At 70.8% G+C, this 690,901-nt stretch carries 612 protein-coding genes, 13 tRNA genes and 2 pseudogenes (1 of these 627 only partly in view); 361 read left to right on the forward strand and 266 right to left on the reverse strand.

Going from position 1 to position 690,901, the window contains the following annotated elements:
- The 3 genes from JIG36_RS07025 to JIG36_RS07035 form a co-directional block, all read right to left on the reverse strand.
- On the reverse strand, positions 1-26 hold the start of the coding sequence (locus JIG36_RS07025) for an ABC transporter permease (protein WP_203375227.1). 712 nt of this gene lie to the left of the window's left edge; 26 of the gene's 738 nt are visible here — the first part of the coding sequence; its start codon is at positions 24-26; its stop codon lies beyond the left edge, outside the window.
- Positions 23-745: an ABC transporter ATP-binding protein gene (locus tag JIG36_RS07030; protein WP_203375228.1), complete on the reverse strand. Its 723-nt coding sequence runs from the start codon at positions 743-745 to the stop codon at positions 23-25. Before JIG36_RS07030 ends, JIG36_RS07025 begins: the two co-directional genes overlap by 4 nt.
- Positions 746-843: 98 nt before the next feature.
- Positions 844-3,453 carry a hypothetical protein gene (locus tag JIG36_RS07035; protein ID WP_203375229.1) on the reverse strand — a complete coding sequence of 870 codons (2,610 nt, stop codon included), beginning with the start codon at positions 3,451-3,453 and terminating at the stop codon, positions 844-846.
- Between the two features lie 222 nt (positions 3,454-3,675).
- On the opposite strand from JIG36_RS07035, the gene hisI reads away from it, so the two are divergent.
- From hisI to JIG36_RS07050, 3 genes are read left to right on the forward strand one after another with little or no spacing between them, the layout of a single operon-like run.
- The gene (gene hisI / locus JIG36_RS07040; RefSeq protein WP_203375230.1) at positions 3,676-4,080 is read left to right on the forward strand and encodes a phosphoribosyl-AMP cyclohydrolase; all 405 of its coding nucleotides are present in this window, start codon (positions 3,676-3,678) and stop codon (positions 4,078-4,080) included.
- Positions 4,077-5,609, forward strand: coding sequence for an anthranilate synthase component I (locus JIG36_RS07045; RefSeq protein WP_203375231.1), 1,533 nt, complete (start codon positions 4,077-4,079; stop codon positions 5,607-5,609). The genes hisI and JIG36_RS07045 overlap by 4 nt, the downstream gene beginning before the upstream one ends.
- Complete coding sequence (locus JIG36_RS07050) at positions 5,606-6,142, forward strand: Trp biosynthesis-associated membrane protein (RefSeq protein WP_203375232.1); 537 nt, start codon at positions 5,606-5,608, stop codon at positions 6,140-6,142. Before JIG36_RS07045 ends, JIG36_RS07050 begins: the two co-directional genes overlap by 4 nt.
- 30 nt (positions 6,143-6,172) lie before the next feature.
- Here the strand turns inward: JIG36_RS07050 and JIG36_RS07055 are convergent, their stop codons facing one another.
- Entirely contained in the window at positions 6,173-6,445 is a 273-nt protein-coding gene (locus tag JIG36_RS07055; protein WP_307872597.1) for a hypothetical protein, read from the reverse strand.
- A 386-nt stretch (positions 6,446-6,831) separates the two neighbouring features.
- On the opposite strand from JIG36_RS07055, the gene trpC reads away from it, so the two are divergent.
- The 6 genes from trpC (at position 6,832) to JIG36_RS07085 (ending at position 13,365) form a co-directional block, all read left to right on the forward strand.
- Positions 6,832-7,635 carry an indole-3-glycerol phosphate synthase TrpC gene (gene trpC, locus JIG36_RS07060; RefSeq protein WP_203375779.1) on the forward strand — a complete coding sequence of 268 codons (804 nt, stop codon included), beginning with the start codon at positions 6,832-6,834 and terminating at the stop codon, positions 7,633-7,635.
- Positions 7,632-8,873: a tryptophan synthase subunit beta gene (gene trpB, locus JIG36_RS07065; protein WP_203375233.1), complete on the forward strand. Its 1,242-nt coding sequence runs from the start codon at positions 7,632-7,634 to the stop codon at positions 8,871-8,873. Before trpC ends, trpB begins: the two co-directional genes overlap by 4 nt.
- A gap of 64 nt (positions 8,874-8,937) precedes the next feature.
- Entirely contained in the window at positions 8,938-9,741 is an 804-nt protein-coding gene (gene trpA / locus JIG36_RS07070) for a tryptophan synthase subunit alpha (protein WP_203375234.1), read from the forward strand.
- A 50-nt stretch (positions 9,742-9,791) separates the two neighbouring features.
- A complete protein-coding gene (gene lgt / locus JIG36_RS07075; protein WP_203375235.1) occupies positions 9,792-10,976 on the forward strand; it encodes a prolipoprotein diacylglyceryl transferase in 1,185 nt (394 codons plus the stop codon).
- A 6-nt stretch (positions 10,977-10,982) separates the two neighbouring features.
- Positions 10,983-12,161 (forward strand): FAD-dependent oxidoreductase, encoded by a 1,179-nt coding sequence (locus JIG36_RS07080; RefSeq protein WP_203375236.1) that lies wholly within the window; start codon positions 10,983-10,985, stop codon positions 12,159-12,161.
- Between the two features lie 52 nt (positions 12,162-12,213).
- On the forward strand, positions 12,214-13,365 hold the full coding sequence (locus tag JIG36_RS07085; protein WP_203375237.1) for an LPXTG cell wall anchor domain-containing protein: 1,152 nt from the start codon (positions 12,214-12,216) through the stop codon (positions 13,363-13,365).
- Here JIG36_RS07085 and JIG36_RS07090 read toward each other — a convergent pair.
- On the reverse strand, positions 13,362-14,228 hold the full coding sequence (locus JIG36_RS07090; RefSeq protein ID WP_203375238.1) for a GNAT family N-acetyltransferase: 867 nt from the start codon (positions 14,226-14,228) through the stop codon (positions 13,362-13,364). The genes JIG36_RS07085 and JIG36_RS07090 overlap by 4 nt on opposite strands.
- Positions 14,229-14,419: 191 nt before the next feature.
- Here JIG36_RS07090 and gltB point away from each other — a divergent pair, with 191 nt between their 5' ends.
- The 4 genes from gltB to JIG36_RS07110 all read left to right on the forward strand — a co-directional run bounded on the left by gltB (position 14,420) and on the right by JIG36_RS07110 (position 23,001).
- Positions 14,420-18,973: a glutamate synthase large subunit gene (gene gltB, locus JIG36_RS07095; RefSeq protein ID WP_438870703.1), complete on the forward strand. Its 4,554-nt coding sequence runs from the start codon at positions 14,420-14,422 to the stop codon at positions 18,971-18,973.
- The gene (locus tag JIG36_RS07100; protein WP_203375240.1) at positions 18,966-20,438 is read left to right on the forward strand and encodes a glutamate synthase subunit beta; all 1,473 of its coding nucleotides are present in this window, start codon (positions 18,966-18,968) and stop codon (positions 20,436-20,438) included. The genes gltB and JIG36_RS07100 overlap by 8 nt, the downstream gene beginning before the upstream one ends.
- Positions 20,439-20,677: 239 nt before the next feature.
- The gene (gene pyk / locus JIG36_RS07105; protein ID WP_203375241.1) at positions 20,678-22,117 is read left to right on the forward strand and encodes a pyruvate kinase; all 1,440 of its coding nucleotides are present in this window, start codon (positions 20,678-20,680) and stop codon (positions 22,115-22,117) included.
- Entirely contained in the window at positions 22,114-23,001 is an 888-nt protein-coding gene (locus JIG36_RS07110) for an acyl-CoA thioesterase (RefSeq protein WP_203375242.1), read from the forward strand. The genes pyk and JIG36_RS07110 overlap by 4 nt, the downstream gene beginning before the upstream one ends.
- Before the next feature lie 96 nt (positions 23,002-23,097).
- On the opposite strand, the gene JIG36_RS07115 is transcribed toward JIG36_RS07110, so the two are convergent.
- On the reverse strand, positions 23,098-23,913 hold the full coding sequence (locus JIG36_RS07115) for an HdeD family acid-resistance protein (RefSeq protein ID WP_236046077.1): 816 nt from the start codon (positions 23,911-23,913) through the stop codon (positions 23,098-23,100).
- 116 nt (positions 23,914-24,029) lie between these two features.
- Here JIG36_RS07115 and JIG36_RS07120 point away from each other — a divergent pair, with 116 nt between their 5' ends.
- Both JIG36_RS07120 and JIG36_RS07125 read left to right on the forward strand, forming a co-directional pair.
- Positions 24,030-24,572, forward strand: a complete 543-nt coding sequence (locus JIG36_RS07120; RefSeq protein ID WP_203375243.1) for an RNA polymerase sigma factor — start codon at positions 24,030-24,032, stop codon at positions 24,570-24,572.
- A 4-nt stretch (positions 24,573-24,576) separates the two neighbouring features.
- A complete protein-coding gene (locus tag JIG36_RS07125; RefSeq protein ID WP_203375244.1) occupies positions 24,577-25,353 on the forward strand; it encodes a hypothetical protein in 777 nt (258 codons plus the stop codon).
- Between the two features lie 324 nt (positions 25,354-25,677).
- Here the strand turns inward: JIG36_RS07125 and JIG36_RS07130 are convergent.
- Positions 25,678-25,763: transfer RNA gene (locus JIG36_RS07130), tRNA-Leu, on the reverse strand.
- Positions 25,764-25,890: 127 nt separating this feature from the next.
- Here JIG36_RS07130 and JIG36_RS07135 point away from each other — a divergent pair.
- The 10 genes from JIG36_RS07135 (at position 25,891) to polA (ending at position 37,069) form a co-directional block, all read left to right on the forward strand.
- Positions 25,891-26,514 carry an ANTAR domain-containing response regulator gene (locus JIG36_RS07135; protein ID WP_203375245.1) on the forward strand — a complete coding sequence of 208 codons (624 nt, stop codon included), beginning with the start codon at positions 25,891-25,893 and terminating at the stop codon, positions 26,512-26,514.
- A gap of 207 nt (positions 26,515-26,721) precedes the next feature.
- Positions 26,722-27,888, forward strand: coding sequence for a branched-chain amino acid ABC transporter substrate-binding protein (locus tag JIG36_RS07140; protein WP_203375246.1), 1,167 nt, complete (start codon positions 26,722-26,724; stop codon positions 27,886-27,888).
- Positions 27,889-27,970: 82 nt separating this feature from the next.
- The gene (locus JIG36_RS07145; RefSeq protein ID WP_203375247.1) at positions 27,971-28,921 is read left to right on the forward strand and encodes a branched-chain amino acid ABC transporter permease; all 951 of its coding nucleotides are present in this window, start codon (positions 27,971-27,973) and stop codon (positions 28,919-28,921) included.
- On the forward strand, positions 28,918-30,024 hold the full coding sequence (locus JIG36_RS07150) for a branched-chain amino acid ABC transporter permease (RefSeq protein WP_203375248.1): 1,107 nt from the start codon (positions 28,918-28,920) through the stop codon (positions 30,022-30,024). Before JIG36_RS07145 ends, JIG36_RS07150 begins: the two co-directional genes overlap by 4 nt.
- 53 nt (positions 30,025-30,077) lie before the next feature.
- Complete coding sequence (locus JIG36_RS07155; RefSeq protein ID WP_438870708.1) at positions 30,078-30,914, forward strand: ABC transporter ATP-binding protein; 837 nt, start codon at positions 30,078-30,080, stop codon at positions 30,912-30,914.
- Positions 30,904-31,614: an ABC transporter ATP-binding protein gene (locus tag JIG36_RS07160; RefSeq protein ID WP_203375249.1), complete on the forward strand. Its 711-nt coding sequence runs from the start codon at positions 30,904-30,906 to the stop codon at positions 31,612-31,614. The genes JIG36_RS07155 and JIG36_RS07160 overlap by 11 nt, the downstream gene beginning before the upstream one ends.
- A 29-nt stretch (positions 31,615-31,643) precedes the next feature.
- Entirely contained in the window at positions 31,644-32,549 is a 906-nt protein-coding gene (locus JIG36_RS07165) for an ABC transporter substrate-binding protein (protein WP_203375250.1), read from the forward strand.
- 7 nt (positions 32,550-32,556) lie between these two features.
- Complete coding sequence (locus tag JIG36_RS07170; RefSeq protein ID WP_203375251.1) at positions 32,557-33,555, forward strand: amino acid ABC transporter permease; 999 nt, start codon at positions 32,557-32,559, stop codon at positions 33,553-33,555.
- Positions 33,552-34,316, forward strand: a complete 765-nt coding sequence (locus JIG36_RS07175; RefSeq protein WP_307872598.1) for an amino acid ABC transporter ATP-binding protein — start codon at positions 33,552-33,554, stop codon at positions 34,314-34,316. Before JIG36_RS07170 ends, JIG36_RS07175 begins: the two co-directional genes overlap by 4 nt.
- Positions 34,317-34,369: 53 nt before the next feature.
- Entirely contained in the window at positions 34,370-37,069 is a 2,700-nt protein-coding gene (polA, locus tag JIG36_RS07180; RefSeq protein WP_203375252.1) for a DNA polymerase I, read from the forward strand.
- Positions 37,070-37,194: 125 nt separating this feature from the next.
- On the opposite strand, the gene JIG36_RS07185 is transcribed toward polA, so the two are convergent.
- Positions 37,195-37,371, reverse strand: coding sequence for a hypothetical protein (locus tag JIG36_RS07185; protein ID WP_203375253.1), 177 nt, complete (start codon positions 37,369-37,371; stop codon positions 37,195-37,197).
- 236 nt (positions 37,372-37,607) lie between these two features.
- On the opposite strand from JIG36_RS07185, the gene JIG36_RS07190 reads away from it, so the two are divergent.
- On the forward strand, positions 37,608-37,958 hold the full coding sequence (locus JIG36_RS07190) for an ArsR/SmtB family transcription factor (RefSeq protein ID WP_236046079.1): 351 nt from the start codon (positions 37,608-37,610) through the stop codon (positions 37,956-37,958).
- Positions 37,959-37,964: 6 nt separating this feature from the next.
- Here the strand turns inward: JIG36_RS07190 and JIG36_RS07195 are convergent, their stop codons facing one another.
- Genes JIG36_RS07195 through JIG36_RS07205 form a run of 3 tightly spaced genes read right to left on the reverse strand, consistent with a single transcriptional unit; the run spans position 37,965 to position 39,373 of the window.
- Positions 37,965-38,294, reverse strand: coding sequence for a DUF3140 domain-containing protein (locus tag JIG36_RS07195; protein ID WP_203375254.1), 330 nt, complete (start codon positions 38,292-38,294; stop codon positions 37,965-37,967).
- Entirely contained in the window at positions 38,287-38,508 is a 222-nt protein-coding gene (locus JIG36_RS07200) for a hypervirulence associated TUDOR domain-containing protein (RefSeq protein WP_203375255.1), read from the reverse strand. The genes JIG36_RS07195 and JIG36_RS07200 overlap by 8 nt, the downstream gene beginning before the upstream one ends.
- Before the next feature lie 49 nt (positions 38,509-38,557).
- The gene (locus tag JIG36_RS07205; protein ID WP_307872599.1) at positions 38,558-39,373 is read right to left on the reverse strand and encodes a class I SAM-dependent methyltransferase; all 816 of its coding nucleotides are present in this window, start codon (positions 39,371-39,373) and stop codon (positions 38,558-38,560) included.
- A gap of 196 nt (positions 39,374-39,569) precedes the next feature.
- Here JIG36_RS07205 and rpsA point away from each other — a divergent pair, with 196 nt between their 5' ends.
- Both rpsA and coaE read left to right on the forward strand, forming a co-directional pair.
- On the forward strand, positions 39,570-41,192 hold the full coding sequence (rpsA, locus tag JIG36_RS07210; RefSeq protein ID WP_438870709.1) for a 30S ribosomal protein S1: 1,623 nt from the start codon (positions 39,570-39,572) through the stop codon (positions 41,190-41,192).
- 209 nt (positions 41,193-41,401) lie between these two features.
- On the forward strand, positions 41,402-42,586 hold the full coding sequence (gene coaE / locus JIG36_RS07215; protein ID WP_203375257.1) for a dephospho-CoA kinase: 1,185 nt from the start codon (positions 41,402-41,404) through the stop codon (positions 42,584-42,586).
- Between the two features lie 78 nt (positions 42,587-42,664).
- Here coaE and JIG36_RS07220 read toward each other — a convergent pair whose 3' ends face one another.
- From JIG36_RS07220 to JIG36_RS07235, 4 genes are all read right to left on the reverse strand, one after another.
- A complete protein-coding gene (locus JIG36_RS07220) occupies positions 42,665-43,387 on the reverse strand; it encodes a VOC family protein (RefSeq protein WP_203375258.1) in 723 nt (240 codons plus the stop codon).
- A 76-nt stretch (positions 43,388-43,463) separates the two neighbouring features.
- On the reverse strand, positions 43,464-44,309 hold the full coding sequence (locus tag JIG36_RS07225) for a GNAT family N-acetyltransferase (protein WP_236046088.1): 846 nt from the start codon (positions 44,307-44,309) through the stop codon (positions 43,464-43,466).
- A gap of 204 nt (positions 44,310-44,513) precedes the next feature.
- Positions 44,514-46,631 (reverse strand): excinuclease ABC subunit UvrB, encoded by a 2,118-nt coding sequence (gene uvrB, locus JIG36_RS07230; RefSeq protein WP_203375260.1) that lies wholly within the window; start codon positions 46,629-46,631, stop codon positions 44,514-44,516.
- 410 nt (positions 46,632-47,041) lie between these two features.
- A complete protein-coding gene (locus JIG36_RS07235) occupies positions 47,042-47,341 on the reverse strand; it encodes an antibiotic biosynthesis monooxygenase family protein (RefSeq protein ID WP_203375261.1) in 300 nt (99 codons plus the stop codon).
- Positions 47,342-47,826: 485 nt separating this feature from the next.
- On the opposite strand from JIG36_RS07235, the gene JIG36_RS07240 reads away from it, so the two are divergent.
- Complete coding sequence (locus JIG36_RS07240) at positions 47,827-48,828, forward strand: TerC family protein (RefSeq protein ID WP_203375262.1); 1,002 nt, start codon at positions 47,827-47,829, stop codon at positions 48,826-48,828.
- 49 nt (positions 48,829-48,877) lie between these two features.
- Here JIG36_RS07240 and typA read toward each other — a convergent pair whose 3' ends face one another.
- The gene (gene typA / locus JIG36_RS07245) at positions 48,878-50,743 is read right to left on the reverse strand and encodes a translational GTPase TypA (protein WP_203375263.1); all 1,866 of its coding nucleotides are present in this window, start codon (positions 50,741-50,743) and stop codon (positions 48,878-48,880) included.
- A 144-nt stretch (positions 50,744-50,887) separates the two neighbouring features.
- On the opposite strand from typA, the gene JIG36_RS07250 reads away from it, so the two are divergent.
- Both JIG36_RS07250 and JIG36_RS07255 read left to right on the forward strand, forming a co-directional pair.
- Entirely contained in the window at positions 50,888-51,688 is an 801-nt protein-coding gene (locus JIG36_RS07250; protein ID WP_203375264.1) for a lytic transglycosylase domain-containing protein, read from the forward strand.
- Between the two features lie 159 nt (positions 51,689-51,847).
- Positions 51,848-52,273 (forward strand): uL11 family ribosomal protein, encoded by a 426-nt coding sequence (locus JIG36_RS07255; RefSeq protein WP_202993174.1) that lies wholly within the window; start codon positions 51,848-51,850, stop codon positions 52,271-52,273.
- A 44-nt stretch (positions 52,274-52,317) separates the two neighbouring features.
- Here the strand turns inward: JIG36_RS07255 and JIG36_RS07260 are convergent, their stop codons facing one another.
- Positions 52,318-52,908, reverse strand: coding sequence for an ATP-dependent Clp protease proteolytic subunit (locus JIG36_RS07260; RefSeq protein WP_236046362.1), 591 nt, complete (start codon positions 52,906-52,908; stop codon positions 52,318-52,320).
- A 203-nt stretch (positions 52,909-53,111) separates the two neighbouring features.
- Here JIG36_RS07260 and JIG36_RS07265 point away from each other — a divergent pair, with 203 nt between their 5' ends.
- The 3 genes from JIG36_RS07265 to JIG36_RS07275 are packed head-to-tail and all read left to right on the forward strand — an operon-like array spanning position 53,112 to position 56,087.
- A complete protein-coding gene (locus tag JIG36_RS07265; protein ID WP_203375266.1) occupies positions 53,112-53,840 on the forward strand; it encodes a GntR family transcriptional regulator in 729 nt (242 codons plus the stop codon).
- Between the two features lie 25 nt (positions 53,841-53,865).
- A complete protein-coding gene (locus tag JIG36_RS07270) occupies positions 53,866-55,365 on the forward strand; it encodes an NCS1 family nucleobase:cation symporter-1 (protein WP_203375267.1) in 1,500 nt (499 codons plus the stop codon).
- Positions 55,362-56,087, forward strand: coding sequence for an aspartate/glutamate racemase family protein (locus JIG36_RS07275; protein ID WP_203375268.1), 726 nt, complete (start codon positions 55,362-55,364; stop codon positions 56,085-56,087). Before JIG36_RS07270 ends, JIG36_RS07275 begins: the two co-directional genes overlap by 4 nt.
- A 23-nt stretch (positions 56,088-56,110) precedes the next feature.
- Here JIG36_RS07275 and JIG36_RS07280 read toward each other — a convergent pair whose 3' ends face one another.
- From JIG36_RS07280 to JIG36_RS07295, 4 genes are all read right to left on the reverse strand, one after another.
- Positions 56,111-56,536: a PIN domain nuclease gene (locus tag JIG36_RS07280; protein WP_203375269.1), complete on the reverse strand. Its 426-nt coding sequence runs from the start codon at positions 56,534-56,536 to the stop codon at positions 56,111-56,113.
- The gene (locus tag JIG36_RS07285) at positions 56,533-56,742 is read right to left on the reverse strand and encodes a type II toxin-antitoxin system VapB family antitoxin (protein WP_203375270.1); all 210 of its coding nucleotides are present in this window, start codon (positions 56,740-56,742) and stop codon (positions 56,533-56,535) included. The genes JIG36_RS07280 and JIG36_RS07285 overlap by 4 nt, the downstream gene beginning before the upstream one ends.
- Before the next feature lie 68 nt (positions 56,743-56,810).
- The gene (locus JIG36_RS07290) at positions 56,811-57,458 is read right to left on the reverse strand and encodes an MBL fold metallo-hydrolase (protein ID WP_203375271.1); all 648 of its coding nucleotides are present in this window, start codon (positions 57,456-57,458) and stop codon (positions 56,811-56,813) included.
- Positions 57,459-57,460: 2 nt separating this feature from the next.
- Positions 57,461-58,165 carry a maleylpyruvate isomerase family mycothiol-dependent enzyme gene (locus JIG36_RS07295; protein WP_203375272.1) on the reverse strand — a complete coding sequence of 235 codons (705 nt, stop codon included), beginning with the start codon at positions 58,163-58,165 and terminating at the stop codon, positions 57,461-57,463.
- 229 nt (positions 58,166-58,394) lie between these two features.
- Here JIG36_RS07295 and rsgA point away from each other — a divergent pair, with 229 nt between their 5' ends.
- From rsgA to JIG36_RS07360, 13 genes are all read left to right on the forward strand, one after another.
- On the forward strand, positions 58,395-59,432 hold the full coding sequence (gene rsgA / locus JIG36_RS07300; RefSeq protein WP_203375273.1) for a ribosome small subunit-dependent GTPase A: 1,038 nt from the start codon (positions 58,395-58,397) through the stop codon (positions 59,430-59,432).
- A gap of 25 nt (positions 59,433-59,457) precedes the next feature.
- Entirely contained in the window at positions 59,458-61,251 is a 1,794-nt protein-coding gene (locus JIG36_RS07305; RefSeq protein ID WP_203375274.1) for a DUF6311 domain-containing protein, read from the forward strand.
- A 182-nt stretch (positions 61,252-61,433) separates the two neighbouring features.
- Positions 61,434-64,457 (forward strand): excinuclease ABC subunit UvrA, encoded by a 3,024-nt coding sequence (uvrA, locus tag JIG36_RS07310; protein WP_203375275.1) that lies wholly within the window; start codon positions 61,434-61,436, stop codon positions 64,455-64,457.
- 261 nt (positions 64,458-64,718) lie between these two features.
- Complete coding sequence (locus JIG36_RS07315) at positions 64,719-65,258, forward strand: Rieske (2Fe-2S) protein (RefSeq protein WP_203375276.1); 540 nt, start codon at positions 64,719-64,721, stop codon at positions 65,256-65,258.
- Between the two features lie 110 nt (positions 65,259-65,368).
- Positions 65,369-67,567, forward strand: a complete 2,199-nt coding sequence (gene uvrC, locus JIG36_RS07320; protein WP_203375277.1) for an excinuclease ABC subunit UvrC — start codon at positions 65,369-65,371, stop codon at positions 67,565-67,567.
- 455 nt (positions 67,568-68,022) lie between these two features.
- Entirely contained in the window at positions 68,023-68,922 is a 900-nt protein-coding gene (gene rapZ, locus JIG36_RS07325) for an RNase adapter RapZ (protein ID WP_203375785.1), read from the forward strand.
- Between the two features lie 2 nt (positions 68,923-68,924).
- The gene (locus tag JIG36_RS07330) at positions 68,925-69,908 is read left to right on the forward strand and encodes a gluconeogenesis factor YvcK family protein (protein WP_203375278.1); all 984 of its coding nucleotides are present in this window, start codon (positions 68,925-68,927) and stop codon (positions 69,906-69,908) included.
- Positions 69,909-69,962: 54 nt separating this feature from the next.
- On the forward strand, positions 69,963-70,943 hold the full coding sequence (gene whiA, locus JIG36_RS07335; protein WP_097322458.1) for a DNA-binding protein WhiA: 981 nt from the start codon (positions 69,963-69,965) through the stop codon (positions 70,941-70,943).
- A gap of 362 nt (positions 70,944-71,305) precedes the next feature.
- The gene (gene gap / locus JIG36_RS07340; RefSeq protein ID WP_203375279.1) at positions 71,306-72,307 is read left to right on the forward strand and encodes a type I glyceraldehyde-3-phosphate dehydrogenase; all 1,002 of its coding nucleotides are present in this window, start codon (positions 71,306-71,308) and stop codon (positions 72,305-72,307) included.
- Positions 72,304-73,506, forward strand: a complete 1,203-nt coding sequence (locus JIG36_RS07345; RefSeq protein WP_203375786.1) for a phosphoglycerate kinase — start codon at positions 72,304-72,306, stop codon at positions 73,504-73,506. Before gap ends, JIG36_RS07345 begins: the two co-directional genes overlap by 4 nt.
- A complete protein-coding gene (tpiA, locus tag JIG36_RS07350) occupies positions 73,506-74,294 on the forward strand; it encodes a triose-phosphate isomerase (RefSeq protein ID WP_203375280.1) in 789 nt (262 codons plus the stop codon). The genes JIG36_RS07345 and tpiA overlap by 1 nt, the downstream gene beginning before the upstream one ends.
- Positions 74,295-74,444: 150 nt before the next feature.
- Positions 74,445-74,702 (forward strand): preprotein translocase subunit SecG, encoded by a 258-nt coding sequence (gene secG, locus JIG36_RS07355; RefSeq protein ID WP_203375281.1) that lies wholly within the window; start codon positions 74,445-74,447, stop codon positions 74,700-74,702.
- A 152-nt stretch (positions 74,703-74,854) separates the two neighbouring features.
- On the forward strand, positions 74,855-75,202 hold the full coding sequence (locus JIG36_RS07360; protein ID WP_203375282.1) for an RNA polymerase-binding protein RbpA: 348 nt from the start codon (positions 74,855-74,857) through the stop codon (positions 75,200-75,202).
- Positions 75,203-75,208: 6 nt separating this feature from the next.
- Here the strand turns inward: JIG36_RS07360 and JIG36_RS07365 are convergent, their stop codons facing one another.
- Positions 75,209-75,808, reverse strand: coding sequence for a GNAT family N-acetyltransferase (locus tag JIG36_RS07365; RefSeq protein WP_203375283.1), 600 nt, complete (start codon positions 75,806-75,808; stop codon positions 75,209-75,211).
- A gap of 63 nt (positions 75,809-75,871) precedes the next feature.
- Between JIG36_RS07365 and JIG36_RS07370 the strand changes: the two genes are divergently transcribed.
- Positions 75,872-76,318, forward strand: coding sequence for a VOC family protein (locus JIG36_RS07370; protein WP_203375284.1), 447 nt, complete (start codon positions 75,872-75,874; stop codon positions 76,316-76,318).
- Here JIG36_RS07370 and pgl read toward each other — a convergent pair.
- From pgl to tkt, 5 genes are all read right to left on the reverse strand, one after another.
- Entirely contained in the window at positions 76,276-77,010 is a 735-nt protein-coding gene (gene pgl / locus JIG36_RS07375; protein ID WP_203375285.1) for a 6-phosphogluconolactonase, read from the reverse strand. The genes JIG36_RS07370 and pgl overlap by 43 nt on opposite strands.
- A gap of 68 nt (positions 77,011-77,078) precedes the next feature.
- Positions 77,079-78,092 carry a glucose-6-phosphate dehydrogenase assembly protein OpcA gene (locus tag JIG36_RS07380; protein ID WP_203375286.1) on the reverse strand — a complete coding sequence of 338 codons (1,014 nt, stop codon included), beginning with the start codon at positions 78,090-78,092 and terminating at the stop codon, positions 77,079-77,081.
- Positions 78,089-79,606 carry a glucose-6-phosphate dehydrogenase gene (zwf, locus tag JIG36_RS07385; protein WP_203375287.1) on the reverse strand — a complete coding sequence of 506 codons (1,518 nt, stop codon included), beginning with the start codon at positions 79,604-79,606 and terminating at the stop codon, positions 78,089-78,091. The genes JIG36_RS07380 and zwf overlap by 4 nt, the downstream gene beginning before the upstream one ends.
- Positions 79,607-79,699: 93 nt before the next feature.
- Entirely contained in the window at positions 79,700-80,836 is a 1,137-nt protein-coding gene (tal, locus tag JIG36_RS07390) for a transaldolase (RefSeq protein ID WP_203375288.1), read from the reverse strand.
- 10 nt (positions 80,837-80,846) lie between these two features.
- Positions 80,847-82,979 (reverse strand): transketolase, encoded by a 2,133-nt coding sequence (gene tkt / locus JIG36_RS07395; protein WP_203375289.1) that lies wholly within the window; start codon positions 82,977-82,979, stop codon positions 80,847-80,849.
- Positions 82,980-83,235: 256 nt separating this feature from the next.
- On the opposite strand from tkt, the gene JIG36_RS07400 reads away from it, so the two are divergent.
- The 3 genes from JIG36_RS07400 (at position 83,236) to JIG36_RS07410 (ending at position 85,834) form a co-directional block, all read left to right on the forward strand.
- Positions 83,236-84,195, forward strand: a complete 960-nt coding sequence (locus JIG36_RS07400; RefSeq protein ID WP_307872600.1) for a heme o synthase — start codon at positions 83,236-83,238, stop codon at positions 84,193-84,195.
- A 441-nt stretch (positions 84,196-84,636) separates the two neighbouring features.
- Positions 84,637-84,930, forward strand: a complete 294-nt coding sequence (locus tag JIG36_RS07405) for a hypothetical protein (protein WP_203375290.1) — start codon at positions 84,637-84,639, stop codon at positions 84,928-84,930.
- Between the two features lies 1 nt (position 84,931).
- Positions 84,932-85,834, forward strand: coding sequence for an ATP-grasp domain-containing protein (locus JIG36_RS07410; protein ID WP_203375291.1), 903 nt, complete (start codon positions 84,932-84,934; stop codon positions 85,832-85,834).
- Between the two features lie 749 nt (positions 85,835-86,583).
- Here JIG36_RS07410 and JIG36_RS07415 read toward each other — a convergent pair.
- Complete coding sequence (locus JIG36_RS07415) at positions 86,584-87,522, reverse strand: COX15/CtaA family protein (RefSeq protein ID WP_307872601.1); 939 nt, start codon at positions 87,520-87,522, stop codon at positions 86,584-86,586.
- A gap of 98 nt (positions 87,523-87,620) precedes the next feature.
- Here JIG36_RS07415 and JIG36_RS07420 point away from each other — a divergent pair, with 98 nt between their 5' ends.
- Genes JIG36_RS07420 through JIG36_RS07460 form a run of 9 tightly spaced genes read left to right on the forward strand, consistent with a single transcriptional unit; the run spans position 87,621 to position 94,916 of the window.
- Positions 87,621-88,388, forward strand: a complete 768-nt coding sequence (locus tag JIG36_RS07420; RefSeq protein WP_438870710.1) for a helix-turn-helix transcriptional regulator — start codon at positions 87,621-87,623, stop codon at positions 88,386-88,388.
- Entirely contained in the window at positions 88,385-89,806 is a 1,422-nt protein-coding gene (sufB, locus tag JIG36_RS07425) for a Fe-S cluster assembly protein SufB (protein WP_203375294.1), read from the forward strand. The genes JIG36_RS07420 and sufB overlap by 4 nt, the downstream gene beginning before the upstream one ends.
- Positions 89,807-89,809: 3 nt before the next feature.
- Positions 89,810-90,940 carry a Fe-S cluster assembly protein SufD gene (gene sufD / locus JIG36_RS07430; RefSeq protein ID WP_203375295.1) on the forward strand — a complete coding sequence of 377 codons (1,131 nt, stop codon included), beginning with the start codon at positions 89,810-89,812 and terminating at the stop codon, positions 90,938-90,940.
- On the forward strand, positions 90,937-91,269 hold the full coding sequence (locus tag JIG36_RS07435; RefSeq protein ID WP_203375296.1) for a Rieske (2Fe-2S) protein: 333 nt from the start codon (positions 90,937-90,939) through the stop codon (positions 91,267-91,269). Before sufD ends, JIG36_RS07435 begins: the two co-directional genes overlap by 4 nt.
- Positions 91,266-92,027 (forward strand): Fe-S cluster assembly ATPase SufC, encoded by a 762-nt coding sequence (sufC, locus tag JIG36_RS07440; protein ID WP_203375297.1) that lies wholly within the window; start codon positions 91,266-91,268, stop codon positions 92,025-92,027. Before JIG36_RS07435 ends, sufC begins: the two co-directional genes overlap by 4 nt.
- Before the next feature lie 16 nt (positions 92,028-92,043).
- Complete coding sequence (locus tag JIG36_RS07445) at positions 92,044-93,267, forward strand: cysteine desulfurase (RefSeq protein WP_203375298.1); 1,224 nt, start codon at positions 92,044-92,046, stop codon at positions 93,265-93,267.
- Positions 93,264-93,728 carry a Fe-S cluster assembly sulfur transfer protein SufU gene (sufU, locus tag JIG36_RS07450; RefSeq protein ID WP_203375299.1) on the forward strand — a complete coding sequence of 155 codons (465 nt, stop codon included), beginning with the start codon at positions 93,264-93,266 and terminating at the stop codon, positions 93,726-93,728. The genes JIG36_RS07445 and sufU overlap by 4 nt, the downstream gene beginning before the upstream one ends.
- Positions 93,725-94,129, forward strand: coding sequence for a metal-sulfur cluster assembly factor (locus tag JIG36_RS07455; RefSeq protein ID WP_203375300.1), 405 nt, complete (start codon positions 93,725-93,727; stop codon positions 94,127-94,129). The genes sufU and JIG36_RS07455 overlap by 4 nt, the downstream gene beginning before the upstream one ends.
- 40 nt (positions 94,130-94,169) lie before the next feature.
- Positions 94,170-94,916: a maleylpyruvate isomerase family mycothiol-dependent enzyme gene (locus JIG36_RS07460; protein ID WP_203375301.1), complete on the forward strand. Its 747-nt coding sequence runs from the start codon at positions 94,170-94,172 to the stop codon at positions 94,914-94,916.
- A 4-nt stretch (positions 94,917-94,920) separates the two neighbouring features.
- Here the strand turns inward: JIG36_RS07460 and JIG36_RS07465 are convergent, their stop codons facing one another.
- From JIG36_RS07465 to JIG36_RS07485, 5 genes are all read right to left on the reverse strand, one after another.
- On the reverse strand, positions 94,921-97,167 hold the full coding sequence (locus JIG36_RS07465) for a CHAT domain-containing protein (RefSeq protein WP_203375302.1): 2,247 nt from the start codon (positions 97,165-97,167) through the stop codon (positions 94,921-94,923).
- Positions 97,164-98,279, reverse strand: a complete 1,116-nt coding sequence (locus JIG36_RS07470; protein WP_203375303.1) for a KAP family P-loop NTPase fold protein — start codon at positions 98,277-98,279, stop codon at positions 97,164-97,166. The genes JIG36_RS07465 and JIG36_RS07470 overlap by 4 nt, the downstream gene beginning before the upstream one ends.
- Positions 98,276-99,037, reverse strand: coding sequence for a hypothetical protein (locus tag JIG36_RS07475; protein ID WP_203375304.1), 762 nt, complete (start codon positions 99,035-99,037; stop codon positions 98,276-98,278). Before JIG36_RS07475 ends, JIG36_RS07470 begins: the two co-directional genes overlap by 4 nt.
- 98 nt (positions 99,038-99,135) lie before the next feature.
- Positions 99,136-99,831 carry a histidine phosphatase family protein gene (locus JIG36_RS07480; protein ID WP_203375305.1) on the reverse strand — a complete coding sequence of 232 codons (696 nt, stop codon included), beginning with the start codon at positions 99,829-99,831 and terminating at the stop codon, positions 99,136-99,138.
- A 9-nt stretch (positions 99,832-99,840) separates the two neighbouring features.
- On the reverse strand, positions 99,841-100,821 hold the full coding sequence (locus JIG36_RS07485; RefSeq protein WP_203375306.1) for a GlxA family transcriptional regulator: 981 nt from the start codon (positions 100,819-100,821) through the stop codon (positions 99,841-99,843).
- Between the two features lie 70 nt (positions 100,822-100,891).
- Between JIG36_RS07485 and JIG36_RS07490 the strand changes: the two genes are divergently transcribed.
- Together JIG36_RS07490 and JIG36_RS07495 are read left to right on the forward strand one after the other, a co-directional pair.
- Positions 100,892-101,620, forward strand: a complete 729-nt coding sequence (locus JIG36_RS07490) for an MBL fold metallo-hydrolase (protein ID WP_203375307.1) — start codon at positions 100,892-100,894, stop codon at positions 101,618-101,620.
- 147 nt (positions 101,621-101,767) lie between these two features.
- Complete coding sequence (locus JIG36_RS07495) at positions 101,768-102,370, forward strand: LysE family transporter (RefSeq protein WP_203375308.1); 603 nt, start codon at positions 101,768-101,770, stop codon at positions 102,368-102,370.
- Between the two features lie 21 nt (positions 102,371-102,391).
- Here the strand turns inward: JIG36_RS07495 and JIG36_RS07500 are convergent, their stop codons facing one another.
- Together JIG36_RS07500 and JIG36_RS07505 are read right to left on the reverse strand one after the other, a co-directional pair.
- Positions 102,392-103,291, reverse strand: coding sequence for a Vgb family protein (locus tag JIG36_RS07500; RefSeq protein ID WP_203375309.1), 900 nt, complete (start codon positions 103,289-103,291; stop codon positions 102,392-102,394).
- 175 nt (positions 103,292-103,466) lie between these two features.
- Positions 103,467-104,144, reverse strand: a complete 678-nt coding sequence (locus tag JIG36_RS07505) for a DNA alkylation repair protein (RefSeq protein ID WP_236046113.1) — start codon at positions 104,142-104,144, stop codon at positions 103,467-103,469.
- A 23-nt stretch (positions 104,145-104,167) separates the two neighbouring features.
- Between JIG36_RS07505 and JIG36_RS07510 the strand changes: the two genes are divergently transcribed.
- Positions 104,168-104,803 carry an acVLRF1 family peptidyl-tRNA hydrolase gene (locus tag JIG36_RS07510; protein ID WP_203375310.1) on the forward strand — a complete coding sequence of 212 codons (636 nt, stop codon included), beginning with the start codon at positions 104,168-104,170 and terminating at the stop codon, positions 104,801-104,803.
- Positions 104,804-104,840: 37 nt separating this feature from the next.
- Here the strand turns inward: JIG36_RS07510 and ypfJ are convergent, their stop codons facing one another.
- Positions 104,841-105,737: a KPN_02809 family neutral zinc metallopeptidase gene (gene ypfJ / locus JIG36_RS07515; protein ID WP_203375311.1), complete on the reverse strand. Its 897-nt coding sequence runs from the start codon at positions 105,735-105,737 to the stop codon at positions 104,841-104,843.
- 215 nt (positions 105,738-105,952) lie between these two features.
- Between ypfJ and JIG36_RS07520 the strand changes: the two genes are divergently transcribed.
- The 4 genes from JIG36_RS07520 to JIG36_RS07535 all read left to right on the forward strand — a co-directional run bounded on the left by JIG36_RS07520 (position 105,953) and on the right by JIG36_RS07535 (position 111,040).
- Positions 105,953-107,557: an ABC-F family ATP-binding cassette domain-containing protein gene (locus JIG36_RS07520; RefSeq protein ID WP_203375312.1), complete on the forward strand. Its 1,605-nt coding sequence runs from the start codon at positions 105,953-105,955 to the stop codon at positions 107,555-107,557.
- Between the two features lie 459 nt (positions 107,558-108,016).
- On the forward strand, positions 108,017-108,244 hold the full coding sequence (locus JIG36_RS07525) for a helix-turn-helix domain-containing protein (protein WP_133872162.1): 228 nt from the start codon (positions 108,017-108,019) through the stop codon (positions 108,242-108,244).
- Complete coding sequence (locus JIG36_RS07530) at positions 108,241-109,026, forward strand: enoyl-CoA hydratase/isomerase family protein (RefSeq protein WP_203375313.1); 786 nt, start codon at positions 108,241-108,243, stop codon at positions 109,024-109,026. The genes JIG36_RS07525 and JIG36_RS07530 overlap by 4 nt, the downstream gene beginning before the upstream one ends.
- An 88-nt stretch (positions 109,027-109,114) precedes the next feature.
- Positions 109,115-111,040, forward strand: a complete 1,926-nt coding sequence (locus JIG36_RS07535; RefSeq protein WP_203375314.1) for an ABC transporter ATP-binding protein — start codon at positions 109,115-109,117, stop codon at positions 111,038-111,040.
- Here the strand turns inward: JIG36_RS07535 and JIG36_RS07540 are convergent.
- Entirely contained in the window at positions 111,037-111,591 is a 555-nt protein-coding gene (locus JIG36_RS07540; RefSeq protein WP_203375315.1) for a TIGR03086 family metal-binding protein, read from the reverse strand. The genes JIG36_RS07535 and JIG36_RS07540 overlap by 4 nt on opposite strands.
- 64 nt (positions 111,592-111,655) lie before the next feature.
- On the opposite strand from JIG36_RS07540, the gene JIG36_RS07545 reads away from it, so the two are divergent.
- Positions 111,656-112,087 (forward strand): hypothetical protein, encoded by a 432-nt coding sequence (locus tag JIG36_RS07545; RefSeq protein WP_203375316.1) that lies wholly within the window; start codon positions 111,656-111,658, stop codon positions 112,085-112,087.
- On the opposite strand, the gene mug is transcribed toward JIG36_RS07545, so the two are convergent.
- Genes mug through JIG36_RS07560 form a run of 3 tightly spaced genes read right to left on the reverse strand, consistent with a single transcriptional unit; the run spans position 112,064 to position 114,142 of the window.
- Complete coding sequence (gene mug, locus JIG36_RS07550; RefSeq protein WP_307872602.1) at positions 112,064-112,609, reverse strand: G/U mismatch-specific DNA glycosylase; 546 nt, start codon at positions 112,607-112,609, stop codon at positions 112,064-112,066. The genes JIG36_RS07545 and mug overlap by 24 nt on opposite strands.
- On the reverse strand, positions 112,606-113,367 hold the full coding sequence (locus JIG36_RS07555) for an SDR family oxidoreductase (RefSeq protein ID WP_203375317.1): 762 nt from the start codon (positions 113,365-113,367) through the stop codon (positions 112,606-112,608). Before JIG36_RS07555 ends, mug begins: the two co-directional genes overlap by 4 nt.
- Positions 113,368-113,377: 10 nt before the next feature.
- Entirely contained in the window at positions 113,378-114,142 is a 765-nt protein-coding gene (locus tag JIG36_RS07560; protein WP_307872603.1) for a helix-turn-helix domain-containing protein, read from the reverse strand.
- 216 nt (positions 114,143-114,358) lie between these two features.
- Between JIG36_RS07560 and JIG36_RS07565 the strand changes: the two genes are divergently transcribed.
- Positions 114,359-114,721: a nuclear transport factor 2 family protein gene (locus JIG36_RS07565; RefSeq protein WP_203375319.1), complete on the forward strand. Its 363-nt coding sequence runs from the start codon at positions 114,359-114,361 to the stop codon at positions 114,719-114,721.
- Between the two features lie 105 nt (positions 114,722-114,826).
- Here the strand turns inward: JIG36_RS07565 and JIG36_RS07570 are convergent, their stop codons facing one another.
- The 5 genes from JIG36_RS07570 to JIG36_RS07590 all read right to left on the reverse strand — a co-directional run bounded on the left by JIG36_RS07570 (position 114,827) and on the right by JIG36_RS07590 (position 117,816).
- Entirely contained in the window at positions 114,827-114,937 is a 111-nt protein-coding gene (locus tag JIG36_RS07570; protein ID WP_203375320.1) for an SDR family oxidoreductase, read from the reverse strand.
- Between the two features lie 3 nt (positions 114,938-114,940).
- Positions 114,941-115,435, reverse strand: coding sequence for an SCO6045 C-terminal-like domain-containing protein (locus JIG36_RS07575; RefSeq protein WP_203375321.1), 495 nt, complete (start codon positions 115,433-115,435; stop codon positions 114,941-114,943).
- A complete protein-coding gene (locus JIG36_RS07580; RefSeq protein ID WP_203375322.1) occupies positions 115,432-116,274 on the reverse strand; it encodes an MbnB/TglH/ChrH family RiPP precursor modification enzyme in 843 nt (280 codons plus the stop codon). The genes JIG36_RS07575 and JIG36_RS07580 overlap by 4 nt, the downstream gene beginning before the upstream one ends.
- A complete protein-coding gene (locus JIG36_RS07585) occupies positions 116,267-117,169 on the reverse strand; it encodes a TIGR04222 domain-containing membrane protein (protein ID WP_203375323.1) in 903 nt (300 codons plus the stop codon). Before JIG36_RS07585 ends, JIG36_RS07580 begins: the two co-directional genes overlap by 8 nt.
- A gap of 68 nt (positions 117,170-117,237) precedes the next feature.
- Positions 117,238-117,816 carry a TetR/AcrR family transcriptional regulator gene (locus tag JIG36_RS07590; protein ID WP_203375324.1) on the reverse strand — a complete coding sequence of 193 codons (579 nt, stop codon included), beginning with the start codon at positions 117,814-117,816 and terminating at the stop codon, positions 117,238-117,240.
- Between the two features lie 164 nt (positions 117,817-117,980).
- Between JIG36_RS07590 and JIG36_RS07595 the strand changes: the two genes are divergently transcribed.
- Positions 117,981-118,631 (forward strand): HAD family hydrolase, encoded by a 651-nt coding sequence (locus JIG36_RS07595; protein ID WP_203375325.1) that lies wholly within the window; start codon positions 117,981-117,983, stop codon positions 118,629-118,631.
- Positions 118,632-118,837: 206 nt separating this feature from the next.
- Complete coding sequence (locus JIG36_RS07600; RefSeq protein WP_438870704.1) at positions 118,838-119,755, forward strand: serine protein kinase RIO; 918 nt, start codon at positions 118,838-118,840, stop codon at positions 119,753-119,755.
- 61 nt (positions 119,756-119,816) lie between these two features.
- Here the strand turns inward: JIG36_RS07600 and JIG36_RS07605 are convergent, their stop codons facing one another.
- On the reverse strand, positions 119,817-120,062 hold the full coding sequence (locus tag JIG36_RS07605; RefSeq protein WP_203375326.1) for a DUF2630 family protein: 246 nt from the start codon (positions 120,060-120,062) through the stop codon (positions 119,817-119,819).
- 45 nt (positions 120,063-120,107) lie between these two features.
- On the opposite strand from JIG36_RS07605, the gene JIG36_RS07610 reads away from it, so the two are divergent.
- The 4 genes and pseudogenes from JIG36_RS07610 to JIG36_RS07625 all read left to right on the forward strand — a co-directional run.
- A complete protein-coding gene (locus JIG36_RS07610) occupies positions 120,108-120,809 on the forward strand; it encodes a response regulator transcription factor (protein WP_438870711.1) in 702 nt (233 codons plus the stop codon).
- The gene (locus JIG36_RS53925) at positions 120,806-122,143 is read left to right on the forward strand and encodes a sensor histidine kinase (protein ID WP_203375328.1); all 1,338 of its coding nucleotides are present in this window, start codon (positions 120,806-120,808) and stop codon (positions 122,141-122,143) included. Before JIG36_RS07610 ends, JIG36_RS53925 begins: the two co-directional genes overlap by 4 nt.
- 89 nt (positions 122,144-122,232) lie before the next feature.
- Complete coding sequence (locus JIG36_RS07620; RefSeq protein WP_203375329.1) at positions 122,233-123,153, forward strand: LmeA family phospholipid-binding protein; 921 nt, start codon at positions 122,233-122,235, stop codon at positions 123,151-123,153.
- Between the two features lie 106 nt (positions 123,154-123,259).
- A pseudogene (locus JIG36_RS07625) lies at positions 123,260-125,281 on the forward strand (MMPL family transporter); the annotation flags it as partial.
- 210 nt (positions 125,282-125,491) lie between these two features.
- Here JIG36_RS07625 and JIG36_RS54620 read toward each other — a convergent pair.
- A complete protein-coding gene (locus JIG36_RS54620; protein WP_236046115.1) occupies positions 125,492-126,322 on the reverse strand; it encodes an EamA family transporter in 831 nt (276 codons plus the stop codon).
- Positions 126,323-126,373: 51 nt separating this feature from the next.
- On the opposite strand from JIG36_RS54620, the gene JIG36_RS07630 reads away from it, so the two are divergent.
- A complete protein-coding gene (locus JIG36_RS07630) occupies positions 126,374-126,973 on the forward strand; it encodes a TetR/AcrR family transcriptional regulator (RefSeq protein ID WP_236046117.1) in 600 nt (199 codons plus the stop codon).
- A gap of 12 nt (positions 126,974-126,985) precedes the next feature.
- Here JIG36_RS07630 and JIG36_RS07635 read toward each other — a convergent pair whose 3' ends face one another.
- From JIG36_RS07635 to JIG36_RS07650, 4 genes are read right to left on the reverse strand one after another with little or no spacing between them, the layout of a single operon-like run.
- Entirely contained in the window at positions 126,986-127,828 is an 843-nt protein-coding gene (locus tag JIG36_RS07635; RefSeq protein ID WP_203375332.1) for an ABC transporter permease, read from the reverse strand.
- On the reverse strand, positions 127,825-128,697 hold the full coding sequence (locus JIG36_RS07640; protein ID WP_203375333.1) for an ABC transporter ATP-binding protein: 873 nt from the start codon (positions 128,695-128,697) through the stop codon (positions 127,825-127,827). Before JIG36_RS07640 ends, JIG36_RS07635 begins: the two co-directional genes overlap by 4 nt.
- On the reverse strand, positions 128,694-129,734 hold the full coding sequence (locus JIG36_RS07645; protein WP_203375334.1) for a hypothetical protein: 1,041 nt from the start codon (positions 129,732-129,734) through the stop codon (positions 128,694-128,696). Before JIG36_RS07645 ends, JIG36_RS07640 begins: the two co-directional genes overlap by 4 nt.
- Entirely contained in the window at positions 129,718-130,230 is a 513-nt protein-coding gene (locus JIG36_RS07650) for a sigma-70 family RNA polymerase sigma factor (protein WP_307872604.1), read from the reverse strand. Before JIG36_RS07650 ends, JIG36_RS07645 begins: the two co-directional genes overlap by 17 nt.
- 112 nt (positions 130,231-130,342) lie before the next feature.
- Between JIG36_RS07650 and JIG36_RS07655 the strand changes: the two genes are divergently transcribed.
- Positions 130,343-130,882 (forward strand): sigma-70 family RNA polymerase sigma factor, encoded by a 540-nt coding sequence (locus tag JIG36_RS07655; RefSeq protein ID WP_203375336.1) that lies wholly within the window; start codon positions 130,343-130,345, stop codon positions 130,880-130,882.
- Entirely contained in the window at positions 130,866-131,546 is a 681-nt protein-coding gene (locus tag JIG36_RS07660; protein WP_203375337.1) for a hypothetical protein, read from the forward strand. Before JIG36_RS07655 ends, JIG36_RS07660 begins: the two co-directional genes overlap by 17 nt.
- On the opposite strand, the gene coaD is transcribed toward JIG36_RS07660, so the two are convergent.
- Both coaD and acnA read right to left on the reverse strand, forming a co-directional pair.
- The gene (gene coaD / locus JIG36_RS07665; protein ID WP_203375338.1) at positions 131,543-131,950 is read right to left on the reverse strand and encodes a pantetheine-phosphate adenylyltransferase; all 408 of its coding nucleotides are present in this window, start codon (positions 131,948-131,950) and stop codon (positions 131,543-131,545) included. The two genes, JIG36_RS07660 and coaD, sit on opposite strands and share 4 nt — an antisense overlap.
- Before the next feature lie 67 nt (positions 131,951-132,017).
- Positions 132,018-134,789: an aconitate hydratase AcnA gene (acnA, locus tag JIG36_RS07670; RefSeq protein WP_203375339.1), complete on the reverse strand. Its 2,772-nt coding sequence runs from the start codon at positions 134,787-134,789 to the stop codon at positions 132,018-132,020.
- Positions 134,790-134,981: 192 nt separating this feature from the next.
- On the opposite strand from acnA, the gene JIG36_RS07675 reads away from it, so the two are divergent.
- From JIG36_RS07675 to JIG36_RS07685, 3 genes are all read left to right on the forward strand, one after another.
- Positions 134,982-135,371, forward strand: coding sequence for a DUF6841 family protein (locus JIG36_RS07675; protein WP_203375340.1), 390 nt, complete (start codon positions 134,982-134,984; stop codon positions 135,369-135,371).
- A gap of 31 nt (positions 135,372-135,402) precedes the next feature.
- On the forward strand, positions 135,403-138,240 hold the full coding sequence (gene pulA, locus JIG36_RS07680) for a pullulanase-type alpha-1,6-glucosidase (protein WP_307872605.1): 2,838 nt from the start codon (positions 135,403-135,405) through the stop codon (positions 138,238-138,240).
- An 89-nt stretch (positions 138,241-138,329) separates the two neighbouring features.
- Positions 138,330-139,091 carry a class I SAM-dependent methyltransferase gene (locus tag JIG36_RS07685; RefSeq protein WP_307872606.1) on the forward strand — a complete coding sequence of 254 codons (762 nt, stop codon included), beginning with the start codon at positions 138,330-138,332 and terminating at the stop codon, positions 139,089-139,091.
- Here the strand turns inward: JIG36_RS07685 and JIG36_RS07690 are convergent.
- Both JIG36_RS07690 and JIG36_RS07695 read right to left on the reverse strand, forming a co-directional pair.
- On the reverse strand, positions 139,065-140,291 hold the full coding sequence (locus JIG36_RS07690) for an RNA polymerase sigma factor (RefSeq protein WP_307872607.1): 1,227 nt from the start codon (positions 140,289-140,291) through the stop codon (positions 139,065-139,067). The genes JIG36_RS07685 and JIG36_RS07690 overlap by 27 nt on opposite strands.
- Positions 140,288-140,707: a YciI family protein gene (locus tag JIG36_RS07695; RefSeq protein ID WP_203375342.1), complete on the reverse strand. Its 420-nt coding sequence runs from the start codon at positions 140,705-140,707 to the stop codon at positions 140,288-140,290. The genes JIG36_RS07690 and JIG36_RS07695 overlap by 4 nt, the downstream gene beginning before the upstream one ends.
- Before the next feature lie 98 nt (positions 140,708-140,805).
- Here JIG36_RS07695 and JIG36_RS07700 point away from each other — a divergent pair, with 98 nt between their 5' ends.
- Genes JIG36_RS07700 through JIG36_RS07715 form a run of 4 tightly spaced genes read left to right on the forward strand, consistent with a single transcriptional unit; the run spans position 140,806 to position 145,067 of the window.
- Positions 140,806-141,294: a DUF6174 domain-containing protein gene (locus JIG36_RS07700; RefSeq protein ID WP_307872608.1), complete on the forward strand. Its 489-nt coding sequence runs from the start codon at positions 140,806-140,808 to the stop codon at positions 141,292-141,294.
- Positions 141,295-141,344: 50 nt separating this feature from the next.
- Positions 141,345-141,923 (forward strand): hypothetical protein, encoded by a 579-nt coding sequence (locus JIG36_RS07705; RefSeq protein ID WP_203375343.1) that lies wholly within the window; start codon positions 141,345-141,347, stop codon positions 141,921-141,923.
- Entirely contained in the window at positions 141,923-144,139 is a 2,217-nt protein-coding gene (locus JIG36_RS07710) for an RCC1 domain-containing protein (protein ID WP_203375344.1), read from the forward strand. The genes JIG36_RS07705 and JIG36_RS07710 overlap by 1 nt, the downstream gene beginning before the upstream one ends.
- 46 nt (positions 144,140-144,185) lie before the next feature.
- Positions 144,186-145,067 (forward strand): SDR family NAD(P)-dependent oxidoreductase, encoded by an 882-nt coding sequence (locus JIG36_RS07715; protein WP_203375345.1) that lies wholly within the window; start codon positions 144,186-144,188, stop codon positions 145,065-145,067.
- On the opposite strand, the gene JIG36_RS07720 is transcribed toward JIG36_RS07715, so the two are convergent.
- Genes JIG36_RS07720 through JIG36_RS07740 form a run of 5 tightly spaced genes read right to left on the reverse strand, consistent with a single transcriptional unit; the run spans position 145,018 to position 148,748 of the window.
- Entirely contained in the window at positions 145,018-145,401 is a 384-nt protein-coding gene (locus JIG36_RS07720; RefSeq protein WP_203375794.1) for an MmcQ/YjbR family DNA-binding protein, read from the reverse strand. The genes JIG36_RS07715 and JIG36_RS07720 overlap by 50 nt on opposite strands.
- A 22-nt stretch (positions 145,402-145,423) precedes the next feature.
- On the reverse strand, positions 145,424-146,257 hold the full coding sequence (locus JIG36_RS07725) for an HAD-IIA family hydrolase (protein ID WP_438870712.1): 834 nt from the start codon (positions 146,255-146,257) through the stop codon (positions 145,424-145,426).
- On the reverse strand, positions 146,203-147,228 hold the full coding sequence (locus JIG36_RS07730) for a ferrochelatase (protein WP_203375347.1): 1,026 nt from the start codon (positions 147,226-147,228) through the stop codon (positions 146,203-146,205). Before JIG36_RS07730 ends, JIG36_RS07725 begins: the two co-directional genes overlap by 55 nt.
- A 20-nt stretch (positions 147,229-147,248) precedes the next feature.
- Positions 147,249-148,016, reverse strand: a complete 768-nt coding sequence (fabI, locus tag JIG36_RS07735; protein WP_203375348.1) for an enoyl-ACP reductase FabI — start codon at positions 148,014-148,016, stop codon at positions 147,249-147,251.
- A gap of 27 nt (positions 148,017-148,043) precedes the next feature.
- Positions 148,044-148,748, reverse strand: a complete 705-nt coding sequence (locus JIG36_RS07740) for a beta-ketoacyl-ACP reductase (protein WP_203375349.1) — start codon at positions 148,746-148,748, stop codon at positions 148,044-148,046.
- Between the two features lie 87 nt (positions 148,749-148,835).
- Between JIG36_RS07740 and JIG36_RS51635 the strand changes: the two genes are divergently transcribed.
- The 4 genes from JIG36_RS51635 to JIG36_RS07760 all read left to right on the forward strand — a co-directional run bounded on the left by JIG36_RS51635 (position 148,836) and on the right by JIG36_RS07760 (position 153,513).
- On the forward strand, positions 148,836-150,209 hold the full coding sequence (locus tag JIG36_RS51635; RefSeq protein ID WP_307872609.1) for a sensor histidine kinase: 1,374 nt from the start codon (positions 148,836-148,838) through the stop codon (positions 150,207-150,209).
- On the forward strand, positions 150,206-150,862 hold the full coding sequence (locus JIG36_RS07750) for a response regulator (RefSeq protein WP_203375350.1): 657 nt from the start codon (positions 150,206-150,208) through the stop codon (positions 150,860-150,862). Before JIG36_RS51635 ends, JIG36_RS07750 begins: the two co-directional genes overlap by 4 nt.
- An 86-nt stretch (positions 150,863-150,948) precedes the next feature.
- On the forward strand, positions 150,949-152,229 hold the full coding sequence (locus tag JIG36_RS07755) for an HNH endonuclease signature motif containing protein (RefSeq protein ID WP_203375351.1): 1,281 nt from the start codon (positions 150,949-150,951) through the stop codon (positions 152,227-152,229).
- A gap of 267 nt (positions 152,230-152,496) precedes the next feature.
- Positions 152,497-153,513: an alpha/beta hydrolase gene (locus tag JIG36_RS07760; protein ID WP_236046119.1), complete on the forward strand. Its 1,017-nt coding sequence runs from the start codon at positions 152,497-152,499 to the stop codon at positions 153,511-153,513.
- A gap of 546 nt (positions 153,514-154,059) precedes the next feature.
- Here the strand turns inward: JIG36_RS07760 and JIG36_RS07765 are convergent.
- Genes JIG36_RS07765 through JIG36_RS07775 form a run of 3 tightly spaced genes read right to left on the reverse strand, consistent with a single transcriptional unit; the run spans position 154,060 to position 157,105 of the window.
- Positions 154,060-155,010, reverse strand: a complete 951-nt coding sequence (locus tag JIG36_RS07765) for a 26S proteasome regulatory subunit RPN10 (protein WP_203375352.1) — start codon at positions 155,008-155,010, stop codon at positions 154,060-154,062.
- Complete coding sequence (locus tag JIG36_RS07770) at positions 155,007-156,005, reverse strand: DUF58 domain-containing protein (RefSeq protein ID WP_203375353.1); 999 nt, start codon at positions 156,003-156,005, stop codon at positions 155,007-155,009. The genes JIG36_RS07765 and JIG36_RS07770 overlap by 4 nt, the downstream gene beginning before the upstream one ends.
- A complete protein-coding gene (locus JIG36_RS07775; protein ID WP_203375354.1) occupies positions 155,987-157,105 on the reverse strand; it encodes an AAA family ATPase in 1,119 nt (372 codons plus the stop codon). Before JIG36_RS07775 ends, JIG36_RS07770 begins: the two co-directional genes overlap by 19 nt.
- A 256-nt stretch (positions 157,106-157,361) precedes the next feature.
- On the opposite strand from JIG36_RS07775, the gene JIG36_RS07780 reads away from it, so the two are divergent.
- Genes JIG36_RS07780 through JIG36_RS07795 form a run of 4 tightly spaced genes read left to right on the forward strand, consistent with a single transcriptional unit; the run spans position 157,362 to position 159,884 of the window.
- Positions 157,362-157,601, forward strand: a complete 240-nt coding sequence (locus JIG36_RS07780) for a hypothetical protein (RefSeq protein WP_203375355.1) — start codon at positions 157,362-157,364, stop codon at positions 157,599-157,601.
- A gap of 9 nt (positions 157,602-157,610) precedes the next feature.
- On the forward strand, positions 157,611-158,105 hold the full coding sequence (locus JIG36_RS07785; protein ID WP_203375356.1) for a PH domain-containing protein: 495 nt from the start codon (positions 157,611-157,613) through the stop codon (positions 158,103-158,105).
- Positions 158,102-159,481, forward strand: coding sequence for a PH domain-containing protein (locus JIG36_RS07790; RefSeq protein WP_203375357.1), 1,380 nt, complete (start codon positions 158,102-158,104; stop codon positions 159,479-159,481). Before JIG36_RS07785 ends, JIG36_RS07790 begins: the two co-directional genes overlap by 4 nt.
- A gap of 10 nt (positions 159,482-159,491) precedes the next feature.
- Positions 159,492-159,884 carry a thioesterase family protein gene (locus JIG36_RS07795; protein WP_203375358.1) on the forward strand — a complete coding sequence of 131 codons (393 nt, stop codon included), beginning with the start codon at positions 159,492-159,494 and terminating at the stop codon, positions 159,882-159,884.
- Here the strand turns inward: JIG36_RS07795 and JIG36_RS07800 are convergent.
- A complete protein-coding gene (locus JIG36_RS07800; protein WP_203375359.1) occupies positions 159,859-160,794 on the reverse strand; it encodes a carbohydrate kinase family protein in 936 nt (311 codons plus the stop codon). The genes JIG36_RS07795 and JIG36_RS07800 overlap by 26 nt on opposite strands.
- Before the next feature lie 119 nt (positions 160,795-160,913).
- On the opposite strand from JIG36_RS07800, the gene JIG36_RS51640 reads away from it, so the two are divergent.
- From JIG36_RS51640 to JIG36_RS07830, 6 genes are all read left to right on the forward strand, one after another.
- The gene (locus tag JIG36_RS51640) at positions 160,914-161,561 is read left to right on the forward strand and encodes a superoxide dismutase family protein (RefSeq protein ID WP_236046121.1); all 648 of its coding nucleotides are present in this window, start codon (positions 160,914-160,916) and stop codon (positions 161,559-161,561) included.
- Between the two features lie 81 nt (positions 161,562-161,642).
- A complete protein-coding gene (locus JIG36_RS07810) occupies positions 161,643-163,112 on the forward strand; it encodes an aminopeptidase P family protein (protein WP_203375360.1) in 1,470 nt (489 codons plus the stop codon).
- A gap of 435 nt (positions 163,113-163,547) precedes the next feature.
- On the forward strand, positions 163,548-164,075 hold the full coding sequence (locus tag JIG36_RS07815; RefSeq protein WP_203375361.1) for a sigma-70 family RNA polymerase sigma factor: 528 nt from the start codon (positions 163,548-163,550) through the stop codon (positions 164,073-164,075).
- A complete protein-coding gene (locus tag JIG36_RS07820; RefSeq protein ID WP_203375362.1) occupies positions 164,068-165,294 on the forward strand; it encodes a sialidase family protein in 1,227 nt (408 codons plus the stop codon). Before JIG36_RS07815 ends, JIG36_RS07820 begins: the two co-directional genes overlap by 8 nt.
- Before the next feature lie 56 nt (positions 165,295-165,350).
- Positions 165,351-166,457, forward strand: coding sequence for an acyltransferase family protein (locus JIG36_RS07825; protein WP_203375363.1), 1,107 nt, complete (start codon positions 165,351-165,353; stop codon positions 166,455-166,457).
- A gap of 9 nt (positions 166,458-166,466) precedes the next feature.
- Entirely contained in the window at positions 166,467-167,306 is an 840-nt protein-coding gene (locus JIG36_RS07830) for a L,D-transpeptidase (protein WP_203375364.1), read from the forward strand.
- Here the strand turns inward: JIG36_RS07830 and JIG36_RS07835 are convergent.
- Positions 167,283-167,591, reverse strand: a complete 309-nt coding sequence (locus tag JIG36_RS07835) for a hypothetical protein (protein WP_203375365.1) — start codon at positions 167,589-167,591, stop codon at positions 167,283-167,285. The genes JIG36_RS07830 and JIG36_RS07835 overlap by 24 nt on opposite strands.
- Positions 167,592-167,740: 149 nt before the next feature.
- Complete coding sequence (locus tag JIG36_RS07840) at positions 167,741-168,562, reverse strand: helix-turn-helix transcriptional regulator (protein ID WP_203375366.1); 822 nt, start codon at positions 168,560-168,562, stop codon at positions 167,741-167,743.
- A 125-nt stretch (positions 168,563-168,687) separates the two neighbouring features.
- Here JIG36_RS07840 and JIG36_RS07845 point away from each other — a divergent pair, with 125 nt between their 5' ends.
- Positions 168,688-169,512 carry an SDR family NAD(P)-dependent oxidoreductase gene (locus JIG36_RS07845; RefSeq protein WP_236046128.1) on the forward strand — a complete coding sequence of 275 codons (825 nt, stop codon included), beginning with the start codon at positions 168,688-168,690 and terminating at the stop codon, positions 169,510-169,512.
- The gene (locus JIG36_RS07850) at positions 169,509-169,913 is read left to right on the forward strand and encodes an NUDIX hydrolase (protein ID WP_203375367.1); all 405 of its coding nucleotides are present in this window, start codon (positions 169,509-169,511) and stop codon (positions 169,911-169,913) included. The genes JIG36_RS07845 and JIG36_RS07850 overlap by 4 nt, the downstream gene beginning before the upstream one ends.
- On the opposite strand, the gene JIG36_RS07855 is transcribed toward JIG36_RS07850, so the two are convergent.
- A complete protein-coding gene (locus JIG36_RS07855) occupies positions 169,891-170,391 on the reverse strand; it encodes an NUDIX domain-containing protein (RefSeq protein ID WP_203375368.1) in 501 nt (166 codons plus the stop codon). The two genes, JIG36_RS07850 and JIG36_RS07855, sit on opposite strands and share 23 nt — an antisense overlap.
- 8 nt (positions 170,392-170,399) lie before the next feature.
- Entirely contained in the window at positions 170,400-171,182 is a 783-nt protein-coding gene (locus JIG36_RS07860; RefSeq protein WP_203375369.1) for an Rv1486c family protein, read from the reverse strand.
- Between the two features lie 89 nt (positions 171,183-171,271).
- On the opposite strand from JIG36_RS07860, the gene JIG36_RS07865 reads away from it, so the two are divergent.
- Positions 171,272-172,078: a DUF3097 domain-containing protein gene (locus JIG36_RS07865; RefSeq protein WP_203375370.1), complete on the forward strand. Its 807-nt coding sequence runs from the start codon at positions 171,272-171,274 to the stop codon at positions 172,076-172,078.
- Here the strand turns inward: JIG36_RS07865 and pdxR are convergent.
- Positions 172,059-173,510 carry a MocR-like pyridoxine biosynthesis transcription factor PdxR gene (gene pdxR / locus JIG36_RS07870; RefSeq protein WP_203375371.1) on the reverse strand — a complete coding sequence of 484 codons (1,452 nt, stop codon included), beginning with the start codon at positions 173,508-173,510 and terminating at the stop codon, positions 172,059-172,061. The genes JIG36_RS07865 and pdxR overlap by 20 nt on opposite strands.
- A 20-nt stretch (positions 173,511-173,530) precedes the next feature.
- Between pdxR and JIG36_RS07875 the strand changes: the two genes are divergently transcribed.
- A complete protein-coding gene (locus tag JIG36_RS07875; protein WP_307872610.1) occupies positions 173,531-174,439 on the forward strand; it encodes a DMT family transporter in 909 nt (302 codons plus the stop codon).
- Between the two features lie 94 nt (positions 174,440-174,533).
- Here the strand turns inward: JIG36_RS07875 and JIG36_RS07880 are convergent, their stop codons facing one another.
- Positions 174,534-175,838: a serine hydrolase domain-containing protein gene (locus tag JIG36_RS07880; protein ID WP_203375372.1), complete on the reverse strand. Its 1,305-nt coding sequence runs from the start codon at positions 175,836-175,838 to the stop codon at positions 174,534-174,536.
- Between the two features lie 156 nt (positions 175,839-175,994).
- On the opposite strand from JIG36_RS07880, the gene JIG36_RS07885 reads away from it, so the two are divergent.
- Together JIG36_RS07885 and JIG36_RS07890 are read left to right on the forward strand one after the other, a co-directional pair.
- Positions 175,995-176,444 carry an NfeD family protein gene (locus JIG36_RS07885; protein WP_203375373.1) on the forward strand — a complete coding sequence of 150 codons (450 nt, stop codon included), beginning with the start codon at positions 175,995-175,997 and terminating at the stop codon, positions 176,442-176,444.
- A gap of 33 nt (positions 176,445-176,477) precedes the next feature.
- Positions 176,478-177,596, forward strand: a complete 1,119-nt coding sequence (locus JIG36_RS07890; protein ID WP_203375374.1) for an SPFH domain-containing protein — start codon at positions 176,478-176,480, stop codon at positions 177,594-177,596.
- Between the two features lie 41 nt (positions 177,597-177,637).
- Here the strand turns inward: JIG36_RS07890 and JIG36_RS07895 are convergent, their stop codons facing one another.
- From JIG36_RS07895 to JIG36_RS07905, 3 genes are all read right to left on the reverse strand, one after another.
- On the reverse strand, positions 177,638-178,435 hold the full coding sequence (locus JIG36_RS07895; RefSeq protein WP_203375799.1) for a TrmH family RNA methyltransferase: 798 nt from the start codon (positions 178,433-178,435) through the stop codon (positions 177,638-177,640).
- A 14-nt stretch (positions 178,436-178,449) separates the two neighbouring features.
- Positions 178,450-179,037, reverse strand: coding sequence for a dihydrofolate reductase family protein (locus JIG36_RS07900; RefSeq protein ID WP_203375375.1), 588 nt, complete (start codon positions 179,035-179,037; stop codon positions 178,450-178,452).
- Positions 179,038-179,106: 69 nt separating this feature from the next.
- A complete protein-coding gene (locus JIG36_RS07905) occupies positions 179,107-179,772 on the reverse strand; it encodes a hypothetical protein (protein ID WP_203375376.1) in 666 nt (221 codons plus the stop codon).
- A 159-nt stretch (positions 179,773-179,931) separates the two neighbouring features.
- On the opposite strand from JIG36_RS07905, the gene JIG36_RS07910 reads away from it, so the two are divergent.
- Positions 179,932-181,068, forward strand: a complete 1,137-nt coding sequence (locus tag JIG36_RS07910; RefSeq protein ID WP_203375377.1) for a MalY/PatB family protein — start codon at positions 179,932-179,934, stop codon at positions 181,066-181,068.
- Positions 181,069-182,653: 1,585 nt separating this feature from the next.
- The gene (locus JIG36_RS07915; RefSeq protein WP_236046137.1) at positions 182,654-183,907 is read left to right on the forward strand and encodes a globin; all 1,254 of its coding nucleotides are present in this window, start codon (positions 182,654-182,656) and stop codon (positions 183,905-183,907) included.
- A 30-nt stretch (positions 183,908-183,937) separates the two neighbouring features.
- Here the strand turns inward: JIG36_RS07915 and JIG36_RS07920 are convergent, their stop codons facing one another.
- Positions 183,938-185,221, reverse strand: a complete 1,284-nt coding sequence (locus JIG36_RS07920) for a MurL-like N-terminal domain-containing (protein ID WP_203375801.1) — start codon at positions 185,219-185,221, stop codon at positions 183,938-183,940.
- A gap of 79 nt (positions 185,222-185,300) precedes the next feature.
- On the opposite strand from JIG36_RS07920, the gene murD reads away from it, so the two are divergent.
- The 8 genes from murD (at position 185,301) to JIG36_RS07960 (ending at position 194,715) form a co-directional block, all read left to right on the forward strand.
- On the forward strand, positions 185,301-186,653 hold the full coding sequence (gene murD, locus JIG36_RS07925; RefSeq protein ID WP_203375378.1) for a UDP-N-acetylmuramoyl-L-alanine--D-glutamate ligase: 1,353 nt from the start codon (positions 185,301-185,303) through the stop codon (positions 186,651-186,653).
- Positions 186,654-187,033: 380 nt separating this feature from the next.
- Complete coding sequence (locus JIG36_RS07930; RefSeq protein ID WP_203375379.1) at positions 187,034-188,008, forward strand: MurR/RpiR family transcriptional regulator; 975 nt, start codon at positions 187,034-187,036, stop codon at positions 188,006-188,008.
- A 44-nt stretch (positions 188,009-188,052) separates the two neighbouring features.
- Positions 188,053-189,366 (forward strand): extracellular solute-binding protein, encoded by a 1,314-nt coding sequence (locus JIG36_RS07935; RefSeq protein WP_203375380.1) that lies wholly within the window; start codon positions 188,053-188,055, stop codon positions 189,364-189,366.
- Positions 189,367-189,436: 70 nt separating this feature from the next.
- A complete protein-coding gene (locus JIG36_RS07940; protein WP_203375381.1) occupies positions 189,437-190,426 on the forward strand; it encodes a carbohydrate ABC transporter permease in 990 nt (329 codons plus the stop codon).
- Positions 190,426-191,364: a carbohydrate ABC transporter permease gene (locus JIG36_RS07945; protein WP_203375382.1), complete on the forward strand. Its 939-nt coding sequence runs from the start codon at positions 190,426-190,428 to the stop codon at positions 191,362-191,364. The genes JIG36_RS07940 and JIG36_RS07945 overlap by 1 nt, the downstream gene beginning before the upstream one ends.
- A 46-nt stretch (positions 191,365-191,410) precedes the next feature.
- Positions 191,411-192,847, forward strand: a complete 1,437-nt coding sequence (gene ngcE / locus JIG36_RS07950) for an N-acetylglucosamine/diacetylchitobiose ABC transporter substrate-binding protein (protein ID WP_203375383.1) — start codon at positions 191,411-191,413, stop codon at positions 192,845-192,847.
- Between the two features lie 35 nt (positions 192,848-192,882).
- Positions 192,883-193,791, forward strand: coding sequence for a carbohydrate ABC transporter permease (locus JIG36_RS07955; RefSeq protein WP_203375384.1), 909 nt, complete (start codon positions 192,883-192,885; stop codon positions 193,789-193,791).
- A gap of 18 nt (positions 193,792-193,809) precedes the next feature.
- Complete coding sequence (locus JIG36_RS07960; protein ID WP_203375385.1) at positions 193,810-194,715, forward strand: carbohydrate ABC transporter permease; 906 nt, start codon at positions 193,810-193,812, stop codon at positions 194,713-194,715.
- A 113-nt stretch (positions 194,716-194,828) separates the two neighbouring features.
- On the opposite strand, the gene JIG36_RS07965 is transcribed toward JIG36_RS07960, so the two are convergent.
- The gene (locus JIG36_RS07965; RefSeq protein ID WP_203375386.1) at positions 194,829-195,764 is read right to left on the reverse strand and encodes an AraC family transcriptional regulator; all 936 of its coding nucleotides are present in this window, start codon (positions 195,762-195,764) and stop codon (positions 194,829-194,831) included.
- Positions 195,765-195,802: 38 nt separating this feature from the next.
- On the opposite strand from JIG36_RS07965, the gene JIG36_RS07970 reads away from it, so the two are divergent.
- The 4 genes from JIG36_RS07970 to JIG36_RS07985 are packed head-to-tail and all read left to right on the forward strand — an operon-like array spanning position 195,803 to position 198,538.
- Entirely contained in the window at positions 195,803-196,552 is a 750-nt protein-coding gene (locus tag JIG36_RS07970) for a Rossmann-fold NAD(P)-binding domain-containing protein (protein WP_203375387.1), read from the forward strand.
- 36 nt (positions 196,553-196,588) lie between these two features.
- On the forward strand, positions 196,589-196,801 hold the full coding sequence (locus JIG36_RS07975; protein ID WP_203375388.1) for a hypothetical protein: 213 nt from the start codon (positions 196,589-196,591) through the stop codon (positions 196,799-196,801).
- A complete protein-coding gene (locus JIG36_RS07980; RefSeq protein WP_203375389.1) occupies positions 196,794-197,324 on the forward strand; it encodes an RNA polymerase sigma factor in 531 nt (176 codons plus the stop codon). The genes JIG36_RS07975 and JIG36_RS07980 overlap by 8 nt, the downstream gene beginning before the upstream one ends.
- Positions 197,321-198,538: a hypothetical protein gene (locus JIG36_RS07985; protein ID WP_203375390.1), complete on the forward strand. Its 1,218-nt coding sequence runs from the start codon at positions 197,321-197,323 to the stop codon at positions 198,536-198,538. Before JIG36_RS07980 ends, JIG36_RS07985 begins: the two co-directional genes overlap by 4 nt.
- Before the next feature lie 24 nt (positions 198,539-198,562).
- Here JIG36_RS07985 and JIG36_RS07990 read toward each other — a convergent pair whose 3' ends face one another.
- The 3 genes from JIG36_RS07990 to JIG36_RS08000 all read right to left on the reverse strand — a co-directional run bounded on the left by JIG36_RS07990 (position 198,563) and on the right by JIG36_RS08000 (position 201,710).
- On the reverse strand, positions 198,563-199,672 hold the full coding sequence (locus JIG36_RS07990) for a 5-methyltetrahydropteroyltriglutamate--homocysteine S-methyltransferase (protein ID WP_203375391.1): 1,110 nt from the start codon (positions 199,670-199,672) through the stop codon (positions 198,563-198,565).
- Positions 199,673-199,676: 4 nt separating this feature from the next.
- The gene (locus JIG36_RS07995; RefSeq protein ID WP_203375392.1) at positions 199,677-200,354 is read right to left on the reverse strand and encodes a hypothetical protein; all 678 of its coding nucleotides are present in this window, start codon (positions 200,352-200,354) and stop codon (positions 199,677-199,679) included.
- 93 nt (positions 200,355-200,447) lie between these two features.
- Positions 200,448-201,710: a hemopexin repeat-containing protein gene (locus JIG36_RS08000; protein WP_203375393.1), complete on the reverse strand. Its 1,263-nt coding sequence runs from the start codon at positions 201,708-201,710 to the stop codon at positions 200,448-200,450.
- A gap of 214 nt (positions 201,711-201,924) precedes the next feature.
- Between JIG36_RS08000 and mgrA the strand changes: the two genes are divergently transcribed.
- On the forward strand, positions 201,925-202,914 hold the full coding sequence (gene mgrA, locus JIG36_RS08005; RefSeq protein WP_203375802.1) for an L-glyceraldehyde 3-phosphate reductase: 990 nt from the start codon (positions 201,925-201,927) through the stop codon (positions 202,912-202,914).
- A gap of 115 nt (positions 202,915-203,029) precedes the next feature.
- Here mgrA and JIG36_RS08010 read toward each other — a convergent pair whose 3' ends face one another.
- Both JIG36_RS08010 and JIG36_RS08015 read right to left on the reverse strand, forming a co-directional pair.
- Positions 203,030-203,764: a hypothetical protein gene (locus tag JIG36_RS08010; RefSeq protein WP_236046139.1), complete on the reverse strand. Its 735-nt coding sequence runs from the start codon at positions 203,762-203,764 to the stop codon at positions 203,030-203,032.
- A 57-nt stretch (positions 203,765-203,821) separates the two neighbouring features.
- Complete coding sequence (locus JIG36_RS08015) at positions 203,822-204,727, reverse strand: NAD(P)-dependent oxidoreductase (RefSeq protein WP_307872612.1); 906 nt, start codon at positions 204,725-204,727, stop codon at positions 203,822-203,824.
- Between the two features lie 113 nt (positions 204,728-204,840).
- On the opposite strand from JIG36_RS08015, the gene JIG36_RS08020 reads away from it, so the two are divergent.
- From JIG36_RS08020 to JIG36_RS08035, 4 genes are all read left to right on the forward strand, one after another.
- Positions 204,841-206,529: a bifunctional 3'-5' exonuclease/DNA polymerase gene (locus JIG36_RS08020; protein WP_307872613.1), complete on the forward strand. Its 1,689-nt coding sequence runs from the start codon at positions 204,841-204,843 to the stop codon at positions 206,527-206,529.
- A gap of 243 nt (positions 206,530-206,772) precedes the next feature.
- Positions 206,773-210,453 (forward strand): methionine synthase, encoded by a 3,681-nt coding sequence (gene metH, locus JIG36_RS08025; RefSeq protein ID WP_203375397.1) that lies wholly within the window; start codon positions 206,773-206,775, stop codon positions 210,451-210,453.
- Between the two features lie 79 nt (positions 210,454-210,532).
- On the forward strand, positions 210,533-210,889 hold the full coding sequence (locus JIG36_RS08030) for a rhodanese-like domain-containing protein (RefSeq protein ID WP_438870713.1): 357 nt from the start codon (positions 210,533-210,535) through the stop codon (positions 210,887-210,889).
- Complete coding sequence (locus tag JIG36_RS08035) at positions 210,889-211,221, forward strand: gamma-glutamylcyclotransferase family protein (protein ID WP_203375399.1); 333 nt, start codon at positions 210,889-210,891, stop codon at positions 211,219-211,221. The genes JIG36_RS08030 and JIG36_RS08035 overlap by 1 nt, the downstream gene beginning before the upstream one ends.
- A gap of 149 nt (positions 211,222-211,370) precedes the next feature.
- On the opposite strand, the gene JIG36_RS08040 is transcribed toward JIG36_RS08035, so the two are convergent.
- The 4 genes from JIG36_RS08040 to JIG36_RS08055 all read right to left on the reverse strand — a co-directional run bounded on the left by JIG36_RS08040 (position 211,371) and on the right by JIG36_RS08055 (position 215,396).
- Entirely contained in the window at positions 211,371-212,198 is an 828-nt protein-coding gene (locus JIG36_RS08040) for a DUF4142 domain-containing protein (protein ID WP_307872614.1), read from the reverse strand.
- Between the two features lie 287 nt (positions 212,199-212,485).
- Positions 212,486-213,919 (reverse strand): beta-1,3-glucanase family protein, encoded by a 1,434-nt coding sequence (locus JIG36_RS08045; RefSeq protein WP_236046147.1) that lies wholly within the window; start codon positions 213,917-213,919, stop codon positions 212,486-212,488.
- Between the two features lie 88 nt (positions 213,920-214,007).
- Positions 214,008-215,063, reverse strand: coding sequence for a glycoside hydrolase family 43 protein (locus JIG36_RS08050; RefSeq protein ID WP_203375400.1), 1,056 nt, complete (start codon positions 215,061-215,063; stop codon positions 214,008-214,010).
- A 150-nt stretch (positions 215,064-215,213) separates the two neighbouring features.
- Positions 215,214-215,396 (reverse strand): hypothetical protein, encoded by a 183-nt coding sequence (locus tag JIG36_RS08055; protein WP_203375401.1) that lies wholly within the window; start codon positions 215,394-215,396, stop codon positions 215,214-215,216.
- A gap of 124 nt (positions 215,397-215,520) precedes the next feature.
- On the opposite strand from JIG36_RS08055, the gene JIG36_RS08060 reads away from it, so the two are divergent.
- Complete coding sequence (locus tag JIG36_RS08060) at positions 215,521-216,402, forward strand: S66 peptidase family protein (protein ID WP_203375402.1); 882 nt, start codon at positions 215,521-215,523, stop codon at positions 216,400-216,402.
- Entirely contained in the window at positions 216,399-217,007 is a 609-nt protein-coding gene (locus JIG36_RS08065) for a S66 peptidase family protein (protein WP_203375403.1), read from the forward strand. The genes JIG36_RS08060 and JIG36_RS08065 overlap by 4 nt, the downstream gene beginning before the upstream one ends.
- On the opposite strand, the gene JIG36_RS08070 is transcribed toward JIG36_RS08065, so the two are convergent.
- Positions 216,988-218,070, reverse strand: a complete 1,083-nt coding sequence (locus JIG36_RS08070; RefSeq protein WP_307872646.1) for a protein kinase domain-containing protein — start codon at positions 218,068-218,070, stop codon at positions 216,988-216,990. The two genes, JIG36_RS08065 and JIG36_RS08070, sit on opposite strands and share 20 nt — an antisense overlap.
- A gap of 1 nt (position 218,071) precedes the next feature.
- Complete coding sequence (locus JIG36_RS08075; protein ID WP_203375405.1) at positions 218,072-221,440, reverse strand: WD40 repeat domain-containing serine/threonine protein kinase; 3,369 nt, start codon at positions 221,438-221,440, stop codon at positions 218,072-218,074.
- A 116-nt stretch (positions 221,441-221,556) separates the two neighbouring features.
- Between JIG36_RS08075 and JIG36_RS08080 the strand changes: the two genes are divergently transcribed.
- A complete protein-coding gene (locus JIG36_RS08080; protein WP_203375406.1) occupies positions 221,557-223,128 on the forward strand; it encodes an acyl-CoA synthetase in 1,572 nt (523 codons plus the stop codon).
- Here JIG36_RS08080 and JIG36_RS08085 read toward each other — a convergent pair.
- Entirely contained in the window at positions 223,125-223,898 is a 774-nt protein-coding gene (locus JIG36_RS08085) for a hypothetical protein (protein ID WP_203375407.1), read from the reverse strand. The two genes, JIG36_RS08080 and JIG36_RS08085, sit on opposite strands and share 4 nt — an antisense overlap.
- A gap of 318 nt (positions 223,899-224,216) precedes the next feature.
- Here JIG36_RS08085 and JIG36_RS08090 point away from each other — a divergent pair, with 318 nt between their 5' ends.
- Positions 224,217-224,897 (forward strand): hypothetical protein, encoded by a 681-nt coding sequence (locus tag JIG36_RS08090; RefSeq protein ID WP_203375408.1) that lies wholly within the window; start codon positions 224,217-224,219, stop codon positions 224,895-224,897.
- A 20-nt stretch (positions 224,898-224,917) separates the two neighbouring features.
- Here JIG36_RS08090 and JIG36_RS08095 read toward each other — a convergent pair whose 3' ends face one another.
- Entirely contained in the window at positions 224,918-225,724 is an 807-nt protein-coding gene (locus JIG36_RS08095; RefSeq protein ID WP_203375409.1) for a metal-dependent hydrolase, read from the reverse strand.
- Positions 225,725-225,781: 57 nt separating this feature from the next.
- Positions 225,782-226,279 carry a DUF1707 SHOCT-like domain-containing protein gene (locus tag JIG36_RS08100; protein WP_203375410.1) on the reverse strand — a complete coding sequence of 166 codons (498 nt, stop codon included), beginning with the start codon at positions 226,277-226,279 and terminating at the stop codon, positions 225,782-225,784.
- 233 nt (positions 226,280-226,512) lie between these two features.
- Here JIG36_RS08100 and JIG36_RS08105 point away from each other — a divergent pair, with 233 nt between their 5' ends.
- The gene (locus JIG36_RS08105; RefSeq protein ID WP_203375804.1) at positions 226,513-227,760 is read left to right on the forward strand and encodes a sensor histidine kinase; all 1,248 of its coding nucleotides are present in this window, start codon (positions 226,513-226,515) and stop codon (positions 227,758-227,760) included.
- Positions 227,757-228,428, forward strand: a complete 672-nt coding sequence (locus tag JIG36_RS08110; protein WP_203375411.1) for a response regulator — start codon at positions 227,757-227,759, stop codon at positions 228,426-228,428. Before JIG36_RS08105 ends, JIG36_RS08110 begins: the two co-directional genes overlap by 4 nt.
- Position 228,429: 1 nt before the next feature.
- Here JIG36_RS08110 and JIG36_RS08115 read toward each other — a convergent pair whose 3' ends face one another.
- Positions 228,430-229,581, reverse strand: coding sequence for a Fic family protein (locus JIG36_RS08115; RefSeq protein WP_236046153.1), 1,152 nt, complete (start codon positions 229,579-229,581; stop codon positions 228,430-228,432).
- A gap of 212 nt (positions 229,582-229,793) precedes the next feature.
- Here JIG36_RS08115 and JIG36_RS08120 point away from each other — a divergent pair, with 212 nt between their 5' ends.
- The 4 genes from JIG36_RS08120 to JIG36_RS08135 are packed head-to-tail and all read left to right on the forward strand — an operon-like array spanning position 229,794 to position 233,544.
- A complete protein-coding gene (locus tag JIG36_RS08120; protein WP_203375412.1) occupies positions 229,794-230,915 on the forward strand; it encodes a polyamine ABC transporter substrate-binding protein in 1,122 nt (373 codons plus the stop codon).
- Between the two features lies 1 nt (position 230,916).
- The gene (locus JIG36_RS08125) at positions 230,917-231,768 is read left to right on the forward strand and encodes an ABC transporter permease (RefSeq protein ID WP_203375413.1); all 852 of its coding nucleotides are present in this window, start codon (positions 230,917-230,919) and stop codon (positions 231,766-231,768) included.
- The gene (locus JIG36_RS08130) at positions 231,761-232,516 is read left to right on the forward strand and encodes an ABC transporter permease (protein ID WP_203375414.1); all 756 of its coding nucleotides are present in this window, start codon (positions 231,761-231,763) and stop codon (positions 232,514-232,516) included. Before JIG36_RS08125 ends, JIG36_RS08130 begins: the two co-directional genes overlap by 8 nt.
- On the forward strand, positions 232,513-233,544 hold the full coding sequence (locus JIG36_RS08135; RefSeq protein ID WP_203375415.1) for an ABC transporter ATP-binding protein: 1,032 nt from the start codon (positions 232,513-232,515) through the stop codon (positions 233,542-233,544). Before JIG36_RS08130 ends, JIG36_RS08135 begins: the two co-directional genes overlap by 4 nt.
- 43 nt (positions 233,545-233,587) lie before the next feature.
- On the opposite strand, the gene JIG36_RS08140 is transcribed toward JIG36_RS08135, so the two are convergent.
- The gene (locus JIG36_RS08140) at positions 233,588-234,202 is read right to left on the reverse strand and encodes a TetR/AcrR family transcriptional regulator (protein ID WP_307872615.1); all 615 of its coding nucleotides are present in this window, start codon (positions 234,200-234,202) and stop codon (positions 233,588-233,590) included.
- A gap of 92 nt (positions 234,203-234,294) precedes the next feature.
- Between JIG36_RS08140 and JIG36_RS08145 the strand changes: the two genes are divergently transcribed.
- From JIG36_RS08145 to JIG36_RS08155, 3 genes are all read left to right on the forward strand, one after another.
- The gene (locus JIG36_RS08145; RefSeq protein WP_203375416.1) at positions 234,295-235,767 is read left to right on the forward strand and encodes an NAD(P)/FAD-dependent oxidoreductase; all 1,473 of its coding nucleotides are present in this window, start codon (positions 234,295-234,297) and stop codon (positions 235,765-235,767) included.
- Positions 235,768-235,966: 199 nt separating this feature from the next.
- On the forward strand, positions 235,967-236,362 hold the full coding sequence (locus tag JIG36_RS08150; protein ID WP_203375417.1) for a hypothetical protein: 396 nt from the start codon (positions 235,967-235,969) through the stop codon (positions 236,360-236,362).
- A gap of 262 nt (positions 236,363-236,624) precedes the next feature.
- Positions 236,625-239,582 carry a sensor histidine kinase gene (locus tag JIG36_RS08155; protein ID WP_203375418.1) on the forward strand — a complete coding sequence of 986 codons (2,958 nt, stop codon included), beginning with the start codon at positions 236,625-236,627 and terminating at the stop codon, positions 239,580-239,582.
- Positions 239,583-239,877: 295 nt separating this feature from the next.
- Here JIG36_RS08155 and JIG36_RS08160 read toward each other — a convergent pair whose 3' ends face one another.
- Complete coding sequence (locus JIG36_RS08160) at positions 239,878-241,683, reverse strand: amylo-alpha-1,6-glucosidase (RefSeq protein WP_203375419.1); 1,806 nt, start codon at positions 241,681-241,683, stop codon at positions 239,878-239,880.
- A 93-nt stretch (positions 241,684-241,776) separates the two neighbouring features.
- Here JIG36_RS08160 and JIG36_RS08165 point away from each other — a divergent pair, with 93 nt between their 5' ends.
- The 5 genes from JIG36_RS08165 to JIG36_RS51650 all read left to right on the forward strand — a co-directional run bounded on the left by JIG36_RS08165 (position 241,777) and on the right by JIG36_RS51650 (position 247,343).
- Positions 241,777-244,398 carry an MGH1-like glycoside hydrolase domain-containing protein gene (locus JIG36_RS08165; RefSeq protein WP_307872616.1) on the forward strand — a complete coding sequence of 874 codons (2,622 nt, stop codon included), beginning with the start codon at positions 241,777-241,779 and terminating at the stop codon, positions 244,396-244,398.
- A 96-nt stretch (positions 244,399-244,494) separates the two neighbouring features.
- Complete coding sequence (locus tag JIG36_RS08170; protein ID WP_203375420.1) at positions 244,495-245,688, forward strand: glycoside hydrolase family protein; 1,194 nt, start codon at positions 244,495-244,497, stop codon at positions 245,686-245,688.
- 76 nt (positions 245,689-245,764) lie between these two features.
- Positions 245,765-246,016, forward strand: a complete 252-nt coding sequence (locus tag JIG36_RS08175; protein ID WP_203375421.1) for a hypothetical protein — start codon at positions 245,765-245,767, stop codon at positions 246,014-246,016.
- 248 nt (positions 246,017-246,264) lie between these two features.
- The gene (locus JIG36_RS51645; protein ID WP_307872647.1) at positions 246,265-247,029 is read left to right on the forward strand and encodes an NAD(P)/FAD-dependent oxidoreductase; all 765 of its coding nucleotides are present in this window, start codon (positions 246,265-246,267) and stop codon (positions 247,027-247,029) included.
- The gene (locus JIG36_RS51650) at positions 247,029-247,343 is read left to right on the forward strand and encodes a sigma-70 family RNA polymerase sigma factor family protein (protein ID WP_236046155.1); all 315 of its coding nucleotides are present in this window, start codon (positions 247,029-247,031) and stop codon (positions 247,341-247,343) included. Before JIG36_RS51645 ends, JIG36_RS51650 begins: the two co-directional genes overlap by 1 nt.
- On the opposite strand, the gene JIG36_RS08190 is transcribed toward JIG36_RS51650, so the two are convergent.
- Both JIG36_RS08190 and JIG36_RS08195 read right to left on the reverse strand, forming a co-directional pair.
- Entirely contained in the window at positions 247,330-247,725 is a 396-nt protein-coding gene (locus tag JIG36_RS08190; RefSeq protein ID WP_203375422.1) for a TIGR03668 family PPOX class F420-dependent oxidoreductase, read from the reverse strand. The two genes, JIG36_RS51650 and JIG36_RS08190, sit on opposite strands and share 14 nt — an antisense overlap.
- Complete coding sequence (locus JIG36_RS08195) at positions 247,722-248,552, reverse strand: LLM class F420-dependent oxidoreductase (RefSeq protein WP_203375423.1); 831 nt, start codon at positions 248,550-248,552, stop codon at positions 247,722-247,724. Before JIG36_RS08195 ends, JIG36_RS08190 begins: the two co-directional genes overlap by 4 nt.
- A 66-nt stretch (positions 248,553-248,618) precedes the next feature.
- On the opposite strand from JIG36_RS08195, the gene JIG36_RS08200 reads away from it, so the two are divergent.
- Complete coding sequence (locus tag JIG36_RS08200; protein WP_203375424.1) at positions 248,619-248,819, forward strand: hypothetical protein; 201 nt, start codon at positions 248,619-248,621, stop codon at positions 248,817-248,819.
- A 16-nt stretch (positions 248,820-248,835) separates the two neighbouring features.
- On the opposite strand, the gene JIG36_RS08205 is transcribed toward JIG36_RS08200, so the two are convergent.
- Both JIG36_RS08205 and JIG36_RS08210 read right to left on the reverse strand, forming a co-directional pair.
- Entirely contained in the window at positions 248,836-249,438 is a 603-nt protein-coding gene (locus JIG36_RS08205) for a hypothetical protein (RefSeq protein WP_203375425.1), read from the reverse strand.
- The gene (locus tag JIG36_RS08210; protein ID WP_203375426.1) at positions 249,435-250,298 is read right to left on the reverse strand and encodes an ABC transporter ATP-binding protein; all 864 of its coding nucleotides are present in this window, start codon (positions 250,296-250,298) and stop codon (positions 249,435-249,437) included. The genes JIG36_RS08205 and JIG36_RS08210 overlap by 4 nt, the downstream gene beginning before the upstream one ends.
- Positions 250,299-250,392: 94 nt before the next feature.
- Here JIG36_RS08210 and JIG36_RS08215 point away from each other — a divergent pair, with 94 nt between their 5' ends.
- From JIG36_RS08215 to JIG36_RS08235, 5 genes are all read left to right on the forward strand, one after another.
- A complete protein-coding gene (locus JIG36_RS08215; protein WP_203375427.1) occupies positions 250,393-252,726 on the forward strand; it encodes a zinc ribbon domain-containing protein in 2,334 nt (777 codons plus the stop codon).
- Between the two features lie 79 nt (positions 252,727-252,805).
- A complete protein-coding gene (locus JIG36_RS08220) occupies positions 252,806-255,862 on the forward strand; it encodes a putative bifunctional diguanylate cyclase/phosphodiesterase (protein WP_203375428.1) in 3,057 nt (1,018 codons plus the stop codon).
- A 12-nt stretch (positions 255,863-255,874) separates the two neighbouring features.
- Positions 255,875-257,137: an aminotransferase class I/II-fold pyridoxal phosphate-dependent enzyme gene (locus JIG36_RS08225; protein WP_203375429.1), complete on the forward strand. Its 1,263-nt coding sequence runs from the start codon at positions 255,875-255,877 to the stop codon at positions 257,135-257,137.
- Complete coding sequence (locus JIG36_RS08230) at positions 257,134-258,555, forward strand: MFS transporter (RefSeq protein WP_203375430.1); 1,422 nt, start codon at positions 257,134-257,136, stop codon at positions 258,553-258,555. The genes JIG36_RS08225 and JIG36_RS08230 overlap by 4 nt, the downstream gene beginning before the upstream one ends.
- Complete coding sequence (locus JIG36_RS08235; protein ID WP_203375431.1) at positions 258,552-258,938, forward strand: YybH family protein; 387 nt, start codon at positions 258,552-258,554, stop codon at positions 258,936-258,938. Before JIG36_RS08230 ends, JIG36_RS08235 begins: the two co-directional genes overlap by 4 nt.
- A 104-nt stretch (positions 258,939-259,042) precedes the next feature.
- On the opposite strand, the gene JIG36_RS08240 is transcribed toward JIG36_RS08235, so the two are convergent.
- Positions 259,043-260,212 carry a macrolide family glycosyltransferase gene (locus JIG36_RS08240; RefSeq protein ID WP_203375432.1) on the reverse strand — a complete coding sequence of 390 codons (1,170 nt, stop codon included), beginning with the start codon at positions 260,210-260,212 and terminating at the stop codon, positions 259,043-259,045.
- Between the two features lie 74 nt (positions 260,213-260,286).
- On the opposite strand from JIG36_RS08240, the gene JIG36_RS08245 reads away from it, so the two are divergent.
- Together JIG36_RS08245 and JIG36_RS08250 are read left to right on the forward strand one after the other, a co-directional pair.
- A complete protein-coding gene (locus JIG36_RS08245; RefSeq protein ID WP_203375433.1) occupies positions 260,287-260,856 on the forward strand; it encodes a TetR/AcrR family transcriptional regulator in 570 nt (189 codons plus the stop codon).
- Positions 260,857-260,905: 49 nt separating this feature from the next.
- Complete coding sequence (locus tag JIG36_RS08250; RefSeq protein WP_203375434.1) at positions 260,906-261,787, forward strand: TIGR03560 family F420-dependent LLM class oxidoreductase; 882 nt, start codon at positions 260,906-260,908, stop codon at positions 261,785-261,787.
- A 22-nt stretch (positions 261,788-261,809) separates the two neighbouring features.
- Here JIG36_RS08250 and JIG36_RS08255 read toward each other — a convergent pair whose 3' ends face one another.
- The gene (locus JIG36_RS08255) at positions 261,810-262,079 is read right to left on the reverse strand and encodes a hypothetical protein (protein ID WP_203375435.1); all 270 of its coding nucleotides are present in this window, start codon (positions 262,077-262,079) and stop codon (positions 261,810-261,812) included.
- Positions 262,080-262,312: 233 nt separating this feature from the next.
- Between JIG36_RS08255 and JIG36_RS08260 the strand changes: the two genes are divergently transcribed.
- From JIG36_RS08260 to JIG36_RS08275, 4 genes are read left to right on the forward strand one after another with little or no spacing between them, the layout of a single operon-like run.
- Positions 262,313-263,596: an ABC transporter substrate-binding protein gene (locus tag JIG36_RS08260; RefSeq protein ID WP_203375436.1), complete on the forward strand. Its 1,284-nt coding sequence runs from the start codon at positions 262,313-262,315 to the stop codon at positions 263,594-263,596.
- Entirely contained in the window at positions 263,593-264,558 is a 966-nt protein-coding gene (locus JIG36_RS08265; RefSeq protein ID WP_307872617.1) for a carbohydrate ABC transporter permease, read from the forward strand. Before JIG36_RS08260 ends, JIG36_RS08265 begins: the two co-directional genes overlap by 4 nt.
- The gene (locus JIG36_RS08270; RefSeq protein WP_203375437.1) at positions 264,558-265,391 is read left to right on the forward strand and encodes a carbohydrate ABC transporter permease; all 834 of its coding nucleotides are present in this window, start codon (positions 264,558-264,560) and stop codon (positions 265,389-265,391) included. The genes JIG36_RS08265 and JIG36_RS08270 overlap by 1 nt, the downstream gene beginning before the upstream one ends.
- Positions 265,392-265,397: 6 nt before the next feature.
- Positions 265,398-266,603 carry an ABC transporter ATP-binding protein gene (locus JIG36_RS08275; protein ID WP_203375438.1) on the forward strand — a complete coding sequence of 402 codons (1,206 nt, stop codon included), beginning with the start codon at positions 265,398-265,400 and terminating at the stop codon, positions 266,601-266,603.
- A gap of 153 nt (positions 266,604-266,756) precedes the next feature.
- Here the strand turns inward: JIG36_RS08275 and JIG36_RS08280 are convergent, their stop codons facing one another.
- On the reverse strand, positions 266,757-267,506 hold the full coding sequence (locus tag JIG36_RS08280) for a response regulator (RefSeq protein WP_438870714.1): 750 nt from the start codon (positions 267,504-267,506) through the stop codon (positions 266,757-266,759).
- 17 nt (positions 267,507-267,523) lie between these two features.
- A complete protein-coding gene (locus JIG36_RS51655) occupies positions 267,524-268,963 on the reverse strand; it encodes a sensor histidine kinase (RefSeq protein WP_236046157.1) in 1,440 nt (479 codons plus the stop codon).
- A 109-nt stretch (positions 268,964-269,072) separates the two neighbouring features.
- Between JIG36_RS51655 and JIG36_RS08290 the strand changes: the two genes are divergently transcribed.
- Positions 269,073-270,416 carry an alpha/beta fold hydrolase gene (locus tag JIG36_RS08290; protein WP_203375439.1) on the forward strand — a complete coding sequence of 448 codons (1,344 nt, stop codon included), beginning with the start codon at positions 269,073-269,075 and terminating at the stop codon, positions 270,414-270,416.
- A 187-nt stretch (positions 270,417-270,603) separates the two neighbouring features.
- Here the strand turns inward: JIG36_RS08290 and JIG36_RS08295 are convergent, their stop codons facing one another.
- Both JIG36_RS08295 and JIG36_RS08300 read right to left on the reverse strand, forming a co-directional pair.
- Entirely contained in the window at positions 270,604-272,409 is a 1,806-nt protein-coding gene (locus JIG36_RS08295) for an anthranilate synthase family protein (protein WP_203375440.1), read from the reverse strand.
- Positions 272,410-272,738: 329 nt separating this feature from the next.
- Positions 272,739-272,972, reverse strand: a complete 234-nt coding sequence (locus JIG36_RS08300) for a hypothetical protein (protein WP_203375441.1) — start codon at positions 272,970-272,972, stop codon at positions 272,739-272,741.
- A gap of 202 nt (positions 272,973-273,174) precedes the next feature.
- Here JIG36_RS08300 and JIG36_RS08305 point away from each other — a divergent pair, with 202 nt between their 5' ends.
- The 5 genes from JIG36_RS08305 (at position 273,175) to JIG36_RS08325 (ending at position 279,165) form a co-directional block, all read left to right on the forward strand.
- Entirely contained in the window at positions 273,175-273,549 is a 375-nt protein-coding gene (locus JIG36_RS08305) for a response regulator transcription factor (RefSeq protein WP_203375442.1), read from the forward strand.
- Positions 273,550-273,579: 30 nt separating this feature from the next.
- Positions 273,580-275,073, forward strand: a complete 1,494-nt coding sequence (locus JIG36_RS08310) for an ATP-binding protein (RefSeq protein ID WP_203375443.1) — start codon at positions 273,580-273,582, stop codon at positions 275,071-275,073.
- A gap of 53 nt (positions 275,074-275,126) precedes the next feature.
- On the forward strand, positions 275,127-276,167 hold the full coding sequence (locus JIG36_RS08315; RefSeq protein WP_203375444.1) for a HEAT repeat domain-containing protein: 1,041 nt from the start codon (positions 275,127-275,129) through the stop codon (positions 276,165-276,167).
- Positions 276,168-276,294: 127 nt separating this feature from the next.
- The gene (locus JIG36_RS08320; RefSeq protein WP_203375445.1) at positions 276,295-277,797 is read left to right on the forward strand and encodes a glycosyltransferase family 2 protein; all 1,503 of its coding nucleotides are present in this window, start codon (positions 276,295-276,297) and stop codon (positions 277,795-277,797) included.
- Between the two features lie 219 nt (positions 277,798-278,016).
- Positions 278,017-279,165: an SGNH/GDSL hydrolase family protein gene (locus JIG36_RS08325; RefSeq protein ID WP_203375446.1), complete on the forward strand. Its 1,149-nt coding sequence runs from the start codon at positions 278,017-278,019 to the stop codon at positions 279,163-279,165.
- 1 nt (position 279,166) lies between these two features.
- On the opposite strand, the gene JIG36_RS08330 is transcribed toward JIG36_RS08325, so the two are convergent.
- From JIG36_RS08330 to JIG36_RS08340, 3 genes are read right to left on the reverse strand one after another with little or no spacing between them, the layout of a single operon-like run.
- Positions 279,167-279,835 (reverse strand): response regulator, encoded by a 669-nt coding sequence (locus tag JIG36_RS08330; RefSeq protein WP_203375447.1) that lies wholly within the window; start codon positions 279,833-279,835, stop codon positions 279,167-279,169.
- A complete protein-coding gene (locus tag JIG36_RS08335) occupies positions 279,832-281,136 on the reverse strand; it encodes a sensor histidine kinase (RefSeq protein ID WP_307872619.1) in 1,305 nt (434 codons plus the stop codon). The genes JIG36_RS08330 and JIG36_RS08335 overlap by 4 nt, the downstream gene beginning before the upstream one ends.
- A 23-nt stretch (positions 281,137-281,159) precedes the next feature.
- On the reverse strand, positions 281,160-281,996 hold the full coding sequence (locus JIG36_RS08340) for a CPBP family intramembrane glutamic endopeptidase (RefSeq protein WP_203375448.1): 837 nt from the start codon (positions 281,994-281,996) through the stop codon (positions 281,160-281,162).
- A gap of 166 nt (positions 281,997-282,162) precedes the next feature.
- Here JIG36_RS08340 and JIG36_RS08345 point away from each other — a divergent pair, with 166 nt between their 5' ends.
- The 4 genes from JIG36_RS08345 (at position 282,163) to JIG36_RS08360 (ending at position 285,348) form a co-directional block, all read left to right on the forward strand.
- Positions 282,163-283,068, forward strand: coding sequence for a serine hydrolase (locus JIG36_RS08345; protein WP_307872620.1), 906 nt, complete (start codon positions 282,163-282,165; stop codon positions 283,066-283,068).
- A gap of 133 nt (positions 283,069-283,201) precedes the next feature.
- A complete protein-coding gene (locus JIG36_RS08350) occupies positions 283,202-283,696 on the forward strand; it encodes a phospholipase (protein WP_203375449.1) in 495 nt (164 codons plus the stop codon).
- Between the two features lie 68 nt (positions 283,697-283,764).
- A complete protein-coding gene (locus tag JIG36_RS08355) occupies positions 283,765-283,947 on the forward strand; it encodes a hypothetical protein (RefSeq protein WP_203375450.1) in 183 nt (60 codons plus the stop codon).
- Between the two features lie 93 nt (positions 283,948-284,040).
- A complete protein-coding gene (locus JIG36_RS08360) occupies positions 284,041-285,348 on the forward strand; it encodes a tetratricopeptide repeat protein (protein ID WP_203375451.1) in 1,308 nt (435 codons plus the stop codon).
- Between the two features lie 13 nt (positions 285,349-285,361).
- Here JIG36_RS08360 and JIG36_RS08365 read toward each other — a convergent pair whose 3' ends face one another.
- The 4 genes from JIG36_RS08365 to JIG36_RS08380 form a co-directional block, all read right to left on the reverse strand.
- Positions 285,362-285,958 carry a hypothetical protein gene (locus tag JIG36_RS08365; RefSeq protein WP_203375452.1) on the reverse strand — a complete coding sequence of 199 codons (597 nt, stop codon included), beginning with the start codon at positions 285,956-285,958 and terminating at the stop codon, positions 285,362-285,364.
- A gap of 82 nt (positions 285,959-286,040) precedes the next feature.
- On the reverse strand, positions 286,041-286,676 hold the full coding sequence (locus JIG36_RS08370; protein WP_203375453.1) for a DUF6199 family natural product biosynthesis protein: 636 nt from the start codon (positions 286,674-286,676) through the stop codon (positions 286,041-286,043).
- 42 nt (positions 286,677-286,718) lie between these two features.
- On the reverse strand, positions 286,719-287,393 hold the full coding sequence (locus tag JIG36_RS08375) for a response regulator (protein ID WP_203375454.1): 675 nt from the start codon (positions 287,391-287,393) through the stop codon (positions 286,719-286,721).
- Entirely contained in the window at positions 287,390-288,613 is a 1,224-nt protein-coding gene (locus tag JIG36_RS08380; protein ID WP_203375455.1) for a sensor histidine kinase, read from the reverse strand. Before JIG36_RS08380 ends, JIG36_RS08375 begins: the two co-directional genes overlap by 4 nt.
- A gap of 196 nt (positions 288,614-288,809) precedes the next feature.
- Here JIG36_RS08380 and JIG36_RS08385 point away from each other — a divergent pair, with 196 nt between their 5' ends.
- Together JIG36_RS08385 and JIG36_RS08390 are read left to right on the forward strand one after the other, a co-directional pair.
- Positions 288,810-289,484, forward strand: coding sequence for an ABC transporter ATP-binding protein (locus JIG36_RS08385; protein ID WP_203375456.1), 675 nt, complete (start codon positions 288,810-288,812; stop codon positions 289,482-289,484).
- A complete protein-coding gene (locus tag JIG36_RS08390; protein ID WP_203375457.1) occupies positions 289,481-291,757 on the forward strand; it encodes an FtsX-like permease family protein in 2,277 nt (758 codons plus the stop codon). The genes JIG36_RS08385 and JIG36_RS08390 overlap by 4 nt, the downstream gene beginning before the upstream one ends.
- Before the next feature lie 75 nt (positions 291,758-291,832).
- On the opposite strand, the gene JIG36_RS08395 is transcribed toward JIG36_RS08390, so the two are convergent.
- Complete coding sequence (locus JIG36_RS08395) at positions 291,833-293,320, reverse strand: MFS transporter (protein WP_203375458.1); 1,488 nt, start codon at positions 293,318-293,320, stop codon at positions 291,833-291,835.
- 59 nt (positions 293,321-293,379) lie between these two features.
- Positions 293,380-293,943: a helix-turn-helix domain-containing protein gene (locus JIG36_RS08400; RefSeq protein ID WP_307872621.1), complete on the reverse strand. Its 564-nt coding sequence runs from the start codon at positions 293,941-293,943 to the stop codon at positions 293,380-293,382.
- Between the two features lie 66 nt (positions 293,944-294,009).
- Here JIG36_RS08400 and JIG36_RS08405 point away from each other — a divergent pair, with 66 nt between their 5' ends.
- From JIG36_RS08405 to JIG36_RS53930, 6 genes are all read left to right on the forward strand, one after another.
- On the forward strand, positions 294,010-294,342 hold the full coding sequence (locus JIG36_RS08405; protein WP_203375460.1) for a carbohydrate-binding protein: 333 nt from the start codon (positions 294,010-294,012) through the stop codon (positions 294,340-294,342).
- A 152-nt stretch (positions 294,343-294,494) separates the two neighbouring features.
- Positions 294,495-296,744 carry a putative bifunctional diguanylate cyclase/phosphodiesterase gene (locus tag JIG36_RS08410; RefSeq protein WP_236046164.1) on the forward strand — a complete coding sequence of 750 codons (2,250 nt, stop codon included), beginning with the start codon at positions 294,495-294,497 and terminating at the stop codon, positions 296,742-296,744.
- Positions 296,745-296,771: 27 nt separating this feature from the next.
- Positions 296,772-298,694 carry a Xaa-Pro dipeptidyl-peptidase gene (locus JIG36_RS08415; RefSeq protein WP_236046166.1) on the forward strand — a complete coding sequence of 641 codons (1,923 nt, stop codon included), beginning with the start codon at positions 296,772-296,774 and terminating at the stop codon, positions 298,692-298,694.
- A 58-nt stretch (positions 298,695-298,752) separates the two neighbouring features.
- A complete protein-coding gene (locus JIG36_RS08420) occupies positions 298,753-299,553 on the forward strand; it encodes an MBL fold metallo-hydrolase (protein ID WP_203375462.1) in 801 nt (266 codons plus the stop codon).
- A gap of 118 nt (positions 299,554-299,671) precedes the next feature.
- Entirely contained in the window at positions 299,672-300,454 is a 783-nt protein-coding gene (locus tag JIG36_RS08425) for a substrate-binding domain-containing protein (RefSeq protein WP_203375463.1), read from the forward strand.
- Between the two features lie 223 nt (positions 300,455-300,677).
- Positions 300,678-301,544 (forward strand): pentapeptide repeat-containing protein, encoded by an 867-nt coding sequence (locus tag JIG36_RS53930; protein WP_307872622.1) that lies wholly within the window; start codon positions 300,678-300,680, stop codon positions 301,542-301,544.
- 261 nt (positions 301,545-301,805) lie between these two features.
- Here JIG36_RS53930 and JIG36_RS08435 read toward each other — a convergent pair whose 3' ends face one another.
- A complete protein-coding gene (locus JIG36_RS08435) occupies positions 301,806-302,510 on the reverse strand; it encodes an SDR family oxidoreductase (protein ID WP_203375465.1) in 705 nt (234 codons plus the stop codon).
- Positions 302,511-302,611: 101 nt separating this feature from the next.
- Here JIG36_RS08435 and JIG36_RS08440 point away from each other — a divergent pair, with 101 nt between their 5' ends.
- Positions 302,612-303,412, forward strand: coding sequence for a helix-turn-helix domain-containing protein (locus JIG36_RS08440; protein WP_203375466.1), 801 nt, complete (start codon positions 302,612-302,614; stop codon positions 303,410-303,412).
- On the opposite strand, the gene JIG36_RS08445 is transcribed toward JIG36_RS08440, so the two are convergent.
- Positions 303,393-305,423, reverse strand: a complete 2,031-nt coding sequence (locus JIG36_RS08445) for a phosphocholine-specific phospholipase C (protein WP_203375467.1) — start codon at positions 305,421-305,423, stop codon at positions 303,393-303,395. The two genes, JIG36_RS08440 and JIG36_RS08445, sit on opposite strands and share 20 nt — an antisense overlap.
- Positions 305,424-305,548: 125 nt before the next feature.
- On the opposite strand from JIG36_RS08445, the gene JIG36_RS08450 reads away from it, so the two are divergent.
- Positions 305,549-307,042, forward strand: coding sequence for a copper resistance CopC family protein (locus JIG36_RS08450; RefSeq protein WP_203375468.1), 1,494 nt, complete (start codon positions 305,549-305,551; stop codon positions 307,040-307,042).
- A gap of 121 nt (positions 307,043-307,163) precedes the next feature.
- Here JIG36_RS08450 and JIG36_RS08455 read toward each other — a convergent pair whose 3' ends face one another.
- Entirely contained in the window at positions 307,164-307,589 is a 426-nt protein-coding gene (locus tag JIG36_RS08455; RefSeq protein WP_236046180.1) for a hypothetical protein, read from the reverse strand.
- 218 nt (positions 307,590-307,807) lie between these two features.
- Here JIG36_RS08455 and JIG36_RS08460 point away from each other — a divergent pair, with 218 nt between their 5' ends.
- On the forward strand, positions 307,808-308,440 hold the full coding sequence (locus JIG36_RS08460; RefSeq protein WP_203375470.1) for a TetR family transcriptional regulator: 633 nt from the start codon (positions 307,808-307,810) through the stop codon (positions 308,438-308,440).
- A gap of 15 nt (positions 308,441-308,455) precedes the next feature.
- On the opposite strand, the gene JIG36_RS08465 is transcribed toward JIG36_RS08460, so the two are convergent.
- The 13 genes from JIG36_RS08465 to JIG36_RS08525 all read right to left on the reverse strand — a co-directional run bounded on the left by JIG36_RS08465 (position 308,456) and on the right by JIG36_RS08525 (position 324,416).
- The gene (locus tag JIG36_RS08465; RefSeq protein WP_203375471.1) at positions 308,456-309,526 is read right to left on the reverse strand and encodes a polyprenyl synthetase family protein; all 1,071 of its coding nucleotides are present in this window, start codon (positions 309,524-309,526) and stop codon (positions 308,456-308,458) included.
- Positions 309,523-310,881, reverse strand: coding sequence for an alkaline phosphatase family protein (locus JIG36_RS08470; RefSeq protein ID WP_203375472.1), 1,359 nt, complete (start codon positions 310,879-310,881; stop codon positions 309,523-309,525). The genes JIG36_RS08465 and JIG36_RS08470 overlap by 4 nt, the downstream gene beginning before the upstream one ends.
- Positions 310,878-312,017 (reverse strand): metabolite traffic protein EboE, encoded by a 1,140-nt coding sequence (eboE, locus tag JIG36_RS08475; protein WP_203375473.1) that lies wholly within the window; start codon positions 312,015-312,017, stop codon positions 310,878-310,880. Before eboE ends, JIG36_RS08470 begins: the two co-directional genes overlap by 4 nt.
- A complete protein-coding gene (locus tag JIG36_RS08480) occupies positions 312,017-312,868 on the reverse strand; it encodes a TatD family hydrolase (protein ID WP_203375474.1) in 852 nt (283 codons plus the stop codon). The genes eboE and JIG36_RS08480 overlap by 1 nt, the downstream gene beginning before the upstream one ends.
- A complete protein-coding gene (locus JIG36_RS08485) occupies positions 312,868-313,440 on the reverse strand; it encodes an EboA domain-containing protein (RefSeq protein WP_203375475.1) in 573 nt (190 codons plus the stop codon). Before JIG36_RS08485 ends, JIG36_RS08480 begins: the two co-directional genes overlap by 1 nt.
- Positions 313,437-314,261: a sugar phosphate isomerase/epimerase family protein gene (locus tag JIG36_RS08490; RefSeq protein ID WP_203375476.1), complete on the reverse strand. Its 825-nt coding sequence runs from the start codon at positions 314,259-314,261 to the stop codon at positions 313,437-313,439. The genes JIG36_RS08485 and JIG36_RS08490 overlap by 4 nt, the downstream gene beginning before the upstream one ends.
- The gene (locus tag JIG36_RS08495) at positions 314,258-315,175 is read right to left on the reverse strand and encodes an SCO3242 family prenyltransferase (RefSeq protein WP_203375477.1); all 918 of its coding nucleotides are present in this window, start codon (positions 315,173-315,175) and stop codon (positions 314,258-314,260) included. Before JIG36_RS08495 ends, JIG36_RS08490 begins: the two co-directional genes overlap by 4 nt.
- A complete protein-coding gene (locus tag JIG36_RS08500) occupies positions 315,168-316,307 on the reverse strand; it encodes an inositol-3-phosphate synthase (RefSeq protein WP_203375478.1) in 1,140 nt (379 codons plus the stop codon). The genes JIG36_RS08495 and JIG36_RS08500 overlap by 8 nt, the downstream gene beginning before the upstream one ends.
- Before the next feature lie 22 nt (positions 316,308-316,329).
- On the reverse strand, positions 316,330-318,033 hold the full coding sequence (locus JIG36_RS08505) for a ThuA domain-containing protein (protein ID WP_203375479.1): 1,704 nt from the start codon (positions 318,031-318,033) through the stop codon (positions 316,330-316,332).
- A 73-nt stretch (positions 318,034-318,106) separates the two neighbouring features.
- A complete protein-coding gene (locus tag JIG36_RS08510) occupies positions 318,107-320,905 on the reverse strand; it encodes a PQQ-dependent sugar dehydrogenase (RefSeq protein WP_236046187.1) in 2,799 nt (932 codons plus the stop codon).
- A gap of 220 nt (positions 320,906-321,125) precedes the next feature.
- The gene (locus JIG36_RS08515) at positions 321,126-321,941 is read right to left on the reverse strand and encodes a CE1 family esterase (protein WP_203375480.1); all 816 of its coding nucleotides are present in this window, start codon (positions 321,939-321,941) and stop codon (positions 321,126-321,128) included.
- Between the two features lie 34 nt (positions 321,942-321,975).
- Positions 321,976-323,727 carry a sensor histidine kinase gene (locus JIG36_RS08520; protein WP_203375481.1) on the reverse strand — a complete coding sequence of 584 codons (1,752 nt, stop codon included), beginning with the start codon at positions 323,725-323,727 and terminating at the stop codon, positions 321,976-321,978.
- Entirely contained in the window at positions 323,724-324,416 is a 693-nt protein-coding gene (locus tag JIG36_RS08525) for a response regulator transcription factor (RefSeq protein WP_203375814.1), read from the reverse strand. Before JIG36_RS08525 ends, JIG36_RS08520 begins: the two co-directional genes overlap by 4 nt.
- Before the next feature lie 135 nt (positions 324,417-324,551).
- Here JIG36_RS08525 and asnB point away from each other — a divergent pair, with 135 nt between their 5' ends.
- Both asnB and JIG36_RS08535 read left to right on the forward strand, forming a co-directional pair.
- Positions 324,552-326,489: an asparagine synthase (glutamine-hydrolyzing) gene (asnB, locus tag JIG36_RS08530; protein WP_203375482.1), complete on the forward strand. Its 1,938-nt coding sequence runs from the start codon at positions 324,552-324,554 to the stop codon at positions 326,487-326,489.
- A gap of 129 nt (positions 326,490-326,618) precedes the next feature.
- A complete protein-coding gene (locus tag JIG36_RS08535; protein WP_203375483.1) occupies positions 326,619-328,097 on the forward strand; it encodes a Dyp-type peroxidase in 1,479 nt (492 codons plus the stop codon).
- Here the strand turns inward: JIG36_RS08535 and JIG36_RS08540 are convergent.
- Positions 328,094-331,981, reverse strand: coding sequence for a tetratricopeptide repeat protein (locus tag JIG36_RS08540; protein ID WP_203375484.1), 3,888 nt, complete (start codon positions 331,979-331,981; stop codon positions 328,094-328,096). The two genes, JIG36_RS08535 and JIG36_RS08540, sit on opposite strands and share 4 nt — an antisense overlap.
- A 212-nt stretch (positions 331,982-332,193) precedes the next feature.
- On the opposite strand from JIG36_RS08540, the gene JIG36_RS08545 reads away from it, so the two are divergent.
- From JIG36_RS08545 to JIG36_RS08560, 4 genes are all read left to right on the forward strand, one after another.
- Entirely contained in the window at positions 332,194-332,805 is a 612-nt protein-coding gene (locus JIG36_RS08545; protein ID WP_203375485.1) for a hypothetical protein, read from the forward strand.
- Positions 332,806-332,890: 85 nt separating this feature from the next.
- Positions 332,891-334,072 carry a cellulose-binding domain-containing protein gene (locus JIG36_RS08550; protein WP_307872623.1) on the forward strand — a complete coding sequence of 394 codons (1,182 nt, stop codon included), beginning with the start codon at positions 332,891-332,893 and terminating at the stop codon, positions 334,070-334,072.
- A gap of 120 nt (positions 334,073-334,192) precedes the next feature.
- Positions 334,193-334,840 (forward strand): ThuA domain-containing protein, encoded by a 648-nt coding sequence (locus tag JIG36_RS08555; protein ID WP_203375486.1) that lies wholly within the window; start codon positions 334,193-334,195, stop codon positions 334,838-334,840.
- Positions 334,841-335,085: 245 nt separating this feature from the next.
- Positions 335,086-336,105 carry a GGDEF domain-containing protein gene (locus tag JIG36_RS08560; RefSeq protein WP_307872624.1) on the forward strand — a complete coding sequence of 340 codons (1,020 nt, stop codon included), beginning with the start codon at positions 335,086-335,088 and terminating at the stop codon, positions 336,103-336,105.
- 212 nt (positions 336,106-336,317) lie between these two features.
- Here JIG36_RS08560 and JIG36_RS08565 read toward each other — a convergent pair whose 3' ends face one another.
- The 4 genes from JIG36_RS08565 to JIG36_RS08580 form a co-directional block, all read right to left on the reverse strand.
- The gene (locus JIG36_RS08565; protein WP_203375488.1) at positions 336,318-337,649 is read right to left on the reverse strand and encodes an MATE family efflux transporter; all 1,332 of its coding nucleotides are present in this window, start codon (positions 337,647-337,649) and stop codon (positions 336,318-336,320) included.
- Positions 337,646-338,644, reverse strand: a complete 999-nt coding sequence (locus tag JIG36_RS08570) for a phosphotransferase family protein (protein WP_203375489.1) — start codon at positions 338,642-338,644, stop codon at positions 337,646-337,648. The genes JIG36_RS08565 and JIG36_RS08570 overlap by 4 nt, the downstream gene beginning before the upstream one ends.
- 6 nt (positions 338,645-338,650) lie before the next feature.
- A complete protein-coding gene (locus tag JIG36_RS08575; RefSeq protein WP_203375490.1) occupies positions 338,651-341,002 on the reverse strand; it encodes an ATP-binding cassette domain-containing protein in 2,352 nt (783 codons plus the stop codon).
- A 119-nt stretch (positions 341,003-341,121) separates the two neighbouring features.
- On the reverse strand, positions 341,122-342,213 hold the full coding sequence (locus tag JIG36_RS08580; RefSeq protein WP_203375491.1) for an FAD-dependent oxidoreductase: 1,092 nt from the start codon (positions 342,211-342,213) through the stop codon (positions 341,122-341,124).
- A 31-nt stretch (positions 342,214-342,244) separates the two neighbouring features.
- On the opposite strand from JIG36_RS08580, the gene JIG36_RS53935 reads away from it, so the two are divergent.
- From JIG36_RS53935 to JIG36_RS08595, 3 genes are all read left to right on the forward strand, one after another.
- Positions 342,245-342,799 carry a TetR/AcrR family transcriptional regulator gene (locus tag JIG36_RS53935; RefSeq protein ID WP_203375492.1) on the forward strand — a complete coding sequence of 185 codons (555 nt, stop codon included), beginning with the start codon at positions 342,245-342,247 and terminating at the stop codon, positions 342,797-342,799.
- Positions 342,771-343,169, forward strand: a complete 399-nt coding sequence (locus tag JIG36_RS08590; protein WP_203375493.1) for a DUF6582 domain-containing protein — start codon at positions 342,771-342,773, stop codon at positions 343,167-343,169. The genes JIG36_RS53935 and JIG36_RS08590 overlap by 29 nt, the downstream gene beginning before the upstream one ends.
- A gap of 151 nt (positions 343,170-343,320) precedes the next feature.
- Complete coding sequence (locus tag JIG36_RS08595; RefSeq protein ID WP_203375494.1) at positions 343,321-343,800, forward strand: DUF2270 domain-containing protein; 480 nt, start codon at positions 343,321-343,323, stop codon at positions 343,798-343,800.
- Positions 343,801-343,814: 14 nt separating this feature from the next.
- On the opposite strand, the gene JIG36_RS08600 is transcribed toward JIG36_RS08595, so the two are convergent.
- Genes JIG36_RS08600 through JIG36_RS08610 form a run of 3 tightly spaced genes read right to left on the reverse strand, consistent with a single transcriptional unit; the run spans position 343,815 to position 346,165 of the window.
- Positions 343,815-344,423: a DUF6308 family protein gene (locus JIG36_RS08600; protein WP_203375495.1), complete on the reverse strand. Its 609-nt coding sequence runs from the start codon at positions 344,421-344,423 to the stop codon at positions 343,815-343,817.
- Positions 344,424-344,450: 27 nt separating this feature from the next.
- Entirely contained in the window at positions 344,451-345,101 is a 651-nt protein-coding gene (locus JIG36_RS08605; RefSeq protein WP_203375496.1) for a response regulator, read from the reverse strand.
- On the reverse strand, positions 345,098-346,165 hold the full coding sequence (locus tag JIG36_RS08610; protein WP_203375497.1) for a sensor histidine kinase: 1,068 nt from the start codon (positions 346,163-346,165) through the stop codon (positions 345,098-345,100). The genes JIG36_RS08605 and JIG36_RS08610 overlap by 4 nt, the downstream gene beginning before the upstream one ends.
- Positions 346,166-346,296: 131 nt before the next feature.
- On the opposite strand from JIG36_RS08610, the gene JIG36_RS08615 reads away from it, so the two are divergent.
- Entirely contained in the window at positions 346,297-346,851 is a 555-nt protein-coding gene (locus JIG36_RS08615) for a hypothetical protein (RefSeq protein ID WP_203375498.1), read from the forward strand.
- A 31-nt stretch (positions 346,852-346,882) separates the two neighbouring features.
- Here JIG36_RS08615 and JIG36_RS51670 read toward each other — a convergent pair whose 3' ends face one another.
- From JIG36_RS51670 to JIG36_RS53185, 5 genes are all read right to left on the reverse strand, one after another.
- Positions 346,883-348,037 (reverse strand): EamA family transporter, encoded by a 1,155-nt coding sequence (locus JIG36_RS51670; protein ID WP_236046189.1) that lies wholly within the window; start codon positions 348,035-348,037, stop codon positions 346,883-346,885.
- Between the two features lie 255 nt (positions 348,038-348,292).
- The gene (locus JIG36_RS08630; RefSeq protein ID WP_203375499.1) at positions 348,293-349,669 is read right to left on the reverse strand and encodes a glycosyl hydrolase family 18 protein; all 1,377 of its coding nucleotides are present in this window, start codon (positions 349,667-349,669) and stop codon (positions 348,293-348,295) included.
- A gap of 115 nt (positions 349,670-349,784) precedes the next feature.
- Entirely contained in the window at positions 349,785-350,555 is a 771-nt protein-coding gene (locus tag JIG36_RS08635; RefSeq protein ID WP_203375500.1) for an enoyl-CoA hydratase-related protein, read from the reverse strand.
- An 11-nt stretch (positions 350,556-350,566) separates the two neighbouring features.
- Positions 350,567-351,217: a response regulator gene (locus JIG36_RS08640; RefSeq protein WP_203375501.1), complete on the reverse strand. Its 651-nt coding sequence runs from the start codon at positions 351,215-351,217 to the stop codon at positions 350,567-350,569.
- Positions 351,214-352,353, reverse strand: coding sequence for a sensor histidine kinase (locus tag JIG36_RS53185; protein ID WP_203375502.1), 1,140 nt, complete (start codon positions 352,351-352,353; stop codon positions 351,214-351,216). The genes JIG36_RS08640 and JIG36_RS53185 overlap by 4 nt, the downstream gene beginning before the upstream one ends.
- 393 nt (positions 352,354-352,746) lie before the next feature.
- Here JIG36_RS53185 and JIG36_RS08650 point away from each other — a divergent pair, with 393 nt between their 5' ends.
- Positions 352,747-353,427, forward strand: a complete 681-nt coding sequence (locus JIG36_RS08650) for a hypothetical protein (protein WP_203375503.1) — start codon at positions 352,747-352,749, stop codon at positions 353,425-353,427.
- A 116-nt stretch (positions 353,428-353,543) separates the two neighbouring features.
- Here JIG36_RS08650 and JIG36_RS08655 read toward each other — a convergent pair whose 3' ends face one another.
- Both JIG36_RS08655 and JIG36_RS08660 read right to left on the reverse strand, forming a co-directional pair.
- Positions 353,544-353,984 carry a DUF4345 family protein gene (locus JIG36_RS08655; protein ID WP_203375816.1) on the reverse strand — a complete coding sequence of 147 codons (441 nt, stop codon included), beginning with the start codon at positions 353,982-353,984 and terminating at the stop codon, positions 353,544-353,546.
- The gene (locus JIG36_RS08660; RefSeq protein ID WP_203375504.1) at positions 353,981-354,694 is read right to left on the reverse strand and encodes an SDR family oxidoreductase; all 714 of its coding nucleotides are present in this window, start codon (positions 354,692-354,694) and stop codon (positions 353,981-353,983) included. The genes JIG36_RS08655 and JIG36_RS08660 overlap by 4 nt, the downstream gene beginning before the upstream one ends.
- A gap of 104 nt (positions 354,695-354,798) precedes the next feature.
- Here JIG36_RS08660 and JIG36_RS08665 point away from each other — a divergent pair, with 104 nt between their 5' ends.
- Entirely contained in the window at positions 354,799-355,953 is a 1,155-nt protein-coding gene (locus JIG36_RS08665) for an NAD(P)/FAD-dependent oxidoreductase (protein WP_307872625.1), read from the forward strand.
- Positions 355,954-356,009: 56 nt separating this feature from the next.
- Here JIG36_RS08665 and JIG36_RS08670 read toward each other — a convergent pair whose 3' ends face one another.
- Positions 356,010-357,419, reverse strand: a complete 1,410-nt coding sequence (locus JIG36_RS08670) for an FAD-dependent oxidoreductase (protein WP_203375505.1) — start codon at positions 357,417-357,419, stop codon at positions 356,010-356,012.
- A gap of 833 nt (positions 357,420-358,252) precedes the next feature.
- Between JIG36_RS08670 and JIG36_RS08675 the strand changes: the two genes are divergently transcribed.
- From JIG36_RS08675 to JIG36_RS08735, 13 genes are all read left to right on the forward strand, one after another.
- Positions 358,253-358,325, forward strand: a tRNA-Ala gene (locus JIG36_RS08675).
- A 163-nt stretch (positions 358,326-358,488) separates the two neighbouring features.
- Positions 358,489-358,562: transfer RNA gene (locus tag JIG36_RS08680), tRNA-Gly, on the forward strand.
- Positions 358,563-358,566: 4 nt separating this feature from the next.
- Positions 358,567-358,639: transfer RNA gene (locus tag JIG36_RS08685), tRNA-Leu, on the forward strand.
- Between the two features lie 18 nt (positions 358,640-358,657).
- A tRNA-Thr gene (locus JIG36_RS08690) sits at positions 358,658-358,730 on the forward strand.
- 22 nt (positions 358,731-358,752) lie between these two features.
- A tRNA-Leu gene (locus JIG36_RS08695) sits at positions 358,753-358,825 on the forward strand.
- Positions 358,826-358,966: 141 nt separating this feature from the next.
- Positions 358,967-359,039, forward strand: a tRNA-Ala gene (locus JIG36_RS08700).
- 12 nt (positions 359,040-359,051) lie between these two features.
- A tRNA-Ser gene (locus JIG36_RS08705) sits at positions 359,052-359,138 on the forward strand.
- A 95-nt stretch (positions 359,139-359,233) separates the two neighbouring features.
- Positions 359,234-359,306 (forward strand) — tRNA-Lys (locus JIG36_RS08710).
- A gap of 5 nt (positions 359,307-359,311) precedes the next feature.
- Positions 359,312-359,383: transfer RNA gene (locus tag JIG36_RS08715), tRNA-Val, on the forward strand.
- Positions 359,384-359,385: 2 nt separating this feature from the next.
- Positions 359,386-359,457, forward strand: a tRNA-His gene (locus JIG36_RS08720).
- A gap of 162 nt (positions 359,458-359,619) precedes the next feature.
- Positions 359,620-359,692: transfer RNA gene (locus JIG36_RS08725), tRNA-Arg, on the forward strand.
- A gap of 6 nt (positions 359,693-359,698) precedes the next feature.
- Positions 359,699-359,775: transfer RNA gene (locus JIG36_RS08730), tRNA-Cys, on the forward strand.
- Positions 359,776-359,815: 40 nt separating this feature from the next.
- Positions 359,816-360,742, forward strand: a complete 927-nt coding sequence (locus JIG36_RS08735; RefSeq protein WP_236046190.1) for an NAD(+)/NADH kinase — start codon at positions 359,816-359,818, stop codon at positions 360,740-360,742.
- On the opposite strand, the gene JIG36_RS08740 is transcribed toward JIG36_RS08735, so the two are convergent.
- A complete protein-coding gene (locus JIG36_RS08740) occupies positions 360,682-360,969 on the reverse strand; it encodes a DUF6223 family protein (RefSeq protein WP_203375506.1) in 288 nt (95 codons plus the stop codon). The two genes, JIG36_RS08735 and JIG36_RS08740, sit on opposite strands and share 61 nt — an antisense overlap.
- A gap of 159 nt (positions 360,970-361,128) precedes the next feature.
- Between JIG36_RS08740 and JIG36_RS08745 the strand changes: the two genes are divergently transcribed.
- From JIG36_RS08745 to JIG36_RS08760, 4 genes are all read left to right on the forward strand, one after another.
- Positions 361,129-362,232 carry a sensor histidine kinase gene (locus tag JIG36_RS08745; protein ID WP_203375507.1) on the forward strand — a complete coding sequence of 368 codons (1,104 nt, stop codon included), beginning with the start codon at positions 361,129-361,131 and terminating at the stop codon, positions 362,230-362,232.
- 43 nt (positions 362,233-362,275) lie between these two features.
- A complete protein-coding gene (locus JIG36_RS08750; RefSeq protein WP_203375508.1) occupies positions 362,276-362,932 on the forward strand; it encodes a response regulator in 657 nt (218 codons plus the stop codon).
- Between the two features lie 63 nt (positions 362,933-362,995).
- A complete protein-coding gene (locus tag JIG36_RS08755) occupies positions 362,996-364,885 on the forward strand; it encodes a hypothetical protein (RefSeq protein WP_203375509.1) in 1,890 nt (629 codons plus the stop codon).
- A gap of 13 nt (positions 364,886-364,898) precedes the next feature.
- Positions 364,899-365,273 (forward strand): hypothetical protein, encoded by a 375-nt coding sequence (locus JIG36_RS08760; RefSeq protein ID WP_203375510.1) that lies wholly within the window; start codon positions 364,899-364,901, stop codon positions 365,271-365,273.
- Positions 365,274-365,327: 54 nt separating this feature from the next.
- Here the strand turns inward: JIG36_RS08760 and JIG36_RS08765 are convergent, their stop codons facing one another.
- The 3 genes from JIG36_RS08765 to JIG36_RS08775 are packed head-to-tail and all read right to left on the reverse strand — an operon-like array spanning position 365,328 to position 370,260.
- Positions 365,328-366,524 (reverse strand): metal-dependent hydrolase family protein, encoded by a 1,197-nt coding sequence (locus tag JIG36_RS08765; RefSeq protein ID WP_203375511.1) that lies wholly within the window; start codon positions 366,522-366,524, stop codon positions 365,328-365,330.
- Positions 366,521-368,212: a hydantoinase B/oxoprolinase family protein gene (locus JIG36_RS08770; RefSeq protein ID WP_203375512.1), complete on the reverse strand. Its 1,692-nt coding sequence runs from the start codon at positions 368,210-368,212 to the stop codon at positions 366,521-366,523. The genes JIG36_RS08765 and JIG36_RS08770 overlap by 4 nt, the downstream gene beginning before the upstream one ends.
- 5 nt (positions 368,213-368,217) lie before the next feature.
- The gene (locus JIG36_RS08775) at positions 368,218-370,260 is read right to left on the reverse strand and encodes a hydantoinase/oxoprolinase family protein (protein WP_203375513.1); all 2,043 of its coding nucleotides are present in this window, start codon (positions 370,258-370,260) and stop codon (positions 368,218-368,220) included.
- Positions 370,261-370,588: 328 nt separating this feature from the next.
- On the opposite strand from JIG36_RS08775, the gene JIG36_RS08780 reads away from it, so the two are divergent.
- From JIG36_RS08780 to JIG36_RS08810, 7 genes are all read left to right on the forward strand, one after another.
- Positions 370,589-370,900 carry an antibiotic biosynthesis monooxygenase family protein gene (locus JIG36_RS08780; RefSeq protein WP_203375514.1) on the forward strand — a complete coding sequence of 104 codons (312 nt, stop codon included), beginning with the start codon at positions 370,589-370,591 and terminating at the stop codon, positions 370,898-370,900.
- Between the two features lie 54 nt (positions 370,901-370,954).
- Positions 370,955-371,977 (forward strand): sugar ABC transporter substrate-binding protein, encoded by a 1,023-nt coding sequence (locus JIG36_RS08785; RefSeq protein ID WP_307872626.1) that lies wholly within the window; start codon positions 370,955-370,957, stop codon positions 371,975-371,977.
- A gap of 55 nt (positions 371,978-372,032) precedes the next feature.
- The gene (locus JIG36_RS08790) at positions 372,033-373,544 is read left to right on the forward strand and encodes a sugar ABC transporter ATP-binding protein (RefSeq protein ID WP_203375515.1); all 1,512 of its coding nucleotides are present in this window, start codon (positions 372,033-372,035) and stop codon (positions 373,542-373,544) included.
- Complete coding sequence (locus tag JIG36_RS08795; protein WP_203375516.1) at positions 373,541-374,545, forward strand: ABC transporter permease; 1,005 nt, start codon at positions 373,541-373,543, stop codon at positions 374,543-374,545. The genes JIG36_RS08790 and JIG36_RS08795 overlap by 4 nt, the downstream gene beginning before the upstream one ends.
- Before the next feature lie 19 nt (positions 374,546-374,564).
- On the forward strand, positions 374,565-375,827 hold the full coding sequence (locus tag JIG36_RS08800) for a hydantoinase/oxoprolinase N-terminal domain-containing protein (RefSeq protein ID WP_203375517.1): 1,263 nt from the start codon (positions 374,565-374,567) through the stop codon (positions 375,825-375,827).
- Positions 375,824-376,930 (forward strand): S-methyl thiohydantoin desulfurase family protein, encoded by a 1,107-nt coding sequence (locus tag JIG36_RS08805; protein ID WP_203375518.1) that lies wholly within the window; start codon positions 375,824-375,826, stop codon positions 376,928-376,930. The genes JIG36_RS08800 and JIG36_RS08805 overlap by 4 nt, the downstream gene beginning before the upstream one ends.
- 136 nt (positions 376,931-377,066) lie before the next feature.
- On the forward strand, positions 377,067-378,590 hold the full coding sequence (locus tag JIG36_RS08810; protein WP_203375519.1) for a PucR family transcriptional regulator: 1,524 nt from the start codon (positions 377,067-377,069) through the stop codon (positions 378,588-378,590).
- 207 nt (positions 378,591-378,797) lie between these two features.
- Here JIG36_RS08810 and JIG36_RS08815 read toward each other — a convergent pair whose 3' ends face one another.
- The 4 genes from JIG36_RS08815 to JIG36_RS08830 all read right to left on the reverse strand — a co-directional run bounded on the left by JIG36_RS08815 (position 378,798) and on the right by JIG36_RS08830 (position 382,957).
- Entirely contained in the window at positions 378,798-379,361 is a 564-nt protein-coding gene (locus JIG36_RS08815; RefSeq protein ID WP_203375520.1) for a TetR/AcrR family transcriptional regulator, read from the reverse strand.
- Between the two features lie 210 nt (positions 379,362-379,571).
- The gene (locus JIG36_RS08820) at positions 379,572-380,249 is read right to left on the reverse strand and encodes a hemerythrin domain-containing protein (RefSeq protein ID WP_203375521.1); all 678 of its coding nucleotides are present in this window, start codon (positions 380,247-380,249) and stop codon (positions 379,572-379,574) included.
- A 209-nt stretch (positions 380,250-380,458) separates the two neighbouring features.
- Complete coding sequence (locus tag JIG36_RS53940; RefSeq protein WP_307872627.1) at positions 380,459-381,376, reverse strand: DUF4352 domain-containing protein; 918 nt, start codon at positions 381,374-381,376, stop codon at positions 380,459-380,461.
- Between the two features lie 246 nt (positions 381,377-381,622).
- Positions 381,623-382,957, reverse strand: coding sequence for a M17 family metallopeptidase (locus tag JIG36_RS08830; protein ID WP_203375522.1), 1,335 nt, complete (start codon positions 382,955-382,957; stop codon positions 381,623-381,625).
- A gap of 172 nt (positions 382,958-383,129) precedes the next feature.
- On the opposite strand from JIG36_RS08830, the gene JIG36_RS08835 reads away from it, so the two are divergent.
- Together JIG36_RS08835 and JIG36_RS08840 are read left to right on the forward strand one after the other, a co-directional pair.
- On the forward strand, positions 383,130-385,175 hold the full coding sequence (locus JIG36_RS08835) for a hydantoinase/oxoprolinase family protein (protein WP_236046191.1): 2,046 nt from the start codon (positions 383,130-383,132) through the stop codon (positions 385,173-385,175).
- Positions 385,172-386,836 (forward strand): hydantoinase B/oxoprolinase family protein, encoded by a 1,665-nt coding sequence (locus JIG36_RS08840; protein WP_203375523.1) that lies wholly within the window; start codon positions 385,172-385,174, stop codon positions 386,834-386,836. The genes JIG36_RS08835 and JIG36_RS08840 overlap by 4 nt, the downstream gene beginning before the upstream one ends.
- Here the strand turns inward: JIG36_RS08840 and JIG36_RS08845 are convergent.
- Positions 386,818-387,216 (reverse strand): hypothetical protein, encoded by a 399-nt coding sequence (locus JIG36_RS08845; RefSeq protein ID WP_236046192.1) that lies wholly within the window; start codon positions 387,214-387,216, stop codon positions 386,818-386,820. The two genes, JIG36_RS08840 and JIG36_RS08845, sit on opposite strands and share 19 nt — an antisense overlap.
- Positions 387,217-387,290: 74 nt before the next feature.
- Between JIG36_RS08845 and JIG36_RS08850 the strand changes: the two genes are divergently transcribed.
- The gene (locus JIG36_RS08850; protein WP_203375525.1) at positions 387,291-387,854 is read left to right on the forward strand and encodes a pyridoxamine 5'-phosphate oxidase family protein; all 564 of its coding nucleotides are present in this window, start codon (positions 387,291-387,293) and stop codon (positions 387,852-387,854) included.
- Between the two features lie 72 nt (positions 387,855-387,926).
- On the opposite strand, the gene JIG36_RS08855 is transcribed toward JIG36_RS08850, so the two are convergent.
- The 7 genes from JIG36_RS08855 to JIG36_RS08885 form a co-directional block, all read right to left on the reverse strand.
- Positions 387,927-389,405 (reverse strand): aldehyde dehydrogenase family protein, encoded by a 1,479-nt coding sequence (locus JIG36_RS08855; protein ID WP_203375526.1) that lies wholly within the window; start codon positions 389,403-389,405, stop codon positions 387,927-387,929.
- Positions 389,406-389,447: 42 nt separating this feature from the next.
- A complete protein-coding gene (locus JIG36_RS08860; protein WP_203375527.1) occupies positions 389,448-390,449 on the reverse strand; it encodes a proline racemase family protein in 1,002 nt (333 codons plus the stop codon).
- A 1-nt stretch (position 390,450) separates the two neighbouring features.
- A complete protein-coding gene (locus tag JIG36_RS08865) occupies positions 390,451-391,371 on the reverse strand; it encodes a dihydrodipicolinate synthase family protein (RefSeq protein ID WP_203375528.1) in 921 nt (306 codons plus the stop codon).
- Positions 391,368-392,813, reverse strand: coding sequence for an FAD/NAD(P)-dependent oxidoreductase (locus JIG36_RS53190; RefSeq protein ID WP_203375529.1), 1,446 nt, complete (start codon positions 392,811-392,813; stop codon positions 391,368-391,370). The genes JIG36_RS08865 and JIG36_RS53190 overlap by 4 nt, the downstream gene beginning before the upstream one ends.
- Positions 392,814-392,871: 58 nt before the next feature.
- Complete coding sequence (locus JIG36_RS08875; RefSeq protein ID WP_307872628.1) at positions 392,872-393,183, reverse strand: (2Fe-2S)-binding protein; 312 nt, start codon at positions 393,181-393,183, stop codon at positions 392,872-392,874.
- Between the two features lie 89 nt (positions 393,184-393,272).
- A complete protein-coding gene (locus tag JIG36_RS08880) occupies positions 393,273-394,424 on the reverse strand; it encodes an NAD(P)/FAD-dependent oxidoreductase (RefSeq protein WP_203375530.1) in 1,152 nt (383 codons plus the stop codon).
- Between the two features lie 63 nt (positions 394,425-394,487).
- Positions 394,488-395,156, reverse strand: a complete 669-nt coding sequence (locus JIG36_RS08885) for a GntR family transcriptional regulator (RefSeq protein ID WP_203375531.1) — start codon at positions 395,154-395,156, stop codon at positions 394,488-394,490.
- 41 nt (positions 395,157-395,197) lie between these two features.
- Here JIG36_RS08885 and JIG36_RS51690 point away from each other — a divergent pair, with 41 nt between their 5' ends.
- The 6 genes from JIG36_RS51690 to JIG36_RS08915 all read left to right on the forward strand — a co-directional run bounded on the left by JIG36_RS51690 (position 395,198) and on the right by JIG36_RS08915 (position 399,537).
- A complete protein-coding gene (locus JIG36_RS51690; protein ID WP_307872629.1) occupies positions 395,198-396,217 on the forward strand; it encodes an ornithine cyclodeaminase family protein in 1,020 nt (339 codons plus the stop codon).
- The gene (locus tag JIG36_RS08895; RefSeq protein WP_203375532.1) at positions 396,214-397,074 is read left to right on the forward strand and encodes an LLM class flavin-dependent oxidoreductase; all 861 of its coding nucleotides are present in this window, start codon (positions 396,214-396,216) and stop codon (positions 397,072-397,074) included. The genes JIG36_RS51690 and JIG36_RS08895 overlap by 4 nt, the downstream gene beginning before the upstream one ends.
- A gap of 129 nt (positions 397,075-397,203) precedes the next feature.
- Positions 397,204-397,626, forward strand: coding sequence for a hypothetical protein (locus JIG36_RS08900; RefSeq protein WP_203375533.1), 423 nt, complete (start codon positions 397,204-397,206; stop codon positions 397,624-397,626).
- Positions 397,623-398,840 (forward strand): NRAMP family divalent metal transporter, encoded by a 1,218-nt coding sequence (locus JIG36_RS08905; RefSeq protein WP_203375534.1) that lies wholly within the window; start codon positions 397,623-397,625, stop codon positions 398,838-398,840. The genes JIG36_RS08900 and JIG36_RS08905 overlap by 4 nt, the downstream gene beginning before the upstream one ends.
- Positions 398,841-398,903: 63 nt before the next feature.
- Entirely contained in the window at positions 398,904-399,257 is a 354-nt protein-coding gene (locus JIG36_RS08910) for a PRC-barrel domain-containing protein (protein ID WP_203375535.1), read from the forward strand.
- Positions 399,244-399,537 (forward strand): PRC-barrel domain-containing protein, encoded by a 294-nt coding sequence (locus JIG36_RS08915; protein ID WP_203375536.1) that lies wholly within the window; start codon positions 399,244-399,246, stop codon positions 399,535-399,537. Before JIG36_RS08910 ends, JIG36_RS08915 begins: the two co-directional genes overlap by 14 nt.
- Positions 399,538-399,555: 18 nt before the next feature.
- Here JIG36_RS08915 and JIG36_RS08920 read toward each other — a convergent pair whose 3' ends face one another.
- From JIG36_RS08920 to JIG36_RS08935, 4 genes are all read right to left on the reverse strand, one after another.
- A complete protein-coding gene (locus JIG36_RS08920) occupies positions 399,556-400,152 on the reverse strand; it encodes a class I SAM-dependent methyltransferase (protein WP_203375537.1) in 597 nt (198 codons plus the stop codon).
- A complete protein-coding gene (locus tag JIG36_RS08925) occupies positions 400,149-400,955 on the reverse strand; it encodes a PIG-L deacetylase family protein (protein WP_307872630.1) in 807 nt (268 codons plus the stop codon). Before JIG36_RS08925 ends, JIG36_RS08920 begins: the two co-directional genes overlap by 4 nt.
- 124 nt (positions 400,956-401,079) lie before the next feature.
- Positions 401,080-401,958, reverse strand: a complete 879-nt coding sequence (locus JIG36_RS08930) for an acyl-CoA dehydrogenase family protein (RefSeq protein ID WP_203375825.1) — start codon at positions 401,956-401,958, stop codon at positions 401,080-401,082.
- A 16-nt stretch (positions 401,959-401,974) separates the two neighbouring features.
- Positions 401,975-402,910, reverse strand: coding sequence for an SDR family NAD(P)-dependent oxidoreductase (locus tag JIG36_RS08935; protein WP_203375538.1), 936 nt, complete (start codon positions 402,908-402,910; stop codon positions 401,975-401,977).
- Between JIG36_RS08935 and JIG36_RS08940 the strand changes: the two genes are divergently transcribed.
- Genes JIG36_RS08940 through JIG36_RS08955 form a run of 4 tightly spaced genes read left to right on the forward strand, consistent with a single transcriptional unit; the run spans position 402,909 to position 407,285 of the window.
- A complete protein-coding gene (locus JIG36_RS08940) occupies positions 402,909-403,409 on the forward strand; it encodes an SRPBCC family protein (RefSeq protein ID WP_203375539.1) in 501 nt (166 codons plus the stop codon). The two genes, JIG36_RS08935 and JIG36_RS08940, sit on opposite strands and share 2 nt — an antisense overlap.
- 14 nt (positions 403,410-403,423) lie before the next feature.
- Positions 403,424-404,608, forward strand: coding sequence for a zinc-dependent alcohol dehydrogenase (locus tag JIG36_RS08945; RefSeq protein WP_203375540.1), 1,185 nt, complete (start codon positions 403,424-403,426; stop codon positions 404,606-404,608).
- The gene (locus JIG36_RS08950) at positions 404,605-406,827 is read left to right on the forward strand and encodes a molybdopterin oxidoreductase family protein (RefSeq protein ID WP_203375541.1); all 2,223 of its coding nucleotides are present in this window, start codon (positions 404,605-404,607) and stop codon (positions 406,825-406,827) included. The genes JIG36_RS08945 and JIG36_RS08950 overlap by 4 nt, the downstream gene beginning before the upstream one ends.
- A gap of 2 nt (positions 406,828-406,829) precedes the next feature.
- Positions 406,830-407,285 carry a hypothetical protein gene (locus JIG36_RS08955; RefSeq protein ID WP_203375826.1) on the forward strand — a complete coding sequence of 152 codons (456 nt, stop codon included), beginning with the start codon at positions 406,830-406,832 and terminating at the stop codon, positions 407,283-407,285.
- On the opposite strand, the gene JIG36_RS08960 is transcribed toward JIG36_RS08955, so the two are convergent.
- Together JIG36_RS08960 and JIG36_RS08965 are read right to left on the reverse strand one after the other, a co-directional pair.
- Entirely contained in the window at positions 407,282-408,094 is an 813-nt protein-coding gene (locus JIG36_RS08960) for an SDR family NAD(P)-dependent oxidoreductase (RefSeq protein ID WP_203375542.1), read from the reverse strand. The two genes, JIG36_RS08955 and JIG36_RS08960, sit on opposite strands and share 4 nt — an antisense overlap.
- The gene (locus JIG36_RS08965; RefSeq protein ID WP_203375543.1) at positions 408,091-409,068 is read right to left on the reverse strand and encodes a proline racemase family protein; all 978 of its coding nucleotides are present in this window, start codon (positions 409,066-409,068) and stop codon (positions 408,091-408,093) included. Before JIG36_RS08965 ends, JIG36_RS08960 begins: the two co-directional genes overlap by 4 nt.
- Before the next feature lie 128 nt (positions 409,069-409,196).
- Between JIG36_RS08965 and JIG36_RS08970 the strand changes: the two genes are divergently transcribed.
- From JIG36_RS08970 to JIG36_RS09020, 11 genes are all read left to right on the forward strand, one after another.
- Positions 409,197-409,844, forward strand: coding sequence for a GntR family transcriptional regulator (locus JIG36_RS08970; protein ID WP_203375544.1), 648 nt, complete (start codon positions 409,197-409,199; stop codon positions 409,842-409,844).
- Positions 409,845-409,948: 104 nt separating this feature from the next.
- Positions 409,949-410,812, forward strand: a complete 864-nt coding sequence (gene proC, locus JIG36_RS08975; RefSeq protein WP_307872631.1) for a pyrroline-5-carboxylate reductase — start codon at positions 409,949-409,951, stop codon at positions 410,810-410,812.
- A 176-nt stretch (positions 410,813-410,988) separates the two neighbouring features.
- Entirely contained in the window at positions 410,989-413,004 is a 2,016-nt protein-coding gene (locus tag JIG36_RS08980; protein ID WP_203375545.1) for a hydantoinase/oxoprolinase family protein, read from the forward strand.
- Positions 413,001-414,668, forward strand: a complete 1,668-nt coding sequence (locus JIG36_RS08985) for a hydantoinase B/oxoprolinase family protein (RefSeq protein ID WP_203375546.1) — start codon at positions 413,001-413,003, stop codon at positions 414,666-414,668. The genes JIG36_RS08980 and JIG36_RS08985 overlap by 4 nt, the downstream gene beginning before the upstream one ends.
- Complete coding sequence (locus tag JIG36_RS08990; protein WP_203375547.1) at positions 414,665-415,645, forward strand: ABC transporter permease; 981 nt, start codon at positions 414,665-414,667, stop codon at positions 415,643-415,645. The genes JIG36_RS08985 and JIG36_RS08990 overlap by 4 nt, the downstream gene beginning before the upstream one ends.
- Positions 415,646-415,660: 15 nt before the next feature.
- Positions 415,661-416,638 (forward strand): sugar ABC transporter substrate-binding protein, encoded by a 978-nt coding sequence (locus tag JIG36_RS08995; RefSeq protein ID WP_203375548.1) that lies wholly within the window; start codon positions 415,661-415,663, stop codon positions 416,636-416,638.
- On the forward strand, positions 416,635-417,879 hold the full coding sequence (locus JIG36_RS09000; RefSeq protein WP_203375549.1) for a metal-dependent hydrolase family protein: 1,245 nt from the start codon (positions 416,635-416,637) through the stop codon (positions 417,877-417,879). Before JIG36_RS08995 ends, JIG36_RS09000 begins: the two co-directional genes overlap by 4 nt.
- On the forward strand, positions 417,863-418,630 hold the full coding sequence (locus tag JIG36_RS09005; protein ID WP_203375550.1) for an ATP-binding cassette domain-containing protein: 768 nt from the start codon (positions 417,863-417,865) through the stop codon (positions 418,628-418,630). Before JIG36_RS09000 ends, JIG36_RS09005 begins: the two co-directional genes overlap by 17 nt.
- Positions 418,627-419,379: an SDR family NAD(P)-dependent oxidoreductase gene (locus JIG36_RS09010; RefSeq protein ID WP_203375551.1), complete on the forward strand. Its 753-nt coding sequence runs from the start codon at positions 418,627-418,629 to the stop codon at positions 419,377-419,379. Before JIG36_RS09005 ends, JIG36_RS09010 begins: the two co-directional genes overlap by 4 nt.
- Before the next feature lie 22 nt (positions 419,380-419,401).
- The gene (locus JIG36_RS09015) at positions 419,402-420,097 is read left to right on the forward strand and encodes a GntR family transcriptional regulator (RefSeq protein ID WP_203375552.1); all 696 of its coding nucleotides are present in this window, start codon (positions 419,402-419,404) and stop codon (positions 420,095-420,097) included.
- Between the two features lie 70 nt (positions 420,098-420,167).
- Positions 420,168-420,950: an SAM-dependent methyltransferase gene (locus JIG36_RS09020; RefSeq protein ID WP_203375553.1), complete on the forward strand. Its 783-nt coding sequence runs from the start codon at positions 420,168-420,170 to the stop codon at positions 420,948-420,950.
- 3 nt (positions 420,951-420,953) lie between these two features.
- Here the strand turns inward: JIG36_RS09020 and JIG36_RS09025 are convergent, their stop codons facing one another.
- Both JIG36_RS09025 and JIG36_RS09030 read right to left on the reverse strand, forming a co-directional pair.
- Entirely contained in the window at positions 420,954-421,913 is a 960-nt protein-coding gene (locus tag JIG36_RS09025) for an MBL fold metallo-hydrolase (protein WP_203375554.1), read from the reverse strand.
- Positions 421,910-422,494 carry a TetR/AcrR family transcriptional regulator gene (locus JIG36_RS09030; RefSeq protein ID WP_203375555.1) on the reverse strand — a complete coding sequence of 195 codons (585 nt, stop codon included), beginning with the start codon at positions 422,492-422,494 and terminating at the stop codon, positions 421,910-421,912. Before JIG36_RS09030 ends, JIG36_RS09025 begins: the two co-directional genes overlap by 4 nt.
- Before the next feature lie 96 nt (positions 422,495-422,590).
- On the opposite strand from JIG36_RS09030, the gene JIG36_RS09035 reads away from it, so the two are divergent.
- A complete protein-coding gene (locus JIG36_RS09035; RefSeq protein ID WP_203375556.1) occupies positions 422,591-423,025 on the forward strand; it encodes a universal stress protein in 435 nt (144 codons plus the stop codon).
- Here JIG36_RS09035 and JIG36_RS09040 read toward each other — a convergent pair.
- Positions 422,969-423,550 (reverse strand): hypothetical protein, encoded by a 582-nt coding sequence (locus JIG36_RS09040; RefSeq protein ID WP_203375557.1) that lies wholly within the window; start codon positions 423,548-423,550, stop codon positions 422,969-422,971. The genes JIG36_RS09035 and JIG36_RS09040 overlap by 57 nt on opposite strands.
- A 63-nt stretch (positions 423,551-423,613) precedes the next feature.
- Positions 423,614-426,316: an ATP-binding protein gene (locus JIG36_RS09045; RefSeq protein WP_203375558.1), complete on the reverse strand. Its 2,703-nt coding sequence runs from the start codon at positions 426,314-426,316 to the stop codon at positions 423,614-423,616.
- Positions 426,317-426,336: 20 nt separating this feature from the next.
- On the opposite strand from JIG36_RS09045, the gene JIG36_RS09050 reads away from it, so the two are divergent.
- From JIG36_RS09050 to JIG36_RS09080, 7 genes are all read left to right on the forward strand, one after another.
- Positions 426,337-426,615, forward strand: a complete 279-nt coding sequence (locus tag JIG36_RS09050) for a hypothetical protein (protein WP_236046193.1) — start codon at positions 426,337-426,339, stop codon at positions 426,613-426,615.
- Positions 426,616-426,625: 10 nt separating this feature from the next.
- Positions 426,626-427,084, forward strand: coding sequence for a hypothetical protein (locus tag JIG36_RS09055; protein WP_203375560.1), 459 nt, complete (start codon positions 426,626-426,628; stop codon positions 427,082-427,084).
- Positions 427,081-428,229 carry an FAD-dependent monooxygenase gene (locus JIG36_RS09060; RefSeq protein ID WP_307872632.1) on the forward strand — a complete coding sequence of 383 codons (1,149 nt, stop codon included), beginning with the start codon at positions 427,081-427,083 and terminating at the stop codon, positions 428,227-428,229. The genes JIG36_RS09055 and JIG36_RS09060 overlap by 4 nt, the downstream gene beginning before the upstream one ends.
- Positions 428,226-428,966 carry a CPBP family intramembrane glutamic endopeptidase gene (locus tag JIG36_RS53945; protein WP_203375561.1) on the forward strand — a complete coding sequence of 247 codons (741 nt, stop codon included), beginning with the start codon at positions 428,226-428,228 and terminating at the stop codon, positions 428,964-428,966. Before JIG36_RS09060 ends, JIG36_RS53945 begins: the two co-directional genes overlap by 4 nt.
- A 100-nt stretch (positions 428,967-429,066) precedes the next feature.
- The gene (locus tag JIG36_RS09070) at positions 429,067-429,372 is read left to right on the forward strand and encodes a putative quinol monooxygenase (protein WP_203375562.1); all 306 of its coding nucleotides are present in this window, start codon (positions 429,067-429,069) and stop codon (positions 429,370-429,372) included.
- Position 429,373: 1 nt separating this feature from the next.
- Positions 429,374-430,288, forward strand: coding sequence for an alpha/beta hydrolase (locus JIG36_RS09075; protein ID WP_203375563.1), 915 nt, complete (start codon positions 429,374-429,376; stop codon positions 430,286-430,288).
- Positions 430,289-430,298: 10 nt separating this feature from the next.
- A complete protein-coding gene (locus JIG36_RS09080; RefSeq protein ID WP_203375564.1) occupies positions 430,299-431,543 on the forward strand; it encodes a hypothetical protein in 1,245 nt (414 codons plus the stop codon).
- Here the strand turns inward: JIG36_RS09080 and JIG36_RS09085 are convergent.
- A complete protein-coding gene (locus tag JIG36_RS09085; RefSeq protein ID WP_203375565.1) occupies positions 431,540-433,219 on the reverse strand; it encodes a hypothetical protein in 1,680 nt (559 codons plus the stop codon). The two genes, JIG36_RS09080 and JIG36_RS09085, sit on opposite strands and share 4 nt — an antisense overlap.
- 91 nt (positions 433,220-433,310) lie before the next feature.
- Positions 433,311-433,571, reverse strand: coding sequence for a hypothetical protein (locus JIG36_RS09090; protein ID WP_203375566.1), 261 nt, complete (start codon positions 433,569-433,571; stop codon positions 433,311-433,313).
- Between the two features lie 192 nt (positions 433,572-433,763).
- Between JIG36_RS09090 and JIG36_RS53950 the strand changes: the two genes are divergently transcribed.
- Positions 433,764-436,163, forward strand: coding sequence for an FG-GAP-like repeat-containing protein (locus JIG36_RS53950; protein ID WP_203375567.1), 2,400 nt, complete (start codon positions 433,764-433,766; stop codon positions 436,161-436,163).
- A 295-nt stretch (positions 436,164-436,458) separates the two neighbouring features.
- On the opposite strand, the gene JIG36_RS09100 is transcribed toward JIG36_RS53950, so the two are convergent.
- A complete protein-coding gene (locus JIG36_RS09100; protein ID WP_203375568.1) occupies positions 436,459-437,361 on the reverse strand; it encodes an SDR family NAD(P)-dependent oxidoreductase in 903 nt (300 codons plus the stop codon).
- Positions 437,362-437,605: 244 nt separating this feature from the next.
- Between JIG36_RS09100 and JIG36_RS09105 the strand changes: the two genes are divergently transcribed.
- The 4 genes from JIG36_RS09105 (at position 437,606) to JIG36_RS09120 (ending at position 444,339) form a co-directional block, all read left to right on the forward strand.
- Positions 437,606-439,054 (forward strand): aldehyde dehydrogenase family protein, encoded by a 1,449-nt coding sequence (locus tag JIG36_RS09105; protein WP_307872633.1) that lies wholly within the window; start codon positions 437,606-437,608, stop codon positions 439,052-439,054.
- Between the two features lie 308 nt (positions 439,055-439,362).
- A complete protein-coding gene (locus JIG36_RS09110) occupies positions 439,363-441,117 on the forward strand; it encodes a class I adenylate-forming enzyme family protein (RefSeq protein ID WP_203375570.1) in 1,755 nt (584 codons plus the stop codon).
- Positions 441,117-443,567 (forward strand): CaiB/BaiF CoA-transferase family protein, encoded by a 2,451-nt coding sequence (locus tag JIG36_RS09115; RefSeq protein ID WP_203375571.1) that lies wholly within the window; start codon positions 441,117-441,119, stop codon positions 443,565-443,567. The genes JIG36_RS09110 and JIG36_RS09115 overlap by 1 nt, the downstream gene beginning before the upstream one ends.
- A 4-nt stretch (positions 443,568-443,571) precedes the next feature.
- Complete coding sequence (locus tag JIG36_RS09120; protein ID WP_203375572.1) at positions 443,572-444,339, forward strand: enoyl-CoA hydratase/isomerase family protein; 768 nt, start codon at positions 443,572-443,574, stop codon at positions 444,337-444,339.
- A gap of 6 nt (positions 444,340-444,345) precedes the next feature.
- Here JIG36_RS09120 and JIG36_RS09125 read toward each other — a convergent pair whose 3' ends face one another.
- Genes JIG36_RS09125 through JIG36_RS09140 form a run of 4 tightly spaced genes read right to left on the reverse strand, consistent with a single transcriptional unit; the run spans position 444,346 to position 446,540 of the window.
- Positions 444,346-444,693 carry a nuclear transport factor 2 family protein gene (locus JIG36_RS09125; RefSeq protein ID WP_203375573.1) on the reverse strand — a complete coding sequence of 116 codons (348 nt, stop codon included), beginning with the start codon at positions 444,691-444,693 and terminating at the stop codon, positions 444,346-444,348.
- The gene (locus JIG36_RS09130; protein WP_203375574.1) at positions 444,690-445,139 is read right to left on the reverse strand and encodes an SRPBCC family protein; all 450 of its coding nucleotides are present in this window, start codon (positions 445,137-445,139) and stop codon (positions 444,690-444,692) included. Before JIG36_RS09130 ends, JIG36_RS09125 begins: the two co-directional genes overlap by 4 nt.
- A gap of 58 nt (positions 445,140-445,197) precedes the next feature.
- A complete protein-coding gene (locus JIG36_RS09135) occupies positions 445,198-445,512 on the reverse strand; it encodes an ArsR/SmtB family transcription factor (RefSeq protein WP_307872634.1) in 315 nt (104 codons plus the stop codon).
- A gap of 20 nt (positions 445,513-445,532) precedes the next feature.
- Positions 445,533-446,540, reverse strand: a complete 1,008-nt coding sequence (locus tag JIG36_RS09140) for a hypothetical protein (RefSeq protein ID WP_203375575.1) — start codon at positions 446,538-446,540, stop codon at positions 445,533-445,535.
- Between the two features lie 73 nt (positions 446,541-446,613).
- Here JIG36_RS09140 and JIG36_RS09145 point away from each other — a divergent pair, with 73 nt between their 5' ends.
- Positions 446,614-447,198 (forward strand): TetR/AcrR family transcriptional regulator, encoded by a 585-nt coding sequence (locus tag JIG36_RS09145; RefSeq protein WP_203375576.1) that lies wholly within the window; start codon positions 446,614-446,616, stop codon positions 447,196-447,198.
- Here JIG36_RS09145 and JIG36_RS09150 read toward each other — a convergent pair.
- Together JIG36_RS09150 and JIG36_RS09155 are read right to left on the reverse strand one after the other, a co-directional pair.
- Positions 447,186-447,527, reverse strand: coding sequence for a ferredoxin family protein (locus JIG36_RS09150; protein ID WP_203375577.1), 342 nt, complete (start codon positions 447,525-447,527; stop codon positions 447,186-447,188). The two genes, JIG36_RS09145 and JIG36_RS09150, sit on opposite strands and share 13 nt — an antisense overlap.
- A 1-nt stretch (position 447,528) precedes the next feature.
- Positions 447,529-448,497: an NAD(P)/FAD-dependent oxidoreductase gene (locus JIG36_RS09155; RefSeq protein WP_236046194.1), complete on the reverse strand. Its 969-nt coding sequence runs from the start codon at positions 448,495-448,497 to the stop codon at positions 447,529-447,531.
- A 168-nt stretch (positions 448,498-448,665) separates the two neighbouring features.
- Between JIG36_RS09155 and JIG36_RS09160 the strand changes: the two genes are divergently transcribed.
- From JIG36_RS09160 to JIG36_RS09190, 7 genes are all read left to right on the forward strand, one after another.
- Positions 448,666-449,919 carry a Rieske 2Fe-2S domain-containing protein gene (locus JIG36_RS09160; protein ID WP_203375578.1) on the forward strand — a complete coding sequence of 418 codons (1,254 nt, stop codon included), beginning with the start codon at positions 448,666-448,668 and terminating at the stop codon, positions 449,917-449,919.
- A complete protein-coding gene (locus tag JIG36_RS09165) occupies positions 449,919-450,842 on the forward strand; it encodes a DODA-type extradiol aromatic ring-opening family dioxygenase (protein WP_203375579.1) in 924 nt (307 codons plus the stop codon). The genes JIG36_RS09160 and JIG36_RS09165 overlap by 1 nt, the downstream gene beginning before the upstream one ends.
- Positions 450,839-452,089 (forward strand): M20 family metallopeptidase, encoded by a 1,251-nt coding sequence (locus JIG36_RS53955; RefSeq protein ID WP_203375580.1) that lies wholly within the window; start codon positions 450,839-450,841, stop codon positions 452,087-452,089. The genes JIG36_RS09165 and JIG36_RS53955 overlap by 4 nt, the downstream gene beginning before the upstream one ends.
- Positions 452,086-452,943 (forward strand): alpha/beta fold hydrolase, encoded by an 858-nt coding sequence (locus tag JIG36_RS09175; RefSeq protein WP_203375581.1) that lies wholly within the window; start codon positions 452,086-452,088, stop codon positions 452,941-452,943. The genes JIG36_RS53955 and JIG36_RS09175 overlap by 4 nt, the downstream gene beginning before the upstream one ends.
- 108 nt (positions 452,944-453,051) lie before the next feature.
- Positions 453,052-453,903 (forward strand): alpha/beta fold hydrolase, encoded by an 852-nt coding sequence (locus tag JIG36_RS09180; protein WP_203375582.1) that lies wholly within the window; start codon positions 453,052-453,054, stop codon positions 453,901-453,903.
- The gene (locus JIG36_RS09185) at positions 453,903-454,826 is read left to right on the forward strand and encodes a quinone oxidoreductase family protein (protein WP_203375583.1); all 924 of its coding nucleotides are present in this window, start codon (positions 453,903-453,905) and stop codon (positions 454,824-454,826) included. The genes JIG36_RS09180 and JIG36_RS09185 overlap by 1 nt, the downstream gene beginning before the upstream one ends.
- Before the next feature lie 84 nt (positions 454,827-454,910).
- Positions 454,911-455,717, forward strand: coding sequence for an IclR family transcriptional regulator (locus JIG36_RS09190; RefSeq protein ID WP_203375584.1), 807 nt, complete (start codon positions 454,911-454,913; stop codon positions 455,715-455,717).
- Here JIG36_RS09190 and JIG36_RS09195 read toward each other — a convergent pair.
- Positions 455,698-457,635: a GMC family oxidoreductase N-terminal domain-containing protein gene (locus JIG36_RS09195; RefSeq protein WP_203375585.1), complete on the reverse strand. Its 1,938-nt coding sequence runs from the start codon at positions 457,633-457,635 to the stop codon at positions 455,698-455,700. The two genes, JIG36_RS09190 and JIG36_RS09195, sit on opposite strands and share 20 nt — an antisense overlap.
- On the reverse strand, positions 457,632-458,429 hold the full coding sequence (locus JIG36_RS09200; RefSeq protein ID WP_203375586.1) for an alpha/beta fold hydrolase: 798 nt from the start codon (positions 458,427-458,429) through the stop codon (positions 457,632-457,634). The genes JIG36_RS09195 and JIG36_RS09200 overlap by 4 nt, the downstream gene beginning before the upstream one ends.
- A 234-nt stretch (positions 458,430-458,663) precedes the next feature.
- On the opposite strand from JIG36_RS09200, the gene JIG36_RS09205 reads away from it, so the two are divergent.
- From JIG36_RS09205 to JIG36_RS09235, 7 genes are all read left to right on the forward strand, one after another.
- A complete protein-coding gene (locus tag JIG36_RS09205) occupies positions 458,664-460,178 on the forward strand; it encodes a sugar ABC transporter ATP-binding protein (protein WP_203375587.1) in 1,515 nt (504 codons plus the stop codon).
- Positions 460,175-461,224 (forward strand): ABC transporter permease, encoded by a 1,050-nt coding sequence (locus JIG36_RS09210; RefSeq protein ID WP_203375588.1) that lies wholly within the window; start codon positions 460,175-460,177, stop codon positions 461,222-461,224. Before JIG36_RS09205 ends, JIG36_RS09210 begins: the two co-directional genes overlap by 4 nt.
- 177 nt (positions 461,225-461,401) lie before the next feature.
- Positions 461,402-463,330, forward strand: a complete 1,929-nt coding sequence (locus JIG36_RS09215; RefSeq protein ID WP_203375589.1) for a GMC family oxidoreductase — start codon at positions 461,402-461,404, stop codon at positions 463,328-463,330.
- A gap of 125 nt (positions 463,331-463,455) precedes the next feature.
- Entirely contained in the window at positions 463,456-464,481 is a 1,026-nt protein-coding gene (locus JIG36_RS09220) for a sugar ABC transporter substrate-binding protein (RefSeq protein ID WP_203375590.1), read from the forward strand.
- 69 nt (positions 464,482-464,550) lie between these two features.
- Positions 464,551-465,960: an amidase gene (locus JIG36_RS09225; protein ID WP_203375591.1), complete on the forward strand. Its 1,410-nt coding sequence runs from the start codon at positions 464,551-464,553 to the stop codon at positions 465,958-465,960.
- Positions 465,957-467,489: an amidase gene (locus JIG36_RS09230; RefSeq protein WP_203375592.1), complete on the forward strand. Its 1,533-nt coding sequence runs from the start codon at positions 465,957-465,959 to the stop codon at positions 467,487-467,489. Before JIG36_RS09225 ends, JIG36_RS09230 begins: the two co-directional genes overlap by 4 nt.
- A 90-nt stretch (positions 467,490-467,579) precedes the next feature.
- Entirely contained in the window at positions 467,580-468,728 is a 1,149-nt protein-coding gene (locus JIG36_RS09235) for a sensor histidine kinase (RefSeq protein WP_203375593.1), read from the forward strand.
- 101 nt (positions 468,729-468,829) lie between these two features.
- Here the strand turns inward: JIG36_RS09235 and fxsT (JIG36_RS09240) are convergent, their stop codons facing one another.
- Complete coding sequence (gene fxsT, locus JIG36_RS09240; protein WP_236046196.1) at positions 468,830-471,670, reverse strand: FxSxx-COOH system tetratricopeptide repeat protein; 2,841 nt, start codon at positions 471,668-471,670, stop codon at positions 468,830-468,832.
- A gap of 234 nt (positions 471,671-471,904) precedes the next feature.
- On the opposite strand from fxsT (JIG36_RS09240), the gene JIG36_RS09245 reads away from it, so the two are divergent.
- Entirely contained in the window at positions 471,905-472,201 is a 297-nt protein-coding gene (locus JIG36_RS09245; RefSeq protein ID WP_203375595.1) for a hypothetical protein, read from the forward strand.
- Positions 472,202-472,630: 429 nt separating this feature from the next.
- Positions 472,631-476,827 carry an FxSxx-COOH system tetratricopeptide repeat protein gene (gene fxsT / locus JIG36_RS09250; protein WP_203375596.1) on the forward strand — a complete coding sequence of 1,399 codons (4,197 nt, stop codon included), beginning with the start codon at positions 472,631-472,633 and terminating at the stop codon, positions 476,825-476,827.
- 29 nt (positions 476,828-476,856) lie between these two features.
- Here fxsT (JIG36_RS09250) and JIG36_RS09255 read toward each other — a convergent pair whose 3' ends face one another.
- Genes JIG36_RS09255 through fxsA form a run of 3 tightly spaced genes read right to left on the reverse strand, consistent with a single transcriptional unit; the run spans position 476,857 to position 479,524 of the window.
- On the reverse strand, positions 476,857-478,119 hold the full coding sequence (locus JIG36_RS09255) for an aKG-HExxH-type peptide beta-hydroxylase (RefSeq protein WP_203375597.1): 1,263 nt from the start codon (positions 478,117-478,119) through the stop codon (positions 476,857-476,859).
- Positions 478,120-478,136: 17 nt separating this feature from the next.
- Complete coding sequence (locus JIG36_RS09260; protein ID WP_203375598.1) at positions 478,137-479,339, reverse strand: FxsB family cyclophane-forming radical SAM/SPASM peptide maturase; 1,203 nt, start codon at positions 479,337-479,339, stop codon at positions 478,137-478,139.
- Positions 479,336-479,524: an FxSxx-COOH cyclophane-containing RiPP peptide gene (gene fxsA, locus JIG36_RS09265; RefSeq protein ID WP_203375599.1), complete on the reverse strand. Its 189-nt coding sequence runs from the start codon at positions 479,522-479,524 to the stop codon at positions 479,336-479,338. Before fxsA ends, JIG36_RS09260 begins: the two co-directional genes overlap by 4 nt.
- A gap of 301 nt (positions 479,525-479,825) precedes the next feature.
- Between fxsA and JIG36_RS09270 the strand changes: the two genes are divergently transcribed.
- The gene (locus tag JIG36_RS09270) at positions 479,826-481,289 is read left to right on the forward strand and encodes an aldehyde dehydrogenase (protein WP_203375600.1); all 1,464 of its coding nucleotides are present in this window, start codon (positions 479,826-479,828) and stop codon (positions 481,287-481,289) included.
- Here the strand turns inward: JIG36_RS09270 and JIG36_RS09275 are convergent, their stop codons facing one another.
- Entirely contained in the window at positions 481,290-482,768 is a 1,479-nt protein-coding gene (locus JIG36_RS09275) for an aldehyde dehydrogenase family protein (RefSeq protein ID WP_203375601.1), read from the reverse strand.
- A 186-nt stretch (positions 482,769-482,954) separates the two neighbouring features.
- On the opposite strand from JIG36_RS09275, the gene JIG36_RS09280 reads away from it, so the two are divergent.
- Positions 482,955-483,761, forward strand: coding sequence for an IclR family transcriptional regulator (locus JIG36_RS09280; protein ID WP_203375602.1), 807 nt, complete (start codon positions 482,955-482,957; stop codon positions 483,759-483,761).
- A gap of 472 nt (positions 483,762-484,233) precedes the next feature.
- Here the strand turns inward: JIG36_RS09280 and JIG36_RS09285 are convergent, their stop codons facing one another.
- From JIG36_RS09285 to JIG36_RS09295, 3 genes are read right to left on the reverse strand one after another with little or no spacing between them, the layout of a single operon-like run.
- On the reverse strand, positions 484,234-485,352 hold the full coding sequence (locus JIG36_RS09285; protein ID WP_203375603.1) for a protein kinase domain-containing protein: 1,119 nt from the start codon (positions 485,350-485,352) through the stop codon (positions 484,234-484,236).
- Positions 485,339-486,103 (reverse strand): hypothetical protein, encoded by a 765-nt coding sequence (locus tag JIG36_RS09290; RefSeq protein WP_203375604.1) that lies wholly within the window; start codon positions 486,101-486,103, stop codon positions 485,339-485,341. The genes JIG36_RS09285 and JIG36_RS09290 overlap by 14 nt, the downstream gene beginning before the upstream one ends.
- Before the next feature lie 4 nt (positions 486,104-486,107).
- Complete coding sequence (locus JIG36_RS09295; RefSeq protein ID WP_203375605.1) at positions 486,108-486,566, reverse strand: peptidase inhibitor family I36 protein; 459 nt, start codon at positions 486,564-486,566, stop codon at positions 486,108-486,110.
- A 134-nt stretch (positions 486,567-486,700) separates the two neighbouring features.
- Here JIG36_RS09295 and JIG36_RS09300 point away from each other — a divergent pair, with 134 nt between their 5' ends.
- Entirely contained in the window at positions 486,701-487,153 is a 453-nt protein-coding gene (locus JIG36_RS09300) for a hypothetical protein (protein ID WP_203375606.1), read from the forward strand.
- Here JIG36_RS09300 and JIG36_RS09305 read toward each other — a convergent pair.
- The 3 genes from JIG36_RS09305 to JIG36_RS09315 all read right to left on the reverse strand — a co-directional run bounded on the left by JIG36_RS09305 (position 487,138) and on the right by JIG36_RS09315 (position 491,228).
- Positions 487,138-489,234: a N,N-dimethylformamidase beta subunit family domain-containing protein gene (locus tag JIG36_RS09305; protein ID WP_203375607.1), complete on the reverse strand. Its 2,097-nt coding sequence runs from the start codon at positions 489,232-489,234 to the stop codon at positions 487,138-487,140. The two genes, JIG36_RS09300 and JIG36_RS09305, sit on opposite strands and share 16 nt — an antisense overlap.
- A gap of 146 nt (positions 489,235-489,380) precedes the next feature.
- Positions 489,381-490,295, reverse strand: coding sequence for an endonuclease/exonuclease/phosphatase family protein (locus JIG36_RS09310; protein ID WP_203375608.1), 915 nt, complete (start codon positions 490,293-490,295; stop codon positions 489,381-489,383).
- A gap of 93 nt (positions 490,296-490,388) precedes the next feature.
- On the reverse strand, positions 490,389-491,228 hold the full coding sequence (locus JIG36_RS09315; protein WP_203375609.1) for an SCO6745 family protein: 840 nt from the start codon (positions 491,226-491,228) through the stop codon (positions 490,389-490,391).
- Positions 491,229-491,527: 299 nt separating this feature from the next.
- Between JIG36_RS09315 and JIG36_RS09320 the strand changes: the two genes are divergently transcribed.
- On the forward strand, positions 491,528-492,529 hold the full coding sequence (locus JIG36_RS09320) for an NAD(P)H-dependent glycerol-3-phosphate dehydrogenase (protein WP_203375610.1): 1,002 nt from the start codon (positions 491,528-491,530) through the stop codon (positions 492,527-492,529).
- Positions 492,530-492,551: 22 nt separating this feature from the next.
- On the opposite strand, the gene JIG36_RS09325 is transcribed toward JIG36_RS09320, so the two are convergent.
- The 5 genes from JIG36_RS09325 to JIG36_RS09345 form a co-directional block, all read right to left on the reverse strand.
- Positions 492,552-493,355, reverse strand: a complete 804-nt coding sequence (locus tag JIG36_RS09325; RefSeq protein WP_203375611.1) for an ABC transporter ATP-binding protein — start codon at positions 493,353-493,355, stop codon at positions 492,552-492,554.
- Positions 493,352-494,386 carry a FecCD family ABC transporter permease gene (locus JIG36_RS09330; RefSeq protein WP_203375612.1) on the reverse strand — a complete coding sequence of 345 codons (1,035 nt, stop codon included), beginning with the start codon at positions 494,384-494,386 and terminating at the stop codon, positions 493,352-493,354. Before JIG36_RS09330 ends, JIG36_RS09325 begins: the two co-directional genes overlap by 4 nt.
- Complete coding sequence (locus JIG36_RS09335) at positions 494,383-495,426, reverse strand: FecCD family ABC transporter permease (RefSeq protein ID WP_203375613.1); 1,044 nt, start codon at positions 495,424-495,426, stop codon at positions 494,383-494,385. The genes JIG36_RS09330 and JIG36_RS09335 overlap by 4 nt, the downstream gene beginning before the upstream one ends.
- The gene (locus JIG36_RS09340) at positions 495,423-496,463 is read right to left on the reverse strand and encodes an iron-siderophore ABC transporter substrate-binding protein (RefSeq protein ID WP_203375614.1); all 1,041 of its coding nucleotides are present in this window, start codon (positions 496,461-496,463) and stop codon (positions 495,423-495,425) included. Before JIG36_RS09340 ends, JIG36_RS09335 begins: the two co-directional genes overlap by 4 nt.
- Positions 496,464-496,729: 266 nt before the next feature.
- Complete coding sequence (locus JIG36_RS09345; protein WP_203375615.1) at positions 496,730-497,431, reverse strand: TetR/AcrR family transcriptional regulator C-terminal domain-containing protein; 702 nt, start codon at positions 497,429-497,431, stop codon at positions 496,730-496,732.
- An 80-nt stretch (positions 497,432-497,511) separates the two neighbouring features.
- Here JIG36_RS09345 and JIG36_RS09350 point away from each other — a divergent pair, with 80 nt between their 5' ends.
- The 3 genes from JIG36_RS09350 (at position 497,512) to JIG36_RS09360 (ending at position 499,923) form a co-directional block, all read left to right on the forward strand.
- Entirely contained in the window at positions 497,512-498,873 is a 1,362-nt protein-coding gene (locus tag JIG36_RS09350) for an MDR family MFS transporter (protein WP_203375616.1), read from the forward strand.
- Between the two features lie 64 nt (positions 498,874-498,937).
- Positions 498,938-499,282, forward strand: coding sequence for a hypothetical protein (locus tag JIG36_RS09355; protein WP_203375617.1), 345 nt, complete (start codon positions 498,938-498,940; stop codon positions 499,280-499,282).
- A gap of 56 nt (positions 499,283-499,338) precedes the next feature.
- Positions 499,339-499,923, forward strand: a complete 585-nt coding sequence (locus JIG36_RS09360; protein ID WP_203375618.1) for a cadmium resistance transporter — start codon at positions 499,339-499,341, stop codon at positions 499,921-499,923.
- A 75-nt stretch (positions 499,924-499,998) separates the two neighbouring features.
- Here the strand turns inward: JIG36_RS09360 and JIG36_RS09365 are convergent, their stop codons facing one another.
- Positions 499,999-501,603 carry a methyl-accepting chemotaxis protein gene (locus tag JIG36_RS09365; protein ID WP_438870705.1) on the reverse strand — a complete coding sequence of 535 codons (1,605 nt, stop codon included), beginning with the start codon at positions 501,601-501,603 and terminating at the stop codon, positions 499,999-500,001.
- A 193-nt stretch (positions 501,604-501,796) separates the two neighbouring features.
- Here JIG36_RS09365 and JIG36_RS09370 point away from each other — a divergent pair, with 193 nt between their 5' ends.
- From JIG36_RS09370 to JIG36_RS09380, 3 genes are all read left to right on the forward strand, one after another.
- Positions 501,797-502,807, forward strand: coding sequence for a LacI family DNA-binding transcriptional regulator (locus JIG36_RS09370; protein WP_203375620.1), 1,011 nt, complete (start codon positions 501,797-501,799; stop codon positions 502,805-502,807).
- A gap of 181 nt (positions 502,808-502,988) precedes the next feature.
- On the forward strand, positions 502,989-504,956 hold the full coding sequence (locus JIG36_RS09375; protein ID WP_203375621.1) for a right-handed parallel beta-helix repeat-containing protein: 1,968 nt from the start codon (positions 502,989-502,991) through the stop codon (positions 504,954-504,956).
- 243 nt (positions 504,957-505,199) lie between these two features.
- Positions 505,200-506,549: a CHAP domain-containing protein gene (locus JIG36_RS09380; RefSeq protein ID WP_203375622.1), complete on the forward strand. Its 1,350-nt coding sequence runs from the start codon at positions 505,200-505,202 to the stop codon at positions 506,547-506,549.
- A gap of 7 nt (positions 506,550-506,556) precedes the next feature.
- Here JIG36_RS09380 and JIG36_RS09385 read toward each other — a convergent pair whose 3' ends face one another.
- Complete coding sequence (locus tag JIG36_RS09385; protein ID WP_203375623.1) at positions 506,557-506,982, reverse strand: hypothetical protein; 426 nt, start codon at positions 506,980-506,982, stop codon at positions 506,557-506,559.
- A gap of 3 nt (positions 506,983-506,985) precedes the next feature.
- Positions 506,986-508,296 carry a serine hydrolase domain-containing protein gene (locus tag JIG36_RS09390; RefSeq protein WP_203375624.1) on the reverse strand — a complete coding sequence of 437 codons (1,311 nt, stop codon included), beginning with the start codon at positions 508,294-508,296 and terminating at the stop codon, positions 506,986-506,988.
- Positions 508,297-508,364: 68 nt separating this feature from the next.
- Here JIG36_RS09390 and JIG36_RS09395 point away from each other — a divergent pair, with 68 nt between their 5' ends.
- Positions 508,365-509,000: a TetR/AcrR family transcriptional regulator gene (locus JIG36_RS09395; RefSeq protein WP_203375625.1), complete on the forward strand. Its 636-nt coding sequence runs from the start codon at positions 508,365-508,367 to the stop codon at positions 508,998-509,000.
- Here JIG36_RS09395 and JIG36_RS09400 read toward each other — a convergent pair.
- From JIG36_RS09400 to JIG36_RS09415, 4 genes are read right to left on the reverse strand one after another with little or no spacing between them, the layout of a single operon-like run.
- Positions 508,963-510,033, reverse strand: coding sequence for an alpha/beta hydrolase (locus JIG36_RS09400; RefSeq protein ID WP_203375626.1), 1,071 nt, complete (start codon positions 510,031-510,033; stop codon positions 508,963-508,965). The two genes, JIG36_RS09395 and JIG36_RS09400, sit on opposite strands and share 38 nt — an antisense overlap.
- Before the next feature lie 28 nt (positions 510,034-510,061).
- A complete protein-coding gene (locus JIG36_RS09405) occupies positions 510,062-511,639 on the reverse strand; it encodes a Na+/H+ antiporter (RefSeq protein ID WP_203375627.1) in 1,578 nt (525 codons plus the stop codon).
- A gap of 23 nt (positions 511,640-511,662) precedes the next feature.
- Positions 511,663-513,015: an FAD-binding oxidoreductase gene (locus JIG36_RS09410; RefSeq protein ID WP_203375831.1), complete on the reverse strand. Its 1,353-nt coding sequence runs from the start codon at positions 513,013-513,015 to the stop codon at positions 511,663-511,665.
- A 5-nt stretch (positions 513,016-513,020) separates the two neighbouring features.
- Positions 513,021-513,863 (reverse strand): aminoglycoside phosphotransferase family protein, encoded by an 843-nt coding sequence (locus JIG36_RS09415; protein WP_203375628.1) that lies wholly within the window; start codon positions 513,861-513,863, stop codon positions 513,021-513,023.
- Between the two features lie 76 nt (positions 513,864-513,939).
- Here JIG36_RS09415 and JIG36_RS09420 point away from each other — a divergent pair, with 76 nt between their 5' ends.
- From JIG36_RS09420 to JIG36_RS09440, 5 genes are all read left to right on the forward strand, one after another.
- Positions 513,940-514,371 (forward strand): SRPBCC family protein, encoded by a 432-nt coding sequence (locus JIG36_RS09420; RefSeq protein ID WP_203375629.1) that lies wholly within the window; start codon positions 513,940-513,942, stop codon positions 514,369-514,371.
- On the forward strand, positions 514,364-514,681 hold the full coding sequence (locus JIG36_RS09425; protein WP_203375630.1) for an ArsR/SmtB family transcription factor: 318 nt from the start codon (positions 514,364-514,366) through the stop codon (positions 514,679-514,681). The genes JIG36_RS09420 and JIG36_RS09425 overlap by 8 nt, the downstream gene beginning before the upstream one ends.
- Positions 514,682-514,798: 117 nt before the next feature.
- Positions 514,799-515,797 carry an alpha/beta hydrolase gene (locus tag JIG36_RS09430; protein ID WP_307872635.1) on the forward strand — a complete coding sequence of 333 codons (999 nt, stop codon included), beginning with the start codon at positions 514,799-514,801 and terminating at the stop codon, positions 515,795-515,797.
- The gene (locus tag JIG36_RS09435) at positions 515,797-516,771 is read left to right on the forward strand and encodes a helix-turn-helix domain-containing protein (protein WP_307872636.1); all 975 of its coding nucleotides are present in this window, start codon (positions 515,797-515,799) and stop codon (positions 516,769-516,771) included. The genes JIG36_RS09430 and JIG36_RS09435 overlap by 1 nt, the downstream gene beginning before the upstream one ends.
- Before the next feature lie 34 nt (positions 516,772-516,805).
- Complete coding sequence (locus JIG36_RS09440) at positions 516,806-517,444, forward strand: hemerythrin domain-containing protein (RefSeq protein ID WP_203375632.1); 639 nt, start codon at positions 516,806-516,808, stop codon at positions 517,442-517,444.
- Here JIG36_RS09440 and JIG36_RS09445 read toward each other — a convergent pair.
- Positions 517,404-520,796, reverse strand: coding sequence for an ATP-binding protein (locus tag JIG36_RS09445; RefSeq protein ID WP_307872637.1), 3,393 nt, complete (start codon positions 520,794-520,796; stop codon positions 517,404-517,406). The genes JIG36_RS09440 and JIG36_RS09445 overlap by 41 nt on opposite strands.
- A 403-nt stretch (positions 520,797-521,199) precedes the next feature.
- On the opposite strand from JIG36_RS09445, the gene JIG36_RS09450 reads away from it, so the two are divergent.
- The 3 genes from JIG36_RS09450 to JIG36_RS09460 are packed head-to-tail and all read left to right on the forward strand — an operon-like array spanning position 521,200 to position 522,769.
- Positions 521,200-522,489, forward strand: a complete 1,290-nt coding sequence (locus JIG36_RS09450; RefSeq protein WP_203375634.1) for a hypothetical protein — start codon at positions 521,200-521,202, stop codon at positions 522,487-522,489.
- Positions 522,396-522,626 (forward strand): FRG domain-containing protein, encoded by a 231-nt coding sequence (locus JIG36_RS09455; protein ID WP_236046197.1) that lies wholly within the window; start codon positions 522,396-522,398, stop codon positions 522,624-522,626. The genes JIG36_RS09450 and JIG36_RS09455 overlap by 94 nt, the downstream gene beginning before the upstream one ends.
- A 5-nt stretch (positions 522,627-522,631) precedes the next feature.
- Positions 522,632-522,769: a hypothetical protein gene (locus JIG36_RS09460; protein ID WP_203375636.1), complete on the forward strand. Its 138-nt coding sequence runs from the start codon at positions 522,632-522,634 to the stop codon at positions 522,767-522,769.
- A 34-nt stretch (positions 522,770-522,803) separates the two neighbouring features.
- On the opposite strand, the gene JIG36_RS09465 is transcribed toward JIG36_RS09460, so the two are convergent.
- Both JIG36_RS09465 and JIG36_RS09470 read right to left on the reverse strand, forming a co-directional pair.
- Positions 522,804-524,369 (reverse strand): serine/threonine-protein kinase, encoded by a 1,566-nt coding sequence (locus tag JIG36_RS09465; RefSeq protein WP_203375637.1) that lies wholly within the window; start codon positions 524,367-524,369, stop codon positions 522,804-522,806.
- Between the two features lie 9 nt (positions 524,370-524,378).
- On the reverse strand, positions 524,379-526,202 hold the full coding sequence (locus JIG36_RS09470; RefSeq protein ID WP_203375638.1) for a sensor domain-containing diguanylate cyclase: 1,824 nt from the start codon (positions 526,200-526,202) through the stop codon (positions 524,379-524,381).
- Positions 526,203-526,428: 226 nt separating this feature from the next.
- Here JIG36_RS09470 and JIG36_RS09475 point away from each other — a divergent pair, with 226 nt between their 5' ends.
- The 4 genes from JIG36_RS09475 to JIG36_RS09490 all read left to right on the forward strand — a co-directional run bounded on the left by JIG36_RS09475 (position 526,429) and on the right by JIG36_RS09490 (position 532,401).
- On the forward strand, positions 526,429-528,723 hold the full coding sequence (locus JIG36_RS09475) for a putative bifunctional diguanylate cyclase/phosphodiesterase (protein WP_236046198.1): 2,295 nt from the start codon (positions 526,429-526,431) through the stop codon (positions 528,721-528,723).
- 207 nt (positions 528,724-528,930) lie between these two features.
- On the forward strand, positions 528,931-530,211 hold the full coding sequence (locus JIG36_RS09480) for an aminotransferase class I/II-fold pyridoxal phosphate-dependent enzyme (RefSeq protein ID WP_203375639.1): 1,281 nt from the start codon (positions 528,931-528,933) through the stop codon (positions 530,209-530,211).
- Positions 530,212-530,297: 86 nt separating this feature from the next.
- Positions 530,298-530,963, forward strand: a complete 666-nt coding sequence (locus JIG36_RS09485) for a CBS domain-containing protein (RefSeq protein WP_203375640.1) — start codon at positions 530,298-530,300, stop codon at positions 530,961-530,963.
- Between the two features lie 208 nt (positions 530,964-531,171).
- Complete coding sequence (locus JIG36_RS09490) at positions 531,172-532,401, forward strand: L,D-transpeptidase (protein WP_203375641.1); 1,230 nt, start codon at positions 531,172-531,174, stop codon at positions 532,399-532,401.
- Positions 532,402-532,459: 58 nt separating this feature from the next.
- Here JIG36_RS09490 and JIG36_RS51715 read toward each other — a convergent pair whose 3' ends face one another.
- A complete protein-coding gene (locus JIG36_RS51715; protein ID WP_236046199.1) occupies positions 532,460-534,541 on the reverse strand; it encodes a DUF6055 domain-containing protein in 2,082 nt (693 codons plus the stop codon).
- Between the two features lie 361 nt (positions 534,542-534,902).
- Here JIG36_RS51715 and JIG36_RS09500 point away from each other — a divergent pair, with 361 nt between their 5' ends.
- Entirely contained in the window at positions 534,903-535,334 is a 432-nt protein-coding gene (locus JIG36_RS09500) for a DoxX family protein (RefSeq protein ID WP_203375642.1), read from the forward strand.
- Here the strand turns inward: JIG36_RS09500 and JIG36_RS09505 are convergent.
- Positions 535,307-536,080 carry an SAM-dependent methyltransferase gene (locus JIG36_RS09505; protein WP_203375643.1) on the reverse strand — a complete coding sequence of 258 codons (774 nt, stop codon included), beginning with the start codon at positions 536,078-536,080 and terminating at the stop codon, positions 535,307-535,309. The two genes, JIG36_RS09500 and JIG36_RS09505, sit on opposite strands and share 28 nt — an antisense overlap.
- 105 nt (positions 536,081-536,185) lie before the next feature.
- Here JIG36_RS09505 and JIG36_RS09510 point away from each other — a divergent pair, with 105 nt between their 5' ends.
- The 4 genes from JIG36_RS09510 (at position 536,186) to JIG36_RS09525 (ending at position 548,635) form a co-directional block, all read left to right on the forward strand.
- The gene (locus JIG36_RS09510; protein ID WP_203375644.1) at positions 536,186-537,451 is read left to right on the forward strand and encodes a putative bifunctional diguanylate cyclase/phosphodiesterase; all 1,266 of its coding nucleotides are present in this window, start codon (positions 536,186-536,188) and stop codon (positions 537,449-537,451) included.
- A gap of 194 nt (positions 537,452-537,645) precedes the next feature.
- A complete protein-coding gene (locus tag JIG36_RS53960; protein ID WP_203375645.1) occupies positions 537,646-541,215 on the forward strand; it encodes a LamG domain-containing protein in 3,570 nt (1,189 codons plus the stop codon).
- A 17-nt stretch (positions 541,216-541,232) separates the two neighbouring features.
- Positions 541,233-548,114, forward strand: a complete 6,882-nt coding sequence (locus JIG36_RS53965; RefSeq protein WP_203375646.1) for a polymorphic toxin-type HINT domain-containing protein — start codon at positions 541,233-541,235, stop codon at positions 548,112-548,114.
- Positions 548,115-548,134: 20 nt separating this feature from the next.
- Positions 548,135-548,635: a DUF4265 domain-containing protein gene (locus tag JIG36_RS09525; protein ID WP_236046200.1), complete on the forward strand. Its 501-nt coding sequence runs from the start codon at positions 548,135-548,137 to the stop codon at positions 548,633-548,635.
- Between the two features lie 25 nt (positions 548,636-548,660).
- On the opposite strand, the gene JIG36_RS09530 is transcribed toward JIG36_RS09525, so the two are convergent.
- Entirely contained in the window at positions 548,661-549,401 is a 741-nt protein-coding gene (locus JIG36_RS09530) for an SDR family NAD(P)-dependent oxidoreductase (RefSeq protein ID WP_203375648.1), read from the reverse strand.
- A 92-nt stretch (positions 549,402-549,493) separates the two neighbouring features.
- Between JIG36_RS09530 and JIG36_RS09535 the strand changes: the two genes are divergently transcribed.
- Complete coding sequence (locus JIG36_RS09535) at positions 549,494-550,021, forward strand: TetR/AcrR family transcriptional regulator (protein WP_203375649.1); 528 nt, start codon at positions 549,494-549,496, stop codon at positions 550,019-550,021.
- Here JIG36_RS09535 and JIG36_RS09540 read toward each other — a convergent pair.
- On the reverse strand, positions 549,992-553,297 hold the full coding sequence (locus tag JIG36_RS09540; protein ID WP_203375650.1) for a helix-turn-helix transcriptional regulator: 3,306 nt from the start codon (positions 553,295-553,297) through the stop codon (positions 549,992-549,994). The genes JIG36_RS09535 and JIG36_RS09540 overlap by 30 nt on opposite strands.
- Positions 553,298-553,391: 94 nt before the next feature.
- Here JIG36_RS09540 and JIG36_RS09545 point away from each other — a divergent pair, with 94 nt between their 5' ends.
- Positions 553,392-554,174: a class I SAM-dependent methyltransferase gene (locus JIG36_RS09545; protein ID WP_203375651.1), complete on the forward strand. Its 783-nt coding sequence runs from the start codon at positions 553,392-553,394 to the stop codon at positions 554,172-554,174.
- On the opposite strand, the gene JIG36_RS09550 is transcribed toward JIG36_RS09545, so the two are convergent.
- Positions 554,161-555,177, reverse strand: coding sequence for a LacI family DNA-binding transcriptional regulator (locus JIG36_RS09550; RefSeq protein WP_203375652.1), 1,017 nt, complete (start codon positions 555,175-555,177; stop codon positions 554,161-554,163). The two genes, JIG36_RS09545 and JIG36_RS09550, sit on opposite strands and share 14 nt — an antisense overlap.
- 213 nt (positions 555,178-555,390) lie before the next feature.
- On the opposite strand from JIG36_RS09550, the gene JIG36_RS09555 reads away from it, so the two are divergent.
- The 6 genes from JIG36_RS09555 to JIG36_RS09580 all read left to right on the forward strand — a co-directional run bounded on the left by JIG36_RS09555 (position 555,391) and on the right by JIG36_RS09580 (position 564,682).
- A complete protein-coding gene (locus JIG36_RS09555) occupies positions 555,391-556,740 on the forward strand; it encodes an extracellular solute-binding protein (protein WP_236046201.1) in 1,350 nt (449 codons plus the stop codon).
- A complete protein-coding gene (locus JIG36_RS09560; protein WP_203375653.1) occupies positions 556,737-557,666 on the forward strand; it encodes a carbohydrate ABC transporter permease in 930 nt (309 codons plus the stop codon). The genes JIG36_RS09555 and JIG36_RS09560 overlap by 4 nt, the downstream gene beginning before the upstream one ends.
- Complete coding sequence (locus JIG36_RS09565) at positions 557,663-558,508, forward strand: carbohydrate ABC transporter permease (protein ID WP_203375654.1); 846 nt, start codon at positions 557,663-557,665, stop codon at positions 558,506-558,508. The genes JIG36_RS09560 and JIG36_RS09565 overlap by 4 nt, the downstream gene beginning before the upstream one ends.
- Positions 558,505-560,001 (forward strand): arabinosylfuranosidase ArfA, encoded by a 1,497-nt coding sequence (gene arfA / locus JIG36_RS09570; RefSeq protein WP_203375655.1) that lies wholly within the window; start codon positions 558,505-558,507, stop codon positions 559,999-560,001. Before JIG36_RS09565 ends, arfA begins: the two co-directional genes overlap by 4 nt.
- Before the next feature lie 9 nt (positions 560,002-560,010).
- A complete protein-coding gene (locus JIG36_RS09575) occupies positions 560,011-561,021 on the forward strand; it encodes a molybdopterin-dependent oxidoreductase (protein WP_203375656.1) in 1,011 nt (336 codons plus the stop codon).
- Positions 561,022-561,157: 136 nt separating this feature from the next.
- The gene (locus JIG36_RS09580; RefSeq protein WP_203375657.1) at positions 561,158-564,682 is read left to right on the forward strand and encodes an NB-ARC domain-containing protein; all 3,525 of its coding nucleotides are present in this window, start codon (positions 561,158-561,160) and stop codon (positions 564,680-564,682) included.
- Here the strand turns inward: JIG36_RS09580 and JIG36_RS09585 are convergent.
- The 8 genes from JIG36_RS09585 to JIG36_RS09620 all read right to left on the reverse strand — a co-directional run bounded on the left by JIG36_RS09585 (position 564,653) and on the right by JIG36_RS09620 (position 577,455).
- Entirely contained in the window at positions 564,653-565,780 is a 1,128-nt protein-coding gene (locus JIG36_RS09585; RefSeq protein WP_203375658.1) for a TIR domain-containing protein, read from the reverse strand. The genes JIG36_RS09580 and JIG36_RS09585 overlap by 30 nt on opposite strands.
- A gap of 3 nt (positions 565,781-565,783) precedes the next feature.
- The gene (locus JIG36_RS09590; RefSeq protein WP_203375659.1) at positions 565,784-566,386 is read right to left on the reverse strand and encodes a hypothetical protein; all 603 of its coding nucleotides are present in this window, start codon (positions 566,384-566,386) and stop codon (positions 565,784-565,786) included.
- An 11-nt stretch (positions 566,387-566,397) separates the two neighbouring features.
- Positions 566,398-568,812, reverse strand: coding sequence for an nSTAND1 domain-containing NTPase (locus tag JIG36_RS09595; RefSeq protein ID WP_203375660.1), 2,415 nt, complete (start codon positions 568,810-568,812; stop codon positions 566,398-566,400).
- Positions 568,813-569,171: 359 nt separating this feature from the next.
- The gene (locus JIG36_RS09600) at positions 569,172-572,123 is read right to left on the reverse strand and encodes an MGH1-like glycoside hydrolase domain-containing protein (protein ID WP_203375661.1); all 2,952 of its coding nucleotides are present in this window, start codon (positions 572,121-572,123) and stop codon (positions 569,172-569,174) included.
- Positions 572,124-572,215: 92 nt separating this feature from the next.
- Positions 572,216-572,674 carry a hypothetical protein gene (locus JIG36_RS51730; protein WP_236046202.1) on the reverse strand — a complete coding sequence of 153 codons (459 nt, stop codon included), beginning with the start codon at positions 572,672-572,674 and terminating at the stop codon, positions 572,216-572,218.
- Between the two features lie 121 nt (positions 572,675-572,795).
- Entirely contained in the window at positions 572,796-575,030 is a 2,235-nt protein-coding gene (locus JIG36_RS09610; RefSeq protein ID WP_203375663.1) for an NACHT domain-containing protein, read from the reverse strand.
- A gap of 102 nt (positions 575,031-575,132) precedes the next feature.
- The gene (locus JIG36_RS09615) at positions 575,133-576,368 is read right to left on the reverse strand and encodes an RICIN domain-containing protein (protein WP_203375664.1); all 1,236 of its coding nucleotides are present in this window, start codon (positions 576,366-576,368) and stop codon (positions 575,133-575,135) included.
- A 67-nt stretch (positions 576,369-576,435) separates the two neighbouring features.
- A complete protein-coding gene (locus JIG36_RS09620) occupies positions 576,436-577,455 on the reverse strand; it encodes a LacI family DNA-binding transcriptional regulator (RefSeq protein ID WP_203375665.1) in 1,020 nt (339 codons plus the stop codon).
- A gap of 146 nt (positions 577,456-577,601) precedes the next feature.
- Between JIG36_RS09620 and JIG36_RS09625 the strand changes: the two genes are divergently transcribed.
- From JIG36_RS09625 to JIG36_RS09645, 5 genes are read left to right on the forward strand one after another with little or no spacing between them, the layout of a single operon-like run.
- Positions 577,602-578,945 (forward strand): ABC transporter substrate-binding protein, encoded by a 1,344-nt coding sequence (locus JIG36_RS09625; RefSeq protein ID WP_203375666.1) that lies wholly within the window; start codon positions 577,602-577,604, stop codon positions 578,943-578,945.
- Positions 578,945-579,814, forward strand: a complete 870-nt coding sequence (locus tag JIG36_RS09630; protein ID WP_203375667.1) for a carbohydrate ABC transporter permease — start codon at positions 578,945-578,947, stop codon at positions 579,812-579,814. Before JIG36_RS09625 ends, JIG36_RS09630 begins: the two co-directional genes overlap by 1 nt.
- Positions 579,807-580,655: a carbohydrate ABC transporter permease gene (locus tag JIG36_RS09635; protein WP_203375668.1), complete on the forward strand. Its 849-nt coding sequence runs from the start codon at positions 579,807-579,809 to the stop codon at positions 580,653-580,655. The genes JIG36_RS09630 and JIG36_RS09635 overlap by 8 nt, the downstream gene beginning before the upstream one ends.
- Positions 580,656-580,677: 22 nt before the next feature.
- Positions 580,678-582,690, forward strand: coding sequence for a glycoside hydrolase family 2 protein (locus JIG36_RS09640; RefSeq protein ID WP_203375669.1), 2,013 nt, complete (start codon positions 580,678-580,680; stop codon positions 582,688-582,690).
- Positions 582,691-582,727: 37 nt separating this feature from the next.
- Complete coding sequence (locus JIG36_RS09645) at positions 582,728-582,937, forward strand: hypothetical protein (RefSeq protein ID WP_203375670.1); 210 nt, start codon at positions 582,728-582,730, stop codon at positions 582,935-582,937.
- A gap of 174 nt (positions 582,938-583,111) precedes the next feature.
- Here the strand turns inward: JIG36_RS09645 and JIG36_RS09650 are convergent, their stop codons facing one another.
- Complete coding sequence (locus tag JIG36_RS09650; protein WP_268919550.1) at positions 583,112-584,125, reverse strand: helix-turn-helix transcriptional regulator; 1,014 nt, start codon at positions 584,123-584,125, stop codon at positions 583,112-583,114.
- Between JIG36_RS09650 and JIG36_RS09655 the strand changes: the two genes are divergently transcribed.
- Positions 584,124-585,053, forward strand: a complete 930-nt coding sequence (locus JIG36_RS09655; RefSeq protein WP_203375671.1) for an alpha/beta fold hydrolase — start codon at positions 584,124-584,126, stop codon at positions 585,051-585,053. The two genes, JIG36_RS09650 and JIG36_RS09655, sit on opposite strands and share 2 nt — an antisense overlap.
- Here JIG36_RS09655 and JIG36_RS09660 read toward each other — a convergent pair.
- From JIG36_RS09660 to JIG36_RS09670, 3 genes are all read right to left on the reverse strand, one after another.
- Positions 585,037-586,344 carry an MFS transporter gene (locus JIG36_RS09660; protein ID WP_203375672.1) on the reverse strand — a complete coding sequence of 436 codons (1,308 nt, stop codon included), beginning with the start codon at positions 586,342-586,344 and terminating at the stop codon, positions 585,037-585,039. The two genes, JIG36_RS09655 and JIG36_RS09660, sit on opposite strands and share 17 nt — an antisense overlap.
- Positions 586,345-586,352: 8 nt before the next feature.
- Positions 586,353-587,297: an SDR family oxidoreductase gene (locus JIG36_RS09665; RefSeq protein WP_203375673.1), complete on the reverse strand. Its 945-nt coding sequence runs from the start codon at positions 587,295-587,297 to the stop codon at positions 586,353-586,355.
- Between the two features lie 104 nt (positions 587,298-587,401).
- Positions 587,402-587,644, reverse strand: a complete 243-nt coding sequence (locus JIG36_RS09670) for a sigma factor-like helix-turn-helix DNA-binding protein (RefSeq protein WP_203375674.1) — start codon at positions 587,642-587,644, stop codon at positions 587,402-587,404.
- A 111-nt stretch (positions 587,645-587,755) separates the two neighbouring features.
- Here JIG36_RS09670 and JIG36_RS09675 point away from each other — a divergent pair, with 111 nt between their 5' ends.
- The 3 genes from JIG36_RS09675 (at position 587,756) to JIG36_RS09685 (ending at position 589,897) form a co-directional block, all read left to right on the forward strand.
- Positions 587,756-588,247, forward strand: coding sequence for a GNAT family N-acetyltransferase (locus JIG36_RS09675; protein ID WP_307872638.1), 492 nt, complete (start codon positions 587,756-587,758; stop codon positions 588,245-588,247).
- Entirely contained in the window at positions 588,219-588,728 is a 510-nt protein-coding gene (locus JIG36_RS09680; RefSeq protein ID WP_203375675.1) for a methyltransferase family protein, read from the forward strand. The genes JIG36_RS09675 and JIG36_RS09680 overlap by 29 nt, the downstream gene beginning before the upstream one ends.
- Before the next feature lie 341 nt (positions 588,729-589,069).
- Positions 589,070-589,897 carry a glycoside hydrolase family 16 protein gene (locus JIG36_RS09685; protein WP_236046204.1) on the forward strand — a complete coding sequence of 276 codons (828 nt, stop codon included), beginning with the start codon at positions 589,070-589,072 and terminating at the stop codon, positions 589,895-589,897.
- 58 nt (positions 589,898-589,955) lie between these two features.
- Here JIG36_RS09685 and JIG36_RS09690 read toward each other — a convergent pair whose 3' ends face one another.
- The 10 genes from JIG36_RS09690 to JIG36_RS09735 form a co-directional block, all read right to left on the reverse strand.
- A complete protein-coding gene (locus JIG36_RS09690) occupies positions 589,956-591,860 on the reverse strand; it encodes a putative bifunctional diguanylate cyclase/phosphodiesterase (RefSeq protein ID WP_203375676.1) in 1,905 nt (634 codons plus the stop codon).
- A 108-nt stretch (positions 591,861-591,968) separates the two neighbouring features.
- Complete coding sequence (locus tag JIG36_RS09695) at positions 591,969-593,261, reverse strand: Nramp family divalent metal transporter (protein ID WP_203375677.1); 1,293 nt, start codon at positions 593,259-593,261, stop codon at positions 591,969-591,971.
- Positions 593,262-593,277: 16 nt separating this feature from the next.
- The gene (gene groL, locus JIG36_RS09700) at positions 593,278-594,972 is read right to left on the reverse strand and encodes a chaperonin GroEL (protein WP_203375678.1); all 1,695 of its coding nucleotides are present in this window, start codon (positions 594,970-594,972) and stop codon (positions 593,278-593,280) included.
- Positions 594,973-594,985: 13 nt separating this feature from the next.
- The gene (locus JIG36_RS09705) at positions 594,986-595,672 is read right to left on the reverse strand and encodes an iron-sulfur cluster assembly protein (RefSeq protein ID WP_203375679.1); all 687 of its coding nucleotides are present in this window, start codon (positions 595,670-595,672) and stop codon (positions 594,986-594,988) included.
- Complete coding sequence (locus JIG36_RS09710; RefSeq protein ID WP_203375680.1) at positions 595,672-596,739, reverse strand: amidohydrolase family protein; 1,068 nt, start codon at positions 596,737-596,739, stop codon at positions 595,672-595,674. Before JIG36_RS09710 ends, JIG36_RS09705 begins: the two co-directional genes overlap by 1 nt.
- Before the next feature lie 3 nt (positions 596,740-596,742).
- The gene (gene mimD, locus JIG36_RS09715) at positions 596,743-597,123 is read right to left on the reverse strand and encodes a propane 2-monooxygenase effector subunit MimD (protein ID WP_203375681.1); all 381 of its coding nucleotides are present in this window, start codon (positions 597,121-597,123) and stop codon (positions 596,743-596,745) included.
- Positions 597,120-598,289, reverse strand: a complete 1,170-nt coding sequence (locus JIG36_RS09720) for a ferritin family protein (protein WP_203375682.1) — start codon at positions 598,287-598,289, stop codon at positions 597,120-597,122. The genes mimD and JIG36_RS09720 overlap by 4 nt, the downstream gene beginning before the upstream one ends.
- A complete protein-coding gene (locus JIG36_RS09725; protein WP_307872639.1) occupies positions 598,289-599,314 on the reverse strand; it encodes an FAD-binding oxidoreductase in 1,026 nt (341 codons plus the stop codon). The genes JIG36_RS09720 and JIG36_RS09725 overlap by 1 nt, the downstream gene beginning before the upstream one ends.
- A gap of 30 nt (positions 599,315-599,344) precedes the next feature.
- Positions 599,345-600,997 carry a ferritin family protein gene (locus JIG36_RS09730; protein WP_236046205.1) on the reverse strand — a complete coding sequence of 551 codons (1,653 nt, stop codon included), beginning with the start codon at positions 600,995-600,997 and terminating at the stop codon, positions 599,345-599,347.
- Positions 600,998-601,065: 68 nt separating this feature from the next.
- Entirely contained in the window at positions 601,066-601,311 is a 246-nt protein-coding gene (locus tag JIG36_RS09735) for a hypothetical protein (RefSeq protein ID WP_203375684.1), read from the reverse strand.
- 115 nt (positions 601,312-601,426) lie between these two features.
- Between JIG36_RS09735 and JIG36_RS09740 the strand changes: the two genes are divergently transcribed.
- Both JIG36_RS09740 and JIG36_RS09745 read left to right on the forward strand, forming a co-directional pair.
- Positions 601,427-603,199 (forward strand): sigma-54-dependent Fis family transcriptional regulator, encoded by a 1,773-nt coding sequence (locus tag JIG36_RS09740; protein ID WP_203375685.1) that lies wholly within the window; start codon positions 601,427-601,429, stop codon positions 603,197-603,199.
- Positions 603,200-603,326: 127 nt separating this feature from the next.
- A complete protein-coding gene (locus JIG36_RS09745; RefSeq protein ID WP_203375686.1) occupies positions 603,327-603,947 on the forward strand; it encodes a hypothetical protein in 621 nt (206 codons plus the stop codon).
- A gap of 5 nt (positions 603,948-603,952) precedes the next feature.
- On the opposite strand, the gene JIG36_RS51745 is transcribed toward JIG36_RS09745, so the two are convergent.
- A complete protein-coding gene (locus JIG36_RS51745; protein ID WP_236046206.1) occupies positions 603,953-604,513 on the reverse strand; it encodes a hypothetical protein in 561 nt (186 codons plus the stop codon).
- On the opposite strand from JIG36_RS51745, the gene JIG36_RS09750 reads away from it, so the two are divergent.
- The 5 genes from JIG36_RS09750 to JIG36_RS09770 are packed head-to-tail and all read left to right on the forward strand — an operon-like array spanning position 604,490 to position 608,449.
- Complete coding sequence (locus tag JIG36_RS09750) at positions 604,490-607,087, forward strand: helicase HerA domain-containing protein (RefSeq protein ID WP_236046207.1); 2,598 nt, start codon at positions 604,490-604,492, stop codon at positions 607,085-607,087. The two genes, JIG36_RS51745 and JIG36_RS09750, sit on opposite strands and share 24 nt — an antisense overlap.
- 16 nt (positions 607,088-607,103) lie before the next feature.
- Positions 607,104-607,244 (forward strand): hypothetical protein, encoded by a 141-nt coding sequence (locus tag JIG36_RS09755; protein ID WP_203375688.1) that lies wholly within the window; start codon positions 607,104-607,106, stop codon positions 607,242-607,244.
- Positions 607,244-607,498: a hypothetical protein gene (locus tag JIG36_RS09760; RefSeq protein WP_203375689.1), complete on the forward strand. Its 255-nt coding sequence runs from the start codon at positions 607,244-607,246 to the stop codon at positions 607,496-607,498. Before JIG36_RS09755 ends, JIG36_RS09760 begins: the two co-directional genes overlap by 1 nt.
- A gap of 39 nt (positions 607,499-607,537) precedes the next feature.
- Positions 607,538-607,834, forward strand: coding sequence for a hypothetical protein (locus tag JIG36_RS09765; RefSeq protein ID WP_203375690.1), 297 nt, complete (start codon positions 607,538-607,540; stop codon positions 607,832-607,834).
- Positions 607,835-607,837: 3 nt separating this feature from the next.
- Positions 607,838-608,449 carry a hypothetical protein gene (locus JIG36_RS09770; protein ID WP_203375691.1) on the forward strand — a complete coding sequence of 204 codons (612 nt, stop codon included), beginning with the start codon at positions 607,838-607,840 and terminating at the stop codon, positions 608,447-608,449.
- Here JIG36_RS09770 and JIG36_RS09775 read toward each other — a convergent pair.
- The gene (locus JIG36_RS09775) at positions 608,446-609,444 is read right to left on the reverse strand and encodes an aldo/keto reductase (RefSeq protein WP_203375692.1); all 999 of its coding nucleotides are present in this window, start codon (positions 609,442-609,444) and stop codon (positions 608,446-608,448) included. The two genes, JIG36_RS09770 and JIG36_RS09775, sit on opposite strands and share 4 nt — an antisense overlap.
- Before the next feature lie 103 nt (positions 609,445-609,547).
- On the opposite strand from JIG36_RS09775, the gene JIG36_RS09780 reads away from it, so the two are divergent.
- Together JIG36_RS09780 and JIG36_RS09785 are read left to right on the forward strand one after the other, a co-directional pair.
- Positions 609,548-610,396: a helix-turn-helix transcriptional regulator gene (locus JIG36_RS09780; protein ID WP_203375693.1), complete on the forward strand. Its 849-nt coding sequence runs from the start codon at positions 609,548-609,550 to the stop codon at positions 610,394-610,396.
- A 13-nt stretch (positions 610,397-610,409) separates the two neighbouring features.
- Complete coding sequence (locus tag JIG36_RS09785; protein ID WP_203375694.1) at positions 610,410-611,144, forward strand: CPBP family intramembrane glutamic endopeptidase; 735 nt, start codon at positions 610,410-610,412, stop codon at positions 611,142-611,144.
- Positions 611,145-611,187: 43 nt separating this feature from the next.
- Here the strand turns inward: JIG36_RS09785 and JIG36_RS09790 are convergent, their stop codons facing one another.
- Together JIG36_RS09790 and JIG36_RS09795 are read right to left on the reverse strand one after the other, a co-directional pair.
- Positions 611,188-612,636, reverse strand: a complete 1,449-nt coding sequence (locus JIG36_RS09790) for a GGDEF domain-containing protein (protein ID WP_203375695.1) — start codon at positions 612,634-612,636, stop codon at positions 611,188-611,190.
- A 71-nt stretch (positions 612,637-612,707) separates the two neighbouring features.
- Entirely contained in the window at positions 612,708-614,075 is a 1,368-nt protein-coding gene (locus JIG36_RS09795) for a DUF1996 domain-containing protein (RefSeq protein WP_203375696.1), read from the reverse strand.
- Positions 614,076-614,396: 321 nt separating this feature from the next.
- Here JIG36_RS09795 and JIG36_RS09800 point away from each other — a divergent pair, with 321 nt between their 5' ends.
- From JIG36_RS09800 to lexA, 4 genes are all read left to right on the forward strand, one after another.
- A complete protein-coding gene (locus JIG36_RS09800) occupies positions 614,397-615,089 on the forward strand; it encodes a GAF and ANTAR domain-containing protein (protein WP_203375697.1) in 693 nt (230 codons plus the stop codon).
- A 167-nt stretch (positions 615,090-615,256) separates the two neighbouring features.
- On the forward strand, positions 615,257-616,039 hold the full coding sequence (locus JIG36_RS09805) for a SigB/SigF/SigG family RNA polymerase sigma factor (protein ID WP_203375698.1): 783 nt from the start codon (positions 615,257-615,259) through the stop codon (positions 616,037-616,039).
- 22 nt (positions 616,040-616,061) lie between these two features.
- Positions 616,062-616,757 carry a GAF and ANTAR domain-containing protein gene (locus JIG36_RS09810; protein WP_203375699.1) on the forward strand — a complete coding sequence of 232 codons (696 nt, stop codon included), beginning with the start codon at positions 616,062-616,064 and terminating at the stop codon, positions 616,755-616,757.
- 53 nt (positions 616,758-616,810) lie between these two features.
- Positions 616,811-617,452: a transcriptional repressor LexA gene (gene lexA / locus JIG36_RS09815; RefSeq protein ID WP_203375700.1), complete on the forward strand. Its 642-nt coding sequence runs from the start codon at positions 616,811-616,813 to the stop codon at positions 617,450-617,452.
- On the opposite strand, the gene JIG36_RS53970 is transcribed toward lexA, so the two are convergent.
- The 3 genes from JIG36_RS53970 to JIG36_RS09830 form a co-directional block, all read right to left on the reverse strand.
- Entirely contained in the window at positions 617,432-618,892 is a 1,461-nt protein-coding gene (locus JIG36_RS53970; protein WP_203375701.1) for a GGDEF domain-containing protein, read from the reverse strand. The genes lexA and JIG36_RS53970 overlap by 21 nt on opposite strands.
- The gene (locus JIG36_RS09825; protein WP_203375702.1) at positions 618,889-619,329 is read right to left on the reverse strand and encodes a hypothetical protein; all 441 of its coding nucleotides are present in this window, start codon (positions 619,327-619,329) and stop codon (positions 618,889-618,891) included. Before JIG36_RS09825 ends, JIG36_RS53970 begins: the two co-directional genes overlap by 4 nt.
- A gap of 126 nt (positions 619,330-619,455) precedes the next feature.
- The gene (locus JIG36_RS09830; protein ID WP_203375703.1) at positions 619,456-621,903 is read right to left on the reverse strand and encodes a transglycosylase domain-containing protein; all 2,448 of its coding nucleotides are present in this window, start codon (positions 621,901-621,903) and stop codon (positions 619,456-619,458) included.
- 1,182 nt (positions 621,904-623,085) lie between these two features.
- Between JIG36_RS09830 and JIG36_RS09835 the strand changes: the two genes are divergently transcribed.
- From JIG36_RS09835 to JIG36_RS53200, 7 genes are all read left to right on the forward strand, one after another.
- Positions 623,086-624,057, forward strand: coding sequence for an L-histidine N(alpha)-methyltransferase (locus tag JIG36_RS09835; protein WP_203375704.1), 972 nt, complete (start codon positions 623,086-623,088; stop codon positions 624,055-624,057).
- Between the two features lie 143 nt (positions 624,058-624,200).
- Positions 624,201-625,595: a class I SAM-dependent methyltransferase gene (locus JIG36_RS53975; RefSeq protein WP_307872640.1), complete on the forward strand. Its 1,395-nt coding sequence runs from the start codon at positions 624,201-624,203 to the stop codon at positions 625,593-625,595.
- Between the two features lie 50 nt (positions 625,596-625,645).
- Positions 625,646-628,408, forward strand: a complete 2,763-nt coding sequence (locus JIG36_RS09845) for a prenyltransferase/squalene oxidase repeat-containing protein (RefSeq protein ID WP_203375706.1) — start codon at positions 625,646-625,648, stop codon at positions 628,406-628,408.
- The gene (locus tag JIG36_RS09850) at positions 628,405-628,785 is read left to right on the forward strand and encodes a hypothetical protein (protein ID WP_203375707.1); all 381 of its coding nucleotides are present in this window, start codon (positions 628,405-628,407) and stop codon (positions 628,783-628,785) included. Before JIG36_RS09845 ends, JIG36_RS09850 begins: the two co-directional genes overlap by 4 nt.
- A gap of 66 nt (positions 628,786-628,851) precedes the next feature.
- Positions 628,852-629,460 carry an RBBP9/YdeN family alpha/beta hydrolase gene (locus JIG36_RS09855; protein ID WP_203375708.1) on the forward strand — a complete coding sequence of 203 codons (609 nt, stop codon included), beginning with the start codon at positions 628,852-628,854 and terminating at the stop codon, positions 629,458-629,460.
- A 28-nt stretch (positions 629,461-629,488) separates the two neighbouring features.
- Positions 629,489-631,291: a glycosyltransferase family 4 protein gene (locus tag JIG36_RS09860; RefSeq protein WP_203375709.1), complete on the forward strand. Its 1,803-nt coding sequence runs from the start codon at positions 629,489-629,491 to the stop codon at positions 631,289-631,291.
- A gap of 58 nt (positions 631,292-631,349) precedes the next feature.
- Positions 631,350-631,481 carry a hypothetical protein gene (locus tag JIG36_RS53200; RefSeq protein ID WP_268919551.1) on the forward strand — a complete coding sequence of 44 codons (132 nt, stop codon included), beginning with the start codon at positions 631,350-631,352 and terminating at the stop codon, positions 631,479-631,481.
- A gap of 69 nt (positions 631,482-631,550) precedes the next feature.
- On the opposite strand, the gene JIG36_RS09865 is transcribed toward JIG36_RS53200, so the two are convergent.
- The 7 genes from JIG36_RS09865 to JIG36_RS53980 all read right to left on the reverse strand — a co-directional run bounded on the left by JIG36_RS09865 (position 631,551) and on the right by JIG36_RS53980 (position 637,748).
- Complete coding sequence (locus JIG36_RS09865) at positions 631,551-632,270, reverse strand: ABC transporter ATP-binding protein (protein WP_369076874.1); 720 nt, start codon at positions 632,268-632,270, stop codon at positions 631,551-631,553.
- A gap of 17 nt (positions 632,271-632,287) precedes the next feature.
- The gene (locus tag JIG36_RS09870; RefSeq protein ID WP_307872641.1) at positions 632,288-633,439 is read right to left on the reverse strand and encodes a FecCD family ABC transporter permease; all 1,152 of its coding nucleotides are present in this window, start codon (positions 633,437-633,439) and stop codon (positions 632,288-632,290) included.
- A complete protein-coding gene (locus JIG36_RS09875) occupies positions 633,436-634,182 on the reverse strand; it encodes a class I SAM-dependent methyltransferase (RefSeq protein WP_203375711.1) in 747 nt (248 codons plus the stop codon). Before JIG36_RS09875 ends, JIG36_RS09870 begins: the two co-directional genes overlap by 4 nt.
- Positions 634,179-635,105 (reverse strand): ABC transporter substrate-binding protein, encoded by a 927-nt coding sequence (locus JIG36_RS09880; protein ID WP_203375712.1) that lies wholly within the window; start codon positions 635,103-635,105, stop codon positions 634,179-634,181. The genes JIG36_RS09875 and JIG36_RS09880 overlap by 4 nt, the downstream gene beginning before the upstream one ends.
- Positions 635,106-635,175: 70 nt before the next feature.
- Positions 635,176-635,787, reverse strand: coding sequence for a VOC family protein (locus JIG36_RS09885; protein WP_236046209.1), 612 nt, complete (start codon positions 635,785-635,787; stop codon positions 635,176-635,178).
- A gap of 213 nt (positions 635,788-636,000) precedes the next feature.
- Positions 636,001-636,381 carry an SRPBCC family protein gene (locus JIG36_RS09890; RefSeq protein ID WP_203375714.1) on the reverse strand — a complete coding sequence of 127 codons (381 nt, stop codon included), beginning with the start codon at positions 636,379-636,381 and terminating at the stop codon, positions 636,001-636,003.
- Positions 636,381-637,748 (reverse strand): ATP-binding protein, encoded by a 1,368-nt coding sequence (locus JIG36_RS53980; RefSeq protein WP_203375715.1) that lies wholly within the window; start codon positions 637,746-637,748, stop codon positions 636,381-636,383. The genes JIG36_RS09890 and JIG36_RS53980 overlap by 1 nt, the downstream gene beginning before the upstream one ends.
- A gap of 130 nt (positions 637,749-637,878) precedes the next feature.
- Between JIG36_RS53980 and JIG36_RS09900 the strand changes: the two genes are divergently transcribed.
- Positions 637,879-638,448, forward strand: a complete 570-nt coding sequence (locus JIG36_RS09900; RefSeq protein ID WP_203375716.1) for a dihydrofolate reductase family protein — start codon at positions 637,879-637,881, stop codon at positions 638,446-638,448.
- Between the two features lie 63 nt (positions 638,449-638,511).
- Complete coding sequence (locus JIG36_RS09905) at positions 638,512-639,825, forward strand: dihydrolipoyl dehydrogenase family protein (protein WP_203375717.1); 1,314 nt, start codon at positions 638,512-638,514, stop codon at positions 639,823-639,825.
- Here the strand turns inward: JIG36_RS09905 and JIG36_RS09910 are convergent.
- Together JIG36_RS09910 and JIG36_RS09915 are read right to left on the reverse strand one after the other, a co-directional pair.
- Positions 639,812-640,174 (reverse strand): hypothetical protein, encoded by a 363-nt coding sequence (locus JIG36_RS09910; protein WP_203375718.1) that lies wholly within the window; start codon positions 640,172-640,174, stop codon positions 639,812-639,814. The genes JIG36_RS09905 and JIG36_RS09910 overlap by 14 nt on opposite strands.
- 43 nt (positions 640,175-640,217) lie before the next feature.
- A complete protein-coding gene (locus JIG36_RS09915; RefSeq protein ID WP_203375719.1) occupies positions 640,218-640,712 on the reverse strand; it encodes a YbhB/YbcL family Raf kinase inhibitor-like protein in 495 nt (164 codons plus the stop codon).
- Between the two features lie 90 nt (positions 640,713-640,802).
- Between JIG36_RS09915 and JIG36_RS09920 the strand changes: the two genes are divergently transcribed.
- From JIG36_RS09920 to JIG36_RS09935, 4 genes are all read left to right on the forward strand, one after another.
- On the forward strand, positions 640,803-641,444 hold the full coding sequence (locus JIG36_RS09920) for a GntR family transcriptional regulator (protein WP_307872642.1): 642 nt from the start codon (positions 640,803-640,805) through the stop codon (positions 641,442-641,444).
- 1,219 nt (positions 641,445-642,663) lie between these two features.
- Positions 642,664-643,761, forward strand: a complete 1,098-nt coding sequence (locus JIG36_RS09925) for a GAF domain-containing sensor histidine kinase (RefSeq protein WP_203375720.1) — start codon at positions 642,664-642,666, stop codon at positions 643,759-643,761.
- A gap of 39 nt (positions 643,762-643,800) precedes the next feature.
- Positions 643,801-644,157, forward strand: coding sequence for a PRC-barrel domain-containing protein (locus JIG36_RS09930; RefSeq protein WP_203375721.1), 357 nt, complete (start codon positions 643,801-643,803; stop codon positions 644,155-644,157).
- 358 nt (positions 644,158-644,515) lie between these two features.
- A complete protein-coding gene (locus tag JIG36_RS09935; protein WP_203375722.1) occupies positions 644,516-644,791 on the forward strand; it encodes an SCO0607 family lipoprotein in 276 nt (91 codons plus the stop codon).
- Between the two features lie 733 nt (positions 644,792-645,524).
- Here JIG36_RS09935 and JIG36_RS51765 read toward each other — a convergent pair.
- From JIG36_RS51765 to JIG36_RS53985, 4 genes and pseudogenes are all read right to left on the reverse strand, one after another.
- The gene (locus tag JIG36_RS51765; RefSeq protein WP_236046210.1) at positions 645,525-647,078 is read right to left on the reverse strand and encodes a PEP/pyruvate-binding domain-containing protein; all 1,554 of its coding nucleotides are present in this window, start codon (positions 647,076-647,078) and stop codon (positions 645,525-645,527) included.
- Positions 647,075-647,620: a PCI domain-containing protein gene (locus JIG36_RS09945; RefSeq protein ID WP_203375723.1), complete on the reverse strand. Its 546-nt coding sequence runs from the start codon at positions 647,618-647,620 to the stop codon at positions 647,075-647,077. Before JIG36_RS09945 ends, JIG36_RS51765 begins: the two co-directional genes overlap by 4 nt.
- Positions 647,617-648,405, reverse strand: a complete 789-nt coding sequence (locus JIG36_RS09950; protein ID WP_307872648.1) for a TetR/AcrR family transcriptional regulator — start codon at positions 648,403-648,405, stop codon at positions 647,617-647,619. Before JIG36_RS09950 ends, JIG36_RS09945 begins: the two co-directional genes overlap by 4 nt.
- 192 nt (positions 648,406-648,597) lie before the next feature.
- Positions 648,598-648,771: pseudogene (locus tag JIG36_RS53985) on the reverse strand (TetR family transcriptional regulator); the annotation flags it as partial.
- A 95-nt stretch (positions 648,772-648,866) separates the two neighbouring features.
- On the opposite strand from JIG36_RS53985, the gene JIG36_RS09955 reads away from it, so the two are divergent.
- Positions 648,867-651,053: a putative bifunctional diguanylate cyclase/phosphodiesterase gene (locus tag JIG36_RS09955; RefSeq protein WP_203375725.1), complete on the forward strand. Its 2,187-nt coding sequence runs from the start codon at positions 648,867-648,869 to the stop codon at positions 651,051-651,053.
- Positions 651,054-651,055: 2 nt separating this feature from the next.
- Here JIG36_RS09955 and JIG36_RS09960 read toward each other — a convergent pair whose 3' ends face one another.
- A complete protein-coding gene (locus JIG36_RS09960; RefSeq protein ID WP_203375726.1) occupies positions 651,056-651,883 on the reverse strand; it encodes a LysR family transcriptional regulator in 828 nt (275 codons plus the stop codon).
- A 69-nt stretch (positions 651,884-651,952) separates the two neighbouring features.
- On the opposite strand from JIG36_RS09960, the gene JIG36_RS09965 reads away from it, so the two are divergent.
- Positions 651,953-652,672, forward strand: a complete 720-nt coding sequence (locus JIG36_RS09965) for an SDR family oxidoreductase (RefSeq protein ID WP_203375727.1) — start codon at positions 651,953-651,955, stop codon at positions 652,670-652,672.
- Positions 652,673-652,726: 54 nt separating this feature from the next.
- Here JIG36_RS09965 and JIG36_RS09970 read toward each other — a convergent pair whose 3' ends face one another.
- Positions 652,727-653,536 (reverse strand): SAM-dependent methyltransferase, encoded by an 810-nt coding sequence (locus JIG36_RS09970; protein WP_203375728.1) that lies wholly within the window; start codon positions 653,534-653,536, stop codon positions 652,727-652,729.
- Between the two features lie 55 nt (positions 653,537-653,591).
- Here JIG36_RS09970 and JIG36_RS09975 point away from each other — a divergent pair, with 55 nt between their 5' ends.
- From JIG36_RS09975 to JIG36_RS09995, 5 genes are read left to right on the forward strand one after another with little or no spacing between them, the layout of a single operon-like run.
- On the forward strand, positions 653,592-654,341 hold the full coding sequence (locus tag JIG36_RS09975; RefSeq protein ID WP_203375729.1) for an SAM-dependent methyltransferase: 750 nt from the start codon (positions 653,592-653,594) through the stop codon (positions 654,339-654,341).
- A 3-nt stretch (positions 654,342-654,344) separates the two neighbouring features.
- The gene (locus JIG36_RS09980; RefSeq protein ID WP_203375730.1) at positions 654,345-655,187 is read left to right on the forward strand and encodes an SDR family NAD(P)-dependent oxidoreductase; all 843 of its coding nucleotides are present in this window, start codon (positions 654,345-654,347) and stop codon (positions 655,185-655,187) included.
- 55 nt (positions 655,188-655,242) lie between these two features.
- Entirely contained in the window at positions 655,243-656,289 is a 1,047-nt protein-coding gene (locus tag JIG36_RS09985) for a PQQ-dependent sugar dehydrogenase (protein ID WP_203375731.1), read from the forward strand.
- Positions 656,286-657,110 carry an MmyB family transcriptional regulator gene (locus JIG36_RS09990; RefSeq protein WP_203375732.1) on the forward strand — a complete coding sequence of 275 codons (825 nt, stop codon included), beginning with the start codon at positions 656,286-656,288 and terminating at the stop codon, positions 657,108-657,110. The genes JIG36_RS09985 and JIG36_RS09990 overlap by 4 nt, the downstream gene beginning before the upstream one ends.
- A gap of 8 nt (positions 657,111-657,118) precedes the next feature.
- Positions 657,119-657,871: an SDR family oxidoreductase gene (locus tag JIG36_RS09995; protein WP_203375733.1), complete on the forward strand. Its 753-nt coding sequence runs from the start codon at positions 657,119-657,121 to the stop codon at positions 657,869-657,871.
- Here the strand turns inward: JIG36_RS09995 and JIG36_RS10000 are convergent, their stop codons facing one another.
- A complete protein-coding gene (locus JIG36_RS10000; RefSeq protein ID WP_203375734.1) occupies positions 657,872-658,717 on the reverse strand; it encodes a phosphatidylinositol-specific phospholipase C/glycerophosphodiester phosphodiesterase family protein in 846 nt (281 codons plus the stop codon). It abuts the gene before it with no gap.
- 67 nt (positions 658,718-658,784) lie between these two features.
- On the opposite strand from JIG36_RS10000, the gene JIG36_RS10005 reads away from it, so the two are divergent.
- Positions 658,785-659,342, forward strand: a complete 558-nt coding sequence (locus tag JIG36_RS10005) for a hypothetical protein (RefSeq protein WP_203375735.1) — start codon at positions 658,785-658,787, stop codon at positions 659,340-659,342.
- Position 659,343: 1 nt separating this feature from the next.
- On the opposite strand, the gene JIG36_RS10010 is transcribed toward JIG36_RS10005, so the two are convergent.
- A complete protein-coding gene (locus JIG36_RS10010; protein WP_203375736.1) occupies positions 659,344-660,147 on the reverse strand; it encodes a helix-turn-helix transcriptional regulator in 804 nt (267 codons plus the stop codon).
- A 123-nt stretch (positions 660,148-660,270) separates the two neighbouring features.
- Here JIG36_RS10010 and JIG36_RS10015 point away from each other — a divergent pair, with 123 nt between their 5' ends.
- Entirely contained in the window at positions 660,271-661,311 is a 1,041-nt protein-coding gene (locus JIG36_RS10015) for a zinc-dependent alcohol dehydrogenase family protein (RefSeq protein WP_203375737.1), read from the forward strand.
- On the opposite strand, the gene JIG36_RS10020 is transcribed toward JIG36_RS10015, so the two are convergent.
- The 3 genes from JIG36_RS10020 to JIG36_RS10030 form a co-directional block, all read right to left on the reverse strand.
- Positions 661,289-661,936 carry an alpha/beta hydrolase gene (locus JIG36_RS10020; RefSeq protein WP_203375738.1) on the reverse strand — a complete coding sequence of 216 codons (648 nt, stop codon included), beginning with the start codon at positions 661,934-661,936 and terminating at the stop codon, positions 661,289-661,291. The genes JIG36_RS10015 and JIG36_RS10020 overlap by 23 nt on opposite strands.
- Positions 661,903-662,397, reverse strand: coding sequence for a VOC family protein (locus JIG36_RS10025; protein ID WP_236046212.1), 495 nt, complete (start codon positions 662,395-662,397; stop codon positions 661,903-661,905). Before JIG36_RS10025 ends, JIG36_RS10020 begins: the two co-directional genes overlap by 34 nt.
- A gap of 80 nt (positions 662,398-662,477) precedes the next feature.
- Positions 662,478-663,221, reverse strand: coding sequence for a hypothetical protein (locus JIG36_RS10030; RefSeq protein WP_203375739.1), 744 nt, complete (start codon positions 663,219-663,221; stop codon positions 662,478-662,480).
- Between the two features lie 283 nt (positions 663,222-663,504).
- Here JIG36_RS10030 and JIG36_RS10035 point away from each other — a divergent pair, with 283 nt between their 5' ends.
- The 7 genes from JIG36_RS10035 to JIG36_RS10065 all read left to right on the forward strand — a co-directional run bounded on the left by JIG36_RS10035 (position 663,505) and on the right by JIG36_RS10065 (position 671,910).
- Entirely contained in the window at positions 663,505-664,125 is a 621-nt protein-coding gene (locus JIG36_RS10035) for a TetR/AcrR family transcriptional regulator (RefSeq protein WP_203375740.1), read from the forward strand.
- Between the two features lie 30 nt (positions 664,126-664,155).
- On the forward strand, positions 664,156-666,489 hold the full coding sequence (locus JIG36_RS10040) for an MMPL family transporter (RefSeq protein WP_203375741.1): 2,334 nt from the start codon (positions 664,156-664,158) through the stop codon (positions 666,487-666,489).
- Positions 666,486-667,382: a DUF5996 family protein gene (locus JIG36_RS10045; protein ID WP_203375742.1), complete on the forward strand. Its 897-nt coding sequence runs from the start codon at positions 666,486-666,488 to the stop codon at positions 667,380-667,382. Before JIG36_RS10040 ends, JIG36_RS10045 begins: the two co-directional genes overlap by 4 nt.
- Before the next feature lie 270 nt (positions 667,383-667,652).
- A complete protein-coding gene (locus tag JIG36_RS10050) occupies positions 667,653-668,834 on the forward strand; it encodes an aldose epimerase family protein (RefSeq protein WP_203375743.1) in 1,182 nt (393 codons plus the stop codon).
- 74 nt (positions 668,835-668,908) lie between these two features.
- Positions 668,909-670,039 (forward strand): sugar ABC transporter substrate-binding protein, encoded by a 1,131-nt coding sequence (locus JIG36_RS10055; protein ID WP_203375744.1) that lies wholly within the window; start codon positions 668,909-668,911, stop codon positions 670,037-670,039.
- Positions 670,032-671,042 (forward strand): ABC transporter permease, encoded by a 1,011-nt coding sequence (locus tag JIG36_RS10060; protein WP_203375745.1) that lies wholly within the window; start codon positions 670,032-670,034, stop codon positions 671,040-671,042. The genes JIG36_RS10055 and JIG36_RS10060 overlap by 8 nt, the downstream gene beginning before the upstream one ends.
- Positions 671,043-671,169: 127 nt before the next feature.
- Positions 671,170-671,910 carry an ATP-binding cassette domain-containing protein gene (locus JIG36_RS10065; protein ID WP_203375746.1) on the forward strand — a complete coding sequence of 247 codons (741 nt, stop codon included), beginning with the start codon at positions 671,170-671,172 and terminating at the stop codon, positions 671,908-671,910.
- A gap of 269 nt (positions 671,911-672,179) precedes the next feature.
- Here the strand turns inward: JIG36_RS10065 and JIG36_RS10070 are convergent, their stop codons facing one another.
- Together JIG36_RS10070 and JIG36_RS10075 are read right to left on the reverse strand one after the other, a co-directional pair.
- Positions 672,180-672,950: an SAM-dependent methyltransferase gene (locus JIG36_RS10070; protein ID WP_203375747.1), complete on the reverse strand. Its 771-nt coding sequence runs from the start codon at positions 672,948-672,950 to the stop codon at positions 672,180-672,182.
- A gap of 76 nt (positions 672,951-673,026) precedes the next feature.
- Entirely contained in the window at positions 673,027-673,377 is a 351-nt protein-coding gene (locus tag JIG36_RS10075) for a hypothetical protein (RefSeq protein WP_236046214.1), read from the reverse strand.
- 284 nt (positions 673,378-673,661) lie between these two features.
- Here JIG36_RS10075 and JIG36_RS10080 point away from each other — a divergent pair, with 284 nt between their 5' ends.
- A complete protein-coding gene (locus JIG36_RS10080; protein ID WP_203375748.1) occupies positions 673,662-674,291 on the forward strand; it encodes a VC0807 family protein in 630 nt (209 codons plus the stop codon).
- 241 nt (positions 674,292-674,532) lie between these two features.
- Positions 674,533-677,685: an NACHT domain-containing protein gene (locus tag JIG36_RS10085; RefSeq protein ID WP_203375749.1), complete on the forward strand. Its 3,153-nt coding sequence runs from the start codon at positions 674,533-674,535 to the stop codon at positions 677,683-677,685.
- A gap of 114 nt (positions 677,686-677,799) precedes the next feature.
- On the opposite strand, the gene JIG36_RS10090 is transcribed toward JIG36_RS10085, so the two are convergent.
- Together JIG36_RS10090 and JIG36_RS10095 are read right to left on the reverse strand one after the other, a co-directional pair.
- Positions 677,800-679,974, reverse strand: coding sequence for an MFS transporter (locus JIG36_RS10090; protein WP_203375750.1), 2,175 nt, complete (start codon positions 679,972-679,974; stop codon positions 677,800-677,802).
- A 54-nt stretch (positions 679,975-680,028) separates the two neighbouring features.
- A complete protein-coding gene (locus JIG36_RS10095) occupies positions 680,029-680,673 on the reverse strand; it encodes a DUF3632 domain-containing protein (RefSeq protein WP_203375751.1) in 645 nt (214 codons plus the stop codon).
- A 62-nt stretch (positions 680,674-680,735) separates the two neighbouring features.
- Between JIG36_RS10095 and JIG36_RS10100 the strand changes: the two genes are divergently transcribed.
- Positions 680,736-682,532 carry an immune inhibitor A domain-containing protein gene (locus tag JIG36_RS10100; RefSeq protein ID WP_203375752.1) on the forward strand — a complete coding sequence of 599 codons (1,797 nt, stop codon included), beginning with the start codon at positions 680,736-680,738 and terminating at the stop codon, positions 682,530-682,532.
- Between the two features lie 70 nt (positions 682,533-682,602).
- Positions 682,603-683,070, forward strand: a complete 468-nt coding sequence (locus JIG36_RS10105; RefSeq protein WP_203375753.1) for an HIT family protein — start codon at positions 682,603-682,605, stop codon at positions 683,068-683,070.
- On the opposite strand, the gene JIG36_RS10110 is transcribed toward JIG36_RS10105, so the two are convergent.
- The gene (locus JIG36_RS10110) at positions 683,056-683,985 is read right to left on the reverse strand and encodes a hypothetical protein (protein ID WP_203375754.1); all 930 of its coding nucleotides are present in this window, start codon (positions 683,983-683,985) and stop codon (positions 683,056-683,058) included. The two genes, JIG36_RS10105 and JIG36_RS10110, sit on opposite strands and share 15 nt — an antisense overlap.
- Positions 683,986-684,062: 77 nt before the next feature.
- Here JIG36_RS10110 and JIG36_RS10115 point away from each other — a divergent pair, with 77 nt between their 5' ends.
- The 3 genes from JIG36_RS10115 to JIG36_RS10125 all read left to right on the forward strand — a co-directional run bounded on the left by JIG36_RS10115 (position 684,063) and on the right by JIG36_RS10125 (position 685,896).
- A complete protein-coding gene (locus tag JIG36_RS10115; protein WP_203375755.1) occupies positions 684,063-684,527 on the forward strand; it encodes a DUF4279 domain-containing protein in 465 nt (154 codons plus the stop codon).
- Positions 684,528-684,649: 122 nt separating this feature from the next.
- Positions 684,650-685,174, forward strand: coding sequence for a GNAT family N-acetyltransferase (locus JIG36_RS10120; protein WP_203375756.1), 525 nt, complete (start codon positions 684,650-684,652; stop codon positions 685,172-685,174).
- A gap of 20 nt (positions 685,175-685,194) precedes the next feature.
- The gene (locus JIG36_RS10125; protein ID WP_236046216.1) at positions 685,195-685,896 is read left to right on the forward strand and encodes a hypothetical protein; all 702 of its coding nucleotides are present in this window, start codon (positions 685,195-685,197) and stop codon (positions 685,894-685,896) included.
- Between the two features lie 70 nt (positions 685,897-685,966).
- On the opposite strand, the gene JIG36_RS10130 is transcribed toward JIG36_RS10125, so the two are convergent.
- A complete protein-coding gene (locus JIG36_RS10130; protein ID WP_203375758.1) occupies positions 685,967-687,265 on the reverse strand; it encodes a hypothetical protein in 1,299 nt (432 codons plus the stop codon).
- 70 nt (positions 687,266-687,335) lie between these two features.
- Here JIG36_RS10130 and JIG36_RS10135 point away from each other — a divergent pair, with 70 nt between their 5' ends.
- Both JIG36_RS10135 and JIG36_RS10140 read left to right on the forward strand, forming a co-directional pair.
- Entirely contained in the window at positions 687,336-688,841 is a 1,506-nt protein-coding gene (locus JIG36_RS10135; protein ID WP_203375759.1) for a beta-N-acetylhexosaminidase, read from the forward strand.
- A 187-nt stretch (positions 688,842-689,028) separates the two neighbouring features.
- On the forward strand, positions 689,029-689,559 hold the full coding sequence (locus tag JIG36_RS10140) for a YrhB domain-containing protein (RefSeq protein WP_307872643.1): 531 nt from the start codon (positions 689,029-689,031) through the stop codon (positions 689,557-689,559).
- The last annotated feature ends 1,342 nt before the right edge of the window (positions 689,560-690,901 follow it).

Here is a 690,901-nt window from a genome sequence, read left to right on the forward strand (position 1 = left end):
GTGGCGAACGTGATGCCCAGGCTCATGCCGTCACCTGCTCCCGCTCGCGGATAAGCCTCAGGAACGCTTCTTCGAGGTCGTCCGTCCCGGCCGCCGTACGGATCGCCGCCGGTGTGTCGTCGCCGATCAGCCGGCCCTCCCGGATCAGCAGCAGGCGGTCGCAGCGGCCCGCCTCGTCCATCACGTGGCTCGAGACGAGCAGGGTCGTGCCGGCGTCGGCCAGCTCGTGGAACCGGGCCCACAGATCGGCCCGCAGCACCGGGTCCTGTCCGACGGTCGGCTCGTCGAGCACCAGCAGCTTCGGCTCGCCGATCATGGCGCAGGCGAGCGAGGCCCGGCTGCGCTGGCCGCCGGAGAGGTTGCCGACGAGCTGACCACGCGCGTCGGCCAGCCCGACGTCGGCGATCGCGCGGTCGGCCTCGGCCGCACCCAGCCCGAGCAGGGCGGCGAAGTAGCGCGCGTTCTCGCGTACGGAAAGGTCGGCGTAGACGCTCGGCGCCTGCGTGACATAGCCCACCTGGCTGCGCAGGGGCGCGCTGCCCGCGGGCCGGCCGAGCACGGTGACCTCGCCCGACTTGACGATCTGGACCCCGACGACCGCGCGGATGAGCGTGGTCTTGCCGCTGCCGCTGGGGCCGAGCAGCCCGGTCACCGAACCGCTCGGGATGGTGCAGGTGATGCCGTGCAGGACCTCTCGTCGGCCGCGCTCCACGACGAGGTCGCGCACCTCGATGGCGGTGCCCATGTCGCCCTCCCTGAAATTCAACGCCTGATGAACTCAACAGTAAATGAATTCCACGGGCAGAAAAAGACCCCCATCGCTGTGGGGGTCGTTTTCCGTGCTCAGAGCGCCAGGATGCGCTCCAGGAACTCGCGGTAGCCGCGCATCGCCATCCGCATGCTCTCGGTATCGGGCTTGCCGTTGCCGCGCAGCGGGTCGAGCTCGTCACGCTCGGCCAGCAGGGCCTCCGTGAGCTCGTTGACCGCGTCGGTGAGCAGGTCGTGGGCCCGGGTCAGAGCCGTCTCGGGGTCGTCGACGAACTCGGCCTTCACCTCGTGCCAGGCGGCCCGGAAGTGGCGGATGGCGTCGTCGTCCCAGAACGCGATGTGTCCCGGCACGACATCTCCCGGGCGGCGCGGGGCCTCGGCGGGTGCCGGCTCCTCCTCGGGCTCCTCCGGGGCGGCGCGGCGGCCACGGCGGGCCGGTTCGGCATCTTCGAGGCTGGCCGAGCGACGCGGAGCGGCCGTGAGTTCGTCATCGCTCTCGGGCCGGGGTGCGGGGTTTTCCGTACGGGGTTCCGCCCCGAACGTGGTGCTCGCCTGCTCCACGGGCGCCGGCTTCGCCACCGGGACCGGGATGCTGGTGGCACCGCGCGGCGCCGGGACACCCGAGACCGGGCCGGCTTCGGGGTCGGGCAACGCCGGGGTGTAGGCCGGAGGCTGACCGTAGGACGCGCCGAACACCGGGCCGGGCGAGACCGGCGCGGCCGACACCGGGGCGCCCGACGTGGGCTGGGCGCCGGTCGCGGCGGGCGGGCCCGACACCGGAGGCGCCGAGGTCGGGCCGACGATCGGGTGCGTCGAGGTGGGCACCGAGGCCCAGCCGGCCGCGGCCCGGCGCGCGTCGACATCGTCGGGGGCGGCGCGGCGTCCGGTGGTCTCGTCGGTGTCCGCCGCCGGCCCCGGGAGCGGCCCGGCCGGTCCCGCTCCGGAGGTCGGGATGCCCGGAATGCCGGCCCGTCCGTTCATGTCATCACGCCCGTTCTCGTCTTTCGCTTCCCCGTGCCCGGGCGTCGCCGGCCGCCCGTTGGCCTCGCCGTGCTCGTGGCCGTTGACACCCGGCCGCGCCTGGTTCGGACTGCGGCCGCCGAACAGGAACCGGTTGTTGCGCCCGCCCAGCCCGAGGCCGTTGAGGTCGCGGTCCCAGGGGTTCCCTCGCCGCGACTCTACGGCCGGGGTGCCCGCGCGCCCGTCCTCCGAACCTTGTGAGTGATCCTGCTTACCGACCTGATCATCGCTCTCGGCCGGAGGACCGCTGACCGGTGCACCGGCCGCGGAGTGCAGCCCGTTACGGCCGATCGGGTCGTCCAGGCCGTCGAGGCTGCCGCCGCTGACCGTACGGCTTCCGGCGTCGGCGCCGTTCAGGCCGCGGGTGCCGAGGGGTGCATGACCGTTGACCGTTCCGCTCCCCGTGCCCGGGCTGCCGGCCGGTCGGTGCGACGACGCCGTCAGGCCGAACCCGCCGTCGCCGGTGCCGTTCTCGCTTCCACCGGCGGGGGCGGCGCTGCCGCTGACCGGGCGGGTGGCGCCGAACGATCCGGCACCGCTGACCGGCGTGGTGTTGCCGAACGATCCGCCGCCGCTGACGGGCGTGGTGTTGCTGAACGATCCACTGCCGCTGACCGGGCTCGTGCCGCTGAACGAACCGCCACCGCTCACCGGGCTGACGCCGCCGCTGACCGGGGTGAGGCCGCCGCGTGAACCGTCCACATCGTCCGGGCGGGCCTGGTTCCCGTCGAGCGCGCTGTTCGACCCGAGCGGGCTGTTCGGGCTCGCCGGCTCGGCGGAGCCGCGGGACGCCTCCGCGCCGCCGGACCGGTTGGAGCCGGGCGGGCTGGTGGTGTCGAGCGGATCGTTGGCGCTGTGGGCGCCGCTCGCCCCAAGTGATGCACCGCCGGTCCCGAGCGGGTTGCTGCTCGCTCCGAGCGGGTTGTTGCCGGCCCCGAGCGGGTCGCCGGCGCCGCGCGGCCCGTCGGCGTCGCGGCCGGAACCGAGCGCACCATGAACGCTGTCCGGGCCCGACTGGCTCTGGGCGTCGCCCGAACCGTGGGCGCCGCCTGGCCGCGGGACGCCGGTGGGCTTCGGACTGTCGGATGCCGGACCACCCGGCCCGGGAACCGCCGAGGCGGACGGCGCCATCGGGTCTCCGGCGCGGCCGAGGCCCGGCTGGGCGAGCGGCATCGGGGCCATCGGCGACTGTCCCGCCGGCCGGCCCAGGTGCGGGTCGCTGCCGGTCTGGCCGAGGTAGGACGGGCGGCCGGGCTCGGCGCTCCGTCCCAGAGGCATGCCGCTGACGGGCCGCCCCGGCTGGGAGGGGCCGAACGCCGGCGACGGGCCGGCCGGGCCGGCGTAGGACGGGCCGAACGGGGCGGAGCCGCCGTACGGCGTGCCGCTGGACGGGGCAACGTGCGGAGGAGCGCTGGCCGGGCCGATGTCCGGCGGGCCGCTGAACTGTCCGACATAGGGCGGACCGCTGACGGCGCCCTCGTTGGCCGTGCTGTCGGGGGTCCGACGCGAACCTAACGCCACCATCTCGGTTTCACCCGAAAGAGTGCCCGACATCCCGGGCGAATCGGGCGCGCCGGCCTCGCCCTCGGTTTCGCGGTTGGCCGGCCAGAATCGGGCCAGCCCCCGCGTCGACCGAGCGTTGTCGGGGTTGGACGTCGGCTCCATCGGTTTGAGACTCCCGTCGCTCCGGCTCCGCCACCCGCGGACTTGAGCTGCGGTAACCCTCTCGGGAGGCGGCTGAGAACACCCCTGGCTGGGTGCAGCGCACGACGACGGTACCGTCCCGCGCTTCTGGTGGCATCCCCCGTGCCCGGATCGTGGGCCGCGTCGAAGGCCCCGGAACACCCGCCGGAGGGGTGGACGGGCGGGCGGTGGGCAACGCCGTGGATGGGGGAGAATCGTCGCGTGGCAGTCAAGACCGACCTGGATCCGGCGATCGCGGCCCGGCTCAAACGCACCCCCGACGGACTCGTGGCGGCGATCGTGCGGGAGCACGGCAGCGGTGACGTGCTCATGCTCGCCTGGATGGACGATGAGGCGCTGCATCGCACGCTGACCAGCGGGCGCGCCACCTACTGGTCGCGCAGCCGCCAGGAATACTGGGTGAAGGGCGCCACCTCCGGCCACCATCAATATGTGCGCAACGTCGCCCTCGACTGCGACGGTGACGCCCTGCTGGTGACCGTCGAGCAGATCGGCGCCGCCTGCCACACCGGCGAGCACACGTGCTTCTTCGAGGAACTGCCCGTCACCGGGCAGGGCGCCGAGACCGGAGAGGCGGCGGAGCGATGACCAGCGGAGCCGTCGCGCCCGACGAGGCCACCTTCCTGCGGCAGCGCCGACGGGTCGTACCGGTCGTGCGGCGCCTGCTGGCCGACGGGGAGACCCCGGTCGGTGTCTATACGAAGCTGGCCGGCGGCCCCGGCACCTTCCTGCTGGAATCGGCCGAGCAGGGCGCGGGGCCCTCGGGTGCGGCCTGGTCGCGCTATTCGTTCGTCGGCGTGCGCAGCGCCGCCACGCTGGTCGAGCGCGACGGCGAGGCCCACTGGCTCGGCACGCCGCCGGCCGGGGTGCCGCTCGACGGCGACCCGGTCGTCGCGTTGCGCGAGACGGTGGCCGCCCTGGCCGACGGGCCGGCCCCCGACGATCTGCCCCCGCTGACCGGCGGCATGGTGGGCTATCTGAGCTACGACCTCGTACGCCGGTTCGAGCGCCTGCCGTCGGAGGCCGGTGACGACCTGGCCCTGCCCGAGCTGGGCATGATGCTCGCCACCGACCTCGTGGTGCTCGACCACTTCGACGGCTCGGCCATCCTGGTCGCCAACGCGGTGCTGGCCGAGGACGCCGACGACAAGGCCCGGCTCGCGGCCTATCACAACGCCGTCGGCCGGCTCGACGCGATGACCACCGCGCTGTCCCGGCCCACGCCGCCGATGATCTCCACCGTGGAGCGCCGGCCGGCCGGTGAGCCGGTCAGCCGCACCGCCCCGGGCGAATATCAGAAGGCGGTCGAGGAGGCCAAGGAGGCGATCCGGGCCGGCGAGTGCTTCCAGATCGTGGTCGCCCAGCGTTTCGAGCGGCCGACCGACGCCGACCCGCTCGACGTCTACCGCGTGCTGCGCGCGACCAACCCCAGCCCGTACATGTATCTCCTGCGCTTCGACGACTTCGACATCGTCGGTTCCTCGCCCGAGGCGCACCTGAAGGTCAGCGCCGACGAGGAGGGGACGCGCCGGGCTCTGCTGCACCCGATCGCCGGCACCCGGTGGCGCGGCGCGACCCCCGAGCAGGACAACGCGCTGGCGGCCGAACTGCTGGCCGACCCCAAGGAGCGCTCCGAGCACGTGATGCTGGTCGACCTGGGCCGCAACGACCTGGGCCGGGTGTGCCGGGCGGGTTCGGTCGAGGTGCCGGAGTTCGCGCGCATCGAGCGGTACAGCCACGTCATGCACATCGTGTCGACGGTCATCGGCGAGCTGCGCGAGGACCGGTCGGCGTTCGACGCGCTCGCGGCGACCTTCCCGGCCGGCACGCTGTCGGGCGCGCCCAAGGTGCGGGCCATGGAGATCATCGAGTCGCTGGAGCCGACGCGACGCGGGCTCTACGGCGGCACCGTGGGCTATTTCGGGTTCGCGGGCGACATGGACATGGCGATCGCGATCCGGACGGCGTTGCTCAAGGACGGCGTCGCCTATGTCGGGGCCGGCGCCGGCATCGTGGCCGACTCCGATCCGGCGTCCGAGGAGCAGGAGACCCGCAACAAGGCGGCGGCGGTGCTGGCCGCGATCGCCTCGGCCGAGACGCTGCGCGCGGCCCGATGAGCGAGAGCCGGCGTCCCTACCTGCTCTCGCTGCTGGCCTGCCTGGCCGGGGCCGGGCTGGCGGTCTACGGCGCCACCCGCACCTGGTCGGTGCAGGTGACCGAGCGGCCGGAGATGTCGGACCTGCGCACCGTGCAGACCGGCGCCGACGTCGCCCCCTGGGTGATGGGGCTGGCCCTGGTCGGTCTGGCCGGCACCGGCGCGCTGCTGGCCACCCACGGCTGGTTGCGGCGGGCCCTGGGCGGCCTGCTCGTGCTGGTCGGCGGGGGCATCGCGGTCAGCGCGATCGTGGGCCGGGCCGGCCTGGACGCCACCGAGGTCAACACCCTGTGGCCGGTCGCCTGTGCCCTCGGAGGAGTGATCGTTCTGCTCGGCGGCCTGACCGCGGCCCGCCTGGGACACCAGTGGCCGCGGATGTCGGCGCGCTACGAACGGCGTCCCGCCGCCGAACCGGCCCCCGCCGGAGTGAACCGTCCGGTCGACAGTCGCGCGGCCTGGGACTCGCTGGATCGGGGCGACGACCCGACCGCGTAGGGCGCCGGGACACCGTACGCGGGAAGGCTCTTATCGGGTCTTGGCCAGGCGACGGCGGCTCGAGCGACGGGCCACCAGGGCGGCCACTTCGCGGGTGAGCTCGGCCCGGGCCTCGTTGCGAGCCCGGTCTTCCAGGGTGGCGGCCCACGCGTTGTCACGGGCGCTGCGCATGTTGGCGGGCCCCACGAAGCGGCGCTGCACGCCGGTCACGAGGTCGGCCGCGGCGGCGACGAAGGCACGGGAAGCGTTGACGAAGCCGGCGGGAAGGGCCGGCTCGATCGGAGCGGTCCGGATGGCGGCCACGGGAAACTCCACATCGCTCGGGCGGGCGAGGTCTGCCAGAGGTCTGACAGGGCGCGCGAGGCGCCCGGACCAGTTTGCCTCGGACCCATCATGACCGGACCCTATTTCCGGTGCGTGACGGTCGTGTCAACGCGCCGTGGTATCCACCGATCAGATGAGGTGTCCCAGCCCAGCGGGCCGCAGCGGGCGTGGCCCCTGTGACCGAAGTGACAGATCGCGGGCGAGCAGGCGCATTATGCCCCAGCCCGATTCGTGAGGCGCGCCATACCCCGGGGGGCCTTGCGCGACCGCGACCTCCTAGCATCGGGCGGAGGACACCCGGAGAGGGGAGTCGTTTCGTGACATCCGATCAGCAGGCGGAAGCGGGTTCTGGCGGACCGCAGAACGTGCTGGAGGAGATCCTCGCCGGAGTGCGCGAGGACGTGGCGGCCCGGCAGGAGCAGGTGCCGCTCGAGCAGGTTCGGGAGGCGGCCGCGGCGGCGCCGCCGGCCATCGACGCCTACGCGGCGTTACGCAAGCCCGGCGTGGCGGTGATCGCGGAGGTGAAGCGGTCGTCGCCGTCCAAGGGCGCGCTGGCCGACATCCCCGACCCGGCCGAGCTGGCGGGGGAGTACGCGGCGGGCGGCGCCCGGTGCATCAGCGTGCTCACCGAGGGCCGGTGGTTCGGCGGGTCGCTCGACGACCTGAAGGCCGTCCGCGCCTCGGTGCAGATCCCGGTGCTCCGCAAGGACTTCGTGGTCTCCAGCTACCAGGTGCACGAGGCCCGCGCCCACGGCGCCGACCTCGTGCTGCTCATCGTGGCCGCCCTCGAGCAGAACGTGCTCGTCGGTCTCCTCGAGCGCATCGAGTCGCTGGGCATGACCGCCCTCGTCGAGGTGCACAACGAGGAGGAGGCCGACCGCGCTCTCGAGGCGAACGCCAAGGTCATCGGGGTCAACGCCCGTGACCTGCGCACGCTCGAGGTCGACCGGGCGGTCTTCGAGCGCATCGCGCCCGGCCTGCCCAACAACGTCGTGAAGATCGCCGAGTCGGGGGTGCGCGGGCCGCACGACCTGATCCGGTACGCCTCGGCGGGCGCCGACGCGGTGCTGGTGGGTGAGGGCCTGGTGACCCAGAAGTCGCCGCGGGACGCGGTGGCCGAACTGGTCAACGCCGGGAACCACCCCGCGACCCCGCGGCCGGTGCGATGAGCGCGCCGACACTGCCCGATCTGTCCGGGCATTTCGGTCGGTACGGCGGCCGGTTCGTTCCCGAGGCCCTGGTCCGGGCCTTGGACGAGCTCGACGCCGCCTACCGCACGGCCAAGACCGACCCGGAGTTCCAGGCGCAGTTCAAGGACCTGCTCCTGAACTACGCGGGCACGCCTTCGCTGCTCTACCGGGCGGAGCGGCTGTCGGCCCGGCTCGGCGCCGAGATCCTGCTCAAGCGGGAGGACCTCAACCACACGGGCGCCCACAAGGTGCGCAACGTGCTGGGGCAGGCCCTGCTCGCCAAGCGGATGGGCAAGCCGCGGGTGATCGCCGAGACCGGCGCCGGCCAGCACGGCGTGGCCAGCGCGACCGCGGCCGCCCTGCTCGACCTCGAGTGCGTCGTCTACATGGGTGAGACCGACACCGAGCGGCAGGCGCTGAACGTGGCCCGCATGCGCATGCTCGGCGCCACCGTCGTGCCGGTCACCAACGGCTCGCGCACCCTCAAGGACGCGCTCAACGAGGCCCTGCGCGACTGGGTGGCCAGCGTCGACACCACGCACTACCTGCTCGGCACGGCCGCCGGGCCGCACCCGTTCCCCGAGATCGTGCGCGACTTCGTGGGCGGCATCGGCATCGAGGCCCGCCAGCAGTGCCTGGACCAGCTCGGGCGGCTGCCCGACGCGGTCGCGGCCTGCGTGGGCGGCGGCTCCAACGCGATCGGCATCTTCCACGCGTTCGTCCCCGACGAGTCGGTGCAGCTCTACGGCTTCGAGGCGGGCGGCGACGGGGTGGCGACCGGCCGGCACGCGGCGTCCATCACCGGCGGCTCCTCCGGGGTGCTGCACGGCGCCCGGACGTACGTGCTGCAGGACGAGGACGGCCAGACGGTGGAATCACACTCCATCTCGGCCGGTCTCGACTACCCCGGTGTGGGTCCCGAGCACGCCTGGCTGCACGACACCGGCCGGGCCGAGTACGAGCCGGTGACCGACGCCGAGGCGATGGCCGCGTTCCAGCTGCTGTGCCGCACCGAGGGCATCATCCCGGCCATCGAGAGCGCCCACGCGCTGGCCGGCGCCGCCCGGATCGTGCCGGCCCTGCGCGAGGAGCTCGGCCGCACGCCGACGATCGTGGTCAACCTGTCCGGCCGCGGCGACAAGGACGTGCACACCGCGGGCGCGTACTTCGGGATTCTCGACCCCGTCGAGACCTTGGTGCCGGGGGAGAACTCGTGATGGCCTGCACCGGAGTGAGTGGAGCGGTCGTAGGGCCGGGCCGGCACGAGAAAGGCGTTCCAGCGTGAGCATCGCCGAGATCTTCGCCAAGGCCCGCGCCGAGGAGCGGGCCCTGCTGATCGGCTGCATGCCGGCCGGCTTCCCGACGGTCGACGACAGCATCGAATCGATGATCGCGATGCACGAGGCCGGCTGCGACGTCATCGAGGTCGAGCTGCCCTACTCCGACCCGGTCATGGACGGCCCGGTCATCCAGAAGGCCAGCGACATCGCGCTCGGCCGGGGCGTGCGCACCCGCGACACGCTGCGGATCATCGAGGCGGTGGCCGGGGCCGGCGCCACGGTCGTGCTGATGACCTACTGGAACCCCATCGAGAAGTACGGGGTCAACGCGTTCGCCCGCGACCTGGCGGCGGCCGGCGCGACCGGCATGATCACGCCTGACCTGATCCCGGACGAGGCCGCCGAGTGGATCGCGGCCTCCGACGAGCACCGCATCGACCGTACGTTCCTGGTGTCGCCGTCCTCGACCGACGAGCGCATCGCCATGACCGTCGCCCAGTGCCGGGGTTTCGTCTATGCCACCGCGCTGATGGGTGTCACCGGCGCCCGCACCTCGGTGTCGTCGCAGGCCCCCGACCTGGTCGAGCGCGTTCGGCACGCCAACCCCGACATGCCGGTCGGCGTGGGCCTGGGCGTCGGCAACGGCGCGCAGGCGGCCGAGGTGGCCGGGTTCGCCGACGGCGTGATCGTCGGCAGCGCGCTCATCCGCTGCGTGCTCGACGCCCCCGACCGGGCCACCGGGCTGTCCCGGCTCCGTGCGCTGAGCGCGGAACTGGCCGAGGGCGTGCGAAACCCCGCGAAGTAACGCAGAGGGCGTGCGTAACCCACTCGTGTGACGCGGTAGCGTGTGCACCCGTGAACCTCGCCGCGATCCCGAGTCCGACAACGTCTGTCTGGCACGTGCTCGGCCTGCCCGTCCGGGCGTATGCGATCTGCATCGTCCTGGGCATCGTCGCGTCCTGCCTGATCATGGAATATCGGCTGCGCAGCCGGGGTGTGGCCCGCTGGGCCTCACTCGACATCGCGGTGTGGGCGGTGCCGTTCGGCATCCTCGGCGCGCGCGTCTACCACCTGATCACCTCGCCCCAGGACTACTTCGGCGCCGGCGGTGACCCGATCCGCGCCTTCTACATCTGGGAGGGCGGCCTCGGCATCTGGGGCGCGGTGCTCGGCGGCGCGCTCGGCGCGTGGCTCGGCGCCCGTCAGCTCGGCCTGCCGCTGGGCGTGGTGGCCGACTCGCTCGCGCCCGGCCTGCCGGTCGGTCAGGCGGTCGGCCGCATCGGCAACTGGTTCAACAACGAGCTCTACGGCAAGGAGACCACGCTGCCGTGGGGTCTCGAGGTCCACGACATGGACCGTTCGAACCCCGGGCACGCCACGGTGATCGACGGGCAGCCGGTCACGCTGCCCGACCTCTACCACCCGACGTTCCTCTACGAGTTCCTGTGGAACCTGGGCGTCGCCGGGCTGGTCTTCCTGGCCGACCGCAAGTTCAAGTTCGGCCGGGGCCGGGCCTTCGCGCTCTACGTGATGGCGTACACGCTGGGCCGGGTCTGGATCGAGATGCTGCGGGTCGACGAGGCCAACCACCTGTTCGGCATCCGGCTCAACGTGTTCACGTCGATCATCGTGTTCCTCGGTGCGCTGATCTACTTCCTGATGGTGCGCGGCCCCCGGGCCTACGTGGTGCCCGACGACGCCCCCGAGACGGCGCCCGAGCCCTCCGGCGGCAGCGACATCTCGCAGGTCGACGTGACCGGCGGTGACGCGGCGGCGGACAAGACACCCAAGGGCTACCAGGTGGTCAGCGAGGCGAGGTTCGAGGCCTACCGCCGTACGGCAATCCTGCCGCCCGACACCCCCGCGGACATGGCCGAGGAGATCGCCGCCGGCGGGCACCCGGTCGAACGGGATCCGGCCGGACCGGCCGGGGTCGGCGAGGCCGTGCTGGCCACGGGAGCAGCGGCCGGGTCGGGCCCCGACGGCGCTTCCGGGGGCGACGTCGAACCGGAGTCCCGCCCCAAGAGCGACGAACGCTGACCTGACGTGCGCTCAGCCGTGGTGGTGGGCGCGGGCATGGCCGGACTGGCCACCGCCGGCGCCCTCGCCCGCTGCGGCTGGCAGGTGGTGCTGCTGGAACGCGGCGAGCGGGTCGCCGCTCCGCCCACCGCCCTGGTGCTCTGGCCCAACGGCCGGCGCGCGCTGGAGTCGATCGACCCCGAGGGCGGCTGGTCGGCGATCGCGAACCCGCTGCCCGACGGCGGGGTGCGCCGGCCCGACGGTCAGTGGCTGGTCGCCCCGCGCGGCACCGGCACGGGTCCGGCCCCGGCCGCCGTGCACCTCGAGGACCTCTACGACGCGCTGGTGGCCGGGCTGGGCGACCTGGTCCAGGTCCGCACCGGCTTCGCGGTCACCTCGATCCGTACGGGAACCCGGCAGCGCCCGGTGATCAGCGACGGCGGCACCGAGATCGAGGCCGACCTGGTCGTCGCGGCCGACGGCATCGACAGCCGCATCCGGCAGGCGCTCGCCCCCGAGTCGGCCGCGGTCGGCTCCGGTTTCGCCGCGTGGCAGGCCGTCATCCCGGCCTACCGGCTGCCCCGGCTCACGGCCGAGCATGCCGCCGGCGGCGAGACCCTGGGCGCCGGTTACCGCTTCGTCTCCCTCCCGCTCGGCGATCGGGCGGGCGGGCAGGGTGGCGTCTACTGGGTCGCCACGGCCGCCGGCGCGCCCCGGCCCGAGCCGCCCGCCACCCAGCTGGCCCTGCTGCGGCGCTGGTTCGCCGACTGGCACCCGCCGGTCGGTGAGCTGCTGGCCGCGACCCACGCCGACGACCTCGTACCGCAGGAGGTCCGCGAACTGCGACCCCTTCCCCGCGCGTACGGCTTCCCGTCCGGCCCGGGCGGCGTGGTGCTGCTCGGCGACGCCGCCCACGCCATGCCGCACCACCTGGGCCAGGGCGCCTGTCTCGCCTTCGAGGACGCCGCGACCCTGGCTTCCCTGGTCGCCGAGGCGGCGCCGGGCGCGGCCCTGACCGGCGCGATCGACGAGTACGGACGCCTGCGCCGCCCCCGCACGACCACCGTCGTACGCCAGACCCGGCGCATGTCGGCCGTCGTGCAGGCCCGCGGCCGCCTGGCCCTGCGCGCCCGCGACGCCGCCCTGAGCCACATGCGCCCGCGCATGCTGGGAGCGCCCGCCCCGGAGTGGACCCCACCCGACTGATCCATCGACGGACGGGGTCGCGACGGAGCCGTGACGTCGTTACGATCCCGGCGTGCTCACCCCACTCGCGGCCGCCCTGGCCCTCATCACCACCCCGCTCGCGCTCGCGCCCACCGAGCCCGCGCCGACCGACGTGACGCTCGCGTGGACCTCCGAGGCGCACACCGAGGCGGTCATCACCTGGAACGAGACCGGTGATGTGCGCAACCGGATCGACATCGTGTTCGCCGACGGCCGGACGACGAACATCGCGAGCAAGTTCGCCGAGGCCGGGCAGCCCAACCGGGTGCCGCTGTCCGGTGGGCTGTTCGACCAGGACTACCGCGTCCTGGTCCGGGTGGTCGACGCCGACGGCGCCGAGCTCAGCGAGCCGGCCAGTTCGCCCGAGTTCGACACCGACCGGGAGCCGCCGGCCGTCATCACCTCGGTGGCGCCGCAGGAGGACGGCACGGTCGTGATGAAGTGGAAGGCGGGCGCCTACACCGACCCGAACCCCGGTGACCCGCTCGACGTCGCGCCGGCGCTGCCCTACCGGTACGTCCCGATCGCGTCGCAGCCCTTCTTCAACGAGTACGACCAGCTGGGCCCGGCGACGGCCGAGACCACCTTCGTGGTGCCGGCCCGCCAGAGCCCGATGCGCGTCGGTCTGCGCAACGTTCCCAACGAGTGGTACGGCTACAACGGCATCTCGGCCGGCGTGGACGGTGCCCAGCTGACCGCGAAGATCCCGTCGACCGTGGCCACGGGCGGCACGCTGCGGGTCACCGGCAAGGCGATCCGTACGGCCCGGGCCTGCGACCCCGGGCCGTGCTGGTCCGAGGAGACCCCCGACACCGGCCGCGCTCTCCTCGTCCAGTCCCGCTCGTCCGAGGGCACGCCGTGGCGGAACGTCGCCACCGGCAAGGCGGGCTCGGACGGCGCCTTCAGCATCCCGGTCAAGTTCGACGGGGCCGCCGACTTCCGGGTGGTCGCCACGGCCATTCCCTCGGCCGGCGGCGACGCGCGGGCCCGCACGTTCGCGGCTACCGACGTCACCCACGTGACCGCCGGCACCGGCAGCGGGAACGGCGGCGAGGGTGACGGCGGCGAGGGCGGCGGTCTGCCGATCACCGGCACGCCCGTGGTCTGGATCGCGGTGGCCGGCGGCCTGCTCGTCGTGCTGGGTGCGCTCTTCGCCGTCTTCGGGCGTCGCCGCCGCGGCTAGAGAGGCGCCGCGGCCGGCTCGCCGATGCAGGCCGTGCCGATCCGGCGGAATCCCACCTTCGTGTAGAGGCGGGCGACGTCGTCGTCGCCCGCTGACAGGAACACCAGCCGGACCCCGTCGGCCAGCGCGCGCCGGGCCAGCGCGGCGGTGATCTGCGAGGCGTAGCCCCGGCGGCGGGCCGCCGGCAGGGTGGCGACCCCGGCGATCTCGGCCACGTCGCCCGAGCGCATGACGGCGCCGGTGGCGAGCAGGCCGTCGGGGGAGTCGATCACGGCCGTGTGGTAGTCGCCGGTCGAGCTGCGTTCCTGCTGGCTGGCGACCAGGGCCTTGCTCAGCGCCCCGGTGGCGGCGTCACGCTCGGCCGGGCCGGCGGGCGCGACGATCAGGGCACCGGACAGCGGCGACGGCTTGTCGGCGGGCGCGCCGAACCCGAGCTGGGCCACGGCGCGCGAGGAGGCCAGCTCGTCGGCGAAAGCGGGCCCGTCGGGGTCGAGGAAACGCAGCGTGCCGCCCTCGACCGGCAGGTCGGGCACCAGCGCGGCCGGATCGAGCACGAGCAGCGGCGCGAGCAGCACGTCGAGGCCGGCCGAGCGGGCCACCGCGAGCAGGTCGGGGGTCGTCTCGTGCACCCATTCGAACGCCTCGGGCAGGCCCAGCTCTCGTTGCCTCTGCCGGACGGCAGTAATATCAGCGGCAGAGGGGGTGCCGGCCCCGATGCGGGGGCGGGCATAGTAGGGCCAGCCTTCGCCCTCGCGGACGAAGAGCACAAGCCCGCCGAAATCCTCGGCTCGTGCGTAGGGTCGGGGTAAGGCGTCGTAAAAACGCTCGAGCCTGACGAAGACGTCGGTATCCTGTTGCGCCACCGCGCGAGACTACCCAACCACCACGGATGTTCGGCTACTCGATTGTGCCGCAACGGGGGTTTTGACCCCCGCCAAGTGTGATCCATCCGAACTGGCGGAGATCGGCACCCCTTAACGTAGACTCTAGAGACTTTGCAGGGCCGACGTCGTCCCGACCTTGATACGTAACACCAGTGACGACAGGAGGCCCGGTGGCATTTCCGCACCCCCAGGGGCTTTATGACCCCACTCAGGAGCGCGACGCCTGCGGTGTGGCCTTCGTAGCCGACCTCCACGGACGCCGTTCCCACGATGTGGTCGCCAAGGGTCTGTCGGCGCTGATCCGCCTCGACCACCGGGGCGCGCGTGGCGCCGAGTACAACACCGGCGACGGCGCCGGAATCATGATCCAGGTTCCGGACGAGTACTACCGCGCGGTCGCCGGCTTCGAGCTGCCCGCCGCCGGTCATTACGCCACCGGTCTGGCCTTCGTGCCGACCGGCGCCGGCGAGCGCGCCCGGGCGGTCAAGGTCTTCGAGAAGTACGCCCTGGTCGAGGGTGGCGAGATCCTCGGCTGGCGTGAGGTCCCGGTGCAGCCCGAGGGCCTGGGTCAGACCGCCGAGGACGCCCGCCCCGCGATCATCCAGGTGTTCCTGGCCGCGCACCGGCTCACCGACACCCCCGCCGGTCCGGCCGGCGAGCAGCTCAGCGGCATCGAGCTCGACCGGGTCGCGTTCACCATCCGCAAGCAGGCCGAGCGCGAGTCCTCGCAGCGGGGCGTCGGGATGTACTTCCCGTCGCTGTCGTCGCGGACCATCACGTTCAAGGGCATGCTCACACCCGACCAGCTGCCGGCGTTCTTCCCCGACCTCACCGACGAGCGGGTCTCCAGCGCCATCGCCCTCGTGCACTCGCGCTTCGCCACGAACACGTTCCCGGCGTGGGAGCTGGCCCACCCGTACCGCTTCATCGCGCACAACGGCGAGATCAACACCATCCGCGGCAACAAGAACTGGATGGCCGCCCGCGAGGCACTGCTGCAGTCGAAGGTGCTGCCCGGCAGCATCAAGCGGCTCTTCCCGATCAACACGCCCGAGGCGTCCGACTCGGCCAGCTTCGACGAGGTGCTCGAGCTCCTGCACCTGTCCGGCCGCAGCCTGCCGCACGCCATGCTGATGATGATTCCCGAGGCGTGGGAGAACGACCCGGGCATGGAGCCGAAGCGGCGCGCGTTCTACCGCTTCCACGCCAGCCTGATGGAGCCGTGGGACGGCCCGGCCAGCGTCGCGTTCACCGACGGCGAGATCATCGGCGCCGTGCTCGACCGCAACGGCCTGCGTCCCGGCCGGTGGTGGCACACCGACGACGGCCTGGTCGTGCTCGGCTCCGAGGCCGGCGTGCTCGACCTCGACCCGGCCACGGTCGTCGCCAAGGGCCGTCTCCAGCCCGGCAAGATGTTCCTGGTCGACACGGTCGCCGGGCGCATCGTCCACGACGACGAGATCAAGGCCGGTCTGGCCGCGGCCCAGCCGTACGACGAGTGGCTGCACGCCGGTCTGATCCACCTGGACGACCTGCCGCCCCGCGAGCACGTCATCTACACGCACGACTCGGTCACCCGCCGCCAGCAGGTCTTCGGCTACACCGAGGAAGAGCTCAAGATCCTCATCGGACCGATGGCCCGTACGGGCGCGGAACCGCTGGGCTCGATGGGCACCGACACGCCGATCTCGCCGCTGTCGAGCCGTCCCCGGCTGCTCTTCGACTATTTCCACCAGCTGTTCGCCCAGGTCACCAACCCGCCGCTGGACGCCATCCGCGAGGAGCTGGTCACCAGCCTGCAGGCGACCATCGGGCCCGAGGGCAACCTGCTCGACCCCGGCCCGGCCTCGTGCCGCCAGATCGTCCTGCCCTACCCGGTGATCGACAACGACGAGCTGGCCAAGCTGCTCTCCATCGACGAGGACGGCGACCTGCCCGGCTTCAAGGCCGTCCGGGTTTCGGGTCTCTACCCGCTGCGGGACGGCGCGGCCGGCATCAAGGCCCGCCTGACCCAGATCTGCCGGCACGTGTCCGAGGCGATCGAGGACGGCGTCCGCATCCTCGTGCTCAGCGACCGCGACTCCAACGCCCAGCTCGCGCCGATCCCGTCGCTGCTGCTCACCGCCGCGGTCCACCAGCACTTGGTGCGTGAGCAGACCCGTACGCAGGTCGCTCTGGTCGTCGAGTCGGGCGACTGCCGCGAGGTGCACCACGCCGCGGTGCTGATCGGCTACGGCGCCGCCGCGGTGAACCCCTACCTCGCCTTCGAGTCGGTCGACGACCTGATCGCGACCGGCCCGCTGGCCGGGCTCGACCCCAAGGCGGCGGTCCGCAACTACGTCAAGGCGCTCGGCAAGGGCGTCCTGAAGATCATGTCCAAGATGGGCATCTCGACGGTGTCGTCCTACTGCGGCGCGCAGGTGTTCGAGGCCGTCGGTCTCGACAACCGGCTGCTGCAGCGCTATTTCGCCGGCACCAACGGGCGGATCGGCGGCTCCGGCCTGGCCGACATCCACGCCGAGGTCAAGGCGCGGCACGAGAAGGCGTACCCGGCCAACCCGGCCGAGCGCAGCCACCGCCGCCTCGAGGTCGGAGGCGAATACCAGTGGCGCCGCGAGGGGGAGGTCCACCTCTTCAACCCCGAGACGGTCTTCCTGCTGCAGCACGCCACCCGCTCCAAGCAGTACGACGTCTTCCGCAAATACACCGAGAAGGTCGACGGCCTGGCCGCCGAGGCCGGCTCGCTGCGTGGGCTGTTCGAGTTCAGGAACGACCGGGAGCCCGTTCCGATCGACGAGGTCGAACCGGCGTCGGAGATTGTGAAGCGCTTCGCGACCGGTGCCATGTCGTACGGGTCGATCTCCGCCGAGTCGCACGAGACCCTGGCCATCGCGATGAACCGCCTCGGCGGCAAGTCCAACACCGGCGAGGGCGGCGAGGACGTCGAGCGTCTGTACGACCCCGAGCGCCGCTCCTCGGTCAAGCAGATCGCGTCCGGCCGTTTCGGCGTGACCAGCGAATATCTGGTCAACGCGGACGACCTGCAGATCAAGATGGCCCAGGGCGCCAAGCCCGGCGAGGGTGGCCAGCTGCCCGGCAACAAGGTGTGGCCGTGGATCGCCAAGACCCGGCACGCCACGCCGGGCGTCGGCCTGATCTCGCCGCCGCCGCACCACGACATCTACTCGATCGAAGACCTGGCCCAGCTGGTCCACGACCTGAAGAACGTCAACCCGATGTCGCGGGTGCACGTGAAGCTGGTCAGCGAGATCGGCGTCGGCACGGTCGCGGCGGGTGTCGCCAAGCTCAAGGCCGACGTCATCCTGATCTCGGGTCACGACGGCGGCACCGGCGCCTCGCCGCTCAACTCGCTCAAGCACGCCGGCTCCCCGTGGGAGCTGGGCCTGGCCGAGGCGCAGCAGACGCTGCTGCTCAACAAGCTGCGCGACCGCGTCACGGTGCAGGTCGACGGCCAGCTCAAGACCGGCCGTGACGTGGTGGTGGCGGCCCTGCTGGGCGCCGAGGAGTTCGGTTTCGCCACCGCACCGCTGATCGTCAGCGGCTGCATCATGATGCGCGTCTGCCACCTCGACACCTGCCCGGTCGGCATCGCCACCCAGAACCCGGTGCTGCGCGAGCGCTTCACCGGCAAGCCCGAGTTCGTCGAGAACTTCTTCCTGTTCCTGGCCGAGGAGGTCCGCGAATACCTCGCGGAGCTGGGCTTCCGCAGCATCGACGAGGCGATCGGCCATGCCGAGGTGCTCGACCTGCGACCGGCCCTCGACCACTGGAAGGCCAAGGGTCTCGACCTGTCGCCGATCCTGTTCGTGCCCGAGCTGCCCGAGGGGGCGGCCCGGCGCGGCATCGTGGCCCAGGACCATGAGCTCGACAAGGCGCTCGACAACAAGCTGATCGAGCTGGCCGGTCCGGCCCTGACCGACGGCACCCCGGTGCACGCCGAGGTCGCGATCCGCAACGACAACCGCAGCGTGGGCGCGATGCTCGGCGGCGAGGTGACCCGCCGCTACGGCGGCGCCGGCCTGCCCGAGGACACGATCGCGTTCACCCTGCGCGGCACCGGCGGGCAGTCGTTCGGCGCCTTCCTGCCGACCGGCGTCACGCTGCGGCTGATCGGCGACACCAACGACTACGTCGCCAAGGGCCTGTCCGGCGGCCGGGTCGTCGTGCGGCCCGACGAGGGCGCGCCGTTCGTCGCCGAGGACAACATCATCGCGGGCAACACCATCCTCTACGGCGCCACCGCGGGCGAGGTTTTCCTGCGCGGCCGCGCGGGTGAGCGGTTCGCCGTGCGCAACTCGGGCGGCCAGGCCGTCGTCGAGGGCGTCGGCGACCACGGCTGCGAATACATGACCGGTGGCACGGTCGTGGTGCTCGGCCCGACCGGCCGCAACTTCGCCGCGGGCATGAGCGGCGGCAAGGCGTTCGTGCTCGACCTGGCGCCGACCCGGGTCAACCCGGAGCTGGTCGACCTGGCCCCGCTGACCGGCGAGGAGCAGGAGACCCTGCACAGCCTCGTCGAGAAGCACGCGGCCGAGACCGGGTCGGGGGTCGCCGAGCGGCTGCTGAAGGACTGGCCCGCGGCCGTCGAGCGGTTCACCGCCGTGGTGCCGCGCGACTACAAGCGCGTGATGGAACTGATCAGGACCGCCGAAGCCGCCGGTCGCAACGTCGCCGAGGCGGTCATGGGGGTCAAGGGTGCCTGATCCGAACGGTTTCCTTCGCTACGAGCGGCAGCTGCCCAAGCGCCGCCCGGTGCCGGTCCGCATCCAGGACTGGCGGGAGGTCTACCCGCCCGCCGGTGAGGAGCTCATCCGCGACCAGGCCACCCGCTGCATGGACTGCGGCATCCCGTTCTGTCACGAGGGGTGCCCGCTGGGCAACCGCATCCCGGACTGGAACGACCTGGTGCGTACGGGGGCATGGGAGGCGGCCGCCGAGTCGCTGCACGCCACCAACAACTTCCCCGAGTTCACCGGGCGGCTCTGCCCCGCGCCCTGCGAGGCGGCCTGCGTGCTCGGCATCGCCGACGACCCGGTCACCATCAAGCAGGTCGAGGTCGAGATCGCCAACCACGCGTTCGACCTGGGTTTCGTACGCCCGCAGCCCGCGCCCGCGGCCACCGGCAAGAAGGTCGCCGTGGTCGGATCGGGTCCGGCCGGTCTGGCCGCGGCCCAGCAGCTGGCCCGGGCCGGTCACGCGGTGACGGTCTATGAGCGCGACGACCGGATCGGCGGTCTGCTCCGCTACGGCATTCCCGACTTCAAGATCGAGAAGGACGTGGTGGACGCGCGGCTGGCCCAGATGGCGGCCGAGGGCGTCGTCTTCGAGACCGGCGTGGAGGTCGGCGTCGACGTGACGGCCGACGACCTGCGCGAGCGGTTCGACGCGGTGCTGCTGGCGGCCGGGGCGCTCGCCGGGCGGGACGCCCCCGAGACCCCGGGCCGCGACCTCAACGGCGTACACCTGGCCATGGAGCACCTCGTGCCGGCCAACCGGATGGTCGCCGGCCTGCAGGAATCCACCCCGGTCGACGCCGCCGGCAAGCACGTGGTGATCATCGGTGGCGGCGACACCGGCGCCGACTCGCTGGGCGTGGCCCACCGTCAGGGCGCGGCCAACGTGATCCAGCTCGACCAATATCCGCTGCCCCCGTCGATCCGGGCCGCCGAGCAGCACCCGTGGCCGACGTGGCCGGTCATCCTGCGCAACTACCCGGCCCACGAGGAGGGCGGCGAGCGCGTCTTCGGCGTGGCCGTGCAGGAGTTCGTCGACGACGGCACCGGCCAGGTCAAGGCCGTGCGGGTCGCCGACGTGACCGTGGAGCGGGTCAACGGCGTACGCACCGTGACGGTGGCCGAGGGCTCGGAGCGTGACCTGCCGGCCGACCTGGTGCTGCTGGCGATCGGCTTCGAGGGCACCGAGCAGCAGCCGCTGCTGGAGCAGTTCGGCATCGAGCGCAACCGCCGCGGCGTCCTCGACGCCGACCACACCTGGCAGACGTCGGCCCCCGGCGTCTTCGTGGCGGGCGACATGCACCGCGGCGCCAGCCTGATCGTCTGGGCGATCGCCGAGGGCCGCTCGGCCGCGTCCGCGATCCACGAGTACCTGGGTTCGGCCGGCGAACTGCCCGCCCCCGTCCACGCGAGCGCCCAGCCGATCGGCGTCTGACCGCGTTCTGACGGATTGTGTTCGAACGGGCTCACCCCTGGGGTGAGCCCGTTCGTCATTGTGGTGCGGGCATGCCGATAAGCTGAGACCGCGGTCGTTGAAGCCCGCCAGGTTCGCACGGTGCCGCGCGCCGGGTTCATGAGGAGAGACCCAGGCTGCCCCGCCGTCGCCCGTCATACGCAGTTCACCCCGGGGACGGGGGTCGGCCGCCAGGCCGATGAGGAAGAGAGATTAGCCTGATGGCCGTGACACGCCGCGTAAAGATCGTCTGCACCATGGGGCCCGCGACCGCTTCGCCCGAGCGCATGCTCGGTCTTGTCGAGGCCGGCATGGACGTGGCCCGTATGAACTTCAGCCACGGAAGCCACGAGGACCACCAGAAGGTGTACGACCTCGTGCGCAGCTCCAGTGAGCAGGCCGACCGGGCCGTCGCGGTCCTCGCCGACCTCCAGGGCCCGAAGATCCGCCTCGGCAAGTTCGCCGACGGCCCGCACGTGTGGAACACGGGCGACCTGGTCACCATCACCAGCGAGGACATCCTCGGCACCAGGGACCGGGTCTCCTGCACCTACACCAAGCTGCCGCAGGAGGTGAAGCCCGGCGACCGCCTCCTGATCGACGACGGCAAGGTCGCCGTCGAGGTCACCGCGGTCGACCACCACACCGACATCCGCTGCCTGGTCGTCGAGGGCGGCCCGGTCAGCAACAACAAGGGCGTCTCGCTGCCCAACGTCGCCGTCAGCGTCCCGGCGCTCAGCGACAAGGACGCGGAAGACCTGCGCTTCGCCCTCGGCCTGGGCGTCGACCTGGTCGCGCTGTCGTTCGTGCGCTCGCCCGACGACATCAAGCTCGTCCACGAGATCATGGCCGAGGAGGGTCGCACCGTCCCGGTCATCGCCAAGGTCGAGAAGCCCGAGGCGGTCGAGCACCTCGAGGCCATCGTCCTCGCGTTCGACGGTGTGATGGTGGCCCGTGGCGACCTCGGCGTCGAGCTCCCGCTCGACCAGGTGCCGCTGGTGCAGAAGCGCGCCGTGCAGCTCTGCCGTGAGAACGCGAAGCCGGTCATCGTGGCCACCCAGATGCTCGACTCGATGATCGAGAACTCGCGCCCGACCCGCGCCGAGGCCTCCGACGTCGCCAACGCCGTTCTCGACGGCACCGACGCCGTGATGCTCTCGGGCGAGACCTCGGTCGGCAAATACCCGGTCCTCACCGTCAGCACGATGGCGAAGATCGTCAGCACCACCGAGGCCGGCTCGATCCCGGTCCCGCGCCTGCAGCACGACCCGCGCACCCACGGTGGCGCGCTCACCGTCGCCGCGTCGCAGATCGCCCGCAACATCGGCGCCAAGGCGCTGGTCGCGTTCTCGCAGACCGGTGACACCGTGCGCCGTCTCGCGCGTCTGCACTGCGAGCTCCCGCTGTTCGCCTTCACCCCGACCCCCGAGGTGCGCGACCAGCTGGCGCTGAGCTGGGGTGTCGAGACGTTCCTGACCGACATGGTGCAGCACACCGACGACATGTTCCGGCAGGTCGACGCGAAGATGCTCGGTCTCGGCCTGGCCAAGCCGGGTGACTACGTGGTCGTCGTGGCCGGCTCCCCGCCGAACGCGCCCGGCTCCACCAACACGCTGCGCGTGCACCGGCTCGGCGACCTCGTCGACCCGACCACGCTGTGACCGAACCCCTCAGCGGGCAGGCCGCCGTCGACCAGCTGCTCGAGGTTCTCGACCTCAAGCAGCTGGACGCGGCGACCTTCGTCGGGGAGAGCCCGCAGACCGGCGCCCAGCGCGTGTTCGGCGGCCAGGTCGCCGGCCAGGCCCTGGTCGCGGCCGGGCGCACGGTCGACCCGGACCGGTTCGTCCACTCCCTGCACGGCTATTTCGTGCGCCCGGGCGATCCGACCGAGCCGATCCAGTTCGGCGTCGAGACCATCCGCGACGGGCGCTCGTTCTCGGTGCGGCGCTCCACCGCCCAGCAGCACGGCAAGACGATCTTCTTCATGTCGGCCTCGTTCCAGGTGATCGAGGAGGGCCTCGACCACCACACCCCGGCGCCGACCGGGGTGCCCGGGCCCGACGAGGTGCAGACCATGGCCGACTGGGTGCGCAAATATCCCAGCCGGCGGGCCGCCTTCAACGCCGCGCCCCGGGCCGTCGACGTGCGCTACGTCAACGACCCCGGCTGGGTGCCGCCGGGCGACCGCAACGCCAGCGAGCAGCAGCGCGTCTGGATGCGGGTCAACGGCGTGCTGCCCGACGACCCGCTGATCCACGCCTGCGCGCTGACGTACGCGTCTGACCTGTCGCTGCTCGACTCGGTGCTCTCCGTCCACGGCGAGGTGTGGGGCCCGGGCGGGGTGATCGGCGCCAGCCTCGACCACGCGCTCTGGTTCCACCGGCCGTTCCGGGCCGACGAGTGGTTCCTCTACGACTGCACGAGCCCGTCCGCGAGCGGCAGCCGCGGCCTGGCCAGCGGCCGCATGTTCACCACGGACGGCGTGCACATCGCCAGCGCCGTCCAGGAGGGCCTGCTGCGCCGGGTCGGCGAACGCCGCACATAGCCTCGCGCACAGAGGGCGCCCCGCCGAGGGGATCCCGGCCCGGCGACTGGCCGACTGCGGATCCCGTCCCGGCGGGGCGGGGGAGACCAAAGCCCTCTATCGGCGCTTCTCGGCGCCCTCCACCATCGCCTCCGGCGAGTCCGGCACCCGCGGAGTCTCCTCCGGACGCCGGTGCGCGGCGCCCGGCTTCGCGGTCACGCCGGCCTCGGCGATCTTCGCGTCCAGCTCGCCGGTGCTCTTCACGACCTGCTCGTGGAACGCCTCGGCCCGGTGCCGGGCCGCCGGCTGGTTCTCGAAGTCGTCGATCCCGGCCGCATATCCGGCCACCCCGGCCTCACGCTCGGGCGAGAGCCGCAGCACGTCGTGCCGGGCCGCCGCCACCTCGCGCAGGCGCAGCGCCGTGACCAGGTCGGCCACCGCCCGCAGCACGGCCAGCGCGCCGAGGGTCACGATCACCGGATCGGCCGTACGGGCCATCGGGCTCGCCGCATAGAAACCGAGCCCGGCCTGCAGCACGCCGAGGCAGATCATCAGGCCCCACGTGCGGTCGGTGCCCCGGTTCATGGTGGCCACGGCGATGTCGACCGCGCCCCGCACCAGCAGGAACCACCCGATCAGCGAGGCCGGGGTGGTGTAGGTCGAGTCGCGGTCCAGCAGCACCACGACGCCGGTGCCGACGAACAGCACGGCCATCGCCAGGTTGACCCACCACGTCCTGGTCCCGGCCAGCGCGCGCACGATCTCGCACAGCGCCCCGAAGAAAATCACCGGACCCGCCACGCCCACGACGTCGGCCGGTTCCAGCCGCAGCACGCTCCACCCGATCGCGAGCCAGGCCACCCCCGCGAACAGCAGAAACCCCCACATGCTCTCCCGCATCACGGACAGGGGCGAGGAACCGGACCACAACATGAAGCCTCCAGCGAAGGTGTCCCGACCATGACAACATCCAGCCGACCGGCGGACGGGAGGTTCGCTCAGATTCACAGCGGGGTACAAGACGGCCGCCCCCACCCCTCGGAGAGGCCGTGCCCGAAGAAGAACTCGCTGCCGCCCTGCGCGCCGCCCAAGACGGTGACGCCGCCGGGTTCGCCACGCTCTGGCGTGGGCTGCACCCCAACGTGCTGCGCTATCTGCGGGTGCTGGCCGGCGAGCACGCGGAGGACGCCGCCAGCGAGACCTGGCTGCACGTGATCCGGGACCTGCACCGGTTCTCCGGCGACCTGGGCTCGTTCCGGGGCTGGCTGTTCCGCATCGCCCGGCACCGCGGCATCGACGAGAAGAGGCGCTCGTCCCGTACGCGGGAAACCGCCGAACCCCCCACCGCGGCCGCACCGGACGCGGAAGCCGAGGCCGCCGAAGGCGCCTCCACCGCCTGGGCCGTCTCGGTGATCGCCGGACTCCCGGTCGACCAGGCGGAAGCGGTCATGCTCCGGGTCGTGGCCGGGCTCGACGTCGCCACCACGGCCGACATCCTCGGCAAGAGGCCCGGCGCGGTCCGCATCGCCACCATGCGGGGTCTGCGCCGCCTGGCCGCGCATCCGCAGATCAGCACCCGGCAGGGGGTGTAACGGAATGCGTGACCTGAACGCTCTCCTCCGTGCACTGCGTACGCGGCGAGGACGGCGCATCGACCGCGACCAGGCCGACATGATCGCCGCCGCCCACCCGCCCGGCGACGATCATCGTTGTCTGGCCGCCCTTCTCGAAGCGGCCCGCGCCCCCGGGACACCGGAGGAGCTGGCCGGCGAGAAGGAGATGGTGGCCGCCTTCACCGCGCACCGCAAGCGCGCTGCCCGCAGCGTCCGGCGTCAGCGAACGGCGAGGATCCGGGCCGCTCTCGTGCCCGCCACGATCGGCCTGGCTCTCCTGATCCTCACCGGGACGGCCGTCGCCGCCCGCACCGGCAACCTGCCCCAGGAGGCCCAGCAGCACGCGCACCGCCTGTTCTCGGCGCTGGGCGTACCTGCGCCGGGAACAGGCACCCCCGACCCGTCCCCCTCCACCCGGCCGGGGCCCCGCCCGTCGCTCGACGTCACCGCGCTCACCTGGTGTGAGGCGTGGGGCGGGGCCCCGAACCGCTCGCTGAGCCGGGACGACCGGCGCCGGCTGGCCGCGGCCGCCGGGGGCGAGGAGGACATCGCGAAGTACTGCCGTGACCTGCACGCCGCGGCGTCGAAGTCCCCGAGCGCGCCGCCGTCGTCCCCGTCGTCCCCGTCTCCCTCACCCACGGGTTCCCCGTCCCCGTCGACGTCCCCGTCCTCGTCGGCGCCGTCGCCCATCCCCTCGCCCACCTCTTCGCCCACTCCCTCGTTCACCCTGGAGGACGACCAGCCACGGCACGGGTCGTGACGGATCTCCGGGTTGGAAGATCCATGTCACGGAGCGCGTTTGCCGTCTCCTGCCCGTTCGCTCCGCCCCGATGTGGGTCCCCGGTCACGGAAATCCGCTCGTTGAGATCAAGTGTGGCCGTCGGAACGAAACCGTTTATCGAGGGCTCACCTTCGATTGATCTGCCACGACTCGCCTGTCGCCTAATAAACGAATGCGACGGTTCGGCATTGATCGATCGGAGGGGCCACGGATTTCGCTGGCGGAAACAATCCGGGCACGCGGCGGAAATGCGGCGTCAGGAAGGTGAGACGATCCCCGGACGGGGAGAAGAGATGTTTCGTGTGGTGCCGGGGACGGGAGTCGAACCCGCATGCCCTCTCGAGCAAATCATTTTGAGTGACCCGTGTATGCCATTCCACCACCCCGGCATGCTGGGACCGGGGCGAGACAAGGTCACGCTGATCCAAGCAGGGGACAGCGTACCCACTAGGCTTAGGGCGGCGACACCCGCATACCGGGGTGTCGCGACTGGAGAACGTTGGGGGTAGTGGTTCCGTGGCCGACTCGCAGGCTGGTGCCGAGCGCAAGCGGGTGTTGATCGCCGAGGATGAGGCGCTCATCCGCCTGGACCTGGCAGAGATGCTCGTCGAGGAGGGCTACGACGTCGTCGGTGAGGCAGGTGACGGCGAGACCGCCGTGCGCCTGGCCGAGGAGTTGCGCCCTGACCTCGTCATTCTCGACATCAAGATGCCGATCATGGACGGCCTGGCGGCCGCCGAGCGGATCGCGGGCGGCCGGATCGCCCCGGTCGTCATTCTGACCGCGTTCAGCCAGCGCGACCTGGTCGAGCGGGCCCGGGCCGCAGGCGCGATGGCCTACCTGGTCAAGCCGTTCCAGAAGTCCGACCTCGTGCCGGCGATCGAGATCGCCCTGTCGAGGTACTCCGAGATCGCCGTCCTCGAGTCCGAGGTCGCCGGTCTGACCGACCGTCTCGAGACCCGCAAGTCGGTCGAGCGGGCCAAGGGCGAACTGATGACCAAGTACCAGATGACCGAGCCGCAGGCGTTCAAGTGGATTCAGCGCACGGCGATGGATCACCGCATGACTATGCGTGAGGTCGCCGATCGCATTCTGGCGGAGGGTCAGGAAGCGGGCGGCGCGCAACCCGCAAACAGTTGATCAAGAACTCGCCCGGTTGTAACACCTCCTCCGGCCTGCGGCTCCTCGGACGTAACGGTTCGGTGAAAGCCCGAGGGAACTCTTTCAGCAGGCCATGAACCTGGGATAACGTCCCGCCCCATAACGGGGCACGGATGGTCTCTGGCGCGCGCAAGTGCCAATCGGCCGGCAGTGGCTCGGTGGGTCTTATGGAGGAGGGTTCCAACCTTGAGGCAGGTTCTCGCACGAGCCATCGGCGGGGTGGCCATCATCGGGCTCATCGCCGGTGCTGCTGCTTGCAATAGCGGATCGAGCAGCGACGACACCGCGAGCGAGGGGAACTGCGGCTACAAGCTCGCGTTCTTCGGCGCTCTGACCGGCTCGGCCGCCAACCTCGGTGTGAACATCGAGCAGGGCTTCGAGCTGGCTATCGAGCAGTACAACAAGTCCAAGGGTTCGACGTGCATCGAGGTCGCGAAGTTCGACTCCCAGGGTGAGGCTTCGGTCGCCCCCGGTGTCGCTCGCAGCCTGGTCGCCGACAAGAAGATCCTCGGCATCGTCGGCCCGCCCTTCTCGGGCGAGTCCGAGGCGGCCGACCCGATCTTCGAATCGGCCGGCATCCCGACCATCACGCCGTCGGCGACCCGCGTGTCGCTGGCGTCGAAGGGCTGGAAGGTCTTCCACCGCGCGGTGGCCAACGATGACGCGCAGGGTCCCGCGGCCGCCGCGTACATCAAGGACAACCTGAAGGCGCAGAAGGTCTTCGTCGCGGACGACCAGTCGGCGTACGGCGCCGGTCTGGCCGACGTCGTCAAGTCCACGCTGGGCTCGCTCGTCGTGGCTTCGGACAAGACCGAGGGCGACGGCAAGCAGGCCGACTTCTCGGCCCTGGTGCAGAAGGTCACCTCGAGCGGCGCGACCGCGCTGTTCTACGGCGGCTACTACACGAACGCCGGCATCATCCGCAAGCAGCTCACCGCTGCGGGCTGGAAGGGCACGCTGGTCGGCGGCGACGGCATGAAGGACCCGGGCCTGTCCAAGGCGTCGGGCACCGCGGCTGCGGTCGGCACCGTCGTGACCTGCCCCTGCTCGCCGCCCGAGGCGGCGACCGGCACCTTCGTCAACGACTACAAGGCGAAGTGGAACCAGGACGCCGGCACGTACTCCGACGTCGCGTTCGACGCCGCCAACATCTTCCTTCAGGGCATCGACGCGGGTAACAACACCCCGCAGAAGCTCAACGACTACCTGAAGACCGTCAACTACAAGGGCATCGCGAACACCTACAAGTTCACCGACGTCGGTGAGCTCGACCCGGCCTTCATCAAGGTGTGGGCGTTCAAGTTCGACAGCTCTGGCGACGCCAAGTCCGACGTGGAGATCAAGACCTCCTGATCGGGTAGCAGTAACTCTCTGTAGGGCCGGTGCGGCCGGATGATCTCCGGCCGCACCGACCTCGTCGTTTTGGAGCCCCTCTGTGGATTTTTCCGGTCTGATCGATAATTTCGGGCCGCTCACCGTCACGGGTCTGGCCCAGGGCGCGATCATCGCGTTGTTCGCCCTGGGATACACGCTGGTCTACGGTGTGCTGCGGCTCATCAACTTCGCGCACTCCGAGGTCTTCCTCCTCGGCACGTACGCTTGTCTCTTCGCCTGGGGCCTGTTCGGCCTCGATCAGAACTCGGCCACCCCCGCGGTCGGTCCGATGCTGCTCTACATGGTCGTCGGCCTGATCGCCGCGATCGTCGTCTCGGGCGCAGCGGCCCTGACCGTCGAGTTCGTCGCCTACCGGCCGCTGCGCCGGCGCAACGCCCCGCCGCTGGCCTTCCTGATCACCGCCATCGGCGCCTCGCTGTTCATCTCCGAGGTCGCCGGCGTGCTGACGCACCGGAACCAGACCGGCGTGCCGCCGATCATCCAGGCGCGCCCGGTGTTCACCATCGGTGACACCACGGTCACGAACCTGCAGCTCCTCATCATCGTGCTGGCGCTGGTGATGATGTTCGTGCTGGATCGTTTCATCAACGGCTCGCGTCTGGGTCGTGGTGTCCGCGCCGTGGCGCAGAACCCGGACAGCGCGGCGCTCATGGGCGTCAACAAGTCCCGCGTCATCGCCCTGGTCTTCCTCCTGGGTGGTCTGATGGCGGGTATCGCGGCGGTCATGTACGACCTCAAGATCGGTGTGACGCGCTACGACGCGGGCTTCCTGCTCGGCATCGACGCGTTCACGGCCGCCGTTCTGGGCGGTATCGGCAACCTGCGCGGCGCCCTGCTGGGCGGCCTGCTGCTGGGTGTGCTGCAGAACTACGCGGCGGGCCTGTTCGGTTCGCAGTGGCTGCACGCGGCGTCGTTCGTGCTGCTCGTGGTCATCCTGCTGTTCCGTCCGACCGGCTTGCTGGGTGAGTCGCTGGGAAGGGCAAGAGCATGAGCGAGAAGGCGTCTTTCCGCTCGAACGGCGGTGTGCGGGGCTGGCTCGGCCGGCAGCCCGTCTGGGTTCGCTGGCTGGTGATCCTGGTCGCGGCGGTGGCGGCGTACATGTTGCCGTACATCGGCGACGTGCCGGTGATCGGACCGCAGATCGTCACCGAGGGCATCGACTGGCCGTCGGCGCTGTTCAACATGAGCTACTACGTGTTGCTGGCGCTCGGCCTGAACGTGGTGGTCGGTTACGCCGGCCTGCTCGACCTGGGTTACGTCGGCTTCTTCGCCGTCGGCGCCTACGGCACGGCCCTGCTGACCTCGCCCGACTCGATCCTCTATGAGGACACGGGCTGGAAGTGGCTGATGGCGGTGCCGGCGGCACTGATCCTCACCATGATCGCCGGGGTCATCCTGGGCTGGCCGACGCTGCGGTTGCGCGGTGACTACCTGGCCATCGTGACGCTGGGCTTCGCCGAGATCATCCGCATCGTGGCGACCAGCACCGACGTGCTGCGCGGTGACCGCGGTTTCGCGAGCATCCCGCACCCGCCCGGCAGCTGGGGCGGCGAGCCGATCTTCGGCGTGACCGACGCGATCCCGTACTTCTGGCTCGGCCTGACCGTCATCATCCTGGTCATCCTGGGTGTGCGGAACCTCGACCGCAGCCGGGTCGGCCGCTCGTGGCTGGCCATCCGTGAGGACGAAGAGGCCGCCGAGGTCATGGGCGTGCGCACGTTCAAGTACAAGCTGTGGGCGTTCGCCATCGGCGCGTTCATCGGTGGTCTGGGCGGCGTGCTGTTCGCCGGCGAGCAGAGCTTCATCAACTCGCAGACGTTCGTGCTCCAGTTCTCGATCCTGGTGCTGGCGGGTGTGGTCATGGGTGGTTCCGGCAACATGGCCGGCGCGATCCTGGGTGGCGTGCTGATCTCGTACATTCCCGACCGCCTGCGGGGCCTGTCGGTGGGCGACACTGACCTGTACGAGTACCGCTTCGCGCTGTTCGGCGCCGTGATCATCATCATCATGGTGCTGCGGCCCCAGGGTCTGATCCCGAGCCGCCGCCGCGCGATGGAGCTCAAGGACCGGGAGAAGGAGGTGGCTCCCCAGTGAGCGAGCCGCACAAGGAGACTCCGGAGGAGCTCGACCGCGAAAATGCGCGTCCCGTGGCTGACCCCGCTCCCACAGGTGGTCCGCAGGCCGAGCCCACCCCTTCGCCCGTACGGGATGAGGGTGTGCTCCTGGAAGTCGACCACGTGACGCTGCGCTTCGGCGGTGTCGTCGCGCTCAACGACGTCAGCTTCTCGCTGCGCAAGGGTGAGATCTTCGGGCTGATCGGGCCGAACGGCGCCGGCAAGACGACCTGCTTCAATGCGATGACGGGTGTCTACCGGCCGACCGAGGGCCAGATCCGCTTCCAGGGCGAGTCGATCGTCGGCAAGAAGAAGCACCAGATCACCCGGGGCGGCATCGCGCGTACGTTCCAGAACGTGCGGTTGTTCCCGGAGATGACGGCGCTGGAGAACGTCATGGTGGGCGCGGACGCGCACCACAAGACGAGCGTGATCAGCGCGCTGTTCCGCCTGCCCCGGTTCTGGCGCGAGGAGAAGTCGGGCCGGGCCCGCTCCCTCGAGCTGCTGCGCTTCGTCGGCATCGCGCACCGTGCGGGCGACGTGAGCCGTAACCTCTCGTACGGTGAGCAGCGCCGCCTGGAGATCGCCCGGGCCCTGGCCACCAATCCCACCCTGCTCTGCCTGGACGAGCCGGCCGCCGGCTTCAACCCGGCCGAGAAGGAGGATCTGCTCCAGCTCATCCGCAAGATCCGTGACACCGGGGTGACGGTGCTGCTGATCGAGCACGACATGCGCCTGGTCATGGGCGTCACCGACCGGATCGTCGTGCTGGAGTTCGGCAAGAAGATCGCCGAGGGAACGCCCGCCGAGGTGCGGGACAACCCGTCTGTCATCGCCGCCTATCTGGGGGTGCCCACCGATGCTGCTTGAGATCGACAACGTGACGCTGGCGTACGGGCGCATCCAGGCTCTGCACGGCATCAGCCTCACCGTCGGCGAGGGCGAGGTCGTGGCGCTGATCGGCGCGAACGGCGCCGGCAAGTCGACCACCATGCGCGCCATCTCCGGTCTGCGGCCGGTGTCCCAGGGCACGATCAGGTTCGACGGCGAGGACATCACCAAGCTGCGCGCCGACCTGCGGGTGATCCGCGGTGTCTCGCAGTCGCCCGAGGGCCGGGGCATCTTCCCGGGCATGACGGTGCGCGAGAACCTCGAGATGGGCGCCTACACCCGCAAGGTCCGCTCCGAGATCGACGAGGACCTGCAGCGTGCGTTCACCCTCTTCCCGCGGCTCAAGGAGCGCGAGAAGCAGGCCGGGGGCACCCTCTCGGGCGGTGAGCAGCAGATGCTGGCGGTGGGCCGGGCGCTCATGAGCCGGCCCAAGCTGCTGCTGCTCGACGAGCCGTCCATGGGTCTGGCCCCGATGCTGATCCAGCAGATCTTCGACATCATCGTCGAGATCAACCAGCAGGGAACGACCGTGCTGCTGGTGGAACAGAACGCTCAACAGGCCCTGTCCCGGGCGCACCGCGCGTACGTTCTGGAGACCGGGCGGATCGTCAAGGAAGGCACCGGCGCCGACCTCCTGAACGATCCCGCGGTCAAGGACGCCTACCTGGGCGTCGCGTAAACCGGAATTTTCTTCCTGAGGGAGTCATCATGTTCCGCACCACCCCCGGCCGCCGGGCGATCCTCGGCCTGGCCGCCGCGGCGGCGCTGACGTTGTCGTTGACCGCCTGCGGCTCGGAGTCGGAGGACCCGGGCACGGGTTCCGGCCCCGCGCCCAGCGCGTCCGCCGACACCGCCCTCGCCGACAAGGTCCCGGCCGACATCAAGGCCGCGGGCAAGCTGACGATCGGCACCGACTCGTCGTACGCGCCGAGTGAGTTCCTCGACACCGACGGCAAGACCGTCGTCGGCTTCGACGTCGACCTGTTCAACGCGGTGGCGCAGAAGCTCAACCTGACCACCGAGTGGACGTCGGCCACGTTCGACAGCATCATCCCGGGCGTGACCAGCAAGAAGTATGCGGTCGGGGTCTCCTCCTTCACGATCAACGCGGACCGGATGAAGGAGGTCAACATGGTCTCCTACTTCTCGGCGGGCACCCAGTGGGCCGCCAAGACCGGCGCGACGATCAACCCGGACGACGTCTGCGGCAAGAAGATCGCCGTGCAGACCGCGACCGTGCAGGTGGACGACCTGAACGCGCGCTCCAAGAAGTGCACCGACGCCGGCAAGGCCAAGATCACGATCGACCAGTACCAGAAGCAGTCGGACGCGACCAACGCCGTCAACACCGGCAAGGACGAGGCCATGCTGGCCGACTCGCCCGTGGTGGCGTACGCGGTGAAGCAGACCAGCGGCTCGCTCGCGCTGGTCGGCGACATCTACGACTCGGCCCCGTACGGCTATGCGGTCGCCAAGGACCAGACCGAGTTCGCGAACGTCCTCGGCGAGGCGGTGCAGGCCCTGATCGCCGACGGCACCTACAAGCAGATCCTCGACAAGTGGGGCGTCACCGCCGGCGCGATCACCACGCCCGAAGTGAACCCGTCGGTCTGACCCTCGCATGAGCGACGACACGACAACCGAACGGGCACGGCCTGAAGCGATCAAGGCCGTGCCCGTGCGGCACCCCGGCCGGTGGATAGCCCTGGCCGTCATCGCGGTGCTGGCCGCGATGTTCCTGCACCTGCTTCTCACCAACGACCGGTTCCGCTGGTCGTTCATCTTCCTGGAGTACCAGGAAGGCAAGCGCGGTGTGATGTTCACCGAGCCGGTCCTCGAGGGCCTGCGCGGAACGATCATGCTGACCATCTCGTCGATGGCGATCGGCATCGCGCTCGGCATCGTCATCGCGATCATGCGGTTGTCGCCGAACAAGATCCTGTCGTCGGTCGCGTTCCTCTACACCTGGTTCTTCCGGGCCGTCCCCCGGCTCGTGCTCGCGCTGCTCTTCGGCAACCTGAACATCCTGTGGGAGCGCATCGGCTTCGGCCTGCCGTTCGGCACCCAGATCGGCAAGCTGTTCGGCCTCGACAACTTCGACGGGCAGTTCTACAGCATCAAGGCCAGCGACCTGATCGCCGGCTTCGTCGCCGGCATGCTGGCGCTGGCGCTCTCCGAGGCCGCCTACATGGCCGAGATCGTGCGGGCCGGCATCCAGTCGATCGACACCGGCCAGGCCGAGGCCGCGGTCGCGCTCGGCATGTCCCGCGGGCAGGTGCTGCGCCGCATCGTCCTGCCCCAGGCCATGCGGGTGATCGTGCCGCCCACCGGCAACGAGATCATCGCGATGGTCAAGGACACCTCGCTGGTGGCCTACGTGCCGGTCACCTTCGAGCTGTGGTTCCAGCTCACCCAGGTCTCCGCGCGTACCTTCGTCGTGCTGCCGGTGATCGTCGCGGCCCTGATCTGGTACCTGATCCTGTGCACCGTGCTGATGATCGCCCAGTACTTCGTGGAGCGGCACTTCAGCAAGGGCTACGGCGCCACGGCCAAGGCGAAACAGCGGCTGCGCGACATCCAGGTCGAGCAGGGCGGACGGATCACCGGGGAGGTGCCATGACCGGCGAAATGGTGCGCGCCGACAACGTGCACAAGTCGTTCGGCTCCCTCGAGGTGCTCAAGGGCATCGACCTCGTGGTCAAGCCGGGTGAGGTGTGCTGCGTGCTCGGCCCGTCGGGCTCCGGCAAGTCGACGTTCCTGCGCTGCATCAACCACCTCGAGAAGATCAACGCTGGTCGGATCTTCGTCGACGGCGAGCTGGTCGGCTACCGCGAACGTGGCGGCAAGCTGCACGAGATGGGCGAGAAGGACGTCGCCAAGCAACGCCGCTCGATCGGCATGGTCTTCCAGCGGTTCAACCTGTTCCCGCACATGACGGTGCTCGACAACGTCATGGAGGCGCCCTGCCGGGTCAAGCGGGAGAGCAAGGCCGAGGTCCGTGACCGGGCCGTCGGCCTGCTCGAACGGGTGGGTCTGGGCAGCAAGGTCGGCAACTACCCGGGGCAGCTCTCCGGCGGCCAGCAGCAGCGGGTCGCCATCGCCCGGGCCCTGGCCATGCGGCCCAAGCTGATGCTGTTCGACGAGCCGACCAGCGCGCTCGACCCCGAGCTGGTGGGCGAGGTCCTCGACACGATGAAGGACCTGGCCGCCGACGGCATGACCATGGTCGTGGTGACCCACGAGATCGGCTTCGCCCGCGAGGTGGGCGACAACCTGATCTTCATGGACGGCGGCGTCGTGGTCGAACAGGGGCCGCCGCGCGACGTCATCACGAACCCGCAGCATGAGCGAACCAGGGCATTCCTCAGCAAGGTGCTCTAACCAGGCGGGGCGGTCCGGCTTTGTGTCGGACCCCCCGACTAGAGTTCACCGACGTGAGCGACGACGCCCAGACTCCCCGATTGCTGCTGCTCGACGGCCACTCCTTGGCCTACCGCGCGTTCCACGCGCTGCCCAAGGACAACTTCAGCACGCAGACCGGTCAGCACACGAATGCCGTCTTCGGCTTCACCTCGATGTTGATCAACATGCTGCGCGACGAGAAGCCCACGCACATCGTGGTCGCGTTCGACGTCTCCCGCGTCTCCTTCCGCACCGAGAAATACCCGGAGTACAAGGCCGGCCGCTCGGCGACGCCGCCCGAGTTCCAGGGCCAGGTCAGCCTGGTCAAGGAGATCCTCGACGCGCTCCGCATCACCTATGTCGAGAAGCCCGGCTTCGAGGCCGACGACGTCATCGCCACCCTGGCCACCCAGGGCCGCGAGGCCGGCATGGAGGTGCTGATCTCCTCCGGCGACCGCGACGCCCTGCAGCTGGTCGACGAGCACACCACCGTCCTCTACCCGAGCCGCGGCGTCTCCGAGGTCTGGCGGATGACCCCGGCGCTGGTCGAGGAGAAGCAGCTCGTCCCGCCCCATCTCTACCGTGACAAGGCCGCCCTGGTCGGCGAGACCAGCGACAACCTGATCGGCGTGCCCGGCGTCGGCCCCAAGACGGCGGCCAAGTGGATCACCGAATACGGCGGCATCGAGGGCGTCGTCGCCAACGCCGACAAGGTCAAGGGCAAGGCCGGCGACAACCTGCGGGCCAACCTGTCGTCGGTGATGCTCAACTACGAGCTCAACGCCCTGCGCAAAGACCTCGAGCTTCCCGTACGCCCCGAGGACGTGCGCTGGCACGGCTGGGATCGCGAAGCCGTCCACCAGGTGTTCGACGCGCTCGAGTTCCGGGTGCTGCGCGAGCGGCTCTATTCGTACCTAGACGCCGTCGAGCCCGAGGCCGAGTCCGGCTTCGACCTCGAAGGTCAGGTGCTCGGCGCCGGTCAGGTCGCGGGGTGGCTGACCGAGCACGCCGCCGCGGCCCCGGTCGGCGTCGCCGTCACCGGCAGCTTCGGCCGTGGCACGGGCGCGCTCACCGGTGTCGCGGTGGCCACCGGCGACGGTCCGGCCGCCTGGTTCGACCCCACGGCCCTCGACGAGGCCGACGAGCGGGCGGTGGCCGGGTGGCTGGCCGACGCCGGGCGGCCCAAGGTGCTGCACGACGCGAAGCCGGCCACGCTGGCGATGCGGGCCCACGGCTGGGCTCTGGCCGGCGTCCGTGTCGACACCGCCCTGGCGGCCTATCTGGCCAAGCCCGACCAGCGGGCCTACGACCTGACCGACCTCGCCCTGCGCTACCTCAAGCGCGAGCTACGCGTCGAGGAGCCCGAGACCGGCCAGCTCGACCTGCTCTCCGGCCTGGGCGGCGAGACCGACGGCGCCGCCGAGCAGAACGTGATGCTGCGCGCCCGGGCCACGCTCGACCTGGCCGACGTGCTCACCGAGGAGCTGTCACGCGACGGCGGCGAGTCGCAGAAGCTGCTGATGGAGGTCGAGCAGCCGCTCTCCGAGGTGCTGGGCGAGATGGAACACCTGGGCATCGCCGCCGACACCGGATACCTCTCCGAGCTCGAGGCCCACTTCGCCGCCGAGGTGAAGTCGGCCCAGCAGGCGGCCCACGAGGTGGTCGGCCGCGAGTTCAACCTCGGCTCGCCCAAGCAGCTCCAGCAGATCCTGTTCGACGAGCGGGGCCTGCCCAAGACCAAGAAGATCAAGTCGGGCTACACGACCGACGCCGACGCGCTGCAGAGCCTGTTCGCCCAGACCGGCGACCCGGTTCTGGAACACCTGCTGCGCCACCGCGACGTGGCCAAGCTCAAGTCCACGGTCGACGGCCTGCTCAAGTCGGTCTCCGACGACGGGCGCATCCACACCACGTTCAACCAGACCGTCGCCGCCACCGGCCGGCTCTCGTCGACCGATCCCAACCTGCAGAACATCCCCATCCGCACGGAGGAGGGCCGCCGGATCCGGCGTGCGTTCGTCGTCGGCGAGGGCTTCGAGCAGCTGATGACCGCCGACTACAGCCAGATCGAGATGCGCATCATGGCGCACCTGTCCGGCGACGAGGCGCTGATCGCGGCGTTCAACTCGGCGTTCGACTTCCACGCGGCCACCGCCTCGTCGGTCTTCCACGTGCCGGTCGAAGAGGTCGTCCCCGACCAGCGCCGCAAGATCAAGGCGATGAACTACGGCCTGGCGTACGGCCTGAGCGCGTTCGGCCTGTCCAACCAGCTGAACATCCCGACCGAAGAGGCCCGGGGGCTGATGGACGAATACTTCGAGCGCTTCGGGGGCGTCCGCGACTACCTGCAGGCCGTCGTGCGGCGGGCCGTGCAGGACGGCTACACCGCCACGATCCTGGGCCGCCGGCGCTACCTGCCCGACCTCTCCAGCGACAACCGCCAGCGCCGCGAGATGGCCGAACGCATGGCCCTCAACGCCCCCATCCAGGGCTCAGCGGCCGACATCATCAAGATCGCGATGCTGCGGGTCGACAAGGCTCTGAAGGAAGCCGGCCTCAAGTCCCGCATGCTGCTGCAGGTCCACGACGAGTTGGTCTTCGACGTGGCCCCCGGCGAGCGCGAGCCCCTCGAGGCCTTGGTGCGCCGCGAGATGGGCGAGGCTTACCCGCTGTCGGTGCCGCTGGAGGTCTCGGTGGGCCACGGCCAGGACTGGAACGGCGCCGACCACTAGCCGTATCCAGACCGCCGCGGCCAACGGGATCGGAGCGGCGGCCGGAACGCGGGCGACGGCGATCGCGAGCGGGATGACCAGCAGCAGGTAGGGGATCGGCCAGGTGGTGGACACCGGGCCGTCCCTCAGTGCGGCGTAGATGCCCCGCCCAGGGCGGCCAGGGCGATCGCGGCCATGGTTTGCACCAGGAGGAAAGCGGGCCCGGTGCGGGGTGCCGGGTCTGCCTCGGTGTCCGGTTCGCCGAAGCCCAGCCACATGCCGGTCACCTGGACGAGTTCCCGGATTCCCTGCCGCGCCCCCATGGCGGCATCCTAACGGGACAGCTCTGATTCGACAGTTCTCTATAAATTCGTGACCGATGTCATGGGAGATGCTGAGGGGCATCGATCAGAGTGACGACACGGCATCATTCCGCGTCACCGTGGGCTGGGCCGGAGGCGTACGCTCACCGCGGTCGTGCTGTCGCGGCCGCGGGGCTGCGTACGGTAATCGGCTCTGGACCGGGCCGTGGTTGCGGGGCTTTGCAAAGGTGTGGGCCATGGGGAGCCAGACGATGGGTAATTCCGCCGGAGAGAGTGGGTCGCTCACCCGTGAGCCGCTCGACGCGGCGCGGGCTGATGCGTTCGCGCCGATGTTCAAGGCCCTGGGCGACCCGGTGCGCCTGCGGCTGCTGTCGATGATCGCCTCGGCCCGCGGCGGCGAGGTGTGTGTCTGTGACCTGACCGGCGAGTTCCATCTCACCGGCCCGACCATCTCGCACCACCTCAAGGTGCTGCGCGAGGCCGGCCTGGTCGACAGCGACCGCCGCGGCACCTGGGTCTACTACCGCATGATCCCGGCGGCGCTGGCCGTCATGGGCACGCTGCTGGAGACCGGCATCCCCGTCTGAGGGGCGTCACTTCTTCAGCGGGTCGTGCCCCCAGTTCATCAGCGAATAACGCCACGCGGTCTCCTCGACGTCTCCCTTGGGGCGCTGCGCCAGGTGCCGGTGCACGTAGCCGACCACCTTGCGCATGTGCTTCTCGTCGGCGTCGGTCAGGTCGGCCTTCTTCGTGCCCAGGATCTTGACGATCTTGCGGCCGGAGTCATGGCCGACCGATTCGCCGTTCGGCTTCGACTTCTGGCCGACCTCCTTGGCCTCGTCGGTCTTCAGCCATTTCTCGATCTCGCTAGCGGTCATGTTCACCGCGTCCTGGAATTCCGCGTACGTGTCCTGATCAGCCATTCTTCTTCAAGGCCCCCGGCTTGTGGACGGCCTCGCGCCCGGTCTTGTCGCTCTTGACCTTGTACTGCGGGTCGTCCGGGGAGGCGTCGACCGTGCGGCCGGCGGTCTCGGTGCGGCGGGTGATCTTCTGCTCGACCTCGCCGTGCACGGTCTCGCCGTGGCTCTTCCAGGTCACGTCGTCGCCCTTTTTGAGGCTTTTCTTCGCATCAGCCATGAGAAGCGGATACCCGGCGGCCCGCGTCGGAAACGAAACCGGGCCGAGGTCAGCGCAGGTCGGAGACGAAGATCGCGGTGCCGGGGAACAGTCGCCCCCGCAGCGGGCTCCACTGACCCCAGGTCTCCTCGTGCCCGGCCGGCCAATCCGGCTCGATCAGGTCGCGGAGCACGAACCCGGCGGCCACCAGCTCGCGCACCCGGTCGCCCAGGGTGCGGTGCTGTTCCACGTACGTGGGAACGCCTGTGTCGTCTCTCTCCACGTAGGGCGTGCGATCGAAGTAGGAGTTGCGCGCGACCAGGCCGGTCTCGTCCGGCTCGTCCCAGAAGATCCAGCGCATCGGGTGGGTGATCGAGAAGACCCAGGTCCCTCCCGTACGCAGGACACGTGCGACCTCCCGCATGGCGGCGCCCGAGTCGGCCACGAACGGGATCGCCCCGAAGGCGGTGCAGACGATGTCGAATACGCTGTCCGCGAACGGCAGAGCCAGAGCGTCGGCTTGCACCAGAGGCACCCGTACGCCCGTACGGGCCCCGGCCTCGCGGGCGTGCCGCAGCATTCCGGCCGAGAGATCGAGGGCCGTCACCTCGGCCCCCTGCCCGTCGAGCCACCGGGCGCCGGCCGCCGCGCCCGCGCCGAGCTCCAGCACCCGCTTGCCGCGCACGTCGCCGAGCAGCCGGGCATCGGCCTCCCGCAGCCCCTCGGGGCACCAGACGAAGTCGAGATCGCCCAGGAAGGCGCCGTGTTCGGCCTGGTAGTCGTCGGCGTCGGAGTCCCACCAGCCCCGGCTGGCGACCCGGCTCTCGTCGTCGGTGATCGCTCGCCGGGGTGACGTGCCGGGCGCCGCTGGGTTGATCTCGGTCACCCGGACAAGGTACGTCAGGGCAGAGTCGCGTCCCGATTCGGCACATTACGGGCATGCTGCGGGGTTTCGGCCGAACATTGTGCCTGGGTCGTCAGGAGGGCTTGCAACCTGTGGTAATGCGCACGGTAAGCTAGTCGATGCGCTCGCGGATCGTGTGCCTCGGCAGGGAGCAGGTTCCGTGGTCGTCGGTCTCGACATGATCGAAGCAGGGGATCCCGGTCCTTTTTCATCTCGTTCGTGCCGTGCCCGCCGGCAGTTCCGCGGAGCGCGAGAGACACCACGAATCCATCCGTTCGGAGCAACAGTCCACATGACGAGCAGCATCGAGGCCACCTCGAGCGCCAACAAGGTCACCGTCGACGATCTCGGATCCGAGGAAGCATTCCTCGCCGCCATCGACGAGACCATCAAGTACTTCAACGACGGCGACATTGTCGAAGGCACCGTCGTCAAGGTCGATCGGGACGAGGTCCTGCTCGACATCGGCTACAAGACCGAGGGTGTCATCCCCTCGCGCGAGTTGTCGATCAAGCATGACGTGGACCCCGCGGAAGTGGTGTCGGTCGGTGACCACATCGAAGCCCTCGTCCTCACCAAGGAGGACAAGGAAGGCCGTCTGATCCTCTCGAAGAAGCGCGCTCAGTACGAGCGTGCCTGGGGCACCATCGAGAAGATCAAGGAGGACGACGGCGTCGTTCGCGGCTCCGTCATCGAGGTCGTCAAGGGTGGTCTCATCCTCGACATCGGCCTCCGCGGCTTCCTGCCGGCCTCCCTGGTCGAGATGCGTCGTGTCCGCGACCTCCAGCCCTACGTGGGCCGTGAGCTCGAGGCCAAGATCATCGAGCTGGACAAGAACCGCAACAACGTGGTCCTGTCCCGCCGTGCCTGGCTCGAGCAGACGCAGTCCGAGGTTCGCACCGAGTTCCTCAACAAGCTCCAGAAGGGCCAGGTCCGCAAGGGCGTCGTGTCCTCGATCGTCAACTTCGGCGCGTTCGTCGACCTCGGCGGCGTCGACGGTCTGGTGCACGTCTCGGAGCTCTCCTGGAAGCACATCGACCACCCGTCCGAGGTTGTCGAGGTCGGCCAGGAGGTCGAGGTCGAGGTTCTCGACGTCGACCTGGACCGCGAGCGCGTCTCGCTGTCGCTGAAGGCGACCCAGGAAGACCCGTGGCGCCAGTTCGCCCGCACCCACGCGATCAACCAGATCGTGCCGGGCAAGGTCACCAAGCTGGTTCCGTTCGGCGCCTTCGTCCGCGTGGACGATGGCATCGAGGGTCTGGTGCACATCTCCGAGCTGGCCGAGCGGCACGTCGAGCTGCCCGAGCAGGTCGTCCAGGTGGGCTCCGACGTTCTGGTCAAGGTCATCGACATCGACCTCGAGCGTCGCCGGATCTCGCTGTCGCTCAAGCAGGCCAACGAGGGCTTCGTCGAGGGCGAGGAGCACTTCGACCCGACCCTCTACGGCATGGCCGCGACGTACGACGCCGAGGGCAACTACATCTACCCCGAGGGCTTCGACCCCGAGACGGGCGAGTGGCTCGAAGGCTTCGACAAGCAGCGCGAGGCCTGGGAGAAGCAGTACGCCGACGCTCGCGAGCGTTGGGAGGCCCACACCAAGCAGGTGCAGGCGTCCCGCGACGCCGACGCCGAGGCCGCGCTCAACCCGGCTCCGGCCGGCGGCGCGACCACCTCGACGTCGTCCAGCACCTCGTCGAGCTCGCCGGCCCCGGCGCGCGCGTCCGAGGAGCCGTCCGGCACCCTGGCCACCGACGAGGCGCTCGCCGCTCTGCGCGAGAAGCTCGCCGGCGGCAAGGGCTGACCCGTCCCGCGGGCTGACCCGAAAGCTCCAAACGGCGAAGGCCGCTCCGACTCCGGTCGGGGCGGCCTTCGCCGTTCCCGCCGCCTGCTTGCGGTTGCGGCACACGCGGGCCTGGGGACCCACGCCGGCTCGGGCCCCCGGCTGTGTTCGTTTTGGCTTCGGGGCGGGCGGGCTGTTCCGTTTGCCGGGCGGCGCGGAATACTGAGCGGGTGTTGAAGGTGGGGCTCACGGGCGGGATCGGGGCGGGTAAGAGCGCCGTGGCGCGGCGGCTCGCGCAGAGCGGTGCGGTGATCGCCGATGCCGATGTGCTGTCCCGCGAGGTGGTGGCCCGGGGCACCGACGGGCTGGGCGAGATCGTGGCGGCGTTCGGGTCGGGCGTGCTCACGGCCGACGGTGACCTCGACCGTCCGGCGCTCGCGGCCAAGGTCTTCGGCGACGAGTCGGCCCGCCGCACCCTCGAGAAGATCATTCATCCCCGCGTACGGGCCCGGACCGCCGAACTGACCCACGGCGCGCCCGCCGACGCGATCGTCGTCAACGACGTGCCGCTGCTCGTGGAGACGGGCCTCGCCCCCTCGTACCACCTGGTGATCGTCGTCGAGGCCGACCGGGAGCAGCGCCTGCGGCGGCTCGTCGAGAACCGGGGCATGACTACCGAACAGGCCGAGGCCCGCATCGCCGCGCAGGCCGCCGACGCCGACCGCCGCCGCGCGGCCGACGTGGTGCTGACCAACGACGACACCCTCGACGACCTGCACGCGCGCGTTGACCGGCTGTTCAAGCGAAGGCTCCGGCCGTACGAGGAAAATCTCCGCACCCGTGTCTCGGCCCGCCCCGACCGCCGGCTGCACATCGCCGGCTCCGACCCGTCGTGGCCCGAGCAGGCCGGCCGTCTGATCGCCCGGATCCGGCATGCGCTGCCCGACGGGCAGACGGTGTCGCACATCGGCTCGACCGCCGTTCCCGGGTTGCCCGCCAAAGACATCGTCGACCTGATGCTCGGTGTGCGGACGCTCGACGAGGCCGACGCGCTGGCCGATCGGCTGGGCGCGGCCGGCTTCCCGCGGCGTCAGGGGGAGTGGTACGACAACGCGCGCGGCCTGCCCGGCCAGACGTGGCCCAAGCGCCTGCACGGCGGCGCCGACCCCGGCCGTACGGTCAATCTGCACGTCCGCGTGACCGGCTCACCCGGCTGGCGTTTCGCGCTGCTGATGCGCGACCACCTGCGCGCGGTCCCCGAGGCGCGCGACGGTTACGCCGAGGCCAAGGCGCGCTGGGCGACGGAACACCACGACCGCTACACGTACGCCGACGCCAAGGAACCGTGGTTCGACGAGGAGGCCTTGGCCGCCGACGAGTGGGCCGCGGCCACCGGCTGGCAGCCTCACCCCTGAGCCGCGCGTGTCGGGCCGGCCGTCGTGCCCCTGAGCCGCGCGTGTCGAGCTCGCCGTCTTGTCCCTGAGCCGCGCGGTTCAGTCGGTGGCGGGGTCGCCTTTGGTAAGGCAGTAGAGGCCGCCGGCCGGGTCGCGGAACGTCGACCAGTTGGGCCACTCGCCCAGGAACGTCGCCCCCAGGGACTCGTGCCAGGCTCGCGCGGCCCGGATGTCGGAGCAGGACACGTCCAGGTGCGCCGAGGCGGGGCGTTCCTCACCCAGGCGCTGCAGCAGGAACCGTACGGGAACAGGCGGCGCCGGCTGGAGGCGGAGGAACTCGTCGGCCTGCACGCCCTCGTCCAGCGACCAGCCCGTCAGCTCCGACCAGAACCGCACCTCGTCGTCGTAGACCGACGGCGCCAGGTCGAAGCAGAGCTGGTGCGGACGCAGGCTCACACCGTCGGGCCCGGTCGACGGTCCGGGCCGCACGTGCTGCCCAGGCCAGGCGGCGACGTGGAAGGGCAACCCGGCCGGGGAGACGTTGGCGCCGGGGAAGGCGGCCGGACCGTCGACCCACAATCGGGGAAGGTGGCCGCCGCTCCCGTGCCGCACACCCCGGATCTCGAGCCAGTCGTCCCCGTCCGCGGTCCGTAGCCGGACCGAGCCGGCCGTGCCAGGTTCCCCGGAGCGACGGTCGCCGTCGTGCCGCGCGGTGACCGTGCCGGAATCCGGCACCGGCACCGGTTCCGATCCGGTGACCTCGGACCAGAACGCGACCGCGGCATCAAACCGGTCGGCCGGACGCTCGAGAACAGCATCCACCCACCGGACCATCGTCTGCCCCTCCGCCATGAGCCGGCGCATACCCCCCAGGCTCGGGTTGATGCCTGCTCCGGGGCTAGCGCTGGTACCGGGCCCGCCGTCCGCGCTGCGCGAAGCCCAGCCGGCGGTAGAGTGCGGCCGCGCCCGGGTTGTTCACGTTGACGGTCAGCCAGCAGTGGTCGGCGCCGTCGGCTCGCATGCGGGTCAGCGACTCGGTGATCAGGGCGGCCGCAAGGCCCCGGCGCCGGGCGAACGGCACAACACCGGCCTGGACGATCCAGCCCTGGGCCGCGACCACAAAACCGGCGTCGCCCAGATCGGGCAGGGTCACCAGCAGCGAGCACGACGGCAGGAAGTCGTCGTCCTCCTCGTTCTCGGCGATCCACACGTCGGCCGGGTCGGCCGGGAAGCCGGGCCGGTCGCGGAACGACGCGTGATAGGTCGTGTGGAACCGCCGTGACACCGGCTCGTCCCAGGTCGAGAGCGTCACCCCGTCCGGCCAGACCGGCGCCGGAAGGTCGAGGTCGTCGATGCGCATGACGTCTTCGGCGAACGACTGCCGCAACCCGCGCGACTCGAAGAGCTCCACCGCGTCGTCGGTCAGGGTCTCGGTCTCGACGGTGACATCGCCCTCGCCCGCAAGCGCCAGCCCACGGTCGAGCAACGCCGCGCCCAGCCCCCGCCCCCGAGCCGACGGATCAACGAGCCCCGTGAAGACCGCCGCGGAGCCCACCCCGGCCAATGCCCCGCCGGAGCCCGACCCGCCCGAGCCCGACCCAGCAGCGGCCCCGCCGACCGAGGTCGCCCCGCGGACGGCGCCCGCCGCAAGCAGCGAGCCGTCCTCACCCCGTACGCCGAAAGCCACAACCCCCGCCCCCGTCCATCGCCGCCCGAGAAACCCCGGGTCGGTCGCGAGCGGCATGCCACCGTCGGCCTCGAAACACCGCTCGGCCAGGGCAAGAAGCTCCGCCGGCAGGCCAGAGCCCGAGCTGGCCCCAGAGCCTGAGCCGGCCCCAGAGCCGACACCTGAGCCGATCTCAGAGCCGGTCCCACTCAGCTCGGTCCACAAGGTCTCGCCGGTCGAAGTCATCCGGCCACACTAGCCAGGGCGGGGGAACGGGCCGAACTATTTCACCCCCGCCGCGTCCATCCCGCGCAGCTCCTTCTTGAGTTCCGACATCTCGTCACGGATGCGGGCCGCCAGCTCGAACTGGAGCTCCCGCGCCGCCCCCAGCATCTGCTCGTTGAGGTCTTGGATGAGCTGCGCCAGCTCGGTGCGGGCCATCCCCTTGGCGGCCGTGGCCCCGGACGCGGCGCGCCCCTTCGACCTGGTCTCGGGCACCGGCGCCTTGCCGCGCGAGATCTGCCGCCCACCGCCGCCGACCATCGGGTTGACCGCGGCGTCGGTGTCTTCGGCCTCGCGGTAGATGTCGTCGAGGATGTCGTGGATCCGCTTGCGCAGGGCCTGCGGCGTGATGCCGTTGGCCTCGTTGTGCGCGATCTGCTTGGCCCGGCGCCGGTCGGTCTCCTCGATCGCGTCGCGCATCGACGGCGTCATCTTGTCGGCGTACATATGGACCTGGCCCGACACGTTACGGGCGGCCCGGCCGATCGTCTGGATCAGCGACCGCCCCGACCGCAGGAAGCCCTCCTTGTCGGCGTCGAGGATCGCGACCAGCGACACCTCGGGCAGGTCGAGACCCTCGCGCAGCAGGTTGATGCCGACCAGAACGTCGTAGTCGCCCTTGCGCAGCTCTTTCAGCAGCTCGACGCGGCGCAGCGTGTCGACCTCGGAGTGCAGGTAGCGCACCCGGATGCCGTTCTCGAGCAGGTAGTCGGTGAGGTCTTCGGCCATCTTCTTGGTCAGCGTCGTGACCAGGACCCGCTCGTCGCGTTCGGTGCGCAGCTTGATCTCGTGCATGAGGTCGTCGATCTGGCCCTTGGTCGGCTTCACGACCACCTCGGGGTCGACCAGGCCGGTCGGGCGGATCACCTGCTCGACGAACTCGCCCTGGGCCTGCTGCATCTCCCACGGCCCCGGGGTCGCCGACAGGAACACCATCTGGCCGACCCGCTCGAGGAACTCGTCGAACCTCAGCGGCCGGTTGTCGGCCGCGCTGGGCAGCCGGAACCCGTGCTCGATGAGGATGCGCTTGCGGGACGCGTCACCCTCGTACATGCCGCCGATCTGCGGGATCGTCACGTGGGACTCGTCGATGACCGTGATGTAGTCGTCGGGGAAATAGTCGAGCAGGGTGAACGACGGCTCGCCGGGCGAGCGGCCGTCCATGTGCATCGAATAGTTCTCGATGCCGTTGCAGAAGCCGACCTGCCGCATCATCTCGACGTCGTACTGCGTGCGCATGCGCAGCCGCTGGGCCTCGAGCAGCTTGCCCTGCCGCTCGAACTCGGCCAGCCGCTCCTCGAGCTCGGCCTCGATCTGGCGGATCGCCCGCTCCATCCGCTCGGGACCGGCCACATAGTGTGACGCCGGGAAGATGACCAGCTGGTCGACCTCGCGGACGATCTCGCCGGTGAGCGGGTGCAGGTAATACAGCTTCTCGATCTCGTCGCCGAACAGTTCGATGCGGACCGCGAGTTCCTCGTAGGCCGGGATGATCTCGAGGGTGTCGCCACGCACCCGGAACGTGCCCCGCTGGAAGGCCATGTCGTTGCGCGAGTATTGAATGTCGACCAGGCGGCGCAGCACCTGGTCGCGGTCGACCACGTCGCCCACCTTGACCGCGACCGAACGATCCAGGTATTCCTGCGGGGTGCCCAGGCCGTAGATCGCGCTCACCGTGGCCACCACGATCGTGTCGCGCCGGGTGAGCAGCGACATCGTGGCCGAGTGACGCAGCCGCTCGACCTCCTCGTTGACCGACGAGTCCTTCTCGATGTAGGTGTCGGTCTGGGCGATGTAAGCCTCGGGCTGGTAGTAGTCGTAGTAGCTGACGAAGTATTCGACGGCGTTGTTGGGCAGCAGCTCGCGGAACTCCTTGGCGAGCTGGGCGCACAGCGTCTTGTTGGGGGCCAGCACGAGCGCGGGCCGCTGCAGCTTCTCGATCAGCCACGCGGTCGTCGCGCTCTTGCCGGTGCCGGTGGCGCCGAGCAGCACCGAGTGACGATCACCGGCCCGCACCCGCCGGTCGAGCTCGGCGATGGCCGTGGGCTGGTCGCCGGCCGGCTGAAATTCGCTGATGACCTCGAAGTTGCCGTCGAGGCGTGGGATGTCGAGCGCCATGGAAACCACCGTACGTCTAGGGTCTGACAAGTTCTGGCCGCCGCTGTCCGGCCCGCGTGCGGTGGGTGCACATTCGGCCCGTTGGCAGCGGTTGCGGGGCACGCCTAACCTGTTCGGGTAGGCCGCTCGCGGCGGCCGCCCGGCACCGGGCGGGGTCACTCAACGATCCCCTCGGCCGGCCCGTGGTTTGATGCGCCCCGGTCTCCGGCGAGCGCACCCACAGGTGGTCGCGCGCTGCGCAGACCGGCCGCCGCGAGCGCCCTTCTTTCAACCCACCGACCAGACCCGTCATTCCGTACGGAGGCAGAGCCGTCCTTCCGCACAAGGGCGGCCCCGTCATTCCGTACGGGGGGCTGAGTCGTCCTTCCGCGCGGGGCGGCCCCGTCATTCCGTACGGGAAATGGCCTCTCTCAGACCTCAGGCGGGACGTCGGTGTAGTGCTCGACGAGCGGCGGCTGGGCGAAGTAGGGGCCGATCGCCGCGCGCCACCGGGTGAACCGCTCGGTGCCCCGGAAGTTCTTCTCGTGCGCCTCGACGTCGTCCCACTCGACCAGCAGCACGAACCGCGACGGCGACTCGACACCGCGGGTCATCCGCACCGACCGGCAGCCCGGCGTGGTCGCCAGGATCGGGTGGGCGGACTGATAGGCGGCGGCAAAGGCATCTTCCGAGCCGGGCGTGATGTCGATCAAAGCGACTTCGAGAACCATGCGCGGAGCCTGCCACAGACCCGACCGAACTAGCCTCCTAGGAAGCCGAGGAAGATAGAGGGGAGGCACACCAGATGTAGAGGGGAGGCGCGCCGGACGTGGAGTGGAGGCGCACTTCGCGGACGTGACGGCGGCAGATCGTCGGGAACGGCGTACGAAGGAAAGAGGAGTGAAGGTCGTGAATGGGATTGGCCGGCGGGGCGCGGGGTAGCGTTGAGGTCGGCAGCCGGGGAGAGGCTCGACACGCTTTCCCGGGGTGCTCTGCCGTTGTGCCGTTCGATGAGACACAATGGCTGCCGTAGGAGGGGAGTATTCCCTCGTGTCGGTCTCGTCAACACGGTGTGCCCACCCCCTGAGGGCAGACCCGGGGCCGGCGGTCGCTCGCAGGAGCGGCGGAAGAGACCTCCGACAGTCGCACGACGCTGTTCCCGCCGAAGACCCCCGGTGCGGGCGCAGCGCCGGACCGTGTCTGCCGGAGGCTCTAGTTGAACATTTCCGCCTGGGTGTGGATCGTCACCCTGGTTGCCGTCGTCGTCGTGCTCGCCATTGATCTTCTGATCATCGGCCGGCGACCGCACGAGCCCTCGATGAAAGAGTCGGGCGGCTGGGTGGCCTTCTACGTCGCGCTGGCGCTGGCCTTCGGTGGTGGTCTCTGGTTCTTCGCCGGAGCGCAACCGGCCGCCGAGTTCTACACCGGCTGGCTCACCGAATACTCGCTGAGCGTCGACAACCTCTTCATCTTCATGATCATCATGGCGCGGTTCGCCGTGCCCCGGCAGTTCCAGCAGAAGGTGCTGCTCATCGGCATCGTGCTGGCCCTGGTGATGCGCGGCCTGTTCATCGCCGCCGGCGCCGCCCTGATCTCGCAGTTCTCCTGGGTCTTCTACATCTTCGGCGCGTTCCTCGTCTACACGGCGATCACCCTGCTCAAGGAGGGTGAGAACGACGAGGACGACTTCAAGGAGAACATCCTGATCCGCTGGGCCAAGCGCGCCCTGCCGGTGTCGTCGTCGTTCGACAGCGGCCGCATGACGGTGCTCTCCGAGACCGGCCGGCGCCTGTTCACGCCCATGCTCATCGTGATGATCGCGATCGGCACGACGGACCTGCTGTTCGCCCTCGACTCGATCCCCGCGATCTTCGGCATCACCAAGGAGCCCTACCTGGTCTTCACCGCGAACGTCTTCGCCCTGATGGGCCTGCGCCAGCTGTTCTTCCTGCTGGGTGGCCTGCTCGAGCGCCTGGTCTTCCTCAACTACGGCCTGGCCGCGGTGCTGGCGTTCATCGGCGTGAAGCTGTTCCTGGAGGCCCTGCACACCAACAGCATCCCGTTCATCAACGGCGGCGACGGCGTGCACTGGGCCCCGGAGATCCCGATCTGGCTGTCCCTGCTGGTCATCATCGGCACGCTGGGCATCGCCACGGTCGCCAGCCTGATCAAGAGCTCCCGTGACCGCCGACGGGAACTGGCGGACTCCAAGATCTGAGGGCGTGAAAAGGCGGCCGCAGCGCGAAGCTGCGGCCGCCGGGAAAGAACTACTGCTGGTGCTTGCGGCGGGCGGCCTGGCGGCCCCGCGTCTGCTGGTCGAGGATGACCTTGCGGATGCGCACCGCGGCCGGGGTGACCTCGACGCACTCGTCCTCGCGGCAGAACTCGAGGGCCTGCTCCAGGGAGAGCTTGCGCGGCGGGATCACCTTCTCGGTGTTGTCGGCGCTGGCCGCGCGCATGTTGGTGAGCTTCTTCTCCTTGGTGATGTTGACGTCCATGTCGTCCTCGCGCGAGTTCTCGCCGACGATCATGCCCTCGTACACCTCGGTGGTCGGCTCGACGAACAGCTGACCGCGCTCCTGGATGTTGATCATCGCGAACGGGGTGACGGCGCCGGCCCGGTCGGCCACCAGCGAGCCGTTGTTGCGGGTGCGCAGCTCGCCGAACCACGGCTCGTAGTCCTCGAACAGGTGGTGCATGATGCCGGTGCCGCGGGTCTCGGTGAGGAACTCGGTGCGGAAGCCGATCAGGCCGCGCGCCGGGACCAGCCACTCCATGCGCAGCCAGCCGGTGCCGTGGTTGATCAGCTCTTCCATCCGGCCCTTGCGGGTGGACAGCAGCGTGGTGATCGCGCCCATGTATTCGTCGGGGGCGTCGATCGTCAGGCGCTCGACCGGCTCGTACGTCTTGCCGTCGATGGTCTTGGTGACCACCTGGGGCTTGCCCACCGTGAGCTCGTAGTTCTCGCGGCGCATCTGCTCGACCAGGATGGCCAGCGCCAGCTCGCCGCGGCCCTGCACCTCCCACGCGTCGGGCCGCTCGGTCGGCAGGACCCGCAGCGAGACGTTGCCGATCAGCTCGCGGTCGAGGCGGTCCTTGACCATGCGGGCCGTGACCTTGGCCCCCTTGACCTTGCCGACCAGCGGCGACGTGTTGGTGCCGAGGACCATCGAGATGGCCGGCTCGTCGACGGTGATCAGCGGGAGCGGGACCGGGTTCTCGGCGTCGGCCAGCGTCTCACCGATCATGATCTCGGCGATGCCGGCCACGGCCATGATGTCGCCCGGGCCCGCGCTCTCGGCGGGCTTGCGGTCGAGACCCTCGGTGATCAGCAGCTCGGAGATGCGGACGTTGCTGATCGTGCCGTCGGTCTTGCACCAGGCGACGGTCTGGCCCTTGCGGATCGTGCCCTCGTGCACCCGGCACAGCGCGAGGCGGCCGAGGAAGTTCGAGGCGTCGAGGTTGACGACGTGCGCCTGCAGCGGCGCGCCCTCGGTGTAGGTGGGTGCGGGGATGGTCTCGAGGATCGTGCTGAACAGCACCTCGAGGTCGGTCGAGTCTTCCGGGACGGTGCCGTCCTTGGGCTGGGTCAGCGAGGCGATGCCGTCGCGGGCGCAGGCGTAGACGATCGGGAACTCGATCTGGTGCTCGTCGGCGTCGAGGTCGAGGAACAGTTCGTACGTCTCGTCGACGACCTCTTTGATGCGCGCGTCGGGCCGGTCGACCTTGTTGATGATCAGAATGATCGGGAGCTTGGCCGCGAGCGCCTTGCGCAGCACGAAGCGGGTCTGCGGGAGCGGGCCCTCGGAGGCGTCGACGAGCAGGGCGACGCCGTCGACCATGGTGAGGCCGCGCTCGACCTCACCGCCGAAGTCGGCGTGGCCGGGGGTGTCGATGATGTTGATGGTGACGGGGTCACCCTCGGCGGGCTGGTAGCTGATCGCCGTGTTCTTGGCGAGAATGGTGATGCCCTTTTCCCGCTCCAGGTCCATGGAGTCCATGACGCGGTCGGCCATCTCGCCCCGCGCGTGGGACTGGCTCCCCTGGCGCAGCATGGCGTCGACCAGGGTGGTTTTGCCATGGTCGACGTGGGCGATGATGGCGACGTTGCGTAGGTCGGTGCGGGTCTGCATGCCTCCATTGTCCCTGGAGAAAGTTGCGGTCGCGGGTCGGGGTCGATCGACGTTTCAGTCCTGGTTTAAGGGTGCAGCGGTGCGCGGGAGAACGGAGCTAGCCTGCGCCGGCAGCAACCGCGAACGGGGAGGAAGGGCCGGTTGATGACACGAGGACTGAAACTGGGCGCGGCGCTGGCCGCATTGATGATCACGGCCGGGTGCGGCCTGATCGGCGGGGACGACAAAGAGGTGGCCGCCCCGCCGGTGACGGAGACCACGGCGGTGTCGGACGAGCCGGAGTTCGAGCCGGTCACCGAGTCGCCCACGCCGGAGCCGACGACCGAGAAGCCGGCGCCGAAACCGTCGAGGACGACAAAGGAGCCGAAGAGCGTGGAACCCACCCAGCCCGCGTTCTGGAGTGAGCTGCCGGCGTGCGCGCACTACGACAAAACGAAGCCGGTCGCCAAGAAGACGGTCAAGAAGGCGCTCAAGGCCGCCTCGGCGCGGGTCTACTGGCGTACCGAAGCTCCGACCTTGAAGTTGAACTATCCGCTGGTCAAGGCGATCGCCTGGCAGGAGAGCGGCTGGCAGACCAACATCCACAACTGTGACGGCGGGGCCGGGGTCATGCAGCTGATGCCCGACACGGTGGATTTTGTGAACAACCGCTTCGGGCTCGACTACGACGCCTCCGACTACAAGCAGAACGCCTTCGCCGGCGCCAACTACATCGCCTGGTTCACGCGGTGGGCGGGGCAGAACTACTTCGGCGAGAACTACAACCTGAACACCAGCAAGTGCAAGTCGCACACGTCGTGGTGCCTGCTCAACGTGGTGATCTCGGGCTACAACGCGGGCCAGGGCGGGATCGAGGCGGCGGCCGCGAGCAAGACCCTGCCCAACCCGCAGTACGTGGCGGCGGTCCGCTCGCTGATGAGCCGGTGCGAGTGCGACCAGTTCTGAGGCGCGAGATACACTGGTCGTGAACCTGGGACCCCCGCGCGTCGGGTCGTTTTGACCCGTTCACAGGCGCGGTAGTAAGGTCTCGGGGTTGTCGTGTGTTGATAAGAAGCTGGCGAGCTGCGACTAGAGCTTGCAGCTCACCCAAAGGAGCCCTACGCAATGCCGCCCAAGAAAAAGACTCATGAGGTAACCCTCGCGCTTGAGGCGGGTAACGCCGCGATGGTCGACCTCGGCAAGATGCTTGGTCCGACCGGGGCCAACATGCGTGCCGTGAAGGTGGAGTACGACGAGGCGACGTCGAAGAACCGTGGCGAGATCATTCCGGTCATCGTCTCGGTCTACGAGGACCGCAGCCACACGCTGGCCTACAAGACCCCGCCGACCAGCTTCCTGATCCGCAAGGCTCTGGGCATCCAGTCGGGCGCGTCGAACCCGCTGACCCAGACCGTGGGCACGCTGAGCGCGACCCAGGTCAAGGAGATCGCCGAGCGCAAGCTCCCCGACCTCAACGCGAACGACATCGACGCCGCGATCCAGATCGTCTCCGGCACCGCCCGTTCCATGGGTGTGAAGGTCAACGTCTGAGTCAGGCTTGGAAAAAGGCCCCGGGGTTTTCCCGGGGCCTTTTTTCATGCCTTGCCGAGAATCTCGGTGATCAGCCCGTATTCCAGGGCTTCCTGAGCGGTCAGGTTGCGCCCGGCCGACATGTCGTCCTCGACGCGGCTGCGGGACTGGCCGGTCACCTCGACCAGCCGCAGGGTGATCTCTTCGAGTTCGCGCAGGTGCTGGCCGGCGGCCCGGGCCACCTCGTCGGCGGTGCCGGTCACGCCGGACGAGCGGGGCTCGTTGAGCTTGAACCGGGCGTGCCGGTAGGCGGCGCGGCGCTCGGCGGCGGCCAGCACGGCGACCACGGCCCCGGCCGCCTGCGACGTCACCACCGCGTGCACGGGCGCCGCCATCGAGTCGATCACGTCGATGACCGAGAGGGCCGCCCCCAGTTCGCCGCCGGGGCTGGCCATGTGCAGCTGGACCGGCGCCGGGCCGTGCGCGTCGAGGGTCATCAGGGCCGCGGCGATCCCCGAGGCGGCCTCCGAGCTGAGCTGGCCGCGGATCATGACGATCCGCTGGTCGAACAGCTTCTCCTCGAGCCAGCCGGGGAGGCCCGGGCCGGGGTCGGACGACGGCGGCGGCTGACCCCACCGCATCGGATCGTGGCGCATCTCCACCGCATACCTCCCAGGCCGAGTGTCCTTCAGCCTAATCAGACCCACCGGCCACGACTTTCCCTTCCGCTGAGGGCAGACAGGAGGGAGGGTGAGGGGAGTGATGCGGGCCACAGGTGAGGGGATGGGGCATGAGCGGTGCCGAGGGAATCGACCGAAGTGGTAAAGGCCCCGTAACGGGCCGCGACTAGATTCCGATCATGCCAGGTCCCCGCCGCCGATCGATCCTGATCTCGCTGCTGACCGACCGTCCCCGCGCGCCGGGCGGCCCGCAGCACGAACTGCGCCGGATCATCCTGGACGGGCAGGTCCCGCCCGGTTCCGCCATTCCCGTCGACGCGGTGGCGGCCGCGTTCGGGGTGAGCCGGATCCCCGTACGGGAAGCTCTCATGACCTTGATCGGGGAGGGGCTGGTCGATCACCGGCCCAACGGCGGCTACCGCGTGGCCATGATGACCGCGCACGAGTTCGCGGAGATCTATCTGGTGCGCGAGGCCCTGGAGACGGCCGGGCTGCGGGCGGCCGTCGATCGGGCGTGCGGGGACGACGACGACCAGGCGAAAGAGGCGTTGCGGGCCCTCGACGAGGCGATCCACGCGTACGACGGAAGGCTTTACCACCGCGAGAGCCGGCGCTTCCACCTGGCCCTGATCCGGCCGTGCCGCATGCGCCGCCTGCTGCACATGCTCGACCTGGCCTGGAACCAGACCGAGCCGTTGCAGCCGATGTCGCACCTGGACAGTTCCGAGCGGGAGCAGCTGCACGCCGACCACGCGGGCATGCTGGAGGCCTTCTGTGCCCGCGACGCCGAGGCGCTGACCGCCGTCTTCGCCACCCACCACCACCGCCTGCAGACCGCGATCGGGGCGTTGCCGCAGGACACCGGGCTGTTCGAACCGGAAGATATACAGTTCCGCTCATCTATGTGAAACAGCCGATACCTAGCGTCACGCTATGGCCGACATCACCACCAGCAAGCCCGAGGACATGGTCGAAGCCGCCGGCATGCCGGTCGGCAGCGGCGTCATCAAACCGGGGTACGACCCCCGGCTCACCAACGAGGACCTGGCCCCGCTGAAGAACCAGCACTGGGGTTCGTACAACATCTTCGCGTTCTGGATGTCCGATGTGCACAGCGTCGGCGGCTACGTGACCGCGGGCAGCCTGTTCGCGCTGGGCCTGTCGAGCTGGCAGGTGCTGGTCTCGCTGGTCGTCGGCATCACGATCGTCTACTTCTTCTGCAACCTGGTCGCCAAGCCCAGCCAGGTCACCGGTGTGCCCTACCCGGTGATCAACCGGGCCGCGTTCGGGGTGCTCGGCGCGAACGTGCCGGCCATCATCCGCGGCGCGATCGCGGTCGCCTGGTACGGCATCCAGACCTACCTGGCCTCGGCCGCGCTCGACATCGTGGTCCTCAAGTTCTGGCCCGGGCTGACCCCGTACGCCGACGTCGACCAGTACGGCTTCCTCGGCCTGCCGCTGCTCGGGTGGTGCACGTACGCGCTGCTCTGGGTTCTGCAGGCGGCCGTGTTCTGGACCGGCATGGAGACCATCCGCAAGTTCATCGACTTCTGCGGCCCGGCCGTCTACGTCGTGATGATCCTGCTGTGCGGTTACCTGATCTACAAGGCGGGCTGGAGCGAGATCGACCTGAACCTGGGTGACGTGCAGTATCACGGCTGGGACGCGCTGCCGGTCATGCTGGGCGCGATCGCGCTGGTGGTGTCGTACTTCTCCGGCCCGATGCTCAACTTCGGCGACTTCTCGCGCTACGGCAAGTCGTTCAGCGCCGTGAAGAAAGGCAACCTGCTCGGCCTGCCGCTGAACTTCTTGTTCTTCGCGATCCTGGTGGTCGTCACCGCCTCGCTGACCCTGCCCGTCTTCGGCGAGCTGATCACCGACCCGGTCGAGACCGTGTCGCGCATCGACAGCACGTTCGCGATCGCCCTGGGCGCGCTGACCTTCACCATCGCCACCATCGGCATCAACATCGTCGCCAACTTCATCTCGCCGGCGTTCGACTTCTCCAACGTCAGCCCGCAGAAGATCAGCTGGCGGGCCGGCGGCATGATCGCCGCGGTCGGGTCGGTGCTGCTGACGCCGTGGAACCTCTACAACAACCCGGACGTCATCCACTACACGCTGGAGACGCTGGGCGCCTTCATCGGGCCGCTGTTCGGGGTGCTGATCGCCGACTACTACCTGATCCGCAAGCAGCAGGTCGACGTCGACGCGATGTTCACGATGTCGCCCGAGGGCCGCTACCACTACAAGAAGGGCTACAACCCGCCCGCGATCATCGCGACGGCGACCGGCGCCGTGATCGCCATGATCCCGGTGCTGTGGACCGGCGGCCCGGGCATGCACACCACCGCCCAGTACAGCTGGTTCATCGGGATGGGCCTCGGTTTCCTGACCTACATGGTGCTGGCCCGCCGGAGTCGCGTCGCATGAGGATCCGGGTCATCAACCCCAACACGACGGAGTCGATGACCGCGCTGATCGAGGCGAGTGCCCGGGCCGCAGCCGGTCCGGGCACCGTCGTCGAGGCGGTCACCCCGATCATGGGCCCGGCGTCGATCGAGAGCCACTACGACGAGGCGCTGGCCGTGCCCGGCATCCTGCGGGCGATCATCGACGACTCCGGGGCGGACGGTTATGTGCTGGCCTGCTTCGGCGACCCGGGTCTCGACGCCGCCCGCGAGCTGGCCTCCGGTCCGGTGGCCGGCATCGCCGAGGCCGCGATGCACGCGGCGGCGATGGTCGGTCGCGGTTTCAGCGTGGTCACGACCCTTTCCCGTACGCGGGGACGAGCGCACGACCTGGCTGCACGTTACGTGGCCCCGGGCGTCTGCCGGGGCGTGCACGCCTGCGACATTCCCGTGCTGGAGCTCGAGCACGACCCGGCCGCCCGCAAGGAGGTGATCGCGCTGGCCCGGCACGCCCTGGAGCGCGACGGCTCCGACGCGATCGTGCTGGGCTGCGCCGGGATGGCCGGCTTCGCCGCCGCGGCGAGCGCCGAACTGGGCGTACCGGTCATCGACGGGGTCGCCGCGGCCACGGTCATGGTGCAGTCGCTGGTCACGCTCGGCCTGCGAACCTCCACGCGCGAGGAGTACGCGCCGCCGCCGGCCAAGTCGTACACGGGCCTGCTGCGCGAATTCACACGGAGCTGACGCAGGCCTGACGGGCGATCTGCTCACGGAATCGATCCGGGCGGAGCGATCCATGTCGTGGGCTGGTCGGTTGCCTTGGCCACCTCGTCGAAGTCGCGGTCGTAGTGGACCAAAGTGAGGTCGTTCAGCTCGGCCGTCGCCGCGAGAATCAGATCGACGGCGCCGGCCGAGCGGTGCGTGCCGCGAGCGGTCATGGCCGCCTGTATCTCGGCGGCCCGGCCGAAGACCTGGTCGGGCATCACTATCCACGCGAAGGTCGCGTTGAGCAGCTCCAGCCATTCCTCGCGGTCGGCTTTGGAACGGGCGCTGTGCAGAAGTTCCAGTTCGGTGATCGGGCAGATGCCCATCACGCCCGCGGTGATCTGCGGCTGCCAGCGGGCGCGGACGTCAGGATTTCGGAGCAGCCGGACCACCGCGCTCGTGTCGATGAGGAAGCGGGCGAGGTTCATGCCCGGTAGGCGTCCTTGTTCAGCAGCTCGTCGAAGGCTCCGGTTTCACCGATCTCGGCCAGCCGGGCCAGGGCCTTGGCGCGGCGCAGCTGGTTGGCGGTCTCGCGCAGGGCGGTGTTGACAGTGTCTTTCTTCGTCGTGGTGCCGAGCAGCGCGGCCGCCTCGGCGAGCGCGTCGTCGTCGACGTCAATGAGTACCTTTGCCATCGGCCACACTTCCTCAGACTAGATATATACGAAAGGCAGTCGCAGTATATATCGATCCGCGGGGTGGTTCACCAGCCGCGGGAGCGCCACTCGGGGAGGTGGGGGCGTTCGGCGCCGAGGGTCGAGTCCTTGCCGTGGCCCGGGTAGAACCAGGTGTCGTCGGGGAGGCGGTCGAACAGCTTGGTCTCGACGTCGGTGATCAGGGACTCGAAGTGGGCCTTGTTCTTGTGCGTGTTGCCGACGCCGCCGGGGAAGAGGCTGTCGCCCGTCCACAGGTGGGCCGGGCCCGCCGGGTCCTGGTAGAGCAGGGCGATCGACCCGGGAGTGTGGCCGACGAGGTGGATCACCTCGAGGGTGGCCTCGCCCACGGTGATGTGTTCGCCGCCGCGCAGGTCGCGGTTGACCAGCGGGATGTCGGCGGCGTCCTCGATGTGGGCCAGCGACTCGGCGCCGGTCGCCGCCACCACCTCCTCGAGGGCCTGCCAGTGGTCGCCGTGGCCGTGGGTGGTGACGATCGTGGCCAGGCCCGTGTCGCCGGCCAGGCCGATCAGGGTGGGGGCGTCGTTGGCGGCGTCGATCAGCAGCTGCTGGTCGCCGCTGCGCAGCAGGTAGGCGTTGTTGTCCATGGGGCCGACCGACACCTTGGTGATGGTCAGGCCGCCCAGGTCACGCACGTCGGGCGTGCCGCCTCGGGTGACTTCTCCGGTGTACGACATGTCTACTTCCACCTCGCGGGTGTCGGGAGCTCGCCGTCGGGCGAGACGGTCAGGTCGGCGCCGTCGGCGCGGCCGGTGAGCCACGCGGCGATCGACTTGGTCGGGCCACCGACCACCGGCAGGTTCTCGCCGGCGCCGATGGTCAGCGCGTGCTCGATGCCGTAGGGCCGCAGCACCATGGCCGGCGTGGTCTCGCCGGCGCCGGCGACGACCTCGCGCAGCAGGCGCAACGAGAACGCGTCGGACCAGTCGGCCGGGGTGTAACCGAGCCCCAGGTCGACGTGGTGCACGGTCACTTCGCGCAGCCGGGCCCACGGCACCGCCGCGGCCGATTGCCCCAGCCACGGCACGGGAAACGCCCACGCCTCGGCCGGCATGGCCGCCCCGGCGTCGGCGAACCTCTCGTGCGCGGCCCGGATGTCTTCCAGCTGCTCGCGCAGGGGACGGCCGGCGCCCTCCTCGATGCCCGCCTCACGAGCTTGCGCAGACGCGTACGGGGGTGTCTCGACCCCGGTGCGGGCCCAGGTCAGCAGGTTGGTCAGGGCGTCGGCGTTGCGCGCCACGTGGGTCAGCACGTGCCCGACCGTCCAGCCGGGCAGCGCGGACAGGTTGCCGACCGTGGCCGGTTCGAGGTCGGCCACCGTGCGCAGGAACTCGTCGGTGGCCCGGTCGACGTCGGTCAGCATCACGAGCGGATCCATAGTCACGCCAGAACCCTAGGCCCTGAACCCGCTCGCACGCCCGGGACATCCGCGACGGATCCCGGGCGGAAATCGCTTTCGCCGGCGTAGCGGCGACCGTACCGTCGGTGCAGACGCGCCGATCAGATCCCGCGAAGGAGGTGGGGAGCGTGCTGTTCGTCTTGGCGTCCCTTCACCCGGAGGCCCGCGCCTGACCACGCGGTCCGGCGGTCTCCCTTTCCCGAATCGGGTTCTCATGGCACACGAGCTGTCCCAGCTGGGCTGGGACGATTCCTTGGCATCCGCCTACCGTCCCTTCGACCGTTCCGACGCCACCCCGGGGCGGGTGCTGCGCGCCGACCGTGGCGTCTGCACCGTGCTCGACGTGAACGGCGTCACCCGGGCCAGCCTCTCCGGCAGCGTGCTGCTCGGCGCCGCCCGCGACCCGTCCCGGCTGCCCTGCGCCGGCGACTGGGTGGTGCTGCGTCGCTGGCCCGACCGCCGGGTCACCGCCGAGGCCGTGCTGCCCCGGCGCACCTGTCTGATCCGCCGCACCTCCGACAAGGACAGCACCGGGCAGGTGCTGGCCGCGAACATGGACACGGTGGCCGTCGTCGAACCGATCCACCCGGAACCCGACGACGCCCGCATCGAACGCCTCCTCGCCCTGGCCTGGGAGTCCGGCGCCGGCCCGCTGCTCGTGCTCACCAAGGCCGACACCTCGGCCGACCCCGACGCGGTCAAACGGCAGATCGCCGAGATCGCGCCGGGTGTGCCGGTGGTCGCGGTGAGCGCGCGGCGCGGGCCCGGCGTCGAGCAACTTCGCCCGTACGTGGAAGGGGGTCGCACCCTGGCCCTGCTCGGGCGCTCCGGGGCGGGCAAGTCGACCCTGGTCAACGCCCTGGCCGGCACACCGGTCATGCCCGTGCAGCAGATCCGCGACGTCGACGGCAAGGGGCGGCACACCACCACGTACCGAAATCTGGTCCTTCTCCCCGGCGGCGGCGCGATTCTCGACACACCGGGCATCCGCGGCGTGGGTCTGCTCGACACCGCCGAGGGCCTGGACCGGGCGTTCGCCGACATCGCCGGGCTCGCCGCCCGATGCCAGTTCGGCGACTGCCGGCACGAGACCGAACCCGGCTGCGCGGTCACGCTCGCCGTCGCCGACGGCACGCTGCCGCCGCGCCGGCTGGCCAGCTGGCGCAAGTTACGCCACGAGATCGAGGTCGAATCGGCCCGTCAGTCGGCCCGCCTGGCCGGGGCGGCCGGACACCGCCGCAAGCGTTCCTGACACACCCCTCTGACACAATGCACCGGTGCGCGCGGTGGAAGACGTTGTCTCAGACGAGGCCGGGGCCCGGTCCGAGACCCCGGCGCCGCGGCGATCCCGGGCCGACCTCTGGGCCCTGCTGAACTACGGCGTGCTCGCCGTCCTGGTCACGATCCAGCTCTGGCGTGACCCGAACGGCCGGGTGCTGGCCAGCAACGACGACGACCACGGCGTCTTCCTGTTCATGCTGGCCCACGGCGAGCGGGTGCTGTTCCACGGCGACAACCCGTTCTTCACCGACCGGCTCAACGTGCCCGACGGCGTCAACATGATGGCCAACACCTCGGTGCTGGCGCTGAGCCTGCCGCTGGCCCCGCTCACCCACTGGCTGGGCGCGGGCGTCTCGGTGGCGTTCCTGATCACGCTCGGCCTGGCCGGCACGGCCGCCGCCTGGTACTGGGTTCTCTCCCGCCACCTCGTGCAGAGCCGGGTCGCGGCCTGGGTCGGCGGCCTGTGGTGCGGCTTCGCGCCGACGATGGTGTCGCACGCCAACGGCCACGTGAACTTCGTCAGCCAGTGGGTGCTGCCGTTCATCGTCTGGCAGGTGCTGCGCCTGCGCGAACCGGGCCGGGCCGTCCGCAGCGGCGTCATCCTGGGCCTGCTGATCGTGGTGCAGGTCTTCATCAACGAGGAGAGCCTGCTCTTCACCGCGCTCGGGCTGGGCATCTTCGTCATCGCGTACGCGGTCATGGCCCCGGCCCGGGCGAAGCGGGACGCGCGGCAGATGATCGCCGGGCTCGGGGTCGCGGCCCTGGTCTCGCTGACCCTGCTCGCCTACCCGCTCCATTTCCAGTTCGCGGGCCGGGGCAACTACCACGGCCAGCCGTTCGCCCCCGACGAGTACGCGACCGACCTGGCCTCGATCGTCGGGTTCGCCCGGCAGTCGCTGGCCGGCAACGCCGAGCTGACCCGCACGATGAGCGTCAGCGGCACCGAGGACAACATGTTCTTCGGCCCGGTCGGCTTCGCGATGATCGTCGCCTCGGTCGTCGTGCTGTGGCGCTCGGTGGCCGCCCGCGCCACCGCGATCGCCGCGCTCGTGCTGCTGGTCGTGTCGATGGGCCCGACGCTGAAGGTGTTCGGCGCCGACACCGGAATCCCGCTGCCGTTCGGCCTGGTCAGCCACGTACCGATCATCGACCTGGTCAGCGTCACCCGGTTTGCGATGGTGCCCGCCACGCTCGCCGGTGTGCTGCTCGCCCTGGCCACCGACCGGCTGCGCGAGTTCACCCCGCGCGGGCGGCGGCTGTGGCAGGTGGGTCTCGTTCTCGCCCTGGTGCCGCTGGCACCCAAGCCGCTGCCGGTGGTTGACGCCGGCCCGCTGCCGCCGTTCATCGCCCAGGGCACCTGGCGGCAATACGTCCCCGACGACCGCAGCCTGGTCACCGTGCCGCTGCCCGAGGTCACGACCGGCCGGACCGGCATGCGCTGGGCCGCGCTGACCCACCTGGAATACCGGTCACCCCGCGGCTATTTCATGGGCCCGGTCAACCCGCCGCTCGACGACACCGGCTCGTGGAACGCTCCGCGCCGCTTCACCTCCGACCTGCTCTGGCGCGTGCGGGAGTTCGGCGAGCGGCCCCAGCTCAGCGAGAGTGACAAAGCTCGCATCACCCAAGACCTGATCTTCTGGCGGGCCGCCGTGGTGGTGCTGGTGCCCGGCAGCCGCAACGAGGGCCCGCTGCTCGACACCCTGACCGCGGCCCTGGGGCGCCCGCAGGAGGTCGGCGGGGTGCGGCTCTGGGACGTACGCTCGCTGCCGGTTCCCCCGTCGGAGTGACCTGCCCGGCCACGCCGTAGGCGGAATCGAGATCCGGTTTTCCCGGCCTGAACTGCGGGAATGTGCGCCATGTGCCAGGCGCTACACCTTCCTGGCGCCTGCGGTGACCAAACTTGTCGTACCCCATGGCTAGAGTGGCCGCGGCTCGACTCGACTCATACACCTGTACGGAGAGGCTGGCTGTGGCCGACCGTTTGACTATTAGAGGCGCACGCGAACACAACCTCCGTGACGTCAACCTTGACCTGCCCCGCGACGCGATGATCGTGTTCACCGGTCTGTCCGGGTCCGGCAAGTCCAGCCTCGCGTTCGACACGATCTTCGCCGAGGGGCAGCGGCGCTACGTCGAGTCCCTGTCGTCGTACGCGAGGCAGTTCCTCGGGCAGATGGACAAGCCCGACGTCGACTTCATCGAGGGTCTGTCCCCGGCGGTGTCGATCGACCAGAAGTCGACCTCGCGCAACCCGCGCTCGACGGTCGGCACCATCACCGAGGTCTACGACTACCTGCGCCTGCTCTTCGCCCGCACGGGAATTCCGCATTGCCCGGTCTGTGGCGAGCGGATCAGCAAGCAGACGCCGCAGCAGATCGTCGACCGCGTGCTGGCCATGGACGAGGGCACCCGGTTCATGGTGCTGGCCCCGGTGATCCGCGGCCGCAAGGGGGAATACGTCGACCTGTTCGCCGAGCTGCAGGCCAAGGGCTACGCCCGGGCCCGGGTCGACGGCGTGGTCCACCCGCTGACCGAGCCGCCCAAGCTCAAGAAGCAGGAGAAGCACACCATCGAGGTGGTGGTCGACCGGCTCAGCGTCAAGGCGAGCAGCAAGCAGCGCCTCACCGACTCCATCGAGTCGGCGCTCGGCCTGGCCGGCGGCATCGTGCTGCTCGAGTTCGTCGACCTGCCCGAAGACGACCCGGGCCGCGAGCGGCGCTTCTCGGAACACCTGGCCTGCCCCAACGACCACCCGCTGGCCATCGAGGACCTCGAACCCCGCGTCTTCTCGTTCAACGCCCCCTACGGCGCCTGCCCCGAGTGCGCCGGCCTGGGCACCAAGAAAGAGGTCGACCCCGAGCTGATCATCCCGGACGAGGAGCGCAGCATCCGCGAGGGTGCGATCCAGCCCTGGTCCGGCGGCCAGACCCAGGAATACTTCCTGCGGCTGCTCGAGGCCCTGGCCGACGCCGAGAAGTTCAGCGTCGACACCCCGTGGCGCCAGCTTCCGTCCCGCGCGCAGAAGACGATCCTGCACGGCTCGGAAGACCAGGTCCACGTGCGCTACCGCAACAAGTACGGCCGCGAACGCTCCTACTACACCGGCTTCGAAGGCGTGGTGCAGTGGATCGAGCGCCGCCACAACGACACCGAGAGCGACTGGTCGCGCGACAAGTACGAGGGCTACATGCGCGACGTGCCCTGCCCGACCTGTGGCGGTGCCCGGCTCAAGCCCGAGGTGCTGGCCGTGACGATCGACGGCCGGAGCATCGCCGAGGTCTGCAACCTGTCCATCGGCGACTGCGCCGAGATGCTGTCGAGCATCGAGCTCGACGACCGGCAGAAGATGATCGCCGAGCGGGTGCTCAAAGAGATCAACGCCCGTCTGCAGTTCCTGGTCGACGTGGGCCTCGACTACCTCTCGCTCGACCGCGGCGCCGGCACGCTCTCGGGCGGCGAGGCGCAGCGCATCCGGCTCGCCACCCAGATCGGCTCCGGCCTGGTCGGCGTGCTCTACGTGCTCGACGAGCCGTCGATCGGCCTGCACCAGCGCGACAACCACCGGCTCATCGAGACCCTGGTGCGGCTGAAGAACCTCGGCAACACGCTGATCGTGGTCGAGCACGACGAAGACACCATCCGTACGGCCGACTGGATCGTCGACATCGGACCCGGCGCGGGTGAGCACGGCGGTCACATCGTGCACAGCGGCTCGGTCGCGGGCCTGCTCAAGAACCAGAAGTCGCCGACCGGGGCCTACCTGTCGGGCCGCAAGTCGATCCCGACCCCGGCCGGTCGCCGCCCGCAGATGCCGGGCCGGGAACTGGTCGTGCAGGGCGCCCGCGAGCACAACCTGCGGGGCCTGACCGTCCCGTTCCCGCTCGGGCAGTTCATCGCCGTCACCGGGGTCAGCGGCTCCGGCAAGTCCACGCTGGTCAACGACATCCTCTACACCGTGCTGGCCAACCAGATCAACGGCGCCCGCATGGTGCCGGGCCGGCACACCCGCATCACCGGTCTGGAAGAGGTCGACAAGGTCGTCGGCGTCGACCAGTCGCCGATCGGCCGCACGCCGCGGTCCAACCCCGCGACGTACACGGGCGTCTTCGACAACATCCGCAAGCTGTTCGCCGAGACCACCGAGGCCAAGGTGCGCGGCTACGGCCCGGGCCGGTTCTCGTTCAACGTCAAGGGTGGCCGCTGCGAGAACTGCGCGGGCGACGGCACGATCAAGATCGAGATGAACTTCCTGCCCGACGTCTATGTCCCGTGCGAGGTCTGCAAGGGCGCGCGCTACAACCGCGAGACGCTCGAGGTGCACTACAAGGGCAAGACGATCTCCGAGGTGCTGGAGATGCCGATCGAGGAGGCGGCCGGCTTCTTCGAGCCGATCTCGTCGATCCACCGTCACCTGAAGACACTGGTCGACGTGGGTCTGGGCTATGTGCGGCTCGGCCAGCCGGCGCCGACGCTGTCCGGCGGTGAGGCGCAGCGCGTCAAGCTGGCGTCCGAGCTGCAGAAGCGGTCGACCGGCAAGACGGTCTACGTGCTCGACGAGCCGACCACCGGTCTGCACTTCGAAGACATCCGCAAGCTGCTGCTGGTGCTCAACGGCCTGGTCGACAAGGGCAACACGGTGATCACCATCGAGCACAACCTCGACGTGATCAAGAACGCCGACTGGCTGATCGACATGGGTCCCGAGGGCGGCAGCAAGGGCGGTCTGGTGCTGGCCACCGGCACACCCGAAGAGCTGGCCGAGGTTCCGGAGAGCCACACCGGGCAGTTCCTGCGGCACATGCTCGGCCTCGAGGGCGAGGGCAAGGGGTCACCGGCCGCGACCGGCCGGGCGGCCAAGGCGAACGGTGCCCCGGTCAAGAGCGCGCCGGCCAAGAAGGCGGTGGCGCCGGCGAAGCGCGCGCCGGCCAAGAAAGCGGTGGCGGCGGCGAAGAGCACGCCGGCCAAGCCACGGGCCACCCGGTCGCGCGCCTAGGCCGTTCGCTGGGCGTGTCTTCAGCAACATCACAGGTGACTCAAAGCTACGACGCCCGGTCGGGGACATAGCCTCGACCGGGCGCTGCTGTCCGGGTGAACAGCCGACGACGGCGCCGGGCGAAAGCACGCAAACCCGGATGGACCGCCGCGGCAACGGCGGACAATTTCGCGGCGAGCCTGAACCCGGTGAGCCGCGGCAGCGTATGTAGAGGCGACGCCGCGTGACCATCTACGCGGACCAGGCACTGGAGGACACACGATGACAGACGTGCAGACCAAGACCGACGCCGAGATCTCCCCCGAGGAGCCGCGTCGTTCCGGTGCGGCCTCGACACGCCGTGTGGTCCTGCTTGGCGCCGGCGCGGCGGGTGCCACCGCTGTCCTGGCCGCCTGCGGCACGAGCTCGACGAGCACCAACAGCAACGGCAGCGACTTCTCCGACAACCCGGGCCCGGCCGGCAGCGCGGCCCCCGGCGGCGGCAACGACAGCGGTTCGGGCAGCAACGGCGGCTCCGGTGGGGCGACCCTGGCCGCCGTGGGTGACGTGCCCGAGGGCGGCGGCATCATCCAGGGTGACTACGTGATCACCCAGCCCACCGCGGGCCAGTTCAAGGCGTTCAGCAAGGTCTGCACCCACGCCGGCTGCGACGTCAACAAGATCGACGGCGGGCAGATCGCGTGCCCCTGCCACAACAGCAAGTTCTCGATCGACACCGGCGAGCCGACCTCGGGCCCGGCCACCAAGGCGCTGCCCGAGACGAAGGTCAAGGTGGACGGCGACAACATCGTCGCCGCCTGATATTCCGGTTCGTTCCAGCCCGTTTCCGGGCCGGAGGTCCGGCGCCGTGGCGGCGGCGACGGACCTCCGGTCGGGTAATCATGTCAGTCCCTCGCACTACTGTTGAGCCTGTGCCAGACCCCTCCAGCTACCGCCCCGCGCCCGGCACCATTCCCGAGGCTCCGGGCGTCTACCGTTTCCGCGACCCGGCCGGCCGCGTCATCTACGTGGGCAAGGCCAAAAACCTGCGGAACCGGCTGAATTCCTACTTCGCCGACACGTGGTCGCTGCACGCGCGCACGCAGCAGATGGTCACCACGGCGGCCGGTGTGGACTGGGTGACCGTCGGCACCGAGGTCGAGGCGCTGCAGCTGGAGTTCTCCTGGATCAAGGAGTTCGACCCGCGGTTCAACGTGAAGTACCGGGACGACAAGTCCTACCCGTTCCTGGCGGTGACGCTGAACGAGGAGTTCCCCCGGTTGCAGGTGATGCGCGGCGCCAAGCGCAAGGGCGTCCGCTATTTCGGCCCCTATTCGCACGCCTGGGCCATCCGCGAGACGCTCGACCTGCTGCTGCGGGTCTTCCCGGCCCGCACGTGCTCGTCCGGCGTCTTCAAGCGCTCGGGCCAGATCGGCCGCCCCTGCCTGCTGGGCTACATCGGCAAGTGCTCGGCCCCGTGCGTCGGCTCGGTCACGGCCGAGGAGCACCGCGCGATCGTCGACGACTTCTGCGACTTCATGGGCGGCAAGACCGACACGTTCGTCAAGCGGCTCGAACGCGAGATGATGGCCGCCTCCGAAGAGCTCGAGTTCGAGCGGGCGGCGCGGCTGCGTGACGACATCGCGGCCCTGCGCCGCGCCATGGAGAAGCAGACGGTGGTGCTCGGCGACGGCACCGACGCCGACGTGGTCGCCTTCTCCGAAGACCCGCTCGAGGCCGCGGTGCAGGTTTTCCACGTGCGCGACGGCCGCGTCCGCGGTCAGCGGGGCTGGGTCGTGGAAAAGGTGGAAGATCTCACCACCGGCGACCTCGTCCACCACTTCTGCACCCAGATGTACGGCGAGTCCGAGGGCGAGAGCGACGTGCCGCGCGAGCTGCTCGTGCCCGCCCTGCCCGACGACGCCCCGGCCCTGGCCGACTGGCTCTCCGAGCGCCGGGGCAGCCGGGTCGCCCTGCGGGTGCCGCAGCGCGGCGACAAGCGCTCCCTGATGGAGACGGTGGCCCGCAACGCCGGCGAGTCCCTGCAGCGGCACAAGCTGCGCCGCGCGGGCGACCTGACGACCCGCAGCAAGGCCCTCGACGAGATCGCCGAGGCGCTCGGCCTCGACTCGGCGCCGCTGCGCATCGAGTGTTTCGACGTGTCCCAGATCCAGGGCACCGACGTGGTCGCCTCGATGGTCGTCTTCGAGGACGGTCTGGCCCGCAAGAGCGAATACCGTCGTTTCGCCGTCCGCGGCAACGCCGACGGCAGCGGCATGGACGACCTGTCCGCGATGAGCGAGGTGATGCGGCGGCGGTTCGCGCGTTTCCGGGCCCAGCCCGGCGCCGACGCCCCGCGCGACCAGCCCGGCTCCGACGAGCCCGACGACGCGGCCGTCGCAGCCGGTCCGGACGGCGCGACGTGGACGGACGCGCCCGCGGAGCCGGAGCCCGCCGGTTCGGTGGCCGGTTCGGTGGGGGCGGATGCCGCCGCCGAGGTCGCCACCAACGACCTGCCCGGCATCGACCCGCTCACCGGCAAGCCCCGCCGCTTCGCCTACCCGCCGCAGCTGGTCGTCGTCGACGGCGGCCAGCCCCAGGTCAACGCGGTCGCGGCCGTGCTGTCCGACCTCGGCATCACCGATGTGGCGCTGTGCGGCCTGGCCAAGCGGCTGGAGGAGGTCTGGTTGCCCGGCGACGACTTCCCGGTCATCCTGCCCCGCACGTCCGAGGCGCTCTACCTGCTGCAGCGCGTCCGCGACGAGGCCCACCGCTTCGCGATCACGTTCCACCGGCAGCGGCGCTCGAAGCGCATGACGGCCTCGGCCCTCGACAACGTGCCCGGCCTGGGCGAGACCCGCCGCAAGGCGTTGCTACGCCACTTCGGCTCCCTGAAGCGGCTCTCCGCCGCCACGCCCGAAGAGATCACCGAGGTCCCCGGCATCGGCCGCCGCACCGCCGAGGCTTTGCTGGCTGCCCTGAACCCCGACGCCGCCAAGAAGCCGGCCGCCTCCGAGCCGGTCGCGGAGTCCCCGGGGCAGTCCGCCGTCCCGCTGGGTGGTGCGGGCCGGACCAAGGCGGGCGCCAACCGTTCCCAGGGCCCGCGCCCAGTCTCCGGCACACCCGGCTGAACACAGTCACCGGCTGCCGGCTGGTACGGATCCCACCGCATTACCCGCCCTACCAGGGGGACCCCCACCCACACCTTCATTGTTCCGGAGTGGGCCGATCTTTGCGGGGTGCCCTGTGGACAACCGGGAATTGTGGACAACTCCGCGCGCCCGTCCTGGCCGGGTAGGGTCGGCAGCGCCCGGAGGGGTGTGGGGCACCCGCACGATGAAGGCCGGCTGCGATGTGGCCCGTCATCCAAGGCTCAGGAATGGGCGGCGGGGGAGTGCGGTTGTGGCAGTCGCCGCGGTGCGGAACCTGCGGTGATGGAACTCGGTTGTAACGACCGGGGCCAGGACACCGATCGGATGGACGACAGGCGTCCGGCGGGATCGGGGTCGGGGCTTCGGCCTAGGATGTTGTGTCCGCCAGGGGGCGCGGGCGAAGCGACGCTGGGAGGCGTGCGTTGACGGAGTCGATGCCGGAGTTCGTGTCCGACGCGACCGATCCCGACGAGGTGACCACCGATCTGGTGGTCGTGACAGGTGTCTCCGGCGGTGGGCGCAGCACGGTCGCCCGCGCGCTGGAAAATGTCGGCTTCTACGTGGTCGACAACCTTCCGCAGGCGCTGATGCTCGACATGGCCCAGCTCGCCTTCCAGGCCGGGGGAGCCGCCCGCCGTACGGCCATGGTGCTCGACGTGCGCAGCCGGGCGTTCTCGACCGACCTGGCCGCCGCCATCCACGCGCTGCGGGAGCGCGGCTTCTCGCCCCGGGTCGTGTTCGTCGACGCCGAGGACGACGTGCTGATCCGCCGCTTCGAGTCGGTGCGCCGCTCGCACCCGCTGCAGGGCGACGGCCGCCTCTCCGACGGCATCGCGGCCGAGCGCAAGCTGCTGGCCGAGGCCCGCGAGCAGGCCGATGTGATCATCGACACCAGCCACCTGAACGTGAACCAGCTGCGCCGCCGGGTCGAGGAGCTGTTCGGCGGTGAGGACGTGCGCCGGCTGCGCATCACCGTGCTCTCGTTCGGTTTCAAGTACGGCCTTCCGCCCGACGCCGACTACGTGATGGACGCGCGGTTCCTGCCCAACCCGTTCTGGGTGCCCGATCTGCGCGACCACACCGGCCTCGAGGAGGCCGTCAGCACCTACGTGCTCGACCAGGAGGGCGCGAGCGACTTCGTGAAGACGTACGCGAGCCTGATCGCGGCCACCGCCCCGGGCTTCGAACGTGAGGGCAAGCGCTACCTGACCGTCGCAGTCGGCTGCACGGGCGGCAAGCACCGCAGTGTCGCGATCTCCGAGGAGCTCACGGCCCAGCTGCGCGACATGCGGCTCTCCGCCCATTCCTCCCATCGCGATCTGGGGCGGGAGTGACCATGCCCGCCGTACGGGTGGTCGCCTTCGGCGGCGGCCACGGGCTGAGCGCCTCGCTGCGTGCCCTGCGCAGCCGCGCCGCCGCCGGCCTCGACCTCGACATCACGGCCGTGGTGACGGTCGGTGACGACGGTGGCTCCAGCGGCCGCCTCCTGGCCGAGCGTGACGCGCTGCTGCCGCCGGGCGACCTGCGCCAGGCCCTGGCCGCGCTGGCCGACGACCAGGCGATCACCCAGCAGACGGCGAAGCTCCTGCAATACCGTTTCGCCGAGATCCCGGCCGGCGGCGAGGGCCCCGATCCGCTGGTCGGGCACGCCGTGGGCAACCTGCTGCTGCTCGGCCTGATGGAGATGCTGGGCGACCCGGTGGAAGCGCTGGATCACGCGGCGGCGATGGTAGGGGCGCGCGGCCGGGTGCTGCCGATGGCCCGCCACGCGATCGGCATCGAGGCCGACATGCGCGGCGCCGACCCGGCCCGCCCGCACGAGGTCGTCACCGTCCGCGGTCAGCATGCGGTCGCCGTCGCGCACGGTCACGTCGAGGCGGTCCGCATCGACCCGGCCGACCCGCCGGTGTGCGCGCAGGCCATCGCCGCGATCGACGCCGCCGACTGGCTGATCTTCGGGCCGGGCAGCTGGTTCACCAGCGTGCTGCCCCACCTGATGGTGCCGCAGCTGGCCGAGGCGATCATGAAGAGCCCGGCCCGGCGGCTGGTGACGCTCAACCTGTCCACCGACAACGAGACGGCCGGCCTCTCGGACGCCGACCACCTGGCCGCCCTGCACCGCTATCTGCCCGGCCTGCGGGTCGACGTGGTGCTGGCCGACGGCCGGTGGGTGGGGGAGCCCGAACCGGTGCGGCGGGCCGCCGAGGGTCTGGGGGCCCGTCTCGTGCTGGCATCCGTGGCCGTTGCGGACGGCAGTCCGAAGCATGATCCTGAGTCGTTGGGCGTTGCCCTGGTTCCCGTACTGGGCGCCGCTCGTTAAGCACGCGTAATCGGTACAAAATGGTCAAGATCCGGCGCATGAGGTGACATCACGATGGCGATGACGGCAGCGGTCAAGGACGAGCTGAGCCGGGTCGACGTGCCCAAGCCCTGCTGCCGGCGCGCCGAGATGGCGGCGCTGCTGCGGTTCGCGGGCGGTCTGCACATCGTCTCCGGCCGGGTGGTGGTCGAGGCGGAGCTGGACACCGGGGCGGTCGCCCGGCGCCTGCGGCGCGAGATCGCCGACGTCTACGGCTACCCGAGCGAGGTGCACGTTCTCGCCTCGGGCGGGCTGCGTAAGGGCAGCCACTACATCGTGCGCATCGTCAAGGACGGCGAGGCCCTCGCGCGCCAGACCGGCCTGCTCGACGTGCGGGGCCGTCCCGTCCGGGGCCTGCCGCCGCATGTGGTCTCGGCCAACGTCTGCTGCGCGGTGGCCGCGTGGCGGGGCGCGTTCATGGCGCACGGCTCGCTCACCGAGCCCGGCCGGTCCAGCGCCCTCGAGATCACCTGCCCCGGCCCCGAGGCGGCCCTGGCGCTGCGCGGGGCGGCCCGGCGCATCGGCATCACGGCCAAGGAGCGCGAGGTCCGCGGGGTCGACCGGGTCGTGATCAAGGACGGCGACGCGATCGCCGCGCTGCTCACCCGCATCGGCGCCCACGCCAGCGTGCTGGCCTGGGAGGAGCGCCGGGTCCGCCGCGAGGTGCGGGCCACGGCCAACCGCCTGGCCAACTTCGACGACGCCAACCTGCGCCGCTCGGCCCGCGCCGCGGTCGCCGCCGCGGCCCGGGTCACCCGTGCGCTCGAGATCCTGGCCGACGAGGCCCCCAACCACCTCACGTCGGCCGGCCAGCTGCGCCTCGAGCACCGCCAGGCCTCCCTCGAGGAGCTGGGCGCCCTGGCCGACCCGCCGCTGACGAAGGATGCGATCGCCGGCCGTATAAGGCGTCTGCTCGCCCTCGCCGACAAGCGCGCCCGCGACCTGGGCATCCCCGACACCGAGGCGGCCGTCACCCCCGAGATGATGGCCTGCTGAGACTCACGAGCTCACGAGCAACGCGGGGTGAGCCGATCCGGCGCCGTTGCTGTTGGTGACGGCGGGGTCGCGTACGGGAAATGGGTTTTCCGTCAGAAGAAGCGCAGGTTAACGGCGGGGCATCGTCACGGTTAGGTTGCGACCCCTGGGAAAAAGTCTCAGGGGCCTCGGATAGGGTCTTACCGACGGCGACGGTGCCGGCAGCTCGGCCGACCGCGCTGGGCGCCGCCAGTCTTTTCGCGACGCCTCCCTCAGCTCAGGCGCGGCGACCGGACGCCCTTCTGCCGGCCCTCGACATGGTCGGCAACGCAGACCCTCCGCCGGTCGCATAATCCGGCGGACCGAAACGAGGAGATCCACCTGTGACCATCCGGGTTGGCATCAACGGCTTCGGCCGTATCGGCCGCAACTTCTTCCGGGCGGCTGCCGCCTCCGGTGCGGACATCGAGATCGTCGGCGTGAACGACCTGACCGACAACGCGACGCTCGCCCACCTGCTCAAGTACGACTCGATCCTCGGCCGCCTGCCGCACGAGGTGAAGGCCACCGCCGACGAGATCACCGTCGGTGGCAAGACCTTCAAGGCGTTCGCCGAGCGTGACCCGAACAACCTGCCCTGGGGCGACCTGGGCGCCGACGTCGTCATCGAGTCGACCGGCTTCTTCACCGACGCCACCAAGGCCAAGGCCCACATCGACAAGGGCGCCAAGAAGGTCATCATCTCGGCTCCGGCCAAGAACGAGGACATCACGGTCGTCATGGGCGTCAACGACGGCCTGTACGACGCCGCGCAGCACAACATCATCTCCAACGCTTCCTGCACCACCAACTGCCTCGCCCCGATGGCGAAGGTCCTCAACGACGCGATCGGGATCGAGAAGGGTCTGATGACCACGATCCACGCGTACACCCAGGACCAGAACCTGCAGGACGGCCCGCACAAGGACCTGCGTCGCGCCCGCGCCGCCGCCCTGAACATCGTGCCGACCTCGACCGGTGCCGCGAAGGCGGTCAGCCTGGTGCTGCCGGAGCTCAAGGGCAAGCTCGACGGCTTCGCGCTGCGGGTGCCGATCCCCACCGGCTCGGCCACCGACCTCACCTTCACCGCCGCCCGTGACACCTCGGTCGAAGAGGTCAACGCGGCGATCAAGGCGGCCGCCGAGGGCGCGCTGCGCGGCATCCTGGTCTACACCGAGGACGAGATCGTCTCCTCCGACATCGTCACCGACCCGGCCTCCTGCATCTTCGACGCCGGCCTGACCAAGGTCATCGGCGGCAACCAGGTCAAGGTCGTCGGCTGGTACGACAACGAGTGGGGCTACTCGAACCGCCTCGTCGACCTGGTCAAGCTCGTCGGAGCCTGATCTTGAAGACTCTCGACGACCTGCTCGGCGAGGGTGTCTCGGGTCGGCGCGTCATCGTGCGCGCCGACCTGAACGTCCCGTTCGACAAGGCGAACCCGGGCGTCATCAGCGACGACGGCCGCGCCCGTGCGGTGCTGCCGACGCTGATCGCGCTGCGTGACGCGGGTGCCCGCGTCATCGTGATGTCGCACCTCGGCCGCCCCAAGGGCGCGCCCGACCCCAAGTACACCCTGCAGCCGGTCGCCACGCGGCTCGGTGAGCTGCTGGGCTCGCCGGTGGTCTTCGCGACCGACACCGTCGGCTCCGACGCGGCCGCCAAGGTCGAGGCGCTGACCGACGGCCAGGTGCTGCTCCTCGAGAACCTGCGGTTCAACGAGGGCGAGACCTCCAAGGACGACGCCGTACGGGCGGCGTTCGCGGCCGAGCTGGCGGCGTTCGCCGATTTCTACGTCGACGACGCGTTCGGCGCCGTGCACCGCAAGCACGCTTCGGTGTACGACGTTCCGGCCGTGCTGCCGCACTACGCCGGCGGCCTCGTCATCAAAGAGGTCGACGTCCTCAAGAAGGTCACCGAGAACCCCGAGCAGCCGTACGTGGTCGTGCTCGGTGGCTCGAAGGTGTCCGACAAGCTCGCGGTGATCAAGGCGCTGCTGCCCAAGGTCGACAAGCTCCTGGTCGGCGGCGGCATGTGCTTCACCTTCCTCAAGGCCCAGGGCCACGAGGTCGGCAAGTCGCTGCTCGAGGACGAGATGGTCGCCACCTGCCGCGACCTGCTTTCCGAGGCGCAGGGCCGGATCGTGCTGCCGGTCGACGTCGTCGCCGCGACCGAGTTCTCGGCCGACGCCGACCACGTCACCGTGCCCGCCTCCGAGATCCCGGCCGACCGGCTGGGCCTCGACATCGGGCCCGAGTCGGTCGCGCTGTTCGCCGAGGCCATCGGCGGGGCGAAGACCGTGTTCTGGAACGGCCCGATGGGCGTGTTCGAGCTGGCCCCGTTCGCGGCCGGCACCCGGGGCGTGGCCGAGGCCATCACCAAGATCGACGGCTTCTCGGTCGTCGGTGGCGGTGACTCGGCGGCGGCCGTGCGCACGCTCGGCCTCGACGAGAGCGCCTTCGGGCACATCTCGACGGGTGGCGGCGCCTCCCTGGAGTACCTCGAGGGCAAGACCCTCCCCGGCATCGAAGCACTGGAGAAGTAATGGCGGACGTTCGCCGGCCCCTGATGGCCGGGAACTGGAAGATGAACCTCAACCACTTCGAGGCCAACCTTCTGGTGCAGAAGCTCGCCGCCAGCCTGAGCGAGCAGCAGCTGACCGACGTCGAGGTGGCCGTGCTGCCGCCGTTCACCGACCTGCGCACCGTGCAGACCGCGGTCGACGGCGACAAGCTGAACATCGTCTACGGCGCGCAGGACATCTCGCAGCACAAGTCCGGCGCCTACACCGGTGAGATCGCCGGCTCGATGCTGGAGAAGCTGGGCTGCACCTTCGTGCTGGCCGGCCACTCCGAGCGCCGCGAGTACCACAACGAGGACGACGCCCTGGTGAACGCGAAGGTCAAGCAGATCTTCGCGAACAACATGACGCCGATCCTCTGCGTGGGCGAGGGCCTGTCCGTCCGCGAGGAGAACGGCCACGTCGCGCACTGCACCTCGCAGGTCGACGCCGGCCTGGCCGGGCTCAAGCCCGAGCAGGTCAAGCAGATCGTCATCGCGTACGAGCCGGTCTGGGCGATCGGCACCGGCAAGACCGCGACCCCCGAGGACGCCCAGGAGGTGTGCGGGGAGATCCGGGCCCAGCTCGCCAAGGTGTACGGGGCCGAGGTCGCCGACGCCGTGCGGGTGCTCTACGGCGGCTCGGTCAAGGCGGCGAACATCGCGCAGATCATGGCCAAGCCCGACGTGGACGGCGCCCTGATCGGCGGCGCGAGCCTGGACGCCGAGGAGTTCGCGTCCATCGCCCGGTTCAAGGAGCACGTCGCCCGCTGACGGGAGCACGTCGCCCGCTGACGGGAGCACGCCGCTCCTGAACAGCACGCTGACACGGGATGCACGCAGCGCGTGCCCGGGCGCACCACGCGCCCGGGCACAAGCTATTGTTGGACGGCTCCTGTGCCCTTCGAGAGGAATGACCCGACCATGCCGATGTGGTTCGCGTACACGTTGATCAGTCTGCTGGTCCTGACCAGCGTGCTGCTGACCCTGCTGATCCTGCTGCACCGCGGCAAGGGCGGCGGCATGTCCAGCATGTTCGGCGGCGGCGTCACCTCCAGCCTGGCCGGTTCGTCGGTCGCGGAGAAGAACCTCGACCGCTACACGGTGCTGGTGGGCATCGTCTGGTTCGCCTGCATCATCGGCCTCGGCCTGTGGATGCGGGTGTCCGTTCCGGGTTCCTGACTTTCCTTACGTCCCGTTCTTCCTTACGGAGCGTAATAGTCGTAGACTCTGCCGCGCGTCCGGTTATGCCGGGCGCGCGGCGTTTTTATGTTCTGTTTCGGCCTGATTTCCGGCCGTCGACAACCAGCGCCCTCGAGACAGGAGTCACGTCCGTGTCCAGTGGCAGTGCGATCCGTGGCAGCCGAGTCGGCTCGTCCCCGGTACGCCCCGACGAGCGCAGTGAGCCCGCCCCTCGGCGGGAGGTGACCTACTTCTGCGCGGCCGGGCACGCGAGCCAGATCTTGTTCTCCGCCGAGGCCTCCCCGCCCGACTCGTGGGACTGCCCGCGGTGCGGCCAGCCCGCGGGCCTCGACCGGCAGAACCCGCCGGGCCGGTCACGCGCCGAGCCGTACAAGTCGCATCTGGCGTACGTCAAGGAGCGGCGCACCGACGAGGACGGCGCCAAGATTCTGGAGGAGGCGCTGGCCAAGCTCCGCCAGCGGCGCGGTCGCGGCGACTGACCGCTCTCAGACGGCCGTGTCGCGCCCCAGGTAGAGCGCCCCGGGGTCGGACGGCACCGGCACGTGTTCGAAGCCCAGCCGGTCGTAGAAGGCGCGCGCCGCGGTGTTCCGCGGGGCCATTCCCAGGTGCACCCGGGGCGCGCCGGCCGCGTGCAGCCCGGCCAGGAACGACCACATCAGCCCGCGCCCGAAACCGCGGCCCTGCCACTCCGGCAGCAGGTCGATGTGCAGGTGCGCGGGATAGGCGGCCAGCTCGGGCATGAGCATGCGCTCGGGATAGTGGTGCAGCTCCAGCCACATCTCGTCGCGCGGGTCGTTGCCGTAGCGTCCGGCCGTGACCGGCAGCCACTCCTCGCGGTACCGCTTGACGAAGGCGGCCGTGTCGACGGTGCCCACCACGTAACCCACCGCGTTGCCGTGCCCGTCGTCGAGGATGCGGGCCACGCCGGGCTCCAGAACCACGTACGGCGCCGCGAAGATGTCGCCGACGAGCCGGTCGGAGCTGTTCTGGCCGCGGGCGTCACCGCCCGCGTCGGCGGTGCGGACGCAGATGTCGTAGACGGCGTCGAGGTCGGTGGGACGGTAACCGCGGATCTCTGGTTGCACTCCGGAAGTCTATGATCCGCGGAGGGTGTGGCCGGGGTCACCGTCCGATGACAGGATGTGCGGATGCAGTGGACCCTCGAAGTGATCGTCGTCCCGGTGACCGATGTGGACCGGGCCAAACAGTTCTACGCCGACCGGCTCGGCTTCACCGTCGACCACGACACGGTGGTCTCCGACGACATCCGCATCGTGCAGCTCACCCCGCCCGGCAGCGGCTGCTCGGTCGTGATCGGCAAGGGCGCCGTGCCCAACATGGCCCCCGGCTCGCTCAAGGGCCTTCAGCTCGTGGTGCCCGACATCGAGGCGGCGCACAAGGAGCTCGTCGCCAACGGGGTCGAGGTCAGCGACGTCCAGGTGGTGGGCGAGAACCCGCGGCCCACGCCGCACCCCCTGGACAACGTCGGTTTCGTCTTCTTCGACGACCCGGACGGCAACAGCTGGGCCGTCCAGCAGATCTCGTCGCGAGGTCAGGCGACGGAGGCCGCGGCCGCCGAATCCAGCAGCCAGTAGGTCTTCGAGACGCCGGTGGCGTGTGCCGCGGGCAGAGCCTTGTCGCCACCCACGGCCCGGCCCACCGAGTCGGTCTTGTCGGGGCCGGCGGCGATCAGCCACACCTCGTCGGCCGACTGGATCGCCGGCAGGGTCAGCGTGACCCGGGTCGGCGGCGGCTTCGGGCTGTCGTGGACGGCCGAGGTGGTGCCCGCGGTCAGGTCGAACACCGGGTGGCCGGGGAAGAGCGACGCCACGTGCCCGTCCTCACCCACGCCCAGCATCAGCACGTCGAACGCCGGCAGATCGGTGCCACCGGCCCGCAGTTCGGCGGCGTAGCGGGCGGCGGCCGCCTCGGCGTCGTCACCGTCCGGGCCGTCCGAGGCGGGCATGGCGTGCACCCGGGCCGGGTCGAGGGCCAGCGTGTCCAGCACGGCCTCGCGGGCCTGGGTCTCGTTGCGTTCCGGGTCGCCGGCCGGCAGGAACCGCTCGTCACCCCACCACAGGTCCACCCGCGACCAGTTGATCGCGGCCGCCTCGGGCAGGTCACCGAGGGCGGCCAGCACCCGCTTGGCGATGCGGCCGCCGGTCAGCACGACGCTCGCCGAGCCGCGCTCGGCCTGCGCATCCACGATCTTGGCGATCAGGCGGGACGCCACCGTCGCGGCCAGGGTGTCGGCGTCCGGCACCACCACGACCAGGGTCTTGCTCACTCTGCATCTCCTTGAAAGCCGTCGGGCCGCCCACCAGGTGGCGGACGGCCCTTACAAAAACTTCGACGCTAGGCGGCCGAGCCACCCGGGCCGGCCATCGCGCCGGCCTCGTCCGCCTTGGCGGCCAGGGCCGGGTCCTTCCAGACGTGCACGCGCATCGGGGGCTTGTCGTCGAGCCCGCTGACCCCGGCCATCGCGCCCAGCGCGTCGGCGTAGATCTGGTCGGCGTCCAGACGTCGCAGCTCCTCGGCCAGCTCGTCGCCGACCGGCCGCTTGGGCAGCGGCATGTAGCGGTCCTCCTGGCCGGTGCGGCTGAACAGGGCCGTGTTCTCCTCGCGGGTCACGGTCACCGTGTCGCCGTTCTCGCACATCAGCTGCACCGAATGCATGCGCGGGGCGCGGTCGGAGGGCTGCAGCTCGGGCACGATGCCGAGCCGGGACTGCAGCCATCCCTTCATCAGCCAGGCCGTCGGGTCCTTGGCCGGGGCCACGATGGTCGCCCCGGTCACCCGGGCCTCGGTGGTGTCGAACGCGCCGGCCACCAGCGTGCGCCACAGGGTGATGCGGGTCCAGGTGAGGTCGGTGTCGCCCGGCGCGTAGTCCTTGGCCCGCTGCCGCAGCGCGGCCACCGGGTCGTACGCCTGCGCGCTGTCGGTGATGCGGCGGTCGGCCACCACACCCAGGAAGTCGTTGGCGATCATGTCGGGCGGCTCCTGGTGCCACCAGGTGACGACCGGGACGTCGGGCGCCAGCAGCGGCATGACCACCGACTCGGCGTGCAGCGCGAGACGGCCGTACATGCGCATCACGACCGCCTCGGCCGGGCCCAGACGGCCGCCGACGACGATCTCGGCGTCGAGACGGCTGCGACCCTCCAGGTCGGAGCGCACCACGATGAGCAGTCGGCACGGGTGCGCGGCGGCGGCGATGGTGGCGGCCGCCTCGGCCTCGCGGACCTTCTTCTCCTCGACCACGGCGACCAGGGTCAGGGCGAGGCCCGAGGCCACACCGCCGGCGCTGCGACGCTCGGCCGCCAGTGCCTTGACCACCTCGTTGCCGGTGGTGTCCCACAAGCCGATCATGCTCGCCTCCAGGCCCGGCCCTCACGGGCCAGCATCTCGTCCGAAGCGCGCGGGCCCCACTCGCCGGACCGGTAGGGCTCGGGCTTGGTGCCCGCCCACGCGGCCTCCAGCGGGTCGATGACCTGCCAGCTCTGCTCGATCTCGGCGGCGTCCGGGAACAGGGTCCGGTCACCGACCAGCACGTCCAGGACCAGACGCTCGTACGCCTCGGGGCTGGACTCGGTGAACGCCTCGCCGTACTGGAAGTCCATCGCGATGTCGCGGACCTCCATCGTGGTGCCCGGCACCTTGGAGCCGTACTTCAGCACCACGCCCTCGTCGGGCTGCACGCGGATGACCAGCTGATTGTGACCCAGCATCTCGACGTCGGCCGGGTCGAACGGCAGGTGCGGCGCCTTCTTGAACAGGATCGCGATCTCGGTCACCCGGCGCGGCATGCGCTTGCCGACCCGTACGTAGAAGGGAACCTCGGCCCAGCGGCGGTTCTGGATGCCCAGGCGGACCGCGGCGTACGTCTCCGTGGTGGAGTCGGCCGGGATGTTCTTCTCCTCGAGGTAGCCCACGGCGCGTTCGCCCGCGACCCAGCCCGGGAGGTACTGCCCGCGCACCGAACCCTTGGAGATGTCCTTCGGGATGGCGATCGCCTTCAGAACCTTCAACTTCTCGGCCCGTACGTCATCAGGGTCGAAGCTTGTGGGTTCCTCCATCGCCACCAGGGCCAGCAGCTGGAGCAGGTGGTTCTGCAGCACGTCGCGCGCGGCGCCGGACGCGTCGTAGAACGCGGCGCGCGTGCCGATGCCGACATCTTCGGCCATCGTGATCTGCACCGAGTCGACGTACTTGGAGTTCCACACCGGCTCGAACAGGCTGTTGGCGAAGCGCAGGGCCAGGATGTTCTGGACCGTCTCCTTGCCCAGGTAGTGGTCGATCCGGTAGACGTCGCCGGGCGTGAAGACCTCGTCGACGAGCTGGTTCAGCGCGATGGCGGTCTGCAGGTCGTTGCCGAACGGCTTCTCGACGACCACGCGGCGCCAGCCCCCGGACTTGGCGTTGTCGGCCATTCCCGTACGGGCGAGCTGGTTGAGCACCAGCGGGAAGGCGGCGGGCGGGATGGAGAAGTAGAAGGCGGCGTTGCCCGGGATGCCGTTGCGCTCGCGCAGGTCGTCGAGCGTCTCGGCCAGGTGGTCGAACGCGGCGTCGTCGTCGAACGAGCCCGGGACGAACTGGAACTGGCTGGCCAGACGCTGCCAGACGTCTTCGCGCCACGGGGTCCGGGCGCCCTTCTTCGCCGCTTCGTACGCCAGCGACTCGAAGTCGCCGTCACCCCAGTCGCGGCGGGCGAAGCCCAGAACCACGAATCCGGGCGGCAGCAGACCTCGGTTGGCCAGGTCGTAGACGGCCGGGATGAGCTTCTTTCGGGACAGGTCACCGGTGACTCCGAAGATCACCAGAGCACAGGGCTCCGGGATCCGGGGAAGCCTGCGGTCCTGTGCGGTACGCAGCGGATTGCCCACGTGGTCCATCCTGCCAGTTTTCGGTGTCGCGTACGTGTCTAAGCAGGGACAGAGCGAAGGGGACTCGCGTTCGCGAGTCCCCTTCGTCAGATGTCAGGCCGCGTCGCTCGGGTGGCTCGAGCCCTTGGCCGCCGCCTTCAGCGACTTGTCGACGCCTTCGAGCAGCTCCTTCCAGCTGGCCTCGAACTTGTCGACGCCCTCGTCCTCGAGAACCTTGAAGACGTCGGGCAGGTCGACGCCGACCGTGCCGAGGTCGGCGAAGACCTTGCGGGCGGCCTCGTACGAGCCGGTCACCACGCCGGTGCGGGTCTCACCGTGGTCGGCGAACGCGTGGATCACGGACTCCGGCATGGTGTTGACCGTGCCCGGAGCCACCAGCTCCTCGACGTAGATGGTGTCCTTGTACTCCGGGTTCTTGGTGGAGGTGGACGCCCACAGCGGACGCTGCGGGTGCGCACCGGCCGACTCGAGGGCCTTCCACCGGTCGCTCGAGAAGACTTCCTCGTACGCCTCGTACGCCAGCTGGGCGTTGGCGATGGCCGCCTTGCCCCGGAGCGCCTTGGCCTCGTCGCTGCCGATCTTCTCGAGCCGCTTGTCGATCTCGCTGTCCACGCGGGAGACGAAGAACGACGCCACCGAGCCGATCTTGGTGATGTCGTGGCCGTTGGCCTTGGCCTGCTCGATGCCGGCCAGGAACGCGTCCATGACCTGGCGGTAGCGCTCGTTCGAGAAGATCAGGGTCACGTTGACGCTGATGCCCTCGGCCAGCACGGCGGTGATCGCCGGCAGGCCGGCCAGGGTGGCCGGGATCTTGATGTAGAGGTTCTCGCGGTCGACCAGCCACCAGAGCGTCTTGGCCTCGGCCACGGTGCTCTCGGTCTCGTGGGCCTTGCGCGGGTCGACCTCGATGGACACGCGGCCGTCGACACCGTTGGAGGCGTCGTAGGCCGGGCGCTCCACGTCACACGCGTCACGCACGTCGCGGCCGGTCATCAGGCGTACGGCCTCTTCGACCGTCACGCCCTGCAGAGCGAGGTCCTTGAGCTGCGCGTCGTACGCGTCGGCGTCGGACAGCGCCTTCTGGAAGATGCTCGGGTTGGTCGTCACACCGACCACGTGCTGCTCTTCCAGCATCTTCTTGAGCCCGCCGGACGTCAGCCGGGGGCGCGAGAGGTCGTCGAGCCAAACCGCCACACCAGCAGCGGAGAGCTCACCAAGCCTGTCGGTCATGGGTAACTCCTCAGTTTCCGGTCTTGTGACCGGTGATCTCGCCGACCTTGGCCAGGGCGGCGTTGGCCTTGGCCACCACGTTGTCCGCGGTGAACCCGAACTGCTCGAAGAGGATCTTGGCGGGCGCGCTGGCGCCGTAGTGCTCGATGCTCACCGGCTCGCCGGCCTCGCCGAGGATGCGGTCCCAGCTCTGGCGGATGCCGGCCTCGACCGTGACCCGGGCCTTGACGCCCCGGGGCAGAACCTCCTGCTGGTAGGCGGTGTCCTGCTCGTAGAACCACTCGAGGCAGGGCATCGAGACCACGCGGGTGGGCGTGCCCTCGGCCTCGAGGCGCTCCTGGGCGGTGAGGCAGTACTGCACCTCGGAGCCGGTGCCGATGAGGATCACCTTGGGCTCGCCGCCGGACGCCTCGGAGAGGACGTAGCCGCCCTTGAGGGTGCCCTCGGCCGACGCGTACTTGCTGCGGTCGATCGTGGGCAGGTTCTGCCGGGACAGCGCGAGACCGGTCGGACGGTCCTTGTGCTCGAGGGCGCCGCGCCAGGCGTACGCGGTCTCGTTGGCGTCGGCCGGGCGCACCACGTCGAGACCGACGATGGCCCGCAGCGCGGACAGGGTCTCGATCGGCTGGTGGGTCGGGCCGTCCTCGCCGAGACCGATCGAGTCGTGCGTCCACACGTAGATGACCGGCAGCTTCATCAGCGCGCTGAGCCGGACGGCGCCGCGCATGTAGTCACTGAAGACCAGGAACGTACCCCCGTACGGGCGGGTCTTCCCGTTCGCGGTGATGCCGTTGAGGACCGAGCCCATGCCGTGCTCACGGATGCCGAAGTGCAGCGTGCGGCCGTACTCGTTGCCGGGGAACGCCTTGGTCGCGTATTCGGCTGGGATGAAGGACGGCTCGCCCTTCATGGTGGTGTTGTTGCTCTCGGCGAGGTCGGCCGAACCGCCCCACAGCTCGGGCAGCACCGGCGCCAGCGCCTCGAGGATCTTGCCGGAGGCGGCGCGGGTGGCCAGGCCCTTGGGGTCGGCCGGGAACTCGGGGAGCGACTTCTCCCAGCCCACGGGCAGCTCGCCCTTGGAGAGCCGGTCGAACAGCCCCCGGCGCTCCGGGTTGGCCTTGGCCCAGGTGTCGAACTTGGCGGTCCACTCGGCGTGGGCGGCCTGGCCACGCTCGACCACCGAGCGGGTGTGCGCCAGCACCTCGTCGGCGACCGCGAACGTCTCGTTCGGGTCGAAGCCGAGGACCTCCTTGGTCGCGGCCACCTCGTCAGCGCCCAGCGCGGAGCCGTGGATCTTGCCGGTGTTCTGCTTGTTCGGCGCGGGCCAGCCGATGATCGTCCGCAGCACGATGAAGGTCGGCTTGTCGGTGACCTTGTGGCCGTCGAGGATCGCCTTGTGCAGCGCCTCGACGTCCTCGTTGTAGTCACTGCCCTTGGACGGGTCGCCCTTGCGCCAGTCGACGTGCCGGACGTCCCAGCCGTACGCCGCGTAGCGCGCGCCGACGTCCTCGTTCTTGGCGATGCGGGTGTCGTCCTCGATGGAGATCTCGTTGTCGTCGTAGATCACCGTGAGGTTGCCGAGCTTCTGCACGCCGGCGATGGCACTCGACTCGTGGCTGACGCCCTCTTCGATGTCGCCGTCCGAACACAGTGCGTAAACCTTGTGGTCGAACAGAGAGTCACCGGGCTTGGGCTCCGGGTCGAACAGGCCACGCTCGCGGCGGGCGGCCATCGCCATGCCCACCGCGTTGCCGATGCCCTGGCCGAGCGGGCCGGTCGTCACCTCGACGCCGGGGGTGTGGCCGTACTCCGGGTGACCCGGGGTCAGCGAGTCCCACTGGCGCAGCGAGGCCAGGTCGTCCAGCGCCAGGCCGAAGCCGTTGAGATAGAGCTGAATGTAGAGCGTGAGGCTGGAGTGCCCACAGGAGAGCACGAAGCGGTCGCGGCCGGCCCAGTGCGGGTCGGTCGGGTCGTGCTTCATGACCCGGTTGAACAGCAGGTAGGCGGCGGGCGCGAGGCTCATCGCGGTACCGGGATGGCCGTTGCCGGATTTCTCGACGGCATCCATGGCCAGGACCCGGACAGTGTCCACCGCTTTGCGGTCTAGGTCGGACCAGTTGAGAGCAGGATCTGTGGCAGCCACGTCGGTTGTGCTCCTCGGGGCATGGATTCGGTAAATCTCTTTTGAGGTTGACCCTATCCACTTGCCTTAAACCCGCGCCCACGGAACGCCCGAGGCCCATACGCTGAGAGCGGACACGCACTGTGTGACGCCGTGCTCTTGTTGTGGGTCGCCGGAGCAGCGCAGATGGCTGAGCGTAGGCTGTCCGGGCGTGCCGCCGGCTGGCGCCGGTCATGGTCGTGAATTGGCTAGTGCCGAAGCCGGAAGGTGGCAGTCCGTGAGCATGATCACCGAGCGTTCCGTCCCTGGACGGCCGCCGGGCGACACGGAGGAGACCGCCGTCGCGGCGCTCCCCGAGACGCGTCGCGATCCCGTAGCCCTGTTCCGCGCGTACCTGGCCCTGTGCAAGCCGCAGATCGTCGAGTTGCTCCTGGTGACCACGGTGCCGACCATGATGGTCGCCGCCGGTGGGTGGCCTGACCTGCGCACTCTCGCGGTCGTGCTGATCGGCGGGGCGATGGCGGGCGGCGCCGCGAGCGCGCTCAACTGCTACATCGACCGCGACATCGACCAGGTCATGCGACGGACCAAGCGCCGCCCGCTCCCGGCCAACACGGTCACCCCGCGGTCGGTGCTCATCTTCGGCCTGACGATGGCCGTGATCTCGGTCGCGCTGATGGCGGTGTTCACCAACTGGCTGGCCACGGCTCTGACGGCCGGCGCGATCTTCTACTACGACGTCGTCTACACGCTGTGGCTCAAGCGCCGCACCCCCGCCAACACGTTCTGGGGCGGCATCTGCGGCTCGGCCCCCGTGATCATCGGCTGGGCCGCCGTCACCGGCACCGTGACCCCGCTGGCGTGGGCGCTTTTTGCGATTGTCTTCTTTTGGCAGATGCCGCACTTCTATGCGCTCGCCATCAAGTACAAGGACGACTACGCGCGGGCCGGCGTGCCGATGCTGCCGGTGGTCCGGTCGGTCGGGCGGGTCAACTTCGAGATCGTGCTCTACACCGTCCTCACCCTGGCCGCCTCGCTGGTGGCGTGGCCGCTGGGTCTGGGCTGGATCTACGGCGCCGCGGCCATCGTGACCGGTGCCGCCTTCCTGGCCGAGGCGCTGCTGCTGGTGCGGCGCACGCGGGCGGGGGAGCCGGCCAAGCCGATGCGGCTGTTCCACTGGTCCATCACGTACCTGACGATCCTGTTCATCGCGGTCGCGGTGGATGCCCTGATCTGACGTTCCACCGGCTCACGCGCCCGCCCGCTTCCCGCGGTGCCGGGCGCGTCGTCGTTTCCGGCTTCTCCCGCGGTTCCTGGCTTCCCTGTGCGGGTCTCGGGGCGGCATCGACCGTGCCAATCTCCGGACGCGTCGAGTGGGGTCCCGGGGGCGCTTCCGATCAGCTCGGTCGGGCCCGGAACGGTTCGCGGGTGCTGACTTGCGTTCGGTCCGGTGTGCCGTAGCGTCGGCCGAGGGTTACGGGTGTCGCACAACGCGACCGGAAATGCCCGATTACTGGTTACTGTCCGTCACTCGATCGATGGAACTCGGTTGATGCGGACAATTCGGGCTAATTGGTCTATACCAATGTGTCAAACAGTTAAACCCGCAGGTAATTCCTCTCACAAAAGGCGGGCGAGGGTGCTTGCCTCGCGCCACCAGGTGCTTACTCTTCCCGTCATGGCTCAAGGTTCCGATACGACACTGACCGCGGGGATCAAGTCCTTCGCCGCCGGCCACGGTGGTGCGACAGCGGTCATCGAGTACGTCGGCAAGCGTGGTGCCCGCATCGTCCTCGTCGGCCAGGACGGCGAGTGGTCCGACCAGTTCGCCGACGACACCATGGTCGCCCGCAAGGCGTGTGAGAGCGCCGGCGTCGAGGTGCAGAACGAGTGGGAGCGCGAGCTCATGGAGCAGATGCGCCCCAGCAACGACCTGTGGCGCTCCATGTCGCGCCGGAGCATGGCCCGCTGATTTGACTTCCCCTGTCCACCACGCGACCCGGGAGTTCTCCCGGGTCGCTCTCGTTACCTGCGACCTCTTCCCCGACCTGTGGGAGGACGACCACCCGCTGCGCGACGACCTCCGCGCCCGCGGCATCGAGGTGGACGCCGTCCGCTGGGACGACCCCGCGGCCGACTGGCCCTCGTACGACCTCGCGGTGATCCGCACCCCCTGGGACTACGTCCCCCGCCACACCGAGTTCATGGCCTGGGCCCGCCGGGTGCCCCGCCTGCTCAACCCGGCCGACATCCTGGAATGGAACACCGACAAGCGCTACCTGGGCGAGCTCGCCCGGGCCGGCCTGCCGGTGACCCCGACCGGCTTCGTGGCCCCCGGCGCGACCTGGACCCCGCCTGCTGAGGGCGAGTGGGTCGTCAAGCCCACGGTCAGCGCCGGCAGCCAGGACACCGGCCGCTATCAGCTGCCCGCCCAGACCGCCCTGGCCGAGGCCCATGTGGCCCGCCTGACCGGCGCCGGTCGCACCGCGATGATCCAGCCCTACCTGCCCGCGGTGGCCGAGCTGGGCGAGACCGCGCTCATCTTCCTGCCCGACGAGACCGGCGACCTGTCATACAGCCACGCGATCCGCAAGGGCCCGATGCTGCGCGGCCCCGGCGAGGGCGCCCGCGACCCGGGCGACGAGCAGATCGACCCGCGCACCCCGACCGACGCCGAGCGCCGCGTGGCCGACCAGGTCCTCACGGCCGTCCCCGGCGGCACGAAGCGCCTCCTCTACGCCCGCGTCGACCTGATCCCCGGCCCCGACGGCGAACCGCTGCTGGTGGAGCTCGAACTGGCCGAGCCCAGCCTGTTCCTGAGCTCGTCCCCGGCGGCCACCACCCGCCTGGCCGACGCCATCGCAGCCCGCCTCTGACCCCTCCGGGGCCCCGCCCCGCCCCCGCCTCCGCCTTTGGTTTGTGGCCGTGCGCCTTTGAACCGTGCGCCGTTGAACCGTCGCCTCTGAACCGCCCGCCGCGGCGCTCAGGGCGGGTGGTGACCGGAGAGAGTGAGCCACCACCCGCGCCTGGTTGGTGGGCGGCCGCGGCAGGGACACCGATCGACGGCCGCCCGCATCGTGGCGTGATCCTTAGGCCCACCTTCCTTCTCGGGTGTGCTTCTCGGGATCCCGGCGACGCGACGGGAGGAGACGCGCCGCCGGGCGACACGGGGCGCGGCGCCGCGCGTTCGGTGCCGGGAGGGTGGATGGCGCCCACCGAGCCGTAGAGGGACTGCCGGTGCCCTCGGCTCGAGGTGGACGCCACCCGTCGGCAGGGCTCGCGGGTGCCGATCCGGCTGACGGGACCCGGATCGGCCGCCCTGCCGAGTCTGGGGGAGCGCCGTCGGTCAGCCGGGCGGTCGGCACTCCAGGAACCGCCGGGCGCGCGAGAGGAAACGGCGGGCGTGCGGGAGATCTGTCGTGTGTCCGGTGTGGCTCGTGTTCGTCATGGGGACAGCGTGCCCAACCGCGACGATCGACGAAGGAGCAATCCGCCGGCCTGTGGACGACACGCGGTTATCCACAGGCGGCCGAGACGAAGGTCCAGGTCAGACTGTTTCGTCGCTTCTGGAGAAGGCGAAAAGGCGAGAAGAGGACGCGGGGCGAACGCTCGGGAAGACGAACGCTCAGCGGGGAGCGGGGACCGGCTCCTCGGCGGGGGCCGGCAGAGGCTCGACCGGAGCCGCCACGGGCACGGTGTCGGGGCGGTCGCGCAGGGACCACACCACCGAGAGGGTGCCCGTCCAGACCAGGGCCGCCCCCAACATGTGCGCCCCGACGAGCAGCACCGGCAGGTGGGTGAAGTACTGCACGAAGCCGATCAGCCCCTGGGCCAGTTCGATCACCAGGAGCACGACCGCCGCCCGTACGGTGGCCCGGGGTGCCTTGACCGCGCGCAACGCGAAGATCAGGGCCAGCGTCAGGCCCAGCAGGAGGAAGACCACGTCGGCGTGGGCCTGCGAGACCGTGGCCGGGTCGAGGCCGTTGCGCTTGGCGTCCACGTCGCCCGCGTGGGGACCGCTGCCGGTGACGACCACGCCCAGGGCGATGACCGCCGCGCTCACCACGGACAGGATCCACACCAGGTGGTTGATCGGGCGCGGCACCAGCGCAACCGGCCGGCCGTCGCCCTCGGCGCTGCGCCTCCACAGCGCGTACGCGAAAGCAATGATCACGATGGAGACCAGGAAGTGCAGCCCGACCACCCACGGGTTGAGGTTGGTCAGCACCGTGATGCCGCCGATCACCGCCTGCAGCGGGATGTAGAGCAGCACCGCGATGGCCAGCAGCACCCGGGCCCGGCGGCGGGGGCGTTCCAGGAGGGCCGCGATGACGCAGGCGACGGCGATGAAACCGAGCGCGAACGTGAGCAGACGGTTGCCGAATTCGATCACGCCGTGCACGCCCATCTCGGACGTCGTCGTGTACGACTCGTCGGTGCACCGGGGCCAGGTCGGGCAGCCGAGGCCGGAGCCGGTGAGACGAACCGCGGCACCGGTGACGACCAACGCAACGTTGGCGACAAGGGACGCCAAGGCCAGAGGGCGCAGCGGGAGGAATCTCACCTCTGGCATCGTACGCAGGCAATGGAGGCTCGAAATCACGAGTCCCTGACCTCGGTGGTATGGATCACCGGGGGGTCGGTTTGCAGGCTTCCGACGAAATACGTAACGTTGCCGTAGTGAAAAACGAGGTGCTGATCCGGACCGGAGCGGTGGCGTCTGCCAGCGCGACGGACGGCCGCACCCGTGACCGGGTCGCCCAGCTGCTTCTGGAGCGTGGTTCGGCCACCGCGGCCGAGCTCGGCGTGTGCCTGGGTCTGAGCCCGGCGGCGATCCGCAAGCACCTCGACGCCATGCTCGCCGAGAGCCTGGTCGAGGCGCGCGAAAGCCGGCGGAAGGGCCCGCGGGGCCGCGGACGCCCGGCCAAGACGTTCGTGCTCACCGCGGCCGCCCGCGAGTCGTTCCCGCACTTCTACGACGGCATCGCCACCGCCGCGCTGCGCTGGATCGCGCAGCACCACGGTCCCGAGGGGGTCACCGCCTTCGCCTCGGCCCAGGTGGTGGCGCTCGAGGAACGTTGCCGGGCCGCGCTCGAAGAGGCCGGCGACGACCCGATGGCCCGGGCGGAGGCGCTCGCCGAGGCGCTGACCGCCGAGGGCTACGCTGCCAACGCGTCGACGATCGCGTCCGGCGGGCAGCTGTGCCAGCACCACTGCCCGGTGGCACACGTGGCCGCCGAGTTCCCTCAGCTTTGCGACGCCGAGACCGAGGTCATCTCCAGGCTCATCGGCACGCACGTTCAGCGTCTCGCCACCATCGCGCACGGAGATGGGGTGTGCACCACGCACATCCCTGCTATCCCCCGTCCAACCACCCCGCCGCCGCTCAAAAACGGACTAAAGACAGCCACTCTAAGGACAGATACATGACCGACCAGATCGCTACTCAGGAAGAGCACCTCGCCGCCCTGGGCAAGTACGAGTACGGCTGGGCCGACGCCGACGTCGCGGGCTCCGCGGCTCAGCGCGGTCTGTCCGAGGCCGTGGTGCGTGACATCTCCGCCAAGAAGAACGAACCCGAATGGATGCTCAACCTCCGGCTCAAGGGCCTGCGGCTGTTCGACCGCAAGCCGATGCCGTCGTGGGGCGCCGACCTGACGGGCATCGACTTCCAGAACATCAAGTACTTCGTGCGCTCGACCGAGAAGCAGGCCGCGAGCTGGGAAGACCTGCCCGAGGACATCAAGGCGACGTACGACAAGCTGGGCATCCCCGAGGCCGAGAAGCAGCGCCTCGTGGCCGGCGTCGCGGCGCAGTACGAGTCCGAGGTCGTCTACCACAAGATCCGTGAGGACCTGGAGGAGCAGGGTGTCGTCTTCCTCGACACCGACACCGCCCTCAAGGAGCACGAGGACATCTTCAAGGAGTACTTCGGCACCGTCATCCCGGTCGGCGACAACAAGTTCGCCGCGCTGAACACGTCGGTGTGGTCGGGTGGCTCCTTCATCTACGTGCCGAAGGGCGTGCACGTCGAGATCCCGCTGCAGGCCTACTTCCGGATCAACACCGAGAACATGGGCCAGTTCGAGCGGACGCTGATCATCGCCGACGAGGGCAGCTACGTGCACTACGTCGAGGGCTGCACCGCGCCGATCTACTCGTCCGACTCGCTGCACTCCGCGGTCGTCGAGATCATCGTCAAGAAGAACGCCCGGGTGCGTTACACGACCATCCAGAACTGGTCGAACAACGTCTACAACCTGGTCACCAAGCGCGCCACCTGCGAAGAGGGCGCGACCATGGAGTGGATCGACGGCAACATCGGCTCCAAGGTGACCATGAAGTACCCGGCCGTCTACATGACCGGCCCGCACGCCAAGGGCGAGGTGCTCAGCGTCGCCATGGCGGGCGAGGGCCAGCACCAGGACGCCGGCGCCAAGATGGTGCACGCCGCGCCGCACACCTCCTCCACGATCGTCTCGAAGTCGATCGCCCGGGGCGGCGGCCGCACGTCGTACCGCGGTCTGGTGCAGGTGCTCGAGGGCTCCTCCAGCTCGCGCAGCACGGTCAAGTGCGACGCACTCCTGGTCGACACCATCAGCCGGTCGGACACCTACCCTTACGTCGACATCCGCGAGGACGACGTGGCGATGGGGCACGAGGCGACCGTCTCCAAGGTCAGCGAGGACCAGCTCTTCTACCTGATGAGCCGGGGCCTGACCGAGGACGAGGCGATGGCGATGATCGTGCGCGGCTTCATCGAGCCGATCGCGAAGGAGCTGCCCATGGAGTACGCCCTCGAACTGAACCGTCTCATTGAGCTCCAGATGGAAGGCGCGGTCGGCTAACCCATGACCACGGAAACAACGATTGCCCCGCCCAGCACCAAGTCGCAGGTGCTGCGGTCGTTCGACGTCACCGAGTTCCCGGCCGTCAACGGCCTGGAGGAGGAGTGGCGCTTCACCCCGATCAAGCGGCTGCGCGAGCTGGTCACCGCCACGGCGCTGACCGGCACCGCGCCGCAGCTCGAGACGGGTGACCTGCCCGCCGGTGTCACGGTGACCAGCGGGGCGACGGTCGAGCCGGTGCTCACCCCGTTCGACCGGATCAGCGCTCTGGCGTACGGGTCGGCCGCCGGTGTCACCCTCATCGAGGTGGCGCCCGAGACCGAGCCCGAGCAGGCGGTCGTGATCCGGCTGGTCGGCAAGGGCGGCGAGGCCGCGGCGGCCCGCACGTTCGTCCAGGTCGGCGCGTTCGCCAAGGTCACGCTCGTGCTCGAGCAGACCGGCACCGCCACCCTGGCCGACAACATCGAGGTCGTGGTCGGCGACAGCGCGCAGCTGACGTTCGTGACGATCGCCGACTGGGACGCGGGCGCGGTGCAGGCCCAGCACGTCAAGATCCGCCTCGGCCGCGACGCCCGCGCCAGCCACGTGCAGGTGGCGCTCGGCGGCGACCTGGTCCGCCAGTTCACCAGCGTGGAATACGCGGGCCGCGGTGGCGACGCCGAGCTGTGGGGCCTCTACTTCGCCGACGCCGGCCAGCACTTCGAGCACCGCCAGCTGGTCGACCACTCGGTGCCGGACTGCCGCAGCTACGTCGGTTACCGGGGCGCCCTGCAAGGCTCGTCGGCGCAGACCGTCTGGGTCGGCGACGTGCTCATCCGTGCGGCGGCGACGGGCACCGAGACGTACGAAATCAATCGGAACTTGATTCTGACCGATGGCGCGGTGGCCCACTCGGTGCCGAACCTCGAGATCGAGACCGGTGAGATCGTCGGGGCCGGGCACGCGAGCGCGACCGGCCGTTTCGACGACGAGCAGCTGTTCTACCTGATGGCGCGGGGCATTCCCGAGGCCGAGGCGCGCAAGCTGGTGGTCCGCGGCTTCTTCATCGAGCTGATCAACAAGATCCCGGTCGAGGAGCTGCGCGAGAAGCTGGGCGACGCCATCGAGACCCGGCTGGCGGAGTACTCGTCGTGACCTTCGAGCTCGTCGGCGCGGCCACGGACGTCGCCAAGGGCACCGCGATCTCGGTCGAGCTCGCGGGTGTCGACGTCGCGGTGGTGCACGCCGACGACGACAACTTCTATGCCGTACGCGATGAGTGCTCCCACGCCGCGGTTCCGCTCTCCGAGGGCGAGATCGAGGGGTGCACGCTCGAGTGCTGGCTGCACGGCTCCCGGTTCGACCTGCGCACCGGGGAGCCGAGCGGTCCGCCCGCGTTCTCCCCGGTGGCGACCTTCCCCGTCGAGATCCGCGACGGCGACATCTATGTTTCGACGACCCCGAGTAATGGAGTAAACCCGTGAGCACCCTCGAGATCCGCGACCTGCAGGTGTCGGTCAAGTTGCCCGAGGGCGACCTGAAGCCGATCCTGGCCGGGGTCGACCTCACCGTGAAGTCGGGTGAGACCCACGCCATCATGGGTCCGAACGGCTCGGGCAAGTCGACGCTGGCCTACTCCATCGCGGGCCACCCGAAGTACGAGATCACCGGCGGCAGCGTCACCCTCGACGGCAACAACGTCCTCGACATGACCGTCGACGAGCGGGCCCGCGCCGGGCTGTTCCTGGCCATGCAGTACCCGGTCGAGGTTCCCGGTGTGTCCGTGGCGAACTTCCTGCGTACGGCGAAGACCGCGATCGACGGCGAGGCGCCCAAGCTCCGCACGTGGGCCGGCGAGCTGCGCGGCGCCATGGAGAAGCTGCAGATGGACCCGGCGTTCGCCCAGCGCAACGTCAACGAGGGCTTCTCCGGCGGTGAGAAGAAGCGCCACGAGATCATGCAGCTCGAGCTGCTCAAGCCGAAGATGGCGATCCTCGACGAGACCGACTCGGGCCTCGACATCGACGCGCTGCGCATCGTCAGCGAGGGCGTCAACCGGGTCCGCGAGACCGGCGAGACCGGCCTGCTGCTGATCACCCACTACACCCGCATCCTGCGCTACATCAAGCCGGACTTCGTGCACGTCTTCGTCGCCGGCAAGATCGTGCAGGAGGGCGGCCCGGAACTCGCCGAGCAGCTCGAGGCCGAGGGTTACGAGCGCTACGTCGGCGCCCGGGTCTGACGGGGGTTACTGGACAATGACGTTCGACGTGGCCCGGGTCCGAGCCGATTTCCCGATCCTCTCGCGGGAGGTCAACGGCCACCCGCTGGTGTATCTGGACAGCGCGAACACCTCGCAGAAACCGGCGCAGGTGATCAAGGCGATGCGCCTGCACAACGAGCGGCACAACGGCAACGTGTCCCGCTCGGTGCACACGCTCGGCACTGAGGCCACGTCGGCGTACGAGGATGCGCGCGGCAAGGTCGCGGCGTTCGTCGGCGCGACCAACCCCGACGAGATCGTCTTCACCAAGAACTCGACCGAGGCCATCAACCTGGTCGCGCACTCGCTCGGGCAGCACCTCGCGCTGAAGCCGGGCGACGAGATCGTGATCTCCGAGATGGAGCACCACTCGAACATCGTGCCGTGGCAGCTGCTGTGTGAGCGCACCGGCGCCACGCTGCGCTGGTTCGGGGTGACCGACGAGGGCCGGCTGGCCCCGGACGACACCCTGATCAACGAGCGCACGAAGATCGTGTCGGTCGTGCACATGTCGAACGTGCTGGGCACGATCAACGACGTCTCCGGCATCGTGGCGCGCGCGCACGAGGTCGGCGCGCTGGTGATGCTGGACTGCTCGCAGTCGGTGCCGCACCTGCCGGTCGACGTGCAGACGCTCGGGGCCGACTTCATCGCGTTCACCGGCCACAAGATGCTCGGCCCGACCGGCATCGGCGTGCTCTGGGGCCGCTATGGCCTGCTGTCGGTGATGCCGCCGTTCCTGGCCGGCGGGTCGATGATCGAGACGGTCACGATGAACGGCACCACGTACGCCCCGCCGCCGGCCCGTTTCGAGGCCGGCACCCCGCCGATCGCCGAGGCGGTGGGTCTCGGTGCGGCCGTCGACTACCTGAACGCGCTGGGCATGGAGGCCATCCACCAGCACGAGCAGGACATCACCGCGTACGCGCTCAAGACCCTGGCCGACGTGCCCGGGGTGCGCATCTTCGGGCCGTCCACCCCGGAAGGCCGCGGCGGCACGCTGTCGTTCGGGGTCGACGGGGTACACCCCCATGACGTCGGCCAGATCCTCGACGCGCTCGGTGTCGAGGTGCGGGTCGGGCACCACTGCGCCAAGCCGACCTGCGTGCGCTTCGGGGTGCCGGCGATGACCCGCGCGTCGTTCTACCTCTACACGACCACGGACGAGATCGACGCCCTCGCCCGCGGCCTCGACCAGGTCCGGAAGGTGTTCGGATGATGCTCGACGGGCTCTACCAGGAGATCATCCTGGACCACTACAAGCACCCGCACGGGCGTGGTCTGCGCGACCCGTTCGACGGTGAGGCGCACCACGTGAATCCGACCTGTGGTGACGAGATCACGGTCCGGGTCGCCGCCGCCTCCGGGGAGTTCTCCGACATCTCGTACGACGGTCTGGGGTGCTCGATCAGCCAGGCGTCCGCGTCGGTGCTGTACGAACTGCTTTCCGGCCGTACGGCGTCGGAAGCGGCGGGAATCCACGACGCGTTCGTGGCGCTGATGCAGGGGCGCGGACAGGTCGAACCGGACGAGGACGTGCTCGGCGACGGGATCGCGTTCGCCGGCGTGGCGAAGTTTCCGGCCCGCGTGAAGTGCGCGCTGCTGCCGTGGATGGCTTTCCAGGACGCGGCGGCCCGCGCGGGCGTCGACGTCAGTGTTGCACCGGAGGTTAAGGCATGAGTGACGAGACCATTACCCCTGACGCGACCCCTTCGGAGCAGGCCGCGCCGGCGGCCACCGCTGAGGCGTCGCTCTCCAAGGCGTCCATCGACGACATCGAAGAGGCGATGAAGGACGTCGTCGACCCCGAGCTCGGGATCAACGTCGTCGACCTCGGTCTCGTCTACGGCACGCACGTGGACGACGACAACGTGGCCACCCTCGACATGACGCTCACCTCGGCGGCCTGCCCGCTGACCGACGTCATCGAGGACCAGACCCGGACGGCGCTGACCACCGGCCCCGGCGGCGGCCTGGTCAAGGACTTCCGGATCAACTGGGTGTGGCTCCCGCCGTGGGGCCCCGACAAGATCACCGACGACGGTCGCGAGCAGTTGCGGGCGCTCGGCTTCAACGTCTGAGTTCCTGATTTTTGTCGGACCCTGTTGCTAGAACAGGGTCATGGATTTCCCGGGTCTCATCACCCTCATCGATGAACGGTCGGCGGCCCTGCGCGATGCAGTGGCCGCCGCTGCTGTCTCCTCCGACGCCCGTGTGCCCGGGTGTCCCGAGTGGAGTCTCGGCGACCTCGTGGCCCACCTGGGCGCCGTGCAGCGGTTCTGGTCCGTCGTGGTCCGCGCCGGCGACCCCACCGGCCCACCGTCCGCGTCGTCCCTGGGCGACCGCGAGCCGCGCGGTGACCTGCTCGAGTGGTCCGCCGAGTCGACCCGGATGCTGCTCACGGCCCTGCGGTCGTCGCCGGCCGACGCGCCGGCGTGGGCCTGGTGGGGTGCGTCGTCGGCGCCGCTCACCGTGGGGGCCATCGCGCGTCACCAGGTGCAGGAGGCGGCCGTCCACGCGTACGACGCGCAGGAGACGATCGGCAAACCCGAACCGTTGCCGTCCGCCGTCGCGGCCGACGGCGTCGCCGAGTTCGTCCAGGTCGGCGTGGGGTCACTGGGGGAGTGGCCGCACCGGCCCGCCCGCATCGCCTTCGACGCCGTGGACGGGCCGTCGCACGTTCTCGACCTCACACCCGCCGGTGGGCGGCTCGATCCGGCCGCGTCGGGGGAGCCCGTGGTCACCGTGCGGGGTAGCGGTAGCGATCTGGTGCTGGCGCTCTACGGTCGAGTCCCGTTCGACGACCTGCGGGTCGACGGAGACCGGGAGGTGCTGACCCGGCTGCGGGCGTGGTCCAACCCCGACTGAGCGGTCAGCCGGCGACGGGGAAGTTGAAGGAGCCCAGCCGGGTGGGGTCGGCGCTGTAGAACGCGTAGGCCGACCAGTCCCACTTCTTGATGCGCAGCGCCTTGCGGGCCTCGGCGACGCCAGCCTCGAGCGGGTATCCGTCCATCAGCGCCCGGTAGAGCTCCCGGCTGAACCAGAGGGCGCTGGTGTCGAGGACGAGCCGGGTCGTCGCGACCGCGGCGGGCACCCCGGCCCGGATGATCTCCTGGCAGATCCCGTGGGTGATGCCGACCCGTTCGACGCCGGTCTCGCAGCCGTTCAACACGGCCAGCACGAAGTTGAAGTCCTGCAGCACCTCGCCCAGGCTGGTCGCCCCGAAGATCGTCGGGCCGCCGTTCTCGTCGCACAGGACGAGGCCCGCCTCACCGGACTGCGGGGCGGTGGCGTGGCCGATGAAGTGCAGGATCTGCGGCCGGAAGGTCCGGACCTCCTGCTGGAGCGTCACCGCGGTCGCGTTGCGCAGCGTCCGCAGACGGACCTCGCCGCGCTGCTCGGCGCGGGCGAAGAGGCGTTCCAGGGTCGCGATCTCCTGCTCGGCGCCCGGCAGCGGCTGGCCGAGCGGCTCGGCGTGCACGATCAACATGCGGACCGGTGCGGCCAGGGAACGCTCGCCTTCGACCCCCGCGTCCGGGACGTGCCGCACCACCGACATCTTGATGGTGTGCCCGGCCATACGGCGCAGGCTGGGCAGGTAGAGGCACTCCCAGGGCAGATCGGTGATCCACGGCGAGTCGGCCGAGACGGTCAGCCGGACCGGTTCGGTGCGGGTGAGGGCGGTTGTCAGCCGCTCGTCCAGCTCCCGGTGCTCGCCGAAGGTCTGCTGCCACAGCCGTCGCCCGATGTCGAGCGCCGCGTCCTCGGCCGGTGCGTTGACAGCGATACTGATGTCCCGGCTCGGGGGGCGGGCGGCGCGCACGTCGGGCGGGGGATTGATGAACCGGACCAGCCCCCAGGCCGCCCGCAACAGTTCGGCGATCGGGAACCGCAACCGGGCCGTCAGGTCGGGACCCAGCCCGGTGAGGGTCACAGTGCAGGCGATCTCGTCGGGCGGCGCGTCACCCGGCTGGACGTTCCGGGCACTCTGGTCGTCCTCGTCGGTGACGAAGTCGAGCCGCAAGTCGGCGTACGGCGGGAGCGGAGCGATCGCGGCGCCCGAAGCCTCACCCGCGCCGCCGGCCGACGCGGCGGTTCCGGCCGCCGCCACCAGCTTCGAGAACTCGTCGGCGAAGATGTCGCTGATGTGCGGCCGGATCCGCAGGAAGTCGACCAGCCGTTCGTCGTCCTTGTACTTCTGCCAGGACTCGGCCAGGTCGGCCTCGTCCGACCCGAACAGGACGGCCTTCTCGAGCAGATCGAGGCGGCGCTTGCCGTCGGGCGCACGCACCCGGGCCATCAGGTCGGGCCAGCCGAACTCGAGCATGTGCACCTTCGCGAACTGCCGCCGCGCGAGCACGTCCCGGGCGACCTCGAGGCGGGCCCCGACGGCGGCTCCGAACGACGCGTCGGCCGAGCGGGCTGCCTCCAGCATCAGCTGGCTCGCCTGGGCGAACCGATTGGGGTTGCGCAGGCGGTCGGCGCGGTCCAGGAACCGGCCCGGGAGAACGGACGGGTCGGTCCGGACATATTCGACGGGGATCTGCGAGAGCAGGGGCGTGCGGCCCAGCAATCTCCGCCAGTCGGCCTCCTCCTGTTCCCCGTCGGGATCGGCCTCGGCCAGCAGCGCGGGTGTCTCGGGACCGGCGTCCTTCGGTCGGTTGAACAGCCACGTCTCCACCTCGCCGACGCGGGTTCCGTAGTCGTCCGTGCCGGCGGCCCGCCGCAGCGCCTTGCCGAACTCCGCGTTGTCGGTGTAGATCTCCAGCAGCCGCCGGAAGAACAGCTGGTGCAACCAGTCCACGGTGGTGTCCTGGCCGCGGTCGGCGATCTCGGCCGCGATGTATGTGAAGCACCCGTCGTCGCTGACCACCGTGCCGTCGCCGGTCGGATGCAGGTCGATGAACCCGTGGACGGAGAGCAGCAGCGCCGGCCGGACCGAGGCGAAGGACGGCTCGCGCCGGAGGATCGGTTCGTCGGTGTCGTTCTCGAGTCGGCTCAGGGCGGCCGCCGGGTCGGAGCTGCGGGCCGCCTCGACCACCGCCCGCACCAGCTTGTCGTCGGCGGCCTTCAGCTGCACCAGCTTGAGCCAGAGCTGAACGTGGTCGACCTCGCTCATCGGGGAACCCCCACGTCGTAGCCGTAGGACAACAGATAGCACTGCTGCTTGAGGCGGCGCGGGTTGCCGCCGGCGCCCGCGGCCAGCAGGTCCATGGCGCCGCTCCACTCCGGGAAGCTCTTGCCGATCAGGCGGTCGAGCGGCTCGGAGCGCACCTTGGCGATGGGCACGCCCAGCTGGATCACCTTCTCCAGGTAGGCGCGTGCCTCGGCGTCCCGGGCCGGCGCCTCCTCGTCCGAACCCAGGCGTTGCCGCAGCCCGCGGCTCAGAATCTCCTCGTCGGCGGCGACCAGGAACAGGCATTCGGCCTTGGCGGCGTCGCCCTCCGAGAAGACGATCTTGATCGTTTCCAGGACGTCGAGGGCGACCTCGGGCAGGCACCGGTCGAGGTCGTCGACGAGCACGATGGTCTTGCGGCCCTGGGCCCGGGCGAACAGGTGCTTGATGCCGTCGCGGGTCTCCTCCATCGACGCCGCGGCGGGCGCCGTCTGCGGGGCGAGGCCCGGCGTGCCGAACGAGTCGGAGCCCAGACCGACGAGGCGGCGGATCGAGCCCATCGGGCCGGCGAACATGCTCAGCAGGTCACCGACAAAGCCGGCCAGCAGCGAGACCTGGCGTGCCGTCTGCGCGTCCCCGGCGGCCCGGTTCGCGATGCGGGAGTGCCGGCCGACGCGGCGCATGAGGTTTTCGAACGCGTCCTTGTCGGACGTCGCCGTGGTGGTCGAGGGCCCGGCGAACACCTCACCCAGCAGCAGGCCGCGCAGCCGGGCCCGTACGGATTCGGGCGGCTCGACCAGCGCGGTGTGGTCCTCCGAGACGTAGATCTTGCGCGCGATCTCCTCCAGCAGCGCCCGCCAGATCGCGTCGGCGGTGACGTAGGGCCACGCCGAGAACGTCACGAATCGCGCGTCCGACCAGCCTTCCTGTTCGAGCAGGTAGTGCTTCAGGAAATGGGCGAAAGTGGTTTTGCCCTCGCCCCAGCTGCCGTAGATGCCAACCGTCAACGGCAGCCGGTGCTGACGGAGCTGGCGCGCCAGCCATCCGGCGTACGGGCGCATGCCGAGCAGATCGTCCTCGGGTCTGGTCAGCGCCAGATCGTGCAGATCGGTCATGTCCTCACCTGGCTCGTCACGTCTTCACCCGGCTCGGCCCGCCTCACCTGGCTGGTCGTCTCCTCGCCGGCTCGCAGGATCAGCAGCAGCGTGACGGCGACGGCTGTCCCGGCGACGGGCATCCAGCCGATCAGCGGCACGGCGGCCACCGCGGTGATGCCGAGAGCCGACAACGCCGTCACCGTGCGGGGGTGGAGGCTGGGGGAACGTCTCGCGCGGCGGCGGCCGGTGAGATAGGCGATGATCAGCACCGCCCAGACCGCGATGATCCACAGTGCTCGGTCGATGGCCTTGGCTCGCCGGTCGCTGCTTTCGGCTTCCGTACGGCTTTTCTGCTCCTTCTCGGTAGCCGCGGCCAGTTCCGTGGTCACCTTCAACTCGTCGCCGACAGACTGCCGCAAGTCGAACTCGAGCGCCTCGACGAGCTCGGTGCGGTCGTCGAGGCTCACGCGCAGCTTGTCGGCCGCCTCGCCAGTGGCGCGAGTGAGGCGGCTACGGTCGACGAGAAGGTCGCGCCGCGCCTCCGCCACCTGGGTGATGACTTTGGTGCGGGTCTGCCGCAGGATCTCGTCCCGCTGTTTGGCCGCCGCGAGCCGCTCCCGTGCCGCCTGGTCGGCCTGGACCGGCCGGCCGTCGGCCCACGGCAGATCGACCCGGCTCGCGAGCGCCGAGCCACCCGGGACGGCGCCGGCTACGAACACAGCGGCGACCAGAACGTCCGCCCAGCTGGTGTGACGCGGTCGTTCATGGACAGGCACCCGGCGACTGTAACGGCCACCGGAACCCGGATCCATCCGTCGACAGAGGGGTGGCGGCGGGGCGGTCAGGGCGGTAACGGCCCGTCAGCCGCCTGTGCTCAGTTCGGGGGCAGGTGGTCGACCGAGTTGTAGTAGGCCAGCTCGAGACGGCCGTCGACCTCGACGAAACGGCTCAGCGACGCGTTGCGGACCGTGCCGGCCTCGCGTTCGGCGGCCAGCACCCGCTCCCAGTCGAGCTTCTCGATGACGGCCCGCATCATCAGGACGACCGCGTCGTGGGCGACCACGATGACGCGCTCGCCGGCGTGGTCGCGGTTGAGGTCGTCGAGGAACGAGCCGAGGCGCACCTCGATGTCGGCGAACGCCTCACCGCCGGGCGGGGCGTAGCGGTATTCGCCCGCGTCGGCGCGCCGCTGGGCCTCGCCCGGGAAGCGCTGGGTCACGGCGGCCCGGGTCAGCATCTCAAGGTCGCCGAGCAGGCGGTCGACGAGGCGGTCGTCCGTGGAGGGTTCGGGCAGGTCGACCCCGGACGCCTCGGCCGCGAGCCGCCACGTCTCACGCGCCCTCAGGTAGGGCGAGGTGATCACGACCTGGGGGCGATCATTTTCGGGCAGCGTGCCGATCCACTCGCCGAGGGCGGCGGCCTGTTTCTCGCCGAACTCGGTCAGCGGAACCTCGGCGTCGCGGCCGCTGAACTCCACCTGGAGCAGGCCCTCGGCGTCGGCGGCGGGAAACGCCACGTTGGCCAGGCTCTGCCCGTGCCGGACAAGGACAAGTTCGGCGACTACACCCATGATCCGACCCTATCCCGCCTCGCGGACCGCGCTGAAGCTCGCGCGGTATGTCTGCGGGGGCACCCCGACCAGCCGCCGGAAATGCGGGCGCAGCGCCACACCGTCGCTGAAACCGCAGGCCCGGGCCACGGTGTCGATGGGCAGAGCGGTCGTCGACAGGATGTGCTGAGCCCGCAGCACCCGCTGGTGCAGCAGCCATTGCAGCGGTGAGCAGCCCGCCGTGTCGCGGAACCGGCGGTCGAAGCTGCGGCGGCTCAGGCTCGCCTCCGCGGCCAGCCGGGCGACGTCGAGGCCGGGGTCGTCGAGGTGTTCCAGCGCGAACCGCATGGCCGTGGTCACCGGATCGCCGGCGTCGAGCGGCGGAACCGGCTGCTCGACGAACTGGGCCTGGCCGCCGGGACGTTGCGGGGCCACGACCAGGGCGCGGGCGGTGGTGTTGGCGACCTCGGGCCCGTGCTCGCGGCGCAGCAGATGCAGGCACGCGTCGAGCCCGGCGGCACTGCCGGCACTGGTGACGATGCGGCCCTCGTCGACGAAGAGCGCGTCGCCGACCACGTCGACATCGGGGAACCGGCCGGCGAACTCGGCCAGGCACAGCCAGTGGGTGGTGGCGCGGCGGCCGTCGAGCAGACCGGCCTCGGCCAGCACGAACGCGCCCAGGCAGAGGCCGACGACGGTGGCGCCCTCGTCGTGGGCGCGGCGGACGGCGTCGAGCACCTCGGGCGCGGTCGGGCGGCCGCCGGGCAGGCGCCAGCCCGGGATGACCACGACGCCGGCCCCGTCGAGCGCGGACAGCGGATGCGGGGCGTGCAGGGCGATGCCGGCGGACGTGCCGAGCCGGCTCGGATGTTCACCCGCCGCGCGTACGTCGAACCGGGGTCCGCCACGCCGTGAGTGATCAATTTCGAACACGCGGGGTGCGACGGCCACCTCCAGGATCGGCGCGCCGTCGCCGACGATGATGCCCACGGTGGTTGCCTCACGCGTCATGGCTCGAACCTATCGCAGGATGGCTTTCCAGCCACTCCCGGTCGATCGGGGTGCGGCCGAGACTGCTCGCATGACGCTTGATTTCCGCAGTTTCGGCGGCCCCACGGTGACGTTCACGCTGGGTGGCCTGAGGTTCGTGACCGACCCGACGTTCGACGAGCCGGGCCGCTACCCGATCGGCGACCGTGCTCTGACCAAGACAAAGGCGGCTTCCGGTACGGCGGAGGACGCCGCCCCGGTCGACGTCGTGCTGCTCTCGCACGACGAGCACCCCGACAACCTGGACCGTTCCGGACGAGCGTTCGCGCTGGCGGCGCCGCTCGTGCTGACCACCGTCGACGGCGCCGCACGTCTCGGGGCGCCGGCGCGGGGGCTGAAGCCGTGGGAGAGTGTGACCCTGCCCGGCGGTGCGGTGGTCGTCACGGCGGTGCCGGCTCAGCACGGTCCGCCCGAGGTCGAGCACCTGACCGGCCCGGTGATCGGGTTCGTCCTCCAGGGCCAGAGCCTTCCCACCGTGTACGTGAGTGGCGACAACGCTTCGCTGGACGTGGTGCGCGAGATCGCCGCCCGCTTCCCGTCGGTCGACGTCGCGGTGCTGTTCGGCGGCGCGGCCCGCACACCCCTGGTCGGCGACGTGAACCTGACCCTGTCCGCCGCCGAGATGGCCGAGGCGGCGCAGATCCTGGACGCCTCGGTGGTGGTGCCGGCCCATGTGGACAGTTGGGAACACTTCACCGAGGGGATCGACGACGTGCAGGCCGCCTTCACCGAGGCCGGCCTGGCCGACCGCCTCGCGTAATTCGGTCGCGGGCGGTGCGGCGGGGCGGCACGATGTGGCCGTGACCAAGCCGATGCTGTATCCCGCTGTCTCTGTCGCTGTGGCCGAACGGGCCGCGCGACAGCAGAAGCGTGCCCTCAGCGGATCGGCGGTCCCTCAGCCGCGGTCATGAGCGCGGCGTTTCTGGCCGGTGTCACCGCCGGCTACGGAGTCGCGCTGCCCATGGGTGCCATCGGGGTGCTCATCGCCGGGCTCAGCGCCCGCACCTCACTGCGTGTCGGTGCGGCGGCCGGTCTCGGCGCGGCCACCGCCGACGGCGTGTTCGCCGCGATCGCCGTGGCCGGTGGCGCCGCCGTGGCGGGCGTGATCGCACCGATCTCCACACCGCTGCGCTGGGTGGCGGCGTTCGTGCTGCTGGGCATCGCCGCCATGACCGCCCGGGCCGCTTTCCGCGCGCCCGGAACGGCCGCTGTCGACCAGCGTCCCGCGACGCCGTGGCGGGCCTACTTGGGCGTGCTCGGTCTGACCCTGCTCAACCCGGCGACGGTCGTCTACTTCGCCGCCCTGGTGCTGGGCCGGGGCGGCGAGGGCGGCGGCGCGCTCTTCGTGCTCGGGGTCCTGCTGGCCTCGGCGAGCTGGCAGCTGGTCATCGCCGGCGGGGGATCGCTGGTCGGACGCTGGCTGACCGGACCGCGTGGTCGCTTGTGGACGGCCCTGGTGTCGAGCGCGGTGATCGCCTACCTGGCCGTGCGCCTGCTGCTCCCGGCCTGACCCGCCTGACCCGCCCGGCGCCTAGTCAGTCGGTGGGCGAAGGATCGCGCACGGGATGGGGCCGGCGTAGTGCTGGGCGACCGCGCCGGTCTCCAGGGCCACCCACACGATGCCGTCGGCCGTGGCGGCCAGGCCGTGCGGCTCCGAGGACGGCGTGGGCAGGTCGTACTGGGTGATCACGCCGTCGGGGAAGATGTGGGTCAGGCGGTTGGCGCCCCACTCGGTGAGCCAGCAACCGGTGTCGTGGGCGGCCACGATGGCGTGCGGTCGGGCCTCGCGGTCGGGCAGCGGGAACTCGGTGATCTCACCGCTGGTGGTGATGCGCCCGACCTGGCCCGCGCCGATCTCGACGAACCACAGCGCGCCCTCGGCCCGGGTGATGCCGACCGGGCCCGCGCCCTCGGTGGGGAGCGGGAAGAGGGTGACCTCGCCGTCGAGGGTGATGCGGCCGACGGCGTTGGCCTGGTTGAGGGTGAACCACATGGCCTCGTCGGGACCCGCCACGATCATGGACGGGAAGCCACCGGGGGCCGGGATCTCGAACTCGGTGACCTTGCCGTCGGTGGTGATGCGGCCGATGGCGTCGGCGTTCATCTCGGTGAACCAGAGCGCGCCGTCGGGGCCGGGGGCAATACCGAAAGGCGCTCCCCGTACGGCGAAAGCGTCGATCTCGCCGTCCACCGTGATCCGCCCGATGTGGTCGTCCCGGTTGCGCGTGAACCAGAGCGCGCCGTCGCCGCCGACCGTGATGATCGAGGGCCCGGCGGCCGGAGCGTCGAGCGGAAACGTCTCCACCACGCCCTCGGTGGTCATGCGGGCGATCGCGCCGGCGTGCACCAGCGTGATCCACAGATTGCCGTCGGGCCCGGCGACGATGCCGTACGGGCCGGCCGCGGCATCGGAAACGGGGAACTCACGCATGTGGGGCCTCCTTCGTCGGGCCACGCTACCTGCGACCACGCACGCCGGCACGCGCATAGGCACCCGGCCTTGCGCCGCGGCGAACGGCACTACGCGGCGAACGGCACTACGCGGTGAATGGCGCCGCCCCAACCGCCGCGTGGTGGCAGGCGTGGTGCGCAATGCGTACGGGAGGCTAGAGGTGTTTGGTCGCCTCCCGGATGGACAGGCCGGAAAGCGCCGACCGCTGTTTCTCGACAAAGGCCCGCACCGCGTCGGGGTCGGTGCGGGCGTAATGGCGCAGCGCCCAGCCGATCGCCTTGCGCACGAAGAAATCGCGATGACCGGCCTGGGCCGTGCAGTAGCCGAACAGCCGGTCGGTGTCGGTGTCGGCGCCGTAGTGCAGTTGGTGGAGGATCGCCACGCGGACCAGCCACATGTTGTCGTCGGCCGACCAGGCGTCCATGACCTCGGACAACGCCGGATGGCGGCGCACCAGCCCGCCGGTGAACCGGGTGGCCAACGGGTCGATCGTGTCCCACCAGGACTTCGTGGTGACCAGGTCGCGCACGACCTCGATGAAGCCGGGGCCGGGCACATCCATATGGCGTATGAGATAGGCGCACGCCACGTATTGGTATTCGCGCTGCGGCCGATCCCACAACGCGCGCGCGGCCGCTTCCAGTTCGTCTTCCGACGGGTGGGGGAGGCCGGTCAGCGCCGCCTTTTCAAGTTTCTGCAGAACGGGCGCGGGCAGGCCGAGGAACGGGAACTGGTTTTTCATGTATTTCGCCATGCCGGCCGCGCGCACCGGGTCAGCCGCCGGGAGCAGCCGCTCGTCGAGCCGTTCGAGCAGGTCGTTCATGGCCCGCATCCTGCCACCGTAGTGTGACAGGAATGGGTGAACGGGCGGCCGCGGGCGGCGGGAAATGGGTGGATGTCGCACCGGAGCGGCTGGCCCGGTGGCTCGAGAACTTCGAGCGCCGTCACGGACCGTACGGGGAAACGGGTTTGACCTTGATCGCGGAGGACGGCGCCACGGCGACCTGGCAGACACCCCCGGGCGCGGGTGAGGCCACCACGATGGCCGAGCTGATCGAGCGGGCGCAGCAGCCCCGCAAGATCGGTCTGCTGCTCGCGCGCAAGGGGGCGGTCGCGGCCGGCATCGCCGACGGCCCCGAGCTGACCAGCTCCAAGGTGGACCGCAACTATGTGCAGGGGCGGACGGCGGCGGGTGGCTGGTCGCAGCAGCGCTTCGCGCGCCGGCGGGACAATCAGGCCAAAGCGGCCGCGTCCGACGGCGCCGGCATCGTGGGGCGCGTGCTTCTTCCCGCCGTACGGGATATCTCCGCGCTCGTCACCGGCGGCGATCGCGCCGCGGTCGAAGCCATCCTGTCGGCACCACAACTCGCCCCGCTGGCCGCCGTCCGGGCCGAACGGTTCCTGGACGTGCCCGAGCCCCGGCACGCGGTTCTGGTGTCCGCGGTCGCCGGGGCCCGGGCCGTGTCGGTGCTGGTGAGGGAACCCGCGTAAAGCGTGCAGGAACCCGCGTAAAGCGTGGCGGAGCCGATCAGAAGGACGTTGAGCAGCTCTTCGGCGAACCCGACTCGTACCCGGTGCTGAAGGCCTGCTGCCGCTGCGCCGCCGTGCCGTGCGTGAACTCGGCCGGGTTGACCGGGTTGCCGCTGCGCTTCTGCAGCACGTCGTCGCCGATCTGGCCGGCCGTCTGGATGCCCTCCTGGATGTCCTGCTGGGTGAGGCTCTTGAAGATCTTGTCGCCGTCCTTGTCGGTGGTGGCCGTGGCCGACTTGGCCCACGCGCCCGCGTAGCAGTCGGCCTGCAGTTCCAGCTTCACCGACAGCGCGTTCTGCTCCGACTCGGAGGCGCCCTGCTGGGCCCGGCGCATCTTGGCCTCGGTGCCGGTGATGTCCTGGATGTGGTGGCCGTACTCGTGGGCCAGCACGTACGGCTGGGCGAACTCGCCCGGCGCGCCCAGCTGCTTGGCCAGCACCTGATAGAAGGTCAGGTCGATGTACACGTTGTTGTCGCCGGGGCAGTAGAACGGCCCGACCCCCGAGTCGGCGGCGCCGCAGGCCGTGTTCACCCGCTGCGAGAAGATCACCGTCTTGGCCGGCTGGTAGTCGATGTTGAAGTTCTCCGGCGTGGCCGTCTTCCAGTACGCCTGGATCGAGTTGATGTAGAGCACGTTGCGGCATTCGAGCTTGTCGAGGGCGCCCTGCTGCGAGCACTCCTGATTGATGTTCGTGTTGTCCCCGGTGTCGCTGCCGCCGCCGATCTGGTTGATGCCGAAGTAGCCACCGACCACCGCGACCACGATCGTGATGATGATGCCGACCAGGCCGCCGCCACCGATCGGCAGGCCGCCCAGGCCTCCGCCTCCGCCACCGGACCCACGCCGGTCCTCGACCTGACTGGTATCGATGTCGGCGTTCTCGTTGAGTTCCATCTCATCCTCACTGAGCCGTACGGCGAAGGGTGTGCGCTGCGTACCCGATGATCTTGATCGTTAATCGAGTGGGAGGTACTGCGGCACGCCCGGTAGTATGGCCGGGTGCTGCTCTGCGAAGACTGACCTGTCCCGCGCCGACATCAGAATTTGATAGTCGGCGTTTTCGTGTGCCCGGAGTCAGCCTTTCTTTCCTCGAGAGCGAGCCTTTACCGATGATCACCGCCACCGGACTTGAACTGCGCGCGGGCGCCCGCATCCTGCTGTCCCCGGTCACCCTGCGGGTGCAGCCGGGCGACCGGATCGGCCTGGTCGGTCGCAACGGCGCGGGCAAGACCACCACCCTCAAGGTCCTGGCCGGCGAGGGCCAGCCCTACACCGGCGCCGTCGAGCGCACCAGCGAGGTCGGCTACCTGCCGCAGGACCCGCGCACCGGCGACCTCAACGTGACCGGCCGTGACCGGGTGCTCAGCGCCCGCGGTCTCGACTCGATCATCGCCGAGATGCAGAAGCTCGAGATCGAGCTCGAGGAGAGCGCCGACGACAAGCTGGTCCGGCGCTACGGCAACCTGGAGGACCGGTTCGCCGCCCTGGGTGGTTACGCCGCCGAGGCCGAGGCCGCCCGCATCTGCTCCAACCTCGGGCTGCCCGACCGCGCGCTGGCCCAGACCATCGGCACCCTCTCGGGTGGTCAGCGCCGCCGCATCGAACTGGCCCGCATCCTGTTCGCCGACTCCGGGCAGAACGGCAAGGGCATCCTGCTGCTCGACGAGCCGACCAACCACCTGGACCAGGACTCGATCGCCTGGCTGCGCGGATACATGGCACAGCACAAGGGCGGCCTGGTGGTGATCAGCCACGACGTCGAGCTGCTCGAGGCCGCGGTGAACAAGGTCTGGTACCTCGACGCCAACCGTTCGGTCGTCGACATCTACAACGTGGGCTGGAAGAAGTACCTGGAGTCGCGCGAGACCGACGAGCGCCGCCGCCGTCGCGAGCGGGCCAACGCCGAGAAGAAGGCCGGCGCCCTGATGGCCCAGGCCGACAAGATGCGGGCCAAGGCCACCAAGACGGTCGCCGCGCAGAACATGGCCCGCCGGGCCGAGAAGCTGCTGGGTGGCCTGGAAGAGGTACGCACCTCCGACAAGGTCGCCAAGGTGCGCTTCCCCAACCCGGTGCCCTGTGGCAAGACGCCGCTCACGGCGAGCGGCCTCTCCAAGTCGTACGGATCGCTCGAGATCTTCACCGACGTCAGCGTGGCGGTCGACCGTGGCTCGCGCGTGGCCATCCTCGGCCTCAACGGCGCCGGCAAGACCACGCTGCTGCGCATGCTGGGCGGCCTGCTCAAGCCCGACACCGGCGAGGTGCGGCCGGGTCACGGGCTGCGGCTGGGCTACTACGCGCAGGAGCACGAGACGCTCGACGTCGACCGCACGATCCTCGAGCACATGCGCAGCGCCGGTTCCGAGCAGACCGACACCGAGCTGCGGAAGATCCTGGGCGCGTTCCTCTTCTCGGGTGACGACGTCGACAAGCCGGCCGGGGTGCTCTCCGGTGGCGAGAAGACCCGTCTGGCGCTGGCCACGCTGGTCTGCTCGGGCGCGAACGTGCTGCTGCTCGACGAGCCGACCAACAACCTCGACCCGGTCAGCCGTGAGCAGGTGCTGGACGCCATCGCCAACTACCCGGGCGCGATCGTGCTGGTCACGCACGATGCCGGGGCCGTGCAGGCGCTCAAGCCGGACCGCGCCATCCTGCTGCCCGACGGCGACGAGGACGCGTGGAGCGACGACCTGCTGGAGCTCGTCGAGCTGGCGTGAGCCGGGCCGGCGGGTCCCGCGCGTGTGCGTGATCCGCGAATCATCACCATCGTTTGTTGTCAACCAGTGCCCACACAGACAGTGCGACGTTCGGGCGTTTGCGGTCAGGCCGGACACAGGCGCGGGCACGGCGAAGTTGGCACACGCGTGTCCGCAGCGCAGGGTAGGCAACGCATCGACGCTGCGTCATGTCTGGCCGGGCGTGGTCCTCGATCGAGAGTTTCCGCAGGTGATCGATGGTCTTGGAGAAACGGAACGGGGTTTCCACCGTTCGCGTTGAAACGTTGTCGCCCTAACGACTGTTAACTGTCTGACATTGATGGCCGTGGTCATCGTCAAGTTCCTGACAGTGATAAATGGGCACGTTGGCTACGCCTGGATACCTAGCGCATGATCGTTGGAGGCGGTCTAATAGGTGAGACCGTATGAACCGCACTGTCTGGGACGTGAGGATTCAAGATGCCAGCCACGGGCACAGCCACCAGCACTGAGAAGGGTCGCCGAATCGTCGGCAGCGAGCGCCAGTCGTTAGCGAAGGATCTGGTCAAGCGTTACACCGGCGGAGAGAGCATTCGCGCACTCGCCGCTTCGACCGGGCGCTCCTACGGATTCGTGCACCGGGTACTCACCGAGTCCGGCGTGCAGCTCCGCCAGCGCGGTGGCGCGCGTCGCCGCAAGAAGGCGTGACGACCGGCGACGCCGCACCCGGCCTCCCCGCCGACGAGTCGGGCGTTCGCTTCGACCTGGACGGGCCGGTGGCAACGGTGACGTTGTCCCGGCCCGAGGTGCTGAATGCGCAGACCCCGGCCATGTGGGCGGAGCTGTCGAACATTTCCCGGAAATTACCGGGGGACGTGCGAGTAGTCATTGTCCGGGGCGCGGGACGTTCCTTTTCCGCCGGCCTGGATCTGTCGGCCGCGCGAGGTGAAGGCGATTCTTCACTTGCGAAGCTCGCGCAGTTGTCGCCGGAAGAGTGCGCGGATCGGATTGCCGGCTTCCAGTCGGCGTTCACCTGGCTGCGGGAACCCTCCATCGTGACGATCGCGGCCGTACAGGGTCATGCCATCGGCGCCGGTTTTCAACTGGCGCTCAACTGCGACATGCGCGTGCTGGCCGATGACGCCCGCTTCTCGATGGCCGAAGTGACGCTCGGGCTCGTTCCCGATCTGGGCGGCACCAAACGGCTCACCGAACTCGTGGGCCCGTCGCGGGCGCTCGAGATCTGCCTGACCGGCCGGCGCATCCCCGCCGACGAGGCGCTTTCCCTCGGGCTTGCCACCACGGTGGTGCCGGTCGCCGACCTGCCGGCCACCGTCGCCGATCTCACCGCGGCGATCCTGTCCGCCGACCGGGGTGCGGTCGCCGAGATCAAGGCCCTGCTCGCCGGGGCGCTGCTGCGTTCCTACCCCGACCAGGACCGCGCCGAGCGTGAGGCGCAGACCCGCCGGCTGCGTGATTTGACGGAATAGTCTCCTCGCCACCCGGAGTTGTCATACCCGCCGGGCAGACTTCTGACTGCCCCGCTCCTGACGACACCCGGGAGGTGACGAGATGAGCATGTCCAGCTGGAGCATGCTGCGCTCGATCCAGAACTCAGACCGGGTGGCCGAACACAGCCTCCGCCGGGGGACGACCCGGCGGATCCTGCGTTACGCCCGGCCCTACCGCCGGGACATCCTGGTCTTCCTCATCACCGTGGTGATCGCGGCCGGCATCGGCGTCGCGACACCCCTGCTCGCCGGTCACGTGGTCAACGCCATCACCGGCGGCGGCTCCGACGCGGCCGCCACGATCCTCCGCCTCGCCGTCGCCATCGCCGTGCTGGCCGTGGCCGACGCGTTCCTCTCCCTCGCCCAGCGGTGGTATTCCGCCCGCATCGGCGAGGGCATCATCCTCGACCTGCGCACCCGGGTCTACGACCACGTGCAGCGCATGCCGTTGCAGTTCTTCACCCGCACCCAGACCGGCGCGCTCGTGAGCCGGCTCAACAACGACGTGACCGGGGCCCAGCGCGCCTTCACGTCCACGCTCTCGGGCGTGGTCAGCAACGTCATCCAGCTCGTCCTGACCGCCGCCGTCATGTTCAGCCTGTCCTGGCAGATCACCGCGCTGTCGCTGGTCATGCTGCCGCTGTTCATCATCCCGGCCCGCCGCGTGGGCAAACGCCTGGCCGAGATCACGCGCGAGTCCTACAACCTCGACGCCAAGATGAACGCGACGATGACCGAACGGTTCAACGTCGCCGGGGCGATGCTGGTCAAACTGTTCGGCCGGCCCGGCTCCGAGGCGTCCCGTTTCGGCGAGCGGGCTTCCCGCGTACGGGACATCGGTGTGCAGCAGGCGATGTATTCGCGCACCTTCTTCGTGGCGATGCTGCTGGTCGCGTCGCTGGCCCAGGCCCTCACGTACGGGCTGGGCGGCTGGCTCGCGGTCACCGGCAGCGTCACCGCCGGCACCGTGGTCACGCTGGCGCTGCTGCTCACCCGGCTCTACGGCCCGCTCACCGCGCTCAGCAACGTGCGGGTCGACGTCATGAGCGCCCTGGTGTCGTTCGACCGCGTCTTCGAGGTGCTCGACCTCGAACCCGGCATCGAGGAGCGGCCCGATGCCGTCACGCTGCCCGCCGGGGCGGGGCGGGTCGAGTTCCGCGACGTGCACTTCCGCTACCCGAGCGCCGACGAGGTGTCGCTGGCGACGCTGGAAGACGTGGCGACCCTCGACCGTACGGAAAATGCCCCGGTCCTGCGCGGCGTCGACTTCACCGTCGAACCGGGCCAGATGGTGGCGCTCGTCGGGCCGTCCGGCGCGGGCAAGTCGACGACGTCGATGCTGCTCCCGAGGATCTACGACGTCACTTCGGGTTCCGTACGCGTCGACGGGGTCGACGTGCGTGACGTGACGCTCGACTCGCTGCGCGACACCATCGGCGTCGTCACGCAGGACGCGCACCTCTTCCACGAGACCATCGCTGAGAATCTGCGCTACGCCCGTCCCGAGGCGACCGACGACGAGATGTGGGAGGCGCTGCGCGGCGCTCAGGTGGCCGACCTGGTGTCGGCGCTGCCCGACGGCCTCGAGACGGTCGTGGGCGAGCGGGGCTACCGCTTCTCGGGCGGCGAGAAACAGCGCCTGGCGATCGCCCGCCTGCTACTGAAACGGCCGTCGATCGTGGTGCTCGACGAGGCCACGGCCCATCTCGACAGCGAGTCCGAGGCCGCGGTGCAGCGTGCCCTGACGGCGGCTCTGCGCGGGCGCACGGCGCTGGTCATCGCGCACCGCCTCTCCACGGTCCGCGAGGCCGACCAGATCCTGGTGCTCGACCGGGGCCGCATCGTCGAACGCGGCCGCCACGACGAGCTGGTGGCGGCCGGCGGTCTCTACGCCGAGCTCTACCGAACCCAGTTCGCCGCGGCGTCGCCGGAGGTCGGCCTCGCCGACGAGGTCGAGGTAGTGACGGTGCCCGCCGGTCAGGTGGAGCCTTAGGCCTGGCGGCCGCTCAGGGCGAGCAGGCGCTCGAAGTCGCCGGCGTCGGCGCGGGCCTGCACCTCCTCGCCGAAGGCGCCCATCTGGCGGCCGGTCGGGGCCATCTGCTCGACGAAGGGCACCAGCGCCTGCACGGCGCCGGCGTCCGGGCGGTAGGGCTGCTTGGTCGCGGTCGCCAGGTCCCAGCCGTGCACGGTGAGGTCGGCCAGGGCCAGGTTGCCGATCATGGCCTGGGGCATGCCCATGCCGGGGGAGACGCCCTCGAGCGCGGCCGGGTCCGACCAGGCGGCGATCATGCGCTCGGTCTCCTCGGCGAAGCGGTCGCGCCACCCCTCGGTGAGCGAGTCGGGGGTGGAGCTCATGTCGAGAGGTTCCTTCTTCGCGGCGCCCTGGAAGGCGACCACCACCTGGAAGAGGTGGTTGAGCAGGTCGCGCACCTGATATTCGGTGCACGGCGTCGCGTCGCCCAGCTGGTCGTCCCGGATGCCCCGCACCACGGCGACCGTGGGCTCAGCCGCCGCCGCCATCAACGTGCTGATCTCGGTAGTCATGCGCCCGACCGTAGCGTGCGTTCTCCGTTGCCGGGCGTCGCACGTATGTGTGACCCTTCCGGCGATGAAACACGTGAGCATCCGGTTCACCGGCATGGGCAACGGGGTCGACCCCCGCCCGTACGTGGAAGCCCTTCCGTCTTTCGCCGACGAGCTGCCGCACGGCGCGCGGGACTTCGCGACCGATCCCGGCCACTACGACTTTCATGGCAAGAGGTGCGTCAAAGACCTCGAGCTGCGGGAGGTCCGCTTCGACGAGAACGACGTCATCGTGGAGTTCCGGCACAACTGCTTCAAGCACGAGGAAGACCTGACGATCCGGTACGTGGAGGTCAGCGAGTTCACGGCCGACTTTCCGCGATACGGGGTGATCCTCGACGAGATCCTGCCCGCGCCCGAGGGGTGCAGCCACGAGATCGTCTGCCTGTCGGGGTCGGTGCGCATCGTCGCCCGCGACCTGGTCGCGACGTGGTCACCGGCCGGCGGCTGCTCGTAACTCGTGGAACGCCTCGGCCAGGTCGGCGATCTGGTAGTGCGCGTTCAGGCCGCTCGGGTTGGGCAGCACCCACACCGGCGCGCCGCCGACCTCGTCCGGCTGCGGGCCGATCGCGGCCCTGGGGCGGGCGAACGCGGCCCGGTAGGCGGTGACGCCGAGAACGGCCAGGTAGCGGGGCTTGAACTCGGCGACCCGGGCGGCCAGGCTCGCACCGCCCTCGACCAGTTCGGCCGGGGAGAGCTCGTCGGCCCGGGCGGTCGCGCGGGCCACCACGTTGGTGATGCCGAGGCCCGACGAGAGCAGTTCCAGCTGCTCGGACGGGTGGAGCTGACGCTCGGTGAAACCGGACCGGTGCAGGGCCGGCCAGAACCGGTTGCCCGGCCGGGCGAAGTGGTGGCCGGTCGCGGCCGAGTACAGGCTCGGGTTGATGCCGGAGAACAACACCCGCAGTCCGGGGCCGATCACGTCGGGGATCGTGCGCCCGGCGGCGGTCTCGAGGTCGGCCCGCGTCGGTGGCTTCACAGGGTCCGCAACACGCCGCCGTCGACCGCCACCGTCACGCCCGTGACGTAGCTGGCGGCGGGGGACAGCAGGAAGGCGGCGACCCGGCCGAACTCGGCGGGCTCGCCCAGCCGGCGCATCGGGATGTTTCCCGCCGCCTCGGACGCGGCCTCGGCGGCGTCGCCCGAAGCCTCGAACAGTTCCCGGTTGCGGTCGGTGAGGATGCGGCCCGGGAGCAGGCTCACGATGCGGATGCCCCGGGGTGCGTACTGGTCGGCCATGTCCTTCGCGGCCATCGCGAGGCCCGGGCGCAAACCGTTGGAGAGACCCAGGCCGGGCATCGGGGACTTGACCGTGGTGGAGAGCACCAGGCCGATCGCGCCGCTCTCGGGCAGGGCTTCGGCGAAGACACGGGCGGCCCGTACGGCACCCAGGAACACCGTCTCGAACGCGGTCCGCCACTGCTCGTCGGTCAGGGACGCGGCCGTGCCCAGCGCCGGCCCGCCGACCGAGATCAGCGCACCGTCGAACCGGCCGAACCGTTCCACCGCCGTGTCGATCAGGAGCCGCGGCGCGGTCGGCTCGGCCAGGTCGGCCACCACGCCGGCCGCGTTCCCGGCACCGCCGAGCCGGTCGACGGCCTGAGCGATCCGCCCCTGGTCGCGCGACGAGATCACCGCCTTGGCGCCGTCGGCGACCAGTGCCTCGGCCGTGGCGAACCCGAGCCCGCGCGAGGCTCCGGTGAGGACATACACGCGGTCGGCCAGCCCGAGATCCATGCCGACGATCCTATTTCCCGCGCTCCCACCCGTGCAGGGCGGCCGCGGTGGCGGCGTCGGCGGGCAGGAACGACTCGATCGCCAGCTCGGACAGGGTGACGTCGAGCGGGGTGCCCAGCACCGACGTGATGCTGAAGAAGGTCAGGTCGTCGAACCGCAGCGGCACGACCAGCCCGTCCGGCCGGAACGTCGCCTCCCGGGTGCCGCCCGGATATCCCGCCAGCTCGGCCCGCAGTTCCCGCAGCACCGGGTCGGCGGTCGCCGCGGCCTGCTGGTCGAGCCGGTGCAGCACGTGCGCGCGCCACTCGGCCAGATTCCGGATGCGGGGCGCCATGCCGTCCGGATGCAGCGACAGCCGCAGCACGTTCACCGGCGGTTCGAGCAGCCACGCCGCGCACCCGCCGGTGAACCGCGCGACCGCGTCGTTGGCATCCACCATCGTCCAGTGCCGATCGATCAGGATCGCCGGGTAGGGCGCATGCCCCGCCAGCACGTCGCGCAACGACGAGAGCACGGTCGCCAGCGGTGGCCCGTCAAGAGCGGTTTCCCCGTACGCCGGAGCGAAGCCCCCGGCCAGCAGCAACTCGTTGCGTGACCGCAGCGGCACCGCCAGTTCCTCGGCCAGGCGCAGGATCATGTCGCGCGTCGGCCGCGAACGCCCGGTCTCGAGAAACGACAGGTGCCGCGCCGAGACCCCCGCCCGCACCGACAGTTCCAGCTGACTGAGCCGCCGCCCGGTCCGCCACTCCCGCAGCAGCTCCCCGACCCCACTCACGCCCACACCCCCCACCGTGATCCCGCGCGCCCGATCCGACCGCGCCCGACCCGCCCGCCGAGCGAACCCGCTGCTCCGCGCCGTCGGCTCGCCGTGCGCCACCGACCCTAAGCCGGGGGCGGGAAGCGCAGCCATTACCTCGCGGGTAATCGACGCAGCTACCGCCGCCGGGTGAGGGTTCTTCCCGTCAGACGAGAGCGACGGAAGGACAGAACAATGAGCGACTTCGACGCCGTGGTGGACCGCTACCTGGCCGTCTGGAACGAGCCCGACGCCGCCGCCCGCCGCGCCGCCATCGACGACGTGTTCGCGGCAGGCATCCGCTACGTCGACCCGTTGGCCGCGGTCGAGGGGCGGGACGCACTCGACGCGCTGATCGGCGCCGCGCGACAGCAGTTCCCGGGCCTCACCTTCGCCCCCGGCGGCCCGGTCGACGGCCACCACGACCAGGTCCGTTTCACCTGGACCCTCGGCCCCGCCGGCACCGACCCGCTGGTGGTCGGCTTCGACGTGGCCGAGCTCGACGCCGACGGCCGGATCCGCCAGGTCCTCGGCTTCATCGACAAAGCCCCCGCCTAGGACGGCCCGTCCAGGTGATTGGTGGGCTCGTCCAGCAGCAACACATCCGGCTCGTCCAGCAGCGCCGACAACCGGGCCGAGAACCGAAGGCGCAGCCCGGACGGTTCAGTCCATGACGTGGCCTCCGTTCACGGTGATGCGCTCGCCGTTGATGAAGCGGGCGCCGTCGGAGGCCAGGAACGACACGACGTCGGCGACCTCGGCCGGGGTCCCCATGCGTCAGGGGCGGCGGAGGACCCAGACCCGGCCGGCCAGTTGGAGCGTGGTGGCACCGGCCGTGGAGTGGAGGGCGGGGGTGCGGCGGGAGCGTGGGGGCTCGGTGCCGTTGTAGTGCCAGGCGGCCTCGCGCTCGGCCAGCTCCACGGCGGCCGCGGCGGGTAGGGCGTTGCGGGCGGCCAGGGAGCGGGCCATGTCCCAGCCGTCGCGCAGGGAGCCCTGGGTCGGGCGGGTCGCGGCCCAGGTGGCGAACTCGTGCTTCCAGCGGTCGCCGAACGCCGCGGCGAGCATGGGCCACTGGCGGGCCACCTCGCCGGCCCGTTTGCGCAGCAGGGCGACCCGGGCGGCCTCGAACTTGAACGGGTCGATGCCCTCGGGCATGGGGCTTCCGGCGGTCAGCGCATCGACCAGGGCCGCCTGCCGAGCGGCCAGGCCCGGCGCAACGGCGGGATCGACCGGGCCACGGTCAGCCGGGCCCGATTCGGAAGGGGTGGTCATGTGACTGCGGGGTAGCCGGAGGCCTTGGCGATCGCGTCCAGTTCGGCGGCCAAGGTGGCGGCGGGCGGGTAGTCGCCGTCGCGTTCCAGCATCAACGCCGGTGGGCGGTGGCGGTTGCACAGCTCGGTCACCAGGTCGAGCACGGGCTGGGGAACCTCGTCGGTGTGGGTGTCGTGGTAGAGGCCCTGATGTTCGGCGCCTCCGGCCACGTGGACGTAGGCGACCCGGTCGAGCGGCAGGTTGTCCAGCAGGTCGAGCGGGTCGGTGCCGCGGTTGCGGGCGTTCGCATAGACGTTGGCGATGTCCAGCAGCAGCAGCGCCCCGGACTTCTCCAGGATCTCGCTGATGAACTGGGCCTCGGTCAGTTCCTCGTCGGGCCAGTCGAACAGCGCGGCGATCGGCTCCAACGCGATCGGCACCGACAACGACCCCTGCACGCGCCGCACGTTGGCGACCACGGCGTCAACCGCTTCCCGCGTACGGGGCAGTGGCAGCAGATGCCCGGCTTCGACACCCCCGGCCCGTACGAAGGCGATGTGCTCGCTGACCAACGGGGCGTGGAGCCGCTCGGCCACGGCCGCGAAATGCTCGACACGATCGGGGTCGACCGGCTCGGCGCCGCCCAGCGAGAGGCGGACGCCGTGCGGGACGACCGTGACACCGCGGTCGAGCAGGATCTGGAGCCCGGGCGGCAGCTCGCCGTGCGCGTGCACCGACTCGGCGACCACCTCGGCGAAGCGCAGCCCGGGCAACCCCTCGACAAAGCCGCCGATCTCGGGCCGCCACCCGATCCCGACCCCGTACGAGGGAAAGACGGGCGGGGAAAGGCGGTCAGCCACCGCAACCGCCTCCACCGCCGCAGCTGCTGCCACCCCCGCAGGACGAGGAACTGCTGCACGAGCTGCTGCTTCCGCCGTCGCTGCCGCCGGAGCTGCCGGTCGCGCCGCCGGTGGCCGCGATGCGCTGGACCTCGGCCTCGGCCGCGAACGCCGGGTCCATCGAGTAGAGGGCCGCCCCACCGTAGAGCGCCACGCCCATCGCCGCGCCGGTCGCCCCGTACGTGGCGTACGAGGGGCTGTTGCTCGGGGCCAGGTAGTTGTGCTTGTAACGCAGGTCGCGCATCGACTTCATCGCCGAGTCGGTCGCGTAGCGGCGGCTGCGCAGCAGGGTCAGCGTGAGGACGAAGGCGCCGATCGTCGCGAACACCATGAACAGCACCGGCTTGTTGTTGTCGATGCCGGCCAGGATGCGGGCGATGCCGACCACCACCAGGGCCAGACCGCCGATCACCCAGAGCCGGGCCTCGCGCATCTGACCGGCGCCGACCGCCAGGCCGTTGCGTTCCAGGTTGTCGCGCAGCTGCTCGAGGGCCGAGGCGACCCACTGGTCGTTCGGCAGGTCACGGGTGCGCACACCGCGGGCGGCGGCGTTGTAGATCGCACTGTCGAGCGGGGTCACCCCACCGGGCAGCGGACCGGTCTGGACGAGGGTGCGGCCGGGACCGGTGCCCAGGGCGTTGGCCGCGCGCAGGCCGCCCATCGAGGCGTAGATCGCGAGGCGGTCACCACCGTTGAGATAGGCGACCTGCTGCGGGCCGAGGTTGTCGACCCGGGCGCCGCGGTCGCCCCGGAACAGCGACCGGCGGTGGAACGCGGCGATGATCGCGATCGCCACGCCGGCGGCGATGAACCAGGTGAGAAAGGTCGGGCCGGAGATTCCCCAGGTGTCGTTCATCGGGCTGGACCTCCCTGCGCGTATGTCTTCTGTGAGCCTCATTGTGCAGGCGCGCGCAACGTCCGTGATCAGGCCCTTCGGACGGCGTCCTCAACCAGATCGAGGACCCGGCTCAACTCGCCCGGCGGGCGCCCGGTGGCCAGGTGGAGCACCAGACCGTCGTACGCGAGCTCGAGGAACTGGGTGAGCACCTCGACCGGCACGTCATCGCGCAGCACACCGGCCTCCCGCTGGCGTTGCAGGCGCTCACGGGTGGCGTCGGCGATGGCGGCCGACCGCTCGGTCCAGCGCTTGGCGAAGGCGGGGTCGGTGCGCAGCCGGCGCGACACCTCGAGCTGGGTGCCGAGCCAGCCGGCGGTGTCGCCCTCGCTGCCGCCGGCCCGTTCCAGCAGGTCGCGCATCACCTGAACGAGGCCGTTGCGGGCGACCGTCTCGACCATGGCGGCCGCGTCGTCCTCGGCCACGGCCAGGAAGAGCGATTCCTTGTCACGAAAATGGTGGAAAATCGCACCGCGGGACAGCCCGGTTGCGTCCTCGAGGCGCCGCACTGTCGCACCCTCGTAGCCGAACCGCGCGAAACAGTCACGCGCCGCCGCGAGAATCTCGTGGCGGCGGGCGTCCAGCTGGTCCTGACTTACTCGGGGCACGTACTGGATCGTGTCACGTGCTCCCTTTCGCATGCAATCCGTACGTACGTCTTGTCAGATGGGTGCACCCCACGGGCGGATGGCGCGAATTCCCCCATCCCGGCCGTAAGTTGTTAACAAGCCTGGACTACTCGTTGCCCCTTCCGCTCACGTAAAGTGCCCGGGTGCCCCTCGTCCTGATCGCCCTAGACGACACCCTGCTTGACCGCAGCGGTGCGTTCAGGCTGTGGGCCAAGGGTTTCCTCGATGAGATCGGGGCCGCACAGGACGATCTCGACTGGTTACTCTCGGTCGATGCCGACGGCCTGACCTCCCGCTGGGACCTGGCCGACCTGATCCGCGACCGCTACCAGCTCGCCGTCCCGTCGATCGACCTCGTCGAGGAACTGCACGAGGGCCCGCTGGCGTTCGAGAAGCTCGACCCGATGGTCGGGTGCGCGCTGCAGATCGCCGGCGACGCGGGACTGGTTCCGGTGGTGGTCACCAACGGGCAGGCCGACATTCAGGACAGCCGCATTCGCCGTACGGGCCTGGACCGTTATGTCGCCGACTGGGTGATCTCGGAACGCGCCGGGGTGAGCAAGCCGAACCCGCGCATCTTCGCGCTCGCCGCGCAGCGGGTGCGGATGCGGCTGGGCGGCGCCTGGGTGGTCGGCGACAGTCCCGAGGCCGACATCGGCGGCGCCGCGGCCATGGGGCTGCCCAGTGTGTGGCTGCACCGCGGGCGCGAGTGGGTGGACAACCGCTTCGCCCCGACCAAGGTGGTCGGCAACGTGATCCAGGGGATCTCGGCCATCATGGCCGCCGCGCGATAAGAGCCGGCGAGCAACGCTGGTCATCGAGGCCGAATAAATCAGTTGCGCCCGCCCGGGCGGCTCCGGGAGAGTGTGCCCGTTGCCCGCACAGGGCTCCGGTGAGGCCCGCGGGGTCTCGCGAGAGAGAAGGAGGTCGAGTCCATGGCTGTCGTTGCGATGTCCGCTGCCCGGATTCCCCGTTTTTCTCTCTCCAAGGAGACCCTCCAGTGCGCGAGCACGACTCTTTCGGCCCGGCCACCATGCGCCGCGGCCGCCGCAAGTTCGACGACGACGAACCCGACTTCCTGAAGCGCGGGCGGCTCGAGCCGCAGCTGAAGGAAGACCCCGACCTGCCCGAGACCGGTGACCGCTGGTCGACCTGGGACGGTTCCCTCAAGGGCCCCAAGCCGTGGCCCGAGTGGGTCCGCACCGAATACGGCGCGGTCGACACCGAGCTCGGCATGCTCAAGACCGGCAAAGAGGCCGACGTCTACCTCGTACGCCGGGCCGTTCCCGACACCGACAAGGTGAGCATGCTCGCCGCCAAGCGCTACCGCGACGGCGACCACAAACTGTTCCACCGCGACGCCGGCTATCTCGAGGGCCGCCGCGTGCGCCGGTCCCGGGAGAACCGGGCCATGGCCAACCGCAGCTCGTTCGGCAAGGAGATGATCGCCGGGCAGTGGGCGGTGGCCGAGTTCGGCGCGCTCAGCCACCTCTGGCAGGTGGGCCAGGAGAGCGGCCTGGTGCGGGTGCCCTACCCGGTGCAGCTGATCGGCACCGAGCTCATGCTCGAGTTCATCGGCGACTGGGAGACCGGCGAGGCGGCGCCCCGGCTCGCGCAGGTGCGGGCCGGCCGCGACCAACTGGCCGACCTGTGGCGGCAGATGACCGACGCGCTGTCGGTGCTGGCCCGCGCGCAGGTGGCGCACGGCGACCTGTCCCCGTACAACACCCTGGTGCACGACGGGCAGCTGGTGCTCATCGACCTGCCCCAGATCGTGGACGTGGTCGCCAACCCGCAGGGCGCCGATTTCATCGCCCGGGACGTCCGCAACGTCGCCGCCTGGTTCACCCAGCGCGGCCTCGAGGTGGACGCGGACGAACTGCTGGAAAGGTTGCTCTATGAAGCGGGCCTGAGATGACCCGCCGGACGAAGCCCGGACCGCGGCCGCCGAAGACCCGGCGGCCGCGGCCGAGGCCGTTTCACTGCAGGTAGCCCTCGACCTCGCCGACGCTGTGCGCCTGCTCGGCGTTGGGGTCGTTGCCCACCTCGCGGGCGGCACGCCGGCGCCGGAGCAGGTCCCAGCACTGGTCCAGGGCCTCTTCCAACTCCTTCAGCCGGGCGTGTTCCTCGTCCGAGGAGATTTCGCCCTTGCCCAGCTGCGTGCGCAGCTTGTGCTCCTCGTCGACCAGGCCGTGGATCCGGCTCAGCACAGTCTTGTCATCCATGCCCGAAGACTAATGCTTCTCATCGTGCTCTCATGCGGGCGTGGTCTGATGGGTCGCGAGATGAGCGCCCGGATCCTGGTGGTCGACGACCAGCCCAACATCGTGGACATGCTGAGCACCGTGCTGTCGTTCCACGGGTTCGCGGTCGACACGGCCGGCACGGGTGCGCAGGCGATGGCCCGGGCCGGCGATCAGCGCCCCGACCTGGTGCTTCTCGACGTGATGCTGCCCGACGGCGACGGGCGTGACCTCTGCCGGCGGCTGCGCGACGACGGCTACGACTTCGGAGTGATCTTCCTGACGGCCCGGGACGCGCGGGAGGACCTGATCGCCGGCCTCGCGTACGGCGGGGACGACTGGATCACCAAGCCGTTCGACGTCGATGTGCTCCTCGCGCGGGTGCGGGCGGTCCTCCGGCGTACGGGAAGCCCGGTCGAACCGGACCGGGTGCTGCGCTACGCCGACCTCGAGTTCGATCAGGACACGCTTGCCGTACGCCGTTCCGGCCACCCGGTCCAGCTGTCGCCCACCGAGCTCAAGCTGCTGCGCTACTTCCTCGAGAACCCGAACCGCGTGCTGTCGAGGGCCGAGATCCTGCGCGCCGTCTGGGAGTACGACCTGGAGGCCGCGTCCAACGTCGTCGACACGTACGTCGGCTACGTGCGCCGCAAACTCGACCGGCTGGGCCCGCCACTGTTCGTGACGCATCGCGGGTTCGGTTACGCGCTGCGCGCCGGTCGGCCGTGACGCTCCGCCGTTCCCTGCTGCTCGCCGTCGCCGGGCTGACCACGGCCGCGTTGCTCGCGGTGAGCGTGACGGCGGTGCTCGCGATGCGCGCCTACCTGCTGCGCCAGACCGACGACCAGCTCGCGGGCGCGGCCCGGCTCGGTCAGTCGCGCGCGGCGTTGCTGGTGGTCGACCCGTCCGTCCGGGGTGAAACCGTCCGCGAGGTCATCTCGGTGACCGAATACGTGATCGAGATCCGGAGGGGCGACAGCGGCACCGTACGCATCGTGGCCGGCGCCCCGCTCCCGCCGCGCCCCCTGCTCGAGACCGCCCGCCTCGACGACCCCGATCCGCAGGACGTCAACGGATACCGCGCGGTCGTCGTCCGGCACGAGAACGTCACCCTGCTGGTGGCGCTGCCGCTGAAGCCGCTGGACGACACCGTGCGGCAGCTCGCTCTGGTCGCCGGGCTGGCCTCCCTCGGCGTCCTGGCGCTGCTCATGCTCCTCGCCCGCCTGCTGGTGACCCGTCGGCTGCGGCCGCTCAACGCGATCGCCGCGGCCGCCACCGACCTGGCCGACGGGCAGCTCGACCGGCGCGTGCCCGAACCCGCCGGCGCCAGCCGCACCGAGGTGGGACGGCTGACCCTCGCGATCAACGGGATGCTGGCCCGGATCCAGGCCGCGCTGGCCGCCCGCGCCCGTTCCGAGCAGCGGATGCGCGACTTCGTGGCGGACGCCTCGCACGAGCTGCGCACGCCGGTGACCTCGATCCAGGGCTACCTGCAGCTGATCCGTACGGGCGTGATCGACCTGCGCGAACGTCCGGACGTGCTGCGCCGGCTCGAGGAGGAGTCGTCGCGGATGGGGTCGCTGGTGACGTCGCTGCTCTACCTGGCCCGCCTCGACGCCTCGCCGGTGACCGCCCGCGCGCCCGTCGACCTGGCGGCCCTGGTGCGTGACGCGGTGGCCGACGCGCAGGCGGTGGAGCCGGACCGGCCACTCAGCGTCGTCGGGCCCGCGGAGCTCACGGTGACCGGCGACGCCGACTCGTTGCGCCAGGTGATGGCAAACCTGCTTTCCAACGTACGGGCGCACACCCCGCCCGGCACCGCGGCGCTCGTCCGGGTAGTGGCCGGGGAGTCCGGTGTGCGGGTCGAGGTCACGGACGAGGGCCCCGGGCTGGACGCCGACGCCGCCGCGCACGCCTTCGACCGTTTCTGGCGGGCCGACACCGCCCGCTCGGCGGCCGGGGGAGCCGGGCTGGGGCTGGCGATCGTGGCCGAGGTGGTGCACGCCCACGGCGGCGAGGCCGGGATAGCCGGGTCGACCGTCTGGTTCACCCTGCCCGGCTGATCCACCTCCTCACCCGGCCCGGCTGATTCACCTCGAACTCTCATCCGGCTCGCATCGGGCCGTCGTGCCGGGGCGGTTGGCTCTCCCGGGTGATCAGAAAACGTAAGGTGATCCTCGGGGCGGTGGCGGCCGCCGCGGTCGTGGTGCCGCTGGTGGCCGACCGGGTGGCCGCCGAAGTGGTCGAACGGCAGGTGGCGTCCCGGCTGAAGTGCGCGGCCGGGCTGTCCGACGTTCCGGAGGTGACGCTGGGCGGGTTCCCGGCCGTCACCCAGCTCGTTTCCCGGAGCCTCGACGACGTGCGCGTGACCGCCGACGACGTGACGGCCGGTAAGGCGACGCTCAGCCACGTCGCCGTCGCCGCCCAGGACCTGAAACTGGCGGACGGCGGGCTGAGCGCCCGCTCGATCTCGGCCGAGGCGACGGTGGCATGGAGCGCGCTGGCCGGCCTGGGCGTAGCGGGCGCCGGGGACAAATCGGACAGCGATGCCGGCGGCGGTTCCGATTCCGAACCCGAGCCTGGTTCCAGCTCTGAGCCCGGGTCCGGCTCCGGAGCCGGTGGCCTCCTCGGTGGGGGCCTCTTCGGCGGGGGTGGGCTCTCGGGGGGAGGCGCCGCCGGGCCGTCGGTCGGCCAGGCCCGGATCGCCGGTGGTGACGCCGCGGGCCGCTTGGTGGTGGAGGCCGACGTCAGCATGGGTGGCCTCAGCCTGCCGGCGACGGTGTACGCCGACCTCGCGCTGCGCGGAAACGCCCTGGTTGTCACCCCGGCCGAGGTCGAACTGCGCGGACTCGGGCTGCGGGTGCCCGCCACGCGACTTCCCGAGGCCGCCCGGGCGGGCCGCAGCGTCGACCTGCCCACGCTGCCGGCCGGGCTCGCGTACCGGGAGATCAGCGCAACCCCCGACGGCCTGAAGGTGGCCGTCGCCGGCACCGACCTGAAAGCCGCCGGTGATCTGGCGTCATCCGGCCGGCCCGCCACGACCGGCATCAAGCGTTGCGGGGGTGGGTCGTGAGAGCGGGCCCGGTGGTGGGCGGCACCGCCTCTATGTGGTTCTGCCGGTCCGAGGGTTACGGGGGTGGGATGTGAGCACGATCGAGGACGGGCCGTTGCACGCGGTGATGGCGCGGCTGGCCGGGTTCGTCACGCGGCGTCCCTGGGTGGTGCTCGGGGCCTGGCTCCTCGTCGCGATCACCGTGGGTGGGCTGGTCGCCGGTTTCGGGCGGCCGACCGAGGAGGACACCACGCTGCCCGGAAGCACTGCCCAGCACGGGCGTGACCTGCTCGAGGCGCACTTCTCCGGCTCGGGCAACGCCAACGGGCAGGTGATCTACCGGACTTTCCCCGCCACCGGGAGCGCCCCCGCTTCGGCCGGCGATCTGCCGGACCTGGCCGCCCCCGCCCGCCGGATCGCCGAGGTCGACCACGTCGCCTCGGTGGGCAAGCCGGTGGTCAGCGGCGACGGTCGTACGGCGTACCTGGAAATCTCCTTTGATCTGGGCCCGCGCGACGTGACCCAGCGTCTGACCGAGGACGTGCTGACCGCCGCCGACGTCGAGGGCGCGGAGGTGCTGCCCGCCGGCGCTCTGGCCCGCCCCGAGGCCGACACGCGCCGCAGCGAGGCGATCGGCATCGTGGTCGCCCTGGTCGTGCTCGTGATCGCTTTCGGCGGCCTGCTGGCGGCCACGTTGCCGCTGCTCACCGCGCTGATCACGCTGGTCTGCGGCGTCGGCGCGATCGGTCTGGCCGGCCATCTCACCGGCATCCCCGGCGTCGCCACCACGCTCGGCACGATGATCGGTCTGGGCGTCGGCATCGACTACGCGCTGTTCCTGGTCACCCGCTACCGCGCGTTGCTGACAACGTCGACATCCCCGGTTGCCGCGATCGTCGCCACGGTGGCGTCATCAGGCAGCGCGGTCGTGTTCGCCGGCGGCACGGTCGTGGTCGCCCTGGGCGGCTTGGCGGTCGCGGGCGTACCCATCCTGGCCACGCTGGGCTGGACCGCCGGCCTGGTCGTGATCGTCGCCGTAGCCACCGCCACAACCCTGTTGCCGGCGCTGCTCACCCTGCTGGGCCCCCGAATCCGCGCACCCCGCACCGCCGCGCGGCCCGCCGGCTCGTTCTGGGGGCGGCTCGCCGATCGGGTGACGCGCAAGCCCTGGCCGTACGCGGTGACGAGCGTCGTCGTGCTTCTGGCGCTCGCGGCCCCGGTTGTCGGCATGGAACTCGGGCAGACCGACCCCGGCGACGACCCGGCCGGCTCCGACACCCGCGCCGGCTACGAGGCGATGGCGTCCGCCTTCGGGCCCGGCGTGAACGGTCCGCTCACCGTCGTGCTGCCGCTGGAACCGCCCGCGACCGGAGCCACCGACCCGCGGCTCGCGTCGCTGACCGAAGCGGTCTCGGGCGTGGACGGTGTGGCGAGCGCCCAGCCCGCACACCTCTCGACGGACGGCGAAGTTGCTTCGGTGCGGGTGCTGCCGACCACCGCGCCCAGCGACCCGGCCACCCTCGGCACCGTGGACCGGCTCGACGCGCTGGCGGTGGGCGGGGCCGACGTGGCGGTGACCGGCCAGACCGCCGTCCGGGGTGCGTTGGCCGAGCAGGTCGGCAAGCGGATGCCGTACGTGATCGGGCTGGTCGTTCTGCTCAGCGCCCTGCTCGTGTTCGTGGCTTTCCGCGCGCCGGTCGTGGCGGTGAAGGCGGCGCTGATGAACCTCCTGTCGGTCGGGGCGGCCTACGGCGTGCTGACCGCGGTCTTCCAGTGGGGCTGGGGCGTGGAGCTCACCGGGCTGGACGGGCCGGTGCCGATCGAGGCGTACGTGCCGATGATGCTGTTCGCGCTGCTCTTCGGGCTGTCGATGGACTACGAGGTGTTCCTGCTGACCGCCGTGCGGGAGTCGTGGCAGCGCCGCCGGGACAACCGGGCCTCGGTGCGCGACGGGCTGGCCGGCACCGGCGTCGTGATCACGTCGGCCGCGCTGATCATGGTGTGTGTCTTCGCGAGCTTCGTGCTCAGCTCGGACCCGGTGATCAAGATGATGGGGCTCGGGTTGGCGGTGGCGATCGCCGTCGACGCGACGATCATCCGGGGGCTGCTGGTGCCGGCCACGATGGCCCTCCTCGGTGGAGCGAACTGGTGGACCCCGAGGTTAGGCCTTTTCGCCAGGGGCGCGGGCGTTGTCCACAATCCTCGGTTGTCCACAGGCGGGTCTCCGAAGATCGCCGAAAACGGGAAGAATGAGAAGTGGCGGGGGAACCCCCTGGGAGGGCGGGTTATGCCTGCGTGGGCCCAGTTCTGGTGGGCGCGACCAGACTGGACGCCCGAGGCCGACGAGAACGACTGCGGGTCACGTCAGCATGGCCAGGACGGCGAAAGCGGCCAGCAAGGTAGCCAGGAAGCGGCGCGGGCCGAAGGGCTCCCGCAGCACGACCCAGGCGATCAAACCGGCCCAGAGCAGGCTCGAGCTGCGCAGGGCGGCCACCAATGAGAGCGGCGCGTGCTGGGTGGCGAACAGGCCCAGCAAATAGGACAGCGGGATCAGCACCGCCAGCACCGCGATCGCGCCGGGGTGGCGGCGGAACTGGACGGCGGCCTCGGGCAGGCGGTGGCGCAGCAGGAACGTGAGCAGCAGCAGCTGGAGCAGGGCGCCGAAACCGTAGAAGAAGACCGGATCGGCGCCCAGGGCCACCACGGCGAAGCCGTCGAACGTGGTGTAGGCGGCGATGGTCACGGCGATCGCGGCTGACCACAGGACGGCCCGGCCCGACGAGGGGTGTTCGCCCAGCAGCAGCGCTACAGCGGCGGCCAGCAGCAGGACGGCGATCCACTGCGGGGCGCGCAGCCACTGGCCCAGCACGGCCGCGCCGGCGAACGCGACCAGCACCGGCGCCAAGCCGCGGGACAGGGGATAGATCTGGCCCACGTCGAAGTGCTTGTACGCGCGCTGGAGGCAGAACGCGTAACTCGTGTGCAGCAGCGTGCTGATCGGCGTGAGCAGCATGAGCCGGCCCGAGGCGGCGCCCGCGTGGGCGATCGAGAACGGCGCCACCAGCACGAACGCGGCCAGGCTGGAGGCCCACAGTGCGGGCAGGCCCTCGGCCGCGGTGCGTTTGGCCGTCGTGTTCCAACCCGCGTGCGCGATCGCCGAGCCGAGCGCCAAAGCCACACCCAGAAACATGGTTCCCCCGTACGCGTAGACACTGTCTATCTGGTAGACAATGTCTACGTGATGGCGGGTGAGGATGTAAAGGCCGCTCTCGTGCGGCATGCGGCGCTGCTGCTCGACGAGCAGGGGCTGGCGGGCTTCACCGGTCGCGAGGTCGCGCGGCGGGCCGGCGTCTCACACGGCGCGCCGCGGCGCTATTTCCCGACGCTCGCGGCCCTGCTGTCGGCGGTCGCCGCCACGGGCTTCGCCGACCTCCGCTCCCGCATGCCCGCCCCGACGGCAAGCATGCCCGCCCCGACGGCCAGAGGCGGCGACGAAGCCGAACACCACCGCGTCGACCCGCGGGCCGCACTTCTCGCGCTGGCCCAGGCCTACGTGGCCTTCGCGCAGGAGCGGCCGGCCATGTTCGAGCTGATGTTCCGCCACGACCTGCTCGAAGGGTCGGGGGAGCGGCTGCGCGAGCACAGCACCCCGATCTTCGGGGCGGCCGTGGAGCTGGTGGCGCTCACCGGCGTACGGGAACCGGGGTTGACCGCTCTTGATCTGTGGGCCGGCGTGCATGGCCTGGCCGTGCTCGCGAGCCGCCGGGCCCTCGCGCTGATGACCGACGAGGAGCCCGGCGCCCTCCTGGAACGGCAGATCCAGGCCCACCTGCCGACTTGAAGCCGGCCGCCGCTAGAGGTCCCGCCGCTGGAAGGCCAGACCGGCCAGCGCGAGAACCAGAACCGTCCACACCACCGCCCACACCAGATAGGCGCCGGTCAGCGGGGCCTTGCTCAAGAACGGGTGCCCCTTGACCGCCTCGCCGAACTGGGACAGCAACGCCGGGTCCTGGAAGGCGCGCATCGCACCCCGCCACAGGCCGTCGGTGGGCAGCAGCATCTGCGAGACCGTGCCGACCTGGCGGACGCTGTCGTTGCCGAGCGCGGCGCCCACCCCGCCGACCACGCCCGCGATCCACGTCGCCCCGAACAGGCCGACCGCCACGATCCCGGACGCCATCGGCGAGATCGCCGTGGACAGCAGCAGGCCCAGCGTGAGCAACGCGACCGCCTGACCGGCGAGCAGGACCAGGCCGGTCAGCGGGTCGGGCGGCCAGTAGCCGGTGGTCACCTTGACGATCACCAGCTGCGCCGTGCCCGCGACGGCCACGAAACCGCTGCCGAAGGCGGCCAGGCCGAGCCATTTGCCGAGCAGGATCTGCGCGCGACGCACCGGGCGGGCCAGCATGGCCAGCGCGATCCCGGACTCGGCCTCGCCGGCCAGTGTCGGCCCGGCCAGGAACGCCGTGCCCAGCGCCGCGATCAGGCTGAGCCCGAACATCACCAGGTTGAGCACGATGGATGCCGCCAGCCGGGACTCGCCGCTGGTCAGGCCCTCGTACTCGGCGTTGATGCGGGAGAAGCCCCAAGCGCTGAGCGACAACAGCAGGACGGTCAGGACGGCCAGGGAGCGCAGAACCCGGCGGCGGGCGGACTCGCGCAGGGTGAGGCCGGCGACGGTCAGGACGATGCTCATGCGGACTCCCCGCGGATGATGCCGAGGAGCCGGTCCTCGAGACTGACCCGGCTGGGCTCGACGGCGTGGATCTCGACGCCGAGCTTCACGAGGTCGGCGACAAGATCAGGAACGCTCGGAGGCGCGGGCAGGACCAGCATTTCGCCATCTCTAGTGAAATGTCCGATCCGAGACGCTGCCGCCGCGGTCACGTTGCCGAGCCGTAGACGCACCGTGTGCTCGCCGAGCAACTCGGTCAGGGTGCCGGAAGCGGCCACCTGACCGTGATCGAGGATGACGACCCGGTCGCACACCCGCTCCACCTCACCGATCAGATGCGAGTTGAGCAGCACGGCCACGCCGCGCTCGCGCAGGGACAGGAGCAGATCCCGTACGTCGGCCCGGCCGATCGGATCCAGGGCGCTGGTCGGCTCGTCGAGCACCACGAGCTCCGGGCGGGCGACCAGCGCGACCGCCAGCCCGAGGCGCTGCTGCATGCCCTTGGAGAAGCCGCCCACCCGGTCCCCGGCCCGGTCGGCCAGCCCGACCAGCCCCAGGCATTCCTCGTCGGGGGCGACCCCGGCCAGCCGCGCGTGCAGCCGCAGCACCTCGGCCGCGGTCAGCCACGGCTGGTAGCGGAACAGTTCGGGCAGGTAGCCGACCCGGGCCCGCGACCTGGGGTCCGTGCCCGGCCGGCCCAGCAGCATCACCTCACCGGCGTCCGGGCGTACGAGGCCCAGCAGCGTCTTGATGACGGTGGTCTTGCCCGCGCCGTTCGGCCCGAGCAGGCCGACCACCTCGCCCCGGTCCACCGTGAACGAGACGCCGTCGACCGCCTGCCGTTTCCGGTAGCGCTTGCGCAGCCCGGACGCCCAGACCGCGGCGCTCATCGCAGACCCCGCGCGACGGTCAGCACCTCGTCGGCGCTCAGCGAACCGGCGACCAGCGTGACCACGCCGTCGTCGACCCAGAGCACGGTCGCCAGCACCTCGTCGGTCGAGGTGAGCAGCGTCGCCGGGTTGCCGCCCACGTCGGCCGGCTTGCTGGTCAGCTCCTCGGGCATGACGTGCAGGGGGAGCGTGCGGCCGTCGGCCGAGAAGCTCCGCAGCTGACCGGCGACGTCGGCGGGCAGGCCGGAGAGCGACAGCAGATAGTCGCGGGCGGTCGCGAAGGGCACCCCGGTCGAGTACGCCGTGGGGGCCACCACCCGGGCGACGATCAGCGCCGGGACGCCCTGGTTGCTGTCCCACACGGCGGCGGCACCGGGCCCCGCGGTCAGGCGGAACCGGCTGCCGTCCAGTCCCGGCGGCATCGGGGGCGCCGAGCTGGTGAACGCCCGGATCTTCGCGGCCCGGAAGGTGAACGTCGCGGTGATCCGGCGGCCCGCCTGGTATTGCGGGTTCCCGGTGACACCGCGGGGGAGGTGGGTCACGTCGGGCAGGTCGAGGCCGGTCTCCTTCTCGGCGGCGGCCTGGCCGGTGACGGCGTGGATGCGGGGGCGTTCGGTGATTTCGACGTCGCCCCACGAGGTGAGGTCGGGCATCGCCATCAGGTCGGCCTGGTGGACGGTGACGGGGGCGATCTTCTCGGTGCGGAAGATCTGGAGCCAGTCGGCGGCCGCGGCCGTGCTCGCTCCGGCCAGGACGGCGACCGCGGCTAATCCGGCGATGATCGGCGTCCGTTTTGTCCGCCGAAGCCACGGTCGCGGGCGGGGCGATTTGTCCATATCCAATCGCCCCCACGCCGCATCGACGTCAGGGTCGACCTCGATGTGCAACGTGTCCGCAGCGAAGGCGGCGTCCCGCCGTACGGAAGCCAGCCTTCCCTGACAAATAGGACAATCGGCAACGTGGGAGCGGTCGGCGTCGGCCACGCCGGCGGGCTCGTCCACGAGCCGGCGCAGCACCCCCTCACTCGGATGACGCATGGCGGTTCAACTCCTCGCGCAGGGCGGACTCGGCGCGCCGCACGGTGGTGCCGACGCTGCCGGGGGAGAGGCCGAGGGCGGCGGCCACCTCGGCGTAGTTCAGGCCGCTGTGCCGCAGCACCAACGCGACCGCCTGCCGTCGAGGCAACCGGGCGAGCGCGGCCCGGACCCGGCGCCGTTCCTCGCGGGCGACCACCGCGTCGGCGACGTCGGGCTCGGTGGCGTCCCGGGGGTGGGCGGCTTCCTCGCGTCCGGCGCGGCGTTTCCCCGTACGGATGTGGTTGAGCGCGGTGTGGGCGGCCGCGACCGACAGCCACGGCAACGCCTCACCGGCCGGCACGTCGGAGCGGCCGAAGGTCAGGAAGACCTCCTGCGCCACGTCCTCGGCCTCGTCCCGCGAACCCAGCACCCGGGCCGCGACGGCCACGACCCGCGGGTACGAGGTGCGGAACACCTGTTCCAGGTCGGGCCGGACGACCCCGGGTGAGCGCGCCACGCTTTCCTTCCTGTCCCACGACAGTGCAACGTCCATGCCTGGTCAGCACCGCAGCATCCGCTCATGTGACAGCGGATGCCACAGAATCGGGTGGAGGTTGTGTAGAGGAAGTGTGAAGGTGCCGCTGTTCCCGTCGGGCAGTTCCGGTTTCGAGGCGTTCCTGCGTGAGAGCGGGCCCGCCCTGCTGCGGCTGGGCCACCTGCTGACGCTCGACCGCGCGGCCGCCGAGGACCTGGCCCAGGAGACGTACATCCGCCTGGGTCTGGCCTGGTCCCGGGTGCGGCGCGACGGCAACCCGGTCGGCTACGCCCGGCGCACGATGCTCAACCTGTTCCTCAACTCGAGGCGCCGCCCGCCGCCGACACCCGTGCCGGTCGTGCCGGAGCCCGCCCGCGACGATCCCGCGCTGGCCGCCGTCGACTCGGCCGCGGTGATCGGGCAGATCCTGGCCGGCCTGCCCCCGCAGCAGCGGGCCGCGCTGGCGTTGCGCTATCTCGACGACCTGCCCGACGCCGAGATCGGGGCGCTGCTCGGCTGCTCACCGGCGACCGTGCGTTCCCACCTGTCCCGGGGCCTGTCCACGCTGCGCTCCCGCCGATCGCCCCTGGAGACGACACAGATGGAAGGAGAGCCCGATGCCCGACGACCTTGACGTCCTGTCCACGGTCGACGCCGAGTTCCCGGTGACCGACGAGTTCGTTTCCCGCGTACGCCGTGGGATGCGCCGCCGCCGGGCCGCGCGCGCCGCCTACGCCGCCGGGGCCGCCGCCACCGTGATCGCGGTGCTGGCGCTGGTGATCCCGCAGCTCCGCGAGCCCGCCCCGCCGGCGCCACCGGCCGCCCCGGCGGCGCCGCTGCTGGACGGCTTCCGCATCGGCTACATCCCCGCCGGCCTGCACGCGTCCGACCGCGACGACTCTTCGACCCGTTATGTCGGCGAGAACTTCCTGCGCGAGCTCGGCTCGATGGCCCCGTACCTCGGCGAGCCCACCGCCACCGTGTCCACGCGCTACTACCTGCGCGACGACGGCGGCAAGTGGCTCTGGATCACGGTGTTGCGCCCGCTGGAGCCCTCGAACCGAGCCGACCGCGCGACAACCACCCGGTGGCTGGCCGGCTCCCAGACCGCGGGCGCCGAAATCACCGAGTCCTTCACCGTCCCGGCCGGCGCGGCCGTGCTGACCACCATGGCCGGCACCGAGGTCACCACCCACGACATCGTCATCACCACCCCCGACGGCGTGGTCCTCACCGTCGGCGCCAACGGCGGCCTGCCCATCGAGGAGCTGAGGGCCGTCGCGAACGGCTTGAGCTAGGCCGGGAGGGCGCGCATCGCGGTGGAGGAGACGGTGGCCAGGGACGGGCGGGTGGGCAGGAGCAGGGTGGGGATGCCGAGGGAGTCGTTCATGGCGGCCAGCTCCTGCTCGTGGCGGGCGTCGCGGGCGTTGCGCACGCCCCGGACGATCACGTCGATGCCGTGGCGGTGGCAGAAGTCGGCGGTCAGGCCGCGCCACGCGGTGACGGTCACGTTGTGCCAGGTGGGCGGCAGCGCGTCCCGTACGGCGGAAGCCCTGATCCCGCCCGCACGGGTGGGCTGCTTGTCGCCGTTGACCGCCACCAGGACGACCAGCTCGTCGAAGAGGTGGCGGGCGCGGTCGGCGATGTCGAGGTGGCCGGGGGTCATCGGATCGAACGTGCCGGGGAACACCGCGCGCGACATGGCCCGAGCGTAAAACGCAACGCCCCGCCTCCCGCAACCGGGGAGACGGGGCGTGACGCGGAACGGCTCAGCTGTTGAGCATCTTGCGCAGGACGTACTGCAGGATGCCGCCGTGCCGGTAGTAGTCGGCCTCGCCGGGGGTGTCGATGCGCACGTCGGCGTCGAACTCGACCCCGGTGTCCGTGCGGACCTTGACCGTCGACGGGGTGTCGCCGTCGTTGAGGGCCGTCACGCCGGTGATCGTGAACGTCTCGGTGCCGGACAGGCCCAGCGACTCGGCGTTGGTCTTAGGCGGGAACTGCAGCGGCAGCACGCCCATGCCGATCAGGTTGGAGCGGTGGATGCGCTCGTAGCTCTCGGCGATGACCGCGCGCACACCCAGGAGCATGGTGCCCTTGGCCGCCCAGTCGCGCGAGGAGCCCGAGCCGTACTCCTTGCCGGCCAGGATGACCAGCGGAACACCGGCTTCCTGGTACGCGACCGAGGCGTCGTAGATCGTGGTCTGGTCACCGGTCAGGTGGTTGACCGTGAAGCCGCCCTCGACGCCCGGCACCAGCTGGTTGCGCAGCCGGATGTTGGCGAACGTGCCCCGGATCATGACCTCGTGGTTGCCGCGGCGGGAGCCGTACGAGTTGAACTCGTGACGCGGCACGCCGTGCTCGGCCAGGTACTTGCCGGCGGGCGAGTCGGCCTTGATCGAGCTGGCGGGCGAGATGTGGTCGGTCGTGACCGAGTCGCCCAGCTTGGCCAGCACCCGGGCGCCGTTGATGTCGTTGACCGGCTTCGGCGAGTGCTCCATGCCCTCGAAGTAGGGGGGCTTGCGCACGTACGTCGATTCGTCGGCCCACTCGAAGGTCTTGCCCTCGGGCGTGGGCAGCGACTGCCACTGCTCGTCACCGGCGAACACGTCGGAGTAGGCGGTGCTGAAGCCCTCGGCCCCGATCGCGGAGGCGATGACGTCGTCGATCTCCTTGGCGCTGGGCCAGATGTCGTCGAGGTAGACCGGCTGGCCGTCGGAGCCGGTGCCGAGCGGCTCGGTGGTGATGTCGATGTCCATCGAGCCGGCCAGCGCGTACGCCACCACCAGGGGCGGGGACGCCAGGTAGTTCATCTTGATGTCGGGGTTGATCCGGCCCTCGAAGTTGCGGTTGCCGCTCAGCACGCTGACCGCGGTCAGGTCGGCCTCGTTGACGGCGGCCGAGATCTCCTCGGGCAGCGGGCCCGAGTTGCCGATGCAGGTCGTGCAGCCGTACCCGACCAGGTTGAACCCGATCTTGTCGAGGTAGGGCGTGAGACCGGCCCGGTCGTAGTAGTCCGAGACGACCTTGGAACCGGGGGCGAGGGTGGTCTTGACCCACGGCTTGCGGGTCAGGCCCCGCTCGACGGCCTTCTTGGCGAGCAGCGCGGCGCCGATCATGACCTGCGGGTTCGAGGTGTTGGTGCAGGAGGTGATGGCGGCGATGCCGACGAAGCCGTGGTCGAGCTCGAACTCGGTGCCGTCCTCGCCGACCACGCGGGTCGGCTTGGAGGGGCGGCCGTTCGAGCCGGTGGCCGCGCTGAACACGTGGGGCTTGTCCGCGTCGGAGTCCGCGTGGTTGGCCGGGGGGTCGCTTGCCGGGAACGACTCCTCGCTGGCCTCGTCGGCCGGGCCCTGGTCGGACACGTAGTTGGTGAGCGCGTCGCGGAACATCGTCTTGGCGGCGTTCAGCGGCACGCGGTCCTGCGGGCGCTTCGGGCCGGCCAGTGACGGCACGATCGTCGACAGGTCGAGCTCGAGCTTCTCGGAGTAGTCGGGCTCGGCGTCCGGGTCGAGCCACAGGCCCTGCCGCTTCGCGTACGCCTCGACCAGCGCCACCTGCTCGTCGCTGCGGCCGGTCAGCTTGAGGTACTTGATGGTCTCGTCGTCGATCGGGAAGATCGCCGCGGTCGAGCCGTACTCGGGCGACATGTTGCCGATCGTGGCCCGGTTGGCCAGTGGCACCGCGGTCACGCCGGGGCCGTAGAACTCGACGAACTTGCTGACCACGCCGTGCTCGCGGAGCATCTCGGTGATCGTCAGCACGAGGTCGGTGGCGGTGGTGCCGGCCGGCATCTCGCCGCTCAGCTTGAAGCCGACGACCCGCGGGATCAGCATGCTCACCGGCTGGCCCAGCATGGCCGCCTCGGCCTCGATGCCGCCGACGCCCCAGCCCAGCACGCCGAGGCCGTTGACCATGGTGGTGTGCGAGTCGGTGCCCACGACGGTGTCGGGGTAGGCCTGCCCGTTGCGTTCCATGATCGTGCGGGCCAGGTATTCGATGTTGACCTGGTGCACGATGCCGGTGCCGGGCGGCACGACCTTGAACTCGTTGAACGCGGTCTGGCCCCAGCGCAGGAACTGGTAGCGCTCGCGGTTGCGCTGGTACTCCAGCTCGACGTTGCGGGCGAAGGCGTCCTCGCGGCCGAACAGGTCGGCGATGACCGAGTGGTCGATGACCAGCTCGGCCGGGGCGAGCGGGTTGACCTTGGTGGGGTCGCCGCCCAGGTCCTTCACGGCCTCACGCATGGTGGCCAGGTCGACCACGCAGGGCACGCCGGTGAAGTCCTGCATCAGCACCCGGGCCGGGGTGAACTGGATCTCCACGCTCGGGTCGGCGGTCTGGTCCCAGCCGCCGAGCGCGCGGATGTGGTCGGCGGTGATGTTCGCGCCGTCCTCCGTGCGGAGCAGGTTCTCCAGCAGGATCTTCAAGGAGTAGGGCAGGCGCTCGTGCCCCTCGACCTTGTCGATCGTGAAAATCTCGTAGCTCGCGTCTCCGACGCGCAGCTCGCTCTTCGCACCAAAGGTGTCGAGGCTGGCCACGTCATCTCCTTCACACCCAGCGACTGTCGTGGAAAGTCTTTCGCACCGAAAGGGCGGCCTTCGGGTTAGGCATACCTAACTCTCGGTTGACGATTTCCCGTAAACCGTACGTCCGTCTTGTAAGGCGGCGCAAGGCGGGGTGTCCCCGCCTCCCACGTTTACTCCGTCGTCGCGCCGGGCACACCTCGAACCGTGAAGGCGCCCACCGATCTGGCCGAGCTCACCGATTTCTTCGATCGCTACGGAACGGCGCTGACCAGCGGCGACGTCACGGCGATCAGCCGCTGTTACGCCGTACCGGGCATGGTGGTGGCCGATGCGTACAGCTTCACCTTCACCTCGCCGGCCGCGGTCGCGCTCTCGTTCCTGGGTGCCGCCCCCGCCTATGAGGAGCAGCAGATCGTCGCCGCGCACGCCCAGCTGCTGGACGTGCAGCGGCTCTCGCCGGCGCTGAGCATGGTCGCGGTGGAGTGGGAATATCTCGATTCGCGGGGCAACGCTGTCCCGGGTGAAAAGTATTCGTACCTTTTGCGCGTCGACGCGGATGGGCCAAAGATCACGACCGTGGTTGCCACGCGCTGAAACCGTCTCACCTAGCTGCGACTATGGCCGGGTGAGCAGCGTGTTGATCCACTACCAGCGTCCGGACAGTGACTACGACGGATGGGGTGTGCACGCCTGGGAGGGCACGCTCGCCAAGCCCGACTGGGACAAGCCGCTCACCCCCTCGTCGTTCGACGACTTCGGTGCGGTTTTCGAGATTCCCGTACGCGATGACGCGATCGGCCTGCGCTACGTGCTGCACCGCGGCGCCGAGAAGGACCTCCCCGACGACCAGCGCCTCGACCTGTCGGCGGCCCGCGAGATCTGGCTGCTCGCCGGCACGACCGCGCCCGTGAAGCCGGAACTCGGCTCGCTCGGCCCCGAGATCGACCCGGCCCGCTCCCTGGCCGTCTTCGTCGACCGCACCACGATCGCCCTGCCCGGCTGGATCGTCGACCGGGCCGAGACCTTCCACCTGGGCGACCACCCGCTCACTCCACGGCCGGGCGGCCTGTTCCAGGCCCAGAGCCGGCGCTTCCCCCATCTGCGGGCCTACAAGGCTTTTTCCGTACGGGAAATGGGCGACGCCGCCCTGAGCGACCTCCTGCGCGATCGGCTGCTGGTGACCGGGCGCGACACCGGCGGCGAGCGCACCGTGCTGACCGGCGTGCAGATCCCCGGCGTGCTCGACGACCTCTACGCCGACGCCGCCGACGCCTATCTGGGCCTGGTCATCGACGACGACCGCTACCGCCTGTCGGTGTGGGCGCCGACCGCCCGCACGGTCGAGCTCGAACTGTTCCGCACTCCGTCCGACGAGCCCAAACTGCTGCCGATGGAACGGGACGCGCTCACCGGCGTCTGGACGATCCCGCTCAAACCCAAGTGGATGGGCCGCTACTACCGCTACCGCGTCGAGGTGTGGCACCCGGCGGCCCAGCGGGTCATCACCACCAGCGTCACCGACCCCTATTCGCTGGCCCTGGCCACCGACTCCACCCACAGCCTGCTGGTCGACCTCGACGACCCCGAGCTGGCCCCGCCGGGCTGGGCCGCCGCGCCCAAGCCACCCGCGGTCGCGCCCGCCCGCATGCAGATCAGCGAGGTGTCGATCCGCGACTTCTCGATCTTCGACCACTCCCTGCCGCCGGCCGAACGGGGCACGTACGCCGCGTTCACCCGGCCCGGCTCGGCCTCGATGCGCCACCTCAGCTCGCTCGCCGAGGCCGGCCTCACCCACGTGCACCTGCTGCCCGCGTTCGACTTCGCGAGCGTGCCCGACCGCCGCTCCGACCAGCTCACCCCCGCCTGCGACCTGGCCGGCTTCCCGCCCGACTCCCACGAGCAGCAGCGCGCGGTCACCGAGATCGCCGACCGCGACGGGTTCAACTGGGGCTACGACCCGTGGCACTGGACGACCCCCGAGGGCAGCTACGCCGTCGACCCGGCCGGCCCGTCCCGCATCATCGAGTTCCGCCAGATGGTGGCCGCCCTCAACGAGGCCGGGCTGCGGGTCGTGATGGACGTGGTCTACAACCACACCATGGCCGACGGCACCGGCCGGTTCAGCGTCCTCGACCGGCTCGTCCCCGGCTATTACCACCGGCAGCTGGCCGACGGCTCGACCGCCGAGTCGACCTGCTGCCCCAACACCGCCCCCGAACACATGATGATGAGCAAGCTCGTCGTCGACTCGGTGGTCACCTGGGCCCGGCAGTACCGCATCGACGGCTTCCGCTTCGACCTCATGGGTCACCACCCGCGGGCCAACATCCTCGAGGTCCGGGTCAACCTCGACCACCTCACGCGCGCGGTCGAGGGGGTCGAGGGCAAAGAGATCTACCTGTACGGCGAGGGCTGGAACTTCGGTGAGGTGGCCGACGACGCCCGGTTCGCCCAGGCCACGCAGATCAACATGGCCGGCACCGGGATCGGCACGTTCAACGACCGGCTGCGCGACGCGGCCCGCGGCGGCGGCGCGTTCGGCGACCCCACCGTGCCCGGCTTCGCCACCGGGCTGGGCTCGCTGACCCCGCTGATCGTCCACGACCAGATCAAGGTGGGGCTGGCCGGCGGTCTCGCGGCATACCGGTTCGTCAACCACCTCGGGGCCGAGCAGAGCGGCGCCCAGGTCGACTACAACGGCGCCCCCAGCGGCTATGCGACCGCCCCGGGCGAGACGGTCAACTATGTCGACGCCCACGACAACGAGATCCTCTACGACGCGATGGCGTACAAGCTGCCCATCACCACCCCGCCCCTCGACCGCGCCCGTCTGCAGGTGCTGGCCCTGGCCCTGGTGGTGCTGAGCCAGGGCGCCGGGTTCGTCGCCCTGGGCAGCGAGCGGCTGCGGTCCAAGTCGCTCGACCGCAACTCGTTCGACTCCGGCGACTGGTTCAACCAGATCCGCTGGGACCCGGCCCTCGGCAACGGCTTCGGGCTGGGCCTGCCCGTGGCCGCCCAGAACGAGGAGCACTGGCCGCTGGCCCGCCCGCTGCTGGCCGACCCGGCCCTGGTGCCGCCGGCCGACGTGATCGAACTGACCGCCGAGCGCTACCGCGAACTGCTGCGGATCCGCCGCTCGTCGCCGGTCTTCGGGCTGCCCACGGCCGACGAGGTGCAGCGCCGGGTCACGTTCCCGCTCGGCGGGCCCGGCGAGACCCCGGGCGTCATCGTCATGTGTCTCGACGGCACCGGCCTCGACCCGCGGTTCAGCCAGATCGTGGTCGTCTTCAACGCCACCGCGGCGGAAACCGTGCAGACCGTTCCCGGGCTTCCGGCCGGCGTCCGACTGCATCCCGAGCTGACCACCTCGGCCGACCCGCTGCTGCAGGCGGCCACCGCGGCCGGCGGCGACCTGACCGTCCCGGCTCGCTCGGTTGCGGTATATGTGGTCGATGCGAGCTGAGCTTCTGCTGTGAAACCGGTCGCGACCCGGTTTCCGGGGCTGTCAAGAGCGGCCTCGACAGCGAAGAATGAGGCGGGGAGGCGGGGACTGTGCGTGAGGTGAACTACGACGAACGTCAGCATCGGGTCTATGCGCGTGCCCGCGCGCTGCCACCCGGGACGCTGACCGAATGGGTGCACGTGTTCGCGCGGCACGCCCCCGAGCGCCGGCCGCTCGCGGTGCTCGACCTCGGCTCGGGCACGGGCCGGTTCACCCCCGCGCTGGCCGGCGAGTTCGGCGGCCCGGTCTGGGGTGTCGAGCCGTTCGACCGCATGCGGGCCGTCGCCGAAGCTCACGAGCATCCCGGGGTGACCTACCTCGACGGCTCGGCCACCGGGATCCCGCTGCCCGACGACAGCTGCGACCTCGTGCTCGTCTTCCTCGTGCTGCACCACGTGCGTGACCACGCCGCCGCGGCCGCCGAGATCGCCCGGGTGCTGCGCCCCGGCGGGCGGGTGCTGATCCGCAGCCTGTTCCCCGACCGCATGCCCGAGCTGCCGTGGTACAGCTACTTCCCCGGCATCCGCCTGATCGACGAGCAGGTGTTCCCCCGGCTCGACCCGCTGCTCGAGACGTTCGCCGGGGCCGGGCTGCGCTTCGTCACCGTCGAGCGGGTGCAGGAACGCATCGCCACCAGCCTCGCCGAATACTCCGACCGGCTGAAGCTGCGGGGCTCGTCCACGTTCGAACGCCTCACCGAGGAAGAGATCGTCGAAGGCTTCACCGCCCTCGACGCCGCGGTCCGGGCCGAGCGGCAGCCGCGCCCGGTCGAGGAGGAGAGCGACCTACTGGTCCTCGAGCTTGCGGAGTAGCACCCGGCGTTCCCGCTCGTTGCCGCACAGCCGCGCGGCCAGTTCCAGCTCGCCCCGCGCCTCGTCGCGCCGGCCCAGCCGCAGCAGCAGCTCGCCGCGCACGCTCGGCAGAAGGTACGACCCGGGCAGCCGGTCCGTCGCCACCAGCTCGTCGACCAGCGCCAGCGCCTCGGCCGGGCCGCTCGCCATGGCCACCGCGACGGCCCGGTTCAGCTCGACGACCGGTGACGGCGCGACCCGGCCCAGAGCCTCGTAGAGCAGCACGATCCGCTCCCAGTCGGTCGCGGCGACCGAGGCGGCGGTGGCGTGGCACGCGGCGATCGCGGCCTGCAACCCGTACGGGCCGAGGCCGCGACCGGCCGCCGTGGCCTGACCCAACGCGGCCAGACCCCGGCGGATGGCCGTGCGGTCCCAGCGGCGCCGGTCCTGCTGCTCGAGCAGGATCGCCTCGCCATCGGGGCCGGTGCGGGCCGGGAACCGTGACGCCGTGAGCTCGCCGAGCGCGATCAGCCCGAACACCTCCGGCTCGCCCGGCAGCAACGCGGCCAGCGTCCGGGCCAGCCGCAGAGCCTCGTACGCCAGATCCTTGCGCACCAGGACGTCGCCGCTGGTGGCCGTCGAGCCCTCGGTGAAGATCACGTAGAGGACGCTGAGGACGCCGCCGAGCCGTTCCTTCCGGTCGGCCGGCGGCGGCACCTCGAACGGCACCCGGGCCGCCGCGATCGTCTTCTTGGCCCGGGTGATGCGGGCCTGGACGGTCGGCACCGGGACCAGGAACGCGCGGGCGATCTCCTCGCTGGACAGGCCACCCACCGTCCGCAGGGTCAGCGCCACCCGGGCCTCGGGGGAGAGGACCGGATGACAGGCGACGAACATCAGCGCCAGCACGTCGTCGTCGATCCGGTCCGGGTCCCACAGGTGCCCGTCGCCGCCGTCCGTGTCCTCCTCGGCCAGCAGCGCGTACTTCTCGTCCCGGACCGACCGGCGGCGGAACGTGTCGATCGCCCGCCGCCGGGCCGTGGCCAGCAGCCACCCCACCGGGTTGTCCGGCTCGCCGTCGCGCGGCCACTTCTCCAGCGCCTCGGCCAGCGCCTCCTGCGCGACGTCCTCGGCCAGTTCGAGATCACCCCCGGCGTACCGGGTCAGCGCGCCGACGATGCGCGCCGACTCGATCCGCCAGATCGCCCCGACCGAGCTCACAGCTGGCCGGTCTGCTCGCGCCAGGCCCGCTCCTTCTTGACCCACTCGTTGTCCTGCGGGAACTCGTCGATGCCGGGGACCCGGCGGATCTCGCACTTCGCACCGGGGAAGGCGGGCATCCGCTTGGCCCACTCGACGGCCTCCTCCTTGGTCGACACGTCGATGATGTAGAAGCCGCCGAACAGCTCCTTCGTCTCCCCGTAGGGCCCGTCGGTGACCACCGGGGTCTCGCCCGAGTAGTCGACCACCACGCCCTGGGCGGCGTCGTCGAGGCCCTCGGCGGCCACCAGCACACCCGCCTTGATCAGCTCGTCGTTGAAGCGGCCGACCGTCTCCAGCATCTCGTCGAACGAGGCCTTCGCCATCTGGGCCTGCGTGTCGTCGGTGCCCCGCATGATCAGCATGTACTTCGCCATGGTGTCTTCCCTTCGATGTCCGGTCGCCTGCCGACCTTCTCATCCCCAGGTCGAACGGGCCCGGCCGCGGATCGACAGGGTGCGCTAAATTTTTCCGCGTGCTGCTCCGAAAGCTTCCCTGGGCCCTGGCTGTGACGTCGGCGCTGGTGGCACTGGCTGCCGGATGCACGTCGTCCGACCCGTCGCCGGCCCCGACCGCGTCCGCTGCTGGTTCGCCGCCGGCGTGGACCGAGCCCGGGTCGTACTCGTACGTGCTCACCCGGGGCTGTGACGACGCCAAGCCGCTCGGCCGTTACCAGGTGACGGTCGCCGCCGGAGCGGTCTCGGCGACCGACCGGCTCGACGCCTCCTCGGTGACCCCGTCCGCGAACTCCGACGAAGACCTGGGGCCGGTCACCGGCGACACCGGCGAGGAGATCGAGGCGTTCACGCTGAAGGAGCTGATCGAGATGGCGCAGACCGCCACCGACGACGGCGCCGAGGTCTCCACCACGTACGACACCTCCGACGGCCACCCGACCAGGGTGAGCATCGACGTCGGCGACGGACCCGAGTGCTGGAACGTCGCCGACTACAAGGTGTCGTAATTAGGGCGTTTTCGCCTAAAATCGTGGGCTGAGGTGCCGATCGGTCAGATGTGGGAAGCCGCCGCGTCAAGGCCTGTCTTGTCGTCGGCACCATGCTCGGCGGACTGGTCGCCGGCGGCGCCGCCTGGTCCGCCTTCGCCGGAAGCACCAGCAACCCCGGCAACCAGTACGCCGCCGGGTCGGTGATCCTCAAGGACAACGCCGCCGGTCAGAGCATGTTCAGCGTGTCGGCGCTGCGGCCCGGCACCGCGCCCAGCCGGTGCGTGCGGGTCACCTACGAGGGCACCCTGAGCGCCGGCGTCAAGCTGTTCGGCGCCACCACCGGCGGCACCGGCCTCGAGAACTACCTCATGCTGTCGGTGACCCGGGGCAGCGGAGTGACCGGCGCCTTTCCTGCCTGCACCGGCTTCACCCCGGACGCCACCGACTACAACCTGCTCGGACCGGGCGTTCTCTACAGCGGGACGCTGTCCGGCTACCCGACCACCTTGGCCACCGGTCTCACCGACCCCACCAGCAGCTGGAGCACCAATGAGGCGCACTGGTACCAGCTGACCATCGACGTGCTGGACCCGCCGGCGGCGCTCGGCACGACGGTGACGCAGACCTTCAGCTGGGATGCGCGCTGATGGAGTCCCGCCCGCGGCGGGCGCTGGCGGCCGCCGTCGCCGTGGTGGTGGTCCTGGCCTGGTTCGTCGCGCCCGCCCAGGCCGTCTTCACCTCGACCATCTCCAATACCGGGAACACGGCCGCCGCCGACACCGACTTCACGATCAACGGCGGCCTCTACATCTGGGGTGACAACGGCGGCATCCAGGTCACCCCGACCCAGATCGGCACCGACACCACCTGGACGTCGGTCACGGTCGGCGACCGCATGGCCTGCGGCATCTCGGCCGGCAAGCTCTACTGCCTGGGCGGCGGCAACAGCAGCGGGCAGCAGGGCGTCAACGACACCTCGGCCCACTACACACCCCAGCCGGTCGGCACGGCCGATTGGCTCAGCGTCGCCGCCGGCTCCAACCACACCTGCGGCATCCAGGCGGACAACAGCCTGTGGTGCTGGGGCGCCAACGGCTCCGGGCAGCTCGCGCAGCCCACGACCACCACCTCGTCCCGCGTGCCGCTGCCGGTGACCTTCCCCGGAACCACCGGCTGGGCTTCGGTGTCGGCCGGAACCAACTTCACCTGCGCGACCCGTACGGACGGAAGCCTCTATTGCTGGGGAGCGAACTCGGCCGGTCAGCTCGGCATCGGCCTCACCGTGCCCACCTCGTCCGCCGTCCCGTTGCCGGTCGCGGGCAGCGGGTGGACCTCGGTCGCGCTGGGCTGGCAGCACGCCTGCGGCCTGCAGGGCACAGCCCTGTCCTGCTGGGGTGACGGCGGCGCCAACCGGCTCGGGCAGTCCGACAGCACCTCGTACCCCTCGCCGAAATCGGTCACCGGCACCTGGGCGAGCGTCACGCTCGGGGCCGACCACACCTGCGGCATCAACACTGGCGGCCAGCTCTACTGCTGGGGAGCCGGAGGATCGGGACGACTGGGACGCGGCAACGCCAACAGCAGCACCAACGGGCCCGTGCTCATCGGCGCGGCCACCACCTGGCGGTCGGTCTCGGCCGGCCAGTACCACTCGTGCGGCACGCAGACCGACAACTCGCTCTACTGCTGGGGCGCCAACACGTACGGGCAGGTCGGCGATGGCACCGTCACCGACCAGGTCTCGCCGGTCAAGGTCGGCGCCTCGGCCTGGTCGGCCGGGGCGCCCGGCGAACTGGCCAGCCTCTCGTGCGCGATCCGCACCGACGGGACGCTGTGGTGCTGGGGCAACACCGGGCTGCCCTATTTCACGCCCTCGCGGGTCGACGCCGGCACCACGTGGCACCAGGCCGCGGTCGGTGACCAGTTCGTCTGCGGCATCAAGGACGCGGGCGCCCTGTACTGCTTCGGCCAGCAGAACGCCGGGCGGCTCGGCGCCGGCGACAACACCAACCACTTCCTGCCCACCCCGGTCACCACCAGCGCCGGCACGGCGTTCCGCCAGGTGACCGTGGGCAGCTACCACGGCTGCGCGGTCGGCACCGACACCACGCTGTGGTGCTGGGGGTCGGCCACCTACGGGCAGACCGGGCAGGGCGACAACACCCAGCGGAACAGCCCGGTGCAGATCATGAACCCGGCCACCGGCTGGACCGGCGTGTCGGCCGGTTCCCTGTTCACCTGCGGCGTCCGGTCCGACACCACCATGTACTGCTGGGGCCAGAACGCCTTCAGCCAGATCGGCCTGGGCGCGTCGAGCACCCCGGTGACCACCCCGACCGCGGTGACCACGACCGGATGGGTCCAGGTCAGTGCCGGCTTCCAGCACGCCTGCGCGCTGCGCACGGACACGAAGGTCTACTGCTGGGGCAGCGACGGCAGCGGCCGGCTCGGCGGGGGCGGCGGCGCGCCGCAGGCCCTCTCACCGACCGCGGTGCAGGGCACCGGCGGCTACATGTCGGTCGGTCTGGGCGCCGACCACAGCTGCGCCCTCAAGAGCAACGGCACCCTGTGGTGCTGGGGGACAGGCTGGAACGGCCGCCTCGGCAACGGCCTCACCACCGACAAATACGTGCCCACGCAGGCGCTCGGTTCCAGCGCGTGGCGCAAGGTGAGCGGCGGCAAACCGTCCACCTGCGGGGTCCGCAACGACAACTCCGTGTGGTGCTGGGGCTCGAACGCCCTGGGCCAGCTCGGCCTCGGCACCGCCTACGGCGACCAGACGACACCCGTACGGCTCAGCCTCACCGGTCGCCCGGTGACCGGCGGACCGGCCTCGAACATGGGCGCCCTGATCGCCTACTGATCACGGCTTGACTTCGAGCGCGCTCGAAGCCCTACCGTGCGGTGCCATGACCGCTCCTACCGCCGGTGACGTGCTCTCCGGAATCGACCTGACCGGCAAGACCGCCGTGGTGACCGGCGGCGCCTCGGGCATCGGACGGGCCGCCGCCCGGGCCCTCGCCGCCGCCGGTGCCCACGTGATCGTGCCCGCGCGCCGCCCCGATCCCGGCGGCGAGTTCGACACCCGCCCGATGGACCTCACCGACCTCGGTTCGGTCCGCGACTTCGCCGCCACCGTCGGCCGGGCCGACATCGTGATCGGCGGGGCCGGCGTGATGGCCTGCCCCGAGACGCGCGTCGGGCCGGGCTGGGAGGCGCAGTTCGCGACCAACCATCTGGGCCACTACGCGCTGGTCATGCACCTGTGGCCCGCGCTGCGGGCGGCCGGGGACGCGCGGGTCGTGATGATCGGTTCGGGTCGGGCGCCCGGGGACCGGATGCGCTGGGACGACGTGCACTTCACCCGCGGCTATGACAAGTGGGCCGCCTACGGGCAGTCGAAGCTGGCCAACGTGCTCTTCGCCTACCAGCTGGACCGGCTGGGCGCGCCCTTCGGCGTACGGGCGTTCTCGGCCAGTCCCGGCTGGGTGCTGACCCCGCTGCAACGCCACCTCACCACCGCCGAGATGGTCGACGCGGGCTGGATCGACGAGACCGGCAACCCCGTCCCCGGCCTCTTCCAGACCCCCGAACAGGGCGCCGCGACCCCGGTGTGGGCTGCGGTGACGCCGGTGACCCGGGGCGGCGCCTACTGCCGGGACTGCGAGCTGACCGAGGAATATCCGACCGACGCGCCCGAGGCGGCCCGGCTGTGGGACCTCTCGGCCGAGCTGACCGGCCTCACGCTTCCCGGGCGTCCAGACGCGCCACCCGCCGCGGACCGGCCGTGAGGCGGTAACTGGCGTCGAGCAGCTCGGTGATCTCGGCCCAGTCGGTGCCGGCGGTCAGCTGGATGCCGAGCCAGCCCGACGGCGCGAGATAGGCCGGCCGGTAGCAGCGCGGGTCGCCGGCCATCGCGTCGCGTTCGTCGGGCTCGAGCAGCACCACCAGCGAGTCGTCGTGGCGCACGTACTCCCCGTCGACCTTGATGCTGCCGCCGTAATAGGCGAACACCTTGGTCGTGAAGAACGCGGGATGCCCGTGCGAGATCTTCTCCGCCGCGTCGGGAAAGGCCAGGGCGATTTCCCGTACGCGGTGAAGAAGCGGATTCGCCTCGTCGAACATGACGGGGTGCCCCACGGCAGGCTCAGATCTCGTCGATCAGGTCGGCCACCGAGTTGACGATGCGGGACGGGCGGAACGGGTAGCGGTCCGCCTCCTCGCGCGTGCTGATGCCGGTCAGCACCAGGATCGTCTCGAGGCCGGCCTCCAGCCCGCACAGCACGTCGGTGTCCATCCGGTCGCCGATCATGGCGGTGGACTCGCTGTGGGCCTCGATCGTGTTCAGCGCCGAGCGCATCATCATCGGGTTCGGCTTGCCCACGAAGTACGGGTCGACGCCGGTCGCCTTGGAGATCATGGCGGCGACCGACCCCGCGGCCGGCAGCGCGCCCTCGTTGGACGGGCCGGTCGCGTCGGGGTTCGTACAGATGAACTTGGCGCCGCCGTCGATCAGCCGGATCGCCTTGGTTATCGCCTCGAAGCTGTAGGTGCGGGTCTCGCCCAGCACCACGTAGTCGGGGTCGAACTCGGTCAGCACATAACCCGCCGCGTGCATGGCGGTGGTCAGGCCGGCCTCGCCGATCACGTACGCCGTGCCGCCGGGCCGCTGGTCGGCCAGGAACTGGGCGGTGGCCAGGGCCGCCGTCCAGATCGACTGCTCGGGCACGTCGAAACCCATGCGGTTGAGCCGGGCCTGCAGGTCGCGCGGCGTGTAGATCGAGTTGTTGGTCAGGATCAGGAAGGGCTTGCCGGACGTCTTCATCCGGTTCACGAACTCGGGCGCGCCCGGAACCGGCACACCCTCGTGGACGAGCACGCCGTCCATGTCGGTGAGCCAGCTCTCGATGGCCTTGCGCTCAGTCATCAGGCTCCTCGTCGCTGTGGGGGTGGGCAGCAGTTGACCGGGCAGTCGTCCCAGACCGGGAGCGTACCGAGCCGCTGCTGCGGGACGCTGTCGGTCCGCTCACGTACGAGGTCCTTGATCATGGAGACGAAGCGCGGGTCGGTGCCCGGGGTCGCGGCGCGGGCGTATCCCAGGCCCAGTCGTTTGGCCGTGTCAGCAGCCTCGTTGTCGAGATCCCAGATCACCTCGAGGTGGTCGGAGACGAACCCGATCGGGCTCACTACGACGTCGGTCACTCCTTGCTCGGCCAAGGCCTCGAGGTGGTCGTTGACGTCGGGTTCCAGCCACGGCACCTGCGGCGGGCCGGACCGGCTCTGCCACACCAGGTCCCAGCTCAGGCCGGGCGCGGCGGCGGCGTGCACCAGACGAGCCGTCTCGAGGAGCTGGGCTTCGTAGCGGCCGCCGTCCGGGCCCGCGGTCTTCGCCATCGACACCGGGATGGAGTGGGCGGTGAACACCAGGCGCGTGGTGGCGCGACGGCCCTTGTCGAGGGTCGCGAGCGACGACCGTACGGCCTCGGCATGGGGTTCGACAAAACCGGGATGGTCCCAGAACTGGCGCAGCTTGGAGATCACCGGCGCACCCGGGCCGACCTTGGCCCGGGCGGCCGCGATGTCCTCCCAGTACTGCTTGCACGACGAATATCCGCCGTACGCGCTGGTGGCGAACCCCAGCGCATGCTTGATGCCGTCGTCGCGCATCTGCGCCACGGTGTCGGCCAGCATCGGATGCCAGTTCCGGTTACCCCAGTACGCCGGCAGGCCGATCCCGGCCCCCGCGAACTCGGTGCGGACGGCGGCGAGGAGGTCCCGGCACTGCTGGTTGATCGGCGAGACCCCACCGAAGTGGTAGTAGTGCTCGGCCACCTCGGCCAGGCGCTCGTCCGGAACTCCCCGCCCCCGCACCACGTTGCGCAGGAACGGCATCACGTCATCGGGCTTCTCGGGCCCGCCGAAGGACAGCAGGACGAAGGCGTCGTAAACCACCCGTCCACTATTCCACCGGGTCAGGCACCCAGCGCGTGGTAGCCCCCGTCGACGTGCACAACCTCACCCGTAGTAGCCGGGAACCAGTCCGACAGCAGGGCGCAGATGGCCTTGCCGGCGGCCGACGTGTCGTGCAGGTCCCAGCCCAGCGGCGCCCGGTTCGCCCACGCGTCCTCGAACTGCTCGAAACCGGGGATCGACTTGGCCGCCATCGTGCGCAGCGGGCCGGCCGACACCAGGTTGCTGCGGATGCCCTGCTGGCCCAGGTGCAGCGCCAGGTAGCGGTTGGCCGACTCCAGGCCCGCCTTGGCCACGCCCATCCAGTCGTAGACCGGCCACGCCTTGGTCGCGTCGAACGTGAGGCCGACCACGCTGCCACCCGACTGCATCAGCGGCAGGCAGGCCACGGCGAGCGACTTGTACGAATACGTGGAGACGTGCAGCGCCTTGGCCACGTCCTCCCACTGCGCGTTGAGGAACTCGCCGCCCAGCACACTCTGCGGCCCGAAGGCGATCGAGTGCAGCACCCCGTCGAGCCCGTCCACGTGCTCCCGCACCTTGTCCGGCAGCGCGGCCAGGTGCTCCGCGTCGGTCACGTCGAGCTCGATCACCGGCGGCGGCTCGGGCAGCCGCTTCGCGATCCGCTCGACCAGCGACATCCGGCCGAAACCGGTCAGCACCACGGTCGCCCCGTTCTCCTGGGCGATCTTGGCCGCCGAGAACGCGATCGAGGCGTCGGTGATCACGCCGGTGATGAGCAGCCGTTTGCCGGCCAGCAATCCAGACACAGTGGTTTTGCTCCTCTTATCGGAAATTCAGTGGCCCATGCCGAGGCCGCCGTCGACCGGGATGACCGCGCCGTTGATGTACGCCGCGGCGTCGCTCGCCACGAACGTCACCACGGCCGCCACCTCGTCCGCACTGGCGAGCCGGCCCGCCGGAACCGCCTTGATGATCTCCGCCTGACGGGCCTCGGACAAGACCGCTGTCATCTCCGTCTCGATGAACCCGGGCGCCACCACGTTCGCCGTGATGTTGCGGCTGCCCAGCTCACGGGTAATGCTGCGGGCCATGCCGACCAGACCCGCCTTGCTCGCCGCGTAGTTCACCTGACCGGGGCCGCCATAGAGCCCGACCACCGACGAGATGTAGATGATCCGGCCCCACTTGGCCCGCAGCATCTTCGAACTGGCCCGCTTGGAGACCCGGAACGAGCCCTTCAGGTTCGTGTCGACGACCCGCTCGAACTGCTCCTCGCTCATCCGCAGCAGCAGCGTGTCGTCGGTGATGCCGGCGTTCGCGACCAGCACCTCGACCGGCCCGAGCTCCTTCTCGATCTCGGTGAACGCGGCGTCGACCTGCGCCGGGTCGGTGATGTCGCACTGCACCCCGAACAGGCCCTCGGGGGCGCCGCTGCCCCGGTGCGTGACCGCGACCCGGTCGCCCTGCTCGGCGAACGCCCGCGCGATGGCGAGGCCGATGCCCCGGTTGCCGCCTGTCACCAGTACCGTGCGCGCCACGACCTTCGCTCCTCATACCCAGGTAGGGGGTGCCGGCTGGCACCACGGGGGCACGACGGCGGCGCAATACCGCCGTAACCTGCCGGGGTGGAGACTATCGGCCCGGTGACCCGGCGCAATGCCACGGGGCCGCTCCGACGCCTGTTGTGGTCACGCGAGAAGGCCCGGCCCGCACCGCAGGGGCGTTTCTGGACATACGCGCTGCCCCTCGGCCTGCTCGCGCTGACCGGTCTGGGGTTCGCGGCCGGCGCCGCCCTGGAGGACCGCAAGCTCGACCAGCTCTGGGTCGTGATCATCGCGGTCGGTTCGGTGCTGCCGGTCGTGATCACCCTCCGCATGCCGATCGTCGCGTGGCGGGTCGGGTTCCTGATGCTCTTCCTCGGCTCGATCCAGGCCGACCCCCTGGAGTCCTGGCCGTGGAACACCGTCCAGCTCCTCGGCTTCCTCGTCGTGATCGGCCGGCTGGCGATCGCCGAGTACTCGGCCCTGACGATCTGGGCCGTCGCGCTCAGCCTGGTCCCGGTGTTCGTCTACTCCCCGTACGCGAACGCCTGGGGTGCCGCCGTCCTGCTGGTGGCCATCGCCGCGCTCGGCGACATCCTTTCGAGACGACGCCGTACGCGCGACCTGCTCGCCGAGAAGGAGGAGCTGACCGAGCTCGAGCGGGCCAAACGGGCCGTACTGGAGGAAAGGACCCGGATCGCCCGCGAGATGCACGACGTGGTCGCCCACCACATGTCGATGATCGCCGTACGGGCCGAGACCGCGCCCTACCGGGTGGGCGAGCTGTCCGACCCGGCCAAGGAGGAGCTGGCGTCGATCGCCGGCTCGGCCCGCGAAGCCCTGACCGAGATGCGGCGGCTGCTCGGGGTGCTGCGCTCCGAGAGTGAGGCGGAGGCGCCGCTCGCCCCACAGCCCGGCCTGGCCGAGATCGACGACCTGGTCGCCGGTGCGAGGGCGGCCGGCGTGGACGTCACATACACCAGAACGGGCGCTCCGGCCGACCCTGTGGACAACTTCGCCGCCGACGCCGACCCTGTGGACAACCCAAATCAAGATCAGCCCAAAACCGATAGGGTCCCCACCCTGGGTGGGGGCGCTTCTTCGGGTGCTGGTGCTTCTTCGGGGGCGGGCGCTTCTTCGGGTGCTGGTGCTTCTTCGGGGGCGGGCGCTTCTTCGGGGGCGCAGCTGGCGGCGTACCGGATCGTGCAGGAAGCGCTGGCCAACGCGGCCCGTCACGCGCCCGGCGGCCCGGTGACCGTCGAAGCTCGCGGCTTCACCGACCGGCTGGAGCTCACCGTGCGCAACAAACTGACCGCCGCTCCCACGCCACCCAGCCCCGGTCACGGCCTGGCGGGCATGCGCGAGCGGGCCGAACTGCTCGGCGGCACGCTCTCCGCGGCGGCCGAGGACGACCATTTTGTCGTACGGGCAATTCTGCCTCTGGGGGAGCAGCAGTGATCAAAGTGCTGATCGCGGACGACCAGGCGATGGTGCGCGAGGGGTTCGGCGCCCTGCTCGCCGCGCAGCCCGACATGCTGGTCGTCGGCGACGCGGCCGACGGCGCCGCAGCCGTGGCCCAGGCCCGCGAGCTGCGCCCCGACGTGGTGCTGATGGACGTGCGCATGCCGGTCATGGACGGCCTGGAGGCCACCCGACGCCTCCAGGACTCCCCGGCCGGCGGGCCCAAGGTCCTCATCCTGACCACGTTCGACCTGGACGACTACGTCTACGCGGCGCTGCGGGCGGGTGCCAGCGGCTTCCTCCTCAAGGACGCTCCCGCCGCCGACCTGATCAACGCCGTACGGGTCGTGGCCGCCGGCGAAGCCCTACTCGCCCCCAAGGTCACCCGTCGCCTGATCGCCGAGTTCGCCGCCCGCCCGGTCAACGACCGTCCCAAACCGGCCGCGCTCAACGCCCTGACCTCGCGCGAGACCGACGTGCTGCTGCTGATTGCCCGCGGCCGCTCCAACCAGGAGATCGCCGAGGAACTGATCGTGGCCGAGCAGACGGTGAAGACCCACATCGGACGCATCCTGGCCAAGCTGAACCTGCGCGACCGGGCCCAGGCGGTCGTCTTCGCCTACGAGACCGGTCTCGTCATACCGTCCTGACGGCGGTTTGCAGATGGTGGAAGTCGATCTCCGGGCGTCTCTTGCCGGTTGGATTTCTGTCGTACGTATGTACGAAGATGCTGCGCATGTTGGCGGATCTGGTGCAGCTCGGGCAGGACGCGGCGAAGCTCGCCGCGGCCCCGCTGTGGCCGTTGGCCGACGACGAGATCACCGCCTGCCTGGGCGCGGCGCATCGGTTGGAGCAGACCGCGGCCGCGTTGCAGATGAGGCTGGTGCGGCACGCCGAGCTGCGGGGCGTGCCCGCCGCGGAAGGCCATCGCGACACCATCAGCTGGCTGCGAGCCCGCCTGCTGTCCGACCGGGGCCCAGCCCGTGAGCTGGCTGACCGCGCCACTGCCCTCGCCCGCCGGCCCGACGTCGAACAGGCCCTGATCGAGGGCCGCGCCGACGCCCGTCAGGCGATCGCGATCACGGACGCCCTCGACAACGTCGCGGAGGGCCTGGCCGAGCTCGACCAGACGACGACCGCCGAAGCCGCCGAAATCACCGAGCAGGCCACGGCCACGCTGATCGAGATGGCGGGCCGGCTGCCCGCCGTCCAACTGCGCCGGGTCGGCGAACGCATCCTCGACCACGTCGCCCCGCACCTTGCCGAGCGAGCCGAAGAGATCGCCCTGGCCCAGCAGGAAGCCCGCGCACACCGGGTCCGCGGATTCACACTGTCCGCGCCGGCCGCCGGCATCGTCCGCCTGTCCGGGTCGCTCGGCCTGGAAGACGCGGCCACCGTCCAAGCCGCTCTGCACGCGCTGTGCAGCCCGATCCCGGGCGACGAACAGCGACCCGCCCAGCGCCGAGCCGACGCGCTGGTCGAGGTGTGCAGGCTGGCGTTGCGCACCGGCGAGCTACCCGAGTCGGCCGGTGAGCCCGCGCAGGTGGCGGTGACGGTCGGGTTCGACCCGCTCACCCAGGCTTTGGGTGCGGCCACCACCGAGACCGGCGCGAGACTGTCGGCCGAGACGGCCCGCCGCCTGGCGTGCGACGCCCGGATCCTGCCGGCCGTGCTCGGCGGGGCCGGGCAGGTGCTCGACCTGGGCCGCAGCCAGCGCCTGGCCACCACTTCGCTGCGCCAGGCACTGACCCTGCGCGACCGCGGATGCGCCTTCCCCGACTGCGACCGCCCGCCCCGCTGGACCGACGCCCACCATGTCGTCTCGTGGACCGCCGGCGGCCCGACCAGCCTGGACAACCTCGTGCTGCTCTGCCGCCAGCACCACCGGCTGATGCACCACCCCACATCCGGCTGGCAGATCCACTCCGCGGCCGACGGTCGCCCCGTTTTCATCCCACCGCCGGCTGTCGACCCAACCCGCCGCCCACGCCGCAACCTGTTCCACCCGCGCAAGTAATTCTGACGGCAGCCAAAGGCGAATCATGCGTCTGCGCTCGCCCAGACTTTGTTGCTCACGACTGCGTTTGCCTACTCGGGCATGCGCGGCCGAACAACCGTCGCTCCTGCAACCGTCGCTCCTGCAACCGTCGCTCCTGCAACCGTCGCTCCTGCAACTGCCGCTTCGTTGCTCCTGCCGACCGAGCGGCTCATACCGGGGTAGCACTTGCTGGTTCGGTCTGTGGTGTGACGATTTGAGCGCCACCTCGGCCGGACGCTCCGGGGCATGCGAATCCTGCCGCTCGCCCTCGCCCTGACCAGTCTCATCGTTCTGACCGTGGCCGCCCCGGCCGCCGCTGGTCGGCCGTCCGAAGTGGGGGCTCGGCCGGCTGTCGTGCCTGCGCTGTCAAAGGGGGCGATCGCGCGCTCCACGTTGTCTGCAGGGCCGTTTCCGCGCTCCACGTTGTCCTCCGGCGGGCCGGTGCAGGCCACGGCCGTTTTCGGAGCGGCCTACCGAGACACGGCCGTGCGGATGCTGGCCGCCGGGTGCCCCTATGCCAACTGGGCCGCCCAGGGCCGCCACTTCCTGCAGTTCGACCCGGCCGGCGACGGGCGCGCGGTCGAGGTGCTCGGTGATCTCGGGTCGGCGGAGCGGGTCGCGATTCTGGTGCCGGGTGTGGACACCACGCTGGCCGACTTCGATCGGGGGCTCGGCGGAGTGCCGCGTCGCGCGCCGGGAGTGCAGGCGCGCAGCCTGTACGCGGCCGTGAGCAAGCGCGACCCGCACACGGCGGTTGTCGCGTGGCTCGGCTACGACCCGCCGGAGGGTGTCGGGGTGGCCGCCGCGACCGAGGGCCGGGCCCGGGACGGCGCGGCTGCGCTCACCGCTTTCGTGCGCGGCGTGCTGCGGCAGCGTCCGGGTGCGACGGTGACGTTGATCGGGCACAGCTACGGCTCGATCGTCGTCGGGCTGGCCGCGCAACGGCTGCCCGAGGTGGGCGACGTCGTGACGCTGGGCGCGCCCGGCATCGGGGTGGACCATGCCGGCGATCTCGGCGGGGCGCGGGTGTGGTCGGCGCTGGCGGCTACGGACTGGATCCGGCGGATCCCGCAGGTGCGGGTGTTCGGACTGGGGCTGGGCAAGCGGCCTACATCGCCCGGATTCGGGGCGACCGAGCTGCCCACCGAGGGGGTGGCGGGGCACGACTACTACCTCGTACCGGGAAGTGTGACCCTGAAGGCGGTAGGCGACATCGTCCTCTCGGGTGGTCCTGGCCACGGGGCGCCGGGGCGCGTTTCTTAAGCGGCGCTTAAGGGGTACAGTCCTCAGCGGTCCTGACGCCGATTCGACTTGCTGGAGGTGATCGCTGTGCGAGATAGCGATCCTCCTAGTCGTGGCCGGGCCGTCCGTCAGCGCGCCTGACCGCTGACACAGGACCTTTCTGCTCCGCATCCCCAAGGCACGCCTCTTGAAGGCGGGCCGGGCCAGTCGTGTGCGCCGCGACGCCGGATGCGTGGGTGCCGGCCGCGACGTGACGTGCGCTGACAACGCCAGTCACCGACCGGAAGAAGTCCCCCCCGATGAAGAAGATGATCGCGCCCCTGACGTTCACGTTCGCCGCCGTATACGTGGTCGTGCTTTTTGTGCTGGCCCACAGCACGCCGTGAGTGACCCGAGCTCGCAGCGCGCCGTGAGAGGCCCGAGCTCGCAGCACGTCGCGAAAGCCGAGCCCGCAGAGCGCCGTGGGGCCGAGTCCACAGCACGCCTTGGGGGCTGGCCCACCATGATGCCGGGAGCGTCGAAGCCCACAGCATGCGTACGGCTTACTCAGAACACCCCGTGAGGCGGCTAGGGCAGGCGTGACGTCCACAGCAGTGACAGACCGGCCGCCACCAGTCCCAGCAGCAACGCCAGCCCCGCATACCACTGCGTGACCTCGCGGGGCTCCACCCGGTGGCCGATCGAGCTGCCCATGTCCTCGTACACCTGCTTGAGCTCGCTCACCGAGGCCGCTTCGTAGAAGTAGCCCTTGGTGTTCTCGGCCAGCTGCTGCAGCGACAACCGGTCGACCGGCACCCGCTGCAGGGCGCCCCGGATGTCGACCACGCCGGTGTCGGTGCCGAACGCGATCGTCGAGACCGGCACGTTGGCCTGTGACGCCGCGGTGGCCGCGTCCTCGATCGAGCGGCCCGATGTGCGGTAGCCGTCGGAGAGCAGCACGATGCGGGCCGGGGGAGCGCCGTCGGCGCCGTCGGCCGGCACCGCCCGGATGGCGTCGAGCGACGTGAACACGGCCTCGCCGGTCGCGGTCGCCTCGGCCAGGGTCAGCCCGTCGATCGCCGAGTTGACCTGGGAGCGGTCCTTGGTCGGCGGCACCAGCACGTTGGCCGCCTTCGCGAACGACACCAGGCCCAGGTTGTACGTCGGTGGCAGCTCGTTGACGAACGCCTTGGCCGCTTCCTGGGCGGCCTCGATGCGGTTGGGGGCGACGTCGTCGGCCTCCATCGAGAGCGACACGTCGATGGCCAGCATCACCGTGGCCCGTTCGAGCGGCTCCTCCTTGTCGACCGAGGGCCGGGCCAGCGCCGTGCCCAGGGTCAGCAGCGACAGCAGGAACGCGGCCGCCGAGACGTGCCGGCGCCAGCCCAGGCCCTTGGGCGCGAGCGTGCGCAGCAGGTCGACGTTGGTGAAGCGCATCGCGTACTGCCGTTTGCGGAACTGCCGCCACGTGTACAGGCCGGCGAAGACCAGTACCGGGAGCACGGCGAGGAGCCACCACGGCTCCAGGAAACGGATCATCGGGTCGTCCCCCGGGTGCGTGCGTGTCGCTGGGCGGCCACGAAGCGGACCACGTCCAGCAGCCAGTCGGTGTCGGTGCGCAGGCGCAGGTGGGCGGCGCCGGCCGCGCGCAGGGCGCCGGCGATCGCGCCGCGCTGTTCGGCCGCCGCCTCGGCGTAGCGGCGGCGCAGCGCGGGGTCGGCGGTCTGCACCTCGTGCAGCGCGCCGGTCTCGGGGTCGGCCAGGGTGAGCACGCCGACGTCGGGCAGTTCCAGCTCGCGGGGGTCGACGACCTCGATCGCGAGCACGTCGTGCCGGACGGCGAGCTTGCGGACCGGGCGGGCCCAGCCGTCGACCGGGGCCATGAAGTCGGAGATGACGACGGCCACGCCACGGCGGCGCGGGGGCCGGTTGAGCATGTCGATCAGCGCGCCCAGGTCGGTGCGGCCGGGCCGGATGTGGGTGCCGGCGATCGCGCGGAGCAGGCCCTGCGCCTCCTTGCGGCCGGGGCGGGCGGGCATCCGTACGACGGACGGGGTGGCCGGTGTTTCCGGGGCGGGTTTGCGGCGGAAGCGGCCGGGGGAGCCGGCGGGAGCGGAGGACCCGGTGCCCACCACGGCGCCGATGCGGTTGCCGCCCCGTACGGTCAGGTGCGCCATCGCCGTGGCCGCGGCGAGCACCAGGTCGCGCTTGAGCATCGCCGCCGTGCCGAAGTCGAGGCTGGCGCTCAGGTCGATCGCCATCCAGGTCTCGAGTTCGCGGTCGGCGACCGTGCGGCGCACGTGCGGCAGCGTGGTGCGCGCGGTGACCGGCCAGTCCATGCGGCGCACGTCGTCGCCCGGCCGGTATTCGCGGGACTCGCCGGCTTCGCTGCCGGGGCCGGGCAGCAGGCCGACGTAGTCGCCCTGGAGCAGGCCGTCGAGTTTCCGGGTGACCAGAAGCTGCAGCCGGGAGAGGACGGCCTCGGCCCGGGTCGTGCCGGAGTCCGAGTCCGCGCTCAGTGCTGGGCCGGCCACGGGGCACCGTTCTGGAGCTGCGGCCCGCCGCTGACCGGCGCGGCCGGGTGGGTGCCGTTGGGCGAGGTGCCCTGCCGGGCCGCGACCGAGGGCAGCGGCACGCTCTGCATGATGCGGGCCACGATGTGGTCGGCCGGGATGTCGTCGGCCAGCGCGTCGTAGCTGAGCACCAGGCGGTGGCGCAGGATGTCGGGCGCGATGTCCTGCACGTCCTGCGGCAGCGCGTAGTCACGGCCGCGCAGCAGCGCCAGGGCCCGGGTCGCGCGGACGATGCCGAGCGAGGCGCGGGGGCTGGCGCCGTACTGGATGAGCTGGGCGACGTCGGGCATGCCGTGCTGGGCCGGGGCGCGGGTCGCGAGCACCAGCCGTACGGTGTAATCGACCAGCGCGTTGTGCACGAACACCTGGTCGGCCCGCCGCTGCAGGCCCAGCAGGTCTTCGGTGGTGAAGACCGTCTTGGGCTCGGGCGCGCTGACGCCCATCCGGTAGACGATCTCGCGCTCCTCGGCGTCGGTCGGGTAGCCGACCAGGATCTTCATGAGGAAGCGGTCGCGCTGGGCCTCGGGCAGCGGGTAGACGCCCTCCTGCTCGATCGGGTTCTGCGTCGCCATGACCAGGAACGGCGTGGGCACCTCGTGGCTCTGCCCGCCGATCGACACCTGGTGCTCGGCCATCACCTCGAGCAGCGCCGACTGCACCTTGGCCGGCGCCCGGTTGATCTCGTCGGCGAGCAGGAAGTTGACGAAGACCGGGCCCAGTTCGACGTCGAACTTCTCGCTCGACTGGCGGTAGATGCGGGTGCCGACGATGTCGGCCGGCACCAGGTCGGGCGTGAACTGCACGCGGGAGAAGCTGCCGCCGACGACCCGGGCCAGGGTCTCGACGGCGAGGGTCTTGGCCACGCCGGGGACGCCCTCGAGCAGGCAGTGCCCGCGCGCGAGCAGCGCCACGAACATGCGCTCGACCATCCTGTCCTGGCCGACGATCACCCGCTTGACCTCGAACATCGCGCGCTCGAGCTGCGAGGCGTCCTGGGCGGGCGGAACGGGCGCACCGCTACCGGACATCGTCTCGTTCTCGGGCGTGAGCGGCTGAGCCACCGGTCCTCCACAGCGGTCGAAAAGCAGTCTGCCGACGCTCAAGACTTACACGACCGACCTGAGAGCGTGTTCCTGGTGTCGCATTACGCGCCGGGGGGTGGCCTCGCCATGGCCCGGAGGTGTCGATCTTTCTGCGCGATGCGCCGGAACGGGCACCCACGCCGGGAGGATGCGCCACGCCTCGAAGCGTGTAACATTCTCCACGTCGCCGGGCGGCTTCCCCCGTGGTCGCCCGGCGCTCAATACTCTTGAGGGCATGGACGGCCCTTCTTACGCGCAGAGCTCCTTGGAACCCCAGTGCTCCTCCAAGGGATGCCGCGCGGAAGCCACTTGGCAGCTTCTGTGGAACAACCCCAAGCTGCACACCCCGGAATATCGGAAAACGTGGCTGGCCTGCGACGACCACCGTCCCACGCTCGGCCAGTTCCTCGACGTCCGCGGATTCCTGCGCGAAGTGACGCCCTTCGGTGCAGCGTCCGATGCGCCGATCTCGTAGGGTCGAAGCGTGACCGTCGACGCCCTGACTCCCTGGCCCGACACCGTGGATTGGCGCCCGGTCTCGCCCAAGCTGATCACTGTGGAACTCATCGTCCGCTGGAGCTGGGCGCTGATCCTGGTCGCCGGCCTGTGCGTCGGTCTCGTGCTGCAGGGCCACTGGCTGTGGCAGCTCGGCATCGCGCTGGTCGTGCTCAACTCGATCTGGCGCTCGTTCGTCACCGTGCGGGCCGTGCGCGCGTGGGGTTACGCCGAGCGCGATCAGGACCTTCTCGTCCGCCATGGTCTTCTCGTGCGGCGGCTCTCCATCGTCCCGTACGCGCGGATGCAGTTCGTCGATGTCACGGCGGGCCCCCTCGAACGGGCGTTCGGGCTGGCCACCGTGCAGCTGCACACCGCCGCGGCGGCCAGCGACGCGAGCATCCCCGGCCTGCCGCCGGCCGAGGCCTCTCGGCTGCGTGACCGGCTCACCGCTCTCGGCGAGGACCGGGCCGAGGGACTGTGACCGCCACCGAGCCCCCATCGACGGCCGTCGCGGAGCCGGAGCCCCGTCGCCGCCTGCATCCGCTGAGCCCGCTGCTGCACGGCGCCAAGAGCATCGCGGTGATCGTGGCGGCGCTGTCCTGGCAGACGCTGTCACAGGTCGGGCTGGAGCGGTTCGCGATCGTGGTGGCGATCATCGCGGTCGGGGTCGTGGTCTTCTCGATCGTCGGCTGGCTGACCACGGGCTACCAGGTGGTCGGGCGTGAGCTGCGCATCTCCGACGGCGTGATCTGGCGGCGCAACCGGGCCATCCCGCTCGAACGGCTGCAGGCGGTGGAGCTGCGGCGGCCCCTGCTGGCCCAGCTGACCGGGCTGGCCGAGCTGCGCCTCGAGGTGATCGGCGGGGGCAAGACCGAGGCGCCGCTGGCCTTCCTGACGGTCCGGGAGGCGGCCGCGCTTCGGGAGAGGCTGCTGCGGCTCGCCGGCCGTACGCGGGCCATGGAGGCGCAACCCACCGACCAGCCGGCGGCCGAGGCACCCGCCGTGCCCGCCCTCGAACGTCCGCTCCTGCGGGTCGACAACCGCGATCTGGTGGTCAGCCAGCTGCTCACCCCGCAGGCGTTCTTCCTGCCGGTCGGCGTGGCGTTCGTGGTGCTGCAGTTCGTGCTCGAGGGGTCGTGGACGTTCATCGGCATCGCCAGCACCGTGACCGCGATGGCCGGTGTGCTGCTGCAGCCGGTGCGGCGTGTGCTGCAGGACTGGGACTTCCGCCTGGCCCGTGACCCGGAGGGCCGGCTCGCCGTGCGCTACGGGCTGCTCGAGACGCGCAGCCAGGTCGTGCCGCTCAACCGGGTGCAGGCCGTCGGGGCCACCTGGCCGCTGCTGTGGCGCGGGCAGGGCTGGCTGCATCTGCGCCTCGACATCGCCGGATATGCGGGGGAGCCCGGCGACGCCAAACGCTCGGACCGCCTGCTGCCGGTGGGGGAGTTCGCCACCGCGCGGACGCTGGTCTGGGAGGTGCTGCCCGGCGTCGACCTGGCCGCGCTGGCCACCTCGCCGCCGCCGTCGCGGGCGCGGTGGCTCAACCCGGTCTCGCTGCGCTCGATGGGCGTGGGCCTGACTCCCGAGGTCTTCGTGACCCGGTGGGGCGTGCTCACCCGCGAGATGCATCTGGTCCCGTACGCGAGGTTGCAGAGCGTACGGGTCGTGCAGGGTCCCCTGCAGAGGCTGTTCGGGCTCGCCACCGTCTATGCCGACACCGCGCGCGGACGGGCCGGGCAGGCCAAGGACAGGGATCTCGCCGAGGCGTACGCGCTGGCGGCCGAGCTGGCTGTGCGGGCCCGCAACGCGCGGGGTCCCTCGGTTCAGCCCGTGTGGCAGACCCCTCAGCAGCTCTAAGCTCAGGGGCATGGAGCTTCCGGAGTTCTCACCCGGTCTCAGCGCGCGGGTGGAATTGACCGTCACCGACGCCGACACGGCTCAGGCCGTCGGCTCGGGCGATGTGCCCGTGCTGGGCACCCCGCGGGTGCTGGCGCTGGCCGAGGCCGCCACCGTCGCCGCCACCGCCCGCCTGATCCCCGGCGGGCTCACCACGGTCGGTGTGCGCGCCGAGATCTCACACCTGGCGCCGACGCCGGTCGGGCGCCAGGTGCACGCGCTGGCCACGCTGGCCAAGGTGGACGGCCGCAAGCTGCATTTCGAGGTCGTGGTGCGCGAGGGCGAGACGCTGGTGGCCGAGGTGCTGGTCGAGCGGGCCCTGCTCGACCGTCAGCGGTTCATTCAGAAGGCCAACGGGAGCTGACCTCGTCGAGCGTCGGCATGGCGGTGGCGCCGCCCCGGCGCTCGCAGACCAGCCCGGCCACGTTGAGGGCGAACTGGACGTTGCGCTGCCAGCCCTCGAGATCCTTGGGCAGGCCGTCGGCGAGCAGCCGGCGGACGAGGGCCCCCATCACCGAGTCGCCGGCGCCGGTCGCGTCGACCGCGTCGACCTTGGGTGCGGCCAGCATCGTGGCCCCGTCGGCGGCGTTGATGTAGGCGCCCTTGGACCCGGCGGTGACGACGACGGCCTTGGCCCCCAGCGCGCGGATGCGCTCGGCGGCCTGCTCGGGGCCCGCGCCGTCGTAGAGCACCTCGGCGTCGGCCGCGCTCAGCTTGACCAGGTCGGCCGTGGCGAAGAACTCCTCGGACAGCTCGCGCAGGTGGGTCACCGCGGCGCCGTCGGGCAGCAGGGTGGGCCGCGCGTTGGGGTCGAAGACCTTCAGCGGGCCCGGCACCGACCAGGCGGCGCGCGCGGCGGCCCGGAACGGCTCCCGCAGCAGGCAGATCGAGCCGGCGTAGACGACGTCGGCGCCGGAGACCATCGCGGTGTCGAGGTCGGCCGGGCCGAGCAGCGCGTACGAGGGAGGTTCGCCGTAGAAGGTGAAGGTCGGCTCGGCGCCCACGAACGTCGTGACGGCCAGCGTGGTCGGCACCGCGACCCGTTTCACCCCGGCCGTGCCGACGCCCTTCTCGGTCAGGAACACCGCGATCCGGTTGCCGAGCACGTCGTCGCTGAGCGAGCCGACGTACTGCACCTGACCGCCGAGCCGGGTCGCGCCCACGGCGACGTTCAGCGGCGCGCCCCCGATCGCCTGGCGGTAGACCACCTGGCCGTCCTGCTCGGCCTCCTGCAGGTCGATCAGCGCCTCGCCGAGCACCACCGCGTAGCCCATGCCTCTTGCCTCCTGTTGTAACGCCCCGGTAAATCTGTAACGCCCCGGTAAATCCTTGCGGTCGGGAACGCGCGGCGCCAGTGCTCGCCCTATTTGTCCGTTTTTGGGATGATCGGACGATGTTGCTGCGCGCGCTGGCCCTAGCCGTTCCCCTGACCATGATCGCTGGCTGCACGAACTCGGTGGACGTCGGTCCCACCACCCGGGTCTCGGTGACCACCTCGGCCTCGGCCTGGACCGTCTTCCAGGGCGCGGTCAGCCCGTCCCCGGCCGGCTCGTGGTCGCCCGACACGGTCGCCTCGGGAACGTTCCTGCCCTACAAGCCCGGTTCGACGGCCATCACGTACGACCCGGCGGTGGTGCCGCCGGGCGCGACCGCCTCGGTCGCGATCGCGCAGAACACCCAGAGCATGGAGGTACGGGTCCAGGCCACCGGGCTGATTCCCCGTCGCGCGTACGGCGCCCACCTGCACACGATGCCGTGCACCGCCACGCCCGACGACGCCGGTCCGCACTACCAGCACCAGGCCGACCCGTCGAAGCCGTCGGTCGACCCGTCCTACGCCAACCCGCAGAACGAGGTGTGGCTCGACTTCACGGCCGACGGCTACGGCGAGGCGGACGCGGCGGCGCTGCAGAAGTGGACGTTCCCGGCCGGCCAGTCGGCGCGGTCGCTGATCCTGCACGCGCAGCCGACCAGGACCGCCGCCGGGGTGGCCGGCACCGCCGGGCCGCGTGTGGCGTGCCTGACCCTGCCGGAGCGGTGACCGGTCCGCCAGGCGGTAACGTCGGGGGCGGATCGGCGACCCAGCGTCGTCCACGGCTGAAGATCATCGGAGGCGCCCACCATGGCCGAGCAGAAGGCCGCGCAACCCGCGGCCAAGACGGAGACCCACGACCCCGGCTTCCCCGAGGCTTTCCTGCAGTTCATGCGGGGCGGGTGGCGTGAGGACCCGCTGGCCGTCAGCCCGCTGCCCGAGGTGCCGAACTACGAGAAGCGGCGCAACGCGCTCTCCGAGGCCTTCCCGGGCGAGACGCTGATCATTCCGTCCGGCGGCGAGAAGGTCCGGGCCAACGACACCGACTACCCGTTCCGCCCGGGCAGCGACTTCGTCTACCTGACCGGCGACCGCGACCCCGACAGCGTGCTCGTGCTGCGGCCCAGCGGCTCCGGTCACGACGCGGTGCTCTACACCCGGCAGCGCAACTCCAAGGACACCGACGCCTTCTTCCGCAGCCGCAACGGCGAGCTGTGGATCGGGCGCACCCACACCCTGGCCGAGAAGTCGACCGAGCTCGGCGTCCAGACGGCCGCGCTGGCCGAGCTCGGGCCGGCGCTCGCGGGCTCGGCGCCGGGGCGCACCCGGGTGCTGCGCGGGCTCGACGCCGCGGTCGACCGGGCCGTGCTGGCCTACGAGCCCGACCGTGACCACCCGCGCGACCGCGAGCTGGCCTGGGTGCTCAGCGAGCTCAAGCTGATCAAGGACGAGTGGGAGATCGCCCAGCTCCAGGCCGCGATCGACGCCACCGTCCGCGGCTTCGAAGACGTCGCCCGGGTGCTGCCGGCCGACCGTGGGGTCAAGGAGCGGCTGCTCGAGGGCGTGTTCGGGCTGCGGGCCCGCCACGACGGCAACGACGTCGGCTACGGCTCGATCGTCGGCGCCGGCGCACACGCGACGATCCTGCACTGGGTGCGCAACACGGGCGTCACCAAGCCGGGTGAGCTGCTGCTCATGGACATGGGCGTCGAGGGCGACAACTTCTACACGGCCGACGTGACCCGCACCGTGCCCGTGTCGGGGCAGTTCACGCCGTTGCAGCGCCAGGTCTACGACATCGTCCACGCGTCGCAGCAGGCGGGCATGGACGCCATCAAGCCGGGCGTGCTGTTCAAGGACGTGCACAAGGTCTGCATGCGGGTGCTGGCCGAGGGGCTCGACGACCTCGGGCTGCTGCCGGTGAGCGTCGACGAGGCGATGACCGAGGAGAGCACGGTCTACCGCCGCTGGACGCTGCACGGGTTCGGGCACATGCTCGGCATCGACGTGCACGACTGCAACAACGCGCGCAACGAGGCCTACCGCGACGGGCCGCTGCAGGAGGGTTACGTGCTGACGGTCGAGCCCGGGCTCTACTTCCAGCCCGAGGACGACCTGGTGCCCGAGGAGCTGCGCGGCGTCGGCGTCCGCATCGAGGACGACGTGCTGGTGACCTCCGACGGGTGCCGGAACCTGTCGGCCGGGCTGCCCCGCTCGTCGGCCGACGTCGAGGCGTGGATGGCGTCGCAGCGCGAGGCCGGCCCCCGCCTGCCGGGCTAGCCGGAGCCAGGCGATCAGGCGGTCGACCAGGGGGAACTCGTCGTACACCTGGTTGTAGTCGCCGAAGTGGCCATCGTCGCGGACGATCTGGGTGCCGCCCAGCCGTTCGAACATCGCTCGCCCCTGGTGCTCGTCGCAGCCGTACGGGTCCAGGCGCGAGTTGATGAAGCAGGCGTCCCGGACGTTGGCGCGCATGGTGTCCCAGTCGTAGCTCGCCCGCAGCACCGGCTCCTCCGAGTCGTTCGGCCGGGTGCAGTAGCCCGCGACGAGGACCGCCTGGTCGACCCGTACGTGTTCGAGCAGCGCCAGCAGCAGGGCGGCTCTGGCAGCCGCCCGGTTCTTGCAGCCGCCCGGTAGAAATCACGGGAGCCGATGCAACCGCGCGGCCGTCCTGTTGGTCCTTCCCTGGACAGCCGGTGAAACGGGGGAGGGTGCGTGGATGCCGAGGGATCGGTACGGCAGGCGTACGAGGCCTACTACCGGCGTCTGGTGATCCAGGTGTCCGGGCTGGTGGGTGACCTGGCCGAGGCGGAGGACGCCGTGCACGAGGCGTTCGCCCGGGTGCTGGCCTCGCCGCGCTCCTTCCTGCGGGCCGACGACGCCGAACGCTGGCTGCGGGTCGCGGCCCTCAACGTCGCGCGGAGCCGCTACCGGCGGCGGTGGCTGTTCGACCGGCTGGTGCGGTCGGGGCGCGTCGAGGTTGCCCCGGCCGCGGTGCCCGGCCTCTCCGGCGACCGGGTGGCTCTGCTGACCGCGCTGCGCCGGCTGGCCCCGCCGACCCGGGAGGCGGTGGTGCTGCACCACCTGGCCGACCTGTCGGTGGCCGAGGTCGCCGTCACCCTGGGCGTGCCCGAGGGCACGGTCAAGGCCCGGCTGACCCGGGGGCGGGCCGCGCTGGCCCGTTATCTCTCGGACGAGGAACCCGCACCCGTCGTGCTGGCCGAGGGGGTCCGTCATGCGTGAGGCGGACTTCGACCGGCTGCGGTCCGAGGTGGGCGACGCGGTGCGTCAGCCCGGGTTTCCCACCGTACGGCGCAGGGCCGGCCGGCTGCGCCGTCGTCGCGTCGTCACCTCGGGCGCCGTGTTTCTCGCGACCGTGCTCGCCGCGACCAGCCTCGGCTACGCCGTGCGGGGCGGCCCGTCCGCTCCGGTGGCCGGCGGCCCCCGCGACGACAGCTGGCCCGGGATGACCACGGTGGCCGCGGTCGGCACCGACCTCTACGGCGTCGTCGTGAGCTGCCAGGAATGTGCCGCGGAGCTGTACGCCTCGTCCGACGGCGGCGAGTCCTGGCAGCTCCGCACCGTGCCTCCCGAGACCGGGGACCGCCACGAGCCGCGCGCGGCCGCGCTCGTGCCGCTCGGGGAGGGCCTGCTCGCCTGGCGTGAGTTCCGTACCGTCAGCATCGACGAAGCGCTCGGCGCGACCGGTCCGGCCGCCCTCGACCCGCTGTGGATCACCACGAACGGCGGCGGGGCCTGGTTCCCGGCCGAGACCGGCACCCAACCGGTGGACGCTGTTCCGGAGGGCACCGCGCTGGTCGACTGCGAGGCCATGCGGATCGCGGACTGCACGGTCGGCGCGGTCGACCCGGCCACCGGCCGCCTCGCGCCCCTGGCCGCCCAGCCCACCGGGATCACCGTCCAGCCGTTGTGGCCGGCCATGGTCAGCGCGCCGCCCGGGGACCGCCTGTGGGTGTCGGGGCTGGACCCGGTCACCCGCAAACCCGCCGTGGCGACCAGTTCCGACGCCGGCCGGAGCTGGCGCACGCACGTCTTCGCCGACGGGGTGGCGGCGCCGGACAATGACACCCTCGGCGCCCTTCCCCAGGTGTCGGCCGGGTCCGGCGCGACGGCGTACGCGCTGACCGCCCGCGGCGCGGACGAGGTCGACGTGCACTACTCCGACGACGGCGGGAAGACCTGGCGGACCGGCGACCGGATCCGCGACGCCCGGCCCTCCGGTGCCTTCGTCGCCGCCGACGGTTCGCTCATCCTCCGGGCCGGCAGCGGGTTCGCGGCCGGTCGCGGCGCCGGTCTGTTCACGCCGGTCACCCTGCCCGGCTATCCGCTGGATTCCGTGGCCCTTCCGCAGGTGACCTCGGGACGGTACGTGCTGCCCGGGGAGACCGGTCCCTACCTCTCCGAGGACGGCCGCACCTGGCGGAAGGTCCGCCTCCCCTAGCTCTTCCCCCGATGCACCGGACCGGCCCCGCGCCGGCCCGGTGACTGGAGTGCGCCTTGACAACCCTTCCCCCGTACGCGCGTGTGGCCGGCCTCGACGAGATCCGCGGCCTGACGGCCCTGTACGTCGTGGTCCACCACTGCTGGCTGCTGTCGTTCCCGGGCTACCCGGCCAACACCGGCCCGGGCTGGCTCGGCTGGCTGGTCCACGGCCGGTTCGCGGTGGTCGTGTTCATCGTCCTGTCGGGCTTCTCCCTGGCCCTCGCGCCGGCCCGCAACGGGTGGCGGCTGGGCGACCCGCTCGGCTACGCGCGGCGGCGGGCCCGGCGGATCCTGCCCGCCTACTGGGCCGCCCTGGCCGCCAGCGCCCTGATCGCGACCTTGGTGCCCGCGCTGCCGCTGAGCGAACCTCAGACCGCCCGTTCGCTCGTCGTCCACGGCCTGCTGCTCCAGGACTTCATGGCGGCGCCCACACCCAACGGCGCGTTCTGGTCGATCGCGGTCGAGGCCGCCCTGTACGTGGCGTTCCCAGTGATCGTGTGGGCCCGGCGGCGGATCGGTGCCCTGGCCACGCTCGCCGTGGTCACCGGGCCGGTGGTGGCGGCGGGCCTGCTCTGGCCGGGGCTGGCCACCGGCGCCCGGGCGACGGGGTACACGTTCGAGCTGGCGCCGTTGTTCACGGTGGGTGTGCTGGCCGCGGGCGTCGTCTCCGCCCGGGACCGGATCCGGCGCCGGCCGTGGCTCGGGATGTCGGCGGTGGCCGGCTTGCCGGTGCTGGCGCTGGTCGCGTTCCGCGGCCCGGTCTGGACGGCCGGCCACTACTACTGGCTGGATCTTGCTGCCGGCCCGGCGATCGCCCTGCTCCTGGCGGCCGTGGCCACGCGGGAACGGTTCCCGGGATGGGGGCCGCTGCGGGCGCTGGGCGGCTTCTCCTACAGCCTCTACCTGATCCACATGCCGATCGTGGCCCTGATCACCACCCTGATCGTGGCGCCGTACGTCGCGTCGCGTCCGGCCGCGTTCGGCGTGACCCTGGTTCTGGTGATTCCGCTGGTCCTGGTCGCGGCCTGGTTGTTCGCGGCCCTGTTCGAGGCGCCGTTCCGGAGCGCGCCGAGGCGTCGTGATGACCGAAACATGGCTTTATTTCGTATTTGGGCGAAGTAGTCTGGTGGCATGGCTTGGCTCCGCGGCACCCGACTGGCTGTGCTGAGCGGGGTGTTGGTGGTGGCCGCGGCGGCGGGGTCGGCGGCGGCCGCGAAGAAAGACGGCCCGGGATTGTTCGCGGTACGGCAGGTGCCGGCAGCCGCACCCACGGCCGAGCCGGTGCCGGTGGCGGCGCCGGCCCCGAAAACGCTGCCGGTCATGGACTACTGGGACTCGCCGCGAGGGTTCCCGCGCGATCCCGACCCGATGTCGACCCGGGCCGTGACGGAAGGGCTGCGACCACGGCATCGGCTCGCCGTGTACGACACTCCGGGCGGGAAACCACGGGCGTTCCTGGGCCGGTCGATCAGCGGGATGCCGGTCACCGTGCCGATCGTGGAGCGGCGTCAGGGCTGGGCCGGGGTGTTGCTGCCCTCGGTCAACCGGCGCGTCGGATGGGTGCCGCCCGGCGGGTGGGAGACGCGGCGGCTCGGCGACCAGCTGTTCGTCGACCTGAGCGAGCGGCGGTTGACCTGGCTGCGCGACGGCCGGGAACACGGCTCGTGGGAGGTGGCAGTGGGATCGAGGCGGACTCCTACGCCACAGGGGAGGACCTACGTGATGGGGCGGACGATCACAAGCGGTTCCGTGTACGGGGGACTGGACGCCCTCGTGCTGGGCGCGGTGCCCGACGACCGGGACGCCCTGGCGGCCTCGCTGCGGGACGGGCACACGGCGATCCACGGGTGGCGGGACCGGTCGGCGTTCGGGCGCAGCATCTCCAACGGGTGCGTCCGGATGCCGCTGAAGGCCCAGCAGGCGCTGCTCGACGGGATCCCCGAGGGGTCAGTGGTCCACGTCGTCGAGTGAGGTGCGCCGCCACTGGGCCTTGGCCGCGGCCCGTTCCTCGTCGGCGCCGGCCGCCCGCAGCAGCTCCAGCACGGGCCAGTAGGAGATCGTCTCGGCCTGGCCGCCGGTGACCACCCGGTGCAGGTAGTCGCCCAGCACGTCACCCAGGACCAGACCGTCGCGGGTGACGGCCCGCACGGCGGGCAACGCGCCGGAGTGGTCGTCGGCCGGCCCCAGCCCCTCGATCAGCGCGGTGATGCGGTCGGCCTCGGAGCGCTGCTGCTCGGTCAGTCCCGGCTTCTGCATGTCGTCACCGTAAGCGGCCCCGCCAAGGTTTTGGGGGCGCAACCATTTACGCAGGCCGCCCGGGTGGGTTTCGCGTTCTGGACGCGTCAGCGGCCAGCGAAGCCCGCCCGGGCCCTCGGCGTGAGCGACGGTCCGTACCCCTCACCCCGCTACGACATCGTTTTGAAGCTTGTTCCCATGACCGCGAGCAGATCGAGTTTGCCGTGGCTCTCGCTGCCGGGGGTTGCGGTGAAGACCAGCAGCGCCTGGGCCTGATCGGGGTCCTGCAGGCTCTGGCAGAACAGGTCGAGCCGGCCGACCTGCGGGTGCACGAAGCGTTTGGTGTCGCTCCAGCGCAGGCCGACCTCGTGCCGGTTCCAGAGGGTGGCGAACTCGGAGCTCTCGCGCATCAGGACGTCGACCAGTTCCTGGCCCAGGGGACCGGCCGTGCGCAGCGCCGAAGCCAGGAAGCGGCCCTGCTTGTCGTGGTCCTCGGGGAGATAGAGCGAACGGTCGCCGGTGAACCAGCGGTAGACGGCGCTGCGGGCGTGCCCCTGAAAGGCGGTCTCGTCACCGAACAGCGCGACCGCGGGCGGGGTTTGCCGCAGCGTCTCGCCGAGCGGGCTGATGACCTGGGCCGGAGTGTCGGTGAGGCGGTCCAGGATGCGCATCAGGCCGGGGCTGACATGGTCGCCGGCGCCGCGCTGGGCCGGGCTGTAGCCGCACAGCCCGAACAGGTGGTCCCGCTCGTCGGGGGTCAGCCGCAGGCCCCGCGCGACGGCGGCCAGCATCGGCGGGGAGGGCTGCGGGCCGTCCCCGCGTTCCAGGCGGGCGAAGTAGTCGGCGGACATGTCGCACAGCTCGGCCACCTCCTCGCGGCGCAGACCCCGGGCCCGGCGGCGGGCACCGCGGCGCAGACCCACGTCCTCGGGTTGCAGGGCTTCGCGGCGGGCCCGCAGGAAGGCGCCGAGCGAGGCGCGGTCGAACGTCATGTCCCGATCGTCGCGGAAACCGGCGGGCTCATCCACGACCTGGCATTCAGTGGTTGAGCCGTGCCTTCATCCGCCGCGCGGCGGGGCCTGTGATGGGAGGACCAACCCCGATCGAGGAGTACGCAATGAGCAAGTGGACCACCGCATCGATGCGTGACATGTCCGGCCGGACCGTGGTGGTGACCGGGGCCGGCCGCGGGATCGGCCTGATCACGGCGACCGAGCTGGCGCGGGCCGGGGCCCGGGTCGTGGTGGCGGGGCGCAAGCCGGTGCCGGGGCCGTTCGAGTACCGGCACCTCGACGTGTCGGACCTCGGGTCGGTGCGGGCGTTCGCCGGCCAGTGGACGGGCGGGCTCGACGTGCTGGTCAACAACGCCGGCGTGATGGACGTGCCGGCGTCGCGGACCCGGGACGGGCTCGACCTGCAGACCGCGACCAACTACTTCGGGCTGTGGGCGCTGACCAACCTGATGCTGCCGCACGTCACGGACCGGGTCGTGCACGTCTCCAGCCAGCTGCACCGGCGGGCCAAGCTCGACCTGGACGACCTGGACTGGCAGTCCCGCCCGTACCACCCGTTGCAGGCGTACCAGGACTCCAAACTGGCCGTGGTGCTGTTCTCGCTGGCCCTGCAACGGCGTCTGGGCAACGGGGTGCGCTCGATCGTGGCCCATCCCGGGATCGCGCGGACGGGGCTGGTCGGCCACTCGTGGATGGACGTCATCAACCGGGTGCCGTTCCTCACCCAGGACGCCGAGCACGGCGCGCTGCCCCTGCTCTATGCGGCCACCGAGGACGTGCCGGGCAACGCCTACGTCGGGCCCGACGGTTTCGCCAGCATCAAAGGCTTTCCCGCCGTACGGCTTCCCTCCCGCGCCGGCCGCGACGAGGCGACCGCCGAGCGGCTGTGGACGGCGACCGAGGCCCTGGTGGGTAGTCTCGTGCCGTGACGTCTGAAGTGATCGCGGCGGCCTGGGTCCACGTCCGCGAGCGCCGGGTCCTGGTGGTGCGGGCCGCCAATTCCGACGCGTTCTATCTGCCCGGCGGCAAACCGGAACCCGACGAGACGTACGCCGAGGCGGCCGCGCGCGAGGTCTCCGAGGAGGTCGGGCTTGTCGTCGACCCGGCCGACCTGAGCCTGTTCACCGAGATCGTGGCGCCCGCCCACAACCGGCCGCCCGGCACCACCGTGCGGCTGATCTGCTTCGTCGGCGGCAAGACCGAGGACGAGCCCCGGGCCCGCAACGAGATCGCCGAACTGGACTGGTTCACCTCGGCGTCGTCCGGCCGGTGCGCCCCGGCGATCCGCCTGCTGGTGGCCGAACTGGTCAGGGCCGGTCTGATCGACTGAACCAGCGGGCGGCCACCGCGGTGTGGATGCTGAAGCCGAGCTCGGCCGGGCCCGGGAGAATTTCCCAGCCGTGGGTCTCGTCGTTCGGGACGTCATCGGGCAGGTCGGCCTCGGACGCGAGCGGCGGGAAGAGGGCGAAGACGAGCAGCGTGCCGTCGGGGGCGCTCACCGTGTCGTACAGGGTGGCCGTGGCCGGGTCGACGACCAGAGCCGTCTCCTCCCGCAGTTCCCGGGCCGCGGCGTCCGGCCAGGACTCGCCGAAGTCGATGAAACCGCCCGGCAGCGCAAGCCGGTCGGCCGCGGGCGGGATGGCCCGGCGCACCACCAGCAGGCCGTCGGCGACCGGCTGCACGGCGACCGCGACCGGCGTGGGGTTGCGGTAGGAGGTCTCGCCACAGGCGGCGCAGCGGCGCGGCCAGGGCTGGCCAGGGGTGAAACGGGCGCCGCAGAACGTGCAGTGCTTGACCTTGTCCGGCATGGACCTGCTCAGGCGTGGAGCGGCGAGTTGCAGGCCGCCACCAGCGCCTGACGGCACGCGTTGAGCAGCGGGCGCAGGGCCGCATCGCGTTGCTGGGCCTCGTAACCGTTGAGGGCGCCGCCGGGCGCGTTGGTCTCGGCCAGCGCGAGCACCTGGTCGAGGATCGACGCCCGCGCGAACAGGCGGCGGGAGCGCGGGTCGAACCCGGCCGGCAGCGTGGCCGTGCTCTCGGGGCGGCGCAACTGTTGCAGGGCCCCGGCCAGCTCCGGCTTCCACTGGGCCACGTCGAGCTTGGTCAGCTGGGTGGTCGCCTCGCCCAGGGCCAGGGTCAGCTCGCCCTCGGCCTCGGCCGCGCCCATCTGGAAGACCGGCTTGTATTCCTCGACCGGGAAATAGCGCCACAGCACCGTCTCGAACTCGGTGCCCGAGCCGGAGACGTGGCGCCGCACCTCGGGCACGATGCCGAAGGTGGGCGTCATCACGGCCTCGCCGGCCAGCATGGCGGCGCCGGTCAGCGGGCCCGGGCCGGGCAGGCCGCGCGGGTCGCCGGGGGCGGGCAGCACCAGACGGATGTCGTCGGGGTGGACCTTGGCGAACACCGGCAGGCCCTGCGGCAGCGGCACATCGGTCCACGTGCCGGGCGCGTCGGCGACGAGGTGCTCCTCGTCGCGGGCGATCTCGTCGGGCAGCTCGTCGAAGGGCACCAGGCCGGCGCGCCAGGCGCGCACCCAGGCCACGAACCGGGTCGAGCGCCGCGCAACGCGGGTGGCCGCATCAGCAGCGGGGGACATGCGAGCAAGGGTACGTGGCACCAGGGAAGTCTGTCTCGGCCGGAGAGTCAGAAAGGTCGTGTCCCAACGCACGGGTTACCGTGCCTTGCATGTATGGGGAGGACGTGCTCAAGGGGGACTGGCGGCGCCGCAAGGTGGTGCCCGAGGTGGACGCCGAACGCGATCTGGTCGTCGAGGACGTCGACTCCGGGTTCTGCGGGGCGGTGGTCGGATTCGAGCTGGGCGCGGTCGTGCTGGAGGACCGGCACGGCAAGCGGCGCAACTTCCCGCTCGAACCGGCGGCGTTCCTGCTCGACGGCAAGCCGGTGACGCTGCGGCGGCCCGCAGCCGGGCCGGCCGTGCAGCAGAGGCGGGTCACGGCTTCGGGGTCGATCGCCGTCGCGGGCGTCCAGGCCCAGGTCGCCAAGGCCAGCCGCATCTGGGTCGAGGGCATCCACGACGCCGCCCTGGTCGAGCGCATCTGGGGTGACGACCTGCGGATCGAGGGCATCGTGGTCGAGCCGCTGGACGGTATCGACGACCTGGCGGGCGCGGTGCGCGGATTCCAGCCGGGGCCGACGAGGAAGCTCGGGGTGCTGGTCGACCACCTCGTGCCCGGGAGCAAGGAGAGCCGCATCGTGGCCGCCGTGACCGATCCGAACGTGCTGGTCACCGGTCATCCGTACGTGGACATCTGGCAGGCCGTGAAACCGTCACGCGTGGGCTTGTCGAAGTGGCCGGTCATCCCGCCCGGGCGGCCCTGGAAAGAGGGCATCTGCCAGGCCGTGGGGGTGCGCGAGCCGGCCGACATGTGGCGGCGGATCCTCAAGTCGGTGAACAGCTACAAGGACGTCGAGACGCCGTTGATCAACTCGATGGAACGGCTGATCGACTTCGTCACCGTGCTCGACGACTGAGCGCTCGGCCGAGACGTTCCGCGGCCTCGGTGAGGCGGTCGGGTGGGTGGGCGGCGTAGCCCAGGATCAGGCCCGGTGGGCCGTCCACGTGGCGGTGCCAGCTGAGCGGGTGGACGAGGACCCTTTTTTCGGCGGCTTGTCTGGCTAGCGTTTCGTCCGATTCGTCGCTTTCTAGCATGATCAGCAGATGCAGGCCGGCGGCGACACCGGTGACCTGGGCGTCGGGCAGGTGCGTGCGGAGGGCGGCCAGCAACGCGTCCCGGCGGCGGCGCTGACGGGTGCGGACGTTGCGCAGGTGCCGCTCGTAGTCGCCGGTCGCGAGCAGCCGGGCCAGCACCAGCTGCGGCAACGCCGGGTTGCCGAGGTCGCTGTCGTGCTTGGCGGTCAGCAGGTCGGGCTGCAGGCGGCGCGGGGCGATCAGCCAGCCGAGCCGCATCCCCGGGGCCAGAGACTTCGAGACACTTCCCGCGTACGCGACGTGGTCGGGCCCCGAACCCTGCAGAGCGGCCACCGGAGCGCGGTCGTAGCGGTGCTCGGCGTCGTAGTCGTCCTCGATGACCAGGCCTCCCCGGGCGGCCCAGGCCAGCAGCGCGCGCCGCCGGGCCGGGCTGAGCACGACGCCGGTCGGGAACTGGTGGGCCGGCGTGAGGACGGCCGCGTCCTGGGTCAGCGCCCCGACCACGAGCCCCTCGGCATCGACCGGGACGGGCTCCGGCCGTACACCCCAATGGGCCAGCTGGTCCCGCGCCCCGCGTGACCCCGGATCCTCGACGGCCACGCGGACCTTTCCCGCGGCGTGCAGCGTCTGGGCCAGTAGCGCCAGGGCCTGCGCGACGCCGCCGACCACGATCACGTCGTCGGGCTCGGCGTGGATGCCCCGGGTGCGGGCCAGCCAGCCCGCCAGTTCGGCGCGCAGCCACGGGGTGCCGCCCGGATCCCCGTACCCCAGGTCGGCCGCCGTGATCCCGTCGAGCACGGCCCGTTCGGCGCGCAACCACGCCGTACGGGGAAAGGCCGACAGGTCCGGGATCCCCGGGGACAGGTCGATGTCGATGCCCTCGGCCGGCGGGAGCGGCAACCGCAGGGTGTCCAGCGAACGACGGCGGTCCGAGGGGGCATCCCGGACGCCGGGCCGGGCGATGATCGTCGTGCCGGCGCCGGTGCGGGCGGCGGCCAGCCCCTCGTCGATGAGCCGCTGGTAGGCGTCGACCACCACACCCCGCGAGACCCGCAGTTCCGCCGCGAGCAACCGGGTGGCCGGCAGCCGCGTGCCGGTGGTGAGCCGTCCGTTGGCCACGGCGGCCCGCAGCCCGTCGGTCAGCCAGGTGGTCAGCCCCTTGGCGGGCGCATCCCCGGGCCGCAGCTGGAGGAAGTCCGAGCCGGAAATTGGTCCCCCTGAGTGCGGACGGATTGGTCCTTCAAACCGGACCATACCGCGACCAGCATCGGTCTGTGAGATTGAGTGCCCTGGCCGGCGCGACCGGCATGACCTTCGTCGGCGGCAGCGTGGCCGTCTCCGCCTTCCTGGCCGACGCGCCTTCGCTGACCGTGCAGTCCCTGCGTTACGCCGTGGCCTGCCTGCTCCTTCTGCTGTACGTGTTTCTGTACGCCCGGGGCCGTGTGCTGCGCCCCCGCGGCACCGAGTGGCTGTGGCTGGGCGGCGTCGTGCTGACCGGCATGGTCGTCTTCAACGTGGCCCTGGTGCAGGGTTCCCGCCACGCCGAGCCGGCCGTCCTGGGGGTGGCCGTGGCGTGTGTCCCGTTGCTGCTGGCCGTGGCCGGACCGCTGCTGGAGGGCCGCGCCCCCGCCGCCCACCTGGTCGTGGCCGCCCTGGTCGTCACCGTGGGCGCCGCGCTGGTGCAGGGCCTGGGCCGCACCGACGGCATCGGTCTGCTGTGGGCGCTGGTCACGTTCGCCTGCGAGGCCGGTTTCACGCTGCTGGCCGTCCCCGTGCTGGGCCGTCACGGCCCGTTGGGCGTCTCGGTGCACGCCACGTGGATGGCCGCGGTCGCTTTCGGGGCCGGTGGCTTGTTCTGGGAGGGCCCCCGAGCCATCCTGCGGCTGCACCTGGACGACGTACTGGCCGGCGCCTATCTGGCCGTTCTGGTGACCGCCGTGGCGTTCGTCCTCTGGTACACGTGCGTGCAGCGGCTGGGTTCGGCCCGGACCGGCCTGCTGACGGGGATCGCTCCCGTTTCGGCCGCCGTGGTGGGGGTGGCGCTGGGCGGCCCGGTGCCCGGGCTGGCCGTGTGGGTCGGTGTGGCCGTGGTCGCCGCCGGGCTGGCGCTCGGTTTCCGCTCCGAGCCCGCCGTGCCCGCCCCTGCTCCTGGTCCCGCCGCCGAACAATCGATCTTGCGGTGAGTAGGGAGTTCCGCCACCGCCTCCCCCACCCTCCCCGGGAAGTGCCAGGGACGCTACGCGCCTGTCAAGGGGGTGGGGCCGGCTGTCCACAGGGTTATGCGAGATGTTTCGGATCGCGCTTGAAGACGAACGTCGCGATGTCGAGCGCCGCCACCGACACGTCGTCGTGGCGCAGGATCTGCAGCAGCTCGCCCTCGTTCTCGCCCTCCACGCCGCGCCACCGGTCCGGCCCCTCGCGGGTGAAGCGCGTCCAGTGGTTCGGCCCGGTCATCACCAGCGAATCCCCGTCACACGTGATCTCGAACTCGCGCCCCATCCACCACCAGCGCCCCACGACCGCGGCCGCCTCGCCGGTCGGCGGCACCGGCGGCTGCCAGGGCGCGGTGAGCACCGGCTCCCCGTCCACGACCGTCGAGAGCGCGGACAGCGCCACCTTCTTGATCGAGGTGCCGGCCAGCCCGTACGAGTTGGCGAAGACGATCACCCCGAGGCGGCTGCGCCGGTGCACGGCGAAGTGGGCCACGTATCCCGGCATCGAACCGCCGTGGCCCACGAACACCCGCTCGCCGGCCCGGTAGAGCTGCGGTCCGAGCCCGTGCCCGCCGGTCCACGACTCGAGGTCGCTGATCACCACCGGGGCGCACATCTCGTCGACGGTCTCGCGGGCCAGCACCGTGGGGGCGGGGTCGGTCCAGAACGCGGCCCACTTCGCCATGTCGGTGACGGTCGACCAGAGCTGCCCGGCCGGGGCCATCGCGCCCGCGTCGAGGCGCGGCTCCTCGTGCAGCGACCGATCGAGGGAGTGCACGACGTAGCCGCGGGCGAACGGCTCGACCGGAGCGTAGGTCGTGCGCTTCATGCCGAGCGGGTCGAGCACCCGCTTGCCGGCCAGCGTCTGCCACGTCTCCCCGGTGACCTTCTCGAGGACGGCGCCGAGCAGCCCGTACGCCAGATTGGAGTAGCGGTAGCGGCGGAACGGGGGCCCGACGACCTTGTCGTAGCCCAGCTCGGCCAGCAACGTGTCGACGTCGCCGCCCACGGTTCGCTCCCACCACGCGCCGTCCGGCTCGCGGGTCAGGCCCGAGATGTGGCCCAGCAGCTGGCGCAGCGTGACCCCGCCGATCGGCGTGCCGGGCAGGTGCCGGTAGAGCAGGTCGTCGAGCGCGAAGGCGCCCTCGTCGCGCAGCTGCATGACCAGCGTGGCGGTGATCGTCTTGGTGATCGACCCGAGCCGGTACTGCGTCTTGGCGTCGGGCCGGGGTTGCTCGCCCGCGAACACCTGGTGCAGCACCGCCCGGTCCCGCACGATCGCCAGAGCGAGGGACGGCGTACGCCCCTCGGCCTGCGCGCGGACGGCGATCTCGTCGACCCGTCGGCCGGTCTCCGGCAGCAGTGACACGGTGGACCCTCTCGATATACGACTGGTGGGTATAACTGTGCGCGGCCGATATGGCTACGCGGCCCAGGGTCCCGGCTTGGATGGCAGTTCGATGACATTTTCCGCGTAGGAGCACGCAGCGTCGCCGGACGTGCGCGGGCATGTCACGATCGATACGTGGAAGCGGTTCTGTGGATCGTGCTCGGCATCGCGTTGGCGATCGCCGAGGCCTTCACGGCTACGTTCTTGATCATTTTCTTCGGCATCGGGGCTTTCGCGGCGGCCGGAGCGGCCGCTCTCGGCGCGCCCCTGCTGCTCCAGGTCATCGTGTTCGCGCTGGTCTCCGGCCTGTCGGTGACGGCGCTGCGCCCGATCGTCCTCAAGCACGCGCGGCCGGCGCTCGAGTCGGGCGAGACCCCGATGGGTGTCGAGGCGCTGCCGGGCAACCACGGCACCGTGCTCGAAGAGGTCGACGGCGGCCACGGGATGATCAAGATCGACGGCGAGCACTGGCAGGCGCGGTCGTTCGACGGCCAGGAGAAATACCTGCCCGGCGAACGGGTCCGCATCGTCAAGGTCGACGGCGCCACCGCCATCGTGTGGCGCGATGATCTTCCTAACTTCTAGCGCGACTCGCATCAACCCATAGAGAGGAGTGCCATGGAAGCTGTGATCGGCGTCCTCATCATCGTGATCGTGGTGTTCGCCATCGTCACGCTGCTCCGGTCCGTTCGCATCGTCCCCCAGCAGCGGATGGACGTGGTCGAGCGTCTCGGCAAGTACAAGCGGACGCTCAGCCCCGGCCTCAACCTGCTGGTGCCGTTCGTCGACTCGGTGCGCAGCAAGGTCGACATGCGCGAGCAGGTGGTCTCGTTCCCGCCGCAGCCCGTGATCACGTCGGACAACCTGGTCGTCTCGATCGACACGGTCCTGTACTTCAAGGTTGTCGACCCGGTGCGGGCCACGTACGAGATCTCCAACTTCCTCCAGGCGATCGAGCAGCTGACGGTCACCACCCTGCGCAACGTGATCGGCTCGCTCGACCTCGAGCGTGCCCTGACCAGCCGCGAGGAGATCAACCGGCACCTCTCCACGGTGCTCGACGAGACCACCGGCCGCTGGGGCATCAAGGTCACCCGCGTCGAGATCAAGGCGATCGAGCCGCCGCCGAGCATCCGCGACTCGATGGAGAAGCAGATGCGCGCCGAGCGGGAACGCCGCGCGACGATCCTCAACGCCGAGGGCCACAAGCAGGCCCAGATCCTCACGGCCGAGGGTGAGAAGCAGGCCGCGGTGCTGCGCGCCGACGGTGACCGGCAGTCGCGGATCCTGCAGGCCGAGGGTCAGGCCAAGGCCATCCGTACGGTGTTCGACGCCATCCACACGGCCAACCCGTCGCAGAAGGTGCTGGCCTACCAGTACCTCCAGGCTCTGCCGCAGATCGCCAACGGCACGGCCAACAAGGTCTGGATCGTGCCGACCGAGCTGACCAAGGCCCTCGAGGGCATGGGCGGCGCGCTCGGCGGCCTGGCCAACATGGCCGGCGACGTGCCGAAGTCGAATGTCAACTCGGCTGCGGTCGAGGAGGAGGCCGTGGCGGCCGCCGAGGCTGCCGCCGCCGAGGCCGAGAAGATCAACGACCAGGTACGGGCCGCGGAGGCCCAGGTCAGCGGCGACCCCGACAAGACCGCCGCGTTGCCGGCGCCCGAGCCGATCCCGCCGTCGGCGGCGCTCGGTGGCGCCGACTACAACGGCGTCGTGGACCGCGAACGGGCGTAACCACGCAGGGAAGGGCCGGCCTCGAGGGGCCGGCCCTTTTTCTATGTCTCGGGGTCGTCGCGGCCCAGTTCCCAGAAGGCGACGGCGGCCGCGGCGGCCACGTTGAGCGAGTCGACCCCGCGCCGCATCGGGATCTTGACCGGGATGTCGCTGGCGGCGAGGGCGTTGCGGGACAGGCCAGGCCCCTCGGCGCCGAGCAGCAGGGCGGTCTTCGCGCGCTCGGTGACCTTCTGCAACGGCACCGCGGCCGGGTCGGGGGTCAGCGCCAGCACGGTGAAACCGGCGTCGCGAAGCAGTTGCAGGCCGTCGGGCCAGGGCTCCAGACGTGCGTACGGCACCGCGAACACCTCGCCCATGCTGACCCGCACGCTGCGCCGGTAGAGCGGGTCGGCGCACGTGGGCGAGAGCAGCACCGCGTCGATGCCGAGGGCGGCCGCGCCCCGGAACACCGCCCCGATGTTCGTGTGGTTGTTGACGTCTTCGAGCACGGCGACACGCCTCGCCGTGGCGATCACTTCTTCCGCCTCCCGCAGGGGAGCGCGGTGGAACGAAGCGAGGACTCCCCGGTGCACGTGGAAGCCGGTGGCCTTCTCGAGCACGGCGGGCGTGGCGGCATAGATCGGGGCGTCGTCCGGCAGGTCGGCGATCTGATCGGTGCGTTTCTCGTCGATCAGGTAGGACCGGGGACGGTAGCCCGCCCGCAGCGCACGGCGCAGCACGAGCTCGCCCTCGGCGATGAACAGCCCGTTGGGCGGCTCCCACTTCGTGCGCAGTTCGAGATCGGTCAGGGCGCGGTAGTCACCGAGGCGGTCGTCGGCCGGATCGGTGATCAGATGAATCTCGGGCACGGTGGTCAGTCGACCCGGTAGGTCAGGTGGGTGACGTGACCGGAGGGACGCACGTGGATCTGGCGCAGGTTGCGCGGCGTGGCGCCCTCGAACAGCGGGACGCCGCTGCCCAGCAGCACCGGCGCGAGGTGGAGGCGCAGCTCGTCGACCAGACCGGCCTCGATGGCGCCGCGCACGGTGGCGCCGCCACCCATGACGACCACGTCACGGTCGTCGGCCAGGGCCCGGGCCTTCTCGATCGCGCTGGCCAGACCGTCGACCACGAAGGTGAACCGGTCGGCCAGCCGCACCTTGCCGGGCGGCGTGCGGGTGACGACCAGGACCGGGGGCGCGGCGGCCAGACCGGCGCCATAACCCACCTCGTCGTTCCAGCCGCCGGGGCCGTCGACGACGTCGAACAGGGCGCGGCCCATGACGACGGCACCGGTCGCCACGGTGGATTCCTCGAGCACCCGTTTGTCGATCGCGTCGCCCGCGAACGCCCACGTGTGCAGGGCTTCGCCACCCTGGCCCAGACCCTGGTCGGGACCGGGGTCGGGGCCCGTCACGAACCCGTCGAGCGACACCGAGATGTCGGCGACCACCTTGGACATGGCTGCTCCCTTCGCCGCGCCCGGGGATGACCCGGACCTGTCAGGAGCATGCCACCCACCTCCGGCAGTTCAGTGCCGGGGGATGAGCCGACCGGCCGTCCAGGCCAGGCCGGTGCCCGCGGCCAGCAGCAGCAACGCCCCCACGGTGGGCAGCGGGCGCTGGGCGTGCGCGCCGGCCCCGATCGCGGCCGCGGCCAGCATCAGCAGCACCCCGTCGGCCGGGTTGACCAGCCGGGACCGGAAGACGGCCCAGCCCAGCAGCACCCAGCCCGCCCCGACGGCGGCCGACGCCGCGACCTCGACCAGCCGCAGCTGATCGACGGTCAGCGGAGAGCCGGCGGCGGCCGTGTCGGCCGGGAGCGCGGCCAGGGGGAGGGTGAGGACGTAGCCGGCCAGACCGATGAGCAGGCCGGTGACGGCGGAACGGCGGGTGCGGGTGCCGGCCAGCAGACCGGCGAGGGCGATCATCGCGATGGCGGACAGCCAGTTGGCGGCCAGGGTCACCACGAGCGGGCCGGGCGGGGTGTTGATGCCCAGGGTGGTCCAGCCGTAGAGCAGGGCGGCGGCGGGCAGTGCCCACAGAGCCGTCCGCGCGTACCGCCGCACACTCCAGACCCAGACGGCCTCCCGTACGGGAAGAAGGTGTTCGTGCTGGGCCGACCCGGCGCCACCGACCCAGGCCGGAGAGACCCGCAGCGGTCGGCCGCTGGCCGTCTGATGGTGGCTGATGCTCATGGCTCCGCCTCGCGTGGGCTCAAGCCGAGCGGCCCGGGGGAACCGTCGGGGTTCTGGATGCAGCCTTCCAGAGCCGCCCCGCATTCGCAGCCGATTCACAGATTCCCGGCCGTCCACCGGCGGCCGGAAAATGTCGGTGGGGCGGGGCAGGATGTCGGCATGAGCACGGAACTGGTCGTCCCCCCACTGGCCGAGCTGCGACGGCGGCGCAGCGTGAAATGGCGTGCGTTCCCCGATGACGTGCTGCCCTTGTTCGTCGCCGAGATGGACTACGAGCTGGCCCCGCCGGTGGCCGAGGTGCTGCGCGAGGCGGTCACCCGGGGTGACCTGGGCTATCACGCGCCCGGGCCCGATCTGGGCAAGGCGTTCGCCGGGTTCGCGGGCCGCCGCTGGGGGTGGGATCCCGACCCCGCCCTCGTCGCGCCGGTGACCGACGTCGGGGTGGGCGTGGTCGAGGTCCTGCGGCAGCTCGTCCGGCACGGCGAACCGGTGGTGATCAGCCCGCCGGTCTATCCGCCGTTCTTCGACTGGGTGCCCGAGGCCGGGGGCCGGGTGCTCGAGGTGCCGCTCGCCGAGGGCCGGCTCGACCTGCCCGCGCTCGAGGCCGCGTTCGCCACCCACCCGGCGGCCTATGTGCTGTGCAACCCGCAAAATCCGGTCGGGCGCGTCCACACCGCCGACGAGCTGGCCGAGCTGGCCCGGCTGGCCACGCTCTACCGCGTGCCGATCATCAGCGACGAGATCCACGCCGCGCTGGTGCTGCCCGGGGCCACGTTCACGCCGATGCTCACGGTGCCGGGTGCGGCCGCGGTCACGATCGCCGTGGTGTCCGCGAGCAAGGCGTTCAACCTGGCCGGGCTCAAGTGCGCGGCCCTGGTGACGGCCGCGCCGGCGATGACCCGGGTGGTCGAGGGCCTGGTGGTCGAGGTCTCCGAGCGTACGGGGCATCTGGGCGCCCTCGCGTCGATCGCGGCGTACACCGACGGCGACCCCTGGCTCGAGTCGCTGATCGGCACGTTGGCGGCGCGGCGTGAGCAGCTGGGTTCGCTGCTGGCCACCGAGCTGCCGTCGCTGCGGTGGCGGCCGCCCGAGGCGACGTACCTGGCCTGGCTCGACGCCTCGGTCCTCGGGCGTGACGCACAACCACGAGAGCGTTTCCTGTACGAGGGGAAGGTCGCGCTCGAGCCCGGCCCGAGGTTCGGCGCCGCCGGTTCCGGATACGTCCGGCTGAACTACGCCACCAGCCCCGAGATCCTGGCCGAGGCGGTGAGTCGCATGGCGGCTGTGCTGGGGTGAGGCGCGTCTGCCGGTAGCGCGGCGGGGCGGGGGCTCCGGCAGTACGGTTGTACTGTCGAGTGATCCGCGAAGCGGGGGTGTTCCAGTGTCGTCCGGATCGGGCTCGGGTTCCGGAGCGGACCAGCATCTGCTGGCCCTGCTGCGGGCGATCCGGCTGCGGCAGGCCGCCCCCGACGCGGTGGCCGCGGGCATCGCCGACACGGTTGAGGGTCTGCACGAGCAACAGCAGGCCGGGCATCCCGCGCTGCCGCCAGCCGAGCCCCACGAGGCCCTGCCGCCGGGTGCCGCACGCCCTGGATTGACCGGTGGACCACCCCACGGCGATGCTCCCTACGCCGCGTCACCGCACGGCGATGCTCCCCACGCAGGGTTGCCGCACGTCGATCCTCCCTATGCCGAGCCGCCGCGTGCCGCCTCGCCGCATGTCGCGGATGAGGGCGGGCAACCGATGCGTCCACGATGGGCCTCCGCCATGCCTCGGCGCGGTGGTCCGGCCGTGCCAGGCGAGGGGCTTGAGCCTGGAGTTCCGAGCGAGGGTGCGCCAAGCCCGTCCACTCCGGGTGGTGGCACACCGGGTGCGGGTGTGTCGGGTGGCGGCGCCGCGCGTTCGGGCGTGGCCGATTCGGCGGTTCCGGGCGACGTTGCGTCGAGTGCGGGTGCGGGCGTGTCGGGTAGCGGCGCGGCGCGCTCGGGTGTGTCGGGGGCTGACGAAGCCGAGGAAAGTGCCGGACGGACGACTCCGGGGCGCTCGTTCTGGGAGCGGAGTCCGGTGCGGCCCGTGCCGCCGTCGGTCAAGAAGGCCGTAAGCGCGAATGAGGCCGGCCGCGAGGTCGAGGTCCACGAGCCGCCCGTTGTGGAGCGCCGGGGGAACGCGCGGCCGGTGATCGCGCGCGAGGACGCTCTGCGAGCAGTCGATGTTCCCGACCACGGTCCGCTGTTGCGGCCGGCCCAACTACCGCCGATCGATGTGTCCCGGCGTTCGGGCAGCGAGCCCCGACGTCCCGTGTGGACGCCGCTGATCGATCCGAACCGGCCGGCTCCAGCGCCCGAAGTCTGGTCGCCCAGCGACTACGCCGGCGGCGAGCCCGCGCAGCCCGGCTCTGGCCCGTACTTCGCGCGCGAAAGCCGCAGCGCCCCGGGACGTGCCGCGTCCGGCAGCACATCGTCCGGTCCGGCGACAACCGGCAGCGTGCCACTCGGCGGGACCGCTCGCGGTGGTCCGTCCGACGACGCGGCCTCCGGTCCGGTGCTCGGCGAAAACACGCGTGGCGGTGCTCGGGCCGACGGCTCGGGCGCGTCCGGCGGTGAAAACCGGGAGCATGCGCTGGGCGGTGAGGTGGAGCGGGAGCTGGGTAAGGGTCTTCCGACGCCCGACGAAGAGGGGCGGTTCGCGGACGTCGAGGCGGTGGGGCGGCCCAACCGGAACCAGTTCGCCGGGCTTCCGGTTCGGCGGCCACCGGCGGGCTTGGCTCCGTTTGCTGATCCGCATCGGGCGGAACGGCCGGAACTGGAGGGCGGCGCTCGGCCCGAGTGGGCTCTGGGCGGCGGGGCGGGGGCTCACCGCGTACGGGAAGAGGGTGGGTTCTTGCACGGAGAGTCGCAGACCGATCGGGGCGCGCGGACGCCGGCTCCCCGGCTGCCGGGGTTCGACATGCCGCACGTCATGCCGCCGATGGTGGCGCGCGGGCAGGCGGGCTCGGCCGACGGGATGGACCCGGCCGACGACGCGCTGCTGCTGCAGACGCAACGGCTGCTGAGCACCTCGCTGACGTTCGCGGGCGGGACCGACGAGGTGGCCGAGCGGCTGCGGGCGGCGCTTCTGCAGGCGCATCCGTCGCTGCTCACGGTGATTCCGGGCGGCGCCGACACGCAGGTGGCGCAGCTCGCGCGGGCGCTGACCTGGCTCGTCCACCATCTCGACCGGCCGCCGCTGCTGGTCGAGGGGACCGGGCGGCTCGGGGCGGCGCTGGCCGCGTGCGGGGTCGAGCCGGGGCACCTGCAGCTCGTGGGGGCGGCGCTGGCCGAGGCGATGCGGGCCGGTATGGCGCCGGGCCAGTGGCGGCAGGACTTCGACCTGGCTTGGCGGTCGACGTGGCAGCACGCGTACGAGTGGATCGCGCACGGCGCCGCCCGCTCGGCCTACGAACCCCCGGTGTGGGACGCGACCGTCGTCTCGCATGAGCTGCGGCGCCCCGACCTGGCCGTGATCCGGCTGCGGCCCTCGCTGCCGATGCCGTACCGCGCGGGGCAGTACGCGAGGATCCAGGTGCCGGCCCTGCCCGCGATCTGGCGGCCCTATTCGCTGTCCGGCGCGCCCCGCCGCGACGACCTGGTCGAGCTGCACGTGCGGGCCAAGACGACCACGGGGGTGAGCGGCACGCTGGTCCACGGCACCCAGGTCGGTGACCCCGTGCGCCTGAGCCGGGCCGAGGGCGCGATGACCCTGCCGGCCGACCCGTCCCGCAACCTGCTGATGATCGCCGGTGACACCGGTGTGGCCCCGCTCAAGGCCCTCCTGATCGAGCTGGCCGACACCCGCGACGCCCGGTCGGCGGTCCTCTTCTGGGGCGTCCGCACCCTGGACGAGCTCTACGACATCGACGAGATCGCGGCGATCGCCGGTGCCGCCCGCCGGGCCACCGTGGTGCCGGTCGTCTCCGAGGGCGACCCCGGCCCGTACGCGTCGGGTCTGGTCACCGACGCCGTCGCCGCCTACGGCGAGTGGTCGGACGCCGAGGTCTTCCTGGCCGGGCCGCCGCTGATGCTGGCCGCGACCAGCCTGGCCCTGCAGGAACTGGGCGTGGCCGCGGAGCGCATCCACCACGACCCACCCGAGTAGACAGCACGACCCACCGGAGTAGACGGCCGGTCAGAGGGCGTCGGTCAGGACCTTGGCGTAGGCGGGCGGGACGAACGTGGGCCCGCCGGGGGCGAGGACGTCGTCGCGGGAAGCGGCTGCCCACGCCTCGGCCGGGACGGCTTCGCGCAGCGCGGCCAGGACGGGCGCGTCGTCGGTCAGCATGGACAGGGCCACCAGCGACTCCTCGACCTCGCCGACGCACTCGAACGGCTTGTGCGCGTCGATGCCCAGCAGCTCGAGGAAGCCGGGCAGCTGGGACAGGTCGGCGAACAGGTCGTGACCGAAGATGTGGTTGAGGCGGTCCCGGTCCATCGCCGGGGCCATCGCCAGGTAGACGAAACGGCACTTCGGGCAGTCGCCGCACCAGCGGGCCGTCGGGTCGTGCAGCTTGAACGCCTTGTTACAGCTGGTCACCACGTCGTCGTACTGGGTGTGACGGGCGAACAGCTGCGCGATGTGCAGTTCGGAGAGTGAGCGCAGCAGCGAGAAGTACGGCTCGGTGAGGCCGGCGTGGGCGGTCACGGCGGCCCGCAGCAGACCCTCGGCCTCGACCCCCTTGGACCACTGGTGGTTGACCTCGTGACCGTTCCAGATCAGGTTGGGGTCGGAGGCCGAGCGCTCGTTGGACATCACCACCGGGCCCAGGCCGTGCCAGACGGCGGTGGCGATCGCGATCAGCGAGTTGATCGCGGTGACCGGGATGTGCCCGTTGAGCGCGCCCGCCTTGTTCAGCTCGAACAGGCTCGGGTCGAGCTTGCGGCGGGCGGCCAGGGCGGGCAGGCCGGAGGCGGCGTTCACGTTCTGGATCACCGGGTTGGGGTTGACCGAGAACGGCACCGGGTCGAGGCCGGCCGCGCGCAGGATCTCCAGCGTGACGATCGAGTCTTTCCCGCCGCCGACCGCCGACAGCGGCCGTCCCTGGCTGTTGTCGACCACCGGCGCCGGGGCCGGCGAACCCGGCACCTCCACCGACAGTTCGAGGACGTGCGGCAGCTGGTTGCGGTAGGCGTATTCGGCCATGCCCTTGGTGTAGACGGCCGTGAAGAACGCGGCCACCTCGGGCGCGACCGGCTTGGGCGCGATCACGCGGGCGGGCGCGCCCACCTTGTAGTAGCTGACCCCGGCCACCACGTGCAGCAGGTCGAGCACGCGGCCGAGGGCTTCCGGCACCGGGCCGTTGAAGACCGGCAGGGTGATCGTCTCGGTGAAGTGCAGCGGTGCGGGGCCGTCGAGCACGTAGTCGAACGTCGCCACCCCGGTCGAGGGGTCGAACGCGTACGAGGGGAAGCGCATGACGTCGAACTGCACCCGGAAACTCCTGTCATAGGGCCGACGGGCAATACTAGTGCGACTCGACGAGGAGGAGACGACTGTGCGCCTGGCAGACCTGAAGGGCCGGTCCGTGGCGGTCTGGGGCACGGGCCGCGAGGGGCGGGCCGCGGTGACGGCCATTTCCCCGTACGGGCCGTCGCGGTTGATCGCCGTCGATGACAGCGCGAATTTCCTCTCCGTCACCTGGGAGGGCGAGCTGGCCGCCCAGGCCCCCCTCGCGGGCGGTGATCACGCGTTCCCGGCCCTGGTCACGGCCGATGTCGTGGTGCGCTCGCCCGGTGTTCCGCAGACCCACCCGTGGATGAAGGAGCTGCGCGAGCGCGGCGTTCCCGTCACCGGCGGTAGCGCCCTCTGGATGGCCGACCACGCCGCACGCACGATCGGCGTCACCGGCAGCAAGGGCAAGAGCACGACGTCGAGCCTGATCAGCCATCTGCTGGCGGCGGTCGACCGGCCCAACGTGTTCGGCGGCAACATCGGCGTCCCGCTGCTCGACCTGCCCGACGCGCCCCTCTACGTGCTGGAGCTGTCGAGCTATCAGTGCTCCGACCTCACCGACTCGCCCCGGGTGGCGGTGGTGACGTCGCTGTTCCCGGAACATCTCGACGCGCACGGCGGCGAGAAGGAGTACTACCGCGACAAGCTCAACCTGCTGCGCCACGGACCGGAAATGATCGTGGTGAACGGCACCGACGAGCGTCTGCGCGACGAGATCCGGGGCGTCACCGACGCCAACGGTTTCCCGCCGATCCCGGCCGCGGCCGACGACTCCCGGTTCCGGGTCGAGGACGAGATGGTCTTCTGCTCCGACGAGCCGCTGTTCCCGCGGTCGGCGCTGCGGCTCAAGGGTGCGCACAACGGCCGCAACCTGTGTGTCGCGCTGGCCGTGCTCGACGGCCTGGGTGTCGACGTGCCGGGGGAGAAGGACCGGCTGGCGGCCGCGGTGGCGTCCTTCGAGGGGCTGCCGCACCGGCTGACCGAGATCGCCGACCCGTCCGGGCTCACGTTCGTCGACGACACGCTCTCCACGTCGCCGTACGCGACCATGCACGCCATCGACGCGTACGCGGGAAAGCCTCTGACCGTGCTCGTCGGCGGCACCGACCGGGGGCTCGACTACACGGTGTTGCGGGACTTCCTGGCCGACCGTGAACTCACCGTGATCGGCATGCCCGACAGCGGCCCCCGGATCCTCGGCGCGCTGGCCGGGCTCGACGGGGTCACGACCGTGCCGGCGGAAGACCTGGCCGACGCCGTACGCCTCTCGCGGGAGCTGACCCCGGAGGGCGGAGTGGTCCTGCTGTCGCCGGCCGCGCCGAGCTACGGCCAGTTCCGCAACTACGAGCACCGTTCGGAGGCGTTCGTGGAAGCGGTCCGCGCCACCGCCGGGTAGGCGTTCGGGCAGCTCGGCGGGGAACAACGGGCCCGCGACGGCGTACCCGGAAATCTTTTTGATCTTGTTTCCCCGGTAAAAACCGTGTTTCAAACCCGCCAGGAGATGGCCCGGCGGGTCGATGCCGCGTGGGCCGATCGAGGTGTGCCCTTCCACCTAACGGCCCATGTCAAACTCGGGCAAATCCTCCCACGTGATGGCGGTCACGTCGTAAAGAACATTTCCGGATTGATGGCCGTCAAGCGGTGACGGCGTAACACGCGTTCATCGGCGCAGGTCAGGTAACGGTTTGAAAACTTCGCCCAACTCCTTGACACGGAGGGGCGGTTAGTAAGAACTTTTACCGCGACAGTAAACACTCCTTCCTGAAAGGGTGGCCAATGAACGAGCCGGAGATGGACGGCGCCGCGGTGACCGCGGTGGTCGACTCCCTGGTTCGTGGCGACCAGGCCACCTCGGACCTGCACGTCGCGAGCCAGCAGGGAGTTCTCGTCCGCGTGCGCTCACTGCTCCCGGAGTTCACGGGCGCGCTGCGGCGGGTCGCCGAGCAGGTTCTGACCGATCCGGCCGCCGCCTCGCGGGCCACCATCGTCGAGCTCGCCGAGCGCAGCGGTACCTCGCCGGCGACCATCACCCGGTTCTGCCGGGCGCTGGGCTTCGACGGCTACGCGGATCTGCGGCTGGGCATCGCGGCGGAGACCGGGCGGGCGCGTTCCGCCGGGTGGACCGTCGACATCGGCCGCGAGATCCAGCCGAGCGACCCGCTCGAACGGGTTCTCGGCCAGATCATGGCGGCCGACACCCAGGCCATGCACGACACGGCCGAGCTGCTCGACCTCGCCGAGGTGGAGCGGGCGGCGGGCGCGATCGCGACGGCCACCCGGGTGAACATCTTCGGCGCCAGCGGAAGCGCGCTGGTCGGCGAGGAGATGCAGTTCAGCCTGCACCGCATCGGCGTGGCGGCCTGGGCCTGGACCGACGTGCACAACGGCCTGGCCAGTGCCGCGCTCTCCCGGCCGGGCGACGTCGCGCTCGGCATCTCGCACAGCGGCGAGACCGGCGAGACGATCGAGCTGCTGGCCGAGGCGAGCAGCCGGGGCGCCACCACCATCGCCCTCACCAGCTTCCCGCGTTCCCCGTTGGCCGAGCTGGCCGACATCACTCTGGTCACCGCGACCCAGGCGACCACTTTCCGTCCGGACGCGCTCAGCGCCCGGCACCCGCAACTGGTCGTCCTCGACCTTCTCTACGTCGCCGTAGCGCAGCGGACCCACGAACGTTCGCACGCCGCGTTCCAGCGAACCGCCCAGGCCGTACACGGTCACAAAGCGGCCAAGGACGGCAGCACCACCTGAAAACGCATCATCCCCAAATAAAGAAAATCTCCCCAGGAGGAAGCGTGAAGCGCAAGATTGCCGCCGTCGCGGCCATCGCGGCGACACTGCTCGGCGCCGCGGCCTGCGGCTCCAACAGCGACGAAGACGCCCCCACTACCTCGGCTTCCGGCAAGGTCGACGGCACCGGCAAGACCCTCAAGGTCTGGCTGATGGTCGACGCGCAGAGCGCCTGGAAGAACGTTGTCGACGACGCCAGCAAGCGGTTCACCGACGCCACCGGCGCCACGGTCAACGTCGAGTACCAGCAGTGGGCCAACCACCTCACCAAGCTCGACGCCACCCTGGCCGGCAGCGACGTGCCCGACGTGGTCGAGCTGGGCAACACCGAGTTCCCCAAGTACGTCTTCTCGGGCGCGTTCGGCGCGGTCAACCCGGCCGACTACGAGAACTCGGACTCGTGGCTGCAGGGCCTCAAGGGCGCCTGTGACTTCGAGGGCAAGACCTACTGCGTGCCCTACTACGCCGGTGCCCGCGTGCTGATCTACCGCACCGACCTGCTGAAGAAGGTCGGCGCCGAGGCTCCCAAGTCGTACGACGAGTTCCTGGCCACCGCCGAGAAGGTGCAGAACGCCGAGAAGGCGAACAGCAAGTTCGGCGCCGTCTACATGCCGGGCCAGTACTGGTACGCCGCGATGAGCTGGGTCAAGTCGACCGGTGGCGACATCGCGAAGCAGGAGGGCGACAAGTGGGTCGGCCAGCTCTCGCAGCCGCAGTCGATCGAGGGCCTGCAGCGCTGGGTCGACATGGTCAAGAAGTACTCGAAGGCTGACCCCACCAAGAACGAGAACGACCAGGCCAACACGTTCGCCCAGGGCACCGCGGCGATGTTCTACGGCAACGCCTGGGAGCAGGGTGCGGCCGAGGAGACCAAGAAGGACCCCAACAACCCGGACTCCCCGCTGGTCCCGACCAAGGTCAAGGGCAAGCTGGCCGCCGCGCCGATGCCCGAGGTCCCGTCGTTCCTCGGTGGCTCGAACCTCGGCATCACCGAGAAGAGCCAGCAGAAGGAGCTGGCCGCGCAGTGGATCAAGGCGTTCACCGACAGCACCTCGATGGCCGGGCTGGTCAAGGCCAACGCGCTGCCGAACGCGACCGCGCTGCTCGACAAGGCCGCCGCGGACAACAAGACGATCGCGCCGGCCGCGCTCGCCGCTAAGAACAGCTGGTTCCCGCCGAACGCCGAGAAGTGGGCCGACGTGGAGAAGGGCGCCGTGCTGCAGACCATGCTGACCGACGTCCTGACCGGCAAGAAGTCGGTGGCCGACGGCGCCAAGTGGGCCGACGACCAGATCAACACGACGCTCAACGAGAGCTGACATCCGCCGGACTGCCCGCCTCCGCGAGGGGGCGGGCAGCCCGCCCGCCCCCTTAGAGAGGGAAACGCCGATGTCCGTCGTCGACTCCCCGGCGACCCGACGGCCCCGCGATCCCGGCGGCCCGCGGCAGAACCGGGTCCCCGGTCACGTCGCCCCCCGACGCCGCAAGCGCAACAGCGGCCTGGTCCCGTGGGCGCTCGCCGTGCCCGCGCTCGTTCTCATCGCCGCCCTGCTGGGCTACCCGCTGGTCCGCATGCTGGTCCTGTCCTTCCAGAACATGCGCCTGCGCGAGCTGATCAGCGGGCGCACGCCCCCGTGGGTCGGCTTCGACCAGTACACCCGGGTGCTCACGGACGAAGTCTTCTGGGCGGTGGTCGGCCGCACGGTCGCCTTCACCGTCGTCTCCGTCCTCATCTCCGTGATCGGCGGCCTGAGCATCGCGCTGCTGATGCGCCGGGTCACCCGGGGCGTCCGGCTGTTCATGGTCATCGCGATGATGTTCGTGTGGGCCCTGCCCCAGCTCGTCGCGGCCCAGATCTTCCGCTGGATGACCGACTCCGACTTCGGCGTCGTGAACTACCTGATCGACAAGCTGCCCGGGGTGAACTACCAGAACCACAGCTGGTTCGTGAACCCGTGGCAGGGCTGGAGCGTCATCACCGCGCTGGTGGTGTGGGCGGGCATCCCGTTCCTGGCCATCACGCTCAACGCCGGCCTGACCCAGGTTCCCAAGGAGCTGCTCGAGGCGGCCACGGTCGACGGCGCCACGCCCTGGCAGTCGCTGCGCAACATCATCCTGCCGATCCTGAAGCCGCTGATCACGATCGTCACGACGCTCTCCGTCATCTGGAACTTCGGTCTCTTCACACAGGCCTGGGTGCTGCGCGACGGTCACCCCGAGCCCCAGTTCCAGACGCTCGCGACGTACTCCTACACGCAGGCCTTCGGCCAGGCCCGGTACAGCCTGGGCTCGGCCATCGCGGTGATCACGGTGCTGCTCATGCTCGGCGTGATGATCTTCTATATCCGGCAGATGTTCAGGATCGGAGAGGTGGACTGATGGTCGCCCCCGCAGCGACGCCCACGCCGGCGTCCACCGTCCCGCTCAAGCGCCGCAAGTCCAAGGCCGTCGACGACGGCGTGATCACGGTCGGGCGCAGCCGCAGCGGCACCATCCTGGCCAACACGGCCGGCGTCCTGTTCTCGGTGGTCATGCTGTTCCCGGTCTACTGGGTGCTGAACACCGCGTTCAAGCCGGCCGACGAGGTGCTGGCCCTGGAACCCGGGTTCTGGCCCTCCAACCCGACGTTCGACAACTTCATCTCGGCGTTCAAGGCCCCGCTGTTCCTCCAGGACATGCTCAACGGCGTCATCATCACCCTGCTGGCGGTGGCCGGCGCCCTGGTGGTGGGCTTCCTCGGCGCGCTGGCGATCGCCCGGTTCTCGTTCTACGGCCGCAAGGCGATCATCCTGGTCGTCCTGGTGGTGCAGCTGGTGCCGTTCCTGGCCCTGCTCATCCCGCTGTTCCTGATGCTGCAGAATGTCAACCTTGGTTTCAAGAAGTTCGATTTGACCGACAGTTTGATCGGTGTGAGCATCACCTACCTCGTGCTGATCTTGCCCTACACCATCTGGACTCTTCGCGGCTTCATCTCGGGCATCCCCCGGGAGCTCGACGAGGCCGCGATGATCGACGGCTGCACGCGGGCCCAGGTGTTCTGGCGCATCATCCTGCCGCTGACCGGCCCCGGTCTGGTCGCCACGAGCGTCTACGGCTTCATCCAGGCCTGGAACGAGTTCATCATCATCAACACGCTGAACAGTCCGGAGAAGCAGAACCTGATGGCCTGGCTGCTCCAGAACCAGACAACGCGCGGTACCGCCTGGGGGCCCCTCATGGCCGGTGCGATCATCACCTCGATTCCGGTGGTGGTCTTCTTCCTGATCATCCAGCGCAACATCGCAACCGGCCTCACAGCCGGCGCGGTCAAGGGATGATTCGGACTCAACACCAGTAACAAACAGCAAGCACTGAGGAGATGCTGTGACCGACATATTCACCAAGCCCGAGTTGGACCGCCGTACGCTGCTGCGTCGCGCGGCCGCCGTCGGTCTGCTGGCCACCCCCGCCGTGAGCATGCTCAGCGCGTGCGTCGGCAGCTCCGACGACGACACCCAGGAGCAGGCGACCGGCACGAAGTCCGCGGACAACCCGCTGGGCATCGACCCCAAGGCCGGCGTCGAGATCGTGATCTTCAACGGTGGTCTCGGCACCAAGTACGCGACCGACGTCGACACCCCGCTCTTCAACAAGAAGTGGCCGGACGCCAAGGTCACCTACTCGCAGACCGAAGAGATCTCGACGATCATCCAGCCTCGGATCAACGCCGGTAACCCGCCGGACATGATCAACAACTCGGGCTCGAAGCTGATGGACTTCGGCGCGATCGTCAAGGCGGGCCAGGCGGCCGACCTGACCGACCTGTTCGCTGCGCCGTCGCTCGACATCGCGGGCAAGACCGTGGCCGACACCCTGGTGCCGGGCGCGGTCGAGCAGGGCAGCTACGACGGCAAGCCGTTCGCCGTGAACTACTCGTACACGGTCTTCGGTCTCTGGTACAACGCGGCCCTGTTCAAGAAGAACAACTGGACCCCGCCGACCACCTGGGCCGAGTTCACCGCCCTGTGCGACAAGATCAAGGCGGCCGGCATCACGCCGTTCGGCTTCGCGGGCGCCAACGCGTCGTACTACATGGTCCGGGCCCTGCTCACCAGCGCCGGCAAGATCGGCACCGAGCAGGTCCTCAAGGACATCGACAACCTGAAGGCCGGCGCCTGGACCAACGACGCCGTCAAGAAGGCCGCCGAGGCGTGGGCCGGGATCGGCAAGAACTACATCAACAAGACGTTCCTCGGCCTGCGTCACACCGAGGTCCAGCTGCAGCAGAACCAGGACAAGGTCGCGTTCTACCCCTGCGGCTCCTGGCTCGAGAACGAGCAGGCCAAGGACACCCCGTCCGGCTTCGAGTACGCCATCGCGCCGTACCCGAGCGTCACCACGTCGGACCAGCTCCCGGCCACGGCGATCAACGCGGCCGCGGGCGAGATCTACTTCGCGGCGGCCAAGGGCAAGAACCCGCAGGGCGGCAAGGAGTACCTGCGGACCATGCTCAGCAAGGAAGCGGCGCTGGAGTTCACGAAGCTCACGAAGTCGCTTACGGTGGTGGCGGGTGCCTCCGACGGCGTCACCATCTCGCCCGGACTGACCAGCGCCAACGACGCGGTCACGAAGGCCGGCAAGGACGTCTTCATGGGCTACCTGTTCGACACCTGGTACAAGAAGCTCGACGACGAGTCCCGCGCGGCCGCCAACGACCTGATGTTCAAGGACTACGACGCCGCCAAGTTCTGCGACCGCATGGAGAAGGCTTCCCAGGCCGTGGCCAAGGACTCCTCCATCACCAAGTTCACGCGCAGCTGATCATTTAGCAATAAAAGGGTAGGACGGTAAGCGCCATGCGGCACGGCAAGTATCCCTTCATCATCGGTTTCCTTGTCGTGCCGGTGGCGATCTACGCGGTCTTTGTGGTCTGGGCCTACATCCAGGCCTTCTACCTGTCCGTCTACGAATGGTCGGGGCTCGGGCCGGTCGAGAACTTCGTCGGCCTGGGCAACTTCCGCAAGATGTTCGACGACACGCTGTTCTGGCAGTCGATCAAACACAACGTCTTCCTGCTGATCTTCCTGCCGATCATCACGGTCGTCCTGGCCCTGGTCTTCGCGTTCCTGCTGAACGTCGGCGGCGGGCAGAAGGGCGGCGTGACCCGGGGCGTCTGGGGCTCCAAGGTCTACCGGATCATCTTCTTCTTCCCGCAGCTGCTGGCCCTGGCCATCGTCGCGGTGATCTTCGGCCGGGTGTTCGGGCCGGACAAGAGCGGCATGATCAACGGCCTGTTCCCCGAGTCGTGGCAGCCGTGGCTGTTCCTGGCCGACGAGCGCTACGCCATGGGCTGCATCCTGGTCGTGCTGGTCTGGCAGGCGGTCGGGTTCTACGTCGTGCTCTTCTCGGCCGGCATGGGCAACATCCCGACCGAGGTGTACGAGGCGGCCGCGATCGACGGCGCCACCCGCGTCACCCTGTTCTTCCGGATCACCATCCCGCTGCTCTGGAACACGGTCCAGGTCGCCTGGGTCTACCTCGGCATCGCCGCCTTCGACGCGTTCGCGCTGGTCAACATCATGACCGTCGACCGCGGCGGCCCCGACGGCGCGACCTCGGTGCTCAGCCTCATGATCTACCGCAACGCCTTCGAGTTCTCGCAGGCCGGTTACGCATCCGCGCTCGGCGTGGTGCTCTTCTTCCTGACCCTTACCTTCGCCTGGGTGACCCTCTCGGCCACGCGGCGCGAATCCGTCGAAGCCTGATCGGCGAGAGGCGAGACGATGACCACCATCACCAAACCCCCGGCCACCAAGACCTCCTCGGCCGGTCGGCGGCCGGACGAGAAGCGCGACCTCAAGATCGCCACCGGCATGTCGCACGTGGCCCTGGTCGCCTGGGCCGTGATCACGGCCGGCCCGCTGCTGTGGGTGCTGCTCGCGTCGTTCAAGAGCAACACGGAGATCTTCCTGGGCAAGCCGTTCGCGCTGCCCAACCAGTTCTCGTTCGACACCTACATCAACGCCTGGAGTGACGCGCACATCGGGCGCTACTTCCTCAACAGCGTCTTCGTCGTGCTGATCAGCACGGCCGGCACCATGCTGTTCGGCGCGATGGCGGCGTACGTGCTGGCCCGCTACAAGTTCCCCGGCAACCGGGCCATCTACTACCTGTTCGTCTCGGGTCTGGCGTTCCCGACGTTCATGGCGCTGGCGCCGCTGTTCTACATCCTCAAGGGCCTCGGCCTGCTCGGATCGTTCACCGGCCTGATCCTCGTCTACATCGCGTACTCGCTGCCCTTCACGATCTTCTTCCTGGCCGCCTTCTTCAAATCTCTCCCGTACGAGATCGAGGAAGCCGCCACGGTCGACGGGGCGTCGCACGTCCGCAAGTTCTTCCAGATCATGATGCCGATGGCCCGTTCCGGCCTGGTCAGCATCACGATCTTCAACATCGTCGGCCAGTGGAACCAGTACCTGCTGCCGGTGGTCATCATGAGCGGCCCCGGCGCCGACCAGAAACTGCTGCTCACCCAGGGCATCGCCCAGATCAGCGTGTCGGCCGGCTATCAGGCCGAGTGGTCGACGCTGTTCGCGGCCCTGGTCCTCACGATCCTGCCGATGATCATCGTGTACGCCATCTTCCAGCGCCAGATCCAGGCGGGCCTCACCGCGGGCGCCGTCAAGTAGGGGAACCGCTCAGGCTCCTCTCCGCTCACCGTCCGAGCGGAGAGGAGCTTTTGCGTGCACGGGGTGAGAGCCGCGCGCCGGCGTTCTTCACCGGCCGCCGTTCACGGCTTTGTTCACCGGACTTCGCTTGCCGCGGCGCGGCGCCACTCGGCGGGTGGCACCCCGACGACGCGGCGGAAGGTGGCGGCGAAGGCCACGTCGGAGCGGTAACCGACCCGCGCGGCCACCGCGGCCACGGTCAGCCGCTCGTCGCGCAGCAGGCGGCGCGCGTGGTGCAGGCGCAGCGACTGCAGGTAGCGCATCGGTGGCTCGCCCACCGCCGCGCTGAAGCGGGCCGCGAACGCTGTGCGGGACAGGCCCGCCGTCGCGGCCAGCGTGACCAGGCTCCACGGGTGGGCCGGATCGGCGTGCACGGCACCCAGCGCGGCGGCCAGATGCGGGTCACGCAACCCGGCCAGCCAGCCCGGATGGTCGGTCACGGTGCCCGACTCGCGCAGCGCCCGGGCGATCAGCGCGTCGGACAGCCGGGCCATCACCACGTCACTGCCGGGCCCGGCGTCGAAAGCCTCCTGCCGGAGCACCTCCACGTACGGCGCCAGCCAACCCGGCGGCCGCCCGTCGCGCCCCGGCACGTGGATCACCCGCGGCAGCCCTCCCAGCGCCGGATGCCCCGGGTCGCCGGCGATGAACGCGCCACAGACGATCGCGGTGCTCTCGCCGTCCGGGTGACCACCCTTCAGCCGTACGCCGGGAAACCGCGACGCCAGCTCGAAGCCGGACGTGGCGGGGGCCCGCCCCTGGCGCAGCTCATGGTCGTCGCCGCGCGGCAGGATCACGGTGTCGCCGGCCGCGAGCGGTGTCACGGATCCGTCGGCCAGCACCAGATCGCACCGGCCGCTCGCGACGAGATGCACGCCGCGCAGCCCCGGCCGGTCGAAGACCAGGCGGAACGGCGCGCCCATCTCGATCCACCGGTAGGCCGCGCTGGCGAAGCTGACCTCGCGCAGCACCGCCGCCAGGACGTCCGGTGTGCTCTGCGGGACGGACACACATGGATTGTCCCGCCGCCCGTTCCTAGCGTCGAGGCATGAATGATGTGCTGGTAACGGGTTCGACGGGAATCGGCGGCGCGGTGGCGGCCGCCCTGGGCGAGCGGGCGCTCACGATCGGGCGGGGCGGCATGATCCGCGCCGACCTGCGACTGATGAGCGAGACCGCCCGGGCCTGCGACGAGGTGACGACGCCGCTGACGGCCATAGTCTGCTGTGCCGGAATGTTCACCTTGCGCGCGGCGCACACGGCCGAGGGCTTCGAAAGAGCTTTCGCGCTCAACTATTTGTCGCGCTATCTGCTCGTACGGCGTCTCGCCGCCCAGCTGAAACCGGGCGCCCGCGTCGTGCTGGTGGCGAACGCGGGCCGTTATCGCGACACGCTCGGCCCGATGGACGACCTGAACCTGCGCGCCGGCGGCCGCGGCCTGCGGATCGCGGGCCGCACCCAGTTCGCCAACGACCTCTTCGCCGTGGAACTGGCCGCGCGGTCGCCGGAGCTCGAGGTGAGCTGCGTCGACCCCGGCCTGGTGGCCACCCGCGTCTTCCGCGACGCGCCCGGCGTCCCGGGGCTGCTGCGCCGGGTGCTGGACGCGGTGCAGCAACGCGCCGGGGCCGCACCCGCCGTCGCCGCCGCGACCCCGGTGGCGTTGGCCGTCGAGGACCGGGAGCCGGGCTTCTACGGCCCCGGAACCGCGGTGCGGCCCGTGCCCGAGCGCGTCATGACCGGCCGGCGCCGCGAGTTGTGGGAGGCCACCGAGGATCTGCTGAAGCTCTGGCTGCCCTGAGTTCACGGTGGACCGTCCGGGGCCCTCTAGGTAGGTATGGACATCGAACTGTGGATAGTGGTGCTGGCCCACATCGGGGCCGCCGTGAGTTTGTGCGTTCGCCTAGGCTGGCGGCTGCGCGCCGAGCGGGTGCGCGCCCGGTTGCTGGTCGATCTCGCGCACCGGCTCTCGCGAAGCGGGGGCGGCGAGTTCGAAGACGGGCGGACGAGACTGACCGTGACCCCGGCGAAAAGGCGCGAGCATGGATGACCCGGAGGCGTACCGGGTCGCGCCGGCCACGCCGCACTCGGCGCCGCCCGACGAGCCCGATCGGGCCGAGTTCGACGACTTCTACCGCTCGTACATGCCGAGGCTGGTCGCCTTCCTGCGCTACCAGGGCGCGCAACTCGCCGAGGCGTCCGACCTCGCCCAGGACGCCATGATCAAGGCGTACGCGAAGTGGCCGGACATCACGTCCCCGAAGGCGTGGACGAAGCGGGTCGCCTCCCGTGAGTGGGGGCGCCGCCTGGCCAGCGTGGACGACGAGCCGGTGACAGAGGCGCACGGGTCGCTGCTGACCGTGCCGGACGTCGTGGCGTGGGAGCAGCAGTTCGACCTCGTACGGCTGCTCGACCAACTGCCGCTGCGCCAACGGCAGGTGCTGGCGTGGACCCTCGACGGCTACACGCCGGCCGAGATCGCGGTGGAGTTGCAGCTGACGCCGGAGACCGTACGGTCCAATCTCTACAAGGCCCGGCGTGCCGTGGAGAAGCACCTGGAGGAGGGGTCATGACCGATCCCGACCGTTGGCTCGCCGACCGCCACGAGGAGTTCGCGGGCGCGCTGTCCGACGCCCTCGACCTCGACGCCGGTCTGCGCGACGCCACGCTGACGCGCCGGCACGACGAGTTCGTGGCCGGGGTGGCCGGTTCGCTCGACCTCGACCGTGGTCTCGCCGCCATCACCTCGGCACGTCGTTCCCCGCGCGGAAGCGGAGGCGCCGTGTCGCTTGCTGAGCTGCCGGACCATCTGGCGCTCGTCGAGCCCGCTGTCCGCCTGCGCTCCCGGCCCGTGCTGCACCAGTTCGCGGCCGACCTGACCGACCTGGTGGCGGCCACCGATCCGTCGGCGACGGTGAACGACTGGTTCAGTAGGCGGTGGAGCCGGGTCCTCTGGCATCTTGACGAGGCCGCTCGGCTGGTCGATTGGATGGCCGGGGAACTGCCCGTGGCGAGCGCCCATGTCGAAGATCTCCGTCTGTTCCCCGCCCTCGGCACGATGATGGCGGCGGCCGGCCCGGCGCGGGTGGCCGTCGAGCGTGCGCTGGAGACCGCGGGGCTCAAGCCGGCTGAACCCGGGGTCGTGGAACTCGATGCACTCCTGCGCGCGGCCGGGAACTCGGCGATGGAGATCTGCCAGGCCGTCCGGGCTCAGGTCTACGAGATGGTGGCTGAGGCCTACGCCGGTGAGGAGGATCCGCCCGGCGCTGTCCCCTTGCGCGACCTCCGCACGGCCGCTGTCGGCGGGATGGGAACCCTGGCCGAGATGGCCTTGCGTCGTGGCCCGGCCGGCTCCCCGATGGCCGTCCTGGGGCGGGTGCTGAGTGTGATGGTCGAGCTCGTCAGCATGCTGCACGTGGCCCTGACCGAGACCGGTCACCTGGTCATGCTGCTGGGGAACGCGCCGGACCCGGGTGAGCCGCGGGACCGGGTCGCCTGGAGCGCCCGGAGTGTGGCTGCTGCTTTCTTGATCGGGCAGCTCGTCGGGTTGTCCAAGGTCAGGGAGCCGGAAGTTCTACGGCTGCGCGCGCAGATCGACGACTTCCGCGGCGCCGACCTGGGCGCGCTCGACCTCGGCGATCTGGAACTCGTCGGCATCCGCTGGTCGGAGGGCACGCGGTGGCCGCCCGGCTGGGAGGAACGGGTGCGGCTCAGCTCGGTCCCGATCGGCGAGGGCGAGTACGAGATCCGCGACCGCCCGGCCAGCCGCGACCGGTCGGCACTCTGACCCCGGGTGTGGCGCGGCCGTCGCCTAGCCCCACACCTCGGCGGCGGTCTCGACGATGAGGGACAGCTTGGCGACCTCCTCGTCGTAGGTCAGGACGTTGCCCTCGACGGTGGAGGAGAAACCGCACTGAGGGGAGAGGCAGAGCTGTTCCAGCGGCACGTAGTGGGCGGCCTCGTCGATGCGGCGCTTCAGGTCGTCCTTCGACTCGAGGGCGCCGCGCTTCGTGGTGACCAGGCCCAGCACGACCATCTTGCCCGGCGGCACGAAGCGCAGCGGGGCGAAGTTGCCGGACCGGGAGTCGTCGTACTCCAGGAAGAAGCCGTCGACGGCCAGCTCGCTGAACAGGGCCTCGGCCACGAAGTCGTAGCCGCCCTCGGCCGTCCACGAGGAGCGGAAGTTGCCGCGGCACATGTGGGTGGTGACGGCCAGGCCGGCGGGGCGGTCGGCGATCGCCGCGTTGATCTGGCGGATGTAGCGCAGGTGCTGGTGTTCGGCGTCGTCGCCCCGCTCGGCCAGCAGATGACGCTGCCGGGGGTCGTTGAGGTAGGCCAGGCTGGTGTCGTCGAGTTGCAGGTAGCGGCAGCCCAGCCCGGCCACCCGGCGCACCTGCTCGGCGTACGCGCCGCTCAGGTCGGCCCAGAACTGGTCCTCGTCGGGATAGACCCGCGGATCGATGGCGGCCCGCCCGCCGCGGTAGTGGACCATGCTGGGCGACGGGATCGTCAGTTTCGCCGTGACCGACGGGTCGACGACGGACTCGAGGAAGCTGAAGTCGTCGCCGAAGATGGTGTCGGTCAGGCGGATCGGCTCGTCGATGGCGAGCGCCGCCGACTCGAAGTCGATCTCGCCCTCGGCGTTGCGGAAGTGCACCTGGATCTTCTCGTCGGTCGGGTGCACGCCGCCCAGGCGGTAGATGAAGTCCATGTGCCACGACGTGCGGCGGAACTCGCCGTCGGTGGCCGAGCGCAGGCCCACGTCGCGTTGCATGCGCACGACGTCACGGATCGCCTCGTCTTCGGCGGCGCGCAACTCCTCGGCGTCGATCTCGCCGGTGGCGTGCCGCTCACGCATCTCGAGCAGGCGGGCGGGGCGGAGCAGGCTGCCGACGTGGTCGGCCCGGAACGGTGCCGTCATCGCCTCACCGTAACCCCGGGAACGCGCCGCCACCGTTCAGGTGATCGATGAGGCCCAATACGGCATTTCGTCCGCCGTTCGCGTCGAGCCACCGCTGGACCCGGCACCCCGCCCGCGAATACACCTGAGGGTCGGTGCCCGCCGCGTCGAGCCAGGCGGGCAGCGTCTCGGGCAGCGGACCCTCGTACGGCGTGTCACACCGCGCACCCAGATAGCGCGGATCGGCCGACACCACGACGGCGAGCCCCTCGTCGAACCACTGCGGTACCTCGCCATCGAGGCGCTCGTGCAGCTCAACGTGGGCCATCTCGTGCGAGGCGATCACGGAGTCGAGCCCGCGCGGCGAGAGCATGACGGCTCGGTTGAGTACCGCGATGCCCTTCTCCCCGCCGCCGCCGATGCGGTCGTAGCAGCCGTCGGTGAAACAGGCGACCAGACGCGGGTCGGACCGCCGGTCGCCGTAGAACGCCTCGACCCGTCGGCGGGCGTCGGCCGCCAGATCCGTCAGCTGCTGTTTCTGGGCCGCGGTGAGGTCGCGTTCGCTGTAGAGGCCGTCGGTCACGCGGGTCAGCCCGTAGCAGCCGGGACACGTCGTCGCCGCGACCGACGGATAGGCGAACACCAACCCGCCGACCACCGCGAGAAGGAGGGCGGCAACGCCAAGAAGAACCCGAAATCTCACCCGGCCAGTGTGCCGACCCCGGCGAGCCTCGTCGTCAAACCACGGTTTGATTTTCAGCGGCTCAGGCGGTCGACAGCATTCCCCAGCGGACGGTCACGGCCTGCGGCTGTCCCTCCCGAGCGAAAGGTGGCGCGCGAACGCAGCGTACGCCGAAGGGTTGTGCAGCGCACGCGCGGTGGAGGAGTGGTCGTAACGCACGGTCCAGCGTGGATCGTCGCGGACCCGGGGCAGACCCAGCCGGTCGGCCTCGGGGTCGGAGACGTACCACTCCGGAACGTGGGCCGACACGGTCGCGGCGGACGGGTCGACGGCCCGTACGGTCTCCCGCAGCACCGACGCGGCCCGCGCGGACGGATCGCAGGCGGGGAAGCGGGGCGTGAAGTTGATCCGGGTGTCCCAGAAGTAGACGCTCGGGGCCTCGCCGTTGTGGTCGAGCCGCATCGACTCCTCGGCGGTGCGGAACCGGAACCGGATCGAGCTCTCGGCCAGCGCCGTCACGACCCGCTGGAACTGCGCCTGCACCAGGGCGATGGCGGTCGCCTTCTCGAGCGCGCTGGCCGTCGGCGCCACGTGGAAGTGGGTGGCCAGCGCCGTCGCGAACAGCGGGTCGAACGGCACCGCGAGATGCCGGGTCGCGTCGGTCGTCCAGACCAGGGCCTGCGCCTTCGCCTTGCCCGCGAGCAGCAGTTCGACCAGGCCGGTCCACCCCTGCTGGATGCTGCGGGCCGGCCCCTCGACCCGCGGTTCGCCCTGGCCGCGGGGCGGATCCCAGTTCACGCGCAGATAGTCGCCGCCTTTGAAGAGATAACCCGCTTTCGCGTACGCCCCCTCGCCGTCGACGGCCGCGTCGAGGCTCTCGGTGAACGGCGCGAGCATGCCCGGCACCGCCGAGATCGGGCGCGGGTACTCCGGATCGGGCTTCTCCAGCTTCCAGTCGTAGCGGGTGTACTGGTCGCCCCGGAAGAAGTAGGCCTTGCCGTCGCGCGTCGGCCCCCGCCCGTTGAACGCGGCGTCGACCCCGTGGCCGTTCGTCCCCGGCAGCGCCCACGCCGTCAGCTCACCCAGCCCGGAATCGCCGAGCCCGCTGGTCAGGTCGACCCGGGCGTATCGCGAGCCACGGAACTGGTACCCCGTACGGGAATGGGCTCCTCGGCCTTTGAGGGCCGCGTCGAGGCTCTGGTCGGGCCCGACGGGGGAGAAGGGCAGCCCGAAGCCCAGGCCGGCGACCGCATGCACCCCGTCGTTGACCCGGTTGCGGTCGTAGTCGAAGACCACATAGTGATCGGCCAGGAAGAATGTCGCCTCGTGCGAGCCGTCCGCGTTGCTGCGGGCGGCGTCGATGTAGCGCTCCACCATCAGTTGCCTCCGCGCACCTGAAGCCCCGCTGCGCAGCGTAGTGGTGTGGCTACCGCTCGAAGCTCGGCTGAACTGACGGACAACCGTGGCCGATCATCGCATTGGCGGGCCCGGTCGGGCGGGATATGGAGTCGTGCTCAACAACGGCCGGTTGGACTTCGCAACTTTCCCGTACGAGGGTGGGAACGTGACCAACAACGACCGCTACGCATCCATGGAATATCGCCGCACCGGGCGCTCCGGCCTCAAGCTGCCGGCCGTGTCGCTCGGCCTGTGGCACAACTTCGGCGACGACCGGCCGCTGGAGACGCAGCGGGCCATCCTGCGCCGCGCGTTCGATCTCGGCATCACCCACTTCGACCTGGCCAACAACTACGGCCCGCCCTACGGCTCGGCCGAGTCCAACTTCGGCCGCATCCTGGCCTCCGACTTCGCCGGCTACCGGGACGAGCTGGTCATCTCGACCAAGGCCGGCTACGACATGTGGCCCGGCCCGTACGGCGACTGGGGCTCGCGCAAATACCTGACCGCCTCGCTCGACCAGTCGCTGAAGCGGATGGGCCTCGACTACGTCGACATCTTCTATTCGCACCGGCACGACCCCGAGACGCCCCTGGAAGAGACGATGGGCGCGCTCGACGCCGCCGTGCGGGCGGGCAAGGCCCTGTACGTGGGCATCTCGTCCTACTCGCCCGAGAAGACCGCGGAGGCGGCCGCCATCCTCCGCGATCTCGGCACGCCCCTGCTGATCTCGCAGCCGTCGTACTCGATGCTGAACCGCTGGATCGAGGGCGGACTGCTGGACGAGCTCGACCGCGCCGGTGCCGGGTGCATCGCGTTCTCGCCGCTGGCCCAGGGCATGCTCACCGACCGCTACCTCAACGGCGTCCCCTCGGGGTCGCGGGCCACCGAGGACAAGTCGCTGACGCCGGACTGGCTCAACGACGAGAACCTGGCCAAGATCCGGGCCCTGAACGAGATCGCCCAGCGGCGGGGTCAGTCGCTGGCCCAGATGGCGATCGCGTGGGCGCTGCGTGACCCGCGCATGACGTCGGTGGTGCTGGGCGCGAGCAGCGTGGCGCAGCTGGAGAACAACGTGGCGGCCCTCGGCAACACCAAGTTCACCCCCGACGAGCTGGCCGAGATCGACAAGCACGCCACCGAGTCGAACATCAACCTGTGGGCCCGCTCCAGCAACTCATGATCGCCGCCAACTAGGCCCACCCCGCCGCTCCCAGGGGGCTGGCCAAAAATACGCCGTCGGGGAGCGCGGAACCGGGGTTGTCCACAGGCTCGCGGGCGTGATTTGCCAGACAATCTCAGGCGAGCAGTGCTTCGCGCATCTCTTTGCCCGGGTTGAAATAGCCGACCACGTGGGGGCCCTGAGGGTCGTACACGTCGATGGTGTTGTTGCGGCGCATCAGCTCGCGGACGGGGTCGGGCAGCGGGGGCTCGTCGCTCATCGCTGCCCGCACCTCGCGCGTCGTCGTGATCAGGCGCTGGGCGAGGCCGGCCATGTCGGTGTCGGGACGCACCCGGGCGAACTCCCAGCCCGCCACCGTCAGGTCGAGGATCTCGAAGAGGTGGGCGAGCAGCGGCAGGTGGTCGGGACGGCCCGCGGCCGCCTTGGCCTGCGTGCCGATCACCGCGACGGCCGCGCTGACCTGGACGTACGGGTGGAGGTGGCCCGGCTGTGCGAACAGGTTCCAGCGCAGGCCCCGCTGGGCCGCGCGCCAGAGGGGGCGGTAGTTGCGGCGGTCGACCGGCAGGCCGTGCGGGGCGGCCTGGTGATAGAGGTCCGCGTACGCCGTCTCGGCGAACTCGTGCACGATGGCGGCCGCGGCGGCCAGGCCCTCCTCGTCGCCGTTGAGCTGGGCCGCGCACGCCTCGGCCTGCTGCTGGAACGTGGCCTGGACGTGCCCGCCGTATCGGGCCCGCACGTCGTCGACGAGCGCCCGGGTCAGGGCGGGGTCACTCTCCTGCTTGCCGGCCCCGCGTCGGAACCATCGCATAACGCCCGCCCTCGCGCCGCCGTCGATCGAGTCGCGCGCCATCGTAACCTCGTTGCCGTCCGTGACCCGCCCGGCGTCGGCTCGATCCGCCGGGCCGGGCTATTTGTCGAAGCTGGCGTAGTACGAGGCGGCCATGTCCTTGTCGCCGTGGCCCTGCTCGGTGGCCCGGCGGAACCGTTCGGCGCCGGCCTCGGCCAGGTCGAGCCGCACCCCGTGCCGGCGGCCGGCCTCGGCGATGAGACGGGCGTCCTTCTCGGCCGTGTTCACCGCGAAACTGGCCGGCGAGAGCTGGTCGCCCCGGACGAGCCCGACCTTGGTGCGCAGGTACGCGTTGTCGAGCGGCCCGCCCGCGATCAGCTCGAGGAACTTGTCGGGGTCGACGCCGAGCGCTTCGGCCAGCGACAAGGTCTCGGCGCCGGCGTGGGTCAGGGCCAGCACCCAGCTGTTGGCGACGAGCTTGAGGCGGGTCGCCTCGCCAGGGTTCCGCAGCCAGACGGTCTTGGCACCGACCGCGTCGAAGACCGGTGCGATCGCGTCGCGCTGCTCCGGCGGCCCGGCCGCGAGCACGGTGAGCTGTCCCGCCTCAGCCGGTTGGCGCGTCCCGAGCACGGGCGCGTCGAAGAACACCAGCCCGTGCCGGCCCGCGTCCTCGGCGAGCCGGTCGACGTCTTCGAGGCTGACGGTGGTCGACTGCATCCAGAGTGCCCCGCTGCGGGCCGCCGGGTAGGCCTCGTCCATGACCTGCCGCACGGCCTCGCCGTCGTAGAGCATCGTGATCACCACGTCGGCGTCGCGGACCGCGTCCGCGGGTGTGCCGGCCACCTCGGCACCGTCCTCCGCGAGCGGCGCCGCCTTGTCGGCGCTGCGGTTCCACACCCGTACGGCATGCCCGGCCTTGAGCAGGTTGCGGGCCATGGCGGCCCCCATGATCCCGGTCCCCAGCAGGCCCACAGTCAGTTTCTCGCTCATGTGCCCATCCTTCCCCGCCCGCTGCGCACCTGCCACGACGTTCCCGCATGCCCGGCCCCCGACTCCGGCATGACGACCGGATCGCGGAGCGTGAGGGGGCCGATACCGGGCGACGGGAAAATGTCGTACCCGGGGGACAGAATGGTGGGGTGCTGACAGCGGTAGCGGGAGATCCGGGCGGTCGAGGGGGCCGTCTGCAGGATCTGCATGCCGACGGCACGCCGGCGGGGGCCGTCCGGCCCGTGACCGACCTGGCGGGGGCCATCGGCGAACGGGAAGCCGCCGATCACCCCCGCTGGGTCTGGCCGGCCACCAGCGAGGTCTATCCGGCGCTGCTCAAGGCCGGCGTCCGGGTCGCCCGCGGCCACGATCTGGAGCTCACCGAGGCCCTGCTCATGGGGCACGCGGGGTGGTGGGGGTCGCCCAAGGCGCTGCCCGCCGCCCGCGCCCGGCTGCACGGGTTGCCGGTGCCGGCCGATCCGCCCCCGCGTCCGGCCGAGCCGCCGGGCTACGCGCAGGGCGCGCTCTTCGACACCGGGGCGGCGCCCGCGGCCGGCCACGGGTTCGACGTGCTCGAGGCCGTCCGCGAGGTGTATGCCGACCAGCTGCGGCGCATCGGCGCCACCGAGTTCCCGGGGCGGTTCCGGCTGCTGGTCGCGGCCGAGTCGGCGGGGGCACTGGTCGGGGCCGAGATGGGGTTCGCGGGGCTGCCCTGGCGGGCCGATCTGCACGACGAACTGCTTCGCGAGCTGCTCGGGCCGCCGCAGCCGGTGGGGCCGCCCCGGCGGCTGGCCGAGCTGTCGGCCGAGATCAACGCCGCCTTCGGCACGTGGGGGCTCCACCCGGATTCACCGGCCGAGGTGGTCCGGGCGTTCGCGCGGTCGGGGGTCGACGTGCCGAACACGCGGGCCTGGGTGCTGCGCAAGGTCGACCACCCGGCCGTACGCCCGTTGCTCGAATACAAGGAGCTCTACCGCATCTGGACGGCGCACGGGTGGTCATGGTGCGACGCCTGGGTGAGCCACGGCCGTTTCCGGCCCGAATACGTTCCGGGTGGGGTCGTCTCGGGCCGCTGGGCCACCCGGGGCGGTGGAGCGCTGCAGGTCCCCAAGGCCGTCCGCCGGGCCGTGGTCGCCGACCCGGGCTGGACGTTCGTGGTGGCCGACGCCGGCCAGCTCGAGCCCCGCGTCCTGGCCGCGATCTCGTCCGACGAGCGGTTCGCGGCCGCGGCCGCCGCCGGTGACCTCTATGCCGCGCTGGCCGCCGACTCGTTCGACGGCGACCGCGCCAAGGCCAAGCTCGCCCTGCTCGGCGCCATGTACGGGCAGACCGGCGGCGCCGCGATCCCGGCCCTCGCCGTGCTCCGCAAGAGTTATCCGACCGCCTTCGAGTTCGTCGAGCAGGCCGCCCGCGTCGGCGAGGCCGGTGGGCTGGTCCGTTCGTGGCTGGGCCGCACCTGCCCGCCCTCGTCCGGGGCCTGGCGTGACGCCGGCCTCGACCCGCCGGAGGAGGCCGGTTCGGCCGAGGCGCCGCAGGGCGGAGCGTCCGGACGGGCCCGGGGGCGCTTCACCCGCAACTTCGTCGTCCAGGCGACGGCCGCCGAGTGGGCGCTCGTGCTGCTCGCCACCCTGCGGACGGCCCTCGACGGCACCAAGGCCGAGATGGTGCTCTTCGTCCACGACGAGGTGGTGGTGCATTGTCCCGTCGAACAGGCCGACGAGGTGGTCGCGGCCGTTCACGAGAGCGCCGCCCAGGCCGGTCGCCTGCTCTTCGGCGACACGACCGTCCGTTTCCCGCTCGACGTGTCCGTCGTCGCCGCCTACGCCGACGCCAAGTGACGCCCGGGGTGACGTCGCAGTGAGCGGAGCGCGCTGGGGACCCGGAGTGAGGTCGCAGTGGGTGAAGCACGCTTGGGAGCCCGGGGGTGACGTCCCAATGGGTGGAGCGCGCCGGGGGCGGCGGTGGGAAATCGGGTACCTTTGTGGGTCCGAAGCGAGAGGCGCTGCAACGGGGTGACACCCGCCACGCTCGCTCGGTGGAAACCGACCAAGGGCGCCTCCGTTGAACCGGAGGTGGTCGGTATGGACAGAAGCGCCCCAACCCTGGGCGAAAACACCCTGGACAGAAGCGCCCCAACCCTGGGCAAAAACCCCCTGGACCGAAGTGCACGCACCCGGGAACTGAAGCGTCTGCTCGATGAGCGCATCCTCGTGCTCGACGGCGCGTGGGGCACCATGCTGCAGGGCGCCAAGCTGCAGCCCGAGGACTACCGCGGCGACCTCATCGGCCCCGACCACGAGCAGGACGTCACCGGCGACCCCGACCTGCTGATCCTGACCCGGCCCGACGTCATCCTCGACGTCCACCGGCAATACCTGGCGGCCGGCGCCGACATCACGACCACCAACACGTTCACCGCGACGAGCATCGCCCAGGCCGATTACGGCCTGGAGGCGTACGTGCGGGAAATGAACGTCCGCGGAGCGCAACTGGCCCGCCAGGCCGCCGACGAGGCCGGCGGCAAGTTCGTGGCGGGCTCGGTCGGCCCGCTCAACGTGACGCTGTCGCTGTCGCCCAAGGTCGACGAGCCGGCGTACCGGGCCGTCACGTTCGACCAGGTCAAGGCGTCGTACGCGGAACAGATCGCGGGCCTGGTCGAGGGCGGCGTCGACCTGCTGCTGATCGAGACGATCTTCGACACGCTCAACGCCAAGGCCGCCATCGCCGCCGCCCGCGAGGTCGCCCCCGACCTGCCGCTCTGGATCTCGGTGACGATCGTCGACCTGTCCGGGCGCACGCTCAGCGGTCAGACCGTCGAGGCGTTCTGGCGGTCGATCGAGCGGGCCGAGCCGATGGTCGTGGGCGTGAACTGCGCGCTCGGTGCGACCGAGGCCCGCCCGCACGTGGCCGAGCTGGCCCGCCTGTCGAACACGTACGTCGCCGCCCACCCGAACGCGGGCCTGCCCAACGCGTTCGGCGGCTACGACGAGACCCCCGACCAGACCGCGGCCCTGATCAAGGGGTTCGCCGAGGACGGTCTGGTCAACATCGTCGGCGGCTGCTGCGGCACCAGCCCGGCCCACATCGCGCGGATCGCCGAGGAGGTGCGCGGCACCGCGAAGCGGACCATCGCGCCGCCCGCCGAGACCACGCGGTTCAGCGGCCTCGAGCCGTTCGAGATCGGCCCCGACACCGGCTTCGTCATGATCGGCGAGCGGACCAACGTCACCGGCTCGGCCAAGTTCCGCCGCCTCATCGAGGCCGACGACTATCAGGCCGCCGTCGACGTGGCGCTCGACCAGGTGCGCGGCGGCGCCAACCTGCTCGACGTGAACATGGACGCCGACCTGCTCGACAGCGAGCACGCGATGACCACGTTCCTCAACCTCATCGCCACCGAGCCCGAGGTCGCCCGCATCCCGGTCATGATCGACAGTTCCAAGTGGAGCGTGCTCGAGGCCGGCCTCAAGTGTGTGCAGGGCAAGGGCGTGGTCAACTCGATCAGCCTCAAGGAGGGCGAGGAGCAGTTCCTCGAACACGCCCGCCGCATCCGTGACTTCGGCGCCGGCGTCGTGGTCATGGCCTTCGACGAGCAGGGCCAGGCCGACACCCGCGACCGCAAGGTCGAGATCTGCGGGCGGGCGTACGACCTGCTGGTGAACGTGGCCGGGTTCGCGCCCGACGACATCATCTTCGACCCGAACGTGCTCGCCGTGGCCACCGGCATCAGCGAGCACAACGGGTACGCGAAGGCCTTCATCGAGGCCCTGCCGCTGATCAAGGAGCGCTGCCCGGGCGCCCGCACCAGCGGCGGCATCTCGAACCTGTCGTTCTCGTTCCGCGGCAACGACGTGGTCCGTGAGGCCATGCACTCGGCCTTCCTGTTCTACGCGGTCAAGGCCGGCCTCGACATGGGCATCGTCAACGCCGGCCAGCTCGCGGTCTATCAGGACATCCCGGCCGAGCTGCTGGAACTCGTCGAGGACGTGCTCTTCGACCGCCGCGAGGACGCCACCGACCGTCTGGTCAGCTACGCCTCGACGGTCAAGGGTGAGAGCAAGCAGCGCACGGTCGACCTGTCGTGGCGCGAGGCCCCGGTCGGCGAGCGCCTGTCGTACGCGCTGGTCCACGGCATCGTCGACTTCATCGAGGCCGACACCGAGGAGGCCCGCCAGGAACTGCCGCGGCCGCTCGACGTGATCGAGGGCCCGCTGATGGACGGCATGAAGGTGGTCGGCGACCTCTTCGGCTCGGGCAAGATGTTCCTGCCCCAGGTCGTCAAGAGCGCCCGCGTCATGAAGCGCTCGGTGGCCTACCTCGAGCCGTTCATGGAGGACGAGAAGAAGGCCGGCGGCGCCACCCGCGGGCAGGGCAAGGTCGTGCTGGCCACGGTCAAGGGCGACGTCCACGACATCGGCAAGAACATCGTCGGGGTGGTGCTGGGCTGCAACAACTACGAGGTGATCGACCTCGGCGTGATGGTGCCGGCCGCCAAGATCCTCGACACCGCGATCAGCGAGGGCGCCGACGTCATCGGGCTCAGCGGCCTGATCACCCCGTCGCTCGACGAGATGGTCGCGGTCGGCGCCGAGATGCAGCGCCGCGGGTTCAAGCTGCCGCTGCTGATCGGCGGGGCGACCACGTCCAAGCAGCACACGGCGGTGCGCATCGCTCCCGCGTACGAGGGCTCGACCGTGCACGTCCTCGACGCGTCGCGGGTGGTCGGCGTCGTCAGCGACCTGCTGCAGCCCGACCGCGCCGAGCGCCTCGACACCGCGAACCGCGCCGACCAGGAACGCCTGCGCGAGCAGCACGCCAACCGTCACGCGCAGCCGCTGCTCACCGTCGAGCAGGCCCGGGCCAACCGCGAGGAGGTCGACTTCACCGAGATTCCCACGCCCGCCTTCACCGGCGTACGGGAGGTCCGGCCGACGATCGCCGAACTGCGCGAGATGATCGACTGGCAGTTCCTGTTCCTGGCCTGGGAGCTCAAGGGCAAGTACCCGGCGATCCTCGAGCAGCCGGTCGCGCGCGAGCTCTTCGACGACGCCAACGTGCTGCTCGACAAGATCATCGCGGACGGTTCGTTCGAGGCGCGCGGCAAGTACGCGTTCTGGCCCGCGCACGCCGACGGCGACGACATCGTGCTCGGCAACGGCGTGACGTTCCCGATGCTGCGGCAGCAGACCGAGAAGCCGGCCGGGCGGGCCAACCGCAGCCTCGCCGACTACATCGCCCCCGCCGGCCACGGCGACCACCTGGGCGGTTTCGCGGTGGCCATCCACGGCGCCGAGGAGTTGGCCGCGAAGTACGAGGCCGACAACGACGACTACCGCGCGATCATGGTGAAGGCGCTGGCCGACCGGCTGGCCGAGGCGTTCGCCGAACACCTGCACCTGCAGGCCCGGCGCGAGTGGTTCGAGCCCGGCTCGCAGCCCGAACTGGCCGACCTGCACGCCGAGCGGTTCCGCGGCATCCGCCCGGCCCTCGGCTACCCGGCGAGCCCCGACCACAGCGAGAAGAAGGAACTGTTCGAGCTGCTGGGCTCGGCCGAGATCGGCATCGGCCTGACCGAGTCGTACGCGATGACGCCGGCCGCCGCCGTGAGCGGTCTGATCTTCGCCCACCCGCAGTCGCGCTACTTCACGGTCGGCCGGCTCGGCAAGGACCAGATCACCGACTACGCGGCCCGTCGCGGCATGCCGGTCGAGGAGGTCGAGCGCTGGCTGCGCCCCAACCTGGCGTACGAGATCGAGGCGTAACCCCGTACGTGATCAAGGCATGGGGCAAGATCGTCGGGTGACCACACTCGACGCTCTGCTGGCCCAGGCCCGTGCCGGCATGCGACGGCTCGACCCGGAGGAGACCCGGGCGGCCGTCGCCGCCGGGGCGTTGCTGATCGACACGCGTACGGACGTCCAGCGCCGCACCCAGGGTTCGCTGCCCGGGGCGATCGTCATCGACCGTACGGTGCTCGAATGGCGCCTCGACCCGCTGTCGCCGCACCGCATTCCCGAGGCCACCGGCCACGACCGGGTCGTGATCGTCCTGTGCCGGCAGGGCTACAGTTCCAGCCTGGCGGCGGCCAGCCTGCGCGCGATCGGCCTGACCAACGCGACCGACCTGGCCGGCGGAGTCGAGGCGTGGCTCGCGGCCGGTTTGCCGACCACCACCGACCCCGAGGATGTGCGTTACTGATGCCGCTGCTCTTCTCCTACGGCACGCTCCGCGACCCCGCGGTGCAAAGAGCCAATTTCGGCCGTACGCTCCCCACCCGCCCCGACCGCATCACCGGCTACCGCCTCGACTTGCTGGAGATCGCCGACGCCGAGGTGGTGGCCCTCAGTGGCGAGTCGCACCACCCCATCCTGGTCGCGACCGGTTCCCCCGAAGACACAGTGGACGGCGCGGTCCTCGACCTCACCGACGACGACCTGCTGCGCGCCGACGACTACGAGGTCTCCGACTACCACCGAGTCGAGGTCCCGCTCGCCTCGGGCGGCACAGCCTGGGTCTACGTGGCCCGATAGCCGCCGACTGCGCTGAGCAGGTAGCGGGCCGCGCGGCGGCGGGTTCGGAACAGCCCTCTCGCATAGCTGCCGAGGCTGAGGCCGAGCAGTACCGCCAGGCGTCGACTACCCGGGAACCGCGGCGTCCAGGCGGTCAGAGCTGCGAAGCGTCAGTAGTAGGAGCGGTAGCGGCGACGGCGACGGCGGTGCGGGTCGCTCCACAGGCGGCGGCTCAGGAACAGCGCTATGCCCGCGATCGCCACCGCGATGACGCCGACCACCGGCAGGCTCAGGGACGACGCCGGGTCGTTCTGGTCGGCCGACGACAGAACCGCGCCGCCGGCGCCGGCGGCGCTGCCGCCCGCGGGGGCCGCGGTGGTCGGCGGGGGAGCGGTGGGCAGGGCCGCGAAGTCGACCAGGGTGCTGCTCTCGAGCAGCGTCAGGTGGGTCATCACGAACTGGTTCGCGCGCTGCGCCAGCTTGCGGATCGTGTCGTTGCGGGTGCTCGTGCGGATCGTCGCGATGGCCGGGAAGATCTTGCCGTGGGCGGCCCGCAACCGGTCGATGTAGATCTGGTCGAACTCCTCGCCCTCGGCGTTCGCCATCTCGTCGAGCCAGCCCTGCTGGTCCTCGTTGGGCTCGTCGGGCAGGTCGATCTTCAGCTTGGTCGCCGCGTTGCGCACCATCTCGTCGAGCACGACGTGCTGGCTCGCGATGTCCTGGCCGATCTTCTTGATCTTCGGGTTGTTCGAGCGTTCCTGGGCCATCTCGCCGGCCGGGATCTCCCACAGGCCGGCCAGGCGCACCTTGACCGCGAAGTCACGGTCGGCCTCGGCCACCTTGCCCTTGCCGGTGTCGGTGATCAGCTGGTTCGGCGGCAGCGGCACACCCGGTTCGGCCAGAGCCGCGCTGGGTTCGATCAACGTCAACGCCGCGGTGGCGACGGCCACCCCGACCAGCCGATGGCGCCAGCGGAACACACGAGCGACGGCGGACACGTCAACCTCCCTAGCGACGAGAACTGCGTTTTCCCAGGCCCCTGACGAGAACAGGTACGCAGCCGCGCGCCGGTCGGATCAAAGAAATCTCACAGAAACACGACCGTGCTTCCAAAAGCGTGAAAGCAAAGCGGACAAACAGGTCCGACCCGGACGAAGAAGACCGTCTAATCAGGTCATCGCGGCGCACCGGGCGGGCGGCGTGGAGAGGGCTGTTCCCCGATGGGCAAAAAGCGAGGCCGACCGGCTCCGGGCGGGAACCGATCGGCCTCGATGCAACGCGGGCTCTACAGGGGCAGCCAGAGCGCCAGCACGTTCGGCGGCTCCCAGCCGGGCAGCGAGGTGTGCGCCTGCCGGCACTGGTAGCGCTTGCCGTTGTAGGTGACGATCTGACCCACCGCGTACGGCGTGTTGGCCGCCCACGTGGTGGTCCCGGCCGGCGGCGTGGTCGGCTGGGTTGTCGGCGGCCGCGTGGTCGGCGGTGCCGTCGTGGGCTGGGTGGTCGGCGGCGTGGTCACCGGCGGGTTCCCGCCGGCCCCGAACGGGCTCATGATGATGCCGGCCCGCTGCGGGTCACCGTCGTTGACCAGCGACTCGAAACCGCCGACGTCGTCGTACGCGAACCCGTACGCCTTCCCGTCGGCCATGTTCGCGTGGATGATCCGCGAGTAGTGGTTGGCCGCGCTGTTCTTGTAGAACGCGTTCGCGTCCAGCACCGGCTCCTGCGTCGAGGTGCCGAGCGTGCCCCGCACCAGCGCCGTGCAGATGGTGCGCCGCACCTCGCTCTGGATGAACGGCGCCACGTTGGGCGCATTGAACACGCCGTCGCAGCCCCACACGTTCGACGTCGAGGGCTTGTCGACCGTGGCGACCTCGGCCCCCGAGCTGTCCGTGAAGCGCATCGTGTTACCGACCGTACGGCCGAAGAACTTGCGGTTCGGCTCGGCCGAGCGCGGCACCACGGTCAGCGTGCGGCTGGTGTAGGCGGCGAAGGCCGAATTGATGTACGAGTCCAGGTAGTTCGCGTTGAACAGACCGGCGTCGGTGGCCTTGCCCGGCGCGAGCACCCGCAGCACCGTGCCGTCGGAGCGGGTGATGACCGACCGCTCCCAGCCCGGCTGCGCCTTGATCGCGTTGATCACCTTGTTGCGGCCGTCGTTGACCACATCGCCCGTACGCTTCGTCTGGCCGGCGCCGTTGGTGACGGTGACCGCGTGCGGGATGCCGAAGAAGTCGACCTGCGAGCTGTTCAGCCACAGCCCGGAGTCGTTGAACGTGAACTCGCTGGTGTCGAACAGGGTGTTGAAGTTGGGGTCGCCGGGGGCCCAGGGTGCGGGCTGCACGAAGCCGTCCGGCGTGATGAAGAACTTGATCTTGTCGCGCAGCGCCATGTAGACGCGGCCGGACAGGCCCTTGGGGATGCGGATCGTGGTGCTGCCGCCGTTGCCGGGGCCGGGGATCGACACGTCGGGGGCCGGGGTCGGGGGGAGGCCGCCGGCGGGCCACGGCGAGAACGCGCCGGCGCTGTTCACCGAGCCCCAGCGGCCGTTCATGATGCCGATGACGTAGAGGTGGACCGCGTCGCCGCGGCCGGTGTTGTTGGTGACGGTGACGGGGAGGATGGCGGGGGATGCCGCCGAGGCGGGCAGTGTGACCGCCGCAATGGGCGCGGCGACGGCCAGGGCCGCCACCGCGCTCAGCCATGCGGTGCGCTTACGCAAGTCGGCTCCTCAAGTGTTCGGGTGAGGAGCAGAATGTTTTGGAAAGTTAACAGTTGTCAATGCATCGCTGCCAACCCTGCCCGAACGATCACTCGAAGAACTTGAGCCCGAACCCGGTGTTCGAGTTCGCGCCGGGCACGTTGGCGCGGGTGTAGGTGGTGTTGCCCCACCAGACGAACGTGCCGGTGTACCAGTAGCGGTTGGCCCATGAGTAGGGCGTGCCCTTCGGAACCGCGTGATACATCATCGGGAACCGCGGACCGGCCGGCGGGCTCGTCGCGATGTCGCCGTTGAGCAGCACGAACGTGTGGTGGCCGGGCCCGTTGGCGTACAGCGTGGGGTCCCAGCCGGCCATCATGGTGGCGCGGTTCGAGCCGAAGACGCAGCCGTTGCTCTTGTACCAGTCCCACACGTAGGTGGGGTCGCCGCCGGCCCGCAGCCGCAGGTCGGCCAGGCAGTACTGGTCGCTCCAGCTGCCGTTGGCCGAGTACACGATGTGCAGCTGCCCGTTCGGGTCGCGGATCGGTTCCGGGCCCTCGTTGATGAACGGGTTGCCGACAACACGCTCCCAGCTCTCCCGCGGCTGCGAGATGACGTAGCGGGCGCCGGTGGTCGTGGTGGGGCTGCTCATCCGGGCGATGTAGAGGTTCTGCTCGACGTTGGTGTCGCCGGCCCAGCCCGACCACACGAACCAGCGCTGGCCGTTGAAGGTGAACATCGAGCCGTCGATGGCCCACTTGTCGTCGGGCAGGGCCATCCGGGTCTCGGCCGTGTACCCGCTGGCGGGCGAGGCCGAGCTGATCGCGTACATGCGGTGGGCGGCGCCCCGGCCGGCCGAGAAGTGGATCCAGTAGCGGCCGCCGTCGACGGCGATCTCGGGCGCCCACACCTCGCCCAGGTTGCGGGTGTCGGTCCAGACCTGCCGCTGGGCGGCCGCGGCCAGCCCGTCGGTCGAGGACGCCTGCCGGACGGCGATGCCGCCGCCGGTCGACTGCACCGAGATGTACGTGCTGCCGACCCGCAGGACGCTCGGGTCGGCGGCACGCAGGGGAGTCTGCCCGGCCTCGGCCGGGGTTGCCGTCTGCACGAGGGCGGCCGTCAGCACGACGGTGGCCGCCAGCGCGACGCGGCGAACGATCTTCATGGCGAAACCCCTCGGGGATGGGGGAATGGGGATTCTCCCGAGGATCGGCCGCCGTTTACATCGTTGTCAACGCGCCGAAAGGGCACCGAGGGGTGAAAAAGGGCAAGCGCCGCCCCGGCGCCGGCACGCCGTCGAAGATCCGCGCCGGGATCAGACGGGTTCGGGCGTCGCCTCGGGCAGCAGCACACCGTTCTCGCGCGACCGGCTGAGCGCGATGTTCGCGGCGTGCAGGTACGCCCGATTCCCGCTCGCTACGTACTCGGCACGGAGAAGGGCGGCGATCTCGTTCGCGGTGGTGACGGAACGGGCCTCGGCGTCGACAGTTCGGAACATGGCTCACGCTTTCTCGATCAGGAACTGAAACATGATGCGCCGTAATGAGCCCGAAATCATCAACCGAAACGGTGTTGACGGCACCGCCCCCCGGATGATCACGCAAACACCTACGATCACCGATGTGACAGGTGGTGCGTACGGGCCGTTGCGGTGGCCCCGGCTCCGGCTTGGAGACCGGGTGCGGATGGTGTCCCCGGCCAGTTTTCCGGAGGAGGAGGGCTGGCGGGAGTGGGCCGCCGGCGAGCTCGCGGCCTGGGGCCTCGAGGTCGACTTCGGGCGACACGCCGACGACCGTTTCGGATACATGGCCGGGCGGGACGACGACCGGCTGGCCGACCTCGAAGACGCGTTCCGCGACCCCGGCGTACGGGCGATCATCACGACCCGGGGCGGGGCCGGCGCCTACCGGATAGCGCCGCGCGTCGACCCCGCGCTCGTGCGGGCCGACCCCAAGCCGATCGTCGGGTTCAGCGACATCACCTACCTGCATCTGGCCCTGCTCGACACGACCGGGCTGGTCGGCGTCCACGGCTGGATGGGCGCCACCGGCTGCCGGGAACTGCTGTTCACCGCCGAGCCGGCCGTGCTGCGGGCCGACCCCGGGGCGCCCTCGGCGGCGGTGACCATTCCCGGCCGGGCCACCGGACGGCTGATCGGCGGCAACACCAACGCCGTGGCCGGGATGATCGCCGCCGGTCTGCCGTCGTTGTCCGGGGCCATCCTCTGCCTGGAGGCGTCGCACCGGCCCGGCTTCGACCAGTTCCTCTGGCAGATGGCCCGCTCGGGGTCGCTCGACGGCCTGCGCGGCGCGGCGATCGGCGACCTGCAGGGGCAGGAGGAGGCGTACGGAGAAATCCGCACCCGGCTCGGGGCGCTGGGAATTCCCGTGCTCGGCGGCCTCCCGTTCGGGCACATCGACGACATGATCTGCATGCCGCTCGGCACACCGGCCACGATCGACACCGAGGCCGGCACGCTGACCGTGGAATCGGGGGCCCGGTGAACCTGAACGAGGCGTTCCTCGACGCCGATCACCACGCGCTCGACGACCTCGACCTCGAGCACGACCCACGACCGGTCCTCGGCATCGGCGACACGACCCTGGTGCAGCTCGAGGTGTGGCGCCGCTACGGCCGGCCCGGCGTCCACGGCCTGTCGCGCCCCACCGGAGACGTCGTGCGGCGCGAGACCGACGACGCCGTCACCGTGCCCGGCCGGGCCGAGGGCGTGCTGCTCGGCGGCAGCCTGACCGCGTTGCGCGCGATGGTCGGGGCAGGCCTGCCCCGCCTCGACGGCGCGATCGTGCTGATCGACGACGTGCGCGTGAAGGGCCTCGGCCAGGTCGACCGTCAACTGACCCACCTGCGGGTGGCGGGCGCCCTGGACGCCGTACGGGGAATCGCGGTCGGTCGTTTTCCCGGCTACGAGGGATATGCGGACCGAGGTTGGACACTGCTCGACGTGCTGCGTGACCAGCTGTCGCCGCTCGGCGTGCCGGTGCTCGGCGGCCTGCCCCTCGGTCCGGGCGAGGGCGCGCAACCGGTGTGGCTGGGTTGCCCGACGGTGCTGGACGCGACGGCCGGAACGCTCAGGCAAGCCAGTCCATGAAAGCGGCGGCCGAGGCCGGATCTTCGCCCAGGGCGGCGTCGACGACGGAGGCCGCCGGCTCGGGCAGCGTGGGGAGCCTCTTCCGGATCGGGACCGGCGGCTCGCGGAGAACGACGGCGACCGGGTCGGCTCCGGGCGGAAAGTCGCGCGGGGTGGCGCCGGTCAGCATCCAGTACAGACAGGCGGCCAGGGCCTGCACGTCGACCTCGGGCCGGGCGTACTTGTAGTCGATCACCTGCCGCCGGGGCATGAAGGCCACGCTGCCCGCGATCGCCCCGGAGGGCGTCCGGCCGCTGAGTCCCGCCTGGTCGTAGGCCTTGGCCAGACCGAAGTCGCCCACCTTGAGCCGGCCGTCGGCGGTCAGCAACAGGTTCTCGGGCTTGATGTCGCGGTGCACCAGCCCGCGTCCGACCGCCGTCGAGCCGTCGGCGTGCACGACCGGGATCGCGGCGGTGTGCGCGTACCGCAGAGCGGCGGCGGCCTGGCGGACGAGCGGAACAGCGACTTCGATCCCGTACGGGCCGTGGTCGGCCACGCTGCCGCCGGCGCAGTATTCGGCCACGAAGCCCAGCGGGTCGGCCAGGCTGCGGTGGAAGCGCACGATGTTCGGGTGGCGCAGCGCGGCGGTGCAGTCCAGCTCGCGGCGGAACAGGGCGGTCGCGCCGGGAGCGGTCAGGGTCTTCACCGCCACCAGGCGCCCGTCGGTCTCGCGGGCCAGGTGGACGACGCCCTGCGCGCCCCGGCCGAGTTCCCGCAGCACCGTCAGGCCGTTGTGCGAGACCGTACGGATGGCCACCCGCACCACGGCGTCGCCCAGCCCCAGCTCGTCGCCGTCGCGCAGGTCCCGCTCGCCGTCGATGCGGGTGCCGTTCACGTACGTCCCGTTGTGGCTGCCCAGATCGCGGACCACGACCCGGGGCGGCCGGATCACCACCCGGCAGTGGCGGCGCGACACCCGGCGGCGGTCGTCGGTCACCCGGACGTCGCACTCCGGGTCACGCCCGAGCAGCACGTCCGCCTCGCCGGTGAAGGTGTGTTCCGTGCCCCCGGCCGTGAGCACCACGTCAGCCAAGGTCGGCTTCCCAGGCCAGCTCCCACGCCCGCAACCCGCCTCCGATGTCGACGGTGACCATGAGCGTGCCGTCCCCGCTGAGCCGCGCCACGTGCAGGTCGGTGCGGTGGCCCTCCATCGTCCGCAGGCACGCTCCGGTGGTCAGGTCCCAGATCCCGACCGTGTCGGTGCGCCCGGCCACGACCGCGAACGTCCCGTCCGGCCCCAGCGCGAAGATCCGCGGGTCTTCCGGCAGGGCCAGCTCGTGGCGGACCCGGCCGGTGCCGGTCTCCCACACGACCAGCCGGCCCCGGTCGGGTGTGGCGGCCAGCCGCCGATCGGGGGTCAGGGCCAGGTTGGTCAGGCCGCTCATGCCGCCCCGCAGGCTTTCGAACGAGTAGCGCCGGCGGCCGCTCGCCGCGTCCAGCCCGGTCAGCGTCATGTGCTCGTCGAGCAGCACGGTGCGGTCGTCCGGGCCGAAGTGCAGCCGGGCGTCGTTCCACAGCCGGGCCCGCATCGTCCACTCCGGGCGCCGGGCGTCCGGCCGCCACATGCGCACCTCGTTGCCCTTGTCGAGGCTGACCAGACGGGTGCCGTCGGAGCTGACCGCGACCGCCGCGACCGGGGCGTCGTGACCCTGGACCGTGACTGGCGTTCCACCGGTCTCCAGTCCCTGCAGGCGCAGCCGGCCGGACTCGTCGCCGAACAGGATGCGTTCGCCGGCCGGGTCGAGGTCGAACGCCGTGATCCGCCTGGTCCCGCCGATGACCTCGCTCCGGCCGTCGCGGATGTCGAGCAGCCGCAGGGTGCCGTCCCAGGTGAGCACCACCAGCCGGTGGCCGTCCGCGACCCACCGGATCTCGCGGGCCTTGCCGCCCGGGCCGGGTTCGAAGGTGCCCGCGATCCGGGCCCCGGGGAAGTCCCACAGGTCGATGTGACCGGTCCACCGCCCGGTCGCCATGGCCAGACCGTCGCCGCGCAGCGCGACCGTCGGCGGCTGGGTGAACAGGTTGCGGCCGTCCGCGTTGTACAGCTCCCAGGCCGCGATCAGCGCCGCCCGGCGGCCGTGCGGGAGCAGCGAACGCCACGCGGTCAGCAGCTCGGGGTGCCGGTTGTAGCCGGGCACGTCGCGGGCCGACCGCAACAGCGTGGCGACCTCGGCGAACCGGTCCTCCTCGAACAGGGTGCGGGCCCGCGCGAGCAGCTCGTCGAACGACTCCTCGGCCCGGTGCAGCTCGGGCGCCGGGCGGGGACGCGCGTAACACCAGGGCGCCTGATAGCCGGAGCCCGGCATCGCCCGGACCACCACCTGGTAGGGCCCGCCGAGCGCCACCACGCCACCGTCGGGACTGACCGCGCCGGCCTCCACCCCGAGCATGAGTTCCGGCAGGTCGTCGTCGAAGGCGCGCAGGCTGCGGCCGTCGCGCGGGTTCAGGATCTGGACCGACCGGGACGGCCCGCCGGCGAGCAGATGCCGGGCGCCCGGCGCGAGGGCCAGCACGATCTCGTAGCGCAGCCGGTGGGGTGCCTCGCTGACCGTCTCGCCGCGGCGCGCGTCCCAGACGACGAGCGGACCGTCCTGCCAGGCGGCCACGGCGTAGCGGGCGTCGGCCGACACCACGGCCTTGTCGCCGGTGAAGTGGACCCAGGGCGCGCCCGAGGCCAGGGTGCCGCGCCGCGGACCGGTCCACGTGGACACACATCGCCGGGTGGGCAGGGCCCAATGCCGTACGGTGCCGTCGCCGTTGTCGCCCTCGAACGACGCCGACAGCGCGCGTTGCCCGGTGTGGCTCAGGGCCAGCGACGTGACCTGGCCGGTGTGACCGGTCAGAACGACGGGACCGCCGGACGCGCCGGTCGCCCAGATCTGGATGCGGCCGTTCCGGTGCCCGGCCGCCACGTGCCGGCCGTCGCCGCTGACCGCCACCGAGATCGCGCCGGGCTCGTGCCTCTTCCACCCGCGCGGCGTGCCGCCGGCCACGTCGAGCAGGGTGATCGAGCCGTCCTCGCGCAGCACCGCGGCGAGCCGGCCGCTCCCGTCGAGCGCGATCGCGGTGACCTGGGCGCCCTCCGACAGCTTCCGCGGCTCGCCGTCCTCCGATGCCCAGAGATACAGCGCGCCGCCCTGGATTCCGTAGAGCACCTGCCGGCCGCCCGGCGTGACGGCCATCGTACGGACCTCGCCGGTGTTGACCTCGGCACTGATCCCCGGGGCCCGGCTCGCCCGCTCGCGCAGCGCGGCCACCGCCTCGGCCGAGGCCGGGTCGGCCGCGGCCGCCTCGCGCAACAGCTCGCCGGCCCGGTCGTCCTCGTGCCGCTCGAGCTCGACGCTGCCCAGAAGAAGAGCGCCCAGGCCGCGCTCGCCGGCGCCGGCCGCTTCTACCGCCGACACGACCTCCTCGCCGGTCATCCGGCCGGTGCGCCAGCGGTGCAGGCCGAAGTTGTAGACCGTGGGGAGGTGGTGGGGGTCGGCGCGGACCGCTTCCCGCCACACGCTCTCGGCCTCCTCGACCCGCCCCAGGTCGAGAAGGGACAGTGCCTGGTTCGAGAGGCCGTCCGCCCGGAGCAGCGCCGGGCGCGGAACCGGCCGTGGATAGGGTTCGCCGGTCAGGTCGGCGTAGATCGTGGTCAGGCGCTCGACCACCTCGCCGAAACCCTCCGGCCGCCGGGCGAAACAGTCGGCCAGCAGCTCGGCGATCTCGGCCGGAAGCTCGGCCCGCACGGTTTCCAGGGCCTCGGCCGCGGCCTGACCGAAGCGGGTGATCCGGCGCCCGGCGACCATCTCGGCCACCGTGACCGCCCACGACCAGACGTCGGTGGCGGCGGTCAGCCGGGCGCCGCGGTCACCGGCCGCGGCGGCCGCCTGTTCGGGGGAGCAGTAGGCCGGGGTGCCGCCGCTGACGGTGCCCTCGCTCGCGGCCACGGCCAGGCCGAAGTCGGTCACCTTGGCCGTGCCGTCGGGCTCCAGCATCACGTTGGCCGGCTTCATGTCCTGGTGCACCAGGCCGTTGTCGTGGGCGTGGCGCAGACCCCAGGCGGTCTGGATCGCGACGTCGAGCATCGCGGCCCGGTCGAGCCGGCCGTCCCGGATCGCCTCGGCCAGACTGCCGCCGGCGACCCACTCGGCGAAGACCCGGGGAGTTCCCTCGACCGTACGGACGTAGACGCAGTTGACCGTGTGCGGATGCAGGCCGAGCCCGACCCAGGTGCCGGCCTCGGTCTCGAACCGGGTGAACGAGGCGGTGGCCCGGGGCGTCTTCACGGCCAGGTCGACCTCCCAGCCGAGGTGGCGCACCCGGTGCACGACACCCATGCCGCCGCCCAGGGGCTCGCCGAGAACCTGGTATTGCCCGAGCACGATCTCGCCGGTCGTCCACGCCATGGTCCGTCCATGATGGCCCTGCGTGTCTCTCCCTTGCCGTGACCCATGTCACTCCCTTACCGTCACGGGATCCCGCTCGTTTCGTCCCTTCGTCCCTGCGAACAAGGGCTCCGACCATGATCGAGCACGTACGCGCCGTCCTGCGCATGCACCAGATCGGCATCGTCAACCTGTTGAGCCCGCGCCGCCTGCTGCGGGCGGCGGGTCAGAACGCCCGGCTCGGCCCGCAGGCCGCCCTCATCATGAAGGCGGCCGCCGAGCACCCGGACGCCCCGGCGGTGACCGACGAAAGCGGCACCCTCACCTACCGCGAGCTCGACGAACAGTCCAACGCCCTGGCCCACGCCCTCAAGGGGCTCGGCCTGCCCGACCGGTCGGTGGTCGGGGTGCTGGCCCGTGACCACCGCGGCCTGGTGCTGGCGATCAGCGGCACGGCCCGGGCCACGCTGCGCCTGGCGCTGATGAACACCGGCCTCGCGAAGAAACAGTTCGCCGAGGTGGTGGCCCGCGAGAAGGTCCGCGCGGTGCTGTACGACAGCGAGTTCGCCGACCTGGTCGACGGCCTGCCCGACGACATCCCCCGCTATCTCACCTGGGGTTCCGGCTCGCCCTCGATCTTCGAGCTGATCGCCGCGCACCCGGTCACGCCGCTGCCGCTGCCCGACCGGCCGGGCGGTTTCATCATCCTCACCAGCGGCACCACCGGCCTGCCCAAGGGCGCACCCCGCACGAAGGTGTCGCCGCTGGCCAGCGCCCTGATCGCCGACCGCATCCCGTTCCCCCGGCAGGGCGCGGCGGTGTTCGCGTCGCCGCTGTTCCACAGCACCGGGTTCGGCGCCTGGACCGTCGGGTTGTCACTGGCCAACCACGCCGTGCTGCTGCGCCGCTTCGACCCCGAGGACATCCTGCGGGCGATGGCCGAGCACCGGGCGCAGATGCTGGTCGCGGTGCCGACCATGCTCACCCGCATCCTCGCCCTCGGGCCCGAGATCATCAGCAAGTACGACACGTCGTCGCTGAGGTCGGTGTTCGTCGCCGGGGCCGCCCTCGCGCCCGAGCTGACGAAACGGTTCCACGAGACGTTCGGCGAGGTCATCTACAACGTGTACGGATCCACCGAGGTCGCCGTGGCGTCGGTGGCCCAGCCGGACGAGTCACGGCGGGCCCCCGGCACGGTCGGCCGCCCGCCGGTGACCGTGCACGTCGCCCTCTACGACTCCGACGACCGCCGCATCACCGAGGCCGGCGTGCCTGGACGCGTGTTCGTGCGTACCGGAATTCCGTTCGAGGGTTACACCGACGGCCGGCACAAGCAGGTCATCGACGGGCACATGGCCACCGGCGACCTGGGCCACTTCGACGCCGAGGGCCTGCTGTTCATCGACGGCCGCGACGACGACATGGTCATCTCCGGCGGCGAGAACGTGTATCCGGTCGAGGTCGAGAACCTGCTGGCCGAACGCGACGACGTGCTCGAGGTCGCGGTGATCGGCGTGGACGACCCCGAGTTCGGCCAGCGGTTGCGCGCCTACGTCGTGCCGACCGAGGCCTCCACCCGCGACCCGCAGGTGATCAAGGACTACGTGAAGGCGAGCCTGTCCCGCTTCAAGGTGCCGCGCGACGTCGTCTTCCTGGACGCGCTGCCCCGCAACCCCACCGGCAAGGTGCTGCGGCGGGAACTGCCCTAGCTACCAGTCACCTTGAGAGCCGCCCCCAGGCCCGGCGCCGCCGACCGGGCCAGCTCGGTGGCCGCGGCCAGATCGGCGTCCGGGCTCACGACGATGCTGACCAGCGACCCGGCCGTCCGGTCGGCCCGCACCGAGGCGCGGACCACCTCGTACTCGGCGCGCACGGCCTCGTACGCCGCGAGGGCCGGCTCGGGCACCCGGCCCTCGTGGTCGGTCTGCAGGGAGAGATAGGGGGTCGCCCGCGGGCCGGTCATCACGGTCAGCGACCGCACCCGCGTCAGCGGCTCGTGCCGCCCGCCGTCGGCGACCATGTCGCGGAACACGTCCAGCACTGCCTCCGGGCCGGCCGCGGTGACCATGATCCGCCGCCCGGAGGTCGTCTCGGCCAGGTCGCCCTCGCTCACCCGGTCGTCCGTGGTCAGCGACAGCCACAGGCCCAGCGACTCGGTGTTGCGTTCCTCCTCGGCGACCACGGTGACCGTGATGCCGCCGGCGGTGATCCGGCCCGTCACGTGGTCGTTGTCGGCGACGTATCTGCGCAGCTCACCGGCGAGCTGGGTCACCCGATCGGCGCCCGTGCCGTCGGCCACGACCAGTTCGCCGACCGCCGACCCGGAGAACGGCAGTGGGTTGTCGCCGCTGGTGCGGACCTCGCTGACGTCCGGTGTGCCGGCCCAGACCTCGTCGAACTCGGCGGCCAGCGCCGTGCCCTGGTTGACCGCGCAGCCACTGACCAGCGCCAGACTCAGAATGACCAGCACTTTCCGCACGGCCGAAGGCTACCGGCCCTGATCAACCCGGTTCACTTTGATCCGGCGGCGCGCGGTTCCCGTACTACCCGGCGGAAGCCCAGGTCTTGCGGAAGGGGAGTCGCGTTCGTGGCGCCGCCGTACTCGGGGTTCGATCGAAGAACTGACGCAGGGTATTCGACCGGGCCCGCCCAGTATCCGGCTCCGCGGCAGCGGGTCGCATACGGCTTCGACGAGCCCTCGCCGTCTCCCCGGCCTTCTTTTGACGGGCGGCCGGACATCTACGCGACGGATTGGGCGCCCCGGAGGCGTCGCCGACGCCGGCGGTCGGGTCGCACGATGCCCGTCCTGATCGCGTTCGCCGTGGTCGCGGCCGCGGCGGGCGGAGCGGTCGCTTACGGCGGCGCCGGCGATCCCACCACCGAGCCGGCCGCGATCGACGCCGCGGTCCAGCAGAGAACACAGGCGGCGTCGCGCGGCGGCGTCCGGGTCCTCTCCGAGCCGGTCACACCCACGAAGTCGGCTCCGGCCCCGACCCCGGCCTCCACGCCCTCGCCGAAAGCGAAATCCGCCAGTCCCCGGCCGCCGAAGCCAGTGAAGGGCCTCAACCAGGCCCAGATGAACAACGCGGCGGTGATAGTCCAGGTCGCCGAGGACCGCGACCTCCCCCGCCGGGCGATGCTGGTCGCCATGATGACCGGCCTGCAGGAGTCCAGCCTGCGCAACCTGGCCAACCCGACCGTCCCCGATTCCCTGGACCACCCGAACGAGGGCAGCGGCGACAACTTCGACTCGCTCGGCATCTTCCAGCAGCGCCCGAGCCAGGGCTGGGGCAGCGTGGAGGAGTTGATGGACCCGCGCTACGCGGCCGACGCCTTCTACCGCCGTCTGCTCAAGGTCGACGACTGGGAGTCCAAGTCCTTGGGCGAGGCGGCCCAGGCCGTCCAGCGCTCAGCGGTCCCCGACGCCTACGCCGACCACGAGACGAGAGCAACCAAAATCCTCGACTCGCTGCTCTGACCTCGGTCCGGGGCGGCGGGCTAGTCGATCTCGAAGCGTTGAAGCAGGCCCGGGGCGAAGATGCCGGCTATCGCGATCAGCGAGACGGTGACCATCCCCGTACGGAGAACGACCGTTTCGACCTTGCCTCCGACCTTGATGGCCATGCCGTTGGGGACGCCGACCATGCGCCACAGGCGGCGGCCCGTCGGGATCGGCCACAGGATGGGGACGCCGGCCGAGGTGATCATGTCGCCGAACAGGTGGACCACGCAGCCGACCGCGACCGCGAACCCCAGCATCGGGTAGCCGCGGTCGCCGGGCAGGTTGGCCGCCGTGAACCAGGCGATCACGGCCGAACATATGGTCACGATGACCCAGCCGGCCCGTTCGGCCCACTTGTCGAACAGGCCGCGCAGGGCCAGGCCGGCCGTGAAGAAGACGACCCCGACCACCGCCCACTTGCCGTAGTGGCCGCACACCCACGTCGTCAGCCAGCCGAGCAGCGCGGCGAACGGCAGGGTGTGGGTGAACGTACGGTGGCCGTTGGTCCGCCGGGGGTCGCGGGACAGGCGCGTCGCCGTGTAGATGCCCAGCGACACCTTCTCGATGACCTCGGCGACGAAGAGCGAGAACACCCCGAACGTGCGGGCGACGGTCGCGCCGCCCTGGTTGCGGGTGACCTTGCCGGACAGGTCGAGGTCGGGGAGCAGGGCACCGCCCGCGCAGACCAGCGCCCCGACGGCCACCGCGAGCGGCGACTGCTCATACCCGGCGAAGTGGTCCAGCGCCCAGGTGCCGGCCAGCCAGACGGTCGCCCCCGAGAGGGCGTGCGACGGACCCATCATGAACTTGTGTTTCCTCCCCGCTTGACCAGATGACTCTGGCAAAGCGGGGAGTGTCGATCAACAACCCCGGCGTCCACTGTGGAATTGGCGGGGGTCGCCCCAGCCGGGGCCGTTCCACGGCGCGACCCCGTGACCGAGGCTGTACTCGTAGCGGTATCGACGGTAACGAGCGTGCCGGAAGAAGCCCATCACCAGGAAGATGAGCGGGATCGCGGGCCAGAAGAAGTGCGCCCCCGAGATGATCCAGAGACCGGTCAGGATCATGCCGATCGAGACGATGATCCAGGCGTGCCGGCGGAGCGCCCGGCGTGTCGCGATCTTGGCGTCGGGCGTCTCGGCGAGCGCGCGCAGACCCCCGTACGGAAGATCGGCGGTCAGCGGCGCCAGCTCGTCGCGGAACTTCGACGCGTACACCTTGGCGAGCCGCTCCTCACCCTCGGTCATGTCGAGCCGCCCCTCGGCCATCGCGGCCCGCAGGATCTCGGCGACGTGCTCGCGTTCCTGGTCGGACGTCCGCAGCCTCTTCGTGCTGGTGGAAAAGTCGTTGGGTTGCACCGGGTCCTCCTCGGTGGGGCGTTGTGCATACCAGCGTCGGCTTTTCGCCGACGGGAAACGTCGGCCCGGCGGAGCATCTTGCGGGCGGCCTCCGGGAGGGTTTCGCTTGCTTCCCGTACGCCGTGAGGAGCACAACCCGATTGCGGCGTACGACCGGGGGAGTAGACGGGTCCGCCACCGCGCACCGATGCCCAGGCGGGAGGGGGTGCCGTAACTTCGGCAGGGTGAGACACATGCACGGGCCGCCACTGCCGCCCTGGGCGCGCGAGAACCGGACCGGCCGCTTCAGCGGGCCCCCGGTTCCCGGGACGTTCCGTGGCCGCCGCGACCCCGGCATCGGCGCGGCGATCGGCGCCCTGCTGTTCCAACTGATCGGCGCCAACAAGCAGGCCGACGACGGCTATGTGGTCGTCACGCTGGGCCCGGCCGTGTGGGCGCTGCTGATCGTCGGCCCGGTCGCGCTGCTGTTCCGGCGGCGCTACCCGGTCACCGCGTTCGCGGTCACGTCGGCCGCCTCGATGGGGTTCGCGACGATGGCCGAGCCGCACTGGTTCTGGGCGGTCGCGCCGATGCTCGCGCTGTTCCACCTCGGCACCACGGGCCGGCGCACCGCTGCGTGGGTGAGCGCCGGGGTGGCGTACGGGACCTATCTTCTGATCTTCTGGGTTTTCGCCGGGCCGATCGGGCTGGACCAGCGGGTGCTTCCCGGGCTGCGCGAGATCCTGCTGATCGGCATCGCGATGGTGGTCGCGATCTTCCTGGGCGGCATCGCCAAGATCAAGGGCGAGCAGATGGCGCAGATGGTGAAGGTGCGCGCCGAACGCGAACGCGCCGAACAGGAGCAGCAGCGGCGGCAGGCCTCGGAGGAGAGGTTGCGGATCGCCCGCGAGCTGCACGACGTGATCGGCCACCACCTGTCGCTGATCAACGTGCAGGCCGGCGTCGGGCTCCACCTCATGGACAGCCGCCCCGAGCAGGCCCGCGAGGCGCTGTCGGCGATCAAGACGGCCAGTTCGGAGGCGTTGCGCGAGGTGCGTTCGGTGCTGGGCGCCCTGCGTACGGAGGACGAGGCCGCGCCCCGCCAGCCCGCGCTGGGCCTCAGCCGCCTCGACAGCCTGACCGCCGACGCCGGGCTGCCGGTCGAGACCAAGGTGACCGGTGACGAGCGCGTCCTGCCGGCCGAGGTCGACCGGGCCGCGTACCGGATCGTGCAGGAGGCCCTGACCAACGTGCGCCGCCACGCCGGTCCCGGCGCGACGGCCTCGGTCGGCGTCGACTACCTGCCGACCGCCCTGCACCTGGCGATCCGCAACGACACGGTCTCGTCAGCTGCTCTCGTAGCCGACGGCGGCGGCACGCCCGGCACCGGGATCGCGGGGATGCGCGCGCGGGCGCAGAGTCTGGGCGGCACGCTCGAGGCGGGCCCGGTCGACGGTGGTTTCCTGGTCTCGGTCCTACTACCCACGGGGGCGAACGAATGATCTCGGTGCTGCTGGCGGACGACCAGCTTCTCGTCCGGGCGGGCTTCCGCGCGCTGCTCAACGCCGAGCCCGACATCGAGGTCGTGGCCGAGGCCGGCGACGGTCTGGAAGCGGTGACCAAGGCTCAGCAGACCAGGCCGGACGTCGTGCTGATGGACATCCGCATGCCCGGCGTCGACGGCCTGGAAGCCACCCGCCGCATCGCCGCCGACCCCGCCCTGTCCGACACCCGGGTGGTCATCCTGACCACGTTCGAGCTGGACGAATACGTGTTCGAGGCGTTGCGTACGGGCGCCTCGGGTTTCCTGGTCAAGGACACCGAGCCGGTCGAGCTGATCCGCGGCGTCCGAGCCGTAGCCGCCGGCGACGGCCTGCTCTCCCCGAGCGTGACGCGCCGCGTGATCGGCGAGTTCGCGGGCGGCGGCACGGGTCGTTCCGCGACCCCGCCGGCCACCCTCGACCAGCTGACCGACCGCGAGCGCGAGGTCCTGGTGCTGGTGGCCGAGGGCTTGTCCAACGACGAGATCGCCGCCCGCCTGGTGATCAGCCCCGCCACAGCCAAAACCCACGTCAGCCGAACAATGATCAAGCTGGGCGCCCGGGACCGCGCCCAGCTGGTCGTCTTCGCCTACGAGGCAGGCCTGATCCGCCCCGGCTGGCTGGCCTGACTCACACTCCGGCCCCGGCCAGCCGCGCCCGCATCCAGGGATACGGATCGACCAGGGGGCGGCGGCGCCGGCGGCACTCCTCGCGGAGCTCACGCAGCCGCTCGCCGGCCAGATAGTGCCGTCCCCGGGTCTCACCTCGTGCGAGCAGGATCTCCAGTTCGACGAGACGACTGAGATCCCGGGTGGCGGTGTGCTTCTCCACGCCGGTCATCTTCATGTAACCCGGACGGCGAACGCGGTAGCCGAGCACTGCCTCGTAGAGAGCGCCAGTTGTTCGCTCCGGCAGATTGTTGGCCGCGACGAGGTCGTCGAGTTCCTTCCAGATCTCGGACGCCTCGTTCACCCGCTGGGCGACCGTCTGTGCCTGCATGTGGTGGGCCCGGATGTTGAAGGCGACCCACATGTGTGCGTCCGGACGCGGCCGCCAGGAGCCCTGACCGGTGATGGCGAGCACCCGGTAGTAGTCGTCAGTGTTGTGCCCCAGCCATTCCTCGACGCTCGAGAACGCGGGCTCGACGATGGTCTGCCGGGAGATCGTGAGGGTCTGCAGCGCCCGGGCCATCCGGCCGTTGCCGTCTCGGTAGGGATGGATCATCACCAGGTTGAGATGGGCCATGGCGCCCCGGACGAGGGGATCGACGTCCAGATCCGCTCGTAGGCTCGCGCCCAGCTCCTCCATCAGCATGGGGACGCGCCCGGCTTCGGGGCCCTCGTAAACGACAAGATCCTGCTTCTCGTCGTGGACATAGATCGGTCCGGTCCGGTATTGGCCGGGGCTCTTGCTCAGGTCGTGCGCGAGCATCATGTAGTGCATGCCACGCATGGCCGAGGTGTCGATCGAGAAGTGCGGATCGCCGGCCATCTGGAGCACGTAGCCGAGAGCCTGGCGGTATCCGCGGATCTCGGCCCACGTGCGTTCGTCGGCGCTCAACGGCTCCTCGTCGTCGAGTGCGGCGGCGGCGTCGTCCTCGTCCACCACGTAGCCCTCGATGCTGTTGGAACCGCGGATGGCGCGCGCGAGCATGGTCCGGCGAAGCCCGCCCTGCCAGCGCCGGGGGGCGCGTAGCACGCTGGCGAGCTGACGTCGCATCTCGTGGACCTCGGCCAGGACGGATCGGTCCTCGCTCGTCAGGGGCGGGCAGTCGTAGATCATGCGCGCGCCAATGTTGTAAACATAGCGACATTCTGCTCGGATGGTCGCTTGTTTAGCAACATTAAGACACCCTGGCGAGACTCATGTTTCTGAATCAGAATTCAAGTAAATTGCAAATTACCTGTTCAGGAGCGTGAGATCGCTCTTGTGTGAGCTGATGCGTGATGGAACACTCGGCCGCCAGGCCGGAACTGGTGACTGGAGGAGAACACGTGTCACGCAACTCTTCGATCCGTCGCGCTCTTGCCGGTGTCGCGGTCACCGCGCTCGCTCTGGCGGCGGCTGCCTGCGGCGGCGGCGACTCGGGTGAGACGTCGGCGGCCACGCCCGACGCGCTGAACCCGAGCGCCGACCTCAAGACCCAGACACTCACCGTCTCGAACTGGGACGCCTATATGCCGGAGGACCTCCCGGCCAAGTTCGAGCAGAAGTTCGGCTCGAAGGTGACCGTCACCAAGCACGCCACCAACGAGGAGGTCATGGCCAAGCTGACCGCCGGCGGCGACAGCGGCATCGACGTCGCGTTCGTCTCCGGGCCGTTCGCGCAGGCCCTCGCCGAGCAGGGGCTGACCGAGCCGATCCATCCCGAGCTCATCCCGAACCTCGGCAACCTCTACCCGGAGGCGTCGCAGCTCGCCTACGACGTCGGCAACAAGTTCTCGGTCCCCTACACCTGGGGCACGACCGGGCTCTGCTACCGCAGCGACGTCACCGGCTATGACCCGGACAGCTGGAACGACCTGCTCACGCCCCGGCCCGAGCTGGCCAAGAAGATCACCATGCTGCAGACCGACCGCTGGCTGATGCTGCCCGCGCAGAAGGCCCTCGGCTACTCGGCCAACACCAAGAACGCCGACGAGATGGCCAAGGTCAAGGAGAAGCTGCTCGCGGCCAAGCCCAACCTGCTCGCGTTTGACGACACCACGTTCTACGAGCGTCTGGTCTCGGGGGAGGCGGCGCTGGTCGAGGCGTGGGACGGCTGGTGCAACTACGGCATCACCGACAACGCGAAGATCAAGTTCGCGGTGCCGAAGGAGGGCAGCGACCTCTTCGTGGACACGATGGTGATCCTGAAGACCTCGAAGAACAAGGAGGCCGCGCACGCGTTCATCAACTACATCCTCGACCCCGGGATCCACACCTGGACGGTCGAGAACATCCTCTACAAGGTCCCCAACAAGGCCGCCATGGAGGCGCTCGACCCGGCGCTGGCCAAGAAGTACCCGAACCTGGCCATGATCCCGGCCGAGCTGATGAAGCAGGAGACCCTGGTCGACCTGGGCGAGGCCGCCACCGACTACAGCCGCATCGTCACGGAAGTCGCGGCCAGCTGAGATGCGCCGGATCGGGGAGCGGTTCACGCTGCTGGGGCCCGGCCTCGGCTACCTGACCGTGCTGATGGTCGTGCCGCTGGCGCTGGTCCTGTCGTACTCGATCTTCCAGCGGGGCCGCTTCGGCGGGCTGGTCTACGAGCCGACCGGCGAGAACTTCAGCCGGCTGTTCGACCCGCTCTACCTCGACGTGGTGGTCACCTCGGTCAAGCTGGCCGGGGTGACCACGCTCCTCGCGCTCCTGCTCGGCTACCCCACCGCGTACGCGATAACGAAGTTGCCGCCGAAGTGGAAGACCGTGGCCCTGATCGCCCTGGTGCTGCCGTTCTGGACCAACTTCCTGATCCGTACGTACGCCTGGATCGTCCTGCTCTCCCCGGCCGGCCTGGTCAACGACGCCCTGACCGGCTGGGGCCTGATCGACGAACCGCTCCAGCTGCTCTACCGTCAGCCCGCGATCGTCGCCGGCTTGCTCTACGCGTACCTGCCGCTGATGGTCCTGCCGCTCTACGCCGCGCTGGAACGCATGGACGACGAGCTGCTGGAGGCCGCGGCCAACCTGGGCGCCCGCCCGGCCCGCGCCTTCCTCAGCGTCACGTTCCCGCTGAGCCTGCCTGCCGTCATCACCGGCTGTGTCTTCGTCTTCGTGCCCAGCATCGGCAACTTCGTCGTGCCCGAACTGCTCGGCGGCGGGCAGACCGCGATGGTCGGCAACCTGGTGCGCGACCAGTTCCTCAAGGCCCGCGACTGGCCGTTCGGCGCCACCCTGGCGCTGGCCGTGGTGGCGATGCTCGTCGTGCTGCTGATGATCCAGGCCTGGTCGGCGCGGCGGCTGGCGGGAGAGAAAAATGCGTAGGATCCCGTTCTGGATCACGTACGTGTTCCTCTGGGTGCCGATCGTGGTCGTCGTCGCCATGTCGTTCAACGCCGGCGACTCGCCGTTCAACTGGAACGGCTTCAGCTTCAAGTGGTACGGGGAACTGGCCGCCGACGAGCAGATCCGCACCGGCCTGGGCAACACCCTGATCGTCGCGGCCGGCGCCACCGCCCTGTCCACTGTGCTCGGCACCCTGCTCGCCGTCGGCCTGGCCCGGCACACCCGCTCCAAGCTGCTCGACGCGGTCGCCACGCTGCCGGTGATCCTGCCCGACATCGTGCTCGCCATCGGGCTGCTCGCGTTCTACGCGCTGGTCCAGCTCACGCTCGGCCTCTACTCCGTCCTGCTGGCGCATGCGGTCTTCGGCACCGCGGCCGTCGCCGCCGTCGTACGCACCCGGCTGTCCACCACCGACCCGTCGCTCGAGGAGGCGTCGCGTGACCTGGGCGCCAACGGCTTCACCACGTTCTGGCGGGTGACGCTGCCCAGCCTCGCGCCCGGGGTGGTGGCCGGCGCCCTGCTCGCCTTCACCCTGAGCGTCGACGAGTTCGTGATCGCCTTCTTCACCGCCGGGCCCCAGTCGCCCACCCTGCCGATCGTCATCTATTCGATGGTCCGCTTCGGCGTCACCCCCGAGATCAACGCGCTCGCCACGGTCCTGCTCGCGGTCACGTTCACCGCGATCCTGGCCGCGCAGCGCCTGACCCGTTTGGCAGGCTCGAAATGACTCTGTTGAGCATCAGCCAGGTGCGCCGGCGTTTCGGCGACGTCGTCGCGCTCGACGGCGTCTCGCTGGACATCGAGGAGGGTGAGTTCTTCGCGCTGCTCGGGCCCAGCGGCTGCGGCAAGACCACGCTGCTGCGCATTCTCGCCGGGTTCGAGACGGCCGACGAGGGGACGGTGCTGCTGTCCGGAAACGATCTCACGCGGGTGCCGGCCCACCAACGTCCGATCAACCTCATGTTCCAGTCGTACGCCCTCTTCCCGCACCTCAGCGTGGCCGGCAACATCGCGTACGGGCTGCAGCGCGAACGCCTGGCCAAGCCCGAGATCAGGCAGCGCGTCGCCGAGGTGCTGGAGCGGGTCGGCCTCGCGCACGCCGCGAAACGCCGCCCCCAGCAGCTCTCCGGCGGTCAGCGGCAGCGGGTCGCGCTGGCCCGCGCGATCGTCAAACGCCCCCGGTTGCTGCTGCTCGACGAGCCGCACTCGGCCCTGGACCGCAAGGTGCGGGCCGAGATGCAGCTGTGGCTCAAGGAGCTGCAGCACGAGGTGGGTATCACCTTCGTCGTGGTCACGCACGACCAGGAGGAGGCGATGTCGATGGCCGACCGGATCGCCGTGCTCAACCACGGCGCCGTCGAGCAGGTCGCCGACCCGGTCACCCTCTATGGCTCGCCCACCACGCACTTCGTGGCCGACTTCATCGGCGCCAACAACTTCTTCGAGGGCAAGGCGACCGCCAGCGGCCTCAACACGTCCGATTTTGGTCAGCTTCCCGCGCGCGCCGGTGCGGTCGCCGAGGGATCAAAGGCGTTCCTTGCCGTACGGCCGGAGCAGGTCACCCTGAACGGCGGCGCCCTGAGCGGCCGCGTGCTCGACGTCAGCTTCTACGGCGGGTTGTCGCGCGTCGCCGTCTCGGTCGACCAGCGCGACACGCCCGTGCTCGTGCACCAGCACGGCGCGCCGCGGGTCGCCCCGGGTGACACGGTCGGACTGGGCTGGGCAGCCGAGGACGCGGTCCTTGTCAGGCCGTGACGTCCGGAGCGCCCTGTCACGCCGTGACGTCCAGGGGGTCTTGTCAGGCCGTGACGTCCAGGGGGTTGCCGGTCACGCCCCGCGCGTAGCTCAGGATCAGCTCGATCGCCTCGGCCACCCCGATCGTGGGATGCCGGGCGACGATCCGATAGCCGTACGCGTCCTCCAGCGCGACCAGGTTGCGGGCGATCGGCAACGTGCCGTCGGCCAGCGTGAACACGCCCTGCGCCGCGCCCTGCTCGAGGATCGTCTGATACATCGAGACCTGCCGGTCGTACAGGGTCGTCAGCAGGGCCGCGTAGACCCGGTTGCGCCCGGCCGCGCCGCCCAGCTCGCAGAGCAGCCGCACGTCGGTGTCGTCGGGCCCGTCGGGCAGCCCCGACCGCACGGTGACCACCAGTTTCTCGGCCGGGTCGGCGACCTCGGAGATCCGCTTCACCCGGTGCTCGTAGAAGCGCTCCATGCCCGCGTGGTGCGCGTCGAGCAGCAGGTCCTGCAGGTCGGAGTAGTGGTAGAGCACCGCCCCCGAGGTCAGGCCGGCCTCGGCCGCCACCTGCTTGATCTGCACACCGTCGGTGCCGTGCAGCACCATGGCCCGCCGCGCGGCCTCGATGAGATCGCCCCGCCGTTCGGCCCGGCGCTTGCGAGGAGTCGTCACCCGCAAACAGTATCCGCGCCGGTGGGGGCCGCGTCACAGACAGTCGCGCCGTTGCCGGGGGCCGTGTCGTCGCCGGGGAGGATGAGCCGTCCATGATCGAAAAAAGCCTGGCCGACGCCGAACCCGCCGTCTTCTGGACGACGCGGGGCGGCGCGCCCGACCCGGAACCACCGGTGCGCGACGGCGACTCGGCCGACCTGGTGATCATCGGCGGCGGATTCACCGGCCTGTGGGCGGCCGTGCAGGCGCTGCAGGACGACCCCGGCGCCGACGTGCTGATCCTCGAGGCGGAACAGGTCGGTTACGGCGCGAGCGGGCGCAACGGCGGCTTCGTCAGCGAGTCGCTGACCCACGGCATCGGGCACGGGCAGGCCCGCTGGCCGGCCGAGCAGGCCCGGCTGATCGAGCTCGGACGCCGCAACGTCGCCGAGATCGCCAAGACCCTGCTGGACGCCGCCATCGACGCTGACCTGCGGCTGGTCGGCAAGACCACGTGGGCGACCGCACCGCACCACGTGGGCGAGCTGGCGGCGCTGGCCCGGCTCTATGCGGAAGCAGGGGACCGGGTCACGCTGCTCTCGGCCGAGGAGGGCCGGGCCGACGTGCACTCGCCGACCTACCTGGGCGGGCTGCGCATCCACGAGTCGGGAGGGTTGGTCGACCCGGCGGCGCTCACGTTCGGCCTGGCGCGTCTGGCCGGGTCACTGGGTGCCCGTCGCCACGACAACTCGCCTATCATAGCGATAAAGAACGATAAATCGTGCGTGTCGGTAGAAGTGGAGCCCGGCGGCCGTGGCGTTGCTGACGGCCGTGACGCTGTCGGCGGTGACGCTGGTATGCATCGCGCTTCCGGGGGCCGCAACGTGGCACGGGTTCGGGCGCGGCGGGTGCTGATCGCCACGAACGCGTTCCCGTCGCCGCTCAAGCGGGTCCGGCCGTACGTGCTGCCGGTTTATGACCACGTGCTGGTCACCGAGCCGCTCAGTGCCGCCCAGTGGGAGTCGGTCGGGTGGGCCGAGCGGCAGGGGCTGACGGACAACGGCAACCAGTTCCACTACTACCGGCCCACCGCGGACGGGCGGATCCTCTGGGGCGGATACGACGCGATCTACCACTTCGGCGGGCGGTTGCGGGCGGCGTACGAGCAGCGCGCGGCCACCCACCGGCTGCTCGCGCGGCACTTCTTCGAGACGTTTCCGCAGCTCGCGGGCTTGCGATTCACGCACCGGTGGGGTGGGGTGATCGATTCGACGAGCCGTTTCACCCCGATTTTCGGTACGGCGCATCGCGGCCGGGTGGCGTACGCGGTGGGCTACACCGGCCTCGGCGTGGCGTCCTCCCGTTTCGGGGCCCGGGTGGCGCTCGACCTGCTCGGCGGCCGGCCCACCGAGCTGACCGGTCTGGCCATGGTGCGCCGCCGGGGTGTGCCGTTCCCGCCCGAGCCGGTGCGCTGGCCGGTGGTGGCACTGACCCGGCGGCAGATGGTGCGGGCCGACGCGAACGGGGGCCGGCGCGGCGCCTGGCTCCGGCTGCTCGACCGGTTCGGCGTCGGTTTCGACAGCTGACCCACCCGGCCCTGCCTGTTCCCGGCCCGCGACGGAAGAAAGGGCGGCTCAACGATTTCGATTAATTGCAAGATCCATTCTTTGCGGGTGGAAATGGTTCACCCTAACGTGGCGTGTTTTCGGGCCCGGTAAATGCGACGGCATCCCTAATATCTGCTGCATCGGGCAAAGCCCGGTGAACAGAGAGAAAGGCGTTGTCATGAACAAGGTCACGCGCATGCTGACGATGACCGGCATCGCAGTCGGTGTCGGGCTCACGATGGGCGTCGGCCCGGCGTCGGCCGCCCCGGCGGCTCCGGCCGGCACCGGCCACGCCACACAGGTCCAGGCCAAGGCTCCGAAGTTCAAGACCAAGGAGCGGGTCGTGGGCTACTACCGCTCCGCGCGGGACTGCAACCGCGTCGGCAAGATGGGCGAGTTCCGCAAGAAGTGGGACGACTTCGACTGCGACCGGGTGCAGCGCGGCCCGAAGCGCGGCTGGATCGCCCTGAAGGCGCAGTGGGAGGTCCGCGGCCACGGTCACGGCCCGTGGGGCCAGCCGCAGGGCCCGAAGGGTCACGGCCACGGCCCGCAGGGCCCGCGGGGTCACCGCTGAGCTGACCGGCTCTGATTGAGCGAAGGCCGCACCCGGCACCGGGTGCGGCCTTCGCTCTTTTCTTTTCTTTTGCATATTCACAGTGAATTCACAGAAAAATGGTCGAGCCCGGCCGATGCGAAGTGGCAGTGAATAGCGACGGCTCTTTCCACAAATCAACCGGCAAGTTCTGCCGCTAGTACTTTCGTCTGATCTTTACGCCCGGTCGGGCCGTCGCCGAGTTTTGCTCAAGTAAGCGGGGGCCGGGCCGATCACATGCTTCGTGCTGTCCTCTCCGAGTCTGTCGCCGCAGAGCCCCGCGCGCCTCCGTGTGCTGCGGGCCACAGGTCTGCTCGAAGCCGAACGTGTCGAGGCGCTCGACCGGCTGACCAAGCTCGCCGCCCGCATCCTCGCCGCGCCGACCGCGCTGGTGTCGCTCGTCGACGCCGACCGGCAGCGCTTCGCGAGCGCGTACGGGCTGTCGGGCGAACTCGAGAAGACCCGGCAGACACCCCTGTCCCACTCGTACTGCAAGTACGTGGTGGAGGACCGGGCCGCCCTCGTGGTCGACGACGCCCGCGTCGACGCCCGCCTGCACAACAGCCCCGCCATCGGCGACTACCAGGCCATCGCGTACGCCGGTGTGCCGTTGCGCTCACCCGACGGTCACGTCCTCGGGTCGTTCTGCGTGCTCGACTCCGAGCCGCGGGTCTGGACCAAGGACGACCTGGCGCTGCTGCGTGACCTGGGCGAGGCCGCCGAGTCCGAGGTCGCGCTGCGCCTGTCGCACGCCGAGCAGCGGATCTCGTCGGCCCGCATGCAGGCCGTCGTCAACGGCACCCACGACGCCTACATCTCCACCGACCTCGACGGCACCGTCCTCGACTGGAACGCCGCCGCCGAGCGCATGTTCGGCTACCCCGCCCGCGCGGCGGCCGGCCGCAACATCGCCGACCTGATCATCCCGGAGCGTCACCGCGCCCAGCACCTGGCCGGGCTGCGACGCGTACGGGAAACCGGGGTCTCCGACCTCTCCGGGCAGCACATGCAGATCTCCGCGCTCACCAGCTCGGGCAGGGAGTTCCCGGCCGAGATGACCTTGCAGGTCGTCGCCGAGCCCGGTGGCACCGTCTGCCACGCCTTCATCCACGACATCACCGGCCGGCTCATCGCGGCGGCCGAGATGGAGAAGCAGCGGCAGAAGGCCGACGACGAGCACGCCTTCCTCGAGGCCGTGCTCGACAGCGTCGACGTCGGCATCGTGGCCTGCGACGCCGACGGCAAGCTCACGTTCCTCAACCGGGCCGCGCGCGAGGTGACCGGCCGCGGGGCCAACCCGGACACGCCGATCGACGAGTGGAACGCCCCCTATCGCGTCTTCGAACCCGACGGCCGTACGGTCATGGCCGACCTGCCGCTCAACCAGGCGTACGAGGGCGAGACCGTCCGCGGCCGGCACATGCTGGTCAAGACCGAGGACTCGTGGCGGCGCTTCATCACCAACGGCAGCCCCATCGAGACCCGCGACCACCGCAAACTGGGCGCCGTGATCGCGTTCCACGACATCACCGAGGCGCACCGGGCCGAGGAGCTGCGCCGTGCCCGCCACGCCGTCGCCCAGGTGCTCTCCGACGCCACCAACGCCAAGGACGCCAGCATCGACGCCGTCGCCGCCATCACCAAGGCGCTGGGCTGGACCGTCGGCGAGTACTGGCAGCTCACCGACGACCGGCAGACCATCGTGCGGCACAGCTCGTACGCACACGGCGACCGCGACCTGTCCACGTTCAGCAACGACCGGCCGCTCACCTTCGAGCGCGGCGAGGGCCTGCCCGGCCTGGTGTGGGCCCGCAACGGCGAGGTCTGGTGGAACACCGGCGAGATGCCGTCCGACATGAAGGACCTGGGCCGCGCCGCGCTGCACGAGGTCGGCATGCGCGTGGCCGTCGGCGTCCCCGTGCACTCGGGCCGCCGCGTGCTGGGCGTGCTCGCTTTCTACAGCGACCAGGACCTCCCGTACGACCAGGACCTGGTCGGCATGCTCGACGCGGTCGGCGCCCACCTGGGCCGTTTCGTCGAGCGCCGCTGGGCCGAGGACATGTCGCTGATGCTGGCCGACGCGCGCCGCAACTTCGACCGGATCGTCGCCCAGGTCAACGACTACGTCTGGACCGTCGAGGCGGTCCCGGGCGAGGAGGCCCGGCTCGTCTACGGCAGCCCCAACGGTCGCGCGGTCTTCGGCCGGGAGGTCACGGTCGAGGACCCGACGACGCTCGGCGAACGCGTCCACCCGGACGACGCCGGGATCCTGGACGACTTCCGGGCCAAGCTCGGCGCCGGCGAGCACGCCGAGGTGGAGTGCCGGGTCATCGGGTTCGACGGTGTGGTCCGGTGGATCTGGACCCGTGCCGCGGCCCGGAAAGAGGGCGAGAAGCTGTTCGTCGACGGCCTCTCCACGGACGTCACCGACCGCCACGAACTCTCCGACCAGCGCGAGCGCCTCCTCGACCAGGAACGCGAACAGGTGGAGAAGCTGCGCGAGCTCGACCGCATGAAGGACGAGCTGTCCGCAGTAGTCATCCACGAGCTCCGCAACCCGGTGGGCGTCATCAAGGCGTACACGGAAATCCTGTTGGAAAGCCCCGCCTTGGAGGGACCAGAACGCAAGCAGGCCACGGTCGTCGACCGCACGACCCGGCACCTGCAGGAGCTGGTGGACGACCTGCTCGACCTGGCCCGCCTGGACGCCGGCCACATCAGCATCGACCCCAGCCCCATGCTCGCCGAGACGATGCTCCACGAAATCGTGGACAGCCACCAGCCAAGCGCGGCCGCGAAGAACCTGACCGTGAACGCCACGATCAAGCCGGAGCTGGCCGTCTACGCCGACGCCCAGCGCTTGCGCCAGGCCCTGGACAACCTGCTGTCGAACGCCATCAAATACACCCCCGAGGGCGGCACAGTAACCCTGAGCGCCAACCACTCCGGCGACGAGGTAGCCATCACCATCAGCGACAACGGCATAGGCATCCCCGCCGAGCAGTACCCCCACCTGTTCAGCCGCTTCTTCCGAGCCAGCAACGCCACAAAAGCAGGAATCAAGGGCACAGGCCTGGGCCTGGCCGTAACCAAGGCCATCATCGACGCCCACAAAGGCACCCTCGCCGCCCGCCCATCACCCGAGGGCGGAACCGAGTTCACCCTGACCCTGCCGGCCCCCGTGGTCGATTTCCAGCGGTAACCAGCCTGGTTTGGGTGATCTCCTCGCGACGGCAGCCCCCGCTCATCGTGAGGAAGGGCAGGGCGCAACCGGGGTTTGGTTGCGCCCTGCCCTTCCTCACGATTCGCTTGAGGCCGCCGCCGCGAGGAGACCACCCAAACCCCACGCCCCGCCCCTCGTCTTTGCCCTGGCTTTTCACCGATCTCCGAGCGATGGCCGGGGTCTGGGGCAGAGCCCCAGGGTTTTGGGTTAGGTGGCTGTTGACGGCAGCGAGGTTCTGGTCGCGCTGCCGAGCACTACGCCCCGCCCCGTCTGCTCACAACCGACTAGCCCGCAAAACCTCCGCCACCGACCAAGCCTGGAACGGGCACCCGGTAGCCACATGCGGGGCGTCCCCCTCCGCCGTCTCCGAGATCGAGCCCACCCCGTACTCATTGAGGTGGGCGTCGATGTCCACCACCACCTCCACACCCAACCGGTGCCAGGCAGTCGCATACGGGCCCAGCAACCACGGCCAAACCGTACCCGTGTGATAGGCCGTATCCCGCGAAGCCGGCGTTCCCCGATGTGCTCCCTGATAGCCCGGCGACCCCGGTGCCTGACTGCGCAACCCCAACGGCGTCAACAACGCCGCCCCGATGCGGGAGAGCACCTCCGGGTCCGGGGTCAGCGGCGCATGCGGCAACGACCACGCCAGCAGCTGATTAGGCCGCAGCGTGGCATCGTCCGGGTCCACCACGTCGTAGAGCCACCCCGAGGGCGCGGGAAACCGTGACGCGAAGGCGGCCCGGGCGGTGTCATGCAGCGGGTGCCCAACCGTGGCCAGCGCATTCACCCACAACGCGTTGATATCAACGGCCTTACCAGCGCGCGGCGTAACCGGCACCCCGTCGGCACGGGCGTCCATCCACGTGAGCGCCTGCCCCGGCGACCCCTGACAGAGCAGCCCATCAGCCGGATCGACCCGAATCCCGTAACGCGTCCCCCGCACGTGATGGGAGATCACCTCGAGCAGGTCCGGCCGCAACGAAGCGGCCAGATCCGTGTCACCGGTCAACGCCACATGCCGATCCACCGCGTGCAGAAACCACAGCGTCCCATCCGCCGTGTTGTACTCCACCCCGCCGGTGTCGGCCGTGTTCGCCAGCATGCCTTCCGACAGCGTCTCCCCGTACGCGGAAAGAAGCTCCCGCCCCTCCTCAGCGCGCCCGGTCGACAGGAACAACCCTTCGTAGCTCAGCATCGTGTCGCGCCCCCACGCCCCGAACCACGGGTAGCCCGCCACCACATCAGGACCGGCCGGGGTGCGTACGACAAAGGCATCGGCCGCCAGAGCGAGCGCCGATGAAAACTTTCGATTGCGCGCCCGCGCCGCCCCGACGACCTCAACCGCCGGGGGCGGAGGCTCGCCGGCCGCCCACGCGTCGACCGAAACCGTGTCACCCGGCGAACGGAGCGAAGCGTGGAAGCTCCCCGCGTACCAGAGATCCTCGGTCGGAGTAAGCCCCCGCGCCGCCTCCTCGCGATGCCGCACCCCGCGCCACCACTCACCGCCCCGGCGGAACCCCGGCCCCCGCACCCGGTACGCGCGGTCAACCGTGAACCCGCCGTCGACCGCCTCCACCGAGGGCGGCGGGCCCCCGGCCGTACGCTCGCCGTGCACGTCCCGCCACGTGCACAGCGCCTCCAGCGACAACTCCACCGGCCCGCCGCTGAGCAACCGGTGGACCACCGCGACCGCCGGCTGCCCGTGCACCGTCGCGATCTCGCGTTCGAGCACCACGTCGCCGATCCGCCACCGCCAGCGGGGCAGACCGTCGACCAGTTCGAAGCCGGCCAGCAGTTCGTGCCCGCGTGGGGCGATCGTCCCGTCCGCCCATTCGTGCGTGGCCAGCCGCACCGACACACCCGAGGGCAGTGTGAGCACCGGGTCGAGCGAGGCCAGCCCGAGGTGCCGCCGCGCGGGTGTGCCACCGGCCACGACCAGCAAGCCGTGGTAGCGGCGGGTGCGCAGGCCGCTGACGGTGCCCATCGCATAACCGCCGAGGCCGTCCGGCACCAGCCACTCCCGGGTGGCGCCCTCGTCGAGACGCCCGCACGTCTGGGAGCCGAACGTAGCCATTCGATGACCTCTCGTTGTCGTGCAGAATCATGCGGTGTCAACACATGTAACACCGGGCAGTGAGACTCTGAGAGTCGAGCGGATTATCTAGGGGTGAGGCACGGCGTGGGGGAGCGCTTCCGGCTGGCGCAGGCGGACTCGGGTGAGCAGCCGTGGCGGGCCTGGGGGCCCTACCTGGCCGAACGCGCGTGGGGCACGGTCCGCGAGGACTACAGCGAACACGGCACGGCCTGGGACTATTTTCCCCACGACCACGCGCGTTCGCGGGCCTACCGCTGGAACGACGACGGCATGGCCGGGATCTGCGACGAACGGCAGACGTTCTGTTTCGGGCTGGCCCTCTGGAACGGCCGTGACCCGATTCTCAAGGAGCGCATGTTCGGGCTCGGCGGCGACGGCGGCAACCACGGCGAGGACGCCAAGGAGTACTGGTGGTATCAGGACTCCACACCCACCCACTCGTGGATGAGCTGGCGTTATCACTATCCCCAGGAGCCTTTCCCGTACGACGATCTGGTGCGCGTCAACGGCCGCCGGTCCCGTGAGGAGAGCGAGTACGAGCTGCTCGACACCGGGGTCTTCGACGACGACCGGTTCTGGGCCGTCACGGTCGACTACGCCAAGGCGTCCCCCCGCGACATGTGCATCGCCGTCACAGTGTCGAACCGCGGTCCCGAGGCCGCGACGCTGCACGTGCTGCCTACGCTCTGGTTCCGCAACACGTGGTCGTGGGGCCTGCCCAACCGTCCCGTGCCGAGCATCCAGGGCAGCCCCGGACGGCTGGCCGGCCGGCACCGCACCCTGGGCCACATCGTGCTCGAGGGCGAGCAGGAAGCGCCGCCGCTGCTGTGCGACAACGAGACCAACGCGCAGCGGCTGTGGGGCCTGCCCGGCAAGAGCCTGTTCCCCAAGGACGGCATCAACGACCATCTGGTGGCCGGCGCGCCCACGGTGAACCCGGCCCACGAGGGCACCAAGGGTTCGCTGCACTACGAGCTGACGCTCGGGCCGGGGAAGAGCCGCACGATCCGGCTGCGCCTGACCCAGGACGACGACACGATCGACGGTCTCGACCTGGGTGACGACTGGTCCTCGGTGATGCGCGACCGGCGGGCCGAGGCCGACGAGTTCTTCACCGACCTCATCCCGGCGGCGGCCTCCCCCGATGAGGCGGCCGTGGCCCGGCAGGGCATCGCCGGGCTGATGTGGGGCAAGCAGTTCTACCACTTCGACGTGAAGCAGTGGCTCACCGGCGACCCCGGCTCGGCGCCCCCGCCACCCGGGCGGCGTTACGGCCGCAACAACGGCTGGTGGCACATGAACAGCTTCGACGTGGTCTCGATGCCCGACCCGTGGGAGTACCCGTGGTACGCGGCGTGGGACCTGGCGTTCCACACGGTCTCGATCGCCCGGGTCGACCCGGCGTTCGCCAAGAGCCAGCTGCTGTTGCTGCTGCGTGAGTGGTACATGCACCCCAACGGCCAGATCCCCGCGTACGAGTGGTCGTTCGCCGACGTGAATCCGCCCGTGCACGCCTGGGCCGCGCTGCGGGTCTTCGAGATCGACGGCGGGCGCGACTTCGACTTCCTGGCCCGCATCATGCACAAGCTGCTGCTCAACTTCACCTGGTGGGTCAACCGCAAGGACGTGGGCGGCAACAACGTGTTCGAGGGCGGCTTCCTCGGGCTCGACAACGTGGGCCCGTTCGACCGGTCGGCCGCGCTGCCGGTGGCCGGGGTGCTGGAGCAGTCCGACGGCACGGGCTGGATGGCCATGTACGCGCTGAACCTGCTCGACATGGCGATCCGGCTGGCGCTGCACGACCGTACGTACGAGGACATGGCGACCAAGTTCTTCGAGCACTTCGCGTACATCGCCGAGGCCGCGTACCGGCAGGGTCTGTGGGACGACGAGGACTGTTTCTTCTACGACCAGCTGCGCCTGCCCGACGGTCACAAGCTGCCGCTCAAGGTGCGCTCGATCGTCGGGCTGCTGCCGCTGGCGGCCACCACCCGGCTGTCGGCCGGCACGCTCAACCGGCTGCCCGAGCTGAACGCCCGTCTGCGGTGGCTGCAGGCGTCGCAGGGCGAGTACGCCGACATCATCAGCGCGCGCCGCATCTCGCCCGAGGGACGCCAGCAGCGGCTGCTCACCATGGTCGGCCAGGACCAGCTGCTGCGGGTTCTGGCGCGCATGCTCGACCCGGAGGAGTTCCTTTCCTCGTACGGGATCCGGACCTTGTCCCGTAGTCACCTGGAGAAGCCGTTCACCGTTTCGCTCGGCGGCTCGGACTTCACCGTCGGCTACGAGCCGGCCGAGTCGACCAGCGGGCTCTTCGGCGGCAACTCGAACTGGCGGGGCCCGGTCTGGATGCCGGTCAACTATCTGCTGCTCGAGGCGTTGCGCGAGTACGCGGATTTCTTCGGCGACGACATGAAGGCGGAGTATCCGACCGGGTCGCAGAAGAAGGTGCCGCTGGCCGAGGTGGCCGACGACATCTCCCGGCGGCTGATCTCGCTGTTCCTGCCCGACGCCGACGGCCGGCGACCCATCTACGGCGCCAACCACACCCTGCAGACCCATCCCGACTGGAAAGACCTGATCGTCTTCCCGGAGTACTTCCACGGCGACAACGGCGCGGGTCTCGGGGCGTGGCATCAGACCGGGTGGACCGCGCTGGTGGTCGACCTGATCCTGACGCTGCGCCGGCCATAACGCTTTTCCGTCAGGTCTGCCCGTAGTGCTCGTCTTTGGTTAGCGGGGCTTTAAGGAGCTTCAGACCGGGTCCCGTACGGCGTTAGCGTCGCCGGCATGTCTCGGAAAACGCTCGCGGTACTCGTCTCCGGTGTGGTCGTCGGTGGGCTCGGCGTCCTCGGTGTCACCATGGCCTCGGCGGCCGCGGCCGGGCCGATCACCGGCGCCGGCGGAAAGTGCGTCGACGTGGCCGGCGCCAACTCGGCCAACGGCACCGCCGTGCAGCTGTGGGACTGCAACGGCACGGCCGCTCAGCAGTGGACGGTCGACGGCCGTGCGGTGAAGGCCCTCGGCAAGTGCCTCGACGTGGCGGCGGCGTCACGGGCCGACGGCGCGCGCGTGCAGATCTACGACTGCAACGGCACGGGTGCGCAGCAGTGGACGGTCTCGGGCGGCCGCCTGATCAACAGCGGCTCGGGCAAATGCCTGGACTCGGACGGCGTACGGCTGCAGATCTGGACCTGCCACGGCGGGACGAACCAGCAGTGGACGGTTTCGTCGTCGGCGCCTCCCCCGGTGTTTGAAACGGACAAAAAGGGTGTCAGTACCTGGCAGTTCACCGGGCTGTCGGGGGCCATGAAGGACGTCGGCGCCAACTGGTACTACAACTGGGGCACCAACAACGACGCGATGCCGGCCGACGCCGAGTTCGTACCGATGATCTGGGACGAGAACGTGGTGACCGCGGCCAACCTGGCCAAGGTGAAGACCGAGGGCAGCACCCTGCTCGGCTTCAACGAGCCCGACCTGGCCGGCCAGGCCGAGATGACCGTCGAGCAGGCCCTCGACCTGTGGCCCCAGCTGCAGGCCACCGGCATGCGCCTGGGCGCTCCGGCGGTGGCGTTCGGCGGCAACACCCCCGGCGGCTGGCTCGACCGTTTCATGACCGGCGCCAAGGCCCGCGGCCTGCGCGTCGACTTCATCCCGCTGCACTGGTACGGCTCCGACTTCAGCGCGGCCGCCGCGGGCCAGTTCATGGGCTACGTCAAGGCGGTGCACGACCGCTACAACCTGCCGATCTGGGTCACCGAGTACGGCCTGATGAACTTCACCGGCACCCCGCGCTACCCGAACACGGCGCAGATCACGTCGTTCATCACCGAGTCGACCCGCCAGCTGGAGGCGGCCCCCTACGTCGAGCGTTACGCCTGGTTCTCCCTGCCCGCGGTCGGCGACTCGGTCGACTACGGCCTCTACCGCGACGCCACCACCCCGACCGAGGCCGGAAAGGCGTACCGCGCAGCGGGTTAGTCCTCCGGAGGTCGTGGGTACACAAAGGACAGCGACAGACCCACGACATACTCACGACGGGGAAAGGACAATCTCGATGACTCAGGTGACGACCCGCCGCAGCGGCTCCATCACCGGCGCCCGCGTCTGCACGATTCTCGCCTTCGTGTTCGCCGCAGTGGCAGTGCTGTTCATCCCGGTGGTCTTCGGCCTGGCCGCGGTTGTGCTGGGCCTGGTCGGCGGCTTCCTCGGCGATCGTCCGCTCGGGTGGTACGCCGCCGCGGCCGGCGCTGCCGGAGGCATCCTCGGCGTTGTCCTCGGTGCTCTGGTCATGAACGCCGCAGCCTAGTTCCTCCTTCTCGCGAACGCCCGGCTTCCCGGAAGGGGCCGGGCGTTCGCCTTGTCCGCCCAGCACATCTCCGCGTTGATCGCCGGTTGTCCACAATTCGCGGTCGTCCACAGGCTGGGCGGCCGGGGGCCGTGAAGATCGGTCGAGCCGACGATAATGGTCGGTGGAGGAGGCCCCCGTGGAGGGCGGGCCGCTGAGCTGTGTTGATCTGTGACGTGGGCCACTGAGCGTCACAGCCACACACGCGGATCCCGTCCCGCGGGCATGACTCACATTTCGACACGCTGGTCTGGGCTCTGGGGAGTACCGCCGACACCTCCGAAGTGCCGGGGGCGGCCGAGAACGCGTACACCCTCGACAGCCTGACCGACGCCCGGGCGCTGGCCGACCGCCTCGAACACCTCGACCACGGCGACGTCATGGTCTGCGGCACGGGACTGACCGGGGTCGAGACGGCCGCGGAGATCGCCGAGCGCCACCCCGCCCTGACGGTGCGCCTCGTGGGGCGGGACGAGCCGGGGGCGACCCTTACGCCCAAGGCCCGCGCCTACCTACAGGCCGCGTTGACCCGCTTGCGCGTACGGGTGGAGACCGGCACCGAGATCCGCAAGGTGCTGCCGGGCACCGCCGACGTGGTGGTCTGGACGGCCGGCACCCGCGTCTCACCCCTGGCCGCCGCGGCGGGGCTCGAAGTCGACGACCGCGGACGGATCGTCACCGATCCCGGTCCGCGATCGGTCAACCACCCCCACGTGTACGCGGTGGGGGATGCGGCCGCGGTCCGGCTGGGGTACGGCGTCATGCACGGCACCTGCCAGGGCGGGATGCCGACCGGCGTGCACGCGGCCGTCTCGATCACCCGCCGGCTGGACGGCAAGTACGCCAGGCCGCCCACCGGGCCCGGGAACACGTGCGCGCCCGGCGGCCCCGGTTCAGCGCCGACCGCCGGCACCAGCGCGACGTCACCGACCGTTTCCTGGCCGCGGCGGCCGGCGGCGACATCAACGGGCTGATGGCCCTGCTGGCGCCGGACGTCACCCTGTGGACCGACGGCGGGGGCAAGGTCCGTCAGGCGCGCAAGCCGGTCTCGGGCGCTGACCGGGTGGCGGCGTGGATGGCCGGGGTGGCCAGGATCCCGTACGAGGGCGTCGATCCGGCCGACATGCGGGCCGAGGTGGTCGAGATCAACGGCACCGCCGGCGTGGTCTTCTCGGGGGCCGGCCGCGTGATCGCCACCCTGACGTTCGACCTCGGCCCGGACGGCCTGATCCGCGAGATCTACAACGTCGCCAACCCCGGCAAGCTGCGCGCCGTCACTCGTGGCTGACCCATTCCGACCAGCGCTCGACGGTGATCTCGACGAACGGCCCGGCCGGTGGCGCCTCCCGATACTGCGGATAGCGCGTCTGCAGGGCTTCCAAGCCTTTCCCGTACGTATCCAGCACGCGCGCCACCCCGTCGGCGCGCACCCACCACAGCCGTGACCAGTCCGGCTCGTAATGGTCGGCGAGCACGGTCACCCGGGGTTCGGCCGCGATGTTGGCCAGCCGTCGCAGGGCCCGCGAGCGTTTCGGCTTGCCGTCCACGGCGGACACGATCCGCTCGCCGACCAGCGCGAACACGATCGGTACGAGATGCGGAGCCCCGTCCGGCCCGACCGTTGCCAGCCGGGCCACGGGGACCGAGGCGAACCGTTCGGCGGGTGTCACCGGCCGGTCAGCTCGCCGATGGCCGCCTCCCACTTCTCCAGGGCCGGCTCGACCGTGCTCCACGGCCCCGACGGCAGCCACACCGACACCCGGTCGACGCCGGCCTGCTCGCAGGCTTCGAGCGCCTTGGGGTCGGGCGGGACGCTGAGCATCTGCACCTGCAGGTAGCGGTCGGCGCGGGCGCGCAGCTCGGTGATCCGCTCGAACACGTTCTCGTCGCGCCACTGCGGGAACCAGCCGTCGCCGTGGTCGAGCACCCGGTCGAGCACGGTCGGGCCGCCGCCGCCGATCAGCACCGGCGGGCCGGGGCGCTGGGCCGGCTTGGGCCACGACCAGATGCGGTCGAAGTTCACGTACCTGCCGTGGAAGGTGGCCTCGTCGTGGGTCCAGATCTCGCGCATGGCCCGGATGCGTTCGGTCATGATCGGAACCCGTACGCGGGGATCGGTGCCGTGATTTTGCATCTCCTCGCGGTTCCAGCCCAGCCCGACCCCGAACTCGAGCCGCCCGCCGCTGAGATGGTCGACGCTGGCCACCTCCTTGGCGGTCACGATCGGGTCCCGCTCGGTGACCAGGCAGACGCCGCTGCCGATCCGGAGCCGGCTGGTCGCCGCGGCCGCCGCGGTCAGGGCCACGAACAGGTCGTACGTGTGCCAGTACTTCTGTGGCAGCTGAGGCCCGCCCGGCCAGGGCGTGTCACGGCTGGCCGGGATGTGGGTGTGCTCCGCGAAGAACAACGCCGAGTGCCCACGCTCCTCGACCTTGCGCGCGATCTCGCCCGGCCGCAGCCCGTCGTGGGTGGGAAAGTAACCGACACCGAAGTCCATAGCGGAAGTCTATGAACCATCCGGCTCCGAAGCCCGTGTGAGAGAAAAGCGCGGAGGGAGAGTCTCATGATTCTCGGTATCGCCGTCGGAGCAGCCCTGCTGCTGGGCTTCCTGACCGGTTTCGTGTGCTTCAAGAAGACCAACCAGTTCTGTGGCCGGTGCGGCATCACCCGCGAGTGCCCGGTCTGCGGGCCCGAGCCGGCCCCGGCCCCCAAGCCTCAGCCGGCCCGCCCGAGCCCCTGCCGCGCGCTGGCCCCCACCCACTGACCAGCTCCGGACCGCGTCAGTCGGTCAGGTCGCGGCGGATGGTCCACAGGGCCACGGCCAGGGCGGCGGCGGTGTAGCCGGCGAAGAACAACAGGCCCACGGGGTTCTTGCCGCCGGCGGCGCTCATGAAAGTGGTGAACGGCAGCGGCTCCTCGAAGCGGAACCACAGGCCCTCGAGGAAGACGAACCACGTGCCGTAGCCGATGAACAAGGGGACCGGGCGGCGTACGACGGTGGCGCTGGCCACGCCGAAGATCGCCAGCAGCGGCACGGCCGCCATCGTGCCGGCGAACTGGACGAAGTCGCCGGACAGGATGGTGGTGATGCCGCTGACGGCGGCGACCACCAGGCCGATCAGGATGGCGGCCACGCATTGGGCCAGGAACGCCACCCAGCGTTTCGGCTGGCCCAGGAAGAGCAGCATCGCGGTGTGGTGCTGGTAGTGCTGCGTGGTCGTGACGACCGCGATGCCGAAGACGCCCAGGGCCGCGAACAGCGACCAGAAGTCGACGCTGAACAGCGCGAACGACATGCCCAGGACGACCGCGGCGCCGATCGAGATCCAGCTCGACGGGACGGTCAGGGTGCGGTGCAGTTCGCTGCGCAGGACGGGGATCATGCGGCGCCCGCCAGGTCGAGGAAGAGCTTCTCCAGGCTCGGCGTCTCGGCCGTGAGCTCGTAGACGGGAACCTGCACGCCGAACGCGATCTCGCCCGCGTCCTCGGGGTCGAGGCCGGTCACGAGCAGGGCGTGCCCGTCGGTCGTCACCTGGGCGCCGGCGCGTTCGAAGGCCTGCCACAGCACGTTCGGCTCGCGGCCGCGAATGCGCAGGCGGGTCTCGATCTCGAGCGGGCCCGAGAACCGGACCTGGCCGTCGGCGATGATGACCACCTCGTCGATCAGCAGTTCGAGCTCGGCCAGCAGGTGGCTGGAGATCAGCACCGTGCCGCCGGCCTCGGCGTGGTCACGCAGCAGACCGCGCAGCCAGGCCATGCCGGACGGGTCGAGGCCGTTGGCCGGCTCGTCGAGCACCAGGATCCGCGGCTCGCCGAGCAGCGCGGTGGCCACCGCGAGCCGCTGCCGCATGCCGAGCGAGTAGTCCCCGGTCCGTTGCGTGGCGGCGTCGGCCAGACCGACGTACGAAAGCAATTGCTCGGTTCTCTGTTTTCCCGCCCCGCACAGCAGCGCCTGGGTGTGCAGGTGACCGCGGCCGGTCTGCCCGGGGTGCATCAGGCCCTGCTCCAGCACGGAACCGACCTGCCGCAGGGGCTGCTTGAGGTCCTGATAGCGCTGCCCGTCGACCAGAGCCTGGCCGGCCGTGGGGCGGGTGAGCCCGAGCAGCATCCGCAGCGTGGTGGTCTTGCCCGAGCCGTTCAGTCCGAGGAATCCGGTGACGCGCCCGGGAGCGGCGGTGAAGGTGACGTCCCGTACGGCGTCGACCCGCCCGAACCTCTTGGTCAGTCCCTTGGTCTCGATCATTGCCGAGCAGTATGACGACTCTCGTCAAGAGACTCAGCCCCGTTGAGTACGCGTGCTCACCCCTTCCGGGCACGGGGCGACAAGGATCTGTGCCATGACCTACCCCTGCCCGCACTGCGGGACCCCGGCCTCGCCGGAGAGCGGCTGCCCCTCCTGCGGGCGTGATCCGGACCCGGACGCGATCGAGGTCGTCCGGGCCGACGCCGAGATCGCCGACCTGAACCGGCAGCTGGCCGGGGCCCGTCAGGCGGTCGCGGGACTGGAGGCGACGCTCGGGCAGGTGCTCACCCGGCGGCATCTCGCGGTGTCGCGGGTCCGGGCGAGGCTGGCTCCGCCGGTGCCGGTCAAGGAGACCTCGACCAAAACGGTGCAGACCTCGCTGTTCCTGCTCGGTGGCATTCTGCTGGCCGTCGCGGCGATCGTGTTCACGGCCGTGGCCTGGGACCAGTTCGGCGTCGGCGGGCGTGCCCTCGTGCTGGCCGGGCTTACCGGCGCCGCGCTCGGGGTGCCGTTCCTGGCGCTGCGCCGCCGCCTCACGGCCACGGCCGAGACCTTCGCCGCCATCGGCCTGCTGCTCCTGCTCCTCGACGGGTACGCGGCCTGGTACGTCAACCTGTTCGGTGTCGCCGACGGTTCCGCCTGGGGTTATGCGGGTGCGGTCTGCGCTGTCACGGCCGCCGTCGCCGTGGGGTACGAACACGTCACCGGCCTGACCGGCCCGCGCTTCGCCGCCCTGCTGGTGGCCCAGCCGGTGATCCCGCTGCTGGTCGCGGTGGCCGAGCCCGGCCCGGTGGTCTGGGGCTTCGCCTTCGCCGCGGTGGCGGGCCTGAACGTCGCCGTGTTCGCCCGGGGGATGAAGAGCGCCGGCATCACGGGCAGCCTGGCCGCTTTCGCCGCAGGCGTGCTGGCCCTGATCGCCATGTTCGACACATCCGAGGTCGGCCGGGCCGTTGGCGGCGCCGCCGCCCTGGTGGTCGCCGCGCTTGTGGTGCTGGCCGGTGCTCTGGTGGCGGCCGACCGGCTCGCCCGCGAGATGGCGAGCGGTGTGCTGGTGGTGGCGCTGGCCCTTGCCGCGGGCCGGGTGACCGTGATGCTGACCCCCGGCGGCAAGTACGCGCTGGCCGAGATCGCCGCGGTCGTTCTGGTGATCTCCGCGGTGGTCGTGGTCGTCCCGTGGGCCGGGCTGGGCGCCCGGATCGGTGCCGCGGCCGCGATCGCCGCTCCGGCCGCGTTCGCCTTCGGCTGGACGGTCGTCGAGGCGTTCAACACGGTGCTGTCCGCCCACTTCAGCGAGGACGTCTCCCGGGCCGGAGTGGTCCTCCCGATCGCGCTGGCCGCCCTCGGCGCGGCCGCGGTCGTCCTGCTTCCCGCCTCCTGGCGGGTCTCGGCCGGGCTCGGCACGCTCGCCCTGATCGCGCTCTCCGGCCTGCACCTGCCGTGGTGGTGCGCCCCGATCCTCGACCTCGTGGTGGTGGCCGCCGCCCTGGCCGTCGCGCTGCGCGCGGTGCGGGCCGCGATGATCACGCCGCTCGTCGTCGCCGTCGTCCTGTCCGTGCACGCGGTCGCGACCGGCCTGGCCCGTCCCGAGGTGGCCGCGGCCGTCTTCGCCGCGATCGCCGTGCTCGGCTGCGCCACCGCGGCCCTGGCCCGCGACGACCTGCGGACGGCGAGCCTGCTGGCCGGACTGCTCGCGGTCCCGTTCGCCGCCTGGTCCGGTTCGTCCGCCCTGACCGGCGAGAACCTCCCGCAGATGTTCGCCGTCCTGGCCGTCTCGGCCGCGGTCTTCTTCGTGCGGCGGACCGTGGCCGAGATCGCCGCGCACACCGGGGCGGCCCTGGCGTTGCTGCTGGCCGCGAGCGGGGCCGGCGCGAGCCCGGAGCGGGCCGCGATCGTGTTCGGGCTGTGGGGGCTGGTGCTGGCGACACGGGCGCGGCGCCGGGGCCACCTGTTCGCCGCCGTGACGGCCGAGGTCGTGGCGGGCCTGCTGGTGCTGGCCGGCAACGGTGTGACGACGCTGGAGGCGTACACGGTCCCGGCCGCCGCCGTCGCCCTGCTGGCGGGCCTGCTGTTCGGACGGAACCAGTCGAGCTGGGTCGCCTACGGGCCGGCCCTGGTGGCCGCGCTGCTGCCCAGCCTGGCCTCGGTGTTCGCCGACGACGGTCAGCACCTGCGGCGCCTGCTGCTCGGTGTGGCCGGGGTGGCGGTCGTGCTGGCCGGGGCGGCGCTGCGGCTGCGGGCGCCCGTGCTGATCGGCGGGGGAGCGCTCGTCGCGCTGGCCCTGCACGAGCTGGCCCAGTTCTGGGACCTCATCCCGCGGTGGATCCCGCTCGCCGCCGCCGGCCTGCTGCTGGTGATGATCGCGACGACGCTGGAGCGCCGCCGCCGGGATCTGCACCGATTCCGCAACGCGATTCAGCGCATGAGCTGATTCGCTGTCCTCAAGCAGCGTGACCGGGTGCCGATCAGTGGGGCTCAGCAGGACCAACCCCCACTGATCGGAGCCAAGGATGTCGGCCAAGCGGATGCAGGCGGTCTTCGGCGCCTGGATCGTCGCCCTCACCGGCGTCTTCTATGCGCTGCCGCAGTACGCCATGTACACGTGGGCGACGATCGGTCTCTCGGCGGCCGGCATGGTGCTGGTCGGCATCCGGGTGCACCAGCCCTCGCGGCGGCTGCCCTGGGTGCTGCTGTCGGCCGTCGTCGCCAGCTTCACGCTCGGCGACACGACCTACAACATCCTGACCGACTTCCTGGGCATCGCGAACCCGTTCCCGTCGATGGCGGACCTGTTCTACCTGATCGTCTACCCGATGCTCGCGGGCGCGCTGCTGATCTTCATCCGGTCCCGTTCCGGCACCGACAACCGCGCCGCCCTGCTCGACGCCCTGGTGCCCACGGCCGGTCTGGGCCTGCTCTCCTGGGTCTTCCTGATCTCCCCGTACGTGCACGACACCGACCTGACGTTCATGGAGAAGATGGTCTCGGTCGGTTACCCCCTGGGTGACGTGCTGGCCCTGGCCATGTTCGCCCGGCTGCTGACCGCGGGCGGCCGCAAACCGGTCGCGCTGACCGTGCTGGTCGTCGGCGTCTCCAGCCTGCTGATCACCGACGTGATCTACGGCCTGCGGCAGCTCGCCGGCACCTGGCACGTGGGCGGTCCGGTCGACGCCGGTTGGGTGCTGTTCTACACCGCCATCGCGATGTCGGCCCTGCACCCGTCGATGCGCGAGCTGACCCTGCGCGAGCGGGTGCCGCAGAGCATCGCCGGCGGCCGCCGCCTGGCCCTGATGTCGATCGCCGCGCTCATCGCCCCGGCCGTCCTCTACATCGAGGACCTGGGCGGCGAGGTCAAGGACGCGCCGATGATAGCGACCGCGTCGGGCGTGATGTTCCTGCTCGTGATGGCCCGCGTGGCCGGCCTCATGCAGACGCAGCGCGAGACCGCGGCCCGGGAGCGCACCCTGCGCCTGACCGGCGCCGACCTGGTCGCCGCCAGCAGCGTCGTGCAGGCCGGCAGCGCCCTGCGGCAGGCCGTCGCCGAGATCATGCCCTCCGACGACTACCGCTTCTTCATGCGTGGCGTCGACGGCGACCCGGGCACCCCGACCGGTGTGATGTCGACCGGTCTGGTCTGGGTGGCCGACCTGCCGGCCGCGGTCCGGGCCGAGCTGGGCGACTACGAGTGGGCGCTGCGCGCCGAGTCGATCGCCGCCGGCCGCACCGCCGACGGCCCGTCCCGCCGGCACCAGGTCTTCCTGGCCGGACCGGACGAGGTCCTGACGTCGATCGAGCCCTCCTTCGAGGCGCTGATGGCCCAGGGCACCATGGCCGTCGAGCGCATCAACCTCACCGACGAGGTCAACCGGCGCAGCAGCGAGGACTACTTCCGCGCGCTGATCCAGAGCGCCTCCGACGTCATCCTGATCATCGGCGACGACGAGACGATCCGGTACGCCAGCCCGTCCGCGCTGCCCGTCTTCGGGCGCACCGACCTGCTCGGCCTGCCGCTGTCCGGCCTGATCGCCGGCACCGACCACACCGAGCTGCAGCACCTGCTCGACCAGGTGCGCGACGGCCGCGGCCCCCGCGACGGCGTCGACCTGACCGCGATCTCGGGTGAGGACCTGCTCCTGCAGGTCGAGGTCACCTGCCGCGACCTGCGCGACGACCCGGCGGTCGACGGCATCGTGGTCACCGTCCGCGACGTCACCGAGCGGCGCCGTCTCGAGAACGACCTGGCCCACCAGGCGTTCCACGACGCGCTGACCGGTCTGGCCAACCGGGCCCTGTTCCAGAACCGGCTCGAGCACGCGGCGACCTACGCCGCCGAGCGCCGGCACGAGGTAGCCGTCCTCTTCGTCGACCTCGACGACTTCAAAGAGGTGAACGACTCCCTCGGCCACGCCGCCGGCGACCAGCTGCTGACCACCGTCGGCCACCGCATCACCGAGGCCGTCGGCCCGCTGAACACCGTCGCCCGCACCGGTGGGGACGAGTTCGCCGTGCTGATCGACCACGTCAGCGGCGACGGCGAGGCCGAGCGGGTGGCGGAGCTGATCGTGGCCGTGCTCAGCCGGCCGATCGAGGTCACCGACGCCACCGGCGCCAGCCACCTGGTCAACGGCGCCGCCAGCGTCGGCCTGGCCACCAGCGCCGAGGCGGCCGGGATCAGCGAGCTGCTGCGCCGCGCCGACGTGGCCATGTACGGCGCCAAGACCGAAGGCAAGAACACCTGGCAGCGGTACCAGGACACGATGCACGAGGCGATGCTGCGCCGGCTCGAGATGCGCTCCGCGCTCAACGAGGCGGTGGCCGGCGACCAGATGCGGCTGCGGTTCCAGCCCATCGTCGACCTGCCGACCGGCGAGGTGGCCGGCCTGGAGGCCCTGGTGCGCTGGCAGCACCCGGCGCGCGGCCTGCTCGGACCCAACGAGTTCATCGAGCTCTCCGAGGAGAACGGCTCGGTCGTCGCGATCGGCGGCTGGGTGCTGCGCGAGGCGCTGCGCACCTTCGCCGAGTGGCGGCAGACCGAGGCCGGCAGCCACATGCGCTACGTCAGCGTCAACGTCTCGGCGCGGCAGTTCCGCACGCCCGGGTTCGTCGACGAGGTCCGTACGGTCATCGCCGAGACCGGCACCCGCCCGGAGTGGCTGCTGCTGGAGGTCACCGAGAGCCTGGTGCTGCACGACGCCGACCAGGTCTGGCGTGACCTGGGCGAGCTACGCGCCATGGGCGTCCGGATCGCCATCGACGACTTCGGCACCGGCTACTCGTCGCTCAGCTACCTGAGCCAGATGCCGGTGGACGTCCTGAAGATCGACAAGTCGTTCATCGACGACATCCTCGACAGCCGGCAGCAGATGGCGCTCGTCGAGACCATCGTCAACCTGGCCCGCACGCTCGACCTGGCCGTCGTGGCCGAAGGCATCGAGCTCGACGGGCACCGGGCCGCCCTCAAAGCCATGGGCTGCTCCTACGGACAGGGCTACCTGTTCAGCAAGCCGATCACCTCCGACGAGTTCCAGGAATACCTGCACTCCCGCCACTCCGCGCTCTCCCTCTGAAAGGAACCATGCATGAACCACGCTCCCACCCCTGGTGACGGTCTCGAGTTCGTCAAGCGCGACGGACGCTGGGCCGACCTGGAGCGCCTGCGCAGCGGCAACCCGATGTACGACGCCACGATCGAGGAGGTCAAGGGCCGTCGCATCCGCGTGGGCGACCACTGGCTGGCCGACTTCGCCTCCTGCAACTACCTCGGCTTCGACCTGGAGCCCGAGATCATGGACGCGATCGCCCCCGAGGTCGCCCGCTGGGGCACCCACCCGAGCTGGTCCCGTCTGCTCGGCAACCCGGCCATCTACCCGCAGATCGAGGAGAAGCTGACCGCGCTGCTCGACGCCCCCGACACGCTGGTCTTCCCGACCATCACCCACATCCACATGTCGGTGCTGCCGATCCTGGCCGGCAAGGGCATGGTCTTCCTCGACTCGCAGGCCCACAAGACGATCTACGACGGTTCCATGTACGCCCGGGGGCTCGGCGCCACCGTGCAGCGGTTCCGCGCCAACGACCACGAGCACCTGCGCGAGCTGCTGAAGGCGGCCCCGGCCGGCGTCTCGAAGATCGTGGCGATGGACGGCGTCAACAGCATGACCGGCAACGCCCCCGACCTGAAGGCGTTCGCCGCCGTGGCCCGCGAGTACGGCGCGCTGCTCTACGTCGACGACGCCCACGGTTTCGGCGTCATCGGTGAGCGGGCGGCCAACGAGAAGAGCCCGTACGGCCTCAAGGGCAACGCGATCGTCAAGTACTCAGGCGAGACGTACGACAACGTCGTGCTCGTCGGCGGCTTCTCCAAGTCGTACTCGTCGCTGCTGGCCTTCCTGGCCCTGCCGACCTGGCTCAAGAACCACCTCAAGGTCTCGGCGCCGCCGTACCTGTACTCGGGCCCGGCCCCCACCGCGTCGCTCGCGACCGTCATGGCCGGCCTCGACCTCAACGAGAAGCGCGGCGACGACATCCGGGCCGACCTCTACCGCAAGACCATGAAGGTGCTCGACCACGTCCGCGGCCTGGGCGTGTTCACCCCGAACACCGGCACCACGCCGGTGATCGAGCTGCCGCTGGCCGAGGGCGAGGACATCGACGCCGTCGGCAAGCTGCTCTGGGACCGCGGCATCTACGTGACGCTCGCCGCCTACCCGCTGGTGCCCCGCGACCAGGTCGGCTTCCGGGCCCAGGTCACCGCGGCCAACAGCGACGCCGAGCTCGACGAGCTGAACGCCGTGATCACCGAGCTCCACGCAGCCGGCAAGCTGCGCCGCGTCGAGCAGTGATCTTCCGCGGTCCACTGGCGCCGCTCCGGCATCGCCAGTTCCGGCTCCTGTGGACCGGGATGAGCGCCTCGCTCGTGGGCGACGGGGTCCTCCTCGTCGCCCTGGCGTGGCAGGTCTACGACCTGTTCGGGACGCCCGCCGCCATGTCCGCGGTGGGCGTCGCCCTCTCCCTGCCGCAGGTGGCGACGTTGCTGTTCGGCGGCGTCATCAGCGACCGGCTCGACCCGCGCAAGGTCATGCTGTTCAGCGACCTGATCCGGCTCGCGGTGATGGCCGTCCTGGCCATGCTGAGCCTGACCGGGCAGCTGACGTCGCTGTGGCAGATCCTGGCACTGACCGCCGTCTACGGCGCCGCGGCCGGTTTCTTCGGGCCGGCGTTCGACGCGACGGTTCCCAAGCTGGTGCCGGCCGGGGACCTTGTCGCGGCCAACTCGCTCGACCAGTTCGTCCGGCCGGCCGGGGCGCAGATCTTCGGCCCGATGCTGGCCGGCGTGGTCATCGCGATCGGCGGCTCCGGCTGGGCGTTCGCGGTGGACGCGCTGACGTTCGCGCTCTCGGTCGGCTGTCTGCTGCTGATGCGGCAGCTTCCCCTGGGCGCCGACGGCGACGACGACGAGCCGGCCGAGTCGATCTGGCAGGAGATGCGCTCGGGCATCCGGTTCGTGCGCAGCCAGGTGTGGCTGTGGGGCACGTTCCTGTCGGCCACCTTCACCTATCTGCTGTTCGTCGGGCCGACCGAAGTGCTTCTTCCGTACGTGGTCAAGCACGAGCTCGGCCTGAGCGCGTCGGCGTTGAGCCTGATCCTCACCTCGGGCGGCATCGGCGCGATCGCGGCCGCCGTCACGGTCGGCTGGATCGGCATCCCCCGCCGGTTCATGTCCTACACGTACGCGGTCTGGGCCGTCGCCACCCTGGCGGTGGCCGGCTATGGCGCGGCGTCGGCGACGTGGCAGCTCGCCGCGGCCTGCGTGCTGGTCAACGGTCTGGAAGCGGCCGGGACGGTGGCGTGGGCGACGACCAAGCAGCGGTTCGTCCCCGAACACATGCTGGGCCGGGTGTCCAGCGTCGACTGGTTCGTCTCGACGGCGCTGCTGCCGCTGTCGTACGCCCTGGCGGCGCCGGTCGCCCACTGGATCGGCGTGCGGCCGACCCTGATCGGGGCCGGCCTGCTGGGCGCGGTGGTGACGATCGGGTTCCTGTTCCTGCCCGGCATGCGCCGTCTGGAGGAGAACGCGATGTACGAGCCGCGGCACATGTCGTCCGACGAGCCGGATGCGGCGCCGGCCCCTTATGAGCCGCGGCACCTGGTCTACATCGAGCACCCCGTCGCCGCGGCTGCTCCGACTTCTCCGGCTGCTCCGGTTGCTCCGGCTGCTTCGGCTGCTCCGGCTGACGAACGAGAGGCGGTGCCGGTATGACGACTGGACCGGCCCAGGCCGTACGGGACCTGAGCGAGGCCTTCGCGGCGCGCGACCTGAACGCGGCGCTGGCCTGTTTCGCCCCCGGCGACGACATCGGCTACACCGGCTCGGAACTCACCGAGTCGGCCACCGGCCGCGCCGCCCTGACCGCCCTGCTCGGCGAGGTCTTCCTGCGCCCCGAGGCGTACGCGTGGCAGACCCGCTACGTCACGGTCCACGAGCACGGCGACCGGGCGTACGTCTTCGCCGAAGCTCTCGGTTCCGCCCGCCCCGACGGCGGCGCCGAGGAGAACTTCCCCTACCGGGTGTCGGGCCTGGTGGAGCAGGTGGAGGGCCGCTGGCTCTGGCGTCACTGCCAGGGCAGCGAACCTTCCACCTGAGACCCGGCACCCCGGGGGCGGGGACGGGGGAACCGGGCGGCGAGGGCAACCTCGCCGCCCGGTCGCGGGCCTTCGCCGCCCGCTTTCGTGTCCTCGCCGGCGGGTCAGAGCATCTTCTCGATCAGGTCGGCCGCGCGGGCGGCGCCACCCTCGGTGCGGACCTGCTGCCGGAGCTCGGCGCAGCGGGCGGCCACGGCCGGGTCGGAGGTCAGCGTCAGCAGGTGGTCGCGCAGCTCGGCGGCGGTCACCGTCTCGAGGTCGATCCGGTGGCCTACGCCGAGGGCGGTCAGCTGGTCGGCGTTCTGGAACTGGTCGGCCGCCTGCGGGGCGGTGATCATCGGGAGGCCGCAGTACAGGCCCTCGCTGCTGCCGCCCATGCCGGCGTGGGTCAGGAACGCGTCGGACTGTTCCAGCACCGCCAGCTGCGGCACCCACGGGTGCACCTCGACCGAGTCGGGCACCTCGCCCAGCTCGGCCTCCTCGACGCGGTCGCCGATCTGCAGCACGGTGTGCCAGCCGGGGAGCGAGCCGAACGCCTCGACGCACCGACGGTAGAAACCGGCGTGGTTGGTGAACGCCGAACCCAGCGACACCAGCAGCACCTTCTCGGCGCCGGCCGGGCGCTGCCACGTGCCCTGTTCGCTGCGATCGCCGAAGACGGGGCCGACGAAGTCGAAGACGGCCGGATCGACCCGGTCGGCGTTCGGCTGCAGGGCCCGGGGGATGAGCACGAGGGCCCGGGCGGGACGGCCCTGGAAGGAGAGGCTGTCCCGGGTGGACGAGTTCTCCGAGGTCAGCCACGCGGCGAACCGGGTGTAGTAGCCGGCGCCGCGCGGGTCGGCCCGCATGGCGTCGATCATGGGGGCCATCTCCTGTTCGTAGCCGTCCCAGGCGACGTACGTGGGGGAGAGCTGCACGGCGGGGATGCCCCACTGCTCGCCCAGCAGCCGGGCCGGGGCGCCGGCGATGTCGTAGAGGAACAGGTCGGGACGGTCACCGCCGTACGCCTCCCGCAGTTGCGGCAGCATCGCGACCGCGTCGTCGAGGAAGAGCGTGAGCTGGTCGATCGTGTCGCCGTCCCACTCGTCGTCGTTCGTGGGCAACCTCGATGCGTACGGGACGAGCTCGGCTCCCGTGCTTGTGACGATCTCGGCGAAGCGCGCGTCGTTGGCGTGGGTGACGCGGTGGCCGCGGGCGACGAGCGTACGGATGATCTCGGCGCTGGGGTTGACGTGACCGTGGAACGGGATGCTGACCATCGCGATGTGAGCCATGAGCGAGACGCTACGTCTCGTCTCGCTCGAAGTCAAGACGATACGTCTCGTCTCGCATGACGTAGGATGCTGTCGTGCCCGATGCCACCCGCCGCAGCGAACAGTCCCGCCGCGCCATCCTCGACGCGGCGCTGACCCTGCTCGCCGAGACCGACTACGCCAAGATGACGATCGAGGCGATCGCCGCCCGGGCCGGCGTCGGCAAGCAGACGATCTATCGCTGGTGGCGGCGCAAGGGCGAGGTGATCCTGGAGGCGCTGACCGGCCAGGCGACGCCCGTGGTGCTGCCCGACAGCGGTGACCTCGAAGCCGATCTGCGCGAGGTCGTGCGGGCGACGGTGGCCGAGTTCGGCGATCCCCGGCTGTCCGCGACCACCCGGGCGCTGACCGTCGAGATGCTCTCCGACGACGACCTCGCCGGTCAGGTGCGCGACCGGCTGCTGCGGCCCCAGCTCGACGCCGTCCGGGACCGGCTGGCCGTGGCCCGGGAGCAGGGGCAGATCCGTACGGACGCCGACCTCGGCCTGGTCGTCGAGCTGATCTTCGGGCCGATCTTCCACCGCTGGCTGCTGAGCAACGGGCCGCTGACCCCGGCCTACGCGGACGGGCTGGTCGACCACGTGCTGGCGGCCGTCCGTCCCTAGCGGGCGCGCTCGCTGGCGGGGGTCCGGGCCGGACTGGCAGGGTGATCTCATGCGACTTTCGATCTGGCCCGGCGCCGGGCAGAGCTATGCGGGCGTGCTCGAACTGGCCCGGCACGCCGAGGCGACCGGCTGGGACGGCGTCTGGTTCGCCGACCACTTCATGCCCAACGTGGAGCCGGGTGAGGACGACACCTGGCCGGTGCTCGAGTGCGGCTCGGTGGTGGCGGCGCTGGCCGCGGTCGTGCCCCGGGTGCGGATCGGCACGCTCGTCTACGGCATCACCTATCGGCACCCGGCCGTGCTGGCCAACATGGCCGCCACCGTCGACCGGATCAGCGACGGCCGCTTCGTGCTCGGCGTGGGCGCCGGATGGCAGATCAACGAGCACCGGCAGTACGGGATCGACCTGGGCCCGGTCAAGGTGCGGATCGACCGCTTCGAGGAGTCGCTGCGGGTTCTCCAGGGGCTGCTGCGCACGCCCCGCACGACGGTGCACGGCGACCACTACCGGGTGACCGACGCGGTCAACGAGCCGAAGCCGGTGCAGCAGCCGCTCCCGCTGATGATCGGCGCCAAGGGCGAGAAGCGGATGCTGCGGATCGTCGCCGAACACGCCGACGAGTGGAACTGCTGGGGCCGGCCGGACCGGATCGCCCACAAGTCGGGCGTGCTCGACCAGCACTGCGCCGAGGTCGGACGGGACCCGAAGGCCATCCGGCGCACCGCTCAGGCGCTGGTCGTCGTGGACGGGCCGCTGCCCGAGGGGAACACGCCGGTCATCGGCGGGTCACCGGCCCAGCTGGCCGACGACATCGCCGCGTACGCGGAAATCGGTCTGGATGAACTGATCATCCCGGACGGCGAGCTGGGGGAGGGCGCCGACCGCCTCAAGGCGATGGACGTGATCCGGTCGATCGTCAGTGACCTGTGACTCTCGATGTTCCGCTGACTCGTCAGTGTTCCGCGACGATCGCTTCGGCTACCCGGCGCATCTGAACCGGGTCGGGCGTGAACCCGTCGGCGATATCGTGGTGCAGGCCGGCCTTGGTCCGCTCGACGAGTTGCGCGGCCACCTCGTCGACGCTCTCCCCGGCGTACGAGTGCCGGATCTTCTCGGTGGCGGCCTGCAGGGCTGAGGTGAGCTGATCCTCGAGCGGTCCGCGGAGCTTCTGCTCGACCACGTTGAGCGAGCGGGGATCCAGCGTGACCTGCGGCTCGGCCATGTATTCCTCCGGTGTAGATCGGCGTGACGCAGGTACCCACCGGCGTCACGCCGTTAAACGCGTGATTACCGGACGGGTGACTCCCGGCCCGGGCCGGGAAGCTGTTGATCCACTTGCCCCGACCGGGCTGCACGATGCATTTCGGGTTTGTGTCGTGACGGTGTGGGGCAGGACAACCACTGGCCGTCAAGTGATCGTGATCACTTGGCGTTTTCCGGCCGGATGGAGGGTCAATGGCGATCAACGACCGACATCCGCAACGGCGCACCCTGCGTTTCCGGGTCTTCGCGGCGGGGGCCGCGACCGCCCTGATGGCACCGATGGCCGCCTGCGGATCCGACGACGGGGGAGTGCCCGTCCTCAACTTCTACAACTCACCCGTCGAGAACATGCAGAGCGTCGTCGACCGCTGCAACCAGGAGGCGGCCGGCAAGTACAAGATCTCGTACCAGGTGCTGCCGCGGCAGGCCGACGACCAGCGGGTGCAGATGGTCCGGCGGCTCGCCGCCAAGGACGACAGCATGGACATCCTCGGCATGGACGTGACCTGGACCCAGGAGTTCGCCAGCGCGAACTGGATCCGGGAGATCACCGGGGACCTCAAGTCCGAGGTCGAGAGCGAGACGCTGGAACCGGCGGTGGCCTCGGCCCAGTACAACGACAAGCTGTACGCGGCGCCGAACAACACCAACGTGCAGCTGCTCTGGTACCGCAAGGATCTGGTGCCCACCCCGCCCAAGACCTGGGACGAAATGATCAAGATGTCCCAGCAGCTCAAGGGCGAGGGCAAGCCCTACCAGGTGATGACCATGGGAGCCCAGTACGAGGGCCTGGTCGTGCTCTACAACAGCCTGGTCGCCAGCGCCGGCGGCAACGTGGTCGACCCCGAGGGCAAGAAGGCCGTGATGGACGCGGGCGCGGTGAAGGGGCTGGAGACCCTGAAGACGTTCGCGACCGCGGGCGTGACCAGCCCGTCGTTCTCCAACGCGGTCGAGGACGACGTGCGGCGGGCGTTCCAGTCCGGTGGCGGCGCGTTCCAGCTCAACTGGCCGTTCGTCTGGGCGTCGATGGTGCAGGAGGCGCCCGACCTGGCCAAGAACGTCGGCTGGGCCCGCTACCCGGCGATCGACGCCAACACGCCCAGCAAGACCACCATCGGCGGGTCGGAACAGGCCGTCAGTGCGTACAGCAAGCACCCGGACCTGGCCTTCGAGGCGATCCAGTGCCTGCGCGGGCCGGAAAGCCAGCTGTATCTGGCGGTGAACTCCGGTCAGGCTCCGTCGATCGAGTCGGTCTACAACGACCCCTCGATGAACGAGGCCTACCCGATGAAGGACGTGCTGCTCGAGGAGCTGAAGACGTCGGCGCCGCGACCGCGGACCCCGGCCTATCAGAACCTGTCGACCGTGGTGTCGGCCGAACTGTCGCCGCCCGCGTCGATCCAGCCGCAACAGACGGCGGACTCGCTCCGCAAGTCGATCCAGGACGCCATCGACTCCAAGGGGGTGCTGCCGTGAGCGTCGCTTCCCGGTCGTCCGTCGAAAATCAGCCGCAGATTCCGCAGCAGCGTGATCGCCGTTCCCGGCCCGCGCTCAGCGAGGGCAAGAAGCAGGAGCGCAAGCTCGGCTGGCTGCTCTGCGCGCCCGCGGCGATCGTCATGGTGGCGGTGACGGCCTACCCGATCATCTACTCGATCTGGCTGTCGCTGCAGCGCTACGACCTCAAGTTCCCGGAGAACCGCGAGTTCATCGGCCTGGCCAACTACGCCACGGTGCTGTCCAACAACTACTGGTGGACGGCGTTCGGCGTCACCATGCTGATCACGGTCATCTCGGTCGCGGTCGAGCTGGTGCTCGGCATGGGGCTTGCGCTGATCATGCACCGGACCATCATCGGGCGCGGGCTGGTGCGGACCAGCGCGCTCATCCCGTACGGGATCGTGACCGTCGTCGCCGCCTTCAGCTGGCGCTACGCGTGGACGCCGGGCACGGGTTATCTGGCCAATCTGTTCTCACCGGAAGGGGCGCCTCTCACCGAACGGGCCAGCGCCCTCGCGATCATCATCTTCGCCGAGATCTGGAAGACCACGCCGTTCATGGCCCTGCTGCTGATGGCCGGTCTCGCGCTGGTGCCGGACGACCTGCTCAAGGCGGCGTCGATGGACGGCGCCTCCTGGTGGCAGCGGTTCACCAAGGTGATGCTGCCGGTGATGAAGCCGGCCATCCTGGTCGCGCTGCTGTTCCGCACGCTCGACGCGTTCCGGATCTTCGACAACATCTATGTGCTCTCGGCCGGAGCCAACGAGACGTCGTCGGTCTCGATGATCGCCTACAACAACCTGATGAAGGGGCTCAACCTCGGCATCGGCTCGACGATGTCGGTGCTCATCTTCCTCACCGTGGCGATCATCGCGTTCATCTTCGTGAAGCTCTTCGGCACGGCGGCACCCGGTAGCGACGACGTCGATGGGAGACGCTGATGGCTGTCGAGACCACCTCGGCCAAGGTCAAATGGGGTCTGCTGGACGCGGTCGTCGTCGTGTTCGCGCTGATCCCCGTGCTGTGGATCGTCTCGTTGTCGTTCAAGACGACCGCGACGCTCACCGACGGCAACTTCATCCCCCGCGAATGGACGTGGGACAACTACAAGCTGATCTTCCAGACCGACCAGTTCGTCCGGGCCCTGGGCAACTCGATCGGCATCGCGCTGATCTCCACCGTGATCGCCGTGGTCCTCGGGACCATGGCCGCGTACGCGATCAGCCGGCTCGACTTTCCCGGCAAGAAGGCGCTCGTCGGCGTCTCCCTGCTGATCGCGATGTTCCCGCAGGTGTCGCTGGTGTCGCCGCTGTTCAACATCGAGCGCAACCTGGGGATCTTCGACACCTGGCTCGGCCTGATCCTGCCCTACATCACGTTCGCCCTGCCGCTCGCGATCTACACCTTGTCGGCGTTCTTCAAGCAGATCCCGTGGGACTTGGAGAAGGCCGCCAAGATGGACGGCGCGACCCAGGGTGAGGCGTTCCGCAAGGTGATCGCGCCGCTGGCCGCGCCGGGCGTGTTCACGACGGCGATCCTGGTGTTCATCTTCTGCTGGAACGACTTCCTGTTCGCCATCTCGCTGACCTCGACCGAGCAGTCCCGCACGGTCCCGGTGGCGTTGTCGTTCTTCACCGGTGCCTCGCAGTTCGAGGACCCCACCGGCGCGATCTCCGCGGCCGCCGTGGTGATCACGATTCCGATCATTCTCTTCGTGCTGTTCTTCCAGAGGCGCATCGTTGCGGGCCTCACGTCCGGCGCCGTGAAGGGTTAGGTAGCGATGGCAGACATTGTTCTCGACAAGGTGACCAAGAAGTATCCGGACGGGACGACGGCCGTGCACGAGGTCGACCTGGAGATCGCCGACGGCGAGTTCATCATCCTGGTCGGGCCGTCCGGCTGCGGTAAGTCGACGACGCTGAACATGATCGCGGGGCTCGAGGACATCTCCTCCGGCGAGCTGCGCATCGGCGGCGAACGGGTCAACGACAAGGCGCCCAAGGACCGGGACATCGCGATGGTGTTCCAGTCGTACGCGCTCTATCCCAACATGACCGTGGGGGAGAACATGGCGTTCCCCCTCAAGCTGGCGAAGCTGCCGAAAGATCAGATCGACAAGAAAGTGGCCGAGGCCGCGAAGGTCCTGGAGCTGACCGAATATCTGAACCGGAAGCCCGCGAACCTGTCGGGCGGCCAACGCCAGCGGGTGGCGATGGGCCGGGCGATCGTACGGTCCCCGAAGGCGTTCCTGATGGACGAGCCGTTGTCGAACCTGGACGCCAAGCTGCGCGTCCAGATGCGGACGCAGGTGTCGCGCCTGCAGAAGCAGCTGAACACGACCACGGTGTACGTGACCCACGACCAGACCGAGGCCATGACCCTGGGCGACCGGGTGGTGGTGATGCGGGGCGGTTACATCCAGCAGGTCGGCGACCCGCAGACCCTGTACGACAATCCCGTGAACCTGTTCGTGGCCGGGTTCATCGGTTCGCCGTCGATGAACTTCGTGGCCGCCACGGTCGAGGAGTCCCGCCTGCGCACGCCCCTGGGCGACCTCCCGCTGGGCGACCGCATGCGCCGCAACCTGGGCGACGCCGATTCGCCGCGCCAGCTGATCCTCGGAATCCGGCCCGAGCACTTCGAGGACGCATCCCTGATCGAGGAACACCAGCGTGCTCGCGGTTTCGAGTTCACGGCTCCGGTCGATCTGGTCGAGTCCATGGGTTCCGACAAGTACGTCTACCTGACGGTGGAAGGCGAACACGCGGCCGCCGCCGACCTGGAGGACCTGGCCGCCGACGCCGGGGGAGCCGACCTGCCCCCACAGGACAGCCTGGTGACCCGTCTGTCAGCCGAGTCCCGCGTACGCGGCGGCGGCGAAGCGAAGGTCTGGCTCAACCTTGACAAGATCCACCTGTTCGACCCTCGCGACGGCCGAAACATCACCCTGCATGAGGGCACGGCGGCCGGCGTCGCAGCCTCCTGACCCACCCTGAATAAGGAGCGCCCGGCCGTCGTGCCGGGCGCTCTTTGCTGCCGCCCGCACTGTTTCGCCTTGCTGCCGTCCGCACGGTTTCGCCTTGCGCGCACCCGTCTCCGCTCGCGCCGGCCGGCCTTCCTTGGTTGAGCCCGTCGCCTTTCAGATGAGGCCGGCTTCGTGGATCAGGACGGCGGCCTGAGCGCGGTTGTTCATGCACAGCTTGGCCAGCACACGGGACACGTGACCCTTCACGGTCGAGACCCCCATGCCCAGCGCGGCGCCGATCTCCGCGTTGGACCACCCCCGGCCCAGCCCGATCGCCACTTCACGTTCGCGGTCGGTGAGCCGCTTCAACTGCTTTGCCGCCTCCTTCCGCCGCGACCCCGCAGCCGTGGCGACAACCAGATCGACGAGCGGCCGCAGCACCTTCGGCGAGAACACACACTCACCTCGAGCCGCCGCCCGCACACCTTCCCGCAGTTGTTCCGGCGGCGTGTCCTTGACGAGAAACCCGCAGGCCCCGTTCCGGATCGTCTCCACCACATACTCATCCGCGTCGAACGTCGTCAGCACCAGAACCTCGGGCGCGTTCGGTAGCGCCCGGACGCGCCGCGTCGCCTCGACCCCGTCCACCCGCGGCATCCGGATGTCCATCAGCATCACATCAGGCCAGTGCTTCTGGGCCGCGGTGACCGCCTCGCCCCCGTCGGCCGCCTCACCGACCACCTCGATGCCGCTGTTGCCCCCGAACAGCAACCGCAGGGCAGTCCGCACCATGGCATCGTCATCAACGATCACCAGCCGCACCGGCCGCGCCGCCGCCCCTTCCGCGGTTGCCCCTTCCGCCGCCGCTATCCCTTTCGCGGCTGCCCCTTCGGTCGGCGCCCCCTTCGCGGCAGCTCCGGGCAAGGCGCCGCTTGACGTGTCTACTCCGGACAAGGCGCCTCCTGACACGGCAACCAGGCCTCCAACCGGAACCGATCTCCCTCGGCGCCGTACTCCACCCGCCCCCCGGCCAGGGCCACCCGCTCGCCCACCCCGATGAGACCGCTGCCGGACCCCGGCACGTGCTCGCGGCTCCCGTTCCCGGAGTGCCCGCCCATCGAGTTGGTCACCAGGATCCGCAGATCGCGCCCCCCGCCGCCCTCGAGTAACACGGCGACGTCACCGCCCGGCGCATGTTTCCGCGCGTTGGTCAACGCCTCCTGCACCACCCGATACGCCGTACGCTCCAACTCCTGCGACGGCACCGGCCGCGGCACCACCCAAGCGAAGTCGATGTTCATCCCCGACGTGCGGGCCTCGGTCAGCAGATCGGGCAGATCGGAGAACCGCGGCTGCGGCGGCTCGGCCCGAACCCCACCGCCCTCGCCGTCCGGCCCGCTCAGCCGCAGGTATTCGGCAACCTTCGCCCGGACCTCGCTCATGTCGCCGCCGGCCCCACGTCCGTCGTCGACCTGCTGGGCGCCGGCGTCGCCGGTGTCGCTCCCCTCGTCGGGGCCGCCGCGCGTGCCGGGGGCGCTGCGCGTGCCGGGGGCGCTGCCATTGCCGGGGTCGCTCCCACCGCCGTACGGGGAAAGGTCTTGAACGTCGGCGCTGCTGCGCAGGACACCGATCACGGCTCGCAACTCCTCCAAGGCCTCGTGGGAGCTGACACGGATGCTGCGGGCGGCCGTCGCGATCTCTTCCGGCTCGGCGTCGGTGCGCACCTCGAGGGCGCCCGCGTGCAGGCTCACCAACGACATCCGGTGGGCCAGCACGTCGTGCATCTCGCGGGCGATGCGGGCCCGCTCGGTGAGCCGGGCCTGTTCCATGCGCAGCTCGGCCTGGGCCTGGGCGGTCGCCGCCTCACCGCGTAGCGACGTTGTCAGGTGCCGGTAGGCCTTGAGGAACAGCCCCCACCCCACCGCGGCCAGCCCGGTGACCGAGCGCATGAGCAGGTCGACCCAGAGGTCGAACGGCGGCTCGTGCTGAAGCAGGAAATAGAGGGCGCCCGTGCCGACGTGGAGGACGACAAGCATCAGAACCAGCGGCGCGCGGCGGCGGATCGCGACCGTGAACAGGGCGACCAGGATCGCGCCGGTCGCCATCACCGAGATCGCGCCGACGGGGAGCAGGATCAGGCACAGCGCGAGCGGCCGGCTCCGGCGCACCACAAGGGACAACGCGCAGACGATGCCGATGGCCACGTCGGCCTGCCACGGGATGGCCGCGTGGGCGGAGGTCGCGTCGCCGAGCGGCACCATGACCGCGCCGTAGGTCAGAGCACAGAGGACGGCGATGAGATCGGCCGTCCGGTCGCGCACGGCCGCACGCCGGCTGCCCGGCGGACCGGGAACCAGCAAGGCGAACAGAAGCGACGACATGGGCGCAGCTTACGAGGCTCGGAGTCGGTTGAGGACCTACCAAAGTACTGGGTCGACCCCCGACCGATGGCGGCTGTGCTTTCAGCGGCAGGCCGCGATCCTCTGCGGCATGACATTTCTTCCAGCGCTTCTCTGGGTCCTGCCGGCCGCCGTGTGGGGAGCTGTCGCGGGCTGGTGGACGCCGCGCGGCCCGCTCACCATCACCCAGGCCCTCTGCTCGGTGGCGGTCAGTGTCGCGATCGGGTGGTCGGCCGGTCGGTTCGGCCGTTCCCGCCTCGTGTGGCTGGTCGTGCCGCTCTCTTTCCTTATAACTCTCGAGCTGGCCCGTTCCGGGGTGCCCGGCCCCTCGACCGGGCCTCCCCACGGCAGCCCGTTCGGGGTGATCGCCCTCGTCGCCGGTCGGGGCCTGCAGCTGGCGCTGACGTTGCTGCCACTCCTGCTGGCCCTGGCGGCCGGGCGCGGCATCAGACGGCGGGTCCTCTTCACGATCCCGGCCGCCGCTCTGCTGCTCTTCACGGCGGCGGTGGCCGTCCCGGCCCGCACCGCCGGCATTCCGAGCGGGGTCGCTGAGCTGACGCGTGTCGGCCGGTTGGGCGTCATGATCCGCGGTGCGCACGCCGACGCGCCGGTGCTGCTGTTCGTCCCAGGGGCGCCCGGTGGCTCCGAGCTCGGCAACGTCCGCACCCATCTGGGCGCGGTCGAGCAGCGGTTCGTGATGGCGACGCTCGACCGGCGGGGCGGCGGATCCTCCTATCCCGCGCTCGACCCGGCCTCCCGCGTCACCGTCGATCGGATGGTCGACGACATCATCGAGGTCACCGACTATCTGCGTCAGCGCTTCGGACAAGACAAGATCTACCTGTACGGGCATTCGGGCGGCTCGGTTCTGTCGGTGCTCGCGGTGCAGCGCCATCCGGAGAAGTTCCGCGCCTACATCGGCTCCGGCCAGGGCGTCGATCTGCTGGCGAGCGACCGCATCTTCTACGACGACATCCTCGCCTGGGCCCGGTCGAACGGCCGCGACGAGGTCGTCCGGCAGATGACCGCGCTCGGCCCACCGCCATATCCCGGCGTCTGGGGCTACGAGCCGATCATGACGTACGAGGGGGAGGTGTACGACCAGCGGCCGCTGGAGTTCGGGCTGGGCGTCCGGGAGTTCACGCTGCTCCAGAAGATCCACGTGCTGAACGCCGTCCTCGACACGTGGGACGTGCTCTACCCGCGCATGCAGGACATCGACCTGCGCCGCGACGCACCGAGCCTGGAGGTGCCGGCCTGGTTCGTCATGGGCGGCAACGAGATGCGCGGGCTCCGGGTGCTCTTCGAGGATTGGTACGCCCAGTTGCGGGCGCCGCGGAAGAAACTCGTCATCGTGCCGGGCGCGGGGCACCCGGTGCAGTTCGAGCAGCCGGACCGTTTCGTCGAGGTGCTGGACGATGTGCTCGCCGGATGAAGAGGGTCAGTGGCCCAACTGGATGGTGTGCCCGCCGGATGAAGAGGGCCAGTGGACCCACTGGATGATGTGCTCGCCGGATGTATGGGGCCGGTGGCCGAGCTGCCTTATGTGTTCGCCGGATGTATGGGGCCGGTGGCCCAAGCGGAGGCTCTCGATCCCCTTGAACCACCGGCAACCCTCTTCGCTACCCGTTCGTGGCCGGGCTAACCACTCCGGAGAGGACTTCTGGAAGAAGTTCGGCGAGCACGGCCAAGCCGTCGCGGCTCAGCACCGACTCCGGGTGGAACTGGATCCCGGCGAATCCGGGCCCGCGCAGGGCGTGCACGGCCGAGTCGTGCGGGTCCCGGGCGATCTCCACGACGCCGTACGGGGTGGTTGCGGCCGCCTCGGGAGCGAGCGCGGTGAAGCTCGAATAGAAGCCCACTCGTCGCGTGGTGCCGAAGAGGTCAACCTCGCGGGCCAGGCCCTGATAGGGCGAGTCTCGCCGGTGCAGCCGCAGGCCGAGCAGCGAGGAGAGGATCTGATGGCCCAGGCATACGGCGAACAGCGGCTTCCGGTCGTCGAGCCGGGCCTTGATCAGCCCGCGCATCGTCGCCATCTTGGGGCCGGCGAGGTCGCCCGGGTCACCCGGTCCGGGGCCCACGATCGTGATGTCGGCCTCGGGCACGGCGGCGTCCCAGGGGACGACCGTGACCGCCAGGCCCAGCGCCTTGAGCTGGTGGGCGAGCATCGCCGTGAAGGTGTCCTCGCCGTCGACGATCACGGCCGAGCGCCCGGCCAGCTCGGGCACGACGAGCGCGTCCGGCGCCCGCGAGTCGAGCCAGAAGCGGGCCAGGTCGTCGTTGCGGGCGGCCAGGGCGGCGCGCACCTCGGGCGACTCGGCTTCCGCGCGTACGGGCCGGGGCCGGGAGTCGACCGCACCGAGCGCCGCCAGAATGCCGGCCGCCTTGGTGTGCGTCTCGGCAACCTCGCCGGCCGCGGTCGAGTGTCTTACGAGCGTCGCCCCGACCGGCACGCGCAGGGCGCCCTCGGGCGAGATCTCCGCCGTGCGGATCAGGATGGGCGCGTCCAGCGTCTGCCGGCCCTGGTCGTCGTGGTCGAGCAGGGCCAGCACCCCGGCGTAGTAGCCGCGGCCTCGGCGCTCGTGCCGGGCGATCACGCGGCAGGCGTTCTCGATCGGGCTGCCGGTGACCGTGGGCGCGAACATGGTCTCGCGCAGCACGTCGCGCACGTCGAGCGAGCCGCGGCCGGCGAGCAGATACTCGGTGTGGGTCAGGTGGGTCATCTGCTTCAGATAGGGCCCGGCGACCTGACCGCCGTGCTCGGCCACGGTCGCCATCATCTTGAGCTCCTCGTCGAGCACCATGTAGAGCTCCTCGATCTCCTTCGGGTCGCGGAGGAAGTCGAGCAGGCGGCCGGAGCCGTTGCGGAAGGTGCCGCTGATCGGGTTCATCATCGTGATGCCGTCGGCGACGCTGACGTGCCGTTCCGGGGTGGCGCCGACCAGGACGCGGGTGCCCGTGTGCACGAGGAACGTCCAGTAGGTGCCGCGCTCGGCGGCGAGCAACCGGCCGAAGGCGGCCCGGGCCGCGGCGACGGGGTCTCCGTCGACCCGGGCGTTGAAGACGCGATGGATCACGAAGTTGGCGCCCTCGCCGTGGCCGATCTCGTCGCGCAGCACCTCCTCGACGATCGCTCCGTACTCGTCGTCGGAGAGGTCGAACCCGCCGTCGCTGATGCTCAGCGGGCCGGGCGGGAAGGCGTCCAGCGGTTCCGTGTGGGAGGAGCGCACGACGAGGCATTCGAGTGGGGCGCCGTCGTCGACGCAGTCGAAGCCGCGTTCGGTGATCTGGCGGTACGGGATGACCGCGAGTGTGGGGCGGCCGCGGTGCAGCGGGATGTCGTCGAGCGTGGCGACGGTGACGACGTCACCGCTCAGCACCTCGACGTGGTCGGCGCCGTCGCGGTGGAGCAGGGCGAAAGGTCGCATGGTGGTCCTTTTCCGGGTCTCGGCGGCGCCGACCGAGGCCCGGCCACGCAAAACGGCCGCCTCGGGGAGGCGGCCGCGTGGTGGGTTACGCGCGGAGAGAGTGGCCGCCGGTCAGGCGGGCCACCAGTTCATTCGCGCGTGCAGCATGGGCCAGAGCCTACGGCCCGCGACGAACCGCACACCAGCCCCGTCCCATTTTTCCCGCAAAGGGGGTCCGTGAGCAGGAGCCGGACACGCGCGAGGCGAGGCTCGGACCGCAGCGTCGCGGCGCTACTGGCGTGGCGGCGGTGGCCCGGCGCGGGCTGTGGGGTGCGCCGGGCCGGAGCCGGTCAGGCGGCGAAGGCGGAGCGGACGGCGCTTCGGGCCCAGCGCATGCGGCCGGTGGCGCAGTCGGGGTGTTCGCCGAACTCCTGGGCCACCAGCTCGGCGCAGCGGGCCTCGCCGAGGCGGTGGACCGTGGCGGTCACCGCCTCGCGGATCAGCTCGGGTGTCGGGCGCTGGGAACGCTGCACGTGGGAGACGAACAGGGCTTCGGACCTGACGTCCTCGAGGACGATGCTCATCGGAACCTCCTGCCGGGCGGAGCAAGTGGGGTCTGCAACCAGAACACCCGAGCGCGGATGCATGTCCGCTGCACGCGCGTTGCGCATTGGTTGCATAGGGCGCGGGGGCACCGGCATTCCCGGAGCGGCCTCACAACCCGGACTAACCGGATATGGTCCCGATAAGTAGCGAAAGCTGCGCAACCAACCGAGGGGGATTGCCGTGACGACGGTTTTGGTCGCCGACGACGACGCAGACATCCGCGATTTGGTGGCGTTCAAGCTGGAGCAGGCGGGCTTCGAGGTGATCGCTGTCGAGGACGGGCAGACCGCAGTCGAGCAGGCGCGTAGCCGCCAGCCGACGCTGGCCGTGCTCGACGTGTCCATGCCGGGGCTGTCCGGTATCGACGTGTGCCGGATGCTGCGGTCGGAGCCGGCGACGGCCGGGATTCTGATCATCATGCTGACCGCCCGCGTGCAGGAACAGGACGTCGAGGGCGGGTTCAGCGCGGGGGCCGACGACTACGTGACCAAGCCCTTCAGCCCGCGCGAACTTGTCTCCCGCATCCAGGCCCTGCTGAGCCGGGCCCGGGCGTGAGGCCCGAGCGGGCGGGCGCGCGTCGGGACGATGCGACGTGACGGGACCGTCGGGAGGCTGCTGAGCCGGGCCTTCGCGGTTCTGGTCGCGCTCATCGTCGGATCCGGGCTGGCCGAGCTGGCCGCTGTGCTGGTGCAGCACCGGGCCGTGCAGCAGCTGACCGGCGAGGTGCAACCGCTGCAGCTGGCCAACGCCGAACTGCGCGCGGTGCTCACCGACGCCCAGCGGGGCCTGCGCGGATACCTGCTCACCGGCGACGAGCAGATGCTGGACACCTACTACGTGGCGCGCAGCGACTTCACGGTCGCGGGCGACGAGCTGCGCCGGCTCAGCGACCGCGACCATCTCGCCTCGGCCGACGACCAGATCGCGAAGGCGAACCTCTGGTGGGCCGTCGCCGAGCGGCAGCGCCTCGAACCGCCGCGCAGCAACGCCGCGATCCAGTACGCCGAGCAGGGCAAACCGCTGTTCCAGAACTTCATCACGGCCAACGAGGACCTCCGCTTCGTCCTCGCGGCCCGCGCCGACAACCTTCGCAACCAGGCCACCGCGCTGCAGGCCGCGGCGATCGCGGTCGTGTCCGTGCTGACCGTCGCGGCCGCGGTGGCCGCCGTGGTGACGGCCGTGCGCACGAGCCGCCGCATCACCCGCCCCCTCGGTGCGGTGGTCGAGACGCTTGACCACGTACGGGATGGGAAGTTGGATGCCCGGGCCGACGTCACCAGTGGGCCGGCCGAGATCCGGGCGGTCGCCGAGGCCGTCAACGCGGCCGCCGAGCAGAGCGAGCACATTCGCCGGCACGAGGAGCAGGTCAGCGCCCGCCTCCAGGCGCTGGACACCGTCAAGACCGACTTCATGTCGACCGTGTCGCACGAGCTGCGCACGCCGCTGACCAGCATCTCCGGCTATCTCGAGCTGATGCGCGACAGCGAGCCGGGCGAGTTGAGCGACGCGCAACGGCGGATGGTCGAGGTGATCTCGCGCAACACCAAGCGGCTGCGCGACCTGATCGAGGACATCCTCACGCTCTCGCGCATCGAATCGGGCACCTACACCAGCGACCGCACCCCGCTCGACCTGGCCAAACTCGTCGACAAAGCGGTGGTCGCGATCGGCCCGGTCGCGGCCAAGGGGTCGGTCGGCCTGCATCTGGACATTCGAGGCCCCTTGCCCGTACGGGGGGATGGCGCGCAATTGGACCGGGTACTCGACAACCTGCTCTCCAACGCGGTCAAGTTCACGCCGGCCGAGGGCACGGTGACGGTCCACGTCGAGCGGCGCGCCGACCGGGCGGTGCTGAAGGTGGCCGACACCGGGATGGGCATTCCCTCCGACGAGCAGCAGGCGCTGTTCGTGCGGTTCTTCCGGGCCACCAACGCGATCAAGCAGGCGGTTCCCGGCACGGGGCTGGGGCTGGCCATCGTCCGCACGATCATCGACAACCACAGCGGCACCATCACGGTCGAGTCCACCGAGAACGTCGGCACCACGGTCACGGTGAGCCTGCCCGCCGAGACAGCCTGATCCGGTCGGGCAAAACGGATATATTCCTCGTATTGCGGGCGGGGAGGTGAGCCGTGTTCGAGCTGTTCAGCGTCACCATGGTGGCTCTGCTCGTGGTGGTGGCGGGGACCGCGGCGGGCATCGTGGTGGTTCGCATCTGGCGCCGGGTCCGGAACAACCGGCTGGCCGCGTTGGCCGCGGGGCCGCGCCGGGCGCTTCTCGCGTTCGTGGCCGACAACGGTGAAGAGGGCTCCGAAGACCTGATCGCCATCCCGGACGACGCCTGGCGGGCGTCCCTCCCGGCCGCGCTGGGGCTGCTGGGCAAGCTGCGCGGAGACGCGCACGCCGCGCTCGTGTCGGTGTTCCTGCACCGGGGCGCCGCACGGGCCGCGCTGGCCGACCTGCACGCGCGCAGTGGGGTGCGGCGGGCGCGGGCGGCTCAGCTGCTCGGCGACCTCGAGCTGCGGGAAGCCGTACCGGATCTCTGTGGTCTTCTCACCGACCGCGACCACGAGGTCAGGGTGGTCGCGGTGCGGGCGCTCGGGCGGATCGGTGACGCCAAGGCCGCGTGGCGGCTGATCGCCAGCCTCGACCAGCACGATCCGGTTCCGTCGCTGCTGGCGACCCACGCGCTGGTGCAGATGGGCCGGGACGCCGAGGTTGTGCTGTCGGCCGCGCTCGACCATCCGCAGGCACGGGTGCGGGCGGTCTGCCTGGACGCGCTCGGCCTCATCGGGGCGACGGGCGCGGTCGGCCGCATGGCGCGTGTTCTCGCCGAGGACGACATTCTTGACGTACGGGTCGCAGCCGCGGCCAACCTGGGCCGGCTCGGCGCCCGTGGGGCCCTGAAACCCCTGGTGGACGCGCTCGACCCGCCCGCCCCCGACCTGCTGCGGGCGGCTTCGGCCCGGGCGCTGGGCGACCTCGGGGCCCCGGCCGCGGTTCCGGCCCTGGCCGCCCACCTCGACGACGGCGAGTTCCAGATCGCGCACGAGGCCGCCCAGAGCCTGCGTCGCCTGGGTGGCCCGGGCCTGGTCGAGCTCCGCAGCCGCGACAACGACCACTGCCGCGAGGCCCTGGCCCTGGCGGAACCCGAACTGGTGGGCGCCGCTTGATGGCCGACGACGCGGGCGGCGACCTTTTGATGGGTGACGATGCGTTGGTAGGCGGCGACCGGCTGGTGGGCGGCGACGCATCGCGCCTCGGCGGGCGGAACGACGTGGGAATGGGTGGCTGCGTGTCATGAGGGACTTCGTCCTCGCCGTGCTGCGGGGCGCCGACTACGCCGTGTTCGCGTACTTCGTGGCGCTCAACAGCAGCTACCTCATCATGATCGTGCTGGCCTCGGTCGAGTTCGCCAAGCATCTGCGGCGGGCCACGTTCGCCGGGGCCGACGACATGTTCCGCAGCCCGCTCACACTGCCCGTGTCGGTGATCGTCCCGGCCTACAACGAGGGCGCCGGCATCGTCCCGGCCGTCCAGGCGATGACCGCGCTGCGCTACCCCCGGTACGAGATCGTCGTGGTCGACGACGGCTCCACCGATGACACGTTCGAGAAGCTGCGCGAGCACTTCGACCTGGTCGAGGTCCCGCGGGTGGTGCCGTCCGAGGTCCCGTACGAATCTCAGGTCGTCTCCGTGCACGTCCCGCGCGGCGACAAGGGGTCACTCACGGTGGTCCGCAAGACGAACGGGGGCAAGGCCGACGCCCTCAACGTCGGGATCAACCTCGCCCGGCACCCGCTCGTCTGCATGGTCGACGCCGACTCCGTGCTCGACCCGGACGCGCTGCTCTCGGTGGCCAAGCCGTTCGCCGACGACCCGCTGCGGGTGGCGGCGTGCGGCGGCGTGGTGCGGATCGCCAACGGCTGCAAGGTGGTGGCCGGGCGTGTTGTCGACGTCCGGATGCCCCGTTCGTGGCTCGTACGCATCCAGGTCGTCGAGTATCTGCGGGCGTTCCTCATGAGCCGTACGGGCTGGTCCCGGCTCGGTGGCGTGGTGGTGATCAGCGGCGCGTTCGGCGTGTTCCGGCGCGACCTGCTCGTGCAGATCGGCGGGATGGCCCACGACACGATCGGCGAGGACGCGGAACTTGTCGTACGGCTGCACCACTACCTGCGCGACCGTGGCGAGGACTACCGGGTGATCTTCGTGGCCGAGCCGGTGAGCTGGAGCGAGGCGCCGTCGCACTGGAAGGTGCTGGGCTCGCAGCGCCGCCGCTGGCACCGGGGGATTGCCGAGATCCTCACCAAGCACCGCCACATGATCTTCAATCCGCGCTACGGCCGGATCGGTCTGGTGGCGCTCCCGTACTACCTGATCTTCGAGCTGCTGGCGCCGTTCGTCGAGCTCGCGGCCCTGATCCTGCTGCCCCTCGGCCTCTGGGCCGACGCGATCGACATCGGCTTCGCGTGGCGTTTCGCTCTCGTCGCGTACGGCTATGGCCTGCTCGTCAGCCTGGTCGCGCTCTTCATCGAGGAGGTGTCGTTCCACCGTTACCCGCGGTGGAGCGACATGCTGCGCGGCGTGGTCGCGGCGGTGCTGGAGAACTTCGGCTACCGCCAGTTGCTCGCCCTCTGGCAGGTCTGGGGCGCCGCCGCCGCGTGGCGCGGCCGTCCCGCGGTCTGGGGCACGATGCACCGAACCGGCTTCGACACCCACGACCCGACTCCGGTCGAGACGGTGGGCACCCCGACCAGCGGGGACGTCGAGGCGGCGGTCGGTGCCCCGAAGTCGCTTGGTTGAGGGCCGCTGTCCCTACGCGCGGGACCGTATGGCTGGCGTCCCCGCCTCCGCGGAAGACCTGGCGCCCGGCCGTATGGTCATGCCCGCTGCGGTCGTTCTCGGGTTCTCCGTGACCCCCGGCTGACGCCCGTGGAACCGAGGCCGTACGGCTGAGTTCCGCAACCGCAGCGCACCCACCGGGTAACCGGCCGCGCACCGGCACCGGCCGATGCGATCGGTGTGAACCCCCGCATCCGTACGCGCCTCAGTGGCATCGTCCTGACTGCCACCGGCGTGTTGGCCGCCACGATGGCCGGACCGCTCGATGCCGCGGCCGGGCCGCTCGATGCCACCACCGGACCGGGCACGGCGACCGTGGGGACGACGACAGTGGGCACGGCGACCGTGGGCGCGACGACCGGGTGGCTCGATGCCACCACCGGACCGGGCCCAGCGGCCACGATGCCGGGACCGCTTGTGGCCGGCGCCGGGCCGGGCACCCCGACCTCCGCCGCCCCGGCGGCTGTCCCGCTCAAGGTCATGCCGCTGGGCGACTCGATCACCTGGGGCAGCGGGTCGGCGGACTCGCGGGTCGGCAACCGGACCGGTGCGCTCACGGCCGGCGGATACCGCATCGACCTGCGGGCCCGGCTCGCCGCCGCGGGACTGGACGTGGACTTCGTCGGCTCGCGGCAGGCCGGCCCGCCGGGGACGGACCGCGACAACGAGGGCCACCCCGGCTGGCGCATCGACCAGATCGCCGCGAACGTCGACGGCTGGCTGGCCACCTATCGGCCGGACGTGGTCCTGCTGCACATCGGCACCAACGACATGGCCCAGAACCGGAGCGTGGCGGCCTCGGCCGCCCGGCTGTCGGCGTTGATCGACCAGATCCGGGCCGCCCGCCCGGACGCCGCCATCTTCGTGCAGAAACTCGTCCAGGGACACGTCGAGCCCGAGAAGAGCCGGATCGCGGCCTACAACACCGCGATCCCCGGCATCGTGGCCACCAAGGACGACAACGTCCACCTGGTCGACCAGTCGTCGATCGGCGGCCTGTCGGAGTTCGACGACCTGCACCCGAACGACGACGGCTACGCCAAGATGGCCTTCAACCTCTACCGGGCCATGGCCGGGGTCTACGGCGACGGCGGCTGGCCCACCGGCAGCGACCCGTACGCGGCCACCACCCGGACCCTGTGTTTCCGGATCAACCGGACCGTAGCCGGCGAGCAGACGTGGCACGCCCAGTGCGACCTCTGGACCCGGCACACCGGCACCGGCCGGAACGCGGCCGCCGAATGGAAGCGGCCCGCCCCGGCCACCGGCAAGCGCGCCGCGACCAGGTGGCTGTCCGACGACCCCTACGTGAGCAACCTGGGCGCTTAGCTCAGCGGGGCTGTACGAGCCCGGTCTCGTAGGCGTAGACGACGGCGTGGACGCGGTCGCGCAGGTTCAGTTTGGTCAGGATCCGGGACACGTACGTCTTGACCGTCTCGGCGCCGATCACCAGGGTTCCGGCGATTTCGCGGTTGGACATGCCGGTGGCGATCAGCCTCAGGACCTCCAGCTCGCGCGGTGTCAGTGCCTCGGCCGCGGCCGAACCGCCGGCCGTGGTGGCGGGGCGGATGCGCTGGGCGAACCGGCCGATCAGCCGCCCGGTGACCGCCGGGGCGATCAGCGACTCGCCGCGGGCCACCGTGTGCACCGCCGCCACCAGTTCCGGCGGGGTCGCGTCTTTGAGCAGGAAGCCGCTGGCCCCGGCGTTCAGCGCGTCGTACACGTACTCGTCGAGGTTGAACGTGGTCACCACCAGAACCTTCACCGGCTCGGCCACCTCGGGCCCGGCCAGCAGCGTGGTGGCCTGGATGCCGTCCATCACCGGCATCCGCACGTCCATCACCACGACGTCGGGCCGCAGGCGCCGGGCCAGGTCGACGCCCGTCCTGCCGTCGGAGGCCTCACCCACCACGGTCATGTCGGGCTGGGCGTCGAAAATGGTGACGAACCCGGTGCGTACGAGGGCCTGGTCGTCACAGACCAGCACGGTGAGCGTCATCGCCGGGGCCTCCGCGGGGACGTGGACGGGCTCGGCGAGGGGCCGGCGGGAGAAGGCGGCGGGGAGCCGGGAGTCGGCGGCGAGGAGGATGCGCGCGCCGGCGGGGAGGAGTCGGCGGGGATGTGGGCGTCGACGGCGAAGACCCGGTCGCGGGGGCCCGCGGTGAGGTCGCCGCCGAAGACCTCGACCCGTTCGCGCAGGCCGGCCAGGCCCCGACCGGAACCGCCGACCGGGACGGTGGCGCCGCCGACCTGATCGGTGGTGATCACGAGGTGCACGCCGTCGGGACGGTAGCCGAGGCGCACCACCGTACGGCCGCCGGTCGCGTATTTCATCGCGTTGGTCAGCGACTCCTGCACCACCCGGTACGCGGTGATCTGCCGCCCCTCACTCAGCGCCGGCGCCTGACCGTCTTCGACCAGCTCGACCGGCTGCCCGGCGGCCCGGCTCCGCTCGACGAGCGACGCGATGTCGGTGAGCCCGGGCTGGCGATGCCGGGAGTCGGAGCCGGGCGGCGCCGCTCCCGAGACCCGGGCCGGGTCGAGCACGCCGAGCAGGTCGCGCAGCTCGCCCAGCGCCCGCCGCCCGGTGTCACCGATCGCGACCAGCGCGTCGGTGGTGCGCGCCGGGTCGGCGGTGAGGAACTGGGCCGCCCCCGACTGCACGACGATCGCCGTCACGTGGTGGGTGACCACGTCGTGCAGTTCGCGGGCGATCCGCGCCCGCTCGGCGTCGCGGATCTCGGCCGCGACCAGGCGCTGCCGCTCGGCCTCGCCGGCGCGGCGGTCACGCACCCACGCCCCGGCCAGCCAGGCGCCGGCCAGGCAGAGGTAGAAGACCACGTAATCGGACAGGTGGGCGGCCGAGCCGGCCCGGTGCAGACCCCAGGACAGGCCCGCGTACGCCACCGTGGCCGCCCCGGCCGCGACGAGCCGGAACCGTGGCAGGTAGGCCGCCGCGCTGTAGAGCGCGATGACCACGCCCAGGCTGGCGAAGCTCGCATTGCCCCGCAGTTCCTGAACCACGAAGCCCGCGGTGACCACGGTCAGGGTGACCGCGGGGGCGACCCGGCGGACGGCGAGCGGCAGCGCCATGGCGAGGGCGGCGGCAATGGCCAGGGCGTCGAGGGGCCGCACCGGCAACTCGCCGAGCCGGGTGCCCTGGCCGGAGAGTGGGGGCAGGAAGGCCAGCACCACCAGGAGCAGCGCGAGCAGACCGTCGCGGACCAGCACCGGGCGGGCGCGCCACTCCGCCGCCCAGCGCCTCGAGCGCCGGGCCAGCGGGGCGGGAATCCGTGGCACGGGGGCAGCGTAGCCGTCAGAACTCACCGCCAGGACGCCCTGTGGACAAGCCCGCGGCGACGAGCCGTACGGAGCAGGAAGTAGGAAGCCACCACCCCGATGAGCACCGCATAGATGCTGGCCTCGGGGCCGAACCCGCCGCCGCTGACGATGGCCGGGCCGTGCGGCTGGCCGAGCAGCAGGCCGCCCACAGTGCCGTCCGAGCCCGACGTGGTGGCGCCGAAGATGCCCGACTCGGCGAAGTTCCAGCCCCAGTGCAGCCCGATCGGCACCCACAGGTTGCGGAACAGCACGTACGACGCCCCGAGCAGCAGCCCCGCCTCGACCGCGATCGCCGCCGCGCCCCACACCGTGCCGCCGGGGTTGAGCAGGTGCAGGCCGCCGAAGAGCAGGCCCGACACGATCAGTGCGACCACCGTGCCCGCCCACTCCTCGACCACCCGGAACAGCACCCCGCGGAACAGCAGCTCCTCCAGGGTGGCGATCGCCGCCATCAGCCCGAACGTCGCGATCATGTCGCCGGCCGAGCCGTAGCCGGGGAAACGCCAGCCGTTGCTGACCGTGATGAGCAGCATCAGCGCGAAGAACAGCGCGACCCCTGTCCACAGGCCGCGCAGCACCCCTTGACGAAGAGACGCCCGTGCGATCTCGGTGGTCGGCCGCTGCTCCACCCACCCGACGAGCCGTGAATAGAGGAACAGCGCGCCGGCCGCGATCGCGAAACCGACTGACACGCCGGTGACCGGGTTGCGGGCGGCCAGCGCGGCCAGCGGCGCCAGCAACAGATCCAGGGCGAGGAAGGCAACGAAGAGGAAGAGGAGGCGCAGTCCGATGGGGCGGAGCCGGCGAGGGGTTGTCATGCGAAAAACGCTATTGACGTACGCCGTGGGAACAGTCACCTCGCGGTGGGCAATCGGGGGTAGCTCGCACGGGGGATGGGCCCGAAAACGATCACCCAACGTATCGATGGAAGTGCCCAGCGTACGAAGGTTTGAGTCTTCGCGCCGGAGGCGGCACTATGCTTCGGTGCGGCGATCCCGGAACCTCATCATTGCTGTGGCGGCAGCCGTGATCCTCGGCGGCGGAGGCCTCATCGTTCTCGGCATGGGCGACGACGACGGGGGCGGTCTTCTGCCCACCTCGCTGTCGGGTGGTGAGAAGGCCAAGCCGGCCGGTCCCAGCCCCGAAGAGCTGGCCCGCATCGAGCGGGCGAAACGGGCCAAACAGCTCGACGCGGCCCTCAAGCTGGTCGCGGCCGAGACCCCCGACTTCTCGGTCGCCCTCATCGACAAGAAGACCGGCCAGACGTACGCGTATCAGGGCACCACGAAGTTCGACACCGCGAGCATCGTCAAGGCGCAGATCCTCGCCTGTGAGCTGCTGAAGGCCCAGGACGCCGACCGCGAACCCACCGAGGGCGAGATGGCGCTGGCCACGCCCATGATCCAGCTCAGCGACAACAACGCCACGACCGAGCTGTTCGAGCACCTGGGTGGCAAGAGCGCGATCACCAAGTGCAACAAGCGCCTCGGGCTGAGCCAGACGACCGTGAACAAGGCCTGGGGTCTCACCAAGACCACGGCCACCGACCAGGTCAAGCTGCTCTCGAAGCTCGTCGACACCCGCGGCCCGCTCGACGCGGACTCCCGCAAGACGGCGTTCTCGCTGATGAACACCGTCGACGACACGCAGGACTGGGGTGTGCCGGCGGTCGCCAACCCGGGCGAGACGACCACGGTCAAGAACGGCTGGGACACCCGCTCGGCCGACGGCGGCCTGTGGGCGGTCAACACGATCGGCCGGGTGACCTCGACGGACGGCAGCGTGAACGTGTCGCTGGCCGTGCTGTCGCACAACAACCAGTCCATGGACAGCGGCATCGAGCTGGTCGAGAAGGTCGCGAAGCTGACCCGCGAGCACCTGAAATATTGACGTAACCACATGAGTGAGCGTTAAGGAATACTCGCCGGTAAGTTCTTCGGCCGGGCGGAAGATGTCATCGACCGGCATGGATTCGTTCACCGGATGATCGGAGCCTCGGAGCAACCCCTTCCAGGAGGCTCCGATGACCCGACGTTTCCTCACCGTCCTGCTCCTCGCCGTCGCCGTCCTCTTCCCGGCCAGTGCCGCCTACGCCGCGGACTCCAAGGCCACCGTCCTCGCCCGGTGGACGCAGCCGACCGCTGCCAGCACCACGGCCTGGAACGACGCCCGCACCAACCGTCAGCCGTGGGCGTCGTACAACTTCGACTGGTCCACCGACTACTGCTCGTCGAGCCCGGACAACCCGCTCGGGTTCAAGTTCGACCTGTCCTGCTGGCACCACGACTTCGGCTACCGCAACTACAAGGCGATCGGCACGTTCTCCGCGAACAAGTCCCGCATCGACGACACGTTCTACGCCGACCTGAAGCGGGTCTGCGCCACCTACAGCTCGGTCTCGCAGGCCGCCTGCTACAGCCTGGCCTGGACCTACTACCAGGCCGTCAAGATCTTCGGCTCGGTCGCCGCAGTGAAACAGGCCGACATCGACAAGGCCGCCACGCTTCTCAAGAACTAGCGCGGTATTCACTTTCACGTCATCGGCCGTTGGCAGCCCGCCGGCGGCCGGTGACGCATCCTGCAACGATGTTCGGATTCCTGGTCGGCGGGCTCGCGGCCACCCTCGCCGCCGCGTGGGGCGTCATGGTCGCCATCCTCGACCAGCAGCCCGTGCCGAGCCGTCGTCAGCAGCACCTCTGCACGGCCCTGCTCGTCGCGCTGGGCGCCGTCGTGGTCATCGGAGGAGTCACCGCTACCGTGGCCGCATGAGGGTTGTGGTCGCCGAGGATCTGACGACCAGCATCATGATCACGATTCCGGTCTGAACTGGCATCGCTTGCGCCCGGCAGGCAGCATGGCGGGGTGCCTCTCGCGTTCGACCACATTCGCCGGCAAGCCCGCAGCCTCGCCGAGTCGGGGGACACCGCAGGGGCGCGGTCGTTGCTCGAGAACGCCGTCGAGCAGGGCCGGCCCGCTCTCCGCGACGGCGATCCCGAACTGCTGGAGACCATGCGGCAGCTAGCCGGGCTGCACCACTCGGCGGGCGACCCGATGGGAGCGCGGCGGGTCCTCGAAGAGGCGGCGGCCGCGGGGGAGCGACTCGGGGACGCCGATCCGCTGGGCGTGATGCTGGCGTACGACCTCGCGGTGGTCGCCGAGGAGCTGGCCAACCGGCATGTGGCCCGATCCAACTTCGTGAAGGTGGCGTCGTTCGGGCCGGGCGCTTTGGGGGAGGACCACTGGGCTGTGGCGCGGGCCCGCTCTTATCTGGACGCCGCCGCCCCCACGCCGCCGGTCTCGGATGCGCCTTCGTCCGTGCCCCCGGTGTCGGGCGCGCCGACTTCTGTGCCGCCGGTTTCAGCTGTTCCGGCTTCTGCGCCTCCCGCTTCGCCGCCTCCGCTCTTTGCGCCGCCGCCCACCTCGGTGCCGCCGGCTGCTCCTGCTTTCGAGCCGACGCCGCCGTCGCGTGGGCGGCGCACCTGGCTTCCGGCCGCCCTCGGCGGCGTGGCGGGCGGGATCATCGTGGCCGTGGTCGTAGCGGTGTTCCTGTTGAGGCCGACCGCCAACCCGGAAACCACCTCCGCCGCCCCGACCGCCCCCGCCTCCGCCGTCGTCGTGCCCACGGCTTCGGCGGCGTTGCCCGCGCCCCTCGTCCCGTCCGCTTCCGCGCCCGCCGCCGCAGCGACCACCACCCCACCGGCCGCCTCGGCTCCGGCCGCGACCAGGCCCCCGACGACCGCCCCGCCCACCGCCACCAAGACCACCGCGCCACCCCCGGCCGTACGGACGAGGATCGTCGCCCCGGCCAACAACAGTCGCGTCGCCTATCCGTTCGACGCCGAGTTCACCGTCTCCGCCGCCGACGTGTCCGCCCCGAACACGGTCGTCGCCCTGCTGATCTGCGTCGCCGGCCGCTGCTACCTCGACGGAAAGCTCGACATCATCGGCACCGGGGCCGCCCCGTACACCATCTATCTCGGCTCCACCCGCCCCGAGGGCACCGGCGTGGCCTGGAAGTTGCGGCTCGACCGCCTGCCCAAGGCCAAGTTCAACGACCTGATCGCCCAGCGCGACGCCGCCATAGCCGACGGCAGCTGGGGCGACAAGGGCACCCCGATGAGCGCCCTCAACCCCACCCCGGTCAGCACCCTGACCGTCGTGAAGGGCTGACCGAGCCGCGAGGTCAGGGGAGGAGGCGTTCGAGGCGGTCGAGGGCGCGCAAGGCCTCGGGGCGGTGTTTGGCCTGCTTGAGCCAGATCGGCAGGCGGGACGCGATCGAGCGGTTCCCGGCTGTGCTGCGGCGTTCGCGCAGGTCGGCCCGGACGAAGTCCCTCATGCAGGCCAGGTGCTCGGCGTTGAACGCCCACAACGTGTGACCGGCGCACGTGGTGCGCAACGCCAGCGGGAGGCCGAAGCAGTCGTCGACCAGGGCCCGCGACGGGGTCACGCAGAGTTCGGTGCTGGTGGTGGTGCCGCAGCCGGGGCACTTCAGGCCGATGCGGGTGCGGGCCGGAGTCGTCTTGACCAAGCGGCGGTAGTCGAGCCGCCGCCCGCAGCCGCCGCAGCGCCGCCGGGCAGAGAGGTGGACCGGGCCCGCCCAGCCGTGCCGCCGGGTGTGGCCGCAACCGCCGCACACGAACGTCGCCGCCAGCCAGCGGCGGGCCTCGAAGTCCCAGGCGCGGCGGACGGTTCCGACGCCCTCGCAGCGGGGGCAGCGCACGACGAACTCCCCGGCGAACGAGCCGAGCCAGCGTCCCTTGTCCACGAACCGAGTCTTCATAGCCGCCCGAGCCTAGGCCGTCCCCAGCTGCCCGCGCCTCCGCATTACACCGAGGCGTGCCCGGCCGGGCACGGCCGGTGAGTCAGCGGCCGATCGCCTCTTCCTTGGTGCTGCCGTCGATGACGGGGCGGCTTCCGAGGGGATCCTTCAGGTCGAGCGGGATCAGCTGGATCGGGGGTACGGCGTTGGTGCGCTTCTCCATGTCGCACAGCAGCTCGGCCTGGGTGCAGGTGCCGCGCAGGGTCACCGTGACCTCGGTGGGTGTCTCGGCGACGGTCATGGCGTCGGCGCGGTAGGCGCCGTCGACCGCGATGAGGACGTCGGTGCCGACGGGGACCTCGCCCAGGTCGGTCAGGAACTTCTCGGAGGGCGTGGCCCAGCGCCAGACGGCCACCGGCGTGCCCGAAGTGCCGGGCGGTGGCGGGGTCGTCAGCCGGGCCGACGAGATGCCGAAGATCTGTTCGCGGGCCTCGCGGGCCTTGGCGGCGTCGCGTTCGGGGGAGTTCTCGTCGCGGATCAGGACGACGGCGAACACGACCACGATCACGATGGTGATGACGCCGGCCACCCGGCCCAGGTTGTACGAGAGGTCGCTCGGCTCGTTGGCGTCGGGGTCGCGGTAGCGCCAGGCGTTCAGCAGCTGCCACTGCTGCCGCGGCGCGATGATCGTCCAGAGCGAGAGTGCGATGAGCAGCGCACCACCGAGAATCAGCCCCACGGTCGCAGTGTCGCAGAGTCGATCAAGAAGCGGCCGGCAGGCTCAGGCGTCGGGGCTGGGGGCGCCCGGGCTGACCAGCCCGGTCTCGTAGGCGACGACCACCGCCTGCACCCGGTCGCGCAGCTGGAGCTTGCCGAGGATGCGGGCCACGTGCGTCTTCACCGTGGCCTCGGACAGGTGCAGCTGGGCCGCCAGCTCGGCGTTGCTCAGGCCGCCGGCCAGCAGCCGCAGCACCTCGGTCTCGCGCGGCGTCAACGAGGCCAGGTCGCGGTGCCGGGTGGTGGTCTGCGGGTCACGGCGGGCGAACCGGCTGACCAGGCGGCGGGTGATCGACGGGGCGAGCAGCGCGTCGCCGTCCTGCACCATGCGTACGGCCGCCACCAGGTGTTCCGGCGTCACGTCCTTGAGCAGGAAGCCGCTGGCCCCGGCGGCGAGGGCGGCGTAGACGTACTGGTCGAGGTCGAACGTGGTCAGGATGATGATGCGCGGCGCCTCGGCGGTCCCGGTGAGGATGCGGCGGGTCGCCTCGAGGCCGTCCAGCTCGGGCATGCGCACGTCCATCAGCACGACGTCGGGACGCGTACGGCGGACCGCCTCGATCGCCTCGGTGCCGTTCGCGGCCTCGGCCACCACCTCGACCCCGCCCGCCGTGAGGATCATGCGGAATCCCGTACGGACGAGGGCTTGATCGTCGGCGACCACGACCCGCACCGTCACGCCGCCTCCAGGGGGATCGCGGCTTCCACCCGGAAGCCCTCGCCGAGCCGGGGCCCGGCTCGCAGGGTCCCACCGTAGACCGCCAGCCGCTCCCGAAGCCCGATGAGCCCGCGCCCGCCGGTCGGGCCGGGGGCGGCCGGGCCCGCGGGTTCGGTGTTGGTCACCTCGAGCCGCAGCTCCTCCTCGGCGTATTCGACCAGCACGGTGGCGGCGGCCCCGGGAGCGTGCCGCACCATGTTGGTCAGCGCCTCCTGCACCACCCGGTAGGCGGTCAGCCCGATGCCCGAGGCAACCGGCCGCTCCTCGCCGAGCACGGTCAGCGCGACCGGCACCCCGGCCTCCCGCATGCGCCCGACCAGCGAGGGCAGCCCCTCTATGCCGGGCTGCGGGGCCACCGGCGCCCCCGCGAACGAGAGCAGGCCCATCACGTTGCGCAGCTCGGTCAGCGCGGACCGGCCGGTCGACTCGACGGCCAGCAGCGCCTCCCGCGCCTGGTCGGGCTCGGCCGCCAGCACCGCCCGGGCCGCACCGGCCTGCACGACCATCACGCTGACGTGGTGGGTCACGACGTCGTGCAGCTCGCGGGCGATCCGGGCCCGCTCGCCCTCGACCGCGTCCCGCAGCGCCTCGGCCTGGGCGCGGGCCTCCCCGGCGATCCGCTCCCGGTCCTCGCCGGCCCGCCGCTTCCACACGTAGTTGCCGCCGGCCGCGGCCGTGAGCGGCGCCAGCACCACGAACGGCAGGTAGTCACCGGGCACGACGACCACGGCCAGCCCGACCACCGCGGCCACCGCCACACTGGCCAGCGCCGGCACCCGGAACGGGCTGTGCGCGGCCGCGCTGTAGACGGCGACCAGCGAGACGACCACCACCGACGGGTACAGGTTGGGCTGCTGCTCGCCGTTCGACACCAGCACCAGCAGCGAGGCCGCCATCGTCGCCCAGAGCACGGCCAGCGGATAGCGGCGGCGCAGCACCAGCGGGGCGCAGAGGACGAACACGAGCAGCAGCGGCCCGAGATCCGAGGCCGGCTGCTCGGGGATCTCGGGGAACGGCATCGCCGGGGGCGGCGGCAGGGCGGGGAACGGACGGATGACCGCGGCGTCGTCGGTGGCGGCCTGGAAACAGATCAGGCCCAGGAAGAAGGCCAGCGCGCCGTCGAGCAGCAGCGCGCGCCAGCCCGGTCTGGGCCTCGGTCCGGTCGGCTCCAACCACTTCACCGGCTCATTCTGGCCCGCCGCCGCATCTCGGGCATCCGCCGCGGTAGGTACATCGCCGGGATGACCCCGGCGAAAGTCCACCTTCGACAGTACGGCCGGTGCGCCGCGCGACCGACGCGCACGAGGGCCGGGCGCTCATAGCTTCCAACCGACCCCCGACGAAGAAGCGTCCGACCGACCGACGAAGGAGCATCCGATGACCGATCCGGTGATCGACCTGCGCGGGGTGACCCGCCGTTACGACGACGGCCCGCCCGCGCTGCACGACGTCTCCCTGACCGTGAAACCGGGCGAGTCCGTCGCCGTGCTCGGCCCGTCCGGCAGCGGCAAGTCGACGCTGCTCAACCTGATCGCCGCCCTCGACCGCCCGGACGAGGGCACGGTGACCGTGGCCGGCACCCGCGTCGACACGCTCGGGGAGGCGGCCTCGGCCCGGTTCCGGCGCGCGCACATCGGGCTCGTCTTCCAGTTCTTCAACCTGCTCGACGACCTGACCGTGCTCGACAACGTGCTGCTGCCGGCCCAGCTCTCCGGGGCGGCCCGGAAAGAGGCGCGCGACCACGCGGCCCGGTTGCTGAACTCCCTGGGGATCGCCCGGCACGCCGACGCGTACCCGGGACGGCTCTCGGGTGGTGAGAGGCAGCGCGTGGCCGTCGCCCGCGCGCTGGTGAACCGGCCGGCGCTGCTGCTGGCCGACGAGCCGACCGGTGCCCTGGACACCGCTTCCGGCGACGACGTGCGGCATCTGCTCAACCAGCTGCACGACGACGGGCAGACCATCGTGCTGGTCACCCACGACCTGCGCCTGGCCCAGGACTGCGCCACCCGCACGATCGGCATGCGTGACGGCCACGCCGAGGAGGAACGGTGAGCGCGCTCGGGACGGTCATCCGGTCCGGCGTACGCAGACGCCGGGTGCAGACGATCGTGATCGGGCTCGTCGCCGCGGCCGCCGTCACCGCCGCCGTACTCGGCGCCGGGCTGCTGGTCGCGTCGCGGGCGCCGTTCGACCAGGCCTTTGCGGCCCAGCGCGGCGCACACCTGACCGTCCAGCTCACCACCGCCCAGCAAGCCACTGTGCCCACGGCGACCGCGACCGCCGGCCCGTACGCGGTGATGAATGTCCCGTTCCATGGGCCGGAGGGCATGCGGATGCCGGATCTGACGGTCGTCGCCCGCCCCGGGCCCGGCGGTGACGTGGACCGGGTCGAACTGACCGACGGGCGCTGGGCGACCGCCCCGGACGAGATCGTGATCGGCGGCGACATGTTCCGTGTCCCGACGGGTTTCGAGCTGACCACCGACGACGGGCACGTGTTCACTGTGGTCGGCACCGCCCGCTCGGTCAGCGGCACCGCGTCGGCCTGGGTGCTGCCCTCGGCCGTCGACCGGCTCGGCGGGGCCACCGGCTACCAGATGCTCTACCGGTTCGCCGCCGCCGGCACCCCGGCCGAGGTCGAGGCCGATCGCGCGGCGGTCGAGGCGGCGCTGCCCCCGGGCTCGGTCCTCGGCGCCCGTTCGTGGCTCGACGTGCGGGAGCGGGCCGTCCGGGAGGCGGCCGTCTTCGTGCCCTTCCTGGTCGCGTTCGCCCTGCTCGGCATCGTGATGGCGGTGCTCGTGGTGGGCACGGTGATCGCCGGGACGGTCGGTGCCGCCACCCGGCGCATCGGCATCCTCAAGGCGCTCGGCTGCACCCCGGCCGGGATCGTCCGCGCCTTCGTCATTCAGGCGCTGCTGCCGGCCACGGTGGGCGCGGTCGCCGGTGCGGTCGCCGGCAACCTGATCGCGCTGCCCGTGCTGGCCGAGACCGAGCAGCTGTACGGCTCGGCCAACATGACGATCGCCTGGTGGGTGACGCTGGTGGCGGCGGGCGGGGTGCTCACCGTGGTGGCCGCGACCGCGTGGGCGGCGGCGCTGCGGGCCGGCCGGCTGCGCACGGTGGACGCGATCGCGGTCGGACGTGCCTCCAGCCCGGTGCGCGGCCGGTGGGCGGGACGGCTCGCCGCCCGGCTGCCCGTTCCCCGGCCGGTGGCGCTCGGGCTGGCCCGGCCCTTCGCGCGGCCGGTGCGCACGACGGCCATCCTGCTCGCGGTGGCGACCGGGGCGGCCGCGGTCACGTTCGCGACCGGGCTCGCGGCGTCGCTGGTCCGCATCCAGGGCGCGGTCGAGCAGAACAACGCCGACGTCACGGTGGAGGCCGCCGCGCCGTCGCAGCAGGCCGGGCCGGGGGAGCAGTCCCAGGCCCAGGACTGGCGGGTCGTTCCGGCCGCGATCGGGGCCCAGCCCGGCACCCGGGCGTTCTACGGCGTGGCCCAGGCGCCGGTGACCGCGCCCGGTCTCAGCGACCCGATGACGGTCACGGCGTTCACCGGCGACGCGACCTGGGACGGCTACCTGATGGTGTCCGGCCGCTGGTTCACGGCTCCCGGCGAGGCGGTCGCGGGGGCGCCGTTCCTCAAGGCCATGGGCGCCCGGGTCGGGGACACCGTCACGGTCCGGGCCGACGGTGAGCCCGTACGCCTGCACATCGTCGGCGAGGTCTTCGAGACCGGCTCCGGCGTGTTCATCAGCGCCGCGACGATCCCGGACATGCCGCCGGGGGAGTGGCGGATCGCGCTCACCGACGGCACCGACGCGAGCGCCTATTCCGAGGCGCTGAACAAGAAGCTCGGCGGCGGAGGCCCACAGGCCCACCCGACCGGCGTCGAGATCGACCCGCTGCTCGCGGTCGTGCAGGGCCTGACCGCCACGCTCACCCTGCTGCTGCTCGCGGTGGCCGCGCTGGGCCTGCTCAACATGCTCGTGCTCGACCTGCGCGACCGCGTGCACGACCTGGGCGTGCACAAGGCGCTCGGGATGACCCCGCGGCAGACGATCGCGATGGTGGTGGCCTCGGTCATCGGGGTCGGGCTGCTCGGCGGCGCGCTGGGCGTGCCGGCCGGGATCGCGTTGCAGCGGCTGGTCGTGCCGGCGATGGCGGCCAGCGGCGGCCTGCACCTGCCCGATTCGCTGCTCGACGTCTACGGCCCGGTGCTGCTGGCCGCGCTGGCACTGGGCGGCCCGGCCATCGCACTGCTGGGCGCTCTGATGCCGGCCGGTTGGGCGGCCCGGATCCGGACGGCGGCCGCGCTGCGCACCGAATGAGGGCCAGGCCGGCCGGCCGGATGTGGGTCAGGCCGGGCCGGCCAGGCCGATCAGGTGCCGCCGGTCCTGGCCCGGTCAGCCGTTGTCCGCCGCCTGGTGTTGCGGGCCGCGCGCTACGACGTACGCGAGAAGCAGGGCCATCACGATCACGCCGGCCCACATGGCCTGTTGCCAGCCGTCCACGAAGGACTCCTGGGCGGCGCGGAGGCCCGGCGCGTTGGCGATGTTCTCGCGGACCGCGTCCGGGGCGCCGGGCAGCCGCGAATCGATCGCGCTGCGGTAGCCGGCCGAGAGGATCGCGCCGAGCAGGGCCACCCCCAGGGCGGTGCCGAACTCGCGGGTGACGTCGTTGAGGGCCGACGCCACGCCCTGGCGGTCGCGGGGCAGCGACGACGTGATGGCCTCGGTGGACGGGGTCATCGACAGGCCCATGCCCAGGCCCATCGCGAGCATGCCGGGCAGCACCGAGAGGTAGCCGCCGTCGACCGAGACGAACAGGGCCATCAGGGCCAGGCCCAGCCCGCCCAGCGCGACGCCGGTCGCCATCGTGGCCCGCCCACCGGCGCGGGCGGCCAGCCGTGGGGCCAGGCCCGAGGCGGCCATCATGAGCAGCGCCATCGGCAGCATCGCGACCGTGGAGCGCAGCCCGGACCAGCCGAGCACGGCCTGGAAGTAGGGGAACAGCACGACGAAGATGCCGGCCTGCACGCCGAAGACCGTCAGCAGGGCCACCGACCCACTGGCCAGGCCACGCTCCCGGAACAGGCGGACGTCGAGCAGCGGGGCCGGGTGACGGAGTTCCCAGGCCACGAAGCCGGCCACGCCGACGACGCCGGCGGCCAGGCTCAGCAGGGTCTCGGCGGCGGTCCATCCCCGTACGGGACCCTCGTGCAGCATGAAGATCAGCGCGACCACCGCGATCACGGACGCCAGCGAGCCGACGGTGTCGAAGCGGTGCCGCGCGTGCTCGCGGGAGTTCGGCACCGACCGTACGGCCAGAACCGCGGCCGCCACGACCAGCGCCACCGGCAGCAGGAAGAGCCAGCGCCAGCTCGCGGTGTCGACCAGCAGCGCCGACAGGTACATGCCGAGCAGGCCGCCCCCGCCCGCGACTCCGGTCCAGACGCCGATCGCGCGCGACCGCTCCTCGTCGGGGAAGGTCGAGGTGATGACGGCCAGCGTCACCGGCATGATCATCGCGGCCCCGACGCCGGCCGCCAGCCGGGCGGCGAGCATGACCCCGGTCGACGGAGCGAGGCCGGCGACGACATTGGCCACGCCGAAGACGGCCAGGCCGGCCAGCAGCACGGGTTTGCGGCCCCAGCGGTCACCGGCCGCGCCGAGCGGCAGCAGCAGGGCGGCCAGAGTGAGCGCGTAGACGTTGATGATCCACAGGACGGTGCTCTGGGAGGCGTCGAAGGCCAGGGCGATCTGCTGCTGGGCCACGTTGAGGCCGGAGACCGACGCGATGACGGCCATGAGCGCGACGCAGACCGCGATCAGGATCGCGCGGCGTTTCCGCGGGTCGTCGACAGTCGGCGGGGCGAGAGAAGAGAGCGACATGCCCCGAAAGTAGGTCGCGCTTGCGGCAACGGCATCAGCCCTTGCGGAAGTGGCAAGATCTAGGAGGTGGCGTGGGCCCGCTCGCCCTCCTGGTCGAAGATCGTCAGGATCTCGACCGGCCCGTCGACCGCGCCGATGGAGTGCGGAATCATCGTGTTGAACTCGGCCGCGTTGCCGGTCGCGACCGGGATCTGCCGCTCGCCCAGGTGGAGCAGGGCGGTCCCGCTGATCACCATGAACCACTCGCGCCCGGGGTGGACGGCCTGGTGGTCCGGGCCGGTGCGGCGCTCCGCGGTGATCCGCATCTTGGCGATGTGCCGACCGGCGTTCTGGGCCGGGTCACGCGACAGCACCCACGTCGTCAGGCCCGGCTCCTGATGCTGCATGGGCCGGATGATCACGTCGGCGTCGTCGACCGGCTCGACCAGGTGGTCGATCGTGGTGTCGAGGGCCCGGGCCAGCGCGACCAGCTGGTCGAGGTCGATGCGCCGGTGGCCGGTCTCGATGCGGCTCAGCGTCGACGGGCTGAGGTGGCAGCGGGCAGCCAGGGCGTCGAGGCTCCAGCCGCGCGCCTGCCGCAGCCCGCGAATCCGCTGCCGCACCACATCCGAGATCTCCTGCACGTCGTTCACCTCGTACTTTGCGTTTTCCGCATGGTAGCTCGCCGATAGCGCAAAGCGTCCGGGCAGGTGAACGGAGAGTTTCGAAAACGCTTCGAAGAACGTCACTGGGCCCGCTACGACCGGATCAATTTCGGTTCCCGTACGCCGAACCAGGTGACCTTCCGCTACTCGTCCGCCCGCCCCGGGAGTCAGGCGTTCACGCTCGAGTTCCGCGCCGGCTCGGCCACCGGTCCCGTCGTGGCCGCCCCCGGCCTTCTCGGCACCGGCTCGACCGGCACGTTCCGCGAGATCGCGTTCAACGTGAGCAACCTCCCGGCCGGCGCCACATCGATCACCGTCGTCCCTCGGGCCGGCGACCCGGCTGACGTGCTCGAACTCGACTGGTTCCGGTTCCTTTAGAGCCGATCGGATCTCTTGCCGGCCCGGGCCACGGGGGTAACCTGTGGCCCGGGTAGCACCGCGTCTTCCTCAGTCCACGACGGTGTCGAGCCGATGGGACAGTTGTGGAGGGGGCGAACGAGTTGAGCGCGGTGACGGTGCCGTCGTTCCGCATGACCCGTTCGCTGGGGCTCGGAATCGGCGTGTTCGTCGTCGCCGCCCTCTGGTTCGGCGTGGGCCTGGTGCGCGAGACCCCGTCCGCGCTCGGCTGGCTCGCACTGGTCGTGGCCGTGCCGCTCGCGGCCGTCACGTCGTGGCGCGCCTCGGCCGGCGACCGCACCTACTGGCGCTACGCGGCGGTCGGCATCTCGCTGATCGGGCTGGGCGCGGGCTCCAACGCCTACGACTACTTCAGCGGCGCCCAGTACGGCCAGCACATCAGCGGCCTCACCGCCACCATCTACGTGGCCGGCCTGATCGCCTTCGTGGTCGGCCTGCTGCGCATCCCCGGCGCCCGCCGCGCGCGCATCGAGTGGATCCGCTTCGGCCTCGACATCGCCACGGTCATCGTCACCGTGCTCACCTTCACCTGGCATCTCGCCTACCGCCGCTGGGAGCAGTGGGTGGGCGGCACCCTCACCGACTCGGCCGCCGTGATCATCGTGCTGGCGGCCGGGTTCATCTGCGTCTTCGCCTTCGTCAAGGTCGCCTTCACCGGCACCGGCCCGATCGACCGCCGCGCCCTGCACCTGCTCGCCCTGACCGGTGCGGTCGGGGCCGGCGGCGGTTCGTTCGCGCCCCTGCTCGACGACAAGCCCTATCTGAACACCGCGCACGTGCTGCTCCCGGCCACCTGCCTGTGCCTGATCCTGGCCGCCGACCGCCAGCTGCGGGCCTCCCGGGTGGGCCGCCCGCTGCCGCGCCCGCCGATGCAGCGGCTCAGCCTGATGCCGTACGCCGCCGTGCTGGCCACCGGTGGGCTGCTGCTCTGGAGCGCCGCCGGCCGCACCGCCGACATCCTGGTGATCGCGATCGGGTCGGTCACGGTCGCCGTGCTGGTCGCCACGCGGCAGTTCGTCGCCCTGCGGGACAACGCCCGGCTGCTCGACGACCTCGACGCCCGCTCGGCCGAGCTGGCCCATCAGGCCGGCCACGACGCCCTCACCGGGCTGGCCAACCGCACCGTGCTCACCGCCGAGATCACCGAGGCGCTGGCCGACGACCCCTGCGGCGTCGGGGTCGCCCTGATCGACCTGGACGACTTCAAGGCCATCAACGACGACCTGGGCCACGCGGTCGGCGACGACCTGCTGACCGCGGTGGCCGCCACCATCGTCGGCCGGCTGCCCGCGGGCAGCGTCGCGGCCCGCCTCGGCGGCGACGAGTACGCGCTGCTGCTGCGGGGCGACGCCAGTGGCATCCTCGCGTCGATCGCGGCCGGCCTGCGCCTGCCCCTCGAGGCGGGCGGGCACGAACTGGTCGTCGAGGCCAGCATCGGCCTGGCCCTGGCCCGGGCCGGCGACACCGCCGACGAGTTGCTGCGCCGCGCCGACGTGGCCATGTACGAGGGCAAGCTGCAGGGCAAGGGCCGCCAGGTCACGTACGTGGACGCGATGGACCAGCGCTCGGCCGAGCAGTCCCGGCTCGCGGCCGACCTGCGCATCGCCCTCGACACCGAGCAGCTCTACCTGCACTACCAGCCGATCGTGACCATGCCCGGCGGTGAGCTCTTCGGAGTTGAGGCGCTCGTTCGCTGGACCCACCCCGCACGCGGCCCGATCGGCCCCGCCGTCTTCATCCCGGCCGCCGAGCGCACCGGCCTGATCGTGCCGCTGGGCGCCTGGATCCTCGAGGAGGCCTGCCGCCAGGCCGTGCGCTGGATCGAGGAACTGGGCGACGCCGCGCCGCACACGGTGACCGTGAACGTGTCGGCCCGCCAGCTGCGCGAGGCCGGGTTCGCCGGCGAGGTCGCGGCCGTGCTCGAGCGCACCGGGCTGCCCCCGGAGGTGCTGACGGTCGAGGTGACCGAGACCGCGGTGTTCGACGGCGGCACGGCGCTGACCGAGCTGCGGGCGATCGCGGCCCTCGGCGTCAAGATCGCCCTGGACGACTTCGGCACCGGCCACTCGTCGCTGGGCCTGCTGCGTACCTGCCCGGCCGACGTCCTGAAGGTCGACAAGTCGTTCGTCGACGACGTCACCGAGGGCGGCCAGCAGGCGGTCGTGGTGGCCGCGCTGATCGGCATCTGCGAGGGCATGGGCCTGCGCGCGGTCGCCGAGGGCGTCGAGACCGCCGAGCAGGCGGCCGAACTGCAGCGCCTCGGCTACCGCTACGCCCAGGGCTTCCACTACGGCCGCCCGATGCCCGCCGAGGCGATCGCGGCATACCGTCCGGCCCCGGCGAGAAGTCGTATAGCCGCCTGAACCACATCGACGTAATACGATGCGTCGATGTCAGGGTTGCGCATGATGGCCGCCACCATCGTCGCGGGAGTGGGGGCCTCACTGGTCCTTTCCGCCGCGCCGGCGTCGGCCACCGGGATCCCCCATGTCCAGGGCGGGCAGACCGTGCCCGTCTATTCGTACGAGAACGCCGTCCGCGAGAGCGTCTGGGTGCAGACCCGGCTCGACAACGACCGGGACGGCGTGCCCGACAAGGTCGCCGTCGACATCACCCGGCCCCGCGAGGCCGCCGACCGCCGCATCAAGGTGCCGGTCATCCTCGAGGCCTCGCCCTACTACTCGTGCTGCGGGCGCGGCAACGAGAGCGAGCTCAAGCAGTACGACGCGAACGGTGTCATCACCAAGCAGCCGCTCTTCTACGACAACTTCTTCGTCCCCCGCGGCTATGCGTTCGTGGCCGCCGACCTGGCCGGCACGAACCGCTCCACCGGTTGCATGGACGTCGGCGGCCGCGAGGAAGTGCTCAGCGCCAAGGCCGTGGTCGACTGGCTCAACGGGCGGGCCACGGCGACCTACGCCGACGGGACCCCGGCCGTCGCCACTCGCTGGACCAACGGCCGTACGGGAATGATCGGCAAGTCGTGGGACGGCTCGGTCGCCAACGGGGTGGCCGCGACCGGTGTCGAGGGCCTCGAGACGATCGTGCCGATCTCGGCCATCTCGAGCTGGTACGACTACCAGCGCTACAACGGGGTGCTACGGGCCGAGGACTACCCGGAGTATCTGCACCAGGTCGTCAACGGACGCCCGGCCGGGGTCTGCGCCGCGACCGTGGAGCAGCTCGACTCGGGCAGCGACGACGTGACCGGCAACTACAACGCCTACTGGGCCGAGCGGGACTTCCGGCCGGACGCCCGCAAGGTGCACGCCAGCGTGTTCATCGCGCACGGCATCAACGACACCAACGTGACCACCACCCAGTTCGCGCAGTGGTGGCAGCGGCTCGACGTGCCCAAGAAGATCTGGCTGGCCCAGCAGGGACACGTCGACCCGTTCGACATCCGGCGCGCCGAGTGGGTGGACACGCTGCACCGGTGGTTCGATCGCTGGCTGCAGGGGCTGCGCAACGGCATCGACCGGGAACCGGCGGCGACGATCGAGACCGCGCCCGGCACCTGGGTCGACGAGCGGACCTGGCCCGCCTCGGCGGCGAAGACCACGAAGGTCGCGCTGGGTGACGGCGATGGGATGACGGGCACGCTGGGTGGTGGGTCCACGGCCGGTTCCCGTACGTGGACCGACGCCCCCGACCTCAGCGAGGCGGCCGCCGTCGCGAGCCCGGGCACCGCCGTACCGGGACGGGTGTCGTTCCTCTCGGCGCCGCTGACCCGGCCCGTACGGATCTCGGGCACGCCCACGGTGACGCTGCGGGTGCAGGTCGACAAGCCGACGACCGAGCTCACCGCCCGGCTCGTCGACTACGGCACCGCGACCCGGGTGAACTACCTCGGGCGCGGCGAGGGCATCACGACCCTGGCCACGGAGTCGTGCTGGGGTGCTTCGACCACGGCCGACGACGCCTGTTACCGCGACACCGCCGAGGCCGTGGTGACCAGCGACCACGCCGTCGTCACGCGCGGCTGGCAGGACGCGGCCCACCACGTGTCGCTGCGGTTCGTCACGCCGCTGCAGCCCGGCCGGTGGTACTCGGTGACCGTGCCGATGCAGGCCACCGACCAGCGGATCGCCGCCGGGCACGTCCTCGGCCTGATCTTGCAGGCGAGCGACAACGAGTACTCGACCCCGCAGTCGACCGGCGCGACGATCCGGCTCGACCTGCGCGGCAGTTCGTTGTCGCTGCCGCTCGCCGGCAAGCTGCCCGTTCCGGGCGCTACCGCTCCGGTGGTCACGACGTCGTCGCCCGCACCGGCCCGCGTGGCGCCGCCGAGGTTCCAGCCGCTCCTGCCCTGACCGGCCGCCCCTCCCTATAGTGGTTGCGGATTGCAATCGCTATAGGGAGGGGCCTCTCATGCTGGCCGAGGTCGCGGACGGTGTACTGGTCCATCAGAGCGAGTTCCTGCTGAGCAACTCCGTTGTCGTCCACGGCCGCGACGGCGTGCTGCTCATCGATCCGGGAGTGCAGGAGCACGAGATCTCCTGCCTCGCGAACGACCTGTCCCGCCCGGTCGTCACCGGTTTCTCCACGCACCCGGACTGGGACCATCTGCTGTGGCTCGCGCCGCTCGGCGCTGCCCCGCGCTATGGCACGGCCCTCTGTGCGGCCACCGTGCGAGACCAGCTGGCCGACCCGGAACTGAAGGCGAACATCGTCGAGCACCTGGAACCGACCGGCATCGCCGGCCAGGTTCCGCTGGAGCTTTACGGGCTCATCACCGGGCTGCCCGCCGAGGCTCCGGAGATCCCGTGGGACGGTCCGCGCGCCCGGATCGTCGAGCACCGGGCCCACGCGCCGGGCCACGCCGCCCTGGTCCTCGAGGAGAGCCGGGTCCTCGTGGCCGGGGACATGCTCTCCGACGTCCTGATCCCGATGCTCGACCGGGACGCCGCCGATCCCGTCGGCGACTACCTCGAGGCGCTGCGCCTGCTGGAGGCCGTGGCGGGCGATGTCGACGTCGTCGTCCCCGGCCACGGAACCGTCGGCGGCCAGGTGCGGGAACGGATCGAGCGGGACCGGGCGTACGTGATCGCCCTGCGCGACGGCGCGACCCCCGACGACCCGCGGATCGGGTCGTCGGCCCAGCCCGGCTGGGAGTGGGTCAGCGACGTCCACGAGGGACAGGCGCAGCACTTCGCCGCCCAGAAGCGCTAGGGGTGTGGTTTGTAAGTAGCGGCGGAGAATGTGGCCGGGAGCTCGCCGCCGGTCATGTCCTGGGCCCACAGGCCGAAGAACGCGCCGGTGCCCCCAGACGCGGGGCACACCGCCGTCGGTGCAGGCGGACTCCCGGGTACCACTCGAACGTCGATGTGGCGAGGTAGTAGTCGTCGCCCACACGCAGGATCGACACCGCCAGTCCGCGACCCGCCGCTGGTTCGAGTCGTTGCTGGCCCGCGGTTCCCTGGGCGCGATCCTGGTGCTGTCCGAACTGACCGAACGCCAGCGCGACGACCTGGCCCGCCGCCGCATGCCGTTCGTGGTGGTCGACGGCGTCAGCCAGCCCCCGCCCGAGGTCCCGTCGATCGGGGCGACCAACTTCGCCGGCGGATACGCCGCCACCGAACACCTGCTGACCCTGGGCCACCGCCGGATCGCGGCCATCGGCGGCCCCGAACAGTTGCAGTGCACGAGAGCCCGCATAGCCGGCTATCGGGCCGCACTGGAGTCGGCCGCGGTGCCCGTCGACCGCCACCTGGTGCGCTACAGCACGTTCCAGCACGAGGGCGGCCTGCAGGCGGCCCAGCAGTTGCTGGCGCTGCCCGAACGCCCGACGGCCATCTTCGCGGGCAGCGACCAGCAGGCCACGGGCGTCTACGAAGCCGTACGCCGGGCCGGCCTGACCATCCCCGCCGACGTGAGCGTGGTCGGCTTCGACGGCCTCAACTTCGCCGAGTGGACCGCCCCACCCCTCACCACGGTCCGCCAGCCGTTGCACGAAATGGGCGCGGCCGCCGCCCGAACCCTGCTACGCCTGGTGAACGGCGAACGCCTCGACTCAACCCGCATCGAGCTGGCCACCGCGCTGGTCGTCCGCCAGAGCACGGCCGCCCTCTGACCGCGGGCACCGCAGCGCGGGCCGGCGTGGACCGAGTGATGTTCGCAACCGACTGCCCGTTCGCCGACATGAAGGTTCAAACCGACTGGTTCCGGGCTGTCGACCTGCCACGCGGAGGATGCCGACCATCCTTGCTTGGGCCGTGCCGGATAGTCGGTTCTTTCGATCTGATGGAGCCGCAGGTCCATCGACGACGATACTGGGAAGCGTCGATGGACGATGGGTGGAGGTGGGCATGCGGCGCCTGCCGTGGGCCTGGGTGCTCTTCAGCGTTGTTCTGCTGATCCTGCTCGTCGCCGCGCTCGTCGGGCCACCGGCGATCTTGCGCTGGGATCTCGGCCAACGTGCCGAAATGCTTTCCCCAGCCGAGACTGCCGGCGCGACCAACCAGATCCGCTCGGCGATCCTCCAAGCCGTCGGCACTGTCGTGGTCCTGGCCGGCGCTTATGTGGCATGGCGGCAACTACAACACAACATGCGGGCCGGCCAGGCGCAGATCGAGTTGCAGCGCGCCGGCAACCTGACAGACCGATACACCCGCGTCGTCGACCAACTCGCCAGCACTGACGAAACGATCCGAGTCGGTGCCATCCATGCCCTCGATCGGATCGCCGCCGAGGCTGTGACCGAGCGCGCGGGCGTGGTCGCCCTCCTCGCCACATACGTACGGGTGCGCGCACACCACGGCTGGACCCACTCCGATGATCCGGAACTACCGCTGCGTTCCCGGGCCAGCGACATCCAGGCGGCGTTGACCACGCTCACCCGATGGATCCAGCCCGAAGTGGTGCCTCCGCAGTGGCTCACCGCCGACATCGCCCATACCGACCTGCCGAATGCCAATCTGCACGGTTGCACGCTTTGGCACGTACGGATGCGCGACATCAACCTGGCCGGCGCCGACCTCGCCGACGCAGACGTACGCGGGGCGGACCTGCGCGGCACGGTGCTCGACGGCGTCGACTTCACTGGCACACGCGCCAACCGGCGCACGTGGTGGCCCACCGGCTTCGACCCGAAAGCCCACGGCATCTCTATCGAACAGACAGAGACGGCATACAGCATGTGGCCGCCAAAGACGCCGGACTGACGTTCTGGTCGACCGGTCGCCCGACTTGCCTTTCACCCGGCCACCATCCCAGCGAGGCCCTCTGTACCAATCTTCACACGCTTGCCTATGCGCGGTCGTGCCGATAAACGGACATCCGAGATGCTGCCCGGCTTGCTCCTCGTCGTGCAGGAACGGGCCGCTCAGATTGGGCAGACCGAAGCCGTGAAGACGGTCGAGTGCGCACACCGGCTGGCGGCCCGTTCCGTTCCCCGTTTCGTCGTGCATTCGGTGATCTCTGGGTCAGGCCTGGATCGATGGTCTGATCTGTACGTTGTTCACCAATACGTGGGGTGGGCGGCTCACGATGTGCAGGATCGCGGCGGCCACGTCGGCTCCGGCGAGGTTGCGCTGGGTGGCCATCACGCCCGCGAGGGCGGCCTGCCGTTCGGGGTCGCCGATGCTGGTGAACAGCTCAGTGTCGGTGTAGCCGGGCTCGACCACGCTCACCCGCACCCCCGAGGGGGCCAGCTCCTTGCGCAGGGCGTCCGAGAAGCCGTACAGGCCGAACTTGGTCGCGTGATAGACGGCCGCGCCGGGGTAGGTCTCGCGGCCGCCGATCGAGGAGATGTTGACGATGTCGCGGGCGTCGCCGGTCAGGTGGGGCAGCGCGGCGTGGGTCACGAGCATCATGCCGAGCAGGTTGGTGTCGAGACAGCGCCGCCAGATGGTGGTGTCGGCCCCGGCCACGGGACCCAGCGGCATGATGCCGGCCGCGTTGACGACCAGGTCGAGGCCGCCGAAATCGGCCGCTGCGGCGTCGACGGCGGTGCGGATCGAGGCCTCGTCGGTCACGTCCAGGGTCAGGTTCAGGTCGCCGTCGAGGCGGTCGGTGCGGCGGGCCGCGGCGGCCACCTGGGCGCCCGCCTCTCGCAGCGCCTGGACGGTGGCGGCGCCGATTCCGGAAGAGGCGCCGGTGACCAGGGCGCGTCGGTTCTTCAGATCCATGCGGTCCACGCTGCCGGTGGGCGGGCGGTTTCCCCAGGCCCGGTGAATCCTGGGGGTCGCAGGGCCAGGTTTTCCGGTCCGTCGCGGCCTACCGTGGGGAGATGGCCGGAGATCTTGGGGAGTTCCTGCGGGCGCGGCGTGCGCTGATCGGGCCCGCCGCGGCGGGACTGGTTGCGGGCGGGCGGCGGCACGTGCGGGGTCTGCGGCGTGAGGAGCTGGCGTTGCTGGCCGGCATCAGCGTGGATTATTACGTACGGCTGGAGCAGGGCCGCGACCGCAATCCGTCGCCGGAAGTGGTGGACGCGCTGGCCCGCGCCCTGCAGCTGGACGACGACGCCGCCACGCATCTGCGCCGTCTGGCCGCCGTGACCGTCGCCGCACCGGTGAACGACGACGAGGTGCGGCCGTCGGTGGCCCGGCTCGTCGACACCTCGCCGTGGCCGGTGGCGCTGCTCGACCGCACCCTGAGCGTGCTGCGCGCCAACGAGCTCGCGGTTCTGCTCAACCCGGGTCTGGCCGAGGGCCGCAACCTGGTGCGCGATGCCTTCCTCGACCCGTCGGTGGCCGCGCTGCACGTGGATGCGGCGGCGGTTCGGGCCGAGTGTGTGGCGGCGCTGCGCTCGGCGGCCGGGATCTACCCGGACGACGCCGAGCTTCAGCGGTTGGTGGGCGAGCTGTCGGTGCACAGCCGGGATTTCCGGTCACTGTGGGCACGGGCGGATGTGAACTACTGCCGTACGGGAAAGAAGGTCTTGAATCACCCGGCGGTCGGGCGGCTGTGCCTCGACTACGAGACGCTCGACGTCGGGGACGCGAGTGGGCAGCGGCTGCTGATCCACTCGGCCGAGCCGGGTCGACCGGACGGCGACAAGCTCGCGCTGATCAGGCCAGACCTCCCATAGCCGGGTCGCTGATGCTCTCGCGGCCGTTCTCGAGGTGGCCGGCGTAGCGGCGCTCGACCCCCTCCACGGTGACCGTCAGGTCGTACCAGCCCCGGGTCTTCGCGGCCGAGTGGCCCGCGATGTGGTGGGCGCCGGGACGGACGGCCGCGGTGGTGGTGCGGCCGGTGTAGCGGTCGGCCACCTTGACCAGGGCGCGGGCCGGGCCCTGGTTGCTGATCTCCAGCATCACCACGTGGTCGTCCTGCTCGGCGCGCACCTCCACGGCGGGGCGACCGGCCCGGCCGGTGAAACGGCGGTAGAAGCCGTTGGGGCCGCGCACCTCCACGTCGTACGGGCCGGTGGTGGGCCACATGCCGGTGAGGCGCTTGCCGGGCTCGACGGTGTAGGTGCGGGGCTCGTGGGATTGGTCGGCCGAGTGCACTTGGAACACCGCGGCGGCGCGGCCGGTGTTGCGGAACTCCACGGTGAACCCGGTCGGCGCGACCTTGCCGTCGGCGTGCAGCTTGTACGGCAACGCCCGGGCCGGGCGCACACCCCGTTCCTGGTCGGGCAGGGCCGGGTCGGCCGGCGGAACGGGCACCTCGTCGGGCTGCCGGGTCAGGGCGGTCGGCTTGAACGCGGCGGTGCCGGGCAGGTCGGCGAGACGGCGGTTGGGCGTACGGAAATCGAAAGCGCTCGTCAGGTCACCCGCCACCGCCCGCCGCCACGGGGTGATGTTCGGTTCCCGGGGGCCGAAACGCCGTTCCAGGAACCGGATCAGCGAGGTGTGGTCGAACAGCTGGGAGTCGACGAAGCCGCCACGGGTCCACGGCGAGACCACGACCATCGGCACGCGGATTCCGAAGCCGTACGGGCCGGTGGGGTGGTTGGCGCTGCCGGGAAAGATCTCGTTGGTGGTCGGCACGGTTGAGCGGGCCGGATCGGGGGTCGGCGGCACCAGGTGGTCGAAGAAGCCGCCCTCCTCGTCGTAGGTGACGAACAGCGCCATCTTGCTCCACACCTCCGGGTTCGAGGCGAGGATGTCGACGACGCGCGAGACGTACCACTCGCCGTAGTGCGGTCCCCAGTTCGGGTGTTCGGTGTAGGCCTCGGGCGCGACGATCCAGCTGACCGACGGCAGCCGGTCGTGGCGCACGTCCTCGCGGAAGTCGGTGAGCAGCTTCTCCGGGTCACGGCCGAGCTTGTTGATCTCGGTACCGGTCTTCGCCTTGTCGGCCAGGGGATTTCTGGGTACGGCGTTCTGGTACTGGTGGAAGTAGAGCAGGGCGTTGTCGCCGTAGTTGCCGATGAACGGGTCACTCGTCCAGCCCCACGACCCGGCCGCGGTCAGCCCGAGACCGATGTCCTGATAGACACGCCACGAGACGCCGGCCCGTTCCAGGCGTTCGGGGTAGGTCGGCCAGTCGTACCCGGCCTCGGCGTTGTCGACGACCGGGCCGCCTGCCTGGCCGTCGTTGCCGACCCAGCCCGTCCACATGTGATAGCGGTTGGGGTCGGTCGAGCCCATCAGCGAGCAGAAGTAGTTGTCGCAGACCGTGAACGCGTCGGCCAGCGCGTAGTGGTAGGGCAGATCGGCCCGGGTGTGGTGGGTCATCGTCTGCACGCCCTTGTTGGGCACCCACCGGTCGTAGCGGCCGCCGTTCCAGGCGTCGTGCGTGTCGTTCCAGCCGTGCGGCGGGTCGGGCAGGAACATGTCACCCACGTCGGGGACCTCGGGACGGAACGGCAGCAGCTCGCCCTCGCCGTGGGGCTGGTGCCACACGGAGTTCCCGGACGGCAGCCGTACGGGGTGAGGGTCGGCGAAGCCGCGGACACCCCGCATCGCGCCGAAGTAGTGGTCGAACGAGCGGTTCTCCTGCATCAGGATGATCACGTGTTCGACGTCCTCGATGCTCCCGGTGCGCGTGTTGGCCGGGATGGCGAGGGCCTTGTCGAGGCTTGCGGGCATGGCCGACGCGACCGCCGGCATGCCGAGCATCTGGAGGAAACTGCGGCGATCGAGCTCAACCATGACTCCGGAAGGTAGTCCCCGCCGGTGGACGCCGGATTAACGCGAGTCGATGCCTTTGCTTTCGTCGCGTCGATAAAAAGATTGAGATGTATTGACTAAAAGGTGTCGTGGTCGAGGATGGGGCGATGGGATCACTCGCTCGCGGTGTCCTCGCGCTGGCCGCCTTCGCCGCCGTGGTGTTCGGGCTGCCCTCCCCGGCGTCGGCCCACGGCACCCTGGCGATGTCCAACCCGGTCAGCGGGGCCACGGTCGACGCGCCGGTGGCGAGCGTCGAGCTCTACTTCACCGAGAAGGTGCCGGACAACGCGTACTTCGCGGTCACCGCACCCGGCGGTGGACGGGTCGACAACGGCTGGGAGCACGCCAGTCCGCGGCCGCTCGACAAGCCGGTCACCGAATACTTCATGGAGAACGGCCAGTACGAGCCGCGCGAGTACAAGACCGGGTTTCCGGCCCGAATCCGGGTCGCGCACATGCCGGCCACCGGCGAATACAAGGTGGACTATCTGTCGAAGGCCTCCGACGGCGACGCCGTGCACGGGACGGTGACGTTCAAATACACCGGGCCCACCACACCCGCGCCCGCCGGGTGGACGGCGCCGACCGGGCAGGCCGACGCCGCGCTCACCGGGGATGCTTCGGTTTCCGCTCCTGTGGCGAGACAGGACGACCGGGGCAGCGCCTGGGGAACGTGGCTCGGCGGGGCGGCCGCACTCGCCGTGCTGGCCGGAGGTTTCGCGCTGTGGCGCTATCGCCGGTTGGTTCCGGTGGCGCCGGTCGCGGTCGGGGCGGTCGTGGTGGCGCTCGTCGGTGGTTATGCACTCGGGCGGGCCACAGTGGAGGAGACGCCACCCGCGGCTCCCGCGGCCATGACGGGACACCAGCACGGCATCGGCGGAGGAACCGCCAGCGTCGACGCACTGGGCACTTCCGTCAGTGATCAGGGCTGGACGATCCAGCCCGTCAAACGGTCGCAGGCCAAGGGCGAGACGGTCGACTACGCCTTCCGGATCGTCGGCGCGGACGGTCAGCCCGCCACCCGCTACGCCGTCGTGCACGACAAGCCGCTGCACCTGGTGGTGGCCGGCCGGGGTCTGACCGGCTTCCAGCACCTGCACCCCACGATGTCACCGGACGGCCTGTGGTCGGTGCCGCTGAAACTGCCCGAGGCGGGCGCCTACCGCGTGTTCGCCGACTTCAGCCTGGCCACCGCCGACGGCGCCACCACCCCGCTCGTGCTCGGCGTCGACCACCACGTGCCCGGTGACGCCCCGAAGACCGAACTGCCCGCGCCGCAGACCATCGTGCAGGCCAAGCCGTTCCTGGTTTCGATGGAGGGCGCGGTGAAATCCGGCGCCACGGTGCCGGTGCTGTTCCGGGTCGCGCGCTCCTCTCCCGGCGCGGCCACTCTGGAGCGCTACCTGGGTTCGTACGGGCATCTGGTCGTCCTGCGGGAGGGCGACCTCGGCTACGTGCACGTCCATCCCGATCCCGAGCTGGCCGACGGCGCGATCCGCTTCAACGTCTCCCTTCCGGGCGCCGCCCGCTACCGCGCCTTCCTCGAGTTCCAGGTCGACGGCGAAGTCCACCGGGCGGAGTTCACCATCCACGCCGGTTAGCATCGGGCTTCGGCCCCGAGCGGATCGCCGACATCCGCCAACACGCGGCCGAGCCCGACGCGGGTTGACGAGGGGTCAGGCCCGCCCGGGAGCGGCTGCCTGACCCCCGTCACGAGGTTGCTCAGGCCTTACACGACACGTAGAGGCCGGCGCTGGTCAGGGCGCCCTGCACGATCCATGCGGTGGCTCCGCTCGGGGGATAGACGAAGAGCGCGACCCCGCTGGCGACCGCCAGGACGCAACCGGTGTTCCACTGGACGGTCTGTGCGGCGCCGCCGCCGTAGGCCAGGTGGTAGCTCGCGACCTGGTTTCCGTTGATGTACTTCTTCAGGTAGCTGCCGTGACAGTCGGTCGTGGCCTGTCCGGGCCGGAGCATGTAGCTGCTGCCGTCGACGCCGATGCAGTAGTAGTCGTACTCCCCGGTGGCGGCCGCCACCGGAGTCGCGGGAGCGGGAGCGGCCGCCGCGGGGGCAGCGTTCGCCGCTTGAGGTGCGAAAACCCCTGCCGCTAAGGCGAACGCCGCAACGGCCGACACGAACCTGTTCATGGGGTGCTTCCCTTCGTCGAGTCGCAGCGGGTGTCGCCGCAATGCGGGGAAAGCTATGTGCTGGACGTGCGGTCAGGGAATGCCCGCCAGAGGCCGGACAAACCGGGAGCTGTTGCCCGGACCGGTTGTCCAGTGGTTAAGATCGATGCATTCGCCTGATTGCCAAAGCTCGGGTTGGAGGCCCGAGGCTTCGTTCCACGCAGACCACGGGGAGAACAATGAAGGTCACCGAGATTGAATGTCCCAGGCACACCGCTCTGAGGGCCGTGGAAGTCAGTCTGAGTGACAATCGTGAAGAGAACGCCGCACCGGAGATCCTCGAAGCCGCGGTTCGCGCCTTCGACGAACTGGGGTACGAGCGGGCGAGCATCAAGCACATCGCTGAGCTGGCCGGCACCTCGAAATCTCTGGTGACCTACTATTTTCCGACCAAACAGACGCTGGCCTCGGCCGTGATCAACCTGGCCTATCCCGGGGGCGTCTTCATGGGGTCCCGGCGTGTCGTCGCCGATCCGCTCGACGCGATCGTCTGGGTCGCCGAGCACGTGACCACCAACGTGCTCTACAGTCCGCTGGCCCGGGTCGCGATCAGCCTTGGTGACCGTGACCGCAAGGGTCTCGGCGGCCGTCTGTCGGGGTGGTACACGAGGCTCACCGACTATGTCGAAGAGGCCCGGATCAAGCGCCTGGTGCCGCCGGTCACCGATGCGTCCACCGAGGCGAGGTTGCTGCTGAGCGGCATCGTCGGTCTCGTCGCCGTGGCGATGGAGACAGGGTCCCGCCTTTCCCTGGTCGACGATGCCGTCCGCATCACGCGCGACCGCCTCGCGAGCCTGCAGGCGAGCGCATAAGAAGCACAGCGCAGGTCACAGCGACCGGTTGATGGCGGCCTCGGCCTGGTCGGTCAGGGCCGCACGGACAAACGCGGGCAACGGAGCGGCGGCCAGGGCGGCCAGAGCGGCCTCGGCCCGTACGCGGATCATCTGCTCGATCTGTTCCAGCGCACCGGTTTCGACGATGATGGCCCGCAGCGCCTCGGCCCCGGAAGCGTCCAGGTCGGGGTTGCCGAACAGGACCGCCAGCCGGGCCGCCTGGTCACGGGTCGCGGCGTCGCGGGCCAGGGCCATCATCACCGTCGGTTTGCCCTCGCGCAGATCATCCAGCGTGGACTTGCCGGTGACCGTGGGGTCGCCGAACACGCCCAGAACGTCGTCGCGCAACTGGAAGGCGTCTCCCAGCGGGTCGCCGAAGTCGGTGAACGCGGCGTACAGGGCGCGGGGAGCGCCGGCCAGCCACGCGCCGATCTGCAGCGGGCGGGTGACCGTGTACCGCGCGGCCTTCATGCGGATGACGGTCAGGGCGCTCGCCACCGAGCCGTCGCCCACCCCGGAGACCAGGTCGAGGTACTGGCCGGCGATCACCTCGGTCCGCATGAGCGCGAACGCCGCATAGCCCTGGTGGATCTGCCGGGGCGGCAGCCCGCACTCGTGGAACATCTGCTCGGCCCACGCGGCGCACAGGTCGCCGCAGAGCAGGGCGGTGTTGCGCCCGAAGGCCAGCGAGTCGCCGCGCCACGAGTGGCGGTGGTGCATGGTCGCGAAGAAGCGGTGCATCGACGGTTGGCCCCGGCGCCGGTCGCTGCCGTCGATGATGTCGTCGTGGATCAGCGCGAACGCGTGGAACAGCTCCAGGGCGGCCGCCGCGTTGATCACCTCGGGGCAGTCGTCGCCCCCGCCCGCGCGCCAGCCCCAATAGCAGAACGTCGGGCGGATCCGTTTGCCCCCGGCCAGGATGAACCGGCGCAACGAGTCGAGCGCGCCGCGCGGGGCGCCGTCGGGCCAGGCCGGGTCCTGCCGGTCGATGAACGTGGCCAGGGCGGTGTCGAAGCGCTGCCTCAGTTCGGCCGAGGCCGGCGCGCGGGTTGCCTCGAGCGTCATGACAGCCCCGCCAGGCCGAGCAGCAGAGCCTTCACGTCCGTCGCAGACACGTTCTCCCGGGAGGCGGAGGGCTCCGAACACAACAGCACCGGCGCGTCCTCGGGGGAGGCGGGCAACCGGCCGTGCGACCCCTTCACCGCGCGCGCCCCGGCGTCGAGACCGACCGGGTTCATCAGGTAGCGCAGGCCCAGTTTCTTGCGGGCCACCGCCGTGATCGCCCGCCGCTTCGCCGCGCCCGGGTCGGCCGGGTCGAAGAACAGCTCGGCCGGGTCGTAACCGGGTTTGCGGTGGATCTCCACGCAGCGCGCGAAGTCGGGCGCCCGCGCGTCGTCGAGCCAGTAGTAGTAGGTGAACCAGGAGTCGTCGGAAGCCACCAGCACGAGATCGCCCGCCCGGAAATGATCGAGTCCGTATGAGGTTTTGCCCGCGTCGTCCAGGACGAGGTCGACCCCCGGCACGGCCGCGCACAACTTGGCCACCGCGGGGATTTCGGCCGGATCCCGGACGTACACGTGCGCCACCTGATGGTCGGCCACGGCGAAGGCCCGTGACACCCATGGATCGAGATATTCCATACCGTCTTGCGTGTAGACCTCCAGCAGCCCCTCCGACCGCAGCATCCGGTTGATGTCGACCGGCCGGCTCACGTCGGTGATGCCGTACTCGGAAAGCGCCACGACGGTCGTGTCCGGCAGTGACAGCAGGGGCGCCAGCACCTCGTCCAGCGCCGCCGCGGCCGCCGCCGCTTGCGGTGAGGACGGCCCGAACCGCTGCAGGTCGTAGTCGAGATGCGGCACGTAGACCAGCGTGAGGTCCGGGTTGCGGGTCTTCAGCAGGTGCAGCGCCGCGTTGACGATCCACTGCGAGGACGGCATCCCCGCCCCGGGCCCCCAATAGGTGAACAGCGGGAACGGCGGCAGCTCGTCGTGCAGCTCGGGCGGATACGTGTAGCAGTCCGGCTCCTTGCGCCCGTCGGCCCGATAGATCGGCCGTGGCGTGATCGTCCAGTCGACCTGGGCGCCCATCGCGTACCACCAGCAGACGTTGGCCACCGTGTAGTCCGGCCGGACCTTGCGGGCCGCGTCCCACAGCTTCTCGCCGCCGACGAGCGCGTTGTGCTGCCGCCAGAGGAAGACCTCGCCCAGTTCCCGGAAGTACCAGCCGTTCCCGACGATCCCGTGGTCGGACGGCATGGCGCCGGTGAGGAACGTCGACTGCACCGAACAGGTCACCGCCGGCAGCACGGTGCCCAGCGGCGCCTGGAACCCGCGCTCGGCCAGGGCCCGCAGCTTGGGCATGTGGGCCAGCAGTCGCGGCGTCAGCCCGACCACGTCGAGCACCACCAGCCGGCTCATCGGTTCACCGCCTGGGACGAGAACGCGGAAGCCGGGTCAGGGGCACCGGCGGAGGCGAGCAGGTTGTGCGCGAACGCGAGCTCGGCCGCGATCCCGTCGGCCAGTCCCGCCGCATCTTCGGGGCGCTGTTCGGAAGGCAGGACACCCCAGGTGTACGTCTCGACGTCGTAGTGCTCACAGTCGGACGAAGCGAGCAGCTCCCGCAGGGCCGAGCGCAGCACCGGAACGGTCGACGTCAGCGGCGCGGACGGTTCCGCGTGCAGCGGCACGTGATAGTGGACGCGCCACGGCCCATCCAGCTTGCGGTCCAGGGCCGCGTCCAGGTCATCCGTCGCCTCCCCGGCCTGCGAGCGCGTCTGATGCATAAACCTCGGTTCCACGTACGCCCGCAGGACGTCAACCGCCGCAAGCGGATCGTCCGCCTGCAACGCCGCCGACACCTGCACCTTGACCACCGGCACACCGGCCGTCCGCAGGCGGTCGAGGGCCTGGGCCGGATCCTCCCAGGCCACCGCCAGGTGGGCCAGATCGAGGCACACACCCAGCCGCTCGGTGTCGACCCCGGCCAGCAACGCGGCCGCCTGGGTGGTGTTCTCGATCAGGCAGCCCGGCTCGGGTTCGAAGCCGACCCGGACCTTGCGACCGGTCTCGGACTCGATCCGCGCCAGCCCGCGGGCCAGTTCGTCGAGGTGCCCGAACGCGGCCGCCGCGCGGGAGCCGTCCCACGGCGTGCGCCAGGCGATCGGCAGCGACGACACCGACCCGTACGAGGCGGTGTCGGGCATCAGGTCGGTCAGGATGCGCGCCAGCCGGAGCGTGTAGTCGAGGCGCTCGCGGGAGGTCCAGTCGGGGTAGTAGACACCCAGCTTCACCACGGGCGCCTGGAACGCCTCGTACGGGAATCCGTTCAGGGTGACCACTTCGAGACCGCGCGCGTCGAGTTCGCGGCGCAGCCGGCGCCGATCCTCCGGCGAGTCCGCGAGCCCGGCCGCCGCGGGCGCCGCCAGCCACAGCCCGAGCCCGAGCACATCGGCGTCGAGCCGGTGCCGGATCGGGAGCGCGTACGTGTCGAGCTGGTCGATGATGCCGGCCAGGTCCTCGGCCGGGTGCACGTTGGTGCAGTAGCTCAGATGCATCAGCTGCCTCCGCGCAGGATCGAGTTGCCGGCGAACGTGGGCCCGGCGTCCGCGACGTCGGACAGGTCGAGCCGGCCGGACTGGCCGTAGAACTCGACCGGGTTGCGCCACAGCACCCGGTCGACGAAGTCCTCGTCGAAGCCGGCCTTCAGCAGGGCCTCGCCCGTGTGCAGGGTGAGCAGCGGATCCGACTTGCCCCAGTCGGCGGCCGAGTTGACCAGCACCCGTTCCGGCCCGAACTCGCGCAGGATCGCCACCATCCGTTCGGGCGACATCTTGGTGTCGGGATAGATGGAGAACCCGGTCCACACCCCGGCTTCCCGGGCCGCCGCGACCGTCACCTCGTTGAGGTGGTCGAGCACCACCCGTTCCGGTGCGATGCCGGATTCCTTGATGACGTCGAGGCTGCGCTGGGTTCCGCGCGCCTTGTCGCGGTGCGGCGTGTGCACCATCGCGGGCAGGTCGTGGTCGAGGGCCAGGGCCAGCTGGGCCGCGAACACCTCGTCCTCGGCCGGAGTCATCGAGTCGTAGCCGATCTCGCCCACCGCGACCACGCCGTCCTTGGCCAGATAGCGCGGCAGCAGGTCGAGCACCGGCCGGCAGCGGGGATCGTTGGCCTCTTTGGGGTTCAGCGCGATCGTGGCGTGGTGCCGGATGCCGAACTGGCTCGCCCGGAACGGTTCCCAGCCGATGATCGAGTCGAAGTAATCGGTGAACGAACCCGGGTTGGTGCGCGGCTGACCGAGCCAGAACGCGGGTTCGACCACCGCCCGCACCCCGGCGTCGGCCATCCGCTGGTAGTCGTCGGTGGTGCGCGAGGTCATGTGGATGTGCGGGTCGAAGATGCGCATCAGGCCTCCTTGAGCTGGTCGAGTAGAGCGAGCGCGTCGGGTGGCATGTCACGGCCGGCGGCCTGGCGTTCCTGGGCGAAGGCGCCGAGCATCGCGCCCAGCGGTCCGTCGGCGCGCTCGGCCAGCCGGTGCACCCCGCTCAGCGGTACGCCCATGAAGACGCACTTGAGGACGGCCTGGCGCCACGCCTCCTGGTCGAGACGGTCCGCGGCCGGGCCGAGGGCCGCTGCCACCAGCCGGGTGTCGTTGGTGCGCAGCGCGTCCTCCAGCAACGGCACCGCGCTGTCGCCGATCGGCAGCAGCGGCAACGCTTTCAGCACCGCCAGCTTCTCGGCCGTGTCCCCGTAGCGGTAGACGGCCAGCACCTGCTCGACCGGGGAGGCAGCCAGCAGCAGGGCCCGCGCCGCCTCGTCGGTCGTCCATCCGTCGAGCAGGGGCTCCCGGCCGTACCGCCGCCCGGCCGCGGGGAAAAGGCCGCCCACGGTGTCCGGCTTCTCGGCCACCCGGCGCAGGTCCTCGGTCAGCCGGTCGTTGCCCGCGAGCTCTTTCCGCAACTCGTCCAATGTGGTCATCGGTGGTCTCCCGCCTCTTTGAGGGCGTTGCGCAGGAAATCCAGTGACTGCGCGGCGATCGTCGGCGCCGCGTGCGGGTGCCGGGGCAGCTCGACCGACACCAGACCGCGGTACGAGGCTTCGAGCGCGGCCAGCACCGGCGGGAAGTCGATCTCGCCGGTGCCGAACTCGAGGTGCTCATGGGTGCCGCGCCGCATGTCGTCGATCTGCACGTTGACGAGCTCCCCGGCCACGGCGGTCACACAATCGGGCACGGGCAACGCTTCCAGGCAGCGGCAGTGTCCGATGTCGAGGGTGATGCCGAAGTTCGCCGGGCGGCCCAGGTCGTCGTGCAGGCGCCGCCAGTCGGCGATGTCGTTGACGAGCATGCCCGGTTCCGGCTCGAACCCGAGGGTGACGCCGTGGGCGCCGGCGAACTCGACGATCTGCCGGGTGCGGTCGACCAGGCGGTCCCAGCGGTCGGCGGGTCCGATGCCGGCCCAGAACGACACCGCCTCGGCGCCGAGATCCGCGCCCACCTGGACGGCTCGGCGCAGGTATTCCAGGCGCAGCGCGGGATCGTCGTCCATCAGCGTGGGGGAGTGCTTGCGCCACGGGTCCAGCAGGTAGCGCGCCCCGGTCTCGATGACGACGGCCAGTCCCAGCCGTTGCAGGTCGGCCGCGACCTCGGTCGTGCGCCGCGCGAGGTCGGCGCCGAACGGGTCGAGGTGGTTGGTGTCGAGGGTGAGCGCGACCCCGTCGTAGCCGAGGTCGGCGATGACCCGCAGCGCCTCGGGCAGCCGGTGGTTGGTGAATCCGTTGGTCCCGTAGCCAAATCTCATGTCGGCGACACCTTCCGGGCCAGGCGCCGGGCCAGCGGGGCGAGAAGAGCCAGCCCGATTCCGTACGTGGGTGAGCCCGCCCTTGTGGTCAGCGCGCCCTGCAGAGTCGGCAGATCGGTGATGCCCGCTCCGACGGCCGCTCTGATGCGGCCCGCCGTGGGCTCGGCTGCCGCGCGGGCCTGCGCGGTCCCATATCCGGCTGCGTACCAGGCGGCGAGCAGCCCGGCCGGGCCCGGCCTTCGTCCAGCGGCCGTGGCGGCCACCGCGGCCGTTCCGGCCAGTGTGGTGAGCGGCAGCGCGGAGGTAGCCCCCGAAACCTCGCGCCGGGACAGCTCCGTGACGGTGTAGGTGTGAGCGGCGACGGTCAGCGCCGACGGCACCGCCCGCCGCATGTTTCCGCCGCTCGCGCCGAGCAGCACGTCGAGCCCGCGGCAGGCGGCCATGAACGCGGGCCCGGCCGGGGTGTTCTTCGCCCACAGGTCGTAGGCCCAGACCGTCGCCGCGAGGGGGACCGCCACCGCCGCCGCCCGGCGGCCCCCGGACAGGGCAGCCAGCCCGACCCCGGCCGCGGTCAGCCCGGCCGCGGTGAGCAGCGCCTGACCCGGTCGCACCCGGCCCGAGGGGATCGGACGCTCCGGCCGTTCCCGGGCGTCCAGTTCACGGTCGGCCCAGTCGTTGGCCGCCATCCCACCCCAGTAGAGGCAGACCGAGGCCGCGGCGAGGGCGGGCGTCGAGGGCCGCACACCGCCGGCCGCCGCCGCACCGGCGATGGTGTCGCCCGGAACGGACAGGGCGGCGGGCGCGCGGACGAGCTGAGCGAGGTCACGCAGCCGGGGCCGGCCGGTCCACGAAGCGCGATGCCGGGGGACGCCGTTCCGGGTGGCGAGGGCCGGGCGCACGGGGGTGTCAGTCATGGGCGAGGCCCCGGACGAAGGCGGCCAGCCGCGCCCACTGGTCGGCCAGCGCGTGCGGCACCTCGCCGATCGGGTCCTTGAAGAAGAACGCCAGATCGGTCAGCGGCCCGGTGCGCCCGGCGGCGTGGGCGGCCGCGGTCAGGCGGGCCAGGTCGAGGATGAGCGGCGCGGCCAGGGCCGAGTCGCAGCCGTGCCACGAGAACTCCATCCGCATCTGGGTGCCGAGGAAGCCGCTGAACGTGATGAGGTCCCACGCCGTCTTGAAGTCGCCGATGTCGTCCACGTATTCGATGTGGCTGCTGCCCTGCGGCTGGTAGCCCAGGGTCTCGGCCAGCACCCGTTGTTTGCTGCCCGACTTGGCCGCCCGGGCCGCCGGGTCGGCCAGGTTCGCCCCGTCGCCGCCGCCCAGCAGGTTGGTGCCGGCCCAGGTGCGGACGCGCAGGTGCCGCATCGCGAACATGGGCGCCAGCACCGACTTCACCAGCGTCTCGCCGGTCTTGCCGTCGTGCCCGGCGTAGGGCAGCCCGGCCTCGGCGGCCATCTCGCGCAGCGCGCGCAGCCGGGTGCCGGTCGACGGCGTGAAGTCCACGAACGGGCATCCGGCGAGGAACGCGGCGTACGCGTAAAGGGAACTCGGCGGCAGCACCGCGCCCGGCGTGCCCATGGCCGTCGACAGCGCGGACAGCGACTCGTGGGCCGGGCCGGCGGTGAACAGCGGCTCGGTCGACGAGACGTTGACGACCACGACCCGTTCCAGGCCGCGCCGCCGCCGGAAGTCGTCGATGTCCTGCGCGACCAGCCTCGCGACCTCGAGCTGGGTCTCGGCCGAAGGCACGGGCCGCAGCTCGCGCTGCAGCCCGTCCAGCTTGTCGGCCACCGCGGCGGCCGGGCGCGCGGGGAGCACGCCGGCCGCGACCAGGTTCTCGACCTTCTTCTCGAGGGTGATGTCGCTGATGTCGTGGCCGCCGAAGACCAGGTCGCCCAGCCCGGGAAGGGCCGGCGACGCCAGCTCCGGCAGCTCGGTGACGCACCCCAGGGGCTCGGCGAGCCCGGCGCGTAGTGCGGTGGCCCCGACCATGCTGGTCACCGCCACGGATCCTCGTGCCCCGATCAACCACACGCCGGTCGTCATCCGAACCCCTCTCAGGTGTTGCTCAGTTGCCGAAAACCTCGAAGTTGTAGAGCGAGTAGCCCCACGGGGTGGCCCGGGTCGTGCCGAGGACCCGCACGTAACGGGCCTGGGCGGTGAGCCCGGTGATGTCGTCCTCGCCGCCGTTGCCCCCGGTCACCGAGCGGGCGGTCGACCAGGTGCTGCCGTCGGTCGAGGTCTGGATCTGGTACGCCGACCCGTAGGCGGCCTCCCAGAGAAGCCGGACGCGGTTCACCGCCCGCACCAAACCCAGGTCGACCTGGATCCACTGCGGGTCGCTGAACGCGCTCGACCAGCGGGTCGTGGTCGAGGCGTCGACCGCGTTGGCCGCCGGGTAGCTGCCGTTCTCGACGCTGGAGGCGGTGGCCGGCCGGTTCAGGGCCAGGTTGGTGACCGGCGGCTGCCCGGTCAGCTCCTTGACCCGGATGTTGCGGAACGCGGCCTGGTCGCCGGCGCCGTGGTTCTGGATGCCGATGTAGCCGTCCAGGTTGCGGGCCGGGTCGGTGTTGGTGAAGTCGTTGATGAGCTTGCCGTTGAGGTAGACCCGGATCCGCTGGCCCTCGACCAGCAGCTCGTAGGTGTTCCACTCGCCGGCCGGGTTGAGCGCGGCGTCGCGGGCGGCGATGTCGGCCGACTTGAACGTGTAGATGGCGCCGGTGGTGCGGTCGGTGGCGTCGGTGGCGTCGATCTGCACCTCGTAGCCCTGGTTCACGGCCACCCACGGGTCGTTGCCCGGGTTGGGGAAGCCGACGAAGATGCCCGAGTTGCTGTCGCCGGTGAGCCGCCAGTCGGCCTTCAGCGAGTACGACGTGAACTGCTTGGCCGAGTACCAGTAGAGGCCCATGCCGCCGACCGAGCTCAGGGTGGCGTCGCTGTTGGTGAAGCTGCCCGGGCCCGACTGCGACCAGCCGGTGGTGCCGCCGTTGTAGAGCGGGGTGTAGCCGGTCTCGGGGCGGCAGTCGGCCTTGGCCCGGTTCGACGCGTAGCGCAGGCCGCCCAGCAGGTGCTGGCGGAAGTTCGCTTCGGCGTACGAGGCCTGGGTGTGCCCGAATCCGGTGTACCAGGACCGTCCACTGTCGACGGTCTTGCACCAGGCGATCGGGTGGTCGGCGCCCATGTTGCCGCCCGAGTAGGTCGACTCGTCGAGCGTGGCCAGCACGTGGGCGCCGCTGCGCGGGTTGCTCTGGTAGTTGTAGAGCTCGTCGGTGCGGGTCCACGCCTGCGGCAGGTGGGCGCTGCTCGGGTGGGCCCGATCCTCGACCCGGGCGGTCACCTGCTGGATGGCCGGGTGCGAGTGGAAGTAGGCGCCGACCAGCTGACCGTAGAAGGGCCAGCCGTACTCGGTGTCGGCCGCGGCGTGCACACCGACATAACCGCCACCGGTACGTACGTACGACTCGAAGGCCGTCTGCTGGGTGTCGTTGAGCACGTCGCCGGTGGTGTTGAGGAAGACGACCGCCTCGTACTGGGCCAGGTTGCCGGTGGTGAACGCGCCGGCGTCCTCGGTGGCGGTGACCGTGAAGTTGTTGGCCGCGCCCAGATCGCGGATGGTCTGGATGCCGACCGGAATCGCGTCGTGCCGGAACCCGGCCGTTTTGCTGAAGACCAGGACGTCGTACGGGGCGTCGGCCGCCGAAGCGGGAGACGCCGTGAACGTGCAGGCGGCCAAGGCGATCAGGGTCGCCGCACCGGCTATGAGCTTGCGCATGAAACCTCCTGTGCGTGGGGAGGAGCGGGGCGCTTGCTTGGGGGGACAGGCGCCCCGCTCCGACGGGGAAGGATCAGCTGCCGTACACCTCGAAGGTGAAGAGGCTGTAGCCCCAGGCGGTGGCCCGGGTGGTGCCGTTGATCCGCACGTATCGGGCCGGCGCGCTCAACCCGACGTTGTCGTCCTCGCCGCCGTTGCCCCCGGTCACGGAACGGGCCGTGGTCCAGGTGGTGCCGTTGGCCGACGTCTGGATCTGGTAGGCCGACCCGTAGGCGGCCTCCCACTGAAGCCGTACGCGGGAAACGGTGTAGGTCTGCCCGAGGTCGACCTGGATCCATTGCGGGTCGCTGAACGCGCTCGACCACCGGGTGGTGGCGCTCGCGTCCACCGCGGCCGAGGCCGGATAGGTGGCGTTCTCGACGCTGGAGGCGGTGGCCGGCTTGTTGAGCGACAGCAGGCTGGCCGCCGTTCCGGTGGTGAAGCTGAAGCTGTCCACGTCGAACAGCGCGCCCGTGCCGGTTCCGGCGAACGTCAGGTAGAGCGACGTGGTGCCGGCCGGAGCGCCACTGATCGCGCCGGTCACGGTGACGAACGTCTCCCACGACCCGGTCGGCGCGACGGTGGCCGAGCCGATGATCGGGCCGGTGGCGGAGCCCGTACGGAACTGCAGGGTGCCGCCGCTGCCGCCCGAGGAGACCCGGGCCGTGAACGAGGTGGCGTTGTTGAGCCTGTACGGATCGAACTGGATCCAGTCGCCGTTGTTGACGTCACCGACGGTGGCCCCGCCCTCGGCGCCGGTCTTCGTGATCTTGCTGACGCCGGAGGACGTCTTGTAGTGCTCGGCCTGCCGTTTGCGGGGCGCCAGGATGTTCTGCGCGTGCGTGGTCAGCCCGCCGTTGTCGGTGTAGGACGCGTCGAAGATCGGGAAGATGTTCGCGGCGTCGTCGTGCTCCCCGTCGGTGGGGATGGTGATCGTGCCGGAACAGCCGGTCTGCGACGTGATCTGGTGCGCGTGCTGGTCGTGGCCGAGCACGTAGGCCATCGTCACCTTCGAGCAGTCGATGGTGCCGTCCTCGGGGTCGGTCACGGTGACGCTCCACGGGATGCTGTCGCCGAACGACGCCAGCTGACCCGCGGCCGGGCTGGTGATGGTGACCGTGGGCGCGGTGTTGCCGACGCTGATGGCCACGCTCGATGTGCCGGTAGCGCCCTGCGGATCCCGTACGGTCAAGGTCGCCGTGTAGGTGCCGTTGGTGGCGTACGTCTTGGTCGGGTTGGCCGCCGTCGACGTGGTGCCGTCGCCGAACGCCCACGAGTAGGTGAGCGCCCCGCCCTCGGGGTCGCTGCTGCCGGCCGACGAGAACGTGACGGTCAGCGGCGAGGCGCCGGAGGTCGGGTTCGCGCTCGCCACCGCGGTCGGCGCCCGGTTGCCGCCGGCCACGTAGTCGTAGCGGTAGAGCGCCGAGTTGGCGTCGCCGTTGAAGTAGCCGGTGCCGTAGTCGAGGACGTAGAGCGCGCCGTCGGGGCCGAACGCCATGTCCATGACCTGCTTGCCGTTCCACGGGAAGGTGTCGATCGCCCCGTACGTGCCGTTCGCGTTGACCGCGGTCGGCTTGATCCAGCCCCGGCCGAACTCGCCGGCGAAGAACTGCCCGTCGAAGGTCTGCGGAAACTTTGTGGTCGACGTGTTGCTCGCGCTGTACCGGTAGACGGGACCGCCCATCGGCGACTCGGAGCCACCGCCGAACTCGGGCGGCGAACCGGCGTCACCGGCATAGCGGATCCAGGCCGGCTTGGCCGCGGGCAGCGTGGGCTGGCCGGTGTTGCGGAACGAGTTGTTGGCCGGGCCGCCGGTGCAGTTGTACTTGGCGCCGCCGGTGCCGGCCGCGAAGTCCCACTCGTTGTACGTCTCGGCGCTGGTGTTGGTGCCGGTGCAGTACGGCCAGCCGTAGTTGCCGGGCGCGGTGACCCGGTTGAACTCGACCTGCCCGGACGGCCCGCGGGTGGCCGACGAGGTGCCGGCGTCGGGACCGTAGTCGCCCACGTAGACCGCCCCGGTGGCCTTGTCGACGCTGATCCGGAACGGGTTGCGGAAACCCATCGCATAGATCTCGGGCTTCGTGTTCGCGGTGCCCGGCGCGAACAGGTTGCCGGACGGGATCGCGTACGTGCCGTCGGCGTTGGGTCTGATCCGCAGGATCTTGCCGCGCAGGTCGTTGGTGTTGCCCGCGCTGCGCTGGGCGTCGTAGACCGGGTTGCGGTTGGTGCGCTCGTCGATCGGCGAGTAACCGGCCGAGTCGAACGGGTTGGAGTCGTCGCCGGTCGAGATGTAGAGGTTGCCGGCCGCGTCCCAGTCCATGTCGCCGCCGACGTGGCAGCACATGCCCCGGTCGGTCGGCACGTCGAGCACGTTGACCTGGCTGGCCAGGTTGACGCTGAAGTCGGCGTTGAGCGTGAACCGGGACAGCCGGTTGACCCCGGCCCAGGTGGCCCAGGTGGCGGCGGTGCCGGTGGCCGGCGCGTCACCGGCCGGGGTGTTCAGCGGGGGCGCATAGAAGAGGTAGATGTGCCGGTTGGTGGCGAAGCCGGGGTCGACCGCCACGCCCTGCAGACCCTCCTCGTCGTGGGTGTAGACGGGGATGGTCGCGATCACGGCCGTGGTGCCGGCCGCATCGGTGCGGCGCAACGTTCCGTTACGGGCCGTGTGCAGCACCGACCGGTCCGGCAACACCGCCAGGCTCATCGGCTCGCCGGTCTCGGCGACGCCCTTGGCCAGCGTGACCTGCTGGAAGTCGGCCGGATTGATGACCGCGGAGGCCGGTGAAGAGGTGACGCCGAGGACGGTCGAGAGGAGAACGGTGGCCGTAGCCATCGTCACTAATCGATATTTCCGGGTCTGGTGGTTCACGTGGTCCCTTCCTGACTGGGGATGGCCAGGGGGGTGTCGCCGGCATCAGCGGGGATCTGATACGCGCCGGAAACAATCCTGTAGTGGGGCCCACGTTATGAACTTCGCGACGGTCCTGTCCAGACTTTCGGATCGACCTACATAACTTTTGCAGTATTAGTCGAAAGCAGCGCGCGCCTCTTCCTCAGCGCTTCACGGCTTGGTTCAAGCCTAGGAAGTCGGCGATGAGTTCGGCCGTGTTCAGGTCCTGGTTGGTCTTTCCGAGCACGAACGGTGCCCGCTTCGGCCCCGCGATGGTGTGCCCGGCACCGTGCAACGTGTACAGCACCACCGGCGGCCGGCCCTCCTGGCGATACTCGATGGTCTGGTCGGTGCGCCGGGGCGGCGTCGTGATGCCGTTGCGCTCGGCGAAGTAGGCCGCGGTCTCCGGGGCCGACAGGCTGCGGCCGCCCACTTTGAACATCCGCCGCGCCCACCACGTCATCTCGCCGCCCTCGTACGCGACGATCGGGTCCTTCGTGCCGTGCATCAGCAGCACCGGCATCGGTACGACCGGGTGGCCGCCGGCCAGGAAGTTCTCGGGCGCCGGCATGGTCGCCGACAGCACGGCGGCCCCGGCGATCAGGTCGGGCGTCTCGTGGATCAGCCGCATCACCATCTGCCCGCCGTTGGAGTAGCCCACCGCGTAGACCCGCCGCCGGTCGATCCCGTGGCTGTCGGCCAGCCGGTCGACGACCTCCCGGGCGAAGCCGACGTGGTCGATGTCCGCGAGCCGGGCCGGGAAGCTGCTTTCCTTGCGGGCGTCGTTCCAGTTGCCCCGGTAGCCGTCGAGGTAGACGACCACCGCGTCGCCGCGCTCGGCCAGGGCGTCGTACATCCGGCCGGTGAACGCCCGGTGCTTCGCGCCGGTCTGCTTCGACCCGTGGAAGACCAGCAGCAGGGCCCGGCCCGGGGCGCCTTCGGCCTGGCCGACGACGGTGTAGTTCTGATCTTCGCTCATGGGCCGACGCTAAACCTTGACGCCGGTGTGAAGGTCAAGCCGCCGCGGTGAGGGGGAGACGGACGGTGAAGGTGGTGCCCACGTGCTGCCGGCTCTCCACGCCGATGCGGCCGCCGTGGTCGGTGACGATGCGGTGGGCGATGGTCAGGCCCAGGCCGGTGCCGCCGGTGGCGCGTTGCCGGGCCGGGTCGGCCCGCCAGAAACGGTCGAACACGTGCGGCACGTCACCGGCCGCGATCCCGACCCCGGTGTCCTGCACGGTGAGCACGGCCTCACCGGCCTCGGCCCGGACCCGTACGAGAACCTGCCCGTCCCGATCGGTGTAACGGATCGCGTTGGTCAGCAGGTTCCCCAGCACCTGACGGATCCGGTCCTGATCGGCCTCGACCCAGACCGGGGCCGAGGCGTCCACGGTCAGCGCCACCCCCGCCTCGGCGGCCACCGCCCGCTGCGCCGTCACGCTGCCCGAGGCCAGCTCGGCCAGGTCGGTCGGGGCCTTCGTGTAACCCAGGTCGCCCGCCTCGGCCAGGGCCAGCACCTGCAGGTCGTCCAGGATGCGGCCCTGCAGCATGGTCTCCTCGTGCAGCGACACGAACAGGTCCTTGCTCGGCTCGATCACCCCGTCCGACAGGCCCTCGAGATACCCCCGCAGGTTCGACAGCGGCGTACGCATCTCGTGCGCGACGTCCGCGATGAGCCGGCGCTGCCGTTCCTCGCTCTGCTGCACCGCCTCGGCCATCATGTTGAACGACGAGGCCAGCCGGGCCAGCTCGCCCTTGCCGTTGATCCGCACCCGGGTCTCGAGCTGCCCCGCCGCCAGCATCTGCGACGCGCCGGTGAGCCGCCGCACCGGACTGCTGACCTGCCGTGCGATCCAGTAGGTGCCGATCAGCGCGACCAGGACGAGCCCGGCCGCGCCGAGCAGGGTGGTCCGGCTGATCAGCTGGGTGACGTCGGTCTTGTCCCGCCCACCCAGGTAGAGCTCCAGCGGGACGGCCGAGCTGGTCGAGACCGTGTCGTTGAAGGCCTCCTCCGTGCACGGATTGACCTTGCCGGCCTCCGGGTCGTCGTTCCCGCGGAACTCCATGCACTGCCGCACGTAGTCCCAGAACGCCATGAACCAGCCCTCGTCGGTCATGACCCGGGTGGTGGCCTTGGTCATGCAGGCGGCCGACCTCGTCCGTTGCGCCGCGGTCACGTACGGCGCCCGGTCCGACGCCAGGGCCGGCTCCTCGCCCAGCGTGTCGCGCAGGCAGCGCACCAGCACCAGGCCGGTGCGGAACTGGGTGGCCTGCCGCAGGGCGAGCATCTCGCGGCTGCCGTAGATGCGGTCGGTCGGCACGGGTCCCCAGATGTCGCGCGGGAGGGGATAGACGAGTTTCTGGAGGTACACCGAGGGGATCGCCGGTGCCGGCCGGTCCGACACCTCCTCCAGCCTCGGGTAGGCGTCGATGTCGTACGAGATCGGCTGCACCGCCCCGGACGCCCGGTCGGCCTGGATGTCCGAGTCGACCAGCACCTCGCCGACCTCGGCCGTCTGGATGCGGATGTGCAGGTCGGTGCGCTCGGAGAGGTCCTGCACCAGCCGGTCCACACCCGGCCAGTTGCCATGGGTCCGGCCGTACCGCTGGAGCTCCTGCACGATTTCCGTACGGTGGGTGGCCTGCGCCTCCACGGTGTTGTGGACCTGGCGCGAGGTCAGGTTGAGGGTCAGCCACGCCGTCGCCCCGATCGCGGTGACCGCCACCAGCATGACCAGCACGAAGATGCGTACGCGGAAACTCAAATCTCGGCCATCCGGTAGCCCCGGCCGTACACCGTCTGCACGTAGCGCGGCTCGGCCGGATCCTTCTCGATCTTGCGGCGCAGGTTGACGATGTGCGCGTCGACCGTGCGGTTCGAGACGTCGTGCTCGAAGCCGAACGTCTTGTCGATGATCTGCGCGCGGGTGAACACCCGCCCCGGCTCGCGCGCCAGCAGCTCCAGGATGCCGAACTCCTTGGCCGTGAGCGTGACGGCCTCGCCCCGCACCCGCACCTCGAACCGGCCGGCGTCCACCTCCAGATCACCGACCCGGATCACCGACGACGGGCCTTCGGCCTTTCCCGTACGGCGGAGGAGCGCTCGCACCCGGGCGGTGAGCTCGCGCGGGCTCACCGGCTTGGGCATGTAGTCGTCGGCGCCGATGTCCAGCCCGAGCAGCATGTCGTTCTCGGACGAGCGGGCGGTGACCATGAGGATGGCGATGGTCGACTCGGCCCGCAGGATCCGGCACACGTCCAGCCCGTCGACCAGCGGCATCATCACATCGAGCACCACCAGATCGGGCTTGCGGGCCCGGGCCACGTCGAGGGCCGACCGGCCGTCACCGACAGTGATGACCTGATGGCCCTCGCGCTCCAGGTAGAGCTTGATGAGCTGGGCGTGCTTCGGGTCGTCGTCGGCCACGAGGATACGTGCGGTCACGCCCGCGATTCTGACCTCCCGGCGCCACCCCGGCCAAGGAATGTTGGATTCCGGTGAAGATCCGGCCCGATAGCGATGGACGCACAAGTTCTTCACAGGCTTGATCGCACGCTTCCCCCGTCAGACGTCGTCGGGAGGAACGCCATGTGTGGATTGAACGTCTTCGTGAGCAGCCGGCCGGCCGCCGGAGCGCCGGACCCGGCCTCGCAGGCCGCCTTCAGCGCCGCGCTCGAGACGATGCACCACCGCGGCCCGGACGACACCCGGGTCGAGTTCACCGAGGGGGCCGCGTTCGGCTTCAAGCGGCTCGCGATCATCGACCGGGCCGAGGCCGCCCAGCCCGTGCACTACCGGGACCGCTGGACCGTGGTGTTCAACGGCGAGATCTACAACTACCGGGAGCTGCGGGCCGAACTGATCCGCGACCACGGCGCCACGTTCGCTACCGAGGGTGACAGCGAGGTGCTGGCGGCGGCCTTCCACTTCTGGGGCCCGGCCGCCCTGCCCCGGCTGCGCGGCATGTTCGCCTTCGCCGCGTACGACCACTGGACCGGCACCCTGCACGCCGCGCGCGACCAGTTCGGCATCAAGCCGCTCTACATCCTGGAAACCGTCGACGGCCTGTTCCTGGCCAGCGAGCGCAAGGCGCTGCTGCCGTTCAGCGGCGACTCCTCGGCGTTCCTCGACACCGACGCGCTGGCCCACTACTTCACGTTCCAGTTCGTGCCCGACCCGCAGACGCTGCACCGCCAGATCCGCCGGCTCCCGCCCGGCCACCACCTGACCTGGACCCCCGGTGGCGGGGTGCGGCAGACCCGGTACTTCCGGCCCTCGTTGCGACCCCTTTCCTTGACGCCTGATCTTGCTTACGAGGGCATTCGTTCCGCCTTGCGGGACAGCGTCCGCGCCCACCTGCACGCCGAGGTGCCGGTCGGGGCGTTCCTGTCCAGCGGCGTCGACTCGTCGGCCATCGTCGCGCTGGCCGCCCAGTACAAGCCCGACCTGCACGTGTTCACGGCCGGGTTCGCCCACGACGGCTACTCCGAGATCGAGATCGCCGAGGACACGGCCCGGCAACTGGGCGTACGGATCACCCCGACCGTCGTCACCGAGGACGACGTCATCCGCGAACTGCCCCGCATCGTGCACCTGCTCGACGACCCGGTGGCCGACCCGTCGCTGATCCCGCTCTATTTCCTGGCCCAGACGGCGTCGCGCTACGTCACCGTCGTGCTCTCCGGCGAGGGCTCCGACGAGCTGTTCGGCGGCTACACCATCTATCGCGAGCCGGCCTCGCTGGCCCGCGTCGACCGGCTGCCCGACGGCATGAAGCGGGGCCTGCGCGGCCTGGCCCACGCCATCCCCGAGGGGGTGCGCGGCCGCAGCTTCCTCGAACGCGGAACGACCCCGATCGAGGAGCGCTACTACGGCAACGCGCGCATCTTCAGCCCCGCCGAGAAGGCCGAGCTGCTGCGCTTCACCGCCGAACCCCACACGGCGATCACCAACCACCTGTACGCCGAGACCGCCGACGTCGACGACGTGGCGTCCATGCAGTACGTGGACCTGCACACCTGGCTGCCCGGCGACATCCTGGCCAAGGCCGACCGCATGTCGATGGCGCACTCGCTGGAACTGCGCGTGCCGTTCCTCGACCAGGCCGTCTACGCCGCCGCGGCGGGCCTGCCGACCGAGCTGAAGCTGCCGTCGAACAACCGCAACACGACGAAGCACGCGCTGCGCGAGGCGATGCGGGGGATCGTCCCGGAGTCCGTACGGGAAAGGCGCAAGCTCGGTTTTCCCACGCCCACCCGCCTGTGGCTCAAGGGTGGCATCGGCGACTGGGTGGCCGGCCTGATCGCCGGCTCGGGCCCGCGCCACCTGATCGACGTCGACTACGCGCTGCGGCTGCTGTCCGAACACCGCGCCGGCACGGCCGACCATTCGCGCAAGATCTGGGCGGTGGCCATCTTCTGCCTGTGGTGGGCCATCTTCGTGGACGGCACTGTCCGCCCCTCGCTGCCCGCCTCTCCGTCGCCCGCATCCACTCTGCTGCGTCCCGCCTCGCCCGTGTTCTCCTGACCTTCGTCGCATCCTCCTCGTCGCTTCTTCGTCCCCGAACGACCGATGGGCGACAGTTGTGACTGGCCGGTAGGTTTCGTGGCTAGCATCGGTCGGGCCCGTTCCCGACCGATGGGGGTGCCCCCAGCCATGGCGATCTCCGCCACCACCACGCTCGCCGACACCCAGCAGATCCAAGGCAACATCCTGCGGCCGTTCGGCGGAGCGCACCAGGCCTTCGTGGCGCTCTCCTTCCGTAACGACCGGGCTCGCGCACGCCGATGGCTGACCGGGGTAGCGTCCCGCGTCACCGGCACAGATGCCGTGCCACCCCGGGGCCGGGGCCGTCTCCCCCAGGGGCGTTCGCTGCTCAACGTCGGCCTGACCGCGACCGGTCTGGTGCTGCTGCACCCCGAGACCGCGGACCACCTGGCCGGGCACGGCGCTTTCTGGCAGGGGCCGCTCGGGCTGCGGGTCGACGACGCGGACCGGCTCACCACCGCCCCGGCCGTGCTGGGTGACGTCGGCGAGAGCGATCCGTCGAAGTGGGTGGTCGGCGGGCCGCGCCGGGGAGATCGTCCCGGCACGCCGGTCGACGCGTTGCTCACCATCGCCGCCGGTGACCTGGCGAGCCTCCAGGACGCGGTGGCCGACGAACAGGACGCGGCCGAGGGCCTCGAGGTTCTGCACGTGCAGTACTGCCAGGTGATGCGGGAGGACGTGGCGTCCGAGGACGAGACCGGCCACCGCATCGAGCACTTCGGTTTCGCCGACGGCATCTCGCAACCCGCCGTCAAGGGCTTCCCCGACCTCGAAGCACGGCCCGGAGCACCGGTCATCGCCGCCGGCGAGTTCATCCTCGGCCACGTGGGGGAGCGGCGTCCCCAGTCCTGGTCACCCCGGCCGGTGCCGGCCCGGTGGATGCGCGGCGGCTCCTTCCAGGTCTACCGCCGCCTGCTGCAGCACCCCGATCGCTTCTGGAACCGGATGGCCGAGCTGGCGGAATCCGAGGGCACCGACCCCGACACGGCCGCCGCCCACGCCCTCGGCCGGCACCTCGACGGCAAGCCGCTGGCCAAGCCCGACGCGCCGGCCCAGGAGGAGAACGAGTTCACCTACGACGAGGACCGCGACGGGCAGCAGACACCGCTGTTCGCCCACATCCGCAAGGTGAATCCGCGCGACGACATGGTCTTCCGCGACCGTGGCCACAAGATGCTGCGTCGCGGCATCACGTTCGGGCCGCGCTATCGCCGCGACCGCCCCGACGAGAACCCGGGCGCCGAGCGGGGGATGGTCTTCAACTCGTACGTGGCCAGCATCGAGGACCAGTTCGAGTTCCTTCAGCGCCGCTGGGCCAACGACCCCGGCTTCCCGTCGAGCGCCCTGGCGAAGTACGGCCGGGTGGCCGCCGAGCCGCCCCGCATCGACGGCCTCGACCCGATGCTCGGCGACAGCAGGGAGACCGCCGAGGAACGCCTGCCGGCCGCCGTGGTCGACAAGATCAAGCCCGCCGCGTTCGGCGGCTTCGTCACCACGACGGGCGCCGTCTACGCCTTCGCCCCGTCGATCCCCGCGCTGCGCCGGCTCGCGGGCGACGCACCGTTGGAGGGGCAGGACAGGCCCTAGGTCCTTTCCTGGCGCGGCGCCCGTTCAATACGTTCGAGCAGGGCGTCGAGATCGGGGCCGCTGTCGGCGAGGATCCACTGCGGGAGCGCGGGCAGGGGCGGGCCGGGCGGCAACCGCACACCGGTCAGCCGTCGATAGGCCCGCCGGTAGTCGAGGCTGGGCGCTCTCGAGTACAGGCTCTGATAGATGGCGGCGGCTCTGGACCGGGCGTCGCCGTCGTCGGGGTCCGCCTGCCAGGCGGCGTCCAGGAGCGCGGCGACCTCGTACGGCTCCGACCAGCGTTCGGCCGCCTTGCGCAGAGATTCGGCGGCGTTCGCGGGCTCGATCTCCCCGCCGTCGATCTGAAGCCGGATCGACAGAACGAACGCGCCGACCTGGGTGTCGCGCTCGTTGTGCTCCTCCGCGATCCGCAGGGCCTCCGTGTTCAACCGTTCCGCGACAACCGGACGTCCCGCGCTCTGGTGCAGGCGGGCCATCCGGTGCAGGGCATCGCAGAGGTAGTAGGGCGCGTCCAACGCGCGCGCCATGGGAATGGCCCGCTCCAGCAATCGCTGCGCCTCGGCGGTGTTCCCCTCGGCCGCCGCGATCGCGCCCAGCCCGGTCACCTTATCGACGGCCGTGATCCAGTCCCGCAGCTCGACGGCAACGCGTAACGAGTGCATCGCGCAGGCCCGCGCGCGGATGAAGTCGCCTTCCTCGCGGTAGATCTCGCCCATGTTGCCGACGGTGATGCCGGCGAACTGCCGGTGGCCGATCTCGCGCGCGACTTCCACGGCACGCCGGTACGACGTGATCGCCTGCTTGTGGTCCGCGTTGCGCAGATACGCCCAGCCCAGATTGTTGGCGCCGTAGAGCATCCAGTGCCGGTCGCCGGCTTCCTCGGCCACCCGGACCGCCCGCTGCAGGTGGTCGAGTGCCTCCTCCGACCCGCCGATGTTGAGATTGCACAGGCCGAGATGGTTGAGGGCCGCGCACATCGCGGGAACGTCGGCCGCCTCGGTCGCCATGGCGAGGTGACGGTGGGCGAGCGCGATGGCCGCGTCGTACTCGCCTTGGCGGTAGAGCACGAAGGTCATCCGGTCCATGGTCCGGGACAACCCGGTGGCGTCGCCGAGGCTCTCGAACCCGGCCAGAGCGCGTTGCAGCCAGCTCAGCGATTCGGCATGGGAGTTCGTGTACATCAGCAGATCACCGAGCTGGCGCTGGCCAGCGGCGACGATCTCGCGACGGCCGGCCGCCTCGGCGGCCCGCATAGCCAGCCGGTAGTGCCGCTCGGCCTCGGCCCAGTGCCCGACGTGGTGGTGGACGGTGCCGATCTCGACGTGCAGCGCGGCCTGCTCGGCCTCGGGCAGAAGAGGTAGCAGCCTTCCGTAGTAGAGCGTCGCCGCCTCGTTGGCGAAGATCTCCCTGGCGCGGTCGCCCGCGGCCCGGAACCAGATGCGCTGCTTGTCCGTACGCGCGGTGCGTGCGTAGTGGTGAGCCAGGACGTCGACGTACTGCGTGAGCCGACCGGCGAACCGTCTTTCGACGAAGAGTCCCGCCTGCTCGTGCAGGGCGGCCCGGGTGTCGTACGCAATGCTCTGGTAGGCCGTCTCCTGGGTGATCGGGTGCTTGAACTCGTACATCGCTTCCGGCCCGGGGCTGATCTGTGGAGTCAGATCGAGCTTGTGCAGCCGCCGGAGGTGTGCTGCGACCTGCCCCGGAGATCCGGCCTTGGGGTAGACGCTCGCGATGCCCGTCGACTGGAACTGCCGGCCGATCACGCTGGCTACCTTGATCGCCGCTTTCTCGTCGTCGGTGAGCTGGTCGATGCGGGCCATCACCAGCCGCTGAAGGCTGTCCGGCAGTTGCAGGCCGGCCAGACCCGTCGGGCTCGCCGGGTCGAACCGGTTGCCATGCAGGTACGCGACCAGTTCCTCGATGTAGAACGCGTTTCCGCGCGTCTGCTCGTCGATCTGCTCGACCACTCTACGAGCGATCTCGGCGTCCTGTCCGTATTGCTCGCGCAGACGCAACAGGGCCAGGCGCCGGGCGTCTCCGCTGGTCATCTGAGTCAGCGGCACCTCGGATACGTAGTCCGCACCCGACAAGGTCCCGGGCGTCAGTTCGCGAGACGTGGCCAGCAGCAGCACCGAGAGGTCGCTGAGCCGGCCGGCCAGCAGATCGAGCAGGCTCAGCGATGCCGGGTCGATCCAGTGGCAGTCCTCGAGCAGGAGCACCAGGGGCCCGGTGGCCGCGCGCTCCCGCAGGCAGGCGAGGAGGGTGGAGCGCAGCAGCTCATCGCGGCCGGCCTGATCCAGATGGACGGTCAAATCGGTGTCCGGCATCGGCAGGTCGATGACCGCCGCCACCAGAGGAGCACGCTGGCCCGTGCCGTCGTAGCGGGCAACCCGTTCGGTCAACGCCGCCCGTTGCTCGTCGAGGGGCAGGGAGGGGTCGATCTCGAGTAGTTCGCGCCAGATGGACCGCCACACGAGATAGCTGGAACTGGTGCCGTGTGAGCGGCAACTGCCGCTGTAGCCGTTGAAGCCCAAGGTTCCGGCCAGGCGGCAGGTCTCCGCGGCCAGGCGGGACTTCCCGATGCCGGCCTCACCGTGCAGCCAGACCACGCGGCCGCGGCCCGAACTCGCCGCGTGCACCAGCTCTTCGATGTGGGCCATCTCGGCGGCGCGCCCGACGAGGGCTCCCGGAGCGGGGGAGGGCAGCGGGCTGGTCGGTGCCTCCTCGTGCAGCGAGTGCACGATCCAGGACTGCACCGGTGTCGTCTTGCCTTTGGCGTGGACCTCGATCGGCCCGTCGGCGACGACCATGTCACCCACGCGGTCGAAGGTCGCCTTGTCGACGAGCAGCTGTCCCGGCGGGGCCGCCTGCATGAGACGGGCCGCGAGATTGACCGCGTCGCCGACGGCCGCGTACTCGCGGCGGACATCGGAACCCACCTCGCCGCAGAAGACTGGTCCCGTGGTGACCCCACCCCGGTCGGCGCCGCCGGGTAACGCCAGCAGTTCGAGGCAGCATCGAAGTGCGCGCTCCTCGTCGTCCTCATGACTCAAGGGCGTCCCGAACACCGCGACCAGAACGGTGCCCTTGTCATCGGCCATGAGGTGGCGCAGATGGCCACCGTACTGGTCGATCACCGCGACTCCGGCGGCCAGATAGCGTTGCAGAGCTTCGACGCTCTCGGGTTCGTCCACCGACAGGTCCGGCAGCCGTACGAAGGCGGTGGTGACCTTCCGGTGTTCGTTGACGAACTCGTGGCGTCCGGACCGCAGGCGGGTGCGGATGGCCGGGTGGAGGAACGGCTCGAGCAGCCGCTCGAGGTCAGCGGCCCTTGTTCCCGCCGGTGCCCCGGCGTCGCGTCGATGGGTCTCGGCCGGCGCTTGACCGGCCGCACGACGCAGCGACTCGGCGACGACGATCTCGCCTTGTTCGGCGCGATGGAGCGCGGCGATCGCCTCGTCGAGAGCCGGTCCGGCGATCAGGTGCTGCAGCCGGGTCGCCGGGTCGCCGAGCAGCATCAGAAGGAGGGGACCGGCGCCCAGGCCCACTCTGATGGTCAGCGAACGAGACCCGTCGGGTGTGGACACCGGAACGACCGACGCGGTCGCTTCGCGGATCAGCTCGGCGCAGTGGATCGCCTGCTGGGCCACCGCGGCAGCCGTTGCCGGCGTGTAGTCGAACATGCCGACCAGAGCATCACCCGCGAAGTCGACCACGCTGCCTCCGGAGGCGGCGATCGCGTCGGCGGTGACCTCGAACCAGCGGTTGATGATGCGGGTCAGCTGCTCGGTGCCGTAGCTGCCGGAGCCGGTGAAGCTCTCGGTCAGGGCGGTGAAACCCACCACATCGGCGTAGAGAACGACCGCCTCGGCACGCTCCGTCACTGGCGGAATGCTGACACTGTCGGTTGTCAGCAGGAGCCGCAAAACGTGTTCGGGCAGATAGGAACGCCAGGTCGTGGCCAGCTCGCTCACGATCTGTGCGTGGGGGGTAACCGGTTGCTTATCGGTCACGCCTTGTGTGGCCACCCTTCGAATCCTACTGTCGGGGATCAATCATCACTCTCGGCACGTCTGTCGCCAATGGGGAGCAAGTCATGGGTGTGGGCATCAGCGACGCCGCCTTCGAGCTGGTTGGTGCGTGTGTTCATTCACTGCGGTTCGCCTTCGGCGCTCCGCTCGAATACCCCTACGCTCCTTTACTGGCGGACGGGAGCGGTCAGCCCCCGGCGATCTTCCGGCGTCTGCAGGCCGTGTCGCCGCCGCCGAGCCGGGACGGTGAGCCGTGGTACACCGGCATGACCCTGGCCGGCGAGCCGTTCCTGCCGGACATCGTCACCGGCGCTGACCGCCTCGCCGCGGTCCAGCATGTCGACGGCATTCCGTCCCTCGATGTGGCTGACCCCGAGACGGTGGTGCTCGACGAGTGGATCACAGTGGACCGGTGCGAGAAGCCTCGTCCGATGGCCTTCCCCGGCCCCGACCGGGGTTCGTTCCTTCTCTCGATCGGTTACTGGAGCCCGATCCCGGAGGGCGAGAAGAGCGCCGAGAAGATGGTCCGGTACTACGGTGAATATCGGCTGAACTGGGCTCGTGTGCCGGAGGGGCGTTGGGTGGCGGTGAGCCTGGACGCCTTCTGGCCGCCCGAGCGGGACAGTGGCGACGTGATCATTCCGCTGGGAGAGTGCGACTCCAGCTGCCCGGTCTGACGGGCTTCTCTTTTCCCTGTCACATAGTTACAGTCGTCAATGTGTGGGAGCGCTCCCATAGGTGATGACTGTCGGAGGTGTGGCCGTGCGGCGTCTGGTCGGGTTGATGGCAGTGGCCGTTGTCGCGGTGGGCGGCATCGTGTTCGCGCAGGGGGCGTCGGCCGCTGCCGTGTGCACCGTGGGGTGGACGGCCAACCAGTGGTCGAACGGGTTCACCGCCGAAGTGAAGGTCACCAACGGGGGAGCGCCGGTCACCTCGTGGACGTTGGGGTGGAGCTTTGCCGGGGATCAGCGCGTGACCAACGGCTGGAACGCCACCGTCACCCAGACCGGCCGCTCGGTGACCGCGGCCAGCGTCGGGTGGAACGGGTCGCTGGGCACCGGGGGCTCCGCGCAGTTCGGGTTCCAGGCGACCTACTCGGGGACCAACGCTGCACCCACGGAGTTCACCTTCAACGGTGTCGCGTGCGGTGGATCTTCCACGCCTTCGCCCTCGACGCCTTCGCCTACGACACCTACTCCCTCCCCGACCACGCCCTCGCCCACTACACCCACGCCTTCGCCGACCAGCCCGGCGCCGGGATGTGTGCCCACCGCGATCTGTGACGGGTTCGAGAACCAGGCCGGGACGGCTCCCAGCGGCAACTGGTCAGTGTCCACGCCGGACTGCTCGGGTGCGGGGGTCGCGGCCATCGACCGGGGCGTCGCCCACACGGGGGCGGTCTCGCTGCGGATCGACGGGGCGGCCGGCTACTGCAACCACGTCTTCGCGGGCAACTCCCAGATTCTCGGGACGGCGGGGCCGGTCTGGTACGTCCGCTACTGGGTTCGCCACACCACCGCGCTTCCGGCCTCGCATGTCACCGCCGTCGCCATGCGGGACTCGGCTGACGGCAACCGGGACCTGCGGTTCGGTGGGCAGAACGGGGCCCTGCAGTTCAACCGGGCCTCGGACGACGCGACCCTGCCGGAACAGAGCCCGGCCGGTGTCGCGCTTTCCACCCCGCTTCCGGTCGGCTCCTGGAACTGCGTCGAGTTCAAGGTGGATGGCCGCGACGGCAGCATCGAGACCTGGCTCAACGGGACGTCCGTGCCGGGGCTGCTGAACGACGGCGTCCCCACCCACGACATCGACGGGCAGTGGCTCAACCGCACCTGGCGGCCGGCCCTCACCGACCTGCGACTGGGCTGGGAGAGCTACGGGGAAGGCGCCGACACCCTCTGGTACGACGACGTGCAGGTCAGCTCGCAACGTAACGGCTGCTGACCCGAACCGGGGCGGGCGGTGTCGCTAGCAAGATCGGCGTGACTTCGCGGGACCCCCTGTGGACAACGCCGAATTGTGGATAGGGCGCACAGTGGTGCCGGCGGTGGCAGAGTTCGGGGCGTGAAAGCGCTCATCGTCCGGGGCGGCTGGGAAGGCCACCAGCCCGTCGCCTGCACCGAACTGTTCCGTCGGTTCCTGGAGGGTCATGGCTTCGAACTGCGGGTGGCGGACACCCTCGACGTCTACGCCGACCGTGCGGAAATGGACTCGGCCGGCCTGATCGTGCAGTGCTGGACCCGTGGCGGCTTCACCGACGAGCAGGAGGCCGGGCTGGTCGAGCGGGTCGCGGCGGGGGCCGGGTTCGCGGGGTGGCACGGCGGCGTGCTCGCGGTGGGCTATGAGAATGCCCGCTACCAGCACATGGTCGGCGGGCGGTTCCTGTTCCACCCGGGCGGCTTCGTCGACCACAGCGTCGACATCACCGGGACCGACCCGATCACCGAAGGGCTGGGCGGGTTCGATGTGCACACCGAGCAGTACTACCTGCACGTCGACCCGACGCTCGACGTGCTGGCGACCACCAGGTTCCACGGCACCGACGACGCTCCCGAGACCGCGGGCGCCGTCATGCCCGTCACGTGGAAGCGGTCCTTCCAGGCGGGCCGCGTCTTCGTGACCACGCTCGGCCACGGTCCGTCCGACCTGACCGTGCCCGCCACCCGCACCATGATCGAGAGGGGGTTGCTCTGGGCCGCGGCCGGGGTCTGACGTGCGGTGCCGGTCATGCGCGCCGTGAGCGGGTGGGGGCCGCTGCCGTGGCGGTGCCGGTTATCCGCGCCGTGAGCGGGTGGGGGCTGCTGTGGGGCCGCTGACGTGGCGGTGCCGGGCGTCCGTGCCGTGAGCGGGGGCGGCGACGCGTTGCGGCTAAGGCCTGACCTTTCCGCGCCGAACAGGGTTCCATGCTGTTTCCCGTACGCGTTGAGGAAAGCCCTGCTATGCGCCGGCGCCGCCGAGTGGCTGAGGCCGTCCGGTTGTTGTCGCAGTTCGCCCCGGTGCTCGTGATCGTCGTGCTCGCGGCTGTCGCCACGGCTGGTGTCACCTGGAACCCGGGCGTCGAACGGCACATCGGTCCCGTGGTGGCCTACCTCGTCGTGGCCGCGCTGGCCTGTGTGCTGGTCAACGTCATGGCTGTCGTCAACCGCGACCCGGGCCGGCTGCGCTCGCTGGAACGGTTGCAGACCGCGGCCGGCATCCTCATCACCGGCGTCGTGCTCGCCTCGATCGACCAGATCGGCCACATCACGGTCTGGCCGGGCGCGGTGTTCGTGCTGCTCACCGCGTCGACCCGCCGGCACCGCCGGGGCGCGCTGGTCGCCTGGGCGGCGATCGTCCCGGCCCTGGTCACCGGGTTCGCCCTGCGTGACGCGGCGCTCGAGGCGATCGCGCCCGCGGTGCTGCTGCTGGTCTTCGCCGTGGCCAGCTCGGACCAGGCCTGGCGGCTGGCCCGCACCCGGTCGCGGCTCGACACGGCCGAGGCCGAGCTGCACCGGCTCGCCGACACCGACCCGCTGACCGGGCTGTTCAACCGGGCCACCCTGCAGCGCCGGCTGTCCCCGACGCTCACCGAGACCGCGGTCATCGCCCTCGACCTCGACGGCTTCCGCGACATCACCGACGCGTTCGGGCATGACGCGGGTGACACCCTCCTGCGTACGGTGGCCGACCGTCTGCGCACCGCAGTCGGCGACGACGCCCTGGCCGCCCGCCTGGCCGGCGACGAGTTCGTCATCGTGCTGCCCGAGACCAGCCTGGCCGCCTCCCAGGCCACGGCCGCCCGCCTGGGCCGCATCGCCGACGAACCGGTGGTGATCGACGGCGCCCGCGCCCCGTTCGGCATCAGCCTCGGACTGGCGTACGGCTCCCTGGCCGGTCCCGCCACCTTCGAGGACCTGCTGCGCATCGCCGAGGGCCGGGCCCGCGAGGGCACTCCGCGCCGCCCCCGCGCAGACTCGCTGCTCCTGCCCCACGCGTAGGGAGCCGCGGGTCGTGGGTGGCGTGCGCCGAGGGGTGCGGGAGGCGCCGGTTCGCGGGTCGTGGGTGGCGTGCGCCGAGGGTGTGAGAGGCGCCGGATCGCGAGTGGCGGGCGTCGAGTCGCGGGTCGCGGGTTGTGGGTGGCGGGCGGCGGCTCGCAGGCGGCGAGTGCGCGGTTGCCGTGTCTTGTCGTGTGTCGCTGCTGTATTGAGAGCTAACTGGCGCTCGGCGCGGCCCGGCTGACCCGGCGCAGGACCAGCAGGGCGGCCGCCGCGGAGATGGCCTCGCCGAGAGCGATCGCGCACCACACCGCGGTGGTTCCGGCGTGGCCCAGGACCAGCACAAGAGGGGCCTTCACGGCGACCAGGGTGCCGATGGAGAGCAGGTAGGACGGTCCGGCGCGGCCCAGGGACTGGCAGTAGGCCGATACCAGCGGGGTGACACCGGCTACGGCCACGCCCAGGGCGATGATCCGCAGGGCGGGGACGGCGGGACCGGGATCGTCGAGGAAGATCCGGGTCAGCGGGGCGGCCAGCACCACCACCGCGGCGGCGACCGTCGTGCCGTAGAGCAGGGTGGCGCGCAGGGCCAGCACCCGGGCGCGGCGCACCCGGTCGGGGCGGCCCAGGCCGGTGTTGAAGCCGACGATCGGTTGCAGGCCCTGGCTGATGCCCAGCTGCGGCATCGAGACGAAGGTCTGGATGCGGGCGCAGACCGCGTACGCGGTGAGGGCCGCCGCACCACCGGTCGCGGCGAGCGTGTTGTTGACCAGTACCACCAGAAGGGTGGCGCCGAAGCCGGCCAGGAACGACGGGGTGCCGATGGCGGTCAGGGCCCGTACGGTGGGAAGGTGTGGCCGCAGGTCGGCCCGGCCGATGCGGTAGGGGCGCCGGCGCTGGACGAAGAAGAACCACAGGCTCATCGCTGCCGAGACCGCGCACCCGCCGATCGTGCCCAGGGCGGCGCCGCGCACCCCGAGGCCGAAACCGGAGATCAGCAGGGGGTCGAGGGTGATCTGCACGAGCACGGGCACCACCCAGAGCGCCGTCGAGAAGCGCATGCGGCCCTCCGCCCGTACGAGGGCCGAGAAACCGGTCGAAACCAGCGCGCCGGCCAGGAGCACGGCCGCGTAGTCGCGCGCGTCGTCCCGGGTCGGGCCCTCGGCGCCGAGCGCGGTCAGCAGGGGCTCCAGCGCGAGCAGACCGCCGACGGTGATCACGAGCGCGGCCAGCCAGAACACGGCGAACGCGTTGCCCGCCGCCCGCGCCGCCCCGGCCGGATCGCCCGCGCCCAGGCGGCGTGACACCAGTGACGCGCCGCCGGCGCCGACCGTGGTCGTGACGGCGGCCAGCACGAGCAGGATCGGCGCGGCCAGGTTGACCGCCGCCATCGCCTCGGGGCCGACCCCGCGGGCCACGAACCAGGCGTTGGTCAGCGCGTAGATGCCGTAGACGCCGACCGACAGCGTGGTCTGCGAACAGGTATGCCAGAGCAGACGCCCGACCGGCCGCGTGCCGAGGGCGGCGGAGGGGTCGGGCGCGCTCAAGAGGCGGGAGCGGACCCGAACTGGGCCAGCGTCTCGGTGAGGCGCTCACGGGCCCAGGCGTACTGGCGGGTGTCGGTGTGCCCCCGGTAGACGGTTTCGATCACCATGACGAGCGTGAGGTGGAGGTTGTAGAGGCGCCGCCGCCGGCGTTCGTTCGACGTGAAGCTGGTGGAGCCGCGCCGGCCGTAGCCGCGCACGAACGCCGTCGGGTCGCCGAACGAGCGGAGCTGGGTGGCGACGAACCCGGCTTCGATCAGCGGGTCGCCGAAGAACGCGCGCTCGTGGTCGATGACGCAGACGATGCGGCCGTCGCGCACCAGGACGTTGCTGTCCCACAGGTCCCACTCGACAAAACGCGGCTCGGTCACCGCGGTCAGGCATCCGGCGTTGGCGGCGACCACATCCCGTACGGCGTCGTAGTCATGCCCCAGATCGACCTCGCGCCGCTCGCCGTCACCCAGCACGGCCTCGACCATGCCCAGGAACTGCTCCCGCCAGGTGGCGACGCCGGGACCGCCGAGCGGCCCGAACGCCTCGCCCCGGATGGAGTTGAGCTCCCGGGTCGCCGCGCCCAGGGCCGCGTCGTAGCCGTCCTGCTCGTGCGCCGACAACGTCGGCCGGATGATGCCGTAGTTGTCGGCGTCGACGAACGGCATGACGAACCAGTCGGCGTCGATCAGCTCGTGGCTGGTGTCGGCGAACTCGACCGCCGGCACCGGCACGCTCGTGCGGGAGCGGACCAGTTCGAGCGCGGCCAGCTCGGTCGCCATCGCCCCGCGCTCGTAGGTCATCACCTCGACCCCGGGCGGCGGGGCGATCTTGAGGACGATCTGGTGGCCGTCGCGCAGGCGGATGCGGTAGGCCACGTTGAACCAGCCGTGCCCGAGCTCGTGCACCCAGCCGTCGCCGTCGGGGACCCGCGCCTCGCCGAAGGCCCGGCCGACGAGCGCCCGCAGCGTCCCGATCGGCTGACGGTTCTTGGTGAGGCTCTCCATGGTGGATCAGGATCCTACGTACTCCGCGAGGTGCTCGCCGGTCAGGGTGGCGCGGGCGGCGACCAGGTCGGATGGTGTGCCCTCGAAGACGACCGTGCCGCCGTCGTGGCCGGCGCCGGGGCCCAGATCGATGATCCAGTCGGCGTGCGCCATCACGGCCTGGTGGTGCTCGATGACGATCACCGACTTGCCCGCCTCGACGAGCCGGTCGAGCAGGCCGAGCAGGTTCTCCACGTCGGCCAGGTGCAGGCCGGTGGTCGGCTCGTCCAGGATGTAGACGCCGCCCTTCTCGGCCATGCGCGTGGCCAGCTTGAGCCGCTGCCGCTCGCCGCCCGAGAGCGTGGTCAGCGGCTGGCCCAGCTTCAGATAGCCGAGACCGACGTCGGCCAGCCGCACCAGGATCGTGTGGGCGGCCGCCACCTTGGCCTCGCCCTCGCGGAAGAACTCCTCGGCCTCGACCACCGGCATCGCCAGGACCTCGCTGATGTCCTTGCCGCCCAGCTGGTATTCCAGCACCGACGCGTCGAACCGCCGGCCCTCGCACACCTCGCAGGTCGTGGCCATGCTCGCCATCACGCCCAGGTCGGTGTAGATGACGCCGGCGCCGTTGCAGTTCGGGCAGGCGCCCTCGGAGTTCGCGCTGAACAGGGCCGGCTTCACGCCGTTGACCTTCGCGAACGCCTTGCGGATCGGTTCGAGCAGGCCCGTGTACGTGGCCGGGCTGCTCCGCCGCGACCCCCGGATCGCGCCCTGGTCGACCGCCACCACGTCGTCGCGCGGCGCCACCGACCCGTGGATCAGCGAGCTCTTGCCCGAGCCGGCCACCCCGGTGACGACCACCAGCACCCCGAGCGGGATGTCGACGTCGACGTCGCGCAGGTTGTGGCTGTCGGCGCCGCGCACCTCGAGCGTGCCCGTCGGCCGGCGCACCTTCTCCTTGAGCTTCGCCCGGTATTCCAGGTGGCGGCCGGTCAGGGTTTCGCTGGCCCGCAGGCCGTCGAGGCTGCCCTCGAACACCACCTGACCGCCCCCGCTGCCGGCGCCCGGCCCGAGGTCGACGATGTGGTCGGCGATCGCGATCGCCTCGGGCTTGTGCTCCACCACCAGCACGGTGTTGCCCTTGTCGCGCAGCTGGAGCAGCAGGTTGTTCATGCGCTGGATGTCGTGCGGGTGCAGGCCGACCGTCGGCTCGTCGAAGACGTACGTGACGTCGGTGAGCGCCGAGCCCAGGTGCCGGATCATCTTGGTCCGCTGGGCCTCACCGCCGGACAGGGTGCCCGAGGGGCGGTCGAGCGACAGATAGCCGAGCCCGATCTCGACGAACGAGTCCAGGGTCTCGCCGAGGACGGCCAGCAGCGGGGCCACCGACGGCTCCTCGAGCTCGCGCACCCAGACGGCCAGGTCGCTGATCTGCATCGCGCAGGCGTCGGCGATGCTGATGCCCTTGATCTTCGACGAGCGGGCGGCCTCGCTGAGCCGGGTGCCGTCGCAGTCGGGGCAGGTCTTGAAGACGGCCACCCGTTCGATGAAGGCCCGGATGTGCGGCTGTACGGCGTCGATGTCCTTGGACAGGTAGGACTTCTTGATGTTGGGGACCAGACCGAGGTACGTGAGGTTGATGCCCTCGATCTTGACCTTGGTGGCCTCACGGTAGAGCAGGTCGTCCATTTCCTTCTTGGTGAACTTCTTGACCGGCTTGTCGGGGTCGAAATAGCCGACGCCACGGAAGATCCGCCCGTACCAGCCCTCCATGCTGTAGCCGGGGATCGTGATCGCGCCCTCGTTGAGCGACTTCTCCTCGTCGTACAGCTGGGAAAGGTCGATGTCGTTGACCGAGCCGCGCCCCTCGCAGCGCGGGCACATGCCGCCGAGCAGGCTGAACGTGCGCTTCTCCTTGACCTCGCGCCCGCCCTTCTGCAGCGTGACGGCGCCGGCCCCGCTCACCGAGGCGATGTTGAAGGAGAACGCCTGAGGCGACCCGATGTACGGCTTCCCGAGCCGGCTGAACAGGATGCGCAGCATGGCGTTGGCGTCGGTGGCCGTGCCCACGGTCGAACGGACGTCGCCGCCCATCCGCTCCTGGTCGACCAGGATGGCCGTGGTCAGCCCGTCGAGCACGTCGACGTCGGGCCGCGCCATCGAGGGCATGAACCCCTGCACGAAGGTCGAATAGGTCTCGTTGATCAGCCGCTGCGACTCGGCGGCGATCGTGCCGAAGACCAGCGAGCTCTTGCCCGACCCGGAGACACCGGTGAAGACCGTGAGCCGCCGCTTCGGGATCTCGACGCTGACGTCCTTGAGGTTGTTCACGCGCGCCCCGTGCACGCGGATCATGTCGTGGCTGTCGGCGTCGTGCATTCCCGTCTCCCTCGTTCGGCGGCTTCCCCCGGGAATGCTGGCACGCCCGCACGCGCCGTGCTTCTCGATTCCTGACCAGGGGATGAGCAAGTCTGCCAGCTCGAGCCGATCTCCGGGGGTCAGCCGCGGCGGTTCCCATTCCGCTTCACCCGGGCCGGCGAGGTCAAGGTCCAGCCCTCGACCGACTCCAGCTGCCGCGTCACGACACCCGTCGGGGTGAACCGCAGGACCAGGTCGCGCAGGGGACTGCGGCTCTGCAGCAGACGACCCATCGCGCGGGCCTTACGCGCGATCGCCCGGGTGCGGGGGCGACGGCTTGCGTCGTACGCGGGAAGGGCCGCCGACAGAGGCATCGTGGTGAGCAGGTGGGTGAGGGTGGCGGCGTCCTCGACGGCCATCGCGGCGCCCTGGCCGAGGTCCGGGGTCATGGCGTGGGCGGCGTCACCGAGGAGCACGACGTTGCCGCGCACGAAGCTGGTCAGCGGGCGGGCCAACTCGTAGACGTCGGTGCGGACGAGCGCGGCGGGGTCGACGGCGTCGAGAACCTGCGGGACGGGGGAGTGCCAGCCGTCGAAGCGGCGGCGGACCTCGGCATACTCGTCGGCGAAGTGTGTGCCCGCGGGCAGCGAGGCGACGCCGAACCAGTAGACCCGGCCGTCGGGGAGCGGCGCCAGCCCGACCCGCTCGCCGCGGCCCAGCGACTCCCCGGCGCCGTCCAGCTCGACCGGCCGGTTCGTGACCGCGCGCCAGCTCGTGTAGCCGCTGTATCGGATTGCCGTATCCCGCATCCCGGAGCGCAGTCCGTCCGCCGCCACGACCAGGTCGAACCCGCCCGGAACCTCCTCCACCGTCTCGCCGAACCGGACCGTCCCCGGCTCCAGCGCCGCACTCAGCACCCGATGCAGGTCGGCCCGATGCACCACCCGCATGTCCCGCAGAGACTCCAGCGGCATCGTCGCCAGCCATCGCCCGTCCCGCCGACGCTGACCGGCCGGCAGCCGGGGCGGGGACCCCGCGATTTCCCGTACGGCGTCACCCACGCCCACCACATCGAAAGCGCGGAAGGCGTTGCCGAACAGGGAGAGTCCCGCGCCGGCCGGCGAGTTCGCGGCCGAGCGCTCGAAGACGGTGACGTCCCAGCCGTGCCGCTGGAGACCGATGGCGGTGGTGAGGCCGCCGATGCCGGCCCCGATGATCGCGACTCTACTCATGTAGAGGACTCTACGTGTGTAGAGTGCACCTGTGAAGGATCGTCGTGAAGCCATCGCCGAGGCCGCCATCACACTGGTCGCCGCCGAAGGGTTGCGGTCGCTCACACACCGGGCGATCGACCGCGCGCTGGAGCTGCCGGCCGGCTCGACGTCGTACTATGCGCGCACCCGGCGCCAGCTGATCGAACTGATGGTCCACCGCCTGGCCGCCCGCACGATGACCGACATGTCCGCTGTCACCGGCCCGGCCGATCTGCTCGACCGCCTCGCCGAGCGTGCCGACGACCACCGCGTGCGCTACGCGCTCATGGTCGACCTGACCGGCGACCCCGACCTGCATCCGCTGCTGACGACCGCGTCCCCGGCCCAGGAGGCGTTCCTGGCCGCCGCCGAGTCCACACTCGCCGCCGCCGGCGCGGCCGACCCCGCCCGCCACGCGCCCGGCTTGATCGCGCTGGTCGACGGCCTGCTCTTCGACCGCGTGGCCGGCTCCCAGATCCCCGGCGCGGCCGAGGTCATCGAGGCGTACCTGCGCGGCATACGGGTATCCGACCACCATGGCCACGAAGAAGCAGACCCCGAATAGCCTGGACGCCGCCGACCGCAATGCGATGTCGGACAAGACGTTCGCGTTTCCCCGCGTACGCAAGGAGCCCCTGAACGACGCCCGCCACGTGCGCAACGCCATCGCCCGTTTCGACCAGGTGCGCGACGTCAGCGACGCCGAACGTGACGAGGCGTTCCGGCGCATCAAGAAGGCGGCCGCCAAGTTCGGCGTCGACATGACCGAAACCAGCTGGCGCGACCTGGGCAAGCCTTCCGCGGCCCGCCGTTCGTCCGACAAGCCCCGCACCCAGGCGCCCAAGAAGGAGCTCTACGCGGAGGCCCAGCGCCGCCACATCGCCGGCCGCTCCACCATGACCAAGGCCCAGCTGATCGAGGCCCTGCGCAAGTGACCGCAACGTCGAGGCGGGCAAGCTGCACCCTCGCCCCATCCGCGAACACGTAGCCCTAGATGTCCAGTACGAGGTCGGGCCGAAACGGTCTTGAGGCTTCGACAGCCGTCCGTCAGGCTTGCGTCGACACGCGAGCGATGGAGGCGAGAGGGTGCCGACGGCATTCGAGGTGCGGCTGGAGAATCTCCGTAAGGAATACGAATACACCGAGACGGCGATCCGCACCTACGACGATCACGCCTTCAAGGTGAAGAACTGGGCCATCACGGTCTGCTCCGCAGTGACCCTGATCGCCATCAACAGCCATCGGCCGGTGATGTACCTGGTCGGTGTCGTCGCCGCTCTGGGCTTCTGGGTGATGGACGCGTACACCCGTCTTACTCAGCGCATCTTCATTCGGAGGAACCGCGCCATGGAGAGGTTCTTCCATGGGCCGGCCCTCGACGAGGCGTTTGAGGCGCAGTCGCTGAACGGCATCGACGTTCCGCTCCTGAGCGACGTCATGGGCAAGGTGCCGAGGAGCGCGTTGGCACGTCAGATTCTCTTCGAGGCCCGCATGTTCCCGACCTACTACCTGTACGTCGCCCTCCTTACCTTGATGATCGCGCTCTTCGTGGCTGATCTCGCCTAGCCCCTGCGGGGTGACTAGAAGCCGCGGTCCTTGCCCTCGCGCCAGGCGATGACGTCGAAGACCCGCAGGGGACTCACCTCGTCCGGGAGCTTGGCCTCGCGGTGCAGGCGTACCAGGCGGTGGTGCAGGGCCTTGTCGTCCTTGGCCAGCTCGGCCCGCAGGGGCTCCCAGAGCTGGCGACCGGAATCGGTGACCTCGGCGACGACCGAGTCCCAGATCGGGCGCAGGCGCGGGCGCTTGCGGGCGAGCAACTTGGACGCGGTGGTTGTTCCGACCTTGTCGATGCTGCGTAGGCGGTTCATCAGCGTCCAGCCCACCCAGTTGTCGTCCAGCGGCGGTTCGTCGGCCAGGTCGCGGTCGGGGCCGAGTTCGGTCAGCAGCTTGGCGAACTCGTCGGCTCGGTCGCGCAGGAGGGCCCGGACCGCGTCCTTGGGCGCCTCGACCGACAGGAACTTGATGGCGATCAGGTCGTCGGCGGTGAAGCGGTCGGGGTCGGAGTCCGGGGCCCAGATGTCGAACTCGGCGCCGTCGGCGCGGCTCGGGCCGTGGAAGTAGCGGCCCAGCAGCTTCAGGGCGGCGTCGTCGTCGGGGGTCTGCAGCGCCAGCGGGAGGCGGAAAGTCATGGCGGGACGCTATCGCCGAGAACCGCGTCAGGCGAGGCCGGACTGGTAGGCGAAGACGACCAGCTGGGCCCGGTCACGCGCGCCCAGCTTCGTCATGGAGCGGCTTACGTGCGTACGGGCGGTGGCCGGGCTCACCACCAGCTGCTCGGCTATCTCGTGGTTGCTCAGCCCCTGCGCCACCAGGGCGACGATCTCGCGTTCGCGGTCGGTCAGGCGGGACAGCTGGGGATGCGGAGTCACCGGGCGCGGAGCCAGGTCGGTGAACTCGCGAATCAGGGTCCGGGTCACCGAGGGGGCCAGCAGGGCGCCGCCGTCGGCTACCGTGCGGACCGCCTCCAGCAAGGCCGGCGGCTTGGTGTTCTTCAGCAGGAAACCGCTCGCGCCGTGGCGCAGGGCGGTGAAGACGTACTCGTCGTGCTCGAACGTGGTCAGGACGATGACCCGGGTGCCGGTCAGGGCAGGGTCGGAGACGATGCGGCGGGTGGCTTCCAAGCCGTCGACGCCGGGCATGCGGATGTCCATCAGGATCACGTCGGGGTGGGCCTCGCGGGCGGCGGCGACCGCGGCCAGACCGTCGGCGGCCTCGGCGGTCACCGTGAAACCGTCGGTGTTGTCGAAGAGGGCGCGCAGGCCCAGCCGTACGAGGTCCTGGTCGTCGACCAGCATCACGGTGATCACGGGCGCTCCCGGGGGATGACGGCGTGCACGGCGAACGCGCCGGGCGTGGTCGGGCCGGCGGTCAGGGTGCCGCCCAGTTCCTCGACGCGGCGGCGCATCCCGGCGATGCCGAAACCGTCCTCGTGTCCCTCGCCGAGCGCCTGGTTGGACACGCTGAGGGCGACACTTCCCGTACGGTGCCGGATCGTCACCCGCGCCCGCGGGTTCGCGGCGTGCTTGACCACGTTGGTGAGCGCCTCCTGCAGCACGCGGTAGGCCGCGACGTCGGCCGCCGCGGGCAGCGGGCGCGCCGGGCCGTCCACGGTCAGATCGACGTCGACCCCGGCCGACCGCACCCGGCCGCACAGATCCTCGACCCGGGCCAGACCGGGCGTGGGACCGGTCAGCGAGGTCAGCGTCGCCCGCAATTCGGTCAGGGCCTCCGCGCTGGCCGTACTGATCGCCTCGAGCGCCTCGACCGCCATCTGCGGCCTGCTCTCCCGCAGGTGCAGCGCGATGTCGGCCTGCATCTGGATCGCGGCCAGCCCGTGCCCGACCACGTCGTGCACCTCCTGGGCGACCCGCAGCCGTTCCGACTCGGCCACCCGCCGCTCCATCTCGGCGCGCTCGCGGGTCTGCGCCTCGGTCACGGTGCGCCGGGCCGCGCCGAGCGTGAACGGCACCAGCACCCAGGCCAGACCGGGGGCAAGACCGAACCAGCCCGGCGAGTACGGGGACAGCAGGTGGATCAGGAGCACGAGCATCGCCCCGACGGTCCAGGTCGCGGCCGTCCACGTCCGTAGGCGCCGCGCCACCGCGTAGACGCAGACACCGAAGGACACGAGGATCGGCCCGTACGGGTAACCCAGCACCAGATACGCCGAGGTGCCGGCCGCCGCGGCGAGCAGGGCGGGGCCGGGCCACCGCGCGGCGAGCGCGGTGGCGGCGGCGGTGACGAGCACGAGCGCGTACGCGGGCGGGCCGACCTGGGCGCGGTACATCGGCGCGAACCGGTCGAGCAGCGGCAGCGTGACCACGCCCGCGACCGCGAGGACGACGGGGATGACCAGGGCACGTCTGCGCATGCCCACACGGTGCCGCAATCAGCACCGGAACGCATCAGCGCTCGGACGTATCCCGCGTACGCCTCCGGCCGTACGGGGAAAGTCGCCCCGGAACCGACGATCTCGCCCCGGCCGTCGCGCACGCTGAGGTCATGGATCTGAGACCCGCACATCGCAAGCTCTGGCTCGTGCTGCACATCGTCTCGGCCGGCGCCTGGATCGGCGTCGACGTGATGGTGGCCGTGCTGGTCGGCGTCGGCGAACTCCACGGCGATCCGGCGACCCGGGGGCTGGCGTACCGGGCGCTCGGCAGTTTCGTCGTGTGGCCGATGCTGACGTCCGGCCTGATCTGCCTCGGCACCGGCGTGGTGCTCGGCCTGGGTACGAAGTGGGGGCTGATCCGCTACTGGTGGGTGGCGGTCAAGCTCGTGCTGAACGTGGCGTTGTGCACGCTGATTCTGGTGCTGTTGCGGCCGAACATGCCGGCGATCACGGCGTACGGGGAAAGCCTGTCCGGGAGTTTCGACCTGAGCAGCCTGGCGATGCCGCCGACGGTGTCGTTGACGTCGCTGAGCCTGGCGACGGTGTTGTCGGTGTACAAGCCGTGGGGGCGTACGGCTCGGGGTCGTGCTCGTCTGGTTTCCGATCGTGCCTCCCGCCGCTCCGGTCTGGTGTCTGTTGATCGGGCTTCTCGTCGGGCTGGGTAGGCGGCCGCTCATCGGGTTAGGCGGCGGCCGCTTATCGGGCCAGGCAGGCGACCGCGAAGAGGGCGGCCAGGACGCCGTAGAGGTGGACGGTGTGCAGGCGCTCGCGCAGAAGGCTGCGGTTGAGCAGCAGGGTGACCGCCGGGTAGAGCGAGGCCACGACGGCCGCCGGGGCCAGGGCGGTGGACGCGGCGGCGATGAAGGCGGCATCAGCCACGGCATCGGTGGCGCCGACGATGAAGATCGGTATCGCCAGGCGTGTGCCAAGTTCGCGGAAGCCCTGTGGATAACCGATTCCACCGTCTCTGGGGGCGCTAAATTCACCCCCTGCCCTGGGTGGCTGGGGGTGGCGGTGGGTAACTGCAAGGTGCCGGCCTTTTGCGGAGCCATGGCTCCGCTTGCCCTCCGGGCGTCGGATCGGAGCAGCGGCCCTGCGCGCGGCCGGGCTTCGCCACCGGCTCAGCCCCAGATCCGGGTCTCGCTGTCGGCTCAGCCCCACACCCGGATCTCGCCGCCGGCCCAGCGCCACGTCCGGGTCTCGCCGCCGGCTCAGCCCCTCAAGCGAGTCGTGCCGCTCGCTCTGCCCAGCCACGGGAGTCCGCCGCCGGCTCAACCCCACCACGAGCAGCAGGGCCGCAACTCCCTCGGCGATGCGGGCGTAGGCCACCGACCAGAACTGGTCGGCGGCGCCGGCCTCGTGCAGCAGGACGAAGTACACCCCGAAGCCGATCGCCGCCCCCAACGCGCACAGATTGGCTGAGCGCTGGACCCGTCGATGTGCCATGACGCCGGAGACGGGCCAACCGGCCAACGTCGCACCGGCCAGGCCGGCTGTCACGCCGAGAGCGGCCAGCAAACCCGGACGTTCGCCGTGCATCACGCCCCACGCCACCGGCACCAGGGCGGCTACCGCGGCCACCGGCGCCACCACGGCCAGCGAACCGTCGCGCATGGCCCGGTAGAGCAGGCCCATCGCCGGTAAGCCGGCCAGTCCGGCCACGACAGCCAGCCACAAGCGGGGGTCGGCCGGTGGGGGAGCAGCCCGGAAAGCGGCGGCCAGAACGGCCAGCGCCATGGCGGCGACCTTCGACCAGATGAGGATCGTGAGGATCGGTAGGCGGCGGGCCAGCAGGCCGGCCAGGAAGTCGGAGATTCCCCAGGCCGCGGCGGCGAGCGCAGCGAACGTCATTACCCAAGCCACGACGGGCAGGGGCCTGGGCCGGCGTCGGCGGATACACCGCAGTCGGGTTTGCGATAGGGCATGCGAGCGATGATGCCGACGACGAAGCCGCAGGTCAGTCGCCCGCGAGAGGACAGCCGAGCGGGCTAACCCAAACGCGCGGCCCCCACCCCGGCCCGACAAGCAAACAGCCCACCCCGGCCAGGAAACCGGGGCGGGCCGAGAACTCAAAGCCGAGAACTCAAACCGAGAACCCAGAGAGGATCAGGGAAGCGTCCACCGCTGGTTGGCGCTGGCGGCGCAGTCCCAGATCTGCAAGCGGGTCCCGTTGGCCGAGCTGTTGTTCGACGCGTCCAGGCAGCGACCACTGGCGGGGTTGCGCAGCGTCCCGTTCGACTGGGCCTGCCACGCCTGCGCGCCGGTGCCGTTGCAGTCGTAGATCTGCACCAGCGTCCCGTTCGCGGTGCCGGCGGCGGCCACGTCCAGGCACTTGCCCAAGCCGCGGATCGTGCCGTCGGTGCCGACCGTCCAGTTCTGCGCGGCCGTCCCGTTGCAGTCGTAGAGCTGCACCGCCGTGCCGTTGGCGCTGGAAGCCGCCGCGATGTCGACGCACTTGCCGGCGATGCCGGTGATGCGGCCCGTACGGCCGGAGGGCGGCGGCGTCGTGGGGCCGCCGCCGCCCATGACCGTCTCGTAGATCGCGCTGACCAGCGAGTTGGCGCCGGTCGCGTCCTGCGAGAGCTCCCAGTTCATGATGCCGCCGGCGTTGGCCATGGCCCACTGGGTCTTGCGCCGGATCGTGGGCAGGCCGTTGTAGCACTCGCCGCCGGGCGTGCAGTCCCGGTTCGCGTTCGCCGGGTCCTGAGCGACCAATTGGGCGTACGTCAGATAGCCCGGCCGGCTGTAGAACGGCACCCCGAGCACGGTCTTGGCCTTGGGCAGCCCCCGGTTCTTCCAGAAGTTGGCCGACGCGATCGCCCAGTCGTAGTTCGCGTGGGGCGACCCGCCGTCGTACGCCATGATGTTGAGCCAGTCGACGTAGCCGAACACCGCCGGCTGGACGCCGTTGGCCGTGCCGCCCTCGCTGACGACGGCCGCCGTGAGCAGCTTGCCCTCGTTGTGCAGGGCCGTGCTGAGCTGCTGCATCAATGCCGTGTAGTTGTTGCCGGAAGTGCCCGGATCCGGGTACTCCCAGTCGATGTCGACACCGTCGAGCCCGTACTGGCGCACGGTGTTCATGACGTTGGTGACGAAGGCCGTCCGGGTGCCGGAGCCCGCGGCGAGCGACTCGAAGGCGGAGTCGTTGCCGTCGTTCCAGCCGCCGATGGCGAGCGAGACCTTGACGTTGTTCTGGTGGCCGAGCGTGACGAGTTGCTGCAGCTTCGACGTGTTCTCGATCGGCTGGAGGGTCCCGTTGGCGTTGGGGAGCGCGAACGAGTAGTTGATGTGGGTCAGCTTCGAGTACTGGATGCTGGTGACGCTGCCGGCCCACGACGGCATGTAGCCGACGCTCTTGAACCCGTTGGGCAGGACGGCGGCCTGCGAGGTGCCCTGTCCGAGGGTGAGGGCGGTGAATGTGCCGACCGCGGCGACCGCGCATGCGGTGGCCGCCGCGGCCCAGCGGCTCTTCCTGATGGCCATGGGGATGGTGACCCTTCGTGTCCGGCGCGGGGGAGTGCGCCGTGGGGATGACTACGGGCCACCAAAGATTAGGAAGATTTACTAACAGTCGTCAATATACAGCGTGATAAAAGTGTCAGCGGCCCTCGAACGCCGGGGGACGACGCTCCATGAAGGCCCGCTGACCCTCGAACTCGTCGCGGGAACCGCTCGTCTCCGCGATCAGCTGCTGTGCCCGTGCGGCCAGAGACGGGTGCGCGGCCGCCTTGATCGAGGCTTTCGCGGCCCGTACGGCGAGAGGAGCGTTCGCCGCGATCGCCTGCGCGGTGGCGAGCACGTCCTCCTCGAGCCGCTCGGCCGGCACCAACCGGTTGATCAGACCCGCGGCCAGGGCCTCGGCGTCGGAATAGGCGCGGGCGGTGAACAGCATGTCGCTGGCGTTGGCCGGCCCCACCACGTGCACCAGCGTCTGCGCGAGCGCGAACGGATAGCCGATGCCGAGCCGGGCCGCCGGGATCGCGAACCGGCTGCCCTCGGCCGCGACCCGGATGTCGGCGCTGAGCGCGAGCGCCATGCCCGCGCCGAAGCAGTGCCCGCGGATCATCGCGATCAGTGGCGTGGTCAGCCCGCTGAGCGTCACGAACAGGCCGGTCAGCGTCCTCTCCCAGACGTCCCGGTCACCCGTGGCGTCGTGGTGGGCCGCGAACTCGGAGATGTCGGCCCCGGCGGTGAACGTCTCACCCGCGCCCCGCAGCACGATCGTGCGGACCGCGTCGTCGTCATCGAACCGCCGTACGGTCGCGTCGAGCGCCCCGAGCATGGCGGTCGACAACGCGTTGCGCCGGGCCGGGTTGCTCATCGTGACCCAGCCGACGCCGTCCCGGATCTCGCCGACGATCTCTGCCACGACTCAGCACCCTACTCGGGAGTGATCAGGCCGCTCGAATACGCGTACGCGATCGCCCGCGCCCGGTCCCGCAGCCCGAGCTTGTCCAGGGCGCGACCGAGGTGGGTCTTCACGGTCGTCTCGCCCAGGTGCAGCGCCGCGGCGATCTCGGGGTTCGACAGCCCACGCCCGACCAGGGCCAGCACCTCGGCCTCGCGGGGCGTGAGCGCGTCGAGCGCCGGATCGCGCGGGCGGACCTGCGGTGTGCCGGCGTAACGGGTGATCACCCGCGGGACCACGGCCGGGTCGAGCAGGCCCCGGCCGGCCGCCACCTCGCGCAGCGCGTCCAGCAGCTGCTCGGGCGGCGAGACCTTCAGCAGGAACCCGGCCACACCGGCCCGCAGCGCGCCGTCGACCAGGACCTCCTCGTCGAACGTGGTCAGGACCAGGACCCGTACGGTGGGAAACCGCTCGCCGATCAGCCGCGCCGCACCGATGCCGTCGAGCCCCGGCATCCGCGCGTCCATGAGCACCACGTCGGGGCGTACGCGCTCGACCACCCGGACCACCTCGTGACCGTCGGCGGCCTCGCCGACCACTTCCATGTCCGCCTCATCCGAGAGCAACATGCGCAACCCCGCCCGTACGATCGCCTCGTCGTCGGCCAGAACGACCCGGATCATGCCGTCGCCACGCTCGGGAACGTCGCCCGCACCCGGTAGCCGCCTTCCTCGCCGGGGCCGGTGTGCAGCCGCCCGCCGAACAGCCCGACCCGCTCCCGCATGCCGACCAGCCCGTGCCCGCCCACCGTCTTCCCGCTCACGCCCCGCCCGTCGTCCGTCACGATCAAGGTCAACTCCCTTTCCCCGTACGTCACCACGACCGTCGCCCGGCTCGCCTCGGCGTGCCGCAGCACGTTCGTCAGGGCCTCCTGGACCACCCGGTAGGCCGACATGTCGAGCGCCGCCGGCAGTTCCCCCGGTTCGCCCTCGACCCGCAGATCGACCTCGAGCCCCGCTGCCCGCACGTGGGCCAGCAGATCGTCGAGCCGCCGCAGCGACGGCGCCGGCCCCAGCCCGTCCGCGTCGTCCGGCCGCAGCAGCCCCACCACCCGGCGGATCTCCTCGACGCTGCGCCGCCCCAGCTCCTCGACCTGGGCCAGCGCGTCCCGCTCGACCGGCCGGTCGCTGAGCCGCCGCCGCAACACCCCCGCCTGCATCGTCATCACGCTGACCGTATGCGCCACGGCGTCGTGCAGCTCCCGCGAGATCCGGGCCCGTTCCTCGTCGACCGCCGCCCGCTCCCGGGCCTCCCGCTCGGCCGCCAGCTCGGCCGCGAGCCGCGCCAGCTGCGCCGACCGTTGCTGCTCGCGCCGCAGCAGCGCACCCACGCCCCACCCGAACGCCTCGAGGACCGCGAAGAAGACAAACTCCCACGAGGTCTCGCCCGCGAGGAACAGCGTGGTCGAGGGCAGCACAAAGGCGGCCACCGCGGCCGGGACGGTGAGCCGGGCCGGCCGCCGGAACGCCGCATGGGCCACCAGGACGAGCTGCGCGATGAGTTGCGACCCGCCGACTCCGGGCAGGTCGAGCAGGACGATGTACGGCGTGACGAGCACCGACAGCACCATGGCGGTGATCGGGAACCAGGCCGCGAGCGGGAAGCACAGGAACAGCACCAGCGCGGCGCTGATCTCACCCCGGCCCGGGCCGTCCGGAACCTTGCTGCCGGTCATCTCGGCAACGGCGACAGCGGCCCAGACCAGTCCCGCAACCACGCCGGCCACGGCCCATTGCCGCCGGCTCCGCGGTGCGCGCACCCGTGCTCCTCCCGTGACCGCCGTGCTTGCGTCTACAAGATCAGCGCTGCGGTTCCTACAGATCGTCCACTTCAAGATCAGTCATCGCCCTGGAGTGCTACCGCCTCCCTCGCCCTGGAGTGCCACCGCCTCCCCCGCCCACCCAAGGGCAAGGGGTGAATCTATGGCCACCGCCCGACAGTTCCGGGCGGTTCTCCACAGGCCCGGCCTGCGATACGACCGGGTTCGCGCATGACGCTAACTCGGCCCGGAGCTGTGCGGATCCTCTCCGGAGACGACCGTCCGTCCTCCTGGGGGACGACCCCGGCAGCGGGCACGCGGGCCGCCGATCGCAGCCGGATCGGGCTCGCGTGCCGATCCGGAGCCGGGGTCTCAGTTCATAGTTTTCTCGGCATGACGAACAACAACCTCTTCCGCCGGGTCGCCGGCGGCGCGCTTCTGGCCACCCCGGTTCTGCTGCTCGGCGCCATGCTGACCTCGCCGCCGCAGGACGACGAGTCGCCCCGCGGCTACATCGAGTCGCTGGCCCGGGACTGGGACCTGTCGATCCTCTCGGCCAACCTCTTCCACTACTACTGGGTGGCCATCGCCCTCGCCGTGCCCGCGGTGCTGACCCTGTTGCGCGGCCGGCGCGGCGCGGTTCTGGCCACGGCCGGTGCGCTGGCCACGGCATTCGGGGCGATCCAGATGTCGGGTGTGCTGTTCGCCGACTGGATGAACGCGGCCATGCCCCCGATCGCCGGCCTCGATCAGGCCGTGGCCGTCTTCGACCAGGTCAACGGCGATCCCTCGATGATCGTCTGGTTGCGGTCGGGAGTTGTCCTCGGTCTTGTCATGCCGGCCGTGCTCATGGCCGGACTGGCCCGCAACGGCGTGATCGGCTGGTGGGCGACGCCGGTGGCGCTGCTGCCGATGGTCGCGGGGCCGATCGCGGGCGGCATCCTCGGAGCGGCCGTCGGCAGTGTCGTCGGTGCGGTGTGCTGCGCCCCGCTCGCGGTGGTCGGCATCCGACTGCTGCGCCGCACCGCCGCCGACGTCACCGCGGCCGAGCCGTCCCTGGCCGCTGCCCACTGAAAGCTGCTGCGCCGCACCGCCGCCGACGTCACCGCGGCCGAGCCGTCCCTGGCTGCCGCCCACCGACAGCAGCCCCCGAGCCGGCGGGAACGGGCTCAGCCCACCGGGCAACGGCTCTATTGTTCGCCGGGATCGGCGGCGGCCCTCCCGGGCTGCCGCCGATCAGCGCCGGCGCCGTCGGGGAGCAGCAGCAGGATCGACAGGATCAGCACACCACCCAGGGCCACCGCGTTCCCGACCTTGTCGATCGTCGGGAACATCTCCAGGTGCAACATGTGCCACAGGAAGTGGATCGAGTTGAAGATGAGCCACGCGCCCCCGGTCACGCGGTACGCGTCGGGGGAGGGGCGCCGCCACGCCCACACGCTCAGCACCAGCAGGGCCAGATAAAGGGCGCCCACGTCCCGTACGAGATGTTCGCTGTACGGGCCCAGCGTCGAGACCCAGTGGCGGCCGGGCGCCGGGAAGTCGTTGTAGAAGCTGACCGGGAAGGCGGCCGCCCACACGCCGACGACCGCGGCCGAGACAGCCAGGACCAGCACCGCCGCGCGCTTCATCGGGCGGCCAGCCACTCGTCGAAGGTGACCTCGCCCCGGCGGAAGTCGCCGACCGGCAGCAGTCCGCCGCCCGACATCGCGCGTCCGGCGGGCACGGTCAGCACCAGCCGCCCGGGGACCAGGCGCCGCACCATCGCCGGCATCTTCAGCACCTCGGGGCCGGCCAGGTCGGTCGCCCGGCCCTGGGCGGGGCCTTCGGCCAGCCGTACGAGCTCGGCCGCCACCTCGGACGCGGCGACCGGGCGGCTCAGCATCGCCGGCACCACCTTCACCGGGCCCGGCACGCGCCCGAGCATCTGGGCGGCGAACTCGTGGAACTGGGTCGCCCGCAGCACGGTCGCCGGGACCGGGCCGGCCAGCGCGAGCTCTTCCTGACGGCGCTTGCCCGCGTAGTAGCCGGAGTCGACCCGGTCCACGCCGACGATCGACAGGACCACGTGATGCCGTACGTGGGAACGCTCTTCCGCCGCCAGCAGGGTCCGCGTGGTCGTCTCGAAGAAGTCGATCGCCTTCCGGCGGCTCAGGGTCTCGATGTTGGTCACGTCGATCACGGCGTCGACGCCCGTCAGCGCCTCGTCGAGCCCGGCCCCGGTGGTCAGGTCGACACCGTCGGCCCGCGAGATCACCACGACCTCGTGCCCGGCCTCCCGCGCCAGCGCGACCACGTGCCTGCCGACCATGCCGGTTCCGCCGGCCACCGCCATCCTCATTACGTCCGTCCTTCGCTCGCTTTGTGTGTTCACACCGGGGACGACGGGGTGAAAGCCGACGTGACACCATGTGGCGCGGGCCATAGGGCGGCTAGTCTCCGGGCGTGACGACGCGCGTGGTGGTGCTGGGCGCCGGGTTCGGCGGCCTCGAAGTGGCGACGGCGGTGACGAGCGAGCCCGGCGACGACGTCGAGCTGACCCTGATCGACCAGGCCGAGGGGTTCGTCTTCGGCTTCTCGAAACTCGACGTGATGTTCGGCCGCCACGAGCCAGGTCAGGTGCTCCACCCGTACGCGGGAATGGTGAACCCGGGCGTGCGATTCGTGAGCGCCGAGATCACCGCGGTCGACCCGGAGTCGAAACGGGTCGAGACGAGCGCCGGCCCGTTCGAGGCGGACATCCTGGTGGTCGCTCTCGGCGCCGACCTCGACCCGCAAGCGACGCCGGGCCTGGTCGAGGGTGGCCACGAGTTCTACACGGTGGCGGGGGCGTTCGCGGCCGCCGACGCCCTGCGCGACTTCGGGGGCGGCAAGGTCGTCGTGGCGGTCACGTCCACGCCGTTCAAGTGCCCACCGGCGCCGAGCGAGACCGCGCTTCTCACGTACGAGTATCTGACGTCCCGTGGCCTGCCCTGCGACGTCACGCTGGTCATGCCGCTCGGCACCCCGATTCCGCCGTCGCCCGACGCCTCGGCCGCGGTGCTGGCCGCCTTCGCCGAACGCGGCATCACCTGGGTTCCGGAGCGTCTGGTGCGCGCGCTCGACCCGGCGCGCAAGGTCGCGTTGCTGAGCGACGACACCGAGCTCCCGTACGATCTTTTCCTCGGCGTTCCGGTGCACCGCGCCCCACAGGCCGTGGCCGGGATGACCGTCGACGGCTGGATCCCGGTCGACCCGCTGACCCTGGAAACCGCCTACCCCGGTGTGTACGCGGTGGGCGACGTGACCAGCGTCGGCACGCCCAAGGCCGGAGTGTTCGCCGAGGGCCAGGCGGCCGTGGTGGCCGAGCGGATCATCGGTTCCGTACGGGGTGGGGCTGCGGCCGGCCAGTACGACGGCCGCGGTGTCTGCTACCTCGAATTCGGCGGTGACCAGGTGGCCAAGGTCGACGTCAGGTTCGTGGCCGGTCAGCGTCCGGTCGGCAGCCTGATCGGCCCGTCCACCGACCTGGCGGCCGACAAGACCGCGTTCGGCGCCGACCGGATCCGCCGCTGGTTCGGCCGCGAATGGGCGCCTTTAAGCGCGGGCGCCGATAGCTAGAGCCGTTGGTTCGCCTCAGGCGCGGGCGCCGATGGCTGGAGCTGTTGGGTTCGGCCTCAGGCGCGGGCGCCGATCGCTAGGGCTCTCAGCAGGAAGCGGGGCTTGGTGAGCGCGCTCGGGTGTTCGAGCATCGTGGTGACCTGGCCGAGGCGCTGGTTCACCGAGTGGTCGCGCATCGACGCCTTGAATATGAGCCCGCTGAAGAACTGGATCGCCTTGTAGCCCCGGGGATACGGCCCGTCGACGTGCGGCAGCGCCAGGTCGGCCATGGTCGAGACCTGCCACGCCGCGTCCACGACGACCTTGACGTCCTGGAAGTAGGACAGCGCGGGCTTGGCCAGATCGGGCGCGCCGCGCAGATATTCCGACAACGCCGAGGCGTGCAGCGTCGCCGAGGTCATCCCCTGCCCGTACACCGGGTTGAACGAGGCCACGGCGTCACCGGCCGCGACCAGGCGGGCCGGGAAGCGGCTCAGCTTGTGGAAGTCGCGGCGGCGGCTGTCGGCCTGGTGATAGGTGATGACGTCACCGACCTGCGGGGCCGTCGAGGCGACCTGGCCGAACTCGGGTGGGAAGTCGTCGGCGCAGCGCTGCCGGAACTCGCCCGCGTCACGCCCCGGACGGTCGTCGGCGTAACCCGAGACCAGCACGGTCCACCGGTCACCCTCGATCGGGGTGAACCCGCCGATCCGCGCCACCTTGCCCGGGCCCGGGTTGGCGATCGAGATGCACGTCCACACCTGCGCGTCGGCCGGGCGGCGGAACAGGGCGGTCGCGTAGTTGAGCTTGATGCCCATGCGCTGCATCGGCGGCTTGGGGAAGCCGTGCCCGTCGAGCCAGTCGCTGAGCCGGCTGGACCGCCCGGTCGCGTCGACGACGAAGTCGGCCGCTTCCTCGCTGCCGTCGCCGTAGCGAACCCCCGTCACGGCGTCGTCGCGCAGAACCAGGCCGTCGGCGCGGCCCTTGACCGTACGGACATTGGCCAGCCCCAGCACCCGATGCCGGATCAGGGCCTCGAGAAACGGACGGCTCGAGATGAGGGCCTGCGCGGCCGGCCCGGTCGGCGGGTCGTCACGCAGCTTGCCGTCCATGTAGAACCGGTTGGTGTCGGGCGGCGGATTGACCGCGCCGGCGGCCAGGGCCTCGTCGATGAACCCCGGGAACCAGCGCTCGAGCTGGTTGAGCCCCGAGGGCAGCAGCGCGTGCACCTGGCTGCCCTGCGGAACCCCCGGCCGCGGGGCGACGGCCCCTTCCGGGTCGGCGGCGATCTGCTCGTCGGTGAGGTCGAGCTCGGTCAGATCGTCGCGCTCGATGATCAGCACCTGCTCGGCGTGATCACTGAGCACGCGCGCGGCCATCAGTCCCGCGATGCTGCCACCCAGCACGACGGCCCGGGGGAACAGCACACGCTGCCCCGTCGCAGGCTCGGCCGTCGACAACACGGCGAACCGATCCGCAGCAGACACCCGAGCCCCCATGAATGTGAAAGTTTGTTTCCTTGTCCACGAAGATACCCGTGGCATCGAGAGATGTCGCTCCTGCTGGTGCTCCCGCCACCGCGACCGGGTGCCTTCGGGCAGCCGCAACCGGGCGCCTTGGGCAGCCAGGCCCCGGGTGTCCTTGGCGGCCACGACCCGTGTGCTCCCCACTGCCGTGATCAACGAGTCAGACCATCCCCAAGATCGCGCCCTTCGAAAGGATCTTGGGGAGAGCAGCCACCGCCTCCCCCGCCCACCCAGGGAAGCGCGGAACTGCGGGGTCAACCCTACCCGGCGGCAGGTGCTGTGAAGGAGTTATCCACATTGTCCGGCTGTCCACAGGGGCGGTTGATTGGAACCAATTTTTCTGAGCGCCATAAATAGCGTTGCCAAGTCGGCGTGGGCCGCTTACCTTGGTTATCACCACCGGATGCCAGGGGATAGGAGAGGGACATGTCGCGGCACGCCACGCACGCAACGTATCCGCTATCCCTGTGTGGTTCGGGCGCCGTCCTGACCTGTGCTCTCGCACACTCCGGTCTTAAGCCCTACCGGGAACGGTGGCATCGCTAGCCGACGCTAGCTCCGAGCCGCCGCACCCCACCGGGACGGCGGCTTTTTCGTATTCAGATCGCAATTCCCAACCGGCGCCGTGAGTCGATTCGCGCTGCCCTTATTCGATTCTGTTAATTGACAACTCCACAGCGGATGGCACATTTTTCCGGAGCGAGGGAGACGGCAACCCGTGCGCTTTGGGAGCGTAAGACACCCCGTTCGACTCGGGGGCTCCGGACTGGTCCCGTGACGCGATCACGGGCAATGGGCTTGTAGCGCAGTTGGTAGCGCACCGGTTCGGCAGACCGGGGGTCGGCGGTTCGAACCCGCCCAGGTCCACGCACCATCGGTCGGGCGGCAGTTCGAACCCGGCCGTGCTTCATCGTCCACGCACCATCGGTCGGGCGGCAGTTCGAACCCGGCCGTGCTTCAACGTCCACGCACCATCGGTGGGGTGAGCGGTTCGAGCCCGGGCCGCGCCTCACGGTCACGCAACAAACATGCGGTTGTAGCTCAGTCTGGGAGAGCGCCACCCCGCCACGGTGGAGGTCGCCGGTTCGAACCCGGCCTGCCGCTTCACGCCCTCGTAGCCCAACGGCAGAGGCCCGACGTTGAGGACGTCGCCAGTGCGCGTTCGAATCGCGCCGAGGGCACGCACCACCACCACCTTCGCCGGTGCAGCACGACTGGTCGTGCAGCCGTTTCGTAATCGGCAGGTAGCGGGTTCGAGTCCCGCCTCCGGCTCGCAGTCGGCACGACAACCCAGGCCCGGGTAGCCCAATGGCAGAGGCACGCCGCTCAGGACGGCGCCAGTGCGCGTTCGAATCGCGCTCCGGGTACGCGACAAAAGCACGACAGCACCAGCACCAGCACCAAGACACCAAGACACCAAGACACCGAGACACCGAGACACCGAGACACCGAGACACCGAGACACCGAGACACCGAGACACCGAGACACCGAGACACCGAGACACCAAGGGCTCGTAGCTCATCTGGTAGAGCGCCGCTCTCGCACAGCGGAGGTGGCCGGTTCAACTCCGGCCGGGTCCACGCACCAAACATGGAGACGCCAGCCGATGGGCGCCGGCCGCCGCCTCGAAAGCGGTTGGGGGATGAAACCCCGTGGGCGTTCGACTCGCCCCGTCTCCGCGAGCGAGTTCCAGCCGGAACCCGCAGCAACAGGAACAGCGCGCAGGAACAGCGCGCAGGAACAGGCAGCAACCAGCAGGAACAAGCAGCACCGAGCGCCGCTAGCTCAATCGGGAGAGCAACTGACTCTTAATCAGTGGGTTCGGGGTTCGATCCCCCGGCGGCGTACGCATGTCCGTATGGCTCAGCGGGAGAGCGTCCCCTTCACACGGGGAAGGTCCCAGGTTCGAATCCTGGTGCGGGCACTGTGGCTGTAGCTCAGCGGTAGAGCGCCGGGTCGTGGCCCCGGAGGTCGCCGGTTCGAGACCGGCCAGTCACCCGGAAAGGAAACCCGGAAGGAAGGACCGGAAGGAAGGACCGGGAGGAAGACCGGAAAGGAAACGCACGGAAGATCCAGCCTGTCGTGGGCGGCGGCACGCCCAGCGGCCTGTAAAGCCGTGGCATCTTGCGGACCTGGGTCGGCACCAGGGACAGGCACCACACCCTCGTAGCTCAGCGGAGAGAGCACCGGGTTCCGGACCCGGGGGCCGGCGGTTCGATTCCGTCCGGGGGTACGCCGTGGCCTCGGCGAGTAGCTGGAGCTGCTGCCCGCCTGCAAAGCGGGTCTCGTCGCGCGGTTCGATTCCGCCCGGGGCTTCTGTCCGTGCCATCCGCTGTGGAGTTGATCGGGTCGTGGCATGGTCGATGACATGGGCATGAAGAACCATGTGATCGGACTCGTCGTCCATCCCCGCAACGACGTGAGCGATTCGGTGGCGGTGGTCACCGGGCTGGCCGAGGGGCATGGGGTGCGGGTCGTGGCGAGACCCGAGGACGCCGTACGGCTCCAGGGCGTCGAGCCGATGGACGAGAGCGAGCTGGCCGACCGGGCCGACTTCGTGTTCAGCCTCGGCGGCGACGGCACCATGCTGGGCGCGATGCGTCTGGTCGCCGGCCGCCCGACCCCGGTGCTGGGGGTCAACCACGGCAACATCGGCTTCCTCATCGAGGTCTCGCCCGACGGCCTGCCCCAGGCTCTCGACCGCCTGATCGAGGGCGACTTCGGCCTCGAGCCGCACAGCTGCCTGGAACTGACCGGCCACGACGACCCGGCCCTGGCCTTCAACGACGTCGTCCTCACGTCCACCACCCCGTGGACCGCCGTCTCGCTCGACCTGGAGATCAACGGCGTCCGCCACGGCTACTTCCGCAGCGACGCGGTGGTCGTCTGCACACCCACCGGCTCGACCGCCTACAACTACGCGGCCGGCGGCCCGATCATCTCGCCCTCGGCCCCGCTGATCGGCCTGACCCCGGTGGCCCCGATGTCCGGCATCACCCGCCCGATCGTGCTCGGCGGCGACGAGACCGTCCTGCTGCGCGCCCCCTCCCACGAGACCCGCCTCTCCCTCGACGGCGCCACCACGCTGAACGTCGCCGAGGGGGCCGACATGGTGCTGCGCATGCGGCCCAACGCGGTCAACGTGGTCCGCTTCGACTCCGACACCCACGGCGCCCGCACGCGCATCAAGCTGAGCCTGCTCGACCTGCCGTTGCGCCCCGATCAGCTGGTCGAGCTGGTCCCGAAGAACCTCCGCGACCGCGCCCGCCTGCCCCGCCTGTAGGCCAGGGCGATCGCCGACGGTCCGAGCACCAGCGCCGCCCAGCCGCCGACGACCCCGTTGCCCGTGCCGGGCCCGCCGTCCGCCGTGAGCACGACGAAGGCGCCGATCAGGGTGCCGGTGGCCCCCGCGACGAGGGCGACCGCCCGATGAGCGCGGAAAGCCGATATCACCCCGGCCAGGGCGAGCAGAGCGGCGAGTGTGGCTACGGCTCGGTCGACGGTGAACATCGGTGCCTCCTCCGGCGTCAAGTGATGCGCCGATCGTGCGCGCCGGGGCCGGCCCGCCGCATCGTGCCGGTGTGGACATCCGGCTACTGCATTCGCAGCAGTCGGGAACGCCTGCGCCGGGAGGATCCGCGCGGGCCACCGGACGGTTACTGTGCCCGCATGGCCAGGGTGCGGGACTGGGCGATCGCCATCGGCATGGCGATCGTTCTGGTGGTCGCGCAGGCGGCGGGGGAGCGGCCGGTCGACGCGGTCGAGGTGGTCGGCTACCCGCTTCTGGTGCTCAGCGGGCTCGCGCTCGCCGCCCGGCGGCAGGCCCCGGTCGTGGTTCTGGCCGTCGTGGGGGCCTGCACGGTGGGTTATCAGGCGGCCGGGTTCGAGCTGTTCGCCGTCGCTTTCCTGGTCGCGGTCTATTCGGCCGTCCGCGCCGGGCACCGGGTCGCCGCCGCCGTCGCCGGGCTGGTCACCCTGGTCGCTCTGCCGGTCGCGGCCATGCTCTCGGGGCCGGCCGACGCGGGGCAGGCGTTCGATCAGGCCCGGCGGGTGCTGGAACTGGCCTGGCTGATCGCGGCGGCCGCGGCCGGTGAGGCGCTGCGGCAGGCCGAGCGCCGGGCCGACGAGGCCGAGCGCACCCGCGAGGAGATCGCGCGCCGCCGGGCCGACGAGGAGCGGTTGCACCTGGCCCGGGAACTGCACGACTCGCTCACCCACCAGATCTCGGTGATCAAGGTGCAGTCCGAGGCGGCGGTGCATGTGGCCGAGCGGCGGGGCGAGCCGGTGCCCGAGACGTTGCTGGCCATCCGCGACGCCGGGCGGGCCGCCTCCCGCGATCTGCGCGCGACCCTGGAGGCGCTGCGCGACGACGCCCGCACCCCGCCGCCGGGGCTCGACCAGATTCCCGGGCTCGTCGAGCAGGTGCGGCGGGCGGGTCTCGCGACCACGCTGACGGTCGAGGGCGAGCGCTCCGACGTGCCGGCCGCGGTCGACCGCACGGCGTACCGGATCGTGCAGGAGTCCCTGACGAACGTCGCCCGGCACGCCTCGGCCGGCAGCGCGACGGTCCGCATCGGCTACCGGCCGGGCGCGGTGGACATCCGGGTCGACGACGACGGCACGGCCACACCGGGAGCGGCGCCCGAACCCGGCATCGGACTGCTCGGCATGCGGGAGAGGGTGGGCGCGCTCGGCGGCCGGTTGCGGGCCGGGCCCCGTACGGGCGGAGGTTTCACCGTCGATGCCGAGCTGCCCCTGAGCGGCGCGTCGTGATCCGGGTCCTGCTGGTGGACGGCCAGCCCCTGGGCGGCGCGTCGTGATCCGGGTCCTGCTCGCCGACGACCAGCCGCTGATCCGCAGCGGATTCCGGGCGCTGCTGGAGATCGAGGACGACATCGAGGTGGTGGGCGAGGCCGCGGACGGCAACGAGGCGGTGGCCCTGGCCCGGCAGCTGCGGCCCGACGTGGCGCTGGTCGACGTCCGGATGCCCCAGCGGGACGGCATCGAGGCCACCCGGCTCATCGCGGACGATCCGGACCTGGCCGCGGTGCACGTGGTGATCCTGACCAACTACGGCCTCGACGAATACGTCTTTCACGCCCTGCGCGCCGGCGCGGCCGGGTTCCTGGTCAAGGACATCCGGCCCGAGGACTTCCTGTACGCCGTCCGGGTCGCCGCGCGCGGTGAGGCCCTGCTCGCGCCGGCGATCACCCGCAAACTCATCGACCGGTACGTGGCCCGGCCGCCCCGGCCCGGCGCCGTGCTCGACGAGCTGACCCGGCGTGAGCGGGAGGCCGTCGCCCTGGTCGCGCAGGGCCTGTCCAACGACGAGGTCGCGGCCGGCATGGCGATCAGCCCGATCACCGCGAAGACGCACGTCAACCGGGCCATGACCAAGCTCGGAGCCCGCGACCGGGCCCAGCTGGTCGTGCTGGCGTACGAGTCGGGGCTGGTCCGGCCGGACGTCACCTGAGCGCTCGTGTCCTCTTGCCGACTGCACGATGGCGGACGGAATCAGGGGTGACCACAGTGGGGCATGGCCTTCACGGACGGCTCCGGTGTCACGGATTGGATCAGCAACGTCACCCGCCTGACGCCGGACTGGGCCGAGGACCCGCGCCCCTGGCTGACCCCGATCGCCACCGGCAACGGGCGTCTGCTCACCTTCCTGCACGAGGCCACTCACAACTGGTGCTTCAACTCGGCCGTCGTGCACGCCCAGATGTACGTGGCGGGCCGGGCCGAGATGAACGCCCTGGTGTACCTGATGCTGCAGGACGACCCCGAGCCCGGCGAGAGTTCCGGCCCCGCCCACGACCTGCGCATGTTCGGCCAGTTCATCCGGGACGTCAGCGGTGACCCGCGCCGGCGACTCGGCGAGCGGGTGGCCGAGGTCCGCGACCGGCTGGGCCTGCACGTCCACGACGACGTGGTGCGGCTCGAGGTGGCCGGCGCGCTGCTGCGCCCGCTGGCCGAGGGGCTGGCGCTGTTCGCCGAGTACGACGCGATGTCACGCCTGCGGAGCCGGGCCTGGAGCCCGTTGCCGGTGGCGGTCGCCTTGAACTTCGCCGGCCGTGAGCGCTTCCAGGCGCTCGCCGAGCGGGGTCCCCTCGAACCGAACGTCACCACCACCAAGGTCGTGGGCGAGCTGCTGCACGAGGCCCGGCTCAGCGAGTGGGCGGTCACCACCAAGGCGTCTCTGCTGCGGGCGCCGTTCCGCAGCGAGGGCGGCGGCTACCTTCCGGGCTATCTGACGGTCAAGAGCATGTGGCGTTTCCTCTTCCAGCAGGACTTCCGCCTGTACGGGGAGTCCGACATCGTGCTGACCTACCTGCGGACCTTCTTCTTCGAGGACGTCGAGCTCGCGGCCGAGCTGCTGGCCCCGCCGATCAGCAACGTCATGCTCAGCACCGACCGGCTCATCGGCGCCTTCAACCGCCGGATGCAGGCCTTCTTCGACGAGGCCACCCCGCGTGACCTAGCCGAGTTCGAGGCCGCGCTGGACAGCGAGGGCCCGGTCGGGGCGGCGGGCACGCTGCGCACCGCCGACGAGCACGAACAGGCCCGCCAGCGCTTCGCCGGGCAGGTGGCGGCGCTCGAGTCGAGCGAGGCGGCGCGGCTCAGCGAGTTCGCGTACGGCACGGCGGTCACGAGCGTGAACTCGCTGATGGCGCTGCGGACCTTCGTGACGGTCATGTCCGTCGAGGTCGAGGTGGACGAGAAGGGAACGGTCACCTGGCAGGGCCGCGAGGTGCTCGAGGTCGCCCCGGCCGATGTGGTGCGACCGGCGTCGGGCCCGCACACCCTGGACATCCTGCTGGGCATGTCGGGTGACGAGCGGATGAGCCGCCTGGCCGTGATCAGCCGGGAACGGACGAGCCGCCTGGCCCTGGTCGGCCGGGAACAGGAGCTGCACTCCGTGACGGTCGTGATGGGCCTGCCCGACCAGCGCGAGGCGCTGCGCGGGGCGCTGCTGTCGTCGTTCGCCTCCCGGGCGAAGCGGGAGTCCTCGGCCCGCAGCCTCCAGTTCACGGCCGAGGCGATCGTGGCCGAGGACTGGGGTCTGCGGATGAACCGCGACCACGTCCGCGACCAGCTGCGTGAGGTCGTCGACCAGCTGTACCACGACGTCGCCCTGCGCTACAGCTCCGGTTACGAGGCCATGGACGCGTGCGGTGAACTGATGGCCGCCAAGGGGCTGCGCCCGCTGCTCGGCACCACCGAGGCGCTGCGCGGGGCGGCGTTCCTCGGCCTGGCCGCGGGCCTGAACTCGTACCGGGACGTGCTGGAGACGCAGTTCGAGAAGCGGGGCATGGACCTGCCGTCGTTGCTGGACACGCTGAGCCGCGGCTGGAACGAGCACGGCTTCCCGCCCCGCATCCACGAGTCGGCCGACGAGCGCCCGATCCTGATCCCGTTCATCTAGAAGGAGGCGAGAGATGGCCGACAACGTCGTGGTGCGGGTCGACGGCCTGCACGGCATCGAACTGGACGAGCTGACCGAGACGGTTCCGCCCGAGGCGGTGGAGTCGGTGCACGAGCCGGAGCCGTCCGCGACCCACTACGGCGAACTGACCCTGATCACGGTCGCCCTGATCGCGAGCGGCGCGGCCGTGCAGGCATTGTCGGCCTGGCTGTCCCGGCGCGCGGCCCGCAACCAGGTGCAGCAGGGCTTCACGATCGTCGTCGAGCCCGGCGGCACGGTCCGCATCGAGCTGGCCGGTCTGAGCGGCCAGCCCGCCTCGGGGCAGCCCTCGACCCCCGAGACGATCGCGCAGGCACTGAAAGAGGCGATCAGCGAGGCGGCGAAGTAGAAGACAGCGAGATCCCGGCCGCCGCGAGAAGGACGACCGGGATCCCGTACGGGCTCAGACCGTGACGACCTCGCCGGCCTGCACCACCGTGCGGACGGACGGGTCGCCCCACAGCACCTCGGGACGGTCGAACGGGTTGCCGTCGACGATGAGCAGGTCGGCCGCCGCGCCCGGGGCCACCCGGCCCAGGTCGTCGCGGCGCAGCAGCTCGGCGTTGACCGACGTGGCCGACTTGAGGGCGGTCAGCGGCCCGTCCACCTCGATCTGCAGCCGCAGGCCGTGGAGCTGCTCGTCCTCCAGGAAGCCCATCAGGTCGGTACCGAACCCGACCCGCACGCCGGCCTCGCGGGCCAGCTTGACCGCCTGCCGGCCGGACTCGAGCACCTCCGCGTTCTTCTCCAGCTGCACCGGCGTCATGCCCAGTTCGGGGCCGCGGCGGTCCATCGCGTCGTACGCGGCGAGGGTCGGCACCAGGAAGGCGCCGGCCGACGCCATCGCGGCCGCGGTCGGGGCGTCGAGCAGGTTGCCGTGCTCGATCGTGCGGACGCCGTTGTCGATCGCGTGCATGATCGCCTCGGGGGAGTAGGCGTGCGCCGCCACGTAGCTGCCGCGCCGGGCCGCCTCCGAGGTGACCGCGCGGATCTCCTCGGGCGAGTACTGCGGGATGCGGATCGGGTCGGTCAGCGAGACCACCCCGCCCGACGCCATGATCTTGATGGCGTGGGCGCCGCGGCGCAGCCTTTCCCGTACGGCGACCCGCAGGTTGTCCACCCCGTCGACCACCTCGCAGGTGTGGGCGCCGCAGCCGCACACGTCGGAGTCGGCCGCCCGCACGTCGCCGTGCCCGCCGGTCTGGCTCAGCGCGGCGCCGGTCCACAGGTAGCGCGGCGACGGCAGCAGCCCCTCGTTGATGGCCCGGTTGAGCCCGGCGTCGCCACCCGAGGGGTCGCGCACCGTGGTGAACCCGCGCGACAGCGACGCCTTGAGCCGCTTAGCCGCCATCAGCGCGATGTAGCTGAGCGGCCGCGACTCCATCTCGAGCATGTTGAGGCTGAAGCCGTACGCGTGACAGTGCGCGTCGATCAGGCCGGGCAGCACGGTCCGCCCGCGGGCGTCGATCGTGCGGTCGGCCTCCTGCGGCGCGCCGCCGATGTCGGTGATCCGGCCGTCGACGACGTGCACCGCCCCTTCGGCGAGGTCGTCCGAGACCCCGTCGAAGATCGTGGCGTTGACGATGGAGAGCGAGGTCATCGGGAGGCCTCGAAGGTGACCGGGTCCACGACGACACCGTAGTCCCGCAGCGCGCCCGCCACCGAGACGAAGCCGTTGCGGACGTCGGCCGCGACCCGCTCCGGGGCGCGTTCGAGCGGGTTGCCGTAGCCCCCGCCGCCGCCGGTGTTGTTGACCAGCACGTCGCCGGTGTCGAGCAGGTTGTAGCTGCCGCCGGTGACGGTCTCACGGTCGGTGCCGGGGTTGAGCACGATGTGGTTGTTGTCGCCCTCGGCCCCGCCGTCGATCGACCACGGCTTGGTCTTGGTCTTGTAGACGATGCAGATGCCGGTCGACGGGGCCGTGAAGCGGTACGAGCGCTGCACGCCGACACCGCCGCGGTTGCGTCCGGCGCCGCCGGTGTCGGGCCGGTAGCCGTACGACTCGATGAACATCGGCGACTTGGTCTCGAGCACCTCGACCGGGTTGTTGCGGCAGCCCGGCTCGGAGATGTGCATGATGCCGTCGGCGCCGTCGCCGTGCGCGTGGCCGCCGAAGCCGACCGCCTCGTTGGTCGCCTCGAGCCAGGCCTCGCCGTTGCGCGGGTTCACACCCAGGCCCATCATCGAGCAGACGTCGCCGCCGGAGCAGGCCGGCACCAGGTCGGGCATGCCCTGGGCGAGCGCCTTGAGCACCACCTCGCCGCCGAGCAGACCGGTCCAGAGCGTGAACGTCGGCATCGGCGGGATGGCGTGCATGACCGAACCGGGCTCGGTGATCACGCGCAGGGGCCGGAAGTTGCCGGCCACGACCGGGGTGTCGGGCGTGGTCAGCGACTTGAAGATGAGGCTGCAGAACGCCTCGGTCTGGCCGACCGGCAGGTTGATCGGGCCGCGGACGTCCTTCTCGCTGCCGGTCCAGTCGACGATCATCTCGTCGTCGGTCACGGTCACGGTGACGTTCATCTTGATCATGCGGTCGAGGTCGACGCCGTCCTGGTCGACGAAGTCGTGCGCCGTCCACGTGCCCTTGGGCAGCTTCGCCAGGGCGATCCGGGCCAGCCGCTCGCCGTGGTCGTTGATCGCGGCCATCGCCTCGGTCAGTGCCGCCGCGCCGTACTTGGCAGCGATTTCCTGCGTACGCCGGACGCCCGTGAAGCAGGCCGAAACCTGAGCCTGCAGGTCGCCGATGGTGCGCTCGGGCATGCGGCTGTTGAACTTGACGACGTTGAAGATGTCCTCGTTCATCTCCCCCTGGCGGTAGAGCTTGGCCGCCGTGAAGAAGATGCCCTCCTGGTACATGTCGGTCGAGTCGAGGACGTAGCCGGCGTCCTTCTGCTTGAGGTCGAGCACGTGGATCCGGCACGACGTGTAGCCGATCAGCTCGCCCTCGGCCGTGTGGACCGGCGCGAACACCAGCGGGTCGAGCGTGTGCGCGGACGACCAGTACGGGTAGTTGATGATGAACACGTCGCCCGGCAGCAGCTTCTCGACGCCGAGGAACTCGACCGCCTTCTTGATGCCGTGGTCGTTGCCGCGGGTGAACACGGCGATGCCGGGCGCGTCGGCCACCACGTCGCCGTTCGCGTCGTGGATCCCGATGCCGTAGTCGTGAATCTCGTAGACGACCGTGTTGTAGGCCGTGCGGCACAGGTTGCGGGCCATCTCCTCGGCCGCGGCCAGCAGGCCGTGCCGGATGACCTCGATGGTGATCGAGTCGACGGTGCTCATGGAGGTCACGCCCCTGCCTTGACGGTGATGACCATTTCCCCGTACGAACCCACGCGGAGGTGGTCGCCGGTGTGGATGACGGTGGTCGCGGTGTGCTCGTGGATGACCGCGGGCCCGGTGATCTCGTCGCCGGCCAGCAGCTCCTCGCGGGTGTAGAGCGCGTACGGGACGGCCGGCAGCTCGGCCGACACGTACACGTCGCGGGTGCCCTCGGGCTCGGCGGCGCCGGTCCCGCGGAGGGCCAGGCGCGGCAGGGTCGGCTTGTCGACCTGGCCGGTGGCGCGCAGCCGCAGCGTGGTGACCTCGATCGGGTCGTCCATCACGTGGCCGTACTGCCGTTCGTGCAGCTCGGCGAACTCCTGCCCGACCACGGCGGCGAGATCGGCCGTACCGTCGGGAACCGGGACCGTCACCGTGTGCTCCTGGCCGGCGTAGCGCACGTCGACGCTGCGGGTCAGCACCCGGGCTTCGGCGGCGAACCCTTCGGCCCCGAGCGCCTGCGCGGCCTCGCCGGCCATCTCGGTGTAGCCGGCCTCGACGGCCGGGGAGTCGAGCTCGGCGAGCGGGATCACCGACGTACGGGCGAAGTCGTGCTGGACGTCGGCGAAGAGCATGCCGAAGGCCGAGAACGCGCCCTGGCCGGGCGGGACGATGACTGTCGGGATGCCCAGTTCGTGCGCGACGTCGACGGCGACCAGGCCGCCCCCGCCGCCGAACGAGAGCAGCGCGAAGTCCTTGGGGTCGCGCCCGACCTCGACCGTGATCGCCCGGACGGCGCCCATGATCTTCGTGGTCGAGATCCGGATCATGCCGCGGGCCAGGCCCAGCGGCGTCATGTCGAGCTTGGTGGCGAGGGGTTCGAGGGCGCCCAGGGCCAGCCGGTCGTCCAGGCTGAGCCGGCCGCCGAGCGCCGCCGTGGTGCCCATGTAACCGACCGCCAGCGCGGCGTCGGTGAACGTGGGCTGCGTGCCGCCCTTGCCGTAGGAGGCCGGACCGGGGTCGGCGCCGGCGCTCTGCGGGCCCACCTGCAGTGCGCCCGCGTCGTCGAGCCAGGCGATCGAGCCGCCGCCGGCGCCGATGGTGTGGATGTAGAGCGACGGCGTGTTGATCGGCAGGCCCTCGAACTCGGCGCCCTGGTGCAGCACCGCCTCGCCGTCGATGACCAGCGACGCGTCCAGGCTGGTGCCGCCCATGTCGATGGTGATCAGGTTGGGCTGGTCGATCAACTGGCCGAACACCTGAGCGCCGATGACACCGCCGGCCGGGCCGCTCAGGATGAGGCTGACCGGTTGCTCCCGGGCCGAGCTGGCGGTCATCGCGCCGCCGCCGGAGCGGGTCATCAGGAACCGGCCGTCGAACCCGCCCGAGGTCAGTTCGCCCTCGAGGCGTTCCAGGTAGCGGCGCACGATCGGCTTGACGTAGGCGTCGAGCACGGCGGTGCTGGTGCGCTCGTACTCGCGGTACTCACGGGACAGCTCGTGCGAGACCGTGACGACCACGTCCGGCGCGACCTCGTTCAGAATCTCCCGCATGCGCGACTCGTGGACCGGGTTCGCGTACGAGTGCAGGAACGCGACCGCGACCGAGTCGTAGCCCCGCTCGGCGATCGTGGCCGCGACCTGGCGGGCCGCCTCCTCGTCGAGCGGAAGGTGCACCGAGCCGTCGAACAGGCTGCGCTCGGGCACCTCGAACGTGTCGTAGCGCTCGACCAGCGAGGCCGGCTTGGCGTACGTGATGTCGTAGTTGGTGCGGCGGTCGGTGCGGCCCAGCAGATAGACGTCGCGGAAACCGGCCGTGCCGATCACCGCCGTGCGGGCGCCCGTGCGGGTCAGCAGCGCGTTGAGCCCGAGCGTGGTGCCGTGGGTGAACATGCCGACCTCGGCCATCGGCGCCTCGGTTGTCCCGAACGCGTCCAGGACGCCGGCGGTGGGCTGCGAGGGTGTGGTCGGCACCTTCCCGAACCGGATCTCGCCGGTGGCCGGCGACAGTTCGACGACGTCGGTGAAGGTGCCGCCGACGTCGATCGCGACGCGGCTGGTGCTGGTCATCGTCAATTCGCCTTTCGCGCACGGCGACACACCGCCCGAGGAAGGGGCGTGGTCGTACCGGGGTGACAGCCGAGGAGAAGACGGCCCGTTGTCCGCGGGCGGGCTCAGCTGGATGGTCGTCGCCGGTTGGCGCGGCGAGGCCCCGAAACTGTCACAGCCGTTTCTGGGGTGTCAATCAGTGCCGGCGCGGTGACCGCCCAGCGTGAACAGGTGATTGCACGGCGCTGCACAGCGACGCGGCCCGCGGCTGTGCTCGGCGCACATCCGTGGCGGAACGGCCACCGTCAGCATTTGCCAACTCCAACCACCCGAGACACCGGGGGTACCAATGGTCCGCAGCGTCCTCACCCTTCGAGCCGGCGCCGGCCTCGGCGACGAGCTGGAAGCCTTCTACGCGGATCAGCGGGTTCTGGAGCGGGCCCGGGCGTTCCCCGGGTGCCGTGCTGCCGAACTGTTGCGATCCGTTGACGACAGCCCCGCGACCCACCTGGTCATCGCCGACTGGGACACGGCCGCCGACTACCGCCGATGGGTCGACGACCCGTGGCGGGCCTCTTTGTCCGAGAGGCTCACCGCACTGCTGGACATCCGGGACGACGAGCCGCTCGTTGGCGGAGTTTTCGAGCTCGTCGGCCCCTGAGGTCCTCATCTTCTTCTGTGCTTGCGTATGAGACTGCGTATAAGAGGAGCACCAGTGATACGAGTTGCTCGACTCCTGGCGGTCGGCCTGACCGTGACGACCGCGGTGGCCCTGACCGCCTGCAGCCGGCCCGACTCCGACGACGCCGGCGCCGCGGCCACCGCCGCCCCGGCCGACAAGAAGCTCAGCATCGGCTTCTTCGGCTTCGCCAAGGCGAACTCCTTCGCCCAGGCCACGTGGGCCGGCGTGCAGGAGTACGCCGGGGCCAACAACGCCGAGGCCACCTTCCTCGACTCCAACTTCGACGGGCCGACCCAGGTCAACCAGCTGCAGGACGCGGTGACGTCCAAGCGCTACGACATCGTGATCGTGCAGGCCAACGACGGCACCGCGATGGTCAACCCGATCAAGCAGGCGGTCGCCGCCGGCATCACCGTGGTCGTCGAGTTCACCCCGGTCGGCGGCAAGTACGACACCGCCGCCCCGCAGGTGCCGGGCACGATCAACATCATCGACCCGCCCACGGTCAACGGCGAGGGCCTGGCCAAGATGGGCCTGGACGCCTGCAAGACCGTCGTCGACAGCGGCTGCAAGGTGGCCTACCTGCAGGGCTTCGCCAACTACCCGCTGGACACGGCCCGTACGGACGCCGCGGTCAACGCGCTCAAGGCGGGCGGCGCGGCCGAGGTCATCTCGAACTTCGTCGGCGGCTACACCCCGGACAGCGGCCGCGCCGCCATGCAGAACCTGCTGCAGGCGCACCCGGACGTCAACGTGGTGATCGGCTCGTCCCAGGCGCTGCAGGGCGCGACCCCGCTCGCGGCCGGCAAGAAGATCACCTTTGTCGGCAACGGCAACTCGACCCAGGCCTACGACTTCGTCAACAAGGGCACCTGGTACGCCACGTACGCGCTGCCCGAGAAGGGTCAGGGCGCCAAGGCGGCCGAGCTGGGCATCAAGAAGGCCCGCGGCGAGACCGTGCCGGAGTCGTCGGTGGCCTGCGAGGTGCTCACCGACTACAACTGCCTCGGCACCAAGGAAGCGCTGACCGGCAAGACGGCGGACTACTCGGACTGACGACGGCGGGCGCCGGGGGAACCTCCCCGGCGCCCTTCGGCTTGTGGGAGGCCAGATGAGCAGTCAGAAAGCGCCGTCGATCGCGGTGCGCGGCGTCGGCAAGAGCTACAGCGGCGTCACGGTCCTGCACGACATCGACCTGGACATCGCCCCCGGCGAGGTGCACGGGCTGGTCGGCGAGAACGGCGCCGGCAAGAGCACGCTGCTCAAGATCCTGGGCGGGGCGATCAAGGCGGACGCCGGCACCTTGAGCTTCGACGGTGACCAGGTCACCGTGGGCAGCCCGCGCGACGCCATCGCCCACGGGATCAGCCTGATCTCGCAGGAGGGCGCGCTGGTGCCGGCGCTGTCGGTGCTCGACAACGTGTTCCTGGCCCGCTGGTCGCACCGCGGCGGGCTGGTCAGCGCCCGTACGGACCGCAAACGGCTGGCCGAGCTCATGGAGACGACCGGCTTCACGGTGGATCCGGACGCACGGGTCGACGGGCTGCCGATCGGGGTGCAGCAGCAGGTCGAGATTCTGCGGTCGCTGGCCCGGGGCGCCCGCGTGATCGCCATGGACGAGCCCACGGCGGTGCTGGCCGAGCACGAGAAGGAGAACCTGCTCGGGCTGATCCGCAAACTGGCCGCGGGCGGCACCACGATCATCCTCGTCTCGCACTTCCTGGAGGAGGTGCTGTCGGTGGCCGACCGGATCACTGTGCTCCGGGACGGTGCTCTCATCCGTACGGGGAACGCCTCCGAAACCTCACCCCGCGAGCTGGTCGGGCACATGGTCGGACGCGAGATCGACGTGCTCTACCCCGACCCGCAGCCGGTGCCGGACGGCGCGCCGGTGATGCTGGCCGCCCGCGGACTCAAGCGCGGGCTGGTCAACGGCGTCGACCTGCAGGTGCGCTCGGGCGAGATCCTGGGCATCGCCGGGCTGGTCGGCAGCGGGCGCACCGAGACCCTGCGGCTGCTGTTCGGCGCGGACCGGCCGGTCGAGGGCGTCGTCGAGGTGGACGGCGTCGAGCTGGCCAAGCACACCCCGCGCGCGGCCATGGCGGCCGGCGTGGCCATGGTGCCCGAGAGCCGCAAGGAACAGGGCCTGGTCATGGTGCGCTCGGTGGCCGAGAACGTGGCCCTGTCGTCGCTGTCCGGGCGGCGGGCCGGCCCGTTCGTGAAACGGCCGGCCGAGAAGACGGCGGTCGGCGACATCTCGAAGTCGGTCGACATCCGCGCGGCCAACCCGGAGGCCGCGATCGAGACGCTCTCCGGCGGTAACCAGCAGAAGGCGCTGTTCGCCAAGTGGCTGCTGCGCGAACCCAAGGTGCTGCTCATCGACGAGCCCACCCGCGGCGTCGACGTCGCCGCCAAGACCCAGATCCACCACCTGATCACCGGCCTGGCCGCGGACGGCCTGGCCGTCGTCTGCGTCTCGTCCGAGATCGAGGAACTGCTCGCGCTCTCGCACCGGGTGCTCGTGCTGCGGCACGGCGAACCGGCCGGCGAGTTCCCGCGCGGCACCAGCCCGGAGGTCGTCATCGCCGCCGCGTTCGGTTCGCACGAAGGAGAACCCAGTTGAGCGTCGACACCACGCCCCAGACCGCCGCGGCGCCCGCGCCGTCGGCCGGCACCAACATGTCGCGCCTCGCGTTCCGGATGCGCGACTACGGCATCGTGGCCGCCCTCGTGATCATCGTGATCGCGCTCTCGATCAGCACCGACACGTTCCTGACCAGCGGGAACCTCGTCAACCTGCTCGACCAGACGGCCGTCATCGGCCTGCTCGCCACCGGCGCCACGATCTGCATCATCAGCGGCGTCTTCGACCTGACGGCCAGCGCCACCCTCGCCCTCTCGGCGATCATCGGGGTGCAGGTCGGCCGGGTCACCGACGTCTATGTGGGCATGCTCGCAGCCGTGGTCGCCGGCGCGCTGCTCGGCTTCGTCACCGGCACGGTGGTGGTGCGCAGCGGCGTCAACTCGTTCGTCGGCACGCTCGCCACCAGCATGGTCTACCGCGGCCTGGCGGTGATGGTGACCGGCGGCGCGATCGTCTACCCGCTGACCGCCTCGGCCGAGGACTTCGGCATGCTGACCTGGCCGTCGCTGTTCGGCCTGACCTCGGCCACCATCATGTTCGTGGTCGTGGTGGCGATCCTCGGCCTCGTCGTCGCCCGCACCACGTTCGGCCGCCGGCTCTACGCGGTCGGCGGCAACGCCGAGGCGGCCCGGCTCTCCGGCATCCGGGTCGGGTCGATCCACGTCACCGCGTTCATGATCAGCGGCGTCTGCTCGGCCCTGGCCGGGCTGATCCTGGCCTCGCGGGCCGGCTCGGCCCAGTCGACGATGGCCACCGGCACCGAGCTGACCGCGATCGCGGCGGCCGTGGTCGGCGGCACCAGCATCCTCGGCGGCGAGGGCGCGGTCTGGCGGGCCATCGTCGGCGCGCTGCTGCTGACCCTGATCGGCAACGGCTTCAACCTGCTCGGCTGGGACACGATCTATCAACAGGTCCTGCAGGGTCTGCTCATCCTGTTCGCCGTGACCATGGATCGATGGCTGCGAAAGCGCACCCGTTGATCGCGAGTACGATCAAGAAATGCCTGCTCAGGGCGCAGTTGCGCACATCGGGGTGACGCTGCGCCCGCACCGGGCCTACGCGGCCGTGGTGACGGGCACAACCGTCGATCCGGTCGAGCCGGTGGCCCCGGCCCGCGCCGATCTGGAGGGTGTGATCGCGGCCGCGGCCGGGGTGGCCCTGCGCGCCCCGGGCGGCGCCGGCGCGGTCACCGTCGACCTGGCTCCGCTGCTCAACGACACCCTCGTACGCCCCGAGGCCGAGGTGCCGCCGGTGGCCGTCGTGCGGATCGTCCCGCGCGCGGCCACCGACCCCGCCCTGGGCCGCTCCCCGGCCGAACTCGTGGAACGGCGCATCGCCCGCCGCTGGACCGTGGCCGGCGGGCACGACCTGCTCGGCAACGAACTCTGCCCGCTCGACCGGGCCGGGCTGGCCGCGCTCTGCGAAGAACTGGGCGAGACCGGCATCCGGCACGTGGCCGTCGTCGCGGCCGGCTCGCAGGCCCGGCCCGCCCACGAGCGCGAGGTGGCCGACGCCATCCTGGCCGCCGTGCCCGGCGCGCGCATCTCGGTGGCCAGCGACTACGGCGGTCAGGGACTGGTCGCGCGCGAGGCCACGGTGGTGCTCGACTGCGCCCTGACCGCGCTCACCGAACGGCTGCTCGACCGCTGCGAACGCACACTGGCCCGCCTGCCCGGCAACCTCGAACTGCGGGTGGCCCGAGGCGACGGGGGATACAGCACGCCCTCGCGCATCCGGGTCACACCGGTCGTCGCGTTCGGCGCCACCGAGGCCCTCGAGCTCTGCGGCGCGGCCCACCTGGCCGGGCTCGACGACTGCCGGGTGCTGCTGCCCCGCGGCGGAAAGCTGCTGGCCGGCGAGGTGCGGCACGGGCTGGCCGTCGTCCGCCCCGACGAACCGGCCGGCATCGGCACCGAACTGGTCGTGCCGATGGCCGTGCTCAGCCCCGAACCCGAGGACAGCTCCGGCCACCTGCGACCGGCCCAGCCGCCGCACATCCTGGCCTGCGTCGGCGCCACCATCAGCCAGCCCGCGGCCTGGCTGGACGAGGTCGCCTTCATCGAATCGGCCGACCAGCTCGACCACGTGCGCCGCGACGCCGAGGAGAGGGCCACGGCGATGGTCATGGCCAACGGGGCCGCCCCCGGCACCACCCACGTCGCCGAGATCTCGACCGTCGCCCTGCCCTACAGCCCGTCCGGCACCGTACGGGTCCGCGTGCGCGTGGCCGGCCTGCCCGACACCTCGCTGGGCCGGCGATGACCCAGGCCGGATACGTCGGCGCCAGCTCGTCGATCACCGTCGACGACGTTCCCGCGCTCTACGAGGGGGCCAAGTTCTATTCGCCGGCGGTCGGCGACGCCAACAAGTCGTCGATCAACTCGTGGCTGGCCGGGCTGCTCGACCGCAACGGCCCGGTGCCGCTGCTCAAGGTCGAAGGGGTGCCGCCCGAGACGCCCTGCGTGTCGGTGTGCGTGCTGGGCTCGGGTTCGGCCATGGCCGACCTGCCCCCGGCCGGCGACGAGTTCGAACTGGCCGTCCGTCAGATCGAACGCCTGCAGCGGGTCAGCTTCGGCGCGGTCTATCCGCTGGCCGCGGCCACGATCAGCGCCCTGGTCGCGGTGGTGACGGCCGCCCAGCTCAAGGTGCCGCTGCTCGACGCGGACGGGATGGGCCGGGCGTTCGCGCTGATCCACCACACCGCCATGCACCTGTCCGGGGTGTCGCCGACGCCACTGGCCGCGGTCGGTCCGACCGGCGAGAGCGTGCTGGTCGAGGTGCCGGCCGGGCCGCGGGCCGACCGGATGCTGCGGGCCAACGTCGACACCGTCGGCGGGTGGGCGGCGCTGGCGGCCTATCCGACCACGGCGGGCGTCCTTCGAAGAGCAGCCCTTCCCGGTACGGTGTCCCGGATCGCCAACGTGGGGCGGCTGCTCCTCGACCGTACGGACCCGGACCTGCTCGTCACCCGGCTGGGCGCGATCACCGGGTGCCGGCGGCTGGCGCGGGGCCGCATCGCCGAACTCGAACACCTGAGCCGCCCCAGCGACGTCACCATCCCGGCCCACCCGTCGAGCCTGGTCGTCGACGAGATCGGCGGTCTCGGGCGGCAGCTCCGGATCGAGTTGCGCAGCGAGATCGTGGCCGTCTTCGCCGACGGCGCGCTGATCGCCGGTGCGCCCGACCTGATGTGCCTGCTCGACGTGTCGCGGGGCGCGCTGGCCACGCTGGACAGTCTGGAACCGGGCGACGTGATCGACGTACTGGTCACCCCGGCCGACGCGGTCTGGTATTCGCCGCGCGGCATCGAGATGGTCGGGATGGGCTCGCACGGCATCCCCCTGGCCCACCCGAGGCGCCGATGAGGCGTCCTTCGACACTTCCCATCATGCTCGGCGTGTCTTCGGTGGGGCACGCCTCCACCGTTCCGTCCGCTTCCACCGTTCCGTCCGCCTCCACCGGTCCAACCTCCCTCGGCCGGCCGCCGCACCTGAGGCTTCGATGAGACACCCCTCCACACTTCCGATCACCCTCGGGGAGCTGGCCCGCATCCAGCCGCTCGCCGGGGCCGAGACCCACTTGGCCGACCCCGCCCGCAAGGTCGAGCAGGTGGTGCTGGCCGAGACGTTCGAACGGCTGCGCCGCTGCACCCCGCACGTGCTGGTCGTGCTGCACGACGAAGCGGCCACCGGCGGCTGGTCGCTGGCGTCGGCGCTGCACCTGGCCTGGGAACGCAACCTGTCGGCGGTGGTGGTCTCGCGCGCGGTGGCCGGCGGCTCCAGCGTCGCCCTGGCCGAACGCCTCAACATGTCGCTGATCGTCATCGACGAGGACCCGATCGACCTCGCCCTGCAACTGGCCGGTCAGGTCAGCGCTCCCGCCGCGGCCCGTGCACTGAGACAGGCCCGCCTGGCCGAACTGCTGGCCGAACAGACCGGCATCCGGGGCGTGCTCGGGGTGCTCAACCGCGAACTTCAGCAGGTGCCGGTCGCGCTGGTGATGGGCGGGGTGGTGATCGCCGGGCAGAGTGCGGCCCTGACCGAGCGCCCGCAGGTGCGGCAGATCGAGGTCGAGGTGCACGCGCCGGGCGAGCGGTCGGCCGCGCGGCTGGTGGCGGCGGTGCCCGTACCCGGACCGGCCGCTGTTGACCAGGTGGAGTCGCTGCTGCGGCTGGCCCGGCCGTCGTTGCAGGCGGCCTGGGCGTTGAGCCGGCTCGACGCGGCCACCCGGGCCGCCCACGAGCAGGCGGCGTTCGGGCTGCTGCGTCGTCTCGCGGGCGAGCCCACCCCGTCCGAACCGGCCGAGATCGAGGCGCCGAGCTGGGCCAGCGAGCTCGGCTGGCAGGTCGGCGAGGCCAACCGGGCCGTCTGGCTGGCGCCCGTACGCCCGTCCGGCGAACCCGCCCCCGAGATCACGTTCCTGGTCCGCGCCTCCTGGCAGCGCGGCCACACGACCTGGCCGCTCGTGGCCGAGGGCGACGGCTGGATCTCCTGGCACAGCGCGGCCGACCCCGACGACGTGTCGGCCCTGCGCCGCGCCCTGGCCACCTTCCGCGAATCGGCCGTGGCCCACCGGCTCGTGATCGGCGTCGGCCGCGCCCACGCCGGCGTCGGCGGCCTGATGCGCTCGGTGGCCGAGGCCCGGCTGGCCGCCCACGTGGCCCGCGAGGACGGCCCCGGCGCGGTGCAGTGGTTCGACCAGGTGGGCGCGAACGCGGCCCTGGCCTGGCTGCCCACCACCGAGATCGCCCAGGTGGCCGACCTGTGCCTGGAAGACCTGATGGCCGCCCGCGACCGGGCCGCGCTGGTGCAGACCGTGCTGGCCGTGCTCGACGCCGGTGGTTCGCTGAGCCAGGCTTCGCAGCAGCTCGGCGTGCACCGCAACACCGTGCTGGCCCGCCTGGCCCGGGCCCGGCAGTTCGGGCTGACCTTCGAGGAGCCCGGCCAGCGTCTCGCCCTGCACGTGCTCTGCTACGCCTTGGCCTCGCTGTGGAGCGACGCCACACCCGACGCCGACGGCCACTGACCGCCATCGCCGCGTCCCCTCAGGCTCTGCACGCGCCCTCTGCTTTGACCGCCCTCTGCTTGAACGCCTTCGCGGGCTTTGCCGCGCGTCCTCCGGCTTTGGCCGCCTTGCCACGTGTCCTCGGGCTTTGACAGCCTTTGCCTTCCGCTCTCGGCTTTCACCGCCTTGCCGTTCACGGTCAGGCTTTCACCGCCTTGCCGTTCGCGGTCAGGCTTTGACGGCGCGCAGGATCTCGTCGGCGGCGGCGCGGGACCGTTGCGGGGTCATGTCGAGCTGGACCAGCAGGCTCTTGAGAAAGCCGATGACCAGCGCGGCGGCGGCGTCCGGGTCGAGGTCGGCGCGGAACTGCTCCCGGGCCCGGCCCGCCTCGAACACCGCCCGAAGCCAGTCGGCCCAGGCCACGTCGTTGGCCAGCAGGGTCACGTGCAGCTCGGGGTCGCGGCCGGCCCGGGCGTAGAGCTCGTTGAGCACGACGAACTCGTCGCGGTCGGCTTCGAAGCGGGTCAGGATGTGGGTCAGGTGCTCGGCCAGCACAGTCGCCGGGTCGCGCTCGGGGCCGCTCGGCAGCACCCCGTCGAGGGCGCCCACGATGCCCTGCACCACGCCGGTGACCAGCGCCTCCTTGGTCGGGAAGTGGTAGTGCAGGGTGGCGATGTTGATGCCGACCAGGGCCGCGACGTCGCGGACGCGCAGACCCTCGAAGCCCTGCCGCGCGATCGCCTGCTGGGCCGCGGCGACGATCTCGGTGCGGCGCTGCTCGCCTGCCGCCATGTGGTTCCTCCCCGTGTTCCGCTCACGAGCGTAGGCGGTGGCCGGGTCCTGCTCTCGGGCGGTGCTCGGGTCACGCTCGGGCGGTGGCCGGGTCGCGCTCTCGGGCGGTGCTCGGGTCACGCTCGGGCGGTGGCCGGGTCGCGCTCTCGGACGGTGCTCGGGTCATGCTCGTGCGGTGGTTGGGTCATGTGCTCAGGCGGGTGGCTGTGGTCATGCTTTCTGGCGGCCCTCCAGGGCGGCGCGGAACCGGGCGTAGCGCGGAGCGCCGACGAAGCGCCAGATCAGACCGGCCGGCCCGGGCATGTGCTTCCTCAGCCAGGCGGCGCCGCCGTCGGGCTGTGCGGCCAGGATGGCGCCGAGCATGTTCCAGGCCTGGCCCTTCGGGGTGGCCTGACGGCCGTGGCGGGCGAACCACTCCACCTCGGGCTGGGTGACCACGTGTTCGATGGCGGGGACGATGGTCACCTCCTCGTCCGGGAAGTGCCGGGCCAGCGCGGCGGCCACGTTGCCGAGGGCGTCGCGCAGCGGTTTCGCGTCGGCGGTGGAGGCGGAGGCCCGCCAGGCTGGGAGGGCCCGGTCGGCCGCCTCGAGGTGGACGAGCATCTCGGCGTGCTGGGCCTTCATCCGTCCGACGTGCAAGGCGCAGGCCGGGGCGCGCTGTTCGAGCTTGTCCCAGAGCCGGGTGTCTTCGCCCTCGTGGTGAGCGTGCAGCGCGTTCGAGATCAGGTGCAGCTGCGTGGCGACGACCCGCGCGTGGGCCGTGTCGCCCTCCCGTACGCCGTCGACCAGGCCCGGGGCCTCGTCGAACGACTTCCGCAGCATGCGGTGGATCTCGAACATGCCGCTGGCGTCGCAGAGCTTGGGCCCGTCGAAAGGAGTGGTTGTCATACGCCGACGCTATCAATCAAGCACTTGATGGACAACGTGTCGCCGCACACGGAGCGGGCCGCCTCGCACACGGGGAAAGCCGCACAGAAAAGGCCGCCCCGCACACGGATAGGCCGCCCCGCGTGCGGCGGGACGGCCCTGGATGGTGCGGGGTGCACGAAAAGGCCGCCCCGCGCTGTTCCGCGGGACGGCCTTTGGCTGGGGAAGTGCTACTTCAGCGGGATCTTCACGCCGCCGGAGAACATCGAGTCGTGGAGCTCGATCGACGTGAGCTTGGTGCCCTTCGGTACGTCGTAGACGAGCTTGCCGGTCACCTGGTTGCCCGGGTTGATCTGCTCCAGGAACGTGGCGGCGCCGCTGTTGATCGCGACCTCGGCCTCGACGTGGTCGGAGAACTGGGTGCCCTTGGCGTCGTACGCCTTCTGGCTCGAGCCGTCGAAGTACTGTGCCTCGGCCCCGATGTTCTTGACCGTCACGGTGACGACGCAGAACGTGCCCTGGGCCTTCACCGGCAGCGCGGACGGGCCGAGCGTGCTCTTGGTGCAGTCCATCGACTTGACCGTGAACTCGAACTTGCCGTCGCGGGCGGCCTTGTTCATCTCGCCGGCGACCGCGTTCTCACCGGACACGTTGGCGTCGAGGGTCTCCACCGCGTCCTTGGCGCCGTTGACGACGAACGCGAACACGCCGACGCAGCCGAGGATCATGACCACGACGACGGCCAGCAGGATCCAGGGCCACTTCTTGCGCTTCTTCGGCGCGGGCGGCGGCGTGCCGTAGCCGAAGCCCGGCCCGGTGCCCGGCTGCTGCGGCGGCGTGCCACCGAACTCGGGACCGCCCTGCTGCGGCGCCGACCCGTAGGCCTGGCCGGGCTGCTGGGGCGTCGCGCCGTAGGCCTGGCCGGGCTGCTGGGGCGTCGCGCCATAGGCCTGGCCGGGCTGCTGCGGGACCGACCCGTAAGTCTGGCCGGGCTGCTGCGGCTGCTGCGGCGACGAACCGTACGTCTGGCCGAAGCCGCCCTGCTGTGGGGCGTTGGGATATCCGGCCTGCGCGTTCTGGCCGTAGACGCCGGGCTGCGGCGAGTTGGGATGCGGACGGGGCGGCTCAGCGTGGGGCTGATATGTCACGGCTGTCGGTGCTCCACGAACTGGTTGCTAGGGACTGGTTCGCGGCCGGGCACCAGTCCAGAGACCCGGCCGCCACCCCATGCAACCGGCCGGGCACGCCAAGATCACCATCCGTCCTGTCAGGCCTCGGTGACATCGCGTGCCGAAATGATCAGACCTTTCGCGCCCGACCTCGACCCGTTTGGTTGATCTCGCAAACAATACGAACTCAACCCCGGCGATGAGGCCGGACGAAGCCGGGGCCGGTCAGGCCGAAGCGGCCGGGTGCAGGAGTTCCAGCAGGGTGCGGGCGCCGAAACCGGTGGCGCCGTCGATCGAGGCGTTGCCGGACCAGGCGGGGCCGGTCATGTCGATGTGGACCCACGGGACCGTACGGGGGACGAACTCGCCCAGGAACAGCGCCGCGGTGATGGCTCGGCCTGAGTCGTGCAGGGGGTGGTTGCGTACGCCGGAACCGGTCTTGATCTGGGGAAGGTAGCGCTCGTCGTAGGGCAGCTCCCAGACCGGCTCACCCGCCCGGGAAGCGGCGGCCAGAACGGGGGCGGCCGCGTCGGAACGGCCGAAGACGGCGGCTATCTCGGGACCCAGGGCGATCTCGGCCTGGTAGGTCAGCGTGGCCAGGTCGACCAGCAGGCGGGGGGACGCGTCGGCGGCCAGGGACAGGGCGTCGGCCAGGATCACGCGGCCCTCGAAGTCGGTGTCGAGGATCTGGATCTCGGTGCCGTTCCAGGCGGTGACCACGTCGCCGGGGCGGGCGGCTCCGGGGCCGGGCAGATTCTCGGCGAACGGCAACACCGCCCGTACTCCAATGGTGCAGCCGGCCCGGCGCAGGCCGGCCATCACCGCCAGCACGGTCGCCGCGCCTGCCACGTCCAGGCGCATGTTCTGCATGGCGGCCGGTGACTTGAGCGACAGGCCGCCGCTGTCGAACGTGATGCCCTTGCCGACCAGCGCGACCTCGGGCGGGCCGGCCTCGGGCAGGTGGTCGAGGGTGACCAGGTGGGGGCCGTTCGCCGAGCCGCCGCCGATCGCGGCCAGGCCGCCGAAACCCTGCGCGGCGACCTCGGCCGGGCCCAGCACCGAACAGGTCAGGCCGGCGTTGTCGGCGATACGGCGGGCCAGCGAAGCCGCGGCGGCGGGGGTGAGCACGTTGGCGGGGGCGCTGACCAGCAGCCGGGTGAGCCGGGCGACGTCGGCCGCGAGCTGACCCCGCAGCGCGGCCGGCAGCAGCGGCTCGTCGACCAGCAGGGTGGCTTCGACACCGGGGGCGGCGCCGGTGATCAGGCCGTCGACGATCGGGGCGGCCAACTCAGGTGGGCACGTCACGCCGATCGGCCCGCCGGTCAGCAAAGCACCCGCCTCGGTGCCGGCCCGCCGGGCCGACTCGACGGATAAATCGCCCAGACCGCGCCGCGTCTCGACGGCCGGTGCCCACGGGTCGTAGTCGACGACGCCGGGAAGGAACTCGATGCGTCGCGAGGCCGGGCCGATATCGATGGCCACCGGTCCGGTGCCCGTGATCACCGCATCGGCCGCGGCCGCGATCTCGGCCGCCCGGTCCCGCCGGTTCGTGCTGGTCACAGGGCCTCCCGGTGGGTCATCGGTATCGGGGCATCCTCGCCTGCCCGGTGCCCGGCGGATCGTGCGCGCCGCACGCGCCGCTGCCCGGTGGCTATGCGGGGCGCACAGTGCCGCCGTACCCCTTACCCCTAACTTGCGCTTACCTGACCGGCCTCGGCGCGAGGGAGATCACATGGGGCGGTATCGAGTCGCGATGGACATCGGGGGCACGTTCACCGATGTCGTGACGTACGACCAGCAGAGCGGCGCGTTCGCGGCGACCAAGGCCTCGACCACGCCCGGCAACCTCAGCGAGGGCGTGCTCGCCGGCCTGGACGCGGTCGTCGACGAACCCGCCGGCATCGACTTCCTGGTGCACGGCACGACCCAGGGTCTCAACGCGTTCCTCGAGCGGCGCGGCGTTCCGGTGCTGCTGCTCGGCACGGCGGGGCTGGAGGACACCTACCACATCGCCCGGGGGCCGCGGTCCCGGCTCTACGACCTGCACTACCGCAAGCCGACGCCGCTGGTGCCGCGCCGGGACGTGCTGGGCATCGGGGGACGGATCGCGGCCGACGGCTCCGAACTCACGCCGCTCGACGAGGACGCCGTACGGGAAGCCGCCGGGAGAGCCCGTGAAGGCGGCCATGGCGCGATCGCGGTCGCCTTCCTGTTCAGCTACAAGAACCCGGCCCACGAGCTGCGCGCCCGCGAGATCCTGCAGGAGGAGCTGGGCGAGGACGTCACCGTGTCGGTCTCGCACGAGGCGGCCAAGGAGTGGCGCGAGTACGAGCGCACCTCGTCGGCCGTCGTCGAGGCGTACACCGGCCCGATCGTCCGGCGCTACCTGACCGACCTAGAGGGCCGGCTCGACACCCGGGGCCTGCGGGTCCCGCTGCACGTGATGCAGTCGTCGGGCGGCATCCTGACCGCCGAGTCGGCCCGCCGCCGCCCGCTGCAGACGCTGCTGTCGGGCCCGGTCGGCGGCGCGATCGCCTGCGCCGAACTGTCCCGCCAGACCGGCCGGCCGCACCTGATCGGCATCGACATGGGCGGCACCAGCTTCGACGTGTCGCTGATCGTGGACGGCGAGCCCGACGTGTCGGCCGAGGCCCAGCTCGAAGGCCTGCCGATGCTGATGAGCGTGGTCAACATCCACACCGTCGGCGCCGGGGGCGGCTCGGTGGCCTGGGCCGAGGCCGGTGGTCTGCGGGTCGGCCCGCGCAGCGCCGGCGCCCGGCCCGGACCGGCCAGCTATGGCCGCGGCGGCACCGAACCGACCGTCACCGACGCCAACCTGGTGCTGGGCCGCATCGACCCGGACGGGTTCGCCGGTGGGCAGATGACGCTCGACGTGCGGGCGGCCGAGAAGGCGGTGGACGGGCTGGCCGAGGTGTTCGGCATGACCACCACCGCGATGGCCGAGGGCATCTGCGACGTCGCGAACTCCAAGATGGCCCAGGCGATCCGCACGATCACGGTGTCCCGGGGCATCGAGCCGCGCGACTCGGCGCTGGTCGCGTTTGGCGGGGCGGGCCCGATGCACGCCGTGTTCCTGGCCCGCGAGCTGGGCATCGCCGAGACCGTGGTGCCGCGGTTCCCGGGCGCGTTCTCGGCCTGGGGCATGCTGCAGACGCAGATCCGGCAGGACTACACCGAGCCCTACTTCTTCCTCGACGAGGACCTCGACCCGGCCGACATGGCCTTGCAACTGGCGCGGCTGGAGAAGGACGGGCTGGACGGGCTCGGTCATGAGGGCGTGGCGGGCGACGCCCGGCACGCCTCCCATGCGGTGGACATCCGGTACGCGGCCCAGGAGTACACGCTCACAGTGCCGCTGACCAGTGCCGACGAGCCGCTGGGGGAGACCTTCCGGGCCGACGTCGCGCAGCGGTTCGCCGACCTGCACAAGTCGCGTTACGGGCACGCCAACCTGGGCGCTCCGATCGAGTTCGTCGCACTGCGCACGACCGCTTCCGGTGATCTGGGGCGGCCCGATCCGCAGAAGTGGGCTGCGGCCGACAAATCGGACTTCCCGCGCGAGGTGCGGGAGGTCGTCTTCGACGGTTCCGCGCAAAACACCCTTATCGTACGGCGTGACGACCTCTTCGTCGGTCACACGTTCGACGGCCCGGCCGTCGTCATCGAGGACACCGCCACCACGGTCGTGCCGCCCGGCTACGCGGTGAGCGTGGACGAGATCGGCTCGCTGATCATCTCTCGGAAGGACGGCCAGTGACCATCGACCCGGTAACCGTCGAGATCATCCGCAACGCGCTCAACGCCGCCGCGGACGACATGAACGCCACGCTGATCCGCTCGGCCTACACCCCGATCATCTATGAGTGCGGCGACTGCGTGGTCGCGTTGCTCGACGCCGACCACCAGGTGCTGGGCCAGTCGGCCGGCCTGCCGATCTTCCTGGGCAACCTGGAGACCTGCACCCTGGCCACCGAGGAGCGCTTCGGCCGCGAGGTGTGGCAGCCGGGCGACGTCTGGATCCTCAACGACAGCTACCTCGGCGGCACCCACCTCAACGACGTGACCATCTTCGGCCCGGTCTTCGTCGACGAGACGCTGGTCGGTTTCACGGCCTCACGCGCCCACTGGATCGACGTGGGCTCGAAGGACCCGGGCGGCTCGATGGACTCGGTCAACATCTTCCAGGAGGGCCTGCGCCTGGGCCCGCAGAAGCTGGTGTCGGGCGGCGTCGAGGAGCGCTCGGTCACCGACACGATCGCGACCAACGTACGGTTCCCCTACCCGACGACCGGCGACATGCACGCGATGATGGCCTGCATCCAGATGGGCGACCGGCGGCTGCAGGAGATCGTGCGCCGGTTCGGCCTGGACGTGCTGGAGCAGGCCCGCGACGAGATCTTCCACCAGACCGAGCTGCTCGAACGCGCGGTCATCGCGAAGATCCCGGACGGTGTCTACAGCGCCGAAGGGGTGCTCGACAACGACGGCGTCGACCTCGACACCCCGGTCCCGATCCGGCTGAAGATCTCGGTGTCGGGCGAGGACATCGACTTCGACGTCACCGAGTCGGCCGACCAGACCGTGGGCCCGGTCAACTGCGGCGTCTCGCAGGCCGTGTCGGCGCTCCGGGTCGGCTACAAGCTGCTGGTCAGTCCCGACCTGCCCGGCAACGGCGGCTCGTTCCGCTCGATGACCACCCAGGTGCGGGAGGGCTCGGTGCTCGGCGCGCGGTCGCCCGCGGCCTGCCAGTGGTACTTCTCGCACCTCGGCCTGCTGATCGACATGGTGGCCCGGGCGCTGGCCCCGGCCATGCCCGACCAGGTGGCCGGGGCCAGCCACGGCGACTCGATGATCATCCTGTCGGCCGGCACCGACCCGCGGGTCAAGCGCGAGTTCGTCAGCCTCGAGGCCACCGTCGGCGGCTGGGGCGGGTGGAACGGCTCGGACGGCGAGAGCGCGCTGATCAACAACGTGAACGGCTCGCTCAAGGACATCCCGGTCGAGGTGTACGAGACCCGCTACCCGTGGCGGATCAACGAGTACCGCATCCGGCCCGACTCCGGCGGCTCGGGCAAGTGGCGCGGCGGCAACGGCGTGGTCCGCGAGTACGAGGCGCAGACCGACCTCACCGTCTCGCTCTGGTTCGAGCGTTCCCGGCAGCCGGCCTGGGGCCTGTTCGGCGGCGAGGACGCGGTCGGCCCCGAGGTCGTCATCAACCCCGGCCGCCCCGACGAGCGGCGCATCCTGAAGATCAACGGGATGCCTCTGAAGAAGGGCGACGTGGTGCGCTGCGCGACCGGCGGCGGGGGCGGCTACGGCGACCCCACCGAACGCTCGGCCGACGACGTGCGGGCCGACGTGCTCGACCACAACATCACCGCCGAGGCCGCCCGCAACCGCTACGGCATCGGCGCCTGACCGGTTCCCGCGCCGGTCCCGTCGTCCGCGGAGGGGCCGGCGCGGTAGGGCCAGGTGGCCAGGAGCTGCTCGGCGTACGCCACGGCCTCGTGCACGTCGCTGGTCTGGTGCATGATGGTCGCTCCCCGGTGGCTGCGGTTCTCGCCCCACCACACCAGGAAGCTGTCCGGAACCGTCGCCACCCCGAGCAGGACCGGCGGCTGCGTGGCCGGCTCGGCCGGATCGCCGAAACGCAGCGTGAACATGCTGATGTAGGGCGGGAACCGGCCGAGCGAGCTGGCCGCGGTCGCCCGCACCAGCACGGCCATCAGCCGCCCGACCTCGTCGCGTTCACCGTCGACGCGGGCCTGCAACTCGGACCAGCCGCTCACCGGGGACACGGGACCAGCTTCCTCTGCTTTCGCACAATGGGAAAGCAGAGGGCGGTCCGCGGCCGGCGGGGGAGTATCGGCTCATGAAGGTGCATGAACGGATCGACGGGCGGCTGCGGACATTCATCGAGGCGCAGCCGATGTTCTTCGTGGCGACCGCGCCCACCGGGCCGGGTGGGCGGGTCAACGTCTCGCCCAAGGGGATGGCCGGCACGTTCGTGGTGCTCGACGAGCTCCGGGTGGCCTACCTCGACTATCACGGCAGCGGCGCCGAGACGATCGCCCACCTCACCGAGAACGGCCGGATCACGCTGATGTTCTGTGCCTTCCAGGGGCCGCCGAACATCGTGCGGCTGCACGGCCAGGGGCGGGCGGTGCCGGTCGGCGAGCCGGAGCACGCCGAGCTGCTGAAGCTGTTCCCGGCGCCGCCCGACACGCACGGCGTCCGTTCGGTGATCGACGTCGCGGTCGACCGGGTAAGCGACAGCTGCGGCTACTCGGTTCCGCTCATGTCCTACGAGGGCGACCGCGACCTGCTGATCCGTTCCCACGAGCGGCGCAGCGACGACGACCTCGCCGAATACCGCCGCGTGAAGAACGCGGTCAGCATCGACGGCCGCCCCACCATCTTCGCCCCGGACGCCTGACCGGAGCCGCCTCTCACGCGGTGAGCGACCCCGGGCCGCCGTTCGCGCGGTGAGCGACCCCCGGCCCGGCGCTTACGCGGTGAGCGATCCCCAGCCTGATGATTCGCCGGCGGGGGAGCGGTGCTGCGGGACGTGCCACGGGTTGTCGTCGCGCAGCGGCTCGGGCAGCAGCGACGGCGGGCAGTCCTGATAGACGACCGGGCGCAGGAAACGGCCGATGGCCGCGGTGCCGACCGACGTGATGGTCGGGTTGGTGGTCGCCGGGAACGGGCCGCCGTGCTGCATCGCCGGGGTCACGGCGACACCGGTCGGCCAGCCGTTGAACAACACCCGGCCGGCCAGCGCCCGCAGTGCGGACACCAGCTCGTGCAGCCAGGGCGAGTCCTCGCCCGCGCCGACGTGCACACCGGCCGTCAGCGAACCCTCGACCAGCTCGGTCAGCGCCTCGCCGAGCGGCTCGCCGGGGGTGTAGCGGACCACGATCGACAGCGGGCCGAACGCCTCCTGCAGCAGGGTCTCGCGGTGCTCGAGCAGGGTGGCCAGGTCGGTCTCGACCAGCGTCGGGGTCACGCCGTCGGGCGTGACGCCGCCCTCGACGACGACGGTGACTCCGGGGGTGCCGAGCACCTCGTCGCGGCGACGCGCATACCCGTCCGCGATGCCCTGGTGCAGCAGCCGGTGCGGCGCGACCGAGGCGAAGGCCTCCGGCGCGGGGAGGCCGGCCGGGACGAACAGCAGGCCGGGCTTGGTGCACAGCTGGCCGGCGGAACCGCTGACACTCGCGGCGAACCCGTCCGCGATCCCGGACGCCCGCTCGGCCAGGGCGTCGGGCGTGACGATCACCGGGTTGAGGCTGCCCAGTTCGCCGTAGAACGGGATCGGGCGCGGCCGGGCGGCGGCGATCGCGGCCAGGGCCTGACCGCCGGCGAGCGAACCGGTGAACGAGGCGGCGGCGATCCGCTCGTCCTTCAGCGCGGCCACCCCCTCGTCCTGGCCGTGGACCACGCCGAGCGCGCCGGCGGGCAGGGCCGTGTTCAGGACCTCGGCCGTGCGGTCGGACAGCCGCGGGTGGCCGGGGTGGGCCTTCACGACCACGGGACAGCCGGCCGCGAGGGCCGACGCGGTGTCGCCGCCCGCCACCGAGAACGCGAACGGGAAGTTGCTGGCTGCGAAGTTGAGCACCGGGCCGAGCGGCACCAGGTAGCGCCGCAGGTCGGGCCGCGGCCCCAGGACGAAGTCGGGATCGGCGGCGTCGAGGCGTACGTCAAGGAACTCGCCGGCCGCCGCCACCTCGGCGAAAAGCTTGAGTTGCACCGCCGTCCGTTTGATCTCGCCGCGCAGGCGCGGCTCGGTCAGGCCGGTCTCCGCCATGGCGAGGGGGACGAGTTCGTCGGCGGCGGCCAGAAGCGCCTCGGCCGCCGCGACGAGGGCCCGGGCGCGGTCGCGGGGCGGCATCGCGGCGAGAGCGGGAGCGGCGTCGGCGGCTGCGGCGAGAACGGAAGCGGCGTCCGCGCGAACGGCGTCGGCGGCCGCGGCGGTCTCGGAAGTCATGGATGAATCCCCTCAGAGGTGCAGAACGCTCCAAAGAGCGGTCTAGAACGCGAAGCCGGTCGGATAGGGGTCGGACGGGTCGAGCAGGTACTGCCCGATGCCGGTCACCCAGGCCCGCCCGGTGATGGTCGGCACCACCGCGGCCCGCCCGGCCACCGTGGTCTCCCCGATGAGCCGCCCGGTGAAACGGCTGCCGATGAACGACTCGTTGACGAAGTCCTGCCCGATCCCCAGCTCACCGCGCGCCCACAGCTCGGCCATGCGGGCCGACGTGCCGGTGCCGCAGGGCGACCGGTCGAACCAGCCCGGGTGGATCGCCATCGCGTGCCGGGACAGCCGCGCGTCGGAGCCGGGCGCGATGAACTCGACGTGGTGGCAGTGGTCGACACCCTCGATGGTCGGGTGCGAGGGCGGATCCTGCTTGTTGATCGCGTCCATGATGGCCAGGCCGGCGTCGGCGATGTCACGCTGGCGGGCCCGGTCGAACGGCAGGCCGACCGCGTCGAGGTCGACCATGGCGTAGAAGTTGCCGCCGAAGGCCAGGCTGTACGGCACCGAACCCAGCCCGGGGACCTCGATCGTCGCGTCGAGCCGCTCGCAGTAGGACGGCACGTTCTCGAGCGTCACCGACTCGGCGTGCCCGTCCTTGACCTGCACGGTCGCGACGACGAGCCCGGCCGGGGTGTCGAGCCGGATCGTCGTCACCGGTTCGGTGACCGCCACCATGCCGGTCTCGACCAGCACGGTGGCGACCCCGATGGTGCCGTGCCCGCACATCGGCAGGCAGCCCGACACCTCGATGTAGACGACGCCGAAGTCCGCGTCGGGGCGGGTCGGCGGCTGCAGGATGGCCCCGCTCATCGCCGCGTGGCCGCGAGGTTCGTTCATCAGAAGCTCCCGTACGCCGTCCAGGTGCTCGATGAAGTGCAGGCGCCGCTCGTTCATGGTCGCCCCGGGGATGGTGCCGAGGCCCGCGGTGACAACCCGGGTCGGCATCCCCTCGGTGTGCGAGTCGACGGCCGAGAACATCCGCGAGGCGCGCATGTCAGGCCGCCTTGGCCGCGGCGAGGGCGGCGACGGCCCGCTTGGTCTCGGCCTCGACCTGCGCCTGGTGCTCGGGAGTGAGCGCGCCGCGCGGGGGGCGGCACGGACCGCCGTAGCGCCCGATGAGGTCCATGCTGAGCTTGATCGCCTGGACGAACTCCGTACGGGAATCCCAGCGGAACACCGCCACGAGGTGCTGGTAGAGCTCGCGCGCCTCGGCGACCTTCCCCTCCAGCATGAGGTCGTAGAGGCGGACCGACTCGGCCGGGAACACGTTCGGGAAGCCGGCGAACCAGCCCACCGCGCCGTCCACCATCAGCTCGAAGAGCACGTCGTCGGCGCCGGCCACGACGTCGATCCCGCACTTCTCGCGGATCTCGAACAGCCGCCGCACGTCACCGCTGAACTCCTTGATCGCCACCACCTGGGGGATCTGCGCGATCTCGGCGACCAGGTCGGGCACCAGGTCGACCTTGGTGTCGAACGGGTTGTTGTAGATCATCATCGGCAGCCCGGCCTCGGCGATCTTCGTGTAGTGCTCGACCACCTGGGTGCCGCTGGCCCGGTACATGGTCGGCGGCAGCGCCAGCACGCCGGTCGCGCCGTCCTCGCCCGCGAGCTCGGCCCACTTCTTGGCCTGGTGCCAGCCCGGGCCGTGCACACCCGCGATCACCGTGCCGCGCCCGGCCACCGCCTCGACCGCGACCTGCACGACCCGGCGGCGCTCCTCGTCGGTCAAGGAGGAGTATTCGCCCAGCGAGCCGTTGGGGCCGACGCCGTGGCAGCCGTTGCTGATCAGCCAGTCGCAGTGCTCGGCGTACTTGTCGAAGTCGACGGCGAGCCCGGCCGGCGCGGACGGGTCCTCCTTGTAGGGCAGCGCGGTGGCGACGACGACGCCGCGCAGGTCGGGGGTGGTGGTCATGCGGACTCCTCGGGGTGGTTGGCCGCGGCCAGCTCGCCCATCCGCACGAACGCCGCCAGCGGGCGGCTCGCGGTGCGGCCGGGGTCGAGCAGGCCGCCGGTGTGGCGGTGCAGAAGCTCTTCGACGGTGCGCCCGCAGACCCGGCCCTGGCAGACGCCCAGGCCGGCGCGGGTGCTGAGTTTGAGGGAGCGCAGGCCGCGCGACCCGGTGGCGGCGGCGCCGGCTTTCAGATCGCCGGCGGTCACCTCCTCGCAGCGGCAGACGACTGTGTCGTCGCCCAGCCAGCCGGCCCAGCCCGGGCGGATGCCGTGGGCCCGTTCGAGCCGGTCGGCGAAGCGCTGGTTGTCCCGCCGCGCGCGGCGCTGTTCCTCCGTGACGCCGACGTTCGCTGTGCCGGCGGCGCTTGTGCTGGCGGCGCTTGTTGTGGCGGCGTTCGCTGCGGCCAGGCCGGCGATGACGCCCTCGGCCAGGGCCAGGTCGGCGCCCCCGATGCCGGTGATCTCGCCCGCCGCATAGACGCCGGGGACGCTGGTGCGGCCGTTCTCGTCGGTGACGACCGCCCCGTACGCGTCGAGCCCGCACCCGGCCGAGACCGCGAGCTCGGTGCGGGGCACAAAGCCGTGGCTGACACAGACCGCGTCGACGTCGAGCCGGCGTTCGGTGCCGGGGACGGGCGCCCACTCCGGGTCGAGCCGGGCCACGGTCACCGCGGTCACGCGGTCGGTGCCGTGGGCGGCGATCACCGCGGTGCCGGTGCGGTAGGGGATCCGGTTGCGCGCCAGATCCCGTACGTATCCGGCCAGCTCACCCGCCTTGTGCCGGGTGGACAGAAGCTCGGCCGGCCGCGCGGTCCACGCCTTCCGCAGCCGTGACCAGCCGTTCGCCTCGAACACCCCGACGACCCCGGCTCCCGTACGCAGGAGGCTCGACGCCACCGGAAGCAGGAACGGCCCCGCCCCGGCCACCAGCACGCGCCGCCCGACGGCGATCCGCTCGGCCTTGGCCAGCGCCTGGGCCGCCCCCGCGGTGAACACACCCGGCAGATCCCAGCCGGGGAAGGGCAGAGTCCGCTCGTACGCCCCGGTCGCGAGCACCAGAGCTTTCGGCGCGAAGGTCCGCGGGGTGCGCTCGTTGCCGTCGGCCGGCCCGACCAGCACGTGGAGGGTGGGCGGCCGGTCGTCGTGCCGTTCGGCCAGCCAGACCTGCGCGTCGGTCAGCAGCTCCTGGCCGCGCAACGCCGTGAATTTGTCCCAGCCGTGGTGCAGGACGCGCTCGTCGGCGGCGGGCCGTTCGGCCGGGAGGTGCCGCCAGTATTGCCCGCCCGCATCGCCGGCCGCGTCCAGGAGCACGACCTGGGCTCCGGCGCGCCGGGCAGCGTCGGCCGCGGCCAGTCCCGCCGGGCCTGCCCCGACTACCAGCACATCGGGAGTTTCGACGCTCATCGGGCGCTCGCTCGGAGTGATGTGGCGACCGGAGAGCTGGTGCTCGGCGTTCCGGATGTCACTGCGGCTCTCCCGTCGTGATCGTGTCGCCGTCGACGGCTCGGCGCTGACAAGCCCGCACGTCGGCCAGGTCGTTCACGGTGACGAGGCAGTCGTGGCAGACGCCGATGCCGCAGAAGACGCCACGCGGACGGCCGTGGCGGGTGGTTCGCCAGGTGAGCCGGCCCGCGCCGAGCAGCACGCCGGCGACCGTCTGGCCTTCGACGCCGCGCACCGGCTCCCCGTCGACGATCAGCGTGATCGGGGACGTCGGCCCAGGTCGAACCGGGTCTGCATCGGGTCCCAGGCGGGCCGGTCCGGTCGTCGTCACGTCAGTAGTATGTCACACAGCACTGGCGAAAGGCGATACACGCGTGGCCGCGATCCCGTGGGAGACGACGCACGGCCCGCTGGTGTGAGTCAGGCCGGCTGGAGGTGGGGGAGCAGGGTCGGGCGGTCCACGGCGAAGGCGGCCGGGTCCAGCGTCGGCGGCCGGCCCACCATCAGGTCGGTCAGCAGTTCGCCGGTCGCGGTCGACAGCACGATGCCGGCGCCTTCGTGACCGGTCGCGTGCCACAGGCCGGTCAGCCGCGGGTCGGGACCGATCACCGGCAGATGGTCGGGGACGAAGGGGCGGAATCCCCCGTACGCCCGCATGACCGCGACCCCGCTCAGGAACGGGAACAGCACCAGCGCCTTGGCGGCCACCGCGGACAGCACCCGCGCCTCGATGCTCTCGTCGAAGCCGCGCCGTTCCCGGGACGAGCCGATCAGCACGGTCCCGGCCGCCGTCGACTCGACCACGCTGGACGTCTGCAGCGACGCGTCGTTGGAACCGACCGCACCCACGTAGTCGGCGTCGTAGACCTTGTGCCGGATCCGCGGCCGCATCCGGGTGGTCACCAGGATCGTGCCCCGGCGTGGTCGCACCGGCAGCGTCACGCCGAGCCGTTCCGAGACCTCGCCCGACCAGGGACCGGCCGCCACCACGACGTGATCGGCGGCCAGCGGGCCCGCGGAGGTGATCACGCCGGTGAGCCGGTCTCCGCTGCGCAGCGGGCCGAGCGCTTCGACACCCTGCCGGACCGTGGCGCCGTGCCGGCGGGCGTCGGCCAGCAGCGCCTCGGTCGCGATCGCCGGCTGCACCTGGGCGTCCTGCGGATAGAGGACGGCCGCGGTGTGCTCCGGGTTGAGGTCGGGTTCGTGGTCGAGGCCGTTCACTTCGGACGATTCCACCCCGGCCGTACGCTGGGTGGCCGCGAACGCGCGCAGGGCGGCCGCCCCGGCCTCGGTGGTGGCCACCACGAGACCTCCCTTGGCCTCGTACTCGATCGACGGGAAGCTTTCCGCGATCTCGGGCAGCAGCCCCTGCCACAGGGCGAGCGACCGCAGCGCCAGGTCGAGCTCGGCGCCCGGTCCCTTGTCGGAGACCAGCAGGTTGCCCTCACCGGCGGCCGACGTTCCCCCGGCCGAGGCCGAACGGTCGAGCACGATCACCTCGGCCCCGGCCCGCGCGAGCTCCCGCGCCACGGCGGCGCCGACAATTCCCGCGCCTACGACGATCACTCGCATGGTCCGGCCCGTCCGCTCGTGTTCAGGTTTGTTGGAGGTGGTGATGGGCGGGGCCGGCGGGGGTTACCGCTCGGCGCGTCCGCTCCACCAGCCGGTGACGTGGCCCAGGTGGCGGCGCATCAGGTCTTCGGCGCCCGCGCCGTCGCCGGCTTCGAGCAGGTCGAGCAGCGTCAGGTGCTCGGCCGAGGACTCGGCCAGCTCGGGGGAGCCGAGCATGGTGGCCAGGCCGACCAGGCGGGTCTGCTGACGCAGATCACCGACCAGGGTCACCAGGCGGTCGTTGCCGGTCAGACTGAGCAGGTGCAGGTGGAACGTGGTGTCGGCGGCCAGATAGGTCGGCAGGTCGGAGGCGTCGGCGCTGGTCACGATGGCCTCGGCCTCGGCCCGCAACCGGCTCAGCCGATCGGCGTCGAGACGGCCGGCCAGCAGCCGCATCGGCGGGGCCTCGAGCCACTGGCGGATCTGCACGATCTCGGCCAGGTCCTGCTGGCTGACCTCGGTGACCCGGAAACCCTTGTTGCGCGCGATCTCGACGAAGCCGCGCTTCTCGAGGTTGAGCAGAGCCTCCCGTACGGGCGTGGCCGAGACGTCGAACCGGGCCGCCAGCGTCGGGGCCGTCAGCATCGTGCCCGGGGCGAACTCGCCGGAGACAATGGCGGACGCCACCGCGTCCTCCACGTGCTGCCGGAAGCTGCCGGCCGTGCGTAACGGGCCGATGAGCGGTGACGTCATGGCGGTTGCCTCCCTCGGTGGTATGTGACATGGTACAGCTCGTGATCGAGGCGGACCAGATAGCGGAGCTGGGCTTTCCGCGGGCGGTGGCCGCCCTGCGGGCCGCGCTCGCCGAGGGACTCGACCCCGAAGCCGAACCGGCCCGCGTGGCCGTGCCCCTGGGCGGCGGCGAGATGCTGGTGATGCCCTCGGGTGACGCGAAGGTCGCCGGCGTCAAGCTGGTCGGCATCGCGCCCGGCAACCCGGTCCGCGGCCTGCCCCGCATCCACGGTGTCTACGTGCTGTTCGACGCGCCCACGCTGGCGCCGCGGGCCATTCTCGACGGTGCCGCGCTGACGTCGCTGCGCACCCCGGCCGTGTCCGCCCTCGGCGTCGACCTGGTCGCCCCGCCCGATGCGCGCAAGCTGGTCGTCTTCGGCGCCGGTCCGCAGGCGCTGGGCCACATCGAGGCCATCCGCGCCGTACGCCCGATCGACTCCGTCCGCGTCGTCGGCCGCGACCCCGCCAAGGTCGACGCCCTTATCCGGAATTTCGGAAATGTTTGGAGAGGGGGAGCGGAGGTAAGCGGCGAGTCGGGGTTCGACAGTTCGAGCCGGCTCGGCGCCACATCGTCCGCGGGCGGGGAGCCGAGCGTGTCCGCCGCGGGTCACGTTTCGCACGCGGGCGTGGCGGGCGATGGGCTGGTTGTGGAGGCGGCCGGGCCGGAAGCGGTCGCCGGGGCGGACATCGTGGCCTGCTGCACGACCGCGCGCGGGCCGCTCTTCGACGGGAAACTGCTGCGCGACGACGCCGTGGTGGTGGCGGTCGGGTCGCATGAACCGGACGCCCGCGAGGTCGACGCCGAGACCGTACGGCGGTGTGGGGCCCTGGTCGAATCGCGGGTGTCGGCGCTGCGTGAGGCCGGCGACCTGATCCAGGCCGGTGTCGCCGCCGGTGAGCTGTATACGTTCTCCGAACTGGTCCGGGGTGTCACCCCCGCCCGGCCCAGGCTGATCAAGACCGTGGGGATGGGCTGGGAGGACCTTGTGATCGCCGCCGCCGTCGTGGAGTCGCTGTCATGACCGGACTCTCCGCGCTCGTCCTGCCGGACCGCCACCCCACCAGCGCCTTCCTGGCCGAGGTGGTCGAGGCCGAGCAGGCCGGGGTGTGCACGGTCTGGACGTACGACCACCTCACCTGGCCGCTGCTCCGCGACAACCCCTGGTACGGCTGCGTGCCACTGATCGCCGCCGCGGCCGGCGCCACCGAGCGGGTGCGGCTGGGGGTGCAGGTCGCCACGCCGAACTACCGGCACCCGGTTCCGTTCGCCAAGGAGCTGATGACCCTCGACCAGCTCAGCGGGGGCCGCCTCGAGGTCGGCCTGGGCGCCGGCACCGAGAGCCTGGACGCGCTCGTGCTGGGCGACCCGCCGCTGACCCCACGGCAGCGGATGGACCGTTTCGCCGAGTGGCTCGGCCTGCTCGACACGCTGCTCACCGAGCCGGTCGTCACCACGCGCGGCGAGCGCTACAGCGCGATCGATGCCCACCAGCTGCCGGGTTGCGTCCAGACCCCGCGGGTGCCGTTCACCGTCGCCGGAACCGGCCCGCGCTCGCTCGCGCTGGTGGCCCAGCACGGGCAGGCGTGGGTCACCTACGGCCCGTACGGCCCGGCGGTCGCCCCGGACGAGTGGTTCGCCGCCCTCGAGAAGCAGTCGGCGCAGCTGGACAAGGCCCTCGACGGCCGCCGGATCCGCCGCATCGTGAATGTCGCCCTCGAGACGTACTGGCCGTTCGAGAGCAAGGACCGCTACGCCGACACCGTGGGACGCCTGGCCGCGCTGGGCTTCGACGAGGTCAGTGTGCACTGGCCCCGCCCCGACGGCCGCGGCGTCCCGCGGAACGCGCTGAGTGAGGTGCTGGCCGTGCACGGTCTGTGAAAACGCGCTGAGTGACGTCCGGCCCTGCACATTCTGTGAACGGCCGGACGGCCCAGCAACGCGGTGAGTGACAGTGCGGCCGCGCACAGGCGGTGATTCAAGCGCCCGTACGCGGGGTATGCAGCGCCCGTGAGGGCCAAGTGGTGGGGCGCGACGACGTTGTCGGTGGTCGCGCTCGCGTGGGGCGGCGCCGGCTATCTGATCACCAAGCCGGTCGACTTCCACGACTACCGGGTCGCCGCCGTGAGTTCGGCCGAGACCGCCCATGACGCGCTGACCACCGCCGGCCTGGTCGCCGAGGCCGAGCTGAAAGGCCAGGTCATGGGCCCGTACGCGGAAAGCTCCTTCGACGACGCCCGCAAAGCGCTCGCGGGTGGGGCGAAGAAGTTCACCGGGGTGGAACCGCCCGACGAGCGGTGCGAGCGGATGCACGACGAGCTGGCGCCGCTGCTGCAACAGGCTGACGCGGTGCTCGCGCGGATCCCGGACGAGCCGCACGCCGGCGACGACGTGTCGGACGCGCTGGAACGCTTCGTGGAGCAGCACACGTGAAGCGGCTCCTCGCCGTCACGCTGGGCATCCTCACCGCGATCGGCGGATTCGTCGACATCGGTGACATCGTCTCGACGTCGGAGGCGGGCGCGCGGTTCGGGCTCTCGCACACCTGGGTGCTGCTGGTCGGGATCGTCGGCATCTGCGTGTACGCCGAGATGGCGGGCCGGGTCACGGCGGTGTCGAAGCGGCCCGTGTACGACCTGATCCGCGAGCGTCTGGGGCCCCGCATCGCGCTCGTCAACCTCCTGGGGGCGTACGCGATCACGCTCCTGACCCTCGCGGCCGAGATCGGTGGCGTGGCCCTCGCGTTGCAGCTGCTCAGCGGCGCGCCCTATCTGCTGTGGGTGCCCGCGGTCGCACTGGTGCTGTGGCTGGCGCTGTGGCGGGTCAAGTTCTCGACGCTCGAACGGATCTTCGGGCTGGCCGGGCTGTCACTGGTCGTGCTGCTGATCGCCGCGTTCAAGCTGCAGCCCGACTTCTCCGAGATGACGAAGATCGTCCCGCCGCCGGGGGAGAACTGGCCGACCTACTTCTTCGTGGCGATCGCCCTGTTCGCTTCGGCCATGACCCCGTACGAGGTCTTCTTCTTCACCTCGGGCGGCGTCGAGGAGCGGTGGACGCCGCGGGACCTGACGCTCTCGCGGGTCAACGTGTTCCTCGGGTTCCCGCTCGGCGGACTGCTCGCGTTCGGCTTCCTCGCGACCTCGGCCGCCGTCTACGAGCCGCTCGGCATGCGGGTCGACACGCTCGGGCAGGCGGTGCTTCCGGCCGGGCTCGCGTTCGGTCAGATCGGGCTCGGGCTGGTGATCCTGGGCGTGTTCGCGGCGACGTTCGGCGCGGCGATGGAGACCAGCCTGTCCGCCGGATACACGGTGGCGCAGTACTTCGGCTGGTCGTGGGGGAAATATCTGCGCCCCAAGCAGGCGGCCCGGTTCCACACCGTGGTGCTGGTCAGCATCCTGCTGGCGGTGGCGGCCCTGCTGACGACAATCGACCCGGTGCAGCTCACCGAGTACATGCTGATCTTCAGTGCGATCGTGCTGCCGCTGACCTACCTGCCGATCCTGGTGATCGCGAACGACCGGGGCTATCTCGGCGACCGGGTCAACGGCCGGCTCGCCAACACGCTCGGGGTGATCTACCTGTTCGTCATCCTGGCCGCGGCCGTCGCGGCCGTACCGATCATGATCCTGACCGGCATGGGAGGGTGAGATGCGCCGTTCCCATCGGCTTCGGGCTTCGGTTGGGCTTCGGGAGGGCTTCGGGAGGGTTGGATGCGGCTGCTGATCGGGTTCGATCTGCTCGACCGTCAGATCGTCGACCGGGACGGGGTGCCGGTCGGCAAGGTCGACGACGTGGAGCTCTCGGACGACGCCCGGCACGTCACGGCGTTGCTGACCGGGCAGAGCGCGCTCGGTGGCCGGTTCGGGGGTGTGCTCGGCCGGTGGATCACGGCGACCACCGGTGGGGCGGAACCGCGCCGGATCCCGTACGGGCTGGTGGCTCTGGTCGACTCGGCGGTGCACCTGTCGATCAAGCGCGCACTGCTCACGCCCCCGGCGCTGGAGGCGTGGCTCGACCAGCACCTGATCGGGCGCATCCCGGGAGCCGACCGTGCCGAGGGCTAGCGACTTCCTGGGCCGCCGCATCCACGACGAGGACGGCCGCTACCTGGGCCGGATCGTCGACGTGGCGTTCGAGGACGAGCTGACCGAGGCCGTCGTCGTGCGGGGGCCGTGGGGGCGGCTGCTCGGCTACGAACGCGAGCAGGTGCGCGGGCCGTGGCTGGTCGAGACCCTGGCCCGCTGGATCCTGCGCCGCGAGATGACCACCGTGCCGTGGGACCCGTCGTTCGTCACGCCCGACCCGCGCCCCGTGCCGCGGGACCGTGTCACGCCGGGCCCTTGACCGTGCCGCGGCGTCCGGTCACGCCAGGCCCTCGGTCTGTGCCACGGAACGCGGGGCGGGCGGGACCCGGGTGAAGACCTCGAGGAGGAAGTCGGCCTCCTCGTGGCGGGCCTGCCGGGCCAGCCCTGGCACCGCCCCGAGCAGCTCGTGCACGTCGTCGCCGAGGCGGGCGTGCTCGTCGACCGGGTGCCGCCAGTGCACGGCGACCAGGTCGCCGCCGGGCTCCAGCGACGTGACCGTGCGCTCGATGAGCGTGGCCAGGTCGTGGTCGTCGAAGTAGTAGCCGATCTCGGAGAGCACGACCAGGTCGAACGTCCCGTCCGGCCACTCGTGCGGGATGCGAGCGGTGCGGGCGATGACGTTGTCGCGGGCCGGGACCTGCTCGACGGCGGCCGGGACGGCGTCGACGGCCAGCAGGTGGTCGCAGCGCTCGGCCAGACGGGCGGTCAGCATGCCGGTCGAGCAGCCAGGTTCGAATGCCGACCGGTAGCGGCGGCGCGGCAGCGAATCCACGGTGAGGGCGTGCTTGCGCGCGTCGTACCAGCGGGTGGCGAAGCTCCACGGGTCGCTGCTGCGGGCGTACATCTGCTCGAAATAGCTGGTCGGCGTGCTCATCGAGCGGTCCCGTTCCGAACCTGGGCCGGGCCGTCGGTCTTGTTCCGAACCGCGGCCGGGCCGCCGTCGACTGCGGGGCGGAAGACGACCTCGTACGGGCGGTCGAACCGGGCCAGGACGTGCGCGGGCAGGATGGCGGCGTCGGCCGGGGCGGGGCCGAGGGGCGCGATCTGGCTCGGGAAGGCCTCGATCGCGGCCCGCTTGGCCTTCCGGGCGTTTTGCCCGAGAGGGACGCGCCACGCCCGGTCCCAGGGCACGCGCGTGTCACCGGGAGTGGACCAGTGCCAGGTCCAGATCGGGTATTCCAGCAGCACCGCGCCGGTGGCCGCGCAGGCCCGGGCGGCGGCCCGTCCGACCGCCTCATGATCGGGGTGGCCGTCCTCGCGCCACGTGGCCAGGCACCACCGCCCGGGCGACAGCAGGCCGGTCAGCAGCTCGACCAGCGGCTCCTCATCGATCTTGCCGTCGGGCTGGCCGGGCCGATGAATGACGGTGTCGTCGCCGAGGCCCAGGCGGCGCAGGGCCTCGTCGGTCTCGGCGCGGCGGATCCGGGCCAGGTCGGTCTGCGAGTGCACGGTCGAGCCGGGGTGCGAGGCCTCGCCGTCGGTCACGGCGACCAGTTCGGCCCGGCCCAGGGTGGCCATCAGGCCGGCCACGCCCAGGATCTCGTCGTCGGGGTGCGGGGCGACGATCAGCGGGGTGCCGGCGTCGGTGAGCGGCAGTTCCGGCCAGCGGGCGGGCTCCGGCCACTCCCGCCAGCGCTCCTCGGGCGTCCCCTCGGCGATGACAATCGGCTTCACCACAGTCGTCCCTCCCCGGAAACGATCCTCTTCACCACGGCGATCTCCCCTGAGCGGTCGGCCGGAGCCTTCACCACGGCGATCTCTGCTGAGCGGCCTGTGCGGTCGATCGGAGCCGCGGCTTTCCTCACCATGGCGACTTCGACTCCTGCACCAGGCGGCCCAGCTGTTCGAGGTCGGCTTCGGCGTGGCTCTGTCGCAGATAGACGGTGAGGTCGGCGACGCGGCGGGCGTGCCGTTCGTCGCGGCTGAGCGGCCCGGCCCCGAGCGCGCGGCCCACCCGGTCGATCACCTCGGTGGCGGCGGCCTCGACCGTCGCCCGTACGCGCAGCGCCAGCCGATGCTGGATGACGGTGGGCTCGGCGTCGATCGTCGCGGCGGCCTCGGCCAGCACCGCCCGCGCCGCCCCGAGGGCCACGTCGACCGCGCCCAGGTGGGCCAGCGCGTGCGGGCCGGCCGCCTTCTCGTGCAGCAGGTCGGCGATGCCCAGCGCACCGCCGTACCAGCACGCCGCCACGCCCATCCCGCCGTGCCAGAAGCCGGGCCGGTTCACGTACGCGCCGGGAACCCCGACCGGACGGGCGGGCGCGTCGGTGAAACGGATCGTGCGGCTGTCGCTGGCGGCCATCCCGACCGCGGGCCAGGTGCCGTCGAGCGGAACGGCCGCAGGTGGCTCGTTGACGACCGCGAACAGCCGGATCCCGTCGTCGGCCTCGGCCGTGACCAGCGCGTGCGTGCACCAGGCGGCGCCGGAGCACCACGGCCGCTCGCCGTCGACCCGCCAGCCGTCGTCCGTTCTCGTGGCCCGCAGCGACTTGGGGACCGCGGCCCACACGCCCCAGCGTTCGTCGTCAGCGAGCGGGCCGTCGCCCAGTTCGGCCCGGATGGCGGCCGCGTCGGCGTGGCCCTCGCCCAGGCGGGCGGCGACCGGGTCCTCGCGGCCCATCTCGGCCAGTTTGCGGAATCGTTCGGCGGTGGCGCCCGTACCGGGCAGGGGGTCGACCATCAGCACGGGCTGGCGGTTACCCGGGATTCTTGCGGCTAAGCAAACGGTTCGCGGCGGCGCCTCCGACCAGAGTCACCGCAACGGCCGCGACGCCGATCCGGGCCCGGCCCCAGCGGCCCGGGCCGCCCTCCACCCGCGGCTTCGGCGCGAAGACGTTGCCGTCGTGGTGGGCGATCTCCTGGCGGGACAGGCCACCGTGGCGCATCAGCGGCGTGACCAGCGCGTCATAGAGGGCGGGCAGCGCGTGGAAACCGAACTCGATCAGCCGGTTCGTGGCGCCCACCGACACCTCGGGCTTGGGCCGGTCGGCCTGGCGGACGATGCGGGCCGCGACCCGGTCGGCGGTGTCGACCGGAGGCGGCGGGCGGCCGACAAATCCGGCGTAGTTGGCGGCGCTGGTGTAGATCGGCGTGTCGACGCTGCCCGGCGCCACCGAGCAGACGTGGATGTGCTTGTTGTCGCGGGTCTCCTGGCGCAGAACGCGAGCCAGCCCGCGGGCGCCCCACTTCGAGGTGATGTAGGACGACATGTACGGCACGGCGACGTGCGCGAGCAGCGACCCGACCAGGATGAGCGTGCCGTGGCCCTGGTCGCGGAACTGCCGTAACGCCGTACGGGCGACGTTCGCCGGGCCGAGCAGATCGGTGGTGACCACGCGGTCGAACACCTCGGCCGGCACATCCTCGAATTTCCCGTACGCCATGACCGCGGCCGTGTCGACCCAGACGTCGATCCGGCCGAACCGCTCGACCGCCGCGCGCCGGACCCGCTCGAGATCGTCCCGGCGGGTGACGTCGGCCGGGACGATCAGGGCGTCGCCGTCGGTCTGCCGCAGACCGTCCTCGCTGCGGGCGGCCAGCACCAGCCGGTCGCCCCGGGCCGCGAACGCCCGCGCCGCCGCGCGGCCGATGCCGCTGGACGCCCCGGTCACCACAACTACGCGTGAGCTCATGGACCGTCTGCATACCCTGCCGGTCCCCGGGTATCCGGCCGTTGTGGCAAGGACCGAACGCATCATCGAAGCGACCCCGCAGCAGGTGTTCGCCGTGCTGGCCGACGGCTGGACCTACAGCGACTGGGTGGTCGGCACGGCCCACATCCGCGACGTGGACGCGGCCTGGCCGGCCCCCGGATCCCAGCTGCACCACAAGGCCGGCCCCTGGCCGCTCTCGTTGAAGGACACCTCGACGGTCGTCGCGGTGACCCCGGACCGCGAGCTGCACCTGCGGGCCGGGCTGTGGCCGCTCGGCGAGGCCGAGGTGCACATCCGGCTCGAACCGGTCGGCACCGCGAGCACCCGGGTGGTCATCGAGGAGGACTTCCGGGCCGGACCGCTGCTCGGGCTGCGCAACAAGATCAACGACCTCGTCCTGCACGGCCGCAACACCGAGGCTCTGGCCCGGCTGGCCGACCTGGCCGAGGCGAAACGCACGACTCTGACGAACTCCTAGGAGGCAGCGAACTCATGCGGGCACTCACCTGGCAGGGCACCGGCAAGGTCTCGGTCGAGACCGTCCCCGACCCGGTCATCCAGGAGCCGACCGACGCGATCGTGCGGATGACGTCGACCGCGATCTGCGGCTCCGACCTGCACCTGTACGACGTGCTGGGCATGTACATCGACGCCGGCGACATCCTCGGCCACGAGCCGATGGGCATCGTCGAGGAGGTCGGCGCCGACGTCACGCACATCAAACCCGGCGACCGCGTGGTGATCCCGTTCAACATCTCGTGCGGGCACTGCTGGTTCTGCCGCAAGGGCTACTACGCGCAGTGCGAGACCACGCAGGTGAAGTCGCAGAACAAGGGCGCCTCGCTGTTCGGTTACACCAAGCTCTACGGTCAGGTGCCCGGCGGTCAGGCCGAATACCTGCGGGTGCCGCAGGCGCAGTTCGGGCCGATCAAGGTGCCGGACGGCCACCCCGACGAGCGCTACCTGTTCCTCTCCGACGTGCTGACCACCTCGTGGCAGGCGGCGAAGTGGGCCGACATCGAGCCCGGCGGAACGGTTCTGGTCACCGGGCTCGGCCCGATCGGCCAGATGTCGGCCCGGATCGCGCGGCACCTCGGCGCCGACCGGGTGATCGCCGTGGACAACGTGCCCGAGCGCATCGCCATGGCCGAGCGCCACGGCATCGAGGTGCTGAACTTCGACAAGATCGAGGACATCGGTGACGCCGTACGGGACATGACCGATGGACGCGGCGCCGACTCGGTGATCGAGGCCGTCGGCATGGAGGCGCACGGCACCCCGTTCCAGTCGGCGGCGATGAAGGCGGCCGGCATGCTCCCCGACCCCCTGGCCCGCAAGGCGACCGAGAAGTTCGGCGTCGACCGGATGGGGGCGCTGCGGACGGCCTTCGATTCCGTACGCCGTTCCGGCACCATCTCGATCATCGGCGTCTACGGCGGCGAGGCCGACCCGTTCCCGATGATGGACCTGTTCGACAAGGGCATCACGATGCGGATGGGCCAGGCCCACGTCAAGCACTGGGTCGACGACATCCTGCCCCTGCTCACCGGCGACGACGACCCACTGGGCGTCGACGACCTGACGACCCACCGCCTCCCGCTGGAGGAGGCTCCGCACGGTTACGACATCTTCAAGAACAAGGAGGACGGCTGCATCAAGGTGGTCCTCAAACCGTGATCCCGAGCGATCCCTGGGGCGTGCGCACCCCGTACGCCCCGGGGCAGCCCTGGCCCGCGCGCGTCGACCGGCACACGGTCGAGGAGCCGGAGCGCTGGGTGCAGACCGCCTCCTTGTTGCACTCCAACGGAGACGGGATCGACATCGGCGTACGGGGAAATCGGATCGTCGGTGTTCGCGGCCGGGAGAGCGACCGCGTGAACCGGGGACGCCTCGACCCCAAGGACGTCCACGGCTGGCAGGCCAACGCAAGCCCCGACCGGTTGACCCGCCCTCTCGTCCGGCGCGACGGAAAGCTGGTCGAGACGGGCTGGGACGACGCGATGAGCCGCATCGTGCGGCGGTCGTCCGAGCTGAAACCCCTCGAGATCGGCTTCTACACCAGCGGGCAGCTGTTCCTGGAGGACTACTACACGCTGGCCGTGATCGGGAAGGCCGGACTCGGCACCCCGCACATGGACGGCAACACCCGCCTGTGCACGGCCACCTCGGCCGCGGCGCTCAAGGCCAGCTTCGGTACGGACGGTCAGCCCGGCTCGTACACCGACGTCGACCACTGCGACACGATCGCGCTGTGGGGGCACAACGTCGCCGAGACGCAGGCCGTGCTCTGGATGCGGATGCTCGACCGGCGGCGTGGAAGCTCGCCACCGGCGATGCTGGCGGTCGATCCCCGCGAGACCCCGGTGGCCCGCGAGGCCGACGTGCACCTGCCGATCCGGCCCGGCACCAATCTGGCCCTCATGAACGGTCTGCTCCGCATCCTGCTGCGGCGGGGCTGGGTGGACCGTTCCTACATCACCGCCCACACCCAGGGGATCGACGATCTCGAACGGGTCGTGGACGCCTATCCGGTCGCCCGGGTGGCGGAGATCTGCGACCTGCCGCCGGCCGGCATCGAACGGGCCGCGGAGTTGCTGGGCGGCGCGAAGCGGCTGCTGTCGACCGTGCTGCAGGGCTTCTACCAGTCGCATCAGGCCACCGCGTCGGCGGTCGCGGTCAACAACCTGCACCTGCTGCGCGGCATGATCGGCCGGCCCGGCGCCGGTGTGTTGCAGATGAACGGCCAGCCCACGGCCGAGAACACCCGCGAGACCGGCGCCGACGGCGACCTGCCCGGCTTCCGCAACTGGGACAACCCTTCCCACGTACGGGATCTGGCCGCACTGTGGAACGTGGACATGGCCACCATCCCGCACTGGGCGCCGCCGACCCACGCCATGCAGATCTGGCGCTACGCCGAACAGGGCTCGATCAGGATGCTCTGGATCAGCGGCACGAACCCGGCCGTCTCCCTGCCCGACCTGGCCCGGGTGCGGCGCATCCTGTCCCGGCCCGACCTGTTCGTGGTGGTGCAGGACATCTTCCCCACCGCGACCACCGAGTTCGCCGACGTGGTGCTGCCCGCCGCGACCTGGGGCGAGAAGACCGGCACGTTCACCAACGCCGACCGGACCGTGCACCTCAGCGAGAAGGCCGTCGAACCCCCGGGGGAGGCCCGCGCCGACCTCGACATCTTTCTCGACTACGCGGCCCGCATGGACTTCCGTGACAACGCCGGCGCGCCGCTCGTGACGTGGCACGACGCGGAATCGGCGTACGCGGCCTGGCAGCGCTGCTCGGCCGGACGGCCCTGCGATTACACCGGCATCACCTACGACAAGCTGCGCGGCGGCTCCGGCCTGCAATGGGGTGGCGAGCGCCTCTACACCGACGGCGTCTTCAACACCCGGTCCGGCTACTGCGAGACCTACGGGCAGGAGCTGAGCACCGGCGCCGAGCGGCCCGCCTCCGAGCATTCCGGTGACGGACGGGCGTTCCTGCTCGCGACCGACTACCGGCCGGCGCCCGAGGTGCCGGGTGCCGAGTACCCGATGCGGCTGGTCACCGGCCGTACGGTCTGGCAGTTCCACACCCGCACCAAGACCGGCCGGGTGCCGGAGCTCGACCGTCACGCCCCCTCGGTCTGGGTGGAGCTGCACGAGTCGGATGCCGGGGCCTTGCGGATCGCCGACGGCGACGTGGTGCGGATCGAGTCGCCGCGCGGCGCGATCGAGGCGCCGGCCCGGCTGTGCGGGATCCGGCCCGGAACGGTCTTCGTGCCCTTCCACTATGCGGAGCAGGCGGCCAACGAGCTCACCCGCACGACCTGGGACCCGGTCTCCAAACAGCCGATGTTCAAGCTGGCCGCGGTACGCGTACGGAAAGCGGGGTCGTGACCATGCACCTCGCGCACTATCTGGGTCTGCTCCACCGGGCGCAGGACGCGCTGGCCGGCGCGCTGCTGGAGGTCGGCGAGGCGCACCGGGACGAGGTGGACATCGCGAGCATCAGCGCGCAGCAGGCCGGGATCTGCCGGGAGCGGGCCTCGTCGCTGCACCCGTTCGCCGAGCGCTACTCGGAGGAGGCGCCGGACGAACCGGAACGGCTGCACTCGACGCTGTTCCACGGCAGTCGCAGCGGCGGGCTGGCGCTGCTGCGTGATCTGCAGGACCTCTATCTGATGGCGGCCGAGTGCGACGTCGCCTGGGCGCTCGTGGGCCAGGCCGCGCAGGGGTTGCGCGACGAGGCGCTGTCCGAGGTCGTCTCGGCCGGCGCCGCCGAGACGTCGATCCAGCTGCTCTGGCTGCGGGGCCGGATGAAACAGGCGGCCCCGCAGGCCCTCATCGTCGGTTAGTTCTGGTCGCTCTTGTCGTCGCGGCCCGAGCCCGGCTCGGCCATGCGGCGGTGCATCTCGCCCTTCAGGCTGTCCGGCATCACCTTGGAGAAGGCGCCCTGCACCTTGGTCTTCACCGAACCGGCGACGACCCTCTCCTTGTCCTTCTGCATGGCCTCGAAGCCCTGCTTGGCGACCACGGCCGGGTCGTCCTTCTCACTCGCGCCGACCTTGGTGTCGTCCATGTCGGCGCGGTGGAAGAAGTTGGTGTCGGTCGGGCCGGGCATCAGCGACGTGACCGTCACGCCGGTGTCCTTCAGCTCGGCCCGCAGCGCCTCGGCGAACGACTGCACGAACGACTTCGAGGCGTTGTAGACGGCCTGGTAGGTGCCCGGCATCATCGACGCGATCGACGAGGTGAACAGCACCTGGCCGGCGTTGCGGGCGACCATGCCGGGCAGCACCCGCTTGGCCAGGTGCACGGTCGACGTGACGTTGACGTCGATCACGTTGAGTTCGTCGCGCAGGTCGGTCTGCCGGGTGAAGTCGCCGCCGATGCCGCGGCCCGCGTTGAGCGCGATGGCGTCGACGTCCCGGCCGGTCTCGAGGATCACCGCGTACAGGTGCTCCACGCCCTCGAAGTGCGCGAGGTCCGCCCGTACGGCCGTCACCTGCGTCCGCCCGTCGCGGCGCAGGTCGGCCGCGGCCTCTTCGATCCCGTTGTCCTCGGCGCAGATGAGCAGGTCGTAGCCGTGCATCGCGAACTGCTTGGCCAGCTCGTAGCCGATACCACTGGACGCGCCGGTCACCACTGCGAATGGAGAAGTCATGCCAAGCGCATGCCCGGCCCGGGGCCGCTTAACCGCCCGGTGCCAGGGACGCTCGCGCGGTCGACGGCGGGGACGAAGAAGCCGGCGCGCAGCGGGTCGGTGGGGGAGAAGAGCAGCGTCGTGCGGGCGGTCAGCCAGGCCGAACCGGAGATCTCGGGATGGACCCGGTCGTCGGTTGCGGAGGCTATGCGACCGGTGAAACGGGTTCCGGTGATGCTGGTGAACTCGCGCGACTCGCCGGGGGCCAGCTCGCCGCGCGCGTGCATCAGGGCCAGTCGGGCGCAGGTGCCGGTGCCGCAGGGGGAGCGGTCGAAACCCAGCTCGTCCGACGTGGCCATGTTGACCAGTCCGTCGGCGACGAACAGTGTCTGCGGGACCCGCCGGGGCAATGCCGCGCGGATGCGGGAACCGGCCGTGACCAGGGCGTTGACGTGGTCGAGGTGGATCGTCATCCCGATCGCGGCCACGTCGACCACCGCGTACCAGAGGCCGCCGTAGACCAGCGACACCGGCACCACCCCGAAACCGGGCACGTCGACGGGCAGGTTGTCGTGTTCCACGTACGAGGGAGCGCCCTGGAAACGTACGTGGGTGACCTCGCCGTCGTGGACGGTCGCGTGCGCCGTGATCAGGCCGGCCAGGGTCTCGATCCGCAGGGTCGGTGACTGGTAAAGGCCGGTCTCGAGCAGCGTGGTGACCGTGCCGATCAGGGCGTGACCGCACATCTCGAGCGGGCCCAGCGCCGAGAGGATCAGCAGGGACAGGTCGGCGTCGGGACGCGTGGGCGGCAGCACGACTGTCGCGTGGGACGGCGCGTGACCACGTGGTTCGCCCACCACCATGCCGATCAGGTCGGGCCACGATGCGTACAGGGAAGCCTGTTTCTCGGCCAGGGTCACACCCGTCAGCGGGGGCAGGCCGCCGGTGATCACCCGGGTCGGCTCGCCGGCCGTGTGGGAATCGATGGCACTCACTTCAAGGCTGTTCGGCACCGCTGGAACCCCCGGGACCCGTTAACAAACTTTCTGTCGACACGATGTCGACACGTAATATATCAGCGAGTACGGTGCTTCCTACAAGCCGAGGAGCAGGGGAGACACCAGTGAGCGGCCAGTACTCGAGCGAGGCCCAGCGGTGTTACAACATGCTGCGCGACCGGATTCTCGACGGTCGTTACGCCGAGGGCGCCGTGCTCAACCAGCTCGAGATCGCGCAGGAGTTCGGCACCTCACGGTCGCCGGTGCGCGAGGCGATCGCCCGGCTCGCGGCCGACCGGCTGGTCACCGACATCCCCGGCCGCGGGGCGCGCGTGGCGACCCTCTCGGTGCAGGACTACCTGGAGGTCAACCAGCTGCGCTGGCTCCTGGAGAGCTTCGCCGCGCGGGTCGCCGCCGGGCACATGCCGATGGAGCTGATCGAGGACTTCCGCACCCGCCTGGCCCGCATCGAGGAGCCCGGCGAGCTGGAGGCGCTCGATCAGGAGCTGCACCGCGCGATCGCCGAACATTGCGGCAACGAGCGCATGCGCGAATACATCGCCCAGCTCAACGGCATGATGACGATCGCCCGCCGCCGCGACGTGGCCGGCTCGCACGACGACATGCTGGGCGGTTTGCGGGAGCTTCTGGAGGCTTTCGCCGTACGGGACGCCGACCGCGCCGAACTCCTCATGCGCGACCACATCGGCAGTTTCACCACGCGCCTGCCCGGTTTGATGACCGCCCCCTCGATCCTCCGGAGCCTGCCGTGACGCCGCACCCGGCCATGCCGTCGCAGCCCGCCGTGCCGTCGGCTCCCGCCGCGTCCTCGCACCCCTCTGTTACTCCAGATCCCGGCGCGAAGTCGGAGTCCGCAGTGGAATCGACTGGCGCCGAGCGCGTGGCGATCCTGGGCGCCGGAACCGTCGGGCGCGCTCTCGCCGAGTCGCTGATCCGGGCCGGTCACCCGGCCGACAAGCTGATCGTCACGGTGCGCCGCGAGGAGCATGCGGCCCGGCTTCGCGAGGAGTTGCCGTGTGAGGTGCTGCTCGACAACGCCGAGGCCACCCGCCGGGCGTCGATCGTGGTGCTGGCGACCAAACCGCAGGACATCGGCCCGGCGCTCGCCGCCGTTCGAACCAACCAGTTGGTTGTCTCCCTGGCGGCCGGCATCACGACCGCCGTTCTGGAGAAGCGCCGCGGCGAGAAGGACGAACCCGCGTCGGGGGAGTTCCGCGCCGAGGAGGACGACCGGCGTGGGCCGCGCGTGGTGCGGGTCATGACCAACACCGGGCTCATGGTCGACCAGGCGATGAGCGTGATCTCGGCGGGCCGCCACGCCACCGGGAACGACATGGACTCCGCCGAGGCGCTGTTGCGCGCCGGCGGTCGGGTTGTCCGGCTTCCCGAGGACCAGCAGGACGCGGTGAGCGCTCTGTCCGGTCACGGGGCGGCCTATCTGTATTTCATCGTCGAGGTGCTGACGCAGGCGGGCGTCTACGCGGGGGTCGCGCAGCCGGTCGCCCGTGAGCTGCTCGTGCAGACGATGGTGGGCGCAACGACGCTGTTGCGCGATTCCGGAGCGCATCCGGTCGAGTTGCGCGAGGCGATCATGAGTCGTGGCGGCGCCACGATCAGCGCCTTCCGGGAGATCGAGCGTCACAACGTGCGTGACGCACTGTTCGAGGCGGTCATGGCCGCCACCCGCCGAGGCGCGGAGCTCTCCGAACTCGCCTCCTGACGAAGCGTGCATTGCGCGAAGCGCGCATTGCAGGCCCACCACGCGCGGTCCCTGACGGACGGCCGGCTCCATAACGACAACTGCGACACATCCCTTCATCTGAGCGACCCGACCAGGGCCGTCCGACCCCGCACACCCAAAACTCCGCACACCCAAAGACAGCACGGAGGAGTTTCATGTCCGAGCAATTCCGGGTCGCGGTCGACATCGGCGGAACGTTCACCGACGTCGTCGTCTACGAAGAAACGAGCGGACAGTTCCGCACCGGCAAGTCACCGACCACGCCGGACGACCTCGTCCGGGGTGTGGTCGACGCGATGAACGCGGTCGTCGGCGACCCGGACGCCGTCCGGTCGTTCGTGCACGGCACCACGGTCGGCCTCAACGCTCTGCTGCAGCGCCGCGGCGAACGGGTCGCGCTGCTGGCCACCCGCGGCGTGGGCGACAGCTACTTCATCGCCCGCGGCCACCGCCTCGACATCTTCAACATCCACCACGTGCGGCCGGCGCCCCTGGTGGCCAAGCCCGACAAGATCGAGATCGGTGGGCGGCTGGACTGGCAGGGCGCGGAGGTCGCGCCGCTCGACCCGGCCGACCTCGAGTACGCCGCCGCGTACATCCGGCAGGAGGGCATCCGCTCGGTCGCGATCGCCTTTCTCTTCTCCTACCTCGACGGCCGCCACGAGCAGGCCGCCGCCGACTATCTGAGCGCGGCCCTCCCGGGCGTCACGATCACGATGTCGCACGAGGCGGCGCGGGAGTGGCGCGAGTACGAGCGCACCTCCACCGCCGTGCTCAGCGCGTACAGCGGCCCGACCGTACGGGATTACCTCTCCCGCCTCGAGAAGGGTCTCGCCGACGAGGGCATCTCGGCCCCCGTACGCGTGATGCAGTCGAACGGCGGCATCATCGGCATCGCCAAGGCCCGCACCCAGCCGCTGCAGACGTTCTTCTCCGGCCCCGTGGGCGGCGCCGCCGGCGGCGAGGTGCTGGCCGCCCGCACCGGCCGCGACAACCTGATCTGCGTCGACATGGGTGGCACCAGCTTCGACATGAGCCTGATCGTCGGCGGCAAACCCGAGATCCTGCCGCACGCCGACATGGAGAGCTTCCCGGCCCTGATGTCGGTCGTGGACATCAAGACGATCGGCGCCGGCGGCGGCTCGGTCGCCTACGTCGAGGCGGGTGGCCTGCGCGTCGGCCCCGAGAGCGCCGGCGCCGTGCCCGGCCCGGCCTGTTACGGCCGCGGCGGCACCCAGCCCACCGTCACCGACGCCAACCTGTTGCTCGGCCGGATCGACCCGGGCGCGTTCCTCGGCGGCAAGATGCGCCTCGACGTCGACGCCGCCAGGAGCAGCATGACCGCGCTCGCGGGCCGGCTCGGCCTCGACCCGTACGCCCTGGCCGAAGGCATCGTGGATGTCATCAACGCCAAGATGGCGCAGGCGATCCGGGCCATCACGGTCGAGCGCGGCATCGAGCCCCGCGACTTCTCGCTGGTCGCCTTTGGTGGCGCCGGCGCCCTGCACGCGGCCGCGCTGGCCGAGGCCCTGGGGATCGCCGAGGTGGTCGTGCCGGCCCTGCCGGGCGCGTTCTCGGCCTGGGGCATGTTGCAGTCGCCGCTGCGGCAGGACTTCACCCGCAGCTGGTTCCGCAAGCTCGACGGCCTGACCCCGGCCGACCTGGACGAGGCGTTCGCGCCGCTCGAAGCCGACGCCCGCGAGGCCCTGCGCACCGAGAACGTCGAAGCGGGGGCCGTCGAGTTCCGCCGCCAGCTGGACACCCGCTATGCCGGCCAGGAGCACACGATCACGATGGCGCTCGGGAAAACAGATCTGGCAACGGACTTCCACGAGGAATACCGGCGCCGTTACGGCCACGCCAGCCCGGGAGCGCCCCTCGAGGTCACCACGGCCCGGCTCACGCTGCTGGCCGACGTGGACTTCCCCACGGTCGAGGCGAGCGAGGCCGAGGAAGCGCCTCAGCGGAAGCTGCCCACCCAGACGGTCATCTTCGGCCGCCGGGAGCACGAGACCGCGCGTGTCGACCGCGACGAGCTCAAGGTCGGCGAGCGCCTGACCGGCCCGCTGATCATCGACGAACCGACCTCCGTGACGATCGTGCCGCCCGGCTGGGCGGTGGCGGTCGACGGTTTCCACGCCCTGATCCTCACGAAGGACGCCGCCCGATGACCGTCTCCGATCCGATCACCAACGAGATCATCCGCAACTCCTTCCTGGCCGTCGCCGAGGAGATGAACAACGGCCTCGTACGGTCGGCCTTCTCGCCGGTCATCTACGAGAGCAAGGACTCGGCCGTCGCGATCATCGACGCCCGGCACCGGGTGCTCGGCCAGTCCTCCGGCATCCCGCTGTTCCTGGGCAACCTCGAACACTGCACGAAGGTGACCGAGGAGATGTTCGGCCGCGACGCGTGGCAGGACGGCGACATCTGGATCATGAACGACTCGTACATCTCCGGCACCCACCCGCACGACGTCACCGTCTATGCGCCGCTGTTCTACCAGGGCGACCTGGCCGGGTTCGTGGCGTCGCGGGCGCACTGGCTCGACATCGGCGGCAAGGACCCGGGCGTCGCCATGGACTCGACCGAGATCCAGCAGGAGGGCCTGCGGATCAAGCCGATGAAGATCGTGCAGGGCGGCGCCGAGCGTACGGACGTCATCGAACTGATCGTCGGCAACACCCGCTTCCCGGTCTCGTGCACCGGTGACCTGCGGGCCCAGTTCGTGGTGGCCGAACTGGGCCGCCGCGGGCTGGTCGAGCTCTACGACCGCTACGGGCGCGAGGTGGTCGACACCGCCGCCGAGGTCATGTTCGCCCAGTCCGAGGCGCAGAACCGTGAGGGCATCGCGAAGATCCCGGATGGGACCTACACGGCGGAGGGCTGTCTCGACAGCGATGGCATCTCAGGCGTTCCCGTACGGGTGGAGGTCGTCATCGAGGTGGCCGGCGACTCGATGACCATCGACGTCACCGGCTCCGACGACGCCGTGCGCGGGCCGATGAACTGCGGCGCCGTGCAGACCGTCTCGGCCTGCCGGCTCGGCTTCAAATACCTGGTCAACCCCGATCAGCCGGTGAACGGCGGCACGTTCGCGGCCCTCGACGTCAAGGTGCGCCCCGGTTCGGTGCTGGGCGCGCAGGAACCGTCGCCGTGCCAGTTCTACTTCACGCCGCTGGGCCTGCTGGTCGACCTGATCGTCAAGGCGCTGTCGCCCGTCATGCCCGAGCTGGCCGCGGCCGGCCACTACGGCGACGGCATGATCCTCCAGTTCTCCGGGACGGATCCCCGTACGGGAAACCGGTTCATCGAAAATGAACCGCACGTCGGGGGATGGGGCGGCGCGCCGCACAACGACGGCGCCGACGGCATGATCTGGGCGATGTCCGGCGCGTTCAAGGACATGCCGATCGAGGTGTTCGAGACCAAGTTCCCGGCCACCATCAACGAGTACGCGTTCCGGCCCGACACCGGCGGCGCCGGCAAATACCGCGGCGGCTGCGGCGTCGTCCGCGAATACACGATGCTGCTCGACGACTGCGACCTCAGCCTGTGGCTGGACCGCTCGCAGACGCCGGCCTGGGGCATCGAGGGCGGCTCGGCCGGCGCCGCGCCCGACCTGATCATCAACCCGGGCCGCGACGACGAGCGCCGCATCATGAAGGTCAACCGGACGAGGCTCAACCGCGGCGACACCGTACGGCTGATGACCGGTGGCGGCGGTGGCTACGGTGACCCGGCCGAGCGTGACCCCGACGCCGTGGCCCGCGACGTGGCGGCCGGCTACGTCACCCCGGCCGCGGCCCGCACGATCTACGGCTACGAGGCATGACCAGCCTGGCGGCGAGGGTGCCGGACGTCGCCCGGAAGCCGCTGAGCCACGTTCCGGGCGCCCTGTGGATCGTCGCGCTGTTCCTGATCATCGCGAGCGTGGTCAACCCGTTCTTCGGCACCGCCCGCAACCTGCGCGAGATCCTCATCCAGTGCGCGGTGCTGGGCATCCTCGCCTGCGGCACGTCCCTGCTGCTGATCGCCGGGCTCATCGACTTCGCCATCGGGGCCGAGGTCTCGCTGGTCACCGCGGTCACCGGCACCATGCTCATGGCCGGTGACCCGGTGGCGCTCTGCCTGGCCGCCGGGGTGCTCACCGGCGTGGTCGCGGCCGGCCTGCAGGGACTGGTCGTGGCCGTGTTCAAGGTGACCCCGTTCATCGTCTCGCTCGGGGCCAGCACCGCCTATCTGGGCCTGGCCCTGCTCGTCTCGTCCGGGCGCCCGTTCTCCATCGGCAACAACCTGGAGGAGTACGGGCTGGGCAGCACCTTCTCCGTCCCCAACGTCGTCATCACCCTGATCGTGGTCGCGCTGCTGTTCGTCCTGCTGCTGCGGTGCACCCGGTTCGGACGGCACGTCTATGCACTCGGCGGCAGCGAACGCGCCTCGTTCCTGGCCGGCATCCGGGTGCAACAGGTCAAGCTTCTGGCCTACGTCATCGCGGGAGTCACGGTGGGCATCGCCGGGATCACGCTGATGGCCCGGGCCGGGACCGGCTCGCCCACCATCGGGACGGGCTACGAGCTCCAGGCGCTGGCGGCCGCGGTCATCGGCGGCACCAGCTTCAGCGGCGGCCGCGGCACGGTCGCGGGCACCCTCATCGGCGTCGTGCTGCTGATCTCGATCGGCAGCCTGCTCGCGCTGATGAACGTGTCCGGGTCCGTCACCAACGTCGTCACCGGGGCGATCGTGGTGGTCGCCGCGATCGTCGATCAAGTCCGCTCCGGAAAGTTGCGACTCGTCAACACCCTCGCCTGATCCGGGAGTCCCCTCATGAAGAAATTCCTTTCCGCGGCCGCGGTGGCGGCCCTGATGTTCACCGTCGCGGCCTGCGGCGGCTCCTCCGACGAACCCGTGGCGGCCGGTTCCGCGTCCGCCTCCGGCGAGAAGCTCAAGGTCGCCCTCATCAACGGCGTGCTCACCGGCACCCAGTCCCAGTGCGCCTTCAGCGGCGTCAAGCAGGTCCTCGCCGCCGGCGGGCACACCTGGGCCGACAGCAGCAGCGCCTACAACGTCGAGAACGAGCTGCGCAACGTGCAGTCCGCGATCAGCCAGGGCGTCGACATGATCATGCTGTGGTCGGCGTTCCCGCAGTCCGCGCAGTCCGAGGTGCGTGCGGCCAAGGCGGCCGGCATCCCGATCTATCTGTTCTGGAACAACCCCGGCGACGACGTCAGCGCCGACGACCTGCTGGGCAGCGCCTACTACGACTTCAAGGGCTCGGGCGTCGCCACCGGCAAGTGGATCGCCGACAACGTGCCCAATGCCAAGGTGATGGAGCTGACCGGCGCGCTCGGCTCGGGCACGGCCGAGGACATCATGGCCGGCACCAAGGAGGGCATGGGCACCTCGGGCGAGATCGTGGTGAGCCAGGACGCGGCCTGGGACGCGGCCAAGGCGGCGTCGCTGGCGCAGAGCCTGCTGCCCAGCCACCCCGAGGTCAACGTGATCGTCACGCACAACGACGACATGGCCCTGGCCGTCATCCGCGTGGTCAAGCAGCTCAACCTGCAGGACAAGGTCAAGGTCGTCACCGAGTCGGTCAGCGGCGACGCCGGCATCGCCGCGGTCAAGAGCGGCGAGATCCCCTTCGCGGCCCTCGACCCGCTGGCCCAGTACGGCATCGACGCCATGACCGCCGCGCTCGCACTGAAGGGCGGCAGCGGCGAGAAGGCCATTCAGATCGGCCCGTCGCACTACGACACCAGCAAGAACGACCTGGCCTTCTGCAACCAGGAGTACATGAAGTGACACGGCTCATCGTTCGCGACACGTCGGTGATGACCTGCACCGACGAGAGCGTCCAGGAGCACGTCGACGTCGAGGTGGAGGCCGGCCGCATCGTCGGCCTCCGCCCGGCGGGGCGCGCGGTGGAACCGGGCACGACCGTCATCGACGGCGCCGGGCACACCCTGCTGCCCGGCCTGCTCGACGCCCACGTGCACATGGCGCTCATCGGCCCGGCCGGCGACCACGGCGACGGCTCCTGGATCTCGCACGTGCTGCGGGTCAAGGACGTCATCGAGGACACCCTGCTCGAGGGCTTCACCACGGTCCGCGACGCGGGCGGGCTCGACCCGGCCTTCGCCCGGGCGGTCGACGCCGGCCAGATCCGGGGCCCGAAGATCCTGCCCTCGGGCTCGGTCATCTCGCAGATCGGCGGGCACGGCGACCTGCGCGAGGCCCACGAGGCGGTGCACCGCGGCGCCTCCATCCCGGGGCTGGTGGCCCGGCCCGAGGTGGTCAACGGCGCCGACGAGGTGCGGCGGGTCGCGCGGGAACAGCTCCGCAAGGGCGCGACGCAGCTCAAGATGTTCACCTCGGGCGGGGTGCTCTCGCCGACCGACCACTGGACGCACTCCCAGTTCCAGTTCGACGAGATCCGGGCCGCGGTCGAGGTGGCACAGGCCTGGGGCACGTACGTGCTGGCCCACTGCCACTCCGAGGCGGCGCTGATGCAGGTGATCACGGCCGGGGTGCGCTCGATCGAGCACGGCAGCCAGGTCAACGACGAGATCGCGGACGAGATGCTGCGCCGCGACGTGTGGCTGGTGCCGACCCTGCAGATCCTCGGCATCATCGAGGCCGACCCGGCGCTGACACCCGACCAGCGGACGGACATCAACCAGATCATCGAGGGCAGCCGGCGGGCGGTGCGCATCGCCTCGGCCAAGGGCGTCGGCATCGGCTCCGGTTCCGACCTGGTCGGCCCCGACCAGACCGGCCGTGGCCTCGAGATCGCGCTCAAGGCCGAGTTGATGGGCGCGGCCAAGGCCATCCTCAGCGCGACCCGGGACAACGCCCGGCTGATGCGGCTGCAGGACAGCGTCGGCACGATCGAGGCCGGCAAGCGGGCCGACCTCGTGCTCGTCGCGGGCTCACCGCTGGACGACGTGAAGCTGCTCGCGAACGGCGCCAACCTCCCCGTGGTCATCCGCGGCGGGGAGATCGTCAAGGACACCGCGGGGATGGCCCATGACAGCGATTCTTGAGGTCGACGACGTCACCAAGACGTACGGCGCAACGAAGGCTCTCAAGGGTGTGAGCTTCAGCCTGAGCGCGGGCCGCACGCTCGCGGTCGTGGGGGACAACGGCGCCGGCAAGTCCACGCTGGTCAAGATCCTGACCGGGATGTTCGCGCCCAGCACGGGCGGGCTGCGCCTGGACGGCGAACCGGTCACGTTCTCGAACCCGCGCGACGCGCACCGGGCCGGCATCGAAGCGGTGTTCCAGGACCTGGCGCTGGTGCCCAACCTGGACGTGGCCGGCAACTTCTTCCTGCGGCGCGAGCTGGTCACGCCGTCCTGGCTGGGCCCGTTCGCCGTGGTGCGCAAACGCAAGATGGCCCGGGTCGCCAAGGAATCGGTGTCCGAGCTGCACATCCGGATCCCCGGCATCGACGGCCAGGAGATCTCCAAGATGAGCGGCGGGCAACGCCAGTGCGTGGCGATCGCCCGGGCCGCGTACTGGGCCCGCCGGGTCCTGATTCTCGACGAGCCGACGGCCGCGCTCGGCGTGGAGGAGAGCGGCGAGGTGCTGCGGGTCCTCAACACGATCAAGCGGGAACGCAACATCGGCCAGCTCGTCATCAGTCACAACATGGAACACGTGTGGGCCGTCGCCGACGACATCCTGGTGCTCCGCCAGGGGTCGCAGCAGGCCCTCCTCCGCACGGCCGACACGACCCCCGAAGAGGTCGTCGGCCTGATCACCGGTGCTCACGTCGTGAAGGGAAATGCATGAGACTGTCGGGCAAGGTCTGCGTCGTCACCGGCGCTTCGAGGTCCATCGGCAAGGCCATCGCGCTCGGGTACGCGGCCGAGGGCGCCTCGGTGGTGGTCGGCTACCGCTCGGACTCCGACGCGGCGGCCGCCGTCGTCAAGCAGATCGAGGACGCCGGTGGGTCGGCGCTCGCCGTCCAAGGCGACACGTCCTCGTCGGCCGACGTCCGGAACCTGATGGACGCGGCCGAGGAGCGTTTCGGCCGGATCGACGTGCTGGTGAACAACGCCGCGGTGCTCAAGCGGACCCCGTTCCTCGAGATCACCGAGGACGAGTGGGACGAGATCATGTCGATCAACCTGAAGGGGTACTTCCTCTGCGCCCAGGAGGCGGCCAAGCGGATGGTCCCGCGCAGGTCGGGCGTGATCATCAACATGTCGTCGGCCAGTGAGCAGCTGGCCGGCATCAACCTGGCCCACTACTGCAGCGCCAAGGGCGGCGTACGGCTTCTGACCCGCCAGCTGGCCCTGGAGCTGGCGCCGCACGGCATCCGGGCCAACTCGATCGCGCCCGGCCTGATCGAGACCGACCTGAACCGGCACGACATCGCCGACCCGGCGTTCCGCGAGTACCGGCTCGGGATGATCCCCCTGCAGATCATCGGCGTGCCCGAGGACGTCGTCGGCGCGGCGGTTTTCCTGGCCACCGACGAGTCCCGGCTTGCCACGGGGAGCACACTGTTCCTCGACGCCGGGCAGACCATCGCCTGACCTGTCCTCCCTGGAGAAAACTTTGCTCCCGACCGGGCACCCCCTGGGGCAGACCGAGTCCGACCGTGCCTACCGCAAGCTGCGCGACCTCATCCTGCGCGGGCGGCTGGCCCCCGGCTCGTCGCTGGTCGAGGCCGACCTGATGGAGTCGCTGGCCGTGGGCCGGACACCTCTGCGCGAGGCGATCCGGGCCCTGGCCGGCGACGGGCTGGTCGAGGTCATAGGCCGCCGCGGCACGTACGTGACCCACGTCGACGTGCGCAACTGCGGCCCCCTGCTCGACCTGCGCCTGGCCGTGGAGCGGGTGGTGGCGGCCTCGGTGGCGGCCAACGCCCGGCCCGGCGACGTCAAGGAACTGGGCGACTTCCTCGACGCGGCCGGGTCGGGCGCGAGCGCGGACGACCTCGACTTCGACGCCGGCTTCCACGACCGGCTGCTGCTGATGTGCGCCAACCCGTACATCACCCCGATCTACTGGCGGTTGGTGGCCGAGAGCATGCGCCTGCTGGCCGCCGTCGGGGCCCCGCTGGAACCGGTGCGGGAACTGCTCCCCGAGTTCCGCCGGGCTCATCAGGCCCTTCTCGACGGTGACGCCGCGGCCCTGGAGGACGCGCTGGTCACCCACGTCATGACGTTCCGGACCCGGTTCGAGGCCGCCCTGGGCGCCCTGCCGGCCGCGATCCGGAGCGCCGCGATCTCCGCGACCAAAAGTTTCTGAAGGGTCCACAGTGGTTGGTCGGGTGGTCTACCCTGGCCCCCTCGCCGCGCAACCCGGGAGGGCCTTGGCCATGACCGCCGACAACGACGCCCCGCAGCTGGACACGAGCGTGCCGCACAGCGCCCGGGTCTGGAACTACTGGCTGGGCGGCAAGGACAACTACGCCGTCGACCGCGAGGTGGGCGACAGCGTCCTCGAGGTGTTCCCGGCCATCGCCGAAAACGCCCGGGCCTGCCGCGCCTTCCTGGTCCGCGTCGTGACCTACCTGGCCGGCGACGCCGGGATCCGCCAGTTCCTCGACATCGGCACCGGCCTGCCCACCGCCAACAACACCCACGAGGTGGCCCAGCGGGTCGCGCCGGCGTCCCGCATCGTCTATGTCGACAACGACCCGCTCGTGCTGGTGCACGCCCGGGCCCTGCTCAGCAGCGGCCTCGAGGGCGCCACCGACTACATCGACGCCGACCTGCGCGACACCGCCACGATCCACCGGGAAGCGGCCCGCACGCTCGACTTCGACCAGCCGATCGCCCTGATGCTGATGGGCATCCTGGGTCACGTCGGCGACGACGACGAGGCGCTGGCGATCGTCAAGCGGCTGGTCGACCTGCTGCCCTCCGGCAGCTATCTCGCCTTCTACGACGGCACCGACACGAGCGAGAAGATCGTCGAGGGGGCCAAGGTCTCCAGCGAGGGCGGCCACACCTACCACCTGCGCAGCCCCGAGCGCATCGCCCGCTTCTTCGACGGCCTCGAGCTGGTCGACCCGGGCGTGGTCACCGTCTCGCGCTGGCGGGCCGACGCCGACGCGCCCCACCACGACTCGTACGGCGGCATCGGCCGCAAGCCGTAGCGGTCAGCGGCTCCAGCGTTCGGGCTCGGTGCCGGTGCGGCGCACCGAGCCGGTCGCGGCCAGGTGATGCAGGTGGGCCACGGTCTCGGCCAGGGCCATCCGGCGCATCAGGCCGCGCAGGGCGTCCCAGCCGCGTGACCAGGTGAGCCGGGCCGCCACCGCCCACGCGGTCGGCTCGCCCAGTTCCGCCACGACCCGCAGGATCTCGTGGCCGCGCTCCTCGTGATGCCGGCGCAGATCGGCGGCGCGGGTGTCGATGCCGCGAAACCGGTATTCGTGGGCGGGCAGGGCCTCCTCGTCGGCGAACTTCGCCGTCCGGTCGAGCGAGGCCAGATAGTCGGTGAGCGGGTCGCCCTCGTCGCCCGGGTGCACGGCGATGTTGGGGCTGATCCGCGGCAGCAGGTGGTCGCCGGTGAGCAGCACCCCGGCCGACGCGTCGTGCAGGCAGAGATGGCCCGGCGTGTGACCCGGCGTCCAGACCGCCCGCAGCTCGCGGCCGGTCAGCGGCAGCAGGTCACCGTCGTCGAACGTGCGGTCGGGCTCGGCCATCGCGAACAGCTCGTCGAGGCGGTCGGGCGTGAGACGCAGGTCTTCCGGAGCGCCGTGGCGCCGCAGCCACCGGCCGCTGAAGTCGGGCGGCTGGTCGCGCCAGCGGCGGGCGGGCAGCCACTCCGCCTCGGCCGGATGCATGCCGATCCAGGCGCCGGTCTGCTCGCGCAGCCATCCGCTCAGGCCGTGGTGGTCGGGGTGCACGTGGGTGAGCACGATGCCGGTGACCTCGCCCAGGTCGCGCAGCGCGGCCGTCAGCACCTCGCGGCCCTCGGGGGAGTCCCAGCCCGGGTCGACGACGAGAACCCCGGTGGCGTCCTGGAACGCGTACGTGAGGGTGTAGCGCAGCGGATTGTCCGGGATCGGCACCGGGATCGACCACAGCCCGGGCCGCACCTGCTCGAGGGGCATCATGCGGCCACCGTGGTCAGCAGGAAGTCGACCAGGCGGCGGGCGTGGGTGCCGGTGTCGCCGGCCAGGGCCGGTCGTTTCTCGGGCGGCGTGGTCAGCGCGTGCATCATGGCGCCGCCGATCACCGTGTTGAGCAGCAGGGTCACCGAGGTGGCGGCGGGCAGCTCACCCCGGGCGATGCCGCGTCGCACGATGCCCCGGGCGGCCAGGATCTGGGCCTCGCGGGTGGCCGCGTAGTGCTCGGCGATGCCCGGGATCTTGGCCGCCTCGAGCTGCAGGCGCAGCGCGGCCCGGCTCGACGGCCCGGCGTAGACGTCGAGGATCTGGGTCGCCAGCTCGACCAGGTCGCCGTGCAGGGTGCCGGTGTCGACGTCGCTGACGTGCGGCAGGCTCGACGTGAGGGCGTCCGTGAGCAGCGCTTCCTTGCTGCTCCAGCGCAGATAGAGCGAGGCCTTGCCGACCCCGGCCCGGCGCGCCACGGTCTCCATCGCGAACCCGGCCCAGCCGGCGTCGCCGAACAGGTCGAGGGCGGCCCGGGCGATGCGGCGGTCGACTTCGGGGTCGCGGGGTCGTCCTGTGCTCACTGTGCCGGGCCCCTCCCCGAAACATTGCTGAACGATTACCGTCACGATACACTTCGGATAATTGAACACCAAGCGTTCAGTAAAGGCGTGTGGGTCATGAAGGACGGGCCGGGCACGATCCTGGTGGGCATCGACGGTTCCACGTCCTCGCTGCGGGCGGCCGCATACGCCGCGGGCCTGGCCCGGCGCCAGGGCAGCAAGCTGGTCGCGCTCTATGTCCGTACGCACCCGTCCGCTCTTCTGCCCCTTGCCGACACCGGCGGGGCGGTCGCCACGGTGATCGACACGCAGGACGCGGTGGAGAAGGAGCTGCGCAGCATGTTCGTCGAGCGGCTGCCCGAGATCGAGGTCGAGGCCCGCCTGCTCGTGCGCACCGGTGAGCCGTACGCGGAAATCATCGACGTGGCCCACGAGGTGCGCGCCGACGCCGTCATCGTGGGCCGCTCGACCCAGGCCCTGCACCGCATCGCCGGTTCACTGGGCTCGAAGCTGGTGCGCTGCGGCCGCTGGCCGGTCACCGTGGTGCCCTGAGCGCAGCACCGCCCACCCCATCGAAGCGAAAGCCAGGTCCCGTACGCCCGCCGCGCCGACCTGCAGCACGGCGGGCATCAGCGGGGTCAGGGCCATCAGCAGCATGCCGACGATCAGGGTGACGCCGGTCCAGCGGGGCAGCACCCCGGCCCGCGCGACCGCCACGCCGAACGCGATCCCGGCCACGACCATGAGCGCGGAGTGCACGCCGATCCACGCGCCGAGCCGGTCCGAGAGCGTGTCCCAGTCGGGGGTGCGCTCGACGATCGCGTAGAGGACCGTGCCGGTGAAGAAGACGTACGCGTAGGCGTATCCGACCGCCCCGGCCAACCCGAGCGCGCCGATCCCGGGGCGTTGCCGCGCGTACAAGCCAAGAACGAACAGCGGCAGGGCGGCCTCGGCGGCGTACGTGAGGGCCAGCTGGAACGGGGAGAAGCCGCCCTGGGCCAGTTCGACGACGTCGGAGACGAGATAGACGACCGAGAACAGCACCGCGGAGGCGCCGACGAGCAGACGTGAGTTCATGGTCGTCACTGTCCGCCCGGCGGCGGCCGGCGACATCGGGGCCGCACCCTGAGCGGGGCCGGATCAGGGTGCGTCGCGGTCGTGCCGCTCCACCGCGCGGGCGACCTCGACCCGGGAGGTCACCGACAGCTTGTGGAACAGGTTGCGCAGGTGGGTCTCGACCGTCTTGCGGCTCAGGAACAGCTCCTCGGCGATCTCGGCGTTGGTCCGCCGGTCCGCGACCAGCCGCGCGATCTCCAGCTCGCGCCCGGTCAGCCCGGCCAGCCCGGAGGCGGGCGCGCTGCGGTGGTGCACCCGCCGATGACCGAGCCGCCGCATCAGCCGCTCGGCCTCGGCCCGCCGGCGGGGCGCGCCGCACCGCTCGTACAGGTCGCACACCAGCTGCAGCATGCGGACGGCGGCCTCGGTGTCGCCCGCCTCGGCCAGCGCCCGCGCGGCCAGGAAACGGGCGGCCGCCTCCTCCAGCACGGTGCCGTTCCCGGCCTCGGCCAGCGCCAGCTCCGCCGCCTCCCGGAAGCGGCCCTGCGCGAGAGCCACGGCCGCGCTGCCGGGTTCCAGATCGGCCGCCTCGGCGACGCGCCCGGCGGCCAGGCGGCACCGCACGACCAGCGCCCGGGCCGCCGGTCGCAGAGGGGCCGGCAGCGCGTCGAGGTCGGGAACGACCAGCCGCTCGGCCGCGGCGAACTCGCCCGACTCGGCCAGGGCCGCGGCCAGCGTGAGCCGTGACCACACCCCGGGCAGGCTCTTCTCCGGGTCGTTGTGCGCCTCCACGCTCTCGCGGGCCAGCACCAGCGCCGTGCCCGCGTCGCCGCCGCTCGCCGCCACCGAGGAGCGGGCCATCAGGACCCAGCCCAGCAGCGACCGGTTGCCGGACGAGCGGGCGACGTCGATCGCCTCGTCGAGCAGGGCGGCGGCCTCCGGGAGCCGGCCCAGCGCGGCCCGCACCAGGCCGGCCCAGAACATCACCGGGACGTGGTGGCGCACCACACCGAGGGCCCGCTCGGCGTGCCGGGTGGCGTCCGCGAGCCGGCCGCACAGCAGCTCGGCCGCCGCCAGCTGGGCCACGACCGGCTCGGGGGAGTGCCCGATCTGCTCGTCGGTCTGCGCGTCGAGCAGGGCCGCCGCCTCGGCGCAGGCGGCGGTCGCCTCGGCCGTGCCGCCCGCGAACGCGGTGCTGAAACCCAGGCGCATGGCCGTCTCGGCGACGAGCCGGGGATCGTCCAGCCGACCGGCCGTCGCCCGCGCCCGGCGGGCCCACTCGAGGGCGGGCGTGAACTCCAGGCGGAACAGGTGGTCCTGCGCGATCGCGCTCATCAGCAGGGCGGCCTCGGCCGACGGCGCCTCCCCGAGGCTCTCCAGGACGGCCGTCAGGCGGCGATGGGCGGCGTCGTGGTGGCCGAGCGCGTGCTCGATGCCGGCGCAGTCGGCGGTCACCGCGACCCGGACGGCGATCCGGTCGTCCGGCAACAGCGCGAGGGCCCGTACGAAAGCCTCGCGGGCCTCTTCGAGCCGGCCGGTCGCGCCCAGCGCCTGGCCGAGGGCGGTCCACAACCCGGCGGAGTCCGGCGCCAGGCCGATGGCGTCGCGGTACCAGCGGGCGGCCTCCCCGGGCGCCCGCAGCAGCACGTCGTCACCGGCCGCGCGCAGCAGCGCGACCGCCTCCGGATCACCCGGCCGCGCCGCCTGCACGACGTGGTGGGCGCGTCCGGCCGGGGGCACACCCCGCTCGGCCAGCGCCCGGCCCAGCCGTTCGTGGGCGCCGACCCGCCAGGCGCGCGGCGCCGACTCGTAGACGGCCCGGCGCAACAGCGGATGCCGGAACCGGAACCGGCGCGGCGCCTCGGTGGGGCGTACGAGATCGCGGTCCAGCAGCGCGTCGAGGGCCTCGGCGACCTCGGGCTCGTCACGTTCGGCGGCCACCGCGACCAGATCGAGCAGGAACGGGTCGCCGGCCACGGCGGCGCCCTCCAGCACCCGGCGCAGGTCGCGGTCGAGCAACGCGAGCTCGTCGGACATCGCAGTCGACACCGCGTCCTCGGTGGACCGTCCGACGGTCTTGCGGCCGGCCCGCGCGAGCTGGGTCAGATAGAACGGGTTGCCGCCGCTCTCGGCGTGCAGCCGCGCCGCCTCCGTGTTCCCCGGGCCCAGGAGCTCCCGTACGTCTTCCGGGGTGAGCGGCCCCAGGTCGAGGCGCACCGGTGCGGCCCGTTGCAGCGCGGCGGTCAGGCGCCCGGCGGTCTGGCGGGGCCGCATCGCCAGCCCGAGCAGCACCGGCGCTGCCGGGGGCCGCCGCAGCAGCGCGCAGATCAGCTCGACCGACCCCTCGTCGGCCCAGTGCAGGTCGTCGAGCAGCAGCACCGTCGGCGTCTCGGCGGCCAGCACCTCCAGCACCCGGCGCATCGCCCGGTGCGCCCGGTAGCGCGGGTCGCCGTGCGTCTCACGGGCCGGCGCCGGCCACGACGGCAGCAGATGGGCCAGCTCGGCCCGCGTCTCGTCGTCCAGCTCGGGCCGGGCCGCCCGCAGATATTCGTCGAGCGCGTCGACGAACAGCCAGAACGGCAGGTCGCGCTCGAACTCGGAGGCGCTGCCGTTGAGCACCAGCATGCCCCGGGCGTCGGCCATCCGCCCCAGCTCGGCCAGCATGCGGCTCTTGCCGATGCCCGGCTCCCCGGCGATCACCACCGTCCGCGCCCCGGCGCCGGTCAGCAGCGCGCCGAGCGCCTCCAGCTCGGTGCCGCGCCCGACCAGCCCATGGTCATGCTCCACCGGATCAGGGTCGCACCCCGATGTCGTCGCGCGCGACGGTGACGAGGCTCGATCCCGTGCCGCGTTTCCTGCTCCACAACCGACACGCCGCCGACGACTGCGGGGTGGTGTTCGCCGCGTTCCGCGGTTTCCCGAGCCCGCTGCGGCACGCCGGCGCGCTCAGTTCGTGCCGCACCGGCGGCCACGAGGTCTGGTGGCAGACCACGGCCCCGGACGGACCGGCGGCGCTGCGCCAGCTGCCCCCCTACGTCGCCGCGACCACCGTCGCCATCCGCATAGAGAGGCTCGACACGCCCTAGGAGGGTCCCCATGCTCGCCGAGATCGGCCTGGCCCTGTCGGTCGTCTGCGCCGGCCTGTGGTCCGGCCTGCTGCTGACCCTGACCACGATCCTGCATCCCATCTACGCCGCCCAGGACGGTGCCGGTTTCGCCGCCGAGCTGCGCCGGTTCCTGCCGGTGGCCCGCAAGTCGCCGACCAACTATCTGCTCGTCATCGGCCTGGTCGTCGCGCCGGTGATCGCCCTGATCGGCGGGGCCCCGCCGTGGCTGACCGGCACCGGCCTGGCCCTGACCGTGATCGGCCCGCTGCTGATCTCGAGCCGGCTGGCCGAGCCCAACTACGACGTCATCCTCGCCTGGGACCCGGCCGCGCTGCCGGACGACTGGCGGGCCGTCCGCCGCCGCTACTTCGCCCTGAACTGGATCCGCGCCGTCATCACGTGGATCGCCTTCCTGCTGTTCCTCGCCGCCTTCTGGAGCTACCTGTGAACACTCTGCCCACCCGCACCGACGTCCTCATCGCCGGAGCCGGACCCACCGGCCTGACCCTGGCCGCCGCGCTGGCCGCCCGCGGACTCGGCTTCGTGCTGCTCGACCAGGCCGACCGCGGCGCCAACACCTCGCGGGCCGCGGTCATCCACGCCCGTACGCTGGAAGTCCTCGACGAACTCGGGGTCAGCGCCGAGCTGTGCCGCCGGGGCATCGTCGTGCCCACCTTCACGATCCGTGACCGCGACCGGGTCCTGCTGCGGGTGCCGTTCGGCGGGCTGCCCACGAAGTTCCCGTACACGCTGATGCTCCCGCAGAACGACACCGAGCAGGTTCTCGCCGCTCACCTGGCCGCGGCCGGCGGCGAGGTGCACTGGGGCCACCGGCTCACCGGGTTCGAGCACGACGGCTCCTCCGGCGAGGGGGTCACGGCCAAGGTCACCGGCCCCGACGGCACCGTCCACGAGATCCGCGCCCGCTTCCTGGCCGGCTGCGACGGCATGCACAGCGCCGTCCGCGAGCAGTCCGGCATCGGCTTCGCCGGCGACCGCTACGCCGAGTCGTTCGTGCTGGCCGACGTGACGATGACCTGGCCCCACCCGCGCGATCAGGTCAACCTGTTCTTCTCGCCGGACGGCCTGGTGGTGGTGGCGCCCCTGCCCGGCGACCGCTACCGCATCGTGGCCACCGTGGACGAGGCGCCCGAGCAGCCCACCCTGGCCGACATCCAGCGGCTGCCGGCCGTGGCCGGGCGGGTGACCTCGGTCGGGTGGAGCTCGCGGTTCCGGGTCCACCACCGCCTGGCCGACCACTACCGCCAGGGCCCGGTCTTCCTGGCCGGAGACGCCGCCCACGTGCACAGCCCGGCCGGCGGCCAGGGCATGAACACCGGCATCCAGGACGCGGTGGCGCTGGCCCGAGCCTTGGCCGCCGGCGACCCGGCGAGCCTGGACGCCTACGAGACCGCCCGCCGCCCGGTGGCGGCCCAGGTGGTCGCGACCACGGACCGGCTCACGCGGGCCGCCACCGTCCGCAATCCCGTGCTCCGCGCGGCCCGCAACACCGCGCTCAGCGTCGTCGGCCGTTCCCCACGGGTGCAGCGGCGGCTGGCCATGAACCTGGCCGAGCTGACGGTGCCGAAGTGAACCTCCGGACGCTCCGCTTCGCCGTGACGTTCCTGGCCGCCTGGTTCGTCCTCGACCGGCTGGCCACCTCGCCACCCCGGCCGCTGGCCGCCCTGGCCGCCCTGGCCGCGGCCGCCGCCGTCATCACGATCGGCTGGTGGCAGCCGCTGCGCCGCTTACCGGCCCTGCTCGGGCTGGGCCGGCCGGCGGTCCGCGCCTGCCTGGTGGCCACGGCGGCCGGGTCGGCCGTGCTCGGCTCCTATCTGGCCGGTGCCGCGCTGCTCGGCGTCGACCTGCGCCTGCGGCCCGGCTGGCCGCTCGTGCTGGCCGGGGTGCTGGTGTTCCACGGCCTGGCCGAGGAACTGGTGTGGCGCGGGTTCGCGTTCGGGTGGTTGCGCCGGTCGCGGCCGTTCTGGCGGGCGGTGGCGTGGTCGATGCCGCTGATCGCGGTCACCCACGTGCCGCTGCTGATCGGCAACGGCTGGGCGGTCGGGACGATGGCCGTGCTCAGCGCGGCCGTCACCTGCGTGCCGCTGGCCTGGCTGTGGGAGAGCGGGGGCCGCACGATGTGGGCGCCCGCGATCCTGCACGGCCTGATCGGCACCTGGCAGCTCTGGGAGCGCGACTACCCGGCGACCTTCTCGATGGTGGTGCTCGGCGCCTCGATCCTGGTGCCGCTGCTCGTCCTGCTGACCCCGCGCCCGGTCGGCGGCCTGGTCCTGACCCGCACGACGAACCGCGCTGCGATGGACGCTTGATCGGCACGATTGTGCAAGAGGTCGAGAGGATCGCCGTAACGTTCGCGCTGATGGAGCGCCGATGATTGTTCTACCGCCACAACAGCCGTAGGAGAATCAGATGAGTGTGACGCACGGTTTCCACGCCACGATGACGGCCCGGCCCGGCCTCGGCGACAAGCTGGTGGCGCTGCTCCTCGACGCGCCGTCGCTGACCCATCCCGACTGCGTCGTCTTCCTGGTCGGCCGCTCGGCCGGCGACCCCGATGTCGTCCACGTCACCGAGGGTTGGACGACCCCCGAGGCGCACGCCGCCTTCTTCGCCACCGCGCCCGCACAGGCCCTGGTCGCCGAGCTGCAGCCGCTGCTCGACGGCGAATCGCAGTACAGCGACGAGGTTCCGGCCGGCGGAAAGGCGGCGTTCTGAGATGGCCCTCGACCCCGAACTCAAGGCCCGGCTGGCCGACATGCCCCTCATGCCGCGACTCGACGCCGGCACGCTCGCGCAGATCCGCCCGTTCGCCGCGCCGGAGTTTGTCGCCGCGCCCACGGTCGACCAGCGCGAGATCACCGGGCCGGTCCCGCTGACGATCCTGCGCCCGGCCGGTCCGGCGCCGGTGAACGCGCCGTGCGTCTACTGGATCCACGGCGGCGGCATGGTGATGGGCAACCGCTACTCGCAGATCGACATCCCGCTCGAATGGCTGACGGAGTTCGGCGCCGTCGTGGTCTCGGTCGACTACCGTCTCGCGCCCGAGACCCAGGGTACGGGTCCGGTTGACGACTGCTACGCCGGTCTGTTGTGGATCGCCGAGCACGCCGCGGAACTCGGCATCGACCCCGGACGCGTCGTCGTGGCCGGGGCCAGCGCGGGTGGCGGGCTCGCGGCCGGGGTGACGTTGATGGCCCGCGACCGTGGCACCGTGCCGATCGCCGCTCAGGTGCTGATCGGGCCGATGCTCGACCACCGCAACCGCACCCCGTCGAGCCGCCAGTTCTCCGGCGGTCCGGGGGTCTGGACCCGCGAGATGAACGAGTTCGCCTGGCGGTGCCTGCTCGGCGATGTCCGGAGCGAGGTTTCCCCGTACGTCTCACCCGCGCTCGCCGCCGACCTGAGCGACCTGCCTCCGGCCTACATCGACGCGGGTTCGGAGGAGGTCTTCCGCGACGAGGACGTGGACTACGCGAGCCGGATCTGGGCGGCCGGCGGCTCGGCCGACCTGCACGTCTGGAACGGCGGTTTCCACGGCTTCGACGCGCTGTTCCCGACGGCCGCCCTGTCCGTAGCGGCCCGGCTGACCCGCACCCGGTGGCTGGCCCGGCAGCTCGGCGGAGCTTGCTAGCGTTCGCCGCATGACGGATTCGGGGAAGCGGGCCGCCGGGGTTGTCTTCGCGGCGGCGGTGGGGGCGCTGGCCGGGGCGGCGCTCGGCGGGCGCCGGGGTGTCGCGCCCGGCGCGGCGCTGCTCGCCTCCACCGAACTGGTGGCTCGTGCCCGGCAGCGGCCCAACGAGGTTCCGCCGTGGTGGTCGCGGGTGGTGATGAGCGGGGCCATCGCGGCCCCGGCGGGCCGGCTCCTCGGGGGTGACCCGGTGCGGGTCGGTCTGATCGCCGGGGCGGTCGCGGGCGCGCTCGGTCTGCGGCCGCAGAAGGTGGCGCTCGGCCCGGTCGTCGGCGCCGCCGTGGGCGCGGCCTGGCGTCTGGCCGGTGGTCGCGACGCTTCACCGGCCGCGGTCGCCGCGACCGCGGTGGTCGGTTTCCGGGTGGTGTCGGCCGTGCTGTTCCGCGACCCCCAGGTGGGGCTGCTGGCCGAGCGGGCCCGAGCCGAGGATCTGCCGTTCGTGGTGCCGCTGGAGGCGCGCGGGGGATACGTCGGCACCGACTACGTGCGCGGGCTGGCCGAGACGATCGGCGGCAGCTACCGGGCCGACGCCGCCGACGTCGGGATCCTGGCCTCGCTCGACGACCTGGCCGGGCCGCAGTTCGACCCGGCGGTGGTCGATCCGGCGGTGCGCGAGTTCTATGAGCACACCACCCGGTTCCGGCTCGACATCGTGCCCGAGTGGCGGCCCTGGGTGCGCCCGGGCTACCTGCTCTACCGCACGTTCGTGGCGCGTCCGCTGGGGCAGGCCAACGTGCCCATGAACCAGCGCGAGACCCTGCGCGGCGTGCGCAGCCGCATCGACACCATCACACCCGAGGGCACCGACCTCATCGGCGTACGGGGGTGGATCCGCTCGTTCGCCGACACCGACGAGCCGATCTATGTGGGCATCTACACGACGTACCGGCACGACGACCGGGGTTACGTGAGCGTCGGCTTCCCGGTGCCGCAGGGCAGCTTCACGGCCACGCTGCTGCCGCTGCCCCGGCCCGGTGGCGGTCTCGTGCTGACCAGTCGCAGCGACCTGGCCCACCCGGGCCACTACCTGAGCTACGTCGACCCGCAGACCCGCGAGCTGACCACCCTGGAGGTGCACGGCTTCACCGAACAGCTGGACGTCTACGTCGAGGACGGCGAGCTGCGGGCCGAGCACGCGTTCTCGCTCTACGGCCTGCCGTTCCTGGTGCTGCACTACACGATCCACCGCAAGGGTTAGCCGAGCGGCTTCTCCAGCAGGACGACACGGTCCTCGCGGACGACCAGGACACGACCGTCCTCGGCGACGGCGAGCAGCGGACGGCGTACGTCACCCTCGTAGGCGTCCATGGGCGAGCTCACGCAGTCGCCGTCCACGCATCGCGACACCATCTGGCGCCAGTACTTCCTGGACTCGCCGATCGTCAGGTGGAAGCCCGGTGCCGGGGCGGGCACGGCCGTGGCCTCGTACGTGGTGGAACCGACGACGGTGGTCGCGTTCAGCGAGTCCGGCTCGGGCGGGGCGACGTCGGCCGTGTGCTTCGGGGAGGCGCAGGTGACCGGCTCGCAGCCGTACCGGTACAGGGAATGCCCCACCCAGAACGTCGCCGCCGGGCGCCCGTCGGCACCGACCGTGAGGCTCGCGCGGGTGCCGTTCTGGTAGCCGTCCTCCGGCGTACGGTCGGTGACGCCGACCTGATGGCGTTGCGGCTTCGAGCAGGCGACGTCGGCGCATCGGATCAGCGAGAACCGGTAACGCCCGTACTGGCCGCCCTCGACCGGGGCGGCCACGAAGAACCAGAGCGAGCCGTCGGGCGCGGAAGCCCCGGCCACCTCGGCCTCGACCATCGGGCTCAGCTTCTCCTTGGCCGAGGCCCGGACCGGCAGCCACGCCTCGCGGCAGCCGTCGCGTGTGCACCGCGCGTAGTGCACGAACGGCCCGCCCTTGTCCGGTCCGCCGCTGAGCCGGGCCTTGACCACCGTCCCGTCGGCGGCGATGACGACGCGGCTGTAGCCGTCCGTCGTGGGCGGGCCGCCGTTGACGTTGGTGAAGCTCCGGCACAGGTCGTCGTCGCAGTACCAGACGCCCGGGCTGGTGACGATGACCGGATGCTGTCCGGCCGGCCATACGACCGCGGTCGCGGTGGCGGGTCCGCGATCGTGCGTACGGACCTGGGGCGCGCCGGACGGGTTCACCACGACCAGCCCGGCCGAGACGGCGACGGCGAACGCGATCAGGGCGGCGCCGGGCCAGATCCGGGCCCTGGTCCCGTGGGCTTCCTCCCGGGTGTGGGGGCGCGCCGCCAGCACTGCCTGCAGGGTGAGCGCGACGGTCATCGAAAGAGCGGTTCCCACGTACGGGATGAACCCGGCGCCCCACGCAAAGAGCGCCGGCCCGAGTATGCCGCCCAGCAGGAACAGCGCGGTCTCGCCCCAGGTCACGTCCCGTCCGGAGCCGCCGACAGCCCGGTCGACCCCGGAGATCAGCAACCGGGCCGTGAGGAACACCGCCGCCAGCAGGATCGAGACGCTCAGCACCAGCCCGATCGGCCCCGGCGCGACGACGAAGGGCGCCCACATCGCGAGGAAGGTGGCCCCGCCGGCGGTGATCAGGCCGGTCACGAACCAGGGCAGATGCTTGACGCCCTGCCCCAGAGCCTCGACCGGCCCGACGCCACGGACCGCCGTCCACGCGCCGGCGACCAGCCCGACCAGCCACAGCATCACCGTGAGGGCGAGCTCGGCCCAGGCCAGGGGGCCGCTGTCGAGGTTTTCCGCGACCCCGTCGACGATCACCAGGTGGCCCTCGCCGGGCCACAGGTCGAGCAGCGACGACGCCAGCAGGATCACCGCCACGACGGGCAGGACCACGGCGAGCACCGGCCGCCAGGCGACGATCTTGGGGGGAGCGGACATCGGCCCAGGATAGGGAGGCCGTGTCCGCTCGCGGGGCCCCGATTACTCGGCCGGCGCTGTGATCTCCGGCTCGGCCGCCTCCCCGTCGTGTCTACTCGGCCGGGAACGCAGCCTCCGGCTCGGACGGCTCGGCGGTCTCCTCCTCGTGGATCGGCGACGAGGTCAGCAGCTCGACCTCCCAGCGCTCGACCAGCTCCTCGCCCTCCTCGTCGGCCTCGAGGTAGCTGCGCACGCGGACGCCGAGGCCCAGCTGGTTGGCGGCCCGCAGGTGCTCGGTCACCTCGTCGATGCCGGCCAGGTAGTGCGTGGAGATGACGTCGGGCTGCACGGTGGTCTCGTCGAGATCAGTCACCCCGTCAGCCTAGGAAACAGCGCCCTGGTGCCGGCATGCGCCCCCGCGACATCGGGGCATCCTGACGCTGGTCGATCCGTTACCCTCTCTCCGAATCGATTTCGATCGAACTAATCACGGGGGAACACCGACTCCATGCTGCCCAAAAACAGGTCTTTGCTCCTTAGCGCCGGACTTGTCGCCACATTTCTGGTGACGGTTCCGGGTACGGCGCAGGCCGTGCCCCGGCCGGCCGCCGCGGTCCAGGCCATCGCCGCCGCCACCTACGAGCAGAAGCTCGCCGTCGCGGTGAAGTTCGGCCGCGGCGACGACTTCGCGCTGATCGAGCTGCCCGACCGCGACTTCGTCATCGCGATCTGGAACCACGTCAAGAACAACAGTGACTACCTCGAGGTGCGCGCGGCCGCCGAGCTGGCGTTCTCGGCCGGCGAGGACGACGCCTCGGCGCAGTTCATCACCACCGGCGTCTTCGCCGCGTTCGACCGCGACGTCGAGCGCGAGCGGCAGGAGGCCGAGGCCAAGCGGCAGAGCGACCTGGCCCGCAGCGCGGCCGCGGCCAGCATCGACGTGGTGGCCGACGCGGCGCTGCTCAACGGGAGCGACGCTGACTTCGTACGGCTGATCTGGGAAAGGGTTGCCGACGACGCCAAGTGGCCCAAGGTCAAGGCAGCGGCGCGGGCGGCCCGCGACGGCAGTGACGAAGACCGGCGCGCGTTCATCGCGACCGGGATGGCCGTCGCCGCCGGACAGGACGTCGACGACCGGATCGCCGCCGACGAGGCCAAGACCGAGGCCGAGAAGGCTCTGGAGCGGGCCCGCGCGGCCAAGAAGCTGGCCGCCAACCGGATCGGGATGACCGTCACCGAGCAGCTGCTCAACCTGCCCGACCGCGACTTCGTCACCGAGGTCTGGAACTTCGCTCCCGACGGCACCGAGGTGCAGGCCGCGGCCGTCGCCGCCGCCCGCAGCAACGACCCGGGCGCGTGGAAGACGTTCATCGAGACCGGCATCCACGCCGCCAAGGACCGCGACATCGCGATCGCGCTCGAACGCGCCTACCAGGCCGACCGCGCCCTCGCCCTGCAGATCAAGGCGACCGCGACCACCAACGGCGACCTCAACCTGGCCTGGTACGCGACCCGGGCCCTGACCGGCACGCCGACCGAACTCAACGACTTCGTCCGCGTCGGACAGTTCGACCTCGACCTGGCCACCGGCTTCGAGACGGCCGACGTGCAGCCCACGACCCCGGTCACCGGCAGCGTCAGCAACGTCACCAGCCCGACGGTCGCCGTCGCCTCCGGGGCCGGCCACACCGGGACGGCCGCGCTCGTCTACTCGGGCACCGACGTCAACACCCTTTCCTCGTACGCGTACCTCAAGTCGATGACGGTGAGCCGGATCGCGGTGAAGCCCTCGACGAAACTGTCGTACTGGATCTATCCGCAGAGCACCGCCGCCCGCCCCGAGATCAAGACCCGCAACAGCACCTGCGTGTCGGTCGACCTCGTCTTCAGCGACGGCAGCACCCTGCGCGACTCGCAGCTGACCGACCAGAACGGCGTCCGCGTCCACCCGGCCTTCCAGTGCAGCAAGCTGGTCGCCGACCGCTGGAACCAGGTCGTGGTGCCGCTCGGCAGCCTGGCCGACAAGCAGGTCACCACGGTGGTCGTCGGTTACGACCAGCCGCGCAACGCGGGCGGCTTCCGCGGCCTCATCGACGACCTGACCATCACCGACGGCCCGGTCGAGGTCACCGACCCCGGCCACGACCCGGTGAACTACCCGCTCGACCCGTGGCGCAACGACTTCAACAGCGACGGCTGGGCCGACGTGATCGGGCGCAACCCGGCCGGTGAGCTCAAGCTCTACCGGGGCAACAACAAGGGCTCGTGGATCGACCCGTCGACCAACATCGAGGTCGGGTCGGGCTGGCAGCAGTACAACCACGTGTTCCCGGTCGGCGACTTCACCGGCGACGGCGCGCTCGACGTCGCGGGCCGCAACTCGGCCGGCGACATCAAGCTCTACCGCAGCAACGGCAAGGGCGGCTGGATCTCCTCGACCCCGACCACGATCGGCAACGGCTGGAGCTCGTTCACGGCGATCTTCTCGCCGGGCGACTTCAACGGCGACGGTTTCGTCGACGTCATCGCCCGCAACACGGCCGGCAAGCTGCTGATGTACCGGGGCAACGGCAAGGGTTCGTGGATCGACCCGTCGAGCAACATCGAGGTCGGGTCGGGCTGGAACCAGTTCTCGCTGATCTTCTCGCCCGGCGACTTCACCGGCGACGGCTTCCCCGACGTCATCGGCCGCAACTCGGCGGGCGAGCTGAAGCTCTACCGCGGCAACGGCAAGGGCGGCTGGCTCAACGGCACCAACCCCGACACGGTCGGCACCGGCTGGAACCAGTTCAACCAGATCTTCTCCCCGGGCGACTTCAACGGCGACGGTTTCACCGACGTCATCGCGCGCAACGCGGCCGGCGAGCTGAAGCTCTACCGAGGCAACGGCAAGGGCAGCTGGATCGACCCGTCCACCAACATCAACATCGGCACGGGCTGGAACCAGTTCAACCTGATCTTCTGATCCGTCCGGCTGTTCGTTAGTTCCGACCGGCTGTTCTGGTTTGTCCGAGGGCCCCTTTCCCGTACGCGGGGAGGGGGCCTTCACCATGTTCGCGTGGTAGTCGCGCTGTGGGGTCCCGTGGGGGTCACCGTCATAGCACAAGGCCGGGCCGCGTAGAAGTTATCCACATTCTTGGCCTGTCCACAGCGCGCCCGTCGGGCCCACCGCGAGATCGGCCCCACTCGATAGAATGGGTGCTGGGTGGGGGACCCCCGGTAGGGTGGGCCCCTGTGAACTGGGCAAACGTCGCTTAAGCCTACTGCGCGGTGTAGCCGCCGTCCACGTGCCAGACGCTGCCTGTGGTGAAGCTGCTTGCGGGGTCGAGCAGGGTGATGACCGCGTGCGCTACCTCGTCCGGGGTGCCCCAGCGGCCTACCGGGACCTTGGCGGTGAACGCGGCCTGGGCTGCGGCGTCGGTGGTGGCGTCGTTGACGTTCATGGGGGTGCGAACGGGGCCGGGAGCTACGCAGTTGATGGTGACTCCGGTGCCGGCCAGCTCCAGGGCCAGCGAGCGGGTCAGGGCGGCTACGGCGCCCTTGGTGGCGGCGTAACCGGCCCGTTCGGGGGCGCCGGTTGAACCCAGCACCGAGCCGATGGTGACGATGCGGCCGTGGCCTCGGGTGGTCATGGCGGGGGCTACGGTTCGGATCGCCAGCCAGGTGCCCATGACGTTGGTTTCCCAGGCTGCGCGGAAGTCGGCGTCGGTGAGCGTCGTCAGGCTGCCTCGGGCCAGACGGCCGGCCGCTGTGACCAAGCCGTCGACCGATCCCCAGCGGTGTTCGGCCTCGGCGGCCAGCTCGGCCAGCGCGCCGGCGTCGGTGGTGTCGCCCGCGACGACCAGTGCGTCCGTGAACGGCGTTTCCCTGGCTGAGGCGCCGCCAGCCGACGCTCCCCGGGCCGGTGCGCCACCGGCCGGTGCTTCCTGGGCTGAGGCGCCACCGGCTGACGCGCCACCAATCGGCGCTCTCCCGGCCGGCGCGGCGCTGGATAGGGGGCCCACGGGCGACGCGAGCGCGGCGGCGCCCAGGGTGGCCCGGGCGGCCTCGCAGCGGGCGGCGTCGCGGCCCATCACGGCTACGGGGCGGCCCTGCGCAATCAGGGCCGTCGCCACGGCCAGGCCTATCCCGCTGGTGCCGCCGGTGATCAACACAGCTCCCATGCGGGGATTCTGGACCGGGGGAGTGGGGTGGGCCTATCGCGGTGGTCCGGTGGGTGGTCCTGGCTTGGCGGAGGTGGGCCCGGGGATCCGATGACCGAACCCATGATCCGGCTGGACCGGCTGACCCCGTGCCCTGACGGGGTGGTCCGGTGGGCGGTCCGAACGCGTTGACCCTCCTGGGGGACGGTCCGACGATCGGGGCCTTGAGAAGGCACGGGCGTACGTGCCGACAAGGGAGGGCACCGTGGCCGAACAGCTTCTGATTGCCGGTGAGTGGGTTCCGGCGGCGTCGGGGCAGCTCAGCGAGACCTTTGATCCCTCCAGCGGGGTCAAGCTGGCCGAGTTCGCCGAAGCGGCGAGCGCCGACGTCGACGCGGCGGTGGCGGCGGCCCGGGCCGCGTTCGAGGACCCGGCCTGGCGCGACCTCTCGCCGGACGCCCGGGGGCGGCTGCTCTGGAAGGTCGCCGACCTGATCGAGCGGGACGCCGCCGCGCTGGCCGAGCTGGAGACCCGCGACCAGGGTATGCCGATCAGCCTCACCACCGGCGTCAACGTGACGCTGGCGGCGCAGGTGTTCCGCTACTACGCGGGCTGGGCCACCAAGATCGAGGGCAAGCTGTCGTCGGTGTCGGTGCCGGACACGCTGCACTACACCCGGCGCGAGCCGCTCGGCGTGGTCGGGCTGATCACGCCGTGGAACTTCCCGTTCGCGATCGCCGCCTGGAAGCTCGCCCCGGCCCTGGCCACCGGCAACACCGTGGTGCTCAAGCCGGCCGAGCAGACACCTCTGAGCACGTTGCGGCTGGGCGCGCTCTGCCTCGAGGCGGGCATCCCGGCCGGAGTCGTCAACGTGCTGACCGGTGGCCCGGAGGTCGGCAAGGCCCTGGTCGCGCACCGGGGCGTCAACAAGATCTCGTTCACCGGCTCGACCGAGGTCGGCCAGCAGATCGCCGGGGCGGCCGCGGCCGACCTCAAGCGGGTCAGCCTCGAACTGGGCGGCAAGGCGCCGAGCATCATCACCCGGGGCACCGACATCGACGCCGCCGTGATGGGGAACCTGCAGGGCGCGCTGTTCAACACCGGGCAGGCCTGTGGGGCGTACACCCGCTTCTACGTCGACGCCAAGCGGGCCGACGAGTTCACCGAGAAGATCGCGGCGGCCGCGCAGACCCTCAAGATCGGCCCGGGTCTGGACGCCGACACCGTGCTCGGCCCGCTGGTCTCGCAGGAGCAACTGGACCGGGTCACCGGCTATGTCAACGGCGGCGTCGAGCAGGGCGCTCAGCTCGTCACCGGCGGCACCCGCGCGTCGGGCGCCGGCCTGGACGACGGCTACTTCTTCACCCCGACCGTCTTCTCCGGCGTACGGGACGACATGACCATCGCCCGTGAGGAGATCTTCGGGCCGGTGCTGTCGATCTTCAGCTACGAGGACGAGGACGAGGTCATCGCCCGCGCCAACGACACCGACTACGGCCTGGCCGCGGTGCTGTGGACGCAGGACCTCACCTCGGCCCACCGGCTCGCCGCGCGCATCCACGCCGGCACGGTCTTCGTCAACCAGCTGCCGCTCATCGACCCGGGCGCGCCGTGGGGTGGCTTCGGCCTCTCCGGCTGGGGTCGCGAGATGGGGACGTACGCCCTCGACGAGTTCACCGAGACCAAGGGCGTATGGGTCAACCTCGCCCGGTGATCGGGCGAACCAACCCGATGGCCGGCCGCCGGAAGCCGGTCGTCGGGCGAGCGGAGCCAGCGGGCGGGCGTACGGGACTTCCAGTCGCGTTGGTGGAACCGGTTGCCGGGCGAGTCGAACCGCGGGAGAAGGCCGCGTTGGTGGAACCGGTGGCCGGGCGAGCCGAACCGCGGGAGAAGGCAGTGTCGGTGGAACCGGTGGCCGGGCGAGCCGAACCGCGGGAGAAGGCCGCGTTGGTGGAACCGGTGGCCGGGCGAGTGGAACCGGGGGACGGGTCGGCGGCGCCGGCGAACGAGCGGAGGAAAGCGATGACCGGGCGGCGGGGGTCGGCGGCGTTCCCCGGGCCGCCGGAGACGCTGGTCGACGTTCTTGTGCGGCGCGCGGCCCTCGATCCGGGGCGCGTCGTGGCGACCTTCGAGCGCGAGAGCATCACGGCCGGCGACCTGCTCCACGGGGCCGAGCGGGTCGCCCGGCTTCTGGCCTCGCCTCAGCTCGGCCTCGCGGCCGGCGAAACGGTGATCACGTGCCTGCGTCCCGGCGCGGCCCTGGCGACGGCCGTCGCGGGAGTAGCCCGGGCCGGACGCGTCGAGGTGCCCGTCGCCCTCGACACGCCCGGAGCGGGGCCCGGAGGCAGGCCCGAGGACACGCCCGGCAACGGGCTCGGAGACACGCGAGGGGTTACGCGAGCGGGCGGGCATCGCGTTGCTCTGGTCGGGACGGCCGCCCTCGCCGCCAACCCGGGACTGGCCCGGTTGGCCCCGCTCGTGTTCACAGTGGACGACGGCGGCGGTCTGGGGACGTTCGACGAGCTGCGCCCGGGGCCCATGCCTCGCCTGCCCGCGCCCGGTGATCCCGCGCTTGTGCTGAGCACCTCGGGCACCACGGGACGGCCGAAAGGCGTGCTGCTGCCGCATTTCGCCGGGGTCCGGCATGCGCGACGGGTATGCGACTCGATGGGGTACGGCCCGGATGACGTTCTCTACAACGCCTTTCCCTGGAACCACGTCAACATCCGGCACACCGGGCTGCTCGCCGCGCTCGTCAGTCGGGCCCGATTGCTTGCGGTGCCACGGTTTTCGGCATCGGCGTTCTGGGACACGTGCCGCGCCGAGGGGGTGACCGCGTTCAACTTCATGGGTGCGGTGGCGGCGATCCTGTTGCGTACCAAGGAAAATGACCTGGACCGGCAGCATCGGGTCACCCGCGCCTACGGTGGGCCGGCGCCGCGATGGCTGGCCGGGCAGTTCCGCGAACGCTTCGGCGTCGAGCTGGTCGAGGCGTACGCCTGCACCGAACTCGGCGACGTCACGTCCAACCGCTTCGGTGAGGTCACGCCGGGCACGGCCGGACAACCGCTTCCCGAGTACGAGGTCGAGCTGCGCGACACCGACGGGACGCCCGTGCCGCAGGGTGAGGTCGGCGGCATCACGGTTCGTGCCCGCGTGCCGCACATCAGCACCCTGGGTTACGTCGGCGTGGACGGGCCACCGCCCGAGTGGATCGCCACCGGCGACCTGGGGAAGTTCGACGACGGGGGACGGCTGGTCTTCTGCGGCCGGCATTCCGACGTGATCCGCCGCCGGGGCGAGAACATCTCGGCCTGGGACGTCGAATCGGCCGTCGCCGCCATGCCCGGCGTCCGCGAGGCAGCCGCGACCGGGGTCAGCTCCGAGTTCACCGAGGAGGACCTGCTCGTCGCGGTCGTCCCGGCAACAACACCGAGCGCTGAGCCGGAAAACGGGCCGCGCGTTGAGCTGGCGGAACGGCCGCGCGCTGAGCCGGAAAACGGGCCGAGCGTTGAGCGGGCGGAGCCGCCGGCGCGCTCGCTGAGCCCGGAAGACGTGCACGCGTGGTGCCGTGAACGGCTGCCCCGGCACGCCTGGCCGCGCTATGTGGCAATCCTGGATGCGTTGCCCCGCAACGGTTCCACCAAAGTCGACAAGGCCGCCCTGCGCGATCCCGCGCTGAGGGCCGCGGCCGTCGACCTCGAGCACCTGAGGCGCATCACGTCGTCCTCTTCCGTGCGCGTGCCCGCTTCTCCCTCTGCCGGAAAGGATCGATAGTGCGAGTCCTGGACCTGACCGACGAACTCGGAGCGGCGGCGATCCGCGCCCTGGTGGGCCTCGGCGCCGACGTCGTCCGAGTGCCGTATCCGCCCACCGCCGCCCGGGCCGCCGGAACGCCGGACCGATCCGCCGGAACCCTGGACCGGGCCGCGGAGCTGCATTGGTATGCGGGCACCCGCGTCGTCGAGGACGGTCCGGGCGTTCTCGACAACCTGGCCGCCGAGGTCGATGTCGTCGTGGAGAGCGGCCCGGTATCCGGGTTGCGCGGCCTGACCGCCGATGGCGAATCCCGTTGGCCGGGCCTGGTTCACGTGGTGGTGACCCCGTTCGGGCTGACCGGGCCGCGCCGCGACTGGCTCGCCGACGACCTGATCGCGGCTTCGGCCGGTGGCATGACCTGGCTCGGTGGCCGCTCGGATGGCCCGCCCAAGCCGCCGCCCCGCGAATCCGCGTTGCAGATCGCGGGCGCCCACGCGGCCATCGGCGCCTACCTGGGCCTGCTCGCGAAGGACCGCGACAGCGAAAGAAAGGACCACGGAAGCGACGGCGCCGGCGAAGGGACAGACCGCGACAGCGAAGGAGTGGACCACGGCGGTGACGGAAACGACGGCGAGGGGACGGACCGCGACGGTGAAGGGAAGGACCGCAACGCCGGCGGCCAACTCATCGACGTGTCGGCCCAGCAGGCGGTCGCGGCCACCCTGGAGACCGGCGCCATCGCCTGGATTCACGGCGGAGCTTTCCCCCGGCGTACGGGCGGGGTCTACGGCCATGTGGCGCACCGCGTCTTCCGGGCCGCCGACGGTTATGCGGCCGGCGGCTATTCGGGCAGCAATCGCATGTGGACCGATCTGCTGGCGTGGATGGTGGAGGTCGGCGAGGCCGAGGACCTGACCGACGAGAAGTTCGCCGACGCCGTGTACCGCTGGAATTCCCGCCCGCACGTGGACGAGATCGTGGCCCGGTTCGCCTCCCGGCGTACGGCGGAAACGCTTGGCGAAGAGGGACGGCGGCGCGCGTTGCCCTGGGCCGAGGTCAGCCGGGCCGACCAGCTCGCCGAGAACCCGCAGCTGCGGGCGCGCGACTTCTTCATCGACGTGGACGGGCTGACCGACGTCGGCTACGCGGTCAAGCTGCCGGCCCCGACCCCGGGATCGAAAGCCTGGCACCGCCGCAGCGAGGAGACGGGCCAGCGCGGCAGCCAAGAAAGCGGCGAGGAGACCGGCCAGCGCGGCAGCAAAGAAAGCGACGAGGAAAGCGGCCAGGAGAAGCCGGCACTAGCCGGCCTGCGCGTGCTCGACCTGACGTGGGTGCTGGCCGGCCCGTACGCGACAAGGCAGCTGGCCGACCACGGCGCCGACGTCATCAAGGTGGAGTCGAAGCACCGCCAGGATCCGACCCGGTTCGCGCCCTCGATGCGGCTGCGTCCGGGCGCCACGCACGACGACGGCGGCTACTTCCTCAACTTCAACCGGGGCAAGCGGTCGATTGCCGTGAACATGCGCACCCCGGAGGGCCAGGAGATCGTCCGCCGGCTCGCCGCCGAGTGCGACGTCGTCATCGACAACTACAGCCCGGGCACGATGGCCAAGTGGGGCCTCGACTATGCGTCCCTCGCCGAGCAGAACCCCGGTGTCATCGCGGTTTCGATGTCCGGTGTCGGGCAGGACGGCCCGTGGCGCAACGCCGTCACGTTCGCCGACACCCTGGCCGCGATGTCCGGCCTCACGCACGAGACCGCCGACCCGGGCGGCGACCCGCAGGGCCTCACGTTCGGGCTGGGTGACATGGTGGCCGCCAACGCCGCCGTGCTCGCGATCGTGGCCCTGCTGCGCGAGGAGCGCGGCGGGTTCGTCGACCTCTCCCAGCTCGAAGCGATGGCCGCCTCGATGGGCCCGGCCGTCCTGGAGCAGCAGATCGGCACGCCCGCGACCGGCGCCACCCCGGCCTGGCCGCACCGGATGGCGACCCGCTCACCGCACGGCGTCTACCCGGCCCGGGGCGAGGACCGGTGGGTCGCGATCGCGGTCACGAACGACGAGCAGTGGCGGAGTCTGGCGCGGCTCTCCGGCGTACGGGAAAGCGGTTTTTCCCTGGCCGAGCGCAAGGCCGACGAGGACCGCATCGACGCCGAGCTGGCCGCCTGGACCGGCTCGCGCGGCGCCTCCGAGGTCGCCGAACTGTTGCAGGCCAACGGAATCCCGGCCGCCGTGGTCAGCACCGGCGAAGACCTCACCGACCTCGACCCGCAGCTGGCCGCCCGCGGGTTCTATCCGGTGCTGCGGCATCCGCTGGCCGGCGAGGTCCGGCATGAGGGCACGGTCCTCCACCTTTCCCGTACGCCCGCCCGCGTCGAGCGCCCGGCCCCGCTGCTGGGCGAGCACACCGGTGTGGTCCTCACCGAACTGCTCGGCGACGTCGCCGTCGAGCCGACCGTCCTGGAGTAGAGCCATGACCTTCCTCACCGTCGAGACGGCGGCCGGCGTCGCCACCGTCGTGATCGACCGCCCGCCCGCGAACGCCGTCAACCCGGAGCTCATCGAGGAATTCCTCGAGGTGGTCCCGAAGCTTTCCGAGGATCCCGCCGTACGCTGCATCGTGCTGACCGGCGTGGGCCGCTTCTTCATCGCCGGGGCCGACATCGCCGTGATGCGGGACCTGTCGCTCGACAACCACGTGAAGATGCGCCGCTGGATCGAGGTGCAGCGCCTGCTCGAACTCGCGCCCAAGCCGGTCGTGGCCGCCCTCAACGGCCACGCCCTGGGCGGCGGCGCCGAACTCTCGCTCGCCTGCGATCTGCGCATCGCGGCCGCTTCGGCCTCGTTCGGCTTCCCCGAGATGCAGCTGGGCCTGTTCCCGGGGGCCGGCGGCAGTCAGCGGCTGCCCCGCCTGCTCGGGCTGCACCGGGCCAAGCTGCTGATGATCGAGGGCCGTCGCCTGACCGCGGCCGAGGCCTTCAACCTGGGCCTGGTCGACGAGGTGGTGCCGGACGACGAGTTCGCCGAGGTCGTCGCGGTGCGGGCCGGGGAGCTGGCGGCGAAGCCGACCGCCACCATCGGCCTGCTCAAGACCTCGATGCTGGAGGGCGCCCCGCTCGACATGGACGGCGCGATGGCCGTCGAGTGGGCCGCGGTGCAGCGGGTGATCGCGAGCGAGGACGCCGCCGAGGGCCTGCAGTCGTTCCTGGACAAGCGGAAGCCTGAGTTCCGGGGCCGCTGAGAAGAGCTACGGCAGAGGTACGACGTACGAATCCACCCGCGCGATGAGCCCGTCGCGAAACGTGAAGAGGTCGTTGAAGGCGAACCGGAACGGGCCGTGGGCGACGCTCTCGCCGCGGCCCTCCCCGGTCGTCACGACCACCGGCCCGTCCTCGAACACGCGCTGCACGTCGAGCTCGGGGCTCCCGGTGAACGCCGGGTTCTCGATCTCGCCGTCGAACTCGTCCTTGCCGCGGGTGGTGCGGTGCCCGTGGATGACCCACTCGACGTCGTCGGTGAGCGTGGCCAGGATGCGCGGGTGGTCGCTGACCCGGAAGCCGGCGAAGTATTCGGTCACGAGGTCGCGCTGAGTCACTGATCCTCCAGAGAAGTGGCGAGAGCGTCGAGAATGGACGCGAGCCCGTCCGCCGCCTGGGCGGTCCGCAGCTCGGGGGGAAGCTTGCGCTGATGCACGGTGAGGTGGGTGCCGCCGGGCTCGGGGCGCAGCACCACGGTCGTCCGCAGGCCGGTGACCGGCTCGTCGAAGACCAGTTCACGCGGTGCGGCCACGCTCACGTAGACGAACTCGAGCCGCCGCCCGCCGCCGCCCGGTCCCCGGGTGTCGAGGGCGAACGAGCCACCGGGCCGCAGGTCGACGACCACCGAGCCGACCGGCACGGTGGCGTGCGACCCACCCCAGAACGCGGCGATGCCGGCCGGGGTCGTGAAGGCCCGCCACACCCGCTCGGGTGACGCGGGCAGTGAGCGTTCGGAGATGAGCTGATCACCCGAGAGTCGGGACCGTGCGGCGCCGGCCGTCACGACTTGTCGCCTTGAGCGCGGGAGAGCATGGAGAACCGGGATCGTGCGGCGCCGGCCGTCACGATTCCTCGTCCAGGGCGCGGGCGAGGGTGTCGAGCCGGTCGTCCCAGACCCGGCGCTGCTCGTCGACCCAGCCACCGAGCAGCGCCAGCTGGTCGACCCGCAGCCGGCAGGGCCGCCGGGTGCCCTCGCGCCGCTGCTCGACCAGGCCGCACCGGCGCAGCACGCCGACGTGGTGCGAGATCGCCTGCTGGGTGAGGTCGAACGGCGCGGCCAGCTCGCTCACCGTGGCGTCGCCGTGGGCGAGGCGGCTCACCAGGGCCCGTCGCACCGGATCTCCCAGCGCGGCGAAGGCCGAATCAAGATCGGTCACGTCGGCCAGCCTAATACAAACTACGGTTTGTGCAAACGTTGGTTTGTATAAGACTCGGCGATGGTGGCGAAGGCGGCCTTCGGCTTCCAGGTGCCGTCGTCGAAGACCTTCACCACGCCGGGGCTGGCCAGGTCGAGGTCGAGGCGGGGGTCGCCGTCGGGGCGGTGCGGGAAGTTGGCCAGCGCGAACATGTAGACGAAGGCACTGTCTACGCCGCCGCGGTCGAAGATGTCCAGCAGCTCGCCGATGTAGGCCGCCTGGCCCGGTTCGTCGCGCTCGTAGACGCCGTTCAGGTGCGACGGCATGCCGGTGGCCGGGTCGTACTCGAGGATCTCCATGCTGCGCGGGGCGTTGTCGCCGGCGCCGCGCCACGTCGCGGACCCGAAACCGGTGACGGCTACGGGCTTGGGTTGCGCGGTCAGATCCCGTACGGCGTCAGGGAACTGCTCGGCCACCTCGGCCGAGCGGATCAGCTCCAGTGTCACGACATCGAACAGCTCCCAGTCGACCCCCTCGAACGGAATGGCCGCGTACGTGACCCGGCCGTGGAACCGCTGCCGGATCTCGGGCACGGCGGCCCGCAGGAACTCGTCGAGGCGGGCCCGGGCCCCGGGCATGAGCGCCCGGTTGCGGAAGAGGTTGCCGAGGCGTTCGTCGAGCCGGTCGCCGTCGATGAAGCCGTGGTTCATCAGGGTCAGCTCGACCCCGGCCACGAACACCACCTCGGCGCCGCCCGCGCGGATCTGTTCGGCCCGCTCGGCGCAGTCGCGGAACAGGGCCCGGATCTCGTCGGGGGTCAGTTCGAGCGGGTAGGGCGAGAACCAGATCTCCAGGCCCAGCTCGGCCGCGACCCGGGCCGCGGCCTCCAGACGGTCCGGGTCGCCGCCGACCAGGTGGACGGCGTCGCAGTGCAGGTCGTCGCGGATGACGGTCAGGTCGCGCCGGACCTGAGTGGGGTCGAGGTGCTCGATGGAGTTGCGCCCGTCCCGGACGAAGCCGGTGTCGTAGGCGATGCCGTGGGCTCTCATGCCCCGAGACCGTAGCAAAAAGATGCGCGCACGCAAATTTGCGTACGCGCATTAAATCCGGCACGATGGGCGGGTGACCGGTGGCCTTCGTGAGCGGAAGAAACAGGCGACCCGGGAGGCGCTGAGCGCGGCCGCCCTGCGGCTGGCGCTGGAGCGCGGCCCGGAGAACGTGCGGGTCGACGACATCGCCGAGGCCGCGGGGGTGTCCCCGCGGACCTACAACAACTACTTCTCCAGCCGCGAGCAGGCCATCGTGGCCGGCCTCCACACCGGGCAGTTCGCGGCCGTCGACGGTCCGTTGAGCGAGGCCGTGGTGCGCTTCTACACGCATGCGGGCCGCAGCCCCGAGGCCCTTGCCATGATCACGGGGAACGCCGCCCTGCGCGCCTGCTACGCCGACACGGCGACCACTCTCGAGGCGCCGTTGGCCGAGGCGATCGCCGAGCGGCATCCAGGTGTCGATCCGCTCGCGGCCCAGGCCCTCGCCGCCGCCGTGGCCGCCGCCGCGAGGGTCGCCCTGCGCCAGTGGCTGCGGCCGACGACCACGCCGGGGCTGGTTGTCGTGTCCGGGTCACTGCCCGACCTCGTACGGACCGCCCTGTCGCCTTTGCAGCCCGCCCTCGACGCCCTCGACGCTCCGGCCGATCAGGCGTCGTAGGCGGAGATGAACGGGGTGTCCACGCCCAGTTCGCCGACCTTGCGGGCGCCACCGGGAGCGCCGATCGGGGCGTCGCGGCCGGGCAGCACGATGGCGAAGAAGTTCTTCTGGTCCTCGACGAACTCGGTGCGCTCGGAGTCGCCGCGGGCCTTGCGGTCGACGAAGATGGCCTCGACCGGGCACTCCACCTCGCAGGCGCCGCAGTCGATGCACTCGGCCGCGTTGATGTAGCTCTTGCGGTCGCCGACGTAGATGCAGTCGACCGGGCAGACGTCCATGCAGGCGCGGTCGTTGACGTCGACGCAGTCCTTGCCGATCACGTAGGGCATGTCAGGCTCCTTCGGTGGAGTGGCCGGGGAAGAGGGAGGCTTCGGGGTCGAGCTCGACCGCGGCGTTGTTGACGGCGGTGGCGACCTCGCCGAAGCCGACCGACATGAGCCGCACCTTGCCCGGATATTCGGTGACGTCGCCGGCCGCGAAGACCGCGGTCAGGTTGGTGCGCATGCGCTGGTCGACCACGATCGTGCGGCCGGACAGCTCGAGCCCCCAGTCGGCCAGGGGGCCGAGGTCGGAGATGAACCCCAGCGCGGCGATCACGCTGCCGGCCTCGACGAGGTCATCCCCGATGCGCACCTTTTCGACCCAGTCGCCACCCAGAAGCTCGGAGACCTCGCAGTTGGTGCGGAAGACGACCCCGGCCAGCTCGGCCTCGGTGATCGACGCGGCGTGCGCGCGGAACCGGGCCCGGCGGTGCACGACGGTGACCGAGCGGGCCAGCGGCACGAGCGCGTTGGCCCAGTCGATGGCGCTGTCGCCGCCGCCGACCACCACGACGTCCCGGTCGGCGTGCGCGCTCAGGTCGGGTACGAAGTAGGAGAGGCCGCGCCCCAGGAACTCCTCGCCGGCCGGCAGCGCCCGCGGCGTGAACGTGCCGATGCCCGCGGTCAGCACGACCGCGCCGGCGTCGACGATCGTCCCGTCCGAGAGCGTCAGCTGTGGCCGCCCGGCCTCGTGCCCGATGCCGACCGCCTGCCGTTCCAGCAGGTAGCGGGTGCCGAACGCGTCGGCCTGCGCGGCCAGCCCGTCGACCAGCTCACGGCCGGTGACGCCGGGCAGACCGGCCACGTCGCGGACGATCTTCTCGGGGTAGAGCGCGGCGATCTGACCGCCGACCTGGGGCAGCGCGTCCACCAGGACGGTGCTCAGACCGCGGAATCCGGCGCAGAACGCGCCGTAGAGGCCGGTCGGGCCGGCCCCGACGATGACCAGATCCGTGTGGATCGTCGTGGTGGGTTCCATAGCCAGGACGGTAGGAAGCCGATCACCAGGAGCCGAGAGGCGCAGACCGCTGAGCGGACCGTGGACCGCTGAGCGGAACGCGTTTCGGTGGGTGGACTCGAAGACTGTGACCGGGACCGTAACGGTGATTCTCTGCCCCCATCGCAACAGCACGATGGGAGTGGCACCATGGTCGCAGAAAGCACGCCGGCCCCGCGGGCCGAACGCCCCCGGCGCCCCTCGCGGCGTGGCCGGCTGCCCGGACGGCAGGACTGGTCGAGCTGGCCGCACTACCAGGCCGCCGCCGCCGGTTTCCGTGGCTACTGGTACCCGGTGGCGTTCTCGTCCCAGATCACCAACAAGCCCACCGGCATCACGCTGCTGGGTGAGCGGATCATGGTGATGCGTGACCGCGGCACGGTCTATGCCCTCAAGGACCGCTGCCCGCACCGCGGTGTGCCGCTGAGCTACGGCAACCAGCAGTTCCCGGGCACGGTCAGCTGCGTCTACCACGGCTGGACGTTCGACCTGAAGACCGGCGACCTGGCCGCCGCCATCACCGACGGGCCCAACTCGCCGATCTGCGGCAAGGTCACCCAGCCCACGTTCGAGACGGCCGAGCGGCTCGGCATGGTGTGGTTGTTCGTCGGTGACGGCGAGGACGCCCCGCCGATCGACGAGCAGCTGCCCGAAGAGCTCGTCGAGAACGCGGCCGTGGTCGGCGCCCGCATCCAGCCCCGCGAGGGCAACTGGCGGTTCGCGGCCGAGAACGGCTACGACGAGGGGCACGCGAAGTACCTGCACCGTACGGCGCTCTGGCGGCTCTTCAAGGCGATGCCGGTGCACAACGACACCCGGATCGTGAAGCGCGGCCGCTGGATCTACCGCGTGCAGGACAACCAGTACTGGGACGCCGACTTCCCCGGCCTGGGCAAGTGGACCGGCAAGGCCTGGTACAAGATCGACCCGTCCAAGAAGAAGCCGGGCGCCACGGCCAACCGCAACATCGGCAACACCGGCGGCGCGGCCAAGGTCAACGAGGTCATCGCGGCCCAGGACTTCCCGGGCTTCGCCTCGATCTCGATGCCGGGCGTGCTGCGGATCGCCTACCCGGGCTTCATCCACTACGAGTTCTACGTTCCGGTCGACGCCGACAACCACCTGTACGTCGGTGTGATGGTGAACTTCGCCAAGGGCGCGGCCACGCTGCCGTTCTACGCCAAATATCTGGGCGCGATCCGCTGGCTGTTCCACGGCGAGTTCTCGGGCCAGGACAAGTGGATGGTCGAGGTCACCGACGCCCCGCCGGAGCGCCTCTACCGCCCCGACGAGTCGCTGCTGCAGTGGCGCAAGCTGGCCGAGGACGTCACCGAGGAGCGCGTCGACCGCCTCAAGGAGCAGGGCCTGACCGCCGAGGACGGCAAGCCCGAGGTGACCCGCTGATGGGGATCGTGCTCGGCGTCGCGGCGTCGCATTCGACGCTGATGAACACCCACTGGGACAAGGTGGCCGGCATCGACCGGGCCGAGCGTTTCCGCGACGCCCTCGGCACGGCCCGCGACGCGATCGCCGAGGCCCGGCCGGACAACGTCGTCATCATCGGTTCCAACCACTTCCGCGGCTTCTGGCTCGACCTGATCCCGTCGTTCACGCTCGGCGTCGACGAGGTCATCGCGGCCGGCGACGGCGGCACCCCCAAGGGCCCGCAGAAGTCGGATCCGGTGTTCGCCCAGGCCCTCGCCGAGCAGTTGGTGGAGGCCGGCACCGAGGTCGCGATCAGCGCCAAGATGACGATCGACCACGGCCAGAGCCACGCCGTGCAATACCTGCTGCGCGACATCGACGTGCCGGTCACCCCCCTGGTCATCAACGTCTTCGCCACCCCGCTGCCGACCGTCAAGCGCTGCGTCGAGCTCGGCGCGAACATCGCTCGCGCCATCGAGAAGAGCGACCGCCGTACGGTCGTCATCGCGAGCGGCGGGCTGAGCCACCAGCTGCCCTGGCCCAGCCGCTGGCAGGACCCGGACGGCGACGACGAGGAGTTCCTGGTCGAGGCGTGGCGCAACGGCCGCGGCGAGTGGGAGAAGTACGACAAGCGGCGCCGCGAGATCATCGTCGGGGCCCGGCCCACCCTGTTCCCCGAGTTCGACGAGGCCTTCCTGGGCCGGCTCGACCGGGGGGAGCTGGGCTACTACACCGACTACACCACCGCCCGGATCGGCGAGGAGGCCGGCAACGGCGGCCAGGAGATCCGGACCTGGCTCACGATGGCGTCCGCGCTCGGCTTCGCGCCGGGCCGGACCCTCGCCTACAGCCCGATGCCCGAATGGCTGACCGGCATGGGCGTCGGAGTGATCCGTCCGTGAGCGACCTCCTCGACGAGGTGCTGCGCCGCATCACGCCCGAGCGGCTGCGGGCGGCGGCGGTGGCGGTCACCTCGATCCCCAGCCCGACCGGGCGTGAGGCGTCACTGGCGGAGTGGCTTGCCGGGCAGATGTCCGCATTCAACGGACAGGTCCAGCGAATCGACGGGGATCAAGCCAATGCCGTGGGGCGGGTGCGCAGCACAAGGACCGGCCGCGACCTCATGCTCTACGCGCCCATCGACACGCTGACGACGGGCGACGAGGACGAGGACGTGCCGTGGATCGGCCCATCGCTGCGGCCGGACATGCGGCCGCAGGCGACGGTCGACGGCGATTTTGTGCAGGGGCTCGGCGCCGGCAACCCCAAGGGTCACGCCGCCTGCGTTCTGGTGGTCGGTCAGGCGTACGCGGAAGCGGTTGCTGCGACGAACGCCGAGACCAGAGGTGATCTGGTGCTGGCGTTCGGCGCGGGCGGCATGCCGACCAACGCGTTGGATTCCCCAAGGCAGAACACCGGCCACGGGGTCGGAGCGTCGTTCCTGCTCGAACGCGGCTGGTACACCGACCACGCGATCATCGCCAAACCCGGTGACTTCGTGGCCCACGACGAGGTCGGGCTCTGCTGGTTCGAGCTGACGGTCCGGGGCATTCACACGTACGCGGGAAGCCGCCACCGCCTCCCGTACGCGAACCCGATCGTCGCCGCGGCCGAACTGATCACCCGCCTCGAGCGCTGGCTCGCGGACTTCCCAGCCCGGCACCGCACCGCGACCGCCGCACCCCAGGGCATCATCGGCTCGGTCGCCGGCGGGTGGGAGCGGATGCTCGCCGTGACCCCCGCGGCCGCGCGGATCCGCGTCGACATCCGTCTTGCGCCCGGGCAGACCCCTCTCGGCGTACGGCGGGAACTCGAAGCCTTTGTCGGTGCCGACGCGGATTGTGAGCTGGTGGCCCACATCCCGGCCACCACGACCGACCCGGACAACTGGGTGATCACCGAGACGATCCGCGCGTGGGAGGCGGCGTCCGGTCGCGAGCACACGCCGATCCCCGACAACAGCGGCGCCACCGACGCCAACATCCTGCGCGCCCGCGGCATCCCCACCGCCCGGGTCGGCATGCCGAAGGCGCCCCTGCCCGGCATCGACTTCGCGCTCGGCATGAACACCGTGCAGGTGACCGAGATGCGCCGGCTCAGCGAGGTGCTGGCCCGTGTCGCGGTCGCGAACTCCGAGGAGGACCGATGAGCAAGGCACCCGACGGCAAGTACGCCGACGGCTACTACTACCTGGACATGGGCGCGGGCCTGGACACCGTCTTCCTGCACGGCGGTGGCCCCGGCTGCACCGGGTGGAGCGACTTCGGTCCGGTGGCCGACCTGTTCGCCGCCGAGCGCCGGGTCGTGATTCCCGACATCCTGCAGTACGGGCGGTCGGAGAAGGTGCGGATCACCGGGCCCATGTGGGACTTCCACGCGGCCAGCCAGGTCAAGTTGCTCGACACCCTCGGCATCGAGCGGGCCGACTTCGTCTGCAACTCGTGGGGCGGCACGATCGCGCTCAACCTGGCCGCGAAATACCCCGACCGCGTACGCAGCCTGGTCGTCACGGGCAGCATGCCGGTCTTCTACGGCCCCTTGGCGCCGTTGCCCGAGAACGGCCACCGCGGCCGTACGGCCCGGGACGTCTACTACGGCGGCGAAGGCCCCACGCGCGAGAAGATGCGGCAGCTCATCACCCGCCTGGAGTGGTGGGACGGCGACCAGCTGCCTGACGAGACGCTCGACATGCGCTACGAGCAGAGCCTCGACCCCGAGGAGCGCGCGCTGGCCGCGATGTCGGACTCGCCGCGCGGCGACTGGCAGGACCTCACCGCCGAACTGGGCCAGGTGCAGGCGCCGACGCTGTTCATGTGGGGCCGCGAGGACGCGTTCCTCACCCCGGACTACCCGATGATGCTGGCCCGCATGGTGCCCAACGGGAACCTGCACGTGATGGACCACGTGTCGCACCACCTGCAGGAGGAGCAGCCCGAGCGCTACCACGCCGTCGTCGCCGCGTTCCTGGCCGACGTGGCGCGTCGAGAAGGAGTTTCCAAGTGAAGATCATTCTGTGGGTGACAGGCGCCGCCCTGCTCGTGGTGGCCGGCCGTGAACTGGCCAAGCGCAGCAACACCCAAGTCCACCGCATCAACCAGCCGTAGGAGAACCATGTCCATCTGGACCGACCTGAACCCGCTGCCGTTCTCGCTGTCCTACGTGGACGCGGGCGGCGTGCGGACCCGCACGCTGCGGGCCGGCGAGGGCGCCCCGGTGGTGTTCCTGCACGGCACGAGCGGGCACCTGGAGGCGTTCACGCGCAACATCGCGCCGCACGCCGAGCACTACGCCGTCCACGCGATCGACATGCTGGGCCACGGCTACACCGGCAAGCCCGGCCACCCGTACGAGATCCCGCTCTATGTGAAGCACCTGCTCGACTACTTCGACGCGGTCGGGATCGAGAAGGCGCACATCGTCGGCGAGTCGCTGGGCGGCTGGGTCGGGGCACGCGCGGCCGTCGACTTCCCCGACCGGATCGCCAGCCTGCAGCTGCTCTGCGCGGGCGGCACGGTGGCCAACCCCGAGGTGATGCAGCGCATCGACTCCAGCACCCGGCAGGCCGTCTCGACCGACGACGTCGAGCTGACCCGCAAGCGGCTGCGGCTGCTGATGGCCGACCCGGTCAACGCGACCGAGGAACTGGTCGACGTGCGGCACCGGATCTACCACGAGCCCGACTTCGTGGCCAACATCGACAACCTGCTCTCGCTGCAGAAGATGGAGATCCGGCAGCGCAACCTGCTCACCAAGGAGCAGATGGGCCGGATCACCCAGCCCACGCTGATCGTCTGGGGCCGCAAGAACCCGTTCGGCGACGTGCCCGAGGCGCAGGCCATGCACGAGGCCATCCCGGGCTCGCAGCTCGAACTGTTCGAGGAGACCGGTCACTGGCCGCAGCACGAGCAGGCCGCGATCTACAACCCGCTCAGCCTCGAGTTCCTGGCCAAGGCGGCCGCCTGATGCGCGCGCTGCGTTTCCACGACTGGGGCAAAGACCCGGTCATCGAAGAGATCGAGGAGCCCGTACGGGGTGAGGGCCACGTTCTCGTGCAGGTCGAGGCGGCCGCGCTCGCGCACCTCGACCTGACCGTGGCCACGGGCACCTTCGGGCTCAAGCCGGAGCTGCCCTACACCGGCGGGGTCGAGGGCAGCGGCGTCGTGATCGAGGCCGACGACCTCGAACCCGGCACCCAGGTCATGCTGCGCGGCGCCGGCCTCGGCCTGCTGCGCGGCGGCACCTGGCAGGAACGGGTCAGCGTGCCCCGCAAGGCGGTCACCGTGCTCGACCCGCGGCTGCCGGCCGAGGTGGCGGCGACGTTCTTCGTGCCCACCACGACGGCGGCGGTGGTGCTGCAGGACGTGGCGAAGCTGCAGCCGGGGGAGAAGGTGGCCGTGGTCGGCGCGGCCGGGGCCGTGGGCGCGAGCGTGGCCCAGCAGGCGCTGCTGGCCGGCGCGTCGGTGACCGGTCTGGTCGGCCGCGAGGACCAGCTCGACCTGGTCCCGTCCGGTGTATCCGGCGCGGTGCTGGACGGCTTCGCGGGCGAGGAGTTCGACCTGCTGGTCGACACGCTGGGCGGCGAGGGGCTGATCGGGCGCACCGGATGGGTGCGCACGGGCGGCCGGGCCGTGGTCGTCGGCTACGTGGCCGGCACGCAGGTCACCATCGACCTGCCGAGCTGGCTGCTGGCCGACGTGGCGCTGCTGCCGGTCAACATGATCCGCCACGAGCGCCGGGCCCGGGAGCTGGCGCCTGCGCTCATCCAGCGGCTCGCGGCCGGTGACCTGAGCGTGTCGGTCGAATCCGTGCCCCTGGACGACGCGGTCGACGCGATGGCCCGGATGCGTTCGGGACACGTACGCGGCCGTGCGGTTCTGACGTTCTGAGACATCTGGTCCGGCTGGCGGGACGTGTTCCGCTAGCCGGACCATTTCGTTGATAGTTGTGACGCGGGCGACGAGATTCAGGTGATGGAGGCCACCGCACCGAACTGCCTGTTCCAGCCCGACCCGCGCGAACCCCACCCCGCTCCCGACAGCAACAGCGTGCTCGGCAAGGTGCGCCGCATCCTCGAGGTGTTCGGCCTCGACGACGAGACGCTGAGCCTGAGCGAGCTGGCCCGCCGCACCGGCCTCGCGAAGGCGTCGGTGCACCGGCTCAGCCAGGAACTCGTGCAGTGGGGCCTGCTGGAACGCCGCAACGGCGAGTACCGGCTGGGCATGCGGCTCTTCGAGATCGGCCAGCGGGTGCCCCGCCAGCGCATCCTGCGCGACCTGGCCCGCCCCCTGATGATCGACCTGGTGCAGGCCACCCACGAGACCGCGCACCTGGCCGTGGCCGACGGGCTCGAAGTTCTCTACCTGGACAAGGTGTCGGGGGAGCACGCCCAGATCAGCCGCCCGTCCCGGGTCGCCGGCCGGATGCCGCTGCACTGCACGGCCACCGGCAAGGCGCTGCTGGCCTTCGGCTCCCGCCACCTGCTGGACGAGGTCATGACGGCGCCGCTGACCCGGGTGACGCCCCGGACGACGGTGGCCCCGGGCCTGCTCGCCCAGGAGCTGCAGAAGGCCCGCGAGCAGGGGTTCGTGGCCGAGTTCGAGCAGACCCGCATCGGCTACATGAGCGTGGCGATTCCGCTGACCGGCGCGACCGGCGCCGTCGTGGCGGCCCTCTCGGTGACCGCCCCGACGACGCGGGCCAAGGTGGATCGTTACGTCGGCCTGCTCAACCTGGTCGGCCGCCGCATGACGAAGCTGCTCAGCGCCCAGGAGATCTGAGCGCCGCGGCGATGTGCCCGGCGGTCTTCGCCGCGTACGCCTCGATCGAGACCATCGGGTTCACGCCGGGCGCGGTCGGCAATGCTGACGCGTCGGCCACGTAGACGCCCCTGATGTCGAACAACTGACCCTCGCCGTCGACGACCGTGCCCGTCGCGCAGGTGCCCGACTGGTGCGCCGACAACGTCAGCACGTCCGGTCCGTCCAGCTTGGCCAGGGTGCCGAGGAACGCCTCGAAGTCCTCGCCCTCCCGCCACCGCGGGTCGCCGGGCAGGAACGTGAAGATCTCGCGCGCGCCGGCCCCGCGCAGCAGCCGGGCCAGTTCGACGTGGCAGCGCCGCACGACCTCCAGGTCGACGTCGTCGTCCAGGTCCCAGTGGATCAGCGGCATGCCGTCCGGGCCCAGCTCGACGCGGCCCGAGCCGTGGTCGCGGGCGAAGCCCCACACTCCCGACACGTGCCGCAGCCGCAGCTGCTCGCGCTTGTGCGACTCGCCGTCCTGCCACGGCGTCAGCGCCGTCCAGAAGCCCAGGCCCATCGGGGCCGCCTCGACGACAAAACCGTGGTCGCCGGCGACGTGCTCGTAGTCGTGGCTGACGCTGGTCAGGATCTGCCCCTCCCAGCCGCGCACGTCCTCGTCGAAGACGCCGCTCATGAAGTACGAGGGGTGCACGTGCAGGTTCTTTCCGACCTCGGGGCCGCCGATGCCCGAGGCGAGCAGCAGCGCCGGGCTGGCCAGGGCGCCCGCGGCCACCACGACGATCGGCGCGCGCAGCTCGACCTCCCGGTCACCGACCTTCGCCCGTACGCCGGTGGCTTGTCCTTGATCGTGCAGGATCTCGCGCACATCGCAGTGGGGGAGCAGTCGCGCGCCGTGGTCCGACGCGTCCTGCAGGAACGTCTTCATGGTCGACTGTTTGCACCCGACCAGGCAGCCCGCGTTGCACTCGCCGCAGTAGCGCGACTCGTCGTCCTTCGCGTTGCGCGCGAGCGTCGCCCAGGCCAGCCCGGCCGCCTCGAAACCGCGGATCAGGATCTCGTTGACGTGGTTGTGCACGGTGTTCGACGGCTTGGCGTTGATCCGTTCCATGACCGCGCGCACGTGCTCGTCGAAGTCGTCCAGCCCCTGCATGCCGCGCTGCCGCCACTCCTCGACCACGTAGCCGGGGGTGGGCAGGCAGGCCATCGAGTTGACCGTGGTGCCGCCGCCGACGGTCGAGCCGGCCAGCAGCCCCACCGAGGCGCTGGTCGACCAGAGGAAGCCGCCCCCGAGATACAGGTTGGGGAACGACAGCGCCTCGAGCTGCGGCAGGTCGGGCTCGTTGCGATAAGACCCCTTCTCCAGGACGAGGACCCGCAGCCCCGCCTCGGCCAGGCGCGCCGCCGCCACCCCGCCGCCGGCACCCGAGCCGACCACGATGGCGTCGGCGGTCAGATCGTCGTCGGCCGTGACCGTGCGCAGCGTCTTGGGGAACTCGGCCTCGCTCGGCGTGGGCAGCAGCGGGCCCGCGTAACCGATCGCGGGCCAGGTCGGGTTCTTCGCGTCGGAGTCCGGGCCGGTGTAGAACATCGCGAGGACGGTGCTCTGCAGGATGATCGCGCCCGGGTACGTCTCCGGGTTCGCCAGCGCCGCCCGCCAGGCCCTCGTCCGCCCGGCGTCGTCCGCGGCGGCGAAGTCGGGACCGAGCGCGGCCAGAGTCGTCGCGATCTTGTCTCGGACGTGCGGCGCGAGCATGGGCACGACGGCCGCCGCGATGGCGTCGATGCCGCTGTCCGAGGCACACAGCCCGAGCAGAGTCGCCGCCTCGAGGCCGTCCTCGGGGGAGGCCGGCACGCGGGGGATCAGGGTGTCGCAGACGGCTTTGAGAATGGCGGCGTTCACGGTCTGCCCTTCGTCTCCGTCGATGCGGTCGCTCATGCCACGCCTCCCAGGAACTTCAGGGTCACTTCGGCCACCTCGGGGGCTTTCTGCTCCATGAGCGGGATGGTGCCGCCCTCGATGACGGCGGTCTCGACCCGTACGGCGTTGGTCAGGTTCTTCCGGAGCCGCTCGACGTCGGGCAGCGCGAACGGGTCCTCCGACGCGCCGATCAGCAGCACGGGCGCGGTGACCAGGCCGATCCGGTCCTCCATGAGGTAGCGGGAGCAGGCCAGGTGCCCCTCGGCCGGGTCGACGCCGGGCGCGAGCGCGTCGCGGATGAACCGGTCGAGCAGGTCGGGCCGCCCGGCCGGGTAGTACGGCCGGCGCAGCGCCCACAGCTTGGTCAGGTGGCTGCCGTCGTCGGCCGTCTCGGCCTCGTCGACGCCGGGCCCGTTCGCGTGGCCCTCGCGGTAGGCGGCGTCGGTCCACGGCGCCGAGGAGAGCACGAGCGCCGCGACCCTGGCCGGGGAGGCCGCGGCCATCTCGATGGCGACCGCGCCGCCGGTGTGATGCCCGAACACCGTGGCCTGCTCGATGCCGAGCGCGTCGAGCAGCGCGAACGCGCCGTCGGCGATGGCCTCGATCGTCTGCGGGGCCGGCAGCGGGGCGCTGAGCCCGAACCCGCGCATGTCCATGGCGATCACCCGGCGGCCCGCCGCCAGCAGCGGCTGGACCTCACGGAACTCGTCGAACGAGCGGGGCGTCTGGTGCAGCAGCAGCACGGCCGGGCCCTCGCCCAGCTCGGCGTAGTGCATCTGGCCGTACGGCGTGGCCGCGTACCCACGGGTCATCGGCTGTTCTCCCGTCGAAGTGTGGTCTGGGTCTCCACAACACGCCTCCCGCGTTACGAGCGCCTTCCTGGCGGTCCGTTCACCGGACTGACGGGCCCAATCTCCGAAAGTCGCGATCCGGCCACAGTCCGTTCAGCGGAACAGGTCGCTTAGGCCGGTAACTCGCCGGTGCCAAGGTGAGCGCCAATCCGGTTGCCGGTGGGTGAACTCACAAACCCCCAGGGAGGTACGCAGGTGAACGCAAGTGCGGCGCCTCTGATCGAGGTGCGCGGCGTCTCGAAGCGCTATCCGGGCGTGCTCGCCCTGGACAACGCCAGCCTGACCGTCAGCCCCGGCGAGATCGTGGCGCTGACCGGCGAGAACGGCTCCGGCAAGTCGACCCTGTCGAAGATCATCGGCGGGGCCGAGCAGCCGGACGGCGGCGTCGTGCTGGTCGACGGCGTCGAGACGGTGATCGCCAACCCGGCCACCGCGCTCAAGCTCGGCATCGTCATGATCAGCCAGGAGCTCACCCTGGCCCCGCAGCTGACCGTGGCCGAGAACGTCTTCATGGGCCGGCTGCCCCGCAAGGGCCGGGTCATCGACTGGGCCACGATCCGGCGCCGGGCCCGCGAGGAGCTGGCCGCGCTGGACGTGCACGTCGACGTCAACGCCAAGGTCGGCGACCTGTCGGTCGAGCTGCAGCAGGAGGTCGAGATCGCCCGCGCGGTCTCGTCCAAGGCCCGGCTGCTGATCCTCGACGAGGCCACCAGCTCGCTCTCCGAGCACGCCACCGAACGGCTCCTGGAGCTCATCCGCGAGCAGGCCAAACGCGGCGTCGCGGTGCTGATGATCTCGCACCGGATGCCCGAGCTCTACTCGACGGCGGGCCGGGCGGCGGTGCTGCGCGACGGCAAGATGGTCGGCACCGTCCCGCTGCCGTCGACCCCCGAGTCCCAGCTCGTACGGATGATGGTCGGCCGCGAACTCAACGACTACTACGGCAGCCGCGACTGTGTGCCCGGTGACGTGGTGCTGCAGGTGCGCGACCTGGCCTCGGCCGACGGCGCGCTCGCCCCCACCTCGTTCGAGGTGCGCAGCGGCGAGATCGTCGGCATCGCCGGGCTGGTCGGCTCGGGCAAGGCCCAGCTCGGCATGGCGCTGGGCGGGGCCATCCCGGCCACCGGCGAGGTCAAGGTCAACGGCGCCGCGGTCACGCTGGGCGACCCGCGGCGGGCCCTGGGCGCCGGCATCGGCCTGGTGCCCGACGACCGCAAGCGGGCGGCCCTGCTGCCCACCCGCAGCGTCGCCCACAACATGACCCTGACCTGGTTGCCGAAGCTCTCCAAGTTCGGCGTGGTGCCCACCCGAACGGAAAAACGCCGGGTCCGGGAGGCGATCGCCGAGTACGGCGTGAAGACCTCCTCCCCGGCCAAGCTGATCACGCAGCTCTCCGGCGGCAACCAGCAGAAGGCGATCCTCGGACGCATCTTCGCGCTGGGCTGCCCGGTCTACGTGCTCAGCGAACCCACCCGGGGCGTGGACGTCGGCTCCAAGAGCCAGATCTACGCCTTGTTGCAGAAGCTGACCGAGAGCGGCGCGGCCGTCGTGATCATCAGCTCCGAGCTGCCCGAGCTGATCGGCCTGGCCGACCGGGTCCTGGTCTGTTTCCAGGGCGCGGTGCGGGGCGAGGTCACCGGCGACCAGCTCCAGGAAGAGGTGCTGAACGCGATCGCGGTCAGCGGGCACGTCCACGAGGAGCCTTCATGAGTCAGGACACGCAAATTCGTCCGCCGGCTGAGGTCGAGGCCCCGCCTTCGCCCAGCTTCCTTACCAACGTGTGGCGGTCCTCGGGCAAGACCACCGGTGTGCTGGCCGGCCTGATCATCCTGGTCGTCTACCTGTCGATCACCCAGCCCATCTTCATGACCTGGGGCAACATCACCAACATCGTGGCCAGCAACAGCGTGGTGCTGGTGCTCGCGGTCGGCGCCACGTTCGTGATCATCTCGGGCGGTCTGGACCTGTCCACCGCGTCGGCGGCGGCGGTCACCGGCATGTCGTACGGGATGTTGCTGCAGCACGGCATGAGCGCCTGGGTGGCGGTCGCCGGGGCGCTCGCGGTCGGTCTGCTGCTCGGCATCGTCAACGGCGTCCTGATCTCGTACGTGAAGATCTCCTTCCTGGTCGTCACCCTGGGCACGTTGTCGGTCTTCGAGAGCGCGGCGCTGGTGATGAGTCAGGGCAAGACGATCAACGTGTTCTCGATCGAGGGCTTCCAGCCGATCTACAACCTGGTCAACGGCAAGGTCGCCGGGATTCCGTACCTGCTGATCTTCGACGTCGTGCTGGTGGTGGTGGCCGCCCTGGTGCTGCGCTACACGACCTTCGGGCGCGGGGTCTACGCGCTCGGCTCCAACCGCGAGGCGGCGCGTCTCAACGGCATCAACGTCGCCCGTACGACGCTCAGCGTGTTCCTGATCGCCGGCCTCGCCGCCGCCGTGGCCAGCCTGATCCAGGTCGGCCGGCTCACCGGCGCCAGCCCCGGCATCGACTCGACCCTGCTGCTCACGGTGGTGGCGGCGGTGCTGATCGGCGGCACGGCCTACACCGGCGGTGACGGCGGCGTGGGCGGAACCGTCCTCGGCGTCCTGTTCCTCGGCGTGATCCAGAACGGTCTGACGCTCAGCGACGTGTCGACGTTCTGGCGCGGCACGGTCAACGGCGTCGTGCTGATCGTGGCCGTCGCGCTGGGAGTGGCCCGGGACCGGGGCTGGCTGCGGTTCAATCGGGGCAAGACCCCGGCATCGTCGTAATCGCCGCATATCCATCCCACCCTCCACCTCACCGCCTTTCACCCCGCCCTCCACCTCACCGCCCTTCAACCCCACCCTTCAATTTCATAAATCGCCTTTTTCGGATTTGCGCGACACGCACCATGCCCCACGCCGGCCGGGCTTCACGGCTCGTCGGCTGAAGCGACGGAGGACTCCATGCCGGAAGTACAGGACCAGGCGATCATCCAGGCGGTCTGCGACACGTTCGCGCCGTCCCTGGACGCCCCGGCGGGCGCGGACGACGCCACCATCGCGTTCTACCGTGACGGCGCCAAGGCCCGCGGCATCGACGTGGCCGTGGCCGGCGCGGTCGGGTCGCTCGACGCCCTCACCCGGGGCGCGGTGGCTTCCCTCCTGGAGCGCCTCGGACCCGACTTTGCTTCGGCTGACCTCGAGACCCGGACGGCGACCCTGCTCGCGGTGGCCGACGAGTCGATGCGGCTGCGTCTCGGCGTACGGCAGCTCAAGGCCATGACCCTGGCCACGCTGGTCGGGGCGGTCGACGAGACCGGCACGAACCCGACGTGGCCCGCGCTGGGCTATCCCGGCCCGGCCTCCAAGCCTCCGGCCGCCCCCAAGGACTTCCCGCTCGTGACCCTGCCCGCGGGTGAGGCCGAGCTGGACGCCGACGTGGTGGTGATCGGCTCGGGCGCCGGTGGCGCGATCGTGGCCGCCCGCGCGGCCCAGGCCGGCCAGTCGGTGCTCGTGCTGGAGGCGGCGCAGTACCGCAACGAGGCCGACTTCCGGCAGATCGACTCGCTCGGCGCGGCCACCATGTTCCTGCGCGGCGGCTCGCTGTGGTCGTCGTCGGGGCAGATGGGCGTGCTGGCCGGGGCGACGCTCGGCGGCGGAACGGTCATCAACTCCATGGTCTGCCTGCGCACGCCGGAGCACATCCGGGAGCTGTGGACCTCGTACGGGCTCGAAGGTCTGGACGGCCCCGAGTTCGACAAGTTCACCGACATGGTGTGGGACCGGATCGGGGTCAACACCGACGCCACCCAGTACAACGCGAACACCCGAGCCATGATCACCGGGCTGGCGTCGCTCGGGTACCGGCACGAGCGGCTGCCCCGCAACGCCGCGCTGGACGACGACGCGACGATGTGCGGCTACTGCAACGCCGGCTGCCAGCAGGGCAAGAAGCGCTCGACCCTGCACACGTACCTGCAGGACGCCGTGGACGCGGGGGCCCGGGTGGTCGTCGGCGCGCACGTCGACAAGATCGTCACGGAGGACGGGCGCGCGACCGGCGTCCTCGCCACCGTCGACGGCACTACCTCGCTGTCCGTTTCGGCGCGCAACGTCGTCGTCGCGGCCGGCGGCATCGAGTCACCCGCGGTGCTGCTGCGCTCCGGCATCGGCGGTCCCGCGGTCGGCAAGAACCTCACGCTGCACCCGGCGTGGATCGTCACCGGCGTCTACGAGGAGCCGGTCGAGGCCTGGCACGGTCAGATCCAGTCGGCCGTCAGCTTCGACCTGACCCAGGTCGTCGACGGCGGCGGTTTCCTGGTCGAGAGCCTCGCCCTCAACCCGGGCACGTGGGGCGGGCAGTCCCCGTTCACCGACGGCCGCACCACCCGCGACCAGCTGCGCAAGCTGCCCTACTTCGCCACCTGGCACGGCGTTTCGCACGACCACGGCAGCGGCGAGGTCTATCTCGACGCGGACGGGCGGGCCGCCGTGCACTGGAACCTCGACGACGATGTCGACCACCGGATCGCCGTACGGGCCCACACCGAACTCGCCCGCATGCACCGCGAGGCCGGCGCCACCGAGATCTTCACCTTCCACTGGAGCGACCAGCGCTGGACGAAGGGGGAGGACTTCGACGCGTACCTCACCCAGCTGGCCGACTCCCCGATCGACGACCACACCGCTTTCTCCGCCCACCAGATGGGCTCCTGCCGGCTCGGCGCCGACCCGGCCACCTCGGTGGCCGACGGCTGGGGACAGCTCCACGACGTCAAGGGCGTCTGGATCGGGGACGCCTCGGCGTTGCCGACCGCGCCCGGTGTCAACCCCATGATCACAGTCATGGCGCTGGCCGAGCGGACCGCTTCGGCTCTCGTCAAGTCTTTCTAGCGCTCGCCTGCACGCTCGTTCGCGCCTTCACGCTTGTTCGCTTGTTCGCGCCTCACGTTCGTTCGTGCCACACGGTCGTTCGCGCCCCCGCGCTCGTCGTGCCTTCACCCCTCGGAGGAACTGTCATGTCCATTTCCCGGTGGAAACTTGCCTCTTGTTCTGTTTTGGGCGTCGCGGCGCTGCTCGGCACCGCGGCCTGCGGCGGGGGCGACGACGCCTCGGCCTCCGGCGGCACGAGCGGGCTCAAGGTCGCCTACTCCAGCCCGGTCGCCTCGCAGCCCGGCCAGCAGATCGTCACCAACGGCCTCAACGCCGGCGCCAAGGAGCTGGGCTGGGAGGTCAACGTCATCGACGCCAACCTCTCGGCCGACCAGCAGGTCTCCAACGTGCAGACGATGATCCAGCAGCAGGCGGCCGCGATCGGGCTCTGGGCGCTCGACTCGGGCGCCATGGAGGGCACGTACGCCCAGGCCAAGGCGGCCAACATCCCGGTCATCGGCGTCAACTCGGAGGGCGCGAACGTCTCCTCGACCGTGTGGTGGGGCGTCAACCGCTGCGACGACGACCAGTCGCCGTACCGGGTCGCGGCCAAGGAGATCGCCACCGCCCGCCCGGGCGGCAAGGTGATCGTCATGGGCGGCCCGCCGGTGCCGTCGATCCAGGCCAACGTGAAGTGCTTCAGCGACGCCGCCAAGGCGGCCGGGCTGACCATCCTGGCCCAGATCGACAACACCAAGGACACCTCGGCCAACGCGGCCTCGCTGACCGCCGACACGTTCACCAAGTACCCGGACGTGGACGCGGTCTGGTCGTACAACGACTCCTCGGCCATCGGCGCGTCGACCTCAGCCACCCGGGCCGGTCGCAAGATCTCCGACGGCAAGAGCGAAGGCATCATCATCCAGGGCTCGAACGGCGACCCGGACGCGATCGAGGCGGTCAAGCAGGGCCGGCTCAGCGGCACCTGGGACCCGGACTCGTACGCCACCGGCATGGCCGTCATCAAGGCCATGGACGACGCCAAGAAGGGCGTGACCGGCAAGAACTACGTGGTCACGGCGAAGTACTGGAGCCAGGCCAACATCGCCGAGTACAAGGACACCGCGACGCTCGGCTACACGCTGGCCACCATCCCGGTCACCGAGAAGTAGGTCCTCCCCGTACGCGGAAGCCCCGGTCAACGGCGACCGGGGCTTCCTGCCCATGAAGGGATCGATGACGTGACCGACACTGCACTCGACGCGACGGCGATGGCCGCGCTCGTCGCGTCCGGGGAGGCAAGCCCCACCGAGCTGGTGAGCGCCGCGATCCGCCGGATCGAGGAGCTCGACGGCCGGGTCAACGCGGTCGTGCACCGCCGCTTCGAGCAGGCCCTCGACGAGGCCGCGGGCCCGCTGCCGGATGGACCGTTCCGCGGCGTGCCGATCGTGCTCAAGGATCTGCGCAGCGGCAGCGCCGGCGACCCGGACCATCAGGGCAACGCCTTCCTGCGCGGCATCGACTACCGCGCCGCCCACGACGCCAACGTGACGGCCGCCCTGCGCCGGGCCGGATTCGTCGTGCTCGGGCGCACCAACACCCCCGAGTTCGGTCTGGTCTCCACCACCGAGCCGCGCGCCACCGGCCCGACCCGCAACCCGTGGGACCTCACCCGCTCACCGGGCGGCTCGTCCGGCGGCTCGGCCGTCGCGGTCGCCACCGGGATGGTGCCGCTGGCTCAGGGCACCGACGGCGGCGGCTCGCTGCGCATGCCGTCGTCCCACTGCGGGGTGTTCGGCTTCAAGAGCAGCCGGGGCCGGGTCAGCGCCGGACCCGACGAGGGCGACGCGCTGGCCGCCCACAACATCTACGGCGTCATCACCCGCACCGTGCGCGACAGCGCGGCCACCCTCGACGCCATCTCCGGCTATCACTCCGGCGACCCGGTGGTGGCGCCCGCGCCGTCCCGCTCGTTCCTCTCCTCTGTTTCCGACGCACCCGGCTCGCTGCGGATCGGCGTGATGCTCGTCGAGGACGTGAACGGCTACGCGGTCGACCCACGGGTCAACGCGGTCGTGCGGCGCACGGCCGACCGGCTGACCGCGCTCGGCCACCACGTCGAGGAGGCGTATCCGGCCGCGATGACCGACCCCGCGTACCTCGGACACTGGCTCGGCCTGCTCAGCCCCAGCGTCACCGTGCTGATGGACGACCTGGCCGCGATGGCCGGGCGGCCGCTGCGCCGCGACGAGTTCGAGGAGGTGACGTGGTGGTGGGCCGAGCAGGGGGCCAAGGTGTCGGCGGCCGACTACGTCCGTCACGAGACCTGGCGCGACGACTTCCGCCGCCGCATGGCCTCGTGGTGGACCGGCGGCTTCGACCTGCTGCTCAGCCCGGTCGTGCCCAACCCGCCGCCGCCCCTGGGCCTGTTCGACGGTCCGGACGGCATCCAGCGCTCGATCGACATCCTCTGCTTCACGCCGCAGTTCAACACCACCGGCCAGCCGGCCATGGCGGTGCCCGCTGCACGGACCGAGGAGGGGCTGCCGATCGGCGTGCAGTTCGCTGCCGCGTACGGCCGTGAGGAGACGCTGTTCTCACTGGCCGGGCAGCTCGAGGCCGCGCACCCGTGGATCGGGGCCCTCGCATGACGATCACCGGACCTTCCGACCGGCACGTCCGGGCCGCGGCCGACCACCTGGGGCTGCCGCTGACGGACGCCGACGTCGCCGCCGTACGGGACGACATCGCGCCCATCATCGAGCTGCTGGGCGGGCTCGACGCCATGGTCGAGCCGCTGCCGCCGGTGCGGTATCCGCGCACTCCGGGCGACCGTCCGGGCCCCGCCGACGACCCGTACAACGGTTGGGCCGTTCGCACCGACATCGCCGGCGCCGGATCCGGGCCCCTCGAAGGGCACCGGATCGCCGTCAAGGACACGGTGAGCGTGGCCGGGGTGCCGATGACCGCCGGATCGGCCACGCTGCAGGGCTTCGCGCCGGACTTCGACGCCACGATCGTGACCCGCATCCTGGACGCGGGCGGAGTGCTGGCCGGCAAGGCCAACTGCGAGTACTTCTGCTACGGCGCGGGCAGCCACACCAGCGCGAACGGGCCCGTACGCAACCCGTGGGACCCCACCCGCACGGCCGGCGGCTCCTCCTCGGGCAGCGCGGCCCTGGTCGCCTCGGGCGCGGTGACGATGGCCGTCGGCGGCGACCAGGGCGGCTCGATCCGGGTGCCCGCCGCCCACTGCGGCATCTACGGCCTCAAGCCGACCCACGGGCTCGTGCCCTACACGGGCGTCATGCCGGTCGATCCGTCGATCGACCACGTCGGGCCGATGACCGCCACCGTGGCCGGCAACGCGCTGCTGCTCGACGTGCTGGCCGGCCCCGACGGGCTCGACCCGCGTCAGGTGGGCGTGCGCAAGGGCGACTACCTCGGCGCGGTGACCGGTGGCGTCGAGGGCCTGCGCGTCGGCCTGCTGACCGAGGGCTTCGGGCAGCCCCTGGCCGAACCGGGCGTCGAACACCTCGTCCGGGCCGCCGCCGACCGTCTCGCCGCCGCCGGCGCCACCGTCGTCGAGGTGTCGGTGCCCGAGCACCGCACGATGATGAACGTCTGGGCGGCGATCATCCTGGAGGGCACCGTCCAGGTCGCCATGCACGGCAACGGCGCCTGGATGGGCATCACCGGCCTCAACCCGACGGCGCTGATGCGGGCCCACTCCGCCTGGCACCACCGGGCCCACCTGCTCTCCGAGCCGATCAAGACCGGGCTGATCGCGGGCCACTACCTCCGCGAGGTCTACGGCGGCGTCTACTACGCCAAGGCCCAGAACCTCGTCCGCGTCGCCCGGCAGGCCTACGACGACGCCCTGGCCCAGGTCGACGCGCTCGCGCTGCCGACCGTGCCGTTCGTCGCGCCGCCGCTGCCGCCGGGCACGAGCCGGGCCGAGATGTCCGCCCCCGGCTTCAACCCCGTGGTCAACACGGCGCCCTTCGACTGCACCGGCCACCCGGCGCTCTCCGTGCCGTGCGGGCTCAGCGACGGAATGCCCGCCGGCCTGATGCTGGTCGGCCGGCACTGGGACGAGGCCACCCTCTACCGGGCCGCCGGCGCGCTCGAACGGGCCGGCGACTGGAAGGAGTGGCGACCCGGCCAGCTCGATGACTGATTCCGCCGTGTGAGGGTGGAGTTTTCCCCACCCCCGGTTCTCCGGTCAGCGGGATCGATCGGCCGGCCCCGGCCGCGCACCATGGGCCTCATGGAGACGATCGGGAAGCCGGCCATGCTCGGGCTGTGGACCGTCGTGGCCGGGCGGGACATCCCGTACGCGTCCCGCCGTTCCTGGCTGACCGGGGTGTTCGTCCTGCTCGGTCTCGGCACGGCCCTGCTGGTCCACGACCATCTCGCGGGGATGCCGGCACCGGTAAAGCTCGCGTTGGCGGCCGGGGCCGGGCTGCCGGTCGCCCTGCTCCCGCGGCACGTGCTGGCCGCCTGGCGGATCGCCATGGTCGCGACCCTGCTGAACCTGCCGGTCGAGATCGCCCCCGGCGGCCTCGACTGGCCCTGGCATCCACTCCAGCCGGTGCTCCTGCCCGCGCTCGTGCTGCTGATCGCCCTGCGGCACCAGACCCGGGCCGTCATCTGGGCGGCCCTGCTGACCACCGCCACGATGGCCGGACATCTCCCGTCCCACCACCTGCCCGCCTCCCTGGCCGCGGTCGCCGTTGTCGCTGTGATCGGCGATCAGGTCCGCCGTCGCCTCGAGGCCCAGCACAGCCTGGCCGCCGAGCGGAAGCTGACCGAGGCCGAACAGGAACGCAGCGCCGTCCTGGAGGAACGGGCCCGCATCGCCCGCGAGATGCACGACGTCGTCGCCCATCACATGTCCATGATCGCCGTACGGGCCGAGACCGCCCCCTACCGCCTGAACGACGACCGTTCCGCCCGCGACTCCGAGTTCGTCGCCATCGCCGGCGCTTCCCGCGCGGCCCTGCAGGACATGCGCCGCCTGCTGGGCGTCCTCCGCAGCGACTCACCGGACGCTTCACTCGCGCCGTCACCGGGCCTGACCGACGTTCCCGCCCTGGTGCACACCGCCGCCGACGCCGGTTTGGACGTGACGCTGCGGTGGCCGCCCGAGGTGACCGCCACCCCACTGGTCGGCCAGACCGCGTACCGAATAATCCAGGAGGCCTTGTCCAACGCCACCCGGCACGCGAGCGGAGCCCCCGTACGCATCGAGGCAACCGCCGACACCCGAACCCTGACCATCACCGTCCACAACAAGGCATCCACCCATCCCACCCCCACTCCCGGCGGCGGCCACGGTCTGACCGGCATGAACGAACGAGTCGCGGCGGTGGGCGGCACCTTGAGGGCCGGCCCCACCCCGTACGGAAGCTTCTAGATCCGAGCCGCCCTGCCGCTCAACGCTTGACGGCGTTGTCAGAATCAGCCAGGTTCACGCCGCGCCGCATCGGCAAAGCGTCAAGGTCCGCCCGGCGATCGTCACGATTCCGGCGGTTCGATCTCGCACTCGACAAACTCGTCCTTGGCCACCGAGATGCCCTGTGTCGTCAGACGGGCCAACGCCTCGGCGCGCAGCCTGCCACCCTCGTCGCTCTGACCGGTCTCGATCATGAGCAACCCGAGATTGGCCTGAAACGCCAGCCGGTTCGGATGATCCGCTTCGAGCACGTCGCCGGCGCTGTCGACGAGGACCCGGGCGAGGGCCAGCGCAGCATCCAGATCGTGCCGGAGCGCCAGGTCGACGGCGAGCCCGTTGCGGGCGGCCAACGTGTACGGGTGTTTCTCTCCGACGGCCGCGACGAGTTCCCGCTCGGTCAGCTGGTCACTCCAATAGGCCTCGTCCCGGGCCCCCGAGAGGCGGTTGATGGCCGCCGTGTTGGCCGCGGCCGCCAGCACCATGGGGTGCGTACGGCCCAACGCGGTGCGGCACCGGTCGACCGCTTCGTCCGCGAGCGCCTTGGCCCCGACCAGATCCTTGGCCCGCCGGAGCGTGTTGGCATGGGTGATCATGCTGAGCAGCGTGTTCTCGTTGGTCGGCCCGAGAAAGCTGTCCGCGCTGCGCCGGTTCTCTTTCGCCAGCCGTACCGCCTCACGGTGCTTTCCCGTACGGCTGAGGCCGAGCACCCGCATGCGGCGCGAGCAGAGAACGTATTCGTGGTTGTCGCCGTGAAGTTGAATCTGCCGCGGCAGAACGCTTTCGATCAGCTCCAGACTCTCGCGGAACTTTCCCAGCCCGTACAGATCCTTCGTCAGGTTGGCCGCCGCCAGGAGCGCCCGAGGATGGTCAGCCCCAAGTTCCAACGTGAACCCGTCCCGGGTCCGCAGATCAAGGCTGTAGGCCTCGCTGAACTTCCCGTTCATGCGCAGGCTCACGGCAAGGTTGCCCATCGCTCCCAACGTCGCAGGACTGTCTTCGGACACTTGGGCCCGCAGAGAGACAACGTTCTGATCGACCTCGAGCGCCTCGGCGTAGGCGCCGGTGATGCGCAGGTAGATCCCCAGCGCGCCGGCTAGGTCCAGCGTGCGTCGGTGGCCTTCGCCGTAGTGGGGATCTGACCGCAACCGGTCGAAGGCGGCCTGCGTCATCTGCCGGGCATCCTCATATCGGCCGAGCGCGCGCAGGGCGTTCGCCGTTTCCCGGATGGCCCGGAAGGTCAGATCATCTCCCGGTCCGGGAGCCTCGGCGTCCGGTGGCCGGCTCCACGCCGCCACCGCCAGCTCTCCGAGCCGCCGGGACTCCTCGTAGTCACCGCGGCGTTCGAGGTATCTGATCTGATCGACGACGGCGGTGCGTACGGAAAGGTCGTCCGAATGCACGGCATCACTGGCGACGAGGTGCGGGCCGATCTCGGCGTGCAGGGACCAGGTCCGCGGATCGTTCGGGTCCCCGGGGTTGGCCGCGCCGAGGAGGCGATGAGTCGTGAGGCGGACCTCTTCCGCGTGCGCGGCTTCGAGTTGCTCGTGGACGACCGAACGGATCAAGCGATGCACCTGGATCCGTTCGCCACGAGGCTCCAGCCGGGCCACGCCGTAGCGGACCAACTGGCCGACGATGCGCTCGATGAAGTCGAACTGGTAGAGGGCCCGGCCCAGCGACGATTTGATGTTCGCCTCCCGGCCGAGCCGGAAAAGACTCACCGGCACGGGCTCCGAGCCCAGAAAGGCGAAGAGCTCGAAGAGCTGAACGGCCGCGGGCGTCCGTTCGCGCAGTGCCTGAACGGCGACCATGACGAACGCCGTCACACTGCTCGCATGTCCGTCCTGAGGCTGGGTGCCGAGGAGATCGCTCATGTGCTCACCGAAAAGCCTCAGGTACTCCGTTACCGACATTCCCGTCTCGGACTGCACGGCCGCGACTTGCTCGAGGGCGAGCGGCAGGTCGCCGAGCCGGGTGGCGAGCAGGTCCGCCTCGGCCTGAGAGATTCCACGGCCGCGCTGCAGAAGCAGTTCGATGCTTTCGCGCCGGTCGAACACGTCGACCTCCAGCACGTTCCCGGTCTGTGACCAGCCAAGTCCGCGCGTGGTGATGACAACGTCTCCGCCCGGCGGAAGCATCTCGGCGAGAGCCACCGGGTCGTCGGCGTTGTCGAAGATCAGCAACCACCGGAGCCGGCTTTCCTCGAGCGCGTCGACAGTGGCCAGGGCGGTCTGGTGCAGGTCGGCGCGGCGGGGCAGATCAAGACGTTCAGCGAGGGAGGCCAGCGCCGCCCGGGCCTGTCCCTGCTCCGCGGCGGGCACCCACCAGACCACGTCGTAGTCCGCTGCCGCGCGGTTCGCGAACTCACCCGCCAACTGGGTCTTGCCGACCCCGCCGATGCCCCTGATCACCAGCGGTTGCCGAGGTTCCGACTCCAGAAGACGGCGCATTTCTGACAGCAGGGCCTGCCTTCCCACGAAGGCGGCGTTGCGGGCCGGGGCATTCCAGATGACAGTGCTTGACGCGGTGTCCGAACTGGTGGCCGGGTTGTCGACAGCGGGCACAACGTCCGGTGCCGGTGGGCTGGGCGTGATCGGTGCCGACGGCCGTCCGTCGACCGCTTCCAGCCAGATCGCGTGAAAGCGACGGACTTCGGCGTCCGGATCGGGTTTCCGCACGGACCACTCGGCCAGCTGGCGAACGACGGACTCGAGCTTGAGCCATCGGGGCAGGCTCCCACCATGGAGAATTGCGCTCACGGTTTCGTGGCTGACCGTGTCCTTCAAGTCATCCCGGCCCCGAATCGCCGTGCTGATTCTCCGGAGTCCAGGCTTGCCGGCGTCGCGATGGAGATCACGGATGGCCTGCGTCAGACGTTCTAAAGGTCCATCCGCAACCGCCATACAGCACCTCCACGTTCCACCGGAACGAAGCGTCAGCCAGCGTCAGCTTTCGTCAGACCACAGCGTCGCACAACGGATAGCGTGATCGACAGCTGTCAGTTTGCGTCGCAATCCGCCAGCAATCGGTCTTTACGCTGAGGCGACTCCCATGCTTGAGGAAAGAGCGGAAACAAGCGTGAGGCGGCGGAGCAGATGAGGAGCTGGCGGCGGCTGGTGCAGGCCGGAGCGCGGATCGTGGACAAGGTCATCCTGATCGCGGCTTTGTTGACGTGGTGGTTCTGGCTGCGGCCCGACTCCGAAGTAGTGAACGCCGTGGACACGGTCTCCTACCTTTTCATGATCTATTCGCTCTGGCGCGCAGGCCGGTCGTTCGCGTCGAAGCCGCGGTCGCTGCGGTCCCGGGTCCGCCGGAACCAGGTCGATGAGGCCGGTGATCAGGGGAAAGGCGTGTCGGTCGAGAGTAGCTTTGAGACAACAGGCGACGCCGGCGAGAGCGAGACCGCAGGTCGGCGATCGACGGGCCACCGCTGAACTCGCTGGATTCCTGCAGCCCTCCGACGAGGGGAGGGCCGCATCCCTGGTTCCTGGCACCTGTTCCTGGGCAGTTCACGATGAACAGTGTCTGCTTAACGTGCGTCACGATGTGAAGCGGTCTCCGTACCCACGGATTGAATTTCATTTATCCGCTCTTTGGCCCGCTTTTTCACCCGCTCGGTGCGGAGTGGCGAAATTCCAGGTCGCCTGTCCGAGTAATTGACGTCGAGTGTCTAATGAGCCGAGTCCGCCTTCGTCGGTGGTGCCCTGTCTTCGGCTGACGGTCCTGGTCGATGTCTGAACCGATCACAGGTTGCAGCCCGTACATCGGGCCGGGAAGAATCAAACGTGTCGTACGTGGAGCGCGTCGACTCCGGTTGATCAAAGGGTGCGACATGGGCCGGCGAACAGTCCTGGGAGCGCGCGATGAGCAGGCGAACTGATCAACATCACGTTCTTGCGGTATGTACCGAATGGGATTCCGGGCGCGGCGGGATCACCACCTTCAATCGTCAGCTTTGCCTGGCGTTGGCCCAGCAAGGCGCGGAGGTGGTCTGCCTGGTGGTGGCCGCAACCGAGGTGGAGACGCGTCAGGCTGAGAGGGCTGGCGTGACGCTGATTGACGCGCAGGCGAACGGCGAGCCGACCGAGGCGCTTGCGCTTGCCCGTAAGCCGGCGCTACCCGCGGGTTTCTCGCCGACGATCATCATCGGCTATTCCCGGCTGACCGGGCCGTCGGCCAAGGCGCTCCACGAGGACCACTTCCCGGAGGCACGTCGGTTGCACATCGTGCACATGTCGCCGGACGAAATCGAATGGCACAAACTCGACCGGGTCGATGACGCGTCCACCCGGGCCGAGGCGCGCGCCGAGGAAGAGCTTCGGCTTTCGCGGACCGCTCACCGGGTTGTCGCGGTGGGCCCGCGCATCTTCCACAGGCTCCAGAACGACCTGGCACCGGTGGAAATCACACCTCTGCAGCTCGAACCGGGCTTTGACGGCGACGGCGCCGATCGGGCAGTGAAGCTCACGCCGGCTGGTCTCTGCCGGATTCTGCTCTTCGGCCGGCTGGAGGACCACAATCTCAAGGGTCTCGACATCGCGGCCCAGGCGATGGGTCAGGCGCTGCGCTGGCGGGGCGGTCGGCCGGGTCCCGAGATTGAATTCGTGGTCCGCGGAGCGCCCGCCAGTGCGGGTGCAAAACTTCGCGAGCGCGTGCAGGAGTGGGCGCAGCTCCCTTCGCTGAACGTGGTCGTCCGGCCGTACACCGCGCACGTCGAGCGTCTGAGCGCCGATCTTCGCCGGGCCAGCCTGGTGCTGATGCCGAGCCGGGCCGAGGGTTTCGGACTCGTTGGAGTCGAGGCCATCACGGCCGGCACGCCCGCTCTGATCAGCTCGACCAGCGGGCTCGGCATGCTCCTCGACGGCATGCTCGCGCCCGATGACGCGCAACGGATCGCTGTCGAGATGGCGGGCAACGGTGACGACTTGATCGACAGGTGGGCGCGGGCCATCGACGCCGTCTTGCGGGACCGGGACGCCGCCTTCCGGCGAGCTGCGGAGACCAGGAGCCAACTGGCCACGCGGAAGACTTGGGCCGAGGCCGCCCAGAAGCTGCTGGGCAGCGTCGAGCCGCCCGACCGGCCTGAACCCACTCCGGGCGTCTTCTCTGTCACCGAGGAGCAACGCAATTCTCTCGTCGTTCAACTGGCGGCGGCGGGCCCGGTGGCGCTGTCGAAGGCCTATAGTCTGGTCGATCCCAACGCGGCCGCCCCCGATTGGAACGACTTGCGGGCCGCCACGCTCGCGCTCGAGCAACTGCCCGCAGCGCCGGGAGAGCTGCCCCGGCTATTCATATTCGTGGAACAGGTGGCACATCAACGTGATCGTAGCGAGTTCAAGGCGCTTCACGAATGGCTAGATCAGGCTGGAAGCGCTGCCGGACTCGACCAGGAGGGCCTACGCTTCATTTGCTTGCAGGCACGTCAACGGTACAGTGCCATCGGCCCCGAAAGGCTGGTCGAAAACCGGACGCTTGCGGGCGAAATAAATCCACCTAATGGAGATCTTGTGTCAGAGACGACGCCAGTTCTGGAAACAGTCCCACCCGGCCGGGGCGTTATCGATAATCGGCAGCATATTCGTGGAAACATTCCGATCCGGAACCCGGACTTCACCGGACGTGAGGATCTCCTGGATTCGCTGAGGAGAACCCTGGTGGAGAGCTCGAAGGCTTCGGTGCTGCCGCGGGCGTTGCACGGGCTTGGTGGCGTCGGCAAGACCCAGCTTGCTCTTGAATACGTGTATCGGTACGCCGATCAGTACGACCTCATCTGGTGGATCCCGGCCGAGCAGAAGTCGCTCGCTCTTACCTCCCTGGCCAACCTGTGCGACGAGCTGGGGCTGACGCAGAACCTGGATCAACAGCAGACCGCCGACGCGGTGCTGCGCGCACTGTCGAACAGCAGCATGAGCTGGTTGTTGGTGTTCAACAATGCGGACAACCCGGACGATATTCTTCCGCTTGTGCCATCCGCGGGCGGTCACGTCATCATCACCTCGCGCAACGAGGAGTGGAAGCGCTCCAGTAAGACCATCGAGGTCAACGTCTTCGCTCGCGCTGAGAGCGTCGCGCTGCTCCGAACGCGCAGTGATGACATCTCCGTCGACGACGCCGACCGCCTCGCCGCCACTCTCGGGGACCTTCCGCTCGCGCTGGACCAAGCGCGCTATTGGCAGGCTGCGACCGGCATGCGAGTCGACGAATACCTCGACCTGTTCGACACCCATGCGCGCGAGCTGATGTCCGAGGGGAAGCCGCCGTGGTACCCGACAACCGTTGCCGCATTCGTCAGCCTTGCGTTCGAACGGCTGCGAAATGCTAATCCGGCGTTGGCGCAGCTGCTTGAACTGTTCGCGTTTCTGGGTGCCGAACCGCTCTCGGTCGGAATGCTGCGACGGGCCCGCGAGGCGGCAATTTCGGATCCGCTGCTGCCGGTCATCCGGGAGCCGATCCGGCTTAGCCGAACTATTCGTGACCTGCGGAAATATGGGCTTGCCAAGGTTGACGCTGATCAGCGGATCCAGGTCCACCGGCTGGTGCAGTTGGTGCTACGTGAGGAATTGAGTCCGGAGCTGCTGGAAAAGAGTCAGGAGAATGTGCAGCGGATCTTCGCGGCGGCTAATCCTGCTCAGCCTGACGATACCCGCCGGTACGGCCAGGTCTATCAGGAGATCGGGCCGCATGTCTTAGCTGCAGATCTCGTAAATTCGCAGATCGATGGTGCTCGGCAGGTCGTTCTCGACCAGATTCGCTATCTATGGGTCATCGGCGACTACGAGGGCAGTCGGCGACTCGGGGAACTGGCGGCAGATACCTGGTCGGTCGCGACCGGCGAGGGTGTCGGCCTCGAGGGTGAGCTGACGCTGCTTGCAAAGCGCCACCTGGCTAATGCTCTTCGCGACCTCGGTGAGCGCGAGCGTGCCCGCCGGCTCGACGAGGAGGTCTACCGCAGTTTGGAGGCGAGCCCATACTTCGGCCCCGAGCATGAACATACGCTGGCGGCCGCCATGAGCGTCGCTGTGGACCTACGCGTGGCGGGGAAGTATCGCGAAGCCCTCGCCATCGACGAGCTGAACGTCGCCCGGCACCGTGAGGTGTTCGGCGACGAGGACGAGCAGACCCTTCGCGCCCGCAGCAACAGCGCCGTCAATCAGCGCATCCTGGGTGACTTCGCCGGTGCGCTGGCGGTCGACGAGGAACTGGTCGACGGATGGCGTCAGACTGTCGGCGAGGACGATCCACGGTACATCTTCAGCGTCGTCAACCTTGCGCTCGACTTGAACGGCCGAGGCCGTTACGCCGAAGCGCTGGAGTCGCTGAACCGCGTCTTCACGCGTTACCGCCAGCAACTCGGTAGCGGCCATGTTCTGGTTCTCGGCGCCTCCCGTGCCCTCAGCGTGGCTCTGCGCAAGACCGGCCAGTACAACAGCGCTCTGCCCTGGGCCGAGGAGAACTTCCTCGAGTGTGAGTCCCGGCTCGGCCCGAACCACGAGCGTACCCTCGCCGCCGCGATGACCTTCGCCAACACTTTGCGGGTCAACGGTCGGTTGGTGGAGGCGCGGGAGCAGGCAGCCTCGGCGATCCGACGTTATGGCGTTACTTTCGGCACCCGCCATCCGCTGGCCTTGGCCGCGCAGTCGAACCTGGCCGTCATCTACCGTGCGCTCGGCGAGATTCGTGAGGCGCGGAGGATCGGTGAGTCGGTGTTGGACGACATGATCCAGCTGCTGGGCGCCCACCACGGCTACACGCTGTGCGCGGCCAGCGGTGTCGCTAACGATCGGGTTCTCGCGCACGACACCAATGGTGCCCGCGCCCTCTCCGTCCAGACGCTTGATATCTCCCGCGAGGTGCGCGGCGAGCACCACCCGTACACGCTGTCCTGTGCGATCAATGCGGCGCTCGATCTGCAGGCCACCGGACAGGAGGCCAACGGTTTGGCCCTGTTCGACGCGACGATCGCCGACTTCGCGGAGGTACTTGGGGCGAGCCACCCCGAGACGGTCGACGCCGGCCGGTTCAAGCGGGCCGAGTGTGACATCGAGCCGCCTCCGACATAGGACCGGCACAATCGACGGCCGCGCGAGAGTCAGTTCGCGCGGCCGTTCCGTTTGTGCCATTCCGCTCGGACCGAGTCGAACGCCTGAGTGGCCGAGCGGAGTGTGCCTGGGGACACCTCCACCGCTTCCAGCGTGGAGAAGCGCTTCTGCATGGCCGCGACGAACAACCGGCCGCTTTCGGTAAGGCTCGGCGCCTGCGCCAGCGAGTCAAGCCCGGAACGAAGCTGCAGGCGTATCGCGGCGAACTCCTTCTCGGCCGCACGTTCCTCGACCGGCTCGGCCCGCATCCGATTCAACACATCCGCCACGGCCAAGAAGGCGTATACCCCGTGGAACAAGCCCCAGATCGGCCGGGCATCACCGCGCCAAGGCGCGAAATACCGGCCCCTGTCGTCGGGATCGAACATGCTCTCGAGCTGAAGGAGGGCATTGACTTTCGAGTGCTGGACCTCATGGACGATGGACACGGCCAGGTCGGAGGGCGAGGGCGGCATGGTCATGGCGACCGCTCCGAAGGCGTGTCGTGCCGTGACGCTCTGCGAAATGTGACTGTCGATGATGCGGAGCGGGACGACCGTCCGGAGAACGGCGCTCGCCTCGGCCATCCAATCAGTCGCGTGTCGAGCGAGGAGTTGTCCGGCGTCGGCGAACATCGTCTGCCAGTCCGTAAAGGTCTCATTGCTCAGCCGGTCGGTCGGCTGGTTCTGGAAGATATCGCGGCACGGGTCGATGTCGTCGATACCCAGGGTGGTTCCCGGTTTATCGCCCCAGGTGATTTGTCGTAGGCCCAGCCATCGACTGTTCCGGACGCCGGAGTCATCCGAGGCGGCGGCTGTTCCGGCGCTGTCGGCGACGGACAAACGGCTGTCGCGGATTCGTAGCTCGACTGTTTGTCCAGCGGTACCCATACCGGTGAGCATGCCGACCGTGGGGATCATGATGAGGTCATTGTGGACCTGAATCTTGATGTCGATATCGAGGCCGGTGCGGGCAGCCAGAGCCGCGGCCAAGGCGGCGAGCAGGGCCGGATTCGATCGCGATGCTCTGGTTCCGGAGCGCCGGATCGCTTGAGTAAGCCCCGCCCCGACCATGGGCTCGGCCAAGAGAGCCGCCGCGGACTCGGGATCGTGGACCCGGGCGGCGTCGATCACAGCCAGAGCTTCGTGGTCCGCTGCCGTTGCGGCGAGGTGGCGCAGGAGCAACAGATGCCGGCTGAGCTGTGCGGCCCGCAACGTGCGGAGCGTGGCGGGGCGGTGGACACCGGAGGCCAGATCGGCCAGCTCGTCTGGCATCAAATGATGAAACCCGGTCATCCGACGACGCTCAATCTTTCCAGGTCGATGGCGACCCGGCTCTGGACATGGGCGATGATGCGGCTGAGGTCGTCGCAGTAGACGGACCGGTTCAGGAACCCGGAGCCGAACGAGTAGCGATGTGGATAGTGGCCGGCGCCGCAGAGCCGGTGGATCGGACACGAGAGGCACTCCGCGGCGAGTGCACGTACGCCGAGCTGCCGGGCGACGACGCCCGGGTGTCTCAAGGCGTCGTCGAAGGAGTCGGTGGCTACGTGCAGCCCCGTTTCGCCGGCCCCCGGATAGCTGGCTCGAAGAGTGTCGACCTGTTCGATCGACCCGTCGGACTCGACGACCACCACGGTCACCGGACTCAACCCGACATGCTCCGACCGGCTGGCGCCGCCGAGCACCAAGTTGAGGATCTCGTCGAGGATCCTGATTCCGGTCTCCCGGACGGGCGCGTCGTACCACCTGTCGAATACCGAAATCAGCCAATCGCCGTACGGCGTGAGGCTCGGGCCGGGTCGTGCCGGCGGCCGGTTCCAGTTCGCATGGGGCAGCAGGAAGTCGATGACCGGTGGCCGGTAGCGGATCAGAGCCTCATACGTGCCGACCGGATCGGTTTCAGGGTCGACGGCGGACAGGATTCCGGCGAAGTTCGGCCGATAGCGTTCGCTGGACAACAGAGCGAGGGCTCGTTCGACGGCAGCGGCGCTTCCCCGGCCATCGGCGTACCGGCGGTGGCGGTCGTTGTCGGCCGGAGCACCGTCCAGGCTGACACCAACCTCCACACCCTCCTCGCCGAGCAGGTCGAGCATTCTCTCGTCGAGAAGGACCCCATTGGTCTGGATGGCGACACGCAGCCGGGCACCGCCGGCGATGGCGGACCTGAGTTCGGACACGGTGGCCCGTAGTCCTTCGCGGCCGACCATCAAGGGCTCGCCGCCATGGAGGATCACGCGGACCTCGTCGAGCCGGTGGGTCTCGGCGTGCTCAGCGATGCGCTGCGCCGCGGCCCGGACCACCTCGGGCGCCATCGCCATAGGGCGATCACGCCAAGAGCTGTCGCCCATGGTGTAGACGTAGCAATAGTCGCAGGCCAGGTTGCACCGCTGATGGATCTTGAAAACAAAGTCGCGGAACGCATACGGCTGGAATCCGTTTGCGATCAGGCTCGCCACATCGAGATCGGTCGGCCATCCGCGTGAGCGGATCATGGCGAATTGCCGAATTGGGCTGTCACCTCGCGGCCGTCGGTGACTTCGTCCACCAACCGTCGGATAGCCGCCTCCAGAACCGGATTCTCCGCAGGCTCGAGCTGGCTGAGAGGGATCCGGGTGACGTCCGGAACGGCGTCACCACGGGTCTCGGCACTATCCGGTGCCCCGGTTGTCTCGCTCATCCACCAGCCTTCCGCGTCCGCGGCTTGGACAAGTCACGGTCTTGACGCAAATTCCGTAACCTCCCGCGCTCGCTCGCGCGGCTGCCGTTCCGGATGACCCGGAACCGCGAACGCTCTCGCGAGACTACCGCGGATCCTCCTGCCGAGAATTTCCGACACACCATACTGCGGCGCTGGTCGACGGCCCACGGCGGCACGTCACGATCGTGTGACCATCGGTCCTGATGCGAACGGATGCGCCGGCGTGATGGTGGCAGGGAGGGCGGCCGGACTAGCGTCCTTTGGGGAAGGAGCGTGAACCGTGGAGGATTTTCGCCTTTTCATCGACGGGGAATCGGTCGATTCGATCAGCGGTCAGGTCTTCGAGTCGATGAACCCCTACACGAGCCGGCCCTGGGCCCGGGTGGCCGATGGTGCTACCGAGGATGTGGATCGGGCGGTGGAGGCGGCCCGCAAGGCGTTCGACGGGCCGTGGGGGAGCATGAGCGGGTTTCAGCGGGCCGCGGTCATGCGGAAATGTGCCGACGCCCTGGACGCCAACGCTGAGCGGCTGGCCGAACTCGAGGTCAGTGACTCCGGCAAGCTCATGCGCGAGATGCGCGGCCAGATGGCGGGCCTGTCGTCCTGGTTCCTCTACTTCGCGGGGCTGGCCGACAAACTCGAGGGCGCCACCGTGCCGCTCGCGAACCCGGATTACTTCGCTTATACGCGGAAGGAACCGGTCGGGGTCGTCGGGTGCATCACGCCCTGGAACAGCCCGCTGCTGCTGTTCACGTGGAAGCTGGCGCCGCTGCTGGCGGCCGGCAACACGTGCGTGGTGAAGCCGTCGGAGCATTCGCCGTGCTCGACGGTGGCCTTCGCCGAGATTCTGACCGAGGCCGGGCTACCGCCGGGTGTCGTCAACGTCGTGACCGGCTGGAACCGGGAGACGGGGGAGGCGCTGGCCGGTCATCCGGGGATCGACAAGGTCGCGTTCACCGGGTCGACGGCCACCGGCATCGCGGTGGGGCGGGCCGCGATGGGCAACGTCAACCGGGCCACCCTGGAACTGGGCGGCAAGTCGTGTCAGCTCGTGTTCCCCGACGCCGATCTCGACGCGGCGGCCAACGGGGTGGTGGCCGGGGTCTTCGCCGCGACCGGGCAGACGTGCATGGCCGGGTCGCGGCTCGTCGTGCACGAGGACGTGGCCGAGCCGCTGGTGGAGCGGATCGTGGCCCGCGCGAACGCCATCAAGCTCGGCGACCCGATGGACCCGGCGACCGAGATGGGGCCGGTGGCGAATCTTCCCCAGTACGAGAAGGTTCTCGGCTACCTGAAGACCGCCCGCGACGAGGGCGGCGCCTTCGCCGCGGGCGGGGAGCCGACGGGAGACGGCCTGTTCGTCCGGCCGACCGTCATCACCGGCGTCGACCCACGATCGACGGTCGTACGGGAAGAGATCTTCGGGCCGGTGCTGAGTGTCTACACCTTCACGGGCGACGAGGAAGAGGGCGTACGGCTGGCCAACGAGACCGCGTACGGGCTGGCCGGCGCCGTGTGGACCAAGGACGTGCACCGGGCGCACCGCGTGGCCGCGAAGATCCGCGCCGGGACTGTGTGGATCAACGCCTACCGGGTGGTCGCCCCCGGCATGCCGTTCGGCGGCTACGGAATATCCGGGATCGGCCGCGAGAACGGGCTCGCGGCCGTCGAGGAGTACCTGGAGACGAAGTCGGTCTACGTCGAACTGACCGGCGAGCTGCGCGACCCGTTCAAGCTGGGCTGATCAGCCCCACAGGGGGAAGCGTGGGGCTCCGAGGTCGATGTTGATGGTCTTGGGGGCGCTGTATTCCAGCAGCGTCTCCCAGGACAGCTCGCGACCGAACCCGCTGTCCTTCACGCCTCCCATGGGGGCCCCGGCGGGCAGGTCGAACCACTTGTTGACCCACACGATGCCGGCCTCCAGGTCGCCGGCGATGCGGTGCGCTCGGGCCAGGTCGGTGGTCCAGACGCCGGAAGCCAGGCCGTAACGGGTGTTGTTGGCTCGGGCCACCACCTCGTCGTAGTCGGTGAACGTCTCGGCCACCGTGACCGGGCCGAAGACCTCGCTCGTGACGATGTCCGCCTTGCCGGTGGGGTCGTGGAGGACCGTGGGGCGTACGAAGAAACCGTTCTTGTTCGCGGGCTCCAGCGCCAGGTCCTCGTCGCCTGCCAGGACCCGTACGCCCTCCTCGCGGGCCCGGCCCACGTGGCCCAGCACGCGCTCGAAGTGGGGGCGCGAGACGAGGGGGCCGACCTGGGTGTCGGGGTCGAGGGCGTCGCCGACCTTGATCGAGCGGGCCAGCTTCGCGAAGCGGTCGAGGAAGTCGTCGGCGATGGTGGCGTGCAGCAGCAGGCGGGAGGAGGCGATGCAGGCCTCGCCGTTGGCCAGGTAGATGCCCATCGCGGCGTCGGCCACGGCCCGGTCGAGGTCGGCGTCCTCGGCCACGATCATCGAGCTCTTGCCGCCCAGTTCCATGATCGTGGGGGTCAGCACGGCCGCGGCCGAGGTCATCACCGCGCGGGCGGTCGGTCCGCCGCCGGTGAGCGTCACCTTGGCCACGTCGGGGTGGCCGGCCAGCGTGGCGCCGACCACCGGGCCGCCGGTCACCACGTTGAGCACGCCCGCGGGCAGCAGGTCGGCAATGAGCTTCACGAACTCGAGCACGCTGGCCGAGGCGAACTCGCTGGGCTTGAGCACGACCGTGTTGCCGGCGGCCAGGGCGGGGGCGATCTTGTTGGCGGTGGTGATCAGGGGCGAGTTCCAGGGCAGGATGGCCGCGACCACGCCGAGCGGCTCGCGCACGGTGTAGACGAGGCTGTGCGGGTCCTCGACCGGGATCTGGTCGCCGCGGTGCGAACGGACGATGCCGGCGTAGTAGCGGTAGATCGCGGCGCTGGCCGGCACGTCGGCGATGGCCACCTCCCGTACGGGACGGCCGTTCTCGGTCGGCAGCAGGCGCGCGAACAGGTCGGCGTTGGCCTCGATGCGGTCGGCGATCTGGGCCAGCAGCGCCTGCCGGGTCGCCACGGACGACTTCCGCCAGGACGGGAGCGCCCGGCGGGCCGCCTCGACCGCGGCTTCCGCGTCGGCCGCGGTGCCGTCGGCGATCGCCGCCCACGGGCTGCCCAGGCTCGGGTCGACGGCCTCGAAGGAGTGCGGAGCGGCCACCCAGTCGCCGCCGACGAACATCCGGTAGTCCGCGTCGGGACGGAATCGCTCCATGACACTCCTCAGGTCGGCGGGAACCCCAGCCTCGCCGGGCCGGACACACAGCGGCAACCAGCGCGTTCCGGTCACCGGACCCGGGCCGAACGGGCGGAAATTACTGTCTGCCCGGCAGCGGCAACCCTACGCGACCCGGAGCTATCGTCGGGAGGGCAAGATCCACAAGCGTGGAGGGAGCCGCCCGTGACCGACCTCGCATTCCGCATCCCGCCCGACGTCGAGCTCGACGAAGAGACCGGCACCCCGAAATCCGTCCTGGGCAAGGCGCAGCTGCTGCTGGCCGCGTTCGGGGCCGGCGCCATCCAGCTCCGGCTGACCGAGCTGAGCCGCCGCTCGGGGGTCCCGAAGGCCTCGGCCTACCGTCTCGCCCAGGAGCTCGTGCAGTGGGGCCTGCTGGAGCGGGTCGGCAACAGCTACCAGCTCGGCATGCGCGTCTTCGAGCTGGGCCAGCGCGTGCCGGTGGCCGCGATCCTGCGCCGCGTGTCGCGTCCGGCCCTGGTCGACCTCTATGCGGCGACCCGGGCCACGGTGCACCTGATCGTCCCCGACGGCACCCATGTCCTGTTCCTCGAGAAGATCGCGGGCGCGGCCAACGTGCTCACCCACTCCGAGGTCGGCGGGCGGCTCCCGGCCAGCTGCTCGGCCTCGGGCAAGCTGTTCCTCGCGCTGCGCCCCGACGGGCGGGCGGCCTTCGCCGAGCTCAGCCGGCACGGCCTGATGCGCCCCACCACGCGCAGCGTGCCCACCCTGGAAGCCCTGGACGGCCAGCTGGCCGAGGTGCGCAAGCGGGGCTACAGCGTCGAGCTGGAGGAGATGCTGGTCGGGCACAGTTCGCTGGCCGTGCCGGTCGTCGACGCGTACGGGGAAATTTATGCCGCCGTGTCGATCACGTTGCCCACCAGCCAGTTGATCGTGCCCCGCCTGCTGCCGATCGTGCAGGCGACGGCGGGGCTCATCCACCGAGCGGTCGAGCAGCGTACGGCCGCTTAGGATCCGCTGACCTGCACGTTGCTGAGGGTGGCCTGGGCGCCCCAGGCCCGGATGGCGACGCCGCCGCACTCGACTTGCGGCACGTCGTAGGCCGCCACCTCCCGCCCGTCGATGGTGATGGTCATGGCCGACCCGGTGGCCGAGACGATCACGTGCCGCCGGCTGGTCAGGTCGGGGGCCGGAGTCGGCGCGACGGTGACCGACCACGCCCCACCCGGCAGCTCGGCGGGCCGCACGTACGGACCGGGCCGGGCTGCCACGTCCGCGGTCTGCCACTCGTACTGCACCGAGTAGCCGTGCGGCTGGTCGCCCTCGAGCCGGCTGCGCGGCGCGACCCCGATGCCGAAGTTGCCGTTCGTCCCGGCCGCCCGGGCTTGCAGGTCGAACTCGACCTCGGCGGCGCAGTGCTCGTCGGCCTGATAGAAGCCCCAGAGGTGGTCGTACTGGCCGTCGCCGGTCGGGGTGGTGATGGTCAGGGTGTTGCCATCGACCGCGGCGGGGAAGTCGGACCACTGCCGGCCGAAGACGGCGAAGTCCGACGAGTCGGCCGGCAGGAGCTGCAGCCGCTCCGTGTGGTCGGGCCGGACCGCGTACGCCGTACCGGCCAGAACCGCCACGAGCGCGGCCGAGGTCGCCGCCAGGAGGGCACGCCGGCGGCCGGGTCCAGACCGGTCCGGTCCGCCGGGTCGGGTGACAGATAGCGGGCGATCAGCTCGCGGACGGTCCCGGACGCCGGCCCCCAGTTCGTCCCGTCCAGTCGGCTGCGTACCTCGTCGTAGTAGTCGGGGTCCTCGGCACTGGGCGGCGCCTCACCGACGAGGAAGGAGAAGGCGACCGCCCCGAGCGAGAACAGGTCGGAGGCGGCGGCCCGGGGCCGTTCCGGAGCGGCCAGAACCTCCGGGGCGGCATAGCGCGGCGTGCACAACCCACGGCGGGACGCGTCCGAGTCGAGGCGGGTGATCGCGCCGGTGTCGACCAGGACGAGCCCCCGGTCCGCGGTGATCAGGCAGTTGCCCGGCTTGATGTCACCGTGGGCGATCGGGTTGTTCTCGGTGCGGGTGGCCGAATGCAGCAGGTCGATCGTCCGGGCCAGGTCCCGCACCCAGCCCGCACGTTCGCGGGCGGACACCTTCCGCTGCTCCAGGACGACGGCCGGCGGCGTCCCGTCGATCCATTCCATGACGAGGTACGGGGTCTGGTAGGCCCCGGAGGACGCCGGGCTGACCGCTCCCAGGAACAGCTTCTGAACCTGCACCATGTGCTTGTTGCCGGTGAGCCCGAGCAGCAGCCCGACCTGGCTGTCGAGGTGCGCCAGAGTGCCGTCGTGGGGCCAGTCGCGGGCGGCGCCGGCCGGGCGGCGGTATTCCTTGAGCGCGACCATCCGGGTGGAGTCGTGCCCGGAGCCGGCGAAGCGGGCCTTGAAGACGGCGCCTTCGAAGCCACCCCCGACGTATTCCAGGCGCTCGTAGAGGGCGGGCTCGTGCACCGGCCCCACCCACGTGCCCTCCGAGGGCACCGGCGGAACCGGGCGGGGGGCCGCGGGCACGGCGTCGGACGCTTCCGTGGCGCCCCGGTGGTCAGGCTCCGTCATCGTCCACGTTCGCTTCGAAGCGGGCCAGGTCGGCCTCTGTCACGTTGCCGGACCGGATCGCCCAGTGCGCCAGCCGGTCGACGACCCGCGACGACCCGGCCGGCTCCCCGCCCTCGGCGATCAGGTCGGGGATCTCGTGCTCGTAGGTCAGCCAGTGCCGCAACTCGTCGAGGTTGTTGCGGATCGTTCCCGCCTTGTAGTGGTAGCCGTAGTCGGCGAGCAGGACTTCGAGTTCGGCGTAGGTCGGGACCCGGCCCCGCTTGCCGAAGGACTTCATCATCGGCAGGCAGAGCGCGCACAGGAACAGACGATGCCGGTGTCTCATCGTCTCGAGCCGGCGGAACCCGGCCGTCGGCGTGCCGCCCACCGGCGCGGTGCCCGGTCCGGCGAGTTCGCGGGCATCGATCATGATCCGATGTTCGCCGGCCCGCCCTGCGAGGCTCAGACGCACCACGCCGTGCGGATGGGTGCCGCTGACCATCAGCGGCGCGATCTCGTACTGCGGGCCGGGGATGGCCGCGACCGTCAGGGCCCGCTTGTCACTGAGGTTGAAGATGAGCACCCCGTCCGGCCGGCATTCCAGCCGGCCGGCCCGGCGGGGGACACGCAGGTCTTCCGGGGCGCCGCCGATCGACAGGTCACCGTCGCCCACGGCCCGCCCGAAGTGCAGGGACTCACCGGGGGCGAGGCGGCGTTCGAAGTCTCCCGAGCTGATCACAGCCGCGGGAACGTGCTCGTCCCGTTCGGTCATGTCGTCAGAAGCAGAAGTAGCCCGGCGGGACCGTTCCGGCGCCGCTGCGATAGATCGCGGGCCGGACCGAGGACATCCGGTCGTTGAAACTCGCCCGGTAGCTCAGCCCGCCGTTCGCGCCGATCTTGATCGCGGTGCCGGAATAGTTGGCGTTCTGGTAGAGGCAGACCGGCACGGACTGCCGGTTGTACCAGGAACTGGCCATGTCGTTCCAGGTGCCGTTGGCGCCCGGGTTGGTGCCGCTGCGGCAGCCGCCGCACGGATTGTTCTGCAGATTCGCGTTCCGCGAGCCCGGACCGAGGTTGTAGCGCGGCCCGGAGTAGCCGGAATCGACCCAGAAGCAGAGGTTTCCCCGCGCGCAGTCGCCGGCGGCGGCGGACGCCGGCTGGGGCAGCGTGAACACCCCGGCGAGAACCAGGCCCAGAGCCGCGACCAGGCGCATGACCTTCGTCGGAACCCGCATGTCGCTCTCCGATCACTCGTAGGAGATCCCCCGCAGGTTAGCGGCGCCGGTCAATGACCAGTGCACCCCTGAACTGGAGCATGCACCCCGCCGCACGGGACCGTGGGAACACGTCACGAGCAGGAGGTTTCCCCATGAACCCGACCATCCGCACACGTCTGGCCGCCCTCGGTGCCGCCGCCACGGTGGCCACCGGCGGCGTCCTCGCTGTCCAGTCGCCGGCCTCGGCCGCCGCCACCTACGGCCCGGTCACCGTCAACTGCGGCATCGTCACGTGCAGCGCGTACCTGTCCCGGTCGGCGACCAAGCTGGCCAACCAGAAGCTCACGATCGGTGGCGGAGGTTATGCGGCGGCCGCCGCGGTGATGTGCTTTCCGCTGACGCTGCCGCCCCTGACCCCGGTCGGTGTGGCCTGCGGGGCGGTGGCCACGGTGCAGGGGGCCTGGATCGCTCAGGAGATCCAGGAGGCCGCGACGCTGCACGGCGCCCGGGGTGCGTGCCTCAAGATGACCTTCACCCGGCCGGTCCGGGGGATGTCGACGATCACCTACTGGTCGACCAACAACGGCACCTACTGCAAGGACTGATCCATCTGCAGGTCGTCGCGGTCGAGGAACGCGCGCAGCACGTTGCCGGTCAGTGCGGAGACGTTGTTGCGCCGTTCGTCGGCCAGCAGGGAACCGCACCAAGCGATGCTGCCCGTTGAGAAGACCGCGCCGCCGTTCGGCTTGGGGACCAGCACCAGGTCGCAGCGCACCTTGTCGCTGGTCGTGCCGTCGTAGCGCCCGTCCGGCAGCTGCACCTCGATCGGATCCAGCCCGTACGCCCGGGAGAAGCCGGTCGCCGTGGCCAGGACAACTGTGTCGTCGGGGGTGCCCAGCGCGCGGTCGGCCCGGTCGATCTCGACGCCGGCCGCGCCGTGCCCGTTGACCAGCGACGGGAAGTCGCCGATGGCGTCCGACGCGATGCCCTCGAAGACGAACGGGACCCGGGTGACCACGTCGTACGGGCGGTTGGCGTCGAAGCCCTGCGAGGCCATCCCGACGCCCAGCATCTTCTGCGGCGCCTTCCCGCGCAGCCGCCACAGCCCGCCCAGCTCGCCGGTGGTCGCGTGGTGCCACTCGCCGGCCTCGGGCTGCCACGCGCGGATGCCGGCCGTACGGCGGATCTCGATCGTGTGTTCCCGCTCGGGGTCGATCGAGGTGACCCAGTAGAAGCCGTTGCCGCCCAGATACATGAGCCGGCCGCCCCGCTGCAGGTAGGCGTCGTAGGCGGCCATCATCGCGGTGGTCGGATATTCGGGGTGGCTGCCGGTGAGCACGACCCGGTACGGCGCGAGCGCGTCCACGCCCTCCCGGTGGATCTCCTCGTCGGTGATCACGTCGACGTCGTAGCCCTCGGCGTCCAGCCACTTGATCAGGTGGAGGTCGGCGCTGAACTGGTGGGCCGACGTCTCGCCTCCGGCCACGGCCGCCCAGCGGTGCTGAGGCCGTACGTTGGGAAGGGGTTTCCGCATGCTGGTGAAGCACACGCCGGTGCCGTCGGTGTGCACGTCGTAGAGGCTGCGCAGACCGTTCGCGATCAGGTAGGCGTCGTGCACGTTGCCGCCGAACTCGGGTGGCTCGCCGACGCCGACGCCCTTGAGGTAGTCGCGCGCGCCCGGGTCGGCCATCACGTGCTCACAGCTGTACGCGAGGTAGCTGAACGTCGGTAACACCACGAGAGCGCGCTTCCGCGGGTTGTCACCGGGCGTGACCACGAACGGGACCGTGTCCTCGGTGCCGTCGGCCGCCGTCACGTGGATGCCGTAGACGCCGCTGGCCAGATCGCGGGGCAGGTCGAGCACCAGGTCGTCGTCCCAGCCGGCGTCGTCGAGATCGTCGTCGTGGAAGTGGATGGCCTGGTACGCCTCCGGGGCGAGCCGCGGGTCGACGTCGTCGGCGGCGCCGTTGATGCCCAGGCAGGCGCGCAGCGGGAAGTTGACGGTCTCGCCGGCGAAGTCGGGGCCGACCCGGTTCGCGACCTGCCGCAGCGTACGGCTCGGACCGAAGTCCCAGTCGGCGATCAGCGTGCCGTCGGCCGTCAGCGTCGGGTGGTCGATGCGGCCGTTGAAGCAGTTGTCACCCTCGGTCGAGGCCGCGAACGTCACGCTCAGGGATGTCAGGTCGGTCGAGATCTCGGTTCTCGTCACGAAGTCGCCCAGGCTCAGCTCGGCCGCGGTCGGCGTCACGGTCAGCGTGAGGCGATACCAGCGCCCGCTGACCACGTCAAGACCTTCCCCCGTACGCAGCCCCGCCCGCCCCCGCTCGTCGATGACCACCTCGACGCCGGCCAGCGACACGATCACCTGCGGATGCCCGGCGCCGGCGGCGAGGGTCGGCTGCACGGCCGCGGTGAGGACGAGCCGTTCGGTTCCGGCGGGCAGAGAGCCGTTTCCCGTACGCAGGAAGGAGCCCGCCCGGAGCGGCTGCACCCGGCCGGGGTAGCTGAGGCCGTCGAGTGCCGACGGGACGTCGCGGATGTCCACGCCCGGGCCGAGCGGGTGCGGGTCGCCGTTGACCAGCCGGACGAGCCGGGCCTCGAAGGCCGTCGCCGGGGTGCTGAACCGGGCGTGCACGCTCGCGCCGGGTGCGTAGCTGAGGCGGTCGAGATACCCGATGATGTTCATCCCCGCACCCTGTCAGCGTGGGCGGGGCCCCGGGCAGGGAACGGTCCGGTGACTGGACCGGGGTTCGAACCGGCGTCGGCGCGCGGCGGACCAGGAGCTGGCGTCGGCGCGCTGCGGATAAGGAGCCGGCGTCGGCGCGCGGCGGATCAGGAGGCGGCGTCGAGGTCGGCCAGTACGGCCCGGTGGTCGCTGCCCGGCGCGGTCACGACCGTCGCGTGGCGGGTGGTCAGGCCGCGCTGCAGGATGTGGTCGGGGCGCAGCACCGGCAGCCGGGCCGGCCAGGTGAAGCCGAACCCGGCCCCGGCCTCCTCCTGGGTGTCGGCCAGCGGGGCCAGCACGGCGAACCGGCGGTCGGTGGTGGCCGTGTTCAGGTCGCCCGCCAGCAGCAGCCGCGGGTGGTCGTCGGCCCGGACGGCCGAGGCCAGAGTGGTCAGGGTGCGGTCCCGCCCGGCGGTCATGGCCGGGCGCGCCGAGGCCAGGTGGGCGGCGTAGAGACGTACGGAATCGGCGCCCGAACCGACCGTGGTGCGCAGGGCCCGCGTCCAGCCGATGCCGATGTCCACCGGCTCGGTGCCGTCGAGCGGAAGCCGGCTGTAGACCGCGATCGTGCCGGCGGCCGCCCGGTAGGGCAGCTCGGGCTCCAGCGTCGCGCGCACGGTTTTCCGGTTGTCCGCGGTCACCTCCTGCAGCACGACGACGTCGGCGCGGGCGTCGAGCAGGGGTCGCAGGGCGGCGGCGGGCTCGGCCGAACCCAGGTTGAGCGACGCCACCCGCAGGTTGTGCGGTCCCTGGCGGGCCCGGTCGGTCAGCGTGGGCACGAACATGACCGCCCACACCAGCGCCGGGATCAGCGCCGAAGCCAGCACCAGGGCCCGGCGGCGCACCACCCCGGCCAGGATGAGCGCGGGCACGGGCGCGGCCAGCCACGGCAGGATGCTGTCGGTGACCGTGCCGGCCGAGCCCGGAATCACGCGGTGCCCGAGCAGAACCAAGGCCAACACGACGGCCGAGCCCATGGCCGCGCCCCGCAGAACGGGATGCCCACGCCGGCCGTCGATCATGCGGAGAGTCTAGAAGCGCGAAGCCAGCCCCCACCGGCGGTCCGGAACCTGTCCTACTGGCACCGCCTCACTTCCGTATGAAGGCGGGCGGGCTCAGACGTCCGTACGCCGCAGGGGGATCGGGTTGTCGGCGGGCACTATCGCCCAGGCCCGCTCGGTCAGTGGCGCCAGAAGTTCCACGGCGGTGGTGTCCAGCCCTCGCCACGGGTCCGCCGCCAGCTCGTCGGTCAGCTGTTCGACCTTGGCGTACGCATCCCGGCCGGCCCCGGTCGCCGTGCCGTCGGCGTCGACCCAGCCGCGCTCACGGAGCCGTCCGGTCGCGGCCTGCCACTCGTCGTCGGTCCAGCCGCGGGCGGGCTGGGTGACTTCGCGCAGGCGCCCGCCGTCGAGGGCAGCCCGCCAGGCCAGCGATTCGCAGCCGTCGACCCCGGCCGTGAGCAGAGCGGCCACGTGCCCGTCGCCGCGGTGCTCGCGCAGGATCGTGGCCGCATGCCAGAGCTTGCCGACCGGGTCGTCCGGCCAGGGGAGGTCGGCGTGGGCCGCCGCCAGCACCCGCCCGGAGAAATCGGCCGCTCGCGCCGCCTCGGCCAGCAGCTCGGCCGCCCGGCCGACCTCGAGCCCGTCGAACAACCCGGTCAGGGCGGCGGTCGCGCCCACCCGGCGGGCTTCGAGGGCGGCCGCGGGGCTGATCCGCGACCAGACATCGGGCAGGGCCCGCGACACCATGGCCGGCGCGAACCCGAAGAAGGCGGCCACCACCGGCCCGGCCCCGACCGCCCCGAGGGCCGCCGCCCGCCCGGCGAAGTAGCGCCGCCAGAACCCGGTGAGTCCCGCTTGCGTAAAGGCTTCCGCGCTCAGCGGCGCGAAGTAGACGACGGCGTGCAGCGGCTCGAACAGGGCCCACATCCGGCGCGCGGCAGACGGTTCGGTCATGCTCCCATCCCAGTTCTCCATCGCATTGCCGCGCAAGGACCACCGACCACCGAGTGGCCCGACCGCACGGCCGCATCCCCGTATCCTCAACTCGCAGCGCGTCAGGAGCACGTCGACGGCGCGCTCGAAGGCAGGGTGAACAGCGCGTCGGGAGCACTCCGGCGGCGCGCTGGACGGCAAACTGAACAGCGCGCCGGGAGCACTTCGGCGGCGCGCTCGAAGGCAAAGTGAGCGGCGCGCCGGGAGCCCACCGAACGGCGCGTCGGGACGCATCGAACGGCGGGCCGGGAAGGGGAGGCATGCGGATCACGGTGCTGGGGGCGGGTTCCTGGGGGACCACGGTCGCGTCGGTGTTGACCCGGCGGGACCATGAGTCGCTGATCTGGGCGCGCAACGAGGCGGCGGCCGAAGAGATCGGCGCCAAGCACACCAACGAGCGTTATCTGAGCGGCTTTCCGCTGCCGGAGCGGCTGCGGGCCACCTCGGATCTGGCCGAGGCGGCCGCCCACGCCGAGTTGCTTGTGGTCGGTGTGCCCACGGGAGCGTTCCGCGCCACGTTGGAGCTTGTGCGGCCCGACCTTCATCCCTGGATTCCGGTGGTGAGCCTCAGCAAGGGGCTGGAACGCGACTCGCTGCTGCGGATGACCGAAGTGATCAAAGAGGTGCTGCCGGGGCATCCGGCCGCGGCGCTCACCGGGCCCAACCTGGCCAAGGAGATCATGGCCGGCATGGCGGCGGCCACGGTGATCGCGACCGAGGATCTCACGGTCGCGGCCGAGATCCAGCGGGTGTTCCGGCGGGGGCTGCTGCGGGTCTACACCAACCACGACGTGATCGGGTGCGAGGTCGGGGGCGCGCTGAAGAACGTCGTGGCCATCGCCACCGGCATCGCGCAGGGGCTCGGCGTCGGTGACAACACGCGGGCCGGGGTGATCTCGCGCGGGCTGGCCGAGCTGACCACCCTGGCCGTCGCGATGGGCGGCGAGCCGAGCACCCTGGCCGGGCTGGCCGGCATGGGTGACCTGGTGGCGACCTGCATCAGCCCGCACAGCCGCAACCGTTACGTCGGCGAGCAGCTGGGCCGCGGGCGGAGCCTGGACGACATCCTGGCCGAGATGGGTCAGGTCGCCGAGGGGGTCAAGACCGTGCACGCGGCCGTACGGCTGGCCGACAAGCACGGGCTGGCCATGCCGATCACCCGCACGATCCACCGGGTCGTCACCGGCGACATCACCGCCGAGCACGCCTACGACGGCCTGCTGCGAAGCCACCCGGCCGGCCACGAGTCCGAGCCGGGCTGACCCCCGAACAACGGGCGGGCGGTCAGACCGTCACATGATGGCGGCCCAAGGGGAGCATCAGCGGCTTGCCCGACGTGGGATCCGTGATCACCTGGCTGTCCAGACCGAACACCGCCCGTACGGTGTCCTCGGTCAGCACCTCGGCCGGGTCACCCGCCGCGTGCAGCTTGCCGTCGGCCAGCGCGATCAGGTGGTCGGCGTAGCGCGCGGCCAGGTTCAGGTCGTGCAGCACCATCACGATCGTGGTGCCGCGCGTCTGGTTCAGGTCGGTCAGCAGATCGAGGACCTCGACCTGGTGGCTCACGTCGAGGAACGTGGTCGGCTCGTCGAGCAGCAGCACGTCGGTCTGCTGGGCCAGGGCCATCGCGATCCAGACCCGCTGCCGCTGCCCGCCCGAGAGCTCGTCGACCGAGCGGTCGGCCAGATCGGCGGTGTGCGTGGCGTCCAGGGCGGCCGCCACGGCGATGTCGTCCTCCCGGCTCCAACGGGAGAGCAGCCGCTGGTGCGGGTTGCGGCCGCGGCCGACCAGGTCCGACACCGTGATGCCCTCAGGCGCGATGGGGGACTGGGGGAGGAGTCCGAGCGTACGGGCGAGCTCCTTGGCCGGCATCTTGTGCACCTCGCGGCCGTCGAGCAGCACGTGGCCGGTGCGGGGCGCGAGCAGGCGCGACATCGAGCGCAGCAACGTGGACTTGCCGCAGGCGTTGGCCCCGACGATCGCGGTGATCCGGCCGGGCGGGACGGTCAGGTCGAGCGACTCGATGACCGTACGGTCGCCGTAGCCGAGTTCGAGGGAACTGACCTCGAGGGAATGAGTGGCGGTCACAGGGAGCCTCCCGCGCGGTTCGTGCGGATGAGCAGATAGACGAGGTACGGGGCGCCGAGCACGCCGGTGATGACGCCGACGGGGTAGCGGATGTCGAACGCGTACTGGCCGATCAGATCGGCCACCAGCACCAGCAGCGCGCCGACCAGACCGGCCGGCACCAGCAGGGAGCCGGCGCCGCCGACGATGCGGGCGGCGATCGGGCCGGACAGGAACGCCACGAAGGCGATCGGGCCGGTGGCGGCGGTGGCGAACGCGAGCAGGCCGACGGCGGCCACGATGACCAGGATGCGGGTGCGTTCCAGCCGTACGCCGAGGGCCGCGGCCGTGTCGTCGCCGAGCTGGAGCATGAACAGGTTGCGCGCCTGCGAGAGCAGCAGCGGCCCGAGCACGACCAGCGCGACCAGCACCTGGACCGTCTCGTCCCAGGTCGCGCCGTTGAGGCTGCCGGTCAGCCAGCGCTGGGCCTGCTGCAGGTCCCACTGGGCGGCCTGGCTCAGCACGTACGCGGTGGCGCTGTCGAGCATCGCGGCGATGCCGATGCCGATCAGGATGAGCCGGGTGCCCGCCACACCGTCGCGGAACGACAGCGTGTAGACGACGATCGCCACGCCCAGCCCGGCCACGATGGCGAACACCGACACGCCGGTCTCGCTCAGACCGAGGATGACGATGGCGAACGCGGCCGCGGCGCTCGCGCCCGAGGTGATGCCGATGACGTCGGGGCTGGCCAGGGGGTTGCGCAGCATGGTCTGGAAGGTCACGCCGCCCAGCCCGAAGCAGAACCCGGCCAGCGCGGCCAGCGTCGCGCGGGGCAGCCGCAGCTCGCCCACGGTGAACGACGCGCCCGGGACGGTCTCGCCGAGGATCACCCGCCAGATTTCGTACGGGGTGTAGAAGGTCTCGCCGACCATGAGGTTGACCGCGTACGCGATGACAACCAGCGCGACGAGAATGCCGATGACGACGCCGCGGCGCCGGGAGCGGCGGACTCGGCTGCGGACGACGGCGTCCAGGGTGGACGTGGTCACAGTTCGCGCACCTTCTGCCGCCGGACGATGTAGATGAAGAACGGGGCGCCGATCAGCGCGGTGATGATGCCGACGTCGATCTCCTGGGGCCGCGCCACCACCCGTCCCACCACGTCGGCCGCGGTCAGCAGCGCCGCCCCGACCAGGGCCGAGTACGGCAGCAGCCAGCGGTGGTCGAGCCCGATCAGCAGGCGGCACAGGTGCGGCACGACCAGCCCGACGAAGGCGATCGGCCCGGCCACGGCGGTCGAGGCGCCGCAGAGCAGCACCGCGCCCAGGGCGGCCACGCCACGGGCCAGCGCCACCCGCTCGCCCAGCCCGGCCGCGAGGTCGTCGCCGAGGGCGAGCGAGTTCAGGGACTTGGCCGAGAGCAGCGAGACGACGAAGCCGACGACCAGGAACGGGCCGGCCTGGCGGAGGCTGTCGTACGAGGCGCCGCCGACCCCGCCGATCTGCCACGACTGGAAACCGGTCGCGATGTCGCTCCGGGGCAGCACGAACGCGCTGATCAGCGAGGCCAGGGCGGCCGAGATGGCGGCGCCGGCCAGGGCGAGCTTGAGCGGGGTGGCCCCGCCTCGGCCGAGCGAGCCCACGGCGTACACAAAAACCGCCGTGACCGCCGCGCCCAGAATGGCCACCCAGATGTAGGCGGTGGCCGAGCTGAGGCCGAACGACACGATGCCGGTGACCACGGCGAGCGAGGCGCCCATGTTGACGCCGAGGATGCCCGGGTCGGCCAGCGGGTTGCGGGTGACGCCCTGCATCACCGCGCCGGCCAGGCCGAGCGCCGCGCCCACGACCACCGCCAGCAGCGTGCGGGGGATGCGTTTGACCACCGCGGCCTGACCGAGGTTGTCGTCGTGGCCCTGGACGCCGGCGACGATGTCGGACCAGGGGACGATGCGCGAGCCGAACGCGACCGACGCGATCATGAGCAGGCCGAGCGCGACCAGCCCGGCGAGGATCCAGAGCGTACGCACCCGTGCCGGGCGCCGCTGGAGAGCGGGACCCGGCACGGGACGGGAGTCGAGCTGCGTCATGACACCTTGTCGGCGGCGGTCGCGAGCAGGTTGACGTAGTCGTTCAGCACGAACGGGATGGCAAGCACGGTCGGGTTGGCCGCGGTGGCGAGCGGGGTGCTGCCGACCAGCTGGACGACCGAGCCGCGCTTGACCGCCGGGATCTTCGACAGCAGCGGGTCGGCCTGCAGCTTGGCCAGCTGGTCCGCGGTGTCGGAGTACATGACGATCACGTCGACGTCGTCGAAGGCCTGGATCTGCTCCGAGCTCTTGTTCAGCGTGAACGCGTCGGTGCCGGCCGAGTCCTTCTCCACCACGTCAGCGATCTTGAGGCCGAGGTCGCTGAAGAACTGCGTACGGGTGTCGTGGCTGGTGTAGTAGCCGATCTTGCTCAGGTCGGTCGGGTCGATGTGCGTCACGAACATCGTCTGCTTGCCGGCCAGCTGCGGCTTGGTGGCGGCCGCGTCCTTCATGGCCTTCTCGGTGCTCGCGATGAGCTCGTTGCCCTGCGCCTCGAGACCGAGGGCCTGGCTGGAGAGCTTGACGATGTCGCGCCACGGGGTCGCCCACGGCGCGTCCGGGTAGGCGACGACCGGCGCGATCTTGCTGAGCGTGTCGTAGTCCTGCTGCGTCAGGCCCGAGTACGTGGCCAGGATGACGTCGGGCTTGGTGTTCGCGACCGCCTCGAACGCGATGCCGTCGGTCTCGTCGAACATGACCGGCGTCTGGCCGCCGAGCTCCTTGATCTTCTCGCCGACCCACGGCAGCATGCCGTCGCCGTCGTCGTCACCGAAGTTGGCCTTGGCCATGCCGACCGGCACGACGCCCAGCGCCAGCGGGACCTCGTGGTTCTCCCACTGCACGGTGGCGACCCGCTCGGGCTTCTTCTCGATCGTGGTGGTGCCGAGCTTGTGCTTGATCGTGATCGGGAACTGCGCGGTGGCCGAACTTCCGGTGTCCGGGGTGTCGTCGGTGTCGTCGGAACCGCCACCGCAGGCGGCGAGCGCCAGGGCGGCGGCCGCGGCGACGGCCGCGGCCAGCAAACGAGGGGCGCGCATGCGCGGACTCCAGTTCTGCAAATTCAAAATTAGGAGTGCCTAACCTAACAGCGCGGAAGGGCGGGGCCGGAAGGTCGCGAACGCGAAAAGGGCACACGTCACCGAGAGGCGAGGGTGCGATTTTTCCGTACGGGGGATCTGGTACGCCCAGGTGAGCTGGGCGCCGGCTTCAGCGCAGTCTGCCGGCGACGCCGTCCATCAGCAACGGTCCCGTTCCCGGGCGGAGTGGCCCGTCAGCGTCGGTCGAATTCCGGGCGGGCCGTCCGTCAGGGGCGGTCGAGCTCGCGGGCGAAGCCGTCCATCAACCAGTTCAGGCCGCGCTCGAAGTTGTCGTCGCCCGGGTCGGGACGGCCGCCGTCGAGCAGCGCCGCCAGATGGGGATAGTTGCCGCCGTCGGCGAGCCGGCGCAGGTAGGTCTGTATTTCTTCGGTCTCGCCGGCGGCCGCGGCGTCCCGTTCCCGGATCTCGCGGATGGCGAACCCGGTCGCATAGTCGGCGACCGCCGTCATCAGGCGCCACTTCCAGGTCAGGTCGGCGTCCAGGGAGTCGAGGGCGGCGATCGACATCTCGCTGTGGCGCAGCATGTTCGGGCCGACGTGGCCGTGGACCGAGCGCCGGGTCACCAGGTCGACCAGCCAGGGGTGGCGCAGCGTGGTCGCGCGTTCGAGCCGGGCGATGGCCAGGGTGGCCTCGCGCCAGTCGGGCGGCAGTTCCCCGGCGACCAGGGTCTCGGCCGCGACCTCGTCGGCCATCAGGTCGAACAGGTCTTCCTTGCGCTCGATGTAGGTGTAGAGGCTCATCGCGCGCGCCGCGAGGTCGGTCGCCACCCGCCGGATCGACACGGCGTCGAGGCCCTCGGCGTCGGCCACCGCGATCGCGGCCGCGACGATCGCCTCCCGGCTCAGCGTGGTGCGGCGGCGGGTGTCCTCGCGGGCCCACACCGGGATCCGGCTCTGCTGCTCGCTCATCAACCCAGAACTTACACCGTAGCGGTAAACGATACGGTGTACGCTCAGGCGATACAGCGTACGGGGAAAGGGTGATGACGATGCGGCGGACCGCGGTGGTGGTCGCCTCCGGCGCGATCATGACGGTGCTCGACACGACGATCGTCAACGTCGCGGTGCACGTGCTGGGCCGCGACCTGGGCGTCTCGCTGGCCACGACCCAGTGGGTGCTCACCGCCTATCTGCTGGCCCTGTCCACGACCATCCCGCTCACCGGCTGGGCGGCCCGGCGCTTCGGAACCCGTACGGTCTGGTTGACCTCGCTCGTGCTGTTTACCGCCGGCTCGCTGCTGTGCGCCGCCGCGTGGTCGGCCGGCAGCCTCATCGCGTTCCGGGTGCTGCAGGGCGTCGGCGGTGGCCTGCTCATGCCGACCGGTCAGACGATGCTGGCCCGTGCGGCCGGCCCTGAACGGATGGCCCGCGCGATGGCCGTGGTCTCCGTCCCGGCGATGCTGGCTCCCGCGCTGGGCCCGGTGCTCGGCGGCGTGCTGCTCGACCACCTGTCGTGGCGCTGGATGTTCGGCATCAACGTTCCGATCTGCGCGGTCGCCCTGGTGCTGGCGTTCCGGCTGCTGCCCGCCGGCGCCGGCGACCGCGAGCGGACCGGGCTCGACGTGCCGGGCCTGCTCACGCTCGCCCCCGGCGTGGCGGCGGTCGTCCTGGGGCTGACCTGGATCAGCGACGGGCGCCGACCGGCCGGTCTGGCCACGCTGGCGGCCGGGGTGGTGCTGCTGGGCGGGTTCGCCTGGCACGCCCGGCGCCGCGGTGACCGCGCACTGGTCGACCTGCGCCTGTTCACCGACCGGGCGTTCGCCACCTCGGTCGGCGTCCTGTTCGGCTATTCGGTCGCCATGTTCGGGGTGCTGATTTTGATCCCGCTCTTCGTGCAGCAGGTCCGCGGCGGCGACACGCTCGACGCCGGACTCATGGTCGCTCCGCTCGGCGCCGGCGCGATCGTCACGATGGCCCTGGCCGGGCGTGTCACCGACCGGTTCGGCACCCGGGCCCCCGCCGTTGCGGGACTTCTGCTGGTGCTGGGCGGGCTCATCCCGTACGGGGAAACGGAGTTGATGCCCCTCGCCGCCGCCGCGTTCGTGATCGGGCTGGGCCACGGCCTGATCACCCCGGTCGTGATGGCGGGCGCCTACCGCACGTTGCCCCCGCCCGCGATCCCCGGCGCCACGACCGCGGCGACCATTCTCATCCGGGTCGGGTCGGCCCTGGGCGCCGCGATCCTCGCCATCGTCCTGCAGACCCTGCTGCGCGACCGGGCCCCGGCCGACGCGTTCGAGCTCAGCTTCTGGTGGACGTTCGCCATCGTCGGGGCCGCCCTGATTCCCGCCCTGACCCTGGCCGGGCGGCCGGTGCGCGTCGAGGCTCACACGCAGGCGGCGATGCGCTGACGTGATTCCCGTCGGCGGCCGTGGAATGCTGTGCCCGCTGACGGGGACCACGACGGGAGAAACGGTGACACGACGAGGGTGGAGTGTCGTCGTGCTGACGGTGGTCGCCCTGGTCGTCTATCTGATCACCCCGGACCGGCTCCCCAGCGACGACAGCCGCCCGTCGCCCGTCGGCACGGTTGCGGTCCAGGCCGCGCCGGAAAGCGCCGAGGGCGCTTACGACCCGTCGCAGCCACCCCGGCTCACCTCGGACGGGGTGACCACGCTGTCGCGGGCCGACCTCCCGGCACCCGCCCCGGAGACGGTCTTCGTGTCGTCCTCGGCGGCCGCGGTGAGCCTCGATGTCTCTTCCTCGCCCGGCCCGGAGTCGCGGGCCGACCGGGCCAATCCCTGGGTTCTTCGCTGCTGATCACGACCGTGCCCCCACGGTCGTGAACACGTTCGAAGCGAGAAGAGGACCCCGCAGTGAGTTTTGCCGTTGTCGGGCAGGCCATCGGCCTGTTCGCCGTCACCAACATCGATGACATTCTGATTCTGGCCCTGTTCTTCGGGCAGGGCGCCGGCCGGCCCGCCACGCTCCGCAACGTCACCCTCGGGCAATACCTGGGCTTCGCCGGGATTCTCGGGGTCGCGGTGGCCGCCGCGTTCGGGGCCTCGTTCCTGCCCGACTCCGCCATTCCGTGGCTCGGCCTGCTGCCGCTCGCGCTCGGCGTGAAGGCCGCCATCCAGGCCTGGCGGCAGCGCGGCGAGAGCGGCGACGAGGAGAAAACCGAACGGCGCGCGCCGGGAATCCTCGGGGTCGCCACGGTCACGTTCGCCAACGGGGGTGACAACATCGGCGTGTACGTCCCGGTGTTCGCCAACGCGGGCGGCGGCGGGACGGCCGTCTACGCCGTGGTGTTCCTCGTCCTCGTCGCCGTGTGGGTCGCGGCCGGGCGGTTCTTCGCCACCCGGCCGGTCATCGCCCGCGCGCTCAGCCGGTGGGGCCACATCCTGCTGCCGGTGGTGCTGATCGGGATCGGCCTGCTGATCCTCAGCGAAGCCTGGTAGCGGGCCGCCGGAACCGCGCCGGCCCGGCACCCCGGGGAAGGTGGGGTGCCGGGCCGGCGAACTACAGCTGACGGGTCAGTGCAGGCGGTAGACCGAGACCGTGGCCTGCAGCTCGGCCGCCGTCCGGGCCAGGTTGGCCGCGGTCTGACGGGTGTCGGCGGCGCCCGAGGTGACGTGCGACGCGGCATCGGAGACGCCCGAGATGGTGGCCGCGATGGCCGACGAACCGGTGGCCGCCTCGTGGACGCTGCGCGAGATCTCGGCGGTCGTGGCCGTCTGCTCCTCGACCGCGGCCGCGATCGTCGTGGTGTAGTCGTTGATGGTCGCGATGACCTCGCCGATCTGCTGGATCGCGATCACGGCGGCGTTGCTCTCGGCCTGGATCGCACCGACCTGGGTGGTGATCTCCTGGGTGGCGCGGGCGGTCTCCTGGGCCAGGTCCTTGACCTCGCTGGCGACCACGGCGAAGCCCTTGCCGGCCTCGCCGGCGCGGGCGGCCTCGATGGTGGCGTTCAGGGCGAGCAGGTTGGTCTGCTCGGCGATGGTGGTGATCAGCGCGACGACTGAGCCGATCTGGGCCGACGCCTCGCCCAGGCGGGCCACGCTGGCGTTGGTGCTCTCGGCGGCGCGGGCCGCGTCGGCCGCGACCCCGGCCGCCTCGTTGGCGTTGTTGGAGATCTCGCGGATCGACACGCCCATCTCCTCGGCCCCCGCGGACACCGTCGTCACGCTGGTCGAGACCATGGAGGCCGAGGCCGACACGGTGGAGACCTGGGCCGAGGTCTGCTCGGCCGAGGAGGAGAGCTCGGTCGACACGGCCGACAGCTCGTCGGAGGCCGCGGCCAGCATGGCCGAGCTGTTCTTGATCCGCTGGACCATGTTGCCCATCGCGGCCGCGGTCTGGTTCAGCGTCTCGGACATGTGGCCGACCTCGTCGCTGCTCTCGACGGCGACGCGGGCGCTCAGGTCACCCTTGGCGATGCGCTCCAGCGCGTCGACGTTGCGGGCCAGCGGCCGCACGATCATGCGGGAGATCGCGAAGGCCAGGCCGACGCCGAGCAGGAGGCTGCCGGCGAGCAGGGCGATGACCAGGGTCCGGGTGGTCTCGTAGCGGGACTGGGCCTCGGCCGCCTTCGCGGCGCCGGCCGCCACCGTGTGGTCGGAGAGCGCGGTCAGGTCGGCCCGCACCTGCGTCATCTCGTCGGCCAGCTCGCCGTTGCGCAGGGTGTCGAGCCGGGCCGTGGCCTTGCGGTCGGCCAGCGGCATGAGCTGGTTGGTGAGCAGGTTGTTGTACTGGGCCCAGTTGCTGTCGAAGTTCGTGGCGGTGGCGAGGGCCTGCGACCCGACCGGGAAGGCCTGGAACTCCTTCGAGTACTGGACGACCTCACCGCTCGCCTTGCTGGCGGCCGCGGCGGCGGCGGTGCGCTCGGCGGCGGTGTTGGCCATCAGGTAGTTGTCCATCGCCAGCCAGGTGCGGTTGACGGCGGCCCGCAGATTGCCGAGGTTGTTCAGCTCCTGGCTCTGCGTGAATCCGGCCTTGACCGAGTCGTTGGTCGCGCCCAGGCTGCTCAGCGCGTAGAGGCCGTTGCCCACCCCGAGGAGAGAGACAACACCGACCGAGGCCATGATCTTGGTGCCGACGCGCCTGTCGGTGAGCAGGCGCTTGAATCGAGGGCTCACGTGCATCTCTCCGTCTTGCTTGTCGAGGGGCGGGGCTGGTGCCCGCAAGATCGGCGGCTCGCCCGGCCGTCGTCAGGAACCCTCGGGTGCGAAAACGTTGCGATACTGAATTCCGGCTAAGGGAGGGGAGCCGCCCATGTTTGGTGAGCCGCAGCGCGCGGCCCTGGCCGTCATCTGAGAGAAGGAGCCGCCCGTGTCTCGTGAGCCGCAGCGCGCGACTCTCGCCGCCGTTGCCCGGGAAGCCGGCGTGTCCGTGCCGACCGTCTCCAAGGTGGTCAACGGCCGCACCGACGTGGCCTCCGAGACCCGGGCCCGCATCGAGGCGTTGCTGGTGCGGCATGGTTATGTGGCGCGCGGCCAGGGCGGAGCACAACCGGTTTCCCGTACGGTCGAGGTCGTCTTCGACACCATGCGCAGCCCCAACAATCTCGACATCCTGCACGGCGCGCTCGAGGCGGCGGCCGCCGAACCGGTCGAGATCGTCGTCGGCACCGTCCCGGAAGACCCGCTCGGCGCGGCCTGGGCCCGCCGCATGTCGGCCGCCCACCGGGAGGGCCTGATCCTGGTCACCTCCGAGATCAACACCCAGCAGTGGCGGCAGTTCGCCGAGCAGAACATCCCGGTGGTGACGATCGACCCGATCAACCTGCCCGGCCCCGACGTGCCGAGCGTGGGCGCGACGAACTTCAACGGCGGCATGGCCGCGACCGCCCACCTGCTCGATCTGGGCCACCGCCGGATCGGTTTCATCGAGGGCCCGCCGGGCGCGATGGTGGCCATCGCCCGCCTCCACGGCTATCACGCCGCCCTGTCGCAGCGCGGCCTGACCGGCGATCCGGCGTTGATGATGGCGGGCCCGTTCACGTTCGAGACCGGCTTCTCGGCCGCGCTGGAACTGCTGGCCCGCGAGCCCCGGCCGACCGCGCTGTTCGCCTCGAACGACGGGCAGGCGCTGGGCGCGATCGAGGCCGCGCGCACGCTCGGCCTGCGGGTTCCCGAAGACGTCAGCGTCGTCGGTTTCGACGACATCAACGCGGCCCGGTGGTCGGCGCCGCCGCTGACCACCGTGCGTCAGCCGTTCGCCGAGATGGGCCGGGTCGCCATGCGCCGGCTGCTGCGCCTGATCGCGGGGGATGAGCTGGCGTCGCCCCGGGTCGAGCTGGCCACCCAGTTGATCATCCGGAAGTCGACCGCGCCGGCCTGACCGGCCGGATTCCGGGCGGCGGGCCTCGAAAGTTTTCGACGCCTTGACATGACGTTTTCGCAATCTTACGTTTACGCCAGTCCCCGCCCTTCCGCTGGCAGGCTGGACCCTCCAGGGCCGGCTCGGCGTCGAAGCGTGCGTGCTCTTGCCCAGCGGCCTCACCGCCAGAAAGGCGTTTCGCATGTCATCCGTGTTCCACGTGGCCGTCTCCGGTTCGGATGCTTCCGAGGGCTCGGCCGACCAGCCTTTCCGTACGATCAACCGCGCGGCCGCCCTCGCGCAGGCCGGCGACACCGTGATCGTGCACGCGGGGGAGTACCGCGAATGGGTCAAGCCCCGCCGGGGCGGCCTCAGCGACGCCCGCCGCATCACCTACCAGGCCGCCGAGGGCGAGCACGTCGTCATCAAGGGCTCGGAGCGGATCACCGGCTGGGTTCAGGAATCCGGCACGGTGTGGCGGGCCGAGGTGCCCAATGCGCTGTTCGGCGACTTCAACCCGTACGCGGAAGAGGTCGGGGGTGACTGGATCGTCTATCCCGAGGGCGCGGCGCACAAGCATCTCGGCGACGTCTATCTCAACGGGCTGAGCTTCTACGAGGCCGACTCCGCGGATGCGGTCGCGTCCCCGGCCGCCCGTACCGAAATCGTCGACAACTGGACCAGGACCACCGACCGCGTGCGTAACGTCGAGCAGACCCGGCTCGTCTGGCACGCGTCCGTCGGCGCGGACACCACGACCATCCGGGCCAACTTCCAGGGTGCCGATCCCAACACCGAGCTGGTCGAGATCAACGTACGGCGGTCGGTCTTCTACCCGGTCGTTCCGCACCTCGACTACATCACCGTACGGGGATTCGAGCTCGCCCAGGCCGCCACCCCGTGGACGCCGCCCACCGCCGACCAGCCCGGGCTCATCGGCCCCAACTGGTCCAAGGGCTGGATCATCGAGGACAACGTCATCCACGACGCCAAGACCTCGGCCGTCTCGATCGGCAAGGAGGCGTCGACCGGCCACAACTACGCCACCGAGCGCGGCGACAAGCCCGGCTACCAATACCAGCTGGAGTCCGTGTTCTCGGCGCAGCAGATCGGGTGGGACAAGGAGCACATCGGCTCGCACGTCATCCGCCGCAACACCATCTATGACTGCGGCCAGAACGGCATCGTCGGCCACCTCGGTTGCGTGTTCTCGACCATCGAGGACAACCACATCTACAACATCGCCCTCAAGCGCGAGTTCTACGGCTACGAGATCGGCGGCATCAAGCTGCACGCGGCGATCGACGTCGAGATCCGGCACAACCGCATCCACGACTGCTCGCTCGGCACCTGGCTCGACTGGCAGACCCAGGGCACCCGGATCAGCCGCAACGTCTTCTACAACAACAGCCGCGACATCTTCATCGAGGTAAGCCACGGCCCCTACCTCGTGGAGCACAACGTCTTCGCCTCACCGGCCGCGATCGAGTTGTTCAGCCAGGGCGGGGCGTTCGTGAGCAACCTGATCCTCGGCACCGTACGCGTCGAGGCGGTCATGGACCGGGCCACGCCCTACCACCGCCCGCACAGCACACAGGTCGCCGGTTACGCGTACATCCGGGCCGGCGACGACCGGTGGATCGGCAACCTGTTCGTCGGCGGAGACGCTTCCCTCGCGTACGGCGTGGGGGCCGAAGGCAAGGAGCCCGCGCTCTCGGGCACGTCCGCCTACGACGGCTATCCCGCCTCGTTCGCCGACTACATGACGCGCATCCAGAACCAGCCCCCGGGCGACCACCAGCGCTACCTCGACGTGGTCCAGGCGGTCTACACCCGCGGCAACGTCTACGGCGCCGGCGCCCGCCCCTTCGACGGTGAGCAGAGCCCGCTCGAGGTGGCCGACGCCAAGGCCACGGTGGCCGAGGAGGGCGACGCCGTCTATCTGGTGACCGACCTGCCGGCGGAGTTCGACAACACCCGCCTGGCCCCGATCACCGGCCGCGACCTCGAACGCGTCCGTTTCGCCGACGCCGAGTTCGAGGAGCGCGACGGCACTCCCGCCGTCATCGACACCGACCTGCTGGGCACCCACAAGCCGTCCGGCACGCAGTTCACCGCGGGCCCGATCGCCACCCTGGCATCCGGCCACTCCCGCACGCGAATCTGGTAGGACCGCGGGACGGCCGGACCCTGTCGACCGGCCGGCCTACCCCGGGGGCGTGACGGTCGTACGGCTGACGCCTTTCGTGTCTTCGCAGTTCGCCGCCGCCGGTCATGACCGATCGGCGGCGGGCAACCGCTGTTCGCCGGAGACCGCGGCCTTTTGTCCGGTTCGATCCGCTCAGGGGTGTTCGAGGCTTTGGGCGCCGCGATATCTGATCGCGGTCCAGGCCCGCGACAGAAGGACACCTCGATGACACACCCCCGCTCGTCCCGGCGGCGACGGGTGGCCGCCCTGGCCGCCTGCGCCGTGGCCACGACCGGTTTCTCGGTCGCGACCGGCGCCGGCGTCGCCTCGGCCGCGCCCAACACCTACCGCACGCTGTCGGTGACCGCCGACGGGTCGGGCTACGTGCTCACCAACACCGGCGGCGGCACCTACGCGTTCGGTTCGGTGCGCTACCGCGGCAACCCGGCCGGCTTCACCGGCGACATCGTCGGCGTCTCGGCCACGGCCGACGGATCCGGCTACGCGGTGATCTCCAGCCGGGGCCAGGTGTACGCGTACGGCTCGGTCACCTACCGGGGCAACCCGACCGGCTTCACCGGCGACATCGCCGGCATCTCGGTGACGGCCGACGGGTCCGGCTACGCGGCGATCTCCACCGCCGGTCAGGTCTACGCGTACGGATCCGTGCAGTACCGCGGCAATCCGGTCGGCTACTCGGGCCGCATGACCGGCATCTCGACCACCGCGAACGGGTCGGGTTACGCGGCGATCTCCAGCGCGGGCCAGGTCTACGCGTACGGCTCGGTCACCTACCGCGGCAATCCGGCCGGCTTCTCCGGGCCGATCGTCGGCGTGTCCACCACCGCGAACGGGTCGGGCTACGCGGCGATCTCCAGCACCGGTCAGGTCTACGCGTACGGAACCGTGCAGTACCGCGGCAACCCGACCGGCTTCACCAACGGCATCAGCGGGATCTCGGTGACCGGCAACGGCTCCGGCTACGCCGCGGTCTCGGGCATCGGCCAGGTTTACGCGTACGGCACGGTCGCGCACCGGGGCAACGCCGACCCCGGCACCACGACGCCGGGCAATCTGGGCTCCCGCATCGTCGCCACCGCAACCGCCGAGCTGAACAACAGCGGCCACAACAACGTCGCCCGGCCCAGCAAGTGCAACTTCTACTCCGGCGACCTCAAGGCCGGGCCGACCCTGTGCACCGGCCCGAACAAGGAATCGTGGCGCAGCCAGGACTGGTGTGCCGACTTCACCCGGTGGGTCTGGCGTCAGGCCGGAGCGAGCGTGTCCGGCCTCGGCTCCGGAGCGGTCAGCTTCAAGAAGTACGGCGATGCCCGCCGTACGTGGGTGTCCGGCGCCGGTCTGACCGGTGTCCAGCCCGGCGACGCGATCGTCTACGACGTCAACCGGGACAGCTCCTGGGCGAGCCACGTCGGCATCGTGGCGGCGGTCGGCCCCACCACGGTGACCACCATCGACGGCAACTTCAGCGGTGGCAAGATCGTCCGCAGCACCTACACCAGGGGCGGCAAGTTCGGCTCGAAGACGGTCTCGGGATACGCGCGGCCGGTCGCCTGACCGGACTTCAGGCGGTTGCCTTCTCCGCCCGGTGGAGCTGCCGGGCGGAGAAGAGCAACAGCAACGCGAGCACCACTTCGACGCCCAGCCCGGTGCCGACGCCCAACGCCTCGCCCAGCGAGAAGTTGTCGAAATGGGTCACGTGGAAGGCGAAATGCGTGGCCGCGTAGACCAGGTAACCGGTCAGCGCGGCCAGCGCGACCCGGGTGTCGATCAGCCAGGCGGCGATCCACAGCGTGGCGGCCAGGGCCAGGCCGAGGCCACCGACGTCGGTGACCAGATGTTCGTTGTACGGCGGGTCGAGTTCGACGGTGGGGAAGTCGTCGTAGAACGAGCGGGGCCCGAAGTACTGCCACACGGACACGAACGTCTGCAGGGCGGCCAGCGTGAGCAGGCCGCCCCGCAGCCAGCGGCGGGTTGATTCGAGGGTCATGCCTCAAGGACCGGTGGCGGCCCGCATCTGTGACACGTTTCGGGCCGCGACAGCGACCGCGAGGGCCGCGACCACCAGGGCGGTCCAGGCCAGGTCGGGGGTCCACAGCATGGCCTGGCGGATGTCGCCGCCCAGCAGTGCGGGGAGGCCCAGCACGGCGAAGGCAGCCACGAGCAGGGTGGCCAGGGCCGTCGTGATCTGCCACCGGCGACGGCGGGCGGGGCGGATCAACCCGGCCACCAGGAGGACAGCCGCGACGGACAGAACGAGCAGGGCGATGCCGAACACCGGGTCGGACCCGGCCGGCTGCGGTGTTCCGCCCAGGGTCATGCGGGCGATGTCGAAGCCGAGGGCGGCCAGCGCGCCGTCGCGGGCCAGGCTGTAACTGTCGGCCAGCACGACCACGGCGCGGTCGGCGCCGGGCACGAGCACGACGTGGGCGAAGTAGCCGGGGGTGGCGCCGGCGTGCCACACGATCCGGTGGCCGTCCAGCTCGGTGACGCGCCAGCCCAGCCCGTACCGGCCGCCGTCGGCCTGACCGGTGTGCATGGGGGCGTAGCGGTCGTCCAGGTGGGCCTGGGCGAAGCGGGCCATGTCGCCGAGGCCGGCCGCGATGTAGCCGTACGGGGCTCCGGAGGTGTCGTAGCCGGGGTCGAAGCGTCGCGGCTGCCCGAACCAGTATCGGTGCCCGGCCGGCAGTCCCACCGGCGAAGACGCCGTGGCCGTATTCATGCCCAGCGGCAGGAAGACCTCGCGGCGCAGGAACTCGGCGAACGACTGGCCGGACACCGTCTCGACCAGCGCGCCGAGCACCATGTAGTTGGCGTCGCTGTAAACGTGCGCGCGGCCGGGCTGTCCGGCCGGTTCGACCGACGCCAGGTCGCGGACCGAGCGGGCGAGCCCGTCGGGGCTGTTGTCGAAGCGGTCGGTGCGGCTGGCCCACTGCTGCAGGCCGCTGGTGTGGGTGAGCAACTGCCGTACGGTGATCCGGGCCGCCGCCCGCTCGTCGGCGAGCCGGAACCACGGCACGTGCTGCCGCACCGGATCGTCGAGGCCGACCCGCCCGGCGTCGACCAGGCGCATGACGGCCGTCGCGGTCACCGGCTTGGAGACCGAGCCGATCAGGAACGGCGTCCGGGCGTCGACGCCCCATGCCCCTTGGCGGACGACCCGGTCGCGGTCCACCACCGCGTACGCCAGGCCGGGAATCCGCAGTTCAGCTCGCTGTTCTCGCAGGTATCCGTCGATGTCCGGTGAACTCGGCAGAACCGCCGGTGCGCCCAGGAGAAGCGCGACAACCAGAGCCCTCAGCACAACTCGACCCCCATAATCGTATGGCTGTATGGTTATCGAGGTATACCGTATAGCGATATGGTTATGCAATGGCACGTACCGCGGACCACGACGCCCGCCGGCAGCAGGTGGCCGAGGCGGTCGAACTTCTGGTCGCCACCGAAGGCTTCGAGGCCGTGACGGTGGCGAAGACGGCGGCCGCCGCGGGCATCTCGGTCGGGCTGGTGCAGCACTACTTCCCGAGCAAGGACGACATGCTGCTGCACGCGTTCACGCACATCCGTGGGCGCACCGAGCGGCGTGTGCTGGCCGACGCCGAGCGCGCCGACAAGGCGGGCGCGCGCATCGAGCACATCCTGCTCGACGCGCTGGCCGAGCTGCTACCGCTGGACGAGCGGCGGCGGCGCGAATGCCGGGTCGAGCTCGCCTTCACCGGGCGTGTGGTCGACAACCCCCGCCTCGCGCAGGCGCTGGGACAGAGCAACGCGCACCTGCGGGGCACCCTCGAGCGGGCGATCCACAACGGCAAGGAGTGCGGCGAGGTGCCCGGCGACATCGACGAGAAGGCCGAGGCCGCCCGGTCGCTGGCCGTCCTCGACGGGCTCAAGCTGCACGCCTACACCGAGCCGGGGACGATGACGGCCGCCGCCTCACGGGACGCGCTCGCCGCGCAGCTGGGTCGGGTGTTCAGTGGGCCCTGCCACCACCGGCGTTCACCAGGTTGAGCAGTTCCGCCGTGACCTCGGCCGGGCGCTCGATGTGCGGGGAGTGGCCGCAGTTGTCATAGACGACCTCGCGGTAGCTGCCGCCCTGCTCGGCATAGCGGTCGAGCACCGCGCGGGTCTGGCCGACCATCGGCTGCGGCGGGCACAGCTCGGCGCCGGGCCAGCCGGGGACCACGTCGAGCGAGCCCAGATAGGCCAGGTCGAACAGCGAGGTGTCGGAGACGATGGCGTCCTTGTCGCCGCGGACCCACACGATGGGCGGCTTGGCCCGGGCGTCGATCAGATCGGTGGCCACGTTGAAATGGCTGGGCGCCATCGTGTTGAGCACCCCGCGGTCGCCGGGGCCGACGCCGGGCCAGCTCGTCACCGGCTTGAAGTCGCCCGGGTAGTTGTCCTCGCCGATCGCCGTGCTCAGCACCGTGTCGAGCAGCAGCGCCTCGTCCTCGCCGAGCGACGCCGGGTCGGCCACGTAGGCCGAGCGCAGCACGGTCAGCGGGCTGGTCGGCGCCTCGGCACTGCGGTCGCCGGACTGGATGCGGGCCACGAAGTCGGGGTTCGCCGTGCCACCGCCGGTGCCCGCGTAGTCGGCCGTGGTCGGGGTGCCCTCGAGGTCACGGGTGCCGCCGAAGCCGTACGGGCTGAGCGGCGCCTCCAGCAGCACCGCGGAGAACCGGCCCGGGTGCTCGGCCAGCAGGTGCATCACCACGCCGCAGCCCATCGAGTGGGCCGCCACCACGACCGGCACGTCGAGCGGGAACAGGTCGCGGTCGTCGAGCAGGGCGGCCACGTCGTCGGCGAAGTCGCGCAGGCCCCGGGTGGCGTCGACCGGCGCGGCCTGACTGCGGCCGTATCCGCGCAGGTCGGGGGCGACGATCCGCAGGCCGTCGGGGAGCCGGCGCACCAGGGGCAGCCAGAAGTCCGCGGACGAGCAGTTGCCGTGCACCAGCAGCACCGGTGCCGCGTCCTCGGCGCCGCCGACCAGCACGTTCTGGGTGATGCCGCGGGCCTGGACGCTCAGATTCCGGGTCTCCATGGAGTGATCCTGACACACCGGGAGGCGCTCAGGAGCCGGTGTGATCGCCGAAGTTGTGGTGCCTGATCTGCACCTCCTCGACGTCCAGGGTCGTCTGGATGCGCTGCAGCACCTCGTCGTCGATGACCCCCTCGTCGCGCAGCCGCACCACGGTGGCGTGCTTGTGGGCGATCGCGGCCAGCCGCAGCCGGCGGTCCTGCGCCTCCCGGCGGCGGGCGCCATTGCCGTTGTCCGGCCCGTCCTCCCGCAGGATGCCCAGCCGGCGGTCGAACTCCTGGCCCAGCTCGTCGGCGATCTCCCGGTCCGCCCCGACCTGGTCGGCCAGCGCGGGCAGCGCGTTGCGGGCCTCCTCGCCCGCGGTGATCTCGGCGTGCCGGCGTTCCCGGTCGGCCTCTCCGTCGTCGCTGACCCGGGCCCAGCGCACGATCCGGGGCAGCAGCGGCGCCTGGACGACCAGCGTCACCGCGATCACGCCGGCGGTCACGAAGACGATCAGGTCGCGGTCGGGCATCGAGTCGGGCACGGCGAGCGCGGCGGCCAGCGACACCGCCCCGCGGAATCCGGCCGAGGCCATCACCGTACGGGGTCTCGCGCCCACCCTCAGCTCGCGTTGCCGGGGGCGGCGGTCGACCAGGCGGATCACGTACGGACTCGTGAACAGCCACGCGAAACGTACGCCGATGACCGCCGCCGAGGCCACGGCCACACCCACCAGCCCCTGCGTGAGGCCGACCGTGGTCAGACCCCGTACGGCGGCCTGCACTTCGAGGCCCACCAGCACGAACAGCGCCGCGTTGGCGAGGGCGGTCAGGAAGCCCATGACGGTCTGCACCGAGTGGCGGACGTCGGCGCTGAACAGCCGGGGCGCCGCCCGGCTCACCCACAGACCGCTCACCACGACCGCGAGCACGCCCGACGCCTCGACCTCCTCGGCGATCAGATAGGCCGCGAGCGGTGTGGCCAGCGCCAGGATGTTGTGCTGGAACGGGTCGCCCAGGCGCCGGCGCACCAGCACGCTCAGCCAGGCGGTGGCCAGCCCGATCGCGACGCCGCCCAGGTAGGCCAGCGCGAACCGGCTGGACACCCCGGCGAACTCGACGTGCTCCTCGCCCATGGTCACGCCGACCGCGAGGGCGTAGATGACCAGCGCCGTGCCGTCGTTGACCAGGCTCTCGGCCCGCAGCGTGGTGGCGAGCCGGCGGGGCAGGGCACGGCCCAGCACCCCGACGGCGGTGGCGTCGGTCGGGGCGACGGCGGCCCCCAGCACCCAGGCCGGGCCCCACGGCATGCCGAGCAGATGGGCGGCGGTCGCGACCACGGCGGCGGTCGCGGCCACCAGCACGGTGCTGAGCAACAGGATCGCCCGCAGGTTGGTGCGGATCTCGCGCAGCGACGTGCCGAAGCTCTCCCAGTAGAGCAGCACCGGCAGGAAGACCAGCAGCACCGCCTCGGGCGGCAGGTGGGCGGCCCGCAGCGCGGGGATGAAGCCGAGCAGCACGCCGGCGAGGAGCAGCAGCGCGGGCGGCGCGATCCGGAACTGGCGAGCGGCGCTCGTGCAGACCAGGACCGCGACCCCGACCGAGACCGCGAGCAGCAGACTTAACACGCGGGGACGCTACCCCGCCGGGCTCAGCCGATAACCTTTCCCGGATTGAAGAGGTTGAGCGGGTCGAGCGTCTGCTTCACCGCCACCTGCATGGCGAGCACCCCGGGCGACAGTTCCTGGCGCATCCCGGCCCGCTTGAGCAGCCCGACGCCGTGTTCGCCGGTGACCGTGCCGCCGAGCGCGATCGCCTCGGCCAGCATCTCCTCGAAGGCGGCCTGCGCGGCGAGCTTGGCCGCCTCGTCGCCGGCCGGGGCGAGGATCAGCGGGTGCAGGTTGCCGTCGCCGGCGTGCGCGATGGTGGCGATCGTCGTGTGGTGGCGGGCCGCGATCGCCTCGATGGCGGCCAGCATGTGCGGCACCTTCGAGCGGGGGACACAGACGTCCTCGGTGAGCACCGGGCCGAGCCGTTCCAGCGCGGGATAGGCCAGCCGCCGGGCGGCGAACAGGGCCTCGGCCTCGACCTCGTCGGTCGACTGCTCGGCCCAGAGCGCCCCGGCGTCGCGGAACACGCGCGCGACCGCGGTGGCCTCCTGGTCGCCCGGGGTGTCGAGCTGGGCCAGCAGCAGCGCGGCGGCGTCGGCCTCCAGACCCAGGTGCTTCCACTCCTCGACGGCCCGCAGGCAGGTGCGGTCGAGCAGCTCCAGGGCGGCCGGCAGCAGCCCGGCCCGGGTGACGGCGGCGACCGCCTCACCGGCCGCGACCACGCTGCCGAACGCGCCCACCACGGTGCGCGGGGCCTCCCGGCGCGCGGGCCTCAGCCGTACGGTGATCTCGGTTATCACCCCGAACGTGCCCTCGGAGCCGGTGAACAGCCCGGCCAGGTCATAACCGCTGACGCCCTTGGTGGTGCGCCGCCCGAGCCGGACGACGGTGCCGTAGTCGCCGGCCGGCCCGCCCACGACCGCCTCCAGGCCGAGCACGTAGTCGCGGGTGACGCCGTACTTGAGGCAGCACAGCCCGCCCGCGTTGGTCGCGACGTTGCCGCCGATGGTCGACCAGGGCGCGCTCGCCGGGTCGGGCGGATACCAGAGCCCGTGCTCGGCGACGGCTTTCTTGAGGTCGTCGTTGATGACACCCGGCTGCACGGTCGCGGTCATGTTCTCGGCGTCGATCTCGACGATCCGGTTCATCTTCGACAGGTCGAGGATCATCGCCCCGTCGACCGCGTTGGCCCCGCCCGACAGCCCGGTCCCGGCCCCCCGCGTCACGACCGGCACCCGCCGCGCGGCACAGGCGGCAACCACCTTCCGTACGTCGTCGGTCGTCCTCGGCCGCACGGCGGCGAGCGCTTTCCCGTACGGGGCCCATTCCGCGTCGTCATGGCTGAGGCTTTCCAGCACGTCCGCGTCGTCGATCACGTCGAGCCCGGTGAGCATGTCCTTCACACCACAGACGCTAGCCGCTCCTCCAGCCGCCGCCGGGCCACCGTCTCGCTGACGGCCACGCCGGCGTCCCGCCACGGCCGCACGACCTTGGCCTGGTCGGGCAGGAAGCCGACGATGTCCATGACGTGCCAGAACCGCGTCCCATCCCCGATCGAGGCGGTGAACCGCTCGGCCGCTTCGACGCCGTGCAGCATCGCCAGCGAGGTGGCCGCGTGGGCGACGTCCAGCTCGGCCGGCCCCCACGAGGTCTCGACCCAGTCGACGACACCACTGATCCGGCCGCCGTCCCACAGCAGGTTCCCGAGGTGGAAGTCGCGGTGCAGGAAGGCCCCGGCGTAGTCGGGTGCGGGCTTCTCGAGCAGCTCGAACGCGCTCTTCCAGAGGTCGGGCCGCTCGGCCCAGTCCGGCACGACCCGCTTGGCGGGCGCCGCCCACGACTGGAACTCCCGCGGTCGCGCGTCGCCCGGGTCGAACTGGTGGATCCGGGCCAGCAGCCGGGCCATCGCCCCGAGAACATCGTCGGAGGCGGAGTCCAGGCAGAGCCGCCCCGGGAGCCACGACATCAGGTGCGCCGGCGCCCCGGCCCGTTCGCCGCTCAGGTCGACGGCGATGCTGCGGGGCGCCGGAATCCCCGATCCGGCCAGTTGGCGCTGCACGGCTGCCTCGCGCGCGAGCAGGCCCGGGGCGTGCCGGCGCCACGGTTCCTTCGTCATCAGCCGCAGCACGGCCTGGCCGCCGTCGTCCGCGGTCAGCCGCAGCATGGTCGACGTCCAGCCCCCGTGGAGCGGTTGCGCCGAAGCGACGCGCCGCCATACCGGCTCGACCCAGTCCAGGTTCACCGCGCCATCTTGTCAGCGTCGATGCCTTACCGTACGGTAATGCATTACTGAGTGGTAAGGCGTTGAGGAGGCCGGTATGCCCGAGGTCGTGCGTTCGCTGCAGATTCCGGCACCGCCCAGCGTGGTGTGGCAGTGGCTGTCCACTGAGGACGGGCTGCGGCGGTGGATGTCCCCCGAGATCGAGATCGACGTGCGGGTCGGCGGCGCCTACCGCATGCCCGGCGGCGACGGCGAGACCTGGATCAGCGGCGTGGTGCTGGAGATGGTGCCCGAGGGGCGGCTCGTCCTGTCCTGGCTCGAGGAGGACTCGGGCTGGGTCCACCCGGGCCGCCTCGTCATCACGCTCGAACCGGTCGCCGGCGGCACCCGGGTCGGGCTGGTGCACGACGGGTTCGCCGGCATCGGCAAGCCGGGCTGGGAGAAGACCGCCGAGGCGTACGAGCGGGGCGCCGACAAGCACCAGGTGCTGCGGCGCCTGGCCGACGCGGTGACCGCGGCCGGTGTCTGACGACCTGTTCCGGGCCCTGGCCGACCCGACCCGCCGGCGCATCCTCGACCTGCTCGCCGAGCGGGGCACGATGACGGTCGGGGAGCTGGCCGCCTGCTTCCCGGGCCTGGTCGCCTCGGGCATCTCCAAGCACCTGATGGCCCTGCGCGCGGCCGGCCTGGTCACCGCCACCAAGCAGGGCCGCAACCAGATCTACGCCATCGACGGCGAGGCGATGTCCGAAGCCCTGGCCCCGTGGGTCGCCAAGTACGAGGCCTACTGGTCGGGGGCGCTCGGCCGGCTGGGCAAACTGGCCGACGACACGCAGTAGGGTCGAGGAGCCCGCCACGTGGCGGGGAAGTTCCGCCGTCCGGCGCTCGCCGGAGTGGGGACGGTCACAACAGAATGAGTCACACCGCCGAAATGTTCTTGTAACAAGGGGGTTCCCGTGACGAGCGTTCTGCCCGAATCCACCCGACCCGTCGGCCCGCCGCCGCCCTTCGACGCCGAGCTGGCCGCCGCCCTCGTCGTCATCGGTGAGCAGATGCCGTCGTCGCTGACCGCCGAGATGATCCAGCCGATGCGCGAGGGCTCGCTGCTGGCCGATCTCAGCGACGACGACCTGGCCCGCGGCGGCGCCTTCACCGTGGCCCGCCGCATGGTTCCCGGCCCGGCCGGCGACCCCGACGTCGAACTGCTGATCCTCACCCCGGCCGGCGCCGCCACGCCGCTGCCGGCGATCTACCACACGCACGGCGGCGGCATGATCGTCGGCAACAACCGTACGGGCGTCGAGGTGCTGCAGGACTGGGCGGCCGAGGTGCCGTCGGTGATCGTGTCGGTGGAATACCGTCTCGCCCCCGAGCACCCGCACCCGGCGCCGGTCGAGGACTGCTACGCCGGTCTGGTCTGGACCGCCGCCAACGCCGCCGAGCTCGGCATCGACCCCGGCCGCATCGTCATCGCCGGCGCCAGCGCGGGCGGCGGCCTGGCCGCGGGCGTAGCGCTGATCGCCCGCGACCGCGGCGGCCCGGCCCTGCTCGGGCAGATGCTGCTCTGCCCGATGATCGACGACCGCAACGACACCCCGTCGGCCGTGCAGATGGCCGGGCTCGGCGTCTGGGACCGCACGGCCAACAACACCGGCTGGACCGCCCTGCTCGGCGCCGAGTGCGGCGGGCCGGGCGTCTCCCCGTACGCGGCCCCGGCCCGCGAGACCGACCTGTCGAACCTGCCGCCCGCCTTCGTCGACGTCGGCTCGGCCGAGACGTTCCGCGACGAGGACGTGGCCTACGCGAGCGGGATCTGGCGGTCCGGCGGCCAGGCCGAGCTGCACGTATGGCCCGGCGGCTTCCACGGTTTCGACATGATGGTCCCGCAGGCCGCCGTCTCGCAGGACGCCCGGGCGGCCCGGATCCGGTGGCTCACGAGGTTGATGGGGATGTAGTGAAGGATCTCGCCGTCCGTCTGGCGGCGCTGGACCCCGATGCCGGCGCCGCCCTGCGCGTGATCGCGTACTTCGACCGGCTCACCGAGGCGCGGGCCGGCCTGCAGACGATCGTGCGCGGGGCGGCCGTGCTGGCCGGCTGCCCGGCGCGGCTGGCCGACGACGAGCGCCGGGTCCAGGTGCGGGTCCAGCCCGACGGCGCCGCCACGCCGGCCGGTCCACCCGATCCGGCCTGGATGTCGGCCCCGGCCGGCGGCGCGACGCTGTGGCTGGAACGCGCGGGCCCGCCCGGTCCGGTCGAGGCGATGGTCCTGGAGCGGGCGTCGGCCGCGGCCCGGGCCGTTCTGGAACGCACCCGCGGTCACGCGCCGCACCCCGACCCGGCCTCGGTCGAGCTGGTTCTCGACCGCGACGCGCCCGAACCGCTGCGTCTGCAGGCGGCGGAGCGTCTGGGTTTCCACACCACCGATTCCGTACGGGCGGTAGCGCTCGAAGGCGGCGCGGTGCGCCTGATCCACGGGGCGGCGGAACCGCCGTCCGGTCGCGCCGGAATCGGCCCGGCCGGCCCGATCGGCGAGTTGCCCGCCTCGCTCGACGCGGCCCGCACCGCGCTGCGCTTCACCGCCGCCGGCACCGACCAGGACCCGGGACCCCGCGTGGTGCACGCCGACGACCTGGGCGGCCTCGCGCTGCTGGCCGCGGCCGTCGACGCCGGCGCCGGCCCGGTTCCCGACGAGCGCGCCCTCGACCTGGCCGCGGCCACCGCCGGCTGGATGCTCACCACCCTCGAAGCGGTGGCCGAGGCGGCCAGCCTGCGCGCCGCCGCGACCGCGCTGCGCGTGCACCACTCGACCCTGCAGGACAGGCTGGCCCACATCCGGCCCGTGCTGGGCTGGGACGTCCGCGACCCCGCGGGCCGCCTGCGCCTGCAGGTCGCCCTGGCCCTGCGACGGCTGCGGTTAAGTCGGTCTTAGGTCGGCTGAAGGCGGTCCCCGGCACGGTATCGGCATGAACAACGAACCCACCGGCCTGCTGCTCGCCCACCGCGCCATGCTGCGCGACCTCGACCGCTGCGCCGACCTGACGGCCCGGCTGGCCCTCGACAACAGCCTCGACCGCAAGCGGGCCGGCGCGATCGCGGCCTACCTGACCGACTTCTGCGACAGCATCCACCACCATCACAGCGCCGAGGACGAGGTTTTGTGGCCGGTCCTCGAACGTTCGGCCGGTGCGCACGTCGACCTCACCGAGCTCACCGACGACCACGCCGTGCTCGACCCCAAGCTGGCCCGGATCCGCTCGGGCGCGGCCGCCCTGGCCACCAACCACGTCGTCTCGGCCGAACTCGCGGCCGACCTGGCCGACCTGCGCGACACCCTGCACGAGCACATCGCCGACGAGGAACGCACGATCGTCCCGCTGATCAAGCAGTACGTCTCGGACGACGAGTGGAACCGGGTCGAGGCCACGATCCGCAGGCGCGGCGGCAAGATGAGCTTCGAGGTGCCGCGGATCCTGGCCGTCTGCACCGAGCAGGAGCTGGCCGAGACCCGCAAGGAGGGCGGCATCCCGGTCGCGCTCATGATCAAGCTGCTGCCGCTGCCGTTCAAGCGGCGGGAGAGCCTGGTGTTCGGGGGTGCTCGGTGAGAGAGCCCGGCGTCCGCAGGCGTTCGGTGAGCGCGGCGGCCGATTTCGCGTACGCGTCGTCGCCGGTCAACGCGTACAACGCGGCGTCGACCGGCCCGGCGTAGAGCGTGCCCGAGTCGAGCCCGGCGATCCGGCCGGCGAACGGGAGCAGGTCGGCCAGCAGCTGCCGACCGGCCTCCTCGTCGCCGAGCCGGGCCGCCGTGTGCGCCCGCAGCGTCGTATAGCCGAGCCAGTAGTAGTTGCGGTCGATCGGCTGCCGGCCCGCCCACACGCGGCGGGCCTCCTCGGGCGCCCCGGATTCCAGCAGCGCCAGCGCGAGCGGATCGGTGACCCGGCCCGGGTACGCCGCCTCGATCGCCCGCAGTTCACCCAGCAGCGGAGCCCACGAGTCGCGGGCCACCGCGGCCCCGATCCGCCCGACCGTGCCCATCGAGGCGCCGCTGACGTCGCCGTGCTCGGCCATCCGCCGGCTCACCTCGTCGTAGCGGCGCAGCGACTCCTCGACCCGGCCCGCCAGCATCTCGAGCAGCGCCGTGAAGATGCCGACCACCGCCAGCAGGCTGCCCAGCTGCCCGGTGGTCGAACGCGCGACGGCCAGCTCCATCTCGGCCCGCGCCCGCACCAGGTCGGTCTGCGCGGCCGCGTCGAGATAGAGCAGCCAGTGGGCGACGGCCTCGTGGTCGATCTCGCCGGCCGCCGCCGCCACGGCCAGGTATTCCTCGGCCACGGCCCGGCGCTCGTCACGCAGGTCGGGGCCCAGGGCCGCGTACGCCCGCACGTTGAGCGCGGCACACAGCAGGCGCGGCTCGCCGACCCGCCGGGCGAGGGCCACGGCCTCGGCGCTGACCCGCTGGGCCTCGGCCTCGTCGAAGCCCTCCAGTTCGCGGAAGAGTGCGACCAGGAGCCGTACGCGGGAAGGCTCGTCGATCTCGGACGCCAGATGCCGGCGGATGGCCGCCACGGTGCTGTGCGAGGGCTCCCGCCCGTCGCGCGTGGTCCAGATCAGCGGGGCGTCCCACGCGACCAGCACGGCCAGATCCTCCGACCCGACCAGCGGGCGGCGGGCCTGCGCGGTCTGATCGTGTGCCCCGACCACCGGGTGGCGGGGCTGCGTGGATTGATCGTGTGCCCCGACCAGCGCGCGGCGGGCCTGCGCGGTCTGATCGTGCGCACCGACCAGCAGCCGGCGCGCCCGCACGACGTCGCCGGCCCGGGCGTGCGCGGTGATGGCCGGCGCCAGCAACTCGACCGCCGAACCGGTGGCCCGGGTGCCGGCCAGCTCGTGCAGCCGCAACGCCTGCCGCCACTCGCCGGCCGCCTCCCGCCACGACCCGGCCCGCTCGGCGGCGTGGGCGGCGGCCACCGCGTACGGAACGGCCTCGCCCGCCGTCGCCGGACCGGCCGCGGCCGCCGCGTGCCGGGCCAGCGTCGCCGCGTCCGCGTGCCCGTCGAGCACCGTCAGGGCCCGGGTGTGCAGGCGGGCCCGGCGCAGCAGCGGCGTGTCCTCATAGAGCGTGTCCCGCACCAACGCGTGCGTGAACCGCACCTGCCCCGGCGCCGGTTCGTCCAGCAGCCCGGCCAGCACCGCCGTCTCGAGGGTGTCGAGCAGGTCGTCGGGGTCGCGGCCGGCCACCTCGGCCAGCACGTCGAGGTCGGCCTCGCGCCCGAGCACGGCGAGCTGCCGCAGTGTCGTCGCCACGGCGTCGGGCAGCCGGGCGACCCGGCGGCGCAACACCTCCCGTACGCCCGCGGGGACCCCGGAACCGGCGGCGCGCGAGCCCTCGGCGGCGATGAGACGGGCCAGTTCCCGTACGAAAAGCGGGTTGCCGTTGGTCCTCTCGGCGACCATCGCCAGCAGCTCCGGACCCGCCTCGGCCAGCCCGTGCCGCCGGGCCAGCTCGGCCACCGCCTCCGGATCGAGCCCGCGCAGCACCAGGTGCGCCGCGGTCGAGCCGAGCAGCGCCGCGATCGTCGCCTCCAGTTCGTCGCCGCGGTCGGTCGTGCGATAGGTGACCAGCACGAGCAGCGGCCGCCCGGCCTGCTGGGCCACCACCTGCCGCAGCAGCTGCAACGTGAGGTCGTCGGCCCGGTGCACGTCGTCGAGCAGCACCGCGCCGCGCCCGGTGTCCAGCGCCGTCGCGATGGTGCGGCCCAGCTGGAACGGGTTGGGCGAGCCGTCGAGCGCGGCGTCCGAGCCCAGCGCCTCCGACCAGGCCCAGCCCGGCGGGGCGCCCTCGACCTCGGGACAGCGCCCGCGGCGCACCCGCCAGCCGGTCCGTTCCAGGGCGGCCAGGGCGGCCTCGGCCAGCGTCGTCTTGCCGGCCCCGGCGTCGCCGCCGATCAGCACGACCCGGGCGCCCTCACGCGCGGCCTCCTCGGCGGCGGCCGCGATGGCGGCCAGCTCAGCGTCCCGGCCCGTGGCGGCCGGAGCCGGCTCCGTGTCCCGGCCCATGGTGGCCGTCGCCGGTTGAGCAACGGTGACGGCGGCCGGAGTCGCGGCGCCGACGGCCGCGGACCGGGCGAGGACGCCGGCTTCGAGCGACGGGGACCGGGCGAGGACGCTGGCTTCGAGCGACGGGGACTGGGCGAAGATGCCGGCTTCGAGCGACGGGGACTGGGCGAGGATGTCGGCTTCGAGCGCGCGCAGCGCCGGCCCCGGGTCGACCCCCAGCTCGTCGGCCAGGTGCTCACGGGTGCGGCGCAGCACGGCGAGGGCGTCCCCCTGGCGGCCGGTGCGATAGAGGGCGAGCGCGAGAAGCCGTACGGCCGCCTCCCGCCCCGGATTGTCGTGCAGGTGCCGTTCCAGCTCGGCGGTCACCAGCGCCGCTCCGCCCAGCGCCAGCCGCGCCTCGGCCAGCGCCTCGACCGCGTGCAGCCGCAACTCGGACAGCCGGTTGACCTCGGGCACGGCCCACGGCTCGGCCGCCACCTCGGCGTAAGCGTCGCCCTGCCAGCAGCCCAGGGCCTCGGTCAGCAGCCGCTCCTGGTCGGCCGGCCCGGCGCCGGCCGCCCGCCGTACGAGGTCGTCGAAGTGCCACGCGTCCACCGCGCCCGCGGGCAGCCGCAGCGCATAGCCCGGCGGCGCGCTGACCAGCACGGTGGCCACGGTGCGGGGAGCCCGGCCGGGTTCGAGCACGCGGCGCAGATGCGAGACGTGCACCTGCAGCGTGGCCAGGGCCTTGGCCGGCACGTCGGCGTCACCCCAGAGGTCGTCGACCAGCCGGTCGGCCGACACCACGGCCCCACCCGCGACGGCGAGCCGGGCCAGCACCGCGCGTTGCCGCGGCCCACCCGGATCAGCGGCCGCCCCTCGCACCGTGACACGCAGCGGGCCGAGGACAGAGAGGTGCACGCCCGCCAAATTACCGGCAACCCGGCCCTCGCCGCCCAACCGAACGGGTGCATCCGCGGGCCCGATGTATCAGACGGGTGCGCCGGACTGTCCTGGTCCGGGAGGTGCAATGGTAGGAGGCCGAGAATCCCCACCATCGGAGACGGGATCGCGCCGTTCGGAAACCCGGACGGCGCCCGCGAGAACCTCGACGACCTGATGAACCGGTTCGTGGACTTCGCGGGCAACGAGTCGTTCGGGGCGCTGGCGACCCGGGCCGACGACCTGCGCGTGCGGGTGATCGCCGGGCGGAAGGGCGCCGGCAAGACGTTCTATCTGCGGCGGTCCCAGGCGTCGGCCGAGCTCGAGTCCAGCGTCTACGTCGACTCCGTGCCCGGGCGACCCGCCGCCGACCGAGTCGGTGGTGCGCACCTGTCAGCTCTTCGAGGCCCGCGACCTGGCCGAGATCTGGCGGCTGGCCTGGTCACGGGCCATCACCCGGACGGCCGTGGCGCACATCCTGCTGCGCCCCGGGCTGAGCCGGCGGGTCGACCCGGCGACGGCCCGGGCCCTCAAGCAGTACGGCACCCTGGTCCCGCTGCGGCGCACACCCGGCACGGTGTACAGCCACCTGGCCGAGCTGCTCTGGGACAACGACACCCGCCAGCAACTGACCGGGTATCTTCGCGACGGCGCCTGGACGGACGTCAACCACTACCTGCGCGAGGCGAGCCCCGCGTTGCCGCCGATGGCCTTCTACGTGGACGGCATGGACGAGTTCTTCGAGGCCGCGCCGAGCTACTGGCTGCCCTGCCAGGAGGGCCTGTTCCACGCGGTCATGCAGTGGCTCCGGGACCCGGCGATCGGTGGCCGCCTGCACGTCGTCGTGGCGATCCGGGACGTCGTCCTGTCCAGCATCCTGCGCGGCGAGATGGCCGGGAAGTTCCGCGGCGACCCCCACCTGCGGGTCCTCGACTGGGACGCCGGCTCGCTGACCTACCTGCTCGACCGCAAGATCGAGAAGCTGGACGAGCGGTACCTGGCCCGGCCGGACAGCGCAGGGGACCCGGTGGAACGCTGGCTCGGCCTGAGCGACATCGACAACGTCGCCCGGGGGACCAGTGAGCGGATGCCCGACTATCTGCTCCGGCACATCCGCCTGGTGCCCCGCGATCTGGTCGAGCTCGGCAACTCGCTGTGCGCGGCCGTCCGCGAGGCGAAGGAGGACCGGCAGGTGCCGTCACCCGAGGTGATCCGCGGGACCATCGCCGCCAAGGCCCGCACCTTCGGCGCCGAGCAGATCCAGCAGTGCGCCAACCAGATCTCGGCCGACATGGCGCCGGCGGGACGGCCTGGAGGGCACGTACTTCTATCGGATGGGCGGCATCAACGACCTCCACCCGCCGATGTCCGAGTCGGAGTATGTCCTGCACCCGTGCCTCATCGACGCCGTCGGCGTCCGCGGCGTCGGCGCCACGCCGGTGCGGCCGCACTGGTAGGCCCCGGGTGGCCCGGATCCGCCGGCTGCGCTATGACAGCTGGCCCGACTTCAAGCGGAACCTGCTGGTCGAGCTGTTCCCCGACGGGCAGCACCGCCGTGGCGTCTATCTGTTCCGCGGGATGCGCTCACCGCAGTGGCGTTTGGAACCGACTTTCGACCGCGCCTTCCGCCACCTCGCCGCCGAGCGTCGTCCCGCCCGGTTCGACTCGCTGATGGCTTCGTTCCGTGACGAGTGCCGGGCCCACGGCGTGCCCGCCGACGTGTGCGACGACAACGACCGGCTGATCGCTCTCGGCCAGCATCACGGGCTGCCGACCCGGTTGCTCGACTGGACCGCGAGGTCGCTCTGACCCGCGTGCTGCTGCCCACGGCGGAGACCCGCCGGGCACTGGCCGACCTCGACCTGATGGGCATCAACGCGCTGCGCCTGTTCCCCGGCGTCGAGGGCGTCGCATCGGCCTGCGCGGCGCGGTTCCGGCTCGACCTGGACTGAGGCGCGTTTCCAGCTCGACCTGGACTGACCGGGGTCAGGGGGTGGTGCTGACGCGCTCGTAGGCGTCGGTGGAGGTGTCGTCGTCGCCATAGATGGTCAGGCGCTTCTCGGAGCAGATGTATTCGCGGGACGCGCCGTTCGAGACCGACTGGGTGAAGGTGACCTTGCGGCCGTTGCGGGTGATCGTCTGCCAGCGCTTGTTGCTGAGCTCGATGTCGTAGACCCGTGAGTTGCGGGTCTCGGACCGGAAGGTCGCCGTCCCGCGCAGCGTCTGCACATATTTGGCGCCCTTGACCGTGGCCTTCAGCGGCGCCGACTTGCTGAAGTCGACGTCGCCGGAGCCGTCGGCGCGGATCCGCATGGTGCCGCCCGCGCCGCCCACGAACCGGGAGTCGGTGCCCTCGAAGTGGTTGACCACCTGGATCGAGGTCACCCGCCACCGACCCACCAGGCAGCTGTCGAGCGACGGGTTGACCGGCTTGGCCGACTTGACGACGACCGGTGCCGACGACGACGCGATGGAGAGCACCGCGGTTTTCTTTCCGTCTCCGGCCCGGCCGTCGTTGCGCCCGGCCGCCCACGCTATTCCGCCGCCCAGCAGCAGCACGGCGGTGAACGCGCCCGCGACGACCCAGGCCGTGCGACGGCGGCCCGGCCCGGGGATCAGCACGGTGTGCGCGGTGGCGGTGGGGCTGCCGGCGTCCTGCTGCTCGGTGGGCGCGGCGATCGTCGGCGAGGGGGCGATCGCGGTGTCGCCCTTCTTCCGCTTGGGCTTCGGCGCTTCGGGGGCGGGCTGGGCCGCGACCGCCGTCAGCAGCGGGCGGGCGGCCTCGGCGGTGAGCCGCTGCGCGGGATCCTTCTCCAGGAGCGCCTTGATGACCGGCCAGAGCTTTCCCGCGTACGAGGGCGGGGCCGGTTTCGCCGTGAGAATGGCGGCGAAGGTGGATTGTGTGTCCTCGCGCTGGAACGGCGACTTGCCGGTGACCGCCGTGTAGAGCGTGACCCCGAGCGCCCACAGGTCGGCGGCCGCCGCCGCGGGCTTGCCGTTGATGCGTTCCGGCGCCAGATAGGCGGGCGAACCCACGATCTGGCCCGTCGCGGTCAGGGCGGTCGCGTCGTCGATCGCGGCGATGCCGAAGTCGGTCAGCACCACGCGGTCGCCGTCGAGCAGGATGTTGGCCGGTTTGACGTCGCGGTGCAGGATGCCCTCGCGGTGGGCGGCGCGCAGCGCGTCGAGGACGTGCAGGCCGATCTCGGCCGTACGGTGCTCGGTCAGCAGTTCGTGCTCGCTGATGGCCGCGGCGAGCGACTGACCGCCGACCAGCTCCATGACGATCCAGGGCCGGCCGTCGTCGGTGACCACGTCGTGGACGGTCACGATGCTCGCGTGCCGCAGCCGGGCCGCCGCCTGCGCCTCCCGCAACGCCCGCCGGGTGGTCGCCTCGTCGGGCTGGGTGTCGCCGCCGCCGGGCAGCCAGATCTCCTTGACGGCGACGTCCCGGCCCAGCAGTTCGTCGTGGGCCTGCCAGACCGCCCCCATGCCGCCCCGGCCGATCGGGCGCTCGAGGCGGTACCGGCCGGCGACGATCCTCTCGGTCACACCGGCAATCTATCGGACCGGCGCGAGCGACGATCCACTTCGGAGTGCCTTCTGCCGGTACATCGCGGCGTCGGCGTCCCGCAGCAGCTGGGCCGCGTCGTCCGGACGGCCCGTGGCCACGCCCACGCTGGCGCCGACGGTGACCTCGAGGTCGTCGGCCAGCCGCATGGGCTCGGCCACGGCGAGCGCGATGTGCTCGGCCCGCTCGGCGGCCGTCGCCGCGTCGGCGCCGGGCAGCAGTACGGCGAACTCGTCGCCGCCCAGGCGTACGGCCAGCCCGGTCTCGCCGGTCCAGGTGGTGAGCCGTTCGCCCACCGCGACGAGCACCTGGTCGCCGGCGTGGTGGCCGTACCGGTCGTTGATCGGCTTGAAGTCGTCGAGGTCGATCAGCAGCACGCTGACCGGGCCGGTGGAGGCCACCAGCCGCTGTTCGAGCAGGCTGCGGTCGGCCAGCCCGGTGAGCGCGTCGTGGGTGGCCCGGTGGCTCAGCTCGTCGTGCAGCCGGCGGGCCTCGGTCACGTCGCGGGCGTTGAACACGATCGCCTTCACGCTCGGGTTCTCGGTCAGGTCCACCCCGACGACCTGCAGCCACCGGTACGACCCGTCGGTGTGCCGCAACCGCACCTGGGCGTCGGCCTCGGTGCCGGGCCGGGCGGCCAGCCGCTGCATCAGCTCGCGCAGCATCGGCATGTCGTCGGGGTGCACGCGGTCGGCCAGCACGGTGCCGTCGATCTCGTCGGACCCGATGCCCAGCACCTTGTGCACGGCCGGGGTCGCGAAGTGGACCGAGCCGTCCCGCCCGACCACCAGCGTGACGTCGGAGGAGTGCTGCAGCAGCGACCGGAACCACTCGCGGCTGCTGTCGATCTCGTCGAGCAGGCGCTCGTTGTCGGTGAACGCGGCGATCTGGCGGCTCAGGACCAGCGCGGTGATGGCCACCGCCCCGATCGTGACGCCCCAGACCCGCAGGTCGCCGCCGCTGCCGACCAGGGCGGCGACGAGCAGCAGCTGCACGGCGCCGACCGCCACGTACGGAAGCCGGCTGGACCGCCGCCGCCCGGCCGGGCCGGTCTCGGCGCCGCGACGCCGCATCCGCAGCTCCTGGTAGCGCATGCCGACCGGCATGAGCAGGCAGGGCACGAGCTGGGCGGTGTAGATGACGCCCGGGTCCTCGGTGCCGGTCAGCAGCGTCACCGTGGAGGCCGCGATCGCCGTGCCGGCCACGCCGAGGCTGGCGACGATGCCGGGGCCCCGGCTGAACGGCGCCGTGCCGCTGAGCAGCAGCTTGAGCAGACCCACGGTGATCAGCAGCATGACCGCCGAGGTGGCGACGGCGCCGACCAGTTCGGTGGGATCGCCGTCGGTCACGACCTGCGCGAGCACGAAGTACCAGAGGAAGACGATGACCGCGGTCAGCACCGTCGTGGCGTCGAGCCACAGGCGCAGCCGCTGCCGCCCGGCCCCGCCCAGCGGGTGGAACAGCATCGTGATGATGACGGTGACCATGCCCAGCACGACCAGGCCGGTCTGGATCGGGCTGGGCTGGTGGTTGGCGCCCCGCACGATGGTCAGCACGGTCTGGTAGCCGTCGCCGAGCGCGCACAGCACACCCGTGGCCAGCACCGCACGCCAGAAACGACGTGCGTACCGGTCGCCGGCCGTCGCCCGGACCATGCGCCACGAGAACGCCGCGATCATCACGTCGAGACACGTCTGCACGGCCCACGACGTGGTCGCGCCACCCGGCCCGACCAGGAACCAGAGCACGATCGCGACGCTGAACGCCGCCAGCCCGGCCAGAACCGGGTCGGGCCGGCGAACGAGGTCTCTCATGCAGGCTCCGTTCCGTGGCCGTCCATGGCCCTGATCATCGGCAGCCTCGACACACAGGTGAGGAAACGCCGAGGTTACCCGGAACGATCAGCGGGGTCGATCTCCGTGCGGCGGGGGCCTGGCCGGGGTGCCCGCAGGTTTCCGGAAAGTTTGCTTCAGATCGGCCGGGGCGGGCCGATGGGAGCACTCGGATCGGTCGCGGAAGGCAAAGCGGAGGCGGACAATCTTGGAGCAGGCGACGCTGTGGCTGCGCCGGAACACCCTGACGGTGTCCGGCGTGCTTCTCGTGCTGGCCGACGCCGTCTGGCTCCTCGCCGGCCTCCACCACGAGTGGGCGTATCCCGTGGTGGGCTGGCTCCCCGTGCCGGTCAGCACGGCCCTGGCCGCGTACGCCTGCTGGCGGGCCTCGCGCTCCGCGCTGCTCGACCCCGCGACGCGGCGGTTCTGGCGGCACCTGACGCTGGCGGGCGTGCTCTTCACCGCCGGTGTCGTCTCCAACATGGCCGACGCTCTCGGCGCCGCCGAGCCCTCGCAGCGGATCGGCCGCGCCACCACGATCTGGTATCTGGCTGTCCTCGCCGTGGTGATCTGGTCGCTGCTGCGCCTGCCGTCCTGGCAGCGCAGCCGCGGCGACTGGGTCCGCTTCTGGCTCGACTCGTGCGTCGTGCTCGTCGCCGGCGGCGCGTTCGTCTCGCAGTTCTCGCTGCGCGACCAGGACGCGTGGGTCGCGCAGACCGGGTCGGCGGGCGCCATGCTCGCCATCGTGGTCGTCGGTTGCCTCGGCGTGATCACCTTCATCAAGGTCGCGTTCGCCGGGGCGGGCCGCCTCGACCGGCGGGCCCTCTACATCCTTTCGGCCGGCAGCGCGGTCAGCACCGTGCTCGGCAGCCTGTCACCGTTCCTGGCCGGCCACCCCTATCTCTCGTCGAGCTTCGTCGCCGTGCCGGCCGGAGCCCTCGGCATGACGCTGGCCGCCGCCCGCCAGCGGCGCAGCGACTGCCGCCCGCCCCGGCCCCGGCGGAGCCGGCGGATCAGCGTGGTCCCGTACGTCGCGGTGGTCGCCATGGACGGACTGCTCCTGTGGGCGGGCGGCGACAGCACGGCCGTCCGGATCAGCACGGCCGTGCTCACGGTGCTGGTCATGCTGCGCCAGCTGTACGCCCTGCGCGAGAACCGCCGGCTGCTGCACACCGTCGACACCAGCCTCAACCGGCTGCGCGAGACCCAGGACCAGCTCACGCACCAGGCGACCCACGACTCGCTGACCGGGGTGGGCAACCGGGCGCTCTTCGAGGAGACCGTCGACCTGCTGCTCGCCACCGGGGCGCCGTTCCACGTGGCTCTGCTCGACATGGACGACTTCAAGAGCGTCAACGACCGTCTCGGCCACCACACCGGCGACTCGCTGCTCGTGGTGGTCAGCCGCCGCCTGCGGGCCGCCGTGGGCAGCGAGGGCATCGTCGCGCGCCTGGGCGGCGACGAGTTCGCGGTCGTGCTGCCCGGCCTGTCGGTCGAGCGGGTCGAGGAGGCGCTCGACCGGGTGCTCGCCGCCCTGCGCGAGTCGCCGCGGCTCGACGCGCCCGTACGCAGCGTGGCCAGCGTCGGCGTGACCAGTTCCCGCGACGGCGACACGTCCGAGGAGCTGCTGCGCCGGGCCGACGTCGCCATGTACGAGGCCAAGGCCGGCGGCGGCGACCGGCGGCACTGGTTCGACGCCGAGATGGACGAGCAGGCCCGTGCGGCGGCCCGGCTCGGCGCCGACCTGCTCGACGCCCTCGACCGCGACGAGATGTTCCTGCTCTACCAGCCGATCGTGGAGCTGCCCCACGGCCGCGCGGCCGGTGTCGAGGTGCTGCTGCGCTGGCGGCACCCCGAGCTGGGCCTGGTCTCGCCCGACGTCTTCATCCCGCTGGCCGAGCGCAACGGCCGGATCGTCGAGATCGGCCGCTGGGTGCTCGAGAACGCCTGCGCCCAGGCCGCCGAGTGGCAGCGCCGCTTCGGCCCGCACGCCCCCCAGAAGATCAGCATCAACGTCTCCGCCCGTCAGCTGGCCGAGCCGGGTTTCGTCGCCGAGGTCGAGGACATCCTTTCCCGTACGGGCGTCGACCGTGCCCGCCTGCTGCTGGAGGTCACCGAGACGGCCGTCCTCGAGGCCGGCGCCCCGCTGGAGGCCGTGCGCGAGCTGCGCGAACGTGGCCTGCGGGTGGCGCTGGACGACTTCGGCACCGGCCAGTCGTCGCTGAGCCTGCTGCTCACGGTGCCGGTCGACGTCCTGAAGGTCGACAAGTCCTTCGTGAGCGGCGACGCCGCCGACCACGCGGGCGCGGTGATCGTCGAACACCTCATCGGTTTCACCAACGGCCTGCGCATCGAGGCGGTCGCCGAGGGCGTCGAGACCGAGGACCAGGCCCAGCGCCTGCACGCCGCCGGTTACAGCCTGGCCCAGGGCTACCTGTTCGGCCGCCCCGCTCCCGCCGCCGAGATCGAGTCCGCCCTGCTCCCGGCCCGGGTCGCCCGTTAGGGCGCTGTTTCCGGCAATTCCGATCCGCCGAGCCGTTGCCGATCGCCGTTCGGTTGCCTTCCGGGTGCCGGACGGTTGCCGGGCGGGCGGCGGTCCGACGCGCATTAAGTCCGAATTGCTGGTATTCCTCGCGGTTGCTCTCCGGTTGAGTGGGCTCTCGTGCCGACCTGGCACGTCCAGCGCCCGAATCCCCGGAGTCAGCCTCAGATGCTCACCAGCGACGCGATCACCGGATACGCCTCGAACCCGTTCGCCACGTTCCCGTCCGGCCGCCGTTCCATCGATGAGATCACCGAGGGCGGGCTGCTGGACACCCCCGCCGTCCGCGACTGGTTCGGCCGCATCGAAGCCATCCGCGACGCCAACGCATACACCTTCGGACTCCCGCTGGGCGCCCGCGCGGCGGCCGCGAGCCGGTTCGCCGGGCAGCATCTGACGGTCTTCTCCACCTACGGCTATCTCGGTCTCAACGGCCACCCCCGCATCACCGGCGCCGCCGCCGACGCGATCGCGCGCTGGGGCACCTCGACCGGGGGCGCCCGTCTGCTCACCGGCACCATCGAGCTGCACCTGGACACCGAGCGCGAACTGGCCGGCTATCTCGGCACCGAGGCGGCCGCGCTGTTCGCCAACGGCTACGACGCCAACGTGGCCGCGATCACCGGTGTCGTCGGCCGGCACGACATCGCGATCCTGGACGAGAAGGCGCACCGCAGCATCATCGACGGCTGCCGCCTGGCCGGGGCCCGCACGATGAAGTTCCGCCACAACGACATGAACCACCTGGAGACGCTGCTCGCCAAGCACGCCGGGAGCGACAGCCGGGTGCTGATCGCGGTCGACGGCGTCTATTCGATGGACGGCGACATCGCCCCGCTCGAGGACCTCGTCCGGCTCAAGCACCGCTACGGCGCGTTCCTGCTGCTCGACGAGTCCCACGCGATCGGTGTGGTCGGCAAGGAGGGCCGTGGCACCGCCTCGCGCGCGGGTGTGATGGCCGACGAGGTCGACATCATGACCGGCTCGCTGGGCAAGGCGTTCCCGTCGGGCGGGGGTTTTGTCGCCGGTTCGCGCGGGCTCACCATGTTCCTGCAGCACGGCACCTCGCCGTACATGTTCTCCTCGGCCCTGACCCCGGCCAACACGGCCGCCATCCGCGAGACCATCCGCGTGGTGGTCGAGGAGCCCGAGCACCGCGACCGCATGGACGCGAACACCGCCCGCCTGATGTCGCTGGTGGAGTCGGTCGGCCTCGACGGGGGCGTCACCGAGACCCCGATCGTGCCGGTGATCCTGGGCAGCTCGGAGCGGGCCTTCGGCTGGGCCCGCCGGCTGCTCGACTTCGGCGTCTACGCGTCGGCCGTACCGTTCCCGGCCGTCCCCGAGGGCCAGGCCCGCCTGCGCCTGTGCGCCACCGCTGGTCACTCCGCCGAGGACTTCACCCGCCTCGAGACCGCCCTGACCACGATCCGCGCCGAGGAGAGCTGAGCGTCCGTCCCGGACGGGTCCTTCGGCCCTGACCGTGCGGCGGGCCCGCGCCTAGCGTCGAAGGTGGACGAACTGGGGAGGGCTCGATGAAGACCTGGACCGTGGACGACGTGATGACCGAGGCCGTCGTGTCCGTGCCGCCGACCGCCACCTATCGCGAGCTCGTCGATCTGCTGATCGGCCGCCACTTCAGCGCGGTCCCGGTCGTCGACGACTTCCAGCGGGTGATCGGCGTCGTCTCCGAGACGGATCTGCTTCGCAAGATTCAGTACGCGGGGGACGACGAGCCCCGCCTCTTCGAGCGCCGCCGCCGGCGCGGGGAACGGGCCAAGTCCCGGGCCGGCGCCGCCACCGACCTGATGAGCGAGCCCGCCGTCACCGTGGCGACCGGCACCCCGATCGCGGCCGCCGCCCGCACGCTGGACGACGAGCGGGTGAAGCGTCTGCCCGTGGTCGACGCGGCCGGCCGCCTGGTCGGGATCGTCACCCGGGGCGACCTGCTGAAGGTGCACCTGCGCCCCGACGACGAGATCCGGCGGGACGTGCTCTCGGTGATCTTCGAGACGGTCGGCGCCGAGGTCCGCGAGGGCGTGGTCACCCTGACCGGCGAGGTGGACCGCTGGTCGGCCGCCGACCGCGCGGAGCGGCTGGCCCGCCAGGTGCCGGGCGCCGTCCGGATCGTCAACCGCCTGACGTACGACTTCGACGACAGCGGCATCGTCGGGCCCGGCACGATTATCGCGGTCGCCTGACACGCGGCGCCCGGCCCGTGCCTCTGCCGCCACCTCTCCGGGCCGGGCGCCGCGTACACCTTCGAGCGATGCCGGTCTACCGAGCGGGATGCAAATCTGTCAAGATGATCCCCCTTCGGAAGAGGGGCAACGTTTTCCCCTCCTGCTTACGTCTATAGGGGCAGGGCCCGGGAACGGCGCCGATCGGCATCCCTCGAATGTGAGAGTCATGATTCAGCGACGCAAGGTGATCATCGGTGCGGTGGGCCTGGCCGCGGCGGCCACGGCGGCCGGCTGTTCCGGTTCCGGCAAGGGCGACGGGGGCAACTCCTGGGTCGGCACGCCGGCCGAGGCGGCCACGCCGACCGCGCCCGTCCGGGTGACAGTGACCCCGGCCGCCAGCAGCACCGGGGTGTCACCGGTGGCACCGATCGTCGTCAGCGCCGCCGACGGCACGATCCAGACCGTCACCGTCACCTCCGGCAAGACGAAGGTCGCCGGCAAGCTGCAGGAGGACGGAACCTGGCGCTCGAGCGGTGACCTCGCGTACGGCAAGAAATACACGGTGACCGTCACCGCGGCCGACAGCGCGGGCGTGAAGTCCACCGAGAACGCCAGTTTTACGACGTTGAAGCCGGAGAAGACGGCAACCGTCACGTTCCAGGCCAATGCCATGATGGCCCTCAAGGAGGGCAAGACCTACGGCGCCGGGCAGCCGGTGATCGTCCGGTTCAGCCGCGCCGTCGACAAGAACGCCGCCGAGAAGGCCATCGAGATCACCACCTCGCCCGCCGTGAAGGGCAAGTTCTACTGGCGCGACGACCGCACTGTGCACTGGCGCCCGGCGAAATACTGGACGGCCGGCACCAGGATCGACGTCAAGGTCACCGCGCTCGGGGTGAAGCTCGGCAAGACCACGTACGGCGCGAAGAACGCCTCGACCAGTTTCCGCATCGGTCGCCAGCTGATCGCCATCAGTGACAACCGCACCCACATGACGAAGGTCTACATCGACGGCAAGCTCGTCCGCACGATGAAGAGCAGCCTGGGCAAGGGCGGCGGCACCACCGGAGCCAACGGCGAGCGCATCAACTACTGGACGGCCGGCGGCCCGCACGTGGTGCTGGGCAAGAAACGCAAGCACACGATGAGCTCGGCCAGTTACGGCGTGACCGACCCCAAGGACCCGAACTACTACGTGTCCGAGAACATCGAGTTCTGCACCCGCATCTCCTACTCGGGCGAATATCTGCACGCCGCGCCCTGGAACGGTTCGCTCGGCCGCGCCAACCTGTCGCACGGCTGCGTCAACCTGAGCACGGCCGACGCCAAGTGGGTCTACAACACGTTCCTGGTCGGCGACATCGTCGACGTGCGCAACTCCCCGCGCAAGCTCCCGATCTGGAACGGCCTGGGCGACTGGACGGTCGACTTCGACAAGTACGGCCGCGACACCTGATCCGGCACGGGCAGGCCGGTGCGTTCGCTCCCGACCTGCCCGCTGCGCGCGCCGCCGGCTACGTGGCCGCGCAGGTGAGGGTCGGCGCGGTGCCGGCACCCTCGGCCAGGAAGCCGAACGTCGTCGAACTGCCCGCCGCCAACGTCCCGTTCCAGCCGGCATTGGAAGCCGTCACCGTGGAACCCGAAGCGCTCACCGTCGCACCCCACGACTGCGTGACCCGCTGCCCCGAGGCGAGCGTCCACGTCGCGGTCCACCCCGACGTGCCGCCGGAGCCGGCCGTCACAGTCACCTCACCCTGGAACCCGCCCGTCCAACTGCCCACGATCGCCAGCCGCGCCGAGCATGAGCGCCCAGCCGGCGGGGGAGTGGTCGGCGAAACCGTAGGCGTAGGCGTAGGTGTCGGGGTCCCGCCGTCCGTCACCGCGACCTCGGCCGAGCTGAAACGGGCGTACGCGGGATTGATGTCGCTCTCACCCGCGCGCCCGTCACACCCCCGGTCCGAGTTGAACAGCAGATAGGTCCCGGAACCGCAGGTGCCCGCCGGCTCGGCGTCACCCCCGACCACGACCGACCCGGACAGGTTGACCCCGCCCTGGACGATCGCGTTGTCCTTGACGACCGCGTTCCCGCTCACCGTCCCGCCCGAGTTGACCCAGGCCAGCCCCTCGATGCGGGCGTTCCCCGACACCGTCGCGTTGCCAAAGACGGCCGCCCGCGGCCCCACATAGGCCGTCGACGCCACCGAGGCCCGGCTGTCCACCCAGCCACCGCCGTTGGAGTGCCAGCGCCCACCCCCGGTCGCGGCCGGTTTCACATGGCCGGGCTCATATCCCGACGGCACCGCACCGGCGATCCCGAACTCGTACGGATAGCGGTAGTTCTTCGTGTATCCGTCGAGAAACGCGTATTTGTGCACCGCCGCCGGCGCCCCGGCCACGACCAGGTAGACGTCCTTCTCGCCCGATTGCAGCGCGAACGAGATCTGCCCGTCGGACGCCGTCGACACCGGCCCGTAACGCGGCACCCCGCTCGGTGAGACGGCCACGAACCCGTAACTCCACCCGGATCCGGCCGCGCTGTTGACGTGACCCTTGAAGTGCAGGCGGATCACGTCCGACGTCGGCACCAGCCGGATTTTGTTGTAGCCGTAGTCGGAGGGGGCGAGCGCGTCGGAAATCGCGTAATGGCCGGCCGCCTGGTTCACGGCCTCGACCGGCACCCCGTTGTAGGCGTTGATGAAGGCGCCGCCGTACAGGGAATCGATGAACTTCTGGAAATGCGACTGGTTGCTGTAGTCGTAGGTGACCTGGTGCTGGGCATAGCGCGCCAGCTCCACATTCAACTGTGACTGGGAAAGACCCAACAGCCTTGCGTACGTCTCCAGGGGGTGCTCGGTGCTGCGGGCCTCCGCCCATACGCGGTTGAAGATTCCGGGTTGCCGGTCCTCGAAATACTGGATCAGCATCCACGCGCCGTAATGGTGCCGGGAGGACGAGTAGGCGAGGTTTTCGGTCCGCAGGAACCGGGTCAGATCGCCCGCCCCGCCGTCCGGATAGACCTGCATCGCCATGTATTCGGCGCTCGCCTCCCAGAAGGTGCCGGCCGACGCGTTGGTGAAGCCGGAACCGGATTTGCCGAGGAACGTCAGGTTCTGGAAGACGTGGCCGAGCTCGTGCGCGAGCCCCCACGACCCGGGCAATGCGGCGCCGGGCGCGATGTTGATGACACCGACCCGGCCGTCGGCGCTGCCTCCGGTGGCCCAGGCGTCGAGTTCCGTACGGTTCCAGGCCTGCGTGACGATCACATCGATCTTGTACTGCGCGGTGACCGTGAATTTCATGGTGTCGTTGTAGAACGCGTACAGCGATTCCAGTTGGGACAGGATGTTGTCCGGGTCGAACGTGTACGGCGCGGGAGCGGCTTTCGGGTTCGTGCCCGATTTCTCGCCCCAGAGCAGGATGAAGTTGGCCGATTCCTTAGTGCGGTCCTGGCTCCACGGCACCTCCCCGGTGGATTTCCACGAGGCGGGGATGTAGACGGCCTTCTCGGCGGCGAAAGCGGCCGGAGCGGTGATTCCCGAAACCAGCGCGAGGGCCAGCGAGGAGACGAGCAGAGCGACCTTGCGTGCGGGGGACATGCGAGGGGTCCTTCTCGGTGGGGGACGCCGCCGCGAAAAGCCGCCGAATGCGGGCGGGAGCGCATCGCTGACTCCCCACAAAGTCATGGAACCCGCCCACAGATCGGCCGGTGTGCGGCCGCGTGGGACGGCGCCATCATCACCCGACGCAGTCACGTTCGTCAATGTGTGGCGGACTTCACTTGCTCTGAGTTCTCTCTGAGACACGCCAAGTGATCAGCGGATGTCGCAAGTCCGACACAACCATGGCTTCTGGTCGATGTCGCTCCAGTCGGATTAAGTAGGCGCAGGCTCTTGGTGGATCAAGCTTCAACTATTTAACGTACGTCGATGTATTGGTCCCCATGACGAGGGAGAACGTATGGACACGCACAGATTTTCCGGCCCGTTCTGGTCGATCTTCCGGATCGTGATCGGCCTGCTCTTCACGTTCCACGGCGCCCGTACGGTCCTCGGGCTGTTCGGTGGCGTCGAAGGCTCGGGCGACGCGGTGCCGATGGGGACGTGGCCGAACTGGTGGGCCGGGCTCATCCAGCTCGTCTGCGGCATCCTCGTGATGGCCGGCGTCTTCACACGCCCCGCCGCGGTGCTGGCCTCCGGTTCCATGGCGTACGCGTATTTTGTCGTGCACCAGCCGCAGGGCCTGCTGCCGATCGAGAACGGCGGCGTCTCCCCGGCGCTCTACGCGTGGGCCTTCCTCGCCATCGCGGTGCTGGGGGCCGGCCCCTGGTCGGTCGACGCGCTGCTCAAGCGGCGTACGGAAAGTCAGACCTTGAGCCCGACGCCGCAGTAGCCGTCGAGGGCCGGCGGCGCCTCGCCGTCGGGTCGCCACAGCGGGGTCGGCACCACGCCCGGCTCCACCAGTTCAAGACCCTCCAGGTACCCGGCGATCTGCTCAGGGCTGCGCAGGTTGTACGGGTGACCGCTCTGATTGGCCCGGCGCTGCCCCTCGACGATGGTCGGGCTGGTGTTCGTGCCGTCCGCCACCACCAGATAGCTGCCCGAGGCCACGGCGGCCAGCAGGCGCTCGACGATCGACCGGGCTTCCGCGTAGTCGGCGACGTTGCCGAGGATGCCCATCATCACCAGCGCCACCGGCTTGCTGAGGTCGAGCGTGCGGGCGGCCTCGCGCAGGATCTTGGCCGGGTCTTCGACGTCGGAGTCGACGTATGCGGTGGTGCCCTCGGGAGCGGCGGCGAGCAGGGACCGCGCCTGCACCAGGACGAGCGGGTCGTGGTCGACGTAGACGACGCGGGCCTCCGGCGCCACCCGCTGGGCGACCTCGTGGGTGCTGTCGGCGACCGGCAGACCCGTGCCGATGTCGAGGAACTGGCGGACGCCGGCCTCGCGCGCCAGCCACGTGACCGAGCGGATCAGGAACCTCCGTTGTTCCCGTGCCACCTGCACGATGGCGGGATGGGCGTCGCGCACCTGATCGCCGACGATCCGGTCGATCTCGAAGTGGTCCTGGCCGCCGAGAAGGTAGTTCCACACCCGCGCGCTGCTCGGGCGCGTGGTGTCCAGCTCGGGCTCGGTCATGGCGGCTCCCAACGTCGAGTTAGGACGGACCATACCGGTCGCAAGCGCCCGGGGGATTCGGCCGTTTTCGCCTGGACAACCCGGTGCGCGGGTGATACTACGCGCGTGGCAGACAGCGAGAACGACCAGCTCACGGGCGTTATGGGCCGGTCGGGGTTCCTGCAGCGTCTCGACCGGGCGGCCGCCGGATTCCAGCGCGGTGATCCGCCCGCGGCGCTGGTCGTCGATCTCGACGATTTCACCACGGTGAACGATGTTCTCGGCTATGTCGTGGGCGACCGCATCCTGGTGGCCGTGGCGGCCCTGCTGCGCGACGCCGTACGCGAGGGCGACCTCGTGGGGCGTCTCGGCGGTGACCAGTTCGCCGTGCTCGCGCCCGGCATCGCCGTCCCCGATCTCGAGGAGCTCGCCGAGCGCCTGCAGGTGGCACTGGCCAGTCCGGTCGAGGCCGACGGCCGCCCGATCTCGGCCCGGGCCAGCATCGGCGTCGCCCACGGCGCGCCCGGCGACACCGGCGGCGACCTGCTCAGCAAGGCCGACATGGCGCTGCGTGCGGCCAAGGACCGCGGCCGGGGCCGGCCCGCCCACTACGAGTCGGGCCTGAAGCGCCGCTTCCTCGACCAGGCCGCCCTGCTCGACGGCCTGCACGAGGCGGTCGAGGGCGGCCAGCTGGAGCTGGTCTACCAGCCGATCGTGCGCCTCGGCGAGGGCGGCCTGACCGGCCTGGAAGCCCTCGCCCGCTGGCAGCATCCCACGCGTGGCCCGATCATGCCGGGCGACTTCATCCCGATCGCCGAGCGCAGCGGCCTGATCGTCCCGCTGGGCCGCTGGATGCTGGCCGAGGCGTGCCGCCAGCAGGAGGCCGACTGGCCCGAGACGTACGTGAACGTCAGCGCCCACCAGCTGCGCGAGCCCGGTTTCGCCGACGAGGTGGCCCGCGCCGTCACCGCCCCCGAGCGCCTGATCATCGAGGTCACCGAGGACGCGCTGGCCGAGGAGACCGTGCTCGACACCCTGCGCGCGGTGCGGGCCCAGGGCGTACGGGTGTCCCTGGACGACTTCGGCGCCGGCCGCGGCTCCCTGCCCGCGCTGGCCGCCGCCCCCATCGACGTCATCAAGCTGCACGGCTCGATGACCGAGCAGATCATCTCCTCGCCCCGGCCGGCCGCCGTGGCCCGGGCGGTGGCCGCGGTCGCCGACGAGCTGGGCATCGTGGCCATCGCGAAGGCCGTGGAGAGCGCGGCCCAGGCCGAGCGGCTGCACGAACTCGGCTACCGCCAGGGCATGGGCTTCCACTACGCCGTCCCCCAGCCGGCCCGGGCGATCCCGCTCTTCCTGGCCGACGAGGCACTGCTCACCATGATGAGCTGAGCAGTTCCTGTGTGACCTGCGCCACATTAGATCACCGTTTCTGCAGGTGGAACGCGGTTCCGTAATTGCTGCGGTGAAGGCGATCAATATTCACGTCCTGCTTTATTTACAGAGATCTCTCAGCTGCCTACCGTGAGTGCCCTGTTGGACACGTAACGGGGGAGCAAGAGTCGATGGCGCATGGACGCACGTGGGTGACGCCTGCCCGGACCCGGGCCTGGATCGCCGGAACGGCCGTTCTGGCCGTTGTTCTGAGTGGTTCATCGGTGGCGATCCGGCCCGCCGCGGCCGCTCCCGCCGTCAGTGGTGTGGAGGCGAGCCGGCTCGCCCAGCGCACGGGTGAGCGGACCGAGGTGGTGTCCGAGCGCACCGAGCGCAGCCAGCTCTTCGCCGAGCCGGACGGCCGGTTCACCTACCAGGCCTCGGCCCTGCCCAAGCACGTCCGCCGGGCCGACGGCTCGTGGGCCCCGGTCGACCTGACGCTGACCACCTCCGGCGGCGCGGTCCGCCCCCGGGTCTCGCCGGCCGACGTGCGGTTCTCGGCCGGTGGCGCCGAGCCGATGGCCACCCTGGTCGAGGACGGCCGCACGCTGACCGTGGACTGGCCGCTCGGCGACCTGCCGGCGCCGAAGCTCGCCGACGACTCGGCCACCTACGCCGAGGTGCTGCCCGGCGTCGACCTGGTGGTGCGGGCGACCCACGGCGGCTTCGCCCACGTGCTGGCGGTCAAGTCGGCCGAGGCCGCGGCGAACCCGGAACTCCGGCAGATCACCTTCGACCTCGGCGGCGACACCGACGTGCGCCGGGCCGCCGACGGCTCGCTGCAGGCGGTCGCCGGGGGTCGCCTGGTCGCGACCGCCGGTTCCCCGGCGATGTGGGACTCCCGCCCGGCCGCGGCCACCGCGAAGACCACGGCCCGGGCCGCCGCGCCCGAGTCGACGCCGGCCGAACCAGGCGACTTCGCCCGCATCGCGCCGGTCGCCACCGCGGTCACGAGCAACGGCGACCTCGTACTGAAGCCGGACGCCGCGCTGCTGGCCAAGGCGACCTACCCCCTGTTCATCGACCCTGACTGGAGCACCGGCAAGTACCGCTGGGCCTATTCGACCAGCACCGGCAACAACAACACCGACCTGTCGGTGGCCCGGGTCGGCAAGGACCCCGAGAGCAACACCACCTACCGCTCGTACTTCGAGTTCCCGACCGGCGCCATCAAGGGCAAGTGGGTGCAGAGCGCGTACGTGCAGATGGAGGTCGACCACACCGCGTCGTGCACCGACACCCCGAACTCGATGCTCAGCGCCAACCCGCCGAGCTCGACCCCGCGTTCGGCGTGGAGGACGCAGGACTGGTATCTCAAGCACCTGGCCCAGGTCTCGTCGCACGCCAGTCAGGGTGGCGGCTGCGCCGACTCGCCCCAGCCGAACGTGACGATCAACTTCCGCACCGACGCCGTCAGCGCCCGGGTCCGGGCCGTGGCCAAGACCGGGTCGGCCACCACGACGTTCGTGTTCAGCGCGGTCGACAGCGCGGTGTCCGGCGAGTCGATCGAGAACCGGTGGAAGAAGTACGTCCCGGGCAGCGCCCAGCTCATCGCCGACGTCGACTTCATCCCGACGACCCCGACCAGCCCGCAGGTCAACGGTGTTCTCTGCCGCGGCACGACGATCAACATCGGCACCACCGCGCTCAAGTTCTCGGCGGTCATGGGCGACCGCGACAAGACCCAGGCGGTCCGGGCGACCTGGGCCTGGGAGCGGCAGAACGGGTCGAGCTGGGTGGCGATGACGGCGCCGGCCACCACCTTGGTCCCGGCCGGCACCCGTGCGATGACCCCGGCCGTCTCCGGCGCGGCCAACAGCCAGACCTACCGGTTCCGGGTCAAGGGCACCGATCCGTCCCCGTACAACCAGAGCAGCGACTACTCGGCCTGGTGCACCTTCCGGATCGACCTCAACGACCCGCCTGTCCAGGCCGAGCTGGCCCAGTCGACCGTCGACTCGGGCAAGCCGCTGCAGGTCGAGATCTTCTCGTACGCCGCCGACGTCGTGAAGTTCCGCTACGGCTGGAGCTCCGCGGTCAAGGAGATCACGGGCACCAAGGTGGTCATCCAGGATCCGGCCGGCGACATCACGCGGGTCTCGGCCAAGGTCACGGTCAACGTTCCCAAGTACGGGATGAACGTGCTGTACCTCCAGGCGGTCGACGCCACCGGCAACGTCGGTGACGGTTCCATCGAGTTCACCGCGAGCCGGCCTTCGCCGGCGGTGGCGCGCTGGAGCCTGCAGACCTACCCGGGTGAGTCGGCCACCGCCGCGCTGCAGGACAAGCAGGACACCCTGGCCGGCGACACGCCGCTGTCCGGCTCGGCCACCTGGACCGACAAGCAGCGCCTGGTCGGCGGGACCAACGCCACCTTCTCCGGCGCCCAGTCGCTGACCACCACCGGCAAGGTCGTGGACACCACCAAGAGCTACGGCGTGGCCGCCTGGGTCCGGCTCGACCGGGACAACGGGCTGCAGAGCCTGATCGCCCAGGACGGCGTCCACGCCAGCAACTTCCAGCTGCAGTACCGCAACGACAGCGTCGACGGTGACGCCGTGCCCGACAAGTCGTTCTGCCTCACGTTGCGCCTGCAGGACATCGACACCAGCGGCCCGTACAAGGCGGCCTGCGCGGCCAACACGGCCGTGGTGGGGCGCTGGACCCATGTGGCGGCGGCCTACGACGCCACCGAGAAGAAGTTGCGCATCTGGGTCGACGGCAAGCTCAAGTCCGAGGTGGACGCCCCGGCCACCTGGAGCGCCACCGGTAAGGTCCGGCTCGGCAACCGGCTGCTGACCGCGGCCGGGACCGTGGTCGAAGCGTTCTCCGGATCGCTGGCCGACGTGCAGATCTACGACCGGGCCATGGTGCAGGAGGACGTCACCGGCGCCCTCGACAACCCCGAGCTGGCCGTCGAGGCCGAACGCGGCATGGTCAAGCCGATCGAGGTGGGCCGCTGGGACTTCGAGGCCGCGGTCGGCTGCTACGACCCGACGATCGCCAACACGTGCGAGGCGCCGGACGGCACCGGGTTCAACCGCCGTCTCGGCCTCACCGAGGGCACCGAGATCCAGACGGCCGGCGGCGGGCAGTACGCCGACTTCAACACCGTGCACCCGAGCAACCCTGACGTCACGACCGCGGAGTACGGGGTCGCCCAGCGCAACACCGGCACGACCGACGCGCCGCAGTGGGCCGAGGCTCAGGTTCTGCACACCAACCAGTCGTTCACCATCACCGGGCGGGTGCTGCTCGACAACCTCCGGTACTCGATGACCGCCTACGCGCTCAAGGGAAACCTGCAGTCCGTGGTCGCCGTCGCCCTCGACGGCAGCCTCGCCGAGGGCGGCGGTCCCCGGTTCGAGGTCAAGTACCCGACCGGCGACGCGAACTCCAACATCACCTTCAAGCACCTGTACGGCAAGGAGATCCTCACCGAGGACAACGTCGGAGCCTGGTTCGACCTGACGCTGGTCTATGACGCGAACGCCGGGCAACTGCGGTTCTACGTGAACGGGGAGCGCCAGGGTGTGGCCGAGCAGGTGGACCTCTGGGCCGCCACCGGGCCGCTCAGCGTCGGGACCGAGTGGTACACGAACCGGAACGACACGTTGAGCCGCTACACCAGCAACTGGCTCGGCGGCCTCGACGACATCGTCGCCTACCAGGGCGCGATGACCGAGGCCCAGGTGGCCGCCCTCACCCCCGCCGCCGAATGACGACCAGGAGACCAATCGTGTTCCGAACGTATGTGATCGGTCGTCTGGCCCGGGCCGGGCGGTTGCGGTTCGGCCTGGCCGCGGTGACGGTGGCCGCCCTGGGCGGTTCGCTGCTCGCGGTGCCACCGGCCCTGGCCGCCCCGGCCGAGGCCGAGCACCTCAAGCCCCAGACCGAGGTGCTGGACAAGGACGGCAAGGAGGTCGCCGGCAAGGGCTGGCCGGCAGGGACCCGTACGGACGTGGCGCTGCCCGAGCCGGTCTGGCCGGCCGCCGGCACCGCGATCGCCGTCCAGCCCGTGGCCACCCAGCGCACCGCGGCCTCGAAGGCCGCGGCCGCCGGGGCGACCGCCGTCGTGGTCGACCGCGCCGCCGTCCCCGAGCAGCTTCGCGCCGGAGTGGTGGCCAAGGTGTCGGCCACGGCGACCGGACCGGCGTCGGTCGTCATGAACTACTCGAAGTTCCGGAACGCGTACGGCAGCGACTGGGCGTCCCGGTTGCGGCTGTGGCAGGTGCCGGACTGCGCCCTGACCACGCCGCAGGCGGACGGCTGCGCGGCGACGCCGCTGCCCTCGCGCAACGACGGCGCGACGTCCACCGTCACCGGCGACGTCTCCCTCAAGGCGTCCGGCACCGCCACGGTCGCGCTGATGGCGGGCCCGAGCGGCCCGGCCGGCGACTTCGGCGCGAGCCCGCTGGCCGCGTCGTCGTCCTGGTCGGCGGGCGGGGCGACCGGCGACTTCTCATGGTCGTACCCGTTGCGCGCCCCGAGCGGCATCAACGGGCCCGTGCCCACGATGTCGCTGTCGTACTCCTCGTCGAGTGTGGATGGACGGTCCTCGGCGACCAACAACCAGCCGTCCTGGATCGGTGAGGGCTTCGAGTTCGCGCCCGGCTACGTCGAACGGCGCTACGTGTCCTGCGACGACGACAAGGCCAAGGACGACAAGGACCGCTCGCCCAACAACCCGGCCCACTCGTTCGACCAGTGCTGGCGATCCAACAACGCGGTCCTGTCGTTCGGCAGCGTCAGCTCCGAGCTGGTCTTCGAGGACGGCAAGGGCTGGCACGGCCGGTCCGAGAACGGTGCCAAGATCGAGCAGTCGACCGGGGCCGGCAACGACGACGACAACGGCGAGTACTGGAAGGTCACGACCAGCGACGGCATCCAGTACTTCTTCGGCCTCAACACGCTGCCCGGGCAGACCTCGAAGACCGAGTCGGCGTGGACGGCGCCGGTCTACGGCAACCACCCCGACGAGCCCTGCCACGGTGACACGTTCGCCGCCTCCGACTGCAACCAGGCCTGGCGGTGGAACCTCGACTACGCGATCGACCCGCACGGCAACACGATCTCCTACTGGTACGGCCGGGAGAAGAACCGCTACGCGGCCCAGGGCAGCAACACCAACCTGGTCACGTACGACCGCGGCGGCGCCCTCGAGCGCATCGACTACGGCACCTGGAGCCGCTCGGACAGCCGGTCGGTCACGCCGCTGGCCCAGGTGAACTTCGTCCCCGACAACCGCTGCCTGGCCAACTGCTCCGACCACGAGAGCGGCAACGCGTGGCCGGACACCCCGTGGGACCAGGAGTGCAAGAGCACGGCGACGACCTGCACCAACTACTCGCCGACGTTCTGGTCGACCAAACGCCTCAAGGAGATCAGCACCCAGATCCGCTCGACCACCTCGGCCGCCTGGCAGAAGGTCGACTCGTGGACGCTGACGCACAGCTTCCCCTCGCCCGGTGACGGGACGAAGGGCGGGCTCTGGCTCGACAAGATCGTGCACACCGGTCTCGTCGGCGGTGAGATCCCGATGCCGCCGGTCACCTTCGACCCGGTCGCCCTGCAGAACCGGGTGCTGACCAAGACCGGCACCACCAACAGCTGGCAGCGCATCGGCAACATCCACACCGAGACCGGCGCGCTGATCCAGGTCACCTACTCGCCGCGGGAGTGCAACTCCAACTCGCTGCCCGCGCCCGAGAGCAACAACCGGCTCTGCTACCCGGTCAAGGGTCCCGACCCGCTGAGCACGTCGGGCGGCGACATCACCGAGTGGTGGCACAAGTACGTCGTCAAACGGGTCGCCGAGACTGACGTGCAGCTCGAGAGCGGCCACCAGTCGCCGACCCGCAACACCACGTACGAGTACGAGGGCGATCCGGCCTGGCACTTCTCGGACGACGACGGTCTGGGCAAGGCCAAGTACCGCACGTGGGACCAGTTCCGCGGCTACGCGTCGGTCCTGGCCCGGGTCGGCGACACCAACCAGACCCTGATGCGGACCAGGTACTTCCGGGGCATGCACGGCGACCGGGCGAACGCGGACGGCACGACCCGGCGCACCGTCACCGTGCCGGCCTCGGTCGGTTCCGAGACGGTCTACGACGAGGACCAGTTCGCGGGCATGATCCGCGAGCAGGTCACCTACAACGGCACCGAGGACAAGCCGGTCAGCAAGACGGTCAACGTGCCGTGGCGCTCGCCGGCGACGGCTACCCGGACGATCGGCAAGGACACCGTCACCGCCCGGTTCGTCAACGTCGGCAAGACCTATGCCGGCACCGCGCTGGGTGTCAACGGCGCCCGCGGCTGGCGGGTGACCAGCACCGAGACGACGTACGACAACACGTACGGCATGGTGACCGAGGCCCAGGACAACGGCGACGTCAGCGTCACCGGCGACGAGAAGTGCACCACCACCTCGTACAACCGCAATCCCCTCAAGAACCTGATCGCGTTGCCCCGTCGCGTCGTCACCACCGCCCTGGCCTGCGGTGTCGCGGCGACCAAGGAGGAGCACGTCGTCGACGACGCCGTGACCTACTACGACAACGCGGACAGCTCGGTCGAGACGCCGCAGTGGGGGGACCTGACCCGCACCGACCTGCTCAAGAGCTGGACCGCGGCGGGCGGGAGCGCCTGGATCACCAGCGGCCGGAGCACCGTCGACCTCTTCGGCCGGCAGAAGGTCACCACCGATGTCCGGGGCAACACCGTCACCAACGTCTACAGCCCGGACAACGGCCTGGTCACGCTGAAGACGCAGACCACCAACCTCAACTGGATCACCAAGACCGAGATCAACCCGGCCTGGTCGGCCCCCACCAAGGTCACCGACTACAACAACCGGGTCACCGAGACCCAGTACGACGCGCTCGGCCGGATCTGGAAGGTGTGGGATCCCGGCTGGACCCGCAAGACCACGTCGACGCCGCCGAAAGCCCAGTACACCTACGCCTTCGACGCGGACCGCAAGTCCTACCCGTACGTGCGGACCGACGCGCTCAACTCGGCCGGCGGCACCGACACGTCGTACGTGATCTACGACGGCCTGCTGCGGTCCCGGCAGACCCAGAAGGCCGCGGTCGGCGAGGGCCGTGTGGTCAGCGACACGCTGTACGACCAGTACGGCAACGCGTACATGTCGTTCGGCGCCCACGCCGAGCCCGGCAACGCTTCGGGCTCGCTGTGGTGGGAGCCCGAGTGGTCGGTGCCCGCGCAGACCCAGACCGTCTTCGACCGGGCCGGCCGCGCAACCGCGAACGTGTTCCTCTCCGGTGACGGCGACATCAACATCGTCGAGAAGTGGCGTACCACCACGACGTACGAGGGTGACCGGGCCACGGTCGTGCCGCCGCGCGGCGGCACCCCGTCGACGACGCTGCTCGACGGTCTCGGCCGCACCTCCGAGCTGCGCCAGTACACGACCGCGTCCGGCGTCTCGGGCGCCTACGACTCGACCAAGTACGAGTACAACAGCAAGGACGCGCTCATCCGGGTCGAGGACGCGGCCAAGGACGAGTGGACCTACAAGTACGACCTGCTCGGCCGTCAGATCGAGGCGGTCGACCCGGACCGTGGCAAGACGACCTCGAAGTACAACGACTACGGCGATCTGACCTCCACCATCGACGCGCTCAATCAGACGCTCGTCTACACGTACGACGGTCTGGGCCGTAAGAAGGCCGTCTACGACACCGCGGAGACCGAAGCCAACAAGCGTGCCGAATGGACGTACGACGCGCTCTACAGCGGCGCGCCGGCCAAGGGCCAGCTGACCCAGGCGACCCGTTACGACATCGCCTCCGACGGCACCCGCCAGCCGTTCAAATGGCAGGTCCGGGCGATCAACGCCCGCAACCAGGTCACCGGCGACCACTACATCATCCCGCCCGCCGAGGCCGGGCTGGCCGGCACGTACGTCTACTCGCACGGCTACTCGGACTACACCGGCGCGCCGATCAGCCAGGGCTACCCGGAGGCCGGCGGCCTGCCGATCGAGACCGTCACGACCGGCTACGACGCGGTCTCGGGCCTGCCCAACCGGCTCCTGACCAACCTGACCGACGTCGACACGTACGTGGTCGGGCAGCAGTACACCGGGTACGGCGAACCGACCATCACCACCATGGAGATCGACGAGGGCGTCTACGCCGAACAGGCCGTCTCGTACGAACTCGACACCCGCCGCATCCACGAGGCGTCGATCAAGCCCGAGACGGCGACCGGCAAGGTCGCCATGAGCACCTACCAGTACGACCCGAGCGGGCAGATCGAACGGATCAACGAGACGCCCGAGGTCGGTACGGGCGAGACGCAGTGCTTCGTCTACGACAAGCTGCGGCGCCTCACCTCGGCCTGGACCCCGAAGGCCGACCCCGACTGCTCGGACGCGCCCACCGCGGCCAACCTGGGCGGCCCCGCGCCGTACTGGACCGACTGGACCTTCGACAAGCTCGGCAACCGCACCGACGAGGTCTCGCACACCGCGGCCGGTGACACCAAGCGCAAGTACGCGGTGCCGACGGCGGGCCTGAACGTCAAGCGCCCGCACGCGGTCACCGGAATGACCACCACGCGACCCGACCAGAGCAGCACGACCGTCGGCTACACCTACGACGACACCGGCAACATGAAGACGCGCCCCGGCGCGACCGGCACGCAGACCCTCACCTGGAACTCCGAGGGCCGCGTGACTCAGATCGCCGAGGGCACGAAGCGTACGACCAACGTGTACGACGCGGACGGCGGTCGCCTGATCCGCCGGGACAGCACCGGGTCGACGCTGTTCCTGCCCGGCATGGAGGTCATCCGCAAGTCCACCGGGGCGATGGACGCGACCCGCTACTACAGCTTCGCGGGCAGCACCGTCGCGTCCCGCACCACCGCCGAGAAGAGCCTGACCTGGTTGTTCACCGACTACCAGGGCACCCAGCAGGTGGCCGTCAACGCCTACAGCCAACAGGTCAGCATCCGGCGCCAGACCCCGTACGGGGGACCGCGCGGCACCAACCCGGCCTGGCCCAACGGCAAGGGCTTCGTCGGGGGTGACCTCGACGCCAGTGGCCTGACCCATCTCGGGGCCCGCGAGTACGACCCCGAACTGGGCCGGTTCATATCGGTGGACCCGCTGCAGGACCTGATGGACCCGCAGCAGTGGAACGCCTACGCCTACGGCGGCAACAACCCGATCAACAACGCCGACCCGACCGGCCTGATGTACCCCGTCTCGGAGCGTGGCGACACCAACCAGACGCCGTGCTACGACGCCTGCCAGGAACAGGCCAAGGCCGGCAACTCGCAGAACAACTCGAACGCCAACGCCGGCAGCGGCGGCCAGGGCGGCGGCAGCGGCAGCGGTAGCAGCGGCGACAGCCGGCCGGCCAAGCCGAAGAAGAAGCCGTGGTGGAAGTCCGGCGCCGACTGGGTCGCCGAGCACAAGAACGACATCATCGCGGTGGGCGTCGGCGTCGGCGTGGGAGTCGGCTGCACGGCGCTCACGGGCGGCGGCGGAGCCCTGTTCTGCATGGGCCTGGCCGGGGCCGCCGGCAACATGACCGGCGACTACCTCGACGGCAACATGCACAGCGCCCAGGACGTCGCCGACTCCTTCGTCGACGGCGCGGTGGCCGGCTTCACGGCCGTCCCGATGGCCGCGATCAACTTCGGCAACGAAGGCTCAGCGGCGATCGACAGCGCGGTGAACGGCGACTACGCCGGGGCCGCCAACCACGGTGCGCTAGCGGCCTTGGACGCCACCACAGTCGCGACGGCGGGCGCCGCCGGCGGTGTCAAGGGCCTCGGCAAGCGGACCGGCTGCAAGAACAGCTTCTCCCCGGAGACGCTGGTCCTGATGGCCGACGGCTCGACCAAGCCGATCCGCGACATCGAGGTCGGCGACCGCGTTGTGGCCACCGACCCGGAGACCGGCAAGACGACCATCCAGCTGGTCGAGGCCCTTCACGACAACCTCGACCACGACCTGGTCAACCTGACGGTCACCCTGCCCGACGGCACAAAATCGGTGATCCACACGACCGCGAACCACCCGTTCTGGGACGAGACATCGCAGTCCTGGACCGACGCGGCGTCCTTGCGCGCCGGCCACAGCCTGCGCACCCCCGCCGGCGACCAGGTGACAGTCAAGTCGGTCGTGGTTCTCCTGGCGGCCCGCCACATGTTCAACGTGACCGTTGCCGACGTTCACACGTATTACGTGATCGTCAGCGACTTGCCGGTCCTCGTGCACAACTGCGGGACCAACCCTGACAATCGCGCGGGCCTGGCGTTCACTGACGCCGGCCGGGACGAGGTCTATGCCGCCAACGCGGCGAAGAACGGCGGATCCCTCCTCTGCGAGTACTGTGCGCGGGGTGTTACCAGGCGTCCGTCAGTCAGTGGCGTCCGCGGAAGGGCCGACGACGCGCAGATCGATCACCGGATTCCCAAGTCTTGTGGTGGCTGCGGTGACCCGCACAACGGTGCCGTTGCATGCCGAGCTTGCAATAACCACAAGTCGAACAAGGATATGGCGAAGTGGGATGCCGAACTCCGCGAGTTCCTGCCGTATGAGTTGATGGACGCCAGGCATTTGAACTTGATCCGACTCTGACGAGGAGCACAACGGTACATATGGTGGCGCACAATGACTCACGGCCGCCCGGGATGTTCCAGGTAGCGTTCGACCTTCCACAGGAGAGCGCTACCTGGCCACCCTTCAGCACCGAGCGGATATGGGCGAAGAAGACCTCCGCGCCGTACCAGCTCGAAGTCCAGAGCGTTCCGTTCTTCGTGCGTGACCTGTCGCGCGGTGACATCATCCGGGCGAAGCCGGATCATGAGCGCCGTGAGCTCGTGTTCGACGGTCTCGTCCGGCACTCGGGACACTCGACGATCCGCGTCATCCTCCGCGACAAGACGGACGAGAATCGCGATCGGGTACTGGAGATGTTTCGCGCGGCGGGTTCGTCGTGGGAGTTCACCAGCGTCGATTTCCACTTCGCGGTCGATCTGCCCGGAGAGGTCGACTACAGGTCGCTCCGGTCGATGTTGGTCGAGGCGACCTCGACTGGTGCCATCGAGGTCGAGGAGGCTTTCGTCGCTCCCGCTCATGTCGCTCAGCTCGACGCATAGAGCGGTCGTCAGCAGGCGCCCGGGGTCAGCGGGCGATGTAGCCGCCGTCCACGAAGAGTTCGGCCCCGGTGATGAATGAGGCGTCGGGGCCGGCCAGGAACGTGATCGCGGCGGCTACCTCCTCGGGGCGGCCGACTCGGCCCAGGGGGGTCGTGGCGACGTACGGGGCCTGGTCGGTCTCGCCCATCATCGGGGTCTCGATGAAACCCGGGTGCACGCTGTTGACGCGGATGCCCAGCGGCGCCCACTGGACCGCGATGTTCTTGGTCAGGGTGCGGACCGCGCCCTTGGCCGCGTGGTAGGCCGGTGACGTGCCGAAGCCGCCGGACGCCCCGAAGATCGAGCTGATGTTGACCACCGAGGCGGCCGGGGAGGCCTTGAGCAGGTCGGCGGCGGCCTTCGTGCCGAGGAAGACGCTGGTCTGGGTGACCGCCACGACCTTCTCGTAGAGCTCCAGCGAAGTCTCCTCGAGGGTGTCGGCGTGGCCCAGGCCGGCGTTGTTGACCAGGATGTCCAGGCCGCCGAAGGTCTGCTTCACCGTGGCGACGGCCTGTTCCCAGGCGGCCTCGTCGGTCACGTCGAGGCGCAGGAACAGCGACCGGCCGCCGTTCTTCTCGATCTCGGTGGCCACCTCGGCGCCGAGTTCGGCCTGTACGTCGGCAACGACCACGTTCGCGCCCTCGGCGGCCAGGCGCAGGGCCGTCTGCCGCCCGATGCCGCTCGCTCCGCCGGTGACCAGGGCCGTCCTGCCGTCCAGTCGTGCCATCGTCCTCGCCTCTTTCGTGTTGTCGGGGTTAACTAAACGATACGTCTCGTATCGCAATTAGGATCGTGTGATCCCCACGACAAGGAGGGCTCATGGCGGGCCGCAAGCGTGATCCCCGGGCGCAGGCTGCGGCCCTCGCCGCGGCCGAGGAGCTGCTGACCGAGGTCGGCTATCACAGCGTGACCATGGAGAAGATCGCCGAACGGTCCGGCGTCGCCAAGATGACGCTGTACCGCTGGTGGCCCAACAAGGCCGCGATCGTCACCGACGCCGTACGGGCCAAGCTCGCCCCCACCGCCGTCCCCGACACCGGCTCCCTGGCCGACGATCTCCACACCCAGCTGGAGGCCTTGCTCGGCACGCTGACCCGCTACGGCGACGCAAGCGTGGTGGCCGGCGCGATGAGTTCCCGCGGCGAGGCGGGCCGGGCCGACCTGCGCGACATCCTGCACCCGTGGCTCGAGGGCCTGGTCACGATCCTCGAACGCCACCGGAGCGCCGACTTCCCGGCCGAACTGACCGCGCAGTCGTGGGTCGGCTACGTCCTCTACCGCGTCGTCTTCCTGCAGGAGGAGGTCAGCGCGCACGACCTACGGACCCTGGTCGCCCCCGCCCTCTGACCCCAGGGCGGCGCCCAGGTCGCGGCGGGAGGCGATGCCGAGCTTGTGGTAGGCGTGCGCCAAGTGCGTCTCGATCGTGCGCCGGCTCAGCACCAGCCGCAGCGCTATCTCGCGGTTGGTCAGCCCGCCGGCGGCCATCCCGGCGACCTGCTGTTCGGCCTCGGTGAGCGCGGCCGGCCCGTGGATCGCGGCCCGGCGAGGTCGCGCGCCCGCCGCGTGCAGTTCGGCCGTGGCCAGCCGGGCCAGCCGGTGGGCACCTCCCGCGGCGGCGACCTCGAGCCCCGTACGCAAAGGAACCCGCGCCGCCTCCCGCCGACCCGCCCGCCGCAGCGCGCTTCCGAGCGAGACCAGCCCGTACGCCCGAGCCAGCCGTTCCGGCGTCCCCGCGCAGACCTCGACCGCCCGCTCCAGAAGGGACACCCGGCGCTCCCGGGCCGCCACCGTCGCCGCCACCCGCAACGCGTGGCTCAACGGCCCCGGCGCCTCCGCCCGCTCGGCCACCTCGAGGTGCTCCCAGGCGTGCTTCTCGGCCGCCGCTCCCGTGGCCCGCAACGGCGCGACCAGATCGGCCCGCCAGGACGCCAGCCCCGGGTGCCGTATGCCCATCTCGTCCCACAGCCGTCCCGCCGCCCGCAGATCGGCGATCGCCTGCTCGGGCCGCTCCTGCGCCCACCGCAGCCGCCCGCGACTCTGCAGGAACATCGGACTGCTGAGCCCGTACGGGGAAGGCTCGCCCGGAAATGCCGCCGCGATCAGCGCGTCGGCCTCGGTGAGACGGTCGGCCTCGACCAGGGCGTCGACGAGCGGGCAGAGCGCGAACAGCAACCCCTCGGACGGCGTGTTGCTGCTCAGCTTGAACTCGACCGCGGTCCGCGCGTCGGCCACGGCCTCGGTGACCAGCCCCGCCGGCAGCACGGCCAGCGACCGCAGGAACCGCCCGTGCGCCACCGTGCTGATCCACCCCCGTGCTTCCGCCGCGTCGGCCACCCGCTCGCTCATGGCCCGGGCCGTGTCGAGATCTCCGTTGGCGATCAGCGCCAGACCCGCCACCGTCGGCAGCACCGAGTCGTCTTCGCCGGCCAGGACTCCGCTCTCCAGCAGGGGCCGCAGAACGGCCAGGTTGTCGCGGGCGGCCCGACCGGCGAACGTGTCTTCGATCGCCACGATGACCCGCCACAGGGGGAGTTCCGGCGGGTCGGAGCGGCATCGTTCCACATAGGCCCGCACCATCGGCTTGGTGCGGCTGTCCATCCCGCCCGCTCCCGCGATCTCCGCCTCGAGACGGGCGATCGTGGCCGCCGGCATCGTCCGGATCGTGCTGCTGACCGGCATGCCACCCTCACCTCCCTCGTGCCGAACCGTTGGGTGCGCCCAGATTAGGGCCTCGGCGACCCCGCCCCGCGAGTTATCCACAGAGGAGCCGCTGTCCGTTTTGTCCACCGCGGCGTTATCCACAGGCTGCGGCGCAAGATCCTTGACAAGCCGGTAGCTTGGGCCCGCCCCCTGGTCGGGTGGGGTGGGGGAGTTGGGAGCTATGTCGGCTGGAGCGGGGTGGGGAGCCATGTCGGCTGGAACGGCGTGGGGAGCTATGTCAGCTGGGAGGGCACGCCCGGGAGCTGCGTCGAGCAGGGTGGGCTGGTGAGCCAGGTCGGGTGAGGCGGGGTGGCTGGGTGCCAGATCCGCTGAGGTGTCCGCCAACCCGAGTCGGCAGACCGCGATCGCCGTCGCCCCGTGCGCGCTGATGGCCAGGGCCCGCCCACAACGCAGGGCGGCCTCGGCCCGTGCCGCCGGGTCGGTGATCCGCGCGACCGCCTCATAGGCGAGCGCCGGCGCCCCGTCCTGACGGACCGCGGCCAACGCGAGCGCCAGATCGAGCCGCACCGCGGCATCGACGACCGGATCGCCGGGGGGCTCCTCCAGGGCTCGCCGTAAGTAGGCGGCTGCGCTTTCCGGCGCTCCTCGCCCGGCCGCTCTCGCCGCGGCGGAACGCAACAGCGCAACGACGTCGGCCCGGCCCGCCGGCTCGGCCCGCAGCAGATGCACCGCCGTACGCTCCGGGTCGGTTCCGCGCACCGCCAGCAGGTCGGCCGCCCGCGCGTGCCAGCGGCTGCGTTCGGCCGCCCCGAGGCGCTGCATCAGGGCCGAAGCGATCATCGGGTTGGCCGGCGCCCAGACGTCCGGGGCCAGGATCCCGGCCGCCCGCAACGCATCGGCGCACATCGCGGCCCGGTCCGGGCTCAGCCCGGCCAGCGACGCGGCATCCCCGAGACGAGCGGCCGTCCGGAACCCGTCCGCGGCTGGGCTATCAGGAAGACGGGCGTCCAGGGCGTCGGGCAGACGGGCGGCCGGGGCGTCGGGAAAGCGGACGACCGAGGCGGCCGGGGCGTCGGGAAGACGGGCGGTCGGGGCGTCGGGAAAGCGGACGGCCGAGGCGTCCGGGGTGTCGAGGAAGCGCGCCGCCGGGCCGAGCACGGCCAGGCCGGTAGCCAGCCCGGCGCACCCTTCCGGCATCCGGGAGAGCCGCAACGAAACCCACCGCGCGACCTCGTCGGGGCTGACCGCCGGCGCCGACCGGCCGTCCGAGTGGGCGGCCAAGGCGGTCAACAGATACGGATTCCCCCCGCTCGCGGCGTGGCACGCGGCCAGAAAGGACTGCGCGGCATCGGGGAACCGGGAACGCAGCAGCGCCGACGACGTCGCCGGAGCGAGCGGACCCAGGGCGACCACGGTGCCCGCCATCAGCTCGCCGAGCACCCCGGAAGCCGCATCGATGGTCAGCACCACCGTCAGCGGCAGCTCGTCCACACGCCGGGCCAGCGCCGCCAGCCAGTGCTGGGAGGCGATGTCGGACCAGTGCGCGTCGTCGACCACCAGCACGGCCGGGTTGCGCGCCGCCACCGCCGCGGTCAGGCAGAAGAGGCCGTGGGTGGCCGCGTACGGGCTGTCGAGCGGTTCGCGGCCGGTCAGCACCCGCTCGCCCAGCGCGGCCGGGCCGCGGCACAGGCCGGGCCAGCCGGGGCCGGCCTGCAACGGCGCGAACGCCTGCCGGGCCAAGCCGAACGGGTAGTCCCGATCGAGCGGACCGGCATGCGCCCGCAGCACCGTCAGGCCCCGCTCGTGGGCGCGGGCGACCACCGCCGCGGCCAGGGTGGACTTGCCGATCCCGGCGTCGCCGGAGACCGTCAGCAACTGTCCCGAACCGCCGGCGGCCGCGTCGAGCCCACCGGCCAGCACGGCCAGCTCGGCTTCCCGCCCCACGGGCTGGGTTCGGATCATGCGTACGCCAAATCTCGGTAGAGGCTCCACGATGACCCCGCGCGGCGCCCCGGGCCAGCCTGAAGGCACATGCCCGACAGTCGAGGGGGACAGCATGAGCAGGTACGTCATGGGCCGCACGGCCGAGGAGCACGAGCGGTTGCGCCGGCAGGCCGCGATCTGGCAGCAGGCCACCGGCCGGCTGCTCGACCTGGCCGGGCTGTCACCGGGCGACCGATGTCTGGACGTGGGCTGCGGCACCGGCGCGGTGATGGAGTTGATGGCCGAACGGGGTGGCCGGGTGACCGGAATTGATCTGGACGTGGAGCTGGGGGAGAAGGCGGCCGCCGCGGCCGGGGGAACGTTCGTGGCGGCCGACCTGGAGGCCGACGACGACGCGGTGCCGCCGGAGAGCTTCGACCTCGTCTACGGCCGGCTGATCCTGTTGCACATGAACGACCCGGTCGCCGCCCTGCGACGCATGTGGCGGTGGGTCGCTCCGGGCGGCAAGCTCGTCGTGCAGGACTACGACATGGACTCGGCCGAGGGGTTCCCGCCGCTGCCCGCGCTCGAGGAGTGGCGGCGGGTCTTCCTCGGGGCCTACTCGGCCGCCGGTCGTGACTACCGGATCGGCACCCGGCTGCCCGCGATGTTCGCCGAGGCCGGGATCGGCCGGCCCGACATCACCGACATCGCCGGCAAACTCGGGACGGTGGCCGACACTGCGCCCATGCTCGCCGCGACCTACGGCAGCATCGCGCCGCTCGCCCTGGAGCAGGGCCTGATCACCGAGGAGCAGCGCGCGACGTTCGGAGCCGAGATGCAGGACACGATCCGGCAGCATCCCGACCACACCGTCATGTGGCCGCTGCTGATCGGCGCGGTCAAAATCCGATAGTGCTCTGCCGCGGGATCAGCCGATGGGCGGCGCGGATTTCCTTCCCGGGGAGGGGTTCCGCGCTGCCCATCCGCATGACCAGGCGCTCGACCGCGGTCCGGGCGATCGCGCCCTTGTCCGGTGAGATCGTGCTGATCGTGGGCCGCCCGTACCGCCCGTCCTCGATGTCGTCGTAGCCGATGATCGCCACGTCCTCGGGCACGCGCAGCCCGTGCGCGAGCAGCGTGTGGACGGCCCCCGAGGCGACCAGGTCGCTGTAGCAGAACACGGCGTCGGGCGGGTCGGACCGGTCGAGCAGCGCCGCCATCGCGGTCGCCCCGTCGATCCGGTTGAAGCGGGCGGTCCCGATGATCAGCGACTCGTCCACGGTCAGGCCGGCCGCGGCGTGGGCGGCGCGGAATCCCCTCGTACGCAATTGGGCCGCCTCGCCCGTCGGGTAGGGCTGGTCGCCGATGGCCGCGATCCGTCGCCGTCCGATTTCGATCAGATGCGCGACGGCCTCGGTGGAGGCGGCCACGTCGTCGATGCCCACGTGGTCGAAGGTGCCGTCCGACGTCCGCTCACCCAGCACGACCAGGGGCAGGGCGGGATCCCGTACGGAAAGATCGTCTTGGGAGAGGCCGAGCGGACTGAAGATCATGCCGTCGAACAGCAGCTGCCGTGCCCCCCGCCCGACCAGCGAGGACTCGTGCGCGCGGTCGCCGTCGGTCTGGTCGACGAGCACGTTGTAGCCGGCCTCGCGCGCCGCCGGGATGATCGCCTGCAGCAGCTCGGAGAAGTACGGGGTGTCCAGATAGGGCACCACCACGACGATCTGGCCGGAGCGGCCGTTGGCCAGGTTGCGGGCGAGCACATTGGGCCGGTAACCGAGCTCGGCGATGGCGCGTTCGACCTTCTCGCGGGTGGCGTCGGTGACCCGGGCATAGCCGTTGACCACGTTCGAGACCGTACGTGGCGAGACGCCCGCCAGCTCGGCGACATCGCGCAGCGTAGTTTCCCGCATCGATTGCTCCCCATCCCTTGCCAGGACCCCGTGCGACGGAGCATAGTCCTTTGCAGCGCTGCAATCGCTTCTCAATACTCTCGAAACCGGCGAGTGTGCTCTCCCCTCACCCTCCTCGGCATCCCACCCATAGCGCGTCGCGGCACGAGCCATCTCACGCTCGGTGATGGTCGCTGCCCTAGGAACGACGCGCGATGATCACGGAGGCCAGGAATGCGCAAGGTATCCGTCACGCTGCTCTGCCTGACCGTCGCGCTGACGACGGCCGCCTGCGGCAGTGACGACGACAGTGGCGGCAACACGGCCGCCAAGCCCACCAACTGCACGAACAAGGTCGTCCACGAAGAGGCGCCCCGGGTGCTCGTCTGGGCGTGGTACCCGAACATGGCCAAGGTCGTCGACAACTTCAACAACCAGCACACCGACGTCCAGGTCTGCTGGACCAACGCCGGGCAGGGCCAGCCCGAGTACGAGAAGTTCCAGACCGCGATCTCGGCCAAGAAGGGCGCGCCTGACGTCATCATGCTCGAGGCCGACCAGCTCGTCGGCTTCGAGATCCAGGACGCCCTGGTCGACCTGGCCCCGTTCGGCGCCAACGACGTGAAGAAGAACTTCAGCGAGGGCGCGTGGAAGGACGTCTCGCAGGGCGACGCGGTCTACGCGATCCCGGTCGACGGCGGCCCGATGGCGCTCATCTACCGCACCGACGTCTTCGACAAATACCAGATCAAACCCCCGAAGACCTGGGACGAGTACGCCGCGTCGGCCGCGAAGGTGAAGGCGGCCGGTGGCCCGGTGTTCGGCGACTTCGGCAGCAACGTGCCCGCCGTGACCACCGCCCTGATGATCCAGAAGGGCGCGGTGCCGTTCGTCTACGACCTGGCCGACAAGCAGAACATCACGATCAAGCTGGACGACCAGGCCACCAAGGACGTGCTGACCTACTGGGGCGAGCTGGCCGCCAAGGGGCTGGTCGGCAAGGAGGACCAGTTCACCACCGACTACATCGCGGGCATGGTCGGCGGCAAGTACGCCACGTACGTCTCGGCGGCGTGGGCGCCCGGCTATCTCACCGGCTCCGGGGTGGGCGCCGGCAAGGACAAGGGCAAGTTCGCGGTGGCGCCGCTGCCGCAGTGGGATCCGGCCAACCCGGTCTCGGTCAACTGGGGCGGTTCCGCGTTCGCGGTCACCTCGCAGGCCGCCGACAAGGCCCTGGCGGCCAAGGTCGCGATGGGGATCTACGCCGACGAGGCCTCGCTCACCGACGGCTGGAAGACGCAGACGATCTTCCCGCTCAACCAGGGCGTGCTGACGTCCGACGAGTTCGTCAACGCCAAGGTCGACTTCTTCAACGGGCAGACGGCCAACAAGGACATCTACATCCCGGCCGAGAACGCCTACAAGGGCGCGGTCTACAGCCCGTTCACGGTCTTCTACTACGCCCAGCTGCAGGCCCAGATCGTGAAGATTCTCGGCGGCAAGACGTCCGGCGCGCAGGCCGCGACCGACCTGCACAACCAGATCGTCGAGTACGCGAAGTCGCAGGGTTTCACGGTGAAATGACGATGGCCGTCACGCTCGAGGCGCCGCCGGTTGTTTCTGCGGTTCGGACAAAACGCCGCCATAAAAAGACCGGCTGGCTCTTCATCCTCCCCTTCCTGATCGTCTTCGTCGCGTTCCTGCTGGCGCCGCTGCTCTACGCGGGATATCTGAGCCTCTACACGAAAGGACTGGCGACCGGCACCACGTTCGCCGGGTTCGACAACTACACCCGCGCGTTCGGCGATCCGTCGTTCCGCAAGGGCCTGTGGTTCGTGCTGAAGTTCAGCGCGGTCGTGATTCCGCTCCAGATCGTGGTGGCGCTCGTCGCCGCCCTGGTGCTCGACGAGGTGACCGGCCGGCTCGCGCGCTTCAGCCGGCTGGTCATCTTCCTTCCGTACGCGATCCCGGTCGTTCTCGGCGCCCTCATGTGGGGCTTTCTCTACAGTCCGAGTTTCGGCCCGATCGAGCAGATCGCCACCGCGTTCGACGTCCGGGCGCCGTTCCTCCTGAGCCAGGGCAACATCTTCTACGGCCTGCTCAACGTGGTGACGTGGCAATGGTCCGGCTACTACATGATCATCATCTATGCCGCGCTTCGGGGCATCGACTCGTCGATCTATGAGGCGGCCCGGATCGACGGGGCGAGCGCGCGGCAGATCGCGTTCCGCATCAAGGTGCCGATGGTGTCGTCGGCGCTCGTCCTGATCCTCATCTTCTCGCTGATCGGCACCCTGCAGTTCTTCACCGAGCCGCAGATTCTCGGCCCGATCGCGAACGGCTCGGTGACGCCCGACTTCACGCCCAACATCTACGCCTACTACCTCGCGTTCCGCTACGCCCAGTTCAACTACGCCTCGGCCATCTCGTTCTCGCTCGGGTTTGTGGTCTTCCTGGTCGTCGCCATCTTCATGGTCGCCACCCGCAAGCGGGGGAGTCTGTTCACATGAGACCCCGTCACGTAGGGGCCAAGCTCCTTCTCCTCGCCCTCTGCGGCTATTTCCTCGTCCCGGTCTGGTGGCTTCTGGTCGCCAGCACCAAGAACGCCGAGGGCCTGTTCTCCGGGTCCGGGGCGTTGTGGTTCAACGGTTTCCACCTGGTCGGCAACCTGCGCGACCTGTTCACCTTCAACAACGGCGAGTTCGTACGATGGCTCGGCAACTCGGTTCTCTACGCGCTCGCCGGCGGCATCGGTTGCACCGTCATCTCGGTGCTGGCCGGATACGGGTTCGCGAAATACACGTTCCGTGGCCGCAATCCGGTCTTCGCGCTCGTGCTCGGATCGGTGATGGTGCCGTTGACGGCGCTGGTGATCCCGACGTTCGTGCTGATGTCGAACGTCGGGCTGATCGACACGATCTGGGCGGTGATTCTGCCGTCGCTGCTCAGCCCGTTCGCGGTCTATCTGATGCGTGTCTACGCGGCGGCCTCGGTGCCCGACGAACTGCTCGACGCCGCCCGCATCGACGGCGCCGGGGAACTGCGCACCTTCGTCCGGGTCGCCCTGCCCCTGATGCGGCCCGGCGTGATCACCGTGCTGCTGTTGTCGATCGTCACCACCTGGAACAACTACTTCCTGCCGCTGACCATGCTGTCGAGCTCGAAACTGTTCCCGCTGCCCGTCGGCATCGGCCTGTGGACCCAGCTGGCCAGCTCGAACAACGCCGGCGGCCAGTCCCTCTGGAACCTCATCATCGTCGGTTCCCTCGTCTCGATCGTCCCGTTGATCGTCGCCTTCCTGACCCTCCAGAAATACTGGCAGGGCGGCCTGGCCGTGGGGAGCCTCAAATGACCCGGTCCGCATCCCTCACCCTCGATCCCGCGCGCACGGTGGCGCCGGTTTCCCGCCGTACGTTCGGCTCATTCGTCGAACACATGGGGCGCTGTGTCTACGGCGGCATCTACGAACCCTCCCACCCGACGGCCGACGCGGACGGCTTCCGGCAGGACGTGCTTTCCCTCGTACGGGAAATGGGGGTGTCGCTGGTCCGGTATCCCGGGGGCAATTTTGTCTCCGGATACCGCTGGGAGGACGGCATCGGACCCGTCGCCGACCGCCCGGTGCGACGCGATCTGGCGTGGCACAGCCTCGAGACCAACGAGGTCGGCGTCGACGAATTCATGCGCTGGGCCGACAAGGCCGGGGTCGAGGTCATGTACGCCCTCAACCTCGGCACCCGGGGTGTGTCCGAAGCCCTGGACGTGCACGAGTATCTGAATCAGCCCGAGGGCACGTTCCTCGCCGACCGGCGCGGCCGGAAGCCGTACGGGATAAGCATGTTCTGCCTCGGCAACGAGATGGACGGCCCGTGGCAGACCGGCCACAAGACCGCCCACGAATACGGGCGACTGGCCGCCGAGACCGCCCGCGCTCTGCGCTCGGCCGAACCGTCGCTGGAGCTGATCGCGTGCGGCAGTTCCAGCTCGTCGATGCCCACCTTCGGCCATTGGGAGTCGACCGTTCTGGAACTGGCCTACGACACCGTCGACTACATCTCGGCCCACGCCTATTACGAGCCGGTCGACGGCGACATGGCGTCGTTCCTGGCGTCCGCGGTCGACATGGACCATTTCGTCGACAGCGTGATCGCGACCGCCGACAGCGTGGGCGCCCGCCTCAAATCGGCCAAGCGCATCAAAATCTCCCTTGACGAATGGAACGTCTGGTACCTGTCCCGTTTTCAATCCGCCCCCACCCCGTCCGAATGGGAGGTGGCGCCCCGGGTGATCGAGGACTGCTACAACGTGGCCGACGCCGTGGTGGTCGGAAGTCTGCTGATTTCGCTGTTGCGTCACAGCGACCGCGTGACCGCCGCCTGCCAGGCCCAACTGGTCAATGTGATCGCCCCCATCCGCGCCGAATCCACCGGACCGGCCTGGCGCCAGACGACGTTCCACCCTTTCGCCCTGACGTCCCGCCTGGCCCAGGGATCGGTGCTGGACGTCGACATCGCCTCACCCACGTACGCGACCACGCGCTTCGGAGAAGTGCCGGTGCTGGACGCGGTAGCCACCTATGACTCCGCTTCCCTCACCGTTTTCGCCGTCAACCGGAGCCAGGACGAGCCGACCGAGCTGACGTTCTCCCTGGCCCCTTTTCCAGGCACGTGGCAGCCGGCCGATTCGTGGCTGCTGTCCGACGCCGACCTCACCGCGACCAACACCCAGGAGGCCCCCGACCGGGTCGTTCCCCAGCCTTTGACCATCGAACTCGACGGCGAAACCGTCCGCGTCAGCCTGCCCGCGGTCTCGTGGGCCGCGATCCGATTGACGCCGGCGCGCTAACGTTCGGCCATGCGGGTAAGCCTGCGCAGCCGGCAGGCCGGGCGGCGGGTCGACCTCGTGCTCGGCCTGCTGCTGATGCTCGGCGTGCTCACCGGCGTCACCGCCAACACGATCGGCGTCAACTGGCCGCTCGACCTCATCCAGCTGCACGCGGCCGCGGCCCTGGCCATCCTGCTGCTCGCCCCGTGGAAATACGTGGTGATCCGCCGGGGCCTGGGCCGCACCCGCCGCCGGCGCCCGACCAAGGCCCTGTCCCTGACGCTGCTGGTGTTCGTGCTGACCACCATCGGTTCCGGCCTGCTGCACTCGACCGGCCGCGTCGAGTTCGTAGGCCCGCTGACCCTGATGCAGATCCACGTCGGCGCGGCCGTCGGCGCCGTGCTGACGCTGCTGGCCCACTTCCTGGGCCACGCCGTACGCCCCCGCCGCACCGACGTCGACCGCCGGGCCCTGCTGCGCCTGGCCATCCTCGGCGCGGGCGCCGCTACGGCCACCGCGGTCTGGGACACGTGGGCCGCAACCTCGCGCCGTTTCACCGGTTCCATACCCAAGCCAGGGCCCGAGGTCACGTCCTGGTTCAACGATGGCGTCCAGCGCATAGACCCCACCAAATGGACCCTGCGCGTCGGCACCGCCACCTTCGACCTGGCCAGGTTGCGGTCCCTCCCACACGACCACTTCACCGCGACGCTGGATTGCACGAGCGGCTGGTACAGCACCCAGTCTTGGGCCGGCGTACGGCTGAGCACGCTGCTCTCCGAGGCCAACGTCCCCACGGCCGGCCGGCGTTCGGTGGAGGTCCGCTCAGCCACCGGTTACACCCGCTGGTTCGGCGCCGACACCCTCGACAACGTCTGGCTGGTGACGGCCATGGCCGGAGCCCCACTGTCATACGGCCACGGCTACCCGGCGCGCATCGTGGCCCCCGGTCGTCGAGGCTTCTGGTGGGTCAAGTGGGTCTCGTCGATAGAGCCTTCGGCTCGCCCACCGTGGGCCCAGTCCTTCTTCCCCCTCGACTGATCCCGCCGATGGAGTACCACCTCAGGGTGATGCCTCGAACGGGGTGCTGACTTCGGGGGCGGTCTGCGATTACATGAGTCCCGCTATGGGCGGCAGGCGGGCATCTCGATGGTCATCGCCTCCTGCCATAGCGGGGATGGGCGCCGCCGTGGCGGCGCTGTCCGGCGTATCGATCAACGCGGCCACAGGTTCACCAACCGGCTGGTTCCCGACGATGGACGAATACGCCCTGTGGTGGCTGGTGGTTTCCACCGTCCTGGTCGCCGGGGTCACTCTGCTGGGAATGGGGGCGCAACGTCGGCGCGAATCCGGGCCCACACCGGCACGGCAACGACTGGCGTCCTGGGTGGAGGATCGGCCCGCCGAGGTCGGCGTGATCGTCGACGCGCTGCGGCGCCCCGGCACAGTCGGGATCACGACGGCACTTCACGGCGCGGGCGGATTCGGCAAGACAACGGTGGCCCAGCTGGTCCGCGCCGACGCCCGGATCCACCGCCGTTTCGCGGGCCGGGTGCACTGGGTGACGCTCGGCCGGGCGGCCAGGCGCGGAGCGCTGGTCGAAAAGGTCAACGACCTTATCCGGCAGCTCGCCCCCGAACAGGCCCAACCTTTCACCGATGTCCGCCGTGCCGCCGAACAGCTGGCCGCAGTGCTCGCGGACGGCCCCAAACGACTCCTCGTGCTCGACGACGTCTGGTTCCCCGATCAATTGGCCGCATTCCCCGTCGCGGGTCACAGCGCGCGGCTCGTCACCACCCGCAACGCCACTCTGGTCGAGACCGAGGGAGTCCATGTCCACGTCGACCAGATGTCCGATGCGCAGGCGCGACGGGTGTTGACCGCAGGACTGCCTCTGGTCAACCCCGTGCTGATTGACGGACTGCTGATCGAAACCGGCCGCTGGCCGCTCCTCTTGCGCCTGACCAACAAGATCCTCATCAATCAGTTACGTTTTCAGTCCGACCTCGGTGCGGTCGCTGCTGGTCTGCTGGCCCAGTTGCGCCGCGAGGGCGCGCTGGGTGTAGATCGGCTCAGCGGAATAGCTGTCCGCAAACTGGATCTCGACGACCCGGAGCAGCGGGCGGCCGCTGTCGCCTCCACGCTCGAGGCCGGAATCGGACTGCTCGATCCTCTCGATCGACGGCTATTCGCTGAGCTGGCCGTTTTCTCCGAGGACGAGACCATTCCCGTACGGCTGGTGGCCGCGCTCTGGAAACTCGGCGAAGCGGAAACGACCGTGCTGTGCGTGCGTCTCGCCGACCTCGCCCTGGTAACGCTCGAGGCAACCGCCGAGGGCGGCACCCTGGAGATGCACGACGTGGTGCGCGACTACCTGCTGGCGGAATTGGGCGCCGATCGAGTGCGCGATCTGCACGGCGCCCTGCTCGACGCGGCCGCCGCCGAACTGCCGTTCACACCGGCCGGGGCCGTGGCGTGGTGGCGGATGCCGGTGTCGCTCGGCTATCTCTGGGACCACCTGATCGAGCATCTGCTGGCTGCGGGGAGAGATACGGATGCCGAGGCCACAGCCTGTGCCTTCTCCTGGGTCGAGGCCCGGATGGGGATGTCCGGTCCGCTGACACCCCTCGCGGATCTTGGATTGATCAACTCGCAGCGGGCCGGTGACTTTCGGCGTCTCCTGGAACGAACGGCACATCTGCTGGGCCCCACCGAACCGGAGTGGTCAGGCCTGGACATCTTCTACAGCCGGATGGCGCACCACCCGGTGTGGGGCGCGCAAGCGCGAGCAGCGGCGACGCGGCGCCGGGTGCCGGGAATGGTGACCGACTGGCCACTTCCCGACCTGCCGGCAACCGCGCTCCTGCGAACCCTCATCGGTCATACCGGAGCCGTAAGCGGCCTAGCCATTGCGCCCGACGGTAGTTGGCTCGCGTCGGTGGGGGAGGACCACACGCTGCGCGTCTGGGACACCTCAACGTGGAAGGTGCGCCGCTGTTTCTCGATGTTGCCGGCGAAGTCTTTCCGAAAACCACGCAACGTTCCTCTCCTCTCGTCCGGCACTGTGGTGATCTCACCGGACGGCGGCCGGCTCGCCGTCATCGGCCCGGATGGCACCTTCCAGGTCTGGGACCCGCACGGCGGGCGCAGAGTCCGGAGTCATGCGCTTCCGGACGGCTGGACGAGAAATCTCGCTGTCTCGCCCAGCAGCGCGTGGGTGGTGGCGTCCCGCGACCATGACATCCTTACCTGGAACCTGGGTAGTGGGAAGCGGGGGATGTGTCCTAATCCGGGTGGCGGTTGGATCCGGGTCTTGGCGATAGCACCGAATGATCGCTGGCTCGCTGTCGCCGACGACCACACCATCCGCATCCGCAACATCAGGACAGGCCGCCAACTTGCCATGCTGGAGGTATCCTCGGCGCCGATCTGGCTGAGGATCGCGCCCGACAGCCGATGGCTTCTCTACGCCTGTGGTGACCGGATACACCGCTGGGACCTCGGTCGCGACGGCAACTCCGGGGTGGTGACCGACCATATCGGGGAGACCACGCTAGCCGCTCTGCCGACAGGCGCCACCTGGTTCGCGGTTGCGGGCACGGATCGGACCACTCGCTTGCTAGATGCCCGCGATGGCTCGGAACGCCTTACGCTCACCGGGCACAGCGAACGGATTACGGCTCTGGCGGTCGCGTCGAACGGCGGCTGGATTGCCTCCGCCGGCCGCGACCGGACGATCCGGATCTGGGACACCACTCCTCGAGACGCATCCGAGTCGGCGAGACCGGTCAGACCGTCCATCACCGCGCTGGCGTTGTCGTCCGACGGGTCGTCTCTGGCCGTCGCGGATACGGCTGACCGGGTGGGAATCGTCGATCCGGTCAGCGGAAGGGTCCGGGCTGCCTTGGGCCTGTCCCTTCGGCCTGGTCGCCCGATCGAGGCGATCGCGTGGGATGGAGAGCGGATCGTCGCCGCGAACGATGATGTGGTTGTGACCTGGGACCACTCCGCCTCTGCGAGCACGAGAACTGCCGTGCCGGAAGGAAAGGTCTGGGCGATCGGTGGCGACGGCGCTTGTTATGTCTCCGGCGAATCCGGTCGTGTGCGCCTCCGAGAGCCGAGTAGTGGGCGTCCGTTCGGCACCATGAAAGTCGGCGCCGAGCGGATCGTCGCGGTCGCGATGTCACCGGACAGCAGGCGGATCGCCTTGGCAAGTTACTGGATCCAACCGCGGCGGCACCGTAGAGCACGATCGGTTGTCGAGATCTGGAATCCGTTCACCAGGAACAGACTGGCCCGGTTCACGAGCTCGGCGGCGATCATCAGGATGGCTCTTACCCCAGATGGAGGGCGTCTGCTGGTGGCCGGCCCGTCCGGAAGCATTCGAGTTCTCAGTGTGCTCAACGGTCGCCGACGGGCCGAACTCGCCGGCCACACAGGTGCCCTCACGGCCGTGGCGGTCAGTCCGGATGGCGCCTGGCTGGCCTCGGCCGGCGAGGACATGTCGATCCGGATCTGGGATCTGGGGGAACGGCGGACGGTTGCGGTCATGCGCCTCGAACAGCGGATCAACACCTGCGTATGGACCCTCGACGGGAGCGCCCTGATCCTGGGCGGGAGCACCGGACTTTGCCGCTTCTCGTTCCGGCGTGGCCGGCCCTCCGGGTCGAGCTCAGGTGCGGCGGGGAAGGGGGGAGCGTAACGCCTGCACCAGGCGGTCGAAGTCTCGTGGGGCCCGTGACGGGTCGGCGAGGTTGAGGGTGGTCAGCTGGTCGAGGCGGACCGGGACGTTGTCGATGGGCTCTATGAGCACCGGCAGGAGGCGGTAGGAACCCTCCTGGACGCCCAGCGACTGCGCCAGGACGTTTTCGAAGTCGGCCTCGTGGTCGGTCAGGTAGGCGCGCGACAGCACCAGCAAAGTTCGCTTGGCCGTACGGATCCCGCGTTCCGCGTTCACGATGTGGGGGACACCGGGGTCGCCCGAGTCGCCGGAGACGGCCACGCGCAAGCCCGCCCGTTCCAAGCGCGGCACCAGCACCTCCCACACCCAACCGGCGTCGGGGGTGCGGTCGGCGTAGCTGACGTACGCGTCGTAGCGGAAGCCCTCGTCGTCGCGCGGGGCGGCGGTTGCGGCCGTGGGGCGGGCCACCGGGAAGTTCTCCTCCAGCCTGGCCTCGAAGACCGGGTGCTGGCCGGGATGGTCGCGGGTGACGCGGGGCTGCACGTACTCGAACAGGTCGAAGATGCGGATCTGGCCGTCGTCGCTGGGGGCGGCGCCGCGCAGGCCGGCCAGCAGGTGTTCGGTGAAGAGGCTGTTGGGGCGGCCGGGCAGCACGTGGGAGAGCTCGTCGGCCCGGGACGACGCCATGACGGCCCGGCCGGAGGCGAGCCGCGTGTAGAAGGCAGCGGGGAGACGGCCGATTGCGCCGGCGTGGCAGCAGTCGAGGACAACGAGCACGTTGGTGGCGGGGATCGACCGCACCGCGGTGGCGAACTCGTCGGCCGCGATCGCCGTGCGGGACAGGCGGCGAGGGTCGGAGCCGGCCAGCAGCAGGTGGTCGGCGGCGCCGTGGCCGGAGAAGTAGATCAGCGCCGGGCCGGCCGCCATGTGGTCGAGGGCGGCCAGGATCGAACCGCGGGTCGCCTCCTCGTCGACCAGCAGCGTCACCTCCGAGGGCGCGTACCCGCCGTCGACGATCGCGTCCCGGACGTCGCGCACGTCGTTGCGGACGGCCGCCGGGAGTGCGGGGAACCGTTGGTAGCCGGCGACCCCGATCACCAGGGCCCGCGATTCCGTCACCGCCTACTGCTCCCGGAAGTTGCCGATGAACTCGTACGTGGCCGAGGGCCGCGACTCGCCCTGGACCCGCAGGGTGGCGGCGACGAAGGCGGCGCTCGCGTTCTGCCCGGCCGCGCGGCGGTTGGACCGGCTGCCCGAGCGCAGACGGGCGACCCCCTGGGTGACCCGGATCTGCCCGCGTGCCGGTCCGCCGCTGCGGGAGACCCAGGTGTCGTACCGGTTGAACCGGACCGTGCTCCGCACCCCGAACAGCACGTCGGCATCCCCGAGGGCGGCCGCGGAGTCGAGCGGGCCGATCCGGAAGGTCAGGCCCTCCTCGCCCTCGGACTCGTCCGCCTCGGCGTCCCGGTCCTCGGCCTCGACCCGGTCGGGCAGGTGCACGATCAGGAAGCCGGCCTCGATGTCCTGGACCGACGACTGGTGGTCGGCCACGCCGATCGTGCCGGGTTCGCTCACCTCGATGTGCAGCGTGTACTGCCGGCCCTGGCTCTCCAGGTGGTGCTGGGCGCGCGAGACGATGCGGCCCTCCTCGGTCACCGGCGGGTCGAAGACGACCGGGCGCATCTGCAGGAGATCGTCGAGCACGTCGCGGGTTTCATCGGTCATCGGTACCCACCTCACCTCTCGGTCGAGACACATCGGAAGCCGGTCTGCGGGTCGAGGTCGGACGCGTCGGCGCCGTTGGCCCGGAACATCGGCATCGGTTCGTCGAGCCGGCCGCCGCCCTTGACCGCGAGCACGCTGACCCGGTCGTGCCCGTTCCAGGTGCCCAGCCGCCGCCACTGGTCGGTGGCGCCGCTCTCGAGGCTCTCGTCGTCCTGAACCTCCGTACGCACCCACTCCTGCACGTTCCCGGCCATGTGGATCAGCCCCTCGGGGGTGTCGCCGGCCGCGTAGCGCCGGTCGTCCACCGGGTCGAGGGCGGGCGCGTCCGACTCGCCGAACGCGGCGGCGACCCGGCGGGAGTCGGGTTCGGCATCGCCCCACGGGTACGGCCGTCCTGTCGTCCCGCGGGCGGCCCGTTCCCACTCGTTCTCCGTGGGCAGCCGGCGGCCCACCCACGCGCAGTAACCGGCCGCCTGGTAGGCGTTGACGTAGACGACCGGCTGCTCGGGATCCCCGCCGTAGTACAGGGTTTCGCTGAACGGCTGGACCGGTTCGAGGCAGTGGCGGGCGCGGACGCACAACCGGAACTGGGCGTTGGTCACCTCGTGGACGTCGAAACGCAGCGGCGGCAGCGTGACCGGGGACGGCCGCGGCCCGACCAGCGCCACCCCGCCCGGCAGCAGCACCGTCGGGCCGAGCCGCCGGGCCTGGTCGCGCCAGCGCCATTCCTGCACCGGGGGAACGGCCAGCCAGGCCGTTCCGGCCAGGAACGCGAGCACCACCAGGGCCAGAGCCGACCTTCTGGCCGTACGGGAAAATCGGCTCGCCCGCAGGAAACGCCGCTCGTGGTCGCCCAGCTCGTGCGGGTAGCGACGCCGCCATTCCAGGGCCGCGGCCAGGCGGCGCCCGCGATAGAGCGAACCCCGCTCGCGGCCCGCGCCCGCCCAGTCGCCGGCGTCCCGGCTGATCCGGCGGCGGGCCAGTTCGTCCGAGCGGTTCTGGCCGACCCACTCCCGCAGCGTCGGCCAGCCCCGGATCAGCTGCTCGTGGGCCAGGTCAGCGGTCCGGCCCTCGCCCACGATCACCAGCCGCTGGTCGACCAGGTGACGCAGCGTCCGCTCGAAATCCTCGCCGTCCTCACCCGTGCGCAACGCGGCGACCGGCTGCTGGCGGCGACTGTCGCCGTGGTCGTCGCTCAGGTGCACCAGCCGCAGCAGGATGCGCCGGGCGATGGCCTGCCGGGCGGGGGAGAGGGCGGCCAGGGCGGCGTCGGCCCGGGTCGCCATGGCGGTCGCCAGCCCGCTGCGGCCGTCGGTGCCCAGGGCCTCGTACGCGCGGGCCGTCAGCAGGCGGCGGGACCGGCGCTCCCACAGCAGCACCATCGTCTCCTGCAGCAGCGGCAGCACCCCGGGCTCACCGGCCGCGTCGTGCAGCAGCCGCTCGATCAGCACCGGTTCGAGGTGGACGCCGACGTCGCGGGCCGGCTGCGCGATCGCCCGCCGCAGTTCCTCCTCGCGCGGCGGCACGATCTCGGCCCGTTCGCCCGGGCCGAGCGGCCACAGCGGGCTCGTCATCAGGTCGGCGTAGTTGGTGGCCCGCATCAGCAGGATCAGCGCGCATTCCCGGGCGTCGCGCAGAATGCTGAGCGCGCGCAGGAACCGTTCCCGTTCGCCCGGCGTGGCCTGGGTGAACGCCTCCTCGAGCGGGTCCACCACGAGCAGCATGTGCCGGGCCTCGCCCTCCAGGGCCGATTTCAGGGCTTCGTACGGGCGGGGGCCGGGCCGCATCGCGCGGACCACCCAGTCCTTCTCCAGCCGGGGCAGCAGTCCGGCCGAGACCAGCGACGACTTGCCGGATCCGGACGGGCCGGCGATCAGCAGGAACCGCTGGTGCCGCATCCGCCGGGCCAGGTCGTCGATCTCCCGGTCGCGGCCGTAGAAGAAATGCGCGTCGTCCGGCCCGAACGCGACCATTCCCGGATAGGGGCAGCGCACCCTTTCCGCCGGGGGCTCGTCGATCGCCAGCAGGTCGCGCAGCCGTTTGATTTCCGCGTCCCACCGGTCGGGGTCGGTGCAGTCGAGACGTTCCCGGAAATCGAGATCGATCGGCAGCTCGCACGGATGGAGCATGAGCGGGACGACGTGGTGGGGATCGGTCACGCCGGAATGCGTGGCCAGGGTGCGGCCGAAGGTGGCCCATTGATCTGTCAGGAACGCGTCGGACAGAATCAGGACAGTGAACCGCGTTTCCCGTACGGCGCGAGCGATCTCCTCCACCGTGGCCACGCCCGGCCGGAACGACTCGGTGGTGAGCATCGCGCCCGGCGCCAGCCCCAGACCGGGGCGCAGAAAGCCGTCCACCCATTCGCTGTCCGGCGCGGAGTGCAGCACGAACAGCAGCGGCGAGCCGGCTTCGGAACCGTTCATGACGACTTCCCGAAATGATCAGGAATGTTGACGGAGATGACCCGATTCGGAGGCTCGCACAGCGATTCAGAAGCGTCAACAAGTTAGCCGACCGGCGTGACGACCAAGGTGCGCTCGCTGAACATCACCGGCACCGGGGAACCACCCTCCACGCGGTATTTGGCGGTGAATGTCGTGCGGCCGGGCCGCAGCCCGTCCCGGGGTGGCGAATCGGGTGATCGCCCACGCGCCGGCCGACCCGCCGACCAGCCCGCAGGCCGCTCCCAGCAGCAGGTGACGCCGCGTCAGCGACGCCTCGCGACGCGGCGGTTGTGGCTCCTCCGACGACAGTTCAATCATGCGGCGCCCCCAGCGGAAGCTTAACGGGTGTGCACGGTGACCCGGTTCAGCGCGATCGAGCCGGCGTCGAGGCGCAGGCCGAACGCGGGGGAGCCGGCCACCGAGGCGATCGGCGCGGTGTGGATCAGGCTCCAGGCGCCGTCGCGTTCGTGCCAGGTGGTGAGCGTTCCCGAGCGGGCCACGACGGCGAACCGGTCGCCGGCCTGCCACTTCACGGTCGCGCAGCAGCCGCCGTCGGGCTGGGACGCGCCGTCGGCCCGGATGTCCGCCCCCGACGTCCCGAAGTGGTTGTTGTACCAGGCCAGCGAGTTCGTCGGGTCGCCCGCGGAGAGGCCCAGGAACAGGCTGTCCTCGGGGGAGGATCCGGCGAACTTCGACGGCTCGACGATGACCGCGGTGCCGGCGGCCGAGGCCTCGACCGGCGCGGCCAGCACGGCGAACGAGCGCGAGCCGGCCGAGGCGGTCAGCGTTCCGTCGGCCACGGCCAGCGCGGGCGAGGGCTCGGCCGCGGGGTGGTCGATCCGGTACTGCGTCAGGCGATCCGTGGAGAAATCGTCGTCCCAGACCGTCGTCGGATAGTTCGCGGGGTCGAACTGGTAGGACGTCGGCAGCACGGCCCCGCTCACGCCCTCGGCTCCGGCGCCCGACTGCGCGAGAAGCCGCAGCGGCAGGCCCGCCAAGGGGTCGGCGGTGGCCGGGATCGTCACGTCCCACGTCGTCGTCAGCGTCGCGCCGGCCCGCAGAATCGGGACCCGTGCGGGCGTACGGGAAACTGCTGTCCACCCGCGAGGCAGAGCAAGCGATGCCCGTACGTCGGAAGCGGTCCTGGATGCCGTGATGCGCGTGCGGACGGTGGTGGTGGTCCCGGCGTCGACGGCCAGCGAACCGACCGTGAACGAGGCCGTCAGGCGGGGATCCGGCCGCCGCCATACCTGCAGGGCGGTGATGCCGACCGCACCGCCACCGTCGCGCGTCGGCACGATGCGGATGCGATCGGTCGTCAGCGGCGGGTCGACCACGATCCGGTTGATCGCCCGGCCCACCGGCGTCGCGGGCGTGCGCTGCTGGCCGGGCACGTCGATCCAGGCGCCGGCGGAATCCTGGTACTGCAGGGCGTAGGCGTCCGGGGTGCGAACTCCGCCGCCGTCGTCGTAGAAGTCCACCCGTACGTCGGAAACCGCCGTGGGCGCACCGAGATCGACCGCCAGCCAGTCCGACGCGTTCGGCGACTGCCACGTGGTCCAGCGGGTCGACGGCACGTCGAGGTGGAAGTTCTGCCCGTCGATCGCGTTGGCGGCGCTGTCACCCCGCCACGTGTAGGACGCCGAGGCGAGGGGATACCCGCTTTCCCGTACGTTGGCCGCGTCGTCCACGAGCTCAGGCAGCTCGATTTTCTTAGCCGGCCCCACGTTCAGCCGCACGTCCCCGAGCGTGGCCCGCGACAGCCGCTGCACGCCGTCGACCCAGACCCGCAGCCCGGCGCCCTTGCCGTAGACGCTGCCGTCGCGGTCCCACAGGATCGTCAGGTTGCGGCCGTGGTAGGGCACGTTCTCGACCGCGAAGTGGTTCCACGTCGACGGCACGAGCGGGGCGATCCGTACGGTGTCGTCGGACTGCGGCCGGATGCCGAGCAGCCCCGACAGCACCAGATCGGTGAAGGTCGAGTGGTTGTAGTCCTCGGAGTGGCCGGCGCCGTCGTAGATCCAGCGGTCCTCGTCCGGGTGGTGCGCCTCGGCCACGTACGGCTGGCCGTTCTTCCGCTGGGTCAACGCGTAGCCGCGCAGGATCGCCGTGTAGTCGTTCTTGTCCACGTAGGACTGAGCCGGATAGTCGAGCAGCTGGTTGGCCAGCGCGGTCAGGGTCTGGCTGGTGGCGAACGGCCAGCTCGGCCCGTCCCAGCGGCAGCAGCCGTTCAGCGCCTCGTGCATGAACCAGCGGCTGCGGCGTTCGGTGGTCGTCGGCCCGTACGGCGCGGCGAAGCCCTGCGGATCCGTCAACTGGGCCCAGGCAACGGATTTCGACGCCGACGGCATGTTGAAGTACCACGGGATGAACCCGATCTGCTCGCGGTCGGCGATCCGGGTGTCCTGCCCCTTCATGACGTGCTTGTAGAACGAGCCGTCCCACATCACCCGGTCGGTGGCCGCTTTCAGTTGCGCCGCCTCGTTCTCGTAGCGCCGGGCCGCCGCGACATCACCGGTCCGGCGCTTCAACAGCGCCAGGGCGCGGGCATCGCCGTACTGATAAGCGTTGAGGGTCGGCCGGTATCCGTCGCCACCGTGGTAGGGGTCGTCGCTCTGATAGGAGCTGGCGGTGAATTCCATTGCGTCCCAGACCGGCGTCTGCCAGTAGACCCCGCGGGTGGCGTCGAAGTTCGTCTTCTTCCAGCCCTGGTACTGCCGTTCGAGCGCCGGCATGCGGTCGATCAGGAATTTCCAGTCGCCGGTGACCTCGGCCCGCGCGACCGCCGCGTCGACCGCCCAGAACGAATACTGGTGGGCCCAGTCGGTCGTGTTCTTGTTCAGATTCTCGGTGGCCGGCTTGGCTTCCGACCCCGATCCGGTGAGCCAGTAGTCGAGGTAGTCGTCGAGATAGCGGCGGTCCCGCAGCCACCGTCCCTCATAGATGTGGTGTCCCGCCGCGGCGTCGATCCCACCGAACGGCGCCGAATAGCCCACCGGCCCGAGGAATTCGGAGACGATCCAGCCGTCCTTGGGTCCCGTGTATTTCAGCGCCTCCTTGAAGGTGCGCCACCGGTAGTAGTAGGTCTTCTCGATCTCGTCGTCGGGCAGATCGACGAAGGGGATGTTCGCCTCGTACCAGTCCGGTTCCGGCGTCGTGCCGCCGAGAAGCGCGCGGTGGTCGAGGAACTGGGTCGTCTTCCCGGCCGCTCCCGCCGGAGCTCCCGGCGCCAGCAGGCTCCCGAGCAGGCTCAGAATCGCGACGGCTACTCGTGTCCGACCAATCACCATCGCACGCTCCCGCGAGCCGAACGAGCAAGAATGCTCAGAGTCAAACATCGGCCTCCGTCAACGTCAAGGCCGTGTGCCAGACGTGTTACGCCTCAGCTCTGGTAACGGTGTTCGTGCGCTCCGAGACGGCGCAGGTCGACGCTGCGGGCCGGGCGGCGCGGCCGCGACGAGGGCCGCCCCTGGTCGTCGAGCCGGGCCTCCAGCCGGGCGAGCGTGGCCAGCACGTCGTCGCGGTTGCGGGCCGACTTCATCCAGGCCGGCAGCGTCTCGATCATCGACATCCAGCAGCCCCCGTACGGGCCGCGCTCGCGCAGATCGGCCGCCACGAACTCGGTCAGCACCGTCAGATGCTCCCGGTTGTAGACCCACAGCCGGTGCCCGCGAACGGTCGCCGAGGCCCACAGCGGCTGCTGAAAGAACGGGTCGACGGCCGCACCCCACCAGCTCGACCGGTGGCGCGGCGCCCAGTTCGCGGCATGCCCGCAATGCGAACAGACAAGCCGCCGCCCCCGGGTCGTCGAGGGCTGCTCATCACCCGGAACCCCCACCACCCGCGCGTGCGCGGCACACCGCGGGCAGACCACATGGATCGGATGAACAGCCAGAGAGTAAAGCGAGTGGGGCGACGTCATGTCCCGGTGCCGTGTCGCTCTCCCACCCATGCCGCGAACGCTAGCGAGCCCCCGCCCGTGCCCGCGACCGGTTATCGCGCTGTCCGGAGTGTTTGGCCGCCAGCGTCTCCTGAAGGCTCAGATGCCGGAACTGGTAGATGCTGCCGTTCTGGCGGAGCACGCCGCGTCGATGGGCGTCGGACAGAAAGGCCATCGTGCGCCACGGCAGGCGTCCCGACGCGGCGAGCCAGAACCGCGCGTCGGCATAGACCTGGCTCGCCTCACCCGGGTCGAGCACAGACGGAGAGCCGGCCAGGCTTCGCAGCGCCAGGCTGCCGGCCGCGTAGGCCAGGAAGAATCCGGTCACCGCCGGGCCGCACAGGGCCCATACGAGAATCGTCAGCTGGACGGTCAGGATCAATCTGGTGGTCAGGAAGGCTCGCCGGTCCAGACGCAGAGCTTCCGGCGGGTCGGCGGTGCGGGTCACGTCGACCGGCTTGATCTCCGGCCACGCCCCCATGGTGATCAGGGCGAGTGCCATCAGCGTCCAGATCCACAGCGGCACCGACGTCAGCGCAACGAGCGTCGTCCGGTAGGTCGCCCGCGTCGAGGGGCCCGCCACCAGCCAGGCCAGGCCCGCGAGAAGGGCGACCATGAACAGCAGGCCCAGAAGATCCCCGAGCGCGGCCGGGAGGTGCCGCGGTGACCACTGGCGGATCTCCTTCGGTGGTTGCTCCCCGATGCCACCCGGTCCCTGAACCGCTGCCGAGACGGCGGCGAACAGCGCGAACAGCACCACCGCGCCGGCGATCGTCACGGTCGACAGGAAGGGCAGGAGATGGTCGGCGATGGAGCCGATCCATCGGTGAAACCCGGTGTCCCAGTCGAAGAATCTCTTCATCAGCGGGGCCAGGGGCGCACCGACGGGACCCTCGTACAGGGTGGCGGGGAAGCTTGTCTCCTCGGCCGGCTCGACATACCGGCCTTGCTGCCAGAATCCTCCGTGGGAGAGCAGCCAGATCAGGAACGCCGCGACGGCCGCGCCCCGCAACGCGGCCCGAAGGCCCGACGAGACCCCGTACCAGCCGTTCAACGCGCGGGGCAACCGCCACCAGGCGAGTTCGGTCGTGCGGGTGTGTTCGACGTGGGCGGCCAGGAAGGCGAGCCGGCGTTGGGCCCGTCCCGCATCCGTGCCGTAGACCGTGGGTACGAACGCGTCCAGCAGGTAGCCCTCCAGGTCCACGCCCTCGTCGTCCATCCGGACCAGCCGGGCCGGATCCACTCCCGGTGCCTCGTGGATCGTGCGGGCGAGCCACAGAAAGAGCGGGTTGGTCATGGCGTCGGCCAGCCGACCGGCCGGCTCCCACTGCAGGCGGTTGACGACCGGACGCCACCGCGCGGGATGCGCCGCCTCATTGAGGTAGGCGTACACATCGGGTAGGTGCAGCGACCGCAGTTCCACCCGGGCGGCCCCCGAAATCGACCGGCCCGCGGCGGCCACCGCCTCGGTGAACTCGTCCGGGCGGCTGGTCAGCACCAGGGGCTGGTCGGAACCGTAGGAGTTGACGGCCTCGAGCGCGCGTCGCCGCACGTCGGCCGGCAGCTCGTCGAAGCCGTCGAGGATGGGCAGGACGCGGCCGTTGGTCAGCAGGGTGACGGCCAGCGACGTCTGTCCGCCGCTCGACAGGTTCACCTCGGCGCCGAGGCCGGGATGCCTGCGGATCAGCTGGTCGGTCAGCCACTCCTCGACCGTCGTCCGCTCCTTCCAGGTCGCCATCGGCAGGATCACCGGGACGGGATCACCCGGCGCGCGGCGGGCCAGAAGATCTCGGGCAAGACGCGTGACCAGCACACTCTTGCCCGCACCGGCCTGACCCAGGATGATCAGCCGCCGGGTGGGTATCCGTGCGAAGACGGTGCCGACCTCGGTGAAGCTGCCCGTGAGGTCGGCCGGGGCGTCGATCACGTCCCAGCTGACCGGCAGGGGCCGGGGATCGTGGATCCGGCGCAGCCGTTCCTCGTCGGCCCACTGCCGGCGCAGGGTCACCGCGAGCTCCTCCAGCGCCTGCGTTTCGCCGATCTCGGCCGGCGTCGACCCGGTGCCCCGTGACCACAGCATCTGAGCGAACGTCATGGCGAGGGTCACCAGGGCGACGATCAGGGAGCAGACGCTGGCCGCCTGGTCGGCCCATCCCAGACCGTGCTGGGCGGCCACGCGGCCCAGCGCGAAGAGGAGGGCCGCGCACGCGAGCCAGTACAGCGAAACCCTCAGGCGTCGAATCGTCACCTTGGACACGACGCCATGGTGCGGCACTTGTACCTTTTAGGCGAACATGTGCCTCCGGCCCGCCGCGTCCGGGTGACCGGGGTTGCCGGCCACCCGGAGAGGGTCAGGGGGTCAGGCCCGGGACCACTTCTGGTTGGGCTGGCCCGAACAGTCCCACAGCTGGAGCTGCGCGCCGTTCGCGGTGTTGCGGTCCTTGACGTCTACGCACTTGTTGGCCGACACGTTCACCAGGTCGCCCGCGGCCGACAGGGTGAAACGCTGCACCGGGTTGCTGTTGCAGGTGACCAGCTGGATCGGCGTGCCGTTGGTCAGGGCGCCGCCCGCCGGGTCCATGCATTTGCCCATCGCGCGCATCGTGCCGTCGCCGTTGGCTGTCCACTGCTGGGCCGCGCTGCCGTTGCAGTCGTAGGTCTGCAGGCGGGCGCCGTCGACCGGGTTCGCGCCGGGGATGTCGATGCACCGGCCGCTCAGGCTGGACTTGAGCGCATTGCCGCCACCGCTCGGCGGCGGTGTCGTGGTGGAGGTGCTGACGTGCACGTAGTCGATCAGCATCTTGCTCTCGGCAGGCAGGCCGGCCGGGTTGCCCTGGCCGAAGTTCCCGCCGATGGCCAGGTTGAGGATGATGAAGAACCCGTGGTTGAAGACCCAGTTGACGTTGCCCTTGGCGGCGCGCAGCGAGTCGGGGGTGGCGCGGAAGAACTCGCGGCCGTCCACGGTCCAGACGACCAGATTGGGCGACCAGTCCACTGCGTACGTGTGGAAGGCCTGGTGCCACGGGGTGCTCGCGGTCGTGATACCGCCGAAGGAGTTGCCGCCCGAGTAGCCGGGGCCGTGCAGCGTGCCGAAGAGCTGGTTGGGCTCGCGGCCGACGACCTCCATGATGTCGATCTCGCCGTCGGCCGGCCAGTTGCCGCCGCCGAGCATCCAGAAGGCGGGCCAGAGGCCGGAACCGGCCGGCACCTGGATGCGGGCCTCGATGTGCCCGTACTGCTGGGTGAACTTGCCGGCGGTCTGGATGCGGCCGGAGGTGAACTGGCAGGTGCCGTTCCAGCAGTCGTTGTGCCCGCCGCTGCCCTTGCGGGCGGTGATGACCAGCTGGCCCTGGCCGTTCATGGCGACGTTGCCGGTGCCGCTGGTGTAGTACTGCAGCTCCTGGTTGCCCCAGCCGTGGCCGCCGGTGTCGAAGTTCCACTTCGACGTGTCGACGCCGCTGCCGGCCGGGCCGTTGAAGTCCTCGTTCCAGACGACGGCCGCCTCGGCCGTGTCACTGCGGGAGCTGACCGCGAGGCCGGCGCCCAGCGCCACCACGAGGGCGGTCGCCGCGATGAAAAATCGGGATCTGCGCATGGGGATGATGCCTCCTGGGGGAGAGGGCAAATTACATGCAGCAGCCTTAACAATTGACGGGCATCAGTCAAATCGCGCCGAGCGTGCTCTCGCGGGGCAGCAGGGTGTGGGCGGCCCGCACCTCGGCCGGGGCCGGTGGGGTTCCGCCCTCGATGAGGGCGACCAGGCTTTCCACGGCCAGCGTCGCGATCTGCTGCTTGTCGGGGACGACCGTGCTCAGGCTCGGGGTGGAGAACTCGCCCTCCTCGATGCCGTCGATGCCGATCACGGCCACGTCGTCGGGGACGCGGACGCCGGCCGACCGCAGGCCGCGCAAGGCGCCCATGGCCAGCAGGTCGTTGTAACAGAAGATGGCGTCGGGCGGGTGGGGCAGCGCCATCAGGGCCGTCGCGGCGGTGGCGCCCAGGCGGCGGTGGAAACGTTCGGTCGGCCGGACCAGGGCGGGGTCGTACGGGAGGCCCGCGTGTTCCAAAGCCTGGCGGTAACCGGCCGTACGGAGTTGGGCCGTCTCGCCCGTGCGGTAAGGCTGGTCGCCGATCGCGGCGATCCGGGTCCGGCCCAGGGAGATCAGGTGGGCCGTGGCGTCCCGGGCGGCGGCCACGTTGTCGATCGCCACGTGGGAGAAGCTGCCGTCGAACAGGTGCTCGCCCAGCAGAACCACCGGCGTCTTGTTGCCGCGCTCGCGCAGCTCCTGGGCGCTCAACGTGAGCGGGCTCAGGATCAGGCCGTCGAACAGGGTCAGGCGGGAGTTGCGGGTGAGCAGTTCCCTTTCGCGGGAGGGATCGGCGTCGGTCTGGTCGACCATCACCGCGTAACCGTGCCGGCGGCCGGCCGCGATGACCGCGCGGGCCAGCTCGGCGAAGTAGGGCACGTCGAGCTCGGGCACGACCAGGCAGAGCATGCCGCTGCGGCCCTGTTTCAGGTTGCGGGCGATCAGGTTGGGGCGGTAGTCGAGCTCGGTCAGCGCGGTCTCGACCTTGGCGCGCAGCGCGTCGGACACCGGCGCGTAGCCGTTCACGACGTTCGACACCGTGCGGATCGACACCCCGGCCCGGCTCGCCACATCACGCAACGTGGCATCGCGCATTCCTGACCTCCCCATGAGTCGACCGACAGCCTACGGCCAACGCGCCCATCTTAGGTCTTGCATCGTTGCAGAGCGAGGTGCACGATGTCTGCATCGTTGCAGAGCGGTTAAGACTCCGGGCAAACGAGAGCTCGAAGGAGCAGATAATGACAACCCGCCGTACCCTCCTGGCCGGTGCCGCCGGCGCCGGTGCCCTGACCGCCCTCGCCGCGTGCGGCGGCGGTTCGGACGACACCACCTCCTCCCAGCCGCTGACCGCGAGCAGCAGCAGCGGCCCGCTCACCGGCTCCCTGACGATCTGGAGCCGATCCGGCGACCTGTTCAAGGTCTTCGACGCCGCCATCAAGAAGTTCACCGCCGCCAACCCGGGCGTCACCGTCGACCACCAGGCCGTCGACATCGACGCCAAGCTGGCCAACACGCTGATCTCCGGCGCCGGGGTGCCGGACGGCTCGTTCTGGGACGACGCCAAGATCGCCGGCCAGGCCGAGCACCTCTACGACCTGACCTCGCTGATCGCGCCCTACCGCGACCAGATCGCCCCGCAGAAGCTGAGCGTGAACACCGTCGACGGCAAGGTCTACGGCGTCCCGTGGGACCTCAACCCGGGCCTGCTCTACTACCGCGAGGACCTGCTGCAGGACGCGAGCATCGACCCGGCCGGGCTGGCCACGTACGACGATCTGCTCACCGCCGGCCGCAAGCTGCAGGAACGCAACGCCAAGGCCAAACCCATCCACCTCGACGCCGACCCGTTCCTGGGCCAGCTGTGGCTCGAGATGCTGGCCAACCAGCAGGGCACCAGCCTCAGCGACGACCAGGGCAAGCTGCGCCTCGACTCCGAGGAGTACCGCCGCATCTTCACCTGGATCAAATCGGCGGTCGACGACAAGCTGGTCACCCACACGCCGTACCTCAAGCCGGCCGACATCGCCGCCCTCGAGGACGGCACCCAGGCGTTCGTGCCGTGGGCGATCTGGTTCGACTTCGCACCGCAGACGCTGCTCAGCAAGACCAAGGGCAAGTGGCGCGCGGCCCCGCTGCCGGCCTGGACCGCGGGCGGCGCGCGCAGCGGCGCGATGGGCGGCTCCAGCTTCGTCATCCCGGCCAAGGCGAAGAACCCCGAACTGGCCTGGCGTCTGTACGAGTTCCTGACCGTCAAGGACGAGGGCATCCAGGCCGTGTACGGCCCGAGCGACACCTACCCGGGTGGCCTCAACACCTCGGTCCCGGCCTTCCTGCCCGCTCTCGACGCCGCCAAGCCCCTGTTCCAGCCGGTCGAGGCGCTGGGCGGCCAGGACCTGTGGAAGGTCGCGGTCGACGCCAGCAAGACCATCCCGGCCGCCGCCCCGATCCCGGCCTGGTGGGCCAAGTCGGTCGACTACCTCGGCAACAACGTGCAGCGCCTCATCCAGGGCCAGATGTCGGTCGACGACGTGATCGGCGAGTCGACCAAGCAGATCCAGCGGAACCTGGTGGACCGCGCCTGATGTCCGCGCTCCTGCAGAAGAGGGCGGCGCCGTACGTCTTCGTGCTGCCCTTCTTCCTGGTGTTCGCCGCCTTCGGGGCCTACCCCCTGGCGTACGCCCTGAGGCTGAGCTTCACCAAGTGGACCGGGGCCGGCGAGGCCCGCTGGATCGGCCTCGACAACTACACCTACCTGCTGACCAGCCCCGAGTTCTGGGCGTCGCTGGGCAACAGCTCGATCATGTGGCTGCTGGTGGTCCCGATCCAGCTCGTCGCCGGCCTCGGCGCCGCGGTGCTGCTCTCCAACGCGAAACTGCGGCTGCGCGGGCTGTTCCGGGTCGCCTTCATCGCGCCGTTCGTCACCCCGCTGGTGGCGATGGCGCAGGTCTGGATCGTCGTCTTCGACCGCGACTACGGCCTGGTCAACCACGCGCTCAACCTGATCGGTCTGCCCGATGTGGGCTGGCTGACCAGCACCGCCTGGTCGAAGCCGACGCTGGCGCTGCTGTTCCTGTGGAAGACCACCGGATTCGCCATCATCATCCTGCTGGCCGGGCTGCAGTCGGTTCCCACCCACGTGTACGAGGCGGCCGACCTCGACGGTGCGTCCCGCTGGCGCCAGTTCTGGTCGATGACCGTGCCGTTGATGCGGCGCAGCCTGTCGTTCCTGCTGGTCATCCAGACGCTGGCGGTGTTCCAGATGTTCGCCGAGCCGTTCGTGGTGACCCAGGGCGGCCCGTACGGCTCCACGACCACCGCCGGCCTCTATCTCTACGACCACATCACGGCCTCCGACCTCGGCACCGGGGCGGCCAACTCGTTCCTCCTGGTGATTCTCGTGTTCGCACTGTCGCTCATTTCCGTCCGGTTCCTGCGAGCCCGCGATGAATGACAAACGGCCAGGCATTCCCACGTACGCGTTACTGGCCGTCCTCGCGGTGCTCTTCCTCTACCCGATCTGGTGGGCGATCAGCTCCTCGATCAAGCCGGCCGCGGAAATCATCAGCGACCCGCTCAGCTTCAACCCGCTCGACGCCACCCTCGACGGCTACCGGGCGATGTTCGCCGACGTGCCGATCGGGACCGGCTTCGCCAACACGGCGCTGGTCCTGGTGGTCAAGGGCGCGATGACGCTGTTCTTCTGCCCGCTGGCCGGATACGCGTTCGCCAAATACCGGTTCGCCGGCAAGAACGTGCTCTTCGGGATCGTGCTGCTCACCCTGATGCTCCCCACGCTCGTGCTCATCATTCCGCTGCTGCTCGAAATGAGCGCGCTGGGCTGGGTGAACACGTACAAGGCGCTGATCCTGCCGGGCAGCATCGACGCGTTCAGCATCTTCTGGATGCGGCAGGTCATCGCCGCCATTCCGGACGAGCTGCTGGACGCCGGAAGAGTCGACGGAGCCTCGGAATTCGGGCTGTTCCGCCGGATCGTCGTGCCGGTCATCCGTCCCGGTCTGGCCGGGCTGGCCGTGCTCACCATGATGAACATCTACAACGACTTCGTCTGGCCGGTCGTCGCCGTCAACGACGAGAAGCATCAGACGTTGCAGGTGGTGCTCTCGACGCTCGCGCAGAACATCACCGGCAACCGGATCGGCGCCGATTTCGCCACCGTCTGGAGCGAGCTCCTGGCGGCCAGCAGCATCGCGATGATCCCGCTGCTGCTCGTCTTCATCTTCCTGCAACGCCACTTCATCAACGGCATCCTCGCCGGCAGCGTCAAAGGCTGAAACCCGTTTAGGAGCAACAACAATGGCAGAGTATCCGCGGCCGCACTTCGACCGCTCGCACAGCTGGCTCAGCCTCGACGGGGAATGGGACTTCTCGTTCACCGAGCCCGTCTACGACCGGCGCATCACCGTCCCGTACGCGTGGGAGACCCGTGCCTCCGGCATCGCCGAGTTCTGGCAGCCGGTCGGCTGGTACCGGCGCCCGCTCGACGTGCCGTCGGAGTGGAACGGGCAGCGGGTCGTCCTGCATTTCGGCGCCGCCCATCATCTGACCACCGTGTGGGTCAACGGCATCGAGGTCGTGAGGCACGAGGGCGGCTATACGCCGTTCGAGGCCGACATCACCGACGCGCTCGCATCCGGAAACGGGGCGGAACTCGTCGTGCGGGTGGACGCACCGGCCGACAAGCGCGAGATCGCCCACGGCAAACAGAGAAGCGTTCCCCGTACGGACTACGACGGCGTCTGCTTCACCCCGAGCTCGGGAATCTGGCAGTCGGTCTGGCTCGAATCGCGTCCGGCCACGCACATCGGGTCGCTGTCGTTGCGCCCGACCGAAAATCTCGACGGCATTTCCGTACGGGTGAAGGTCGCCGGTCCGAATGCGGCCGGCGCGACGCTGAAGGTCGACGGAATCGCGGCCACGGCCGATCCGACGGGCGCCGCCGAGATCGAGCTGCCGATCGCCGAACCGCGGCTGTGGAGCCCGTCCGACCCGCACCTCTACTCCGTGCGCGTCGAGCTGGAAACCGCCGACGGCGTCGACCGGGTCAGCGGCTACACCGGGCTGCGCAAGGTCGAGGTCCGCGGCGAGGAGATCCTGCTCAACGGCGAACGCCTCTACGTCAAGGGCGTGCTCGACCAGGGCTACTGGCCGGAAACCGGCATCACCCCGCCCGGCGACGAGGCCATGATCCGCGACCTGGAACTGGCCCGGGAACTGGGCTACACCCTCGTACGCAAGCACCTGAAGCTCGAAGACCCGCGCTTCATCCACCATGCCGACCGGCTGGGCATGCTGCTGTGGTGCGAACCGGCCTCGACCGGCACGTTCACCGAGGCGTCGACGGCCGCGTTCGAGGCGCAGATCGAGCCGATGGTCCGGCGTGACGGCAACTCCCCGGCGATCGTGATCTGGGGGCTCTACAACGAGGAGTGGGGCCTCGACTGGGACATCCCGGGTGACGCGGCCAAGCAGGAGGCGGTCGTCACGGCGTACGGGAAACTCGCCTCTCTCGACCGGAGCCGGCCGATCGTCGACAACTCGGGATGGACCCACGTCCGCACCGACCTGCTCGACTGGCACTACTACGACGAGAGCGCGATCGGCTGGGCCCGCACCCTGCGCGCCCTGGTCGAGGGGGAGCGCGACGACTTCCCGGTCAAGCTCGGGCCGGATTTTGTGGTGCACAAGGCGCTCGCCGTGCCGTCGCAACCGCTGCGCGGACTGCCCAACCTCAATTCCGAGTACGGCGGAGGTTTCACCAGTGTCGAGCGGGGCTGGCACCTGCGCTGGCAGACCCAGGAGTTGCGCCGCCACGACCGGCTCTCCGGCTACGTCTACACCGAGCTGTACGACATCGAGCACGAGTCCGCGGGCCTGCTGACGTTCGACCGGCAGCCCAAGGACCTGGGCGGCGCCTCCCCGGTCGACGCCAACGCGACCACCACCCTGGTGCTGGACGTCGAGCCGGTGGCTCCCGGCCGCGACATCCTCGGCCCGGACGCGCAGTTCGGCGTGCACGTCTCGCACCACGGCCCCGAGCTGTTCGCCGGCACCCTGACGTGGGCGTGGGGTCCGATCTATTCGACGGCCCCGCTTCTGGGCGCCGTCGACGGTCCCGCGGTCGAGGCCAAGCCGTACGAACTCAGCGCGGCCGTTGCCGTGGCGGCGGTCCTGCCCGACGGCTGGTCATCTGGCCGTCTCCACCTGACCGCCGTCACCGCCGACGGCCGGGTCGCCGCCCGGGCCACCGTGGACGTGGACCGCAGCACCACTCCGCACATCGGCGACGACAAACTCGTCTCAAGGTGAGACACCTCCCGTCCCGGGTGCGCGGTCTGATGGCGACATGGAGTTCGCCGGGCTGGTGACCTGGTTCGGGGTGCTCGGCATGGTCGTGGCCGGGCTGGCCCTGATCGCGGTCAAGGTTGTGCGCGTGGACGACGTTCCGGCGTACGTGGTGGGCCGGATCCGGTGGTGGACCGCGCACAACCTGGCCTTCATGCTGACCAGCCTGGCCGTCGCCGTGGCCGGGCTGCTGGTCCTCGCCGTCGCCTAGGGCCTGTCCTGCCGATCACGAGGGGCTGCGACGTGGCCCAGGCGGCGCCTGACGGCGTCCGCGAAGCGCCCACATACAACACCGGTATGCGGCCGCTTCGCGGCCGACGCCAGCCACCACCTGGACCTCGTCTCACTCCCGCGTGATCGGCAGGACAGGCCCTAGCCGGTCCGGTCAGCCGTAGCGCTGGACGAGCGCCCGCCCGATCGCGGCCAGATGATCCCGTACGCCCGGAGGGCCGGTCACCTCGATCCACTCGCCCAGCCCGGCCAGTTCGCCCGCGAGCGTGTATTCGTCGTAGCCACGGATCACGACCTCGATGCGGCCGTCACCCGTGGCACCGCCCACCTCGAGCCGGTCGCCGAACGCCATCCGGAGCAGGGCCGTCCCGTGGGACACGCACACCGCCCGGGCCTCCAGGGGCGTCCGCCTGCGGTCGACCTCGCCGGCGATCTCGCGCCAGCTCGCGGCCAGGTCGAAGTCTTCGGGCCGGTGCACGGGATCGCCGGTCGGCCGGACGGACGTCACGCGGTCGACCCGGAAGGTCCGGCGGCCGGCCTCGGTGTCGCCGACCAGGTACCACGACGGGCCCTTGGCGACGATGCCCAGCGGGTGGACGGTCCGCTCGGTCACGGCCCCCGTGCTGTCGGCGTAGCCCAGCCGCACCTGGACCCCACGGATCACCGCGTCCTGCAGGTCGTCGAGGAAACGCGGCGGCGGGTGCACGACGCGGCTCGACCCCCACCGCTGCGGGTCCCGGATCAGGGACGCGGCCGCCGCCTCGGCCTGCACCCGGAACGGCTCCGGCAGGGCCCGGACGAGCTTGCGGAGGGCCGCTTTCAGGGCCGGGGCCGCCGCCGAGGCCGGGCCGGCGGCCAGGAACAGGGCGCGGGCCTCGCCCTCGGTCAGCCCGGACAGGTCGGTGCGGGCGCCGCCGACCAGGCGCCAGCCACCGCCCCGGCCCTGTAGGGAATAGATGGGCACCCCGGCCGTGGACAGGGCGTCGAGGTCGCGCCGGGCGGTGCGCTCGGAGATCTCCAGCTCGCGGGCGACCTCGGCCGCGGTCAGCTGTTCGCGCTGTTGCAGCAGCAGGAGGATGGCCATCAGGCGGTCGGCTCGCACACCGCAGATCTTTCCCCGGAAACCGGTCAGAGGATGACCGGTTTCGCCCCGCAGGATGGCGTCCATGACCTCACCGACGGATTTTCCCGAGCCCACCCTTGTCGCCGTCAACGGCGTGGAACTTGAAGTCTTCGAAGCCGGCCGCGGGAACGCCGGACGGCCCATCGTGCTCTGCCACGGCTGGCCCGAGCTCGCCTATTCCTGGCGCTACCAGATGCCGGCCCTGGCCGCCGCCGGCTACCACGTCATCGCGCCCAACCAGCGCGGCTACGGCAACTCGTCACGTCCGGCCGAGGTGACCGACTACGACATCGAGCACCTGACCGGTGACCTCGTCGCCCTCCTCGACCACTACGGATACGCCGACGCCACCTTTGTCGGCCACGACTGGGGAGCCATGGTCGTCTGGGGCCTGGCCCTGTTGCGTCCGGACCGCGTCACCAAGGTGATCAACCTGAGCGTGCCCTACCAGGAGCGCGGCGAGAAGCCCTGGATCGAGTTCCTGGAGGAGCTGCTGGGCGGCGACTCCTATTTCGTCCACTTCAACCGGCAGCCGGGCGTCGCCGACGCCGTGTTCGACGAGAACGCCGCCCGGTTCCTCCGCAACCTGTACCGCAGGAACGTGCCCCCGACCGAGCCCGAGCCGGGCATGGCGTTCATCAACCTGGCCCGGGCCGGGACGCCGCTCGGCGAGCCCGTGATGAGCGACAGCGAACTGGCCGTCTACGTCTCGGCTTTCGCGTCGAGCGGGTTCACCGGCGGCATCAACTGGTATCGGAACCTCGACCGCAACTGGCGCCGGCTGGCCGACGTGGACCCGATCATCCGCCGGCCCGCCCTCATGATCTACGGCGACCGTGATCTGGTCGCGAGGTCCGAACGGCTGACCCATTTTGTGCCCGACGTGGAGGTGATGAGCCTGGACTGCGGTCACTGGATCCAGCAGGAGCTGCCGGAGGAGACCAACCAGGCCATCCTCAAGTGGCTGTCGTAGCCCGGCTCCGGGTCAGGTCGTTCAGGACCTCGGAGGCGGCCAGCTCGTCGCGGGCGGCCAGCTGATCGAACCCGCGGACGGGCGGATAGGCGTACGGGCCGAGGGTGGCGATGAGGACAGCGCCGATGACCAGCGCTCCCATCAGCACCGGCATGACCGGATCGTACGAGCCCAGGTTGTCGTAGGCCAGGCCGAGCAGCAGCGGGCCGGCCGCGGTGCCCAGCAGGAACGCCGCCTGCACCGGGCCCAGGATCCGGCCGAAGTGGCGGGTGCCCAGATAGCGGGTGATGAGCACCGCGAGCAGGTCGCCCTCGATGCCGAACGCGACGCCGATGAAGGCGACCGCGACGGCCGCGCTGCTGAACGGCGGGTGCAGGAAGAACATGCCGGCGATGGGCGCCAGCATCACGACCGGTCCGACGATCGGGCCGTGCACCCGGTCGATGATGAAGCCGCCCGCGACCCGGCCCACCAGCGAGGCCAGGCCGAACACGACGAGGAGCGTGCCGGCCTGGCCGTCGCTGAGCCCACGGTCGGTCATCATCGGCACCAGGTGCACCTGCAGGCCGACCACGACGACACCGACCAGGCCGAGCCCGAGCGCTATCCCCCAGAACTGCCTCGTCCGTACGGCTTCGGTGAACGTGCGGCCGGGCAGTTCGAGGCTGACGTCGCGGCCGTGCTCCCGGGTCTGCTGAACGAGCCGGCCGCGCACGTGGCGTTCGGCTCGGGCCCGCACGAACAGCGTGACCATCGTGATCGACACGAGGGCGGCGATCACGGCCATTCCCCCGTACGCGGAACGCCAGCCGACGCTGGAGATGAGCGCGTCGGCCAGCACCGGCGCCAGAGCCACGCCCAGGCTGATGATGCCGGTCACGATGCCGATGGCGAGGGCACGGTTGTTGTCGAACCAGCTCACCACCGCGCGGGTGGCCGGCACGACCGTTCCGGCCCCGAAGAAGCCGACGAAGAAGCAGGGGATGAGGTAGATCGCGGCGACCGACGGCACCAGGCCGATCATCGCCATGGACGCCGCGAACAGCGCGAACGACGGCACGAGCAGATAGCGGGCGGCGAAGCGGTCAACGAGCTGGGCCACGATGACCAGGCCGATCGCCATCCCGACGGCACCGACCGAATAGGCGGCGGTGACCGTGGTGCGGCTGAACCCGGTCTCCTCGGCGATCGGCAGCACGAACAGGCCGATGGTGGCCAGATACATCTGGGGGCCGACGGCGTTGGCGGTGCCGGCGCCGACGACCACCCACCAGGGGCTGCTGGTACGCACGAGACTCCTCAGGCCGTGACGAACGCGGTCTTGGTGAGCCGTTCCGAGATCTCCCAGGCCCGGGCGGCGTCGTCGGCGCTGCGCAGCGGCGGATAGAGGCGCTGCTCGGCCGGCGCCCCGCCGAGGTTTCCGGGGCCGCTGGGACCGTAGAGGGCACCGGCCTTGGCGCCGGGGTCGGTCGCGGCCATCAGCGCCGGCAGCCCGGCCGTCTCGACCGTGCCGAGCAGGATGCCCCGCGACGACAGCGCCTGGATCAGCCGGTATTGGGGGACGTTGCCGCCCCGGCCGATCTCGGGCCGGGCCGCCAGCAGGCTGGTCGGCGCCACCCCCGGGTGCGACAGGTTGCTGGTGATGCCCCACCCGTGGGCCCGGCTGCGCCGCTCCAGCTCCAGCCCGAACAACCCGAACGCGATCTTCGACTGGCTGTAGGCGCGCATGCCGTTGTACGACCGCTCCCAGTTCGGGTCGTCCCAGTTGATCTTTCCGCTGCGCGCGGCGACGCTGATCTGCGAGGTCACCCGGGCCCGGCCCGCGCTCAGCAGCGGCAGCAGCTGGGCGACCAGCGCGAAGTGCCCCAGGTGGTTGGTGCCGAACTGCAGCTCGAACCCGTCGGCCGTGCTCTGCCGGTTCGGCGGCCGCATCACCCCGGCGTTGTTGATCAGAAGGTGGATCGGGCGGCCTTCGTCGCGCAGGGTGCCGCCGAGCGCCGCGACCGACCGCAGCGACGACAGGTCGAGCGTGCGCAGCGAGACGGTGGCGTGCGGGTGGCTGCGCCGGATCCCGGAGATCGCGGCCTCGCCCTTGGCCGGGTTGCGCACCGGCATGATCACCTCAGCCCCGGCCGCGGCCAGCCGGGTGGCGATGCGCAGCCCCATGCCGTCACTGGCGCCGGTGACGACGGCCCGCTTGCCGGTGAGGTCGGGAATCGTGATGTCGATCTGTCTACGTGGCATGCCATCGATGGTCAGCGGCCCCCGCGCACCTATCCAGGGCCTGCCGATCACAGGCTCGCCGGGCCGTGGCCCCCTCTCGCCCGATTACCGCGGGTGATGGCGGTTCATCGGCGCGCAGAAGCTGCACTGAGCCGCGCCGCGGTGCGTTCCCGGCCGCCGGTGGTGATCATGTCGGACAGGTTGCACATCGCGTTGTAGAGCCGGGTCCGGGCCACCTCCGGCGCCAGACCGAGCTGCTGAGCCGCTTCGCGCGTCGTGCGGCGGCGGAAGAACGTCGCGACGAGGATCTCCCGCTGCTGGGGCGGGAGGTCGCGCAGCATCTGCTCCACGGGCTGTCGGGTCGGCATGCATGGCACTCTGGTCGCCGCAGGCCGGTCACTTCCAGTGAGCAGTTGCGGCGTAGTCGTCCGGTCACACCCCCGCGCCCGCCGCCCCTCGCTCGACGGTTGGATGGACCGGTGACCCTGACGACCTTCACGCTCCGTCCGGCCACCACCGGTGACGTCGAGGCCATAGCCGAGTTGCGGGCTGCCGTGCTGCGGGCCGATCTGGAACGGCTGGGACGTTTCGACGAGCATCGCGTGCGGCAGCGGCTGCGGGACGCGTACGAGCCGGAACACACCTGGATCCTCGAGGTGGACGCGGTTTTCGCCGGTTGCGTCGCGCTGCGGCCCGCCGCCGACGCGACCTGGCTGGAACACTTCTATCTGGCCCCGCACCTGCAGGGCCGTGGCATCGGCGCCGCGGTGCTGCGGCGGCTGCTGGCCCGATGCGACCGCGACGGCGTCGTGGTCCGCCTCAACGTCCTGCGGGGCAGCCCCGCGAGGCGCCTGTACGAGCGGCACGGTTTCACGCTGGAGAGCGAGGACCCGGTCGACGTCTTCCTGGTGCGCGAGCCCGTACGGCAGCACAATGGACCACGTGCGCAGGAGTGCCGCCGCGACCGGTAGCGCGGTTTTCTTCGCTCTCGCCCCGGGCACCGTCGCCGGCTTGCTGCCCTGGGCCCTGACCGGTTGGCGCCCCGGTGCTCCCTTCGGCCACTGGCTGCCGGCCCGCCTGCTGGGCTTGCTGATCCTCGTCGCGGGGGCGGCCTTCCTGGTGCACGCGTTCGCCCGCTTCGTCATCGAGGGTTTCGGCACCCCGTCCCCGACCGCGCCGCCCAGCCACCTGGTCGTGGGCGGCATCTACCGTTACGTCCGCAACCCCATGTACATCGCGGTCGTCACCACGATCCTGGGCCAGTCCCTGCTGCTGTGGCGCCCGGTCCTGATCCCGTACGCCGTCGCGGTCGCGGCCGCCATGGTCACGTTCGTCCAGGCCTACGAGCAGCCCGTGCTGACCGAGAAGTTCGGCGCTGAATACACGACGTACCGCCGGGCCGTCCCCGGTTGGTGGCCCCGCCTGACCCCCTGGCACCCCGACGACGCCTAGCCCCGCAAGCGCCAGACGGGTGTCGGGTGGCGTCACCTTGTGTAGCTGATTGCGACACCGCCGGCGGATGGTGTCCGGTTCGCGGTGGTGGGGCGGCCCGGGGGAGCGGGGCGGTAAGGGCCACCGTCTTTGTCCAAAAGGGCACGTAAAAACGGGCCCGTGCCCCCGTCGGCCGGCGCTGTCACCTCCTCATAACGGCAGCCAGAAGCGGGGACGTACCACAGTCTCTCCGGTTGCGCCCTCGGCCGCCGTCACCAACAGTGAAGACTTGCGGTGCACGAACGACGGAGGTCTATGTTGGTTTTTGCTTAGGTTTGTCCCTCTCCCCCGGAGGATTCCCCATGCGTAAGTCACGGTTTCTGATCTCGGCCACCGCCCTCGTGGTGACCCTGGGCGCCGGCCTCGCGGTCGGCTCCCGCAGTGACACGGCCGAGGCGGCCGTCGTCTGGAACGAGGACTTCAACGGCCCGGCCGGCAGCGGCGTCGACACGTCGAAGTGGAGCTACGACGTCGGCGGCCACGGCTGGGGGAACCAGGAGCTCCAGTACTACACCGAAGGCACCGGCAACGTCGCCATGGATGGGCAGGGAAACCTGGTCATCACGGCCCGCAAGGGCAGCGGCGGGCACAACGACTGCTGGAACGGCGCCTGCCAGTTCACGTCGGGGCGCATTCAGACCTCGGGCAAGTTCACCCAGAAATATGGCCGGGTCGAGGCGCGGATCAAGGTGCCCGACGGTTCCGGTCTCTGGCCCGCGTTCTGGATGCTGGGCGGCAGCAACTGGCCGACCGACGGCGAGATCGACATCATGGAGGTCGTCGGCCGCGAGCCCAACCAGCTGTTCGGCACGCTGCACGGCCCGGGCTACTCGGGCGGCGAGTCCTACGGCAACCAGATCGTCTCGGGCACGCCGTGGCACCAGGACTTCCACACGTACGCGGTGGACTGGTCACCCAATCTGATCGTCTGGACCGTGGACGGTCAGGAGTTCTTCCGTGCCACCCCGGATTCGCTGCGCGCGGCCAAGGGCAACGTCGACTGGGTGTTCGAGCACGAGTTCTTCGTCATCCTCAACATGGCTGTCGGCGGGAACTTCGGCCAGGGCAACCCGGCCGGCCTGCCCGACGAGAGCAAGATGCTGATCGACTACGTGCACGTGAGCGCCTGAAGCATCGACTACGTGCACGTGAGCGCCACTACGTGTACGTCAGCGCCTGAAGCATCGACTACGTGTACGTCAGCGCCTGAACCGACGACTCCAGGCGCGCGGTGAGGGCGTCGGCGGGCAGCGGCTTGGCGAAGTGGTACCCCTGAGCCGTGTCGCAGCCGATCTCCCGCAGCGCCGCCACCGCGGCCTCGTCCTCGACGCCCTCGGCGACCACGGTCAGGCCCAGCTGGTGGCCCAGCTCGACGGTCGAGGCGACCAGGGCCCGGCTGCTGGTGTTCTCGGCCATGTCCATGACGAAGGAACGGTCGATCTTCAGTTCGGCGATCGGCAGGACCTTCAGGTACGTCATCGACGAGTAGCCGGTGCCGTAGTCGTCGATCGACGCCTTCACGCCGAGGGTCCGCAGGCGCTTCAGGGCCTCGATCGCGGTGTCCGGGTCGCTCATCAGGGCGTACTCGGTCACCTCGATCGAGAGCAGCTCGCCCGGCACGCCGGTCTCCTCCAGCAGGGCCGAGACCCGCTGCGGGAAGTCGGGGTCGAGCAGGCTGCGGGTCGACACGTTGACGGCGACCGGCACGCGGTGACCGGCGTCGAGCCAGGCCCGGGTCTGGCTCAGCGCGATCGTCAGCACCTGCTCGGTGAAGCGGTGCATGAGGTTGGTGACCTCGAGGACCGGGATGAAGTCGGCCGGTGAGATCGGGCCGCGGACCGGGTGCGTCCAGCGGGCGAGGGCTTCCACGCCGACCAGCGCGCCGGTGTCGACGGCGACCTTCGGCTGGTAGTTGAGGGTGAGCTGGCCGGGGTCGTCGAGGGCGCGGCGCAGGTCGCCGAGCAGGGACAGCCGGGCCGCGACGTCCTGCTTCTGCTCCTCCTGGAAGCGGTGGAAGCCGGCGTGGTGCTGCTTGGCCTCGTGCATGGCGGTGTCGGCGTGCCGCAGCATCGCGGCCACGTCCTCGCCGTCGCGCGCGGTGTGGGCGCCGATGCTCACCTCGAGGTCGACCGTGACCTCGTCGAGCACGAACGAGCTGTCGAACGCCTCGGTGAGCCGGGCCGCGATGGTCTCGCCGATCCGCGGGTCGTCGTCGTTGAGGAGCACCGCGAACTCGTCGCCGCCGAGCCGGGCCACCGCGTCGTCGCCTGCACGGACCAGGGACGCCAACCGGCGGCCGGCCTCGACCAGCAGCAGGTCGCCGATGCGGTTGCCGAGCTGCTCGTTGACGTCGCGGAAGCCGTCCACGTTGATGACCAGCACGGTGGGGCGGCCGCCCTCCAGGGCCTGGGCCACGCGGGTGGTGAAGGCGGTGCGGTTGAGAAGGCCGGTCAGCGGGTCGGTGGCGGCCATCGCCTCGACCTGGCGGCGCAGCGCGCGGGTCGACAGGCCGAGGCCGGCCAGCACCATGACACCGAACAGGAAGACGACGATGACGGCGACGACCGAGTTGCGGGAGTCGCGCAGGGAGTCGGCCTCCCGTTGCCCGTACTCGGCCAGGTGTGCGGTCTGCTCCTCCAGCAGGTGCTTCATCATGGCGGTGTACTCGGGTTCGAGCACCCCCTCGATGGTCACCTTGGCCGCGCCCATGTCGCCGCGGTTGATCTGGTCCAGGAAGCCGACGACCACCATGTGCAGGTTGCGGTGCTGTTCGGCCAGCCCGGCCGCGTGCGCCTCGTGCTCCTCGTCGATGGCGGCCATCCGGTCCATCGCGTCACCGGTGTGCTGGTTGGCTTCGAGCAGCTCCTGGCTCTCCTCGCCCCGGGGTTCCAGCATGGCGCCCTGCAGCAGGGCCATTTCGGTGGTCAGCGCGAACGCCGCCTGCTGGTAGGCGTCGGTGTCGCTGCCGGCGGCGGCCACGTCGCGGACCCGCTTGGCCTGCTGCCAGTTCGCCACCACGCAGTAGACGGCGAGGCTCGCCAGGAGCAGGGCCAGCACCAGCGAGACGGCGCGGGGCGCACGCAGGAAACGCACCGGGGGCCTCCCGTCCGTCATCGCGGCGGGCCGGACGACCCGCTAGATCGAGTTTCGGACGTCCAGGGTTGCGCATGACGGGAGTCTCGGTTGCGAAACGGGTGCAGGTCAGGCCAGGAACGTTTCGTACAGGAGAAACGCGTTCAAACCGATGATCATGGCCGCCGCCAGGCCGGCCGCCGCCGTGGTCAGGGGCCGGTTGACGAACACGCCCATGATGTCGCGGCGACGGGTCAGCAGCACCAGCGGCACCAGCGCGAACGGGATGCCGAAGGAGAGCACCACCTGCGAGATGACCAGGCTGTCGGTCGGTGGCAGCCCCAGCGCCAGCACGATCAGCGCGGGCGCCATCGTCACCGCGCGCCGCAGGAAGAGCGGGATGCGCCGGCGGATGAAACCCTGCATGACGACCTGGCCCGCGTACGTCCCCACGCTCGACGACGACAGTCCCGACGCCAGCAGCGCGACCGCGAAGGCCAGGGCCGCCCCGCCGCCGACCAGCCGCCCGAGCCCGTCGTGGGCCGACTGGATCGCGTCCGCGTCCGAGAAGCCGGTGCCGTGGAACAGCGACGCCGCGATCACCAGCATGGAGAGGTTGATCAGCCCGGCCGCCCCCAGCCCGATCATCACGTCGAGCCGCTGGAACCTCAGGAGTTCCCTCTTCTCCCCGTCGTCCCGGCAGGCCACCCGCGACTTGGTCAGCGCCGAGTGCAGATAGACGACGTGGGGCATCACCGTGGCGCCGATGATGCCGCAGACCAGCAGCAGGCTCTCACTGCCGGCGAGCCGCGGGATCAGCCCCGAGGCCACCCCGCCCGGATCGGCGCCGACGACCAGCAGGTCGTACAGGAAACCGAGGAACACGATGCCGAGCAGGCCCGCGATGGCGAGCTCGAAGCGCCGGTAGCCCCGCTGTTCGAGGGCGAGGATGCCGAACGCGACGACCGCGGTGATCAGCCCGGCCGGGAACAGGGGCACGTGGAACAGCAGGTAGAGGCCGACCGCGGCGCCCAGGAACTCGGCCAGGTCGGTGGCCATCGCGATGATCTCGGCCTGGACCCAGAGGCCCCGGGACACCGTACGGGGGAAGTGTTCGCGGCACAGCTCGGGCAGGTCACGTCCGGTGGCCACGCCGGCCTTGGCCGACAGATACTGCACGAGCATCGCGGTCAGGTTGGCGACGACGATGACCCAGGCCAGGGTGTATCCGAACTTGGCGCCGGCGGTGAAGTTGGTCGCGAAGTTGCCGGGGTCGATGTACGCGACGGCGGCGACAAAAGCCGGACCAAGAAGAGCAACAGTTCCCCGTACGCGTCCTCGTGCCCGCAATTGCCGCAAAACGGACGAGGACGGGTCGGTGACGGCGGGGGCGACGACGGGGCGTACCTCGTCGTCGCCCATCACAGGGCCCATATGACTAGCCGACCGAGGGCCCGAGGCCGAGCGACTGCGGTGTGCTGGAATCCGGTGACGGCTGCCGCAGCCCCTCGTCCAGCTCGCCGAACTCGGTCATCAGGGCCGGGCTGCCACCCCACGGCGTCTGCTCCTCGGCCACCAGCGTGTTCGTGGTGAGCAGCAGGCCGGCCACCGAGGCGCCGTTCTGCAGGGCGGAGCGCGCCACCCGCAGCGGGTCCACGATGCCCATCTCGATCATGTTGCCGAACCGGCCCTGCAGCGCGTCGAAACCCTCGTCCGGGCCGAGCTGGGAGACCCGGGCGACGACCTCCTGGCCGCCGAAGCCTGCGTTGGCGGCGATCAGGAAGGCCGGTTCGGGCAGCGCCCGCCGCACGATCTCGACCCCGGTGATGTAGTCCTCGTCCTTGATCTCCAGGCCGTCGAGCGCGTCCGCGGCGTGCAGCAGGGCCGCGCCGCCCCCGGCCAGGATCCCCTCGGCCATCGCGGCCCGGGTCGCCGACAGCGCGTCCTCGACCCGGTGCTGCAGCTCCTTGAGCTCGGCCGGTGTCGGCGCCCCGACGTGGATCACCGCGACCTTGCCGGTCAGGGCGCCGATCCGTTCGGTGAGAACGTCCTCGTCGGCGCCGAAGGTGGCCCGTTCGAGCTCGGCCCGCAGCTGGGTGACGCGGAACTCGATGTCGTCGGGTGATCCGCCGCCGCCCACGATCGCGGTGTTCTCGGAATCGACCCGCACCTGGTCGGCCCGGCCCAGCTGGTCGATGGTCATCGTCTCGAGCGTGAAGCCGGAGTGGCGGCTGTAGACGGCCCCGCCGGTGACCGCGGCGATGTCCTCCAGCTTGTGCAGCCGGCGGTCACCGAACCCGGGGGCGCGCACGGCGACACACTGGAAGACGCCGTTGACGTGGTTGTGGGTGAGCATCGACAGCGCGGTGCCCTCGACGTTCTCGGCGATGATGACCAGCGGGCGCGGCGCCCTCATGATCTTGTCGAGCAGCGGCATGAGCTGCTGCACTTTGGTGATTTTCTCACTGCAGAGCAGGATGTACGGGTCGTCCAGCACCGCCTGGAGCCGGCCCGGGTCGGTGACCATGTAGGGCGACAGGTAGCCGTTGTCGAACTCGAAACCCTCGACGAAGTCGACGCTCATCCCGTGCCGCTGCGACTCCTCGACGGTCACGATGCCGCCGTCGCCGACCGTGTGCAGCGCCTTCGCGATCACGCCACCGACCACGTCGTCGTCGTTGGCCGAGATCGCCGCGACCCGCGCCAGCTCCTGTTCGGTGCTCACCCGGCGCGCGGCCGCCTCCAGGCGTTCGGTCAGCCGCTCCACGGCCAGATCAACACCGCGTTTCACCAGTACGGGGTTGGCCCCGCGCCCGATCGCCGACATGCCCTCGCGCACGATCGCCTGGGCGATCACGGTGGCGGTGGTGGTGCCGTCGCCGACGATGTCGTTGGTCTTGATCGCGGCTTCCTTGACCAGCTGGGCGCCCATGTTCTCGAACTGGTCCTTGAGGTGGATCTCGCGGGCGATGGTGACGCCGTCGTTGGTGACGACCGGCGAGCCGGTGATCTTCTCGATGATGACGTTGCGGCCCTTGGGCCCGAGCGTCGACTTGACCGCCTCGGCCAGCTTGTCGACGCCGCTCTGCAGCAGAGTCCGCGCATCACTGCCGTATCGGAGTTCCTTGGCCATGTCGGTGGTCTCCTTAAAGGGCAGATTCGCCCTGGCCGTCGGTGTCATAGCGATGCCGCAACATGCCGCGGCAGATACCGGTGTTCGCGTCGAGCGACGTGCGGGTGAGACGGGCCTTCCGCAGATGCAGCGGGACGTCATCGGTGCCGACCGGACCACCGGTCGCCGGGTCGATCAGCAGGGGAGCGTCGTCGGCGTACGACAGGCCGAGGTCGCGCCGCCGCCGCTTGAGCCGCTGCAGAGCGGGGGAGTCCGGGATGTCGCCCAGGGTCATGGTGGCGAGGGGGAACCCGGCGAGCGGCCGGCACACCGCGTCGGTGCCGGCGAGCACGGCCTTGCGCAGGAAGTCGGCGCGCAGCGAGTCCAGCTCGTCGACGGCCTCGCCCTCGAACGACCCGACGAACCCGGCCCGGGCCGCCACCCCCTCGTTGATGGCGTCCGATGCGAAGTGATCATCGAGAACGATGTGGGGTTCGAGCCCGATCGCGGCCACCTGGTCGTAAGCGTCCGCGACCATCAGGTAGGCGAAATTCGGGGCACAGAAATAGGTCGGGAGCCGCAGATGCACCTCAGCGACCCCGTCGTCGGACACGGACGCGGACGCGACGAAGCCCAGCGCCGTGATCGGCTCATCGAGTTCGGGGTCGCGCACCTCGGCCAGAGCGGCCAAGATGCGCGTCCCCACCGTTGACGCGGTCATCAGAGCGAGGCCGCCGGTGACCCGGAACTGACGCCGACCGCGTCGTCCCGGGCCGCCGGTGCCCCCTCGCCCGCGTCGAGCTGGAACTCCTTCGGAACCTCGATGCCGTAGAGCTTGGCGGCGTTGAGGCCGAGGATCTTCTTCTTGGTCGCGGTCGTCACCCGCGGGTAGTCGGAGAACTCGTCACTGGGGTAGTCCCAGTCGACGAAGCCTTCGATCTGCCACTTCGGCTCCCAGATGCCGTAGTCGCTGCCGAAGGTCATCTTGTCCTCGCCGACCCAGAACAGCAGCTCGCCCATGACCTTGGCGAAGAACTTCGGACGGGCGTGCATCAGGCCGCCGATGACCACGGACAGGCCCGCGTACACGTTGGGTTCCTGCGTCGCCATGAAGCAGAAGTCCTCGATGCGGGGCAGACCGACGTGCTCGACGATGAAGTTGAGCTCGGGGAAGTCGGTCGCGGCGTGGTCCACGTCGGAGACGTCGAACGCGTCCTTGTCCAGCGGCCAGATCGTCGGGCCCTTGTGCACGTGGATGTTCCTGATGCCGAGCTCCTGGCACTTCTCCAGGTAGCGGTAGGCGCCGGGGTCCTTCAGCGTCCAGCCCCGCGAGCCGTTGTTCCACTCGGCCGTGTAGAGCTTCACGCCGATGCTGCCGAACCGGTCGACGTTCTCGGCCAGGCGCTTGAGCCCGTCGTCGCCGTCGCGGGGGTCCCAGCGGGTGTTGGCGATGAACTTGCCCGGGTGCTTGGCGCCCAGCGCGGCGTTGCGCTCGGTCGTGTTGAACCCTTCCCGGTACCACTCGGTCAGGTACGTCGGCTGGAAGACCGCGACGTCGACGTAGCCGTTGTCGAAGACGTCCTTCATCAGGTCGTCCTCGGTGTAGGACATGAACTTCTCGATCGGCCAGTGCGTCTCGGGCGGCCCGAGGCCCTGGTAGGCGTGGAAGCACTCGATCCAGCCCTTGGCGTACTGCTCGGCGCCCTTGACCCAGTTGTCCGGGCCGGCGCTCCAGTAGTGCATGTGGCTGTCGACGACGAAGTACTTCTCGCCATCCTTCTCGTACATGCGTTACCTCGATTCAGCTTTGAGGTCGAAGCCGATGTACTCCGCGGCGTCCTCGGGGTTGGCGAACATGATCGTGCGGTCGTCCTCGTGGATCATGCGGCCGTAGTGGGTCGACATGCTCTCCTCGAACTGGGCCGAGTCGAAGAAGCCCGGCTCCTCGCCCAGCGCCTCGGACACCTCGTCGTAGACGACGTCCATCCGGTTGGTCGCGTCGACCCGGATCATCGAGGGCAGGGGCGTCACCCGTACGCCGGGCTTGCCCTTCATCACGTCCGCCACCACCACGCCGACCTGGCTGTTCATCAGCGTGAAGCCGCACATGTTGGAGGCGGTGTTGTCCGCTTTGAAGGGGCTCTCGGCCGTCTTGAACTTCTGCTGTGTCATCGCTCGAGCTCCTTGGGGGTGTCCAGGCTGAGCTCCTCGACGATGCCGGCGAAGCGGCTCTTCACCCGGTCCAGCGCGTCCTCGAAGCGGATCGGCTTGGCGTCGGGCTGCGACCACAGCGGCTGCATGGCGCGGGCCGCGGCGACGGCCTGCCCGGTCCAGTCGGCCAGCCAGGTGTTCATGATCCGGCTGTTGTGCTCGGCGAACTCCCGGTCGTTGGAGAGCAGCTCGAAGATCGCCTTCGTGTAGCGCAGATCGCGCTCGCTGAAGTCGAACTCCTCGGCGCCGACCACGGTCGGGGTGACGAAGTCGCCGTTGCGCGGCGCCACCTGCATGACCAGCTGGCTGCGGAACAGCTCGCCCACGAGCGGCTGGAAGACCACGTTGGCCGCGAAGACCGCCTCGGCCCAGTCGTCGGTCGCGGTCAGGCGCTCCGCGATCTCCCGTACGCCCTGCCAGGCCGGATCCGAGTTCCACGTCTCCAGGTGGGCGCTGCCGTCGAAGCCCTCCACCTCCTCGCTCAGGGTGAGCTGATAGAGCGCGAGGTCCTGGGCCGCGCGGATCAGGTGCATGCTGTTCACGGCGATGGCCGTGTTGTGCATGTTGGTCGGGCCGCGCCGGTTGGCGTTCGCGAACAGATACAGGCCCAGGCCGTGATCGACGTGCATCCACGCGCCCACGTTCTGCTGCACGAACCGCACCCAGTTCGGGTTCCACTGGCCGAACGACTTGGCCTGTTTGGCCGCGTCCACGTTGGCCTGCAACTGCCGGACCACGTTGGCGTTGTAGCGGTAGAGGGAAAGTTCCCACTCCTCGTTCGGGTCACGGAACTCGTGCCAGCCGTGCGCCGGCCACTCGTAGCCCTGGCCGCCGGTTCCGGGCCCGCGCTCGGGTTCCGGCCGGTCGCTGCCCCACGCCTTGAGCACGGTCCAGTCGAGCGGGTAGCCGCCCTTGCCGTCGGAGAACCCGTACAGCCAGCCCTGCGCGAGGTAGTGCCGCGGGTCCGGTTGCACCTCGACGGTGACGTCCTCGTAGTGGGTCTGCTTGCGCTTCTGCGGGGTGAAGTAGTTGAACCGGCGCGCCTTGGAGTCCGGGAACTCCTTGGCGCCGGCCTCGGCGTCGGTGAAGACGGGCTTGGGAACGCTGCGTTCCGTCGCGGTCGTCATCAGTCCTCCCCACCTGTCGTGGTGAACTTGTCGTAATAGATGTGTTTCTCGGGCGTCCCCAGCTGCGCCAGCAGCGGCATGGCCGCCTCGACCATCGGCGGCGGTCCGCACAGATACGCGTGCGCGCCCTTCAGATCGACCTCGTAACGTTTGAGCACGTCGGTGATGAAGCCGACCTCGCCGGCCCAGTCCCCGCCCTCCGCCGGTTCGGAGAGCGCCGGCACGAACTGGAAGTCCGGCAGCTTCTCGCGCAGGGCCTCGATCTCGGCGACGAAACAGAGATCCTTCGCCGTACGGGCTCCGTAGTAGAAGACGGCCTTGCGCTCGATGCCACGCTCCGCCATGGACCGCAGCAGCGACAGGATCGGCGCCAGCCCCGCCCCGCCACCGACGAAGATCAGGTCCTTGTCGGGGGCGTCGCGCAACGTGAACACGCCGAACGGGCCGGTCAGGTCGAGCCGGTCACCGACTCCGAGCGTGGTGTCGAGGAACGACGAGAACAACCCGTCCGGATAGACCTTGATGACGAACTCGAGCCGTCCGTCCTCCTTGCTCGACGTGTTCGCCATCGAGAACGAGCGCGTCTCGTCCGTACCGGGAACCTTGATGTCCATGTACTGCCCCGGGAAGAACATGATCTCGGCCGGCTCGATCAGCCGCAGGACGAGGTGCCGGAGGTCGTGCGTGACGTGGTCGATCGACACCACCTCCGCCACCGCTTCCTGGATGGGCAGCCCCGAGCGGATCATCTCCTCGTCGAAGTTGAGCAGCTCGATCGTCACGTCCTCGTACACGTGGGCCCGGCACAGGAGCGTGAACCCCTCCTCCTTCTCGTAGTCGGGCAACGCGAACGTGGAGTAGCGGTCGAGTTCGATGTCGTCACCGTCGAGGACGAACGACTTGCAGGCGGCGCACTGGCCTTCCTTGCACCCGTGCATGAGCATCAGCCCCTGCTCGGACGCGGACCGCAGCACGGTCTGCTCCTCGTCGACCTCGATCTCGATCCCGACGGGCTCGAACCTCACCCGGTGCTTGTCGCCCATGTCCGCGTTTTCTCACTCACCGCGGTACGGGCGCCCGGCCGGGCCGCCGCGGATGTAGTCGGCGTGGAACTTGGCCCGTTCCTCGTCGGTCATCTGGTTGAGCAGCACGTTCGGGCTCTGCAGGTTGGGCATGCGGCGCAGGTGGTCCAGCGTCCACAGCTTCTTCGGGTCGTCCAGGTTGAGGTGCGGCTGCGCCACCATGGTCTTGCCGTCGTCGCGCACGAAGCCCATGTCCTGCACCACGTCGGCCCAGTTCCAGCCGTGATAGAGCGTCTCCCACTCGCGGGCGCCGATCAGCTGACCCATGTTGGGGGTGTTGCGGCCCTGGAAGGTCGGCCGGAACGCCTCGACGTCGGTCCAGCGGCAGGCCTCGTGGCAGTAGGTGCGCCACTGGCCGTCGACCTCGGCCATCACCATGTCCTCACGCACCAGGCACGGCACCATGCAGGTCCAGCAGCGGTGCGGGTACTGGTAGTCGACGTCCTCGGCGACGATCGGGTGATGCCCGTTCGGCGTGGACAGGCGGTTGTACTGCTCCCACCACTTGCCATAGCGGTCGTACCAGCCCGGGTACTTGTACTCGAACCACTCGAAGTCCTTGTCGGTCATCGGGTCGATCCGCCAGTAGTTGGCCAGCCAGCCGGTCGCGAAGAACTGCGCCACCTCGTGCACGTAGCCCTTGTGCCAGATCTGGTTCCACGCCTCCTCGATCAGGTCGTGCGGGATGACCAGGCCGTACTTCTCCAACGGCACCAGGTACGAGCGGTAGTAGTCGTCGTAGATCCAGCGGCGCCACATCTCGGCGTACGACTCCCGGTCCTTGCGCCGGTCCTTCGTGCCGTACTCGATGAACGTGCCGATGGCGGCGTCGACCACGCGGTGGTTGTTCCACCAGGCGTAGCGCAGGTCGCGCTCGAGCAGCTGGTGGTTGCCCTCGTCGGCCAGCGCCATGAGCAGCGTCGCGTAGCCGTTGGAGATGTGCCGCGACTCGTCCGACTGCACCGAGTGGAACACCGTCGGCAGCAGGTAGTCGCCGTTCGCGGCGGCCTCGGCCGGCATCGCGACGAACAGGGTGTTGGTGAACGCCGTCTCGGCCACGATGGTCAGATAGATGCTCGCTGCGGTGATCGCGTCACCGGTGATGAAACCCTCGGCGAACTGCCGGCCGATCGTGCCGCAGTAGTCGTTCTGGAAGTTGCGCAGGCTCGAGTTGAAGCCCGCCGGGTCGATGTAGTTGTTCATGTACAGGCGCTTGAGGTTCTGCTGGATCGTCGAGTGGCGGACCTCGTCGATCATCTGGATCGCCTGGCCGTTGTGCAGTTCCGGGTTGGGCACGTTGCGGAACAGCAGCGGCATGGCCCGGGCGGCCGAGATCTCCGGCAGCGGGATGATCGAGAGGAACAGCTTCTGCCACTCCAGCCAGCGCTCCTGCACCTGGCGGAACATGTTGCCGCGGATCGCGCCGTCCGACGCGCCGTACACCCGGTGGTCCTTCTCCTCCTGCATCGGGAAGTACGACCGCAGCACCTGCTTGAGCGGGTCCTTCTTCTGCGCCTTGCGGAACGTGTAGTCCGTTCCGTACTGCGAGACCGGCTGGTGGTACATCGGTTCCCAGGCCAGCTCCTGGATCTTCTGATGAGCCTTGGCCACACTCTGGCGACTCATGAGTGCTCCCTATCCTTGGCTGCGTCTTACTTGGCGCATCAGACCCCATGCCGTACGTGCAGGAGGTCTCACATTGAGTCATCCGTGTCGGGGAACATGGCTGCCCGAATTTCCGCCAGGCGGCTTTTCACGTTTTCCCGCACCTGACGATCACCCTCGGCCGCCGGCTCGATGCCCAGGGCGCGCAGCAGCTCGGCCGCGGGCGCACCCGGATCGGCCCCGCCCAGCACCGGATGCAGGCCCTGAGCAGCCAAGTGGTGGAAAACCAGGTTGACCACGGTCCACGGGTTGAACGTCTCGGACGCCGGCTCCATCGCCCGAGTCCACCCCGGACGGGTGACGCTGCGGGTCTCAACATGAGACGGGGGTCACGGGGTCGCGGCCTATGGTGAAACAGGCCCGTAACAACCCCTGCCGACAGGGGACCCCATGCCGTTCGGTGAGAACGATCCATTAGCGAAGACGCGAGAACAGTTCCTCACGGCCGAAGAGGTCGACCCCAACCAGGTGCGCGACGCGATCCTGGCCTCGTGGTGGCGTTCCCGCCACTGGAACGTGGCCGCCGACCGGGTCGACCTGACGTATCTGCGCGACCCCGACCTGGACACCCCGCTCACCCGCAGCGCGCTGCCGGTGCTGCAGCATCTGCGCGAGCACCTCGACGGCCAGCCGATCAGCATCATCCTCACCGACCCGACCGGGCTCGTGCTGACCCGTCTCGACGCCGGCCGCGACCTCGACGCCCACCTCGACCGGGTGAACCTGGCGCCGGGATTCAGCTACGCCGAGGAGTTCGTGGGCACCAACGGCATCGGCACCGCGCTCGAGGGCGGCCGGCCGATGCACGTGTTCGGCCACGAGCACTACGCCGAACACCTCGAGGACCTGGCCTGCGCCGGCGTGCCGATCCACCACCCGATCTCGGGCAAGACGGTGGGCGCGGTCGACCTCACCTGCTGGCGGCGGGACGCCGACCCGCTGCTGCTCGCGCTGGCCAAGACCACGGCGGGGCAGATCCAGCAGGCGTTGCTGGCCGACAGCGGCATCCGCGAACTCGAGCTGCTGCAGGAATACTTGCGGACCTGCCGCCGTACGGCGGGAATCGTCTTCGCTCTGAACAACGACGTCGTGATGATGAACGACAACGCGCGCCACGTGCTCGACCCGGCCGAACAGTCCATGTTGCTGGCCCAGGCGGCCGAGACGCTGGCCGGCCGCAACCCGACGGCGTCGCTCACGGTGGAGTTGCCGAGCGGGGTCAAGGCACGGATGTTCTGTCGTCCGGTGCGCGGCGAGGGCGGGCTCACCGGCGGCGTGGTGCACGTCAAACTCGCCGAGCAACGGACCGGCGTACGGCTGGAGTCCGCCCCCGCGCCCCGCATGTTCCTGCCCGGCCTGGTCGGCTCCGGCGGTCTCTGGCTGCGCGGCTGTCACCAGGTCAAATCCGCCTACGCGGCCGGGGAGTGGCTGGCCCTCGAAGGCGAGGCCGGGGTCGGCAAACTGGCCGTGGTCCGCGCCATCCACCAGCACGACAACCCCGCCGCCCACTTCGCCGTGGTCGACGCCGCCAGTCCCGGCCGGGGCTGGCTGATCGACGTCCGCCGCGAACTCGCGGCGGCCGGCGGTGCCCTGGTCATCCAGCACGCCGACCGCGCCGGCGACCACCTCGGAACCCTGTGCCGCCTGATCGAGACGGCCCGGGCCACCGAGGCCGCGCCGTGGGTCGCGGTGACGCTGAGCCAGCGCCACGACGGCAGCGACCTGGCCGACCTGCTGCGCTTCTTCCCCAGCACGGTCGAACTGCCGCCGCTGCGCTACCACCTGGAGGACGTGCCGACGCTGGTCCCGTTCTTCCTGGCCAGGCTGGTCCCCGACGGCCGGCTGACCTGCTCACCCGAGGCGTTGCAGATGCTGAGCCGGTCGTCGTGGCCGGGCAACATCGAGCAGCTGTGGCAGGTGGTCCGCAACATCGTCCAGCACCGCCGAAGCGGCTCCATCCAGCCCCGCGACCTGCCCCCCGAGTGCCGAACCGTCTCGCGCCGCTTGCTGAGCCCGTTGGAGGCCATGGAACGCGACGCGATAGTCCGGAGCCTCCTCGACTGGGACGGCAACAAGGTCAAGGCAGCGGCGGCCCTCGGCATGTCCCGAGCCACGATCTACCGCAAAATCCACGAGTACGGCATCGTCGCCCCCGCCAAATAGTCCGGCGGTTATCAGACAGCGAACCCGAATGCCAGATCTTTTCGGGGGCTCGCGCGATTACGGCGATGCGGCAATGATGCTTTTGCGGCACGCCGGCCCGCGCCCCCGACTCGGAAGATCCTTATTCATGTCTGTCCTGAGCACGCCTGCCCGGCAGGCGTTGATCGCCTTGATGCTGCACGTCACCGAGGCGTCCAATCCTGATCTTCGCAGGCTCTATCACTTCACGGTCGAGAAGTCCGCCCGTGATCAATTGGCAGGCGAGAAACTGATCACCTTCCGGAAAGGGCTGCGGGGCGCGATCTTCCACGAGCTGACCGACGAGGGCTGGGCCCGCGGCCGGGAGGAGCTGACGCTGGCGCCGCCGGACGGCGTCGGCGCGGCCTGGCACCTGCTCTACGGGACCCTCCGGCACCTCGACCGCTTAATGATCAAAAACAGATATCAGCTGTCGGATGTGTTCGTCGTCGAGGATGCCGGTCCGCAGTCGGTCGAGATGCGGATCCGGCAGGCCTACGACGTGCTTGCTCCCGAGCCCGGAGCCTTGGTGAGCCTGGTCCGGCTTCGCGATGAGCTTGCTGACATCCCTCGTGAGAAGCTCGATCAGGCCTTGGTCGAGCTGGATCGGCTTCGTGTTGTCCAGCTCGAGGCGGACCCGAACCGAAGCGCCCTGGCTGACGACGCGAGGCGCGCCGCCATCCCCCACGGCGGGGAGGACATGCATCTGATCATGATCGGTCCCTCGTGATCGAATCAGCAGAGCGACGTGCGCTCGACGAGCTGCGCCGGCTCGACTGGGCGCCGACCCAGGACGATGTCTGGTCCCGGCTCGACTTTCACATCGACGGCCTGAACGGCGATGTCGGCGCCGCGGTCGTCCGGGCCTACGAAACGGCCGTCACCAGTAAGGGCCGCAGTCCGGTCGGACTGGTTGTGCACGGGCGGCACGGGATTGGAAAGACCCATCTGATCCGGTGGGCCCGCGAACAAGTCCAGCTCCGTGGGGGCTATTTCTTCCTGATGGGGATCGCGGACGGCAAGAGCTTCTGGCCGAATGTTGTCTCCGCTTTGCTGCGCGGTCTGCACCGGACCGGATCTTATCGGCACCCCCAGCTTGCTGTACTGCTGGAACGGCTCTCGGAGATCGCCGGAATTCCCAATCAACTCCGGTTGCGAGTGCGGGGCGCCATCCCATTGACACCCGAAGCACTTGATCAATTTGTTGCCGCATTCCGGCGGGCCGAACCAGAGGTCGCCCGTGAATGCCGGCACACTCTCCGGGCTCTGGTCATGCTGGCCGCGGAGGAGGAGCACGCCAACGACCTGGCCGAGAACTGGCTGGTGTCGGCGCAGGAGGAGACCGCAGTCGGCCTCGAACGTTGGGGCGTGCCGAACACGGTCAAACCTCCGCAGCAGGTGGCCACCGAGATCTCCCGGCTGATCGCCTGCACCGGGGCGTCACTGTTCGCCGTGGATCAGATTGACCCGGTGTTCGCGCAGGCACGCACGTCCGTAGTCGGTGGCGGATCCGGTTCGTCGGTTTACGAACCGGTCGCGCTGGCGGCCGACCTCGGCGGCGGTCTGATGCAGATGCGCGAGGTGCTGAGCCGGACGGTGACGGTTGTGGCCTGCCTGTGGACCTCCTGGACGCTGATCGAACGGAACTCTGTCGCATCGGTGAGCGGACGATTTCGCACGGAGGCACACCTGTCCCGGATCCCCTCCGCCGCGATCGCCGCCGAGCTGGTGGCCGCGCGCTTCGAGCCGTTCTTGGAGATGGCCGACTTCAAGCCGCCCCTCCCGACCTGGCCGGTGGCCCCGGAGGCGTTCCGCCACGCGATGGACTTCACACCGCGCGGCCTGCTGCAACGGGTGGACCGGCACATCCAGGCGTGTCTGGCCGCAGACGAAGTGACGCTGCTCGACGACCTCGCTCAGGAGGAGCTGGACCCGAAGCCGATTGATCCCACGCCACCGCCGCCGGATCGCCTGACCGTGCTCGACGAGCGGCTGGCCCGTCTCCGCGCGGAGGCGGTGATCGATGCGGCGCTGGCGCCGGCCACCGAGGACCGGGAGATGTCCCGGCTACTGGTGGCGGGCCTCCAGGCCTGGACCATCGAGCAGGGCGAGCGCCGGGGCCGGTACAGCGTGAAACCCGGCGGCGAGGCGAGTCCGTCGATGCATGCGTGGCTGGTGGAGACGCTGGACGAGGAAACCGAGGACGAGGCCCACTGGTCGTTCCGGGCTCTGGCCCACACCAACGCCCTCGCCGTGCAGGCCCGGCTCCGGCGGCTCCTCGATTTCGTCAACCTCGACCCCGCGATCACCAAGCGCCGTGCCGTGCTGCTGCGTAACGGGAACTGGCCGAACGGCAAGGTCAGCCAGCGCATGAAACAGGACTATCTCGACCGCGGCGGGGTGCTGACCGGGGTGTCGGACGACGATCTGCGGACCTTCGCCGCCCTCGCAAAGCTGCTCGACGAGCGTGACCCGGCCCTGCCGGACTGGTTGCTCGCGCGGCGACCGGCCGGGAACACCGCCCTGTTCGCCCAGGTGTTCGGGCCACCGCCGAGCGGCGGATCGACCGCGACACCCGAGCCCGAAGAACCGAGCGGGCCGCCCGAGGCGACCGAACCCACAGCCGGTCCGGACGATCAGGTCGGTCCGAGCCTGGAGCTCGGGACCATGACGGAGACCGGTGAGCCCGTACGGGCGCCTCTCGAATCGCTGCGGAAGCATGCGGTGATCTTCGCCGGATCCGGGTCGGGCAAGACCGTGCTGATCAAGCGGCTGATCGAGCAGTGCGCGCTCAACGGCGTCTCCGCGATCGTGCTGGACCCGAACAACGACCTGGCCCGGCTCGGCGACGAATGGCCCGAGGCGCCGAAGACGTGGCGGCCGGGCGACGCCGGACGGGCCGCCACCTATCTGGCCGGCACCGACGTCGTCGTGTGGACACCTCGACGCATGTCCGGGCGGCCGGTCAGCTTCCAGCCTCTGCCCGACTTCTCGACCGTGCTGGACGAGCCGGACGAGTTCGGTCTGGCCCTGGACTCGGCCGTCGCCGCGCTGGCGCCCCGGGCCCGGATGGCCGGGAACACCGCCAAGGCTGACCGCGGCCGGGCGATCCTCCGGCAGGCCCTGGACTATTTCGCGCGCACCCGCAACGGGGATCTGTCGCGCTTCGTCGACATGCTCAGCGATCTGCCGGAAGGGGCCGCCTCGCTCGGCCGGGCCCGGGAGCTGGCCGCCGACATGGCCGAGACGCTGCGGGCCGCGATGGTCAACGACCCGATGTTCGGCGGGTCCGGGGAGACCTTGGACCCGGCCGTCCTGCTGACGCCGGCGCCGGGCAAGCGGGCCCGGATCTCGGTCATCAGCCTCATCGGCCTGTCCAACGACGAGCAGCGGCAGAGCTTCGTCAACCAGCTGCAGATGGCGCTGTTCGCCTGGATCAAACTGAATCCGGCCGGCGACCGGCCGCTGGGCGGGCTGTTCGTGATGGACGAGGCACAGACCTTCGTTCCCTCCGGACCCATGACCGCCTGCACCGAGAGCACCCTCGCGCTGGCCAGCCAGGCCCGGAAATACGGGCTGGGCCTGGTCTTCGCGACCCAGGCGCCCAAGGGCATCCACAACCGCATCATCGGCAATGCCGCGACCCAGTTCTACGGCTTCCTGAACAGCCCGGTCCAGATCGCCGCGGCGCGCGAGGTCGCGGCGGCCAAGGGCAGCGCGGTCCTGGACATCTCGCGCCTGGAGGCGGGCCAGTTCTACACCGTCGGCGAAGGAACCCCCTTCCGGAGGGTGTCCGTCCCGATGAGCTTGTCGTACCACCCGAAGAGCGCGCTGAGCGCCGAGGAGGTCCTGGCTCGGGCCCGGGCTTGAGGAGCAGGGATGCAGGATGGACATCGTCGTCGAAGGTCTTGTGAAGCAGTTCCAGGCCGACCGCGACCTGGATGCGCTCGCGCCCGATGAGGCGTTCGAGCCCTCAACCTCACGCGCCGGATCGCGACGACGTTCCGGCCCATCCGCTACCACCTGATGGTGGCGCTGCGATGGCAGACGCTGGGCCCGGATCGGCTGTCCGCCCAACCCGAACGTGCGGCCGAGCAGTGCCGCCGCATGATCGACCTGATCTGGGATCCCGGTGCGGCCGAGCGAGCCATCGTGAAACTCCTACCGGCCTTCACCCAGATCATGGCGGCCGAGGAGGCCGCCGGAGTGCCGCCGGGAGAGATGGTGCGCAACCGGCGGTTCGCCGAGGCGGTCCGCAGTGCTGTGGTGCCCGCGAGTTGACGCGCCGGGGGCACGGGGTCTGCGGTGTAGGTTTTCCGGGTGCGCGTTCCCACGGCGGTCATCACCGCAGGCTCTCTGATCGGCGGCTGGCAGCTGGCCCGCCGCACCGGAATCCGCCCTCTCGGCGGCGCTGTCCTGGCCGCGGGCGGCGTCGTGGCCGGCCGCGAGTGGGCCCGCCGCACCAGTCCGGCCGTGACCACGGCGCTGGTCGCCACCTATGTGGGGGCCTTCGGCCTCTCCCACCCGCTGGCCAAGAAGATCGGCTCCTGGCCCGCGGTCCTGGCCGTCTCGGCCGTGACCGCCGCCGTCTCCTACGCGGCCGCCGATCGCCGCTGAGCTGTGCGCTGGAGCCGGCGCCTGCTCAGCCCGGCCGGTCTGGTTCTGGCCGGGCTCTGCCTGCTGCTGCCGTTCCTGAGCGCGTCCTGCGCGAGCGAAGGCCCGCCCCGCGTGCAGTGGCGTGTCACCTACACCGGCGCCGACATCGTGGCCGGTGGCCGGCCCGACGTGGCTTTCACCGGCGACGCCGACCGGGAACCGATCCACGATCTCGACGGCGGCGAGATGAAACGCGTGCTCGGCGGCCCGCCCGCCGCGCTCCCGGCCCAACCGGTCGCCTGGCTGGCCGCGGCGCTCATGGTGGCCGCGCTCGCTGCCACCGCGTTGCGGTCGCGGGCGTGGCGCACGTCGCTGACCGGTGGGCTGGCTCTGGCCGCGGCGGTCGTCCTGTGGGGAGCGGCCGTGCTGGCCCGGCGGGACGCGGTCGACGCGGTGACGGCGGTGCTCAGCCAGGTCACCGGATCGCGGCCGCCGGACGAACGGGCCGGGGACACGTACGAGCAGGTCCGCGCTCTGTTCCACTTCACGTACGGGCTGTGGCTCGCCCTCTCGGTGCTGGCAACGGTCGGTGTCGCCAGCACCGTCGCGGCGGTCGGCCGCGGTCGCGGTGGCTAGTTGCCGGCGCCGAGGGTGGTCATCATCGCGGTGGGGTAGCGGTCGCCGCGGGCGGCGCCCAGCGGGACCGCCTTCTCGATGTCGGCCAGGTCGTCGGCGGTCAGGGTGATGTCGAGTGCCGGCAACGCCTCCGACAAGCGTTCCCTCGTACGGGCACCGACCAGCGGCACGATGTCCGCGCCTTGGGCGGCCACCCACGCGATGGCCAGCTGGGCCACCGTGCAGCCCTTGGCCTCGGCCACCCGGCGCAGCGCCTCGACCAGGGACAGGTTGTGGTCGACGTTCTCGGCCGAGAACCGCGGGGTCATGCCCCGGAAGTCGCCGTCCGCGCCGGCCCGGGCCGTGGTCCAGTGGCCCGAGATCAGGCCGCGGCTCAGGACCCCGTACGCGGTCAGGCCGATGCCCAGCTCCCGCAGCGTCGGCAGGATCTCGTCCTCGACCGCGCGCGAGATCAGTGAGTACTCGATCTGCAGGTCGGCGATCGGGTGCACCGCGTTCGCCCGGCGGATCGTGGCCGCGTCGACCTCGGAGAGCCCGATGTGGCGTACGAAACCGGCGTCGATCATCTCCTTGACGGCGCCGACCGTCTCCTCGATCGGGGTCGCCGGGTCGAGGCGCGCGGGGCGGTAGATGTCGATGTAGTCGGTGCCGAGCCGGTTCAGGGAGTAGGCCAGGAAGTTCTTCACCGCCTCGGGACGGCCGTCGTTGCCGCCCCACGAGTGGTCGGGGCCGCGCAGCGCGCCGAACTTCACGCTCAGCTGGTAGCTGTCGCGGGGACGGCCGCGCAGCGCCTCGGCCAGCAGCATCTCGTTGTGGCCCATGCCGTAGAAGTCGCCCGTGTCGATCAGGGTGACGCCCGCGTCGAGGGCGGCGTGCACGGTGGCGATGCTCTCCGCGCGCTCGGAGTGGCCGTAGACGCCCTGCGACATGCCCATCGCGCCGAGGCCGAGGGCGGAGACGACAGGACCGTTGGTGCCAAGGTTTCGCTTCTGCATGGATCCCAGCCTGCGCCGCTTCCGGCCGCACCGGCAGCGGAGCGCTTATCGTGGGAGAGCCGCTCCCTGGATACTCCCCGCACGCGCGGGCAAGGATGAGTTCATGCAGCGTGACGAGTTGGCCGACTTCCTGCGCCGCCGGCGTGAGGCGATCCGCCCGGCCGAGGTCGGCCTGGCCGACGGCCCCCGCCGGCGCACCTCCGGGCTGCGCCGCGAAGAGGTGGCGATGCTCGCGGGCATGTCGTCGGACTATGTCGTACGGCTCGAGCAGGGCCGCAGCAGCCAGCCGTCCACCCAGATGCTCGGGGCGCTGGCCCGGGCGCTGCGGCTCTCCGACGACGAACGCGACCACCTGTTCCACCTGGCCGGCCACCAGCCCCCACCGGCCGACGGCACGGCCCGGCTGGCCCGGGCCGGTCTGCTGCGCATCCTCGACCTGCTCAGCGAGGCGGCCGCCGCCGTGCTCTCCGACCTGGGCGAGACTCTGGCCCAGAACCGCGGGTCGACGCTGCTGATGGGTGACCAGACGAGCTACACCGGCGACCGCCGCTACCACGCGTACCGCTGGTTCACCGACCCCGCCATTTCCGCCTTCCACCCGCCGGAGGAGCGCGACCACCTCGCCCGGGCCATGGTCTCCGACATGCGCGCGGTGGCCGGCCGGCGGCACGACGACCCCACCCTCGTACGGCTGATCGCGCGCCTCACCGACGAGAGTGACGAATTCCGCCGTTTGTGGGCCGAGCACGAGGTCGGGGTGCGGCGGGCCGACCGCAAGACGATCATCCACCCGGCCGTCGGACCTGTGGTGATGAACTGCGAGACCCTGATGACGCCCGATCAGCGGCAGTTCCTGCTCGTGCTCACCCCGGCCGACGCGGAGTCACGGGAGCGCTACGAGCTGCTCAGGGTGGTCGGTCTGCAGGAGTTTGCGTCGGAGGTGCGCGGGTAGGCTTCGCCGGGCCATGCCTTCCGACACCCTCCCGCATCCGTCCCGCCGCCGCCTGTTCCTGCTCCTCGGCGCGGTCGTCCTGATCCTGGTCGCGGTCAACATCGCCGACAAGTACGGCCCGCACCACACCGGCCTGGTCGCCGGTCCCGTGGTCGCGCTGGTGCTGGTGCTGCTGGCACGCAGAGCCGGGCTCACCTGGCACGATCTCGGGCTTTCCCGCCGTACGCTCGTCCCCGGCCTCAAATACGCGATCGGCGCGATCCTGGCCGTCGCGGTCGTCTACGCCATCGGTGTCGCCCTGCCCTGGACCCGCCCGGCCTTCCACGACGTGCGCTACCACCTGCACCCGGGCGCGGCCCTGATGGCGGCCTTCATCATCGTCCCGCTGGGCACCGTGCTGCTCGAAGAGATCGCCTTCCGCGGCGTGCTGATGGGCCTGGTCCACCGTCACCGGGGCGCGGTCTGGGCCAGCATCACCTCGTCGGTGCTGTTCGGCCTGTGGCACATCCTGCCGTCGTTGCGCCTGAGCTCCGCCAACCAGGCCGTCGGCTCGGCGGTCGGCTCCGGCCTGACCGGGCGTGTGCTGGCCGTGCTGGGCGCGGTGGCCTTCACCGCCGTGGCCGGCCTGTTGCTGTGCGAGCTGCGCCGCCGCAGCGGAAGCCTGCTGGCCGCCGCCGCGCTGCACTGGGCCACGAACGGCCTGGGCCTGCTGATCGCCGCCGCCCTGGCCACGACCAGTTTCGCCTGACGGGTCAGCGGCCCGCGCGAGGGTCAGGCGGCCCGCGCGGAGGTCAGGCGGCCCGGTCGTGGTGGATGCGGTTGCGGCCGTTGTTCTTGGCGGCGTACATCGCGGTGTCGGCCCGGCGCAGTTCGGCGTCGGGGTTGGCGCCCGAGTGCGCGGTGATCACGCCGATGCTGGCGCCGACGAAGACCGGGCGGGTCGGGGTGTCGAACGGCTCGGACAGCGCCTCGACGATGCGACCGGCGACCGCCTCGGCCGTCTCGTCGTCGGTCCAGGGCAGGATCACCGCGAACTCGTCGCCGCCGAGACGGGCCACCACATCTCCCGTACGCACGAGGCTGTTGATCCGGTGGGCGACCGCGACCAGCACGGCGTCACCCGCCTCGTGGCCGAACGTGTCGTTGACCGGCTTGAAGCCGTCCAGGTCGATGTAGAGCAGCGCGGTCGGGCCGACCGACTCGCCCAGCGCCGACGCCCACCGGTCGTGGAAGCGGCGGCGGTTGGCCAGGCCGGTCAGCTGGTCGGTGGTGGCCTGCTCCTCGACCGCGCGCAACGCCCCTGCCAGCAGCCGCACCAGGCCGTCCAGCCTCGCGATGACGAGCAGGAACAGCACCGTGCAGCCGGTCACGATCACCGGCACGTCGATCGGCATGCCGCGCACCCACTCGATCGCCAGCACGGCCGGGGCCATCAGGCTGGCCACGGCCAGGGCGGCCACGCGACGGCGGGGCGCGGCGCCCTGGGCGGCCGGCGGGGCCGGGGTGGACAGCGTGGACACCGACGGATGCAGCGCCGCCGCCCCGCCCAGCGCCTGCATGGCCAGCCAGCCCAGGTCGACGATGTTGCCGGCGCTGTAGCCGATGGTCAGTTCGAGCATCGCGTACCCGATGTCGGCGGCGAGCAGCGCCAGCACGCCCCCGACGAACAGCCGGTAGGCCGGCGGCCGGTCCCCCTTGCCGGTGACCAGGCGCGACAGGACCGCGAGGATCAGCAGGTCCGAGATGGGGTAGGCGAGGGAGACAGCCCGGGCGAGCGGGCTCAGGTCTTCGGCGCGTACGTAGGGCACGATCAGGAACACCCACACCAGCATCGCCGCGCCGGTCGAGAGCACGAGCGCGTCGATCAGGCCGGGCACGTCACGTCCGGGGTGGCGGGCCCGCACCAGCCCGACGACCGCGATCGCGAGCATCGCCGCGAAACTCAGGTACAGCAGGTCCGCGTACGAGGGGAAGACGTCCCCGCCGGTGGCGAAGTGCTGGATCCAGTACGCCACCTCGGCGAGCGCGAAGCAGGCCCGCGCCGCCGCCATCAGATACCAGGGCCACCGTACGGCGGGCCGGTGGCGCCGCACGCCCGCCACGATCGCCACGGCGGCCGACATGCCGAGCGTGGCGACGGTGACCGCCTGCACCCACTCGGACGGGAACGCGTAGTAGACGACCGCCGCCACCGTGCACAGGGCGAGGTAGATCTGCCAGGCAGCGAACCGCCACCGCATCACCGCGAACCCCCTGCCGGTTGTCGTGACCAGCCCATGATCGACCGGCAGGGGGTGTGCTTGAGCGGAACTCAGAAGTTGCCGTCGGTGTTGCACTTCGCCTTCTGGGTCAGGCAGTTCTTCACGCGTTCGCCGAGGGCGCGGTTGTCCCAGGCCATGAACGCGTCGCCGTGCATCGAGGAGGCCATGCCGGAGGCCAGACGGAAGCCGGCCGGGGTGCCGCTCGTCGGGTAGGAGATGAGGAAGGACAGGTTGGGGATGGCGACCGGGTAGTCACCGCGGCAGGTGCCGTCGTAGCTGTACGAGACGTGCGCCTTGTGGGTCGGGCTGTCCAGGTTGCGGCCGTCCCAGCAGTCCTGGAAGACCAGGTGGAACGTCAGCACCGCGGTCGGCGCGCAGACCGGCCAGTTGCCGTCGGCGCTGCGGCCGATCTCGCCGCCGGGGCCGGCGCAGTAGAACGCGTTGACCGAGCCCGCCGGGGTGGGGGTCTGCAGGCGGGCGTCCCCGGCGATCATGCGGAAGCCCTGCGGGAAGGGCACCGTCACCGAGGGGTCGGTCAGCCGGGAGCCGTAGTAGACGACCACGTCCTTGGGCTCGATCACCCGGTCGCCCTGATAGAGCGTGGGGATCCAGTACGCGGACAGGTCGGGCGCCGGACGGCAGGTCGTGCCGGCGTTGGCAAGAAGCGTCTGCGTGGTCGTGTTGGCGTTGGTGCTGGTGTTGCCGAGGAACGAGTGCATGTGCGAGGCGCCGGGCATGGCCGGGAAGACGATCGGGTCGTCCGGCTTGGAGTGGCTGTAGGCGCAGGTCGCGTTGAACTCGGGCACGCGCACCGAGTTCGCCGGCACCGGCCGCGGGGTCAGCGCCCGGAACTCGGTCAGCTGGGCGTTCCAGGCCGCGGTGTCGACCGGCACCCAGCCCTCGCCGCCGCCGGTGCCTCCTGTGCCTCCGGTGCCGAACGAGAACCAGTTGAGGTTGACGAAGTCGCCGCCGGTGCTGGTGCGCAGCACCGCGAACACGGTCTGGGCGCCGGTCGGGTGCGAGGCGACGGAGGTGCTCAGCGTCGTCCAGGCCTGCCAGCCGCCGGTCGGGGTGATCGCGAACTGGGTCAGCAGCGGGCCGGTGGCCGAGCCGGTCCGCAGCTCGACACGCCCGGAGCCGACGGCCGACGCCACCCGCGCCGAGACGGTGAGCGTGCCCGCGGGGCCGAGGTCGACGCCGTCGTAGCGCAGCCAGTCGCCCTCGGTGAGGTAGGCGACGTTCTGCCCGCCGCCGGTATCGGCGGTCGGTTCGACCTGGGCGCCGGACTGCGCGGCGTACGCCTCGGCCTGCACCGTCACGGTGGCGGCGCTCGCCGGGCCGGCCGTGACGGCGACCAGGGTCGCGGCGAGCAGCACCACCGCCGAGGACAGGACGCGGATACGTGGGGATGAACGCATGACGCTCCCTTCGAGGGGAGAGGGGGATCGGGTGCCCCGGAGTATCGGACCCGGGGAAGCGCTCTCTCAAGATTGACGGATGGCGATCCGCGCCATATGCGGAAACGAGCACGGATGGACGGGAAGCGCTTTCTTTGAGCGGCGCTACGGAGGTTGCCGCGCGACCGCTCAGATCCGGTGGGTAATATCGGCATCCTGCGGTCGGCCTCGCTTCGAGGGCCGGCCGTCCTGCGTCAAGCAGCGGCGCGGAACACAGGCACTTCAGGCCGGACCTGGGTCCTGTCCACCCGCCCCGACCGCTGCAAGGACTCTTCGACATCCATGACGCACGACCCGACTGCCTTCGCGCCGCTGGGCCTTCTCCGTTTCTCCGAGACGACCTTCGACGCCTTCCTCGACCGGGTGGCCGTGCTCGCCTGCCAGGCCGTGCCCGGCACCGAGGCGGTCTCGATCACCCTGGTCGGTGAGTCCGGCGCCCACATTGCGGCCGCCGTCGGCGACATCGCCCGCCGTCTCGACGAGCACCAGCGCGGCCCGGGTCTGGAGGCGGCCGCGAGTCTGTCGACCGTCTCGGTCCCGGACACCGGCGCCGACTCCCGGTGGGGGCATTGGGCGGCCGCCGGGGTGGGCAGCATGCTGTCCGTCGGGCTGCCGGTCTCGGCCGCAACGACCGGCGCGCTCACCCTCTACGGTGGCCCGCCGCACGCGTTCGACGGCGATTCCACCGTACGGGCGGAGGCCTTTGCGGGGTATGCGGCCGTCGCCGTGGCGAACGCGCACATGTTCTACGGCGCCACCCTGCTCGCCTCGCAGATGCAGGCGGCCATGCACAGCCGGGCCGTGATCGAGCAGGCCAAGGGCGTGATCATGGCGCAGCGGCGGTGCGGGCCGGACGAGGCGTTCGCCCGCCTGACCAAGGCCTCGCAGGCCTCCAACCGCAAGGTCCGCGACGTGGCCGCAGCCCTGATCGGCGATCTGGCGCGCAACCCGATTGGAACGCCGGACAAGGGGTAGTAGTGGTTTCGGCCGCCGGGACCCCGCAGTTCGGGTACCGTCCGGCCTATCGGTCAAGAAGGCGCCGAGTCCGACGTGCGGTTTACGCCGTCGCGGTTCGACGCGCCTCCGCCGGGTGTCCGCCGCACGGTGCGTTCCGCTCACGATGCACTGTGAGGGAGTCCCCGGTGACCACAGTTACCCGGCGCAAGTTCGAGGTCACGGACGAAGACCGGCGGGCTACCGCGCTTCTGGAGGCCTTGGCGGAGCTGCCGCCCGGCCACCCGGACCGGCCGGCCGTGCGGCGTCAGGCGATCGAGGCCTGGCTGCCGATGGCGGCCCGCCTCACCCGCCGCTACGCCGGTCGCGGCGAGGCCTACGACGACCTGTTCCAGACGGCCTCGGTCGGTCTGATCAAGGCCATCGACGGCTTCGATCCCGGCCGCGGCGTCGACTTCACCGGGTACGCCATCCCGACCGTCCTCGGCGAGATCAAGCGCTACTTCCGCGACCGCAGCTGGACGTTGCGCATTCCGCGCCGGCTCCAGGAGCTGCGGATGGCCATCGGGGGCGCCCGCACCGAGCTCGAGCAGACCCTGACCCGGGCCGCCACCGTCGCCGACATCTCGGCCCACCTCGGTGTGAGCGAGGAGGAGGTCCTGGAGGCCCTCGAAGCCGGGCACGCCTACCGTCCCGACTCGCTGAGCACCCCCGTCCGCCAGGGGGAGGATCTGCAGCTGGGCGACACGCTCGGCGGGGAGGACAACGGGTTCGCCCGGGCCGAGTTCGGCGTCTCGCTGCCACCCGCCATGGCCACCCTCACCGAGCGCGAGCGCACCATCGTGGTCCTGCGCTTCTACGGCGAGCTCACGCAGTCCGCGATCGCCGAGCGGGTCGGGATCTCCCAGATGCACGTGTCCCGGGTCCTCAGTCAGGCGCTCGCCAAGCTCCGCGACCAGATGGACGGATAAGACACAGGCGTAGTTTGGGGACATGGCCGATTCCCCGGGAGCCCTGGCCGAGCTCGGCCGCATCCGGCTGAGCGAGGTTCCGCTCGACGACGTGCTGCTGCGCGTGGCAACCGTGGCCCGCGACGCGGTCGCCGGTGCCGACGAGGCGTCGGTGACCCTGGTCGGCGTCAGAAAGGCGGGCAGCGCCGCCTTCACCGGTGAACTGGCTCGGTCGCTCGACGAATGGCAGTACGAGAACGAGGGCGGCCCCTGCCTCGAAGCGGCGGCTTCGACCGCCGTCATCTCGGTGGCCGACACCATCACCGACCCGCGCTGGCCCCGTTACCTGCGCCGGGCGAGCGCGGCCGGGGCCCGCAGCCAGCTCGCCGTCGGCCTGCCGGTGCAGGAGGCGGTGACCGGCGCGCTCAACCTTTATGCGCTGCGGCCCGATGCCTTCGACGACCACGCGGTGACGGTCGCGCAGAGCTTCGCCGGCTACGCGGCGGTCGCCCTGGCCAACGCCCAGTCCTATGACTCGACGGCCACCCTGGCCCGCCAGATGCGCGAGGCGATGGCCCACCGCGCCACGATCGAGCAGGCCAAGGGCATCATCATGGCCGAACAGCACTGCTCGCCGGAGGAGGCGTTCGCCCGCCTGAGCAGGCTCTCGCAGCACGCCAACCGCAAGCTGCGCGAGGTCGCGGCCGCCCTGGTCGAGCAGGCCTCCCGCCCCCGGTAGCGTGCGCGGCGCGCCTGCGTGACCTGGGCCCTGGCATCCGGCAAGATCACTGGGTGCTGACGGATGAGGACTACTACGACACGTCGGCGCTGACCGACCGGCAACGGCAGATCCTCGCCGTCGTTCAGGAGTGGGCCCAGCGCCACGGCTACTCGCCGTCCACCCGCGAGCTGGCCGACGCGCTCGGCCTCGCCTCCACCTCGACCGTGAGCCGGCACCTGCGCGTGCTGGAGGATCTGGGTTTCCTGCGCCGGGGGCGGGCGACCCGGCCCATCGACGTACGGATGTTCCTGCAGCCCGTGCCGAGGCCGCGCGCCGAGTCGACGATCGGCGTGCCGGTGCTCGGCGACATCGCGGCCGGCTCGCCCATCCTGGCCGAGCAGAACTCCGACGAGGTGCTGCCGCTGCCCCGCGACCTGGTGGGCCGGGGCAACCTGTTCGGCCTGCGGGTGCGGGGCGACTCGATGATCGACGCCGCGATCTGCGACGGCGACATCGTCGTGGTCAAGCAGCAGCATGAGGCCTACAACGGCGACATCGTGGCCGCGATGATCGACGACGAGGCGACCGTCAAGGTGTTCCGCCGCCGGGGCGGCCACGTTGTGCTCGAGCCGCGCAACCCGGCGTACGAGAACATCGACGGCGACCGGGCCGTGGTGCTGGGCAAGGTCGTCTCAGTCCTGCGCCGCACTTAACAGGCTGCCGGCCGTGCAGACCCGGTCGCGGCCCGAGTTCTTCGCGGCGTAGAGCGCCTTGTCGGCCCGGGCGACCAGGTCGTCCGCGGGCTCCTCGAAATCCCACTCGGCCAGCCCGGCCGAGAACGTCTGGTCCAGCGGGGTCACCGCGCGCAGCCGCTCGACCGCGGTGACCGCCTCGGTCAGCGACAGGCCGGTGAGCAGCACGATGAACTCCTCGCCGCCGTAGCGCGCCAGCACGTCGTACGCGCGCAGCTCGCCGGTCCAGGCCTGCGCGGCGCTCCGGAGCAGCTGGTCGCCGGCCGGATGCCCGTACGTGTCGTTGAAGTGCTTGAAGTGATCGAGGTCGATCATGCCGACGACGACCGGGATGTTCTCGGCGCGGGCCCGGGCCAGGAACATGGGGAACTCGTCGTTCCAGCTCCGGCGGTTGTGCAGCCCGGTCAGCTCGTCGCGCCGGGACAGCTCCCGCACCAGGGCGGACTGCCGCTCGGCCTGCTTGAGCAGCTGGGTGAAGCGGACCATCACGAGCAGGAACATGATCGCCGAGCCGATCCCGATGGCCAGGCCGTCGACGATGCCGCCGGTGAGCTCCTGGGTGATCAGCAGGGTGGGCGACATCAGCATGGCCAGGGTGAGCGTGGCCAGCTGCAGACGGGTCAGGTGCGACACCGCGCCGGCGCCACCGCCGTCCCCGCGCACCCGCGGCCAGACGATCGCCAGGGTCAGCACGAGCAGCGAGAGCAGATAGACACAGTTGACCAGGCGGGCCGTCCACCAGAAATCGGCCCAGCCCTCGTTCACGTGCGGCAGCACCACCCAGATGCAGTCACCGGCGAGGTAGCCGACGACCGCGACGGCGACCAGCAGAGGCGCCCGCCGGCCCTCACGGCCGTTGCTGCGGACCAGCAGGATCGTCATCGCGAGCAGCACCAGGTCGGCGATCGGGTAGGCGATCGTCACGAGCCGCGTGGCCAGGGCGGTGGTGTCGTCGCGCAGGGCCGGCTCGATCGAGTAGGCCCAGGCCAGCAGGCCGATGCCGCAGGCGACGGTCAGGGCGTCGACCAGCGCCGCCCGGTCGAGCCGACGTCGCGACTGCCGGATCATCAGGGCCAGGCCGGTCGCCACCGACGGATAGAACGCGAGGTAGAGCAGGTCGGAGAGGTCGGGGCCGTCGACGGCCAGCCAGTCGCCGCCCACCTGCACCGGCAGCGAGGCGGCGGCCGTGCACAGCAGGCCCAGCCCGAAGAACAGCCACGGCGCCCGGTCACCCTCCGGCACCCGGCGCACGCCCACGAGCACGGCGGCCGCGAAGGACGACTGGATGGCCACCGAGAACGCGGACTCCCAGCCCGGGGCGGCCGGCACGGCGAGGTACACGACAATGGCGGCCAGCGCCGTTGCCGTGTAGGCCTGCCAGCCACGCCGGTGCGTCGTCACAGCGAGGCGAGCCCCACCAGCATGCCGCCGACGGCGTAGAGCGCGCAGCCGAGAGCGAAGCTGGCCGCGGTGGTGATGCCGAAGGCCATCCAGTAGGAGGTGCCCGGCAGCCCCATCTTGGCGGCCTTGTTGGCCCGGTTGGCCGCCGAGATGACGGCGAGCGGGCCAAAGATGACGGTGAGGACGACAACCGGCCAGACCGTGGGCGGCAGCGCACCCACCGCCGCGAACACCTGACTCGGCTGGGGCGGCCGCCCCGGCGGGTAGGCCGACACCGGCGCTGCCCCGAACGGTCGCTGGACGGGCCGTTCAGCCGCCTGGTACCGCGCCGCCAGACCCTTGTCGCCGCTCTGCAGGGGCGCCTGGTGCACCTGCCGGGCCGCGGCCGGCGTGGAGGGGCTGAGCCAGGCTTGGCTGGTACGGGGTTCGGCGGTCACCGTCATCTCCATCCGTGGAAGTGCTCGCAAAGCTTGTTCGCGGGTCACTTCGGCAGGAGAGCCGGATCTTTGAGGTTTCGGTCACCCTCCGGAATGGTTTGGCAACTCTCCGGAGGGTGACCGGTGCTATCGGGGGTTGCCCCCGCCGCCCTGGTTCTCGCCGGCGCCCGTTCCGGGCTGGCCCGTGCCGGGGTTGTTGACGATCGGCGGGGTGACCGTGCCGCCGGGGTTGTTCGGGTCGACGCCGGGCGGGCAGACGGTGCCGCCCAGGATGCAGCCGTTGCTCGGCGGCTCGGGCAGCGGGTCGAGGCCGTTGCCCTTCTTGTTCGGGTCGCCGACCTTCACGTCCGGCGGGAACGAGCTCTTCTCGGCGTCCAGGGCCTTGTTGGCCAGGTCCATGAAGACCTTCCAGGTGTCGCCCGGGGTGGAACCGCCGGTCATGCCCTTCTTGCCGCCGCCCGGCTTGTAGATCGGCAGCAGCTGCATCTGCTTCTTGACCTCTTTTTCGCGGCCGATCCAGACCGAGGCGGCGAGGTGCGGCGTGCCGCCCACCCACCAGGCGTCACCGTTCTCGCCGGTCTTGCCGTCCTTGTACTCCCAGGTGCCGGACTTGCCGATGGCGTCGTAGCCGTTGCGCAGGTTCTGGCCGTTCTTGCCGGGGATCTTCTGCAGCACGGTGTCGATCGCCGCGACGACGCCCGGGTCGAAGGCCGGGGTCGCCTTGATCCGCTCGGTGTGGATCGTCTTGAACTTGCCGGTCTTCTCGTCGCGCTGCTGCACCGACTTCACGAAGTGGGCCTTGATGTAGTTGCCCTCGTTGGCCAGCGTCGCCACACCGTTGGCGTGGTCGAGCGCGGTCACCGCGTACTGACCGTAGCCGATCTCGTTGCCGTACTGCTTGAGCTCGGACTCCTTGGCCTTGTTGAGGTCGACCCGGGCACCGATCTTGGTGGGGGACGAGATGTACTGGATTCCGGCCTTGTGCGCCGCCTCGGCCACCTTGTCCGGTCCGAGCGCCGCGGCCAGGTGGTAGAAGGGGAAGTTGTACGACTGGATGGTCGCCTCGGCCAGCGGGCAGCGCCGCTTGTCACAGGTGAAGTTCGTACGGCTGGAGTTGTTGATCGCGTCGCCGCCGACCTTCTTGGCCTCGGAGTCCCACGTGGTGTCGAGGCCGTAGCCGTCGCTCAGCGCGGCCAGCAGCGTGTAGACCTTGAACGACGAGCCGGGCGGGCGGCCGCCGCCGATGAAGTCGCCGTCGTCGTTGTAGTTCGGGCCGGCGTAGTCCCAGCCCACGCCGTCCGGGCCGCCGTAGTAGGCCATCACGTGCCCGGTCTGGGGGTCGACGGCGACCAGAGCGGTCTTGTACGTCGCGTCGAGCTTGCGCAGCGGCGACTTGTCGCTGGTGCGCATCGCGGCGGTCTCGGCCGCCTTCTGCACGCCCGGGTTGATCGTGGTGGTGATCCGCAGACCACCCTTCTTCTGCTGCTCGTCGGTGATGCCCATCGCGCGCAGTTCCTGCTTGACGTACTTCACGATCTTGCCGGAGGCCTTGTCGTTGCCGCAGGAGGTGCGGCACGCGTCCGGGTCGAACTTGGCGACGGTCGGATACTTCGGCGGCACCGTCTTGATCCAGCCCTTTTCGAGCATGTTGTTGATCGTGTACTGCCAGCGGATCTTGGCGTCGGTGAGGTTGTTCTGCGGGTCGTAGCCGCGGTGGGTGGCCGAGGGCTCGGGCTGCTTGATCACCGAGGCGATGACGGCGGCCTCGGCCGCGGTGATCGCGCCCTTGGTGCCGGGCGGGGTCAGCGACGAGCGGCTGGGGCCGAAGTACGCCTTCACGGCGGCCTCGATGCCGTACGCGCCCCGGCCGAAGTACACCGAGTTGAGGTAGCGCCCGAGGATCTCGCCCTTGGAGTAGTGGTCCTCCATCTTGCGGGCGATGACGGCCTCGCGCAGCTTGCGGTTGTAGCTGATCTCCTTCAGCTCGGCGGCGTGCCGCGCGTACTGCTGGGTGATCGTCGAGGCGCCCTGCTGGTCGCCGCCGGTGAAGTTGTTCCAGGCGGCGCGGGCGATGCCCTTCATGTCGATGCCGTTGTGGTCGAGGAAGTTCTTGTCCTCGGCCGCCATGACCGCCTGCCCGATGACCGGGTTGATGCTGGCGAACGGCACCTGCTGACGGGTCGAGCTGCCGATGGTCGCGATCTGCGTCTTGTTGTCGGCCGCGTAGATCTGGGTGACCTGGTCCTCGGCCTTGGGCTCGGTGAACTGCACGTCGTCGAAGAAGTAGGCCCCGCCGACCACGCCGGCGCCGAGCACGATCACCAGCACCGCCGCGGCCACCGTCAGCAGGTTGGTGCGGCGGCGCTTCTTGGCCGCCTTGGCCTGGTCCTTCAGGCGCTTGGGGGAGGGGGGCTCACCGGCCGCCTTGGGCCGGACCGCGGCCCGGGCGACGGCGCCGCTCGGACCGGCCGGGCTGACCGAGGCGCGGCCGCCGACGCTCGCGCGACCCCCGGCACCGGCCGAGCCCACGCTCGCCGAGCCCACACTGGCCGAGCCCACGGATGCGGAACCCACGGATGCCGAGCCGACGCTCGCGGAACCCACCGACGCGGAACCCACCGATGCCCGTCCGCTCGAGGCGCCACCTGCGGGAACAGGGCTGCTGCTACCTCGCACCGGGGCCGAGCCGGATCCGGGCACGCTGGCCCGGGCGCTCGCGGACTGCGGATCTCCGTAGGGGTTCATCTGTCCTCGTCGTCGCCGAAGTGGATCTCTTTACTACACGACCGAGGCAAGACCGGACAATGCGTCTCTCAGGGTCGCGCGCGTGCCTCGGGGGCGCGCGCGTGCCTCAGAGGCGCGTGCTCGGTGATGCCGTGCTCCGGGAAGCCATGGTAAGGGTGAGCGCGCGCTGTCCGGACCCGGAGATTCATCCTCACCGTTGTCCGCGCGCCCGGTGCGCCGTGGCGCCGAGCCGCGTTTGCGCTTCGTGCGGGCCTCGTCCGCACCCTCGGGAGGTCTCGGAGACGGTCGATGGGCGCGGCCGCCTCCGGCGACCCGGGCAACCCGGTCCTGGCCTCGGCAATCGTCCCTTCCGGCCGGGAAACCGGTCTCGACTCCGGAGTGGCAAGCAACACACACGGACGGTCGAGATTCGGGCCCGCCCAAGCCCGCCCAAAAGTAGCTAAACGGACCATTCACTCAAACCGCTTCGGTGGCCCGGGTTGTCCGTACGCTTCGGCGCGTCGCCCCGGCCGCGAGCTCCGGCTGCGTCAGAATCTCGAGAGCCCGGACGGGGCCGGGGGCGCCGCTCGACCGGCCCGTTCCCCCGGGGCGCCGCGCCGATCCGTGAAAAAGGAAGTAGCAGGCGTTGGTCTCTTAAGGTGCGTACGTCGCAGATCGCTCCGGCCCGTTCCGCACCCCGTGGGTTGTGGCCGCACATGGGCCGATCGACGTCACCGGCGCTCCTGAAGTACCTCAGCAACGGTCCGTTCGGCCGATCCACTGTGGCCGGATGGTGCTCAGAATTGGCCGTTCAGGGCTGGCTGTCACTCGTCCCGGGATTTGCTCACGCCATCGATGTCCGTCATACGGAGGATGGGGTTCTCACTCATCTTCATGGCACTCTGAGAAACTAGGTGGTCGCGTTCCGTACGCGTAACGTATCTCAACCGGAGGGTCGACCCACGGCCGCAGCGGGAGGGGCGGGGCGAGTTGGGGGAACCACGGCGAAACATGGCCGTTCCGCACAGGCGGATGGCGGGGGATGCCTTATCCGAAACAGATCCCGTACGACCGAACTGCACCTCGTATTTCGAGCACGGCCACCGTCGGCCCCTGATCGACGGCATCGCCGACGGGCGGGTCCCGCTGAAGTTCGCGTACGCGGGGAGCGCCGCCTTCACCCACGACCAGTACGCCAGCACCACCGGCTACGCCGACATGATGACCTCGGCCCAGCGCGAGTCGGACGTGCTGTTCGCCTCCGGCGCCTGCGCCCCGGCCCTGTCCGGGGTCGTCGAGGTCGGGCCCGGCAACGGCCGGCACAGTGTCGCGTTGCTCGACCGGTTGCGCGCCGGCGGCCTCGGCATACGGCGTTACCTGGGCCTCGACTTCAGTGCCACCCTCCTGGGGATCTCGTCCGACCGGCTGCGCCGCTGCCTTCCGCCCGAGCTGCGGGTCGACACCGCGGTCTGGGACATGGAGGGCGCGCCGACCGCGGTGGTCGAGAACTGGCGGCCGGACGGCCGTCCCGTGCTGGCCTGCCTGGTCGGGCACACGGTCGGCAACTTCGAGGATCCCGTGCAGGCGATGCGCAACCTGGCCGGCCTGCTGCGCCCCTCCGACGTGCTCCTGGCCAGCGTGCTGCTGCGGCCGATGCCGGTCGCGGCCGGCCTGTCGATGTCGGCCTACCGCACCGAGGAATTCCGGCAGGCCGCTCTCGAACCGATGTTCGCGGCCGGCATGAAAGCCGGCGAATTGGAATTCACCGTCGATTATCGCGACGGCGCCTTTGTCGGTGAGGTCACGCTGTTGCGGAGTGCCCGCCTCGACGGTGTGAATCTTCCGAGCGGTTATCGCTTTCGATGTTTCATGTCCCGCCGCTTCGAGAGCGCGGACGTTGTTCATCTGTTCGAATCCGCGGGCTGGGCGATCTGCTCCGCATTTGTTGACCAGGACAGCGATCATATGACTGTCGTCGCTTCCCGGGCCGAGGAGTTGAGATGACCATAGATTCGCGAAATCCGGCCGGATTCGCCGGTAACGCATTGATCGAACGCGCCCGGCGGGCGTGCTCGCTGCACCGGGTGGCGTTCGAGGGAACCGACCCCTACAGCGTCCGGGTCCCGTCGGCCGCGGTCGACGAACTCGTGCAGAGCCTCAGCAGCACGGTCCGCAACCGGGTGGCCCAGATCGTGCCGTTCGCCCCGCAGGCCCGCTCGGCCAGCGCCTTCTCCGGCCGGCTGTGGCGGCACGTCGCGCAGAGCTTCCCCGTGGAGCGCTATTACCTCTTCCCCTCGGGCGAGGAGAACCGCCGGCAGGCCCAGCTCCAGGTCGACGAGGACCAGCGTTACGACCTCTACTCGGCGCATCTGCCGGTCACCTCGGGCGGGTGGAGCGCATCGCCGCCGGTCCCCATGAACACCCTCTGGCTGATCGACGACGAGGTGGTGGTCCGTCAGGAGGCGAGCGGGCGTGGCGCCGGCTCGTGGCTGGTCACCGTCCGCCCGTCCGAGGTGCAGCGCGCCCGTGATCTGGTGCAGACGCTGCGCGATCAGGTCGGCATGCCGGCGGCCGGGGGACTGTCCGGCCCGGACATCACCCAGTGGCTGCTGGAGTCGGCCGAGAAGGTGTTCAACGCGGCTCAGCTCTCCTGCACGGGCAGCGAATACATCGACGACAAGGACTGCGAGTGGTATCACGGCGCCTGGCAGTACCTCCGGTTGCTCGACATGGTCAGCAGCCCGACCTGGCACCCCGACTTCTACGCACGTGAGCTGCGCGCGGCCATCCATGAGCGCGGCGCCCGGCGGATCCTGATCAGCGGCGCCGCCGACTGGACCACCCTGGCCTTCGTGCTCGATGCCGCGAAGCTGCCGTCCGGCGACCCCGTGCCCGGGCTGGATGTGCACGTCGTCGACCTCTGCCCGACACCTCTGATGTCGTGCTCCTGGTTCACCCGGCGATGGGGGGACGGGCGCTTCCCGGTCACCACGCACCAGGCGAACGTCCTTCGAACGGGTGATCTCCGGAAGCAGGGCGTTCCGCCGGAGGGGTCGTTCGACCTCGTCGTGGCCGACGCCTTCCTGACGCGATTCGCACCGGTCGATGCGCGGCGGGTGCTGCGGAAATGGTACAAATTGCTGCGTCCGGGCGGCAGTGTGGTGACGACGGTGCGCCTGCACGCGCGAAACCGCTACCCCGACCGGGACGGCGCCGATCCGGAATTCGACGGCTTGCGGCGCGTGACCAACCAGGTGGACGATTTCGAGTTGCGTCTGCGAGATCGCGCAGGCGTTTGGCAGGATATGCTTTCGATCGATCTGGAGGATCTTTCGCGCGCCGGTCGGCGATATGCGAAACGGATAATTAGCCACGACCTGGGCGACGCCGACCACATCGCCACCGCATTTAAAGATCAACGATTCCACGAGATTTGTATGGACAGTGCGCGGGTACAAGGCGAACTCGTCGGAACCGAGTACGCCCGGATCACCGCTGTGCGTCCGGGCTCGCGAGCCGCTGCAAGGGCCGATAAGGACTGACCCGGGCGTTCCCGCGGTGCCGTCCACCGCCGGAAGGGAGCGCACCGCACGTGACCTCCGACGCTTCCGGATGGGACGAGCTCGAACGGGTCGGAGCAGACTCCGACCCGTCGGCGATCCTGGAGGCGGCCCGCACCGACCTGAAGGCTCTCGCCGACCGGGTCGAGGAGCGGCTCAGCGCCGACCCGGCCCTGCGTCTGCTGGTGTCGATCGACTACGGCGGTCCGATCGGCCCGCACCTGCTGGTCCGGGTGGGCGACCGGCCCGAGCCCGTCATGATCACGGACCGGGTGCTGGTGCGTGCCCTGGAGCGCGGGGTCCGTCCGCTGGAGCTGCTGGCCTATGCGATCGCCGCGCCACTGCCGCTCGACCCCGGCTGGCGCCCGCGGCGGATCGGACACGCCACTCCGCCCAACGAGGAGCAGGCGCGCAACCATCAGCGGATCTTCCGCAACACCGGCGCCTACGAGCAGGTCGACCGTGCCCTGACCCGGGGGCGGGACGTCCTGGTGGTCGGCCCGCACGGCTCCGGGCGCTCGGCGTTGATCGGCACCATCGCCCGCCGGCTCGGCAACCTTCCCTACCAGCAGCGGCGGGGGATCATCTGGCTGAACCTGACCGACCCGGCCGACGGTCCCGAGTCGATCGTCATGGCCCTGCTCGAGGCCGAACGCCACGAGGGCTACGTCGTGGTCGTCGAGGGGCTGCAGGCCAACCTTCCCGTGCTCGACGCGCTGTTCCAGTTCATCACCCGTCTGCGCGCCGAGTTCGGCCTGCGGGTCCAGGTGCTGGCCTCGGGGTGGCGGTCGGTGGCCGACCTGCTCGGCCGCGACGGCAGCTTCGCGCTGACCCAGATCCGGGTCGACGCCCGCGCGACGATCGACGTGATGCTGAGGGAGAGCATCCCGTCCGCCGTCGAACGCGCCAAGATCCGTCCGCTCCTGGTGGACGACGTCCACCTGGCGGCCCGGGCCATCGACATCTACAAGCGCACCGGCAAGGTGCCCACCGAGGTGCAGCTGGGTGTCGAGTTCACCAAGCCGGACGCGTCGGGCGAGGAGCGGCACGCGCTGTACTTCCTCGCCTGCCTGGGCTATTTCGGTCTCGCGTTGCCGGAGAAGGAGGCGGCGCGCTTCGGCGACGGCGTCGTGGAGCGGTTGCACAAGGACGATCTCGTGCATCGCACCGACGGCGCCTACGCCATCGCGCCCCGGCGCCGGGCCAAGATCGTGCTGCGGCACGCGCTGAACAACTGGAGCGGCGACCTGCGCGACGAGGACGCGCCCGAGTCGATCGTCTGGCAGCACCTGCAGGAGGGTGGCGAACGGCTGATCCGGGCCACCCTGAGCCAGATCGAGCTGGTCGTCTCGCCCGAGGAGCTGCGCCCCGAGAGCCTGTCCCTGCTGGCCGCGTGGGAGCGGTCCGAGCAGCTGGGCGACTGGCTCGAGCGACGCACCCGCGACGATCCGCGGTGGGGCAACAACCTGGGGTCGGCGGTCTTCGCCGCGATCGCCCTGACCCGGCTCAACCGGGAGAGCCAGTGGCTGTCCATCGCCGAGCCGATCCGGGGCCACTGGCGATACGACGACCCGGAGAAGCGGGTGCTCGACTACGTCGGCGAGCACACCACCGACTTCGCCGACTTCGACGAGATCGCCGTCCGGATGCGCATCGAGGACGAGCTGTCGGGCCGGGCCGGGCACCCGACCGGCATCCCGTGGGACAAGTTCGACCGGGAGCACGCCTACCGGAACTGGGCTCTGGGCCTGCTGCTCTGCCTGGAGGGGACGGCCCCTTCCGAGTCCCGCGACGAGCAGCGGATCGAGCAGCTCCTCAAGCTGGCCGAGCGGGCGGCCGAGCCGGACGGGAGTTTCTATCCGGCCCGGGTGCCGTGGGTGACCGCCCGCATCGTGATCGGCCTGCTGCACGCCGAACTGTCCCCGCAGGACAACCCGACGATCATGAAGGCCTGCAAGTGGCTGCTGAGCCTGGTCACCAAGAAGGAGCGGCCGGCCGAGGGGGAGCCGCCGGAGACGTCGTCCTGGTGGCGTGGTGGCACCGGATCGTGGAACCGCGACGAGGCCACCACCGCGATGTGCCTCACCGCGCTGATCCTGGCCGGGTTCGGCGAGCGGGAGCAGGTCGCGACCGCCCTGACCTGGCTGCGCGGCCGCGAGCCGCAGTGGTGCAAGACCGACCACGAGATCGACCTCGCCCAGGTCGTGGAGACGCTCGCCGCCGCCGACGAGCCGTTCGACTCGTACCTGCGTGAGCTGCTGGACCGCACCCTGCAGGAACTCGATTCCGAACCGGCCGAACGCCCCGAGGAGCAGCTGCGGACGGCGTTCCTCGCCGCCCAGCTCTCCGAGATCGTGCGGCAGACCGTCCACAACGAGTTCCTACGGCTGCTGCGCGACGTGATGAAGCCCGGCGTTGCCACGCCCGAGACGCCGGCTGCGGAGCCGGTCGTCGAGAGTCCGAGCACCGGCCCCGTCGCCGAGCCGGTGGCCGAGGGCCCCTGCGGCCTGCTCCCGGCACAGCTGGAGAGCTGGCAGGAGGCGTGCCTGATGCTGTCCCAGAAGCTCACGGAGCAGATCAGCGGCCGCCAGTCCGTCGACGCGCCCACGGTGCAGCGCGGGCTGAAGGAGAAGCTTGCTCAGCGCGACCGCTACTTCCGGCTGCGCGAGAGGCTGACGGCCCGGGCGCCCGCCACGGTGCTGGTCGAGCTCAACCAGCTCGGCCTGCTGGTCTGCGGGCAGACGTGGCCGCCCTTGCCCTTCCCCGACCGCTACTGCGACGATGATGCGCCGTGATCCAGTGGCTACCGGCCTCCTCCTCGCTGAACTTCCTCGCCGGCATCTTCGCCGGCGCGGGCATCAACCTGATCACCTCGGTGGCGACCGGCCCCGAGGGCGGTGTCTCATCGGGCAAACTGGCCCTCGACTCGGTGTTCTGGGTGCTGGCGGCCGCGTTCCTGACCTGGGCGGCCCAGGTGATCCAGCGGGGCGAACGCGAAGCCGACCGGACGATCGCGCCCGACTTCTCGGACGACGAGGAACGCGAAGTCAGGCAGGTGCTCCAGCGTCGATCGGTGCGCCGCGCGCGCTGGCCGCTGGTGTACACCGCGGTGTCGCTGGCCGGTGCGATCGCGCTGCTGCCCCGGTTCATCCATTGGAGTGCTCTGTTCTGACCCCCGGCCCCGCCCGTCGTTGCTCTCGGCAGACTGCTGGTCTGCCATTCGTAAGGGAGAAGATTCATGGCCGTGCCGACTGAGCGGGGAGCTCGCCGGTTCCTCATCCTGCACGGCTGGCAGAACCGGCAACCGGAGGAGCACTGGCAGCATCGGCTCTGCAAACGGCTGACCGAACGCGGCCACGACGTCAGCTATCCCGCGCTGCCCGAGCCCGACTTCCCGGCGCTGAAGGAGTGGACCGGCGCGATCGAGGAGGAACTGGTCCGCGGCCGCGGCGACGAGCTGGTCGTGATCGCGCACAGCCTGGCCTGCATCGCCTGGATCCACCTGCCGCAACTGGCCCGGCGTTTCCACCCGCCGGTCAGCCGTCTGCTGTTCGTCGCGCCACCCAGCCCGGCGTTTCTCGCCAAGACTCCCGAACTGCGCGAGTTTCAGTTCGCCGAGGGCGCCGACCGGCTGGTCAAGGACACCACGGTGGCGCCGCCCCGGCTGGCCTGCTCGACCGGCGACCCGTACTGCGAGCCGCCGGCGAACCAGCTCTACGACGCGGTGTTCGATGTGGATCTCATTGACGGCGCCGGCCACTTCGATCTGGAGGGTGCCGGGTATGGCGAGTGGCCGTCCGTGCTGGCCTGGTGCGAGAACGGAACGGTGCGCCTGACCGGGCGGTGACCTTGCCCGGGCCGACTAACATCCGGCCATGGACGACAAGCTCGTGCAGCTCGCGGAGGCGTTCCGCGAGACGGCCGGGAAGCGGATTCCCGAGGCTCGCGTGGCCGACCTGGCCAACAGTGTGGCCGCCCGGCTCGCTGGCAAGATCGTCTTCCCCGAGGAGACCGGCCGGCGCCTGCCCGAGGTCCGGGTCGCGCCTCCGGCCGGCGAGACCAGGCCGTGGCTCGTCGCCTTCGCCGTGTGGCCCGGCGCGGGGCTCGGCGAGACCCTCGACACCCGCGTCGCCGACCAGCTGCACGAGTCGGTGCGCCTGCGCAACGAGTTCCCGGCGGGCGTGCGCCTCGGTCTGATGATCGTCGTGGTCGGCCCGGGCGGCGGGTTGCCTCCGGTCGACCTCGAACGGGTCACCCGGCTCGCCGTCGCCTTCGACAGCGTGGTCGTCGGGCGCGTCGGCGACGAGGACGACTGGGTGCGGGTCACCCGGCACGGCTCGACGGAACTGGGCGGCCTGCCCGACGCGACCTATCAGCTCACCCTGGAGCCACCGGCTCCGGTGCCGGCCCCGGCTCCGGTTCCTCCCGCGGAGCCGCCCGCCGTTGCGCCGCTGCGGTTCCTCCTGGTCGGCAGCGAGTGGGAATCGGAGAACGGCGGCGTCTCGACCCTCAACCGGCACCTGGCGATCGCCCTCGCTGCGGCCGGGGTCGAGGTGCACGTGGCTGTCCCGGAGGCGAGCACGGCCGCACGTGAGGCGGCGGCCCGGGCCGGTCGGCCCGGGATGCCGGTCATCCGTCTTGCGGCACCCGCGCCGGTCCCCGGCATCACGGGCCTGAGCATCCTGCTGACCAGGCCCGAGTTCGACGACGAGGACTACTGGCCCGACGTGATCGTCGGGCACGGCCGGATCCTCGGCCCCTACGCGTACGCCCTGCAGAGGTCCTTCTTCCCGGGGGCCAAGCGCCTGCACATCGTGCACACCGACGCCGCGCGGCTGGAAGCCACCAAGGAGGAGCCCGACGGCGAGTCCCGCATGATGACGGCGCAGGAGCGGAGCCAGATCGAGATGGCCCTGGCCGAGTCGGCCGACGTGGTGGCGGGAGTCGGGCCGCTGCTGGCCGAGTCGATCGAGCACCGTCTGCACCGCCGGGGCAAGAAGGCGGTCACTCTCCTGCCCGGGTTGCCCGACGACTACGAGGTCGACCCCTCCAACTGGCCGGCGCCGCGACAGGTGCTGCTGATCGCCCGGGCCGAGGACGTACGGGTCAAGGGCATCGACATCGCCGTCCGCGCGGTCCGGTCGGCCGCCGAGAAGCTCGGCCCCGGCCCGCAGAATCGACCCTGGCTGGTGATCCGAGGGCTCCCCCTGGATCACGACGACGAGGAGCGGAACCGTCTCAAGAAGCTGGCCGGCCCGGTCGACCTCGAGTTCCGGCCCCGCATCACTTCGCGGAAGGCGCTGCTCGACGACCTGGGGGAGTCGCGTGTCGTCATCATGCCGTCCCGGCACGAGGGCTTCGGCCTGGCCGGCTATGAGGCGATCGCGGCCGGCATCCCGGTGCTGATCAGCGAGGAGAGCGGCCTCGCCCGGATGCTGACCCGGCTGACCAAGGACGAAGACCTCCCACAGCCGCGGGAGATCATCGCTGTCCGCGGGGAGGAGGAGTCCGAGGACGACGTGGTCGAGGCGTGGGCCGGGGCTCTCACCACCGTGCTCAGCACGCCGCGGCAGTCCTTCGCCCGGGCGGCCGAGTTGCGGGCCGAGTTGCGGGAGCAGATCAGCTGGCCGCGCACCGTGGCCGAGTTGCTGCACAGCCTGGGTTACGCCGAACGCTGAGGTCCCGAACGGGAGCGACCGCATCCGATTGATCGATAAACGTCGATGGGAGGGTGCCGTGAGCGGGGTTGCTGCGCTTCTGGCCGGGGTTCTGGGGCTGGCGCCGGTGGTGGCCACCGAAGGGACGTCGGTGATCGTGGAACCGGATGCACCCGACGTGGTGACCCTGGCGCAGGTCGACAACGACTGACCGGATCGTTGCGTTACGAAACCGGCGCCGAGCGTTGTCCACGGATCGGCCGATGACCCGGATCCGGGCTTATCCACAGCTGAGCAGGATGCGGGGGCGGCCGGCGGCGTCGGTGGTAACTTGCGCCGTGACGCCGAAGACCTCGGCTATCCGGGCCGGGGTCAGCACTGACGACGACGGGCCGGTGGCGACCACCCGGCCCTCGGTCAGCAGCACGACCTGGGTGCAGTACTGGGCGGCCAGGTCCAGGTCGTGCAGGGCCGCCACCACCGTGACCGGCATGTTCGACAGCGTTTCCAGCAGGGCGAAACGGTGGCGGATGTCGAGGTGGTTGGTGGGCTCGTCGAGCAGCAGCACCTCGGGGTCCTGGGCCAGCGCGCGGGCGATGGCGACCCGCTGGCGTTCGCCTCCGGAGAGGGAAGACCAAGCGCGATGCTCCCAGCCGGGCAGGTCGACCTTGGACAAGGCCTCGGCCACGTGGGCGGCGTCGGCCGTGGTGGTGGGGGAGAGGCGGGGGCGGTGGGGGATGCGGCCCAGCTGCACCACGTCGCCGACCGTCATGTCGACCTCGTCGGGGGTGTGCTGCATGACTGTGGCCACGTGGCGGGCGAACGTGCGGCGGGGCATCGGGGCGCCGTCGATCAGGACCTGGCCGGTGTCGGGGCGGTCCAGGCCGGCCAGGGTGCGCAGCAGGGTTGACTTGCCGGAGCCGTTCGGGCCCAGCAAGCCGACTATGCCGCGGGCGGCCTCGAACGAGATGTCGTCCAGGAACGGGAGACGTCTCGACACGGAGGATGATGTCAGTCTCATCGGCTCCTCCAAAGCCGCCGGGAGACCCGGAGCGGCCGGGAGACTCGAAGCGGCCGGGAGACTCGAAGCGGCCGGGAGACTCGAAGCGGCCGGGAGGCTCGAAGCGGCCGGGAGACCCGGAGCGGCCGGGAGAAGAGAGCGGGCCTGCGGAGGAACTGCCGGGGCGCGGGCGAACGGAAGAGCAGAGCGAACACGGGGACGCCCAGCAACGCAGTGACCACGCCGACCGGAAGCTCCTGCGGGGCGAACACCGTACGGGCGGCAGTGTCGGCCCACACCAGCAGCGTCGCGCCGGCCAGGGCGCTCACGGGGAGCAGGCGGCGGTGGCGGGAACCGGTGAGACGGCGTACGAGGTGGGGGACCGTCAGGCCGACGAAACCGATCGCCCCGCTCGCCGCGACCAGCACGGCGGCCAGCACGGCGGTCGCGGTGAAGAGAACGGCCCGCAGGCGGGTGGGCGAGAATCCCAGCGACTGCGCGACGTCGGCGCCGAACGAGAAGGCGTCCAGGGCCGGCGCCGTCGCCCAGCAGGTCAGCAGCACCACGGCGCACGCGGTGCCGCACAGCGCGACCGACGACCAGGTGGCCGCGGTCAGCGAGCCCAGCAACCAGAACAGCGTGGAGCGGGTGCTGTCGGCGCTGGCCGCCGCGACCATGACCAGGCTGGTGACGGCGCTGAACAGCTGGGCCGTGGCCACCCCGGCCAGGAGGATGCGGGACGGCTGGGTCCAGCGACGGCCGGCCAGCAGCAGCGTGACCGCGAAGGCGGCGACGCTGCCGGCGAACGCGCCCGCCGACAGCGCCACGGCCCCGGCGCCGAGACCCAGCACCAGAACGGCCACCGCACCCGTGGAGGCGCCGGCCGAGATGCCGAGCAGGTAGGGGTCGGCCAGCGGGTTGCGGGTCAGCGCCTGTAACGCGGCCCCGCACACGGCCAGGCCCGCACCCACCAGAGCGGCCAGCAGCACCCGCGGCATACGCAGGTCCCACACGATGCTGTCGGCGAGTGCGGGCAGGGGGCGTACGGGGAAACCGGTGTGGAAAGCCACCGACCGCAGCACCTCACCCACCGACAGGTCGGCCACGCCGATCGTCACTGCCACGGCGATGCTGACCAGCAGAACCGTCAGCGCCGCGAAAGCCTTCACTTGCGGGCGAAGACTACGTAGTCGTCCAGGTACTGCCAGACGGTGCCGGTCTCGCGGAACCCGGCCGCGCGCAGGGCCGCCAGATGGAACTCCAAGGGTGCGAGGGGCTGCGGCGGGCGGTCGGCGAACCGCTTCTCGCGTACGGGCATCAGGGCGGCCAGCTCCGGTTCGGCGGCGGCCAGCTCGTACCAGCCGGCGTAGTCGAGCGCCCCGGCCGCGAAGTCGTCGGCCTGGGTGCGGGCGTCGTGGCGCTCCGAGACGGCCCGCAGCGCCGGTGAGCGGTCGTCGTAGCGCAGGTGGTCGGCGTTCATCAGCAGGCCACCGGGCGGGAGCAGCGACGCGGCGTCCCGATAGACGGCGAGCAGGTCGGCCGGGGACAACCAGTGCAGCGCGGTCGAGCTGAGCACCGCGTCCACCGGGCCCACCAGCGACGGCCAGCCGGGCGCCGCCAGATCAACATCGATTGCCCGTACGCCCGTAGCCAGCGCGGCGATCCGCAGGAGTACCGGGTCGTAGTCCACGGCGGTCACGGTCGCGCCCGGGAACGCGGCCAGCACCCGTTGCGAGATGGCGCCGGGGCCGCACGCGAGGTCGAGCACCCGCGGCGTGGGTGAGTCGAGATGCAGTTCGAGTACGTCCAGCATGACCGTGAACCGGTTCTCGCGGTGGGCGACGTACGCGGTCTGCTGCCGGTCCCACTGCCGCAGGAGCCGCCGGGCGGATTCGGAAGTCAGGGTGGTCACAGCCCGGCCCCCACCAGCTCGACCGCGCTGACGCTACGGATCGACGGGTCGAGCGACGAGCCCGGCACGGTGATGAACCGCCCGGCCTTCACCGCGTCCAGCTTCGACGTGACCGGGTTCGTCCGCAGGAATTCGATCTTCGACTGGGCGCTGTCGCCGTCGCCGCCGCGGGTCAGGTCGGCGACCACGATGTACTTCGGGTCGCGGGCCGCGATCTGTTCCCAGTTGCCGGCCGGCCAGGTCTCGCTCGCGTCGGCGTAGACGTTGCTCAGCCCGAGCCGGTCGCTGATCGCGGCGGGCACCCCGCCCTTCCCGGCCACGTAGGGCGTGCTCGTTCCCGAGTAGTACCAGAGCACCGACGCCCCGGCTCCGCTCGAGGGGGCCGCCGCCAGCCGTGCCTTCTGGTCGTCGACGAGCGCGACGCCCCGGTCCTTCACGCCGAAGACCGACGCCACCTCCTCGATCTCGGCGAAGATCCCGTCGAAGGTGAAGCTCTGCGGCTGCGACTCACAGGCGAAGCGCGACAGGTACGCCGGAACCCCGAGCCCGGCCAGGTCGGCGCGCGGACCGGCCGCGTCGGGGGCGTAGGCCGAGGTGAAGGTCGAGTAGACGAAGTCGGGCCGGGTCTCCAGCACCTTCTCGCGCGACGGATACAGCTTGGCCAGCACGGGCACACCGTCGTACGCACTCTGCAAAGCCGGAAGCACGGGGTCGGTCTGGTAGCTCGTGCCCGCCATCCGGCCGGCCAGCCCGAGGCTCAGCAGGATCTCGGTGGCGTTCTGTTCCATCGAGATGGCCCGCTCGGGCGGTGCCGTGATGGAGAGCTGACGACCGCAGTTGGTGATCGTCGTGGCGGCGGCCGGGGTGGCCGGGGCCGCCGCCGACGAGCAACCCGCGACCAGGAGAACTGAAATGAAAGCCATTTTCACAAGGGCGAACCCTAGGCAGGCGGTCGCGGCGGGGTCAAAGCGTCAGCTGCGCATATGAGCAGACCTATCGCGGCAGTTCGGCGCCGGACTGCTCCTTGACCATGTAGTCGGCGTACCAGTCGGGCCAGTTGGCGTCCTCCTGCCCGGTGCGGGCCTCGTGCTCACCGTGGGCGGCCGCGGCCCGGCGCAACGCCGCCGCGAGGTCGGCGCCGCCCGAATACGTGGTGACCGACGGGTCGAGGCGGCCGGGCAGACGGTTGGTGATCTCCTGCAGGATCCAGCCGTTGCCGTCGGGATCGCTGAACGACAGGAACGAGCCGTAGCTGCTGCGCTTCGGGTCCGGCCCCGGCACCCGCCCGTCGGTGCCGCCGTGGTGGAACACGCCGCCGGCGTCGTGGAAGACGTCGCTCGGGTCGGCGCCGGCGCGCTTCAGCTCGTCACGGGCGGCCTCGATGTCGCTGACGATCAGGTGCAGGCCCTGCGCCGTACCCGGGGCCTGGGCCGTGACCAGATGGCCGAAGATGACCGAGGCCGGGGAGCCGGGCGGGGTCACCTGCACCACGCGCAGGCCCTCGTCGGTGCTGAAGTCGGCGTCGAGCCGCCAGCCCAGGCCCGTGTAGTAGGTCTTCGCCCGATCCACGTCCGTGACCGGGACGACGACCACTTCGAGCTTCATGTCCATGACGGTGCCTCCTGCGCTCGTACGGGAAAATGCCGACCCGTCGAGCCTCGCGCCCGGCCACGCCTGATCACATCAGGGATTGGCACTGGTGCGAACTCGGGCCCGGCCGGTCGAGGCTGGGGGCATGACAGCGGATCTCGCGTTGCGCTCCCGGGGCGGGACGGCTCCGATCGCCGCTGCGCATCCGGACCCACGCCCAGGGTGCGCTCATCCGCTGACGAGCCGCGTGAGCGCGAACCGGGCCACCGGCAGATAGAGGAGAACAACCGGGGCGGGACCTTCCACCGCGAGAAGGGTGCGCGTCCCGCCCGCGACCGCCTCCACGGTGTGCCACAGAGTCAACTGCACACCACCGGCCCGCACCACCCACGACCACGCCCGGGGCGCGTCGACACGAAGAACACGAAAGCGCGCCCGTACGCCCGCAGGCCCGTGCACCACGCCCTCGAGCCCGGCCCGGAGGGTCGCCTCGGGAAACTCGACCGACCTGATCTGGGGCGACCATTCGGCCCAGCGGTCCGGCCGCACATACCGTTCCCACACTTCGCCGGCATCCCGCTTCCCCACCACCTCCAGAGCGCGTCGCATCACCTCAGCCTAGGGCCGTTTCCAGCTCGTGGAGGGCCGTCACGACCTCGACGGGCAGATCTCCCACGGTCGCCGCCTTGGCCACAGTCGACGGCGACAGGGGTGCGGTAGCCGTTCGGCGTGAGCCAGGCGTTGAGGTGCTCGAGCACGATCGCGGGCAGAACGTCATGCGCGGTGACGTCGCGCCGCTCACCGCCGAAACGCGCGGCTTGCGATTCGATCGTGTCAGCGGCTTCCGGGGTCGCGGCCTCGACCGCCTCAGCGAGGTGACGCGCCATCACGTCGGGGTCGGCGCCGCTCGCGCCAGCACGGCCGGCCGCGATCACCATCCGGCTGCGGGTCGCCTTGACCAGGGCGAGGTTGTAGTTGGACCCGAGCCCGTCCGCGATCCCGGCCAGCTTCGAGGGCGTGCTGACCCGCTTGCCGCTGCGCTGCCCCCGGTCGATCCACACCACCGACTCGGGCGGCGCCTCGGTCAGCACCTCCGACGAGTGGGTGGCCAGGATGACCTGGGCGTCGCATTCGTCGAGCAGGCGCACCAGCCGGCGCTGCAGATCGGGGTGCAGATAGACCTCGGGCTCGTCGAGCACGATCGTCGGCGCGTCCCGGGCCTGGTAGATGTGCCAGAGCAACTGCAGCCAGATCTGCATGCCGTCGCCGGCCCAGGCGATCTCCTTGGGGACGCGACTGCGCCGTTCGCCGTAGAAGACGCCGAGCCGGTCCGCGGCCGCGTCCAGAATGACCTCCCGGAGTTCGATCTCGGGGATCCAGGGAGCGGCGAAGGCGAGGAAGTCCGGGAGCGTCCCCTCGTTCTTCATGATGAGCAGGTGATTGCGGAAGTGGCGGCTCGTCAGGCGGGTGCCCATCTTCTGCAGCACGTAGGTGGTGTTCTTCAGGTCTTCGACCGGGTCCAGCGGGGTGACCACCGGGACGATGGTCGGGGGCGGGAAATACGCCGGGATCTGTTTGAGCCGGGGCTGCCACTCGTCGGCGTGGTCGAGCCAGAAGAAACCCTCGTGGTCGCTGTAGTCCTCGTCGCCGGGCCAGACGATGTGCACCCGGGCGCCGGTCGTCCAGGTCACCGTCACGCGTGTTCCCTCGCGGGAGAAGTCGTAATAGACAGGGTCGACGCCGGCGGTCTCGGGACGGGGCAGGGCGTACGCCTTCACCGGGCGGCCCAGATCCCGGGCGGTCATCGTCGGGGCCTTGCGCCGGGCCGTGCGCAGGCATTTCCCGGCCAGCGCGACGGCCTCGACGATGGTTGACTTGCCGGCGCTGTTCGCGCCGACCAGGAAGGCGCTCGGCGCGAGCTTGACCTGGAAGTTCTCGAACCCGCGGTAACGCCTGAACTTCACACCCTCGATCACCGTCCCAGCATCGCCGGCGGTCGTGCGCGCCGGGTGGCCGGGCCCGGGGATACGGTGCCTGAGTGCTGGTCGGTGGTGGCGTGGCTCCTGTGGGTTCCGATGTGGCTGAGGTTCAACGGAGGGGGATCGCATGGCGACGTTGATGGTGGACTACATCATTTCGCTGGACGGCTATGGGGCCGGTGAGGGCTGGCCCGGCTTCTGGGGCATGGAAGGGCCGGAATATCTCGCCTGGCTGGAGGAGGAGGGCCGGCAGGAGGTCGTGCAGCTCATGGGCGCGACGACCTACCGGCTGATGGAGGGCTTCGCCGGTCAGGCCGACGACGCCGGGTCGCAGGCCCTCAACGCGGCTCGCAAAGTGGTGTTCTCGTCGACGATCACCGAGCCGTTGTCGTGGGCCAACTCCGAACTGGTCCGTGGGGACGCGGTCGACGTGGTGCGTGACATGAAGAAGAACGAGTCGCGGCCGCTGCGTACGCTCGGCAGCCTCAGTCTGAGCCGGTCGCTGATCGCGGCCGGGCTGGTGGACCGGTTCCGGGTCGTCGTGTTCCCGGTCATCACCGGGATCACCGGGCGCGAGCGCATCTTCGACGGCTATCCGGATCTCTCGCTCGAACTGGTCGCCAGTCGTACCTTCGACGGCCGGCTGCAATTGCTCGAGTACGTTCCCACGGTGCTCGACGGCCCACCTGGCACATGAGCCAGGGCGACACCAGGGCGTTCGACCGGTGCCAAAACGCGCGGCGAGGCGCAGGGTGGAGGCATGAGCAACGACTTCGACGTGATTGTGGTGGGTGGCGGGTCACCGGGGGAACACTGCGCGGGGGCCCTGGTCGAACACGGCCTACGGGTCGCGCTGGTCGAGCGGGAACTGGTGGGCGGCGAGTGTTCCTACTACGCGTGCATCCCGTCCAAGAGCCTGCTGCGGCCGGGCGAGGCCGTGCACGGCGCGCGGGAAGCGGCGGCCACGGCCGAGGTCGACGTCAAGGCGGCGCTGGCCTGGCGTGACTTCATGGTGTCGAACTATTCGGACGCGGGGCAGCAGAGGTGGCTCGACGACAACGGGATCACGCTGCTGCGGGGGAGCGGGAAACTCGCGGGTCCGGGCCGTGTCGACGTGAACGGTGTCGTGCACACCGCCGATCACGTGGTGCTCGCGACCGGGGCCGACCCGATCATCCCGGACATCCCGGGGCTGCGCGAGCTCGACGGGGTGTGGACCAATCGCGAGGCCACCGGCATGAAAGAGGTGCCCCGCCGTCTCCTCGTGCTCGGTGCCGGGCCCGTCGGGGTCGAGATGGCCCAGGCCGTAAGGCGTCTGGGTGGTGAAGCCGTTCTGACCGGGCGCGGTGACCGTGTGCTGCCGCGGGAGGCGCCCCAACTCGGGCAGCAGCTCGGGGTCGCGTTGCGGCGCGACGGAGTGGAGCTGGTGCTCGGTCCGGGCGCGATCGCGGCCCGGCGCGACGGCGAGGACTATGTGCTCACCCTCGAGGGCGGGCGTGAGCTGCGCGGCGACCGGCTTCTCGTGGCGACGGGGCGGGCTCCCCGCGTACGGGAAATCGGTCTGGAAACCGTGGGCGTGAAAGCCGGTGACCGTGGCATTCCGGTTGATTCGAGGCTGCGGGCGGCCGACCGGCTGTGGGTCGTGGGCGACGCGACCGGGCTGTGGATGCTGACGCACGTGGGCAAATATCAGGGCGAGGTCGTCGCCGACAACATCGCGGGGCTCGATCGCCAGGCCGATTACCGGGCGGTGCCGCGGGTCGTGTTCACCGATCCGCAGGCGGCGGCGGTCGGCGACATCGAGGCGCCGGTGAGCATGACGGTCGACCTGTCCGGCGTGGCCAAGACCGCGACCTACACCCACGCGTACGCGGAATCGCCGGGTTTCCTCACGCTGCTCAGTGACGGTGAGGTGCTGGTGGGGGCCTACGCGCTGGGGCCGGAGGCCGGGGAATGGTTGCAGCAGGCCACTTTGGCGATCCGCGCGCGCGTTCCGATCGAGGTGCTGCGCGACACCATCCAGCCGTTCCCGACGTTCTCCGAGATCTTCGTGGCGGCGCTCAAGAGGCTGTGATGCCGGCCTTCGCGTCCAGTTCCTGGAGCAGGTCGTGGGCGGCGAGCTCGATGTCCTTGTGCCGCCACTCGGAGGCGCGGTAGACGCAGGCGATCAGCCCGGTGCGGTGCAGGCGGCGCAGGTCGCCGTAGACGAACGCGTACCGGGCCTTGGTCTCGTCGGCGGCGCCGTCGGTGAGGCCGAGGTGCCAGTCGGCGTAATCGTCCCAGGAATGCTTGTCGAGGAACGCGTTCTCGGCGTCGGCGCGGGGTTGCACGCTGCCCCAGTCGCTGTCCAGCACGTACTGCTTGGACTCGATGAGCTGGCGCGCCCGGCGTACGGCGGATGGGTTGACCTCGTACTTGGCCATGTTCCCCTTCTACCCCGCCGGGCGCGCCTCTCACCCTTTCCGGCTATTCGTTGATCGCCGTGGCCACGATGGTGGCCCGGCCGAGGATGTGGCCGGCCATCGTGAAGCCGAGGATCGCCGGGGTGGCGTCCGCGGGCACGCCGATGTCCTCGACGTCGAGCGCGTGCACGGTGATGAAGTAGCGGTGCTCGCCGTGGCCGGCCGGCGGGGCGGCCCCGACGAACTGGGCCAGCCGGGCGTCGTTGGGGATTGTGTAAGCCGGGGCCGGGAGGGTGTCGACGCCCTCGGGCAGTGAGGTGACGGTGGCCGGGATGTTGGCGACCGCCCAGTGCCAGAAACCGGAGCCGGTGGGGGCGTCCGGGTCGTAGACCGTCACGGCGTAGCTCTTCGTGCCCTCCGGGGCGCCGTTCCAGCTGAGCTGGGGTGACCTGTCCTGTCCGGAGCGCTGGGCGTCGGGCAGGGGCCCGCCGTCCTTCACCGATGTGCTGGTGACGGTGAAGGCAGGGACCTCGGGCAGGCGTGCGAACGGGTTGTTCATGGTTTTGCTCCCTGGTTAACGCTTGGACTGTCTCGTTCTCTCCGTCGATTAACTTACATATAATCGATTATCTGCGGTAGGGTGATCAGCGTGACACCGTCCGAGAAGGTCTACGCGTCGCTGCGGTCGGCGGTGCTGCGGGGCGAGTTCGCGCCGCGGCAGGCGCTGAAGCCGCAGGAGCTCGCCACGCGGCACGGGGTGAGCCTGGCCGTGGCCCGCGAGGCGTTGCTGCGCCTGGTCGGGGAGGGGCTGGCCGACCGTCTGCCCAACCGGGGTTTCGCCGTTCCCGCCACCGGCGCCGAACGCTGGCAGCAGATCGCCGAGACCCGCTCGATCCTCGAGCCGGCCGCGTTGCGCCTGGCCATCGACCGGGGCGACCTGGAGTGGGAGGCCGCGGTGCGGGCGGCCCACCACCGTCTGGCCGGCACGCCCCACTTCGACCGCGAGGGCGACACCCACCTGAGCGACGCGTGGTCCGAGGCGCACCGCCTCTTCCACCGGACGCTGCTCTCGGCCTGCGGCAACACGATCCTGCTGGAGACTTTCGACCGTTTGTGGACGGCCGGCGAGCTGGCGCGTCGCTGGTCGGTGCTGGGCGACCCGTCCCGCGACGCCGCGGCCGAGCACCAGGCCCTGGAGGATGCGGCGCTGTCCCGCGACCCCGACCGGGCGGCCGATTTGTTGCGCCGCCACGTGTTGCGGACGGCCGAGGGCGTACGGGCCTTGTCTTAGCCTTCCGCGGCGCCGACCGTTCGCGCGTCGGCGTCTCGGTCGCCCGCCCGCGTTGTCCTGCGCCGCATGGCCCCAACCCCTGCTGCATCGCCGCGCCGTCTCTTCCGCGTCGCCCCGCGCCCTCCCACGCCGCGTTGTCCCACGCCGCGTTGTCCCACGCCGCGTTGTCCCACGCCGCGTTGTCCTGCGCCGCGTTGTCCTGCGCCGCGTTGTCCTGCGCCGCGTCGCGCAGTCCCGCTGCGCCGTGTGCTTCCGTGCCTCCCGCCCCGCGTGGTCCTGCGTCGCATGGCCCCATCCCGTGCCGCATCGCCCCCGCGTCGTCGTGCCGTCCCTTCCCGCGTCGCTCCGCGCCCTCGGACACCGCGTTGTCGTGCGCCGCATGGCCCCATCCGGTGCCGCATCGCCCCTGCTGCACCGCCCGCAGTCCCTGCCCGCGTCGCCCCGTGCCCTCCGGCGCCGCGTCACCCCAGTCCCGCTCCGCCGTGTCCGCCTGCGCCATGCCGTGCCGAGCTGCGTCGTCTTGCGCGCTCCCCGTATCGCACTGCTCCTGCGCCGCTCAGTCCAGGCGTCCTCTCGTGCCGCCTCCGCGCTGGCCCGCTCCGCCCTGCGCGCTCCCGCCCCCTGTGCTCTCCCGATTCACCCGCATTGCCGTCCAGGATTGAGCATTCCTAGCCTCCTAGGATGCCCAAGGGGGTGTGCAGTGCGCCGAACTGTCGCCCACGGCACGCGGCACCGGTGGCGACGCAGGCGGCGCGGGTCAGCTCTTCGGAAGTCATGGCTTTCGGATCCGGGTGCCGAGGGGCAGGAGCTCGTGAACCACCACAGCTGACCTCTGGGCACACGCGGCACCCGTAGGCGATACGGGCGGTGCGGATCGGCACGTCGGATTCATGGCATTCCGGATCTGGGTGCTGAGAGGCGGGCGCTCGTGAACCACCACGGCCGACGCTCTGGACACGCGCCGCACCGGTGGGCGAGGCAGGCGGCGCGGGTCGGCTCTTCGGAAGTCGTGGCCTCGCGGATCCGGGTGGCGGTGGCGGGCCGGCCGCGTTCGGCGGGTTCGCTCCCGCACTGCACCGGGCGGGATCCGCAGTCATCCGGGGCGGGTGCCGATTTATGCCCTGTCCGGAAGTGGTCATCGCAGGCGGGGGGAAGAAGAGCAGTGGGGTCGTCGATCATCGAGCCGCGGCACGTTGCGGCGGGGAGTTACCGCGCCGCGGTGGCGGATGTTCCGGACGTGCTCGAGCTCGTCGCGGACGTGTGCCAGGCACCGATGGTCGCCCTCAAGGTGGCCGACGAGGCGCACGCCCACTTCGCGGCGACGCTCGGCATGCCCATGGCAGTCGACGTGCCCAAGTCGCGGTCGCTGTGCGACATCGTGGCCGGGCGGAACGACGCCATGGTGGTCGACGACGCGCCGCACGATCCCCGGCTGGCCGACCACCCGCTGGTCTCGGGTTCCGCGCACGTCAACTTCATCGCCGCGGCCCCGCTGCGGCACGACGGGCACATCGTGGGCGCGTTGTGTGTCTTCGACAACGGCCGGCGGGCCATCGACGCCGACACCACGCGCCGCTACCTGGAGCGGCTCGCCCGGCGCGTCGACGCCGAGACGGGTCTGCGGCACCTGCTGGACAACCGTTCTCCGCTCGCGCTCGCCGGTCAGGAGGACCTGCTCGCCACGGTTTCGCACGAGTTCCGTACGCCGTTGTCCGCCATCCAGGGCTACGTCGAGTTGCTCAACGGCGTTCCCGGCGCGGTCCCGCCCGCGTTCGCCCGTCAGCTCGACGCGATCAGCCGTAACGCCGGCCGCCTCTGCCGCACCGTCGACACCCTGCTGCGGGCCGCGCACCAGCACAACCATGAGCCCGTCGGCGACCGCCGTACCGTCGATCTGGCCTGTGTCACCGCCTCGGTGGCCGCGGCGCTGGGTCCCGCCGCCTCGCGCATCGTGCTCACCAGCCCGGGACAACCGGTTCCCGTGTACGGGGACCCGCAGCTGCTCGAGGTAGCCATCGGTCACCTGCTGAGCAACGCCCTCGGTTACAGCCCGTCCGACCAGCCGGTGCTGGTCTCCGTCACCGGCGGCCCCTGTCCCGGGCTCGAGATCCGTGACTACGGCCCCGGTCTGGCCGATCACGAGCTGAGCCTGCTCGGCACGCCGTTCTTCCGCGGCGCCGACGCCCGGCTGGCCGAGGCGCCCGGCATGGGCCTGGGCCTGGCCGTGACCCGCGACATCATCCGGGCCCAGGGCGCCGAACTGCACTTCACGAGCCCCGCCGGCGGCGGCCTGGCGGCACACGTCGTCTTCGGCTGACGGCGTTTTCGCCCACCGGCCGCGGGGCATCCGAGTCGTATGTTCCCAGCTGAGAATCTGCGCGACTGGCGCGGCGAGAAGGTCATCGACCCCGAAGGCGACAAGATCGGTGACTTGGAGGCGGTGTACGTGGACACCGCAACCGACGAGCCCGCTTTCGCGACCGTCCGGGTCGGCTTCATCGGCAGGCACCGCTTGGCGTTCGTGCCGCTGAGCGGAGCCACCGTACGCCCCGACGCCGTACGGGTCCGCTACGACAAGAAACTGGTAGGCGCCGCCCCCACCATCGAGCTGGACGGCGAACTGGCCGCAGCCGACGAGGCCGGAATCTTCGCCCACTACAGCCTGCCCTACCAGACCGGCACCGCCGGCGAGCGCCGCCTCGCCCGCCGCTAGCGCTCGCCAGCGGTCGTCGCTTCGCCCGCCGCCGGCGCTCGCGCGCGAGCGTCGCTTGGCCGGTCGCTGGCACTCGCACGTGGGCGTCGCCTGGTCCGTGGGTTGTAAGGCACGCGGCGTCGCTTGGCCGGTCGCTGGCTCTCGCACGTGGGCGTCGCCTGGTCCGTGGGTTGTAAGGCACGCGGCGTTGCTTGGCCCGTGACTCGCGGCCGTCGCTGCCGTTGGCTGGCGGCGTCGTCTGGCCCGCCGTTGGGCACTCGGGCGCAAGCGCTGTCTGGCCCGTCGCCTGGTACCCGCCGGTAAGCGCTGCCTTGCTCGCCGCTAGGCAGCCCGCCTGAGATCCGGGAGAATTCGCCCCATGAGTCTGCGTCGTCCCGTTGCCCTGGCGTTGGCCGCCACAAGCGTCGCCATGCTCCTGGCCGGCTGCATCCAGGACGCCATCTGCGGTTCCGACGACTACCCGGTCCTGCAGACAGGCGGCACCGGCCGGCAGTGCGTGCCGAGCGACCAGGATCCGCCCGCCGGTTTCTCCCGCTTCCCCGAGGGCCAGGAGCCCAAGCACGTCGACGACGAGTGGGACGTCTACTGGCGCACCCACACGGTCGACCAGTCCGGCAAGACCATCAGCGCCTGACAAGCCTCGTGCACTGAAACCCGCCGGCATTAAGTCGCCGACGCACTCAATCGCCGACCAAATCCGACCGGGCAGCACATTCGAGGATCCGCCCGCACTGGAGCACCCGTCCCGGGTCGACGGCCGGTGGAGGGACGCGGTGGATGGTGGAACCGGTGGGCGGACGCGCGGTGGCAGGTCCGGTGGCGCACTGGCAGATCCGGTGGGTGGACGCGTGGTAGCGAGTCTGGTGGGCGGACGTGCGGGTGGCGGAACCGGTGGGTTGACGTGCGGTGGCGGATCCAGTGCGCGGACGCGTGCTGGCAGGCCCGGTGGGTGGACGCGCGGTAGCGAGTCTGGTGGGCGGACGTGCGGGTGGCGGAATCAGTGGGCGGACGCGTGCTGGTGGGCCCGGTGGCGCGCTGGCAGGTCCGGTGGGTGGACGCGTGGGCGGCGGAATCAGTGGGCGGACGCGTGCTGGCGGGCCCGGTGGCGCGCTGGCAGGCTCGGTGGGTGGACGCGCGGTAGCGAGTCTGGTGGGCGGACGTGCGGGTGGCGGAATCAGTGGGCGGACGCGTGCTGGTGGGCCCGGTGGCGCGCTGGCAGATCCGGTGGGCGGACGCGTGGGCGGCGGAATCAGTGGCCGACGCGTGCTGGCGGGCCGGGTGGCGTACTGGCAGATCGGGTGGCGGACGCGCGGTGGCGAAACTCGTGGTGGCAGATCCGGTGGGCGGCGGAACTTGTGGGCGGGGTGTCAGTGTCTGTGGGTGGCTGCGGCCCATGTGAGCAGGCGGCGCAAGTGCGGGTCGGACTCGCCAGGGGCGCTCGGGACCTCGCCCAGGGCTATCTCGCCTGAGCTGCCGTCGATGGTGATGAGGGTGCCTTCGGTGAGCTGGTCGAGGCCGGCGGCTCCGACGACTGCGGGTTTGCCCAAGCCGCGCGCGACCACGGCGGCGTGGCTGGTTGGGCCGCCTCGGGACGTGACGACGCCTGCGGCTGCGGCCAGGCCGTGCATGTCGAGCGGGGACGTGACGGGGCGGACGAGGATGACGGGGCCGGACATGCGTACGGCGTTGTCGGCGGTCAGCGCGACGCGGCCAGTGGCTACGCCGGGGGAGGCGCCGCGGCCCCGGGTCAGGATCTCGGCTGCGGCCATCCGGGGTGTGACGGCGGCCTTCAGCTGGTGAGGGGAGACCCGGCGGACGGCCTCGGAGCAGTCGATCAGGCCTTCGTCGGCGAGGTCTACGGCCACGCGGACGGCGGCGCGTGGGGTGAGGCCGCCGGGGCGTACCTGCAGTAGCCACAGGCGGCCCGACTCGAACGTGAACTCGACGTGGCAGGCGTCGCGGTAGTGGGCTTCGAGGCGGGTCAGGGCCGACACGAGCTCGGTCCACACCGTGGGTTCGCGGTCGTGCAGCGCGGTGAGAGGGAGGGTGTCGCACTCGCCGGAGACGACGGCGTCGCCCCGGTCGCCGAAGAGGACGTCGCCGTAGGGTTCCGGTGAGCCGCTGCCCGGGTTGCGGCTGAAGGCGACCCCGCTGCCGCTTCGGTCGTCGCGGTCGCCGTGGACCATCGCCTGCACGATGACGGCCGTGCCCAGGTCGTGGGGGATGCCGTGCAAATCGCGGTAGGCCACCGCCCGCCGCGTGTTCCATGACTCGACGACTTCGTGTACGGCCGGCGCGACCGGGCCCCGGACGTCGAGGACGGTGTTCATCATGCCGGGCATCGACACCGCCGCGCCCGACCGCACCGACACCGCCTCGGCCCCGAGCCGCACCACAGCAGTCTTCAACGCCTCATCGGACGGCAGCAGACTGCGGTGAGCTCGGACGTCCGTCCAGTTGGCGGGTGCGGGCCGAGCGGGATCGTAGGTGGCGGTCGTGGGCGCCGAAGGGGCGAGCTGGTCGGGGTCGGGGGTGGCGGCCGCGGGCGGTGAAGGAGCGGGGTGGTGGGCGGCGGTCGCGGGCGACGAAGGGGCGAGCTGGGTGGGGTCGTGGGTGGCGGTTGCGGGCGGTGGAGGAGCTGGCTGGGTGGGGTCGTGGGTGGCGGTTGCGGGCGGTGGAGGAGCTGGCTGGGCGGGGTCAGGGGCGGCGGTTGCGGGCGGTGGAGGAGCAGGCCGGACGGCGTCGTGGTTGGCGGTTGGGGGCGGTGGAGGAGCGGGCCGGCCGGCGGGGCGGGGTGGGATGGCAATGACGAACGCGGCGGGCACGGGCAGGCCCAAGCGCATCAAGGTGACCAGGCCCTGGGCCTTGGCGCCGATCAGGGCGGTGGGCTGGGTGAGGTGAGGGGACAGCCAGAAGATCATGTGCGGGGGATTCCGAGTGTGGTCAGCAGGTCTTCGTGGAGCTGGAACCAGATCACGTGGTAGGAGGTCATCGAGTCGGTCAGTTCGGCCATGTCGCCGGCCTGGGCCCGGGCCAACGCTGCGTTCAGGCGTTCGCGGTAGCGGGACAGGCGGGGGAGTGCGGCGAGGACCGGGCCTACGCGGTCGTTGAGGTCGCTGAAGTTTTCCAGCACCCGCTTCTTGTTGATGGTGGCCTCGTCGCGAAGTTGCCAGGCCGAGCACAGGTCGAGCAGTTCCAGGTTGAGGACCAGGAAGTCGCCGTACGCGGCTCGGACTGTGAAGCGTTGGCCGGAGGCGTCGAGGTCGGCCGTGGTCTGGTCGGCGTCGGCGGTTTTGCCGGCCTCGGTCAGGCCCCAGATGCCGGTTGAGCGGGTGACCAGGCCGTCGACGGCGAGGTCGATGAGCTCGGACTCGACCTCGGGTTCGGGGAGGCCGGCCGCGTCGGCGATGCGGGGCAGGGAGGCGTGGCCGACGCAGCGCAGGGTGTGCAGGACGAGGTTCATCGGGTGGCCGCCGCGTGTCCGGCGCCGCGGCCGTCGGCTCGGGCGATGATGGTGCCGGCCTCCAGGCGTACGGCGGATTCGGTGTCTCTGGATGTGGGGGCGCCGGTTGCTGTGGCGAGCGCGCCGGAGTCGTCGAGGACCACGCGGAGCCGGGGGCGGATCGCGGGGCCGAAGACCCGGCGCAGGGTGGTGGTGTGGTCGGTGAGTCGCAGGCGCACGAGGGCTCCGGTTTCAGCGGGGTCGTCGGTCACGAGGGCGACGGTGACCACATCGGTGGGGTGGGCCGCGCGGACGGCTTCTTCGGCGGCTTCGAGGCGGTCGGTGCCGAGCACGACGAGCACGCTGTCGGGGGCGATGTCGGTCGGGAGGCCGCTGAGCTCGTCGGTCAGGTCGTCGGGGGGTGTCCACGGGTCGTGGGCCGGGCGGGCCGCCGCGACGTACGGGAGATGGGGTGGGTCCCAGTCGTCGGCGAGCGGGAGGCCGGCCAGGTGACGGCAGGCGGTGGCGACGTCGAACGGGTCGCCGAAGCCGGGCGCGGTCTCGGCCAGGTGGGCCGCGCCGTGCAGGGTGGTGAGGATCAGCTCGGCCAGGCGCACCCGGCGGCCGGCTTCGCGGGCCGGGCCGGTCGACTCGAGGGCGAGGGCCAGCAGCAGCGCCTCGAGCCGGGTCACCTGGGCCAGGGTCGCCCGGCCGCGTTCGTCGTCGGCCACGCCGGTGAGCGAGCGGCCCCGCAGTTTGCCCGCGGCAGCGTCGTCGACGGCGAGCGGCAGCCGTTCGAGCCACACCCGCGCGAAGCCCTCAGCAGCGGAAGCAAGATCAGCCGGACCCGACGGAGCCGAGGCGCCAGAAGCCGGACCCGACGGAGCCGAAGCACCAGAAGCCGGACCCGACGAGGCCGAAGCCCCAGAATCAGGCATGCCGGAGAGAGCGGACGCATCAGAAGAGGCCGGTAGCGAAGAGAGAAGGACGGCCAGATAAAGCGACCTCTTACTAGGAAAGTTCGAATAAACGGCCCCCCGAGTCAGCTCGGCCCGCTCAGCGATCCGATCAACCTTGGCCTCGGCAAACCCGAAATGCGAGAACTCCCATTTGGCCGCCGACAGCACGGCACCCCTGGTCCGCTCCTGCTGCTCCGCCCGGGTCAATCTCATGCAAGGCACGATACTCCCACCATCCCGATGATCGGAACATCTGAAACGGAACTCAGTGACCCTTCAGGCCGTCCGATGGGTAGTACGTGCCCCCAATGACCAGGTCACGGGTGACCGTCATCCTCGTGTCGCTGGTCGCCGCCACCCAGACCCTGTCGCTGGCCGAGCCGGCTCTGCGCCGCCCCATCCTGTTCGCCTCGGTGCTGCTGCTCGACATGGCCGGCGCGTTCTTCAGCTTCCGGGCCGTCCGTGACAGCCCGTACCCGGTGGCCTGGCGGCTCATCGGCCTGGCCCGCAGCAGCGCCGTGGCCGCGTTCTTCGCCCTGCTCTGGTTCACCGCGGGCGGCCCGGGCTTCACCTACTGGGCCGGCATCGGCCTGCGGGGCCTGATGTTCGTGCTGCTGGCCGCGGCCACCCTCGCCTTCCGGTTGCCCGAGATCCAAGGTCGCGGCCGCTGGGCGTTCCTGGCCGAGATCGTCATCGTGGTCTCCGCGGGCGCGATGGTGGCCTGGTATTTCGTGATCGACCAGGCGTTCGTCACCCATCTCGAGGGGCCCGAGCTGACCCGCATCCTGGGTTACGTCATCGGCGATCTGCTCGTGCTGACCGCGTCCTGCGCGCTGGTGCTCAGCGGCGCTCTGCCCCCGCTGAACCACCCCAGCACTTTCATGATCGGCGGGCTGGTGCTGCTGATGGTCACCGACGTCGCCTGGAACGCCACCGACCTGCACAGCGACACGCAGGCCGACATCTGGCTGATCGGGCTGGGCATGGTCGGCGCCGGCCTGCTGCTCACGTTGTCCCCGGTCGCCGCCCGGGCCCAGGGCCGGGAGCGGGTGGCGTCGCACCGGCGGCACGCCTGGTCACAGCGCCTGGTGATGCTGTCGCTGCTGACCGGCGCCGCCATGATGATCACGGTGACCGTCCGCGAGGACGCCATGTTCCCGTGGGGCGGCCTGGTCGTCTGCCTGATGCTGATGGTGGGGGCGGTGGTCGTGCACATGACCGTCTCGCTGCGCCAGACCCGGGACCTGGTGGTGGCCGACCCGCTGACCGGGCTGGCCAACCGCACCGGCCTCGAGGACGCCATCGCCCTCGCCACGCGCCGGGGGGAGCCGTCGGCGCTGCTGCTGATCGACCTCGACGACTTCAAACTGATCAACGACGCGTACGGGCATGCGGCCGGCGACGCCGTGCTGACCGAGTTCGGCCATCACCTGCGCGAGGTCGTGCGGGTCCGGGACACGTGCGCGCGGATCGGCGGCGACGAGTTCGCGGTGCTGCTGCTGGGGGATGGGGCGCCCGAACTGGTGGCCCAGCGCGTGCTGGCCGAGCTGGCGACCCATCCCGTACGGCTGGGGGATGACACCGTGGTCGTGCACGCGTCGATCGGGTTGACGGAGCGACGTTCCGGCGACACCACGAAGGAGCTGATGCGCCGCGCCGACCTGGCCATGTACGCGGCCAAGCGGGCGGGCACGCACTCGTGGATGCGGCACGACCCGTCGATGGTCGACCGCCGGGCCATGGACGCCGCGCTGGCCGACGACCTCACGGGCGCGGCCGGGCGGGGTGAGCTGGTCGTGCTCTACCAGCCGATCGTGGACCTGGAGACCGGGCTGGCCACCGGTTACGAGGCCCTCGTACGGTGGCGGCACCCGGTGCGGGGTCTGGTGCCGCCGCTCGACTTCATCCCGGTCGCCGAACGGACCGGCCTGATCTACGACATCGGGCTGTACGTGCTGGAACGGGCCTGCGCCGACATGGCCGGGGTGCCCGGATCCCCGTACGTGTCGGTGAATCTCTCCCCGCGCCAACTGCAGACGCCCTCGCTGGTGCACGACGTGCTGGCGGTGGTGCGACGGTCCGGTCTGGCGGCGCAGCGGCTGGTGCTGGAAGTGACCGAGTCGGCGATCGTGGACGAGCAGAGCGGCATCGCCACCCTGCACGAGCTGCGGTCGCACGGCATCCGGATCGCCGTCGACGACTTCGGGACCGGCTATTCGTCGCTGCACTACCTGACCCGGCTGCCGGTCGACATCCTCAAGATCGACCGGAGTTTCGTGGCCGAGCTCGACGGCACGCCGACCGGGGCGGCGATCGCCGAGGCGGTGATCCGGCTGGCGCAGGTGCTGCGGCTGCGCACGATCGCCGAGGGGATCGAGACGACCGGGCAGACCGACGAACTGCTGGCCCTGGGATGCCGTACGGGACAGGGGTTTCTCTTCTCGAAACCGCGACCGCTGGACGAGATCCTGCTGTCCGAGGCCGACCGACCCTGAGGTCAGAGACGGGTCGCCGCCAGGACCAGCCCGGCCAGCGCCCGTGACCGGCTGTGCGGCGGCCACGCGATCACCGTCGTCACCAGGGGAGCGTCGAGCACCGGCACCACCGCGATGTCGCTGCCGAGCTGCGTACGGCAGGACTCGGGCAGAATCGCGACGGCCCGGCCCAACCCCACAAGTTGCAGCAGCTGGGTGTGGTCATGCACCTCAGGGCCGGCGCCGGGCGGATAAGTTCCATCGGTCAAGGGCCAGCGCGGAAGCGTTATGTCCGAAATATCTGACATGCGCACGGAAGAAGGAGCGCTGAGCGGGTGGCCGGCGTGCACGAGCAGAACCTGCCCCTCCACCGAGAGCTCCTCGACGTCGAACCCGGACGTGGAATCGAACGGCAGATGCAACAGGGCCACATCCGCCCGCCCGTCCCGAAGCAACTGCTCCTGCTGCCCGACCCCGCACAGCACCACCTCGACCGGGCTCGAATCCGGCTCCGCGGCGTACGCGTCCAGCAGTTTCGCCAGGATCTCCCCGGCCGCGCCCGCCTTCGACGCCAGCACCAGACCGGGGGCGGAGACGGCCCTTCGCGTACGCCGTTCCGCCGCCTCGACCGCATCGAGAGCCGCCCGCCCCTCCCGCAGCAGCACCGCCCCCGGCTCGGTCAGCGAGACCTCCCGGCTCGTGCGGCGGAACAGCTCGACCCCGAGGCGCCGCTCCAGCTGACTGATCGCCCGTGACAGCGGCGGCTGCGCGATCCCGAGCCGCTGCGCCGCCCGCCCGAAGTGCAGTTCCTCGGCGACGGCGACGAAGTAGCGCAGCTCCCGCGTTTCCATACCCCCAAGGTATCGCTGCCCACCCAGACGGTGTTGGCCGCGAACCCCCGCCGGGCGAACGATCGACGCATGAGCAATCAGACGATCGCGCTGGTCACCGGCGCGAACAAGGGCATCGGGTACGAGATCGCGGCCGGCCTGGGCGCGCTGGGCTGGTCGGTCGGGGTCGGGGCCCGCGACGACGACAAGCGGGAGGCCGCCGTCGAGAAGCTGCGCGCCGGCGGCGTCGACGCGTTCGGCGTCCCTCTCGATGTCACCGACGACGAAAGTGTGGCCGCGGCCGCCGGACTACTTACCAAGAACGGCCTGGACGTGCTGGTCAACAACGCCGGCATCACCGGGGGCATGCCGCAGGAACCCACCCTGGTCGACCCGGCCACCATCCGTACGGTGGTCGAGACCAACGTGATCGGGGTCGTGCGGGTCACCAACGCCATGCTGCCGCTGCTGCGACGCTCGGACGCGCCGCGCATCGTGAACATGTCGAGCACGGTCGGCTCGCTGACGATGCAGAGCGCGAACACGGACGCCACCGGGCCGATCTCCGCTGCGTACGCGCCGTCGAAGTCGTTCCTGAACGCGGTGACGATCCAATATGCCAAGGAGCTCGCCGGCACGAACATCCTGATCAACGCGGGGTGCCCGGGGTTCGTGGCGACCGATCTGAACGGGTTCCGCGGCTACCGCACACCCACCCAGGGCGCGCAGATCGCGATCCACCTGGCGACCCTGCCCGACGACGGCCCGACCGGCGGTTACTACGACGACAACGGCCCGATCGCCTGGTGAAAGACGACAACGGGCCGACCGCCTGGTAAAGACGGCAGCGGATGGGGGTGAGGGTCAGGGCTTGCGGCCGACCGCCGTCCAGATGTTGATGTCGGAGCGCGCGGGGATCTCGGCGCCGGGCTCGGGCCGCCACTCGCTGGCCGGCACGATGCCCGGCTCGAGCAGCTCGAGACCGTCGAACAGGGCCGCGAACTCGTCGCGGGGCCGGGTCCACACGTCGGACTTGCCCGTCTCGACCAGCTGCCGGTAGAGCGCCTGCTGCTCCGGCGTGCCGAAGTCGGACGTGGCGTGGGTGGCCACCAGGAAACTGCCCGAGGGCAGGGCGTCGAGCAGCTCCCGCACGATCGGCTGGGCCGCGCCGTCGCCGTGGATGAAGTGCAGCACCGCGATCAGCATCAGCCCGACCGGCTGGTCGAGGTCGAGGGTCTCGCGCAGAACCGGGTTCTCCAGGATGTCGCGCGGGTGGTGCAGGTCGGCCTCGATGTAGGCCGTGCGGCCCTCGGGACTGCTGTTGAGCAGGGCCTGCGCGTGCACCATGACCATCGGGTCGTTGTCGACGTAGACGATCCGCGCGTCGGGTGTGATCCGCTGCGCCACCTCGTGGGTGTTGTCGGCCGTGGGCAGCCCGGTGCCGATGTCGAGGAACTGGCGCACGCCCGCCTCGGCCAGGAACCGGGTGGCCCGCTGCAACTGGGCGCGGTTGGCCAGCGCCCCGTCGCGGACCTTGGGGAACAGCTTCTCCAGCGCGTCGCCCGAGGCCCGGTCGGCGGCGAAGTTGTCCTTGCCGCCCAGCCAGTAGTTGTAGCGGCGGGCGGGATGCGGCACGGTCGGGTCGAGCCCGGCGGGGGCGCTGCTGTGATCCACAGCGGAACCATACCGCCGCCTACCGCAGGTTGTCGCGTGGGTCCATAGTAGAGCGATGGACGAGCAGCCCCAGACGGCCCGGATCTGGAACTACTGGCTCGGCGGCAAGGACAACTTCGCCGTCGACCGGGCCGTCGGTGACCAGATCCGCGAGGCCTTCCCCGACATCGTCGACAACGCGCGGGCGTCACGAGCTTTCCTCGTACGGGCGGTCGGGCTGGCCGCCGGCGAGGGCATCCGCCAGTTCCTCGACGTTGGCACGGGCCTGCCCACGGCCGACAACACGCACGAGGTGGCGCAGCGGGCCGCCCCCGAGGCGCGGATCGTCTACGTCGACTTCGACCCGCTGGTGCTCACCCACGCCCGCGCCCTGCTCACCAGCAGCCCTGAGGGGGCGACGGCCTACATCGACGCCGACGGCCGCGACACCGTACGGGTCCTGACCGCGGCCGCCGACACCCTCGACCTGAGCCGCCCGGTCGCGCTGATCATGTCGGGCCTGCTGGGCCACGTCACCGACGACGACGAGGCCCTGACCATGGTCCGGGCCTACCTGGCCGCTCTCGCCCCGGGCAGCTGGTTCATCGCGCTCGACGGCTCCCACAGCATCGAGCACGGCGAGGCCGAGAAGATCTGGAACGACCAGGCCAACCCGCCGTACGTCCTGAGGAGTCACGCCCAGTTCGCCCGCTTCTTCGAGGGCCTGACGATGGTCGAACCCGGCGTGACCTCGGCCCCGCTGTGGCGCCCGGCCGAAACCAACCCCAAGCGTCTCGACGTGGTGTGCGGAGTCGCGATCAAATAGGGCATGACCCGCACGGCCGTGATCACCGGCGGCATGAGCGGCCTCGGCGCCGCCGCGGCCGCCCGCCTGAGCGCCGACGGCATCAGAGTCGTCACGCTCGACCTCGCCGACGGCGCCGACCTGCACGCCGACGTCTCTTCCCACGACCAGGTGCGGGCGGCCGCGGCTTCGGTCGGCCCGGTCGACATCCTGGTCAACTCGGCCGGCGTCGTCGGCCCGAACGCGCCGCTGTGGGAGATCCCGCCCGAGGGCTGGGACCGCACGTTCGCCGTCAACGTCCGCGGCACCTTCAACACCTGCCAGGCCTGGGTGCCCGGCATGATCGAGCGCGGCTGGGGCCGCATCGTCAACCTGGCCAGCATCGCCGGCAAGGACGGCAACCCGACCATGTCGCCCTACTCGGCGTCCAAGGCGGCGGTCATCGCGCTCACCAAGTCGCTCGGCAAGGAACTGGCCACGACCGGGGTGCTGGTCAACGCGATCGCCCCGGCCGTCATCGCCACCCCGATGAACGCCGACACCGACCCGGCCGCCCTCGAGCACATCACCAGCCTCATCCCGATGCGGCGGGTCGGGCAGGCGGCCGAGGTGGCCGAGCTGATCGCCTGGCTCGCCTCGGAGCGGGTCAGCTTCTCCACCGGCGCGGTCTACGACATCAGCGGCGGCCGCGCCACCGAGGGCCTGTCCTGCCGATCACGAGGGGCTGCGACGTGGCCCAGGCGGCGCCTGACGGCGTCCGCGAAGCGCCCACATACAACACCGGTATGCGGCCGCTTCGCGGCCGACGCCAGCCACCACCTGGACCTCGTCTCACTCCCGCGTGATCGGCAGGACAGGCCCTACTGAGCCGGGACCTGACAGGTCTACCCACGATCTTGGCGGCGGCCGCAGGCTGGTCCGCATGGCAAAGCACTGGTGGGGCGTCGTCGCAGTTCTGGCCCTGGGCGCCTGCTCCGCGCCATCAACGCCGGACTCTCCGGTTGCGCCGACCGAGATCGTGAGCGGGCTCGACGCGCCGTGGGGGCTGACGTTCCTGCCCGACGGGTCGGCGCTCGTCTCGGAACGCGTCACCGGCGCGATCAAGCGGGTTCCGGCCGGTGGCGGCGCGGCCGAGACCGTGGGTGTCGTGCCGGGTGTGGTCGCGAGCTCCGAGGGCGGCCTGCTCGGCATCGCCGCCTCGAAAGACTTCGCCCGCGACCGTACGGTGTTCGCGTCGGTCTCGGGCCGGGACGAGAACACGATCGTCGCGTTGCGCGTCGCCCCCGACTTCCGGTCGCTGACCCGTCAGCGGGTGCTGCTCGACGGCATCACCACCGCCGACCGGCACCACGGCGGGCGGATCGTGATCGGGCCCGACGACCACCTGTGGATCGGCACCGGGGACGCGTTCGAGCCGGCCAACGCCGCCGACGACACCTCGCTCAACGGCAAGATCCTGCGGATCCGTACGGACGGCACGGCTCCCGGCGGCAACCCGATCCACTCCTCGGGCCACCGCAACGTGCAGGGCATCGCGTTCGGGCCGGACGGCACGCCGTACGCGTCGGAACTGGGTCACCGCACCTGGGACGAGGTGAACGTGCTGAAACCGGGCGCCGACTACGGCTGGCCCGAGACCGAAGGGGTCGAGGGCAGCACCGGCGAGGCCCCGATCTGGACCGTGCACCCCGACGACGCGTCCCCCTCCGGGATGGCCTACGCGGCCGGCTCGCTGTGGATCGGCGCCCTCGGCGGGCAGCGTCTGTGGCAACTGCCGGTCGAGGCGGGCGCGGTCACCGGGGAGGCCGTCGCGCACTTCGCGGGTGACTACGGGCGCATCCGCACCGTCGAGGCCGCCCCGGACGGCAGCCTGTGGCTGGTCACCTCGAACACCGACCGCGCCACCTGGGGCGGCACCGACCCGCGGCCCGGCGACGACCGGATCCTGCGCCTGGAGGTATCCCGATGACATCCCTCGGGGAGTTCCTGCGGCACCGGCGTGAGCTGCTGCTGCCCGAAGACGTCGGGTTCGCGCCCGGCCCGAAACGACGCACCCCCGGGCTGCGCCGCGAGGAGATCGCGCTGCTCGTGTCGATCTCGCCCGACTACTACGCCCGGCTCGAACAGGGCCGCGCCACCGGACTGTCGGCCGGTCTGCTGGCCGCGCTGGCCCGGGCGCTGCGGCTCACCGAGGACGAACGCGACTACCTGTTCCGGCTGGCCGGGCACGAACCGCCGCCGCGCACCTCGGTGCACGCCCACGTCGACCCGGCCGTGCTGTTCCTGCTCGACGCGCTGGGCGAGACCCCGGCCCAGGTCGTCGACGAGCTGCTCACCATCGTCGCGCAGAACCGGGGCGCGGCCGGGTTGCTGGGACGGCTGACCGGGTTGCCCGGCTATGCGTCCAACGCGACCTGGGCGTGGTTCGCCGACCCGGCGTCGCGCGAGCTCAACGACCCGGCCGAGCATGCCGCGATCGGCCGGGCCTACGCGGCCGACCTGCGAGCCGGTCTGGCCCGGCGGCCACCCGACGACCCGTACGGGAAGGGCATGGTCTCGGATCTGCTGCGGCGCAGCGCCGAGTTCCGCGACCTGTGGCGGGAGCACCAGGTCGCCCCGCTCGTGTCGGCGCGCAAACGGATGCTGCACCCGCGGGCCGGCGTGCTCGACCTGCAGTGCGACGTCGTACTCAGCCCCGCCACCGGCCACCGCCTGGTCATCTTCCGGCCCAGCCCCGGTTCGGGCGCCGCCGAAAAACTTTCGTTCCTGTCCGTAGTCGGCCCCTCCTGAGGAGCATCGTGAACATCACCGGAAACACCGTCTTCATCCCCGGCGCCACCTCGGGCATCGGGCTCGGCCTGGCGCTGCGTCTGCGCGACAAGGGCAACACCGTCATCGTCGGCGGCCGCCGCACCGACGTGCTCGCCCGCCTCGCCGAGGAACACCCCGGCCTGGGTACGGTCGAGATCGACACCACCGACCCGGCGTCGATCGAAGCGGCCGCGGCCTCCGTCCTCGCGCGGTATCCGTCACTCGACGCGCTGATCACCATGGCCGGCATCATGCGGCCCGAAGACCTGCGCGACCCCGGTTTCCTGGCCACCGCCGAGGCCACCGTGGAAACCAACCTGCTCGGCCCGATCCGGCTGATCGCGGCATTCCTACCCGCCCTGCTGGCCCGGCCGTCGGCCACCGTGATCACGGTGACCTCCGGGCTGGCGTACGTGCCGTTGCCGCTGACGCCGACCTACAACGCGACCAAGGCGGCCGTGCACTCCTTCACCGAGAGCCTGCGCGTGCAACTGGCCGGCAGCAGTGTGCAGGTCATCGAACTGGTGCCGCCGGCCGTGCGCACGTCGCTGATGAACCAGGAGAACTCGCCGATCGCCATGCCCCTGGACGACTACCTCGACGAGACGGTCGGCCTGCTCGAGAAGCAGCCGGACGCCCAGCAGATCCTCGTCGAACGCGTGCGCTGGCAGCGCGACGCGGTGGCCGAGGGCCGCTACGACGAGGTGCTGGGCGTCCTGAGCGGGCGTTACCGCGACTGATTACGCGGCGGCTCGGCTGTGCGGGCGGGCCCGGAGGAACGCTTCCAGGCCCGCCAGGTCGTCGGTGTTGATGTGGTCGACGTCCGCGTTGATCAGTTCGCGCCAGACCGCGTCACGGGCCGGGCCGGCCACGTCCGGGGTCGCCCAGAAACGCACCCGCTGCCCGTTCGCGTGCGCGTCGTGGACAAAGGCGCGCAGCTTCGTACGCTCGGCGGCCGGCATCGGGCCGACCCCCTGCCAGGTGAACAGGTTCGTCCAGTTGTCGCTGATCAGCGGGATGAACGAGGCGGGCGCACCGGTGTTCAGGTCCGAGGCGCGACCGTCGTAGAACGCGTACCGCCGGCTCTGCGCGGCCATCAGCTCACGCGGCCGGTCACCGCTGACCACCACGGTCACCGCATTCTCGAAGACCTTTCCCCGCCCGTACGTGGAAAGGAAGCTCTTGTATCGCCGGAGAACCCGGTCGAGTTCCGTGTAGGTGGCGGCGCCGGTGTTCTTGATGTCGACGAGCAGCTGCAGGGAGATGTCGCTGCCCCGGTAGACCCGGCCGTGGTTGGCGCGCACCCGCCGCGCGAGCGGGTCGAGGTAGAGGCTCTGCAGGGTGCGGCCCGGCACGACATCCTCGGGGTCGTGGGCCACCAGCAGCTCCCCGCCGACCAGATAGATGTCGGCCTCGACGCTGGTGAAGCCGTGCGACAGCGCGTCGGCGAGGGGACGTTCATGCTCGTAGTCGTTGTGGGCGTGGGCCTGCGCGAGCGGCCGCACACCGTGACGTTCACCGGCGTACGCGGCACCCGGCGCCAGAACCACAAGCGCACACACCGCGGCGAAGAGGGCTCGTCTCATACCTGGCACCGTAGGCGCACATCGTGAAGCGTCAATGGCTCACGTGGAAACGCTAGGCTGACCGGCTATGGCGGCCAACGCGCGCATCAAGCCGGTCGACAAAGCCACGAACCGCACGTGGGACGAGTGGCTGGCGTTCATGGACAGCATCGGCGCCGCCGACCTCGACCACAAGGCGATCGCGCTGAAGGTCTACTACGAGCTGGAGCCCACCGGCATCGACTCGCTGGGCTGGTGGACCCAGGCGGTGACGGTCGCCTATGAGCAGTACATCGGCCGCCGCATCCCCGGCCAGCGCCCCGACGGCACGTTCCAGATGAGCGTCAGCAAGTCCACGAAGCTGCCGATGCGCGAGCTGATGTCCGCGTGGACGGCGTTCGCTTCCGCCGACACGTTCGTTACCGGCCTGCTGGCCGACGCCCCGAAGGTGAGCGGCACGGACCGCCGCATCACGTGGCGGGCCAAGGCGGGGGACGGCTCGCAGATCGTCGTCACGAGCGAGCCCAAGCCCAACGGGACCGCTTCGCTGGTGGCCGCCCAGATGGGCCTGCAGACCCCCGAACAGAACGACGAGGCCCGGGCCGCCTGGTCCGCCGCGGTGGCCCGCTTCCTGGACGGCCGCTGACTCAGCCGACCGCCTGATCGGACAGGGCGAGCAAGGTCACGGCGTCGGCGCTGGGGGACGCGGGCTCGGGGGAATAGACCGCCAGCTCCTGGCCGTCGGCGCCGCGTACGGAGAAGGTCTGCACCCGCAACGTCAGCGTGCCCACCGACGGGTGGTGGAAGGTCTTGACGTCGATCGTCTTGCCTCGGGCGTCGTGTTGCTGCCACAGGGCCGCGAAGTCGGGGCTGCGCTCCAGCAACTCCTGCAGCACGGCCCGGATGCGGGGATGGGCCGGGGCCTCGCCCAGCTGCATGCGGAAACCCGCGACCGCGTTGGCCGCCACCGTGGGCCAGTCGGCGTAGAAGTCGCGGGCGCGGGGGTCGGTGAAGACGGCCAGCATCAGGTTCTGTGGCAGGCCGGCGAACAGTGCCGCGCCTAGGGAGTTGGCGGCCAGGATGTCGTACGCACGGTTGTAGACGAGCGCCGGCGTTGCGGGCCACGCCTGCAGCAGCTGCACCAGGGCCGGGTCGACACGGTCCTTCCCGTACGCGGCCCGGGCCGTCGGAGCCAGACCGGCCAGCCGGAACAGGTGCGTCCGGCCGTCGTCGTCCAGGCGCAGGGCCACCGCCAGGGTCTCGGCCACCTGGGCCGACGGGTTGCGTTCGCGGCCCTGCTCCAGGCGTACGTAATAGTCGACGCTCACCCCGGCCAGCTGCGCCACCTCCTCGCGGCGCAGGCCGGGCACTCGCCGGTCGCCGTGGTCGGGCAGGCCCACCTCGGAGGGCCGCACGGCAGCGCGGCGGCGGCGCAGAAAGTCACCCAGCACGCCGTCAACGGTAGGCCGGCTGACACAAAGCTGCCTGGTAGAGCCGCACCCACCCGGGCGTCTCACGCTGAGACCCCGGCCTCGGACGAAGCGGGTGACAGTGAAGCCGGAGAGGAGGCAGCCATGAAGGGACTTGTCTACGGCGGGCCGGGGGAGCGTTCCTGGACGGATGTGCCCGACCCCGAGGTGCGTGATCCGCGGGACGCCATCATCCGGGTCGACGCGGTCACCATCTGCGGCACCGACCTGCACATCCTCGGCGGGGACGTGCCGACCGTCGACCGCGGGCGGGTGCTCGGCCACGAGGCGGTCGGCACCGTCGTCGAGACCGGCAGCGGCGTGTCGGGCCTGGCGGCCGGCGACCGGGTGCTCGCCTCGTGCATCTCGGCCTGCGGCATCTGCGAATACTGCCGGCAGGGCACGTACGGGCAATGTCTGGGCGGCGGGGGATGGATCCTCGGCCACCTGGTCGACGGGGTGCAGTCCGAGCACGCGCGGATCCCGTACGCGGATCTGTCGACCTACAAGCTGCCGGAACGCGTGAGTGACGAGTCGGCCGTGCTGGTCGCCGACATTCTGCCCACCGCGTACGAGGTCGGGGTCCTCAACGGGCAGGTGCGCCCGGGCGACACCGTCGTCATCGTGGGCGCGGGCCCGATCGGGCTGGCGGCCGTGGTGACCGCGCGGCTCTACTCGCCCGCACACATCGTCGTGGTCGACAAGGCCGAGAGCCGCCTGCAGGCCGCGAAGGTGCTCGGCGCCGACACCACGATCCTGGCCGGCGCCCAGGACGTGCTCGCGACCGTCCGGGAGATGACCGGTGGCCTCGGCGCGCACGTGGTGATCGAGGCGGTCGGCACCCCGGAGACGTTCGAGTTGTGCACCACGCTCGCGCGGCCGGGCGGGCGGATCGCGAACATCGGCGTCCACGGCCACCCGGCCACCCTGCACCTGGAAGACCTGTGGATCCGCGACATCACGCTGACCACCGGCCTGGTCGACACGTTCTCGACGCCGCGGCTGCTGGAGATGCTGATCGCCGGCCAGTTCGACCTCGGCCACATGATCACGCACCGGTTCGGGCTCGACGAGTTCATGCACGCGTACGACGTCTTCGCCGACCCGGCCCGTTCGGGTGCGCTCAAGGTGCTGCTGACCCGCTGATCCAGTCCCCGAGGGCGGTCACGGTGGCCGTGGTGAGGCCGTGGCCGCCCGGGTCACGCCGCGCGGTCACCTCGGCCCCGGACTCCTCGCGCAGGTAGCTCCAGGTGCGGTCGAGCAGCTCGCGCGGGATCACCGTGTCCTGCTCACCCTGGGCCACCAGGACCCGTACGCCGGAGAGCCGGCCCTTCTCGACCGGCACGCCGGCGTCGAACGGGAGGGTGCCGTAGAGGATGGCGGCCCCGGCGTAGCGGGACGGCTCGTCGAGCAGCAGCCCACCGGCGAAGGCGGCGCCGCCGCTGAAACCGGCCAGCAGGACCGGGCGTGCGGCGGCGACCGGGTCGAGCCACGCGCGGAACCAGTCCATGGTCTGCCGCAGCGAGGAGGCCACCGGGCGGCCGATCCCGCGGTTGGCGAACCAGGCGAAGCCCCCGCCCTCGCCGATCGGGGCGCGGACCGCCGCGTACGAGAAACCGGCCGGAAGGTGATCGCTCAGCGGAAGAATGTCGCGTTCGCTGGAGCCGCGGCCGTGCAGCAGCACGACGAGTGGCGCGGCCGGGTCGTCGGAGCCGGCGAAGGCGACGACGGGCGCGGTCACAGCGACCCGGCCGTGCTGACGCCGCTCCACTTCGCGACCTCGGCCGCCAGGTCGAGACGGTCGACCGGGGCCGAGTCCTCGTACTCGCCCCACTCCGCGCGCGGCAGCATCCACATGATCTCGAACTCGTTGCCGTCGGGGTCGGCGCCGTAGACGCTCTTGGTCGCGCCGTGGCTGGACTCGCCGCTGTAGGCGCCCGCCTCGGCCAGCAGCTTGCGGGCCTGCTCGAGCTCGTCGATGGTGTCGACCTGCCAGGCCAGGTGGTAGAGGCCGATGCCGCCGCGCTGCTTGGGCGGGGCGGACGGGCCGACACCGAACAGGCCGAGGTCGTGGTGGTTGCCCGAGCGGGGCAGGCGCAGGAACACGGCGTTGGCGCGCGGCTCGCGGGCGGCGACGGCCATGCCGAACACCTCGGTGTAGAACCGCTCGGCGCGTCCAAGGTCGGCGACGAAGAGTACGGCGTGGTTGAGCCGCACCGGACCGATGCTCATGGCTATCCTCTCCCGTTTGTTGTAGCTACAACTATCGCATGCGCAAAGAGTTGTAGCAACAACTGTCAGGGTGGGGTGAGCTAGCTCTCGTCCGAGCGCAGGAGGGCCCAGACGACCTTGCCGACCGGCAGGAGAGTGGCGCCCCAGTGGGTGGCCGCGGCGGCGACGATGCGCAGGCCGCGCCCCGACCCCGGCCGCATGAGGGTGCTCGTCGCCGGCGGCTCCTCGGGCACCCGGGGCATGGCCGGGCTGCTGTCCTGCACCCCGATCCGCAGATAGCGGCCCGTGTGGACGACGGTCAGGTCGAAGGCGTCCCCGGTGTGCACGATCGCGTTGGCCGCCAGCTCGTTCGCGACCAGGCGGGCCGGGCCGTGCAGGTGCATCAGCCCCCAGGTCAGGCAGGCGTCGCCGGTCACGTTGCGGGCCGCGGCGGCGCTGCGGGGTTCGGGCCGCAGATGCAGGCAGACCCAGCGCGGCACGTTGGCGTTCACGGCGAGCTCCGCCTGGGACGCGTCCTCATAGAGGGCCACATAGGTGCGAAAGACGTCGAGGCCGTGCCGTACGCCGGGGGTCGCCTCGCAGAGCAGCACGGGCACTCCCCAGTGCAGCTGGGCGTCGTGCGTCATGGTGGCGAACACGCTCAGCAGCGAGTCCGTCTCGTGGCTGAACCGCGAGAGGTCGACCACCACGGCCGACGGGCATTCGGCGGCGACCTTGGCGATGGTGGTGCCGACATCGGGTACCGACGACAACGACAGCGCCCCCTCCAGGCGTACCGTCGTGATCCCGGTGTCGAGATTCCGGTCGATCTCCGTCTTCACCATCGCTGCCCTCTGGTCGACCTCCCCGCCGTGTAGCGCCCTTCACGTAACGCCCGCCGCCCACCCGAGCGCAATCCCTGGTCGCGCGTCCATCGCCCGATAGGCGGAAGAACGTGACCGCCGGCCATCGTCCGACAGGCGGAAGAACGCGACCGCCGCCGTCCACCGCCCGACAGGCGGAAGAACGCTACCGCCGCGGTCCACCGAGGACAGGCGGAATGCACAACCGGTCACCCGGGAGGGGGCAATTTGCACGCGGTGCAACGGTGCATTTAGTGTAAGAATTGTGGTGATCGATCGGCGGGCGGCTCTGAAGGCGCGGCACCGGCGGGCCATCCTCGACGCGGCCAAGACGCTCATCGACGACGGTGGCGCGGTGCGGTTCAGCGTCGACCAGCTGGCCGAGCGGGCCGACGTGTCCCGGCGGACGATCTTCAACCACTTCGCCTCGATCGACGACGTCGTCACGACCGCGTGCACCGAAGTGCTCGGCGTGGTCATCGACAGCTTCCGGGCCCAGGTCAGCGCGGTCCCGGCCGGGACCGGAAGCCGGGCCGCCATGTTCGCGACCGTGGCCTCGGCCCTGCGCGCGACCGACGTGCCGAGCACCATCGCGTTCCTCTGGCGGGCCCTGGGCGGCTTCGGCGCCGACGATCCGCGACCCCAGCAGATCTTTCAGGCGACCTTTTCCCGTACGACGGCCGACCTCGCCCGGGAGCTGGCCGACCGCAACGCCGACCGCGACCCTCTGGAGGCCGAGCTGCTGGTCAGCTCGCTGATGCACGGCACCGAGGTGATCGCCCACCGGTGGATCGCGGCCACCGGCGCGGCGACCGACGACGCCGCCCGCGAACTGTGGCGCGATCTGCTCGACCGCTTGATCGACAACATCCGTACCGGTTACTGAACGCCCCCGAACCCGACCGGAGTACCCCTCATGGCCGAGCTGCTGTACCGCCTGGGACGCCTCTGCGCCCGCCGCGCCTGGACCACGGTGATCACCTGGATCGTCGTGCTGGCGCTGTCCGTCACCGCCTACCTCGCCTTCGGCGGCGCCCTCTCGTCGCAGGTGACCATCCCGGGCACGGCGACCGAGGAGGTGACGGAGAAACTGGCCGAGAAGCTGCCCAGCGCGAGCGGCGGCAACGGCGCGATCGTGTTCCATAACACCGATGGCACGGCGTTCACGGCCACGCAGCGTACGGAAATCGGGGAACTTCTCGGCACCACGGCCGAGCTCGACGGGGTGGCGGCCACGACCAACCCGTTCACCACCGGCGACCAACTGGCCGAGCAGGCCAAGAAGATCGAGGACGGCCGCCGGCAGCTGGAGCAGGCCGAGCAGCAGCTGCCGCCCGAGCAGCGCGAACTGGCCCGGCCTCAGCTGGAGGCGCAGGCGGCGACCCTCGACCAGTCGCAGCGGCTGCTCGACCTGTCGGCCGGGATCCGTACGGTGTCGGCCGACAACACCACCGCCATCGCGCAGGTGATCTTCTCGGACCCGCGGCTCGACGTCACCCCGGAGACCAAGGAGAGCGTCGTCGAGCACGTCGGCGACAACGTGCCGGACGGCGTCGAGGCCGAGTTCTCCAACGACATCACCCAGGGTGTGCCCGAGATCCTGGGCGTGGGGGAGGTGGCCGGCGTGGTCATCGCCGCCATCACCCTGATGATCATGCTGGGCACGATCGTCGCCGCCGCCCTGCCGATCGTCACCGCGCTGGCCGGCGTCGGGATCGGCGTGAGCGCGTCGCTGGCCCTGAGCGGCGCGGTCGAGATGCTGTCGATCACCCCGGTCCTCGGCGTCATGCTGGGCCTGGCCGTCGGCATCGACTACTGCCTGTTCATCCTCAACCGGCACCGCCGCCAGCTGCTCGACGGCGTCGAGATGCACGAGTCGATCGGGCTCGCCAACGGCACCTCGGGCAACGCGGTCGTGTTCGCCGGCTCGACCGTGCTGGTCGCGCTGCTCGCCCTCAACGTCACCGGCATCGGCTTCCTCGGCATGATGGGCACGGTCGGCGCGATCTGCGTGGCCGTCTCGGTGCTGCTCGCCGTGACCTTCACCCCGGCCCTGCTGTCGCTGCTGGGGGAGCGGATCCTGAGCCGCCGCGCCCGCCGCCGGGCCGGCCGGCACCACCTGGTGAACACGCCGATGAGCACCGGCCGGGCGGTGCTGACCGTGCTCGGCTGCCTGGCCGTCCTGCTGGTCATCGCCGTGCCCGCGCTGTCGATGCGGCTGGGCCTGCCCGACGGCAGTTCCGAGGCCGAGAGCTCCACCCAGTACCGGTCCTACAAGCTGATCGAGGAGAAGTTCGGCGCCGGCGTCAACGGCCCGCTGCTGGTGGTGGCCGACGTGCCGCGGCCGCTGACCGAGCCCGCCGACGCCGTGGCCGAGCAGGTCCGCATCGCCGACGCGCTGCTCGCCGTGGACGGGGTGACGGCGCTGGCCCCGATCGGGCAGTCCGACGACAAGACGATCTTCGCGTTCCAGGTGATCGGCGAGGACGGGCCCTCCAGCGGTTCGACCGAACAACTCGTACGGGACCTGCGGGATCTTTCTCCCCTGCCGACCGATGTGCGTCTGGGTGTGGCCGGCAGCGCCAGCGGCAACATCGACATCTCGGAGCAGCTGGCCGACGCGTTGCCCGGCTATCTCGGGCTCGTGCTGGGCCTGTCGCTGATCATCCTGATCTTCGTGTTCCGGTCGATCCTGGTGCCGCTGACCGCGACGCTCGGGTTCATCCTGTCGCTGTTCGCCACGTTCGGCGGGCTCACCGCGATCTTCCAGTGGGGCTGGCTCGGGGCCGTGTTCGGCGTGCACGACCCCAACCCCGTGCTCAGCTTCCTGCCCACCATCCTGATCGGCATCCTGTTCGGGCTGGCCATGGACTACCAGTTGTTCCTGGTCTCGGGCATGCGGGAGGCGTACGCACACGGCGCCCCGGCCCGGCTCGCCGTGCGGCAGGGGGTGCGCGCCGGCCGTACGGTCGTGACCGCCGCCGCCATCATCATGATCGCGGTGTTCGGCGGTTTCATCTTCTCCAACACGGCGATCATCCGGTCGCTCGGCTTCGGCCTGGCCTTCGGTGTGCTGGCCGACGCTTTCCTCGTACGGATGTTGCTCATCCCCGCCGTCATGCACCTGCTCGGCCGGTCGGCGTGGTGGATCCCGCGCTGGCTCGACCGGCTGCTGCCCGACGTCGACGTCGAGGGCGCCGCCCTGGAGCGGGGTCATCCTGTCGCCACGCCTGGCACTCTTGAGCGGTGACCGACTCTTCCTGGCCCCGGCTGCGGGTTTCCGACTGGACCGACACGCGCGACACGCTGCACATGTGGACGCAGATCGTGGGAAAGGTCCGGATGGCGTACGCCCCGCCGGTGAACCACTGGTGGCACGTCACGCTCTATCCGGGCCCGCGCGGGCTGAGCACGTCGGCCGTCCCGTACGGGCAAGGCGCCTTCGACATCGAGTTCGACTTCATCGACCACGTGCTGCGGGTGCGCGTCAGCGACGGCCGCAGCCGCGAGGTCACGCTCGAACCCAAGCCGGTCGCCACCTTCTACGGCGAGCTGCTGGAGGCCCTGTCCTCGCTCGGCCTCGAACCGCGTATCCACGCCGTGCCCAACGAGGTCGAGACGGCCATCCCGTTCGCCGAGGACAAGACCCATTGCTCGTACGACGGTGAGGCCGCGCAGCGGTTCTGGAAACAGCTGCTGCAGGCCCAGCGGGTGTTCGAGCGCTTCCGCACCGAATTCGTCGGCAAGGCGAGTCCCGTCCACTTCTTCTGGGGCGCGATGGACCTGGCCTACACCCGCTTCTCGGGCCGCCTCGCGCCACCGCATCCCGGCGGCGCGCCCAACTGCCCGCCCGAGGTGATGGCCGAGGGCTACTCGCACGAGCTGGCGAGCTTCGGTTTCTGGCCCGGCGGGGGCGAGGAGGGCGCCTTCTACGCGTACGCCTATCCGGAGCCGGAGGGCTACGCCGAACGCAACGCCGCCTACTACGACCAGTCTCTGCGCGAGTGCCTGCTGCCGTACGAGACCGTGGCGTCCTCGCCCGATCCGGAATCGGCCCTGCTGGAGTTCCTGCGCTCGACCTACCTGGCCGCGGCCGACCTCGCCGACTGGGACCGCCCCGCGTTGGAGGCCCTGCGCCCCTAGCCTGTTCACGTTCGCCCGCGGCCCCCGATGATCCCTTCCAGCTGGCAGGTGTTCACGTTCACCATTCGGTGACGAGGGCTGGTCGATCGGAGGATTGGCCGCGGTCTATCAGCATGCTTACGGTCCGGATCGAACTCGTTGTCCGGACCGTGCTCCTTCCCCGAGCCGGTCTCGTCTGGGCCGACGCCCGACCGTCCTCTCCGGTGTCGGCGCAGGCTCATTCCGCCGCACCACGGCGGTGTGGCGTCCTGTTCCAGGAGACGAGGCGACATGCAAACTTCACACCGAACCTCCCGTCCGACCCCGCGAACGCTCCTGCGCGCCGGAGTCGTCCTGCTGCTCGGTCTCGGCCTCGGCCTGGCCGGAGCGTCGTCGTCGCAGGCGGGGGCCAAGCCCAGCATCACCAAGGAACCGTTCGGCAGCGTCGGCGGTAAAGCCGTCGACCGCTACACCCTGACCAACGGCAAGTTCCGCGTACGGATCCTGACGTACGGCGGAATCATCCAGACCGTCGAGACGCCCGACCGGCACGGCAAACTGGCCAACGTCACCCTCGGATTCAAGAACCTCGACGGCTACGTCACGTCCAAGAACCCGGCCTACTTCGGCGCGCTGATCGGCCGTTACGGCAACCGCATCGCCAAGGGCAAGTTCACCCTGGACGGCACGACCTACCAGTTGGCGATCAACAACGACCCGAACAGCCTGCACGGCGGCAACGTCGGCTTCGACAAGCGGGTCTGGAGCGCCACCCCGGTCACCGGCGGCGGCGCTGTCGGGCTGCGCCTGACCTATGTCAGCCCCAACGGCGAGGAGAACTACCCGGGCACGCTGCGCACCACGGTCACGTACACGATCACCGGTGACCGCGGCATCCGGATCGACTACCACGCCACCACCGACAAGGCGACCGTCGTCAACCTCACCAACCACGCCTACTGGAACCTGGGCGGCGAGGGCACCGGCACCATCGACGACCACAAACTGCAGCTCAAGGCCTCGCGGTACACGCCGGTGGACGCGACCCTGATCCCGACCGGCAAGCTCGACCCGGTGGCCGGCACGCCGATGGACTTCCGTAAGCCCACGGCGATCGGCGCGCGCAACCGCAGCGCCTTCCAGCAGATCGTGTACGGGCGCGGTTACGACCACAACTGGGTGCTCGACCGTCGCGGCTCCGGCCTCGCGGTGGCGGCCCGGGTGTCCGACCCGGCCAGCGGGCGCACCCTGACGATCCGTACCACCGAGCCCGGGATCCAGTTCTACGGCGGCAACTTCCTCGACGGCACCCTGTACGGCACCGGCGGCAACTCCTACCGCCAGGGTGACGGGCTGGCCCTGGAGACACAGCACTTCCCGGACTCGCCCAACCACGCGAACTTCCCCACGACCGTGCTCCGGCCGGGGCAGGTTCTGCGCTCCACCACCATCTATCAGTTCGGCACTGACTAGCTCTTTTCGCCGTCTACCAGAGTTCGGCGCCGACCGGCCCCGTTGGCTGTCGGCGCCGGCCAGTGAGGTGCGATATGACCGATATTCATCCGAAAGTGGAGGAGGCGGTCTCCACACTGGACCTCAACGCCGTCACGCGCCGCCGGCTGCTGCGCGGAACGGGGTTGTTCAGCGCGTCGCTCGCCGCCGGAGCCCTGCTCAGCGCGTGCAGCGACAAGGAGGCGGCCGCGTCCGACACGTTCGGCAACTTCCCGTCCACCCCGAAGTGGAAGTTCACCTTCGTCAACCACGTCACCACCAACCCCTTCTTCACCCCCACGCAGTACGGGATGGAGGACGCGGCCACCCTGCTCGGCCTGGAGAAGCCACAGTGGACCGGCTCGCAGAACTCGATCGTGGGCGAGATGGTGAACGCGCTCAACACCGCGATCAGCGCCAAGGTCGACGGCCTGGCCGTGGCCGTGGTCGACAAGGACGCCTTCCGGGCCCCGGTCGACCAGGCCCTCGACGCCGGCATCCCGGTGGTGTCGTACAACGCCGACGGCGCCCGCGGCGACACCGGCACCAACCGGCTGGCCTACATCGGGCAGGGCCTGTACGAGTCCGGCTACGCGCTGGGCCAGCGGGCCCTGCAGACGGTCGATTCGGGCGAGGTGGCCGGCTTCATCGCCACCCCGGGCGCGCTCAACATCCAGCCCCGCATCGACGGCGCCCAGCAGGCATTCAAGGACTCCGGCAAACAGATCACGTTCACGCCGGTGGCCACCAACGCGGACGTCACCAAGGGGTTGTCGATCATCGATGCGTACGCGCTGGGCCACGCGAACCTGAGCGGGATGCTCGCCGTGGACGCGGGCTCGACCGCCTCGGTCGGGCAGGTCGCCAAGAAGTACAACATGCGATCCAAGAACCTCAAGGTGGCCGGCGGTTTCGACCTGATCCCGGAGTCGCTGACCGGCATCCAGGAGGGCAGTCTCGACTACACGATCGACCAGCAGCCGTACATGCAGGGCTTCCTGCCGGTGCTGTTCCTCTACTTCTACAAACTCTCGGGCGGGCTGCTGGCGCCCAGCGAGACCAACACCGGCCTGCTGTTCGTCACGAAGGACAACGTGGCGCCCTATCAGAACACCAAGACGCGGTACGAGGGCTCGACGACCGACAAGGTTCTCGTGCCCAAGTCGGGGCCGATCGCGCATGAGTGAGACCGCCGCCCCCGCGCGAGGGCTCCCGGTCGTCGGCCGGGCCCTGCTCGACGGCTTCGTCCGCCGGCGCGAGGCGAGCGTGCTGCTGGTCGCCCTGGGGTTGATGTTCTACTTCAGGGCGGCCAGCGACGTCTTCCTCAGCCGCGACAACCTCGTCAACATCGCCCAGGCGACGGCGCCCACCGCGATCGTCGCCGTCGGCATCGTGCTGCTGCTGGTCAGCGGCGAGATCGACCTGTCGGTCGGCATCGTGGCCGCGTTCGCGCCGTTCCTGCTGCACTTCGCGATCGACTACTACAGCGTGCCGGTGCTGCCCGCGTTCGTACTGGCGCTGGCCCTGTCGGCGTTCATCGGGCTGGTCAACGGGTTCATCGTCACCCAGCTGAGGGTGCCGTCGTTCGTGGTCACGCTGGGCACGTTCTTCGCCGTCCAGGGCCTGCTGCTGATGACCTCGCACGCCTATCCGGTGCCGATTCCCGAACCGGCCAAGGGGCGCTTCCAGACGTGGCTCGGGGCCGGGCCGTGGGCCAGCATCACCTGGGCCGTGCTGATCGTCACCGTCTTCCACGTCATCCTCACCCGTACGCGATGGGGTCTGCACACGATCTCGGTCGGCGGCAACCCGGTCGGCGCCACCGAGGCCGGCATCCGGGCCTCCCGCATCAAGATCGGCAACTTCATGATCACGAGCGCGCTGGGCGGGCTGGCCGGCATCATGGAGGCCGCCCGGATCAACACGATCGACCCGAACATCGGCGGCGGCACCACACTGACGTTCGCGGCCATCTCGGCCGCCGTCATCGGCGGGACCGCGCTGGCCGGCGGCTCCGGCACCATCGTCGGGGCGCTGCTGGGCGCGCTGGTGCTGGCCGAACTGCAGAACGGCTTCAACCTGATCGGTTACAGCGCCAACACGATCTTCCTGATCCTGGGCCTGGCCATCCTGGTCTCGATGATCGCCAACCAGTACCTGTCCCGGCTGCGAAGGGCGGGCCGGTCATGAGCGTGGCCCTGATCCTGTGCCGGCTCCGCGGGCCGGTCATGACCGCCGGTCTGTTCCCATGCCGTCTTTGCGGGCCGGTCATGACCGCCGGTCTGTTCCTGTGCCGGTTGCGCGGGGTGGGCCGGTCATGACCGCCGCTCTGGAAGTGCGCCACGTCGCCAAGCGGTTCGGCGCCCTGACCGCGCTGCGCGACATCACCCTGCACGTCGACCCCGGCGAGGTGCTGGGCCTGATCGGCGACAACGGCGCCGGCAAGTCCACCCTGATCAAGATCCTGTGCGGCTTCCACCGCCCCGACGAGGGCCAGATCCTGGTCAACGGCGACGAGGTCACGCTGCGCAGCGTCGACCACGCCCGCTCGCTCGGCATCGACGCCGTCTATCAGGATCTGGCCCTGGTCAACGAGCTGTCGGTCTACCACAACATGTTCCTCAACCGTGAGCTCGTACGGTGGCCGCTGCTGAACAACCGCAAGATGCGCCGCCGCGCCGAGGAACACCTGCGGGACATGGGCGTCGACCTGCCCGACGTGACGGTCGAGGTGGCCAAGCTCTCGGGAGGCCAACGCCAGGCGATAGCGGTGGCGCGCTCGGTCTATTCCGACGCCCGGGTGCTGCTGCTCGACGAGCCGTTGGCCGCGATGGGCGCGAAGGAGGGCACGATGATCCTCGACCTGATCCGAGACCTCAAACAACGAGGCGAGGTCTCAGTGATCATCATTGCCCACAACTACGCCCAGGTCCTCGACGTCTGCGATCGCGTCAACCTGCTCCAACAGGGCCGGATCACGTTCGACAAGAAAGCCGCCGACACTTCACTGGAGGAGCTGACCGACCTGGTAGTAGCCGAATACCGCCGCCGCCGTTAGCAGCACCGCGACCGTGCCGACTGCGGCTGCACCCTCGCGACCGTGCTGACTGCGGCTGCACCCTCGCGACCGTGCCGACTGCGGCTGCACTCCCGCGAGCGTGCTGACTGCGGCTGCACCCTCGCGACTGTGCCGACTGTGGCTGCACCCCCGCGACCGTGCCGGCCGCGGCTGCACCCCCGCGACCCTGCCGACCGCGGCTGCACAACGCGACCGTGCCGACCGTGTAGATCGGGCGGCCTCGTCTTGTGTGGCCGGCGGGCGTTTCCCTATGGCTTGCGCGCGATCCCGGCGTACATGGAAACCTCGGCGGCCTCGGGGCGAGGCTTCTCCTCGGTCCCGTCGCGCCACTCCGGGAGCGGGACGACACCGGGCGGGAGCACGTCGAGGCCGTCGAAGAACCGGGCGACCTCGGACTGCGACCGCAGGCGCCCGGCACCATGACGACCGGACGTGATGGAGGCGACGACTTCAGCCGGCAGCCAGTCGCCGGAGGCGTGCGAGAGCGCGACGAAGCTACCTGGCGGCAGAGCTTCGACAAACGTGCGGACCAGCCCGTACGGGTCATCGTCATCCGTGACGAAGTGCAGCACAGCCAGCAGCATCAGCGCGATCGGCTGCTCGAAGTCGAGGGTGCGGCGCGCCTCCTCCAGGATCTTCCCCGGGTCCCGCGCGTCAGCATCCACATAGGAAGTAGCCCCGGTCAGCAGCGCACGGGCGTGGGCGAGCACCAGCGGATCGTTGTCGACATAGACAACACGCGTCTCGCCCGCGATCCCTTGAGCCACCTCATGTGTGTTCCCCGCCGTCGGGAGCCCCGTGCCGACGTCGAGAAACTGCCTTACGCCCTCGCTCTCGGCCAGATACGTGACCGCGCGCCGCAGGAACCGCCGGTTCTCCACCACGGCCGTGCGGATGCCGGGAAACTGCGCCGCGATGGCGTCCCCCGACTCCCGGTCCGCGGCGAAGTTGTCCTTGCCGCCCAGCCAGTAGTCATACCGCCGGGCCGGATGCGGCACGCTCGTATCGAAGGCGCTCATCCACGGATCTTAAACGCTCGCGGCGTTGCCGGCGCTCACGGCGTTGCTGGCGTTCCCGGCGCTTCGGTCGTGGCCGTCAGTCCGGTGTCACCAGACCTTGGAGGCCGACCACGATCGCGATCAGGCCGAAGATCGCGAGCAGCAGCGCGGGCGGGGCGTTGCGCTTGGTCAGGCGGTCCCAGAGCAGGGCCACGCCGACCAGGATGCCGACCACTTCGAAGTGGAACACCCGCGGGCCGTCGAAGATGTGAACCAGCAGGTAGTAGCCGCCGGCCACCAGCGCCACCACGCCGACGACCCACCCGAACGGCGCCACCCGATCGGCGCCTCGTCCAAGCGTGTCCCCGGCGCGCGGCAGCTTGCGCAGCAGCGAGATCGCGAGCAGAAAACCGCCCACGATGTTCGCGAGGTCAAGAAGCAAGGCCATGATCACACCGTACGACTTACCCGGGAGCGCTCCCATCGGAAACCTTCAACGCCTCCGCCGATGCTCGCCCGCCGATATTCGTCGCTGGTGTCGGTCCTCCCGATGCTCGCCCGCCGGTATTCGTCGCCGGTGTCAGTCCTCCCGATGCTCGGCCGCGGGCGCTTGCAGCCGGTTCTCGAACTGGCGATGCTCGGCCGCCGGTGGCTGTCCACCGATCGATGGACAACCGGGCTCGGCAGGTCGGTCGTCCCGGGGGAGGGGCGCCGAAGACGAGGATTTCGGTTATGAACAACGGAACCGCCGCCATGATGCGGTCGCTCGCCTGGGACCTCGGCCTGCCGGTCGTCACCTACTACGCGCTGCACGCCCTCGGCGCCTCCGACACGAGCGCCCTGCTGGCCGGAACACTGGCCGCCGGCGTACGGCTGGGATGGGTCGCCCTGCGCGCCCGGACACTCAGCCCGTTCTCCGCCGTGATGGCCGCCGTCTTCGGCGTAGGCCTCGTGTTCACGCTGCTCACCGGCGACCCGCGCTGGATGCTCATCAAGCACTCGATCATGTCAGCCGCGATCGGCCTGGTCTTCCTGGGCACCGCGCTGTCCGGCCGCCCGTTCACGCTGGCCGCCCAGCAGAGCTTCCAGCCCAAAAGAGCCGAAGAGCTTTCCCACGCGTACGCCACCAACCCGCACATGCGCCACGGCCACCGCGTAGCCTCGGTCGTCTGGGGCGCCGGCCTGCTGACCGAGGCCCTGCTCCGCGCCGTGCTGGTCTACACCCTCCCGATCGACGTGATGGTAGGCCTCTCCACCGCCCTGACGGTCGTCACGTTCGGCGCCCTGATGGCCTGGAACGCCCGCTACATCGCCAAGCACCGCCCCCAGCCCGCACCCGAGCCCGCCCTCGCCGCGGCCTGACCGCCGACTGTTCGTCGACCTTGCCGCGGAGCAGCATGAGGGCCGCAAATACGAACTGCTGGTCCTCCCGTACGAATACAGCCTCGTCGACGACGATGAGCCGGAACTCGAGGAGCCGGCCGTCCGCGACTGGGCACGCTCAGAGGACCGCGACCCCGAACAGGTCTGATCCCACCGCGCGGCCTATGGTGCGCCTCGGTTCGTCTCGTACTTGACCTGGGCCGGCCTCTACTGTGTTCGCATGCGTTTCGACCCGCCGTTGACCTACCGGGGTGCGCTGCAGATCCTCGGATCCGAGAATTCTCCGTGGATCGATCGACTCGGAACCGCGCTCGGGCTGGCAATCGTGACCGCGCCGGTCTTCGGTCTGATCGGGCCGGTGGCCGGCATCGCCGCGATCTGGGGCTGGGTGGACCAGAAGAACGAAGCGATGGGCCTGCTCCGCAAGGGGGTGGCCCGCTTCCGCGCCAAGCGTGACGGGACGAGCGGACTCGAACGGCAGCAGCTGGTCGCCGCCGCGCACACCGCGATCGTGGTCGGCTCCTACTTCGAGGTGTTCCGGGAGAGCCACCCCGACCTGCGGATGACCGAGGACGACAAGGAGCGCCTCGCGACCGAGTCGTGGCGGCACAGCGGGCAACCCCTGCTGGAGACGCTCTACCAGGCGGAAGTCCCGGCCCCTTCGGCGGCGTGCGGCTTCGAGGAGAATCGCGCGGCCGTGCGGACCTGGTGCACCGGCCTCTCCGAGCGGATCGCACGGTTCCTGGAGATAGCGGCTCCTGCGGCGCTGGCCGACTTCGAGCCGGAACTGACAGCTGAGAAGGCCGTGGAGCGGTACCACAGCCACTATCTGGCCTTGGCCGCCGACGTGCCGGAGTTCTTCTACTGGGCCAACTTCGGCGAGCACGCCGCCACCCGTACGGCGATCGGGGGTCTGCGCGCCGACGTGGTGGCCGCGCTCGACGAGCACACGAGCGGGCTGGCCCGCCTCGGCCGGGTCCTTGATCTCGCCGCCACCGCGTCGGCTCACGGAACCGAACTGCGCGAATCCGTGTGGCGAGCCAACCATGGAGTTCTCACCGATCCGATCGTTGCGGTCGAGGCGCAGCATCGCGACGACCACGTGACATTTCCTTCGGTGCAGGACATCTACATCGAGCCGGGCTATCGCGTGGCGACGCACGGCCCGGACACCCGGCCATGGGACGACGAGTGGTGGAGGACCCAGCCGGGCTACGACGACCTCGACATGTTCCTGGCCGCCTATGCGACCGCGCCGCAGAGCACGTCGGTTCCGATGCTCCTGCTCGGCAACCCGGGAGCGGGGAAGTCGATGCTCACCAAGGTGATCGCGGCCAGGCTTCCGTCCTCGCGGTACACCGTGGTGCGGGTGCCGCTGCGCCGGGTCGACGCGGACGCGCAGGTACACCAGCAGATTCAGCAGGAGCTCGATCAGAGCACGCACATGCGGGTGCCGTGGGCGAAACTCACCGAGGAGAGCCGCGACACGATCCGGGTGGTGCTGCTCGACGGCCTCGACGAGCTGCTGCAGGCCTCCAAGATCCGCCGCTCCAACTATCTGCACGACGTGGCGGAGTTCCAGCGCCGGGAACTCCAGCAGGGCCGACCGGTGCTGGTGATCGTCACCTCGAGGACCGCCGTGGCCGATCAGGTGAAGATCCCGGCCGGAGCACCCATCGCGTTTCTTCAGGAGTTCGACGAGTCCCGGGTGCGGTCCTGGCTGCAGAAATGGAATGCCGCGAATGCGGACGGCGTCCGCGCCGGGACGACACGTACGTTGACGCCGGAGACAGCTCTGCGGTACCCGCATCTGGTCGGGCAGCCCCTCCTGCTGCTGATCGTCGCCGTCTACTCGGCCGATCCGCTGTCACAGGCACTCGAGAAAGAGTTGTCGTCGGCGGCCCTCTATCGCGAGATCTTCGAACGGTTTGCCTATCGGGAAGCAACCAAGCAGCTCAGCAGCGACGATCCGGCGTTGCCGGGCGCGATCCAGGAGCACCTGTGGCGATTGCAGGTGGCGGCGCTCGCCATGTTCAACCGCGGTGCGCAGAGCGTCAGCGACGAGGATCTGGGCAACGACCTGAAGGCGCTGAGCCGTGGGCACGCGGGCGTTCGGGCATCGGACCTCGGCCAGCGGACGATCGGCCAGTTCTTCTTCGTGCACGCCGACCGGTCCGACGCGCACGACGAGCGGCGGGCGCAGGCAAGTTACGAATTCCTGCACGCGACGTTCGGCGAGTTCTTCGTCGCCGAACACCTGCTCAACGAGCTGGACCGGCTGGCCGGGCCGACGCTCCACCCCGACGTCAACGACGACCTGCTTCACGCGTTGATCTCGCAGCAGGCTCTGGCCAAGCGCCGTTCGGTACTGACTTTTGTCACGGAGCTCAGCGATCTGCTTGAGGTCGATCGCCGGGAGCGGATCGTGGCATTGCTCGATCAACTTCGAGCGGGGGCCAGGCGCCGCCCACCCTCGGCGCGGTTCAATGAGTACGTACCCATGGGTGTGGACCGTCTGAGAGAGCTGGCGGTCTACACGCTAAATCTCCTTTTGTTGCGACTGGCGATCAAATCACCTGCTGTGGAATCCGACACGTCGCTCGTTAGTCTCTGGCAGGCAGGCCTCGACCCGGATGTTTGGAACGCCGTCATCAACTCGATCGCCCGCAATGGTGACACCGTCACGATGGAACTCCCATACCGTAACTCGTGGGTTTACAACGTCATGGCGGCGCGATTGCGCGGCGACGCCTACGAGGAGCGTGTCCTGCAGTACGGGAAGGCCGCGATGGACGGCTTCTTCGACTCATCTGCCGAAAAGCCGATCGAGTTGATCAACTCTGCTTTGATCGCGATGGTCGCCGGCCACCCGGATAATGACTTTGTACATGAAATTGCGGAGTTCGACGTGTCGGAATCCAGTGCTCGTGAGCTGCGAAGGGCGAAAGTTCTGATCAACAGAGTTCTTGCGCTGGGCTACAGGAATGAATTCACGGGAGCTGTAGGTGAAGTTCTCAGGTGGTGTGTCCGGAATCGAAACTCGGTCGATATTCGACCATATGGATTGGCGAAGCTTGTCAGTAAGCACCCCGTGCTTCTGATTATGCAACCCGAGCTTCGCGATCCAGCGATATATGCTGCGGATGGCATCGCTGCAGACATTCTTCTATGCGGACTGCAGAATGCTCGTGACGAGGAGGAAGAGAGGTTGCTCGGAGCGCTCCATCAGGAGGTGCGAGCCCTTGCTCTCCACCGAGGAGTGGCGCTGCCGCATGACGTGACCACCGCCGTCGAAATGATGCTCGCTTCCCAGCAGCGCGCGTCCGAGATCGGTGTAGCGCATGCGGCCGCGGATGACCCTTACGATTTCTGATCGCCTTGGCCGACGCGATATGGCTGTGCAGGGCCGACGCGCCTGCCGGGGCCTGCGGTTGTCGGCGCGATCGTCGGCCACGACGGCGAGGCGCCGGGCGGGCGGCGATCGCGGTCAGCGGCCGGCGGAAGGGTCGGTTGTGCCTGGTTTCGGGTCGGTGGGGAGCATCAACTCCTTGCTGGGGCGCTCCCAGATGACCCGTGGGTCGTTCAGCGGGTTGCCGTGCCACAGGCGTACGTCGATGGTCGGCTCCTGCAGCACGCCCCTCTCCACCGTGGCCGATTTGCCGTTGGCCAACGTGAAGTCGCGGACCGTCAGTGACGTCAGGTAGTCGCCGGCGGGTGGGCGTTCGGGCAGCAGCGCGTCGGCCAGCAGCACCGCGTCCCAGGCCGGGATCAGGTAAGTGCCGAGGTCGTTGGCCTCGCAGGGCTGGCTGGTCAGCTTGACCGCGGCGTCGAGCGGGCACGCGTTCGGCAACTGGCCGTCCTTGATGCCGGTGGCGCGGTCGGCGCAGGCGAACGGGCCCTTCAGCCGTACGAGGTCGCCGAATTTCTCGATCTTGGCGCCCAGGATGCCGTACGTGGGCTCGCTCAGATCGGCGCAACCGGGGCCGCCGACGTTGTAGTGGACCTTCCAGTCGGCCGTGCTGACCGCGCGCAACTGGTAGTTCGCCATGAAGCGGCTGACCGACACGTCGGCGATCACCATGCGGGGGCGGGAATGGCCGCACAGATCGTTGACGCGCTGCACGAACTCGGCGAAACGGGTCCACCGGTCGGCGAAGTAGAGCACCGCGGGCGGGCTGGTCTTGTCGGATTCGCAGACCGTCGCGTCGATGCGGTCGAGGGTGGGCACATGGCGTGCGGTGGCCGGGGCCTTATCCCGTACGGCGGAAAGCAGGTCGTTGACCAGCGACGTCGTGTACTGGTCGGTGGGGTTGGGCTGCTGGTAGACGTCGAGCCGGAAACCCTTGGCGCCGAAGGAGTGGGCGAGACGGTCGACGGCATCCCTCGCGTAGTCCAGGTTGGAGGGTGCGAGTTGCAGGTAGCCCGGCCGGTTGACGAAACCCTTCCCGGGGTTGCCGAGGTCGGCCAGCAGGTTCGGGGCGATGAACGGGATCCCGGCCGTCAGCAGGCGGTTGATGGCCCGCTGGGTGACGTCGCGGCTGTCCCCGCCGCCGATCACGACCACCCGGTCGCCCATCGCGGGCCGGCGCTTGATGATCAGCTGGGCGACGTCGTCGGCGTGTGCGACGTCCTGGGTGGCGTCGGCGATCACCACGTGCAGCCGGTGGTCCGTCGTGTCTTCGATGTGGGACTGCGCGTAGAGCAGCGCCCGCAACTGGTCGCGCTCCGACGGGTAGTCACGCCCGTCGGCGCAGCGGGACGGGTCGCCCTTGAACGGTTCGCACGAGAGCGCGCCCAGCCACACCACGGTCAGATCTCCCTTCCGTACGGGCTGGTTCTGCTCGAGGATCTTGCGTTGCAGAGTGCTGGTCACCTCGTCCCGGCCGAACGCGTCGGCGGCGAACACCCCGGCGTCGGCCGTGTCGATCAGCCCGTAGCAGCGCTGGCCGTCCGCGGTCGCCCGCAGCACCGTGATGCCGCTCGACGTGGGCAGGGTGTAGCAGTTGTGCACGACGCCGGGCAGCCACTCCGAGCGGGTCCAGCCGAGGAAGCTGATCAGCAGGGTCAGCACGGCCAGGACGGCGTGGTGGGTCGTGGTCAGGGCGGGCTGTTTCACCAGCGCGACAAGCTTGTCCGAGATGACGATCGGCAGCACGATGGCGGCGACCGAGATGCCCAGCGCCCGCGCCTCGGCGCTGCCCGAGAAGATGTCGGCCACGAACACGGTGGCCAGCGCGAAGATGAGCGCGATGCCGCCGAGCAGGGCGACCAGTTTGAGGTCGGCGGTGAGCAATGTGGCGATGACGGCCAGCACGATAGCGACCAGGATGGTGCCGATGCCGACGTACCCGGTGATCGCGGCGTGCACGATCAGGACCAGCAGCGCGAGTACGGCCACCTGACGTGACCGTGACCGCCCGGCCAGGAACGCCACCTCCGCGGCCTCGCCCCGGCCGGCGGTGAGCAGCGGCTTGAGGCGGCCGAAGACCCACAGGGCGCACCAGAGCGCGGCGGCCCCGCCGATCACGTAGACGACGGCCCGCCAGCCGGACGAGCCGGAGAACAGGGCGCGGGCCAGGATGAGGACAGCCAGGACGACGGCGGCCAGGCGGAGCAGGACATCTCCGGTCAGGAGCGAACGCAGGAACCGCCGCAACGGCATCGAGCCCCCTTGAGACCTTAGTGGACAGACACTAAGAGTAGGGCTCGGGCGCCACTAAGTGATCTCCTTGTCGAGCCGCCGGAGGGCCTTCAGCCCCGCCCGGGCCACCGGGTCGCCACCGGCTGCGAGTCCTTCGAGGCGGCTGCGCCAGAACGCCCAGCGAGGCGGGTTGAAGCCGGTCTCCGAGAGTCCTTCGCGCTCGGCCAGTTCGTGCAGCCGCCCCGGCCCGGGCCCGAACGTGCGCCGGTGCCGGGTCGCGGCCGCCAGCTCGGGGCCGCAGTGCTCGAACCATTCGACGGCGGCCGGCAGGTGCTCCGACGGCGGCGCGAACGTCTCCAGCGCCGTCCCGATCGACCAGAGCCCGAACAGCGAGAAGTCCACCCCGGCGGCGGTCAGCCGGGCCGCGAACCCGTTCAGCCGGGTCCACGACTCGACGGTGCGTTCCGGCGGCACCAGGTTCCACGCCTCCCGCATCTGCGCGCCGAAGACCGGCAGGTCACCGAAGAGCCGCCGCCCACCCACCCGGCGTCCATCAAGATCTATTTCCCGTACGGCGGTGAGCCGTGCGACCAGGTCGTCGAGCGGCTCGCCGGCGGCCGCCGCGCCGACCACCTCACCCCAGAGCGCCCAGAGCAGCCCCTCCAGCTCCGGCTCGGAAGCACCTCCGGCGGCGGCCTTAGTGATCTCACCTATCGACATATCGAGATGCATGAGATTTTATGACCCCTTGACCCTCGACTCATCGCTTTGAGGAGTGCTCCTTGAGACAACGTACCGCCGTGCTGGCCGCCGTCTCCGCGATCGCGGTGGCTGCGGGCTTCACGGCTGCCCCGGCGGCCGCCGCACCCGGCACTGCCGCCGCCCCCACCGCCGCCGACGCCACGCTGGGCGAGGACAACCTCCCGCACCCGCTGGGCGAGGAGCGTGAGGCCGAGCGCGCCGAGGCGCTCGAGAAGCTGATCGCGGGCGAGGTGACCAGCGAGAAGCGCACCGGCTCGGAGGTCATCAAGCTGGGTCAGGGCCGCTTCGTCGAATATCGCAAGAAGGAGACGAAGACCGACCCGATCCTCACCTTCCTGGTCGAGTTCGGCGACGCCACCTACCCGGCCGCGGGCGGCACCCCGGGCCCGGTGCACAACCAGATCGCCGCGCCCGACCGGGCCAACGACAACACCACGATCTGGGCGTCCGACTTCAGCCCCGCGTACTACAAGAAACTCCTGTTCGACAAGAAGCAGGAGTCGATGACGACGTTCTACTCGAAGCAGTCGGGCGGGCGGTACACGGTCGGCGGTGACGTCTCCGAGTGGGTGAAGCTGCCCTTCAACGCGGCCCGCTACGGCAGCAACGAGATCGGCGAGGACGACGGCTACTGGAACTACGTCAAGGACAGCGCGACCGCCTGGTACTCCTCGCAGGTCGCCGCGGGCAAGACCCCGGCCCAGATCAAGGCCTATCTGAAGACCTTCGACGTCTGGGACCGCGACGACTACGACAAGGATGGCGACTTCAACGAGCCGGACGGCTACATCGACCACTTCCAGGCCATCCACGCCGGTGAGGGCGAGGAGGCCGGCGGCGGCGCCCAGGGCACCGACGCGATCTGGTCGCACCGCTGGTACGCGTTCGGCAACCTGGAGGGCCAGGCCGGTCCCGAGGGCAACCTGGCGGGCGGCGTGCAGATCGGCGACTCCGGCTTCTGGATCGGTGACTACACGACTGAGCCCGAGAACGGCGGCCTCGGCGTGTTCGCCCACGAGTACGGCCACGACCTGGGCCTGCCCGACCTCTACGACACGGCCGGCGGCGACAACGGCACCGGCTTCTGGACGCTGATGTCCGGCGGCTCGTGGCTGGGCCGCGGCGCCCCCACGATCGGCTCGACTCCCGGCTACATGGGCGCGTGGGAGAAGATCTGGCTCGGCTGGTCGAACTTCGTGACGGTCAAGCCCGGCAAGGCCAAGTACGTGACCCTGGGCACGGCCGCCAACGGCGAGGGCGTGCTGCCCCAGGCCGTGGTCGTGCCGCTGGCCGACGGCTCGTACTACGCGGCCGAGTACCGCACGTACAACGGCTATGACGAGGTGCTCAAGACCGGCCCGTACAACTGGGGCTGGCAGACCACCCGTCCCGACTGGGCCGAGCGTTTCCCCTACCAGGACGGGCTCTTGGTCTGGTACGTCAACCCGGCCGCCGGCAACAACAACACGAGCCGTCACCCCGGCACGGGTCTGGCCCTGCCGGTCGACGCCCGGCCCAAGCCGATCGTCTTCGGTGACGGCGTGCTGCTGGGCAACCGCCGCCAGCCCTTCGACGCCACGTTCGGCCTGCAGAAGACCGACCCGGTGACATTCCACCGCAACGGCACCCCGGTGTCCCTGCCGAAGCAGCCGGCCATCCCGGCCTTCGACGACTCCGACCCGCTGCGCTACTGGGACGCCGCCAACCCGCAGAGCTCGGTCAAGGTGGCCGGCGCCGGCGTGAAGATCGAGGTCAAGACCCAGATCACCGGCCTGGTCCCGCTGATGACCCTGAAGGTCACCCCGCCCAAGGCGTGACCCCGGTCCGCGGGGGCGCGGCCACCCCGGCCCGCCCCCGCGCACGGGGCGGCGGCCGTAAGGTCCTTGTATGACAGCGAGTGGCGCGGTCGGCGGGGACTGCCCGATCTGCGCCAAACATCGAGGTGAGGGCCCGCTGCTCGGCGGGCCCCTCATCTGGCAGGACGAGCACGTGCTGGTCTTCCACCGCCCACCCGGCGTTTTCCTCGGTCACCTGTTCATCGAGTCGCGCCGGCACGCCCCCTACCTTGATGACCTGACCGACAATGAGGCGAGCGCGGTGGGCCTGGCCGCTGCCCGGAGCGCCCGCGCGCTCCGGGCGGCACTCGACCCCGAGGCGGTCTTCTCGGCGGTCATCGGCCGGGGTGTCTCCCACTTCCATCAGCACGTCTTCGCCCGCCACCGGGGCACGCCACCCGAACTGAGCTGGCAGGACGGCGACGAGTGGCCCGACGCCCCACCCTGCGACGCCGCCGCGGTCGCCGACCTGGCCGACCGTCTGCGCCGTCACTTCCCAGGCTCCTCACTCGTCCGGTGACATGGGGCAGAGGGACGTCCACCGCTGGGTCTTGTCGCGGACGTAGTGGCAGTTCGGGAACGCGACCGGATCGTCGTCCATCTTGCCGTTGACGATGGTGTAGGTCGGCAGACGGTCGGTCGGGACGGCGTGGAACGGCTTTCCGTGGTCGTCGATCGGGACCGTGTACGACTGGCCGTCCTGGGTGTAGTCGACGCTCGCGGTCCAGGAGCAGTGGCAGGCCGGGCCGGGGCCGACGGCGAGGGTGAAGACTTCCGGATCGGACTCGGAGACCGTGAACGGGAAGTTCGCGGGCCGGGTGGCGACCACGTCACCGTTGGCCTCCTCGACTTTGCCGGGGAGGGCCCTGACGAGCGGTGGGGTCGCGCTGAAATCCGCGACGAACGGCCGAGGGGAGACGAGCCCGCCGCACCCCTCGATGGAGAGGACGGTCTTGCTGGTCAGGGGTGCGCGGGAGACGATATTGACGCGCAGGCCGGTGAGGATGCTGGCCCGGTTCGAGTTGCCCTCGACCGCGAACTTGATCCAGTTGACCTGCGTGAAACCGCCGTTGGCCGACGTCCACGCCTTCATGGCCTCCAGATGCTTGTTCTCGTCGGCCTCGTCCCAGCTCTCCGGTTCCCCGGGGACGTCGCCGGGGATGTCGTCGACGCTCTGCGGCAGGTAGAAGCGTCCGGGGCCGCCGCACTCCTCCGAGCTGGCACTCTGCAGGAGCGTCAGGGGCAGAGGGCCACGCGGCTGGGCCGACGCCGTGGGACTGGCCGGCGACGCCTCCGGCGATTGCGGGAACCACCAGGCGAGCAGGGCCAGCACGGCCGCCAGCACGGTGGCGACACCGCCGACGCCGGTCCACCACGTCGCGGAATGCCAGCCGGGGGAGCGCCGGTGCCCCGGGCTGTTCGACCTTCTGCTCACGGCCCATCGTGGCATTCACCGCCCCGCCTTTCCGGCGCGAACCCGAACGAGTGAACCGCCCGCTACCGTCTCCCTTGATGGCTGACGACGAGCACGCGCACTGCACGCAGCGGGCATACCTCTATCTGGCCCGGGACGTCGAGACGGGCCCGCCGCCGTACAGCGCCGACGAGCTGCGGCTGATGTCGTTCGACCCGGACGAGGTGACCCGCCTGGTCGGGTTACGACCGACACGAGCGGGGCAGCGAGGGCTATGGCGATTCAGCGACTGGAAGTACGAACTGGCCGAGGTCATGACGTACGAGACCGAGGAAGTTGTCACCTCGTTGCTGGACGCGATCGAGCCGTACGCGGGCGGCATCGCCGAGGCGTGCGCGACCTTGGGCATGCGGGCCGGCATCAACGTGGTCATCGAGATGCACGGCGACCGCAACGGCCTCTCCACCGCCGCCATCACCTACTCGGCGCACACCCTGAAGCGTCTGGCCCGCCTTGACGTGACGGTCGACCACGACCAGTACGTCTATCTCCCCGACGTCTAGGGTCGCTCGAGGAGCGCGGCGGTCCCGAAAGCACCCGGGCCTGGTACCTCATCGACCTGGGCCGTATCGACGAGGCCGTGGCGCCCCCGAAAAGTCCTGACCACATTCGGTAGGTTCCGATGATGCTCACGGTCCGACCGGCGCGGAACGGCGATCTGCCCGCGGTCGCCGAAGTGCACATCGCCGCGCGGAACGGCTATCTGCGTGATGTGCAGACCGCCGAGCAGCTGGCTTCGTGGGCCGTGACCGTGCGGGGCAAGTATGTTCCGGCGCTTCTGACCGACCCGGCCCGCGCCCTGCTGGTGGCCGAGCTGGACGGCGAGGTGGTCGGGCTGGCCCTGACCGGCCCGCCCCACGACGAGACCGCCGATCCGGCCGCCGTGGGCGAGTTGTGGCAGATCCACGTACGCCCCGACCGTCACCGCCGTGGCATCGGGCAGGCCCTGCACGCCGCGTGCGTCAACGAATGGCGCCGCCGAGGCGTGCGGGAGGCCCACGTCGAGGTGTGGGAGGCCAACGAGGGCGGCCGCCGCTTCTACGACCGGCTCGGCTACCGCTTCGACGCCCGCACCCGCCCCGCCTACGGCGACACCTGGTACATCCGCCTCGTGGCCGACCTTTCCACCGGCGGCGCCGCGGCCGATTGACCCGTACGGGGCCTGTGGCCTTGCGGCTGACCGCCGCCGAGTACGAGGACTGGCAGGCCGACGGCACCGGAACGTCTTCCGACCCGGCGGGTACCGGGCCCGAGCTCACGCTGGACGAGGTCGCCGCGGCGGCCGGCGTGCCTCAGGCCGACACCGACCACGACGACAACGGCACGTACACGACGGTGACCGTTTCCGGTGGCCGCCGCACCGACGTGGTGGCGGTCGGCGCGACCATTCCCGGAACCGCCGGCGACCACACCCTCACGGTCGGCGTCGCCAACAAGGGCCCGGGAACCCTGCGCTACCCACCCTTCGGCAACAACCTCCCGAGGGTGCGGGTGACATTTCCCGTACGCACAAAGGTCGTCACCGCCGACCAGCGCTGCACCGCGCTGTCCATCCCGTCGGAGTACGACTGCACGCTCCGATCCACGACGCTACGGGCCGGCGGGCGTCTGAGGTTCGCCTTCACTGTGCGCACCGCCCGGACCGCGCGCGACGAGACCGGTTCGGTGCGGGTCGATATGTTCGGCAGCGAGCAGAGTGTCGACCGCGACCCCCGCAACAACGAGGCCGAGATCCGCGTGACCGGCACCGGCCCCGCCGTTCAGCTCCCGATCACCGGCACGTCCCCGGCGAGCACCGCCGCCATCGGCATCCTGTTGGTGCTCGCCGGTTTCGTGGCGGTGGGACGGGCTCGATCCGTACGGACGCCGTAGCGCGGGTCGTCGGACAGCACTGTGGGCGCGGCCCTGCATTTCGTGCGTCAGGCGGTTGAGCCGGGGAACGTCAGCGTTGGGTGTCGACCAGGGCTTCGAGTTCGGTCTGTTCGGCCTCGGTGAGTCGGAGGTCCGGCTGGGTGCGCAGGGCGGCCATGGCGTCGCCGGTTCGGGACTGGTCGAGGTCGTTGTGGAGCATGCCCACGAAGCCCGTGGGCAGGCGGTCGCTCAGGCGGTCCAGTAAGGCGCGCATCCGGTTGATGAGCGCGGCCCGGCCGTCGGTCTCGTTGGCCGTCGCGGTGCGTAGGGCGGGCAGGCCGGGCAGGGCGGGGTGCGGGCCGAGGGCGGCGCGGCGGCGGACCACGGCGAGCAGGTTCTCGATGTCGGCGTGGGCCAGGGCGATCGGATCGGGGGTGGACGCGAGGGTGGCGAGCGGGCGTTCGATGCGTACGCGCAGCTTGTTGCCTCCGCGGCGGGCGGTGACGCGGGCCGGGCGTTCGGCGATCAGGTCGTACGAGATCTCGAGGACGTCGTCGTCGGCCGCCGACCACCAGGGTGTCCACGTGCTCACCTGGTTGAGCAGGACGTGCAGGGCCGTGTGGTAGGTCTCGGGCACGGCGTCGTCGGTGTAGCCGCCGATCACGGTGATCTGGGGCGGGGCCTCGGGGGCGTTGGCGCCCTCGCCGCGCACGGTCACCGGGGGCAGCTCCGGGACTTCGGTGTACTGCGGCGGCCCCTCGCCGGGGTCGATCTGGGCGATCTCCCGGTCGTACCAGCGCAGGGTGGCCGCGACCCGGCGGTGGGTGTCGGTCGTGGCCAGTTCGGGGGAGCAGGCGACCAGGGTGTCGTCGGCGGCCCGGCGGATCTCGACGACGACCCGGGCCAGGCCGTCGTCGCCGATCGTGAAGACGGGACGGGCGACGTGGGTGCGTCCGGGAGACTTCTTGGCCGGCCCGATCCACCGGAAGCGCAGATCGTGGGCGACGACGTGGGCGCGGGCGGCCTCGAACGCGGCCGGGTCCCAGCCCCGGGCCTGGGCCATCCGCAGCGCGGCGCCGTGCATCACGTCGAGAACCAGGGCGGCCCGGGCTCTTGGGGGCAGCGCCGCCACCCCGTCCGGCAGGAGGATGCCGGCCATCTCGTACTCGTCGGTCGGTTCGGTGAACACCGTGACCTCGACGGCGGTCCGGCCGGGCTCGTGCGGGTAGCAGTGCAGCTGGAGCCGGGGGCAGCGCGCCGCGACGCGGGCCGGGGCGAGGCCCTGGCTGTAGAGCTCGCCGATGCCGCGGGCGCTGCGGGTGAAGGCGTCCTCGTCCGGTTCGCCGTCCCAGGTGGGCGGCGCGAACTCGACCGTACGCAGCACTGTCACCGCCCCAGTAAATCCCACGCTTCCGGCAGGACTCTTCACTAATAGACGGCTACCTATGTACGGTCGGGGTATGCGCCTCCGTCTCGCTGTGCTCCTCGCCTGTGCCCTGCCGCTGACTGCCGCCGCGGCCCCGGCGCCGGTCACGCCGGTGATCGCGCTCGGCAGCGTCATCCCGGCCCCGGTCCAGGTCCACCAGTCGGGGCCGGGTTTCCGGATCACCGACCGTACGGTGATCATCGCCCCGCCCCGGGCCCGGGACGTCGCCGACCGGCTGGGTGAGGCTTTGCGTCTTCGGGTGGCGGGGCATTCCTCCGGCCGTACGGGAAACATCGCTCTTGAACTGAGCCGTGCGATCACCGAGCCCGAGGGCTATCGCCTCACCGTGAACCGATCCGGCATCACCGTGCGGGCGGCGAGCAACGCCGGGCTGTTCAACGGGGTGCAGACGTTGCAGCAGCTCGTGCCGCTGACCGGCCCGCGCACGGTGGCCGGCGGCGAGATCGTCGACCATCCGCGGTTCGGCTACCGCGGCACGATGCTCGACCTGGCCCGGCATTTCCACACGCCGGCCGAGGTGAAGCGGCACATCGACGAGATCAGCAAGTTCAAGGTGAACTACCTGCACCTGCATCTGTCGGACGACCAGGGCTGGCGCATCCAGATCGACTCGTGGCCGCGGCTCACCACGGTCGGCGGCGGTCCCGGCACGGGCGTCGACGGGGTCGGGCCCGGCTACCTGACCAAGGCCGACTACCGGGATCTGGTGCGCTACGCGGCCAGCCGGTACGTGACGATCGTGCCGGAGATCGACATGCCCGGTCACGTGAACGCGGCCCAGGTCGCCTATCCCGAGCTGACCTGCGACGGGGTCGCGCCGCCGCCCCGCACCGACACCGCGGTCGGGTACAGCTCGCTGTGCATCGGCCACGAGAACACGTACGGCTTCGTCGAGGACGTGATCCGCGAGCTGGCCGCCATGACACCCGGCCCGTACATCCACATCGGCGGCGACGAGGCCCACGCCACCACCGCGGCCGACTACCTGACGTTCCAGAAGCGGGTGCTGCCGCTGGTCGCGAAGTACGGCAAGACGGCGTACGGCTGGAACGAGATCGCGGCGGCCCCCGAGGCCCGCACCGCGGTAGCCCAATACTGGGGCCTGACCACGACAAACGCGACCCTGGCAGCGGCCGTCGCGAACGGCACCAGGGTGATCATGTCGCCGGCCAACCTCGCCTACATCGACCAGAAGTACGACCCGTCGACGCCGCTGGGGCTGAGCTGGGCGGGCTACATCGAGGTGCGGAAGGCGTACGACTGGGACCCCCACACACACGTCGCCGGCGTACCGGAAAGCGCGGTTCTGGGCGTGGAGGCGCCGCTCTGGTCGGAAACGCTGCGCGACCTCGACGACATCGAGTTCATGGCGTTCCCGCGCCTGGCCGGAATCGCCGAGCTGGGTTGGTCACCGTCCCGCGACTGGGAGTCGTACCGCACCCGCCTCGGCGCTTACGGACCGCGGTGGACGGCGCGTGGTGTGGATTTCTACCGCTCCCCGCAGATCGACTGGTCATGACAACGATTTCGTACGCCACGTCCACTCCTGGAAACGCACGGCGGCCGCTCTCCGCCTTCGGCGGCTGCCGCGCGCGGCCCGGGCGGCCATCACGGCCGTAGCGCGCGACCGGGATGTTCCCGGTGGTAATTCTCTTCCGGTCACGCCGCAGCACCAGCGATGATGCCGGTCGTGATCACCGAAGAGCGTGCCGTGCAGCTCGTCCAGGCGTTGCTGGAGCGCGAGCCCCCCCACTCCGATCCCGGTCGCCGTGTCCGGGGCGAAGGAGCACTACTTCGGCTGGCTCGTCGCCTGGCAGTCCGTCGCCTATCTGCGGGGCAACTTCAACGCGATGCTGCTGGGCAACGCCCCCTACCTGGTGGACGCCGACGACGGCAGCATCCACCAGGTCATCACCCACTCACCCTTCGGCGGCGACTGGGAACAGGAGTATCTGGAGCTGGTCCGCGGCGTCCGGCCACCGGACCCGGTGCTGGAGGCCGTACGCGCGGCGCTGGCCTCAGGCAGCAAAGTGGCAGCGGTGCGCGACGGCCTCCTGCTGGCGCCTGGCCTGTCCCTGGTGGAGATGAAGGCCTATGTCGACGCCGTGGCCCGCAACGAAGACCCGCCGGAGGATCTGGTGCGGCGAACCCGTCAAACGACCCGCCGCGGCGGTCCCCTGGTGACCACGGTGGCCGGCCCAGCCGTTCCGGTCTCGGACGACACTGCCCAGCCGTAGCTCCTGCGCACCGCCGCCCTTGGCGCCCCCCGCCGGGATTGTCATGGCCGGGCGACTCGGACTGGCCCACTATGGCCTCGAGCATTTGCGTCCGCGATTCCCGAGGAATTCTTGGTGTGCGCGGTGCCTCGTGCGGGAATGCGTTCGAGGAGTTGCCCGGGTTCGCTTTCGGTGGAAAAGGATCCCCGTGGGAAATCAGCGTGACGGCGTCTCGATTTCCGTCCATCGGCCGAGTGGACGGTGAACGGCCGCGCGGGCCGGTCCCGTTGATGTGGCGGGTTCGGCGTTGACGCTCGGTTGTCGCAGGGTTCCGTTGTCGCGCTGACCGGTTCGGCTTTCCGGTGCTGCTCGGACAAGGGCGCTGGCAGAGCGGCGCGCGCTACCGATTGCGCCTGCGCCGTGCGCGTCGCGGTCGGGGGTGGCGTTGCGGGGTGTCGTTCTCCTGAGCGTGGCGTTGCGGCGTGTTGTGCTCCCGCGCGTGGCGTTGCGGCGTGTTGCGTTCCCGGGCGTGGCGTTGCGGCGCGTTGTGCTTTCCTGGGTTCCGTATCGGAGGTGAAGCGCTGCCGCTGCTCGGGGTTCCTGTGCTGTGGCGGAGGCTGCGATCGCGTTGGTGAGAGGCGCGACGAGGCTGGCTCCGTGGCGAGATCTTGCACCGCCGCGTCGGTCGACCTCGGCCCGGCGAGCCGGGAGCGCCGCAGCTTTGCGGCGTGACGCTGAGCCAGGCCCCAAGCGCGGTGCCTTTCGTGCACGCGGCGAAATTCCTCGGCCGCCGGGCAATAGTTGCGACGTTTGGTCCGGTCGCGCATTTTGGCGAGTTCCGCAGAGGTGAACAATTGAAGCTGCCGCATGCTTAATTGTCCCGCATTCAAACCATGCTTTGTCAGCATTCGATCATGCCAAAAAACTAAAGATTGGCGCCATGCACGCCGACCAAAAGGATCAGAAAATAGCTCGCGACTCGCGAGATGACGTGACGTGGGGCAGGCTCCGGAAACGCAGTCAGCGAATTCGCCCGCGCCGCAACGCCCGCAGCCAAGCACCGCGCAGCCATCCGCTCGGGGTAGGCGGCGGCAGGGAGAGTGACCGGCGACGCCGGCCGCCTGGGACCCAGCGTGCCGTAGCTGAAGGGTGGGTGGCGGCAGGGAGAGTGACCGGCGACGCCGGCCGCCTGGGACCCAGCGTGCCGTAGCTGAAGGGTGGGTGGCGGCAGGGAGGGTGACCGGCGACGCCGGCCGCCTGGGACCCAGCGTGCCGTAGCTGAAGGGTGGGTGGCGGCAGGGAGGGTGACCGGCGACGCCGGCCGCCTGGGACCCAGCGTGCCGTAGCTGAAGGGTGGGTGGCG

Source organism: Paractinoplanes ovalisporus (assembly GCF_016834655.1).
Classification (GTDB): Bacteria; Actinomycetota; Actinomycetes; order Mycobacteriales; family Micromonosporaceae; genus Actinoplanes; species Actinoplanes ovalisporus.

What these genes read in the sequence shown, in the direction of transcription:
- JIG36_RS07030 (WP_203375228.1), bottom strand. Translation starts at nt 745, where the DNA reads ATGGGCACCGCCATCGAGGTGCGCGACCTCGTCGTGGAGCGCGGCCGA.
- JIG36_RS07035 (WP_203375229.1), bottom strand. Translation starts at nt 3,453, where the DNA reads ATGGAGCCGACGTCCAACCCCGACAACGCTCGGTCGACGCGGGGGCTG.
- hisI (WP_203375230.1), top strand. Translation starts at nt 3,676, where the DNA reads ATGGGGGAGAATCGTCGCGTGGCAGTCAAGACCGACCTGGATCCGGCG.
- JIG36_RS07045 (WP_203375231.1), top strand. Translation starts at nt 4,077, where the DNA reads ATGACCAGCGGAGCCGTCGCGCCCGACGAGGCCACCTTCCTGCGGCAG.
- JIG36_RS07050 (WP_203375232.1), top strand. Translation starts at nt 5,606, where the DNA reads ATGAGCGAGAGCCGGCGTCCCTACCTGCTCTCGCTGCTGGCCTGCCTG.
- trpB (WP_203375233.1), top strand. Translation starts at nt 7,632, where the DNA reads ATGAGCGCGCCGACACTGCCCGATCTGTCCGGGCATTTCGGTCGGTAC.
- pyk (WP_203375241.1), top strand. Translation starts at nt 20,678, where the DNA reads ATGGCCGTGACACGCCGCGTAAAGATCGTCTGCACCATGGGGCCCGCG.
- JIG36_RS07115 (WP_236046077.1), bottom strand. Translation starts at nt 23,913, where the DNA reads ATGTTGTGGTCCGGTTCCTCGCCCCTGTCCGTGATGCGGGAGAGCATG.
- JIG36_RS07125 (WP_203375244.1), top strand. Translation starts at nt 24,577, where the DNA reads ATGCGTGACCTGAACGCTCTCCTCCGTGCACTGCGTACGCGGCGAGGA.
- JIG36_RS07150 (WP_203375248.1), top strand. Translation starts at nt 28,918, where the DNA reads ATGAGCGAGAAGGCGTCTTTCCGCTCGAACGGCGGTGTGCGGGGCTGG.
- JIG36_RS07160 (WP_203375249.1), top strand. Translation starts at nt 30,904, where the DNA reads ATGCTGCTTGAGATCGACAACGTGACGCTGGCGTACGGGCGCATCCAG.
- JIG36_RS07165 (WP_203375250.1), top strand. Translation starts at nt 31,644, where the DNA reads ATGTTCCGCACCACCCCCGGCCGCCGGGCGATCCTCGGCCTGGCCGCC.
- JIG36_RS07170 (WP_203375251.1), top strand. Translation starts at nt 32,557, where the DNA reads ATGAGCGACGACACGACAACCGAACGGGCACGGCCTGAAGCGATCAAG.
- JIG36_RS07175 (WP_307872598.1), top strand. Translation starts at nt 33,552, where the DNA reads ATGACCGGCGAAATGGTGCGCGCCGACAACGTGCACAAGTCGTTCGGC.
- JIG36_RS07185 (WP_203375253.1), bottom strand. Translation starts at nt 37,371, where the DNA reads ATGGGGGCGCGGCAGGGAATCCGGGAACTCGTCCAGGTGACCGGCATG.
- JIG36_RS07190 (WP_236046079.1), top strand. Translation starts at nt 37,608, where the DNA reads ATGGGGAGCCAGACGATGGGTAATTCCGCCGGAGAGAGTGGGTCGCTC.
- JIG36_RS07195 (WP_203375254.1), bottom strand. Translation starts at nt 38,294, where the DNA reads ATGGCTGATCAGGACACGTACGCGGAATTCCAGGACGCGGTGAACATG.
- JIG36_RS07200 (WP_203375255.1), bottom strand. Translation starts at nt 38,508, where the DNA reads ATGGCTGATGCGAAGAAAAGCCTCAAAAAGGGCGACGACGTGACCTGG.
- rpsA (WP_438870709.1), top strand. Translation starts at nt 39,570, where the DNA reads ATGATCGAAGCAGGGGATCCCGGTCCTTTTTCATCTCGTTCGTGCCGT.
- JIG36_RS07225 (WP_236046088.1), bottom strand. Translation starts at nt 44,309, where the DNA reads ATGCCGCTCGCGACCGACCCGGGGTTTCTCGGGCGGCGATGGACGGGG.
- uvrB (WP_203375260.1), bottom strand. Translation starts at nt 46,631, where the DNA reads ATGGCGCTCGACATCCCACGCCTCGACGGCAACTTCGAGGTCATCAGC.
- JIG36_RS07235 (WP_203375261.1), bottom strand. Translation starts at nt 47,341, where the DNA reads ATGGTTCTCGAAGTCGCTTTGATCGACATCACGCCCGGCTCGGAAGAT.
- typA (WP_203375263.1), bottom strand. Translation starts at nt 50,743, where the DNA reads ATGCAGACCCGCACCGACCTACGCAACGTCGCCATCATCGCCCACGTC.
- JIG36_RS07250 (WP_203375264.1), top strand. Translation starts at nt 50,888, where the DNA reads ATGACACGAGGACTGAAACTGGGCGCGGCGCTGGCCGCATTGATGATC.
- JIG36_RS07255 (WP_202993174.1), top strand. Translation starts at nt 51,848, where the DNA reads ATGCCGCCCAAGAAAAAGACTCATGAGGTAACCCTCGCGCTTGAGGCG.
- JIG36_RS07260 (WP_236046362.1), bottom strand. Translation starts at nt 52,908, where the DNA reads ATGCGCCACGATCCGATGCGGTGGGGTCAGCCGCCGCCGTCGTCCGAC.
- JIG36_RS07265 (WP_203375266.1), top strand. Translation starts at nt 53,112, where the DNA reads ATGCCAGGTCCCCGCCGCCGATCGATCCTGATCTCGCTGCTGACCGAC.
- JIG36_RS07270 (WP_203375267.1), top strand. Translation starts at nt 53,866, where the DNA reads ATGGCCGACATCACCACCAGCAAGCCCGAGGACATGGTCGAAGCCGCC.
- JIG36_RS07275 (WP_203375268.1), top strand. Translation starts at nt 55,362, where the DNA reads ATGAGGATCCGGGTCATCAACCCCAACACGACGGAGTCGATGACCGCG.
- JIG36_RS07280 (WP_203375269.1), bottom strand. Translation starts at nt 56,536, where the DNA reads ATGAACCTCGCCCGCTTCCTCATCGACACGAGCGCGGTGGTCCGGCTG.
- JIG36_RS07285 (WP_203375270.1), bottom strand. Translation starts at nt 56,742, where the DNA reads ATGGCAAAGGTACTCATTGACGTCGACGACGACGCGCTCGCCGAGGCG.
- JIG36_RS07290 (WP_203375271.1), bottom strand. Translation starts at nt 57,458, where the DNA reads ATGTCGTACACCGGAGAAGTCACCCGAGGCGGCACGCCCGACGTGCGT.
- rsgA (WP_203375273.1), top strand. Translation starts at nt 58,395, where the DNA reads ATGGCACACGAGCTGTCCCAGCTGGGCTGGGACGATTCCTTGGCATCC.
- JIG36_RS07315 (WP_203375276.1), top strand. Translation starts at nt 64,719, where the DNA reads ATGACAGACGTGCAGACCAAGACCGACGCCGAGATCTCCCCCGAGGAG.
- rapZ (WP_203375785.1), top strand. Translation starts at nt 68,023, where the DNA reads ATGCCGGAGTTCGTGTCCGACGCGACCGATCCCGACGAGGTGACCACC.
- JIG36_RS07330 (WP_203375278.1), top strand. Translation starts at nt 68,925, where the DNA reads ATGCCCGCCGTACGGGTGGTCGCCTTCGGCGGCGGCCACGGGCTGAGC.
- whiA (WP_097322458.1), top strand. Translation starts at nt 69,963, where the DNA reads ATGGCGATGACGGCAGCGGTCAAGGACGAGCTGAGCCGGGTCGACGTG.
- tpiA (WP_203375280.1), top strand. Translation starts at nt 73,506, where the DNA reads ATGGCGGACGTTCGCCGGCCCCTGATGGCCGGGAACTGGAAGATGAAC.
- secG (WP_203375281.1), top strand. Translation starts at nt 74,445, where the DNA reads ATGCCGATGTGGTTCGCGTACACGTTGATCAGTCTGCTGGTCCTGACC.
- JIG36_RS07370 (WP_203375284.1), top strand. Translation starts at nt 75,872, where the DNA reads ATGCAGTGGACCCTCGAAGTGATCGTCGTCCCGGTGACCGATGTGGAC.
- JIG36_RS07380 (WP_203375286.1), bottom strand. Translation starts at nt 78,092, where the DNA reads ATGATCGGCTTGTGGGACACCACCGGCAACGAGGTGGTCAAGGCACTG.
- tal (WP_203375288.1), bottom strand. Translation starts at nt 80,836, where the DNA reads ATGACCGACAGGCTTGGTGAGCTCTCCGCTGCTGGTGTGGCGGTTTGG.
- JIG36_RS07405 (WP_203375290.1), top strand. Translation starts at nt 84,637, where the DNA reads ATGGCTCAAGGTTCCGATACGACACTGACCGCGGGGATCAAGTCCTTC.
- sufB (WP_203375294.1), top strand. Translation starts at nt 88,385, where the DNA reads ATGACCGACCAGATCGCTACTCAGGAAGAGCACCTCGCCGCCCTGGGC.
- sufD (WP_203375295.1), top strand. Translation starts at nt 89,810, where the DNA reads ATGACCACGGAAACAACGATTGCCCCGCCCAGCACCAAGTCGCAGGTG.
- JIG36_RS07445 (WP_203375298.1), top strand. Translation starts at nt 92,044, where the DNA reads ATGACGTTCGACGTGGCCCGGGTCCGAGCCGATTTCCCGATCCTCTCG.
- sufU (WP_203375299.1), top strand. Translation starts at nt 93,264, where the DNA reads ATGATGCTCGACGGGCTCTACCAGGAGATCATCCTGGACCACTACAAG.
- JIG36_RS07455 (WP_203375300.1), top strand. Translation starts at nt 93,725, where the DNA reads ATGAGTGACGAGACCATTACCCCTGACGCGACCCCTTCGGAGCAGGCC.
- JIG36_RS07460 (WP_203375301.1), top strand. Translation starts at nt 94,170, where the DNA reads ATGGATTTCCCGGGTCTCATCACCCTCATCGATGAACGGTCGGCGGCC.
- JIG36_RS07465 (WP_203375302.1), bottom strand. Translation starts at nt 97,167, where the DNA reads ATGAGCGAGGTCGACCACGTTCAGCTCTGGCTCAAGCTGGTGCAGCTG.
- JIG36_RS07470 (WP_203375303.1), bottom strand. Translation starts at nt 98,279, where the DNA reads ATGACCGATCTGCACGATCTGGCGCTGACCAGACCCGAGGACGATCTG.
- JIG36_RS07480 (WP_203375305.1), bottom strand. Translation starts at nt 99,831, where the DNA reads ATGGGTGTAGTCGCCGAACTTGTCCTTGTCCGGCACGGGCAGAGCCTG.
- JIG36_RS07485 (WP_203375306.1), bottom strand. Translation starts at nt 100,821, where the DNA reads ATGACGCGTGAGGCAACCACCGTGGGCATCATCGTCGGCGACGGCGCG.
- JIG36_RS07490 (WP_203375307.1), top strand. Translation starts at nt 100,892, where the DNA reads ATGACGCTTGATTTCCGCAGTTTCGGCGGCCCCACGGTGACGTTCACG.
- JIG36_RS07495 (WP_203375308.1), top strand. Translation starts at nt 101,768, where the DNA reads ATGAGCGCGGCGTTTCTGGCCGGTGTCACCGCCGGCTACGGAGTCGCG.
- JIG36_RS07500 (WP_203375309.1), bottom strand. Translation starts at nt 103,291, where the DNA reads ATGCGTGAGTTCCCCGTTTCCGATGCCGCGGCCGGCCCGTACGGCATC.
- JIG36_RS07505 (WP_236046113.1), bottom strand. Translation starts at nt 104,144, where the DNA reads ATGCGGGCCATGAACGACCTGCTCGAACGGCTCGACGAGCGGCTGCTC.
- JIG36_RS07510 (WP_203375310.1), top strand. Translation starts at nt 104,168, where the DNA reads ATGGGTGAACGGGCGGCCGCGGGCGGCGGGAAATGGGTGGATGTCGCA.
- ypfJ (WP_203375311.1), bottom strand. Translation starts at nt 105,737, where the DNA reads ATGGAACTCAACGAGAACGCCGACATCGATACCAGTCAGGTCGAGGAC.
- JIG36_RS07520 (WP_203375312.1), top strand. Translation starts at nt 105,953, where the DNA reads ATGATCACCGCCACCGGACTTGAACTGCGCGCGGGCGCCCGCATCCTG.
- JIG36_RS07525 (WP_133872162.1), top strand. Translation starts at nt 108,017, where the DNA reads ATGCCAGCCACGGGCACAGCCACCAGCACTGAGAAGGGTCGCCGAATC.
- JIG36_RS07535 (WP_203375314.1), top strand. Translation starts at nt 109,115, where the DNA reads ATGTCCAGCTGGAGCATGCTGCGCTCGATCCAGAACTCAGACCGGGTG.
- JIG36_RS07540 (WP_203375315.1), bottom strand. Translation starts at nt 111,591, where the DNA reads ATGACTACCGAGATCAGCACGTTGATGGCGGCGGCGGCTGAGCCCACG.
- JIG36_RS07545 (WP_203375316.1), top strand. Translation starts at nt 111,656, where the DNA reads ATGAAACACGTGAGCATCCGGTTCACCGGCATGGGCAACGGGGTCGAC.
- JIG36_RS07555 (WP_203375317.1), bottom strand. Translation starts at nt 113,367, where the DNA reads ATGGATCTCGGGCTGGCCGACCGCGTGTATGTCCTCACCGGAGCCTCG.
- JIG36_RS07565 (WP_203375319.1), top strand. Translation starts at nt 114,359, where the DNA reads ATGAGCGACTTCGACGCCGTGGTGGACCGCTACCTGGCCGTCTGGAAC.
- JIG36_RS07570 (WP_203375320.1), bottom strand. Translation starts at nt 114,937, where the DNA reads ATGGGGACCCCGGCCGAGGTCGCCGACGTCGTGTCGTTCCTGGCCTCC.
- JIG36_RS07575 (WP_203375321.1), bottom strand. Translation starts at nt 115,435, where the DNA reads ATGACCACCCCTTCCGAATCGGGCCCGGCTGACCGTGGCCCGGTCGAT.
- JIG36_RS07585 (WP_203375323.1), bottom strand. Translation starts at nt 117,169, where the DNA reads ATGAACGACACCTGGGGAATCTCCGGCCCGACCTTTCTCACCTGGTTC.
- JIG36_RS07605 (WP_203375326.1), bottom strand. Translation starts at nt 120,062, where the DNA reads ATGGATGACAAGACTGTGCTGAGCCGGATCCACGGCCTGGTCGACGAG.
- JIG36_RS54620 (WP_236046115.1), bottom strand. Translation starts at nt 126,322, where the DNA reads ATGTTTCTGGGTGTGGCTTTGGCGCTCGGCTCGGCGATCGCGCACGCG.
- JIG36_RS07630 (WP_236046117.1), top strand. Translation starts at nt 126,374, where the DNA reads ATGGCGGGTGAGGATGTAAAGGCCGCTCTCGTGCGGCATGCGGCGCTG.
- JIG36_RS07635 (WP_203375332.1), bottom strand. Translation starts at nt 127,828, where the DNA reads ATGAGCATCGTCCTGACCGTCGCCGGCCTCACCCTGCGCGAGTCCGCC.
- JIG36_RS07640 (WP_203375333.1), bottom strand. Translation starts at nt 128,697, where the DNA reads ATGAGCGCCGCGGTCTGGGCGTCCGGGCTGCGCAAGCGCTACCGGAAA.
- JIG36_RS07645 (WP_203375334.1), bottom strand. Translation starts at nt 129,734, where the DNA reads ATGCGTCATCCGAGTGAGGGGGTGCTGCGCCGGCTCGTGGACGAGCCC.
- JIG36_RS07660 (WP_203375337.1), top strand. Translation starts at nt 130,866, where the DNA reads ATGCCCGACGACCTTGACGTCCTGTCCACGGTCGACGCCGAGTTCCCG.
- coaD (WP_203375338.1), bottom strand. Translation starts at nt 131,950, where the DNA reads ATGTCGCGCGCGGTGTTCCCCGGCACGTTCGATCCGATGACCCCCGGC.
- JIG36_RS07695 (WP_203375342.1), bottom strand. Translation starts at nt 140,707, where the DNA reads ATGGCGAAGTACATGCTGATCATGCGGGGCACCGACGACACGCAGGCC.
- JIG36_RS07710 (WP_203375344.1), top strand. Translation starts at nt 141,923, where the DNA reads ATGGAGTCCCGCCCGCGGCGGGCGCTGGCGGCCGCCGTCGCCGTGGTG.
- JIG36_RS07715 (WP_203375345.1), top strand. Translation starts at nt 144,186, where the DNA reads ATGACCGCTCCTACCGCCGGTGACGTGCTCTCCGGAATCGACCTGACC.
- JIG36_RS07720 (WP_203375794.1), bottom strand. Translation starts at nt 145,401, where the DNA reads ATGTTCGACGAGGCGAATCCGCTTCTTCACCGCGTACGGGAAATCGCC.
- JIG36_RS07755 (WP_203375351.1), top strand. Translation starts at nt 150,949, where the DNA reads ATGTTGGCGGATCTGGTGCAGCTCGGGCAGGACGCGGCGAAGCTCGCC.
- JIG36_RS07760 (WP_236046119.1), top strand. Translation starts at nt 152,497, where the DNA reads ATGCGAATCCTGCCGCTCGCCCTCGCCCTGACCAGTCTCATCGTTCTG.
- JIG36_RS07765 (WP_203375352.1), bottom strand. Translation starts at nt 155,010, where the DNA reads ATGATCCGTTTCCTGGAGCCGTGGTGGCTCCTCGCCGTGCTCCCGGTA.
- JIG36_RS07780 (WP_203375355.1), top strand. Translation starts at nt 157,362, where the DNA reads ATGGACGGCCCTTCTTACGCGCAGAGCTCCTTGGAACCCCAGTGCTCC.
- JIG36_RS07795 (WP_203375358.1), top strand. Translation starts at nt 159,492, where the DNA reads ATGGAGCTTCCGGAGTTCTCACCCGGTCTCAGCGCGCGGGTGGAATTG.
- JIG36_RS07800 (WP_203375359.1), bottom strand. Translation starts at nt 160,794, where the DNA reads ATGGGCTACGCGGTGGTGCTCGGCGAGGCGCTGATCGACCTGCAGGAG.
- JIG36_RS51640 (WP_236046121.1), top strand. Translation starts at nt 160,914, where the DNA reads ATGTTGCTGCGCGCGCTGGCCCTAGCCGTTCCCCTGACCATGATCGCT.
- JIG36_RS07810 (WP_203375360.1), top strand. Translation starts at nt 161,643, where the DNA reads ATGGCCGAGCAGAAGGCCGCGCAACCCGCGGCCAAGACGGAGACCCAC.
- JIG36_RS07820 (WP_203375362.1), top strand. Translation starts at nt 164,068, where the DNA reads ATGCGTGAGGCGGACTTCGACCGGCTGCGGTCCGAGGTGGGCGACGCG.
- JIG36_RS07830 (WP_203375364.1), top strand. Translation starts at nt 166,467, where the DNA reads ATGGCTTGGCTCCGCGGCACCCGACTGGCTGTGCTGAGCGGGGTGTTG.
- JIG36_RS07835 (WP_203375365.1), bottom strand. Translation starts at nt 167,591, where the DNA reads ATGCAGAAGCCGGGACTGACCGAGCAGCAGCGCTCCGAGGCCGACCGC.
- JIG36_RS07840 (WP_203375366.1), bottom strand. Translation starts at nt 168,562, where the DNA reads ATGACGTTCGACCGCGCCTCGCTCGGCGCCTTCCTGCGGGCCCGCCGC.
- JIG36_RS07845 (WP_236046128.1), top strand. Translation starts at nt 168,688, where the DNA reads ATGAGCAAGTGGACCACCGCATCGATGCGTGACATGTCCGGCCGGACC.
- JIG36_RS07855 (WP_203375368.1), bottom strand. Translation starts at nt 170,391, where the DNA reads ATGCCGGACAAGGTCAAGCACTGCACGTTCTGCGGCGCCCGTTTCACC.
- JIG36_RS07860 (WP_203375369.1), bottom strand. Translation starts at nt 171,182, where the DNA reads ATGTCCCCCGCTGCTGATGCGGCCACCCGCGTTGCGCGGCGCTCGACC.
- JIG36_RS07865 (WP_203375370.1), top strand. Translation starts at nt 171,272, where the DNA reads ATGTATGGGGAGGACGTGCTCAAGGGGGACTGGCGGCGCCGCAAGGTG.
- pdxR (WP_203375371.1), bottom strand. Translation starts at nt 173,510, where the DNA reads ATGGTCCGGTTTGAAGGACCAATCCGTCCGCACTCAGGGGGACCAATT.
- JIG36_RS07890 (WP_203375374.1), top strand. Translation starts at nt 176,478, where the DNA reads ATGGAAGCTGTGATCGGCGTCCTCATCATCGTGATCGTGGTGTTCGCC.
- JIG36_RS07900 (WP_203375375.1), bottom strand. Translation starts at nt 179,037, where the DNA reads ATGTCCAAGGTGGTCGCCGACATCTCGGTGTCGCTCGACGGGTTCGTG.
- JIG36_RS07905 (WP_203375376.1), bottom strand. Translation starts at nt 179,772, where the DNA reads ATGAGCATCAGCCACCATCAGACGGCCAGCGGCCGACCGCTGCGGGTC.
- JIG36_RS07910 (WP_203375377.1), top strand. Translation starts at nt 179,932, where the DNA reads ATGAGCACGGAACTGGTCGTCCCCCCACTGGCCGAGCTGCGACGGCGG.
- JIG36_RS07920 (WP_203375801.1), bottom strand. Translation starts at nt 185,221, where the DNA reads ATGCGCTTCCCCTCGTACGCGTTCGACCCCTCGACCGGGGTGGCGACG.
- JIG36_RS07930 (WP_203375379.1), top strand. Translation starts at nt 187,034, where the DNA reads ATGAACGAGCCGGAGATGGACGGCGCCGCGGTGACCGCGGTGGTCGAC.
- JIG36_RS07940 (WP_203375381.1), top strand. Translation starts at nt 189,437, where the DNA reads ATGTCCGTCGTCGACTCCCCGGCGACCCGACGGCCCCGCGATCCCGGC.
- JIG36_RS07945 (WP_203375382.1), top strand. Translation starts at nt 190,426, where the DNA reads ATGGTCGCCCCCGCAGCGACGCCCACGCCGGCGTCCACCGTCCCGCTC.
- JIG36_RS07955 (WP_203375384.1), top strand. Translation starts at nt 192,883, where the DNA reads ATGCGGCACGGCAAGTATCCCTTCATCATCGGTTTCCTTGTCGTGCCG.
- JIG36_RS07960 (WP_203375385.1), top strand. Translation starts at nt 193,810, where the DNA reads ATGACCACCATCACCAAACCCCCGGCCACCAAGACCTCCTCGGCCGGT.
- JIG36_RS07970 (WP_203375387.1), top strand. Translation starts at nt 195,803, where the DNA reads ATGAATGATGTGCTGGTAACGGGTTCGACGGGAATCGGCGGCGCGGTG.
- JIG36_RS07975 (WP_203375388.1), top strand. Translation starts at nt 196,589, where the DNA reads ATGGACATCGAACTGTGGATAGTGGTGCTGGCCCACATCGGGGCCGCC.
- JIG36_RS07980 (WP_203375389.1), top strand. Translation starts at nt 196,794, where the DNA reads ATGGATGACCCGGAGGCGTACCGGGTCGCGCCGGCCACGCCGCACTCG.
- JIG36_RS07985 (WP_203375390.1), top strand. Translation starts at nt 197,321, where the DNA reads ATGACCGATCCCGACCGTTGGCTCGCCGACCGCCACGAGGAGTTCGCG.
- JIG36_RS07990 (WP_203375391.1), bottom strand. Translation starts at nt 199,672, where the DNA reads ATGACGGCACCGTTCCGGGCCGACCACGTCGGCAGCCTGCTCCGCCCC.
- JIG36_RS08000 (WP_203375393.1), bottom strand. Translation starts at nt 201,710, where the DNA reads ATGGTGGAGCGCTACATCGACGCCGCCCGCAGCAACGCGGACGGCTCG.
- mgrA (WP_203375802.1), top strand. Translation starts at nt 201,925, where the DNA reads ATGGAATATCGCCGCACCGGGCGCTCCGGCCTCAAGCTGCCGGCCGTG.
- JIG36_RS08010 (WP_236046139.1), bottom strand. Translation starts at nt 203,764, where the DNA reads ATGGCGCGCGACTCGATCGACGGCGGCGCGAGGGCGGGCGTTATGCGA.
- metH (WP_203375397.1), top strand. Translation starts at nt 206,773, where the DNA reads ATGGACAGAAGCGCCCCAACCCTGGGCGAAAACACCCTGGACAGAAGC.
- JIG36_RS08030 (WP_438870713.1), top strand. Translation starts at nt 210,533, where the DNA reads ATGCGACGGCTCGACCCGGAGGAGACCCGGGCGGCCGTCGCCGCCGGG.
- JIG36_RS08035 (WP_203375399.1), top strand. Translation starts at nt 210,889, where the DNA reads ATGCCGCTGCTCTTCTCCTACGGCACGCTCCGCGACCCCGCGGTGCAA.
- JIG36_RS08050 (WP_203375400.1), bottom strand. Translation starts at nt 215,063, where the DNA reads ATGAAGATCGTTCGCCGCGTCGCGCTGGCGGCCACCGTCGTGCTGACG.
- JIG36_RS08055 (WP_203375401.1), bottom strand. Translation starts at nt 215,396, where the DNA reads ATGTTCCGAACTGTCGACGCCGAGGCCCGTTCCGTCACCACCGCGAAC.
- JIG36_RS08075 (WP_203375405.1), bottom strand. Translation starts at nt 221,440, where the DNA reads ATGGCGTGGACGACCGGCGAGATCGTGCTCGGGCAATACCAGGTTCTC.
- JIG36_RS08080 (WP_203375406.1), top strand. Translation starts at nt 221,557, where the DNA reads ATGATCGAGCACGTACGCGCCGTCCTGCGCATGCACCAGATCGGCATC.
- JIG36_RS08090 (WP_203375408.1), top strand. Translation starts at nt 224,217, where the DNA reads ATGCCCGTCCTGATCGCGTTCGCCGTGGTCGCGGCCGCGGCGGGCGGA.
- JIG36_RS08095 (WP_203375409.1), bottom strand. Translation starts at nt 225,724, where the DNA reads ATGATGGGTCCGTCGCACGCCCTCTCGGGGGCGACCGTCTGGCTGGCC.
- JIG36_RS08105 (WP_203375804.1), top strand. Translation starts at nt 226,513, where the DNA reads ATGCACGGGCCGCCACTGCCGCCCTGGGCGCGCGAGAACCGGACCGGC.
- JIG36_RS08110 (WP_203375411.1), top strand. Translation starts at nt 227,757, where the DNA reads ATGATCTCGGTGCTGCTGGCGGACGACCAGCTTCTCGTCCGGGCGGGC.
- JIG36_RS08115 (WP_236046153.1), bottom strand. Translation starts at nt 229,581, where the DNA reads ATGATCTACGACTGCCCGCCCCTGACGAGCGAGGACCGATCCGTCCTG.
- JIG36_RS08125 (WP_203375413.1), top strand. Translation starts at nt 230,917, where the DNA reads ATGCGCCGGATCGGGGAGCGGTTCACGCTGCTGGGGCCCGGCCTCGGC.
- JIG36_RS08130 (WP_203375414.1), top strand. Translation starts at nt 231,761, where the DNA reads ATGCGTAGGATCCCGTTCTGGATCACGTACGTGTTCCTCTGGGTGCCG.
- JIG36_RS08135 (WP_203375415.1), top strand. Translation starts at nt 232,513, where the DNA reads ATGACTCTGTTGAGCATCAGCCAGGTGCGCCGGCGTTTCGGCGACGTC.
- JIG36_RS08145 (WP_203375416.1), top strand. Translation starts at nt 234,295, where the DNA reads ATGATCGAAAAAAGCCTGGCCGACGCCGAACCCGCCGTCTTCTGGACG.
- JIG36_RS08150 (WP_203375417.1), top strand. Translation starts at nt 235,967, where the DNA reads ATGAACAAGGTCACGCGCATGCTGACGATGACCGGCATCGCAGTCGGT.
- JIG36_RS08160 (WP_203375419.1), bottom strand. Translation starts at nt 241,683, where the DNA reads ATGGCTACGTTCGGCTCCCAGACGTGCGGGCGTCTCGACGAGGGCGCC.
- JIG36_RS08170 (WP_203375420.1), top strand. Translation starts at nt 244,495, where the DNA reads ATGTCTCGGAAAACGCTCGCGGTACTCGTCTCCGGTGTGGTCGTCGGT.
- JIG36_RS08175 (WP_203375421.1), top strand. Translation starts at nt 245,765, where the DNA reads ATGACTCAGGTGACGACCCGCCGCAGCGGCTCCATCACCGGCGCCCGC.
- JIG36_RS51650 (WP_236046155.1), top strand. Translation starts at nt 247,029, where the DNA reads ATGGCCCTGCTGGCGCCGGACGTCACCCTGTGGACCGACGGCGGGGGC.
- JIG36_RS08195 (WP_203375423.1), bottom strand. Translation starts at nt 248,552, where the DNA reads ATGGACTTCGGTGTCGGTTACTTTCCCACCCACGACGGGCTGCGGCCG.
- JIG36_RS08200 (WP_203375424.1), top strand. Translation starts at nt 248,619, where the DNA reads ATGATTCTCGGTATCGCCGTCGGAGCAGCCCTGCTGCTGGGCTTCCTG.
- JIG36_RS08205 (WP_203375425.1), bottom strand. Translation starts at nt 249,438, where the DNA reads ATGATCCCCGTCCTGCGCAGCGAACTGCACCGCACCCTGACCGTCCCG.
- JIG36_RS08210 (WP_203375426.1), bottom strand. Translation starts at nt 250,298, where the DNA reads ATGATCGAGACCAAGGGACTGACCAAGAGGTTCGGGCGGGTCGACGCC.
- JIG36_RS08215 (WP_203375427.1), top strand. Translation starts at nt 250,393, where the DNA reads ATGACCTACCCCTGCCCGCACTGCGGGACCCCGGCCTCGCCGGAGAGC.
- JIG36_RS08220 (WP_203375428.1), top strand. Translation starts at nt 252,806, where the DNA reads ATGTCGGCCAAGCGGATGCAGGCGGTCTTCGGCGCCTGGATCGTCGCC.
- JIG36_RS08225 (WP_203375429.1), top strand. Translation starts at nt 255,875, where the DNA reads ATGAACCACGCTCCCACCCCTGGTGACGGTCTCGAGTTCGTCAAGCGC.
- JIG36_RS08235 (WP_203375431.1), top strand. Translation starts at nt 258,552, where the DNA reads ATGACGACTGGACCGGCCCAGGCCGTACGGGACCTGAGCGAGGCCTTC.
- JIG36_RS08240 (WP_203375432.1), bottom strand. Translation starts at nt 260,212, where the DNA reads ATGGCTCACATCGCGATGGTCAGCATCCCGTTCCACGGTCACGTCAAC.
- JIG36_RS08250 (WP_203375434.1), top strand. Translation starts at nt 260,906, where the DNA reads ATGCGACTTTCGATCTGGCCCGGCGCCGGGCAGAGCTATGCGGGCGTG.
- JIG36_RS08255 (WP_203375435.1), bottom strand. Translation starts at nt 262,079, where the DNA reads ATGGCCGAGCCGCAGGTCACGCTGGATCCCCGCTCGCTCAACGTGGTC.
- JIG36_RS08260 (WP_203375436.1), top strand. Translation starts at nt 262,313, where the DNA reads ATGGCGATCAACGACCGACATCCGCAACGGCGCACCCTGCGTTTCCGG.
- JIG36_RS08270 (WP_203375437.1), top strand. Translation starts at nt 264,558, where the DNA reads ATGGCTGTCGAGACCACCTCGGCCAAGGTCAAATGGGGTCTGCTGGAC.
- JIG36_RS08275 (WP_203375438.1), top strand. Translation starts at nt 265,398, where the DNA reads ATGGCAGACATTGTTCTCGACAAGGTGACCAAGAAGTATCCGGACGGG.
- JIG36_RS51655 (WP_236046157.1), bottom strand. Translation starts at nt 268,963, where the DNA reads ATGTCGTCGCTTCTGTTCGCCTTGCTGGTTCCCGGTCCGCCGGGCAGC.
- JIG36_RS08290 (WP_203375439.1), top strand. Translation starts at nt 269,073, where the DNA reads ATGACATTTCTTCCAGCGCTTCTCTGGGTCCTGCCGGCCGCCGTGTGG.
- JIG36_RS08295 (WP_203375440.1), bottom strand. Translation starts at nt 272,409, where the DNA reads ATGCGACCTTTCGCCCTGCTCCACCGCGACGGCGCCGACCACGTCGAG.
- JIG36_RS08300 (WP_203375441.1), bottom strand. Translation starts at nt 272,972, where the DNA reads ATGAGCATCGTCCTCGAGGACGTCAGGTCCGAAGCCCTGTTCGTCTCC.
- JIG36_RS08310 (WP_203375443.1), top strand. Translation starts at nt 273,580, where the DNA reads ATGCGACGTGACGGGACCGTCGGGAGGCTGCTGAGCCGGGCCTTCGCG.
- JIG36_RS08320 (WP_203375445.1), top strand. Translation starts at nt 276,295, where the DNA reads ATGAGGGACTTCGTCCTCGCCGTGCTGCGGGGCGCCGACTACGCCGTG.
- JIG36_RS08330 (WP_203375447.1), bottom strand. Translation starts at nt 279,835, where the DNA reads ATGACGCTCACCGTGCTGGTCTGTGACGACCAGGCCCTCGTACGCACC.
- JIG36_RS08340 (WP_203375448.1), bottom strand. Translation starts at nt 281,996, where the DNA reads ATGACAACCCCTCGCCGGCTCCGCCCCATCGGACTGCGCCTCCTCTTC.
- JIG36_RS08350 (WP_203375449.1), top strand. Translation starts at nt 283,202, where the DNA reads ATGACCCGACGTTTCCTCACCGTCCTGCTCCTCGCCGTCGCCGTCCTC.
- JIG36_RS08355 (WP_203375450.1), top strand. Translation starts at nt 283,765, where the DNA reads ATGTTCGGATTCCTGGTCGGCGGGCTCGCGGCCACCCTCGCCGCCGCG.
- JIG36_RS08365 (WP_203375452.1), bottom strand. Translation starts at nt 285,958, where the DNA reads ATGAAGACTCGGTTCGTGGACAAGGGACGCTGGCTCGGCTCGTTCGCC.
- JIG36_RS08385 (WP_203375456.1), top strand. Translation starts at nt 288,810, where the DNA reads ATGACCGATCCGGTGATCGACCTGCGCGGGGTGACCCGCCGTTACGAC.
- JIG36_RS08395 (WP_203375458.1), bottom strand. Translation starts at nt 293,320, where the DNA reads ATGTCGCTCTCTTCTCTCGCCCCGCCGACTGTCGACGACCCGCGGAAA.
- JIG36_RS08410 (WP_236046164.1), top strand. Translation starts at nt 294,495, where the DNA reads ATGACCCGTTCGCTGGGGCTCGGAATCGGCGTGTTCGTCGTCGCCGCC.
- JIG36_RS08415 (WP_236046166.1), top strand. Translation starts at nt 296,772, where the DNA reads ATGTCAGGGTTGCGCATGATGGCCGCCACCATCGTCGCGGGAGTGGGG.
- JIG36_RS08420 (WP_203375462.1), top strand. Translation starts at nt 298,753, where the DNA reads ATGCTGGCCGAGGTCGCGGACGGTGTACTGGTCCATCAGAGCGAGTTC.
- JIG36_RS08435 (WP_203375465.1), bottom strand. Translation starts at nt 302,510, where the DNA reads ATGGATCTGAAGAACCGACGCGCCCTGGTCACCGGCGCCTCTTCCGGA.
- JIG36_RS08440 (WP_203375466.1), top strand. Translation starts at nt 302,612, where the DNA reads ATGGCCGGAGATCTTGGGGAGTTCCTGCGGGCGCGGCGTGCGCTGATC.
- JIG36_RS08445 (WP_203375467.1), bottom strand. Translation starts at nt 305,423, where the DNA reads ATGGTTGAGCTCGATCGCCGCAGTTTCCTCCAGATGCTCGGCATGCCG.
- JIG36_RS08450 (WP_203375468.1), top strand. Translation starts at nt 305,549, where the DNA reads ATGGGATCACTCGCTCGCGGTGTCCTCGCGCTGGCCGCCTTCGCCGCC.
- JIG36_RS08455 (WP_236046180.1), bottom strand. Translation starts at nt 307,589, where the DNA reads ATGAACAGGTTCGTGTCGGCCGTTGCGGCGTTCGCCTTAGCGGCAGGG.
- JIG36_RS08460 (WP_203375470.1), top strand. Translation starts at nt 307,808, where the DNA reads ATGAAGGTCACCGAGATTGAATGTCCCAGGCACACCGCTCTGAGGGCC.
- JIG36_RS08465 (WP_203375471.1), bottom strand. Translation starts at nt 309,526, where the DNA reads ATGACGCTCGAGGCAACCCGCGCGCCGGCCTCGGCCGAACTGAGGCAG.
- JIG36_RS08470 (WP_203375472.1), bottom strand. Translation starts at nt 310,881, where the DNA reads ATGAGCCGGCTGGTGGTGCTCGACGTGGTCGGGCTGACGCCGCGACTG.
- eboE (WP_203375473.1), bottom strand. Translation starts at nt 312,017, where the DNA reads ATGCATCTGAGCTACTGCACCAACGTGCACCCGGCCGAGGACCTGGCC.
- JIG36_RS08480 (WP_203375474.1), bottom strand. Translation starts at nt 312,868, where the DNA reads ATGCGCATCTTCGACCCGCACATCCACATGACCTCGCGCACCACCGAC.
- JIG36_RS08485 (WP_203375475.1), bottom strand. Translation starts at nt 313,440, where the DNA reads ATGACCACATTGGACGAGTTGCGGAAAGAGCTCGCGGGCAACGACCGG.
- JIG36_RS08490 (WP_203375476.1), bottom strand. Translation starts at nt 314,261, where the DNA reads ATGAGATTTGGCTACGGGACCAACGGATTCACCAACCACCGGCTGCCC.
- JIG36_RS08495 (WP_203375477.1), bottom strand. Translation starts at nt 315,175, where the DNA reads ATGACTGACACCCCCGTGCGCCCGGCCCTCGCCACCCGGAACGGCGTC.
- JIG36_RS08500 (WP_203375478.1), bottom strand. Translation starts at nt 316,307, where the DNA reads ATGACGACCGGCGTGTGGTTGATCGGGGCACGAGGATCCGTGGCGGTG.
- JIG36_RS08505 (WP_203375479.1), bottom strand. Translation starts at nt 318,033, where the DNA reads ATGCGCAAGCTCATAGCCGGTGCGGCGACCCTGATCGCCTTGGCCGCC.
- JIG36_RS08510 (WP_236046187.1), bottom strand. Translation starts at nt 320,905, where the DNA reads ATGGCTACGGCCACCGTTCTCCTCTCGACCGTCCTCGGCGTCACCTCT.
- JIG36_RS08515 (WP_203375480.1), bottom strand. Translation starts at nt 321,941, where the DNA reads ATGAGCGAAGATCAGAACTACACCGTCGTCGGCCAGGCCGAAGGCGCC.
- asnB (WP_203375482.1), top strand. Translation starts at nt 324,552, where the DNA reads ATGTGTGGATTGAACGTCTTCGTGAGCAGCCGGCCGGCCGCCGGAGCG.
- JIG36_RS08535 (WP_203375483.1), top strand. Translation starts at nt 326,619, where the DNA reads ATGGCGATCTCCGCCACCACCACGCTCGCCGACACCCAGCAGATCCAA.
- JIG36_RS08545 (WP_203375485.1), top strand. Translation starts at nt 332,194, where the DNA reads ATGGGTGTGGGCATCAGCGACGCCGCCTTCGAGCTGGTTGGTGCGTGT.
- JIG36_RS08570 (WP_203375489.1), bottom strand. Translation starts at nt 338,644, where the DNA reads ATGGAGAGCCTCACCAAGAACCGTCAGCCGATCGGGACGCTGCGGGCG.
- JIG36_RS08575 (WP_203375490.1), bottom strand. Translation starts at nt 341,002, where the DNA reads ATGCACGACGCCGACAGCCACGACATGATCCGCGTGCACGGGGCGCGC.
- JIG36_RS08580 (WP_203375491.1), bottom strand. Translation starts at nt 342,213, where the DNA reads ATGAGTAGAGTCGCGATCATCGGGGCCGGCATCGGCGGCCTCACCACC.
- JIG36_RS08590 (WP_203375493.1), top strand. Translation starts at nt 342,771, where the DNA reads ATGGCCACGAAGAAGCAGACCCCGAATAGCCTGGACGCCGCCGACCGC.
- JIG36_RS08600 (WP_203375495.1), bottom strand. Translation starts at nt 344,423, where the DNA reads ATGACTTTCCGCCTCCCGCTGGCGCTGCAGACCCCCGACGACGACGCC.
- JIG36_RS08610 (WP_203375497.1), bottom strand. Translation starts at nt 346,165, where the DNA reads ATGCGCAGACGTGCCCTGGTCATCCCCGTCGTCCTCGCGGTCGCGGGC.
- JIG36_RS08615 (WP_203375498.1), top strand. Translation starts at nt 346,297, where the DNA reads ATGGATCTGAGACCCGCACATCGCAAGCTCTGGCTCGTGCTGCACATC.
- JIG36_RS51670 (WP_236046189.1), bottom strand. Translation starts at nt 348,037, where the DNA reads ATGACGTTCGCTGCGCTCGCCGCCGCGGCCTGGGGAATCTCCGACTTC.
- JIG36_RS08630 (WP_203375499.1), bottom strand. Translation starts at nt 349,669, where the DNA reads ATGGCCATCAGGAAGAGCCGCTGGGCCGCGGCGGCCACCGCATGCGCG.
- JIG36_RS08640 (WP_203375501.1), bottom strand. Translation starts at nt 351,217, where the DNA reads ATGATCCGGGTCGTTCTGGCCGACGACGAGGCGATCGTACGGGCGGGG.
- JIG36_RS08650 (WP_203375503.1), top strand. Translation starts at nt 352,747, where the DNA reads ATGACGAACAACAACCTCTTCCGCCGGGTCGCCGGCGGCGCGCTTCTG.
- JIG36_RS08655 (WP_203375816.1), bottom strand. Translation starts at nt 353,984, where the DNA reads ATGAAGCGCGCGGCGGTGCTGGTCCTGGCTGTCTCGGCCGCGGTCGTC.
- JIG36_RS08660 (WP_203375504.1), bottom strand. Translation starts at nt 354,694, where the DNA reads ATGAGGATGGCGGTGGCCGGCGGAACCGGCATGGTCGGCAGGCACGTG.
- JIG36_RS08735 (WP_236046190.1), top strand. Translation starts at nt 359,816, where the DNA reads ATGGTCGATGACATGGGCATGAAGAACCATGTGATCGGACTCGTCGTC.
- JIG36_RS08740 (WP_203375506.1), bottom strand. Translation starts at nt 360,969, where the DNA reads ATGTTCACCGTCGACCGAGCCGTAGCCACACTCGCCGCTCTGCTCGCC.
- JIG36_RS08745 (WP_203375507.1), top strand. Translation starts at nt 361,129, where the DNA reads ATGGCCAGGGTGCGGGACTGGGCGATCGCCATCGGCATGGCGATCGTT.
- JIG36_RS08755 (WP_203375509.1), top strand. Translation starts at nt 362,996, where the DNA reads ATGGCCTTCACGGACGGCTCCGGTGTCACGGATTGGATCAGCAACGTC.
- JIG36_RS08760 (WP_203375510.1), top strand. Translation starts at nt 364,899, where the DNA reads ATGGCCGACAACGTCGTGGTGCGGGTCGACGGCCTGCACGGCATCGAA.
- JIG36_RS08765 (WP_203375511.1), bottom strand. Translation starts at nt 366,524, where the DNA reads ATGACCTCGCTCTCCATCGTCAACGCCACGATCTTCGACGGGGTCTCG.
- JIG36_RS08770 (WP_203375512.1), bottom strand. Translation starts at nt 368,212, where the DNA reads ATGAGCACCGTCGACTCGATCACCATCGAGGTCATCCGGCACGGCCTG.
- JIG36_RS08775 (WP_203375513.1), bottom strand. Translation starts at nt 370,260, where the DNA reads ATGACCAGCACCAGCCGCGTCGCGATCGACGTCGGCGGCACCTTCACC.
- JIG36_RS08780 (WP_203375514.1), top strand. Translation starts at nt 370,589, where the DNA reads ATGGTCCGCAGCGTCCTCACCCTTCGAGCCGGCGCCGGCCTCGGCGAC.
- JIG36_RS08790 (WP_203375515.1), top strand. Translation starts at nt 372,033, where the DNA reads ATGAGCAGTCAGAAAGCGCCGTCGATCGCGGTGCGCGGCGTCGGCAAG.
- JIG36_RS08800 (WP_203375517.1), top strand. Translation starts at nt 374,565, where the DNA reads ATGCCTGCTCAGGGCGCAGTTGCGCACATCGGGGTGACGCTGCGCCCG.
- JIG36_RS08805 (WP_203375518.1), top strand. Translation starts at nt 375,824, where the DNA reads ATGACCCAGGCCGGATACGTCGGCGCCAGCTCGTCGATCACCGTCGAC.
- JIG36_RS08810 (WP_203375519.1), top strand. Translation starts at nt 377,067, where the DNA reads ATGAGACACCCCTCCACACTTCCGATCACCCTCGGGGAGCTGGCCCGC.
- JIG36_RS08815 (WP_203375520.1), bottom strand. Translation starts at nt 379,361, where the DNA reads ATGGCGGCAGGCGAGCAGCGCCGCACCGAGATCGTCGCCGCGGCCCAG.
- JIG36_RS08820 (WP_203375521.1), bottom strand. Translation starts at nt 380,249, where the DNA reads ATGACAACCACTCCTTTCGACGGGCCCAAGCTCTGCGACGCCAGCGGC.
- JIG36_RS08835 (WP_236046191.1), top strand. Translation starts at nt 383,130, where the DNA reads ATGGGGCGGTATCGAGTCGCGATGGACATCGGGGGCACGTTCACCGAT.
- JIG36_RS08850 (WP_203375525.1), top strand. Translation starts at nt 387,291, where the DNA reads ATGAAGGTGCATGAACGGATCGACGGGCGGCTGCGGACATTCATCGAG.
- JIG36_RS08855 (WP_203375526.1), bottom strand. Translation starts at nt 389,405, where the DNA reads ATGACTTCCGAGACCGCCGCGGCCGCCGACGCCGTTCGCGCGGACGCC.
- JIG36_RS08860 (WP_203375527.1), bottom strand. Translation starts at nt 390,449, where the DNA reads ATGCGCGCCTCGCGGATGTTCTCGGCCGTCGACTCGCACACCGAGGGG.
- JIG36_RS08865 (WP_203375528.1), bottom strand. Translation starts at nt 391,371, where the DNA reads ATGACCACCACCCCCGACCTGCGCGGCGTCGTCGTCGCCACCGCGCTG.
- JIG36_RS53190 (WP_203375529.1), bottom strand. Translation starts at nt 392,813, where the DNA reads ATGAGCGTCGAAACTCCCGATGTGCTGGTAGTCGGGGCAGGCCCGGCG.
- JIG36_RS08880 (WP_203375530.1), bottom strand. Translation starts at nt 394,424, where the DNA reads ATGCGAGTGATCGTCGTAGGCGCGGGAATTGTCGGCGCCGCCGTGGCG.
- JIG36_RS08885 (WP_203375531.1), bottom strand. Translation starts at nt 395,156, where the DNA reads ATGACGTCACCGCTCATCGGCCCGTTACGCACGGCCGGCAGCTTCCGG.
- JIG36_RS08895 (WP_203375532.1), top strand. Translation starts at nt 396,214, where the DNA reads ATGACCGGACTCTCCGCGCTCGTCCTGCCGGACCGCCACCCCACCAGC.
- JIG36_RS08910 (WP_203375535.1), top strand. Translation starts at nt 398,904, where the DNA reads ATGCGGCTGCTGATCGGGTTCGATCTGCTCGACCGTCAGATCGTCGAC.
- JIG36_RS08920 (WP_203375537.1), bottom strand. Translation starts at nt 400,152, where the DNA reads ATGAGCACGCCGACCAGCTATTTCGAGCAGATGTACGCCCGCAGCAGC.
- JIG36_RS08930 (WP_203375825.1), bottom strand. Translation starts at nt 401,958, where the DNA reads ATGGTCGACCCCCTGCCCGGTACGGGCGCCACCGCCGAACGATTCCGC.
- JIG36_RS08940 (WP_203375539.1), top strand. Translation starts at nt 402,909, where the DNA reads ATGGACCGTCTGCATACCCTGCCGGTCCCCGGGTATCCGGCCGTTGTG.
- JIG36_RS08935 (WP_203375538.1), bottom strand. Translation starts at nt 402,910, where the DNA reads ATGAGCTCACGCGTAGTTGTGGTGACCGGGGCGTCCAGCGGCATCGGC.
- JIG36_RS08945 (WP_203375540.1), top strand. Translation starts at nt 403,424, where the DNA reads ATGCGGGCACTCACCTGGCAGGGCACCGGCAAGGTCTCGGTCGAGACC.
- JIG36_RS08955 (WP_203375826.1), top strand. Translation starts at nt 406,830, where the DNA reads ATGCACCTCGCGCACTATCTGGGTCTGCTCCACCGGGCGCAGGACGCG.
- JIG36_RS08960 (WP_203375542.1), bottom strand. Translation starts at nt 408,094, where the DNA reads ATGACTTCTCCATTCGCAGTGGTGACCGGCGCGTCCAGTGGTATCGGC.
- JIG36_RS08980 (WP_203375545.1), top strand. Translation starts at nt 410,989, where the DNA reads ATGTCCGAGCAATTCCGGGTCGCGGTCGACATCGGCGGAACGTTCACC.
- JIG36_RS08985 (WP_203375546.1), top strand. Translation starts at nt 413,001, where the DNA reads ATGACCGTCTCCGATCCGATCACCAACGAGATCATCCGCAACTCCTTC.
- JIG36_RS08990 (WP_203375547.1), top strand. Translation starts at nt 414,665, where the DNA reads ATGACCAGCCTGGCGGCGAGGGTGCCGGACGTCGCCCGGAAGCCGCTG.
- JIG36_RS08995 (WP_203375548.1), top strand. Translation starts at nt 415,661, where the DNA reads ATGAAGAAATTCCTTTCCGCGGCCGCGGTGGCGGCCCTGATGTTCACC.
- JIG36_RS09005 (WP_203375550.1), top strand. Translation starts at nt 417,863, where the DNA reads ATGACAGCGATTCTTGAGGTCGACGACGTCACCAAGACGTACGGCGCA.
- JIG36_RS09010 (WP_203375551.1), top strand. Translation starts at nt 418,627, where the DNA reads ATGAGACTGTCGGGCAAGGTCTGCGTCGTCACCGGCGCTTCGAGGTCC.
- JIG36_RS09020 (WP_203375553.1), top strand. Translation starts at nt 420,168, where the DNA reads ATGACCGCCGACAACGACGCCCCGCAGCTGGACACGAGCGTGCCGCAC.
- JIG36_RS09025 (WP_203375554.1), bottom strand. Translation starts at nt 421,913, where the DNA reads ATGATGCCCCTCGAGCAGGTGCGGCCCGGGCTGTGGTCGATCCCGGTG.
- JIG36_RS09035 (WP_203375556.1), top strand. Translation starts at nt 422,591, where the DNA reads ATGAAGGACGGGCCGGGCACGATCCTGGTGGGCATCGACGGTTCCACG.
- JIG36_RS09040 (WP_203375557.1), bottom strand. Translation starts at nt 423,550, where the DNA reads ATGAACTCACGTCTGCTCGTCGGCGCCTCCGCGGTGCTGTTCTCGGTC.
- JIG36_RS09050 (WP_236046193.1), top strand. Translation starts at nt 426,337, where the DNA reads ATGTCGTCGCGCGCGACGGTGACGAGGCTCGATCCCGTGCCGCGTTTC.
- JIG36_RS09055 (WP_203375560.1), top strand. Translation starts at nt 426,626, where the DNA reads ATGCTCGCCGAGATCGGCCTGGCCCTGTCGGTCGTCTGCGCCGGCCTG.
- JIG36_RS09070 (WP_203375562.1), top strand. Translation starts at nt 429,067, where the DNA reads ATGAGTGTGACGCACGGTTTCCACGCCACGATGACGGCCCGGCCCGGC.
- JIG36_RS09075 (WP_203375563.1), top strand. Translation starts at nt 429,374, where the DNA reads ATGGCCCTCGACCCCGAACTCAAGGCCCGGCTGGCCGACATGCCCCTC.
- JIG36_RS09080 (WP_203375564.1), top strand. Translation starts at nt 430,299, where the DNA reads ATGACGGATTCGGGGAAGCGGGCCGCCGGGGTTGTCTTCGCGGCGGCG.
- JIG36_RS09085 (WP_203375565.1), bottom strand. Translation starts at nt 433,219, where the DNA reads ATGTCCGCTCCCCCCAAGATCGTCGCCTGGCGGCCGGTGCTCGCCGTG.
- JIG36_RS09100 (WP_203375568.1), bottom strand. Translation starts at nt 437,361, where the DNA reads ATGGGAGCTGTGTTGATCACCGGCGGCACCAGCGGGATAGGCCTGGCC.
- JIG36_RS09110 (WP_203375570.1), top strand. Translation starts at nt 439,363, where the DNA reads ATGACCGGGCGGCGGGGGTCGGCGGCGTTCCCCGGGCCGCCGGAGACG.
- JIG36_RS09120 (WP_203375572.1), top strand. Translation starts at nt 443,572, where the DNA reads ATGACCTTCCTCACCGTCGAGACGGCGGCCGGCGTCGCCACCGTCGTG.
- JIG36_RS09140 (WP_203375575.1), bottom strand. Translation starts at nt 446,540, where the DNA reads ATGAGAGCCCACGGCATCGCCTACGACACCGGCTTCGTCCGGGACGGG.
- JIG36_RS09150 (WP_203375577.1), bottom strand. Translation starts at nt 447,527, where the DNA reads ATGCCCTACGTGATCGGCAAGGACTGCGTCGACGTCAACGACCGCGCC.
- JIG36_RS09155 (WP_236046194.1), bottom strand. Translation starts at nt 448,497, where the DNA reads ATGGAACCCACCACGACGATCCACACGGATCTGGTCATCGTCGGGGCC.
- JIG36_RS09160 (WP_203375578.1), top strand. Translation starts at nt 448,666, where the DNA reads ATGGTCGCAGAAAGCACGCCGGCCCCGCGGGCCGAACGCCCCCGGCGC.
- JIG36_RS09165 (WP_203375579.1), top strand. Translation starts at nt 449,919, where the DNA reads ATGGGGATCGTGCTCGGCGTCGCGGCGTCGCATTCGACGCTGATGAAC.
- JIG36_RS09175 (WP_203375581.1), top strand. Translation starts at nt 452,086, where the DNA reads ATGAGCAAGGCACCCGACGGCAAGTACGCCGACGGCTACTACTACCTG.
- JIG36_RS09180 (WP_203375582.1), top strand. Translation starts at nt 453,052, where the DNA reads ATGTCCATCTGGACCGACCTGAACCCGCTGCCGTTCTCGCTGTCCTAC.
- JIG36_RS09185 (WP_203375583.1), top strand. Translation starts at nt 453,903, where the DNA reads ATGCGCGCGCTGCGTTTCCACGACTGGGGCAAAGACCCGGTCATCGAA.
- JIG36_RS09190 (WP_203375584.1), top strand. Translation starts at nt 454,911, where the DNA reads ATGGAGGCCACCGCACCGAACTGCCTGTTCCAGCCCGACCCGCGCGAA.
- JIG36_RS09195 (WP_203375585.1), bottom strand. Translation starts at nt 457,635, where the DNA reads ATGAGCGACCGCATCGACGGAGACGAAGGGCAGACCGTGAACGCCGCC.
- JIG36_RS09200 (WP_203375586.1), bottom strand. Translation starts at nt 458,429, where the DNA reads ATGACCCGTGGGTACGCGGCCACGCCGTACGGCCAGATGCACTACGCC.
- JIG36_RS09210 (WP_203375588.1), top strand. Translation starts at nt 460,175, where the DNA reads ATGAGTCAGGACACGCAAATTCGTCCGCCGGCTGAGGTCGAGGCCCCG.
- JIG36_RS09215 (WP_203375589.1), top strand. Translation starts at nt 461,402, where the DNA reads ATGCCGGAAGTACAGGACCAGGCGATCATCCAGGCGGTCTGCGACACG.
- JIG36_RS09220 (WP_203375590.1), top strand. Translation starts at nt 463,456, where the DNA reads ATGTCCATTTCCCGGTGGAAACTTGCCTCTTGTTCTGTTTTGGGCGTC.
- JIG36_RS09230 (WP_203375592.1), top strand. Translation starts at nt 465,957, where the DNA reads ATGACGATCACCGGACCTTCCGACCGGCACGTCCGGGCCGCGGCCGAC.
- JIG36_RS09235 (WP_203375593.1), top strand. Translation starts at nt 467,580, where the DNA reads ATGGAGACGATCGGGAAGCCGGCCATGCTCGGGCTGTGGACCGTCGTG.
- fxsT (WP_236046196.1), bottom strand. Translation starts at nt 471,670, where the DNA reads ATGGCGGTTGCGGATGGACCTTTAGAACGTCTGACGCAGGCCATCCGT.
- fxsT (WP_203375596.1), top strand. Translation starts at nt 472,631, where the DNA reads ATGAGCAGGCGAACTGATCAACATCACGTTCTTGCGGTATGTACCGAA.
- JIG36_RS09255 (WP_203375597.1), bottom strand. Translation starts at nt 478,119, where the DNA reads ATGCCAGACGAGCTGGCCGATCTGGCCTCCGGTGTCCACCGCCCCGCC.
- JIG36_RS09260 (WP_203375598.1), bottom strand. Translation starts at nt 479,339, where the DNA reads ATGATCCGCTCACGCGGATGGCCGACCGATCTCGATGTGGCGAGCCTG.
- fxsA (WP_203375599.1), bottom strand. Translation starts at nt 479,524, where the DNA reads ATGAGCGAGACAACCGGGGCACCGGATAGTGCCGAGACCCGTGGTGAC.
- JIG36_RS09275 (WP_203375601.1), bottom strand. Translation starts at nt 482,768, where the DNA reads ATGGAGCGATTCCGTCCCGACGCGGACTACCGGATGTTCGTCGGCGGC.
- JIG36_RS09285 (WP_203375603.1), bottom strand. Translation starts at nt 485,352, where the DNA reads ATGACGGAGCCTGACCACCGGGGCGCCACGGAAGCGTCCGACGCCGTG.
- JIG36_RS09290 (WP_203375604.1), bottom strand. Translation starts at nt 486,103, where the DNA reads ATGACCGAACGGGACGAGCACGTTCCCGCGGCTGTGATCAGCTCGGGA.
- JIG36_RS09295 (WP_203375605.1), bottom strand. Translation starts at nt 486,566, where the DNA reads ATGCGGGTTCCGACGAAGGTCATGCGCCTGGTCGCGGCTCTGGGCCTG.
- JIG36_RS09300 (WP_203375606.1), top strand. Translation starts at nt 486,701, where the DNA reads ATGAACCCGACCATCCGCACACGTCTGGCCGCCCTCGGTGCCGCCGCC.
- JIG36_RS09305 (WP_203375607.1), bottom strand. Translation starts at nt 489,234, where the DNA reads ATGAACATCATCGGGTATCTCGACCGCCTCAGCTACGCACCCGGCGCG.
- JIG36_RS09310 (WP_203375608.1), bottom strand. Translation starts at nt 490,295, where the DNA reads ATGATCGACGGCCGGCGTGGGCATCCCGTTCTGCGGGGCGCGGCCATG.
- JIG36_RS09315 (WP_203375609.1), bottom strand. Translation starts at nt 491,228, where the DNA reads ATGACCGAACCGTCTGCCGCGCGCCGGATGTGGGCCCTGTTCGAGCCG.
- JIG36_RS09320 (WP_203375610.1), top strand. Translation starts at nt 491,528, where the DNA reads ATGCGGATCACGGTGCTGGGGGCGGGTTCCTGGGGGACCACGGTCGCG.
- JIG36_RS09335 (WP_203375613.1), bottom strand. Translation starts at nt 495,426, where the DNA reads ATGACGCAGCTCGACTCCCGTCCCGTGCCGGGTCCCGCTCTCCAGCGG.
- JIG36_RS09340 (WP_203375614.1), bottom strand. Translation starts at nt 496,463, where the DNA reads ATGCGCGCCCCTCGTTTGCTGGCCGCGGCCGTCGCCGCGGCCGCCGCC.
- JIG36_RS09345 (WP_203375615.1), bottom strand. Translation starts at nt 497,431, where the DNA reads ATGAGCGAGCAGCAGAGCCGGATCCCGGTGTGGGCCCGCGAGGACACC.
- JIG36_RS09350 (WP_203375616.1), top strand. Translation starts at nt 497,512, where the DNA reads ATGCGGCGGACCGCGGTGGTGGTCGCCTCCGGCGCGATCATGACGGTG.
- JIG36_RS09375 (WP_203375621.1), top strand. Translation starts at nt 502,989, where the DNA reads ATGTCATCCGTGTTCCACGTGGCCGTCTCCGGTTCGGATGCTTCCGAG.
- JIG36_RS09380 (WP_203375622.1), top strand. Translation starts at nt 505,200, where the DNA reads ATGACACACCCCCGCTCGTCCCGGCGGCGACGGGTGGCCGCCCTGGCC.
- JIG36_RS09385 (WP_203375623.1), bottom strand. Translation starts at nt 506,982, where the DNA reads ATGACCCTCGAATCAACCCGCCGCTGGCTGCGGGGCGGCCTGCTCACG.
- JIG36_RS09395 (WP_203375625.1), top strand. Translation starts at nt 508,365, where the DNA reads ATGGCACGTACCGCGGACCACGACGCCCGCCGGCAGCAGGTGGCCGAG.
- JIG36_RS09400 (WP_203375626.1), bottom strand. Translation starts at nt 510,033, where the DNA reads ATGGAGACCCGGAATCTGAGCGTCCAGGCCCGCGGCATCACCCAGAAC.
- JIG36_RS09410 (WP_203375831.1), bottom strand. Translation starts at nt 513,015, where the DNA reads ATGCTCACCGGGCTCGACGTGATCGACGACGCGGACGTGCTGGAAAGC.
- JIG36_RS09420 (WP_203375629.1), top strand. Translation starts at nt 513,940, where the DNA reads ATGCCCGAGGTCGTGCGTTCGCTGCAGATTCCGGCACCGCCCAGCGTG.
- JIG36_RS09440 (WP_203375632.1), top strand. Translation starts at nt 516,806, where the DNA reads ATGAACAACGAACCCACCGGCCTGCTGCTCGCCCACCGCGCCATGCTG.
- JIG36_RS09455 (WP_236046197.1), top strand. Translation starts at nt 522,396, where the DNA reads ATGCGCTCACCGCAGTGGCGTTTGGAACCGACTTTCGACCGCGCCTTC.
- JIG36_RS09470 (WP_203375638.1), bottom strand. Translation starts at nt 526,202, where the DNA reads ATGAGAGACCTCGTTCGCCGGCCCGACCCGGTTCTGGCCGGGCTGGCG.
- JIG36_RS09480 (WP_203375639.1), top strand. Translation starts at nt 528,931, where the DNA reads ATGCTCACCAGCGACGCGATCACCGGATACGCCTCGAACCCGTTCGCC.
- JIG36_RS09485 (WP_203375640.1), top strand. Translation starts at nt 530,298, where the DNA reads ATGAAGACCTGGACCGTGGACGACGTGATGACCGAGGCCGTCGTGTCC.
- JIG36_RS09490 (WP_203375641.1), top strand. Translation starts at nt 531,172, where the DNA reads ATGATTCAGCGACGCAAGGTGATCATCGGTGCGGTGGGCCTGGCCGCG.
- JIG36_RS51715 (WP_236046199.1), bottom strand. Translation starts at nt 534,541, where the DNA reads ATGTCCCCCGCACGCAAGGTCGCTCTGCTCGTCTCCTCGCTGGCCCTC.
- JIG36_RS09500 (WP_203375642.1), top strand. Translation starts at nt 534,903, where the DNA reads ATGGACACGCACAGATTTTCCGGCCCGTTCTGGTCGATCTTCCGGATC.
- JIG36_RS09505 (WP_203375643.1), bottom strand. Translation starts at nt 536,080, where the DNA reads ATGACCGAGCCCGAGCTGGACACCACGCGCCCGAGCAGCGCGCGGGTG.
- JIG36_RS09525 (WP_236046200.1), top strand. Translation starts at nt 548,135, where the DNA reads ATGGTGGCGCACAATGACTCACGGCCGCCCGGGATGTTCCAGGTAGCG.
- JIG36_RS09530 (WP_203375648.1), bottom strand. Translation starts at nt 549,401, where the DNA reads ATGGCACGACTGGACGGCAGGACGGCCCTGGTCACCGGCGGAGCGAGC.
- JIG36_RS09535 (WP_203375649.1), top strand. Translation starts at nt 549,494, where the DNA reads ATGGCGGGCCGCAAGCGTGATCCCCGGGCGCAGGCTGCGGCCCTCGCC.
- JIG36_RS09540 (WP_203375650.1), bottom strand. Translation starts at nt 553,297, where the DNA reads ATGATCCGAACCCAGCCCGTGGGGCGGGAAGCCGAGCTGGCCGTGCTG.
- JIG36_RS09545 (WP_203375651.1), top strand. Translation starts at nt 553,392, where the DNA reads ATGAGCAGGTACGTCATGGGCCGCACGGCCGAGGAGCACGAGCGGTTG.
- JIG36_RS09550 (WP_203375652.1), bottom strand. Translation starts at nt 555,177, where the DNA reads ATGCGGGAAACTACGCTGCGCGATGTCGCCGAGCTGGCGGGCGTCTCG.
- JIG36_RS09555 (WP_236046201.1), top strand. Translation starts at nt 555,391, where the DNA reads ATGCGCAAGGTATCCGTCACGCTGCTCTGCCTGACCGTCGCGCTGACG.
- JIG36_RS09560 (WP_203375653.1), top strand. Translation starts at nt 556,737, where the DNA reads ATGACGATGGCCGTCACGCTCGAGGCGCCGCCGGTTGTTTCTGCGGTT.
- JIG36_RS09565 (WP_203375654.1), top strand. Translation starts at nt 557,663, where the DNA reads ATGAGACCCCGTCACGTAGGGGCCAAGCTCCTTCTCCTCGCCCTCTGC.
- arfA (WP_203375655.1), top strand. Translation starts at nt 558,505, where the DNA reads ATGACCCGGTCCGCATCCCTCACCCTCGATCCCGCGCGCACGGTGGCG.
- JIG36_RS09575 (WP_203375656.1), top strand. Translation starts at nt 560,011, where the DNA reads ATGCGGGTAAGCCTGCGCAGCCGGCAGGCCGGGCGGCGGGTCGACCTC.
- JIG36_RS09580 (WP_203375657.1), top strand. Translation starts at nt 561,158, where the DNA reads ATGGGCGCCGCCGTGGCGGCGCTGTCCGGCGTATCGATCAACGCGGCC.
- JIG36_RS09590 (WP_203375659.1), bottom strand. Translation starts at nt 566,386, where the DNA reads ATGACCGATGAAACCCGCGACGTGCTCGACGATCTCCTGCAGATGCGC.
- JIG36_RS09595 (WP_203375660.1), bottom strand. Translation starts at nt 568,812, where the DNA reads ATGAACGGTTCCGAAGCCGGCTCGCCGCTGCTGTTCGTGCTGCACTCC.
- JIG36_RS09600 (WP_203375661.1), bottom strand. Translation starts at nt 572,123, where the DNA reads ATGGTGATTGGTCGGACACGAGTAGCCGTCGCGATTCTGAGCCTGCTC.
- JIG36_RS09615 (WP_203375664.1), bottom strand. Translation starts at nt 576,368, where the DNA reads ATGCGCAGATCCCGATTTTTCATCGCGGCGACCGCCCTCGTGGTGGCG.
- JIG36_RS09620 (WP_203375665.1), bottom strand. Translation starts at nt 577,455, where the DNA reads ATGCGCGATGCCACGTTGCGTGATGTGGCGAGCCGGGCCGGGGTGTCG.
- JIG36_RS09625 (WP_203375666.1), top strand. Translation starts at nt 577,602, where the DNA reads ATGACAACCCGCCGTACCCTCCTGGCCGGTGCCGCCGGCGCCGGTGCC.
- JIG36_RS09630 (WP_203375667.1), top strand. Translation starts at nt 578,945, where the DNA reads ATGTCCGCGCTCCTGCAGAAGAGGGCGGCGCCGTACGTCTTCGTGCTG.
- JIG36_RS09635 (WP_203375668.1), top strand. Translation starts at nt 579,807, where the DNA reads ATGAATGACAAACGGCCAGGCATTCCCACGTACGCGTTACTGGCCGTC.
- JIG36_RS09640 (WP_203375669.1), top strand. Translation starts at nt 580,678, where the DNA reads ATGGCAGAGTATCCGCGGCCGCACTTCGACCGCTCGCACAGCTGGCTC.
- JIG36_RS09645 (WP_203375670.1), top strand. Translation starts at nt 582,728, where the DNA reads ATGGAGTTCGCCGGGCTGGTGACCTGGTTCGGGGTGCTCGGCATGGTC.
- JIG36_RS09655 (WP_203375671.1), top strand. Translation starts at nt 584,124, where the DNA reads ATGACCTCACCGACGGATTTTCCCGAGCCCACCCTTGTCGCCGTCAAC.
- JIG36_RS09650 (WP_268919550.1), bottom strand. Translation starts at nt 584,125, where the DNA reads ATGGACGCCATCCTGCGGGGCGAAACCGGTCATCCTCTGACCGGTTTC.
- JIG36_RS09665 (WP_203375673.1), bottom strand. Translation starts at nt 587,297, where the DNA reads ATGCCACGTAGACAGATCGACATCACGATTCCCGACCTCACCGGCAAG.
- JIG36_RS09670 (WP_203375674.1), bottom strand. Translation starts at nt 587,644, where the DNA reads ATGCCGACCCGACAGCCCGTGGAGCAGATGCTGCGCGACCTCCCGCCC.
- JIG36_RS09685 (WP_236046204.1), top strand. Translation starts at nt 589,070, where the DNA reads ATGCGTAAGTCACGGTTTCTGATCTCGGCCACCGCCCTCGTGGTGACC.
- JIG36_RS09695 (WP_203375677.1), bottom strand. Translation starts at nt 593,261, where the DNA reads ATGGGCGACGACGAGGTACGCCCCGTCGTCGCCCCCGCCGTCACCGAC.
- groL (WP_203375678.1), bottom strand. Translation starts at nt 594,972, where the DNA reads ATGGCCAAGGAACTCCGATACGGCAGTGATGCGCGGACTCTGCTGCAG.
- JIG36_RS09705 (WP_203375679.1), bottom strand. Translation starts at nt 595,672, where the DNA reads ATGACCGCGTCAACGGTGGGGACGCGCATCTTGGCCGCTCTGGCCGAG.
- JIG36_RS09710 (WP_203375680.1), bottom strand. Translation starts at nt 596,739, where the DNA reads ATGTACGAGAAGGATGGCGAGAAGTACTTCGTCGTCGACAGCCACATG.
- mimD (WP_203375681.1), bottom strand. Translation starts at nt 597,123, where the DNA reads ATGACACAGCAGAAGTTCAAGACGGCCGAGAGCCCCTTCAAAGCGGAC.
- JIG36_RS09720 (WP_203375682.1), bottom strand. Translation starts at nt 598,289, where the DNA reads ATGACGACCGCGACGGAACGCAGCGTTCCCAAGCCCGTCTTCACCGAC.
- JIG36_RS09730 (WP_236046205.1), bottom strand. Translation starts at nt 600,997, where the DNA reads ATGAGTCGCCAGAGTGTGGCCAAGGCTCATCAGAAGATCCAGGAGCTG.
- JIG36_RS09735 (WP_203375684.1), bottom strand. Translation starts at nt 601,311, where the DNA reads ATGGAGCCGGCGTCCGAGACGTTCAACCCGTGGACCGTGGTCAACCTG.
- JIG36_RS09740 (WP_203375685.1), top strand. Translation starts at nt 601,427, where the DNA reads ATGCCGTTCGGTGAGAACGATCCATTAGCGAAGACGCGAGAACAGTTC.
- JIG36_RS09745 (WP_203375686.1), top strand. Translation starts at nt 603,327, where the DNA reads ATGTCTGTCCTGAGCACGCCTGCCCGGCAGGCGTTGATCGCCTTGATG.
- JIG36_RS09750 (WP_236046207.1), top strand. Translation starts at nt 604,490, where the DNA reads ATGCTGGCCGCGGAGGAGGAGCACGCCAACGACCTGGCCGAGAACTGG.
- JIG36_RS09755 (WP_203375688.1), top strand. Translation starts at nt 607,104, where the DNA reads ATGGACATCGTCGTCGAAGGTCTTGTGAAGCAGTTCCAGGCCGACCGC.
- JIG36_RS09760 (WP_203375689.1), top strand. Translation starts at nt 607,244, where the DNA reads ATGGTGGCGCTGCGATGGCAGACGCTGGGCCCGGATCGGCTGTCCGCC.
- JIG36_RS09775 (WP_203375692.1), bottom strand. Translation starts at nt 609,444, where the DNA reads ATGCAGAAGCGAAACCTTGGCACCAACGGTCCTGTCGTCTCCGCCCTC.
- JIG36_RS09780 (WP_203375693.1), top strand. Translation starts at nt 609,548, where the DNA reads ATGCAGCGTGACGAGTTGGCCGACTTCCTGCGCCGCCGGCGTGAGGCG.
- JIG36_RS09785 (WP_203375694.1), top strand. Translation starts at nt 610,410, where the DNA reads ATGCCTTCCGACACCCTCCCGCATCCGTCCCGCCGCCGCCTGTTCCTG.
- JIG36_RS09790 (WP_203375695.1), bottom strand. Translation starts at nt 612,636, where the DNA reads ATGCGGTGGCGGTTCGCTGCCTGGCAGATCTACCTCGCCCTGTGCACG.
- JIG36_RS09795 (WP_203375696.1), bottom strand. Translation starts at nt 614,075, where the DNA reads ATGCGTTCATCCCCACGTATCCGCGTCCTGTCCTCGGCGGTGGTGCTG.
- JIG36_RS09800 (WP_203375697.1), top strand. Translation starts at nt 614,397, where the DNA reads ATGACGCACGACCCGACTGCCTTCGCGCCGCTGGGCCTTCTCCGTTTC.
- JIG36_RS09810 (WP_203375699.1), top strand. Translation starts at nt 616,062, where the DNA reads ATGGCCGATTCCCCGGGAGCCCTGGCCGAGCTCGGCCGCATCCGGCTG.
- JIG36_RS09835 (WP_203375704.1), top strand. Translation starts at nt 623,086, where the DNA reads ATGGCGGGGGATGCCTTATCCGAAACAGATCCCGTACGACCGAACTGC.
- JIG36_RS09855 (WP_203375708.1), top strand. Translation starts at nt 628,852, where the DNA reads ATGGCCGTGCCGACTGAGCGGGGAGCTCGCCGGTTCCTCATCCTGCAC.
- JIG36_RS09860 (WP_203375709.1), top strand. Translation starts at nt 629,489, where the DNA reads ATGGACGACAAGCTCGTGCAGCTCGCGGAGGCGTTCCGCGAGACGGCC.
- JIG36_RS09880 (WP_203375712.1), bottom strand. Translation starts at nt 635,105, where the DNA reads ATGGCTTTCATTTCAGTTCTCCTGGTCGCGGGTTGCTCGTCGGCGGCG.
- JIG36_RS09885 (WP_236046209.1), bottom strand. Translation starts at nt 635,787, where the DNA reads ATGAAGCTCGAAGTGGTCGTCGTCCCGGTCACGGACGTGGATCGGGCG.
- JIG36_RS09890 (WP_203375714.1), bottom strand. Translation starts at nt 636,381, where the DNA reads ATGCGACGCGCTCTGGAGGTGGTGGGGAAGCGGGATGCCGGCGAAGTG.
- JIG36_RS09900 (WP_203375716.1), top strand. Translation starts at nt 637,879, where the DNA reads ATGGCGACGTTGATGGTGGACTACATCATTTCGCTGGACGGCTATGGG.
- JIG36_RS09905 (WP_203375717.1), top strand. Translation starts at nt 638,512, where the DNA reads ATGAGCAACGACTTCGACGTGATTGTGGTGGGTGGCGGGTCACCGGGG.
- JIG36_RS09910 (WP_203375718.1), bottom strand. Translation starts at nt 640,174, where the DNA reads ATGGCCAAGTACGAGGTCAACCCATCCGCCGTACGCCGGGCGCGCCAG.
- JIG36_RS09915 (WP_203375719.1), bottom strand. Translation starts at nt 640,712, where the DNA reads ATGAACAACCCGTTCGCACGCCTGCCCGAGGTCCCTGCCTTCACCGTC.
- JIG36_RS09930 (WP_203375721.1), top strand. Translation starts at nt 643,801, where the DNA reads ATGTTCCCAGCTGAGAATCTGCGCGACTGGCGCGGCGAGAAGGTCATC.
- JIG36_RS09935 (WP_203375722.1), top strand. Translation starts at nt 644,516, where the DNA reads ATGAGTCTGCGTCGTCCCGTTGCCCTGGCGTTGGCCGCCACAAGCGTC.
- JIG36_RS51765 (WP_236046210.1), bottom strand. Translation starts at nt 647,078, where the DNA reads ATGATCTTCTGGCTGTCCCCTCACCTCACCCAGCCCACCGCCCTGATC.
- JIG36_RS09945 (WP_203375723.1), bottom strand. Translation starts at nt 647,620, where the DNA reads ATGAACCTCGTCCTGCACACCCTGCGCTGCGTCGGCCACGCCTCCCTG.
- JIG36_RS09955 (WP_203375725.1), top strand. Translation starts at nt 648,867, where the DNA reads ATGACCAGGTCACGGGTGACCGTCATCCTCGTGTCGCTGGTCGCCGCC.
- JIG36_RS09960 (WP_203375726.1), bottom strand. Translation starts at nt 651,883, where the DNA reads ATGGAAACGCGGGAGCTGCGCTACTTCGTCGCCGTCGCCGAGGAACTG.
- JIG36_RS09965 (WP_203375727.1), top strand. Translation starts at nt 651,953, where the DNA reads ATGAGCAATCAGACGATCGCGCTGGTCACCGGCGCGAACAAGGGCATC.
- JIG36_RS09975 (WP_203375729.1), top strand. Translation starts at nt 653,592, where the DNA reads ATGGACGAGCAGCCCCAGACGGCCCGGATCTGGAACTACTGGCTCGGC.
- JIG36_RS09980 (WP_203375730.1), top strand. Translation starts at nt 654,345, where the DNA reads ATGACCCGCACGGCCGTGATCACCGGCGGCATGAGCGGCCTCGGCGCC.
- JIG36_RS09985 (WP_203375731.1), top strand. Translation starts at nt 655,243, where the DNA reads ATGGCAAAGCACTGGTGGGGCGTCGTCGCAGTTCTGGCCCTGGGCGCC.
- JIG36_RS09990 (WP_203375732.1), top strand. Translation starts at nt 656,286, where the DNA reads ATGACATCCCTCGGGGAGTTCCTGCGGCACCGGCGTGAGCTGCTGCTG.
- JIG36_RS10000 (WP_203375734.1), bottom strand. Translation starts at nt 658,717, where the DNA reads ATGAGACGAGCCCTCTTCGCCGCGGTGTGTGCGCTTGTGGTTCTGGCG.
- JIG36_RS10005 (WP_203375735.1), top strand. Translation starts at nt 658,785, where the DNA reads ATGGCGGCCAACGCGCGCATCAAGCCGGTCGACAAAGCCACGAACCGC.
- JIG36_RS10015 (WP_203375737.1), top strand. Translation starts at nt 660,271, where the DNA reads ATGAAGGGACTTGTCTACGGCGGGCCGGGGGAGCGTTCCTGGACGGAT.
- JIG36_RS10025 (WP_236046212.1), bottom strand. Translation starts at nt 662,397, where the DNA reads ATGAGCATCGGTCCGGTGCGGCTCAACCACGCCGTACTCTTCGTCGCC.
- JIG36_RS10030 (WP_203375739.1), bottom strand. Translation starts at nt 663,221, where the DNA reads ATGGTGAAGACGGAGATCGACCGGAATCTCGACACCGGGATCACGACG.
- JIG36_RS10040 (WP_203375741.1), top strand. Translation starts at nt 664,156, where the DNA reads ATGGCCGAGCTGCTGTACCGCCTGGGACGCCTCTGCGCCCGCCGCGCC.
- JIG36_RS10050 (WP_203375743.1), top strand. Translation starts at nt 667,653, where the DNA reads ATGCAAACTTCACACCGAACCTCCCGTCCGACCCCGCGAACGCTCCTG.
- JIG36_RS10055 (WP_203375744.1), top strand. Translation starts at nt 668,909, where the DNA reads ATGACCGATATTCATCCGAAAGTGGAGGAGGCGGTCTCCACACTGGAC.
- JIG36_RS10060 (WP_203375745.1), top strand. Translation starts at nt 670,032, where the DNA reads ATGAGTGAGACCGCCGCCCCCGCGCGAGGGCTCCCGGTCGTCGGCCGG.
- JIG36_RS10065 (WP_203375746.1), top strand. Translation starts at nt 671,170, where the DNA reads ATGACCGCCGCTCTGGAAGTGCGCCACGTCGCCAAGCGGTTCGGCGCC.
- JIG36_RS10070 (WP_203375747.1), bottom strand. Translation starts at nt 672,950, where the DNA reads ATGAGCGCCTTCGATACGAGCGTGCCGCATCCGGCCCGGCGGTATGAC.
- JIG36_RS10075 (WP_236046214.1), bottom strand. Translation starts at nt 673,377, where the DNA reads ATGGCCTTGCTTCTTGACCTCGCGAACATCGTGGGCGGTTTTCTGCTC.
- JIG36_RS10080 (WP_203375748.1), top strand. Translation starts at nt 673,662, where the DNA reads ATGAACAACGGAACCGCCGCCATGATGCGGTCGCTCGCCTGGGACCTC.
- JIG36_RS10085 (WP_203375749.1), top strand. Translation starts at nt 674,533, where the DNA reads ATGCGTTTCGACCCGCCGTTGACCTACCGGGGTGCGCTGCAGATCCTC.
- JIG36_RS10090 (WP_203375750.1), bottom strand. Translation starts at nt 679,974, where the DNA reads ATGCCGTTGCGGCGGTTCCTGCGTTCGCTCCTGACCGGAGATGTCCTG.
- JIG36_RS10095 (WP_203375751.1), bottom strand. Translation starts at nt 680,673, where the DNA reads ATGTCGATAGGTGAGATCACTAAGGCCGCCGCCGGAGGTGCTTCCGAG.
- JIG36_RS10105 (WP_203375753.1), top strand. Translation starts at nt 682,603, where the DNA reads ATGACAGCGAGTGGCGCGGTCGGCGGGGACTGCCCGATCTGCGCCAAA.
- JIG36_RS10115 (WP_203375755.1), top strand. Translation starts at nt 684,063, where the DNA reads ATGGCTGACGACGAGCACGCGCACTGCACGCAGCGGGCATACCTCTAT.
- JIG36_RS10120 (WP_203375756.1), top strand. Translation starts at nt 684,650, where the DNA reads ATGCTCACGGTCCGACCGGCGCGGAACGGCGATCTGCCCGCGGTCGCC.
- JIG36_RS10135 (WP_203375759.1), top strand. Translation starts at nt 687,336, where the DNA reads ATGCGCCTCCGTCTCGCTGTGCTCCTCGCCTGTGCCCTGCCGCTGACT.